Source organism: Gemmatimonadaceae bacterium (assembly GCA_019637355.1).
Lineage (GTDB): Bacteria > Gemmatimonadota > Gemmatimonadetes > Gemmatimonadales > Gemmatimonadaceae > Pseudogemmatithrix.
The window spans coordinates 2,013,839-2,936,584 of the sequence record JAHBVT010000001.1; the positions used below are offsets into that span (position 1 = coordinate 2,013,839).

Genomic DNA, 922,746 nt, shown 5'->3' on the forward strand with positions numbered 1-922,746 from the left:
CCCGTCCCTGCCGATTGACGCCGTCCTCGCACCGTTGCACGCGGCGTTGGCCGATCGCGGCGCGGCGGTGCTCGTGGCGGCGCCGGGCGCGGGCAAGACGACGCGGGTGCCGTTGGCGTTGCTCACGGCCGCCTGGCGCGGCGAAGGGCGCATCCTCGTGCTCGAACCGCGAAGGCTCGCCGCCCGTGCCGCCGCGGAACAGATGGCCCGCCTGCTCGGCGAACCCGTCGGACGCACGGTCGGCTACCGCGTGCGCCTCGAGTCGCGCGTCAGCGCCGCCACGCGCATCGAGGTCATCACGGAAGGCATCTTCACGCGCCTCGTGCAGGAGGATCCGTCGCTGGAGGGCGTGGCGGCCGTGCTCTTCGACGAGTTCCACGAACGGCACCTGCCCAGCGACCTTGGCCTGGCGCTGGCACTCGAATCGCGCGGCGTGCTGCGCCCTGATCTGCGCATCCTCGTGATGTCGGCAACGCTGGAACCCGCGCCCGTCGCCGCACTCCTCGGCGATGCCGTGCCGGCGCCGGTCGTTGTGAGCGAGGGACGCGAGCATCCCGTGAGCACGAGCTGGCGCCCTGCGCGAGACGGCGTGCCGATGCCGCGGCATACGGCGCAAGCGGTCCGCGCCGCGCTGGCCGCGCATCCCGGCGACGTGTTGGTCTTCCTGCCCGGTCTCGCCGAGCTCAATCGCACGCGCGACGCCCTCGAGGAAGACGCGCTCGACGCACGTGTGGAGCTCCTCCACGGCTCGCTCTCGCTCGAAGACCAGGATCGCGTGCTGCGGCCGCGCATTCCGGGACGCCGCGTGATCCTGAGTACCGCCATCGCGGAATCGTCCGTCACGCTCGACGGCGTGCGCGTGGTGGTGGATGCCGGACTCGCGCGCGTCCCACGCTACGACCCGCGCAGCGGAATGTCGCGGCTCGCCACCGTGCGCGTCTCGCGCGCGTCGGCGGACCAGCGCCGAGGCCGCGCCGGGCGCAGCGCACCGGGGCACTGCATCCGGTTGTGGGACGAAGGACAGCACGCGTCCCTGCCCGCCCGCGCCACGCCCGAAGTCCTCGAGACAGACCTCACCGCGCTCGCGCTGGAACTGGCCTGCGCCGGCCACGCCGACGCCGCGGCCCTTCGCTGGCTGGACGCGCCGCCCGCCGGGGCCTTGACCCAGGGGCGTGCGCTCCTGACCGACCTCGGCGCACTCGATGCCCAGGGACGCGTCACGGCCCACGGCCGCGCGATGGCCGCCCTCGGTATCGCCCCGCGCCTCGCACACCTCGCGCTGCGCGGCGCCGCGCTCGGGATGGCGACGCTCGCCTGCGAGGTCGCGGCGCTGCTGGCCGAGCGTGACATCCTGCGGCGCGATGCGGCCGAGCACGACGCCGACCTCGTCACGCGGCTCGACGCGCTGCGCGGCCGCGATCGTGGACGCGCCGATCCCACGCGCGCACAGCGTGTGCGGCAGGAAGCGCAGGCCCTACGGCGCGCGCTGCCGCGCGAGGCGCACGACCGCGAAGAAGACCTCGCAGCGCTCGGCACGCTCGTGGCCTTGGCGTATCCCGACCGCATCGCGCAGCGCCGCCCGGGCGAGGCGCCCCGCTACCTGCTGCGCAACGGCCGTGGCGCGCGACTGGCCACAGCTCAGCCGCTTGGGAACTCGCCGTTCCTGGCCGTCGCCGACCTTGACGGCGATCCGGCGGAGAGTCGCATCTGGCTCGCCGCACCGCTCGACGAGGCCTCGTTGCTCGCCTCGACGGCCGGACAAGTCAGCGCGGAGCGCCGCATCTGGTGGGACGATTCGACCGCGAGCGTCCGCGCCACGGAGCGCGAGCGGTTGGGCGCCATCGTCCTGCGCGAGCGCCCGCTGCGGGACATTCCGCCCGAGGCCATCGCAGCGGCGGTACTCGACGCCGTGCGTGCGAAGGGAATTGCCGCACTGCCGTGGACCGAAGCCGACACCGCGCTGCGGACGCGCCTTGCGTTCGCGCACGCAGCGCTCGGCGCACCGTTCCCCGACGTGAGCGATGATGCACTCCTCGCGACCCTCGACGCGTGGTTGCGCCCGGCCCTCGGCGAGGCGCGCCGCTGGAGCGACCTCGCGCGCATCGGGCTCGGCAAGGCCCTGCTCGCGCCATTGCCCTGGGCGCAGCGCGAACGTTTGGACCGGATCGCGCCCACGCACGTCGCGGTGCCAAGCGGCTCGCGCATCCGTGTGGATTACGGCGATCCGCTGCACCCGGTGCTGGCCGTCAAGCTGCAGGAGTGCTTCGGGCTCACCGAGACGCCGCGCCTGGCGGAGGGCCGGGTGCCGCTGACGATGCACCTGCTCTCTCCAGCCGGGCGGCCGGTGCAGGTGACGCAGGATCTCGCGAGCTTCTGGCGCAGCGGGTACTTCGAGGTGCGCAAGGACCTCAAGGGGCGCTATCCGCGGCACCCCTGGCCGGACGATCCCTTGGCGGCGCCGCCGACGCGGCGGGTGAAGCCGCGCGGCAGCTAGCGCCGCGGAGCGGCAAGCACGGCCAGTGAGCTAGCGCACCCAGCTCGGCCGCGTGATGCGGTCCCAGCGGGCCTCACCGTGCGAATACCCGAACCAGGCCGTGTCGCCTGCCGTCCCGACGGGATAGGCGCGCACGAGCTGGTTGGCGCCGCCGAAGCCGAAGCGATCCTGTCCGGCGTAGCCCTCGAGCTGCTCGTCCGCCAGCGACGCAAGGGGAAAGCGCTCGATGCCCGACGTCCCCTCGGCGTACGCGAAGAGCGTGCCGCGTCGCTCGGCGTCGGCGCCGTGCGTCGCGACGAAGAACTCGCCGCGTCCGTCTCCGTCCACGTCGGCCGTCCCGATGAAGCCGACTGTCCCGACGCGCGTCTCGACCAAGGTGCGTAGCGAGTCATCGCCGCGGGTGAACACGATCACGAACGACCCCGATTCGCAGGACTCTCCGGCCGGGATCAGCACCTCGGCCACGAGATCGCGATACGAGAGCACGCGCGTGCCGAAGCAGGATGTGTCGGCGACCGCGGGCGCGCGATCGGACCCGCAGGCGGAGAGGGCAACGGCGGCGAGAACCAGCAGCAAGCGGCGCATCAGCGGAAACTCCTCCGATCGGAATGGCTTGGGACGGGTACCAGAATATAGAATTGCTTGTCGCTCGGCGCGTCCGCTGGCGGCATTTTCGCCACCCTGACCGCTCGATGCCCCTCGCGACCTTCCGCGCCGCCCTCATCCTCCTGATCGCCGCCGTGCCCCTCGCGGCGCAGGATGCGGGGTGCACGCGATTCCGCCCGCGGGTCGAGAAGATGCAATTCGACGGTAACCGGTCAATCCGGTCCTTCGACCTGCAGCAGATCCTCTACACCGAGCGCGCCGGGAGGCTGCGTCGCTGGTTCGGGTGGAACGTCGGTCCGACGGCCTGCCTGGATACGCTCGAGCTGCGTCGCGACGAACGACGCATCGCCGCGTGGTACGCGATGCGCGGCTATCCGGGCACCGTCGCCAGCGTGACGGTCGAGAAGCCCAGCGCGCGAGTGGCGCACGTGCGGTTCGCCGTGCGCGAGGCGCCACCGGTGAAGATCGACTCCCTGCACCTTGTCGGCATCCCGCGCGGGTTGGTGGACCAGGGCCGACTGGTGCAGGACCTGCGCGGTGCGCCCGTCGATGACTCCGTGCTCGTGGCGACGATGGACTCGGTGCAGCAGATCCTCCGGGCCGAGGGCTATGCGCGCGCCCGTCCGCCCACCAAGCAGGTGGTCGTCGACAGCGTGGCGCGGCGCGCGCGCGTGACGCTCAGCTTCACGCCCGGCCAGTTGGTGCGGGTGGGGGCGATCGAGGTGGCGATGACCGCCGCCGATTCCGCCAAGCCCGCCCTGCGCGAGGACGAGGTCCGCACGCTGCTGCGCTTCAAGCCCGGCGACGCCTACAGCTCGCGCGCCGTCGGCTCCAGCCAGCAGTTGCTGTACTCGTACGACCTGTACCGCACCGTGGCGATCGACACGCTACCGCTGCTCGCGCGCGGCGATACGCTCCCCGTGCGCGTACGGTTGGTTGAGGGGCGCCACAATTCGTTGCGCTTCGGCGGCGGTTGGGGCACCATCGACTGCTTCCGCACCCAGGCGCGCTACGTCGAGCAGAACTTCCTCGGCCGTGGCCATCGGCTGCAGCTCGACGGGCGCCTCTCCAAGCTGGGTGTCGGCGCGCCGGTGGACGGGTTCTCCGGCGCCTGCGCCCCCGCCGTCCGCAGCGACACGTTCAGCCTGCGACTCAACTACTATGTGGGCGCGACGGTCTCGTTGCGTGGGGTCATCGGCGACCGCTGGCACCCGGTGGGCACGCTGTACAGCGAGCGCCGCACGGAGTTCCAGAGCTACGTGCGCGAGACCACCGTCGGCGCGCTCGGCTCGTTCGACAGGCCGATTGTCCCGCGGGTGAACACCACGTTCACGTATCGCTTCGACGCCGGCCGCACGACCTCGGACGCCGCCGTCTCCTGCGCCACCTTCGGCCTCTGCCGCTTCAACGACCGCTTCCTGCTCAACTCGCCCAGCGTGCTGCACGCGGCCGGGATGACCTGGTCGCGCTCGGCGCCAGCCATCGCGTCCTTCGCCGCCAACGACGAGCGATGGGCGATCGAGTCGCGCATCGGCACGGTGAACGTCGGGCGGCCGGGCACACGGGTGAACTTCAACCGCACGCAGCTCGAGTACGCGCTGTACCGCCCGCTGACGCGCACCATCGTCGGGGCGGCGCGGCTTTCGGCCGGCTTCATCGCCACCCGCCGCGACCTCGAGGCCTTCGTGCCCCCGCAGGAGCGCTTCTACTCCGGTGGCCAGAACTCGGTGCGCGGCTACAACCAGGGCCAGCTTGGCCCCGCCGTGTACATCGTGCGCGCCCCCACCGACACCGTCGTCGTCAACGGGGAGCAGGTCGGCATCGCGAACGCCGCGCGCGGTTTCGATCGCGTGGCGCCCGCCGGCGGCACGGCCACGGCCCTGCTCAACCTCGAGCTGCGTTCCCGCGTCGGCTGGCCCAGCGACCTCTTGCGTTGGGTGATCTTCCTCGACGCCGGCCGCGTGTGGAACAACTCCGGCAACTACGCCGTGACCGGCCTGCGCGCGACGCCGGGAGCCGGCGTGCGGCTGGTCACGCCGCTGGGGCCCTTCCGGGTGGACATCGGCTACAACCCGCACCAATGGGAGCCGGGTCCGGCGTTCTTCCTGCAGCGGGCCACCGGCACGCTGCTCGGCCGCGCCATCTGCGTCTCGCCGGGCTCGCAGGAGCCGCTCGACGACACGGCGGCCGGCGCCCTCGGCCCGGTCAACTGCCCCAACACCTTCCGGCCCAACCGCCCGAGCGGATTGCTGCCGCGGCTGGTGTTCCACTTCAGCATCGGGGAGGCGTTCTAGGTGCGGCGGCAGACCAAGCGCGTCCTCTTCACGGCCCTCGGGATGATGCTGCTGTTCGGCGTCATCGTCTGGGCCGGCGCGACGGTGCTGCTCAGCACCGAGCGGGGGCGCGCGTGGACGGAGGCTCGCGTCCTCGCCGCCCTGCGTGGGAGCGTCGCGCAAGGCAGCAGCGTCGAACTTGCCGGCCTGCGCGTCGTGCCGCTCGGCACGGCCGGGTTCGACGCGCTGGTCCTCCGCGATTCCACCGGCAAGGCGATCATCAGCCTGCGGGGGCTACAGCTGGGCTTCGGCCTGCGCGAGTTGCTCGACCGCGAACTGCACATCACGCGCCTGACGCTGGACCGCCTCGACGCCGACGTCACGATGGATTCGGCCGGCGTGCTGGATCTCGAACGGATGATGATCGCCGCCGACATCGGCAGCTCGGCGTCGGATCGTCCCGGACGCCCGTGGCGGGTGCGCATCGACACGCTGACGCTGCGCGACGGGGCGGTCGCGCTGACCCGTCCGGACTCGCTACCGACGCTGCCGCCGCGCCGCGATGTCGTGCACGACCTCTCGGTCGCCCTCGGCGACTCGCGCATCGAGACCGACGGCCCCGTCGCGACCATCGCGCTGGCCAGCGTCCGCGCTCGCCTCGACGAGCCCGCCCTGCCCGTCGGCCTCACCGGCGGAACCATCGCGATGAACGGACGTGCGGCGTCGCTCAGCTTTCCCGTGCTGACGCTCGGCGCGTCGCGGGCGGCCGTGAACGGACGCGTGGACTGGAGCGACCCTGAGCGCGATCCGCGCTTGGCACTCGCCGTGCGAGCCGACGCCGTGGCGCTCGCGGAGCTGGGCTGGGTCGATCCGCTGGTCCCCCGCAGTGGCAGCGCGCGCGCCGCGCTGCGACTGGAGAACGGCGCGCGCGATGGCGAGTTCCGTGCCGTCATCGACCGCTTCACGGTGGAATCGAGCGGTTCGCGCATCGAGGGACGGCTCGTCGCCGACGTCGGCGAGGCGATGGCGCTGCGCAACCTCGACGTCACGGTGGACCCGCTCGACTTCACGCTGCTCCGCGAGCTCTTCGGCGACTCGTCGCCACCGCCGCCGTGGGACGGCGTGCTGCGAGGCCGCGTGCGCGGGCCCGGGGGGCCGCTGTCGGCGCTGGTGCTCGCCGAGAGCGAGTTCGAGTTCGAGGATCGGCGCATCGGCGGGGCCCGCTCGCGCTTTCGCATCGCTGGCACGATCGATCTCGAGGCCGCGGAAACCGTCCTGAACCCGCTGCAGGTGCGCATCGACTCGCTCGACGTGCGCAGCGCCGGCGGCGTGACCGACATCGCCGACGCCCTCACCGGCTACCTCAGCGGCAGTGTGACGCTCGACGGGCCGCTTGACGACGTCCGCTTCCGCGACCTCGACCTCGTGCACATCGATGGCAGCCGCCCGCGCACGCACGTGCGCGGCAACGGTCGCATTGCCGAGGACACGACGCGCACCTGGCTCGAGGCACGGCTCGCGCTCGACACCATCGCCCTCGCCTCCTACGGCGTGGCCGTCGCCGACGAGCCGATGCGGGGGACGGTGCACGGCACGCTGGACGTTTCCGTGACCGGCGACTCGGTGACGCTGGACCTCGCCCTCTCCGGCGAGGGCGCCGACCTGCACTTCATCGGCGCAACCTCGATGGACACCGCGCGGCTCGTCGCCAAGGGACAGCTCGGTGTGTGGAACCTCGATGCGTCGCGCTTCCTGCCCACGCGCGAGCTGCCGGAGCACAAGGTCACCGGCCGCTTCGACCTCGGGCTCGACGGCGGCTGGGACGAACCCAGCGGCCCGGTGGCGTTCTCCCTCGACACCAGCTCGCGCGTCATCGGCCTGCCGCTGCGCGAAGGGACCGGCGCGCTCGTGCTCGAGCCCGGCGGCGTGCGGGTGGACACGCTGCGCGTGGCGACGGACTTCGGTCGCATCAACGGCAAGGGACGCCTCGCCCGTGACCCGAGCGTGCGCGACACGTTGCGCTTTGCTGCCGTGCTGGATTCGGTGGCCGCGCTCGCTCCGCTACTCGGCGATTCACTCGCCGCGGCCTGGGCGGACTCGCTCGGCGGCACGCTCAGGGTCGAGGGGATCGCGGTCGGCTCGCTCGACACCCTCGACGTTCGCGCCACGCTCGACGGCGACTCCCTGCACGCCGGAAGCTTCGTCCTGCGTCAGATGACGGGTGAGCTGCTGCTCGACGGCCTCCCCCACGCCACGCGTGGCCTCGCCACATTCGACGTCGTCGACGGCCGCGCCGGCGGGGCGATCCTGCATCGGCTCTCCGCCGAGGCCACGGTGCGGGACCCCACCTGGGTAGATGCCTCGTTCCGGTTCGTCGCCCAAGACACGTTGATCGGATCCGGCCGCGCCGACATCCATCTGATGGGCGACTCGCTGGAGATGCGCGTGGACTCGCTCTCGGCGCGCAGCCGCGAGGCCGACTGGCAACTCGCGCGCCCGAGCCGCATCGTCCGGCGCCCGGACCGGCTGGTCGTGGATTCACTCCTGCTCCTGAGCCGCGATGGCGCCCGCTTCGCCCTGACGATGCGGGTCGACTCCGCTGGCCCGTTGGATCTCCGGACGCAGGCCCTGCGTGTCCCGCTCAGCCACGCACGGTTCACCGGGCTGATGCCGCCGCGCGTGGACGGCCTGCTCACGCTCGACGCCACGGTCGCGGGCAGCTTCGCCGCGCCGCGCCTCCAGATGACTGCGCGCCTTGACTCCACCCGCGTGGACGACCGCGAGGCGCCGGAACTCACCCTGCGCGCGGCCTACGACACGGCCTGGGTGAACCTCACGCTCGACGGCCGGGTCTTCCAGCGCGATGCGTTTTCGGTGACGGCCGAGTTGCCGCTGGACCTCGCCCTCGAGGCGCGGGCGATGTCAGAACGCTTCGTCGAGAAGCCGCTGTACTTGCGCCTCACCGCCCACGGAACGCCGCTGGCCGGGTTCGAGGCATTCTCGGAGGGCATCCGCGAACTCACCGGCGGGCTCGATGCCGATGTGCAGGTCACGGGCACGTGGCGCGAGCTCGAACCGCGCGGCATCCTGATGCTGCGCGAAGGCGCGTTCGTCGTGCCGGCGCTCGGCACCGGCTTCCGCGATCTCCTGATGGACGTGTCGTTCTCGCCGGATTCGATCCTCATCCAGCGGGCTCGGCTGGCCGATGAACGGTCCCTGAACGACACCGCCTCGCTCGAGGGCGCCATCGTGCGCGAACGGCGCGGCTGGAGTACCGACCTCACCACCGTCGCAAGGAATCTCCGCGTCATCGACGACCCTCGCGTGGCCGAAGCCGACGTCTCGTGGCAACTCTGGCTCCGCGGTCCGCTCGACACCCTCGTGCTCGGCGGCGACGTCACCGTGCCCTCGGCGAACCTCTTCATCGGGCGCCAACGCCGGCGTGCGCTGCAACTGGAAGAGGACCTCGTGCAGCAGGACGTGGCCTCGCAGTACGCCCCGCGACTGGCCGGCGTGCGCCTGCGGCTCGGCAACGAGGTCCGCCTCCGCTCCCCGGAAGCCAACGTGCAGCTCACCGGCGAGGTCGCGGCCGCCGGCACCCTCGACGAACCCGACGTGCGAGGGGAGATCTTCGCGTCGCGCGGCACCTTCCGGCTCGACTTAGGCCTGCTGCAGCGCACCTTCCAGGTGGATAGCGGTCTCGTGCGGCTCAACGGCCCGCTGAGCATCCCGCCGACGCTCGACATCCACACGTCGTACACCGTGCGCCAAGCCGAGCGCGAGGACGTCAAGATCGGCGCGCGGCTCAGCGGCTCGGTCGAGTCCCCGCGGCTCACGCTGTCGTCCGGCGACCTCGGGACCACGGCCAGCGAGACGGAGATCATCTCCTACCTGCTCTTCGGCGCGCCCAGCTTCGCGCTCGACGGGCAGAGCGCGTCGGCGGTGCGGCTCGCGACGGCGGCGCTGGTGCCCTCGCTGGGCGGTGCGGCCGAGCGTGCGCTGGGCGCGCGGCTACCCTTCCTCAGCGAGTTGCAGGTGGTGACCGTAGCCGGCGATTCGCCGCGCGACTTCACGATGAACTCATTCGAAGGCCTGCTCAACTCGTTCGCGCTCACGGCCGGGACGCAGGTCGGCACCGACTCGTACCTGCGGATGTCCGGCGGCGTCTGCCGTGGCGAGAACCGGGCGGCACAATCGCTGCCTGCCTGGTTCGGCATCACCGGCGAGTATCGCCCGCGCGAACGGCTCTCGGCCGAAGTCTCGCTGACGCCGGGCTCCGCACCCTGCAACCGTATCGGGACGTTCGCGCAGATCTACCAGCTCGGTCTCGACCTGTACCGAGATTGGCGCTGGTAGGGCCACGGCCCGCGTTCCCTTGTTAGGTTTGGGGAACCCTTCACCACAGCCCACCGGCTCATCCACCAGCCTATGTCTCGCGTCACGCTCACCGCCGCCTTCGTCGCCCTGCTGCTCGCCGCCCCGCTCACGGCCCAGGATCCCGCGCCAGTCGTCACCAAGATCACCGCCGACTTCGGCTACGTGCAGGTCAGCGGCAACACCTCGGTGACCACCACGAGCGTCGGCCAGAAGCTCACGCAGTCGCGCGGAAAGCTCTCGTTTGAGCAGCTCGTGAACTTCGTGTACGGTGAGCAGAACGGCGTACCAAACACCAACTTCCTGAAAGCCGGCGTTCGTGCCGACTACCGGCTCGCGGGCCTGTTCTCAGCCTTCGCCAGCGTGGCCTTCGACCGGAACACTTTCGCCGGCATCGAGCGCCGCTTCGAGGAAAACCTCGGCTTGGCCTGGCGCGCCGTCGGTACCGAGCGCGACACACTCCGCATCGAGGCCGGTTTCTCGGTCACGCAGCAGGTCTCGACGGACGGCACCGAGAGCGACTTCCCCGCGGGCCGCGCCGCGCTGGCCTACCGGCACTACTTCACGCCGCGCTCGTATTTCATCCAGACCGCCGAGGGCATCCCGAACTTCAAGACGCCGGAAGACTGGCGCGTGAACGCCGAGTCCTCACTCATCGCGCCGATCTCGGCGCGCATCGGCCTCAAGGTCTCCTACGTGGTGCGCTTCGACAATCTGCCTGAGCCGACGTTCCAGAAGACCGACAAGATCTTCACCACCGGTCTGCAGATCTCGTTCTAAAGTTCGGCGTGCCCACCCACGGCGCGCGCGTGGCCGCGATGGGAGGGATCAGCCCGCGGGCCGGCCGGCTGACCGCCGAGTAGATGTTGCACCCGTAACCCTGCGGGGCATCTCCCTACGCGGGCCGCGGAGTTTTCCGCATTGCCGGCGCGTTGCGGCGGCGCAATGTTCGGTCAACGCCTGACCGAACCCTTATGCTTGCCATCGCCGAGCCTCTCATCCACCGCTACGACGTCTCCGGCCCGCGGTACACGAGCTACCCGCCGGTACCTGCGTGGGAGCCGGACTTCGCGGTGGCGCGCTGGGCTGAGGTCCTCCAAGACGTACCCGCCGCCGATTCCTTCGCCCTCTACGCGCACTTCCCCTTCTGCGCCAAGCGCTGCCTGTACTGCGGCTGCAACGCCATCGCCTCGTCCCGCGCCGCCAAGATCGACACCTACCTCGACGACTTCGCACACGAGTTGGCCCTGCTGACCGATGCACTCGGCTGGGGACGGCCGCTGCGGCAGATGCACTGGGGCGGCGGCACACCGAACCTCCTCAGCGCCGCGCAGACCGAACGCGCGTGGCGACTGCTCACCGATGCCTTCGCGTTCGCTCCAGATGCCGAGCTCTCCGTCGAGGCGGACCCGCGTGTGGTGGCACCGGGCCAGTTGGCACATTACCGCGACCTCGGCTTCTCGCGCATCAGTTTCGGGGTGCAGGATCTCGACGCCGAGGTGCAGCACGCAATCGGGCGCATCCAGCCACTGCCGTTGGTGCAGGACGTGGTCGCGCAGTCCCGTGACGCCGGATTCAACGAGATCAACCTCGACCTCATCTATGGCCTGCCGCGGCAGACGATGCGCAGCGTGGATGCGACGCTGGACGCCGTGCTGGCGCTCGACCCGGATCGCCTGGCGACCTTTGCCTACGCGCACCTGCCGGCGCAGCGCCCGCACCAGCGGGCCATCGCCGTGGATGCGCTGCCCGGCACGTTGGAGCGCGTCACGCTCTTCCGCCACATCGTGCAGCGCCTGACTGCCGCCGGATACACTTGGATCGGCTTCGATCACTTCGCGCGGCACGACGACCCGCTCGCGATCGCACAGCGCGAAGGGCGCCTGCACCGGAACTTTATGGGCTACACCACCGACCCCGGCCCGCATTTGCTCGGCGTGGGAATGAGTTCGATCTCGGAGGTCAACGGGACCTTCGCGCAGAACGCGGCGACACTCACGCCCTGGAGCGATGCCGTCCGCGCCGGCTCGCTGCCGGTCGTCCGGGGCCACACGCTCACCGACGACGACCGCACCCGCGGCGGCATCATCAAGCAGCTGCTCTGCAACCTCGAGCTGCCCTACGCGATGGTGCCGACGGCACTGATGGCTGCGCTCGCCGCCGTGAAGGCCACCGCCGCCGACGGCTTCGTCACGCTCGAGCCCGACCGCCTCGTCGTCACCGATCTCGGCCGCTACTTCCTGCGCAACCTCTGCCTGCCCTTCGACGCCTATCTGCCGAAGCGCGCGAGCGACCGGGTGTTCAGCCGGACGCTGTGAACGACGCTCAGGGCCAAGGGAGCGGCAAGACGGTGTAGCGCGTGCGCTTCGTCGGGTCGTCCTCGCCGTCGAAGAAGGCCTCGATCTCCCGCACCGCCGCCTCCCGCAGCGCCTGCTCCGCGACCGACGGCACCGCCGCCTGTCCCTCGAGCCGCTTGCGCAGCGCGTCGAGATGGAATGCCACCACCTGCCGCACGTCTGCCGCCGCCCTGGCATCGCCCGCGCGGTCGAGCATCGTGTTCAGGACCACGCGGCGCACGGCGCGCTGCAAGGCCGCCTGCGACGGCGTCTGCGGCAGCGGCGCATACCAGGTGCGGTCGAGAATCGTCTGCATCAGTTGGTCGAGGTTCATCTGCTGCGGATCGCGCGCGAAGAACAGCGACACGCGATTCATCCGCTCACGCTCCATCAGGCCCTCGATCACCTCGGTGGCGAGCCCGCCCGCGAGGGCAACCTGGTCCACCGCCGTGCCGGCGCGCGGGAGCCAGTCGTAGCCCGCGTCCCCGCCCGGCGGCACCGGCGGAATCAGGGCCAGCACGCGCTCCGGCACCTCCAACTGCGCCGGCTGCAGCGCGTCCAGCGCCAGCGTCAACGCCCGTCGCTGGTCGCCCACGCCAATGACCGTGGTCGGCGCCTGGCCGTCACCGCGCATCGCGTAGCGGAAGTCCATTCCGCCCACGTATTTCACGAGGCCCTCGAGGGAGTAGCGATGGTGCAAGTACACGTGCAGGAAGCGCATCGAGAGCAGGTACATCGGTTCGCCCGGCTGGATGGCGCGCTCGTCGAAGGCCTGCATCGCCACGCGCCGCACCGCCGCCGTGCGGTCGACCGCCTCGAACATCGTCGCGCCTTCCACCCAGCGCGTCGCGTCGGGAATCGACCCATCGGCGCCCGCGTGCTGGTCGCCGACGAAGCGCACGTTGCGGCGGATGCCCTCTTCGACGATCCGCGCCAGGCCCGCCGACTCGGCCTGCGCGTTCGGGTACCAGGTGTAGCCGTAGCGGATGGCCAGCGAGTCCCAGCCGCCGGCCATCGGCGCATAGGCCTGCGAGAGATCGATCGTGTTGTTCGCGCCCACGCTGATGAGCGGGAACGGATAGTCCATCACCGAGGAGCGGCCCTGCGCCGCCGCGATGAAGTTATGCGAGAGGCCCAGCGTGTGGCCGATCTCGTGCGCCGTGTGTTGGCGACGCCGTGCCATCGCGAGCGCCTCGGCCGACACACCCAGCCCGCGCGTGCCCGCCGCCGGCACCAAGCCCGCCCAGATGTTGTAGTCCACCAGCGAGCGGTACGAATCCATCCGCACCACCGTGCGCACGATCTCGCCGGTCCGCGGGTCGGAGAACGACGGTCCCACCGACGGGCCCGGCGCGTTGCGATGCACCCAGTACAGCAGGTTGTAGCGCGCGTCCATCGGGTCGGCGCCGGCAGGCAGGTCGCGCACCTGGAACGCGTTCTTGAAGCCCGCCGCCTCGAACACCGTGTTCCACCACATCCCACCCTCGCGGAAGGCCGTCTTATACGGCTCCGGGATTCCTGGGTCGAGGTAGTACACGATCGGCGTCACCGGCTCGGTGAGCACGCCGCGCTGGTACGCGGCAGGATCCCTCGGCACGAGGCGCCAGCGGTTGATGACGCTGCCGCGGTAGGTGCCGTCGAGCCCCTGCGAGAAGTCGAGGAATGACTGGCCGAAGAAGCCACTGCGCGAGTCACCGCGGCGCGGCGCGAAGCCCTGGGGATCCGGCAAAGCGACGATCGAATGGTGCAGCTCAAACACCGGCGCGCTGCCGTCGGCGGACCAGCGCCGCAGCGCCGGCCCCGCGTTGTCCACGTTAAAGGTGAGCACGGCGTGGATTTCGGCGTTGCGCGGGAAAGCCTTCGTGCGGCCTTCGTCGAACCAGCTGCGCTGCGCGTCCACGCGCGCCGTGCCCTGTTGGCTACGGCGGATGGCGTCGCCGACCCCGTAGGTATCGGAGAGGAAGAACCCGGTCGCATCCACCACAACTCGTCCATCGGCCTCGGACTCGATCGGGAACGACGCCAGCACCGAGCGCGGGAAGGCTTCCGCTGCCGCCCGCTGCCCGGCTGCGTCAGCCGCCGGGGCGCGCGAGACCTGGTTGTCCTTCAGCATCAGCACGCGTCGACCGCGCCGCTCGAAGCGGATGATCGACGTACCACCCGTCTGCCCGCGATCCAGTCCCAGCGCCCCCACCCCGATGCCCGTCGCCAGCACCACCTGGTGCATCAGGTCCTTGTCGAGCTGCGCCACCGGAATCTCCAGCAGCAGCTTGTTGCGGTCCGCGTCCACGCGAACGCCCACCAGCGGGGCCTGCGCCGCCAGCAGCGTGGAGGACAGCGCCACGAGCACCGCGGCACGCAGGAAGGGAAGGACACGCACGGCAGATCGCATTGTCTGGTCTGGGGTGTGAGGTGCGCTGATTCTAGTGTCCGCCGCCCGCCGACGCCATCGACAGGTCGATCCCCGCGACGGTCACGAGGATGTTGCGGCGCGGGGCGTCCGCGATGAACGACGCGATCACTTCCTTCACGTCGTGGTCGATGTACTCGCCCGTCCCGTCGATGATGACCTTCTCACCCTCCGGCACCTGGTCCAACATCGTCACGATGGATGGCTTGGACAGGAACGTCCCGTCGCGACGGAAGCGCAGCACGAGCTGCCCGCCCGGCGCGCGCTCCTGCACCACCGCGCCGCGCGAGTTCTGAAACAGCACGAACATCACGCCGACGATGATGCCGACGATCACGCCCTTGAGCAGGTCGAGGGCCAGCACCGCCGCGATGGTCAGGGCGAAGGGCAGGAACTGCGTCCAGCCCAGCTTCACCTGCGTCGAGAACAGCGCCGGCTTGCAGAGGTTGAGCCCCACCTGGATCAGCACGGCCGCCAGCGCTGCGAGGGGAATCTTGGTAAGCAGCGGGCCGGCGAACACCACCGCCAGCACGAGCAGCACGCCGTGCAGCAGGGCCGAGAGCCGCTCGCGGCCGCCGGCCGCCACATTCGCGCCCGAGCGCACGATTACCGCCGTGACGGGCAAGCCCCCGAAGAAGCCCGACGCCGCGTTGGCCGCGCCCTGGGCCAGTAGCTCCCGGTCCGGCGGACTCGTGCGGCGCAACGGATCGAGGCGATCGACGGCCTGCAGCGAGAGCAAGGTCTCGATGCCGCCCACCACCGCCACCGTGAATGCCGCGACCCACACCCCCGGCATCGTCAGGCCGGCAAAGTCGGGGCGCGGCAACGCTTCATACAGCGCGACGACACCGCCCAGCGGGACGTCCACCATCTGCAGCGGAGACAGTCCAAGCGTCGGGTTGCCGGCGAAGACCACGCCCAGCACGCTCGTGAGCACGACGACGATCAGCGCCGGCGATAGGAAGGCAATCTTGCCCATCGGCGTCTTCTTCCAGCCGTACAGGATGACCAGCGACAGCGCCGTGAGCAGCGTGGCACCCACGTGAAACTGCCCCGCGATGTCGAACAGCCCGCCGGTCGCACCGAAGGCGGCCGGCAACTGCTTCCAGATGATGGTAATCCCGATGGCCGCAAGCATCCCCTTGATCACCGATGACGGCACCAGTGCCGCGTAGCGACCGGTCTTCAGCACGCCCAGCGCGATTTGGATGACCCCCGACAGCAGCACCGCGGTGAGGAAGAGCTCCAAGGAGCCCAGCGCCGCGATCTCGGCGATGACGATGGCCGTGAGGCCCGCCGCAGGTCCGGTCACGGACAGGGCCGAGCGGCTGATCCACGGCACCACGAGGCCACCGATGGCACCGGCCACCAGGCCAGAGACGGGCGGCACCCCGCTGGCTACCGCGATGCCAAGACACAGCGGCAGCGCCACGAGGAAGACGACGATGCCAGCGACGATGTCCTGGCGCGGATACTTGAACATTGTGGATGTGGGCATACCAAGAATTTACGCGAGTGCACGGGCGGGCGTTCGATTTTCTGCCGTGACCATTCGAGACACGAAGGCCCCGGCGCGTCGCGCGCCGAGGCCCGTGTGCATCACGACATCCTATTTAAGTGCGCCAGTGGCATCGCGTTCAGCGATTGCCCTCGACAGGCCGTGGAAGCACCGAGGGATCGACCGCCGCCCGATGCGCCAGCAACTGCGTCACGAAGCGCTGCCCCTCGCCAATGCGCTCGACCTCGATGGCGGTCGTCTCGACGGCGCGGTCGATTGAGTCCAATCGGGTCGTCAGCTCCGGCGAGAGCGAAACGGTAACCGCGTGCTTCTTCCACAGCCGCCTCGCGTACGCGATCGTCAAGGGCAAGACCACCACGAACACCAGCGTCAGTCCCACCGCCAGGAACGCCTCGACCTCCGAAGCATCGCGCTCCGCCTGCGTGCGGGCCCGCGCCCCAGGCACGGCGGCGGCCTGTGCCTCGCGTAGCTGCGCGTCCGCCAACTGCTGCTGCAAATCGAGCACTTGGATGTCGACGACCTTGAGGCGCCCTTCGATGCCCTCGCGACTCACCCCGGAGACGCCGGGCTCGCGCAGTTGCTGCGCAAGTTCGTTGCGCTTGTTCTCCGCAGAGCGGAGCTGCTCGCGGATCGTATTCCGGTGGAGTTGCGCCGCATCGTACATCTCGCGCGCCGTGTAGGGCCCGCCCGCTGCGGGCGCCTGGGTGACTGCGGTTGGCGAGGTCGGACTGCCACTGGGGGCTTGAGGCGCGGCCGGGGTCGCGGGGGTCTGCTGGGTCACGGGTCGGTGGGTGAGGGGTCCGCAGCTAGGCGAGCCTACGGCGCACCCTCCGCCGAGGATTCGCCCCGCTCAAATCTGGCGCTCCAACTCGGTGGCTTCCGTCGCTCGACCAGTGCGTCGCAGCAGCCCCGCCAAAGCCTTGGTGCTCTCCACGATGTTCGCGTCCCCGGCCGGAAGGGCGGCGCGGCGGATCGCCAGGGCACGCCGATACGCGGCCTCGGCCGCCCGGTGGTCGCCGCGCCCTTCGAGCACGCCTCCCAGGGCGTGCAGCGTCACGGCAATCGACGGGTTCCCGGCCGCCAGTCGCTTCTCCTTGATCGCCAGCGCGCGCCGCAGCAGCGGCTCGGCGAGGTCGAGCCGACCGAGCTTCCACTGGGTCTCGCCGATGTTGTTGAGGATCAGCGCCATATTGGGATGCTCCGCGTCCAACGTGCGCTCGTAGATGCCGAGCGTGCGCTCGTAGTGGCGCAGGGCGTCCGGGTAGCGCCCCAGCGAGAAGTACAGCGTACCGAGGTTGCTCAGCACGCTCGCCAGTTCGGGATGGTCGGGTCCGAGCGTCGCCTCGCGCACCTCAAGGCTGCGGCGCAACATCGGCTCTGCCTCGGCCAGCCGGCCCTGCGCCCAATACACGATGCCCAGTCCCATCAGGTCGCGCGCGAGGCGGCGATCGTCGGGGTCCAGCAGCGCGTCGTCGATGCGGACGACGCGGAGGAAGAGTGACTCCGCCTCGACGAGCCGCCCCTGCCGCCACTTCACCAGCGCCAGCGCGCCCAGCACTCGGGCGGCCTCGAGGCTGTTGGCACCGTGGTCACGCTCTCGGACGGCGAGTGCGCGAACGAAGTGCGAATCGGCGGCCGCGAACTGCCCGAGGGCGCGCGTCGCCTGCCCCAAGGCGTAGTACGTGTCGGCGAGTTCGCTGGCCCCGGGCGCAAGGATGGCCTCGCGCGCCTCGCGCGCGGCCTGCAATTGCTCAATCGCCTCGGGAAACAACCCGAGCGTGAGGTATGCCGAGCCGATGGTCTGCAGGATGCGGCCGCGCTGCTCCGGCTGTCGCGCGAGCTCGGCACGCGCGCGCGTCGCACCGCGGGCCAGCAGTTCGCGGGCCGTGACGTCGCGGGCCGGCGCTGCGCCGCCCAGTTGCTCGGGATCGAACTCGGCGAAGAGTCCCACGACGAAATCCGTCACCGACTGCGCCGCTGCCGCTTCGGTGGCCGCCACCTGCTCGGCCCTCGTCGCGCGCACCAGCCCCACCGTGGCGAGCACCGCGCTCACGGTGAGCGCGGTGATCACGAGGGCCGCCGTCGCCACACCGACACGGTGCCGCCGCACGAACTTGCGCACGCGGTAGCGGGCCGAAGGTGGCCGCGCGCCCACAGGTTCGTCCGCACGCGCCCGCTGCAGGTCCAGCATCAGGGCATTCGCCGTCGGATACCGCCGCGCGCGCTCCGGCTCGAGCGCGCGCAGCACGATCCAGTCTAGGTCGCCCTGCAGTTCTCGCGCGAGGCGCTCGACGTCGGTGCGGCGCAGGTGCGCGATGGTGTTGCGCTCGTACTCGAGACTGCGCAGGCGCGCGCTGGGCAGAGGCACCTGCCACTCGCGCGAGGCCAGCCGCACGAGGAAGGCGTGGTAGCCCATCACCTCCGGCTCCATCGGAAGCTTGCCGACGAGCAGTTCGAAGAGGATGACCCCGAGCGCGTAGATGTCCGAGCGCGTGTCCACGTCGAGGCCGGCGCCCTCGGCCTGCTCCGGGCTCATATACGCGGCGGTGCCCAGGGCCACGCCCGCGTGCGTGATCAGCGTGTTCTCCGTCAGCCGGCGTCCCACGGCCTTGGCGATGCCGAAGTCGATGATCTTCGGCCGAGGCTGGCCGTCCTCCTCAACGACGAGGATGTTGCTCGGCTTGAGATCGCGGTGGATGACGCCCTTCTGGTGCGCGTGCTGCACCGCGAGGCAGACCTGGATGAACAAGTCGATGCGCGCGTTCAGCGGGAGTCGGTGTGCGTCGCAATAGGTCGTGAGCGGCAGGCCGCGCACGAGTTCCATCACCACGTACGGCAGGCCCTGCTCGGTCTCGCCGGCGTGCAGCACCTTGGCGATGCCGGCGTGGTCCATCATCGCCAGCGCCTGGCGCTCGGCATCGAAGCGGGCGATGACCTCGCGGGTCGCGAAACCCGCGCGGATCACCTTCAGCGCGACGCGGCGCTTGACGGGGCCAGTCTCGTCCGCCTCGTACACGACCCCCATCCCACCCTCGCCGAGCAGGCCGAGGATGCGATAGGGGCCGATGCGCTCCGGAATGTCGGGCGTGGCGTCCGTCAATCGAGATCGATGATGATGTCGGGATCGATCACTTCGCGCCGCTGCGAGCCGCCGGGGCCCGGGCACATCGCGTAGATGTTGTAGCGGTGCTCCCCGCGGGCATTCGGGCGCATCCCGCGCGCCTGGGCGGGGCGCTCGCGGTTGCCCCTCATATTGCCGCCCGTCCACGGCCAGCGGTACAGCGGGCCGCCGCGCTTGGGCACGATATCGATCTCACTGACGTCCGACGCGGGGTCAAGCGCCCAGTCGATGTCGTCGCCGTGCTTCACACGCGTCACCCACGGCGTGACGGAGCGCGTTCCGGCGCACTGGAACAGCACGGTGACCGTCACCGTCGCGCGCAGTGCGTCCGGTGCCTGTCGTGGGACCGGACGAAGTCCGGCGAGGGCGACGATGACGAGGACGGGCAGGAGGATGGCGACAGCGAAGCGACGCACGGGACCTTCCGGATGAGGGTGCTAGACGATGCGGGCCAGCCGCCTGTGACGCAAGTCACACCGGCGCGAACGTATACCTTTGGAAGAGCGTTACGCCCATAGGCCGCCGATGTGCGCGCCCGTTGCCCAGACTCCTCCCCACCCCGCTATGTCACGTCCTGTCCGCCTGTTGCTGCTCCTGACCGCCGTGGCGCTGTCCGCCCGCAGCGCGGTCGCCCAAACGGCTGCACCCGCAGCGGCCCAGCCGACCCCCGAGATCTACTTCCGGGCCCCGGCCGACGGCGCTACCGTGCCACGCACCTTCCCGGTGCTCTTCGGCCTGCGGAACTACGGCGTGGCCCCCGCCACCGTGAACTTCCCGCGCACCGGACACTTCCACATCCTCATCAACGTCGAGCCGCCGGCTACCGGCGAAGTCATCCCGGGCGACTCCCTGCATCGCCACTACGGGCTTGGCCAGATCGAGACCGAGCTCACGCTGGCGCCGGGCAGCTACACGCTGCGGCTCGTGCTCGCCGACCACGAGCATCGGGTGATCGGCCCGGCACTCAACTCGCGACCGATCCGCATCACCGTGCGCTGAGCCCGCAATGGCCTTCTACCTGAAGCTCTATGCGGCCTGCATCGGCGCGTTCTTCGCGCTCGACATCGCCTGGCTGGGCTTCGTGGCGCGCGGGTTCTACCAGCGGCAGATGGGGCACCTGTTAGCCGAGCAGACGAAGTGGGGCGCGGCCATCGCGTTCTATCTCATCTATGTGGCGGCGATCGTCCTGCTCTGCGTGCTACCGGGAATCGAGAAGCAGAGCCTCGGCCGAGCCGCCGCGCTCGGCGCGGTGTTCGGCTTGGCCGCGTATGCGGCCTTCGACCTCACGTCGCTTGCGCTGCTCAAGGGCTTCCCGAGCGGCGTGGTGCCGGTGGACCTCGCCTGGGGCGTGATCCTGACGGCCAGCGTGGCCACTGCGGGGACCTGGGTGGGGCTTCGCTTCCCGGGCTGAGGCTCCTCAGCCCGCCCGACGCACCAGCGTGAGGATGGAGTACAGCGCCACCGCCTCGCGCGCCTGGTTCATCACCTCCACATCCCACTCCACCACGCCCTGCGGAATCCCGCCCTCCGGAGTGTCCTTGGCGGTCTTCTGCTTCACCGTCAGGCGCACCTGGATCGTATCGCCCGGGTACACCGGCTTGGTGAAGCGCAGGTTCTCGAGTCCGTAGTTCGCGAGCACCGGCCCGAGCGACGGCTCCACGAACAGCCCCGCCGCCGCCGACACGATGAAGTATCCGTGCGCGACGCGTCCCTCGAAGATGCCGTTCGAGCGCGCCTCCTCGTCGTTCATATGCGCGTAGAACTTGTCGCCCGAGAGCTCGGCGAACTTGACGATGTCGTCGAGCGTGATCGTGCGCGTCCCCGTAAGCAGGGTGTCGCCGATCTGCAACTCGTCGAACGTCTTCCGGAACGGATGCACCGCGTCCGTCGACTCCGTGGCACCCTTCGTCCACTCCCGTGTAATCGCCGTGAGCACGCTGGGCGAGCCCTGCACCGCCGTGCGCTGCATATAGTGCAGCACGCCGCGCGCTCCGCCCATCTCTTCGCCGCCGCCGGCGCGGCCAGGCCCGCCGTGCACGAGGTTCGGCAGCGGCGAGCCGTGGCCCGTGCTTTCCTTGGCGCTGTGCTTGTCGAGCACCAACAACCGGCCGTGGTACGGCGCGACGCCGAGCACGACCTTCTGCGCCGTCTTGGAATCGGACGTCACCAGCGAGCCGCAGAGCGAGCCGCGTCCGCGGCGCGCGAGCTCGATCGCTTCGTCGAGGTTTCGGTACGGCATCACGGTGTTCACGGGCCCGAAGGCTTCCACGTCGTGCGGCTCCGTCTTGCCCAGCGGGTCCGCGCAGTACATCAGCTCGGGCTGGTAGAAGGCACCCTTCTCCCGGTCAGCGCCCACCACCGCGAAGTCGCCGCCGCCCACCACGCGTTCCGCCGCCGCACGGATGCGCTCGGCCGCGAGTCCAACGTCCTTCACCTGTGCCTTGCTGGCCAAGGGTCCCATCCGCACGCCCTCCACGGCCGGATCGCCGACGACGGTCTTCTCCAAGCGCGCGCGAATGGCCTTGATGACGTCCTCCTCCATCCCCTCTGGCACGATCGTGCGACGCACGGCGGTGCACTTCTGCCCCGCCTTCACCGTCATCTCGCGCACGACTTCCTTGATGAAGAGGTCGAACTCCTCGGTGCCGGGCGCCGCGTCGGGCGCGAGGATCGCGCAGTTCAGCGAGTCCGCTTCCATATTGAAGCGCACGGCGTGCTCCACCACCGCCTTCGACTCCTTGAGCATCCGGCCCGTCGCCGCCGAGCCGGTGAAGGCGATGGCATCCTGCTCCGTCACGTGATCGAGCAAGTCGCCAGCCGAGCCGCAGATAAGTTGCACCGCGCCTTCGGGCAGGATGCCCGAGGCGACCATCTCCCGGAACACCGCCTCGGTGAGGTAGCTCGTCGCGGTCGCCGGCTTCACGATCGCGGGCACGCCGGCCAGCAGCGTCGGCGCGAGCTTCTCCATCATCCCCCACACCGGGAAGTTGAAGGCGTTGATGTGCATCGCCACGCCTTCGAGCGGCACGCAGATGTGCCGGCCCACGAAGGTCCCGCCCTTCGACAGCGGCTCGGTGGGGCCCTCGACGTGGAAGGTCTCGTTGGGGAACTCGCGACGCCCGCGGCTCGAATACGCGAAGAAGGTCCCGAAGCCGCCGTCGATGTCGATCCAACTGTCGGTCTTGGTCGCGCCGGTGTACGCGCTGATCGCGTAGAACGCGTCCTTGCGCTCCATCAGGTGCTTGGCGACGGCCTTGAGCATCGCCGCGCGCTGATGGAAAGTCAGCGCCCGCAGCTTCGGACCGCCGACGCTGCGCGCGTACTCGGCCATCGCCTTGAAGTCGAGCCCACCGCTCGACGCCTCGGCCACGGGCTCTCCCGTGACGGCGTTCAGCAGCGTGGTGGACTTGCCCGTCCCCTCGACCCACTGGCCGAGCGCGTAGTTCTTGAGCTTCATCGCGTACCCTTGGTCTGTTTCCAGGTCTTGAGCGCGTTCGATTGCGCCGGTCGGTCCGCCGGCACCTCGCGCAGCGGCTCGACTTCCGTCCAGCTCGCGCGCATCTGCGCGGGCAGTTGCTGGTACAGCGCCGTGCCCTCGCGCTTCCACGCGAGCATCTCGTCGCTGACGTCCTTCACGATCTTGGCCGGATTGCCCACGACCACGCTCCGCGGCGGGATCTGCATCTCCGTGGGCACGAAGCACAGCGCGCCGACGATGCTGCCCGCCCCGACGAGGGCGTTGTCCATCACCACGGCGTTCATCCCGATGAGCGCATCGGCGCCGATGCGCGCCCCGTGCACCACGGCGCCGTGGCCGATGTGCGCGCCGGCTTCGAGCACCACCGTCACGCCGGGGAACATATGAATGGTGCAGTTCTCCTGGACGTTGCAGCCGTCCTCGATCACGATGCCGCCCCAGTCTCCGCGGATGGCCGCGCCCGGGCCGACGTACACGTCCTTTCCGATGATGACATTCCCCGTCACGGATGCCTTGGGATGCACGAACGCGCTCTCGTGCACCACCGGGATGAAGCCGTCGAAGGCGTAGATGCTCACAGCTTACGCGCGCTCGAGGACGACGGCATAGCCCTGGCCCACACCGATGCACATCGTGGCCAGCGCGTAGCGGCCCTTGCGTCGTTGGAGCTCGCGCGCCGCGGTCAAGGCGAGCCGTGCGCCGCTCATCCCCAGCGGATGCCCGAGCGCGATCGCGCCGCCGTTCGGGTTCACGCGCGCATCGTCGTCGGCCACGCCAAGCTCGCGCAGGCAGGCGAGCCCCTGCGCGGCGAAGGCTTCGTTGAGCTCGATCACGTCCATCTGGTCCAGCGTGAGCCCGGCGCGCTCGAGCACGAGGCGCGTGGCCGGCACGGGGCCCATTCCCATCACGCGGGGCTCCACGCCCGCCGCCGCGCTCGCGACCACGCGGGCCAGCGGCGTGAGCTTCTCGCGCTTCACCGCCCCGGCACTGGCCAGCAGCAGCGCCGCGGCGCCGTCATTGAGCCCAGAACTATTACCAGCCGTCACGCTGCCCTGCCCGTCCTGCCGGAACGCCGGCTTCAGCTTGGCCAGTTTCTCCATCGTGGTGTCGGGCCGGATGAACTCGTCGTGCTGCACCGGCAGCGGGTCGCCCTTCTTCTGCGGGATCAAGACGGGCACGATCTCTTCCGCCAGGCGCCCGTCCGTGCGCGCCGCCAGCGCCTTCTGCTGCGATCGCAGCGCGAAGGCGTCCTGGTCCTCGCGGCTCACGTGGTAGCGCGCCGCGACGTTCTCGGCGGTCTCGCCCATCGAGTCGGTGCCGTGCGCCTGCTTCATCAGCGGATTCACGAAGCGCCACCCCAAGGCCGTATCGAAGAGCTGCATATCGCGGCCGAAGGGCTGGGCGCTCTTGCTGAGTACGTACGGCGCGCGTGTCATCGACTCCACGCCCCCGGCCACGTACACGTCGCCTTCGCCGGCCTTGATGGCCCGCGCCGCGCTCGCCACCGCGCTCAGGCCAGAGGCACAGAGCCGGTTCACCGTCTCGCCGGGCACCGACTGCGGCACGCCCGCCAGCAGCAGCGCCATCCGCGCCACGTTGCGGTTGTCTTCGCCGGCTTGGTTCGCGCAGCCGAGGATCACGTCGGCGATCTGCGCGGGGTCGAGCGCCGGGTGGCGCGTAAGCAAGCTGCGGATGGCGTGCGCCGCGAGGTCGTCGGGGCGGACGCTCGCGAGCGCTCCGCCAAGGCTGCCAATCGGCGTGCGGACGCCGTCGACGAGGAATGCGTCAGTCATCGATGGGGCTTCTGGGTGCGGTACACGGTGCCGCGGAAGTGTCCCACGGTCACGCCGTCCTGGTTCGTCACGGTGACGCGCGCGAATCCGACTCGGCGCGATGTCGTCTCCTGCTCGCCGACCGCCGTGAGCACGTCGCCCGGCTTCACGGCGGCGGGATAGCTGATGCTGCAATCGAGCGCCACGGAAATCTCGCCGCTCGCATTGGTGCAGAAGGCCAGCGCGGTATCGGCGAACGAGAACACGATGCCACCGTGCGCCGTGCCGAAGCCGTTGGTCATCTCGTCGCGGACGGTCAGCTGCAGCCGGCAGAATCCCTCGTGCACCTCGAGCACCTGGATCCCCAGCCACTGCGAGAACGCGTCCTGCGCGAACATCCGCGCGATCACGGCCTGCGCCCGGTCGCTGCCGTGCACCCCCGCGCCGGGCGCACCCATCGGCACGCGACGCTCGCTCACGGCAGCAGCTTCCCGCCGCTCTTGGCGATGCGGCGCAGCAGCGGGCTCGGGCGGTAACGATCCTCGCCGTACTCCTGCTGCAACGATTCCAGCGTCGCGAGCACGGCGCCCGGTCCGAGCGCGTCACCCCAGTTCAGCAGGCCACGCGGGTAGTTCACGCCCTTGGTCATCGCGAGCTCGATGTCCTCCGGCGACGCAACGCGCAGCTGCACCGCATCCACCGCCTCGTTGATGAGCATCGCCACCACGCGGTCCCGGATCGTGCGGCCGAGCACTTCGTCTTCCGTGGGCTTCGGCGTCTCGGCGCCAGCACGATAGTCGTAGTACCCGCGCTGCGCCTTGCGCCCGAGCCAGCCGCTCTCCACGAGGCGTCGCTGCGTCAGCGAAGGCCGATAGCGGGGATCGTAGTACATCGCCTCGAACACGCTGCGCGTCACGGCATAGTTCACGTCGTTGCCGATCAGGTCCATCAACTCGAACGGGCCCATCTTGAAACCGCCGAGCGTGCGCATCGCCCAGTCGATCGTCGCGACGTCGGCGATGCCCTCCTCGAGGATCCGCAACGACTCGCCGTAGAACGGCCGAGCGATGCGGTTCACGATGAACCCGGGCGTGTCGGACGCCAGCACCGGCACCTTGCCCCAGCGCTCCACCAGCGCGCGGCTCGCGTCGAGCGCAGCGCGGTCCGTCGCCAGGGCCGGAATCACTTCCACCAGCGCCATCACCGGCGCCGGATTGAAGAAGTGGATTCCCAGCACCCGCTCGGCGTGTTGGCAGCCGCCGGCGATGGCAGCGATGCTGAGCGAGGACGTGTTCGTCGCCAGCACCGTCTCGCGCGCCACCACCGACTCGAGCGAACGGAACAGCGTCTGCTTGACGGCCAGGTCCTCGACGATGGCCTCGAGCACCAGCCCGCAGGGCGCAAACGCCTCGAGGTCGCTGGGGGCCACGCCGCTCACGTACGTGATGCGTCCCAGCACGGCGTCCGCTTCCTGCCGCGTGCGGCGACCCTTCTCCACGTCGCGCGCCATCGCCTTGGCGTGGCCGTCCTTCGCCTTGGCCACCGCCGTCGCCGAGGCGTCGGCGAGCAGCGTGCGGTGCCCCTGCGCGGCGGCCACCTGCGCGATGCCGGCGCCCATCGTGCCCGCGCCGATGACTCCGACCGCGACGTCCGCCCCGAGCGTGGCTGCCATCGTCACTTGCCCTGGTAGGTCGGGGCGCGCTTGGCGAGGAAGGCGCGCACGCCTTCCTCGTAGTCCGCCGTGCGACCGGCCTCCTGCATACAGCGCGCTTCCATCTCGAGCTGTTCGTCGAGTCCGTTGGCCCACGAGGCGTTCATCGCGCGCTTCGTGAGCCCGAAGCCGCGGGTCGCTTGCGTCGCGAGCGACGCTGCGAGCGCGCGTGTCGTCTCCATCAGCTCGGCGCCCGGCACCACGTCCCAGATGAGCCCCCACTCCTTGGCCTGCGCCGCCGTCACCTTGCCCGCGAGGAAGAACATCCCCGTCGCCCGCTGCGGCCCGACGAGCCGCGGCACAAAGAAGGTGCCCGAAGTGTCCGGGATGAGCCCGAGCTTGGCGAAGCTTTCGACGAAGCTGGCCTCGCTGGCGGCGATCGTGAGGTCGCAGGCGAAGGCGAGGTTGGCTCCCGCGCCCGCCGCGATGCCGTTCACGGCGCAGACCACCGGCTTCTCGAGTCCGCGGATGGCGCGGATGATCGGGTTGTAGCTCGCCCGTACGATCTCTGAGATGTCGGGCATCGGCCCGTCGCCCTCAGGCAGCGCCTCCTGCAAGTCCTGGCCTGCGCAGAAGCCGCGGCCAGCGCCGGTGAGCAGCACGGCACGCACGCCCGGATCGTTCGCGGCGCGCGCCAGCTCCACCTGCAGCGCCTGCGCCATCGCGCGGTCGAAGCTGTTGAGGACCTCGGGGCGGTTGAGGGTGAGTTCCAGGACCCCGTCCTTCAGTTCGCTCAGGATGCTCGGCATAGCCCCAAATCTACTGCCTGTGCACGGCGCCGACACGGCATCGACACCGCGGGCCGGAGCCGCGCCAAGCGCGTGCGCGCGACTGCCTGCCGCCTCGTCTCAGGCAGTAGATTTCGTACGATGCCTCCGAAGACGAAGACGCCCACCGGGCCTGCCCTCGACTGGCGCAAGATCGCCTACCACGTCCTCTGTTCGCGCGCCCTCGATGACGCCGAGGAGCAGACGAACCGCAATCGCGCGACCGTCCCGAAGGACCACGTCGTCCTCTACCAGTTCTCGGCCCGCGGCCACGATCTCGCGCAGGTCATCCTCGGCCAACTGCTCACCGGCAAGCGCGACGCGGCCGGCGCGTACTATCGCAGCCGCCCCTTGCTTCTCTCCCTTGGCCTGTCGCTAGAGGACGCGTTTGGCTCGCCGCTTGGACGCGCCGGTGGGTTCTCCGACGGCCGTGACATCGGCGTCGTCTGCAACTTCCCGCGCGAGGAAGGCTGCATCGTCCTGCCGATGGCCGGCGATGTCGGCTCGCAGTACACACCTGCGGCGGGCTGGGCACAGGGCATCACGTACCACCGCGACATCCTCAAGGACTATCGCTTCAACGGGTCGATCGGCGTGGCCCTGGGCGGCGACGCCTCCGTGGCGACGAGCGGCTTCTGGGCTGCGCTCACGATGGCGACGACGCTGAAGCTCCCGATGCTGTTCTACATCGAGGACAACAACCTCGGCATTTCCGTGAGCGGCGATTTCCAGACCCCGGGCGCGAACATCGCCGAGAACCTCGGGTCGTTCAAGAACCTGCTCATCCGCAATGGCGACGGCACCGACCCCGCCGAGACGGCGCGGCTGCTGCACGAGGTCGTGCACCACGTCCGCAGCGGCGAGGGGCCGGCGCTCATCCGCCTGACGGTGCCGCGCCTCTCGTCGCACTCCGGCCCCGACAATCAGAAGGGCTACCGGACGGACGCCGAAATCGCCGCCGACCAGAAGCGCGACCCGTTGCCCAAGCTCCGCAGCTTTCTCGTGCCGCAGGTGATGAGCGCCGCGGAGTGGAGCCAGCTCGAGACGGAAGTCGCGCGCGACGTCGAACGCGCCCTCAGCGCCGCGCGCGCGCGAGCGAAGCCAAACCCCGCTACCATCGCCGAGCACCGCTACGCCGACGACCGCGACGATGCGCACGAGGCCTTCGGCGGCCTCCGCCGTACCGAACGCCGCAAGCTCGGCGGCAGCGACGTTGCCCAGGACGAAGGCGAGTTGCTGCGCTTCGCCGAGGCCCTGCGCCGCACGCTGCGCCACGAACTCGCCGCGAACAAGAAGGTCGTGGTCTTCGGCGAGGACGTAGGCAAGAAGGGCGGCGTGCATCTCGTGACCGAGGGACTGCAGAAGCAGTTCGGCAAGGACCGCGTGTTCGATACCTCACTCAGCGAGGAAGGCATCATCGGTCGCGCCGCGGGCTTGGCGATCAGCGGCCTGATGCCCGTCGCCGAGATCCAGTTCCGCAAGTACGCCGACCCCGCGACCGAGCAGCTCAACAATGCCGGCACGCTGCGTTGGCGCACCGCCAACCGCTTCGCGTCGCCGATGGTCGTGCGGATGCCTGGCGGCTTCGGCAAGGATGTCGGCGACCCCTGGCACTCGCTGTCGGATGAAGTGCGCTTCGCGCACGCCTACGGCTGGCAGGTCGCGATGCCATCCAACGCCGCCGACGCTGTGGGTCTGCTGCGCGCCGCAATGCGCAGCCCCAACCCAACGATCTTCTTCGAACACCGCGCCCTCCTGATGACCGGCGACGGCGCCGCCCGCTACCCCGGCGACGACTACGTGCTGCCGTTCGGCAAGGCCCGCGTCGTGCAGGAGGGCAAGGCGCTCACGCTGGTCAGTTGGGGCGCGATGGTCCATCGCATCGCCGATGCCATCGCGCCGATGGGCGAGGCCGTCGAGTTCCTCGACCTGCGCACCATCGCTCCCTGGGACCGCGACGCCGTGCTCGCCAGCGTGCGCAAGACCGGCCGCTGCTTGATCGTGCACGAAGACAACATCACCGCCGGCTTCGGCGCGGAGATTGCCGCGACGGTGACGCAGGAGGCGTTCTGGTACCTCGACGCCCCGGTCGAGCGCCTCGCCCCCCAAGACATCCCGATGCCCTACCACCCGGACCTGCTGGCGGCGGTGCTCCCGGGGGAAGCGGCGATCGTGTCGGCTGTGGAGCGGATGCTACGCATCTAAGACGGGAGACTTGAGACGGGAGACTTGAGACGGGAGACTGAAGATTGCTCACTGCAGAGACCATCTCCCCTCTCCCAACCATCTCCCATCTCCCGTCTCCCAGCCGTCACCCCCCTCCCCATCTCCCCTCTCCCACCCCGAAGGGCCGCTTGCCCCACCCCAAGCATCCCGATAGCTTCTCCACTCTTCCCTCACCCGAGCCCTCGCCCGTGATTCACACCCCTTCCTTCGCCGCCGTCCGGGTTCGCCCGGTGACGACCTCCGTCGTCACGGCCGTGCGACACTGCGAAGCAGGGCACCTCGGGTAGCCGCGCCACTCCGGCCGCGCCTCGCGGACACCACGCCCCACCTGCTTCGCTGCGCAGATGGGGCGTTCTCATTTTCTGACTCCGTGAGCTTCCTGTATGCATTCCGCAACTGATTCCCCCTCGCTCTGGCGCGACATCCGCGATGCGATCCGTGGCGCCGAGCACGACTATACCGAAGGCGCCATCGGGCGCGCGATCTTCCTCCTCGCCGTCCCGATGGTCATCGAGATGTCGATGGAGAGCATCTTCGCCGTCGTCGACGTGTTCTTCGTCGGACGGCTCGGACCGGCGGCGGTCGCGACCGTCGGACTCACCGAGTCCCTGATGGTCATCCTCTACACCGTGGCGATGGGCCTGAGCATCGGCGCCACCGCGACGGTGGCGCGACGCGTCGGCGAGAAGGACGCCGACGGCGCCGCGCGCGCCACCGTGCAGGCGTTGCTGCTCGGCCTCGCGCTCTCCTCCGTGCTCGGCATCCTCGGCGCCGTCTTCGCGCCCGAACTCCTGGCGCTGATGGGCGCCGACGCCGACGTGCTCGCGGTGGGCACGGGCTACGCGCGCGTCTCGCTCGGCTGCAACGGGGCGGTGTTCCTGCTCTTCCTCGTGAACGCCGCGTTCCGTGGCGCCGGCGATCCGGCCATCGCGATGCGCGTGCTGGTGCTCGGCAACGCCATCAACATCGCCCTCGACCCGCTGCTCATCTTCGGCGTCGGCTTCTTCCCCGAGCTCGGGCTCGTCGGGGCCGCCTGGGCGACGGTCATCGGCCGCCTCATCGGCTTTCTCTGGGCGCTGTGGCACCTGAGCGTCGGCGACGGCAACCTCCACGTGCATCGCCGGCACGTCGTGGTCGAGCCGTCCACGATGTACAACATTGCCACGCTCTCGGGCTGGGGCACCTTCCAAGTGGCGCTGAGCTCGATGAGCTGGATCGCGCTCGTGCGCATCACCGCGATGTTCGGGGCGACGGCGATGGCAGGCTACACCATCGCCATCCGCATCCTGCTCTTTGCGCTGATGCCGGCCTACGGCGTCGGCGCCGCCGCGGCGACGATGGTCGGACAGGCCCTCGGCGCCGACAAGCCGGACCGCGCCGAGCGCTCGGTGTGGACGGCGGCCCGGATCAACGTGGTCGTGCTCACGCTGACTGGCATCGCCTTCCTGATCTTCGCGCCCGGCATTGTCTCGCTCTTCACCGAAGCCGAGGACGTGCGGGCCGTGGGAACCTACGGCCTCCGCGCGATGTCGCTCGGCTTCCCGCTCTACGCGCTGGGAATGATCCTCGAGCAGTCATTCAACGGCGCCGGCGATACGAAGACGCCGAGCTGGATCAACTTCTTCGTGTTCTGGGTGCTACAGCTGCCGCTGGCGTGGTGGATGGCGCAGCGCACCGGCCTCGAGTGGCGTGGTGTGTTCATCGCCGTGCCGGTAGCATACTCGGCGCTTGCCGTGGTCAGCGCCCTGCTGTTCCGGCAGGGACGTTGGAAGACGAAGGTGGTGTAAGGCGGGCCGGGCGCTCGCGACTATAGCGCCTTGAACTCGTCGAAAGGCTGCCGACAGTCGTTGCAGACGTGGATCGCCTTACAGGCGGTAGAGCCGAACTCACTCTTGCGGGTCGTGTTGGATGACCCGCACCACGGACAGGGTACCGGGGGCGTGGCGCGCACCAGCGTGACCAGGCCCCCGTCGCCTGCCGGTCCCGGCGGCGCGATGCCGTACCGGCGCAGCTTCTCACGCGCCTCGGCGCCGATCCAATCCGTCGTCCACGCCGGGGACAGCACGGTCGTGACGTGCACGGACGGCGCGCCGGCCGCCTCGAGCGCCGCGCGGATGTCCTTCTCGATCTCGAACATCGCCGGGCAGCCGCTGTAGGTCGGGGTGATCGTCACCTCGACGCTGCCGTCCTCGCGCTGCGCCGCGTCGCGCACGATGCCGAGTTCCACGACCGAGATCACCGGCACCTCTGGATCGGGCACCGTCCCGAGGATGTCGTAGAGCTGGTCGCGGCTGAAGGTCACCACGTGGCGCCGGGGTGCGCGCGCGCGACGCTCTGCATCATCGCCAACAGGTGCCCGATGTGCTCGGTATGCCGGCCGCGGCGCCCGCCCAACTGCATCGGCGCGTCGGCGGGCTTCGTCAGCGTCGCACGCGTGAGCACGTCGTCCACCATCGTGTCCCAGCGCGACTTGATGCCGGCGACGTCCACGCGCACACCCTCCGCCGCTACAGCCTCGTCCACCGCATCAGGGGTGAAGAGCTCACCCGTGTACTTCCAGAGCCGGTCCAGCGACGCCTGGATGCGCCGGTGGCTCTCTTCCGTACCGTCACCGAGGCGCAGCACCCATTCACTCGAGTGGCGCAGGTGATACTTGGACTCCTTGAGTGCCTTGGCGGCGATGGCCGCAAGCCCGGTGTGCCCGCAGCGGCTGAGTTCGTCGAGCAGCAACACGCTGTATGCGTCGAACAGGAACTGCCGCAGCATCGTGTCGCCGAAATCGCCGCGTGGCAGCTCGACGAGCAGGCAATTGCGAAACTGCGTGCCGTCGCGGAAGTAGGCGAGGGCGTCCTCGCTGCGGCCCTTCCCCTCGACCTCGCCAGCCAGCTTGAGCAACTGCGCCGCCTGCCCGATGAGATCCAGCGCGATGTTGGCCGTCGCGATGTCTTCCTCGAGGATGGGGCCGTGCCCCGTCCACTCGGACATTCGGTGCCCGAGGATTAGGCGGTCGTCGCCGAGCCGGAGCAGGTACTCGACCATCGGCGCCGCGAACGCCGGACCGCGCGCGCCGGCCACCTTGACCGTCCCGGCTGTCGCCTCTCCGGCGGCAATGCCACCCGCGTCTCCCTCGTGATTGGCCATCAAAAGACGCGCACGCCTTGCGGCACCTTGTAGAACTGCGGGTGCCGGTAGGCCTTCTCGTTGCCGGGCTCGAAGAAGGGCCCCGCGTCCGACGGCGCCGACGCCACGATCGCCGCCGACGGCACCACCCACAGGTTCACCGCCTCGCCGCGGCGCGTGTACACGTCGCGGGCATTCTGCAGCGCGTGCTCCGCGTCTGTCGCGTGCAGGGAGCCGGCGTGCTCGAATGGCTCCCCCTGGTTCCCTTGGGTGAACACTTCCCACAATGGCCAGGATTGTTCGTTGCTCATAGATCGGTCCGATCAGAAAGTGTATGACAACGGCCTTTCACCACAGAGGACACAGAGCACTGCAAGGACAGAATCCTCTGTTTGGGGCAACGCTCGAACGGTTCGGCTCGCGCCAACTAGATGGGCAGTAGAAGTTGCAGCAGAGGTTGCAGTTGTCATTGCAGCTGCCGTTCTCTGTGCCCTCTGTGTCCTCTGTGGTGAACGTCGTTGCTGTTGCCCCTACGCCGCCGAAGACCTGGCCGCCCGCTTCGCCGCGTGCGCCAGCGCCGCCTCCCGTACCCAGCGTCCTTCCTCGTGTGCCTGGTTCCGCGCCGCCAGCCGCTCGGCGTTGCACGGCCCGTTGCCCTTCACCACATTCCAGAACTCCGCCCAGTCGATCTCCCCGAACTCCCAGTTCTTGGTCTCGGCGTCGTAGCGGAGATCCGGATCCGGCAGCGTCACCCCGATCGCCTGCGCCTGCGGCACCGTCAGGTTCACGAAGCGCTGCCGCAGCTCGTCGTTGGTCTTCCGCTTCACGCGCCACTTGAGCAGCTCGGCCGAGTTCGGGCTGTCCTTGTCACTCGGCCCGAACATCATCAGCGACGGCCACCAGAAGCGGTTGACGGCATCCTGCAGCATCTCGCGCTGCGCCGGCGTGCCCTTGGCCAGCGTCGCGCAGATTTCATAGCCCTGGCGCTTGTGGAAGTTCTCTTCCTTGCAGATGCGCACCATCGCCCGCGCATACGGGCCGTAGGAGGCCTTGGCCAGCACCGTCTGGTTGACGATCGCGGCCCCGTCCACGAACCAGCCGATGACGCCCATATCAGCCCAGCTCAGCGTCGGGTAGTTGAAGATGCTCGAATACTTCGCCGTGCCGTCCAGCAGTTGGTTGTAGAGGTCGTGGCGGTCGACGCCGAGCGTCTCGGTGCCGCAGTAGATGTACAGCCCGTGCCCAGCCTCGTCCTGCACCTTGGCGATCAGCGACATCTTCCGCCGCAGCGAGGGCGCGCGCGTGATCCAGTTGCCCTCCGGCAGCATCCCCACGATCTCCGAGTGCGCGTGCTGCGCCATCATCCGCGTCAGTTGCTTGCGGTAGCGCTCGGGCATCCAGTCCTTGGGCTCGATGCTCTCGCCGCCGGCGATGCGCGCCTCGAAGGCGGCAAGGAGGGCCGGATCCTCCTGCGGGGCAGTCGTCTGGGCCATACGCGGAATTTAGTATGTTTCCCGCTATGACGCCCCCCGCCCCCACCCCAGATGTCCGCGCCGAAGGCCGTGTCCAGGTGTCCGTCACCGACGGCATCGGCACGGTCGAGTTCTTCCACCCCAAGGGCAACTCCCTCCCGGGCATCCTGCTCCGTCAGCTCGCCGACGGCATCCGCACGCTCGGCGACGACCCAGCCGCGCGGGTGATCGTGCTGCGCTCCGGCGGCGAGGGCGCCTTCTGTGCCGGTGCCTCCTTCGACGAGTTCACCGCAGTCTCCACGCCGGCGGAGGGCAAGGAGTTCTTCCTCGGCTTCAGCCGCGTCATCCTCGCGATGATCCGCGCGCCGAAGTTCGTAATCACCCGCGTCCACGGCAGAGCCGCCGGTGGCGCGATCGGCGTCATCGCCGCCAGCGACTACTCCTTCGCCACCGAGAACGCGCAGGCTAAGCTCTCCGAACTGCAAGTGGGCATCGGGCCGTTCATCGTTGGCGTCGCCATCGAGCGGAAGCTGGGCCTCGCCCCGTTTATGAATCTCGCCGTGCACGCCGACTGGCACGACGCCGCCTGGTGCGAGCGCCACGGGCTGTACTCGCAGGTGGTGGATAATGCGCACGCGCTCGATGCCGTCGTGCACAGCCACGCCCAGCGCCTCGCGGCTGCAAACCCCGAGGCGATGGCCGAGATGAAGCGCGTGTTCTGGCGCGACACCGAGCACTGGGAGGCGCTGATGGACGATCGCGCCGCGATGAGCGGACGGATGGTCCTGAGCGACTTCACCAAGGCCGCGCTGGCAGCGTTTAAGGCACGCTAAGTTGTTGCCTGCGAACGCGCTAGCGTCATCGCAAACGTGAAGTGTTCCGCAGCGAGTCCGGTTCTTCTTGCGCCGTCAGAGAAATCCCTACATCGTCAGAACCGCATTGCATTCCCTCGGCGATGGGGGCGTCGTGCCACAAGGCGAGAATCGATCCATCGAGACGCACCTGCGCGCCGCCGTCGAGTCCGCGCCGAGCGGACTCGTGATGGCAGACGCCACGGGCCGCATCGTGCTCGTGAACCGCGAGATCGAGCGGATGTTCGGCTATTCGCGGGAGGAACTCCTCGGACAACCGATCGAGATGCTCGTCCCGATGCGCGCGCGCGCCGCGCATCCGGACTTTCGCTCCTCGTTCCTACGCGACCCGCGGGTCCGCTCGATGGGGGCTGGGCGCGACCTCTTCGGCGTGCGCAAGGACGGACTCGAGGTGCCCGTTGAGATCGGGCTGACGCCCGTTCCCACGGACGACGGGTTGTTCGTGCTGGGCGCCGTCGTCGACATCACGGCGCGCAAGCGGCTGGAGGAGGAGCAGCGTCTGCTCGCGGAGCAGTTGCGCCAGTCGCAGAAGCTCGAGGCCGTGGGGACGCTGGCGGGCGGGGTCGCCCACGACTTCAATAACCTGCTCGCGGGGATCCTGGGCTTCGCCGAGCTGATCCAGTCCTCCGCGACGCCGGGCTCGACGGTCCACGAGGACTCCACCGAGATCCTGAAGATCGCCACGCGCGGCAAGAGCCTGGTCGAGCGCATCCTGGCGTTCAGCCGTCGGCAGGAAACGCGCCTGAAGCCCGTCGCGCTCGGCGACGTCGTGCGCGAGATCCAGCAATTGCTGCGCGCCACGCTCCCGGCCGACATCGAAATCGTCGTCCGAAGCGCGGCCGATTTACCGCTCATCCACGCCGACAGCACCTCCGTGCATCAGGTGGTGATGAACCTGGCCACCAATGGCGCCCACGCGATGCCGCAGGGCGGGCGGCTGGAGCTGGTGGCTGCTCCGCTGTATGTGCGCGACAGCATCGCGCGGGCAAACCCTGGACTGCGCGAAGGCCCCTACGTGATGCTCGAGGTCCGCGATAGCGGCGCGGGAATGCGGCCTGAGACGATGCGGCGCGCCTTCGAGCCCTTCTTCACGACCAAGCCGCTGGGGGAAGGGACCGGACTGGGGCTCGCGATGGTGCACGGCATTATGCACGACCATCACGGCGCGGTGCAGTTGGAGAGCGAACTCGGCATCGGCACGGTGGTGCGCTGCCTGTTCCCGGCGGTGGACGATGCCCCGCGTGACGCCGCCAGCATCGTGGAACTGGGGCCGCCGCTCGGGCACGGCGAGCTCGTGCTCTTCGTGGACGACGAGCCGGCCCTGCTCGCGGTCGGGCGGCGCCGGCTCGAGGCCCTCGGCTATGCCGTGCGCACGGCATCGTCGCCCGCCGAGGCCATCGCGCTACTCGACGGGTCCGGCATCGAGCCGGCGTTGCTCATCACCGATTACTCGATGCCCGGGATGACTGGGCTCGAGCTCGGCGCCGAAGTCAGCCGCCTGCGGCCGCGGCTGCCGGTGCTGCTGCTCACCGGCTTCATCTCGGATATTGCGGACGAGGTCAAGCTCCGCACGAATGTGAAGCAGGTCCTGCGGAAGCCGATTACGATCGTGGAGCTTGCGGAGGCCTGTGCGCAGATGCTCGCGGCTGACGGGCGCCAGCCAGGCTGACGCCGCGCAAGGCAGTTGCGAGGTCAGCGATCACGTCGTCCGGGTGCTCCAGCCCGACCGAGATCCGGACCAATCCAGGTGTGATCCCCACCGATTGCCGCTCCTGCTCCGTGAGCTTCGAATGTGTGGTCGAGGCCGGATGCGTGACGATGGTCCGCACGTCGCCAAGGTTCGGGGAGTGAGAGCACAGCCGGAGTCCGTCAATCAGCTGGCGCGCCTCGTCGTAGTTCGCCACCTCGAGCGTCAGCACGCCACCCCCCCATCGCATCTGTCGTGTCGCCAACCCGAACTGCGGATGCGAGGGCAAGTGCGGGTACCGCACCCGCCGCACGGCCGGATGGGTCTCCAACCATCGCGCCAGCTGCAGCGCGTTGGCCGAATGCCGCTCCATCCGGAGGGCCAGCGTCTCCAGACTCTTGCTCAGCACCCAGGCATTGAATGGGCTCAGCGCGGGACCGGAGTGCCGCGCGAGAAACCGTGCCTCCGCCACCAAGTGTTTCGCGCCGACCACTGCGCCGCCGAGCGTGCGCCCTTGGCCGTCGACGAACTTGGTCGCCGAATGCACGACCAGCGACGCGCCGTATTCGAGCGGACGCTGCAGCACGGGGGTCGAGAACGAGTTATCCACCACCAACGGGATGCCGCGCGCCTGCGCCAGGGCGCCGAGCCCCGCGAGGTCGACGAGGTCGAGGCCCGGATTCGACGGCGTCTCGACGAAGATGAGCTTGGTGTTCGGCCGCAACGCTGACGTGAACACCGCTGCCTCGCCGCCGTCCACATACGTGTGACTCACGCCCCATCGCGGGAACACGCGCGTCAGCAACTGGTGCGTCGAACCGAAGAGCGCCCGCCCCGCCACGATGTGGTCGCCCGCCGACACCATCGACGCGATGGCCGTGTACACGGCGCTCATTCCGGATGCCGTCGCGATCCCGTCGTCCGCCGCCTCGAGCAACACGAGCTTCCGGACGAACTCGTCCGAGTTCGGATTGCTGTACCGGCTGTACACCGGCCCCTCGCGCTCTTCTGCGAAGAGCGCCCGCGCCTGTTCGGCGTCGTCGAACACGAAGCTCGACGTGAGGTAGAGCGGCACCGAGTGCTCGCGAGAGGCGGAGGTCGGGTGCTGCGTGCGGATGGCGAGCGTCTCAGGGCGTGGCATTCGAAGTTCCGTGACGGAGGATGTCGGCGAGCAGGGCGGACGCCGTGGCCGGGCCACCGGCACCGGCGCCGGCGACCGTGAGCGTGCCCGTACTCTCGCTCTCGAGTTGAATGAGGTTCTGCTCGTCGCGCACCTGCGCGAACGGGTGGCCGCGTGGCACGACGCGCGGTGCGACGCTGCAGTGGACGCCGTCGCCGACGCGCACGGCAGTCGCCACCAGACGGATGGCCCGACCGCGCCGTGCCGCCTCGCGCGCCTGCGCCCCGAGCTCCGCGCCGATCCCGTGCGTGCGCACCGCAATCGTCGAGGGGTCCACGCCGAAGCCGAGCCAGGCGAGCACGGCGATCTTGTCGGCCGCATCGGTGCCGTCGAGGTCACGCGTGGGGTCCGACTCGGCAAATCCGGACTGCTGTGCGGCGCGCAGGGCGTCGTTGAACGACGCGCCGCGCTCGACCCGTGACAAGATGAAGTTCGTCGTGCCGTTCAGCACGCCGCGAATCCGGTGCAGCCCTTGCCCCGCAAGCGAATCGCGAAGCAGACGCACGATGGGGACGCCGCCGCCGACGGCCGCCTCGAAGTCGAGGGCCGCGCCGGCGCTACGGTGTCGCTGCGCCAGCGCCGCCAGCGCCGGTCCCTCGACGCGCAGCAGCGCCTTGTTGGCCGTCACAAGCCGTCGGCCGCGTCGCAGGGCGCCGCGCGCCAGCGTCCCCGCCGTCGTCGTGCCTCCGATTGCCTCCACGACGACGTCGGCGGGCGTCGCGAGGAACTCGTCCGCATCGTCCGTGAGCAACGCGCGGTCCAGCCGCAGGGCACGGGGGCGACGCAGGTCACGGACCAGCACGCGCGTCAGGCCGTATGTGACGCCGGTCCGGCGCGCGATCTCCGGTCCGTGGCGGTCAAGCAAGTCCAGCAGTGCGGCGCCGACGGTTCCACAGCCGGCGAGGGCAACCGAGATGACGCGGCTCACGCGTGCACCTCCGCGAGGACGTCCCGGAGCAACGCGCTCACCTGGGCGTGCTCGATCAAGAACGCATCGTGTCCGTGCGCGGAGTCGATCTCACGGTACCGCCCGCCGGCCGCGCGCACCCACGCTGCCACTTCGCTCGCGTCGCAGAAGCGATCACCGGGAATACCAATGCCGGTCAGACGCGTCCCGGACGCGCGCAGCCGTTCGCCCGCACCGCCGCGGGCGCTGCTGAGATCGTGCGTGTCCATCACGTCGAGGAGGAAGCGGTACGTCGCCGGGTCCATCCGCGCCGCCAGGCGCTGCCCGTGCGCGCTCAGCCACTCGCCCACCGCGAAACGCCCGCCCCGCGTCCGGTCGCGCCGGAAGCGCGCATCGAGCCCAGCCCCGGTCCGGTACGACAGCATCGCCACCTGCCGCGCGAGCGCCAATCCCTGCGCGCCCCCGGCGCTCAGCAACTCGCGCTGCACCTGCGACCACGCGATCGCGCCCGCGCCCAGTCGCATCGGCGCCGCGAACACCGCGGCGTGTCCGACGCGCCCCGGGAACGAGGCGACGAGCTCCAGCGCCACCATCCCGCCCAGCGATCCGCCGACGAGCAGCGCAACCTGCGCGATGCCGAGCCGCTCGAGCCACACGGCAACCGCCCGCGCCTGGTCGCGCACCGTGAGCGCCGGAAAGCGCTCCACGGTCGCCGGCCCGGAACTGCCGTAGCACGAGCCGAGCAGGTTCGGCGCGAGAATCGCCCAGCGTGTGGTATCGAGGGCGCGGCCCGGTCCGATCTGCGTCCGCCACCACTCGCCCGCGGCATCCGCCGAACCGGTCAGGGCGTGCAGGACCACGACGGCGCTGTCGCGACGCGCACCGAGCACACCGTCGCAGTGGAACGCCATCGTCGCCCCCGTCAGCATCGCACCGCTGTCCAGCGGAATCGGCGGCAACGCCAGCCGTTCCAGCGCACGCGGGGACGACGAGGCAGGCAGTCGCAGGTTGGCGACAGGATCAGAGGGCACGGCGGTCATCGGACGCTCCACGCAAGAGGATGCCGCGGAAACGCAAAGGCCCTCTCGGACGAGAGGGCCGCAGGAAGACCGGTGGCGACGCCGGTGGAAGAGAAAATACCCACGGCGAACGCCGCGGGTACATCGCGTTTTAGCTCCTTGTTTTTCGTGGCGGCAATCGCGGCAAATGACCACGGGCTTCAGTTGTGTAACGTAGGCTAAGCGAGAACCGACGATGCGTCAAGCCACCCGACGCTCACGCGTAGAGCGCCGTCACCGCCGTCTCGAAATCCTCCGTGTGCCCGCCCGCGACGATCCGCACCGTCGCCTCGTACCCCGCCACCTTCAGTCGCCGCGCCGCCTCGAGCATCGTCGCGACCTCGAAGGTCTGCCCCTCGATTACGGCGAGGTACTGCTCGACTGCAGTGAGATAGCCCATCATCCCGCCCAACTCCGTGGGCGCATACACCTTGTGCGCGGCGCGCAGCGCCGCGACGCCGCTGTGATGGTCCGGCATCACGAGGTTCTCGCTGCCGCAGATGACCTTGAGCCGCGTGTTCGCCGCGCAGCGCGCGACGGCCGCCGCGTCGAGCGTCCCGCCCGCCGCATTCACCACCAGCGCATCCATCGCCAAGGCCAGGAACTCCTGCTTGCGCTCCGGCCCCCAGGCGCGGATGCCCATCGCCTCCAACTCCGCACGGCGCTCCTCGCGCGACTCGCAGGCGAGAATCGTCACGCCAGCGTGCGTGCGCAGCCGCCTGATGATGTGCATCCCGATGTTGCCGCACCCGATGAGCCCCACCGTCGCCGCCGACATCTCAAGACCGAACGCCCGCAGCATCCCGAGCAGGATCTGGTAGTTCCCTTCACCGGTGGGCACCGACGTATCGGCCACCACGCTGCCGGCAAAGCGGGCGTTCAGATACTCCAGCGAACCCATCGCTCCGCCGTGCATCTTGCCGTGGCCGAGGTCCTGGCCGGTGGTGATGTGGATGCCGGCGTGCCGCTCGCAGTCGTTGAGGCAGTCGGCCGCCCAGGCCAGCATCTCGGCGTCTCGGACATTGCCCACACGGGACTCGGGCGTCGGCGCGAGCACGCACTTGCCGCCGACCACCCGCGTCAGGTCGCGCAGTGCCAAGGGCCCGCCCACACCGATCACGCGCGACCAATGTACCTTCTCCTCCATCCCCATTGCGAGCGCGATGCTCTCGCGGTCCGTCGTGAAGTTCGGTGAGGCGATGCGCTCCAGCGGGGCGATACGGAATCCCCCCAGTGACAGCTTGCCGGACTGCGGCGGCGCGTGGGTGGCGATAGACAGGGTCCAAGGCTCCGCGGGGTGCGCGTAGCGATAGACCCAGACGTTGGGATTGCGGGTGTCGGCCAGCGCAGGGACCAGCGCGGCACACTCGCTCGGGGGGAGGACGGTGCGGTTCACGGGCAGAAACCTAACGCTGCGACTGGCCGAGGCGCGGTCCGCACCGGATATTCCCTCGGTCCCTTCGACTCCCCTTGGCCCGTCCCCGATGCGCACGCTCCGCACCGCCACGCTCGCGCTGATCGTCTGCGCCGCTCCGCTCTCCGCGCAAGAGGTTCCGCTCCTGGCGGCCTATGATACGGCTTGGCACACCATTGCGCGGACGTTCTACGACACCGCGCTCGTGAATGGCCGCTGGCGCAGCGTGGCCGATTCCATCCGCGGGACCTTGGGCACTTCGCCCACTGAAGCACAGTTGCGCCGCGCCATTCGCGCGATGATCGCGGTACCGGGCCAGTCGCACTTCGCGCTCATCACCAGCGATGCCATACCCCGCGCCAAGGGCGGTACGGCCGCAGACGGCCCACCAGGCAGCGCCGGAGTCACGGTGCGCCTTGCCGGCGACACACTGATCGTCTGGCGCGTGGACCCCGCAGGCCCCGCGGCCGGCACCGGCATCCGGCCAGGGGACGCCATCGAGCGCGTGGACGACAACACCGTGACGATGATTCGTGAACGCCTTGCTACGGCCTTCCCCGACAATCCGCGCGAAGCCAATGGCCTGCTGCTGCAGGTCTTCACCGCAGTGCTCGACGGACCCGCCGGCTCGACGGTGGATGTCGGCACCCGACGCCTCGATGGCACGGCGGCCAACCTCACGATCACGCGCCGAGCAAAGTCCGGGCGGCTGCAACAGTACGGCAACCTCCCACCGATGGTCATCCAGGCCACGCTCGACACCACGATGGTGCGGGCCGGCTCGCGCGATGTCGCCGTGCCGGTCATCGCCTTCAGCGGCTGGTTCCCGGTCATCACGGCCGACCTCGACCGCTTCGCCTTCGGCGCCCGCAGCGCCGAAGCGGTCATCATCGACCTCCGCGGCAACCTCGGCGGCGTTGTCGGCATCATCGGCGGGTTCGCTGGACACTTCTCGGACTCGACCTGGAGCTTGGGCTCGATGCGTGGCCGAGGGGCCACACTGCGGCTCGCCGCGAACCCGCGGCGCGCCACCTCGACTGGCGAACGCGTCGACGTGATCCGGGCCCCGGTCGCGATTCTCATCGATCCGCTGACCGCGAGCTCCTCCGAGTTCTTCGCCGCCGGAATGCAGGCGCTGGGCCGCGCCCGCGTCTTCGGCGAGGCCTCGGCCGGGCAGTCCCTGCCGGCCGCGATGAAGCGCCTGCCCAACGGCGACGTCCTGATGCACGCCATCGCCGACCACGAGGACGCCCGCGGTCGCCGAATCGAAGGCATCGGGGTACAACCCGACACTCCGACGCCACTCACCCGTAGTGGGCTGGCCGCCGGACGCGACGTCGCGCTCGAGGCGGCGCGCCGCTGGCTCGCCGATACGCTGTCCCGCCGCTAGACTCCAAAGACGCCGTACCCCACCCCGCATCGAGGTCCCGATGATTCGCCACTCGCTCCGCGTTGCCGCCACGCTCGTCGCCGTCGTGACGGCAAGCGCCGGTGCCCAGTCCCCGACTGAGATCGTTGACCGCTACAACAAGGCCGTCGACCCGCAGAACCGCCTCGCCTCTGTGCAGGGAATGAAGTCGTCGATGACGATGGACATCCCCGATATGGGGATGTCGATGACGATGAACCTGGTCGCGGCCTTGCCCAACAAGGTGGTGATTGAGTCTGAGCTGCCCGGGATGGGCACGCTCAAGCAGGGCTTCGACGGCAGCACCGCCTGGGCTTCCGATCCGATGCAGGGCCCGCGCCTGCTACAGGGCCTCGAGGCGGCCTCGATGGCCGAAGGCTCGGCGTTGGCGTCAATGAAGCGCACGCCGGAGCTCTTTACCGCGATGGAAGCGGCTGGGACCGCCGGCGAGGGCGACGACGCGGCGACCTGCGTGAAGTTCACCTGGAAATCTGGCCGCGAGACCGTCGACTGCTTCTCCAACGCGTCCGGCCTGCTCGTGCTCACGCGCACCACGCAGGAATCGCCGATGGGAAGCGTCGAAGTAGAGGCGAAGCTCTCGGACTACCGCAACGTCGGCGGGTTCATGATTGCGCACCGCACCGAGTCCTCGATGATGGGAATGCGGATGGTGATGGTGACGACGTCGGTCGAGTTCGGGCCGCAGCCGGCGGCGCTGTTTGAGCTTCCGGCCGAGATCAAGGCGCTGCGGCCCTGAGCTCGGCGGTGGCAGCACCCAAGGCACCCCGGTCACGCTGGCGCTGGATCGCCGCTGCGGCCGGGGTGCTGGCGTTGACGGCGCTCGGCACACGCGCCTGGCTGCTGCGCGATCCGGTCCCGTACTGGGACGCGAGGCGGGGCACGCTCGCGGCCGTTGAGCTCGGCGAGATCCGCCTCGACGGACGCACCGAGGAGCAGGATATCCGGGTGGTCGGCAGCAGCGGGCTCGGCATCGAACTGGCCATCCGGCGGCCGATGGCGCCGGATTCGGCCACGCGGCGGCCGCTGTTCCTGGTGCTCGGTGGCCACGAGCGCGGCAAGGGCGCCGCCGCCCTCATCGGCGATACGCGCGGCGCGATCTTCGCCTCGCTGCAGTATCCCTACGACGGCGACCATCAGGCCAAGGGCCTCGCCGTGGTCCTCCAGGTGCCCAAGATCCGCCGCGCGCTCTACGACACCCCCCCGGCGGTGCACCTCGCGCTCGACTATCTGCTCTCGCGTCCCGATGTGGATCCCGCACGCGTCGAGCTGATCGGCGCGAGTTTCGGTGCGCCCTTCGCGACCATCGCCACCGCGCGCGACCCGCGTGTCACGCGCCTCTGGCTGGCGCACGGCGGCGGCGACGTCCGCGCGATGATTGACCGCGGACTCGAGAAGGAAATCGGGAATGCCATCCTGCGTGCCCCCGTCACCTCGCTGGCCAACCTGCTCGCCTCAGGCCCGCGATTCACGCCCGAGCGTTGGGTCGCCGCCGTCGCGCCCCGACCGCTGGTGATGCTCAACGCCACCGAGGACGAGAAGATCCCACGCCGCTCGGTGGAGTTGCTCTACGCCGCCGCCGGCGAGCCCAAGGAGCTCGTGTGGCTCCCGGGCGAACATATGCAGGGCAACCGGCCCGAGGTCCTGCAGCGCCTCATCGACGCCGTGCTCGCGCGCGCCGACTTCCCCGACGCCTGACCTACTGGTAGAAGCGCCAGCTCGGTTTCCACTCCCGCGTAAGCGGCAGGTTGAGCATCCGCGCCCGCACCATCTCCACCGGCATCCGTCCGCCCTGCAGGATGGCGTCGTGGAACTCCTTGTTGGTCATCCGGCCGCTGGCCACGAGCTCCGTGTGCAGCGCGCGGAACTGCAGGCCGCCGAGCATATAGGCCGCCTGGTACATCGGGGAGTACGTGCCGTTGAAGGAGCGCCGCACCTCGGCCTCGGCATTGGCGCGCTCGTGGCCCACCCGGTTCACCAGGAAGTCCACCGCCTCCTGCGGCGTCATCGTGCCGAGGTGGAAGCGCAGCGAAAAGATGATCCGCGCCGCGCGATGCGAGCGCCAGAAGAGCATTCCCATCCGGTCCTGCGGCGTCGGCGCGAACTGGTTGTCCCACAGCAGCATCTCCCACCACAGCGCCCAGCCCTCGCCCCAGAACGGCGTGCTGAAGGCCTGCCGGTGCGGGTTGTGCCGCTGCGTCATAAAGCCCTGCAGGTGGTGCCCCGGGATCAGCTCGTGGTGCACCGTGGCGAGCGAGAAGTGCGGATTGTTGCCGCGCATCGCCATCAGCTTGTCGTCGTGCTGCATCGAGTCGGTGGGGTACGCCACCTGGATGATCTCGCCGCCGAGGAAGAACGGCGACACCAGCTGCTGGCGCGGCGGCATCATCTCCATCCGCCACACTTCGTCGGCTAGCGGCGGGACGGTGACGAGGTCGCGGTCGGTGATGAACTTCACCGCCGAGCGCGCGAGGTCGCGGACCATCGCCGGCTGCTGCCCCGGCGGCACGAAGGCCTGCTTCACCGCTTCCAGCGCCGCGCGCCAGTCGTCGCCGTGGCCCATCTCGCGCGAGGCCCTGCGCTGCTCGGCCTCGATCCACGCGAACTCCTTCTCGGCCAGCGCCAGCAGCTCCTGCGGCGTGTACGCGATCATCTCGAACGCGAGGTCCGCGGTCACGCCTGCGGCGCCGATGGGATCACCGATGATCGGCTCTTCCTCGCCTTGCCGCTGGCCGACGATGACCTCGCGGATGGCGCGCTGATAGCCGGTGATGCCCTCCGTGACGCGCCGGAAGGGATCGGCCGTCCACCAGGAGAACTGCGGGTCGTAGCCCGCCGAGAACCGATGCCAGTTGCGCAGTTGCGTCTGCAGGTCGTTCAGGTAGTCGAGCGAGCGCAGGCCCACGATGCGCTCGGCCCGCGGGATCTGCGCGCTCTGCGGGGCCCTGGCGCGCACGGCGCGCGTCAGCGAGTCGAGTTGCTTGGCGAGGGTACTGAGCGCACGGCCAGCCACTTGGCCGTCAGGTGTCTCGAAGCGGCGCCGCGCTTCTTCGAATCCGGCGACCACCTCGCCAAAAGGCACCAGCGGACGCATCTCGGCGGCGAGCCGCTCGTCGCGACGCAACTGGTCAAGTTCCTGCCGCAAGCGGTTGTCCAGCAGGAGGTAGTCGATCTTGCCCTCCTGCGAGAGCCGGTCGAAGTCCATCCGCGTGAGCCGTGTGCGCCACTCGGTGTAGAACGCCGTGAGGCGCGCCGCACGCGCCGGTGAGTACGGCACCGTCCAGCGCCGCAGCAACGCCCCGCGGTCGGAGATGAACAGCGCGACCGTATCACGCAGCTCGCTCTGCGCCGAGGGCGCGGGCGGTGCCAGGCGTTGCGCCTGCGCCCCGAGGGCAAATGGCAACAGGAGCGTGGCAGTGAGCGACGCAGCGGAGAGCAGGCGCATTACGGAATCCTGGCGGAGGGTCAGCGCGCGGTCTTGCCGCGCGAGATGGAGACGACGTACGCGGCGACGTCCTGCACCTGCTCGTCCGTGAGGTTCATCGGCCCGCCGCGGGGCCGCATCGCGAACGGCCGCTCCGGCACCTTGAAGGCTTCGCGGGCGATGCCCGCCGTGATGACGCGGGCGATGTCCACCTGGCTGCCGTCCACGTGCAGCCACTGCCCCTCGATCAACGACGGGCCGTTCTGCGCACCCACGCCCTTCTGGCCGTGGCAGCGCTGGCAGCTACCGGCGTTGAACAGCGAGTCCCCGCGGGCAATCGAGGCCAGCAGCTCCGGGCTCGGCACTCGCGCCGCCTGTGGCGCCGCCCCCGCCGCCGAGGTTGTCGCCGTGCTGCCACCGCAGGCAGCCAATAGCATCAGGAACACGGGGGACCACCGCAGAAGCGACACGCGCATTGCAACCTCGGCAAGGGGAATTGAGCGAACCTGCGCCCTCTACGCTGCACCGCCGGCGAGCGTTCGGCGAGGGGTGCCGCTAGGCCGCCGCGCTCAGGGCAGCGTCCGTTGCGCACGGCCCGCAGTCGCTGCAGGTTTGTGCGATGCGACTCACCCCTCTTGCCATCGGACTGCTGCTCGGTGCGTCCGCCCTCGGCGCGCAGGGCTCCGCCACGTCGGAGCCGCCACGTTGGCTGGCCGGCTGCTGGGAGCTGCGCGTCGGGGCGCGGGTGGTCCTCGAGCAGTGGATGGCGCCCGAGGGCGGCGTGATGCTGGGGATGAGCCGCACAAGTGTCCGCGATACCGTTCGCGAATGGGAACACCTCTACCTCGGCCCGCGCGCCGGCGTACTGACGTATGTGGCGCGCCCGTCCCGACAGGCCGAGACGGCGTTCGGAGCGGTCGACGTCAACGACAGCGCCGTCGTGTTCGAGAATCCCACGCACGACTTCCCGACAAGGATCCTCTACCGGCGCCGTGGCGCGGACTCGCTCGTCGCGCGCATCGAGGGCCTGCGTAATGGGCAACTGCGCGGCATCGACTTCCCGTATCGGCGCGTCGGCTGCCCCTGAGCGTCGGATGCCTGCGCTACGGCGCGGCGCGCATCCACCAATATCCGCTCGACTGCTCATCCTCGCCGCTACGCGCGAGCAGCACACGCCCGGCGTGCACGCCCACAGGGCGGTCGTCTACGCTCATCCGAACTCGCGCCTGCGGCCCCAACGACGCGGAATAGACAAGCCACGCGACCGAGTCCGTGCCGGCCTCAGGCGCCTCGCGCGCCCACACTTCGCCATCGGCCATCACGACGAGCTGCGTGACACCCGGATGCCGCTCGGCGGCGTGGCGCATCCGCTCCAGGATCTGGTCGCGCATCGGGCCCATTGATGGCAGGCGCCGGATCTGTGCGGCCACAGCGGCCTCGATGTCGGCCTCCGTGACCCGCCGCCCCGTCGCCCGGAAGCCGCCGCGCACCGCCAGGCGCCCCGTGGAATCGAAGAGCGCGAGTTCGGCCGTCGCGCCCGCCGCATAGACCAGCCGGCCGTCGCGCCCGAACGCGAACTGCGGCAGCGCCTCGAAGGTGCGTCCCATCGCCACGAATTCGCCGGCGCCGTACGAGGGCAGGCGCAGGTCAAGCGCGTGCCGGCGTTGCGGAGCCCCGTCATCAGCCACCGCATAGACGAAGAGGGGGAGCGTGTCGCCCTTCGCGTTGGGGTCCTCCGCCGCGACCATCAGCAGGGCGCCGTCGACGAGACGCATCACCGGCTGGGGGGCCGGCGGAAGCTGCGTGACGGCATTGGCGACAGGCCGGCCGTCAGGCGCAAAGCGCAGCAGGCGGCGCGTGAAGAGGTCGTACACGGAGACGTTGCCGGCGGCATCGCGGTCGATCTCCACCGGCGCGCGGTACTCCCCCGGGCCTGCCCCCTCGCGCCCGAACGCGATCGCACTGTCCCCGCCCGCTGCCACCAAGGCGACGACCGACGACCGTCCGCCGACGACGCGCACCAACGCTGCGCCGTCCGGCGTGACCACGCCGCCGCCGCTGCCGAAAGGAACCTCGCAGGCCAGCGCGCCGCGTGTGCAGAGCCGCGCGTCGGGAAGCAGCCGGCGCGTGGCGAGGAGGCCGTGTGCCGCGGCGTCACCCACGCGGTCAGTCACGTCGCCGGCAGCAGTGGAATCGCCCCCACCGCAGGCAGTGAGCAGCAGTACGAGAACGGACCAATGACGCAACGGAAGCCTCGCGAAAGGGGCACTCCAACGTTCCCACCACGACCGAGGGCGCGCAAGAGACCTCGCGCGCCCTCGACCAGCTCTTCACCGACTCTTAACGCCCGTCGGAACGCCTCACGCCACGCTGAGTTCCGGCGCCTGCACCACCTTGCCGTCAAACAGGTGCACCTCACGCGAGGCGTGCTGTGCGTAGCGGTGGTCGTGCGTCACCATACAGATGGTGCTGCCCTGCTGGTGCAGCTCCTGCAGCAACGCCATCACGGCCTCGCCGTTCTTGGAGTCGAGGTTACCCGTCGGCTCGTCGGCGAGCAGGATGGCCGGGTCACCCGCCACGGCGCGCGCCACGGCCACACGCTGCTGCTGACCGCCGGAGAGTTGCGCCGGGAAGTGCTTGGCCCGGTGGCTCATCCCCACGCGCTCCAGCGCGCGGGCCACGCGGTCACGGCGCTCGCTGGCGCTCATATCCTCGCGGTAGGTCAGCGGCAGTTCGACGTTCTCGGCCACCGTCAGGTCGCCGATCAGGTTGAAGGCCTGGAAGATGAAGCCGATCTGGCGGTTGCGGACCCGCGCGCGGTCGGCGGCAGCCAGCGTCTCCACGGCGTGGCCGGCCAGCTCGTAGCGGCCGGCGCTCGGGGCGTCGAGCAGCCCGAGGATCGAGAGCAACGTCGTCTTGCCGCAGCCCGAGGGGCCGGAGATGGCGACGTACTCGCCCTTCTGGATCTCGAAGTTGATATCGGCGAGGGCGTGCGTCTCGACCTCGTCGGTATGGAACACCTTCTGGATGCCCTGCATACGGATCAGCGTCGTCATCACTTCCTCACTTGATGCGTACGCGATCCACATTCGCGTACTGGGTCATATCGGACAGCACCACTCGGTCGCCGGGCTCGAGGCCCCGCAGGATCTCGATCGTATTCACGGAACTGCGGCCCAGCTCCACCGACACGCGTACGGCGTGTACGCCGTCAGGTTCCAACTTGAAGAGGCTGACGGTCCCGCTGGCCGCGCCGAAGGCCGGACGGCCGGTATAGATGATGTTGTTCAGTTGCTGGATCTGGATGGTGCCGTCCACGCTGAGGTCGGGCACGGCACCGGGCGGCAGCGGGTCCGTGAACTGCACGTCCACGAGCACCGAGCCCCCCACCGCCGAGGGGTCCTTGCGCGACACGCGGCCCCGCACGATGCCGTTGCGCGTGTCCACCGACGCCCCCTGGCCGATGGCCACGTCCTTGGCCTGCGACTCGGGGATGCGCAGCTGGGCCTTCAGGTCGCCGGGCTTCACCACCTTGGCCAGCGTCGTGCCTTCGGGCACCCATTGGCCCAACTGGAGGTTCAGCTCCTGCACCACGCCCGTCTCCGGTGCCCGCACCGACAGCGAGCGCAGGCGCTGCTGCTGGTTGGCGGCGATGGCGCGCAACTGCTGCACCTGGCCGCGCTGCACCGCGATCTGGCTGTCGATCGCCGCGCGCATCAGTTCGAGCCGCTGCTGCTCGACCCGCAGCCGCGTGGTCATCTCCTCGGCGGCCGCGCGACGGTTGCGCAACTCGAACTCACTGATCAGTTGACGCCGCACCAACGAGTCGGCCGCCTCCGCCTCCTGCACGGCGCTCACGTGCTGCGTGCGCGTGCTGGCGACGAGGCCTTCCTGCGTCAGGATGGCGCTGCGCAGGTTCGTCGTGAGGTTGAGCAGTTCGATCTCGGCCTGCCGCACCTGCTGCTCGGCCTGCATCGTCTGGATCTGCAGGTCGGGATTGGAGAGTTCAAGGATCATCGTCCCGAGCGTCACGTCCGCACCGGAGAGCACGTGCAGGCGCTCCACGCGGGCGGAGGCCTGCGCGGTGATCCAGCGGATCTGCTCGGGCACCAGCGAGCCGGGGCCGCGCACCTCGCGCACCACATCGCCGCGGCGCACGGAGTCGATGACCACGCCGGCCCGTGCCACGGTCGGCACGGCCGGGTCCAGCCGCGCCACGGCGATGGTGAGGAGGACCAAAGCGACCGCGCCGGCGACCATCGCCGCCTTCTTGCCAGTCCGCTTGGGGGGAGTGCGAACGATGTCCATTCGTCAGTCGTATCGGAGAGCGTGCATAGGATCCACCCGCGAGGCACGGCGGGCGGGGAGGTAACCGGCAGCCAAGGCCACCAGGGTGAGTAACAGCACCGAGACCGCAAGCGCCATCGGGTCGTGCGCCTCAATCTCGTACAACATCGAGCGCGCCGCACGGCCCAGCGCGAAGGCTGCGGCCAGGCCGACCACGCCGCCGATGGCCAGCATCAGCCCGACTTGCTTCAGCACCATCCCCTGCACGCGCCCCGCATTGGCGCCGAGGGCCATCCGCACGCCGATCTCCCGCGTGCGCTGCGCCACGGAGTAGGCCATCACGCCATAGAGCCCGACGGCCGCGAGTAGCGTGGCCAGGACGGCAAAGCAGGTGGAGAGGATGCTGATCATCCGGTCGAGGAAGACGTTCTCGCGGATCTGCTGCGGCATCGTCTTGAGTTCCTCGACCGGCAGCGAGGGTTCGAGCCGCTTCATCATCTCCGGGATCACCGTGAGGAGCTGCTCGGGCGGCAGCGCCGTGCGTACGAAGAAGTTCATCGCGCCCGTGCGCGTGTACTGGCGCCACGGCAGGTAGTACACCGGCGGCGTGACACCCTTCACGTTGGAGTAACCGACGTTCGGCACGACGCCCACGATGAGGATGTTGAGCGAGTCCCCGGGCCCGCTGCGGCCCATAAACTTTCCCACCGCCTGGTCCTTCAGGTTGAACTTGTCGGCGAAGGCCTGGTTCACGACGGCCACACGCGTGGTGCCCAGGTCATCCGAGGCCTCGATGCCGCGACCGGCGGTCAACCGCACACCGAGCGTCGTGAAGTAATCGGGGCCGACCTCGTTGTAGTTGCTGTTACAGTCAGTATCCGGGCCGCATTCGAATCCTTCGACGCGCGCATCCCAGCCCCAGTTGCTGCCGGCAAGCAATGGCACCATCGCCGAGGTCACGCCGGTCACGCCGGGAAGCGCGCGCAGCTCGCCCTCGACCCGGCGGTGCAGCGCTGCCGAGCGCAGCGTGTCGTACCCGATGCGCGGCGGCGAAATCGCGAAGGTCACGACCTGGTCCACGTCCATCCCGATGTCCACGCGCGACACCTTCAGCAGGCTCTTCACGAAGAGCCCGGCCGAGGCGAGCAACGCCATCGAGAGGGCAATCTGCACGGTCACCAGTGCGGCGCGGAACTTCGACGAGCTGTGCCCACCGGCGATCTGCCCAGCCCCGGCGCGGATGGCCGCGATGAGATCGGGGCGCGTGCTCTGCACTGCCGGGTACAGGCCGAAGAGGAAGCCCGTGACGATGGCCAGCACCGCCGCGAAAGTCATCACGCGCCCGTCCAGCGCGAAGTTCATCGACGCAACGGCCTCCGGCGGCAGAAAGCTGGCGACGCCGGCGAGCGTCCACTTGGCGATCACGAGGCTGACTACGCCGCCGAGCGTCGCCAACAGCAGCGACTCCGTCATCAGTTGCGAGAGCAGTTGGCGGCGCGAGGCGCCCAGCGCCAGGCGCACGCCCATCTCGGTCGCCCGCCCCGCCCCACGGGCCAAGAGCAGGTTCGCGACGTTGGCGCAGGCAATCAGCAGCACCGTCAACGTGATCGCGCCGAGCAGGAAGAGCGGCGGTCCCGCCTCGCGCTGGATGTCGCTCTGGCCGCGGCGCCCGGGCTCCACGACCATCTTCTTGGCCTTGAAGTTCGCAAGCGTCTGCTCGCTCATCCCGGTCTGCACTGGGGCTTCGACTTCCTGGAGAATCGGCTGCACCGTCGCATTGAGGCCGGCCACCGCCTCCTCCACCGAGCCCCCCGGCTTGAGACGGCCGAAGACGTACAGCCAATACTGGCGTCGGTTCTCGAAGCCCGAAAACGGCGTGGTCGAGAACGCCCCGCGCATCGACAGCGGAACATAGACCAGCGGACGCGCGCCGGCCGTCGCGCCGTGGAACCACTGCGGCAACACACCGATGATTTCCATCGTGCGGCCGTTGACGATCATCGTCTTGCCGATCACGTCCGGCCGCGCGCCGAAACGGTCGCGCCAGAGGATGTGGCTGATCACGACGACGTCGTGGCCCCCGATGACCCGGTCATCGTCGGGGCCAAAGACGCGGCCGAGCGCGGCGTTCACGCGCAGCGTCGGGAAGTAGCTCCCCGACACCCAGATGCCCTCGCCGACGCTGGGCTCGTTGTCAATCGACAGGCTGGCCCCGAAGAGCCGATGCGCCGCCACGCTCGCGAGCGCCGTCTGCTCGCGCTCGATGTCCCGATACATCGGGTAGGAGAAAATCTCCTGGCAACTGCCCTGCTGATTGCAGGACGTCGAGCCCGGCATCGGGCCCGGCAGCGAGAGGTTCACCAGCTCGCCGGCCTCGGGGACCGGCAGCGAACGGATCAGGAGCTGGTCGAAGAGCGAGTAGATGGCGGCGTTGGCCCCGATACCGAGGGCGAGGGAGAGCACTGCGACCGCCGTGACGAACGGCGTCTTGCGGAGCATCCGGAACGCGAGGGCCAACTGGCGCATCAGGGGACCGGTTCGGGGAAACGATCGGGGGACTGTCGGGTGTCAGCACTCAGACACTCCCAGTCCCCCGATGGTTTGGAGACACTCGGGCCTACGGCCCCCCGTGGGGCAGGGTTTCGGCCCGGCCGGCCCCGTGCCGGTCAGTTCGGCGGCACGTCCATCACGGTGTACACGGGGTTCAGAACCGTGTTGTACCAGCCGAGCGCCGACTCGAACCAGCGGAAGATGCGCTCCAGCGTCTCTTCCTCCTCTGGCGTCAGCGGCAACCCGTCCGGATTGGTCACTGTCACCTCCCCGGCGCTGTTCAGCGCAATGCGGGCAAAAGTCTTGTTGCCAACCTTGACCGCCAACTGGCCACCGGTAGTGAGGTTAATCGTGCCGCCAATTTCCACCTTCCGCAGGCCGCGCTGCAACACGCCCGTAAGCGAGTAGGTGTTGGCCCCTACGTTCACCGTGACCCGCGACGAGAGCGCTCGCGCGGCAATCACCGTGCGCCAAGTGGCGCTCGGTGTGCCCGAGAAGAGGTTGAGCCCGACGGTCAGGGTGAAGGTCGCCGCATTGGGCCCCGTGCCGGCCACCCCCTCGACGCGATAGCTCACCGCCGAACCGTTGTTGCTGAGCGTCACGGTTGCCAGGTATTCGAGCACCTTGACGCCGCCAGTGGTATACGCTGCGAGGCGCGCGGCAGGGTTCGAAGCCGTCCCCTCGCGCGTGAGGTCGACGTAGCCCCGCTCCACCAGGGGATCGGCCGGGAACCCGGTGGTCGGGTCGATCTGGTACAGGATGAACCGCACGCCGTTGGCGGGCGCGCCGGGCAGCGCCGGATTCGAGAGCTCGTACGACGTGGTCGCGAGATTCCAGACCAGGGTCTTGCCAAGGACCGCGAGCGGAATGGCATTCACCGGCCCACCGGACGTGAACTCCGTAGCGCTGTCCAGCTGGCGGGCGGGTGACGAGGCGCGCGGCCCCTCGGCCACGATGCTCGGCAGCACCGAAGCGAAGCCGCCGAGGTTCACGAGGGCATCATCGATCGCGACGCCAAGGTCGGCGAGCGCCAGTGTGGGCTCGGTCTCGAACGCGGCCTCGGAAAGGTCCACGTCCGTGATCATCTCCACGGGCTCCAGCGTCGTCGGGAGCGGGGTCTCCTGACCGCAGGCCACGAGCGTGAAGAGCGCGGCCGCCAACGCGGCGCGCGAACGCAGGGCAACGAACATCAGTCCACCTAGGGCAGAGGGTTGTCCGCGCCCCTCAGCGGCGCGGGATCATTCGCATTCTACACCGTGCACCAATGATGCGCCTCGACCCCGTGACGGACGTCACGTCTTTGGTGCAGTCGGGTCGCGTTCGACCAATACCGTGTAGTCCGTGGCGAGCACCGCGACGCTGGCCACGGCGGCCCAGAACGGCAACAGGGCCGTCGCGGCGATGCCCGCATTGAGCGGGACGTCGAAGAGCACGCGACCCTCGGGATTCCGCAGGACGATCCGGCGGACGTTACCCTCTTTGACGAGGGCCTTGAGCTTCTCGAGCAACTTGGCGCCGCTGACCTTGAATTCTTCCATCGTGTACTCCGTTGGAGGTGCGGCCACCTACGGCCCGCACACGCCGGGGTGTCAGCGCGGGCGCTGAGGCCAGTGCGCGTCGGGACGGGCAGGCCCGGCCTGGTCCACGCCGAGCCGCTGGGCATCCACTTCAGCAAAGATGAAGTTCTCGGGCGCCACGGGGGAGCCCGCAAGGCGGCGGAGCATCGCCAGCTGCCCGACGTGCGTCATCACGTCCGCGAAGGGGCCTTGGAGCAGCTGCGTGGCAGTCAGGGTGCCGAGCGAACCATCCTCGCCAAGCTCGTCGCGGACCGACTCAAGCATTTCGTGGAATCGGCGCTGTTCGGCCGCGAAGTCCACCAGCGGTTCGGGATGGACCGGGTACTCCCCGCCAACCTTGAACGTGCGCGCATAGCCGAGCACGCTGGTCATATGGCGGAGGATTTCAACCGGTGAACGCACCTGCGCGCCGGGCTGGAAGGTGGGAAACCCGGCTGGTGCGTCGCGGAGCGCTTTCTGGGTGCGGTATGCGATCGCAGCGAGGAAATGGGCGACGAGGCTTCGGCTCACGGCATCAACGTTGGAAACGGTCCACGAGGGCGATTTGGTAGACGGACGTCCGCGTCCAGGAGGCGAGCCGTCCCACCGGCTTGAGAAAACTACGGAACGCACGCGGTGACCAGAAGTTCACGTGGCTAGGATCCTGTCCGATACCAGCGACAATCGTGAGCGCGCAGAGCGTGCGGAATATGGGTTCGAGCGGCACGGACACCAGCAGCCACCGCGAGCTGACGCGCGTCAGCTCGTCGCGAACGCGTTCGGGATTGGGGATGTGCTCGAGCACTTGCGAGCAGAGCACGAGATCCACGCAGCGATCCGGAAGGTCGAGTGCGGAAAGATCGGCCGCCCGCCACGTCGCCTCTGGACTGCGGGCGGCGGCATACGCCACCGCTCCGTGACTGATGTCGACGCCCAGCCACACGGAAGCAGACACGCCCCGCTGCCGTAGGCCCCGGTACACGAACCCCTCGCCGCAGCCCGCATCCAGGACCCGCCGCGGGGCGAGCTGTTGCACTTGCCAGGCCACGCGGTCGAGATACCTCCCCAACACCCTTTGATAGATGCCGTTCCCGTATTCCCACTTTCGCAGGTTGTTGGATTCGTGATCGAGGATGCTGGTGGCCACGGAGAGGTCTGGTGGGTGCCAATCAAGTATCGGGGACGGTTCAACTTTGACCGGGCAGGTCCACCTCCTGCCCACAATTCTGCCACGTTGCCGTAACGGGCGGCGGGGACGCTCGACCACGGGCGCGCCGACCGACAGGGAATCTTTTCCCGCTGGCAATTCGGCCCGGAACCTCGGAACTTGGGTGGGAGCACGGGTATGACCCAGCGACCGCAACCCGGAGACCTTATGCGGCGCAGCACCGTGGGACTGCATCTGCTCACCGCCCTCGCCATCGCGACGCCCAGCGCTGTCGTCGCGGCCCAAGGGACGCAGGCGAGCGCGGTCGACGACCGATGGACGCGCGAGGAGTTGGAGAACCTGCTCGCCCCCATCGCGCTGTACCCGGACCCGATCCTGGCCCAGGTGCTCGTGGCGGCGACCTATCCCGATCAGGTGCTCGCCGCGCAGGCGCACGTACGGGCCTTCGGCGTGGACGAGATCGACGCGATGCCGTGGGAGATCAGCGTGAAGGCGGTGGCGCGCTACGAACCGGTCCTCAACCTGATGGCCGAGGGCGAGGACTGGATGACGGCACTCGGCCAGGCCTACGCCACGCAGCCGGTGGACGTGATGAACGCCGTGCAGTCGCTGCGGCAGATGGCCAACGCGCAAGGCAACCTGCAGACCACGGCGCAACAGCAGGTGATCGTGGAGCGCGAGGTGATCCGCATCGAACCGGCGGAACCCCGCGTCGTCTACGTGCCCGTCTACGACCCGGCGGTGGTGTACTTCCGCCCGATCTACGTGGCGCACGCGCATCCCGCGTACTGGAGCTGGGGCCTGGGCTACCCCGTCGGCGTGTGGCTGACTTATGACTTCGACTGGTGGGGCCATCGCATCTACTATCACGGCTGGCACGTCGCGGGCCCGCGCTGGGTGGTGATGTCGCGTCCGTGGATCGTGATGAACCCCATCTATATCGCGCCGCGGCACACCGTCGTGGTGGTGAACCGCAACGTGGTGCATCGCCGCTGGAGCGCGGCGCCCGTGCGGCGCTACAGCCAGATCCACCGGAACGTGACCTTTGAACGGCACGACCGTTGGGGGGGCCGGCGTGACGTGGGCCGCGGCTGGGGCAGCGTGCCGGCGGACCGCGGGCGGGCGGTGCCGGAGCGCGACGCGCCTGGCAACCGTGGCGGTGTCGCAAATGGGGGCGGCAGGAACAATGGCGGCGGTGCGGCCAACGGCGGTGGGCGTGGCAACGGTGGCGGCAACGCGGGTGGCAACAACGGCCGTCGCGTCGGTCCGCCGAGCGACGATCAGCGCGGCGGCGGTGGGCGCCGCGTGGGACCGCGCGACGACGTGCCGAACCAGCGCGTGACGCCGCTGCCGAGCGGTGGCGCCACGCGGGTGGCGCGCAACGACGCCGCTGCCACGCCGACCCCGACCCGTGCGGCGACACCGAGCGGCCAGACCACGCGCAGCAGCAACGGCACGTGGAATCCGCGGTCCACGGGTGAGCGGGCGGCAGCCGACCGAGCGGCCACCCCACGGGCGAATGCCGCTCCCCGCGCCGCGTCGCCGCAGTCGTCGGCATCGCGCGGGAACGACGGTTCGTGGAACGCGCGTCCGGCACCGCAGGCGTCGGCACCGAGCACGCCGCGCGCCAGCACCAGCGCGCCGCGTGCCAGCACGAGTGCGCCACGCGCGAACACGCCACGGGCCTCGGCGCCGAGCTCCAGCAGCGCCCCCCGGGCCTCGGCCCCGCGGGCGAGCAGCGGTAGCGCCCCGCGGGCGGCGGCACCGCGTTCGAGCGGTGGCGGCGGCAGCGCCCCGCGCGCATCAGCCCCGCGCTCGTCCGGCGGCGGCGGGGCGGCCCGCGGATCGAGCGGCTCCGGCGGGCGCGGCCGTCCGAACTAAGTCCGCGCCGGACCGGTTTTTCTGACGCGCGCTTGCCTCAGGGCGAGCGCGCGTCAGTTTTCGTGTGTCTCCCTCCCGCAATTCAGGAGTTCGTGATGTCGTTCCGTCCATTCGTGCTCGCCGCGGCGCTGGCCGCTCCCGTCCTCGCTGGTGCCCAGACCGAGCCGCAGCGCTCGGTGCACCATACGTATCGCCTCGTCACGGTGGTCGAGGGATTGGTGAATCCCTGGTCCATCGCCTTCCTGCCGGGCGGCGATATGCTCGTGACCGAGCGCCCCGGCCGCCTGCGCATCGTGCGGGGCGGGCGTCTGCTGGCGGAACCGGTCTCGGGCCTGCCGGCGATCCGCGTGGGCAACCAGGGCGGCTTGCTTGACGTCGTCCCGCACCCGGACTTCGCGCGGAATCGCCTTGTCTACATCTCGTACGCCAAGCCGAACGCCGAGGGCAACCAGAGCACGACGGCCATCATCCGCGCGCGCTTCGAGAACGACCGCCTCACGAACGTGACGGAGATCTTCGAGGCGCAGGCGTGGTCGGCGGGTCAGGGGCATTATGGCTCACGGCTCGCCTTCGACAAGGCTGGGTTCCTGTTCATCACCGTCGGTGATCGTCAGGTTCCGCCCACGGGCGACCTCGAGGCGCACCCCGCCCAGAGCCTGCGGACGCACCACGGCAAGGTCATCCGCCTCCACGACGACGGCCGGGTGCCTGCGGACAACCCCTTCGTCGGCCGCGACGACGCGCTCCCACAGATCTGGAGCTACGGACACCGCAACCAGCAGGCGCTGCTGGTGCACCCGGTCTCGGGCGACGTCTGGGCCACGGAGCACGGTCCGCAGGGCGGCGACGAGCTCAACCTGATCCAGCCGGGCAAGAACTATGGCTGGCCGGTGATTGGCTTCGGCGTGAACTACCGCACGGGTTCGGCCATCCACAGCGGCACGGTGCGCCAGGGAATGGAGCAGCCGGTGCGCGTGTGGGTGCCCAGCATCGCCACGTCGGGAATGATGGCGTATACGGGCAACGCGTTCCCAAACTGGCAGGGGCACCTGTTCGCGGGCGGCCTCGCGGGCGAGGTGCTGGTGCGGCTGCGCCTGGACGGCACGCGCGTGATGGAGGAGGAACTGCTGGTGCAGCGCCGCGGCCGCATCCGCGACGTGCGGCAGGGCCCGGACGGCTTCATCTACCTGGCGATGGAAGACCGGATGGGTGCCCCGAGCGCAATCCTGCGCCTCGAACCGGCGCGCTGAACCACGCCGGTCCCGGGAGCCGCTGCCGCCTAGCTGGGCGGCAGCGGCTTTCTGTCGTCCATCGGCGCGAAGTTCGAGAGGAAGCGCAGCTCCTCCGGCGTGAGGCTGCCCATCCCCTGCGCGTTGATCTTGTCGAGGATGCGGTCCACCTCCTCGCGCGTGAGGGCGTGCACGCCCTCGAGATTGAGCTGGTCGCGGTGCAACGCCACGGCGCGCTTCACGCCGGGATCCACGGCATCGACGCGTGCCTTGAAGCGCCGCTGCGCCGTGTTGCGCTGCAGGAACCACAGGTACAGCCAGGCGCCCACGTACCCGCCGAGGTGCGCGAAGTGCGCCACGCCCCCGCCTCGCCCGCCGAACCCGGCGTAGAGCGCGAAGACCGTCGTGAGGATGACGAGGATGCGGGCCTCCACCGGGATGATGCCCCAGATGTAGATCCGCTCGCGCGGCCAGAACATCGCGAAGGCCATCATCACGCCGAACACGCCGGCCGAGGCGCCGATGACGGCGGCCCGCGGCGTGAAGATGAGCGACGCGACGGCTCCGGCGATGCCACTCAGGAAGTACAGCGTGATGAAGCGGCGCTCACCGAGGCGTGCCTCGACGCGGCCGCCGAAGAAGAAGAGGCCCAGCATATTGAACAGCAGGTGCGTGAGGCCGCCGTGCAGGAACATATATGTCACCAGCGTCCACGGCCGCGTGAGGACGGCGCGCGGCACGAACACCATCAGCTCGGCGATGTAGCCGGGCAGCACGGTGTACGAGAGCGCGAACATCGCGATGTTGGCGACCAGCAGTCGCGTCACCCAGGGGGTCATCGGGCGCCCCCGCTCACGGCGTGTCCATCAGCTTGCGCGTGAGGTAGGTGTACTCGAGCGCGTTGCGCCGGGCGCTCTCGACGAGATTCGCGGCCGCCGAGTGGCCGCCGTCGATGTTCTCATAGTACAGGTACGGGTAGCCGAGCTCCTCGAGCCGGGCCGCCGCCTTGCGGGCGTGGCCGGGATGCACGCGGTCGTCCTTGGTGGACGTGAAGATGAACGGCTCGGGATAGTTCCGCCCCGCGGCCAGGGCCTGGTACGGTGAGTAGCGAAGGATCCACTCGCGCTGCTCAGGAATGTCCGGATTGCCGTACTCGCCCATCCAGCTCGCGCCGGCGAGCAGCAGGTGGTAGCGCAGCATATCGAACAGCGGCACGCCGATGATCACGGCATTGAACAACTCCGGGTGCCGCGTCATCGCGACGCCCATAAAGAGGCCGCCCTGCGACCCGCCCTGGATGCCCAGGCGCCGCGGCGAGGTGATGCGCTTGGCGATCAGGTCCTGCGCGACGGCGATGAAGTCCTCGTGCGCCCGATCCCGGTTGGCACCGATGGCCGCCTGGTGCCACGCCGGACCGAACTCGCCGCCCCCGCGCGTGTTCGCGACGGCGTAGGCGCCGCCGCGCTCGAGCCAGAGCTTGCCCCGCACGGCGCTGTAGCCCGGCAACTGCGAGATCTGGAAGCCGCCGTAGCCGTACAGCAGCGTGGGCAGGTTGCCGTCGCGCGGGGCGTCGGCGCGGCGCACGAGGAAGTACGGCACCTTGGTGCCATCCTTGGACGTCGCTTCGTGCTGCTCCACCACGAGGCCCGTGGCATCGAACTTGGCCGGCGCCGCCTTGACCGTCTCGGCCGTCCCGGCGGCGGCGTCCACGAGCAGCAACGTCTGCGGCGTCAGGTAGCCCGACACGTTCACGAACAGGCGGTCGCTGCGGGGCTCGGTGCTGCCGAGGCCCACGGTGACGTTCTCGGGCAGCGGCAGGCGCGTACGCGTCCATCCGTTGCCTTCACGGCGGTAGGCGTAGGCTGCACCGCGCACGTTCTCGTACAGCGCCACCACCACGCGGCTGCGTGTGATGCGGATGCCTTCCACCGACTCGCGCGGGCCCGGGCGCAGCACCAGCTCCGCACGCGCCGCGGCGGGGTCGCGTAGCAGCGTCTCGAGCTCGTAGCTGAGCACGTCGCCGGCCTTGAATCCGTTCCAGTCCTCGTTGGCCGTGAACACGAGGCGTCCCTCGACGAGGCCGTTGAGGTCGTGGCGGCCCGGGAACGGCAGCAGGCGCGTGCCGGAGGCGGTGAGATGGTAGATCTCGCTCTCCCAGAACGTGCGGCCGCGGCGGATCATCGTCGCGCGCACGACGCCATCGGCGTCGCGCAGCGTGAAGCCTGAGGCCGACACATCGCTCGGCTGCCCACGAAACACCTCGGCGGCGCGCTCCACCGGCTGGCCCCGTGTCACGCGCTTCACGACGTACGCATATCCCGAGCTCGTCATCTCGCCCGGCGTCCACTCGCGGGCGACGAGCAGCGTGTTGCGGTCCACCCACGCGACGCTCTGTTTGCCCTCGGGGAAGCCGAAGCCGCCGTCCACGAAGCGGCGGTCCACGGCGTCGTACTCACGGATGGTGACGGCGTCCTTGCCACCGTCGGAGAGTGAAAGCAGGCAGTAGCGATCGTCGGGCGCGAGGCAGTTCCCGCCGCGGAAGACCCAGTTCTTCCCTTCGTGCTGCGCCAGGGCGTCGACGTCGAGGATTGTCTCCCACGCGATGGATGTTCCGCGATAGCTCTCCAGCGAGCTGCGCCGCCACACGCCGCGCACGCGCTCGCGGTCCTGCCAGAAGTTGCTGATGCCGCCGCCGAAGAAGCTCGGGCCCGGGATGCGGTCCGTGGCGTTGAGGATCTCGAGCGCGTCGGCGTTGAGTTTGGCGAAGCGTGGATCGGACTCAAGCACGCCGAGCGAGCGTACGTTGCGCTCGCGCACCCAACTGAGGGCGCGGTCGGACTCGACCTCTTCGAGCCAGAGGTAGGGATCGGCGGGCGACGGCGGCGTCGGGGCCTGGGCCGCGAGGGCCACCGGGAGGGTCAGGGCGGCCAAGGACAGGCGATACCAGTTGCGCATTGGACGGGCGGGCTGAGGGAGGCAGGGCTCCGCGGACCCGTGAAATCTAGTCGCGTGCGCGGGGCAGGCTGAACGTGCCACTCCGCGGCCTGCGAGCCCGCCGCGTCAGGGTTGCGCTCCGCGCGGCCGCGGTCCGCCGACGATGATGGTGATGTTGTCCGTGCCGCCGGCATCGAGCGCGTCCTGCAAGAGTTGCTCGGCAGCCTGCTTGGCGCTCGTCATCGCGCCCAAGACGTCCGCGATGCGCGCATCGCTCACGTGCTTGGTGAGCCCGTCGCTGCACATCAGGTGGGTGAGGCCCCACTCCGACTCGAGGCGCGTCACCACCGGCGCGGCCTCGTCGCCGCCGATCGACGACGACAGCACGTGCGCGAGCCGCGTCTCCTGTGCCTTCTCCGGTGCGAGCACCCCCTGGTCCACGAGATCCTGCGCGACCGTCTGGTCCCGCGTGATCAGCGACAACTGGCCGTCGGCATAGCGGTAGTAGCGCGAATCGCCCACCTGCAGCAGGTAGTAGGTGGGCCAGACCCCCATAAACAAGGTCAGGGTCGTGGCCATCGGCTTGCCGCCCTGCTCCGTTGCCTTCGCACGCACCGCCTCGTGCGCCCGCATCGCCGCCGCGACCAACTCACGCTCGAACAGTTCCGTCCCGGCCTCGGCCTTGTAGTAGCAGGAGGCAGACTCCGAGACGTAGCGCATCGCCGCGTCGAGCGCGGTGGCACTGGCCTCGTCGCCGCGCTCCAGGCCGCCGACCCCGTCGGCCACCATCCCGATGAACGCGAGGCGATCGCTGGAGGTCCGCAGTTGATCCGGCGCGAGACTCGTGGCTAGGATGCGCACTTCCTTGTGCACCGAGGCCAGCAGGAAGGCGTCCTCGTTCGTCGGACGGAGCAGCCCCTTATGGGTCAGCCCGTAGACGTCGATCTCATCGTCAGCTGGCTTGCGTGGCGCATTCGGCACGCTGGGCCTCAACGGGAAGGGGAATCCGCCCCCAAGTTGCGGGGCGGACCCCCCGCGCGCCATCCTTGGCGGCCCTATCATTCACCGATGAACGAACCCGAGCTCCGATCCGACCGCTTCGAACTGCCGCTCGCCGTCCAACCGGACGACATCGACGGCCTCGGTCACGTGAACAACGTCGTGTACCTCCGTTGGGCGCAGGACGCGGCCACCGCGCATTGGACGGCCGCGAGTACACCCGCGCAGCAGGCCGCCATCGCCTGGGTCGCCGTGCGACACGAGATCGACTACCAGCACCCTGCCCTGCCCGGCGACGCCATCGTCGCCTCCACGTGGGTGGGCGAGGCGGACAGCGTGCGCTTCGAACGCTTTGTCGAGATCCTGCGCGCCGGCGACCGCAAACTGCTGGCGGCCGTGCGCACGCTGTGGTGCCCAGTCAGCCGCAGCTCAGGGCGCGTGACGCGGGTGGATCCGGCGCTGCGGGCGGTGTTCTCGACGAACGGGTAGCGGCTAGCCCAGCGCGGCCCGGCGCCGTTTGAGCGTCCGCACCAAGGTCGCGAGTGGCGACCTGCGCCTGAGTTCGCACTCCCAGATCACGTGCACGTGCCAGCCGGCAGCGCGGAGGAAGTAGCGGACGCGACGGTCCCGGGCCTGGTTGGCCTCGAATTTCCTTGCCCAGAACTGCGCGCGGGTCTTCGGCTTGGACGTCTGGCAACTATGCGCGTGCCAGAAGCAGCCGTGCACGAAGACCACGGTCTTGATGCGCGCGAGCACGATGTCGGGGCGCCCGGGGAGCTCGCGGTGGTGCAGGCGGAAGCGCAGGCCCGCGGCGTGGATGGCGCGGCGGACCTGCAGTTCGGGCTTGGTGTCCTTGCCGCGGATGGCAGACATTATGCGGCTGCGGACGGCGGAGACACGAGGCAAAGGGCTGGACCAAACTGTCGAGAGCCTATCGCGGTCCGCGACTATGCTCGCTCGGCGGCAGGGCCTTCTTGCCCCTGAGCCTGTCCCGGACTCGCGCGAGGTCACAGTCGGCCTGCAGCCGAAGCCAAAATTCAGCCGATGGATGCTTGAGTACGACCTCCAACCTGACCGCAGTGTCCGGTGTGATCGGACGTCTTGCGTTGACAATTTCGCTCACAGTCAGCCGCGACACACCCATGGCTGCTGCAAGAGACGCCTGGCTAATCCCTCGCTCAGCAAGCACCTCGCGCAGGTGCGTCGACGCCGAGAACTGTTCCAACCCTTCCTCCCATGCTAGCTGTTCACATTCGGCACAAGCGAATCTCGCTTGCGCCGAGCTCCTCGATCCACGAGAAAGTAATCCACCACTTCCCTTCGACAGACAACCTGTAGCGCCCAGCATCCATCCCTTCGACGTACAAGCTCCGAAGTGATGTCAAGTCGCGTAGTCGATATGCTGCCGCCACAAGCCTGAGCTTGCGATGAGCTGGTGCCGCAACAGACCGCGGGACCGCCCTATGTGAATTCCCGGATGCTACTGTGCGCGAAATTGCGTCTGCAAATCGTCCCATTGTAGGAGAACCCTCTTCGGTTGGTAGTTGAACTGTCGACCCTAGACTCGGGCACAAACTGTCCCACTACCTCTGGTGGAGGATTCCCAGTCAAAAGTGAGTGCACACGCCATAGCGACTGAGCGGTCACGTGACTGACCACCCGCTGGCGGGACGAACCGCGACCGGCGAACACACGTGTGAGTTGCCTTGCAATCGCGCTAGCAACCCTCGATGCGAAGCGAATCGCGACACGCTCGGTGTAGCCACCTGATTCACGCGACTCTTCGTGCGAGCGTCGCAGCTCGTTCAAGACCCTTACCCACAACCGCCGAAGCTGCGCAGAGGAGAGCCTTCGACCAGCGTCCGCGAAAGCCTGCTGAGCCCACGCAGACCGTGCCTTCCGGACGTCTGTGGACGCCGGCGGAATGTAGCGGCTCTCCGCCTGCCACTGAGGAACGACGCGCGTCTTCGTCGAGAACGACCAAATACTGTCGACAAACCTGCTGAAATTGCTCGACTGATCCAGTTGGCGGTCGACGACTGTAGCAATCGCCTCGTCGGGCGCCAGACTAGACACCGAGGCGTAGAGGCTGCGCAGTGTCGTCGCGTACCAGCCGAAGTCAGCCAGTGCTGTTACCGGCACGCTATGAACCAACGCCGCCGCGCATGGACGTGACACATCACGGACTCCTTGCTGGGCAACTCCTCCCCGGTAGAAGAGCTCTGCGGAGGCGAGGCCACCCCACGAGCGCCGCGAAGCGTCATCTGGGACGGTCGTGAGTCGAATCAGATTTCGTTTCTGTCGAAGTGCGCGCATCGGGAAGAATCGGCGAAAGTCAGTGCAACGAGGGAAGTGTAATCCTCAGCATTACAACTGTCAACCAGTTTAACCCGGGCGACATCGAAGACGGCGGGAGGTACTCTTGAGAACGGCTTTCACGAGCAGGGCCCAGAGCGATCTCGCGCCCTGGGCCCTCGTAGATACAGCCGTTCAGGGTCACTCCCCTATTGCCTACCTCACCCGCACTCACTAAACCCGCACACGTGGCACTTCACGCAGCCCTCCGCAAACTCCAGCTGCGAGCCACAATCCGGGCAGGTCCCGATGAACGCGTCCCCGGTGTTCACGGCCTCGAACTGCATCTGCAGTCCGCCCGCCGCCGTCACCGGCTGGGCCTGCACCACCGGCGCGCCAGGCGCGCCCGGCGCCGCCAGCGTCTCGGCGGTCGTCAGGAGCTCCTGTTGCACGCCCTGCTTGGTACGCATCCAGTCCTCGAGCGCCAGGCCGATGGCGTCCGGCACGGACAGCACCTTGTTGGGGCCGAGGCCTACGGCGCGGTCGGAGGAGATGCCGCGCAACTGGCGGTGCACCTGCTGGATCGGGATGCCCGAGCGCAGGGCCAGCGAGATCATCCGGCCCATCGCCTCGGCGTCGGCCATCGCGCTGCCGCCGGCCTTGCCGAGATTGATGAACACCTCGAAGGGCTGGCCCTTGTCGTCCTCGGTGATGTGCACGAACATCGTGCCAAGCGGCGTCTCCTTGCGGATGGCCGTGGACTTGAGGACGTCGGGGCGCGAGCGCTTCTGCCGGCGCTGCAGGTTCTCGGCCTCGGCGTCGAAGAGCAGCTTCTGCAGGCGGTCGTTGGCGGACTGCAGGTCGGCGAGGCGCTCGTTGAGGTCCGCGAGTTCCTGGCGCGTGGCCTCGTCGGCCTTGGCCGATCCGTCACGCTTGGCGGCCGCGTCGGCGGTGGCGCCGGTGGAGAGCACCTGGCCGTCGCGCGAGCCGTCGCGGTACACCGTGACGCCCTTGCACCGCATCTCGTAGGCGAGCTCGTAGATCTTGCGCACGTCCTCGCGGGTGGCGGCGTGCGAGAAGTTGGTCGTCTTGGAGATGGCCGAGTCGCAGTGCAGCTGGAAGGCCGCCTGCATCTTGATGTGCCACTCGGGCGCGATGTTGTTGGCGGTGGCGAAGACCTGCTGCCACTTCACCGGCACCTCGCCGTGGATCACCGAGCCGGTCTTGGCGATGCGCTCCATCAGCGCGTCGGAGTACCAGCCTTCCTTCTTGGCGATGGCGACGAAGTCCTCGTTCACGTCGGGCATCATCACGCCGGCCTGGTTGCGCATAAAGGCGACGGCGAACAGCGGCTCGAGACCCGACGAGCAGCCGGCGATGATGGAGATCGTGCCGGTGGGCGCGACCGTGGTGACGTTGCAGTTGCGGAGCTTCTGCTCGGGACGGATGCGGTTGCCCTGCTCGTCGCGCGCGCAGGTGGCGTCGGGGCCCCAGATGGACTGCGCCCATTCCGGGAATGCGCCGCGCTCCTCGGCCAGCTGCTGCGAGGCCTTCTTGGACTCGACGTCCACGAACTCCATCACCTTGCGGCCGAACTCCACGCCCTCGGGCGAGTCATAGACGATGCCGAGGCGGATGAGCGCGTCGGCGAAGCCCATCACGCCCAGACCGATACGGCGGATGCGCTTGGAGAGCGCGTCGATCTCCGGCAGCGGGTACTTGTTGGCGTCGATGACGTTGTCGAGGAAGCGCGTGGAGAGGTGGATGTCCTTGGCGAAGGACTTCCAGTCCATCTTCCCGTTCTCGACGTAGTAGCCGACGTTGATCGATCCGAGGTTGCAGACGTCGTAGGCCAGCAGCGGCTGCTCGCCGCAGGGGTTCGTGGCCTCGTAGGCGCCGAGGTGCGGCACCGGGTTGTAGCGGTTGGCCTCGTCGATGAAGAACACGCCGGGTTCGCCGGTGCGCCAGGCGCCCTCGATCATCTTGTCCCACACTTCGCGGGCGTCGAGCTGGCCGACGACCTTCTTGGAGGACGGCTCGACGAGGTCGTAGCTCGTGCCGGCCTTCAGCGCCTCCATAAACTTCGTCGTGACGGCGACGGAGATGTTGAAGTTCGTGATCTTGGTCAGGTCTTCCTTGGCCGTGATGAACTCCATCACGTCCGGGTGGTCCACGCGCAGGATGCCCATATTGGCGCCGCGGCGCGTGCCACCCTGCTTGACGGCGTCCGTGGACGCGTCATAGAGCTGCATAAAGGAGATCGGACCGCTGGCCACGCCGGTGGTCGAGCGGACCATCGAGCCCTTGCCGCGCAGGCGCGAGAACGAGAAGCCCGTGCCGCCACCCGACTGATGGATGAGCGCCATCGAGCGCAGCGTGTCGTAGATGCCGCTCGACCCGTTGGAGAGCGCGTCGTCCACCGGCAGCACGAAGCAGGCCGAGAGCTGGCCCAGCGGCCGGCCGGCGTTCATCAGGGTCGGCGAGTTCGGCTCGAAGCGGCGCTGCGTCATCAGTTCATAGAACTGGTTCGCCACCTTCTCCACCTGCTTGTCCGTCGCCCCGTACTTGCGATCCGCCTCGGCGATCGTCGTCGCGACGCGCCAGAACATATCCTCAGGCGTCTCGACCGGCTTGCCGGACTTGTCCTTGACCAAGTAGCGCTTCTCGAGGACGGTGCGCGCGTTCTGCGAGAGGGTCGCCGGCGTGGCGGGCGGGTTGACGGGCAGCGGCATTGCAACTTCTCCAACGAAAGGTATTGGGCCAAACCTGGGGCGATTCCGGCAGTGTCCCGTTCAGGGACTGTCCGGCCCAGGGGTCGAGGGCGTCCAAGCTACCCCGCACGAGAAACCGCGCAAGAACTTGGTAAGCCGCTCAGGAACAAGCACTTATACAGACGCCATCACGAAATCGTCACGAGCCTCAGCTTTTCCACGCGCGTTCACTGGCGCTAATAAGACCCACTCAAGCGACAGCGACCCGACACTGATTCCCGTATCCAGACAATTCCTTAAAGCTTTATCAATCAATCACTTACGAACAAGAAGAGTTCCCGTCACTTCGGGGCCCGTTCGCGAAGGGAGCGGAACGTACCCCCGCCCTCCCCTGCGCGCTAGTCCCTTGATTTTGCTCGCTCCCACTAATCGACGGAACGAGTGCGCGGAGCGTCACACGCGCCCTCGATGCAGCTCCTTGAGTCCCACGTACGTCACATAGCCTTTGGCCACGCGCGCACGCTGCGCCTCACTCAGCGGGCGGAGCACCTTGGCCGGCACGCCGACCACCAACGAGTCCGGCGGGATCTCCATTCCCTCGCTGACCACGGCGCCCGCCGCCACCAGCGAGCCCGCGCCGACGACGGCGCCGTTCAGCACGATGGCGCCAATGCCGATGAGCGCGCCGTCCTCCACGGTGCAGCCGTGCAGCACCGCGCGATGCCCCACCGTCACGCGCGCACCGATCCGCAGCGGCAACCCGGGATCGCAGTGCAGTACGGCGCCGTCCTGCACGTTGGTCTCCGCCCCGACCACAATCGCATCGCGGTCACCGCGGAGCACGGCGCCCGGCCATACGCTCGCGTCCTCGCCCAAGGTGACGTCGCCGATGAGCGTTGCGCTGCCGTGCACCCACGCGGACGCCGGCACCAGCGGATGCTTCTCCAAGCTCGGGGCGTGGACGATCGGTCGTTCCGTCATCAAAAGGTGTTCCCCAGCGTCAGGTAGAGCGTGGCCCCGCGGTCGACTGCCGCGATGCCCTGCAGCGCGCGCGCGAAGCCCAGGCGCACTCTATATAGAATGTCGTAACTGAGCGCCGCGTCCAGCACGAGTTCGGCACCACCGCTCGCCATCCACGCTCTCGGCGGCGCCCCAGGCCCGCACACCGGCGACCCCGCAACTTCGCCAGCGCACCACGCGGCACCGGCATCGGCAAAGGCCAGCAGCGAGAGTTTCTGCAGGAACAGCGGCGCGAGCCCGACCCCGCGACCCACGCGCGTCAGTGGCGCACGATACTCCCCGCTGAACGCGGCCGCGCGATTGCCGCGCTGCGTCGCCGGCACCGCGCCCCGCACGAAGAACGTGCGCGTGGGGTCGCCCACGGCGAGCCCCGGCAACACCTCCAGCGATCCACCGCTCACGCCGCCCACGTCAAACGGCCGCCGCGTGTAGGAATCCGCCACGCCGTAGGCACCGCGCAGCGCCACGACGTGGCGCGCGAAGCCCGGCAACGGGAGCGACTTCGCCACGCTGCCCTGCACGATGCCCTCGCGCACGTCGCGCTTGCCGATGCCATCGTCGGCGCGGTAGCGCGCCGTGGCCTGCACGGCGATGCCATCCTCGACACTCACGCTCAGGCCGGGCCGCTGCATCGTGCTCACCCCGACGCTGAGCACGCCGGCCACCCGCGCCTGCGTATCGAGGAACGAGGGGTCGGCGAGCATTGATGCCAATGAGTCCGGATACGCCCGCCCGTCGCGCACGACTAGCTCGGGCCCCGCGATCACGAAGCTGCTGACCCGCGCGCGCGGCCGCATCGCGAGCATCGTGGCGCTGAGGCTGCGCTCGCGCAGGCTGATGCGACCCACCTCCGTGTCCGGGTCACCGGAGGCGGTCACGCGCAGGTGCGAGAACTCCTGCAGTCCCGCGAACGTCAGCACAGGATTCCCCAGCCCCGCCCAAGCATACGCGAGGCTCCCCGTGCGCTCGGCGCGCGTCACGTCCTGCAGCAGCGAGGCCTGCCAGGTGTGGCGCCCGACCACATCCTGCCCGCCCGTCATCACGCCGACCAGCGAGGCGTCCTCGTCGGAACTCGCGACGCTCGGCAGCCACCACATCGGGCGCGCCGTGGGCCAGGCGCGATAGCGCGACTTGGCGGCAGCTGACGCCGCCGCCTCCGGAAGCGGCGGCAACGGCCGCGCATCCGCTGCCGGCGGCGCGTCAGGCATCGGCGGCACATCGTCCAACGGACGCGTCACCACGACCCAGCCTCGCGCACGCAGCTCAGTCGCCACGACGCGCGTGCCATTCGCCGAGACATCGGGCGAGCGCAGCGAGGTGCCAGTGGCCCAGAGCCGCTGATAGGCGCCGCTGCGCACGTCACCGCGGTAGACCATCGGGCGCCCTTCGTGATCGCTGGTGAACAGCAGCAGCGAGTCGCCCGGCATCCAGGCTGGTCCGGCCACGAGCACAAGGCGCTCGGAGCCGTCGCTGGCTCTCGGCGCGAAACGCATTCGCTCGCGGCCAAGGCTGTCCATCACGACGATGGCCGTGCGGCCGCCGCGTCGCCACTCGGCGGCAGCGACGAGGGAGCCGCTGCGCGAGAGCCGTGGCTCGCTCCAGGCTCGGTCGAGCGTACCGGCGGCGAGCGTCCGCAGCGCGACCGCGCCGGGCCGGGCGCCAGCCAGCGTGAACCAGACAAGCTCAGTCGACCCAGGCAGCGTGCGCACCGCGACGGCCGCGCCTGATTCCGGATGCGCGTCCACGTGTGCGAGGCGAGCATCGACAGTGAGTCGTTGCCTCCATCGGCCCGCGTCCGCGTAGAGATCGCCGCGGACGGTGTACGGATCGATGCGATCGAGCTCGGTGTGCAGACCCCTCCTGCCACGCAGGGGCACGTGCGGGTCCACCGAATTGCGTCGGGAGAACCGGGATCGCTGCGCCTGCGGACCTGACGTCCACACGCGGTACACCCCCGGCATCTGGCGCGCATCGTTTGCGACGTAGCTGATGAGGTCGTCACGGTCGTGCACGAAGCGCGGATACGCGGCCGTGAACTCGTGGCGCGTGATCGTACGGCTGCGCGCGTCGCTGCCGTACCCGACCTCACGCACGCTGCGCCGCAGCGATTCGCGCCAGGTGCCGTACACGTCGCTGAATGACGCGCCGACGGCTTCGCGCGCGGAGGCATCCAGCCGCCAGGGATTGATCCGTCGGCTCATTCGGTCGAACAGCCGCGCCATCGCGACGTCCTCGCCGAGCGTCGGGTCGTGGCGCAGCACACCGCGCACCGTCTCGGCGCCCAGGAGGTACGCGACGTTACCGCCAGGATAGAACGGCCACGGGAGCGTCAGGGCATCGAGCGCCGGTACGATGGCGCCATCAGCGAGGGCGCGCAGCTGCGCCTCGCGCTCGGTGTTCGCGAGGCGTCCGCCGCGCGTGAAGCGCGTCTCGTAATGGATGGCGACGCCTTCGAGCAGCCAGCGCGGCGCGTAGGTGTGCGGAAAGAACGGCGCGGCGCGTCCGAACACTCGCTGGGCCAACCCCCACCAGCCGTCCGCGCGGTCGAGCTGGAAGATGTGCGCCAGCTCGTGCGTGACGAGCAGGAGGTTCCAGTCCTCGTGATTTCGCAGCAGCGGTTCGTCCACCGGCGGGCGGGCGAACACGACGATGCGGTTGCTGGGATACGGCGTCGCGAGGCCATTGGCGGCATCGATGTTGTCGGCGACGACGATGTCGATGATTCCGCGCGGCACCGGGAGTTCGGCGGCGAGCTTGGCGTACGCGGCCTCGGCGTTGGCGAGGGTGCGGCGCGCCAGCGGCTCGAGCTCCGCGGTGAAGTGCACGCGGAAGGGCGAGGACGCGATGGTCTCCCAGCGCAGGTCCGGACGGACCTGCGCCGCCACGCTGGGCGCCGAGAGCACCACGGCGAGTCCGGTGAGCCAAAGAGTGCGCAGCCGCATCAGCAGGAGTCTACAGCGGGGGCCGTGTCCCGCGAACTGGCCCCGTCCGACCCTCGCCTCCCCCCTCCCGAGCGCCTATATTCGCCCGAACCTCGCTTCCTCTGCCCCACGCCCGTGATCCGTTGCACGTTCTGTGGCCGTGACAATGACCCTGCCTCGAAGTTCTGCCTCGACTGCGGCAAGCCCGTCGTCGCGAGCGGGGCACGCATCATCCCCGTGCCGGATGCGGCGCAGGCCTCCGGCGGCGGCTTCGCCGTGCCCAGCACGCGCGTGTCGGCCAAGATACCCGGAGGCGCAGCCGTGAAGGCCCCGTGCCGCTACTGCCAGACGCCGGTGGATCCGGCCCTGCCCTTCTGCCCCAAGTGCGGCGGTCGTGTGGCAGCAGAGCCACCGGCGCTCAAGAGTTCCGCCGTCTGCGCCTCCTGCACGGCGCCGGTGACTCCCGGCGTGGACGTGTTCTGCGCCCGCTGCGGCACGCGAGTCGCCTCGGCCATCGAGCCGCCGGCCACGCCGCCGATGGGCACCGCCGTGTTCTCCGCGCGGAACACGGTGAGCGGCCCGAAGATCGCCGTGCTCGACAGCGCCGGCCAGGTGCTCAAGACCGTCACGATGGACAGCGTCGAAGCGACCATCGGCCGCGCGGACGGCGAACTGCGCTTCGGTGACGACGTCTATATGAGCCCGGTGCACGCCCAACTCTCGTTCCGCGAGGGGCAACTGTTCCTGCGCGACCTCGGCTCGCGCAACGGCACCTGGCTGTATGCCACCGAGCCGTACAAGCTGCAGGACGGCGACACCATCCTCGTGGGTTCGCAGATCATCCGTTTCCGCCGCCTCGGCTACCCGGGCCCCAACCCGCCCGAGGCCGACGCCACTCGCCGCCTGGGCTCGGCCGTCCCCAGCGCCGACGTCGCCGTGCTCCAACAGCTGCGTGCCGACGGCTCGGCGCGCGACAGCTGCCACCTCTCGCCCGCGCGCTCGGTGGTGATCGGGCGTTCGGATGGCGACTGGCTGTTCCCCTACGACCAGACGATGAGCGGCCGCCACGCCGAGATCCGCAGCGAAGACCTCGAGTTCATCGTGCTCGACCTCGGCAGCCGCAACGGCATCGCCGTCGGCGTGCGCGGCGAGCGTCCGGTGAAGGCCGGCCAGCGCATCCTGCTCGGCGACCAGACCCTGCGTGTGGAGAGCTTGTGAGCGAACAGAAAGTCTGCCCCACCTGCGGCACTGAGTATCCGCTCAGCGAGCGCTTCTGCCCGCGCGACGGCACGGCGCTGCGTTCGGCAAACGCCCAGGCTGATCTGCTCGGCTCCGTCATTGCGGACCGCTACCACATCCTCAAGAAGCTCGGCGAAGGCGGGATGGGCACGGTGTACCTGGCCGAGCACGTGAAGATGGGCCGCAAGAGCGCGCTCAAGGTGATGAACCCGGGGATGAACACCGACCCCGACGCCATCGCGCGCTTCAATCGCGAGGCGTCGAACGCTTCGCGGCTCTCGCATCCGAACATCTGCGGCATCTATGACTTCGGCGAGACGCCCGACGGCCTGATCTACCTCGCAATGGAGTTCATCGAGGGCAAGGCGCTCACCGACCTGATCGAGGCCGACGGCGCGCTGCAACCAGCACGCGCAGCGAGCATCGTGCACCAGACGGCCGATGCGCTGCAGGTGGCGCACGACGCGGGCATCGTGCATCGCGACCTCAAGCCCGACAACATTATGGTCACCAAGAACCGGGATGGCTCCGACTTGGTGAAGGTCGTGGACTTCGGCATCGCCAAGGCCAGCTCCAGCGACGCGCAGAAGGTGACCAAGACCGGGCTCGTGGTCGGCACGCCCGAGTATATGAGCCCCGAGCAGCTCGCCGGTGATAAGCTCGATGGCCGCAGCGACACCTACTCGCTCGGACTCGTCGCATTCAATTGCCTCACCGGCAAGCTGCCCTTCCCGAGCGAGTCAGCGCAGGAGGCGATGATTATGCGCCTCACCGACCGGCCACGCACGCTGGCGGAGATTCGTCCAGACATCGCGTGGCCGGATGAACTGCAGGCGGTGCTGGACAAGGCCTTGGCGCGCGACGCCGCCGAGCGCTACCAGAGTGCGGCGCAGTTCGGACGCGACTTCGCGGCGGTGGTGGCGGAGATGCCGTCGGTGCAGGCCACCGAGGGCGCGACGCAGGTGATTGGCGCGATGAGCGCGCCGGCGGCGAAGACCGCGCCGATGGCGGCCACGCCGATGCCGAAGACGCGTGTGGCCGGCCCGGGCGACCGGCAGTCACCAGCCAAGGGCTCGGCGCCGGCACCGGTCGCGAAGAAGACGCCGCTGGTGCCGATTCTCGGTGGTGTTGCGGCGGTCGCGGTGATCGGGTTTCTGGGGATCAAGCAGCTAGGTGGAAAGGCCGACCCGGCGCCCGTCACGCCGCCCCAGGTTGCGCAGGACACGGGGACGCAGACGAGGCCGCCGGCTGATCCGACGCCTGCGGGACCGACGGGGGCGAACACGCAGCAGATGAGCAATCCGGTGAACCCGGGGACGAGCGGGCCGCGTACGGAGCCGAGGCCGCAAACGCCCAATACGACACCTGTGCCTGCGCCCACCAACGTGAACTCGCTGCTCGCCACGTGGCTTACGGAAGTGCAGGACAATATGGAGAATCGGACGATCGCGCAGCGCGTTCTGCTCGACCTTGAGTCCGTGCGGACCGGCCTCTCGGGCCGACAGCTCGCCGAGTGGCATTTCGTCGAGATGCACGCCTTTATGGTGCGCGAGGACCCGCAGGCGTGTCGGGCCGCGCGCGACGTCAAGCGCCTCACCACGGACCCCTTGCGCGTCTCGGTGGCGGATGGCGTGCTTCGCGAACCGAGTTGCGACCCGTGACGCACATCACCACCCGCGCGGCTCAACCATCCTCGCGCCCGTCCGTAGTGACTTGTAACTTCCCCCTGTCGCGTCCCTTTCCACCTCGCACCCCGCTCTCGTGACGGGCTCACCCTCCCCCAGCGACGACGTCGTCGTCCACGTCCACGTCTTCGGACGCACGGACGTCGGCCGCACACGTGAGCACAACGAGGACACGTTCGCCGTCGCGGACCTGACGACGTTCAATGCGTCGCTGCAGCCCGAGGTGCGGCAGCACGTCTGCGGCCCGCGCGGCTCGTTCTTTATGGTCGCCGACGGGATGGGCGGCGCCGCGGCCGGCGAGGTCGCCAGCCAGATGGCGGTGGACACGATCCTGGCCGAACTCGACGCGCGCTGGCGGGCCGCGCAGTCGGCCGACGCCGAGACCTTCGCGCACGCGCTGAAGGCAGCCACCGAGACGGCCAACGCGAAGATCCACCAATATGCCGCCACGCATCCCGAGAACCGCGGGATGGGCACCACGGCGACGATTGCCGGCCTGCTCGGCGATACGCTGTTCCTCTGCCAGGTCGGCGACTCGCGCGGGTACATCGTGCGCGCCGGCGAGGCCATCCAGATCACGAAGGACCAGTCGCTGATGCAGAAGCTGATCGAGGCCGGGGAGATGACGCCCGAGGAAGCCGAGGTCAGCGAGCGCCGCAACATCATCCTGCAGGCGCTGGGTCCCGAGCCGAAGATCAAGGTGGACCTCACCTCGCAGCAGGTGATGCGCGGCGACACGCTGATCCTCTGCTCCGACGGCCTCTCGGGTCAGGTGCGTGCCAACGAAATCGCTGAAGTCGTGCGCACCTCGCCTGATCTCGTTGAGGTCTGCAAGCGCCTGATCGACCTCGCCAACGAGGCCGGCGGCCCGGACAACATCACCGTGGTGGCGGCGCGCTTCGAGGGCAACGGCCTGAAGGACTCGGGCGCCGAGACGCTCGCGCATCGTGTGTACCGCGGTTCGTCCGAGCGCCCGACGATCCCGATGGACCGCAGCTCGATCCCGCAGCTGAGCGCGGTTGACGACGACGAGATCGACGATCAGTCGGAGATCCCGACGCTCGAGACCGACGCCTACAAGCCCGAGAAGGTAGTGGTCGGCAACGCGGGGAGCGGCCCGACGGTGGAGATCGCCCCGAGCGTGCGAGCCAAGCTCCCCGAGCCTCCACCGCCGGGCGGCCGCATCCCCGCGTGGACGCTGCGGATGTACTTCGGTGCGCTCGCCGCCCTCGTCGCCTTCGTCGCCCTCTTCATCTACCTGCGCCGCGACTGATGTCTGTCGAGTTCCGCATCACCAAGGGCGCCCGCGCGGGTGCCCGCGAGCGGTTCGACAAGTCCATCGTCGCCATCGGGCGGCACCCAATCAACGACCTGCGCTTCGACGTCGAACGTGATCTCGACGTCTCCTCGCGCCACGCCGAGCTCCGCGTGGTCGGCGACCGCTGCGTACTGGTGGATCTCGGCTCGACCAACGGCACCTTCGTGAACGGCCAGCGCGTGGAGGGCGAGCGCGCACTCTTCGACGGCGACGTGGTGACGTTCGGCGCCAATGGTCCGCAGGCGGAGTTCCGCGTGGTCGGCGAGGCGGCCTCGGCGGCACCGGGAACGCGTGCCTCGGCGGCGGCACCGGCCGCGGCGCAGGCACAGTCGAGCAACCGCCCGAACACCGAAGTGCGCATTGCGATGGCGGTCGAGAAGCAGACCGGCACGCTGAAGCGGATGGTGCTGGGCCTGGCCGCCGTGGTGATCGTCGGTGCGCTCGCCGCGGTGTGGATGACGCGCAAGAGCGCCGCCGAGACCCGGGCGCAGTTGGCGTCGCTGATCGCGGCCAACGACTCGCTGGCCCGTGCGCTCGAGGCTCGCCTCGCGCAGACCGGCATCGCCGAGGCCTCCTTGGAGGCAGCGCGCGAAGAGACGCAGCGCTTGGCGCGGGAACTCCAGGCGCAGCAGGCGCGCGGCGGCGACGTCTCAGCGGCGGCAGCGCGCGTGCGCGAGTCGCAGCAGCGGACGGCATCGATGGCCGCGATGGACTACGCCGCCATCACCGAGTCCAACCAACAGGCGATCGCGCTCCTGGTCGTCGAGTTCCCGGACTCCGCCCGCTCCACCGGCACGGGCTTCAACATCCTGCCGAGTGGCCTGATCGTGACCAACCGGCACGTGATCCAGCAGCCGGATGGCACGCGAGCCCAACGCATCGCCGTGGCCTTTGACGGCACCAGCGGCCAGTGGAAGCGCGCCGTCGTCGAGCTCGTGAGCGAGACCGACGAGCTGGCCTTCCTGCGCATCACGACCGCGGGCACGTATCCCGTGGTGGCGGGGATCGCGCGCAACCCGGACGCGGTACGGGTCGGTGCGCCGGTGGCGATCCTCGGGTACCCGCTGGGCACCGCGACCGCGGGAATGCAGGGCAGCATCAACACCGTGCGGCCGGCCGCCACGCTGTCGGTGGGCACCGTGAGCAAGCGCGTGGACGAGACGTTGCAGTTGGACGCCTTTGCGGCGCAGGGCTCCAGTGGGTCCCCGGTGTTCAACGCCCGCGGACAGGTCGTCGGGGTGGTGTACGGCGGCGCGACGGAGAGTGCGGGCCGCATCGTGTACGCGGTGCCGGTGGCGCGCCTCGGGGCCCAACTGCCCGCCGACGCGCGCGGGATCCTGCGCTAACTCAGGGCAGCGGCGGGCGCGGGGCCTGCGGGGGCGTGCCCGTCCCTGACGTCGGCGTGGCGATGCGGAACGTGCGGGCGTCACGCGCCGCACGCTCCATATCGAACAACTGACGGATCGCGTCGCGACTCAGGGCCTCGATATCCTGTGCCGGCGACGCCTGAGGCAACACGCGGGTGAGCATCCGCACGCTGCTGCCGCCGCCGGGCAGGTTCACGTCGCGGAGTTGCACGAGGCGGGTCAGGGAATCGTTCGGCAGGGGCACCATCGAGATGGAGACAATCACGTCGGCGTCGAGCTGCTCGCGCACGGCGTCCACCGTGCGCGAACGGGCGAGGACGCCGAGCACCGAGTCGCGCGGGACGGTGGTGTAGCGCGGGTGTGCCTCGAAGGCCCGCTGCAGCGAGTCGGCGATGAACAGCGCGGCGGTGTTGAGGTCCGGGCGCGAGGCGGACGGCCGCGGCGGCACGACCACCACGCGGCGTGGGCCTCGGGCCGGAGGCGGCGCGCTGCGCGACGCCAGCTCGGCGCGGCGCAGTTCCTCGACGGACTGTGCCATCGCCTGGGCGGATACCGCTGCCGTGACGACGGGCCGCATCAGCGAGTCGAGCACCGTGCGTTGGATCTCGCGGCGGATACTGTCGGCCATCGCGAGCAGGGCCGCGGTGTCGCTGCGCGCACTCGTGGGACGGACACTCGGGCGGCTCTCGGCGATGCGCTGCGAGACCGCCCGCGCGATGGCGATGCTGTCGTCGCGCGTGAGCAGCGCCGCCGCCGGGGCCATCGCCTGCAGCGATTCGGCCACCGCGAGGGAATCGCGCAGCTGCGCCGTGACCGCGACCTCACCCTGCCGCTGCCCGACCAGCCAGGCGGCCACGACCATCAACAGACCTGCCGTGGCGAAGGCCAACACGCGGCCTCGCGAGGGCGCCGCCATAGCCATCGCCGGCGTCTCGCCCGAACCGCTGGGAATGGCGTCCAGCGCCGCCACCACCTCGGCCGCGCTGGCTGGGCGGTCGGCGGGAATCTTCTGCAGCAAGTGCGACACCAGCGTCCGCAGCGCCATCGGGATGTCCGCACGCGACTGCTCGAGCGGCGCCGGTTCGCGCGTCAGCTGCGCCGCCATCGTCTGCTGCGGCGACGCCTCCTTGAACGGCACCTCACCCGTCAGCAACTCGTAGGCGAGCAGGCCCAGCGCGTACAGGTCCATCCGGTGATCGGCCGCGGGGTCGGCGGCGATCTGCTCCGGCGCCATATAGGCCGGCGTGCCGATGGCCATCCCGGCGCTGGTGTAGCCGCTGGTCGGCATCGCCGCGGAGATGGCCTTGCTGACGCCGAAGTCCGTGACGAGGGCGTGCGAGCCCTGCATCAGGACGTTGCCCGGCTTGATGTCGCGGTGGATGACGCCGAGCCCGTGCGCGTACTCGAGCGCCTCGGCCACCTCGTGCAGGATGCGCAGGACGTCGCGCACGGGCAGGCGCCCACCCGTGGCAAGGCGCTCACGCAGCGACTGGCCGTCGATGAACGGCATCGTGTACCAGATCAGCGACCCCTGCTCGCCGGCGCTGAGCAGCGGCACGATGTGCGGATGCTGCAGTTGCGCCGCGACTTGGATCTCACGGCGGAAGCGCTCGTGGTTCACGCCGGCCGCCAGTTCCGGCGGTAGCACCTTCACCACGACCTTGCGGCCCAGCGCGTTGTCGGTGGCGACGAATACGCGGCTCATCCCACCGCCCGTCAGCTCCCGCTCGAGCGTGTAGCTCGGGGCGAGGGCGGACTGCAGATGGTCGGTGAACTCTGACACGGCGATTCGGTGGGTTGAGATAGTCTACTGTACGAGGCTACGGTCTGGCGAGGTTCGGCGTTGGTCCTACGCCAGCCGCCGGGCGGCGGCTTCCTGCATTGCGCGGTCAGCGCTCCACGCACAGATCACGTTCGGCACCTCGGGAAGCGCCTCGGCCAGTGCCGGCGGTCCGAGCAGCACCGCCACGATCGAGCGCCGTGCGGCACGCGCTGCGGTGACCGCCGCGACGACACGCGCGCGCGTTGCTTCGGTATACCCCGCTCGCCCGCGTCCGGACGACGGCTCACCGGCAACCACGAGGCACACGGCCCCGCGTCCCTCGTCCGTAGGCCCGTCCACCACCCGCGGCAGGAGCCCGACCGCGCGCAACGTGCCCAGGAATGGCGCCACGCGCTGTGCCGCACCCGCCGGCCACACATCGTCATCCACAGGTATGACGTCCACCACCGGCCCGATGTTCGTGAACACGCCGCGTACGGCGTGCACGACCGTGTCGGCGACCTGACGCGCCCAGAGGAGGTCGTCCAGCGTGGGCTCGCGCGGCTCATCGCTGCGGGCCCAGTCGGCCCAGAACGCCCGCCGCGCCGCGCTGGCCTCAACCTCGTCAAGCAGCACCGCACCCGTATCGATGGCGCGCTCGACCGCGTCGTGCACGCCAGCGAGATCTGCCGGTGCGAGGATCAGATCGCAGCCCCCGGCCAGCATCGCCACTGCCGCGTCGCCTTCGGCCCCCAACGCGCGCGCCGCGCCGCCGGACGGCGGCGGGCTCACCAGCAGCCCCTCGAATTGCAGTTCATCACGCATCAGCTCCCGCAGGATCACGCGGGACCACGCTGCGCCCGCCCCGCTCGTGTCGAGTTGTGGATATGACACCGGCGAGACGAGCACCGTTGCCACGCCGGCGTCCACCGCCGCGCGAAACGGGACGAGGTCCGTGCCCCAGAGCCCGGCACCGGGCGCGTCGACCGTCGCCGCGCCGAGCGCAGGGTCCCGCAATGCGCGCCCCTCTCCAGGCAGCGACATCGCCGACGCGAGCACACCCTCAGCTTGGCAGGCGTCGATCCACGCCACCGCCCACTCCGCCACCCGCTGCGGATCGTGATGCAACGCGCGCGCGCCGAGAAACGGGTTTGCGCGCTCGACGGCGAGGTCGGCGCAGGGGGCCAGCGCCCAATTCACACCGGCCGTGCGCAGGTCGCGCGCCGTCAGCCGCGCCGCGCGGCGAATCACGTCCTCGTCGCGCAACGCCCCGAGCGCCCCGAACGGAGGCAGGCCCGTTGCACCGGTGATGGCGGCACCCGCGCCGCGTTCCGCCGGCGCCGCGATCAACAGGCGGCGGCCGGCGGCCTTCTGCAACGTTGCCGCCAAGGTTGCGACGGCCTCGCACGGACCGTTGGAAATCACGAAGCCGCCGACGCCGAACTCGAGCGCGTCGTCCACCAGCCCCTGCATATGCGAGAAGCCGTGGTCCGGATCCCAGCGCAGCTCAGGAATGAGCAGCGCCGCCAGCGGGTGCCTCACGCGGGGTACAGCGCGCCGAGCACGCGCGGGCCGCGCGCGCCGGTAGCGCCGACGACGTTGCCGTGGCGGCGGCGCTGATGCAGCCAGCCGAGGAAGGCGAAGGCCACTGCCTCCTTGGCCTCGCCGTCGAAGTACAACTCCTCGAAGCGCCGAACGTGCCGCGGCGCGAGTGCCATCGCGATGGCCTCGCGCAGGGCCGGATTCTTCGCACCACCGCCGGACAGCAGCACGTCGCCCAGCTCCTGCGGCACGAAGCGATGCACGGCGTGCGCGATGCTGCGCGCGGTGAACCACACGGCCGTGGCGAGGACGTCCTCGTCGCTGCAGCCGGCGTGCGCCGTGCGACAGTCGGCCACGAAGCCCGCGATGTATGCACTGGTGAACCGTTCACGACCGGTGCTCTTGGGCGGAGGTGCGTCAAACCACGGCTCGCGCAGGCGCGCTTCGATCACCGACTCGATCGCGCGGCCCTTGAGCGCCAGCGTGCCGTCTCGGTCGAAGGTCAGCCCTGGGCGCAGGAGGCGCACCGCGCCGTCCACGATGCACACGCCCGGGCCGGTGTCGAACGCGCGCACAGCGGTATGGTCGCTGGCGCCGGCCACCAGCGGCGGCAGCACGGTCAGGTTGCCGATGCCGCCGAGGTTCTGCAGCACACGCCAGGCGTCCGGGCGCGCGAAGAGCATCGCGTCGGCGATCGGCACCAGCGGGGCGCCCTGCCCCCCCGCCGCGACGTCGCGCGTCCGGAAGTCGGCGATGACGTCGATGCCACAGCGCTCGGCGATCACCGCCGGCTGCCCGAACTGCCAAGTGCCCTGCGGCGGGGCGTGCCACACCGTGTGCCCGTGCGAGGCGATGGCACGGATGTCCTCGCGCGCGACGCCGGCCTCGGCGATGGCGGCGTTGGCCGCGTCGGCGAGCCAGCCGCCGAGCGCGAAGTCCAGGCGCGTGTATTCTGCCGGTGACGCGCCCTGCAGCGCGGCCGCGAGGCGCGCGCGCTGGCCCGGCGCATACGGCCGACTGACCTGCGCGAGCAGTTCCGGCACGATGCGACCGTCGTCGTGCTCGTGGAAGCGCACGACCACCGCCGTGATGCCGTCGAGCGATGTGCCAGACATCAGGCCCACGTACACATCCGAGCGGAGCACGGAACTCACGGGCGCTCCACCAGCGGCGGGGCTTCGGCGAGCACGTGCCGGATGACGCCGCCCGCGGCATCCAGCCGCGCACGCGCCGCGGCCGCGTCGAGCCCGAGCTTGTGCATCACGATGGCGAGCTTCACGTGCCCATCCGCCTGCTTGAGCAACGCGCGGGCGGCGTCGCGCGGCACGCCGCAGGTCGTGATCACGAGCCGCTCGGCGCGGTCGCGCAGCTTGTCGTTGCTCGCGCGCAGGTCCACCATCAGGTTGCCGTAGGTCTTGCCGATGCGCACCATCGCGGCCGTCGTGATGGTGTTGAGGACGAGCTTGGTGGCCGTTCCCGCCTTGAGGCGCGTCGAGCCGGTGACCACCTCGGGCCCGGTGATCGGCAGGATGGCCACATCCACGGCCGCCGTGACCTCGGCCGGCGGCGGCGAGCACGCGACAATCACGGTGCGGGCCCCAAGCGATGCCGCGTGCGCAAGCGCGGCACGCACATACGGCGTGGTACCGCTGGCCGCGATGCCGACGACGACGTCGCCGGCGGCGACGCCAGCAGCCGTGAGGTCCTCGCGCGCGCCGTCGGGCCGATCTTCCGCGTCTTCCTGCGAGCGCGTGAGCGCGGCAGGGCCGCCGGCGATGATGCCTTGCACCATCGTCGGATCGCTGCCGAAAGTCGGCGGGCACTCCGAGGCGTCGAGCACGCCGAGCCGGCCCGAGGTGCCGGCCCCCACGTAGAACAGGCGGTACCCGGCGCGGAAGGCCTGCTCCACCAGCGCGACGGCGCGGGCGATGGGCTCGCGCTGCGTCGCCACCGCATCGGCGACGCTGCGGTCCTCGGCGTTCATCAGGTCGACGATCTCGAGCGCCGAGGCGAGGTCGATGTCGGCGCTGCGGGGATTGCGGCGCTCCGTGACGCGAGGATCAAGCACGCGAGGTGGCGGGCGGAGGAGGACGGCGCGGCGCGACTGGCCTCGGTGCCGGGGGCGCGGCGACGGAGGTAAGTTATCTCCCGTGACCACTACACGCACTGGACGGCGTGGCCTCGCCGCCGCCCTGGCCCTCGTGGCCTCGCTCTCCCTGTGGCCTGTGCAGGCACTGGACGCCCAGATCATCCGTGTCCCCGACTCCGACGACCGGCAGATGCCGGTCACCGTGCACGGATCGTTCGGCTACTTCGTGGCCCAGAACCGCTTCGACGGCCGCGACCAGCTCACCTGGTTCCTCGGCGATGCATACCAGATCCGGCTCGGCGCGGATGCCGCACTCGGCATCGGGTCGGTGGGGCTGTCCGGCACGCTCGCCACCGTCCCGATCCAGCGCGGGAACAGCACGGCCTCGCGCGGCGACATCCAACTGCGCCAGGTGTTCGCGATGTTCCGCTCGCCCGAACCGCAAGGCTTCGGCCAGGTGGTGCAGTTCGGCATCGGCATCTCCCAGTGGGCGAACTACTCCGGCACCGACGTGCTCACCGAGAGCGAAGCCGCCGCGCGCAACGCGCTGGCCATCGGCCTGAGCTATGGGTTTGCGCTGCCGCTGGGCAAGCGCTTCAGCCTCACCCTCGTGCAGGACTACGTGACGGCGGTCGGGTCGCGCGAGGGCCTGCCTGCCAGCGCGCGCCGTTCGCAGGAGCAGTACACCACCCGACTTGGCCTGCGGTACAAGGTCCTGGGAGTTCGTGAATGATGCGGCGTGCCTTGTGGCTCCTGACGGTCGCGGCGCTCACGCTGTCGGCCTGCCGTCCCGCCGGGACGGCGACGGATGCGCGACTCAGCGGCACCTACGCCGGCGGTTGGCGCTTCCCCGAGCTACGCGAGCCCGTCACGGGCGCGGCGGCGATGGTCTCGAGCAACAGCGACCTGGCCAGCGCGGCGGGCGTGGAGATCCTGCGCGCTGGCGGCAACGCGGTGGACGCGGCGGTGGCGGTAGGCTTCGCGCTGGCGGTGACGTATCCGTTCGCCGGCAACATCGGCGGCGGCGGCTTTATGACGATTCGGATGGCCGACGGCCGCACGGCAGCGCTCGACTATCGCGAGGTCGCGCCGCTGGCGTCGACGCGCGATATGTACGTGGACTCCACCGGCAAGCTCAGCGGCAAGCAACTCACCGGACACCTCGCCTCGGGCGTGCCGGGTGCCGTGGCCGGGATGGCGGCCGCGCTCGAGCGTTACGGCAGCAAGTCGCTGGCCGAGGTGATGGCACCCGCCATCCGAATGGCGCGCGACGGCTTCGTGGTGGACAGCGCCCTGTTCCGTTCGCTGCGCGGGGCACAAGAGCGCCTCTGCGAGTTTGCCGGCTGCAGCACGTTCTATCCGGGCGGGGCGCCCCCGGCGCCGGGCAGCACGCTGCGCCAGCCGGAGCTCGCGCGCTCGCTGCAGTTGATTGCCGCTGAGGGCACCAAGGCCTTCTACGACGGGCCGGTGGGCGAGGCGCTGGTGCGCGAGATGGAAGCGGGCGGCGGCATCATCACGCGTGAGGACTTGCGGCGCTACGAGCCCAAATGGCGCGAGCCAGTCGTGACTGACTACCGCGGCTACACGCTGATCACGATGCCGCCGGCGAGCTCGGGCGGCATCACGATGAGCCAGACCTTCAACATCCTGGAGCGCTTCGCGCCGCTGCCGCCCTTCGGCAGCCCGGAGTATGTGCACTTGCTGTCGGAGGCGTTCCGGCGCGCGTTCATCGACCGCAACTCCAAGCTGGCGGACGCCGACTTCGTGCCGGTGCCGCGCGACCAGCTGGTCTCCAAGGCCTACGCGGCTGAGCTCGCCTCGCAGATTAGCCGTCGGCGGGCCTCGCGCACGCCACAGTTCGACGCCGGGCGCGAGCCGGAGCACACGACGCATTACTCCGTGGTGGATAGCGCCGGCAATGCGGTCGCCACCACGACGACGATCAACGGCGGCTACGGATCGGCGGTGTGGGTGCGCGAGGGCGGCTTCTTCCTGAACAACGAGATGGATGATTTCGCGACGCAGCCCGGCACGCCGAATATGTTCGGGCTCGTGCAGGGCGAGGCGAATGCCATCCAGCCCGGCAAGCGGATGCTCAGCGCGATGTCACCGACGATCGTGCTGGACCGCCAGGGCGAGGTGCTGCTCGTGGTGGGCGCGGCCGGCGGCCCGACCATCATCACGGCCACCACGCAGGTGATCCTGAACGTGATCGAGTTCGGGATGCCGCTGACCGAGGCGATGCGCGCGCCGCGCGTGCACCATCAGGCGCTGCCGGACGCGATCCGGCACGAGTCGATGGGCTTCTCGCCGCGCACGCTCCGGCGCCTGAAGCGGATGGGCCACGAGCTCACGCCGCAGGGCGGCATCGCCAACGTAAACGCCGTGATGCGCACCAATGGTGTGCTTCACGGCGTTCACGAGCCCCGCGGGTCAGGCGGGGCGGTCGGCTACTGAGCGTTCAGTTCCCGCGTACGGTCAACTGCTCGGTGAGGGTGACCGTCAGCGGGGCGTTCGCGGCGAGGCAGCCGTTGTAGTCGGTGGTCGCGGCGGCCACGGCACCGCCCGCGGCAGCACCGATGGCCGCACCGGCGACCGTGCTCTTGGTGTCGCGGCCGAGGACCTGCCCGGCGACGGCGCCGATGGCGGCGCCGGTGGCCACCTTGCCGGCCTGCGTGCCCGTGCTCTGCACGCGGGCGTATTCGAGCCGCGCCACCTGCGTGACGTCCGCCGCGAGCTCCGTGGTCGTGCCGCGCACGGTGATCGACACCGGCTTGAACGCCAGCTTCACGCGCTCCTGCGAGTTCTCGCCGCGGGCGGACTCCACCACCTCGAGCGTGACTTCAGAGCCCGTGGGAATGGTGACGCCGTTGGTGGCCTCGACATCCGCCGTGGTCAGCGCGGTGAAGCGATCGCCGACCTTGTGCGTGTTGGTGCAGATGCGCGAGCCCGAAGCCAAGGCGATCGTCGCGCCAGCGGACAGCGCGCCACTGCGCGCAGCGCTGGTGGACGCCGCAGTGGACGGGCGCGTGGTGGCCGCCGGCGTGCTGCGCGGGGTCGGCGTACGCGGCGCCGCAGCGGCCGGGGCCGGCGCGGCATCGGCCGCTGGGGCGTCGTTCATCGCCGCGCCGGTGTCAGCAGGTGCCAGTTCGATCTCGCGAGACGCGTCTGACGCATCGCCACCGCCGCAGGCCACGATGGCCAGCGCGGCCAGCAACAGAGCGGAACGTCCGATAATATTCGCTTGCATATGCCACTCCTCGTGATGGGGGTACTTCCGACCTCCGCAAATTCTCGCCGGGACCAGGCATCTTCAACCTGCGGCGCAACGTGACCTCGCTCACACGCGTGCTGCCTTGGGTCCGGCCCTACCGTGGGCGCATCGCCTACGGCCTGTTCTGCGTCGTGCTGTCGACGGCCCTCTACAGCTGGCTGCCCACGTTGATCCGCCACGCCCTCGACGCGATGGCCCAGGGCGCAGCACTCCGTGACATCCTGAAGACCGCGGCGACGATGCTCGCCGTCACGCTCACGATGGCCGTGTTCCGCTTCCAGATGCGCGACATCCTCAACGGCGTCTCGCGCGTCATCGAACACGACCTGCGCGAGGCGCTCTTCGAGCGCCTCACGTATCAGGATGCCGCCTGGTACGGCCGCACGCGCACCGGCGAGCTGATGGCCAAGCTGACCAACGACCTCGGCGCCGTCCGGATGGCCGTGGGGCCGGCCATTATGTACCTCACCAACACCGTGTTCGGCGGGGTGTTCGCGCTGTCCTTTATGATTGCGATCTCCCCGCGCCTGACGCTCATCGCCGTCGCACCGATGATCGTCCTGCCGATTATTACCCTCCGGCTGGGCAAAGCGATCCACGACCGCTTCGAGCGGGTGCAGGAGCGCTTCGGGGCGCTGACGACGCTGGTGCAGGAGCACCTCTCGGGCCTGCGGATTATCCGCGCCTACCGGCAGGAACCGGCCGAGCGCGAGCGATTTGACGCCCTCAGCGAGGAGTATCTCACGCGCAACCTGGCCTTGGTCCGCCTGCAGGGCCTGATGGGGCCGAGCTTCGCGCTGTTCGCCGGGCTCGGTGCGGCCGCGGTGCTGGGCTTCGGCGGCGCCCAGGTGGTCGCGGGGACCATCACCGTGGGGGCCTTCGTGGCCTTCGGGCTGTACCTCGCAAATCTGACGTGGCCGCTGATCGCCCTCGGCTGGGTGACGAGCCTCTTCCAGCGCGGGGCGGCGTCGATGACGCGCCTCTTGGTCATCCTCGATGCCGAGCCGGGCGTGACCGATCCGCTCCCACCAGGCGCCGCGGCCAGCTTGCCGCCGACGGCCGGGGGGCGCAGCCTGACCCTCGAGCACGTGAGCTTCGCGTATCAGACCGCTGACGGGAAGCCCGGGCGCCAAGTCCTGTCGGACGTGTCGGTCAGCATCCCCGCCGGGGCCACCCTAGGCATCGTGGGCGCCACCGGCAGCGGCAAGAGCACCCTGCTGGAGCTCATCCCGCGCCTGGCTGACCCCAGCGGCGGAACCATCCGCCTGGACGGGGTAGATATCCGCGAATTACCCCTGGCCCTGTTACGCCGAGAGATCGGATTCGTCCCTCAGGAAAGCCTGTTGTTTAGCGAAACCCTGCGTCTGAACCTGACGTATGGGGCCGCTGATGCCCCGGCCGCCGAGTGGGCCGCGGGGGTGGCACAGTTGAAGGAAACGATTGACGGCTTTCCGGGCGGCTGGGAGACGATGCTCGGGGAGCGCGGAATCAACCTCTCGGGGGGACAGAAGCAGCGAGCCGCCTTGGCGCGGGCGCTGGCTCGGCGTCCCAGCGTGGTCATCCTCGACGATGCCCTGTCGGCGGTGGATACGCAGACCGAGGCGGCGATTCTCCGCGGGTTGCGCGAGGCCTTGGCCGGACGCACCGCGATCATCGCCTCGCACCGCATCTCGGCGATCCGGGATGCAAACTGGATCCTGGTGTTGGACGATGGACGGGTGGTTGAGCAGGGCCGGCACGAAGACTTGCTCGCATTGAAGGGCCGATATTACTCGTTGCTGCGTCGGCAGCAACTTGAAGCCGAGTTGGAGCAGGACCCCGTGGTCGTCCGGGACGCTTGACGGCCAACCATCAAATCCTTCCTAGGAGGATAAATGCTGTCAGTTCTTCGTCGTGCAGTTGCTGTTGCCTCGTTGGTTGCGGTGTCGGCCGGTGCCGCTCAGGCGCAGCTGAAGGTGGAGGAGCTCCGTGTGGACGTCGCTGGCCTGCAGGCGATGGGTGGCAGCACGATGTTCGCCGGCGGCATCCCGGGTGGCCTGGCCCTCGGCATCTACCTGAACGACAAGATCGCGCTCGAGCCGACCCTCGGCGTGATGCACTTCAGCCCGGATGGCGGCGACGCCAGCACCCTGATCCAGGTCGGCGTGTTTGCGCCGTACTACCTGGCTGGTGATCGCGGCCGCAACGGCCTGTTCGTTGCACCTGGCGTGATGATCACGAAGGTCACGGACGTGGATGCCGCGATCGACTTCGGCGCCGATATCGGCTACAAGAAGGCGATGAACGACAAGGTGTCCTGGTCGGTGGCCGGCACGTTCCGCGGCGGCGACTCGTACGATCCGGACTCGGAGATCGGCGCGCGCTTCGGCTTCAGCGTCTTCTGGCGCTAAGCAGCATCACTGATGGTCCGAAGCCCCGCGGCGCACAGCGCCGCGGGGCTTCATCTTTGCCGCCACTGGGATCAGCGGCGCGCGACGTTGTATCCGACCACTGCGCCGACTGGCATCGTCACGAGCACCGCTCCGCCGCCAACGAGGCCGATCGCACCCACCGCCGCACCCGCGAGACTGGCGAAGAACGGAGACTGCTGTCCGCGCCGGTCGCTGTACCAGTGGACGCCGAACGCAGAGCCAAGCACGGCACCAGCCAAGATGGTGATGGCGGCCGGCCCGATGTCCTCGAGCCCGGCATCCGAACCTGCCGCGCCGGCGCTGAGCAACGCCCCCGCAGCACTGAAGAGCATCATTCCTCCCGCCGCCGATGCGAGTTGCTTCGCGACAAACGCCGATCCCAGCGGCGCGCGTTCATCGTTCTGCAGGGGCGCGGCGCCGGACACTCCCCAGCGCAGGGCCTCTCGGGTGGGCTGCGCCTCGAGCGCGTCGGCAGCGACCGCAGTTGCGACGACCAGTACGAGTACGCGAAGCATTGGTCCCCTCAGATCCGGTTGAGGATGAACTCCGGCGTGAACGCCTGCAGCCAGTTGGCGAGGATCGTGAAGCGGTTGGTGACCATCAAGACGCCCACGAGGATCAGTAGCGCACCGGATACGCGATTCACCCAGACGATGTGCCGGCGCAGCTTGGCGAAGACCTCAAGGAAGCGCTCCACCATCACCGCAGCGGCCAGGAACGGGACGGCCAATCCTAGCGAGTACGCCGCCAGGAGCGTTAGCCCACGCCCTAGGTCAGCCTCGTTGGCGGCCATCGTGAGGATCGCGCCGAGGATGGGGCCGATGCACGGCGACCAGCCGGCGCCGAACGCGATGCCCACGACCACCGTGCCGAGGTAGCCGAGCGGCTTGTTGGCCAGATGCAGGCGCGTATCGCGGTTGAGGAACGCGAGGTTGAAGGCGCCCAGCAGGTACAGGCCAAACAGGATGATCAGCACGCCACCCACGCGGCTGATGACGTCCCGGTAGCGCAGCATCAGCTGCCCGAAGACGGTCGCGCCGGCGCCGAGCGCGAGGAAGATCAACGAGAACCCCGCGATGAACAACAGCGCGTGCACGATGTTGTCGCGCCGCGAGCCCTGCATATCCTCGAGGTTCATCCCCGTGATGAACGTGATGTAGCTCGGCACCAACGGCAGGACGCAGGGGCTCAGGAAGCTCAGGATGCCCGCGCCGAAGGCGATGAACAGGCCCAGTTGGGCGGCGCTTTCCATCTAGGCCTTCCCCCGCTGGCAGTCGCGGCACACCCCGTGGATGACGAGGCGGTGGCTCTGGCGCGCGAAACCGCGGGACTCTGCGACGATGGTGGTCATTCGCTCCAGTCGTTCATCTCGGAACTCCTCGACCCGTCCGCACTGCGTGCAGACGAGGTGCTCGTGATGGGGGATGTCGCGGGCCGCTTCGAAGCGCCGGAAGCCCTCGCCGAAGTCGCGCTCGACCACGAGACCGCTGGCGATCAGCGTGTCGATGGTGCGGTACACGGTCGCGGTGCCGACGGAGCGTCCGCGGCGGGCGACTTCCTCAGCCACTTCCTCAGCCGAGAGGTGACGGTCCGCGCCGAGCAGCACCTCTGCGATCGCGAGCCGCTGCGCCGTGATGGGCAGGTTGTGCTCGCGGAGGTACCGCTCGAAGCCCGCCGTTACGCCGTCGCCGGCCACCGCTGCTGCGCCTCGGCAATCATTGCGCGCACGGCGTCACCTTCGACCCGCTCAACCTCGAGGGGCTCGTTCGCACGCTGGCGCACGCCCTGCACGACCATCTCCACGGTCAGCAGCGGCGCGTCGGCCTCGGCCACGACCTCGCAGTCCCACTTGCCGCGCTCGGGGCCCTTTCGGGTCCAGCGGTACCGTGCGGAGTAGACCACGTGGCGCGACGAGATGCTGGCGCCCTCGGGGAACGGCGGGTCGGACTCCGCCGCCGGTGCGGACTCGGATGCGTCGCCATCGACCGGCTCGGGTTCAGCGCCCAGCGGTTGGGCGCCCTCGGGCAGCGCCGCAATCACGCAGACACCGGTCTCGATCTGCCCTTGGCGAATGGGGGCGAAGAAGTGCGCCTCGGCGACGCGCGCGGGCGGCACGACGGCCGCGATCTCGAGCAGGAAGCGCTCGCGGGCGTCGGCGCCGAGGGGAATCGTCTGGGACATACCGAAATCTCGCCTGCCCAGGGGCGGGAAGCTACCGTCAGAGCAGGGAGACGGGGTCGCGGTCGGCCACGAGCCGCAGGTCGTGCTGGGCGGGGACGTCCAGGCCGGTCATCAGGCCGCGGAGCAGCCGCGTGAGGGCCGCCGGCTGCGCACTCTTGAGCACCGCGTGCCAGCGCCAGCGGTTCTTGATGCGCTCGAGCGGGCAGGGCGCGGGGCCCAGCACCGTGATGCCGAGCTTGAACTTGAGGTCGGCCTTGATGAGCCAGTCGGTCACATCGGCGGCGAACTGGGCCACGGCCGATTCGTCGAGGCCGCTAACGACGATGTTGGCGAGGCGTAGCGTGGGCGGGTACGGTGGCGACTCGCGTGCCGGCAACTCCTCGGCCACGAAGGCGTGGTAGTCGTGGGTGATGGCACAGCGCACGGCGTGGTGCGATGGCATCCGCGTCTGGATGACGACTTCCCCGCCCTTCGGCCCGCGGCCGGCGCGCCCGGCCACCTGGCTTAGCAGTTGGAAGCTGCGCTCGCTGCTCCGGAAGTCCGGCAGGTTGATGCCGATGTCGGCGTCGATCACGCCCACCAGCGTGACGTTCGGGAAGTCGAGTCCCTTGGCGATCATCTGCGTGCCGAGGAGGATGTCCACTTCACCGCGCGCCACGCGGTCGAGAATGGCGGTGTGCGCCCACTTGCCGCTGGTGGTGTCCACATCCATCCGCGCGATACGTGCCGTGGGCAGGCGCTCGAGTAGCAGACGCTCCACCTGTTGCGTGCCCAAGCCGCGCTGGCGCTTGAGCGGCTTGCGGCAGTCTGGGCAGGGGGCGTCGGCCGGGGCCTCGTGCAGGCAGTAGTGGCAGACGAGCCGCTCGGGCGTGCGGTGGTACGTGAGCGAGATCGAACAGTTGGGGCAGACGGCCACGTGGCCTTCGTCGCACTGGACGAAGCTGGCGTAGCCGCGCCGGTTGAGCAGCAGGATGCTTTGTTCGCCGCGCGCCAGGCGCTCGTGCAGGCCGCGCTCGAGGTCGGCGCTGAGGACGAGTCGACGGGCGCGGTCTTCCGGCGTGGCAGCGCGCTGTTCCACCCTGAGATCCACGACGCGCACGGCCGGCAGGGCGCCACCGCCGACGCGCTCCGGCAAGCTGCAGAGCGCGTATCGTCCGTCGCGCGCGTTCACCCAACTCTCGAGCGAGGGCGTGGCGCTGCCGAGGACGCAGTGCGCGCCGGTCTCGCGGGCGCGCACGATGGCCACTTCGCGCGCGTGGTAGCGCGGCGTGTCGGCCTGCTTGTAGCTGGCCTCGTGCTCTTCGTCCACGATGATGGCGCCAAGGTTGGCCAGCGGGGCGAAAACGGCCGAGCGCGCGCCGACGGCGATGCGGCGTTCGCCACGCTGGAGCGCGCGCCAGGCGTCGAGCCGTTCGCCATCGCTGAGGCCCGAGTGCAACACCGCCACTTGCTCGCCGAAGACAGCGCGGAATCGGTCCACCGCCTGCGGCGTGAGCGCGATCTCCGGCACGAGCACGATGGCCGAGCGGCCCTGCTCCAGCACCACGCGGCGCAGCACTTCGAGATAGACGAGCGTCTTTCCGCTGCCGGTGATGCCGTGCAGCAACGTGACGCCACCCGGCGCGCCACCGACGATGCTCGCGACGGCCGCTTGCTGCGCAGCCGTCGGCGTGACGCGAGGCACCGGGCCGGGATCACGCTCGGCGAAGGGATCGCGGAGGCGCGTCGCCCGCTCGATGCGGGCGAGCCCGCGCTTGACCAAGCCGCTGACGACGGCGGGTGAGCTCCCGAGCCGCTCCACCAAGTGCGCGACCGGCGCGCGCCCACCAAGTTGCTCCAAGAGCTCGTAGAGTTGCCGCTGCTTTGGCGCGCGCGCGAAGGCGGCGTCGCGCGCGAGCAGCGTGGGCAGTTGCTCAGCGAGCACGAGGAGCCGCTCCTGCGAGCCGGGGGCGTCGGGCTTCGACGCGTGGCCGAGCGCGGCGGGCAACACCGCGCGGCACACGAGGCCGAGCGGCGCGACGTAGTACTCACTCATCCAGCGGCAGACGGCGAGCAGGTCGGCGGGCAGCGCAGGCTCGGCGTCGGGGACGTCGAGCAGATCACGCGCCGGCTTGTCACCGAGTGCGCGGCCGTCGCTCTCCCCGACGCTGATCCCGATGACGCGCTTGCCGCGCACCGGCGCGACGACGCGCGAGCCGGCCACGACGGGATGGCGCGTGCGTTCGGGGACGGCGTAGGTGAAGGTCTGCAGCAGCGGCAGCGGGAGGGCGACCTCGACGAGCCGCCGCGGGGCCGCGGGCGCGGCGGCGCTCACGTGGGGCGCGAGGCGCGGACCGGCGGCTCCTCACGGACGCCGTCGCGATGCATCCAGCCGTAGATCGCGTCAGCGACGTCGTGGCCGCGCTGGAAGCGCGCGTTGGGATCCTTCTCCAGCAGGTTCATCACGATATCGGCCAAGCCCTGCGGCGTTTCCGGCGCGGCCTCAAGGATGGGCTTGGGCGCCTCGTGCACGTGCTTGTAGCCGATGGCGTAGCCGTCCGGTCCGTCGAAGGGCGTCGTGCCGCAGAGGCACTCGTAGAGCATCACGCCGACGGCGTAGAGGTCGGCGCGACCGTCAACGAAGCGGCCCATCGCCTGCTCCGGCGCCATATAGTGCGGCGTGCCCATCGCGCGCCCGCCGGCCGTCATCCGCCCGTGGAAGTACGCCGTGGCAATGCCGTAGTCCGTGAGGATGCCGTTGCCGTCGGTGTCGAAGAGGACGTTGTCGGGCTTGACGTCGCGGTGGATGACGCCCTGCCGCGCCGAGTAGTCGAGAGCCGTGCAGACCTGCGCGGCGATGCGGGCGGAGCGCGCGGCGGGGACGGTGCGCGTGCGCATCAGGTCGTCGGCGAGGCAGCCGCCGCCAAGGTACGGGAGGATCAAGAAGACCGCGTCGTCTGTCTCACCATAGTCCAGGGGCGCACAGATGAACGGATGCAGCAGGCGGCTCGCCGCCTCGGCCTCGCGTTTAAAGCGCACGCGCATCTCTTGGTCGCGGGCCAGGTGGGCGTGCATCACCTTCACCGCCAGCGGGCGCTCGAGCAGGTGGTGCCGCGCCTCGTACACGTCGGCCATTCCGCCGGCGCCGATGCGGCGCACGATGCGGTAGCGGTGCCCCGTGGCGTGCCGCAGCGAGGTGATGAGATGATCGGGCGCCTCCACCGCCGAGGGGAGCTCGGGGAGGTTGCGGGCGCACTGTGCGCACTGGCGCAGGGCGCTTCGGTTCCAGGTACCGCAGTCGGGGCAGAACACGTCAGTGAATCTAGACGTTCTCGCTAAGGCTTGCGAGCGACCGGAGATCACCAGCGGATTCGAGGCGACTCAGGTTCTTCGTGGGCTCATTCAGACGCCACGCCAGGGACCTTGGACGCAGATCCTGTGCACGCCAGACACGGTACCTCTCACCGGTAGCTCGCGTGGAGCGAGCAGCGCACCTCGACGCATCGAGTAGACGCGCAACCGACTGTCCGACGCAGCGTTGACCGCGTCTCCAGCCACGATCGGCGCAGCTTCACATCAGACTCGAGGGTAGCCGCAAAGCCTACCTAGGGCGACCCGACCCGACACCTTCCTTCATTGAGCTGCTGCCCACGGGCGGTGCGGCGAAGACTGGACTCGGCTTGTGGAACCGGAAGGCGCGGACCGCCACAGAGGTCCTGCAACTTCCGACGGACAAGAGGGTGTCTTGAATCCGAGATAAGGCGAACAGCCATCGGAGCAATCGCCAACTCGGACCGTGCGATAGCTTCAAGGGTGTCTGCAACCGCAACCTCGTCTCCTACCTGAACGAAGCCAGCCAACGCATGGACATTGTATCCGTAGCCTGCCAACCGAGCGAGCTTGGCGAGAGCAGCCGTCGCGCCGGCATAGGGCACTCCGGGAGCCTCAGCTACGGCAGACGCAACGAGGACATTGATGACACTTGTGACGGCGTCAAAGCGACTCTTGTCGTCCCCCTGTGAGACGACGAAGTCCACCAATGCCGCCGCCACAGCATCACGTTCTGTCACGCTCGCGCGTATCTCCTGCTGCCTCAGGATGAGGAGCGCTAGCCCGGGAGATCCCTGACTTTCCAAGGAGTTCACAACGTCCTCCACGACCCTCGGTCGTGAGACTTGCCCGGATTGCCCGTCCGCACGCGCGGGAATAATGGCCGCAAGGAGCGAAACGATGGCCCACAGGAGGATGCGATATCGAGTTCTCATGACAATACGCTGCCCCCGCTAGAGCCAACCGTTGCGGCGGAGCATCCAGAGCAGGCCGCCACCCAGCCCCAGTTGCAGGGCGAGCATCACCCAGAAGCCGTGCGGCCAGTCGGACAGGGGGATCTGGGCGAAGTTCATCCCCCACATCCCGCTGACCACGACGAAGGGCACGCTCAGCGTCGCGACCACCGTCAGGCCCTTCGTCACCAGCCCCATTCGGTTGGAGATCTGCGTGAGGTAGGAGTCGAGCGTGCTGGTGAGCAAGTCGCGATACGTGTCGAGCGTCTCGTTCAGGCGGATGACGTGGTCGTAGACGTCACGGAAGTACACCTGTGCCTCGGGCGAGATGTGCGCCGAGGGGCGGCTCTGCAGGGTGTTGAAGACCTCGCGCATCGGCGCCACGTGGCGGCGCAGCGTGAGGACGAGGCGCTTGACCGAGAAGATGTCGCGCAGGGCCGCCTGGTCGAAGTGCACGAAGACCCGTTCCTCGAGGCCGTCCACGAACTCATCGAGCTGGTCGATGATCGGGAAGTAGGCGTCCACGGTGGCATCGAGAATGTGATGCATCAGGCGACCGGCGCCGCGCTCGAGCAACGCCGAATCGCGCCCGACGCGCTCGACGGTGGCGTCCACGCCCGGCGCGTGCGTCCCGTGCACCGTCACGACGTAACTGCGGCCGACGAAGGTCCAGAGGTTGAAGGTCTCGATGTCGTACTGGTCTTCGGTCTCGAGCAGGAAGCGCACGCCGCGGACGACCACCAGCGTGTAGGCGGGAAACTCCTCCACCTTGACGCGGCCTTCGGTGGAGGTGGTATCCTCGATGCTGAGCGGGTGGAACTTGAAGACGCTGCCCAACAGGGCGCGATGTTCGACGCTGTCGGCGTGGAGGTCGACCCACATCAGGCCCTCGCCGCTGGCGACGGCGTGGGTGAGGGCCGCGGCGTCGAGGTCGCGGCGGACGGCGCCGTGGGCGTCGCGGTACCAGCTGCGCGGGGTGCCCGTGGGGGACGGGGCCTGCTCGTGCTTGTGGAGCCGGAAGGAGGCACGACGCTTGCGGGGCATAGCTCTAAGCTACCGGTCAAGCGTCACGGTGCCAGCACGCTCAGCGTAACGCCCCCAACTGCGCCACCACCCCCTCCGCCACCCGCGCCGGCTCGTACCCGCCCTCCAGCACGCTCACCACCCGCCCGCCGCACCAGCGCCCCGCGCGCTCCACCATCCCCCGCGTCAGCGCCGCCACGTCCGCGGGCTCCAGCGTAAACCCGCCCAGCGGGTCTCGCGCCATCGAATCGAATCCGCTCGACAGCAGCACAAGATCCGGCGTCCACCCCGCCGTCGCCGCGTCCACCGCGCCGAAGAGCGCATCGAGGTACGCCTGCACTGGCAGCCCCGCCGGCATCGGCACGTTCCACACGGTTTCCAGCGGCCCGCGGTCCTCGGCCGCGCCGGAGCCAGGATACCACGGCCACTGGTGCATCGACACGAAGTGGATGCGCGCGTCATCCTCGACCAAGGCCTGCGTGCCGTTGCCGTGATGTACGTCCCAGTCCACGATCAGCACACGCTCGGCGCCGCGCGCCAACGCGTGCTTCGCACCGATGGCGACGTTTCCGAAGAGGCAAAAGCCCATCCCCTGCGCGCGGAGCGCGTGGTGGCCAGGCGGGCGCACGGCGACGAAGCTGCGCGGATTCCGCGCGTCGAGCGACCGTTCGACAGCCTCAAGCACGGAGCCCGCGCCGGCGCGCGCGGCGTCCCAGCTGCCCTCGCTGACGACGGTGTCGGCGTCGAAGCGGCCGCCGCCGCGCTCACTCATCTCGCGCACGGCGCTGATGTAGCCGCGGTCGTGACACAGCGCGAGCTCGTCTTCGGTGGCGTGGCGCCCCTCAAGCAGCTCCATCGCCATAAAGAGCTCGGGATGGTACTTGAGCGCGCTGGTGATGGCGCGGATGCGGCCCACGTGCTCGGGGTGATTCCACCCGTTGTCGTGCCGACCGCAGTCAGCGTGGGAGATGAACGCAAGCGTCACGGCAAGCCTCGGGTACGGCGAGAGCCCCACTCGGCGAGCAGGGCGAGCAAGATGATGGGTCCGAGCCACACGGGGAACGGCGGCGTGCTGCGGCTGGCGCGCGGCGCCTCGCCCACGGCGGCGCCGAGTGCCTGCGTGAGCGCGGCGCGGGGTTGGGCGTCGCCGGCGTCTGGTGCGGCGACTGCGGCGGCGGCGCGGCCGGGCTCCGACTGGCTCCCATCCGGCTGATCGCGCAGGACCGCGCCAGTCGCCACGAGCCCGACGAGGCGCGACCAGTACGCACGATGCTCCTCGACGCTGCGCCCCTCACCCTCCATCCGCCAGCGCCAGGTGTCGGCGTAGCCGAGTTGGATGAGGCGCCCGCGTCCGACACGACGGGCGACGACTGCAGGCGTGCCCTCGCGGTCCTCGAGCAGCACGGCATCCGCGCGCAACGCCGTGAGTGCGAACAGCGGCAGCGCGTGAGTGGGCTCGTGGCCCTCGAAGCTGCGCGTCTCGGGCGGTTCGACTCCCGCCACGCGTGCGGGGGCGATGCTCCGTAGCGCGGCCGGCTCGGCGCGCGCGGTTTCGCCCGCGAGGATGACGCCGCCGCCGGCGTCGGCAAAGCGCGCCAGCGCCGCAGCGTCACGGCGCGCTGCTGCAGAGTCCAGCACGATCACGACGTCGTGCCGCGCGAGCGAAAGGGTCGCAGTGCCCTGCCGCACCTCACGGTCGCGACCGAGCGCGAGCCGTGCGTCCACGCGCCAACCGGCTTCTTCAAGCGCCGTCATCACGAAGCGCGACTCCCAGCCGACGCGTCCGAGCATGAGGACGCCGCGCAACTGAATGCGCTCGCTTGGAGCGACTGCGGCGGTAGTGCCGCGTTCGACCGCGAGCGCGGGGCCGAGCGTGGGCTCGGTGGTGACGACGCCAGCGGTGAGCGAATCGATTGGCCCCAGGGAATCGCGCAGCAGGATCGGCCCATCGCCGACCACGGCGACACGCCAACGGGGGAGCGGCTCGCGCACGACCTCCGCCATCGCGGCCACAGCAGCGACGTCACCGGTCCAGGTCACGCGACGGCCGGCGCGGGCGAGTGCCGCGAGTGAATCTCGGGCGACGGCGCTCGGCGCAACGGTGAACCGCATCGCGAGCGTCTCGCCATCCCCTGACGCGCCTGCGCCCAACCACAGGGCCACGAGCAGCGCGCCGAGCAGGGCCGCGATCGCAGCGCCGCGCAGCAGGCCCTCGCGGCGCAGTGGCGCCTGCGCCCCTGCGCGCGTGGACTCAGCGGCTGAGGGCATACACCACCACGTTCACGCCGAAGCGTGTGTTGTCCACGGAGATGAAGCGCTTGTTGTCCGGATGGTAGTTCCACTCGGACGAGTAGTCCTTGCTGCTGTAGAGGACGGCGATGCGCCCCTCGTGCACCACGGCCTGCAGGTGCTTGTGCACGAGGTTGTCGCCCCAGCCGTTGAGCTCGTGGCTGGTGGTCGGCGGGCCGTCGGGGAACACGAAGAAGCTGCGGTACAGCTCGTGGTCGTTGGGCAGGTCGCGCAGCGGGCCGACGGCGCGCGCGATTTCCTCCCAGGCCGTGCGATGGAACTCGCCGTCGACGTCGTGGTTGTGGTCGTCCACGAAGAGCATCCCGCCGCGGCGGCAGAACTCGCGCAGGGTATCACGCTCGACGTCCGAGAAGCGCACCGGCAGGTGGCCGGTGAGGAACGCCAGCGGATAGCGGAACAGGTCGCGCGAGCCCAGCGGCACGATGACGCCCGTAGGCGCGACGTCGATGCTCGTGTACCGCGCGATGGAGTCGATGAGGTTCGGCGCGACCATCGGCGCGCTGTCCCAGTCGCCGGAGTCATACTGCGCGGTGGCCCAGGTGAACTCGGCCATCAGCGCCCCCAGGCCGCGAGCGGCGCGCGCTGCGGCGGCTCGGCGAGCAGGGCACGGCGCGCGGCGGTGAGTGCGGCGGTCACGTCCCCGCCCCGGCGCAGCGCGGTGGCAGCGGCGTCGAGGGCGAGCATCGCGGGGCGCTCCGCCTCCGGCAGGCCCACGCGCAGCAACAAGAGCGAGTCGGCCGCAGCGGCCGGGTCTCGCGCCACCAGCGACAGCGTGGCGTCGAAGCGCGCGAGTCGTGCCGCGCGCGCGGGGTCGGCCGCCGGGCGCGCACTGCGCGTGGTGGGGTTGCCTTCGTCCTTTCCGGCCAAGCGCACACGCGCCAGGTCCACGACCACCGCCGGCGGGCGACCGCGCAGGTAGATGCGCTCGGCGGCGCGGGCGCGCTGCAGCGCGGCGATGGCGCGCTCCATCCACGGAATCGCGGCGGCGGGCCGGCCGGTCTCCAGCTCCGAGCCAGCGCGCCACATATAGTTGTACGCCTCGAGCAGCGGACGGTTGATCGCCACCACCGGCGACTCATCACCGTGATTGTCGAGGTTGCGCGTGGGGTCGGCGTTGGCGGCGCGCTCGGCGGCGGCGAGGATGTCGTCGGGATTGATCACCCCTTCCTCGCCGTGCGCGTGCCCGTCACCCGGGAAGTGCGCGTGCTCGCCTTCGTCCTCGCCGAGCCGTTCGAACACGGCGCGGCCCACGCGCTGGCGCAGCTTGGTCTGGTCGACGCCGATGCGACGCGACTCGCGGGTGACGGCGTCTACGCCGAGGCGCGGTGCGCTGCGCACAAGCTCGCGCGTGCGCTCGAGCAACATCCGCTGCGAAAGCGCATCCTTCTCGGGCTCGCTGGGCGGCAGGGGATCTACGGCGACGGAGTCGTACTCGTCGGCGCGCGCGATGCGCAGGCTGCGCGTTTCGGAGGCGCCGCGGCCGGGGCCGGTCACATCGTTACGGTCGGCGGCGATGGCGCGCAGGTGGACGAGGTCGCCGGGTCGCAGGCGCAGCGAGTCCAGGTTCAGCACGCCGCGCAGTTCGGCGCGCCGCACGCCGGCGTCGAAGCGGCGTTCTCCGACTCGCAGGGTACGGAACTCGTACAGCTCACCCTCTCCCGTACTGACGATGAGCTCGAAGGCGGCGCTGCCGAGCCCGTAGTCGTCGCTGGCCTCGGCCTCGAGCCGGAGCGTGCCGGTTGCGACGCGCATCACCGTGTCGCGTGCGGGTTGGTTGAGGCGGAGCGCCGGCGCTGAGTCGGCGAGCGGCTCGATGACCAGCACACGCTCGCGCGCACCGGCAACGAGACGAACTGCCTCTGCGGCTGCGGGGACGGGCAACACGATGCGCCAGCGGTCGCCGCCTGATGCCACGGCCGTGTACTCGCGACCCGCGGCCTGTGCGCGCACGTCGCGGCCGCGCCCTTCGACCGTGACGCGGCTGCCCGGGAGCGCTGCGACTGTGGCGGGGTCGTCGAGCGCGACTGTGGTGCCGCCGATGTACGCCGGCGGCTGGATGCGCACGACGATCGTTGCCAATGCATCGGCCCCGGCCCGCGCCGCGGCACCGGCGCGCTCAAGAGCATCACCGGGCGCCGGAGCCAGAACGCGGCCCACGGCGCCCGACGGCAGCAGTAGCAGGACGACCAGCGCGACCAGCAACGCCGCCGACGGACGCAGCAGCGCCGCGCGCAGGGCGCCCGTCACCTCGGACTCGAGCGGGGCGGCGGCGATCGCCGCGTCGAGGGCGGCTGCGTCAGTAGGAACAGCGTCAGTCGCGGTCACGCGCGTCACGAGCGCATAGCGCAGCGCGGGGATGCGTCGCTCGAACCACAGCGCGATGCCCTCGTCGCCGGCTGCGGCGATGAGACTCGCGCCACGACGCAGTTGCCAGGCCATCGCGAGCGCGCCGGCCAGCCAGGCCGCGGGCACGAACCGCGCGCGCCAAGCCAACGGCAGGCCAACGAGCACATCCACCGCAAGCGCAAACAGCATCGCCGCGAGCGCCACGAGGATGCCTACGAGCACCGCCCTGGTGGCGATGCCGAGCAGCAGCACACGGCGCGCACGGCGCAGGCGTCGCACGACGGGACTCACGCGGCCTCCGAGGGCCGACGGCGCAGCCACTGCTCGGCGAGCAGGAGCAACAACGCAGCCGCGAGAAGCCACGGTGCCAGCTCCGAGTGCGCCTGCGCCTTGGCAATCGCGTCAGCGCTGGCCAGCGGCCCGCTGCCCGCGAATGACTCCAGTGCTGCGCTGTCGAGGGGCGGCTCGCGCCGTCCTCCGCAGCGTGTGACCAGCGCCTCCAGCACGCGGACGAACGGCGCACGCAGCGTAAGATCACCCGCTTCCGGCAACGCGACGCCCACCTCACGCACGCAACCGCCGCCCGCTGCGCGCTCCACCGCCGCCGGCGCTCCATCCCGCCAACGCGCGATGACGCGCCCTACCCCGACCGGCAAACGGCCGAGCGGCGCGACCAACGACGGCCCATCGCCCTCGAAGAACAAGACCCCGTCGGCAACGAGCGCAGAATCCGGCAGCGCCGCACGGGGCCACAGCAGCAGCACGCGGTCAGCACTCGCGGCCAGCCACGCCGAGTCCGCGGCAAGCGCAGCGCCACGCCGGATTCGCACTGCGTGCCCGCCTCTGGCCTGCAGCAGTGAGGGCAAGGTCGCGAGCAGTGGATCGCTGGCGTCTCTTGGCAGCACTTCGGGCGGCGACGCGCTCGCAGTGTCAACGGCGCCGGCGACAGCCACGACATTCGCGCGGCCCGGCCACGCGGCGCGCAGCGCAGGCGTGGCCGCATCGTGCATCTCGCCGGAGAACAGACTCAGCACGCGCAGCGCGACCGAGTCTGCACCGCGTGCGATGGCCGGCGCCACGTCAGTCGCCACCACGAGCATCGGTGAGAGCCGCGCGCCGCGCACGCCGGGCGCCTCGAGTGCCGCAAACTCCTCGCGAGACATCGCGCGAGCCGCAGTATCGAAGACTACCAGCGTGTCGTGCGAGCCGAGGCCGGCCAAGACGTCGGCGCGCAGTTGCTCCGCGTCCGCAAGCGCCGACGTCCACTCCACCGCCCACACCGTGCGCAACGCCGGCCCCTGGCCATCCCACACCGGCCGCGCGAAGCCAGCGCCGATGCACAGCAGCGCCGCCACGCGCAGCGCGAGCAGCAACAAGTCGGTCGGCCGCGACGTGCGCGCCACGGCCCGCGCCTCGCTCTCGGGCACGAAGCGCGCGGTCGGCAGCGGCCGCGCCGGAGGCCGACGCGTGCTCAGCAGGTGCAGCGCCACCGCGCCCACCGCCGCCAGCGCGCCAAGTGCTAGCATCCACGGCGCGAGGAAGCTCATCGCCGCGCCTCCGGTGGCCGCGCGATGCGGCGGATGGCCGTCTCGCTGGGTTCGTCGTCGCGCACCTCAAGGACTTGCACGCCGTCGGCGCGCATCGCGTGTGCCACCTGCGCGCGGAAGGCATCGAACTGCGCGCGGTACGCCGCGCGCGTGGCCGCCACCAGCGGGCGCTTGAGTTCGGGGTGCTCCGGATCGGTCGCCAGCATCGCGGCCTCGCCCGGCTCGAGCTCCGCGGCGGCCACCACGTGCACGAGGTAGGCCTCACCGCCGCGCACGACGTGCCGCGCCAGCGCGGCACGCAGCTCGTCGACGTCGCCAAGGCAGTCGGTGATCACCACGCAACGCCCCGTCGCCACCGCGACGTGCTCGGCCAGCGTCGGCGCGCCAGCCGGGCGGATCGCACCGAGCAGGCGCGCGACGTCACCAACGACACCGGCGCGCGTGCGCGGTTCAAGGCGTCGCACTCCCTCGCCCGCCACGACTGTGAGTCCCAGTGGATCACCGCCCGCGTGCGTGACGGCGGCGAGCCCCACGGCGAGCCGCCGCGCCTGCGGCCATTTCCCCGCATCGCCCGTCGGGAAGTCCATCGACGCGCTGGCATCCACGAGTAGCGTGGTTCCGAGCACCGCGTGGTCCGGCGCGAGGCGCACGAACGCGCGGTCGGAGCGTGCAAGCAACTTCCAATCGAGTCGGCGCGGGTCGTCGCCTTGGCGGTACGGCCGGTACTCGGCGAACTCCGGCGCCACACCGCGCGAGCGGGCTTGGTGCATTCCCGGGGCACCGTGCGGGACCGCACGACGGGCGGGCCAGCGCACACCGCGCACGGCGTCGAGCAACGCGCCGTACGGGCCGACCGGCATCGTCAGATTCCGGTGAGGCCGCGCGGCTCGGGGACGCGCTCGAGGAGGTCGTCCACGATCCGCTCGGCCGTGACCCCTTCCGCCTCGGCGGCGAAGTTCGGCAGCACGCGATGCCGCAGCACCGGGCGCGCCACGCGGCGGATGTCGTCCGGCGCGACGTTGTGGCGGCCTGCCAGCAGCGCCGCGGCCTTGGCGCCGAGGATCAGCGCTTGGCCGGCGCGCGGACCGGCGCCCCAGCGCACGTACTGTTCCACCAGCGGCGTCGCTTCCCCGCCCTGCGGGCGCGTGGCACGCGCGAGAGCGGCGGCGTAGCGCAGGGCCGCATCGGCGGCGGGCACCTCGCGCGTCATCCGCTGCAACTCACGCACCTGATGCGCGTCGAGAATCGGCTGCAGCGTCTCGCCACCCACGCCGGTGGTGGCGCGCAGGATGGCGACTTCTTCGTCCGCGCCCGGGTAGCCGATGCGGATGTCGAAGAGGAAGCGATCGAGCTGGGCCTCGGGCAACGGATACGTGCCTTCTTGTTCGATCGGGTTCTGCGTGGCGAGCACGAAGAACGGCTCCGGCAGGTCCATCGTCGCACCGGCGGCGGTGACGCGGTGCTCCTGCATCGCCTCCAGCAGCGCGGCCTGTGTGCGCGGCGGCGCGCGGTTGATCTCGTCCGCGAGCACGATGTTCGCGAAGACCGGCCCGCGCACGAAGCGGAAGGCGCGATGGCCGGTCTGCGTGTCTTCTTCCATCACCTCGGTGCCGGTAATGTCGCTGGGCACAAGATCCGGCGTGAACTGGATGCGACGGAAGTCGAGCGACATCGCCTCGGCCACCGAGCGGATCATCAGCGTCTTGGCGAGGCCCGGTACGCCGACGAGCAGCGCGTGGCCGCCGGCCACCAAGGCCATCAGGATCTCGTCCAGCACCTCCTGCTGCCCGACGATGCGCCGCGCCACCTCGGCGCGGAGGCGCTGCGCGGCCGCCAGCAGCGCGTCGCGATCGGACACCGCCGGCGCCGCGCTCAGCGGACGGGCCGCCGGCGGCGGTACGTCAGCAGGAAGGTCGAGCCGTCGCGCGCGCCCGCCACGGTGAGCGGCGCGGATTCATCGAGCACTTCAAACCCACGCAGCTTGATCACGAAGTCTTCCACCGGATGATGCACCGGCAGGAAGGCATCGAGCGCCGCCTGCTTGAGTGCCCGCACCGAGGCGTCCGGCGCGCAGCGCACGGCGATGGTGTCCCAGAGCTCGGGCATCTGCACGCGCACGGTGATCGCCTCGGCCGAGTCGGCGCCCAGCGCCAGCGTGCCGGGGCGCGCGCGCAGGCGGTTGAGGACGGCGTTCACGCCACCGCTCCCGCCGACTCACCAGCCGGCGGCAAAGTGGCCAGGAACTGCGCGACCTGCGCGTCGAACATATAGCTCGAGGCGCTCACGGACGTGCCGCCGGCTTCCTCGGTGGCGGCAATAACGATCTCCTCGCCACCCTGCCCACGCAGGCTCATCCAGTTGGGGCCCTGCTTCTCGAGGAAGGCGGCGTAGATGCCGCTGCGCAGGGCAAAGAACTCGCGGGCCTCGTGGAGGACCTCGGCGGCGGGCATTGCGGTGCGCTGCTGCTGCAGCGTACGACCGGACTGCTGATGGCGCGTCACTTGGGGGAACTCTCCGTTATCGGGTGCCTGTACGACACCGAAATCTATCCGTCGGTTGCGGCGCTGTCCTCTCTACGCGGCGTGGCGGCCGAGCGTTCGTCCTCAAGCGCCGCCTCAGCGAGGCGCAGGGAGCGGCGCAGGACGTCCAGTTCGTGCACCGCCGCCACGAGGTCCGCCACGGCCCGCAGGAGGGCCTTGGAGGGGCCTGGCTGCGTGCCGGGGGTGTCAAAGTAGAAGCTGGCCGCCCCCACCACGCCGTCGCGCCCCAGCACCGGCACGGCGACAATGGCGTGGAAGCCCAGCTCCCGCGCCACCTCCTGCCAGTCCTCGAGGGCAGGGTCTGCGAACACATCCGGCACCTCAATCAATCGGCGCTCGGCGGCAGCCTCGCCGGCCGGGCCAAAGCCCAGCCGCACCCGCATCTCCCCCAGCCAGGGCCGCCAGCGCTCCGGCCAGGCGTGCGCCGCCACGGCGCGCATCACCTCGGCAGCCCCATCCAGCAGGAAGAGCGCCCCCAGCGAGGCCCCCACGGCCGGGCAGGCCCGGTCCAGCGCGAACTGGTAGGCCTCGGCGGGGTCCTCGGCCTGCACCACCGCGTGGGCCAACTCGGCGACCACGCGCAGGGCCGGGTCGGCCGGTAGCGATGCGGCCGGCGGATCGGGCAACTGCCAGCGGCGGCGGCGGGACATCACGGTCGATGGTGGGACACAGGCGATCCCTGATGAATTCAATCAATCAATGCAACAGCGGCCTCGAAGACGGCCGCGGGGGTTCGGAACTGGAGCGTCTTGCGCGGGCGCCCGTTGAGCTGGTCGGCGACGCGATTCAGGTCGCGCTGCGTAACGTTGGCGAGGCTCACACCCGTGCGGAAGTACTGGCGGAGCAGTCCGTTCGTGTTCTCGTTGCTGCCGCGCTGCCACGGACTGGACGGATCGCAGAAGTAGACCTGCACGCCGGTGGCGATGGTGAAGCGCTTGTGGTGGGCGAGCTCGGTGCCGCGGTCCCACGTGAGCGAGCGCGTCACGTGCGCCGGGAGTCGGCGAATCTGGCGGATGAGGGCGGGCACGACGCTCGCCGGTTCCTTGCTCGCCACCTTGATGAGGATGGTGAAGCGCGACGTGCGCTCGACGAGCGTCGCGATATGCGTGTTGCCGCCGCCCGCGAGCAAGTCGCCTTCCCAGTGGCCTGGCACGGCCCGGTCCTCCACCCCGGCGGGGCGCGCGCTGATGGGAATCGCGTCGGCGATGCGGCCGCGCCCCTGGCCTTTGCGTGTGGACGCGCGGGCGCGCCGGGTCCCGCGCCGCGTGCGCAGGTGCTTCATCAGTTCCTTCTTCAGGACCCCGCGCGCTTGGACGTACAGCGAGCGATAGATCGTCTCGTGTGACACGTGGAGCTCCGGCTCATCGGGGTACGTCGTGCGCAACCACCCGCTGCTCTGCTCGGGGGACCAGTTGAGCTTCAGCTTCGTGGCAATGAGATACCGGAGGCGCGGGCGTGACGCCAGTCGGCAGGGTTTCGGCCGACGCGCCGATCTCCAGGCAACGTCATCGGCGCGCACGGCCCGATACTTCGTGCGGCCGCCGTGTCGCTTCACTTCACGACTGATGGTCGAGGCCGCGCGGCCGAGCGTGCGCCCGATGGCGCGATACGAGTGCCCTGCGGCCAGTGCGCGGGAGATGGGTTCACGCTCCTCGAGCGAGATGGCCAACGCGGATCGCGCGCGCAGGCGCGGCGAGATGCCCCCCTGCAAGCGAATCACGCCGTGGAGCGCGCCGGGGGCCTTCGCGAGGGCACGGGCAATCTCGCGGACCGAGTCGCCGGCCCGGTAGCGCGCCCACAACTCTGCGCGCTGCTGCCACGTGTAGCCGTGCGGGCTTGGGATAAACATCGCAACTACCTCCAAGGAGTGTACTACTGAAGGTGTTGCATCGACCAGCTGAATCCAGTCCGCATAGAAGTTATGACTGGGCTGGCCCCCCGACCTCTCGTGGGTTAGCTCCTCGAGTGCGTCGAAGGTGCCAGAGCCACTGGCGACAGTACGTCGCCCTTCCTGCAACGGAGAACCAGCCCATATCATCGATACCTGCAGCAGCTGCCTCAACTATCTGGCTTGGATGGGATGTGCACAAGGCCTCGGTCACGTCGGCGGTGCTCCGCGACGGCGCGGCCCAGGCCGAGTGCGTGGACCGGCTCCCGAACGCGCTGCCGAAGCTCGAGCGCTACGTCCGGCGCTGGCAACGCGAGGGGACGGTGCGCGTGGTCTACGAGGCGTCGTGCGCGGGCTTCGTGCTGCAGCGCGCGTGCGCCGCGTGGGGCGTCGCCTGCGACGTGATCGCGCCGTCGCTCATCCCGACGCGGCCGGGCGTGCAGCGGAAGCACGACCGGTATGACGCGGTGCAACTCGCGCGGCTGCATCGCGCGGGGGAGCTCACGCCGGTGCGCGTGCCGGCGGCCGCGGAGGAGCGCATCCGCGATGTGGTGCGCCTGCGGACGACGCTGCAGCGCGAGGTGATGCGGTCGCGGCACTACGTGCTGAAGTTCCTCACGCGGCGCGGCTGCGGGTACGGCGCGAAGCCGTGGACGCCGGCGCACCACGCGTGGCTGGCGACGCTGCTGCGGGAGACCGCGTCGCCGTTGGCGGCGGAGGATCGCGAGATCCTGCAGGAGCACCTCGCGCTGTTGTCATACAAGGAGGGGCGGCGCACCTCGCTGATCAGCGCGTGGCCGAGCTGGCGGCGACGCCGGCCTATGCGCCGCTCGTTGGCCGCCTCGGCTGCTTCCGGGGGATCGACACCTTGGCGGCGATGGTGCTCGCCACGGAACTCGGCGACTGGCGGCGCTTCGCGTCGCCGCGCGCGCTGATGAGCTACGTGGGGCTCGTGCCGCGCGAGCACTCGAGCGGGGAGCGCGAGCGCCGCGGCGCGCTGACCAAGGCGGGGAACGCGCACGTGCGGCACGTGCTGGTGCAGGCGGCGTGGAGCTATCGGCACCTGCCGCGCGTGGGCAAGCGGCACCAGCAGCGGCAGGCGGGCCAGCCGGCGGCGGTGATCGCGCACGCGTGGAAGGCGCAGCATCGCCTGTACAAGCGCTACCACCGGTTGCAGGACGGCCACGCGCGCCAGGTCGCGGCGGTGGCGGTGGCGCGGGAGTTGATCGGGTTCCTGTGGGCGGTGATGCGCGAGGAGGCGCCGCCGCACGCACAGGCGTAGGAGACAGCTCGGCTCGGGTTCCAGCGGCACGATAGGGAGGACGCGCGGCACACGTTATCGGGTAGCGCTCGCGAGAGCGTGGATCCCCGCGCATAGAACGCGCCTGCTCCGGACGAATCCACTTCGTGCCGCTCCGGTCTCCTGGAGACTGACCGGCGTATAGCAGCAGGATTCATCGTCGAAGCCGCCGCTGGCATCCGAGCCCGTTGCTTCACCACCCTCGACGCGGGAGCGCCGATGTAGATCGTGCCCTTGACGGATGCCCAGTCATAGCAACGTGTGCTTCTGCTGCGAGCACTCCGATAACCGCGACCAGCCAAGCGCTTGTCGACAGCAAATCGAGTCATGCTGCTCGCGCCATCATCATTGCGGATCTTGGTGCACGCATTGCAAACAGGCACAACGCTCGAGCTGCATTTTTTCGCTTCGCGAGAACCGAGCCTGCTGGTCGTGGTCATTTTCAACGATCAGGTCTGGTTCAAGTTACACGCAAATGCACCTCACCGTTGTCGCACGGTCCACCGGAGGCGTACAATGCCAGGAAGCGGATCTTGGACGAGTGCGAAGAAATGACCCGACGATACAGCAATGGATGGGGTGGCAAAACTCAGCCGCCGAGATTCGAGGTAGCGCTTGCCGCTTATTGAGTACAGGTCGACGATCGCTCTCTCCTGATCACGACCGTCGGGGGCGACTACGAAAAGAGTGTCAGCGCGCACTGCAATTGTGCGAACTGCCTCAACGGCGTCGGGATTAATACGGAGCATCGTTTCGTTGCGTTGCCCTGTGGGATACGCTTTGTACTCGGCGAACGCAATTCTTGTCACGCCCGGGTGCAACACGCTTGCAGAACCCTCAGGAGAGATGCTGAGCAAGAGACTTGACCACCTGAACGCGACAATTGCACCTCCGTCATGAGTGGTGGCAATGAATGCTTCGCGCTGTGCCTGGTTCAGCGGAGCCAGTTCGGGTACCTCCGACACCAGACGGAGCACGTTTCCCGCGGAATCGAACACGGTGGCGAGCTCGCCCTTACCCTGTTGCGTGAGTCCGATCCATTGTCCGCCGCGCGCCTGCGCGTCGCCACGGCGGGTTCCGACGCTCAACCTCGACTCCACGTACGTACGCCCGTCCGAGCGAAGTCGGAGTAGCTTTGAGTTTCCGCGATCTAGTACCCACAACTGGCCGCTGGCGTCGCACGACACGCCGCCAAGCTGCTGAAACTCGCCCGGACCACTGCCGCGTCGTCCAAAACGCCAAAGCGATTTCAGAGTCGTATCAACGGCTACGAGATGTTGATCGTCATAGTCCATCACGACCACTCCCCAGCCGCAGTGTGCGAGTCTTTGCGGATTCACCAGCAAGTCACCGGTAGCGTCCTGCAATCGCGATACAATCTCCCATTGCCCCCCAGGAAAGCGCCTTCCTTCCTGCGCGAAAAGGGAGCCGATTGCGGGAAGCAGCGCGAAGAAGGCGCGAGCTACGGCAGAGGCATTCATCGTCTCACCTCGTTGGAGTCAAGAAGCAACCCGAACCTTCCGTTGAGGAACGCGCGCTCTGAAATCGCGGCATCTCCGTAAAGCGCAGCCTCCAGCTCGCCGCGGCGTAACGAGTAGAGCGTTGGAATGCCGCCTTCCGGAAGGGCAAGTCTTCTGGCCAACTCAGACTGATCCACGACTTCAGAAGTAATTGATCCATCTAAGGCGAGGTCGGCACGAACACGCGCGTGGATTGAGTCTTCCATAGAGACCCCAAAGAACAGGATGCGTACCGGAACACCATGGTGACTTGAGAGACGCTCCAGAGCGGCGACGAAGTCGCTCTTCAGTGCGCAAGTTGCGGGGTTAACCATCAACACAATGCCAGTCGGGGCTTCGAGAGCAGAGCGAACTTCATCAACTACTTCCCGCGCTCGGGACACTGACCCCACGGATTGACGAGAGCAGCCTGCGAGCGCCGCGACGAAGAGCGGTGTGAAGGATGCCAGAAGTCGCATCCGGACCCGTCTGTTCATGGCTTGCCCTCGGGTGCGAGGAGGAGTGATTCAAGCGAATCGGTCGACAGTGCGCCATAGTAGAGTCTGCCCCGAACGACCAGAGCTGGGGTGCCAAGCAACCCAAGCTCGCGCGCCCGACGGGAATCCGATTCAACCCGATCTTTTGGGGCGCGAGTGTCGAAACAGGAGGCGACTTCGGCTTGCTCCGACGTGGGCGTTGAACCTACGAGTAGTTCGCGGACTATGGAATCGGTCAAGGGCCCCCTGTCAACAGCGGAGTACAGCCTTAGGTCTACGCTCGAGCTTACGCCGACGCGTGCCGCGCACTCGACGGCTACTGCCGCAGTGACTGACATCGAATCACCCGAGACGATGAAGTGGTGTACACTCACGCTCAACCGTCCCGGATGCTTTGCATCCAAGCTCCTAAGATTGCGCGCCAGCACGCTGCAGCTCGGACAGAGGTAGTCCGAGATCACTACGACCGCAGTGCCCGACTCGCTCAGATGTATCGATGTCGCCTCGAGGGAATCCGTGAACGCGCCCTCACGGAGGCCACTAACTTGCAGCGGCTCGCGGTGACCGAATTGGACTGCTGCAATTGCAGTGAGGACAAGTGAGCCCGCAATCAAGGCGTAGCCTACGAGGTACTCACGCATGTGCTCAATGAGCTTCATCGGCGACTGGATGGCGGGAGCGGGTGAGCGTGATCGGCAAATGCGGGGCAACCGAGAGGCAATGCCGTCGAATTTCAGCGACACTGCCTCTCAGCGGGCGTCCGTTACGTCTGGTTGTAGCGCCCGTCGCAGATCTTGCTAGTGCCGTCGCTACAACTCAGCATGTAGCAGTCCTGATCGGCATCGGAGCACTTGCTCGGTTTACAGCGACACCCCTCCTCGTCCGCCTTTGCCGTCGAAGCACTCACGGCGAGTGCTCCGAATGTCAGCATCGGGATTGCAACTGCTACCCACACGAACTTGCGGAGCTTTGACTGGTGCATCATCGGTCGTGCCTCCAAACGTTGTGGTGTGGAACAACGAGATGCGTTCCGTAGGCAACTCGGAAGACGCGCGGAAATTGTTGCGATGGGTGCACGCAGGCGCAAGATGTGTCAAACCGCCGCAGTCTTGGCTTTCGAGGTAGAAAAATGGATATATTACGACTTGCTCGGTCGATTGAGGCAAGTAGAATGTGTTGTACCGATGTGGCGCAAGGCTCGATAGGGGCGACAAGATTCCAGCCCAGCGCCTCGCGCTGTACGGTCGATCTGGGGCGTGGCGAGCGAGCCAGTGACAGGCATCGAGTCCGAGTTCGTGACCACCAACCGGCGCTTCAGAATGCGCTGCCGATTTCTCATGACCGCTGTCTCATCCGAGTCGAGCGATTGCGCGGGATGCCAAGAGGAGTAGTGATTGATTCGCCGCGCGCATTCACATAGTAAGTGCAACAAAGTCCCCACGCCCGAATGCGGGTGAGGTGACCTGGGGCAGGCTAGGCTTCAGTTCTCCTCCAAGAGAAAGGACGCCATGACCTACACCCAGATCACCCTTGAAGAAAGGTACGACATTCACGCGCTCCGCAAGCTGGGCTGGACGCCGGCGGCCATCGCCCGGCGTCTCGGGCGGCACCGCAGCACCATCACGCGCGAGATCCGCCGCAACGCTTGGCGCCGGAACCAGGTGGGCTACTACCCGCTGGTCGCGCAGAGCTACACGAACGAGCGGCGGCGGGTGGCGCGGCGCGGGACGCAGTTCTCGGCTGCGGAGTGGGCCTTCTCGAGTACTGGCCTCGCGAGGACTGGAGTCCGGAGCAGATTGTCGGCTTTCACGCCCGCTTCGGGATCCACACGCCGAGCCACGAGACGAACTATCGACGCATCTGGCAGGACAAGCAGGCCGGCGGCACGCTGTGGACGCACCTGCGCATCGTGACGAAGAACCTGCGGAAGCGCTATGGCACCTGCGACAGTCGCGGGCGCCTCGCGGGCAAGCGCCATATCTCGACGCGGCGCCGCTCGTGCCGCTCGTCATACGCGACGAGCACCTCATGGGCGTCCTTCGCGACGTCGATTGCGACCCAAGTGCCCGGGGCGGTATCGTGGGGAATCGGATGCCAGTCGTCATCGGTGCTCCTGGTGGTCGGGATACCATCCAGGATGCCGCCGCTCTGCACGGCTGGCCATCCTCCTTCCGTATGTACTACGGGACGGAGTTCCACTCGTACGCGAAGCTCGAGGCACTGGTCGATGCCAAGTGCTACTTCGCGACGCCGCATCACTCGTGGGAGCGCGGCAGCAACGAGAACGCGAACGGCCTGATCCGGCAGTACCTGCCGAAGCGCCGCTCGATGAAGCAGCTCACACAGCGCGACTGCCAGCGCATCGCGGACAAACTCAACCGCCGCCCGCGCAAGCGGCTCGGCTTCAGAACTCCGGAGGAGGTCTATGCGGCCTGACGCTCAGTGTTGCACTTCGCGGTTGACTTCACAAATCCAGTCTCCCTAGTGAACGCCGTCAGCCGTTGTACAGGCGCGACGCCAGCGCGTCTCGCAGGCGCGCCGTGATCGGCCCCACCCTCCCCTTCCCCACCGGACGCCCGTCCAGCGTGACGATGGCCTGCACGTCGGTGGTCGTTCCGCAGACGAAGACTTCCTCGGCACGCGCGAGATCCACCAGCGCGACGGGACGATCCTCGAAGGCGATGCCCTGCTCGCGGATGATCTCCAGCAACACCGCGCGCGTGATGCCCGGCAGGATGTAGTTGCTCAGCGGTGCCGTGCGAAGCACGCCGTCGAGGACGACGAAGCAGTTGGTGGCCGCACCTTCGGTGACCATTCCGTCGCGATGCAGGATCGCCTCGTAGGCACCGGCCTCGCTTGCCGCCTGCCGCGCCATCACGGGGCCGAGCAGGTTCACCGTCTTGAGATCGCAACGCGCCCAGCGCTGGTCAGGATACGTGATGCCTTTGGCGCCGTTGGCGCGCATCTCGAGATTCGGGACGAAGCGCGAGGCCGAGCCGTAGATCGTCGTCGCCGTGCCGGCCGGCGGGAAGTGATGTGTGCGGGCCGTCGCGCCGCGCGTCACCTGCAGGTACACGGTGGCTTCGCCGTCCGTGAGCGCGTTGTCCTTGAGCAGGCGCAGGCACACGTCGCGCAGGCCCTCGGTGCCCGTCGGGTCGATGCGTAGTCCGCTGAGGCCCTGCGCCATCCGCGACGCGTGCGCGTCCCACGCGAAGAGCTTCCCGTTGATGGCGCGCACCACTTCATAGATGCCGTCGCCGAAGATGAACCCGCGGTCCTCCACCGGGATCAGCGCCTCGGCCTTCGGGACGAAGCGGCCGTTCAGGTACACCGTGCTCATCGCTTACCCCACCATCCGTTCGATGCCGGCGATGACGGGGCGGAAGGAGAGGCCCTTCCCGGCCACGCGCGCCGCCTGTTCGTGCGCCAACTCCGTCTGCCCGTGCGCAAAGAGCTCCTCGACGATCCACGGACCGGCTTTGGGATTCCGATACCAGTCCTCGTCGAAACGCTCACGCAGCGACTCGTCGAGCACGGCTTGCAGCTGCCAGGCCCGCAGGTAGCGCGCGGCGTAGTAGCGCGGATCTACGTCCACGAAGGCGTCGCTGCGCTGGTACCGGAAGCCCGTGGCCTTGCTGAGGATGTCCACGTAGAGGTCGGGCAGTGCCGCCCAACTCACCTTGCCACCGTGCAGCTCGATCTCATAGATGAGCTTGGCGCAGTAGCGCCGCACGAAGTGCAGCTCCTCGAAGCCCATATAGCGCAGGAAGGCCGGCATCGCCTTGGCGTCCAGCGTGGCGTAGCGCGAGAGCCAGCCTCGGTCCTTCAGGCGGTGATCGAAGAGCATCGCGTAGCCTTCGGTCACCGAGTTGTCGCCGAGCCAACGGAACTCGAATGGCAGCGTGCGCCGCATATTCGCGAAGTGCAGCGCGTGCCCCAACTCGTGCAGCAGGGTCATCCAGTCGTTCTGGCCGCCGTGCGGACGCAGCACCAGGTGCACGACGTCAGGGATGCGCACGGGCGCGCAAAACGCGCGCGGGCGCTTGCCGGTGCGCTCGCCGGTGTCGTAGCGCACGCGGCCCTCGGCGTCAGGCGAGATGCCCATCTCGCTGACCTGGCGGCGCACCGCCGCTTCCATTGCGTCGGCCGGGAAGTGCGCGTCGAACTGCGGCGCGCGCATCAGCGCGGCCACGTCCGCGCGCGTGGCCTCGGCGGGCGTCAGACCCAGCCCCCGCTTCAGGAACTCCGGCAGCAACTCGTCGAAAATATCCTGCGTGTCGCGCAGGAAGGCCTCACACTCGGCGCGCAGGGCGTGCAGCTCGATGCCGCTCAGCGCTTCCCAGGTCGCGTTGTAGTCGGGCGCGATCCCAAGCGCCGTGATGATCTCGTGTTCGCGCGCGAACTTCTCCTGGCGCATCGGCGCGAGCTCGGCTTGGACGAGCGTTGACCGCGCGTCGTCGAGCACACGGCGGGCCTTGGCGTCGCGCGTGTTGCCGAGCGTGATCGGCACGCGCTGGTACGGCTCGGCGCTGCCGTCGGGCAGCCGGACGACGGCGGCGTTCTCCCAGGCGATCTCGCGTTCGTCGAGTGCGGCGAGTTCACGGCCGACGCGCGACTCCAGCAGCCAGTCCACGATCAGTCTGGCCGAGCGCAGGGCGGCGGCATCACCGCCTTCGGTGAACGCGCGCGCCGGTTCGTCGGGCGAAGCAGTGACGGCCGCGCGGGCCGCGGTGAAGTACTCCAGCGCCTGCGCGAAGGCTTCGTCGCCGTAGGCCGCCTCGTGTGCCGCGTACACCGGCTGCAGCGCCGGCGATGATTTCAGTCCTGCATAGGCTGCGTGGTACTCGGCCGAGATCGCTTCGAGAAATGCTTCGCCGCGGGCGCGCAGCCCGTCCAGCGACCCGTCGATCGGAGGCGAGATCGGCATACGCCTGCGTCAGCCCACCAGCGTCGAGTCGGCCGTCACGTGATCGGCCTCGAGGTAGCGCGTGAGCACGTCGATCACCTGACCGGTGGACACGCGAATCTGCCCCATATTGTCGCGGAAGCGAATCGTCACGTCATTATTGGCCGTGGAATCGCTGTCGATCGTGATCCCGAACGGCGTGCCGGCTTCGTCCTGACGGCGGTAGCGGCGGCCGATGGCGCCAGCCTCGTCGTAGAACACGTTGAACTTCTTGCGCAGCGCCGCGGCGAGCTTCTCCGCCATCTCCGGCTGGCCGTCCTTCTTGGTGAGCGGGAATACGCCCGCCTTGATCGGCGCCAGCACCGGGTGGAAGCCCATCACCGTGCGCCCTTCCTGCTCGCCCGGGACGGCTTCCTCACGCAGCGCGTTGACCATCACCGCCAGCGTCACGCGATCCGCGCCCACGGACGTCTCGATCACGTAGGGCACGTAGCGCTTGTTGTTGGCTTGGTCCACGTACTCGAGCTTCTTGGACGAGAACTGCTGGTGCTGCGTGAGGTCGAAATCGCTGCGGTTGTGGACGCCCTCGATCTCCTGGAAGCCCAGCGAGCCGCCGAAGTCGAAGTTGATGTCGAAGGCCGCGCGGGCGTAGTGCGCGAGCTCCTTGTCCGAGTGCTGATGGAACTCGAGGCGGTTGCGGTCGAGGCCGAGGCCCAGGTGCCAGTCGAGGCGGGCCTGCTTCCAGCGCTCGAAGTGCTCCATATCCGTGCCCGGCTCGACGAAGAACTGCATCTCCATCTGCTCGAACTCGCGCGTGCGGAACGTGAAGTTCCCCGGCGTGATCTCGTTGCGGAAGGCCTTGCCGATCTGCGCGATGCCGAAGGGCACCTTCTGGCGCGTCGCCTGCTGGACGTTCAGGAAGTTCACGAAGATGCCCTGCGCCGTCTCGGGGCGCAGGTACACGACCGCCGCCGAGTCCTCGACGGGGCCCATAAACGTCTTGAACATCAAGTTGAACTGCCGCGGCTCGGTGAGCTGGCAGTCCGTGTGCTCGCCCGGCTTCTTGCTCGGCTTCCGCGGGCACTGGGCGTCAGCGAGCTTGTCGGCGCGGAAGCGCGCCTTGCAGGCCTTGCAGTCCACCAGCGGGTCGGAGAAGCCGCTGACGTGGCCAGACGCCTCCCAGACCTTCGGGTGCATCAGGATGGCCGCGTCGAGGCCTTCGACGTCGTCGCGCTCGCGGACCATCGTATTCCACCAGCGCGTCTTGACGTTGTTCTTGAGCTCGACGCCCAGCGGGCCGTAGTCCCAGACGGATCCGGTGCCGCCGTAGATCTCGGAGGACTGGAAGATGAAGCCGCGGCGCTTGGCGAGGCTGACCAGGGTTTCGAGGACGTCGGGACGCATTTGGGACTGATGACGGAGGACGGAAGCGGCGTGCAGAGCGGAAATCTACACCGTGGCGCGATTTCTGGCTCTCACAGGAGTCCCTCGGAGAAGGTCTGTGCGGTACCGCTGCTGCCTTCCGTCCTCCGTCCTCCGTCCTCCGTCTTCAGCCTACAGCCCGATGATCTGGTCCCGACGCGTGCCGACGCTCACGTACTGGGCCGGGCATTCCACGAGTTCGACGAGGCGATCGAGGTACTTCCGCGCGTTGGCCGGCAGGTCGGCCAGCGTGCGCGCACCCTGCGTCGAGCGCATCCAGCCGTCAAACCACTCGTACACCGGCTCGATACCGTCGAGGTCGGCCAGGTCGCCGGGGAACTCCGTCAGCACCTCGCCACCCACGCGGTAGCCGGTGCACAGCGCGATCTTCTCGAAGCCGTCGAGCACATCGAGCTTCGTGACGGCGAGCCCCGTGAGCCCGTTCACGCGCACGGCGTAGCGCACGACGACGGCGTCGAACCAGCCGCAGCGCCGCGGACGACCGGTGGTCGCACCAAACTCGTTGCCGACCTTCTGGAGTTCCTGCCCGGTGGCGTCGGTCAGCTCTGTGGGCATCGGGCCGCCGCCCACGCGCGTGGTGTAGGCCTTCACCACGCCGATGGCGGCATCGATCGTGCGAGGGCCGATGCCCACGCCGATCGCCGCACCGCCGGCCGTGGTGCTCGACGAGGTCACGAAGGGATAGGTCCCGTGGTCCACGTCCAGCAGCGACCCTTGGGCGCCTTCGAGCAAGACGGCCGCGCCCTGCTTCTGCGCGCGGTGCACGGCCAGGCCGACGTCTTCGGCGATGGCTAGCAGGCGCGGCGCGATGCGCTCCAGCTCGGAAAGCGTGAACGCGGCATCGGCGCGCTTGGTGGAACCGAAGCCCGCGAGAATATGGTTGGCGTGGTCCGTGCCCTTCTCCACCAATGCCTTCAGGCGCGCCGGGTGGCGCAGGTCCAGCACGCGGATGCCGCGGCGCGCGACCTTGTCCTCGTAGGCCGGCCCGATGCCGCGGCCGGTGGTACCGATCGCCTTGCTCGCCGCGCTCTCCTTGTCCACCAGCTTGTGGTAGGGCAGCACGAGGTGCGCGCGGTCGCTGAGGTAGAGGCGCCCCGCCACGTCCACGCCGTTGGCCACGAGCGCGTCAACTTCCTCGAACATCCCTTCGGGGTCGAGCACCACGCCGTTGCCGATCGCGCAGCGGACCCCGGGGTGCAGGATGCCGCTCGGCACCTGATGCAGCACCGTGGACTCGTCGCCCACGTGTACCGTATGGCCGGCGTTGGCGCCGCCCTGGTAGCGCACCACCCAGTCCGCACGCTCGGCGAGCACATCCACCAGCTTACCCTTGCCCTCGTCACCCCACTGGGCGCCGACGATGACGATGGTGCGGGTCTTGGAGTCGAACATTTCACGCTCTGGCGAGGGAGGCAGCCGACGGCCCGGGCGGGCACAAAAAAACGCCCCGGCTGTCGGGGCGTTGGAAGAATCTACGTATTCGAGGGTGTGCGGGCAACGCCAGAACCCGGATTGGAGACCAAGAAGTATGACCGTCAACGCCACCTCCGCGCTGCGCCGCCTGCTCCTCCTGCTGGCTGCTCCGATTGCCCTCACCGCGCAGGACGCGCCCGCCCCGGAGCCCGATATCGAAGGGCTCACCCAGGCCATCGCTCGCGCCCGAGTGGCACTGCGAGACCTGCCGACCCTCTGGGGCATCGACGGCGGCGGCGTGGATTGGATCCTCACCGACGGCCGCCGGCACCTCGCCACCGCGCGCGTCGACGGACGCGACACCCTCCGGTGGAAGGCGCTGCCCGTTGGCACCACGATCGCCAACACGGCCGTCACTGTTGACGGACGCCGCTGGGCGATGGTCGTGCTCGATCTCTCGCGACCCGAGCGGGCCTCCACGAGCCTCCTCGTGCACGAGGCGATGCACACCTTCCAGCCCGAGCAGCTGCCGGCGCCCGGCGGCACCGAAGCAGCCGTCGGCGGCGACTTCCTCGATGGCCCCGACGGACGCGCGTGGCTCTTCCTGGAACTTCGTGCGCTCGCCGAGGCGCTGCGCTCTACCGGCGAGGTGCAGCGGCAAGCCGCCCGCGACGCCCTCGCCTTCCGCGCGCGGCGTGACGCCTTGGCGCAGCCGCAGGAGCGCACGCGACTCGACGCGCTGGATCTCCAAGAGGGCATCCCAGAGTACACTGGCTGGCGGCTCGCCGGCTTCTCCGACTCGGCGCTGGCCGACCGTCTGGCTGGTGCCGCGACTGCGCGAGTGAGCTGGGTTCGGGCCGTCGCCTACTGGACCGGCCCTGGCTATGGATACCTGCTCGACCAACTCGGCGCGCGCGGATGGCGCGACGCGCAGCGCGGCGGGGCGAGGCTCCCGGAGCTCTTGGCGCAGGCCGTGGGCGCAGCCGCTGCGTCGGAGGTCGCTCTCGACGCGCGCGCGGTGCGCTATGACGGCCCGCAGATCTTCGCCGCCGAGGAGCGCCGCGCGCGTGCCAATGCCGCGCGGCTCGACTCCCTGCGTCAGCGCTTCGTGCAAGGGCCAGCGATTCGCCTCTACCCGCGTGCGCTGCAGATCTCCTTCGACCCCAATGGCCAGACCCCGCTCGGCAACGACGGTACCGTAATGCTCAACTTCCGCTGGGCTGGAAGCGACGGGGCCGAACTCGTCGCGGCTGGCGGCGCGATCGTCTCACCGAACTGGGACTGGATTCAGGTGCCGGTCGACGCGGCGCAGCTCACTGAGGGAACGCTGAGCGACGGGCTGTCCGTCGAGGGCAGCGGTTGGCGTGTCACCGTGCCCGCCGGCTGGAGCGTGACGCGCGTCGGCACTCGCTACGAATTGCGCCCGCCTGCGGCGGAGCGCTAGCCGAGCGCGGCGACGACTTCGGACTTGGCCGCGGGATCCAAGGGCAGCAGCGGCATCCGCGGCACGCCACCGACCTTCCCCACCGCATCCATCGCCGCCTTCACGCCCGGCACGCCCAGCTTCGCCACGATGACGTCGGCCATCGGCTTGAGCCGCGCCTGCGCCTTGGCTGCGGCCTCGGCGTTGCCGTCAGCAAGTTCGCGCTGCACCTCGAGCGCGAAGCCCGCCGCGAAGAGCGAGACCGCGAGGATCCCGCCACGTGCCCCGGCCTCGAGCCCGGCCAGCAAGCCACTGCCGCTCCCAGTGAGGACGCTGAAGCTCGGCGACTGCGCACGCAGGAAGCCCTTCAGCATCTCGAGCTGGCCAGAGCTGTCCTTGATCCCCACGATGTTCGGGTGCCGTGCGAGTTCCGCCACCAGCTCGGCCGGCAGCGCGAAGTGCATATACTTGGGAATGTTGTAGAGGATCACCGGCAGCGGCGACTCCTCAGCCACGCGCAGGTAGTGCGCGCGCAGCACCTCTTCCGTCATCGCGCTCGCGTAGTAGTGCGGCGCAACGACCAGCACCGCGTCCGCTCCGGCCGCCTGCGCCGCCTTCGTGCGCGCGACGGTCTGCCGCGTGCTCTCGCCGCCACAGCCGGCAATGACTAGCCCCGGCGCGGGCACGTGTTCGCGCGCCGTCTCCACCAAGGCGCGGCGTTCGTCCTCGCTGAGCAGCGCCGCCTCGCCGGTGGAGCCGGCCACCACCACGCCGGACAGTCCCTCGGCGATGTGGCTGCGGACGTTTGCGGCAAAGCCATCGAGGTCGAGGTCCTCGCTGCCGGCGTGGAAGGTCGAGATGACCGGCGCGAAGATGCCGTCGAGCTGCACGTCAGGATCCCATATTGAACTTGAGCGCCAGGTCCGATGGGCGCGACGAGGCGGCCAGCGCGACCTTGAGGTCGATCGCGCCTTCATTGACCAGCTGCTCGAGGTGCTGGTCGAAGGTCTGCATTCCGTACTGTTCGCGGCCGGCGGCGATGTAGTCGCGGATCTCGTTGACCTTGTCGCGGTCGAGCATCAGGTCGCGGATGGTGGGCGTGACGACCATAATCTCCAGCGCCGCGACGCGGCCGTTGCCGTCCTTGCGCGGCAGCAGGCGCTGCGAGATCACCGCGTGCAACGACTCCGCGAGACGGACGCGGACCACGTCCTGCTCCTCGGGCGGGAACATCGCCATAATGCGCAGCACGGTGCTCTGCGCGTCCGGCGTGTGCACCGTCGAGATGAGCAGGTGGCCCGTCTCGGCGGCCTTCATCGCCGTGTCGATCGTCTCGGCGTCGCGCATCTCGCCGATGAGCACCACGTCGGGGTCCTGGCGCAGGGCGGCGCGCAGACCCATCCGGAAGCTCTCGGTGTCCACGCCGATCTCGCGCTGCGTCACCGAGCTCTGGAGGTCGCGATGCAGGAACTCGATCGGGTTCTCCAGCGTCACGATGTGCTTGTTGTGATGCTGGTTGATGTGGTTGATCATCGCCGCCATCGTCGTGCTCTTGCCCGAGCCGGTGACGCCGGTGACGAGGATCATCCCGCGCTCGGCCTCGGCGACTTCCTTGAGCACCGGCGGCACCGCGAGGCGCTCGAAGCTCGGCACCTCGAAGGGGATCACGCGCATCACGATCATAAAGCTCGAGCGCTGGCGCAGGATGTTCACGCGGAAGCGGCCGATGCCGGGCGCGCCCCAGGAGCAGTCGTAATCGTTGATCTTGTCGATGCGCGCGCGGTCGTCCTCGTTGGCGATGAGCCGCAGCGCGATGCTCTTGGTCTGGTCCGGCGTCAGCGCCTGCTTGGTCAGCGGCACCAGCTTGCCGTCAATACGCGCACGGAACACGTCGCCGGCCTTGATGTGCAGGTCGCTCGCGCCGCGCTCCACCGCCGCCTTGATGATCTTTTCCATCGGGCCCGTTAGTAGCCGGCGCGCTTGTCCACCAGGTTGCGGAGGGACTCCCCCGCCCGGTAGCGCGCCCAATTGTCGAGGATGAGGTCCTGCAGGCGGTCCCAGAACCGCCGTGGTGAGACGCCGCTGACGTGCGGCGTCCACACCACCCGTGGAAGGTGCCACAGCGGGCTATCCCCCGCCAGCGGCTCCTTGGCGAACACATCCAGAACCGCACCGCGAATGCGGCCAGCCGTGAGCCCGGTCACCAAGGCCTCCTCGTCCAGCAGGGCGCCGCGGGCCACGTTGGCCACGATCACGCCCGGCTTGAGACCCTTCATCCGCTGCGCGTCGAGGATGGCTCGGGTCTCCTCCGTCAGCGGGGTGGCCAGCACCACAACGTCCGCCAGCGGCAGAAGCCCGTCGAGCTCGCTGGGCCCGTGGATCTCGTGGAAGCCCGGCGGCACGCCAAGCCCGGGCCGGCGCCGCACGCCGCTGACCCGCGCGCCCAACGCCGAGAAGCGCCTGGCGATCTCGCTGCCCAACCCGCCCGCGCCCACGACCAGCACGTGCAACTCGTCCACCTCGCGCACCAGCGCGCGCGGCGTCGCGAAAGCGCTCTGGTCCCACACGTGCTCGCGTCGCATCTCGTCGGCGAGGTCGAAGGCGCGCAGGAAGTGCAGCGTCCCCGCGAGCACGTGCTCGGCGATCGTCGGGCCATAAATGCCCGCCGCGTTCGTCAGCAGGCAGTCGCCGCGGCGCATCTCGTCGAAGAGCAGCGTCGCCACGCCGGCCGTCCCCGTCTGGACCCACTTGAGCTTCGGCCCCGCGAGAAACAACGCGCGCGGCATCCCGAAGCCCACATAGACCTCGGCATCGGGAATCACGGCGAGTGACTCCTCGCTCGGCGCCTGCGCGCCGTCGCCGAAGGAATCCGTCACCGACTCGACGATCTGAAGGTGCCAGTCGCTCGGCACGGCGTCGGTCAGGGCCTGCGCCACTCGCTCCGGGAGGCAGAAGGCCTGCGCGGTCGAGCGCAGGTCCACGACCATCAGGCGCGTGCTCACGTGTCGTCGCGCTGGGCGTCCGTGGACCGCCGGCCCTCCCCCGCGCGGCGGCCGCCGCCGCGGGCATCCCACTCCGAGGGCGGCACGCCGTCGGAGTGGTCGACGGAGCGCTGCTCGAGGTACCGCTTCTCGATGTAGCCGAGCCCTTCGAGCACGATCATCACCGTGATCGTCGCCGCCAGTGCCTCGAAGAGATGCCCCGCGCCGGCCGTCAGGCCGATCGCCGCGACCACCCAGATCGTCGCGGCACTCGTCAGGCCGGTAATCGTGCCGCGCGCGTGGAGGATGGTGCCGGCGCCAAGGAATCCGATGCCCGTCACCACCTGCGCCGCGATGCGCCCCGGATCGCCGCCGTAGGGCCCGGCCATCGCCATCGAAAGGTCCATCAGCAACGCCGAGCCCAGGCAGATGAGGATGTTGGTGCGCAGGCCGGCCGGCTTACGCCGCAGTTCCCGCTCCAGCCCGATCGCGCCGCCCGCCAGTACGGCGATGAGCAACTTCGCCCCAAGATCGAGTCGAAAAACCTCCACCCACTCGCGGAAGTCAGCCACGGGCGTCGAGCCCCATCTTGTCCTTCACCGTGCGGATCGTCTCCTGCGCCACCGCGCGGGCCCGCTTGCCGCCCTCGGCGAGCAGCGCGTCCACCTGCGCCGGATTCGCCTGCAGCGCCTCGGCTCGCCTGCGGATCGGCGTCAGCTCGGTGACCATATTCGCGTGCAGTACCTTCTTGCAGTCGATGCAGCCCCACTTGGCGCCGCGGCAGTTCGCGTCCACTTCCGCAACCGTCTCCGCGGGCGAGAAGGCCTTGTGCAGCTCGAAGATCGTCTTGCACTGCTCGGGCGTGCCGGGGTCGGTCTTCCGCTGCCGCGCCGGGTCCGTGATCGCGGGCCGCAGCTTGTTCCACATCTCGTCCGGCGTCTCCAGCAGGCCGATCGTGTTCCCCAGCGACTTGCTCATCTTCGCCTGCCCGTCGAGCCCGACGATGCGGCGCGTGGGCGTGAGCTTGGGCTGCGGCTCGGGGAAGTACGGCGCGTCAGGCGAGAAGCGCGCGTTCCAGTTGCGCGCCACCACCCGCGAGAGCTCGAGGTGCTGGACCTGGTCCTCGCCCACCGGCACGGTGTCGGCGAGATATAGCAGGATGTCCGCCGCCTGCAGCACCGGGTAGTTGAGCAGCCCGGCCATCACCTGCTCCTGCTTGCTCGACTTGTCCTTGAACTGCACCTGCCGCTCGAGCTCGCCCAGCGGCGTCACCGTGTTGAAGATCCACTGCAGCTCGGTGTGCTCGGGGACGTCGCTCTGCACGAACATCGTGCAGTGTGCGGGATCGAGGCCGCAGGCCAGCAGCGAGATCGCCATATCGCGCGTGCGGCGCCGCAGGTCGTCCGGCTGATACGCGATGGTGATGGCGTGGTAGTTTACGATGCAGAAGAACGACTCGTGCTCGGCCTGCAGCGCGACCCAGTTCTTGACGGCTCCGAGGTAGTTGCCGATGTGCAGCTCGCCCGAGGGCTGGATCCCGCTGAAGACACGCGTCATCCCCCGAAGTTACGGAGCGTCGGATGGGTCATCAACAGGAGCGTGCCGCGTGGCTGGCCAGCGCCGTCCGGGCGGCCGAGGCTGGCGCGGCCGTCATCCGCGCCGCCGCGCCGGACATCCGGCAGCTCGATTGGCAGTCCAAGGGGCCCACGGACTTCGTATCCGAGGTGGATCTGGCGGCCGAGGCGGCCATCCTGCAGGCGATGGCGGCCGACCTCCCCGGGGCCACGGTCCTCGCCGAGGAGAGCGCGGCGGCGGTGTCCCCGGAGCGGGTCGCGAAGGGCCTGGCCATCGTCGTGGACCCGCTCGACGGCACGACGAACTTCCTCCACGGCTTTCCGGCCTACGCGGTCTCCATCGCCGTGCTGCTCGATGGCGAGCCCGTGGCCGGCGTGGTGCACGACGTGCCGCGCGGCGAGGTCTTCACCGCCACGGTCGGCGGCGGCTGCTTCCGCGACGGCGAGCCGGTGCGCGTCTCGGAGATCACCGACCCCTCGCGCGCCCTCATCGGCACGGGCTTCCCGTTCAAGGACGCCAGCGACATCCAGCCCTACCATCGCCAGATGGCGGCGGTGATGGCCCACGTCAGCGGCGTGCGGCGGCCCGGCGCGGCCAGCCTCGACCTCGCCAGCGTGGCCTGCGGGCGCTTCGATGGGTTCTGGGAGATGATGCTCTCGCCCTGGGACTTCGCGGCCGGGATGCTGCTGGTGCGCGAGGCAGGGGGCGTGGCGACGGACCTCGGTGGGGAGCATCTGCGGGCACTGGGGGCGAGTTCCGTGCTCGTGGGGAATCCCGGGATGCATCGCTGGCTCCTGGGTACGCTCCGGGGCCCGTGAACGGCGGGTCACCACAGAGGGCACAGAGAACACAGAGAACTGCAACTGCTGTTTCAACGCAGAGACGCAGAGGGCGCAGAGCACGGCAACGGCAACCGCCTTTTTTTGGGGGTCTCGAACCGATGCGTCGGCGCGGACCCCCAAAGCACTTGTAGTTGCTCTTGATGTTGTAGTTCTCTGCGTACTCTGCGCCTCTGCGTTGAACGTAGTTCGTAGCTCGCAGTTCTCGGTTTGCCGTTCTCTGTGTCCTCTGTGTCCTCTGTGGTGAATAGCAGTCTCTCACCGGATAAGACTAGATTACGGCCTCCCCCACGATCCAAACCCGAGCGATATGTCCCTCGTCGAGTGCGTCCCGAATTTCTCCGAAGGCCGTGACCAACCCACGATCGACGCCATCCGTGACGCCATCGCGTCGGTGGACGGCGTGGTCGTGCTGGACGTCAGCTCCGATGCGAGCCACAACCGCAGTGTCGTCACCTTCGTCGCGCCGGTCGAGAAGGCCGCCGAGGCCGCCTTTCGGGGCATCAAGGTCGCCAGCGAGCGGATCGACCTCACCAAGCACAGCGGCGAACACCCGCGTATCGGTGCCACCGACGTCTGCCCGTTCATCCCGCTCGAAGGCGCCTCGATGCAGGACTGCATCGTCCTCGCGCGCACGCTCGGCGAGCGCGTCGGCAGCGAGTTGAGCATCCCGGTGTTCCTCTACGAACGTGCCGCGACGCGGCCCGACCGCACGAACCTCGCGGACATCCGTCGCGGCGAGTTCGAACAGGCCCGTGAAGAGCTCGGCACGAATCCCAATCGCGTGCCGGACTTCGGACCCAACAAGATCCACCCCACCGCCGGCGCCACTGTCATCGGTGCGCGGCCGTTTCTCGTCGCCTACAACGTGTACCTCGGCGGCAAGGAGCACGTCGGCATCGCCAAGTCCGTGGCCAAGGCCGTGCGCGGCTCCAGTGGAGGCCTCAAGGGCGTGAAGGGCCTCGGACTCGAGGTGGATGGGCAGGCGCAGGTGTCGATGAACCTCGTGGACCTCGACGCCACTCCCCTGCACCGTGCCTACGAGATGGTGAAGATGGAAGCCGAGGCGCTGGGCGTGACGCCGACCTGGAGCGAGGTCGTCGGGTTGGTGCCGGAGCGGGCGCTGTTCGAGACCGCCGCGCGACACCTGCGCTGGAAGGACTACACGCCGAACGCGGTGCTCGAACGCAAGGTGCGCGCGGCAGTCCAAGGCGGCGAATCGCTCGCCGGCTTCGTCGGCGATGTTGCGAGCTCGGCACCCGTTCCGGGCGGCGGATCCGTCGTGGCGCTGGTGGGCTCGCTCGCCGCCGCGCTCGCGCAGATGGTCTCGGGCCTCACGGTGGGCCGCAAGAAGTACGCGGCCGTCGAAGACGAGATGAAGGAGCTGGGCCTGCGCGCCAACGCCCTCGTGCGTCGGCTCAAGGCGCTCAAGGACGAGGACGCCGCCGCGTACACGCTGGTCAGCAACGCCTACAAGCTGCCCAAGGACACACCCGAGCAGGAGACCGCGCGCACCGCGGCGATCCAAGCCGGCCTGATGAAGGCCGCCGAGGTGCCGTTGGAGACGGCGCGCTGGTGCGCCGAGGTGGCGGAGTTGGCGGCGATCTGCGCAGTGAAGGGCAACACCAACGCGGCGTCGGATGCGGGCGTCGGTGCGCTGCTCGCTGAAGCTGCGGCGAAGGGCGCGGCCTACAACGTGCGGATCAACGTGGTGGCGATGCCGGACAAGGCGGCGGGGGCGGCGCTGGCTGAGGAGGCGCAGCGGCTGGTTGCGGCGGCGTCCGATGCCGCCAAGCGCGCGACTTCGGCGGTCGAGGCGCAGCTCTAGAGCGTCGTCAGCACCCGCGGCCCTTCGGCCGTGATCGCCACCGTATGCTCGAAGTGCGCGCTCAGCGACCCGTCCAGCGTCACGATCGTCCACTTGTCGCTCAGCGTCTTGGTCGCCGGCCCGCCCGCGTTCACCATCGGCTCGATCGCCAACGTCATCCCCGTCTGGAGCCGCGGGCCACGCTTGGGCTTGCCGTAGTTGGGCACCTGCGGCTCCTCGTGCATCGACGCGCCGACGCCGTGGCCCACGAGGTCCTTCACCACGCTGAAGCCGGCCTTCTCCACCACCGCCGAACAGGCAGCGCCGAGGTCGCCGATGTGGTTGCCGAGCGTGCAGGCGTTGATGGCCGCGTAGAGCGACTGCTCGGTGACGTCCATCAGGCGCCGCGCTGCGGGGCTGATCTCGCCCACGGCGTAGGTCCAGGCGCTATCGGTGTGGAAGCCGCCGTAGTAGACGCCGATGTCCACCGTGATGAGGTCGCCGGCCTTGAGGATCCGCTTGGCGCTGGGGATCCCGTGCACGATCTCCTCGTTCAGCGAGATGCAGGCGGAGCCGGGGAAGCCGTACAGGCCCTTGAACGACGGCGTGGCGCCGGCGTGGGAGCGGATGAAGGTCTCCACCATCCGGTCGACCTCCAGCGTGGAGATCCCGGGCTGCAGCGCCGGCTTGATGTGCTGGTGCGTGGCGGCGAGGATGCGGCCGCTGGCCGCCATCGTCTCGAGCTCGCGGGGGCTCTTGAGCTGGATCACGGGCGTCCCGGGCCGCTCAGCGGCCGACCGCCCTCAGCGCGCGCGCGAAGACGTCGTCGAACGACCCGACGGCATCGATATGCTGCACGTTGGCGCCCTCGCCCACATACCAGTCGAGCACGGGCTTGGTCTGCGCGTGGTAGACCTTGAGCCGGTTGCGGATGGCCTCGGGCTCGTCGTCCTTGCGGCGCACCAGGGTGCCGCCGCAGCCGTCCGGGCAGGGCGCCCCCGGCTGCTGGCCGGTGAACGGCTTCTGGTTCTTGTCGCAGGTGGTACGGCCGGAGAGGCGCTGCACCAGCAGTTCGTCGTCGATCTGGAAGTCGAGCACGACGTCCACGCCCGTGCCGATCTCGGCGGTCATCCGCTTGAGGCCCTCGGCCTGCGGCACGGTGCGGACCACGCCATCGAGGATGGCACCCTTGGCGTAGGTCGGCGACAGCAGTGCTTCCTTGATGATGCCGAGGATGACGGCGTCGGGCACGAGGTCGCCGCGGTCCATATAGGCCTTGGCCTCGAGGCCCAGCGGCGTCCCGTCCTTCACTGCGGCCCGGAGCACGTCGCCGGTGGCCAGCTTGGAAACGCCAAGGGAAGCGGCAATGCGCTCCCCTTGTGTGCCCTTGCCAGCGCCCGGCGGACCGAGCAGGACGACGATCACCTCAGAAGCCCTGCTGGACGTTGCGTCCGCGGAAGCGGACCTTGCCGCCCTTCTTCATAAAGCCGTCGTACTTGCGCAGCAGCAGGTGCTGCTGCATCTGGGCCATCGTGTCCAGCGCCACGCCGACCACGATCAGCAGCGAGGTGCCGCCGAACTGGAAGGGGACGGAGAACAGGTCGGCCAGGAAGATCGGCATCAGGGCGATCGTCGTCAGGAACGCGGCACCCGGCAGGGTGATGCGCGTGACCACGTGGTCGATATGCTCTGCCGTCTTCGCGCCCGGCTTGATGCCCGGGATGAAGCCGCCCTGCTTCTTCAGGTTCTCCGCCAGCTCCACCGGATTGAAGATGATGCTGGTGTAGAAGTACGTGAAGAACATGATGAGCGTCGCGGACAGGGCGAAGTACACCCAGGTCCCCGGCGCGAAGTACTCGGAGAACTGTGCGAGGCGCGGGTTGCCCGAGAACTGCGCGATCGACGCCGGCACCACGATGATGCTCTGGGCGAAGATGATCGGCATCACGCCGGCGGTGTTGATGCGCAGCGGGATGAAGTTCTTGGCCGCCTCGCGCTGACGGCCGCGGGCCATCGTGCGCTGCGGGATCTGGATGGCGATCTTGCGCGCCGCCATCGTCATCGCCACCACGCCCGCCACGACCAGCAGCATCACCACGGTCATCGCGATGAGCGCCAGCGGCGAAATCGCCCCCGTGCTCACGAAGCCGACGGTCTGCCAGATGCTCGGGATGAAGCGCTCGACGATCGAGAAGAAGATCAGCAGCGAAGCGCCGTTGCCGAGGCCGCGCTCCGTGATCTGCTCGCCCAGCCACATCACGAACAGTGCGCCCGTGGTGAGGAAGAGCACCATCTGGAAGGTGAAGCCCGGGCCCGGGTTGAGCACCGCGCCCTGCACGCCGCTGGTGAACAGCGCGTAGCCGTAGCCCTGCACCGCGGCGAGGAAGACGGTCCCGTAGCGCGTGTACTGCGTGATGCGCTTCCGGCCCTCTTCGTCCTTGTTCATCTTGTCGAGCGTCGGCACCACCGCGGCCGCGATCTGCATAAAGATCGAGGCCGAGATGTACGGCATAATGCCGAGCGCGAAGATCGTGGAGCGCGAGAGGTTGCCGCCCACGAACAGGTCGTACAGCCCGAGCAGCCCGCCGCCCTGGCTCGCGAAGAAGTCCAGCATCGCCGTCACGTCCACGCCCGGGGCGGTGACGTGCGAGCCTACCCGGTAGATCACCAGGCAGAGGAACGTGAACGTGATCTTCTGCCAGAGCTCCGGCGTGCGGTAGATGTTCCCCACCGCCGCCATCGGGTTCGCCTGGGCCATCTTACGCCTCGACCGCGCCGCCGGCGGCGACGATCTTGGCCTTGGCGGAGGCGCTGACCTTCAGCCCCTTCACCGTGTAGGCCTTCGTCACGTCGCCGTTGGCGAGCAGCTTGGCCGGACCCTTCGACGCCTTGGCCAAGCCAGCGGCCACCAGCGTCTCCATCGTCACCTCCGTCCCCTCGACGAGGGCGAGGTCGGCCAGGCCGATCACCTGCGCCTCTTCACGGAACGGATTGGTGAACCCACGCTTCGGCACACGACGCGTGAGCGGCATCTGGCCGCCCTCGAAGTGCGGCTTGTTGCCGCCCGGGCCGTGATGGCCGGCGCGCGCCTTGATGCCCTTGTGGCCCTTGCCCGACGTCTTGCCCGTGCCGGAGCCCGGGCCGCGCCCGAGGCGCTTGCGGTTCCGGTGCGAGCCCGGCGTCCGCGCCAAGGTGCCCAGGGTGATCTTCTCGTCGCTCATCGCTTACTCCTTCACCGGCGTCACTTCAACCAAGTGACGCACGCGCTTGATCATTCCGCGCAGCGCCGGCGAGTCCTGGTGGACCACCGACGACTGATGGTGCCGGAGGCCGAGTGCCTCCAGCGTCGCGTTCATAACCTTGTTATGGCCGATGCCGGACCGCACCTGCGTGATGCGGACCTTCCCCTCGGTGAGGGTGTTCGGCTCCGTGTGCTTCGGCCCGCGGGTGCGGTGCCAAACGAACGTGCGTGGCATTTACACGGCCTCCTTGGACTTCGCCCGCGACTTGTACGGCAGCGAGGAGACCTCGACGCCGCGCTCGCGCGCGATCTGCTCCACCGTCGTCAGGGCCTGCAGGCCATCCAACGCGGCGAGCACCATATTGTGCGGGTTCGTGGACCCCAGCGACTTCGTGAGGATGTCGTGGATGCCCACGCACTCCATAATCGCGCGCACCGCGCCACCGGCAATCACGCCGGCGCCGGGAGCGGCGGGCTTCATCAGGACCTTGCCGGCGCCGTGCTTGCCGACGATCTCGTGCGGGATGGTCGCACCCGTCATCGGGATGGCCACCATCGACTTGCGCGCACCCTCGACGGCCTTGCGGACCGCCTCGGACACCTCGTTCGCCTTGCCGGTCGCGATGCCCACCTTCCCCTGCCCGTCGCCGACGGCGACCAGCGCGTTGAAGCTGAAGCGGCGGCCGCCCTTGACGACCTTCGCGACGCGGTTGATGGCGATCACGTTCTCCAGCAGGTCGCTGCCTTCGCGCTCCTGCTGCGGGGCGCCGCCACGGCCACCGTCACGGCCGCCGCGACCATCGCGTCCGCCGCCCGGGCCACCACGGCCACCACCCGGCCCACCACGACCGCCGCCCGGGCCACCGCGCCCGCGCCCGCTGCCCGGACCGCCACGGCCACGGCCACCCTGGCCGCCCGCGCCACCACCGAAAGCACCACTCGTCTCAGCCATTTAGAACTCCAACCCGCCTTCGCGGGCTCCGTCGGCCACCGCCTTCACGCGGCCGTGATACTGGTATCCACCACGATCGAACACGACCTTCGTGATGCCGGCCGCCTTCGCCTTTTCGGCGACGCGCTTGCCGACTTCGACCGACTTCGCCGTCTTCTTCCCCTCGAGACCGCTGTCCGTCACGGTCAGCAGGGTGTGCTGCTTCACGTCGTCCACCAGCTGGGCGGTCATATGCTTCAGCGAACGGAAGACCACGAGACGCGGCCGCTCGGCCGTCCCCGCCACCTTCGCTCGCACGCGGATATGACGGCGGGCACGCAATCCGGCCCGCGTCTTCGGTACACGCTTTCCAGGCATTACTTACCTCCCGCCTTACCGGCCTTGCGCCGGATGACTTCGCCCTGGTACTTGATGCCCTTGCCCTTGTAGGGCTCGGGGGGCCGGAGACCGCGGATTTCCGCCGCCACCTGGCCGACCACTTCCTTGTCCGCGCCCTCGATCACGACCTGCGTGGGCTGCGGGGCCGAGAGCTTGATGCCCGCCGGCGCCTTGTACTGGATCTGGTGCGAGTAGCCCAGCGCCAGCTGCAGCCCGAAGGGCTTCGGCTCGGCCTTGAAGCCCACGCCCGTGATCTCCAGCTGCTTCTGGAAGCCCTTCGAGACGCCCTCGACCATATTGGCGATGAGCGTGCGCGAGAGCCCGTGCAGCGCCTTGTGCTGCGGCTCGTCCGAGGGGCGCGCCACCGTGATGGTGCTGCCCTCGTGCGAGATCTTCATCTCCGCGGGAATCGTGCGCTTGAGCTCCCCCTTGGGGCCCTTCGCCGACACCACGTTGCCTTCCACCTTCACCGTCACGCCCGCAGGCACGGTGATCGGAAGCTTGCCGATACGCGACATATGCGTGGCCTCCCTTACCAGACCAGGGCCAGCAACTCGCCGCCGGTGCGCTGCTGGCGCGCCTCGCGGTCCGTCATCAGGCCCTTGGAGGTGGACAGGATGGCGACGCCGAGGCCGTTGCGCACGCGCGGAATCTCCGCGGCGCCGACGTACTGGCGAAGGCCCGGCGACGACACGCGGCGCAGCTCACGGATGACCGGCGTGTTGCCGGCATACTTGAGCGCCACGCGGAGGACCTTCTTGCCCTCCGGCGTCTCGAGCGTCTTGTAATCGGTGATGAAGTTGCTCTCCTTGAGCAGGCGAGCGATCTCCACCTTCATCTTGGACGCCGGGATGTCCACGCGGCGATGCTTCGACCCGACAGCATTGCGGATCCGCGTGAGCATATCGGCGATGGGATCAGTCATGCTCATACTGTGTACCTAAGCTCCTCTGGTTTCCGGACCGGCCGGACCTGTAGGATGAGAGAATGCGGTTCCGGCGCAGAGTGCGGTCCGGCCTACATTCGGTGTGTGCTACTTGGACGGATGACGGAGGACGGATGCTTGGGGCTCTTGCTCGTTGCATCCGTCATCCGTCATCCGTCCAGCCCTACCAGGAAGCCTTCCGGACGCCCGGAATCAGCCCCTGCAGCGCCATCTCCCGGAACGCCATACGGCTCAACCCGAACGCGCGCAGGTTGCCGCGGCTGCGGCCGGTCATCTGGCAGCGGTTGCGGACGCGGACCTTGGCGCCATTGCGCGGCAGCTTCTGCAGCGCCACCTGGGCGGCCCGCTTCTCCTCGTCGGTGGCCTTCGTGGACTTCACGATGGCGCCGAGCGCGGCGCGCTTCGGGGCCTGCTTGGCCGCCATCTGCTTGCGGCGCTCGTTCTTGTTGACAGTGCTCTTCTTGGCCATTGGTTTCCTCAGCCCTGGACGACGATGGGCTTGTCATCGCCGCGGAACGGCATCCCGAGCTCGCGCAGCAGCGCGAACGCGAGGTCGTCGCGGTTCGTGGTCGTCACGAACGTGATGTCCATTCCGTGAATCTGCTCGACGAGATCGTAGTTGATCTCGGGGAAGATCATCTGTTCCTTGATGCCGAGGCTGTAGTTGCCGCGGCCGTCGAAGGAACGCGTGGAGAGGCCGCGGAAGTCACGGATGCGCGGGATGGCCGTCGACACGAAGCGGTCGAGGAACTCCCACATCCGCGCGCCGCGCAGCGTCACCGACACGCCGATCTCCTGGCCTTCGCGCTGGCCGAAGTTCGCGATGCTCTTCTTGGCCTTGGTGCGCAGCGGCTTCTGCCCGGTGATCACCGCCATCTCGTCCACGATGGCGTCGAGGACCTTGGGCTGCTTGATCGCCTCGCCCATCCCGACGTTCAGCGTGATCTTCTGGAGGTTCGGCACCTGGTGCGGGTTCTTCAGGCCGAACTGCGCCATCAGCTTGGCCCGCACGGTCTTCACGTAGTGGCCGTGCAGGCGCGGCGCCGGCACCGGAAGATCCTTGCCCGCGTGATCCTTGGGCAGCATCGACTGGCGCTTCTCGCCGCCCTGGCCGCTCTTCTTCTTGTCCTGCGTCTTGGTCGTTGCCATATGTCAGTCCTCGCTCAGCGCGCGCGCGGGATCGACTGCCCGCTCTTGGCGCTGATGCGCTCCTTCGTACCGTCGGCGTCGATCCGCGCGCGGATGCGCGTGGGCTCCCCCGACTTCGGGTCCAGCAGCATCACGTTCGACAGCGCCACCGGGGCCGGCATCTCGATGATGCCCGACTGCTCCTCGGCACGCCGCGCGCGGCGATGCTTCTTCACGATATTGATGCCCTCGATCGTCACGCGGCCCGTCTTCAGGTGCACGCGGATGACCTTGCCATCCTTGCCCTTGTCGTCGCCACGGAGCACACGCACGGTGTCCCCCTTGGTGATCTTCGTCTCGACGCGCTCGGCGTTCCGGGCGTGACGGGTGACGTTCTTCTGACCGCGGGTCTTGCGGTGGGTGAGAATACGCATTTACAGCACCTCAGGGGCCAACGACACGATCTTCATATAGCGCTTCTCGCGCAGCTCGCGGGCCACCGGCCCGAAGATGCGCGTGGCGCGCGGCTCGCCCTTGTCATCGATGATGACCACGGCGTTCTCGTCGAACTTGATGTAGCTGCCGTCCTTGCGGCGCACTTCCTTCACCGTGCGCACGACGACGGCCTTGGCCACGTCGGACTTCTTGACGGTGCCGTTCGGCAGCGCGTCCTTCACCGCCACCACGACCTTGTCGCCAAGGCCGGCGTAGCGCTTGCGCGTGCCGCCGAGGACGCGGATCACCAGCGCCTTCTTGGCGCCGGAGTTGTCCGCGACCTTCACGACCGATTCCTGTTGGATCATTGGTCAGTTCCCCTTAGCGTGCGCGGTCGACGATCTCGAGCAACCGGAACCGCTTGTCCTTGGACAGCGGCCGGGTCTCGACGATGCGGACGGTGTCGCCGACCTTCGCCGAGTTCGCCTCGTCGTGCGCCTTCAGGCGCTTGGTCTTCGTCACCATCTTCCCGTACACGGGATGCGGCACGCGACGTTCAATCGCGACCACGATGGTCTTGTCCATCTTGTCGCTCACGACGAGGCCCTGGCGCACCTTGCGGGCGGCGCGGGTCGGCGAGGCGGTCTTCTCGGTATCAGCCATCTGTCATATCCCTGCGCGCGTTAGCGCGCAGCCTCCGTACGCTCCGCCTTCTCGCGGAGCACCGTCTGAAGCCGCGCGATGTCGCGGCGAATCGTGCGCAGCCGGAGCGGATTGCTCAGCGGCTCCGTGGCGCCCCGGAAGCGGAGCCGGAACCGCTCCTCCTCCAGCTCGGCCAGGCGAGCGCGGATCTCGTCCGTGCTCAGCTCCCGGATCTGGTCAGCCTTCATTGCCCTGCGCCTCCTCGCGCGCCACGAACTTCGTCTTCACGCCCAGCTTGGCGGCGGCGAGCCCGAGCGCCTGCTGTGCGATCTCCTTCGTCACGCCTTCGATCTCGAACAGGATGCGGCCGGGCTTGACCACGGCCACCCACAGTTCCGGCGAGCCCTTGCCCTTGCCCATTCGCGTCTCGGCCGGCTTCTTCGTCACCGGCTTGTCCGGGAAGATCCGGATCCAGACCTTGCCGCCGCGCTTGATGTGACGCGTCAGCGCCACGCGTGCGGCTTCGATCTGGCGCGCCGTCACCCAGCCCGGCTCCTGCGCCTGGAGGCCGAAGGTGCCGAACGCGACGGTCGCGCCACGACGGGCGAGACCCGTCGTGCGACCCTTGAACATCTTGCGGAACTTGACCCGCTTCGGTGCTAGCATCGGTCAGCTCTCCTCAGGCGTCCGAGGAGTACGTCGAGTTGCCTCGACGACCCTCGATGACTTCGCCCTTGAAGATCCACACCTTCACACCGATGGTGCCGAAGGTCGTCTTCGCGGTCGACGTCGCGTAATCGATGTCCGCGCGGAGGGTATGGAGGGGCACCCGCCCCTCGTGGTAGCCCTCGACGCGCGCGATCTCGGCGCCGCCGAGGCGGCCCGAGCACTTCACCTTGATGCCTTCCGCGCCCATCCGCATCGCGCTCTGCACCGCGCGCTTCATCGCGCGACGGAACGAGATGCGCTGCGCCAGCTGCGCGGCGATGTTGTCGGCGACGAGCTGCGCCTCGATCTCCGGGCGCTTGATCTCCTCGACGTTCACACCCACTTCCTTGCCGGTCAGCTGCTGGAGCTCGGTCTTGAGCTCCTCGACGGCCTGGCCCTTCTTGCCGATGACCACGCCCGGACGGCCGGTGTGGATGGTCACCACGGCCTTCCCCGGCTTGCGCTCGATCGTGATCTGGCTGATGGCCGCGCCGCCAAGGCGCGCCTTCAGGTACTTCCGCAGCAGCGCGTCTTCCTTCAACAGCGCCGGGAAGTCCTTCTTGGCAAACCACTTCGAGCGATGCGTCGTGCTCACGCCGAGGCGGAAGCCGATCGGATGCGTCTTCTGTCCCATTATCGACCTTCCTTCTCGGCCACGATGATCTCCACGTGGCTGGTTCGCTTGTGCATCGGCGTCGCCCGGCCCATCGCCGCAGGCGTCCACCGCTTGAGCTTCACACCCTCGTTCACGATCGCGTGCTTGACGTAGAGCGCGTCCACGTCGAGCGACACGTTCGCGTTGCGCGCCGCCTGCTCCGCGTTCGCGACGGCGCTGTTGAGCACCTTCGAGATCTCGTGCGAGGCGTGCTTCTTGCTGAACTTCAGCAGGGCCAGCGCGTCGTTCACGCGCAGGCCGCGGATCTGATCAATGACCAGCCGCATCTTGTAGGGCGACTGGCGCGTCGACCGCTGGATGGCCCGGGCTTCCGTCATGCTCACTTGCCTCCCTTGGCCGGGGCCGCCGCTGCCGGCGCCGCCTTCTTGTCGGTCTTGTTGTTGCCGGTGTGGCCGCGGAACAGCCGCGTCGGCGCGAACTCGCCGAGCTTGTGGCCCACCATGTTCTCGGTCACGTACACCGGGATGAACTTGTTCCCGTTGTGCACCGCGATCGTGTGCCCGACGAACTCGGGGATCACCGTGCTCGCGCGCGACCAGGTCTTCACGACCTTCTTCTCGTTCTTCGCGTTCATCGCGACGACGCGCTTGAGCAGCGCATCCTGGATGAACGGACCCTTCTTGATTGAGCGTGCCATAGTCTCGTATCCCTGTTAGCTCTGGGTGGCCTTGCCGCGCTTCCGGCCACGGACGATCAGACGCTGCGACGCCTTCTTCTTGTTGCGCGTCTTGACGCCCTCCTTCTTGCCCCAGGGGCTCACCACGTTCCGGCCGCCGCGCGTGCGGCCACCGTGCGGGTGATCGACCGGGTTCATCACTTCACCGCGGACCTTCGGACGGCGCCCCATCCAGCGGGTCTTGCCGGCCTTGCCCCAGGAAATCAGCTCGTGCTCCGCGTTGCCCACCTCGCCGATCGTGCCGAGGCAATCCCCGTGCACCATCCGCATCTCGGTGGACGCCATCCGCAGCGTCACGTAGTCGCCTTCCTTCGCGACCACCTGGAGGCTGGTCCCGGCCGAACGGGCCATCTGGCCGCCCTTGCCCGGCTTGAGCTCCACGTTGTGTACCGCGGTGCCCAGCGGCACCTCACGCAGCGGCATCGCGTTGCCCGTGCGCACGTCGGCGCCCTTGCCGCTGACGATCGTATCGCCCACGGCCAGGCCCTTCGGGTGCAGGATGTAGCGCTTCTCGCCGTCCGCGTACTCGACCAGCGCGATGCGCGCCGAGCGGTTCGGGTCGTACTCGATGTGCTGCACGGTCGCGGTCACGCCGTGCTTGTTGCGCTTGAAGTCGATGATGCGGTACTTGCGCTTGTGGCCACCGCCCAGGCGCCGCATCGAGATGTGACCGTGGTTGTCGCGGCCACCGCTCTTCTTCAGCGGTTCGGTGAGCGACTTCTCCGGCGTGCTCCGCGTGATCTCGGCGTTATCCGAGACCGAACGGAAACGCGTCGCGGCGCTCACTGGCTTGAATTGACGAATCCCCATTGGCTTAACCCTCGAAGATCTCGATCGCGTCGCCGGCCTTCAGCGTCACGATGGCCTTCTTCCAGCGGGGACGCAGGCCGGCCGACGTGCCGACGCGCCGCGGCTTCCCGCGCTGCTGCGAGGTCCAGACGCCGGTGACCGTCACACCGAACAGGCGTTCGATCGCCTGCTTGATGGCCGTCTTGTTGGCATCCGGATGGACCTCGAACGTGTATTCCCCGCGCTCCTGGTACGCCGCCGAGGACTTCTCGGTGACGAGCGGGCGCACGATGGTGCGATGCAGTGTCGGCATCGGTTACTTCCCCTTCTTCTTGGGGGCCGCCTTCTTGGCCGCCGCCTTCTTGGCGGCAGGCTTGGCAGCGGCCTTCTTCGCGGGCGCCTTCTTGGCGGCCGCCTTCGGTGCGGCCTTCTTGGCCGCGGCCTTCTTCTTGGCAGGCGCCTTCGCCTCGGCCTTGGCCGCCTTGGCCTCCGCCTTCGCCGGCGACGCCTTCTTCTTCGCCACCTTCACCTTCTCCACCGCCTTCTCCGCCACCGGCGCCAGCTCGTGGCCAATCGCGCCTGCCTCGACCAGCACCACATCCGACCAGAGGATGTCGTAGGTGGAGGCGTCGCTGTACGGCAGCACGACGACGTTGGGGATGTTGCGGCCGGAGAGGTAGACGTTCGGCTTCACGCCGTCGGTCAGGATCAGCGCCTTCTTGTGCGTGACCTCGAGACGGGCCAGCAGCTGGACCAGCTGCGCCGTCTTCGGGGCCTCGTACGAGAAGCGGTCGATCACCAGCACGCTGTTCTCACGCGCGCGGGCGTTGAGCGCGGACTTGCGGGCCAGCGCCTTGATCTGGCGCGGGACCTTCTGCTCGTAGCCACGCGGCTGCGGGCCGAAGACGGTACCGCCGCCGACCCAGTTCGGGGCGCGGGTCGAGCCCTGACGGGCGCGGCCGGTGCCCTTCTGCTTCCACGGCTTCTGGTTGCCGCCGACGACCCAGCGACGGGTCTTGGTGGCGTGCGTGCCCTGGCGCTGGTTGGCGAGCTGCGCCTTCACCGCCTGGTGCATCACCGGCATATTCACGGTGCCATCAAACGTCGCCTCGGGCAGGGCCACCGCATCGCGCGGGGTGCCCATCGCCGTGAAGGCCGACGCCGTGTAGTTCGTGGTCTCGGACATCGGTTATCCCTGCTTGCGGACGAGCACGATCCCGTTGGTCGGGCCGGCCACGCTACCGCGGATGTAGATCAGGTTGCGCTCCGCATCGACCTTCTCGACGCGCAGGTTGATCTGGGTGTGACGCTCGGCGCCGTAGTGGCCCGGCATCTTCTTGCCCTTGATGACGCGCGACGGGTCGGTGCCCGGTCCGATGGAACCCGGACGGCGATGCTTCGTGTTGCCGTGCGTGTTCGGACCGCCGCCGAAGCCGTGGCGCTTCACCACGCCCTGGAAGCCCCGCCCCTTCGTGGTCCCGGTCACCTTCACCATCTCACCCGGGGTGAAGATGTCGACCTTGATCACGTCGCCGACGTTGTACGTCGGCACCTCGGGGTTCTTCCCGGGCGCATCGTCGAGCCGGAAGGACCGCAGGACGGCCGGCGGCGCCTCGAGGCCCGCCTTCTTCGCGTGCCCGATCTCCGCCTTGTTCGCGCGACGGCCCTTCGGCGTGCGCTCGCCCTTCTTCGACTCGCGGGCCAGGCGCTGCGCGCCATAGCCGAGCTCCACGGACGCGAAGCCCGCCGCCTCCGGCGTGACGACCTTCGTCACCGGATTCGGGGTGGCCTCCACCACCGTGCAGGGGATCTGCTCCCCCTTTTCGTCGAAGATCTGGGTCATCCCCAGCTTCTTGCCAATGATGCCAATCATTACTTGCTCACTCGTTCAGTTAGTCGCGGCGTGGCCGAGCCACTTGCTTGGTCCACTTATGCCGGAGGACTCTGACTTGAGACTTGAGACGGGAGACTTGAGAGCGGCGCTCTCACGTCCCAAGTCTCACGTCTCAAGTCTTCTACTCAACCTTGATCTCGACATCAACGCCGGCGGGAAGGTCGAGTTTCGTCAACGCGTCCACCGTCACTGCCTTCGAATCCAGGATGTCGATTACCCGCTTGTGCGTCTTCAGCTCGAACTGCTCCCGCGACTTCTTGTCGACGTGCGGCGAACGGAGGACCGTCCAGCGCTGCGTCTTCGTGGGGAGCGGGATCGGGCCGGAGACCTGGGCCCCCGTCTTCTCCGCGGTCCGCACGATGTCCGCCGAGGCCTGGTCGATCACGGCGTGATCGAATGCCTTGAGTCGGATGCGAATACGTCCAGCCATTGATTCTCCACTGGGTCCGTGGGGGGCGGCGTCTACCGCCCCCACGGTCCCGATTGTTGTTAGGCGAGGATCTTGGTCACGACACCCGCGCCGACCGTGCGACCACCCTCACGGATGGCGAAGCGCAGCTGCTCCTCCATCGCGATCGGGATGATGAGCTCGATCGTCATCTGGATGTTGTCGCCCGGCATCACCATCTCGGTGCCGGCCGGCAACTCGATCGCGCCCGTCACGTCGGTCGTGCGGAAGTAGAACTGCGGGCGGTAGCCCTTGAAGAACGGCGTGTGGCGGCCGCCCTCTTCCTTCGTGAGGACGTAGACCTCGGCCGTGAACTTCGTGTGGGGCTTGATCGACCCCGGCTTGGCCAGCACCATCCCGCGCTCGATGTCCTTCTTGTCGATGCCGCGGAGCAGGAGGCCGACGTTGTCACCGGCGAAGCCCTCGTCGAGGAGCTTGCGGAACATCTCGACGCCCGTGACGACGGTCTTCTTGTCGGAGTTGTAGCCCACGAACTCGAGCTCCTCGCCGACCTTGCACTTGCCGCGCTCGATGCGGCCCGTGGCGACCGTGCCGCGGCCGGTGATCGAGAACACGTCCTCGACCGGCAGCAGGAACGGCTTGTCGACTTCGCGCGTCGGCTCGGGGATGTACGTGTCGAGGGCGTTGTAGAGCTCCTCGATCGTCGCCACCCACTTCGGGTCGCCGGCGATGGCGTTGGACGCCGAGCCGCGGATGACCGGGGCGTTGTCGCCGTCGTAGTTGTACTTCGAGAGCAGCTCGCGGACCTCGAGCTCGACGAGGTCGAGGAGCTCGGCGTCCTCGACGAGGTCGCACTTGTTGAGGAACACGACGATCTTCGGCACGTTCACCTGGCGGGCCAGGAGGATGTGCTCGCGGGTCTGCGGCATCGGGCCGTCCACGGCCGACACCACGAGGATCGCGCCGTCCATCTGCGCGGCACCCGTGATCATGTTCTTCACGTAGTCGGCGTGGCCCGGGCAGTCGACGTGCGCGTAGTGACGCGCGGTCGTCTCGTACTCCACGTGCGACGTGGCGATGGTGAGGATCTTCGTGGCATCACGACGCCCCTGCGACTCGGACGCCTTGGCGACCTCGTCGTAGGCGACGTACTTGGTGTTGCCGAACTTGTCCGCCGAGATCTTGGTCAGGGCGGCCGTGGTGGTCGTCTTGCCGTGGTCGACGTGACCGATGGTCCCGACGTTCACGTGCGGCTTCGTCCGCTCAAACTTTGCCTTGGCCATTGTTGCGTCCTGAAGTGGTGGTAGTGAGTTACAACGAATGCGAGTGCGATGCCTTTCCGTCTTCCATCTTCCGTCTTGCTACTTACTTCACCTTCGCGATGATCTCGTCGGCCTTCGCCTTCGGGACCTCTTCATAGTGCGAGAACTCCATCGAGTACACCGCACGGCCCTGCGTCATTGAGCGGAGCTTGGTGCTGTACCCGAACATCTCGCTGAGCGGCACCGTCGCGCCGATCACCTGGGCCTCGCCGCGCTGCGTCATCCCGCCGATCTTGCCGCGCCGGGCCGAGATGTCGCCGAGCACGTCGCCGAAGAACTGGTCGGGGCTGACCACCTCGACCTTCATCATCGGCTCGAGGATGATCGGGTTCGCGCCGCGGGCGGCCTCCTTGATGGCCATCGAGCCCGCGATCTTGAACGCCATTTCCGAAGAGTCGACGTCGTGGTACGAGCCGAACACCAGCTCGACCTTCACGTCCACCATCGGATAGCCGGCGAGGATGCCGTTCTCGAGGGCTTCCTTGATGCCCATCTCGACCGGCTTGATGAACTCGCGCGGGATCACGCCGCCGACGATCTTGTCCTCGAAGACGTAGCCCTGGCCCGGCTCGGCCGGCATCGCATTGATGACGACGTGGCCGTACTGGCCCTTGCCGCCCGACTGGCGGACGAACTTGCCCTCGACCTTGTCGACGCGCTTCTTGATCGTCTCACGGTAGGCCACCTGCGGACGGCCCACGTTCGCCTCGACCTTGAACTCGCGCAGCATACGGTCGACGATGATCTCGAGGTGGAGCTCGCCCATCCCGGAGATGATCGTCTGGCCCGTCTCGGCGTCCGTGTGGACGCGGAAGGTCGGGTCTTCCTCCGCCAGCTTGTTGAGCGCGATGCCCATCTTGTCCTGGTCGGCCTTGGTCTTCGGCTCCACCGCGACGTCGATGACGGGCGTCGGGAACTTCATCGCCTCGAGGATGATCGGCTTGTCTTCGTCCGACAGCGTGTCGCCCGTGCGTGTGTCCTTGAGGCCAATGGCGGCGGCGATGTCGCCGGCGCGCACTTCCTCGATCTCCTCGCGCTTGTTGGCGTGCATCTGCAACAGGCGGCCGATACGCTCACGCTTGTCCTTGGTGCTGTTATAGACGTGGGCGCCGGCCTTGAGCACGCCGGAGTACACGCGGAAGAAGGTCAGGCGGCCGACGAAGGGATCGGTCGCGACCTTGAACGCCAGGGCCGAGAACGGCGCGTCGTCGGACACCTCGCGGGTCTCGATCGTGTCATCGTGCTGCGGCGCGTGGCCCTCGATGGCGGGCACGTCGACGGGCGACGGCAGGAAGTCGATGACGGCGTCGAGCAGCGCCTGGACGCCCTTGTTCTTGAACGAGGCGCCGCAGAGAATCGGCACGAACTTCATCTCGCAGGTCGCGACGCGGATGGCGTGGCGGATCTCCTCGACCGTCAGCTCCTCGCCGCCGAGGTACTTCTCCATCAGCGTCTCGTCGTGCTCGACGACCATATCGATGAGCGCGGCGCGGGCAGCCTCGACCTTGTCCGTGAACTCGGCCGGGACGTCGACGACGGCGAAGGTCTTCCCCATCGTCTCGTTGTCGAAGATGTACTGCTTGCGCTCGATGATGTCGATGTGGCCCGTGAAGAGCTCACCGGAGCCGACCGGCAACTGGATCGGCAGGGCGGCCTTCGTGAGGCGGTCCTGGATCATCTCGACGCAGCGCTCGAAGTTGGCGCCGACGCGGTCCATCTTGTTGGAGAAAATCATCCGCGGGACCTTGTAGCGGTCCGCCTGGCGCCACACCGTCTCCGTCTGCGGCTCGACGCCGGCGACGGAGTCCAGCAGGGTCACGGCGCCGTCGAGCACGCGGAGCGAGCGCTCCACTTCGACGGTGAAGTCCACGTGTCCCGGGGTGTCGATGATGTTGATGCGGTACTCCGGTCCCTCGCCCTTCTTGTCCGACTGGCCGTGGCGCATCCAGAAGCAGGTCGTCGCGGCCGACGTGATGGTGATGCCGCGCTCCTGTTCCTGCTCCATCCAGTCCATCGTGGCCGCACCATCGTGCACCTCGCCGATCTTGTGCGACTTCCCCGTGTAATAGAGGACGCGCTCAGTCGTCGTGGTCTTCCCGGCATCGATGTGGGCCATGATGCCGATGTTGCGATAGTACTTCAGGTCGGTCGTGCGAGGCATCGAATCAGTAAGGCTTAGAGATGACGTATGGGGAACAAAAACGCGGCTGGACCAGGCGTTCCCCCCTGTGAAGCATCCGGGGAACCGGTATCCATCCGCACTCGCCGGGTACAGTCGCCACTCGAGCGCGACTGGGGACCCACGGCGCACCAGGGGCAAACAGCGACTATCCCCTGACGTTGAATTGTCCTGCGTGCTTCTCGGGAATCGCGGCGCCGCGAGCGAACTCGTGGCGGGATCGATCGGGCTGTCCACTCCCCCCGCGCGTCACTCCTGCCGACGTTGGCGGGCCCATAGGTCCGGAACGCAGTGCTCCGGGGTGTTCAGTGGTGCCGAACACCGACTACGACGCGACGCACACGAGGTGCGAATCGCCGTAGCCCGAGAAAAGTATCCCGTTCCGACGCGAAGTCAAGCCGAGACAAGCACTTGCGGTGCTGAGGTGGTCGCCCCGTGTACCGGCCAAGACACCGCACGATCGGGCGGCGCTAGCCGCAGTATCTCCGTCCCGATGCGCGATGACGGCTAAGTTATTGCCACACAATGCTTTATCGTCTAGTTCGTCGCCGCTCGATTGTCCCTACTGCGCGCACTCCTTATCGTTTCGCCAGATTCTCAGCACCGCACTTCTCTCCCATTCCGCCGGAGCGTTCAATGCAACCGCCCGCACTCGCCAGATTCGGCAGCCTCGCCGCGGCCCTCACGATGCTCGTGGTGGCGTCCCCGTCGGTCGGCGCCCAGCAGGGCTTTATGGCCGTGATGCACCGCAACATCACGGACGTTGAGCGGAAGGTCGTGGCGCTCGCCAACGCGATTCCCGAATCCGCCTACGCCTGGCGGCCCGCCGAGGGCGTGCGCTCGATCGGCGAGGTGCTGCAGCACATCGCCGCCGACAACTACATCCTGCCTGTGTATATGGGAACGCCGGCGCCGGCGGCCACCGGCATCACCGCCGATTACGGTACCGCCGTCGCATACGAGACACGTCGCGGGCTGACGAAGGCGCAGATTGTCGCCGACCTCGAGGCGTCGTTCGCGCACCTGCACCGCGCGATCAACACCAACACCGACGCCAACATCACGCAGAACATCGGCTGGTTCGGCAACCAAGCATCGCGCCTGCAGGCGATGACGGGGACGGTGGGACACCTGCACGAACACTTGGGCCAGCTGATCGCGTATGCGCGGTCGAATGGCGTGAAGCCGCCGTGGAGTAACTGAGTTCCAGATGGTGGACGGATGACGGAGGACGGATGCAAACAGAGGCGGGGCGGACCGTGGTATCGGTCCGCCCCGCTTCCGTCATCCGTCTTCCGTCGCATTACCGGCGACAATGCGCGAACGCCTTGTTCGCTTCCGCCATCCGGTGCGTGGCTTCCTTCTTCTTGACGGCGTTGCCTTCGCCCTTCGCGGCGGCGAGCACCGGCTAGCGTGTCCAGATAACCAGAGATCCACAGCCGTCGAAATCATTGAAGCGTGGCGGCGCGAACGACGCAGCATAGATCTCGATGCGCTTCGCACGCTCTAGCAGCCTCAGCAGTTCTTGTCGCTCGGTTGCGTCAATCATCTGGCCCAAGTCCGCACCATCCTCGAAGACTCGGGGGTCGCAGATGCCCATAGAACCCCGAATCTTGACCGCAGTACCGGACGCAACCACGAGGGGCACCAAGCTACCAAGGGCCTGCGGCGTGACCCGCGGAAGACGCCGCAGCATCGAATCCGTGACGAATCGACCCATTCCCGTCTTCCTCCGTTCCTCGAACTCTTCCTGCCACCGAGTCAGCGGCCGCTCCACGATTCGGATGGTGTCGAGCGCCGTGACCGGCTCAAGCGGGATCTCCCACGTCTCCTCCTCGAGTTTGTCTGGGATAGCGACGCGGAACGGCTGGTAGCCGAGCGCGCGGACCTCCACGTCAGCGGAGGCAGATGGGGCGACAATCAGGAATCGGCCCAATGAGTCGGTGAGGGCGCTCGCGATGCCACCCAGCGAAACTTCCGCTGCCTCTAGGGCGACGGAGGTGCGGGCGTTCACGACTCGGCCGGCGACCTCACGCCGCTCCGTCGGCGCAGCCGCGACCAGCCGAATCCAGTTCGCTCCGGCTCCAATCGTGACCCTCCGTTCGCCAACCTCGGCATCAGGTCCTAACGCCACCACTCCGACATACTCGCCGACGGGAACGCCGCAGAGCGCAAAGAATCCATTCGCGTTCGACGTGTCCGCAGTCGCAAGCACGGTTCGTGCCAGAACCGCGCGATCCAGCCGCAACTCCTGCCAAGTCGCCGTCACCTCAAGCCCAGGGCTCGGTGCACCGATACGATTCCGAATGAGCCCCATCAGCACGCTACGCTCGTCGCTGTCAGCGCTGCGGCCGCAGTGCTGGACGTGCAGGGCAGCGAGTGTCGGCGTGGAGAGGGTAACGGGCGTGCCGTCCCAACTGGACGGAACTTCACGTACGAGCGCCTCAAGGCCCAGCGTATCGAGCCCTGCGTACCAGGCCGTCAGGACGAACCCGCCTGAGGTCCGAGGTCTCGATCCGAGATCAAACCTCCCGTCGGCGTCCGTGACGACGATTCGCGCCTCACCGCGAATCATCACCTGCGCTCCAACGACGGGCCGTGGCTCCAGCGTGGAGTCTATGACAAAGCCCGTAACGTTGTGCTGCGCCTGCGCCGCCGGCACGAGCGCCACAAGAGGAAGGCAGAGTAGGCTGAGCCAAACTCCGCCGCGCCAGTGAGGCGGCCGCCCCTGAGCGGACCGACCGAGCCACCAGCTAGCGGTCGAAAATGGAGCGGAGCCGGTCCTCATCAGGCGGCAAGGCAAGCAGCTTTCCATCCAAGAATACCGATGGCGTGCCAAGTACCGACACCTCCTGTGCGATGCGCTTGCTTTGCCAAATCCGCTCGAAGTGGCCGGAATCGGAGCGAGCAAGGCACTCCAGTGGGCCACTTGCGTTCGAAACCTGCGCACGACGCAGCAGCTCGCCGGGTGAAAACACTTGCAAGGAATCTTGAACGGCGAACAAGACATCCGCCAGTCTCAATGCGACCGATTCGGAGCGCACTGCACACTCGAACAACTTCGCAGCGGGAAGTGCTGCCGCGTGATAGTCGAGTGGCAAGTGTGCGTATCGCACGTCAGTCGCACTAAGTCGGTCGCCGAAGACGTGTACGAGTCGCGCGTGAAAGGTCTTGCACGCGGGACACTGGAAGTCAGTGAGAACGACCAGCGTTGGTCCGGTGGTCACCGGACCCAGAGGAGTACTCGATCGGAGCAACCCGTCCCATTCGGCACGAGAAATTTGGCGATCGCGTGGCGCGGGACCGCCTGGGCCGGACCGTGAGAAGAACTCCCTTCTGACGGTCGCCGCGGCGACTGCGAGCGCCGCGGCGACCATGAGATAGGTCAGAATTCGTTCGAGTCTCGTCACACTTCGGGCGGGTAGCAGACAAGCATTGGTCCACCCTGACCACTGGGGTCGCCCATGCAGAACGGGCTCCAAGTGCAGTAAGGATTGACGCTGCCGCCACACACCCCCGAGCAGGAATTTTCGGCGGCTGCTCCGACAGGGCATCCCAAGTCGTACTGGCAGGAGCCACACCCGGGATTCCCCAATCCCGCCGCACTTGCCTCGCCACCGGTGAAACTCAGCGCTGCCATTGCAAGCACGAGAGCAGAAAGAAGACGGACTGTTCGCATACCCCCCCCCCCTAATTAGAAGTTACACGAGAAGGTGAGGTTCTGCGCCAACTCTGTCAAGCGTTTCTCGAGTGGTGTGCGGTGGTCGACCCAGCACAATGACCTAGGTCGATCTTCGATTCTCGCGCACCAGCATCGCGAACTGGCTTCGCGACCAGAGGCCGAGACACTTCCGGGAAATCAGAACCTTCCCCTCCAACGTGTTGCGTTGAACACCACGACTCAGACTCGACGAGCGTACCCCAGCTAACCGAGAAAAGCGGGGCGGACCGTAGTATCGGCCCGCCCCGCCTAGCTTCCGTCATCCGTCTTCCGTCGACTTACCAGCGATAGTGCGCGAACGCCTTGTTCGCTTCCGCCATCCGGTGCGTGTCTTCCTTCTTCTTGATGGCGTTGCCCTCGCCCTTCGCGGCAGCGAGGACCTCGGCGGCCAGCTTCTCGGCCATCGACTTCTCGTTGCGCTCGCGCGAGTAGAGGATCAACCAGCGCATCGCCAGCGCGGTGCGGCGGTCCGGGCGGACCTCGACGGGCACCTGGTAGGTGGCACCGCCGACGCGGCGGGACTTCACCTCGACGACCGGCTTGAGGTTGGTCAGCGCCTGCTTGAAGACCTGCACGCCCGGCTGCTGCGCCTTGGCCTCGACGACGTCCATCGCGCCGTAGAAGATGCGCTCGGCGGTGGACTTCTTGCCCTGGTACATCAGGACGTTGATGAACTTGCTGACAGTCTGGCTGTCGTAGCGCGCATCCGGGAGGATGCTGCGCTTCACGGCACTCTTGCGGCGGCTCATTTACTTCTTCCCTCCAGCCGGGGCTCCAGCCTTCGGCTTCTTGGTCCCGTACTTGGAGCGGCTCTTGTTGCGCCCGTTGACGCCGGAGGCGTCGAGCTTGCCGCGCACGATGTGGTAGCGCACGCCCGGCAGGTCCTTTACACGGCCACCGCGGATGAGCACGATCGAGTGCTCCTGCAGGTTGTGGCCCTCGCCGGGGATGTAGGCGGTGACTTCGAAGCCGTTGACGAGACGCACGCGCGCGACCTTACGCAGCGCGGAGTTCGGCTTCTTGGGGGTGGTGGTGTACACGCGCGTGCACACGCCACGCTTGAACGGATTCTCCTTCAGAGCCGGCGCCTTATCCTTCTTGACGACTGCCTTGCGGCTCTGCCGGACGAGTTGGTTGATCGTCGGCATCGTACCCTTGGTGTTCGGACTTCTGTAACTACGTGGATCGCCCGGTCGGGCGGCACGGAACAGAGCCTTGGAAGCTAGCCGGACCAGCGCCGATGGTCAACCGGGCGAACCTGCGGCCGATGGGGGCGTATCATATGGAACATATGCCCGCCACCCCGAGGGTCCTCATCGCGTCCGCCGCCGTGGCGCTCGCCGTCACCGCCTGCGCCGACGAGGTCGCGGGCCCGAGGTTGGTGGAACTGGTGGCCAACCAGTCGGTGACGGTCTCGGGGCGCACGGGCTCCGAGCGGCTGTTCCGGCTCGAGGTCCCGGAGGGCGCTGGAACGCTGCGCGTGCGCCTCACCGAAGGCGCGGGCGACCCAGACCTGATTATGCGCTATGGCGCGCGGCCGGAGCCCGGGCTGGTGACCTGCCTGTCGGAATCGGACGGCCCCGAAGAGGAGTGCCTGATCGACGCCCCCACGGCGGGCAACTGGTACATCCTCGTCTATGGGTACACCGCGTATGACGACGTCCGGCTCATCCCGCAGATCCTTGCGCAGACGGGGGCCACCCCCGTCACCAGCGGCGTGCCGGTCAGCGGCCTCAGCGGCGGCCAGGGCGACTTCCGGATGTTCAGCATCGACGTGCCGCCGGGCGTGCAAAACCTGACCGTCACGCTCGACGCCGTCGGTGACGCCGATCTGTATGTGCGCCGTTCCACCTTTCCGCTGCTCAACCAGTATGACTGCGCGTCGTTCACCGTCGGCGGCGACGAGCTCTGCAGCATCGCCGCCCCGCAGGCCGGCACCTGGTACCTGCGCATCGAGGGCTTCGAGCCATACTCCGGCGCCACGCTCACGGCCACGCTGACGATGCCGGATCCCGAGCCGTAGTCATTCGTGCCGGGGGCGTGCATTGTTCACCGGATAATGCGCCCCCCGATTCTCGCGACCGCCCTCGCCCTGGCCCTTGTGGCCGCGCCCCTCGCCGCCCAGCAACCCGTGGCAGGCGACACCCTGCCCCGCCCGACGCTCCAGATCCTCCCGATCACGGAGGAGATCGTCATCGACGGGCGGTTGGACGAGGCGGCCTGGGCGCGCGCGCAGCCCGCCACCGACTGGGTGCAGTCGCAGCCGCGCACGGGTGCCCCGGCGAGCCAACGCGCCGAGGCGCGCGTGCTGCTCGACGGCAGCAACGTGTACGTCGGCTTCCGCCTCTACGACACGGCACCGGACAGCATCGGCCTGCAGCTCGCGCGTCGCGACGTGGGCGACACGTTTACAGACTGGGTCTACGTAGGCTTCGACAGCTACGGCGACCGCCGCACGGCCTTCGTGTTCGCCATCAGCCCGCGCGGCGTGCAGCGCGACGGGTACGTTTTCAATGACAACAACTACGACGAGCAGTGGGATGCGGTCTGGCAGTCCGCCGCCCGCGTTGACTCACTGGGCTGGACAGCGGAGATGCGGATCCCCCTGTCGCAGCTCCGCTACGCGGTCGGCGATTCGAGCCGCACCTGGGGCATCAACTTCCTGCGTGAAATCGCGCGCAATGGCGAGAGCTCGTACTGGAGCCCCCGCCCTCCGACCTATCCGGGCGACGTCTCGCGCTTCGGCACGCTGACGGGGCTGGGCGCACTGGGCCGTAGCCTGCCAGTGGAGGCGATTCCCTACGCGCGCAGTCAACTCAACACGTTGCCGCCGGACCCGGGGAACCCCTTCCACGCCGACGCCCGCGGAGAGGTGGCAGTGGGACTCGACGTGCGCGCGCGACTACCGAAGTCGCTGTCGATGACGGCGACGGTGAACCCGGACTTCGGGCAAGTCGAAGCCGACCCGGCGGTCGTCAACCTCTCGGCGTTCGAGGTGTTCTTCCCCGAGCGGCGCCCGTTCTTCCTCGAGAATTTCGACACCTTCCGCTTCGGTGGCACGACGACCTTCAACGACAACGACGCGCCCAGCTTCTTCTACACGCGGCGCGTCGGTCGCGCCCCGCGCGGCCGCATCGACGCCCCGTTCACCGAGATCCCGAACCAAACCCCCATCCTCGGCGCCGTGAAGCTCAGCGGCACCACGCCCGGCGGCTGGGCGATCGGCTCGCTGCACGCGACGACGGGACACGAGGTCGGGCGCGGTAGCGACGGCGTTGGGCCGTCGACGGAGGGCGTCGTGGAGCCACTCACGAACTCGCACGTCACGCGCGTGCGGCGCCTGATGCGCGGGGGCTTCTCGTCAGTGGGTGCGTTCGGGTCCTGGGTGGAACGCGCGCAGGGGGACTCGGCGCTGATGGCGTTGATGCCGCGGCGCGCCGTCGTGAGCGGCGTGGACTTCGAGCACGCCTTCGGCGAACGCGCCTACACCGTGAGCGGTGTCGCGTCGCAGAGCCACGTGACGGGCACGGCGGAGGCCATCGCGATGCTGCAGCGCGCCAACTATCGCTCCTTCCAGCGGCCCGACGCCGACCATCTCACCTACGACGACAGTCGCACGGCACTGCGCGGCGGCTACTACGCGCTCTCGGCGGCCAAGACTTCCGGTCGCCTCACGGCCTCCGTGACCGCCGAACAGCTCGATGCCGGCTTCGAGACCAACGACCTCGGGTTCCAGACGCGCTCCGACCTGCGGTCGGTGAGCACGGGCACGTTCTTCCGGCAGCCGGAGCGTACACGGCGGTTGCAGTCGTGGAGCACGGGTGTCTTCTCGACCTTCTCGTGGACCGGCGGCGGCGACAACATCGAGCGACGGCTCGCGTCCTTTAGCGAAGTGCAGTTCCACAACTTCTGGACCGTCGGCATCGAGGGCAACGTGGAAGCCGGCCAGTACAACGAGCGGCTGCTGCGCGGCGGACCCATCGCCGAGCGTCCGCTCTCGTCGCGCGGCGAGCTCTTCGCCCGCAGCGACCGGCGGCGGCCGCTCATCATCGGCGCCGGTGTCGGGGTGGCGGTGGACCGCGCCGGTCGGCGCAGCCGTGGCGTCGGCGTGGAGTTCGACTGGCGCCCGCAGCCGGCGCTTCGCCTGCGGGTGGAGCCAGAGTTCTCGTTCAACCAGATTGTGGACCAGTACGTCACCGTGCGCACGGACGCGCTGGCAACCGACACCTACGGCAGTCGCTACGTGTTCGCCGACGTGCGCCAGCGCGAGGCGCGGCTCAACACGCGGCTCGACTGGACCTTCTCGCCGTACGTGTCGCTGCAGCTGTTCCTGCAGCCCTTCGCCTCGGCGGGGCGCTTCGAACGCTACAAGGAGTTCCTCGAACCTCGGCGCTTCCGCTTCGCGGTGTATGGCGCCGACCAAGGCACGGTGACGCGCGACGGCAGTACGGTGACGGTCGACCCAGACGGAGCAGGCCCGGCACCGTCGTTCAGCTTCGCCGAGCGGGACTACACGGCGCGCGAGTTGCGCGGCAACGCGGTGCTGCGCTGGGAGCTCAGGCCGGGCTCGACGGTGTTCTTCGTGTGGCAGCAGACGCGCGATGCCTTCATCGCCGGCGACGCGGATCTGAACGCGGCGGGCCAGCTGGGCAGCCTGCTGAGTGAACCCTCGCGGAACGTGTTCCTGGTGAAGCTCGCGTGGTGGCTCGGGCGCTAGGCGCCTAGGTGCCGATAAAGGTGTCCACCGGCAGCGCGTTCTGGCCGCGCACGCGCTGCTCGTACGCACCGCAGACCTGCGCGACACCGTTGGCGTAATACGAGATCAGTTCACGCCCACGTGGCAGAATGACATAGCTGTCGCCCTGCTTGAGCAAGACGCGGCGCATCTTGAGCATCCGATAGGCGCGTTCGAACGACTCGGCGCCCTCGCGCTGCGGTTCCACGAGCTCGGCCCCCGCGGCGACCAGCACGTCGCGCAACTCCTCGATGCGCGCCAAGAGGGCCGCCTCGGGGACGATCTCCGCGTCGAAGGTCTGGAGCGCGGCGCAGACCAGCGGCACGGCCGTCACCGGCATGATGGCGCCGATGCGCTGCATCATCTCGTCGCAGAACGACTGCACGGCGGCGAGGCGTTCGGGACGCTCGCGCTCGAACAGCGGAGCTCCCTCGTCGGCGAGACGCGCGAGCCAGGGCGCCAGCGGCACCGGCTCGCCGATGACGACGGCGGCGCGGCCGTAGCGCTTCCAGCGCCCGGTGCCCATCCGGCCAAAGCTGCACACGGCGAAGTTGACCACCTCGCGGAACTGCGCGAGCCGCGAGGGCGCGGGCACGCCCTCGTTGGTGCGGAGTTCGCGCAGCAGCGAGCGATCCTCCAGCACGCGATCGTAGTTGAGGCCCACCGGCACCACGTAGAGGCGCTCGGCGAAACCCGGCTCACGCGCCGTGCCGATGAGATAGTCGAGCATCCCGATCTTGGCCGGCCGCAGGCGACCGTCGCGCGAGAGGCCGCCCTCGGGAAACAGGCCCTGTGTAACGCCGTTGCGCGTGATGAGCTGCACGTAGCGCTCGAGCACCGTGTGATACAGCGGCTCGCGGTAGCGACGACGGATGAAGTACGAGCCGAAGCTCTTGAACAGATACTCGAGCGGAAACACGCGGGCCCACTCGCCCACGGCGTAGGAGATTGCGACCTGCCCAGCCAACGCGTACGAGGCCAGCACATAGTCCGCGTTGGAGCGGTGGTTGAGCAGGTAGATGACGATGCTCTCGCGCGGGAGTCGCTCGAAGACTTCAGGGTTACGGATTTTGACCGTCGTCTTGAAGAACAGGCCCAGCGCGGCCTTGGCGATGCCGTAGCCGAACTGGTAGTACATAAAGAGGTTGAAGGCCGGGACGATCTCGTCGAGATAGCGCTCGACCTTGCGCCACACCTCGGCGCGCGGACGTCCGTGCTCCTCGGCGTGGGCCGCCACCGCCTGCGCGATGTGCTCGTCGGCGAGCAGCGCCTGCACGATGTAGCGCTTGCCGGTGAGCTTGAAGCGGTCGACGCGGGCGCGGAAGCGCAGCAGCGCGCGGCGCGCGGCCTTCGCGGTCCAGCGGCGCCACATTGCGGTGGCAAGCGCCGCCAGCAGGGCGAGGGCACTGACCCAGAGCAATGCCCGCGCCGAGGTGCTCACGCCTCGCTGCGCCTCGCCTTCAGTGCAGCCAGTGCCTCGCGCGCGCCTTCGGCCTCGCGCGTTCCCGGGAAGCCGTCGATCAATCGTCGGAGCTCGACCATCGCACGCCCCTCGTCGCGCAGCTGGCCGAGGTAGAGGTCGACGATCTTTTGCTGCACGTAGCGCCGCAGGTCGGGCGTGCCGGAGCCGAGTGCGCGGGCGCGGAGATAGTGCTGCATCGCAGCCTCGGCGTCCTTGCGCGCGCGCAGGTGGAAGTCGGCCGCGCGCACGATGGTCATCGCGTGCTCGGGTGCCTCGGCCACGGCATCTGTCCACGCGAGGGCGGCTCCGTCGAGTTCGCCGCGAATTTCGAGCGCCTCGATATGCGAGAACGTCGGCGTGTACGCGGTGCTGTCGCCGGAGGGGCTGTACACGGAGTTGGCAAAGGCAGTGCCACTCTTGTGCAGCATCCGCATAATGCCGTACCCGGTGCCGAAACCGAGCACCCCACCGAGAAGCGTCACCAGTGGGTGATTGGGCACGTGCCCCTTGGCTTGCAGCAGGACTGTGAAGAACAGCCCGAGCACGCCGGTGATCATCCCGTGCATCCCGCCGCCGGAGACGAAGCGCTCCGCGTTGCTCTGCCCGCTGTGCTCGTGGGTGCGCATCGGGTGCTCCTTATCGCGCGACAAAGCCTGCGACGTCGCTCCACGGCGCACAGCCGGGAGCGGGCGCGCCAGGCACACGTGGCAGCGTATCGCGCACGGCGAGGAGCTCGACGTCGAAGATCAGTGTCGCGGCGGGTGGGATGACCGGCGGCCGTCCGAGCGGACCGTAGGCAAGCTGCTGCGGAATGATGAGTCGGCGCTGGCCGCCTTCGCGCATCCCGTCGAAGCCGACGTCCCAGCCGAGGATGACGCGGCGGAACCCCAGTGGCACCGCGATCGGCTCGCGCGGCGTTCCGCGCGGCGTGGTGTCGCGCGAGGAGTCGAACTTGGTGCCGTCAGTGAGCCAACCGGTGTAATGCGCGTAGACGCAGCGCTGGAAGGCGGCCTCCTCGCCCGTGCCGACGACGAGCTCGATGGCCTCGAGCGCCACCAGCGCACGCGATGGGAGGTCGGTGGGCGGGATGGGCTCGGCGAACCGTGGCGCGGGCGGCGGGGCCGGCACGGTCGCAGCGCGCGGGATGCAGGCGGTGGCGAGAACGAGCAGTAACAGCACGACGGCGCGGGATGACGCCACGCGGGGGCTCCGGAAGGGGAAAGACTTCAGCGCTGAAGCTATGGCTCAGGGGGGACGCCGGAAAGCCAGCCTGCGGCGGACATCCGAAGGTCAGCCCGAGGGGCCGAACCCGATGGCAGGGCGGACCCGGCCGACGTAGGTTGGGAGCCGTGCAGACCCCTCCATCGCTCTCCCGCCTGCTGCTCGTGCAGGGCCTCGGACTGCTGCGCTGGTCGCAGACCGTCCCGATGCTCGTCGCCTGGGCGGCCGTCTGGACGATTCTCGCGGCGTTCGCCTTCGTGAATTTCCAGGAAGAAGGCGTGACGTTGGTGAGCGGGTTCACGAGTTTCCTCGAGCGCGTCCCGGGCGTGCCGGATCCCAGTTCGATCGGACACACGGATGCGTCCGGCGCATTTGTCGTGGATGACGCGGCGTTCAGACGCGTGGCGCTGTCGTATTGGACGACACTCTCGCTGTTGCTGTATCTGCTCGGCTTCGCGCTCCGCACCGTGCGCGGCGAGCGGCCGCCGATCCGGCTGCGCAGCAAGCTGATGGCCGTCGCCGTCGTCGCGGTGTTGACGCTGCTGGCCTTCGTGGAGGTGTTCCGCAACAGCACCGTGCCGATCCACGGCAGCACCTCGAGCTGGCTGATGATGTTCGGCGGCTTGGTGGCGCTCGCCGTGGGTGCGAGCGCCTACTCGTTGACGGTCGGCCACCTGCTGGACCGGCTCTGCTACAGGCTTAGCGCGTGAGTACGGCACCGAGCCACGGCGAGGGCGCACTCGCGCGCGTACGTTGCCGCGTGTTCGGCGGCTCGCAGGGGCGTGGCGTATTCACGATGACGATGTGGGGCTTCGGCGCGATGATGGCGGCGCTGGTCGTCGGCGTGCCCGCACCGATTGCGGCAGTGGTCTTCGTTGGAGTGCTGGCCTGGACGCTGCAGCGGAAGGCCGGCACGGCGACATACACACTCGGACCCTCGACCGTGTCACGCGAGTTCCAGACGTTCAGCGGGCAGGCAACGAGCGAGACGCGCGCGCTCAGCGACATCGCAGCGTGGAAGCAGGACCGCGAACTGGGTCGCTCGCTGCAACAGTATGAGTACCTTGAGCTGGACTTTCGCGATGGAGTGCGCTGGATCGTGACGTCGCGACAGGAGGCGGAGGGTTTCGCGCGGTTTCGCGACGCCTTCGCCGGATTGACATCGGCGGCGGAGGGCCTGGGCGCGGGAACTCCGGCGCTCGCCGCGGCACGCCGGCGTCCGAGTTTCTATCGCACGTGGTATGGCCGATCGCTGGCCATCGTGTTTATCGCGCTTGCGGGCGGGCTCGGCGTCGCGGCCGGCGCAGGCTTGATCGCGCTGACGGGTCTGTTCAAGCTGGCGTTCGTGATCGTGCCGGGCGCGGTCTATATGGCGTGGCGCTCGTTCAGCCGTGGAGCGGCTGCGGTCCTGCTCGTGCTGTCGCTTGGAGGCGTAGCGCCAGAGGCGCAGGCCCAGCGCCCAGCGCCCTCGGCGGAGGTCGCCGTTCCCGCGGGAATGGAGTATGTCGCGTCGAGCCGTGGGCAGGTGTACTACTGGGTCGGCTGCAATGCCTGGCGCCGGCTCGCGCGTGCGAACCTGCGATTCTACGCGACGCGGGAGGCTGCGGAAGCGGCGGGGTACCGCGTGTCGGGAACGGCTGGATGCGCCGGGCCCAGCGCGGGCAGCGGGGCGCCCCGAGAGACTGCGCCGCGTGCGACACCTGCGCCGATCGAACGCAGTCCGTCAGGCGGGCGCGAGCTGCCCTGCGTGCTCGAACGCGTGGTTGATGGCGATACGATCGTCTGCCGAGGTGGGCGGAGCGTGCGGCTGTTGCTCGTGGGTACGCCGGAGCTCAGCCAGCGTCCGTTCGGACCGCAGGCCAAGGCATTCGTGGAGTCACGAGTGCCACGTGGCACGGCGGTCACGTTGGAGCTCGATGTGCAGGAGCGTGACCCCTACGGGCGCACACTGGCGTACGTGCGGCTCCCGGATGGGACGACGCTCAACGAGTTGTTGCTGCAGGAAGGCTTCGCTGAGGTGAGCGTGTATCCGCCGAATGTGCGCCACGTGGACGGCTACCGCGCGCTGCTCCGCGAAGCCAAGGAGGCCAAGCGGGGCCTCTGGGCAACGAGTGCGTTTGAGTGTTCACCCGCAGACCACCGTCGCGGGCGCTGCGAGTAGCGCGACCGTCGCCGCGGCGAACTCTAAGGCCGACACACTCGCGGCGGCCCCAGCGCCGCCTCGCGCGGCATCGCAGCGACGCTCAGGTGCTGCACCTGCGCCGGTTCGGTCGGTGCGAGCGTGATGCGCACCCGAAGATCGCCGCTCGCGCAACGGAGGCGCCACTCGCCGCGCAGCGCATTCTCGGCCACCATCGCGCCTTCCGGACGGCAGCTCCCGCCGGCGGCATCGCGGAGCGCCGCGATCTGTGCCGCACGGCGCGGCGCCGGTTCGTCGCGGAACAGGTTCATCGCCGCGAGCGAATCGGCGAGTGGCTGTGACCAGACGTTGACGAGCCGCGTGACCTGCGACTGCCGCGTCAGCAGCACCGGCGCCGGCTGCGGACTCCGCGGCTCGAGGCCGCCGCTGCGCAGCAGCAGCTCGAAGGCTTGGTCCACGATCGGCGTCCAGCCAGTGTAGGTCAGGCTGCCCAGCGCGATGATGCCGACGCCGTGCTCGGGAAGCCACTTCATTATAGAGCCATAGCCGGGCAAGCCGCCGGTGTGCGAGACGGCGATGCGGAAGTCGCAGTTCTGCGCCACGCGCAGCCCGTAGCCGTAACCGCCGGCGTTCAGCACGGGCGACGCGCCACGCGCGTCCACCGATGCCCCTGCGTAGCGATGGATCTGCTGCATCTCGCGCACGGACGCGCGACGCACCGGCCCCTGCTCAGCCCCGTCACGCGCCGGCCAAGCATCGAGCATATAGGCGACCCATCTCGCGAGGTCGGCCGGTGTCGTGAGCATCCCGCCCATCACGCCGAAGGCGCCGTCGGGCAGCGGGAGCTCGAGCAACCACTCGCCGTCCTGCAGGCGATAGCCGAGCGCGAGCCGCGCCGGATCCACATCGGTCGACTGCAGCGTCGTGGACGTCATCCCCAGCGGCAGCAGAATGCGCTCGCGCAGGTATGTGGCGTACGGGCGGCCAGAGACATTGCTGACGATGCGGCCGAGGATGGCGAAGCCGTAGTTGGAATACTCGTACGCGGTGCCGGGCGCGTTCGAGAAGGGGATCCCACCGCGCATCATCGCACTGAAGGCGTCCTCGGTGGCATCAAGTTGCTGGTCGCCCCAGGGGTTGTCCTCAGGGAAGCCGGCCGAGTGCGTGAGGAGATGGCGCACGGTGATGCGCGGTGCGTCACTGGTTGCGTAGCGGAGGCCTGAGAGCTCCGGCACGTAGCGTTCGGCGGGCGCGTCGAGGTCCAGCTTCCCCTCGTCGCGCAGCTGCAGAATGGCGAGCGCGGCGAAGCTCTTGCTCATCGACGCGATGCGAAAGACGCTGGCGGTGTCGACGCGCGTGCCCCGCTCCAGGTTGCTGCGGCCGCCGGCAACGACGTGGATGAGCTGGCCGTCGACGACGATACCGTAGGCGTAGCCCGGGACTCGGCGCTGCGTGACGAAGACCTGCATCAGGGAATCGATGGCGGGCAAGGCCGATCGCAGCTTCGCGAGGCGCGCGGGATCGCTGAAGCGCGCCGGTGGGGCGATGGAGCTGAGGGCGGGCTGCTGTGCGGCGGCCGGCTCTGCGAGGGCGGCGACGATGGCCGCGGCGAGTGCGAGCGAACGGATGGTCATCCGGATATTCTCGCACGTGGACGCCCGCTCGGACAGACGTGATATTCTAGCGATGCTCTACCCCACCCTGCCCCGGCGCGCTGTGCGGCTCGCACTCGCCTCGGCGCTCGTGCTGGCCGCCTGCCAGGCGCGGTCCGCACCGCCGGTGGTGCCAGACGCGACGAATCGCGCCGCCTACGCCGTGGTCGGCGGCGACACGCTGCACCTGGTCCGCTTCGCGCCCGCCCGCGACTCGGTGGGCGCAACTGTCCCCGCCGTGCTGCTGTTGCACGGGGGCGGATGGACGGACGGCGATCCCAGCTGGGTGTACCCCGCCGCCGCGGCGTTCGCCGAGGGCGGCTTCGAGGCCTTCGCCGTGCAGTACCGGCTGAGCGACAGCACGCGCACGCCGATCGAGGCGCTCGCGGACGTGTGCGCGGCCCTACGGTGGACTCGACTGAGTGCCGACTCGCTAGGCGTGGACTCGTCGCGCGTGGCGCTCTACGGCGTGTCGGCCGGCGGGCACCTCGCGGCGAGCACCGCCACCGTAGGCTGCCCGGACGCGCTGCCGGATCGCGGCGGCGATGCGCTGTTGCTGCTCTCCCCGGCGGTAGACGTCGAGGCCGATGCACACTTCGAGCGGCTGCTGCGCGGTCGTGCTACGCCGCGGGATCTCTCACCCGTTGCGAACATCCGCGAGACGATGCCACCCACGGTGCTCGTCGCTGGCGACGAGGATACGGTCACGCCGCTCACCAGCGCGCAGCGGTTCTGCCTCGGCGTCGTGCGGCGCCGGCAGACCTGTGACCTGCGCATCTACGTGGGACTCGGGCACCTGCTGTCGAGCGACCTCCGCGACCAGGAGGCGAACCCGAAGCCGGATCCTGAGTCGCGCGCCAACGCCTTGCAGTACCAAGTGCGCTTCCTGCAGCGGCTGTGGCTCACGCCCGCGGCGCCGGCGCCATAGCCACCGCCGCGGATTAGCTTCCAGCAATGGCCTCCGCCGTCGATGTGCTGGTCGTTGCCGCTACCGCGGATGAACTCGCGGACGGACTCCCCTGCCCGACGTTGCTCTGTGGCGTCGGGCCGGTGGATGCGGCGGTGCGCGTGGCCGCCGCGCTGGCCGACCTTCGCCCGGCAGCGATCCTGCACGTCGGCATTGCCGGCGCGCGACGCGCCAGCGGCATCGGGCCGGCACAGCTCGTCATCGGTGAAGTGGCGCGCTACACAGACCTGCGCGTGCCAGCCCAGTTCGCACCACACGAACTTGTGCCCGACGCGCGATTGCTCGGCGCGGCCAGACGCACGCTCCCCGATGCCTTGACCCGTCCGATTGCGACGGTGGCGCGCGTCGGCGCCAGCGTGGGTACGGATGTCGAGGCGATGGAAGGTTTCGCCGTGCTGCGCGCCGCGCAGCTCGCCGGCGTGCCGGCCATCGAGGTGCGCGCCATCTCGAATGAGATCGAAGAGACCGACCGCAGCCGCTGGCACTTCGATCACGCCTTCGCGGCGATCACCGCGGCCACGCCGCGCCTGGTGGAGGCGATCGCCGCGTGCGTACGCTGAGCTTCGGCTACTCTCCCTGCCCGAACGACACCTTCGCCTTCCACGCGCTGGCGCACGGGCTCGTGGATGCGCCGTTTCGCATCGAGCCGGTACTGCTCGACATCGAGGAACTGAACCGCCGCGCGCACGAGGGGGAGTTCGACCTCACCAAGCTCAGCGTCGGTGCCTTCGCCGCCGTGGGCGAGCGCTACACGATGCTGCGCAGCGGCGCCGCGCTGGGCCACGGCGTGGGCCCGCTGGTGGTGACGCGCGGGCCGATGCCGCTGACCGAGGCCGTGCGCGGCCGCGTGGCGATACCCGGACGCGAGACGACGGCGTTCCGTTTGCTGCGGCTCGCGGCACCGGAGTTGCACGACACGGTGGAGATGCGCTACGACAAGATCCTCCGCGCCGTCGCCGGCGGCGAGGTGGATGCGGGCCTCATCATCCACGAGAGCCGCTTCACCTACCAGGAACACGGGCTGCACAGGGCGCAGGACCTCGGCGAGTGGTGGGAACGTGAGACCTCGCTGCCCGTGCCGCTGGCCGGCATCTGCGCGCGAGCGGACCTCGACGCCGAGACGCGTGCGGCGGCTGAGCGAGCGATTCGTGCAAGCGTACAGCACGCCTTCGACCATCCGCAGGCCAGCGCCGAGTATGTGCGCGCGCACGCGCAGGAGATGAGCGACGAGGTCTGTGCACAGCACATCGCGCTGTACGTGAATGAATGGTCGTTGGACGTGGGCGATGAAGGGATGCGCGCCATCGAGCGGCTTGTGGCGGCGGGGCGCTGATGGCCAGCGGGCGCCTCGAGGCGATCTGGCAGAAGCGCGCGCATCGCGGCCCGATGGACGCGATTGACGTGGGTGAACTCATTGCCGGTGAAGGACTGCTCGGCAGCGTGGGACGGAGCCGACGCCGCCAGGTGACCATCATCGAGCGCGAGGTGTGGGACCGCGTGCAGGAGGAGTTGCAAGCGGCGATTCCCTACGCCGCGCGACGCGCCAACCTGATGATCAGCGGGGTTCGGCTGGAAGAGACACGCGACCGCGTGCTTCGGATCGGCGTCGCGCGGGTGCGCATCGGTGGCCACACCACGCCCTGCGAGCGAATGGACGAGGCGCAGGATGGCCTGCGGGACAGGCTCGCGCCACATTGGGGAGGCGGGGCCTTCGCGCAGGTGATCGCGGGGGGAACCATTCGGGTAGGAGATGTTGTCGAATGGGAGTCCACACTGGAGGAATGATGCACCGTCTCGCGCTCGTTGCCGCGACACCGCTTGCCGCCGCGCTGCTCACGACCCCGTTGGCCGCGCAACGCGCCGATACCGTCAAGCTCGCGTTGCTATGGTCCGTGACCGAAGGTGAGCACGAGACCGCTGACTCGCTGGGCCAACTCTCCGGCATCGCGATGGACGCGAACGGCATCGTGTACGTCTCCGACCGCACGGAGAACAAGCTCTGGGTGTTCGACTCGCGCGGGCGTTCGATGCCAGGCATCGGCCGACGCGGTCAGGGACCGGGGGAGTACCAGGCCCCGACGGGCATCGCGATCGGACCGGACGGCAAGCTGTATGTGCGCGACCAGGGGAACGTGACGCGGCTGGGGGCGGACCCGACGACGCGGCGACTCAGCCGCTACGAAACGCGCTACTTCGGCGGCGCGATGAACGACTGGATGTCCACGCTGGCGTCGCGATTCGATGCCCAAGGACGGCTGCACTACCCGAGCTTCAACTCCGGCGACCGCTCGCAGCGGATGGGGCAGTGGTGGATCTTTAGCGTCGCGGGCGAACGCGTGGACTCCATCGCGGTGCCGGTGGTGGAGGGCGCGGCGCCGGGTTGGGCGTCCGTCCGACTCTCGGCGAGCGGTGGACGCATCTTGCCTGGACTGAACCACGTGCCGTTCCACGGGCTCCCGCGCTGGGACGTCACCCCGCGAGGCACGGTGCTCTACACCAGCGGTCAGGAGTACCTGATCCGCGAAGTGGACCGCAGCGGCCGAGTGCTGCGCGAGTTTCGGCGCACGGAGGCACCCATCAGGATCCCAGCGAGCGAACGTCGCGACTCACTCGCGGCCCTGCGCCAACGCCTCGACTCCATCTCGACCATCCCTCGCGCACAGATCTCCGGTGTTCCGGACGAAGTCTGGGCGCTGCGCCTGCCGGAGACGTATCCGCCGATCATTGACGTCTTCGCCGCGCCGGACGGATTCGTGTGGGTGCGGCGGTGGGTGCCGAACGGCCACCGCCGCACGGTGTTCGATGTGTTTGAGGCCGACGGGCGGTTCAAGACTGTCGTCGAGTTGCCCGCGTACGTGCTGCCCGGCATCACGCCGGCGCTCACGTTGGACGCGGTCGCGGCGATCGGCAGCGATGCGGAGACCGAGGCGATGACCGTCCTGCGCTTCGGGCGGGCGCGCTAGCGCGTGCGCGTCAGCCGCAGCAGGACGATCTCATCCTCGCCGTCGGCGTTCTCCCGCTTGCCCAGCAGGTAGTCCGCGCCGACCTCGAAGGGCACGAAGCCTCCCTCGACGCGCAGCTCCCCGACGAGCGCGCCGCTGGCAGCGTACACCCGGAACTGCGTCTCCGCCGCGCCATCCGGCGACACGACGAACCAGAGCAGTCCTGACGGATCCGCGAGCACGCGCCAGAAGTGCGGCATTTGCTCCGGAAGCGGAATGCCGCGGAGGAAGTCGCTCGCGGCTTCGCGAATCTGCGACGGCGCGATGGCGACAGCGGAGCCGACGGCCCGAGCATAGTCGGCCGCCGTCGGGCGGCGCGGCGCCGAGGCAGCGGAGAACGACAGGGCCGTGCTGCCGCCCGGCGCGTATCCCGTCACCTCGCCCGAGGCGCCGTCAGCGACAATCAGCGTCGCCCCCGCATACGTGAATACCATCGTTGGCGCCAGCGGACGCGGCACGCCACCCATTCCCCCCTGCGGCGAGAGCCGGCCGAGCACCCACTGTCCCTGCGAGATGGACTCGCGCACGCGGCGCACCGGTCCCTGGCCATCCACCGCGACGAGCGCGGCGCTCATCTGCACCACGTTGTACTGCCCGCCGTTTCGCGATTCTCCGCTGAGTACGGGCGGAAGGTCGCGACGCGGCTGCATTCCGCTGACCAGTGCGACGCTCCCCGCGGGTGAGCACGCCGCCACCAGCGAGTTCGCACCCTCAGTGACCGTGCGCGTAGCCGACGATTCGGCAGCGGTCGCAGCCGCCGAGTAGGCGGTGAGGCGCGCCGACGCGTCCCAGACGTACAGCGAATCGGCGTTGCAGCGGCCGACCCACACCGGCAGGCGATACTCACCGGGGCCAGCTCCGCTTCTGCCAAGGGTACGCTTGAGCGCGCCGTCGCTTCCGAGGATGCGCACGCTTGAGCCGGCAAAGTCGGCGACGGCGATCTCGCCGGAGGAGAGTCGCGTGGCCCAAGCGGCGGTGGCGAAGCGGAGGTCGCCGGCGTCGGTGGTGGCGGGAACGGTGAGGAGCGGCGCTGGGTCCACGCGGAACTGCGCGGAGAGGGCTGCGGGGAGTGCGATTAACGCCAGTGCCGTCGCGGGTCGGTGCATTGTGGATCCGAGTGGAGGTCCCTAATGAGAGTCAGGGGCGCGCGGACGAGCCACAAAGTATCCTTCAGTTCCAGTGACCGTCCAGCTCACCTTCGATAACCGCTTCGTCCGCGAGCTCCCCGGCGACCCGCTCACCAGCAACGAGCGCCGCCAGGTGCTCGGCGCCGCGTGGAGCGCCGTGCGACCGACCCCGGTGGCCGCGCCGACGCTGCTTGCGCACGCACGCGAAGTGGCCGCCCTCGTCGGCTTCGGCCCGAACCATCACGAGTCCCCGCGCTTCGCCGAGGTCTTCGGCGGCAACGCGCTGCTGAGCGGAATGGAGCCCTTCGCCGCCTGCTACGGCGGCCATCAGTTCGGCCACTGGGCCGGCCAGCTCGGCGACGGCCGCGCCATCTCGCTCGGCGAGGTCATCAATGCGCGCGGCGAGCGGTGGGAACTGCAGCTCAAGGGCGCCGGTCTCACGCCGTACTCGCGGACCGCCGACGGCCGCGCGGTGCTGCGTTCGTCCATCCGCGAGTTCCTGTGCTCCGAGGCAATGCATCACCTTGACATCCCGACCACGCGGGCGCTGTCGGTGGTGCTGACGGGCGAGCAGGTGCTGCGCGATATGTTCTACGACGGCAATGCGCAGCTCGAGCCGGGTGCAGTTGTCTGCCGGGTGGCGCCGAGCTTCATCCGCTTCGGCAACTTCGAGATCGCGACGGCGCGTGGCGAGGAGACGCTGCTGCGCCAGCTGGCGGACTTCGCGATCGCGCGGGACTTCCCCCAGATCGACGCGGCTGACCCAGAGCGCTACGCGCAGTGGTTCCGCGAGGTCTGCACCCGCACGGCGACGATGATTGTGCACTGGATGCGGGTGGGGTTCGTGCACGGCGTGATGAACACCGACAATATGAGCATCCTTGGGCTGACGATCGACTACGGCCCGTATGGATTCCTCGACGACTTCGATCCGCACTGGACGCCGAACACCACGGACGCGATGGGGCGGCGCTATCGTTATGCGCAGCAACCGGCAATCGCCCAGTGGAACCTCGAGCGCCTCGCCGATGCCCTGCAGCCGCTGTTCGCGGACGTCGAACCGCTCCGCGCCGGGCTTGGTGCGTATGTTGATCGCTTCAACGCCGAGTATCGCCAGATGTTGGCGGCGAAGTTCGGGTTCGCGCAGTTCGACGCCGTGCACGAGGAACTGGCTCAGCGAGGGCTGGCGCTGCTGAACGAGGCGGAGGGCGACCACACGCTGTTCTTCCGCGCACTCACCGACTGGACGGGCGAAGCTCCGGCGGACGACGTCGCGGCGATCGCTGCACTTGGCGACCTGTTCTACGACGCCACCAAGCGCGATGCTGCCGCGCCCGCCTTGGCTGCCTGGCTGCGCGAGTGGCACGCGGCGCGCTCCGCGCCAGGCAACGCCAGCGCCGAAGTGCGCGCGGCGATGGAGCGCGTTAACCCGCGCTTCATCCTGCGCAACTACCTGGCGCAACAGGCCATCGATCGCGCGACCGCCGGCGACGCGACGATGGTACACGAACTGTTGGAGACGATGCGGCGCCCCTACGATGCCCAACCGGGGCGCGAGGCATTCGCTGCCAAGCGCCCCGACTGGGCCCGCAACCGCGCGGGGTGCTCGATGCTGTCCTGCAGCTCCTGAGGCGGCGGACCGCCCGCCCGACGCGCTAGAAGCTGCCGAAGCGCAGGAGCAGGGTGGCGCTCGGACCGTGCAGCTGCCCGTTGGCCAGCTTCGGCACGTCGGCGCCGAACGCAATGCGATAGCCGACCGTGGTCCCGATGCGCATCCAGCGCGTCACGTTGAGCTGCACGCCGACCTGCGGCTCGGTCAGCCCAAAGACCGTGGTGGAATCCTTCGTATTGCGCGGGCGCGAGTCATCCGGCCAGACCGAGATGCCGCCGCCGCCGAGCAGGAGGCCGTAGGTCGCGTGGACGAGCTTGGACGGCCGGGTGATGTACTCGATGGTGAATCCGCCATACGCGAAATCCATCTCGCCGCGCTGGGGGACGCCTTCGAGGATTGCGTCCACGTTGGCCGTTCCCTTGATTCCCATCCCGCCGAAGGCCAGCCGGCGGTTGAACACCGCGGCGCCGCCGCCGCCATTGAGCACCATCGTCTCGCCGGCAATCTGGGTGACCCGGAAGATCGGGCCGCCGAAGCCTCCGACGGAGGCGGGGGAATCACCGAGGAGCGTCTCGTCCTGAGCCTGCGCGGGAACGGCAGGGACGAGCAGGATGGCAGCGAACAGCGCCGCAAGACCGGCGCGCGAGGACGTGCGATGCATTGAATACTCCGAAACAGGTGCGAGTGAGCGTTCTCTTGCTCGTCCTACGCAGCCGCGCCGGAGAGGTTTCCGCGTTCCGCCCTATGGATTGCACGCGGCCGGCCAGACTCCCTCGCCCGTGATGGGATTACCCGCGTTGCTACACGCCGTGGGCACGCTCAGCGTTCCGTTGACGGTCGTCGTGTGCCCCGCGAACAGGTTGAGCGTGGGAATCGTCGTCGTACCCGAGAGAATGCTCATCGTGCCGTGCTGGTTGACGATGCCGTTATTGTTGAAGCCAGAGGCCACGGTCATCGTGCCTTCGTTCTCGATCGTCCCGGCGTTGATGTACCGGGTGACATTGAAGCCGGTAGGCATATCGACCAGTCCGGTCGAGGCGTTGGTCAGCGTCTGTCCCGTCATCGTCAAGGTCGGATTCGCCGCACCCGATATCGACGACAGCCGCAACGTGCCGTTATTCGTCCACGACTGCGGCGTGGTCAGCGTCGTGGTGCGGATGTCGATGAGCGCCGACGGGCCGGTGGTGAGCGGTGCCGCGACGGTGGAGACGCCGTTGACGACCAGCGTTCCGTTCACCGCCAGGCCAGGGCCCGCGAGAGTGCCGGCCACGAGCGTCAGCGTATCGCCGAGCGGGATGGTCAGGGCGTTGGCCAACGTGGTGCCAGCACCGAGGTTGAGCGGCACCTTCACCGCCGGGACCGCGAGATCGGCACTGACGGTGCCGGCGAAGGCCAGCGTGCCGCTGCCCGTGATCGAGCCGGTCGTGGCGGAGAATGCACCGTTGCTCGCCGTGAGCTGCGTCCCCGTACCGCCAAGCGTGATGTTGCCCGTGTTCGTGAAGCTGGGCGTCGTACCCGACTGCGAGACGATGAGCGTCGCCCCGCTGGCCACGGCGACGGTGCCCGAGCTCTGGTGGACGGAACTCGCGCGATTGATGGTCAAGGGGTGCACGACGTCGAGCAGGCCCTGGTTGTCCAGTTGCGCCTGCAGGGTCCGGCCGCCTCCGCCACCGACGAGCGTGCGAATCGTGGCGTCCGGCTGGTTGCTGAGCGTGCCGCTGGTCACCGCAACCGCGCTGGTCCACCCTGAGGACTCCGCGTTCAATGCCAGCAACCCGCGGTTGGTGAAGCCGCTCGGGAGGGTCAACGTGACGGAGCCCCAGACCGAGTTCGCGTTGACCAACACTTCGCCACCGGTGTTATCGACCGGTGCCGCCAGCGTGATGCTGCCGACGACGGCGAGGCGCCCCTCGACGAACAACGTGCCTGGACCATTCAGCGTGCCGCCGCTGATGCGCAGTGAGTCACCGGCGGGAATCGTGAGGTCCTCGGCCAACGCCGACGCCGTGCTGGAGAACAGCAGGCGCGTGCGCGCCGCCGCTGGGGATCCGATGGTGAGCGCCGCGCCCGTCAGTTGCAGCGTCCCGCCGAAGCCATTCACCTGGCCCCCACTGAGATCGACCGCACCGCCGCTGACGGCCAAGGTGCGCCCGGCGTCGAGCGAGATTACGCCGAGATTCTGGAAGCTCGGCGCCGCCCCGCTCTGCGTGATGGTCAGGTTGTGTGTCGTCAGGGCAATGGCGGAGCGATTGATGTGCTGCGACGCCGCGCGGTCGAGCGTCAGAGCCTGCTGGATGTCGAGCGTCCCGCTGTTGTCCAACTCAGCCCTGAGGACGCGGCTTCCGCCGGAGCCCGTCGCGGCGCGAATGGTGCCCCCACTGGCGTTGACCAGCGTGCCGTTCGTGACGGCAAGCGTCGGCGTATAGCCGAGGTTCTGCGCATCCAGGAGGATGAGGCCTTCGTTCGTGAAGCCGTTGGCGATCGTGAAGGTGAATCCGCCCGCAAAGCTGCTCGCGCGGACGTCCAGCACGCCGGTCGAGGGCAAGGTGACGGGCAGGTTGAGCGTGGCCGTCGCCATCGCGACGAGGCGTCCTTCGATGCTGAGCCCCGGCCCATTCAGCGTGCCGCCGACGATACGCAGCGAGTCACCGACCGGGATCGTATGCGCCGCGCTGAGTGTCGTGCCTGCGCCGAAGTTGAACCGCGTGCGCGCTGACGCCGGCGTGACGGTCAGCGTGACGTTGGATGTCGACAGCGTCCCTGACTCGCCGTCGAGGGTACCGTTGGCGAGGTCGAGCGCACCTGCCGTGACACTCATCGTGCGGCCCGAGCCAAGCGTGATGGCGCCGAGGTTCGTGAAGCTCTGTCCCGCGCCGGCGACGGTGAGGTCGGCGGCAGTGGCGTCGATGAGGCCAGTGGCCGCGTTGAGGTGGACGCCGCTGGCCCGGGTGATGGTGAGCGGCTGCTCCACGAGCAGCGTGCCGGAGTTCTCGAGCTGCGCGTTGAGCGCGCGCGTGCCGCCCGACCCCGCCAGCGAGCGAATGGTCGCGCCGAGGGCGTTCACCAGCGTACCCGTGTTCACGGTCAGTGCCGTCGCGTATCCGAGGTTGGCCGACACGAGGGTGATGAGCCCCTCATTCGTGAACCCGTTCCCCACCGTGACGGTGACGGAGCCGAACGCGTTGGTGGACCGCGCCTCCAGATGCCCGGTGCTCCCGACCGCGAACGGGGCGCTGATGGTGATCGGCGCGAGCGCGACGAGGTGGCCGTCCACGCTCAGGCCCGGACCGCCGATGGTGCCGCCCGTGACGACCAGCGAGTCCCCCGCCGGCACGGTGTGGGCCGAGGCGAACGACGTCCCAGAGTTGAAGCGAAGGCGCGTGCGCACCGTCGCCGGCGTCATCGCGAGCGAGACGTTGGTCATATTCAGCGTCGCCGTGTCGCCGACCAGCGTGCCCTCGTCGAGGTCCAGCGCGATGCCAGTGGCGTTGAGTGCCCGCCCGGTCGCCATCGTGATGTCGCCGAGGTTCTGGAAACTGCCCCCAGTCTGCGAGATAGAGAGGTCGGCCGGGCCCAGCGCGAACGTCGAGCGATGCACGTGCGCCGCGCCGTTCTTCTGGATGAGCAGCGGGTGCTGGAGATCCAAGGCACCATCGTTGTCGAGCGCGGCGGCCAGCGTGCGCGTGCCGCCGCCTGTGCCGGGCAACGTGCGAATAGTCCCGGATGCCGCGTTCACCAACGTCCCGTTCGTGACTGCGAAGGTGGTCGAGTAGCCGAGATTGTTGGCGATCAGCTCGATCGTGCCTTCGTTGGTGAAGCCGTCCGCCACCGTCAGCGACGCGGCGCCGAAAGTGTTCTGTGACCGCACCTCGATGGTGCCGCTACTCGGGACGGTGAGCGGCGTGGAGAGCCCCGCGTTCGACAGCGCCACGAGACGGCCCGCCACGGTCAGCGAGGGCCCGCCGAGCGTCCCGGAGATGAGGCGCAGCGAGTCACCCACCGGGACGGTGTAGGGCGCGTCGAATGCCGTGCCACCGAGCAGCACCAGTCGCGTGCGCATCCCGTCCGGCGACGCGACCAGCGTCACGCCGTTGAGGGAGAGAGTCGCGTCGTCGCCATCCAGGGTGCCGTTGGCGAGGTCGAGCATACCGCCGGTGAACGCCAAGCTGCGGCCGGCCTGGACTTCGATATGGCCGAGGTTCGTGAAGCTCGGCGTCGTGCCGGTCTGCGACACGGTGACGTTGGCCGCGTCCACGACCAACGTCGAGCGGTTCACGTGCGCCGCCGACGCTTTGTTGATCGTGAGCGGCTGCAGCAGCTCGATCGTGCCGGAGTTGTCGAGTTGCGCAGTGAGGCTGCGGGTTCCGCCGGAGCCCACGAGACTGCGGATGCGGCCACCGTCGGCGTTCACCAACGTGCCATTCGTGACCGCGAACGTCGTGCCATAACCGAGATTGGCCGAGATGAGCTCGATCGTGCCTTCGTTGGTGAAGCCGTCGACGACGGTCAGCGTGACGCCGCCGAAGAGGTTGGATGACCTGGCTTCGAGCGTACCGGCGGGATCCATCGTGACGGGCGCGGCGATGTTGCTGCTGCCCGCCGACACGTAGCGGCCCACCACCGTGAGGCCCGGACCGCCAAGCGTGCCACCCACGACGATCAACGAATCGCCGGCCGGAATGGTGTACGGCGTCGTATAGCTGGTCCCGGTGTTGTAGTGGAACCGCGTACGGGCGCTGGCAGGTGTCGCGGTCAGCGCCACGTTCCCCAGCGACAGCGTCGCACTGTCGCCCACCAGCGTGCCGTCCGAGAGATTGACCGCGCCGCCGGTGATGCTCAACGTGCGTCCAGTGGCCAGGTGGATGCTCCCGAGGTTCGTGAAGCTCGGCGAGGTGCCGGTCTGCGTGACGGTCAGGTTGGCGGCATCCAAGGTGAACGAGCCGCGGTTCACGTGCGCCGCAGAGGCTCGACTCAATGTCGTCGTCGTCTGGAAGTCCAGCGTGCCGTCATTGTCCAGCTCAGCGGCGATCGTACGCAACCCGCCACTCCCGGCGAAGGTGCGAACGGTACCGCTGGGCGCATTGACGAGGGTCCCGCTCGACACCGTGAAGGTGCTAGAGTACCCTGCGTCCGCCGCGCGGAGTTCGATGGTTCCCGTGTTCGTGAATCCGCTGGACACGCTGAGATTGACGCTCCCGCCGATGTTGCTCGACCGCGCTTCAAGGACGCCCGATTCCTCGGTGGTCACCGGCGCCGTGATGGTCGCGCTCCCGAGCGCGACGAGGCGGCCCGCGACGATGAGGTCTGGGGCGTGCAAGGTTCCGCCGACCACGCGCAGGGAATCATCGGACGGGATGGTGAAGGGCGACGCGAACGAGGTGCCCGCGTTGAAATGCACCCGCGCACGCAGCGCCTCAGGCGTCGTGACGAGCGACAGCGAGCTGATCGAAAGCGTCGCATCGTGCCCCGTGAGCACACCACCCTCAAGATCCAGCGTGCCGCCCGTCACGCTCATCTGCCGGTCGGGCGCCATCGTGATGCTGCCGAGGTTCGTGAAGCTCGGGCCGGCACCGCTCTGTACGACGGAGAGATTGGCGGCGGTCAGCTCGATCGCGCTGCGGTTGACGTGTGCCGACGCCGAGCGGTTAATTGCCAGCGCCTGCTGAATATCGAGGGTCCCGCTGTTGTCGAGTTCCGCGCCGAGCGTGCGCGCACCGCCGGCCCCCACGAGCGACCGGATGGTCCCGGTTGCCGCATTGACGAGCGTGCCGTTAGTCACGCGGAACTCGTTCGAATACCCCGCGTTGGCGCTGACGAGTTCGATGGTCCCGTGATTGGTGAACCCGTCGGTGACCGTGAAGATCGTGGTGCCCGCTACGCTCGACGAACGCGACTCCAGCGTGCCGGTGGTCTCCGTCACGAGCGGGGCCGCAAGCGTGAACGACCCCAAGGCGACCACGCGCCCGGCCACGACGACCGCCGGTGCGTTGAGCGTGCCGCTGAGGACGCGCAGGGAGTCGCCGACCGGCACCAACAGCGTGTCGACGAAGCTCGTCCCCGTGCCGAGGGCCAAGCGCGCCCGCAACGAGCCGACGTCGGCGTCGATGGCGGTCCCCGAGAAGCTCACCGTGCCCGAGTCGCTGACAAGACTACCGTCGCGCAGGTGCACCGTGCCGGTGGTGAAGGCGAGCTGCCGGCCCGTGAGCACCTCGATTGCGCCGAGGTTGGTGAAGCTGCCGCTGGGTCCGAGGTTGAACGTGAGCGTGCCGGCCCCGATGGTCAGCGAATCCCGGTGCACGTGTGCCACATTGATGCGGCTGACGGTCAGGTTGGCCAGCACCTCGAGCGTACCCGAGTTGTCGAGCTGTGCGTCGAGCGTACGGATGCCGCCGGCGCCCACTGCGCTCCGGATGATGCCTCCGACGGCGTTGACCAGCGGCCCATTCTGCACGCGCAGGCCCGCCGAGTAGCCCAAGTTCATCGAACTGAGTTCGATGGTCCCGGTGTTCGTAAAGCTCTCATCGATGGTTGCCTCGACGCTGCCGATCGTGCCGTTGCCACGTACCTCGATGGTGCCGCCCGGCGCGGTCACCACCGGACCGAAGAGCACCGCGTTGCCGAGCAAGATGTGCCGCCCCTCAGGCCGCCACTCCGGTGCGGTGAAGTTCCCGCCGAAGAACCGCAACGAGTCGCCCGCCGCGATCGTCACCGGGTGCGTGAAGGTCACGCCAGCCGAATTGGATTCCCAGCGGCTGCGCGACGTCGTGAAGTCCACGCTCGCCGCGCCGACGTTCCACAGGGTCACGACTCCCGAGTCGCCCACGATCTCGCCGGGCGCGAAGTCTACGCTGCCGCCGGTGATGCGGAGCTGCCGACTGGCGCGGATAATGATCAGCCCTTCGTTCGTGAAGGACGGGGAGGCACCGCTCTGCGTGACCAGCAGGGTCTGCGTGGCCACGTCGATCGTGCCGCGGTTGCGATGCGTCGTTCCCGCCCGGTCGATCTGCAGCGACTGCTGCACCTCGATGCTCCCCTCGTTGTCGAGCGCGGCGTCGATGATCCGCGAGCCGGACGCCCCGATGTCGGACAGCAGCGTGCCCGTCGGACCGAGATGCAGTTGGCCCGCAGTCACGCGGATCGTGCTCGTCCATCCGCCGTTCGCCGACGACATCACGGCCGCGCCGTCGATCGTCATCGTCGAGGATGTCGTGAGTCGCGCGCTCACGCTGCCCGCGCCGCCACCGATGACCTCGAGCGTACCGACCGTATCGACGTACAGCGGCGCATTGTGGACGACATCCCCGACCACGCGGTAGAGGCCGCGGACGCGGTGGCTGCCGCTGCCGCCCACGGCGCTCGCGTTTCGCGACTGCAGCACCCCGTTCGGCGCGATGTCCACGCCGAGCCCGGTGGAGAGCGTGCCTGCGGTGACGTCGAGCGTCTGCGTGCCGCTCGCGCCGCCGACCTGCACCAAGGCACCGGCGTAGGACGCGCTGAGCGTCACGGTGTATGTGCCAGCCAAGTCGATGGCGACGGTATCCGTGGCCACCGGCACGCGGCCCTGGCTCCAGTTCGTCGGCTCGGACCAGAGGCCGCCGGCCGGATTGGTCCACGAGTTCGTCACGCCCGCGAGCACGATGTCGAACTCCGACGTCGTGGACGGCAGCAAGCCGGACGACGTGGCGGACAGCGTGTAGCCGTTCGCGGCGACGTTGATCGACAGGTCTGGGAAGGTCGCGACGCCATTGACCGCCGTGACGGTCAGCGTGCCGCCGAGCGTCGCGCCGCCGGGATTCGCTCCGAGCGCGAGGGTCACCGGTCCGTCAAACCCGCCGGCGAGGGCGTCGTCGTCAGTCAACGCGTGCACGATCACCGGTGGCGCCAGCGCCGCATTGACGGTGCCGCCGATGGGCTCTTGCGCAAAGACCAGCTTGGTGGCCGCGGCAGCGGCGAGCGTAATCGTCCCGGTCGTGTCGCTCGTGAGCCCCTCGGCGCCGACTTCAAGCGTGTACGCGCCCGGTAGGTCAAGGAGGAGATTGCTGAAGCTCGCGACACCGGCCACGGCAGCGACGTCGGTCGTGCCGCTGAGCTCGGCGCCGGCCGGCGAGGTCGCGATGGCGACGCTCAGCACGCCGGTGAACGTGTTCGCGAAGTTGCCGTACGCGTCGAAGGCGCTCGCCAGGATCGCGGGCGTCAGCGCCACACCGGTTGTCCCGGTCGTCGGCGCCTGCGTGATCGCGACGCGAGAGACGTCCCCGGCCGTGACGGTGAACGCATTGGTGGACCCGTTCGCGGCGCCGGACGTCGTCGCGTCCAGCACGTAGCCGGCCCCGGCGACGGTGAGCTTCAGGTCATCGAAGACGGCGATGCCGTTCTCCGCCACCACGGTCGTGGTGCCGCTGAGGACGGCCCCGCCGGGTCCGCTTGCGACGACCATCGTCACCGGCCCGTCGAAGTCGGTCGCCACGGCGCCGCCGGCGGTGCGCGCCTCGACGACGATCTGCGGCGTGAGCGTCACACCGGCGACCTGTGCACCCACCGAGGTCGTGACGACGAGCGCGGCCAGACCTTGATCGACCACGTCAAAGGGCGCGCTCACGGTTCCGACGGCGTTGGCGGCGCTCGGCACGAGCGTGTAGCCCGTCCCCGCCTCGCTGACGGTCAGGTTGTTGAAGCAGGCCGCGCCGCCCGAGGCGGCCACGATGGTCGTGCCGCCGAGCGTAGCAGCACCGGGATTGTTGCCCAGCGCCATCGTGATGTTGCCGCTGAACGATGGCATCGGGCGGCCGAGGACGTCCTCGACGGCCACGCACACGGCTGGGACAATCGGCACACCGACAGCGACGTGCGCCGGCTGCGACGTGAAGACGATGCGCGCCGGCGCGCTCGCGCCCGCCGTGTAGAGCGCGGTGATCGCGGAAGGGTCCAGCGCGCCGGAATAGATCCGCAGTTCGTCGATGTCGCCAGCGAAGAACGCATCGGTCCCATCCACGCCGCGCCCGAGCCGCGTGAACGTCCCGCCGGAGGGGATGGACACGTATGGGTTGCCGGTGATCCACGGCGTCCCGTTGCGATACACCGTGACGGAGTTGCTGAACGAGTCGGCGACCACCACGAGATGGTGGAAGAGTCCGTCGATCGTCGGCGCGAGCGCGCCGCCGCCTTGGGTATCGAGATACGTGAACCCGCCGTCGCTGCCGTGGCCGAGCGTCAACGCGGGCGCCAGCCCAGTCCCCTGCGACAGATACGCCACCTGCGTGCTCAGCGAGGTCCGGTTGCGTACGAACAGCGAGATGGTCCACGACCCGGACGGCACCAGCGCCGAGGTGAACTGCGCGTGCGCGCCCTCGCCGTCGAGGGTCAACACGCCGTCAGCGACCGTGGCAGCGCCGAGCAGGCTTCCACTGGCACTTCCCGCCACGTCCGTGAGTCCCGACGTGAAGGGGAAGTGGTGCAGGAGCTGCACCGTCGGCGTGGAGGCCGCGAAGACGGCTGGTTGGCCCGTGTTGCCGGTGAAGTTGGCGGTCAGCGCCTGCGCACCCGTCGTGGTGGCGAGCGTCCACGTGGTGCTCGCGAGGCCGTTGGCATCGGTGACGACCGGCGAGGTGCCGACCCCGCCGTCGCCGCCCGCGACGAAGTTCACGCTCACGCCGGCCATCGGCAGGTTGTCGCTGGCACGCACGCGCACCACCACCGGCGCCGACAGGGTCTGGCCGGGCAAACCAACCTGGTTGTTCCCAGACACGACCTCGATGGTCGCCGCCCGCGGGAGGACGACCACGCTCACCGTGTCCGTCTGCCCCGAGAGCAAGAACGCCTCGATGCGCGCCTCGCCACGGCCGGCCAGCGTCGTGCCGCTGCCCGCGGTGGCGGCGGAGATGGTCGCCAGCGACGGGCTCAGTGATCGCCAGCCGATCGGCGTGTTGGCGATCGGCAGCGAGTCGGCACCGAGCGCCTGCCCCGTGAAGGCGAAGGCGTTCCCAGACAGCACCGTATCCGCACGTGGCGTGATCTGTACGCTGACCGCGTCGGCGCCCACGCCCACATAGTCCACGTCGATGGTCGGCGCGGGCGGGGGCGGCGCGCCAGCCCGCGTCGGGACGACGGTGACCGACACCGGCCCGCCGCGGAAGACGGTGTCGCCGCTGGCGTTGATGTAGGCGAGTGACAGCGCCATCACCTCGCCGGAAGCCGAGCCCAGCGGCACGGTGAGGCTCAGCGGCACCGAGTCGGCCCCGCTGGGGAAGTCCACCACCCGGTCCACAACGACATCGCCGGCAGCATTGTGCAGGAGCACGCGCACGCGATCGAAGGGCACGAGTTCGCTCAGGACGGAACTGGCGATGTCACCGGCCCGGAACTGCGGAGCAAACGAGAAGCCGCGGGCCACCCAGCGCCCTTCGGGCGCCGTGACCTCGCGGCCGCAGCTCAACGCAGAAATGACCCCCAGCGCCGCGATGGCGATGGGACGGCGGAAGGGGCGGAATGGCACGCACAGAACGTGCGCCCCAAACCGCCCCTTCGCAAGAAACCTAGGTCACAATTTCGACCCGGCTGGCGCCCCTAGAATCGCAAGCCGACGCCGAGCGTGACCCAGCTGCCCGCCCCGCTCTTGAAGGGCTTGTTGTACGAGGCCGTGGCCTCGAACATCAGCAGGCCCACCGAGATGTTCGGGGTGAACGCCCATTCCTGGGCGTCGGTGAGGTAGCCGAACTCGGCACCGAGGTCGAGCAGCGGGATGGGCGAGAAGTGCGGCCCGACCTGCAGCGTGATCTCCGACACGTCTTCGATGAGCGGATTAGCTGCCTTGAACTGCGTGTAGGTCACGCTGCCCATCATCTTCACGACCAGCAGCGGCACCCCGGCGCGGAAGTAGGCGCCGATGCCGGCGTCGTGGGAATCTGCGAAGTCACCCTGCGGCAGCGCGCCGTGCGCACCTACGCGGATGTCGAGCAACGGGATCTGGGCCTGCGCCGGCGCGGCGGCCAGCGCGAGGAAGGCGGAGACGGCGAGAATGCGACGGAGCATCGGGGACCTCAGGGCTAAGAGAGAATCAGGAACCTGCCCCAGAAGGACGATGCGGCCTTGACGAAGGTCAATCTGCGGCGTCCTTCTGGACCGCGAAATACCAGTTCTGCGCGAGCGCGGGCAGTAGGGTGCCCAGCGCGTCGTCCAGCACATTGAGTACCCCGCAGATGGCGCGGTTGTCCCCAAGCCACGCCGGCAGCCGGAGCCAGGAGTTGCGTGGGAACAGGTTATAGCGACCCATCGCGAGCGCCCGCGCGCCGCGTCCGCGCAGGTAGCCGTGGATGTCGGCTGCCGAAAAGAGCCGTGTGTGTTCGTGCCGGACCGCGCCACGGCGATTGCGCCAGCGCACGGCAGCCTCGATCCAACTGCCCGCGTTCGGAAAGTGGAAGACGAACATCCGCCCTCCGGGCCGCAGCACGCGGAGCAGTTCGTCGAAGGACCCCTGCTGGTCCCCGCTGAGCTCGTGCACGTGCTCGAGCACCCCGACGCTGAAGACAGCGTCGAAGCTCGCGTCCGCGAAGGGCAACGTCACCGGCGCGTCTGGCGTCCCGGCCACGAAGCGGAACTGCGGATGCGCCAGCACGAACTCGGGCGGCGGCTCGTACGAGTAGCCGGTGACATCACAACCCGACTCAAGCAAGAAGCGCGAGAAGTGTCCGTTGCCGCAGCCCCAGTCCAGCACGGCCTGCGCCTCGCCGAGGAACCGGCGCGTCAGCGCATAGGCGTGACGGTACTGCCCGATCGTCGCCAGCCGCTGCAGGTGCAACGGACGCTCCGCGTGCGGCAGCGCCGCGACGGCCGCGTGGAACTCCCGCAACGTCGGCACGCGGCCAGTGGGCACGCGCGAGCTACTCGACGCGGAAGATCTGCACGCGCTCGACGCCGAGCGAGTCGCGGGCGCGGCCGACGAGGTGATCGCGGCCGATGCGCAGCACGGTCACGCCCTCGGGTGTCGCAACCTCGCCCAACAGTTTGCCCTCGGGGCTGAGCACGTCCCAGCGCTGCTGCGTCACACCCGGCATCCGGAATCGCTCAAGCCAGATGCGCCGCGCGCCATCGAGCTTGATGCCCTGATAGAGCGGTGCGTACTCAGGCATCGGGAGCGCCTTCGCGTAGAGCGCGGCGTAGCGTGCGCTGTCGGCGCCGCGCATCTGGGCCAACGCGCGGCGCTGGTACTCCTCCCAGACATCGGCCGTGCGCACGCGCGCGCGCATCCACGCTTCCTCGCCGGTCACCTGCCCGTCGAAGCCGCGGAACTCGAGCACCGGGGCTACCGGACTCACGAGCACCAGGCGGTCGCCATCCACCGCCCAGAGCGTCTCCGATGACAGGGGCAAATACGGAAAGTGAACCGAGCCCGCGTGCTCGTTCACGAAGCGCGGGCGGCTGGGCAGTTGCAGCACGGTGTCGCGGAGCGTGCCCAGCGAATCGTAGCGCAGGATGTGGTACGAGGACGGCAGTACCTGCCCGGGCTGGCCGGTGAGGCGGCCACCGTCCGCGAAGGCCGTCGCGATGAGGTCACCATTGGCGGCCACAGCGCGCAGGAACGGGCGCGGCGTCTCGGTCGAGAGGCTGAAGGCGCGCGTCGTGCGGTAGCGCAGGTCGGCGCCGATGTGATGCACGCGGAAGACGCCGTCATCCGCCGCGACGATGCCGTCGCCGAGCGGGTGGAGCAGCATCGACGACATCTCGCTGAACTCCATTGGCCCGCCGCCGCGGCGGCCCAGCGCGCCGGTGTAGCGGCCGGCCGCATCGAAGATCCGGAGCTCCTGCGAGCCTGTGTTCGCCACGACCACGCGGCCGTCGGCGAGACGGATTGCATCGCGGACGAGGTGTAGCTGGTACGGCTCGTCGCCCTCCTCGACGCCGATAGACAGCACCGGCGTGGGATCGATGCGAATGTCCGCCGTCTTCACGCCGCCGCCCTCGCCGCCGCAGGCGGCGGCGAAGACGGTCAGCGCAACCGCTGCGCGGCGCATCAACGCCGCTGCCCCATCCGGTACTCCTTCGGCGGCACGTTGCCCTGCAGGTGCTGCACGAAGTAGTCCCAGCGACGGCGCATAATGTACGCCCCATCCTGCCCGAAGCCGTGGCGCGCGTGCGGCAGCATAATGAGGTCGAAGTCCTTGTTGGCCTTCATCAGGGCGTCGACGACGAGCAGCGTGTTATACGGCGGCACGTTGTCGTCCATCATCCCGTGGATGAGCATCAGCTTGCCCTTGAGGTTGGCGGCGTGCGTCTGGTTGGCCTCGGCGGCGTAGTTATCCGAGTTGCCGTTGCGCACCAGCAAGCCTTGATAGCGCTCGCCCCAGTCGTCTTCATAGTTGCGGTTGTCGTGATTGCCCGACTCGGCGATGCCGACCTTGAAGAAGTCCGGTGCGCGGAACATCGCGGCTGCCGTAGCGAAGCCGCCGCCCGAGTGCCCCCACATCCCGGCACGGTCGATGTCGATGAAAGGATAGCGGCGCGCCAGCTCCTGCATCCCGGCCACTTGGTCCGGGATCGTGTTGTCGCCCATCCGGCCGTAATAGAAGTCGTGGAAGGCCTTGGAGCGCTGCGGTGAGCTCCCCATCCCGTCGATCGCCACCACGATGAAGCCCAGCTCGGCCAGCGCCTGATGGTCGGAGCGGGACGGCGAGAACGCGCGGCTGCCCACCGAGCCGCCCTGCGGACCCGGATAGATGTAGTTGATGATCGGGTACTTGCGCGTGCTGTCGAGCTCGGTCGGCGTGAACATCAGGCCGTAGAGGTCCGTCTGGCCGTCGCGCGCCTTCACCGTGAACGGCGTGGGCGGACGCCAGCCGGTGGCCGTCAGGCGGGAGATGTCCGTGCGCCCGAGCTCGCGCACGATGCGGCCCGTGTTCGCGTCACGCAGCACGACCACCTGCGGCACGTTCGGCTGCGAGTAGGTATCGACGAACCAGCGGCCGTCCGGCGAGAGGTTCACCTGATGGTGCCCGACTTCGGGCGTGAGGTGCACCAACTGGCGCCCGTCGAAGTTCACGCGGTACAGCGACTGGAAGTACGGGTCGCGCCCGGCCTCACGCCCCTGCGCGGTAAAGTAGATGCGCCGTGCACGCGCATCGATGCGCAGGATGCCCGTCACGTTGCCGTCGCCGGTGGTGATGCGGTTCTTGAGGCGGCCGGTGCTGAGCTCGTACAGGTAGAGATGCACCCAGCCGTCGCGCGTGGACCACCAGATGAGCTCGTTGGAGGCCGGCAGTGCGCGCCAGAGGCCCGACGCCAGCGACGCGTCGCCGATGTGCGTCTCGGCGCGCTCCTCGAACAGGGTGCGCACCGCGCCCGTGCGGGCATCGGCCACGCGCACCCAGGCCTGCTTGTGATCGCGCGAGGACGACACGAACGCCAGCTGCGAGCCGTCCGGGAACCACTCGAGGTCGCAGACCTCGAGGCCGCAGGCGATGTGGTCGCTGACCGTGGACCGGTGCTGGTCCGGCGGCATCTGGAGGCGCGTGACCTTGGGCTTGCCGTCGCCGCCATCGAGCGCGACGACCACGCGCTGGACGCGGAAGATCACCGAGTCACCCGGCAGCGGGTAGCGCCAAGCGTCGAGCCGCGGCGCGCCGACGTTGGTCGAGACGAGGTACATCATCGAGACGCCGCGGCCGTCGTGCTGAAAGGTCGCGATCTGCCGCGAATCCGGGCTCCAGTTGAGCACCGGATTGTTGTTGTGCACCCAGCCGGCGTTGTTGGTGGCGTAGCCGAAATCCTCGACGCCATCCGTGGTCAGCGCCGTCTCGACGCCGGTCACGAGGTCCTTCACCCACAGGTTGTGGTTGCGGATGAACGCGGCCTTGCCGCGGTCCGGGCTCAGGCTCGAGTTCGGCGGAATCGACTGCGCCGGCCGCGCCGGGGCTGGCGGGGTGCAGGCGTCCTGCTCGGTGCACACGCGGCTCGTGTTGCGTGCCGGATCCACGATGCGCTGCTCGGCGCCCGCCGCCAGGTTCACGCGGTAGGAGAGGCGGCCATCGGCGAGCCAGGTGGGCTGCGTGACCTGACCGCTGACCAGCGGCATCACGGCCGGCGCGAGGCGGCGCTCGGCGCGGGCGTAGTCTTGGTCAGTGAGCTGGCGGCCCTGGGCGGCGACCAGCGTGGGCAGGGTCAGGGCGGCGAGGGCGAGTGAGCGGAGCAGGCGCATAGGTCTCTTCATATAGAGGGGGAACAGGCCAGGCTACGGCCGAAACTTACCGGCTGAGGCCGTCCCGCGAAGCCTTCCTGGCGCGATTCACGAGGCAGGGGGCTTGCGCGTCTGTCGTTTTAACTAGATAGTTAAACTCGATGACCAAAGCCCGGAAACTCCCATCCGCCAAGCCGTCGGCCCCCGACGCGAGCCAGGACACCGAAGCGCGCATACTCGCCGCCGCCCGCGTGGTCTTCACTCGCGCCGGGACGGCCGGGGCGCGGATGCAGGACATCGCCCGCGAGGCCGGCGTCAACCAGGCGCTGCTCCACTACTACTTCCGCACGAAGCAGGCGCTCGCCGACCGCGTGCTGCGCGAAGCGGCGGGCAAGATCCTGGCGGCGCTGCCGCAGACGCTGCGTGCGGATGCGTCGCTCGAGGACGCGCTGAGCGGATTCGTCCGCAGCTACATCACCACGATGCGCCAGACGCCGTTCTTGCCGCCGTACCTCGCCGCCGAGGCCCATCACAACCCGGCGCGCGTCCTCGCGATCTTCGCCGCCGTCACCGGGCGGAGCCCGGAACAAGGTCCGCCGCCCGTGCTCGCCGTCGCGCAGCAGATGATCGACGCCCGCGTCGCCGCCGGTGAGATGCGTCCAATCCGCGCCGAGCAACTGGTCATCAACGTGATGGCGCTGCTCGCCTTCCCGTTCGTCGCGCGCAGCATCCTCGGCGGCGTACTCGCGATGGACCAGGCTGCCTTCGACCGCTTCCTCGACGAGCGCTGTGACGATCTCCCGCGCTTCATCCTCAACGCCGTCCGCCAATGACACCCTTTGCCCGCCTTGGTCTCGCCGCGGTGATGCTCGCGTCGGCCCTGCCGATGACGGCGCTCGTGGCGCAGGACGATTCGCTTCGGCTCCCTGCCCTGCTCGCCGCGATGCAGCGCCAGGACCGGCGCGCCGCACAGTTGCCGCTGCTGGATGCGCAGTCGGCGCTGCGCACGCGCAACCTCTCTCGCGAGCAGCTCCCCGGCGTCTCCGCGCTCGCCAGCGGCCAGTACGTCTCCGACGTGCCGGCCATCGGCGGCGTGCCGATGGTGCCCTATCAGCAGTACGACGCCTACGTGACGGTCCGCCAACGGCTCTTCGACCCGTCGCGCCGCCCGCGCGCGGAGCTCGAGCGCGCGCAGTTCGACGAAGCCGAGGCGCAGGTTCGCGGTCGCCTGTGGCAACAGCGGGCGCAGGTGAACGATGCGTTCTTCACGCTGCTCGCGCTCGACGCCGAACGGCGCACCCTCGAGGCGACCATCGCCGATCTCGAGACGCACCGCCGGCTCGCCGCCACGCGACTGGCGGCCGGCGCCGCGCTCGCCGGCGACGTTGCGCTGCTGGACGCGGAGCTGCTGCGACGGCGGCAGACCCTTGACGACATTGACGCCACGCGCGAGGCCACGCGCGCCGTCCTCGCCTCGTTGACCGGCGTTGGCATCGCGGAACCGGCTCGGCTCGCATTGCCAGACCTCGAGGCACCAGCCGCCGAGGCGCGCCGCGCACTCGACACGCTGCGCGCGCGTCCCGAGTACGACGCGTTCACGGGCAGCCGCGAGGCGTTGGCCGCGCGCGCCAGCCAGGCGCGGCGCAGCGACCTGCCGCGCGTCTCCGCCTTCGCGCGTAGCGGCTACGGCCGGCCGGGCATCAATCCGCTGGCACGGGACTTTCAGTCGTACTGGATCGCCGGCGTGCAGTTGGAATGGTCGCCGACGCTCTGGGGCGCCTCGGCGCGCGACGCCGAGGTCCAGCGCCTGCAGCAGGAGATCGTCGCCAGCGAAGAAGCGCAGTTCTCGGAACAGCTCCGCCGTGCCGTGCAACGCGATCTCGCGGCGATGGACCGGTTGCAGCGCAGTCTCGCCAGCGATGACGCCATCATCGCCCTGCACGAACGCGTCACGCTCGAGGCGCGCCGCCGCTTTGCCGAAGGCGGCGTCACCGCCGCCGAGCTCGTGGACCGCGAGACGGCCCTGATGGGCGCCCGCAGCGCCCGCGACCTGCACCGCGTGCAGCTCGCCGAGGCTCAGGCTCGCTTTCTCACCACTGTTGGACAGGAGATCAAGTGATGCCTCGCCATTCCTTCCTCGCGTTGGCCGGCGCCCTCGCGCTTGCGGCCTGCACCGGCGACGGCAGGCCCGACGCCTACGGCAACTTCGAGGCCGATGACGTCGTCATCGCGGCGCAGACCGCAGGGCCGATCCTGCGATTCGACGCGCTTGAAGGCCAGCCGGTGGCGGCGGGCGAGTTGCTCGCCCTCATCGACACGCAGCCGCTGTCCATCGAGCGCCGGCAACTGCAGGCGCAGCGCGGCGTCGTGCTGGCGCGGCGACAGGAACTCGGCGCGCAGCTGACGTCCACCGAGGCGCAGCACGAGATCGCCGAGCGCGCGATGCAGCGGGTGCAGCGCCTGCGCGATGGCGACGCAGCGACGGCGCAGCAGCACGATGCCGCCGAACGCGACCTGCGCGTGCTCGCCTCGCAGCGCGAGGCGCTCCAGGCGGGGCAGGCGTCGCTGACGGCGGAACTCGCATCGCTCGATGCCCGCATCGCCGCCGTCGACGACCGTTTGGCGCGCGCACAGGTACGTGCGCCGTTGGCCGGAACGGTCCTCACGACCTTCGCCCGCATCGGGGAGAGCGTGCAGCCGGGCCAGGCGCTGGTGAGCCTTGCCGACCTCTCCACCCTCACCCTGCGCGCCTACCTCACGGGCGACCAGCTCGGCCACGTGCGTCTCGGCCAATCCGTGACCGTGCACGCGACCATCGGCGACTCGCTCGTCGCGTTCCCAGGCACCATCGCGTGGATCTCGGCGCGCGCGGAGTTCACGCCGACGCCGATCCAGACGCGCAACGAGCGGGCCGACCTCGTCTACGCGATGAAGGTGCGCGTGGCCGACCCGCAGGGCCGTCTCAAGATCGGGATGCCCGGCGACGTCAACTGGACAGCCGCTCCGTGAGTGAATCACCGGTCGTGGTGGAGGGGCTGTCGAAGCGCTTCGGCGCGACGCAGGCGCTCGACCAGGTGTCGTTTACGGTGCAGCCCGCCGAGATCTTTGGCCTCGTCGGCCCGGACGGTGGCGGCAAGACGACATTGATGCGCATCCTCACCACGCTGATGCGTCCGGACACCGGCCGCGCCAGCGTGCTCGGCCGTGATGTCGTGCGCGACCTCTGGGCCATCCGCGCGCGGGTCGGCTATATGCCGGGACGGTTCTCGTTGTACGGAGATCTCTCGGTGGAGGAGAACCTGCGCTTCTTCGCGTCAGTGTTCGGGACCCGCCTCGAGGACGGCTACGACGTGATCGCGCCGATCTACCGGCAGATCGAAGCCTTCAAGGACCGGCGTGCGGCCGCGCTCTCCGGCGGGATGAAGCAGAAGCTCGCGCTCAGCTGCGCGTTGGTGCATCGGCCCCAGCTGCTCTTCCTCGACGAGCCCACCACCGGCGTGGACGCCGTCTCGCGCCGCGAGTTCTGGGACCTGCTGGCCGGGCTGCAGGCCGGCGGGCTGAGCATCGTCGTCTCGACGCCGTATATGGACGAGGCGGCGCGTTGTGACCGCGTGGCGCTCGTGCAGCAGGGCCGAGTGCTCGCGATCGACCAACCCGGTCGGATCGGCGCGCGCTTCCCGCGCCCGCTCTTCGCGGTGCGTGCACGGCAGCGCGCACAGCTGCTTGCGGCACTGCGGGCCTTTCCCACGGTTGCCTCGGCGTACCCCTTCGGCGTGGTCGTCCACTTCAGCGACCGCCGCAGCGATATCGCGCCGGCGGCGCTGGTCGCGGAACTCGAAGCGTTCCTCAAGGCGCAGGGCCTGACAGACGCCCGCGTCACGCCAACGCGGCCGGGCATCGAGGACGCGTTCATCGAACTAATGGGCGCCACGCCCGGAGCGGCCGCGTGAGCGTCGCCATCCACGTGGCCGGACTGACGCGCCGCTTCGGCGATTTCACCGCCGTGAACCGCATCAGCTTCGACGTCGCGCAGGGCGAAGTCTTCGGCTTCCTGGGCGCCAACGGCGCCGGCAAGACGACCGCCATCCGAATGCTCATCGGACTCCTGGCACCCACTGAGGGCGTGGCGAAGGTCGCGGGCTTCGATGTCGCCACGGACGCCGAGCAGGTGCGCCGACGCATCGGCTATATGAGCCAGCGCTTCTCGCTTTACGACGACCTCACGGTCCGTGAGAACATCGCGCTGTACGGCGGCATCTACGGCTTGAGCGACGCGGAGGTCGCGGCCCGCGGCGGGCAGTTGATCGCCACGCTAGACCTCGACGCGCACGCCGACCTGCTCGTGCGCACGCTGCCGCTCGGCTGGAAGCAGAAGCTGGCGTTTTCGGTCGCCCTGCTCCACGAGCCGCGTGTGGTGTTCCTGGATGAGCCCACCGGCGGCGTGGACCCGGTGACGCGCCGCCAGTTCTGGGAGCTCATCTACGCCGCTGCGGCGCGCGGCACGACGGTGTTCGTGACGACGCACTACTTGGATGAAGCCGAGTACTGCGACCGCGTCGCGATTATGACTGACGGCAAGCTGGCGGCGCTGGGGACGCCGGAGGAGCTGAAAGCCGAGTTCGCCTGTGACAGCCTCGACGAAGTCTTCGTGCGCCTGGCCCGCGGCCAGGGGGTGGCCGCGTGAGGCGCGCACTCGAGGCGCTGGGCGCCTTCGTCGTGAAGGAGTTCCGTCACATCCTCCGCGACCGGCAGACGCTGATCATCCTCCTCGGCCTGCCGGTGGCGCAGTTGATCCTGTTCGGCTTCGCGCTGCGCACGGATGTGCGCGACATCCGGCTCGCCTTCGTGGCGCAGGCACCCGACTACGAGACGGCAGCCCTGCGGACCCGCTTCGAGCGGAACGGACGCTTTACGCTCGTGGACCTGACGCCCGCACCAGGCGCATTGGACGCGGCCTTCCGCAGCGGGCGGGCGGACGTCGCCCTGGTGATCGCGCCCGGCCTGGCGGCCGGCCTTCGCGGCGGTGAGCCCGTCGAACTGCAGGTGATCGCCGATGCCTCAGACCCGAACACCGGCTCGACGATGCAGACGCACGTGCTCGCCGTGCTCCGTGCCTGGGAGCAGGAAGTGACGCCGCGGGCGGCGGGCGTGACCATCGAGCCGCGCATTCGGATGCTGTTCAATCCCACGCTCGAGAGCGTGAACCTCTTCGTGCCGGGCCTGATCGCGCCCATCCTCACCATCGTCACGGCGCTGATGACGGCCATCTCCCTCTCGCGCGAACGGGAGCGCGGGACGATGGAGGTCCTGCTCGTCTCACCGCTGCACCCGTGGCAGGTGATCGTCGGCAAGGTCGCACCGTATCTGCTGCTGGCCTTCGTGAACGTGGTCTCGGTGCTGGTGGCCGCGTGGCTGGTGTTCGGCGTGCCATTCCGCGGCGCGCTCGTGACCCTGATGGCCGGCAGCACGCTCTACGCGATGGTCGGCCTCGCGCTCGGCGTGCTCATCGCCGCCGTCACCAGCTCGCAGCTCTCGGCGATGCTCGCTGCCCTGATGGGCACGATGATGCCGAGCACGCTGCTGAGCGGGATGATCTTCCCAATCCCGTCGATGCCCACCGCGCTGCAGTTGCTCTCGCACCTGGTGCCGGCGCGCTGGTTCATCGAGATCTCCCGCGGCGTGATGCTCAAGGGCGCCGGCTGGACGGAACTCTGGCCCCAGTTCGTCATCCTCGCACTGATGTTCACGGCCCTCGTGTCGCTGGCCATCCGCAAGTTCTCAGTGAGGCTCGACTGATGCGCGCCCTCCGCGTCCTGCTCCGCAAGGAGTTCCTGCAGATCCGTCGCGACCCGACGATCCTGCGGCTGCTCTTCCTCGCGCCGATCATCCAGCTCGTCATCCTCGCCAACGCCGCGAGCTTCGAGGTGAAGCACAGCCGGCTCTGGGTCGTGGACCAGGACCGCAGCGAGCGTTCGACCGCCCTCGTCGAACGCCTGCAGGGCACTGGACGCTTCACCGTGGTCGGGCGCTCCTCGCGGGCGGCAGACGGCACCGAGGCGCTGCTGGCGCGCGATGCCGACGCCATCCTGTCCATCCCGGGCGGCTTCGCGCGCGACCTCGCGCGCACGAGGCACGGTATGGTGCAACTGGCCTTCAACGCGGAAGACGGCGCCCAAGCGGGCGTGGCGAGTTCGTACGCCGCGGAGGTGCTCTCGCGCTTCGGCGCGGAACTCGCCACGGACCACCGCCCGCCGCGCCTCGACCTGCACCGTCGCTTCTGGTTCAACCCAGCGCTCGACTACCGCTGGTATATGGTGCCCGGCATCCTCGTGCAACTCATCACGATCGCCGGCACGTTTATGGCCGCCCTCAACATCGTGCGGGAGAAGGAGGCCGGCACGCTGGACCAGCTGAACGTCACGCCGATCGGACGCACGACCTTCGTCGCCGCCAAGCTCATTCCGTTCTGGATCATCGGCCTCGTCCAGCTCAGCGTCGGCCTGCTCGTCGCGCGACTCATCTTCCAGGTTCCGATCGAGGGGTCGCTGGTGCTGCTGTACGCCGGTGCCGCGCTCTACCTGGTCGCGGCGCTCGGGATCGGCCTCTGGGTGTCCAGCGTGGCCGAGACCCAGCAGCAGGCGGTGTTCGTCGCCTTCTCGCTGATGATGGTCTACATCCTGATGAGCGGGCTGTTCACACCCGTGCGCTCGATGCCGGAGTGGGCGCAGGGCATCGCGGCACTGAACCCGCTGATGCACTTCATCGCGATGATGCGGGGCGTGATGCTGAAGGGGGCGGGGCTGTTGGAGGTACTCCCGCGCCTCGGGGCGCTCGCGCTGGCCGGTGCCGTGCTGATGACGCTGGCCGTCCGACAGTACCGCAAAGGCGGAGCGTAGCGGCGCGCGGTAGATTCCCGCGATGCTCGAACCTCTCGCCCCCACCAAGGACGTCCGCCGCGTCATCCTCGCCTCGTCCCTCGGCACGGTCTTCGAGTGGTACGACTTCTATCTCTACGGCTCGCTCGCGGCCATCATCTCGCGCCAGTTCTTCTCCGGCGTCAATGAGACCGCCGGGTTCATCTTCGCCCTGATGGCCTTCGCCGCGGGGTTCGCCGTACGGCCCTTCGGCGCCGTGTTCTTCGGCCGTATCGGTGACCTGGTCGGCCGAAAGTACACCTTCCTCATCACTATCGTGCTGATGGGGGCGTCCACGTTCCTGGTGGGCATCCTGCCGACCTACGCTCAGATTGGCATCTTCGCGCCCGTGATTCTGATCCTGTTGCGACTCGCGCAGGGTCTCGCGCTCGGCGGCGAGTACGGCGGTGCGGCAACGTACGTGGCCGAGCACGCGCCGGCGGGCAAGCGCGGGCTGTACACCAGCTGGATCCAGACCACGGCGACGCTGGGATTGTTCCTCTCCTTGCTCGTGATCCTCGGTTGCCGCGTGTTGCTCGGCGCCGAGGCCTTCGAGGCCTGGGGCTGGCGCATTCCCTTCCTCTTCTCGATCGTGCTGCTGGGCATCTCCACGTGGATTCGCCTCTCGCTCGACGAGTCCCCGGTGTTCAAGAAGATGAAAGCCGAGGGGACGCAGTCGAAGGCACCGCTGCGCGAATCCTTTGCGCGCTGGGGCAATCTGCGCATCGTGCTCATCGCGCTGTTCGGGTTGGTCGCCGGTCAGGCCGTCATCTGGTACACGGGACAGTTCTACGCGCTGTTCTTCCTCACGCAGACGCTGAAGGTCGAGGCGCAGGCCGCCAACATCCTGGTCGCCACGGCGCTGCTGCTGGGCACGCCGTTCTTCATCGTGTTCGGTTGGCTTTCGGACAAGGTGGGACGCAAGCGCGTCATCCTAACCGGCTGCCTCCTCGCGGCGGTCGGCACCTTCCCGTTGTTCCGCGCACTCACCGCGGCGGCGAATCCGGCATTGGCGCGCGCGCAGGCCACCTCGCCAGTGCAGGTCCTCGCTGACCCACGCGAGTGCTCGGTGCAGTTCAATCCGGTTGGCACCGCTCAGTTCACCACCTCCTGCGACGTGGCGAAGGCAGCGCTCGTGCGCCGCGGCATCCCGTACGAGAACCAGCGGACCGAAGCCAGCGCCGTCGTGAAGGTCGGTGCCGCGCAGGTGAGGTCGTTCGACGCGAGACAAGACAGCGACGGCAGCGCGCGAGCGCGCTTCGAGTCGGAGATCACCGCCGCCCTGACCGCCGCCGGCTATCCTGAGCGCGCCGATATGGACGCGCTCGACCGCCCGCGCGTGGTGCTCATCCTGTTCGCGCTGATGTTGCTCGTCACGATGACCTACGGCCCCGTGGCGGCGATGCTCGTCGAGCTTTTCCCCACGCGCATCCGCTACACCTCGATGTCCCTGCCCTACCATATCGGCAACGGCTGGTTCGGCGGCTTCCTGCCCACCACCGCCTTCGCCATCGTCGCGGCGACGGGCGACTTCTATGCCGGACTGCGCTACCCGGTGGCGATCGCCGTGATGACGCTGGTCATCGGGATGCTGCTCTTGCCGGAAACCAAGGACGTCGACCTCGAGGACGCCTGAGCCGGCGACTGCGCTAGAACCACTCCGTGCGCATCTCGAATGCCGCCGGGTCGTTCCGGAGCAGCAAGGCGGCGTCGGCCTCGTGCTTCGGCAGTTCGAAGCCGAAGTAGAACTTGGCCGCCTGCAGCTTGCCCTCGTAGAACGCGACGTCCGATAGTCCGGCGCCGGACGCCAGCGCCCGCTCGGCGACCGTCGCCTGCTCCAGCCACAGCCCAGCGTACACCACCCGCGACACCAGTTCGAGATACGCGGTGGCGTTGGCAAGGCCGCGCGCAGGCTCCGACTGTATTGCGCGTACGAGGCTCTGCGTGACTGACGTCATCCGCTTTGCCGCCTCCTGCAGCTGTGCCGCCAGCGGCGCGAGCGCAGCTGACGTCGCACCAGAGGCCATCCGCTGCAGGTCCTCAAGCAGCGCGTGGAAGCACGCGCCCTGATCCTGCGTCACCTTCCGCCCGAGCAGGTCCAGCGCCTGGATGCCGTTGGTGCCCTCGTGGATCTGGTTCAGGCGGTTGTCGCGGTACAGCTGCTCCACGTCGTACTCGCGCGCATAGCCGTAGCCGCCCATCACCTGCACCGCCGCGCTGATGCCCTCCTGGCAATAGACGCTGGGCCAGGTCTTGGCGATCGGGGTGAGCGCTTCGAGCAGGCGCGTGGCGCGCGTACGCGCCGCGTCATCGGCGACCGTCTGCTGCTCGTCCACCAGTCGCGCGCAATACAGCACGAGGTGCAGCGAGCCCTCGGCGGCCGTCTTGGCGACCAGCAACATTCGCCGCACGTCCGCGTGCTCGATGATCGCCACCGGCGGCTTCGACGGGTCCTTCTCGCCGGGCACGCGGCCCTGGCGCCGCTGCTGTGCGTAGTCAAGCGCCGAGCGGAAGGCGGCATAGCCCATCGCCGTCGCGGCGCGCCCGACGCCGATGCGCGCCTCGTTCATCATATGGAACATATAGGCGAGGCCGTGGTGCGGCTTCCCGAGTAGTTCGCCGACGCAGGCACCGCGCTCACCGAAGTTCAGCAGCGTGGACGTCGTGCCGCGCCAGCCCATCTTGTGGATGAGCCCGCCGAGCGTGACGTGGTTGTCCGCGCCGGCGCTCCCGTCAGGGCCCACGAGCTTTCGCGGCACGATGAATAGGGAGATGCCCTTCGTGCCCGCCGGCGCGCCTTCGATCCGCGCCAGCACGAGGTGCACGATGTTCTCGGTGAGCTCGTGCTCGCCGCCGGAAATCCAGATCTTCGTGCCCTCGATGCGATAGCTGCCATCAGGCTGCGGGATGGCCTTCGTTCGCAGGTCCGCCAGCGACGAGCCGGCATCGGGCTCGGTCAGCGCCATCGTGCCGGAGAACCGACCCGTGAGCAACGGTGGCAACCAGCGGGCCAATTGCTCCTCGCTCACGAACGCCGCCAAGAGGTTCGAGGCGCCGGCCGTGAGCATCGGGTAGCTGGCCGTTCCGATATTTGCGGCCTCGAGATGCGCGATGGCCGCCGAAGCGATGACGTGCGGGAGCTGCAGCCCGCCGCGCGACTCGTCGTGTGTGGCGGCGATGATCCCCGCGTCCGCCGTGGCGTTCCAGGCGGGCTTCACCCCGGGTTGCAGCACGACCTTGCCGTCGCGGATCTCCGGCTCCTGCTGGTCGTTGGCCTTGCGGTTGGGCGCGTAGTACTCGCGCGCGACGCCCTCGGCGGTATCGAGCACCGCATCGTATATCTCGCGCCCCTGCCCCTCGTGCCTCGGCCGCGTGGCCAGTGCATCGGCGCCGAGAAGTTCGTAGAGCAGGAAGTCGAGGTCGCGGCGCGGCAGCATCGGAGAGCCCAAGCGAAGGTGATTGTTGAAGCTACCGAGGGCGCATTCGGCGGTCCACGTGCGCCCCGCGGCCTGCCGACACACATTTCTCCGATGCGCCGACGCCTTCAGATCGCTGCCGCCGTCTTTGGCGTGCTGGCTGTGCTCCATATGTTCTTCGCGCCGGTGCCGATCAAGCCGGTGGCCTGGGAAGCCCCGAGCAACCCGGGCTACACCGGAGTCTTCGAAGCCAACACCCGTCTCTCGGCGATGCAGCTCGTGGAGATCGGAGAGGACGCCGGACCGGAAGCCATCGCCCGAGACGCAGAGGGCCGCTTGTACCTCGCGACGTACGGCGGCTGGATCGTCCGGCTCGACTCCGCTGGCGGCAACCCACAGCGCTGGGCCAACACCGAGGGCCGTCCGCTGGGAATGGCCTTCGATCACGACGGCACGCTCTGGGTCGCCGACGCGCACCGGGGACTGCTCTCCGTCTCGCCGAGCGGCGCCGTGCTGCTGATGGCCACGGCGGCGGGCGGATCCCCCATCCGCCTCGCGGACGACCTCGACGTCGCGCCCGACGGCCGCGTGTACTTCACCGACGCCTCGACCAAGTTCTTCTGGCCCAAGTACAACGCGCTGGACGCGAGTATCTACGAGGTGGTCGAGCACCGCGGCACCGGCCGTGTGATCGAGTACGACCCCAGCACCGGGCAGACGAGCGTGCTCGCCGCCGGGCTGGTCTTCCCCAACGGGATTGCGGTGACGCACGACGGCAGCGGGCTGCTCGTAAACGAGATGGGCAACTACCGCGTGCTGCGCATCGAGCGCGAAGGCGTGGCTCGCGGCGCGATGCAGGCGGTGGTCACCGACCTGCCGGGCTTCCCGGACAACATCACGCGCGGCCTCGATGGCCGGTACTGGATCGCGCTGGTCTCGCCGCGGAACCGTCTGGCCGACTGGATGTCCGACAAGCCGATGTTCCGCTCGATGCTCCTGCGCCTGCCGCGCTTCGTGCGGCCGGGTCCGGTCAACTACGGGCACGTCATCGCCATCGATTCCAGCTGGCGCGTCGTCGCGGACCTGCAGGATCCATCCGGCAAGCTCCCGGCACTCACCTCGGTGCTGGAGTCGCCGGGTACGCTGTGGCTCGGCAGCCTCAGCGCCCCGACGGCGGCGCGGCTCAACTGGCCGGCGGCGCCTTGAGTCCCTCGGGGCCGATCAAGCTCTGCGCCACACGCTCCATCGTCAGGCCCTGCACGAGCACCGAGAAGCAGACAATCACATAGGCGACAGTCAGCAGCGTGCTGCGGATGGGCCCCGCCGGCAACGCCAAGGCCAGCGCGATGCTGATTCCTCCGCGGACGCCCGCCCAGGTGAGCAGACGGAATCCGCCGACAGGCCAGCCGAGGCGCGATTGCAACGGAATGAGCGGCAGCGCAACGGCCGCAAAGCGCGCCAGCAGACCGATTGGAATGAGCGCCGCACCCAGCATCAGCGCGCGGGGGTCCATATCGAGCACCAGTACCTCGACGCCGATCAGCACGAACAGCGCGGCGTTCAGGAACTCGTCCACCAACTCCCAGAACTCATCGAGTCGCCGCTGCGTGCGCTCCGAGAGTGCCAGCGAGCGACCCTGCTGCCCGAGCATCAGGCCGGCGATCACCATCCCGAGCACGCCCGAGACGTGCAGCATCCGCGCTAAGAGATAGCCGCCGAAGACCAACGCCAGCGTGAAGAGGATCTCCACCTGGTAGTTGTCTACGTGACGCAGCGCCGCGACCGCCAGCGCACCGAGCGCGAAGCCCAGCAACAGGCCGCCGGCCACCTCGAACACCAGCAGGTGCCCCACCTCGCCGAGGCTCGGCGGCGCACCCTTGAGGATAGCCGCCGACACGCCGAGGAAGAGCACCACACCGAAGCCGTCGTTGAACAGCGACTCGCCGGTGATGGCCATCTGCAACTCCTTCGGCACGCCGGCCTTCTTGAGCAGCGCCCCGACCGCGATCGGGTCCGTCGGCGCAATCAGCGCGCCAAAGGCGAGGGCCCAGAGGAACGGCACCTCGAAGCCCAGCAGCGCGCCTACGCCCATCAAGGCGGCCGTCAGCATCCCGGCGGCGAGCACGAGTCCCACGCTCGCGAGCGTGAGCACCGGCACGGCCTGCGAACGCAGCGCGTTCCAGTCCACGTGCAGTGCCGCGGCAAAGAGCAGCGGCGCCAGCATCACGTCCAGCAGCGTGTCGCGGAAATCGATCTCCTCGATGGCGCGCACGACGGGGGCGAGATCCACCAGTCCGAAGAGAGCCGCGACCTTGAGGAGCAGGGCGCTCACCAGTGCGGTGGCGAGCAGGCCGATGGCCGGCGGCAGCTTGATCCAGCGTACGTTGACGTACGCGAGGGCCGCCGTGAGCACGAGGAGGGTCGTGATGAGTTCGAGCATCGGGGAACGCTAGCGCGGCTGGCGCTCCGGCGCGAGCGGCCGGGCCCGCGGAGGCGTAGCTTTCGTCAGACCCTCTCCACAGGAACTCCAGCAATGCGCTTGTTCGTCCGCCTCGCGTTCGCCGCGATCGTCGTCGCCTCGCCCATCGCCCTCGCCGCGCAGACCGGCGAAGCCCTCATCCGCCAGATCGGTGGCACGCCCGCGGTGACCGACCCCGACTTCCGCGCCCCGGCCGACCTCACCTACCGCCGCGCCTGGCACGTGACCGTCGGGCCGGAAGCGGCCGGCGGCATCGCCCCTGGGTTTCGCTGGCCGGCGCAGTTCCTGCGCCTCATCGAGTCCAACGGCGTGCCGCGCAGCAACATCAAGCTGGCCATCATCGTGCACGGCACCGCCACGCAATCGCTGCTCAACAACGCCACATATCGGGCGCGGACCGGTGCCGATAACGGCAGCATCGCGCTGCTCACGGCCCTCCACGAGGCCGGCGTGCAGATCATCGTCTGCGGGGAGGCGCTCATCAGCCGCGACGTCCCACGCGGCCAGCTGCTGCCCTTCGTGAAGGTCGCGACCACGGCCACCAGCGCCAACGCCATCCTCAGCGCCCAGGGCTACCAGGTCATTCCCCCGGCGCCGTAGCGCCGGGCGCCGCCGGCTCAGGCCGGCGGCCTGCCCCAGTCGCGCCGCTCGTCCGTCACCGGCGCGATGATCCAGCGCGCAATGAAGATGAAGCTGAGCAGCACCAACACGCCCACCCCTTGCCCTTTGGCAGGGGACATCCCGAGCTGACCGATGCAGACCCAGGCCACGGCCGCCCAGATCACCGGGCCGGTGATGGCGCTGAAGCGCCCGACCATCCCATACAGGCCGTAGAACTCGCCGATGCGGTGCGGCGGCGTCAGGCGCAGCATATACGGCCGGTCGGCGCTCCAGATACCGCCGAGGGCCACCCCGGCCATCGACGCCACCAGGAACAGCATCTTCCAGTCCAGCCCCAGTAGGCCCACCGCCGCCGCCAGCGTGAACGTCGCCACCCACAGCCAGAGCACGTAGTCCAGCGTGCGCTTTGGGCCGACCCGGTCCACTAGATACCCCCACATAAAGCCGCCGAGCACGGCGAACGAGATGGCCGAGAGCATAATGAGGCGCGCCTTGCCCTCGCCCTCCGGCGTGCTCAGGCCCGACGCCACGGCCACGTTCACCGTGTACAGCGTCATAATGCTGATCACGGTGTTGATGGCATCCGTGTAGAACACGCGGCCCACGAGAAATCGGATCAGCCCCGGATACTCCTGCCCGCTGCGCAGCGTGCGGATCGTCTCGCGCGTGGACTCGGCGATCATCGCCAGGCTGAACACCGGCCGTGGGTTCGGGTTGCCGCGCTCCTTCACGAACACGAAGCAGGGAATGCTGAGCACGAGGAAGGCCACGGCGATGGCCGTGAACAGGAACGGCTTGTCCGCCGACTGCGGCAGGAAGCCGATGCCCACCGCGAAGTACGAGCCCAAGTAGCCCACACCCACGCCGATGCCGGAGATGCGCCCGCGGTTCTCCTCCGTGGTCACCTCGGGGAGCAGCGCGTCGTAGAACTGCAGGCCGGCTTGGTACGCCGCATTGGCCAGGACGAACGCCAGCATCGTCACCCAGTAGCCGCTGCGGGCGATGAGCGCCGTGAGGCCCACGCAGATCAGCGTGCTGACGATCAAGAACGGCATCCGGCGGGCCGCGCGGTCGGTCATCGAACCGAGCAGCGGCGACAGCACGAAGATGATGCCCATCGAGATGGCCGTGATGATGCCGTACACGGTGTCGGCCCGCTCGGCGCCGACCTGGTCACGCACCCAGAGCGAGAAGTACAGCGAAACCACGCCCATCGAGAAGATGGTGTTGGCGAGGTCGTAGGTGATCCAGGACCAGACGGCGCGCTTCGGGATGACTCGCGGTGGGTTCGTCATCCGGAGAATGTGGGGGGGCGGCCGTGGCGTGCGCCAGCGGTCGCCCTATCGCGGAGTAGGGAACGGGGCGATAATGGCCGATACTCCCTTGATGCGACAGGAGCCACCGCTGAGCACCGCCGCGCCCCCCGCCCCGGAGTCCGCCACGACGACCCAGGTCGAACGTGGGCTGAGGAGGCACGCGCGCGTCCTTGCGATCGGGACGGCGCTCGCCTCCACCGCAGCCGTGCTGGCCTGGCCCGCCGGCCTCGGCGAGTTGCTCACCTTCGGCGCGAGCCAGGTACCGACGGCACCGGGTACCGGCGTAATTGGCCTCCTGCTCTCCGTAGCCCTGCTGATCCGTGCAGGCCGAGCAGTCGACGACAGAGACAGCGCCGGATACGGTGCGTTGGTCGGCGGGGCGCTCGCATTTGCCATTGCCTGCGTCTGGGCGCAGCTCAACGGCTACGATCTCGCGCTCGAGAGCTGGCTTGCCGGCACCACCGAAGTACGCGACGGCATCGCGATTGGCCGCGTCTCACGCTACACGGCTGGGCTGTACGTCCTTCTCGCCGGCACCCTCCTGATGCGGCGCAGCCCCGGGCGCCGGCAAGCCGAAGCCATCGCGCTGACGCTCGTGGTGGGGGCCTGCGTGCTTCTGATCCAAGGCTATCTCTTGGGCGCACCGCTGATGTACGGTGGCTATGGCATTATCCCGGTCGCCGCGCCGACCGCGCTGCTGATCTTCGCCATCGCCATCGCAGCGCTGTTGCTCACCGGCCCCGACATCTGGCCGATCCGCCTGTTCCTGCCAGCCAAGCAGCTCGGCGTCTTGCCGACCCGCGGCGGCTTTGCGTGGCTGGCGCTACTGCTCAGCGCCCTCGTCGTCAGTTCCGGCTTCTTCTGGTACTCGGGCGAACGTCGCCGGTCGGAAGAACGCACAGCCGCGACGCTGGAGGCCATCGGCGACCTCAAGGCCCGCGAGCTCACCCACTGGTATGCCTCGCACCGCACCACCGCCACAGCGCTCAGCCGCGCACCCCTGCGCACCGCCGAACTGCTGCAGGATGCCTCGCCCGCCGCGTCACCAGGTCGCCGCGAGGCCGTGCGTCGATGGCTCACGCACATCCTCGAGGACAACGACTACGAGTCAGTGACGCTGTTCGCTGCGGATGGACGGGAGGTGCTGCGCGTCGCGGTCGATGGGAATCGCGGTGGTTCCGCAGCCCTCGGACGGCGGGTGCGCGCCCTGCCGGCCACCGACACGTTGATCATCGATGGCCTGCAGAACCTGGATGGCCTGCCGCAGATGACGATATGGGCGCCCATCGCACAGGACGCACGGGCGGGCCTCCGGGCACCGGGCGCCTGGCTGGCGCTCCTGATCCACGCCGATGATGGGCTCGACCAGATTGTCACCGAACCGCCGGCACACTACCGCACCGGGGAGTTCCTCCTCTGGCGCCAGGACGGCGACTCGCTGCGCATCGTGTCGAAGCCGCGAAGCGATCCCGGCGCACGGTTCCGGGCCGTACACATCGACACCGATACCAGCCTCGTCGTCTCCGCAACCCTGCGCGCGGGACCCGGCATTTTCGCCGGGAATGACTACCGCGGTGTCCCCGTCCGGGCCAATGTCCGCCGAGTGGCAGGGACGCCGTGGATCCTGTCGTCCAAGGTGGATGCCAGCGAAATCCGCGTCCCCGTTCTCACCGCCGCCCTGCGCGCGACCTCCTTCACACTCATCTTCCTGCTCGGCACCGCAGCCGTCGTGTACGCGATGTGGTACCGCCGAGACCTTGTCCGCAGCAACCTCGAGCTCGATCTCATCGCAGCCCGTGAGGCCTCGATGGCCGACGTCCGGTCCAGCGAGGAGCGCTACGCCCGCGCGATGCGCGGCACCACCGACGGCCTCTGGGAGCTCGACCTCGTCACCGGGCTCGCGTACGTCTCCGACCGCTGGCGGGCAATCGTCGGAATCGGGCCCGAGGTCCCCGTCAACACCGAAGATGAGTTCCTCGAACTCATCCATCCCGACGACGTGCCACGCCAGCGCGAGGCCGTGCGCAACAACATCGACGCGGGCATCCCCTACGACATCGAGTTGCGTCTCCGCGACGAGTCCCAGGGGCCACGTTGGATCCGCACCCGCGCCGACATCCAGCGCGACGCCGACGGGCGTCCACTGCGGATGACTGGTGCCATCACCGACATCACACGCTCGGTGCTGGCCGAGCAGGCCCTGCACCGCGCTGACCGCGTGCTGCGGGTCCGCAGCGCCATCAATCAAGCCATCGTCCGCGCCGAACAGGAACCCGAGTTGCTCGAGGTCGCCTGCGAGAGCCTCGTGCGCGAGGGAGGCTACCGGATGGCGTGGATCGGCGAGCGGCCGCGCGACACCGCCGGCGGTGGCCGGCAAATGGCGACGGCCGGCGACGAGCGCGGCTCCCAGAGCTCCGTCTCCATCCCGCTCCAGGTCGGCAACGATGTCATCGGCGCCCTGACCATCTACGCTGGCGAGCCCGACGCCTTTGATGCCGAAGAACTCACCCTGCTCGAAGCGTTGGCCCGCGACCTCTCCTTCGGTATTGCCGTGCTGCGCAATCGCGCCACGATGGCCCGGCAGCGAGAGCAGCTCCTGCTCTTCCGCCAGACCATCGAACGCCACTCCGACGCCATCTTCATCGCCGACCTCGCGACCGGCCGCTTCGTGGACTTCAACGAGGCGGCGTTGCAACAGCTGGGCTACACCGCCGACGAGATGCGGAAGATCGGTCCCTCGGACGTGGTCGTCGACTTCGGCAGCCGCGGCGGCTTCCGCGCCGTCGCGACGAACATCAAGGCCGCCGGTGGCATCGTTCGCAATACCCTGCACCGTCGCAAGGACGGCTCCGAGATCCCCGTCGAGGTCGCGCTGTCACTCATCGAGAGCGGCGGGCGGCAGTTGGTCCTCGGCATCGCCCGCGACGTCTCCGATCGACTCCGCTTCGACTCCGAACGAGAGGACCTGCAGCAGCAACTCACCCGCGCCCAGAAGATGGAATCCGTCGGACGCCTCGCCGGCGGCGTGGCCCACGACTTCAACAACCTGCTCACGGTCATCACCGCCACCACCGACCTCGCGCTCGCCGAGACGGCCGACGACACGGCCCAGCGGCACGACCTCCTCGAGATCCGCTCCGCCGCCGAGCGCGCCGCCGCGCTCACCCGGCAGCTTCTCGCCTTCAGCCGCCAGCAGGTGCTCAAGCGCGAGGTTCTCGACCTCAATGATGTCGTCTCGACGTTCCTCAAGATGCTCAGTCGCGTCATCGGTGAGGACGTTCGCGTGGAGCTCAAGCTCGGTCGCGACGTGCCATCCATCATCGCCGATGCCGGCCAGCTCGAGCAGGTGTTGATGAACCTCTGCGTCAACGCTCGCGACGCGATGCCCGCCGGCGGGACGCTCATCATTGGCACCGGCATCGCCGACGTGGACGGCGAACACGCCGCGCGCCGAGAGGGAATGTCGAAGGGGACCTACGCCGTGCTGAGCGTCTCCGATACCGGCGTCGGGATGGACAAGGCCACCCAGGCCAAGATCTTCGACCCCTTCTTCACCACAAAGGCGGTGGGCCGCGGCACGGGACTCGGCCTCTCGACCGTCTACGGGATCGTCAAACAGTCTGGCGGCAGCGTGTGGGTGTACTCCGAACCGGGGCACGGGACCACCTTCAGGATCTACCTCCCGATCACGGCGGAAGCGCCGCCCGAGGTGACCAGTGCTTCGTCAGGGCGCGCCCGGCGCGGCGAGGAAACCATCCTCGTCGTCGAGGACGAGGAGTCGATCCGTCTCGTCGCCCGTCGCGTGCTTGAGCGCGAAGGCTACACCGTGCTGGAAGCCGCCTCCGGACCGGATGCCCTGTCCCTGCTGGAGCGGCACACGGGGCCGCTGCACCTCGTGATGACCGACCTCGTGATGCCGGGAATGACTGGCATCGAGCTCGCGCAACGGCTCGCGGCGACGCACCCGGCCCTCAAGATGTTGTTCACGTCCGGATACTCGGCGGACGTGGTCTCGGACCGCTTCCGTCCGCAAGACGACTGGAACTTCATCGCCAAGCCCTACGGCGTCCGCGAGCTCGCCGCCGAGGTGCGGCGCGTGCTCGATGTCTAGTCCTTGAGTTCGCGCACCCTCCAACCACACCCTCGGGGTCAGCGCGGTCCCTGAAGCATCCGGTGCTCGACCTTGTGCATCGCCACGTCCGCCACGGTCTTGAGCGCCCCGAACAGCAGCACCCCCGCCATCCCGCCGCCCAGCACCGCCCCGATGATGATCGTGATGTGCATCGGGATCACCCGCAGGTAGGGCAGGAACATCAGCGTCCCGATGTTGGGGGCGTTGCGCAGGTCCGCCTCCACGTGCTCCCGGTGCGAGGCCCCGTGGCTGACCATAAAGCCGACAAACGCCGCGACGAACCAAATGCTGTCTAGAGGCCGCACCCGCCCCACCGCCATCAGCATCACCGCGCCCGTCTCGGTGTTCGTGATGGGCACGGTCCCGTCCATCATCCCCGATGATGAGAACGCCATCAGGAACACGAAGTACCCGAGGTGGAAGAAACCGTAGTGGGCCGTGAAGAACACCCACATCTGCTGGCGCGTGCCCGGCGTCGGCTGCACGGGCGACCCGTTGAACTCCACGCCGTCGGTGAGGAACACCTGCAGCTTCTGCATCCGGCGTACGTTGTAGTAGCCGATGACCACGCTTTGAATCCAGTACGGCCACATCAGGAGGAGTAGCCCCTCCCCGCTCAACACCGCCCATCCCACGATGGCGGCGTTCATCGCGACAATGCCGCGGGCGGAGCTGTCGCGCGGACGTTCGCCGAGGTAGATGGCCATAGGTGGGCGAAAGTAGCCTGCCTCGCGGCCGGGCGGGAGAGGGGAGGCGGGAGGAGGGTGAAGGCAGAAAGACGGGGAACGGGAGAAGACAGAAAGAGGGGAGATGGCGGGAAACGTCTCCCGGCCTTCTCCCCTCTCCCAACCATCTCCCGTCTCCCACCTACCTGCCGTCACCCACCTACCTGCCGTCACCCACCTCCCACCTCCCATCTCCCGGCTCCCAGCCTACTCCTCGTCGGGAATCGGAGCCAACAGCGATGCATCCGCCTCGGCAGGCGCCGCGAGGAACTCCTCCGGCAACGCCCCGAAGCCACCGAATTCCGGCGCCGGCATCGGCGGCGGCTCGATGTCCATATCCACGTCCGAGTACCGGTACATCCCGGTGCCGGCGGGGATCAGGTGGCCGATGATGATGTTCTCCTTGAGGCCGAGGAGGTTGTCCTTGGCGCCCCGGATGGCGGCATCGGTCAGCACGCGCGTCGTCTCCTGGAAGCTCGCCGCCGAGATGAACGACTGCGTGGTGAGCGACGCCTTGGTGATGCCGAGGAGCAAGGGCTCCGACGAGGCCGGCCGCTGCTTCTTCTTCTTGGCCTTGTCGTTGGCTTCCCGGAACGCCGCCTTGTCCACGTGCTCGCCCTCGAGGAACTCGGTGTCCCCCGACTCGGCGATGCGCACCTTCTGCAGCATCTGGCGCACGATCACGCCGATGTGCTTGTCGTTGATCTTCACGCCCTGCAGGCGATACACCTCCTGCACTTCGTTCAGGAGGTACTCCTGCACCGCGCGCGGGCCCTTGATCCGCAGGATGTCGTGCGGGTTCACCGGGCCCTCGGAGAGGCGGTCGCCGGCGCGCACGCGGTCGCCCTCGTGCACGCGCAGGTGCTTGCCCGACGCCACTTCGTACAGCTGCGGCTGCTGCGTCTCGTCCAGCGAACCGCTGGAGTCGATCGGCTGCACGAAAATCTCGCGCTTGCCGCGCTTGATGTCGCCGAAGCGCACGACGCCGTCGATCTCGGAGATCGTCGCCGGGTCCTTCGGCTTGCGGGCTTCGAAGAGCTCCGCCACGCGCGGCAGGCCGCCCGTGATGTCGCGGGTCTTGTAGGCCTCGCGGGAGATCTTGGCGATCGTCTGGCCGGCCGCCACGTCGGCGCCGTCCTCGATGATCAGCTGTGCGCCCACCGGGATCACGAAGTCGCGGACCTTCTTCTCCTTGCCGCCCTTCGTCTGCCAGATCTCGATGTGCGGGTGCAGCTTCTTCTCGCGGTCTTCGATGACCACGCGCTGGCGCAGGCCGGTGAGCTCGTCGAGCTCCTCCGACACCGTCTCCTCCTCCACGAGGTCGACGAACTTCACCGTGCCGGACACGTCCGCGATGATCGGGTTCGTGTACGGGTCCCAGGTGAAGATCGTGTCTTCCTTCTTCACGTCCTGCCCGTCGGTGACGGTCAGGATGGCGCCCAGCGGCACCTGCAAGCGGGCCATCACCGGCGCGTTCTTGTCCCGCGTCGCGCGGATGAACAGCTCGCCCTCGTACGACGTCACGATCTCCTGGCCCTCGGGATTCGTCACGTGCACGAGCCGCTCGCCGAACACCACCACGCCCGCCACCTTCGACTTGCGCGCCGTCTGCTCCGCGATGCGGGCCGCCGTACCGCCGATGTGGAACGTGCGCAGCGTCAGCTGCGTGCCCGGCTCGCCGATGGACTGCGCCGAAATGATGCCCACGGCCTCGCCCAGGTCCACCATCTGCATCGTGGCCAGGTTGCGGCCGTAGCACATCCGGCAGAGGCCGCGCTTGGCCTCGCAGGTGAGCACCGAGCGGATCTTCACCGTCTCGATGCCCGCCTCCTCGATCTGCTGCGCGACTTCCTCGAGGATCATATGGCCGGCCTCGACCAGCAGCTGCGGGCGCCCCGCCTCGTCCAGCAGCTGCGGATCGACGATGTCGTCCGCCGCCACCGTCCCGACGATGCGCTCCGCCAACGGCTCGATGATGTCCTCGCCTTCCTTCAGCGCGCCGATCTCCAGCCCCATCACCGTGCCGCAATCCTCCTCGGTCACCACCACGTCCTGGGCCACGTCGCAGAGACGACGCGTCAGGTAGCCGGCGTCGGCCGTCTTGAGCGCCGTGTCGGCCAGGCCCTTGCGGGCGCCGTGCGTGGACGAGAAGTACTCGAGCACCGAGAGGCCTTCACGGAAGTTCGACTTGATCGGGTTCTCGATGATCTCGCCGATGCCGCCGGTGAGCTTCTTCTGCGGCTTCGCCATCAGGCCGCGCATACCCGCCAGCTGGCGGATCTGGTCGCGGCTACCACGCGAGCCGGAGTCGAACATCATGAACACCGGGTTGAACCCGCCCTGCGACTCGCGCATCCGCTTGACCATCGCGTCGGCGATGTCGTTGTTGGCGTGCGTCCAGGTGTCGATGACCTTGTTGTAGCGTTCGCCGTTCGTGATGTTGCCCGTCTGGTAGGCCTTCTGGAACCGCGTCACGCGCGCCGCGGCCTCCTCGAGCAGCGTCTCCTTCTCCGCCGGGATCTCGAGGTCCTCGATCGCGATCGACACGCCGCCACGGGTCGCGTTCCGGAAGCCGAACTCCTTCAGGCGGTCCAGGAACTGCACCGTCTCGGAGAGCCCTGCCTTGCGGTACGACTCGAAGACCAGCTCGCCGAGCTTCTTCTTCTTCATATCGTGGTTCTGGAACGGCAGCGCCGACGGCACGATCCCGTCGAAGAGCACGCGGCCGGCCGTCGTGGTCACCCACGCCGTCCCGCCCTCGGCGCTGCGCGCCAGGTACCGCACCGGCGACTGCACGTGGATCTGGTGCAGGGCCAGCGCCATCTCGACCTCGGCCGACGAACCGAACGAACGCAGCTTCTGCTGCGCCTTCTCGTCCTTGAGCAGTGCGTCGAACCCGGCCGGCGCCTTCGTCGCGAAGTAGCAGCCCAGCACGATGTCCTGCGACGGCTCCGCCACCGGACGACCGTCCGACGGCTTGAGGATGTTGTTGCTCGACAGCATCAGCACGCGCGCTTCCAGCTGCGCCTCGTACGAGAGCGGCACGTGCACAGCCATCTGGTCACCGTCGAAGTCGGCGTTGAACGCCGCGCAGACGAGCGGGTGGATGCGGATGGCCTTGCCTTCCACCAGCACCGGCTCGAAGGCCTGGATGCCGAGGCGGTGCAGCGTCGGTGCGCGGTTGAGCAGCACCGGATGGTCGCGGATAATCTCTTCGAGGATCTCGAACACCTCGGAGGACTCGCGCTCCACGATCTTCTTGGCGCGCTTCACCGTCTCCGCGATGCCCTTCTCCACCAGCTTGTGGATGATGAACGGCTTGAACAGCTCCAGCGCCATCGCCTTGGGCAGGCCGCACTGGTGCAGCTTGAGCTCCGGACCCACCACGATCACCGAGCGGCCCGAGTAGTCCACGCGCTTGCCGAGCAGGTTCTGGCGGAACCGGCCCTGCTTGCCCTTGAGCATATCCGACAGCGACTTCAGCGGACGCTTGCCGCGGCCGCGGATCGCCTTGGAGCGGCGCCCGTTGTCGAACAGCGCGTCCACCGCCTCCTGCAGCATTCGCTTCTCGTTGCGCAGGATGACTTCCGGCGCCCGGTGCGAGATGAGCTTAGTGAGACGGTTGTTGCGGTTGATGACGCGACGGTACAGGTCGTTGAGGTCCGACGTGGCGAAGCGCCCGCCGTCCAGCGGCACCAGCGGCCGCAGGTCGGGCGGGATCACCGGCACGACGTCCATAATCATCCACTCCGGCTTGTTGCGCAGGCCCGAGTGGTCACCGGAGTTCCGGAACGCGTCGACGATCTTCAGGCGCTTGAGCTGCGCCTTCTTCTTGTGCTGCGAGGTCTCCACCACCACCTGGGCGCGGAGTTCCTCGGCCACCTTGTCCACGTCGAGGCGCTGCAGGAGCTCGCGCACCGCCGGCGCGCCGATGTCGGCCTTGAAGGCGCTGTCGCCCTCTTCCTTGGCCTTCATCCGCAACTGGAGGTACTGCTCCTCGTCCAGGAGGTCGTTCATCTTGACCTCCTGCGCCCCCGGGTCGATCACCACGTAGTTGCTGTAGTAGATCACCTTCTCGAGCTCACGCAGCGTGAGGTCGAGCAGGTTGCCCATCGGGCTCGGCAGGGTCTTGAAGAACCAGATGTGCGCCACCGGCACGGCCAGCTCGATGTGGCCCATCCGGTCGCGACGCACCTTGCTCAGCGTCACTTCCACGCCGCAACGGTCGCAGATCACGCCGCGATAGCGGATCCGCTTGTACTTGCCGCAGTGGCACTCCCAGTCCTTCACCGGGCCGAAGATCTTCTCGCAGAACAGGCCATCCTTCTCCGGCTTGAACGAGCGATAGTTGATCGTCTCGGGCTTGGTCACCTCACCCCACGACCACCACGACCGCAGGCCGGCCATCTCCAGCCGCTCGCGCTCCTTGGGGTCCCGGGGGCCGCGGATCTCCTCGGGCGAGGCGATGCGGACCTGGATATAGTCGAACGCCGACGCGCTCTTCTCGCGGACGCTACGGAAATCAATCATCGGTTACTCCTCGGTGCCGAAGGGAGACGAAATGCCCTGGTGCCCGCCTTCAGCGTGCGAATCCATCGTCACGTGGATGCCCAGCGCCTGCAGTTCCTTCACGAGCACGTTGAACGACTCCGGCGTGCCCGGCTCCGGCAAGTTCTGGCCCTTCACGATCGCCTCGTACACGCGCGAACGGCCGTTCACGTCGTCCGACTTGACCGTCAGGATCTCCTGCAGGGTGTGCGCCGCGCCGTAGGCCTCCAGCGCCCACACTTCCATCTCGCCGAAGCGCTGGCCGCCGAACTGCGCCTTGCCCGCCAGCGGCTGCTGCGTGACCAGCGAGTAGGGGCCGATCGAGCGCGCGTGGATCTTGTCGTCCACGAGGTGGCTCAGCTTCAGCATATAGACCTGGCCCACCGTCACCGGGTTGGCGAAGGTCTCGCCCGTGCGGCCGTCGCGCAGGCGGATCTTCCCGCCTGGCATCATTCCGCCCACGGTCATCAGCTCGCGGGCCGCCGCGTCCAGGTCGGCCTCGCTCTTCTTGCCCAGCATCGCCGACAGCGCCGGGCGACCCATCGCCTCGAGCAGCGCCGCGTCGTCCAGCTCGGCGCGCTTCTCGAGCTCCTTGATCGCCTTCTTCAGCTCCGCCTTCTGCGCCGCCGTCACGTCCTCGGCATCCAGCTGCGCCGTGTGGTGCGCCACCGCGTGCTGCGTGGCCACCCGCTCGCGCGCCGCCAGTTCCTTGGCCGCACCGGACAGGTACTCGAAGGCGCGCTGGTACGCGGCCTTCGCCGGCGCGCTCATCCCGCGCCCGTTCAGGTCGTTCAGCGTCGCGTCGTGCAGCAGCTCCACCTTGTCCGCCTCGGCCTGGCTCGGCCGCAGGTCGTCGAGGATGGACCGCAGCTCGTCGGCCGTAAAGCCCGGCGCCGGCGTCTCCAGCTCCAGCGCACCGCGCACCCACTCCAGGCCCGCCATCCGCAGGCAGAGCCCGATCTCGCGCTCGTTCGCGCCCTGGAACACCGGGGTCTTCGCGTAGAAGCCGAGGATCTTCGCCGCCCACCCGAGGTGGGTCTCGAGGATCTGCCCGACGTTCATTCGCGACGGCACGCCCAGCGGGTTGAGCACGATGTCCACCGGCGTCCCGTCCGGGAGGAACGGCATATCCTCTTCCGGCACGATGCGCGCCACGATGCCCTTGTTGCCGTGGCGGCCGGCCATCTTGTCGCCCACCGAGATCTTGCGCTTCTCGGCCAGGTACACCTTCACCAGCTGGATGACGCCCGGGGGCAGTTCATCCGGCTTGAGGATCTGGTCGATCCGCATCTCCGCCCGCTCCTCGATCTTCGACTTCACCTCGTCGGCGGCGTCGATGATGCGGCGGACCTCCTCGTTCACCTTCTTGCTCTCGACGCGGAAGGTCTTGAGGTCCAGCGTCGCCAGGCGCAGGCCCGCGAGCAACTCCTCGGTCAGCGTCGTGCCCGCCGGGATGGCCTCCTCGACCGTCCCGCTCTGCAGCGCCAACGCCACCTTCTGGCCCACCAGCAGGGCCTTGATCTCCTCGTCGCGCACGTCGTTCACGCGCACCTTCTCCTCGCCCTCGAGGCGGCGCACGTCGCCGATCCGCTCACCGCGGTCCTTCTCGACCACCTGGTCTTCCACGCGCGAGAAGATCTTCACGTCGATCACCACGCCCTCGACGCCCGGGGGCACCTTGAGCGAGCTGTCCTTCACGTCCTTGGCCTTCTCGCCGAAGATCGCCGTCAGCAGCTTCTCTTCCGGCGACAGCTCGGTCTCGCCCTTCGGCGTGATCTTGCCGACCAGGATGTCACCCGGGCGCACGTGCGCACCGATGCGCACGATGCCGCGCTCGTCGAGGTCCACCAGGGACTCCTCCGAGACGTTCGGGATCTCGCGCGTGATCTCTTCCTGGCCGCGCTTCGTGTCGCGCACGTGGAGTTCGTGCTCCTGGATGTGGATCGACGAATACACGTCGTCCTTCACCAGGCGCTCCGAGAGCACGATGGCGTCTTCGAAGTTGTGGCCGTACCACGGCATAAACGCCACCGTCACGTTCGAGCCCAGCGCGAGCTGGCCGAACTGCGTCCCGGCGCCGTCGGCGAGCACCTCGCCCGCCTTCACCTTCTGGCCGGCCTTCACCAGCGGACGCTGGTTCAGCGCCGTGTCCTGGTTCGTCCGGCGGTACTTGCGGAGCTTGTAGCGGTCCTGCGCCGCGAGCCGCTGCAACGGCGCCTCGCCGTCCTTGCCCTTGGCGCCGGCGTCCACGATGATCTCGTCCGCCGTCACGCGCGTCACCGTGCCGGCGCGCTTGGCGATCACCGTCGCGCCCGAGTCCACGGCCACCTTCTCCTCCAGCCCGGTGCCCACCAGCGGCGTCTGCGGGTTGAGGAGCGGCACCGCCTGGCGCTGCATATTCGAACCCATCAGCGCGCGGTTCGCGTCGTCGTGCTCGAGGAACGGAATCAGCGCCGCGGCGATCGAGACCAACTGCTCGGGCGCCACGTCCATATAGTCCACGCGGCTGGCCGGCAGCAGCGGCACGTCGGCCTGCTGGCGGCAGAGCACCAACTCTTCCGCGAATGTCCCGTCCTCGTTCAGGCGCGCGTTGGCCTGCGCGATGACGGCGTCTTCCTCGCGGTTCGCGTCCAGCCAGGCGATCTCCTTCGTCACCTTGCCGTTCTTCACCACGATGTACGGCGTCTCCACGAAGCCGAGGTCGTTGACCCGTGCGAAGCAGGCCAGCGACGTGATCAGGCCGATGTTCGGCCCTTCCGGCGTCTCGATGGGGCACATCCGCCCGTACTGCGAGTAGTGCACGTCGCGGACCTCGAAGCCCGCGCGCTCGCGCGTCAGGCCGCCCGGTCCGAGCGCCGACAGGCGGCGCTTGTGCGTCAGCTCGGCCAGCGGGTTCGTCTGGTCCATAAACTGCGAGAGCTGCGACGAGCCGAAGAACGCCTGGATCACCGCCGAGACGGTGCGCGCGTTCACGAGGTCGTCCAGCGAGATCTTCTCGCTGTCCTGGTTGATGCTCATCCGTTCCTTGACCAGGCGCGCCATACGCGACAGGCCCACGGAGAACTGGTTGGCGATGAGCTCGCCCACCGAGCGGATGCGGCGGTTGCCGAGGTGGTCGATGTCGTCGACGTAGCCGCGGCCCTGGTGCAACTCGACCAGGTAGCGGATGATGGCCACGAAGTCCTCGGTCGAGAGGACGGTGTGGCTCATCGGCGTGTTCAAGTGCAGGCGCTGGTTGATCTTGTAGCGCCCCACGCGGCCGAGGTCGTAGCGCTTCGGCGAGAAGAACAGCCGCTCGAGCGCCTGCTTCGCCGTCTCCTTGTTCGGGGCGTCGCCCGGACGGAGCAGCGAGTAGATCTGCTTGAGCGCCTCGTCTTCCGACTTGGTCGGGTCCTTGGCCAGCGTGTTGCGGATCAGCGTGCTCTCGGCGCGGCCCGAGGCCACGAAGCAGGAGACCTTCTGCAGCTCGAGCTTCCGGAGCTTCTTGACCATCGTCACGTTCAGCGACTGGCCCGGCTCGGCGACGACTTCGCCGGTGGCCGGATCCACGACCTCGAGCGCGATCGTGCGCGCCGACGTGCGGTCGCCGCGCTCGAAGGCGTCGAGCTCCTCGCGCAGGTCCACCTGCTGGTACGAAGCGAACACCTGCACCTTGTCGATCTTCTGGCGGCGCAGGCGGTTGAACACCTCTTCCGTGAGCTCGTCGCCCTGCTTGACGAGCAGCACGTTCTCGGCGCGCTCGCGCTCGGCGCGGGCCTTCTTCGTCTTCGCCTTCGGGGCGTCCTCGGGGGTCGCCTCGCCGGCCAGCTCGATGTCCTGCGCGATGATCGCACCGATCACCTCGCGGTCACGGCCTTCCTTGCGCTTCGTGATGTCCAGCTCGCGCACGCCGAAGAACAGGCGGTAGATGTCGGCGTTCGACCCGTAGCCGAAGGCGCGCAACAGCGCCGTCGCCGGGAACTTCTTCTTCTTGTCGATGTGGACGAAGACCACGTCGTGGATGTCCACGGTGAACTCCACCCAGGAGCCGCGGAAGGGGATGATCCGCGACGAGATCAGGCGCTGGCCGTTGGGGTGCGTGCTCTCCTCGAACACCACGCCCGGCGACCGGTGCAGCTGCGAGACGATCACGCGCTCGGCGCCGTTGATCACGAAGGTGCCCAGCGGCGTGAGCAGGGGCAGCTCGCCGAGGTAGACCTCCTTCTCGATCTGGTTCTTGAGGCGCTTCTTCCCGTCGACCGGGTTCTCCTCATAGACCGTCAGCACCAGCGTCGCCTTCAGCGGTGCCGAGTAGGTCATATCGCGCTCGATGCACTCCTCGACCGAGTACTTGGGCTCGCCGAGCGTGTAGCGCTTGAAGTCCAGCGAGAAGTTCTCGTGGACGTCCGTGATGGGGAAGAGATCCTTGAAGACGCGCTCGAGTCCGACGTCTTCGCGGTCGTGCTTCGCGGCGTCGAGCTGGAGGAGCGACTGGAAGGCCTGCGTCTGGATGTCGAGGAGATGGGGCATACCCATCCCGGTCTCGAGCTTTCCGAAGGAGATCTGCGTGATCATATCGACCCGGGCTGTGCCCGTGAACAGGCGAAAACCGCCTCGCCCCCACCCGGCGGCGCCGAGGGGAGGGAGGCGAAAGGAGCTTCAGATGTGGAGCGGGGACTTCGTGGGGTGCATCGCAAGGCCGAGTAAGAGGGAGTGAGTTGCGACCGGGAGCACGGTGACCCGTGCCCCGGCCGGTAACCCATCCGCCTTACTTGACCTCGACGACCGCGCCCTCGGCCTCGAGCTTGGCCTTGACCGCGGCCGCCTCGTCCTTCGAGACGCCGGCCTTCAGGGTCTGCGGCGCGCCGTCCACCATATCCTTGGCCTCCTTGAGGCCGAGGCCGGTGAGCTCGCGCACCACCTTGATGACCTGGATCTTCTTGCCACCGGCATCCTTGAGGACGACGTCGAACTCCGTCTTCTCCTCGGCGGCGGCGGCGCCACCACCCGCGCCACCCGCCGGCGCGCCAGCGGCGACGGCAGCGATGGTCACGTTGAACTTGGTCTTGAACGCCTCGATCAGGTCGGTGAGCTCGATGACCGACATATTGCCGATCGCCTCGAGGATCTCGTCCTTGGAAAGGGTCGCGTTAGCCATTTGAGTCATTCTCCAAAAGTGTCCCCCAGGGAATCCTGGGGCGTGTGTGATCAGGCAGACGCCTGGGGGATTAGTTCGAACCTTCGAGCTGCGTCTTCTTCGCCTCGAGGGCGAGGGCGAACATCGAGAGCACGCTGTTGAACGTGCCAACGAGGATCGACAGCGCCTCTTCGCGGGTCGGCATCGAGGCGAGCTTCTTCACCGTCGCCTCGTCTACGGCCTTGCCGTCCCAGAGCCCGCCCTTGATGGACGGCTTCGAGTCGTTTTCCTTCGCGAAGTCGGCGAGGAGCTTGGCCGCGGCGATGGCATCCTTCGCCACCACGACGCCCGTGGGCCCCTTGAGCGTCTGGCCGGTGAGGCCAGCCTCGTTCACCGCGCGCAGCGCGAGGGTGTTCTTGATGACCACGTACTCCACGCCGGCCTTGCGGAAGCGGCGGCGGAGGGTCGTCATCGACTTCACGTTGAGACCGGTGAAGTCCGTGTAATAGACCGCAGCGGCGCCCTCGAGCTTGCCCTTCAGCTCGGCGACGAGCTGGTCCTTGTCGGATCGCTTCATCGTGGGTTACCGGTACGGGGTGGTGTCGATTCGCAGGCCGGGCCCCATCGTGGAGCTCACGGCGACGGTCTTGACGTACACGCCCTTCGACGCGGCGGGCTTGGACCGGATGATCTGGTCCATAAACGCGCCGAAGTTCTGCTCGAGGGCCTCGAGCCCGAACGAGACCTTGCCGATCGCGGCCTGGACATTGCCAGCCTTGTCGACGCGGAACTCGATCTTGCCCGCCTTCGTCTCCTTGACTGCCTGGGCCACATTGAACGTGACCGTGCCCGCCTTCGGGTTCGGCATCAGGCCGCGGGGACCGAGCACGCGACCCAGCTGGCCGACCTGGCCCATCTGGTCCGGCGTGGCGATCATCACGTCGAAGTCCGTCCAGCCATCCTTGATCTTCTGGATGAACTCCGTGCCGACGAAGTCGGCGCCGGCGGCCTCGGCTTCCTTCGCCTTGTCGCCGACGGCGATGACGAGGACGCGGACCGACTTACCCGTGCCGGCGGGGAGCACCACCGTGCCACGGACCACCTGGTCCGCGTGGCGGGGATCCACACCGAGGCGCACCGCGATCTCGACCGTCTCGTCGAACTTGGCGAACGCCGCGTTCTTGACGGCCTCGAGGGCGGCCTTCGGGGTGTGCAGCGTGCCGGCGGCGATCTTCTCGGCCGCGGCGCGGTACTTCTTGCCGTGCGTCTTCATCCCTTCACCTCCACGCCCATCGACCGCGCGGCGCCGGCGATCATCGCCATCGCGCCCTCGAGCGAATCGGTGTTGAGGTCGGGCATCTTGAGTTCGGCGATCTTCCGGACCTGCGCCTGCGTGATCGCGCCGACCTTGTTGCGGTTCGGCTGACCCGAGCCCTTCTCGATACCAGCTTCCTTCTTCACGAGGAACGCCGCGGGCGGCGTCTTCAGGATGAAGGTGAAGGACTTGTCGGCATAGATGGTGATCTCGACCGGCAGGATCGCATCCTGGCCCTGCGTCTTGGAGTTGAACTCCTTGCAGAATGCCATGATGTTGATGCCCTGCGGACCGAGAGCCGTACCGACCGGCGGGGCCGGATTCGCCTTGCCTGCAGGGATCTGCAGTTTGACGAAACCGGTGACCTTCTTGGCCATCTCTCCCTCTGGGAAAACGTGAAGCGTGCCCGGGCGCCGTCCTCACGGGACGGGCTGGCGATGCACGCTGACTCCCACGTTGTTGTTTAGAGACGGTGTGGTGATCCGTCTGTGCGCTCCTCGATGGCGACTGTGACCTCAGCCATCTGCCCCGCGCAGGGGCATCTACAAGACTTCGGACGGATGACGGAGGACGGATGCACACGGAGCGGTATAGCCTCCGTCATCCGTCATCCGTCCCGACTCAGTGTCCCTTCAGCTGCAAATAGTCGAGCTCCACCGAAGTGGGCCGCCCGAACAAACTCACGCTGACCCTGACCTTCCCCTTATCCGCCATCACGTCCTCGACCGTTCCGTTGAAATCCGTGAACGGGCCGTCCGTGATCGCCACCGCCTGGCCGACGAGGAACGGAATCTCCTCCTTCGGAGCGGCCACTTCCTCTTCCACCGCGATGCCCAGCAGGCGCTTCACTTCGTCGTCCCGCAGCGCCTGCGGTTCGCGGTCCTTGGAGCCGACGAACTTGATCACGCCCTGGATGGCGTTGATCGTGTGCAGCGTCTCCTCGCTGATCGCCATCTCCACGAGCACGTAGCCCGGGTAGACCTTGCGATCGACCGTCACCTTCTTGCCGTTCTTGATCTCGACCACCTGCTCGGTCGGGACCAGCGCCTGCCGGATGCGCCGTTCGTCGGGCGCCGCCGGATCCGCGTCGATCTTCCGCTGGATCAGCGTGCGCACCTTGTTCTCGTGGCCAGAGGTCGTCTGGACGGCGTACCAGCGATGGGTCACGGTCAAGCTCCGAAGAGTGCCGGAATCCCGCGCACCAGCACCGCCTGCAGCACGAGGTCGAGCAGCCAGATCACCGCGCCGATGAACAGCGAGAGCCCGATCACGCCGATCGAGAGCTGCTGCACCTGCGGGCGCTCCGGCCACGTGACCTTGCGCATCTCCGTCACCACTTCGTTCCAGAAGTTGGCGACGCGCGCCGGCAGCGACGGCTGGGCCTGCACGACCTCGCCGGCCACTTACTTCGTCTCCTTGTGGAGCATGTGCTTGTTGCAGCGCGGGCAGTACTTCTTCCACTCGACGCGCTCCGGGTGCAGGCGCTTGTTCTTCGTGGTGAAGTAGTTGCGGTTCTTGCACTCACTGCACGCGAGGATGATCTTGTCGCGCGGCATAAGTCACTCACTGGTCAGGCGTTCACCGGCGCCCCCGCAGGGACGCGACAGGCCACCCAACGCCCGGACTTGGGCGCTTGGCGGCGAGCCTTGAAACGTAGACGGGATAGCGAATCGTTGCAAGTCCCGCCTCCGGGCCAGTTTGCGCGCCCGCCAAAGCCCTGCCCCGCAAACCCTCTTGCGCTCCGGCCTGTCAAACCTATACATAGTTCTGACTAGTATAGGAGCCCCTATGACCGACCTGACCGCCGGACTGCTCGCGGGCACGCTGGACCTGCTCATCCTCAAGACCCTCTCCTTCGGCGCACTGCACGGCTACGGGATCGCCCAGAACATCAGGCGCTTCTCCGGCGACGCCCTGCGCGTCGAGGAGGGCTCGCTGTACCCGGCGCTCCAGCGGATGCAGGTCAAGGGCTGGGTGCGCTCCCAACTGCAACGCACCCCGACCGGACGCACGGGCCGCTACTACGAGCTCACCGACGACGGCCGCACACAGCTCGGCCACGAGTCCGAGAGCTTCCTGCGCTCGGCTGCGGCCACGACGCGCGTGCTGCGGAGCACGGCAGGATGACCCTGCGCGAACTCATAGGCAGGCTCGCGGCCTGGCGACGCCGTGAGGAACTCGACCGCGAGCTGACGGACGAGCTGCAGGAGCACCTCACGCTACTCGAGGAGGAGTATGAGCGCGAAGGGCTCTCCCCCGCCGAGGCCCGCGCGGCCGCGCACCGACGCCTCGGCCACCTCGCCAGCACCCGCGCCGAGAGCCGTGACGCCTGGGGCTTTCCGGCTCTGGAGCGTCGGCTGCAGGACTTACGCTACGCCCTGCGCGGGCTGCGCCGCAGCCCCGGCTTCACCGTGGCGGCCATCCTCACGCTGGCACTCGGCATCGGGGCCAACGCCGCGATGTTCGCCGTGCTGGACCGCGTGATGTTCCGGCCGTATCCGCTGCTGCGCGACCCCTCCACGGTGAACCGCGTCTACCTACAGACGACCTTCCAGGGACGCCGCAGCACCAACACGGTGTTCCCGTATACGCGCTTCGCCGACCTGCAGCGTGAGACGCAGTCGTTCTCGCACTACGCCGCCGTCTCCGAATGGCGCTTCGCCGTCGGCCGGGGCGACGACACCCGCGTGCGCAAGGTCGCCGGCGTCAGTGCCGCGTTCTTCGGCTTCTTCGACGCGGCACCCGTGCACGGCCGCTACTTCACCGCCAGCGAAGACGCCCTCCCGCTTGGCACCACCGTCGCGGTGATCAGCGCCGCATTCTGGCGCCGCGAATTCGGCGGCGACGACGTCGTCGGTCGCCAGCTCAAGGTCGGCTCCCTCGACTACCGCATCGTCGGCGTGGCGCCGGCGGACTTCGTCGGAACCGTCAGTGGCGAACCGCCGGAGGTGTTCGTCCCCATCACCACGATCGCGGCGAACCTCGGCCCCTACTCGCGCGACACCTATTGGCTGGACTACCGATGGGACTGGGTGGAGATGCTCGTGCGCCGCAAGCCCGGCGTCAGCGTCGAAGCCGCCAACGCCGACCTCACGCAGGCCTACGTGCGCAGCCGCGCCCAGGCGCGCGAGCTGAACCCGCGCGTGATGGCCGACTCCCTGGTGCAGCCGCGTGGACTGGCGGGGCCGGTCAAGACGGCGGCCGGACCCGAACGGGGCGACGACGCCACCGTGTTGCTCTGGGTCTCTGGAGTGGCCATCGTCGTGCTGCTCATCGCCTGCGCCAGCGTCGCAAATCTGATGGTCGCGCGGCTGCTGCAGCGGCGGCGCGAGGTCAGCATCCGACTCGCCCTGGGCGTCTCTCGCCGACGGCTGCTGGCGCAGTTCATTGCTGAGAGCCTGCTGCTCTCCGCGTTGGGTTTGGCTGCCGGGCTGGTCTTCGCGCAGTGGAGTGGCACGCTCATCCGGGCGCTGCTGCTGCCGGAGGGCTCGGCGTTCAACCTCGCGCAGGACGCACGCACCTTCGCGGTGGGCATCGCGCTGGTGCTGCTCACCACGCTGCTGACAGCGCTTGGGCCGATGGTCATCGCCGGCCGCGGCGAACTGGGCGCGATGCTCCGAGGCGGTGGCCGCGACGGGGCGGCGCGGCGCTCGCGCGTGCGCAGCGCCTTGCTGGTCTTCCAGGTGGCGCTCTCGGTGGTGCTGCTCATCGGGGCGGGGTTGTTCGTGCGCAGTTTCGGCGCGGCACGCGCACTGCCCTTGGGCTACGATGCCGGGCCGGTGGTGGAGGCCGTGCTCGATGCGCGCGGCGAATCGCTGGGCGACGAGCAGCAGGCCCAGCTCCAGCGCCAGATGCTCGAGGCGGCGGAGGCGATCCCCGGCGTGGAAGCCGCCACGACGATGAACACCCGCCTCTTCCGCAGCAACACTGCGGACCTCTGGGTACCCGGCGTGGACTCGGTGGCCAGCCTCGGCCGCTTCAACTTCCAGCTCGGGTCACCGTCGTACTTCCAGGTGATGCGGATCGCCATCATCCGCGGACGCGGCTTCGACGCGTCGGACCGCCAAGGGTCCGTGCGAGTCGCGATCGTCAGCGAAGCGATGGCCGAGCGGCTCTGGCCCGACCGCGAGGCGCTGGGCCAGTGCCTCCACGTGAGCCTCGGCGACGGCGGCCCGGCCATCGGCGCGCCCTGCACCACCGTCGTAGGGATCGCAGGCAACACGCGGCAGCAGGCGCTGGTCGACGACGATCCGATGCTGACGTACTACCTGGTGGCCGAGCAGTTCGCGCCGGGGGCGTTGCTACCGATCGCCCTCAGGCTGCGGACATCGGACCCCACCGCACACGTCGAGCGCATCCGGGCCGCGCTCACCCGCGCGATGCCTGGCGACGGACTCGCGGTCGTGCGCCCGATGCAGGAGATGGTGGACAACCAGAGTTCGGCCTGGCGGCTCGGGGCCACGCTGTTCACGATGTTCGGCGGCCTCGCGCTGCTGGTAGCGTCGGTGGGCCTCTACGGCGTAATCAGCTACGACGTCACCACCCGCGCACACGAGCTTGGCCTGCGCCGTGCACTCGGCGCGCAGGCCGGCGACGTGCTGCGCCTGGTGGTGGGGCAAGGACTGCGGGTGACGGCGCTCGGCGTCATCGTCGGGGCACTGCTGGCGCTGGGCGCCTCGCGCTGGGTGGAGCCGCTGCTGTTCCGGGTGCGGGCCACCGACCCCGTCACCTATGCGGCCGTACTCGGCACGATGTTGGCGGTGGCGCTCGTCGCGAGCCTCGTGCCCGCCCGCCGCGCGCTGGGCGCCGACCCGATGCAGGCCCTGCGCGGCGAATGACCTCGCCGGTGTTGCCCCGCAAGCACGCGACCGGGATTGAACCGGTGACCTCATCCTTACCAAGGATGTGCTCTACCAACTGAGCTACGCGTGCGACCTTTTCCTCTTCCGTCTTTGCTTCTCCAACACAGAGCGGGAGACGGGGCTCGAACCCGCGACATCAAGCTTGGAAGGCTTGCGCTCTACCAGCTGAGCTACTCCCGCATCTCTACTCTTCCGTCTTCCGTCTTTGCTGCTCGAAATATGGTGGGAGAAGGATTCGAACCTTCGAAGGCATAAGCCGGCAGATTTACAGTCTGCTCCCGTTGGCCACTTGGGTATCCCACCTCGATTCCGCGGCGCCACCGAAAGCCCTGCCAGAGCTGACGGCGAGGATCGAACTCGCGACCGCCCGATTACAAATCGGGTGCTCTACCAGCTGAGCTACGTCAGCGAACCCTGCATCCAGAGCGCAGAACTGAAGGATAAGGACGGAAGCCCCAAGACGGAAGGCACGACTCGCCTCACCATTTCCGACCTCCGGCCGGCATCGTTGGTCACGTGAGGAGCTTCCACCGCGTCCCCTGCGGTCCGTCCTCGATCACGATGCCCTTGGCCTCGAGCGCCTCGCGGATGGCGTCCGCCGCGGCGAAGTCCCGGCGACCGCGCGCTTCCTTCCGCGCCTGCAACTGCCGCTCCACCCACTCCGCCAGCTCGGCGTCGGCCGCCGCCGCCTCCGGCACCAGGTCGAGGACGCGGTCCACCATCGCGAACACGTCGCGCGCGCGGCGCAGCGCCGCCACGTCGCTGCCGCCGGCGTCGAGCTCCTTGTTGGCCGCACGGATGAACTCGAACAGCGCCGCCATCGCCTCGGGCGCGTTGAGGTCCTCGAACAGCGCCGTGCGCACCGCCGTCTCGAGACGGTCGGCCGCGTCCTCCAGCCCGCGCGTGCCGCCCTTGGCCCGCTGCAGGCGCTCGGCGAAGTCGCCGATGCGGCGCACGGCTTCCATCGAGCCCTCCAGCGCCTCGCCGCTCAGGTTGAGCTGCTTGCGGTAGTGCGTGCTGAACACGAAGTGGCGCACCGCCGCCCCGCCGATGCCCGCCTCGCGCAGGCCCTCGACGTTCTGCACGTTGCCCACCCGCTTGGCCATCTTCGCGCCCTCGGTGAGCAGGAACTCGCCGTGGCACCAGCAGCGTGCGAACTCCTTGCCCGTCGCCGCCTCGCTCTGCGCGATCTCGTCCTCGTGATGCGGGAACACGAGGTCGATGCCGCCGCAGTGCAGGTCCAGCGTGTCGCCAAGGATGCTCATCGCCATCGCCGAGCACTCGAGGTGCCAGCCCGGACGCCCGCGGCCCCAAGGCGAATCCCAGGCCGCGGCGCAGGCTTCGTCCTCCGGCTTGGCGGCCTTCCACAGCGCGAAGTCCTGCGCGTTCTCCTTGGAGTAGTCGTCCTGCGCCACGCGCGCGCCGGTCTGGATCTCGCGAGTGTCCAGCCGCGAGAGCCGCCCGTAGCCCGGGAACTTCGCGATCGCGAAGTACACCGACTTGTCCTCGGCCACGTAGGCGACGCCGTTGGCGATCAGGCGCTCCACCAAGGCGATCATCTGCGGGATGTAGGCCGTCGCCCGCGGATAGTGCTCGGCGTCCTCGATGCGCAGGTACTTCCGGTCCTCGTGGAAGATCGCGACGATTGGGTCCGTCACCTCGCCGATCGTCTTTCCCTGCTCCGACGCGCGCACGATGATCTTGTCGTCCACGTCGGTCAGGTTCATCACCTGCTCCACCTTCCAGCCGCGCAGGCGGATCGTGCGCCGCAACAGGTCCTCGAAGAGGAAGGTGCGGAAGTTGCCGAGGTGCGCCGGGTTGTAGACCGTCGGACCGCAGGTATAGAGGCGCACGGTCTCGCCATCCGCCGGAGCGAAAGCTTCGACCGCGCGGGTCATCGTATTGAAGAGACGGAACTCCGGCATCCGCGAAAGCTACCGGGACGTGTCGGGGGGCGGCAACGGCGCAGCCTCCCGCAGCGCGTCGCGCGGCAGTGCCTCCTCCGCCACGCGCGACGCCCGCACCGCGACGCCGGCATCCCGGCACAGCGCGAGCACCGACTCCGGCGACGTGCCTGGCACCAGCGGCACGCGCAGCCGCCGGCCGCGCCGAGCCACGCTCGGCAGCCGCGGCAAGAGGCGCCACATCGCGTCGTCCGGACTCGGTACGAGCAGTTCCAGCACGTTGCGCCGAGGACGCGCCAAGCCATCCGCGCGGCCCTGCACCAAGCGCAGCACCTTGTCGGCCGTGCCCTGCCCGCCGCAGGCCTCGCCGTCGCGACCGGCGATGATCACCGCCACGCCGCCCGCGGCGATGGATTGCAGCAGCGCGATGCCCACCGCGCGATCCGCCGGCCCGAGAAAGGCGAAGGGCTCATCGCAGCAGATCAGCTGCGGCCGCGCAAGCAGCGCCTGCGCGACCACCACGCGCAGTTGATCCAGCGCGCCGAGTGATCCCAGGCGCACGCGCGACATTCCCACGAGCCCCACGCGATGCATCAGCGGCAGGAACCGCGTCGGCGCCGGAATCGGATCCTCGCCAAGTGCGAGCACGTCGGCGTGAAAGGCCAGCGCCTGCCGCACCGTGAGGAAGTGGTACTCCCAGGGCCGTGCGCGCACGATCTGCGGACGCAGCGGGCGATGGTCCAGTTCGCCCTGCCATCGCACCGTGCCGCCAGTAGGGCGCGCCACGCCCGCGGCGAGCATCAGCAGCGTGCTCTTGCCGGCGCCGCCGGCGCCGGTCACGGCCATCAGTTGGCCGGCGTGCAGGCGTAGCGAAACCTGCGAGAGCGCGAGGACATCGGTGGTGGTGCCGAGCACGCCCGCGCGCCAGCGGCGCGTGACGTGGCGAAACTCGAGGAGTGGTGTCGGTCGCATAGGCGGCACGGTAGCGCGCGTTGCGCGATGCGCCGCCATCCTCGTCGCGCCGACTGCGGCAATTGCCTGCGCCGACGCAACGACGCCCGTCGCGGCCAGCGCGACGGGCGTCGTAGTTCTTCGTGAGCCTCGCCTACTTCTTCTCGTCGATCTCGGCGTCCACCGTCTCGCCGGCGCCGATCCGCTTGGCCGGCGCGCTGGAGCCAGGCGGCAACAGCCCCATCTTCTGCTTGAGCGCCAGCAACTGCTGGTCCGCGCTGGCCGAGCCGGCCTGCTTCTCCAGCCGCTTGAAGTCGCCAGCGAGGCGGTCGCCGCTGAACTCCTCCTCGATCTCGGTACTGGCCTTCAACATCCGCTCGTTCTGGCCGATCTTCTCTTCCATCCGCGCGAAGGCCTCGAAGGCGCTCTTCTCGGACATCGACGACATCGTCTCCGAGATCTTCTGCTGCGCCTGCGCCCGGCGCTGCCGCGCGAGCAGGAGGTTCTTCTTGCGCTTGGCTTCCTGGATCTTGTCGTTCAGGTCGCGCAGTGAGTTCTTGAGCTTCTCCGTCTCCATCACGTGCGCCTGCCAGGTGGCCTCGAGCGTGGCGGCGTGCTCGTAGTGCTCCTGCTGGCGCATCAGGGCCTGCTTCGCGAGGTCGTCGCGGCCCTCCTTGACGGCCAGCATCGCCTTGGCTTCCCAGTCCTGGCTCTGCTTGTACTCGGCCTCGAACTGGTCCTTGAGGCGCTTCTCGTCGGCGATGGCGGCGGCCACCTGCTGCTTGGCGCGGGCCAGCTGGTTCTGCATATCCACGACGATCTGGTCGAGCATCTTCTCCGGATTCTCGGCGCGCGAGATCAGGTCGTTGATGTTCGACTTCAGGAGCGTGGCGAGTCGGTCGAAGAGTCCCATCGTCAGCGGGCCTCGCGGTAGGTGGCGAGCTCGCGGAGATGGCCGGCGAGCGACAGCGTGATGCTCTCGTACGAGGCGAGGAACTCCTCGTAGTCGAGGTGGGCGAGTTCGAGGGCCTCGGTCAGCACGACCTCGTTGCCCTGGATGCCGTAGGAGCCGTGGAGCAGGTCGGTGGCGTTGAGCTCGAGGAGCCGGCGGCAGAGCTTGTCCGCCTGCCCGTTCTTCGGGAGCTCCATCACCTTCACCCGCAGCACGACGACCGGCGGCGAGTGATGGACGACCACGGTAAGGTCGAGGGCACCGCCCGGGTGGACCTTCCAGAGACCGGGTTCGATCTCTTCGTAAGAGGCGCCCTCGCCGGCAAGGCGGCCGAGGAAGCCGTCGATCTGTTCGGGCGTGACCATTCAGGGTCCCCAGGGTAGCGGTTCACCCCCGGTACGCGCGGGGTGTGTCGGAAAGTTTCACCCTTTATCGCGAGTTCGGTAGGGTGGTGTCTCGCGTTTCGTCTCCCGGCGGGGGCACGGGGCGATGGAGTGAGGAAGATTCGGAACACTGGGGAAAGCGGGGAACGGCTTGGGAGACGATCGTGACGCCGCCCGTACCACTGCCTCCCAGTCGTTCAGTACAGCCAGACCACCAGTGCACCGCAGCCGTCAAAGTCCGTAAACTGCGGCGGCGCCAACGTCGCCCGGTACATCTCGAGGCGCACTGCCATCTGCACCAGCCCGCGCACCTCGTCCGACGTCGTGGTGTTGCCCCAGTCGCGACCGTTCACGAAAAGCCGCGGCCTGCAGAAGCCGAAGGGGCCTCGGAAGAAGAGGTCGCCCCAGTTGCCCGGTGAAGGCTGTGTGGCGCGGACCCAGCCCGGCGAGAGCGAGGCGATGGCATTCGGTGTGACTTGCGGGAACTTCCGCAGGTCGGCCTCCCCAATGAAGACGCCGCTCTGCGTGCTGCGCCGATACTCGTATTCCAGTTCCTCGCGCGTCAGTGCGTTGGCGCGCACCACGACGGTGTCGAGCACAGTGGGCACGGGCTGGAGGACGATGTCGCCAATGTCCGTGCGTGATTCGGTGGCGCGGACTTCGTGCAGTGCGGGGAGAAAGCCGAGCACGCGCACGGCGAGCTGTCGGCTTCCGCGTTCAATCTCCAATTCGAAGCGCCCCGCCGAGTCAGTCCGGACGGTGCCGGACGTCGCGGCCGAGGCGATGACCTCCGCACGCGGCACCGGTGCACCGCTTCCGTTGACGATGCGCCCGACGAGCCGCACGCTTTGGGCGGGATCACTCAGCATCAGGTCGTACGCGTAGACGGCGGGATCCACCGCCAGGAGGATCGCTCCACTGCGGCGGCCATCGGGATGTCGGCCGTGGACCACGACCTCGGCGCCCGCGAGCATTCCGCAGAGCGCGAATCGACCGTCCGACCCCACGGTGTCCGCCGAGATGTACTCCTCCGCCTGCACCGGTCCGCCACCGACGACGGTCTCCGACCAGCGTGCCACGACGATGGCACCGGCAAGCGATTGCCCGCGCGCATCGCGCACCTCGCCGACGACGAGGCCGCGGTCGGCATCCATCTCACCACCGCAGCGCGTGCGAGCGAGCGCGACGCGCGAGCCGGTGACGAGGGCAATATCGGTCGTGCGACCGCTGCGAACGTCGACGGCGACCGTGGGCGGCGCGACACCCACGGAGTCGAGCCAGAGCGCGGGGTAGCTGACGCGGTAAGTGCCCTCTGGCACGCCCGAGAAGACAAAGCGACCACGCTGGTCCGTGGTCGCACGACGATTGCCGGGACTCAGCACGACTTCGGCACCCTCGAGCGGTCCGAAGCTGCGCAGGGAATCTCGGAGGATACCGCGAACGGTGCCTTGGGCGTGAGCCTCGCTCGCCAAGAGTAGCGCGAGGGACGCTGCGAGAACTCGACCGGTCATAGTGGCGATGGAGTGATGTGAGTGCCGGGAAGACGGAAGCGGGTTGGGGGACGACCCTCGACGTCGACCCCACGGTCTCGCGTGTCCGTCAAGACTTCTACCAGCGTCCGCCGGTACACCAATCTCCCGTTGTTCAGAACGTCCAGATCACGACCGACCCGCAGCCGGCGAAGTCGTTGAACTCCGGCGGCGCATTGTTGGCGGTGTAGAACTCCACCCGCTTGGCGACGCGCAGGAAGTTGTTCTCCTCGTCCACCGCGATGTCGCGGAAGTTGGCGCCATCAATGAAGAACTGCGGACGGCAGAACTCCGAACCGCGGCGCATCAGCAGGGTCGGCCCTTGGCGCGTCTGCTGCACCGCCACGCGCGGGTTGTAGGTCGCGATGGTCTGCGCGCTCACGAGGCCGAGCCGCCTGAGCTGTTCGTCGTCGACGAACACGCCAAGCCCCCGCTCCTTGCGCGCCTCGAACTGCAGTTGCGAGGCGGTCATCGCTTGGCCGGTCACGGTCACGGTGGCAAGCTCGCGCGGCGCGTCCTGCAGCGTCACGACGTCGAGGTCCAACTGGGTTTCGAGCGGGTCGACGGCGCGGAGCATCGGCGTGTAGCCGAGCGCACGTACCATCAGCTGGCTCGAGCGTCGCGGCAGGGCGGGCAGCACGAAGCGGCCGGACTCGTCGCTGCGCACGCTTTGTGCCGTATCGCCGATGATGAGCACGGCCGCGCCGCTGATGGGCGCGCCGGCGGCATTGAGCACGCGGCCGGTCACGCTCGCGGTGATTCCGGCGGGCGCCACGACGATGTCGCGTCGGTGCAGCGGCGACTCGGCCTCCACGAGCAACTCGCCGCTCGAGCCGCCGGCTCCGATGGCGCGCAATGTGAACTCGGACCCCACCGGGACACCGCAGAGCGCGTACGAGCCCGACGCCGAGGCACTGTCCGCCGCCGCCATCGTGCCCTGCGCCACTTCCCTGCCCTGCACGATGGTCTCGACCCAACGCGCGAAGACGCCGGTCCCGACGGCAGGCATCCCGTCGGGGTCGCGAATCTCACCGATCAGGATGCCCTGCTCGGCGCCGAGCACATCGCCACAGACGGCGCGCTGAATGGTGGCGTTGGAAGGCGTCGCCAGCACCACGGTCTCGGTGCGGCGGCCGCGCACGGTGACCTGGCGCTGGATGGCCGGGAGGCCAAGCGAGTCCAGCCACGGCGCCCAATAGGCGACCACATAGTCGCCGGCCGGAACGTCCGTAAACTCAAACGCACCCCCGCGCGCCGTCACGGCCTTCTTGCTGGCTCCCATCAACACGACGTCCGCTCCCACGACCGGGCCACCGGTGCGAAGCGAGTCGACCAGTGTGCCGCGGATGCTGCCCTGCGCGACGAGCGGCGCGGTGGACACGAGGAGTGCTGCGAGGACGGCGGCGGTGCGTCGAATCAAGCGCATCGTGGCTCCAGTGGCGGGGCGCGAAGCTTCTGCGGACGGGGCTCGGTGTAAGACACCAGTCCGTGGCAGAACGTTTCCAATCTGCGCCGAGTGCCAGCGGGCCGCGGGAATGACCTAAGCCCGCTTGATCTGGGTGAGCCGTTCCTTGGCGAGCCGGCGCCCGGTGGGTGTGGCGGCCAGACCGCCGCCGGCAGTCTCGCGGTACCGCACGTCCATCTCGCGCCCAATCTCGCCCATCGTATCTATGACCTCGTCGGCGGGGATGGCGAACTCGATGCCCGCGAGCGCCATCTCGATGGCCGCCAACGCGATAGCGGAGCCGGTCGCGTTGCGGAACACACAGGGCAGTTCGACCAAGCCGCCGAGCGGATCACAGACGAGCCCCAGAGTGCCCTGCTGCGCGAGCGCGACCGCACTGCCGACTTGCCGCGGCGAGCCGCCGAGCATCTCGGTGGCAGCTCCGGCAGCCATCCCCGCTGCCGCGCCAGTCTCCGCCTGGCAGCCGCCCTCGGCCCCGGACAGCGAAGCCCGGTGCGCCACGACGGCGCCGATCAGCCCGGCCGTCGCGAGCGCATCCACCAACTGCGCGTCGCTGATGCCGTGCTTGTCCGCGAGCCCGAGGAGCACGCCCGGAAGCACGCCAGCTCCGCCGGCCGTCGGCGCGGCGACGATGACGCCCATCGCCGCGTTGACCTCCTGCACCGCCAGCGCGCGCATCAGCACGTCGCGGAATACCGTACCGGCCAGCGGCCCCGCTGGTCCGTTGCGGAGCTTGGCGGCATCCCCGCCGACAAGTCCGCTGGCCGAGCGCATATCGCCGGTGAGTCCTTGCTCGACGGCGTGGCGCATCACGGCGAGTGCGCGACCCAGCGCCTCGCGGATGTCCTCCACGCTGCGGCCTTGGTCGCGGGCTTCGATCTCGAGCGCGCAGCGGGCGAGCGAGCGCCCCTGCCGTTCGGCGTCGGCAATGGCGTCGGCGAGCGAGGTGTACATCAGCCGCCGACCTTGTCGATGCGGTGCGTCCAGCGCACCCAGGGCAGCGCCTTGATGGCTGCACCGACGGGATCGTCCGGGCGCTCGTCGAGCTCGATCACCATAAACGCGTCGCCGCCGCGATGCTTTCGCGAGAGGCGCAGCGTGGCGATGTTCACGCCGGCGTCGCTGAGCAGCGAGGCGATGCGCGCGATGCTGCCCTTCACGTCCTCGGCGACAAGCACGATCGTGTGGTGCGAGCCGTCGACTTCCACCGGATAGCCGTCGATCTGCGAGACGCGGATGCGGCCGGCGCCGAGCGAAGCACCGAGCATCACGTGATGGCGGTGTTCGCGCGTGACCGTGATGCGCACGGTGTTGGGGTGCACCTCGGGTTCATCGCCAAGCGTGGTCTTCTCGAAGCGCCAGTCGAGGCCTTCCTTCTCCATAATGGAAAGCGCGTCGCGGAGGCGTTCGTCGTCGGGGCGGAAGCCGAGCAATCCGCCGACGATGGCTTTGTCGGTGCCGTGGCCTTCACCGGTGCGGGCGAAGGAGCCGTGGAGCTCAATGAGCGCCTTGGTCGGCGTGCCGGCGACGAGATCGCGGGCCACGAGGCCGAGCCGGCAGGCGCCGGCCGTGTGGCTGGAACTGGGGCCGACCATCACGGGGCCGATGATGTCGAGGATGGAAACCATAACCGAAAGCTAGTGCCGGCGACGCGCGATGCGCCGTAGCTAGAGCGCGATCGGGTGCTGCGCCGCGCACGCTTCCCGGTCGTGCACGCTCAGTACTCCCGCTCGCCGCAGCACCAACGAAGCATCCAGCGTGAAGAGCTTCCAGCGCACGGTGGACGGCGCCGGCAGGCCGGTGGCACCAAGGTCGCGGATCGCGACATCGCCGGGCCACTTGGCGTGCGCCGAGGTCGTAATCATCGCGAGCACGAGGTGCCGTGTGGCGCCGTTGTAGCTATCTGACGAGCAGACCAGCGCCGGGCGTCGCTTGGACGCCAGGCGCTCGGTGAACGGGAACGGCACGACGACGACGTCGCCTGGCTTATAGGCCGGCATACGCCGCCTCGTCGTCGGGAGAGTCCCACTCCGGGGCGAGCGTCGCCTCGATGTCCCGTAGCTCGGCGAGATCCGGAAGCGCCTTGCGCAGCCGCACCTCACCCGACGGCTCGACGAGGAACTCGACGCGATCGCCGGCGGCGAGCGCGAGCGTCTCCCGCACGACCTTCGGGATGGTGGCCTGATACTTCACCGTCAGGGTCGACACCGGCATTTATCCTCCGTAATGCGTAATGGGTATTACGCATTACGGTAATGGTTTTGTGGGACAGAGTCAAGTGGGGTGGGCTCTGCGCGGGCACGATAGGCGGAGCGAGGCCGGAGGCGGCATCATTCCCTCGCGGCTTCAACACCGGCAATGCCCCCGCGCGTACACTTTAATGATGTGCCTCCCGGCTCCTGCGGCGCGTGCACAGCGTCGCGTATCCGAGAGTGCTAGCCGAGCAGGTGTTCGCAGTCCTTCCCGTTCCCGACCGCCGCGAACCCCGGGCGGTCACCACCGGAGTACGACGTGAAAGTGATTCGCTCCCTCGTTGGTGTTGGCCTGCTGATGGCAGGCGCACTCCACGCTCAGCAGACCTCGCGCACCGAGCCGGTCACGGCGCTGCGCGACAACAGTTCCGGCTTCCACGCTCTCGTCGGCGCACGCGTCGTCACCGCCCCGGGGCAGGTGCTGCAGAACGCGACAATCGTCATCCGCAACGGGCTGATCGTCTCGGTCGGGGCGAACGCGCAGGCGCCCGCGGGCGCCCGGGTCTGGGACCTGAAGGGTCAGACGGTCTATCCTGGCTTCATCGATGCCCACGCTGACCTTGGCGTCGGCGAAGTGCCTGAGGGCGGCGACGTGGGCCCGACGCACTGGAACCCGCAGGTGCGCGCCTGGTACAGCACCGCCTCCACCTTCCGCGATGACAGCACCCGCCGGCGCAGCCTGCGGTCGTTGGGCTTCGGGACGGCGCTGGCGGTGCCCAAGCAGGGCATCTTCCGCGGCAAGGCGTCGGTGGTGAACCTCAGCGACGCGGGCGTCCGCGAGCGCGTGCTGCGCGCGGACCTGGTGCAGTCGGTCGGCTTCCAGCGCTCCTTCACGCTCGGCGGCAGCTATCCGAACTCCGCGATGGGCACCATCGCGCTGATGAAGCAGACCTGGATGGATGCGGAGTGGTACATCCGCGCCTGGGCGGCCTACGAGCGCAGCGGGCGGGCGATCCTGCCGCCGGAGACCAGCGAAGCGCTCGCCGCGCTGCGCGGCAGCGTGCAAGGCCAGCAGCCCGTGCTGTTCCAGACGGGAAGCGAGGAGGAATACCTCCGCGCCCAGGCCATTGCGACCGAGTTCAAGCTCGTGCCGTGGTACCGCGGCAGCGGTGAGGAGTACCGACTCCTCGACGTGCTGCGCGGCCGCAGCCAACCGCTGATCATCCCGCTCAACTTCCCGGACGCGCCTGAGGTGGGCAGCCCGGAGTCGGCGCTGAACGTGTCGCTCGGCCAGCTGCGGCACTGGTATCTCGCGCCGACCAACGCGGCGCAGCTCGCCAGCGCCGGCGTGCCGTTCGCCATCACCACCGATGGTCTCTCGTCGCTCAACCAGTTCCTGCCGAACCTGCGCATCGCCGTCGCGCGCGGGCTCACGCCGGACCGGGCCTTGGCCGCGCTGACGACCGTGCCGGCCGGCTGGCTCGGCATCGAGCGCACGCACGGCACGATTACCGCCGGCAAGGTGGCGAACCTCGTCGTCACCGACGGCGACCTGTTCACTGAGGAGTCCAGCATTCGCGACGTGTGGGTGCAGGGCACGCGCTACGGCGTGACGCGCGCACCGCAGATCGACCCGCGCGGCACCTGGAACATCGTCACCGACGACGCGGCAGGATTCCCCGCGACGCTGCGCCTCGAGGGCCCGCTGAACCGCGTGCGCGGGAACATCGAGCTGCCCAACCGCCGCCCGATCAATCTCACCGCCGCGCGCATCATCGCGGAGACGGGCCGCATCGAAGCGACCTTCGACGGCGAGCCGCTCGGCTACCAAGGCACCATCCTCCTCACCGGCTCCGTGCGCGGTGAGGAGTTCTTCGGCTGGATGTCCCTGCCCAACGGCGCCGACCCGGCGTACCGCGGCACGCGGACCGAGACGGTAGAGGATGCCGCTCGCGGCACCGTCGCCTCCCGCGTCCCGCAACTGGAACTGCCTTGGCTGCGTCCGTCGATGGAGTACGGCCGCGCCACGCCGCCGGAGCAGCCGGCGAACCTGATCATCCGCAACGCCACCATCTGGACCCAGGGCCCGCAGGGGCGGCTCGAGAATGCCGACCTGCTCGTGCGCGCCGGCAAGGTCGTGCAGGTGGGCCAGCGCCTGACGGCGCCGCGCGGCGCCGTGGAGATCGACGCCACCGGCAAGCACGTGACGCCGGGCCTGATCGACCCGCACACGCACACCGGCGTCAGCTCCGTGAACGAGAGCGGCTTCGCGATCGTCCCGGAAGTCGATATGGGCGACGTACTGACGCACAACAACGTCTGGATGTACCGCCAGCTCGCCGGCGGCCTCACCACGCAGATGGTGAAGCACGGCTCGGCGAACCCGATCGGCGGCGAAAACGTGTTCGTGAAGAACCGCTGGGGCTCGCTGCCCGACCAGCTGCGCTTCGAGAACGCGCCGCGCACCGTGAAGTTCGCGCTCGGTGAGAACCCGAAGCGCAGCCCCAACCGCTACCCGAACACGCGGATGGGCGTGCAGGAGATCATCCGCGACCACTTCCTCGCTGCGCGAGACTACAAGGCGGAGTGGGATCGCTGGAACGCGGACCGCACCAAGGCCGGCATTCCGCCGCGCCGCGACCTGCGGATGGAGGCGCTGGTGGACATCCTCGAACAGCGCTTGCTGGTGTCTTCGCACGGCTACCGCGCCGACGAGTTCCTGGCGCTGGTGCGCCTGGCCGAGGAGTTCGGCTTCCGCGTGCAGACGCTGCAGCACGGCGTCGAGGCGTACAAGATCGCCACCGAGCTGCGGAACTCGAACGTCGCGGCCGTGGTGTGGAGCGACTGGGGCGCGTTCAAGCTCGAGTCGTATGATGCCACGAACTACAACGCGCGCCTGCTGATGGAAGCCGGCGTCGTGACGTCGCTGCACTCGGACGACGCCGAGATCTCCACGCGAATGAACTGGGAGGCCGGCAAGCTGCTGCGCTCGGGCGTGGACGAGGTCCAGGCGATGTCCACGGTCACGAACCAGGCGGCGCGTGCCATCGCCATCCAGGACCGCGTCGGCTCGCTGGAGGCCGGCAAGGACGCCGACTTCGTGATCTGGAACGGCAACCCGCTCTCGCAGTTCACGCGCGCGGAGCAGACCTGGGTGGACGGCCGCCGCTACTTCTCGCTCGAGGAAGACGCCCAGTTGCGGGCGGAAGTCGACCGCCAACGCAATTCGCTGATCCAGGCGGTCATCGCCGCCAGCTCGGAAGGCAACACCCCCAATCGTCCGGCGCGTGCGTCCGGTCAGGAGCGCCAGTAAGATGAATCCGATGCATCGTAGCATCCTCGGTGCCGTCGCCCTGCTTGCGGCGAGCGCCTCCGTGGCCGCGGCGCAGGTGCGGATGACGGTCCCGCCGCAGTCGCAGCCGGTCGTGCTGCGCGGGGCGACGATCCACACCGTGTCCAACGGCACGATCGAGAACGGCAGCATCGTCCTCGACCGCGGCGTCATCGTCGCCATCGGCCAGACCGTCGAGGTGCCCCGCGGCGCCCGCGTCGTGGACGTCACGGGCAAGCACATCTACCCCGGCCTCATCGATGCCTACAGCACCGTCGGCATCACGGAAATCGGCGCGGTGGACGTGTCGAACGACATCAACGAGATCGGCGACTTCAACCCGAACGTGCGCGCCGAGGTGGCGGTGAACGCGGAGAGCCGGCACATCGGCACGACGCGCTCGGCCGGCGTGCTCGTCGCAGTCACGACGCCCGGCGGCGGCGTGATCTCGGGTCTCTCCTCGGCGATGTCGCTCGAGGGCTGGACTTGGGAGGAGATGTCGCTGGAAGGCGCGGCCGCGCTGAACGTGAACTGGCCCGACCCGATCGCCCGTCCGCGTCGGTTCTTCGGCGGCCCCGGCGGCCCGAACGCCGGCGCCCGCCCGGCGCCGAAGACCTACGCCGAGCAGGTGCAGGAGATCCGCGACTTCTTCGCCGAGGCGCGTGCCTACCGCGACGCCAAGGCGGCCAACCAGCAGATGCGCACGGACTCGCGCTACGCGGCGATGATCCCGGCGCTCGACGGCAAGATTCCTGTCGTCATCTCGGCCGACGGCGTGGCGCAGATCAACGATGCCATCACGTGGGGCAAGCAGGAAGGCCTGCGCATCGTCATCCGTGGCGGGCGCGACGCCATCCACGTGGCCGACCGCCTGAAGGCGGAGAACGTGCCGGTGATCCTGACGTCTACGATGGCGGCCCCGAACCGTGACTACGAGGGCTACGACGGCGCGTACAGCACGCCGGCCCGCCTGCACGCGGCGGGTGTGAAGTTCGCCATCGCCGGCGGTGCCGGCGGCCTCTACAGCAACCGCCTGCCTTGGGAAGCCGGGGTCGCGGTGGCCTTCGGCCTGCCGGAGGAGGAGGCGCTGAAGTCGGTGACGATCAACGCCGCCGAGATGCTTGGCGTGAGCGATCGCGTGGGCTCGCTGGAAGTGGGCAAGCAGGCGACGCTGCTGATCACGACGGGTACGCCGCTGGATATGACGTCGAACATCGAGCAGGCGTACATCCAGGGTCGTGAGATCGATATGAACGACATCCAGAAGCACTTCTTCCAGAAGTACCTGGAGAAGATCAAGCAGCAGCAGGGGAACGTGGCGATGTAGTCGCTGTTTGGCCTTTACGGCCTGGTGGCATCACGAAGGCACGGCGGCCGACTGGCTGTCGTGCCTTCGGTGCTTCTGGCTCCTGCGCTTGCGGAGAGTTGCGGGGCGGAGGTTCGCACGCCCTACGGGGCCTGACCTCTGCGCGCACGGCCCCTTCGGGCGTGCGAACCTCCGCCCGGCCGTGTTGGCCGTGTTGGCTGACAGCCCAACTCGAGCGGCGGCTCCGCAGCGCGCAGTAGGGTCGCGCCGCTCCTCGTGCCTCCATACTTTCCGTCGTGGGCTGCGTGGTGCGCGGCTCTTTCCTTCAACGCGAGACCGGTGATGACGGGCAGAACTCTCTCCGCTGTGATGGCCTTGGTGCTTTGCGCCGCCACGACGCTCCCCGCTCAGCGTGCCGCGACGCCGGCAGCAGCTCCGCGCCCGGCCGTGGATCCCGCCACGTTCGCCGGAATGGCGTTCCGCTACGCCGGGCACTCGGTGGGCGGCCGCGTCAACACCGTCGCCGGCGTGCCGTCGCAGCCGCGCACCTTCTATATGGGTGTGGCCAGCGGCGGCGTCTTTCGCAGCACCGACGGCGGCGAGAGCTGGCAGCCCATCTCGGACGGCAAGATTCCCGTCGCGTCGATCGGCTCGATCGCCGTGGCTGACAGCGATCCCAACGTGATCTGGGTCGGCACCGGCTCCGACGGTGCCCGCAGCAACGTCTCCACGGGCCGCGGCGTGTACCGCAGCACCGATGGCGGCGAGACGTGGAACTTCGCCGGGCTCTACAACGCGGGACAGATCGGCGCGTTGCGGGTGCATCCCACCGACCCGAACACCGCCTGGGTCTCGGCCACTGGCGACTTGTTCAAGCGCAACACCGAGCGCGGCATCTTCCGCACGACGGACGGCGGCCGCACCTGGCGCCGGACGCTCTTCCTGAACGACAGCACGGGCGCCGCCGACGTCGAACTCAAGCCGGGCGACCCGAACACGGTGTACGCGTGGATGGCCCGCATCGAGCGCAAGCCGTGGACGATCATCTCGGGTTCGCGCGAGGGCGGCTTCTACAAGAGCACCGATGGTGGCGTGACCTTCCGCAAGACGGGACGCGGCCTCCCCAACGGGCTCATCGGCAAGGGCAACCTCGCCGTGAGCGCGGCCAACCCCGAGCGGCTCTACCTTCTCGTGGAGGCGCAGCCGGGCGGTGGCCTGTATCGCTCCGATGATGCCGGCGCCAACTGGGAACTCGTGAACACCACGCCCGGCCTCATCACGCGGCCCTTCTATTACACGACGATCGGCGCCGACCCGACCAACGCCGACGTGGTGTACGCGGGCGCCGAGAACTTCTACAAGAGCACCGACGGCGGCCGCACGCTCGCGCTGTTCCCGACGCCGCACGTGGACAACCACGACATCTGGATCAATCCGAACGACGGCCAGACGATGGTGCAGGCCAACGACGGCGGCGCCAACGTGTCGTTCGACGGCGGTCGCACCTGGTCAACGCAGCTGAACCAGCCGACGGCCGAGTTCTACGGCGTGGTGCCGGACAACCGCTTCCCGTACAACCTCTACTCGGCCCAGCAGGACAACAATACGTGGGTCTGGTCGAGCGTCGCGAATCCCTTCGACGCCGATGCGCTGCAGACCGGCCCCGGCTGCGAGACGGGCCCGATCATGCCGCACCCGACGGAGCCGAACATCATCTACGGCTCCTGCAAGGGGCAGTTCGCGGTGATGAACACCGACTCGCGCCAGACGCGCAACTACTGGATCGGCGGCCAATCGCTCTACGGCAACGCCGGCCAGGACCTGATCTACCGCATCCAGCGCACGGTGCCGATGGCGTACTCGCCGCACGATCCCTCGGTGCTCTACTACGGCACGCAGTACGTGCATCGCACGCGCGACAAGGGAGTGACGTGGGAGCGCATCTCGCCCGACCTCACCTGGTATCCGCAGGACCACCGCCAGGGCGCGAGCGGCGAGCCCATCACGCGCGACGTGACGGGCGAGGAGTTCTACAGCACGCTGTACGCCATCACGGAGTCGCCACACGAGCCGGGCGTCATCTGGACCGGCGCCAACGATGGGCCGTTCCACATCACGCGCGATGGCGGCGCGACCTGGACCAACATCACGCCGAAGGACCTCGAGCTGGGAGGCCGCGTGGCGTGGATCGAGGCCTCGCCGCATCGTCCGGGATCGGCCTACTACGCGACGTACCGCTACCTGCTCGGCGACTACAGGCCGTACATCTACCGCACCGATGACTACGGCGCGACGTGGACCAAGCTCACGCCGGGCACCAACGGCATCGCCGCCGACGTGCCGACGCGCGTGGTGCGCGAGGATCCCGACCGCGAAGGCCTGCTCTACGCCGGCACGGAGTTCGGGATCTACATCTCGTTCAACAACGGGGCGAGCTGGCAGCCGTTCAACCTGAATATGCCGCAGCTGCCGATCAACCAGATCCTCGTGCACAAGAAGGATCTCATCGTCGCCACGCAGGGTCGCGGCAACTGGATCTTCCACAACGTCACCGCGCTGCACGGGCTCACGCCGACCACGCACGGTGAAGCGTTGCACGTCTACGCGCCGCGCGCCGGCGTGCGTACCATCGGCGCGGCCGCGCAGTACTTCGGCCCGCAGGTGGACTACCACCTCGCGCAGGCGCCCAGTGATACGGTGCGCATCGAGATCCGCGATGCGCGCGGGGCGCTGGTCAACAGCTACAAGAGCGGCGTGATCCCGACGGCACCGGCGCGGCGCCGCCCGCCGGGCGCGGAGGAAGCGGCCGATGCGGTGATGATGGCCGGTCGTGGCGGGCCAGAGGTCGTCACGCCGGTCCTCAACCTCGTGACCGCGAAGCAGGGCTTCAACCGCTTCACCTGGGGCGTGCAGCACCAGAACGGGCTCGGCGCGCCGCCGGGGCAGTATTCCGTCACCGTCTCGGTTGGGGAGCAGTCGCAGACCGTACCGCTGACTGTCGAGATCGATCCGCGCCTCGCCGCCGAAGGCTACACCGCGGCTGACCTGCAGGAGCAATTCGCGCACAACCTGCGGATGCGCGCGATGGTCGCGGAAGTGAACGCATTGATCGCCCGCGCACGCGCAGCCGAGACCCGTCTCGCCGCCGCCGGTGCCTCAGCGGCCGACACGCTCGCCGCCGTGCGCCGCGTGCTGCACGAGCAGTTGCTCACGCAGCCGGTGCGCTACGGCAAGCCGGGCCTGCAGGCGCACATCCAGTATCTCTCCGGGATGACCACGCGCGTGGACCAGAAGGTGGGCCGCGACGCACTGGAGCGGGCGGACGTGCTGCGAGGCGAGCTCGATGCCGCGACGGCGGCGCTCAACCGGGCGATCGGGCCGGCGATGCGGATGGAGTGACGCGGTTACGCGTTCATCCGCGCGCGGCCAGCGCCCGGAGCGCGGTCACCAGCTTGGCCGTGTCCGCCGGCGTGCTGTACAGCGCCGGCGTCACGCGTACGCAGTCGCCCTTGGCCAGCCCCGACCGCGCGACCGTGAAGATCCCGAACTCGTCGAGCAGCCGCCGCGCCAGGGCAGCGTTGAACGCCGCGTCGCCGTTCCCGCGCACGCGGAAGCTCGCAATCGCGCCCGAGAGCGCGGGATCGTCCGGGGTGATGACATCAACGCCGGGAATCTCCCGCGCGGGCCCTACCCACGCGTCGCGCAGATACCGCAGTCGCGCCGCCTTGCGCGGGATCCCGATGCGCTCCTGGAAGTCCAGCGCGTCGGTGACGGTCATCATCGCGGCGAAGTTCGCAGTGCCGGTGTGGATGCGGCTGTCGATGTGCTCGAGCGGCCCGTCGTCACCGTGCGCGCGGTCAATGCGGCCGAGCGCGTCTGCGCGGATGTACAGGACGGCGACGCCGATCGGCGCGCCGACCCACTTGTGCAGGTTGGCGCCGGCGAACGTGACCCCGGTGTCGGGCAGCGCCAGCGGCACCTGCCCGAAGGCGTGCGCGGCGTCGAGCACGGTGTCCACGCCGCGCGCACGGGCGAGGTCGGTGAGCTCGCGCAACGGCAGCATCAGCCCGTTCTTGTTGCTCGGGTGCGTGAGCAGCAACAGTCGCGTGCGCGGATGCGCGTCGAGCGCGCGCGTGTACGCGGCGATAAGCGCCTCGCGCGTGGCGGGCTCAGGCAGGTCGAGAGTAGCCACCGTCGCGCCGCGACGTTCGGCGAGCGCGTTCATCGCCATCTGCATCGCGGGGTAGTCGAGGTCGGCGTAGAGCACGGTATCGCCCGGCTGCAGGCGATTGTATTGGCCGATGATGGACTGCAGCGCCTCGGTGGCATTGCGTGCGAAAGCAATCTCACCGGGGCTCACGCCGAGCGCGGCAGCCACCTTGCGGCGCACCTCGCCGGCGATCGCCGGATACTCACGCCGCGCAAAGTACGAACTCTCGCGGTTGACGCGGTCCACGTTACGATGGTAGGCGGCGAGCACGGGCGCGGCCATCATCCCCCAGTAGCCGGCCTCGAGGTTCGTCGTGGCGTCGGTGACGGCGTACTGCGCGGCGACCTCCCGCCAGTAGGCCTCGTCCTGCGCCCCCTGCTGCGGCGTACCCGCAGGGGGCGTCGGAAGCGGGCGTCCGGCGCGCGCGGCGGCGATCGCGAGCACCTCGCGCGAGGGCGCGGCGGCGGCGATGCCGACAGGAAGTACGACGGACGCGGCCGAGGCGACGGCGGCGTGGCGCAGGAAGTTGCGGCGGGAAGTCATCCCCAAACCTACCGCGCGCCAGTCTCCGTGACGACCGGGAGCACGGCAGTGCGTCCATCGGACGGGAACGCCACCTCGTCGATTCCGCGCTCGTGCTCGATTCGCCAGCGGCACCCCGCGTCTGTGCGCCGCGGCCCACCGGCCCGGTTGTAGCAGGCGTCCACCAGGCAGCCGCTCGCTACATTTCGGTGTGCTCCGTCTCCTCCGCAACGCCGACGTCTACGCCCCCGAACCACGCGGCCTCTGCCACCTCCTCGTGGCGGGCCCTCGCATTGCCTGGATCGGCCGCGACCGCCCCGCATTGGACGCCTCGCTCGGCGCGGAGATCGTCGACCTCGAAGGCCAGCGCATCATCCCGGGGTTGATTGACCCGCACGTGCACCTGACCGGCGGCGGGGGCGAGGCTGGCGCGCACACCAAAGTCCCGCCGCTCTCCCTCTCGCAGTTCACCCGCGGCGGCATCACCACCATCGTCGCCCTGCTCGGCACCGACGATGCCACACGCCACCCGCGCGAACTCGTCGCCGCCGTCCACGGCATCCGCACCGAAGGCCTCTCGGCCTGGAACTGGACCGCCGGCTACCACGTCCCGCCGGTGACCATCACCGGTAGCGTCCGCAGCGACATCGCGATGGTGGACTGCATCATCGGCGCCAAGACCGCCATCAGCGACCACCGCTCCAGCCAACCGACGCGCGATGAACTGCTCCGCCTCGCCAGCGAAGCCCACGTCGGCGGCCTGATGACCGGCAAGGCCGGACTCGTGCACCTGCACGTCGGCGACGGCCCACGCGGGCTCGATCCGATCCGCGACGCACTGGCCCACTCGGAACTGCCGCCGCGCGTATTCAATCCCACGCACGTGAACCGCAAGCGCGCCCTCTTCGACGAAGCCATCGCCATCGCCCGCACGGGCGTGCACGTGGACGTCACGGCCTTCCCGGTGGCCGACGGCGAGGACGCCTGGAGCGCCGAGGATGCCTTGGTGAAGTACTTCGACGCCGGTGCGCCGAGTGAGCGCATCACCATCAGCTCCGACGGCGGAGGCTGCCTGCCGACCTTCGACGCCGATGGCCGCGTGACTGCTATGGATGTGGGCTCGCCGGGAGCGCTGGCCTACACCCTGCGCCGGCTGCTCGCCACCGGCGTCCCGCTCGAGCGCGCGCTGCCGGTTTTCACCAGCAACGCGGCCGCGCTGCTGCGCCTGCCGCGGAAGGGACAGCTCACGGTCGGCGCCGATGCCGACCTCGTGACCCTCGACTCCGACGGAGGAATCCGCGACGTGATGGCGATGGGAGAATGGATGGTCCGTGACGGCGCGCCCACGGCGCGCGGCAGCTTCGAGCCTCGCGCGGCGGTGCACGCGTGACCCCTTCACCAACCCCCAACGGCGCCACGCGCGGCTGGATCATCCCGATCGGCGGCGGCGAGGAAAAGGAGAACAACCCGCTGATCCTCGAGCGCTTCGTGCAGCTCTGCGGCGGGCGGGATGCCAGGATCGTCGTCATCCCGACGGCGTCCAAGCTGGCCGACACCGGCGCACGCTACGACCGCATCTTTCGCGACCTCGGGGCCGCCGAGGTGGAGGTAATGGACTTCGACACGCGGCGGGACGGCAACGAACAAGGCCGCGTCGCCGCCATCAAGGCCTGTGACGGCGTGTTCCTCACCGGCGGCAACCAAATGCGGCTCGCCACGACCATCGGCGGCACGGCCGTGGCCAAGGCCCTGCGCGAGCACAACGCCAACGGCGGGCACGTGGCCGGCACCAGCGCCGGCGCCAGCTTCCTGAGCGAGCATATGATTGCCTTCGGTGACGACGGCCGCACGCCACACGCCGGCTCCGTGACGCTCGCCCCGGGCCTGGGTCTCACCAACCGGGTCATCATCGACCAGCACTTCACCCAGCGCGGGCGGCTGGGCCGGCTGATCACCGCACTGGCCTTCAATCCCTTCCTCATCGGAATGGGGATCGACGAGGACACCGCTGCCTTCATCGGCCCTGACCAGACCGTGGAGGTCGAAGGCAGCGGTACGATTACCATCGTGGACTCGTCCAAGCTCAGCTTCTCGTCGATGGACCGTGCCGGCGCCGACGACTCGGTGGCGATGCTGGGCCTGACGATGCACGTCCTCGTCCGCGGCACCACGTTCAACCTGCATACCCGCGTCGCCTCGGCCGGGACCCTCGCGGGGAGCAAGACTTAGCGCGAAGTTTGCCCGATGCGAATCCTCGAACGCTCGGTCTATGTGGGCCCGTCGCTGTACGCGCACTTCCCGGTCATCCGGCTCACGCTCGACCTCGGCGCGCTCGAGGCCTGGCCCACCAGCCGACTCGGCGCGACGTTCATCGCGGGACTGGTCGACGCCCTCCCCGGCCTACGCGAGCACGGCTGCTCCTATGGCGAGGTCGGCGGCTTCATCCGCCGAATGACCGAGGACGAGGGCACCTGGCTCGGACACGTCCTCGAGCACGTCGCCATCGAACTGCAGAATGCCGCCGGCATCCCCGTGACCTTCGGCAAGACCCGTGGCACCGGCGTCGACGGGCAGTACCACGTGGTGTACGAGTACGAACAGCGCGACGAGGGCCTCGAGGCCGGCGAGCTCGCGATGCGGCTCCTGGGCTCGTTGCTCCCCGAGGCGATCCGTCCCAACGGTCTTGTCCCCACGGATTGGGACTGGGCGAGAGAGCGCGACGCGTTCATCCGCTTTGCGCAGCGACGCGCGCTCGGACCCAGCACGGCCTCGTTGGTGCACGCGGCCCACGAACGCGGCATCCCGTTTATGCGACTGAACAACCAGTCGCTGGTCCAGTTGGGACACGGCAAGTACCAGCAGCGCATCCAGGCCACCGTCACCGGACGCACGCCGCATATCGCCGTCGAACTGGCGGGAGACAAAGAGGAAACGAACAAGATCCTCGGGCAGCTCGGGCTGCCTGTTCCCAAGCAGGAGTTGGTGCAGAGCGAGGAGGCGGCCCTACGCGCGGCGCGGCGCATCGGGTTTCCCGTCGTGGTAAAGCCGTACAACGGCAATCACGGGCGCGCCGTCGCCATCCATCTCACCACCGACGAGCAGGTGCGCGACGCCTTCCGCGCGGCGCAGGAGATCTCACGCTCCGTCATCGTCGAGAGCTTCCAAGTCGGCGACGACCATCGTTTGTTGGTCGTGAACGGCATCCTCGTCGCTGCGACGCGGCGCACCCCGGGGCACGTGGTGGGCGACGGGCAGCACAGCATCGCCCAATTGGTGGAGATCGTGAACCAGGACCCGCGGCGCGGCGTGGGCCACGAGAAGGTCCTGACGCGCCTCGCGCTCGACGACCAGGCGCAGCGCCTGCTCGCCAAGAAGGGGTACAGTGCGGAGACGGTGCCGCCAGCCGGCGAGATCGTCTCCCTGCGGTCCACCGCCAACCTGTCCACCGGCGGCACTGCCACGGACGTCACCGATATCATCCATCCCGACAACCGCGAGATGGCCGAGCGCGCGATCAAGGCGATCGGATTGGACGTGGGCGGCGTGGATTTCCTGACGCCGGACATCACCGAGTCGTACCGCAAACACGGCGGCGCCATCTGCGAGGTGAACGCCGCGCCGGGCTTCCGGATGCACAGCGCCCCCAGCGAAGGGAAGCCGCGCGATGTCGCCGGCCCGGTGATCGATATGCTCTTCCCGCCGGGCACGGCGGCCAGCGTGCCGATCGCCGCCGTCACCGGCACCAACGGCAAGACAACGACCGCACGGATGCTCGCGCACATCTGCAAGATGGCGGGTTTCACGCCCGGGCTCACGACCACCGACGGCGTGTACATCGACGGCCAGCGCACGGTGGAGGGCGATATGACCGGCCCCGTCGCCACGCAGCTGGTGCTCGCCGACCCCACCATCGACGTGGCGGTGCTCGAGGTCGCCCGCGGCGGCCTCCTCCGCGCCGGAATGGGCACGCCCTACGTGGACGTCGGCGCCGTGCTCAACGTGCGCTCCGACCACCTCGGAATGAAGGGCATCGACTCGCTGGAGGCGCTCGCCGAGGTCAAGCGCATCATCGTCGAGGTCGCGCGCGACACCGCCGTGCTCAATGCTGACGACCCGCTGGTGCTCAAGATGGCGGCCTACACCGAGGCCAAGCATCTCTGCTACGTGACCACCAACCCCGGCCACGCGCTGGTGCGCGAGCACATCCGCGCCGGCGGCCGCGCCGCTTCGCTCGAGAGCGGCGTGAACGGACAGATGATCACCCTCTACGACAAGGGCGCGCACATCCCCCTGCTCTGGACGCACTTGATCCCGGCCACGATGGAAGGCCGAGCGATGCACAACGTGCAGAACGCGATGGTCGCTGCGGCGATGGCCTTCTCGATGGGCCTGAAGCTCGAGACCATCCGCCAGGGCCTGCGCACCTTCGACACGACCTTCTTTCAGGCCCCGGGCCGCGCGAACGTCTTCAACGAGCATCCGTTCAAGGTCATCCTCGACTACGGGCACAACGCCCACGCCGTGGAGGCGATGTGCCAGCTGGCGCAGCGGCTTGACGTCACGGGCCGTCGCATCGTCGTGCTCGCCGGCCCCGGCGACCGCCGCGACGAGGACCTCATCGAGATCGCCCGCACCGCGGCCGGCAAGTTCGATCACTACATCTGCCGGCGCGACGACGGCCTGCGTGGCCGGGAGCCCGACGAGGTCCCGCGCATCATCGTGCAGGCGCTGCGCGATGCTGGCGTACCAGAGGCACAGATCCAGATGATTCCGGACGAACAGGAAGCCGTGGACCGCGCGCTGCGGATGGCCCGCGCCGGCGACCTCCTGCTGGTCTTCGGCGACGAAATCACGCGCAGTTGGAAGCAGATCATCCACTTCCGCCCGGACGGCACGCAACGTCCCGTGACCGCCGAGCACGCCATCCCGCGCGTAACCGAACCCGCACCGGCGCCTGCCGCCCTGCTCGGCGATCTCTCGTCGCTGGTGCGCGATGAGCGCGGCGTGCGCCTCGCACGCGAGAGCGACGACTGAGCGCTCCCGCGCCGGGCCTCCCGGCCCTTTTCACCGATTCCCGACGCCTGCTCGGCCCCAGCCTCTGGCTCGACGCAGCGGGCGTCGTGCTCGAGGCGCCGCGTCCCCACGGCGTGGACCCTGCCCTGCTCCGTGCCTGGGGCGGCCACGTCGCGTGGATGTGCGCGGCCGTCGGCTGGATCGACACGTCGCTGACCGTCCGCACGCACGCCGCCGGCAGCAGTCTCGCCTTCACGGCGCCGCCGGCGGCGTTGCTGAGCGCCACCAGTCTCAACGAGTGGGCGTTGGAGCGTGCGGCAGCAGAGTGCGGCGGCGCCTACGACCCTGCCTCGCTGGAGGACGAGCGTCTCCCGCAGGAGCAGACAGCGGCGCTGGCGCGCTTGCGTGAGTTGCTCGCCGCTGAGCGTGCGTCGCCGCCGCCGGACGGTACACCGCTGCCCCTGCGCGACATCCCCATCGCGCTGGTCACCGGCTCCAACGGCAAGACCACCACCACGCGGCTGCTCGCGGCGATGCTGCGCGCCCACGGGCACAGGGTCGGCTTCACCTGCACCGATGGTGTCTTCATCGCCGGAGAAGCCGTGGAGCGCGGCGATTGGAGCGGCCCCGGCGGCGCGAGGCGCGTGCTCGAGGACAGCCGCGTCACGGCGGCGGTGCTGGAAACGGCACGTGGCGGGCTGCTGCGGCGCGGCCTGGTCGTGCCGCGCGCGGATGTCGCCGTCATCACCAACGTCGCCGCCGATCACTTCGGCGAGTATGGCATCGACTCGCTGGCCGACATCGCCGCCGCCAAGGGCGTGGTCGCGCGTGCGCTCTCGACGCGCGGCACCCTGGTCCTCAGCGCCGAGGATCCGACGCTTGTCGCGCATCCGCCACGGACGGACGCGCAGCTACGATGGTTCGGGAGCGGCGCAAACACCTCCGGGCTCCTGCCGCCGGCGCAGGAGATGCCGATCGCGATGGCCGGCCTCGCGGCGTACAACATCGCGAACGCCGAGGCCGCGGCCTGCGCGGCGCGCGCCCTGGGCGTGCCCGATCCCCTCATCACACAGACGCTCCGGACCTTCGGACGCGACAACGCCGACAACCCCGGGCGGCTGGAGCGCTTCGACCACCAAGGCCGCCGCATCTGGCTCGACTACGCGCACAACCCGCACGGACTCGGCGCCTTGCTCGCGCTCGCCGCCGCCGCGCGAGGGAGCGGTCGGCTCGGACTCATCCTCGGTCAGGCCGGAGACCGGCCCGATGAATCCCTGCGTGCCTTGGCGCGAGCGGCCTGGGACGTCACGCCAGACTGCGTCGTGCTGCAGGAGATGACCCACTATTTGCGCGGGCGTGCTCCCGGCGAGGTACCGGCCGTCCTGCGGGACGAGCTGCTGCGCCGTGGCGCGCGAGCCGATCAGGTCGTGCTCACCACGAGTGAAGCGGAGGCGGTGGATGCCCTGCTCGCCTGGAGTGCGCCTGGCGACCTGCTCGTGATGCCCGTGCACGCCCTGGAAGAGCGAGACCGGCTCCGCGCGCGACTGCAGTCCGTCTAGCGCCTCAGAGCACCTTCTTGAGGTACGCCCCCGTATGCGAGGCCTTCGCCTTCGCCACCTGCTCCGGCGTCCCCGCCGCCACGATCTGCCCGCCGCCGGAGCCACCCTCGGGCCCGAGATCCACGATCCAGTCGGCCGTCTTGATCACATCAAGGTTGTGCTCGATCACCAACACCGTGTTGCCACGGTCTACGAGCTTGTGCAACACGTCGAGCAGCACGCGCACGTCCTCGAAGTGCAGGCCCGTCGTCGGCTCGTCGAGGATGTACAGCGTCCGCCCGGTGTCGCGCTTGCTGAGCTCGGTCGCCAGCTTCACGCGCTGCGCCTCGCCGCCGGAGAGCGTCGTCGCGCTCTGGCCGAGGTGGATGTAGCCGAGGCCCACGTCGTTGAGCGTGACCAGCTTGTGGTGGATGCGCGGCTGGTTCTCGAAGTGCGCGATGGCGTCCTCGACCGTCAGCTCAAGCACCTCGCTGATGCTCATCCCCCGGAATTTCACGTCAAGCGTCTCGCGGTTGTAACGCTTGCCGCGGCACTGCTCGCAGGTGACGTAGACGTCGGGCAGGAAGTGCATCTCGATCTTCACGAGGCCGTCGCCCTGACACGCCTCGCAGCGACCGCCCTTCACGTTGAACGAGAAGCGACCCGGCCCGTAGCCGCGCAGCTTGGCCTCGGGCATCTCGGCGAAGAGCTCGCGGATCGGCGTGAACAGCCCGGTATAGGTAGCCGGGTTCGAGCGCGGCGTGCGGCCGATCGGCGTCTGGTCGATGTCGATGACCTTGTCGAGGTGCTCCAGGCCGGTGATGCGCTCGTGCGCTCCCGGCACGACGCGGGCGCGGAAGAAGTGCCGCGACAGCGATTTCTGCAGGATGTCCTCGACGAGGGTGGACTTGCCCGACCCCGACACGCCGGTGACCGCGACGAAGCAACCGAGCGGGAACTCCGCCGTCACGTCGCGGAGATTGTGCTCCTTGGCGCCCTCGACGCGCAGCATTCGGCTCTTGTCCACCGGGCGGCGGCCTTCGAGGCGCTCGATCTTCTTGCGGCCAGTGAGATACTGCGCGGTGATGCTCGACGCGACCTTCTTCACCTCGGCGACCGTGCCTTCGGCGATGACTTCCCCGCCGTGCTTGCCGGCGCCGGGCCCGAGGTCAATCAAGTGATCGGCCTCGAGGATCGTCTCCTCGTCGTGCTCCACTACCAACACCGTGTTGCCGAGGTCGCGCAGGCGCTTGAGCGTCTCGAGCAACCGCGCATTGTCGCGCTGGTGCAGGCCGATGCTGGGTTCGTCGAGGATGTACAGCACGCCGACCAGCCGTGAGCCGATCTGTGTCGCCAGACGGATGCGCTGCGCCTCGCCGCCCGAGAGCGACTCCGCCGAGCGATCGAGCGTGAGGTAGTCGAGGCCGACGTCGACGAGGAAGCGCAGGCGCTCGCGCACTTCCTTGAGGATAGGGCCGGCCACGCCTGGGTCGAGGCCCGGCCTGCCCTTTTCGCGCAGCGGGATGCTCTCCGCGAACTCCATCGCCCCGCGGGTGGAGCTCTCGGTGAACTCGCCGATGTTCTTGCCGTGGACCGTGACCGAGAGCGAGTCGGGCTTGAGCCGGCGACCGTGGCAGGCCGGGCAGGTGCCGACGACCATATACGCCTCGAGCTCCGCGCGCACGGCCTCGGAGGTCGTCTCGTTGTAGCGGCGCTGGACGTTCGCGAGGATGCCTTCCCAGCGGGATTCGTCGCCCTTCTTCTTCTGCGACCCGAAGAGCAGCTCGAACTTCACGCGGTCCGGCAGCTGCCCCCAGGGCGTGTTCAGCTCGAACTTCAACTGCTTGGCCAGCCCCGGCAGGATCACGCGCCGCAGGTAGCCATCGGGCTCGCCCCAGGGCAGGATCACGCCCTCGAGCATCGAGATGCTCGGGTCGCCAAGCACGAGTTCGGGGCTGGCGGTGCGCTTGGTGCCCAGCCCGGAGCACTCCGGGCAGGCGCCGAACGGCGAGTTGAAGGAGAAGTGGCGCGGCTCGAGCTCCGGCAGCGAGATGCCGCAGTCCGGGCAGCCGTACTTCTCGGAGAACAGCTGCGTCTGCGCCTTGGCGCTCTCGTGTCGGACGATCTCCACCAGACCTTCGCTCAGGCGCAGGGCCGTCTCGATGGAATCCGTCAGCCGCCCGCGGTCGGCACTGCGTGCGACCAGACGGTCCACCACGACCGAGATGTCGTGATTGACCTTACGGTTGAGCTTGGGCGGCTCGGCGAGGTCGATGAGTTCGCCGTCCACCAGCGCGCGGACGAAGCCCTGCTTGCGCGCATCCTCGAACAGCTCTCGGAACTCGCCCTTGCGCCCCCGCACCAGCGGCGCGAGCACCTCCAGCTTGGTGCCGGCGGGCCAGGTGAGCACGATGTCGGCAATCTGCCCAGCCGACTGCCGCGCCACGGGGCGCCCGCACTGCGGGCAGTGCGGCGTCCCGGCGCGGGCGTAGAGCAGGCGCAGGTAGTCGTAGATCTCGGTGACCGTCCCCACCGTGGAACGCGGATTGGCACCGGCGGTCTTCTGCTCGATGGAGATCGCAGGCGACAGGCCCTCGATGGCGTCCACGTCGGGCTTTTCCATCAGCCCGAGGAACTGCCGCGCATAGGCCGAGAGCGACTCGACGTACCGCCGCTGCCCCTCGGCGAAGATGGTGTCGAAGGCGAGCGAGGACTTGCCGGAGCCAGAGAGCCCGGTGATGACCGTCAGCTTATCCCGCGGGATGGTGACGGAGACGTTCTTCAGATTGTGTTCGCGGGCACCGCGAACGATCAGGGCATCACCGGGCATAGTTACACAAGTTCGCCTACGGCAGGGATTTATGGAAGCGAGGCGACTGGAACGGAAGACGGAGGACGGAAGGCGAGAGGCGGACACCTCCTGCCGGGGGCCAGTGGCGCGACGGAACTCGCCAATGGCGCTCGTCTTGACCCGTGACGAACCAGTAGATTCCCTCCGGGGTTCATTCGCGAGTGGCCCCACGGCCTCCCCACCCACGCCTCCCACCCAATTGGACCGCGAACCCTCCTCGGCTCCCGACCCCTACCAGCTCCCGCTCGGCGTCCTCGGCGGGGAGTCGTTGGCGCCTGCCGCGGACGCTCCGGAAGGGGAAATGCTGGTTGTCCCCCTCCGCGAACCGCCCGTGTGCGGCGAGTGGTCGTATGACGACAGCGAGCTCGAAGAGCCGCGCTTCGTGGCGCGCCGCATTGATGGCGTGAGCGCCCCCACGAGCAAGGCGACGCCGATCCAGCCGATTCGGGTCGTGGTCGACTCCCGGGCGATGGCGGCGCGGGCCGCCGCCGCGGCGGGGCCGACGCCCGCCGCGCCGCGCCCGATGGGCGAGCCGATGCGCGCCCCCCGGCCGACACTCGAAGCCCTGCGACTGGCCTTTGATCAGACACCCGGCGACACCACCCGCGCCCTGGCGTATGTGCACGCCCTGGAGCGATCCAGCGACGCCGCCGGGGCGCTGAAGGCCATAGAGCGCGCCGAGTCCGCGGGGGCCGATACCTTCGCGATGCTCTGCGCCCGGGCCGGTGCGCTCGGCGCCTCGCTCAAGTACGACGACGCCGCCAAGGCGCTCAAGCAGGCCGCCAAGCTCAAGCCCGATCACCCCGATGTCCTCGTGCAGCAGGGCGTCCTCGCCTGCCGCCGTGGGCGCTGGAAGGACGCCATCGACCCGCTGCAGCGCGGCGTGGCCGCAGACCCGCAGCACGCGCTCGGCCATTACTACGTCGGCGAGGCACTCAACCACGCCGACCGACTGGACGAGGCCCGCGCCGCCTACGAACGCGCCGCCGAGCTGGACCCCGAGAACTGGCGCGCGCTCAAGGGGGTCGGCGTGGTGCTCGACCGCCTCGGCCGCTCGCCCGAAGCCGCCGACTGGTACCGCCGCGCCCGCGAGGCCCAACGCGCGTGAGCGACCGCCAACAACGCGCCGCCAACCGACGCCGCAGCCGGACCATCGCCGCCGCGGTCATCCTCGTCGCCTGGCTCGGCGGCCTCGGCGCGCTGGCCGCCCGCGAGTTCTTCCGCGATCGCTCGGTCATCATCGCCGAAGCGGCGATGCGGCTCGGGCCCAGCGCGACGTACTTCGTGGTCGAACAGGGCGGACGGCAGATTGGCTTCGCGTCCACGACGATCGACACCACCGGCACGACCTTCGACGTCATCGACTATTTCATCGCTGACCTGCCGATCGCCGGGCGCAGCTTCCGCGCCAGCGCCCGGAGCGTGATCACGATGTCGCGCGCGCTCGCGCTACGCCGCTTCGACGTGCAGGTCGACATCCCTGAGGCGCCGATGAGCGCCGTCGGCACGGTGGAAGGCGACAGCGCGGTGCGCTTCGTGCTGCGGATGCCCGGCCAACCCAGCGACACGCAGCGGGTGGCCGTCCGCGGCCCGATCCTCGTCCCGACGATGCTGCCGGCGACCGCGATGCTGATCGGCACGCCGTCGGTCGGCAAGTCGGTGACGCTGCCGAGCTTCGATCCGCGCACGATGGCCGCCAGCGACGTCACGTTCCGCATCGCCGCCGAGTCACTGTTCACCGTCACCGACTCAGCGCGCTTCGATGCGGCGAGCAACCTCTTCGTGAGCGCCCACGACACAACGGTCGTCGCCTGGAAGCTCGAACCCACCGATGGCAGCGGTTTCAGCGGTTGGGTGGACGCGCAGGGCAACGTCGTGCTGGCGCAGCAGCCCGGCGGCATCGTGCTGCGGCGGATGGCGTACGAGATCGCCTTCGAGAACTGGCGGCGTACGCGCGGCGAGGACGGTGCCGCGACCGGCGGCTCGGCCCTCGGCGACCTCCTCGAGGGCACCGCCATTGCCGCCGACGCCCTGCCGGGCAACCGCGTGCTCTCGGCTCTGCGGGTGCGGCTCACCGGCACGTCGCTGGCGGGCTTCGATCTCGCCGGGGGCCGTCAGCGCCTGCGCGGCGACACGCTCGAGGTCAGCGCGGAGCCGGCGAGCGCCTTGGCGGCCGACTGGTCGCTGGCCACACGCGATCGTGCCTTCCGCGAACGCTATCGCGCCTACCTGCAGGAAGAGCCGCTGCTGCAGGTGAACAACCGCGAGATCGTGAACCTGGCTGTGCGCATCGCCGGCAACGAGCGCGATCCGCGCGTCGTGGCCGAGCGCATCAACAGGTGGGTGCACGATTCGCTCGCCAAGGAGATTACGCTCACCGTGCCCAGCGCCTTGCAGGTCCTGCGCGCGCGGCGCGGCGATTGCAACGAGCACACGCAGCTCTACGTGGCGTTGGCGCGGGCGGCCGGGATTCCGGCGCGCATCGCCACCGGCCTCGCGTACGTGAACGGCAAGTTCTACTACCACGCCTGGCCGGAGATCCGGCTGGGAGACTGGGTCGCGGTGGATCCCACGTTCGGGCAGTTCCCCGCCGACGCCGCGCACCTGCGCTTCGTCAGCGGCGGACTCACCCGTCAGGGCGAACTGCTGCGACTGGTCGGCACCCTTCAGGTCGAGGTCCTCGACGCCCGATGATCGAGATTTCCAAGCTCACGAAGCGCTACGGTGACTTCACCGCGGTCAACGGCATCGACCTCGTCGTGCCGCGCGGCGAACTCTTCGGCTTCCTCGGCCCCAACGGCGCCGGCAAGACGACGACGCTGCGGATGATGGCCGGCATCCTCAAGCCGACCGGCGGCAGCATCCGCGTGGCCGGCGTGGACCTCGTCGCCGACCCGATCGCGGCCAAGAGCAAGCTCGGCTTCATTCCTGACCGGCCATTCATCTACGAGAAGCTCACCGGCAGCGAGTTCCTGCGCTTCGTGGCGGGGCTCTACGACCAAGAGGGGCCGGAAGTCGAGCATCGCGCTCGCGAGTTGCTGGCGCTGTTCGACCTCGAGAACTGGAAGGACGAGCTGGTGGAGAGCTACTCGCACGGGATGCGGCAGAAGCTCATCATCTCCAGCGCCTTCGTGCACCGGCCCGAGGTGATCGTCGTGGACGAGCCGATGGTCGGGCTCGACCCGAAGGCGGCGCGCATCCTCAAGGACCTCTTCCGCGAGTACACGCACCGCGGACACACGATCATCTTCTCGACGCATACGCTCGAGGTGGCCGAGTCGCTCTGCGACCGTCTTGCGATCATCGTGCAGGGCGAGATCAAGGCCTACGGCACGATGGCCGACCTGCGCGAACAGCTGCAGGGCGGCGAGAAGGGCCTCGAGGAGCTGTTCCTGCGCCTCACCGGCGAGAACGCGGCGCGCGACCTGATGGACGTGCTCGATGCATAGCAACGACGCGCCGCTCCCCGATCCGCCGCTACTGCACCTGCTGCTGCCCAAGTGGCTGACGGCCCGGGCGCGCACGGTACAGGGCGAGAAGGGCCGAGGCGCGCGCTTCGCCATCCTCGGCTTCGTCGGCGTGATGTTCTGGGCCTTCGTCTTCGGCGTGCTCTACCGTCTGCTGACGTACTTCCGCGGCGTCGAGGAAATCGGTGCGCTGCTAGCCGGCAAGCTGCTCGGGCTCATCCTGCTGGGTTTCACCAGCATCCTGTTGCTCTCCAATGTCATCACCGCGCTGTCGAGCTTCTTCCTCGCGAAGGATCTCGATATGCTCGTCTCCGCGCCGGTGGACTGGCTGCGGCTCTACGGCGCCAAGCTGCTGGAGACGGTGATTGCCTCGAGCTGGATGGTGGCGCTGGTGGCGATCCCGATGTTCTCGGCGTATGGCATCGCCTACCGTGGGGGCTGGCTGTTCCCGCTCGTGGCCGTCGCCGTGATGCTCCCGATGTTCATCATCCCGGCGGTGATCGGCAGCGCGCTGACGCTGATCCTCGTGAACGTGTTTCCGGCGCGGCGCACGCGCGACATCCTCAGCGTGATCGCGGTGCTGGCGGCCGGCGGCCTGGTGCTGGTCTTCCGTCTCATCCGCCCCGAGCAACTGGCGCGGCCGGAAGGCTTCGCCAACCTGATGGAGTTCATCGCCGTCCTGCGTACGCCGACCTCGCCACTGCTGCCGAGCGAATGGGTGGCCAAGGCGACGATGGGTTGGCTGTCCGGCCGGCCGGACTGGCTCTCGATGTATATGCTGTGGAGCACCGCCGCCGCCGTGGTGGTGATGGGTGCCCTGCTGCACCGCTGGCTCTACACCACGGGCTTTTCGAAGGCGCAGGAGAGCGCCCAGCGCTGGGTGAAGCAGGGCGGCCTGCTGACGCGGCTCGGAAACACGCTGCTGCGGCCGTTCGGCACGCTGCGGCGTGAGCTCGTCCTCAAGGAACTGCGGCTGTTCTTCCGCGACACCACCCAGTGGTCGCAGCTCATCCTGCTCGGCGTGCTGGTGATCGTGTACGTGTACAACATCAAGTTCCTGCCCCTGCGTGGCGAGGGCATCACGTTCTTCCTCGTGAACGTCGTGCCTTTCCTGAACCTCGTGCTGGCCGGCTTCGTGCTGGCCTCCATCGCCGCGCGCTTCGTGTTTCCGGGCGTGTCGCTGGAGGGCCGCACGCTGTGGCTGCTGCGCTCGAGCCCGATGGCCGTGCGCGACCTGCTCTGGGCCAAGTTCTGGGTGGGCACGCTGCCGCTGCTCATCCTGGCGGTGGCCATCGTTGGCGTCACGGACTTTATGCTCCAAGTCAGCGACTTTATGTTCTACGTGTCGCTGGGCAGCATCACGCTGATGACCTTCGCACTGAGCGGAATGGCCATCGGGTTTGGCACGCTGTTCCCGCAGTTCGAGACCGAGAACGCCGCGCAGATTCCGACGAGCTTCGGCGGACTCCTGTATATGATGGCGTCGGTAGGCCTCATCGGCGGCGTAGTCATTCTCGAGGCGCGTCCGGTGTACAGCTACCTCGCCGCCCGCGCCTTCCGCCAGCCGATCGAACCGACCGAGATGCTGATCGGCTTCGGCGCGGCGGCCGTGCTCTGCATTGCCGCCACGCTCATCCCCATCCGCGTGGCGCTCAGCCGCCTTGAGGCAGTCGAACGATGAACCCGCGCATCGGCCCCGCCCACGAGACGGACGTCGCCCAACTGCTCTCGCTCAACAACCGCTACGCGTCGTCGGGCCTGACGCTGGCGCGCACGCCGGACTTTGCGGCCAACCACCTGCCTGACTACCGCGTGCTGCGTGATGCCCAAGGCGGCATCCTCGGCTGTGTCGCGCTGGACGAGTACTCCCCGAGCGTCGCCGAGGTGATCTCGCTCGCCGTGGACGAGGACGCGCACGGCAACGGCTACGGCCGCCAGCTCATCGCCGCGGCCATCGAGCTGGCCACGGCCCGTGGCTATTCGGACCTCTTCGCCGTCTCGTACTCCGACGAACTGTTCCTCAGCTGCGGATTCGAGCGCGTGCCGCTCGACACCTATCCTGAGAAGATCGCGCGCTACGCAAAGAACAAGTCGGAGATCGAGGTCGGCGAGAAGCACTGCTTCGCGATTCGCCTTGCGCCGGCCAAACCCGCTCCGCGCAGCAAGCGCGCCAAGCGGTGACATTCTTCTACGTGGACCTGATGTTCGCGCTGCTGCTGCTCGGCGTGGCGCTGTTCACCGGCTGCTGCCTGGTGTTCAATCCGGTCCTGAAGAGCGTGCGCGTGATGGGCATCGGCAGCGCGTACGCGATTGCGCTGTGGATGGCGATCGCCCTGCCGTGGAAGATCGCGCTGGCGACCTGGTGCCTCTTCGCGGCGTTCGGCGGTGCGGTAGCGATGGCCTACGAGCTCTGGGCCCGGTGGCGCTACCGCGGCACCGGGCGCGCTCCTCGACCGCTGGTGCTCCTCGAAGGCTTCCTGCTGTGGCCGACGATGGTGCCCGAGGCGGTCGAGGGTGCGCTCATCGATGCAGGCGTCCTCGAACCGAGCTGGCGCCCGTCACTTCCCGCTGGCGAGCTGCATCAGCGCCGGTAGCGCACCCAGCGTCCAGAGGATTGCGCCGGCAGCGTAGGCCTTGGAGCGCGGGACCTTGGCCACCTGGATGAGGCCGATCACGCACAGTGCGGTCACCCAGAGCGTGAACACGTCGAGCCGCCCGAGGAAGTTGACCATCCCCTGCGCGCCGGTGGGATCGAGGAAGCGCCCCACGCCCCAAGAGAACTGGTAGCGACCGGTCCACCCGGTGGTATCGAACACGAAACCTTGGACAATGACCAAGAGGAGTTCGAGCGTCTTCGGCAAGTACGCGAACGACGCGATCATCACGCCCGCACCGAAGCTGGCGCTACCACCGAGCACCTTTGCCAGCAGCCAGACCAAGACGCCAATCAGCAGGAGCACGACCGGAATGAACACGAGGCCGCCGTACGCGACTGCCTTCTCCGTGACCTTGCGCATCGTCTCCAGCTGCTCGCCATCGAGCGCTGGATTGCTCGCTTGCGCCTCCGCCACCGCGCGGGCCACCTCGGCGTCAATCACGCCGGGCATCGAACCGAGCGCCGCGAAGTACAGGGCAACCATCAGCACTGCGGTCACGAGGAACGGCCCCCACGCGCCACCTTGCGCGCGGCGCGCGAACACCGTGGACGGCGCGAACCAGATGTCGATGAGATCCTCGGCGAGGGACGCTTGCGGCGGAGTGGAAACGGACGAGCCGTCTGGAGCGGTCATCAGGGGCCTCGGGGGAAGCGGGGAAATGCGTCCGGGGGGAACGCACTCAAGGTGCGTTCCCCCCGGGTCCAGCGCAACGCGCCTGGCGGGTCTACCGACCTTCAGGCCGGCGATCTGGGACCGGGCGGCGCATCATCTCCTGCGGCGGACGCCCTGGTTGCCCACGCATTCCCTGCGGTGCGCGACCCGGCTGCCCGCGCATCCCTTGCGGGGGACGACCCGGCCGCCCGCGCATTCCCGGCGCGCCGCGACCGGCCTGCACCCCGCGGGCGAACCCGCGACGCTCGGCCTGCAGTTCGCGCCACTTGCCGCGCTGGGCGTCGGTCAGCAGGCGCTCAGCGGCCACTGCCGCAGCGGAATCACGCGTGCGCAGCTGCTCCATCTGCGGGCGGAGCGCCGTGCGGCGCTGCTCCATCTGCGCGCGCATCGCGGCGCGCTGCGCCGAGTCGCGCGGGACGCCCTGGCCGCGCATCCGCTGGCGCATCGAGTCCATCGCGGGCGCCATCTGATCGGCGAGGCGCTTGCGCTCGGCGTGCCGTACGCGCTCGATGGAATCGAGCTGGGCCACCTGGCGCGGCGTCAGGTCCAGCTCGCGGCGGGCGTTGAGGATGGCGGTCACCTCGCCGCCGCGGCGCATCACCATCGCGCGGGCCGGTGCCTGGGGCGCCACCCCGCGGCGCGGGGCCTGCGCGGTGGCGGTGCTGCCGAGGCCGACCACGAGGCCGGCGAGCGCGAGGACCTGCAAGGTGGTACGCATTTGATCGCTCCTGACGGATCGGGGACGGTGGGGACACCGTGGTCACAGGGTCAGACGCCCGCTTCCGGGAGGCGTTAAGATTCCTCGCCTATGCCCGCCTTCCACGACACCCCGCGCTTCCCGCGCGGGTTCCGCTGCGCCTCCCGCAACGTCGGTCTCAAGCCGGACGCCAAGGACCTCACGCTCTTCGCCAGCGAGGTCGAAGCCACCGCGGCGGCGGTCTTCACGCGCAATCACTTCCCCGGCGCGCCCATCGTGCTCGGCCGCGAGACGCTCAAGGCCGGACGGCTGATGGGCATCATCGCGAACAGCAAGGTGAGCAACGTCGCGACCGGTGCCGAGGGCGTGGCGAACGCGCGTCGGATGGCGGCGGCCGCCGCGGCGGAGCTCGGCACCACGCCGGACCGAATCCTCGTGAGCTCCACCGGCGTGATCGGAGTGCCGCTGCCGATCGAGAAGATCGAGCGCGGTGTGGTCGGGATGCGCGCTGAGCTGCAGGACAACCCGCTGGTCGGCGCCGAAGGCATTATGACCACCGACACCTTCCCCAAGGCGTTCTCGCTGTCGGTCGGCGAGGCGACGATTACGTGGGTGGCGAAGGGTTCGGGGATGATCGAGCCGAATATGGCGACGATGTTAGCCTACATCTTCACCGACGCCGCGCTCGACGCCGCAACGTTGGACCGCCTGTTGCGCGAGGCGGTCGAACGATCCTTCAATATGTTGAGCGTGGACACGGACACGTCCACCAGCGATACCTGCGCGATCCTCGCCAACGGGCTGGCAGGTGCGGTGGACGAGCAGGCGTTCCGCGAGGCGCTCATCGCCGGCTGCATCCGGATGACCGAGACGCTCGGGCGCGACGGCGAAGGCGCGGAGCACCTCCTGCGCGTGACCGTGCGAGGCGCACTGAACGACGCCGAGGCGCGCCGCGTCGCCAAGAGCGTCCTCAACTCGCCGCTGGTGAAGACGATGGTCCACGGCGCCGACCCGAACGTCGGGCGCCTGCTGATGGCGGTGGGCAAGTGCTTCGAGTGCCGCATCCAGCCGTCCACGACCGATGCGTGGATCAATGGCTTCCAGGTGGTGCGCGGCGGCGCGCGGCTGCCCTTTGACGATGCCGTCGTGCGCGAGGCGCTGACGGCCGAGGTCGTGGACCTCGAACTCGCACTCGGCGTCGGCGAGGCGCGGGCGGTGGCCTACGGCTGCGACCTCAGCAAGGGCTACGTGGAGGAGAACGCGGCGTACTACTCGAGCTGAGTGAATGACGGAGGACTGAAGACGGGGGATGGAAGAGTGAAGAGCACCGCGCAGCTTCCGTCATCCGTCATCCGTCGTCCGTCATCCGTCATCCGTCATCCGTCGTAGGCCTTACCTTGGCAGCGCCTGCTGCTGCTTCTCCCGCTCCGCCAGCAGTCGCGTCACGAAGCGCTGGCCTTCCGAGATGCGCTCGACCTCGATGGCAATCGCGTCGACACCCGCTTCGAGGCGCCGCATCCGTTCCTGCGTCTCGGCATCGAGGCGCGGCGGCGCGTGCTGTGCGCGCTTCCAGAGCAATCGCGCGGCCGTGAACGCCAGCGGCGCCAGCACGAAGATCGTGAAGATGACGGCAATCGCCGTTCCATCGATGGGTCGCACGTTGGAGCCTCCGGAAGTCGGTTCGGCGGTGCTGCCGAGCAGTTGGCCCGGGGTCTGCGACATCAACTGGCCGGTGCGGGAAATCTCGGCTTCGAGCGTGACGATCCGGTCGTCCAGCACCTTGAGCCGCGCTTCGAGTCCCGGGCGCTCTGAGGCATTGGCCTTGCCAAGCTGCTCGACCACATCGTTGCGGCGCCGCAACGCCGAGGTGAGCTGGTTGGAGAGCTCCGAGCGCTGCGCACGCAGCGCTCGGACCTCGACAATCGTCTGCGGCACGCCCGGCGTCTGCACCAGCACCAGTTCGGTCTGCGCGGGGGCCTGCGTGGCGGCTTGAGCGGCTTGGCGGGGCATCGGCATAAACTGGCCTACGCGGCCCCCGGCCGCGAGGTGTCAGGCCGCCGGCAGTACCGCGGGGGCGTCCCGGACGCCATTTTGCGACGTCTTCCCGGAGGGACGGCGCAATGCGGATGGGGCTCGACATCGCGGTCATCGGCGGGGGCATCGCCGGCCTGTCGGCCGCGTGGCGGCTGAGCACGCACCATCGGGTGACCCTGCTCGAGCGTCACGAGGTGGCCGGGATGGATGCCCATTCCATTGACCTTGAGCACGATGGCGGCCAGTACCGCGTGGACGTCCCGCTGCGCGTGCTCTACGAGGGCTACTACCCGACGCTGATCGCGCAGTACCACGCGCTGGGCATCCAACTCGAACGCAGCAACTACGCCGGCTCCTTCAGCGCACTCGGTGGCGCGGCGTACTATCGCTACGCCAACTGGCTCGTGGCGGGCCGCTCGATTCCCCTCCCCGCCACGCCTTTCGGTGGCCGCGCTTGGCGCATCAACCGCGATCTGCTACGCTTCTACCGCCTCGCCCCGGCCGCCCTCGTGCGCCTGCAGAACAGCGAGGAACCCCTCGGCAGTTGGCTGGACCGCACGCGCTTCAGCGCCGACTTCGCCGAAGGATTTCTGATCCCGACCTTCGCGGCGGTGTGCACCTGCTCCAACGCCGCGGTGCGTGCGTACCCGGCGCGCGTGATCCTCGACTACCTCACGCGGGGCCTGACCTTTGGCGGCGTACGGCGCGTGGTGATGGGCACGCGCGAAGTCGTGCGGCGCCTCACCGAGCCGCTGGCCGAGGTGCAGTGCGGCGTGCGCGTACGGCAGATCGCCCCGGCGCCGGATGGCGTCCGCGTCACCTGGGACGGAGGCGAGCGGCGCTTCGACCACGTCGTCGTGGCGACGCAGGCCAATCAGGCCGCCGCGATGCTCGACCCGGCCTACCGCCGCGAGAAGGACGCGCTGGCGCGCTTCGCGTACGAATCCAGCCAGGTCATCGTGCACACCGACGAGCGTCTCGCGCCGCGCGACCACGCCCACTGGGCGCCAGTCAACCTCATCACCAGCGCGGCGCACGACAAGCCGATGGCGACCATCTGGATGAACCGCGTGCAGCCGGCCCTCGCCAAGTCCACGCCGGTGTTCCAGACCTGGAATCCGATCGTCGCACCGCGCGCGGAGTTGGTGCAGGCCGAGGCCTGGTTCGAGCGGCCGCTCGTGAACGGCTCGTCGCTCGAGGGTGCCCGTACGGTGCGGCTCCTGCAAACGCAGCACGGACGGCGGCTGTGGTTCTGCGGCAGCTACCTCGGTCCCGGCATCCCGCTGCTCGAGGCGGCAGCGCGCACCGCAATGGACGTCGCGTCGGCGATCAACGACGACGAGCGTATGACGCTTCGACTGCCAACGCCTCTGTCCCGTCCGGCATAATGTTGTACATCCGCATCACGAGCGCGTCGGGCGACGGATGCGCGAACGTGATGCGCCAGCCCCAGTCCGGTCCCGGCGGCGCAGGGTAACTGCCGCGGACGCTTACGTCGCCGTCGCCGGTGGCCGCGCCCGTCAGCGGCATCAGGCGGTGGCCGTTGTGGAACGAGTCCGCCCACGCGACGTCGCAACGGTCGGCCTTGAGATCGTCGCCGAGGAGCAGGATGCCCTCGCAGGGCTTTCCCTCGTACTCCCATCTGTAGCGCATCAGGAGCATTCGGCCGGCGGCTTCCCCGCTGACCTCGGCGGTGGTGGCGCATTCGATGGCAGCGGCGGTCGGCTCGAACCACAGCTTGTTGTGTCCGCTCCAGCTGCCCATCGCGCCAATGAGCTTGGACGGAATGCTCATCGCGTCGCCTCCACCCGCGCCAACGCGCGCTCGGCCTGGACGAGATGCCGCAGCTCGTGGCGCACCACGATCCACAGCGCCGAATAGGCATCGTAGCGCGCCCCAGCCACGAAGGGCGACTCCAGCGTGACACGGTCAATCTGCAGATCGGCGGCGGTCCAGAGCAGCGCCTGCTCCTCACCGATCCATTTCCGGAAGTCAGCGACCACCCCTTCGCGCGGAAGCTCGCTGCCGGGCACGAAGGGCTTCGGGGTCTTGGTACGCCCGAGCCGGAACCCGAGTACGACCGGCACCGGGCCCATCATCGCGGCGAGAACGCGCCCGAACAACGCGCCCTTATAGGCTCGCGTGCCGATGGGCCCCAAGGCCTTGGCCTCGGCGATGGCGGCACGCATCCGCGGCAGCATCGCGGCGCTGGAGAGGTTAAGGTGCGCGACGCACTCGGCCACCGACCACTCGTCGGGCGCGGGGCGGGCGTTCCACTGTGCGTCGCTCACGCGGGCGTCGAGTGCAGTGAAGCGCCGCGCGACTTCGGCGGACGCTTTGGCGATCTCGTCGAGCTGCTGTTGGGACGGCGAGGTGGACATTCGTTCCGGGGGGGGTTGGTGTTCGAGACCGGAATCTACAGCCGCCCGGCCCCTTCTGCCCTCGCGCCGCACGCCGCATCTTTCCGACCTCCCATCCATCGAAGAGGTCGCCGGGATGCGCCAATCGTTCTCGCTGCTGCTCGCCTTGTCTCTTGCGGCCCCGCTGGCCGCACAGGCCCCCTCCCCGCTCAGCGCCGAGCTCGATCGCCGGCTGAGCGGCGTGATGCCCAAGGTCGTGGCCTGGCGGCGCGACATCCACGAGCACCCCGAGCTCAGTGGCTTCGAAGTACGCACGGCGGCCTTGGTTGCCGATCACCTGCGGTCGCTCGGAATGGAAGTGCGCACCGGCGTGGGCGGGCACGGCGTGGTCGGCGTGTTGCGCGGTGGGCGCCCGGGGCGCGTCGTCGCGCTGCGCGCTGATATGGACGGACTGCCCGTGACCGAGCAGGTGGACCTGCCCTTCCGCTCGCGCGTCCGTGCGCAGTACAACGGCCAGGAAGTCGGCGTGATGCACGCCTGCGGACACGACAATCACGTGGCCATCCTGATGGGCACGGCGGAATTGCTGGCCGGGATGCGCGCGCAGTTGCCGGGCACGGTGGTGTTCATCTTCCAGCCGGCCGAGGAGGGTCACCCCGATGGCGGTGGCGGCGCCGAGCGGATGATCGCCGACGGCGTGCTCGACGACCCGAAGGTGGAGGCGATCTTCGGCCTGCACGTGTGGTCGGGCAAGCTGGGCGAGATCACGTACCGGCCCGGCCCGACGATGGCGGCGTCCAACTCCTACCGCATCACGGTGCACGGGCGCCAGACGCACGGCGCCAATCCCTGGGGCGGCATCGACCCCATCGTCGTCGGCTCGCAGATCGTGATGGGCCTGCAGACCATCGTCTCGCGGCAGACGGACATCACCGCGAACCCGGCGATCGTGACGGTCGGCCAGTTCAACGGCGGCGTGCGGAACAACATCATCCCGGACTCGGCGGTGCTGGTCGGGACCATCCGCACGTTCAGCGGCGAGCAGAAGGCCGACATCTTCCGCCGCGTGCAGGCCACGGCGCAGCACATCGCGATGGCGTCGGGCGCGCGCGTCGAGGTGAAGATCGACTCGGGCTACATCGTGACGCGCAATGACGAGGCGCTCACGGCGCGGATGCTTCCGACACTGCAGCGCGCGGCGGGCCGCGACAACGTGCAGCTCGCGCCGCTGGCTACTGGTGCCGAGGATTTCTCGTACTTCCAGGCGCGCGTGCCCGGGCTGTTCATCTTCCTGGGCGTGTCCAAGGCGGACGCGGACCTCAACACCGTGCCGCGCAACCACTCGCCGCTGTTCTTTGCGGACGAAGCGGCGCTGCCGGTGGGAGTTAAGGCGATGAGCTCGCTGGCGCTGGACTGGCTGGCGCAGAATCCTCGGCGCTGAGCCCCGCCCCGCACTCCACGCAGAACTTCGCGTCACTGTCCACGGCGGCGCCGCAGGACGGACAGCCAGCCCCGAGCATCCGCCCGCAGTCGGAGCAGAACAGCGCGTCCGACTCGGGCCGCGGGCCGCAGTGCGGGCAGGCGACGCCCCCTTGCCGCATCCGTGCGATGAGCGCCTCGGCTGCGTCCTCAGGCGCGGCGCCGTCCGGTGCGGCGCTCGCGGCGGCCGATTCGCGCGCGCGCAGCTCATCGAGCGCGCGCGGCGTGTACGCCGCCTTGAGCGCCGCGTAGTCCTCGTCCGACAGCTTGCCGGTGGCTTGGTCGAACTCGATCTCGCGCAGCGCGTCGATGGCACTGGACTCTGGCGCCGCCTCGGGCGCGAGTGCAGTCAGCGGTGCCGCAGCGGACCCACGTAGAATCGGCAGCAGCACGTACGCCAACGCGAGCACGGCGAGCGCCGCTCCGAGGAACAAGGCCAGCACCTAGGCGTCCTCGCGCAGCGCGGCCTCGAGCCGCGCCATCTCGTCATCGCTGGCCTGCGGGGCTACAGGCGGGGCACTGGGCGACGCCGCGACGGCAGCCGGCGTCGCCTTGGCGGTCCAGCGGCGGATCATCATCGTGAGGATGACGCCGCCGGTGGCCATCACCACCGAGGGCACGAAGTAGCCGGCCCAGTTGAAGCCCTGCTTGATCGGCGCGGTGAGCGCGACCTCGCCGTAGGTCTCGACGAAGGCATCCTTGATCTCCTGCGCCGTGTAACCACCGGCCACCAGCCGCATCACGTCACGGTGCATCGCCGGTGACACGCCGCAGGTGAAGTCGGTCGTGCGGCAGGTGTACACGTCGAGGATGCAGGTGCACTGGCACTTGAGCTCACGCTCGAGCCGGTCGCGTTCGTCCGGCGTCATCGACGGCGTGGCGTCGGGCTTGGCCGGACGGATCACCGGGCGATACGCATTCTGGTCCATCGGCGTGAAGTTCGGCTGCTGGCCGCCGATGGCACGCGCGCCAAGCGCGAGGCCCGTCCCCGCCGCGGCGACGAAGAACTCGCGACGATTCAGCATCAGACGCCCGCCGTCTCGCGGTGCTGCGGCGCCAGTTCGGCCACATAGCCGCTCTGCCGGCGTCGTTCGCTCTGCGGCCACATCACGATCAGCCCCCCGATCGCCATCAGCAGGCCGCCGTTCCAGACCCAGGCCACCAGCGGATTGAAGTTGATGCGCACCTCGGCGCGGTCGCCGATCGTGCCGGCGAGCACGAGGTACACGTCCTGCCGGCCCTGCGTGAGGATGCCGACTTCCGTGGATGGCTGGAAGGTCGGATTGCCGCGCGAATCGAAGTGCTGGCGCTTCTCGCTGGTCAGCGCCGGCTGCGGCCTGCCGTTGACCACCGGCAGCAGCGAGACCGCGACGACGTCGCGATTGAGCGCCTTGAACTGCGAGATGCCGTCACTGGTGAAGGTCCAGTCCTGCCCGAACGGGTCCTTCACGCTGAACGACTCCCCGTCCGCCAGCGTGACGTCGTACTCGGCCTTGAAGGCCATCCCGGCGAATGCCGAGAAGAGGATGACGATGCCGGCGTGCACGATGTAGCCACCGTAGCGGCGCCGGTTGCGCGCCACGAGGTTCACGAAGGCGACGGCGATGTTCTCGCCGTGCATCTTCGTCCGCGCACCGATGCCTTTGTAGAACTCCTGCACGATGGTGCCCGCGACGAAGGCGCCGAGGCCCCAGGCCATCAGCGGGTAGAGCTCGCGGGCCCCGAGCGTCCACAGCGCCGCCGCGGCGACGACGCCGACGAAGGCCGGACCGGCGAACTGCCGCTGGATGTTCTGCACCGACGCGCGGCGCCAGGCGATCAGCGGCCCGATGCCCGTCAGCGCCAGCAGCAGCAGGCCCAGCGGCACGTTCACCGTGTTGAAGAAGCTCTCGCCGACCGTGATCTTCGAGCCACGCACGGCCTCGGAGAGGATCGGGAACAGCGTGCCCCAGAGCACCGAGAACGCGATGCCGACCAGGACGAGGTTGTTGTAGAGGAAGGCCGCTTCGCGCGAGATCATCGCCTCGAGCTCGGCCTTGGCCTCGAGGTCCTTGAGCCGGATGCTCACGAGATACGCCGTGGCCAGCAGCGCCAGCACCATAAACCACGCGAACCAGTGCCCGATGCTGCTTTGCGCGAATGAGTGCACGGACTGGATGATGCCCGAGCGCGTGATGAACGTGCCGAGGATGCTCAGCAGGAAGGTGCCGACGACGAGGATCACGTTCCACTTGCGCAGCATTCCGCGCTTTTCCTGGATCATGATCGAATGCAGGAAGGCGGTGCCCGTGAGCCACGGCAGCAGCGAGGCATTCTCCACCGGATCCCACATCCAGTAGCCGCCCCAGCCGAGTTCCACGTAGGCCCACCACATCCCGAGCAGGATCCCCAGCGTCAGGAACACCCAGGAGATGAGGCTCCACTTGCGCACCGCGCCCAGCCACTCGGCGTCGAGCCGACGCGTGATGAGCGCACCGATGGCAAAGCCGAAGGGAATCGCCGTCGCGACGTAGCCGAGGTACAGCAGCGGCGGGTGGATGGCCATCGCCGGGTTCTGCAGCTGCGGGTTGAGACCGCGGCCGTCAGGCGGGATCCACTCGAGGCGCTCGAAGGGATTCGACGCGATGGCCGTGGCCATCACGAAGAAGAGCAGCACGGCGGCATTGGTGCCGGTGACCCACGGCATCAGCGTGCGGTTCTTGCTGCGGTTGGTGTACGTCGCCGCCGCCGCGTAGCCGGCGAGCACGAGGCACCAGAAGAGCATCGAGCCCGCCTGGCCGCCCCAGAACGCCGAGAACTTGTAGACGATCGGCAGGTTCACCGACGTGAACGACGCCACGTAACGCAGGGAGAAGTCGCTGGTGAGCAGCGCCGTCCAGAGGCCCAGCGAGGCCAACACCACGAAAGCCGTGGTGGCATAGAGGCCGCGCTCGCCGCTGACGATGAGATCCTGCCGCTTGAGATAGCCGCCCGCGAACGACAGCGTGACGGCCCACAGGCCCATCAGGAGGGCGATCCAGAGGGAGAGCTCCCCGATGAGAACCACGGCGGACTACTTCTTGTGCGAGTCGGGCATCGGCGCGCCGGCCTTGATGGCCTCGCGCATCGCGTCGTAACCCTCGGGCGCCTCTTCATAGCGCGAGGCGCACTTGGCCAGCAGCGTCGTCGCCTGGAAGGTGCCGCTCGCATCCAGGCGGCCCTCGACCACGACTTCAACGGAATCCGAGAACGTGTCCGGGATGATGCCGCGATAGACCACCGGATACGTGGCGCGCCCGTCCGTCATATCGAAGGCGACCATCCGACCGGAGGAATCGCGCTGCACCGTGCCGGGGACGACGCGCGCACCGACCTTCACGCCCGTGCCGATGAGGGTCGGGTCCTGCGCGACCTTGGCCTCGAGTTCGTGCGGCATCAGGAAGTAGATGCCGGTGTCCTTGATGGCCCCGGCCATCAGGACGGCCGCGGCGCCGAGGACGACGGCCCCACCGAGGAGGAATTTGTTGCGCGGGTGCATCGGGTGACTCCGAAAGTCAGGTGTACCCGATACAATATAGCTGAGTCGCTTCCCGGCGTTAGCGGCCCAAACGCCGGGAGAGTCCAACGGTGAGAAGGAGGTCCTGATACGCGGTCTCGGAGTAAGAGGCGATGCTCTCCAGCGTGGGGTCAGTCAGCTCGTGCCTGGACGGCATATAGCGGTACCCTCCGTGCAATCTCAGAGCCATCCGCTGGGTGACGTCCAACTCAACCCCGACTGCACCAAGCGCACCGACGACCAACGGGGACTTGACCTGGTATTGGTTCGGTGGCGTGAATGCCCGATCGTTGGTCGTGGCATCGCCACTCAAGTACAGAAACTCCGGTCCGAACCCAGCGTAGACGCGTAGCTTTGGAGCCACCGGCATCGTCGCTTTGGCGAGGACGGCAAGGCCATAGATCTCACTATTGTTGCACTTGCATTCCCGCTCGCTTCCGTTATCACGGACGATGGGGCGCCTCGCGAAGTTTGCGCTGAGCTGCGCCGAGAAATCGAGCCAGCCGGCACGATCAAGCTCGACCAGGATGCCGTAGGTCGAACCCGCTTCAAACCGATGGGAGTATGCTGATGAGTCGAAGCCTGCAGGCGTCGGATTTTGAACCCATACGAGAAGCTCTCCGGCCTGTGGAGTCGTGCGGCCGACGATAGGCGTGAGAAGAACGCGCTGAGCGGCCACCGAATCAGACATTCCGGCGAGCAAGATCCAGCACAGTAGAAGTTTGCATCCAAATCGCATCTATCCTCCCGGGGTGTACAGAGACGGGTTGGTTTCACAAGCGACGTGTTATTGAAGATCTCAGTTGCGGTTACGGCGAGCCGCCGGCCTGCTTTCGCAACGGATCGCTGAGCCGGTCAGCATCTTCGTCCGTCCGAATGACGCGCGGAGTCAAAAAGACAAACAACTCAGTCTCAATCGTCTGGCGCGAAGCGCGACCGAAGAAGCCTCCGAGTAGCGGAATTGATGAGAGGATGGGGAGTCCCCCTTGGCGAGATTCGCGCTGCCGGTCGGTCAGCCCCCCGAGCGCAACCGTTTGGCCGTCACGCACCAGCAGCTGCGTCCGGACGCTCCTTGTGGCGATCACAGGCGCATCAAACGCGAGCTCGGACGTAGCGGTCGAGACTTCCTGTGTCACTTCGAGTTGCACGGACCCATCGGCCGATATCGTCGGGCGAACCATCAACTTAGTACCGACATCTCGGTACTGCACGATCTGGTCGCGGGTCGCACCGTCGGTCGGCAGCGACCGCTGAACCTGTACGAAGGGTCGTTGGCTGCCGACGACATGAATCGGCCCGGGTTTGCCGGAGGCTCCACATCGTGAGAGGTTGGAGCCATGCCCAGACGTTCCCCATTTTCGCCTGAGTTCCGCGAACGCGCCATCCGGATGGTGCTGGACCAGGCCCCGCAGCACGGCTCCCAGTGGGCCGCGATCCGCTCGATCGCCGAGAAGGTCGGCTGTCACCAGGAGACCCTCCGGAACTGGGTCCGCGAGCACGAGCGGAACACGGGCGTGCGACCCGGCCCGACCACGGACGACCTCGCGCGCCTCAAGGAGCTCGAGCGCGAGAACCGCGAGCTGAAGCGCGCCAATGAGATCCTGAAGAAGGCGTCGGCGTATTTCGCCTTGGCGGAGCTCGACCGCCGACCCAACTGATGGTGGCCTTCATCGACGCGCACCGCGCGGCGTACGGAGTCGAGCCGATCTGCGCAGTGCTGCCGATCGCTCCGTCGACCTACTACGAGGCGAAGGCGCGCGCGCGCGACCCGTCGCGCCTGCCGGCCCGCAGCCGCGCGGATGCGGCGCTCCGGCCGGCGCTCCAGCGCGTGTGGGCGGCGACGCGCGGGCGCTACGGGGCGCGCAAGGCCTGGAAGCAGCTCCGCCGGGAGGGCCGCGTGGTGGCGCGCTGCACGGTGGCGCGCGTCTTCAAGGCGATGGGCCTGCGCGGGGTGGTGCGCGGGCGCCGGGCGACGACGACCGTGCCCGAGCCGGCGGCGCACCGGCCGCAGGATCTCGTGCAGCGGAACTTCACGGCGACGCGCCCGAACGCGCTCTGGGTCTCCGACCTGACGTACGTGCCGACGTGGCGCGGCTTCGTGTACGTCGCGTTCGTGACCGATGCGTACTCGCGCCGCATCGTCGGCTGGCGCGCGACGACGACCCTGCGGACGGACCTCGCGCTCGACGCGCTGGAGCAGGCACTCTACGACCGCGCGCTCGACGGCCCGCTCGTGCATCACAGTGACCGCGGGTCGCAGTACCTGGCCATCCGCTACACGGACCGGCTGCTCGAGGCCGGCATCGAATCCTCCGTCGGCAGCCGCGGTGACGCCTACGACAATGCGCTCGCCGAGTCGATCAACGCGCTGTACAAGGCGGAGGTCATCCATCATCTCGGACCGTGGAAGGGCCTGGAGGACGTGGAGTACGCGACGCTCGAGTGGGTGGCCTGGTACAACAGCCAGCGCCTGATGCAGCCGCTCGGGGACATCCCCCCGGCGGAGTACGAAGCGCAGTATTATCACGCCCACGCCGCATCCGCGGCCGTGGGACTCAACTAACCGAGTCTCCGGGAATCCCGGGCCGATTCATGCAGGATAATGACGGGCTTCATTGTTCGTGAGATTGGTCGGCCATCGATGAACAGGCCCGAACTGGCCAACATACCACAGAGCCCCGACCGTAGCGCGTTTCATCAGATGGGCGGCGAGACGGACAATGTGAAATACCTGTCTGCCGATGGCCATCACGAATCGGTGCGCCGAAACGGAGAAGAGGTAACCGGCGAGAACGCGGCGACGTACAACTACGGAACGAATCCCGTAAGCCATACGGTGCTCGACATTGTGCCGTGGGTTGCGGTGGGCACGCAATCGCCGGGTGACAAGTCGACCGTGCTCAGCCGGCTAAAGGCGGTCGTTACCACTGTCGTAAAGCCGTGCGTTCAAGATTCGGGCGCGGATATGGGAGGGAGGGCTGTATGTCAGTAATGCGCCGGATCGCGATGCCGAATGCGCTCAGCGCGCTTCTGCCGCTAGCGTTGCTTGCCGCATGCGACAAGGCAACGCACGTGATTCACCGCTTCTCCTCGGAACAAATCCGAGTCGCACCGCAGCTTGAACTCAGGGTCGAGGGATTCGGCACGTGGACGTCACTACGGACCGGCGACTCCGTCGTCTTCGTCAGCGGATCTCCGTACGTGATCGAGGTTCGCGTCCGTGGGTCGGTCGAAGAGGTACACCTCACATCGTTGGTAATCACAGACACGACCTCCGGCGACTCCGTGGTGATCGGGCGTTGGGATACCGATGCCATGGACTGGTCGGACTCCGCGCGGGTCTTCGCACTGCGAGACGGCGTGGATCTTCCGCCTGGCGCGAAAACCATCCACGGCGTGATTCGCGTTGGCGCACTGGCCGACACGTCGAGTCACAGCTTCAGCGGCGTGCTAAGATACGATGTGCGCGCCGAGCGGCGAAGCCGCGTGCTCGAACGAATGCGTGGAATCTAGGTGGTTGCTGAGCGTCGATGGAGTTGACACGGTAGGCGTCCCGCAGGCTGGGGCTAATTTCGGCACTCTGAATCGACCCGGGCGCACCGGACGCTCGTTACTTGGTGCCTAACCCCCACGTTCTGCTGCAGCGGCGCAGCCGCTGTCAGCAGCAACGGTGGTTAGGCTTGGGATGAGCTGAACACGATGCAGCCGCCGCCCAACCCCTCGAAGGGTCGGGCGGCGTCGTGTTTGGCGCGCGGTCGTGGCGGGTGCCGTCGGCTACGCGCTGCGGTGCGCGAACACCCAGCGATTCGCGCGGATGAAGTCGAGCGGCTTGATCGCGCGGAGGCCGAAGTGCCGGCAGACCGTCGGGATCTTCGGCCGGTCCGTCGTGCCGTCGTCGTTCTCGCCCGTGACGACGACGGTGCCCTGCGTGCGCGCCAGCGCGATCACGAAGGGGTCGGCGCCGGAGCGGCCCTTCCGCGTGTCGATGAGCTTCGGGAACGCGCCCAGGATCTCGGCGACGGCGGTCTGCTGCGCCGCGTCGAGGTCGACGAAGAGGCCGCGCTGCTTCTTGGCCCACTTGAGCAGCGCGTCGTCCTTCTTCGCGATCTCAACGCGCACCTCCTCCGCGGCGACGAACCGCCCGGCCGCGATGCCTTCCTCGATGGCCTGCCACAGCTGGGGGAAGACGTCCGGCGGATAGCTCCGGTTCCACGCATCCAGGAGGGCGCTGGTGTCCAGGCAGTAGCGCGTCACGCGGACTCGGCGAGGTCTTCTTTTCGCAGCGCGGTCCGGATCTGCTCGACCTGCGGCATCTTGACGCGCAGGTATTCGGTCAGGTCCGCGCTCGAGATGCGCTGCTCGTCATAGGCGCCCAGTGCGAGGCGCGCGAAGCGGCGGCCCGCCCAGCCCAGCGCACGCCGGAAGTACGGCACGGGCCCGCCCTTCGGTTTGTCCCGCTCCCAGGCCTTCACGAAGGCAGCGTGCCGGGTGCTGTAGAGCGCGGCCGGATAGCGCCCGGCCTGCACCAAGGCCCGCAGCGCGGCATCCGTGCTGATCGCGTACCGATCGGCGAGCAACCGCAGCGTCGCGTCCGCCCACTCGCGCTCCGCCGTAAGGTCGAGGGCGACGAGGCTTTCCGCGAGCGAGTCGCGGGGCACGAGCAGCGCGCCGGCCACGCGATTGCAATAGACCTCGACGCGGTCCGTCTCACCGGTCGCGGCGGCATTGTCGTGCAGGTCGCACACGCCACTCGATCGGACGGCGACGTGCGCGAGCTCGTGCATCAGCGTGAAGATGCGCCCGCGCGGGCTCTCCTTGGAGTTGAGGGCGACGACCGGCAGCGGGAAGTGCGCGAGCGAGAACCCGCGGGCCTCGCCCATCGGCAGATTCTCGGTCTGGAACACGAGCACGCCGACGCGCTCAACCGCGCGCTTCCATCCGTTCAGCGCGACGTACTGGTCGGTCCACGCGAACTGCTCGGCGAGCGACACGCCGAGCGCGGCGCGCAGCGCGTCGGCGACGGCGAGCGGGTCCTGGGACAACGCAGCGGTGACCGGGAACGGCGGAGGCTCCTCCCCGAGACTGGCGGCGAGTTCCAGCGCGGCCTCGCGCCGCTGCTGCGCGCGCCGCGTCTCGAGCGCAAGCCGCGGGGTCTCGAGGGTGCGTCGCTTACCCTCGACGGTGCGGAAGTCGCGCAGCGGTGTGAAGCCCTGCGGCGGCTCAGGCAGGTAAAAGACGGCCAGCGGGCGCTTGTACAGCGTTGCCATCTTGCGCAGCTGCGCGAGCGAGAGCGGCTTGTTCCCCGTCTCCCACGCCTCGATCGCGGCCGCTCCCACCTTCAGGCGCTTCGCGGCGGTCGCGACATCGAAGCCCGCCGTCGTCCGCGCCCAATGCACGAGCGCGGGCGTGACGAGCGCAGGAAGACGTCCAGAAGCCACGGGCGGAGGTGGTGGTGGGTCGGAGCGAGAGGGGGGAGCGAGGCGTACGGCTAAGATACACCGCGTCGCACGCGGAGCGAGCCGTCAGCTCGCGCGTCGCGGCCTTCGTCGTACTCAGTCACGGGGCGCGAGACGCCCACCTCGGCAGCGAGGGCCTCCTGCGAGAGGCCGCGGCCCTTGCGGGTCGCGGCCAGCCGCGCGCTTGACTGTGCTGTACCCATATGGTGCAAACAGCGTGCACGACCGCAAGGCGTGATCCCGGCGTCTGAACCTCTTGAACAGGATGTGCCTATGGTCCGGGTCCCGACGCGGAGTTGGAGCGGCTGAGGCGCGAGACCGATTCGATCGCGCCGGTGCAGGCGCACGGTGACTACTATCACGAGAACCGTAAGGCGAGCTCCGACGCGTCGCTGATGTCGAGAATCGATGCCTTCGAGGCACTGAAGAAACGCCAGAAGGCACTACTTTCTCCTCAGGTTCAGCAGTAGCGGCGGCTACCGCCGGAGCTGCCGCACGACCACCGCCGCGCTCCCCCCGCCCGCCACGTCCGCCGCGAGGTCCCGCCACGAGAAGAACCGCCCGTCGGCGCGGTCATACAGCTCCTTCGCCACCCCGACGCTCAGCGTGAGCCCCGCCGCCGTCCAGGCCGCATCCCGGTAGCTCAGCCCGGCCGACCGGCCCAGCGCGTGCCCGCCGGCTTGAATCGCCGCTGACCCCACGAAGTGGTACAGCTTGTCCTTGCCGAACCACGGGTCCTCGCGCGGTCGCTCCGGTGGCGCGCCGAACTTCCCAGACCAGAGGACGAACACCAGCGCGAACTTCATCCGTCGTCCCGGTCGCGCGCCCAGCTCACGGCCGCGCGCGTCGCACGTCGCCAGCCGCCGAGGCCCTGGCGCGCCACGTTGTTGCCCGCCGCGGACTCGAAGCGGGTGAACCGGCGCGAGGCGTGGAAGGCCTCGGCACTCGCCCAAACGCCAGCGGCAATGCCAGCCAGTCCCGCGGCGCCCAGAGCCGTGGTCTCCACCAAATCAGGCCGCTCGACAGGGACGCCGAGCACATCCGCCTGGAACTGCATCAACCAATCGTTCTGCGCGGCGCCGCCGTCCACGCGCAGCACGTCGAGCGGCGCCCCGCTGGCCCCGCGCATCGTCTCGAGTACGTCGGCGGTGCTGTAGGCCATCGCTTCGAGTGCGGCGCGCACCAAGTGCTCGCGCGAGGTGCCGCGCGTCAGGCCGACGATGGTCCCGCGCGCGTCCGGCTCCCAGTGCGGCGCGCCAAGGCCGGTGAGCGCCGGCACGAAGTACACACCGTCGTTCGCTTCGAGTGATCGGGCCATCGCCTCGGTCTCGCTGGCCTTCTCGAGCAAGCCGAGACCGTCGCGCAACCACTGCACCGCCGCGCCGGCGATGAAGATGCTGGCTTCGAGCGCATAGACGGATTTGCCCTCGGCATCGCAGGTCAGCGTCGTCAGGACGCCCTGACCGCCGGGTGGTCGCGTGCGTCCGGTGTTGAGCAGCAGGAAGGCGCCGGTGCCGTAGGTGTTCTTGCTCTGGCCGGGCTGCCAGCAACCCTGGCCGAACATCGCGCTCTGCTGGTCGCCGGCGACGCCGAGGATGGGGATCGCGACGCCCAAATGCTCCTTGGCCGCCTCGCCGAACGCGCCCGAGGACGGACGCACTTCCGGCAAGATCTCGCGCGGCACGCCGAAGAGCGCGCAGAGCTGCTCGCTCCACTGCATCGCGTTGATATCGAACAGCATCGTGCGCGATGCATTGGTCGGATCGGTCGCGTGCACGGCGCCGTTGGTCAGCTTCCAGATGAGCCAGGTGTCGATCGTCCCGGCGGCGAGGCGATCCGGCGCGATGCCGCGCGCGCGCTCCTGCAGCAGCCACTCGAGCTTCGTGGCCGAGAAGTAGGGGTCGGTCACGAGGCCAGTCGCCGCGTAGATGGCCGCCCCCTGCCCCGCCTCGCGCAGCGCCGCCGCCCGCCGCGTCGTGCGACGGTCCTGCCACACGATCGCCTTGTCCACCGGCTTGCCCGTCGTCCGGTCCCAGAGCACGATCGTCTCGCGCTGGTTCGTGATGCCGATGGCATCGGGCGTCACCTTCGCCTGCGCCATCGCCTCGCGCGCCGCCTCGATGGTCCGCGCGAAGATCTCCTCGGCGTCGTGTTCCACCCAGCCCGGCTGCGGAAAGTGCTGCGTGATCTCGCGGTACCCGCGGCCGACCACCCGTCCGTCCTCGGCGATCACCAGTGCCGTGGTGCCGGTCGTGCCTTCATCGAGAGCGAGGACGTGGCGCACAGGGACTCCTTACGCGGGGGGCAGCGAGAGCGTGGCGCGGTCAAAGTGGTAGGGTGCGCAGAGAACGCCGTCTTCCGTGACGATGTGCGTGATCAGCGCCGCGGGCGTGACGTCGAACGCAGGGTTGTACACCGTGGCCCCAGCGGCGGCCACGCGACGCTCGCCCAATTGCGCGATTTCGGTGGCGTCGCGCTGCTCGATGGGAATCGCCTCGCCGCTGGCGGTCTGCGCATCGACGCTGCTCGACGGCGCCACGACCACAAATGGAATCTTATGATGCTTGGCCAGCACGGCCAGCGCGTAGGTCCCGATCTTGTTGGCGGCATCGCCGTTGGCGGCGATGCGGTCCGCACCCACGAGCACGAGGTCCACGCGTCCGGCGCCCATCAGGCTGGCGGCCGTCCCATCCGTGATGACAGTGACCGGGACGCCGGCGCGGGTGAGCTCCCAGGCGGTGAGCCGGGCGCCCTGCAGCAGCGGCCGCGTCTCGTCGGCGAAGACTTCGACGCGCAGTCCGGCCGCGTGCGCCGCGTACACAGGAGCCAACGCCGTACCGATACCCGCCGTTGCCAGCGCACCGGCGTTGCAGTGCGTCAGGACGCGCATCCCGTCCTTGAGCAGCGTGGCACCGTGCCGCCCGAGCGCCTCGCACATCGCCTCGTCCTCGGCGCGGATGGCCTCGGCCTCCGCTCGGAGCGCCGCGGCCAGCGTCAGCACGTCGATGTGCGCAGCGTCGAGCAGGGCGCGCATCCTGTCCAGCGCCCAGAAGAGATTCACGGCCGTCGGCCGCGTGGACTGCAGCGCCGCCGCCGCGTCGTACACGAAGCGCCGGAGCGCACCGATGTCGGCCAGGAAGCCTGAGGCACGCTCCGCGTCGGCCGCGGCCACGATGCCCATCGCCGCCGCCACGCCGATGGCCGGCGCACCGCGCACGGCGAGCGTACGGATGGCGTCAGCCACGTCGACGACGCTGCGGAGGTCGCGCTCCACGAACTCGCCGGGGAGGAGGCGCTGGTCGATGATGCGCAGCGCGCCATCCGGCGCCCACTGGACGGCGCGGAAGCTGGGTAGGGTCACGTCTGAATGTATAGATTGTAGCACACACCCGCGCCGAGTCCCTCGCCACGAATCCGATGACGACGCCCTTCGCCTTCCTCACGCTCGAGATCGCCGACCAGTTGGCCGTCGTGACGGTCAACCGGCCCGACAAGCTCAACGCGCTCAACGGCACGGTCATCCAGGAGCTGGACCGCGCGTTCACCGAGATTGCCGGTCGCGACCAGATTCGCGCCGTCATCCTCACCGGCGCCGGCCGAGCGTTCGTGGCAGGCGCGGACATCGCCGAGATCGCCGAGGCGGCGGACGGCCCCGCTGGGCTGGAGTCACTCTCGGCTGCTGGCTCGCGGGTGTTCACCAAGATCGAGCGCCTCAACAAGCCGGTAATCGCGGCGGTGAACGGCTTCGCGCTCGGCGGCGGACTTGAGCTCGCGATGGCCTGCCACGTCCGCCTCGCCAGCGAAGGCGCCAAGTTCGGCCTGCCCGAGGCCAAGCTCGGCTTGATCCCCGGCTACGGCGGCACGCATCGCCTGCCGCGGCTCGTCGGGCAGGGCCGCGCGCTGCAGATGATCCTCACGGGCGCGATGATCGACGCCAACACCGCTGCGGCCTTCGGGCTCGTGAACGCGGTATATCCGACCGAAGTGCTGATGGACGTGACGCGCTCGATGGCCAAGGAGATGATCGCCAACGGCCCGCTGGCGCTGGCGCACGCGATCGAGGTCGTGACGCAGGGCGTGGGAATGTCCACCGACGACGCCCTGGCGTTGGAGAGCCGGCACTTCGGCGAGCTCGGACGCAGCGCCGATATGCGCGAGGGCACCACGGCGTTCCTCGAGAAGCGCCCGCCATCGTTCCACGGCGCCTGAACCTGCGCGGCACCACGTACGGATGACCGCCGCCACGACGCCCAAGGCCGCGCGGCTCGCGTCGCTCGCGCTGCGGGACTTCCGCAACATCACGGCGGCGGAGATCGCATTCCCCGCCGAGGGCGTGGCCTTCGTTGGCGAGAACGGCCAGGGCAAGACGAATGCGGTGGAGGCGATCGCCTACTTCCGCCTGCTGCGCTCGATGCGCGGCGCGCGCGACCGCGACCTCATTCGCTTCGGTGCCACGGCGTTCCACCTTGCGGCCACGATGCAGCACGGCAGCGCCGAGCGCGCCACCGTCGGCGCCGACCGCACCGGGCGCAAGAAGGTCACGCTCGACGGCGCCGAGCCCGAGAAGCTGGCCGAAGCGCTCGACGTGCTGCCGAGCGTCTCGTTCTCACCGCGCGACGTGGACTTGATTGCCGGCGCGCCGTCTGAGCGGCGGCGGTACCTCGACATCACGTTGGCGCTGACGTCGCCGAGCTATCTGCACGCGCTGCGCCGCTACCGCGCGGCGCTGGTGCGCCGCAACGCGTCGCTGCGCGATGCCGCGCGACGGTCTTCGGTGCGCACGGCGTTGGCGGCGGCCGCCGCCTGGGAGCCGGCCTTGGCCGAACACGGCGCGGTGTTGGTGCAGCAGCGGCGCGCGTGGGCGGCCGCGCACGCGGCGAGCTTCGCGGCGCTCTGCGCCGCCATCGGCGAGTCGCAGCCCGCGACGCTGACCTACGAGGGCCTGCTCGCGGAGTCCGAGCATCCGCGCGAGGAACTGCTCGCGCTGCTTGACCGCCAGCGCGAGCAGGATTGCCGCCGCGGGCTCACGCAGTCGGGCCCGCACCGCGACGACCTCGCGCTACGCCTCGATGCGCACGACCTGCGCCAGGTGGGCTCGGCGGGGCAGCAGCGCACCGCGGCCATCGTGCTGCGGATGCTCGAGTCGGCGACGCATCGCGAAGCCACGGGTGTGATCCCGGTTCTGCTGCTCGACGATCCCTTCGCCGAACTGGATCGCCGTCGCACGGCGCGCATCCTCGGCTTGCTCGAGGAGCAGGGCGTGGGGCAGTGCGTGCTCTGCGTGCCGCGCGAGGACGAGATCCCGGCGCGGTTCACGCGCCTGCAGCGCTGGCGCGTGCAGGGCGGCGCGTTCGCCGTGGCGGGTGACGCGTGAGGATGCGGCCGTGAAGGACGACACACGCAGCGGGCGCAACGCGCCGCGCCCGATCGCCGAACTGTTGGCGGCGGCGCTCAAGGCCAGCGGGCTCGACGACGACGTGGAGCGCGCGCAGGTCTTGGCGCTGTGGCCGCGCATCGTCGGGCCGCAGATCGCCGGCGTCACCGACGCGCGCCTGATCGCCGAGGACGGCACGCTGGTGGTGGGCGTGAAGACGCACGCGTGGATGCAGGAACTCGGCTTGATGGAGCGCTCGCTCGTGGCCCGCGTGAACGATGCCGCCGGCACGACGACCGTGCGCCGAATCCGCTGGGAATTGCTGCGCGACGAGCCCCACGGGACGGGCCGTCACGGGGCCCGCTAAGCGGTGCCGTAACCCGTTGCGGCACAGCCATTTGCCGCTTGTGAAAATCGTTGCTTTCGCGCCTCGCGGGAGTTAGTTTTGTGGGTCGCTCTGGCGACGCGGTTTTCGGCATTTCTTCGCGCGATTCTCCCGCCCCTTTTTCGCCCTTATGGCCAAGACGAACGACGTCGCCGACTCGCAGTACGACTCCTCCGGCATCCAAGTCCTCAAGGGACTCGAAGCCGTCCGCAAGCGCCCCGGGATGTACATCGGATCGACGTCGCATCGCGGCCTGCATCACCTCGTCTACGAGGTGGTCGACAACTCGATCGACGAAGCGCTGGCCGGCTACTGCGACACGGTGGACGTGACGATCCACCCCGACAATTCGATCTCGGTATCGGACAACGGGCGCGGCATCCCGGTGGACATCCATCCGGTGGAGAAGCTGCCGGGCGTGGAACTCGCGCTGACGGTGCTGCACGCCGGCGGCAAGTTCGACAAGAACACCTACAAGGTGTCGGGCGGACTGCACGGCGTCGGCGTCTCGGTGGTGAACGCGCTCTCCGAGAACCTGAAGGTGTGGGTCAAGCGCGACGGCAAGGAGCACTATATGGACTTCGTGCGTGGCGACACGACGACGAAGCTCAAGGTGCTCGGCCAGGTGAAGCCCAAGGACACGGGCACGAAGGTCTGGTTCAAGCCCGACGCGCAGATCTTCACCGAGCTTGAGTACGACTACGCCACGCTGGCCTCGCGCCTGCGCGAGCTGTCGTTCCTCAACAAGGGCGTGACGATCACCCTGCGCGACGAGCGCGAGGCGACGCAGCGCGAGGAGACCTTCCACGCCAAGGGCGGCCTCAAGGAGTTCGTCGGCTTCCTCAACGCCAAGCAGAAGGCGCTGCACAGCGAGATCGTCTACTTCGACGGCGAGAAGGACGACATCGGCATCGAGATCGCGCTGCAGTACAACGACGGCTACAACGAGAACGTGTTCTCGTTCGTGAACAACATCAACACGCACGAGGGCGGCACGCACCTCACCGGCTTCAAGGCCGCGCTCACGAGCGTGATCAACAAGCACCTCGACAAGTCGTCGTTCGCCAAGAAGGACAAGGACCTCAAGCTCAGCGGCGACGATGTGCGCGAAGGCCTCACCGCCGTGCTCTCGGTGAAGGTCCGCGAGCCGCAGTTCGAGGGGCAGACCAAGACCAAGCTGGGTAACTCGGAAGCCGAGTCGGCGGTGAAGACGACCGTCAACGAGTGGCTCTCGAGCTACCTCGAGGAGCATCCGCGCGTCGCCAACGCCGTGCTGGAGAAGGCGCTCAGCGCCGCCCGCGCGCGCGAGGCCGCCCGCAAGGCCCGCGACCTCACCCGCAAGAAGTCGGCGCTCGACGTCGGCAACCTGCCCGGCAAGCTGGCCGACTGCTCGCTCTCGGACCCGGCGATGTGCGAGCTCTACCTCGTCGAGGGCGACTCGGCAGGCGGTTCGGCCAAGCAGGGCCGCGACCGGATGTTCCAGGCGATCCTGCCGCTGCGCGGCAAGATCCTGAACGTCGAAAAGGCCCGCATCGACAAGATCCTCGGCAACGAGGAAATCCGCACCATCGTCACGGCCATCGGCGCCGGCATCAAGGAAGAGTTCTCGCTCGAGAACGTGCGCTACCACAAGGTCATCATTATGACCGACGCCGACGTGGACGGCGCGCACATCCGCACGCTGCTGCTGACGTTCTTCTTCCGGCAGATGCCGGAGCTGATCGATGCCGGGATGGTCTACATCGCGCAGCCGCCGCTGTTCTCGGTCGCCAAGGGCAAGGAGATGTACTACGCCTACGATACCGCCGAGCGCGACGGCATCATCAGCCGGATGGGCGGTGACGACGCCAAGGGCCTGAACATCCAGCGCTACAAGGGCCTCGGCGAAATGAATCCCGACCAGCTGTGGAAGACGACGATGGATCCCGAGACGCGCACGATCCTGAAGGTGACGATGGACGACGCGTTCCAGGCAAACGAGATCTTCCAGACGCTGATGGGGGACGAGGTGGAGCCGCGCCGCGTGTTCATCGAGACGAATGCGAAGTTCGCGTCGAATCTCGATATTTGAACGGCGGGTCACCACAGAGGGCACAGAGAACGGCGAACTGCGAACGGCGATAAACGCAGAGGCGCAGAGGGCGCCGAGCACTGCGACTGCAATCGCAACAACACTGAGGGGGGGGTCCGCACCGAAGTATCGGTGTGGGCCCCCTAAGTCTTTGTTGTGGTTGTTCTCTGTGCCCTCTGTGCCCTCTGTGGTGACAAGCCTCGAGAGGGTTGTCGACCACGCTAGCGCCAGAGGTGACGACGTCGGCGCACGGCCTCGCACCGCTGCCCTGCCACGACCAGTGCTCAGCCGCGGATGCTGTCCGCTCCGCCGCGCAACTGCTGCGCAAACCAGACGTGCGCCAGCGAGATCATCCCGAGCACCATAAACGAGCTCGCCATAATCACGAGGTGCGTGGTGCCGTCGACGCCACCGGTCGAGACCGGACGCGTCAGAAATGCCAATCCGAGCCACGCGGCCATCTTGCCGCCGGCGACTCCCATCGCCCCGAGGGCGCCCAGCTTCTCGATGTTCTGCATAGTGCCTTAATGTGCACCCACGGCGGGGAGTTCCTCCACCCCCCGCCTGGTGACGCGGTGTGAGATGAGCGGACGGCGCGCTGGCGGCTGCTCCCCGAGCACGACAGCCTGCCGCAGCGCCGCCTCGGCGGCCTTGCGTCCGTCGGCGTCCCGGGCGTGCACGGTTGCGATCGGCTGGCCGCGTTCCACGCGGCCGCCGGGCCGCACGTGCAGCACGATGCCCACGGCCGGATCCACTTCATCCTCGACGCGCGTGCGTCCGCCGCCGAGGTCGATGATCGCGCGCCCGATGATCCGCGGTTCCACGCGCTGCACGATGCCGCTGCGCGCGGCCTCGACGCGTTCACGGATGGGCGCGCGCGGCAGGATGGCCACGGGGTTGTCCACGACGCCGGGGTGGCCGCCCTGCGCCTGGACGATCTCGCGGAATTTCTCCAGCGCCGCTCCGCTGCCGAGCGCGGACTCGGCGCGCTGGCGCGCGCTGCGCTGGTCCGACGCGGCACCGGCGACCAAGAGCATCTCAGCGGCCAGCGCCAACGTCACCTCGCGCAGGTCGGCGGGCCCCTCGCCGCGCAGGCAGTGGATGGACTCCTCGACCTCGAGCGCGTTGCCGCAGGCCTCACCGAGCGGGCTGTCCATATCGGTGAGCAGCGCGACCGTTGGGCAGCCGCGCCGTTCCCCGAGCGCGATCATCGTCTGGGCAAGCGTCAGCGAGTCCTCGAGCTTCGTCATAAACGCCCCCGCGCCCGTTTTCACGTCGAGCACCAGGCCGGTGAGACCTTCCGCGAGCTTCTTGCTCATAATGGATGCGGCGATGAGCGGGATGGCCTCCACGGTGGCCGTCGCATCGCGCAGTGCATAGAACTTGCGGTCCGCCGGCGCGATCTCGCGGGTCTGCCCGATCATCGCGACGCCGAGGCGCTCCAGCTGTGCGACGGTCTCCTCCAGCGTGAGACGCGTACGGAAGCCGGGGATGCTTTCGAGCTTGTCGAGGGTACCACCGGTGTGGCCGAGCCCGCGGCCGGACATCATCGGAACGGCCACGCCGCAGGCGGCCACGAGTGGCGCGAGAATGAGCGAGACCTTGTCGCCGACGCCACCGGTGGAGTGCTTGTCCACGCGCGGGACGCCGAGGTGGGTCAGGTCGAGACTACGGCCGCTCTCGAGCATCGCGGCCGTGAGGGCCCCGATCTCCTCGTCGTCCATCCCGCGGAAGTACACGGCCATCGCGAAGGCGGACATCTGGTAGTCCGGCACCTCACCGTCGGCGTAGGCGCGCATCAGCGCGCGCAGCTCGCCCGCCGTGAGCCGGCCGCCATTGCGTTTGCGTTCGATGAGCTCGACGACCGTCATCCCACTCCTCGGCGATGCTGCCGACGTTAGATTCCTTCCAGCACCCTAAATGAACCGCTTCGGCGGTCGGGAGTCCATCCTGATGTTGCTCTCCAAGCAGTTGAACGCCGCGCTCAACACGCAGGTCGGCAACGAGCTGGCGGCCAGCAACCAGTATGTGGTGATCGCGTCGTACTTCGACGCCGAAGGCCTGCCGATGCTGGCCAAGCACTACTTCAACCAGGCCAGCGAGGAGCGCGACCACGCGATGCGCTTCGTGCGGCTGATCCTCGACGGCGGCGGCGACCTCAAGATCCCCGCGGTTCCGGCACCGAAGACCGGCTTCAAGAACTCACTCGCCGCGGTGCAGCTGGCCCTGGACTCCGAGATCACGGTCACGAACCAGATCAACGACATCGTGGACTTGGCGATCAAGGAGAAGAACCACATCATCAAGAACGGCCTCGACTGGTTCGTCAACGAGCAACGCGAGGAGGTCACCTCGGCCGACACCGTGGTGCGAATGGTGAAACGCGCGGGCGAGGCCGGCCTCTTCCACGTGGAGGCCTTCCTGCGCGACGGTGGGCTCGCGGAAGAGGGCAACGACGGCGACGCCGGGGCCCCCTGAGCGCGACGAACGACCCCAGTCCGGCCGCGCGCGCGGCCGAGCTGCGCGCGCAGCTGGAGCGCGCGCAGCACGAGTATTACGTCCTCGATCGCCCGACGCTCAGCGACGCCGAGTACGACCGGCTGTTCCGCGAACTGCAGGCGCTGGAGCGCGACCATCCGGAGCTGCGCGACGCCGACTCGCCCACCGTCCGCGTGGGCGCCGAGGTCGGCGAGAGCCACCTCGCCAAGCACACGCACCTCGTGCCGATGGCATCGCTCGACAACGCCTTCGACGAAGCCGAGCTGGCCGAATGGGATGTGCGCCTGCGCAAGCTCGTCGGCGGCGCGGTAGACAAGGACGGCTACTGCTGCGAGCTGAAGATTGACGGGGCGGCGGTATCGCTCACCTACGTGGACGGCGTACTGAGCGTCGGTGCGACCCGCGGCAACGGCAGCGTGGGTGAGGACGTCACCGCCAACCTGCGCACGATCGCCGACGTGCCGCGGAAGCTCGACGGCGGCGGCTGGCCGCAGACGATCGAGATCCGCGGCGAGGTCTATATGGAGTTCGACGGCTTCGAGCGGATGAACCGCGAGCGGGCCGCGGCCGGCGAGCCGGTGTTCGCCAACCCGCGCAACTCGGCGGCTGGCGCGCTGCGCCAGAAGGATCCGCGCGAGACCGCCAAGAAGCCGCTGCGTTTCTTCGGCTACGCCTTCGCCGTCCCGGGTGTGCCGGCCCTGCCCTTCGCGACGCAGTGGGAGCTGCTCGAGAGCCTCGCCGCCTGGGGCGTGCCGACGCCACCCTTTCGCCGCGCCTGCGCCACGCTCGACGACGTGCACGCCTGGGCGCGCGAGCTGGAATCGACGGTGCGGCCGACGCTGCCCTTCGCGATCGACGGCGGCGTCGTAAAGGTGAATCGTCTCGCGCTCCAGACCGAACTCGGGATGATTGGCGGGCGCGTGCCGCGCTGGGCCGTGGCGCGGAAGTTCGCGCCCGACATCGCGGAGACGAAGCTGCTCGCGATTGAGGTCCAGGTCGGGCGCACCGGCGCACTCACGCCGCGGGCCGTGCTGGCACCGGTGGAGGTCGGCGGTGCAACGATCACGTACGCCACGTTGCACAACTTCGAACTCGTGGCCGAGAAGGACCTGCGCATCGGTGATGTGGTGCAGGTCAAGCGTGCAGGCGAGGTGATTCCTCAGGTGCTCGGCCCCGTGCCCGAGCGTCGGGATGGCAGCGAGCAGCCCGTCGCCGTCCCCACGCATTGCCCTGTCTGCGGCACGCCGGCCGTGCGGGACGAGGAGGAAGTCGCGAGCTACTGCCCCAACCTGGCCTGTAGCGGGCGCCAGCTTGAGGCGCTCGCGCACTTCGTCTCGCGCGCCGGAATGGACATCCGCGGGCTCAGCTATCAGCGGCTCGAGCAGCTCATCGCGGCCGGCCTGGTGCGGGACGCGGCGGACATCTACGCGATCACCGTGGAGCAGTTGGTTCCACGGAAGCCGAGCAGGAAGCGCAGCGCGGCGGGCGAAGGCGACGCGACTGACGGCGGGTCCGATGGCGCCGGGAGTCTCGGCGGCGTCGCGGGCTTCCAAGCGAAGAGCGCCATCGCGCTCGTGGACGCGATCACCGCCTCCAAGCAGCAGCCCCTCTCGCGGCTCCTCAACGCACTCGGCATCCGGCACGTCGGCGCGGAGAGCGCCAAGCTGCTCGCGCGGGCCTTCGGCACGATGGACGCGCTGGCCGCCGCCTCGGTGGACGACATCGAGGCCCTGCACGGCGTCGGCCGTACGATGGCGGAGTCGGTGCGCGAGTGGTTCGACTCGCCGGCGATGCACTCGCTCGTCGCGCGCCTCAAGGAGGCGGGGCTGACGATGGATGAGCCCCGCGCCGCCGACGCCGACGGTGCCTTCAAGGGGATGAAGATCGTCCTTACCGGGACGCTGCCCACGCTCTCGCGGCCGGAGGCCACCGAGCTGGTGGAGAACGCGGGCGGCAAGGTGACGAGTTCGGTCTCCAAGGCCACGACGCTGGTGGTGGCGGGCGAGGAGGCCGGCAGCAAGCTGGACAAGGCGCGGGAGCTCGGCATCGAGGTCATCGATGAAGCCGAACTCTTGCGCCGGCTGGGCCGCTGACCCTTTCTTAGGGCTGACTATGACTCCGTTCACGCTCGGCGCCACCGCCCTCTCGGCGATTCCGCACAGCTCCCTGCGCAGCCTGCGCGCTTCCCTCGTGCGCGACCTCGGCGATGGATTCGCCGGCGTCTTGCAGGAGGCGGGCTATGCCGGCGGCGAGGCCGTGCTCGCGGGAATGACGCAGTGGTGCGCGGCGAACGGCCTCGGCGCGCCCGAGTCGCTGCCCTACGCGCAGTTTCAGCAAGCGGCGGCGCGGTTCTTCTCTGAGACTGGCTGGGGCAAGGTCAGCCTGGAGCCGTTGGGCGATGCGGCCGTGGCCTTCGATGCCGAGGACTGGGCGGAGTCCGATCCCGAAGCCGGGATGCCCTACCCGAGCTGCTACTACACGGCTGGGATGCTCGCCGACGTCTTCGGGCGCGTCGCCGGCAATCCGATGGGCTGCCTCGAGGTGGAGTGCCGCTCCGCCGGCGCGGCGCGTTGCCGGTTCCTGCTCGCGAGCGCCGACGTGATCGCGCACGTGTACCAGCGGCTCACCGAAGGCGTGGGGTACGCTGACGCGCTGGCCGAGCTGGCGTAGCGGCAGCGATGCAGTCGCAGCCGCTGGAGCAGTACCAGCGATACCCCGCCGCAGAGATGCAAGCGCGGGCGGAGGCGTTCGCGAAGGAGCTGCGTCGCCGGCGTAGCGTGCGGGACTTCTCGCCTGAGCCTGTCCCTCGCAGCGTGCTCGAGCCCTGCCTCCTCGCCGCTGGAAGCGCGCCGAACGGCGCGAACATCCAGCCGTGGCACTTCGTCTGCGTCTCGGATGCTGAGACGAAACGCCAGATCCGTCAGGCGGCCGAGGCCGAGGAACGCGAGTTCTACGCCGAGCGCGCCACGCCTGAGTGGCTGGAGGACCTCGCGCCGCTCGGCACCGATCCCAACAAGCCGTTCCTCGAGACTGCGCCGTGGCTGATCGCGATCTTCGCGCAGCGTTGGCGCGCCGGGGCGGACGATACGCGGCGCGCGAACTACTACGTACCGGAGTCGGTCGGCATCGCGACGGGCTTTCTCATCGCGGCGCTGCACCACGCGGGCCTCGCGACGCTGACGCACACCCCGAGCCCGATGGGATTCCTCGGACGCATCCTCGGGCGTCCGGAGTCTGAGAAGGCGTTCCTGCTCTTGGTCGTCGGGTATCCCGCGGAGGACGCGCAGGTACCCGTGATCACGAAGAAGCCGCTCGGCGACATCGCCACGTTCCGATAAGGTCGGCTCGCGACGAATGGCCATCATCCCCGCCACCTTCTCGTCCGCGAGCGAACTCGCCGCGCGCCCGGGCCGCAGCATCGTCTACAAGCACTCGACCCGCTGCGAGCTGTGCAGCTGGAGCCATCACGTGCTCGGCAAGCTCGCGGCGCAGGCGCAACTCACGCTGGAGCTCGTTGATGTGCTTGCCGAGCGTGAGCTGTCGCAGGACATCGAGCGCCACTTCGGCGTGCGACACGAGTCGCCGCAGGTGCTGATCATCGACGACGGTGTGGTGAGCTGGCACGCGTCGCACCGAGGGGTGGCGCCGGCGCGGTTGCAGGCGGCGCTCGGCGGAAACTCCGAAGGGCTCGGGGCGCGAGTCTAAAGCGGGCGACGCCGGCGCCGTTCGCGCACCGGTGCGTGCCGTCAGAGCAGCCCGTCGTACTTGGGATTCGGAATCAGTTGCCCGTCGAGGATCTGCTCGCGGTCCCACGGCAAGACGATGCGCGCCTCGGTCTCGAGCGCATAATAGTCCGGCGCATACGGCCCGGTCTTGAAGCTCACCGCCGTGCGCACTTCCTTGGCCCCCGCATTCACGAGCGCGGCGATGGCCAACCGCATCGTGTCCCCGCCATCGCAGGTCTCGTCGACGATGAGCGCCCGCTTGCCCAGCGCGTCCTCCGGTGCCGCCGACAGCACCGCCGGCGTCTGACGGACGGACTCCGCGTGATAGCGCCGCGACACGATCATCGAGTGGAAGGGCCGGTCGAGCATCGCCGCCACGACAGCCCCGGGCACGACGCCTGCGGTCGCAATCCCGACGACGAGGTCGGGGTCAAAGGTCTTCGAGACTTTGAGCGCGAGCGCACGCGAGAGCTCGCCGAACAGCGGCCAATCAACGTGGAAGACTTCTTTGGGTGCGGAGCGTCGGGGAGGCATAAGGGGAAAGTACGTCGGGTGCATTGTTATTGAAACGTGGGAGGAGGGAGGTGGGAGGTGGGTGAGGGCGGGGAGGCGGAAACGGGAGACGGTCGGATGAGGGGAGACGGTCGGGAGAGGCGCTTGGGTCCTCTCCCCACCATCTGCCCTCTCCCCACCATCTCCCTTCTCCCAACCATCTCCCATCTCCCCTCTACCTGCCGTCACCCACCTCCCGTCTCCCCTCTCCCACTGTCAGGCTGGCTTCCGTCCCCCGCCCCCCATCTATAACTTCTGCCCGTCCCCCAACTCTCCCCGTATGTCCTTCTGGGACCGCCTCTTCGGCGGACGCTCCGAGAGCTCGCAGCACCGGCAGCGCCTCGACTATCTGAGCGAGGCGCTAGTCTTGGAGCGCCAGGGGGATTTTGATGCCGCGGTGACCTCATACCGCCTCGCGCTGCGCGAGCGGCCGGACGACCTCAAGGTCCTGCAGAACCTCGCCATCGCGCTGTCCAAGATCGGGCGCATCGAGGAGGCGATCCGGGCCTACCGCAAAGCGCTGGAGATCGATCCGACGCTCTCCGGGGCGCACTACGGCGTTGCGTTTCTCCTGATCAAGCGCGGTGACGGCAACTTCGCCGTGAAGCACCTCAAGGCCTTCCTGGCGCATCCGCCGTCCGGCCCTGAGGCCGAACGCTGGGTGGCGCACGCGCAGGCCACTCTTGACCAGCTGCTCGCCAGCGACAGCTCCTCACCCTCGGCCGGAACCTGACGTTGGGCAAGGTCCTCGCGATTGTCAGTCAGAAGGGCGGCGTCGGCAAGACGACCACCGCCGTGAACCTCGCCGCCGCCTTCGCGCGGCGCGGAATGAAGACCCTGCTCGTGGACGTGGATCCGCAGGGCTCGGTGCGCTTCGGCGCCGGCCTGCGCAAGGACCACCCGAGCTACGGCTTCGCCGATTACCTCGCGGGCGAGCGCACGTTGCGCGACGTGCTGCTGCCGACCACGCTGCCCTGGCTGCGGGTGATGCTCGCCGGCTCGGTCACGGATCTCGCCGACCACACGAACTACCAAGAGCAGATCGCCAGCTCCGAGTTGTTGCCGAGGATGCTCGCTGCCGCCAAGGAGCGCTGCGACATCGTCGTGGTGGACACGCCGCCGGGGCTCGGCCCCGTGACGCGCCGTACGCTGGCCTCGGCTGACCGGGTGCTGATTCCGCTGCAGGCGGAGCCGCTGGCACTGCAGACGACACCACAGATCCTCCGTGGGGTACAGGACATCGTGAATACCCACGAGTCGCTGGCCTTCGACGGCATCTTGCTGACGATGTACGAGGCGGGCAACGCCGCCTGCGAGAGCACGGTGCAGTACATCCGCGAGAAGGTGCCGCCGCACCTGATGCTGGACTTGGTGATCCCGCGCAGCTCGGCCGTGGCCGAGGCCTTTGCCGCGGGGCAACCGGCGGTGGTGCGCTCGCCGGCCGACGCCGCGTCGCAGGCGTACGTGAACCTCGCGACGCGACTCGCGGAGCGTCTGGCGGGATGAAGCGCGCAGCGGGTCGGCTCGCCGCCCCGTTGGCCGTCGCCGCTGCAGGGCTCCTCGCCTGCGCCGACGCGGTCACCGATCCTGGCGCGGTCGCCGCCCTCGACTTCACCGGCATCGCGTTCCCTGCGCTCATCACCGGCGACACGCTTCGCGATGGCGCGGGCGTAGCGACGCCGCTCACCGCGACCGTGTACAACGGCCGCGGCGAGGTCGTCGGCGGCGCGGAGATCCAGTACTTCTCGCTCGACACCGGCGTGAGCATCGACGCCAACGGATTCCTGACGGCGACGCGGCGCGCCGGCAGCGTACGGCTTGTGGCCGCCGTGTCGGGACTGCAGTCCCAGATTCGGCGCGTCGAGGTCACGCGGCAGCCGGACACCGTCGTCGCCCCGAACACCGACATCGCCTTCGCCTACAGCATTCCCGACCGGGCCCAGAACGTCTCGCCGGCTCTCTCGCTCACCCTGCGCAGCAATGACGTGATCGGCGACGAGAGTCCGAACGTGCCCGGCTGGCGCGTCCGCTGGCGCCTGGTGCACAACGGGGATACACTCGCGCCTACCGACACCAGCAAGTTCGCGCTGTGGGCCGCGACGACCACGCGGCACTCGCTGACCGACACCACCAAGGCAGACGGCGTCTCGTCGCGCCGTCTGCGCATCTTCGCGAACCTCCTACCCGTCCAGCCGGACAGCGTCATCGTCATCGCGGAGGTGCGCGCGCTCGGCCTCCACGTGCCGGGCAGCCCGGTGCGCTACACCGTGACCTTTACGCCACCGGGCTTCTGAGCTCCACGTCCACTCCCCACCCGAGACTCGTCCGATGATCGCTTCTGGAGGCCCGCGCCCCGCTCGCGGCACGCTGACGCAGATCTTCTTCCACGCCGTGGAACAGCACGACCTCGACGCGGCGTACCAGTTCAAGAAGGACGGCAAGTACCAGCCGATCTCGCACAAGGACGTGCTCCGCCGGGTGCGCCACGTGGCGCTGGGGCTCGAGGCCATCGGCGTGGTACGCGGGGCGCGCGTGGGCATTATGTCCGAGAACCGTCCCGAGTGGGCGATGGCCGACTGGGCCTGCCTCTGCGGCGGAATGACCGACGTCCCGGTGTACCCGACGCTGCCGGCCGACCAGATCGTGCATCCGCTCAACGACTCGGGCGCGGTGGCGCTGTTCGTCTCCACCGCCGAGCAGGCGGCCAAGGTGCAGCAGGTGCGCGGGCAGCTCACGAGCGTACGCACCGTGATCTCCTTCGTGGACGCCAAGCCGGCCGGCGCGGATATGACCTTCGCCGAGCTCGAAGCCAAGGGCGCCGCCTTCGACTCGCCTGAGCGCGCGGCGGCCTTCAAGGCAGCGGCGATGGCGGTGGAGCCGGATCATCTGGCGACGCTCATCTACACGTCGGGCACCACCGGCCTGCCGAAGGGCGTGATGCTGACGCACGACAACATCCACTCGAACGTGAAGGCGGGCGAGCGCGACGTGCCGCTGACCGCCGGCGACGTGGCGCTGAGCTTCCTGCCGCTCTCACACATCTTCGAGCGGATGGGCGACTATCTGTTCTTCGCGAACGGCATCGGCATCGCCTACGCCGAGAGCATCGACACCGTGCCGCTCAACCTCTCCGAGGTGCGCCCGCACATCTGTATGTCGGTGCCGCGGCTGTTCGAGAAGATGTACGCGCGGGTGCTGGAGAACGCCGTCTCCGGCGGCGCGGTGAAGGCCAAGATCTTCCACTGGGCGGCCGGCGTGGCCGACAAGTGGGCCGACGAGAAGCTGGCCGGCCGCGAACCGGGCGGCTTCCTCGCGTGGAAGTACGGCATCGCGCAGAAGCTGGTGTTCAGCAAGCTCAAGGAGCGCACCGGCGGCCGCCTGCGCTACTTCGTCTCGGGTGGCGCGCCGCTGAACCCGACGATCAACAAGTTCTTCTACGCTGCCGGCCTCGTCATCCTCGAGGGCTACGGCCTGACCGAGACCTCGCCCGTGATCGCCGTGAACACACCGGGGGCCTTCCGCATCGGCTCGGTGGGCAAGCCGGCGCAGGGCGTGGAGGTCAAGATCGCCGGAGACGGCGAGATCCTGACCCGCGGCCCCCACGTGATGAAGGGCTACTACAACCGGCCGGATGCCACGGCCGAGGTCATCGATGCCGATGGCTGGTTCCACACCGGCGACGTCGGCGTGCTCGAAGACGGCTTCCTGCGCATCACCGACCGCAAGAAGGACATCATCGTCACCGCCGGCGGGAAGAATATCGCCCCGCAGCCGATCGAGAACCGCATCAAGGAGAGCAAGTACGTCTCGCAGGCGGTGATGATCGGCGACAAGCGCAAGTTCCCGATCGTGCTGATCGTGCCCAACTGGGACAACCTCGAGAAGTGGGCCGCGCTCAAGAACATCATCTGGACCGACCGCAAGCAGCTGATCGCGATGCCGACGATCCAGGCGAAGATGGACAAGGAAGTCCGGAAGACGATCGAGGGCCTGGCGAGCTTCGAGACGCCGAAGAAGATCGGCCTGCTCGAGCACGACTTCTCGATCGAGCGCGGCGAGCTGACGCCGAAGCTCAGCGTCAAGCGCAAGGTCATCGACACGCAGTACAAGGCGCTGATCGACAGCTTGTACGAGGGCGGTGAATGAGTCCGCGTCGAGGCAGCGCCGTACGGGGTGCGCAGGTGACCGCTCGGGCCCTTGCGCTGGCCGCCGTGCTGGCACCGCCGCTCGCGGCGCAGCGTTCCGAGGTGGCCATCCTCGCGGGCATCGTGCAGAGCCCCGCCGTGGAGTTCGACCGCGTCACCTCCCCCACGACCGGCGCGCCGGTCTACACGCGGGAGCGTGGACGGCGCATCCCCGGCGCGAGCGTAGGCGTCGCCGTCAACGGAGCATTGCGCGGGCACGTATTCGGGGAACTCGGCCTCGTCAGCCACGCCATCGAGCGGCGCATCTCGCGCACCGCCACCGGCGACCACACGGGGCCGTTCGTGGCGACGAGCACTACCGAGGGACGCATCACCTCGCTCTGGATGGGTCCGACGTATCGCTTCGTGGACCGCGAGCGCCTCGCGGTGGGCGTCATCGGCGCCCCGATGCTGCAGTTCCTGACAGGAGAGACGTTTGGCGAGGCGAGCACGGAGGACAATGCCGCCAGAAGCCGCGTCAAGTTGGGCCTGCTGATCGGGCTCCGCGCGCGCTACTGGCTGAGTGACCGCCTCGGCGTGCAGCTCACGGTGGACGACGCGATGTGGACGTACCCGCTGCTCCAGCACGGGAGCGAGGGTACGGAGCTGTTTCCGGAGGCACACCAACGCACGCCGCGTCAGCACGACCTTCGCGTGCAGCTCGGCGTGGCGATGCCGCTGCGCTAGGCGCGGCGCAAGGGCACGACGCTCGGCGCGGCCTGGACCTCGCCGACCCAGTGCTCAGCGTCGCGGGCGAGCTCGCGCACCCGCGGCGGCAATGGCAACGACGCATCGCCCACGATGCGCCCCCCCACGCGCACGACGCGCCCCGCGTCTTCGACCAGCGCGGGGGCCATCGTTCCGTCGAGCAGCGCCGCCGCAAACGTCGCATCGGCGAACGGGACCACCGACGGCGCGCCCTGCACGTGCCCCACGCCCTCTGGGCTCGCGCCAGCGGCCGGCAGCACCGCGACCACTGCCTCGCAGCGCGCCACCAATGCAGGCGCGACCTGCACATAGCGCCCACCGAGCAGCAGCGGCGTGCCTGGGTCAGTCACGCCGAGCAAGGCCTCGAGGCGCGACAGCAATGCGTCGCTGGGCTCCGAGGTCGCGCCGTCAGGCGCGGAAACCGCGGAGTCGAGCAACAGCGTCCCCTGCTCGATCGTCCATTCGCGGCGACACTGCATACATCCCACCGCCGCGCGAATCACGTCGCGGCCGCGCGTCTCCAGCGCCACGACGACCAGCGGCGTTCGGGCGTGCGGCTCCGGGCAAATCAGACGCTCGGCAATGTCAAGGCGCATCGGGACTGGACCTGAGGGGGGCGGATGGTGTAAAAATACGACTGTGGCGCTGCCGCACCCAGCGCGCGCCGCTCCTCCCGTCCCGACGACTATGCTTGAGTTCGCGAAGTCCGAGCCGTACACGCTCGGCGTCGAGGTGGAGCTGCAGATCGTGGACCGCAGTACCCACGAGCTCTCCCCCAAAGCCCCCGAGTTGCTGAACCGCTGGACCGGGCCCGCGACCGTCCAGCCGGAGATCTTCCAGTCGATGATCGAGATCAGCACCGGTGTCTGCCGCGACCCCGCGCACGCCGATGCCGACCTGCGCGCCACCGCCGCGCGCCTGATGCCGCTGGCCCGTGACCTCGGCGTGCGCTTCATCGCCAGCGGCACGCACCCGACGGCGCGGTACCAAGAACGCAAGCTGTTCCCGTCCGAGCGCTATCACGGCCTCATCGCGCGCAACCAGTGGATCGCCCGGCGCCTGCAGATCTTTGGCCTGCACGTGCACATCGGAATGCCGGACCCCGAAACCGCCATCGCCATCCAGAACGAGCTGCTGCACGATCTCGCGCTGCTGCTGGCGGTCTCCACCAGCTCGCCATTCTGGGAAGGCGACAACACCGGCCTCGCCTCGTCGCGCATCACGGTGTTCGAGGCCCTACCCACCGGCGGGACGCCCACCCTGGTGCACGACTGGAACGAGTTCTGCGAGCTGGTCGAAACGTTGCAGCGCGCCGAGGCGATCACCTCGCTGAAGGACCTGTGGTGGGACATCCGACCGAGTCCGCGCTACGGTACGGTGGAGATCCGCATCTGCGACGGTCTCGCGACGCTGCGCGAGACGGCGATGGTCGTGGCACTGGCGCAGGCACTGGCCAAGCGGGCCGGTGCGCGCGTGGGCGCGGGGCAGAATCGCAGCTTCCCACCGGCCTGGCGCATCCGCGAGAACAAGTGGCGTGCGTCGCGGCACGGGATGGAAGCCGAGCTGGTGGTCGGCAACGACGGCGCGCACGCCCCGGCGCGAGAGCACCTGAAACGCACGCTCGACGAGCTCGAGGCCGACGGATTCCTCGACGCGCAGTCGCAGTACGCGGCCGATGTGCGGGCCATCGCCAACGGCGCACCGACCAGCGCCGACCGTCAGCGCGCCATCTTCGCCGAGTCGGGGTCGCTCGACGCCGTCTGCGCCTCGCTGGCGGAGGAATACGAACAGGACGTGCTCGCGGGCGTCGGCGCGGGCTGAGCCGCAGCGCGCGCCGCCGCTAGCTGCGCGAGAGTCGCAGTTCGTCCACGTCCACGTGCGCCGGCCGGGTCACCGCCCAGAGTACGGCGTCGGCCACGTCCTCCGGCCGCAGCATCTGGTCGCGGTTCGGCAGGTGTGCCTGCGCATCCGGCTCGTGCGGATCCCAGATTGGCGTGTCCGTCGCCGCCGGCGAGACCAGCGTCGTGCGCACCCCCGTGCCCCGCGACTCCGCACGCACGGCCTCGGCGGCCGCACGCGCCGCGTGCTTGGTCGCCGCGTACACGGCGTTGGTCGGGAACACGTAGCGATCGGCCACCGAGCCGAGGAAGACGATGTGCCCCGCCCCGCGGCTCCGCATCCCCGGCAGGAACTCGCGCACGAGGCGCAGCGGCGCGACGGCGTTGAGCGCGAACGCGGTGTCGAGGTCGGCGTCCGTCGTGCCGACCACCGGACCGAGCGGGAAGGTGCCGGCCGCGAGCACGAGAATGTCCGGTGCGTTGCCGAAGGCCTCCAGCGCACCGGCGGCCACCGTCACCGCCGCAGGCGCGTGCGTCAGGTCATCGGGCAGCACCACCGGCTCGTGCGGCAGCGTCGCGGCGAGTGCCTGCAGCTGGTCGGTGGCGCGCGACACCAAGCCGACGCGCGCACCGGCCGCGGCCAGCGCGCGCGCGACGGCCGCGCCGATGCCGCGCGAGGCGCCCGTGACCAGCGCCGTGCGGCCCGCCAACGGCAGCGTCACCGCCGCGAACCGTAGGCCAGGCGCAGGAACTCGTCCCGCGTCGCCGGGTCGTTGCGGAACGACCCCTTCAGCGACGAGGTGATCGTCTTCGAGTTCTGCTTCTCCACGCCGCGCATCATCATGCACAGGTGCTCGCACTCGATCACCACGCCCACGCCCTCGGGGCGCAGCACGTCGTGGATCGCCTGCGCGATCTGCTCCGTCAGCCGCTCCTGCACCTGCAGCCGCCGCGAGAACACCTCGACGATGCGCGGCAGCTTGCTCAGCCCGACGATGCGGCCCTGCGGGATGTAGGCGATGTGCGCCTTGCCGAAGAACGGCAGCATATGGTGCTCGCACATCGAGTAGAGCTCGATGTCGCGCACCATCACCATCGATTCGTGCTCTTCCTCGAAGACGGCGTCACCGACGACCTCCGTGACGTCCATATCGTAGCCGCGGGTGAGCCAGCTCATCGCCTTGGCCACGCGCTCGGGCGTCTTGAGCAGTCCCTCGCGAGTGGGGTCCTCGCCGATCAGCTCCAGCTCGCGGCGCACCAGCGCCTCGAACTCCACCATCCGCGCGGCGTTCGAGCCCGCCTCGGCCTCGAACGCATCCGCGCCAGAGCCGTTGCGCACGTCCGTCTGGATGCGGTCAGCGGCCATCGTATTCAACATAGTGATTCTCCGTCTCCCAGAGCTTGAGGCGCGCGAGCCGCGCCGGAGCGACCTTGGGCGCGAGCACGCGCCAGCACGCCAGTACAAGGTTCTCCGTGGTAGGAATGGTTCCCGCCATAAAGGGGACGTCGAGATTCAGATTCTTGTGGTCCAGATGCTGGACAAGTTCCCGCTCGGCGACCTGCTTGAGATGACCGAGGTCCATCACATAGCCAGTGTCCGGGTCCACCTCACCCTCGACCGTGATCTCGAGCGTGTAGTTGTGGCCGTGGTAGTTCGGGTTGTTGCACTTCCCGAACACGGACTGGTTGCGCTCGTCGCTCCACGCGGGGTTATGGACCCGGTGGCCGGCGTTGAACTTCACGAGGCGCGTGGCAGTGACGAGTGGCATAGCTGCATTAAGCCTGTAGCGAAACGGCCGGTTCCGCGAGGGGAAACACCGACGCGCCGCCCGGGACCGGGACGGCGCGTCGGCAAGGAGCGGGAGCAGGAAGGGTTTTTGAAGCCCTGTCGAATGCCTGAGGCCCTCACCCTACGTTCGACTTCCCGGCGTCCGGGCGTGTCGGCGGCAGAGATGTCGGATCCGGTTCGGAGGACTTATCGGCTCAAAAAGTGAATCTCCCTGTCCCATCGAAATCGTGGCCGGAATGTAGGAGCGGGCCGTGAACGCGTCAATCACGCCGCGCGCCCGCCGGCGTTACATTCTTGTAATGGACCTCTTGACACTCTCCGGCCTCGCGATGCTGGCGCTCTGGGCGGCCGGCACCTTCGCCTTCGAGGCGCCCGGCCTCATCCATCTTTTCCTCTCGCTGGGCGTGTTCTTCATCGTGCTCGGCGCCGTGAAGAAGGCCGAGCGCGCCCGCAAGACCAAGCGCTAGCGCGGCGCTCAGATCTCCCAGTTGGACAGCGCGATGCCGCGGGTGCTGGGCGTCTCGCCGAAACCACTCAGCGTCATCCGGAGATCCGTCCAGCGCACCCGCGCGCCCTGTGCCACCAGCACGCGCAGCGCGTCAGGATACTCGCCCTGCAAGCGCAGGGCCGCGCGCAGGGCTCCGCTGCGCCGCGCCTGCGCCCGCACCGCCTGCAAGAGTGCCGGCAGGTCCGCCGCCTCCGCCACGACCAACTTGAGCACGCGGAGCTCTTCGCGCGCGCGGCCTTCCACCAACGGCACGTCGTGGAACAGCGCGTACCCGCGCAGCGCGGCGCTCTTGTCGCGCAGGAGGACCACGTCGCCGAGTCCCTGCCGCATCGTCGCGAGCAGCTCTCGACGGTAGTCGGCACCGGGACGCACCGCGTCGGTGAGCGCGGCGCAGGCGGCGAGCATCTCCTCGCGCTCGCCGCTGCCGAGGTGCCCGAGCGGCGGCGCCGGGGTGAGGCTCAGCGCCTCCAAGGTGACCGTAATCGTCAGCGGGCCGGGCAGGAATCCCATCGACGCGTAGAAACCGATGTTGTCCATCGTGCGCGGCATCGTCTCGAGGCCGATCGTCCGGCAACCTGCGCGCTTCAGGTGCGCCGCGCCGGCCTCGACGACCTGGCGTCCCAGGCCGCGCGCCTGGAGGTCCTCCCGCACGGCCAGCGGGCCCATCCAGCCCTCGGTGCCAAGCACGTGCGCGAGATTGAAGGCGGCAATCTCGCCGGCGGCATCGCGCCAGAGCATCGCGCCCGCGCCGGCACCATCGATGGCGAAGCGCCAGATCGCCGGGTTGAGCGGCGGGACGCGCACGCCGGCCAGCCCGTCGCGGCGGTAGCGCTCGCTGAAGGCATCGGCGAACAGCGCGTTGAGCGGCGGGATGTCTTCCGGCCGGATCGCGAACGGGCCGCTGATGCGGGCGACGTCACTCACGCGGCCGCCGCGTCGGCGAGCAGCGCCACGGCTGCGTCCGGTTGCGTCACCTTGGCGGCGCCGCTGGCTTCGTCCACCTCGACCTGGATCACGCGGTCGAGCCCATCGCGCACGCCTTCGATGTGCGTGATGACGATGACCTGGTCGAAACGGTCCTCGAGGCCGCGCAGTAACGCGACGACATTCTGCCGCCGCACGTCGTCGAGTGAACCGAACACTTCATCGAGCACGAGGAGCGAGAAGGCCTGCCCCGCGCGGTCGGCGATCATCTGCGAGATCGCCAGGCGCAGCACGAGGTTGGCGACGTCCTCCTCGCCGCCGGAGATGACCGGCTTCGGCACCCCGTCCTCGAGCACCTGGATGCGGTACTTGTCGTCGAGCTCGAGTTCGGTGTAGCGGGCGTCGGTGATGGTCTTGAGCAGCTCCGAGGCGATCTCGCTGATCTCCGGACGCAACTGGTAGTTGAGCTCGTTGCGCAGCTCCGAGTACGCGCGATGCAGCTCGTCGTGCAGGCGGCGATCGTCCTCGAGGGCCTCGACCTTGGCCGCCAGGGCGTCGTAGGCGAGCCGGGCGGCGATGGCCCGCGCGTCGGCGGCGGCGGCCACGGCACGTGCGGCGCGGGCACCCGCCGCGCGCTGCCCCGCCTCGGCGTGCGCCGCCGCCACGCCTTCGTGCAGCCGCTGCAGCTCGCCGTAATCGCCGTCGGGCACGGCCAGGCGTGCGCGGCGCTGCGTGGCCGCCTCGCGCCGGACACCGAGTTCCTCGCGCTGCCGCTCGAGGCTCTCGCGCTCGCGCAGCAGTGCCGGTTCGCGCTCGACGCGCAGGGCCAGGCGATTGGCCGCGGTCGTGCGCTCCACCAGTCGCTCGCGTTCGGCTTCGAGGCGTTCGTGTTCGGCCTTCTCGTAGCCCGAGGGCAACGAGGCCAGCTCGGCGGCCACCGCCGCCAGCCGCGTGCGCTTGGCCTCGAGGTCGGCGCGCTCCGCAACGAGGCGCTTGGCGTCGCCCTGCGCCTCGGTGAGCTTGCGCTCGTGCGCGCTCACGTCCGCCTGCAGCGACTTCCGCAGGCCGTCGAGGTGCTCGATGTCCGCGGGCATCGCCTGCAGTTGCTCGCGGCGCGTGCGGAAGTAGCTGCCGTCGGCTTCGACGGTCTCCATCTGCCGCTCCAGCGTCTCGAGCACCGCGCGGAAGTGTTCGCCCAGCGGACGCGTGCAGGTGGGGCAGTTGCCGGCCTCACCCGCATTGAGCAGCACGTCGCGCTGATCGCGCAGGTCGGCGTAGGTCTCGCGCAACGTGCGCAGGCGCCCTTCCACGCTCTCGCGCTCCCGCACCCACTCGGTGCGCCGCAGTTCCAACTTGCCCTGCGCGTCCTCCAGCGCCTTGCGGCGTTGCTCGAGGTCGGGCGCGAGCGTCGCGACCTGCGCGGCAGAGACCTCCAGCCGCTCGACCTCCTGCGTCAATGTGGCGCAATCGTTGCCGAGGTTCGTGCGCGAGGTCTCGAGGGCACGCCGGCGACCGTCGCTGGCGGCCAGCGCGCGTTGGGCCTCGAGTTCGGCGTCCACGCGCTCCAGCGCCTCGATGTCCGGCAACATCGGCGCGAGCTGCAGGCGCGCCTCCGCTACCTGCGCCAGCTCCTGATCCAGCTTCTCCAGCGCTCGCGCGAGGCCCATCGCTTCGCTCTCGAGCACGGCGAGCTCGCGCTCGATGCGCTCGCGCTCCTCGCGTCCCGTCTGCGCGGCCAGCCAGCGCGGTGCCACGTCCGCCAGCGCCGCCGCCGTCTCCGTCTCGGCGCGCTCAGCATCCTCCTGCGCCTGCGTCGCATCGCGCAGGCGGGCAGCCGCCTCGGTGGTCTCCCGCAGCACGTGCTCGCGTTCGGGCATTCCCGCACGCAGGCCTTGGATCTCCGAGGCCAACTCCTTGCGCCGTGCCGCGCACAGGTCCTGCGCCACGCGCAGCTTCTCGTAGCCCAGCACCCGCGAGAGAAACTGCGCGCGCTCCGACGCCGAGAGTGCGTGCATCACCGCCAGGTCCTTCTGGCCGGTGAAGTACGTGTTGAAGAACTCCGAGCGCGTCATCCCGATGCGGCGCTGGATGAGCTCAGCCACTGCCGACACCGAGTTCGCGATTGGCTCTTCGCCGCCGTCGAGGTACAGCTCGGCCATCGAGAGCCCGCGCACGACGCGATAGCGGTGCCCGCCCAACTCGAAATCGAGCTCCACGCGCACCGGGGCGCGCGCCGGCGCCCGTTGGAAGCGGATCGAGTCGTGCGTGCCGCGCAGGATCGTCCCGCCGTAGAGCACCCAGGCGATGGCCTCGAGGATCGTCGACTTGCCCGCGCCGTTGGGCCCGATGATGCCCGTCAGCCCCGAGTCGAACTCGATCTGCGTGTCCGCGTGCTGGCGGAAATTCACCAGCTTGAGCCGGGTGAGCCTCATCCGTCGCTCCCCGGCAGCGTCGCCATCGGCTCGTCGCGCTCCGCCTGTTCGAGGTAGCTGAGCCCGAGGGCAACGAACGCATCGCGGTCCACACCGGCGGCGAGATTCCGCGCCCGCAGCGACTCCCGCAGCGTGTCCGCCAGCGAGGCCCGCCGCCCCGGCGCGCCGCTGTGCTCGCGTTTCACCGTCTGCGGCTTGCGGACGTCGAGCTGGAAGTGCAACGCGCGGCGCTGCAGCTCGCGCAGTGCCTTGTGGTCCAGTTCGCGCGCGATGTGCCGCGGCACGTCGTTCAGCACGAGGCGCAGCACCTTGCCGTCCACGCCGTCCGCCAACTTGCTGACGGCCTGCTGGATCGCCACGTCGAGGTCGGCGGCGGACTTGCCGCGTCCATCGATCGGCGACAAGTCGGCGAAGGCGCGCGACACCGGCAGCGGATGGAAGGTCTGCTTCCCCGTGACGAGGTCGCGCTCGATCATCCCCTTGCCGGGCAGCTTGGCCGCGCGCTCGGCTGCCAGTTCGCCCCAGGGGTTCGTACTCGTGTAGTCCAGCGAACCCGAGTAGTACGCGTGCTCGGCCACCTTGGTGTACACGTGGTAGTGGCCCAGCGCGACGTAGTCCCAGCCCGGTTTCGCCACGTCCGCCAGCGGGATGCGCATCGCCGCCCGGTCAGGATGCTCGGCACGTTCGGCCTGCGGCAACACGCCCTGCACCTCGCCGTGCATCAGCAGGACGTTGTGGCGATACGCAGGATCAGGCGCGAGATCCACGCTGCCCGGGGGCAGGTCGGGCACGGTGAGCACCGCGACGCCGAGGTCGTCGAAGGTGAAGCGCTTGGCTTCGCGGTCCGCCACGTGGATGCCCAAGGGCGCGGCGAAGAGGCGCAGGATGCAGATCGTCTCCGTGCTGCGCGGCATATCGTGGTTGCCGGCGGCGATGATCACCTTGCAATCGGGCAGTGCGTGCACCAACCGCGCGAACTGGTTGAACGCGTGCAGGATCGCCGTGTTCGTCGGGCGCACGGTGTGGAACACGTCGCCGCCGACGAGCACCAGTTGCGGCGCGAGCGCGATGATGCGGTCCACGGCCCGCGTGAATGAGGCCGCGACGTCAGCTTCGCGTTGATTGATCCCGGCCGGCGTCGAGCGTTGGAACTGCCGGAAGCCGAGATGGAGGTCGGAGAGATGGACGAGGCGCACGCCCGGGGGAATCTACGCCCCGGGCCACTCGGCGGGAGCGGTGCGCGGGGCCGGGTGCGTCAGCCGCCGTAGGGGTCGTCGTCCGGCGGCGGCGGACGCAGCGGCGCAGGGCCACGGCGCGCGGCCGGCGCAGCCGCTACGCGCTTGCGCAGCTGGGCCTTGAAGAACGCTTTGACGTCGTCCGGGCGGGTCTGCAGCGTGCGGTTGCGGGCGCGGAGGATCTCGTCCTCGCTGTCCCCGGCGAGGGCGATACAGTCCTGCACCCAGCTCAGCGTGATGGCGGGGTCGAGCCGTCGCAGGGCCTTGGTCACCGCCGCGTCCAGCGGCAGGTCCTCGGCGGGCGGAAAGCGCTCCACGCCCTCGCGCCCGGTGAGCACCGCCGGCCGCGGGAACCGCACGAAGATCGGCTGCCCGAAGTGCGGATGCCGCACCATCAGCTGGCCCTTCTCCAGCGTCGCCAGCCGCCCTTTGATGGCGGGGGCCAGCGTCTGGTAGCCCGGCGTGGCCAGCTCGTCCGGATCCATCCGCCCGAACACCGCCGTGCCGCTGTTGCCCACCACGCGGCGGTGGACCTGCGAGCGGAACTGCTGGGCGCCGAAGAGCACGAGGCCCAAGTAGCGCCCACGCTCGGCGATATCGAGCAGCATCTTGCGCACGTAGGTGTCAGGGCCGTCGGCCGGGGCGTACTTGTTGAGTTCGTCCACGAACACGACGACCTGCGAGACGCCCAACTGCCGCTTCTCGAGATGCTCGCGCAGCTGCGAGACGACACGCGCGAACACGAGGTCCTGCGCGTCCTCCTCGAGGTTGGCCACGTCCACGACGTACACCGCGCGGTCCTCGAACTCGCCGAAGGGCAGGTCGCTCACCGAGCCGTCGTCGGTGACGAGGCCACGGCAGCGCGTCGAGATGTTGCTCAGCCGGTTGCGCACCTTCCGGATCGTCGCGACGTGGTGCGTGCGCCACACGTCGGCGTTCTTGCCTTCCATCCCGCGCAGCAACGTCGAGAACCAGCGTTCGAGGTCGGCGAAGCTCCGGACCTCGATGCCGGCCTCGAAGAGCGGATCGGTGAACACCTGGTCGAGGACGCGCTCCTTGATGAAGTCGATCAGCGCGTCGGCCTTGGCGTCGACGTCGTCCTTGTTGAGCAGCACCTCGGCGTACTGCAGCGTCTCCCGCAGGCCCCAGGTCAGCGGCTGGACGTTGTCCTGCAATGCGTCGTTCGACCGCAGCGTCGCCAACTGGAAACCCTTGGCCGTCCACGGTGCGAAGTAGCGCACGTTGGTGAAGGGCGCGGCCGGCACGCCCATCGTCTCGTACATCGTGCGTTCGTCGTCGGAGAGCGCTGACGCCGGTTGGTCGAGGAAGCACAGGTCCGGGCCCTTCACGTTGAAGCACACCGCGGCGACGCCGCCCTTCTCGGCCGGGAAGTGCGCGAAGATGCTGCCCAACAGCCATTCGACCGCGCTGGTCTTGGTCGCGAGGCCGGAGACGCCGCTGATGCTGAGGTGCGCTGCCTCGGGACCGAGCAAGAAATCAGCATCGAGGTGCACCGCCGCCTGCGTGCCACCGGCCCGGTACAGCCCGATCGGGATGCCGCGCGAGGCGCCGGGCTGCAGGTAGCTCTCCATCCGCAGCGCCGCCTGCACGTCGGCCTCGGTGGCCAGGTGCACCGTGCCCATCGGCACCGGCTGCAGCGGCTCCTCGGGTACGTGGCGGAGGACGGCGGCCGTGTAGAGCCGGATCTCGGTGCGCTCGGTCGGCGCGATGGCGCTGCGGCCGGGCACCCCGTCGGCACCGAGCACGTCGTGCAGCGGCGTCTGCAGGTCCGTGTAGCCGAAACCTTCGGTGACGACGCCGTACACCACGGGCAGCACTCCGCCCACGGGACGCTCCGACTCCACGCGCACGATGGTCCCGATGCCCACCGGGGCGTCGAGGGCGGTCCAAAAGTGGAACTCGTGCGGCGTATTCGGCTTGCGCTCAGTGGCGACGACGCGGCCGAGGATTGGTGGGGCGGTCATTGGAGGATGGCCGTAAGGTACTGCTCGCACTCGCGGATGCCGTAGACCATCACGTCCCAGCGGGCGTCCGGCAGTGCGACCGGTGCGCGCTCGGCAAGCAGCCAGCGCGAGACAAGGTCGGCGCGTGCGGTGATGTCCGCCGCGGCTTCGAGCGCAACCTCGACACGCACTAGGCCGAAGAACGGACCGCGCGCGCCGACGTCGCGTAGGCGGAGGTACCAGGTGGCCACCGCGGTGCGCCTCGGCGAACTCAGCGCCATCGCCGTCGTGCGCTGGCCCTCGCGCAGTCCGAGGACCACATCCACCGACTCTCCGACGGCATACAGCGTGCGGTGTGACTTCACCACGCCGACTACCAGCGGGCTCTTCGCCACGGCCTCGGTGCCGGCGATGCCGCCGTCCACGAGCAAGGGCTCGCGGGCGTCCGCCGTCCACGCGAGGGCCAGGGCCTGCTCGCAGCGTTCGCGCTCGCGCTGCACCGCCGTCAGGGCTCGCGCGGCGAGGTCACCCGGATGGCGCGGCAACGCTGCGCCGGCCTCGAGAGCCTCAAGCGAATCCACCACCGCGACCTGAGCCCGCAGGGCCTGGACCAGCGCCGCATCCACGAGCGGCACGGGCAGGTACAGCGCGTGCGAGCGCAGGGCCTCGCCCCAGGTGACGAGCTTGCGGTCTCGGCGCTCACGCACCGCCGCCGCCACGGCACCGTGCACTAGAGGCACGCCGCGATGGTGCGCGCGGACCGTGGAGCGCTGGATTCCGTCTAGGAACCCGCCGATCGCGACCACCGGCGCGTCGGTGATGCTGCGCGCCTCGACCGCGCCGCCCTCGATGCTGGCGGCCGCCTCCACCCGAGGCGGTGCCTCGGCCTCGCGCTGCGCCTCCAGCGTCGGCCCGCCACCCTGGGCCGCGACACCTCCGTCACGAAGTGCGGACAGGATGGCGCGCGACGTTGCCGCCCCACCCGCCGGGACGTAGCTTCCGCCTATGCGCCGTTCCGCGATCATCGCGAGCATCCTACTCCTCCTCTCCGCCTGCGACAAGCAGGAGCAGCCGCCGCGGAGCACGGAGGTTCGTGAGCTCACCGACCTTTCGGGTTCTCCGACGCTCCTCTTCACGGTCTTCGGACCGGTAGAGACGCCCAAGCTCGCGCCATTGGCCGTGGTCCGAAGCGGCGGTCTCGAACCGCTCGTGCTCGATGAAGCCGGCTGGCAGCAGCTGGATGCCCAGTATTTCGCCGCCGGGATGACCTACCCCGTGTACCGCAACGGCGCCGAGGTGGGCAACATCCGCATCGTCCGCGGGATGTGGCCGGCCGACTCCGCCCCGCTGTACGAGGTGCCGGGCTGCGCCCGCGTCGTCCCGCACGCGCTGGGGTCGCTTGAATCCACGCGGCAGTTCGAGGAGACGGTCGAGCTGCTCGCCGCCACTTCGCCGCTGCCGCAGCCGACGGATACGCGCCCGCTGCCGGCAAACCCCGAGGCGCAGGGCCTTACGCTGGCCTCTGCCGTCGCGGCAGCTGCCGGCGTCGGTCCGGAGGACCTCAGCAGCCTCGACTACCACGCGCGCTGGCTCCGCACCGGGGCCGGCTTCAGCAAACGCACCCTGCTCGCGTCGTATATCGACCCCAGCGCCGGCGACCTCGGGCCGGGTGCGGGCAACACCGCCGTGCTCGTGCTCCTCGCCGAAGACTCAGCGGGCACCTTCCAGACCAGCTACCAGCACGCGCGCAGCGGCGAGGCGCGGTCGGTCGAGTTCCGCCGACTGGTCAACTATGCCGACCTCAGCGGAGACGGCGTGGCCGAGCTGGTGATGGAAACCTGGCGCTACGCCGGTATTCCGGAACTCGTCGTGATGCGGTACGGCAACGGCCGCTGGACGCAGTCCTTCGGCGTCAGCCAGGAGTGGTGCACGGACCGTCTGCGCTAGGCGCCACGGTTCAATCGACGCCGAGGTCCCAGGCCTGCTCGAGATCGGCCTCGGAGTAGGCGCGAAACGCGGTCAGCGTGGTCGTGCGCACCAGCCCCGGGACCGTCGGGAACCGCTCGGTCACGATTTCGGCGATCTGCTCATACTCCGCGACCTTCACGATCGCGATCAGATCCCACTCGCCGCTCACCGAGTACACATCGGTGACGCCGTCGATGCCCGCGAGCGCCGCGGCCGTCTTCGGGATGCTCTTCGGCTCTGCCTGGATGAGGACGATGGTTGTGATCATTGGGCGGGGAACGGCGGGACGTTGAGGAACCAGAGCCCGGCGATGCGATGCTTGGCATCCACCTCGAGCAGGAGGTCTCGGGCGACGCGCACGGCGCGCGAAGCGCGCGTCGGCCCGATACGGAAGTGTATCGTCTGTTCGGGGGCATCGGCCACTGCGCGGATGGCCGTGTCCACCTCCACGGCGGCCAGCGCGTCGAGGCCGTCCGAGGGCACGCGCACCCGCGCCGAGCCTTCAGGTTCGGGCGGCGACAGGGTCGCCACGCTCTTCACATCCGGCCAGACCGCCACCTCGATGGCGGCCAGCCGGCCATCGGTCAGCTCCAGCGTGAGCCAGGCGCCATCGGCTCCCTCGATATCCAGCGAGCCACTGACGCCTTCGGCCACACCGCTGGGGCGCAACAGCGCGCAGAGGATGTCAGTATCGGCGTCCCAGCGGTAGTCCACCGGAGGGAGCTCCGCGTCCGTGAGCCGTTCCAGCCGCACTTCGAGCGCCATCGTCGTCTCCCGTTCAGGTCGGGAGCAGCGTAACGGGGCTCGCGCGGCGTCCGGTCATCACGCCATCGCGTCCGCGGTCGCGGCGATGCGGCGGCAGGCTTCGACCACCTGCGCCTCGTCGGCGGCGTACGAGATCCGCACCCAATCGGGAGTGCGGAACGCCGAGCCCGGGACGATGGCAACGCCGGCCTCCTCGAGGAGCCGCTGGCAGAACGCCGCGCCCGCGTCAGGCACGGCACCGGCGCCGGGCACCTTCACATAGAAGTAGAACGCCCCCTCCGGCGCGAGCACCGTCAGGGCCCGCGAGGCCTTGAGGATCGGCAGCGCCGCATCGCGGCGCTTCCGGAACTCGGCCACCATCGCGCGCACCGTCGCGTCCACCGGTTCGCCCAGCGTGAGCGCCGCCAGCGCGGCGTACTGGGCCACCGTGGCCGTGTTGGAGGTCGTGTGCGACTGCAGCGCCGTCATCGCCTTGGCGACGGCCGCGGGCGAGATCGTCCAACCTACGCGCCACCCGGTCATCGCCCAGGCCTTGGCTACGCCGTTGACGACGATGAGGTTGTCGCGGCGCGCGGCGACGTCGAGCGCACCCGGTGCCGGACCGTCGTAGCTGATGTGCTGGTAAATCTCGTCGCTGATCACCCACCATCCGCGTGACGACGCGAGTTCGAGGATGGCCCGCAGCTCGTCGCGCGCGTAGACGGCACCCGTCGGATTCGACGGCGAGTTGAGCATCAGCCCTCGCGTGCGCGGCGTCGCGTGCCGCTCGAGGCGCTCGACATCCACTTTGTAGCCGCGCGCCGGGTCGCCGTGCACTTCCACGGCGGTGGCGCGCGCCAAGCCGACCATCTCGTAGTAGCTCGTCCAGCTCGGCGTTGGGACCAGCACCTCGTCGCCGGGGCCGAAGAGCGTCACGCAAGCGTTGTACAGCGACTGCTTTGAGCCGCAGGACACGACAACGTCACTGGCGGCGATGGGGTCCGGACCGGTGTAGCGCGCGTTGCCGGCGGCGGCGATCGCCTGCCGCAGCGAAAGGATGCCTTCCACCGCCGTGTAGCGCGTCGCGCCCTCGTCCAGCGCCCGTTTCGCGGCTTCTATCACCGGACCAGGCGTGCCGAAGTCGGGCTCCCCCGCCCCGAGATCGATGACTTCGCGACCTTGCGCCTTCAGCGCCTTGGCCCGTTGCGAGACAGCGATGGTAGCCGACTCGCGCAACTCCGCGATATTGGCCGACGGCGTGAATGAAAGCGGAGTATATTCCATACTTCGCGAACGATATCCCCGCGCCGCAACTGGCGCCATTGACAATCGAGGACTGCAGTGACCGCACCATCCCGCGAGACGGCTGGGTCCGTCCGCTCTGCCCACGTGGCGTATTTCCTTCCCCCGGATTGGGGGCGCATCGCCCGTCATATCGCGCCCGCGCTCGAACGCGCCGGCGGCGAATCCCCTGCGGTCCGACTGCTCGTCCTCGTTCCGGACGCCGGTGCCGCCGTGGCCCTGAGCCGCGCGATGAGCGCCCTCGCCTCCGGACAGCGCATCGTTGCCGCCACGTCCCCGGCGCGCCTGCAGCGCCTGCTCGGCGCCGCCGCGGCCGATTGCGTCGTCGGTGCGCCGGAGACCATCGCCGCCGGCCTCGGCGCCGCCGCCCTCAAGCTCGACACCGTCACCAGCGTCGTCTTCGCCGCTGCCGACGAGATGGACGCCGAGTCCGACGCGCTCGCGGCCGTGATGTCCGAGGTCCCGAAGGCCGCCACGCGTCTGCTCACCGCGCTCGCCCCCACCGAGGGCGTCGACGCACTCATCACGCGCTATCTCGCGCGCGCCCGCCGCGTGCAGGAAGACGTCGTGCCCGCCGAGGGCACACCGACGGCGCCCACGGTTCGCTTTCTCACCGTCAGCGGCGATCCCCTCGACGTCCTCCCAGGCCTGCTCGACGAGCTCGACGCGCCGTCCGCCACGATCCTCGCGGGCAGCGACGAAGCCGCCGCCTCCGCGCGGCAGTTGCTCGCCGCCGTGGGCTACCCCGAGGGCACGCTCGCTGACGTCACGCGCGAAGTCGTGAAGCCCAACACCGCGCTGGTCATCACGCTCGGCATCCCTACCGCCACCGCCTGGACCGCCGCCGTCGCGGCGCAGCCGGCCCAGATCGTGGCGCTCTGCGCGCCGCGGGACTTGGATGCGCTGCGCCTGCTGGCCGGCGAGGCCACACCGCGTCCCTTGGCCGACCGGGCGAGCATCTCACGCGCCCGTGCCGCGGAGTCGCGCCGCCGCGCCGAGCTGCGCGCCGAGCTGGCCGAGGGCGTGCCGGCCCGCGAGGTGCTCGCGCTCGAGCCTTTGCTCCGCGAGCACGACGGGCTCGAGATTGCCGCCGCCGCACTGCGGCTCCTTGAGCGCACCCGCGATGCGCAGGCCGAGCTCGTGCTCGCGGCAGAGCAGCGCGTACGCTCGCAGATGCGCGAGGCACAGAAGGAGAAGGACCTCGCCGAGCGCAGCGAGCGTCCGGATCGCTTCGAGCGCGGTGATCGCGGTGATCGCGGTGATCGCGGTGATCGCCCGACCAAGCCACGCATCAGCTCGTTCTCCAAGGACCGCGACAAGCCGCGGACCGGCGGGTTCAAGCGCGATGACAAGCCCCGCAGCGGCGGCTTCAAGCGGGACGAGCGCCCGCGCAGCGGTGGCTTCAAGCGTGACGACAAGCCGCGCGGTGGCGGCCGTCCGCCGCGAGGCGATCGGTGAGCGGGGCTCTCCAGCTCACCGGCGGCTGGGTCGAGGTCATCGCCGGCGTGATGTTCAGCGGCAAGAGCGAGGAGTTGATGCGTCGCGTACGCCGTTCGATCATCGCCAAGAAGCGCGTCCAGGTGTTTAAGTCGCACCTGGACGACCGCTACGCCGGCGGCGTCTTCGCCGTCGGCTCGCACGACGGTCGCACGCTCGAGGCCATTCCCGTGGATTCGTCGCAGCAGATCGCGCTGCGGCTGGATCCGCTGGCGCAGGTCGTGGCCATCGACGAGGTGCAGTTCCTCGACCAGGGCATCGTGCGGCTCGCCTGCGACCTCGCGCTGCGCGGACGCCGCGTCATCCTCGCCGGCACCGACACCGACTTCCGCGGCGAACCCTTCGGCCCGATGGCGCCGCTGATGTGCGTCGCCGAGGTGGTGGACAAGCTGCACGCCATCTGCGTGCTCTGCGGCGCGCCGGCCAGCCGCAACCAGCGCCTCATCGGCGGCAAGCCGGCGCCCTACGACTCCCCGGTGGTGATGGTGGGCGCGGCGGAGTCCTACGAGGCGCGCTGCAGGGCCTGCCACGCGATCGAGCGTGGGGATGAGTCGCAGCTGAGGCTAGAGACTGAAGACGGATGACGGAGGACGGATGCTCGCTTCCGTCCTCCGTCCTCCGTCATCCGTCCTAGGGCGCCAGCACCTCTTCGAAGTACGCCAACGCCCGCGGATCACGCTTCTGACCCAGCCAGAACACCGCCGTGCGGCGGATCTGCGGGTCACGATGCGAGCGGGCCAGGCGAATCAGCGCGGGCACGCTCTCATCGTTGGGCCGCTGTGAGAGTGCGAAGACGGCGCTCTCACGCACCTGTCGCTCAGGATCGTCGAGCAGCTCCTGGAGGCCCTCCGTGACCCGTGCGCCCGCGCTCTGCGAGAGCCAGAACGTCGCGCCGGTGCGGACGTCGCGCGGACGGCCCTCGTCCTTTGCGATGGCGAGGATCTCGCGGTCGGGCGACGGCCCCTCGGCGAGCATCGCCGGCAGGATGGCGTCCTTCGCCACGCGCCCCTCCGCCGTCGCCGCCAATTGCATCAGGTACGCGACGGCCTGCTCCGCCGGCACTTCGCCAAGGTCAGCGTCGGGCCTGCCGCGCCACGAGCCACCCACGTAACTGCGCAGCGCCATCACGCGGCGGTTCTCGACGTCCAGCGCCACGCGCACCGGGCCGGACTCGCACTCGTCCTCCCACTCGGCGCGGCGCCCTCGGGCGTCGATCGAGCCGGAATTGTGCACCGTGGAGCGGCCCTCGGTACCGCGCACGCGGATGCTGCCGCGCCCATTGCCACACACGCCCGGGTCCGACGCAAAGTGCATCCGCACCGTCCCACTCCCCACCGCCGCGACGCGCGAGGCAATGTCCTGCGCCGACAGCGACGAGCCGACCAGAAGTAGCAGAATCACCTGACGCATCGAATTCTCCGTTGGGGACTGAAGACGGAGGACGGGAGCCTGCGCTCGGACGCTTCCACCTTCCGTCATCCGTCATCCGTCTCAATCTCAGTACGGCTTGTTGATGATCTCGTCCAGCGCCTGCACCGCGCGCGGGTCGCGGCTCTGCCCCAGCCAGAACACCGCCTGGCGGCGCAACTCGCGGTCCTCCTCGCGGCTGGCGATCTGCAGCAGCTTGTCCACCGCCGCGCGATCGTTGCGGCGCTGCGAGAGCGCGAAGATCACCTGGCCACGCAACTCGGTATCGTCCCGGCTGTTGTCGTAGATCTCGCTGAGATCGGCGACGGTCGCGCCACCCGACTGGCTGGCCCAGAACAGCGCCGACTTCCGCAGGGTGGCCGAGAGCTGCCGGTCCTTGGCGCGACCGAGCAGCCACGCGGCGTTCTCGGGCGAGCGGCGCTGCGCCACGCTGAAGAGCACCTTGTCGCGCAGCTCGTCGTTGTCGAGACTCGGGAAGAGCTCGCGCAGGAACTGGCTGTTGTCGCCGCCGCCGTTCTGGCCGAGCCAGAAAATGGCCTCGCCACGCAGCTCATTGGAGGCCTCGCGACGCCGCACGAAGTCCCGGAGGATGGTGGCGGCGCGCGACGAGCGCGTCTGCGACAGCGAGAAGATCGCGCGCTTCTGCATCTCCGCGTCCGGCGTGTCGCGGAGCAGGATCTGCTCGAGGACCTCGACCGCCCGCGGCGAGTTCGTCTGCGAGAGCCAGAACACCGCCTCCGAGCGCGTCGTGCGGTCCGGGTCGTTGCGCGCCACGTTCACCAGGATCTCGGCAGCCTCGTCGCCGCGGCGCTGCGAGACGATGAACACCGCCTTGCGGCGCAGGACCTCCGAGCAGCGGTCACGGCGCTCGAGCACGCGCCGCAACACCGGCATCGCCTGGTCGGAGTTCATCTGCATCAGGGCGTTGAGCGCCTCGATGCGTTCATCGTCGACCACGCCTTCGCAGCCCGGCGGGATCTCGTCGCGCCCGCCGCGCCGTGCCTGTGCGCCGCTCCGCAGGCCCGTCGCCATCTCGGCGCGAGCCTGCGCCATCTCCGCCCGAGCCGCCGCCATCTCACGCGCCACCTCGGCTTGGATCTCCGGCTGCGCGCGCCGGAGTTCCTCGGCGACCACCGGCATCACTTCCGCCATCGCGTGCGCGGCAATCCCCGCCGCCGAGGCCGCGATCTCGGCGATGGCTGCCGCGGAGGCGGCATCACCGCTGCGCGCCAACCGACCCTGCAGACGCCGCAGCAGGGCGCTGGACTCGCCAGAGACGTACGTCGCGCTCTGCTCGTGCTTCTCGTGCTGCAGTTCCAGTACCTCGACCGCGCGGCGGATCTCCGTGTTGCCGCCAGAACGCTGCAACGCGAAGGCCTGCCAATAGAGCGCGTCACCGGCGTACGCGGAGTTCGGATACCGCTCCACCAGGCGCTCGAAGCTGCGCGCGGCGTCGCGCCAGCGTTCGTCGGCGATGGCGATGCGGCCTTGGCGCCAGAGTGAGTCGGCCGTGTCGGCCGGCGCCCAGCTGGCCGCCGGGATGTGCCGCGACGTGGCGAGCGGGTCGGGGCGCGAAATGGCGTCGGTGGCCGTCCCGATGCCGAGTGCCGCGAGGAGCGAGAGAGTCAGGAGCTTCATAGGAACCTCAGATGCCGGCTGCGCCACTGCGCAGCCTGGTCAGGAGTTGCGTGCGCTGGAGCGTACGGTCGAGGAGCTCACGCTCCTCCGCCGTAGTGCCCGAGCGCTGGACGAGTTGGACGAGGACCGTCTCCAGGTCCTCCAGCAAGCGGCGACGCGCGGGGTCGTCGCCAGCGGGGGAATCGAGCAGGAGTCGCGTGCTGCCGAGCATCTCGCGGGCCCAGATGCCAGTGAGGGAATCCATCACGGCGTCGGCGGGAATCGAGGCCACGATGGTGACGAGCGCCTCGGCGCGCTCGAGATGCTCGCGGGACGCAATGCGCATCGACGGCGAGCTGCCGTCGGCGCGCGTGGCGGCCGGCAGCGCGGCCGGCAGCGTCGTGGGTGCATTGCGGCGCGGAGCGGCCGCGAGCTGCTGCGTCGGATTCGTGAGCGGCGAAGGCAGGCTCGTCTCGGTCTGCGGCGCCGCGATCTCCGTCGCCGGAGCGCCGGTATCAGACGTGGCCGGGAGCGCAGTGCTCGACTCCGGCCGTTCGGCGACCGTGGCCGGCGCAGTGCGGTCATCCATCACGAAGCGACCGATGCCGATGCCCACGAGCAGCGTGGCGGCCATCCCAATCCAGGGTGCGACGCGCTTGAGCGGGCGCCGCGGTCCGATGGCAATGATGTCCGGTGCCGCTGCGGCGCCGTACCGTGCGCCGCGTGCCGCCACGATCGCCTCCCACATCTCGTCGCGCGGCGTCACCGCCGGCGGGGCGTTGTAGTCCCGCGTCTCGCGCTTGATGAAGTCCTCGAACTGTGCGTCGCTCACGATGCCCACTCCCCGGCGAATTCCGCCAATTCTTCCCGTAGCCGAGCCCGCGCCCGGTGCAGCTGTGCCTTGGAGGTGCCTGGCTGGATTCCCAGCGCGCTGGCGATCTCCTCGTGCGTGTAGCCTTCCACGTCGTGCATCACGAACACCGTGCGGTAGCCGTCCGCGAGGCCATCGATCGCCTTGCGCAGTCGCAGCTTGAGGTCTGGTTCGGCCTCGCGCGTCGCGACCTCGGCATCCGGCAGCGTGTCCCCGGTCAGTTCCCGCCCGTGGATGCGCCGCACCTTCTTGAGCCCGTTGAGGATCACCGACGTCGCGATGGCGTGGAGCCAGGTGGCGAGGGACGAATCGCCCCGGAAGTCGGCGAGCTTGCTGAAGGCCCGGACGAACGTGTCCTGCGTGAAGTCGCGGGCGAGGGTCTCGTCCCCAGCCATCCGCCAAGCCAGCCGGTAGATGCGGTCCACGTGCGCGTCATAGAGCTGACGCTCTGCGCGTGGATTGCCCCGCAGGATCTCGGCGATGAGTTGAGCGTCTGTCACGGGGTGGGATTCGCGTGCCGGACTTCGGTGTACGCCCCAGAGACAGGGGGAGTCCGGAAAGGGTTGCGTGGGGGAGTGCGAATCCGTACGGGGGGCGCGGGGGTGGGGTGTCTACCGGGCCGCCGCGAGCGCTAAGGTGTTGCGCTAGAGGGTCTTGCCTTTCAGGCGCATCAGGATGGCGCGGATGGCGGCGGGGTTGCTCGCGAGGGAGCTCCGGATCTCGAGCGAGCGGACCCAGGTGTAGCGGTTGGTGAGGGGGAAGAACGGGGGGCGGCGGTTCGTGATTTGGCAACGGTCGGGGATGCCCGCCCAGCGCAGTCCGGTGGTGTTGCCGTTGTAGAGCTGCGAGTAGGTGCGCATCGCGGTGCCGCCCACCAGGCGGAAGCATCCGGCGGCCGTGTTGCCGCCGGCGTCGGCAGGGCAGGACAGCGGGACGCTGTTGACGGCGGCGACGTTGTTGCCCTCGGTGCCGACGGTGCCGGTGAGGCTCATCAGCTGGGCGTGGACGGCCACTTCGCGCGAAGTGCCGAGGTGTTTGGTGATGCTCGGTGGGTTCGTCGTGCCGAGTGACGGCGACTGCTGATGGGCAATGCGCTTGGCACGCAACAGCGCGTTGTTGGCGACGAGAATATCGCTGGTCGCGACGACGCCCAGTTGGTCGTCGCAAGCCGCGGTCGCCGGGTCGGCGGGGTCCTGCACCTGCTGGAGTTGGTCGATGATGACGACCGGGCCATCGACAATGAGCGTGAGTTGTCCTCGCAGCAGTCCGCTCAAGTACAGCGGCCCCCCTGTCGCCCGCATCACGCCTCGGGATGCCGCGTTCGATGCGCCGCCCAGCGGCCAGAGGTACGGAAGTTCGTCGGCCTGCCGCACGGTGGCCGCGATGCCACTCACCGCCGTCCCACCAAAGGCGCGCCACGAACCAAGCGTGGCGAGGGTTCCGGCCACGCATCGCCCGTTCGAGGTCGCCTCCGTGGTGTTGATCAGACACGACCGCGACTGCGGCGTGAACGTAGTGTCGCGTCCGCCGTAAGTCCCCGTTCCGGCTGCAACGCCCCACGGCACCGTGTCGGCCGCGGTCCCTGTGACCACACCGGCAACGTTCGTCTTGCGCTCCGTCGGCATCAGGAACGGACTGCCAGCGGGGAAACAGCGCGCCGTCGTCTGATTCAGGATTGCTTCGGTCGACGACCAGTCGTAGGCATCCATCCCGTTCATCGTCGGGTTGTTGATCGACGGAAAGTTGCTGCCGCCCGTGCGCTGGATGATCGCCCGGGCCCAAGTCGTCCGGTGTACTGCGACGGGGAAGAACTGCCATTCGCCGTCACGGTAGTAGAACGCACCGCACTGATTCTGGATCACCGCGTCGTCCCACGGCTTCGCGTAGAACTGCGGGCCGATCGGAATGAAGAAGGTGTAGCGATAGAAGCCGTCGGACGCGTCGACGCTCACGCGGAGCCGCGACGTGTCCATCCCTGCGGCGAGATCGAAGATCCGCGCGTAACCCTCGCCGTTCTCTATCGTCCCGTTGGCATTCGCGTCGAACGCCACAAACTCAAGCCGACTCCCGCGGACCCACCCTGCACCAGAGCCAGTGACGGGCGCAAACCGCAGGTTCCCGGCGAGCGCGAGCGTGTCGAGCCGAGGGAACGTCGAGTCGACCGGATACGCAACCATCGGCACGTTGCCCGCCGAGTCGCCGCTGAAGGTGGACGTACCGGCAAAACCTGCCGCCGTCGTCACGGAATCCAAGAAGGTGCTCGCGGTCGCCGCCGTGCTGCCAGAACGCCAGGCATCGTTGCTGTGCACACGCCCAGCGAAGACGCCAGGCCCGAACGTCAGGGAGGCCGGAAAGCTGTCCACGAGCATCTGGTATCGGCTGAAGCTCTCGCGCCGAAAGTCCACGCGCCGCACGTGGCGCGTGCCATTGGCGTCCCACGCGCGCGCAACGAGGGTGATGTGCGGCGTCGAGAATCCCGACGTGTCGCCCGTAGCTGCACCATAGACATCCACTGACAGCTGCGAGCTGACCGAACCATCCGCGTTGGGAATCTTCAGGCCGCTCGCCAACACCCGCATCCCCGTGTCCGGGATGCCCAGCGTTACGTCGTGCTCGAGCCGCGACACGACCATCTCGATTGCCGATTCCGCCGCAAGCCGATAGTCCCGTTCCCTGTCGTAGAACCGCGAGAGAAGCCCCGCGCTCGACGACATAAAGATCGCCGCGATGGCGAGCGCAGCCACGGCCAGTGTCATCAGCAGGACGAGGATGAGCGCCGATCCGCGTCGGGCCTTCAGCGCGCGCCGCGCCCTCAAGGCAAGGTCACCGGGTTGGTCTGCACCACCGCGGAGGTCGCACCGCCGCAATCCACGGTGCTGACACCGTAGCGCACCTGGCCGTTGTGGGACGGATGATAATGATCATAGCGATACGAGCCCACGCGGAGCGCAGGCACCGCAGCCACGCGCGTCCAGGTCACCGGACTGCTGTTGTACCGAATCCAGACGACGTAGTGTGTCACGTCGCTGTCGCCTGCGGAGTCATCGCCCGACGCGGTCCATCCGACCCTCACGTGATAGGAGCCGCTACCCGTCGCCGTCTGTTTGGTGTGCCAAGGTGAACTCGGCGCCCCCGGCGCTCCCCCACAGTCCACCCCCGCCGCCGCCGCCGCGTTCGGCAGCACCGTCCGCCACCGTACCGTCCGAATCACGTCGCTCGTATCGATCTTCCCCTTGTAGATCCCCGACGAGCGCAGCCCAACCGCTCGTACGTTCGCCAGCGCGGCATCCGTCCACAGCATCGGCAGGCTCCCCGCCGCCACCTCCACCAGCGTATCCCCCGATGCCGTGAAGTACGAGAAGAACGCCGAGTCGGCCGGCACGTGGATGCTGCTCACCAGGGGCACCGAGTCGGCCGCGTTCACCCGCCTATACAGGGTGTACACATCCGAGCGGCCCCAGGCCGGATCGGGATGCAGGAAGTACTGGATGGTCTCGTTGCGGCTGGCAATCCCGTCGGCATCGAAGTACGCCTCGGTCGGGAATGTCGTGGACGTCAGCGGCAGCGTCGTGGCATTCGCAAGCCGCCAGCCCTCGGTGATGGCCGAGTCGGCGCTGGCATCCACATCCAACGCAGCCGGGTCGAGCGTATCACGCGCCAGCAGGTTGGCGGTGAAGGCGATGCCCAGCGGCCCCGCGTACACGAGCAGCGGCTGCCCAGGGTCCGACGTCGCGAGACGCAGCTCGCGGTCAATCGCCCGTTGCGCGTAGCGCGCAATCTGGTCGGCATCAAGCCGTCCCGCGGTCGAACCCAGCGCCCGCGTCTGCGCCCGCACGAACGGCAACGTGATGGCGAACACGGCCAACGTCAGCGCCATCGCGACGATGATCTCGACCAGCGTCATACCGCCGCGCGCGCGCATCTGCTCAGAAGGCCGTGATGACGGTGGTCTTCACGATCGGCGTGTTCAACAGGTACGACGAGACGCTGACGGTCACGGTCACGTAGTCGGTCGTGTCGGACTGCGTCCGCACCGCCGCCGTCGCCCGCGTGAATGGATCGTAGCCCTGCATCGACGGGTTCGCCGTGGCGGTCGCGCTGGTCTCGGTGGTCCCATTGAACGTCGAGACGAGCGTCGCATACCGCGAGTGCGACCGTACCGCCTCGAGCCGTGCCGCCGCAAGGTCGCTGGCCAGCGTCAGGTTCGTCGCGTTGCGCGTAGCCCGCGTGAACCCCTGCCCAAACTGCGACAGCGCCAGCATCACGCCCGACAGGATGACGATGGCGAACAGCACCTCGATGATGGTCATCCCCGGCCTGGCCGGGAGGCGAACGGCGCGCATAGAGCGTAAACTATAGCCCTATGGCCACCATCGCCGCGATGCTCACCGATCCCACCGCGCTCAAGCGGCTGGGGGCGGCCGTCCACGACGACCACACGCTGCTCCACTGCGCGTCGTGGGAGGCCCTCGAACAGGCCTGCCAGCAGGACGGCGTCTCGCTCGCCATCCTCGACCTCTTCGCCGAGGGACGAGCCAACTTCGACGTCATCCGCCGCCTCAAGATGCGCGCCGAACGGCTCACGCTTGTGGCCTACGTCACAGTGGTCCCGGAGCGGGCCCGCGACCTCTTCGACGCCGGCCGCGCGGGCCTCGACGGCCTGCTCATCGCCGGCCTGGACGATACGCCCACCGCCTTCCGCGCGGTGCTCGAACGCGCCGAGGCCCGCGGCATTGCGCAGATGCTCCGCCCGAGATTGGCCAAGTACACCCCACTGGTCCGCGACGCGATAATGGTCGCGGTCACCCGGGCGCATCTCCGACTCACGGGGCAACGCCTGGCCGAAATCTGCGGCGCCAACAAGCGCGCCCTGCTCTCCGGCCTCGACGAAGCCGGCGCCCCGCCGCCGCAGAAGCTCATCACCTGGGGCCGGCTGGTTGTCGCCGCGCAGATGCTGGAGGACGAACGGAAGACGGCCGACGGCGTCGCGCGCCTGCTCGACTTCCCCTCTGGCTCGGCGTTCCGCAATACTTGCCAGCGCTACTTGGGCGCCACACCCCAGGAGATCCGTGCCAAGGGCGGCGCCGCCTGGGTCGCCAGCCGCTTCCTGCTGGAGCTCGGCACCCGGAGCTGAGCGCCCCTCAGTACTCGCGCCGCGTCCAACTCCCGCTTGAGCGCGTCCAGAACGCGGTGCGCGCCGTCGCGCCCGTGATCACCACCGCCCGCATCTCCTGCGGTCGCGTCACCGTGGTTCCGATGTAGATGACGACGTCGCCGCCCAACGTCCCGTTGGCGCCGATGCGCACGGCCTGCTGGAGGGCAGGGCGGCCAGTCACGAGCCCCGGACCGGTCACATAGGCGGGCGTCGCCGCATCGAGCGTGGAGTCCGGCGCGAGGAACAGCGCGCCCTCCAGCGGACGGTACGAGACAGTCTCGTTCACCGAGACTTGGCCGTCATCGTCGGAGTCGAGCAAGACGCGGATCCGATGCCCCGACTCGCCAGAGGCATCGAACATCAGCTGCACCGGAATCCCGCGCGCGATGGCCGACTGCTGCGCGCCGATCACCACGTTCTGGATGAGCCGCACGTTGGCGTCCATCCGGTACCGCGCACTGGTGAACCGCGCGACCATCCAGCCGGAGACGATCCCGATGAGGGTCATCACCATCAGGATCTCGAGCAAGGTGAACCCTCGGCGCTGGCGCATCACGATGCGCAATCTACGCCGCCACGCTACTCTTGTGCGATGCTCGTCCTCGGCCTCACCGGCAACATCGCCGCCGGCAAGTCCGTCGTTGCCGCCCGGCTCGCCGCCCTCGGCGCGCCCATCGTGGACGCCGACCTCCTCGCCCGCGAGGCCGTCGAGCCCGGCGCTCCTGCCCTTGCCGCCATCGTCGCGCGCTTCGGGCCGGGCGTGCTCGCTGCCGACGGCCGCCTCGATCGCGCCGCGCTCCGGCGCATCGTCTTCACCGACGCCGCTGCCCGCGACGCCCTCAACGCCATCGTCCATCCCGAGGTTGACCGCTTGCGCCGCGCAGCCCTCGCTCGGCTCCGGGCCTCCGGCGCCACGGTCGTCGTGTGCGACATCCCGCTGCTCTTCGAGGCCGGCTTGGAATCGGCTGTCGACCGCATCATCCTCGTCGACGCACCGGCCGCGGTCCGCAAGGAGCGCCTCATCCGCGACCGCGGACTCAGCCCCGCCGAGGCCGACGCGATGATCGCCGCCCAGATGCCGCCGGAGTCGAAGCGGGCGCAGGCGCATCACCTGCTCGACAACAGCGGCTCCCGCGAGGCGCTCGACGCGCAGGTGGACGCGCTCTGGGCAGAGCTCACTGCTTGATTCTCCCCCGCGGGCGGGGTAGCCTTCGCCCGTTGGCCAATTCCTTCCCGACCCCCCTCTCGGAGCTGCACGTGTCGTCGATCCCGGCGGATCTGCTCTATACGAAGGACCACGAGTACGTGAAGAAGAACAGCGATGGCACCGTCCTCGTCGGCATCACCGACTACGCCCAGGGCGAACTCGGTGACATCGTCTTCCTCGACCTCCCCAAGGCCGGCAAGAAGCTCGCCGCCCACGACGTGTTCGGCACCATCGAGGCCGTGAAGGCCGTCAGCGAGCTCTACGCGCCGCTGGCCGGCGAGATCGTCGAGGTCAACGGCAAGCTCGATGGGGAGCCGGCGCTCGTGAACACCGATCCCTACGGGGATGGCTGGATGATCAAGATGAAGGTGTCCGCCGCCGACCTCGCCGGGCTGATGGATGCCGCGGCGTACGGGAAGCTGATTGGGCAGTAACCGCTGAACGGCGGTTCACCACAGAGGGCACAGAGTACACAGAGAACCGCAACAGCAAGACTTGGGGGGCTCGCACCGATGGTTCCGTGCGAGCCCCCAAGCAATTGTAGTGCTCTGCGTCCTCTGTGCCCTCTGTGGTGAATGAGCAGTTACGCCTGCGCGTACTCCTCAATCGGCGGGCACGAGCACACCAGGTTACGGTCCCCGAACGCCGACTCCACGCGCCCGACCGCCGGCCAGAACTTCCGCTCGCGCACCCACGGCAACGGATACGCCGCCCGCTCACGCGAGTAGCCGCGCGCCCAGGCATCGCTCACGACCACGTCCTGCGTGTGCGGCGCGTGCGCCAGCGGGTTGTCCTCGCGCGAGAGCACCCCGCGCTCGATGTCCCGGACCTCCTCGCGGATGCTGATCATCGCCTCCACGAAGCGATCCAGCTCGGCCTTCGACTCGCTCTCCGTCGGCTCGATCATCAGCGTTCCCGCCACCGGGAAGCTCACCGTCGGCGCGTGGAAGCCGTAGTCCATCAGGCGCTTGGCGATGTCCTCCACCTCGACGCCGGCCAACTGCTTGAGCGGCCGCGTGTCGAGGATGCACTCGTGCGCCACGTGGCCGTTCTTGCCCTTGTAGAGCACCTCGTAGTGCCCCTTGAGCCGCGCGGCGATGTAGTTGGCGTTGAGGATCGCGACCTTCGTCGCCTCGGTGAGGCCCTCGCCGCCCATCATATCGATGTACATCATCGAGATGGGCAGGATGCTCGCCGAGCCCCAGGGCGCTGCGCTCACCGCACCGATGCGCGTATCCTTCGGCTCGAGGCCCACCACGCCGTGGCCCGGCAGGTACGGCGCCAAGTGCGCCACCACGCCGATCGGGCCCATCCCCGGGCCGCCGCCGCCGTGCGGGATGCAGAAGGTCTTGTGCAGGTTCAGGTGGCAGACGTCCGCACCGATGTCGCCCGGACGGCTGAGGCCGACCATCGCATTCATATTCGCGCCGTCCAGGTACACCTGGCCGCCGTGCTCGTGGATGATCGCGCAGATGTCCTTGATGCTCTCCTCGAACACGCCGTGCGTGCTGGGATACGTCACCATCAGCGCCGCGAGGTTCTGCGAGTGCTGTTCGGCCTTCGCCCGCAGGTCGGCCACGTCGATGTTGCCGTTGGCGTCGGTCGCGCACACTACCACCTGCATTCCCGCCATCACCGCCGAGGCGGGGTTGGTGCCGTGCGCCGACTGCGGGATCAGGCACACCGTGCGGTGGCCCTGCCCGCGCGCGCGGTGGTATGCGCGGATCACCAGCAGCCCGGCGTACTCACCCTGCGAGCCGGCGTTCGGCTGCAGCGAGACCGCGGCGAAGCCCGTCACCTCGGCCAACGCCTTCTCCAGGCGGCCGAACATCGACTGATAGCCCTTGGCCTGCTCCGCCGGCGCGAAGGGATGGAGGCCGCCCACCTCGCTCCAGGTCACCGGATACATCTCGGCGCTGGCGTTGAGCTTCATCGTGCAGCTGCCCAGCGGGATCATCGAGTGCGTCAGCGACAGGTCGCGCGACTCCAGCGTACGCATATAGCGCAGCATCTCCGTCTCCGAGTGGTACTTGGAGAAGGTCGGGTGCGTGAGGAAGTCGCTGCTGCGGCGCACGCGCTCGTCGTAGCGCGCGTCCACCGTCTTGGCGAGGGCGTCGAGGTCGAGCCCGTGCGCCGCGCCGAGGTTGAAGGCGGTCAGCAGGTCGCTGACGTCGGCGACGGTGGTGTTCTCGCCCATCGACACGCCCAGCGTCTTGCGGTCCACGACGCGGAGGTTGATGCCGAGCTTGCCGGCGGCTTTCACGATCTTCCGGAGGTTGCCACCCACCGGCACCGTGACGGTGTCGAAGTAGATGCCCGCCTGCGGCTCGATGCCGAGCTTGCGCAGGCCGGCCGCGAAGAGCTCTGCGCGGTGATGCACGCGCATCGCGATGCGCTTGAGGCCCTCGGGACCGTGCCACACCGCGTACATCCCCGCCATCACGGCGAGCAGCACCTGCGCCGTGCACACATTTGACGTCGCCTTCTCGCGGCGGATGTGCTGCTCGCGCGTCTGCAGCGCCATCCGCAGCGCCGGCTTGCCCGACGAATCGCGCGAGACGCCGATGATGCGGCCCGGGATCTGCCGCTTGTAGTCGTCCTTGGTGGCGAAGAACGCCGCGTGCGGTCCGCCGAAGCCGTACGGCACGCCAAAGCGCTGCGAGTTGCCCACCGCCACGTCCGCGCCCCACTCGCCCGGCGGCGTGAGTAGCGTCAGCGCCAGCAGGTCCGTCGCGACGATCACCAGGCCACCCGCCGCGTGCACGCGATCGCAGAGCTCGCGGTAGTCCTCCACCTGGCCGGTCGTGTTCGGGTACTGGAGCAGCACGCCCGCGACCTTCTTGTTGGGCTTCATCTTCGTCACGTCCACGACCTTCACCTCCACGCCGCGCGCCTCGGCGCGCGCCGTCACCACCTCGATCGTCTGCGGGTGGCAGTCCTTGGCGATGAGGAAGGTGTCGCGTCCGTCCTTGCCGACGATACCGTGCACCATCGTCACCGCCTCGGCGGCCGCGGTGCCTTCGTCGAGCAGCGAAGCGTTGGCGATCGGCAGGCCCGTGAGATCGCTCACCACGGTCTGATAGTTCAGCAGCGCCTCGAGCCGTCCCTGCGCAATCTCGGCCTGGTAGGGCGTGTACGCGGTGTACCAGCCCGGATTCTCGAGGATGTTGCGCTGGATCACCGCCGGCACGTGCGTGTCGTAGTAGCCCATTCCAATGAAGGAGCGCCGCACCTCGTTGGCGCTCATCTCGGCGCGGAAGGCGGCCAGCGCCTCCTGCTCGGACTGCGCCGCCGGCAGCGCCAGCGGGCGTCGCAGACGGATGTTGTCAGGCACGGTCGCATCGATGAACGCATCGAGCGACGAGTAGCCGAGGGTCTTGAGCATTTCGGCCTGCTCAGCCTCGGACGGACCGAGGTGGCGGCTGACGAAGGTGTCGGGCGCGGGATGCGCGGACGCGGAAGCGGACACTGATGGGACTCCTCAAGGGCCTGAGGCCCTGGGTCACCGGGGGGCGAAACCTGCGGAATGAGCACGACCGGCTGGACGTCGGCGCGCGTTGAGGAATTTAGTCGGGTTGCGCTGGAGGTGCGTAGATTGGATGGGGCAAGACGGAAGGCGCCCGTCTCCCATCTCCCAACCCTCTCCCGTCTCCCCTCTCCCCGCCGTCACCCCCCTCCCCCTCTCCCCTCTCCCCCCTCCGCGATGTCCACCAGAATCGAAGTCGCCAAATCCGGTATCAGCTTCGGCTCCGCCCTCGCCATCGCCATCAGCTGGAGCGTCAACAAGTCCGTGCTCTGGGCGATTCTGCACGGCATCTTCAGCTGGTTCTACGTCATCTATTACGTGATCGTCCGCTAGATGCCGCTGGGCAGCCGTTGGCGCCTGCTCGTCAGCCCACCCGCCGACGGGGCGACCAATATGGCCGTGGACCACGCGCTCTTTGAGCGCGCCGCCACGGCCGACGATGCGGTGCTGCGTCTGTATGCCTGGACGCGCCCGACCCTTTCGCTCGGGATGCACGAGCGCGCACGGCTCGACGCGACTGCCGTTGCCGCGCGGGGCGTGGACGTGGTCCGACGGCCCACCGGCGGCCGCGCCCTGCTCCACCACCGCGAGGTCACCTACAGCGTCACGGCCCCGACGCAGGGCCGAACACTCGGCGAGACCTTCCGCGCCATCAACGCGCTCCTGCTCGACGCCCTGCAACGACTCGGCGTCGCCGCGTCCGAAGCCGAGCGGCGAGGGCGCGCCACCGCCCCTGACGGCGCCGCCTGCTTCGCGGAGCCCAATGCCGGTGAGCTGGTCGTCGGCGGACGCAAGCTCGTCGGCAGCGCGCAGCGCCGCGACGAGCGCGCCCTGCTGCAGCACGGATCCATCCTGCTGGCCGACGACCAGGCGATGGTCGCCAGCCTGCGGGGGAATACCGAAGCGGTGCCGCCCGCCGCCACGCTGCAAGACGCCCTCGGCCGCGACGTCAGCGCCGATGAAGTGCACGCGGCGATGCGTGCGGCACTGCACCGTGCAAGCGGCGCGGAGCCAATCGACCTGAAGGAGGATGAACTGGCGCGAACTCTCGGTGCGGACATCGCGAGGCTCGAGCGCCACTATCGCGATCCCGCCTGGACCTGGCGACGCTGAGCACTGGCGGCCGGTCGGGCGTAAGTTGAACGACGCACGCCCGGACGGACCCGCCTCGTTGCACCCGACCACCCTCCCCCTGCGTATGCGCCGCCTCTCCTGTCTCGTCGCGCTCGCCCTCGCCGCCTGTGGTGGCGACTCGTCCTCCGGCCCGCTCGGCGGCACGGTTGTCATCGCCGCCGCGGCCGACGCCGACGCGTTGCTACCGCCGCTGGTGCGCACCTCGCAGGGACGCCTCGCCTCCGAACTGCTGTTCGATCGTCTCGCCGAGATCGGCCCCTCGCTCAACACCGTCGGAGACGCCGACTTCCGTCCGCGGCTCGCGTCGCGCTGGAGTTGGAGCGCCGACTCGCTGTCCATCACATTCACGCTGCATCCCGACGCCCGCTGGCACGACGGCCGCGCCGTCACCGCCGCAGACGTCGAAGCCGGATATCGCCTCTTCGCCGACTCCAGCATCGGCTCGTCGGTGCGCGCCAACATCGCCGACGTCAGCAATGTCGCTGCGGTGGACCAGCGCACGGTGCGCATCAGCTGGACGCGCCGCTCGCCTGAACAGTTCTATGCTGCGTCGCTGATCGTGCCGATGCCCGCGCACCTCCTCCCGACCGATGGCACGCCGCTCGCCACCAGCGCGCTGGCGCGGCAGCCGGTCGGCAGCGGGGCGTTCCGCTTCGTCGTCTGGCAGCCGCTGGAGCGGCTCGAGCTCGTGGCCTTCGACGACTACTATCGCGAGCGCGCGCGGCTGGACCGTGTCGTGCTCAGCGTGTCACCGGAGCCAGCCACCGGCCTCGCGAAGATCTGGACCGAGCAGGCCGACGTATGGGAGCTCGTCCCCGCCGGCGACATCGCCGAGGCCCAGCGCTACCCGCACGTGCGCCTGCAGATGGGCCGCGCCTTCGACTACGCCTACGCCGCCTTCAATCTCCGCGACGCGCGCGACCGCTCGCGCCCGCACCCGCTGTTCGCCGACCGCAACCTGCGCCGCGCGATCAGCTTTGCCGTGGACCGCGAGCAGGTGGTCAAGGCCATCTTCGATACGCTGGCCTACGTGTCCCAAGCGCCAGCCGTGCACGCGCAGGACGTCTTCGACTCCACGATGCGGGCACTTCCGTTTGATCGTGCCCGCGCCGCCGCGTTGCTCGACTCACTTGGCTGGCGCGTGGACGCGCGCGACGGCATCCGCCGGCGCGACGGCCGGCGCCTCGCCTTCACCGCGCTGGTGCCGGGGTCGAGCCGCAACCGCGAGCAGGCCGCCGTGCGCATCCAGGAGCAGTTGCGGCAGGTCGGCGTCGCGATGGACGTCGAGCGCGCCGAGAACCAGACGTTCACGCAGAAGCGACAGCAAGGGCGATTCGACCTCGTCTTCGGCGGCTGGCTCACGACGCCCAGCGCCAGCGGCATCCGCAGCACCTGGGGTTCCTCGAGTCGACCGGGCTGGGGCTCGCTGAACGACGGACGCTACGAAAGCGCCGATTTTGATGCCGCAGTCGAGGCCGGCCTCAATGCGATGGATCGCGCCACGGCAAAGGCGGAACTCGCACGTGCGTATCGCATCCTCGCCGAGGACGCTGCGGCGATGTTCCTGTACGAACCGCGCACCGTCGCGGCCGTGCATCGCCGCCTCAACGTGCCGGCCTGGCGCGCCGACGGCTGGTGGCGCAACCTGCACGAGTGGTCGGTGGATCCGGCGCAGCCGCTTCCGCGTGACGCCCGAACGACGCCGTAAGCCGTCGATCGCGTGACCCGCGTCCTGCTCGTCCGGCTGGGCCAGGCGCTGCTGGTCGTCGCGCTGGTCGTCACCGCCTGCTTCGCCCTCATTCGCCTCGCGCCGGGCGACCCGTTCTTCGCCGCGCTCGACGAGCCCGGCGTGCCGGCCGAGGCCGCCGCCGCGATGCGCGAGCGCTTCGGATACGATCGGCCGCTGCCGGTGCAGTACGCCCGCTTCGTCACCGAGCTCGTGCGCGGCGATCTGGGCTGGTCGCACTCCCGCAGCCGCCCCGTGCGAGAGGTCATCTCCGCGGTGCTGCCCAACACGCTGCTGCTCGCCGGCACCGCGCTCACGCTGGGGCTGCTGCTCGGCGTCGGCATCGGCGCCTGGCAGGGCTGGCGCTATGAGTCGCGTCTCGCACGGGCCAGCGACCGCGCGTTGCTCGCGGTGTCGTCGGTCCCGGAGTTCGTACTCGGCTTGGTGCTGGCGATGCTCTTCGCGCTCGAGTGGCGCCTGCTGCCCGTCAGCGGGATGTCGCGCGAGGGGGTAAGCGGCCTCGGCGAGGTCTTGCGGCATCTCGTCTTGCCGGCGGGATCGCTGGCCATCGTGCTCGCCGCGGTGCTGGCGCGGCACCAGCGCGCCGCGATGCGCGCCGTGCGCGACGCCGAGTTCATTCGTGCCGCGCGCGCTACTGGCATCAGCGAGCGGCGCATCCTCTTTCGGCACGCGCTGCGCAACGCCATCGAACCCGTGCTCACCGTCTTCGGCGTGATGGTCGGCGGCATCGCCAGCGGCACCGTGCTCATCGAACGCATCTACGACTGGCCGGGTTTGGGCCGCACCTTGGTGGAAGCGGTCAGTCAGCGCGACTATCCGCTGGTGGCCGGCACGGTGCTCGTCACCAGCAGCATCGTCGTGCTCGCAACGCTGGCCGCAGACCTCGCCGTCGCCTGGGCCAACCCGCGCCTGCGAGGACGGCTCTGATGCGCCTCCCGTCGGTGCCTGCGCCGCTGCGCTTTCCGCTGGCCGTGCTCGGCGCGCTGGGCGTAGCCGCGCTCTTCGCCCCGTGGCTCGCGCCACACGCACCGTACGCGCAGCTCGACCCCATCGGGCTCGCGCTGCAGCCGCCCAGCGCCGCGCACTGGTTCGGCACCGACCCCTACTCCCGCGATGTCCTCTCGCGCGTGCTTTTCGGCGCGCGCACCTCGCTCGGCATCGCGACGCTGGCCGTCGCCGTCGCGCTCACACTCGGCGTCCTCATCGGCGCTGCGGCGGCGCTGCGAGGCGGCATCGTCGACGCCGCGCTGATGCGCCTCACCGACGCGGCGCTCGCGATTCCCCGATTGCTGTTGTTGCTCCTCGTCGTCGCCGCCACCGGACCGATGCACCCCGCGGCGCTCGCTGCCGTCCTCGGCGCCACGGGGTGGATGACCAGCGCGCGGCTCGTGCGCCAAGAGACACGGCGCCTGCTCGCCACCGAGTACGTGCGCGCCGCCATCGCGCTCGGCGTTCCGCGGCGCCGGCTCTGGCGCGGACACATCCTCCCAGGACTCCTCCCGACGCTCGCGGTCGCGGCCACGGTCGCGTTCGCCGCGGCGCTGCCGCTCGAAGCCGCGCTCTCGTACCTGAGCTTCGGCGTCCAACCGCCCGATGCCAGCTGGGGCAACATCATCCTCGAAGCCGAGAACCGCTTGCTGCGCGCCTGGTGGCTGGTGCTCTTCCCCACGCTCGCCATCGTCGTCGCCACGCTCTCGGCGAATCTGCTCGCCGAGCGCATTGCCGCGCGGCAGGAAGGCGACGCGTGACGACTGACCGCAGCGCGGTGACCGCAGCGCCCAGCGCGCCGCCGGTGCTGCAGGTCCGGCAGCTCGGCGTGCGCAGTCGCGGCCCGCGGCCGCGCGACATCCTCTGCGACCTCAGCTTCGATCTCACCGCCGGCAGCAGCGTCGGACTCGTCGGGCGCTCCGGTGCCGGGAAGAGCTCCGTCGGCAACGCCATCCTCGGATTGCTCCCGTCCGGACTCGAGCTGCACCCCGACACTCGCATCACGCTCGGCGGCGAAGAGCTCACCGCGCTGCCGCCTGCGCGGTTGCGCCGCCTGCGCGGCCAGCGCGTGGCGATGGTCTTCCAGGAACCGCTCACGGCCCTCGACCCGGCGATGCGCGTCGGACGCCAGCTCACGGCCGCGCTCGAGGCGCACGGCGTGGCCTCCGGCGCCGAAGCGACCGAGCGCGCACTCGCGATGTTCGCGCGTGTCGGCATCGACGACGCCCGGCGCAGCGCACGGCGCTTCCCGCACGAGCTCTCCGGCGGCCAGCGCCAGCGCGTCCTGCTCGCGCTGGCGCTGCTGCTCAGGCCCGACGTCCTCATCGCCGACGAACCGACCACCGCCCTCGACGTCACGCTGCAGGCGCAGTTGCTGGACCTGCTCGATACACTGCGCGCCGAGTCGGGCACGGCGTTGCTGCTCATCTCGCACGATCTCGCCGTGGTTGGCGAACGCTGCGAGCGCGTGCTGGTGTTGGAGGGCGGGCGACTGGTAGACGACGGTCCGGCGAATCGCATCGTTGCCGCTCGGCAGGCCACGGCCAGCGGGGCGGCCGCAGTCGCGCGGGCCCGCGAGGCACGGCCCAGCGACCCGACGCTCGCGGCGCCGGACGTGCCACTGCTCGTCGCCGAGGATCTGCGCGTGCACTACAAGGTCCACGACGGGTGGTTTCGCCGTCCGGTCGCGACCGTGCGCGCGGTGGATGGCGTCTCGCTGGCGCTCGAGCGCGGTGAATGCCTCGGACTCGTCGGCGAGAGCGGCTGCGGCAAGAGCACCTTGGCGCGCGTGCTGCTGGGGCTCGAATCACCGACTGCCGGAATTGTGCGCGTGCTCGGGCGCAGTCTCGACGCGCGCGACCGCATCACGATGCGTGCCCTGCGCCGCCGGCTGCAGTTGGTGCCGCAGGACGCCGGCGCATCGCTCACGCCGCAGCGCACCGTGCGCTCGCTGCTGGTCGAGGCGCTGGAGGTCCACGCGCTCGCGCGTGGCGCGGCAGCCGGCGCGCGCGCCGACGCGCTGCTGGCCGAAGTGGGACTCGACCCCGCGCTGGGCGATCGCCGCCCCGGCCAGCTCTCCAGCGGCCAGCGCCAACGCGTAGCCATCGCGCGAGCCCTCGCGCCCCAACCAGACCTCCTCGTCTGCGACGAGCCAGTCGCCAACGTGGATGCCGCCGCGCGCGAGCCGCTGCTCGCCCTGCTCGACCGCCTGCGCAGCGAGCGCGGACTCGCCTTGCTGCTCATCTCGCACGACCTCGGTGTCGTCCGGCGCCTCGCCGACCGCGTCGCGGTGATGTACCTCGGGCTCATCGTCGAGCAGGGGCCGGCCGCGACGGTGCTCGACCAGCCGCTGATGCCGTACACGCAGGTGCTGCGCGCCGCTGTGCCGACGGGGGTACGGCGGGTGCATCCCACCCTCCGCGGCGAAGTTCCGGCCCTCGCCGACGGGCCGACGCGCGGATGCCCGTTCCATCCTCGTTGCCCGCACCCCTTGAAGGATGAGGGGTGTTTGAGCGAGCATCCTGCGTTGCGCCCGGTCACGCTGGATCCCCACGGCCATCTCGCGGCCTGCCTGAAGGTCTCCCTCCCCCCGAGCCTATGACCCCGCATTCGAGTTCCGACGCGCCGCAGCCGCTGTCCCCTGCGCTCGCGCCCTTCGTCGAAGACACGCGCTTCTTCGGCCACCCGCGCGGCCTCTCCACGCTCTTTATGACGGAGATGTGGGAGCGATTCTCGTACTACGGCCTGCGCCCGCTGCTCGTGCTGTTTATGTCGGCCGCGCTGCTCGACGGCGGCTTCGGCCTCGACCGCACGCAGGCCTCGGCCATCGTCGGCATCTACGCGGCGAGCGTGTACCTCGCCTCGCTGCCCGGCGGCTGGATTGCCGACCGCCTGCTCGGCCTGCGACGCGCAATCCTCATCGGCGCGGTGCTCATCACCGCCGGTCACCTGAGCATCGGCCTCTCCGGACTGCTCGGCGGCGGCGCCAAGATCTTCTTCTTCCTCGGCCTCACGCTCATCGTGCTCGGCACGGGCCTGCTCAAGCCGAACATCTCCGCCATCGTCGGCGATCTGTATCCGGCCGGCGGCGCGCGCCGGGACGCCGGCTTCTCGATCTTCTATATGGGCATCAACATCGGCGCCTTCATCGGCCAGCTCGTGACCGGCTTCCTGGGCGAAGCGGTCGGCTGGCACTGGGGCTTCGGTGCCGCCGGCGTCGGGATGCTTTTCGGTCTCCTCTGGTTCTGGTCGCGCGCCAAGGCCACGCTCGGCCCCATCGGCGAAGACATCGTCCGTGACCCCGATCCCGCCGTGCAGGCTGCGCAGGAGCGGAAGGTGAAGCTCACCACCTTCGGCGGACTCGGGCTGCTCGCGGCGGTCTTCGTCGCCGCCACGCTCGGCCTCATCACCATCAACCCGCAGGCCGTCGGGCAGTATATGACCGGCATCCTCGTGGGCATCGCCGTCGCCTTCTTCGCCACCGTGTTCCTGGCCGGCGGCCTCAGCGGCGACGAGAAGAAGCGCGTCGCGGTGATCTTCGTGCTCTTCGTCTTCGCGGCGGTGTTCTGGGCGGCCTTTGAGCAGGCGCCGACCTCGCTGAACCTCTTCGCCAACGACTTCACCGACCGCGACATCCTCGGCTGGACGATGCCGGCCACCTGGTTCCAGTCGGTGAACTCGTTCTTCATCATCGTGCTCGCGCCGGTGTTCGCCGCCCTCTGGGTCTGGATGGCCAAGCGCAACATCGAGCTGTCCAGTCCGGCCAAGTTCGCGGCCGGCCTCGCGATGGCCGGCGTCGGCTTCGCCGTGATGATCGTCGCCGCCAACAAGGTCGTCGCCAGCGGCGGCACCGTGCTCGTTTCGCCCTGGTGGCTGATCGCTTCGTACTTCTTCCAGACCGTCGGCGAGCTCTGCCTCAGCCCGGTCGGGCTGTCGTCGATGACCAAGCTCTCGCCGCGGAAGTACGTCGGCCAGATGATGGGCATCTGGTTCCTCGCCACCTCCGTCGGCAACCTCGTGGCCGGCCTGGTCGGCGGGCACGTGGACCCCACCAAGCTCGAGCAGACGCCGACGGTCTTCGCCGGCACCACGGTCGCCCTCGCCGTGGCGACCCTGGTCCTGATGCTGATGATCGTCCCGATCCGCCGGATGATGGCGAACGTGAAGTAGCGCGCGGCGGCGCTACTCGCCGCGCATCTTCTGTTTCAGGGCCTCGAGCGCGGCGTCCGCCTGGACGTCGCGCTCTTGCCGTCTGGCCGCCCGCCCGAGCGCATCGAGTTCGCTGCGCAGCGGCGCGTCGTCGGGCAATCCGAGATCGGCGTCGGTGAGCGGCCGGTTCTCCGCGCTCATCCCGCTGCCGACGCCGAGGCTGGCCTGCTTGAGCTGCGCTAGCATCTCGTCGTACTCGCGCTCAGCCAACCCGTGCTCGGCTTCCTGCACGTCAAGCTTGCGCTCAAGCACCGCGATGCGCTCGCTGTGCTGGGCCTCGTACTTGGCCGCCAACGTGGCCGTCTCAGCGTCGTTGATGCCCTCGGCCAGCGCGCGGCGGCGCGTCGCCGTCGCCAGTTGGCTGCGCTCCTCGGTGAGGCGGCGGCGCGTCACCTCGGCGCTCTCGGCCAGATCTTCCACACCGAGCTTGGCCAGCGCCAAGGCGCGCTTCATCTCGGCAATCACCGCGCGGCGCTCGGTGGGCGCGACGCGGCCGCCGAGCAGGTCGCTGATGGTCTGCTTGAGCGTCTCGAACATCAGCCGGCGCGCCGCCAGCGCGCCTCGTCCTGCACCTGTCGCATCAGTCGGTCCGGGCTGTGGTGATGCGGGAAGAGTAACGCATCGCTGATGCGGTTGAGCGCCACGCGCAGCAGCGGGAAGCGCTCGGCGGCGAGCGCAAAGAGCAGGGTGAGGCCGTGTTCGCTCGCCAGCCGGTGCTCGGCCGCCATCCGGAAGCCTTGCTGGCCCATCTGCTCGTAGTAGGCCAGCGTCGGGCCGCCGCGGCGGTGCTGCCGCTCGGTGATGTGGTCCGGGAACATCCCGCTCAGCCAGAGGGCGTAGTTGCCGAGGTGCGCGCGCACGAGGAACGCGCGCCGCGGTTCCGAGCGCTCGGCGTCCTCCAGCAACGAGGCCAGCGTATCGTAGGTCTGGTCGTCGGCCAAGTGGATGCGCTGCGCCCGGTCCCGCAGGCCGAAGTGCAGCATCACGCTCGCGGCGTAGTCGGCGAGGGCGCGGTCACGCTCACCGGCCTGCAGGAGGGCGTGGCGCACGAGCACGTAGCAGAACAGCGGCAGCGATGCCTCGTGGCCCCGCGGCGTGCCGACCAGCGCCGGCAGCAACGCCGGATCGTCGAGCAGCGCGTCGAGCCCCTGCTCGCGCAGGGTGTGCTCGCCACGCTCGCGGACCTCCGACCCTTGCTGGGCCAGCAGGGCGAGGACCAGCGCCACGTCGGCGCGGGTGAAACGGGACCGGACATCGGCGAGGATCACGCACGAACCTCCTGAGGGCGCGGTTGCGGGCTATTCTACCACTCGTCCCCTTACGGGGCGATACCCACCGCCGTGCCAGAGGTTGCAGCGGAACCCGGGAACCTCGAATCCCCCCAACGGGAGTAGTACGGGGAGGACCCCACCCATACCTTTATTCCTGTGCTGTACATCTGCATCCCCACGCACGACGAAGCCCCGACGATCGGCGTCCTGCTCTGGCGCATCCGCAAGATGTTCCAGGACTATGCCCGTGAGTACGAGGTGCTCGTCTACGACGACGCCAGTGCGGACGGCACGCGCGAGGTGCTGGAGCCCTACGCCAAGGCGCTCCCGCTGACCGTGCTCGGCACCACGCAGCGCGTCGGTTACGCGCGCGCCGTCGAAGTGCTCCTGCGCGAGGCCGCCAACCGGACCAAGTATCCGCGCCGCGATGCCGTGATCGTGATGCAAGGAGACTTCACCGATCGACCCGAGGATATCCCCGAGCTGGTGAAGCGCTTCGAGGGCGGAGCCGACGTCGTGGTCGGCGAGCGCCGCCTACCCGACGACGCACCTGACGAGATTCGCAAGCTGCATCGCTACGCCGCCTGGCTGCCCAAGCTCTGGCCGCTCAAGCACGCGGTCGCCGTGCCCGGCGTGACCGACCCTTGGAGCTCGATGCGCCTGATACGCATCGCCACCGTCCGTGACGCGCTGCGCGCGCTCGACCGCGGCGCGGCGCCGGCCGATTCCACTTGGCAGGCCAACCTCGACCTGCTTGTCGCCATCGCGCCGCACGCCCGCCGGATGGAATCGGTGCCCGTCACCCTGCGCTACGACCTGCGCCAGCGTGAGACCCGCCGCGCCGCGTGGCCCGAAGCGTGGGGTCTGGCCAAGTCGGCTTGGGCGGCGCGGCGCCGTCGCATTGAGCCCGTGCGTCCCCCTGCCCCGGCCGCGCGCGGCCAACAGCCCGCCGCGCCGTGATGCGCGTCGCGCACGCCGTCGCTGGTGTGGTCCTGGGCGCCCTCGCCGCTACCGACGTGACCGCCCAGGAGACGCCTGCCCCCGTACCCTTCGTGGTCGGCGAGGCGCTCACCTACGACGTGCGCTTCGGCGCCATCAAGGTGGGCACCGGCCGGATGCGCGTCCTCGGCCAAGTCCCCATCCGCGGACGACCCACCTGGCACGTCCGCTTCAGCGTCAGCGGCGGCACGGTGTTCTACCGCGTGAACGACGTGTACGAGAGCTGGATGGATATGGCCACGCTCAACTCGCTGCAGTACTTCCAGGACCTGCAGCAGGGATCGCGCGACCGCGAGCGGATGTTCGAGATCTACCCCGACCGCGCCGTCTACCGCGAGACCAGCCGCAACGATGAGGACCGCCCGTCGGTCAGCGACCCGCTCGACGACGGCTCGTTCCTGTTCTTCATCCGCACCGTGCCGCTCGAAGTTGGGCGCTCGTACACCTTCAATCGATATTTCCGCCCCGACCGCAACCCCGTGATCATCCGGGTGCTGCGGCGCGAACGCGTGCGCGTGCCGGCCGGCGAGTTCAACGCCATTGTCGTGCAGCCCATCATCAAGACGTCCGGCATCTTCTCGGAAGGCGGCCAAGCCGAGATCTGGCTCTCCGACGACGACAAGCGAATGATGCTCCAGATGCGCTCGCGCCTGTCGTTCGGCTCGCTGAACCTCTATCTGCGCAGCTACCGGCTCTCGGCCGACAGCGCGGAAGTCGAGGGCCGGTGAGCGCCGACCGGCGCCCGCCCCGCGAGACCGATCTCGCACGCGTGCGCACGGTCCCCGTCGCCACGCGCCCCAACAAGGTCGAGTCCGCCGCCTTCGCCAAGGCCCCCGGCGACGCGCGAAGCTTCGCCGACTTCCTCGACGCCCTCCCGCACGTCCTCAAGGCCGACGACTTCCGCGCCATCGTCGCCGCCGTCGCGCGCGCGCACCGTCGCAAGCGCGCCGTCATCGTGATGCTCGGCGGGCACATCGTGAAGACGGGCATCGCCCCCCTGCTCACCGACCTGATGGCGCGCGGCATCATCACGCACCTGGCGATGAACGGAAGCGCCGCGATCCACGACTACGAGATCGCCCGCTTCGGCGCCACCAGCGAGGACGTCGCCGCAGGACTCAAGGACGGCAGCTTCGGAATGGCGGAGGAAACCGGACGCGGGCTTAACGAGGCATTTGTGGCGGGTCGCAATCACGGCTGGGGAATGGGCGAAGCCGTGGGCCGCGCGCTGGCCGCCGAGCCGAAACTCGCCAACGCGGAACAGTCGGTCATCCTCGCCGCGCACCGCGCCTGGATCCCCGTCACCGTTCACGCCGCGCTGGGCGCCGAGATCATCCACCAGCACCCCGCCGCCGACGGCGCCGCCATCGGCGACACCAGCCATCGCGACTTCCGCCGCCTCGCCGCCGCCTGCGAGGAGCTGCACGACGGCGGCGTCGTGCTCAACCTCGGCAGCGCCGTGATTATGCCGGAGGTCTTCCTCAAGGCACTGACCGTCGCCCGCAATGTGACCAAGGGCCGCCCGACCGACTTCACTACGGCGGACTTCGATATGCAGCGGCACTATCGGCCGCAGGAGAACGTGGTGCGGCGGCCGGTGCTCGCCGGGGGAGCGGGGTTTGCGATCACGGGGCACCACGAGATTATGGTGCCGATGTTGGCTTGGGCGATCGTGGAGGAACTGAGTGGGAGAGGGGAGAAGGGAGGGGGGTGACGGCGGGGAGACGGGCGAGGGGAGAAGGCTGAGAGAAGGGAAAGGGGGCTTTGTCCGAATGCTGAAGGGGGCACCGAGCGTTGCTCGGCGCCCCCTCCTTGCATCCGGCTTGGCGGTCCCGCTCAGTTCCCGCCGAACTTCTCCTTCATCCCACGCGCCGTCTCCGGAGCGAAGATCAGCAACACCACGTAGATGATGCAGCCGAGGATGAGCACCGGAATCGCGAGCGCAATCAGCCCAAACAAGATGCTGAACAGCCCGCCCAGAATGCCGAAGAACAGCTTCAGCGCAAAGAGGCCGACGAGGGCGAGGATGCCGATGGTAAAGATGGTCCGGAGCATAGCGATTCCCGTGTTGGGGTCTGAGGGAGAATACGCGAGCCCCCCCCGGCAGTTTCAACCCGACACCAAGCCATCTCCCCTCTCCCAACCATCTCCCCCCTCCCAACCGTCTCCCCTCTCCCCCCTCCCCGCCATCACCCCCCTCCCGCCTCCTATATCCCACTATTAACTAACCATCAATCGATGCATTAGACAGTTACTACATCTAGCGCCCCCGCCGCCCCAATCCTATCTATCCCCAATGCCTGAGCACCTCTACCAGATCCTCGGCCGCCACCGCGCCGAGCCGCTGCCGGAACGCAAGCCGTCCTGGCTCAAGGTCAAGGCCCCAGGGGGAGGCAACTACCTGCGCCTCAAGCAGCTGATGCGGGAGCTCGACCTCCATACGGTCTGCGAGGAAGCCCACTGCCCCAACGTGGGAGAGTGCTGGGAGCACGGCACCGCCACCTTTATGATCCTCGGCGACGTCTGCACTCGCAACTGCGCGTACTGCGCCGTCGCGCACGGCCGGCCGCCCAAGTTCGACCCCTCGGAGCCGTCGCGCGTGGCCGAGGCGGCGAAGGCGATGAACCTGCAGCACCTGGTCATCACCTCGGTGGACCGCGACGACCTGCCCGACTTCGGCGCTTGGGCCTTCGCCGAGACCATCCGCCAGGTGCACGAGGCCGTGCCCGGATGCTCCGTCGAGGTGTTGGTGCCTGACTTCCAGGGCGTCGAGGACTCCATCCGGACGGTGCTCGAGGCGCGGCCGGAGATCTACAACCACAACACCGAGACCGTCCCGCGCCTCTACAAGAAGGCGCGCCCCGGCGGCCGCTACCAGCGCGTGCTCGAGATTTTCCGGATGAGCAAGCGCATCGCCCCCGACATCCCGACCAAAACCGGCATCATCCTCGGGATGGGCGAGACCAACGAGGAAGTCCTCGAGACGATGCGCGAGCTGCGCACCGTGGACGTCGACATCCTCACGCTGGGCCAGTACCTCAAGCCCTCCGACGCCCACATCGCCCTCGACCGCTACGTCACGCCGGAAGAGTTCGCGATGTTCCGCACCGCGGGCAAGGAAATGGGCTTCAAGCACGTGGAGTCCGGGCCGCTGGTGCGGTCGAGCTACCACGCGTGGGAGCAGGTGCAAGCAGCGGGCGTGTGAACGGCACGACGGAAGACTGAAGACGGAAGGGACCTGCCAACGGCAGCGACCGACCGGCGACCAGTGGACCGTCCCTCACACTCCTTCCGTCTTCAGTCTTCCGTCCACAATCCCCTATGCCCCCCAAGAAGAAGAGCGACGCGTCGCTCAACGCCCCGCCGGAGCTGCTGAAAGAGCTGCTGCACAGTATGCTCCTCCAGCGCCGCTTCGAAGAGAAGGTCGGCGAGGCCTATGCGCTCGGGAAGATCGGCGGCTTCTGCCACCTCTACATCGGCCAGGAAGCCGTCTCCACCGGCATCATCTCGATGCTGCGCCCGGATGACTACGTCATCACCACCTACCGCGATCACGGGCAGGCGCTGGCGCGCGGGATGACGCCACGCGCGGTGATGGCCGAGCTCTTCGGCCGCATCGACGGCTGCTCGCGCGGCAAGGGCGGCTCGATGCACCTCTTCGACCGCAACGTGAACTTCCTCGGCGGTCACGGGATCGTCGGCGGACACGTGCCGCTCGCCGCTGGCGTCGGCTTCGCGATCAAGTACCGCGGCGGCGACCAGGTCATCATCTGCTATATGGGCGAATCGGTGGTCAACACCGGCGCCTTCCACGAGGCGCTCAATATGGCCGCGCTGTGGAAGCTGCCCTGCATCTTCGTCATCGAGAACAACAAGTACGGGATGGGCACGGCCGTCGAACGGGCCGCCGCCGTCAAGGACCTCTCGACCCGCGCCGCGTCCTACGACGGGATGTACGCCGAGCACGTGGACGGCCAGGACGTGATGGCCGTGCGCGAGGCCACCGCCCGCGCCCTCACGCACGCGCGCAAGGAAGGCAAGCCCGTGCTCCTCGAGGTGCGCACCTACCGCTATATGGGCCACTCGATGTCCGATGCCGTCTCCGGCACCTACCGCACCAAGGCCGAACTCGACGAATACCTCAAGCGCGACCCCATCACCCTGCTCAAGACCCGGATGATTGACGAAGGCATCATCAGCGACGACGACTTCGCGGCGATGGAGCAGGAGATCAAGGTCACGGTGCAGGATTCGTGGGACTTCGCCGACGCCTCGCCGGAACCGCCGCTCGAATCGCTGTATGAAGACGTCCTCGTGACCACGGAGAGCTGACCGATGGCCGTGATCACGTATCGTGAGGCGCTCAACCAGGCCCTCCGCGAAGAGATGGCCCGTGACGACCGCGTCTTCCTGATGGGAGAGGAAGTCGCCCAGTACAACGGTGCCTACAAGGTCTCCAAGGGCCTGCTCGACGAGTTCGGCGAGATGCGCGTCGTCGACACACCGATCACCGAGCTCGGCTTCGCCGGCGTCGGCGTCGGCGCGGCGATGGTCGGCCTGCGTCCGATCATCGAGTTTATGACCTGGAACTTCGCGATCCTCGCGCTCGACCAGGTCGTGAATGCCGCCGCCAAGATGCTGTATATGTCGGGCGGCCAGTATCCCGTGCCGATCGTCTTCCGCGGTCCCAACGGCGCCGCGCTGCAGCTCTCGGCGCAGCACTCGCAGGCCTTCGAGAGCTGGCTCGCCCACATCCCCGGCGTGAAGGTCGTGACCCCGGGCACGCCCTACGACGCCAAGGGCCTGCTCAAGGCCGCCATCCGCGACGACAACCCAGTCGTCGTGCTCGAAGGCGAGATGCTGTACAACACCAAGGGCGAAGTCCCCGACGAGGACTACATCGTCCCCATCGGCAAGGCCGACCACAAGCGCGAGGGCGACGACTGTTCCATCATCACCAGCGGCAAGATGGTGCTGGTGGCGATGAAGGCCGCCGACGAGCTCGCCAAGGAGGGCATCAAGGTGGACGTCGTGGACCTGCGCACCGTCCGCCCGATGGACGTCGAGGCCATCGCGACCTCCGTGCGTAAGACCAATCGCGCCGTCGTCCTCGAGGAAGGCTGGGAGCTCGCCGGCATCGGCGCCCAGGTCGTGGACTACATCCAGCGCGACTGCTTCGATGACCTCGACGCGCCCGTCGTGCGCGTGCACCAGGAAGACGTTCCGATGCCCTACGCCAAGGGCCTTGAGAAGGCTGCCAAGCCCGATCTCGCCAAGACCATCGCAGCCGTGAAGAAGGTGATGTATGTCGACTAAGGTCTTTATGGAGGCCCTCTCGCCCACGATGGAAGAGGGGCGGCTGGTGAAGTGGCTCAAGGCCGAGGGCGATGCCGTGAAGAGCGGCGACGTGCTCGCCGAGGTCGAGACCGACAAGGCCGTGATGGAGCTCGTCGCCCGCGGCGACGGCATCCTGCGCAAGCAACTGATCACGGAGGGCACGACTGCCGCCGTGAGCTCGCTCGTCGGCATCATCGCAGACAAGGATGAGGATATCTCTGGTCTGCTCGGGGGCGCGTCCACGGAAGCCTCGGCAGCCAAGCCCTCAGAAACTGCTTCACCACAGAGAACACAGAGTGCACAGAGCACTGCGCCGTCCCCTGTGCCCTCTGTGGTGAACGCCGTTCCCGCCGACGGCAGGGTAACCGCGAGCCCCCTCGCGCGCCGCATCGCCGGCGACGCGGGCCTCGACATCCGTACGATCCAGGGCTCCGGCCCCGGCGGGCGCATCATCAAGCGCGACATTGAAGCCGCACTGCGGACGGAGGACGGAGGACGGAAGCCGCAAGCGACCGCAGCATCCGTCATCCGTCATCCGTCGAGCGGTGAGACGTTCAGAGACGAGCCCCTCACCCAGATCCGCAAGACGATTGCGAAGCGCCTCGGCGAGTCCATCGGGCCGATCCCGACGTTCTACCTCACCGCCGAGTTCGACCTCAGTCGCGCGGCCGAGCTGCGTTCGGCGGCGGCCGAGCTCGGGGACGCGTTCAAGGTCAGCTTCAACGACATCATCCTGAAGGCCGTCGCCACCGCGCTCACGCAGCACCCGGAAGTGAACGCGCACTGGCTCGGCGACAAGATCCGCTACTTCAATACCGTGCACCTCGGGATGGCCGTGGCCACCGACGACGGGCTCATCGTCCCGGTGATCTTCGACGCGCAGACCAAGGGGATGGCGCAGATCAGCGCCGAGGCCAAGGTGCTCGCCAAGAAGGCCCGCGAGCGCAAGCTCAAGCCCGATGAGTTCACAGGCTCGACCTTCTCGGTCTCGAACCTCGGGATGATGCAGATCGATCAGTTCACGGCGATCATCAATCCGCCCGAGGCCGCGATCCTCGCCATCGGCGCCATCGAGGACAAGGTCGTCATCGGGGCCGACGGCGGCTTCGAGGTCAAGAAGAAGCTCCGCGTCACGATGAGCTGCGACCACCGCATTATCGACGGCGCGGTGGGAGCACGGTTCCTCCAGACGCTGCGTAGGCTGATCGAGAATCCGCTGTTGCTCGTGATGTGAGTTCTGGACGGATGACGGATGACGGATGCTCGGGCATCCGCAACGGCATCCAGTCCCACGCTCCGAACAAGCTTCCGTCATCCGTCATCCGTCCGGTATACACACATGGCTCAGTTTGATTTGCTCGTCCTCGGCGGCGGCCCCGCCGGCTACGTCGCCGCCCTCCGCGGCGCCCAGCTCGGCCTCAACGTCGGCGTCGTCGAGCGCGAAGGCCTCGGCGGCACCTGCGTGCTCTGGGGCTGCATCCCGGCCAAGGCGCTGCTCGAAGCCGCGTCCATCGCGCAGAAGGTCGCAAAGGGCAAGGAGTTCGGCGTCACCGCCGAGAAAGTCACGCTCGACTATGGCGTCGCGATGAAGCGCTCGCGCCAGGTCTCGGCGCAGAACTCCAAGGGCGTCGAGTTCCTGTTCAAGCGCAGCAAGATCACCTGGCTCAAGGGCACCGGCACGCTCGGCGCCAACAAGTCGGTGAAGGTCACCGGCGCTGACGGCAAGTCCGAGACGCACACCGCGACGAAGGGCGTGGTCATCGCGACGGGCTCGCGCGTGAAGGGCCTGCCGCAGATCGGTCTCGAGCTGGACAAGACGCTCATCCTCTCGTCCGACGAGGCGCTGACACTTGACCACGCACCCAAGACGATGGCCGTCATCGGCGCCGGCGCGGTGGGCTGCGAGTTCGCCGACGTGTTCAACGCCTTCGGCTCCAAGGTCACGCTGCTCGAGGTGATGCCGCGCATCCTGCCCGTCGAGGACGAGGACTGCTCGGCCGAGCTCGCGAAGGCCTTCAAGAAGCGCGGCATCGAGGTCATCACGGGCGCCAAGCTCGGCACCGTGAAGAAGGGCAAGAAGGACGTGACCATCCCCGTCGAGGCCGGCGGCGAGAAGAAGGAGATGACCTTCGACGTGGTGCTCGTGGCCGCCGGCCGCGCGCCGAACATCGAGAACATCGGCCTGAAGGAAGCCGGCGTGCAGACCACCGAGCGCGGCTTCATCAAGATCAACGACAGGTTCGAGACCACGGCCAAGGGCGTGTACGCGATCGGCGACGTCGCCGGCCCGCCGATGCTGGCCCACAAGGGCTCGCGCGAAGGCCACGTCGTCGCGGACATCATCGCCGGACACAAGCACCACCCGGTGAACTACGGCAACATCCCGAACGCCACCTACTGCCACCCCGAGGTCGCCAGCATCGGACTCACCGAGGCGCAAGTCAAGGAGAAGGGCATCAAGTACAAGATCGGCAAGTTCCCCTTCTCGGCGAACGGCCGCGCCCGTACCAGCGGCGAGACCGAGGGCTTCGTGAAGGTGATCCGCGACGAGAAGCACGGCGAGATCCTCGGCGCGCATATCTGTGGGGCGCACGCCACCGAGCTCATCCACGAGATCGCCGTGGCCCGCGAGAACGAGTACACCGTGGAGGAGATCGACCTCGCCATCCACGCGCACCCGACGCTCAGCGAAGCCATCGCCGAGGCGGTGCTCGACTCGATGGGCAAGATGCTGCACGCGTAAGCGCGCCGCATTCGACTCGTGAAGGATTTCCTGGTGTACGACCTCGGCCTCCGCAGCTATGCGGAGGCCTTGTCGTTCCAGCGCGAGGTGGCCGCCAAGCGGATCAGCAAGGAGATCCCGCAGGACGTGCTCCTGCTCGTCGAGCACCCGCCCGTGGTGACGCTCGGGCGCAGCACCAAGCAGGAGAACCTGCTGTTCACGCCCGAGCTGCTCACGGCGCGGGGCGTGGAGCTGTTCGAGGTGGAGCGCGGCGGCGACGTCACCTTCCACGGGCCGGGCCAGCTCGTCGGGTATCCAATCGTGGACCTTAACGAGCACAAGCTCGACCTGCACTGGTACCTGCGGCAGGTCGAGGAAGTGTTGATTCGCGCCGTGGCACCGTTCGGCATCGTCGCCGAACGCGTCGAGAAGAAGACCGGCATCTGGACGCAACCGCTGCGTGACGCATCCGGCGCGGAGCTGCGCGCGGCACGCAAGCTCGCCAGCATCGGCGTACACGCGCGGCAGTGGGTGACCTGGCACGGCTTCGCGCTCAACGTCACGACCGACCTGAGCTACTTCGACCTGATGGTGCCCTGCGGACTGCCCGGCGTGGATATGACGTCGGTCGAGCGTGAGCTGCTCGAGCGCAGCGAGCGCGGGCTTTGCCGCGCGCCATCGCCCGCGCTGGGCGACGAGGTACGGCAATCCACTATCCGCGCTTTTGGCGAGGTGTTTGCGCGCACGGCACAGCTCGTCGAATCGCTCGACCGAGGCTGAGTCAAGCGCGCGCGATCAGACCACGCGGACCGGACCCCCGTACCGCTCCAGCAGCTTGTCCCCAGTCAACAACGTCACGCCTTCCACCAAGGCCTGGGCAAGCAGCATCCGGTCGAACGGATCCTTGTGGAGCATCGGCAGTTCCAACACCCGCGCCGCGTGGGCCCCTGTGACCGGTAACTCCGCATAGCCGTTGTCGACGAGGGCGCGCCGGAGCACGCCGGGCTCTGCACGGAAGTCATCGCGCCCAAGCGAGCACTTGATGGCGATTTCCCAGATGCTGGCCGCGCTGAACATCAGCTCGTGTTCCGGTGCCGCGATGAGGGCCCGCGCCGCCCGCGTGAGGCGCCGCGGCTGCCCGGCGCTCCAAAGCAGTAGCTGCGTGTCGAGCAGGAACTTCATCCCTGCGCCCCAAACAGCGACGCGATATCCGCCTCGCCCATCCGGTCGAAGTCCTCCGGCACGCTAATGCTTCCCTCGAGGAACCCGAGACGCGTCGGTGCGGCAGGCGCGCCAAGCGCGGCAACCTTGACCAGCGGCTTGCCTGCCTTGGCAATGACGAAGGGTTCACCCCGCACCGCCGCCTCGATGAGCCGCGACAGGTGCGTCTTTGCCTCGTGAATATTGATGATCAACATATTCCCTCCTTGACTAGATAAACTAAGTCCTTTAAACTAACTAATGTTTCCCCGCCGATGCAAGCACTCCGTTTCGAGGACCGTCGCCCGGCTCCGCTTCGGGATATATTCAGGGTCCGATGAGCAGCGACCCACGGCCCTACCCGCCCCGCGAACGCCGCGCCGAGCCGCAGCGTAGCGTCGACTTCGCCGCGGAGCTGAACGTCGCCCAGCATCAGGCCGCCACGCACGCCGACGGCCCGCTGCTCATCGTCGCGGGTGCGGGAACAGGCAAGACGCGAACGCTGGTGTATCGCGTCGCACATCTCATCGAGCGCGGCGTCCCGCCGTCGCGGATCCTGCTGCTCACCTTCACCCGCCGCGCCGCACAGGAGATGCTCGCGCGCGCCGAGAAGCTGGTCGGGCACGCCAGCCGCAGCGTGCACGGCGGAACCTTCCACGGCACGGCGCATCGCCTCCTGCGGCGCTTCGGCCCCGAGGGCGGCCTGCCCGGCGACTTCACGATCCTCGACCAGTCCGACGCCGAGGACCTGATGGGACTCTCGCGCACGGCGCTGGGCCTGGGCGACAAGACGAAGCGCTTCCCGAAGAAGGAGACGCTGCACCACGTCTACTCGCGCCACATCAACACCGATATCCCGGTCGGCGCCATCCTGCGCGAGGAGTATCCGCGCTTCGTCGAGTTCGAAGACGAGTTCGCCCGAGTGTTCGCGGATTACACGCAGCGCAAGCAGCAGCGCGACCTCGTCGACTACGATGACCTGCTGCTCTACTGGGCGCTGCTGCTCGAGAACGCACCCGCCGTCGCCGACAAGGTCGCCGGTCTCTACGACCACATCCTGGTGGACGAGTACCAGGACACCAACGTCCTGCAGTCGCGCATCCTCAAGGGAATGTGCCGCCTGCACCGCAACATCACGGTCGTCGGCGACGACGCGCAGAGCATCTATGCCTTCCGCGGCGCGACGATCCGCAACATCCTCGACTTCCCGCGCGAGTATCACGGCGCGAGCACGGTCACGCTCGAGGAGAACTACCGCAGCACGCAGCCCATCCTCGATGCGACCAACCTGCTGATCAGCCGAGCCGAGGAGCGATTCAGCAAGGAGCTGTACACCAAGCGCAGCGGCGGCGAGAAGCCCTGGCTGGTCACCGCGCAGGACGAGCAGCAGCAGACGCGCTTCGTCGTCGACCGCCTCCTCGAGCTGCACGAGCAGGGCATCCCGCTGCGCGAGATGGCGGTGCTGTTCCGCGCCGGATATATGAGCGCCGACCTCGAGATCGAGCTCACGGCGCGCAACATCCCGTTCGACAAGTGGGGCGGCCTCAAGTTCCTCGAGGCCGCGCACGTGAAGGACGTGCTGGCCTTCCTGCGCGTGCTCGAGAATCCGCGCGACGAGGTCAGTTGGTACCGCCTCTTGCTGCTGATGCCGGGCATCGGCGAGGTCACGGCGCGCAACGCGGTGCAGTCGATGGCCGAGCTCGCGTGGAGCCACGAGTCCTTCGGCCGCTTCACGCCGCCGCCACGCGCCCGGGAGGCCCACGCGGCGCTCGTGCGCCTGCTCGCCGACCTCCGCGCCGGCTCCGACGACGAGGACGGTCGCGTCGGGCGGGAGATCGTCCGCGTGCGCGCCCTTTACGACGACATCCTGCGCGAGCGATACGACCGCGTCGAGCCGCGGCTGTCCGACCTCGACCAACTGCAGACCATCGCCGGCGGCTACCCCGACCGCGGCAGCTTCCTCAGCGCCCTCGCCCTCGAACCGCCCAGTGCCACCAGCGACCTCGGCTTCGGTGCCGACGCCGAGGACGACACGCTGATCCTCTCTACCGCCCACAGCGCCAAGGGCCGCGAGTGGGATGCGGTGTTCGTCATCTGGGCCGTGGACGGCTGGTTCCCGATGGCCCGCGCGCTCGGCAGCGACGACGAGATCGAGGAAGAGCGCCGCTTGATGTATGTGGCGATGACCCGCGCGCGGAATCATCTCGCCGTGAGCTATCCGCTCAACGTGTACGACACGCGGCGCGGCGCCGATTACTCGCTGGACCAGGTGAGTCGCTTCATCGATCGTGGCGTGCGGAAGGCGTTCCAACGCGTGACCCTGCAGGCGACCGTCGAGCCGGCGCCCAGCACCGACGCGTCAGTGGCGCCCGAAGTCGACCTGCGCGCGCTGCTGCGCGGACGTTTCGGCGGCGACGCCAGCTAGCCGCACGCCGCTGTATAGGCGAGGGTGAGCCGGCTCAGTCGAATCTTGCACGATGCGCGGCAATCAGCGCGTCAATCGTTCGGCGGAGGTCACGCCCCTGCGCCTGCCAATCTGTCTCGAATGCCTCGAGGTCCGACAAGTACACGCGGCGCGCCAACAACGCCGCGTTGTCGAGCGGCACACGCTCCGCATACCGCGGCGCGATCGTCATCCACAGCGGCGCCAGCGAGTCCACCAGCGTGCGGCGCGCCGCTGCGTACGTCGAGTCGCGCAGCGCAATACGACGCGCGCGCAGCGCGTCCCCGGGATGTGCACGGAACGCCGAGTCCAGGCCGCGATACAGTTGCCCCCAGAATGCCGCCAAGAGACGGTCGTCCGCCCAGCGCGCGACGGCCCTGCGGGCATTGAGCGTATCCCCGCGCGCCCGGAAGAATGCCTCCGCGCCCCGTGCGCCGACGAAGTTCGCAAAGCTCTCGTTGAACGTCGCCTCGCCCGAGGCGAAGTAGCGATTGTGCGTGAGCTCGTGGATTACCGTGTTCACGAGATTCACCGAGTCCTGCGCCAGCGTGGTCGAGAGCAACGGATCGTTGAACCAGCCCAGCGTCGAGAACGCCGAGGCCGGCCGCAGGTAGGTGTCGAACCCGCGCGCGCGGAGTGCCGCCTCGGCCGCGAGCGCATCGGCAGGCCGGAAGAACCCCTTGTACGGCAGCCGTCCCACCAGCGGAAAGCGCCACAGCACTGGCTCCAGCCAGTCCGCCCGCGCCCCCGAGAGCAGCAGCACCAGCGTGTCCGACCGCAGTTGCGTGAAGCGCGTGAACGTCTCCCCCGCCGGCAGCCCCAGCGAGTCCACCGCAAACGCCCGCGCCTCCAGCACCAACTGTAGCTTCGCCCGTGTCGCGCCGTCCACGGCGGAGTCCGCGACCATCGCCTCGATCCGCCGCCGCGCCAACAGGATGCGCGCCTCCTCATAACCCGCGCGCAGCAGGTATCGCCCCAGCGGCGTGACCACAAGCAACAGGAGCCCGAACGCCGTCAGCGCCCCGAGCCCCCGCAAACCCCATCGCAGCACATCACGCCAGCGCGTAATTCGCATTGCGTAGAACGGTAGAATATAGCGGTTACCCTCGTCCCCTCTCCCAACCATCTCCCCTCTCCCGTCTCCCCGCCGTCACCCCCCTCTCCCTCTCCCTTCTCCCACCAAGCGAGACCACAAAGCCTTAGATTCCCCGTCAATGAGCTTCGTCCACCTCCACACGCACTCCGAGTACAGCCTCCTCGACGGAGCGAACCGGATTGACGACCTGATCGCCCGGGCCCAGGAGTTCGAACAACCCGCCCTCGCCATCACCGACCACGGCAACCTCCACGCCGCCTGGGACTTCCAGGAAAAGGCCCGCAAGGCCAAGGTCAAGCCGATCATCGGGATGGAGGCCTACGTCGCCCGTGGCGACCGCCGCGACCGCTCCCGCGCCGCCGCCGGCGAGAAGAACTACTACCACCTCGTCCTCCTCGCCCGCGACCTCGAAGGCTACCGCAATCTCGTCAAGCTCTCCTCGCTGGGCTACACCGAGGGCTTCTACGGCAAGCCGCGCGTGGACCGCGAGCTGCTTGCCCGGCACAACTCCGGCCTCATCGTCTCCTCGGCCTGTATGGCCGGCGAAGTCGCCCAGCACCTCCTCGAAGACCGTTACGACGACGCCAAGGCCGTCGCCGCTTGGTACGCCGAGGTCTTCAAGGACCGCTACCACCTCGAGGTGCAGGCCCACGAGGCCGGCGAGCAGCAGAAGCTCAACAAGCTGATCTTCAAGCTGGCCGAGGAGATGAATCTCCCCGTCGTCGCGACGAACGACGCGCACTTCCTGAAGGCCGACGACCACGACGCGCACGACGTGCTGCTCTGCATCGGCCTCAAGAAGGACCGCCTCGACGCCGATCGGATGCGCTACGACCGCGGCCTCTACTTCAAGAGCGCGCCGGAGATCGCCGCGCACTTCAAGGGCCGCCCGGACGTCCTCGAGAACACGCTCAAGGTCGCCGACGCCGTCGACATCGTCTTCGACAAGAAGTACTACGTGCCCTCGTTCCCGCTGCCCGCCGGCGTCAGCAGCGAGAACGAATTCCTGGTGAAGCTGGCCACCGACGGCGCCAAGCAACGCTACGGCGACCCGCTCCCGAAGGACGTGCAGGAGCGCCTCGACTACGAACTCGGGGTCATCACCAAGACCGGCTACGCGGGCTACTTCCTCATCACCGCGGATTTCATCCAGGCCGCACGCGACCGTGGCATCCCCGTCGGGCCCGGCCGCGGCTCGGCCGCCGGATCGCTCGTCGCCTACGCGACCGGCATCACCAACGTCTGCCCGCTCAAGTTCGACCTGCTCTTCGAGCGCTTCCTGAACCCAGAACGCGTCTCGATGCCCGACATCGACGTGGACTTCTGCGAAGAGCGCCGCGGCGAGGTCATCGAGTACGTCCGCGACAAGTACGGGCGCGATTCCGTCGGCCAGATCATCACCTTCGGGACGCTGAAGTCCCGCGCCTGCATCAAGGACGTGGGTCGCGTTCTCGGATTCTCCCCCGCGGAGACAGACGCCATCGCCAAGCTGATTCCCAATCAGCCCAACTTCTCGCTCACGGTGGCCGAGGCCATCGAGAAGGTCCCGGAGGTCCGCAAGCTCTACGAGCAGGATGAGCGGCACGCACAGCTCTTCGACTTCGCCATCTCGCTCGAAGGCCTCTCGCGCCACGCCGGCGTGCACGCCGCCGGCATCGTCATCGCGCCGGGCCCGCTCGAGGAGTACGTCCCCGTCTGCACGCAGGAGTCCAAGGGCTCCGGCTCGGGCAACGAGGAACGCGTCGTCGTCACGCAGTACGATATGGTCGCGCTCGAGAAGGCCGGGATGCTCAAGATGGACTTCCTCGGCCTGACGACGCTGACCATCCTCACCGACGCGGTGAAGGCGATCAAGGACCGCCGCGGCGTGGCGATCGACCTCGACGCCCTCCCGCTGGACGACGAGGCCACCTACCGCCAGCTGCGCGCCGGGCGCACCGCCGGCGTGTTCCAGTTCGAGTCGCCGCTGGCCACCGAGATGGTGCGCGGGATGCGCGCCGACCGCTTCGACGACCTCGTCGCCTCCAACGCGTTGATGCGCCCCGGCCCGCTCGACGCCGGGATGCACAAGGTCTATCAGCGCCGCAAGAAGGGCGAGGAGCCGGTGTCCTTCCAGCTCCCCGAGCTCGAGGAGATCCTCGCGCCCACCTACGGCGTCATCACCTACCAAGAACAGGTGATGCGCATCGCGCAGCGCCTGGCCGGCATCTCGCTCGCCGAAGCCGACGTGCTGCGCAAGGCGGTGGGCAAGAAGGACGTGGCGCTGATCCAGGCCGAGCTCGGCAAGTTCACCACCAAGGCCGTCGCCAACGGCTTCCCGCCGAAGGTCATCGACGACATCGCCGCGCAGATCGAGACCTTCGGCCGCTACGGCTTCAACAAGTCGCACTCGGTCGCCTACTCGATCCTCTCGTACCACACCGCCTACCTCAAGACGCACTACGCGCCGGAGTTTATGGCGGCGGTGCTCTCGGCCAGCATCGGCGACACCGACGCCGTCGTGAAGTACATCAACGAGGCCCGCGACCTCGGCCTGGAGATCCTCGCACCCGACGTCAACGAGTCGGGCTGGAAGTTCACCGTCGTCGGCGACACGCGCATTCGCTTCGGCCTCGGCGCCATCCGTAACGTGGGCCACTCGGCCGCCGAGAGCATCATCGCGGCGCGCAATGAGAAGCCGTTCGCGTCGCTGTACGACCTCTGCGAGCGCGTGGACCTGCGCGTCTGCAACAAGCGCGTCTTCGAGGCGTTGATCCACGCCGGTGCGCTCGACAACCTGCCCGGCCACCGCGCCCAGTTCCTCGCGGCCCTCGACGGCGCGATGCAGCACGCCTCGCTCGCCCAGGCGGAGATCGCGACGGGGCAGGGCTCGCTCTTCGGTGAGCTCGGCGGCGACCCCAGCGAGTCACCCAGCGCGTCGATCGTCCCCACGCTGCCGAACGTCAAGGAGTTCAGCGAGAGCGAGCGGCTGACGCAGGAGAAGGCCATCCTCGGCTTCTATATCTCCGGCCACCCGCTGGAACCGTTCCGCGCCGAGTGCGAGCTGCTGGCGACGCACACGGTGAACCAACTGGGGACCTGGAGCCCGGAGCCGATGGCCCTCGCCGGCGTCATCACGGCGGTGAAGCGGCAGATCTCCAAGAAGTCCGGCAACGAGTTCGCGCGGCTCACGGTCGAGGACTTCTCCGGCTCGGCCGAGCTGCTGGTGTTCCCGGAGGCCTGGGCGGCGCTGTCCGACCGGGTGCTCACCGACGTGCCCGTTCTCATCAAGGGCGCCTACGGGCGCCGGGACCAAGGGGCCGACAACCCGACCTTCATCGTCGAGGGACTCACCCGGCTCGCCGAACTCCGTGCCACGGGCCAGTTTACGGTCTCCTTGGAACTGGATCCCGACGCCGGCCTTCCCGTCGACGTGATGCGGGACGTCCGGGCCGTCGCCGAGGCCCATCCCGGTTCGGCCCCCTTGGAGCTACGTTGGAAGGGTCCTGATGGGAGCCCGGCCCGCCTGAGGTCGCGCTCCCTGAAGCTGTCTACCGCCGGCCCGGCCCTGCTGGAGCTCCGCTCCCTCCTGGGTCCCGAGCGGGTGCGCCTCGTGCGCGGGAGCTGACGATGGGTACCTCCGCCCTGGAGTTCGAGAAGCCGCTGGCCGAACTCGAGAAGCAGATCGAGGAAGTCCGCAAGGTCGCCGAAGAGCAGAAGCTCGACGTCTCGCAGCAGCTCGCGCCGCTTCAAGAGAAGCTCGGCGTGATGCGGCGTGAGGTCTATCGCAACCTGTCGCCGCTGCAGCGGGTGCAGGTGGCGCGTTCGGCGCGCCGCCCGTTCACGCTGGACTACCTGCGACTGGCGTTCAGCGACTTCATCGAGCTGCACGGCGACCGCGCCTTCCGCGACGACCCGAGCATCGTGGGCGGCTGGGCCCGTCTCGACGGCGAGACCGTGATGGTCATCGGCCACCAGCGCGGCCGCGACACCAAGGAGAACCTGCATCGCAACTTCGGGATGCCCCACCCCGAGGGTTATCGCAAGGCGCTGCGCCTGATGAAGCTGGCGGCCAAGTTTCACGTGCCGATCATCACGATGATCGACACGCCCGGCGCCTGGGCCGGACTCGGCGCCGAGGAGCGCGGGCAGAGCGAGGCCATCGCCCGCAACCTCTTCGAGATGAGCACGCTGGAAGTGCCGCTGGTGGCCATCGTCATCGGCGAAGGCGGCTCGGGCGGCGCGTTGGCGCTCGGCGTCGCCGACAAGATCCTGATGCTCGAGAACTCGGTGTACTCCGTAATCACCGTCGAGGGCTGCGCGGCCATCCTGTGGAAGGACGGCAAGAGCGTCGAGATGCGCGAGAAGGCGGCGCAGTCGCTCAAGATCACGGCGCCCGACCTGCTCGACCTCAAGATCATCGACGAGATCGTGCCCGAGCCGGCGGGCGGCGCGCACGCGGACCACGCCGCGACCGCCAAGGCCGTGCACGACGCGCTGGTGCGCAACCTCGATGAGCTGCGCGGACTCAAGCCGGATAAGCTCGTACGCCGTCGCCGCGAGAAGTACCTCAAGATGGGCGCCTTCACCGAGTGACCGCCGCCGCTGTCGCGACCCACGTGGTCGAGGTGGAGTTCAAGGGGAACCGGCGCGCCTTCTACCAGTGGGGCGGCGAATCCCCGCCACCGTCCAAGACCGCGGTCATCGTCGCCGTCGAACGCGGCGAGGACCTCGGCCGCGTCTATAGCACCGGCGAACTCGCCGAGAAGCGCAAGGCCGGCACCACGCACGGCAAGGCCTCCCCCAAGGAGCTGCCGAAGCTGGTGCGCATCGCCAAGCCGGAGGAAGTCGACCGCGCCGTGCGCCTGCGCGCCGACGAGCACGCCGTGCGCAAGGCCGCCATCGAGTTCGCCCGCGAGCTCAAGCTCGACCTCAAAGTCAGCGACACCGAATGGCAGTGGGACCGCCGCAAGCTCACCTGCTACTTCACGGCCGAGGATCGCGTGGATTTCCGAGAACTCGTGCGCCGGCTCGAGCGTCGCTTCTCCACCCGCGTGCATATGTGGCACATCGGCGTGCGCGACGAGGCCAAGCGCCTCGACGGCATCGGCCGCTGCGGCCGCCAGTTCTGCTCGGCCTCCTGGCTACCCGAGCTACGCCCGGTGAAGTCCAGTTCCGCCAAGGACCAGCGGCTCTCGACGCTCAATCCCTCGCAGATCTCCGGCACCTGCGGCCGCCTGATGTGCTGCCTGCGGCACGAGCACGAGTTCTACGTCGCCGCGCGCCGACGCTTCCCGAAGGAAGGCAAGATTATCACGACGGCCGTCGGCGAGGAAAAGATCGTCAGCAACGACATCTTCCGCGATCTCGTCACGCTGCGCACGGCCGAAGGCGAGCACCGCACGATCCCGCTGGCGCAACTGCGCAAGGAAACCGCGCCCGGCGTGGTGCCTGGCGAGGAGGAGGCTGCCGCCGCGTCCGGAACCCTCATCGCCCTGCAGCGCGCCGAGGCTCGGGACGACGACGAGACCACAGTCGGCGCCGAGGTCGGTGCAGTCGACGGCGAGAGCGAAGGCGACATCGACGGCGAACCCGACGCGTCCGAAGCGACAGTGGACACCGACGACGCGCCGAGCGCATCGAGCCCGGCCACGCCAAGTGCCGCCGAGAAATCCAACGCCCCGGGCGACGACGCCGAACGCAAGCGTCGCCGCCGTCGCGGGCGCCGCGGTGGCCGACGCGGGCGCGGCGGACCGGCCGCTCCCCCCAGCACCGACGCCTGACCGTGGCTCGCTTCTACCTCACCTGCGCCATCGACTACGCCAACGGCGAGCCGCACCTCGGCCACGCCCTCGAGAAGATCGGCGCTGACGCCATCTGCCGCTTCCATCGCCAGATGGGCCACGAAGTCTGGTTCCTCATCGGAATGGATGAGCACGGCCAGAAGGTCGCGCAGACGGCAGAGAAGGCCGGCCTCGCGCCGAAGGCCTTCGTGGACGGCATCGCCGGGAAGTTCGCCGCGATGTGGCAGCGCCTCGCCATCTCGCACGACCAGTTTATGCGCACCTCGGCCGCCGAGCACCACGCCGCGGTGAAGGACCTGCTGGAGCGCATCTTCGCCAACAGCCCGGACGACTTCTACGAGCGCAGCTACACCGGGCTCTACTGCGTGGGCTGCGAGAGCTTCAAGCAGCCGGCAGACGTCGTGGAGGGCCGCTGCGCCTTGCACCCGACGCGCACGCTGGAAGAAGTCACCGAACGCAACTGGTTCTTCCGCCTCTCGCGCTACACCGAAGCGCTCAAGGCGCACTTCACCGCGCACCCCGAGTTCCTCCGGCCTGCGTCGCGCCGCAACGAGATCCTCGCGCTGCTCGCGGAAGGCCTCGACGACATCTCGGCCAGCCGTGCGCGCTTCGAGTGGGGCGTGCCCTTCCCCCGTCCGCTCAGCGACGGCGAGGTGCAGACCACCTACGTGTGGTTCGATGCCCTGCCCAACTACTGGACGGCGCAGTTCTTCCCGGAGTCCAAAGCCAGCTGGCCCGCCAGCGTCCACGTCATCGGCAAGGACATCACGCGCTTCCACACGGTCATCTGGCCGGCGATGCTGATGGCGGCGGGCCTCCCGCTGCCGGAGCGGGTCTGGGCGCACGGGTTCATCTCCTTGGGCGGGGAACGCTTCTCCAAGAGTGCGGGCGTCAAGCTCGAACTGTCCGAGGCGCTGGAGCGCTTCGGTACCGATGCCTTCCGCTACTACCTGCTGCGCGACGTGCCCTTCGACGGCGACGGCGCGTTCTCGTGGGAGCGCTTCGAGGCCGTGTACACCGCCGAGCTGGCGAACGGCCTCGGCAATCTTGCCAGCCGCACCATCGCGATGGTTGAGAAGTACTGCGAGGGCGTCGTGCCCAACGGGGCCTTCGGCCCTACCGACACCGAGGACCGCCGCGACCTCGCCGCCGCCCGCGCCGCCGTGGACGGCTCACGCGGCTACCTGCTGCACGAGGTGCTGGAGGCCATCTTCCGCACCATCACGCGGGCCAACTTGGCGATCCAGGAGGCCAAGCCCTGGGTGTTGGCCAAGGACCCCGCCAACCGGCTGGAGCTGGAGCGTGTGCTGGCCGCGCTGGTGCGCCAGCTGGCCCGCCAAGCGGTGTACCTCGCCCCGGTGATGCCGGGCAAGGCCGAGGAGCTCTGGGAGGCCCTGGGCGGCCCCGGAAGCGCAGCGGAGACGTCCTTTGAGCAGGCCGACCACTTGGACTGCACGGGCTGGCACGTCGCCAAGGGTGAAGGCCTCTTTCCCCGCCCAGAGCCCACGAAGCCCGCGGCGTAACTCGGACTTTCTTCGGGTGGATGGGACCACCCGCGTCCCCTAGATTACGCGGGATGCCGAGCCGCCGTCGCTGGACCGTCGTATTGGTCCCCCCGCGCAACGAAGCCGCCCGCACCTACGAGGTGCCGGCGTGGACCTTCCGTGCGCTCGGCTGGAGCGCCGCAGTCGGCGGGCTCTTGGTCGCCGGCGCGATCTTCGTGCTCTTCTCCCCTTGGGGCACGCCAGGCGCCCGCTTGGTGGCGGCGCAGAACGCGGCCCTGCAGGACGAGATTGCGATGGTCGAGGCCCGCTTCCGCATCCTCGATGACACGCTGCGCGTCATCGCCGAGCGCGAGATGCAGATGCGGATGCTGGCGGGACTCCCGGCCGAATCGCGGGCCCCGTCGATCGAGCCCGTGGACGGCGCCGAGGTCCAGGTGGTGGGACCGGCCGTCGCGAATCTCGCCGACGCCAGCGGGCTGACCGGCGGGCGTCGGCGCCCCTTCGCCGGCCGCCTCGGCTGGTCTGCGCGCCCGGACATCGATGGCTTGATCACCCGCGCCACCGCGCTGGCGAGCGGCTTCCGCGACGTCTCGGACACGCTGGAGGCCAACTACCGGCGCTTCGCCAACCTGCCGAGCATTATGCCGACGGCGGGCTGGCTCTCCAGCCAGTTCACGCGCAGCCGCTTCCACCCGATCCTACACGAGAACCGCCCGCACGAAGGCATCGACGTCACGGCCCCGACGGGGACGCCGATCGTCGCGCCGGCCGCCGGGAAAGTGGTACACGCCGGGGTGCAAGGCGGACTCGGCCTCGTCGTCGAGATTGACCACGGCAACGGCATCCGCACCAAGTTCGCGCACTGTTCGCGCGTGGCGGTGCGCACCGGCCAGCAGGTCACGCGCAACCAGCTGATTGCGGCCGTGGGATCCACCGGCCTGTCGACGGCGCCGCACCTGCACTACGAGATTCACGTGAACGGCAAGCCCGTGGATCCGCTCACCTACGTGCTGCCCGAGTCCGCTCCCTGAGGGCGTTGAACGCCGCGGCGCGTTAGGGGCGACGCGTCGGGGCCGGAGCTGGCGGCGTGGCGGGTGCCGCGGCCGGCGTCGCGCTCCCCGCGGCAGGGCGCTCCGGCTGCCGCATATTCGGCGGCAGTTGGCTCTGGTCGTAGCGATCGCCGCGCTGGCGCGTGAACACTGCCACTGCTCCGTCCATCGCACGGTTGCCATACATCACCTGCGACTGGGATGGCGACAGCACCGCGAAGAAGTACACGTCCGACGGCAGAATGTATGCGTCAGGGCCGAGGACCTGCCCGTCCACGACGTAGGTAACGCACTTGTTGGTACGCATACTGCGTACGCAGTCGCGGTGTGAACGCGGCATCACGAGGCTCGCCGCCCCGATGGAGCGCAGGAGCTCGTGGAAGTCGCGCGCGCGATTGCGGTGTTGCGCTACCATCTCCGGCTCGTAGACGCGCCAGCCGCGTCGCTGAGCCTCGGCCAAGCGGGCGGCGTTCAGTTCCGCCATCCCCGTAACCGTCACCGCGTCAGCCTCGAGCGCCACCTCCGCCATCTGGAACTGCAGGCTGACGGTGTCGGCCGAGACCCGGAGCAGCTCGGTGTCGGCGCTTCGGAACCCGAGCCGGCGCGCGTGGACGCTGAAGGGGCTGCGCTCCCGAAGGCGGATGACGAAGTAGCCGACTGCATTCGTGGTGGCCATCCCGAGGGGTCGGCCAATCGAGTCCCGGACCGTGACCTCAGCGCTGGGGATTGGCAACTCGGTGTCCATCGTCAGGACGGTCCCGCGGATGACCTGCGCCCGTGCTTCCGCCCAGGGCGCACCCACCAGCATCGCGCAGAGCACGGAAGCTTGCGCGAGGGCCCGAAACGCGGGCCGCAGGGTGGCTGGGGAAATGGTCATCCGGAGTGTATGCACCCTCACATTGCGGAACCTAGGCGTGAGGCGCAAGGCGCGGTGGGACGAAGCGTCAGCGGCCGCCGACCGGAAGGTCGACGGCCGCTGACAGTCTACTGGTCCAACAACTCGCTTATGGCGCGATCGTGCGTGCCGGCGAGCGGTCAATCGTGAAGAGAATCGACGCACGGGTCTGGGCGACCGCAGTCGAGTTGAACGAACCCGCCGTCTTGCGCGGGAACACCCACGCCGTCAGGACGGAACCGGTGATATTCGTGCCGCCAGCGGCCTCGAAGTCAGCCGTCTCGGCCAAGCCAGTCGGGGCGAGGACGCGTACGCCCCTCGTAACCAGTGAGCCCGCTGCGGTCAGACGTCCAGCCAACTGAGCTGACGGACGCGCCGTATACGGCAAGACCACGGTACCGGCGGATGCCGGAGCACCCGAGGCGATCAGCGTGCCGACCTGAGCCGGCAGGTAGATCATCGTGTCGCCGCCAGCCGCGGGCGGGCGGACGATGTTCGCATCCTTGGACGTGATGACGCGGTTAATGACGATCGAAGTATCAACCGTGATGGTCGTGTCCACGCTGGCGTTGCCCGGAGCGACCGTGTAGGTCGTGTCCGTGGTGATCGTCGTGTCCACCGAGGTGACAACGGTGTCCATCGCCTCCGTGCGCGTGCCCATATACAAATCGTACGAGATGCCGTACGCGAGGTTGTACACACGCAGCAGCGTGCCAGCCGCAGGCTGGGCCGGCGGCTCATCCTCGAAGATCCGGAGCTCCGCCGCCGGGAGTGAACCCGTCCGCGTAAAGCCGGTGTGGAGGATGGTGTAGTACTTGCCCGCCTCGAAGTTGAACGTCGTGTCCGCGAGGACCGTCGTGTTACCCGCGACCGGGAAGTTGTTCGTGTTCTGCTGGTACGTGAAGACCCGGAAGCGACGGTTACCCGCCTTCAAGCCCTGCCACCCGCCCTGGCCATACTCGCGGAAGGCCACGCCCACGAAGGTCTGCGGGGTGAACTCGATATCGTCGATCCAGCGGACCGTCGTTGAGAACGTGTCCGGGAGCGCGTTGATGTAGCGCACGATCGCCGTCGGCGGGACCTTCGCGATGAACGGGCCGGTATCCGGCTCCGAGCACGCGAGAGCGCCGACCGACAGCGCCGCGAGAAGAGAGATTCGAACAAATCGCATGAGTCTTAGACTCCGTGTGAAGTGCAGATCAAGGGAACGCTGGCCGTCGCGATACGTTGTTACGGCCGAAGCGCAGAGTTGTCACCGCAGTGCGGACCCGTACAGGGCTCCGTACCCGAATTCCCGAAAACATCGAGGCTCGTGTTCAGGATGGAGTAGGCCACGACGGCAACCGTCGCACCAGCCAAGAGCCAACTGCGCTGCTTGGACAACTCCCGGCCCTGGAATCCCAAGATGCCATCCTTGGGAATCGAGACCGATTCTCCCGACCACATCGCAGAGCCCCCGCGGACATACATCACCCGGCTCACCTTCAGCCGGACGGCTGCACTGTCCTCACCTGCGAGAACTCCTTCGACCGACTCGACGAACGGGCCCATCCCATCAGCCATCTGGAGCTGCCCCCGCTCATTCAAGATGACCTTTGCTTCAGCCGTCTGGGGCAACTCCGACTGCAGCGGGAGATACCTGTAGCACCCGGCTTGGAAGACGAGCCCAAGCAGGCACACTGCCCCGACGAACCGGCGCCCCATCGGGCGGCGCCGGCCGTCGAAAGCGAGAGGCTTACCTGTCCGCGCCATTCCCGAAGCGGTAGGTGCTGACACCGGCGAGCATCGAGCCGTCATAGAACGGCTTCTGCCGCGCCTGCATCTCCTGGTACGGGACCGGCCATTCCAGCGGCGTCCCTTCAATCATATCGTTCCAGCGGCGGTGGGCCCGGAACCACGCCATAAACCCGGTCCACGCCGTCTCCATACGGTACTCGTACTTCATCGCCTCGAACATATTGCCGCAGGCAGTCGAGGTGTAGTTCGGTCCCGTCGGCACGCGCGGCACGCAGTCGGTGCCACCCGGCACCGGATCAGTCCCGTTCGCCACCACACCGGCCAGTGCCGGCAGGCCGTGTGCTTCGCGGCTGATGTCAATCAGCGGCGCCGCCGACACGTAGTCACCGAGCATCATATAGGCCTCGGCGGCGTACAGGGCGGGCTCCGAGCGGTCCATCTCGACCAAGGCGCCCGTGTTCACGTTCTCACGGATGAAGCCCCAGCGGCGGTGGTCGTACATCGACTGGCCCCAGCCGTCCGCCGGCGGATCTTCACCGGTCGGGCGGTTGCGCATATACCGGCCGGCCGGCAACAGCGTACCGGTAATCTGCGGCGCCTCAGCCTGCTGCGCCGCGCGCGTGGCACCCTGCGGCCAACGTGTATCCGGAGTCTCGACGAGGAACTGCGCACGCGTCGGCCGCGGCGCCGCCAGCCAGGCGTCGTAGCGACCCGACACGTCCGCCATCCCGTAGTAGTACATCGGGGCCCAAGCCCAGGTGCTGGCCACGTACGACTGGACCGTGTGATACCCGCCGGTCCAGCCGGTGGTGCCACCGACGTTCTGGATGAAGTCGGCCGTGAGACCGGCAAGGCCGTCATCACGCTGCGCGGTCCAGTTGATTGCCGCCGCCTCGGTGGCATTGCGGACCGCGCCGACGCGGACGCGCGCCCGCACCGAGCGGACCAGCTTGGTGAACTCGGCGCTGCTCCAGCCCGGGCTCGAGAGCCAGGTGTCAGGCAACGTGAATCCGCCTGACGCCGCGATTGCCGCGAGCGCCGAGTCCATCATCGCGACGGCCGCCACGTTCACGTCCGCATATCCGGAGAGCCCCGGAATCTCGGCCGATGGCGTCGCCGGGGTCACGATCGCAGCCGAGTCATACGCCGCCGCGAGATTGCCCAGAACCTGACCGAGAACGAAGTACCCGAACGCCCGGGCGCGCTGCGTGCGGGACACCGACCCGAGACCGACGCCCGGCGGCGTCGCCAGACGCTCCACGGCCGCGATGGCGTTGGACGCCGTGCGCGAGAGCACCGAGAAGTTCTGGAACTGCGCCCGATTGCCGACCTGGATGTCGTTACCCAGGGAGTTGGAAATGGGCGCCCTCGGAATCGCCGAGCGAGGCGCACCACCGAAGTTGTTCACCGAGGTCATCGACTCTCCGGAGAGAACCTTGCTCTGGGTGTTCACGCCTTCGTTGCCGCGCTGCCCGTTGAGGTTGTACAGACCGGCACCGAGGCCGGCGATGACGCCTTCGACGCCATCGACCGTGGCGTAGGCACGCGCCACGTCCGGATTGTTGTTGTTCTTCACGTTCAGCAGTTCACCGCAGGCGCTCAAGGCCATCACGCCGACGGCACCGCCGAGCAGGAAAGTCTTACGCATTGTATTCCTCTAGGTGGGGTTCGTGGGGCCGGGGACTTCCCGGCCCCACGCGCCGTCAGAAGCTGGTGCTGATCTGGATGGACAGCGTCCGGAAGTTCGGGAAGCCGAACGCGTCAACCGCATTCAGCACGCCCGAGCCCAGCGCACCACCGCCAACGCCCACTTCCGGGTCGAAGCCCGTGTAGTCGCTGAAGGTGATCAGGTTGCGGCCCACGAGCGACACGTTCCAGTCGCCGACACCGGCCAGGCGGCCGATGCGGTAACCGAGCGAGAGCTCGCGGAGCTTCACGAAGCTGGCGTCCTCAACCGTCAGGTTGTTCGGGCCGAGCACGTCATACAGACCGCCGATGCCCGTCGAACCACCCGCCAAGTTAGCGCGGAAGAAGTAGCCGATCGGCTTCGCCGTCGAAATCGTCCGGCCACCCTGGTCGTTGGTGCGGTGCATAAAGTCACCCGTCGACCACTGGCGTGCCTCGTTCCACACCGACTTGCCCACCGTCGCGTCGAACAGCAGGAAGGCCGAGAAGCGCTTGTAGCTCAGGTTCTGCGAGAACGACCAGCGGAAGTCCGGCAGCGCGCTGCCGAGCACGTTGAGCGGCACACCCGTGTTGTCACGGACCAGGATCGGCAGGCCCCAGCTCTGGTCGGCCAGGCCGTACGGATGATCCGCCGTCGGAATCGACGTGAACCACAGGTTCTTCGTGATGCCCTCGCCGAGCGTGTTGCCGTTGCCGACGTAGACGACGAAGCCCATATCGTTGACCTGGTACTCACGGCCCGGGCCGCAACGCGTCTGGAAGGTCGCCGGCATCATACGGCAGTTGCGCATAAACTCGCGGCCGTAAATCTCGCCGAGTCCACCGCCCTCGACGATCTTGAACATCGTACCCGTGCCCTGCTCGTTTGCGGCACTCACGAAGTACTCGGGGACGTTGAGCTTGGTGATCGTCGAGGTGGTGCGGTCATAGATCACGCGCGCCGACCACGAGAGATCGCGGGTCTGCACCAGCGGCATATTGAGCGAGGCTTCGAAGGTCTTGTTCTGCAACTCGCCCGCGTTCAGCCACTGCGTACCGAAACCAGCGGCCGCCGGCGGCGGCACCGGGAGGATCTGGTCCCGGATGGTGTTGGTCGACTGCGTGATTGTCAGGCCGTACTTGCTGAAGAGCTCCAGATCGAAGCCGATCTCCAGCTCCGTCGAGACCTCAGGGCGCAGGTTGCGGTTACCCAGTTGGTTCGGGTTCAGCACGCCACCGGCGCCGATCGTGAACACTTCGTACTGCGCCTGGAAGTTCGGACGGTTACCCGCCTGGCCCAACGAGGCGCGGAACTTCAGGTCCGAAATCTGGTCGAGGTTGAACCAAGACTCTTCCGACGCACGCCACGCGAACGAGCCGCGGCCGTAGGTCTGCCAGCGGTTGGCGGCACCGAAGAGCGAGGCGCCGTCACGACGCACGAGCGCGCTGGCGATGTAGCGGCCCTGGTAGTCCACGTCCAGGTTCGCGAACATACCGATCTGGCGCACGTCTTCGGAGTTGCCGCCGTAAGTGAAGTTCTGGATCGTCGCGTCCGGGTCATACAGGTCCGGCACCACGATGTTGTCGCCGCCCGTGTTGAAGCCGCGCGCGCTCTGGGCCTCGAACAGGTAGCGCAGCGAGAGACGCGTCGAGAGGGCGTCCTGGAGGAAGCTGCGACGGCCGGTCAGGTCGAGCGACGAGTTGATGGAATACGACGTGTTCGTCGAGCGCCGGCTGAGCCCCAAGTTGACGTTCGACGGGCCGGTCGTGCGGTACCCGCGATCTTGCTGCGAGAACTGGTGGTTGGTCCGGCCGTCATAGCCGAAGTTGGCCTCGGCGTCCATCCACGAGAGCGGCTGCCAGCGCGAGGTGACCTGCCCGATGAAGCGGCCAATCTCGTTGTACGGCTGGAAGTTCTCCGAGTCATACGCCGGGTTCTGGTTCTGCCCGCCCTGGTTTACGACCACCGAGCGGATGAAGAGTCGGCCGCGCGAATCACGGCGCAGCAGGTCGACGTTCGCCGGCTGACGGGTCACACGGAACCAGCTGCCGGCAGTGTTGTAGTCCGTCGCGTCGGAATAGTTGGTGCGAACGCCGAAGCTGAAGGCGTTGGCCATCGTCTGGTCGACGTTCAGGCGCACCGAGTTGCGGGTGTAACCCCGCATATACTGCACGGCGCCTTCCTGGAAGAACTGGTTGCCCGAGGCGAAGAAGTTCGTGCGGCCCACGCGGCCCGTCGCATCCGCCGTCAGGTTGTAGTTCTGGCCGTTCGTCAGGAACTCACGCACCGGGTTGTACGAACGCGGGAACGGCGAAGTCTGGAAGAGACCGCGCGCACGCGCCTGGTTGATCACGATGCCGATGCCGTTGTCGTTCAGGATCTGCTGGGGCGGGAGCGCGAAGTCGTCGCCCTGGTCGTTGATGCGGTACGCCTCGGCCTCGAGGTCCACCGTCCGCGCGCAATCGCCCTGGCCCGTCTGGACCGTGCAGAAGCGCTGGAAGGTGGGATCCATCGTCATATAGTGCGTCTTCGGATACTGGTACTCGTTCTCCATATTCGACGCGCCATACTCGACCTGCGTCCGGAAGCGCACGCCTTCACCGGCGTTGCGGCCCGAGCGGGTCGTGATCTGGATGACGCCGTTACCAGCGCGCGACCCGTACAGCGAGGACGCGGCCGCACCCTTCACGACCTCGACGCTCTCGATGTCCTGCGGGTTGATGTCCTGCATACCACCCTGCGAGACCACGCCGTCGATGATGTACAGCGGGTCCTGACCGCGGTCCTGCCCGTTAATCGACTGGGGGCCACGCAGAATGACGGCCGGCGCGGCACCCGGGCGGCCCGATGACGACACGATGTTCGCGCCCGGCACCTTGCCCTGGATCTGCGACAGCGGGTTGGAACCCGGCACCGGCATATCCTCCGCCGAGACCTGCGCCACCGTGAACGGCAGCTTCTTGATCTCCGTGCCCGCCGTCACGCCGGTCACGACGACCGAGCTGAGGCGGTTCACGTCCTGACGGAGCGAGAAGTCGTGCGACTGGGACCCGCCCTCGAGCGTGATCGTCTTCTGCTCGGGTACATACCCGAAGGACCGGACCCGAAGCAGAACCTGCTGGCCGCGAACGCGGGCACCAGGAATCGCCATCGTGTACCGGCCCTCTTCGTTCGTGCCGACCGAGATCGCAAGCGCCTCGATCGTCACGTTGGCACCGAAGAGCGGCTGTCCGCCCTCAGCAGTCACACGGCCAGTGATCGTCGCGGCTTGCTGCGCCGACGCGACCTGGGCAGTGGACACTGAGAGGAGCAGCGCGAGGATGGAGGCGCCGAGCCTCCGCATCCCGTTCCGTCCCAGCATGAGCATACCTCGTGAAGGGGTTTCACTACGCTTGCGGCACCAGCGGGGCCAGCGCCGCCGAACCAACATCGCGTCCTGCCCTAGGGCAGAAGCAGGTACAACAGACCACAGGGAACAAAGGAACTCGCCCCCTGAGAGGGGGTAGACCGACCGCTTAGGGTAACGCGGGTGTCACAGGTGGCGCAAGTCACAATCTCCAACCCCGCAACACTGCCCTCCAAAGAGAGGCCGAAGCTCTCCGCGTCGCCTCCTGCGGCGATGCCCTCCCTTACCCGGCTCCCGCTGGCCCCGTCACAAACCCGTTTCAGGTCGCTCCAAGGACCCGCGGGGACTATCCTTATAGTATGCGCGCTTCCCATTGCCTCCCGGCGCTCGCCGCCCTCACCCTCGCCGGCTGCGATGCGGCCTCTGCCTCCACCGACGATCTCCCCTCGGCCGCAGCCGTCGCAGCCGATACCGCGCGTGACAATCGCCTGACCCGCGCCGACCTCGGCCGCATCGCCGGTCAGGAGTCCGCCCCCGTCTGGCTCGTGGTCATTTCCGACTTCCAGTGCCCGTTCTGCAAGCGCTGGCACGAGGAGACCGGACCCCGCATCGAGCGGGAGTTTGTACGCAGCGGCAAGGTGCGCATCGCCTATCTCAACCTGCCGATTTCCACGCACCGCAACGCCCCGCCGGCGCACGAGGCCGCGATGTGCGCCGCCGAGCAGGGCCGCTTCTGGCCCGTGGCCGACGCGATCTTCGCGACCCAAGACGCGTGGAAGTCGCGCCGCGACGCGGTGCTGTACTTCGACTCGCTCTCCGTCCCCCTCGTCGACGACGCGGCGCGCTTCCGACGCTGCATCGTGGAGGGTGGCACGCGCGCGCTCATCGACGCCGACGTCCAACGCGTGACGCGGCTCGGCGTGGGCTCCACGCCGACCTTTCTCGTCGGCCCGCAGGTGATCGTCGGCGCCCAACCCTACGAAGTCTTCCGCGACGTGCTGAACGCCGCAGTCGCGGCAGCCGCCCAGCGCTAGTTCCGGACCGCGCCGTGCATCCCCTGCTTGCCTGGCCATATCGGATGGGGATGCACGCGGCCTCGTGGCTCGCCTATGCCCCGCTGCCGGGCGACTCGAAGTTCCTCCGCTCGTTGCGCGCCCGGCGCGACGCCACCGCGCCGTTCCTCGCCTGGGCGGCGAAGCATCGCGATCCGGCGCGCCCGCTGCTCTGGATGCACGCACCGTCAGTCGGCGAGGGGCTGCAAGCCAAGCCGGTCTTGCAGCTTCTGCGGGAGCGCCATCCGCAACTCCAAGTCGTCTACACGCACTTCTCTCCCAGCGCCGAGCGCTTCGCCGCCGGCGTCGGGGCCGACCTCACGGCGTACCTGCCCTTCGACACGCCCGGCAACGCGGCGGCACTCTGTGAGGCCCTGCGTCCGACGGCGCTGGTGTACGCCAAGCTGGACCTCTGGCCGGTGCTCACTGCCGGTGCCCGCGCGCTCGGCATCCGTCTCGGAATGATCTCGGCCACGCTCGCCGAGCGCTCCGGACGGCGCGGCCCGATGGCGCGGGCGTTGCTGCGCGACGCCTACGCGGCGCTCGATGCGGTGGGTGCCATCGACGACGAAGACGCGACTCGGCTCACGCAACTCGGCGTACCGGCCTCACGCATCGTCGTCACTGGCGACACGCGCTACGACCAGGTGGCCGCGCGCGCCGCGGCACGGGCTCAGGACTCGGGATCGCTGGGCCAGCTCCGCTCGACGCGCCCGACCCTCGTGGCCGGATCGACCTGGCCGGCTGATGAACGGGTGCTGCTGGCAGCGTGGCGCGCGTTGCGCGTGGCCGTGCCCGAGGCGCGCGTGATCATCGCGCCGCACGAGCCGACCGCTGCGCACTGTGCGCCAATCGAGCAGTGGGCCGCGGCGTCCGGCCTGCGGCTCGCGCGTGTGGACGCCGCCACCGGCGACGACGACGTGGTGCTGGTCGATCGCGTCGGGATCCTGGGTGACCTCTATGCGCTGGCCGACGCGGCGTTTGTCGGCGGCGGATTCCACGCCGCCGGCCTGCATTCGGTACTCGAACCCGCAGCCTTCGGGTGCCCGGTCGTGTTCGGGCCGCGCTACCACGGGAGCCGCGACGCGCGGCTGCTCTACGAAAGCCGCGGCGGCGAGCCGGCGCGGGGCGTGCCGGAATTGCTACGCGCGCTGCGCATCCTCCTGACCGAGGAGGACACGCGCGCGCGCGCCGGTGATGCTGCGTTGTCCGTCGTGCGCCAGGGGCTCGGCGCCGCCGAGCGCTCCGTGGCGTTGGTGGAGCGCCTGCTCGGCGTCTAGCGCCGCAGGCCCTGCGGGGTCCAGACGAAGCCGATGCCCACGGCGTCGGCGTTGCCGAGCGTGGCCACAAGACGGATCTGCATCCGGTTGTTCAGTTCGAACGATCCACCGATGTCGATGTCGAGGTTGACGTCGGTATCGCTCGCGCCGCCGGCCGAGACGCGGTCCAAGGCGAGGCGCGGATGGACGAAGGGCGTGATCGCAAAGTCACCTTCGAGCGGGAATCGATGGCCGATGGCCACGCCGACGGGAATCCGGAAAATGCTGTAGCCGTCGCCGCTGGTCACGCCGATGCCGGCGCCGAAGACCATATCGAAGGGAAGCTCGGCGCTGGCACGGTTGAGCTGGTAGTGCAGCGAGCCGCCGATGATGAAGGCGCCGTCGTTGTTCACGGGGCCGTCCCCGTCGGCGAAACCCAGTTCGCCGGTAAACTGCAGCTTCGGGTTGCCCAGCCCTTCGCGCCATTGCATCACCAAGGCTGTACCGCCGTCGTAGTCGGCGATGGCGAAGTTATACTCGCGCTCGGCGACGCGCGTGGGCTGGAAGGCGGGCGTGAAGCCGGCCTGCGCGGCGAGAGCCGCCGGGGCGAGGAACAGGGCGAGAGCGAGCGTGAGCTTGCGCATCGGTGTCATCAGGTTGTGCGGGTGAAAGGTCGCGGCGCCGCGGCGCCGGCGGTCGTGCATTAGACGCATAACCCTCAGCGAGGGTTTCGTTCCATCCCATCGACTGCAGCGATCCCGCGGCGCGCCACTTCACGAAGGGCCCGCGACTCCGGTGCACGGCGCCGCGGGCCCATCTGCGTCGCTCGCTCGCGCGAGGGCGTCAGCGCTTGGTGGCCTTCTCCGTCACGATGCGCACGACGTCGTCCACGACCTGGAGGAACCCGCCCTCCACCTCGAAGCGCGCGCCGTCTCCGATGCGCAGCTCGCCGCGGCCGAGGGTGGTCACCATCGGCGCGTGGCCCGGGAGGATGCCCACTTCGCCGTCGAAGGCCGGCGCCACGAGCTGCGGCGCCTTGCCCTCGAAGAGCGTGGCCTCGGGACTGATGACCGAGATCGTCAGCATCAGGCCTGCATCGCCTTGGCGTTCTCGACGACGTCGTCGATGCCGCCGGCCATATAGAACGCCTGCTCCGGCAGGTGGTCGAACTCGCCGGACACCAGGCGCTCGAACGAGCTGATGGTCTCCTCGAGCTTGACGAACTTGCCCGGGCGGCCGGTAAACTGCTCGGCCACCGCGAAGGGCTGCGACATAAAGCGCTGGATGCGGCGGGCGCGTCCGACGATCTTCTTGTCGTCTTCGCTGAGCTCGTCCATCCCGAGGATGGCGATGATGTCCTGGAGTTCCTTGTAGCGCTGCAGGATGCGCTGCACGGCGTTGGCCGCCTTGTAGTGGCGCTCGCCGACGAACTGCGGATCGAGGATGCGCGAGCCCGAGGCCAGCGGGTCCACGGCGGGGTAGATGCCGAGTTCCGTGATGGCGCGCGAAAGCACGACCGTGGCGTCGAGGTGGGCGAAGGCCGTGGCCGGCGCCGGGTCGGTGATGTCGTCGGCGGGGACGTAGATGGCCTGCACCGAGGTGATCGAGCCATCGCGCGTGGAGGTGATGCGCTCCTGCAGCTCGCCCATCTCGGTGGCCAGCGTCGGCTGGTAACCCACGGCGCTCGGCATACGGCCGAGCAGCGCCGACACTTCGGAGCCGGCCTGCGTGAAGCGGAAGATGTTGTCGATGAAGACGAGCACGTCCGCCTTTTCCTTGTCGCGGAAGTACTCGGCGACCGTCAGGCCGGCGAGGCCGACGCGCAGACGCGCACCCGGCGGCTCGTTCATCTGGCCGTAGATCAGCGCGACCTTGTCCAGGATGTTCGCTTCCTTGAACTCCAGGTAGAGGTCGTTGCCTTCACGCGTGCGCTCACCGACGCCGCAGAACACGGACTTGCCGCCGTGCGCCTTGGCGACGTTGTTGATGAGCTCCTGGATGACGACCGTCTTGCCGACGCCGGCACCGCCGAAGAGCCCGATCTTCCCGCCCTTCACGAACGGGGCGATGAGGTCGATGACCTTGATGCCCGTCTCGAAGATCTCGGTCTTGGGCTCGAGGTTCACGAAGTCGGGGCGCTTGCGGTGGATCGGCCAGCGCTCGACCGCCGCCGGGATGTCGGCTCCCATATCGACGGGCTCGCCGAGCACGTTGAGGATGCGGCCAAGCGCGGCCTCGCCGACCGGCACGGCGATCGAGGCGCCGGTGTCGCGCGCCGGCATCCCACGCGTGATGCCGTCGGTGGAGCTCATCGCGACGGCGCGGACCTGGTTGCGGCCGATGTGCTGCTGCACCTCGGCGACGACGCGCACGTCTTGGCCGGCGTCGGTGGTCGCCTTGATCTCGATGGCGTTATAGAGCTCGGGGAGCTGTTCGCTCTCGAACTCGACGTCGATGACGGGTCCGATGACCTGGACGATCTTTCCCACGGTGGGGGCGGCGGTAGCGGTAGTCATTGGGTTCAGCCCTGGAGCGCAGCGGCACCGCCGACGATCTCGGCGATCTCCTGCGTGATCTGCGCCTGGCGGGCGCGGTTGTAGGTGCGGCGGAGCAGCGTGAGCATCTCGCCGGCGTTGTCGGTGGCGTTCTTCATCGCCGTGCGGCGGGCGGCCTGCTCGGCCGCCGCGGTCTCGACGAGCGCACGGTACACGGCATTGCGCACGTACGAGGGGAGCAACTCGGTGAGGATCTCCTCGGCCGAGGGGTACAGCAGGTAGTCCTTCTGGGCGCCCGTCGAGGCCGGCGGCTGCACGGGCAGGACGCGATCGGCGGTCGGGGGCGTGGAGAGGACGGAGTTGAAGCGCGAGCCGACGACATAGACGGCATCGAGCTCACCGGCCACGAAGCGCGCCATCAGGCCATCCACCAGCGAGGCGGCGTCGGCCGCGGTCGGGCGGTCGGTGATGTCGGTGCGCTGCACGGCCACTTCGCGGCCGATGTAGCGGAAGTAGCCGAGGCCCTTCTTGCCGACGACGTGCAGCTCGACGGCAATGCCCTGCGCCTCGAGCTTCGCCAAGGTCGCGCGGGCTTCCTTGATGAGGTTCGCGTTGAACGCGCCGGCCAGCCCGCGATTGCTCGTGAGCAGGATGAGCGCGGCGCGCTGCACGCGGTCCGGCTGCCGCAGGAGCGGGAAGCGCTCCGCCAGCTCCGGCGAGTACAGCGACGCGATGACGTCCCCGAGCGCGCGCGCGTACGGCTTCGCCGCGCCGACGCGGTCGACGGCGCGCTTCATCTTGGACGTGGCCACCATCTCCATCGTGCGCGTGATCTTGCGCGTGTTCTCGACGGACTTGATGCGACCTTTGAGTTCTCTGCCTTTGGCCATTATCGGTCGGTGAAGAGACGGATGACGGATGACGGATGCGATGAGCCCGTCAGCGTCCGTCCTCCGTCATCCGTCATTATCGCGATGCCTTGTACTGCTCGATGCCGCGCTTGAGCTCCGCCTCGGTCTCCTTGGAGATCGCCTTGTCCTTGCGGATGGCGTCGCCGACCTGCGGGAACTGCGACTTCATATACGCGTGGAAGCCGGCTTCCCAGTCGCGGACCTTGGCCACGTCGACGTCGTCGATGTAGCCGTTGGTCACGGCGTAGATGATCATCGCCTGGGACTCGAAGGGCATCGGCTGGTACTGGCCCTGCTTGAGCACTTCGACCGTGCGCGCGCCGCGCTCGAGCTGCTTCTTGGTGGCGGCGTCGAGGTCGGAGGCGAAGGCCGAGAAGGCTTCGAGTTCACGGTACTGGGCCAGGTCGAGGCGCAGGCGGCCGGCGACGGACTTCACGGCCTTGGTCTGCGCCGCGCCACCGACGCGCGACACCGAGATGCCGACGTTGATCGCGGGGCGCACGCCCGCGAAGAACAGGTCGGACTCAAGGAAGATCTGGCCGTCGGTGATCGAGATGACGTTCGTCGGGATGTAGGCCGACACGTCGCCGGCCTGGGTCTCGATGATCGGCAGCGCGGTCAGCGAGCCGCCCGCGGCGAAGATCGTCTTGTTGTCGATGATCTTGGGGTCGGCCGAGAGCTTGGCGGCGCGCTCGAGCAGGCGGCTGTGGAGGTAGAACACGTCGCCCGGGAAGGCTTCGCGGCCCGGCGGGCGGCGGAGCACCAGCGAGAGCTGGCGGTAGGCGGCGGCCTGCTTGGTGAGGTCGTCATAGACCGCGAGCGTGGCCTTCCCCTCGTGGTACATAAAGTATTCGGCCATCGCCACGCCCGAGTACGGCGCGATGTACTGCATCGGAGCCGGGTCGGAGGCGGAGGCGACGACGACGATGCTGTACTCCATCGCGCCGGCTTCCTTCAGCCGCTCCACGACGCTCGCCACGGTCGAGGCCTTCTGGCCGATCGCGACGTACACGCAGATGACGCCGGTGCCCTTCTGGTTGATGATCGTATCGATCGCGATCGCCGTCTTGCCCGTGCCGCGGTCACCGATGATGAGCTCGCGCTGGCCGCGGCCGATCGGGATCATCGCGTCGATGGCCTTGAGGCCGGTCTGGAGCGGCTCGCCCACCGGCTGGCGGACGATGATGCCGGGGGCCTCGGACTCCACCTTGCGCGACATCGTGGTGGCGATCGGACCCTGGCCGTCGATCGGACGACCGAGCGCATCGACGACGCGGCCGATCATCGCCGGCCCGACCGGCACCTCGAGCACGCGGGCAGTGCGACGGACCTCGTCGCCTTCCTTGAGCTTGAGGTAGTCGCCGAGCACGACGGCGCCGATGTTGTCCTCTTCGAGGTTCAGCGCGAGCGCCGTGATGGTCTCGGCGGTCTCGGAGGACTTGATCTCGAGCATCTCGCCGGCCATCGCCTTCTGAAGGCCGTAGATGCGGGCGATGCCGTCCTTTACCTCGAGGACGGAACCGACTTCTTCGACATCGAGGGTGTTGAGGTCAGCGGCCACGATCTCGCGAAGGAGGATGTCCTTGATCTCGCCCGGGCGCAGCGCCGTCTGGGAAGCCATATCGATAGCGGAAAAGAGCGTGGAAGAAGCAGCGATGTGGAGGTCGCGCGCGCGCGATCAGTTTCGTGATGCGGCGCGTGTTCTGGTACAGCTTGTGAAAATAATCACAATCTGGGGTGCGATGCAACTAGGGGAACTGCGCGCGGACGCTGCTGCGTCGGTGTCCGGAGCCACGCTTGCATCGACACGCAACTTATTACGTGGCAATGGGTTCGGTGCGGGTGAATGGAACGGCATCCACCACAGAGGGCACAGAGAACTTCGAACTGCTATTCAACGCAGAGACGCAGAGAGGCGCAAAGAGCTGCAACCGCAAGTACTTGGGGGGGGGTCCGCACCGGAGTATCGGTGCGGACCCCCCAATCCTTAATGCAGTGGCAGTTGTTGTGGCATTTGTTCCTGTTGAGCCCTGCAGTTGCCCTTTCGGTTCTCAAGCAGTGGGCAGTTCTCCGCGTCCTCTGCGTCTCTGCGTTGAACCGCTGTTGCTGTGCTCTGTGTTCTCTGTGGTGAACCGCCTCTCGGGTCACCCCCGCGAACGCCCCCGTCCCTGTTTCACGAAGCGATCGATGAGGTCGAGTGGCCGCAGGCGCGCGAGCGAGGTGCTCTTCACGCCGACGAGGCGCTGGCAGCTGCCGCTGAGGTGCGATGCGCTCGCGAAACCCAGCACGCGCGCAACGTCCGGAAGGTCATAGCCGGGGTTCTTGGCCAGCTCGGCCGCGGCCAGCAACCGCACGAGGTCGATCACGCGCTTGAGATTGGGTGCGCCGTCGGACGCGAAGCGGCGGCTGAGATGCTCGCGCGTAAGGCCCACCGCCGCGGCGATGGCGTCGGTGCGCACGGTGCGCCCACCCTGCGCGACGATGTAGGTCCAGGCCTCGTGCTGCAGCGGCGTCTCGAGACCGAGTCGTCCCTCCGCCCCGCGCAACGCCGTCGCGAAGCGCACGGTGAACGTGGCCGGCGCCATCAGGTCCCGGGCGAGGTCGTCCTCCACCCCCTCGGCAATGCAGTCGGCAAACTCCAGCGTCGTTGCCCGCGCCAGCAGCGGCAGCTCGGCGGGCCGCAGGCCGCCGTAAGCGAAGAACGGGATGCTGGGAAACTCGCGCGCGAGCGCCGCCGCCGCCCAGGTCTCGTCATTCGGCTGCCCGAGGTCCACGACGACGCCGTCGACGAGCGCGGTGCGCAGCGTATCGAGGAGGTCGCTCGAGGCGCGCGCGAAGGTGACGCGCGCCCGGCGCCGCGGCAGGGCGCGGCGGAGGGCTTCCTTGGTCCGGTCCCGCGCGCCGCAGACGACGAAATGCGGGGCCGCGAGCGGACCGAGCAGGCGTTCAGGCATCGCTCAGCTCGCGCGTGCGGCGCTGGCGACGCTGGACGCCTCGGCGTCCTGCAGCATCGCGTGCGCCAACTCGAGCACGGCGCGCGCGTTGTCGTAGGCGATCATCTTGGTCGCCTGGTCATACGTGGCCCAGCGACAGGCGGTGATGCCTTCGGCGGACTGCGGCGCCGTGCGCCGCTGGCTCGTCTCCATCAGGAAGAAGTGGCAAGTCTTGTGAATCTTCCGCCCACGGAAGCGGAAGGTCCAGTCGATGGTCTCGACCGCCGAGTGGATGGCAACGTCGCCGATGCCGGTCTCCTCCGCGACCTCGCGCAACGCGGCGGCGGCGGGTTCCTCGCCTGCTTCGAGATGCCCTTTGGGGAAGCCCCAGTTGCGGTAGGGATCGCGGATGAGCAGGTAGAAGGTGCGCTCGCCGTCGCGGCGGAAGACGATGCCGCCTGCCGAGACTTCCTCGCGCGGCTTCTTCTTCCGGGTCACCGGACCAGACCGGCCTGCGGCTCGAGTTCCGCGCGCCCCTCGATGAATTGGCGCACAACCGGGTCGGTGGTCGCCTTGATCTCCTCGACGGTGCCGACCTGCCGGACCTGACCCTCGTAGAGCATCGCGATCCGCGTGCCCACGGTGTACGCCGAGCGCATATCGTGCGTGATGACGATGCCGGTGACGCCGAGCTGCTGCTGCATCCGGATCATCAGGGCGTCGATGACGGCACTGGTCACCGGATCGAGTCCGGTGGTGGGTTCGTCGTAGAGGAGGTACTTCGGCCGGAGGGCGACGGAACGCGCGATGCCGACGCGCTTGCGCATCCCGCCGGAGAGTTCGGACGGCAGGCGGAGGGCCACGTCGTCGTCGAGGTCGACCAGGTCCAGCGACTCGTGCACGCGGTCCTTGATCTGCGCCTCGGTCAGTTGGCCTTGCTTGCGCAGCCCCATCGCGACGTTGTCGTAGATGGACAGCGAATCGAAGAGCGCCGCGAACTGGAACACGTACCCGATCTTGCCGCGCAGGGCATACAGGTCCTGACGCGAGAGCGTCTGCGGGTCCACGCCGTCGACGATGACTCGGCCTTCGTCGGGCTCGAGCAGGCCGACGATGTGCTTGATGGCGACCGACTTTCCGGTCCCCGAGAAGCCGATGATGACCATCGTCTCGCCTTCATTGACTTCGAGCGAGAAGCCGCGGAGGACGCGGTTGTCGCCGAAGGCTTTGTGGAGGTTTTCGAAGACGATCATTTCGGCGACAGGACGGATGACGGATGACGGATGCTTGGTCGGAATATGGCGTGGTACGAGGCGCGCCGCATCAATCACAGGTCACAAAAATCTGAGGGGGCGACCGGTAGGCCGCCCCCCTCAGCATCGGTCCTCCGTCATCCGTCCGCGACTTACGCCGCGAAGCTCCCCAGCGCCCGCCCGACATCTCCTTCACGGAGGCGCTTCAGCGCCCGGTCGCGCAGTTGGCGCACGCGTTCGCGCGTGACGCCGAGCATCGAGCCGATCTCCTCGAGCGTGTGCTCGCGGCCCCCTTCGAGGCCGAAATACAGGCGCAGGACCTTGGCGTCGCGCGGGGGCAGCGTGTTGAGGGCGTGCTCGATCTCGTCGTTGAGGAAGCGGTTCATCGCCTCTTCCTCGGTGTCGGGCATCTCGTCGGCTACGAAGCGCTCGATGAGCGAGCGGTCGCCGTCGGGATCCATCGGGGCGTCGAGGCGGACGTCGCCGGTGTTGAGCGCGGCGAGGGACTGCACGACGTCGACGGAAAGGCCGGTGACCTGCGAGAGCTCTTCCGGAGTGGGCTCGCGGCGGAGCTTCTGCCGGAGGATTTCGGAGGCCTTGATGATGCGCGAGAGATCGGCGGTGCGATTCAGCGGCACGCGCACGGTGCGGCCCTGGCGGGCCAGCGAGCTCAGGATGGCCTGGCGGATCCACCAGACGGCGTAGGAGATGAACTTCACGCCCTGGTCGGGATCGAACTTGCGGGCGGCCGTCAGCAGGCCGACGTTGCCCTCCCCGATGAGGTCGATGAGGGGCAGGCCGCGGTTCTGGTATTTCTTCGCGACGGAGATGACGAAGCGCAGGTTGCGCTTCACGAGCTCCTGGAGGGCGTCCTGGTCACCCGCGCGGATCTTGCGCGCGACCTCGATCTCCTCGTTGCCCTTGAGCAGCGGGTAGGTGGAGACTTCGTAGAGGTACTGGTCGAGGATGTCGCGCTCCGGCTCGCTGGGAGCGATCCCGGCGGGGGCGGTGCGGCGCTTCCGCTTCTTGACTTCGGTGGCCATTGCTATGCAATCCTGGGGTCGCGAGGCGACCCAGCGAAATTCGGGGGGTTGGAGCGAGCCCTAAGATAAGCGTTCGCGGTCGGGACGCCAGTCGCGCGCCTTGACCAGTCATATACTCTCAGATAGCTTCCTCGGTTCCTGTAAGACACGTCCGGAACACGGGGCGTGGCTTGTTCGGGGGCGTAGCTCAGTTGGGAGAGCGCTTGAATGGCATTCAAGAGGTCAGGGGTTCGATTCCCCTCGCCTCCACTGCCGACCCAAGGGACCGGGCGGTGTGGATACACGCGGGAATAGCTCAGTTGGTAGAGCACAACCTTGCCAAGGTTGGGGTCGCGGGTTCGAGTCCCGTTTCCCGCTCTGCCGCCAAGTATCGGCGGCTGATGGTCAACGCCTGACGGGCCCGGAACGTTCAACGGGGCGTTGGGTAGCAGGGGGCGGTTAGCTCAGTTGGTTAGAGCGCCACGTTGACATCGTGGAGGTCACAAGTTCGAGTCTTGTACCGCCCATCGCCCCGCGAGGTCACTCGTGGGGCGTTTGTTTCTCCGACCAGCAGGACCACCCCCTCCAGCCCGCGACCGATGCTGACCACGCTTCGACTTCCGGCACTGGCCGCCGCCCTCACGGTGGCGCTCCCCGCGGCACTCTCAGCGCAAGACGCCGAGTGCGCCGTGGACCTCGCCCAGCCGGCCCAACTGTTCCAGGCCAATCTCCTGATCCAGCGCGCCGCCGGCGACCCGGCCGGAGACGGCACGCCGCGCTCCCTGCGCGACGCCGCCCGCCAACTCTCCGACGACCGCCGCTTCACCGGCAACCCGATGGGGCAGGCGTTCCTCAAGGCGCAGCTGTACATCGTCTGGCTGCACCGGGACGAGACGCCGGCCTTGATGTCCCTCGCGGACCTGAACTTCGGCCGTGACCGCAACACGATGGTGGACTTGGTCGGCGCCGCCGACTCGATCTTCACGATGATCGAGGAGGCGCACCCGGGCTGCGCCGACGAGACGACGCGCTGGCGCCAGTCCAAGCCGTGGAGCGACCGCATCGGTGCGGCCTATCGGTACTTCCAGGCCAGCGAGCTGGATTCGGCCTCGCACTACGCCGCGCAGGCGCGCCGACTGGACCGCAGCTCGCCGTACCTGTTCAACGTGCTGGCGCAGATCGCCCTGCAGCGCGGACAGCAGGAGGCGGGAATCGCGCTGCTCGACACGGCGATCGCGGCGGCGGCGACGGACACGGCGATGGCCGATACGCGGCGCCAACTGCGAATGCAGCAGGCCGCGCAGTTGCAGGAATGGGGCAGCGGACTGCCCGACCAAGCGCAGCAGAAGGCGGCACTCACACGCGCGTCGCGCAGCTTCCTGACGCTCGCGCAGGAAACGCCGGCGCACGAGGAGTCCCCGATGCTCATCTCGGTGGGCCTCGACATCGCGATGATGCTGCAGGACTCGGCGCTCATCGCGATGGGCCTCGACGGGCTGAAGTCGAGCGCGGCGGAGTACGCCGACCTGGCGCTGCTCATCGGCGGCGAGGTGGCCCGAATGACGGGCCGCGCCGACGACGCCATCACGCTCTACGGCGAGACGATCAAGAAGAACCCGAACGCCCGTGACGCGAACTACTTCCTGGCCTATCTGCTGATCGACGGCGGGCGGCACGAGGAGGCCGTCCCGATGCTCGAGAAGCTGCTCGAGATCGACCCGGCGAACGGCGACAACTACATCCTGAAGTCGATCGTGGTGCGCAACCGCGCGACCGTGGCGAACGAGCGCCTCCGCGCTGAGCGCAACGCGCAGGCCCGTGCGACCATCCAGCGGGAGATTACCGCGCACAACCGCGAAGCGGATCAGCTCGGCGCACAGGAAGCCGCGCTCGGCCTCAAGCTGCAGGTCATCGGTTTCGAGCGCCGCGAGGCGGGAGCCAAGCTCAACGGCACGATCGAGAATCGCGGTCAGGCGGCCAAGGCCTACACGGTCGAGGTGTCGTTCCTGAACCTCGCGGGCGAGGCGGTCGAGACGAAGTCCGTGACGACCGAGTCGATCGCGCCGAACGCGACGGCTGGCTTCGAGCTCGAGGCGACGGCGCCGGGGATCGTGGCCTGGCGGTACGTGCTCAAGTAAGCAGACCGAAGACGGAAGGAGGGGCGGGCGGCCGAGTTTGGCTCCCCGCCCCTTCGCCGTTCTGGCCGTCTTGCGACGCTCCGCCGCGTTGACGCCCTCACAAGGGGCAACTATCTTTCGGATTCCCTCGGAGCACCGGACCATTCGGGCGCGAGGAGCAGGATGCGCTCGTAGCTCAATTGGATAGAGCATCTGACTACGGATCAGAAGGTTGGGAGTTCGAGTCTCTCCGGGCGCATTGAAGACGGATGACGAAAGACGGAAGTCGCAAGAAGTCTTTACCGATAGATCGGGGCGTAGCTTAGCCCGGTAGAGCGCCTGCTTCGGGAGCAGGAGGTCGGAGGTTCAAATCCTCTCGCCCCGACTGAGTACATCACGCAAAGGGCCGCCTCGAATTCCGGGGCGGCCCTTTGTGCATTCCTTCCTGCCCTGTGGTCAGCGCCAGGGCTGCAGGCGATACCCCTCGGCGTAGAACACGTTGAGCGCCGTCATCGCGGAGATGGCGAGCTGCACGCCGGGCAGCAACTCCTCGCGCTGTACGCCGCGGAACGCCGCCGTCTGGCCACAGACGGCGAAGCGCGCTCCCTTGGAGATCAGCTCCTCGACCAAGGCCTTGCTGGGATTCGGACGACCGTACCGGCGCTGATAGGCCTCGTCCGTCAGCAGCGCCATCCAGCCCGTACCGTGCACGACGGCGGCCGCGTGCAAACGCCCGAGCGGGATGCCGTGCCGGCCGTGGAGGTTGTAGAAGCGTGCGATGGTGCCGATCTGCTGGTTGGCCTGCGAGGAATCACCCTGCAGGTTGATCTCCCACATCACCTTGAAGACGTGCCCATCAGGGATGGGGAAGTTCGCGTCGGGCACCTGGGCCGACATCCCGCCGCTGGAGATGATTGGCCCGTTGGGCGTGGTGTTCGCGGGCGCGCGCCCCTGCGCCGCGAGCGGCGAGGCCGCGCACGCGAGCAGGGTGCCCAGCGCCAGCAAGAAGCGCGGCCTCACCGGCGGGCCCGCACCGGCTGCAGCGTCATCTTGCCGTCCACCCACTGGAAGCGGACCTGCGCGCCGCCCTCGATGGCCGCGAGCGCGGCCTGCGACGCACCGAGCGGCACGTCGATCGACAGGCTGCGCGCGCCGGCCACGGAGTCGGTGAGCGTCACGTCGAGGCCATACCAACGCCACAGGCGTGCGACGGCCTCGGCCGCCGTCACGTTGCGGAGAATGAGCCGGTCATCGGTCCAAGAGAGCTCACGACCGACGACGTCGGCATCGCCGTCGGCGATGGCGCCGCTGCGGTCGATGGTCACGCTCTCACCGGCCCGCACGCGGCGCTCCGTCTTGCCTGCGGCGACGCGGATGTCGCCCTCGTCGGCGCGGACGAAGCGTAGCGTCTCGTCGCCGTAGTCGCGCACCGTAAAGCGGCCGCCGTTGGCGAAGACGGAGACGTCACCGAGGCGCGCCTCGAAGTCGTTGGCGTTACCCGGCGTGACCGTGAAGGTGGCGGATCCGGCGACGGTGAGCGTACGGTAGTTGGACCCGAAGCGGTCGACGATGACGAGCCGCGTCTCCGGTGCGAGGCGCGCCTCGGAGTTGTCGGCGAGCGTAACGGAGCCGAGCTGGCCGGCGCGGGTGTTGACCTGCCGTGCGTCGGCCGAGCCGAGGAGCTGGTCAATGACTTCGGCGCGCGACTTCTGTCCGAACCACATCGCGCCGGCGAGCGCCACGACGACGGCGACGGCGGCGATGATGACGGGAGTCTTCCACGCGGCGCGCTGGGTGACGGTCTGGATGTGCTCGGCGACTTCGTGCGAGCGGTGCTCGCGCCGGCGCTTGGCGGCCGTGGCCGGGTCCACCTGCGGCCGATGCAGCTCGGCGGCGACTTCAGCCCAGATCTTGTCGGCAGTGGGGGTCTCGTGGGCGGGCGGCGTGTGCACGCCCTCGGCCTTCTCGAAGCGGTGCACAGCCGTCATCCGGGCGCGGATGGCGCGGGCGCGGTGGCGCAGCTCCTCGTTGAAGAAGGCCTCGATCTCGGCGCTGCTGTGGAAGCCGTCGCGCTCCTCCCAGAGCTCGCGGACCGTCGCGGCGATCATCCGCGGCGCGGCGGCGTTCTCGCCCTTGAGGCGCTCCAGCGCCCGCTCGAGGATCCAGTCGTAGTGGTCGCGGAAGATCTGCTCGAGCGCGCGTTCGCCGCCGGCATTGAGTGCGGAGATGGTGGCCGGATCGATCGGCGCGAAAGTGGACGACATCAGCGGTCCTCGTCGGGGTCGGGGAAATACGTGCGCGGGATGCGCGATGGTTACCGAACTGCCGCAACTATACCGCGCGCGCGTTCGATTCGCACCCCCGCCCGGGGACGCGAATGGACGGGGCCTCCTACCCTGGACGGGGGGGAGTGCGATATCTTTCCTCGACTGCGCGAGTAGCTCAGCTGGATAGAGCGCTGCCCTCCGGAGGCAGAGGTCGTGGGTTCGAATCCCGCCTTGCGCATTCGTCGTACTCCCCTCGGTCGCGCCCCTTCCCCTCCCCGCCCAACGTCCGCGGGCCGGCGCCGCCCACGACCGCCCCCTCCCCTACAGTCCCCGCGTGGAAATCGCGTCCCTTCGCCGCCAGTCCGAGGCCGACCTGCGCGCCCTCGCCGAGGAACTGCAGCTCGAGGCTCCGCCTACCCTGACGCACGGCGAGCTGCTGCTCCGCGTCGAACGTGGCTTGCTCGCCAAGGGCGAAACGCTGATTGCCGAGGGAACCTTCGAGCTGGTGCAAGGCGGGAACGGCTACCTGCGCCAAGCGGAGCACAGTTACCTCGCCGGCCCCGACGACGTGTACGTGTCCGCGGCACAGGTGAAGCGCTTCGGAATCAAGACGGGCGACGTGGTGCGCGGGGCGGTGCGCCCGGCGAAGCCCTGGGAGAAGTTTCTCGCGCTGCTGCAGGTAGAGTCCGTCAACGGCGAAGATCCGGCGCGGCTGATGGATCGCGTTGCCTTCGACGCGCTGCGTCCGCGCTACCCCGACCAGCGGATCCGGTTGGAATCGAAGGCCGGCGGCCTGTCGATGCGCGTCACGGACCTGATTGCGCCGCTTGGCAAGGGCCAGCGCGGGCTCATCGTGGCACCGCCGCGCGCCGGCAAGACGCTGATGCTCCAGCGGATGGCCAACGCCATCGCCGAGAACCATCCGGAGATCGTGCTGATCGTGCTGCTGATCGACGAGCGGCCGGAGGAAGTCACGGACTTCATCGCGACGGTGCCGTCGGCGGAAGTCGTCGCCAGCACCTTCGACGAGCTCCCGAAGCGCCACGTGCAGGTGGCCGAGATGGTCATCGAGAAGGCCAAGCGGCTGGTGGAACGCGGCAAGGACGTGGTGATCCTGCTCGACTCGATCACGCGGCTGGCGCGTGCGCACAACGCCGTGACGCCGATGAGCGGCAAGATCCTCTCGGGCGGCGTGGACGCCAAGGCGATGGAGAAACCCAAGCGATTCTTCGGCGCGGCGCGGCGCATCGACGGCGGCGGCTCGCTGACCATCGTCGCGACGGCCCTGGTGAACACGGGCTCGCGGATGGACGAGGTGATCTTCGAGGAGTTCAAGGGCACGGGCAACCAGGAGATCGTGCTCGACCGCGACATCGCCAATCGCCGCATCTACCCGGCGATCGAGATCAACAAGTCGGGCACGCGCAAGGAAGAGCTGCTGCTCAGCGACAAGGAGCGGAACCGCATCTACCTGCTGCGGCACTTCCTGGGTGATATGCCGCCGGAGGACGCGATCCAGTTCCTGCTGCGCAAGCTGGCGACGACGCAGAGCAACGAGGAGTTCTTCCAGCGAATGGCCGAGGGCGGATGACGACGACCTGGCGGCGGCGATGGTTGGCGATCGACCTCGGCGATCGGCGGATCGGGCTCGCGGTGAGCGACCCGTCCGGGATGATCGCGTCCCCGGCGGGGCATCTGGAGCGCCGGGCCGGCAAGCGACCGCCGCTGACGGCGCTGCTCGCGCGCGCGCAGGAGCTCGAGGCCGAGGGCTTCGTGGTGGGCCTGCCCCTGGACCAGCAGGGCGAGGACACGCCGCGCGCCGCCGAGGCCCGGCGCCTCGCGCAGGAACTCTCCACGCGCACCGGATTGCCGGCGGAGCTGGTGGACGAGCGCTTCACCACGGCGGCGGCGTTGCGTGCCGTGCAGGCGATGGAAGGCTCGACGCGGGACCGGAAGGGCGACGTGGACGCGCTCGCCGCCTCGGTGCTGCTGCAGCACGCGCTGCGCACGATGGAGCTGCGCGATGCGTAGACGCCTCGTGCTGTCCCTTGGCGTCCTGCTCGCCACCGCCGCCTGCGGAAACGGCGAGCAGGACAACATCGCGGTGTCGATCCGCCAAGGCTCGAACTTCCGCGAGGCCGCCGAGTCGCTCGCGGTGCACGGGCTGGTGCGATCCCCGTCGCTGTTCCGCTACTACGCGCGACTCGCCAAGCGCGACCGCAGCATCCGCTACGGCCGCTACATCATCCGCGAAGGCGCGAGCTGGGACGAGATCCTCACGGCGCTGGAACAGGGCAAGGGCATCGTGCACCGGGTGACGGTCCCGGAGGGTTCGACGCTATGGGACATCGTGCCGGCGATCGCGAAGGCGCTGACGCTGCCGGAAGATTCGGTGCAGCGGGCGCTGGCCGACACGGCCTTCCATCGACGGATCGGGCTGCCGCGCGGGATGCGCTCCCTCGAGGGCTACCTGTTTCCGGACACCTACGACTTCCCTGATGGCGCGACCGCCCGCCAGGCGGTGGACCTGATGCTGAAGCGTTTTGAGCGGGAGTGGACGCCGGCGCACACGGCACGGGCCGCGGAGATCAAGATGACGCGGCACCAAGTCGTGACGCTGGCGAGCATCATCGAGAAGGAAGTGCGGCGCGGCCACGAACGCCCCACCGTCTCGGCGGTGTACCACAACCGCCTGAAGATCGGGCAGATGCTGCAGGCCGACCCGACGGTGCAATACGCACTGGGTCGGCGGCGGCCGGGCCGCGTGCTGTACCGCGACCTGCGCGTGGACTCGCCGTACAACACGTACCGACGCACCGGCCTGCCGCCGGGCCCCATCGCCAGTCCCGGGGGCGCGAGCATCACCGCGGCGCTGTATCCGGCGGACGTCACGTACCGCTACTTCGTGGCGCACCCGGACGGCCACCACGAGTTCCGGAACACCTACGCCGAACACCTGCGGGCCATCGAGTACGTGCGCAGCGTGGCGCGTGCCGACTCGTTGGAACGGCGCCGACGTGCGGCGCAAGCCGCGGTGGATTCGGCGCTGTCGGCGGCGGGCGTGCCCCGCGCGACCTACGACTCGATTCGCCAGCGACAGCCCTGAGGGCCGTCAATCCGCGAGCAGATCGGCGCGTAGCAAGATGGCGTCGCGCAGATACACGTGCCGGATCTCGTGACGCGCCAGGCGCGTCTCGGCGTGCACCATCACGCGGATGCAGCGCGCAAGCGCGCCGTGCACCGGCAACTCCTGGGCGCAGAGCAAGGGGATGTCCGTCCAGCCAAAAAGCCGCGCCGCGTGCGCCGGGAACTCGCTCACGAGGTCGGGCGTCGCGGTAAAGACGGCCGAGATGAGGTCGTTCGGCGCGAGGTCGTTGTCGTTGAGGAGGGCCTCGAGGAGCTCGGTGACGGCCTCGCGGATGAGCGCGGGCTCGTCGGCCGTGACGGTGATGGCGCCGCGCACGGCCCGCACGCTGCGGGGACGCTGGGTGTTCCGCATTCCCGAAGATGTGCGCCGGCGCACGGGCTGTCCATCGTCCGTAGATTGCGCGGATGCCGACGCCCCCGCTCGCGACCATCTCCGCCCGAGGCGCCCGGCGCTGGCAGGGCGGACACCCGTGGATCTTCCGCTCCGACGTGATGGCGGCGCCGGAGTCCGCCGCCGGCGCGGTCAGCGTGCGCGACCCGCAGGGGCGCGCGCTGGGCACGGCGCTGTGGAGCCCGGCTTCGGAGATCTCGCTGCGCTTCGTGAGCCGACGCGCCGACGAGTCGCTCGACGCGGCTTGGTGGCGCGGGCGGTTGGCGGCGGCCATCGCCCGGCGCGACGGCATCCTCGACGCCGACACCAACGCCTGCCGATTGGTCCACGGCGAAGGCGACGGCCTGCCCTCGCTGGTCGTGGACCGCTACGACCGCTGGCTGGTGCTGCAGTTGCTGTCGTCCGGCCTCGAGGCCTTTCGCGAGCCCATCGTCGCGGCGCTGGCCGAGCTGACGGCCGCCGAGGGCATCCTCGCGCGCAACGATGCCAGCGTGCGCACACGCGAGGGGTTGGCGAAGGGCGTGGAGCCGCTGCTCGGCACCGTACCCGAGACGCTCGAGGTGCGCGAACACGGCGTGCGCTACCTCGCCGCGCCGCACAGCGGGCAGAAGACCGGCGCCTTCCTCGACCAGCGCGAAGCGCGGGTGTTGATCGGCGGCGTGGCGCACGGCCAGGCGCTCGACGTGTTCAGCTACCACGGGTCGTTCGCGCTGCACCTGGCCCGACGGGCCGAGCGCGTGCGGGCAGTCGATGCCTCGGCGGCGGCGCTGGCGCGCGTCGCGGACAATGCCGCGCTGAACGGCCTGACGAACATCACGCCGGTGGAAGCCGATGCGTTCGACTTCCTGCGCGAGGAGGAGAAGCGTGGCGCGCGCTACGACACCATCGTGCTGGACCCTCCGGCGTTCGCAAAGAACCGCGCGTCGATCGCCGGGGCGCTGCGTGGCTACCGCGACATCAACCTGCGGGCGATGCGCCTGCTGGCGCCGGGCGGCCTGCTCTACACGGCGAGCTGCTCGTATCACGTGGCCAAGCCCGAGTTCCTGGCGATGCTCAAGGAGGCGGCCGCGCACGCGGGGCGGCGGATGATCCTGCGCGCGGTCACGGGGCAGCCCGTCGACCATCCCGAGGTCCTGACGATTCCCGAGACGGGGTACCTCAGGGGCGCGCTGCTCGAAGCTGGCGACTAGCCGGCGACTAGCCGGCGACGCGCCGGCGACGCGCCGGCGACGCGCCGGCGACGCGCCGGCGCGCGCGAGGTTCAGCGCGGCTGGCAGCGGGCGCAGAAGTAGGTGCTGCGCCCCGACTGCGTGATGCGGCGCAGCGCCTGTCCGCAACGACCGCAGGCGTCGCCTTCGCGGTCGTAGACCTTGAACGGGATCGCCCGTTCGCCGCGATGGTAGCGCCCGGCGTTGACGTGGCCGTCGGCGAGCGCCGCGCGGAGACCCGCGAGCAGCCGCTGGACGCGCTCCGCCGACAGCGACGAGGCGACGGCGCGCGGCGAGATGCGGGCGCGCCACAGCGCCTCGGCGGCGTAGATGTTGCCGACGCCGGCCAGCACCGACTGGTCGAGCAGCGCCTGCTTGATCGGCCCGCGCTTGCGCGCCAGCCGGGCGCGAAGTGCCGTCGGGGTCAGCGCAGGGTCCTCGGCGTCCGGACCGAGCCCAAGCTCGGGGTGCTCGCCGGCCGGGTGATAGGTGAGGGTGCAGAGGGCGCGCGGGTCCACGAGGACGGCGCGGCGGCCGCCCGCGAGTTCCAGCGAGACGCGGGCGTGCGGCGGGAGCGCGGTGTTGGCGCGGTCCAGCACCCAGTCGCCGTCCAGCCGGAAATGCACCACGAGCAGCGCGCCGTCGCCGAGGTGCAGGAATTGGAACTTGCCGCGGCGCTCGACGCCGGCGATGAACGCGCCGGCGACGGCCGCCGAGACCGGTGCCGTCACGGTGCGGCGCTGGGAGGGATGATGGGCGCGAAGGCGGAGGATCTGGCGCCCCTGCGCGGCACGGCGGAGGCGGCGCAGGGCGTACTCGACTTCCGGCAGCTCAGGCATTCTACCAATGTTCAGGGATGACGCGCACGACGCAGATCCAGCGCACGCTCGGCGTGATCCTCGCGCTGAATCTCGTCGTCGTGGCCGTGAAGGTGGTGGTGGCGCTGCGCACGGGCAACCTCACGGTGCTCGGTGCGGCGTTCGAGAGCTTCCTGGACGCGGCCAACAACGTCGTCGCGATGGTCGTGGTCGCGCTGGCCGCGCGCGGCCCCGACGACGACCACCCCTACGGGCACGACAAGTTCGAGACGATGGGCGCGCTGGGCATCGTCGTGTTCCTGTCGATCTCCTGCTACGAGTTGCTGCGTGGCGCGATCAGTCGCTGGCTGGGCGCGCCGGCACCCATCGCACCATCCGGCGGCGAAGTCCTGCTGCTGGCCTCGACCGCCGTCATCAACCTCGTGGTCGTGGCCTACGAACGGCGTGAAGCGCGCCGCTTGAAGTCACCCATCCTCGCGGCCGATGCGGCGCACACGACCGGCGACTTGTTCGTGACGGCGCTGGCGGTGGCATCGATGCTTGCGGCGCGGGCGGGGATGTCGTGGGCGGACCCGCTGCTGGCGGTCGGCGTGGCCGGAATGATCGCCCGAAGCGGCTGGCTCATCCTGCGCGTCACGGTGCCCGTGCTCGTCGACGAGCGCGGGGCGGACGCCGAGCGGATCGCTGCCGCGACCCGACGCGTGGACGGCGTGCTCGACTGCCGCTCGGTGCGGAGCCGCACGACCAGCTCCGGACTGGTCTTCGCCGAAGTCACGGTCGCCGTCGCCGGCGACGTGCGCGTCTCCGATGGGCACGCGGTGGCGGACCGGGTCGAGGAGTCGGTGCGGGCCGCGCTGGGTGGGGCTGCGGACGTCCTGGTGCACGTGGAGCCGAGCTGATGGCGTCGCGCACGTCGCCCCGTTCGCTCCGCGCCGAGTATCAGGATTTCGTCGAGCGCGAGATCGAGGACTACAAGAACTCCGTCTCGCGCGACTTTCTGTACAGCATCGCGGCCGAGGCAGACGTGGCGCTTGGGGGCGGTGCGCAGATCGGGATGCGTGACGTGATGCTCGCGGACGAGGTGGACCGCATCATCGCCAAGCGGCTGCGCCTGCCGACGTACGACACCTGGCGGCGACGCCTGCTCAAGAACGCCAATGAGCTGCGGAAGCCGGAACACTGGGGCCTTCGTCCCGACACGCCGCTCAAGCAGGCCATCCCGCCGCACACGGCGGCCGCTGCGGTGCTGGTGGCCGGCCCGCGCATCGAAGGCTCGGCGCTGTACCTGGCCGCCAATGGCTGCGAGGTGACGGCCGTGGAGAGCGAGGTGGCGGTGGTGAACAAGGTGCTGCAGTCGGCCAAGGATGCGGGACTGACGGAGAAGCTGCGTGGCTTTGTCGCGGACCTGGTGAGCTTCACGCCCGACGGTCCGTTGGCGGCGGTCGTGTGCACGCCGGCGGCCTTCGCCGGGCTCTCGGCCTTTGAGCGGGAGCGCGTCATCGAGATCCTGCAGCGCGCCACGACGGACGGCGGCGTGCACTTGATCGAGACGCTGGTCGCGGGCCAGGCGGTGCTGAGCGAGGAAGAACTGCGGACCCGCTACGACGGCTGGGAGATCAAGCTGGTACCGGAACCCGGGGCGACGACGACCTTCGTCGCGAAGAAGCAGGTCGCGTAGCGGAGCGACACGGACGCGGGGTTGCAGCGAGTGTCGTTCTGCGACACCGCCTCGACGTGAACGCGCGTGGTGACGTGTAACCCGTTATGACATAACACTTTGCCCTGACAGGAAACTGGCATTATTCCTGCGACGTCTACCATATGAAGGCGCGCCGAGGGGCGGCGCCCGGCAGATGACTTTGTCCCCATAGGGAGGGGACGCCAAATGGTGGATATCGCAATGCAGGCAGAACTCGAGCAGGAACCGGTCGGGATCATCATCTCGCGTGGCAGCCGCGACGAAGCGACGCCGCGGTTCAGCGCGTATGTGTGGGGGCCGGTACCGGAAGACACTGAGCCGGCTTCGGTCGAGGCGGCGTAGACTCGACGGAAGACGGATGACGGACGCTTGATGGGGGCGCTGAGCGAAGCTCGGCGCCCCCATTTGGCATCCGTCATCCGTCTGGAAAAGCACACGGGGACCGCCGCAAGCGACGATCCCCGTGTGTGTGAAGCTGGCCAGCTTACTTCTTCTTCGCGGCCTTCTTCTTGGTGGCCTTCTTCGCGGCCTTCTTCTTCTTGGCAGCCATTGTACTATCTCCTTAAAGGAGTTGTGTTCCCGGCCGATCCCCCGGTGGATCGGTGGGGCGCTACGGCAGTGTCGCCACTACCGCAGTTCGTGCGTCCCGGTGCCCTGGGACTTGATGCTCACACCGCCTCGGAGAGGCTGGTGAAGTTGAAATCGCGAACCTTCAAGGCCGGCATCACGACGCTGCCACCGGCTTCCGTCCCTGCGAGACGCTCTGCGTTGCCGAGCATTTCGAGGTTGTTCAACATGAACAGCGGGGACTCATTGAACCGCAAATTCTGAATTGAGCGAGAAATTCTTCCCTGTTCGATAAGGAAAGTTCCGTCGCGTGTCAAGCCCGTATAAAGAATGGTGCGCGGATCGACTTCGCGTAAGTACCACAAGCGGGTGACCAAAATGCCGCGTTCGGTGCTCCGGATCATCTCGTCCATCGAACTCGACCCGCCCTGCATCTTCAACGACGTAGCCCCCCCGGTCGCAACACGATTCTGCTTCTGCGCCCAGAAGCGCGAGGTCTGCAGCGTGTTCAATTGCCCGTTCTCCACCCACACTTGGCGAGCGAGGCGCATCCCTTCGCCGTCGAAGGGTTGGCCGAGGAGCTGCGGATCCTGCGGGTCGGAGAAGAGCGTCACGCGCTCGTCCACGATCTTCTCGCCGACCTTGTTGCCGCCACCCTGCTTGGAGAACGGCGAGCGACCTTCGTCGGCGAGGCGGGCGTCGGCGTAGAAGGCGATGAGCTGGACGAGGTCGCCGACGGCCTGCGGTTCAAGGATGACGGTGTAGCGGCCGGGCTCGACGGCGCGCGGCGTCCGCGACGCACGGGCCTTGTCGATGGCGCGCTGCGAGACGCGCGCGAAGTCGACCTGCCGCCAATCGGGGTGGTCGGCGGCCGCCCAGCCGGATCCGGTGCCGTCGGCCGTCCGCACGGTCAGCGTGTAGTTCGTGCTCGTCGCGCGGTGGTAGGCGAACATCCCCTTGGAGTTGGCCAGCGCGGTGCATCCCGCGCCGACGACGAGATATCCCGCCGCCTTGAGGTCGCCGGAACTGCGGGCGGGTTGCAGCGCCGTCAGCGCAGCGCGGGCGCGCGCCGCGGCGTCGGTCGCCGCGGTGCTCTCGAAGTAGGCCTCCACCGGCAGATACTGCTGCGGCTCGAGCAGCGGCATTGCTTCCGGATCGTCCGGGGCGAGACGCGCCAGCACCTCCGACTGCTCTACGCAGCGGCGCAGGGAGTCCTCGGAGAGGTCGTTCGTGGTCACGATAGCGTGCTTGGGCCCGAACCAGCTCTGCACCACCAGTTGACTGTCGGTGACGGCGCCGGCGGTGCTCATCTGGTTGTCGGCGAAGCGCACGTTGGTGGTGTGGTTCGAGCCGAGCTGCACATCGATGCCGTCGGCCTTGGAGAAGCGCATCGTGCGCTCGGCGATGGCCTGCGCATCCGCGCGCGAGAGCACCGCCCCCGCCGGGACGCCTTGCTTGAGCCGCTTGATCGCGCTCATCCCTGCCTCCCGGTGTTGATCACGTTGACCTGGCGGAAGCGCGCCGGCGGCGAGCCGTGGCTCACGGCGTTCACCTGCGGCGGCTGGCCCTTGCCGTCGAAGAACGAGCCGCCGAGCTCGTAGCTGTCGCGCCCGCCGATGGCGTCCATCGAGTTCCAGAAGTCCGGCGTGCGGATCTGGTACGCGACGTCCTTGAGCATCCCCTCGAGCTTGCCGCCCCGGATCTCGTAGAAGACCTGGCCGCCGAACTGGGCGTTGTAGCGCTGCTGGTCGATCGAGAACGAGCCGTCGCCGACGATGGCGATGCCGCGGTCGACGCCGGCGATGAGGTCGTTCCAGCTCGTGTTGTCGTTGCCCGGCATCAACGAGACGTTGGGCATGCGCTGGAAGGCGACGCTACCCCAGCTGTCGGCGTACGAGCAGCCGTGCGAGCGCAGGGGCTGGCCGTTCTTGGCGTACCAGTCGCGCAGCCAGGGCGCCTGTTCGCGCGTGGTCTGGTAGTCGTTGAACATCCCGTCCTTGACGATCAGGAAGTCGTCCGGGCGCTCGCCGTCGTCGTCGTAGCCGATGGTCGAGAGGGCGCCTTCCTGCGAACGGTCGCCCTGCACGTTCATAAAGCTCGGCCCGTACTTGAGCGTGCCCAACTGGCGCTCCGGCGGCGCGATGAAGCTGGTGCCGGCGTAGTTGGCCTCGTAGCCCATCGCGCGGTCGAGCTCGGTCGGGTGGCCGATGGACTCGTGGATGGTCAGCCACATATTGCTCGGTGCCAAAACCAGGTCGTAGCGGCCGACGTCCACGGGCTTGGCCGAGAGCTTCTCGTTGGCCTGCTCGGCCCACTTGCGCGCGTTGCCGGGCAGGTCGCACTGCTGCACGTACTCGTAGCCGCGGCCCATCGGGGCGGCCTCGGCGCCGGTGCGGCTCTGGAAGTCGGTGAAGTCCGGCTTGACTGCGGTCGCGGTGAACAGCGGCCAGCTGCGGATGAGGGTCTGGTCGCTGACGGTGCCCTCGGTGCTGGCGAAGAGCTTCTCCTGCTTGACGAAGAAGAGGATGCTGTTGACGAAGCGGACGTTGTCGACCTTCATCGCCTCGGCGTTGGCCGAGAGCAGGAGGTTGACCTTCTCCTCCAGCGGCACCTCGAAGGGATCGCGGGTGTAGGCCGAGCGCCAGGTGGCGTTGGGATACGACTGCACCGGCGCGAGCTCGACGGAGCGGTCGCGGGCGATGCGGTTGGCGCGGGCGATGGCGACGGCCTCTCGGGCCGCGGCGGTGATGGCGTCGCGGGTGAGCGTGCGCGTGGCGGCGAAGCCCCAGCAGCCGTCGACGAGGGCGCGGACGCCGCAGCCGAGGGTGTCGGTGTCCACGACGTTCACGATCTGCTGTTCGCGGGTGACGACGAAGTTCTGGCGGATGCGCGCGATGCGGGCGTCGGCGTACGAGGCGCCCGCGGCCTTCGCCGCGTTGATCGCATCCATCAGGAGTTCCTTCGAGAGGCCGCTCTGGAAGCGGTCGAGGTCGTCCAGGGCCGGGGCGGCGCCTGCGCGTCGTGGGGTCGACGCGAAGGCGATGGCCGCGGCCGCAGCGGCTCCGGTGGTCCGGAGGAAGTCGCGGCGGTCCGTCATTTAGATGGCGTCACTGGTCGAGGTGAAGTTGAAGTCCCGGATCTTCATCGCCGGGATCATAATGGCCTGTCCGGGACCGCCGGACTCCGAGGCGCTCACGCGCTCGGGACGGCCCATCGCCATCAGGTTGTTCAGCATAAAGATTGGCGACTCGTTGTAGCGGAGGTTCTTGACCGGACGGGTGACGCGTCCGTTCTCGATCAAGAAGGTGCCGTCGCGGGTGAGTCCCGTAAAGAGGATGGTGCGCGGGTCCACCGAGCGGATGTACCAGAATCGCGTGACGAGCAGGCCGCGCTGGGTGGAGGCGATCATCGATTCGACGGTTTCGGTGCCGCCGTTCATCGCCAGCGTCCCGCCGGTGCTGGCCTGCGGCTTGCCCGTGCGCTGGGCCCAGAAGCGGTCGTAGGCGAGGTTCTTGACGACGCCGTTCTCGATCCAGGTGTTGGCGCGGTTCGGCGAGCCATCGCCGCTGACGGTGTTCGCGGGGACGCGCGGGTCGAGCGGATTGGAGTAGAGCGTCACGCGCTCGTCTACGACCTTGTCGCCGATCTTGTTTCCTCCGCCGGCCTTGGAGAAGAACGACCGGCCCTCGTCGGCGTTGCGCGCGTTCAGTGCGCCGCCGATGAGCTGGATGAGGTTGGCGGCGGCGGTGGGCTCGAGGACCACCGTGTAGCGGCCGGGCTCGATTGCCGCGGCATTGGTGGAGCGCCGCGCCTTCTCGATGGCGCGCTCAGCGAGCGCGCGCGGATCGATACGCGTGAAGTCGTTGTCGGAGGCACCGGCCCAGCCGGAACCCTGGCCGTCCTCGGTGCGCACGGTGGTGGTGAAGGCCACGCCGGTGCTGCGCTGGTAGGCGAAGAGGCCGGCGCTGTTGGCGATGGCGAAGGCCTGCGCCTGTGCCTCGAGGTAGCCGGTGCTGACGAGGCCCGCGGCGCGGGCACGCTCGGTAATCTGGCGGACAGCATCGGCACGCGCCTCCGGCTCGAGCGAGGCCGTGGCGTCGTTCCAGACGATGGACTCGTCGTACGACTGCGGGCCAAGCTCCGGCAGCAGCTCCGGATCGTCCGGCGCGAGGCGTGCAATGCGCTCGGCGTTCTGCACGGCCTCGCGCAGGGCGGCGTCATCGAGCCGGTTGACGGTGACGTTGGCGACCTTCTTGCCGAAGACGGCGCGGATGCTGACCGCGGCGTTGTAGTTGTCGCCGGCGGTGGAGATCTGGTTGACGGCGAAGCGGGTGTTGGCCCGCACGCCGGAGTTCACCGTCACGCGGCACTCGTCGGCAGTGGAGAGCTCGAGGACGCGCTTGGTGATCGCTTCGCACTCGGCCCGGGAGAGGTGGCGCGCGACGGCGCGCAGGGAGCGGGGCGCCATTACGCGTTCCTCCCGGTGTTGATCACGTTGACCTGCTTGTGGCGGGTGGGCGGGCAGCCGTGCGAGACGGCGTTGGACTGCGAGGGCTGGCCCTTGCCGTCGCCGAAGGCACCGCCGAGTTCATAGCTGCGCTGGCCCCCGATCATATCCATCGCGTTCCAGAACTCCGGCGTGCGGATCTGGTAGGCCACGTCCTTGAGCATCCCGACGATCTTGCCGCCCTTCACTTCATAGAAGAGCTGGCCGCCGAACTGGGCGTTGTAGCGCTGCTGGTCGATCGAGAAGGAGCCGTCGCCGACGATGGCGATGCCGTTCTCGGTGGCGGCGATGAGGTCGTCCCACACGAGGTCGCGCTCGCCAGGCATCAGGTTGACGTTCGGCATCCGCTGGAACTGCACGTCGGCCCAGGTCTGCGCGTAGGAGCAGCCGTGGGACTGGGTGGGCATATTGCGCGACTTGTACCACCAGTCGAGCCACATCGCCTGTTCGCGCGTGGTCTGGTAGTCCACGAAGATGCCGTCCTTCACGATATGGAAGGTCTCGGGCGCGACGCCCTCGTCGTCCCAGCCGCAGGCCGAGAGCGAGCCGGGCGCGGAGCGGTCGGCGGTGACGTTCATAAAGTCCGGGCCGTAGCGGAACTTCCCGAGGAAGTTCTCCGGCGGCGCGAGGAAGCTGGTGCCGGCGTAGTTGGCCTCGAAGCCATACGCGCGGTCGAGCTCGGTCGGGTGCGCGATGGCTTCGTGGATCGTGAGCCAGAGGTGCGTCGGGTGCAGGATGAGGTCGTAGCGCCCGACCTCGACCGGCTTGGCGGTGAGCTTCTGGCGGGCTTCCTCGACCCAGCGCGCGGCGTGGCGCTTGAGGTCGGCGTCGAGCACGTGCTCGTAGCCGAGCCCGCGGGGTTGGATGTCGGTGCTCTGCCGAATCTGGAAGTCCCGGTTGTCGGCCGAGACCATCGTGACGGTCATCCCCGGCTGGGCGCGCATAATGGTCTGCTGCGTGACCGTGCCCTCGGTGCTCGCGAAGGTCTTCTCGTCCTTGAGGAAGAACATCTGCGAGTTGACGAAGCGCGCGCCGGCGGCCAGCGCCGCGGCGTTGGCCTCGAGCAGGTAGGCGGCCTTGTCCTCGATGGCGATGGTGAAGGGATCGATGCGCGCCGGCGAACGCCACTGGCCGTTGGGCACGGGCGGGTGGTGGATCGGTGCGAGGTCGATCGGCTTCACCATCGCGCGTCGGTTGGCGCGGGCCTGCGCGACGGCCTGCCGCGCGACGCGGACGACCTCGTCGCCCGAGAGTTCGCTGGACGCGGCGAAGCCCCAGGTGCCCTCGACCATCACGCGGACGCCGAAGCCGAAGGTCTCGTTGTCGCCGATGTTGGTGACGCGGCGCTCGCGCGTGCCGATGTTCTGCGAGCGTGCCGACGAAATGCGACAGTCGGCGTAGGACGCGCCGGCCTGGCGGGCGGCATCGATGGCGCGCACAGCGAGCTCGCGGTGGTCGCTCTCGCCGCTGAAGGCGGGACGAGGGGCCTCGGCTTGGGCGCGGCCCGGTACGAGGAGACTGGCGGTGGCGGCAACGGCCGCGGAGGTCCGCAGGAACTCACGACGGGAAGTGCTCACGCTATGCCCTCGGGAAATGAGACATCCGAATATACGACGCGATGCATTGTGTACGCGCGGGTGGCGTGACAACGTTCAGACATCGGTTCCCCCCTCTGGAGTTTGCCGCGATGCCCACGTTGACCATCGACGGCCGCGAATGCGCGGTCGCGGATGGCGCCACGATCCTCGATGCGGCGCGCCGCGCCGGCATCGACGTGCCGACGCTCTGCTGGTACCCCAAGCTCCCGACGGTGGGCAACTGCCGCATCTGCCTGGTCTCGGTGGACGGGACGGGCAAGCTGCTGCCGGCCTGCGCCACGCCCGCGTCCGATGGGATGGTCGTGCACACGGAGTCGCAGGCGGCGGTGAAGAACCGCCAGGGCGTGCTCTCGCTGCTGCTCGAGCGCTACCCGGTGGAGGACATCCCGGCTGATCGCGGGCGCAACGAGTTCGAGGCGATGGTGCATCGCTACGGGGTGCCGCTGCGTCGCTCCGCCGAGCTGCCGCTGCGCGGCGGCGACGAGCGCCCCAGCGACCACATCATCACGCACGATATGTCCACGTGCATCCTGTGCACGCGCTGCGTCCGCGCCTGCGAGGACATCCAGGTCGTGGGCGTGCTGGACGTGGCCGAACGCGGCGAGCACACGGAGATCATCGTCGGGGCGGACGGCAACCCCGAGCACGCCGGCTGCACTTGGTGCGGCGAGTGCGTGCGCGTGTGTCCCACGGGCGCCATCCACGACATCCTGCCGCTGGCCAAGATGAGGCAGGGCACGATGGACGCTCCGGCCGAGTCGGTGCGTTCGGTGTGCCCGTACTGCGCGGTGGGCTGCCAGCTCGACCTCGAGGTGCGCGATGGCCAGGTGACGCGCGTGGTCTCGCCGTGGATCGAGGAAGACACGCCGAACGAGGGCAGCACCTGCGTGAAGGGCCGCTTCGGCACGGACTTCATCCTGCACCGCGACCGACTGACGACGCCGTTGATCCGGCGCGGCTGGCAGCGCGGAGCGGATGGGCAGTGGCGCTTCGACGCGTCCAGCGACCCGGCGGCGTCACGGTTCGCGCGCCGCGGCGGCCCCTGGGAGTCGGTGGAATCCGAAGGGCAGACGCCAAAGAACCGGCGTCCGCGCACGAACCCGTTCCGCCGTCGCGTGGACGCCGGCGCCGACGCCGCCCTGGCCGACCCGCGCGACCGCATCGCCACGCCGGCGAGCTGGTTTGAGCCGTTCCGCGAGGCGACCTGGGAGGAAGCGATGGAGCTGACCGCCCAGCGCCTCGCCGGACTACGCGACACGCACGGACCACACTCGCTCGCGACCTTCGCCAGCGCCAAGTGCGCGAACGAGGAGAACTACGTCCTGCAGAAGGTGTTCCGCGCCGGCCTCGGCACCAACAACGTGGATCACTGCACGCGGCTCTGCCACTCGAGCTCGGTGAGCGCGATGCAGCGCGCCATCGCCACCTCGGCGGCCAGCGGCTCGATGCGCGAGGTGGAGCACGAGAGCGACGTCATCTTCATCCTCGGCGCCAATACAACCGAAAGCCATCCGGTGTTCGGCGCGGCGATCAAGCGGGCACTGAAGCGCGGCGCGACGCTGATGGTCGCCGACCCGCGCCGCATCGAGCTGGCGGCGCGCGCCCACGTGCACCTGCAGCTGTTGCCGGGCAGCGACGTCGCCCTGCTCAACGCGATGCTGCAGCACATCCTGGCCGAGGGGTTGGAGGACAAGGCGTTCATTGCGGCGCGCACGACGGGCTTCGAGGAAGTCCGTGCGGCCGTGCAGCGTTACACGCCGGAACTGGCCGAGAGCATCACCGGCGTTCCGGCCGCGACGATCCGACGCGCCGCCGAGCTCTACGCGAAGGGCCCGCGCTCGGCGACGCTCTGGGCGATGGGCCTCACGCAGCACCACACCGGCACCGACATCGTCACGTCACTGCTCAACCTGATGCTGGCCTGCGGGATGATCGGCCGCTGGGGCGCGCCGATGATCCCCATCCGCGGGCAGAACAACGTGCAGGGCGCCTCGGATATGGGCGCGATCCCGTTCGCGTTCACCGACTACCGCCGCGTGGACGACCCGGCGGTGCGCACGCTGTACGCCGAGGCCTGGGGCGTGGACCCGGCGACGCTGGATGCAAAGGTCGGGCGCAAGGTGACCGAGATCGTGGGGCAGGACACGCCGGTGCGCGGGATGTACGTGATGGGCGAGAACCCGATCATCTCGGATCCGGACGTGGCCCACGCCGAGGACTGGTTCCTCGGACTGGAGTTCCTCGCGGTGCAGGACCTGTTCCTGACCGAGACGGCGCGCTGCGCCGACGTGGTGCTGCCGGGCGCGTCGTTCGCCGAGAAGGACGGCACGTACGTCAACACCGAGCGCCGCATCCAACTGGCGCGGAAGGCCGTGGAGCCGCCGGGCAATGCCCGCGGCGACCTCGACATCGTGCTGGACCTGTCGCGGCGTCTCGGTGTGCCGACGCCCTACACGACGGCGGCGGACGTGTTCGACGAGATCGCGCGCGTGACGCCGAACTGGCAGGGCGTGTCGCACGCACGGCTGCGCGAGCGACCGGGTGGACTGCAGTATCCGGTGCCTGACGTCACGCACGAGGGGACGGCGTTTCTCTTCGCCGACCGCTTCCCGACCGTCGACGGCAAGGCGCGACTGGTGGCGACGGAGTATCTCCCGCCGGCCGAGCTGCCGGACGACGAGTACCCGTTCTTCCTGAACACCGGGCGCCAGATGTACCACTGGCACACGGGCACGATGACGCGGCGGTCGACGGCGCTCGATGCACGCGAAAGCACGGCGACGGTGGAGCTGAACCCGCTGGATGCCGAGGAGCTCGGCGTGCGCGACGGCGACGAGGTGAGCCTCACGTCGCGGCGGAACAGCATCCGCATCGCGGCGCGGCTGTCGGATCGCGTGGCGCGGCGGCAGGTGTTCGTCCCGATGCACTACCGGGAGGCGGCGGCGAACCTCCTGACGAACCCCGCACTGGACGGCCCGTCGGGGATTCCCGAGTTCAAGGTGTGCGCAGTGCGCGTGGAAGCGGTGAAGCCGGCGTTGGTGTAGCGCGCCGGCGCGGCGCGCTCAGGCGGTCGCGGCCGCCGGCAGCAGCACGTGGAACGTCGTCCCGGCACCCTCGGCGGACTCGACGCTGATTTCGCCGCCGGCCTGGTGCACGATGCCGTGCACCGTCGCAAGCCCGAGCCCCGTGCCGCGCCCCTGCGGCTTGGTGGTATAGAACGGCTCCCAAATGCGCGCCAGGGTCTCGGCGCTCATCCCGTGGCCGGTATCGCGGACCGAGAGACGTACACCATCGCCGCTGCGGTACTGCGTGGCGACGACCTCGACGGCGAGATCGCCGCCCACGGGCATCGCGTCGCGCGCGTTGATGGCGAGATTCATCAGAACCTGCTCGAACTGCACCGGATCGAGGCGCACCGTGGGCAGCGCGTCGCCGACGGCGACGGTGAGCCGCACGGTGGAGCCGAGGAGGGGCGCAAGGAGACGCGTGAACGAGCCGACGAGCTCACCGATGTCCACGAGCTTGGGTTCGATGATGCGCCGGCGCGCGAAGGCCAGCAGTTGCTGCGTGAGCTCGCCGGCGCGGGTGGCCGCCTTCTCAATCTCGGCGAGGTCGGCTTGGCGTGGGTCGTCGGCGGGCAGGGTGCCGGCGACGATGCCGGTGTAGCCCACGACCGCCGTCATCAGGTTGTTGAAGTCGTGCGCGACGCCGCCGGCAAGGCGACCGAGCGCCTCGAGGCGACGGGCATCGGCGGCCGCGGCCTCCTGTTTGCGGCGGTGCGAGACGTTGCGGACCACCTGGCTGGCGCCGACGATGTCGCCGCGTTCGTCGCGCACCGGGCTGTAGGCGATCTCGTACTCGTGGCGGGCGCGCTCGGGGTCGCCGACTTTCCGGGTGACGGTGAACTGCTCGCCGGCCAGGGCGTGCCGCCAATGGCTCAGCGAGTCGGCTGCGTCGAGGGGCAGCGCGGCAACGGCTGCGGCCATCGGCATCCCGGCGCGCACCCGCACGCCGGAGACCTCCTCGAACTCACGCACCCAGGCCGGATTGACGGCGATGACGACGAGGTCGCGATCGACGGCGGCGATGAGGTCGCCGGAACTTTCGATGATGGCGGCCAGCTGCGCGAACGCACCGCGGGCGCGGGCCTCGGCGGCCGCGCGCTCAGCGAGGGCGATGGGAAAGAGCATCGTCGGGCCGGCGAGCGACGCGATATAGATCCACGCGCGCTGGCCGCGGACCATCGGGTCGCGCCCGAAGTCTGAGAACGGCCCGACGTCGAGCAGGGTGGAGACGATGACGGCGGTGAAGAAGAGCAGCGCGAAGAAGGCGTAACCGCGTACACCGAAGCGCAGTCCCGCCCAGATGAGGAAGGGGATGCTCGCGACCGCTGGCGGCAAGACGAAGACTTCGTTGCCCACCGCGAGGAAGGCGCTGAGCAGCGCCACGACGTACAACGAGGCGACGGCCGCAAACTCCGCCGGGCTGCCGCGGGCGCGTCGGACCTCGGGATGCACGGGCGCAGTGGGTGCCATCAGCAGCGGCGTGATGGCGGCAATGGACGTGACGGCCGCAACCCACCACAGGGCGAAGGTGTAGCCCGGGATGTACTGCGCACCGACGATCGTCCGCGCCAGCGTGACGAGCATCGTGGTGGGGAGGATGCCGAAGAGGACGGCCACCGCGAGCCAGGCGTACGACAGCACGCCCCGCAGCGGGTGGCGTCCGCGGGAGAGCCACTGGTGCAACAGCGTGATGACGATGCTCTGCGCCGTCATCTGCGCGCCGGCGGCGAAGGAACGCGGCCAGTCCTGGCTGTGCAATCCCGCCCCGAGCGCGACAGCCGTCCAGATGCCGAGGGCCAGGCCGATGCGGTCCTTGGGACGCGCGGCGAGGAGGATCGCGAGCGCGATCCCGTGCACCGGCCACGGAATGACGGCCTGCGGCATATGCCGCAGCACCGGCCCCGACACCCAGGTTACGACGAACAGGGTGAGCGTGAGCGCGACGGCGACGGCGAGCGGGACGCCGTCTGGCGCGGAGAGGCGCGGACGAGCAGCAGACATTCGGTGCGTCTGGGGGGTAGCCCCTATATTTCCGGGAATGTACGGCGGCGTTTCTGAGAAGAAACGTAGCCAATCTTCCCTTTCAGTATCGGCTGTCGGCCCCTCTCCCCTGCCCCGTGCGCGCACTCGTCAAGGAAGCCCCATCAGCGGGATTCACGCTCAAGGACGTCCCGATCCCCTCCATCCGCGACGATGAGGTGCTGATTCGCGTCCGCCGAGCCGGCGTCTGCGGCACGGACGTGCATATCCACGAGTGGGACGCCTGGGCGCAGGGGCGGTGCAAGCCGCCGTTCGTGGTCGGGCACGAGTTCGCCGGCGAAGTGGAGAAGGTCGGAGCGCTGGTGACCGACGTGAAGGTTGGCGACCGCGTGACCGCCGAGGGCCACATCGTATGCGGGATGTGCCATCTCTGCCGCACCGGCAACGCGCACGTGTGCCCGAACACCAAGATCATCGGCGTGGACCGCGACGGCGCCTTCGCCGACTACATCGCGATGCCGGCCACCAACGTGTGGCAGCTGGACGCGAACATCCCGTTCGAGATCGGCGGCATCCACGATCCGATGGGCAACGCCTTCCACACGGCGCTGCACGGCACCGAGCTCTCAGGCAAGACGGTGCTGGTCACGGGCTGCGGCCCGATCGGCATCTTCGCCGTTGGCATCGCGAAGGCGGCCGGTGCATCGCACATCGTGGCGAGCGACGTGAACCCCAAGCGCTTGGGGCTCGCGACGCGGATGGGCGCGCACAGCGCGGTGCATCCCAAGGACGCCGACGCAACCGTGCAGCAAGCTACGCACGGGCTGGGCGTCGACGTCGTACTCGAGATGAGCGGCGTGCCTGCGGCGATCCACCAGGCGTTCAAGCTCGTGCGCGTCGGCGGCCGCGTGCAGATGCTCGGCATCCCCGCCAAGCCGATGGACGTGGACTTCGCGACGGAAGTCATCTTCAAGGGCATCACCGTGTACGGCGTCGTCGGCCGGCGGATGTACGACACCTGGATCCAGATGACGCAGTTCCTGCGCGCGGGGCAATTCGACCCGACACCGGTGATCACGCATCGGTTCAAGCTGGAAGATCACGCCGCTGCCATCGCCGCGATCAAGAGCGGAGAGGCGGGGAAGGTGGTATTCGAAATCAGCTGAGTTTTCGACGGATGACGGATGACGGATGCCAACGACATCCGCCGTTCGCATCCGTCATCCGTCATCCGTCCAGTCCTTACAATGAATAAGAACTTCGTCGCCGAGCTTCAGGCCGGCATCGACCAACTCAAGTCCGCCGGCACCTACAAGAAACTCAACCATCTGGCGTCGCCCCAGTCCGCGCGCGTGCAGATGGAAGGCCGCGGCGAGGTGCTCATTCTCTCGTCCAACAACTACCTCGGGCTCTGTGATGAGCCGAGCGTGGTGCAGGCGGGCATCGACGGGCTGAAGCAGTTCGGCGCGGGTACGGGATCGGTGCGCTTCATCTGCGGCACCTTCACGGTGCACCGCGAGCTGGAGACGGCGCTGGCGCGCTTCGTCGGCACGGAGGCCTCGATGAGCTACGTCTCGGCGTGGAACGCCAACGAAGGGCTTACCGCGAGCATCGTGCAGGAAGGTGACTTCGTCATCTCCGATGCGCTGAACCACGCGTCGATCATCGACTCGATCCGCCTGGCGAAGGCGATCACGAAGTGCACGACCGCCGTGTACAAGCATTCGGACCTCGACGACCTGGTCGAGAAGCTCTCGGCGCACAAGGCAGCCAAGCGACGGCTCATCTGGACCGACGGCGTGTTCTCGATGGAAGGCAGCATCGCCAAGCTGCCGCAGCTGCTGCAGATCGCCAAGGATCACGACGCGATCCTGATTATGGACGACTCGCACGCCACCGGCGTGCTCGGCAAGACGGGGCGCGGCACGGCCGAGCACTTCGGCGTGCTCGGCGAGGTCGACGTGATCACCAGCACGCTGGGCAAGGCGCTGGGCGGCGCTGCGGGTGGCTTCGTCGCCGGTCCGGCGGCGCTCTGCGACACGCTGACGCAGCGCTCGCGGCCGCAGCTGTTCTCCAACGCCCTGCCGCCGACCGTGGCGGCGAGCGCGCTGGCGTCGGTGGAGTTCATCGAGAAGCACCCGGAGCGCGTGCAGTTGCTGCGCGACAACACGGCATTCTTCCGCAGCGTCATCATCGAGGCCGGCTTCAACCCGCTCGAAGGCGACACACCGATCGTGCCGATCATCATCGGCGAGACGGCCGATGCCATCAAGATGAGCGAGATGCTGCTCGACGAAGGCATCTTCGTCACCGGCTTCGGCTTCCCGGTGGTGCCGCAGGGCACGGCGCGCCTGCGCTGCCAGATCTCGGCGAGTCACAGCCGTGCGGACCTCGAGTTCGCGGTCTCGGCGATCCGTCGGGTGGGGCTGAAGACGGGAGTGATCAAGTGATTTGGGGACGGATGACGGATGGTCGATTCGTGCGAGCGAGGGAGTCAGTGCGCGGCCGAGGCGGGGCGTTGCCCGTTTCCTCCGAATCTGCACGTTCGTGTTGTTCGCATCCGTCATCCGTCATCCGTCCCCACTCGAGGCCCAGTCCCCCACGCTCCCACCTGTCGTCAGCATCGACTGGCTGAGCGCCGAACTCGCCCGCCCCGCCCTCGTCGTCCTGCAGCTGGGCAGCGATTTGTCCTTCCGCGCGACGCACGTGCCGGCGGCGCAGCGGCTGGACTTCGATGCCGTCGTGCTCGCGCCGCAGATGGAAGGCGGACTACGGATGGAGCTGCCGGCGCCGGATCGGCTCGAGGCGGGCCTGCGCGCGGTCGGCGTTCGTGAAGACTCACGCGTCGTAATCGTCTTCGATACGCCGCAGGCGTTCACGCGCGCGAGCCGGGCGTTCTTCACGTTGGAGTGGGCCGGGATGCGGGGCCGCGTGGCGGTGCTGGACGGTGGCTTGCCGGCCTGGCGCGCGGCGTCGAAGGCGCTGAGCAGCGGCGGCGCGCTGCAGGTGGCCGCGGGCGACCTGCGTGTGCGGCCCGACGCCGATCGGCTCGCGACGCGCGAGGCGGTGCGGGCTTCGGCCGATGGGCGCGGACGCCGCTTGGTCGATGCGCGGACGCCGGAGTTCTACGAGAACCGCCGCGACAACGGGATGCCGCGCGGCGGTCACATCGCCTCGGCGGTCAACCTGCCGTTCAACACCGCAGTGGGCAGCGATGGGCGGCTCAAGCCGATGGCCGAGCTGGAGCAGATGGTCGCGGCCGCGGGCATCAGCTCGGACGACGCGCTCACCACCTACTGCCACATCGGACTGCAGGCCTCGTGGATGTACCTGGCGCTGCGGCATCTCGGACGGGACGTCGCGCTGTATGACGGGTCGTTCGATGAGTGGAGCCGCGACGCGACGTTGCCGGTGGCGTTGCTCGGATCGCCGTAGCGTCGCGGGGCGCAGCAGCGCGAAGACGGAAGGGGCGGTGCACAAGGATGTGCACCGCCCCTTCCGTCTTCCGTCTTGCTCCGTCCTACGCCTTGGCGGCCTTCTTCTTGGCCGGCTTCTTGGCCTTGGGCGCCTCGCCGTTGGTCTCGGCCTTCACCGCCTTCTTCTTGGCAGCGGCCTTCTTCTTGGCTGGCTTGGTCTCGGCCTTCGCGTCGGCGACGCCGTCGGCCTGGGCCTCGACCGGCGCATCATCCTCGACCACACCGAGCAACAGCAGCGACGACGGCACGGGCTTGGCGCTGCGTGCCCCGCGCCCACCGCGTCCGGCCGGAATCCCGCGGATGCCCATCCCGCGCGGGGCGGGCGTGGCGGCCTTGGGTGCCGGCGTGTGCGCCGCCTCGGCGGCGCTGAGCTGGTCGGCGATCGTCGGGGCATCGGTGACCGCCGTGACCTCGAAGGCCTCGCCGCGCTTGCGCAGGTCGAGCAGGCCGGCATCGTGCGCGTCCTTGAGGATGCGCGCGAAGTTCTTGGCCGACAGCGACTCGGAGTCGCGGCCGAGCAATGCGTGGGCCTTGGCGCGCACGGTCTCGCTGGGCACCGGGTTGTCGCCGGCGGCGACGGCATTGACCGCATCGCGCACGAGGCCGAAGGCCTCGTCGCGGGTCAAGCGAATGCCGCTGACACCGATGGACTCGTCGATCTTGACGGGGGCCGGTGCGGCGGCGACGGCCTTCGCGCCCTGCTCCGGCGTCGCGCGATCCTCACGATCGCGCCCGCGCCCGCCACGGCCGCGACGGCCACGACGGACACGGCCTTCGCGGTCCTCGCGCTCGCCTTCGGCGCGGGGCGCCGCTGCGGCGGCGGCCGGGGCGCCGCCCTCCTTGCGGGCCGGACCGACTTCGAGCTGCCCGTTCTCGAGCTTCGAGACGTGGAGCAGGCCCTTCTGCGCGGCTTCCATACAGAAGCGCGAGAACTTCGACATCCCGAGGTTCTTCTCGTCGAAGGTCGCATCGATCTCCTGCATCACCTGCTTGAGGCGGTCGGCGCGCATCACGTCGCCGTTCTTCTGCATCCGCTGGATGGACTCGGTCACGAGCTCCCAGGGGTCCCACTTCTTGGCCGCCCCGGCCTCGTCGCTGGACTTCACCAGGCCGGCGAGGGCGTTGTAGCTGTAGTACTCGTCGCAGTTCTGGACGAGCAGGTCACTCGACGACTCGCGGATGCCGACGCCGATGACGTACTTGCCGTACTCCTTGAGCTTGAGCACCAGCGAAGAGAAGTCGCTGTCGCCCGAGAGCAGGATGTAGGTGCCGATCTCGGGGCGGGTGAACACGAGCTCGATGGCGTCCACCGCGAGGCGGATGTCCGTGGCGTTCTTCTTCGACGAGCCGTAGGCCGGCGCGAAGATGAGGTCGATGGACGACTCGCTGAGCGGGACGATGTACTGCGGGTAGCGGCGCCAGTCGGCGTAGGCGCGCTGGACGGCGACCTTGCCCGAAATGATGGAGCTGCTGAGGAGGTTGCGGAGCTCCGTCTGGAGATCGGAGCGGATGCCCATCGTGACGTTGTCGAAGTCGATGAGCAGTGCGGCATTGGGCGCGTGGGCGGAGGTGCCGCCGAGTGCGCTGGCCTGCGGGCCCCGGTGCAATGGGGCGACCGGGACGCGCGCTTGACGCGCGGCCACGGGTGAAGCGGAACGAGGGTGCATCTGTTTTCCTGGCGTGGATCGCCGATTGAGTACCGGCGGGTGCGACCGAATTGGTCCGAGGGTCGCGCGCTCACAAACTCGTCCGGACCACTTGGGGTCACCGGAAGACGCCTCTGGCGCGGACAACTCGCCCGCTGGGGTCCGCGGGCTCGACGTGCCGATGGTTGCGCGCCGAAGCGCTGCGAATCATCGACGCGCCGAGCGCGTCCCGAATGAGAAAGGTAGTCGGAAACGGTGCAAATGTCAGTGGGGAGGTCACTTCCGGCCCTGCGCGGGGGGCTAAAAGGCCCCAGATTTGGAGGGTGCCTACCCCGCGGTTCCGGACTCGGCTGTTCGCCATCCTCGCACTGTTCACGTTCGTTCCGGCGGTCGTCTTGACCCTGACCTGGAGCGGACTGACCGCGCGCATCCTCCCGCGGCTTTCCACCGTGGGTGCGTGGGAGCAGATCGCGAACAGCGGCGAGGCCGCCATCCGGGCGGCCCGCGAGGCCCCGGCCAGCCCGCGGACCTTCGAGCTGCTTGCCCGCCACGAGGAGGAGCTCGGCGAGTCGCGGGTGCAGGCCCGTCGCTTTCGGTTCCTCGTCGAGCGAATGGCGGTCCTGCTGCTCGGCCTCGGGCTCGTGATTGCGATGCTGCTCTCGTACATCGCCTCGCGGGTGGCCGGCCACCTGAGCCGGCAGCTTTCGCGGCCATTGGATGAACTGGTCGGCTGGACCGAACGCATCGCGCGTGGCGAATCGTTGCCGGCGCCCGCCATCAGCGACTCGCGCGGCGCGCCCGAGTTCGGCGTGCTGCGCGAACGGATGCGGACGATGGCTGCGGACATCGAAGCAGGACGGCGTTCGGCGATCGAGGCCGAACGGCTGTCGGCATTCCGCGAGTCCGCGCGGCAGGTGGCGCACGAGCTCAAGAACCCGCTCACACCCATCCGTTTCGCCGTCGCGACACTGCGGCAGAAGGTGCCACCCGAGCTGCGCGAGACGGTGGAGGTATTGGACGCCGAGTCGTCGCGGCTGGAGGCGATGGCCCGCAACTTCGCACAGTTCGGCCGTCTCCCCGAAGGCCCCGTGGCCGAGGTGGACCTCGCCGACCTCGCGCGCGAGACCTTGCGCTCGAACGTCCCGCGCGGCGTGACGCAGGAAGTGCGCACCGACGGCGGGCCGTTCGTGGTCGTCGGGCAGCACGACGCCCTCCAGCGCGCGGTGGCGAACGTGTTGCTGAACGCGGTGGATGCCGTGCAGGGCAAGGGCGCGATCAGCGTGCGCGTGACGGGCCGAAACGGCCTCGTGACGCTGGCCGTACGGGACGACGGCGTCGGCATCCCGCCTGAGGCACTCGAGCGCATCTGGGAGCCGTACGTCACCAGCAAGACCGGCGGGACCGGCCTCGGCCTCGCCATCGTGAAACAGACGGTCGCCTCGCACGGCGGCCGCGTGGAGGCCGAGAGCGTTCCCGGCGAGGGGACCGAGATCCGCCTCCATTTACCGGCCGCGCCCGCCGCCGCCAACCCGGAGAACTAATGGACGAGGACATTCTTGCCATCGGTGGCTTCTTCTTCACCGTCATCGTGCTCGCGCTCGGCCTGCCGCTGATCAAGGTCTGGGCCGACCGCAAGAAGCGCGAACCCAGCAAGAACGAACTGAAGACGGACGCCCGCCTCGAGCGGATGGAGCAGGCGATCGACGCGATGGCCGTGGAGATCGAGCGCATCAGCGAGGGCCAGCGCTTCGTGACGAAGCTCCTGGCCGAGCGTGAGAAGGCTCCAGCGGTGCTCCCGCCAGGGGAACCACGTTAGTTCCGTCTCCCGTCACATCTCCCGTCTCCCGACCGTCTCGCATCTCCCCTCTCCCTGCCGTCACCCTCCTCCCTTCTCCCGTCTCCCACTCCCCAATGTCCTCGGTACTGATCGTCGACGACGAACCCAACATCCGCCGGATGATCGGCGCCCTGTTGAGTAGCGAGGGCTATGAGGTCCACGAAGCGGCCGACGCCGCCGCGGGCCTGGCGAAAGCCATCGAGACGGCGCCCGACCTCGCGCTGCTCGACCTGATGATGCCGAACCCGACTGACGGGCTCGTGCTGCTCGAGCAGCTCCGCGAGAAGATCCCAGACCTGCCGGTGGTGATGATGTCCGGGCGCGCCGGGCTCGGCGACGCGGTGAAGGCCACGCGGCTGGGCGCGGTGAACTTCCTCGAGAAGCCACTCACGCCCGAAGGCGTGCTGCTGGCGATCTCGAGCGCGGTGGAGCTGCGCCAGGCGCGGCGCGAACGCACGGCGCTGCGCGCGGACCTGGGCCTCGCCGGCCAACTCGTGGGCACGAGTCCGGCGCTGGAGGCGGTGCGCGCGATGATCGCGCGGGTGGCGCCCAGCGATGCGCGGGTGCTCATCAGCGGCGAGTCGGGGACGGGCAAGGAGTTGGTCGCGGCCGCCATCCACGCGCAGAGCGCCCGGCGGGAGAAGCCGTTCGTGCGCGTGAACTGCGCGGCGATCCCGCGCGACCTCGTCGAGAGCGAGATGTTCGGGCACGAGCGTGGCGCCTTCACCGGCGCGACGGAACGGCGCATCGGGCGCTTCGAGCTGGCGCACACCGGCACCCTGCTGCTCGACGAAGTCGGCGAACTCTCGGCGGAGGCGCAGGCCAAGCTGCTGCGCGCGATCGAGGCGAGAGAGATCGAGCGCGTGGGCGGCGGGCGGCACATCAAGGTGGACGTGCGCGTCCTGGCGGCGACCAATCGCGACCTCGCGCGCGAAGTGCGCGAGGGCCGGTTCCGCGAGGACCTGTACTTCCGTCTCAACGTGATCCCGATGTCGGTGCCGCCGCTGCGCGAGCACCCGGGGGACATCCCCGACCTCGTGCTGCACTTCGCGACGCTATACCGGCGGCGCAGCGGCCAGCCGGCCCCGACGTGGACAGACGAAGCCGTGCAAGCGATGGCCCGCTACCGCTGGCCGGGCAACGTGCGCGAACTGGCCAACATCGTGGAGCGCTTGGCCATCCTGCACGCCGGGCGCAGTATCTCGGCGGATGACGTGCGCGAGGTGCTGCCGGCGCTCGACGTCGCCACCGCCGCGCCAGCAGCACTGCCGGACGCCGAGCAGTTGGGGATGGGACTCAGCGACCAACTCGACGAGTACGAGCGCCTGTTGATCCAACGCGCGCTGCAGGCCGCGAACGGCGTGGTAGCCGAGGCGGCGCGGCGCCTGCAGACCGACCGGCCGAACCTGTATCGGAGGATGCGCCGGCTGGGCATCACCGGGGTAGAGTGACGGTGGAACCCACACTGGAGCGAGTGATGCGACACGCGGTGGCGGCCTTTGCGGCCGTGATGATGGTGGCGCCGGCCGTGGCGTCCCAGGGGCGCGAGACGCGCGGCGTCGCGTCGGCGGCGGTGGCGCTGTGGAACGACGGCGCGACGACGCGCGTGATGGGCAGCTACGACATCCCCGCGGGGCGAGAGGTCATCGGCAACGTCGGCGTCCTGAACGGGCCGGCGGTCATCGCCGGTCGCGTGACGGGCTCGCTGGTGATCATCAACGCCGACGTGCGCCTGCTCAGCGGTGCGTCCGTCGGCGGCGACCTGCTCGTGGTGGGTGGCGTGGTGGACCGCGCCGAGGACGTGCGGATCGGCGGCAACGTGCGCACGCAGCTGGAGCTGTTGCGCTACAGTATGGACGGCGACCGCATCGAGCCCGAGGACTTCTTCGCGGCGGAATGGCGACCGCGCATCGCCAGCCGCGATGATGCGGGGCGCGATGCCTACACCGATCTGTTCTTCGTCGCCGCGCGCACCTACAACCGCGTCGAGGGCCTGCCGATCCTCATCGGGCCGCGTTTCCGGCGCACCACCGACTGGGGTCGCGTGCAGGTCGAGGCGCTGGGCGTCGTGCGCTCGGCCGAGCCGTACCGTTGGGACCGTGGGTCGATCGGGCACGACGGACGTGCCGAGCTGCGCGTGGGAAAGAAGGCCGGCGTGGTGCTGAGTGGACGGCTGTTTGACGTGATCGAGCCGGTGGAGGCCTGGCAGCTCTCCAACACCGAGGCCGGCCTGGCGACGTTCGTGTTGCACCGCGACCTGCGCGACCACTACGGCCGCCACGGTGCGGAGGGCAGCATCGGCGGACGCATCGGCGAGGAAGTCGCCCTGACCGTCGCGGTGGGCTCGGAGCGCTGGCGATCCGTGGATGCGCGACGTCCGGCAACCCTGCTGCGCGATACGGACCCGTGGCGCGTGAACCCGAACGTGGACAAGGGCACGGTGGACCTGCTGAGCCTGCGGCTAAACGTCGACACCCGGCAGCGCCTGCGCGCGCCGTGGCTCGGAGGCTGGTTCATCGCGGCCAGCCTCGAGCGTGGGAACGGGACGATCGGCCGCTCGCTGCAGACCGTGCTCGACCCGACACTCGGCGCCGACATATGGGAAGCGGTGACGTACACACGCGGCTTCGTGGATGCGCGACGGTACACGAACCTTTCGCCCGGCACGCAGCTCAACCTGCGCGTCGTGGCCGGTGGGCAGCTGGGCGGCGACGAGCTGCCGTTGCAGCGGAAGCTCTCGGTGGGCGGGCCCGGCACGATCGAGGGCTACGACTTCCGTCGCAATCCGTACGACGACGACGTGTTCACCTGCGGCGGCATCGCCACGAAGCCGGGGCGCGCGACGCTCTGCGACCGTATCGCGCTGACGCAGGTGGAGCTGCGGCAGGACTTCCACGTGAACTGGGTGCGGACGGACCGCGGCGACGAGTGGTGGCGCCCGGGCTTCAATGGGCGCGGGCAGTGGGTGCTGTTCGCCGATGCGGGCCGCGGCTGGACGGTGGGCGACGGCGACCCGGCGATCCGCCAGGACCGCGGACTGCCGGCGCTGAACACCTTCCGCACCTCGCTCGGCTTGGGCGTGGACCTTGGCGGGCTCGGCGTGTACTTCGCCAAGTCGGTGACGACGGCGAAGGAGCCGGTGAACTTCCTGGTGCGCTTGGGGCGCCGCTTCTGACGTGATGCGTCGGCGCGCCCTTCTGCTCGCGATCGCCGCGGCGGCCCTCGGGTCGCCGCTGGAGGCGCAGCGCGGGCCGGGACTGGAGATCCAGCTCCCGACCGCGTCGCGCGTGACCGAGGAGGGCCCGCTGGTGCGCGCCCGCGGGGTGCTGGCGGACAAGCGGATGCGCGAGCTGCTCGAGAGCGGCTTCCCGGCGCGGCTGCGCTACCGGGTGGAGCTGTGGTCGAGCGCGCGCTTCGCCGACGAGCTGCACCGCGCGGTGGAGTGGGAAGTGTTGGTGCGCTGGCGCGGCACGGACCAGCGTTACGAGGTGAGCCAGCGCGTCGGTGAGCGGGTGCTCTCGCTGGGCAGCTTCGTGCGACTCGACGATGCGCTGGCGGCGGTGGGGCGTCCGCTGCGCGTGCCCGTCGCGGCGCCGACGCGGAATCGCCTCTACTACTATCAGGCCTCGCTCGAGGTGCGGACGCTGAGCGTCTCCGACCTCGACGAGGTGAACGCGTGGCTGCGCGGCGAGCTTACGCCGGCGATGCGCGGCGAGCGGAACCCGGGGACGGCGTTCACGCGCGGCCTGCGGAACCTGACCACCCGGTTGCTGGGTGGCGAGCGGCGCGAATACGCCGCCCGTACCAGCACCTTCCGCCCGCCGCGTTAGAGCGCCTGGGCCTCGGGCGGCAACTTGCCGCCGTGTCGGCGCTCCAGCGCCTCGAGCTGCCGCACGACATCGCCACCATAGAAGAGCTTGATGTAGCGCGCCTGCGTGGGCGTGAGCCGCCGCACGGCCCAGGAGAGGTGCACGAAGTGCGGCTCCACCGGGGCGTGCGCGAGGTGCATCCCGATCTCAGCGCAGAGGTGGTTGGCCTTGCGCGTGTTGCAGCTCGAGCAGGCGGTGACGACGTTGGTCCAGACGTTGAGGCCGCCGCGCGAAATGGGCACCACGTGGTCGCGGGTGAGCGACTCGCGCGGCCGCAGCTCATAGCTGGCGCGGTTGCAGTACTGGCAGCGGTAGCCGTCGCGGGCGAAGAGGAAGGTGTTCGTGACCTGGCGACGGAAGCGCCGCGGCACGTGCACGAACTTGCGCAGGCGGATGACCACCGGGCGCGGCAACGCGAGGCGCTCCGAGCGCACCGCCTTGCCGCGGTCCGACTCGACGATCTCGGCCTTGCCATCGATGACCAGACGCAGGGCGCGCTTGAGCGGCACCATCGTCAGGGGTTCGAAGGATGCGTTGAGCGCGAGACAGCCGACGGTCACACCTACCTCCTCAAGTCGAGGGCTTCGAGGGGACGACCGTCGGCGTGACGGTCAACTCCTCTTGGCCGGGGGCACCGGGGTCAGCCAGCCTCTGGTATCGGGCGACTGGCCGGTGGCAATCGCGAGGAATCGCTCTTGGATCACCTTGGTCACGGGGCCTCGCTTCCCCGCGCCGATCGGACTCTTGTCGATGCTGCGAATCGGCGTGATCTCGGCCGCCGTGCCGGTGAAGAAGACCTCGTCCGCGATGAGCAGGAACTCCCGCGGCATCAACAGCTCCCGGACCTCATACCCCAAGTCGCGGGCAATCGTGACCACCGCATCGCGCGTGATGCCATTGAGGATACTGGCCGCGAGGGGCGCCGTGTAGAGCACCCCGTCGCGCACGACGAAGAGGTTCTCCCCGCTGCCTTCCGACACGTGGCCGTGCACGTCGAGCATTATGCCCTCGACGTACCCATCGCCGCGTGCCTCCATCTTGGAGAGCTGCGAGCTGAGATAGTTGCCGCCGGCCTTGGCCATCGCCGGGAAGGTCCCCGGCGCGGCGCGCCGCCAGCTGCTCACCGTCACATCCACGCCTTCCTCGAGCGCATCCTGCCCGAGGTAGGCGCCCCACTTCCAGCAAATCACGAAGGTTTCCACCGGCGCGTTCGTCGGCAGCACCCCCATCTCCTGCCCTGCCCGCACGGCCAACGGCCGGATGTAGCAGGTGTCGAGCCCGTTCGCCTCAATCGTCTCTGTCACCGCGGCGCAGAGCTGGTCCAGCGAATACGCCATCGGCATCCGGTAGATCTTGGCCGAGTCCTGGAAGCGGCGCATATGCTCGCGCAGCCGGAAGACCGCTCCACCGGTGGGCGTCTTGTAGGCACGGATGCCTTCAAAGATGCTCGATCCGTAATGCACGACGTGGCTCATCACGTGCAGCTTGGCGTCGTCCCAAGGGACGAGGGCGCCATCGCGCCAGATGAGGTCGGTAGCCCCGGAGCCCTTGGACAAGATCGAAGACGGAAGACGGAGGACGGAAGGAACTGCCGAAAGACCTTCGCAAGCTAAACTGACTGTTGGGAGCGGCGCCACCGCTGGAGGCGCTCTGTGGCGGCGTCGGTACGGGCGCGTTGCGCAGGGGTGAGGGCGGACACCTGGCCGTCCCGCTGGAGTTCGCGCCCGGCCACGACGGTGCGCAGCGTGCGTGGGCGTGGGCCGAACACGAGCGCCTCGTACACGTCGCCAATCTCTGCGCTCGGCGCAGCGAAAACGGCGAAGTCGGCCGCTTTGCCCGCCTCGAGCGAGCCGACCTCGGCGTCCAGCCCCAGCGCCTCGGCGCCGCCGAGCGTGGCGAGGCGGAAGGCCTGCTGCGCACTGACGGCCTCGGGCTGTCCGCTGGCCGTGCGTTGGGCGAGGCTGGCGAAACGCGCTTCCTCCAGGATGTCCATTCGGTCGTTGGACGCCATCGAGTCCGAGCCAAGGCCGACCTTCACGCCGGCGCGCAGCATCGCGAGCAGCGGGGCCACACCGTTGCCGAGCCAGGCGTTCGAAGCCGGGCAGTGCGCCACACCGCAGCCGGCGTCGGCAATGCGTGCGACGCCGGCGGCGGAGACCTCCACGCAGTGGACCAGCAGCGTGTCGCGGCGCAGGAGGCTGGCGTTCGCGATGACGTCCAGCGCTTCGCCGCCGCGGGGCGGCGTGGCGATGCCGCGGCCCTGCAGGAAGGTGGCGAAGGCCCCGGCGCCGCGCGTGACCAAGGATGTCTCGTCCGCGCTCTCAGCGATGTGCACCGCGACCGGCAGCCGCTCGGCCGCGGCCCACTGCGCGACGGCGGCATAGAGCGCGTCGCTCACGGAGTACGGCGCGTGGGGCGAGACGCCGACGCGCACGAGATCCGTCGCACGCTGGCGCATCGCGGCGACCTGGTCCTGCAGGAGCGCGAGCGACTTGCCGGCGTCGCCCGGATCGGGGCCGAAGACTTCGCGGTACGCGATGCCGCGCACGCCCATCGCACGCATCGCGTTGAACGGCGCGTCGTTGGGCGCGGTGTCGGCGTAGGTCGTGACACCCGCGAGCAGTCCTTCGGCAATTCCGAGTGCCGCCGACGCCTCGCGATCGACGTCATCGAGCACCTCGCCGGAGGCGCGCACCAGCGTGCGCACCCAGTCGAAGAACGGCAGGCCCGCGAGCAGGCCGCGCAGCACCGTGAGGTCGAGGTGCGTGTGCGTGTTGACGAGGCCCGGCGTGAGAATGGCGTCACCGAGATCCTCGTCGCGCCCGCCGGCGGGTGCCTGCGCGCGCGGGCCGACCCATTCGATGCGCTCGCCGTCCGTGATGACCGTGCCCTGCTCGATCGGCGGCGTGGCCACCGGTACCACCCAGCGCGCGTGCCAGCGGACGCGCGCCGCCATCAGGGGAAGAGCCTGCGCGGGCACTCCTGCTGCGGCTCAGTCCCGAGGATGAAGTACTCGGTGCGCACGGAATCGGAGAGGCAACCGAGTCCGGCGCGCAGGCCGGTGGCGGGATCGATCGGCATCGCGACGATGCCGGCGGGCCGCGGCCAGTCGGGCGGGGCCGGCTTGCGCTCGTACACCTCGCGCATAAACGCCGTCCACGCCGGAGCGGCGAGACGACCGCCCTGCGCGTTGCCCATAATCTCCTTCGGATTGTCGAAACCGATCCACACGCCGGCGACGAGGTCGGCGGTGTAGCCGATGAACCACACGTCGGTGTAATCGTTGGTCGTGCCGGTCTTGCCGCCTGCGGGGATGCGGAAGCCTTCGTTCCACACGCGGATGCCCGAGCCCGCGCGGATCACGTCGCGGAGCATATCGGTCATGATCCACGCTTCCTCGCGCGAGAGCACCTGGATGCGTTCGGGTTCGGCCTCGTAGAGCCTGCGGCCGTCGAGGGTCTCGACGCGGAGGATCGGATTGGGCGCGACGCGCCAGCCGAGGTTGGCGAAGGTGGAGTACGCCGCGATCATCTCGAGCGGGTACACGTCGGCCGAGCCCAGTGCGATGGACGGATACGGCGGCACCCGCGTGCTGATGCCGAAGTTCTTGGCCATCTCGGCGACGTTGGCCTCGCCGATCTCCATCGCCAGGCGAATGGCGGGGAGGTTGCGCGAGTGCTGCAGGGCGCGGCGCATCGTGACGCGGCCCTCGAAGCGCAGGTCGTAGTTGTTCGGCGACCACACCGTACCGTCGAGCTGCGGGACCTCGATGGGCTCGTCGTCGAGGAAGTAGCTCGGCGGGCGGCCGGTCTGCACCGCGGTGGCGTAGACGATGGGCTTGAAGCTCGAGCCCGGCTGGCGCAGTGCGCGGGTGGCGCGGTCGAACTTGGAGTCGTCGAAGTCGCGGCCGCCCACCAGCGCGCGCACGGCCCCGGTCCGTGGGTCCACTGCCACGAAGCTCGCCTGCAGGTAGGGCGAGTTGTTGCCGCTGCCGGCGACATCGCCGCTGGCGGTGCGGGCGAGGTAGCCCTCGTACGTCAGGTGCGGGTACTCGCCCCAGGTCCCGGCCTCGATGGTGCGGAGCTGGCGCTCCACGGCGCGCTCGGCGGCACCCTGCATATCGAGGTCCAGCGTGGTGAGCACGCGCAGGCCGTTCTCGTAGACCTGCCGACCGAAGCGCCGCTCGAGCTCGGTGCGCACCCACTCGACGAAGTACGGAGCTGGATCCCCAGCACCGCGGGCCGCGCGGTTGAGACGCAGCGGGTAGGCCTTGGCGATGCTCGCGTCGGCGTCCGAGAGGGCGTTCTCGCGGCGCATCAACTCAAGGATCGTGTTGCGGCGCTGGATGGCGCGGTCGGGAAAGCGGCGGGGGTTGTAGCGCGAGGGCGCCTTGGGCAGGGCCGCAAGCAAGGCGCCTTCGGCCACCGTGATCTCGCTGACCGGGCGACCGAAGTAGCGCTGGCTGGCGGCCTCGACGCCATAGGCACCGGCGCCGAGCGCGATCTGGTTCAGGTACAGCTCGAGGATGCGCTCCTTGGGATAGCGCGCCTCGATGCGCCGCGCGACCTTGGCCTCGCGGAACTTGCGGACGAGGTTGTCCACCGCACTCTTGGCCTTGGAGCGCGACGGCAACTGCGCCGGGAAGATGTTGCGGGCCAACTGCATCGTGATGGTCGAGAAGCCCTCGGCGAAGCTTCCGGCCTTGAGGTTGGCGATGACCGCGCCGACGACGCGGGTGTAGTCGATGCCGCGATGGCGGTAGTAACGCTTGTCCTCGGTGATGACGAAGGCGTCGACCACGTGGCGAGGGATCTGGTCCAGCGACACGACCGAGCGGCGCTCGAGGCCGACCTCGCCGATGAAGCGGCCGTCGGCGGCGTAGAGCCGGGCCGGCTCGGCCGGCTTGTACTCACCGAACTGCTCGATGCTCGGGCAGGTCTCGGCGGAGCAGAGGAACCAGGTCCACCAGACGCTGAAGACGAGGGCACCGACGAGGGCGAGGCCGGCGGCGGCGAGGGCGCCGATAAGGGCAAACCGGCGCAGCCGGGGATTCCTGCGGATGTAGGCGAGCACGAACGAAAGTTAGTGGAGTGACTTCCTCTCCCGCGAGCGGTATTTTCGGGGGATGACGCCGTCCCTCACTTCCCTGCACGACGACCTCCGCTGGCGCGGCCTCCTCTTCCAGGAGACCGAGGGCTGCGAGGCGCATCTCAGCAAGGGCCCGGCGACCGGCTACTGCGGCTTCGATCCGACCGCCGAGAGCCTGCACGTGGGCAACTTGGTCTCGCTGATGGGGCTGGTGCGGCTGGCGCAGGCCGGCCATCGCGCGGTGGCCTTGGTGGGCGGCGGGACGGCGATGATCGGCGACCCCTCGGGCAAGAGCGAGGAGCGGCCGATGCGCTCGGCCGACGAGATCGCCGCCAACGCCGAGCTGATCTGGCAGCAGATCCAGCGGGTGGCCTCGAATGCACTGGGCGCCGAGGCGCTACCGCGCTTCGTCGTGCGGAACAACGCCGAGTGGCTGGGCGGCCTCGCGCTGATCGAGTTCCTGCGCGACACCGGCAAGCACTTCACGGTGAACTGGATGATGCAGAAGGACTCGGTGAAGTCGCGGATGGAGACCGGCATCAGCTTCACCGAGTTCAGCTATATGCTGCTGCAGGCCTACGACTTCGCGCGGCTCTTCGCGAAGGACGGCGTGACGCTGCAGTTGGGCGGCAGCGACCAGTGGGGCAACATCACGGCCGGGACGGAGCTGGTGCGGCGCACGCAGCGTGGCGAGGCGCACGGGCTGACATTCCCGCTGCTCACTGACGCGCAAGGCAAGAAGTTCGGCAAGACCGAAGCCGGCGCGGTGTACCTCGATGCCAGGCTGACCAGCGTCTACAAGTTCTACCAGTTCTGGATCAACACCGAGGACGCCGACGTCGGGCGGCTGCTGCGGACGTTCACGCTGCTGGGCCAGGCGGAGATCGCGGCGGTGGAGGCGACGCACACGGCGGCACCACACGAACGCGGGGCGCAGAAGCGGCTGGCGCGCGAGGTGACGGCGCTGATCCACGGCGCGGCGGCGGCGGAACTCGCCGAGACCGTGTCGCGGACGGTGTTCGACAAAAAGGTGGACGCGCAGGCGCTCAGCGACGCGGTGTTCACGACGCTGGCGGCGGAGATGCCGTCGGTGCAGGTGACGGTCGAGGGCGCCGGGGTGAACGTGGTGGACGCACTGGCTGCCGTCTTCGAGTTGTCGAAGACGGCCGCGCGGAAGCTGGTGCAGCAGGGGGCGGTGAGCGTGAACGGTGCGAAGCTCGCGGGCGATGCGACGCACGTCGCGACGGACGCGGCCGTGCGCGGCCGCTGGTTGCTGCTCAGAAAAGGCGCGCGCGAGATCGCCGTGCTCGACCTCGCGCGCTGACCCTGTCCTGATCCCGCGACGCGCCTAGCGCGCCGTCATCCGCAGTCCGCTGACCGTCAATTCCAGGTTGTGGCTGACGCGGATGCCGTAGTTGCCATCCAGCGACTTCAGCTTGTCGGCGGCGACGGCCTGTGCGCGGGTCACGGTGTGGACCGCCGTGCCGTTGATGACGCAGGAGGCATTGCCGCCCTGCACGCGCCAGCCGATGGTGTTGGTGGCTTCGCCGTTGGCGTCGGCCTTCACGAGGGCGTCGGAGGCGGCGCGATCCACGAGCGTCTGCACGTTGGCGCCGTGGAAGGTCTTGATCGAGTAGGTGCCGTTGCCGTAGGCGATGCAGTACATCAGCGTCTCGGTGTCGCTCTCGAGGTCGTTCCCGCCGATGAAGATGCCGTAGGAGTGCGGGTGCGACGCGGCCATCCGGTGTTCCTTGAAGGTCGCGCTGACCTCGTAGTTGCCGTGGGCGTGGTGCGACGGGTTCCAGAAGTTGCCGGCAGGCCCGACGGAGAGGCGCAGCGCGCCGCTTTCCATCCGCATTCGCGAGTCGTTCACGGTCCGGCCCTGCGAGGCGGGACGGCGGTCCACGCGGCCCTTCCACCCGTCGACCTGAATTCCGCCACCGACCACTCGATCGGGATCGTCTTGGGCCTGGGCGGGCACGGCGATGAGTGCCGCCGTGGCGAGCAATGCAATCGTGCGCATCTGGAGCTCCTGGGGAGAGTGACCCCCTAAAATACCCCGATGCGGCTCAAGGTGCCTCGGTGTGGAACGTGAGCCCCTGCTCCGCCCCCTTCTCCAGCGCCCAGCGCAACCGCCACTCGTCGCGGAAGACCAGCACCTGCTGGCCCTTGGAATCGGTGAGCAGCGTGAGGTCCTGGGCCTCGCCGAGCCGGCGGATGGCGGCCTCGGGCCCGGTGACCCAGCGCGGGAAGCGGTACGGCATCATCTCCAGCGTGCAGGGCGCGCCGTACTCGTTCTCGAGCCGGTGGACCATCACATCGAACTGCAGCATACCGACGGCGCCGACGATCGGCACCGGTCCCATCTGTGACTCGGCGAAGAAGGCCTGCGCCGCGCCTTCATCCGAGAGTTCGCGCAGGCCTTTGTCGAGCGCCTTGCGGCGCAGCGGGTCCTTGGAGAGGATGCGTGCGAAGTGCTGCGGCGCGAATCGCGGGATGCCGACGTACTCGAGCAGCTTGCCGTTCTCGGCCTTCGGGGCTCCCGGCGCGGCGAGCGTGTCGCCGATGCGGAGGTTGCCGCGGTCGTGCACGCCGACGACGTCGCCCGGCAGCGCTTCCTCGGCGAAGGCGCGCTCGCGGCCGAGGAACTGCTGGGGCGGCGCGAGCTTGAAGCTCTTGCCGGTGCGGACGTGCGTGACCTCGAGGCCGGCGGCGTAGCGACCGCTGCAGACGCGGAGGAAGGCGACGCGATCGCGATGCCGCGGATCCATATTGGCCTGCACCTTGAAGACGAAGCCGGTGAAGGCCTCGCCGCTGGGCTCGATGCGGCCGGCGTTGCTGTCGCGGCCCACCGGCGCGGGTGCGAGGGGCAGGAAGTCCTCGAGGAAGGGCTCGACGCCGAAGTTGGTGAGGGCCGAGGCGAAGTACACGGGCGTCATCTCGCCGCTGATGATCGCGGCGGGATCGAACTCGTGGCCGGCCATGTCGAGCAGCTCGATGTCGTGGGCGAGCTTCTCGACGGCCTGCAGCGCCTCGTCGGTGTTGCCAAGTACCTCGAGGAGCTTCGGGTCGTTCGGGCCGTCGAGTTCGATGGCCGTCGTCTCGACCTTATCCGCGCCGTGACGGTCGTCGCGCTCGAAGAGGAACGCGCGCTTCTGGCGGCGGTCGTAGACGCCGCGGAAGACGGTGCCGTGCACCGGGTCCGAGATGTGGATGGGCCAGTGTGCGGCGACGGCGATGATGCCGAGCTCGGCCTCGACGTCCGACACCAGCTTGAGCGGATCCTCGCCGACGCGGTCGCACTTGTTGACGACCGTGAAGATCGGCATCCGCCGGCGGCGGCAGACCTCGAAGAGCTGTCGCGTCCGCTCTTCGACGCCCTTGCGGTTGTCGAGGAGCATCACGACCGAGTCTGCGGCGACGAGCGTGCGGAAGGTGTCCTCGCCGAAGTCGGCGTGGCCGGGCGTGTCGAGCAGGTTGACGTTGTAGCCGTGATACTCGAACTGCAGCACCGAGCTCGTGACCGAGATGCCGCGCTCTTGCTCGAGCGCCATCCAGTCGGAGGTGGCGTGCTTCTGCGCCTTGCGGGCCTTCACCGAACCGGCCTGGTGGATGGCGCCGCCGTAGAGCAGCAGCTTCTCCGTCAAGGTGGTCTTGCCAGCGTCGGGATGCGAGATGATGGCGAAGGTGCGGCGTCGCGCGATCTGGTCGGCGAGGGCGGCAGCGGAAATGGCGGGAGCGGTCACGGATGGAATCTAAGTGCATCCATCACAGGCATCAGATCGTCCGGCAGGTTGTGAAAATGCGGCGCAAGCCGAATGGCACCCTCGCGCACCGAATGCACCACCCCGGCCTGGCGCAGCCGCGCCGAGTCGCCCGCCACGTCGCGCGTCCGAAACGCGACGATGCCCGCGCGACGTTCGCGCTCCGGCGGCGTCAGCACCGTGGCCCCATCGAGCGAGGACGCGAGGTTCCACAGCTCGCCGGTGAGGCCGCCGAGATAGTCCTCGATGGCCGCCGGGCCGATCGCGAGCAACAACTCCAGCGTCGCATTCATTCCGACGAAGTCCTGAATCGGCAGCGAGCCCACCTCAAATCGCTGCGCGTCGTCGCGCCAGGCGGGATCGTAATCGAGGAACTTCGCGAAATCGCCGGCAGTCGCCTGCGAGAGCCACCCGGCGGCGGGCGGCTCCAATTGCGCGATCAACTCGCGCCGCACATACGCGAACGCCGCACCCCAGGGCGAGCACAGCCACTTCTGCGCGCCGTTGGACACGATGTCCACCGGTACGTCGCGTACGTCGAGCGCGCAGGCGCCGAGTCCTTGGATGGAGTCCATCGCGAACCAGACGCCGCGCTTCCGGCACGCCGTGCCGATGGCCTTCGCGTCGATGCGATACCCAGTCCAGAACGACACCCAACTGAGCGCCACGCCCTTGACGCGCGCATCGGTCTCGATGCGCCGGAGGATCTCGGATTCGTCCACCGCGAAGCCCTGCATCGGCACGAGTTCGAACGTGAACCCGCGCTGCTTGGCGGCGGCCATCCACGGGTACACATTCGCGGGGAACTCGCCTTCGCTCCCCAGCACGGTGTCGCCGGGGCCGAGGGGGAGCGCATAGGCCGCGAGGTTCACGCCCCAACTGGTGTTGGTCGTGAGCGCGATCTCGTCGGCGCTGGCCCCGATCAGCTGCGCGACGAGCGCGCGCGAACGGTCCAACTGCGGAAAGAAGTCCTCGGCGCGCATCGCGTGCATCTCGGCGCGCTTGTCGTTGTACGCGGCGACGGCGTCGCGGGCGCGTTGCGGGATCACGCCGATGCTGGCGTGATCGAAGTGCACGGCCTCGCCACGCGCCTCCCAGGGATACTCGCGGGCGCGGATGGACGCGACGTCGTACGGGTAGCTCACGGCTCTCGGAGGTGCGGGGGCGTGTCGGGCGGCTGGCGCTTCCAGCGGCGATGCTGCCAGAAGTACTGCTCGGGATGCTCGCGCACGCAGTCCTCGATGGCTTTCGTATAGTTGCGCACGGTGTCGTCTACGGCCTGGTCGCGGTCCTCGTGCTCGGCCAGCGTCACCTCGCGCACGATGAAGCGGTACGACTGGTCCGGCTGCCGGAGCGCGGCGATGAACAGGATCGGGAGCTTGCTGCGGATGGCGAACACGGCGGCACCGCGCGGGGTCTTGGCGGGGCGCCCGAAGAAGTCCACGTAGGTGGACGCGAGGCCCTTGGCCCCTTGATCGGAGAGGAAGCCGACGGCGCGTCCGTCGCGGAACGAGCGCGGGATGGCGCGCACGGCCTCGTCGTCGAAGAGCACGCGCACGCCGAAGCGCTCGCGCGTGCGCTTGAAGAACGCATCGCTGAGCGGGTTGGCCATATGCATCGCGATGGCGTCCACGGGGATGCCGCGCGCGGCCATATACGCGGCGGAAAGCTCCCAACTCCCGATGTGTCCGCTGACGAGGACGACGCCGCGTCCCTGGGCGACGGCCGCCTCGAGCAGCTCCCAGCGATCGGTGCCGGAGAACGCGGCGAGCACGGCTTCCTTGGGCTCGCGCGAAAGCAGGATGCTCTCGATGGTTACGCGACCGAGCCCGCGGTAGCTCTCGCGGGCGACGGCGCGGACACGGGCTTCGTCGAACTCCGGGAACGCGGCGCGGATGTAGCGCTCCACCTGGCCGGCGCGCACGCGGAAGGGCGAGTACCCGAGCCCACCGATGAAGGCGCCGATACCCGAGGCCGTCTTCCAACTGAACGGGCGCAGCGCCGCGGCGACGAGCCGCAGGATGCCGTACTCGAGGCGCTGCGTGAGCGTGGGGGCGGCGGCGCGCTCAGGCGTCGCCATCGCCACCGCCCCGCTGCTGCAGCGCGTGCAGACGCGCGTAGGCCCCGCCGCGCGCGAGCAGCGCATCGTGCGTCCCGCGCTCGACGATGCGGCCTTCGTCCATCACGAGGATCTGCGTGGCGTGCACGATGGTGCTCAGCCGATGTGCGATCACGAACGTCGTGCGGCCGGCGAGCAAACGGTCCAGCGCTTCCTGCACGAGGCGTTCGCTCTCGGTGTCGAGCGCGCTCGTCGCTTCATCGAGGATCAAGATCGGCGGGTCGGTGAGCAGTGCGCGCGCGATGGCGAGGCGCTGGCGCTGGCCGCCGGAGAGGCGCGTGCCGCGCTCGCCGAGCACGGTCTCGTAGCCCTCGGGCAGCGCGGCGATGAACTCGTGCGCGTTGGCGGCGCGGGCCGCCGCCTCGACCTGCTGCTGCGTGTACTGCTCGGCCGCACCGTAGGCGATGTTGGCGCGCACGCTGTCGTTGAAGAGCACGGTGTCCTGCGAGACGATGCCGGTGAGCTGGCGCAGCGAGGTGAGCGTGATCTCCCGCGTGTCGACGCCGTCGAGGAGGATGCGGCCGGCGGTGGGCTCGATGAAGCGCGGGATGAGGTCCACCAGCGTGCTCTTGCCCGCCCCGCTGGCGCCCACGAGCGCGATGACCTCGCCGCGCGCGGCAGTGAAGGAGACGTCGCTGAGCACGGGACGGTCGCCGTAGGCGAAACCCACCGCGTCAAACACCAAGTCGCGCTCCAGCGTCTGAACGCTGCGCGTCCCGCGATCCGACTGCGCTTCGGTGGGCTGGTCGAGCACGTCGAAGAGCCGCTCGGCCGCCGCCAGCGACTGCTGCGCGGTGGTGGGCGCCTGCGAGAGCTGCTTGAGCGGCTGCAAGAGGCGCATCACCAGCACCATAAACGTGATGAGCGTGCCGCCGTCCATCGCGCCGCCACCGAGGACCTCGCGTGCGCCGAGCCAGAGAATGGCCACGGCCACGATGGTGCCCAGCACCTCGGTCATCGGGCCGCTCAGCAGGGCGATGCGCTGGATGCGCGTCATCCCCTTGGAGTAGCGGGCCGAGGCGCCGAGGAAGCGGCCGTCCTCGTAGCGCTCGCCGCGGAAGGACTTCACCAGGCGGATGCCGCTGACGACCTCCTGCAGCACGCTGGTGATCTCACCGTACTCGGCGCGCAGGCGGCGATGCCCCTTGCGCAACTTGCGGAGGATCGGCTGCAGCAGGCCGATGATGAGCGGGGCGACCACCAACGCGTAGAGCGTGAGCCGCGGCGACATCCGGTAGAGGATGACCACCGTGACCGCGAGTTGCGCCGCGTTCTGGATGGTGCGCGTGGCGACCTCGGCGAGGATGGCCTTGGTCTGCTCGGTGTCGGTGAGGATGCGGGCGATGATCTGGCCCGTCTTGGTGCGCGAGAACCAGCCCAAGGGCAGGCGCTGCATATGCGAGAACACCGCCGCGCGCAGGTCGCGCGTGATGTACTCCTGCAGCGAGGCGCCGAGTTGGCCGCCGGCCCAGAGGAACACGTTCTTGAGCGCGACCATCGCGATGATCACGAGGATCACGCCCTGCAGCGAGCCGAGCGGGTCGTCGGGGACGAGGAAGGCGCCGATGAGCCGCTCCTGGATGACCGTCAGCCAGCCCATATCCTGGGCGATGGCGTTGGGCAGGCCGAAGAGCGTGTTGAGGAACGGGATGAGCAGGGTGAACGCGATGCCGTCGAGTGCGGCGGCGATCACGTTGAAGAGCACGTTCCCGGCGAGCCGCCAGGAGTGGGGGCGCAGGAAGGTGAGCAGGCGGCGGTAGAGCCGCATCAGGAAGTGCCCAGGGCCGGGATCATCTGCGACATAGATGTGGCAAGATAGCCCCTTCCACGGGGAGGGAGAGAGCGGCAACTTGGGGTTATGGCCCACGCTCCGACCCCGTATGCGCCGCCGCGCGCGCTGTTTGCGTTCCCGGGGCTGGCGGCGGCGGCGGCCCGCGCACCGCTGGGCGGCGGGCGAGAGGCGCTCACGGGGGCGTTGATGGTGGCGCGGTTGGCCGCCGGAATGCGCCTGCCTCATCCGCTGACGGTCGACGCCCGTCGCGCGCGCGCCGAGCAGGCCAAAGGGTGGCTGAGCGCCCTCGCGCTGCCGGCCAAGACGCGCACGGCCCTGCTCAAGGGCATCGCGGCCAGCGCCCAAGGGGACCGGACGGTGATGGCCGAGGCCCTTGCCGGGGTGACCGACGTCACCGCGTCGCAGCTCGACAAAGTGGCACGTTCAGAGCTCAGCGCCCTGGCGGACCGGCTGCGCCAGGATGCCCTCGTGCTTGCCGGAGGCGTGGACTGACCCGTAGAATAGGTCGCCCGCGCTTCCTTATTTCGTGAGGCTCCTCTGCGCCCCAACGACATCTCCCCGATCAGCCGCGTGATGCGGCGTGTGGACTTGGCCACCGACGGACAGCCGTCGGGGGACACGGTGCGCACGGGCTTCCCGAGCCTGGACCGGGCGCTGGGCGGCGGCCTGCGGCGCGGTGACGTGGTGGTGATCGGTGGCGACGTGGGCAGTGGCAAGTCGGCGCTGGCGCTGGCGATGGCGGTGCGGGTGGCGCAGGGCGGGGTGCCGGTGGCGTTCCTGACCGGCGAAATGACGACGGAGCGGGTGATGGAGCGCGCCCTGGCGCTCGAGGGTCGCGTGCGCGTGGACGACCTTCGCAGCGGCAAGCTCGATGACCTGACCCGCGCCAACGTGGGCGCGGCAGCGGTGCGCCTCCGCGACCGCTCGCCGCGCGTCGAGCCGTTGCCGAGCGCCTCGCTGGACGCGTTGCGCACGCGCATCCGCGAGCTGGCGTGCGATTTGATTGTCGTGGATTCGCTTCAGGCGCTGGCGTTGGGCGAGGGACCGCAGGACGAGCTGCTCGCCAGCGCAATGCGGGCGTTGAAGGCCGCGGCACTGGACCTCGACGTGAGCGTGCTGGTGACGGCACAGTTGCCCAAGTGGGAGCGGGCGCGCGCCGACGCGCGCCCGACGCTGGATGACTTCGGTGCCCTCGGCGCGGTGAAGCAGCACGCCGACGTGGTGCTAGCGCTGTATCGCGAGGAGATGTACGCGCCGGGCTACGGCGTGGAGGGTGCGACGGAACTGCTGGTGCGCAAGAACCGCAACGGCACGACCGGATATGTCGACCTGTATTTCTACAAGCAGTGGTTGCGCTTTGAGGATATGCTGGACCCCGACCGCTAGGAGAAGTGATGCGTCATTCCCGTCTGCTACTCGCCTGCGCCCTGCTCGCCCTCGCCGCCCCGGCAGCCGAGGCACAGCAGCGCGACCCCGTCGCCCGACTCGAGGCGGCGCGCGCGGCCAACCCGCGTAGCGTCGCGGCGCTGCGCGCGCTGGGCGTCGCGTACTACAAGGCCGATCGCTTCGCCGAGGCGCGCACCGTGCTGGATCAGGCACGCCAGCTTGATCCGCGCGACGGCGTGAGCGCGCTGTACGCCGGGCTCGCGGCGGAGGGCACGCAGGACTACGCGGGTGCGAAGGCGGCCTACGAGGATTACCTCAAGGTCGGCCGCTCGCGCCGCACGCGCAGGGACATCCAGCAGCGCCTTGTCGCGATTGCGCGGCTCGAGGTGGTGGCATCGGCGCGGGCGGCCGTCGCCAACGAGGCCACGCTCTCGCAGACGCCGGGTGACCGCCGCACGATCGCCGTGCCGCCGTTCAAGTTCTCCGGGCCGGATGCGGAGACGCTGCAACCGCTGGAGCGCGGCTTCGCCGAGCTGATGATCACCGACCTCTCGCGCTCAGCGCAGCTGACGGTCGTGGAGCGCGACCGGATGCAGGCGATCGCGGATGAAATCCGGCTGGGCGAGAGCGACCGCGTGGACGCGGCGACGGCGGTGCGGGCCGGCAAGCTGATTCGCGCCGGACGCCTGGTGAACGGCTCGATGGTGCAGACCACCGGCAGCGAGCTCACGATCGAATCGAACGTGATCGACGTGAGCACGTCCGAACTGGCGGCGCCGGTGTCGGTGTCGAACAACCTCGACAACCTGTTCGCGATGCAGAAGCAGTTGGTGCTGCGCGTGTTCGAGCAGCTCGGCGTGACGCTGACGCCGGCCGAGCGGCAGTTGGTGGACCGGCAGGCGACGACGAACCTGAACGCGTTCCTGGCGTACAGCCGCGGCCTGATGGCGGCGGACGACGGCCGCTTCGAGGACGCGTCGCGGTACTTCCAGGAAGCGCGGTCGCTGGACCCGGGCTTCGGCGCGGCGGGCGTCCGGCTGCAGGCGGCGCAGGCGGCGGCCGTGGGCACTCAGGTGACCGCAGCGACGATTGAAGGGGGACTGCAGGGGACGGAGTCGCAGACCGTGAGCAGCGCGCAGCGCGGCGAGACGGTCACGCCGGGCACGTCGAACACGCTCAACACGGTGTCGCAGAACGTGAACCCGCCGTCGGTGACACCGATCTCCAACTCGGACCGCAACGGCAACTCGCAACCGCCGCCGCCGAACGTGGACCAATCCACGAACGGCACCGGCCTTGACCAACCGACGCCGCGCACAGGCACGGTCACCTTCATTCTTCGCCGGCCGTAACCGATGCGCTCGCTCTCGCGGATCGCTCCGCTCCTGGTCGTCCTCGCCGGCAGCCCGCTCTCGGCGCAGCTGCTGGAGAACTCGTCGGTGCTCACGGCGCCGACCTTCACCTCGCTCACCTTCGGCTCGGGGCCGGGCAAGCGCAGCGTCTCGCAACTCGCGCTGCCGGTGGTGGTGATCCTGCCGTTCGGCGAGAAGGTGTCCGTCGACGTCTCCACCGCCTTCGCCAACTCGCGCGTCACCGTGGACGACTCCACGGCGAGCGAGATCAGCGGCCTCACCGACACGCAGATCCGCGGCAACTTCCGGATTGGCGCAGACAACCTGCTCGTCACGGTCGGCCTGAACCTGCCGACGGGTCAATACTCGGTGCCGGAGAACCAGCAGGAGGCGGCCGGTCAGATCGGCAATGACTTCCTGTACTACCCGATTTCGTCGATGGGCAACGGCCTGGCGATGACGGGCGGCGTCGCCTACGCGCGGCCGATGGGCAGCTGGAACGTCGGCGGCGGCGCCAGCGCACGAAAGAGCACCGAGTTCGCGGCTTTCGAGGTCGCGTCGTCGGACTTCCGCTTCACCCCGGCTGACGAATACCGCGTGACCTTCAACGCCGACCGTCCGGTGGGTGACGGCGCGCTGTCGCTGGGCCTCACGTACTCGATCTTCGGTGAGGACATCGCCGACACCACGACGTACAGCACCGGCGATCGCCTCATCGCCACGGCGGGCTGGAACTTCCCGATGAAGGGCGCGGACGTGTTCCTCAGCGCCTGGAACCTCTACCGTCTCGAAGGCGAGATCCTCGGCGCCGACGCGCCGGCCGAGAATGTGTTCAACATCGCCGGCGCGGTGAGCATCCCGATGGGTCAGTTGCTGCTGCAGCCGAACGTCGAGACGCGCCTGTGGCAGGTGGGTGGCGCCCGCGCCGGTAACCTCGTGAATCTCGGACTGCGCCTGCGCGTCCCCGTCGGCCGCGTCGGCCTGTTCCCCTCGGTGGGATATAGCCTCGGCAACCTGTACTCGGTCGTCGACGGGTCGGCGACGTCGGTGAGCGGGCTGCGAACGAGCGTGACGCTACGGGTGAACTGAGGTCAAGACGGAGGACGGAAGATTGAAGCGGCCGCGGGGGGACAAGTCCTCTCGCGGCCGTTAGATTCTCTGTGGTCTCCGGAGCCCTCGGCTCCCACCATCCGTCCTCCGTCATCCGTCCCCAGTATGGCCGGCCACAGTAAGTGGAAACAGATCAAGCACTACAAGGCCGCCACGGACAAGAAGCGTGGCGCGCTGTTCACCAAGCTGCTGCGGGAAATCACCGTCGCGGCGAAGGCCGGTGGCGGCGACCCTGACGGCAATCCGCGGCTGCGCACGGCGATCGAGAACGCCAAGGCGCAGTCCTGTCCCAAGGAGAACATCGAGCGCGCCGTCAAGAAGGGCACCGGCGAGCTCGAGGGCGTGGAGTATCAGGAAGTGCTGTACGAGGCCTACGGGCCGGGCGGCGTGGCCCTGATGATCCAGGCGCTGACCGACAACCCGACGCGCACGGTGGCGGAAGTCCGCGCCAAGCTCTCGCGCGGCGGCGGCAACCTCGGCGCGGTGAACTCGGTGGCATTTATGTTCGACCGCAAGGGCCAGATCTTCATTCCCGTCGAGGGCCGTGACGAGGACGGCGTGATGGAGCAGGCGCTGGAGGCCGGCGCCGAGGACTTCGTGCGCGAGGACGAGCAGTTCGTGGTGTCCACTGCGCCGGCCGACCTGCACGCGGTGAAGCAGGCGCTCGAGGCTGCGGGGCTGGTCGCGTCGGAAGCAGAGCTGACCTGGGTGCCGAAGAGCAACGTGCGCGTGGAAGGCGAGAACGCGTCACAGTTGATCAAGCTGATGGAGCAGCTCGAGGACCTCGACGACGTGCAGAAGGTGGACGCCAACTTCGATATGGATATGTCGGAGATGTCGGCGTGAAGCGGCGCGCCGGCGCGTCGTGCTGATCCTCGGCATTGACCCCGGCACCGCCGTGACCGGCTACGGCGTGGTGCGCGCAGGCGCGACGCCCGTGCTCGTGGAATGCGGCGTGATTCGCACCAAGGCCGAATGGCCACTGCCGCGGCGCCTGAAGGACATCGCCGACGGTGTGCGTGAGCTTCTGGCGCGCCACAAGCCGCAGGCGATGGCGGTGGAAGCGGCGTTCTACGCCAAGAACGTGCGCACGACGCTGGTGCTCGGTCACGCCCGCGGCGTCATCCTGCTCGCGGGCGAGGAGGCCGGCGTGGAGATTCACGAATATCCGCCGGCCGAGATCAAGAAGGCCGTGGTCGGCGCCGGTGCCGCCACCAAGCTCCAGGTGCAACTGATGATCGCGCAGCATCTCCGTCTGAAGACGCCCCCGCAACCGAGCGACGCTGCCGACGGCGTCGCCGCCGCGCTCACCTGTGCGATGCGGATTGGCACGCAGCGGGCGCTGGCGGGCGCTCGCGGAATCGGGCCGCTGCTGCGCAGGGTGTCCGCAGCGCGCACTGGGACCGGCGCGACCGCCGCGACGGGACGGAGGTCCAAGTGATCGCCCGCCTCGACGGCACGCTGGCCTCGCACGGACTGGATCGCATCGAGCTGCGCACCAGCGGTGGCGTCACCTACGAGGTGATGGTGCCGCTGAGCGTGCTCGAATCCCTGCCCCGCGCGGGCGGTGAGATTGCGCTGCACACGGCGATGGTCGTGCGCGAGGATGCGTGGACGCTGTACGGCTTCGCCAGCGCCGACGAGCGCAAGCTGTTCCAGCGGCTGATGGGCACCACGGGCGTGGGGCCGGCGCTGGCGATGAATCTCCTGAGCACGCTCACCGGCGAGCGGTTGGTGCGCGCCGTGCGCGAGGGCGATTTGGCGACGCTCACGCGCGTGCCGCGGGTGGGCAAGAAGTTGGCCGAGCGCCTGGTGCTGGAGCTGCGCGACAAGCTCGAGGGCCCGGTGGAGGCCGGCGCGGGCAAGGCGGCGCCGAGCGGCGGCGCCAGCGCCGACGCGGTCCGTGCGCTCGTGGCCCTGGGCTATCAGGCCGCCGACGCCGAGCGCGCCGTGCGCAGTGCGCTGGACGGGGCACCGAGCGGCGAGACGACGGCCGACCTGATCCGCCGTTCGCTGGCCGCCCTCGCGAAGTAGCTTTCCGGAATGTCGCGCCCCGAGATCACCACGCCCGAGGCCCTCACCGACGAGTCGGTGGTGGAGCTGTCGCTGCGCCCGCAGCGGCTGGCTGAGTTCATCGGGCAGGGCAAGGTGAAGGACGCGCTGCGCATTTACATCGACGCGGCGACGGCGCGGCAGGAGCCGCTGGATCACACGCTGCTCTTCGGCCCGCCGGGGCTGGGCAAGACGACGCTGGCCGAGCTGATCGCGCGCGAGATGGGCGTGAACATCCACACCACCAGCGGGCCGGCGCTGGAGAAGCCGGGGGACCTGGTGGGCACGCTGACGAACCTGCGCGCCGGCGACATCCTGTTCATCGACGAGATCCATCGCCTGCGGCCGGTGATCGACGAGTTCCTGTATCCGGCGATGGAAGACTCGAAGATCGACATCCGGCTCAGCGAGGGCCCGAAGGCGCAGACGATCACGATGCCGATCGAGCGCTTCACGCTCATCGGCGCGACGACGCGCCTCGGGATGCTGACGGCGCCGCTGCGCGCGCGCTTCGGCATCGAGCTGCGGCTCAACTACTATCCGGCCGAAGAAGTGGAGGAGATCGTGCATCGCACGGCGGCCGTGATTGGCTCCCAGGTGGACGCGGCCGGGGCCAGCGAGCTGGCGCGGCGGGCACGTGGGACACCGCGTGTGGCCAACCGCTTGCTGCGCCGGGTGCGCGACTATGCACAGGTGAAGGCCGACGGCCACATCACGCGCGAGGTGGCGCGCGAGGCGCTGGCGATGCTCGACGTGGACGAGTTCGGCCTCGACGAGATGGACACGCGGCTGCTGCGTGCCATCATCGAGAAGTTCGATGGCGGCCCGGTCGGCGTGGGGACAATCGCCGCAGCGGTAGGCGAGGACGCCGAGACGCTGGAGGAGGTGTACGAGCCCTTCCTCGTGCAGAACGGCCTGCTGCAGCGCAGCCCGCGCGGCCGGATGGCCACGGCGCAGGCATACCGGCACCTGGGGTACCCGCCGCCGAACAGACCGGCGGACGCGCAGCCCGAGCTGTTCTGAGGCGCTTGGGCGCTCGCAGGATGGCGCGCCCGCCTTTCGATCCGATGCCCCGCGGTCTCCTCACCTCCGACTACGACTTCGCGTTGCCGCTGGACCGCATCGCGCAGGCGCCGGCCGCGCGTCGCGACGAGAGCCGCCTGATGGTGCTGGACCGTGCTGGCGGCACAATCGCGCATCACCGCTTCCGTGAGCTTCCCAAGTTTCTGCGCGAGGGCGACACGCTCACGCTCAACACGACGCGCGTCTTCAAGGCGCGGCTGCTCGGCACTCGCGACTCTGGCGCACCGGCGGAAGTGTTGTTGCTCAAGGAGGCCCCGCAGGCGCGCTGGGAAGCGATGGTGCAGCCGGGCAACAAGCTGAAGCCGGGTCGAGTGGTGACGTTTTCGGAGGGATTCACCGCCGAGATGGGCGAGCCGACGGAGCGCGGCACGCGGCTCGTGCGGCTGCGCGTCGAGGGCGCGCGGGCGGGCGATCGGGCCGCCGAGCGCGTGGCGATCGCGGCGCACGGCCACGTGCCGCTGCCGCCGTACATCGAGCGCGGCGACACCGCCAGCGACCTCGAGCGCTACCAGACCGTGTATGCGCGGCAGGAGGGTTCGGTGGCCGCGCCGACGGCCGGCCTGCACTTCACGCCGGAACTGCTCGCCGCGCTGGAGACGCAGGGCGTGAGGCGGGCGGAGGTGCTGCTGCACGTCGGCGCCGGAACGTTCAAGCCGGTGGAGGTGGAGGATCCGTCGCAGCACGAGATGCACGAGGAGTGGTACGACGTGAGCGAGGAGACCGCGTCCGCGCTCACGGCGACGCGCCGTGCGGGGCACCGCGTGGGCGCCGTGGGCACTACGGCGCTGCGCACGCTTGAGACCGTGTGGCGGGAGGATGGGCACTACGCCGCGGGCAGCGGCGAGACGCGGATCTTCATCCGCCCGCCGGCGGTGGTGCGCTCGGCGGATGTGCTGATCACCAACTTCCACCTGCCCCGCTCCACCCTGCTGATGCTGGTGGCGGCCTTCGCCGGTTACGAGTTCACGATGGAGGCCTACGCGACCGCCGTGCGCGAGGGCTACCGGTTCTACTCCTACGGCGATGCGATGCTGATTCTGTAGTTAGATTTCCCAGTTGCCACTCCTTCCGTCTTCAGTCTTCCGTCCCAATGCCCATTTCGATTTTCCTGCAGGCCACTCCAGCTGCCCCGACTGGCGGCTCCGCGCTCGCGCCGTTCCTGTTCCAGATCGGCGCCATCTTCGCGATCTTCTACTTCCTGATGATCCGTCCGCAGCAGAAGCAGCGGAAGGCGCACGAAGCGGCGATCCTCGCGATGAAGAAGGGTGACCAGGTGGTCACCGCCGGCGGCATCGTCGGTGAAGTGGTGCACATCAAAGACAACGCACGCGACGGCAAGCCGGGCCCGTCGCTGCAGGACCACATCACCGTGCGCAGCGGCGAGTCCAAGCTGATCGTCGTGCGCAGCCGCATCGCTTCCGTGGGCGGCAGCGAGCCCGCCGCGTAGCTCCGATGGCCGTCCTCCCGATCACCGTCCTCGGCAGCCCCGTCCTGCGCGAAGTCACCACGCCGGTGACGGAGGTGACGGACGAGCTGCGCAGGCTCGCCGCCGATATGCTCGAGACGATGCGCGCCGCCGACGGCGTCGGCCTCGCCGCGCCGCAGGTCGGCCGCAGCGAGCGCCTGTGCGTCGTCGAGGTCGGCGAGGTAACGGCGGTGCTGTTCAACCCCGAGATCATCGCGCGCGAGGGGAAGATCAAGTGGGAGGAAGGTTGCCTCTCGATCCCCGACGTGTTCGGTTGGGTGGAGCGCTCGGCTTACGTGAAGGTCCGCGCGCTGGGTCTCGATGGACAGCCCTTTGAACTCGAAGGCCGCGAGCTGCTTGCGGTGTGCATCCAGCACGAGCTCGACCACTTGGACGGCAAGCTCTTCCTCGACCATCTCAGCTTCTTGAACCGCCGCCGCGCGATGAGTGCCTGGGACGAGGAGAAGGTGAAGTATCCGAAGTTGGTCAGGGTGCTTCCGGCGAAGGCGCCGGGACGGAAGACTGAAGACGAAAGGAGTGCGGCCGCAGGCGCGGAGCATCACGACGCGTTATAGGTGGTCGGTGGGCGCTGGAACCGAGAGCGCCCACCGTGTTGTATCCTTTCCAGCAGTTGCCGTTGGCTTCCGTCCTCCGTCTTCCGTCCCAAGTCTGTCCCGTGCGCCTCGCCTTCTTCGGCACCCCCGACTTCGCCGTCCCCACCCTGCGCGCCTTGCTTGGCGAAGGGCACGACGTCGTCTGTGTGGTGACGCAGCCGGATCGCCCGCAGGGCCGCTCGCGGTCCACGCTGGTGCCGCCGCCGGTGAAGGCGGTCGCGCTGGAGGAAGACATCCCCGTGCTGCAGCCAGAGCGTCCGCGCGGCGCGGAGTTCCTCGCGCAGCTGCGTAGCTTCGCGCCGGACCTGAGCGTGGTGGTCGCCTACGGGCACATCCTGCGGCAGGACGTCATCGACCTGCCCACGCGCGGAACGGTGAACATCCACGCGTCGCTGCTGCCGCGCTGGCGCGGCGCGGCACCGATCCAAGCTGCCATCCTCGCCGGCGACGCCGAGACCGGCGTGAGCATCCAGCGGATGGTGCTGCAGCTCGACGCCGGGCCGGTGCTGCACGAGCTGCGCGTACCGCTGAGCGACGGCATCACGGGCGGCGAACTCACGGAGGCGCTGTCGGAGCTCGGCGCGGAAGCCATCATCGGCTACCTCGCGCTGGAGGAGCTCGGCGGCATCAACGAGCGCGTGCAGGACGAGTCGCTGGTGACGTATGCGCCGAAGATCGATCGCGCGATGGCGCAGCTGGATTTCCGTCGGCCGGCAGCGGAAGTGGCACGGGCGGTGCGGGCCTTCGATCCGCGGCCCGGCGCCTGGGGCGTGGTGCGCGATGGCGAGGTTCGGCTCTTCGGCGTGCGCGTGTTGCCGGACCGTCGCGGCGAACCCAGCGAGGTGCTCGAGGTGGGCGAGATGGGAATGGTCGTGGCCTGCGGCAGCGGCGCCATCGCCGTGGAGACAGTGCACCCGGCAGGCCGGCGGCGCGTGGCCGCGCTGGACTGGTACCAGGGACGCGGCATCGCCGTGGGCGACTGCTGGGAACTGCCCGCGTAGGGCAGGCCTCCGCTGACCGACTATCTTTGGAGGGTATGCCCAGCACCCTCCCGCTCGTGACTGACGCCCGCATCGCCGCCGCCGAGACGCTCGCTGACCTGCGCAGCGGCTTCTTGCTCGACGCTGCCTTCGACCGCCGCACCGCGGCGCTCGACGCGCGCGACCGGCGCTGGACGCAGGAGCTGGTCTGGGGAATGCTGCGCCGCCGCGGGTGGATCGATCACCTGCTGGCCCCGCGCGTGCGCGGGGGCATCGCGCGGCTGGAGGCGGACCTCGCCGACCTGCTGCGGCTCGGGGTGTACCAACTGCTGTATATGGGCAGCGTGCCTGCCTACGCCGCCATCGCGCAGACGGTGGAGTTGGCCAAGACGCGCCACGGACTCGGCGCGAGCAAGCTGGCCAACGCGGTGCTGCGCCGAATCGAGCGCGAGCGCGACGCGCTGGACGCCGAGTTGCCGGCCGATCCCGTGGAAGCGCTGGCGGTGGAACACTCGCACCCGCGCTGGTTGGTGGCGCGCTGGGTGGCGCGTTGGGGCGCCGAAGAGACGCGCGCGTTGCTCGAGGCGAACAACCGCGAGGCGCCGCTGATCGTGCGGCCCTGGGGCGTGGTGCGCGAGCAGCTCGAGACGATGCTCGAGGAATCGGGCGTCGGCACCGGCGATGCGCCGCTCGTCGAGGATTCGCTGCTGCTCGCGCCGGGCACGGTGCTCACGGCACTCGGCGCGTTCCAGCAGGGACGCTGCTTCGTGCAGGATCCCGCGGCCACGCTGGTGACGCGCTACGCGGCGTTGCCGCCGGGATTGCAGGTGGCCGACCTCTGCGCCGCACCCGGCGGCAAGTCGGTGGAGTTGGCGCGCCACGCGGCGCACGTGACGGCGGCCGACAGCAACGAGAATCGCATCGGGCGCGTGATCGACACCATCGGCCGCCTCGAGCTCGAGAACGTGGACGCCGTGGTCGCCGATGCGCGGGACGGCACGCTGGGCGAGTTCGATGCCGTGTTGGTGGACGCGCCCTGCACGGGCACGGGCACCTTCCGGCGCCATCCGGATGCCCGCTGGCGCCTGCGCACCTCAGACCTCGCCGTGATGGCGGCGGCCCAGCGCGCCGTGCTGCGCGGCGCCGCGAAGTGCGTGAAGCCCGGCGGCCTGCTCATCTACTCCACCTGCTCGCTGGAACCGGAAGAGAACGACGCGCAGGTGGAGGCCTTCCTGGCCGACCATCCGGGCTGGACGCTGGAGCCGCCGCCGGCCGGCACCGTGCCCGACTCCGTGCTCGACGCCGGTCGCCTGCGCGTGCTGCCGCAGCGCCACGGCAGCGATGGATCATTCGCGGCGCGCCTGCGCCGAGGGAACGCCTGATGCCGTCCAAGACCGTGCGCATCGCGCCGTCGCTACTGTCTGCTGACTTCGGCAAGCTGGCCGAGGACCTCGCGATGCTCGAGGCCGGCGGCGCCGATTGGCTGCACGTGGATGTGATGGACGGCGTGTTCGTGCCGAACCTGACCTTCGGCGCCAAGGTGATCGAGACCTGCAAGAAGCTCACGGCGCTGCCGCTGGACTGCCACCTGATGGTGGTGGAGCCGGAGAAGTACTTCGAGAGCTTCATCAAGGCCGGCGCCGACACGGTGACGATTCACGTCGAGGCGGCGCCGCATCTGCATCGCCAGGTGATGCGCATCAAGGAACTCGGCGCCAAGGCCGGCGCGACGCTCAACCCCAGCACGTCGCTCGAGACGCTGCGCGAGGTAGCCGCCGACCTCGACCTGCTGCTGGTGATGAGCGTGAACCCCGGCTTCGGCGGGCAGCGGTTCATCCCCGGCTCGGTGGAGAAGATCGCGCGAGCGCGGCAACTGCTCGACGAGACGCGTTCGCGCGCCGTGCTGGAAGTGGACGGCGGCATCGCGCGCGAGACCATCGCCGCGTGCTGGCGCGCCGGCGCGGACACCTTCGTGGCCGGAAACGCGATCTTCTCGGCCAAGGACCCGCAGGCGGAGATCGCGGCGCTGCGCACGCGTTGCACGGAGACCGCGTGAACAGCCGGCAGGCGCAGTGGGTGATCGTTGGCGCGCTGGTGGCGCTGGTCGGCATCGGGCTCTGGTCGGCGCGGACGCAGCTGGCGGCGGAGCTGTTCCCGGTGCGGATCGGGAAGGAAGCACCGAGCTTCCGCGCGAATCCGATGGTGCCGGGCAGTGCGGCCAAGACCATCGCTGACTACAAGGGCGACGTGGTGCTGCTGAACATCTGGGCCACCTGGTGCGGACCCTGCCGCATCGAGATGCCGGCTATCCAGCGCCTCGAGGAGCAACTGGGCCCCAAGGGCCTGCGGGTCGTGGCGGTAAGCGTGGACGTCGCGGGGATGGAGGACGCCATCAAGGCGTTCACCGAGGAGATGAAGCTGAGCTTCGAGATCCTGCACAACCCCGCGGGCGATATCCAGCGCAGCTACCAGACCACCGGCGTGCCGGAGACGTTCATCATCGGACGCGACGGGCGCCTACGGCGTCGGGTGATCGGGGCGCCGATGGGTGCGGACGCCTGGGACGCGCCGGCGAGCGTCGCCTACCTCGAGCGCCTGCTGGCCGAACCGCGGCCGCAGTGAGCGAGACGCGCCGCGTGCCAATCCCGCGCGCCGCCGCCTGACCGATGCGCATCCTCGGCATCGAGACGTCCTGCGACGAGACGTCGGCCGCCGTGCTCAGCGGCAACGCCGCCGCGCCACAGCTGGACTCGCTGGTGATCCTCTCACAGGACGTGCACAGCGTGTTCGGCGGCGTGGTGCCCGAGATCGCCTCGCGCGAGCACCTCACGGCCATCGTGCCGGTGACGGAGCGCGCGCTGGCCGACGCCGGCACGACACTCGCCGACGTCGACGCCATCGCCGTCACGCACGCGCCAGGGCTCGTCGGTGCGCTGCTGGTGGGCGTGAGCTACGCCAAGGCCTTGGGCGCGGCGGCTGGCAAGCCGGTGATCGGCGTGCATCATATGGAAGGGCACCTCTTCGCGACGGCGCTGGAGCATCCCGACGCCACGCCGCCCTTCACGGCGCTCTTGGTCTCCGGCGGACACACCTTGCTGCTCGACGTCGCTGAATGGGGCGCGTACCGCCTCTTGGGCCGCACCCGCGACGACGCCGCCGGCGAGGCCTTCGACAAAGCCGCCAAGCTGCTCGGCCTGCCATATCCCGGCGGCCGCCACCTCGAAGCCCTCGCGCGCGACGGCGACCCCAAGCGCCATCGCTTCACCAAGCCGATGCTCAACGCCGGCCAGAAGCCCGGCGACGCCGATTACTACGACGTCTCGTTCAGCGGACTCAAGACCGCCGTACTGCTCGCCACGCAGCAGGCCTCGGACCTCGAGGCCGAGAAGCCGCACATCGCGCGCGGGTTCCAGGACGCACTCATCGGCACGCTGGTCGCCAAGACCATCCGCGCCGCCAAGGCGCAGCGCCGCAAGAAGATCGTGCTCGGCGGCGGCGTCGCCTGCAACGCCGCCGTGGTGGACGCGATGCGCAGCACAGCCAAAGAACTCGGCGCCGAAGTCTTCGCTCCCACACCGCGCCTCGCCACCGACAACGCCGCAATGATCGCCGCCGCGGGCTTGTTTCGGTTCGCACGCGGCGAACGCTCGGATGCGACACTGAACGCACACAGTGCGCTACCAATCCCAGGGGTACGCTCAATGACGGATGACTGAAGACGGATGACGGATGACGGAAGACGGAGGACGGAAGCCGTAAGGCGCCTACTCAGCTCCCGCCGCCCACCGTACATTGCTGGACCAGAGATTCGCCTCCCCTCTCCCAGCCCTCTCTCCTCTCCCGTCTCCCCGCCGTCACCCCCCTCCCCCCTCCCATCTCCCGCTGATGTACACCCACATCCCTTTCGCCTACGACCTCGGCCCCCTCCAGCTGACCGGCTTCGGCATCGCGATGCTGCTGGCCTTCGTCATCGGGCAGATGGTGGCGAGCGAGAACCTCGAGGCCCGCGGCCACGATGCGGAGATTATGGGAGACGTCACCATCGCGGCGGTGGTGGGCGGCTTGCTCGGGGCCAAGCTCTACTACGCCGTCCTCGTCGGGGACCTCGGCGCCGTGTTCAGCCGCGCGGGCTTCGTGTTCTGGGGCGGACTCATCGGCGGCATCGCGGCCACGGCCGGCGTGATCCTCTACAAGAAGGCGAGCTTCGCGCAGATCTCCGACGCGGCGGCGCCGGGGCTGGCGGCGGCGTACAGCGTGGGCCGCTCGGGCTGCTGGGCCGTGGGCGACGACTACGGCACGCCGTGGAACGGCCCGCTGTCGGTGGCCTTCCCCGAGGGCGCGCCGCCGAGCACCGTGGCGAACCTCGTGCAGCAGTTCGGTGCGGCCGACTACGCGCAGCTGCCGCCGGACCAGGTGCTGGCGGTACATCCGACGCAGCTCTACGAGACGGCGATGGGCCTCGTGATGTTCTTCATCCTGTGGCGGATGCGCAATCACGCGCGGGCGGCGGGCTGGCTCTTCGGCGCCTACTGCGTGCTGGCGGGACTGGAGCGCTTCATCGTCGAGTTCTTCCGCGCCAAAGACGACCGCTTCTTCGGGATGCTGACGATGGCGCAGGTGATCGCGATCGGTTTCGTGCTGCTGGGTACGGCGTGGATGGCGATGCGCGCGAGGACCGGCCCCGGACGCCCGGGCGTGCGCGCCGCCTGATCAGCGCTCGAGGATGACCACCGCGCCGGCGGTGTCATCCGTGTGACTGAGCGTGAGGTGCACGCGCTGGACGCCGAGCTCGGCGGCACGCGCCGCCGCACGGCCGGTGAACTTGAGCACCGGTGGTCCTTCGCTGCCGCGCTGCACCTCGGCTTCCTTCCACCCGATCAGCTTGGCGTCGTCGGAGCCGGTGAGCGCCTTGAACACCGCCTCCTTGGCGGCGAGGCGCGCGGCGAGGTGCATCGCCGGGCGCGGACGCGAGAGCGAGTACTCCTGCTCGTGCGTCGTGAACAGGCGGTTGAGCGCCCGCTGCTCCTTGCGCGCGAGCATTCCCTCGACGCGCGCGATGGCGACGATGTCGAACCCGATGCCGACGATCACGAGGACCTCCGCAGCACGCGCCGCCAGAATCCGCCCTGTCGGCCACGGGAGTCGGCGAGCACGGGCAGGGCGCGCTCCCACCAGGCATCGGCGGCGCGGAAGACCCCCTGCACGGCCGTGACCCACTGCGCCCAAGCCGCGGCGCGCTGATCGGCCTTCGCGAGCTTGAGGCGTTCGGCCTCGGACTTGAGTTCCGCCAGCGACGTCCACACCGGCGCGGCCAGCAGTTCGAGCTCCGCACCCAGCGCACGGCGGTCGGGCAGCGACTTGCCGTGCCGCCGTTCGGCCAGCGAGGCGATGGCGCCCCGCCAGGCCCGCTCCAGCTTGCCCGCCTCGAAGGCCGCGACCTGCTGCTCCACCGAGCTCGCGCGATGCGCCGCGCGGCGCGCCTCGAGCAAGGGCGCGAAGATCACGTCGTGATCCGAACCCGGCGCCGAGGGCACGGCGAGCGCGCGCAGGGAGCGCGTGAACTCCGGCAGGGTGAACTCAGGCGTCATTCGGGGAGTACCGGTACTCGCCGTCGAGTTCTCGATCGCAGAGCGCGGCGCGTTGGCCCGTGCGCGATTCATACGCGAGCACGAAGTCCGGCAGGCGCTGGGCCGTGAAGCGTTCGCGCGGCAAGCCGAGGGCGACGATGGCCTGTTCGATGGCGGCGGTTTCGCCCTCGACCTCGATGAGCACGTCCATACGGGGATATCGCTCAAAGCGCACCGTCGCGCCAGCGTAGCTGAACTGCGCGATATGGCGATCGATCTCGCGGGTGATCACGTAGCCCAACGCCTCGAGGATCTGCGCAAGCGCCACCGGATCGCCGGCATTGACGGTGTACTCATCGCGGACCTTGAAGCCCTCGGCGTAGCCGGTGGGACCCTTGAAGTCGAGCGAGGTGACGACGCTTGCCCCGCGGTACACGCGCAGGCGCAGCACGTGGTCGCGCAGCGCCAGCGCCCGGTCTGGCGTGTCGTAGCGGCGGTCTTCGAGTCGGCCTTCGTAGCTGAGCGTGGCGCCGGCCGCCTCGAGCCCGGCGCGCGCGGCGGCGGCCTCGGACTCGGTGTAGGCGATGCCCTTGAGCTCGACCTCACGCATCGAGGATGGCCTCCATCACGCGCGCGGTGTCGCCGAGGTCGTCGAAGACGGCGGACGGCGACTCGGCGGCCAGTTCCTCGCGCGGCACGCCGCCGGTGGCCACACCGATCGCCCGCGCGCCGACGCCCTTGCCGCAGGTCATATCGTGCACCGTGTCGCCGATGATGACGAGGCGATTGCCGGGCACCTCGCGGCCGAGCAATTCGCTGGCGCGACGCTGCGCGATGGGCGGCAGCATCGGACGGTCTTCGTGGTCGCTGCCGAAGGCCCCGACGCGGAAACGCGCGGGGTCGAACCGTACGGCGCGGAGCTTGAGGTCGGCTCCCTCGACGATGTTGCCGGTGAGCAGGCCGAGCACGAGCTCGTCGTGGGCCTCGACGGCGTCGAGCAGTGCGCCGACGCCGCGCAGTGCGCGTGCCGGATGCTCGTCTCCGGCGAGCTCGCTGCGCAGGCAGGTCAGATAGCGGGCGAGCACCTGCGGCATCCGGGCGTCGATGGTGGCGTCGTCGAAGCCTTCGAGGCGCATCGTCTCGCGGACGATGAGTCGGTCCGTCTTGCCGCCGTAACGGTGGCTGCGCGGCCCACGCGTGCCGAAGATCTCGTGCAAGGCGCGCTCCATCGAGCGGCGTCCGGCGCCGTCGCTGAGCAGGAGCGTACCGTCGATGTCAAAGAGGACGATCTTCATCGGCGCGCGAGATAGAGGCCAGAAAGCACCGCACCCGCGCCCGCCGCCTGGAACATCGTCGGCACTTCGCCGAGGATCGCCCACGCCACCAACACCGCCACCAGCGGCTGTAGGTTGGCGAACATTGCCGTGCGCGTGGGGCCGATGGCGCGCACGCCGTGGTACCACACGAGGTAGGCGACGACCATCGCGAGGATGCCGGCGTAGGCCACGGCCGCCCAGGACAGCGGCGTCACCGCGGCCCACTCGGTGCGCAGCAGCGCCGGCGAGGCGAACAGGGCCAGCGGCACGACGCCACCGATCAGCGTCCACGCCGCCACCTGCGCCGGCTCCACGTGTTGCGCCAGCGGCACGAGGCCGGTGGTGTAGAAGGCCCAGACCACCACGGCGCCGAGGATGAGCAGGTCGCCGAGCAGGTGACTGGTGCCGTCCGACTGCACGCTGCCGCCCACGACGAGCATCACGCCGGCGATCGAGAGCACGATGCCGACGACGGCGCGCAGCGGCAGCCGCTCCTGCCCGAAGGAGCGCGCGACGATGGCCACCGCGGCCGGGCTGGCCGCGACGACGAGCGCGGCGGTGCCGGCGCGCGTCAGCGAGAGCCCCTGCAGGAACAGCATCTGATACACGAAGTGCCCCAGCACGCCAAGGGCCAGCAGGCGGTTGCGGTCCGCCACCGAGGGGCGAAGGCCCGGCCGACCGTAGGCGATGGCGAAGAGGATGACGCAGGCGATGCTCATCCGCAGCGCGTTGAACACGACCGGCGCCATCACCTGCGTGCCGTACTTCATCACGCTGAAATTCACGCCCCAGATCACCGCCATCACGACGAGACTGAGTTCGGTGGCGCGCGAGGCGCGCGTGAGGGCGGTCATATCAGGGAGAAATCTAGCGCAGTGTCCCAGACGAACCCGGATGCGCCGCCGAAGGTGCCGCGCTAGCTTCCCGCGATGCACGTCTCCTTCGCGCTTTTCGCCGATTCGGCCAACATCTCCCAGGAAGGCAAGCTGAACATCCTCGGGGTGTTCGACGCCCTGCAGGTGGCCAGCCTTCCGGCCGTCCATCCCCGCGCCACGATGGTCGTGCGCCTCAAAGCGCTGCCCGACGACGTCGGCAGGCACACGCTGGGCTTCCACTGGCTGAGCCCCGAGGGCGACGAGATGTGGTCCTCGTCCGGGCAACTGGACGTGGGCTCGCCGCCGCCGGGCGCCACTGAGCTGGATGTGCCGGTGATCGCGGCCATCGACCTGCCGATCCAAGTCTCGGGTACGCACGTGATGCGCATCGTGCTCGACGGCGACGTCTGCGCCGAGCTGCTGTTGCACGTGCGGGCGGGCGCGCCGGTGATGCCCACCGGCGGGCTGGTCAGCTAGCCGGCGAGTCCAGGAATGCCGTCGCGCGAGTGGGCCAGGCGCACGGCCCGTTCGATGGCGGCTTCGAGGGCCTGACGGGCGAGTCGTTCGCCGAGGTCCTGTGGTGCGGCAGGGCCATCCATCGGCGCCAACGCGAAGACGATGTCCCCATCGGCGTGCGTGCCGGCCGGCGTGATGCGATGCAGCAGGCCCGCACCGGCGGCCTGCGCGATGGCCTTGAGCTCGGCCCGCGAATACGCAGCGTCGAGCGCGACGACGCCGAGCGTGGTGTTGGTGCCGGCCACGAATCCGCCGGGCTTGGCGCCGCCAGCGAGGGCGCGGGCCGTGTCCACGAAGCTGCCGTCCTCGAGCCGCGCGCCGGCGATGATCGCGCCATTGGCATCGCGCACGTCACCGAAGGCATTGACCACGGCGATGGCCACCGCCGCCCGCCCCGCTTCTTCGGCCACGGCGATGCCGAGGCCGCCCTTCATCGCGCCGTCGCGCCCGCGGAACTTGCCCACCGTGGCGCCGGTGCCGGCGCCCACGTCGCCCTCGGCGATGCCGGACGACGACGCCCGCTCGCAGGCGTCGTAGGCCATCTGCGGCGTGGGCCGCGTGTCGAAGCGCCCCAGCGGCTGGAGGTCGAAGATCACCGCGCTGGGCACGATGGGCACGACGCCGCCGCTCACGGGGAAGCCGCGGCCGCGCTCTTCCATCCAGCGCATCACGCCGGCGGCGGCGTCGAGGCCGTACGCCGAGCCGCCGGTGAGCAGGATGGCGTCCACGCGCTCCACGAGATGTCCGGGTTCGAGCAGGGCCAGCTCTCGCGAGCCGGTGGCGCGACCGATGACGACGCCAGCGGCGCGGTGCGGCGCATCGAGGCCGCGGACGACGGTGCAGCCAGTAGCGGCCTCGCGGTCGGTGGCGTGGCCGACGGCCAGGCCGAATCGGGCGAGCGAGACGCCGTCGCTCACGCCGACCTCAGGTGTCCGAACCGTCGTCGTCGGACGCGTCCTCAGCCGCCTGGCAGGACGCACAGAGCGTCACGCCGCGCAGGACGCAGATCTGGCAGATGAACGTCCCGCAGTTCTCGCAGGGGTAGCCTTCGCTGGCCCGCTCTTCCTTGCCGCAGGCCCGGCAGACCATCACGTCGCGCTCGGACATCGGGGCCTCCTACTTGGGACGGTCGGCGAGTTCGTACTCACGGATCTTCTTGATCAGCGTCGCCCGCGAGATGCCTAGCTCCTTGGCCGCGTGAGTGCGGTTGTGCTGGTGGGCGCGCAGCGTGCGATCAATGTGCGCCCGTTCGACTTCCGAAAGCGAGCGCGGTTCGTGATGCGCGACCTCGGCACCGGTGGCGCTGGCCACCTCGCGCGGGAGGTGGATGACGTCCACCGCCGGCAGGCCGCGGGCCATCAGCATCGCGCGCTCGAGCACGTTGCGCAGCTCGCGGATGTTCCCCGGCCAGTGGTAGCGCAGGATGGCGTCGAGGGCCTCGTCGGTGAGCGCGGTGGGCGCGCCCGGCAGCGAGGGCGTGAGGGAATCCTGGACGGCGGCCACTAGCTCGAGCAGGTCCTCACGACCCCGCTGGCGCAGCGGCGGGAGCTGGATCGGCATCACCGCGAGGCGGTAGTAGAGATCCTCGCGAAAGCGCCCCGTGGCGACGGCGCCCTGCAGATCCACCGACGAGCCGGCGATGACGCGCACGTTGGGCGTGATCTCCTCGCGGCCGCCGACGCGGCGGAAGCCCTTCCCCTCGAGCACGCGCACCAGCTTGGGCTGCAGCGTCGGCTCGAGATCGGCAATTTCGTCGAGGAAGATCGTGCCACCGTCAGCGATCTCGAAGGCGCCCGGCTTAGTGACGCCGTGCTCGCTCCCCGCTTCCACGCCGAAGAGCTCGCTGTCCAGCGACTCCGGGCGCAGCGTGGCGCAGTTGATCTCCACGAACGGTTTGGTCGCACGCGGGCTCTGTGCGTGCAGCAGCTCGGCCACGCTCCCTTTGCCCGCCCCGCTCTCGCCGAGAATCAGCGCCGTCGTGCGGTCGCTGGCGGCAAGCAGTTGGATCTGGGCCTGCAACTCGCGCATCTGCGGCGAGGAGCCGAAGACCAGGCCTTTGTCGGCGCCGCGCTTCTCGCTGAGCCAGCGGCTGAGCCGGCGCAACTGCGCCTTCTCCAGCGCCCGCTCGGCGGCGGCCTTGAGGTGCGAGAGGTCCACCGGCTTCGTCAGGAAGTTCTCGGCGCCCTTGTGGAGCGCGTCCACCGCCATCGGCACGTCGCCGTAGGCCGTGACCATCACCACCACCGGGTTGTGCTCGCGGATGGCCGCGAGGACGTCGAAGCCGGTCATATCCGGCAGGCGCACGTCGAGCAGCACGAGGTCCGGCCGCAGCCGCTCGTAGGCCGCGATGCCGTCCGCGCCGGTGTAGGCCTCGGCCACGGTATGCTGGCCATCGTGCCGGAAGAACATCGCGAACGCCGTCGCGATGGCCACTTCGTCGTCGATGATCAGGATACTGGCCATTTACTCGGTCGCAGGGAGAGTCGGTGGTGCCACGACTGGAAGAACGATATCGAACTGGGCGCCGTGCCCGAGCTCCGACTGCACACGCAGGGAGCCACCGTGCTCCCGAGTGATTCCGTCGGCAATGGAGAGGCCTAGGCCAGTCCCGCTGCCACGCGGCCTCGTCGTGTAGAACGGGTTGAAGATGTGCGGCAGATGCTCCGGCGCAATCCCCGGGCCCGTGTCGGCGATTTCCACCACGATGTTATCACCTTCGCTGCGGGTCCGCACCTTGATCCGCCGCTCGCCCTGGTGCCGCGCCACCGCCTGCTCGGCGTTGCCGAGCACGTTGATGAACACCTGCTGGAGCTGGAAGGGGTCGGCCCAGGTCGTCGGCAGGCTGCGGTCCAGCGAGATGTCGAGGGCGATCTCCTGCACGGCCAGCGGATAGCGCCGCAGTTCGAGGGTGTCCTCGAGCACGCGGTTCACATCCGTCGCCATCCGGTCGGCGGTGTTCTGGTGCGAGAAGGTCTGCAGCTTGACCACCACGCGGGCGGCGCGGCGGGCCTCGTTGGCCACGCGGTCCAGCACCTCGGCATCGGCGCCGGGAAGGGTCTTCAGCTTCGCCACCTGCGCGAGAATCTCCTGCAGCGGTGCGGAGATTTCGTTCGTCACGCCGCTCATCAGCTCACCGAGCGCGGCCAGCTTGTCCTGCCGTACCAGCGAGTCCTGCATCCGGCGCTCGTCGGTGACGTCGCGGGCGACGGCAAGCACGCCGGTGACCTGCCCCTCCTCGATGATGGGCGTCGCGAGCACCGTAGCCACGCGCTGCGCGCCGTCAGGGCGCGTGAAGTTCACCTCGCGGCGTTGCCGCTCGCCGCCGAGCGTGGCAGCGAAGACGCGCCAGAGCTCGGCGCGCTCGGCCGGGCGCAGCAGCTCGACGAAGTGCGTGCCGATCAGTGCCGCGCGTGGCCGCCCGCTGACCTTCTCCAAGGCCCGGTTCACCGAGGTGAAGTGGCCGTGTTCGTCCATCGTCGCGATCGCATCCTCGGCGGAGTCCACGAGCCGAGCCCAGCGCGCCTCGAGGCGCTCGATGGCCACGCTGCGGGCGCGCTCCTCGGTGATGTCGCGGACCACACCAAGAATGCCGCTGACGACGCCGTGCATCAGCACCGGGCTATTGGCGACACTGATCAAGCGCCGCGAGCCGTCCTTGCGCACGAGGTGGCACTCGTAGCGCTGGCGCTTGCCCCCGAGCACGGCGCGGAAGTGGCCGGCCACCGCCTGCTGGTCCTCCGGCGCGATGAGCGGAATCGCGCTGCGGCCGAGCAGTTCGCCCCGCGCATAGCCGGTGAGCTCGAGCGTGGCGGGGTTGATTGACGTAAACAGCCCGCGCCGGTCCACCATCCAGATGGCGTCGGCGGCGACCTCGGCGAGGTCGCGGAAGCGCGTATTCGCCGCGGCGACTTCGTCGCGGGCACGGGCCTCGTCAGTGAAGTCGGTGAACGACGCCACGAGGCCGCTCACGATGCCGTGCTCACGCACCGGGCTCAGCCCCACGTTCACGCGACGGCGATCGCCATCGGACCGCGTGATGCTCAGTTGCGCGCGCACGGCATCGCCGGCCAGCGCGCGCTGCACATAGCCCCGCATCAACTCCTGCTCCTCGGAGGCCACCAGTTCGTGTAGCCGCGCGCCGCGCAGCGACTTGCGCGTGCTGAAGAGCAGCGTTGAGGCGTCGTTGGCGTACTCCACCACGCCGCCGACCGAGGTTACGAGGATGGCGTCGGTGGCCGATTGCAGGACCAGCCGGTGGTGCTCAGCGAGCGCCAGCAGCCGCTCACGCTCGCGCCAGAGCTCCTCGAGCACCGCCGCCTGCGGGGGCGGCAGCTCAGCGAGGAGCGCGCGGAGCCGGGGCTCCAGCGAGGCGTCGGGCGCGAGCCCGGCGAGCGAAGGGTCCTGCATCAACGGTCCAGCGTGGGGGTGGGGACCGAGGGAACGTATGACCCGTTCGCAGACGGGGCAAACGACCCGCCAGGGGCCAGAAAGTGCCCTGCCCCCGGTACCACGGCTGCATCGAGTATCGGCGCCGTCAGCAACTCCCCGTCAGCCTGTACCGGCACGCCGGCCGGCGCCGTGAGGCGCACCTGGCGGGCCCGCACGAAGAGCATCCGGGGATCGGCCCGGAAGTCGCGTCGGGCCATCCTCCAGGCCAGCGTTAGGCCATCGCGAAGCCCAGCCGCCGAGAGCACGCAGACATCGAGCCAGCCGTCGTCCGGCGCTACGCCAGGGCCCAGCCCAAAACGCCCGTCCATCACCGCACCCACATTGGCGATCATCGCCAAGGCCGCCTCCCGCTCGTAGACCTGCCCGTCGGCCTCGACCCGCACGGCGAACGACTGCACGCTCGGCAGGGCCTTCGCGGCGCTCCACACGTAGGCCGCCACGCCGAAGCGCCGCTTGGCGCGCGGATCGGCTCCGGCGATCATCGCCGCATCGAGCCCGAAGCCCGCCGTCAGCGAGAAGTAGCGACCGTCGTGCAGGCGCCCGAGGTCCAGCGGTGTCGTGCCGGCACCGACCAAGCGGCGCACCGCGCGGCCGACCTGCAGCGGAATCCCGAAGTGCCGCGCCAACTGGTTGCCAGTGCCACCCGGCAGGATGCCCACGGCGGTGCCGCGGCCCACCAAGGCACCCACCACCTCCATCACCGTGCCGTCGCCCCCGAGCACGAAGACGGGTTCCTCGCCCGCCTCGGCTGCGGCGATGCGGGCAGCATCGCCCGGCGCGGTGGTGCGGCGCAGGTCGGGTTCGATGCCGACCGACGCGAACGCCATCAGCGCCTCGGCCTCGGCCGAGCGGCCCCCGCGCGCGGCGGGGTTCACGATCAGCAGCGCTCGGCGCACGTCAGAACCGCCAGGCGCGGAAGAGGTCCACGCCGATCTGCCGCGGCGTGGGAACGAATCCTCGAGCGGAGTTAGTCGCGTTGCCCGCGCAGAGCGTGGCGCTGGTCGGCGGCTCCACACCCACCGAGGCCGAGAACCCGCGACCGAGCAGGTAGTCGAACTTCAGGCCCAGCGCGTCGCCGAACGAGAGCGGGCTGCCGCCATCGTTCTGCGAGACGAGCTGGCCCACGCCGCAGAGGCCTGCGTCGAGGCGCACGAATGCGCGGTCACCGACCTGCTTGGCGCAGTTGAAGCGCGAGCCCGAGAGGATGCCACCGCCGATGTCGCGCGCGCCGCCCTGATAGGCCTCGAGTCCAGCGGTGGTCACCTGCGCATCGTCGCAGAGGCCGCCGGCCATCTTGCCGCCGAGCACCGAGCCCAGCGAGCCGAGCACCACGCGCGCGGCCGTGCTCGACACGTTGCCGTCGCGCCCGATCTCATAGCTCGGCCCGCCGGTCACGAGGTAGGAGATGAGGTCGGCGTTGGTGACGCGCATCGAGTCCGGCGTCGAGAGCTCGACCGCCGGCTGGCGCAGCGTGCCGCCGAGGTGCACGCGCACGCGCACATCGGGGCGCACGCCCTGCTCGCTGTACTGCCGCACCGTGTGCAGCGCCGAGACGTTGAGGGAGGGATTGAGGTCCGGGTCGCCGAAGAAGCGGATCTCGCCCTGCTCCACGGTGAAGGTGCGCTGCACCGGCCCGAGGTTGAGTCGGTAGGTGCCACGCACCGTCTGCAGCGGACCGGTCACGGCTAACTGCACCTGCCCGGTGTTCGGGCCGCGGGTGATGCGCCCGCGCGTGACGTTCACCTGCCCGCCGAGGTTGATGTTGGCTTCGGAGGAGCGGATCCAGACGTCGCGGCCCATCGTGATCGGTACGTTGGCGACGGTGAGGTTCTCGATGAACGCCGGCGGCGCGCGCGTGATGGCGGCCGCGTCCACCGCCACCAGCGTGTCCGACACACCGAAGCGGTCCGGGCCTTCGAGCGAGATGACGTCCTTGGTCGCGAGTTCCGGGATGCCGATGATGGCGCGATCGGCGGTCATCGCGCCGCTGAGCGTAGCGGCGTTCCACGGGCCGCGCAGGCGCAGGTCGCCGGAGAGGTCGATCTCGGCCGTGCCGGGCTGGTTGTAGACGTTGAACTCGCGGCTGTTGAGGCGGAGGTCGAGCCGCGGGTTCTCGCGGTCGGCGAGCGCCAGCCAGCCGGTGAGCGAGGCGCGCCCGCTGCGGCCCAGCGTCGTGGACGTCGCGCTGAGCGAGCGCAACGCGATGGAATCCCCGAGAAAGGCGACATCGGCCTCGACGCCACGCCAGCGCACGCCGCCCAGCGCCGGCGGCGCCAGCACGCCGTTGCTCACGACGATCGTGCCGTCGGCGCGCGGCCGTCCCCAGGTGCCGCCGAGTTCCAGCGCCACGCGCATCGCACCGCGCGCGCTTCCGACGCCGCGCGTGTACGCTTCGAAGATGCCGAGGTCCATCGAATCCGCGGTGATGCTGCCCCGCAGCGGACCGTCGGCGAGCATCGTCGTGCGGCCGCCGCTGAGGTCGAGTCGCAGCGGCAGCTCGGCGTCCACGGTGAGCGCGGGGTTCGTCGCGCGCCCCAAGGCGAGGCGGGCATCGAGCCGGTCACTCACGGCACGCAGCCGCAGACGCAGCGTGTCGAGCCGGATGCCGCGCACGAGTCCGTCACGCAACACCGCGTCGCCGGTGAACTCCGGCGCGGCGCGCGTGCCGGTGAAACGCGCATCGAGGTCGGCGCGTCCCGCCGCCAGATCCTGCAGTTGCAGCAACTCGGCCACGTCGGCCATCGGCACGTCGCGGCCGTTGAGCCGCAGGTCCAGCGCACCGCGCTGGGGTAGGCCACCGCTGAGCACGAGGCGCGAGCTGCCGCCGGCGGCCAGGTGCACGCTGTCGGCGCGGAATCCGTCGCGCACGAAGGTCAGGCTCGCCGGGCGGATCAGGCGCCAAGGATGCAGTTCGGTGATCAGCGCCAGCGTGTCGGCGCGCACTTCGGTGGTATCGCCACGTCGCGCGAGCGCCCCGCGGAAGTCCAGCGACGTGCCCGCGCTGCCCAGGGCGCTGAGCGCCAGCGCCGCGGGCGCACTACCGTCGAGCGTGGCGACGCTGCGCGCGCGGCGGATGGAGAGGCCGCCGATGCCCAGCGTGTCGCCGTCGAGCCGGAACTCACCGCTGGGCAGCGCCGGGAAGCCGCGTAGCGCCGCCGTCGCCCGCAGCTCGGCGGCCGAACTCCCCGCGTAGAACCACCCGTTCACGGTGGCAGAAGCATCCACCGCGAAGTCGCGCAGCCAACCCTTCAGTTCCGTATCCAGCAGCGCCGCGCCGCCGAGCGAATCCCCCGCCGGACGGTCCAGCCAGGGCCGCAAGCCGCCGAGCGAGTCCATCCGGGCGCGCAGCCGCAGGGATTCCGTCTGGCCCTCGGCCAAGCCGAGCGCGCCCGCCGCCGAGACGTCCACCGCCGAGGTCTCGAGCGCCAGCGTGTCCAGCCGCGCGATGCCGTCGAGGAAGCGCAGCCGCGTCGTGCCGGCGAAGACGCGCACGCCATTCAGCGTCGAGCGGCCGAGCTCGACTTCCAGCGAGCCGCTGAGGTTGGCCAGCGAGTCGAAGCTGATGTCCGAGTCCACGCGGCCGTTGAGCTCGCCGCTGGGGTAGCGAGTGTCGTCCGTGAGGCGGCGCGGATCGAGCCCCGCGGCACGCACCCAGCCGACGGCACGGTAGCCGGGGGCCGCGTTATCCACCCGCAGGTTGCTGCTGAACGCACCGGCGGGGCCGTCGAGGTCGGTGACCAGCCAGAAGTCCTCGCTGCTGCCGAAGCTGCGGAAGCGGCCCGCGTACTCGCCGCGCAGCGGGAAGCCGGCGAAGGAGCGCGCGAGCGCCGTGAACGAGAGCGGTTCGGCGTCGGTGTCGACGTCCCAACGCACAGGCTGCGCACTCTCCCAACTGAGGCGCGCCTGGCCACGCAGGCGCGAGGCCGGCGCATCGCCGTCACGGTGCGTGATGTCGGCATCGCTCAGCCGCAGGTCGCCCCAGGCGGAATCCACGCGCGCGCGGCCGGAGAGCGTGCCGTTCAGCTTGGGCAAGGTCGGTTCGAGTGCCTGCACCGTGCGTAGGTCGAACTCCGCGAGGTCCAGATCCACGCCGGCGAACACCGGGACGGCGGGATCGGAGATATCCACTGTGCCGCTCGCCCGGGCGCGCGAGACCGCGCCCGGCACGTTGGCGTCGTGGAAGGTCGCCGTAGCATCCTCGACGACGAAGGCCGAGAGCGGTCCGCCGCGTCCGCGCAGGCGGCCGACGAGACGCCCGCGCAGCGGCACCGCCAGCGGTCCGCGGTTGAAGCGCTCGAGCAGGCGCGCATCCAGCGGCGCCATCTCGAGGTCCACGTCGCGCAGCGCGACGTCGCTGTCCTTCACGCCCCAGGTCATCTGGCCGCGCAGGCGCGATGCGTGCGTGCGCACGTCCATCTGCGTGATCACGTACTCCGCCAGCCGGGAGTCGCTGCGCGCGTTGCGGATCTCGACGCGCACCTTGCCACCGCCCTCGGTGGGAATCGCCGGATTGATCCACGCGACGTCAGCCAGTGCCACCGAGTCCGACTCCACGGTGAACGCGTAGTGCGCCGGCGCTCCCCCGCCCCAGGTGACTTCGCCGTAGGCACGGCCCTCCGAGCCCGGCAGGCTGAAGCGATGCAGCTCGGCGCGGAGCGTGTCGCGCAGGATCAGCACCTCACCGACGAGATCGCGGAAGGCGAAAGGCGGATCCATCTCGTCCACGTCGAGTCGCGCGATGTCGAGCAGGATGCCAGTGGAGTCCGGATACGCGAAGCGGCCGCGCGGCAGGTCGAGGTCGATGTTGGACCAGGTCCAGGCGCGAGTGCGAACGGCCCGCGGCGCAGAATCCGGTGCCCAGGGCAAGAGTAGCTCGAACTCGCCGTCGCGCACCGTCGTCTGCTCGATGAGAAACACCGCGCCGAATGCCGAGCGGCGGCGCAGCACGCTGCGCGCGCGGTTGCGCGGGAAAAGGCGTTCGTGCGTCCAGTCGCCGTCTAGCTCGCGGCGGATGGCCACGTACGGGCGCTGCACCTCCGCCGAGCGGAAGATGATGCGGCCGTCGGCAAGGTCGCGCGGATCGAAGGTGACGCGCACCGGCCCGGTGGCGATGAACACCGAGTCGTTGAGGTCGGTGATGAGCACCGAGTCGGCGTGCAGGTCGGTAAGGAAAGACCCGCTGAGCGTGCCGATGTGTACCTTGCCGCGCACGAGGCGTTCGAGCTGCGACTGGGCGACGCGGCGGATGAGATCGCGCCCGCCTTCGGACTGCGTGGCGATGATGAACGCGGCGATCGACGCTGCGGCGAAGAGCAGCATCAGCGCGGCGCTCACGAGCGCGACGAGGGCGCGGCGGCTCAGTGACACGTCAGAAGGCCTGCCCGATGGCGATGGATGGCGTCCAGCGACCGAAGAACTCGCGCCGCGTCCGCGGGGCGTAGCTGCCGGGGCAACTGCCGCTGGCCTGCACGAGTACGCCGTCCACGACCGTCGCCGGCAGCGTGTTGGTGGGGCTCACGCAGTAGAGCGCACCGCCGGCGGCGACGGGCGCATCGAAGTACGCCGCGCCGCGCTGGCGGTCGTACTGGTTGTACGCGAGGTCGGCGCGGAGAAAGCCGATCGGCGTGCGGATGGAGATGCCGGCGCCCGGCGTCCACTTCAGTTGCCGGAAGCCCAGTCCGCGCACTCCGACGCCGCGGTTCCACAGCTCGCCGACGTCGGTGAACAGCGTCCACTTGATCAGCGTCGGCAGGAAAGGACTGACGATGCGCAACTCGACATTGCCGACGATGCTGGTGTTACCGCCGGTGGGGACGGCGCGTTCGCGGGCTTCGTCGGGGTTGGCGCGCAGGTACACGGTCTCGCCCGGCGCGATGCTGGTGGCCGGCGTGCCGTCCACGCGCACGGTGTCGAAGCGCGTCGGGATGTACACCGAGGGCCCGAGCTCGTTCTGCCGGAAGCCGCGCACGGAGTTGGGACCGCCGGCGTAGAGCCGCTCCTGCGGCGGTACGAAGGTGGCCGCCTGGTTGAGCGCGAGGTTCGGGCCGAAGACGCTGCCCAGGCGCAGGCGCAGCGCGAAGACGATGTCGTCGCCCAGCGGCACGAAGGTGGCGCCGTCCAGCGTGAGGCGCGTGAACGCGAGGTCGCGCTCGGCGCCGATGATGCGCGAGGCGTGGCGCGCCTCCACCCGGCCGATGACGCCGCGGCTGGGGTCGAAGGCGTCGTCGGTGCGCTCGTAGCTGCTGGCGGCGCTGAGCACGGCGAGGCGCAGGTCGCGCTGCAGCGCCGCGCGGTCGGCCGCTTCGCAGGCGTTGAACACGGCGCAGTACAGGGCCGGCTGCGCCTCGGTGCGTCCGTACTCCACCGTGTAGCCCACGGCGTTGGAGCGCCGCCCGATGGCCCGCGTGAGGTTGAGGCTGCCACCGGCCGGCGTCGTGCGCAGGAAGGCGTTGAACTCGGAGCGGCGCTCGGAGAACAGCGTCAGTGTCGGCACGAAGCTCGCGCGCAGCACCGCCGGCTGCGAGATCGTCGCGCCGGTGTAGTAGTTGAGGTTGCGCGAGTAGATGTCGTTCTGCGCCTGCGGGCACAGCGCGGCGGCACCGCCCAACGGCTCACCGATGCCAATCTTCGACACGCGGCCGCGCAACTCCACGCGCGTCGCCGAGCGCAGGAGGTTGTACTCGGTGAGGTCGCCGGTCATCCGGAAGCAGTCCAGCGAACCCCAGCCGCCGCCGAGGCGCGCGGCGCGCAGGTAACCCTCGCGCACCTCGACGTTCACGGCGATCAGCGAATCCCCGAGCGCGTCGCCGGGCTCGATGGTGACCTGCGAGAAGGCCTCGCTCTGGTAGAGCGTGCGCTTGGCCCGCTCGAGCAGGCGCTCGCGGTAGAGGTCGCCCTCCTGCAAGCCGACGAGCCGGCGCACGGCCGATGCACGCACCTCGGGCTCGCCGCCGTCGCGGCCGGCGTGGCGCAGCTCCACGCTGCCGATGCGTCGCCGCAGCCCCGGCGCGACGGTGAAGATCACCGTGGCCAGCCGCGCGTCGCGGCGCAGGTCGTAGCCGAGGAAGGTCTCGGCGTCGGGGTAGCCGTTGTCGCGCAGGCGGCGCGTGATGGTGTCGCGCGTGGCGGCGTTGGCGTAGCGGTCAAAAAGCCCGCCGCGCACCGTCGGCAGGCGCTCGATGATCGCCGCGCGCTCCGGCACGCCGTCGAGGCCTTCGATGCGCAGCGTGTCCACCAGCGTCGGCGGACCCTCGGTCACGAGGAAGCGCACCTCGACGCGGCGCGGCCCGACGCTGCCGACGACCGTGTCCACCGTGGCCTCGGTGAAGCCGTGGTTGCGGTACCAGAGGCGCAGGCGGGCGACGTCGAGCGGCAACTGGGCCGGATCGAGGCAGCGCCGCGCGCCGACGATGCGCAGGAGGCGCCGCGCCCGCGAACTCGCCGTCGTGACGATGCCGGCCGCGAGCTGTGCGTCGGTGAAGGCCGTGTTGCCCTCGAAGCTCAGCGCCGCGACCTCCACGTCGCCGCGGTCGCATCGGGTGTCCTGCGCCAGCAGCCCCGCCGGCATCGAGAACGCCAGCAGCGCGACCAGGACAGTGCACGCGCGCCGCGGCGTCACGGGATCAGTCGTCCTTCTGTCCGAAGACGGCGAGGTTGGACGAGTGTCCGGGGTTCACCTTCTTCTCGGGATAGATCCAGTGCACGGCCTGGTTCACCGCAATCGCCGACTCGGCGAAGCCCAGCGCGATGAGCTTCAGCTTGCCTGGATACGTGTTCACGTCGCCCGCCGCCCAGATACCCGGACGGCCGGTCTCCATCATCGAGTTCACGACGATCTCGTCCTTCTCGATCGTCAGGCCCCAGCTGGTGAGTGCGCCCATATCGGAGACGTACCCCAGCATCGGCAGGACGGCATCGCAGTCCACGCGGCGCGTGCTCTTGGCCTTGATGTCCTTGAGCTCGATGCCCACGAGCCGGTCGCCGTTGCCGTGGACCTCAGCCAGTTCGTGGAAGGTGTGGATCGTCGCCTTGCCCAGCGTGGCCGCCTGCATCACGGCGTCCACCGTGGCCTGGTGCGCGCGGAAGCGGTCCGAGCGGTGCACCAGCGTGATCTCCTTGGCGATGCCGTCGAGCTGGTGCGCCCAGTCGAACGCCGAGTCACCGCCGCCGATGATGACCACGCGCTGCCCAGCGTACTTCTTGGGATCGAGCACCACGTCGTCGATGCCCCTGCCGTACCAGGGCTCGGCGCAGGCCTGCGGCAGGCGCCGCGGCGAGAAGGCCCCGATGCCGGCCGCGATGAGCACGCTGCGCGTCGGGAAGCGGTCGGTCTCGGTGACGAGCACGAAGTGGCCGTCGGCTTCCTCGAGCCCGACCACGTTCTGGCCGCAGTGCACCGGCTGGCCGAACTGCCCGGCCTGCTGCATCAGGTTGTGGACGAGATCCTTCGCGAGGACCTTCGGATAGCCCGCCACATCGAAGATGTGCTTCTCGGGGTACAGGGCGGTGAGTTGACCGCCGGGCTGGGGGAGGGCGTCGACGATTTGCGCACTCGCCCCGCGCATACCAGCATAGAACAGCGCAAAAAGCCCTGTCGGGCCCGCGCCGATAATCGTAATGTCTCGGATGTCGTGAGTTGCCATCCATATAAAATCGCCTTGGGACAGCCCCCTAGACAACGGCCAGATTCATAGCACCTTCCGTCCTCCGTCCTCCGTCCTCCGTCCTCCGTCATTCGTCCTCCGTCCCAATGAGCCTCGGCCCCGACATCCGCACCGACCTCCGGTTCCGCCTGCTGCGCGAGATCGCCCGCGGGGGGATGGCCACGGTCTATGAGGCCGAGCAGTTGGGGACGGCCGGCTTCTCCAAGCGGATGGCCGTCAAGATCATCCACGAGCGCTTCGCCGAGCACCCGGAGTGGCTGCAGCTCTTCCACGACGAGGCCAAGCTCTCGGCCAACCTCGTGCACGGCAACATCGTCCAGATCTACCACCTGGGGGTCTCCGACCGCGGGCCGTTCATCGCGATGGAGTACATCAAGGGCATCACGCTGCGGACGCTGATCAACACGCACCGCCGCCGCCGCGAGGCCCTGCCGCCGGACATCGCCGCCTACTGCGCCAGCCGCATCTGCCGCGCCCTCGACTTCGCCCACCACTTCGTGGACGACGACGGCGACCGGCTGGAGATCGTCCACCGCGATGTCTCGCCGGGCAACGTGATGCTCACCTGGGACGGCCACGTGAAGCTGGCCGACTTCGGCATCGCCAAGGCGCGCACGATGTTCGATCCCGCCGCCAGCAAGTCCGTGCTGCTCGGCAAGAAGCACTATATGGCCCCGGAGCAACTGCTGGGGAAGCACGTCGACACGCGGGCCGACGTCTTCTCGATGGGCGTGGTGCTCTTCGAGCTCTTCGCGCTCAAGACGCTGTTTACCGAGAACGAGACACTGGCGGCGATCGAGGAAGTCGTCATCTCGCCCACGCCCGACATCCAGTCCCTGCTGCCACTGGTGGACGCCGGCATCCGCGGCATCATCGGGGGCGCAATCGCCAAGGAACCGAGGGATCGGCCCAGCGCCGCCAAGCTCGGGCAGTCGCTCGACAAGTGGAATATGGCGCAGGGCACGCCGGGCAGTCCCGAGCGCCTGCAGCAGCACCTGGCCGCGCTGTTTCCCGAGAGCTACCAACCGCCGACGCGACCGACGACCGCCATCGCAGCGGTGGACGTGCCGGATACGCGACCGGGCAAGCGCTAGATTGTCGGGATGACCCTCAAGATCTACACCAAGACGGGCGACGACGGCGACACCGGCCTCTTCGGCGGCGGCCGTGTGGCCAAGGACCACCCCCGCGTCAGCGCCTACGGCGACGTGGACGAGCTCAACGCCGTCATCGGGATGGCCCGCTCGGTGGAGATGATGCCGCGCATCGACGAAGTCCTGGCGCCGGTGCAGCGCGACCTCTTCGCGCTCGGCGCGCTGCTGGCCACGCCGGACCTCGAGAAGATGCGCGAGCAGCTCGAGAAGGCGCGCATCTCGGACGCCCGTATCGCGCAGCTCGAACAGGCCATCGACGACGGCGAAGCCGAGCTCGAGCCGCTGAAGGCCTTCATCCTCCCCGGCGGTACGCCCAAGGCCGCCGCGCTGCACGTCGCCCGCACCGTCTGCCGCCGCGCCGAGCGCGCCGTCATCACGTTGCAGCGCGACACCGAGGTGCCGCAGCTCGTCATCGTGTACCTCAACCGGCTCAGCGACCTGCTCTTCGTGCTGGCCCGCGTCGCCAACCGGCGCGCCGGCGCCGGCGAAGTGACCTGGTAGCGTGACCACGCTCGATCTCCACGGCTCGCAGATCGAGATCGCGTCGGGCGCGCTGGCCACCCTCGGCGAACGCCTCACCGCGATGCACCCGGGCCGCCGTATCGCCATCATCGCCGACCAAACCGTCGGCCAGCACTACGCGGCCAAGGCGCTGGCCAGCGTGCTGGCCTCGGGGATGCAGCTGGGCACGACCGTCGGCGGCACGGTGGCGCCGGGCATATTCACCTTCCCCGCCGGCGAGCAGCACAAGACCCGCGAGACCTGGGCCAAGCTCAGCGACCAGCTCATCGCCGCCGGCCATCGCCGCGACTCGGTCTTCGTCGCGCTCGGCGGCGGCGTCACCGGCGACCTCGTCGGCTTCGTGGCCGCCACCTACCTGCGCGGCGTGCCCTTCGTGCAGGTGCCGACCTCGCTGCTCGCGATGATCGACGCCAGCATCGGCGGCAAGACCGGCGTTGATACGCCGGCCGGCAAGAACCTCATCGGCGCCTTCCATCAGCCTTCGCTGGTGCTGGTGGACCCGCAGTTCCTGCGCACGCTGCCGCCCCAGCACCTGCGCCAAGGCCTCGCCGAAGCCATCAAGCACGGCGTCATCGCGGACGCGGCGTACTTCGCCTGGATCGCGTCTTCTCTGCGCGAGATCATCGACGTCGCCGAGTCGGACGACGCCACGGCGCTACGGCTCGTGCAGCGCTCAATTGAGATCAAGGTGGAGGTCGTGGCGCAAGACGAGCGCGAAGGCGGCATCCGGAAGATCCTCAACTTCGGCCACACCATCGGCCACGCCATCGAGCAGGTGACGGGCTACGGGGTGTCGCACGGCGAGGCGGTGGCGATCGGGATGGTGGCCGAAGCGACGCTGGCCGAGCGCTTGGGCATCGCGCGGGCCGGCCTCGCCGACACCATCGCCACGGTCTGCGACGCCGCAGGCCTGCCGGTGCGTCTGCCCAGCGGCGCCGACGCGGCCGAAGTTGTCATCGCAACGCGCAGCGACAAGAAAACGCGCGGTGGTGTGGTGGAATACGCCCTGCCCAGCGCCGTGGGCGAGATGGCGGGGGCGGCCGAGGGCTACGGGATCGCCGTGCCGGAGGCCGATGTGCTCCAAATGCTCCAACATTTGTGAGCTTAGCTATCTCGTTGCTGGTTAACGAGATGCCGCGATGATGGCGGCAAGACGGCGGTTTGGCACGGATTTTGGGTGTTGACCGATTCCTGCCCCCAACCCTAGCCTTTCGGTCCGTGCCACGGCCTTGCTGGGCACGCCGGGTGTCCGCGTCATTGGGGGTGCCCCTCGGCACCGCTTCCTTCACACGCAGGTTCGGGGTGGGTATGCAGCACGCGACCGAGACGAGAAAAGGCTACTTCCGTTCTTCCCCGTCGTCCGCGTTTGACCAGTACCTGCAGGATATCCAGAAGCTCCCGCTCATCACTGACGTCCAAGAGGAGCGTCGCCTCGCGCGGCTCGCGCAGAAGGGCGACGAGGCCGCCGCCGAGCGGCTGGTCACAGCCAACCTCCGCTTCGTCATCTCCTATGTGAAGAAGTACCAGGGCCACGGCCTCGACCTCTCCGAGCTCGTCGCCATCGGCAACGAGGGCCTGCTCAAGGCGGTCCGCAAGTTCGATCCCGACCAAGGCGTGAAGTTCATCTCCTACGCCGTGTGGTGGGTGCGTCAGGCCGTGCTCAAGGCACTGGCCGAGCAGACGCGCTCCGTGCGCATCCCGCTCAACCAGAACTCACAGCTCATTCGCCTCTCCCGCGCCGAGACGGTGCTGGCGCAGGTGCTCAAGCGCGACCCGACCGACAGCGAGATCGGCCGCCTGTTGGACGAGACGCCGGAGCAGGTGCGCGCGTCCAAGTCGATGTCGTCCACCGAGGTGTCGTTGGACGCACCGGTCGATCGCTCGGACCGCGAGGCCTCGACGCTGGGCGAGCGCTTCGCCGGGGCCGACGGCATCGAGATCGAGGAGCGGACGGACTTCCAGTTGATGCGCGAGTGCATCGACAAGGTCTTCCGCGACTACCTCACGCCGCGCGAGCGGAAGATCCTCAACCTGTATTATGGCCTCGACGAGGGCGCCGAGGCGATGACGCTGGAGAAGATTGGTGCGTTGATGGGCGTGACGCGCGAGCGCATCCGGCAGATCCGCGAACGGGCCTTCGACAAGCTCCGCACGTCGCCGGAAGGCCGGGCGCTGGCGGGCTTCTGGGGAGTGGCGTAAGGGTTTCACTGAGCACGCTGGCAGCCATCATCGCGCGCCCGGAATCCGCGGGATGATGACTGGACGGATGACGGATGACGGAGGCGAACAGCTTCCGTCATCCGTCATCCGTCTTAGTTTCGGCATATGGATTCTCGCCCGCTGACCCAGACGTCGATTGCAGGCGAGCTCGCCACTCTCGTCGGCCCAGCTCACGTCCTCACCCGCCCCACCACGCTGCTGGCCTACGAATCCGACGCGCTGCCGGGCTACCGGCACCGCCCATCGCTGGCGGTGTTCCCGGGCACGCGCGATGAGCTCGTCGCCGTGATGCACTGCCTCGCGGCGGCCGGCGCGCCCTTCGTGGCCCGCGGCGCGGGCACGGGCCTCTCCGGCGGTGCGCTGGCCGACGGCACGGTGCTGCTCGGCTTGCAGCGGCTCAAGCGCATCCTCGCGGTGGACGCGATCGCGCGCACGGCGACGGTCGAGCCCGGTGTGGTAAACGCGGTGCTCACGCGCGAGGTCGCGGCCCACGGACTGCATTACGCGCCCGATCCGTCATCGCAGACGGCCTGCACGCTGGGTGGCAACCTCGCCGAGAACGCCGGCGGGCCGCACTGCCTCAAGTACGGCGTCACGCTCAACCACGCCGTGCGGGCGACGGTGCTGCTGCCGGACGGTGAGCTCGTCACGCTGGACCGCGGCGACGACGGCGGCTACGACCTGCTCGGCGCCTTCGTCGGCAGCGAAGGCTGCTTCGGCGTGGCGGTGGATCTCACCGTGCGGCTCACGCCCAATCCCGAGCAGGTGATCACGATGCTCGCGGACTTCCTCAGCGTTCGTGCGGCCGCCGCGGCCACCTCGCGCATCGTCGCGGCGGGCATCGTGCCGGCGGCGCTGGAACTGATGGACCAGGCCACCATCCGCGCGGTGGAGGAGAGCATCTACGCCGCTGGGTATCCGACTGACGCGGCGGCGGTGCTGCTGATCGAAGTGGATGGCGCCGCCGCCGGGCTCGCCGACGACGCCGAGCTCGTGACCGCGCTCTGCGAAGAGGCCGGTGCACGCGAGGTGCGACGCGCCACGGAGCCCGCCGCGCGCGCGCGACTCTGGCAGGGCCGCAAGAAGGCCTTCGGTGCGATGGGCCGCGTGGCACCGCACCTCGTGGTGCAGGACGCCGTCGTGCCGCGCACGATGCTGGCGGAGCTGCTGGAGGACATCTCGGCGATCGGTGCGCGGCACGGCGTGCGCGTTTGCAACGTGTTCCACGCCGGTGACGGGAACCTGCACCCGAACATTCCCTACGACGCCGACGACCCCGACGAGGCGGCACGCGTACACGCGGCGATGGCCGAGATTATGGCGCGCTGCATCGCCGCCGGCGGCACGATCACCGGCGAGCACGGCGTCGGACTCGACAAGCTCGAGTATATGGATGCGCTGTTCAGCGCCGATACGCTCGACGCGATGTGCAGCCTCCGCGAAGCCTTCGATCCCGATCGCCGCGCGAACCCGGGAAAGGTCGTACCCATCCACAGTTGCCGCGAGTGGCACGCCGCTGCGGGAGCGCGGTTCGGAGCGCGGCAATGAGCCTCGCGCGCAGCGCACTGCATCCGCACACGGCGGAGGAACTCGCGACGATGATCCGCGAGTCCACCGACGGCCTGCGCATCCGCGGAGCCGGCCACTGGATGCACGTCGGGCAGCCCGTGCGTGCCGGCAACGAGCTGCACCTGGGCGCCTTCGCCGGCATCCGCAGCTACACGCCAGGCGATCTCACCATCACGGTCGGGGCGGCGACGACACTCGCCGAACTCGACGCCGCCGTCGGCGCGCAGGGCCAGTGGTGCCCGCTGCTTCCTTGGGGCGACGATAGCGGCACGGTGGGCGCGACGCTCGCCACCGCCAGCGCCGGTCCATTCTCCACCACGCTCGGGCGCCCGCGCGATCTCACGCTCGGCATCGAATGCGTGGACGGACGCGGCCGCATCATCCGCGCCGGTGGGCGCGTGGTGAAGAACGTCGCGGGCTTCGACCTCACGCGGCTGATGGTCGGCGCTTGGGGCACGCTGGGCGTCATCACCGAAGTGCACCTTCGCCTGCGCGCGAAGCCCAGCGCCGACGCCACCTTCTATATAGAAGGGCACGAAGCCACGGCGCTGCGCGCCTTCGCGCAATCGTCGCCCACGGTGTTGGCCGCACTGCCGCTCGGCGATGCCGGTACGCGAGCGCTCGGACTCGAGGGCCACGGCGCGTGGTTGCTGCGCCTCGGCGGGAACGCCGCCGCGGTGCGCGATGCACAGACGCGCCTGTCAGCACTCGGCGCCTGCAAGGAAGTCGACGCCGCCGCCTGGACCACAGTGCGTCGCGAGCTGGCGCCGGCTCCACGCACCGCGCATTGGCACTGGACACCGCTGGCGCTGCGCATCAAGTCGCTGTTCGATCCCACGGGGCAGCTCAATCCGGGCCTGCTCGGCGACGGCGCGGAGCTGGCCGCGTGACGCAAGACCTGCGCAGCGGCCTCGACGCCTGTGTGCACTGCGGCTTCTGCCTCAGCGCCTGCCCCACCTACCTCGCGCTCGACGACGAGAACGATTCGCCGCGCGGACGCCTCGTGCTGATGCGCGCCCTGCTCGACGGTCGGGTGGATGCCGGCGACGCCGACCTCTCACGGCACCTCGATCAATGCCTCGGATGCCGAGGCTGCGAAACCGCCTGCCCCAGCGGCGTGCCCTACGGACACCTGCTCGAAGCCACTCGCGCGACGATGCTCGAACACAAGCCGCTGCCCTGGCTCGCGCGGCTGGTGCTGGCCGTGTTCGCACGCGGCTGGCTGCTGCGCCCGGCACTGTTCGCGGCACGGTTGATCCGCGTCAGCGGCATCGCGCGACTCGCCGCGCGCGTGCTGCCTCGACGCCTCGCGTTTCCCGCAGCGATGCTGGCCTCGACGGCGCGAGCGCAGGCGGCAACTTGGACTCCGCAGCCACAGGGCAGTCGATCCGGAGCGCAAAGCGCGCACAACAGCAACGGCCCGCGCACGGCGCTGCTCACCGGCTGTGCGATGGAAGGACTGCTTCCCACGGTGAATCGCGCCACCGAACGCGTCCTCGCGCACAACGGACATCAGATGGTCCCGGCCCGTGGGCAGGTATGCTGCGGCGCCCTGCACGCACACGCCGGCGACGCAGGCACGGCGCGCGATCTCGCAAGGCGCAACATCGCCGCCTTCGAGCGCAGCGGCGCCGAGCACATCGCGATGAACTCCGCCGGCTGCGGCGCGATGTGCCGCGACTACGGCCGCCTGCTGGCCGACGACCCGGCCTGGGCGGCGCGGGCTGAAGCGTTCAGCGCAAAGGTCCGCGACGTCTCCGAGCTGCTCGCCGCGGCCGGTCCGCGGCCCACCCGCGGCACCGCCAGCCGCACGAACGTCGCCTGGGACGCGCCCTGCCACCTCGAGCACGCGCAGCGCGTGAAGGCGCCGCCGCTGCAGGTGCTGGCGGCCATCGGCAACATCGCCGCCCAGCCGCTGCCCGACGCAGACCAATGCTGCGGCTCAGCCGGCATCTATACCCTGCTCCAGCCCGAGCTCTCGGCGCAGGTGCTGGCGCCCAAGCTGGCCCGCATCCACGAGTCCGGCGCGGCGGTGGTTGCCACGGCCAATCCGGGCTGCCTGATGCAGATCGGCGCCGGCCTGCTCCAAGGCGGCCGCGGGACGGTCGCCCGCCATCCGGTGGAACTGCTCGACGCGGCGTACGCCGCCGAGGCGCGGACCGATTAGCATTCGAGGTATGGAAGTCCCGGTGCTCTTGGTCGAGTTCGAAGGCGTCCTCGCCGACACGGCCGCGCTGCGCGAAGCGGCGTTGGCGGAGTCGCTGGCGGCCGACGGCATCGAGCTCAGTGCTGCGTTCTTGACCGCGGCCAGCGGGCGCGCCACCGAGGACGCCATCCGTCGCATCAGGGAACTCGCCGGCGCCCCGGACGACCCCACTGCCGTGGAACTGGGCCGCCTGCGCGCCGAGCGCGCCTTCGCCGCGCGCATCGGGAAGGGCGTGATGCTGCAGCCCGGCGTGCGCGCCGCGGTGGAGCGACTCTCGAGCTGCGCGCGCCTCGCCTTGGTCACGCGCGCCTCCCGCCGCGAGGTGGAGTTCACGCTGGCGCTCGGCGCGCTCGACGGCCTGTTCCGGCCGGTCATCGCGCTCGAAGACGCCGCTCCGGGCAAGCCCTCGCGTGCGCCCTACGACGCCGCGCTCGCGCGCGTGGCCGAGTTGTTCCCCGGACAGGTGCTGCGAGGCGTGGCGGTGGAAGACAGCCTCGTCGGTGTCCGCGCGGCGCATCAGGCCGGGTTGCCGACCGTGCTGGTGGGCGTGCATCCGCCGCAGGACGCGATGGAAGCCGAATGCTGGGTGCCGAGCCTCGCCGACCTTACGCCGGAACGCCTGCGGCTGCTCCTGAGCCCGGCGGTGAAGGGGGCGGGATGACCGCCTTCCTCGTCGACCGCAGTGCGCGCCTGCGGATGACCTTCGCCGGCGCCAAGGCCAAGGAATCGCTGGGTGGACTGGTGACCAACGATGTCACCGCGCTCACGCCGGGTCACGGCCAACGTGCCGTCGCGCTCACGCCCAAGGGCCGCGTCATCGCGTTCATCCGCGTGTTCGATCGCGGCCTCGACCTGCTCGTGGACTGCGAGGCCGCGTCCGCCGAGGCCTTCGTCGGAATGATCCGCAAGTTCGTGAATCCACGCGGCGCCAAGTACCAGGTGCTCGGTGACGAGATGGGCTGCCTCGGCGTGCACGGAGCGCAGGCGGCCAAGCTGCTCGCGCCGCTGCTCCCGCTCGCGCTCGAGACGCTCGACGCCCTGCCGATGCACGGCGTGTGGAGCGGGGAGAGCGGCGACCTGACCGTCGTGCGCACCGACGAACTCGTCGCGCCGGGCTTCGATATCTTCGCCTCGCCGGCGCGCTTGGCCGAGCTGCGTGCCGCGCTCGGCGCGCAGGGCGTGCACGAGATCGACGCCGACGCACTCGAGGTCCAGCGCGTCGAGCGCGGTCTCCCGCGCTTCGGCGTGGAGATGGACGACGAGACGATCCCGCAGGAAGCCAACCTCGACGCACACGGCGCGATCTCCTTCACCAAGGGCTGCTACACCGGCCAGGAAGTCGTCGCGCGCATCCACTTCCGTGGTCACGTCAACCGGCACCTGCGCTGGCTCAGTGCGGCCGCACCAGTTCCCCGCGGCGCGGCGGTGCTCGACGCCGACGGCAAGGAGGTCGGCGACGTGCGCTCGTCCGTGGTCTCGGGCGAGCGCGGGCCGTTGGCGATCGCGATGATCCGTCGCGAAATCGTGCCGGGCAGCGAGCTGCGGGTGCGTACCGCCGGCGGCGAGATCGCCGCGACGATGGCGGTGATCGGATGACCGCGACCGTCGTGCGCGGGGCCTGCCCGCTCGACTGCCCCGACACCTGCGCGACGCTGGTGACCGTCGAGGACGGGCGCGCCACCAAGATCCAGGGCGACAAGGCGCATCCGTTCACGCAGGGATTCCTCTGCACCAAGGTCAACCGCTATCTCGAGCGCTCGTATCATCCCGACCGCGTGCTCACGCCGCTGCGCCGCGTCGGGCCCAAGGGGCCGGGTGCGCAGTTCGTGGAAGCTTCCTGGGACGAAGCCCTCGGCGCCATCGCCGAGAAGCTCAACGCCATCCGCAATTCGGACGCGGGGCCGCAGGCCATCCTGCCCTACTCCTACGCCGGCACGATGGGCCTGCTGCAGGGCGAGAGCATCGACCGACGCTTCTTCCACTTGCTCGGCGCCTCCAAGCTCGACCGCACCATCTGCGCCGCCGCTGGCGCCGCCGGAATGAAGATGACCGTCGGCGGCAGCGTCGGCGCCGACGCCGAGGAGCTGCGCAACAGCGATCTCGTCATCCTCTGGGGCACCAACACGCTGACCAGCAACCCGCACCTCTGGCCGCACGTGCTCGAGGCGCGGGCCAAGGGCGCGTCGGTGTTGTGCATCGATCCGATCCGCACGCGCACCGCCGAGCAGTGCGACGAATGGATTGCCATCCGGCCCGGCACGGATGCCGCGCTCGCGCTGGGCCTGATGCACGTGATCTTCGAGGAAGGGCTCGAGGACGCCGACTACCTGCAGCAGTACACGCTGGGCGCCGACGAACTGCGCCTGCGCGTGAAGCGGTATCCGCCGGAGCGCGTGGCCGAGCTCACTGGCATCCCCGCCGAGCGCATCGTGACGCTGGCGCGACAGTACGCGGCCGCCAAGGCGGCCTTCGTGCGCATCAACTATGGATTGCAGCGCCACGGCGGCGGTGCGATGGCCGTGCGCGCCATCGCCTGTCTTCCTGCCGTGGTGGGCCACTGGCGGCGTCCCGGCGGCGGTGTGCAGCTCTCGGCCTCCGCGAACTTCGCGTTCAACAAGGCCGTGCTGCAGCGCGAGGATCTCTCGCCGCCCGGCACGCGCATCATCAATATGTCGTTGCTCGGCGAGGCGCTCACCAAGCCAGATGCCGGCGTCGGCGGCCCGCCGGTGCAGGCCATCGTCGTGTACAACTCCAATCCCGCCGCCATCGCGCCCGACCACGGCAACGTCACCGCCGGCTTCGCCCGCGACGACCTGTTCGTGGTTGTGCTCGAGCACTTCCGCACCGACACCACGGACTACGCGGATTGGATTCTGCCGGCGACGACGCAGCTCGAGCACTGGGACGTGCACAGCTCGTACGGGCATTTATACGCCAGCCTGAATCGGCCGGCCATCGCGCCCTGCGGCCAGGCCTTGCCCAACACCGAGATCTTCCGGCGGCTCGCCGCGCGGATGGGACTCGATCACGAGTCCCTGCGTGACGACGACGTGACATTGATCAAGCAGGCCCTCGCGTCCGAGGACCCGCGGATGCGCAGCGTGAACTGGGAGGCACTCGAGGCCAATGGCTGGGCGCGCCTGAGTGTGCCGCGGCCCTTCGTGCCCTTCGCCAAGGGCGGATTTCTGACGCCGAGCGGCAAGTGCGAGTTCTCTTCGCAGCGGATGGCGGATCTGGGGATGGATCCCCTGCCGGACTTCACGCCGCCGCACGAGTTCCCGGAATCCGTGCCTGACCTCGCGGCCAGATATCCACTCACGCTGATCTCGTCGCCGGCGCACCAGTTTATGAATTCGTCGTTCGTGAACGTCGGTCCGTTGCAGCGCGCGGCGCGCGAGCCGGAGGTGGCGCTGCATCCGCAGGACGCCGAGCGGCGGGGGATCGCCGAGGGGCAGATGGTGGAGGTGCGCAACGACCGCGGGCATTTCGTGGGACGCGCGCGGATTCGCGAGGGGATCCGCGAGGGCGTGGCCTGGGCGCCCGGGGTGTGGTGGGCGAAGCTGTCGGTGGATGGGAAGAACGTGAATGCGACGACGTCGCAGCGGCTGACGGATATGGGCGGGGGGCCGACGTTCTATGACAATCTGGTTGAAGTGCGGACAGTGGAGACGTTGTAGCGACGCCGCTGATCGCAGGGGTCAGTGCGCCGTCAACTCCCCCTCCCGCCTAAACACCCACAGCGCAAACACCAACATCGCCCCCGCCGTCCCCCCGATCGCCCACGCCGTCCCGAACGCCCGCGCCAGCACACCCGCCACGAAGCTCCCGATCGGCGCGCCCCCGATGTACACCATTATGTACAGCGAGAGCACGCGCCCGCGCAGCGCGTCAGGCACGACTTCCTGCAGCCGCGAGTTCACCAGCGCGTTGTTCACGATCATCGTGATGCCCACCACGAAGAGCAGCAATCCGTTTAGCGGCACGTAGCGCACGAGCGCGAAGACCACCAGCAGCGCCGGGAACAGGTGCGACGCGATGTACAGCGTCCGCCCCTTCCGCACCCCGCCGCCGGTCGCAGCGACGGCCAACGCACCGACCATCGCGCCGATGCCCAGCGACGCCATCAGCGCGCCGTAGCCCTCGGCGCCGAGCCCGAGCAGGTCGCGCGCGACCACCGGCAGCAAGGTGATGACGGGAACGCCGAGGATGGAGAACACCATCGCCACGAGCATCAAGGCCGGCAGCGGCGCGGTGCCGCGCACGTAGCGCAGCGCCTCGGCTAGGCCGGCGCGCAGCCCCTGCCCGGCGCCCCCGCCCTCGCGCGCTGACGCGGGCAACGCGAGCATCGCGAGGCCGATCAGCACGGCCAGGAAGCTCAGCGCATTGAGCCCGAAGGTCCACGCGATGCCGAACTTGGCGATGACCACGGCGGCGATGCTGGGACCAAGCACGCGCGCGAGGTTGAAGCCCATCGAGTTGAGCCCGATCGCCTTGGGCAGGTCGGCGCGGTCGACGAGGTGCACCCACAGGGCCTGCCGCGCCGGGATCTCGAAGGCGGCGAGCAAGCCGCCGATGCTGGTGAGCGCGATCAACCAGCCAATCGTGAGATGCCCCGTCCACGCCAACCACCACAGCACGGTCGCTTCCAGCAGCATCAGCGACTGCGCGACGCGGATCACGCGCAGCTTGTCGGCGCGGTCGGCCAGCATCCCGCCGGGCAGCGAGAACAGGAGAATCGGCAGCGTGCCCGCCGCCGCGACGAGGCCGACGACGAAGGCGTCGTTCGACAGCTCCAGCGCAAGCCAGCCGACCGCCACCTGCTGCATCCACGACCCGACCAGCGAGATGGTCTGCCCCGTCCAGAAGATCCGGAAGTTCCGGTAGCGGACCAGCGTCCGGAACGGGTTCAGGGAGTGGGTGTCGGCCATACGCGGTGAAATCTCGCCGCGGCACACCCCCCGTGACAGGGCGGCGCCGCGGCTTCATCTTGCCCCGATGGAGTTCTTGGTCCCCGTCCTGTTCCTCGCCGCCGGCATCGCGCTGCTCGGCTTCGGCGCGGATGTCCTAGTCCGCGGCGCAGTGGGCCTCGCGACGCTGGCGCGGGTGTCGAGCGCGGTCATCGGGCTCACCATCGTCGCAATGGGCACCTCGCTGCCGGAGCTCACGGTCGGCGTCGCCGCCTCGCTCAAGGGCGCCAGCGACATCGGCGTCGGCAACGTCGTCGGCGTGAACGTCTTCAACGTCTGCGTGGTGCTGGGCATCTCGGCGCTGATCCTCCCGATGCGCGTCCACGGCGCGGCGGTGCGCCTGGAATGGCCGTTTATGTTCCTCGCCAGCTTCATCCTCTTCCTGCTGGCGCGCGACGGCACGCTGGACCGCGTCGAAGGCGCGTTCTTCGTCGTCAGCCTCGGGTTGTTCGTCGCCTATGTGGTGCGCATCGGCCGCAAGGACGTGCAGGGCGAGGAGAAGGCAGACCTGCAGGAGCTCATCGAGCTAAAGACCTTCGGCGATCGCCTGCGCCGGATGGGTCCGGCGCTGGGCCTAATCGGCGGCGGCATCGCCGTGCTGATCGTCGGCGGCGAGGTGCTGATGCGCGGCGCGCTCAGCCTTGCGCACAGCGCCGGGATGTCGGAGCGGATGATCGGCCTGACGGTGGTGGCCTTCGGCACCGGCACGCCTGAGGTCGCCACGGCCATCGTCGCCGCGCGACGCGGCCAGAGCGAGCTCGCACTCGGCAACGTCATCGGTTCCAACATCGTCAACATCCTCGGCATCCTCGGCGTCACCGCGCTCATCCGGCCGCTCGCGCTGGACCCGGCGGCGGTGAACCACGACATCCCGTGGATGCTCGGCTTCTCGTTGGTGCTGCTGCCGATTATGCGCCGCGGGTCGGTGATCGACCGCAGCGAAGGCGCGTTGCTGCTGGTGGCGTACGTCGGATACCTGGTGCTGCTCGCGCTGGGCTACTGAGCGACGGCCTGCGCGGCGGCTACTTCCGCCCGCCGGTCCACACCGCGACGATGCCGCAGGTGCCGCGGCCGGAGGGAACGGCCGCCTGGAGCTCGTAGGGCGCGTTCGATACGCTCGGGTAGATCTCGATCGCGCTGATCTCGTTGCCGGACACGAACTGGTTGATGTCCGGGTTCCGCGTCCCCGCACCCATTGACGGCGGGCGGTATGACCCATCGCGCCGGATCGACGTCGGCACCTGCTCCACCACCTCGTCCTGCGAGGTGCCCTGCACCAGTTGCCCGTCGACCACGAGATTCAGCGGACAGCCGCCACGGCCAAGCAACACGGCCCGCCCGTCCCCGAGCCGCCCGATGCTGGCGTAGCGCGCATCGCGCAGGGCCTGCGTAAGCGTCATCGGCAGTTGGAGCTCCAACTGCTCCGGCGTGATGAAATCCCCAACCGTCGCCCCACGGCGCACGCGTTCCATCCGGTCGTAGAAGCCGCGGCGCGCAAGCGGCGTATCGCGGACGCCCACCACCTCCACCGCGCCGAGCGTCTGCACCACGCGCCCCATCACAAACTCGAGTGTGTCCGGCGCTGGTAGCCGCACCCAGCGATCCAGCGGCGTGTAGCCGATTCGCCGCACCCGGATGTGCACCGAGTCGCGGCCGCGAAACGTGAGCTCGCCGTGTCCCGTCGAGTCCAGCGTGATTGGCGTGCCCACGGACGGCTGCACGTACGCATAGGCGACCGATGCGCCGCTTCCATCGCGCACCACGACGTTCGACTTCTGCGCGTCCACCGCGGTGGCGCAGAGGCAAGCGAGCGGGAAGATGGCAAGACGCATCGGGACCGGACCGGCGAGGGGACTTCCCAGATTTACCCCCGCCCGGATGCCCCCGCCACCGCCCCCGCGGTTGCCCGCCACGCGGCCGACGCCCAGATTCGCCTGATGAACCGCCGCGACCTCCTCCGCGCCGCCACCGGCGCCAGTCTCGCCGCCCTCGGCGCCCCCGCCATCCTCCGCCGACGGCACCGGCTCTTCGCCGACTCCCCCACCGACTACTCGGCGCGCACCATCGGTCTCATCCGCGAGAACCCGGTGGTGGATATGCTCTGCCAGTTCGCGTTCTCGGACTTCCGCGAGGAGGAAAGCCCGCCCCGCGCCGTGCGCTGGCTGCAGAACCCGCGCAGCTTCACGGCCGAAGACTTCGCGCGCTTCCGCGCCTCGGGCGTAACGGCGCTGGCGTTGGGACACGGCGCCTCAAGCTACGAAGGTGGCGTGCAGTGGGCGGCCCAGTGGAACGGCTTCATCGCCTCGCGCAGCGAATGGTTCCGTCGCGTGGACAGCGCCGACGACCTCCGACGCACCGCCGCCGACGGACGCGTCGGCATCATCCTCACGACGCAGGATGCGGGACACTTCCGCAGCGTGAACGACGTGGACACGTTCTACCGCCTCGGCCAACGCGTGGCGCAGCTCACCTACAACACGCAGAACCGGCTCGGCGCCGGCTTCCTCGAGCACCGCGACGGCGGCCTCACCGTGTTCGGCGGCGAGATCCTCAAGCGGATGGAGAGCGTGGGGATGGCGGTGGACCTCTCGCACTGCGCCGACCAGACGACGATGGACGCGATCGACGCCGCGACGAAGCCGCCGGTGTTCACGCACGCCACGGCGCGGGGCATCCTGCCGGACTGCCGACGCTGCAAGACGGACGAATCCATCCGCGCACTCGCGGCGAAGGGCGGCGTGGTAGGCATCGCAATGATCCGCTTTATGGTCCGGCCCGCACCGCCGGTCACGGTGGAGCACGTGGTGGATCACGTCGAGCACATCATCAAGATCGCCGGCGCCGAGCACGTGGGCATCGGCTCCGACCTCGATATGGCCGGCCTCGCGAACGCCGTGCCGCGCAGCGGCCCGATCGCGCCCACCTCGCAGCCCAACTTCGATCGCTACAATGCGTACTTCGCCGAGGACGGCGGCGCGCACGTGGATGGCCTCAACCACCACCGCCGCACCTTCGACCTCGTCGAGGCGATGGTGCGGCGGCGGCACTCCGATGCGACCATCCGCGGACTGCTCGGCGGCAACTTCATCCGGGCGATGGCGGCCACCTGGGCCTGAGCGCGCTCGCGCTCAGGCCGTGACCACCGCGAACTCGCCGGTCTGCGTGACTTCCTCCTGCGTCGGTGGCAGGAGCTTGTAGAGCACCGGCGTCACGAGGCGCGAGAGCAGCGTCGAGCTGATTAATCCGCCGATGATGACGATGGCCAGCGGCGAGTAGAGCGAGCTGCCTTGGATGGCCAGCGGCATCAACCCGCCGATCGCCGTCAGCGACGTGAGCACGATCGGCACGAAGCGCACCTTCCCTGCCCGCTCGATGGCCTCGTCGAGCCCCATCCCGCCGGCACGCAGTTGGTTGGTGAAGTCCACCAGCAGGATCGAGCTCTTGATCTCGATGCCGATGAGCGCGACGAAGCCGATCACCGAGCTGAAGCTCAGCGTGTAGCCGGTGACCCAGAGCCCGACGAGGCCGCCGATGACGCCGAGCGGGATGACTGAGCTTACGATGAGCATCCCGCGGAAGGTCTTGAACTCCAGGATGAGGATGGCGAGGATGCCGAACACCGCGATGAGGATGGCGGCGCCGAGCCCGCCGAAGCTCTCCTGGCGACTGGCGATCTCGCCGGCGGCGGTGATGCGGTAGCCGTCCGGCAGCGTCAGTGTGTCGAGCTGTGCCAGGATGTTGCGCGTGACGCGGTCGGTGTTGAAGCCGGTGCGCACCTGTGAGGTCACCGTGACGGCCCGCTGGCCGTCGTAGTGCTGGATGACCGGCGGCGAGGTCTCGAACTCCAACGACGCGATCTGGCGTACCGGCACCTGCGCTCCGGTGACCGCCCCGGCATAGATGCGGTCGAGTACCTCGGGGCCCTTCCGCGGCGGACCGGGCAGGCGGAGCATCACCGCGTACTCCTCGCCGTCGGCATCGCGCAGGTGACCGGCGGCGAGGCCTTCGAGGCCGAAGCGCACGGCGCGGTCCACCTCGGCCGTCGGCACGCCATAGAGCCCGGCCTTGGCGCGGTCGGTGCGCAGGCGCAGGTCCGTGCGCGAGACGCGCAGCGGGTTCACGACGTCGCGCGAACCATCCGTGCGCTCGAGGATCCGTTCCACGCGCGCAGCGATGTCGCGCAGCGCGTCCAGGTCCGGCCCGGTCACGCGCATCGCGATGGGCGCGTCGATCGGCGGGCCGTTCTCGAACTCCGTCACCTGGATGCGTGCGTCGGGATAGGCATCGAACTCGGCGCGCAGCGAGTCGAGCAGCAGCGGCGTCGCGCGCGAGTCGTAGCGGTCCACCAGCACGAAGAGCTCGCCGCGGGTGGTGCGTTCGGCCAGAGACTGAATGTTGTAGTAGATCTTGGGATTGCCGCGCCCGATGTTGGCGTACACGTGCTGCACCGACTCGCGGCGCAGCAGTGCCCGCTCAGCGAATGCCACCGCCGAGTCCGTGACGTGAAGGGCGCTGCCTTCCGGTGAGGCGACCGTGACCAGGAACTGCGGCGTGCCGGCCTTGGGGAACAGCGAGAACCCGATGCTCGGGATCAGTGCCAGCGCACTGAAGAACAGCGCCGTCGCGACCAGCAGGGTGCGTCCCGGTGCCGCTAGCGCGCGGTGCAGCAGCTTGGCGTAGGTGGCGTCGATGCCGCGGTTAAGCGCCCGCATAAACACGTTGCCGTGCTCGTCGCCTTCCTCCTTGAGGAACATCGCCGCGAGGAAGGGGATGATCGTGATCGACACCAGCAGCGACGCCAGAATGGTGAACACGACGGCTGCCGGCATCGAGCGGATGAACTTGCCCGGCGTTCCCGGGAGCATCAGCACCGGCAGGAAGGCGAACACCAGCGTCGCCGTCGTGCCGATGACCGCCACGAGGATCTGATTGGTGGCCTTGATAGCCGCCTCGACGCGACCGTAGCCCTCGCGCAACCAACGGGCGATGTTCTCGACGACGACGATCGAGTCGTCCACCAGCAAACCCAGCGCAATCACGAAGCCGACGATGGAGAGCTGGTTGATGCTGTATCCGAACAGCTTGAGCAGCGTGATGCCGATGGCCAGCGACAACGGGATGGACACCATCACGATGCCCGAGGCGCGGAAGCCCAGCGGCAGCAGCGTCAGGATGACCAACGCGATGGCGATGAGGAAATCGGTCGTCAGGCGCGAGAGTCGCAGCCGGACATTGTTGGATTGGTCGAAGGCCCGCTCGAGCTGCATCGAGGCCGGCAACGTGGACTGGAAGGCGTCGGCGCTGGCCCAGAGCCGGTCACGCACCGCCATAATGTTCTCGTTGTCCTGCATCGCGGCCGTGATCCACACGGCGCGGCGGCCGTTGAAGCGCGCCGTGCTGCTGGCGATCTCGTAGTCCCACTCGACTTCGGCGACGTCGCCGAGCCGTACGGATGCGCCCGCCGCACCGCCAATGACGGTGCTGCGCAGCTGGTCCAGCGAGCGATAGCCGCCGCTGGTCTTCACGTTGAAACGGCGGTTGCCTACGTCAGCCGAGCCACCGGGGATGTTGAGGCTCTCGCTGCCGACGGCCTGCAGCACGCGGCTGAGCGGAATGCCGAACTCGGCCAGACGGCCGGCATCCAGCGAGACGCGCAGCTCGCGGCTGGGATAGCCCCGGGTCTCCGCCCGCTTCACGCCCGGCTGGCGCGCAAGGTCGTCGCGCAGCGCGCGGGCCGCTTTGTCGAGTTCGTGGTACGGCGCCGTCTCCGAGACCAGCGCGAACTGCGCGATGTTCACGTCGGAGGCGTTGATGCGCTGCACCTCCAGCACCGCGAGGTCGCTGGGCAGGCTGCCGCGCAGGGCGTTCACCTCGCGCAGGATCTCGTCGTACTTGCGGTCGGCATCCACCGAGACCTCGAACTCGGGGATGATGAGCGCGAGGCCGTCTTCAATGGATGCCTTCACGTCGCGAAGGTTCTCGAGCGCACGGATGCGATCCTCGATTGGATCCACGACCAACTGCTCCATATCCGTCGGGCTCGCGCCGGGATACACGGCGACGATCGGATACACCGGGATCGGGAAGGTCGGGTCCTCGGCGCGCGGGATGGTCAGCATCGAGAAGCTGCCCATCGCCAGCATCGCGACGAAAGCCACCAGCATAAACTGGCGGTTGCGGACGCTGAAGCCGACGATGTTCACGGCGTGCCCTCGGCGACCACGCGCACGCGCGTGCCCTGCACCAGGCGCGTCGCGCCGGCGGTGACGACGCGGGTGCTGGCGTCGATGTCGCCTTCCACGGCCGCGAGCGCGCCGTCCAGCCAGAGCACGCGCACGCGACGACGTTCGGCGTTTGCCGCGCCTTCCGCGACGACGAACACCGTCGCGTCGCGGCCGTCGACTTCCAGCAAGGCCTCGGCGGGCAGCGTGAGCACCGCGACACTGCCCTGCGGCGTGAGCCGCGCCCGCCCGATCAGTCCCGACGCGAGCCGGCGGTTCCCGGGCGTCACTGCCACTTCGACTTCATACGTGCCGGTCATCGGCGATGCGGCGACACCAACGCGCTCGACGCGGCCAGCAAAGCTAGTGCCCGGATGCGCGTCGAATGACACCTCGGCGGCCATCCCTTCGCGCAAGCGCACCGCCTCGCGGTCTGCCGCACCCGCGCGCAGCACCAAACCCTGGCGCTCTACGCGCAGCACGAACACCGGCGTTCCGGCGCCGACGAGCTGGCCGTTTTCCACCTGGCGACGCAGAATCACGCCCGCGGCCGGCGCGCGCACTTCCGCGTACTGGCGATTGAACTCCGCCGCACGCAGCTGGGCCTCGGCGACTTCCAAGCCCGTGCGCGCATCCTCCAACTGCGACTGCGTGGCCACGGAGTCCTTGAACAACGCTTCAACGCGCGTGAGCTCGCGTCGCGATTTATCGCGCGACTCGCGGGCGGCGGCGACGCTAGCGTCGATCTCCGTCAGCGAGAGCGCGGCGAGCAACTGGCCCTCGCTCACGCGGTCGCCGGCATCCGCGCGCACGCTGGCCACCACGCCGCCGACCTTGAAGCCCAGCGGGATCTCTTCCTTGGCACCGAGGATGCCGGTGAGCAGGATGTCGGGCTCGGCCGTACGCGAACCGGGCGTGACGACGCGGACGGGAATCGGCGCGGCGTCCTCGGCGGCGGGAGCATCGGCGCCACCGCAGGCCATCGCCGCGAGCGTGATCAGGAGCATCGGGAGTCGCAGGGTCACGGCGTGGTCCTCGGATAGAGCGCAGCCGCACGGTCCAGCTCGACGCGGCGCAGGTAGTAGTCGTAGGTGGTGAACAGGGCGTTGAGCTGAGCCGCGGTCAGGGCGGTGCGCGCTTCGCTGAGTTCCAACGGCGAGGCCAGGCCTTCGGTGGCGCGGCGGTCCACGAGTTGGAAGGTCCGCGTGGCGGCGTCTTCCTGAGCACGGGCCGTCTCGATGGCCTGCCGCGCGACTGCTGCGGCCTGCCAGGCGAGGCGGACCTGCAGCTCGATCCCGCGCCGTGCGTCCTCGTCCTGCAGCGAGAGTCGCTGCGCCTCGAGCTGCGCCTGCTCGGCCCGCGCGGCGTCGCGGCCGCCGTTGAACAGGTTCCACGACGCGACCACGCTCACCAAGGTGAAGTCGGCGTCGCGGCTGAAGCGGTACTCGTTGCCTTGCACGCCGTAGTCCAGCGCGACGGCCAAGTTCGGCAGGAAGCTGCCGCGTGCCACGGCGCGCTGGGCGTTGGCGGCGCGCTTGCCGGCGTCGATCGCGCGGAGCTCCTCGCGCCCGCCGAGCCCGGCAGCCAGCGCTTCGTCGAGCGTCGGCAGCGCGTCGAGACCCAGCGTCGCGGCGTCCACGATGCTGACCTCGTCGGTGATCGCGCGACCCACCGTCATATTGAAGCTCTGGCGCGTGGCGCTCACCAGCTGCGCCGCCTCGGCGTCGCGCTGCTGCGCCTCGCTGAACTCGGCGCGCACCCGCGAGAGCGCGTCCGGCGTCGCGCGGCCGACTTCGACCAAGCGCTGCATCACCCGCAGCTGCTCTTCAAGCAGCGTCCGCGTGGCGAGGCGCAGCTCGGCGAGGCGCAGGGCCTTGGCGTGCGTGAGGTAGGCACTGCGGATCTCGGCGGCCAACTGGCGCTCGGTGGCGGCGTAGGTCGCGCTCTGCACGTCGCGCGCGGCGCTGGCGGCGCGGTAGCCGGAGTAGATCTCCGCCTGGAAGATCGGCTGGGCCACCCGCACCGCCGTCTCCTGCTTCAGCGGCAGGCGCAGGTCGATGTTCGTCGGGAACTGCGGCGCGCCGAGGAGCTGGTTCAGCGCATCGAAGGCGGGGTTGATCAGCTCGCCGAGGTTCACCACCTGGCCGCTGACGTTCGTGTAGCGCGCGTTCAGCGTGGCGGTGGGCAGGAAGAACCCGCGGGCTTCGCGAACGGCGGCTTCGGAGCGCTCCACCTGGAGTGCCTGCTGCCGGATGCCCAGGTTCTGGCGCAGGCCTTCGCGCACGTACTCGTCGAGCGGCCCTTGGGCGGCCAGCACGGCCGGCGCCAGCAGCAGCGGAAGGATGGTCCAGCGCATAGCGTCATCGGTTGGGGGACCGGCATCGGAATACCGCGCCCGTATCGTGTTCTAGAGGGATGTCTCTAGTACGCTCTAGATTATTAGAGGGTTTCCACTACTTGTCAATAGTGGAATGAAATCTCTATTATGTAGCCAGATGAGTAACGACCGCCCCGAAGTGCCCGCCAATCATATAGATGGTGATCCCCGGGACCGCGCCGCCCGCGCCCCGCAGCAGGAGCGCGGGCAGCGGCGTGTGGAGCAGATCCTGGATGCCGCAGCTCAGGTATTCGTGGAGCACGGGGTGGACGGCGCCACGATGCAGCTGATTGCCGAGCGCGCCGAGAGCTCGATGGGTTCGCTGTATCACTTCTTTCCCAACAAGGACGCGATCGTCGAGGCGCTGGGGGCGCGGTACGCCGACGCCGCCCGCGACACGAACGAGCGCGCGATGCCGCTCGAGCACGCGCACCATCCGATGACGGAACTGTTCGACAGCATCCTGCAGGCGCAGATGGGCTTGATCGAGCGGACGCCGGCCTTCACGGCGGTGCACGCGGCCGTGCATCGCAACTGCCCGGCCATCTACGACGCGCTCAACCAGGCACTGGTGGGGCACGTGGCCAAGTTCCTCGCGCTGCGCTATCCGAGCCTGCCAGAGCGTGAGCGTGCCGCGTCGGCGATGGTGTCGGTGGCGGCGGTGCACGCCATCGTGGAGTTGGCGGGCCGCCTGCCGGTGGAGTTCCGCGAGGCCGCCATCCGCGAGGCGCACACGATGTTCGTGGCGCACTACGGCCGCTACGACACGCTGTACGGGACGCGCGCCGGTTAGATTCTCGGCGTGCCCGTCGACTCGCTGACCCCAATCCTGCTCGGTGTGCTCCTCGGCCTGCGTCACGCAACGGACGCGGACCACGTCGTCGCGGTGACGACAATCGTGGCGCGCGAGCGCTCGCTGCTGCGTGCGGCGCGCGTCGGCGCGATGTGGGGCCTGGGGCACACGCTCACGCTGCTGCTGCTCGGCGGCGCGATCATCGCGTTCCGACTGGTGATTCCGCCGCGCGTCGGACTGGGGCTCGAGTTCGCCGTGGCGCTGATGCTCATCGGGCTCGGCTACTCCAACATCCTCCGCCGCGACGATGAGTCCCTGCCGCCGCTCACGCGGCCCCTTGTCGTCGGCGTGGTGCACGGACTGGCCGGCTCGGCGGCGGTGGCGCTCTTGGTGCTGGCGACGATCCGCGAGCCGCTGGCCGCCGCCGCGTATCTGCTGATGTTCGGACTGGGCACCATCCTCGGGATGATGCTCGTCACCGCGCTGCTGGCGGCGCCGGCGCTCTATGCCCGCGACCGCGTGGCCCAGATGCGCATCGGCGTACGCGTGGCCGCCGGAGCGCTGAGCATCGCCTTCGGCCTGCTGCTGGCGCGCGAGCTGATCGTGGACGGCGGCTTGTTCTCGGCGGTGCCGACCTGGGATCCACACTGACGGCAAGGCGCGGCAAGGCGGCGCGCAGAACGTCCGCAAGTCGCGCTGGGGCGAAGCAACCTGTTGCGCGCCACCCCGACTCGACCGCGCTGCGGCAGTTCGGCCAGAAGCTCCGCGCCTGGTACCGCCGCAACGCCCGCGACCTGCCGTGGCGCCGCACGCGCGACCCGTACGCGATCCTCGTCAGCGAGCTGATGCTGCAGCAGACGCAGGTCAGCCGCGTGCTCGACTACTGGCAGCGCTTCCTCGAGCGCTTCCCCACGCTCGAATCGCTCGCCGCCGCGCGCGAGCGGCAGGTGCTCGCGCAGTGGAGCGGCCTCGGCTACTACGCACGCGCGCGGAACCTGCACAAGCTCTCGAAGGCCGTGGTCCGCGAAGGCGCCGGCGCCTGGGGCGATGCGCCATCAGCCACGCCGCCGCTCGCCGCCGACGGCACGGCCTCGCTGCTGCCAGCCGAAGCCGCGCAGTTGCGGCGCCTGCCGGGCATCGGGGCATATACAGCGGGTGCGGTCAGCACCTTTGCCTTCGAACGCCGTGCGGCACTCGTGGATACGAACGTCGCGCGCGTGCTCACGCGCGTGTTCGCGCCGCGGCTGCAGCCCAAACGCGCGCGTGACCAGAAGGCGATCTGGGCGTTGGCCGAGGCTACGCTGCCCCGCACCGGCTCGGCGACGTGGACGCACAACCAGGCGTTGATGGAACTTGGCGCGCTGGTGTGCACGGCGCGGGTGAAGCGGTGCGGGGCCTGCCCGGTGCACAGTGTGTGCCGGTCCTCCGAGCGGTAGCAGGTCGCACCCTAGGGCGACGCTCGCCGGATGCGCAGGGCGAGGGTAGCATCTCCTATGCCCAAGCGCCCTCGGACTCACCTGAAGCTCATCGCCTGCGCCGCCGCGCTGGTGCTCGCCACCGGATGCGTGACGCGCGTGAACGCCCCGACGGTGCGGCCGAGCTGGATCGAGGCGCCGGAAGGCGATTGGGACGAAGTCCTCATCCACCAATCGTACACCACCATCCTCACGCGCTACCGAGCTGATTCACTGCGCGTGGATGGCGTGCGCCGCACGCGCACGCGGCGCGCGGACAAAGCCCGGGACTTCCTGCGCCGCCGCGTCGAGCGACGCGACACGGTGGACGTCGCGTACCGCATCGCGGAAGCACAGGGGTTCCGCGCGCAGGTGCTCGGCACTTTCGTGCAGTACTCCGACATCTCGCGCTCAGGATTCGTGTTGCGCTTCGGCAACGCCTCCGACGACGATGACGCGCCGGATGATCGCACGTACCATCGGCTCGCGTATGCGTCCGACCTGCGGCTGCGCATCGGCGATGACTCCACGGCCTGGCGGCTCAGCACGAGCTGGGAGTGGGACTCCACCGGCATCCAACGCTCGGAGCGGATGCTGACGCGCAATGACCGTACCTTGGCGCTCACGGAACTGGTACCGAATGGCAAGGCGCCAGAGCCCAGCCGCCGAACGCCGATGTTGGTGCCTGAAGCGGCGGGCTGGCTGGTGCTCGACGGCAAGACGCCGCTCGCCGCGGTGCAGACGAGTGGTGGCGGCCTCCTGGGCCAGAGCGATCTCCGCGCTTGGGTTCCGCGGGGGCTCGACGCCGCCGAGCGGAAGTCACGGATCGCAATGTTGCTGATGCTCTTGGAGGGCAGCAACCGGAGCGTGTTCACGCGGCAGCACTGAAGGCCAGTCCGCCGGGCTAGCGCCGGCTCCGCGCGAGGTCGGCCGCATAGCGTCGCTCCGCGCGCGCGAAGAGCGCACGGCCGAGCCCGGTGTGCCAGAACCGTCCTGCCAACCGCTGCGCCAGCGTGATGCGGACAGGACGCATCGTCCACAGCGCCAACGACACGCCAGCGAACACCGTCGCCGAGACGAGCAGCAGGAATCCAAGGCCGTCCACGTGCGCGCGGCCGGCGGCATCGCGGGCGATATGCTGCGGAAAGAATCCGATCGACACGCCGCTCAGGAATCCGCCGATGGCTGCAATCGCCTTGCGGCGGCGCAGGCGAATCGCCTCGACCGGGTCGGCGACGAGCAGCTCCCCGGCGCGGCTCGTCTCGTCGCGAATCGCATCCGACGCGGCGGCGGCGTCTGCCGCCGTAAACCCCTGCCGCACGACGAAACGGACGCGATCCAGCATCTGGGTGATGGTGGTGATGAGTACCGTGACGACCAGCAGCATCGCCACGGAGCCGATCAGCGAGCGGCGGTACCCGGCGAGATTCCAGAAGCCCACGAGAAACGCCGCGAGGAAGATGCCCATCTGCAGTGACTGCGCCGTCTGCTGCTGGAAGAGGCGCAGCAACGGGGCGACTTCGCGGGTGCGGAGGTGCAGGTCGTTGATCGCCTCCGCCAGTGCCTCGGCGGTGTCGTAGCGCGCGTTGCGATCCTTCGACAACAGGCGGGCGATGACCTCCGTGAGCCCGACGGGGAACTCCGCGCGAACTGAGGTCACGGGTGGCGGTGGCTGCGTCATATGCAACATCAACAGGCGATGTGCGCTGTCTGCCTGGAATACCGTGCGCCCGGTGGCTGCGAAGAATCCCACGCAGCCCAGCGAATAGAGATCCGACCGTCCGTCGATCGCCTCGGCCGCCGCCTGCTCGGGGCTCATATAATGTGGCGTCCCGATGGACTGTCCCACTTCGGTCAGGCTACTCGCCTGTTCCTTCCGGGCGATGCCAAAGTCCATTATCAGCGCGCGCCCCGTGCCGCGTTCGATCATCAGGTTGTCCGGCTTGACGTCGCGGTGTACGATGCCGCGGGCGTGCGCGTAGCCCAGCGCCCAGGCGGTATCCTGCAGCAGCCGCGCGCAATCGATGGCGTCGTAGGGCCCGGAGCGCGCGATGCGCTGCGAGAGCGTCTCGCCGTCCACGTACTGCATCACGATCGCCAGCAGGTCACCCTGCTCCTCGACCGCGTGCACGTGGATGATGTTGGGGTGCGAGAGCGAGGCCGCGAGCTTGGCCTCGCGCACGAAACGCTCGCGCAGCGTTGCGTTGATGGCGAGGTCCGGCGGCAGGACCTTGATGGCGACGTGCCGGTCCAGCGTGCGGTCTTCGGCGAGAAACACCGCCCCCATCCCGCCGCGCCCGAGCTCGCGGAGCACGCGATAGCGACCAGCCGTCGAGCGTTCCAGCAGCAGTTGGAGAGGATCGGTCATCGCAAGAAACTGCAGGCCGGAGCGCGCGGACGGAAGGGAGCTGCAGGTACAAGACGGAAGACGGATGACGGACGCTTCTCTCATCCGTCCTCCGTCCTCCGTCCTCCGTCCTCCGTCGAAAACCTACTTCACAACCTTATGCGACAGGTTGATCCCCTTCTTCGGATACGGCCGCGTGTCGTAGCCCGTGTAGATCTGCCGCGGGCGCGCGATCTTCTGCTCCTTGTCGAGCAGCAGCTCCTCCCATTGCGACATCCAGCCGGCGGTGCGCGCGATGGCGAACAGCACCGTGAAGTAGTCGGTCGGGAAGTGCATCGCCCGGTAGATCAGGCCCGTGTAGAAGTCGACGTTCGGGTAGAGCTTGCGCGAGATGAAGTACTCGTCGCTGAGCGCGATGCGCTCGAGCTCCAGCGCGATCTCCATATCCTTCGTCATCCCGGCGACCTTGAGCACGTCGTCGCAGAGCTTCTTCACGATCTTGGCGCGCGGATCGTAACTCTTGTACACGCGGTGACCGAAGCCCATCAGGCGGTTGCCGGCCTTGCCGCTCTTCACGCCCTCGATGAAGGCCGGGATGTTCTTCACATCGCCGATCTCCTCGAGCATCCGCAGCACCGCCTCGTTGGCACCGCCGTGCAGCGGGCCGTACAGCGCCGCCACGCCTGCCGCCACCGCCGAGTACGGGTCCACGTGCGAGCTGCCCACCGCCCGCACCGCGTTGGTGGAGCAGTTCTGCTCGTGGTCCGCGTGCAGGATGAACAGGATGTCGATCGCCCGCGCGTACACCGGATGCGCCTCGTACTTGGGCTCCGACATCCGCGCGATCATCGAGAGGAAGTTCTCGGCGTACGACAGCGAGTTGTCGGGATACACGTACGGCAGGCCCTTCACGTGGCGGTACGCGAACGCCGCCAGCGTCGGCATCTTGGCCAGCAAGCGGATGAACGCGATGTCGCGCTCGCGCGGGTCGTGGATGTCCTTGGACGTCGGGTAGAACGACGACAGCGCCGCGACGCCGGCCGTCAGCATCGCCATCGGATGGGCGTCGTAGCGGAAGCCCTCCATAAAGCGCTTGATGTTCTCGTGCACGTACGTGTGGTACGTGATGTGGTGCTGGAACTCGTCGTACTCCTGCTGCGTCGGCAGCTCGCCCTTGCGCAGCAGCCACGCGACTTCGAGGAAGTTCGAGTGCTCGGCCAGCTGCTCGATCGGGTACCCGCGGTAGCGCAGGATGCCCTTGTCGCCGTCGATGAACGTGATGGCCGAGCGACAGGAGGCCGTGTTCATAAAGGCCGGGTCGTAGCCCATAATCCCGAAATCGTCGGGATTGACCTTGATCTGCTTGAGGTCGGCCGTGCGGATGGTCTCGTCGGTGATCGGGGCGTAGTAGATCTTGCCCGTGCGCGAGTCCTTGATCTCGAGGTGGTCGCCGGCGGGGGCGGCCGAGGTCGGGGTGCCTGCCATCGTAGGGGGTTCCGCTTTGGGGGTGAACACCTGCGGAGTCGTCGCAATGCTTCGACTCGAGCGCGGACTGCGTTGTCGCGCCGGGAGTAAATCTAGTCGTTGTACCCGCCCAAATGGGTGGGGAACCGCACCCCGCTACCGGGTCCGTTATCCTTCGTGGGCCTATGGAGTCCCCCCTCTTCCTGCTCGCGGTCGCTGCGGCCGCCGCCGTCGGCGCGATGATGAACGCCGTGGCCGGGGGGGGCACCCTGATCACCTTCCCCGCCCTCGTCGCCCTAGGCGTCCCGCCGATCACGGCCAATGCCACCTCGACCGTGGCCCTCTGGCCCGGGACGATGCTCTCGATGTGGGGCTACCGCCGCGAGCTGGTCGGGGCGCGGCGCTGGGCCAAGGCCTTCGCCATCCCGTCCTTCGCGGGTGGCATCGTCGGGGCCGTCCTCCTGCTCCAGACGCCGGAGCGGCGCTTCGCCGCAATCGTCCCCTGGCTGATCCTCGGGGCGACGGCCCTGTTCATCGCCCAACGCCCGCTGATGCACTCGCTGGCCGAACGGGGCGGGCTGCGGCGTGAGGTCGCCGGGGCGGACGGTCACCTGCTGCCGCCCAGCGCCGCCTTCCTATTGTACCAGTTCGGCGTGAGCGTCTACGGCGGCTATTTCGGGGCTGGTGCCGGCATCCTGATGCTGGCCGCGCTCGGCTTGATGGGCCTGACGAACATCCATCAGATGAACGGCCTCAAGAACTGGGGCGGCGGCGTGATGAACCTCGTCGCGGTGCTGATCTTCGCCGTCTCGGGCATCGTGAACTGGCCGATTGCCATCGCGATGGCACTGGGCGCGGGCGCCGGCGGCATCGGCGGGTCGCTGTTGGCGCAGCGCGTGGGGCAGGACTGGGTGCGGCGGGCGATCGTGACCATCGGCTTGGGCTCCGGCGTGGCGATGTTGTTCGGGCTGATCTGAGCGATTGCGTACAGTTGGCCCCGCTGGGCGCACGACTCGGCCCTCGGTTGGTCCCAAGGTCAAACGGTTTGGGCTGAATTCCCATCCCAGTGGGTATGCCCAACGACTCAGACGCCACAGCTTGGCGCGACTTCGCCCGCGCGCTCGCGGAGCGCTACGCCGACCTTTCCCCGCTCAGCGGCGGCGGAATGTCTGAGCTCTTCGTCGCGCGCGAGCGGCGCCTCGACCGCCGCGTCGTCATCAAGCGCATCGCCCGGCAGTTCGCCGGTGCCGACGGACGCGAGCGATTCGACCGCGAGATCGCGGTCCTCGCGACCCTGCAGCACCCGAACATCGTCCCGCTGCTGCACGCCGACGCCTTCGAGGGCGCGCCGTACTTCGTGATGCCGTTCGTGCGCGGCGAGTCGCTGCGCGACCGGCTCCTGCGCGGGCCGCTCTCGGTGCGCGAGGCCGTTGCCATCCTCGAGGACGTCGCGCAGGCGCTGGAAGTCGCCCACGCGCTCGGCGTGGTGCACCGCGACATCAAGCCCGGCAACATCCTGCTCACCGGCAGCAGCGCGATGGTCGCCGACTTCGGCATCGCCAAGGCGCTGGCGCGCGCGCCCGGCGGTGGCGCGCAGGTGCTGCGTACGCCCTCCGACCTCACAATCGAAGGACTCTCGCTCGGGACGCCTCGCTATATGTCGCCGGAGCAGTTCGCCGCCGATCCCTCGGCCGACCACCGCGTGGACCTCTACGCCCTTGGCGTGGTCGCGTACGAGATGCTGGCCGGTGCGCCGCCCTTCGAGGCCGCGACCACCGCCGAGCTGGCGCGGGCGCATCTGGCGAAGACACCAGTTCCGCTGACGCAGCGCCGCCGGGAGGTGCCGCCCGCACTCGCGTCGCTCGTGGCCGCCTGCCTCGAGAAGGATCCGGAGGCGCGCCCGCGCTCGGCCGCGGCCGTGCTCCGCGCGCTGCGCTCACCCTCGCTGCTTCAGCCCAGCGCGGCCGACGAGGCCACGCCGCGACGTCACCTCACCCCAGCGCCCCTGCGCAGCGTGCTCCAAGACCTGCGCTACGCGGTCCGCTCGCTGGCCAAGACTCCGGTGCTGCTCGCCGCCACGCTCGGTTGCCTCGCCCTCGGCGTCGGGAGCACCGCAGCGGTGTTCAGCGTCGTGGATGGCGCCCTGCTGCGCCCACTGCCGTTCGTCGAGCCCGAGCGTTTGGTCTCGGTGTTCCGCACCGTGGGCGGGTACAGCGGCGACCCCATCTCGGTTCCGAACTTCCTCGACCTGCGAGAGGATCCGGTCCTCGACCGCCTTGAGGCGATCGCAATCACCTCACGCATCGCGCACTTGGGCGACCGCGGTGAACCGGCCTCGGCACTGCAACTCAGCGGGTCGGCCTTCACGACCTTGCAGGTACGCCCTGCACTCGGCCGGCTCTTCACGGACGATGACGACCGCGAGTCGGCACCAGCGGTGGTCGTGCTCAGCGACGGCTTCTGGCGCAGTCACCTCGGAGGCAGCCCAGGCGTGGTCGGAACGACGCTGCGCCTCGACGGCGTGCCGCACGACATCATCGGCGTTCTGCCACCCGGCTTCCGCATTCCGCACGCCTGGGCGATGCTCGAAGCCGACGTCTGGCTCCCAAGCCGATTCACCGCCAACCAGCGCGCGCAGCGCAGCAGCAACTTCCTGCGCGCCTTCGCGCGCCTCGCACCGGGGCAAACGCTGGAGTCCGCCGAACTCGCGTTGCGCACGCGCTACGATGGCCTCATCGAGCAGTTCCCCGAACTCCGTGGCACCCAGGTGCGGCTCGGCGCCATGCAGGCCGAGTCGCAGGCGTCGGTGCGCACGCCACTCCTGCTGCTCCTCGCTGCCGCCATCGCAGTGCTCGCCATCGCGACGATCAACGTCTCGAGCCTTCTGCTCGCGCGCGGGATCCGCCGCCAGCAGGAGCTGGCCGTGCGCACGGCGCTCGGTGCCACGCGATGGCAGTTGCTGCGGCCCGTGCTGGCCGAGTCGGCAGTGATTGCCGTCGGGGGATGCACAATCGGCCTCGCGCTGGCGGCGTTGGCCGTGCGCACCATCGGCTTGCTGGCGGCGCAGCAGATTCCGCAGCTCGCCGGCGCCTCACTCGACGCGCGCACGGTGCTTGCCGCGATTGCGCTTGCGCTGCTCGCTGCCACGATGGGAAGCCTCGCACCGGCACTGCGGGCGCTGCGCCTGCATCCGGGCGACGCGCTGCGCGGTGGGCGCGGCAGCGAGGCAGCGGGCCAGCATCGCGCACTGGGAGTCTTGGTCATCGCCGAGGGCGCGCTCGCGCTGGCGCTGCTCGTCGCCGCAGGATTGGTGTTCAAGGGCTATCACCAGCTCCAACGCAACGCATCGGGCTTCGAGGCCGAGGGGATGCTCTCGCTTCTCGCGCGCGTATCGCCAAGCGACTACGCGGCAGGCCGCATCGCCGACGGATTCCTCGAGCCCGCGCTGGAGGCCGTGCGCGCCGTGCCAGGCGTCGCGGCGGCAGGTGCCATCTCGCAGCTACCGTACCTCGAGTGGGGATGGAACGCGTGGGTCCGCTACGACGGAATGCCCGAGATGCCGCTCACCGAGCGTCCGCTCATCGAAACGCGGAACGTCGCGCCGGGATTCTTCGAGACCACCGGCCAGCGCCTGCTCGAGGGCCGGCTGCTGGAACAACGCGACAACGCCGCCGACGCGCCGCGGGTCATCGTCGTGAATCGGGCGCTCGCCGAGCGTGACTTTCCGGGGCGCAGTCCGCTCGGGCAGCGCCTGTACTTCGGCGAGACAGCGTCGGAGATCGTCGGGGTCGTGAGCGACATCCGCAACAACGGACCGGAAGATGCGCCATTGCCGGAGGCCTACTGGACATTCGGCCAGCGGCATCCTGCAGCGACGGGGTATCGCATCGTCGTGCGGGCCGCGTCCGGAGATGCCACGAGCATTGCCGCCTCGGTCGAGCGGGCGCTCCGTGGGGTGGATCCCCGCGTTGCCATCTCGCAGGTACTGCCGATGCCCGAGGTGATCGCGAGCAGCCTCGGACGTCCGCGCTTCTTGTTCGCGCTGTTCGGCACCTTGGCGGTCGCGGCCCTGCTGCTGGCCTTGGCGGGGCTGTTTGGAATGCTCAGCTACGTCGTCGAGCAGCGCCGGCGCGAGTACGGCCTGCGCGCCGCGCTCGGGGCGGCGCCGGCGCGCATCGTGCGCGACGTGCTGCGCGGGGGCGGACTGCTGATCGCGGGGAGCGTGGTGCTCGGCCTCGTCGTCGCCTGGTTCCTCACGCGCGTGATGGAATCAGTGCTGTACGGAGTGAATCCGCGCGACCCGGTGGTCTGGGCCGCCGCCACCGCGGCGATGGCGCTCGCGGGACTCGTCGCGACCTTCGCACCCGCACGACGGGCCGGCACGGCACATCCGATGGTAGCGATGCGCGGCGAACCGTGATTTCATTCGGGGGAGCACCGCCGCCTCCCCCGAACCCCACACGCAATGCCGTCGCTCCCCGCCCCCGACGTCTGGCTCGGAATCATCATCTTCCTGCTTCCCTGCGCCGCCGTCGTCGCGGCCATCGTCACGTGGATCGTCCAGGCGATCGGCAAGCACCCAGTCGGCTATGGCAAGCGGCTGTTCCCCGTGACCTGGGTGGCGGCCTTCGGCCTCGCGATGACGGGGATGGTATTCGGGCTTTCCGTGCAGGAGCCGGAGGGCCAGGTGAACGTCGTGGTCGTCCTGACGCTACTGCTGCTGACCGCCGCCGGCACCACCGCCGTGTCGTTGCTGCGCGGGCGTCCGAAGCTAGTCTGGCCTGCGGTGGTCGTGGCACAGGTGGTGACAGGCTACCTGCCGGTGTTGCTGGCGCGCCTAGGATGATGCGGCCCGCGGAACGCCAGTTGTACGGCTAGCTGTCGGTTCTAAGGACGTTGTTCACGCTGCATGAGGAAGTGGAGCAGCGGGGGGACGCGGCCCAGCGAGCGGTGCCGTTCGTCTGCGGGCGATAGGGCTTAGTGCACAGGTGGCGAATCCAGTGCGCGGCGAGCGCGGCCTGCACGGCGTGGCTCGTGTACGCCTTCGCGTTGTCGGTCATCACGCCGGTGACCGCGATGCCCAGCTGCGCAAACCAGCGGCGTGCCGCCGCGAGGAAGCGGGTGCACGCCGCCGCATCCTGCGTCGACAGCAGCGCCGCGTACGCGAGGCGCGTCGCATCGTCGACCGCGACGTGGAGATGGTCCTGCCCGTGTCCCCGCCGCCGCCCAACGTTCGAGCGGTTGCCGTGCGCGCGGTGTCCCGCGGCGGCGAAGCGATCGAGCGCCTTCGTGTCGACGTGCACGAGCTCGCCGGGCGTCTCGCGCTGGTAGCGCGGCCCGCCAGTCGCGCCGGGGCCCTTGAGCCGGCCCTGGCCCGCGCGCGTGAGGATGCGGCCGACCGTGGAAACCGCGAGCCCGAGCTGCTCCGCGATCTCGGGCCCCGTCAGGCGCTTGGCCCGCAGGCGGAGGACCCGCTCGACGAGGGCGGGCCGCGTGGCCGTCGGCGAGCGATGCGGCCGCGAGGAGCGGTAAGCTAGGGCCGCCCAGCCGCCGGCAACGAACCGGCGGAGCCACTTGTACGCCGTGCTCGCGCTGATGTGGAGGGCGGCGGCGACGGCGCGTACCGGCTCGCCGTCGAGGACCACCCGGCGGACGAGCTCGGCTCGCCCCCAAGCGGTCAATCGCGCATTGTTGTGGATGTTCACTGAGGCTTCTGGCTGAAGGTTGGGTGGCTCGCACCTCCAACTTCCTCAGTTATGCCTCAGTGAACAACCTCTTTAGAACCGACAGCTAGACGCAGAGTAGTGCTGGAGCGCGTATGTAAGCCAAGCTCTACTCGAACATTCTGGTGATCGTGAGGATGTTGCCAATCGGATCTCATCGATACTACCGTTTGCCTCGCAGGCGTCGCGACGCCCACTCGCAAAGTGCGCTTGCGAGGAACAGGAGCACGAACGCTAGTCGAACACCAGGCGACTCGAGGTCTGGGTACGGCGACTCCGCAAGTGGCGCGGCCGAACCGAGATTCCTCTCGAAGCTGGCCAGTGGCGCGTGGGTCCAAGCCGATCCGGCTCGTGCGAGTGTGATTCGCGGCGCGTAAGCCACCTGGCTGACCAGCGCCCCCCACCACTCCCGGTGTTCGACTTCGCTTCCGACTGGCCCCCCCATGCGCCAGCGCCACGTGTCCGAATAACCCAGTTGGATGACCCGTCCACCTCCGACGTGCCCTGCAACAACGGCCTCCTGACCATCGCGGAGCTCAATCGCATCCGCGCGGCTACCGGCCTTCAGAGTCGAGAACGCGAGTGCCCGGCGTGGCGCGACGGAGTCGCTGGACATTGGACGCGCGGGGACTGCGGGGCCGGAGACTTGCGCGACGCGCAATCTCGCGAATGAGGCCTGCCGCGCAGCGTCCGGGAGGAGAATCAGCCCACCCCCAGCGGCCACATACCGTTGGAGCTCTACTGCGAGGTCCGCCGCCGCGTCCGTGACAATCACGGCGGCGTAGCGGGCCGTGTCGAGTCGCAGCGCGCTTGGGGGCGTCGACTGCACGGCCTGCCGGACGGCCGCGCGCGGCGCGAGCGTGAGGCGCGCGTCGGTCGGCCAACCGAGCTCCTCAAGGGCCGCGAGGACGAACTTCCCCTCCCAGCTGGCGTTGCCAAGGACCAACACCGGGCGCAGCACCAACGAGTCCTCGACGAGGGCGCGCGGACGGCCGCCGTCGATGACCTGCAACTCGGCAAAGCCGGCAATGACGCTGAGTTCCACGCTGCCGCCGCGGGGGCCGAGTATGAGATCCGCGACGGTGCCGCCCGAGTCGACGAGCGCGGGCGGCGGGGCGTCCACGCCCGCGGCATCCTGCGGTAACCGCGCCACGGACACCCGAAGCGGCCGCCGTGGATCGGCGACCGGCTCCATACTGAGGGCGATCCTTGGCCATGGGCGTGTGGACTCCCACGTGAGTGACGTGCCCGCGCGGGCGATTGACGCAAGGCGGTCACGCTGGACGGCGTCGGGGAGCGAGTCCAGGCGCAAGTGCACGCGGGCGGGTGCCGCACGGCCACTGAGGCGCTCGATGCCTGACGCGAGCGACGTCGAGCTGAGCTGCGTCGGGCCGGGACGCCACACGCTCCAGAGCGACGCGGCGGCGAGCGTCGCGAGCAGCGTGAGCGCCGTGACGCTGAGGAGCCGTTCACCGCGTAAGCGCATATACCACCAGGTTCACGCCGAAGCGCGTCGGGTCGACCTGCATGAAGCGCTTGGTGTCGGGGTGAAAGTTCCACTCCGAGCTGTAGTCCTTGTTGCTGTACAGCAATCCGATGCGGTCACTGCCAGGTCGCATGATCGCCTGCAGGTGTTCGTGGACCAGTTGGTCGCCCCAACCGTTCAGCTCATGTGAGGTGTTCGGCGCGCCGTCCTTGAACGTGAAGAAGCAGCGGTAGAGTTCGTGCTCCTTCGGGACCGGTACCATCGCGCCGAAGCTGCGTCGGATCTCTTCGGTGGCCGTCTTGTGGAACACGCCGTCGACGTTGTGGTCGTGATCGTCAATGACAAGCAAGCCGCCGCGCTGGACGTAGCGGCGTACATGCTCGCGCTCGCGGTCGGTGAAGCGCAACGGCAGGTGACCGGTGAGCCACACGAGCGGGTACTCAAAGAGCTCAGTGGAACTCAGGGCCACGTTGCGACCGCTCGGCGCGACGTCGAGGGTGGTGTACTTGGCAACGGCGTCAATCACCGACGACGGCAGCAGCGGGGCGCTTTCCCAGTCTCCCGACTCGTAGATCGCGGTGGCGAAGACGAACGGAGCGTTCAGGGCCATAGCAGGCTCCACGGACGAAGGTCGGGGATCTCGGCTCGCACGCTGCCGGCGCGCCGACGGGCGTCGCGGAGCGCCACCGCCGCATCCTCGCCGCGCCGGAGCTGCTCGATCACAAGCCCGAGCGCCGAAGCCAGCGCAGGGTCCTCGCGCAGCGCGTCGATGCGCAGTTCGGACAGCGTGGCCACAGCGTCGTCGCGCCAGCCTTCCCGCAGCGTGAGGGCAACGCCAGCGAGTGCGAGGCGCAGCCGCTGGCGCCGAGCCAGGTGGGCTGCGGGCGCCCCCGGTTGGCGCGGCGTCGCCCGCGAGGAGTCGCTGCCGGTCATTCGCACGCGCTCGACGTTCACGATCACGGGTGGCAAGCTGCCGCGCAGGTAGTGTCGTCTCGCGTCGCGGAGCTGGCGCAGCGCTTCGTACGCGAGGCGCAACGGCGGCAGCGCCTCCGCGGTCTCGGCAATCTGCAGGGACCGCGTTCCCTCCCACATCGCATCGAGGACGATGAACCACAGCGAGTCCGGCTCCACTTGGCCGCCGTCGCTCACTTGGTCGACGATCACCTCGATGCGTCGGCGAATGCGGTCACTCACGTTGGCAAGCGTCTGCGCGGAGTCCACGTAGCGCTCGCGCGCCAAGGACGGGCGCGCGGAGTCGAGCCGCTCGACCGCGATGATGAGCATCCGCAGGGAGATCATCGCGGTGTCCGCAGAAGGCGGCGCCGCGCGCACGCTGATGGTATCGAACTCGCTGCGCCGCGCGATGCGAATCGTGCGGGTCTCCGACAGGCCCTTGCCAGGCCCGCTAAGGGTATTGCCGTCCAAGGCCACAGCCCGCAGCGACAGCTGCTCGCCCTCCTTGAGGCCGAGCAATCGGTACGGCACGGTCAGCCGGTGCCGTTGCTGCAGCACACCGTCGAGCGCCCGTGGCCCCAACACGCCGCCTCGCGAGGTGAAGTTACCCTCGCCGTCACCGGACGACACGATGTACTCGAACGCGATGCGCGTGAGGCCGACGTCATCGAGTGCCTCGGCGTCGAGGGTCAGCGTCGCGGGGATCTGCCGCAGCGTTGTGTCCTTGGCCGGCAGCCGGATCTGTACCTGCGGCGGCCGGTCCGCGCGCGGGTCGAGCACGAGGTCGCGCCGATATTCGCGGTCGTACAGCGTGAGCAGGGCTGCGGAGTCCGGCAGCGTCAGGTGTACGCGCCACGTGTCACCGACCTCACGCAGCGCGAGCGGTACGCCGCCGAGGGTCGCCGAGATGCCGTGGGTTCCACCGCGTCCGACCACGACCACGGCGCTACCTACAATTCCGGCGATCGCATCGGGGTCCTCGAAACGCTCCGACCGCCAGCCGGTGTATGCCGGCGGCGTGAGCTCGGCCCGCAGGCCGACGAGACGGTTGGGTTGCACGGCCACTGCGGCTGCAGATCGCGACGTGCTTCCCGGCAGTGCGTGCGGGTCGACCTCGGAGACGAGTGCGACGGCGCACGCGATGAGCATAGCCAGCAGCGCCTGCGGCACCTGATGTCCGGCCTGGGCGCGGAGCATCGGGTTCAGGTGCACGGCAGCGATGCGCGCGTCGAGCGACTCGAGTCGCCGATCAGCGGCGTAGCGCGGATCTAGCCTTGTCACGAGGGCATAGGCCAGGCGCTCATCGCGCTCCTCAATCCAGAGCGCCACGCGGGCGATCACCGCGTGATGCCGCCACCGCCACGCGAGCGCGAGAAGCGTCAGCGCGCCGACCAGCACCACCCCAGGCGTCTCCCGCAGCCAGTGCAGGCATCGGGCGAGCGGAATCAGTCCGGGGATGGCGGGCGCCTGCAAGAGTCCCCGCAGCGCGAGTTCGCACAGCGCGCGCACTGCGGCGCCAGCGGCGACCGCCCAGGCCGTCGCGGCGAGCGCCGCAAGGCCTACCAGATGCGCTCGCGCCCTGCGGACGAGCATCGCGGCCGCCGTCGCGGGAATCATGGCGACACTCCGCCCTCGGGTGGCCGGGCGCCGTCCCGCAGGCCGCGCGGGAGTCCGCCGGGTGTCGGCTCGGGGTCGTAGCGGCGCCACCGACGCTCGGCGAACAGCAGCGCCAGGGCGAGCAGCACGAGGAACGCATCCCACTGCGAGGCGCGCGGCTGCGCGCCGGGAATCAAAGCGGACGCGACGGCGCCGGCGGCCTGCACTCCGTCGCCGGAGCCGAAGCGCTCGGCGATGCTGTCGCGCACCAGCGTCCAGGGGAGCCCCCGGCAAGGACCGGAGAGTCGATTGCGCAGGTCGGTCATCGCGGGGCGATCGGCGATGTCTCCGCGAGCCGAGGCGGCGAAGCCCAGCACGCGCACGCAACCGCTGTCCGAGTCGAACTGCACCGCCGCGGGCTCGCCATCCAGCCAGGACACGATGCTCCGCCCCTCCGCGCCGCGGTACTGCCAGCGCCGCTCGAACGGAGCGACGGCAGCCCGCTGCCTGTCGATGAGCGCTCCCACCGTATCCGGTGGCTCGACGGTCACCCAACCCTCGCGCCACGGATCTTGGGCGGCGAGGGAATCGAGCCAGCGCAACTCGGCCATCGGTCCGGGCGCCGTCCCGGCCGACACGGCTGTGCGGACGAGACGGATGCGACCAGGCCAACCCGCTCGCAGCGCCGCGGTGCCGGCATCGAAGTCCTCGACGAAGAGCGGGGAGACGAGGACCAGCTCGATCGAGTCGGCGCGCGCGCGGAGGCGTGAGGCCTCGCGTCGCATCGCGACGAGCACGGCGCCGAGCCGCGCCTGCACGACCGGGCGTGCAGACGCGGGGGCGCGGAGCAACGAACCTAACTGTGCGCTCCGGCCCGGCGTGACGGCGTCGTCGACGAGCAACAACACATCGGCCCGCTGCGCCCACGCGGTGGCGCTATCCGCGAAGCCCGGTGTCAGCCGAGCCGTGGGCGACATATCGACCGCGACGATGGTCGCGATCGGTTGGCGTGACCACTCGGGACGCACCCGTGAGAGTCCGACGCCGGCCGCGAGTAGCGCGAGGATCCGCAACAACAGCAGCCAGAGATCGGCTGGACGCACACGGATGGCCGCCGCACGCTGGACTTGCGGCGGAATGAACCGTGACGTGGGCAGCCAGTCGCTGGGCGGCTTGTCGGTGACGATGAGGTGCAGCAGCACCGTGACGAACGCCGCGGCGCCGGCGGCCGCGAGCACCGCCGGAAACGCGACGGTCATGGTCGGCTACGGTTGGTGACCGCCGTGCCCCGAGGCGCAGCGGAAGCCGACGTCCCCCCGACCACCCGCCGGACATGTTCGGCGCTCGGCACGGCAGTCACCGCCTCTACATAGTAGGCGCCGAGCCGACGCCACGAACGCGCCAGTCGGTTGCGCCAGTCTGCGAAAACGGAGAGATACCGCTCGCGGGCCACCGGGGGCATTGAGCGCTCGTCCCCCCCGCCCTCAGGGTCGACCCACAGCGTCGCCCGGCTCGGCGGGTCCAACTCACGCGGATGCACGACGTGCACGGCAGTGAGCTCGCAGCCGGCCGAGGCGAGTTCACGCGCGACGCCAAGCATCGCGTCGAGGTCGCCCAGCATGTCGCTGACCACAACCAACCGCGTGATGATGGTTGCGCCCACGGAAGTGCGTCGGCTCGCGGTTCGCATCGCGGGGGCGAGGGGCGCGTCGCCGGTCGGTGTCACGCTCGCGAACAAGCGGGCCGCGTCATCCACGAGGCCGCGCCGCGTCCGCGGGGCCAGGAGGCGAGGACGTTCCGGACTCCCGGGAACGATGGTCACCCCGACGGGATCGCCGGCCCGCTGGGCGGCGGCCATGAGTGCCAGCGTCAATTGGCGCGTCGTGCGCCACTTGTCGAGCAGCGGGGCGGGAAAGGCCTGCGAGCCCGTGGCATCCACGATGATGCTCGTGGCCGCCACGGCGTGCTCGGGCGCCAGGCGGATGAACGGTCGATCGGTGCGGGCGAGAACCTTCCAGTCGAGTCGTCGCAGTTCGTCGCCCTGTCGGTACGCACGCAGCTCGACGACTTCGGACGCCGACCCGAGCGCCCGCGAGCGATGCGCGCCCGGGAAGCCGGCAGCGACGATCCGGCGAGCGGGCCAACGCAGGGTTCGCGTGGCGTCGAGCACTTTGGCGTCTTCCGCAAGGATCGTCGCGCTGCCGCTGCGTTGGGATGTGTCGGATCCGCTCACGCGCCGATCCCACTATGCGGCGGCGGCACGGCCTCCAGCACAGCATCGATGACGCGGTCCACCGTCACGCCTTCGGCCTCGGCCGCGAAGTTCGTGAGGATGCGGTGGCGCAGCACCGGGTGCACGACGCGTCGGATGTCCGATGGCATCACGGCGAGGCCGCCGCGTAGCAGGGCGAAGGCCTTGGCGCCGAGGACGAGCGCTTGGCCAGCGCGAGGGCCGGCGCCCCAGCGCACGAACTCGCGCACGATCGGCGGGGCGTCGTCTCCGTCCGGGCGCGTGGCGCGCACCAGGTCCGCCGCATAGCCCAGAATCGCATCCGCGGCGGGCAGGTCGCGCACAAAACCCTGCAGGGCGAGGGTGGTCGGACCGTCCATCACCGGATTCATAGCGTCCGCAATCGCGCTGGTCGTCGCGCGCAGGATGCCGATCTCGTCCTGACGCCCCGGATAATGCACGCGCACCTGGAACAAGAAGCGGTCGAGCTGCGCCTCGGGCAGCGGGTACGTCCCCTCTTGCTCGATCGGGTTCTGGGTGGCGAGGACGAAGAACGGCGCCGGGAGCGCCCGCGTCTCGCCGGCGGCGGTGACGGAGCGTTCCTGCATAGCCTCGAGGAGTGCCGCCTGGGTTCGCGGCGGCGCACGGTTAATCTCGTCGGCAAGCACGATGTTGGCGAACACGGGCCCCGGGACGAACCGGAACGCCCGATGCCGCGTGGCGCTGTCTTCCTCCATGACCTCTGTGCCAGTGATGTCGCTAGGCACGAGGTCGGGCGTGAACTGGATGCGACGGAACGCCAGGCGCATACCGTCGGCGACCGACCGCACCATCAACGTCTTGGCGAGGCCGGGCACGCCGACGAGCAGAGCGTGCCCTCCCGCAAGGATCGCGAGCAACACCTCCTCGACTGCCTCCTCCTGCCCGACGATCCGCTTGGCGACCTCGCGGCGAAGGGCGGCCACGCGCGCGAGCAGGTCGGCCAGCCAGACGGTGCTCATGGCTGGCTCCCGCTGCCGGGCGAAGGCTCGAGGACGAAGTGTGCGTACTGCGTGGTATCGAGGAAGCGGCGCGCCGACTGCCGGACGCTCTCCACCGTCATCCCCTGCGGCCGCGAGTCGTCGAGGAGCAGGTCGAACGACCAGCCGCGATCGCGGAGCTGCCCCAGTTGCGTCCACATCTCGTTCGTCAGCCGCGCCGTCTCGTTCTGGCGCAGGAACTGCGACCGCACCTTGGCGACCTCCTGCTCAGTCGGACCGACCGTGCGCAACGAGTCGATGACGGCGAAGGTCGCGGCCGTGAGCTCTTCGCGCCGCGCCGGGTCGGCGATGAACACGATCGTCGTGCCGTAGCTGTTGCCGCCCGGCAGGTACGACACGTTCGTCTGGACCTGCACGCCGTAGGACCCGGCGAGGTCCTCGCGGATCCGCTGGGTCAGTCGCAGCTTGAGTACCTCTGTCAGGGCCGTGACGTCAAACCACTCCTCGGATCCGCCGCCGATCGCTCCGTGGAATGCGATTGCGGTGTAGGTCTGCGGCTCCCGGCCGAGTTGCATAGTGCGACGCACAGTGCCGGGCGGAGGCGGGATCCGGACGTCCGGCGTGGTCTCGCGCGTGCCCGTCGAGGGCAGGCCACCGATGTACTGGAGCACGAGCGGCTTGATGTCCTCCACGGCGAATGCGCCGACGAACGTGAACGTGAAATCGCCGCCGTTGCTGAAGCGCTCGCGGAAGAAGGTGGGCACACGCGCGAAGCGCACGCGGTCAAGCAGGGCCGGCGACGGCGTCGGCGCCCGGTGGTGGTACTGGGCCATCACGGCCCGAATCGTGTCCTGGAACGCGAGGACGGGGCCGGCGGCGTGCTCGATCATCGCGCTGCGCAGCTTCTCGGCCGACGCAACCATCGCCGAGCTGTCCTCGCGCGCCTGCGTGAACATCAGATACAGCAGTTCCAGCGTCGTTGGCAGGTCGCGCCGCGACGAGCGGCCCAGCCATTCCTCATTGAGCTGCTGTACCGTCTGGCGCACATCGATGATCTTGCCGGCGATGCGCCGACCGAGTTGCCGGGCGTTGTAGCTGCCGAATCCCGACGCGCCTTGCAGTTCGTTGACGAGCGCGGCGGTGGCGAAATCGCTGTCGCTGGCCATCTGGATGCCCCCCGGGCTCGACGCACTGATCAACACCTCGTCGGCGCGATAGTCGGTCGGCTTCAAGAATACCCGCGCGCCGTTGGACAGCAGCCACTCCGTCACGCCGACGGACGCGTGCACCGTCGTCTCGACGATCGTGCCCGGGGCCGGCGCCGTGGACAGCAGCGGGGCGTTGAGGTCGGGCTCCACGTACGCGGCGACCGTGGCGGCACGCGCCTCGGCAAAGGCGGCGAGCAGTTGGGCTTCCGTGGGTCCGCTGCGCCCGGTCCCGCGCTGCGTGGCTGTCGTCATCACGACCCGCGGGCGCGCCTCCAGCCACCGCGCGGCCTCGCGTTGCAGGTCCTCGGCCGTGATGCTGGACATCAGCCGACGGGCCGTCACCACCGAAGCTTCTGTGTCGAGCAGCGGCGCGCCCGTCAGCGCCATACGCGTCAGCTTGTGCGCCGTGGTGCCGGCGAGGATGTTGTCGCGCTCGAGGTAGAGCTGTTCACCGCGGCGCATCTGGCTCGCCTTTTCGCGGGCGAGCTCTCCGGGAGTGAAGCCGTGCTGCGCGACCCGGGCCATCTCGCGCACCATCGCCCGCAGCGCCGCGACGAAGTCATTGTCACGGACCCGTGCCGAGAGGGTCGCCAGCTCGACCGGCTCGACGAGCGGCGAGAGCGAGTAGCCGGCGCCGAGGTACGGTGCACCGGGCTTGTCTGCGACCTCAGCGAGGCGGCTGTTCAGCATATTCTCGAACATCGCGGCGATGATGCGCGCCCGATATCCGCCGCTCGTGGCCACGCCCTCGGCGTTCGCGACCTTCACGGCCACGCTGACAATGCTCGCCGTTGCCTCCTCGTCAGCGGTGGTGCTGACCAAGGTGCCGTGCGTCAGCGGCACCGCGACGCGGGGTCGTGGGCGCGCGGCCGTCGGCCGCGCAAGGCGCGAGAAGTGGCGACGCAAGCGCGCTTCCATCGCGTCCACGTCGAAGTCACCGACCGCGACGACTGTCATCAGGTCGGCGCGATACCAGTCGCGGTAGAACCGGAGCAGTGCCTCGCGCGGCGCGTGTTCGATGTGCGCCGGCGTGCCGATCGGCAGGCGCTCCGCGTACTTGGAATCCCGCATGAGCGTGGGGAAGTGCGCGCGGAAGGTGCGGTCATCGGCGCCGAGGCGCCCGCGCCACTCCCCGAGCACGACGCCGCGTTCAGCTTCGACCTCGTCGGCCTCGAACGTGATGCCGTGCGCCCAGTCCTCAAGAATCTGTACCCCCGTCTCGAGCAGCGGCGCCGAGTCTGTGGGGATGGTCAGCATATACACCGTTTCGTCGAACGAGGTATACGCGTTGAGATGCGCCCCGAACTTCATGCCTACGAGCTCGAGGTAGTCGCGGAGTTCGTGCCTGCGGAAGTTGCGGGTGCCGTTGAACGCCATGTGTTCCACGAAGTGGGCGAGGCCCTGCTGATCCGCGTCCTCGTGCACGGAGCCGACGCGCACGACCAAACGCAGCTCCGCGCGATGCTCCGGCTTGCGCGCGTGCCGAATGAGATACTGCAGTCCGTTCGGGAGCGTCCCGCGCCGCACCGCAGGGTCCAGCGTGAGCGCTGTGTCGGGCACGGCCGCGCGGGTGGCCGGGACTTGGGCCGGCGCCACCGTCGAGGCGGCGGCGAGCAGGGCAGCGGTGGTTGCCGTCGCGAAGGCCGCGCGGAAGAGATGGCCAGCTGTCATGGAGGCTGTGGTGGCTTGAGGAAGGAGGGACCGGTGCGTCAGTTCACGAGGTCGAGCATCGCGCGCCAAAGCGCTTCTGTTGTGTGGTTCAGGGAGTCGGACAGGCGAATCAACCCATCGCCATCGATCAGCACGGCGGTCGGGTCCAAGCTGGAGAGCACGCCGTAGGCCTGCTCGTTCGGATTGAGTTCAGGGAACTGCCGACCGTCCGGCATCGGCTTGAAGACCGTCTCCGTGACGACCATCGCTGCCGGCAGCGCGAGTTCCTCGAGGTACTGCATCGCCAGCAACGGCGCTTCCGTGGCGTAGTCCATGGGCGCCGGACGACGCCGGAAGTACCGTTGGCTGCGCGTGACGATGACGAGGTCTATCCCGCGAGCGGCGTAGGTCGCGGCCAGGCGGCGGAACGTGTAGTAGCCGTCGTAGCACGAGAAGAGGCAGGTGTGCTCGACGAACAGCAGCAGCGTGGGGCGTCCGCGGAGCGGGCGTGTGCTGTCCGTTCCCGCTGGGAACCAGCGGCCGCCCTGCAGCGGCGTCGAGGTCTGCCCCACCACCCGCATACCGGCGAGGCCGCGCTCGATCGTCTCGTGGGCCTCCGACGAGTACTTGCCGACGCGGGCGGCCCCGCGCTCCAGCACGCCGAGCGCCTCCGTCACGCCGCCGGCCCCGAAGAGCGCCGCCCGCGACGCCAAGCGGTATAGCAGGGCTTGTTCCGCCGCGAGGTTATGGTCATCGGCTTCACCCAACTGGGTGGTCAGCGCGAGCCCAGCGCGCGTCGCTCGAGTGAGCCGGCCCTCGTCGAAATCCGTGAGGGCGTCCTGCGCGAGGGCGAGATAGGCGCGCAGGCGCGCAGGGATCGCCGCATCACCCAGACTGTCGAGACGCGCCATAAGCCGCCAGGCGTCCTGGCGCCGCGGCGTCGGCCGCATCGCGAGCAGCGTCGCGATTGCCCGCTCGAGCGCCTCCGGGGCCGCCGCCGTGCGCTCGAGGTAAATCTGGAGGGCGGAATCCGATCTGGCGGCGGTGCCGGCGAAGGCAGCGAGCAGCGCGAGGTCAGGCAGCGCGTCGGTGTCCGCCACCGCGAGCGTGTGCGCGCCTCCGCACATCGCCGCCACGCTGCGTAAGGTCGTGCTCACGACATTCCGCGTCCGCAAGTCCAACGAGTCGACCAGCGTCGTGCGTTCGGCGATCGCCTCGCGTCGCCGCGCCGCTTGCACGCACTCGTTCGGATAACGATAGAGCGCCAGCGCGGAGTCGCCCCGCGCTTGGGCGGGAGCCGTCACGGCAGCGCCGGCGAGTCCGGCGACGACCAGGAGGGTGGCCTGCATCGCGGCGAGCAGTGCCGCCAAGGTACGGACGACGTGCCGTCCCCAGCGCTGCGAGAGTGGAAGGTCAGACAGCATCGGCGAGCCCCGCAAAATTGAAGTCGCGCACCTTCAGTGCCGGCACGACGGTGGGGAAGTACCGGCTGAGCACTCGCTGCGGCGTCCCGATCTGCTCCACGTTGTTGAGCATGAAGATCGGGGACTCCAGGAAGCGGAAGTTGCGCGCGGGATGCGTGATGCGGCCGTTCTCGATCAGCCACAGCCCGTCGCGCGTGAAGCCCGTGCAGAGCACCGATGCCTGGTCGATCGTCTGGATGTTGCTGAACCGCGTGACGAGGAACCCGCGGCGGGTAGTGCGGATCATCTGCTCCACGGTCGAGGTTTCGCCAACGCCCTCGAGCCGGAAGCCTCCTTGGGCCAGCAACGGCTCGTTCCGATGCAGGTACTGCATGGCGTAGTGGCGCTGGTACGCCAGGTCCTTGAGGACCCCCTTGTCGATCCAGGTCGCCGCGTAATACGGATCGTCCGTCACCGCATACGGCAAGTGCGGCGCGACGGGGTCCATCGGATCCACGCGCAGCGTGAGGCGACGGTCCATCACCAGTTCGCCGAAGCGGGCGAAGCCGCGACGGTCGGCAGAGAAGGGCAACCCCCCGGACTCGGTGAACTGTCGGTCCATTGCCACCGAGCTGTAGAGCACGCGGACGAGATCCGCCACCGCCTGCGGCTCGAGGATCACCGTGTAGCGTCCCGGTTCCACGGCCCGCGGGTCGCGCGAACGTACGCACTTGTCCACGGCGCGGGCGCTGATCGCGTGCGGGTCGATGCGCTCGATGAACTGATTGTCGATTCCCGCCCACCCGGACGCCATGCCCTTCTGGTCGCGTGCGGTCATCGAGCAGATCGCTTCGGTGGTCGGGTAGTAGAGGTCGATGCCGCGGTTGTCGAAGCGCACGATGCCGTGCGCGCCCGTGATCAACTCACCCGCACATTGCAGCCCGGCGTCCTCCGCCGGGGCGATCATCGCGCGCGCAATATCTCCCCGGGCCTCCGCCGTCATTGCGAAGGTCGACGGGCTCCATAGTTCTGGCCGCAGGTGCGGTAGCAGCGTCGACGGCTCCGACGGCGGGTCTACCGGGCTCCGGCGGGACAGCGCCATCTGCGATTCCGCCTCCGCGACCGTCGCGCGGAGACCCGCCTCGTCGAATCGATTGCTCCACACCACGGCGCCCGCACCGTCGCGCGCGCGCGTGATCCAGTAGGAATCGCGACTCGCTTCTTCCGATGAATACGCGAAGTTGCGCGCCCAGCGCACCCGCCCCTCCCACTGCAGGCGGATGCCAAACGAGGTGAAGCCGCCGCCCTGCGCGGCGTTGAACACGAACTCGGCCAATTGACGACAACGCACGTGATCGAGGAAGTCGGGCGCCGCACCTTGTGGGCTCATTGGACCTTCCGGCGCATATCGACTACCGACAGGTTGTTGACGCGGATCGCCGGCGTCACCACCGACCGCGGATGCAACTGCTGCCAGTTCTTGCCATACTCGAAGGACGCCGTACGGACGGTGGAGGCGCCACCGAGGGCTGCGGTATTCTTCCAAAGCTCGGGCGTACGGTATACGTAACCGAACCCCGTGACGGCGTTGCCAAGGCGTCCGTTCCGGATCTCGAACACGCGCGTGCCTTGGCCCCAGCCACTCGCGCACTGGTGATCGTGCTCGCTGCGGCCTCCGCGCACGAGGTAGCCGCGCGTGACCCCGCGCACGAGCTCGTCGAGTGTCGTGTCCGTGGGCGACGGCGCGAGGGCGAAGTTGACGGGCTGCGGTCCGGTCACGTACAGCGCGTGCTGCGCGCCCGCGCAGCCGCTAGAGACCGGCGGACGCCGCGACAGCCACGACCCGCTCTCGCGCGTCGTAAGGAAGTTTCGCAGGACGCCCTCACGCACGACAGGGACGTCCACCGGCTCGACACCTTCGTCGTCCCATCGGACCGTGGCGGCGCCAAGTGGCTGCCGTCGCGATCCCGTGAGATTCACCAGTGCGCTGCCGACCTGGTATGTGTCCAGCATCGCGTCCGGGTCGTCGAGGAAGCTCGTCCCGTCGTTGTTGGCATCGTACCCCATCGCGCGAGCGAGATCGCAGGCGGCGCCAATGCCACCGTCGATGATGCCCGCGACGGCCGGCGCGTCAAGCACGACGTCGTAACGGCCGATATCGACGGGTTGCGTGAAGCGCGCGCGTTCGAGGTCTTCGAACATCGCGCGGAGCCGCTCCCGCGCGGGTGCGTCGCGCAAGTGTTCCCAGCCCGCACGGGCCAGTGCGCCAATGTCGAGCTCACCCGACGCCATCTGCTGTGTCCGCCAGTGGGGACCAAGCACAAGAGCGACTTGCGCACCGGTGCGAAACAGCGTCTGGGCACAACGCGCCCCGTCGGTGCTGACGAGGTAGCGCTCCTCTCGCTCGAGGACGAGCTTGGACTTCATTTCCGCCAGCGCCCGATTCTCGCGAAAGGCGAAGTCGTGGAGCGCAGCCACCCAATCGAGCGCGACGCCCGGATCCATCGCGATTGGATCGATGCGCACCGGCTGTCGCCACTCTCCGACGGCTGGCTGCGCGATTGGGGCGAGCGCCACTTGGCGCGGCTTCCCGCGTGCGCCCGCCCGCGCGGAGCCTGCCGCGGCGGCGGCAAGCCGCGCGGCGTTGTCGGGCGTCAAACGCGGGTGGGAAGCGAATCCCCAGTACCCGTCGATAAGCACGCGCACGCCGATGCCCACCGTCTCCGAGTCAAACCACGTGGTCGCCAGTGCGCGCTGCTGGAGCTCCAACGTACGGACCAAGCTGCGGGTCACGCGGGCGTCGGCGTAGGTCGCGCCGGCGCGCCGCGCCGCCTCGATGGCGACCGCGGCGAGGGCCAGCGGATCCTCGTCACGTCGGCCGCGGCGAGACGCCGGCCGCGCCGACTCCGGCAACGAAACGAGCGCTGATGGGTGCGCGGACGCGAGACCGGGCATCGTGGCCAGCAGTGCGGCCGTACCCGCCTTCACGAATAGGCGTCGAGTGGTCATAGAAGTGCTCTCCCGGGGCACCGCCGTCTCGGAGGCGCCCGCCAGGTAATCGATGGGGTGGTGGCGGCGAAGGCCGCCGCGTACTCCGTGGGCGGCGGCGATCCTAGCGCACCACGAACTCGCCGCTCTGGGCTGGCATAGTCACGGTCGTCCAGCGATACGTGCCGGGAGTCGAGAAGCGCCGCCGCTCCGCGCCGTACGGCGCGATCGCCAGGTTCCCCGCCAGTTCCCACTCGGAGGCCGCCTCGGCGGCGGTTGAGTCGCTCCACCGCACCTGGAGCGTGGAACTGGTGTAGTTGCTGATGCTCACGATCCCGCCCGCTCCGAGGTAGAACGGCGCCTCCGGCGACGCCAGGATCGTGTTGCTGATCGGGTCGGTGTAGAGGAAGACTGACATCTCCGTCGGATCCGTGAACTCGAACTCCACGGAGTCGACGAAAGTCTGGCCGTAGGCCGTCGTCGAACCGATGATCCAGGTCGTCCCGCGGCGTTGCGGGACGAATGCGGTCAGCGTCGGGAGCAGGAAGACGCCGCTCGCGCGATCGCGCACCTCGAGCCGCACGAACACGTCGAAAAGCTGGTTGCCCGCCGTGTCGAGCACCGTGGGCGAAAGGAACTTGAGCGAGCCGATGCCAAGGTGCGGGCTCTCCCACGGCGGCAGGGCCAGCGACAGGGACCCGACGGCGGCACGTGATGGCGTCACGGTCACCAACACCGAGTCGTACTTCGAAACGCCACCTGCGGTCGCGACGACTTCGACGACGACCGGCGACGCGGCCACACTCAGGGCCAGCAGCGTGCCGTCAGCCGCCACGGTGACCTTGCCGGAGTCCGCACTCGTGAACCGCAGTTCCGGGACACCGGCAAACACGGATCGGTCGATTGCCTCGGCGATCATCGTCACCGGCAGGGCATCCCCCACCGCCATTGTGGCGGCGCGCGGCGTCACGCGAATGCGTGCCAGTACCTGATCCGGACGGCTCGGCCCGACGCTTCCGATGGCATCGTCGGTGCACGCGGTCGAGAGCGCCAACAGGCTCGCCACCGCGACCGCCCGCGTCGCGCGAATCGCCCATCCGGGCAGGGCAGAAAGGAACGATAGGGTCATCTCAGGCTCCCAGGTTGAGGCAGGCCTTCACGGTCGGATGTCGCTGGGTCTCGCTCGTGGGCAGTTGCAGCACCACCTGGTCGCCGTAGTTCGCGTCGACGAGGATTGGCGAATAGCTCGTGTACAGGCCGGTCGGATACACCGTCGCCTGGTCCCGACCGTAGACGCGGAGCAACCGCCGCAGGTCGCCTTGGCGATGGCCGGTCGCGAAGAGCCAGAACGCGCGCTCGCTGTAGACCAGGTTAAGGCGGCCCGCCGCCGACCCAGGGTCAGCGAGCGGCGGCAGACCCGCCGTGCCGCCGCTGCCGGCCGGCGCCGGAGCCGGACACGTCATCGCGTCGGTGCAACTCGTACGGAGCGCATTCAGCGTCGTCAGCCAGGACGCGTCGCCGGCGCGCAACTGTGCCTCTGCCTCGGCGAGGCGCGCCTCGATGCCGGAAGCCAGGACCGTCGCGCTCGCGGCGCTGGTGTAGAGCGCCTGCGTCGGCACGAACCCTGCGGCCAGCGGCACGCGAGGATCGCCGATGCCGGAGAAGGGCTGTCCGTTCCCGCCTTCCCCGCTCGAGACGCTCACGGCGCCCGGAACGGAGCCCAAGACGTTCATCATCGACGGGATTGTCGCCGAGTGCTCGGTGGCGAACTGGAATGTCGTCGGGACGGCGGCCAACGTCGTCGCGATGTCATCGAAGCGACCGAGGTTCAGTAGTGCGCGGGCCTTGCCGACCCGGGCGGCAAGGGCGAAGCGCAACGAGTCGCCCGCAAGCGCGAGCGCGGAGTCGAACAGCACCAGCGCTCGCTCGTTGAGCTGCGCCGTCGTCAGGCCCGCGGAGAAGACCGGGTCGTCGTCGAGCGGTACCTCCGTGAGCGGTACTCCGGAGCAGAAGAGCTCGGCGAGGTGCAGCACGGTGTATGCCTCGAGCACCATAACGTGGGCTCGAAGCGGCGTCAGCGGCTCCCGACCGTAGCGGACGAGCGCCTGGCGTGCCAACATCGCGGCGACCCGCGCCGACTGGAGGTTCTCGTACACGGTCTTGCCCGGTTGCACCGCGTACGGTGAGGCCGGCACGTAGCGCCGCGCGTCGAGGTCGAGCCCCGAGAAGGTCCCGTACGGCTGGAACTCGTCGGCAAAGATGCCGCTCGCGACCACGTAGTTGTCCACCGGCAAGTAGCGATTGCCCGCGTGGAACGCCTGGGTGAAGTACGAGATGGCGCCGTCGTACATCGCAACGGCCCCCGCCTCGCTCTCCACACGGTCGCGCTCAAGGACCTCGTACGGCGGCTTGGCCCCCACAAGGTCATTTGGCGAGCACGCGGAGACGCCGAACAGGGCAAACAGCGGCACCCACCCCGCACAGATCCGGAATCGCATTTCAGTACTCCAGCGTGACGCGGAAGAGGAACTCCCGCGGTTGAGGGATTGCCGTGGTGTAGTCCGAGATGGCGTCGCCGCCGAGCGCCAGCGCGCCGTTGACCTCCGGGTCAAAACCGCCGTAGCGGGTCCAGAGCGCGAGGTTCCGGCCCATAACAGCCACCGTCGCGCCCCGCGCGCGCGCCAGCTGCGCGAGCCGTGGCGACAGCGTGTAGGCGAGGGAGACCTCACTGAGCCGGAGCCAGGCCGTCGACTCGACGATTGACCCGGCCGTGAGCCCGGCCAGCTCCAACGCCTGCAACGGCAGAGGCGCGCGCGGGTCGTTCAACCCGAATGCCGCCGGCGACACCGACCGGCTGTTCGCCATACCGTTCGTCTGCTCGAGACGCACCGTGAACGTCATCCGGCCGTCGAGAAGCCGCAACGCGCTCAGGTAGGAGATCTCGCTACGCGGGAACGGTGCCCCCATATACACCGAGGAGTCCCCGAGCACGAGTTCGTCCGGCACGAGGATGCCGTCGCCGTTCAGGTCGTTGTAGCCCAGTAGGGGCCGACGCCAGATGCCAAACAGCGGGTACCCCTCCACGACCCGGGCATCCTCGCGACCGTACGACGTGATCGACTCACCGATGGCGAGAACGCGATTGCGCACCATACCGCCCAGCACCGTCACCTCCCAGCCGATCGACCGCCGGTCCAGCAGCTTCGCCGATACGCTCAGTTCGGCGCCGCGATTCTCCACCAACCCGATGTTCTCGAAGCGCTGGAGATCCAGCACGGTCGTCGTGCCACTGTATGAGCCGCCGGCGGAGGCGGGGACCGCGAACGCGTGCAGGGCGTCACGCGTGCGCTTCACGTAGAGCGTACCGTCGAGGGTCACGCGGTCGCCGAGGAAGCCTAGGTCGATGCCGCCTTCCACCTGCGTGGAGCGCTCCGGACGAAGATCGTAGTTGCCGGCGTACCGCATCCGCAGGCCGCTGGTCGCGCGACCGTCGCGCACGCTCACGAACGGCGCGAACAGCCGATCTACGTGCGTCAGGTTTGGCTGCTGCCCCGAATGCCCCCACGCGAGGCGCAATCGCGCGGTGCTGATGCCAAGCGTGCGAGGAAACGTCTCGTGGTCGGACACCAGCCACGAGGCCTCGACCTTCGGGTACAACGGCGCCTGAGCGTCGCGGCCGAAGGCGCTGCCGGCGTCCTGCCGCAGCGCTGCCGTGAGGAACAACTTCTCGTCCACGTTCAACCGCTGCTCCAGGAACCACCCCGCCGTGGCAGACTCCTCGCGCACTTCCTCCGTCGCCTGCGCGGCGGCCCCGTTCACGGAGCCGCTCCCGAAGGCCAGCCCGTCACCCACCGCGCGCAGTCCGCCCGTCCGGCTGTCCACATACTGCCCGCCAACTGTCGTGATGCCTGTGAGCCACTTCGCCCACGGGCGCGTCACGCTCGCCGACACGTCGCCGGTCCGCACGTTCGTGTTGCCGCGGTAGGTGGAGAAGAAGCCCTGTGTCGGACAGCCATATGTCGAACACTCGTTCGGCAACCGATGCCGTGCATCCTCGCGTTGCTCGAGGTCCATACCGACGTTCGCCCGCAGGCTGAGCCAGCCCAGCGCCTGCCAGCTCAGGTTGGCCGTGAGCAACGACCGTTGGCGACTGGTCGTGGTTCGCTCGGCGAACGCGTCGCCAGGCCTGAAGGTCAGTGTGTCAAGCGGGCGAGTGCCGTCTCCAGCCTGAAGGCCGCTGCCGGCGTCGCGCTGGGAGTTGCCCACCAGGTTCGCCGACAGGCCGAGGGCCATCGTGGGCATCGGCACGAGCGTCAGACGCCCCATCGCCGTCCAGCCTCCCATCACGTTCGGCCGCTCCTGCCACGACGGGATCTCTCCCTTGAGCTGCAGCAACCGCCGCCGTTCCACGGTGCTGAGCCGCGTGGTGCCGGTCTGGTCGTTCCACCCGCCCATCACGTAGTAACGCGCCGTCTCGCGACCGCCGCTCGCCGAGAGCGTGGTCCGTGTCGAGTAGCCGGTCTGGCTCGTCGACGTCAGCGGATCGTTGCCCGGGCTGAACTGCGTCACGCTGTCCTGCATGCAGATGCCGTTCGCGAAATCCCGGAGCGCGCAGCCCACGGAGGCTGGACCGAGGTCATTGTGGCCCCACCCGTAGCTGTACACGGGAAACTGCCGCGGGACCGTCGAAATGCCGTAGTCCGTCAGCGAGGTGATGCGCATAGCGCCCGGCGCGCCCCGCTTCGTCCGGATGACGATCACGCCGTTCGCGGCATCAGTGCCGTACAGGCTCGCCGCCGACGGCCCGCGGAGGACTTGGACCGACTCAATGGTCTGCGGGTCGAGGTAGTCCAGCGGGGACGGTACGGGGAGATAACTCGGCGTCATCGGCACCTGCTCGCCCGGCGCGGCGCCCGGCGCCGCACTCATCGTGCGCGCCTGGTTCTGTGCGCCGAGGCCCGACGTCGTCGCCGCATTCATCCGCACGCCGTCGACGATCACGATCGGATCGTTGTTCAGCGTCGCGCTGTTCAGGCCCCGGATGCGGATGCGCGACGGCGCGCCGACCGCGCCGCCTGAGCGAATGACCTGCACGCCCGCCGCGCGGCCATCCAAGAGGTCGCTGACACCGAAGACCGGCATAGACCGCACCACGGAGTCGGCGCGAATCGTGGCCACTGAGTTCCCCAACTCGTACTGGCGCCGTTCGCCGGTCGCGGTGGTCACCATACCGTCGAGCCGACGCACCATCTGGCGCATAGCGATGTCGAGAACGACGCCCAGGCGCTGATCGGGGACCGTGACCCGCTGAGAGTGCAGGGCATAGCCGAGGCGCCGGACGCGCACTTCCTGTTCCCCGCTCGGCACATTGACGATCACGAACTGCCCGCTGTCGTCGGTCACGGCCGTCAACGAGGTCCCGACCACGAGCACGTGGGCGTCGCGCACAGGCAACTGCGTCTCCTCGTCCTTGACGCGTCCGCCGAGCCAGCCGATGCGCTGCGTCTGGTCGCGTGCGACCAGCGCCAACTGGTTGCGCGTCCCGACAAGCACGTCCAACTGCGTGTCGTGCAGCAACTGCGTGAGAAGATCGCCGAGCGGCTCGTCGTACACGCGCAAGTCGACGCGCCGGCCTGCCGGAAGCGCCTCAGCGCTGTAGAAGAACCTCACGCCGGCGGCGCGGCCGACAGCCTCCAATGCCTCGCGCAGCGGCACCTCGCCGAGCGACAGCGAAAGGCGCTGCCGCAACGCCGCAACCGCCGTCGCGGCAACTTCAGTGCGCACGCCCGTGCTCTCCATGAGGAAGCGCGGTCCGCCACCATCCGCACTGTTGACTGCGGCGACCTGCGCCCTCAGCGGCGCCGCCGCAGTGGCGGCGACGAGAAGGACTGCGAGCAATGTCACGGCCGACCGAACGAGCATGGGCGAATCCTGGACAGGGGGGACTGGACTGCGGTGGTGACGAAGGACGAAGCGCTTCCGCGCGGGGTGGAAGGGCCGCGAGTGACCTAGCGTTGCAGGAGCGTGACGTGACGTCCGTCCCGTTCGTATGTCAGCCCCACAGGGGCGGTGAGGAACTGCAGGACGTCAGACAGCGGCTCCGACGTGAACTCGCCGGTCAGCCGCAGGGCGCCCAGGCGCGGGTCCGCCAACTGCAGCTCGATGTCATACCAGCGCGCAATCGTCTCAATGGCCTCGCGCAACGGGACGTCACGCAGCAGGAGGCGCCCCTCCGCGAACGCGAGATAGTCCGAGACCACCACCGGCTGCCGCCCGAGCGCACCCGTCGCGTTGACGCGCCCGAGCTCTCCCGGCCGCAAAGTCACGCTGTCGACCGCATCCAGTGCGGCACGGAGCGACACCAACCCTTCCGCGACCACCACCACGGTCGTGGAGTCGCCAGGGAACGCCCGCACGGTGAATCGCGTGCCAAGGTCGCGCGCCAGTCCCGTTGCGGTATGTACCGTGAACGGACGCGCCTCGTCGTGCCGCACGTCAAAGAGTGCTTCGCCGTCAAGCCGAACGGTGCGAGCGCCGTCGGTGAAGTCGCTGTCGAGCTGCAGGACACTGCCCGGTGCCAGTGTCACGCGCGAGCCGTCCGCGAGCGTGATGTGCGCGCGCTTGCCGCGCGGCGCCGTATAGGTCACCTGAGCGGCGACATCTGTCGGTGCGCCGGACGAAGGTTCGCCGGCTTCGCGCCACGGACCATCCACCATCACAGCGACCGCCGCCGCAGCGGCAAGTCCCACCCAGCGCCAGGCCGTCGGCCGACCCTTGCCTGCCTCCGCGCGGTTGCGCCAAGCGAGGCGCCGGACGCGGTGGGCAGAGCCGTCGCGCGGCACGGGCAGGCCAGCTCGCGCGGCGACGACCTGCCATCGGTCGTCGCCGCTCGCCCTTGCCTCCGACTCGGTCGCCGGAGCGCCGGACGCCCGCCACGCCCTGATCATGGTCTCGGCCCAGCGTGCCCGCTCCGGAGACGCCGCGAGCGAACGCTTGAAGGCCTCAGCCTCGTCGGGCGTCAACTCGCCCCCGAGGTATCGTGTCAACAGTTGCCAGTCTTGGTCGGAAATCACGGTTTGCCCAGGTGGGGTGTACCTGTGTGACGGCGCACCACGGCACATCCCCTACGCGGGTCCTGCGACGGCTAGCCGACGGCCCAGCCCGCCGTCACCAAGGCCTCGCGGATTGCGCGCAAAGCGTGCGTCATCTGCGCCTCGATCGTCTTGGTCGAGATATCGAGCGCCGCCGCAATCTCGGCATAGCTCATGTGCCGATCTCGGCTCATCTCATAGATGGCGCGCCGCCGCGACGGGAGCGCCTCGACCGTGCGCCGCACCACCCGGGTGAACTCCTCCACCTCGAACGACTCGCTTGGCTGCTGCACGGCGTCCCTTTCGGTCTCCGCCAATCGACGGGCCTCGTCCGCCGCCCAGTCGTCGCGTACCTTCTGGTGTGCCGCCAGCGAGAGTGCGCGGTTCCGGGTGGCGGCATAGAGATAGGCCTGCAGCGTCGAGTGCAGCGCGAGCGCCTCCCGCTTCGTCCACAGCGCGACGAACACGTCCTGTACCAGCTCCTCCGCCAATGCCGCCGATCCGGCGAGCGACGTCGCGAAGCGCTGGAGCGGTAGCGAGTATGTACGGAACACAGCCTCGAAGGCGGAAGCGTCCCCGTCACGAAGCGCCGCGACCCACCGCGCGTCGCGTGTGCGTCGCGCCTCGCGGGCGCGTTCCTGCTCCGACAGCCAGTCTGGTGAGCTCAACCGTATCGTCTGTACGCGATCGTGGGGGCTTGACGGGACTTTGGAATGGTATGGAAATCTTCAAGGCGGAGTGCATTGTGCGGGCTCCACCCTCAAATACGACGGCTGACGGGTTCGAACCCCCTACGCTTGCCGAGAGCGCACGAACCAAGGAGGTCGAATCACGTCAGACGGCGCGGCTGCGAGGCGGCAAGATGTTCACCCGATTTAATGGACACCGCAACGGCCTAGACGGAAGTTCCGAGCAGGAGGTGGTCCAGGAAGAAGACAGGACCCCGGGCGTACAGCCAGGAGTTCCGCGCCGAGCCGGCGGCAGCGATGTGGGCGGGGTAGCCGTCTCGGATTCGGCGACCGCAGGAATCGTGTCGCCATTCGGGCCGCCGTTTCGCAATCATTCAGTATGCCCCTCTCGCCGCAGAACCCCGCCCCGCTGGATCCCGCCGACTGGGACGAGTACCGCCGCCTCGCGCACCGGATGCTCGATGAGTCGCTGGACTACCTCCGCGACGTGCGCGAGCGCCCGACCTGGACGCCCACGCCGGCCGCAGTGAAGTCCGCGATCCACGACGAGCCGCTGCCGCGGCAGGGGCGCGGTGACGCGGCGGCCTACGACGACTTCCTGCGCCTCGTGCGCCCCTACCCCAACGGCAACATCCACCCGCGCTTCTGGGGTTGGGTGATGGGCACCGGCACGCCGCAGTCGGCGATGGCCGACTTCCTCTCGTCGGTGGTGAACCCGCAGATGGGCGGGCTCGACCACGCGCCGGTGTACGTGGAGCAGAAGGTGGTGAAGTGGTTCGCCGAGCTGATGGGCTTCCCCAAGACGTCGGGCGGCATCCTCATCAGCGGCGGCACGATGGCCAACGTGCTCGGCCTCGCGGTGGCGCGGCGTGCGCGCGCCGGCTGGGACATCCGCAAGCTCGGCGTCGCCGGCGGCCCGCCGCTGCGCGTGTACGCCAGCGGCGAGGTGCACAGTTGGCTGGCCAAGGCCTGCGAGTTCCTCGGGATGGGCAACGAGGCCTTCCGCCGCGTGCCGGCGCGTGGGGATTTCACCGTGGACGTAGAAGCGATGGCGCGGCTGATCGCCGAGGACCGTGCCGCGGGCCACGCGCCCGTGTGCATTATCGCGACCGTGGGCACGGTGCAGACCGGCGCCAGCGACGACCTCGTGGCGCTCGCCGACCTCGCGCAGCGCGAGAAGCTCTGGCTGCACGTGGACGGCGCCTTCGGCGCGATGGCCGCGCTGGCCGATGCACCCGAGGCCAAGGCCGCGGTGCGCGGACTCGAGCGCGTCGACTCGGTGGCCTTCGACCTGCATAAGTGGGGCTATATGCCCTTCGACGTGGCGATGCTGCTCACGCGCGAGGACACCGACCTCACGGCGACGTTCCAGAACCAGGCGCCGTACCTGACGGCGATGCCCGGCGGACTCAGCGCCAGCGGCGGCATCTACTTCAACGACCGCGGTATCGAGCTCACGCGCAGCTTCCGCGCGCTCAAGGTCTGGATGACGCTGCGCGCACAGGGCAGCGACCTGCTCGGCCAGCACATCGGCCGCAACGTGGCGCAGGCGCAATACCTCGCGGGCCTCGTCGCCAAGGAAGCGGAACTCGAGCTCCTGGCACCGGTGCCACTGAACATCGTGAACTTCCGCTTCCGCGCGCCGGGGCTCGACACCGACGCACTCAACGCGCTCAACCGACAGATCCTCGTGCGGCTGCAGGAGGATGGCATCGCGGTGCCCAGCGGCACGGTGATCCACGGGCAGTACTCGATCCGCGTGGCGATCACCAACCACCGTTCACGCGACGAGGACTTTGACCTGCTGGTGCGGGAGACGCTGCGGCTCGGGCGCGAGCTGGCGAGGCCCTAGCTCCCAAGCTCGCGCTGGCCAGACCTCAGGGCGCCACGCCCGCATACTTGCAGACGATTGCCCACTCCTTGGCCGTGACCGGCTGCACGCTCAGCCGCGAGCCCCGCTGCAGCAGCACCATCTTCTCGAGCCCCTTCACCTGCTTGAGCTCGGCCAACGTGATCAGCCGCGGCATCGCGCGCAGGGCCTTCACGTCCACCATATACCAGGTCGGCTTGTCGGGATCGGACTTCGGGTCATAATGCTCGTGCCCCTTCTCGAAGGCCGTCCAGTCGGGGTAGCCCTCCTTGACCACCTCGCAGATGCCGGCGATGCCGCTGGGCTCGGCGTTGGAGTGGTAGAAGAAGCAGCGATCGCCCTTCTTCATCAGGTCCCGCAGCGTGTTGCGCGCCTGGAAATTGCGCACGCCGTCCCAGTAGGTGGTCTTCTTGGGGGACTTTTCGAGATGGGCGTAGGAGCACATCTCGGGTTCGGACTTGATCAGCCAGTAGTTCATAGCTTGGTGTGTGGGACGGATGACGGATGACGGATGACGGACGCTTCAAGCTTCCGTCATCCGTCATCCGTCATCCGTCGAGTCTAACTCACGCGATCCCCGACCGAATCGCCGCACCCACCGCCCTAACGAACGTGTCCAACTCATCCACCGTCGTGTAGATGCTCGGCGTGATGCGGATGCCCTTGAACTCGGGGTGGACGATCGGCGTGTTCACGATCTTGTAGCGGCTGAGCAGCCAGTTGCCCAGCGCGCCGGGCTCGATGCCCTCGACGTTGAACATACAGATGGCGCCGGCTTTGTCCGGGCCGAGCTCGGTGAGCACCTGCACGCGCGGGCTGGCCTGCTTGAGTGCGTTGGCCCAGCGGTCGCGCAGGTAGCGCAGGCGCGCCACCTTCCGGTCCACGCCGATGCCGCGGTGGAAGGTCAGCGCCGTGCTCACCGCGTTGAAGTTGGCCTGCGGGTGCGTGCCGATCTGCTCGTACTTGCGGATGTTGGCCGTGTCCTTCTCCTCGGCGGCCATCAGTGGCCAGAGGCCGGGGATCTTGTCGCGGCGCACGTAGAGGAAGCCCGCGCCGATGGGCGCGTGCAACCACTTGTGCAGCGAGGTGCCGTAGTAATCACACTCCAGCTCATCACGCGAGAACGGAAAGTGCGCGAAGGCGTGCGCACCGTCCACGAACACCGGGATGCCGCGCGGGCGCGCCAGGCGCACGATGTCGCGGATCGGCAGGATCTGGCCGGTGAGATTGGTGATGTGCGGCAGCTCGATGGCCTTGGTGCGCGGCGTCATCTGCTCGGCGATGCGGCGCACCAGCACCGCCGGATCCGTCAGCGGCACGGGGAAGCTGACTTCCTTCAGCACGATGCCGTCGCGGCGCACCCGCTGCTGCCAGGTGACGATCATCCGCCCGTAGTTCTGGTTGGTGATGATGACTTCGTCGCCGCGCTGGAGGTCGAGGCCGAGGATCATCGTCTCCAGCGACTCGGAGGCGTTGCGCGTGACCGCCATCTCCTCGGTGTCGCAGCCGAAGTCCTTGGCCAGCTCGCGGCGCGTGCTCTCCATCCGCGGCTCGAGAACGCGCCAGTTGTGCTCCACCGGCAGTTCGTTGACGAACTGCAGGTCGCGCACCATCTGCTGCAGCACGTGCGTCGGCGTCGGCGAGATCCCCCCGTTGTTGAGGTTGATCATCGTCCGGTCCATATCGAAGGCGCGCTGGATATGGCTCCAGTACGTCTCGTCGTCGGCGAGTTGCTGCGCGCTGCGTTCGCCGGCCACCAGCTCGGCCTCGAACACGCGGCGGAAGGCGGTCTCGTTGAGCGCCGGCAGCGCGGCGATGCCCGCGGAGGCGCCGGTGAGCCCGGCAAGGAAGTGGCGGCGGGAAGTCAGGGGCACCGCAGGAGCTCCGGTCGAGGGGTGGGCCGACGCCTCAAGGTATCACGACCAGGCCGGCCTCGCCGCCGTAGTCGTCGCGCACACGCGCCAAGTTGCGCGGCGCACGCCACTCGCCGCCGTTCACCTGCACCGCCACGCGGTACTTGCCCGGCTCCAACTGCACCCGCGCCACCCACACGCTGCCTTCGCGCTCCATCCGGATCGGACGCCAGTCGCTGAAGTCGCCGGCGATGACGATCTCCAGGTCGGCCGCCGCGAACACGCGCACCTCGAGCTCGCCGCCACCGCCGACGAGGCGCTCGACGCTGGCACGCGCAATCAACGAGCGCTCGAGCACCGGCAGCGGCTTGGGTCCCAGCGACACGCGCACCGACGCAGTGATGAGGTCGGCCTGCGGCAGGCCGCGCAGCGGATCGGCGAGCTGGCGGCCCGCTGTGCCCACCAGCGCCACGCGGTCGGCAATCTGCAGCGTGCCGCTCCACGTCAGTGCCTCGAAGACGGCGTCGGTGCCGGCCGTGCCCACGCGCGAGGTATAGGCCACCGCGAGGTCGTGCGGGCCGTAGCGCAGTTGCGCGAAGATCTGGCCATCGCGGAAGTCGAAGGTCTCGTCGTCCGGGTCGCGCGTGACGCCCGACGCGAAGAGCAGCGGCCAGTCCGCGGACTTGAGCCGCGTCACCACCGCCGAGAGGTACAGCGGACCCCAGCGTTGCCAGAGGCCGAGGTCGAGCGCGGTGGACCGCGAGTACACGCCGTCGCGGTCCGTGGCGCCGATGCCGCCGCCGACCCAGGCGCCGTAGTTCTGCGCCACCAGGTGCTGCCGCGTAAAGAAGTTGCCGTTGCCACCGCGTCCCGCGCTGCGCAGCGAGAACGAGGCGCCGGCGATGCCGACCTCCGAACGCAGGCGTTGCGCCGGGCCCCAACCGATGTCCACCGCCGCCACGCCCTGCGCTGCGGCCAGCGAGTCCTGCGCATACGTGAGGTTGGCGCTGGTGACGAAACCCAACCACTCCGACGCCGGCCGCCACAACAACGCGAGCAGCGCGGCATTCTCCTGGGAGAAGCCGCGCTGGGTCACCGACGCAAAGCCGCCTTCGAGGCGGAGTTCAGGATGCCGCTGCGCGCCCGCCGCCGAGGCGACGAGCACCGAACCGAGGACGAGCCCCAGTGCGGCCGCGCGGCGCGTCACGCCGGCACTTAAGGCCTCGTGCCGCGGGGAGCGAGCGCGGCGGCGGCGGCGGGTGACGGGAGCAGCGACATCACCCCGCGAGCCCGCACCTCCAACGCCGCATCGGGCGTCAGGCCGGCCGCCACGTCGGATTGCACCGACGCGCCGAGTCCGGCGATCTGCGTCGGGGTCGCGCCCCGCCGCATCAGTTGCGTAATCTGCTCGAGCGCGTTGGACGCGGGGACCCCGCGCGCGACGAGCTCGGTGAGCACGTCGAGTGGCATCGCCACCGACTGCCCGGCCGGGTACGCGGCGCGGATCTGTCGCAGCATCGGGGCGGGGACACCGACCGCCAGGGCATCCGCCCCGGCAATCACCTCCGCTTCCGATGGCGAGGGAGCGAGAAGGTCCCGCGCCTGCTCGAGGCGCCTGGCCAGCGAAACCACGGCGGCCCGGATGCGCTCCCCGGCCGCTTGCTTCGTGACCCCTTCCTGAGCCTTCGCGACGAGGGCGCGCACCGGCAGCCCTCGCGAGGCGGCGCGCGAAATCTCGCGCTCCACGGCCTCACGCGTCCTTGCGTCGGCGATGCGCAGCTCCGACACCCCAGCCTGCTGCGCGGCAGCGGACTCGGGTGCGAACGCGCTGGTGAGCACCAGCGCGGCGAGCATTGTGGCGACTCGCGGCATAGTCATCGGGCAAAGACCATCACGACGGATCCCTCGCGGCCGTAATCCGCGTCGCCCGACTTGGGCGCGCGTGGATCGGCCACGAGCAATGTACCGTCAATCACGTACGCATACACGTGCCGGCCCGGCGGCAGGGGCACGGTGGCCGTCCACATCCCGGCCCCCACGCGCTGCATCTCCACCTCGCCGACCTTCCAGTCGTTGAAGTCGCCCACCACCGACACGCGCTCGGCGCTGCCGGCCTCGTACACGAACTGCGTCGGCACGCGCATCTCGCCGTCGTCGGAGGCCAGCTGCACCGGGAACTCGCCGGTGGGCGAGCCGCTGGCGGCGATCGGCGCCGGCGGCGTGGCCGTCGTCACCGCACCGCGCGTCACGAAGCCCAGGGCCAGCGCCACCACCGCCACCGCGCTCGCGCCCAGCCCCGAGAGCGCCGGCACGCGCCAGGCGTCCCAACTGCGGCTCCACCACGACGGACGCGGCGAGGCCCACACCGCCTGCAGCAGGCGACCCACCGCCTGCGGCGACGGCGCGGCGGCCGCATCGGCGCGCAGCGTCGCGCGCACCCGTTCGATCACGCTGTCCCGTTCGCGTTCACTCATCGCGCATCATCTCCGTAAGCCGGGCCCGCAGGGTGTCGCAGGCGCGCTTCACGCGCATCCGCAGGGCGCTCAGCCCCACCCCCGTCACCACGGCGATGTCCTCGTATGCCATATCCTCGACGTGCCGCAGGAGGAACGCCTCCTTCTGCTCCGCCGGGAGCGTTTCCAACAACCGGTACACCTCTTCCGTCCAGTCCTTCTCCTCGTCCGTCACCGCGCCGATCCGGTCCGGCACGTCGCCGTACTGGATCACCCCCACGTGCCGCTTGCGCTTGGCGAGCAAGGTCCGGCAGCGGTTGGCCAGGATGCGAAAGAGCCAAGGCTCGAAGCGCGCATCGTCGCGGAACCGCCGCAGGTTGTGATAGACCCGCACGAAGGTGTCCTGCACCGCTTCCTCGGCGTCCTCGCGGCTACCCACCATATGGAGGGCGAAGCGAAGCGCTCGCGGATACGTCGCATCCACCAACTGGGCGAAGGCCTGCCGATCGCCTGCCTTGGCCCGCAGGGCCAGGGTGGGATCGAGCGAGGGCGCGTTGTAGGAATCGTCCATAGGCAAGGTTTTGGGAGGATACCCCTGCCGCTCCCCCCCTCGCCACGGCGCGCCTCCGACAATCGCCCCGTCCAGCGTGTGGTCTGTCACGCCATCCAATACCCCAAAGGGACAGGTCGTGTCACATTTCGAGGCGTTTTTTCGCCTATCTTTCGGTTTCCTATGGTAGAGATCATCCTGTTCCTGCACGTCGTCCAAGTGCCTCTCCGCATTGGACTTGCGCTGCTGCTCCTGATCGCGGCGGCGCTGGCGCTGGCGTCGTGGCTGGAGCGTAGTCGGCGCATTTCACCTTTCGGCGCCGTGGCACGCGGAATTCGCGCCTCACTCGACCCCCTGCTCGCCCCCATCGATCGTTTGGTCGCGCGGGGGGGAGGTCAGCGGACCTCCACTCCGTGGTGGGGCGTATTCGCCGTGCTCGTCGCGGGGGCGCTGTTGCTGGGAACGCTGGAGTTCGTCCGCAACGTGCTCGCGGGTGTGCACTACGCGGGTGCGCAGGGCCCGAGCGGCGTACTCGTCCTGCTGCTGAGCTGGAGCTTCACGCTGCTGCAAGCGGCGCTGCTCGTACGGGTGATCACCTCGTGGGTCGGCGGCACGTACAGTTGGATCGGACGCACGGCGTACCGCCTCACCGAGTGGATGCTCGGGCCCATCCGCCAACTGCTGCCACGCATCGGCGTGGTGGACATCACGCCGCTGGTGGCCTGGTTCGGCATCTCGCTGCTACGCGGCGTGCTGATGGGCGCTATCGGCGGCTGAGCGCTCGGTGAAGCCGGTCACCATCGGCGCGCTGCGCGCCACGTCTCGGGGTACCGGTGACTGCGGCCGCGTTCCTGCGTCAGTGGTGTGGAGACCCACGCCCGTCGGTTGCCCGACCACTGCCCCTGATTCAATCTGAGACAATGACTGCATCCATCCGTTCCGCCGCCCTGCTCGTCGCCACCACCGGACTCCTTGCCGCCTGCGGCGAGGCGGCCACCGACGCCACCTGCGACACCGTGGGCAGCGGCACGTTGACCGTGAACATCGGCGGCCTGCCCGGCGGTCTCGCGGCAGACGTCGTCGTGAGCGGCCCGGGCGGCAGCTTCAACCTCGGCGCCAGCGGCACGCTCCCCGGCCTCGCGGCCGGCGCGTACACGATTCTCGCGGCGAACGTGTCCCAGACGGACTCGATCGCCGATCGCATCTTCCGCGGCACGCCGCCGGCCAATCCTGTCTGCGTACGCGACGGCGGCACGCGCACCGTGTCGGTGCCGCACGCGCAGATCGCGACCTCGCAGAAGGTCTGGGTCGGCGCCGGATTCTATTCGATGGGCTTCGCCACTTCGCAACTCAGCGCCACGGCCACGCTGGCGCCGAACGTCACCTCGGGCACGCGCGGCGGCACGGGACTCCTCTTCGATGCCTCCGGCAACCTCTGGCTGCTCGGCCAGAGCACGGCCGACCCCACGGTGATGCGTTACCCAGCCTCGGCGCTGGGCACCACCGGCAACCCGCTGCCGGACCGCTCCATCACCATCTCCGGCGTGAACTGCGACGGGCCGGGCGCGCTGGCCTTCGACGTCGCCGGCAATCTCTGGGTGAGCATCGGCTGCCAAGGGCGTGTCGTGCGTCTCACGCCGGCGCAACAGGGCACGAGCGGCGTCATCGTGCCCTCGGTGCAGATCACCAACCTCACGCGCCCGGTGGGCTTGGCCTTCAACGGGCTCGGCGACTTGTGGGTGGGCGACTCGACGCACCTGCGGCGCTACGACGCGGCGCGCCTCACGGCAAGCACCGGCGCGGCGGCGGACCTCTCGGCCAGCTTCACCACCCCGACGCCGCGCGTGGCCGGACAGTTCGCGCTCAGCGTGCGCAACCTCGGCGTGGATGCCGGCGGCGAGCTCTGGGTGAGCGCCCCCGCGCAGCAAGTGCTGTATCGCGCCGAGGCCGCCGTCCTCGGCGGGACCGGAACATCAGCGAACGTGGTCAGCCGGATCGTGTACCTCACCGAGTTCGCCTCGCCGCGCGGCTTCGCCTTCGACAACACCGGCGCGCTGTGGGTGGGCTACACGCAATCGGCCTTCGCGCGCTTCGCGCCCACGCAGCTCGAGGCCAGCAGCACGCCGGGCGCGCCGACCGTGCCGGGCCGGATCTTCGCGTCCGGGAACATCCTCGGCTTCGCCGACGACGTGGGGATGTACCGGCCCTGAGCGGGGGTGGCTTGCCATCCGTTCATCCGGATGCTAGGATATAGCCCACAACCGAGTCCGTGGCGATTTCGAGGCAACTTGCGGCCACGTTAAACATTCCGCTAAAGCGCCAGCCCGGTGCGCCTCGTCGCCCCGGGCTTTGGTGTTTTCAGGAGCACTGTGAGTCCCGCGTCCGTCGCATCCATCGAGGTCTCGTTCGAGTTCTTCCCGCCCAAGACGGCGGAGATGGAACAGACGCTGTGGAAGTCCATCCAACGCTTGGCGCCATTGGCGCCGCGCTTCGTCTCGGTCACCTACGGCGCCGGCGGCTCCACGCGCGAGCGCACGCACCACACGGTGCGGCGCATCCTGTCCGAAACGGATCTCGTCCCGGCAGCGCATCTCACCTGCGTGGCCGCGACGCGCGAGGAGATCGACGCCGTCGCCGACGACTACTGGGCGGCCGGCGTGCGCCACGTGGTGGCCCTGCGCGGCGACATCCCCGGCGGCGAGACGGACTACTTCCCCACCCCGGGCGGTTATGCCTACGCCGCCGAGTTGGTGGCGGGGCTGCGCCGGCGACACGACTTCGAGATCTCCGTCGCCGCGTATCCGGAGACGCATCCCGGGGCCCGCTCCTCCGCCGACGACCTCGACAACCTCAAGCGCAAGCTCGACGCCGGCGCCACGCGCGCCATCACGCAGTTCTTCTTCGACAACTGGACTTTCCTGCGCTTCGTGGACCGCGCACGGAAGGCGGGCATCACCGCGCCGATCGTGCCGGGCATTATGCCGGTGACGAACTTCACGCAGACGGCCAAGTTCGCGAAGACCGCCGGCACCGCGATTCCGGCTGAGTTCGCGAAGCACTTCGAAGGCCTCGAAGATGACGTCGAGACGCGCAAGCTCGTGGCCGCGGCCGTGGCGGCCGAGCAGGTCACCCAACTCCAGCAAGCGGGGATCCGGGAGTTCCACTTCTATACGCTGAATCGGGCGGATTTGAGTTACGCGATTTGTCATTTGCTCGGCCTTCGGCCGGGACGGATGACGGATGCGTTGGGGGACGGATGACGGATGCGTTGGGGGACGGATGACGGATGACGGACGCTCGGCTCGGAGTGAGCGATGAGTTTCACTCGTGAGTCGCGGATTGACGCGTTGCACGTGGCGGCGTCGCAGCGCTTGCTGATCATCGACGGCGCGATGGGGACGATGGTGCAGGAGCATCGGCTCACCGAGGCCGACTATCGCGGGGCCCGCTTCGCGTCCTGGCCGCGCGACCTCAAGGGCAACAACGACCTGCTGGTCCTCACGCGGCCGGACGTGGTCGGCGGGATCCACCGCGCCTATCTCGAGGCCGGCGCGGACATCATCGAGACGGCGACGTTCAACTCGACGCGCGTCTCGATGGCCGACTACGGGATGCAGGAGATCGTGCGCGAGCTGAACGTCGAAGGCGCGAAGCTCGCGCGCGGCATCTGCGACGAGTTCGAGGCCAAGGACGGACGGCCGCGCTGGGTGGCGGGCGTGCTCGGGCCGCTGAACCGCACGGCCTCACTCTCGCCGGACGTCAACGACCCCGGCGCGCGGAACATCAGCTTCGAGGAGCTGGTCGAGACCTACGTCGAAGCCACCGAAGGCCTGCTCGACGGCGGCGCGGATGTGATCCTCATCGAAACCATCTTCGACACGCTCAACGCCAAGGGCGCCATCTTCGCGGTGGAGCAGGTGTTCGAGCGGCGTGGCGAGCGGGTGCCGGTGATGATCTCGGGCACGATCACCGACGCGTCAGGCCGCACTCTCACGGGGCAGACCACCGAGGCCTTCTGGAACTCGGTGATGCACGCCAAGCCGTTCTCGGTCGGCCTCAACTGCGCGCTCGGCGCCAAGGACCTGCGCGCCTATGTGCAGGAACTCGCGCGCGTGGCCGACTGCTACGTGACGGTGCACCCGAACGCCGGCCTGCCCAACGAGATGGGCGGCTACGACGAGACGCCGGCGTACACCTCGTCCATCCTCAAGGAATTCGCCGAGGCCGGGCTGGTGAACGTGGTCGGCGGTTGCTGCGGCACCACGCCGGCGCACATCAAGGCCATCGCCGAGGCGGTGAAGCCGCTCCCGCCGCGCAAGATTCCCGAGATCCCGAAGCGGCTGCGGCTCTCGGGGCTCGAGCCGCTGGTGATCGGTCCCGACTCGAACTTCGTGAACGTCGGGGAGCGCACGAATGTTACGGGCAGTAAGAAATTCGCCGAGCTGATCATCGGCAACCGCTACGACGAGGCGCTGGAGGTGGCGCGGCAGCAGGTCGAGGCCGGCGCGGTGATCATCGACGTGAATATGGACGAGGGGATGCTCGACGCCGAAGCGGCGATGACGCGCTTCCTGCATCTCGTCGCCAGCGAGCCGGCCATCTCCAAGGTGCCGGTGATGATCGACAGCTCCAAGTGGAGCGTCATCGAAGCCGGTCTGCGCTGCGTGCAGGGCAAGGGCATCGTCAATTCGATCTCGCTGAAGGAAGGCGAAGCCGAGTTCGTGCGCCAGGCGACGTTGGTGCGGCGCTACGGCGCGGCGGTGATCGTGATGGCCTTCGACGAGCAGGGCCAGGCCGACACGGTCGAGCGCAAGGTCGGCATCAGCGAACGCGCGTACAAGATCCTCACCGAGCGCGTGGGCTTTCCGCCCGAAGACATCATCTTCGACCCGAACATCTTCGCGATCGCGACGGGCATCGAGGAGCACAACCGCTACGCGCTGGATTTCATCGAGGCCACGGCGCGCATCAAGGAACGCTGCCCGCACGTGCGCATCTCCGGCGGCGTCAGCAACGTCTCGTTCTCGTTCCGCGGCAACAACCCGGTGCGCGAGGCCATCCACTCGGTGTTCCTGTACCACGCCGTGAAGGCGGGGATGGATATGGGCATCGTGAACGCCGGCGCGCTGGTCCTCTACGAGGATATCCCAGACGACCTGCGCGAGCGCGTGGAGGACGTCGTCCTCGCGCGCCGCGCCGATGCCACCGAGCGCCTGCTGGCCGTCGCGGACCAGGCCAAGGGCCAGTCGCAGGCCAAGAAGGCGGACCTCAGCTGGCGGCAGGGCCCCGTCCACGAGCGGCTGCAGCACGCGCTGGTGCACGGCATCGCGGACTTCGTGGTGGAGGACACCGAAGAAGCCCGCCACCTCTTCGACCGCCCCATCGAGGTCATCGAAGGCCCGCTGATGCAGGGAATGAACGTCGTCGGCGACCTCTTCGGCGCCGGCAAGATGTTCCTGCCGCAGGTGGTGAAGAGCGCGCGTGTGATGAAGCGCGCCGTCGCGCACTTGATTCCGTACATCGAAGCCGAGAAGGCGCAGAACCCGGAGTCGCGGGCCAAGGGCCGCATCGTGATGGCCACCGTGAAGGGCGACGTGCACGACATCGGCAAGAACATCGTCGGCGTGGTGATGCAGTGCAACAACTTCGAGGTGGTGGACCTCGGCGTGATGGTGCCCTGCGCCAAGATCCTCGAGGCGGCGCGCGAACACAACGCGGATATGATCGGCCTCTCAGGGCTCATCACGCCGTCGCTCGAAGAGATGGCCTTCGTCGCGAGCGAGATGCAGCGCGAGGGCTGGACGATCCCGCTGCTCATCGGCGGCGCGACAACCAGCAAGGTGCACACGGCCGTGAAGATCGCGCCCAACTACTCGGGCCCAGTGGTGCACGTGCTCGATGCGTCACGGGCCGTGGGCGTGGCCAGCTCGCTGGTCAGCGACGGACTCAAGGAACAGTTCGTGCGCGAAATCGCCGAGGAGTACGACGCGGTGCGCAAGCATCGTGCGCTGCGGCAGAAGGACCAGCGCCGGCAGACCATCGCCGAGGCCCGCGCGAACAAGCCCAAGCTCACCTGGACCGGCGATGCGCCGACGCCGAGTTTCGAAGGCGTGCGCGTGTTCGACGACTTCCCGCTCGAAGAGCTGGTACCGCGCATCGACTGGACACCGTTCTTCCAGACCTGGGAGCTGGCGGGCTCGTACCCGGCCATCCTCGACGACCCCAAGGTCGGGGAGGCGGCGCGCAACCTGTTTGCGGATGCGCGGGCGATGCTGGAGAAGATTGTGGATGAGAGGTGGCTTAGGGCGAGGGCGGTGGTAGGGTTCTTTCCGGCTTGGTCCGATGGGGAGGAGCAGATTCATCTAGGACGGATGACGGATGACGGAAGCGAACTGCGGAGCTACACCATCCAGACAATCCGGCAGCAGATGGTGAAGAACGATGGGCGGGCGAACTTTGCACTCGCGGATTTCGTCGCGCCTTTGGATGCCGGGGTGCGCGATTGGCTGGGTGCCTTCGTGGTGACTACAGGACTCGGCCTTGACGAGAAAGTCGCGGAGTTCGAGGCGGCCAACGACGACTACTCGTCGATTATGGTGAAGGCCCTCGCCGACCGACTCGCCGAGGCCTTTGCGGAGCGGCTGCACGAGAAGGTGCGCCGCGAGCTCTGGGGGTATGCGCCCGACGAGCACCTCGACAACCAGGCGCTGATCAAGGAGCAGTACCAGGGCATCCGCCCGGCGCCGGGGTATCCGGCCTGCCCCGACCACACCGAGAAGCGCACGCTGTTCGACCTGCTCGACGCCGAGCGCCTCTCGGGGGTGCAGCTCACCGAGAGCTACGCGATGCAACCGGCCTCGGCGGTCAGCGGCTGGTACTTCTGGCACCCCGAGGCGCAGTACTTCGGCGTCGGGAAGATCGAGAAGGACCAGGTGGAGGCCTACGCGGCCCGGAAGGGCGTCGCGGTGGCGGAAGCGGAGCGCTGGCTGGCACCGATCCTCAACTACGACCGGTAGCCTTCACCGGCCGGCGTCCCTCGTGGCAGCACCGCGGGAGGGTTTGCGGCGGGTCCGCGCGCGGCAGGGTAGATTCCCCCGTTGATGTCCGACACCCAACGCCGTGTCCTGATCGTCGACGACGATGCCGCCGTCCTGCAGGCATCGTCCATCCTGCTGAGCCGAGCCGGCTTCGTCGTCGACGCCGTCGACTCGGGCGAGGTCGCGCTGCGGGCGCTGCAGGACCGCAGTTACAGCGCCATCCTCTCCGACATCAATATGGAAGGGATGAGCGGCCTGGACCTGCTGCGGATGATCCGCGAGCGGGACCTCGACACGCCGGTCATCCTCATCACCGGCGGCCCGTCGCTGCAGACGGCGATCGACGCGATGGCCTGGGGTGCGCATCGCTACCTGCTCAAGCCCGTGGCGCCCAAGGAGCTGATCGAGGCCGTCACCCGTGCGGTGCTGCTCTCGGACCTCGCCCGCCTCAAGCGCGAGGCCTTCGCGCTGCGCGGCGCCCACGGCCTGCCCGTGGATGATGAGAAGGCGCTCGACGCGTCGTTCACGCGTGCGCTGGACCGCCTCGCGATCGTCTTCCACCCGATCGTCTCGATGCGCGAGCGCCGAGCCCTGGGCTTCGAGGCGCTGGTCCGCTCCACCGAGCCCACGCTGCAGCACCCCGAGGCCCTGCTCGGCACCGCTTCGCTGCTCGGTCGCTCCGATGAGCTCACCCGCGCGATCTACACCAAGATCGCCGAGCAGGCGCAGCGCATTCCCGAGGATCGCCTGCTCTTCGTGAACGTGCATCCGCCCGACCTGCTCGACCATTCGCTGCACGGCATCGGCTCGCCGCTGGCGCCCTTCGCCGACCGCATCGTCCTCGAGATCACCGAGCGGGCGAGCATCGAGCGGATGGGCGACATCACCAGCATCGTGAAGAACCTCCGCCTGCTCGGCTACCGTCTGGCCGTGGACGACCTCGGCACCGGCTACGCGGGGTTGTCCAGCTTCACGCAGCTCAGTCCCGAGATCGTCAAGCTCGACCGCTCGCTGGTGGAGGGCATCGACGAGAACCCCACCAAGCAGCGTGTGGTGCGGGCAATGCTGCAGCTCTGCGAGGACCTGCAGATGCAGGCCATCTGCGAAGGCATCGAGAAGGCCAGCGAACGGGACGCGCTGGTGGCGATGGGGGCGGATTTGCTGCAGGGCTACCTCTTCGGCCTGCCTGCGCCACATTTCGACGACCCCCCGATCTGACCGCCTCAGGGCGGTCCGTCTCCCCCCGACCGCAACGCCAGAATGTCGCCCGACGTCGCCACCCCCCGCCCCGCCCTCACCCTGCTCTCCGACGACGAGCAGGCCTTCAAGTCCGCCGTCGCCGAGTTCGTGGACGGCGAGGTTCGTCCTCGCCTCGCGCAGATGGAGCGTGAGGCCAAGCTCGATCCGGCGCTGATCAAGGCCTACTTCGAGATGGGCCTGATGGGCATCCAGGCCCCCGAGGCCCACGGCGGCGCCGCCGGCTCGGTGATGATGGTGACACTCGCGGTCGAGGAGATCTCCAAGGCCGACGCCTCCAGCGCGATTATGGTGGACGTGCAGAACACCTTGGTCGCGCATCCGTTGCTCGCGGCGGCCACCCCGGAGCAGTTGGCCAAGTGGATGCCCGCGCTGTGCAGCGGCACCGTCGGCGCCTACGCGCTCTCCGAGGCCTCGAGCGGTTCGGACGCCTTCGGCCTGCAGACGCGCGCGCTGAAGGTGGCCGGCGGCTGGAAGCTCAACGGCCGCAAGCTCTGGATCACCAATGGCGCCGAGGCGGGGCTGTTCATCCTCTTCGCGACCGTGGACCCGGCCAAGGGCTACAAGGGCATCACCGCGTTCATCGTCGAGCGCGAGATGCCGGGCTTCAGCGTCGGCAAGAAGGAGGACAAGCTCGGCATCCGCGCTTCAAGCACGACCGAGCTGATTCTTGAAGACGTATTCGTCCCCGACTTCAACGTGCTCGGCCCCGTCGGCCAGGGCTACAAGATCGCCATCGAGACGCTGAACGAAGGGCGCATCGGCATCGGCGCGCAGATGATCGGCGTGGCGCAGGGCGCGCTCGACGCGGCCGTCACCTACGTGAAGGAGCGCCAGCAGTTCGGGAAGCCGCTGGCGGACTTCCAGGCGGTGCAGTTCCAGTTGGCCCAGGCGGCCACCGAACTCGAGGCGGCGCGGCTGATGGTGTACAACGCGGCGCGGCTGCGTGATGCCGGCGAGGACATCGCCCAGGCGGGCGCGATGGCGAAGCTGTATTCGAGCCAGGTGGCCGAGCGCGTGACCTCGCTGTGCGTGGAGCTCTTCGGCGGCTACGGGTACACCAAGGACTACCCGGTGGAGAAGTTCTATCGCGACGCCAAGATCGGGACGATCTACGAAGGCACGTCGAATATGCAGTTGGCGACGATTGCGAAGGGGATGCTGAAGTAGGACGGATGACGGATGACGGAAGGGGTGCGCCGACCTGGTTGGTGCGTCGCCGAATCCGAATCGTCTCGTTATCCCGCGCGACTGAGACTTAGCCGCACCGACACAAGCTGACTCCCCCGCCCGGCGTTGAAGTCGCCCCAGAGCCCCTCACCGCCGAGCGAGATCGGCATCCGCACGCGCTCACGCTTCAGTTGACCCGTCACCAGCTCGCCGTCGAGATCGGCTTCGATTACCCACGTCGTGCCGAGCCCGAGGAATCGTGCTGGAAGACTCGGGTTTCGGATGATGCGGCCGTTGCGCAGCGTCGCGCCGCCGGCAGTGCCGCGCACGCTGGAGTCCGCGGCGATCTCGATGGACACCTCGATTCCATTGGGTGCACCGGGACTGCGGACCTCGGCGCGGCCTTCCCAGCGGCCGACCGGGAGATCCGGGACCTGCGCCTTCGCCCCAGACGGAGCGAGCGCGAGGGCGGCGACCAGCACGACTCGGACAGACAGACGCTGCATCCTGTGAATCTACTGCGTCAGCGAACGCACGGCGCGATCTGCCCTAGGGTGCTGGCCGCCTCCTCTCATTGGTCAACCTACTGTCGGTGGTACGCGAGCCCGGCCTGCTGCGCCTGACCGATGGCGATGACCATCGCCGGGACAATCTCGACGCCAGGCAGGACGTTGGCCTTGAGATCGGCCGTGACCACCTCGGCATCGAGGCCGCGGGCGTTGGCGAGCAACGACGCGAAGATGCCGAGCGCGTTGTTGCAGACGATGAAGCGCGTGCCGCGCTGCTGCAGCGCCTCGATGCTCGCGGCGGGAATCGTCATCCCGAGGATCTGCGGCGAGGTCCGCCACGGATTGGCGCTTCCGCCGGTGCCCGGCTCCACGCCGATGCCCTGCAGGAATTCGGCGATGCGGTACTTGGTCCACATCTCGTCGCGCAGGCCGTGGAAGGTCGTGGCGCCGTAGAACGTGCCCACCGTGTTCAGCTGCGCGTCGGTCACGTTGTACGCGCGCTGGTAGGTGTTCAGGTAGTTCATAATGTGCACCAGCGGGATGCCGCCGCCGGGCTGCGGGGAATCGAAGAGCTGACGGTGCTTGCCGTTCAGGTTCTGGAGCCAGGTGTCCTGGAACTCGGGCTGCACGGACGCCGCGCTGGCCTCTGGCGTCGACTGCACCGCCACTGCGGCAATGACGGCGGCGAGGCCGAAGGTCGCCACGGCAAGCGCGCGACGGGTGGAACGAATCATCTGAACCTCCTGATGCGAGTGGTCGGCGACGCAGCCCGGACCGTCCGGCGCCCGCCATCAGGAAGTGCGCGACTTGCCCTCCAGACCCGACATCACTGGCCGCTGGCTACTCGGCGGCGCCTCTGCGGGCCGTGCCGAGGCTAACGAAGATGAAGGTCAGCAGCGATGCCACAAGCGTGAGCCCCGTCACCGTCACGCCCGTCGGCAGCGTCATCCACTTGAGCCAGGCAGCCGTCTCCAGCGCCAGCGTCGCCGCGAGTCCCAGCACGAGCGACGCGATCGCGCCCTCGCGCGTTGCGCCCTCCCACGTGAGGCCGATGGCCAGCGCCGGCACCAACGTGCAGGCGAAGAGCCCGTACCCGAAGATCCCGAGGAACGCCACCAGCGTCCCGCTCAGCTGGGCCATCGTGGCTCCGGCGACGCTCAGCGCCACCGTCCACACCCGTCCTCGGCGCAACCAGGTCTCGTCGCGCCGCTCGCGCCCCAGCGCGCGCGGAATGTCGTGCGTGATGGCGGCCGCGCCGATGCTCAGGAACGAGTTCACGGTGCTCATAATGGCCGCGGCGACGCCGGCGAAGACCAGCGCGGCCACCACGGAGGGAACGTACCCGAGCAGGAAGCTGGGCGTCGCGTCGTCGGCGCGCGCGAGCGCCGGCAGCTCGCTGTTCACCACGAGCGCCTTCACCGCGATGCCGACCCCGACGAAGAGCAACTGCGCCAGCAGCATCGCCACGGTCATCAGTGCCGGGTACCAGCGCAGCCGCCGCAGGTCCCTGAGCATATAGTACTTGTGCGCGATGTGCGGCTGCCCGAGCGATCCCACCGCGAACACGAAGAAGAACGACAGCGCGACCATCGCGCCGCGCGTGCCCCAGGGACCGAGGAACGTAGGGTCCACCGACTCGATCGCGCGCGTGATGGCGGCGAGTCCGTTTCCGGAATCGAGCGCGAAGATGAACACCACGCTGCTCGCCACGGCCATCAGGCCGCCCTGGAACACGTCCACCCAGATGCCGGCGAGGATGCCGCCGCTCGCAGAGTAGGCCAGCGTGATCGCCGCGCCGATCCAGATGCCGGGCCCGAGCCCGACGCCGAACAGCGCGTCCACCACGAGACCGAGCGCGAGCAGGTTCGTGGCGAGGTAACCGATCACGCCGATGACGATGGCCAGCGCGCTCAGGCCCTGCGCCGCAGGCGAGTCATAGCGCAGGCGAATCGCGTCGGGCACCGTCACGAGCCGGTGGCGTTCGCCGAGCACCCGCATCCGCTTGCCGAGCACCAGCGCGCCGAAGGTGTTGGTGAGCGCCGCCGGCAGCACGATGAACAGCGCCGTGAGTCCAATGGAGTAGACGAGGCCCGGCCCGCCGATGAACGCGAATCCCGAGAGTGTGGATGCCATCGCCGCCAGCGCGAAGGGCAGCAGGCCGATGCCGCGGCCGGCGACGAAGAAGTCCTCCGCCGTGCGCGTGCGCCGCGCGGCCCACCAGCCGATGAGCGCGCAGGCCGCGAAATACGCGAGGCCCACCGCCACGATCATTGGCCGCGCTGCCAGGTCAGTCGGCATCGTCCAGCACGTCGCGGTCGAAGCACAACGCGTACGCCACCGGCAGCAGCACGAGTGGCACCAGACCGGTGAACAGCAGGAGCAGCGCCGTGCTGCGCGGCAGGCCGAACAGCACCGGTCCGCCGCTCGCCGGCGGTTCGTGCAGCAACCCGACGGCGAAGCCCGCGAAGGTGCACGCGCAGGCCACGAGCACTGCCGCCGCGAGCCGCGGCGCCCGCGGCCCGGCGCCGAGCAAGCCGAGCCCGGTGAGCACGAGCGTGGCGCCAGCGGCCAGCAACCACGGCGCGGCCGGCGAGCCGGCACCGAAGCTCAACGCGTATGCCATCGCCACGGCGACGGCACCGACTGTCAGCAGGGCGATCGAAATCGAGCTTCGCATCGCCCGAAAGCTAGCGGCCTACCGCGCCGCTGGGCGCAACTCGTAGACGCCGATACGCTGCTCGCCCGACGGCCCTTCTTCGATCAGCCAGGCGCGGTCGCCCCTCGTGGCCACCAGCTGCGTCGCATACGGGAACGCCACACGGCCGATGTACCCGCCGCTGCTGCTATCGAAGAGGTCGTAGGTGTTCCGCTCGCGCCAAGTGAGCAGCGGACGCGCATCACCAGCCGATCGCGGCGGAATGTCGCGCGGCTCGGCGACGACGTGGACCTGTACCCAGAGCCGATCGAGCTCGTCCATCCGCAAGCTGCGCAGGAACGGCTTTAGCTCGGGAATCGGCGCCAACTGTTGCTGCGGATTGCGGTTCCCCAGATACTCGCGCCACGCCTGCCATTCCGCCCGCTCTCGGTCGGCGTAGCGCACCGCAGCATCGTCGCGCGTGAACTCCAGCGTGCGATCACCTCGCACGACCTTCAGGTGGTAGCGCCGCGGGCTTGCCGTCACGATCGCGCCGTCGAGGCCGATCGCATACATCGAATCAGATGGGATGGCCGAGTACGTCCCGTCGTTCGTACCGAGCCCGAAGCCGCGCCCACCACTCATTCCCGGCGCCGGCACTTGGACCGAATCGACGCGGCGTCCGCGCCGATCGATGATCACCATCTGCGCAGGAAGGTCGTACTCCATCGCGTCCGGTGTCGGGATCCAGGCCTTGCGCCAGTAGCGACCGCGTCGGTCCACATAGAACGTGCCGGGGCCGCCGAGACCGCCGTACACGTTCACGCGGATCACGTCGCTCGGTTCGTCAGCGGCTGTGAAGCGCACTAGGCGACCGTTCGGCGGATCGTTGACGACAATCCCGCCATCCACATCGATGGCGATGTCGTAGCACCCTTCGTACTCCCCTGGCCCGGCACCCGTGCGACCGACCGTGCGCACGAACACGCCCGTTGAGTCATAGCGGCGAATCGTGTGATCGAAGAGATCACAGGTGTAGAAGCCGCCATCCGGCACCGCGACGATACTGTACACGCGACCGAAGGCATACTCAGGCGGCCCCTCAAGCTCGCCGATCGCGAACAGCTTCACCGCCTCGATCGCACCGGTCCCGACCCGGAGCGCGGATCCTGGAATCGCCGATCCCGGCGTCCCATCACCACGCATACTGTCGTCCGACGAACCGCAGGCCACGGCAACCAGCGCAATCCCCACGCAACAAATCAAAGAAAGGGCCGATCGCATACCCGCAATCCTGCACCTCGGCGCAGCACGCAGCAAGACATCCGCCCTGCGCAAGCAGAAGGAGGCGCAGCCGCAAGCGGCCACGCCCCCTTCCGTCTTCAGTCTTCCGTCCTGCTATCGAGAACCAATCAACCCATTGAACACGAGCTTAAACGTCCCCGCCGGCTGCGCCCTAAACAGCGCCTCCGGCCCAATGAGTCGCACCGTGCCACGCCCCACGCGGGCATCAGCGGCGGCCACACCACCCTCGAGATACGTCTCCCCCCACGCCCAGCCGCTGCGCAGCGAGTTCGGCGTGTCGAACCACATAATCGGCGTGATTCCCTTCTGCAGCGCGTACGGCGCGAGGCGGAACACCGGCGAGTTGTCGAACATCACAATCGCGCGCGGCGTCATCCCGCGGCCCGCGGCCGTGGTCGTGTCCACCGCTACTTCGAGCAGCGAGCCCGGCACGTAGAACTTCTCTCTGCCCAGCCCCTGCTCCTCGCCCGTGGGCATCCGCTCCACGAGATGGTTGCTCAGCGGCAGACCCAGATGCTGCGCCAGGTTCGTCGAGCTGCCGATCGTGATCACCATTCCGCCGTTCTCGGCGAAGCGCTTGATCTGCGGGATCGTGCGCTCGGCGGTCACGCTGCCCAGCCAGCGGCGATACTCGGCCGGGATGCTGGCCGTGTCCATCGCGCCGCCGCCGCCGAAGCCGCCGCCCCCACCGCCACCGCCGGCGCGAAGCGCCGGGATCGCACCGTCCACGAAGACCAGCGCGTCGTACTTGCTGTTCAGGTTGCCCGCGTCGAGTTCCTGCGGGAACACCACCGTGAACGGGAACTCGTACTGCTCCAGCAGCCAGCGCGTCCAGCCGCTCGGCATCGAGCCGCCGTAACGGTCCCAGAGGCCGATGCGCATCGGACGCACGGCCGTCGCGCCGCTGGCGTTGCCCGCCGCGAACGAGAGGCCGAGTTCCTGCGCCGCGCGCTGCACGATCGGACGGCTCGTGCCCGTCGCCGGGATGATCCAGGTGCCGTCGCCGCGGCGCAGCACCTGCGCGTTGGCCTTGAGCAGGCGGTTCACGACGATGAACGCGTCGTTGTGGGCCGCCGAGAGCGCCCAGGTATTGCCGCCGGCCACCGTGCCGGGCGCGGGACGCAGGCGGTTGGTCGGCGCGATCTTCTCGAACGGTCCGTCGAGCGCGTCGAGCACGCGGTCGTACTGCACGCCCATCTGCATCGCCAGCGTCCAGCCGGCGTTGTCGTAGGGCGGCGTCGGCGGGCCACCCGGCACGCGGAAGTCATTCGGGTGATCCTGCGGCTCGAACATATCCAGCACGTGGGCGCCGAAGGCCTGGCCCACCTTCACCACATACGAGCCGGCGGGGTACTGCTTGCCGCCGTGCGAGAACGCCGCCGTCGCGCGATGCACGTCCACGCCCGCCTTCTGCAGCGCGACGAGGAAGCGCACTGCCGTCGGGAAGTCCCGCTGGTTGCTCGGCAGGATGTAGGCGCGCGGGTCGCGGTTCTCCCGCGTCTTCATCGACGCCATCATCTCCTGCGCCGCGGCACCGGTGCGCTGCATCGCCGCGTTGCCGAAGCCGCCGAGGAAGGCCATCGGGTTGTCCGCCTGCTGCTGGGCGCGGCGCGCGCGGTTCTCTTCCTCGATGCGCGCCTGTGCCGCCGCGTTGCGCTTCGGCCAGATCGTCCAGCTGTCGCTGTTGCCCTGGGCGATGCGGTCGTTGCCCATCTTCCAGATGTTGTACAGGAAGATCTCGCGGTTGCGCGAGACCACGTCCAGCACCGCCTTGTTCGCCGTCACCGAGTATTCCACCGACTGGCGGAACTTCCACGGACCCGGGTTCACCGGCAGCGGCTGGTCGGCGCTGCTGATCTGCCGGTTGGCGATGAACGGGATCTCGATCGGCGTCGGGTTGCCGATCGTCTCCGTGAGCAGGCCGATCATATTATGGAAGTACACCGTCGTGCGCAGGCCGCCGTTCCACCAGGTGGAGTAGCCGGCGCCGAGTCGCATCACCACGCCGCCCTTTTCTTCCTGCACGAAGCGGTGGTGCATCGCGCCGCCGACCACGTCGAGGCCGGTGCGGATCAGCGGGTGGATGTTGAAGTTCATCGGGTCGCGGAACGGCGGCGCGAACATCACCGTGCCCGCCGGGCCCGTCTGGTGGTGGTTGTACATCACCTGCGGATACCACTCCGTGTACAGCACGCGGTTCATATTCTCGGACTCCGGCATCGCCGCGAGGTAGAAGTCGCGGTTGTTGTCGTGGCCGATGTACTTCTGGTAGAGCCGCGGCACGCCGCCCGTGCTGCGACGGCGCTGGTCCGGGTTGCGCATATACCAATCGCTGACGAGTTCCATCCCGTCCGGATTGGCGTGCACCATCACGATGATCAGGTCGTTGAGGAAGCGCAGCGTCTCCTCGTCCGTGCCGCTGACCAACTGCCAGTTGGTCTCGATCAGTTGCTGCGCGCCGAGCACTTCCGTGGCGTGCAGGCCGCCGTCAATCCAGACGATGCCCTTGCCCTCGCGCGCCAGGCGGCGGGCCTCCGCCTCGCTCACGCCCTCGGCGCGGGCCAAGCGCTCCGCGATCTGCCGGTAGCGCTCGCGGTTGCGGAGGTTCTCCGGGCTCGAGACGATCGCCATAATCTGCGGTCGGCCCTCGGCCGTCGTGCCGATCGTGTCGAGGATCATCCGGTCCGACTCGTTGGCGAGGCGGATCCAGTATTCGTGGAACTTGCTGTAGTTCGGCAGCACGTAATCGGCGCCGATCTGGTGGCCGAAGAACTGCTCCGGTGAGGTCAGCCGCGGCTGCTGGGCGGCGAGCGGGAGGGCGGCGAGCGCGGAAAGCGTCAGCGCGTGGCGCAGGAAGCGCAGGGACATCGCGTACGACTCCAGGTGGGAGTGAAGGTCAGCCCTAAGCTACGCGGCTACGGCGGCCGGCGTTGGGGAGCGTGGGCAACCTCCCGGCCCTCCGGGACGGTCGGGACGCTGGGAGCTGTTGGTACTGGGCAGTTTGCGGCTGGGGTATACAGATTGCTGGTGTCCCGAACCCACTCCGGAATGCCGCGCCGCCTCGTCACTGCCTTTTTCGCACTGTTCCTCGCCCTCCCCTTGGGGGCGCAGATTGCCCAGCGCGAGTACGCCGAGCGCCGCGAGGCCCTGCTCGAGCGCCTCAACGACGGCGCCATCCTCGTGCTCGGCGCGCCAGAGGCCGCGCACGATTACCTGCCCTGGTCGCAGTCGCGGCCCTTTCTATATCTGACCGGCTTCGCCGAACCCGACGCCGCGCTGCTGCTCGCGCGTGTCGATGGCAGCCTGCGCGCCACCCTCTTCGTGACCCCGCGCGATCCCGCGCAGGAGGTGTGGAGCGGCATCCGGCTCGGCGTGGAGGGCGTGCGCCCGCGGACCGGGATGCAGGGCCGCAACGTCGCCGAGCTCAGGAGCGTGCTCGACTCCGTGCTGCGCAGCGACTCGCAGCTCTGGATCGTCGGCGACTTTAGCGGTGGCCCCACTTCCCTCTCTCCGCACGAGCAGTTCGCCAACGCCCTGCGCGCCGCGCATCCCACGCGGCGCATCACCGACGGCACCGGCGCCGTCGCGTCCCTGCGCGGGAAGAAGAGCGCTGCTGAGTTCGAGCGTCTGCGTATCGCCGCCGAGATCAGCGCGCGCGGGCATCTCGCCGCCATCGCGCTCGCCCAGCCCGGCGTCGGCGAGTGGGAGCTCGAGGCCGCCGCCGCTGCCGTGTGGCGTCGCGAGTCCGGCGACTTGCCTGGCTACCTGCCCATCGTCGGCAGCGGGCCCAACTCCACCGTGCTCCATTACAACGCCAACAGCCGCATCGCGCAGGCCGGCGACGTCATCGTGATGGATATGGCCACCAACTTCGATGGCTACGCCGCCGACATCACCCGCACCATACCCGTCAGCGGCCGGTTCACCGCCGCGCAGCGCGAGATCTACGATGTCGTGCTCGCCGCGCAAAAGGCCGCCGAGTCCATCGTCGCGCCAGGTGCGCGTGCGCAGGCGATGACTGCGGCTGCCAACGACGCGCTCGCCCGCGGCCTCAGCCGCCTCGGCCTCATCGATTCACCTACTGCCACCTACGACTGCGGCAGTGAGGCCCGTCCGCGCCGCTGCCCTCAGCTCAGCCTCTTCTATATGCACGGACTCGGCCACGGCATCGGCCTCGACGTGCACGATCCTGACCAGTACTACGAGACCGGTGTCATCCAGGTCGGCAGCGCGTTCACCATCGAGCCTGGCGTGTATGTGCGCAGCGTGCTGCCCGAGATCCTCCCCCGCACGCCTGACAACCGCGCGTACCTCGCGCGCATCGCGCCCGCGTTGCAGCGATATGGTGGCATCGGTGTGCGCATCGAAGATGACTATCTCGTGACTGCGCAGGGGGTTGAGCGGCCGTCGGCCATCGTGCCGCGGGAGGCCGACGAGATCGAGCGGCTGATGCAGGCTCCGCGGACGCCGCGGGATGCGGAGGCAGCGGCGCGGGTGCAGCGGTATCGGGGGGCGCCGTAGCCGTCGCGAGGGGCGCCAGGCGTCGATTGGCGGCTTGTGTGTCGATTCGGCTGGAAGCAGGAAGGGGCGCGGCCTGATGGTCCGCGCCCTTTTTCTCGGCTGACGAGGTCGCGCGATGTGGATGGATTAGTGCGAGTTGCCTGCAGCATAATTCCGTAACATAGCCGGACCCGCTATAGCCTAGGTGTGTGGCAGAAGTCGTGCTTGCGCAGGGGGTTAGCGTGAAGTGAGGTTTGGGATAGTGTGAGTTCCCTGCAAGGATAGTCGGCGGAATAGTCAGGGGACTCTGTGTTCGTTTTTCGTATAATCCACGTTATCCGGAGTGAGATACATCAGTGAGTAACGAAGATCTCGGGCGGCGCGCGCTCGGCCTCTTGCTCGCGCTCAACGGCGCGATGTTCGTGGTGGAGGTCGTCAGCGGCTGGCGCGCCGAGTCCATGGGGCTGATCGCCGACGGCCTCGATATGGGCGCCGACGCCGCCGTCTATCTGCTCGCCCTGCTCGCCATCGGCGCCGCGGAATCCCAGAAGCTGAGTGCCGCGCGCTTCGCCGGTCGGGTGCAGCTGGGGCTCGCCATCCTCGCGATGCTTGAGCTCGGGCGCCGGGCCATCATGGGCAGCGCACCCGAACCGCCGGCGATGATCGGCATCTCGCTCGTCGCACTCGCCGTCAACGTTGCCTGTCTCGCGCTCCTCCGCCGCCATCGGCACGGGGAGGTGCATCTGCAGGCCGCCTGGATCTTCTCCGCGACCGACGTGCAAGCCAACCTTGGAGTGCTGCTAGCGGGCGTGCTCGTAGCGCAACTCGACTCCGCTGTGCCAGATCTCGTCATCGGCTTCGTCGTCTGCGGCCTCGTCCTGCGCGGGGCTGTCCGCATTGGACGGCGCGTGCGCGCGGCCGAGATCGCCGCCGGTCCCGACGCGCTCGTGCGACCCGGATAACGACGCTTGCTGCTGATGAACGCGGTGCGGATGCAGTGGTGGGGCGGCCGCCTTGTGGAGCATGGGACGGCCTAGCGGCCGCCCCACCACTGCTTTCTATTGAAGCGTTCACAGCAGAAGCCCACGTTATGCGGAAGCTCCAGCGGGCAGGCAGCTTCCGCCGCGCCCTGCCGCAGATCAGGCGCAGGGGCGCGGGTCCAACGAACTTCTTTGGTTTGGCTGTCGTGCGTGCTCATAGCGCAGTGCGCGCCCGCTGCGACTGCGGTCCGCGTCGTCGCACGGCGCCGAATCGCGGCGCAGCCGAAAGGCTCCGCATAACGCCGCTTGCTGCCGATGGCCGCAGCTAGGGATGGCCTGGGCCGAAGCGGCCTAGCGGCCGCAGGGCCCAGGCCTCTTATTGGAGCGTCCACAGCAGAAGCACACGTTATGGCGACTACCTGACGAATAGATGAAGTTCACTCCAGCGCAGGTAGCCAAGACATGGAATCGCGTCATGGAGAGTTCGCCGAAGGAGTGGGCGAAGCTTGAGGCGCGCTCCGGCCCGTTCCAGGATGAGCTGACGGGCTTCGTGTTGGGGTTCACGTATCAGCTCAGCGATGACGCACAGGAGCTGGCGCGAGACTGCATGGTCGCGTGCTACGAGATCTACCGCGAGCACTTCCCCGTCATCCGCAAGGCGACGGATGAGCAGATCATGGCGCACTGGCAACGGTGTCGCGCACGCATCGCGGACGCGGAGGCGCTGACCGATGCGGGGGCGCCGCTGCAGCAAATGTACGGCGGCTCGCCCCAGCCCCTCCTGTTCGAGGCGGTAATCGATGGCCTCCTCCCGCCCGATCCCGATGAATTGGACGCGGAGGAGGCGTACGCGCTCGACGATGAGGAGTTCTGGGACGTGCTCGCCGTGCTCGACACCGTCATTGCCGTCCTCGATGAGTGCGCCCAGACGGCTCCTGCGCCATAACGACGCTTGCTGCCGACAGCTGCGGGTGCGGAAGCAGTTGTGGGGCGGCCGCCCTGTAGGGCATGGGACGGCCTAGCGGCCGCCCCACAACTGCGTCTTATTGGAGCAGCTGCAGCAGAAGCACACGTTATCGCGACTTGTGCCGGGGGACAGGCGATCCGCTGCATGCGCGTCGCGGGAAGTGCGTCGTGATCCGCAAGTTCGTCGCCAGTGCTTTGGGGGTCCACGCCGAACGGTTCCGCGCGCGTGTGTCCCGCCAGATGCCGCGACCTGCGGACGGAGCCTGGCGGACGACCCAGGCCGCTCGACGGGCATGGCTTACGCATCCCGCGCGGTTTGTGCGCTCCGCCGCGCGCGCCGACGACGCGCGCGATAACGACGCTTGCTGCCGACAGCTGCGGCTAGGGAAGCAGTTGTGGGGCGGCCACCCTGTAGGGCATGGGACGGCCTAGCGGCCGCCCCACAACTGCATCTTATTGAAGCAGCTGCAGCAGAAGCTCACGTTATCGCGACTCGTGCCGGGGGACAGGCGATCCGCTGCATTCGCGTCGCGGGAAGTGCGTCGTGATCCGCAAGTTCGTCGCCAGTGCTTTGGGGGTCCGCGCCGAATGGTTCTGCGTGTGAGTGTCCCGCCAGATGCCGCGACCTGCGGACGGAGCCTGGCGGATGACCCAGGCCGCTCGACGGGCATGGCTTACGCATCCCGCGCGGTTTGTGCGCTCCGCCGCGCGCGCCGACGACGCGCGCGATAACGACGCTTGCTGCCGACAGCTGCGGCTAGGGAAGCAGTTGTGGGGCGGCCACCCTGTAGGGCATGGGACGGCCTAGCGGCCGCCCCACAACTGCATCTTATTGAAGCAGCTGCAGCAGAAGCTCACGTTATCGCGACTTGTGCCGGGGGACAGGCGATCCGCAGCATTCGCGTCGCGGGAAGTGCGTCGTGATCCGCAAGTTCGTCGCCAGTGCTTTGGGGGTCCGCGCCGAATGGTTCTGCGTGTGAGTGTCCCGCCAGATGCCGCGACCTGCGGACGGAGCCTGGCGGACGACCCAGGCCGCTCGACGGGCATGGCTTACGCATCCCGCGCGGTTTGTGCGCTCCGCCGCGCGCGCCGACGACGCGCGCGATAACGACGCTTGCTGCCGACAGCTGCGGCTAGGGAAGCAGTTGTGGGGCGGCCACCCTGTAGGGCATGGGACGGCCTAGCGGCCGCCCCACAACTGCATCTTATTGAAGCAGCTGCAGCAGAAGCTCACGTTATACGGACTGGATTCAAAGGGTCGATGCAACACCTTCATTAGTACTCTCCTTGGAGGTAGTTGCGATGTTCATCCCTAGCCCACACGGCTACACCTGGCAGCAGCGCGCAGAATTGTGGGCGCGCTACCGTGCCGGTGACTCGGTCCGCGAGATTGCCCGCGACCTCGCGAAGGATCCCGGCGCGCTCCACGGCGTGATTCGCCTGCAGGGCGGCATCGCGCCGCGCTTGCGTGCGCGATCCGCGTTGGCCCTCTCGCTCGAGGAGCGCGAACTCATCTCGCGCGCACTGGCCGCGGGGCACTCCTATCGCGCGATCGGTCGCACGCTCGGCCGCGCCGCCTCGACCATCAGTCGTGAAGTGGCGCGACACGGCGGGCGCACCGCGTATCGCGCCGTGCGGGCCGACGACGTCGCATGGCAATCCGCGCGTCGGCCGAAGGCGTGCCGACTGGCGTCACGCCCGCGGCTCCGGTATCTCATTGCAGCGAAGCTGAAGCGCAACTGGTCCCCCGAGCAGATCAGCGGATGGTTGCGCACGACGTACCCTGCTACGCCGGAACTCCACGTGTCGCACGAGACGATCTATCGCTCGCTGTATGTCCAAGCGCGCGGGGTCTTGAAGAAGGAGCTGATGAAGCACCTGCGCACGCGACGCGTGGCACGGCGCGCGCGCGCGTCCACGCGCAAAGGCCAAGGGCGCGGCCGCATCGTCGATGCGATCCCGATCAGCGCGCGCCCCGCGGAGGTGGAGGACCGGGCCGTGCCGGGCCACTGGGAAGGTGACTTGCTCGCGGGCGGCGGGAACACGCATATCGCGACGCTCGTCGAACGCACGTCGCGCTTCACCATCCTCATCAAGGTCGCGAGCAAGGAACCGGCGAGCGTCGTGCCCGCACTCATCCGCCAGATTCGCCGACTCCCGACGCACGTGACGCGCTCGCTCACGTGGGACCGCGGCACCGAGCTCGCCCACCACAAGCGCTTCACCATCGCGACCGGCGTGCAAGTCTACTTCTGTGATCCCTCGAGTCCGTGGCAGCGCGGCAGCAACGAGAACACGAACGGCCTCCTCCGCCAATACTTCCGCACCGGCGCGAGCCTCGCCAACGTTACGCAGCGCGACTTGAATCGCGTCGCCGACCAGCTCAACGGACGCCCGCGCAAGACGCTCCAGTTCCAAACCCCCGCGGCCGTCTTCGACGCCGCTGTTGCATTGATTGCTTGAATTCATCGGTCCTTAGGAATCCAAGTGCGCCTCGAGCGGCTTCCGACACCCCGCTCCGCGGCTTGAGTAGGGAACCTGAGCGCGCACATCCTAAGCGCGCTCAGTGCTCCTCATACCAACTTTCTTTTGTCTCTCTCCGCGCCAGCGCTGGCCGACTCAATGACCTCATAGACGCTACCGACTCGCACGGAGGCACCTCTTGCAAACAGTCGCATGAGCCTTAGGTGATCTGGCGCTAGAACTCCACTCGGTCATTCTGGGTTTTTGGCATTAACCGCGATCACATCAAGCGCGCGGCGCCCAATGCGAATCAGGGCGACTGCTTCCCTGCGATAACTGGCGCGGCTTTGGTTCTAGGGTCGAAAGCAACGCTGAAGTGGTAGACACGGCCGGAAGCCACGGAAATCACCTGAGTCGAAGTCAAGAACGTTCCGTTTGCTTGCTCACTTCCAGCACGGACCGCGGCATCAGATCTTGTCGATGTTGCCGTCAGTGCAATGTTGTATGTTCCGCTGTCAGCCGCGGGTATGGTGATGACAAACACCTGCGCCTCGTCCTCATCTGCCTCCGGAGCCTCGTCTCCATCGATGATCCCACCCGGAATCTCGATCAGTGTCGCATCACCAGGTGCGCGTTGTCCTATTCGTCGGCCCTGCGCATCCGTGACGAGCAACACCCCACCAACTGCGGTCAGAACTAGTTGGCGGATGTCCGTGCTAGCGGGCGAGGCAGGTTGGGCGGAGAGTGCGTCGTCTGCCGCGCGCGGTACATCAGCATGCGCTTCGTGAGCCACTGTTGTGGCTTTGCCATCCTCGCGGCATCCGACGAGGAGCGATCCTGCGAGCAGAACAAAGGGAGCGACGATACGCATCGTTGAACTCCAATCAAGTGGGGTCGGGGGTCAACACTAGTTCACCACGGTCCATAGCGCTGGAACAGCCGGAGGAATCCACCCCGGCAGAGACTGATGCCCTTGAATTGCACGATAGCGGATTCCAAGGTAGAGCACCTCCGCCCCCGTCGGATAGATTACCTGAGGCGCCCACATTTCTCCGGCGTTGATTCGTGCCCACAGGGCGTACACATTGGGCGGTTGCCAATTTGCGAGAGAAGTGTGTGCTTGCCGCGCTTGGTAGTCCTTGTTGTTAAACGAGACTCGAGCGCCTGCCGCGTAGTAGGTGTTCGCAGACCAAGGAGCGAGAGTCGACGGAGCTACAGCAGGAGCGCTTCCTGAAGAAGGATCGAACGGCACTTCAAAACTGTAAGCCGTGCCCGCGACAGCAGACAGCGAGGATGCGCTGTTAAGGAAGGAGCCATCTGCTTGCTCGATTGCCGCTCGAACCGAAGCGGTCGCCAAACTGGAGGTTGCTGTGAATACTAGGCGATAGGTCCCGCCAATCGGCTCGGGAATCGAAATCACGGACACTTGCGCCTCCGCGACTTCGAACTCGTTACCTTGCGATGCTGGAGCTTCATCGTCATCAACCAAGCCGCCCGGGATTTCGTTAGTAATGGCGCCACCTCGCGTGGTCTGGCCAATTGAACGACCCTGGGGATCCGTTACTCTCAGCGTCCCTCCAACCACAGTGAGAATTAATCGCGGCTGCGCAGACGCGACGATGGCTGGCGAAGCCAAAGTGGAAGTTGGTGGTGCGCTCGAAACAGCGTAGCCGCGCAGCTGAAACGACCCGTAGGGTTCGAGAGTACCGTCGCTTAGGCTCGGTGCAGGATCAGCGATTGTGAACTCGCTGAGCGATGTGGTTTCTGTTGCATTCCGAGGAGCCCCCGTGACCACGACGAAGTGAAACCCGCCACTTGTTGCGAGCGATGGCACTCGCACGACAACTGGGTAGCCAGCGCAGACGGACGCTGCAAGCTGCGTTCGCGGATTGGTTTGTCCCAAACTGACCCATCGCAAACTGCCGCCAGAGAAGGACGGGACTGTTGACTGCCAGTACACTGCTGAACCGCTATAGCCTTCGTTCGCTATCATGAAGGTGTTCAAGGAGTCAGGCTGCACTGCGTAGCCCGCTGCCGTCAATGCCATCGCTAGAGACGTAAGGGCGCACCCTTTCCGCGCAATTGTTGAATTTGTGTTGTCGTACGTGAGGCTTCCCCAAAGCGGATTGCCCTGCGTGTATGGAGTCACAGTGGCCTCGCATCGATCTTCGGCGGGCGGAGTCCCGATGGACACTGAGTACGCCACGTAGTCGAGGGGTGCCGGCACCAAGACGATTCGGTCGAACGGGCCGGCCACGGTCTTCGTATCGGGCAGATTCACTCCTCCCTGACCAGAGAAGGCAAAGTCTTGACGAGAGACTTCCACTTCTCCGAGATAGGCGACGACTTGGTTGCCAGCCAACGATGGATCTTCAACAGTCACCGTGGCTGTTGAGACTGTGTCGGAAAAGGAAATCGTGATTTCTTCCGAGATTCCCGTGCCTTCCTGACTCTGAAAGTCACCGAATGGATCGCCGGGCGCGAAGGGGCTGATAGTCCACTGTGTGTTGCCACAGGTACCGGCTTCTGTAATCAGCCTGCAACCGGACGCATCATCTTCACTGTTGGCACGCATCGTTGTTGCTGTCGACCACGGGGCGACCAGGGACGAAATCTTCGCCCTAGTGTGCATTCGCAGCTCGAAGCGTCCACCGATAGCACGCTCAACATTGGATTCGAGCCAAATGCTGAGAACCTCGTCGTACCCTGTCAACTCATGTACTACAGGCACGAGGGTCAACTGGCTCAGCCTGATTCTCTCAACGCTTCCTTCCGCTACAACTCGCAAGAATGCGTCCCGGCCTGCAGCTGAGAGCACGCTGTCGTCAGACACGACCTGAAGGCGAATGAGTTGCCCGGGCTTCCCAACCAATCGCACTTGCGCGAGGCGAAGAAGCCTTCCGGCGGAATCTGGCTTGGGGATGGCGCCGGCAAGAGGTGCCGGAGACGCAACCAACTCACATCCGGATCGGCAGTCGACGATACCTAGGTCATCCAAATACTCGACTGGTGCTGGCGGAGCGTCAGCGCACGCTGCCATCAGGGCACACGTAGCAACCAAGGTGGTGCGTCGAAGCGAATAGGGCGTCTGATGCATGAGTACCTCCTGTGAGGTGCAATTCTGGTGCGGGGTCATTGTTGTGGCAAGTCGCCGTTGCCGACTAAGCCTAGAAGCCGGGAGCGGGCGGACTTCCCGGAGAACCGCACAATCGGCCTGGTCTACGTGGCGGCTATCCGAACGGCAATCTGCCAGTGTTCGGGTACTGTCGCGGTGGGCGACGCCACCAGCCTCGCGGAGGTGCTGGGCATACCTCGTGTGCGCCGTATAACGACGCTTGCTGCCGACAAGCGCGGCTAGTGTAGCGGTTGTGGGGCCACCGCTCCACTTTTATGGAAGGACTGCGGCGGCCCCACAACCGCATTTTTCTGTGAAGCGGCGGCCCGCGTCAAGCCCCAGGTGCGTTGACGCTGTTGCAGTTCTCCGTTGTGCCTGCGCTGCTCGAGGTGCTGCTCATCCTTCTGTTCGCGCTCGCTCGTGAGGCCCGAGGCCTCGGCGCATTGGGGTCTGCGAAGGAATGGTGGCGCCAACTATGGGGCGGCTCTCACCTGCGGCCATAAAATGCGTCGCGCTCACCACTCCCGATTCAGTCATCTCGATCCCACGCAGGTCCTGCCCTTACCCAGCGATCATGCGGCGGACGCCGGCACGGGCTGCGGCGTCCGCAGGTGGCCCGCGTCGTACGCCCGCTGGTCCCGCCACATCGCATAGAGGATGCCCGCGAGCCGCCGCGCCAGCGCGACCGCCGCGATCTTCGTGCCGCGGCGATGCAGGATGCGCTGCGCCCACGCCCGCAACACCGCGGTGTCGCTTGACTTGGAGCGGAGGATGCGCCACGCCGCCTCGACCAGGAGATAGCGCGCGCGCCGGTTGCCCGCCTTCGTGATGTGGCCGAGTCGCCGCTTCTCGCCCGAGCTCCGCTCCCCGGGCACCAACCCGAGGAAGGCCTCGAACTGGTGCGCCGACGGGAACCGGCCGATGTCATCCGCGATCGCGACGATGCCGCTGGACGTCACCGGCCCGACGGCGGGGGCCGTCTGCAGCAGCGCGACGATCGGGTCCGTCCGCCCGAGCGCCGCGATGCGCGCGTCGGCGGCCGCGATCTGCACGTTCAGCGGGGCGAGCACCGCGATCAAGGGCGCCAGCTCGGCCGCCAGCACCGGCGAGAGCGGGAGCGCGGTGAGTCGTTCGACAAACCACGCGGCCGTGCTGTTCGGCACGCGCAGGCCGTCGCGGCGCACGAGGGCCTTGGCGAGCGCGATGCATCGCGTGCGTGTGCGGACCAAGGCCTCGCGCACCGCCAACTCGGCGCGCACATGCCGCCGCGCCGCCGAGACGCGGTGCGCCGGACGATAGGCGCCGAGCCGGAGCGCGTCAGCCAGGGTCCGCGCATCGCGCTTGTCCGTCTTCACCCGCCGGCTGCGCGTGGCGTACATCGGCGCGAAGTTCGGGTCGGCGACGACCACCTCGTGGCCCAGCGCCTCCAGGTGACACGCGACCCACTCGCTCTCGGTCGACGCCTCGACGAGGATCCGCGCGGGCGGACGCGCGCCCAGCACCGCGGTGAAGCGGTCACGGCTCGTGACGATGCGTCGTTCGGTGACGCCGCCCTGCCCGTCGAGGATGCAGAGCTGGCTCTCGCGCTTGTGGAGATCGATGCCTATCATATCCATGGCGGCTGGCCTCCGCAGTGTGCCCCGTCGCGAGACGGTGAGCACGGTAGATGGTATGGGGCAGAACCTTGCACCCGTGGATGGGCGGAGGTCCAGCCGCCGCTTCATACCAACTATGGAAGCGCTTGCAGCAGAAGCAAACGTTATCGGGACCATCCCAACATCCGTGTAAAGCATGCGCCTCTACGACAAGGATGGGCACGAGATTACAGACTGGCGCAAATGGACGCGGCCCAAGGAAGACTATCAATGGAAGGCGGGTCGCAGCGCGATGGAGCTTGCACGCTCTTGGTTCACTGCTCCGCAGCCCGTGCTCCCGGCCGAGGTTCGCGAGCTCCTCGACTCGCACCCCGACACTCGCGATGCGGAGTTCGTGAAGGGATGGCCCGAGCTTGTGACCAAGCTTCCGTTCCCCGGCGAGGGGCGCAATCACGACTTGGTTGCGGTTGGGACCGCCGGCCGGTACCGACTGTTGCTTGCCGTTGAGGGAAAGGTCGACGAGCCGCTCGGCGACCTGATCGGCAGCTACTGGCGGAAGTCAAAGAGATCCGAGAAGTCGAAGGCGTGGAAGCGCATTGACTCTCTCCTTGACGCGGCGTTCGGTCCGAGCGCTCTCGCGACTGACAAGCCGTGGAGTGATCTGCGCTACCAACTGCTGACGGCTCTAGTAGGCACCGCAATCGAGGCCGAGAAGCAGGAGTGCAAACTCGCAGTGCTCTGTATCCAAGAGTTTGTGACGCAGTCGGCGGATCCTGACAAGATCAAAGCGAATGGGGAGGCCCTCTCACAGTTCGTGCGTACGCTGGGTGCGCGCCCACCGAAGGCAGGGGGACTCGCCGGGCCCTTTCCCGTCCGAGTTCCAGGATCGGACGCGATCATTCCTGTTTTCGTTGGCAAGGCACAATATCGGTGGGCGGCCCGATAACGACGCTTGCTGCCGACAGCCGCAGGTAAGGATTGGGTTGGGCGGGGCGTCCGTGATGGCCTAGGCTTGGTTGCGGACGCCCCGCCCAACCCTTCTTATTGGAGCGGCTGCAGCAGAAGCATACGTTATATCGACGGTGCGCATTCGGAGAGAGTGATGAGGATCTGCGTGCTCGCGCTGGCCGTCGTGATGGCATCAGGGTGCGCTCGCGACGCGTCGGAGCCTGCGACCGCTCGCGCGACACACTTCACCATCGCCGTCGACACGCCGTGGAGCGCGGACGCGGCAGTGTTCACGCGCCCGGCCGATATGGTCGTGCTGGCGCCCGGCGAGCTGGCGGTCCTCGAGTACGCACCCGCGTCCATCGTGCGAGTGTCGTCCGCGACGGATGCCGGTATCACTCGCATCGGCGGGCCGGGCGCCGGTCCCGGCGAGCTCAGCACGCCCCTGGGCTTGCATCGCCTCGGCGACACGCTGCTGACCCTTAACGCCGGCAACCAGCGCATCGAACGCTACCGGACCGACGGGACGCACCTCCCCTCACAGCGCGCTCCTGTCGGCTTCGGCCTCGGCCGCTTTGCCTTTGCACCAGATGGCGGCATCCTCCTGCCGACCGCGGGTGCCGACGCCACCTTGCTGCGGGTCCTCGATGTGGGCGGCGAGCTCGTCCACCGCATCGGCCAGCTCCGCGCACCCTTCACGCGCACCTTCGATGTCGTCGCGTTCCGGGCACTGGCCGAACAGCTGCAGGTTCCGGACTACTACGCGAACGACGTCCTTGCCGCCGCGACCGAAGACTCGGTCTATTGGCTCGCCTTCAATGCGTTCCCCGAGATCATCGCGCTCCGTCCGGCGGGGGACACCGTCGCATCGTTTCGGCTGCCGGACAGCATCGCCACACCGATCTTGCTCGACTACCGGGAACGCAACCGTACGGAGAAGGATCCGCGGCGCTTCCAGCAGCTGCTGTACTTCGCCGACCTCCGCGTCCACGGTCCGTACGTCTGGGCCCTGCTGCGCAACCCGCCGATGCGCGATGCGCGCGCCGTCGTCCTGGATACCTCGGGCCGGCTCGTCGCCGACCTCACGTTCTCCGGCGCGTCAGATGTCTGGCGCATCGCACCAGACCTCGCCACCGGAGTCATCTATCTGTCGTCCGCGAACACCTCCGAGGTGTATCGAGCGCGGCTCCCAGCGGTCCTCGTCCGATAGCCGCGATATAACGACGCTTGCTGCCGACGAGCGCAGGTGCGGTGGCGGTTGTGGGGCCTCGCCTTCATCTTTTGTAAGGTTTGGCGAGGCCCCACAACCGCATCTTATTGGAGCGCTCGCAGCAGAAGCACACGTTATAGCGACCACCGGGAGATCCACGTATGGCACGCGGGACCGACGAACTGGCAATCGTGCTTGATCGAGTTGCAAGCATCCTAGCGGAGAAGGGTCGGTCATTTGCGGCTGCGATACCTACCGTCGACAATGCGCTGTGGATCACGGCTGACAGTGAGGCAGCGCTTCTGTCGTTGGTGGCTGACTTTGCGTCTGAGCCTCAATGGCTCTTCCTATCCGACTCGACCGTGTTCTCGGCGGAGGACTTGGAGGTTGCCAACGAGTCTGCGGACCCCGATGATGCGTTCGCAGCCTCTGCAGTTCGTGCAGCACGTGCGCACGTAGGACATGTCGGAGCGTTGTACATCCATCTGCTCAACCGCTCGACGTTGAGCCAAGTAGTCTTGAACCTGACCGCGGACTGGTACGCGGCGCTCGACCTGCATCAGCCCAACGACGAAGATGAGCAGGAGTCCGCGCTTTTCGGCTCGCGCAGCATGATCTCCGCGAGAGAACCTCTCGACCCTGCGGAGCTCAAGCGCCTTGCTCGCCAAGTGGCGGAGGACAAGGTCTTCCAGGATTCGCCGCAGCCAATGCAGCAGCAAGTGGCCGCAGCAATCCTCGGCGACAGGATTGACAGGTACGATGTCTCAGCTGTGACAACCGAGGCGTCGCGGATCTGGATCTACGAACTCAAGCCAGCGCAGAATGCGGAACTTAAGCCCAGAGCGGTCGCATTGCTGAAGCAGGGGATGAAGCGGTCACTTATCGCCGCGGAACTCAACATCCCAGAACGTCGCCTGAAAGAGATCGTGTAGGGCGCTATAACGAAGCTTGCTGCCGACAAGCGCGGGTGCGGTAGCGGTTGTGGGGCCGCTGCTCCATTTTTCGGAAGGACTTCAGCGGCCCCACAACCGCGTTTTATGGGAGCGCTTGCAGCAGAAGCACACGTTATGCGGATGTGAGCCATTATCGTGCCGACTCTTAGTCTCACATCGGATCTTGCGCCGCCCGAGGCTGCCGCGCGGCTCGCACAGTCGCTCGCAGACGAGCTCGCCGGATTCAGCGTTGACCCAAGGCGTCCGACCGAGTCGCGCGTCGTCGTGCGGTCGTCACCGCGAGACATCTGGGTCTACATCCTCAGCACTCGCCACGCGTTATCGCACCTCGCACTCTGTGGCGAAGTGTCACAGGCGCCCGAAGGGGGGAGCATCATCCGCTTCCGACGCCGGCTCGCGGCGTCGCAGTCCTGGTTCACCCGCATTCTGGTCGGCGCCTTCCTCGCGGTCCCCGGCTACCAACTTGTCCGCGCGTGGGGGCGCGGCCCACTCGCCGTCGGCATCGCGCTAGGCTTCTTGGCGACTGTGGCTCTCGTGTTGGTCGGCATCTTCTTCATCGGACGCGGACGGGCGGAGGCCGACATCGGTGCGCTCGAGACGCGTGTCGGCGAGTTGCTGGAGCGCGAAATGGCCCGGCGCGCCACCGCATAACGACGCTTGCTGCCGACAGCCGCAGGTGCGGATTGGGTTGGGCGGGGCGTCCGTGATAGCCTAGGATGGTTGCGGACGCCCCGCCCAACCCTTCTTATTGGAGCGGCTGCAGCAGAAGCACACGTTATACCGACGCGCGCGTTCTTCAGGAGCTTCCGATGACCCCGACGCGCTGCGACGAATGCGGAGCCGAGTACCCGGAGCCCGAGGACTCGTGCCAGGCGCGCTTCGACCAGCTCCTCGCCCTCGACCACTCGCGACAGGAGCCGTGGGGCAGCCGCCACGGCCTCGCCTTCGCCGCCTTGGCGCTCCAGCATCCGCGGCGCTTCCCCGCCGCCTCGGTCGCGCAGTCGCGAGCGCTCATCGAGCGCGTCGTCGTCGCGGGCGAGCCGCTGGCGCGCGTGATCGCCGAGTTCCGGGCGCACCCGCGACCCGCGGCACCCCTCCCGAGTGCCCGCGCGCACGGCCCGACGTCCTTCGCGGTCACGATCGCCGACCTCGGTTCCTTCGCGCCCGACACTTATCCCGCCGCGCTCGAGCGCTGGGCCCGCGCCGCGCTTGGCGCGCCCAGCACAGGCGCGGTATAACGCCGCTTGCTGCTGATGAACGCGGTAAGGATGCAGTTGTGGGGCGGCCGCCCTGTGGGGCATGGGACGGCCTAGCGGCCGCCCCACAACTGCCTCTTATTGAAGCGTTCACAGCAGAAGCACACGTTATGCCGACACCGACAGATCTGTGAGGACTCCATGTACTCTCGGTTCATACTACTAGCGTGCCTCATTTCGAGCCTCGGCTGTGCAACGAAGTATCAGCCGCAGGGCTTTGCTGGCGGTTACTCGGAGTTTCGGGTGGCGGACGATGCGTTCAGGGTGACATTCAACGGCAACGCATACTTGTCCGCCAGCACCGCCGCTGAATACGCACTTCTCCGAGCTGCCGAAGTCTCCCTAGAGAACGGATTCAACTACTTCGTCATCGTTCAGGAGGGAGCGGCAGTCAACCGGAGCTCCTACACGACCCCGACTACCACTTCGACAACCGCAACCGTTGTCGGCAACACTGTGCAAGGTTCCTCGACCACCTACGGCGGGCAGACAACTACGTCCGAGAAGCACCGCGTTACTCTGACCCTACGCGGGCTCCGTGAGCGTCCTGAAGGGTTTTCTTATGACGCCAGCCTCGTTGCACAGTCTCTGCGTGAGAAGTATCGCCTCTCGCCGCGACAGGCATCCCCTTAGCGCACTGGAACGAGCGGCATAACGAAGCTTGCTGCTGATGAACGCGGCGGCGGTACGCAGTTGTGGGGCGGCCGCTCTGTAGGGCATGGGACGGCCTAGCGGCCGCCCCACAACTGCATCTTATTGAAGCGTTCACAGCAGAAGCACACGTTATGCCGACCGAGCACCGCTCGCAGTTCGCGTTTCGAACGAATCATACGCGACTACGCAAAGTCCGTGGCGGGCGACTCACGGACCATCACACGATTGCCACTCTTGCTCGACCGTCGCGCGTTCTGCCATCGACGGCTCACTGGGCAGGGCTAGCGCCACGGCCTCGGGTAACGTAGCTTACGGTTCGATGCATCATTTTCGTCTCCGTAGTTTGCGCGGCCTTTCTGCGCTCGTGATCACCCTTTCCTTCGGTCTCCTCACGACCGAATCTATGCTTGCGGACGTCCACGACGGCGACGCGACGCACGAGGAGCTGACGCGAATCGAGGGTGCTGCGCGACACAACGCGACGCACGTTGCGCACGGAGATCGCGAGGGCGGCTCGATGAACCACGCGGACGATCATCCGGGCGAGCGTGCGCCTGATGACGCGGGACACGACCGGCACACGTGCCATCACGCGCACGTGCACAGCGGTTGGTTCCATAAGGACGAAGCGTTGAACGGCTGTGCCTCCGCAGAGCACGAATCGCCGATTGCGTTGCGAAAGCGTATTCCCGCGAGTTGGGACGCCCAACCGCAGCTCCGACCGCCCATCGGCTGAGTCTCCCGCGGCGCTGACCCCCAGCCACGACGGCTGAGGCGTTCGAACTCGCGCTGCGTGCCCGCCATCGGCGGGCCCCAACAGATCTCGTCGGCCGACCCGTTCGACACCGCGCTCAGGCGCGATGGTGCCGCTCCGCATCGCGGAACGCGCGCCGTTGCGTCCGACGCACTCGAGCGTGGCGTGCGATGAGATCCTTCGGAGACTCACGCACGTGTCCCGTGGAATCCCCTCGATCCCGTTCTTCTCAGCGTCTCTGACGCTGCTCTCCCTGCTTGGCGGAACGATCGTCACGCGGTCGGCGAACGCACAGTCCCCCGCGGCGTCGGCGCGCGCCGACACACTCGTCCTCGCCCTCGACGATATCCAACGGCTCGCTATCGGACGAAGTCCCACACTCCTCGGCGTTCGCCAGGAGACGGCGATCGCGCGCGGCGCGCTGCGCCAGACGCGCGTGCTGCGATCGAATCCCGAGCTGGCGGTACAGTCCGCCGGAGGAGCGCTCGGGAGCGCCGCCGACCAACTGCAGTTGACGGTGCTGCAGGAGATCGAGTTCGCAGGGCAGCGCGGCTTGCGTATCGATGCCGCGCGGATCGGGCTCGGGCGCACCGCGTTCGACGTGCAGGATGCGGCCCGCCTCACGATCGCCGAGGCGAGCGCCGGTTTCTATCGCGCGGTCGCCGCCGATCGTCGGCTCGAGGTAGCAGCGGAGGCACTCGCGCTCGTGGAGCGATTGCTCGCCGCGGTGCGGATCCAGGTACGTGAAGGCGAGATCAGCCGACTCGAGGCGAATCTCGCCGAGATCGAGGCCGGACGCGCACGCGGCCGCGTGCTGAGCGCGCGCCGCGCCGCGGTGAGCGCCGAACTCGAGCTCCGTCTGCTCGTCGGGCTCGATGCCGACACACCGCTCCGCTTGGTGGCGGACTCGACCGCCGCGTTGCTCACGGACATCGACGCGCTGTCCGGCGACTCCCTCCTCGCGCTCGCGCTCGTCGGTCGTCCCGATCTCGCCGCGACCGGAGAGGCGGTGCGGGAGGCGGAGACGCTGCGCGCACTCGGCCGGCGGGAGGCGTTCCCGAACTTGCGCATCGGCGTGGGAGGGAACCGGTCGCCGAACGACGGCTCGGTGCAGTTCGGTCCTGCCTTCGGACTGACCCTTCCGTTCTTCAATCGGAACCAAGGACTCGGCGACCAGCGCCGCGCACTCGTGGACCAAGCGCAGTTCGCGCGTCGCTCAGCGCTGCTGCGTGTCGAGACCGATGTGACCGTCGCCGAGCGGGCGTATCGCGCCGCGGCGGAAGAGGCGCGGGTCTATGAGTTCGAGGTCCTCGCGCGGGCGCATGAGAACGCCGCGCTCCTCGAGACCGCGTATGGCGCGGGCAAGATCGACCTCTCGACCCTCCTCCTCCTCCGCAACCAGCTGCTCGATGCCGAGTTCGGCTTCTGGGACGCTTGGCTCGCCCAGCGCGAGGCGCTCGTGCAACTCGATGCCGCGACCGGCCGGCTCACCCCGTCCGCCGCCTCACTCCAGCCCATCGATCCCGCGGCGATCCGCCGGCAGGACTCGACCACACCCATCGTCAGGAACACCCCGTGACCCAGCGTCTCAACCTCCAGCGACCGCGGCCGGTCGTGCTGCTCTTCGCCCTCGTCGTCGGCGTTGTCTCCCTTGCGTGCGGCGGTGGCGAGGCCACCGCGGACAGCGCGGCACCACTCGCGGCGGACTCGACGGCCGAGTCCGACGTGGTCGTACTCGACACGACGTCCATCCGACTAGGCGGCATTCGCGTCGCCGTCGTGGATTCGATCACCACGAGCGGCCTCCAGGTCACTGGCGCCATCACGTATGATGCCAACCGCGTGAGCCACGTCGGCTCGCGTACCGAAGCGCGCGTGCTGGCGGTGCGCGCCGACCTCGGCGCGCGCGTCGGTGGCGACGCGGTGCTCGCGATGCTCGAGAGCGCGGACGTCGGACAGTTGCGCGCCGAGGAGCGCCAGGGCGAGGAGTTGGTCGCGATCGCAAAGGAGAACTTCGCGCGCGAACAGCGTCTCGAGTCCCAAGGCATCTCGAGCCGGAAGGAGTTGCTGCTCGCTGAAGCCGAGCTGCGTCGCAGCGAGGCGGCGCTTCGCAGCACGGAGGAACGGCTGGCCGTGCTCGGCGCTGCGCACGATCACGGGGCGGGAGCCGCCTACAGTCTGGTCGCGCCCTTCGCGGGCACCGTCGTCGCGCGCAACGTCAGTCTCGGTGAGGTCGTCGGGCCGACCGACGTGTTGTTCACGGTGGCCGATCTGTCCGTGGTCTGGATCGAACTCGACATTTTCGAGCGGGACTTCGCGCGTGTGCGCGCGGGGCAGTCGGTCGTCGTGACCGTGAGCGCATACCCCGGGCGGCGCTTCATCGGGCGCCTCGCGTATGTGGGCGAGGTGTTGGACGAGACCAAGCGCACGGTGCGTGCGCGTGTGGAGATCCCGAACGGGAACGCCGCGCTCAAGCCGGGGATGTTCGCGACCGCGAGCATCCAGGTGGGCGGGGGTGGTCCCGCGATGCCCGTGGTGCCGCAAGCCGCGGTCCAGGAAGTGGAGGGACGCCAAGTGGTGTTCGTGCCCGGCGACGCGCCGGGTGAGTTCCGGCCCGTACCGGTCGTCGTGGGCGAGACGGTGGACGGGGATCGCGTGATCATCCTCAGTGGTCTGCGACCGGGAAGTCGCGTGGTCATCGCTGGCGCGTTCGCGCTTCGGTCCGAACTCGCCAAGGGCGAGATCGGCGAGCACGGCCACTGACCGCCAGAGGATCCCTCATGCGCTCCCTCATCGGCTTCGTCCTGAATCAACGCCTCCTCGTGCTCGCGATGACCTTGCTGCTGGTCGGCGTGGGTATCTGGAGCGCGTTGGCGCTCCCGATCGACGCGGTACCGGACGTGACCAACGTCCAAGTCCAGATCAATACCAACGCGGCCGCACTGCCGCCGTCGGAGGTGGAGCGTCAGGTGACGCTCCCGGTCGAGCTCGCGATGTTCGGTCTCCCCGACCTCGAGGAGATTCGATCGATCTCCAAGTTCGGGCTCTCGCAGGTCACGGTCGTGTTCGCCGAGGGCACCGACATCTACTTCGCGCGACAGCAGGTGCAGGAGCGACTGCAACTGGCGCGCGAGGAGATCCCACCGGGATACGGCACGCCCGAGATGGGGCCCATCTCGACCGGGCTCGGCGAGATCTTCCAGTACACCGTCTCGGCGGACTCGGGCACCGGCATCGACGCCACTGAGCTGCGCACGCTGCAGGACTGGGTCGTCGCGCCGCAGTTGCGCGCCGTGTCCGGCGTGGCGGAGGTGAACGCGTTCGGTGGGTTCGAGAAGCAATATCAGGTGTTGGTGCGGCCGGAGGCGCTCGTGCAGTACGACCTCACGCTGCCGCAAGTGCTTGAAGCGATCGCCGCGAACAACCAGAACGCGGGCGGCGGCTACATCACGCGCGGTGCCGAGCAGCTCGTCATCCGCGGCGTGGGCCAGGTGCAGGACCTCGACCAGATCCGCAACATCGTGGTCGCGAGCCGAGGCGGCACACCGGTGCGGGTGGGCGACCTCGCGGAGGTGGTGATCGGGTCGACCATCCGCCAGGGCGCGGTCACCAAGGACGGGACCGGGGAGGTCGTCACCGGCATCGTGATGATGCGGATGGGCGAGAACTCGCGCACGGTCGTCAACGCGGTCAAGGAGAAGTTCGCGGTCGCGGCACGCGCGTTGCCGCCCGGCGTTCGCCTCGAGCCCTTCTACGATCGCACGGACCTGATCGGCCGCACGATCGGGACGGTCGAGAAGAACCTCGTCGAAGGGGCGATCCTCGTCATCGTGGTGCTCTTCGTCCTGCTCGGGAACTTCCGCGCGGCGCTCATCGTCGCGGCGGCCATCCCGCTCTCGATGTTCTTCGCCCTCAGCGCGATGGTGCAGGCGGGGATCGCCGGCAGTCTGATGAGCCTCGGTGCGATCGACTTCGGACTCGTCGTCGACGGATCGGTCGTGATGGTCGAGAACGCGATGCGTCGACTCGGCCATCGCAAGCCGGACGAGAACTTCCTCCACACGGTACTCGAATCGTGCGCCGAGGTAGGCCGGCCGATCCTCTTCGGCATCGGGATCATCATCGTGGTCTATCTGCCGATCCTCACGCTGCAGGGCATCGAAGGCAAGATGTTCCGGCCGATGGCGCTGACCGTGGTGTTCGCGCTGGTCGGATCGCTATTGCTCACGTTCCTGCTCACGCCGGTGCTGATCTCGATCTTCCTCAAGGGCAAGGTGACCGAGGAGGACGTCTGGCTGGTCAAGCGCGCGAAGGCCATCTATCGACCGGCGCTCGAATGGACACTCGCCAACACGCGGCGGGTGCTCATCGGGTCGGGCGCGGCGGTCGTGCTCGCGCTCGCCGCGGTGCCGTTCCTCGGTTCCGAGTTCATCCCGCGACTGGACGAAGGGTCGTTCGCCCTGCAAGTGCTGCGCCTGCCAAGCATATCGCTCGAGGAGTCGGTCCGGCAGACGACGCAGTTGGAGGCGATCCTGCTCGAGGAGTTCCCCGACGAGGTGATCGACGTGGTCGCCAAGACGGGCCGCGCGGAGATCGCGACCGACCCGATGGGCGTGAACATCAGCGACATCCTCGTGCGGCTCGCGCCGCCGGAACAGTGGACGAAGGCGACCGACAAGGGCGAACTCGAAGCCGTGATGACCGAGGCGCTCGCGCGGATCCCTGGCTTGGTGGTGAGCTTCAGCCAGCCGATCGAGCTGCGCGTGAACGAACTCATCGCCGGGGTGCGGAGCGACCTCGCGATCAAGATCTACGGCGATGATCTCGGCCAGCTCAGCACGACCGCGGAGCAGATCGTCGCGGCGGTGGCCGGGCTGCCCGGCGCCACCGGGTTCAAGGCGCAGCAACTCGAGGGGCTGCCGCAACTGCAGATCGCGGTCCTTCCGGAGCAGCTCGCGCGCTACGGCATCAACTCCGCCGATGTGATGCAGGTGGTCGAGGCGCTCGGGGGTGTGCAGGTGTCGCAGGTGCTCGAGGGGCAGCGACGGTTCGCGCTGACCGTGCGCTTCCCTGCGTCGGTGCGCGCGAACGCTGCGTCGATCAGTCGCATCCTGGTGAGTGCCCCGAACGGGGAACGCGTGCCCCTCGGGACGCTGGCCAAGGTGGAGGAGGTCGGCGGGCCCGCCGAGGTGAGTCACGAGAACGGGTCGCGATTGGTGATCGTGGAGGGGAACGTCCGTGGGCGCGACATCGGCAGTTTCGTGGCCGATGTGCGTGCGCTGTTCGACAATGGCACGATCACCCTCCCTCCCGGCTACCGGCCCGAGTTCGGCGGTCAGTTCGAGAATCTGGAGCGCGCGAGCAAGCGCCTCTTGCTCGTGGTGCCGATCTCGCTTCTGCTGATCTTCCTGCTGCTCTTCGCGACCTTCAACTCCTTGCGACAGGCGGCACTCGTGTTCACCGGCATCCCGTTGGCGACCGTCGGCGGCGTGCTCGCGCTCTTCGCGCGCGGGATGCCATTCAGCATCTCGGCGGGCGTCGGGTTCATCGCGCTGTTCGGCATCGCAGTGCTGAACGGGGTGGTGATGGTCTCCTACATCAATGAACTGCGCCAGCACGGCCGTCCGCTCGACGAGGCCGTGCGCGAGGGCGGGATGACCAGGCTGCGTCCCGTGCTCATGACCGCGCTGGTCGCGAGTCTTGGCTTCCTGCCCATGGCGCTCTCGAGCAGCGCTGGCGCGGAGGTGCAGCGGCCGCTCGCGACGGTGGTCATCGGCGGACTCATCACCGCCACGCTGCTCACGCTGCTCGTGCTGCCCCTCTTGTATCTCCTTTTCGAACGTCGACCGGAGACTGCCCCATGAAGATGGTGATCGCATACATCCAACCGTTTATGTCCGATGCGGTGGAGGCAGCGCTGCATCGCATCGGCGAGCTCTCGGGCGCCACGTTCACGGACGTCCGCGGCTTCGGACGCGGCGGTCACGCCGACGCGCCGGCGTCCGAGGGCGTGCTCGGTACGGTGCCCAAGGTGCGCGTGGAGGTGGTCGTGCCCGCTGCGCTCGAGGACGAGGTGGTGCGCGCGATCGAGCACGCCGCGCGCACGGGCAATCGCGGCGATGGGAAGGTCGTCGTGGTCGCGGTGTCGCGCGCGCTGCGGATCGCGACGGGCGATGAGGGCGAGACCGCGGTCTGAAGGAGCTGAACCACCCGGCGACACGCTCGAGCACCCTCGCGCCGGGTCAACCTGTTGGATACTCCGGAGTCACGATGCGACGTGCTGCGCGGCTCGACCTGCCCCTGCTGCTCCCCGAAGTGAAGGACCTCCGCGACGCGTGCGTGGCGCGACTCATGCGATTGCTTGAACGCCAAGAGGGCGTCGAGAGCGTGCACGTGGTCGAGGCGAGTGCGGAGCCGGACGGTGAGCCGCCGCACGCGGACGGCGCGACCCGGACGGCGCCGTCAGGGCCGCAGCTCTGCCTGCACTACGATCCCGACCGACTCACGCTGACCCAAGTTGAAGCGTTTGCCCACGCGGCCGGTGCGGGGGTGACCGATCGATTCGCGCATATGGTCATCCCGTTCCGTGCGGTCGGCGCGGAGGATGAGGGGCGACGCATCGAGGACGCGCTCCGTGAACTTCGCGGCGTGAGCGCGGCCGTCGTCAACTTCGCTGGCCAGGTCGTGCGCGTGGAGTTCGACCGCCGACGCGTCGATCGGGCGCTGATCGAGGCGCGACTGCGCGAGGTCGGCGCAGTGCCGGTCGCGGAGACCGTGGGACAGGAAGGCGCTCCGGCGTCCGCGGCGGCCGTAGAGGCGGGGGCGAGCGCGGGGGTGACGAGTCCTGCTGCTCCGATGTCGAAGAGTTGGTCTGCCCGCAACCGCACGCTCGCGTGGAGCATCAGCTCGGGCGCGCTGCTCGTCGTCGGCTGGGCCTTGGGACGATTCACCGAGGCGCCTTCGGCGCTCGCGCTCGCGTCCTTCGCCGCGGCGTACTTCTTCGGCGCGCGCGACCTCGTGGGCCACTTCATCGCCGACCTGCGTCGGGGGAAGTTCCGCTTCAACATCGACCTGCTCATGGTGGTCGCGGCGGCCGGAGCGGCTGTGCTCGACGCCTGGCTCGAAGGGGCGTTGCTGCTCTTCCTCTTTAGTCTCGGTCACTCGCTCGAGAAGTACGCGCTCGGCCGAGCACGCCGCGCCATCGCCGCGTTGGCCGAGCTCGCCCCACAGTCGGCGACGGTGATCCGCGATGGGAAGGAATTGTCGGTGCCCATCAGCGAGGTGGTCCGCGGCGACCGCGTGGTCATCAAGCCCGCCGAGCGCATCCCGGTGGACGGGGCGGTGCGTGAGGGAAACTCGGCGGTGAATCAGGCGCCGATCACCGGCGAGAGCGTGCCGGTCGACAAGGCACCGGGCAAGCCGGTGTTCGCCGGAACGGTGAACGGCGAAGGGGCGCTCGTCGTCGAGGTCACCGCCGCGATCGGTGACCGGACACTCGACCGCGTCATCAAGCTGGTCTCGGAGGCGCAGACACAGAAGGCGCCGACGCAGCGGTTCACGGACCGCTTCGCGCGGATCTTCGTGCCGATCGTACTCGTCGCCGATGTGTTGCTGATCGCCATCCCGCCACTGCTCGGCGTCTGGACGCTCGAGGAGTCGTTCTACCGCGCCATGGCGCTGCTCGTCGCGGCCTCGCCCTGCGCGCTCGCGCTCGGCACACCGGCCGCCGTGCTCTCGGGCATCGCGCAGGCGGCGCGAAAGGGTGTGCTGATCAAGGGTGGAGCGCACCTGGAGTCGCTCGGCGCGATCACGGTGCTGGCACTGGACAAGACCGGGACGATCACGGTCGGGGAGCCGTCGGTCACGGACCTGCGGCCGACGACCGGTGTGAGCACCGACGCCTTGCTCGCGACGGCGGCTGCAGTCGAGCAGCGCTCGCAGCATCCACTCGCGCACGCGATCATCGGTGCGGCCACGAGCGCCGGCGTCGCGGTGCCGGCAGCTCGTGATCTCGAGTCGGTGACGGGGCGCGGGATCCGTTCGACGATCGCCGGCGTGCGCGTGGAAGTGGGGCGACTGCTGATGTTCGAGGAGCGTGGCGCGGCGGTGCCGGCGGCGGTGCGCACCGAGGTCGAGGAGTTGGAGAGGGCGGGGCGCAGCACCGTGGCGGTGCTTCGCGGTGACGAGTGGCTCGGCGTGATCGGCATCGCCGACGAGCCGCGTGCCGATGTACGGCAGACGCTCGACCGGTTGCGTGCGACGGGGATCCGTCGGATCGTGATGCTCACGGGCGACAACGCCGGCGTGGGCAACGCGGTGGGGATGGAGGTGGGCGTGGACGATGTGCGCGCGGGGCTCCTCCCCGAGGACAAGGTCGCGGCGATCAAGGAACTCGAACGCGAGGGGCGCGTGGCGATGGTCGGCGACGGCGTCAATGATGCCCCGGCGCTCGCGCATGCGACAGTCGGAATCGCAATGGGCGGCGCGGGGACCGCGGCGGCGCTCGAGACGGCGGACGTGGCGCTCATGGGCGACGATCTCGGCCGTTTGCCGTTCGCGATCGGACTCAGTCGACAGGCGCGTGCGATCATCCGGCAGAACCTGATCGTGTCGCTCGCCGTGATCGCGTTGTTGATCGTGGCCACGACGACCGGAGTGATCGGGATCGGTCCGGCGGTCGTGGTGCATGAGGGGAGCACTCTAGTGGTGGTTGGAAACGCGCTGCGGCTTCTGGTGTATCGGCACGCCAGTACGGGCTGAGTTCCGTTGTTATGGCGCGCGAGCCTGCTACACTCTCGGGCGAGTCTCTGGCGCAGAGGTGCCGACCCGTGCGCGGTGCAGCGCGCATAGCGCAGGGCGATGATGATGCGTTGGCTCAAAGCGCGCGCGATCTCGCCCCGAACGCCCCTCGTCCGCCGGTCCGGTGAGTGCTTCCGCACGGTCCGGACACAATCCGCTTTGTCGCTCGCAACAGACACGAATATCTCAATGCTTCCGCTGGCACTGGGGGCGCCTGCCATGACATCGTGCGCTCCGTCGCGTCGCTTCGAGTGCACCGACCAGATCTTGATGCGGGTGAATGGAGTTCTGTCGCCGTGCGACCGACGAAGCAGGTTGGCGAAAGGTTGATGGCTACTCGGTCGCGCCGCGGCATAACGAAGCTTGCTGCTGACGGCCACGCTATTGTAGCGCCCGCTTCGCGGGCGCATCTTTCTGTGAAGCGGCGGCCCGCGTCAAGCCCCAGATGTGCTGACGCTGTTGCAACTCTCGATTGTGCCCGCGCGGCTCGAGGTGCTGCTCATCCTTCTGTTCGCGCTCACTCGTGAGGCCCGCGGCCTCGGCGCATTGGGGTCTGCGAAGGAGTGGTGGCGCCAACTATGGGTCGGCTCTCACCAGCGGCCATAAGATGCGTCGCGCTCACCACTCCCGATTCAGTCATCTCGATCCTGCGCAGGTCCTGCGTCACGCGGTGATCACGCGGTGTGCGCCGGCTCGCTCGGCGGCATCCGCAGGTGGCCGGCGTCGTAGGCCCGCTGGTCCCGCCACATCGCGTAGAGAATGCCCGCGAGCCGCCGCGCCAACGCCACCGCCGCGATCTTCTTGCCCCGCCGATGCAGGATGCGCTGCGCCCACGCGCGCAGCACCGCGGTGTCGGCCGCCTTCGAGCGGAGGATGCGCCACGCCGCCTCGACCAGGAGATAGCGCGCGCGGCGGTTGCCCGCCTTCGTGATGTGCCCGACCCGGCGCTTCTCGCCTGAGCTCCGCTCCCCGGGCACCAGCCCGAGGAAGGCCTCGAACTGGTGCGCCGACGGGAACCGGCCGATGTCATCCGCAATCGCGACGAGGCCGCTCGAGGTCACCGGCCCGATGGAGGGGGCCGTCTGCAGCAGCGCCACGATCGGGTCCGTGCGCCCCAGTGCCGCGATGCGCGCGTCCGCGGCCTCGACCTGGACGTTCAGCGGGCCGAGGACCGCGATCAACGGCGCGAGTTCGGCCGCCAGCGTCGGCGCGAGAGGGACAGCCGTGAGCCGCTCAACGAAGTTCGCGGCCGTGCTGTTCGGCACGCGCAGGCCGTCGCGGCGCACGAGCGCCTTGGCGAGCGCGATGCACCGCGTGCGCGTGCGGACCAGCGCCTCGCGCACCGCCAGCTCGGCGCGCACGTGCCGGCGCGCCGCCGACACACGGTGCGCCGGCCGATAGGCGCCGAGCCGCAGCGCGTCGGCGAGCGTGCGCGCATCGCGCCTGTCCGTCTTCACGCGCCGACTCCGCGTGGCGTACATCGGCGCGAAGTTCGGGTCGGCGACGATCACCGCGTGGCCGAGCGCCTCCAGGTGACACGCGACCCATTCGCTCTCGGTCGACGCCTCGACGAGGATCCGCGCGGGCGGACGCGACCCCAGCACCGCCGTGAAGCGGTCACGGCTCGTGACGATGCGCCGCTCCGTCGCGTGCCCTTCCGCGTCGAGGATGCAGAGTTGGCTCTCGCGCTTGTGGAGATCAATCCCTATCATATCCATGGCGGCTGGCCTCCGCAGTGTGCCCCGTCGCGAGACGGTGAGCACGGTAGATGGTATGGGGCAGAACCTTGCACCCCGCGATGGGCGGAGGTCCAGCCGCCGCTTCATACCAACTATGGAGTGTCCGCAGCAGAAGCACACGTTATCGCGACTTGTGCCGGGGGACAGGCGATTCGCAGCATTCGCGTCGCGAGCAGTGCGTTGTGATCCGCGGGTTCAGCGATGGTGCTTTTGGGGTCCGCTCCGAACGGTGCTGCGCGCGGGTGTCCCGCCAGACTTCGCGACCTACGGTCGGATCCTGGCGGACGGCCCAGGCCGCTCGACGGGCATCGCCTACGCATCCCGCGCAGTTTGCGCGCTCCGCCGCGCGCGCCGACGCCGCGCGCGATAACGACGCTTGCTGCCGACAGCTGCGGCTGCGGAAGCAGTTGTGGGGCGGCCGCCCTGTGGGGCGTGGGACGGCCTAGCGGCCGCCCCACAACTGCGTCTTATTGAAGCAGCTGCAGCAGAAGCTCACGTTATCTCGACTGAGATAGATGGACGCACACGTACAGAATGTCTTCCTGTTCGAGGTCGCGAAGCAATGCCAGTTCGGCGTGAATGCGCACGCTGGCCTTCGCAACGTTCTCGCGCGCCTTCAGGAGCGCCCATCGAAGCTCGACGCCGACACAAGAATCACCTTACACAACGAGGTGTTTAGGTCGCTGCACTCCCTCTTGGCTCACGCTGGTGTCGTTTCGCGGATCCTCTGGCCTCCGGCCGCCAAGAAGGGAGCGAAAGAGAGCGCTATTAGCTTCGCGCGCAGAGTAGCCCGTCACGAGCCCACGAAGCGAGCCAACTCATTGCGGACCGCTGTGGGCCTTCCCGACAAGCACCCACTTCGGAGTCGAGAGCTTCGCGATCACCTTGAGCATCTCGACGAGCGGCTAGATGCATGGGCTCGCGAAGGTGGCGGGAGCATTGTACAAGACCTGATTGGTCCCGCGAGTGCGATATCAGGAGTGGCGCCGTCAAGCATGTTCCGATGCTACGACCCCGCGTCTGATACCTTCACCTTCCGGGGGGCCACGTACTCAATCGGTGACATCGCACGAGAGCTGGGGGAAGTAGCAGACGCGTGCATACCCGTGCTTGTAAAGGCTGGCTTCATGAGCTCGGTCAAGCTCGTTCGATGGGATTCTACAGGATCCGCGCGCGCGAGATAACGACGCTTGCTGCCGACAAGGGATCTTGCTCCAGTTCGGTTGACACTTCCACCTAACCAGACGCGAGGAGGTGTCCGATGCCGCGGAGCGGTCCGCGCCAGATCTACAAGTACTCGAAGGAGTTCAAGCTCGCCGCCGTGCGCTTGAGCCAGATGCCCGGGATGCAGGTGAAGGCCGTGGCGACGGCGCTCGGGATCCATCCGTTCATGCTGTCGAAGTGGCGGAAGGACGTGCGCGACGGGACGTTGCGCGGCCGCCTGCCGAAGGCCGCGCCCCCGGGGCCGGCGCGCGAGATCGCCCGGCTGCAGCAGCTCGAGCGCGAGCACGCGCTGCTGCAGGAGGAGCACGACCTCCTAAAAAAAGCCATCCGGTTCTGCGCCTCCCGAAAGCGGACGTCTTCGCCTTCATCCACGCCGAGCGCGCGACGTACGGCGTCGCGCGGCTCTGCCGACGCTTCGGGGTGACGCGCGCGGGGTACTACGCCTGGCGCCAGCGCCACGCGAGCGCGCATGCGGTGCAGGACCGGACCCTGCTGGACCAGATTCGTACGCTCTTCACGCGCCATCACGGCCGCTACGGGAGCCCGCGCATCCATCGGGCGCTGCGCGACCAGGGCGTGTGCGTGAGCCGGCGGCGCGTCGCGCGCCTCATGCGGGAAGACGGCCTGCGCGCCAAGGCCGTGCTCGGCTATCGCGCGAAGGCCGGCGTGCACCGCTTCTTCGCGGCGCAGCCGAATCTCGTGCGGCGGACGACCGCCCCCGCCATCGATCGCATCTGGGTCGCGGACATCACGTACCTCAAGGTCGGCACCGCGTGGCGCTATCTCGCCGTGGTGATGGACCAGTGCTCGCGCCGCATCCTCGCGTGGACGCTGCAGCCGCGGCGCGACGGCCGCGTCACGCGCGACGTGGTCGCGGCGGCGCTCCGGCGCCGCCGGCCCGCGGCCGGCCTCATCTTTCACTCCGATCGCGGCAGCGAGTACCTCGCCGAGTCGCTGCGCACGTTCCTCGCCGCGCACGGCGTGCGGCAGAGCGCGTGCAGCAGCGGGCCCGGCGACAACGCGCACATGGAGTCGTTCTTCCACTCGCTGAAGGCGGAGGCGACGCGCGGCCGGCACTTCGCGACCGACACCGAGCTCCGCACGACGCTCCGCGAGTACATCCGCTACTACAACACCACGCGGGCGCACTCGGCGCTCGCGTACCGCTCGCCGATTGACTTCGAACGGCGTGCGGCCTAACTCATGGTGTCAACGAAAGTGGAGCAACATCCCAAGCGCGGGTGCGGTGGCGGTTGTGGGGCCTCAGCTTCATCTTGAGCAAGGTCTACTGAGGCCCCACAACCGCATTTTTCTGTGAAGCGGCGGCCCGCGTCAAGCCCCAGGTGCGTTGACGCTGTTGCAGTTCTCCGTTGTGCCTGCGCTGCTCGAGGTGCTGCTCATCCTTCTGTTCGCGCTCGCTCGTGAGGCCCGAGGCCTCGGCGCATTGGGGTCTGCGAAGGAATGGTGGCGCCAACTATGGGGCGGCTCTCACCTGCGGCCATAAAATGCGTCGCGCTCACCACTCCCGATTCAGTCATCTCGATCCCACGCAGGTCCTGCCCTTACCCAGCGATCATGCGGCGGACGCCGGCACGGGCTGCGGCGTCCGCAGGTGGCCCGCGTCGTACGCCCGCTGGTCCCGCCACATCGCATAGAGGATGCCCGCGAGCCGCCGCGCCAGCGCGACCGCCGCGATCTTCGTGCCGCGGCGATGCAGGATGCGCTGCGCCCACGCCCGCAACACCGCGGTGTCGCTTGACTTGGAGCGGAGGATGCGCCACGCCGCCTCGACCAGGAGATAGCGCGCGCGCCGGTTGCCCGCCTTCGTGATGTGGCCGAGTCGCCGCTTCTCGCCCGAGCTCCGCTCCCCGGGCACCAACCCGAGGAAGGCCTCGAACTGGTGCGCCGACGGGAACCGGCCGATGTCATCCGCGATCGCGACGATGCCGCTGGACGTCACCGGCCCGACGGCGGGGGCCGTCTGCAGCAGCGCGACGATCGGGTCCGTCCGCCCGAGCGCCGCGATGCGCGCGTCGGCGGCCGCGATCTGCACGTTCAGCGGGGCGAGCACCGCGATCAAGGGCGCCAGCTCGGCCGCCAGCACCGGCGAGAGCGGGAGCGCGGTGAGTCGTTCGACAAACCACGCGGCCGTGCTGTTCGGCACGCGCAGGCCGTCGCGGCGCACGAGGGCCTTGGCGAGCGCGATGCATCGCGTGCGTGTGCGGACCAAGGCCTCGCGCACCGCCAACTCGGCGCGCACATGCCGCCGCGCCGCCGAGACGCGGTGCGCCGGACGATAGGCGCCGAGCCGGAGCGCGTCAGCCAGGGTCCGCGCATCGCGCTTGTCCGTCTTCACCCGCCGGCTGCGCGTGGCGTACATCGGCGCGAAGTTCGGGTCGGCGACGACCACCTCGTGGCCCAGCGCCTCCAGGTGACACGCGACCCACTCGCTCTCGGTCGACGCCTCGACGAGGATCCGCGCGGGCGGACGCGCGCCCAGCACCGCGGTGAAGCGGTCACGGCTCGTGACGATGCGTCGTTCGGTGACGCCGCCCTGCCCGTCGAGGATGCAGAGCTGGCTCTCGCGCTTGTGGAGATCGATGCCTATCATATCCATGGCGGCTGGCCTCCGCAGTGTGCCCCGTCGCGAGACGGCGAGCACGGTAGATGGTATGGGGCAGAACCTTGCACCCGTGGATGGGCGGAGGTCCAGCCGCCGCTTCATACCAACTATGGGAGCGCTCGCAGCAGAAGCAAACGTTATACCGACACCCACGCATCGCCCTGCACCCTGACTTGATGCGCCTGAGATCCTGCGCGTTGCTCCTCGGCTCCGTGTTCATCGCGACCGGATGCCTCGCCCGCAGCGGTGGCGCCCCGCGCCCCCAGAACGCCGGCCGCGACCAGGCGGCTCTCGTGCAGGCCGCTGAACACTTCCTCCGCGTCTTCGACAACCTCGAGTGGGAAGCGTTCGACGCGACGTGGAGCTCGTCCCGGTCGGTCTTCTTCCCGTTTCGCGACACGCCCGAGCGCGTCGAGGGTGCCGACGTTGCCTCGCGCTTTCGCCGCTTCTTCGACGAGGTCAAGGCGACGCGCCCCGGACCACCGTATCTGCGCCTTCAGCCACAGGCGTTGCGCGCCGAAGTGCGCGGCGACGCGGGGCTGGTCACCTTCACGCTCGGGCGACGACCGGGCGACGTTGGACGGCGCACGCTGCTCTTCGTCCGCGAGTCGGGACAATGGAAGCTGGCGCATATGCATGCTTCCACCGCGCTCGCCGAAGAGCCGTAGTGGCCGGTCGACCGTGCGGAGCATCGGCGCGCGCGGTATAACGACGCTTGCTGCCGACGAACGCGGGTGCGGATGGCAGTTGTGGGGCGGCCGCCCTGTGGAGTATGGGACGGCCTAGCGGCCGCCCCACAACTGCTTCTTATTGAAGCGTTCGCAGCAGAAGCAGACGTTATGCCGAGCGGAGTGTGTCCATGGAGTGTGCATTCGACTGTGGTGCCACGCTTCACGCTACGCTTTGGCTCTACGGCATGGCGCTCGCGGCCGGGCTCGTGGCATACCGCTGGCCTTGGACAGCAATTCCGCTCGCCATCTATCTGCTGTACTCGCCAGCGGGGATCATCATGCACGGATTCCCGTCTCCACGCGACATCGCGATCGCGTACAGCGGGGTCGTCGTGCCGCTCCTCGCCGCCGTGACGCGCCTGGCATTGCGGCGGAGGTCGGCGCGCCCCGACGGGCCGGCATAACGACGCTTGCTGCCGACAGCCGCGGGTGCGGTGGCAGTTGTGGGGCGACCGCCTTATCGTATGTGGGACAGTCGGCGGCCGCCCCACAACTGCTTTTTATGGAAGCGGCTGCAGCAGAAGCTCACGTTATACGCATCCGGGACGGTCGCGCGTGTGCTTGCGGTCTGTATATGTTCGGCATATACTTAGACTATGCTGGACCTCGCCGCGCTCCTCGCCAACGTCGAAGGCTTCGAGTGGGACGCCGGGAACACCGAGAAGAACGTCCTCGGCCACGGCGTCTCCCAAGGCGAGGCCGAAGAGATGTTCTTCGTCGCCCCGCTGGTCCTGCTCGAGGACGAGAAGCATTCCGCCAGTGAGCGGCGCTTCCTCATCTTCGGCCCCACCGGATCGGGGCGCCTGCTCACCGCCGCCTTCACCGTCCGCCGCAAGCTCATCCGCATCATCTCCGTCCGCGACATGAGTCGCCTGGAGCGTCGCCGCTATGTCGAAGCCCGCTAAGAAGCTCAAGGCTGTCCCCAAGTTCCGCTCCGACGAGGAAGCGGGCGCCTTCTGGATGTCCCACGACGCGGCCGAGTACCTCGACGTGAGCAAGGCGCAGCCCGTGCGCTTCGCCAAGCTACGCCCGTCGACGGCGACGATCTCGCTGCGACTCCCGCAGGCGATGCTCGAGGAGCTGCGCGTGCTCGCGAACGAGAAGGATGTGCCGTACCAGAGCCTGCTCAAGGTCTATCTCGCCGAGCGCATTGCGCAGGAGCGGAAGCCGGCTCGCCGACGTCGGCGCGCGAGCGTATAACGCAGCTTGCTGCCGACGAGCGCAGGTGCGGTAGCGGTTGGGGAGCCACGGCTTCACTTTATGTGAAGGTCTGCCGCGGCTCCCCAACCGCTTTTTATTGGAGCGCTCGCAGCAGAAGCACACGTTATCGCGACTTGTGCCGGGGGACGTTGGATCCGACGCACCGGCGTTGCACGAAGTGCAGCGCGACCCGCGAGCTCGGTGGCTCTTTCTTGGTGGCCCGCTCCGAAGGGTTTTGCGCGCGTGTGTCCCGCCAGGGTCGGAACGCGTGGACGGGTCCCGACCGACGGCCCAGTCCGCTCGACGCGCATCCCTGACGGGTCCCGCGCTGCTTCCGCGATCCGCCGTGCGCGACGCAGGCGCGCGCGATAACGACGCTTGCTGCTGATGGTCGCGGTGCGGTAGCGGGGCTGGGGCGGTCGCTGGCGGCGAGCGGGGACGGCGCGGTCTAGCGACCGCCCCACCCCCGCATTCTATTGAAGCGTCCACAGCAGAAGCTCACGTTATCGCGACTTGTGCCGGGGGACAGGCGGTCCGCCGCATCTTCGTCGCGAGAAGTCCGGCACGATCCGCAGCCACGGTGCCAGTGCTTTGGGGGCCCGCGCCGATCAGTCCTGCGCGTGTGTGTCCCGCCAGACTCCTCGACTTGCGGACGGGTCCCGGCGGATGACCCAGGCCGCTCGACGCACATCGCCTACGCATCCCGCGCTGCTTGCGCGCTCCGCCGCGCGCGCAGACGGCGCGCGCGATAACGACGCTTGCTGCCGACAGCTGCGGCTGCGGAAGCAGTTGTGGGGCGGCCGCCCTATCGAGCATGGGACGGCCTAGCGGCCGCCCCACAACTGCAGCTTATTGAAGCAGCTGCAGCAGAAGCTCACGTTATGCGAACACCGCCGGCATTGACGCGTGTCACGTTACGCGTTACATTTTGGCGTGATCAAGACCTTCGCTGACCGGCAGACCGAGGAGCTCTTCCGCACCGGCAAGGCCAAGAAGGTGCCGGCCGACGTCGCCCGCCGGGCGCTCCGGAAGCTCGACGCCGTCGACGCGGCGCTGCAGGTCTCCGACCTCAAGGTGCCCCCTGGCAATCGCTTGCACGCGCTCAAAGGCGATCGTGCCGGGCAGCACGCCATCTCCGTCAACGACCAATGGCGCATCTGCTTTCGGTTCGCGGACGGCGATGCCTACGATGTCGAGTTCTGCGATTACCACTAGCTGGAGCCTCTCATGAGCATTCCCAACACCAAGCCGCTGGAGCGGCGCCCCATCCACCCGGGCGAGATCCTACGCGAGGATTTCCTGCCGGAGTACGAGCTTTCGGTCACGGCGCTCGCCGAGGCCCTGGGCGTGTCGCGGCAGTCGGTCAACGAGCTCCTGCGGGAGCGGCGCGCGGTCAGCCCCGAGATGGCGCTACGCTTGGGCAAGCTCTTTGGCACGTCGCCGGAGTTCTGGCTCAATCTTCAGCGCAACGTTGACCTCTGGGACGCGGCGAAGGGACTCCGCCGCGAGATCGCGCACATTCATCCCCTGCAAGTCGCATAACGCAGCTTGCTGCCGACGAGCGCAGGTGCGGTAGCGGTTGGGGAGCCACGGCTTCACTTTAGGTGAAGGTCTGCCGCGGCTCCCCAACCGCTTTTTATTGGAGCGCTCGCAGCAGAAGCACACGTTATCGCGACTTGTGCCCGGGGACGTTCGATCCGACGCTCCGGCGTTGGCCGAAGTGCAGCGTGGTCCGCGAGATCGGTGGCTGTTTCTTGGTGGCTCGCTTCGAACAGTTCCGCGCGTGTGTGTCCCGCCGGGGTCGGAACGCAGGGACGGACGTTGGCCGACGGCCCAGGCCGCTCGACGCGCATCGCCTACGTGCCCCGCGCTGTTTCCGCACTCAGCCCTGCGTCCCGCCGGCGCGCGCGATAACGACGCTTGCTGCCGACAGCTGCGGCTGCGGAAGCAGTTGTGGGGCGGCCGCCCTATCGAGCATGGGACGGCCTAGCGGCCGCCCCACAACTGCAGCTTATTGAAGCAGCTGCAGCAGAAGCTCACGTTAGCTGCGCTCATTGGAGGTGGGCTTAGCTCATGGCTGTTGTTCTGATTTGTCCCAGTTGCCAGCACGCCCGGACGGTGTTCCGAGAACCCGTCGCCACGGAATGCCTGCGGTGCAATCAGCCTCTTCCTCGCGAAGCCATTGACGCTGTCAGCTCCAGCTTGGCAGCCGAGGCAGCGCCTCGACCGTTCGGGGTCACTGTCGGTGCCGGCTTCGCGGCGCTATGGGGCGGCGTTGCGTCTCTCATCATCCTAGGGTCCGTGCTCGGCTCTGGGCCGTTTCGGCTCAATGGAGAGATGGTCACGAAACGTGAGTTCCTCGCAAGCGTACCATTTCTCTTCATCGCGGGGGCAGCGGTCTACGCGCTCGGAACCGCCTACTGCGTCTTTAAGCGGCGCTACCCGGCTCGGCGCCTGATGCTGCTGCCTTGGATCGTCGCTATTCTTTCGTACTTCGTCGTGCCGCTTCCTGACGAGGCTACTAGATTCGCCGGCGCGGGCATAGGACTCGTGTGCCTCTTGGTGGTGCTCTGGTACCTCTACCGCAAGTCGAACGTCAGAGCCTATTTCGACCGCATCGAGGCCGCTGCTCCTGCGCGACCGCGCAGCTAACGACGCTTGCTGCCGACGGCCGTGAGTGCGGTAGCGGGTGGGCGGCCACGCCTTCATTTTCTTTCAGTGGGGCGTTGCCGCCCACCCGCATTTCATTGGAACGGCCGCAGCAGAAGCTGACGTTATGCGGAAGGGTCCGAGGGCTGGGAGCTTCCGCCGCGTCGTGCTGCAGATCAGGCGCAGGGGCTCGGGTCCAACGGGTTTTTTTCTTTTGTCCCTCGCGCGTTCGTACAGCTCGGTGCGCGCCCGCTGCGAACTCGATCGGTGATGCGCATGTCGCCCACTCGCGGCGCACCGCCTGGCCTCCGCATAACGAGGCTTGCTGCCGATGGCCGCGGCTAGGGATGGCCTGGGCCGAAGCGGCCTAGCGGCCGCAGGGCCCAGGCCTCTTATTGGAGCGTCCACAGCAGAAGCTCACGTTATGCGGATCGCCGATGGCTTGGAGGCGTCGACTTGCCACAGAATGCTGAGCATTTCTGGTATTCGCGACCGGTGTTCTTCATAGCCGACCTCGCACGCGCACTCCATTTCTACGAAGAGCTTCTCGGCTTCACCAAGAAGTGGCACGAGGCCGATGGCGCGGGTACGGTCTGCCAAGTCGACCGGAGTGATTGCGAGATCATCCTCTGCGAAGACTCCGCACGGACCACGCCGGCTCGCCTGTTCATCGAGTTGAAGCCCGAAGGGCTCGTCGCGCTGAGGCAAGAGCTCGAAGCGCGCTCGGTCCCGCACACGATGGCCCGCTGGGGATACGACGTTGTCCGCGTGCTCGACCCCGACGGTAACGAGCTGCTGTTCCCCATCGACGGCACGCAGGATCGGCCCGTGACCGCATAACGACGCTTGCTGCCGATGGCCGCAGGTGCGGATGGCCTGGGCCGAAGCGGGCTGGCGCCCGCAGGGCCCAGGCCTCTTATTGGAGCGTCCACAGCAGAAGCATACGTTATCGCGACAACCGACTATCTCGTCGCAATGAAGATTTGGGATGTTTCCGACCTCAGCTTCGAGGTGCCAAACGGTTTGGGCGGCCGCCTCGCTGCGTGCCGCGTGCCTTCCCAGTTGGCCGGCGCCTCCCTCACGCGTCGGTATCGCCCGTTCCGCCCTTCGCCCGATGACTTCTGCGAGTTCCGCTACCGCGATACAGACTTCATCATTCTTGAGATGTTCGGCGACAACAGCCGCTTCCTTGTTGCTGCGACTGACTCTCCCAGCGCGCGCGCCGCAGTCGCCGACGTGCGAACAGCCTTTGCCGCCGCCACATGGCTGGGATCGATTCGCGACGCGGCGCGATAACGACGCTTGCTGCCGATGAACGCGGTGCGGTTTGGGTTTGGCGGGGCGCCCGTGATGGCCTAGGCCGGTTGCGGACGCCCCGCCAAACCCTTCTTATTGGAGCGTTCACAGCAGAAGCATACGTTATCACGGTTAAGAAATTGCCGCGTCATCGAAAGCATTCTGATTGAATCGTTTTCGACAGAATTGCGGCGCGGCGCGCTGGCGCGCGATGCCGGGATGTTGCTTCGCGCGTGCGATCGGCGATTTTGGTGTCGGCGGCGGCGGCGTGATACGGCGCGCTGAGCTCAGTCTTCCGGCGCATCGGCGCGCACGTGATAACGACGCTTGCTGCTGATGGTCGCGGTGCGGATGGCCTGGGCCGAAGCGGCCTAGCGGCCGCAGGGCCCAGGCCTCTTATTGGAGCGTCCACAGCAGAAGCATACGTTATCACGGTTAAGAAATTGCCGCGTCATCGAAAGCATTCTGATTGAATCGTTTTCGACAGAATTGCGGCGCGGCGCGCTGGCGCGCGATGCCGGGATGTTGCTTCGCGCGTGCGATCGGCGATTTTGGTGTCGGCGGCGGCGGCGTGATACGGCGCGCTGAGCTCAGTCTTCCGGCGCATCGGCGCGCACGTGATAACGACGCTTGCTGCTGATGGTCGCGGTGCGGATGGCCTGGGCCGAAGCGGCCTAGCGGCCGCAGGGCCCAGGCCTCTTATTGGAGCGTCCACAGCAGAAGCATACGTTATGCGGACTCGCGCGAGTTCACGATCGCACAGTTCCGTCGCGCAATACTGTTCCACGCAGCTCCGACCAGTAGCGCGAGACCGCCGCCGTAAATCATCTGCATCGCCGGGAATCCATGCACGACAATTACTCCGCTGGCGAGTGACACGGCGCCAAGGCCGCCGAGAATGAACGGCCCCCAGCGTCCGTGCGTTTGCGCGCCTTGCCAGAATCCCGTGACCGCTACGGCGAGCGCCAACAGCATCACCGGCCAGAGAATCCCGTCGCGCCGTAGGAATCCCAGCCCGAGCACGGTCAGTCCGGCGATGATGATCGGCGTGCCGGCACAGCAGAGCGCCGCAAGCACCGCGCCGACCACGGCAGCCGCGTCACGCGTCCCCGCTTTCACTGGCGCACCGCCGCGAGCGCCGCGCGCAGCGCTTCCAAGCTCGGCCCGCCGCCGACGGCGCAGCCCGCCCCGCTCATGAGCGCCTTCCGCTCGACATCGACGCCGTTGATCAGAATCGTCGGCGACGCGTAGCCCCGGAGTAGCTCCGGCGTGGAGGCACTCCCTGTGTCCCACTCGCTCCACCGTGTCGCGGCCCCCATCTCTGCCAAGGCGTCCCGCAGCCGCTGACGTGCGGGTGCGGCGTGCGGACAGCCTTCGAAGTACAGGAAATCAATCTGCATCCCTACATCCTCCCGTCGGGTTCGAGCGCTTCGAGTATGGGGCACTCTTCGGTGACTTGGCGTGCATCACACGCGTGAATCAATCGCTCAAGGATGGTGTCCATCCGTTGCAGCGCCGCCAGTCGCTCGCGGACACGCTCCCGCGCACTGACGGCGGACCGCCTGACGGGCTCGCAGCGACGGGCCGACCGCACGCGCAGTTCGAGCAAATGGTGAATCTCATCGAGCGTGAACCCCATCGCTTGGGCGCGCCGGATGAACACCACGCGGCGCACTGCGTCGGCGGCGTATTCGCGGTACCCGCTGGCGGTCCGCCCTTTGGCCTTCAGCAGCCCTCGACGCTCATAGTACCGCAGCGTTTGCACGCCGACACCAGCCGCGGACGCGAGCGCCCCGATGCGCATGGGTAGTTCCATGCATCATGATTAACCCTATACGTTGGTATAGAGTCAAGTCTCCGTCGGCCCGGTGCGCAACGAAGGGGCCGCATAACGACGCTTGCTGCTGTCAGCCACGCTATTGTAGCGCCCGCTGCGCGGGCGCATTTTATGGAGTGTCTGCAGCAGAAGCAAACGTTATAGCGACTCGACTGATTCGCTCGCATTGAGGCATTGTATGAACACTTCTCGGCTCATCCGCGTCTTGTCTGAGCTTGATTCGGACCTCTCCTCCGAGGTCCTTCCAGCCATTCAAGCCCTTGTGCAGACTGCGACCACCGCACGCGACACGCCGGCTCAAGACTTCTCCGAGAAGCTCCAATCCGATCTGTCAGAAGCGCAGGCGATGGCCGAGCGCATGTGGGCCGCTCAGTACCCTCCGAGTGCCCAGAAGATCGTAGTTGCAGCGGGGCTTGCTCCGCTGTGCGGCGAGGCACTGTCCCGCCGCATTGCCGGATGCTTCGAAGGCGCAGCGATGACGCCGGCCACTGCCGTTCGGAAACTCACCGAACTTCAGAAGGAGCTCGACGCAGCTCGGCGCAACGCCTCCGCTGTAGTTGCGGGCTTGGCAAAGCTTGGCATCGAGGAGGTAAACCTCGAAGCGGACGAATACGAGCTTGGCGTGCTACTTCCTGAAACCGCAGCTCACGGCGAGCTCGGAACGGTCAACGAGGAGCTCAAGCATTGGAATCAGATTGTACGTGCGTTCCAAGAGGCAGCGGGGGACGAAGAGCGCGAGGTGCGCATTCGCTCGTTCTCTGACGGAAGCCTTCTCGTCTTCCTTGGCGTCGGTGCTTGGGTTGCACACCACCTCATGACGGCTGTTGAGCGCCTTCTCGCCGCGTACGAACGCATCCTCGACATCCGTCTCAAGCGCGAAGAGCTCGCGCGCCTTGGAGTTCCACCAACAGAGCTGTCGTTGGCAAAGAAGACAGAGAAGGAACTGATCGAGAAGGAGTCAGCCGCGCTTCTCAAAGATCTTACGCAAGCAATCGCGAAGGGGACAAAGGCCGAGCGGAAGCAGGAGATCGAAAGTCACCTAAAGGTTGCCGTGAGCTTGGTTGCCAAGTTTCTCGACAAGGGCGGGCAGATCGAGATCACTGTTCCGCCGATTGATGACCCGGACGCCGAGAACGAGGATTCCGAGGAAGCTGATGAGGCGAGCGCAAAGGATGGCAAGCCGAGTCGAGAACTGCTCGAAGCTCGCGACGCCTTCAAGCGCAACCGCGACCTGGCTAGCCGCGGAGCGAAGATGGCTCGCGTGGGACCACTTCGGCAGGGTGTACTCTTGCTTGAGCCGGGCGAGGACGACAAGAAGTCGAAGTAGGGCGCGCGGCGCTATAACGACGCTTGCTGCCGACGAGGGCAGCTACTGTAGCGGTTGTGGGGCCTCGGCCTCATCTTGAACTACGGTCTGCCGAGGCCCCACAACCGCATTTTTCTGTGAAGCGGCGGCCCGCGTCAAGCCCCAGGTGCGTTGACGCTGTTGCAGTTCTCCGTTGTGCCTGCGCTGCTCGAGGTGCTGCTCATCCTTCTGTTCGCGCTCGCTCGTGAGGCCCGAGGCCTCGGCGCATTGGGGTCTGCGAAGGAATGGTGGCGCCAACTATGGGGCGGCTCTCACCTGCGGCCATAAAATGCGTCGCGCTCACCACTCCCGATTCAGTCATCTCGATCCCACGCAGGTCCTGCCCTTACCCAGCGATCATGCGGCGGACGCCGGCACGGGCTGCGGCGTCCGCAGGTGGCCCGCGTCGTACGCCCGCTGGTCCCGCCACATCGCATAGAGGATGCCCGCGAGCCGCCGCGCCAGCGCGACCGCCGCGATCTTCGTGCCGCGGCGATGCAGGATGCGCTGCGCCCACGCCCGCAACACCGCGGTGTCGCTTGACTTGGAGCGGAGGATGCGCCACGCCGCCTCGACCAGGAGATAGCGCGCGCGCCGGTTGCCCGCCTTCGTGATGTGGCCGAGTCGCCGCTTCTCGCCCGAGCTCCGCTCCCCGGGCACCAACCCGAGGAAGGCCTCGAACTGGTGCGCCGACGGGAACCGGCCGATGTCATCCGCGATCGCGACGATGCCGCTGGACGTCACCGGCCCGACGGCGGGGGCCGTCTGCAGCAGCGCGACGATCGGGTCCGTCCGCCCGAGCGCCGCGATGCGCGCGTCGGCGGCCGCGATCTGCACGTTCAGCGGGGCGAGCACCGCGATCAAGGGCGCCAGCTCGGCCGCCAGCACCGGCGAGAGCGGGAGCGCGGTGAGTCGTTCGACAAACCACGCGGCCGTGCTGTTCGGCACGCGCAGGCCGTCGCGGCGCACGAGGGCCTTGGCGAGCGCGATGCATCGCGTGCGTGTGCGGACCAAGGCCTCGCGCACCGCCAACTCGGCGCGCACATGCCGCCGCGCCGCCGAGACGCGGTGCGCCGGACGATAGGCGCCGAGCCGGAGCGCGTCAGCCAGGGTCCGCGCATCGCGCTTGTCCGTCTTCACCCGCCGGCTGCGCGTGGCGTACATCGGCGCGAAGTTCGGGTCGGCGACGACCACCTCGTGGCCCAGCGCCTCCAGGTGACACGCGACCCACTCGCTCTCGGTCGACGCCTCGACGAGGATCCGCGCGGGCGGACGCGCGCCCAGCACCGCGGTGAAGCGGTCACGGCTCGTGACGATGCGTCGTTCGGTGACGCCGCCCTGCCCGTCGAGGATGCAGAGCTGGCTCTCGCGCTTGTGGAGATCGATGCCTATCATATCCATGGCGGCTGGCCTCCGCAGTGTGCCCCGTCGCGAGACGGTGAGCACGGTAGATGGTATGGGGCAGAACCTTGCACCCGTGGATGGGCGGAGGTCCAGCCGCCGCTTCATACCAACTATGGGAGCCCTCGCAGCAGAAGCAAACGTTAGCTTGACCAACACTCATTGAGCGAGATTGAATGGCCTGGGTAACGCCGCTGCACTCGCGCTCGCAGGTGGATGCCGCTGGGGCGTTTCTTGCGACGTTCGACTTTGAGAGCCCTCGCTTTCTCGATGCGTACGAGGTTTTGGACAACTGGCGCTCCGCCCACGCGCTTCCGTTGCATTCCATTCAGAAGACGCTGCGGCGAAGAGCTCGCGCGGTTTATCCTCACGCGCTGCTGGCGCAGCGGCTCAAGCGCGTCTACTCCACCGTCGAGAAACTCCGACGCTTTCCGGGAATGAAGCTGTCTCGGATGCAGGATATCGGAGGCTGTCGAGCCGTAGTGACATCCGTACGTCAGGTCCGTTGGCTTGAGGCGAGGTATCTTGCCGACGGAGAGGTGATCGCGAGCCACAAGGACTACATCTCAGAGCCCAAAGAGTCCGGCTATCGCGGCGTTCATCTTGTCTACCGCTACACTAGCGACCAGTCACCAGGCCACAACGGGCTTCTCGTCGAGTTGCAAGTACGCTCGCGACTCCAGCACGCGTGGGCGACAGCCGTTGAAACCGTGGGGACTTTCACTTCCCAGTCCCTGAAAGCGAGTGAAGGGGCAGAATCCTGGCTGCGATTCTTTTCTCTTGTCAGTTCTGCGTTTGCATTTATGGAACGCTCTCCGCTCGTGCCGGGCACTCCGACCAGTGCACGCGCGCTTCAGAAGGCAACCGCCGAGCTGAGCTCTGCCCTTAGTGTAAAGAGAATGCTTTCTCTGTACGGCGGTGCGCTCAACGTCACCGCAGATCCTGAGCGCAAGTCTGCACACTACTTCCTCCTGTCTCTCAATCCCTCCGACGCCGCCGGATCTCCTAACTCCCTCGAGATTCGACAGTACAATCGCGACGAGTTCCGAAAGGCCAGCGAGGAGTATGCAGAGCTAGAGCGTAGTCTTCGTCCAGGTTCTGGTGCGCAGGCGGTCCTCGTTGCGGCGGACTCGCTAAAGTCCCTGCGGCGAGCCTACCCTAGCTTCTTTCTGGATACCACGCGGTTTCTCGATGCACTTGATGACGTACTGAGCGGCCCGGGTCGCTCGTCAGCACGTGTCAGGTAGGCGCGCGGCAAGCTAACGACGCTTGCTGCCGATGAACGCGGTGCGGAGTGGGTTTGGCGGGGCGTCCGTGATGACCTAGGACTGGTTGCGGACGCCCCGCCAAACCCTTCTTATTGGAGCGTTCACAGCAGAAGCACACGTTATCACGGTTAAGAAATTTCCGCGTCATCGAAAGCATTCTGATTGAATCGTTTTCGACAGAATTGCGGCGCGAGGCGCTTGCGCGCGATGCCAGGATGTTGCTTCGCGCGTGCGATCGGCGATTTTGGTGTCGGCGGCGGCGACGGGGTGCGGCGCGCCAAGCGCAGTCTTCCGGCGCACCGGGGCGGACGTGATAACGACGCTTGCTGCTGATGGTCGCGGTGCGGATGGCCTGGGCCGAAGCGGCCTAGCGGCCGCAGGGCCCAGGCCTCTTATTGGAGCGTCCACAGCAGAAGCATACGTTAGCCGGACTTCGATGCATCGTCGCTGGGCAGCACTCCTCGCTTCGACAGTTGCGCTCGCGGCTTGCTATGAGCGGTACACGATCTACAGCACGCCATCGACCGCAGACAGTTTCATCGCAGGCGGGCTTCCGTGCCATCCTGCGGCGCAGCCGCTGTACGCCGGCGACGCGTTCATCTGGCTCGCGATCTCACCGACACGGTTGGAGCAGTCAGACGATGCGGCCGACTATTCACTCGTGATCGGACTCGCCGCTCCCGACTCAACGCCGCGCACGATTCATGTTGAGCGCGCTGTGCTCACGCGCCCGCAGGTGTCGGGCGACAGCGTGCTCTTCCGCCTCGACACACCACTTCGTGCCTCAACGCGTCCGAACCCGGTACCGGACGCGCGCAGCCAGGGCACGTGTGTGACCGACGCCACAGTGGCCTATGCGTCGGTCGTCCTCGACTCAACCATCTCCTTACCCACCGCCGCCGGTGAGGTGCTGCGGCTTGAAGTCGCACTGACGGTCTCGCATCCCAACGGCAGCGTCAGACAGACCCATCGCGTGGAGTTCCGCAGCTCGCGCCGCAGAGTCCTCAGGACGATCGTCTAGATTGGAGCGCGGCCGGCTAACGACGCTTGCTGCCGACGGCCGTGGGTGTGGTAGCGGGTGGGCGGCCACGCCTTCATCTTCTGCCAGTGGGGCGCGGCCGCCCACCCGCATCTTATTGGAACGGCCGCAGCAGAAGCACACGTTATGGCGACCAGGGCCGGCGTTGCAACATTCGAGCAGTTTCGCCATTCTTTGACTATGGTTGACCGGTCCCAAACCCTCGAATCACTGACGGCCCAGGAGCGCATCGCGCTCATTGGCCGTCTCTGGGACAGCCTAGATCCGGCCGCCGCCGCTCCGCTTTCCCCCGCCCTCGCCGCCGAGCTCGATCGCCGCGAAGCGGAGGCCGACGCGGACCCGGATGCGGGCATCCCCTGGACCGCGCTCCGCGACGAGCTCCGCACCCGGCTCCGCTAGGTGCCGGCCCTCATCGTCCGGGTCCGCGCGCGGGCTGAGATCGATGAGGCGTTCGAGTGGTACCGCGCCCGGTCACCCGGTGCGGCATCCGACTTCCTCGACGCCGTTGATCAGGCACTCACGCACATCGCCGAGGCGCCAGAGCGCTTCCCTGTCGTCCGGGGGCGCCTGCGTCGATTGTTGCTGGTCGGCTTTCCGTACGCCGTCTACTACAAGGTCTTTCCGCGCTCGATCAGTGTGGTCGGCGTCATCCACGGTCATCGCCATCCCGACACGTGGCTTGAGCGCGCGGCGCCATAACGCCGCTTGCTGCTGACGGCCACGGTATGGATGGCGCGGGCTGCGCCCGCGCGTTCTATTGGAGTGTCCGCAGCAGAAGCAAACGTTATACAGACCGAAGCTTGCTCCGAGCTGTATCAGGCTTTACCTTCCGTGTGTACCCTCCGGGAGGCAGCGATGGCCAAGACACGCCGCGTGATTCGCCGCAAGAACATGCTCATCGACCAGCGGAAGCTGGACGCCGCCAAGGCCGCACTCGGCGCTGAGACGGAAACGGCCGCCGTGGACGCCGCCCTAGACCTTGTCGTCTTCCGCGCCGAGGTGTTCCGCGGCTTGGATGCCCTCGTCGCCGCCGGCGGGCTCGACGCCCCGACGCGCCGCGCCGGGTGATCTACACGCTCGACACGAACGTCCTTGTCGACGCCCTCCGGCAGCCGGCGGAACTCGACCGGCTGAAGGCGTTCCTGAGCTGGGCCTTGCCGTCCACGGTCCTCTCCAGCGTCGTCGTGGCCGAGCTGACGGCGGGAGCGCGGACCCCGAAGGCTCGGGAGGCGCTCGAGCAGCAGTTCCTCGCGCCCTTTGAGCGACGGGGGCGGATCCTCGCCCCGAGCGCAGCAGCGTGGAGGCGCGCAGCGACCGTCGTGGGCGCGGCGCCGTCGGCCAATCGGCTCAGCGACGTCCTGCTCGCGTTCCAGGCGCGCGAGTTCGGCTGGACCATCGTCACGCGGGACGCAGACTTCACCGCGATCCGCCGCAGCGTCACCGGACTCAAGGTCGCCGCTCCGTTCCCCGCCCGCCCGTAGGTCCGGGCCGCGGCTGTATAACGATGCTTGCTGCTGTCAGCCACGCTATGGTGGCGCCCGCTGCGCGGGCGCATCTTATGGAGTGTCTGCAGCAGAAGCGAACGTTATGGCGACCAGGGCCGGCGTTGCAACATTCGAGCAGTTTCGCCATTCTTTGACTATGGTTGACCGGTCCCAAACCCTCGAATCACTGACGGCCCAGGAGCGCATCGCGCTCATTGGCCGTCTCTGGGACAGCCTAGATCCGGCCGCCGCCGCTCCGCTTTCCCCCGCCCTCGCCGCCGAGCTCGATCGCCGCGAAGCGGAGGCCGACGCGGACCCGGATGCGGGCATCCCCTGGACCGCGCTCCGCGACGAGCTCCGCACCCGGCTCCGCTAGGTGCCGGCCCTCATCGTCCGGGTCCGCGCGCGGGCTGAGATCGATGAGGCGTTCGAGTGGTACCGCGCCCGGTCACCCGGTGCGGCATCCGACTTCCTCGACGCCGTTGATCAGGCACTCACGCACATCGCCGAGGCGCCAGAGCGCTTCCCTGTCGTCCGGGGGCGCCTGCGTCGATTGTTGCTGGTCGGCTTTCCGTACGCCGTCTACTACAAGGTCTTTCCGCGCTCGATCAGTGTGGTCGGCGTCATCCACGGTCATCGCCATCCCGACACGTGGCTTGAGCGCGCGGCGCCATAACGCCGCTTGCTGCTGACGGCCACGGTATGGATGGCGCGGGCTGCGCCCGCGCGTTCTATTGGAGTGTCCGCAGCAGAAGCAAACGTTATGCGGCAGGGTCCGAGTCCACGAAGCTTCCGAGGCGTCGCGGCGAAACGCCGGCTCGCCGTGCGCGCCCCCCAACACACTTTAGGTGGTCCGTGCGGAAGGATCTACGCGCGGCGGGGGCGACCGGATCCCAACGCGGAGCGCAGGGCGCCGAATCGCGGCGCTACCGAATACCTCCGCATAACGCGGCTTGCTGCCGACAGGTGCCCTTGGTAGCGCGGGCTACGCCCGCGCGGTTTATTGGAGCACCTGCAGCAGAAGCGTACGTTATGGCGATGAAGCCGTGACACGCGCATTCCCACAGTGGGTAGTACGCGCATGATGTCTTGGACGAGACCGGCCGTGCGGCCACGAAGCTACCGGGTTGTCGCGCTCGCTGCTATGCTCGCGAGCTGCGAGGCGCCTACCGACCCGAACGCATCGCGTGTGCGGCTGGAGATGGGCACCCAGTCCATCTACGCCGACGCGATGGCCCTGCTCGAGTCGCACGATAGCGACTCCACGGTCATCGTCGGGCATATCCTGTTCCCAGGCAGTCCGTACAGCGCCAGTGCGCGTCTCCAGACGGGGCCCGGCGAGTGGACCGTCGTCTTGCGCGCCGTTCCGCTCCCCAACTGTTGTGCCGATGTGCTCAACACGCGCGCGTATCGCTTGCGGATCGCGGGCACGCTACCGGCCGGGACGCTGCTCCGCGTGGTGCATAGCTACCCGAACACCGGCTGGGCAGCCGATACCATTTTCGAACGCACGCTCGCGCCCATCGCCCTCCAGCGCGCCACGCCATAACGCCGCTTGCTGCCGACAAGCGCGGGGAAGGTAGCGGTTGTGGGGCCTCAGCCTCATCTTGAACTACGGTCTGCTGAGGCCCCACAACCGCATCTTGTTGGAGCGCTTGCAGCAGAAGCACACGTTAGCTGGACTTCGGAGGGTTCGAGTGGAGGCAAAGGAGGAAACCCTCGCGGCGAAGAATGAGGTGGAGTCCCACTTTGTTCTCGGTCTAACCGAGGCTGACTATCGTCCCTTTGAAGCGGCCCTCGGGGGTGTTCCCCAGAGCGTCGCACGCCACTTCTCCTTCTTTCGTGACGCAGTCGAGGCAGTAGTTGAGACGACTAGCACGCCTTTTACGATCTCATTTGACGCCGCACAGCGGGCGGCCGAGAAACACCACCTTCTCTTGGACGCGATACATTCGCTCAAGGATGAGCGCGCCACCCCCCTGACGCCTGGCGAGGCCGAGAAGGCTGCCGCCGCTCGTTTAGATCGAGTTAGAAGTCTACTTCGCGAGAAGTACAGTGCGGACGAGGGCAGGTACGAGATATTTCGCGAGGCTGCGCGCCCCCTCATCTTCGGACATCGCTCCGGGACTCTGGTAAAGTTGGCGCGCGAGCTCCTCGCCCAAGGGGCTGTCGGTCTCTGGGGGTGTTTCGAAAGCCTTGCCAAAGACGTCGCGCGCTCCGTGGTCAACGAGTCGCCGTCACTTGCTAGAGCGGTCCTCGACGACCCAGTTGCGAGTAAGCACTTCGAGTTTCCACGAATGTCTTACGATGATCTTGCCAAGTCATCGTTTGACTTCTCGGGAAAGGTTGGAGATGTCTTGTTTGGAAGCCGTGATTTCAGCGACCTTCGAAGACTGAAAGCGGCACTCCATGCGCTATTTCCTGATCGCCCTGAGCTCCGCGAAGCACTGGGTCGACCTGAACTCTGGCGACTTTGCCAGGACCGACACCTGATCGTTCATCGTCGCGGGCTCATCGACGAACAGTATCTCATCAACACAGGGCAGGAGCTGGCAGTAGGCGATCTACTAGTCCTGACTCCTCGCGAGTTTCTGGACCGCGCGCGGCTAGTTCTCGCTGCTGGAGCAGCATTGGCACAAGCCAGCACAGGGCGCGCCGCCAGCTAACGACGCTTGCTGCTGACGGCCACGATGAGGATGGCGCGGGCTGCGCCCGCGCGTTCTATTGGAGTGTCCGCAGCAGAAGCAAACGTTATACGGACGCGGCGCGCTCGCGCAGCTCCGTAGATTTTCCAAGAACCCTCAATCCCGCACCGTGACCGCTGCCGTCCTCCTCCATCGCTGTGCCCCGATTCTTGCGCTCACCCTGCTGAGTGCGTGCGGTGCCAGTCACGGAACCTCAGGTCGAAGCGACTGGACTTCGAACGTCAGGATGTTCGAAGCAGAGCTACGGGAGCTGCAGACTGCGCTCGCCGTACCCGGCATCGCCTATGTCATCGTTTCGGATAGCGGTCCGATCGCTTCCGGAGCGTTCGGTGTCGCACAAGCGGCAGACAGCGCCCCGTTCGCGACGTCTACGCCGCTGCGCATCGCGTCAGTTACAAAGTCTATCACTGCGATTATCGCCCTGCAGCTCGTCGATGAGGGTCGCTTGGACCTCGATGCACCGGTACGCGAGTACGCGCAAGGCTTGTCGCTTCCTGACGATGTGTCGGTGCGGCACCTGTTGTCGCACGCGTCCGAGGGCACCATTGGCAGCGAGTATGTCTACTCCAGTTCACGCTACGCCATGCTCGGTCGCGTGATCGAGGCCGTAACTGATACGAGTCTTGATGTCGCGATGCACGCTCGCGTCCTCGAGCGCGCGGCGATGCGGCCGTATCCTTCACCCGACTTGGGAGCGCATGCCGCCCTCGTATCAACTGTCGACGACATGGGGAGATACCTCACGGCGCTGGAGCGCGGAGTGCTGCTGCCGCCGCAAGCACTAGAGCGACTTGCGGTGCCCTCACGCACGCCGTCTGGCACACCACTCCCAGTGAGCCTGGGCTGGTTTGTTCAGACCGTGCAGGGGCGGCCTGTGATGTGGAGTTTCGGTCAGGATGATCCCGAGCACTCTGGTGCCCTGCTGATTCGCCTTCCCGAACAGAAGCTCTCGCTGTTCGTGCTCGCCAACTCCAACGTGCTCAGCGACCCCTTTCGCCTCCTGATGGGTGATGCGACGAAGTCGCCATTCGCGATGAGTTTTCTACGCCTGTTCGCGTTCTCGCCAGCAGGCGCGCCGCAGAGTCGCCCGGCGCGAGCCGACTCTGCACTCGCCACCGCGCTTGACGGGCACGAGCGACGCTCGGACTATCGGTACCGTGACGAGCTTATCGGCTGGGCACTGGTTGACCTCTGGACCGACGATCATGCTGGTGCGAAGCGAAAGTTTGATATCGTACGGCAACGCTACCGCAGCAACGAGCCTGACCCGGTTCTTCACTTTGCTAGCGCGCGCCTCCAAGACTCCAGCGTCCGAAGGTCCGCGCTGCTAGATGGCGCGCTCCTGCTTCGAGCGCATCCGGAGAATCGCTGGATGTTGCTGGCGCAGGGTTACTTGCTTCAACAAGAGGGACGTGTCACCGAAGCGTCAGACACTTTTCAACGCATTCTAGACCTGCCGAATCAAGAACCGGACTTCCTTCGCCGTCTCTTCAGATTCTGGAGCTGGATGGCTATGGCTCAGATGACCGCGCCTCACGATCCGGCGCAAGCGCGCGCGTACCTGCAGAACATCGTGCAGAGCGGCGTCACGGGCGAGATGCTGGCCGACACGCGGCGAATGCTTGATAGTCTCGACCGGCAGCGGCTGCACTGAGGCTGAGGCCCGATCGGATGGGCGCCGTATAACGACGCTTGCTGCCGACGAGCGCGGGTGCGGTAGCGGTTGTGGGGCCTCGCCTTCATCTTCTGTAAGGTTTGGCGAGGCCCCACAACCGCGTTTTATGGAAGCGCTCGCAGCAGAAGCTCACGTTATGCGGCAGGGTCCGAGTCCACGGTGCTACGGATGCGTCGCGACGGATCGCCGACTTGCGGGGCAAGGTCCTGAACGGCTTTTCGGGGGTTCGAGCGGATGGTCGCGTGCGCGTCGGCGGGGGGCGCTCCTCGCGTCGCGCAGGGCGCAGGTTTCCCGCGCGGCGCCAGGCCTCCGCATAACGCGGCTTGCTGCCGACAGGTGCCCGTGGTAGCGCGGGCTACGCCCGCGCGGTTTATTGGAGCACCTGCAGCAGAAGCGTACGTTATGCCTACTGGCTGCATTCGCTTTGGAGAATGAGATTAGGGACGCTATGCGACTGATGATGACACGGCCAACTACGAACTCGCTCGTAGTCGGTGCTCTCCTGGTGCTCCACGGCTGTTCTGTACCCGAGCACAAGGAAGAGCCGGCACCGGCAGCCGTCCCTCCTCAGATTTTCCAACCCGAGAGCGGCATTGATGCTGGGCGGTGGGTGCGCGTCGATGCGATGATCGAATCAGAGTCTGCGCGTCGCGCTCGCGCGCGCAGAAGCGGCCTGAGCATCGAGCAGGTTCAGCCTCAAGCTTTCGGGCTCATAGTGAGCGTCGTCTTTCCTGACATCGAGATGGGCATCGCGATATTTCGCCAGAGCAAAGTCTACGCGCTGGATGGCATCGCCAACCGCATTTTTGTAGACCAGAGGTACATCTATGCGAAGGGCTTTTTGTCCCCGGAGGTACTCAGCATCTCGGAACGCGGCTGGTCGGAGCAGTACTCGGCTTCCCAGTCCCAGCTCTCGCTGCTCAATGACCTTGCGAACGCAGTGCTTGGAGGCGGAGGGTACAAGGAAGCCCATGAGGCAATGGGCTACTTTGGACCACTAGCGCTAGCTGGCGCCCCCAAAACGGGGGAGTACGAGCGTGAGGTGTCGTGGCTGGTAGGGGTCCAGCAAGTGGACAGTGCCTACTTTCGAGTGGGCTCAAAGCCGGGAGTAGGCAATCGAATCGTGACTCAGTTTGTCCCGAAGCCATAGCGCGAGTCGAGCACGTTTCACGCTGCGACAGCCAGAGTCCGACGCGCGAGGCATAACGACGCTTGCTGCTGATGAACGCGGGTGCGGAGTGGGTTTGGCGGGGCGTCCGTGACGGCCTAGGCTTGGTTGCGGACGCCCCGCCAAACCCTTCTTATTGAGCGTTCACAGCAGAAGCACACGTTATGCGGCAGGGTCCGAGTCCACGAAGCTTCCGAGGCGTCGCGGCGAAACGCCGGCTCGCCGTGCGCGCCCCCCAACACACTTTAGGTGGTCCGTGCGGAAGGATCTACGCGCGGCGGGGGCGACCGGATCCCAACGCGGAGCGCAGGGCGCCGAATCGCGGCGCTACCGAATACCTCCGCATAACGCGGCTTGCTGCCGACAGGTGCCCTTGGTAGCGCGGGCTACGCCCGCGCGTTTTATTGGAGCACCTGCAGCAGAAGCGTACGTTATGCGGCAGGGTCCGAGTCCACGAAGCTTCCGAGGCGTCGCGGCGAAACGCCGGCTCGCCGTGCGCGCCCCCCAACACACTTAGGTGGTCCGTGCGGAAGGATCTACGCGCGGCGGGGGCGACCGGATCCCAATGCGGAGCGCAGGGCGCCGAATCGCGGCGCTGCCGAAGACCTCCGCATAACGCGGCTTGCTGCCGACAGGTGCCCTTGGTAGCGCGGGCTACGCCCGCGCGTTTTATTGGAGCACCTGCAGCAGAAGCACACGTTGCTATGACTGGGCATCCGTCAAGGGCACGAGCTACATCGGCGCTCCCGCGTCGAGGGTGGTGAAGCGAGGGGCTCGGATCCCAGCGGCGGCTTCGACGATGAATCCTGCTGCTATACGCCGGTCAGTCTCCAGGAGACCGGAGCGGCACGAAGTGGATTCGTCCGGAGCAGGCGCGTTCTATGCGCGGGGATCCACGCTCTCGCGAGCGCTACCCGATAACGTGTGCCGCGCGTCCTCCCTATCGTGCCGCTGGAACCCGAGCCGAGCTGTCTCCTACGCCTGTGCGTGCGGCGGCGCCTCCTCGCGCATCACCGCCCACAGGAACCCGATCAACTCCCGCGCCACCGCCACCGCCGCGACCTGGCGCGCGTGGCCGTCCTGCAACCGGTGGTAGCGCTTGTACAGGCGATGCTGCGCCTTCCACGCGTGCGCGATCACCGCCGCCGGCTGGCCCGCCTGCCGCTGCTGGTGCCGCTTGCCCACGCGCGGCAGGTGCCGATAGCTCCACGCCGCCTGCACCAGCACGTGCCGCACGTGCGCGTTCCCCGCCTTGGTCAGCGCGCCGCGGCGCTCGCGCTCCCCGCTCGAGTGCTCGCGCGGCACGAGCCCCACGTAGCTCATCAGCGCGCGCGGCGACGCGAAGCGCCGCCAGTCGCCGAGTTCCGTGGCGAGCACCATCGCCGCCAAGGTGTCGATCCCCCGGAAGCAGCCCAGGCGCCCGACCAGCGGCGCATAGGCCGGCGTCGCCGCCAGCGCCGCCACGCGCTGGTCGAGTGCGCTGCGGCGCCCCTCCTTGTACGCCAGCAGCGCCAGGTGCTCCTGCAGGATCTCGCGGTCTTCCGCCTCCAAGGGCGACGCGGGCGCCCGCAGCAGCGTCGCCAGCCACGTGTGGTGCGCGGGCGTCCAGGGTTTCGCGCCGTACGCGCAGCCGCGCCGCGTGAGGAACTTCAGCACGTAGTGCCGCGAGCGCATCACCTCGCGCTGCAGCGTCGTCCGCAGCCGCACGAGGTCACGCACCCGCTCCTCGGCGGCCGCCGGCACCCGCACCGGCGTGAGCTCCCCCGCGCGGTGCAGCCGCGCGAGCTGCACCGCATCATAGCGGTCGTGCTTGCGCTGCACGCCGGGCCGCGTCGGCATCAGCGACGGCGCGATCACGTCGCACGCCACGCCCCACGCCGCGCACGCGCGCTGCAGCACGAAGCCCGCGCTACTCGCCTCGTAGACCACGCGCACCGTCCCCTCGCGCTGCCAGCGCCGCACATAGCGTTCGAGCTTCGGCAGCGCATTCGGGAGCCGGTCCACGCACTCGGCCTGGGCCGCGCCGTCGCGCAGCACCGCCGACGTGACCGAGGCCTTGTGCACATCCCAGCCAAGCCAGATAGTTGAGGCAGCTGCTGCAGGAACCGATGACATGGGCTGGTCCTCCGTTGCAGGAAGGGCGACGCACCGTCGCCAGTGGCTCTGGCACCTCCGACGCACTCGGGGAGCTAACCCACGAGAGGTCGGGGGGCCAGCCCAGTCATAACTTCTATGCGGCAGGGTCCGAGTCCACGGTGCTGCGGATGCGTCGCGACGGATCGCCGACTTGCGTGGCAAGGTCCTGAACGGCTTTTCGGGGGTTCGACCGGATAGTCGCGTGCGCGCCGGCGGGGGGCGCTCCTCACGTCGCGCTGGGCGCAATTTTCCCGCGCGTCGCCAAGCCTCCGCATAACGCGGCTTGCTGCCGACAGGTGCCTTTGGTAGCGCGGGCTACGCCCGCGCGTTTTATTGGAGCACCTGCAGCAGAAGCGTACGTTATGCGGCAGGGTCCGAGTTCACGAAGCTTCCGAGGCGTCGCAACGAAACGCCGGCTCACCGTGCGCGCCCCCGAACACACTTGAGGTGGTCCGTGCGGACGGTTCCGCGCGCGGCGTGGGCGACCAGACCCCAACGCGTAGCGCAGGGCGCCGACTCGCGGCGCTGCCGCATACCTCCGCATAACGCGGCTTGCTGCCGACAGGTGCACTTGGTAGCGCGGGCTACGCCCGCGCGTTTTATTGGAGCACCTGCAGCAGAAGCGTACGTTATGCGGCAGGGGCCGAATCCACGGAGCTTCCGAGGCGTCGCAACGACACGCCGGCTCGCCGTGCGCGCCCCCACGGCACTTCAGGTGATCCACGCGGAAGGATCTGCGCGCGGCGGGGGCGACCGGATCCCAACGCGGAGCGCAGGGCGCCGAATCGCGGTGCATCCGAAAACCTCCGCATAACGCGGCTTGCTGCCGACAGGTGCACTTGGTAGCGCGGGCTACGCCCGCGCGTTTTATTGGAGCACCTGCAGCAGAAGCGTACGTTATGCGGCAGGGTCCGAGTCCACGAAGCTTCCGAGGCGTCGCAACGAAACGCCGGCTCACCGTGCGTGCCCCCCAACAAACTTTAGGTGGTTCGTGCGGAAGGTTTCGTGCGCGGGGTGGGCGACCGGATCCCAACGCGGAGCGCAGGGCGCCGAATCGCGGTGCTGCCGAATACCTCCGCATAACGCGGCTTGCTGCCGACAGGTGCCCTTGGTAGCGCGGGCTACGCCCGCGCGGTTTATTGGAGCACCTGCAGCAGAAGCGTACGTTAGCGCGACTGGATTCAGAGGGTCGATACAACACCTTCCTCAGTTCTGTTTCCGGACGTCGTTGCGGCGCTTACCCCAAGTCCCCGTGGCGACACTTGGCTGCAGCGCGCCTAACTCTGGGCACGGCACCGGCGATCGTTGGGCGCAAGTGCGGAAGAGCTGGCAATCAGTAGGCCGACAGAATGAGGCCCTCAGTCGCTCACTGGACGCGTGCGCAGGTTGCAGAGGTGCTGATGCACCTTCTTGCGCATGGAATCGGACTCGACATTAAGGAGGCATGGCCTTGCGGCTGCCTTTTTCTCCGATCTCCGAATGTGCTGGGCGAGTCTGGCGCGCGGCGTTTACCGCACCATCAGCATGGTCGCTATTGGCCGGCCTATCGAAGAGCACCGGTGCGCCGCTCTGCAAAGGTCGCCAGCGCTTCCGCGTCAACGGCCCGGATGGCCCAACGCTGCAACGCGGGCCGCAGGCGGTATGACGACCCTTGCCCCCCGATGGCCGCAGCCGGAACCGCGGCACCAGCCAAGCGCTGGGCCAGCATCTTGAGAAACACCGCGCGCTCTAGGTCTTCAGTCGGCAGGACATCGAGCAGCAGGGTCCCGAGCGGAACCGAGGCGGCCCGCGGCGACCTCGCAAGTTCCCGGGCAATCCGCAGGTAGCGCAGGCGCCAGTCCCTAGGGGCCTCAAACTGTAGGTCAATCATCTGGCCGGTGCGCCAGATCACTGGCGTGTCCAGGTGGGAAAGCAGCGTGAGCAGCGGGCGCTGATCGCTTAGCAGGCGCACGATGGTTTGGTAGGACACCTGCTCCATTCCCGCCTCCCTCGCGAGGACGGAGAGCGCGTGGAGCCCCAACAGCATCCAGGGTACGCGCTCGAGGGACACCGCGCGTGCGAGTCCCTCGCCCTTGGGATCCCGAAAGACAAGCTGCGACCGTACGTATGGCGTTGCGGCGACGAGTGTCCGGACCTGGCCGGACTCGGACGCTGCGCCACCGAGGTCGGGGACACCGAGCACGCGCGCCATGAGGGCGCGGTACTGCAGGACGGCTGCGAGATCCTCGTCGGGCACCGTGTCACGCGTCGCGCCATTCGAGGAGACCGACGCTTGGCGTTGTAGTGCCGCCCGCGTGGCCGCGCATTGCGCTGCAACGAACGGGAGGTAGTCCGTCGCTTCGAGAAACGCCTCCGACGTGCGGACGATATGCCGCTCCAGCTCCACCAGTGTGGCCGCATCGAGTCCCGACGGTACTGCGGTCGACACGGGCGCCTCGATACCGTGAGCCCGCATTGCGGCGAACAGTGCGTCATGATCGGAATCGGTGCTGGTACGTCCGCCCTCCCGCACCTCGAGCGGGCAGAGGCCCGGATGGGGAGCGACCACGAGGTGCTCCCCGACAAGACTCATGTTGTTGAAGGGAAAGAGCCGACAGGTCTCCGGCTTGGCGTCATAACCGGAGTTCCGCTGAATCCCGCAAAGATTTCCCGCATCGAGAAAGAAGCACCCGGGCGGGCAATTCTTCGTCTGGAGCTGGACACCCCCCGACCGTCCGCTAGGCTCCATGAAAAAGCGGACTGCGGGACGCAGCGTCAACTGCGCATCCGTCGCCCCCGGCGATCCGAGTCGATAGCCGTAACCGCGGCAGCACTTCGCGCCGCAGGCTAGGCAGTCGTACCCGAATCGACCGCTCGCAAAGGCGAAGTAAACCTGCTCGCGCGAGATCTCGGGCGCGGAGGCGAGTCCGTGCAGCCTGATCGTACCCGTCGCAATCGCCGGTCTAGCGTCCACCTTCCACTCGCAGGAGCTCAACGAACTCCGTGCCGGATTCATCCGTGCGTCGGCCCAGTACCCATCCGTCACCGACCTGCCAGACATTGAAGGAACCCGGCAGGGTCAGCACCGCGCGCACTCGACCATCGAAGTCATGAATGGACCAGGCGCGCCGGCCGACGGCGACATCGGACAGGCCGAGCCACACCGCGTCACGACCAGCCGCCATGAACGCATAGCGCGCCGGCCGCACGCCCGGGGGCAGGCTGTCCGAACGCATCGTCCGCCGGTCGTGGATCGCGATGGTGTCCCATGCGCCACCGTTCCATCGCAGCAGGTGGACCTCATCGCTGGCAAGCGCCAGCAGCGTACTGTCGTACAGCGCCATGAGCGCGCGAGGGCCGGACTCCAGCGCCTGGACCCGCACGCCACCTGGCGAGTTCTGGCGCTGCCACCACATGCCGCCCACGGACGGCGAGGTGCGCTCGGGCACCTGCTCCCCGCTCCGGACAAATCTGAAGAACGCGAAGCGCAGCGAGTCGCGGACAATGCCGCCGATGTCCATGGCGCGCGGATCGCCGCGCACGCCCATCCCCACCACCACCCGGCCGCGGTAGGTCCCGATCCATTGCGCCCCCCCATACTCAGTAGTGGGGAGCGTCACGGCATCGAGATAGGTGCCCGCCGGGCCGAAGATGCTGACACGCGAGAGCCGCGCGTCCAATACCATCAGCGAGTCGCCGGGAAGCGCCGCCACCCAAGTGAGGTGCCGAAACTCACCGGGCCCGGCCCCTGCCCGACCGATACGCGCCACCAGCCTTCCCGCGGTGTCATACTGTCGCACCTCGGCGGGCGCGCCATTGGCGACATAGATGTGGTCACCGCGCCGGAAGCCACTATAGGTGCGCGCCAGGATTCCCTCGTCGCCCGCGCCCGCCCCGAGCCGCACGATCAGCGAAGTGCGAAGCGTATCGACCTGTCCGACGTCCGCCTGCAGAGCGAGTTCGGCCCCGTCCCCATTGCAGGCAAGAAGGCCGACGCTCGCGATGGCAAGTCCAATCCGTACATGAAATGCAGGCATGACCTAGGTCCCTGATGCCGTGGTAAGTGCCAAGAGGCGCGCAGGACCGGGCGTGCCGCCGATACGGACGCGGAGCGTCACCAAGGTAGGGGTCCCCGTCACCTGAAACTCCGCAGCGGCTGCGAGATCTTGCCGGATGCTGGCCTGCACTTCCTCAGAGGTCATACAACCGCCGAAAGCGCCAATATCCGGAACGCCCGCTTCCTCCGCAATAGCGGGAAAGGTGACTAGGTCAAGCGAGTCATATCGAAGGAAGAGGGCGCGGCTCATTTCCCGGAACCGACCCTGCCGTGCGGCGCACTCGGCTGCTTGGGCCGCCCGCATCGATGGCGCGTGATCGGGGTCAAACACGTGACGAAAGCGGAAGGTGGGGGTCTCGCCCGGTGCGCCGACGCCCGTCGCCGTGAGGCTGTCAACGGTCCGCCAGAGCCGTACGCACCACACGCAGGCATAATGGGAGAATACGATGACCGTATCCGGACCGAATCCCACGGCAGGCCCACGCCCGTTCAACCGGGCGAACATGCCAGGCGGCACGGGCGTCACGGTCGGTTCGCGTATCACGGTCGGCGGCGCCGGACGCCACTGCCACCATGCGTACGCCCCGACCCCGACGAGCAAAAACGCGGCCCATGCCACCTGGCCGCTCCATTCCCTCGCCATCCGCATAATCGCTCTCCCCGCGAGTGCCATGCGACGCTCCTTCCCTCTCAGTTTCCCGCCGCATCAGCGGCAAGTGACGGGGCGAAGCCCCTCGCGGACTTCGCCCCGCCCGTACGCTTACTCCACTGCCTTGTAGTACCGGTAGATCTCGTTGCAGCAGTTGGGGCTCTGCTCGCACTCCTTGAGACACTCCTTGTTGCACATCTGCCCATTGTAGGGTCCACAGTCCCCGCCCTGGGCCTGGCTGGCCTTCGGCGACAGCGCGGTGATGCCGGCCATCGCCAGCACCGCAAGCCCGAGACTCGTCGGAATGAATGTCTTCCACTTCATGGGTGACACCTCGCAAGAAGGTTGATGAAGCACGACGGCCCGTTGCCGTCGTGCTTCGAAGGTCGTAAACGGTCACCGCACATCAAGGCACAGAACGCGCAAGAAAGGGGCGTGGTGCGCAAGTCATGACCTAGGCCCGCTGGCCGCGGCCGAAACCTCGGCGCCGCCAAGCAGTTGAGATCGCCACGCCGTGACGAGTCCGCGAAACCCGCTCGTGCGCAAGATGTATCCCGGTCGCTGGCCGGTATAGCGCTCGACGTAGCGCGCAAGCACGCCCGGGTCAGTCGCCCCCGCCGCCCCCGCAGCGCGCTTGAACGACCAGCCCAAGACCTCCATACGCCATACCGTGTACAACGCGGCGCCCCAGCCCAGATGCCACCTCGGCGTGAAGCCGCCCGACCGCCGCAACAGCCACTCCATCGTGCGGACGGGGACGTGACAAGCACGCGACAGCTCACGGACCGTTGTGCGCCGCCGCGACAGCGCGAGCACCGCGGGAACGATGGGACGCACGCGACCGTGCAGCGTGTCCCCGAGCTCACGCAGCAGTAGCATGTCCGGTCCGGCGCGCCCACCAGCATCGAGTACCTCGTCGACGTCTGTCCGCAACACGCTGTGCCCACGGAGCGACAGGCGCGCGTTAGTCAGGTAGCGCGCGAGCACCGTCAACGTAGTCACTTGAGCCCGCACGATCGACGTGCGAAGAACGAGCGGGATGTGAGGCACCGAAACGCGCATCCCATCACAACCCAGCCACGTGCCTGCAAGACGCACATCAACAACCACGCAGTCCCACGCATCACTGCCCACGGCCGCAGAGAACTCCACCGCATTGCGGCAGCACGTGATGCGATACGGACCCCACGGAACCGCCAACTCTCCGTCGCCCAACCATATGAGGATGCGATGCACAAAGACTCCGAGCGCAGAGACGTGTGTCGACCCGCGCACGGTGCGATGCCGTCTCCGATGATGCAAGTGTTGTGTTTCAGCACGCTGTCCGCAGACTGCACGGCCTAGGTCGGGTTGGCTTAGGTACACTGCGGATCGCATCGCGCCGACGGCGCAGCGGGCGTGCGGGCGAAGCCCGCCCCGGGGCGTCCGCTGAAGCTGACGGTGCCGCACTGATCTTCATTGATGAAGCGGGGGTGCTGCTCACGCCGCTCGTGCGCCGGACGTGGGCCCCGCGGGGCCTCAGACGCCGGTCCTGCATCAGCGGGGGCGCTCGCGCCAGAAGGTGTCCGTGATCGCGGCGCTCGCGATTCCGCCCCGCCGGGATCGCGTCCGGTGTCTCTTTCGGCTGGCGCTCGACGCGAGCATCGATGCCCGCGGCGTCCGCGCCTTTCTCGGGCGTCTGCTGCGGCTGATCCGGACGCCGGTCACGAGCATCTGGGATCGGAGCAACACGCACAGCGGTATGGTCGTCCAGCGATGGCTCGCGGCGCACCCCCCCCCAGGTGCGGAGCGAACTCTTGCCGCCGTATGCCCCCGAACTCAATCCCGTCGAACTCGTGTGGGGCACACCAAACGCAATCCGCTCGCCAACTACGTCCCGGCGGACTCGATGCGCTCGTGCAGGCGACGCGGCGCGACACCCGCCGCCTCGCGCGCTAACGACGCTTGCTGCTGATGGCCGCAGGTGCGGATGGGGTTGGGCGGGGCGGCCGCTTGTAGGACGGGATCGCTTGCGGCCGCCCCGCCCAACCCTTCTATTGGAGCGTCCACAGCAGAAGCAGACGTTATGTGGACCGAAGGAATACGGTGTCACTCACGTTTCACAACCCATCGCTCGCGCAGATCTTTGCAGACCTTGAAGATGCACGCAGCGAGCTTCATCAGCGCCGTCTCGCGCTCCAAGCTGCGCAGCAGCATTGGAAGCATCCCACTGATGCGCGAGTAGTCATGGTCGCGCGCATGGAAGGCCTAGCCCAGAGTGCCCAGCTTGCTATCGCGCATGCGGGTGCGCATGTCGCAAGTTCCCAGTGGTGGAGCGAGCTGTCGGATGGCTCTCCGCGTACTCAGTTGCAGGCCCTAACAAGCCTAGAGCTTTTCACACGGAATGCGTTCCTGTCGAGCCTCTTCGCGACTTTCGAGAACGGGTGCCGGATTGCACTTCGGCACCTGTATCCTACAGATCGTCAGCTGGCCGAAGGTCCGGCGTATCGAGTGTTCAGCAAGCTCGAGACGGCGCTTCCTACAGTCCCTAAGGACGCGTGGCCACTCGTAGAGTTGCTCCGTCACACTCGCAACACGTGGCACAACAATGGCGTCGTTTTTGACTCCCGTACGCCGTTGCGTACTGGGGCGTACTTCAACGCGTCCTATGTCTTCGTGCACGGGAAGCCAGTGGAGTTCGCAACCTGGCACTTTCTTACGCGTCGGTTCCTTGAGCTCGGCATTCTGTCTTGCCTAATCGTCTCGGCTCCGGGCATGGTCGAGGCCGAGGCCATTGTTGATCCCGCATACCAGTAGAGCGCGACACTCGCGAGCCACATAACGACGCTTGCTGCCGACGAGCGTAGATGCGGTAGCGGCTGCGGGGCCACTGCTCCACTTTATGGAAGGACTGCAGTGGCCCCGCAACCGCATTCTTCTGTGAAGCGGCGGCCCGCGTCAAGCCCCAGGTGCGTTGACGCTGTTGCAGTTCTCCGTTGTGCCTGCGCTGCTCGAGGTGCTGCTCATCCTTCTGTTCGCGCTCGCTCGTGAGGCCCGAGGCCTCGGCGCATTGGGGTCTGCGAAGGAATGGTGGCGCCAACTATGGGGCGGCTCTCACCTGCGGCCATAAAATGCGTCGCGCTCACCACTCCCGATTCAGTCATCTCGATCCCACGCAGGTCCTGCCCTTACCCATCGATCATGCGGCGGACGCCGGCACGGGCTGCGGCGTCCGCAGGTGGCCCGCGTCGTACGCCCGCTGGTCCCGCCACATCGCATAGAGGATGCCCGCGAGCCGCCGCGCCAGCGCGACCGCCGCGATCTTCGTGCCGCGGCGATGCAGGATGCGCTGCGCCCACGCCCGCAACACCGCGGTGTCGCTTGACTTGGAGCGGAGGATGCGCCACGCCGCCTCGACCAGGAGATAGCGCGCGCGCCGGTTGCCCGCCTTCGTGATGTGGCCGAGTCGCCGCTTCTCGCCCGAGCTCCGCTCCCCGGGCACCAACCCGAGGAAGGCCTCGAACTGGTGCGCCGACGGGAACCGGCCGATGTCATCCGCGATCGCGACGATGCCGCTGGACGTCACCGGCCCGACGGCGGGGGCCGTCTGCAGCAGCGCGACGATCGGGTCCGTCCGCCCGAGCGCCGCGATGCGCGCGTCGGCGGCCGCGATCTGCACGTTCAGCGGGGCGAGCACCGCGATCAAGGGCGCCAGCTCGGCCGCCAGCACCGGCGAGAGCGGGAGCGCGGTGAGTCGTTCGACAAACCACGCGGCCGTGCTGTTCGGCACGCGCAGGCCGTCGCGGCGCACGAGGGCCTTGGCGAGCGCGATGCATCGCGTGCGTGTGCGGACCAAGGCCTCGCGCACCGCCAACTCGGCGCGCACATGCCGCCGCGCCGCCGAGACGCGGTGCGCCGGACGATAGGCGCCGAGCCGGAGCGCGTCAGCCAGGGTCCGCGCATCGCGCTTGTCCGTCTTCACCCGCCGGCTGCGCGTGGCGTACATCGGCGCGAAGTTCGGGTCGGCGACGACCACCTCGTGGCCCAGCGCCTCCAGGTGGCACGCGACCCACTCGCTCTCGGTCGACGCCTCGACGAGGATGCGTGCGGGCGGACGCGCGCCCAGCACCGCGGTGAAGCGGTCGCGGCTCGTGACGATGCGTCGTTCGGTGACGCCGCCCTGCCCGTCGAGGATGCAGAGCTGGCTCTCGCGCTTGTGGAGATCGATGCCTATCATATCCATGGCGGCTGGCCTCCGCAGTGTGCCCCGTCGCGAGACGGCGAGCACGGTAGATGGTATGGGGCAGAACCTTGCACCCGTGGATGGGCGGAGGTCCAGCCGCCGCTTCATACCAACTATGGCAATGGCTGCAGCAGAAGCTCACGTTATGCGGCCGGAGCAATTGTCAATTGAAGGCGAACCGTTTAGCCGTGGCCGAGGGGCGATGCCATGACCCGCCCAAGTGATCCGACGTCGACGCGCTTGCTGGGGAAACGCCGGGTGCTTCTCCTTGGACTCGCCCTTCTCGTCGGGGGGATGGTCTTGGGTGTGGCGGTACGCGGGGGACCTGCAGTTTCGATCGGGCTCGCGTACAAGGCGAAGACACTCTGCTCCGAGTTGTTCGTCTCGAACCGAAGCCACGACGACGCGTTCGCCGATCTCGCAATCGACGACCTCGCCCCACTCCGGTTGATTCGTGCGGACGTCGACTCCATTGAGCGGACGGTCACATCGCGTGTGTTGATGGCCAAGAGACACGCCCGATTTGCAGAGGGACGCGGTTGTGCTCTTGCACCCTGGCCGTCGCTGGAGGTATCACGGGCTGATCGGTTCGCTTCGGCGGGTCCAAGCGCGAGAGTCTCGAAGCCCCTCGGAGGCTTGCCGCCGACTGAGCCTGAGAGGAACGTCTTGATGGAGCAGGTTCTGGACGAGGCTTTCGCGGAGGCAGATGGGGCCTTGCGGAAACGCACGCGGGCCGTGGTCGTGGTTCATCGAGGCGAGATCGTTGCCGAGCGATATGCCTCGGGAATTGGTCCGGAGACACCGCTTCTCGGATGGTCGATGACGAAGAGCGTCATGAATGCGCTCATTGGGGCTGCAATCCAGCAGGGGAAGCTGACACTCAACGGACCAACGAGACTACAGAGTTGGAGCGAGCCCGGTGACGAGCGCGCTGGAATCACGATAAGCGACCTACTTCGTATGAGCAGTGGGCTGGAGTTCGGCGAGGACCAAGCGAGTCCGTCATCCGACGTGTTTCGGATGTTGTACCGGGAGCTTGACATGGCTGCCTTCGCATCGCGCAAGGAACTCACGGCCGAGCCGGGCACGGCTTGGAATTATTCGTCGGGGACAAGCGTCATCTTGTCACAGGTGCTGCGGGAGAGGCTCGGTGAGGAGGTCTATCGCTCGTTTCCGCAGCACGCGTTGTTTGAGCCTCTTGAGCTTGCCAACGCGGTGCTGGAATCCGATGCTGTCGGCACGTTTGTGGGTGCATCGTATATGTACGCAACTGCGAGAGAGTGGGCACGGATCGGCCAGCTGTATCTACAAGACGGAATCTGGCAGGATCAAAGAATCCTGCCCGAGGAGTGGGTGGCGTATACAAGAACGGCTGCGCCGGCCGATCCACTCAAGGCCTATGGAGCCCACTTCTGGGTGAAGACTCCGGCAGAGTACCGGGGGCGGGCCGTACAGTTGCCGGCGGATGCCTTTCACGCTGCTGGTCACGAGGCGCAGTTCGTCACGATTGTCCCCTCGCGACAAGTCGTGATCGTGCGCATGGGGAAGACCCGCTATCCCGAGGCTTGGGAACACGACAGCTTTGTCGCAGCTGTGTTGGCGGCGTTGCCGGATCGCCGCAAGTGAGGCTCCAACACAATGGCCGGCGGCATGGCGAGGGTGGGAACCTGACAACGCCTTGCGGCGTTGCAGGTTACACTCGGCGCGTCTTGCAGACGCAACGCCGTATCGGCGCCGCTCGTTGGAGAGGCCGCGGTCAGTTAGGAGGGGGCCGTGGGCCGACATCCACCAATCCGTGGTTCCGGCGCAAGGTGAACCATTTGGCCCCCGGGAAATGAGCGCGATCCTGTTGTCTATCGGCGAGTTGTCGAACAGGAGCGGTGTAACAGTGTCGGCGATCCGGTACTATGAGCGGATCGGCCTCCTGTCACCCGCCGGCCGCGTCAGCGGGCGGCGCCGCTACACGGCGGACTCGATTACATCGTTGTTGCTCATCCGCCTTGGGCAGACGGCCGGCTTCACGCTCGCGGAACTTCGAATTCTGCGGATGTCGGACGGCGGTGGGCCGGGGGACACTCAGTGGGAGGCGGTCTTCCGGCAGAAACTCAGGACCAATGCGACGGACCTTGAGCGCCTGCAGCGAGCACAGCGCCTCCTCCGCACCGCCTTGGCTTGCGGGTGCTCGGACCTGGCGACCTGTCCGGACCTGCAGGGTGTGGGGCGCTCGCGCCCGAAACGCGGAAGTCGTTCAGGCAACGCTTGACCTGAACCACACTTCAGGTGGTAGGATTGGGTGATGCCGCACCCAATCCCGCTGGAGACCTGATCGTGCAACGCGTCGCATTCTACCAACTCCCCCTCTGGGTGCGGCTGGTGGCGGCCCTTACCGTCTTCAACACGTGGGTGCTGATTGCCGAGTTCGGGATCGATCGGTATGGACTTGACGAGCACCTTCCCTTCTATCGATATGGCGACGTTTGTCTGTGGGACATCGGGGTTATCACTGCACTATTCGTAGTTTTTGTGAGAGCCTCCCGCACTCCGTTGCCCCCTCAATTGTCCCACGCTGGAGACGGAGGAGAGACACGCTGATGCTGCGCTCGATGCTCATCCCCGCGGCGATGCTCGTGACGACCGCGTGCACAAACGGTGACACCGACGGCATCCCAATTGCGCAGGTAGGTACACTTGGCAATCGAATAGAAGTCAGGAACACGGGCCGCCAGACCTGGACGCCAACAACGGCCTGGCGGGTCCAGGAGGATCTTCGACTTGGCTCGGCAGCACTCGACGATCCAGAGTCGGAATCCTTCGGCCAGATCGCATCTATCGTAACCGACTCGCGGGACATGATCTACGTTCTGGACATCTCGTCCCAGGCGATATGCGTCTTTCATCCTACAGGGGAGTATTCTCACAGCATCGGGAGACGGGGTACCGGACCTGGAGAGCTTTCGGGCGCGTGGACGATCGCGGTCGGGCCGGGGGATACCCTGTGGGTAGTGGATGATGGGACAGCTCGATACTCAGCCTTCTCTCCGGACGGCAGCTTCCTCGGCAGCTACCGGCGAAGAGTCCAGGGGTTCTATCCCGCGGTCGCAGGCGCATTCCTGAACGACGGGCGATACGTGGATTGGCGCGTGAGCTTCCCAGACGGACGAATGGGAGCGCGCACGCGCTTCGAGCCAATCCGTGTGGCTCCCGGCATTGCAGGGCCGGACTCGCTGCCGCCGCTAGAATACGAATGGAGGATGTTGCGGGCTGCCGGCATACCTCAGACGTACTTCACCGGTAGCCTGGTCGCGGCGGTCGATCGAAACGGGAGCATCTGGTTTGCCCATTCCGAGGTTTACCGCATCTATCGGCGGACGTTGGCGGGCGATACGGCTCTTGCCTTCAGCTTGCCGGCCCAGGGTTCGCCATTGGGCGACGACGAACGTGATCACGTCCGCAGTGAGCTATCACACCTGCCTTCCCTGGTGGCCGCTATACTTCAAGAACTGCCAGATACCAGGCCGATCGTGCGAAGGATCGTTCCGGACGATGCTGGGCACGTTCTCGTCTTCGCTGATGTTGCCGGCCACACCCTCGGCACCGTAGTTGACGTCTTCGAGGAGGGCGGGACATACCTTGGGCGCCTGATCCTTCCGAGCGCGGTTGCACTGTCCGCCCGGTTTCCTCCTGTCGTGCACGTCACGCCGGAGCACCTGTTCCTTGTTGTCACAGATGAGCTCGGCGTTCCCTCAGTGTCCCGGTTGAAAATTCTGCGCGGGACATGACCGGCGTCACTGTCGACCGGCACAGGCCAGTAAGCGATCGCGCAAGACAGGTCGCTTTCTGCGCCTTGCAGGCGAGACGGGAGGCGTGATGAGACGGCACTGTACTTGAGGAGGACACTATGTCGACCTTGATCAACGCCGCTGTCCTGAGCCTTTCCTTGGTCGCGATCGTTCCGCGCAGCCGCCGGAGCGACCTGACTTGAGTGGGGTTTGACGGCATATCCCGACCAGAGACGCACCCCAACACACCACAGAGAATGAAGAGCGCCGTCATCATCGGAGCGTCGTCAGGCATAGGTCGCGCGCTGGCCGTCACGCTTTCGCGCGCGGGCTATCGCGTTGGCGTTGTCGCGCGGCGGACGGACCTGCTCATATCCCTCCGGGAGGAGCTCACGGGTGCCTGCGTAATCAAGACGGTCGATGTGTCCCTGCCGGAGTTGGCTATGCCTCTCGTGCGAGAGCTCATCGACGAACTCGGCGATGTCGAGCTCTTCATCGTGAGTGCCGGAACGGGTTTCGACAACGCAGACCTGAGGTGGGAGCCTGAGAGGGAGACGATTGCCGTGAACGTGTTGGGTTTCGCGGCCATGGTCAATGTGGCCGTGGCTCACTTGGCGGCTCGGCGATCGGGGCATCTCGTCGGAATATCCTCCGTTGCTGCCGTGAGAGGTGTGGGGACGGCGCCAGCGTACGCGGCGTCCAAGGCCTTCGTGTCGAACTACCTTCAGGGCGTGCGGTATCGCCTGAAGAAGCTGAAACTGCCCATCATCGTCACCGATGTGCGACCCGGCTTCGTCGACACACCGATGGCAGGAGGGGATTTCTGGATGACTTCACCACAAACGGCAGCTCGGCAGATCGCCGCCGCGATTCGCAGGCGAACACCACAGGTGTACGTGACGCGGCGTTGGCGGCTGGTCGCGTGGTTGATGAAGGTCGTCCCCGATGCTTTGTACGCAAAGCTGTGAACGATGAGACCGGCAACACATCCGACGGTTATTCTGGTCGCGGGCGCGTTGGTGATCCGGCGGCCGGCGATTCGTGCCGCGAAGCAGGATCTGGCGGCGGTGCTTACGGAGGGATAGGGATTTGCGCTCGCATCTATGAACTGATCTCGCTCCCGTTGCGCGCTCGGATTGTCGCTGCCACTGGTCAGCGGTGGTAGCAACCTCACACTGCCTGCTCGTCGCGCTGGTCGAGGGCGCCGTCCGTCCTCCAAGCCGAGTTCGAGAGTGCGCGAGAACCCAAGCTTCCCATGCGAAAGCAATACTTCTTCCGACCTTCGCCGCGCGGCCTCCTCGCGTGGGACGTGGATCGCCTTATCGCGCTAACACGCGATAATCCGCGTGTGCTTGTGGCACTTGCCGATATTCGAGAGTTGGACGAACCCGTGTTCGGGTCCGACGAACCGGCAACGTGGCGCAATCTGTTGATGCATGTCCGCCTCATCGACGATGCAGACTCGCAGTATCCCATCATCCTCGCCGCAGACGGTCGCGTGATGGATGGCATGCACCGCGTGGCGCGCGCGGCGCGGTCGGGACAGCATTCGATTGAGGCTGTCAGATTCGCGACGGACCCGGAGCCCGATTATGTCGGGAGGGATCCTGGCGAGCTACCGTATCCGGACGATGCCTGACGACATCCCGATATCCATGACCTACCTTACTCCCGTTGCGCGCTCGGATTGTCACCGCCTCTGGTATGCGGTGCTCGCGACCGTACTCTTTGTGCTCGTCGCGCTGGTCCAAGGCGCAGTCCGTCCCGATTACGACGCGTGGCACCAGTCCATAAGCGCGTTGAGTCTCGGTCCGGGCGGGTGGGTGCAAGACGTTGCGTTCGCTTTCTTGGGCATAGCACTCCTCAGCACGGTGCCTGTGTGGCGGCGAGCACTCGCAGACGGAGTAGGCGCGCGCGCGTATCCGGTCCTCATTGCACTCACGGGCATCAGTCTCATCGCGGCGGGCTGGATTCCACAGGACCCGGCACCAGGCTATGATCCTGAACTACTAGGACACACGCTCCCGACCATCACCGGCCTCATCCATTTGGGAGTGGCAGGCGTCGGTGCGCTCGCCTCGAGCATCGCGCTATTCGTCATGGCTGCCAGATTCGCTACGCTGCCCGACTGGTTGGCCTGGGCCACCTACTCGCGCGTGACCGGAGTGCTCACCATCGTCTGTGTCGTCGTCTACGCGGTCTGGAGCACGCACGCCAGCGGATTCGCCGGAACGTTCGAACGGTTGGTCATCGTCCTCCCCGGCGCGTGGGGATACGCGGTGGTCTCACGTTTATCCTCAGGGACTCCCTTTGTCGTGTCGCACGCGCCAAAGCGAGTCGACGCCGCAACCGCGGCATAACGATGCTGCTGCCGACGGCCACGCTACTGAAGCGCCGGCTGCGCCGCGCCTTGTGTTGGAATGCTCGCAGCAGAAGCACACGTTCTCCGGACGAATCCAAGCTCCACCGCCAGGCATGCGCAACGCCCGGAACACGCGTGTCTGCTTCGACTCACACGCGTCACGACCGAAGAATGGTGAAGCAGTCCGGACTCTCCGCCGACCATCAGTCCCGCAGCGCCACCGCCGGATCAATCCGCGCCGCCCGAACCGCCGGCAACGCACACGCCACGCCCGCCACCAGCGCAATGAGCAGCAGCACCACCGCGTGGGTTATCACGTCCAAGTGCGACACGCCGTAGAGCATCGTCCGCAATCCGCGCAGTCCGAGCACGACGGCGACGACGCCGATCACCAGTCCGACCGACGTCACCCTTGCTCCGAACGAGAAGACCAGCGCCACGATGCGGCCTGGCGTCGCCCCAACCGCCGCGCGCAAGCCAAACTCACGCGTCCGCTCCGCGACGATGCCGGCCATCATTCCGTAGACGCCCGCAGCCGTGAGCGCGAGCGCAGACAGCGCAAAGATCTCGAACAGCAGCAGGGTGAACCTCCGGTCCGCGGCGGTCTCGGAGATCATCGCGTCCATCGTGGTCAGGCGCGCCACCGGATGGTCCCGCTCGACGCTCCAGACGGCTTCGCGCACGGCCGGCGCGAGCGTCGCGATGTCGGTGCTCCCGCGAACGACGAGCGACTGCGTGTGATGAGCGAAGCGCCACTGCCCGGGGGTGGTGTACACGGCATCCGGCGTGTCGCCGGCGAGCGACAGTTGCTTCACGTCGCCCACGATCCCCACCACCGTGTACGGCTCACCAGTCGTCGCACCGATCCACAGGCGCTCGCCGATGGGATCGCGGTCGCGGAAGTAGCGGCGCACGAACGCTTCGTTGACCACGACGCTGCGCGGCGCGCCGTCGCGGTCGGCCGCTGTCAGCGTGCGGCCCGCCTTGAGTGGGATGCGGAGCAGCTCGAGATAGCCCGGGCTGACGGCGTAGCGGAAGATCTCGCGGCGCTCGGCTGGCGCCACGTCGGGCGGCGATGCGAGGGTGACCCCATACGCTTCGTGGTCGCCGCTCAGGGGGAGCTGGCTGGTCAGCGCCACCTCGGTCACGCCAGGCACGCGGAGAATCGCCGCGCGCACGTCATCGAAGTAGCGGTCCACGGCACCCGGCTCGGTGTATCGGCGCGGTGATGCCTGCACCTGCATCGTCAGGATGCCCTGCGCGTCGAATCCGGGCGACACCGCGAGCAGCTGCCGCATCGAACGCAGCAGTAGCCCGCTGCCTGAGAGGAGCACCAGCGCCAGCGCGACTTGCGCACCGACGAGGACACTCCTGATGCGGCGGCGTCCGCCAGCGACACGCGCGGTGCCGAGGTTCAGGTGCAGGCTGCCCTGCCCTGACGCCTGCAAGGCCGGCAGCAGACCCACGACGAGGCTCGTTACGGTCGTCAGGACGATCGCAAAGAGGAGAATCGGCGTGTCAACCGCGATGACGTCGACGCGCGAGAGTCCGGCGGGACTCGCAGCGACGATGGCGCCCACTGCCGCGCCGGCCATCGCAACGCCGACAGCGCCGCCGATGAGCGAGAGCAACAGACTTTCGGTGAGCACCTGCCGCAGCAAGCGCGTCCGGGAGGCGCCGAGCGCGGCGCGGAGCGCGAACTCCTCACGCCGACGTGCCCCGCGCGCGAGCAGCAGGTTCGTCACGTTGACCGCCGCGAGCAGCAACACGACGCCGACCGCGGCGAGCACCGCCCACAACGCGGGACGCACGTCGCGTGTCAGGTCGTCCTGCAGCGACGACGCGCTTACGCGCAGTTGCGTGCCGTAGGTCGAGGGCCGCAGCTCGGCGATTACCTGAGCGCTAAGCTGATTGAGCTCAGACTCCGCCGTGCTCGCGTCTACGCCAGGTCGCAGCCGCCCGATGGTTCCGAGGAAGTGCCCCCAGGCGGGGCCGGACTCGAGGCCGAACTGCAGCGGGCTCCACACATCCGCACCCGGGAGCAGCACGTTCTCGAAGTCCGCTGGCATCACGCCGACAATGGCAACGTCTTCATCATCCAGGCGCAGAGTGCGCCGGAGGATCTCCGAGTCTTCGCCGAAGTGCTGCTGCCAGAGTCGGTGGCTGATGATGACCACCGGCACACTGCCGGGCCTGTCGTCCTCTTCACGGAAGTCGCGGCCGCGGGTGGGCGCCACGCCGAGCGTTCGCAGGTAGCTCGCGCTCACGCGCTGCCCCGAGAGTCGCTCGGGCCGCCCGTCGCCGGTGAGCGTCGGCGACCACGGCGTGTGTACGGCCATTGCTTCGAAGCTGCGCGAACGCCTCGCGAGCTCGTGGTACATCCCGAACGTGCCGGGATTCCGCTCGCCAGTCGCCGACCACTCGACGACGGCCCGCACGCGCTCGGGCGCCGGATACGGCAGGGAGTCGAAGAGCACCGGCCGCAGCGCACTCACGATGGCGGTCGCCGCGCCGATTCCGATGGCGATGGTGCACACCGCGACGAGGCTGAAGACCCGATTGGTCCACAGCCCGCGCCACCCGTAGCGCAGATCCGCGAAGAACGTCGCGACCGCGCGCTCCCAGCCGACGCTGCGCAGCTCAGCGCGAACCTGCGTCGCCCCGCCGAGCTCGAGCTGCGCGTACCGACGCGCTTCGGCTGCGGACATTCCCTGCGCGCGTCCTTCAGCCTCCAGCGCCTCGCGAAAGTGGGCCACCTCGTCGGCAACGTCGCGGTCGCGCGGCGCACGATCCCACAGGTCGGCGATGCCGCGCGACAGCTGCCGCCACAGGGACATCAGCCTTCCACGCCGAGCAGGCGAGCTACGGCGGCGGCGCGGAGTTGCCATCCCTCCGTCTCGACCTTCAGACGCTGACGGCCCTTCTTGGTCAGCGAGTAGTACTTCGCGCGCCGCGAGTTCTCGGTGATGCGCCACGCGGACTCAACGGAGCCATCGCGCTCCAGCCGTTGCAGCGCAGTCAGCAACGACCCCGGGTTCACCTTGAACACCTGCTTCGAGACTTGCTCGATCCGACGCGCGATGCCGAAGCCGTGGAGCGGCTGCAGACTCAACGCCCGAAGGATGATTACGTCGAGCGTGCCTTGGATGACGTCGGTGCCGTGCTCTGCCACGTGGTCTCGCCGCGAGGGGTCGCAAGGAACGTGGGTGCCTTCCTCTTGATTGTCAAGATGTGACCATCAGTAGGAGTTCCTCGGACGCCCGCTGGATTTTCGCTCGCGTCGACCCCTTGCCACCTCGGTCGCGAGCGCGTCGAGGCGCGGCAGCCACGTTGACCTGAACGTGGCGAGCCACGCATCTACCGACCGGAGTGGCGCGGCGTCCATATGGTAGATCCGGCGCGATCCGTCACGCTGCACCGACGCGAAGCCCGCCTCGCGCAACACGCGGAGCTGCTGCGACACGGCGGACTGCGTGATGCCGAATTCCTTGGCGATGACGGCGACCACCTCGCCCGAGGCGTGGGGCTCGTCACGAAGCAACTCGAGGATGCGTCGCCGCACCGGATCGCCGAGGATGTCGAACGCGTTGCTCACGTCAGGGATGTCTCAGGGCGTCGGCAGTCATTCGGGCTCCGGTTGTCCGGTGTAGAACGCGACGGTACGTTCGGCCGACAGTCGAGCCGTCCGCTCGTCCGTACCGGACGCAACCGCGGCCTGCGACCACGCGTCGGCGCTCCCGCGAATGAAGCGAAGCCCATCGTCCGACTGCGTCCAGGCCTCCGCCGCCGCCGCGTCCATCGGGACACCGCTGACAAGGTACGCGTCCAGTCCGCGAAGTCCGAGGTCCCAGCCGACACCGCCCGCACCGGGCCCGTAGCGATCCCAAAACTTCTGGCCCTCCTCCGTGATCGGCTCGATGTGCTCGAGGACGAGGAGCGTGCGCCGCTCGCCGTCAGCGGCCAAGCTGACGTGCAACCAGCTGAGCTGTCCGGCGAACTCCCAGGTCACCTCGAGTCGGTCCGGTGGATCGCAGGTCTCGATGACACCGCCCGCGTTGCCCTCGAGCTGGTACCGCCCGCCGACGCGCAGGTCGCCCGACACCGGGAGGAACCAGCGTGGAAGCCGCTCGCGGTTTGTGAGCGCGTCCCAGAGGTCGGCGCGATCCGTCGGATAGCTCCGCGTGGCGACGATTGATCGGGCCGGCTGGCCACGGTGCGTGCACTGCCGGACCTCGCGCACGGTGGCTCCAAAGTGACTGCTGCGATTCAACGACATTGGCGCTCCGAGGAATATGAGGGCTGGGTAGCGCCAGCGGAACATATTAGCTATTGCTTATATTCGTCAAGGGAGGTTCACCCCGTAGCCTGGCGTGAGCTGTCGTATATGTTCCCGGTCGGTTCTGGTACTGATGTTCCCGATCGTTCACGCGCACCCCGACCCGTGGCCGCTCAAGCCGACGTCCGCCGCATTGCGATGACGCTTCCCGGAACCGAGGAGGAAACGGGGCGATTCGCGTTCTCGGTTCCGATCAAGGGAAAGCTGAGCAGCTACGCGTGGGTGTGGCTGGAACGGCGGGAGCCGAAGAAGGCCCGGGTCCCGAACCCCTCCGTGCTGGCGCTCCGCGTCGCGAACCTCGGCCAGAAGGACCTGATGCTCCAGGCAGATCCCATCAAGTTCTTCACCGAGCCGCACTACAATGGCTACCCGGCGGTGCTCCTCCGCTTGAACGCCGTGCGCGTCACGGAGCTACGGTCACTGCTGACGGAGGCGTGGCGCTGCGTGGCACTGAAAGCGGGGAGTCCTATTTCGCCGGAATCGCCGCGCCCGCAGCCGACGCGCGCCAAGAAAGGAGCTGGCTAGCGGATACCCGCATTGGCGATCGGACCTGTGCGCAGGCGTCGGACTGCTGATCTTCTGCGTCGTGGTCGTGGCGAACAGGGCAGCGGTGAATTGCACTGGTTCTCGGCGGCCGGCCAGTGGATTCGGTCCCGCGGCGGACCGGGAGACGGTCCCGGAGAGTTCCGCAGGCTCCGCCGGATCCTGCGCCTACCCGGCGATTCCCCCCTCGCAGAGGACGGACTCAGTTCGCGGATGACGTCGTTCGACAACGCCGGCACACTCGTGCGTACTGTGATGCTGCCCGCCCACTCGTGGTCACGGCGCTCGCGGACGGGCACGTCGTTGGCGTCTCCCGCGATGCAGACGGCGTGGAGCGCCCGCAGCAGCACAGGTCATCGCGCCCTAACCGACTTCCGTACCATCGCCGGTGTGATTACATCGTGATTACCGTCCTTCGGAGCTCCCAGTGAAGACCCGTCGCGTCCCCGCGCGCTGGCTGGGCCGAGGCCGCCGCGAAGTTCGGAGCGAGCGGCCTCGTCGATGCGCCCTCCGCCACCCGCTTCGACGACGAAGAGTGGACGTGGTAGACGTCCCGGTCCGCCGCGGCGACGTCTGGCTCGTTCAGCTCAATCCCACCCGGGGGCGCGCGATTCGCAAGACGCGGCCCTGCATCGTCGTCTCCCCCGACGAGCTCAACGCGCATATTGGCACCTTCATCGTCGCGCCCCTCACCACGGGCGGCCATCCCTACCCGTTCCGCATCCCCGTGCGGTTCAGCGGCAGGGACGGCCGCGTGGTGCTCGACCAGCTCCGCACCGTGGACCGCGAACGGTTGGTCAAGCGCCTCGGCGCCCTGACGGCCCCAACGCTGGCGAAGGCGCTCGGTGTACTCGGCGAGATGTTCCGCGCGTGACGGCACGATAGCGACGCTTATTGCCGACGGCTACGGTATACCGGCTACGGGCATTCGCGCGTTCTAACAAGTGCCCGATTCAAACCATCCGCGTGCACCGACCATCCTAGTGGATACCTACTCCTCCACTAGAGAAGTCCGATGCCTCGGCTCACACCTTCCCGCTGGATCATCAGTACCGCGCTGGGCCTGCTGTGCCTGACCAACACGCTAGCCGGTCAAGTGCCGGCAAGGCTTCTCGATGCACAGCAGGCGCAGGAGGACTTTGATGTTCTGCATCGCGCGCTCGCCGAGGCGCACGGTGGCTACACGCGCTTCGTAGCGAAGGCCGAACTTGAGCGGCGCTTCGCGGCCCATCGCGCTCGGCTCACGCGGCCGGTCGGTCAGCTTGAGTTTGCCGGCATCCTCTCCGAGGCGATCGCGGAGCTTCGCGACGGCCACGCACGCTTGGAGTTCGATTCTACGACTGCCGCTGCGCTTGTGGCGGCCCCGCAACTGCCGCTGCGCGTGGCGCTCGAACAGGACCGTCTTGTCATTCGACTCAACGACTCGCCGGCCGACCGTTCGCTCGCCCCCGGCCTGGAGATTGTCAGCATCAACGGGCGTGCCTCCGCTGAGCTCCTGCGCATACTCTGGCCGAAGGTCGCGGGCGACGGCTTTATCGAGACCGGAAGGCGGCATCGTTTGGCACAGGAGTTTCCCCGTCTCCACTGGCTCTACATCGAACAATCAGCCACCTACACCGTCGTGGCACGCGACGCAGACGGTCAGCTGGTGACTGCAACGCTGCCGGGCGTGACGGATCTCGAGCGCCGCTCGGCCTCGAACGCCGTCAACGCCACGTTTGCCCAGAACGCCACACGCCTAGACGGGCCGCCGGGTCGCATTGCACTTGAGTTCCTCGACGAGGGGCGTGTCGCACGCCTCCGCGTCCGCGCCTTCGATGGCCAGACGTTCGTGGCGACGTTGGACAGTGTCTTTCGCGAGTTGCGTGCGCGCGGGACTCCAGCGCTCATTCTCGATCTTCGCGGCAACGGCGGTGGGGTCGACGAGTACGGTGCCCGGCTCGTCTCGTACTTCGTGGACACACCGTTCCGCTATTTTGATCGGATTCACGTCACGACGATCGCCCCGTCTTTCGCCACGTGGCTGCCTCGCACGTTTGACGCAATGCGGGCGGGCACGGTCGCTGATCCAGCCGGCGGCTTCCTCGTGACGCCGGAAAGGCATTCCGGCGTCGGTGGGCAGCAGCCAGCACCGGACGGATTCCGCGGTCGCCTCGTGGTCCTCATTGACGGAGGAAGCTTCTCCACAACCACCGACGTGGCCGCTCAACTGCGCTCGCGCAACCGAGCCATCTTCGTGGGTGAGGAAACCGCGGGCACCTATGAGGGCAACACGTCGGGTTTGAACGCGCTGATTGTGCTGCCCCACTCGCGGTTTCGGCTGCGCGTGATGATGTATGGGTACTGGAATGCCGTGACACCCGTACCAGGGGGACGCGGCGTGATTCCGGACCACCCCGCGCCATTGCGCGTCGCGGACGCCCTAGCCGGCCGCGATCCGGCGCTTGAACTCGGTATAGCGTTGGCTAAGCAGCCATAGCTCCCTGCGCAGTGGTGTAACGAGGCGTGCTGCTGACGTCCAAGGCCGCCGGAACCAGGCGACTCTGCAGGTACGGCAGTGCAAGGCCGGCGAGGCGAACGTCGGCGCATTCATTCTTGGGCGCAATATGTTCGGTCCGATTCGCGGCCCTTGGCCCGACGACTCGTGGCGCGGATGGTGGGGAAAGAATTTTCCCTACCACACGCCGACGTTCGTGCTCACGCACCACCCGCGCCCATCGCAGGAGATGGAGGGTGGCACTGTCTTTCACTTCGTGACCGAGGGCATTCGTACGGCCCTGGACCACGCGCGATCCGCGGCCGGAGACAAGGACGTGCGGCTGCTCGAGGCTGCCGCAACGATTCGGCAGTATCTCGAGGCCAGCTTCGTCGACGAGATGCACATCGCGGTGTCCCCGCGCCTGCTCGGCGCCGGGGAGCCCTTCTGCGCCTAGTCGCGGGCGGGGGACTTGACGCTAGGCATCGAGGATTGCACTTTTTATCGCAAAGTGCTTTGTGTTTCTTCAACGTCAAGTCCCGTGCTACCCTCATTCGCTGCTGTCGCGTCGCTCGTCCGCCGCATCGTCCCACTCCTGCTCGCGGCCGTAGCCGCCAGTTCCACCGCGGCCACCGCGGCAGCCGCGTCCCTGCAGGACCCGTCGCTCGACGCATTGGCTGCGGAGCAGGTCGAGAGCGGGCGCACGATAGGGCTCGCCGTGGCGGTCGTGCGTGGGCGCGACACGCTGCTCCTCCGCGGCTATGGCCGAGCCAACGTCGAATGGGACGTGCCGATGCCGGCCGACGCGATGTTTGAAGTCGGTTCCGTCGCCAAACAATTCGCGGCGGTCAGCATTCTCTTGCTGGTGGACGCCGAGCGCCTGCGGCTCGACGACGACGTGCGCATCTGGCTACCGGAACTCGACACGGACGGACGCCGCATCACGTTGCGCCATTTGCTTTCGCACACCGCCGGCATCTTCCGCTTCACCGAGGAGGCGGCGTGGGAACGCAACCTCTTCACCCCCGGCTTCCCGCGCGACTCGGCCGCAGCGCTGATCCGCCTCACGCCGTTTCGTTTCGCACCCGGCGAAGCGCAGGCCTACAGCAATGCCGGCATCTACCTCATCGGCCTCGTGGTCGAGCGCGCGAGCGGACAACGGTACGAAGACTTCCTAGCGGAGCGGATCTTCGCGCCGCTCGGGATGACGCGCTCGATGGCCTGCGACTGGCAAGCGAATGTCGCGCGTCGGGCGCAGGGCTATGCCCTGCAGGGCGGCGGCGTGCGGCGCGTGCCGATGGTGAACTACGGTTGGGTGTTTGCGTCCGGCAACGTCTGCTCCACCGCCGGCGACTTGATCACCTGGCTCCAGGCATTGCACGGGGGGCGGCTGTTGTCCGCGACGTCATACGCGGAACTGGTCCGCCCCGCGTCGCTCGCGGACGGCACTGCGCTGCAGTACGGGCTGGGCATCAAGGTCGGAACGGACCAGGCGGGGCAGCGCTACATCGGGCACGGCGGCACCGCGCCGGGGTTTCGTGCGGATGTCACTTGGTACCCGGACGCGCAGCTCGGTGTCATCGTCCTGATGAACACGTCCGCGCCGAATCTGTCGGCGTCCACGCTCGCCGCCACGCTGGCGCACCGCGCGCTGGCACTGCCGCGCGAAGACCTCCGTCCCTTCACGGGCGACCCCACGCCCTACGTCGGCCGGTATCGCCTCGTGGTGGGCGGCAATCAGCCCGACCTCGTGATCGAGGTATCGGCGTCGCCGGAGGGCCTGCGGTTCGCCCCCGCCGGCGGGCGTCCGCAACTGCTGCCCTGGGTGGGGGGACGCTTCTACGCCAATAACACGATGACGTTCACGTTCGGGCGTCCCGGTGGCGGCGCCGGTCCGATGACCGAACTGCGGCGGGATGACGCGGGGAACCACAGCGTGCTGCAGCGGGAGTAGGCGAGGTCCCACGATGTCACCGGACCTTGTGGTGGAGCCCCAAAACGCGTAGCGTGGCGTCCACACTCTTCGGGAGCCGCGACAATGGGTCAGATCAATGTGGGGCGGATGCTGCTTGGCGGACTGGTCGCCGGCGTGGTGGTCAACGTCGGCGAGACGCTGCTGAACGGCGTGTTCCTGATGGATCAGTGGACTGCCGCGCGCGAGGCGCTCAACGCCGGCCCGGAGCCCGCGTCGGCCCTGGCGTACTACGTCGTGTATGGATTCCTGGTCGGCCTCGTGATGGTCGCGCTCTACGCGTCGATTCGTCCTCGCTTCGGCCCCGGAGCCAAGACCGCAGCCATCGCGGGCCTGTTCGTGTGGACGGCTTCGTGCCTCGGGTTCGCCGTGCTGAACCTCGCCAGCGGCCTGTACCCACAGGGGCTCGTCTGGACCGGCGCGGTGGGCGAGCTGGTGCTGTTCCCCGTGGCTGCGGTCGTGGGCGCGATGGTGTATCGCGAGGACGGCTAGTTCGACGTACGCAGTCCGCGCTGCGCGGATTCGACACCCGGCACGAGGAGTGCCAGCGGAGACGCGGGTGCACTCGACGCTACCTCCCGGAGCCGTGCGAGAAACGCCGAGGCGTTGTGTCGCTCTGCCGAGTCAGGTTGCGAGCGCTGCGCCGGCGCAATCACGCGGGCGAGCCACGAGGTCCATTCCGCTTCGGTGAGCGCCTCGCGACGTGCCACGGCGAGGACCGGTCCGGCGAGTCGCTCGGGCTCCCCGGCAAGGTACCGCTGCCCCGACGGCAGGAGCTGCGCTTCCACGGCGTCCAGAATCATCAGGCGCTGGTCGTGCGTGACCTGCGGATTGAACGCCAGTTGCATCAGGAGATCGGCAGCGTGTGCCACGCCGTGGCGCCACCCGTCGCGCTCGTCGAATCCCCGATAGTCGGTGATACCGCGCAGGTACTCCGTCGCCGCGGTCACCAGTTGCGCGCGGTCGGCCGGGAGGAGGTAGGGCTCGACCCAGTCGGTCCGCGCGACTTCCGACAGCACGAGGGCCGCAAACGGCCGTATGAAGCCGTCGCCCTCCGGGCCACGGAGATCGTCCAAGAGTCGGACGCGCAGGGCGACCAGGGTCTGCTCCGTGAGCTGCTTCCCGCGCATATAGGCGGTGAGCGCCTCGTATGCCACGCCATCGCGAATCTCGGGATCAGCGTCGCCAAGGCATCCGGCGAGCGCGATCGCAAACGCGTTTCGTCGCACGTCGTCGGCAATCACGAACTTCTCGCGCTTGAGCGCGAGGAGCTCGTCGCGGTCGAGTCCCAAGGGCGCACACTCCGCCGAGGACGCAGGGCCGGCCGCCGAAGCGAGGTCTTGCGCCCGCAACGGAAGCGCAAGCACGAAGGCCAGCACCCCCACGTCCGCCCACCGTCTCAGCATACGCGAATACTCGCGTGCGATGGCAGCGAGTGCAACCGTGCGAGGAAGTCGCTTGACACCCGATGCACGTGCTTGCAGTAGTTGGAAGCGGGGCGTACCTCTCCGGAAGACTGAGCGATGACCTTCACGAAAAGCATTACCCTCGGCCTCTTGCTCGTCCACGGATTCCTTCTGCTCTGGGCGACGGTCGGCTTCATCGAGTGGTTCTGGGAAACCCCACCGTGGCCCCGCGTGAGCAATCCCGAGTTTCCTCGGGACGTCCTGTTCATTCAGTGGACGCTGACGCTCGCGGCCGGGATCGTCTTCATCGTCGGCTTCATCCTCGCGTGGCCGCGTACGCCGATTGCCTTGGCCTGCGTCTACGCGGCGATGGCCGCCTTGTGCGCCGTCGAAACGACCCGGTATATGCAGAGCGATACCCGATACATCGCGATGGCGCTGGAGTACGTTGCCTACGCCGCCATCCTCGTCTTTCTGTTCCGCTCGAGTTCGTTTCCGCCGAGTTAGCGTCGAATCGCCTCCACCACCTGCAGCTTCGACGCGCGTCGGGCGGGGAAGAAGCCGCCAAGGATCCCCATCGCGGCGGCGAACGCGAGCCCAAGCACGAGCAGGCCCGGCGTGACGCGGAAGGCGAAGGCTATTTCGCTGAAGCTCGCCCAATTCGTCGTGTTGGCGACGATACCGTTGATCGGCAGCGCGAGCAGGCAGCCGATGGCCCCGCCGACCAAGGCGATCAGCGTGGATTCGGCGAGGAAGCTGACCAGCACGCTGCGTGGGTGAAAGCCGAGCGTGAGCAGCACGGCGATCTCCGACCGGCGCGACGCCACCGCGGCGTGCATCGTGTTGACGGCCCCAAACACCGCGCCGACCGCCATAATGGACGTGATGACAATGGCCAGGATGCGCAGGACGGTCCCGAGCACCTCCGACTGCTGCGCATAGAACTCGATCTCCCGGTACGCATCCACCGTCACTCGGCGGTCTTCCTCGAGTGCGCGCTTGGCCTCGGCGAAAGCGCCGGGATCGGCGAGACGAAACGTGATGGACTGATACACGCTGCCGCGCATCACCGGCATAATCTGTTCATTGAGGCCCCACACTTCCGACTCGAAGGACGAACCGGCGGCGGTAAAGTGGCACACCACCTCCCACGTGGCGCCGGCGATGCGCAGGCCCTCGCCGAGGCCCGTGTTCGGGAAGCGCCCGACCAGCTTCTCGCCGACGCAGACCTCGTGCCGTCCGGGCTCCGGCACACGGCCGGCGCTGACGGCGAGGTTGACGCGCACCTGCCAGATGCGCTCACTCACGCCGCGCACCACGACGTTGGCCATCTGCGTCGTATCCGCCGCGCGGCCAAGCGGAATCACCGTAAACACCTCGGGACTCGCCAGCGGGACGCCGCTGGCATCGCGCGCGACGTGCGGCGAGGACAGAATCACGCTCGCGTCCGCGCGGGAGATGCCGCTCGACAGCTCGGAGTCCGCTCCCTTGCGGAGGATGAGGACGTTGTCCGGCGATCCGGTGGACGTCAGCGCGACCGCGAAGCCGTTCGCCAACGCGAGCATCGCCACGAAGACCGCCACCACGAGCCCGACGCCGACGGCCGTGAACGCGGTCGAGACGGGACGCCCCTTGAGGCTGCGCAGGTTGTACACGATGGGGATGCGGATCATTCGACGTTCCTCAACGCAGCGATGACCGATAGGCGCGCGGCGCGGACGGCCGGGGCGATGCCGCTGGCGACCATCAGCAGCACCGCGATGGACGTGCCGAGCACCAGGGTCGATCCCGTCACGTCGAAACCGGGCAACCATCCGCCGGCATTGAAGTCGGTGACGCGGTAGAGCAGCTTGGCGCCACCGAGGCCGAGCAGCGCGCCGAGCAGCGTGATGCCGCCTGCCTCGGCCAGCACCAGCACGAAGAGCCGGCGATCGGTGAAGCCGATCGTCTTGAGGATGGCATACTCCCGGCCGCGCTCGCGCGTGCTCATCATCATCGCGTTGGCGGTCACGAGCAGGATGGCGAAGACCACCGCCGTACCAATGGCGTTGAGGAGCAGCGAGACGTTGCCGAACATCGTGGCGAAGCTGGCGTTGAACGCCTGCTCCGTCCCCGTCTTGGTGGGAGCCGGGGAGTTGCGGAACATCTCGTCAATCGCAGTCGCTACGTCCGCCGCGCGCTCCGCCCGGTCGATCCGCAGCACATACCATCCGGCGTTCCCTTCGCGGCCCGTGCGTTCGTCGAGATAGTCCCAGTGGAACATCATCGCGTCGTCGTTGATCGCCTTGTCGGTGGGCGTGTAGATCCCGCGGACGGTGAAGGTCCAGTCGCCAGGGAAGATGGTGCCCTGGAGCGTGATGGCCTGCCCGACCTGCCAGCCGAAGAGGTCCACCAGCCGCGCGCCGATCAAGGCCCCGCCGCGGTCGGCGAGGAACGCCGCGCGGTGTTCGGGCTCGACGTGCATCTCGGGATAGAGATCCAGATAGCTCTCCGCGTCCACCGCGAAACTCGCGAAGAAGCGCTTGCCGTCTCCGTAGCGCCCGCCGAACCAGTTGATCCAACTGACGTTCTCCACACCCTCCACGGCCGAGAGTCGGTTCGCGTACGCGACCGGCATCGGGAAGGTGAAACCGGTCGAGTTGGTGGTGATCAGCCGCCGCGCGCTGCCGAACTGCGACGCTTTGTCGAGCGTGGTGAGCACGGTCCGCAGCGAGGCGAAGAGGAAGAGCGCGAGGGCCACGCTGGCGACCGTCAGCACCGTCCGCCACTTGTACCGTCCGAGGTTGGCACGCAGCAAGCCGAAGAACCTCATCGCGCCGCCTCCGCCTGTTCGACGAAGACACCCTTCTCGAGATGGAGCCTGCGCGTGGCGTGCTGCGCCGCCTGCGCGTCGTGCGTCACCATCACGATCGTCTTGCCGAACTCCGCGTTGAGGCGGCCGAGGAGGGTCAGCACCTCCTGCGAGCTGCGTGCGTCGAGCTGGCCGGTGGGCTCGTCGAGCAGGACGAGCGTGGGGTCGGCGACGATGGCCCGCGCGATCGAGACCCGCTGCTCCTGGCCACCGGAAAGCTGCCGGGGATAGTGCGACATCCGGTCCTCCAGCCCAACCACGCCCAGCGCGATGCGCACGCGCTCCTCACGTTCGGCCCTGGAGAGCCGCGTCAGCAGCAGCGGGAGCTCGACGTTCTGAAAGGCCGTCAGCACCGGCAGCAGGTTGAACGACTGGAAGACGAACCCGACGTGCGCACTGCGCCAGGTGGCCAACTTGGCGGCGCTCATCGCGCTCACCTCGGCGTCCTGCACGCGGACGCTGCCCGCCGTCGGGCGGTCAAGGCCGGCAATCAAGTTGAGCAGCGTGGACTTTCCCGAGCCCGACGGGCCCATCAACGCCGTAAACGTGCCTTGCTCGATGTCCATCGTCAGGCCATCGAAGACGTCGATGCGTTCGGCGTCGCGCTGGAAGCTCTTCGAGACGTTGCGGATCTCCACGAGGGCCATCGGTTACTCGTCGTTAGGGGATGACTCGGACTTTCATACCCGCCGCCGGGTCAGATACCCCGGCGACGAGAACCTGCTCGCCGCCCACGAGCCCGCGGCGAATCTCGCGGAACCCGGCGCTCACCGGGCCTGCGTCCACCTCGCGCGACACCAGCCGCCCGTCGCGGACGACCCAGACAACGCTGCGACCCGCGACCGTGCGCACGGCGTCCTGCGGGAGCCGGAAGCGCGGCGGCGCGCTCGCAGCGGAGCCAGCGACGTCGACATCCGCCGGCGACTGCGCCGCGACGAAGTCCACGCGCGCCCCCATCTCGGGCAGGATCCGCGCATCGCGGTCGACAATCGACACCTTGACCTGCACCGTCGCCCGCTGGCGATCGGCCGTCGGCACGACCTGCCGCACGCGCCCGCGGAAGGCAGTGTCCGGATACGCGTCCAGCGTGATGCGTGCGTCCTGCCCGTGTTGCACGCGTCCGATGTAGGCCTCGTTCACATCCACCTCGACCTCAAGCGTCGTGAGATCGGCCATCGTCACGACGGCGCCGCGCGTGAGGCCGCCGCCGACGGACGGCGCCACGACCTCACCGACCTCGGCCTCCTTGCGGAGGACCGTGCCGGTGAAGGGCGCACGGATGATGGTGTTCTCCAACGACGCTTCGGCGAACTGCAGCGACGCCACGGCCGCCTCGACGCGAGCGGCCGCTGTCGTGGCCCGCGCGGCCGCCTGGGTCGCCCGACTCTCGGCGAGTTCCACTTCCTGCTGCGCCGTGAGACTCGCGTTGCCCGCGCGAATCTGCTGCAGCCGCGCGGCGTCACGCTGGAGCTGGTCGCGCTCCGTTTCGGACTCTGCGAGTTGGGCCCTGGCACCACCGACGTTCGCCCGGGCCTCCGCCACCGCCGCTGCATAGTCGTCGTTCTCCAGCCGCGCGATGATGGCTCCGCGTTGCACGTACGAGCCCTCGCTCACGCTCAGCACGGCAAGACGACCGGGAATCTTCGCCGCCACGGCGGCCCGCGTCCGTGCAACCACGTAACCGTTGGCCGTCACCGCGACCGCACCCAGTGGCGCGGCGCGCGGGCCGCTCTGCTCCAGCGGAGCCGCGACGACCACCTGGACCGGAGTGCCAGATCTCAACAGGCTCCATCCGGCAGCACCGGCCGCCGCGAGCACCAGTGCAGCGGCAGCCCACGGCCAACGTCGCCGTGCCGAGGGCGTGGGAGGCGTGCTGCGGTCGATCCGTAACTTGGACAGGTCGTGTACTGGAGAACTCACGACCCGAATGTAAGGCGAAAGGTACTGACGGCAAGTGGACGAGTACGCTGAACTCGTTCAATCGCATCCTGAAGACTGCTCGCGAGCGCACTGGCGGTTGGCCGAGGAACGCTTTGGCCCAAGGTCTCGGGCGACGGTTTCGCGGGACCGTGGACGGCTGGTGCGCTGGTTGACGGCGGCAGCTTCTCCACGACCGCCAATGTGGCAGCGCCGTTGCAATCCAGGGACCGCGGAGCGATTCTCGACCACGTCGCGCCACTGTGGGTCGCGGAACTCGTGACCGGCCGCGATGCTGCTTGCTATCGTCGTGAGCCGCCTCCCGGGGTGCTACTCCTGGGGGACGTAGCCCTCCACCGACGGCCCTCCCCACCGACACAAACGTTTCCAAGGCGCTGCGCGTCTACTGAACGCTATGCCCCACCGCCTGATCCATTCGATGACGAACGCCCAGCGTGGGGCGTTGCTCGCGGTGCTCGGCACCGCCGTCATCCTCGTGGTCGTCGCCTCCTACCGGGTCCGACTCGGCTTCGGGCCCGTCGGCGACGTCCTGATAGGGTTGACCGTCTTCGCTGCGATGGCCGCCGCGTACGGGATCCTGCTGGCGAGCGTGGTGCGGTTCGCACACCGGTTCGTGACCGCCCAGCGCGCGTTCATCCTGGGTATCCTGTTCGCCGCCGCCGCGCTCCTCGGCGTGCTTGCCGGGCTGGGTCCGGTGCGGACGCTGGCCACGGCCGCCTTGCTGTCGGCAGGGTTCTGGGGGGCGACCATCGCTGCGTTGCGTGCGCCGGACCGGAGCGGCCCGGGACGCCGGCCCTACGTGCTTCTGGCCATCTCTGTCCTGCTGACCGTCGCGCTCGTCAACTCCGCCTTCGCACCGTTGACCAGCGCTGCGCCGGACGTACCGGCTACGCGTGTCCTCGGCTTGGTCACTCCGGGGGACGTCGCGGTCTCGCAGTTCCGATACGGCAGCGCTGGTGACGCGCGACGCGATGCACGCTACGGTGCGGAGGCGGCGGTGCGGACCGCCGCCGTCGATCTGACGCCCGTCCTGCCCGGGCATCACGGCCTCCGCAAGTTCGTGCACGCGCGCTACTGGGGGCTGGACGTCGCCGCCTCGCCCGTGAACGCGACGGTCTGGGTGCCCCAGGGGAGCGAACGCGTGCCGCTGGCGCTGCTAATGCACGGGGCAGCCGTGGAAGAGTCCTCCGAAGAAGGCCTCGCATACCTCGGCGAACAGCTGGCCAGCCACGGCATCGCCGCAGTGAGCATCGACGCCAACTTCCTCAGCGGACCGTGGATCCGCGAGGGTGACGGCGCGGTGGCGGCACGCGAACGCCTTGCCATCGCGCACCTCGTCGCCCTCGACTCGCTAGATCGTGATCCGCGCTCGCCGCTGGCGGGCCGGATCGATCGCAGCCGGATCGCGCTAATCGGCCACTCGCGCGGCGGCGAGGCGTTGACGGCCCTCGCCGCAAATCGCGGCCGGATCCTCGCCACGCCGGTGCCGAGCGCCGGCTTCGATTCCACGTTCCGGTTCCCCGCCATCGTCGCACTCTCGCCAACCGAGGGACTGCTTCTCCCTAACGGGCGCGATCTCGTCCTCAACGGCGTGAGCTACCTGCTCGTGCGCGGTTCGCAGGATGCCGATGTCCCGCCGGAAGCCGGCGCCGGGCAATACTCCCGCGTTGCGTGGATCGACGGCAGCGCGCAGTTCAAGTCGGCGGTTGTCCTGGAGGGCGGGAATCACGTGCAGTTCAACTCGCGTTGGGGACGTCGCGATGTCGCGCTCCCGCTCGGCTGGCTGCTCCGCGACGATCCCGTGCTCGACGGCGCGGTACAGCGTGAACTCACGACGGCGACCGTCTTGGCGTTCCTCGAGAATGCGCTGGCGGCGCGACCGGACGGCTATCGGCGCTTCCAGCAGCGCGTCGACGACGTGTCAGCGGCCAGCGGGGTACTCATCCGTCGACGCATCGCGTCCGCGCAGGGCACGATGCTCGAGACCTTCGAGCGCAACGCCGATCCGTTCCGCGGCGATCGCCGCGGCGTGCAGGTCTCGGCCGAGGGATTCTCCATCTGGCGCGAATGGCGTCGGCGGCGCACGGGCAACGCGATGGTGCAACTCGTCTGGCCGGCACAGGCTACAGCGGCGCGGTTCACGCTCAGCGTGGGTGCGGGTGCCCCGGCGCCCGTCATCCGGCGCGGAAGCCATCTCGTCTTTGCCGCCGTGGGTCAATCGGGCGAACAGGACGTCGGCGTCGAGGTGGAGACCAGCGACGGTCGCGTGAGTGCCGCCACGGTGCACGTGAGCGCGGACCCGGAGTTCTCGCAGCGTGCCCAGCGCTATCGATCGCGGTTGCTCGAGGAACGGCTCATCATCGGCTCGTTCCCGTCGCTGCATACCTACAGCGTGCCGCTGGATTCGCTGGAGGACGGCGCGGTACTGCGGCAAGTGCGCTTCGTAGCGCCGGCAGGCCGGCCGGGCGCAGTGATGCTCGATGACATCGGACTGCGCCCGCCGCACTAGCCGGCGGCGAACCCGGCTGGCGCCTCACCGCGCCAGCGTGAACACAAACGGCTGCTGCACCAGCTGCTTCACCGCCTCCCCCTTCAGTTCCGCCGGAACGAAGCGCAGCGCCGGGAGCGCCGAACGCACTGCCTCCTCGAACTCCGGCATCGACGAGCGCAGCACGCGGAAGCTCTCGAGGTCGATCCGCCCGTCGGTGCCGACGATGAACTGCGCGAGGACCTCCCCCTCGACGCCCTGCTCCCGCAGCGCCGACGGATACCGCACGCCGGGCCCACCCGGGACTTGTGCGGCGGGCCTCTCGGTCTGGAAATCGAAGTACACCTGCTGTCCATCTTTCTGGGCCGCGACTTCGGCGACCTTCGGCGACAGCGGGGAGTCGAGCGTCGCCGCGCAGGCCGCAACGACGGTCACGACGGCGAGCAGGGCACTGCCGATCAACAGCGCCTTGCGACGAACGGGGCCTACGGTTCCGGTGGTCATTGCGCGAATCCTCGCTTCGAGTTGGGACGGTCGTGCGGAGAATGCGGGCGCGCCGAGCCGAGGCAGTTGGCGAGGCAGGGCCGCGGTGAGGTCGAGCAGCAGCGTGCCGTACGCGCGCGCGGGCACGCCGCTGCGCAGCACGCGCGTATCGCAGTCGAGTTCGGTCGCCAGTCGCATGCGGCCGAAGGCCCACCACGTGAGTGGGTTCCACGCCGTGAGCACAGCGACGGCCGCGCCCGCGCAGAGGAGCGATGGGTCGCGCGCGGTGATGTGCGCCTGTTCGTGCGCGACCACGAGCTGTTGTTCTTCGAGCGGTCGCTCGAGCAGCCAGCGCGGCACCACGATCTCCGGATTGCGCACGCCAATCACGGCGGGGCCGAACGCTTCGCTGAGTCGCACGCGCACATCACCGATCTTCGTGTACGGCGCGCGGAGGACGATTGCCCGATTGATCGCATAGCCAAGCACGAGGAAGAGCGCCGCGAACGCGCTGCTCGCGATCCACGCCGTACGGACCACGTTGCCGGCATTCTCTGGAAAGAGCGCGAGCGCACGCTGCGCGAATGCGGCGATGCCCTCGAGGAGCGGCGTCACGAGGATCGGTGCGGCGAGGCCGCCGGTCGCGGCACTCGAGGCGACGGCCGCGGCCGATGCGGCGTCAGCCGTCGCGAACATCCGCCACGGCGTGATGAGCACGAGGGCGGTGCCCAGCAACATCGCGCCCAGCCACACGAGGCGCGTCTGGTACCGCAGCCGTCGCAGGCTGCGGTCGAGCGTCCAGGCGCCGAGCGCGAGCAGCGCGGCGCTCCAGACGGCGACAAAGAACATCGGCAGGGTGAGCGGGCCGGTGGTCATTCGTCCTCCTTCAGCCGCTCGGCCAGCAACTGGCGCAGGCGCTGCACTTCATCGCGCGAGAGGTCGCGGTCGGTGAGGAGCTGCGCGACCATCTGCTCGGCCGATCCGTGGAAGATGGCGTCGCGGATGCGGCGCAGCGCGCTCCCCCCGGCCGCCTCGGCCTCGATGGTGGCGAAGTAGCGGTACGCGCGTCCCTCGGACTCGTGCCGGACGTAGCCCTTATCCTCGAGGGTCTGCAGGGCGGAGAGCACGGAGGTGTAGGCGAGCTTTTCGTCGAGATCCTCGCGGACCTCGGCGACGGTGGCCGAGCCGCGCCTCCAGAGGCTGCTCATCACGGCGAGCTCTCTGGGAGGGAAGTAGATGTGGGACACGTGTACCCCCTTTTCAGTACGGAATATTCAGTAGGTTAGGGACGTAGGCGGTTTCTGTCAAGCTCGACTGTGCACCGTCACTCAGTTCTCGCGCCGTTCCCCGGCCGCATAATGATGGAACCGATCGTGCGTGATCACTGACGCCAGCAGCACCGCGAGCCGGACTTCCCCGCGCAATGTCCGTTCGAAGAAGTCAGCCATCCAACTGGCCTCCGATGGGTCGGGCAGCGGGGATTCGAGGAACAAACGCCGGTTGCCCGCGCGGCTCACCAGCTGCGGCCAGTTGCAGTAGTAGACCTCGCCGTCGGCATAGGACACGTCCCCGACGCGGCGGATGGTCTCGAAGCGGGTGGACGGCCCGTCAGGATCCACCCCCGTGCGCGGCAGCTTCGGCTGCTCCGGCCACACCGCGGCACGGGTCGCATCCGACACGTTGTACCAGGCGACCTGCACGTTATTCGTTCCGTAGAACTCCGTGAACGACAGCTTGAGGGCGTCGTACTGCTCCAGCTCCATTATGTGCAGCACCACGTCGCGCAGCTCGGGCACGTAGCTGCGGAAGCCGCTGCGGCAGAGCGGAGGGGCGGACGCATCGTTGAGGAGCATATCGTCCTCGATGAACACGTAGTAGTCCGCATCGGTCGCGTCGAAGTGCTCGGCGACGAACTGACGGCCGCCGGAGATGCCGCCGTTGCCCTTGGGGTGGTAGAGGATGCTGGCACCGAAGCGCTCGGCAACCTGCCGATTCTCGGCCTTGGCCTCGTCTTCCGTGCTGTGGTCGAGGATGAACAGCTGCTCGAAGCGGAACCCCGCGCGCCAGCTCTCCAGCGTGCGCGTGAGTTGGTCGGGCGCGTTGAAGGTCACAACGTATCCCGAGATCCTGCGCTCCGGCCGGGCGAGGGCGAGCGCGCGGCGACGTTCCTTCCGCGTCGCCAGCGGGTCCGGGCTGACCGCGCGGTAGGTGGCGTTGGGCGCGGGCCGCGGGAGCGTGCGCACGAATTCGAAGAACGGCTGCAGCAGCCCGTGGTCCTCGTCGCGAAGCTCGTAGCGGCGGTACAGCTCCGGCTCCTCGAGGGCCATCAGCGTGAAGACGCTCTCCTCGGTGCCCATCTCGCCCTCGTGCAGGGTCGCCGAGAGCAGGGCGTAGTAGTGCTCGTTGACCTCGGCGAGCACGTCGCGGTGTCCTCCGAAGAATCCCCCGCGACAGACGTACTGCGGATCGACGCCACTGAATCGTCGCATCCCGGCGCGGGTGAACCCGTGGATCTCCGCGCCGTCCCGGTACGGGAACGACACGAAGAAGAAGCGGTCGAGCAGCGACCACACGCGGTCGAGGACGCGCTCCTCGCTGAAGAGCTGGGCAGGCACGGTGCTGGTGATCGCGCCGTCGATCCAGGCGAAGTGCGACGAGCCGAACGGATTGCCGATGCGGGCATCGTTCAGCAGGAACATCTTCGACATCACCATCGGGTTGTACAGCGGCAACGTCGCCTGCGGCGACTCGGCGAGCCACGTGGCCTGCGCGCGCCAGGCCGGGTTGAGGCGGATCGCCTCGACGAGCCGGTAGAGGTCAAAGCGTTCGCGGAACGACGCGGCCGGGCGTTCGATGAATTGCGTCGGCCGGCCGGCGCGCTGCGCCTCGACGAACTCGCGCAGCGTCGGATCGCCGTAGATGACCATCGGCGCGTCGGCCAGGAGCAGCTCGCCGAATCGCTCCCGGTACTGCGCGAAGTCCCGGCGGAATCCCGTGCCGGCTTGGTCGCGCCCGAGATCCCAGATGCCGGTGACGAAGGTGGTCAGGTCGAGCGTCACAGCGACCTCACGATCGGATGTCCCCATCCGTGCACCCGGCTGTGCGGCCAGACGAGCCAGCGCGCGGGGCGTTCATCGGTGACGAACTCGCGCCAAACTTTGCAGTAGCCGTCCGGGTCGGCCTTCATCCGCGCGATCTCGGCCTCCTCGGCGTCCTGCCGGAAGAGTTCCCGGTCGTCGGCGCTCTTGAACGCCACGACCCAGCGGTCGTAGTCGTCGTGCGGCACGAGATCGTATCCGACGTCGAGGCAGTGCCGGAACACGGGGACGCACGATGCGTCGAAGGCCTCGCGGGACAGCTGCGCATTGTCCTCGTGGCGTGGCGGCCTGTGGTCCTGCACCGCTTGGGTGATCGCCCGACGCCGGAAGCTGATGCCGGCAAAGCGCTCGTAGTCTTCGAGACTGCGAGCCTGCCCGAGCCCATACGGCCCCGTCTGCTCGGCGGCGACTTCATCGGGGCGGTCACGATACGCATCCATTCCGAGCAGCCGTCGGCAGCGGTCGTGCGTGGCCTCGTTGAGCCGTCCCCACTCGCGATGGTCGTCCCAGTGCTTCGCGCGCCCGCGGCGGGTGTACTCGTGCCACGCGACGTGCCGATGCGGATGGAACAGGTCGTACCCGTGGGTGAAGGCGCGCACCGTGATCGTGATCTCTTCGCCGTGGAAGTAGAACTCGGGATTGTGCTGGACCTCCCGTGCGAACTCGCCGATGGTGAAGGCGAAGTGCGCGGAGTAGAACCGCGCCGGCTCGGGTTCGTCCATCGACGGCCAGCCGGCCATCGCTTCGGGACGAAAGAATATCGCCCCTTCGGGAATGAAGCGGTCGAAGGTGAGGCGCCACGGATCCGGCGCGCGTGCGGCCGGGTCCTGCGACGGATCGTACGACGGCAGGTAGGCCGTCAGGAGCGGCTTCGCGACGCCGCGTGAGCGGAGTCCTTCGAGCATTTCCATGCAAGTCGTGTCCCAGCCCTCGGCGAAGCGGTGGTGCGAGTCGAGCTGCAGGGTGTATGCCTCGCCCGCGTAGTGCTGCTGGATCTTGTGGCGTGCCCAGCAGGCGCCGCGGCTCTCAGCGTATGGGATGTCGAGCAGCGTCAGGCGGCAGCGCGTGCGCAGCGAGTCAAACTGGTCAATGCTGGCTTCGTCGCCGTGCTGCCACGCGACGCAGATGTGCAGGCGTTCGGGTGCAGTGGCGTTGTCGAGGAGACTGACGAGCGTGGGGACCAGTTCGGGGTCCCGATACGCAGCCATCTGCACGAAGAGCGTCGCGGACATCGAGAGAGCGTACGGGGGGGAGCGGCGCGCGGGTCAGGGCCGCTGGCCCTGACCCGCGTACGGAACAACTTGAGCCGATTACCCGACTACCGCCGGGTGATCGGTGCCGGCATCAGGGGAAGAACGCGCCCGAGCCGCTCCGCGAGGACGTCGGCGAGGCAGAAGCCGACAGCGACGCATCGGGCGGCAACGACGCCGAGTTGGCCATCGTCGGCGCGAAGATCCGGTCGATGGAGGGAAACAGCGGAATAGCCGCGAGGAGCTTCACGGCGTCGCGGCGGGCCATCCCGCCCGCAGCACCGGCGCCCTCGAGGCCGGAGTCCACCAAGAGCCCGTGCTCGTCGAGTTCCGCGAGCGCCCGTTCCACAACCTCGGTGGCCTCTACGTCGGCGGGCAATGCGATCTCGGACGCCACAAGCACGGCAATCTCGGCGATCGTGTTCTCGCCGGTGCAGTGCCGCCAGACAATGCTCGACAGCGCGTTGAGCCGGCGGGCCGATTCGTCGCTGCCATCATAGACCAGCGTTTCGTCGCCGACGCGCTGGGTGACGAGATTGTCCTTGCGGGCAACTGGCTTCATAGCTCCGTCCGAATACGAGTGAAAGGGTCCCCGATCCCCGCCGAGGACTGCAGGATTGCGAGGACGCAAGTTGTCGCGTCACCTCGGCCCCCCGCAAGTGCAAAACTGCCCTTTGTGGCCTCGGCAAGCGCGGCAAGCGCGAACGCCGGCTTGCTGCGTGCCGTCAGCGTATGGCTGAACAGGGCCATCACCGCGTCCCCGGGGCTCAAGGGTCGCGGCGCCCACACCCCACCCGGTTCGTACGCCGTTGCAATAAGGAGCCGCATCGGCGCCGGTTCGTCCGCAGGCGGCCCGACCAACGCCTCTCGGTGCCGCCGATGCGTGCCTTGGCGCACGGAGATCCGTCGCGGGTACGGCCAGGCCTGGCCCGCCGCATCGAAGACGGCGTACTCATCCGACCAATACTCCGCACCCGCATCGACCAAGGCGCGCACCAGCGTCGTCTTGCCGCTGGCGCTCCGCCCCGGCAGCACGATGGTCCCAGAGCCGGTGCGCACCACACCGGCGTGCACGAAAACGTGAGTCGTGGTGCGGCTCGCGACGGCGAGGCGGAGCGCATCCTCCAGGGCCTCGAGCACCGGACCGAGCCGGATTCCCTCAGCGATGATGGCGGACTGCCGCAGGAGACGATGCCGTGGCGCACCGACGCGACTCGGCACACTGCGCTGCAGCGTGAACCATTCCTCGACCGCGGCCGTCGAAGGCACCGCGCACGGGGGCAGCGCCTCGCGCGTACGATCGAGCAGGGCTTCGTCGTGCGAGCGCACCCCGAGCGTGACCCCGAACGCCGTAAACACCAATCGGTGCGGGGCGGCTTCGATGAGCGGAAACGCCGGCGGGAGGACGGGCCGAGGCACAGAGCGTCGTGTTGGGGAGTTCACGGCGCCGGCAGTCCGCGACGCCCCCGGCGCGCCGCCTCACTGAGCACGCGCACGGGTCGAATCGCATAGTACGCCACGTGCAGCCACGAAGGCAGCGGGACCACCGCCCAATCCAGATAGGATGGTCGCGCAGCGTCGAGGAGGTTCGGGAGTGTCGCGCCGCGGAGCCTGAGTCGCTCGCCGAGCAGTCGCCACGGTCGCTGGCGATCGAACACGCGCACGGAATCCCAGTCTCGCTCAAAGCGCAGGAGGGCTTCCGTCACGAAGCGGCGATCGGCTGCGGGCAACGGACGCAGGCCACGCGCGGCAACGGGGACGCTTCCCCACACGAGACGGATCAGCTCAAGGGCGTTCGCCAACGCCTGCTGCCCGTGGACCCGTTCGAGATGCTCCTGCATCCGCGCGGCGTCAGCGTCTTGCATCAGTTGGAGGCCCGCGTCGATGTCCACCAGCCAGCGCAGCATCTTCCAGATGGACTTCTCGCCGTGCGTGACGAGCATCGCCATCGTGTCGCCCAATGGCGATCCCAGCGCCGTCGGTTCGCCTCCGATGCCTGGCAGCGCGTCGGCGAGGAGTTCTTCGGTCGACAGCGTCGCGCCGGACGGCCCGGCGTGCCAGTGCAGGTCGATGGCGACGCCGTCGGCCGAGCCCAACGCGAGCTCCACCGTGCTCGCGAGCACCCGCTCGAGCCCCACGTGGCGAATCGCGCGCTCCCAGCTGCGGGTCAGGTGAAAGCCGAGCGACCGCAGGACGTCGATTGTCGCCGCGACGTCGCGTGCGTGCACGAGGAAGTCGAGATCCCCGACCACGCGCTGACCGGTGCCTCCGTAGAGCAGGAAGGCGACGTGGAACCCCTTCAGGGTCAGCGCCTTGATGCCGGCCTCGGCGAGGGCTTGGTTGATGCGACGCCAGCGGGCGAACTTGATCAGCTCCCCGCCGACTTGGTTCAGTCGTGCGACGCGCAGGTCCACCAGCGCGACAGCCCCGACGTTCCCGTCCACTCGTTCAAGTGCCGAGGCAACAGGCGCCGCGAGCCCGTGGAAGATCGCCAGATCGCGCACGCGGTTCCAATCGAAGTCCGCGGTCGGCAGGTCCGCGACGACCTGCGCCGATCGCTCGGCGCGCGCGCACGCCGCGACGAAGCAAAGTTCGGGTGAGACTTCCCCGGGTGGCCTCGTCCGGACGTTCGTCGCGATGCTGGCAGACGTCGTGCTGGGCGCGGCATCGAGGCCGAGCAGCCGAAGCGTGTGCTCGGCGATCGCGGGATACGCCAGGTGCTCGTCATAGTACCGACGCGCGTTGGATGCGATGCGGCGGAGCGTCGGCTCGTCGTTCCGCACGCGACGATAGGTGGCGAGCAAGTCGGCCGCGAGACGCTCGGGATCCTTCGGGTGGTCCGGGTACTGATGTGGCGGCCCCAGTGGTTCGAAGGGCACGCCGATGTAGTGCTCACCAGCGACCAGCGGCACGGCCAACTCCGCCTGGAGCATCGGCCGCAGCACCGGAACACCGAGCCGGAAGCATTCGATGTCGCGGTGGCACAAGTCGCCCGCACCCGGCAGGGACAAGGCGACTTGCGACATCGCCAGCTTCCGGAAGTATTGGTCTGCCGGGACATCTCGTTTGTCGTCAGGTGCCCAACAGTCGATGTCGACGTCGTCCGCCGGCTGCGCGAGCCGCGCGAGGTGCAGTGCAGCGTCGCGAGCAGGCGAATGCAGGCCGCGGAAGTACAGGCCGCGGCGATTTCGCTGCGGCGCGGGCCCGGTGGCGGACTCCTGCCAATAGCGGGTGCGGTAGAGCCACGGACGCACCGGCGAGCGCTCGAGGCTGCCCCACGAGTCGCGGAAGCCTTCCGTCGCGTCGATCTCCGCTCGCAGACGGCTCGGAATGAACTGGCCAGCCAGCAGTTGCGAGACGCGATCCGGCCGGAACCCGAACGCGCGAAAATGGTCGAGGGGATGATCGTGCATCGTCACGACGCGCAACATTCCGTCGGACTCGTCTTGCAGGACGAGCGAGTACCAGTGGACTTCAATCTGGCCGCCGTGGACGGCGTAGACGGGAGCGGCCCGCGCGGACGTGCCGATCGGCTGCGCCAGTCGCAGGCGGTATCGCGGCGCCAAGTGCTCCCGGACGAACCGCTCGGTGAACTCCCAGAACCAGTCCCCGGGGTGCCGATTCGGGACGTAGACGATGAGCGCTGCCATACTTAGTGAATCTAGGCGACCACGTCCTCTCGGCGGCACCAGTGACCAGCACCAGACTCCCCATCAAAGTCGTCCCCGGCGCATCACGCAGTCACATCGCCGGCTGGCTCGGCGATACCCTCAAGATTCGCGTCGCCGCAGCGCCCGAGCGCGGCAAGGCAAACGCGGCAGTCGAGGCGCTGCTGGCCGACGTCCTCGCCATTCCCAGCGGCGCGGCCAGGATCGTCGCTGGCGGATCTTCGCCTCGCAAGATCGTGGAGATCAGCGGACTCTCTGAAGTTGAGGTGCAACGAAGGCTCTCAGACGCCGCGGCGAAATCTGGTTGAGCGGTTATTCGGAGGATTCCCTCGGCTCATCCCCGAGCCAGAACCTCGGTCCCGCGCCGCGGGCCGCCGCCTCGTCGCCGGGATTCAGGATGTGGCAGCGCTCAAGGGATAGGCATCCGCACCCGATGCAATCGCTGAGGCCGCGGCGAAGGCGCTGAAGCTCCTCCATCCGCTTGTCGATCCGCGCGGTCCACCGCCGCGACAAACGCTTCCAGTCGGCCTCCGTTGGCGCGCGGCCCGCCAACGACTCGATCTCGCGCCGCACCTCGTCGAGCGAGAGGCCGATGCGCTGCGCGAAGACGATGAAGGCGACCTGCCGGATGGTGCCGCGCCAATACCGCCGGTGACCTGACGCGCTGCGCTGCGGGCGGATGAGTTGGCGCCCTTCATAGAAACGCAGCGCCGACGTCGAGACACCCGTGCGTCGCGAAAGTTCTCCGATGGTGAGCAGCGGGGCCTGCATCGGTCCAAGGTACGTGGGGGGAGCCCTTGACTTCAACCTTGGTTGAAGAATTAGAGTTGACGCACGCGAGTAATCCACGGCAATCCCTCCCTCTGAGCGTCTATGCCTATCGAGTTCCTCATTCTCCGCTTCGTACACGTGTTCGGCGGGCTGCTTTGGGTTGGCAGCGCGCTCTTCAGCAGTTGGTTCCTGCTCCCGGCGCTCGCAGGCGCCGGTCCGGCTGCCGCCGGTCCCGTGTTCGCACAGCTCGCGAAGCGGCGGATGATGACGTTTATGCCCGCCGTCGCGATCCTCACCCTGCTCAGCGGGCTACGCCTCCTGATGCTCGTCTCGGGAGGCAACGCGGCCGCCTACCTCGCCACCAGGAGCGGCGGCGCCTTCGCGCTCTCGGGCGGCGCAGCCCTCCTTGCCTTCGGGTTGGGGATGGCCATTGCGCGGCCGTCCGCGATGCGCGCCGGGAAGCTCACGGCAGCGCTCGCAAACGCGTCCGAGCTGGAGCAGGCTGGCCTCAGTCGCGCACTTGCGGCGGAACGTCGACGAGGCGCGATCGCGACCAACATCTCGATGGCACTGTTGATCATCGGGGCCGGCGGGATGGCGCTCGCGAGGTACCTCTGATGCCGCGCACGTCGAGCCCCCTCGTTGCCGGCAATCATCGCCGATGCGGTCCGCCTCTCCCTGCACTGGCTGGACCACGAGCCCCCTCACCTCACCAACGCTCACCTCACGGCCGCGGAACCCCCTGAATGATCCCACTCCGAATCCTCCGCGCCTTCACTCCCGCATTCGGATCCGGCTCGATTCGCCGCTCCACGCGTCGGTCAATCTCCACCCGCGCCGTGAGCGTGAGCCGCTTCCCGTCGCGGATGAGCACGATCGGCACGCTCGCCCCCGGCCGCGCGCCCCACACGGCGCGCCAGCGCCGGCCGAACTCGGGATCGCGCGTGGACGTCCCGCCGATCTCCACCAACACGTCGCCGTAGTCCACGCCGGCGCGCGCGGCCATTCCGTCGGGATCGAGGCCGGTGACGATCACGCCCTCAGGATGGCCGCGCAGCAACGCGCCGAGTCGCGGCTCGCTGATGCTGTCCTGCGCGAGGCGCCAGCCGGCGCGCGGGAGCCACTGCGCCCACGGATAGGGATCGCGCCCGTCGATGAAGCGCCGCTCGAAGTCGCCCCAGGCGCGGCCGCGCGTGGCGCGCGCGACGGCGTTCCAGAAATCGTCGTGCGTGAAGCCGCGTCCCTTGGCCGCGGCGTTGTCCCAGAGCTCGCGCAGCACGTGGTCAAGCGAGCGGGCGTTGTCGGAGGCGTCCCGGATGAGGATGTCGAGCGCGAAGCCGGCCAACGAGCCCTTGTCATAGTACAGGTCATCGGTGCCGTCGCGCACGCCGAGCCAAGCCTGCAGCGAGGCGTCCTCGAGCGACGTCGGCGGGCGCGCCTCGACGCCTTCGATCTTGCCCAACGTGACTTCGAGGAACGCCGCCTCGTCGCTGAGTCCGCTGCGCAGCAGTGCGAGGTCGGCGTAGTAGTCGGTGATGCCTTCGCTCATCCAGAGCCAGGGCGTGGGTTGCGGCACGTCATACCGATACGGCCACATCTCGGCCGGCCGCAGGCGCTTCACGTTCCACGCGTGCACGAGTTCGTGCGCGTGTACGGCCAGGACGAAGGGTTCGTCGAGGAACGGCGTGCCCACCAACGCCAGCTCACTTTCGGAGTGCTCAAGCGCGCTCATCCCGCCGACTTCGTCGTGCGCCACCTGCAGCACGGTATAGCGCTGCCAGGGCACGGTGCCGAACACGGCGGCGATCGGCTCGACGCTGCGCGTCAGCGCGTCCCAGAGTGCGGCCCGACGCGCGCCGGCCACGCTGCCCTCGGGCCAGGTCGCGAGCCGCATCCACTTGTCGGCCACGAGTGCGCTGTCGAGGTCATAGCGCCCGACGAACACCGGATGGTCGAGCAGGTCGTGCACGTCGGCGGCGCGGAAGCTGTTGGGCGCATCGCCGGGCGCCATCGCCGTGGTCACGCGCCACTCGGCCTCGGTGCGCACGCTCACCTGCACCGGCGTGTCCGGACGTCCCTCTACATATAGAAAGACGTTCGTGCCGTTGAAGAAGGCGAAGTCCTCGCTGCTCCAGCTCGCGGCCACGTCGAGGATGTCCGCCCGCACGCGGTAGCGCAGCTCGATCACCCCGGCGCGCCGCGGCGTGATGCGCCAGGTGTCGGGGTCGAGCTTGTCCCAGCGCAGCGGCAGCCCGCCCTGCGTGGCGCTGAAGCCGCTCACGCCGCGGGCATAGTTGGCGATCGAATACGACCCAGGCGTCCACGCGGCCATCGAGAGCAGGACGGGACCGAGCTCACGCACCGTCACCGTCAGCCGCGTGACGACCTCGAGCTCGGCCTCTGCGAGCTGCGCGCGGCCGGCGAGCACCTCCACCTGCATCTCGGTGACCGCGACCGAGCGCGGCGCCCGCTCCTGGGCGGGGAGGGCCGCGGCCGCGAGCGCGAGGATCAGCCCCAGCGGGGCGAGGCGGCCGAGTCGTGGCGGACGGCGGAGCATAGGCCGTGTAGGCTCGGTGGCCGCAGGGGGTCCCCGCAAGGGGTCCGTGGCCTTTGGTGGGGGTGGCTCGTCAGAATGTCGTATCCCACCTTACCTGCTATGACTTCGCCTACGACTGGCCGTACCCGCGCCCAAGAGAGCAAGCGCATCCACGTGGTGCTCCGTGATGCGACACTGCTCGAGGGTTCGATCTACATCGCCGAGGATATGTCGCTCGTCGCATTCCTCGGCAACCGCAAGGGCGGTTATATGAATATGGTGGATGCCCGCCGGCCGAAGCTGCAGGAGGCGCCGGGGCATCTCATCGTCCAGACTGATCTTGTCGTCTTGGTCTCCGCACCGGACGGCAACGTCCAAGTGGTCGGCGCGGCTGGCGCAGGCGCCGGCGAGCGCGAGGTGGAGGTGTACCTGATCGGCGGCAAGGCGTTCAAGGGCGTGATGTACGTCGCGCCGATGCAACGGATGAGCGACTACTTGCACCACTGCGGCAAGTTCGTGGGGCTCGCTCGGGCCACCGTCGTCGCCGACGGTGCGGACATCGGCGATGTGGCCATCAACACCTCGGCCATCGCGATGATCCGCGAGGCGCGGCCGCCCGCCGTCGAGGGCTAACGCCCGAGCAACCGCAGCAGCAGGGCCGGCCGGTCGGTGAACATCCCGTCCACGCCTAGCTCCAGCATATAGGACATCACGGGCTCGTCGTTCACCGTGTACGGGTGGACGACGAGCCCGCGCCGTTGGGCGCCGCGCACGAGGTCTGCATTGAGAATGCGCCGCGAGGGACCGAAGCCCACCGCGTACTCGGCGATGCGCTTGAGCGTGGAGTCGCGAGCCGCTGCCGGGATTGGATCCTCCCAGAGCTGCACCAAGCGCAGCTCGGGCTCCAGCGCGTGCAGACGCTCGAGACTCGCGGGGCTAAACGACTGCACGAGCACGCGCTCGCGGTCCGCCCCCGCGCCCGCCAAGCCGTGCTTGCGCAACAGCACCAGCAGCGAGTCTTCCATTCCCGGCGCCTCGGCCGGATTCTTGGTCTCTATATAGAAGCGCGCCCGATCGCCGTAGCGCTCGATCACCTCCGCCAGCGTCGGGATGCGTTCGGCGCTGAACTCAGGCCGCGCGCGCCCGGGGAACTTCTCGTTGAACCAACTCCCGATCTCGCAGCGCCGGAGTTGGGCGAGCGTCTTGTCGCGCACGAGGCCGGCGCAATCGGCAGCGGGGCCGCGCGCCGTGCGGTCCAGGGAGTCATCGTGGAACACCACGAGCTGGCCGTCGCGCGTCATCTGCAGGTCCTGCTCGATCCAATCCGCGCCCTGCCGCAGCGCGAGGTCGTAGGCGGCGAAGCTATGCTCCGGCGCGTCCCACGAAGCGCCACGGTGCGCGATTACCTGCACGTCGCGGGCGGCGCAGGCGGCGAGGGCGAAGGCCAAGAGAGGCAGGCGCATTCCGGACGTTCGCGCGGCGCTGGCGCTCGCGCAATCATCGGCGCGTCACGGTCTCGCCTCAGCCGCTGCCGAAGCGTGTGCCCAGCCGCCAGGGCGCGACGTCCACCGGTGCGTCTCGCTCCAGCACCTCGGTGGCGAGCATCTCGCCCACCGCGCTCGAGAACTTGAAGCCGAAGCCATTGCAGGCGCTCGCGAGAATCGCATCCGCGCAGTCGGGATGCCGATCAATCACGAAGTGCCCGTCGGGCGTCTTCGTGTAGAGACACACCGCGCTCTCACGGTAAGCGCCGAGGTGCTGCGGCAGGTACGAGCGCACGAGGGCGGCCGCCGGATCGATGTCATCGGCGTGCACCTCGCGATCTACATCCTCGATGCGCCCGAGGCGTCCGCTGCCGTGGCCGGCGACCTTGATGCGGCCGCCATCCTCCGGGAACGCCGCCGTCGCATAGCCGTGGCCATCGCTGAGCAGGAGTACCGGCGTCTTGCCGCGGCTCGGCGCGCCGGCGGGGACGTCGAACCAATGCTGCGTCACGCGCTCGACCTGCGTCGCCACGCCGACCTCCTCCAGCATCTCGCCCATCCACGGCCCGCTGCAGAACACGACGCGGTCGGCGCGCACCTTGGCGATCGTCGTGCTGAGGCCCACGCCGCCGCCGTGCAGCGGCGCCCAGTCCGTGACTTCGCAGTCGAACACGAACTCCGCGCCGAAGCCCGCGGCCACACGCAGTTGGTCGGCGACGATGCGCTCGGGGAACAGCACACCGGCGGCGGGATCCACCACGCCCACCATTCCCTCCGGCACCTGCAACTCCGGCCAGCGGCGGGCCATCTCCGCGCGGTCGAGCAGCTCGTGCGCGAGGCCTGCGTCGCGCGCCGAGCGCAGCGTGCCATCGATGAAGTACTCGCGCTCGTGGCCGATGAACAATCCGCCGCAGGGGTCGAAGTAGCGCGTGCCGGTCTCGGCGGCCAGCGCGCGCCACAGCTCCTGTGCCCGCGCTACCAGCGGCAGGTACTGCTGGCCTTCCCAGGCCGTCGCGCGCGTGACGCGCGAGCCGCCGTGCGTGGAGCCCATCGCGTGGGGCGGATGCCAGCGGTCAATGCCGACGACTTCGGCACCCGCGCGAGCCAGGTGGAGTGCCGTCGCACTGCCGACGGCACCCAACCCGACCACGATGACGCTGGGGCGGCTCATCCGCCCAAACTAGCTAGCGATACTGGAACTTGTAGGTGAAGCCCGCCTCGAGGACCGGACCCTGATACGTGCGTTCACCGCCGAAGTCCTGGAGGAAGCGCGTCCACTGGTAGCGACCGCCCAGGGTGAGCGCGAGCGAGTTGCTGAACCACCACTCCGCGCCGACGCCGCCCTGCAGCGAGAAGCCGGGCACGATGCCGACGCCCGAGCCGCCGGCCGAGCCGCCGAGGATGCCGCCGCCGCTGGTCTCGCGGTCGTCGATGCCCAGCGTGAAGCCGGCGCCGCCGAGCAGCCAGGGCTCGAAGGTCGCACCCGCGTCAGTGGCCGGGAAGAAGCGGATGTTGGTCGTCTGCGCGACGACCCAGCTCTGCACTTCCTCGCCCGGCGTGCCGCCGAGTCCGCCAGTCGGGGGCGTGGTCTGCACGCGGCGCCAGACGCCGACGCCGTTCTCCATCGCGAGGCGAGCATCGAGGCCTTTGCGCAGGTACACGGTGATCATCGGCATCGTGGACGCCTCGACGCCATTCGGCGGCGTGATGCCGCGCAGGTCCCAGGGGCCGACGAGCAGGCCGGCGGCGCGGCGCGCCATCCGGGCGCGGGCCTCGGCGGCCGTCTCGCCGCTGCGGGTGCTGTCCTGGGCGTCCAGCGAGGTCGTCAACAGTAGTCCGATGGCGCACAACGTCGCCGTGAACCGGATGTACATTTTTCTCCGTGCTCCTGATGGATGGGGGGATCCGGCAGCGCGAACGCCGCCGTCCTGCAATACCATTCGTGAATGCCCGTGTTCCAGCACGCGTCCGCGTCACCGCGGGCCCGTGATACGCCTCACTCCGATGACTTCGCCTATGTCACGCCCAGTCACATTCCTACGCCTTGCGGCACTGCTCGCGTTCGTCACCGCCTCGCTGGGGGCGCAAGCACGCCCGGCCGACATCGTCGTGCTCAACGGCCGCATCTATACTGCGGACGCGGCGCGCCCGATTGTCGCGGCGATGGCCGTGCGCGACGGCCGCGTCGTGTTCACCGGCGACGCCGCCGGCGCACGCGCCCTTGTCGGCAACGCCACGCGCGTGCTGGACCTCCAGGGCAAGACCGTCATCCCCGGAATGACCGACGCGCACGCGCACGTGCTCGGCCTCGGCCAGCGCCTGCAGTCGGTGGATCTGTTCGAGACGCGGTCCTTTGATGAAGTCGTCGCCCGCGTGGTGGAGCGCGCGAAGGAAACGCCCAAGGGTGAGTGGATCCTCGGCCGCGGCTGGGACCAGAACGACTGGGGCAACACCTCCTGGCCCACGCACGAAGCGTTGTCGCGCGCCGTGCCCGACCATCCGGTGATGCTCACGCGCGTGGACGGACACGCCGGCATCGCCAACGCCGCGGCGATGCGCGCTGCCAGTCTCACGCGCAGCACCCGCAGCCCCGCCGGCGGAGAGATCATCAAGGACGCGCAGGGGAATCCCACCGGCGTGCTCATCGACAACGCCCAGCGCCTGGTGTCGGCGGTGATTCCGCCGGCGACACGGGCGCAGGTGAAGGAGATGCTCGAGGACGCCATCGCCGAGATGCATCGCTGGGGCCTCACCGGCGTGCACGATGCCGGCGCCTCGGCGCAGACGCTCGAGCTCTACGAGGAGCTGGGCCGCGAGGGCAAGCTCAACATCCGCCTGTACGCGATGATCTCGGACCACGCGCCGACAATCGAGGCCTGGTTCCGCCGCGGCCCGCTCGTCGGCGGCTACGACGGCACGCTCTGGGTGCGGTCGATCAAGCTGTACCAGGACGGCGCGTTGGGCTCGCGCGGCGCGGCGCTGCTGGAGCCCTACAGCGACGACCCGCAGAACACCGGCCTGCTTGTCTCGCCGGCGGCGCACATCCGCGAGGTGGCCGATCGCGCGTTGGTGGCCGGCTTCCAGGTGAACTCGCACGCCATCGGCGACCGCGGCAACCGGCTGGTGCTCGACGCCTACGAAGGCGCGCTCAAGGCCCGTCCGACGGCCGACCATCGCTTCCGCGTCGAGCACGCGCAGATCCTGCATAGCGACGACATCCCGCGCTTCGCGCAGCTCGGCGTGATTCCCTCGATGCAGGCTTCGCACCAGACCAGCGATATGTATTGGGCCGGCACGCGGCTCGGCGAAGGGCGCCTCCGCGGCGCCTACGCGTGGCGTTCGCTGATCGCGTCGAACGTCATCATCCCCAACGGGTCGGACTTCCCGGTGGAGTACGTGAACCCGCTGCTCTCCTTCAAGGCCTCGGTGTCGCGGCAGGATGCCAACAACTGGCCCGCGGGCGGCTGGTATCCCGAGCAGCGGATGACGCGCGAGGAGGCCCTGCTCTCGATGTCGCTGTGGGCGGCCTACGCCGGCTTCCAGGAATCCGAGCTGGGCTCGCTGACGCCGGGCAAGCGCGCCGACTTCGTGGTGCTCGACCAGGACATTATGCGCATCGCCGCCGAGGACCTCCTCGCCACCCAAGTGCTGTCCACCTGGGTGGGCGGCCGCAGCGTCTACGAGAGGAAGTGATTCTATGGCACGCAATCTCTTCCTGATCCGCACGGCGCTGATCCTCGGCGTCTTCGGCTTCGCGGCGTTCTCGTACTTCCGCGGGGCAGAGATGGTCGGCAACGTCGACGCCGCGGCGCTCGAGATGCTGCGCTATGTGTTCTGGGGCGCGGCGGCGCTGGCTGCGGTGGTCGCCGTGCTGATCCGCGGCAGGGTCGAGTCGGCGGCGACGGCACAGCAGAAGACGTCGTTGCTCATCGTCGGCTGGGCCTTCGGCGAGGGCGCGGCGCTGTTCGGCATCGTGCTCTATATGATTGGCGGCGCCGTCAGCTCCCTGGCACTCGGCCTGCTGCTGTTCACGTTCACGCTGACGATCCTCCCCATTCCCAGGATCGAGCGCTGATGCGCGTCGTCTCGCTGCTGCCCAGCGCGACCGAGATCGTGGCCGCGCTGGGGGGCTTCGAGCAACTCGTCGGCGTCACGCACTGCTGCGATCATCCGGCGCCGGTAGCGACGTTGCCGCGGGTCACCCGCACGTCCGTCGATGCCGACGCCGCACCAGGCGCGGTGGATGCACAGGTGCGCAGCATCACGGCCGAGGGCGCGCCGCTGTACACGTTGGACGAGGCGCGCATCCGCGCGCTGCGGCCGGATCTCATCCTCACGCAGGCACTCTGCGAAGTCTGTGCGGTGATGGAAACCGACGTGCGGGCGCTGGCGGCGCGCCTCGAGCCCGTCCCGCAGGTGCTGACGCTCTCGGCCACCTCGCTGGACGGCGTGTTCGGCGACATCGCGGCGGTGGGCGCGGCACTCAGGCTCAGCGACGAGGCCAGCGAGTGGGAGGCCGGCGCGCGGATGCGGATGCGCCGCGTGCACGAGACGCTCAAGGCGGCCAAGGCGCCGCGTCCGCGCGTGGCGGTGATCGAGTGGGGCGACCCGCTCTACGCCGCGGGCCACTGGGTACCCGAGATGGTGGGGCGCGCCGGCGGCAGGGACGTGCTCGCCGTACCCGGCGAACACTCGGTGGTCACCACACTCGATGCGCTGCGCGCCGCCGACCCGGAGATCCTGCTCATTGCGCCCTGCGGCTACGACCTCCCGCGCGCCGCCGACGAAGCGGAACGACTGCTGGCCTTGCCGGGTTGGGAGTGGGTGCAGGGCCGCAGCGTGTTCGCGCTCGATGCCAATGCCTTCGCCTCGCGCCCCGGGCCGCGGCTCGTGGATGGCATTGAGGTGATGGCGCGGCTGTTCAACCCCGACCTATTCTCGCCGGTGGATCCCGCCTTCGCACGCGCGGTGCTGCCGGCGGTTCGCCCCAGCTGAGGACCCGATGCTCACGCCTGAATCCGTCTCCTTCCTCAAGCAACTGCTCGACACGCCTGGCCCCTCCGGCTACGAATCCGCCGCCGCCGCCGTGTGGCGCGCGCAGGCCACGTCCTTCGCCGACGATGTCCACGCCGACGTGCACGGCAACTCGATGGCGGTCGTCAACGCCAAGGGCGGCCCGACGATTATGCTCGCTGGCCACATCGACGAGATCGGCGTCATCGTCACGTACATCGACGACGACGGCTTCGTGTACATCGCGCCGATCGGCGGCTGGGACCCGCAGGTGCTCGTGGCCCAGCGCATCCGATTCCAGGGCCGCGACGGCGAGGTGCTCGGCGCCATCGGCAAGAAGCCGATCCACCTGATGAAGCCTGACGAGCGCGAGAAGGCGACCAAGTTCACCGACCTCTGGGTAGACATCGGTGCGACGACCAAGGCGCAGGCGGAGGCGGTGCTCTCCATCGGCGACGCGGGGGTGATCGACTCGCGCACGCTCGACTTCCCGAACGACCGCATCGTCTCGCGCGCGATCGACGACCGCATCGGCGCCTTCGTGGTGCTCGAGGCGCTGCGGCGCTACGCCGCCGAGCCGGGCGATGCGCGGGTGGTGGCGGTGGCGACGACGCAGGAGGAGATCGCCTACCGCGGCGGCGGTGCGCTGGTGGGCGCGCAGCGGGTGGACCCGGCGATGGCGATCGTGGTGGACGTGACCTTCGCCACCGACCATCCCGGCGTCGAGAAGAAGGAACTCGGCCACTCGCCGCTGGGCAGCGGGCCCGTGCTTACGCGCGGCTCGGTGATCTCGCCGGTGGCGTTCCGCATCCTGCGCGACACGGCCGAGAGTTCGCGGATCCCGTTCACGCTGCACGCCGCCGGTCGCGAGACCAGCACCGACGCCGATGCCATCCATCTCGCGCGCGAAGGCGTGGCGACGGCGCTGCTCAGCGTTCCCAACCGGTATATGCACTCGCCCAACGAGATGGTGTCGTTGGCGGACCTCGATCACGCGGCGGCGCTGATCGCGGCGGCCTGCCGCGCGGTGACGGCGCAGACGGACTTTACGGCGCGCTAAGCCGCGCTACGACGCATCCACCGCGCGGACGGCCGTCGTGCCGCGCCGCGCGGCTTGCGCCACGAGCCGCATCGCCCCTTCGCGCACTTCGCGGTCGCGGTCGTCGCGCAACATCTGCACTGCCGCCATCGCCTGCGGCGTGCGCACCAGCGCCAGCGCCGCGCAGGCCTGCAGGCGGAAGCCCGCGCCGCGATGCTTCGGGTGCAGCACCTCACCGTTGGCGCAGCGGATGAGCGCCTGCACCGCGTCGGGCGTGCCCACCGTCCCGAGCGCCGCGATGGCGGCGTAGAGCACGTCGCGCTCCGGCTCGGTGTCGAGCAGCGGTGCCAGCAGCTTCACCGCCGGCGCGCCGCGCTTACCGAGCGCCGCCACCGCGCGCAGCCGCACCACGCCTTCGTCGTCCAGCAACGACACCCCCAGCGCATCCAGCACCGCTACTGACGGAAAGTGATCGAGGGCTGCGACCACACTGCGCCGCACCTTCGCGTCGGGATGCCGCAACTGCTCCAGCACCAACTGCTCAGCGCGCGCGTCGCCGAGCGCCGCGAGCAAATCCACGGCCTGACGCACGCGCAGGTCGTCGGTGCTGCGGACCATCTCGAACAGCGCATCGTGCGTGCGTCGCATCCTACGCAGCGACTCGAGGCAGATGGCCCGCGCCTCCGGCGTCGGTGCATTCACCCACTCGTCGATCATCGCCTCAGCACCGTCGGTTCCGTAGCGATACAGGATGGCCTGCAGATGCCGCGAGGTAGCCGCGTCAGATGCCAGGCGGCGGCGCATCCCGGCCACCTGCCGCAGCACGACTGGCGTGGCCAGCTTGCGCACCGCGTGCGCGAACTCGCGGCGGCGCTCGTCGGAGCCATCGCGCTCCAACTGCGTGAACTCAATCGCCACGAGACCGGCCATCGCCTGCAGCATCGTGTCGAAGTCGCCGGTGCGGAAGGCCATATCGGCGCGGTGCACCACGCGCTCGAGCGGTGCGCGCAGGTCGGCGATGGCCTCGGCGGCGGCGAGCGTGGCGAACAGCGACTTCAGCTCGGCGTCGCCGGTCTCGGGGATGGCCAGCGCCTCGGTGAGGCGCTCGGAGCGTGGGTCGTTGGCGGGCTCTGCGGAGACCGGTTCGGGTGCGGATGCACTCTCGTCGGCCGCAGCCACGGCCTTCGCTGACGCTGCCTCCTTGACTGACGCCGATTCCTTCACCGACGGCGCTTCCTTCGCAGATGGCGCTTCCGTGATTGGCTCCGTCGCCTCACGCGCACGCAGCACGCGCGGCACGGCTTTGGCACCCACCGCCGCGGAGCGCGCCGCAAAGAATGCCGCCGGATCCGACTGATCCGGCACGGTGGCCAACAACTTCACCAGGTCGAACAGATCCGCGTCCGTCGCCGTCGACTGCAGCGTGAGCCGCTCCACACCGTACGCCGTGAAGCGCTGGGCCAGCAGGGCCGCTGCGGCCGCGTCGGCCTCGGCATCCGCGACGACCGGCGTTTCGCCGTCGGCGAGCGCGCCATCCGCGAGTACCGTTAGCTTGGCCGATGTCTTCTTGAGCGCCTTGGCCAACTTGCGCAGGCCCGGGCGCAGCTCGGGCGCGGACGCCGGCTCGGCGTGCGCGCGTGCGACCAGCCGTGCGAATCGCAGGGCGATCGGCGCTCCCTTGGTCGGGGTTGGCGCGGAGTCGGTCATCGGCGGCTGGTGCCTGGCATCGGTGCGTCATAACATACCCCCTCACCCCCGCCCCGACCACGATGCGCCCGACCCTTCTGCTCGCCGCCGCCCTTCTCGCCGCCGCGCCCCTCACCGCGCAGCACTACCCCACCGCCGGCAGCGGCACGGTCGCCATCCGTGCCGCGCGCATCATCGACGGCACGGGGGCCGCGCCGATCCAGAACGGCATCGTGCTCGTGACCGACGACCGCATCGTCGCGGTGGGGCCAGCGAGCAGCGTGCGCGTCCCCGCCGGCGCACGGCGCCTCGACCTCGGCGACGTCACGCTGATGCCCGGCTTCATCGATATGCACGTGCACTTCGTCGGCCGCGAGATCGAGGACAAGAACGCGTTCAACGCCGCGCCGCGCGACTACCCGGGCTTCGCCGCCGCACTCGGCACCGAACACGCCCGCGTGACACTGATGGCCGGCTTCACCAGCGCGCGGATGGTCGGGGCGGGCGGCTTCGAGGACGTCGGCCTGCGCTTCGCGATCGACGGCGGCTACGTGCCCGGCCCGCGCCTGCAGGTGGCCGGACACTCGCTGGGCATCACCGGCGGGCACTGCGACGAGAACAACTACCGACCCGGCCTCTTTGACGGCACGCCGGAGACGGGCATCGCCGACGGCGTGGACGAAGTGCGTCGCGCCGTGCGCTACCAGGTGAAGTACGGCGCCGACGTGATCAAGACCTGCGCCACTGCCGGTGTGCTCTCCGGTGGCACGCAGGGCATCGGTGCGTCGCAGTACTCGATGGACGAGCTGGAGGTGATGGTCGCCGAGGCGCGCACGCTGGGCCGCAAGGTGGCGGCGCACGCGCACGGCACCGAGGGCATCAAGCGCGCCGTTCTCGCTGGCGTAGCCAGCATCGAACACGGCTCCTTCCTCGACGAAGAAGGCGCGCGCCTGATGGCCGAGCGCGGGACCTATCTCGTGCCGACGCTGATGGCCGGTGAAGCCGTCGAGCGCGCCGCGGACGCCGGTGGCCTGCCGCCGTACGTCGCCGAGAAGGCCCGCGCCGCCGCAGCCGCGATGCGCAACGGCATCCGTCTCGCGCGCGCGGCCGGCGTGCCCGTCGCGCTGGGCACCGACGCCGGCGTCGGGCGCCACGGCCAGAACGGACACGAGTTCACGCTGATGGTGCAGTGGGGCGGCTACACGCCGATCGAAGCCATCGTCGCCGGCACTTCCAGCGCCGCCAAGCTGCTCGGCTGGGAAGACCGCGTCGGGACCATCCGGGCCGGCCTGCTCGCCGATCTCGTGGCCGTGCCCGGCAACCCGCTGAACGACGTCACGCTGCTCGAGCGCCCCAGCTTCGTGATGAAGGGCGGCGTCGTGTTCCGGGGCGAGGGAGCGGCGCGCTGACGCTGCACTGCTGGTCGAGCGCGCACTATGTGATCGCCCTCCCCGCAGGGCATCGATTCCCGATCGCCAAGTACGCGCTGCTGCGCGACGCCGTGCTCGCCGAGGGCGTCGTGGCGCCGGCGGCGCTGCACGATCCCTCCCGCGCACCGCGGGAAGATGTAGAACGCGTGCACGACCCGGCGTACATCGCGCGGCTGCTGCAGGGCACGATGCCGGCAGCTGAGCAGCGCACGCTGGGCTTCCCGTGGAGCGAGGGCCTGGTGGAGCGCTCCTTCCGGGCCGCCGGCGGCACGCTCGAAGCCGCCGAGCACGCGCTGCGTGCGGGCATCGCAATGAACCTCGCCGGCGGCACGCATCACGCCTTCCGCACGCACGGCGAGGGCTTCTGCGTGCTCAACGACGTGGCCGTGGCGGTGGCGGCCCTGCGCGCTCGTGGAGTGGCGCGCCGCATCGCCGTCGTGGACCTCGACGTGCACCAGGGCAACGGCACGCACGCGCTCTTCGCCGGTGACGACGACTGCTTCACCTTCTCGATGCACGGGCGGCGCAACTACCCGTTCCGGAAGGTGGCCGGACGCCTCGACGTTGAACTGGAGGACGGCACCGCCGACACCGAGTACCTCGAACGTCTTGCCGCCGCGCTGCCTGGCGTGCTCGCCGAAGCGCGGCCCGACCTCGTGTTCTATCTGGCCGGAGCCGATCCCTTCGAGGGCGACACGCTCGGCCGGCTCAAGCTCAGCTTCGACGGTCTGATGCGCCGCGACGCGCTGGTGCTCGAGGCCTGCCGTGCCGTCGGGGTGCCGGTGGCGATCGCCATTGCCGGTGGCTACGCGGCCGATGTGCGCGACACGGTGCGCATCCACGTGAACACGGCCCGCGTGGCGCGTAGCTTCCTGTAACCGATGCCACCGATCCCTCCGCCGCTCGAAGACGGCTACACCAGCAGCACGACGCTGCCGCTGTATTGGTGCCGCTATGCGCCGCCCGCGCCCGTCGGCCGCCTGATGCTGCTGCACGGCGGCCCCGGCGCGCACCACGACTACTTGCTGCCACAGATGCTCGAGCTCGCGCGCACGCACGACGTGTTGCTCTACGACCAGCGTGGCGGCGGACGCTCCAAGACCGACGACCGCACGCCCATTACCTGGCAGACGCACGTGGCCGACCTCGCCGCCGTGCTCGCCGAGCGTCACGAGGGTCCGCTGACGCTCGTCGGCTACTCCTGGGGCGCGATGCTGGCGATGCTCTATGCCATCGAGGCCGCCGCTGGACGGGTCACGCCCGCGCCAGCGCGGCTCGTGCTGATCAATCCCGCACCGCTGACCCGCGCCTGGCGGGGCGAGTTCGAAGCCGAGTTCTCGCGGCGGCAGCAGGGCGAGGCCGTCACCGCGATGCGCGCCGAGCTCGCCGCCAGCGGCCTGCGCGAACGCGACCCGGACGCCTACAAGCAGCGCGCCTTCGAGCTCTCGGTGGCCGGCTACTTCGCCGACCCCTCCCGCACGCACGACCTCACGCCCTTCCGGGTCACCGGACGGGTGCAGCAATCGGTCTGGGAGTCGCTGGGCGAGTTCGACCTCCTCCCCGCCCTGCGCACGGTCCGCCTGCCCGCCCTCGTGGTCCACGGACGGCAGGACCCGATCCCCCTTGACTCGGCACAAGCCTGCGCCGAGGCCTTGGGGGCCGAGGGGGTCTGGCTGGATGACTGCGGCCACGTGCCGTATGTTGAACAGCCAGCGCAGCTCTTTGCGGCGCTGGCGGAGTTCCTCGACCGCACCGAGCCCTCACCGTCCCGCTGAATGGCGACGCAAGACGACATCATCCAGCCGTATGTGGCGACCATCGAGACCGAGGGCCGTCGCTACAACGTCTCCGTGCGCATCGTCTACGATGGCATCGAGTATATGGGTCGCCTGTGGTTCGCCGACGAATCCTGGGACGACCTCGGCCTTCCCGACCGCGGCCCCCTACCCGGCCGCTCGCGCGAGGAAGTGATCTCGCTCGCCAAGCGGATGTCGCCGCAGGAGTTGGTCAAGCGCCACCGCCGCGCCCTCGCCGAGAAGCGCCGTTTCCTCGGCCTGCGCAAGCACACCGACGAGATCCTCGCCAAGATCCGCTACCTGAACCAGGTGGCGATCTCGATGCGCGCCGGCTTGCTCGACGTCGAAGGCGCGGCGCAGGAGATCGACCTGACCGAGAAGCAGCTCCACACGCTGATCGACACGCTGTCGGAGCACGCAGGTAAGGAAGACTGACGTCGGACGTCGAATGCGGGACGGAGGACGGATGCTCAGCCTGCAGGAACCGAGCCAAGGCTGAGGAGTTGTTAGCTTGTAGCTTCCGTCATCCGTCATTCGTCCAAGCCGTCCAAGCCGTCCGAGAATGGACTCCAAAACCGCCTCCCACCTCCTCCACGAAATCGCCGCGCTGCTCGAGCTGCAGGGCGAGGACCCAGCCGTGCCGGCGCCCTTCGCCGATGCGGCGCGCTCGCTGGCGGCGGACGAGCCGCGCGCGCTCAAGGAGCTGCTGAAGCGCGATCGGCGTCGCTTCGCACCGGAGGTGCTGGAGGTCCTGGAGCAGTTGCGCGAGACCGGCGACGCCGAGTTGCTGGACCGCTTGCGCGAGAGTACGCCGGAAGGGCTCTTCGAGATGATGCGCGTGCCCGGGCTCGGCCCCTCGCGCATCCGGCGCATCCACGAAGGCCTCGGCATCGACACGCTGCAGGAGCTCGAGGACGCGGCGCGCGACGGGCGCCTCGCCAAGCTGCCGCGCTTCGGCGAGCGCACGGCCGAGCAGGTGCTGCGCGGCATCGCCTGGCTCAAGGAGAGCGGCGCCGAAGTGCTGCTGCCGCACGGCCGCGCCGAGGCCGAGCGCATCCTCGCGGCAGTGCGGCGCCAGCCGGGCGTGGTGCGGGCCGAGATCGCCGGCGCGGTGCGCCGCCACTGCGAGACGGTGCGCGACCTGGACATCGTCGCCGCCTGCGCGCGCGAGCCCGAGGCGGTGGCGGCGGCCTTCGCCCGGATGCCCGGCGTGCGCGACTCGGTCGGTAGCGGCACGCGGCACGTGGCCCTGCGCTTCGAGGACGGCGTGCGGCTGCAACTGCACTGCGTGCCGGCGGCAGAGTTCGCCGTGGCCTGGTTTCGCGCCACCGGATCGGCGGCGCACGTGCAGGAAGTCGTCGCGCGGGCCGCGCTGCGCGGCCTCACGCTCGGCGAGCACGAGCTGCGCGGTGCCGACGGGCGCGTGATCGAGCTGGCCGACGAGCCGGCGCTCTACGCCGCCATCGGCCTTCCCTGGTTGCCGCCAGAACTGCGCGAAGGGCTTGGCGAGGCCGCGGAAGCCGAGGGCGAAGGCTTCGGCGGTCTCATCACGCTCGCCGACATCCGCGGCGTGCTGCACTGCCACTCGCAGTACAGCGACGGCGGCGCGACGATCGCCGAGCTCGCGGCGGCCGCGCGCAGCTATGGCTGGAGCTACCTCGGCGTCAGCGACCATTCGCAGAGCGCGTTCTACGCCGGCGGCCTCGACGCGGAGTCGCTGGCGCGGCAGCACGATGAGATCGACGCCATCAACGCGTCCTTCCCCGACTTCCGCGTGCTCAAGGGCGTGGAGGCCGACATCCTGCCCTGCGGGCGCATCGATTATCCCACCGAGGTGCTCGACCGCTTCGACTACGTGATCGCTTCGGTGCACTCGCGCTTCGGGATGAACGAGACGCAGATGACCGAGCGCGTGCTCAAGGCGCTCGACGATCCGCACATCAGCGTGCTCGGGCATCCGACGGGCCGCTTGTTGCTCACCCGCGAGCCCTATGCGATCGATATGGACGCCGTGCTCGAGAAGGCCGGACGCCTCGGCGTGGCGGTGGAGCTGAACGCCGATCCGCACCGCCTCGACCTCGACTGGCGCCTCGCCAAGTTGGCGCGCAAGTACGGCGCGAAGATCGAGATCGGCCCTGACGCGCATTCTGTGGACGGCCTCGAGAATATGGCGCTGGGCATCGGGATGGCCCGCAAGGCCTGGCTGCGCCCGGACGACGTGATCAACACGCGCAGCGCCGAGACCTTCGTGGAGTTCGCGACGCGCCGCCGCCGCGCCGCCGCGTCGGCGTGAGACGAGCGCGAAAGCGCGGCGCGGCGCTCAAGGCCCACGCCGCCGAGGTCCATCGCAGGCTGCTCGCGCTCTACCCCGACGCGCACTGCGAGCTCGACTATCGCAATCCCTACGAGCTGGCCGTCGCGACCATCCTCTCGGCGCAGTGCACGGACAAGCGCGTGAACCTCGTGACGCCCGAGCTGTTCCGCCGCTGGCCCGACGCCGAGGCGCTCAGCGAGGCGCCGCGCGAGGAGATCGAACAGGTCATTCAGAGCACCGGCTTCTTCCGCAACAAGGCCAAGTCGCTCTCGGGTTTCGCCAAGGGCGTGGTGCGCGAGCACGGCGGCACGGTGCCCGCCGAGATGGAACCGCTCATCGCGCTGCCGGGTATCGGGCGCAAGACCGCGAACGTGGTGCTCGGGAATGCCTTCGGCATCAACGAAGGCGTCGTCGTGGACACCCACGTGCAGCGGATCGCCGGGCGACTCGGTCTCACCAAGGAGACCGACCCCGTGATGGTGGAGCGGGCGCTGATGCCGCTCTTCCCCCGCGAGGGCTGGACGATGCTCTCGCACCTGATGATCTGGCACGGCCGCCGTACCTGCGACGCACGCAAGCCCAAGTGCGGCGCCTGTACACTGGCCGATATCTGCCCCTCCGCCGAGATTGTGTGATGCCCCGCCATACCGTGTTGACCGCGACGCTGCTCGCGGCCGCCGCCACGCTTGCGGCCTGCGCCAGCCAGCCGCGCAGCCGCAACGCGCAGCTCCTCGCCGCGCCCGCCGATTCCTGCGAACTCGCCCGCGAGGACGCCGCGCTCAATCCGCGGCTCGACGTGCAGAAGGTGCCGACGCCGGTGGAGATGAACCCGCCGCCCATCCGCCGCCCCGTGCCCGCCAGCGCGCTGCGCCGCGACGGCTCGTCGAGCCTCAAGGTCGAGGTGCTCGTGGACACGCTCGGCAAGGCCGATATGAGCACCTTCACCGTCATCGAGTCCACCAGCGCCTGGCTCACCACCGGCGTCCGCAACGCCCTCGCCCGCTGGACCTTCGAGCCGGCCGAGCTCAACGGCTGCAAGGTGCCGCGGTACTATCAGTTCGTGGCGACGTCGCCGCCGAGGCGGCGGTAGGCAGACGGGGGACTTGAGACGGGAGACTTGAGGGGGACTTCGTGCTAGATTTCGGGAGCTCGTCCTCACGTCTCATGTCTCACGTCTCACGTCTCGCTATGAAGACCGCTACCTTCGAAACCAACAAGGGCACCATCACCGCCGAGCTGCACGAGAAGGACGCGCCCGGCACGGTCGCCAATTTCGAGAAGCTTGCCAACGAAGGCTTCTACGACAACATCCGCTTTCACCGCGTGATCCCTGAGTTCGTGGTGCAGGGCGGCTGCCCGAACGCCAAGATCGGCGGCACGCCCAAGGGCCCGCCGGGCACCGGCGGTCCGGGCTACAAGATCAAGTGCGAGACCGCGGGCAATCCGCAGACACACAAGGTCGGTGCCCTCTCGATGGCGCACGCCGGCAAGGATACCGGCGGCTCGCAATTCTTTATGGTGCTCAGCGAGGCCAACACGCGACACCTGAATGGCGTGCACACGGTGTTCGGCCAGATTACCGCCGGGCTGGACGTGATGAACCAGCTCACCGACCGCGACCATATGGTGACCGTTCGGGTCGCCTGAGCCTCCACTCTCTCCCGGACCCCCCAATGACTGCCGGAACTCCAATGACGGGCCGCGACACCAAGGCCCACCTCACGGGCTTCTTCGTCGGCCTCGTCGGCATCGCCATCGTCGTGCTGTCGCTCGTGTACCTCACGAACAAGAAGTTCGAAGGGCACGGCGAGCAGGCCGCAGCGACCTCGACGCAGCACTAAGTGCCGTGACGGGCAGCCAGCCCGCACTCCAGCGCCCCGATCCCGCCACGCGGGTCGGGGCGCTGCCGTTTCCGCTGAGCGCGGCCCGCGCGCCTGCACTCGCGCTGCTCGCCCTGATCGTGGGCGGGGCGCTGTACCTCGCGGTGGAGCCGACGCTTGCATTCTGGCTGCACTACGCGGCGCTCGTCATCCTCGGCGCGCCGGTCGCCTGGCGCACGCTGCGCGGGATGCTGCGCGGCCACTTCGCCGCCGACGTCGTCGCGATGCTGGCCATCGTCACCGCCATCGCGCTGTTCCAGCCGGTGGCCGGCCTCGTGATCGTGCTGATGCAGACCGGCGGCGAGTTGCTCGAGCGCTACGCCGAGGGCCGCGCCTCGGCGGCCGTGCGCGAGTTGGAGGCGGCCGCGCCGCGCATCGCGCACCGCGTCCCTGGCGAGGACAGCTCCCGCACCGAGGACGTCGCGGCCGAAGAAGTGCAGGTCGGCGACCGCATCCTCGTGCGGCCCGGCGAGATGCTGCCCTGCGACGCCGTCGTGCTCGAGGGCAACAGCTCGCTCGACACGTCACGGCTGACCGGTGAACCGCTGCCGCAGCGCGTGCAGATCGGCGCCGCCGTACAGTCGGGCGTGGTGAACCTCGAGGGTCCGCTGCTGCTGCGCGTCACCGCGCCGGCGCGCGAATCGCTGTACGCGCGCATCGTCGAGCTGGTGCGCACGGCGCAGGCCGAGAAGTCGCCCATCCAGCGCCTCGCCGACCGCTGGGCGGTGTGGTTCACGCCGCTCACGATCGTCGTCTGCGTCATCGCCTGGCTGCTCTCCGGCGACGCCACGCGCGTGCTCGCCGTGCTGGTCGTCGCGACCCCCTGCCCGCTCATCCTCGCCACGCCGGTGGCGGTGATCGGCGGCATCAACCGCGCGGCGCGGCGGCAGATCGTCGTGCGCAACGGCTCGGCGTTGGAGCTGCTCGCCCGCGTGGACACCGCCGTGTTCGACAAGACCGGCACGCTGACCATCGGGCGGCCGGCGGTCTCCGACGTGCTCGTGCCGCCCGGAGGCGATGCCGGCGAGCTGCTGCGGCTCGCGGCGGCGATCGAGGTCGGCAGCGGACATCTGCTCGCGCGCTCCACCGTCGAGGCGGCGCATCAGCGCGGCCTCAGCATCCCGACGGCGCGCAACGTGGTCGAGACGCCGGGCCAAGGCGTGCAGGGCGAGGTCGAGGGCCGTCGGGTGACGATCGGCTCACACGCGCTGGTGCGTGCGCAGCACCCAGAAGCCGCCGCCGCGCTCGACACGCTCCACGCGGGCGCGAGCGGACTGCGCGCCTACGTGGCCGCCGACGACCGTGCGCTGGGAACCGTCGCCTACGCCGACCGCGTCCGCGACGACCTCGCACCGATGTTCGCGCGCCTGCGCGCGCTCGGCGTCGCACGCAGTGTGCTGCTCTCCGGTGACCACACCGCCAACGTCGCGCCCATCGCCGCACAGGTGGGCATCACCGAGGCCCGCGGCGACCTCCTGCCGCAGGACAAAGTCGAGGCCGTGCGCGCACTCGAGGCGGCTGGCCATCGCGTCGTGATGGTCGGCGATGGCACCAACGACGCGCCGGCGCTCTCGGCGGCCACGGTGGGCGTGGCGCTGGCCGCGCACGGTGGCGGCATCTCGGCCGAGGCGGCGGGCGTGGTGCTGCTCGCCGACGACGTCACGCGCGTGGCCGACGCCGTGGCCATCGGGCAGCGCACCGTACGCATCGCGCGGCAGAGCATCGCGGCGGGCCTGGCGCTCTCCGGCGCGGCGATGGTCGTCGCGGCGCTGGGTTACATCCCGCCGACGGTCGGCGCCCTGCTGCAGGAGGCGATCGACGTCGCCGTGATCGTCAACGCGCTTCGCGCGGCGGGCGAGGCGGCGTGACCGCGTCGTCGTCGTGCACCGCCCGCATCGCCGGCGTGGTGAGGTCGTCAAACTGCCCCGAGCGCGAACTCCACACGTAGGCGCCGACGAAGATCGCCACCAGCAGGATCGCCAAGGGCACCAGCAGGAACAGCACGCTCATCGGGCCTCCCGGGGGAACGTCCGCGCCCGCCACGTCGCCAGGATCACCGTCACGGAGCCCAGCGGCATCAGCACGGCCGCAAACAGCGGGTCGATGATACCCATCATCGCCATCACCACCGCAATCGCATTATAGCCCAAGGCCACGGCCATATTGCGGTGGATCACCGACGTCGTGCGCCGCGCACCGTCGAAGAGCTCCGGCAGCGAGTCGATGCCGCCGCGGCCCAGATACACGTCGGCCGCCGCCATCGAGGCCTCGGCCCCGCCGCGCACCGCGATGCCCACCGTCGCCGCCGCGATCGCCGCCGCGTCGTTCACGCCGTCACCGACCATCACCACCGTGCCCGCCTCGCGCGCCGCCGCGATGGCCTCGCGCTTGCGCTCCGGCGTCGCGCCGCCTTCCGCCTGCGATGCGGGAATGCCCAGCTCCGCCGCCACCGACTGCACCACCGCTGGCGCGTCGCCGCTGAGCAGGCGCAGCTGCCAACCGCTGCGCTGCAGGCCTTCGACCATCGCGCGCGCCGTGCCGCGCAGCGGATCGCCAAAGCCCGCGCGTGCCACGAGCACGCCGTCCACTGCGATGTCCACGGGTGTCAGTTGCGGCGGGAGTTCGCGAAGCCCCGCGCCTACAGACATCTGCGCGGCGCACCGCTCCCCTGCACCGCTGAGCTTAGCCGCCGCGCTGAGCTCAGCCGCCACCCAGTTCGGCCGGCCAACGAGCACCTCGCGGCCGCCCACCACGCCGCGCAACCCGCCGCCGAGCGTTTCGCTCACGTCAATCGCCTCGGGCGCAGCGACGTCGCTCCACGCCTCAGCGAATGCCGCCGCCACCGGATGCCGCGAGTGCCGCTCCAGCGCCAGCACCAGCGCACGCACGTCTGCGGGGCCGTCATAGGCCTCAAGCCGCATCCGTCCTTCGGTGAGCGTACCCGTCTTGTCCAGGAACACCGTGCCGCGTCCGGTGAGCGTCTCCAGCGCGTGCGCGCCCTTGATGAGCATCCCGCGCGCGGCCGCGCGCCCCACCGACACGGTGAACGCCAGCGGCGTCGCAATCGCCAGTGCGCAGGGGCAGGTCACCACGAGCAGCGCGATGGCATTGTCGATGGCAAAGTACACGTCGCGCTGCCACCAGAGGCCCGCCGTCACCGCCGCGAGCGTCAGGATCACGGCGATGAAGTATCCGGCGATGCGGTCGGCCAGCAGCACCACCGGCGGCCGCTCGCGCGCGCCTTCCTCGACGTCGCGCAGCAGGCGTCCCAGGCGGCTGCTGATGCCGGCTTGCTCCACCTGCACGCGCAGCGGCGCCGACAGGTTCACCGTGCCGGCGAACACTTGGTCGCCCGCAGTCACCGTGACCGGCCGCGATTCGCCCGTAAGCAGCGCGAGGTCCAACGCGCTGCTGCCCCGCAGCACGCGGCCGTCGGCGGCCAGCGTATCGCCGGCGCGCACGTCGAGCAGCATTCCCGGCAGCACCGCCTCCGACGGGACTTCGCGCACGCTGTCGCCATCCACGATGCGCGCGGTGGCCGGCGCCAGCGCGCCGAGCAGGGCCGCCGAGTCCGCGGCGCCGCGCTGGGCGCGGTGCTGCAGGTAGCGCCCGAGCAAGAGCAGGAAGATCAGCGTGCCGACGGCATCGAAGTAGATCGGCCCGGAGTCGCGCCAGGTGTTGATTGCGCCCTGCACGTAGCCCACCGCCAACGCCAGCGCGATCGGCACGTCCATATGCAGGCGGCGGTTGGACAGCGCCTGCCACGCACTCGTGAAGAACACGCGACCCGGCCACAGCAGGCCCGGCGTCACCAGCACGAAGCTCAGCCAGCGGAAGTAGCGCTCGAACTCGCGCTCCATCCCGCTGAACACGCCGCTGTACAGCGCCAGCGCGATCGTCATCACGTTGCCGGCGATCGCCCCCGCGACGCCGATGCGCGTGAGCATCGCGCGTTCCTCGGCGCGGCGCGCTTCGTCGGCGCGCAGGCCGCGGAAGGCGTGCGGCGGGTAGCCGAGCCGGTCCAGCGCCTGCGCGAGCGCGCTCAGCGTCACGGCGCGCGGGTCCCAAGCCAAGCGCGCCACGCCACGCGTCACGTCGAGCTCGGCGCGCACCGCGCCGGGCACGATCATCGGCACCCGCTCCACCAGCCACACGCAGGACGCGCAGTGCACGCCTTCGAGGTACACCGTCACCTCGGCGAGGCCATCGGCGCCCTGCCGCACGTGCGCCGCCTGGAAGGCCTCGTGGTCGAATTCGGCATAGCTGCGGCCGCTCGGCGACACACGCGAAGGGCGGCGTTCTGGCAGCGCGTAGAACCCACCCAGCCCGCTCTGGCGAATGATGCTCGATGCCGTCTCGCAGCCGGCGCAGCAGTACGTCGCGCCGTCCACCGTGCGCGCGTCGCCGGTGGACGCCTCGAGCCCGCAGTGGGCGCAACGCAGCGCGGCCGGCGCCTCGAGCGTGAGCTCAGTCGTGAGCGTCGTGCCCATCGTGCTCGGCGCTGGCGGCGGGTTCGGCCGCGTGGGAATGCGAAGGCGTCACCGTCAGCCGTCCGGCCACGGTCAGCACGCCAAGGATCACGAGCACGCTGGCCGTCACCACCGGCAGGCGCGTGCGGAAGCGGCCGAGCAGGCGCTGCGCACCGAGTCCGACGGCCGCCATCAGCGGCAGCGTCCCCAGCCAGAACGCCGCCATCACCGTCGCGCCGCCCAGCGCGGAGCCCGCCGCCGCCGACGTCGCGACGAAGGCATAGAGCCAGCCACAGGGCAGCGCGGCGGACAGCGCGCCGATTGCCAGCGCGCGCAGGGCCGGCGGCCGCTCCTGCACCGCGCGCACCGCCTTGGCGACGCGCGTGGCCAAGGCGGGCGGCACATCAAGCAGCGGGATGCGCAGTCCCAGCGCCGCGGCGAGCGACGCCAATCCCCAGAGAATAAGCAAGATGCCCGCGACCACCGCCGCCGGTCTCGCCCATCCCGCCACCGCACCGGCGCGATTGAGCCCCGCACCGGCCGCTCCGGCCAGCGCGCCCAGCAGCGCGTACGAGAGCAGACGGCCGCCGTTGTACGCCGCCGTCGAGCGCAGCGCACGTCGCCCGCCGGAGGCATCGCCACCGGAGGCGAGGCAAGCGAAGCTCCCGCACATCCCGGCGCAGTGTGCGCTGCCGAGCAGTCCGGCGACGAACACGGAGCTGGCCAGCGCGATCACGGCGCCTCGGTGTGCTGCGTGTCCTCGAAGCGCTCGCTGCCGCGCCGCGCGGTGATGCGCACTTCCCACAAGCCGCCGCGCGCCGCCACCGCCGGCGCCGAGTACGCGCCGGCACCAAGCGCCGCGAGTTGTACCTGCAGCGGCGTCGAGGCTTCGCGGTTGTGGATCAGCGTCACGTGCACGTCGGCATCGGCGATCGGCACGCCGTCGCGGTCCGCGAGCGTCACGCGCAGTTCACGCCCGGCCTCAGCCGACGCGCCGAGCGATGCCTCTGCCGACCAGCCCAGCGCCGCACTCGCCGCGCGCCGCGCCATCGTGCGGTCCCACTCCACCGCCTTGCGGTAGTAGTCCGGCTCCACCACGGTGCCGTTGGGATCGCGCGACGACGCGAAGAGCATCACCACGTTCACGCCCACCGTGAATGCCAAGGCGAGGGTCACCAACACGGGCCATTGCCATCCGCGCTTCATCGTTGCTCCGGGGGTTGGGTGCCCCACACGGGGCCGGGAAGGCGCCACGAGAACTCGCGCGAGTACTTGCCGCCGTCGTCGATGCGGAAGCGCACGCGACGCTCGCCGCTCACGAAGCGCTCCGCGCCCTGCATCACGAACACCGAGGTGGTCACCGTCTCGCCGGCGTTCACGCGCAGCGGGTTCTCGGGTGCGATGAGCGTCGCGCCGGGTTCGTCGAGGTATGCGATGTGGTACTGCTGCGTCGCGCGCGTGCGGTTGGCCACCTTGATGCGCACCTGGTTGACCACGCGGCCGTCGGCCTCGCGTGTGAACGGCGCCCCGATCGGCCCGAGCAACGTCACGTCGGCCGCAGACTTGGTGGCCAGCGCCAGCAGGAAGGCCCCGAAGAACGCGACGAAGGCGAGCGGGTACAGCACCGTGCGCGCCCGCAGGATCTTGGGCGGACGTCCCGCCAGCGCGTCCTGCGAGCTGTAGCGAATGAGCCCCGCGGGCTTGCCGACCTTCTCCATAATCGCGTCGCAGGCGTCGGCGCACTGCGTGCAGTGGATGCACTCCATCTGCAGCCCGTCGCGGATGTCGATGCCGGTGGGGCAGGTGTTCACGCAGGCGTTGCAGGCGACGCAGTCGCCGAGCCCGGGACGCGCCCCCGTGCCGTGGCCGCGCGGCTCGCCGCGCGCGGCATCGTAGGCCACAATCACCGATTGTTTGTCCAGCAGCGCCGACTGCCAGCGCCCGTACGGACAGGCCACGAGGCAGGTCTGCTCGCGGAACCAGGTGAAGTCGAGGAACACGCCCAGCGACACCACCGCCATCACGAGGAATGGCGTCGGGTGCTGCACCGGCGACTGCGTCACCCAGCGCAGCAGCGACTCCGTGCCCACGAAGTAGGCCAGGAACGTGTTCCCCAGCAGCACCGCCAGGACGCCATAGACAGCGTACTTGAGCAATCGGCGCGGCGTGAAGTGCCTGCGGTCCTTGTCCAGCGCGCGCGACTGCGCGTAGCCGCCCTCGATCACCCGCTCGATCGGCCGGAACAGGAACTCCATCCACACCGTCTGCGGACAGGCCCAGCCGCACCACACGCGGCCGAACAGGGCCGTGAGCAGGAAGATCAGCACCAGCACGCTGACGAACAGCAGCATCAGCAGCAGCGTGTCCGTCGGCAGGAACGTCGTGCCGAAGAACGTGAACTCGCGCCGCGGCAGGTCGAGCAGCATCCACGGCTTGTCGTTCCAGCGCAGGTGCGGGAACGCCAGGTAGAACACCATCAAGGCATACGCCACCACCTGCCGCCGGATCAGCCACTTGCCCGCAGAGGGCTTGGGGCGGATCCAGCGGCGCGAGCCGTCCTCGTTGAGCGTCGCGAGTACGCGCCCGCGTGCTGCGGGTGCGCTCACGAGCCTCCCGTGGGCCCTTCAGGAGCCTTGGGGTTGGGTGGGTTCGTGCCCTGCAGCGACAGCACGTAGGCCGTCACGTTGTTGAGCTGCTCCGGGCGCAGGATGCGCTCCCAGGGCGGCATCCCCTTGGCCAGTACCCCCACCGCGATGGTGTGGTGCACCTGCGTCGGCGACCCGCCGTGGATCCACGCATCGTCGGTGAGGTTGGGGCCGATGAGACCACCACCGTCGGCGCGGTGGCAGGCCGCGCAGTTGGCATCGTACACCGCCTTGCCGTCGGCCAGCGCGGCGCGGTTCGTCACCAACTGCCGCAACTCGTCGTCGGTGGGGCCGGCCGCCACCTGCTGCGGCTGTGCCGCCGCGGCCTTCGCCACGCTGGCCTCATACTCGGCGATCATCCCCGGCCCCTCGCCGAACGGCGACGGCAGGAAGTAGTACGCCACGCTGAACACGATCGTCGCCCAGAACACCCACACCCACCAGCGGGGCATCGGGTTGTCGTACTCCTGGATCCCGTCGTACGAGTGATCGAGGAGCTTGTCGTCGGATTGGTCAGCCATTGCTGCTCCCGGTCCCCGGGGACCGTGTGTCGTCGTCGAGGGGCAACTGGGCCGCCGCGCGCATCCGCTCGGCGCTGCCCGGTGCGAGGATCATCGCCACCACCATCACGAAAGCCGCCACGAACAGCAGCAGCGCGACGATGGCGTACATCGAGAGCCCGGAGGCGCTCATCACGTCGGTGAGCTTCACGGCGTCGCTCCCGGGGCCGAGCCCCCCGCCGCACTCGCGGTACCCGTGGGTGTCTGGATGTCGCGGCCCAGGCGCTGCAGATAGGCCACCAGCGCGATGACCTCCTTATCGGCCAAGCCGCTCGGGCCGCCGCTGGCTTCGATGCCGGCCGCCATCTGCTCGGCCTGCGCCCGCGCCATCGCCGGGGCGTTGCGGACCGCCTCGCCATACGGCACGCCCAGCATCACCATCGCGTCCACGCGACGCTGGATGCCGTCGAAGTCCAACTCGCGCCGCTCGAGATGCGCGTACACGGGCATAATCGAGTTGGCCACCAAGCTCTTGGGCTCGGCGAAGTGCCGGATGTGCCACAGGTCCGGATACTTTCCGCCGATGCGCGCGAGGTCCGGTCCGATGCGACGCGAGCCCCACAGGAACGGATGGTCGTACACGAACTCGCCCGGCTTCGAGTACTCGCCGAAGCGTTCCGTCTCGTAGCGCAACGGGCGCACCATCTGCGAATGGCAGTTAAAGCAGCCTTCCTTGATGTAGAGGTCGCGTCCGGCGAGCTCAAGCGGCGTGTATGGCTTCACGCTGGCGATGGTCGGTACGTTGCTCTTGATCAGGAAGGTCGGGATGATCTCCGCCAGCGAGGCCACCACCACCGCGAGCACGGTCATCACCGTGAAGAGCAGCGGCAGCCCCTCCCAGCGGCGGTGCCAGCCCATTCCGGTGAAGCGGGCGAACGCGCCTTCGCCCGCCGGAGCGGCGTGCGGCACATAGGGCTTGGCCAGCGCCGGTGCCGACACCTCGGGCACCTCGTAGGCAGCCGGCCGCGCCTGCCACGTCTTGTAGATGTTGTACAGGAAGATCAGCGAGCCCGCGATGTACAGCGTGCCACCAGCCACGCGCACCCAGTACATCGGCATCAGCTGCATCACCGTCTCGACGAAGTCGGGGTACGCCAGGCGGCCCGTCTCGTCGAAGGCGCGCCACATCAGCCCCTGCGTGATGCCGGCCGAGTAGATGCTGGCCACGTAGAGCAGGATGCCGAAGGTCGCGATCCAGAAGTGCAGCTCAGCCAGCTTCTTGGAATACAGCGGCGTCTGGAACAGCCGCGGCGCCAGCCAGTAGACCATACCGAAGGTCAGCAGGCCGTTCCATCCGAGTGCACCGGTGTGCACGTGCGCGATGATCCAGTCGGTGTAGTGCGCCAGTGCGTTGACGCTCTTCACCGAGAGCATCGGGCCTTCGAAGGTGCTCATCCCGTAGGCCGTGATCGCCACGACGAAGAACTTGAGCACCGGCTCTTCCGTCACCTTGTGCCAGGCGCCGCGCAGCGTCAGCAGGCCGTTCACCATCCCGCCCCAGCTCGGCATCCACAGCATCACCGAGAACAGCATTCCCAGCGTGCTCGCCCAGTCCGGCAGCGCAGTGTAGTGCAGGTGGTGCGGGCCCGCCCAGATGTACAGGAACACCAGCGACCAGAAGTGCAGGATCGACAGCTTGTACGAGAACACCGGTCGCTCGGCGGCCTTCGGCATGAAGTAGTACATCAGGCCGAGGAAGGGCGTCGTCAGGAAGAACGCGACGGCGTTGTGCCCGTACCACCACTGCATAAAGGCGTCCTGCACGCCGGCGTAGAGCGAGTAGCTCTTCAGCCAGCCGGCCGGGACGCTCAGATTGTTGAAGATGTGCAGGATCGCGACCGTCACGATGGACGCGATGTAGAACCAGATCGCCACGTAGATGTGGCGCTCGCGGCGCCGCGCGATGGTGCCGAAGAAGTTGATCGCGAAGGCCACCCACACCACGGCGATGGCCAGATCGATCGGCCACTCCAGCTCCGCGTACTCCTTGGCCTGCGTGAAGCCAAGCGGCAGCGTCAGCGCCGCGGCGACGATGATCGCCTGCCAGCCCCAGAAATGGAACTTGCTCAAGCCGTCGGAGAACATCCGCGTCTTGAGCAGTCGCTGGGTGGAGTAGTAGGCGCCGGTGAAGATCGCGTTGCCCGCGAACGCGAAGATCACCGCGTTGGTATGCAGCGGGCGCAGTCGCCCGAAGGACAGCCAGGAGATGTCGAAGTTGAACCAGGGGTTCGCCAGCTGCAGCGCGATCAGCAGGCCGACGGTGAAACCGACGATGCCCCAGATGATGGTCGCCCACAGGAACTTGCGGACGATGTCGTCATCGTAGGAGAAGGTCTCGAGGTGCGTACTCATCAGGAGGCTCCACGGGGGTGGGAAGTCGGGCAAACCAACGTCCTATTTTGGCGCGTCCTGACCGAACCTGCAGTCAGCAGTTCGCGGAGGCTAGGTCAGGACTTTCCTGACCGTTTCTCCCGCACCCCTCGCTTCCGCGGGCCGATGCGTGCAACGTTCAGACACTCCTCTGGTCCCCCCCCCACCCCGGAAGGAACACGTTATGCGTCTCACTCACGTCGCCTTGGCGGCGACCGCTCTCGCGCTTGCGCTCCCCGCGAGCGCCGACGCCCAGCGCGCGAACACCACGAGCGGCAACCGCGGCCAGCCCAACACCACCGTCCCGCCATTCAACGTGCCCACGGCCAATCGCGTGAAGTCGATGGGCAACGTGGCCGCCGAGCTGATTGACAACCGGCGCCGCCTCGGCCTCGACGAGACCGCCCTCGCCGCGCTACGCGAACTCGCCGACGAGATCGACAAGCGCAACGAGCCCGCGCTGGCCACCTTCGATTCTGCGCGGACGGTGGCTCGTGCGAACAACAACACCAACCAGTCCGGCACGCTCGAAGGCCGGGCCACCACGGCCATTATGAACGAGACGGCCCGCGGCATCGCGGGCCTGCGCGAGGCCGACGCCGAGCGGGCCCTGGCGTTGATTCCCGAGGACAAGCACGCCGCCGCGAAGACCATCCTCCAGAACCAACAGCGCGACTTCGACCGGGCGTTTGCACCGCGGACTAGGGCCGGCGGCCGCCCCTAGTCGCGCACGACCGGACGGCGGTTGATATTGAAAGCGTCGTAGGGACGGGCCGGTCGCCACGCGACCGGCCCGTCCCCGTTCCTCCCTCGCGCCAATCCAGAGAATGTCCGACTCCGCCCTGCCCGCCCGCGCCGACGCCCTCGCCCTGATGGAGGCCTGGACCGCCAGCGACTCCCTCCGCAAGCATATGCTCGCCGTCGAGGGCGCAATGCTCGCCTACGCCCGCCACTTCGGCGAAGACGAGCAGGCCTGGGGCCTCACCGGACTGCTCCACGATTTCGATTACGAGCGTTACCCGAACGAGGCCCACGCCGCCGACGCCGAGCACCCCAGCGAGGGCGTACGCCACCTGCGCAGCCTCGGCTACCCGGAACCCATCCTCCAGGCCATCCTCGGCCACGCACGCTACACCGGCGTCGCGCGGGAGACGCGGATGGCCAAGGCTCTCTTCGCCGTCGACGAGCTCTGCGGGCTCATCACCGCCGCCGCGCTGGTGCGGCCGTCGCGAAGCGTGCTCGATCTCGAGGCCTCGTCGGTCAAGAAGCGGATGAAGGACAAGGCCTTCGCCCGTGGCGTCAGCCGTGCGGACGTCACCGAGGGCGCCGCCGAGCTCGGCGTGCCGCTGGAGGAGCACATCGCGTTTGTGATCCAGGCCCTGCGCGACCGTGCCGCCCTGCTCGGGCTCGAGGGCACGGCGGCCCAGGGCGGCGGCGCTGGCGTGTAACGCTTGACCCCCCTTGCCTGTCCAACGCCTCAGACCCCAGCCGCGTACAGGAGGGCGTGAACACTGAGCGTATCCAATGACCAGCATCGCCCTCCCCTGGGGAGCGGCGCCGAGCCGCCGGACCGTGACTGAACGGCCGGCGGACGAGAAGGGCCTTGTGCTCGCCGCCCAGCGCGGCGAGCAGGCGGCGTTCTCGGAACTCGTGCATCGCCACCAGCGCCGGGCGTATGCCGTCGCCCGCGCCATCGTGATCAACCACGAGGACGCGGAGGATGCGGTGCAGGAGGCCTTCCTGCACGCCTACCGGGCGATCGATCGCTTTCTCCCGGACCAGGCCTTCGGGGCGTGGCTGCACCGCATCGTCGCCAACGCGGCACTCGATGTCACGCGGCGGCGCAAGGTCCGTGATGCTGATGAACTGCCCGAGACGGTCGCGTCGCCGTTCCGGGATCCCGCCGAGAAGGGGGAACTCCGCCAGCGCCTGCTCTCGGCGCTGGAGACGCTTCCCGAACGGCAGCGGGCCGTCATCCTGCTGCACGACGTGGAAGGCTACAAGCACGCGGAGATCGGCAAGATGCTCGACATCCCGGAAGGGACGGCGCGCTCCGACCTCCATTACGCACGATCCCAACTGCGCCAAGTCCTTGGCGCCCTGAGGCAAGTATGACTGAATTCAACAGTGGACCCCAGCTCGTCCGTGACGACGAGCTCACGCGCGAACTGCGTGCCATCGTGGCGCCGCCGTCCGACGCCGCGTACTGGGACGGGTTCGAGCAGCGCATCCTCGCGCGCATCGAGCGCGGCCGCAGCGAAGGCGCCTGGTGGGTGCTCTCCGAGCGCGCGTACCAGGTGGGCCTGATGGCCGCCGGAATGGTGCTCATCGTGGCGGCGTCGGTGTTCCTGCGCGAGCGGGCCCTCGAGCGCCGGATGGCCTACGAATCGCTGATCGTCGCCCCGGCCGAGGTGCAGCAGACCTTCGCCCGGCGCGGACTGGTGCCTGACCGACAGGCAACCCTGCGCGCCGTTACGGACCACTAACGAACGGCGGGAACGATGCGTCGAACCAATGGCTACGCCGTGGCGTTCTTCATCGCGGCCCTCGGGGCTGGGGCCGCGATCGGGATCGTGACGGACCGGACGCTGCAGCGCGAGCGCCTGGAACGGCAATGGAACGACCCCCGGGCGATGCGGACGCGCTTGGCCGATGACCTCGGGATGGATGCGACGCAGCGCGCGCAGCTCGATAGCATCCTCGACGAACGGAACCGCCAGTACGACAGCGTGATGGCCCCCGTGCGGCCGCAGTTGGACTCGCTCGGGACGCTCGCACGCCAACGGATTCGGCAGCTGCTCACTCCCGGGCAGCAGGCCACATATGACCAGATTCTCCGCGAACGCGAAGACGCGCGGAGACAGGAGAGGCGGCAATGAAGGTGGTAGCGACCTTGCTGGCAGCGTTCACCATCCTGCCGGCGACCTTGGCCGCGCAGGATGCGCGGCCGATTTCGCTTGATGAGGCCGTGCGGCTCGCGCGGCGCAACGCGCCCGCCGCCGTGCAGGCGCGCAACGCCATCCGCACCAACGCGGCGCAGGTGCGCTCGCGCTACGCGGCCTTCCTCCCGAACTTCTCCTTCGGCGCCGGCGTCTCGCGCCAGGAAGGCTCGCGCTTCGTGCCCGACTTCAATACGGTGGTCTCCACCGACCAGCCCTGGCGCGGCTCGCATCGCTTCAATTCCAACCTCGAGCTCTTCGACGGCGGCCGCCGCTACTTCGAGCTGCAGTCGGCCCGCGCCAACGTCGACGCCGCCGAGGCCACCGAGGTCTCGCAGTCATTCAACGTCGCCCTCCAGGTGAAGCAGCAGTACTACGGCGTACTCGCCGCCCGTGAGCAGCGTGCCGCCGCCCAGAAGCAGCTCGAGCAGGCCGAGCAGCAGCTGCGCGCCTCCACCGCCCGCGTGCAGGCCGGCGCCGCCACGCGCTCCGACTCCCTGCGCACCAGCATCCAGGTCGGCAACGCCCGCCTCGCCATCCTGCAGGCCGAGAACAACCTCGCCACCGCCAACGCCGCGCTCTCGCGCCTCGTCGGCACGACCTACATCGTGACCGCCACGCCGTCCGACACGGCGGAGACGGGCACCATCCGCGACAGCGACCTCGAGCTCTTCGCGGCCGCCGAGCAGGGCCCGGCCGTCCGCCAGGCCCAGGCGCAGTACGCCGCCGCCCGCCAGTCCTCGCGCGCCGCCAAGACGCCCTACCTCCCCACGCTCTCGATGGGAATGGGCTGGAGCTACGCCGCCGCCGATTCGGGCTTCCGCTTCACCGGCGACAGCCGCAACCGCAACGTCCAGACCTCGCTGAACATCAGCTTCCCGATCTTCAACAACCTCAACCGCGAGCAGCAGGTCGTCGCCGCCGCGGTCGCCGAGGACAACGCCGAAGTGCAGCTTCGCGACGCGCGCCTCAATGCGCGCCAGTTGATGGTGCAGCAGCTCGGTGCCTTCCGCACCGCCGAGGCCCGCGTCGAGATCCAGCTCGCCAGCGTCGCCGCCGGCGAGGAAGACCTCCGCGTGCAGCAGGAGCGCTACTCGCTCGGCGCCTCCACGCTGCTCGACGTCCTCAACTCGCAGACCACGCTCGACCAGGCGCGCCGCGACCTCATCCAGGCGCGCCTCGATGCGCGCACGGCCAAGGCGCAGATCGAGGCCCTCATCGGCCGCGACCTGCAGTAGAACGGCGGGGCGGCTCGGTGAGCCGTCCCGCAGCATCCGTCATCCGTCATCCGTCCCTTCCAGAGGTTCCTGTGTCTCCCCGCCGCCTCACCCTCGCCGCTCTCGCCGCTCTCGGCCTCGTCGCCGCCTGCGGCAAGAAGGCCGCCGCCCCGCTTCGCATCTCCACCGCCGCCGTGGAGCGCCGCACGATCGTCGTGCAGGCCGAAGCCACCGGCATCATCGAACCGATCAACGTCGTCGAGGTGAAGTCCCGCGCCTCCGGCCAGATCGTCGAGATGCCCGTCGAGACGGGCAACCTCGTCCGCCCGGGCGCGCTGATCGTCCAGCTCGACACGCGGGACGTGCAGAACCAGTTCGACCAGGCCAAGGCCGACCTCCAGTCGTCCGAGGCCTCCCTCGCCGTGGCCGAGCAGAACAAGCGGCGCTCCGACGAGCTCTTCCGTTCGCAGATCATCACGGCGCAGGAGAACGAGCAGGCCGGCCTCACGTACCAGAACGCGCTGGCGAACATCGTCCGCGCCCGCACCAACCTCGACCTCGCGCAGCAGCGCCTCGAGGATGCCCGCGTCGTCGCGCCCGTGACCGGCACCATCATCGAGAAGCCCGTAGCGCTGGGCCAGGTCATTCAGTCCGGCACGCAGGCCGTCGGTGGCGGCACGACCATCGTGAAGATGGCCGACCTCACCAAGGTCCGGGCCCGCGCGCTGGTCAATGAAACCGACATCGGCCGCGTGATGGCCGGCCAGGAAGCCACCGTCATCGTCGACGCCTTCCCCGACCGCCCCTTCCGCGGCGTGGTCGAGAAGATCGAACCCCAGGCCGTCGTCCAGCAGAACGTGACGATGTTCCCCGTGCTCGTCTCGCTCGAGAACCGCGAAGGCCTGCTCCTGCCCGGGATGAACGGTGAGGTGAGCATCATCTCCGATCGCCGCGAGAACGTCGTCGCGGTGCCGAATGAAGCCATCCGCTCCGTCCGCGAGGCTACGCAGGCTGCGGCCATCCTCGGCATCAGCCCCGACACCATCCAGGCCCAGTTGCGCAACGCGATGGGCGGGATGGGTGGTGGCGGTATGGCCGGCGGAATGCCCAATGGAATGCAGGGCGGCGCGCGTCCGGCCGGCCCCAACGCCGGTGCCGCACGCCCCGGCTTCGCCGACTTCTCGCAGCAGGGACGTCAGGGCGGCCAGGGAATGCAACTCCCGACCGTGACCGACGCCCAGTGCAAGGCCGTGACCGATGCCCGCACCGCCAAGCCGGCAGTGGCGGCGCGCATCGACTCGCTGCAGGGCCAGATGCGCGACCCCAACGCCGACCGGATGGCGCTGATGGGCTCCATCCGCACGGCCTACGGCGAACTCGGCGTGGACCAGCAGGTGGCCCGTGCCTGCGTCGTGCGGACGCAGAACCAGGGTGGCCAGCCTGGCGCCGGCCCGGCGCCGTCCGGCGGCAATGCCGCGCCGGCCGCCGCTGGCACGCCCACGCCCGCTCGCTCGGGCCCGCGTGCGCTCGCGGCGCCGGGTGCCCAGCAGGGCGCCAACGGCGCTCGCAATGCCGGCCGCGCGGGCTCGCGCACCGGGCTCGTCTTCGTCAAGCGCGGCGAGAACAGCTGGGAAGCCCGCGTCGTCCGCCTCGGCGTCGCCGACTACGACTTCACTGAAGTGCTCTCCGGCCTCGAGGAAGGCGACCAGGTCGCCCTGCTCAGCGCCGCCGCGTTGCAGATGCAGCGCCAGGAGAACCAGGACCGGATGCGCGCGATGACCGGCGGCTCCTCGCCGCTGGGCGGCGGCGCCGGCGGCGCCCGTCCGCCGGGTCGTTGATCTATGCTCTTCGGCGAAACCATTCGCGTCGCCCTCGGGGCGCTCCGGGCCAATAAGCTGCGCTCGCTGCTCACGATGCTCGGCATCGTGATCGGCGTGTCCGCGGTCATCGCCGTGGTCGCCCTCGGCCGCGGCGCCCAGAGCGCCGTCAACGAGCGCATCGCCTCGCTCGGCACGACGCTGCTCACCGTCTCGCCGGGCCAGGCCCGCTCCGGCGGCGTGATGTCCTTCGACGTGCGCACGCGCCTCACGCTCGAGGACGCCCAGGCGCTCCGCGATCGCGGCACCGTGCTCGCGGCGGTGCAGCCCGAGATGGCGTCCAATCTGCAGGTGCAGTTCGTCAACAAGAACGCCGGCACCTCGGTGGTCGGTACCTCGGCCAACTATCCCGAAGTCCGCAAGTACGAGTTGGAGTCAGGACGCTTCTTCACCGAGGGCGAAGACGCCAGCCGCCAGCGCGTGGCCGTCGTCGGGCCCTCGGTGTGGCAGAACCTCGGCCTGCAGAGCGCCGACGGCATCGTCGGCGAAAACATCCGCATCCGCGGCATCCAGTTCCTCGTCGTCGGCGCCTACAAGTCCAAGGGGCAGGCCTCGCCGTTCAACAACCCCGACGACCAGATCCTCATCCCCATCCAGACGGCCCGCTTCCGCGTGATGGGCAGCAACCGCCTGCGCTCCATCTCCGTCCTCGCGCCCAGCGAGGCGCTGATCCCGGAGACGATGGCCGACATCCAGCGCATCCTGCGCCGCGAGCACAAGCTGCGGCCCGAGCGCCCGGACGACTTCCAGATCCGCAACCAGGCCGACTTCCTCAACACCCTCGGCGAGACCACGCAGGTGTTCTCGATGCTGCTGGCCGGCATCGCCGCCGTGTCGCTGCTCGTCGGCGGCATCGGCATTATGAACATTATGCTGGTGTCGGTCACCGAGCGCACGCGCGAGATCGGCATCCGGAAGGCCTTGGGCGCGACGCGCATCAACATCCTCTTCCAGTTCCTGATCGAGGCCATCGTGCTCTGCCTCGTCGGCGGCGCGCTGGGCATCGCGGTGGGAGCCGGCGGAGCCTATGCCTTCACCAAGTTCCTCGGCTGGAACACCGAAGTCGGCACATCGTCGGTGATGCTCGCCTTCGGCTTCTCGGCCTTCGTCGGGCTCGTGTTCGGCGTGTACCCGGCCCGTCGCGCGGCGGTGATGGATCCGATCGTCGCGCTGCGCTACGAGTAGCGATTCGCCTTTCCTATATAACTGCACGGCGAAGCGGGCGATGTGCAGAGCGCATCGCCCGCTTCGTTTGCATCGCGTGGGGCACGCCATACATTCCCTGACGCGGCGCGGGCAGCCCACGTCGCGGAGCGCGCCGACTCTCGGCGCGCCCAGCCCGCTGCACTCCCCCGGGGCGCCGGACCGGCCCCTCCCCATATGCCGGACCAAGACTCTCAGGCAGCGCCCGAACCGAAGCCGTCGGTGCGGATGACCGCCGAGTACAAGCCACCCGAACGACACCACGTTGAGGCCAACCCTACGGGGAAGCGTCTCGCGATCCTGTCCCTCGGCGCCCTCGGCGTCGTGTACGGCGATATCGGGACCAGCCCGCTCTACGCGCTGCGGGAGTGCTTCAGTCCCGAATACGGACTCCTGCCGACGCCGGAGAACGTCTACGGCATCCTCTCGCTGATTGTCTGGGCCCTGCTGTTGGTGGTGACGGTCAAATACATCGTCTTCATCCTGAGGGCCGACAATCGCGGCGAGGGCGGCATCCTCGCGATGCTCGCCCTGCTGCTCCAGCAGGAGCCAAGCAACCGCAAGCGCCGCTTCTTCGTCATCGCGCTCGGCCTGATGGGCGCCGCGCTACTCTACGGCGACGGAATGATCACGCCGGCCATTTCCGTGGTCTCGGCGATGGAGGGCCTCACGGTCGTCTCGCCACGCTTCCAGCCCGCGGTCGTCCCGCTGGCCATCGTGATCCTAGTCGCCCTGTTTCTCGGCCAGCGCTTCGGGACCGCCAAGGTGGGGGCGCTCTTCGGTCCGATCACCTTCGTCTGGTTCGCCACGCTCGCCACCCTCGGTACCGTCGAGGTCGTCAAGCATCCGGGCATCCTCGCCGCGCTCAACCCTTGGCACGCGGTGCGCTTCTTCCTGGCCAATGGCACCGCGGGCTTCCTGGTGCTCGGCGCCGTCGTGCTCGTCGTGACCGGCGCCGAAGCGCTCTACGCCGATATGGGCCACTTCGGCAAGCGGCCGATCCGCCTCGCGTGGTTCGTGATGACCTTGCCGGCGCTGCTGCTCAACTACTTCGGCCAGGGCGCCTTGATCCTCCGTGACGCCGCGGCCGTCGAGAATCCATTCTTCCTGCTGGCGCCGCGCGTGATGCTGTATCCGCTGATCGCGCTGGCGACGATTGCCACCATCATCGCCTCGCAAGCGATGATCTCGGGCGCCTTCTCGCTCTCGCAGCAGTGCATCCAGCTCGGCTACTCGCCGCGGATGACGATCACGCACACCTCGGCGCGCGAGTTCGGGCAGATCTACATCCCTGAGATCAACAACGCGCTGATGGTCGGTTGCCTCGTGATGGTGCTCGGCTTCAGGTCCTCGGCGTCGCTGGCCGCCGCCTATGGCATCGCCGTCACGGGCACCTTCGTGTTGGCAACTACGCTGTACTTCATCATCGCGCTGCGCCGCTGGAATTGGGCACCGTGGAAGGCCTGGCTGTTCTTCGGCTTCTTTATGAGCATCGACTTGGCGCTGTTCGGCGCCAGCGCACTCAAGTTCGTGCACGGCGGCTGGGTCCCGATCGTCATCGCCATCGGAATCTTCACGTTGATGACCACCTGGAAGCGCGGGCGGGCCATCCTCACCGAGCGGATGCAGGACATCTCGTTTCCGATGGAGACTTTCCTCGCCGACATCGGCGAGAACCCGCGCACGCGCGTGCCGGGCACGGCCGTCTTTATGACCTCCGAGGTCCAGGGCGTGCCGGTGGTGCTGCTCCACCACCTCAAGCACAACAAGGTGCTGCACGAGACCGTCATCCTGATGTCCATCCGCACCGCCGACGTGCCGGAGACGGATCGCCACGACCGCGTGAGCATCGAGGCGCTGGGCCACGGCTTCTTCCGCGTCATCGGGACCTATGGGTTTATGGAAGGCCCCGACGTGAAGGAGATCCTGCAGCGCTGCCGCGACGCCGGCATCGCCGCGCGCCCGCTGGACACCAGCTACTTCCTCGGCCGCGAGGAGCTCATCGCGCGCAGCGGCCCGTGGCGCAAGGGCGGGCTGTCGATGAACATCTTCCGCAAGAAGCTCTATGCGGTGATGGCACGGAACGCCCGCAGCGCAACGCACTACTTCCAGCTCCCGCCGAATCGCGTGGTGGAACTGGGGACGCAGATTGAGTTCTAGATAAGACGGAAGACGGAAGCTGCACGGGGCTCGTGCCGCGCCTAGGCGTCAGCGCTGGTAGCGGAAGGCCAGCGGCGTCTCCCCGTGTGCAAAGGGGTGTGTGAGCGAGAGCGGCTGGTCGGGCGCCGCGAGGGTCCCGCTCATCGTGTGGTTCTGCAGCCACCACGATTCGGTCGACAGCGTGCCGCCGACTTGAACGAACCCGCCGAAGTCGCCGTGATACCACTCGAAGCGCTTCTCCGTCGGAGCGCCGTCGACTGGACCCTCCCACTCAGAGAACCACACCCGATGTGTGTACCCGCCAGTCGGGTACAGCGCGAAGGTCGCTGAGTCCACAATGAAGCTCCGCAAGACGGGGCCCGTTTCCCCTTCGTAGAGGTGGCTCGCCACGACCTGCGGCAGCGGTTGCTCGCCAATCGCATCCGCTCGCCATTCGCCGTAAATGGTCTCACTTGGGCGCTGCACCGAGAACTCCGCGATGGTGATGCCGCCGACACCGTGGAATCGAATCCAGAACGTCGGCGCCTCCGTCGCGGGGTCGCGGACCCATCCGCGGGACAGGCCGCCGTCGGATTCGAAGACATAGGCCGTATCGCTCCACGCCACGTGCCCGTACTCCTGTTGGGTCATCGTCATATGTGGCTGGCCGGCCCGGTACACCCTCAGCCAGGAGTGCATCTGCCAGCCCCCCTCGGCAGTGATCTGCACGTGGATGGAATCGGCAAACACCTGCTCGAGGGTCCCCTCCACATACCGATGCCCGACCAAGGCGGGCATTGATTGCCCGTCGGACTCGACGGCGTGGATCAGCCCGGCCTGGGGCGGAACCGGACGGTCGGGAGGCTGGAGCGTCGACTCAGCGCAACCTAAGGCAGCGAGGACGGGGACGAGCAGAGCGGAGCGGAAACGCAACATCGCGAGCGTGGTATGAGAATGGCGAGGGATAGTCGATTCTACGGCCAGGCCCCTGACGCGGTTTCTCGACGCCCGCGAGATTCGCTCGAGCGCCCCTCACCCACACGACGCGCATCGCCTATCTTCCGCGCAGGCATCACTCTCGGACCCCGACACTCCACGCCGATGCGTCTCCTCTTCGCCGCCCTGCTCCTCCTCGCCGCGCCGCTCTCCGCCCAGCACCCCTGGGACAACCCGCTGCGCGACGACGCCAAGTTCTCCTTCTACGACCGCGGGCCGTATCGCGAAAGCATCCCGCGGCCCGAGAGCATCCTCGGCTACAACGTCGGCAGCTGGCACACGCAGTACCACCTGCAGGAGCGGGTGCTGCTCGCCATCGCCGAGTTGGCCAAGGACCGGGTGCGCGTCGAGGAGATCGGCGTGAGCAACGAGCGCCGCACGATGCGCCTGTACATCGTGAGCGCGCCGGAGAACATCGCACGGCTCGATCAGATCCGCGCCGACCTCGACCGCATCGCCGACCCGCGTGGCGCCACGCAGGCTCAGATCGACGCTGTCATCGCCCGGACGCCGGCCGTGGTGTGGTTCTCGGGCTCGGTGCACGGCGACGAAGTCCCGGGCTTCGAGGCTTCGATGCAGTTGCTGTATCACTTCGCCGCGTCCAACGAACCGGCAACGCTCGAGCACCTGCGCAACGCCATCGTCATCATCAACCCCAGCTCCAATCCCGACGGCCACGAGCGCTTTGCGGTGTGGAGCAACTCGGTGGCGGTGGGCAGCCCGGAAGGCAGCAGCATCGAACAGCAGCGCGGCCAGCCCTGGGCCACGCGCGGGCGCTTCAATCACTACCGGTTCGATATGAACCGCGACCTGATGGCGATGACGCAGCGCGAGGTGCAGGCCATCGTCGGCGGGATGCTGCGCTGGCATCCGATGGTCACCGCCGACCTGCACGGCTACACCTCGACGTACTATATGGCCCCGGCGGCGCGGCCCATCAACACCAACATCTCCGGGTGGCCATACAAGTGGAGCGAGGCCATCGGCCGCGGCAACGCCGAGGCCTTCGATCGCTACGGCTGGCTGTACTTCGTCCGCGACGCTTTCGACCTCTACTATCCCGGCTACTACGACTCCTGGCCCTCGCTGACCGGCGCGATGGGCACCACCTACGAGACCGACGGCGGCCCGGCGCTGCTGCAGTACCGCCGCGACGGCACGCTGCTCTCGCTGCGCGACGGCATCAGCAAGCACTACGTCGCCAGCATCGCCACGCTCGAGACCTCGGCGGCGCGGGCGCGCGAGATGGTCCGCGACTACGCCAGCTTCCGCCAGCGCGCCGTCACCGACGGCCGCAACGGCACGATGAAGCGCGTGGTCTTCGTGCCCGGCAGCGATCCGGCACGGGCCGCCGAGCTCGCCGCGGCGCTGCTGCGCGCCGGCGTCGAGGTCTCGCGCACGACCGCGCCCTTCACCAGCGCGCGCGCCGCCAGCTATACCGACGACGGCACGCGCTCGCGCAGCTTCCCCGCCGGCGCCTACGTCGTGGACCTCGCGCAGCCGCAGGGCCGCGTCGCCAAGGCCGTGCTCGAAGCCGACCCGGAACTCGATCCCGTGTTCGCCAAGGCGCAGGTCGATCGCTTCCAGCGCAACCAGCAGCGTTCGCGCGACGGCAATGACGGCGAGGGCTACGAGTTCTACGACATCTCCGCCTGGGCGCTGCCGGTAGCCTTCGGCGTCGAGGCGTACTGGACGGAAGACGCGCCGGCCGTGAACGGCACGCCGCTCTCGCTCGCCAACGGCACCACGCTCAACGGCGAAGTGCTGCCGCACGCAATCGCCAGCGGCATCGTCGAGGGCCGCGACGCACGCTCGGCGTTCCTGTGGCGCAACGATCGCAACGGCGCCGCCAAGCTCGCCGCGCAGCTGATGCAGCAGGGCCATCGCGTGGCCATCGCCTCCGAGCCCCTGCAGACCGGCGCCACCACCTGGCCGCGCGGCACCTGGATCGCGCGCGTCTCGCGCAACGAACCCACGCTCGCGGCGCGCCTCGATTCGCTCGCGCGACTCGCCGGCGTCGAGGTCCGCGGCGTCAACACCGCCTTCCCCGACGAAGCCCAGTACGGCACCGGCTCCTCGGTCGTGGTGGATCTCAAGACGCCGCGCATCGCCATCGTGTCTGAAGGCACCAGCCACACGAGCTACGGCGCCGTGTGGTGGTCCTTCGAGCAGCGCTACGGCATCCGCTTCACGCCCATCAGCGTGGACGCCTTGCGCGGCGACCTCTCGGCGTACAACGCCATCCTCGTGCCCAGCGGCAACCTCGGTAGCCTGGGCAACGGCGCCAACCTCAAGCGCTGGGTCGAGGGCGGCGGCGCGCTGGTGACCTTCGGCGCGGCCACCGCGTGGGCCACGCGCGAGGACGCCGGGCTCAGCTCCGTGCGTCGCATCCAGTGCGACGACAAGAAGATCGAGCCGGGCCGCGCGGCGCAGGCGCCGCTCGACTCGGTGCGCACCACCGCGAGCCCCAACGCCTGCCCTGAACGGCTGGCCGACCTGCCGGGCTCGCACTTCGACGTCGTCCTCGACCTCACCAACTGGGTCACGCTCGGGATGGAGCGGCAGCGCCTGCCCGTGCTCGTCGGCGGCAGCAGCGTCTACTCCATCTCCAAGGACGGCGGCAACGTGGCCGTCTTCCCCACCAGCGGCACGCTGCGCCGCGGTGGGTTCACCTTCCCCGAGAATTCCGAGCGTCTCCTGCGCGGCAGCGCCTTCGTCGTGCAGGAGCGCGTGGGTCGCGGCAACGTCGTGATGTTCACCAACGACCCGATGTTCCGCGGCTGGTGGAGGGCGCTGGACCGGATGGTGCTCAACGCCCTCCTGCTCGGCAGCTCGTTCTAGATCTGTATCACGCCGCGCACGAGGGGGCGTGGAGCCCTCGGCGCGGCGGGCGGCACCGGGGGCACGGCCGGGGTTGGTGCCATTGACGGCGTAAGCATCCGGACGCTGGGCACCTCGAAGCTCCAGGCCCCGAAGAAGCTGCTCGGCAGGTCGCTGGCCTTCACCGGCGTCACACGCACGGTGCGCGAGCGGCCGGCGGTGACCACCGTCAGTTCCACTGACTGGCCGGCATCCACCTTGGCGAGCTCGTTGCGCAGGCGCTCCGTCTTGGCCGACGTGACCTGCGGATCGCGAACGTCCTCGCGCGCGGTGCGCAGGCTCACGCCGTTGATGGCGGCAATCCGGTCGCCCTCGATGATGCCCGCCTTCGCGGCCGGCCCTTCCTCGTTCACCGAGGTCACGAACACGCCGAGCGTGTCGCGCAGGCTGCCCGTGGACGAGGTGCTGATGCCCAGCACCGGGCGGTCGGCATTGGCGCCGCGCGAGAGCGTGCGGGTCAGTCGCCCGGCCATCGTCTCCGGCGCGACGGTCGGCACGCGGACGTCGCGGGCGCGGCCATCGCTGAGCACGCGGAGCGTCACGGTGTCGCCAGCGCTCACTTTGGCCATCTCGCGCTGCAGGCGCCGGCTGAGCACGCCGTCGTAGTCGCGTTCGCCGGCATCGGAGCGGTCGGCCCGCAGCGAGACGCCGTTGATGCTCTGCAGGCGGTCGCCCGACTTGAGCCCGGCCCGGGCTGCCGGCATATCGTCATTCACCGCATCGACGCGCAGGCCAAGCGTGTCGCCGCGTTCGCTGCGATCCGCCAGGGTGATGCCGAGCATCGCGCGATTCAGCATCGAGCGTACGACCTCGACGCGGCCGGGTTCGCCGGAGTACACGCGCACTTCCTGCGCGCTGGCGCTGGCAAGGGGAATCGCGGCCGTCAGGACGGCCGCACGGAATAGGAGTCTGGTCATCTGGAGTTGCCTCGGGTGCTGGGGTGCACCCCTTCCGTCACCTCCGTCTCAGCGGAGGGTTGCCTCCGAGCGTAGAATCCCTTGTCCCGGCGCCTGCCGGCTCCCTCCCCTCGACCCGCTCCCAATGCGCGCGTTCTCGAGCTTCGTCCTCCTCGCGACCCTCCCCCTGGCCCTCGGCGCCCAGCAGCGCCCCGCCCGTCCGGCGGCGGCTGGTGCCACGCCGGCCGCGGATTCCGCCGCCGGCGCGGTCCCGACCTCGGCGCTCAACGCCTTCCGCTTCCGCGCCATCGGGCCGGCCACCTATTCAGGCCGCATCGGCGACATCGCCGTGCACCCGAACAAGAAGACCTGGTACGTGGGCGTCGCCTCGGGCGGCGTGTGGAAGACCGACAACGCCGGCACGACTTGGTCGTCCACCTTTGACTCGCAGCAGGACGTCTATTCCGTCGCCACCGTGGTGCTCGACCCCCGCGACCCGAACGTCGTCTGGGTCGGCACCGGCGAGAACAACGCCCAGCGCTCGGTCAGCTACGGCAACGGCATCTATAAGTCGGAGGACGGCGGGCGTAGCTGGCGGCATATGGGCCTCCGCGACTCGGAGCACATCGGCAAGATCGTCTTCGACCCGCGCGATTCCAAGGTGATGTATGTGGCGGCGCAGGGCCCGCTGTGGAGCGAAGGCGGCGACCGCGGACTCTACAAGTCCACCGACGGCGGCGAGACCTGGACCAAGATCCTCTCCGGCACACGCTGGGCCGGCGTCACGGACGTAGACCTCGATCCGCGCAATCCCGACATCATCCTCGCCGCCACCTGGCAGCGCCACCGCCACTTCTTCGGCTATCTGGCCGGCGGCCCCGAGAGCGGCCTGCACCGCTCCACCGACGGCGGAAAGACCTGGCGCCAGCTCAGCGGCGTGCCGTCGGGCGAAGGCCGCATCGGGCTCGCCCGCGCGCCGTCCAACCCGAATGTCATCTATGCCATCGCCGAGGCCGCGCAGAACCGCGGCGGCACCTTCCGCTCTGACGACGGCGGTGCGAGCTGGCGCCGCCAAGGCTCGTACTCGACCATCGGGCTCTACTATCAGGAGATCATCGTCGACCCGGTGAACCCGGACCGCGTCTACGCGATGGACGTGTACACGATGGTCTCCAACGACGCGGGCCGCAGCTTCGCGCGACTCGGCGAAGCCGGCAAGCACGTGGACAACCACGCGCTCTGGGCCGACCCAGACGATCCGGACCACCTGCTCATCGGCTCCGACGGTGGCCTCTACGAGAGCTTCGACGGCGGGCAGACCTATCACTTCTTCGCCAACCTGCCGCTGGCGCAGTTCTACAAGATCGATATCAGCCGCGAGTCGCCATTCTACCTCGTCTGCGGCGGCACGCAGGACAACTACTCCTTCTGCGGCCCCGCGCGCACCAACAACGACAACGGCATCCGCAACGCCGATTGGTTCGTGACCAATGGCGGTGACGGCTTCCAGAGCCGCATCGACCCCGTCGAGCCGCACATCATCTACGCCGAGTCGCAGAACGGCGGGCTCGTGCGCTTCGACCGCCGCAGCGGCGAGTCGGTGCGCATCGTGCCGGAGCCGGCGCCGGGCGAGCCCGCCTCGCGCTGGAACTGGGACTCGCCGGTGATCATCTCCCCGCACAACCGTGCGCGCCTGTACTTCGGCTCGCAGCGCCTCTGGCGCTCCAACGATCGCGGCGACTCGTGGACGGCCGTCTCGCCCGACCTCACGCGCAACCTCTCGCGCCCCGAGCTCAAGATGCAGGGCCGCCAGTGGAGCGTGGATGCGGTCTCCCGCAACACCTCGACGGCCTTCTACGGCAATCTCTCGGCGCTCGCCGAGTCGCCGCGCGTCGAAGGCCTGCTGTACGTGGGCACTGACGATGGCCTCATCCAGGTCAGTGAGAACGGTGGCGGCAGCTGGCGTCGCGTGGACCGCCTCCCCAACGTCCCCGACACTAGCTACGTCTCCTACCTCGCGCCCTCGGCGCACGACGACAACACCGTCTACGCCTCGGTGATGAACTACCAGCGCGGCGACTACAAGCCCTACGTGCTGCGCTCCACCGACCGCGGTCGCAGCTGGACGTCCATCAGCGGCAACCTGCCGGCTCGCGGGTCGGTACACGTCATCAAGGAAGACCCCAAGAAGAAGGGCCTGCTCTTCGCCGGCACCGAGTACGGCCTGTACGTGTCGTTCGACGACGGCGCGCGCTGGCAGGTGCTGCGCAACGGGATCCCGCCCATCTCCATCCGCGATATCGCCATCCACCCGGAGATGGACGACCTCGTCGTCGCGACCTTCGGGCGCGGCATCTTCGTCCTCGACGACTATTCGGCGATCCGCGCCCTCGCACCCGAGCTGCCACGCGCCGAGGCGACGCTGTTCCCGACACGTCCGGCGCTGCTCTACACGCTCGACTCGCCGCTGGGCGGCAGCGGCGTGAGCTTCCAAGGTGCTTCGCACTATTTCGCGAGTAACCCGACGGTGGGCGCGACCTTCACGTATCACCTGCGGGCCGCGTATCGCTCGGCGCGCCAGCAGCGCGAGACGCGCGAGCAGGGCCTCAACCGCTCCGGCACCGACGTGCCCTTCCCGGGCTTCGACGCGCTCAAGGCCGAGCAGGAGGAAGAGGCGCCGGCAGTGGAAGTGGAGATCACCGACGCAAGCGGCGCCGTGGTCGCGCGCTTCAACGGCGGCAACAGCACCGGCACCAACCGCGTGACCTGGAATCTCCGCTGGCCGGGAATGGCGCCCGTGGGCGGCCAGCAGGGCGGATTCGGTGGAGGTGGCGGCGGCGGTGGAGGCAGCGGCGCGGGTGCGGGCGGCGGCGGTGCGCAGGGTGGCAACGGTCCGTTCGTTGTGCCGGGCACGTACCGCGTGCAGCTCTACAAGCGCGTGGCCGGCGTGCGCAGCGCCATCACGCAGCCGCAGGCCTTCGAAGTGCAGCTGCTGCCGAACGCAGCACTGACCGTGGCGGATCGTCAGCGCGCCTTTGACTTCCACCGCCGAGCACAGGAGTTGCAGCGCGTGGTCCTCGGCACGAACGCGCTGATGGCCGAGACCAGCACGCGGCTGGATGCCCTGCAGCAGGCCGTGCAGCGCATCACGCGCCCGACCACGCTCGATGCCGACGTGCGCGCCGCAATCGCCAAGCTCCGCGCGATTCGCGAACAGCTCAGCGGCGACAACACTCCCGGCCGCTACTCCGAGCCGACGCCGGTCTCATTGCTGGCCCGGATGAACCGCGCCGCGAGTTTCGGCGGCACACTCGCGGCGCCCACCGGCACCCAGCAGCAACAGTTGGAGATCGTGGCCCGCGAGTTCCCCGCCATCAAGGCGGCGCTCGACGCATTCATCCAGACCGACCTCGCGCGACTCGAGCGCGAAGCCGAGTCACAAGGCGCGCCCTGGACCCCGGGCCGCCGTATGTAATGCGGACTCGCACACCTTCCGTCTTCCGTCTCAAGTCTCAAGTCTCACGTCTCAAGTCTCACGTCTCATATTTCCAATTCCTCCGCTTCCCTTCAGCTAGCCACTCTACCGTCGTCGCCAGTCGCTTCGCCCTCGTCGCCGGCTGCTTGGCCTCGGTGATCCACTCGATGTAGTCCCGCTTCGCCGAAGGCGGCAGTGATTTGAAGAACGCTGCCGCCTTCGCCGCGGACTTGAGCGCCGCGCTCAGGTCCGCTGGTATGCGCAATGGCGGCTTCGCGTGCTTGCGCGGGCGCTTGGGTGCCGTCCCCGATTCATTCAGCTCCATCGCCTTCTTGATCAGCGCGCGCAGCTCGCGCTTGCCGGGCAGCTGCTTCACCGACGTGATGCAGCCGAAGTCCCACATCGCCTCCTTCGCCTGGCGCGTGGACCCCGTAACGAGGCTGCCCTTCCAGAAACCGAACGCCACGTGCGCCTTGAATGAGGCCATTCCGGCGAGCAGTCCGTGGTAGGCGAAGTGCGGCATTCCCCACTTGATCGTCTCTTCCACCTCGGGGCAGGCAGCGTGCAGCTCGGCGCGCAGGTGCCGCAGGATGGGTTTCGCGAACGGCTGGGCCTTCGCGATGTAGGCGTCGATTCGCGCGTCTTTCGTGGGCATCGGGAGAGTGCCTTTGGCGGTGAGGGGGCGGCTGCACCAGTTTATCACCCGTATGGAACCTGCCGCCAACCACGAAACCCTGCTCCTCTGGCACCGCCTGCTCGGCTATCCGGTGGTGTTCGTCGTCGCGCCGTTGGCGCTCGCCACCTTCGCGGGGCGCGGCAAGCATCGTTGGGCCGGCATTGGCTATGCCGTCGGGATGCTCCTGCTCTACCTCTCGGGCTCCATCCTGACCTTCACGCAGTACGCCTACGGCAGCTGGGAGTTCGGGCGCAACGTCGTCTTCAACCTGATGGGCCTGCTCTTCGTGCTACACGGGGTGCGGGCCATCTGGCTGTGGCGACACCCAAATGCGCCGCGCCCCACGGCGCTCGACCGCAGCCTGCGCCACGCCTTCACCATCACGCTGGCGGTGATGCTTGCGCTGGCGGTCTTCAAGAACACACCGCTGCGCGTGTTCACGGTGCTGGGGCTGCTGCTCTGGTGGCAGGACCGCGCTGACTGGCGCGCCGGCTTCGATCGCGCCGCACTTTATGCACGGCACGCGCGCTACATCCTCGCCAGCTATTTCTACGCGCTCACCGTGGCGTCACTCGTGCACCTGCGCGACGAGCTCGGTGCCAATGCGCGTTGGCTCTGGCCGGCGGCGCTCGGCGTGCTCGCCATCTGGATCGCCAACGGAGCGGCCACGCCCGGGCACCCGTGGCGGCGGCGCATCCAACCTTGGGCCGTTGCCGGCGTGCTCGCGATCGCCACGGCCTTCGGCGCCTACGCCCTGCACGAAGTGCGCCGCGATGGCCTCGCTACACTCCCCAGTCCCCCGCCGGAAGCAGTCCGACGTCCCTGATGCGGGCGAAGTCGATCAAGTCTTTGGGATCGCGACGCGGGCCCTTGAGCTGCGCCACGTAGCTCAGGTGCAAGCAGGGAATGGCGTGCCCGCCGCTGGAGCGCGCGACGTGGCCCACGATCGGCGCCTGCATCGCGATGTGATGACGTCCGTCGCAGGTGTGCAGCACGCTACCGAAGATGCGGAACGGCAACGCGTCCACGCAGCGAAGGCGACGCGCCTGCTGCACGTCATCGCGGCGAAACTTCAGCTTGCGCCGCCGCATCCGCGCCGGAAGGCTGTGCTCGTTGAGGCGCAGGTGCCAGGCCCCGCGCAGCGCCCCGAACAGCGACATCGTGTAGTGCTGCCACAGGCTGTAGCCGGCCCGGGCGAAGGCTGCCTCGATCGCCGGGAACGCGGCATCGTCGAACAAGAGGTCGACGTCATCGTGCTGGCGATGGAAGGTCCCGAGCGTGAACGGGATCGCCAATCCGCCCCCGAGCACCCAGGGCAGGCCGTCGAGGATCTCCGCCAGCTCATCGATGCATCCGGGGTCGCAGGCGGTCGCGGCTCGCTCACCGCGCCTCCGCCAGTGCCACTCGAGCCGCGCTGCCATCCGCCTCCCGCGCTAGGGTGTGCCGCGAGCCTCCTGCAGGCGCCGGAGCACGTCGCCGAGTCGCTGCATCTCGGCGCCGTACGTCGCCCAGTCGTCCGCCCGCTGGGCGGCCCGCGCCCTATCGTAGTGCTCACGGGCCTGCCGCACCAGCGCCTCGAGCTCCGCGTTCCGTGCGCCGGGCTGGGCGCCCGTGGGAGCGCCTGCCCCAGCGGGCCCCGCCGTCGTCGTTGCCGGACGTGGCCGCGCTCCTGCGCTCGCCCCCGATCCGAACAGCAGTCGCAGACCCTCCTCGAGCGTCTCCTCCATCACCACGCGGCCCTCGTGCGCCACGATCACGCGCTTGAGCTCGGGGATCTTGCCGCCCTGCGCGCGCAGGTACAGCGGCTGCACGTACAGCAGCGAGGCCTCGATCGGGATCACCAGCAATTCGCCGCGGATCACCTCTGAGCCACCCTGGTCCCACAGCGAGACTTGGCGCGACACTTCGGTGTCTTGATTGATGCGATTCGCGATCTGCGTCGGTCCGAACACCAGGCTCTGCCGCGGGAAGCGATACGCGATCAGCTTGCCGTAGTGCTCGCCGTCGTTCCGCGCCACCATCCACGCGGCCAAGTTGTCCTTCTGCCGCGGCGTGAACGGCCGCATCATCAGGTACTCGGCCTCCTGCTCGCCCGGCAGGCGCATCACGATGTGCCGCGCGTAGCCGCTGCGCACCGCACCGCGCTGCGCCGCCGGGATCTGCCACTGGTCTTCCCGGTGGTAGAACGTCTCCGGGTCCGTCATATGGAAGGTGGCATATAGGCCCGTCTGCGCGCGGAACAGGTCCTCCGGATAGCGCATATGCTTGCGCAGGTCCGCCGGCATTTCGTCGAGCGGACGCAGCAGCCCCGGATAGATGCGGCTCAGCGTGTTGATCATCGGGTCGCTGGGATCCACCAACCAGGCCCGCACATCGCCGTCGTAGGCGTCGATCGCCACCTTCACGCTGTTGCGCAGGTAGTTCGAGCCGTCGCTGATGCGGGCCGAGTAGGGATAGCGGTCGGTTGAGGTATACGCGTCGAGCATCCACACGAGGCGCCCGTCGTCCGTCACCACGACATAGGGATCGGCGTCGAAGGTCAGGAACGGCAGCGCCAGCTCCGCACGCGCCCGCACCTGCTGGTTAAACAAGATCTTCGTGCTGTCGGTCAGGTCGCCCGAGAGCAGGATGTTCACCGACCCGAAGCGGATTGCGAAGGCCAGGCGCCGCCAGTACGCATTGAGCGGCACGCCGGCGCGGCCCTGGTACGTGGAGTACACCGCCTGCTCGCCCTCGGCCGAGGGGAAGTCGAACTCACGCTGCCGCGACGGCGCCATCACCCACGAGCGCGACAGCTCGCCGAAGTACACCTGCGGCCGCGAGATCGTGATGCCGCGGCTCGTCGTCGGCGGCAGGTCCTGCACCCAGAGCACAGGCAGGCCCTGCTCGGTGAACTCGTTCGACGGGCCGAGCGTCAGCCCCATCCCGTGCGTGAACGTCAGGTGCTCGTTGACGAAGGTCCGCGTCGGCAGCGCCGCTGGATCCAGCTCGCGCACCGACAGCAGCACGTGCCGCATCTGGCCATCCACCGTGTAGCGGTCGTCGTCCACCCCCACGAAGTCATAGTAGGTGCGGATGGACTGGATCTGCCCGAAGGTCTGCAGCAGCGGCTCGCGGTCCCAGAGCCGCACGTTGTCGATCGTCGCGCGGTTGGCGGCGATGTCGCGCGCCGAGAGCTCCTGCGCACCGGCCAGCTCGCGCCGCTCCACGTCGTCGAGGCTCCACGCGCGCCGCGTGGCCGCGATGTGGTGCGTGATTTGCGCCGACTCGCGCGCCAGCTCGTTCGGCTGCACGACGATGCGCTGCACGATGCTCGGGACGATGCCGTTCACCAGCGCCGTCAGCAGCACGTTGCCGACCACGACGATGGCCGCCACGCGCGCGAGGATGCCGCGGCGCGCCGCCCACAGCATCGCCGCAGCCGCCACCAGCAGCAGCGCGCCGAGGATCTGCAGCCCGGGCGCGCGCACGTGCAGGTCGGTCCAGCTCGCGCCCTGCAGCGGGCCGTGCGATCCGAACAGCAGCGAGGGCACGCCCACGAGCCAGGTGCGGATGCCCGCGAGCACCAACCACAGCGCCGCGAGTACCGCCAGGTGCCACTCCGCCGCGCGGTCCACGCGCAGCCGCCCCAGGCGGAACCCGATGTCGCCGCGCACCACGTAGATCGGCACCGCCACCAACACCAGCGCCACGAAGCTCAATCCCGAGAGCCAGTCCAGCGCCACTTGCATCGCCGGCAGCGTGAACACGTAGTACGCGATGTCGCGGTTGAAGATCGGATCCACGTCGCCGAATGGCGTGCGGTACCAGAACTGGATCAGCGTCCGCCAGCGCGAGGCCAGTCCCGTACCCAGCATCAGGGAGAAGAACAGCGCGCCCGGCAGCGCCGCCAGCTGCGCCACCCGCACGAGGAACTTGGCGCGCATCTGCACGCCGCCCTCGGCCAGCACGATGAAGCTCTCGGCCGAACGCTCCAACCCGCGCAGCGCGAAGCGCGCCGTGCCGTAGAGCCCGAGGAAACCCAGCACGAACGCCGTCGCGCCGAGGAAGAGCTGCGCCGTGATCTTCAGCGTGAACACGCGCTCGAAGCCGATCTCGCGGAACCACAGCCAGTCGGTGAGCGCCGTCGCCAGCGCGGGAATCGCCAGCGCCACCACGATGAGCGCGATGGCGACGAGCGACCCGCGCCGCTGGAATGCAGAGGGAGTGGTCATCTCGAGGGGGGAGTGGGGGAAGCGGCCAGCGCCTGCCGCGCGATGCGCTTCAGCAGCGCCACCTGGCCGGTGTGATAGACATCGTGTTCGGCGAGCGATCGGATCATCGCCCGCTGCGTGATCGCCGAGCCCGGCGGGTCGCCCGGCCGGTCCTTCACGCGGGCGGCACGCGCCGCCTCATCCATCGCCGTGACCTGCGCCAGCATCGCCGCGTGCGCCGCGTCCAACGAGCGCAACAGCGTGTGCCACGCTGCGTCGTCCGCCTTCGCGGGCATCGGAGGCCAATCGCCGTTCACCGGCTCCGATGGCACGCCGCCCTGCGCACGCGCCAGCACTTCTTCGGTCCAGCTCCGCATATGCAGCACGATCTCCCAGATCGTGTGCACGCCGTCGCCGGCACGGTACGCCGCCTCGGCGGGCGTCAGGTCGGCAAGGACGTCGCTGCGAGACGGGCCGTGCCAGGGGGAGCCATCGTGCGCGCGCCGCAGCGCGTCGCCAAGTCGGTCGCGGGGGGCCATATGCGTAATATGGCCACTGGACACGACACGCGTGAGAGAAGAAAACCGATTTCGCATCGCGCCGTAGGGAGCGGCATCCCTAACCGATGGATCTCGTATGCTCCGAACGTTCACGCTCGCAACGGGGCTCGCGCTGCTCGCGCCGGCCGCCGTCCACGCCCAAGCAGCCTTCACGGCAGAAGTCTCGGGTCGCGGCACACCCGTGCTCTTCATCCCCGGACTCACGAACAACGGCGAGGTCTGGCGCAGCACCGCCGCCGAGTTCGCCCGTGACCACGAGGTGCACGTGCTCTCGCTGGCCGGCTTCGCCGGCGCGCCGCCCGTCGCGACCGATCCTGGCTGGCTGGAGCGCCAACGCGACGCCATCGTCGCGTACATCCGCGAACGCCGTCTCGACCGCCCGGTGCTGGTCGGCCACTCACTCGGCGGTGTGCTGGCGCTGTGGATCGCCGTCGAGCATCCCGAGCTTCCGTCCGCCGTCGTCAACATCGACGGACTCCCGTTCATCGGCGCGACGATGAATCCCGACGCCACCGCTGAATCGATGCGGCCGATGGCCGAGCAGATGCGCACGATGATGTCCAGCCCGAACGCCAAGGAGAACTACCTGCGGATGCAGGGCGCGCAGTTGCGGATGATGGTGCACGACAGCGCCGCGCAGGCGATGCTGGCCCGCCACGGCCGCGACAGCGATATGGCGACGATGGCGGTGGCGATGTACGATATGTGGCGCCTCGACCTCCGGGCCGACCTCGCCCGCGTCCGCGTCCCCGTGCTCAACCTGCACGCCTGGATCGCCTATGAGTCGATGGGCCAGACCCGCGCCGCCGTCGAGCGCCTGATGACCGGCCAGTACGCCACGCTCGCGGATGCGACGCTGCGCATCCACGACCAGGCGTATCACTTCATTATGCTCGACGAACCCGAGTGGACGCAGCGCGAGATGCGGGACTTCCTCGCGCGCGTCGCCGCGATGCGGCGCTAGCCCGCGGCCGGGCCGGCGACGTCAGGCTTCCGTCGCCGGCTTCGGCGTGCGCTTGCGGCTGCCGAAGTGCGCCCCGCGCTCGCGCGGCTGCGCCAGCTGGAACAGGCGGTTCGTGTAGAACGCGACGATGCGCTCCTGCACCGACGTGCGCGTGTCGTTCGACGCCGCACGGAACGGCGCGTAGCGCTGCGGGTCGCCGCTCACCGTGAACCACCACCACGACTCGTCCGCGCCGCGCTGCGCTTCCACGGTGCACGCGTACTGCCGATCGTCCGCCACGAACTCAAACCCCTTGATCATTCCCCTGCTCCTTCGGCGCGATCGCGCCGTACGAGAATTCGCTTGCCCTTGATCGTCGCCTTCGCCATTGCCGCGAGGATGTCGCTCGCCGCGTCCTGCGGCACGTCCACCAGCGAGTGACGGTCGAAGACGGTGATCGTGCCGATGCGCGTCGCCGCAATGCCCGCCTCGTTGGCGATCGCACCCACGAGATCGCCGGGACGCACCTTCAGCTTGCGACCGGCACCCACGTACAGCCGCGTCATCGCCGCGGCGCCCTTCGTCGAGCCCTTGCCCGCTCCCCTCCCCGCTCCCTTCGCCGCGCGCTCGGTCTTGCGCTCCGCGCGCATCGCGGCGCGTTCGCGCGCCGGATGCCGCTCACGCTGCGCGGCGCTGGGAATCTCCTGCTCTTCCGCCTCCGGCTCGCCCTGCCCGCGCGCCAGCAGCTTGGACGCCGCCGCCGCGATATCGAGCGCGTCGAACTCCGCCGCCAGCGGCGTCACCATCGCCCGCCACGCCTCGAGACCACCCTCCAGCAGCGCCTCACGCAGCGCCGCCTGCGCCTGCTCGGCGCGCTTCACCTTCAGGTCCGCCACCGTCGGCAGCGGCGCTAGTTCGATTGGACGCCCCGTCGCGCGCTCGAAGTTCCGCAGCATCCGCTGCTCGCGCGGCTCGACCAGCGTAATCGCCGTGCCTGTGCGGCCGGCGCGGCCCGTCCGCCCGATGCGGTGCACGTACGCTTCGGTCGCTGAGGGCACGTCGTAGTTGACCACGTGCGAGACGTGCTGCACGTCCAGCCCGCGTGCCGCCACGTCCGTCGCCACGAGCAGTTCCGCACCCTTCGAGCGGAAGCGCTTCATCACGCGGTCACGCTGGTCCTGCGAGAGCCCGCCGTGCAGCGCCTCGGCGCCGTAGCCCTGCGCCTTCAGCGTCTCCGAGACTTCGTCCACTTCGGTGCGCGTGCGGCAGAACACGATCGCGCTGGTTGGCTGCTCCACGTCAAGGATGCGTCCCAGCGCCGCCGTCTTGTATGCGCGCGTCACCAAGTAGGCCACCTGCTTCACCTTCGCGACCGCACCGGCCTTCACCTTCTCGCGCTCGATGGTGATCGTCTCGGGGTCGCGCAAATGCGTCCGTGCGATCGCCGCGATGCGCGGCGCCAGCGTCGCCGAGAACAAGGCGACCTGCTTCTCCGCCGGCGTCTCGGCCAGGATCGCCTCGAGGTCCTCGGCGAAGCCCATATCGAGCATCTCGTCAGCCTCGTCCAGCACCACCGTACGCAGGTTCGCGAGGAACACCGTGCGGCGGCGGATGTGGTCGAGTGCGCGGCCCGGCGTCGCGATCACCACGTCCACTCCACGCTTGAGCGCGCGGATCTGGCCGTCCATCGGCGTACCACCGTAGATCGGCACCGCCACCGCCCCGCTGGCGTGTCCGTAGCGGTAGATCGCCTCGGCCACCTGCATCGCGAGTTCGCGCGTGGGCACCAGCACCAGCGCGCTGGTCCGCTCGCGCGGCGGCGCGTCCGTGCGGATGTGCGATACCAGCGGCAGCGCGAACGCGGCCGTCTTGCCCGTACCCGTCGCCGCTTGCGCCAGCACGTCCCGGCCCGCCAGCAACGCCGGAATCGCCGCGCGCTGGATCGGCGTCGGCTCTTCGTAGCCCAAGGCCGCGAGCGCGGCCAATGTCGTGTCTGGAAGACCTAGGGCGCTGAATCCCTCGGACGAGGGAGCAGAAGGCGCGCGCGTAGGCATCCTCCAAGATACACTACTTGCACGATGAATTCCGTTGTTCGCGCCACGACGCGCACCCTCAAGCTCCAAGCCACCACGCTCGGCGGCTCAATTGCGGCCATTTGGGCCGGCTTCACGGCCCAGGTCGTGACCAACAATGCCGTGCTCGCCTGGGGCATCCATCCCCGCAGCAAGCAGGGACTCTGGGGAATTCTCTTCGCCCCTTTCCTGCACGGGAGTACCGAGCACCTGCTTGCCAACACCGTGCCGCTGCTCGTGCTCGGCTGGCTGGTGATGCTGCGCGACGCCAAGCACTTCATCCCCGTCACACTGCTCTCGATGCTCGGCGCCGGACTGTTCGCGTGGACCTTCGGCGCGCCGGGCAGCGTGCACATCGGCGCCAGCGGCGTCGTGTTCGGCTACCTCGGTTTCCTGATGCTCGCCGGTTGGTATGCGCGATCACTCGGCGCCATCGCGCTCAGCGTGCTCGTGACGGTGCTCTGGGGTGGCGTGGTGGTCGGAGTGCTCCCCGGCCAGCCGGGCATCAGTTGGCAGGCGCACCTGGGCGGTTTTCTCGGAGGGATCCTCGCGGCGCGGACGCTCGCTCGATCCACCAGGCCCAGGGTACGATGATCCACCCCATCAGCGCACCGACCGCGACATCCTGAGCTGTCGGCGGCGGCGGAGCGAAGGCACCGCCCGCCCAGATCACCGTGCTCACCAGTACGAAGCTGACGATCGCCGCCCAGCCGCCGACGCCGCGCGGCCGGCACGCCGAGTACCACATCGCGATGCCGACAATCCACATCGCGCCTTCGATCGCGAAGGTGCCGCCGATGGAATTCCACAAGCCGAGGCCGAGCAACGGCCCGCCGTGCGGCCACAGCGGCAAGTCCGGACGATGCGTCACGAAGTCCAGCACCCAATGGCTGAGCACCAGGGCGCCAATCAACGCGGCGCCGTTGCGTGCCACGCCGCGCCAACGTGCCAGCCCGGCGAGCACCGCCGCCCAGGCAAAGCCCATCAACAGGCTGTGCGTCCACGGATAGTGCACGAAGGCCAGCGGCGTGAAGGCCGTGTTGCCCGGTTCCACTTCCACGCGCTCGAGTCCGAGCAGCAGCAGGATCGGCCAGATCAGGTCCACGAACGAGACGGCGACGATGAACCAGCCGACGTGCACTTCCGGCTTGGCCTTCTTGGCGGCGAAGGCAACGGCGAGGTGACCGACGAACACGTGAAGAACTCCGGCTTGGGGGGATGCCCAAACCTAGGTTGTCCTCCGCTACTCCGCCCGCATCGCCACCGCCGGGTCCGCCCGCGTCGCCCGCTGCGCCGGGATGAAGCAGGCCAGCGCCCCGGCTACACCGAGCGTCAACGCCACCGCGCTGAATACGATCGGATCCAGCGGCTGCACGTCGTAGAGGATGACCGTCAGCAACCGCGAGATGCCCGCCGCCAGCGCCAGCCCGAGCGCCATCCCGAGACCCAGCTGCCACGCGCCGCTGGAGAACACCAGCCGGATGACGCGGCCCGGCGACGAGCCCAGCGCCATCCGGATGCCCATCTCGCGCGTGCGCCGGCTCACGGCAAAGCTCATCACCGCGTACAGCCCGATGCTCGCGAGGAACAGCGCCACGAGCCCGAAGATCGCGAACATCGTGCCGAACACGCGGACGAACCACAACTGACGCGCGGCGGCCTCCCGCAAGGTCATCGGCCAATAGATGGGAATGTCGGGGTTTAGCGAGGCGACGGCCTCGCGTACACCCGGCGCCAACGACATCGGGTCGCCGGCGGTGCGCGCCGCGATGTACGCGAACTGCGGCCTTGCCTGCGCGAGTGGGCGCAGCAGCAGCGCCGGCCGCGGGTCCTCGGGGTCGCCGGCCATCACGTCGCCGAACACGCCGACGATGGTCAGATATGGGTTCTGGTTCTCCGGCTGGATACCGCCGAGCTTCACGCGCTTGCCCAGCGCATCGCCATCGGGGAAGTGCTCGCGCACGAAGCGCTCGTTCACGATCGCCACCGGCAGCGCGCCATCACGATCGGTATCGTCAATGCTCCGCCCCTGGCTCAACGGAATCTCCAGCGTCTTCAGGAAGTCCGACGACACCGAGCCGAGCCGCGTGCGCCCCACTTCGCTGCCTTCGTTGTACGTGCGGCCCTCGATCATCACGCCGTCCTGCCCGAAGCCCTGCTCCGCGCTCGGCAGCCCCGACGCCAACGCCGTCGCCTGCACGCCCGGGATCGCTGCCACACGCTCCGGTAACTGCTCCCAGAACGTCCGCTGCATCACCGTATCGGTGTACGACGACGGGAAGCCCACGCGCGACGTGAACACGCTTTCCATCGCGAAACCCGTATCGCGCGAGTTGGCCTTCACCACGCTCTTGATCATCAAGCCGGCCGCCACGAGCAGCCCGCAGGACAGCGAGATCTCGAACACCACCAGTGCCTTGCTGAGCTTGCCGATCTTCATCCCCGACGCGCCGCGCGACTCGTCCTTGAGGATCTCGGCGATGTCGCCCCGCGATGCCTGAAACGCGGGAATCAGGCCGGACATCAGCGCCGCGAGTAACGAGACGCCGATGGAGAACGCGAGGACGGGACCGTAGAGGTCGAAGGACAGGAAGAACGGCGGATTCGTATCCACGATCGCCCGCGTGAAAGCATCCAGGCCCACCTTCGCGACGATAATGCCGAGCACCGTGCCCAGGAGCGAGAGCACGAACGCTTCGGCCAGGAAGATCCGCACGATCTGTCCGCGCGAAGCGCCAAGCGCCGAACGCACGCCGACTTCCTTGGACCGGTGCGCCGCGCGGTCGAGCAAAAGGTTAGCCACGTTGGCACAGGCAATCAGCAGCACGAAGAACACCGCGCCAAGCATCGTGTACAGCAGGCCGGAGGCCTCATTGCCGATGAAAGCGCGCGTGAACTCCATCGCATAGGCCGAGAAGTCACGATTGGACTCCGGATAGTCCGCCGCCAGCCGTCCGTAGATGGTGGCCAGCTCGGCCGATGCAGCGTCGATGGACACCCCGGGCGCCAGCTTGCCGATGACGTTGACGTAGGGACCGTTGCCCCGCGCTGTCGCCAGCGGGTCGGTCTGCAACGGCAGCCACAGCTCGCCGTCATTCGGGAAGCGGAATCCTTCCGGCATCACGCCGATGATCTCGTAGGGCTCGCTGTTGACGCGCATCGTCTGACCGATCACCGATGGTGACCTGCCGAAGCGGTCGCGCCACATTGCATAGCCGAGGATCGCCACCCTGGGGCCACCCGGCGCGTCCTCGCCGGGCCGGAAGGTCCGCCCAATCGACGGCTGGATACCGGCCATCTCCAGCGCCCCGACCGTGATCCAAGTACCTGAGTAGCGTTCAGCGCGATCTTCGCCGGACACGTTCATCGTGCCGCTGGTGTAGGCCCCGAACTGCGTGAACGAGCGCTGCGCCTGGACCACGTCGGAGAAGTCGTGGATGGGTAGCGACTGCCGCGTGATGTTGTTGCGCGGGTTCGTCCTCCACACCGTGACGATCCGATCCCCGTCCTCGAAGGGCAGGCCCCGCATCAGCGCCCCGTAGACGATGCTGAACATCATCGTCGTGAGGCCGATGCCGAACATCAGCGCAATCGAAGCAACGATCGTGAGACCGGGGCTCTTGCGCAGGGTGCGCAATCCGAGGCTGATGTCGCGAATCCAAGAGGCCATTGGGACGGGGTTGGGGCACCCGGGCCTACGGCAGGGGGTCGCGCACGGGTTTCAGGTCCTCGTGATTCGGGCCCAACGCCATCCCCCCGGCGGGCGTACACTTACTGTCCCTCACACCATTCCCACGATGCCACTCATCCGCTCGCTTGGCGTGCTCGCGTTGCTCGCGATGTTCGCCCTCCCGTCCGGCGCCCAAGGGCGTCCCACCGACGGGTACCACAGCGCCGCCCGGCTCGGCGCCGTCCTCGACTCCATCGCGCGCAGCAAGCCGAGCCTCGTGAAGGTCTCGGTGCTCGCCACCTCGCCCGGCCGACGCCCGGTGCATCTCGTGCGCCTCGGCGGCGCCGAAGAGAAGCCCGCGTTGCTCGTGCTCGCCGGCGCCTACGGCCCGCAGATCAGCTCCTCCGAGGTCGCCCTGCGCATCGTGCGCGACCTCGCGCGGCGCCACGGCAGCGACCAGGCCGTCACGCAGCTCCTCGCCAGCAACACCGTGTACGTCATCCCGCGGATGAACCCCGATGCCAGCGAGGCCTTCTTCGGCGCGCTGCGCTGGGAGCGCAAGGGCAACGAGTCGCCATTCGACGACGACCGCGATATGGCCGACGACGAAGACGGCCCCGATGACCTCAACGGCGACGGCCTCATCACGATGATGCGCGTGAAGGCCGCTGACGGCGAATGGATTCCCGACGCCGTCGATCCGGCGCTGATGCGTCGCGCCGACCGCACCAAGGGCGAACGCGGCATCTACCGCATCCTCGTCGAAGGCCGTGACAACGACAACGACGGCGAGTACAACGAGGACGCGGCGGGCGGCACCGACATCTCGCGCAACTTCGCCAACAACTATCGCTTCTTCTCCGAGAACGCCGGCCTGCACCCGTTCTCGGCCGAGGAGTCGCGGGCGGTGGCCGAGTTCGTGAGCACGCACGACCACATCGCTGCCGTGTACGTGCTCGGGATGCAGGACAACCTGCTGAAGCCCTGGGAAGGCCGTCGCGTCCCGGGCATCGGCGGGGCGCCGCAGGGCACCTCGGCCGGCGGACCGCTCACGGCCTCGCTGCCCGAGGACAACGGCTGGTTCAATGAAGTGTCGCGCCGCTTCAAGGCGACCACGGGCTGGAGCGAAGGCCCGGCCAGCGCCGCCGATCAGGGCGATCCGCTGTCCTGGGCCTACTTCCATATGGGACGCTTCGCCTTCGGCTCGCGCGTGTGGTGGCCGGGCAAGGCGCCGGCAGATACCGCCGCTGGCCGTCGCGCCCCGTCCCCCGACCCGCTGGCGACCGAACGCAACGACTACCGCTGGGTGAAAGCCAACCGACCCAACGGATTCGTGGAATGGACGCCCGTGTCGGGCTTCACGATTGATGGCGAGGCCGTGGAGGTCGGCGGCTTCGCGCCCTTCGCGCTGCTCAATCCGCTCGGCAGCGAACTCGACAGCCTCTCCGCCAAGCACACGGCTTTCGTCGTGGAGCTCACCGGACTGCTCCCCAAGGTCACCGCGCCGCGCGTGACCGTCACCGAAGTCGGCCCGCGCGTCTATCGCATCCAGGCCATCGTGCAGAACGACGGCTACCTGCCGAGCAACGCCGCCATCGGCGTGCGCTCGCGCCTGCCGCACCGCGTGCGCGTGGAGATGCGCCTCGGTCGCGACCAGCAGATGAGCGGCGGCCGCCCGATGAACTTCATCGGCGCGCTGCCGGGCAGTGGCGGCACCCAGACCTTCGAGTGGGTCATCGTCGGTGCACCAAACTCCACCGTGACCCTGACCGTGGGCTCGCCCCACGCCGGGCTCACCACCCAGACCATCACCCTCCGCGCGAGGTAAGCGACCGATGCCATTCGTTCGCCGTGTTTCGACCGCACCGCGCGTCGGTGCCTATCTGATGGCGGCGTTGCTCGCCGTCGCCCCGCTGGCCCTCGAAGCCCAGCGCATCCGTACCGCGCCGCCGCCGGTGCGGGCCACGCAGCCTCCGGTGGCCGGCGCGCTCGCCGCGCTTGGCTCGCCGCCGAACCCCAAGGTGGCCGTGAGCTGGGATCGCTTCTACGACCACGCCGGCCTGATGGAGATCGGCCGCCGGCTCGCGGCCGCGCACCCCGGCTTCATCAAAATGGGCAGCATCGGCCAGAGCACGCAGGGCCGCGATATGTTCCTGCTCACCGTCACCAACTTCTCCGTCGGCGACGCCGACAAGAAGCCGGCGATGTGGATCGACGGCAACATCCACGCCAACGAGATCCAGGGCGCCGAGTTCTCGCTGTACACGGCTTGGTACCTGGCCGAGATGGCCGATCGCGTGCCGGCCGTGGACTCGCTGCTGCGCAACTACACGCTGTACATCGTGCCCAGCATCAATCCCGACGGGCGCGACCACTACATCCACGAAGCCAACAACGCGAGCTCGCCGCGCACGGGCCTCGCCCCGCGCGACACCGACCACGACGGCAAGGTGGACGAGGACGGCCTCGACGACCTCAACGGCGACGGCCACATCACGCAGATGCGCCGCCGCAATCCCAACGGCCGCTGGCGCGTGAGCCCGGAAGATCCTCGCCTGCTGGTTCCGATCCTGCCCGGCGAGCAGGGCGAGTACGACCTGCTCGGCGCCGAAGGCTACGACAACGACGGCGACGGCTTCGTGAACGAGGACGGCCCCGGCGTCTACGACCCGAACCGCAACTGGCCCTGGCGCTGGGCGCCGCAGTACGTGCAGGGCGGCGCGGACCGTTATCCCGGTTCGCTGGTCGAGACGCGCAACATTATGGATTTCGTCATCAAGCACCCCAACATCGCGGGCGCGCAGAGCTACCACAACAGCGGCGGAATGCTGCTGCGCGGCCCCGGCGTGCCGCAGGACGAGTACCGCCCGCAGGACGTACAGGTCTTCGACCAGCTCGGCCGCGTCGGCGAGGAGATCCTGCCCGGCTACCGCTATATGATCGTCTGGAAGGACCTCTACACCGTGTGGGGCGGCGAGCTCGACTGGTTCTATGGCGCGCGCGGCATCCTCACGTTCTCCAACGAGCTGTGGACGCCGTTCCTGTACTTCTATCGCCAGGCCGGCGGCGGGGGCGGCGGCTTCGGCGGCGGCAACCCGCAGAACCGCCAGTTCCAGACCACCGAGTCGCGCTTCAATCGCCTGCTGCTGATGGGCGAGGCCTTCGTCGAGTGGACCGAGGTGGACCACCCGCAGTTCGGGAAGGTCGAGGTCGGCGGCTACAAGAAGAACTTCGGCCGCGTCGAGCCTGGCTTTATGCTCCAGAGCGACGGGCATCGCAATATGATGTTCACGCTCTACCAGACCTCGCAGATGCCGCTGGTCGAGGTGGACTCCGTGACCACGCGCGCACTGGGCAACGGCCTCACCGAGGTGACGGCCGTGGTGGTGAATCGCCGCCTCGCGCCGACGCACACGCAGCAGGATCTTGAGAACCGCATCTCGCGTCCGAATGTCATCAGCATCAGCGGCGGCCGCGTGATCTCGGGCTTCACCATCGACGATCCGCTGCAGGGCCACTCGACGGAGCAGAAGGTGAATCCGGCGAGCATCCGCGTGGCGAACATTCCCGGCAACGGGATCGTGCGCGTGAAGTGGATCGTCCAGGGTACCGGGCCGTTCACCGTGACCGCGGATTCGCAGAAGGGCGGGAGTTCGACGCGGCGGTCGCGGTAGGACGGCGTCCGCTGTTCACGAATGCGTCACACTCGAGGGGTCCCGGAAACGGGGCCCCTCGTGCATCGTATAGGCATCTATGACGGCACTCCTCCGAATTGAGTCGGTCGAGAAGACCTACGCGACCGTGCGCGCTGTCGCCGGCATCTCGCTCGATGTGCACGCTGGCGAGGCCGTCGCGCTGCTCGGCCCCAACGGCGCGGGCAAGACCACGCTACTCCGGATGCTCGTGGGCATCACCCGCCCCGACCGTGGGCGCATCCTGTGGGACGGCGCCGAGCGGGTGACACTTCCGGCATCCGAGATGGGCTATCTGCCCGAGGATCGCGGGCTGTATCAGGATATGCCGATTCTGCGCACACTGGCCTACTTTGCGCGGCTGCGCGGTGTGCCGGCGGTTGACGCAACACGCCGAGCTGCGGAGTGGCTCGCGCGATTCGAGCTTGCTGACCGAGCCGGCGAGAAGCTCAGCGCCCTCTCCAAGGGCAACCAACAGAAGGTGCAGTTCGCCGCCGCCGTACTACACGCGCCGCGCTTCGTCATCCTCGACGAACCGTTCAGCGGGCTCGACCCGCTCAACCAGGAACTGTTCCTCACATTGGTGCGCGAGCTGCGCGAACGCGGCACGACCATCCTCTTCAGCGCACACCAGATGTCGCTCGTCGAACGGATGGCCGACCGGGTCTTCGTGATGCACCGCGGGCGCGAGCTGTTGCACGCACCCACCGCTGAGCTCGTGGGCGGCGGGTCCCTGCACGACCTCTATGTGCAGAAGGTGCGTGAGGCCAACGCCGAGGCCGGCATTGCCGGCACGGAGGCCGCGTGACGCGCTGGCAGCAGACGCTGGAGGTGGCGCACTGGGAGTTCACGCGCTTCGTGAAGTGGAAGCAGCAACTCATTGGCCTCGCCGTGGTGCTCGCAATCGGCATCGGCAGTGGCTTCGTGGGACGGATGGCCGCGCAGGCCAAGCGCAAGCCGGTGCCGGTGGCCGCCGTCGGAGCCGAACGGCTGGAGTTCGCGTTGCCGGATGCGGCGCCCGTGGCCTGGGACTCCACGGAAGCCTGGACGGAGCACTCGGCCCGCGCGGCCGTCGAGAACGGACGCCTCAAGGGTCTGCTCCTCGTGCGCGAGGCGCGTGACGTCGAGCTCGTGCTGCGCGATCGCGCGGCGTGGACCGATGCCCTCGCGCGGCGCCTCGTCGAGACGCGGCAGGCCACGCTGCTCGCGCGGCTCGCGGCGACGACGCCGGACGGCGCCGCCCTCGTCTCGCCGCTCGACGTCCGGACGCAGTATACCGCTGCCGACGACGGAAGCGACGACGATGCGACGCGGGTCGCCGCCTTCGTCATCCTCTTCATCGGCGCCACGCTCATCCTCGGCGGCTTCGGCACGATGTTCGCCGGCATCACCGGCGAGAAGCAGCAGCGGGTGACCGAGCAGCTCGTCGCCATCGTGCCGCCGCAGGTGTGGATGGATGGTAAGATCATCGGGCTGGCTGCGGCGGCCGTCGTCGGCACCGCACTCACGGCGTCGGCCGTCTTCGCCGTCTTCCGCCTGCTGCCGTTCTTGTTCGGACGCCCGCAGTTCTCCCTGCCACCGATCGCCTCGGCCTGGGGCACGCTCGCGCTCGTGTTGGTCATCACGCTGCTGGGCGTCGCGATGTGGTTCGCGTTTATGGCGGCCATCGCGGCGAGCATCGACGATCCCAACAGCTCCACGCGTACCTTGCTGCTGTTCGCCCCGATGGCACCGCTCGGCGTCGCGCTGGCGCTGACGGAGCGTGCCGACACCGGCATTGCGCAGGCACTGTCCCTCTTCCCGCTGACGGCCACCGCGGTCCTGCCGACGCGACTGGTGCTCACGACGGTGCCGTGGTGGGAGGTCGCAGCGTCACTCGCGTTCTTGCTCGGCGCCGTGTGGCTGTTCCGGCGCGCGGCAGGCAAGATCTTCGGCTTGGCGATCCTGACCTACGGCAAGGAGCCCTCGCTGCGCGAGATGCTGCGCTGGATACGGCAGGCGTAGCGCTCAACGCTCCCCGACAATCTTGACGATCACCCGCTTGCGCCGCTGCCCGTCCCACTCGCCGTAGAACACGCGCTGCCAGGGCCCGAGGTCCAGCGCGCCGGCGGTCACCGGCACGATCACCTCGTGCCCGATGGTCAGCGAGCGCAGGTGCGCCGCCGCGTTGTCCTCGCCGGTCTCGTTGTGCCGGTACCGGTCCGGATCCCACGGCGCCACGCTGTGCTCCAACCAGTGCAGGATGTCGTGCCACAGCCCGGACTCGTGGTCGTTCACGAAGACCGAGGCCGTGATGTGCATCGCCGACACCAGCGCGAAGCCCTCGCGGATGCCGCTCGCCTGCAGCTGCTCGGCCACGGTGTCGGTGATGTCGATGAGCTCCTGACGACGCTTGGTCTCGAACCACAGGTAGTGCGTGTGTGCCGGCATTCGCGGTCCCGGAGGAGGGTTCGGTTCGAATATGCGGGGGGCTTGCGCGATCTGCCGGGGCCTGATAACCTACAACCATATGGTTGCACGTTCTCCCCTCCCCGCGGCGGATCTGGACCGGCTGTTCCGCGCCCTCGCCGACGGCACGCGCCGCGACATCGTCGCGCGGGTTCTCGCCGGCGAGGAGGCGTCCGTGTCCGCACTCGCGGCGCGCTACGATATGTCCTTCGCGGCCGTGCAGAAGCACGTGGCCGTGCTGGAGGAGGCTGGACTCGTGACCAAACGTCCCCACGGCCGCGAGCGCCTCGTGCGCGGCAACCCGGAGCGCATCGCGCGGGCGCGCGAGCTGCTCCTGCAACTCGAGCAGCTCTGGCTGTCGCGCTTCAGCCAGCTCGATGCCATCCTCGCCGAACCCCGTCCCCCCAAGGAGTAGCAGCAATGCCCGTCACCAGCATCGCCTCGAACGCCGCCGACCTCACGATGACCATCGAGGCCGAGTATCCCTGCTCGGTCGAGCGCCTCTGGGAGGCGTACTCGGACCCTCGCCAGCTCGAGCGCTTCTGGGGCCCCGAGCAGTGGCCGGCCACGTTCACGCGCCACGATATGCGCGTGGGCGGCGAGTCGCACTACTATATGACGGGCCCTGACGGTCAGCGCTCGAGCGGCTGGTTCCGCTTCCTCACCGTCGAGCCCGGCAAGCGCTTCGAGGTCGAGGACGGCTTCTCCAACCCCGACGGTAGCCGCAACGATGCGATGCCCTCGATGCGAATGGTCTTCACCTTCACCGCCACGAAGCAGGGTTCACGCTTCAAGAGCGTGACGTACTTCCCCAGCCTCGAGGCGATGGAAGAGCTCGTGAAGATGGGAATGGTGGAAGGCACGAAGTCGGCGATGAGCCAGATCGACGCCGTGCTCGCGGACCTCAAGACCTTCGCCGCCTCGCGGCCCACCGAGGCCCAGATCCTCAACGACACGCAGATCCGCGTCAGCCGCGTGATCCGCGGCTCGGTCCAGGACGTTTGGCGTGCGCACCACGAGCCCGCCCTGATGCAGCGCTGGCTGCTCGGCCCCGATGGCTGGACGATGCCGGTCTGCGAGATCGCGACCAAGGTCGGCCAGCGCTACCGCTTCGAGTGGGAAGCCGAGGACAAGTCGCAGCGCTTCGGCTTCGTCGGCGAGCTCCTCGAGTCCGCACCGCCCTACCGCGCCGTCACCACCGAGCAGATGATCGGGATGGACGGCGAGCCGTCGAAGAACGAGATGACCCTCACCGCCGTCCCCGCCGGCACCCTGCTCAGCATCGTCATCACCTATCCCAACAAGGAGGTGCGCGACATCGTGCTCGGCACCGGAATGACGGTCGGGATGGAGACGAGTTACGCGCGGTTGGAGAGGGAGATCCTCGTCGCGGCCTGAACGGCATTCACCACAGAGGGCACAGAGTCCACAGAGAACCACCACTACACGTGCTTTGGGGGCTCGTACCGAAGCATCGGTTCGAGCCCCCAGAAAAGGCAGTTGTAGTTCTCTGTGCCCTCTGTGCCCTCTGTGGTGAACCGCAGTCCCTCACAGGACCACGTTCAGCAACCGCCCCGGCACCAGAATCACCTTCCTCGGCTCCCCGGTGATGAACTTCCCGATCACCGGATCCGCCTTGGCCGCCGCCAGCGCGGCCTCCTGTGTCACGTCCTTCGGGACCAGCACCTTGCCGCGCGTCTTGCCGCCCACCTGCACGACGAGTTCGATCTCGTCGCTCACCAGCAGCGCCGGATCGTAGGCCGGCCAGCGCGAGTCGAACACGCTCGTCTGGTGCCCCAAGATCGCCCACAGTTCCTCGGCCACGTGCGGCGCGAACGGCGCCACGAGCTGCACCACCGGCTCCACCTCGGCGCGGGCGGCCGTGCGCTCGTTCTTCCGCACCGTGTTCATATACTCCATCATCGCGGCGATGGCGGTGTTGTAGCTCAGCGCCGGCACGTCCTCGCCCACCTTCTTGATCGTCGCGTGCAGCTTGCGCTGCACCTCGGCGTCGGGCGCCGCCGCGTCGTCACGGTCGCGCACCGCGATCCACAGGCGGTCCAGGAAGCGCTTCACGCCGCTGATGCCGCCGTCGCGGAAATCGCCGCCCTCCTCGAAGGGGCCGAGGAACATCAGGTAGGTGCGGAACGCATCCGCGCCCCACTGCTCGATGTACTCGTCCGGGTTCACCACGTTGCCGCGCGACTTCGACATCTTCGCGCCCTCGCGGATGATCAACCCGTGCGCGCGGAACTTCGTGAACGGCTCCTCGAAGTCGAGCAGCCCCGCGTCGTGCAGCACCATCGTGATGAAGCGCGAGTACAGCAGGTGCAGCACGGCGTGCTCGTTGCCGCCGATGTACGTCGTCACCGGCAGCCACTTCTTCGTCGTGGCGGCGTCGAAGGCCACGTCGTCGCGGCCCACGCTGGGGTAACGGAGGAAGTACCAGGCCGAGTCGAGGAAGGTGTCGCTGACATCGGTCTCGCGCCGCGCCTGCTTGCCGCAGGTCGGGCACGGCACGTGATACCACTCCTCGTGGCGCGCCAGCGGCGAGATGCCCGAGTCGTCCGGCTTGAAGTCGGGGATGTCAGGCAGCAGCACCGGCAGCTGCGACTCCGGCACCGGCACGGTGCCGCAGGCGTCGCAGTAGATAATCGGGATCGGCGGACCCCAGTAGCGCTGCCGCGAGATGCACCAGTCGTGCAGACGGTAGTTCGTCACCGCCTCGCCGGCACGGCGCTCCGCCAGCCACGCGGTGACCTTGGCCTTGCCCTCGTCCACACCGAGCCCGTCGAACTGCTCGGAGTTCACGAGCACGCCGTCGCCGACGTAGGCCGCATCGCCGAGCGGCGTCTTGGCATCGTCGCCCGGGCCGGCCACCACGCGCAGGATCGGCAGCTCGAACTTCGTCGCAAACTCGAAGTCGCGTTCATCGTGGCCCGGCACCGCCATAATCGCGCCGGTTCCGTACTCCATCAGCACGTAGTCGGCGATCCAGATCGGGATCATCTCGCCGGTGGCCGGGTTCACCGCGTACGAGCCGGTGAACTCGCCCGTCTTCTCCTTGCTGGTCTTGCGGCTCACGAGGTCCTGCTTGGCGGCACGCGCGCGATACTCGCGCACCACGCCCTCCTGCATCGGCGTCGTGAGCTCCTCCACCAGCGGATGCTCCGGCGCCAGCACCAAGTACGTCGCGCCGAAGATCGTGTCCGGGCGCGTGGTGAAGACCTCGATGCTCGTGCGGTCGGTGCGCAGCTCCGTAGTCACCGCCACGGCCGAGCTGCCGGCGTCGGCCAGCGGGTCGAGCACCGGGAAGCGCAGGCGCGCGCCGTCGGAGCGGCCGATCCAGTTCCGCTGCGCCTGCTTGGTCGTCGCCGACCAGTCCATCGTGTCGAGATTGGCCAGCAGGCGCGGCGCGTACTTGGAGATGTTGAAGAACCACTGCTCCAGGAAGCGCTGCTCGACCATCGTGCCGCAGCGCTCGCAGGCGCCGTTCACGACCTGCTCGTTGGCGAGCACCGTCTTGCACGACGGGCACCAGTTCACCGCCGCCGCCTTCTTGTAAGCCAGGCCCTGCTTGTGCAGCTGCAGGAACACCCACTGCGTCCACTTGTAGTACGCGGGGTCGGTCGTATCCACCGACTTGGACCAATCCACCATCAGGCCGGCGCGGTCGAGCTGCCGGCGGAAGTTCCGGATGTTGCTCGGAATCAGCTCCATCGGATGCCGCCCGACCTTCAGCGCGAAGTTCTCCGAGTGGATGCCGAACGCGTCGTAGCCCAGCGGCTCGAAGACCGTGTGGCCTTGCAGGCGCTGGAAGCGCGCATAGATATCACAACCAGTGAACGCGAAGAGATTCCCCACGTGCAGGCCTTCGGCCGACGGGTAGGGGAACATCATCAAGGCGTAGAACGGGCGCTCGCCGGTCGCGAGGTCGGTGCGGTGCGTACCGCGCTCGGCCCAACGCTCCCGCCAACGCGCCTCGACCACTGCCGGATCGTAGGTCACGGGCTCAGGAACTGATGCAGTCATCGTCTGTGGAAAGGAATTCCTTGAATCTAGCTCCCTCCCGAACGGCCTCCAACACGGATGCCGCTCCCGACGCCGCCGTGCGCACGCACGTCATCGACCGCGTCGCCGACTGGGCGGCCATCCTCGGCTCCCTCGCCGTGCTGGTGCTGCTCTGGGCCGGCTGGGCCACCTTCGGCACACTGGCCTCGGCCGGCGACCTCGTCTGGATGCTGGCCCTGCTGCTCGCCGTGGCCGTGGCGTCGTCGGCCTTGGTCTTCCGGCTCCTCATCTCGCCGATCGTCGGAAACCAGCTCCGCGGCCTCGCCGACGTCGCCGAGGCCATCGCTGCCGGCGACCTCACGCGCACGCCCGAGGCGGCCAGCGCGGGCGGCCAGCTCGGGCGGCTCGGCCGCGCGATGGTCGAGATGACGTCCACGCTCCGCCGCTTGGCCGGCCTCATCCACGAGAACGGTGCGGCCACCTCCGTCAACGCCTCCGAAATCACCGCCAGCACCGAGCATATGGCGCAGGCCGCGTCGGGCATCGCCGAGACGGCCAGCACGCTCAGCGACGAGGCCGCCGGAATGGCCCAGACCATCCGCCTGCTCAGCGAAGATGCCACGCGGCTGGCCACGTTGGCGGGCAATGTGTCCGCCGGCGCCGCCGATGGTCTCGCGCGCAACGACCGCCTCAAGACGCTGGCCACCGAGAACGCCACGCTGCTCGACGAGAGCGCGCGCCGGCTCGACGACCTGGCCGTGGACGTGCAGGAGGGCGCCAAGGCCACCGAGGCGCTGGCCACGGCCTCCGACGAGATCCGTGCCTTCGTCGCGCTGGTGCAGAAGATCGCGCGGCAGTCCAAGCTGCTCGCGCTCAATGCGGCGATGGAGGCCGCGCGTGCCGGCGAGCACGGCGAAGGCTTCACCGTCGTCGCCAACGAAGTGCGCCGCCTCGCACAGAACACCGCCGAAGCCGCCGAGCAGACGGACCAGTTGATGAAATCGCTGATCGCGCAGATGGAAGCCGCCAGCACCAGCGGCCTGCGCGCCCGCAGCGCCGTCGAGGCCGTGCGCGGCGCCACGACGCGCGGCCGGCAGGCCTTCGCGCAGGTCGAGCGCGCCGTCGGCGACGCCGAGCTCTGGGTCTCGGCGATGGCCTCCTCCGCCGCCTCGGGTCAGGCCCTCGCCGCCGAAATCACCGCCAAGCTCGGATCGCTCTCTCAGGGCACGCAGGCCTTCGCCGACTCGATGCAGGACGTCGCCGCCGCCAGCGAGGAGCAGAGCGCCAGCACGCAGGAAATCGCCGCCGCGGCGAACTCGTTGGTGAAAGCGGCGGTGGCAGTCGAGCGGACGGCAAAGTCCTTCAAGACGGATGACGGATGACGGATGACGGATGACGGATGCGGACAAGCTTCCGTCATCCGTCATCCGTCCTATCTCCTGTACATATACGCACAGCGCTCCAACCGCGCCCCGCGCTCATCGCAGACCGCGAACTGCGCCCCTTCGTACAGGCAGGCCCCGGCGTAGCGTCCGTCCTTGTGCACCACGTAGAACTGGAGATCGAACTTCGGGCGGCCGCGCTCGTCGAGCAGGCGCGCCTCGGTCATCGCGACGATGCGCTCCATCGTCTTCATCGCCGCCGCCTCGGGCGCGAGGCCCTGGCGCATAAACTCCACGATCAAGAACGACGCGCAGGTCTTGATGTTGGCCTCGCCGCGGCCGGTGCTGCCTGCCGCGCCGACGAGGTTGTCGCAGTACTGACCGGCCCCGATGATCGGTGAGTCGCCCACGCGCCCCGGCACCTTCCACGCCATCCCGCTGGTGGTCGTCACGGAGCTGATGTCCCCGCGCGCGTCCACGGCGTTCATATTGATCGTGCCGGTCGTGAACTTGATGTCCACGTCGCCATCGTAGTCGAGGAAGGCGTCGTTCGGGTTCAGCCGCGCGCGCCAGCGCAGCCATTCCTGCCGCGTCTTCTCGGTGAGCAGGTTCTGCGGCGTGAAGCCCATCTCCAGCGCGAAGCGCCGCGCGTCCTGGCCCACGAGCATCACGTGGTCGGTGTAATCCATCACCGCCTTGGCCACGAGGCTCGGCGTGGCGATGTCCTCGAGGCAGGCCACGGCGCCGGCGCGCTTGGTGGGACCGTGCATACAGCTGGCGTCGAGCTGCACGACGCCGTCGCGGTTCGGCAGGCCGCCGAGGCCCACTGATGTGTCCTCGGGATCCAGCTCCTGGATGTTCACGCCCGCGATGATCGCGTCGAGCGCGTCGGTGCCTGCGACGATGCGGTCGTAGGCGAGGCGCACTCCGCGCAGGCCGTTGGCCGAGGCCACCACGGTGGGGCGCGCGCGCAGCAGAGTCGCAATGGGCGCAGCGGCGGCCGCTGTGGTCGGGAGGGCCGTCGCCCCGAGAGCGGCGGCGGACGTGGCGAGGAAATCGCGGCGGGTCGTAGGCATCGGCGGGCGGGTTCGGGGTCTGCGGTATGCTAGTCCCTCCGCCCGCCTCGCGTGAGGGGCCGCCCCAGACCGGCGCGAGGGGCCATATTGCACGGATGCCGACCCGCCTCCGCTTCGCCCTCGCCGCCGCGCTCCTCCTGGGCGCCGCCACCGCCCCCCTCGCAGCGCAGGGCCGCCAGCTGACGCGCTGGGAGACCCAGGCCCGCGCCCTGCTCAAGGAGCTGGTCGAGATCAACACGACCCACTCCACCGGCAACACCGTCACCGCCTCCGAGGCGATGGCACGGCATATGCTCGCCGCCGGCTTCCCGCGCGAGGACGTGGTCGTGATCGAGAACGCGCCACGCAAGGGCAACCTCATCGTCCGCTATCGCGGTCGCTCGCGCACGCTGCGGCCCATCCTCCTGCTCTCACACATCGACGTGGTCGAGGCCAATCCGGCCGACTGGACGCTGCCGCCCTTCGAGTTCATCGAGCGCGACGGCATCTTCTACGGCCGCGGCGTCGCCGACGACAAGGACGAAAGCGCCATCCACCTCACGCTGCTCCTGCGGATGAAGGCCGAAGGCTACGTCCCCGAGCGCGACATCATCGTCGCGCTCACCGCCGACGAGGAAGGCGGACCCGAGAACGGCGTCGAGTACCTCCTCGCCAACCATCGCGAGCTGGTGGATGCGGCCTTCGTGCTCAACGAAGGTGGCGGCGGACGGATGGACGGCAGCCGCCGCATCTCCAACGACGTGCAGGCCGCCGAGAAGTACGTGGTGAACTTCATCCTCGAGGCCACCAACAGCGGCGGTCACAGCTCCGTCCCGAGGCCGGACAACGCCATCTACTCGCTGGCCCGCGCCCTCGCGCGCCTCGCCGAGATGCAGCAGCCGGTGCGCCTCAACGAGACCACCCGCGCCTACTTCACCCGGCAGGCCGACATCCTCGGCGGCGAGACCGGCGCCGCGATGCGACGCCTCGTCGCCAACGAGCGCGATGCGCAGGCCGCCGTCATCGTCTCGCGCGACTTCTCCAACAACTCGCGCCTGCGCTCCACCTGCGTGGCCACGCTGCTCGAGGCCGGCCACGCGATGAACGCCCTGCCCCAGCGCGCCCGCGCCACGGTCAACTGCCGGATCCTCCCGGAAGAGACCCGCGCCCAGGTGCAGGCCCGCATCGTCGAGGCCATCGCCGATCCCGAGATCAAGGTCACGGTCGAGCGCGAGGACTCCAACTCGCCCGCCTCACCGCTGACCCCGGAACTGCTGCGCGCCATCGAGGCCGCCACCGAAGAAATCTTCCCGGGCACGCCGGTCGTCCCAACGATGAGCACCGGCGCCACGGACGGCGCCTACTTCCGCGCCGCGGGCATCCCGGTGTATGGCGTCAGCGGCCTGTTCTACTCCGCGCCCAACGCGCACGGGATGAACGAGAAGATCGAAGCCGAGGCCTTCTACCAGGGGCTCGAGTTTATGTATCGCCTCGTGCGCCGCCTCACCGGCGGCCCCGGGATGTAATTTCCGAGGATGAGTACCGTGGATCTCAATACCATCCCGTTCTTCGCCGGCCTCCCGGACCAGCTGCGCTGGCACCTCTCGCGCGCCGCCGAGCGCATCGAATACCCTGAGGGCGAGCGGCTCTTCCGCGACGGCGAGCCGCGCCGCGCGCTGTGGGTGATCCTCGAAGGCACGCTGGCCATCGAGCTTCCCGGCGGCGGCGACGAGCCGCACCGCCTGGCCACGCTCGGCCCCGGCGACGTCGTCGGCGAGAGCATCCTGCTCGGCGACGACGTGCACCACACCGAGGGCAAGGTGCTGGCGCCGCTGGTCGCGCTGCGCTTCGAGAAATTCACGCTCGAGCCCCTGCTCAAGGACCAGCCCCGCCTGCACGCCGCGCTGCTCGCGCGTAGCGCCCGCGTGCTCGCGGCGCGCCTCAAGTCGGCGGACGGGGCGCTCTCCGGGCGCGATCGCGCCGCCGGCTTCGGCGGCCCGACGCGCACAGAGAAGGACTTGCTCGGCGAGCGCGACGTGCCGCAGGCCGCGCTCTTCGGCGTGCAGACGCTGCGCGCCATCGAGAACTTCCCGATCACCGGCGTCACGCTACAGAACTTTCCCGACCTGATCGTCGCGCTGGCGCAGGTGAAGGAAGCCGCGGCGCGCGCCAATATGGAGATCGGCACGCTGCCGGCCGACATCGGCGAGGCCATCATCAAGGCCTGCCGCGAGATTGCCGCCGGCACGCACCACGAGCACTTCCGCGTGGATATGATCCAGGGCGGCGCCGGGACCTCGACGAATATGAACGCCAATGAGGTCATCGCGAACCGCGCCTGCGAACTGCTCGGCGTGCCCCGCGGCAGCTATGCCCGCGTGCATCCCAACGAGCACGTCAACCTCTCGCAGAGCACCAACGACGTCTATCCCACCGCCGTGCGCCTCGCGCTGCACGCGGCGTTGGCCGGTCTGCAGCGCGAGATGCGCGCGCTGGTCGAGGCCTTCCGCGCGAAAGGCCAGGAGTTCGCCCCGCACGTGAAGATGGGCCGCACCCAGCTGCAGGACGCCGTGCCGATGACCCTCGGCCAGGAGTTCACCGCCTTCGGCAACACCATCGCCGAGGATGTGGACCGGCTGGAGGAGGCCAAGGCGCTGCTGCGCGAGATCAATATGGGCGCCACCGCCATCGGCACGCGCATCACCGCGCCCGAGGGCTACACCGAGAAGGTGCGGGCGCATCTCAGCCAGGTCAGCGGGCTCGGGCTCATCACCGCGCCGGACCTTGTGGAGGCCACCAGCGACACCGGCGGCTTCGTGCAGCTTTCCGGCGTGCTCAAGCGCTGCGCCGTCAAGCTGAGCAAGGTCTGCAACGACCTGCGCCTGCTCTCCAGCGGCCCGCGCACCGGCTTCGGCGAGATCCGCCTGCCCCCGATGCAGCCCGGCTCGAGCATTATGCCCGGCAAGGTGAACCCGGTGATCCCGGAAGCGGTGAACCAGGTGTGCTTCGACGTGATCGGCGGCGACGTGACGGTGACGATGGCGGCCGAGGCGGGGCAGTTGCAGCTGAACGTCTTCGAGCCGATCATCGCGTTCCGGCTGCTGCGCCACATCAGCGCGATGACCAACGCCTGCCGCATCCTGCGCGAGAAGTGCGTGGTCGGCATCGAGGCCAATCCGCAGGTGATGCGCGACTACGTCGAGCGCTCGATCGGCCTCGTCACGGCACTCCTGCCGACGCTGGGGTACGAGCAGTGCACGGCGCTGGCGAAGGAAGCCCTGGAGAGCGGCCGCGGCGTGGCCGAGCTCGTGCTGGAGAAGAAGCTGATGACCCGCAAGCAGCTCGACGCGGTCTTGGATCCCGCGCGAATGGTCAGCGGCGCACACTAGACCGGACGGAAGACGGAGGACGGAAGCCGACAGCAGGTCGCATCCGTCATTCGTCATCCGTCCCCAATCGGAGTTCGAAGTATGGCTGGAATCAAGCTTGACGGCGCCGGCACCCAGAAGATGAAGACCATCGAGGAGGCGCTGGGGACGGTGCAGACCATCCACGGGCTCGTCGAGCGGATGGCCGTGGACGTGAAGAACAACCGCGGCGTCGGGGCCATCCCGGGGCAGATCAAGCGCATCGGCACCAACCTGCAGGGGCAGCTGAAGGCGCAGTTCGGCCTGATTGCCGATCAGGTGTCGGCGATGATCATCGCGATGGGACGCGGCGGCGGGGAGCAGGCCAAGGTCCGGGTGCTCCGCGAGGCCGTGGCGCAACTGCGCACCGCCTTGGAAATCAACGCCGCCAAGGTCAAGGAACAGCACGCGGTGAAGATTGAAGTCGCGCCAGACTGAGACGGCGGGCCGACGCGCCGAACCTGTTCTGGACACGGATTCTACGGGCGTTTTCCGCTTGCCCCACCCAATCGGGTAGGTGTAGCTTTTGGGGTCGTACCCGCGGGCCGAACCCGGGCCTGACTCGATCCCCCCAGCCACGAACGAAATGTCGATGCTGCGCCTGCGCCAGGCAGCACCAGCCCTGCTTATGGCAGTGGCCCTCCTGGCGCTCACCGCGTGCGGTGGAGCGGAGTACCCGAACTCCACCTTCAATCACACCACGGATTTCAACACAGCCATCGATGGCCTGTGGAACCGTCTCCTGTTCTGGGGGACGATCGTCTTCGTGGTCGTGGAAGCTGGGCTGATCTACACAATCTTCCGCTTCCGGAAGCGTCCGGGCGGCGCGCCCGCCAAGCAGATCCACGGCAACGTCGCCCTCGAGATCACCTGGACGGTCATCCCGGCCGTCATCCTGGTGCTGATCGCGGTGCCGACCGTGAAGACGATCTTCCAGACACAGGCGCCGGCACCGGCGGGCGCGCTGACGATCGAGGTCACCGGCCACCAGTGGTGGTGGGAGTTCCACTACCCCGAGTACGGCGTGACCACGGCCAACGAGGTCTACATCCCGGTCGGCCGCACCGCCAACTTCGTGCTCCGCACCAAGGACGTGCTGCACTCGTTCTGGGTGCCGCAGCTCGGCGGCAAGCGCGACCTGATCAGCAACAAGACCAACCTGCTGTGGTTCACGCCCAACGCGGACCTCGGCACGAACGCCTGGAACGGCTTCTGCGTCGAGTACTGCGGCGCGAGCCACGCGAATATGAAGTTCCGGATGTTCACGGTGCAGCCGGACGAGTTCGCCTCGTGGGTGGCGCACCAGGCACGGCCGGCGGCGCTGCACGATTCGACGGCGCGCTCCGCCCCTGCCGGCTACATCTTCCCCGCCGCCGACCTGCCGGCGCACGTGCTGCCGCAGACTCCGACGCCGGCGCGCTTGCAGTTCGACGATGCTTTGCTCGCGCAGGGCGACGCCAAGCGCGGCGAAACGGCCTTTATGATGGGCGGCTGCATCGGCTGCCACGCCATCCAGGGCAATCCGATGGCGGTGAGCCCGATCGGCCCGAACCTCACGCACTTCGGCTCTCGCCATACGCTGGGCGGCGGGCTGTTCCCGAACGACGACCACCACCTCGCGCGCTGGATCAAGAACGCCAAGGCGATGAAGCCCGGCGCGCTGATGCTGGTCGTCGGCATCGGCGAGTACAGCCCCGACCTCAAGGGCCCCGTGACCGCGGGCCTCACCGATGCGCAGATCGCCGACGTCGTGGCGTACCTGCGCGCGCTCAAGTGACCCCCCGGAGACTCTGACACCAATGGCATCCATCGCTGCCCCCACGACGGCCACCGCGCCGACCGCGACGGCGGAGAACACCGGGATCCGGAGCTGGATCACGACGGTCGATCACAAGCGGATCGGCACGTTGTACCTCTGGACCGCCCTCTTCTTCTTCCTCGTCGGCGGCTTCGAGGCCGTCCTCATCCGCACGCAGCTGATGCAGCCCAATATGGGCTTCGTCAGCGCCGAGACGTACAACCAGCTGTTCACGATGCACGGCACCACGATGGTGTTCCTTGCCGTGATGCCGCTCTCGGCCGCCTTCTTCAACTACCTGATCCCGCTGCAGATCGGGGCGCGCGACGTCGCCTTCCCGCGGCTGAACGCGTTCTCGTACTGGGTCTATCTGCTGGGCGGCATCTTCATCACGCTGCCGATCCTGTTCAAGCTCGCGCCGGACGGCGGCTGGTTCGGCTATGCCCCGCTGACGACCCCCCGCTTCTCGCCCGGCCCCAACATCGACTTCTGGGTGCTCGGCCTGCAGATCCTCGGCGTCAGCTCGCTGGCCGCGGCGTTCAACTTCATCACGACGATCATCAATATGCGCGCACCGGGGATGTCCCTGATGCGGATGCCGATGTTCACGTGGATGTCGTTCGTCGTGCAGTTCCTGCTGATCCTCGCGTTCCCGCCGATCACGGTGGCGCTGTTCTTCCTGCTGATGGACCGCTTCTTCGGGACGAACTTCTACGCCATCGCCGCCGGCGCCGACCCGCTGCTGTGGCAGCACCTGTTCTGGGTGTTCGGCCACCCCGAGGTGTACATCCTCATCCTGCCCGCCTTCGGCCTCGTGTCCGAGGTGCTGCCGACCTTCTCGAAGAAGCCGCTCTTCGGCTACAACGTGATGGTCTACTCGGGCATCATGATCGGCTTCCTCGGCTTCGGCGTCTGGGCCCACCATATGTTCGCGGTGGGGATGGGGGCCGTGGCCGACTCGATCTTCTCGCTGATGACGATGCTCATCGCCATCCCCACCGGCGTGAAGATCTTCAACTGGATCGCCACGATGTGGGCCGGCGAGATCCGCTTCACCGTGCCGATGAAGTTCGCGATCGCGCTGATCGCGATGTTCACCATCGGCGGCATCTCCGGCGTGATGCACTCCTCCCCGCCGGCCGACCTGCAGCAGACCGACACCTACTTCATCGTCGCCCACTTCCACTACGTGCTGTTCGGTGGGTCGATTATGGGCATCTTCGCGGGTATCTACTTCTACTACCCGAAGATGACCGGCCGCCATATGAGCGAGTCGCTGGGCAACTGGCACTTCTGGCTGAACTTCATCGGGATGAACCTGACCTTCTTCCCGATGCACTTCAGCGGCCTGTACGGGATGTCGCGGCGCATCTACACCTATGACGCCGGCCAGGGCTTCGACCTGTTCAACAAGCTGGCCACCTACGGCACCTACCTGCTGGTGGTGGCGACGCTGATCTTCGTCTGGAACTTCCTGCGCAGCCGCACCCGCGGCGCGGTGGCCGGCAACGATCCCTGGGGCGCGGCCACGCTTGAGTGGTCCATCCCCTCGCCGCCGCCGGAGTACAACTTCGCGCAGCTGCCCGAAGTGACCTCGCGCTATCCGCTCTGGGACCTCAAGGATCCCAAGATGACGGAAGGCATCGACCACTCGCACGCCGACCCGATGCAGATCACTGACTCGCACGCCGTCCCGGTGCACGAGGAGACGGAGCGGCACACCGCCAAGGAACTCGGCATCCCGATGCCGCTGCCCACGGCCAAGCCGCTCTTCGTCGCCACCGCGATGGTCGTGATGTTCAGCGGCCTGCTCTTCCTCCACAACGGGATGTTCGCCGTCGCGATGACCGTCACCATCGGCGGTGCCGCCTCGATGGCCATCGGGCTGTACCTGTGGCTCACCAGCCCCCTCGAGTAACCGGAGCCCCTGACCAATGACTGCCCATACCGCGACCGCTGACGCCCACGGCGACGGCCACGTGCACCACCACTACACCACCACCGGACTCGACAACCGCAAGATCGCCATCTGGGCGTTCATCGGGTCCGAGTGTATGCTCTTCGCGTCGCTCATCGCGACCTACCTGATCTACAAGGGCAAGTCCCTCGTCGGTCCCTTCCCGCACACCGAGTACGTGGACGCGGCCGGCAAGGTCTTCCCGCCCATCCTCGACATCCCGGTGACGTCGGCCTCGACCTTCGTCCTCCTGGCCTCGTCGTTCGCGATGGTGCTCGCGCTCCAGGCCGTGCAGCTCAAGGGCGTACCGCTGCCCGAGAACGCCAGCTGGTGGACCCGCGTCCAGCGCTCCTCCCAGACCTGGCTGCTCGTCACCGCGTTGCTCGGCGCGACCTTCCTCGGCTTCCAGGCCTATGAGTTCACGGCCTTCGTGCACGAGGGCCTGACGATCAAGACCAACCTGTTCGGCTCGACCTTCTTCACGCTCACCGGCTTCCACGGCGCCCACGTCACCGTCGGCGTCCTCTGGCTGATGTCCCTCCTCTGGGTGGACCGCAGCCGCGGACTCGCCGGCCCCGGCGACGAGCTCCTCGTGGACATCACGGCGCTGTACTGGCACTTCGTGGACGTCGTCTGGATCGCGATCTTCACGCTCGTCTATCTCATTCAGTAGCGGAGCCCCGGCAATGGCACACGACGCCCAACACGCTGCCCACGCACACCCGACGGGCAACACGTACCTCAAGGTCTTCGGCATCCTCACGGTGATTACCGCCGTCGAGGTCTGGGCCTATTACATCCCGGCCCTCGTCGCCTCGCCGCTGTTCAACCCCTCGCTCATCGCGATGTCCGCGGCCAAGTTCGCGATCGTGGTGCTGTGGTATATGCACCTGAAGTTCGATCACAAGCTCTTCAAGGTGCTCTTCTCCGGCCCGCTCATCATCGCGATGGCCACGATCGTCGCGCTGCTGTTCCTGTTCGGGCAGTTCGCGTTGTAGACAGGACTGGGGACGGAAGACTGAAGACGGAAGGGGCGCCCCGAGACTTCGGGGCGCCCCTCTCTCTTTTCCCGTCTCCCGTCTCCCCCCTCCCCTCTCCCACTATTTTCCGCAGATGGGCCTGCCCATCCTCCTCCTCCACCCCAACGTCGACCTCTCCCAGGGCGGCTTCACCGTCCACTGGTCCACCGTCATCGGCCTGGTCGCCCTCCAGGCGCTGTGGCTGCTGCGCGCCCACGCCCACCGCGGCGAAGCCCGTCCCAGCGCCCTCCAGGCTTTCTGCTTCACCGCCGGCCTCGTCGTGATGTTCCTGTCCCTCAACGGACCCATCCACGACATCTCCGACTACTACCTGTTCTCCGGCCATATGGTGCAGCACCTCGTGCTCACCATCGTCGTGCCGCCGCTGCTGCTCGTCGGCACGCCCGGCTGGATGCTGCGCCCCGCGCTGCGCGTCCCCGCCGTGGCCGCCGTCGCCCGCGCGATCACCGGACCCAAGACCGCGTTCACGATCTTCAATGTCGTGCTCGCCGGCTGGCACCTCCCGCCGCTCTACAACGCCGCGATGTACTACCACGAGGTGCACATCATCCAGCACCTGATGTTCCTTGTCGGGGCGGTGCTGATGTGGTGGCCGATGCTGAGCCCGCTGCCGGAGCTGCCGCGCCTGAGCTACCCGGGCCAGATGCTCTACAGCTTCGTGATGACGCTGCCGATGACGGTGGTGTCCATCTACATCGTGTACGCCGACCACGTGCTGTACCCGGCCTACGCCAGCGCCCCGCGACTCTGGGGGCTCTCACCGCTCGATGACCAGCGGCTCGGCGGTCTCATTATGTGGATTCCGGGCGGATTGTTCTTCTATCTGCTGACCTCGATCATCTTCTTCCGCTGGGTCACGACGCAGCGGGACGACCAGGCGGGCGCGCAGGCAACGGCCTGAGCAGAGGGCGGATTCGGCCGCAGGGGTTGAGGCTCGGCGCTCGGGTGCTAACCTAAGAGGATATGCCCGTCCGCCCCGCCCGCCTGCTGGCCCTCGCGCTCGCCCTCGCTGCCACCTCCGTGGCGGCGCAGACAGGCAGTGGTGGCAGCCCGAACCCGGGCGGGACCGTGGCGCGGCCCACCGTCGCGCCTGCGGCCCGACGCCCCGCGCCGAGCCGCAGCGCACTGGTGCCGGCGGCCCCGCGTGGCACCGCGATGCTCCGCCGCGACCTCGACCACCTGGTCGGCACGAGCACGTCCTCGGGCGAGTGGGGCATCCTTGTCGTCTCGCTCGCCACCGGCGACACGCTCTACTCGCGCGGCGCCGACGAGCTGCTGCTCCCGGCTTCGACGATGAAGCTCTACACGGCGGCGATGGCGTTTGATCGCTTCGGACCCGCACACCAGTTCCGCACCGAGGTGCTGCGCGACGGCCCGCTCAGCCGCGAGGGGACGATTACCGGCAACCTCTACCTAAAGGGTGCCGGCGATCCGTCACTGGGCCCGCGCTACCGCAACTGGCACGGCGGTATCGCACCGATGGATGCCATCGCCGACCTCATCTATGCCTCGGGCGTGCGGCGCATCACCGGCGACATCGTCGGCGATGCCTCGGCGTTCGAGAGCCGCCGCGTCCCCGAAGGCTGGCGCAGCCGCTACCTACAGGCCGGCTACGCAGCGCGGGTCTCCGCCCTCTCGGTGAACGAGAACATCGCCAACGTCGTCGTCCGCGCGACACCCAAGGGCCCCGAGGTCGAGTTCGACGAGCCGCTCATCGGCATCCCGATTCACTCCACCGTCGAAGTCCGCCCCGGCACTCGCTCGGCGTACATCCGCGTCTGGCAGGACACCACCGCCGACCATTTCCGCGTGCACGGCTGGATCGGCGAGCAGAGTCCAGAGCGCAGCTACCGCGTGGTGATCGAGCAGCCGGAGCGCTTCGCCGCAGCCGCCCTGCGTGCGGCGTTGGGCAAGCGAGGCGTCGTCATCGAGGGCGAGACGCGCGCCGACGTCGCACCGCCCACCGCCCTGCGCGTCACCGCCTGGGCCTCACCCACCGTGGCGCAGCTCGCCGTCACGATGAACGGCGAGAGCAACAATCACTTCGCCGAGCTGCTGTTCCGCAACGCGGCGCGCTCGGTCTCCGGCGTCGGCTCGGCCGAGGCGGCCAACGAGGCACTGCGCGAATTCCTGAACCAACGTGCCGGCGTGCGCCGCGACGACGTCTACGCCGCCGACGGCAGCGGCCTCTCCACCTTGGACCGCGTGACCGCGCGCTCGATGGTGCACCTGCTTGCCTACGCCGGCAGCGCACCCTGGGCCGAAGTCTTCGAGGCCACGTTGCCGGTGGCCGGCCGCACCGAGACGCTCAAGACGCGGATGCGCCGCACCGCCGCCGACAACAACCTGCGCGGCAAGACGGGCACGACCAACGACGTCACCTCGCTCGGCGGCTACGTGGAGACGCGCGACGGCGAACGCCTGGCCTTTGCGATGCTGTACAACGGGCGCGACCTTTGGCGCGCGCGCGCCGCCATCGACGCGATGGGCGCGACGCTGGCGGGCTTCGCGCGCTGACGTCGGCCGGGTTGACGTCGGCCGGGCCGCCGCCGGCCTAGCTGACCGGAGGGCCCGGCGGCGCTTCCGGATCGGTCGCCGCCGCCGCATCCAGCAGGCGCACCGCCGTGTCCACGTCACCCTGCCGCACGACCAGGCGCACTGGGTGCAGCACGTTCAGGAAGGGCAACATCCCGCTCGCATTGTCCTTCAGCAGCATCGACGGAATGCTGTTCGCGTCCAACACCGCCTGCGCGAACTCGGCTTCAATGCTGTTCTGGTACGTCCGGACCACGAACGCGTTCTCTGGCATCGTGCCCTCCGGGCGAATCGGGTGAACGGGAATCGTAGCACTGCGGCGCAGATGCGGCCAGCGATGCGTCGGTCCCACACATACCGCGGCGGCGCGGCGGAGGTTCCCGCCGCGCCACCGTCCGCTCAGTGCACCGACTGGCGGATGAGGATGCCGCGCTTGGCGAGTTCCATCACGTAGCGGTCGCCGGGGATGCACTCGTCGGGCGTGTGCACGCCGCCCGGCACCGCGCCCTGCGCCTGCAGCTGGCCGGTGATGGACAGCGAGAAGCCCGTCGTGCGCATCATCGCGCTGATGCCCTGCGCGGCATCGTAGCGGTCCACCAGCTCGAAGCTCTGCGTCTGCGGCTTGCCGTCCTTGCTGCCCTTCACCACCACGCGCAGGGCCACGAGGTCCGGCGAGTTCTTCTTGAACAGGCGCGGATGCATCTGCGCGATCGCGACGTCGCGCGGCGACACCTGCTGGCCCTTCACGTCCACCGGCGCGTCGTCGATCAAGCCGAGCTCGCGAATGGCCTCCATAATCTTCGCGTGGCCGGGGTAGCGTAGCGTCTTGTACTCGAGCTCGGGAATCTTGCCCTCGTAGCGGTGCGCCATCGTCGAGAGCCCGCCGGCGGTGTGGAAGGCCTCGAGCTCGCCCACCGGCGCGTCGAAGTGCACCGGCTCGATCTCGCTCAGCGCCTTCACCTGCACGCGCTTGCCGTCACGCACGATCCAGCTCAGCGTCGTGTAGTAGTCGAGCACGCCCTCGATCGAGTACACGATCTGATACTTCAGCGGGCCGCTCGGCTCCTGCGGCAGGCCGCCGACATAGATGCGCACCGACTGCGTCTTGTCGAGTCGGTCGATGCCGAGCTGCGCGAGGATGTTGACCATCCCGGGAGCCAGCCCGCAGTCCGGCACCACGCTCAGGCCCTTGGCCTTGGCCGTGGCGTCGAGCGTCTTCTGGTCCTGCACGATCTCGGTGTTGCCACCGAGGTCGCAGAAGTGTGCCCCCGCGGCCAGCGCCGCCTCGGTCATCGGCTGGTTGAAGTAGTACGGCAGCGCGCACATCACGGCCTTCACGCCCGTCATCGCCTGCGACACCGCCGCGGCGTCCTTCACGTCCAGCGTGATGAGCTTGAGCCGCTCGCCGCCGACGTACGGCTGGAGGAACTTTGGTAGCTGCTCGACGGTCCGGTCGGCGAGGCGCACCTCGGTGATGGCGTCGTTCTGCAACAAATCGTATGCACAGGCCGAACCTTGCAGGCCGGCACCGAGGACAAGCATCCGCATCGGGGCTCCTTCCGGGGGTACTATTCAGGACAGCCCCGCAATTTATCCGATTGTCACCCCTTTTTCACCCCGCGCGATGAGCGATTGGCAGCGCTTTCTCCTCGAGACGGACGAGCAGATCTCGGCCCTGCTCGCCGAGGTCCGCACGGTGGCCGTGCTCGGCATCAAGACGGCCGATTCCGGGCGCGCGCCGGCCTACTACGTGCCCGAGTACGCACAGCGCGCGGGGCTGCGCATCGTGCCCGTGCCGGTGTACTTCCCCGAGGTCACGGAGATCCTCGGCGAACCGGTGTATCGCCGCGTGAGCGACATCGGCGAAGCGGTGGACCTGGTCAATGTCTTCCGTCGCCCTGCGGACCTGCCGGCACACCTGGATGACCTCCTGGCGGCCCGGCCGCGCGCCGTGTGGTTGCAGCTCGGCATCCGGCACGACGCCGTCGCCGAGACGCTGGCGCGCGCCGGCATCCAGGTGGTGCAGGACCGTTGCCTGATGGTGGAGATGCAGCGCATCGGACGCTGATGGCCGCGTACGCGGCGAACGCGTACGCGGTGCGCACGCCGCAGACGCTACGGCGTGCTTCCCGCGCGAGTGGGCAGGTTGCGCTGTGACCAGTCCTGGTACGATCCGTCGTACATCCGCGTCTCGTAGCCGAGCAGCGACGCCACGAACCACGTGGCCGAGGCACGGTAGCCCACCCAGCAGTACGTGACGACGCTGTCGCCGGGTGTGACGCGTGCGCGGAAGAGCGCCTCCAGTTCCGCGCGCGGCTTGAGCCTGAGCGAGCCGTCGGCGAAGAGTTCTTCCCACTCGAGCTGCCGTGCACCGGCCAGGTGGCCCGCGCTCGGCATCCCGCTGCGGTTGCCGGCCCCGACGTACTCGCCGGTCGTGCGCGTATCCACCAGCGAGAGTCCCGGACGTCCGATGCGCGCCTGCACGTACTCGGCGTCGGCCACGACCTGCGGACGCAACGCGCGCGTGATGCGGCCCGGTTGCACCGTCGGCGGCACCGCGCGCGACACGTCGCGTCGCTCGGCGCGCCACCGATCGAGCCCACCATCGAGGTACGCGATGTCGCCGAGCCCGAGGTATGCCAGCGTGAAGATGAGGCGCGTGGCCATCGGTGCTTCGTGCGCGTAGACGACGATGGTGCTGTTGTCCGAGACACCGAGACGTTCGAGCGTCGCACGGAACCGGTCGGGATCCGGCAACTCGCGCGTCAGCGTGCCGCGCGCCCCGCCGATGTCGTCGTACGGGATCTCGCGCGCACCGGGCACGTGGCCCTTGCGGAACTCCTCCCCGTTGTGCGTGACGTGGAGGACGACCACACCGGGGTCGCCGAGGCGCCCGGCCAGCCACGTGGGGTCGACGACGTCCAGGCGCGGCCCCGGGCCCTGCGCCTCGGCGGGGAATGCGGCGAACAGCGTGGCGAGCGCAACCAACAAGCGGCGGACCTGCATCTCGGGCTCCGGCTGGGGATGCTCGAAATCTCCGCCGGCGCGCCGATGTCCGCGAGTGGCCGAAATGCCACTTAGCGATATATTTCGGCCATATGCCCGCCAACCGCCACCTCGTCGCCGTCCTCGCCCTGCCGTCGGTGGTGCCATTCGACCTCGGGGTGCCGCTGCAGGTGTTCGGCTACCCGCGGCCCGACCTCGGCGCCATACGCTACAAGGCCGTGCTCTGCGGCGTGCGCCGCGGGCCGGTGATGACGTCACAGGGATTTCCCGTCGTCGCGCCGGCCGGGCTCGAAGCGCTCCGCCGCGCCCAGACCATCATCGTGCCCGGCGTCGATGACCTGGATCTTCCCATCCCTGCCGCCGTCACGCGCGCCCTGCGAGCCGCACACGCGCGCGGAACGCGCATTGCGGCCATCTGCACCGGCGCCTTCGCGCTCGCCGAGGCGGGCCTGCTCGACGGACGCCGCGCGACGACGCATTGGATCGACGCGCCGGAACTCATCCGGCGCTATCCCGACGTGCGCGTGGACGCCGACGTGCTGTACGTCGACGAAGGGCGCATCCTCACGTCGGCCGGCATCGCGGCGGGCGTGGATCTCTGCCTGCACCTCGTGCGGCGCGACCACGGCGCGGCGCTCGCCAACACCATCGCGAGGCGGCTCGTCGTCCCGCCGCTGCGCGATGGCGGCCAGGCGCAGTACATCGCCGCGCCGGTCATCGCCGACGACGGCGGCTCGCTCGACCGCACGCGCTCGTGGGCGCTCGCACGGCTCGATGCGCCGCTCGACGTGCCCGCGCTCGCACGGCACGCCAAGCTGCCCGTCCGCACCTTCGCGCGCCGGTTCCGCGCCGAATGCGGCACGACCCCGCTGCAGTGGCTGACGCGCCAGCGCGTGCTGCGCGCGCAGCAACTGCTCGAGACGACGCGCTGGGGCATCGAACGCGTCGCCAGTTCGTGCGGGCTTGGCTCGGCCGTCACGCTACGCGCGCAGTTCCGGCGGACGCTGGGCACGTCACCCGTGGCATACCGCCGCACCTTCCAGGCGGCAGGGAGCACGCGTTAGACCGGGGCGGTGGTGCAGAACCGCTGCCTGTGGTGGAGCTACGCGCCTGGGACGCTGAGGCGCTACGGCGCCGCCAGGGTCACCGTGGCCACGAAGGCACGGTGATCCGAGCTGAGCGAGTCGGTGACCACGCGTCCGGTCGTGGCCGTCCACGCGGAACGAGGGCCCAGGAGGATGTGGTCGATCTCCTTCTCGGGCTGCGTGGACGGAAAGGTGAAACGATCGGCGGCCGGCTTGTCGACCGTCAGGAACCGCGTCTGCCAACGTTCCATCGTGCGCGACGTGGGCTCGTCGTTGAAGTCGCCAAGCAGTAGCACTGGCAGGGAGATGGTATCCAGCACCGCCGCCAGGGCCTCGGCCTGCGCGAAGCGGAATGCGTCGTCCGCCACCCAGTCGAAGTGCACGTTCACGGCGACGATGCGCCGCCCCGGGGCGACCTCCAGCTCCACCAGCAGCGCGACGCGTGGCTCGTTGCCGACGGGCAGGGGAATCTCGTGGATGCGCCGCATCGGGTGGCGCGAGAGAATCGCCATTCCGTACTCGCCGCCCTGGTAAGGCATAAACGCCCCGAAGGCGTGTTCCATCCCCAGACGTTGTCCTAGTTCTGCGGCCTGCGCGCTGCGCCCGGAGCGCTCGACCGCGCGATCCACCTCTTGGAGTCCGATAATGTCCGCGTCGAGCGCGCGCAGGGCTGCCGCCGTGCGCGCCAGGTCCACGCGCCCATCCATACCGCGTCCGTGCCGGATGTTGTACGTCGCGATCGTGAGCGACTGCTCGGAGGGCGCGACACACCCCTCGACGACGAACGCCGCGACCAATGCGGCGAGCGCGGCCAGACGCATCAGCGCTCGACCCGCAGCGTACCCGCACGCGCATCAAGCTGCCACCGCGCCCCGCGCAGCAGCGCGCGACCCGCCGCGCTCTCGATGCGCACCGGTGCCTGGCCCACCTGCGGCACCAGCAGCAATCCGGGAAACGTCACGACGAAGGGAATCTGTCGCACCCGCGCGTCGGGACCGAGCGCTGCGGGCGCACGACCAAGCGTCAGCGTTCCGGCGGCCTCGTCCACGAGCGGATGCAATCCCCAGAGCACGTCGAGTCCGACGCGCACTTCGTCGGGTGACGCCAGCGAATCCACGCGCGCCTCGAGCCGCGCGAGCCGCCGCTCGCCGATCCACAGTGCCTCGAGCCGCCTCGAACCGTCGAGCGAGAACGCCGCGGCGGCGCGGCGTCCGAGCACGACGCCGCGCAGGTTCGGGTCCAGCGTCGCGGTGAACGCGCTCGCCGCACTGCGGCCCGGACGCACCGTGAACGCGCCGAGCGTGGCGGGCTGCGTCGGCGTTGCGAAGGGAACGGTGACGGCAGGGCCAGGCGCCTGGGCCACGTGGTACGGCAGGATTTCCTGTCGCGCGAGCTGCACGCGACCCGCATCGGCGCCGAAGCGCTGCGCTTCGTCAAAGAGCACCAGTGCGATGGTGAATCGTCCGCGCGAGGCCAGATACGCCGCCAGTGCGCCACGTGCAGCCGGATCGCGCGGCCGCGCATCGGAGGCCGCATACAGCGCCTCCTCGGCGGCGGCCAAGCGTCCCTGCGCGAGCAGCGAATCGGCGCGCGAGGGTTGGGCGGCGGGCAGCGCGGGGCGCGGGGCTTGGGCCCTCGCCGCCACGTTCGCGCAGACGACGAGCACGACCGCGCCGCACAGCCGGCGCGCGACATCGCGCGCAGGCCCCATCGCGCTCAGCCGATGGCGGCGCGCAGCGCCGCCGCGAACTCCGGCGCCGTCGCGTAACGGTCGGCGGCGTCGCGGGCCATCCCCTTCAGTAGCACGGCGTCCACCGCTTCGGGCAGCTCCGGACGCCGGTTGCGCGCGGGGATCGGGTCGGCGCGCAGGCGCGCGATCATCATCGCCTGCTGGTTGCCGCCCTCGAAGGGCAGCTTGGCCGTGAGCATCTCGTAGGTCATCAACGAGAGGGAGTAGATGTCCGTGCGCGGGTCCAGCGGCTTGCCGCGCAGTTGCTCGGGGCTCATAAACTCCGGCGTCCCGAGGATGATGCCGGTGGCCGTGAGCTTCTGCAGCTCGCCGCCCGCCTTGCGCTCCTTGGCCAGCCCGAAGTCCATCACGACCGCGTACTCCTCGCCCTCGGGCTTCTTGCAGATCATGATGTTCTCGGGCTTCAGGTCGCGGTGCACGATCCCGAGTTGGTGTGCCACGTGCAGGCCATCGGCGATTTCGGTGATGAACTTGGCCGTGTCCTCGAGCGTGGTCTTGCCGACGCGATAGTTGCGGTCGGAGAGGATTTCGCCCTCGACGAAGGGCATCACCACGTAGCAGAGGCCGTCCTCGGTCTCGCCCATCCGCACGATGTGGCAGACGTTGGGATGCGCGAGGCGGATGCCCAGCGCCGCCTCGCGGCGCAGGCGGGCCATCGCGTTCTCGTCCTTGCTCAGCGCCGGCGAGAGGATCTTAATCGCGTAGCGCGTGTTGCTCGAGACGTCGCGCGCGAGGTACACGTAGCTCATTCCGCCCTCGCCCACCTTCTTCACGATGGCGTAGCGGCGGTCGAGCACCTGGCCGGCCATATTCGCGTGGCTGGTCGCCGCCGACGGCGTCGGCGCCGAGGGGCCTTCGCCGATGCGCACCGCGGTGGCGCGCGCCGAGACGTCGCCGGAGCCGAGGCGCGTCCCGTCCTTGGTGCAGAAGCGTGCGTCGTCGGCGTATTCGAGACCACAGGTGGGGCAACGCATCGGCATCAGGCCGTTCCTCCGGGCGCGCCGTCGCCCAGCAGGACGCGCACGCCATCGTATTCGATGTTTCCGCCACTGAGCACGGCGACCGTCTTTCCCCGCGGCGTCACGATGCCGTCGAGCAGCGCCGCCAGCGTGATCGCACCGCTCGGCTCGCAAACGAGCTTGAGTCGCTCCATCGCGTACTGCATCGCCGGCGCGAGTCGCTCGTCCCGCACCGTCACCACGTCGTCGAGGTGCGCCTGCAGGTGGTGGAAGTTGCGCGTCCCGATGCGCACCGCAAGCAAGCCATCGGCGAGGCCCTCGGGATTGGCCGGGATGGTCACCGGTTCGCCGGCCGCGCGCGCCTTGCTGAACTTGGGCGACCCCGCTGGCTCCACGCCAATCACGCGCGCCCGCGGCGCCAGCGCCTTGATGGCCGTCGCGACGCCGGCGCTGAGGCCGCCGCCGCCGATCGGCACGAGCACGGTGCCCACGTCCGGCAGGTCCTCGGCGATCTCGAGGCCGCAGCTGCCCTGCCCCGCGATGATCGTGTCGTCGTCGAAGGGCGGCACGAAGCTGAGCTGCTCCTTCTGCTGCAGCTCGTGCGCCAGCGCGATGCGCTCCGCCGTGGTGATGCCGTGGTAGAGGCAGCGCGCGCCGAGCCGCTCGGCGCCGTCGCGCTTGGCGCGCGGCACCGTCGTCGGCATCACGATGGTGGCCTTCACGCCGAAGAGCTTGGCGGCCAGCGCTACGCCTTGGCCGTGATTGCCCGAGCTGGCGGTGATGACGCCGCGATTGCGGTCCTCGGGCGACATCGACGCGAGATACGTGTACGCGCCGCGGAACTTGAAGGCGCCGCCGCGCTGGAGCATCTCGGGCTTGTAGTAGATCGGGGCTCCGAGGCGAGCGCCGAGGGCGTCGTCGGGCAGCAGGGGCGTGCGGACCGCGACGGGGCGGAGGATCTCGGCCGCGCGACGGATGTCCTCGAGGAGGACGAGCTGCGCAGTGGCGACGGCGCTGGTCATCGGGGGCGCCGACGCGGGCAAATCAGCGCGACGCGCCGTCCCACCGCGAGACCGACTGACCGCGGGCCTGGAGGTCCATCGAGAGTAGCGAGATGGCCAGGACGGGGGCGTCGTTGCGGCGGCCGACGGCGAAGCGGGCGTTGAGCGTCAGCGGCGTGCGCAGGATGTCGTACTGGCGGGCGGTGCCGCGCGGAATCTTCCACATATCGCCCGCTTCGTAGGTCATCCCAGCTTCGGTGCTGCACCAGAACACCGGCCGCGAGTAGCAGGTGAACGACAGCGTGCCGGGCGCGTTGCCGCCGGCGCTGCGCGTGATGGGCAAGCCCACGCCGTCTACCGTGAACTCGAAGATCTCGCGGTCCGGGTCGTAGCGCACTTCGCGCACCGGCATCGCCACGACGTAGGTGCGGCTGTTGCTGGAGAAGAACTCGCGCTCGCGACGCTGCGTGGCCTCGAAGGCCGCGGCGCGGCGCGCCTCGAACTCGGCCGTACTCTCGTACGGGTCGCGCACGAGGCTCTCGTTGCGGGCCTGCAGCTCGGCGTACATCGTGGCCGCGCCCTGCGCGAACTCGTTGAGCTTCTGCGAGAACTGCTGCGCGCTGATGTTCTCAGTCTGGGACGGAACGGTCATCCCAGCCGGATCGATGTCGCGAGTGCCCGTGCGGGCGCTGGCGGGAATGTCGCTGGCGGGCAGCGGCGCCGCCGCGGTCGGGCGCGCGGCGCCGGGGGTGGCACCGGCTTGCTGGCCGGCCGTCTGTGGGCGCAGTGGAGGCGCCGGGGTGGCCGGCGTCATTCCGGTTTCTTGCCTTGCCGCCGACTGTTGCGGTGCCGGTTCAGTGCGCGCGGGTTCCTGCCGTGCCGCAGGCTGCGAGGGCGTCGTGGTGACCGTCGGGGTCGCGGGCTGGGCGGCAGGCTGCTGCGCGGGCGCTTGGGACGGTGCCGGCGTGGGTGTCTGGGCCGGTGTCTGGGCCGGTGTCTGGGCAGGGGCCTGACTCGGCGTCTGAGCGGCGCCCGTGCGCGGTGGCGTCTGTGTCTGTGGTGCCGCCTGCGGAGGAGTCGCTGGGGCCGCCGCGACGGGTGCCCCAGTGCCCGGGCGCCCTTCCTGGCAGAACGGCTGCGAGGCCGGGCCCGTGGGCTCGGCCGACGAGATGATGATGAAGCAGGCCACCGGCGAGAGCGTCGGATGGGTCGCGTTGGCGGCCCAGGCGTTCATCGAGGCGTAGGCGATGTTAATCGTCGCGCCCGAGGTCGGCGCGAAGCCTATGTCGCGGGCATCGGCGGCATAGACGCGGGTGCGGTTATGGTGCGCCGTCTGAAGCTCGGAGAGCCGGACGAGGTCAGCCTTGACCGCATCGGCGACCTGGGCCTTCTCGCCCGTCAGGGCGGGGCGCTGGGCCATCGCCGGGCCTGCCAGGGCGGCAAGCAGGGCGACGGGAAGCAAAATCCGGGACACGAACGGAACCGTCAAGGAGGGTCTCCAAGGGGGGCGCGAACGAGGGGTAATCTGCGCCCCCACCGACACTTCCGCAACGTTCGGGACCCGTGATTTTCCCTGTGAAAACCCCCTTCCGGAGCCCCGGCGCGGCTAGGGCCGCGCCGGCGGCGCCATCATCGTCGCACAGCCGGGTGCGGCCGGGGGGTTCGGGCCGCCATAGCGGCCCTCCACGAGGTGGGCTTCCCCGTGGATCAGCACCAGCGTGTACAGGCCGTCGTACTGGTGGTCGCAGAGCTCGGCCCGGCGGGGCCCGCCGAGCGCCGCGATGTACTCCATAATCGTGTTCGAGTGCCCCACCACGAGGACGGTCTTGCCGTGATGCTTGCGCACCGCGGCCGCCATCGCCTCGATGTGCGAGGTCCCGGCCGAGAGCGGCACGACTTCGGGTGTGATGCCGAAGTGCCGCGCCACCGGCAGCGCCGTGTCGCGCGTGCGGACGCGCGGCGTGTGGATGACCACCTGCAGCTTCGAATCCCGCAGCGCCTCCACCAGCGCCAGCGCGCGCTGCTCGCCGGCCGGCGTGAGCACCGGATCGTTGGCCGGCTCCGTGCCGCGCTCCCCGTGGCGCACGAAGATCACGATGGTCGGCTCCTCGTGCGGCGCGGCCTGCCCCGGCTGGTGGTGCGCGGGGTTGTGCTGCTGGGCGCCGAGCGCGGCCGGCAGCGCGACGAGGGCGAGGAGGCGGGCGAGTGAGCGCATCGTCAGGTCAGGCTGGAGTGAGGTTCCCACGGAACACAAAGTACACCGCGCCGAGCAGGCAGAGGCTGGCCCAGAGGAAATCGAGCTTGAGCGGCTGCTTCATATACACCACCGCGAAGGGCACGAAGACCGCGAGCGTGATGACTTCCTGCAGCATCTTGAGCTGGCCAAGCGAGAGCACCGTGAAGCCGATGCGGTTGGCCGGTACCTGCAGCAGGTACTCGAAGAGGGCGATGCCCCAGCTGATGAGGGCGGCAGCGTACCAGGCGCGGTGCTGATGGTGCTTGAGGTGGCCGTACCACGCGAAGGTCATAAACGCGTTGGAGGCGACGAGCAGCAGGGTGGTGCGGAGGACGGCGGACATAGGGTGGGATGCTGCGCTGATTGAGGGTGGCACGCTGGCCGGCAGCGCGAATTCTACAGCGCGCTCGTCCGCTTGGCCCTGAGGCAGTTGGGCAACTGCTTGGCGACGGCCGCTCCACAGGAGTGCCCAGTAATATCTGCGCTGGAAACCGATCGCCGGACTCGATTCCGTTCAGGTCAGATCACCAACGCAGCCCGCGGCCACGACGTCCCGGCGGTCAGCGCCTTCGAACGACTATCGCTCTAGGATACGGGAAGTTGTCTAGGATTACGAGCCTGTCGCCTCGGGCTGCCGCGACCAGCGGTAGACGTTCCGAGCGCTCGACCTCCGTCCCGTTCGTGAGATTGAGAAGTCGCGAGTCGATTGCGCTGAACTCTCGAGTCTCGGGAGGAGGGCCGGGAAAGCTCCGGACGTACTGAACGAGCAGATGCTGCTCATCCCACGCGACCATCGAACGCGCGAAGCTCGCCCCGTGAATCGAGTCGAGCACGCCCCCGACACTGCCGTCGTCATTAACCCGGAAAGCGAGGGAGTGAACGCCATCCAGCCGGTTCGACCACTTCAACTGCCCGAGCGAGTCATACGCGTGCACCAGCGGGTGCGATCTACCAGCGAGAACCACCTGACTCCGTCGTTCATCGCAATAGAGACGCGGTTCGACAATCTGGCGGCGAGCAAGGAGGCCGAACGTGCCGGCCGTGGCCTGCGGCAAAGACGGTTCCGGTCCGAAGGAGCGTCGCGCCTTCCCGTCCGGCCCGAGAGTGTGAGCCACGAACCCATCGAGCAGGAAGCTTGCGTAAACCCGACCCGCCAGTTCGCAAACGCTTGTCGAAACGTGCAGCGTACCAATCGAAGAGTCGAGGGACACGCGGCCACCAGTCGCCCGGAGAAACGAGAGGCGTGCGGAGGCAGGATCGAGCGCGAGGATCGCACCGGACGCGCTGCTGCCGATCGCTCGCGGTTGCGAGAGTTCCCCAGGACCCCTGCCCACTCTGGTGGAAGCCTGGAATCGTCCCACCGAATCGAACCACGAAACGCCGGGACGACGGAGATCCAGGAGCGCCAGGTCCCCGTGCGGGCCGTACTCCGCCGCGATGAGCTGGCCGAACTCCTGTTGCGGGTCGCCGTCCGCGACGCCCACGATGGCGACGGTGTCGACGGACCACAGGAGCAGCGTGGACGAGAGGGTTTGCGGGTTCTCACCGCCGCCTGTACAGCCGCCGAGCATTACTGCGGCAAGCAATGCTCGGACTGCGTGATGGACGTTGACCATTGAACGCTCGCGCGGCGACCCACGCGAAGGACCTGCTGTCCGCACTCTCGTCGGGTACGCCAAAGCTTCTACTGCTGATTGCACGGACTGGACTTGCAGGGATCGCCACTACAGCTGTACTTGAGGTCAGTATTGAAGCAGGTGTTGTACTGCGTGTCGCAAGCCTGGCTATCGCACCCAGACGTTGCCGAGAGTGGCGGTGCGACTAAGAGAGATGCAACAAGCCCCGCAAGCGCCGCACCAAGAAGCTATCCTGCATCCCGCCAAGTCGCTCGTGTCCTGACACCGGACATCCGCGCGTGGGCAAGGTGTTGCACTTAGTATGTGAATGCGCGGGGCCTAACCGCTAGTTGCTGCTGACAGCGGCTGCGCCGCTGCAGCAGAACGTAGGGTTAGGCTGTCACGCGAGTGCCCGCAAGAAGTCTGCAACAGTCAGATCCAGGATACGTTCGACCCACTCGTCCTCGTTCTTCGGCGCCGGAGCGAAGAACACACTCTCGACGCGCGTCGGCTTCTCGCGGAACTTGCGTTCGACAAGATCCAGCAAGCCGAAAGCAAACGGGTCGACAACATCATCGAGACCGACCTTGGTCATGAGCTTCCCAATCTCGCTCCCTAGCTCATTCCGATGAACTCGAAGCGACTCGCGTAGAGTTTCGGTTGGGCGGAGATGCCCGACTTCAACCCCGATCACTTTTGCGAGTTCAGCGGCGAGCGAGCTGACCGCGCTCTCGTCCTCGAGTCCGGCACTGCCGACGACTGATTCCACGAGGGGAATCATCGGCCTTTGCCGTAGTCGCTCGCGCACCTGAGCTTCGGCAGCTCTCAGGAGCTTGGTGGTGGTGAATGCCATCTGCGGGTTCCTCCTCGAGTTCGGCGTTAGGGCTCTCTGGCTTCCAAGCCACACCGCACGAGTGTGGTAACCACGTAGGTGGTCGCGAACGTCGACACAACGGCGGCACCCGTTCCGAGTGTACCGGCGGTCTTCACTGCGCCACTGCCTACCGTTCGTACTGGCATTCCACCTTGAGTGTTCGCGCCTGGCAGTCCCGGAAAGCGCCGATCGACCGACGTGAACGGTGAGGAGCCCGGCTGCCGGAAGCCTTGGCCCATCTTCATGTTCGCAAGGCCAAGAGGTGAAAGCGCCAGCATCGCGTTGAAGCCCGGCGTGTCTTGAGTGCACGTATGCATCCGCGAGAGATATGCCGTACGCTCTGCGGCCCGCTGCTCACGTTCTGCTTCCTCGGCCTTCTCGCACTCTTCTCGCTCAGCCGTTGCGAGCGAATCGGGACAGAGACCGAAGGGATCCGAAAAGTTTATGGGGTCGCCGTTCGCGTACCCGTACAAATTCAGGCCGCCGGCGAGCCCGATCGGGTCCGGCTGCGTGAACTGCCCGCTTGCCGGATTGTAGTACCGGTTCCGCATATACTGCAACCCGCTCGGGTCCGTCTTCCCGTCGAGCAGGCTGCCCTGCCACGACGTCGCCGTCGGCGGCGAGACGCGCGCATCCGGCGCGTGGTACACCCCGGCATAGCGCTGCGGCCAGTGGTAGCCCGTGACCTCGGTCCCGCTGCCGACGTACGTCCCCGTCTCGTAGGTCCCGCGCCCGCTGCGGTGCGGCACGAAGGCCGCGCTCCCGTCCTTGTGCACGAGCACGGGATCGTCGATGCCCTCCGCGTGCACGTAGCGCACCCGCCCGAAGAACGCCGCCCCGCTCGGCGCCGTGGTGCTCTCGAGCGTGGCGTCGCCGGCCCCTGCGTGCCCGGCCGAGCGCAACTCGTAGAGCAGCTCGTCGCCGTCCCAGACGAAGCGGTCCATCGTCGAGAGGCAGTTCCCGCTGAGGGCGCTCACGGAGTCGGGGCAGGTCTGCACGTCGGCGCGCGTGCGCACGAGCACCCGGCGGCCGAGCGCGTCGTAGCGGTACTCGGTCTGGAGGTGCCGCCCGGTGCTGCGGTCGAAGGAGCGCTGCGAGACACGCAGGCGCTGCAGGGCGTCGTAGGCGTAGAATGCGTACTCGCTTCCTTCGAGCGGGCTCTCGAAGACGTCCTCCCCTTGCCCGTCGAGGTGGGAGAAGCGCCGCGCCAGCTGCAGCGCGAGCACCAGGTTGCGCGCGTTGTCGAAACTGTGGGTGACGGTGTCCAGCACGGTGACGGCGGGGGCGCTGCCCGAGCGGACGGTCGAGAGCGGGTCGGGTTGCCGCGCGGTCTGCACGTCGCCGCTGTAGAGCTGGTCGCTCGCCGCACGCCCCGCGGGGGACGCGCGGTTGCTGTGCGTGCGCCAGACCCGGCCGAGCGCGTCCGCGTCGAACTCGTCGGTCAGGCGGCCGAGGGTGCCGTAGTTCACGTAACGCGTCACGGCGGAGACCGCGCCGAACCCGTCGTAGGCCACGTAGGCGGTGTCGCTGAGGGTCGCGTTCCACGCCGCGCTGTGGCGCGACACCTGCTTGTCGCGCTCGTCATAGGTGAACGCGTCGGCGAAGATGGTGTAGCCGCCGAAGCCCGTCTCGCTGCGGCTCTCCAGCCGCCCCGCCGTGTCGTAGGTGTTGGTGAGCGCGATGCCCGGCGACGCACCGACGACCTGCCGCGTGAGCAACTGGCCGATGGTGTTGTGCGTCATCGCGAAGGTGGTCTTGCTTCCAGACCCGATGAGCGAGTCGACCAGGCCGGTCAGGAAGCCGGTCTCGGGATGGTACGTGTACTTCAAGTGCCGCCCGAACGTGTCGGAGCGCCCCGTGCGTCGCCCGAGCAGGTCGACGAGGAACGTCAGGCCGTAGACGTGCGTGGCGTAGGGTGACGCCGCGGTATCGGCGGCGTCGTAGCGCCGCAGTCGCAGGGTGTCGGTCTTGAGGGCGCCATTGGCGTAGTACGAGCGCGCAATCCGCGCGTCCCGGTTGTCGGCCGTGAGGAGGCGTCCGCCGGCGTCGTAGGTGAACAGCTCGAGGTCGCCCGGGATGAGCAGGCTGGGCGTGGTGCCGCCACCGAGGAGCGGGCTGCCAAAGTACGGGAAGGTCACGCGCGGACCGATCCAGCCCGGGGGCTGGTTGGAACAGGCCTCGCAGACGACCTGCGCGGCGGACACCTCCGGCAGGAAACGATACAGGAGGCGACCGAGCGCGTCGTAGCCCTGCCGGACCTGGTGCCCGCGCCGCGTGATCTGAATCGTCGCATTGCCGGCGGGGTCGTATCGGAAGGAATCCGGATGCACGGCCTCGTTGTGCCGGAGGACGCGGTTGGCCGCGTCGTAGAGGTAACTGGTCTGCGCACCGGCGGTACCGGGTCCCCCGAGCGTCCACCGCCCGATGGTGAGGACGTTGCCCTCCGCATCGTAGGTGTTGTGGACGATGCGCGTGCGCTCCGGCACCAGGTCCCAGGTCGCGTCACCAAGGCTGTCGAGGCGCGTGGTCGCCAACCCCACCGTGATGACGGAGTCCACCAGACCGATCGGGTTCCGGACGATGCGCTCGGTGAACCGGCCGGCGTCATCCTCGCGCTTGATCTCGAAGCCGAACGGATCGCGCACGGACGTGATCTTCGCGGCGAACTCCCGGACGGCAGAGACGTTTCCGAGGGCGTCGCGCCAGAGGGTGGTATGCTGCCCGGGTCCGACGACGCTATCCACCAGATTGTCGTCGTCGTAGTGAAAGTTCACGCGGGAGCCGGAGTCGTTGCTCCGTTGCGTCCAGTTCCGCAGTGGCCACGTACTGTCGTAGCTGTGGATGATCGAGTCGAGGAGCGGCTGCGCGACGGTCAGCGGCAAGTGCCACTTCGTATGCCACGCAATCGTCGTCACGGCATTGCTGTCCGTGCCGATGGGATTGACGGTCGTGAGAGACGTCGGCAGCCCGCGCGCGTTGTAGGCCGCCTGCTGCGTCAGCCCGGTGGGATCTTGGACGCCCAGCACCCGGCCCGGGAAATCGGGGTCTCGGCCCAGCGCCGTGCGGCCGCCGAGCGCATCGAAGAGGGAGTCGAGCTGTCCGAAGCGGTTGAGGTGGAACGTGGTGACGTCGATGAGGCCGCCGCGCGGACCGTCCACGCGCGTGACGACGCTCGGGAGCGGCACGCCACCGACGCTGCCCTCGGACCAGGCGCAGGCCACGAGGCTGCGGGTCTCGGCCGGGCAGTAGCGCGTCGTGATCGTGGTATCGCCGGTCCGCTGCATCCCGATGCTCGTCTGACTGATGGCACCGAACGCGTCGTAGGTGAAGGCCACGGTGTCGGCGGCGATGCGGCGGCGGCGCCAGCCCACGCGGCCGTGGGCACCTGCGGTATCGAAGCGCACCACGTGCGCATTGGGGTCCGTGATGCCGTCCACGGCCCCATTCCCGGCGTGCGTCACGGCCACCGTGCGCGTACTGTCGCCCGGATTGCGTTCGGCACGCACTTGCGTGAGGAGGCCTCCGCTGTACGCGAGTTCGTAGCGCAGATACGCCGACGAGGCGGCCGGGGCCGGCAGGAGAATGCGGGTGAGACGGTCGCTGGTGTACGTGAAGACGGTCGTGTCGCCGAGCCGGCCGACGGTTCGCGTGTGCCGCCCATTGTCGTCGAACCGGACGTACGCGCGGTCCGGCAACAGGCGCCGCCAGTCACCGGATCCCACGTGCCCGAGCGTATCCACGCGAGTCAGCGGGGCGTGCGCGTAGTAGTTGGCGGTATCGGCGCCCGCGCCGCGGATGTACAGTCGCGTGCTGCCGTCCCCGCCGATCCAGAGCTTGTGGGTGGCAGAGAGGTGAAGGACTTGCTCCAGCCCCTCAAGCCACCACCCGCGGCCGAACGGACTGGCGATACGGTTCACGACCACGAAGCTGCCGGTGTCCGTGGCGGCGTAGCTGCTGTCGCCGGGCGACTGTGCACGCAACGTGTAGTGGTACAGGCCGGTGGCGAGCGCCAGCGAATCGGCGTTCACGGGGTAGACCACGCGGCAGGCGGCGTTCCGGCAACTGGCCGGCCACGCGAACTTCCGCATCGGCAGACTCGCCCCGCCGGTGATCTCGAGCGAAATGCCCATCGTGTCCGGCGTGGCGTGGAGCGTCGTCACGTCGGCCGCGACGAGCGCGATGGGATTCGCGTGCCGGCTGAGGTAGGTCAGGGCCGGAGTCCATCGACGGCCCATCGTGTGGACTGTCGGCAGCGGGTGCGCGAGGCGAAGGTCTCCGCACTCGACGCCCGCGGCGTCGCCCGCCGCGAAGGAGACGCATTGTCCGCGCGCCAAGGTCGAGCCCGGGTTGACCGCGTGTGAGGCGACGAGGACCGACGGCGCACCGCCGCTGCCACCGTTGGGCCCGACGGTGACGGCCGTCCGGCCCGTCGCCGAGGCGCCCTCTGCACGGGCCGTGAGGTAGACGGCCCCGACCGTCGGAGTCGAGAAGGACTTTGCGACAATGGAATCGACGGTCACCATCGAGGAACTGCCGGCACCGATCGTCACGGTGGCCGGCGCCTTGCAGGGTGTGGCCTCGAGCGCGACGGTGCACGAGGCCTGCAACGTGTAGGTGGTCGCGACCGTGCCGGTGTTGCCGACGGTGAACGAAGCGCTGAACGTAGTCCCGTTGCCCTGCTGGGTGGTATTGGCCGTCGGCGTCACGGTGACCGCGCGCGCGACGGGCGCCGACGGCGGGACAGGGTGCGTGTTCGTGCGCTGCGAACAAACGTCCTGAGAGTCGACGTAGCGGCAGACCCGGAAGGTGACTACCCCCATCCCGACCGAGTTCCCACTCACCAAGACCGAGACGGTCGCCGAGTTGCCACCGGCAATGGTGACGTGGGAGGAGCCGACGATGCTGCACCCGGAAGCGCTGCGCGTGCAGAGGGCCGCAAGGCTGTAGGTGCGTGCATAGCCGACGCCATTGGCGATCCGGTAACGCAGGGTCGCGTTCTGGCCGATCGCGAGCACCGTGCCTGGGTCAAGCGGGGTGAGCGTCGTCTCCGTGTCCTCAGGGTACTCGCGGTAGTACGTGAAGGTCCGCTCGTCGCAGGCGTAGGCGGGCCAGTTCGAGCAGGCGTACACGGTGAACGTGTTCGCGCCAAGCTCCATCCCGGTGTCGTAGGCCGGATTCCAGTTCACGAAGTAGGCCGTTCCTGACTCGCCCGACCCACATTGAGCGTACGCATCCGAATTGACGCTGGCGATTGGCGCGGTCACCTCGACTTCCGTGACGCCGTACTGGTGACAGATGGAGACGATGACTTCGAGCGTCGGGCTCAGGTTGGTCCAGTGGTTCGGGACCGACACGTAGATGTTTGGAATTGCTCCGCGTGAACGCGAGAGCGAGTCGCCCACTCGCAAGGAGGGAGCAGCGACGAGGTCGTTGTCAGCGGCGGCGGTCACCGGAGCCGCACCCCTCGCCCAGTGCGCACTGATGGCAAGTAGTGCGATTCCCACGCTGACAGCGCCAAGCCGCAGTGCGAGAGTGGATGGCAGCCCTACCCTCACTACCTGCACCACCCGACGAAAAGCACTATGCAGCGCAAGAAGTCCTACACTCGTTCTCGTGAGCATTTGAGGTAGGCTAGCGTGGACAGTGGCTCCCGCACGACTCGCCTACCATAAAGACTCACATTCTAGTGCGCCAGTACTGTTTTGTGCCACGATGCCTAGGTCACTGCCGAAACCGACGGCTGTAACGGACCTATGTGGCGTCGACCACGCCCGCTCGTCGCCACCGCCAGAACGCCAAGACCCCCCAAACCCGCCACTCCCGCCAGCGCCCACGCCGCCTCGGGCCTCCCCGCGCCCCACCCCGCAACCGCGCCAACATCGCCGGCAGGATCAACATCGCCCCCAGCGTCCCGGCCAACGTCCCGCCCGCCGTCGCCAGCGCGATCGCTCCGAACAGCGTCGTCGACTTCGTCCCCACCGCCAGCGGCACCAGCGACGCCAACGTCGTGAGCGTCACCATCAGGATCATCCCCGAACGGTCCAGCGCCGCGTGATACACCTGCGACGCGCGCAGCCGCCCGCCGCTCTTGCGCCGTCGCTCGAGTGCCGCGTCCACGAGCAGGATGCTCTGGTTCACCGCCAAGCCCACGACGAGGATCACGCCCACCGCCGCCTCGCGCGTGAACGCCGCATCGGCCCACCAGAACGACGCCACCACGCCCGCCAGCGCGATCGGCAGCGAGATGAACACCATCGCCGCGCCCCACGCGGAGTCGAACACCATCGCCACCGCGAGGATCACCAACGTCACGCCGATGGCGAACACCAGCCACAGGCCCTTCTGGCTCTCGTCACCGCGGTTCTGGAACAGCTGCTGGTCCTCCACGGTGAATCCGGGCGGCACGCTGATGCTGGCCATAAAGGCCTCGTGCGTGCGCTGCGCCAGGCGATTGGGCCCGCGGAACTCATAGGCCACCACGCGCAGGTAGCGCTGGTCCTCGCGCGTCACGACGGCCAATTGCTCGCGCTCGTCCACCCGAGAGAGGTCGGCGATGCGCGCCGGCGTGCCGGTGGCGGTAGGCACGAGCGCATCACGCAGCTCGTCGAGCGAGCGCTCCCGCGACCCGACGGCCTTCACTGTCACCGGAATCTCCTCGCCGCCGATCTCCAGCCGCTGTCCGCCCACCGGGCCGCGCACCTCGCGCCCCACGGCCTGCGTGAACGCCGCCGCCGTCACGCCGTAGCGCGCCAAGGCGTCGCGGTCAGGATCCAAGGTCACCGCGAAGGCGCGGTCCCCGCCGAAGAAGCTGCCGCTGGTCACGATCGGGTTCCGCACCCGCGCGATGTTCTCGAGCCGTGCGCGAATGTCCTCAGCCAACTCGGCCACCGCCGCGTACGAGTACCCCAGCACGCGGATGCGGAAGTTGCTGCTCGAGCCCATCCCGCCGCCGGAGCTGAACGCCGGCCCCTGTCCGCTCACGTAGATGCTCGCGCCGCCGATGTACACGGCGCGCGCCGTGAGCGCCTCCTGCACCTCCAGCGGGATCGCCGTCACCTCGGCGGCCGGGGTGAACGACACCCGCATTCCCGCGCCGGAGACGCTGTAGCTGTTGGCGATGACTTCCTCCACGCCCTCGCGACCCACGACCACGCGTTCCATCTCGCGCATCGCCGCGTCCAGCGACGCCGGGTCGGAGCCGCGCGGGAAGCTGATGTTCACCGACACGGAGTTGCGCTGCGTGCCGAAGCCGCCGAAGGCGAAGCGCGGGATCTTCTTCACGAACACCCAGCCGAGCCCGACGATGGCGCCGGTGGTGAGCACGATGGTGACCCAGCGCCAACGCAGCGCCTTCTTCACCGTCCAGCCATACACGCGCTGCAGCCGCGGCCAGTGGGTCTCCTTCATCCCGTGTCCCGCCGCCAGCGCGGGAATCATCACCAACGCCGAGACCACCGACCACGCGAGCCCCAGCGTGAACGCCGCCGCGAAGGGGAAGAACGCCGCGCGCGCGTTGCCCTGCAGATACAGGAAGGGAAACAGCACGACCGTCGTCGTGAGCGTCGCGCCGACGACGGCCGGCATCATTCGCTGCGCCACGTTGGCACGGCCCTCCGGCGTGTCCGGCGCCGAGCGCAGGCGCTCGACGACCACCAGCCCGTTCTGCACCAGCACACCGATGCCCATCCCGAGCCCGGCCAGCGTCAGCATATTCGCGGGAATCTCGAGCAGGAACAGCCCCAGCGCCGTGCCGGCGATGGCGATCGCCGCGGACCCCATCACCAGCGCGACGGCCCGCCAGTTGCGCAGGGCGATGATCAGCACCAGGGCCACGGCCACGAACGCGATCGCGCCGCGGCGGATGAGGTCCTTCAGTTGCCGATCCAACTCCACCGACTCGTCGGCCGTCACGCGCCAGCGCACGCCCGGCGGCAGCTCCGGCGTCATCGTGCGCAGCGCCGCACGCACGGCACGCGCGGTCTTGATGGCATCCGAGCCCGCCTCGCGCGCCACGGTCAGCGACAGCGCGTTGTTGCCGTTCACGCGATAGAACATCCCGCGCGAATCTTCCTCGGGGCGCACCTGGGCCAGTTCGCCGAGCCGGAAGACGCGGCCGCCGCGGCCGCGGATCGGCAGGTCCTCCAGCTCCTGCAACGCGCCGGGCTGGTCGCGCAGCACGACCTCGCGGCGGCTCGCGCCCATCCGCTCGGTGCCCAGCGCGCTCACCACCCGCGCCTCGCGCACGGCATTGGCCAGCGCCTGCGGCTCCACGCCTACCTGCCGCAGCAGCAACGGGTCGTACGACACGCTGGCGCCGAACTCGGTACCGCCGCCCACCGACACGCCGCTCACGCCGCTCACCGCGCTCAGCCGCGGCGTCATCACCTCGTTGGCGATGCGCTGCAGCGCCCCGGCAGTGTACGGCCCGTTCAGCAGCACGCGCAGCAGCGGCGGCTCCTGCAGCGCCTCGGGCACGAGGTTGCCGACCACCGGCTGCGTGGCGCCGAGAGGGAAGTCGCCGCGCAGCAGCTCCAGCCGCTCGAGGATGGCCAGGCGCGTGAGCTGCACGTTAGCCTTGGGGTCGAGCTCGATCGTCAGCCGCGACGAGCCGTCGCGCGATTCGCTGCTGGTGCGACGCACGCCACGCACGCCCTGCGCCGCCGCCTCCACCGGCGACGAGATGTACATCTCCACCAGCTCGGCCGACGCGCCCTGCCACGTGGCGGTGATCTGCAGCCGCGGGAGCTCGACGGTGGTGCGCGTGGCCAACGCCAGCCGCGTGAACGACACGCCGCCACCGAGCACGATGCCCACCGCCACGGCCCACACCACGGCCGGCCGGCTCACCGCCCAGCGAATCACGCCACGCCCTCGGTGCGCCGGGCCTTCCAGCGCTCCATCATCGTGTACGCCACCGGCAGCAGGAAGAACGTCACGAACTGGGCCGAGATCGCGCCTCCGATCACGGCGGCGGCCAGCGGCTGGTAGAGCGCGCCGCCCTGGCCGAGCCCGAGCAGCAGCGGCAGCACGCCGAGGATGGTCGTCAGCGTCGTCATCGTCACGGCACGCAGGCGCTGGCGGCCGCCGGCCAGCACGGCCTGCTCCAGCGGATAGCCCTTCTCCTGGAACTTCATAATCGCGGCGATCTTCACGACGGCGTCGTTGTCGGCGACGCCGATCATCACCACGATGCCGATCAACGACACCACGTTGATGCTCTGCCCCGTCATCCAGAGCAGGGCGAGCCCGCCGGCCGCGGCGAGTGGCACGGTGGTCATCACGACCAGCGGCGTGGTGAACGAGGCGAACTCGCCCGCCAGCACCAAGAACACCAGCGCCGCGGCGAGCAGCGCCACGAGGTATAGCTGCTCCGTCGTACGCCGCTGCTCCACATCCGCACCGGTGATCTCCCACGTAAGGCCCGCCGGCGGGTTCAGCTCGGCGAGCTGCCGCTCCACGTCGCGCGACGCGCGGGCCGTGCCGCCGTCGGTGATCAGCCCCTCGACGATGCTCACCGGGCGCTGGTTCACGCGCACGACTTCGATCGGCGCGCGTACCTCGCGCCAGGTCACCAACTGGCTGAGCGGCACGCCGTTCACGGGTGTCGCCAACGCCACCTGGAGGTCCTCGTTGGCATTGCCGGCAAAGCGCACGCGGATCGGCGTGCGTCGGTCGGTCTCGCGCAGCTCGCTGGCGTCCACGCCACCGAGCCCGCCCTGCAATGCCCGCAGCACGGTCTGCACCGGGATGCCGCGCTCGGCCAGGCGCGTGCGCTCCAGCGCGACTTCGATCTGCGGCTGCGTGGTGCTGTTGGCGCTGCGCACGTCCGCCAGCGAGGCCAGCGTCAACAGCCGCAGGCGCACGGAATCCGCCCAGGCCTGGCTCTCCGGTAGCGTGCGCGCGCTGACCTCCACGCGCACGAGGCGGCCTTCGCGGCCGATCAACGATCCGAACTCCGACTGCCCGGCCAGGTCGAGGGCCAGCATCCCGCCCTCGGCAAGATCGGGCACGCCCTCGCGCAGTCGGTCGGCGAGCTGCGCGGCGTCGACGCCGTCGTCCACGGGAATGAGCAGTTGCGCCGTCGCGGACGTGCCCGGCTCGGCGCCGGCGAGAATCTCCTCGTCGGTGGCGATGCCGATGCGCGAGTACACGCCCCGCGCGCCCAACGACGCGGCCAACGCCTCGATGCGGCCCACCTGGCGCGTCGTCTCCTCGATCGACGTGCCCTCCGGCAACTGCACCGCCGCGACGATGATGCCTTCGTCCACCTGGGGCAGGATCTCCTTCGGCATCCGCAGCAGCGCGATCCCGAGGAACACCATCAGCGCCACGCCCGAGCCGAGGATGACACGCGGATGCCGTAGCGACCACTCCATTCCGTGCTCATAGACGTCGGCGAGGCGCTCGCCGAAGGCCACGAGCTTGGCCTCGCGCGGCCCCGGCTCACGGTCCGCCCGCAGCCGCGCCTGGGCGATCCGCTGCCGACGGCCGATGATCATCACCGGCAGCAGCGTCATCGCGAGCACCAGCGACCCGCCGACGGAGAGCACCACCGCCAGCGAGAGATCGCGGAAGAGGGCGGCGGCGAGCCCCTTCACGAAGATGATCGGCCCGAACACCAGCATCGTCGTGAGCGTGCCGGCCAGCAGGGGCCCCGCCACCTCATCCGTCGCTTCGATCGCGGCATCGTCCAACGGGAGGTCCGTCTCGCCGAACTTCCGGCTCGTGGCGTCGGACACCACGATGGCGTTGTCCACGAGGAGCCCGACGCCCAAGGCGAGGCCGCCGAGCGAGAGCACGTTCACCGTGACGCCAAAGAGTTGCAGGAACACCAGCGCCACGCCCACCGAGAGCGGCAGCACGATGGCGATCGCCACCGCCGACCGGAAATGGCGCAGGAAGATGAAGATCATCCCGAGCGCGAGGACGCCGCCGACGATGATCTCCTGCGCAAGGTTCGACAGCGCGCCGACGACGAAATCAGCCTGCGCCGCCACGACGTGCATCCGGATCTCGGGGAACTCGCCCTGCAGCAGGTCGATGACTTCCATCATCTGCCGCGTGACCGCCACCGTGTTCGAGCCGGCATCCTTGTAGACCACCAGACCCACCGCCGCGCCGCCATCGAGCCGCGTCAGCGTGCGGGGCTCGGCCAGGCCGCTCGTCACGGTCGCAATGTCGCGGAGGCGTAGGTTGGCGCTGGCGGGCCCCACCGGCGTCTCGGCGATCTCATCGAGTGCGCGGAACTCCGTGAGGGCTCGCACCGAGAAGCGGAACTGCCCGCGCCGGATCGTGCCGCCGGCGCCGTTGGCGTTGGCCGACTGCACCGCGTTGGCCACGTCGTTGGTGGAGATGCCCAGCGCGCGCATCCGCTCGGGGTCCACCTCGATCTTGATCTCGTCTTCCGGTGCACCCACCACGGCCACGCTGGCCACGCCACCGATCTGCTCCAGGCGCCGCGCGTGCACGTCGTTGGCCGTCCGTCCGAGCAAGCGCAGGTCGTTGAGCCCCGTCAGGCCGATGACGGCGATCGGACGTTCGCCCGGGTCGGAGGTGAGCAGCGTCGGACGCGCCGCGCCTTCGGGCAAGCGCGCGCGCACTTGGTCGAGTCGCTCGCGCACGGTCAGGATCGTCGACGGCATATCCGTGCCCCACGCAAAACGCAGCGTGGTCACGGCCTCGCCGTTGCGACTCACCGACCGCAGCTCCACGAGGCCCGGCGTGGCCGCCACCTGCGCCTCGATCGGCTCGGCCACGAAGCGCGACACTTCCTCGGCCGCTGCACCGGTGTAGGTCGTGCGTACCGTCAGCACGGGGAGCGTCACGTCGGGCAGCAGCGTCACCGGCAGGCGCGTCAGCGACACGCTGCCGAGCAGGACGATGGCCAAGGTCGCGGCCACCGTCGTCACGGGACGACGGACGGCGTAGGCAGTGAGCGACATCGCGCGGCCGGCTTAGGGGTTCCGCTCGCGCGGCGCTACCGCACGGACGGGCGCATCGTGCGTCAGCGTCAGGTGCCCTTCGATGATCACTTGGTCGCCGGGGTTCACGGGGATGATGCCGCTGCTCGAGTCCGGCAGGATCTCCGTCACCTGCCCGTTGCTTCGCCCAGGCAGCACGTAGGTCCACTGCGCGCGGCCGCCCCGCACCACGAACACCAGCGGGCGCCCGTCGCGTTCGATGATGGCGCGCGCCGGCACCAAGCGGCGATTGCTCAGGCGCTGCGCCTCGAGCCGCACGTCGGCGTACATCCCGGGCCGCAGGGCCGAGCCGCCGGACGCGCGCACGAAGGCGCGGCCTGCGCGCGTGGTGCTGTCCACCATCGGCAGGATCGCCGAGACGCGGCCGGGAATGGCCTGGCCCGGCACGGCGGCGCTCGTGATCACCGCCTCGCCGCCGACGCGGATCAGCGGCAGGTCGTGCTCGAGCACGGCGGCCTCGATGCGCAGGCTCTCAAGGTCCACCAGCGCGGCAAGGTCCTGGCCGGCATTGACGCGGTCGCCCACGACGGTGCTGATGCGGTCCACCGTGCCGTTGAACGGCGCGTAGATAGTGGAGCGCTCGCGGGCGAGCTTGGCGCGGTCGAGGCGCACCCGCGCCGCGGCCAGGCCGGAGCGGATCACGAAGGCATCGAGGCGCACCTGCGAGGGCATCACGCCCGTCGCGGCTGAATCAGGCCGGTAGAGGTCTTCATACCGCTGCGTGGCCTCCCTGAGCGCAACTTCCGCTTCGGCGAGGTCGATCTCGAACGGTCGCGCATCGAGTTCGACAATCGGCTGGCCGCGGCGCACGCGGTCGCCCGGGCGCACCAGCACGCGAGCCACCGTCCCCGCGACTTCCGTGCGGATGCGGCCCTCGCTCTCGGAGCGCACCTGCCCCGTGGTATTGATGGAGAGCACGAGGTCGCCGTCGGTGACTTCCGTGGCCACGACGGGCAGCGAGACCGTGCTACCGCCCGACGAACCGGCGGAATCCGAGGCGGTCGAACCGTCTTCGGCGGCGGCGTCCGTGGCGGCATCGCTGGACTTGAGCTTGTCGCAGGCCCCAAGGGCGGCCGCGGCGAGGAGGATCAATGAGAGACGGCGCATCGACATCTGGCTGGGCGTTCGTGGGAAGGTGTCGGGTGTTTGACCCCCGTCGCTATCAGAGGGTTGCCCGCGGTAGCGATTCAGTTCACTTGCGCACGCGCATCCGGGCGATGACCAGCCCACCCGAATCTTCATCATCCAGCGGGACTAGCAACTCGCCGTTGGGCAGCAGCCCCACGGGAAGGTAGAGCCCGCGGACGGACCCTGCATACGCCCCGTCGCTGCCGAAGACATCCAGCACCGGCGGCTTCTCGTTGGCCACTGAACGCTGCACCCACATCGTCGCATCGGCGAGCAGCGCGACGCCGTGCACCTCGAGCATCACCGGAGCGAATCCCACGGTCTGCAGCAGCTCGTCCAGCGGCACCGTACACTCGCCGCCCCCGAAGCGAATCTTGAGCCCCTCCGGATACATCCGCTGCAGGTCCGCGACGGTCGGCGCGCGCTGGGGGAGATCGCGGCGGATGCTGGCGATGAGCCGCGAGCCTTCGAAGAGCTGCAGGCGGTAGTCCGGGCCCAGCGTAGCCAGCATCCGCGCCCCGCTATGCGTCCAGATGATGCGGGGCGAGAAGAAGGCCGGCATCGCGAAGCCCAGGCGCCCGCCGCAGGCCTGCATCATCTTCGGCCGCCCCTCGTTCACCTCGAACAGCGGGGCCGAGCCCAGCGTGTCGAGATACAGCATCGTGCGCGATCCGGTGGAGTCGAACGCCGAGCTCTCCACCCACGCGCCGCCGCTGCGGAAGGCCAGTCCCTGCACGCGGTCGAGCGCCCCGCGGCGCGGCAGGTCTTGGATGGGCTCCAAATCCGGCCCCCAGCGCACGATGGCGTTGCGGCCGAGGTCGAGCACCGCGACGGAATCGCCTTGTTGCAGCAACTGGTACGCGAACTCCATCTCCCCCGGCGCGCCGCCCTTGCGGCCGAAGCTGCGCTCGTAGCGCCCGTCTCGCCCGAAGCGCCGGATGGCCGGTTCGTTCTCGAGCACATACGTGCGGCCCGCACGGTCGGTCAGCACGACCCGCCGCGACACGCCCGTAAACAGCCAGGGTTCACCGAGCGAGTCGGTGAGCAGGCCGAGAGTGTCGAAGCGCCACGCGAGCTCGGCATCCGGGCCAGTGGAGGTGATGATCTTCACGCCGGCCGAGTCGCTGCGGATGACGTTGGCGGCGGCTGGCGTGCCGCGGTCGCAGCCCATCACCGCGAGCAGCAGCAGGCCCGCCGCTGAGATTGGGGGGAATCGCATCGGCCCTATTTGCAGTTGGGGGTTGAGCGGGTCAACCCAGTTCACCAAACCCTAATGAAAGTGGGGACGAGCACCGAGCCCGCCCCCACCGTCTTCCGTCCTCCGTCTTGCCCTCAGTTCCCTCGCAACGGAATCTCCCCCGCCGCGTGGCGCTGCAGATACACCAGGTCGTCCTCGTCCTTGCGCACGGTATAGATCGTGTTCTGTCCGAACCCGACCAGCGTGAGCCCTTCAGGAATGCGCACCTGGAAGGCCACCGCGCCCTGCGCGTTGATCACGTCGTAGAGCGTCCCGCGGGCCTGCGCGTTCTCGGTCCGGCGCACCCAGAGCTCTCCGTTCGGGCGGGCCAGCACACTGGCCAGGCCCGGACGGAACGCCGGCTTGGTCGCCGGCCAATCGGTGAGCGGCTCCAGCGGCGGCGCGTTCGCACCCGGACCCATCTGGGCCGAGCGGGAGATCTGCCCATTGTTGTTCGAGACCAGCATACTCATCTGGTTGGCGCGCGCCGCGTTGCGCAAGCCTTCCTCGTAGCGGATCTCGGCAGCGTTCATCCGCACCGGCGTGTAGGCAATCGGCGCGCCGGCTTGGCGCGTACCATTGGGCAGGATGAAGTCCACGCGATAGTCGGTGCCCCGCACGATCGCCACGCGCCCGTCCGGGAACACCGTCCATTCGTCGCGCGGGGTCAGCGGGTTCGCCGCGCCAATCATCATCCGCATATTGCCCTGCCCGCCGCTCATCTGCGTGTTTCCGCGGGCGAGCTTCACGTAGGCCAGCGTGTCGAGACGCCGCGTGCCGCGGTCAAAGCGCACGAGCGCCGCCGAGTCGGCCTGCTGCGGCCGGCCGTCGGCGTCGAAGCTGATGCCCATCGCTTCGCCGTAGAGGCGACCCTGTGCGTCCGAAGCGCGCGCCACGAGTCCGGCGCCCAGCATCATCATTCCGGGCCCTGGACCGCCGGGACGCGCAGCGCCTTGGCCAGCCGGCGCGCCTGGACGCGCAGCGCCTTGGCCACCCGGAGCGCCGGGGCGTGCCGCGCCCTGGCCGCCACCCGCTGCGCCCGGCCGCACCACCTGACCGCCCGCCGGCGGACCGCCACCCAGCCCCGCCTGCGCCACCGGGTCGGCCTCGGTGCGGAACGTGTTCACCGGCCGCCCGTCCGGCCCGATGACGAGGTAGCGCGAATTCACCGCGTCGTAGAGCAAGGTCGTGTCGCCCGGCGCAGCATACAGCCGCATCGGCAAACCGAATTCCTGCGGGCCGCTGCCTTCACGGCCAATCTTGGTCGCCGAACCGCGGCGCATATCGACAAGGCTTACGACCTTGTCCCGCGGGTCGGCTACGACGAGCCGTCCGTCGCGGAGCTCGCGGATGGAGCCGATGCCCAACTGGCTGAACGGCTCCTCATACTCGGCTTCCGGCGCCGGCAGCGTACGCGGCGCCTGTTGCGCGGCCAGCGGCATCGCCGCCACGGCGAGGGTCACGGTGGCAATCGCTCGAATCGACATCTTCGTTCTCGGAGCTAAGGGTTTCTCCCGCCGGCTTGCGATGCGTGGCGGGACCTCAATTTGTCACCGCCGGCTGCCCGGGGGTTTCCCCGCGCCCCGCCGGGTGGCGCGGGCCCGCCTCACTCGTACCGCAGGGCCTCAATCGGGTCCAAGGCGGCCGCGCGACGCGCCGGGAGGACCCCGAACGTAATCCCGATGGCCGCGCTGAACCCCACCGCCAGCAGCACGGACCCCGGCGTCACTTCCATCGGCCATCCGTTGAGCCGCCCGAGCAGCATCGCCGCGCCGTACCCCGCCGCGACGCCGACCACGCCGCCGATCAGGCAGAGCACCATCGCTTCGAGCAGGAACTGCGCGAGCACGTTGCGCTTCGTCGCGCCCAGCGCCTTCCGCACGCCGATTTCCTTGGTGCGCTCCGTGACCGACACCAGCATAATGTTCATTATCCCGATGCCGCCGACGAGCAACGACACGGCGGCGATGCCGGCGAGCAACCAGGTCAGCGTGGCGCTCGCCTCGGCGCGCGCCGCCAGGAACTGCGAATTGTCCTGGATGCGGAAGTCGTTGCTCTGCTCGGGCCGCAGGCGGTGCGCGCTGCGCAGTGCCGCCTCGATGTCGAGCACGCCCGACATCATCCGCTCGGCATCGACGAGCTTTACATTGATGCGCGCGATACGCTCCGTCCCGAAGATGCGGAACTGGCCGGTGCTCAGCGGAATGAACACCGATTCGTTCGGGTCGTCGCGTCCGCCTTGGGCCGAGGGGTCGAGGACGCCTATCACTTCGAAGTTGATGCCGCGCACCTGGATCTGCTGGCCGACGAGGTCCACCGCCTCGACGTCCTCCACCCGCAGCTCCGCGAGGATCTCGCTGCCGAGGACCGCGACTTGCCGTCGCTGCGCGTGGTCCCCGGCCGAGAGGAACCGCCCGGCCGCCAACGTATAGCGATCGATCTGTTCCAGCTCCGGCAGCGTCGCGATCACGTCGATGTTGCCGTTCTTGTCGCCGATCTGCACCTGCGCCCGGCCGGTCAGGATCGGCGCCACCGCCGCCAGCAAGGGCGCACCGCGCAACGCGTCCGCATCGGCCACGGTCAGGCGCGCGCGCTCTGCGCTCGCCACACCGTTCGTGTACGACTGCCCCGGCTGGATCGTCAACCGGTCGGTGCCCATCGCGTCGAGCTGCGCCTCAACCGCGGCCTGCGCACCCGAGCCCAGCGCAATCATCGTGATCACGGCGCCCACACCGATCACGATGCCCAGTGCCGTCAGGAAGGCGCGCGCCTTCGTCGCCCGCAACGACGAAAGCGCCACCCGGAGGATCTCAATGAACCGCACGGCTCAGCCGCCGCCGAAGGGGCCGCCACCGGCGCGGCGCTGCGCCCACTCCTGCCGCCGCGCCTGCTCGCGCAGCAGTCCCGAGGTCGGCAGGATCAGCACCGTGTCCCCTGGGCTCAGTCCGTCGCGGACCGCGGAGTAGTCATAGTCGGTGAGCCCCGTGGTCACCGGCACGGCGCGGATGCGCCCACCGTCCCGCGTGAACACCACGAAGGCACCCGCCGGTACGCTGCGTAGCTCCGCTCGCAGGCTGTCCCGCGAGATCCCGAGAAAGTCCGCCGCCTCGTCGAGCTCCCGCGCGTCGCGCAGCGCCGAGTTCGGCACCGCCACCGCCTCGCGCTCCTCGCCGATCATCACCTCGACCTCCGCATTCATCCCCGGCTTGAGCAGCCCCTGGCGGTTCGGGATGCGCACGATCACCGGGAACGTCGTCACGTTCTGGTCCACGATCGCCTCGGCGCCCACGCGCAGCACTGCGCCGCGGAACGGGCGTTCCGGAAACGACGCCGTCGTCACGGTCACGCCCAGACCCGCGGTGATGCGTCCGATGTCGCGCTCGTCCACCAGCGCCCGCACCTCGACGGTGTCCAGCGACGCCATCCGCAGCAGCACCGCACCGCCGCCGACGTCACGGCTCGCCGAGGCGATCACGCTGCCCTCGGCGACGGTCAGCGAGAGCACCACGCCGTCCGAGGGCGCGCGCACCTCCGTCTGCACGTAGGCGATGCGGGCGTCCTCCAACGCACGCACGGCGCGAATGAGGTCGGCCTGCGATGTGGCAGCCGCGAGGCGCGCCACCTCCACCTCCTCCTCCGTCAGCGCCTGCTCGGCGAAGAGCTGTTCCGCTCGCCGCAGCCGTGACTCGGCGTTCTGCAGCGAGGCCTGCGCCACCGCCGAGTCCGCCTCGGCTTGCGTCACGGCATTCTGCGGGATGCGCGGATCCACGCGCACCAGCAGTTGGCCGCGACGGACGCTCTCGCCTTCCGTCACGTGCACCGCCGTAATCTCGCCCGAGGCCTGGGATTTCACTTCGATCGTCGTCACCGGCGCGACGACGCCCGCTGCGCGCGCCGAGATCACGATGTCACGCGCGCGGATGACGTCCGTGCGGAGCGGCTCGGCACTCTCGGCCTGTGCGCAGGCGATGCCGGCAAGTCCGGAGACGAGGAGCGTGGCGATCGGACGCCGCCAAAGATGAACGAGCAGCATAGGACCTCAGCCGCTGGAGTGACCGGCGCGCGCCAGGCGACACCGCAGGTGGGGCGCATCTGCGCCCGCGCTCTTTGCGAGACGCCGTGGCGTCCTGACCGTTAACGCGCCAGGACGCGGAAGCGTTCAGGGCGGCGGCATTGGATGCCGCTTCACCCACTGCAGCCCATCGTCATCGGACCACGCCACGAACACCGCCTGGCGGCCAAACCCGATCACCCTCCCTCCCGCCGCCACCGCGACGGCCGTTAGGAATCGACCGTCTCGATCAAACAGGTCGTAGCGGCTCGCACCGGTATCGCGTGGCGCCGAGCGTACCCTCACCCACGCGCGGTCCTGCCAGTCCACCGAGATCTCGTCACCCCGCAGCAAGGGCCAGTGCGAGGGAAGCGGATCGGGCAGCGCCGGTAGCGGTCGGCTTCCCGCGGCCACACCCGCTTGGGCTCCGAGTGGATTGCCGGGCATCTGCTGCATCAACTCAGCCCGCTCACGGTTCAGCGAGTCCCGCGTGTACTCGGCGTCCGCGCGCGTCAGCGCAATCAGCGCCGTGGGGCCACGTCCGGCGTGAATCACGCGCCCGTCCGGCTCCACCAACTCGATTCCGTAGTCGCGCGCGCGCACCACAATCACCCGCCCGTCGCGGAATACGCCCCAAGCGTCTATCGGGTCGAATGCGTCGAGACGCGGAGGGATCGAGCGCGCCGTGAACTCGATTGGGCGCATCCCCACTCGGGCCAGTGTGTCTGTCCGGCCATCTGCCCTGCGCCAGCGCACGACGCTCGCCGAATCATCGACGTAGAATGTCGGGGCGAACCGCATCGTGCGGTCGCTCGCATACCAATCGCCCGCCTCGCTGACCGCACGCACCCAGCCGAAGTTCAGCGAGGCGGTGGCGGAACTCGGAATCGGGCTGCGCTCCTCGCGCTTCGGCCGCCCGTCTGCGTCGAGCACGACGGCCTTCACGCCGACAATGTCCATCACCCACAGCGAGTCGCCCGGCCCGCGCAGGATGCGTTGGACCCTGCGCACCTCCAGTGGGCCGGCCCCGGGCGTGGTCACTGGGACGAGATCGTTGGATCCTGCCCGCGTGCGCATCAAGCCGCCGTCGCGCTGGTCGTGGATCACGACGACGCCGTTCTGCGTCTCCGCAAGCCACCGGATTAGTGTGCGCGGCGCGGCGAGTGAATCGCTGGCGGCGCCGAGGGGTACGGGAGGCGGTGCGTCGGTGCGGGCGGGTTCGCCGCAAGCGAGCAAGATCCCAAGTGCCGCGAGGGACAGCCGCCCCACTCGCGGCTTGGTTACGTCCGATGTCACTGCGTGTTCACCTCGTCGCGGGGACCACGAATCCAATTGCGGCAGACGTTGACTGGCGTAAGGCCGGATTCTCTGCGAAACTTGATTGACGCAGCACTCGCGCGATAGCGAAGGAGTGAAAGCCTATGCTGGGAAAGCTGCTCCGATACCTCTGGCCTGCCTCGCTGATTTGTGGACTGATTCTACCAGCGCGAACGGCAACCGCACAGTCTGGACTTTCGCAGGAGCGCATCGACGAGCTGATGCGCGGAAGCTACCGACCCGCGTCCTCGCCGGAACAGATGCAGGACTGTCACTTCAGGGCGCTCACCCGCGGAATCGAGCTCGATGCGGATCAAGAAGCGCGAATTCGCGCCGTCATCGCGCTGTTCCGCCGCGCGCCGAACCCCGCCGCGGGAAGTCGCGAGTGGACGCTCCGGTTTGCCGAACGCGACTCCAGTGCCCTTTCCGTCCTGACACAGCGAGCCGACTCCATCCGCTATCGCCGAAACGCTCAGTCCGAGCGCGCCTGGTTCAGTGCCGGGAACTGCAACGGCCGCTGAATTCCGCGCCGTGAGGTCTGGATTCAGCCACACGAGCGTGCTGCTGCTTGCCGTGGCCGCGGCCTGCGGCTCCGATCGGCTTCGCGAAGGCGACGACGTCGTGCTCAAGGGGCCGTTTGAGCAGCTTGGCGAGACGTTCACGTATGTCACGTCCGTGCGAGAACTCAGCGACGGGGCCGTCATCGTCACGGACCCACGAGAGCAGAAGATCGTGCTGGGGCGCTTCGGCGACAGTCTCGTGCAGATGGTCGGACGACGTGGCGCCGGCCCTGAGGAGTGGAGCACGGCCGTCGCGCTGCACCCACTTGGCGGCGACTCCAGCGTCCAGGCCGACCCGACGACGCGTAGGCTGATCTACTTCGACGGATCGCGGGTGGCCGCGTCGGCACCGCCAGAGGTCGCCACGCGCGCGCACGCGCTCGGAATGCTCCAGGGCGCGAGTGCGGACGGATCACTCTTCTCGATGCGGGCACCGGCACCATCGACGGTCGGACCACGTGATCTCACGCCGAATGATTCGCTGGCGCTCGTGCGCATAGCAACCACGTCGGATCGCGCAGATACGATCGCGATGCTGCGTGACGCGCCGGGACGTGTCCACGCCCGTCGAGAAGCAGATGGAACGTTCCGCGACTTTGCGCTGAGCCGACCTGCGATGGCGGTCTCCGAGATCTTTGCCGTGTTCCCGGATGGGTGGGTCGCCATCGCTCGTCTCGAACCGTATCGCGTCGACTGGATTGACTCGTTCGGGCAGATGCATCTCGGCGAACCCATTCCGATAGTACCGAGAATGTTCGATGCCCGGACGCGCGAACAGTATCTCGCGCGACACCGGCGGGCGATTGAGCAGCTCGAGACCGCTCCAGCAGAAGTGCGCGAGGTGCTCGGGACACGCTACGCAGAGTTCCCGCGCGAAGTCCCACCGTTCGATGCCTCGTCGCTGGTCGCCGGAATGGACGGCAGGCTCTACGTGCGCCGAGCTGAGCCAGGGTTCGCATCCCACACGCGGTACGACGTCGTTGACCGCACGGGCGCATTGGCTCGGCTCGCGCTGCCTTCCGACGCTCGCTTGGTCACGGCAACGAGGGAGCACCTGTACGTGGTGCGCCGAGACAGCCTGGACGTGGAGTACCTGCGTCGCTAAACGCGGCCGTAGGGCATCCAGGCGACAGCGAGGGTCCGCCCTACGGCAGCGGATGCCGCCGGATGTACAGCAAGTCGTCCTCATCCTTGCGCGCCGTGTACACCGCCTGCGCGCCGAAGCCGAGGAGCTGCACGTCCCGCTGCAGCTTGATGGCGTCCACGACGCGCCCGTCCGCGTCCAGGAGGTCGTAGCGCTGACCGGGCGTGCGGTCCACCACCGGCACCCACGCGCGGCCCTTCGGATCTACCCGGATCAGGTCGCCCGTGATTGGCGGCCGCTGCGTCTGCCACGGACTGGGCTCGACGAGCTCGATGCGTGGCATCTGAGCGCCACCGCCCATCCCCGCGAACTGACGGATCCCGTCGTCGATTGCCTTGCGCACCGAGTCCATAATCGCCCGGCGATCTTCCGCCGTCACGGGAAGCTGGGCATACGACAGCGCCGCGGCGCGGCGTGGCGCTCCGCCCACGGGAAAGATTTCGGGCACGTACCCGCGCCCGCGCACCACCATCACGCGCCCGTCGGGAAACACACCCCAGGCGTCAATCGGCGGATAACCCGGCACTGGCATCCGGACGACCTGCGGTGACATCTGCGGCGCCGTCATAAACGTCGGGAACTTCGTCAGCGTGTCGGCGCGCATCGTTGCCGGATCGGTGCGCACGATCAACGCCGAATCGGCCATCTGCATCTGGCCGCCCTCGAATGCCACGGCCATCTGCTGGCCGTACCACCGACCCCGCGCGTCCAACGCGCGCGTCATCGGTCGATTCATCATTTGCATCGGATCCCCCGCCCCGGGCAGCGGACGCGTCGCACGCGGCGTGCCGGAGGGATCGAACACCAGCACTCGTTGCTGAAACAGATCCAGCGCCTGCACGGAGTCGCCGGGCATCAACCACATTCCCATCACGCTACGGTACTCGGTGGGTCCGCCCCCTTCGCGCGCCACTTCGCGCTGCTCCTGGGTGCGGAAGTCGGCCACGGCAACGCGCTTGTCCCGACTGTCGTGGACGAGGATGTTGCCGTCGCGCAACTCCACCAGCTGGAGCGGACCCGACCACGGCTCCTCGAGCTCGGCTGTCGGCGCGGCCAAGGCGCGCGCTGGGCGCGGCGCCTGCGCGGCAGCAGGCAATGCGAAGGCCACCGCGAGAGTGCCGACGAAAATGAAAGCGCGCAGGGAGCTGACTCGCATACGATCTCCTTGATGAGGGTATCGACGAGCCGGTCAGGCTCGGTCACCGCCCCCCCGTACGCTCCGCGTGCCGCGAGGTTGTACACTTCGTCACCGCAGCGAAACGGTTCCTCACATCGCAGCGGGGCGGCACGCCGTGCCGACCCGCCGCGGACCCTCACTCGCTCTCGGGAGCGCTCAGCTCAATCTGTTCATCCGGCCCGGACTCGGCGCCGCCCTCGGCGCCGTCTTCCTTGTCGTCCGACACTACGCGGGCGATCGCCGCCACCACGTCGCCGAGCTCGAGGTCCTTGAGCCGCACGCCCTGCGCCACGCGCCCCGTCTCGCGGATGTCCTTCACCGCGCAGCGTAGCGACTGCCCGCCGCGGGTGATCAGCATCAGGCCGTCTTCCGGCAGCACCTCGAGCAGGCCGACCACGTCGCCGGTCTTCTCGGTGCGTTTCACCGTCAGGATGCCCTTGCCACCGCGGCCCTGCACGCGGTACTCCTCGACGTTGGTGAGCTTGCCGAGCGCCAGCGAGGTCACCACCAGCAGCGAGGCCTCGCGCTTGACCACCACCATCCCGACCACGCGGTCGCCCTCGCCGAGCGCGATGCCGCGCACGCCGGTGGTGTCGCGGCCCATCGGACGCGCCTCCTGCTCGTGGAAGCGGATGCTCAGGCCGTGCCGCGTCACCAGCACCACGTCGTTCGTGCCCGAGGTGATCTGCACGTCGATGAGTTCGTCGCCGTCCTCGAGCTTGATGCCCTTGATGCCCGTCGAGCGCACGTTCGAGTACTCGGACAGCGCCGTCTTTTTCACGGTGCCGTTGCGCGTGCAGAACATCAGGTACTCGTTGTCCGTGAACTGCTTCACCGGCACGATCGCCTTCACCGTCGTGTCCGGGGACACGTTGATGAGGTTCACGATCGGCTTGCCCTTCGCCGCCCGCGCGCCCTCCGGGATCTCGTGCACCTTGAGCCAGAAGCAGCGCCCGTCGTGCGTGAACACGAGCAGGTAGTCGTGCGTCTGCGCCACAAAGAGGTGCTCGACGAAATCGTCAGTGCGCAGCTCGGTCCCCTTGGTCCCCACACCGCCGCGCCGCTGCTTGCGGTAGGTGGAGATGTTGGTGCGCTTGATGTAGCCGGCGTGCGAGATGGTCACGACCATCTCCTCGTTGGCGATGAGGTCCTCGATCGAGAACTCGCCCTCGTCGCTCACGATCTCGGTGCGGCGCTCGTCGCCGTAGGTCGCCACCAGCGCGCCGAGCTCGTCCTTCATCACCTTCATCCGCTTGGGCTTGCTGGCCAGCAGCGCCTCGAGCTCCTTGATCTGCCCGCGCACCTCGGCCAGCTCCTCCTCCAGCTTCTCGATCTCGAGGCCGGTGAGCTTGGCGAGGCGCATATTGAGCACCGCCTCGGCCTGCCGCTCGCTGAGCTTGAAGCGCTTCTGCAGTTGGGCGCTGGCCGCCGGCGAGTCCTCGGCCGCGCGGATGACCTTGATCACCTCGTCGATGTTGTCGACGCAGATCTTGAGGCCCTCGAGGATGTGCTCCCGCTCCTTGGCCTTGTCGAGGTCGAACTGCGTGCGACGCACGATGACTTCGTGGCGGTGCGCGATGTAGTGCCCGAGCACCTCGCGCATCCCCATCACCTTCGGGACCAGGCGCTTCGACACCGGGTCCGGCACCAGCGCGAGCATAATCACGCCAAAGGTGCTCTGCATCGAGGTGTGCTTGTACAGCTGGTTCAGCACCACCTTCGGGATCGCGTCACGCTTGAGCTCGACGACGATGCGCGTCTGTGCATCCGATTCGTCGCGCAGGTCGGAGACGCCTTCGATCTTCTTGTCGCGCACCAGCTCGGCGATGCTCAGCACGAGATTGGCGCGGTTCACCTGGTATGGCAGTTCGGTGATGACGATCTGCGACTTGTTCGAGGACTCCTTCTCCTCGATCACGGCGCGGGCGCGCATAATCACCTTGCCGCGGCCCGTCTCGATGTAGTCCTTGATGCCGGCGCGGCCGTAGATGAAGCCGGCTGTCGGGAAGTCCGGCCCCTTGATCAGCCCGCGGATCTCCTCGACCGTCAGGTCGGGGTTGTCGATCATCGCCGTCACCGCCGCGGCCACTTCGCGCAGGTTGTGCGGCGGGATGTTCGTCGCCATCCCGACCGCGATGCCGGCCGAGCCGTTCACGAGCAGGTTCGGGAACGCCGACGGCAGCACCGTCGGCTCCTCGAGGCGGTCATCGAAGTTGGGCGCGAAATCGACGGTGTCCTTGTCGATGTCGGTGAGCATCTCGACCGCGATCTTCGTGAGGCGCGACTCCGTGTAGCGGTACGCCGCCGCCGGATCGCCGTCCATCGAGCCGAAGTTGCCCTGCCCGTCCACCAGCGGATAGCGCAGCGAGAAGTCCTGCACCATTCGCACCAGCGCGTCGTACACCGACTGGTCGCCGTGCGGGTGGTACTTACCGAGCACGTCACCCACCACCGTCGCCGACTTCTTGTACGGCCGCCCCGGCACCAACCCGAGCTCGTTCATCGCGTACAGCACGCGCCGGTGCACCGGCTTGAGGCCGTCGCGCACGTCCGGCAGCGCGCGGCTCACGATGACGCTCATCGAGTAGTTGATGAACGATTCCTTCACCTCGTCCTGGATCAGGCGCGGGAGGATCCGCTCACGGTTGTTCGGGGCCGTCATAGACGCTCAGATTAGGGGCGATTTTCAGAGGGAACCGCGACCCCGAAAGTTAGGCGATGCGGGGGGCGCAAACAACGGGTAACGGCGGTCACCACAGAGGGCACAGAGAACTGCCGACCGCGGTTCAACGCAGAGGCGCAGAGGGACGCAGAGAACTGCAAGAAACGTGGGAACCACCACTGCAAGGACTTGGGGGTCCGCACCGACGCATCGGTGACGGACCCCCAAAGCACTTGCAGTTGCCCTTCTCTGCGCCCTCTGCGTCTCTGCGTTAAGAGGCAGTCCGCAGTTGGCAGTTGGCGGTTGCAGTTCTCTGTGCCCTCTGTGCCCTCTGTGGTGAAACGCAGTTACCGCGGCTCCACACTCGGCTGCTCTCCCTCCGCCATCTCCGACGCCCGCCGCAGCGCCTCGCGCTCCGCCCGCCACTCCTCGTACCAGCGCCGCGTCACCTCGCCCGCGAGCTCACGGTTGCCGAGCCCGAAGCTCAAGGCCAGCGCCAACGCGACGGCCCCGAAGATGATCGCGAACGCCGTCGTCACGATGCCCGTCGCCACCCCGAGTTCCTGCAGCGACATAAACACGGCCAGCAGCACCACGCCGCCCTTGCCCACGCGTGCCAGCGTGCCGGCACCGGCCAGCGCACCGGCGCTCGCCGCGATCAAGGCCGCCACCAGGTCGCCCAGCACCAAGCCGAGGATCACGATCACCACCGCCGCGATCACGCTCGGCACATAGCTGACCAGCTCGGCGAAGGCCTGGCCGAGGTAGTCGATGCCCAGCGTGTCGGCGGCGAGCAGCATCGCCGTGAAGAGCAGCACCCAGAACACCACGTTCGCGATCACGCGCGACGGCGTGAGCGGCACGCCGTAGGGATCCAACGGCGGCTGCACCCCGCCCTTCTCGAGGGCTTCGTTGAGGTGCACGCGGCGCAGCAGGCGTTGCACGGTCCGCTGCGCAAGACGGGCGACGAGATACCCCGCCGTCAGCACCACCGCCGCGCCGAAGAGCGCCGGGATGTATTCCCAGAGGCGCAGCAGGCTGTCTTGCAATCGATCGAGGAACGTCATCGGAGTATGTGGGAACTAGAACGTGATGCGCAGGAGCGGATGGATGCCGGGCGCCTTCGCCGCCACAGCGACGGCCCCGGCCGGGTTCAACTGGATGCGACTGCCGTACTCATAGCGGCGCCTCTCGTCGAGCGCCGGCTGCGCGTAGCGGCTGGTGAGCCAGGCCCCGCCGATGGCGCCCATCGTCGCGAAGGCCATCGTCGGCGCGGCGTTGCGGTCGGCCTCGCCGGAGATGAGTACGCCGAGCCCGATGCCCATCAGCGCGCCGGCACCGGCGCCCGACGCGAGCAGCAGGCCCTCCGAACGCGAGTGGTCGTACTTGCGCACCAGCAGGCGGTCCGCGCCCCACACCCCGACGAGACCGCCGGCGAGTAGCGAGCCGGCCACCACCGGCGTGCTCGGCGACTGCCCCACGAGGAAGGTGCTCGCGCCCGTCATCCCGATGCCCGCACCCAGCCACAGCAGCATCGCGTCGCCGGCGGTCACTTCGTAGGCGGCGTTGCCCGCCCAACTGCGGCCCAGCGCGTAGCCGCCCCAGCCCAGCACCAGCGGGATCGCGATGCGCGCGCTATAGCTCAGTCCTTCGCCGTCGCCTTCCTTGGGGTCGAACACCCAGGTCAACGCGTACGCCGAGGCCGCGACCAGGTCGTGTCCCACCACGGCCGCCACGGCCTCGCCCTCCGTGAGGCCGCCGCCGATCATCAACCCGGCCGCGGTGCCCGAGAGCCCGCCGATGAGCGTCAGTGCCGCCACCTCGCGCTGCGGCATACTCGCGGCGTTCCCCAGCAGCAATCCGTTGATCGTGCCGCGCCAGGCCATCCGCGAGCTGAGCACCTGCCGCGCCGGCGTAACCTCCACCTGGCGCGCGAGCTCACTGGCCGCAAAGAACGACCCGCCGGCCATCACCATATACGCGGCCACACGGGTCGCCGGCTCGTCGCCGAGCATCACGGCGAAGGCAGGGCCATACGCCGCCAGGCCGAGCACGAGCTGCGTGCGCACGAACGCCGAGCGCATCTCGCGGGAGGTGACGCCGCCGGTACGCGCGGTGTCGCGCGGCTGGACCTCTTCGACGCCGCTCCCGAGGTTCAGACGCCGCGGCGGGTCCTGCTGCGCCAGGAGCGGCGACGCCGCCAGCGTGAGGACGGCGACGGCGCGGAGAAGGATTCGCATAGCGCGGAATCTAGCGTACGTTGCCGATGCCCGTCATCACGGCGGCGACAATCTCGATGCCCTGCCAGAACTCGCCCAAGCGGAGGTGCTCGTTGGCCGCGTGCTGGTTGTTGTCGTAGTTCACCAGCGGCAGCGTCAGGATCCGCGCAGCGAGGACTTCCTCGAACACGCTCAGCGGCAGGCTGCCGCCGAGAATGGGCACGCGGGCCACGGTCGTGCCCGCGGCGCGCTGCACGACACGGTGGATCTCCAGCGACCACGGATCGTCGAGCGGCAGTTGCTGCGCCGCGTAGCCCTGCCCCCAGCCGAGACGCACGACGCGCGGATGCGTGCGCAGCGTCGCGCTGTCCGGCACCTCGTGCACCAGGTGGTAGCCCTGACGCTGCAGATGCCGCTCGACCAACTCGCGCACGCGCACCGGCGTCTGCCCGGGCACGAGGCGGAAATCGATGGCCGCCGAGGCGCTGGGCATCACGGCGTTGGTGCCCGTGCCACCGGCGAGCTGCGTGATGTTGAGCGCCGGCCGCAGCACGGCCAGCCCCAGCGGCATCTGCGTCTCCGTGCGCCCTAGCTGCAGTTCAGCCGCGAGACCACGGTCGGGCGATGGCGCGTCGGCGATCGCGCGGCGATCCGCGTCGGTGATCTCGCGGACGTCGTCGTAGAACCCGTCGATGGTGATGGTGCCGTCTGTCGCGCGCATCCCGGCGAGCAGGTGCGTGAGCTCATTGGCCGGGTTCGGCGCCCAGTTGCCGTAGTGACCGCTGTGCAGCGCGCGCGCGGGCCCGTAGGTCGTGACGCGCAGGCCCATCACGCCGCGCACGCCGTGCACGATCTGCGGGATGCCCGACTGGTGCCGCGGTCCGTCGAGGAACAGCCACAGGTCAGCCGCGAGTCGCGCACGATGCGCAAGCAGCATCTCCCGCAGGTGCTGCGAGCCGGCTTCCTCCTCGCCTTCGAAGAAGAACTTGAGGTTCACGCTCGGCTGCCGCCCCTGCGCGCGCAGCGCGTCCAGCGCCGCGAGCATCATCAGGATCGGCCCGCGGTCGTCGCTGGCGCTGCGTGCGTAGAGGCGCCAGTTGTTCGCGCGCGGGCCCAGTTGCGCGGCCTCCTCGAGCGTGCGGACTTGCCCGCCGCGTTCGACGTGCCCGTCGCGCAGCTCCGGCGTGAAGGGCCCCGCGGTGAGCCAGTCGCGGGGCTGCACCGGCTGGCCGTCGTAGTGCGAGTACAGCATCACCGTGCGGCTGGCGCCTGGCACGAGCAGCTCGCCGTAGACCGCCGGCGGGCTGCCCGGCGTCTCGAGCAAGGCCATCTGCACTCCGCGCCGCTCGAACATCGCCACCAGCGTATCGGCCACGCGCCGGATGGCCGCCGAATCGCTGGCCACGTTCGGCAATGAGAGGAAGTCGCGGAACCCCTGCAACACCGGCAGCGCATTGGCACGGTGCCAGGCACGCGTGTCGCGCACCACGGGGTCCGGCGCCTGCGCGGCGACGACCGGCGCGAGGACGCCCAGCAGGGCAAGGCAGCGGAGGATTCGCGTCATACTGGAGCTTCGCCACGGCGCCCGCGCCGCGCCAGCGGGCAGGGACGAGCCGAGGCCCCGCGCACCCCGACAGTTCCGCGCACCGCTAGTTCCGCGTCCCGCGCTTGACGTCGAACAGCACGCTGCGGCGACACTGCGGACAGAGCAGCCACTCGCGCTGCCGCGCGTAGCCCAGGCCGAAGCTGCCGCCGCCGATCGCGCGTTCGTGCATCCGCACCGCACAGCGCGGGCAGTCGGCGTGCCCGTCGCGCGCGTAGGCCTCGCGCACGCTGCGCTCCTCGTCCGTCGTGAACTGCGCTTTCTCAGCCATCGCTTACCCGCAGCACGAGCTTGCCGAACTGTTCGCCCCGCGCCATCCGCTCGAAAGCCGCGCGACCCTCGGCTAGCGGATACACGGCATCGACCGTCGGCCAGAGCCGGCCGGCGTTCAGCTCCGCCGTCACCGCCGCGAACTCGGCGTCGTTGCCCATCGTGGAGCCCAGAAGCGACCACTGGTACCAGAACAGCCGCCGCACGTCCATCTGCAGCTGCGCTCCCGACGTGCCGCCGCAGGTGACCAACCGACCGCCGCGGCTCAGCGCCATCAGCGAAGCGTTCCAGGTATTCTCGCCCACGCTCTCGATGACCACGTCCACGCCGCGCTTGCCCGTGCGCTCCCGCACGGCGCGCCCCACGTCCTCGCGGGCGTGATCGAGGCAGACGTCAGCGCCGAGTGCCGCCGCGCGCTCCAGCTTGGCCGCGTCGGACGACGTGACCCACACGCGTGCCCCGAGCTGCTTGCAGATGCGCAGCGCCGCCTGCGCCACGCCGCCGCCGATGCCCCAGATCAGCACATCCTCGCCGGCCTGCACCTTCGCGCGCGACACGCACATCCGCCACGCCGTGAGCGTCGCCAGCGTGTGCGCCGCCGCGACGTCGTCGGGCACGCGGTCCGCAATCGGCAGCACGTTCGCCGCCGGCAGCACGACGAACTCGGCGAAGCTGCCCGGATGGTGTTCGCCGAGCAGTCCGAAGCGCGGGCAGAGCGGCTGCTCGCCGCGGCGGCACCACTCGCAGTCACGGCAGGAGAGGCCGGGATTCACGACGATGCGCTGGCCCACGCGCAGGTGCTCGACCGCGTCGCCGACCGACTCCACGACCCCAGTGCAATCCGCGCCGAGCACCCACGGCGGCGTGATCGTCACGCCCGGCAGTCCACCGACCGTCCAGAGGTCGAGGCGGTTCAGGGCCACCGCGCGGACGCGGACGCGAACCTCGTGCGGGGCACGGAGTTGCGGCTCTGGCAGATCGTCGCGAAAGCGGATCTGCTCGGTGCCGCCGTGCGCGTCGATCGTCAGTGCTCGCACTCCGCTCTCCTCGCTATATTTCGCGAATGATCGAGATTAAGGTTCCCCCCCTCGGTGAATCGATCACCGAGGCGACCGTCTCCCGCTGGCTCAAGAACGAGGGCGATGCCGTCGCGGTCGGCGACACGCTCGTCGAACTGGAGACGGATAAGATCACCGTCGAGGTGCCCGCCCTCAATGCCGGCGTGCTCCGCAAGCGCCTGAAGGCCGAGGGCGATGTGGTGCAGCTGGCCGAGACGCTTGGGCAGTTAGAGGAAGGTGCATCGGCGGCGGCCAGCGCGCCTGCCGCGGCCGCGCCGGCTCCTGCTGCGGCGGCTCCTGCCGCACCGGCTCCCGCCGCGCCGACTCCCGCCGCTCCCGCGCCAACTTCATCCCCGAGCGACGTGCGCGCCGCCCCGTCTGCGCAGAAGCTCGCGGCCGCGACCGGCGTCGACCTGTCGTCCGTCCAAGGCAGCGGCCGCGGTGGCGTGGTCTCCAAGCCCGATGTCATCGCGGCGAGCGCGGCACCGTCGGCTCCTGCGGCCAGCGTCCCGGCGCCCGCGCCGACGACGGCGCCGGTGAAGGCGCCGCCCGCCCCCGCCCCGCGCGCGGACGGTGTGCGCGAGACGCGCGAGAAGATGACGACGCGCCGCAAGCGCATCGCCGAGAACCTGCTTCAGGCCCAGCACTCCACCGCGCATCTCACGACGTTCAATGAGATCGATATGAGCGCCGTGTCCGCCGTGCGCGAGCGGATGAAGGAGCGCGTGGAGAAGGAGCACGGCGTGAAGCTCAGCTTTATGCCCTTCTTCGCGAAGGCCGCCTGCCTGGCGCTGAAGGCGTATCCCGTGGTGAACGCCCAGATCGACGGCGACAGCGTCATCTACAAGCACTACGTGAACCTCGGCATCGCCGTGGCCAGCGAGCAGGGCCTCGTCGTGCCCAACGTGAAGGACGCCGACCGGATGGGGATGGTCGGCTTCTCGCGCGCGATGAACGCCGTCGCCAAGCGCGCCCGCGACGGCAAGCTGACGATGGACGACCTCACCGGCGGCACGTTCACCATCACCAACGGCGGCGTGTTCGGGTCGTTGGTCTCGACGCCGATCATCAACTTCCCGCAGGTCGCGATCCTCGGGCTGCACAAGATCCAGGAGCGGCCGGTGGCCATCGACGGCCAGGTCGAGATCCGGCCGATGATGTACGTGGCGCTCAGCTACGACCACCGGATCATCGACGGGCAGCAGGCGGTGCTGTTCCTCGTGCGGGTGAAGGAGCTGATGGAGGATCCGGCGGCGATGTTGATCGACGACTGAACTGCGGGTCACCACAGAGGGCACAGAGAACACAGAGAACGGCAACTGCTCTTGGGGGCGGTTGCCGTTCTGGTTTTAGAGGACGAGTCTGATGAGGCCGTCCTTGAGCTGCAGGACGTTGAAGTTGATGAGGAGGCCTTTTCGGTGGCCTGTCAGCTTGAGGTAGGTGAGCAACTGTGCCGTGTGGATTGGGGAGAGTTTTTCAATGCTCTTTAGTTCGAGTACGAGTTGGTCGGCAACGACTACATCAAGTCGCAGCTTTGCATCGAGTGCCTGACCTGCGTAGACCAGCGGCACCGAGACGCCCTGTGCGAACGGAACCTCCCGCCTCCGAAGCTCAAACACCAGGCAGGCCTGATACACAGACTCCAACAAACCCGGCCCCATCGCCCTGTGTACGGCAATCGCCGCCCCAATCACCGCGTGCGAAACCGAATCCCGCTCCACACACCCCCCAAAGCGGTTGCAGTTCTCTGTGCCCTCTGTGGTGAATAGCAGTTCAGCCCTCGCACGAAACCACCGGAACCCCGCCACCCAAGCCATTAGATTCCACCGCAGCACCTCAACCCGAGACACCCCCCAGTGCCCGATCAGAACCTCGCCCCGGACCTCGTCGTCATCGGCGGTGGCCCCGGCGGCTATGTCGCCTCCATCCGCGCCGCGCAGCTTGGCCTCTCCGTCGTCTGCGTCGAGTTCGACAAGACCCTCGGCGGCACCTGCGTCAACGTCGGCTGCATCCCGTCGAAGGCACTGCTCGCCTCGAGCGAGCACTTCGAGTTCGCGCACAAGCACGCCAAGGAGCACGGCATCGAGCTTGCCGGCGTGCAGCTCAACCTCGCGCAGATGCTCAAGCGCAAGGACGACGTCGTCGCGCAGAACACCAAGGGCGTGGAGTTCCTCTTCAAGAAGAACAAGGTCACCTGGGCCAAGGGCGTCGGCACGCTCAAGCCCGGCAACGTCGTCGAGGTGAAGGCGCTCGACGGCGCGGTCACGACCTACACGCCCAAGCACGTCATCCTCGCGACGGGCTCGGTGCCGATGCAGCTGCCTTTCCTGCCCTTCGACGAGGAGCGCGTGCTCTCGAACGTCGGCGCGCTGCGCATCCCTGAGGTGCCCACGCACCTGATCGTCATCGGCGGCGGCGTCATCGGCCTCGAGCTCGGCTCCGTGTGGCAGCGCCTCGGCGCCAAGGTCACCGTCATCGAGTACGCGCCGACGATCCTGCCCGGCAACGACGACGACATCACCAAGGAAGCGCACAAGGTCTTCACCAAGCAGGGCCTGGAGATCCACGTCGCGACGAAGGTCACGGACGGTGGGCGCCAGGGTAACCGCGTCGTCGTCGAGACGGAGAAGGACGGCGCCACGCAGCGCTTCGAGGCCGACTACGTGCTCGTGTCCATCGGCCGCAAACCCTCACTCACCGGCGTGGACGCGGCGGCGCTGGGCCTCGCGCTCGGCAAGCGCGGCGAGATCCTCGTCGACGCGCAGATGCGCACCAACCTCCCCGACGTATTCGCCATCGGCGACGCCGTCGGCGGCAAGCTGCTCGCGCACAAGGCCGAGGAGGAGGGCGTGATCGCGGCGGAAGTCATCGCCGGCCACCACGCCAAGATGCACTACCACAATATGCCGGGCGTGGTCTACACCTGGCCCGAGATCGCGACGGCGGGGCTCACCGAAGCCGAAGCGCGCGCCACGGGCAAGGCGATCAAGGTCGGCAAGTTCCCCTTCAGCGCCAACGGCCGCGCCCGCTCGATGGGCAGCACCGAGGGCTTCGTGAAGTTCGTCACCGACGCCGCCACCGACGAGATCCTCGGCTGCCATATGATCGGCCCCAACGTCAGCGACCTGCTCAGCGAGATCGTGCTGGCGATGGAGTACCGCGGCACCGCCGATGACGTCGGCGAGACGGTGCACTCGCATCCCACGCTCAGTGAGGTCGTGAAGGAAGCGGCACTCGCGGCGTTAGGGAAGGCGGTCCATATCTAAGACGGAAGACGGAGGACGGAAGCTTGAAGGGTGCGCGGAGCGAAGCTCCGCGCACCCTGTTGGCATCCGTCATCCGTCTGTTCAAAGATACCGGTCTTGCACCACCGCCAAATGATGCAGCAGATGCCCCGCCGTGATCCACGCGATCGCCCGCACCGACACCGGGCTCTCTGAGGCGGTGCCGCGCCGGGTCCAGGCTTCCGACGGAAGGCCGGAGTACAGCGTCACCGTGGCCTCGCGCACGGACTCGAACTCGTCGAGGATATCGGCGATGGTGCGGTTGGCGGCGCCGCTCATCGGGGCGTAGGCGTTCTCGTCGAAGCTCGGCAGCGGCGTGGTGTCGCCGCGGGCGATGCGCAGGGCCCGGTACGAGAAGATGCGCTCGGCGTCGGCGCAGTGGAGCAGCACTTCCTTGAGCGTCCACTTGCCGGGCGCGTAGGCCCGCGAGGCGGTGGCATCGTCAAGGTCGCCGAGTAGCGCCGAGGCGATCTCGGCACCGCCAATCAGCGCCTCCACGACGTCGCCGTCGGGGACCTGCGCGATGTAGCCCGCATAGAAGGGATTGAACTCGTCGGCCAACGGCCGGATGCGACGATGCGCGCTCATAACAGGCTCCGGGAAAACTCAAAATCTACCACGCGGCTCGTGGCGCGGAGATGCGCCGCGTCCGCAGCGAGCGATGCCGCGAAACACAAACCGGCCCCCGAGGCGGGAGCCGGTCGCGGACCTGCGGGCCAACGCAGCCTCAGTCGTCCGCGAGCTTGGCCAGGATCTGCACCGGCACGTGCGCCGGCGTGGTCATCCGACGCCGACGACCGGCCTCGGCGTTGATCTCCTTCCACAGCGCCACCTCGCGCTCGGCGCCAGAGAGTGTGGACTCCGGCACGGACTCCCCGTCGAGCCACGCGTGCACCGCCTGCGGCAGCTCGCGCGAGTCCAGCGGCACTTCGCGGTCCGTCGCCTGCGGCTCGGCCTGGGCCGGCGTACGCGGCTCGGTGGACGGCTGCGCCGCCTCGTTCCGGGGATCAATGGGGTCGTGCATCACGAGTATCGCTCCTCCAGCAGTTTCTGCAGCGCCTCTCGGGCGCGATGGACACGCATCTTCAGGGCTCCGACCGTCGCGTCGAGCAACACGGCCATCTCTTCGTACGAGCGGCCCTCGACGTGCTTCATCACGAACGCTTCCCGCAACGAGTCCGGGAGGGCCGAGAGCGCACCGTCCAGGTCGCGCCGCAGTTCCCCACGGTCCAGCTCTTCCTCAGGCGTCTCGAACCCCGACGGCTGATCGTCTTCCTCGTAGCTCAGGTGCGTGCGCCGGATGTTCTTCAGCCAATCCTTGCAGCCATTGGCCACGATCCGGAACACCCACGCGTCGAACCGGCCGCGCACTTCGGCGAGATGGTGAAACGCCTTGATGAACGACACCTGCAGGATGTCTTCCGCAACGTCCGCACTGCCCGTCATCCCGTATGCGTGGCGGTACAGCGGATCGCTGTAGCGTTCGATCAGGATGCCGAAGGCATTGCGATCCCCGGCGAGCACGCGGTCAATGACCGCTTGATCGGCGTCGAGGAGGTCGTCCGGGGGAGCGGGCTCTGTCTGCTTGGCAGGCACGACGCTAGTGTAATCCAACGCGCGCGTCGCGAACAGGGTCCGAACCTCCGAACAGCCACTCGACTCCAAGGCCGTCGCACAGCAAGGACGAAGCGACCGTGGCCCGGGTCACAGCGCGGTCACGGCGAACGAGGCCCAGCCCTTCGCGCGCACTAGCGTGCCGTGTTCGTCGAGCCGCGGCGGCGCACGGCGCACGGTACCCGGCGCCTGCGGGGCCACACCCGTGATCGGTGAAGCATCTACCTCGCGCAGGGCTTCCAGCACGGGCTTCACCACGCCGCAGGGCACCCCTGCCGCCTCGAGCACACGCATCCACTCCGCCGCCGGGCGGGTCGCGACGGCCTGCGCGATGGCCGCGACCACGGCCTCACGCCGCGCCAGTCGGCCCGCGTTCGTCGCCAACTCCGGATCGGCCGCGAGGTCCGCGAGCTCCAACGCCTGCGCACAGGCGAGCCACTGCGGGTCGCTGCCGACCGCGATGACGAGCGGCCGGTCGGCGGCATCGAAGCACTGATACGGCACGAGATTCGGGTGTGCGTTCCCCCAGCGCTTCGCCTCGCGGCCGGTCACCAACGCGTTCTGCGCGACGTTCACCAGCGCCGCCGTCGCCGAGTGCAGCAGGGAGACGGCCAGATGGCGCTCACCACGGCGCCCACCCGCCAGCGCGGCGAGGATTGCGATAGCCGCGTCCTTGCCCGCGAGTACGTCCGCGAGCGCCACGCCGACCTTCATCGGCGCGCCGTCCGCCTCGCCGGTGATGGCCATCCAACCGCTCTCAGCCTGCACCACGTAGTCGTAGCCTGGGCGCGGGCTGTGCAGGCCGAAGCCCGTGATGGTGCACCAGACGAGCCGAGGATGCGCCGCGAGCATCGCGGCAGGGCCGAGTCCGTGGCGCTCCAGCGTGCCGGGCCGGAAGTTCTCGAGCACCACGTCCGCCTCGGCGATCAGCCGCTCGAGGAGCGCCCGATCGGCGGGACGGGTGAGGTCTGCGGCGACGGACATCTTGTTGCGATTGACGGCCAGGAAGTAAGCGCTCTCACCGCGGTCATCGAAGGGCGGTCCCCAGCCGCGCGTCTCGTCGCCGCTGCCCGGACGTTCAATCTTGATTACGTCTGCGCCCAGATCGGCCAGAATCATACTGGCAAGCGGTCCGGCGAGAACTCGCGAAAGATCGAGTATTTTCACTCCGGCAAGCGGAAGTGTCGTCATATTGTTCTGATGATGTCGCTATGAGAGAGCTACTTGGTCGGCCGTACAGAGTGAGAAATGGCCTAAATTCCTACAGCGCAGTCACTTGCGTATACGCCGAAAAATCATATACTTGCCGCCGTTCATCTCGCGCAGTACCTCGCACCTGAGCTCATTCAAATGCCCGATTCCGCGAAGCCGGCTGACGCCCCCGCCGACAAGCCAGTTCCCCCGAAGCGCAGCCCCGGCCACCGCGGCCAAGACGTTCGCGACACCGTCGCCGAAATGGCGGCGAAGGCCCACGAGATCTCGCTGGAGGCCGGAAGCAAGATGGCCGCCGCGATGAAGGATGTCATCGGCGCCGCCGCCGGGCTCGTCGCCTTCTCGATCGAGTCGTCGCGCGACCTCATCCAGTTTATGGTCCGCCGCGGCCAGATGACGCAGGAAGAAGCCGACAAGCTCCTGCACGAGGCCGAAGCCGCTTGGATGAAGAAGAACAAGGGCAAGCTGCCCGCGCCCAAGGGCATCGCCTCGGCGAAGCCCGCCGCCAAGCCTGCAGCGAAGCCGGCCGCGAAGAAGGCGCCCGCTGCAAAGAAGGCTCCGGCAGCCAAGAAGCCGGCCGCCAAGAAGCCCGCCGCGAAGAAGTGACCGCCGGGGGCTCCCGTGCGGCGTGACGTGAGCGCACCGCCCGGCGATGCCCTCGCCCTCGCGCGGGCGCTCATCGCCTGCGATTCCCGCAATCCGGCCTTCGCCCCTGACGCACCGGGCGAAGGCGTCGCGGCCGAGATCCTCGCCGCCACGCTGCGCGCGTGGGGTTTCGCCGTCGACATCCTCGAAGCGGCACCGGGCCGCCCCAACGTGCTCGCACGCATCGGCGGCGGACACGGTGGACGCTCGCTGATCCTCAACGGCCACCTCGACACCGTCGGCGTCGCGGGAATGACACACGAGCCCTTCGGCGCCGAGGAGCGCGACGGCCGCCTCTACGGCCGCGGCTCGGCAGATATGAAAGCCGGCGTCGCCGCGATGTGTGCGGCCGCGCTGCGCGCGGCCGCCACGGGACTGGGAGGCGAAGTCGTCATCGCCGCCGTGGCCGACGAAGAGTGGGCCAGCATCGGCACGCGCGCGTTGCTGGAGGCAGGCGTCACGGCACACGCCGCCATCGTCACCGAACCCACGCGCTTGGCCATCTGCCCCGCGCACCGCGGCTTCGCCTGGGCGGACGTGCGTGTGCAGGGCCGCGCCGCCCACGGCTCGCGCTACGACATCGGCATCGACGCGGTCACGCACGCCGCGCTGCTGCTCGCCGAGTTGGACGCCGTTCAACGCGACGTGCTGCCCGGCATCACGCACCCGTTGCTCGGCCGCGCCTCCTTCCACGCCGGGCCCATCGCCAGCGACGGCTCGCTCAGCGCGTATCCCGAGTGGTGCACGGTGGGGCTCGAGCGTCGCACGTTGCCGGGTGAAGACGGCGCGCAGTTCACGCGCGAGATCGAAGCCGCCATCGCCCGCGTCGCCGCACGCACGCCGGACTTCCACGCCACCGTCACGCCTGGGTTGATCCAACAGCCGAACGACGTACCCGTCGATCACCCGCTGGTGACGGGCCTCGCCGCCGCGGCAGACTCGACGGGCAATGCGTCGCCTATCGAAGGGCTCTCCTGCTGGACGGACGCGGCGCTGTTCACGGCGGCAGGCATCCCGGCCATCTGCTACGGCCCGGGCGACATCGGCCTCGCCCACGCCGCCGAAGAGTACGTACCCGTAGATGAGATTCGCATCGCCACCGACGTGCTCACGCGCTTCGTCGTGGACTGGTGCGGACCCAAGGGGGTCGCGTGGGGCAGCTGAGCGTCAAGCAGTACGATGCGCTCGAGCGCGCCGTCACCAAGCAACAGCGCGTGATGGTGATGCGCCGTGGCACGGAGTACCTCGTGATCCCCGAACGCCTCACGCTCATCAAGGGCCGCGAGGCCATCATCGCGCGGCACCCGAGCACCGGCGCCTCCCTCACGCTGTACCTCGACGAAGCCGACGCGCTCGAGGTCGTGAAGTGAGCGCGGCCTGGCCACTGGTCGCGGTGTATGCCGACGAATCCTGCCTCGGTAACGGCAAGGAGGGCGCCAACCCCGGCGGTGCCGGCGTGCTGATCGAGTATCGCCATCCCGACGGCCGCATCGCACGCCGCGACCTCTGGGTGAGCGAACCGGGCACGACCAACAACAGAATGGCGCTGCGCTCGGTCATCGAGACCTTCCGCACGCTCGGCACCAAGGACCAGCGTTTCCGCGTGCAGTTCACCACCGACTCACGCTACATCGTGGACGGGATGACGCAGTGGGTGCACGGATGGGCGCGCGCCGGCTGGAAGCGCAAGACGGGCCCAATCGAGAACCTCGCGCTGTGGCACGATGCGCTCCGCGCCGCCGCGGCGCACGCGGTGGCCTGGCGTTGGGTACGCGGCCACGACGGACACCCGCAGAACGAATACGCCAACCACCTCGCCACGCGGGCGGCGGCGGACCAGACGCAGTCAGGTGGCGCCATCGACAGCGGCTTTGACGCGTGGCTGGCCGGGTATCGCGGCAAGGTCGGCGCCGTCGCGCCGTTTCCCGATGGCGAGGCCTTCAAGGCGTCGGCATCTTTGCCGCAGGTGCCCTGAATGCCCGCCGACGCGCTCGCCGCCCTCTTCCGCCGCTTGGTGCTCGCCGCCCAGCAGGCCGACGCGCTCGCCCGCCCCCTCGAGGTCGGGGAGATCCTCGACACGCTGGTGCCTTACCGCGCCGCACGCCGCGACGGCCTGCTCGACACCAACGACGACTACCTGCACGCGATGATGCGCCTGCTCGCCGGCGAAGGCGGCTTCGTCTTTGCCGACGACCTGCTGCAGGACGACCTCAAGAGCGAGCTGACCACATCGAATCCGGACCTGATGGTCCTGCGTTCGTACCACTCGGCCAAGGTGCGCCTGGCCACCGCGCGCATCCAGGAAGTGCTCGCGGGTGACACGGCCATCGACCTCCGGCCGCCGACGCCGGTGGCGACTGACATCGTGCCGCCTGTGGCCCCTGCGCCGGATCCCGGGGTACCAACAACCGAATCACCGGCGAGCGTCTGCCCGTACTGCTCGCGCGACCTCCCTGACGACCGCACGCTCAAGTACTGCCCGCACTGCGGCCTCAACCTGCGCATCCGGCGTTGTCCCGGATGCAGCGCCGAGATGGAATCCGAATGGAAGTTCTGCGTCACCTGCGGCCGATCCGCCGCCTGACATTCGCCCTCGCCGCGCTGGCCGTCGCTGCCGCGCCGGCGGACGCACAACGCACGCGCGGCCAGGCGCTGGCGGCACCGACCCAGCAGTGGCCGGTGAAGACGCGCGAGCACGTGGACCTCTGGCTGCACGCCTTCGCCTTACTGCAGGAGGACACGGCCAGCGTCCCGATCTTCGCGCGCGGCTACGCCGAGCGGATGACGATCCTCAAGAACTCACGCGGCGTGTACACGGGCTTCGACCAACAGCGCAGCGCCCTGCTCACCGACCCGGTCACGGCGAAGCACCTCCTCAACGCGCAGTTCCTGCCGCTGTACTTCGAGAACTGGCAGGAGATGAAGCAGGCCTTCGAGTTCTTCCTCCGCGCCGAGGGCGACCCGCGCCGCGCGAACAACCGCGACGTGCAGGGCATCGTGTACTTCCTCAGCCAGACCTTCCCGCGCGCCGAGGACCGCACCTGGGTCCGGAAGTTCGTGGATGCCGTGCAGGCGGAGTACGATGGCTTCTACCGGGCCTGGTGGCTGGAGGAGTTCCGCGCGCGCGAAGCCGCGCTCGCGACCGCCGACTCGCTCTGGCACTCCACGTGGCGCCCCGCCCTCCAGCGCTTCCTCGGCTACACGCGGCAGACCTCCGGCGACCTCATCTTGACGTTCACGCTCGGTGGCGAAGGTCGCGCGCTCGCGGCCGGCGCCCGTACCAACCAGTTCGCCATCGCCTTCCCGCCATCGCCGGACTCGGCCGAGGTGCTGCTCTTCACCTTCGCGCACGAGGCCGCCGGTGCGATGGCCAAGGTAGCGGTGGACGACAACCTCACCCCCGCCCAGCAGCGCCAGGGACTCGGCAACACCTATCTCTCGCACGGCCTCGTGCGCGGTGGCGCGCTGCTGGTGGAGCACGCCGTTCCGGGCGCCGGCGAGCGATACGCCCGCTGGTATCTCGCCCAGGCCGGCAAGCCCGTGCCCGACGGCGATGCGCTGGCCGCACTCGCAGAGGCATTCCCGATGCCGGACGCGATGGTGGACGAAATGCGACGACAGATCCGTCTTTCGTCGCAAGGCATCTGATGGCGGACCCCACCCCGCCAGTGTTGCACCGCGCCGCGCTCGAGCGCGTGCTGCAACGCGCCGCCGAGTTGCAGGCGGCGAGCACGGAAGTCCCCGAGACGCTCACCGAAGCGGAGCTCGTGGCGTTGGGCGCGGAGGTGGGGCTCAGTGCCTCGGCGCTGAAGCAGGCGCTGCTCGAAGAGCGGATGCGCGTGGTCCTGCCAGAGGAGCGCGGCTGGCTCGCGGCGCTGGCCGGCCCGGCGACCTTCGTGGCCACGCGCGTGGTCGCCGGCGATTCGCGCGAGGTGCTGACGAAGCTGCATCGCGTGATGGAGAGCGAAGAGAACTTGCGTGAGTTGCGGCGCTTCCCGGATCGCGTGGTCTGGGGTCCGCGCGGCGGCTTCGCCGGCGCCATCCGTGCGCTGACGCGCCTCGACGGCCGCGGCTTCCCGCTGGCGCGGGCTGACGACGTCAGTGCCACGGCCGTGGTCGCCGATGCCGGGCGCGTCCACGTGCGCCTTGAGGCGTCGCTGCGCCAGCGGCGCAGCGGCGGGGCGCAGGCGGCGGGCATCGGCTTGGTCAGCGGCGCGGGCTTGTCGGCCGTGGGCATCGCGCTCAACGCCTGGTTGCCGGTGGCGCTGGCGGTCGGCGCGGGGATCACGGCGCTGGCCGCCGTCACGGCGCGCAGTAACTATCGACGCGACGCGCACTTCACCCAGTTGGCGCTGGAGCAGATCCTCGACCGGCTGGAGTTCGGCGAGGCATCCAAGGGGAAGCTATTTTCCCTGTAATGAGCGGGACCGAACCGTACATCCCAGCAGCGGACTCCCTGGAGCGCATCCGGGCGGCAGAGACGTTCGGCAAGCGCATCTTGCCGGAGGTCTCGCGCACGTTCGCCATCAGCATCCGCTTCCTGCCTGGGGACCTCGGCCGCGCGGTGCTCACGGCCTACCTCCTCTGCCGCATCGCCGACACCATCGAGGACGACAACAGCACGCCGCCGGACGAGCGCGCGGCGCTGCTCGATGAGTTCCTGCGCACGCTCGTCGATCCCTCGGTGGCGGACGCATTCCCGGCCAGGGCCGCGCGCCTGCAGGGCGACCCCGCGCACCTGGAGCTCGTGAAGCACACGGATCTCGTGCTCGTGGGCTTTCGCGCGCTGCCCGCGCGCACGCAGGAGCGCGTCGCGCACTGGGTGCGTGAGATGGGCGTGGGGATGGCCAAGTTCGTGCGCAACTATCCGCGCGGCATCCGCATCCAGACGGCCGCCGAGTACAAGGAGTACTGCTACTACGTGGCCGGCACCGTGGGCTGTATGCTCACCGAACTCTGGCACCTGCACGCCCCGGCGGTGGGCAAGCGCGAGTTCGAGCGGCTGTGGGTGAAGTGCCAGGCCTTCGGCGAGGCGCTGCAGACGGTGAACATCCTCAAGGACATCGCGCACGACGCGCAGCACGAGAACTCCATCTACATCCCGGCGCAGGACCTGCAGGCCCAAGGCAGCTCGCACGAGACGCTGCTCTCGCCAGGGCACCTGGAGCACAACCACGCGGCGGTGCGGCGTTTCATCGAGCTGGCGCGCAGCGACCTCGACGATGCACTGGAGTACATCACGTTGATCCCGCGGCGGGCGGTGGCCATCCGCGCGTTCTGCGTGTTGCCGCTGCTCTTTGCCTACGCCACGCTGCGCGACCTCTCGGGCTCGCGTGCGATGCTGACGCCGGGCGGCCAGGTGAAGATCTCGCGCCGCGAAGTGAAGAACCTGATGGTCGTGGGATTGCTCTCGCTGCTGAGCAACGGCGCGCTGCGCCGGCTCGTCCGTCGCGTGAAGGCGCGACCCTTCACGCTCGCCGCGGTCGGTGCCTAGCGCAGCTGCAGCGGCCCTGCCGCTCACCGCCCCACCGGGCTTCCGCGGCATCTTCCGCAGCGACGACGACGCCCGCGCCGTGTACTCGGAGGCCGCGGGCATCGCCCGCATCCTCCCGCGCGCCGTGGCCGTGCCGCAGGACGCCGAGGACGTCGTCACCTTGGTGCAGTGGGCCGTCGAGACGGGCACGCCGCTGACGGCGCGCGGCGCCGGCAGCTCGATGGCCAACGGCGCGGTGGGCTCTGGCGTCATCGTGGATCTCTACCGGCTCGACACCTTCGGCCCCATCGATTCCGACACCCGCCGAGTCGTCGTCGGCCCGGCGGTGACGCGCAACCGCGTGGAGCGCGAAGCGCTGAAGCAGGCGCTGATCTTCCCCGTCGATCCCTCCAGTGGCGCCTTCGCCTCCATCGGCGGGATGTGCGCCACCAACGCCGCCGGCGCGCGCAGCGTGAAGTACGGCGCGATGCGCGCTTGGGTCACCGCACTCGACTGCGTGTTCGCCAACGGCGCGCGCGCCTGGGTGCGCCGCGGCGAGGATCCGCCGGACGACATCGGGCCGATCGGACGCTTCCTCTACGAGGCCGGCCCCGCCCTGCGCGCGCTCGACCCCGCGACGCTGCGTCACGCCGGCGTACGCAAGGAATCTTCGGGCTATGGCCTCGCCGACTGGTTGCAGAGCGGCGACCTCGTCGACGTGCTCATCGGCTCGGAGGGCACGTTGGCGATCATCGTCGGCGTCGAGTTGCGCCTCGCGCCGCTGCCGGGCGGCACGGCCGGACTGCTCGCCGGCTTCCCCGACCTCGAGGGCGCAGCGGCTGCCGCCGTGAAGCTCGCCGAGCGGGGCGCCAGCGCCGTCGAGATGCTCGACCGCAGCTTCCTCGAGATCGCCGCCAGTGCCGGCGATCCGCTGCCCGTCGCGCTACCGGCGGGCCTCGATGCGGTGCTGATTGTCGAGGTCGAGGCGGACACTCATTACAACGCTGCCGGGGCGTTGCGCGAGATGGCCGGCTGGTGCGAGGCCGGGGGCGCGACGTTCGTGGAGGAAGCCCGCGATCCGCACGAAGAGACGCGGCTGTGGCAACTACGGCACGCCGCCAGCCCCATCCTCAATCGCCTCGCGCCGCGTGTGCAGAGTATGCAGTTCATCGAGGATGCCTGTGTGCCGCCCGCGCGCTTCGCCGCGTACGTGCGCGGCGTGCGGCACGCGCTGCAGGAAGCCCGGGTGCGCGGCGTCATCTTCGGCCACGCCGGCGACGGCCACGCGCACGTGAACCCGCTGATCGACGTCCGCGACGCCGACTGGCGCGCGCGGATGGAGCAGTTGATCACCGACGTCACCGTGCTCGTCGCCTCGCTCGGTGGCACCTTGGCCGGCGAGCACGGCGACGGCCGCCTGCGCGCGGCGCTGCACGACACCGTCTGGAGCCCCGAGGCCCGAGATGCCTTTGCGGCGACCAAACAGGCCTTCGACCCGGCTGGCATCCTCAACCCCGGCGTCATCGTCCCTGCGCCGGGCGCCAAACCGCTCGAGGACATCAAGTACGACCCCGCCCTCCCCGCCCTGCCACCGGCCGCCCGCGCCGCGCTCGATGAGGTCGTCAAGACCAAGGGCTGGGGGAAGTTCAGATTAGACCTGCTTTCGCGCGGGCGATAAGTTTGATGGCGGGACGGATGACGGAGGACGGATGCCCACACCGCCGCCAACGTAGATTCGCTCCCAACAAGCGTCCGTCATCCGTCATCCGTCCCGATAAATGCCCCACTTCTTCACCGCCCCCCGCGTCACCGTGCTGGCTCGCCCCGTGTTCAGCCCGCCCGATCACCTGCCCGTCAACTGGATCGGTGAAAGCTCCGACGGCGAGAAGCTGGCGGAGTTCGCCGGACGGCTCTGCTATATGAGCCAGAAGAACCCGGCCTCACGCACCACGCAGGAGTACCTGGAGAACATCAAGAAGCAGGGGCACGGCTCGGTGTTCGAGCACGCCAACTACTCGCTGCTGCTCGAGGGCGTCTCGCGCTCGCTCACGCACGAGCTGGTGCGCCACCGCGCGGGCTTCGCGTACTCGCAGCTCTCGCAGCGCTACGTGGATGAATCCGACGCCGCCTTCGTGATCCCGCCAGCCATCATCGGCGACGACGCCTTGGTCGAAGCCTGGAAGGCGCAGATCGAGAGCGCGCAGGCCACGTACGTCGCACTCGTCGATAAGCTGATGACGCGCTACCAGTGGGTGGACGACAAGGTCCACCGCCGCAAGATGGCCCGCGAGGCCGCCCGCGGCGTGCTGCCCAACAGCACCGAGACCAAGATCGTCGTCACCGGGAACGTGCGCGCCTGGCGCACGATGCTCGAGCTGCGCTCGGCCGAGGGCGCAGAGTTCGAGATCCGGCGGATGGCACTGGCCGTGCTGCGCACGCTGCAGCAGGAAGCGCCGAGCTTCTTCAACGACTTCGAGGTCTACACGGCGGCGGACCGCGCCGAGTCAGCGCGGATTGCGTACCACAAGATCTAGGCCTGCTCCTTCACCACCTTCTGCACCACCTCCGCCGGCGCCTGCTCGTAGCCGTGCATCCGGTACCGCACCGCGCCGTGCCCGTGCGTGAGGCTCTGCAGCCGCGTGGCGTAGAGATGGAGCTCCGCCATCGGCACCACCGCCTTCACCCGCGACCCGCTGCCGTCCTCGGTCGGTTCGGTACCGAGGATGTGTCCGCGTCGTCCGCTCAAGTCGCCCAGCACGTCACCGAGGTAGGCGTCGGGCGTCTCGACCTCCACCTGCATCAGCGGCTCGAGTAGCACCGGCCGCGCCTTGGGCGCGATGGTCTTGAACGCGAGGATGCCGGCCATCCGGAAGCTGGCCTCGTTGGAATCCACCGAGTGGTACGAGCCGTCGAACACCTCGACCTCGACGTCCACCACCGGATAGCCCGCCAGCACGCCGCGTTCGGCGGCTTCCTGCACGCCCTTGTCCACGGCCGGAATGTACTGCCGCGGGATGACGCCACCGCTGATCGAATCCACGAAGCGATACCCGTTGCCGCGCGGTGCCGGCTTGATGCGAATCCAGCAGTCGCCGAACTGGCCCTTGCCGCCGGTCTGCTTCTTGTGCCGCCCTTGGCCTTCGGCTCGGCCCAGCAAGGTCTCGCGATAGGGGACGCGCGGCGGACGCAGCGTGGCCTTGGCGCCGAACTGCCGCTCGAGCCGCGCCAGCGCCACCTCGAGATGCCGCTCGCCCATTCCCTCGATGATCGTCTCGTGCGTCTCGGCTTCGTAGTGCGTCTGAATCGTCGGGTCCTCGTCGTGCAGACGGTGCAGGCCGAGCTGCAGCTTCTCCTCGTCGGCGCGTGCGGCGGCCTCGATCGCGAAGGAGACCAGCGGATCCGGGAAGGGGATCGGCGGCATCCGCACCGGATGCTCCTTGGTGGACAGCGTGTCGTTGGTGTGCGTGCCCCGCAGCTTGGCGACGCAACCGATGTCGCCGGGATAGAGTCGCGGCACCTCGAGCCGCTCCTTGCCCTGCGGGACGGCGAGGTGCGAGAGCTTCTCCGGCGCCGAGCGTGTGGCGTTGAACACTTCGTCGCCGTTCTTGACGACACCGCTGAAGGTGCGGAAGTAGCTCACCTCGCCGACGTGCGGCTCGGCCGTCGTCTTGAACACCAGTGCCGTGAACGGCGCGTCGTCGCGGGGGTGCACCTCCACGAGGTGGTCGCCCTCGGCGCCGCGGAGCCCGTGCTGCTCCTCCATCTCGTAGGCGCTGGGCATCAGCTGCACGAGGAAGTCGAGCACGGTGCGCACACCGTGGGTGAGCTGTGACGAGCAGCAGAGCAGCGGGAAGAGCTCGGCGCGCTTCATCGCCTCTTTCATCGCGCGCATCTCGTCGTCACCGGGGATCTCTTCGCCGGAGAAGAAGCGCTCGAGCAGGGCGTCGTCCGTGGCGGCGATGGCCTCGACCATCTCGGCGTGGTAACGCTCGAAGCGCGCCCGCTCGGAGTCGGGGATGGGGCCTTCTTCGTACTCGTCGGCCTTGGTGCCGGGCCGGAACGTGTGTGCCTTCTTCGTGAAGAGGTTGATGATGCCGCGGAAGTCGGACCCGGCGCCAATCGGGATTTCCACCGGAACGACCTTGGCGGTGAGTCGCTCCTTGATGTCCTCGTAGGCGGCGTCGAAGTCCGCGTGCTCCTTGTCCATCATCGTGACGACGAAGAGCACCGGATCCTTGCGGCGGATGGCCTCGCGGAACATCCGCTGGGTCCCGACCTCCACGCCGCTGGTGGCTCCGATGGTCACCAACGCGCCGTCGGCGGCCACCAAGCCGGCGATGGCGTCGCCGGCGAAGTCGGCGTAGCCCGGCGTGTCGAGCAGGTTGATCTTCGCGTCCCGCCACTCGGCGTGGGCGCAGCCCAGCGAGATGGAGTAGCCCCGCTGGGCTTCTTCTGGGGAGGCGTCGGTGAGGGCGGTGCCGTCCTTCACGGAGCCGTGTCGTCGGGAGCTGCCGGAAACAAATGCGAGCGCGTCGACCAGTGAGGTCTTCCCGCTCGCGCCGTGTCCCACGACCGCTACGTTCCGAATCTGCGCACTGTGGTATTCCCGCATCGGACAGCCCTCCTCCCGCCACGCGGCGGGCGCATCAGGGGAATCCATCTTCGCACCCTGGGCGGCGACCTGCAATCGGGTGTAACGGAGGCCCCGTGTGAGGGAATGCCGCAGCGCAATCGGAGGAAACGAAAACGGGCGCCCGCGTGCGGGGCGCCCGTCGGTCCTACATCGGCGCAGACTCAGTCTTCGTCGGTGAAGTTCTCGGCGTCGGCCTCGCGCAGCGCGGCGAGGGGATCTGACGTCCGGCTCGCGGGCGCGGCCGCAAACTGGTAGCCCAGCGCCCGGCGCGTGCCCTCGGGCCACTCGGGCATCAGCAGGCCGGCCAGCAAGCGCCGAATGCCCTGGCCGCCGTCGCGCAGGATCTCCTCGGCGGTCTCCTTCAGCACTGTCAGCGGAATCGCCAGCTCGCGGCGGATGATCTCACCCGTCTTGAGGTCCTGAAACTCCGTCGCTCCGGTGGCACCGTCGCTGGTGGACAGTCGCAGGTCGCCGGAGGCGAAGGCCGCGCCGTCGCCGGCCTTGCGGGCTTCCACCGTGGCGGCGAGGGCGAGGGCGAGCGACTCCGGCGTCGGCTCTCCATAGAGGGTCACGACGTCTCGGGTGCGGGATTCCAGCGTCTCCGCCGACGCCACCGCACTCACGCGAGCGAAGGCCGGGCCTTCGTCGGTCGTCTGATCCCACTGCACCATCACGTCCATCGCCACTCCACTTGGTGAATGCCTCGCTAGCTGTTGCTCTATCTACCCGCTAGAACCACGGGGCGTCACCACGTGTTCCGCAGGTTCCGCGAGTTCATCACTTCGTAATGCGGCGTGCAGCGGGGCGAGCGTCGCTTGGCGGGGGCAGTAGCTTTCACGTGATGCGCATCACGCGACTTGCACTCGCCAGCCTAGGCTTCGTAGCCGCAGTCCACTCGGCTGAGGCGCAGTCGTCCGCTGCCGCAGCGCCCCGCGAGCCGAATGAAATGGGCCGCATCCCCGTGCTCGAGTACCATCTGATCGGCGAGAGGGAGGGCCGTTGGGCCCGCTCGTGGGAGCGCTTTGCCCGCGACCTCGAGTTGCTGCACGCACGTGGCTACCGGCCCATCACCGTGCGGCAGCTCGTGAGCGGCGACATCGACCTCCCGGCAGGACTCTCGCCGGTGGTGATCACCTTCGATGACGCCTCGCCTGGCCAGTTTCGCTACATCGAGGAGAACGGCCAACTCCGTGTGGACCCGCGCTCGGCGGTCGGCATCTGGGACGCGTTCGCGGCGCGCCATCCGGAGTGGAAGGGCCGCGGCGTCTTCTGCGTGCTCACCGCCGCGAGCGAGGGGCACGCGCTCTTTGGCGAGCGGAACATCCAGGGCCAGCGCAGCGAGTGGCGGCATCGGAAGCTGCGCTACCTCATCGAGCAGGGTCACGAGGTCTGCAACCATACGTTGTACCACGTGAATCTCGCCCGCGCCTCGAGTGCGTTTGCGCAGGAGCAAATTGCGCGGGCGCAGTTGGCGGTGGACTCTGCCGTCAGCGGCTACCGGATGCGCACCTTCGCACTCCCGCTCGGCGAGTGGCCGGAAGACCGCAGCCTGCTTCGCTCGGGGCGTTGGCCCGATCCGCGGACCGGGCGGGTGGTGACCTACGAGATGGACGCCGTCCTGATGGTGGCCGGCGGCCCATCGCGCAGCCCCAAGGACCCGCAGTTTGACCCGATGCGCATTCCGAGAGTCCAAGTGTTCGGCGAGGAGTTGGAGCGTGTGTTGGAGCAGCTGGACCGCCCAGGGGCGCGCTATGTGAGCGCAGGCCGACGACCGGTCGGCGGCTCGCGATAGCCCAGCCCGCCCGTGTCACGCGGTGACACGCTACTTGCGGCGGTTGGCACGGATGCGCAGGTTGCGGTAACCGAATCCTGAGACTCTATGCCAATTCGACGACCCAAGGGACCCAAGCCAACGCTGCGCCATCTCGCCTTCCTTGAGGCGATGGCGATCTCGGACGAGGGTTCCCCGAGCTATCGCAAGCTGTTCGCCGGCCTTCTCACGCTTCGCCTCGTGGACGAGTGGGCGACGGAAGGCAGCCTGGTGATGCAGCCGGACGCCACGGCGCTGCAGGCCACTCGCGTGGCGATCGATGGCGTGGACGCCGACGCCGAGACGCGGGTGACGCTGACGCGCATCGTCGACGCGATGGCGATGATGCAGGACGCCGACGTGCAGCCGGTGCTCCCGCGCCTGTTCGCGTACGCGAGCATCTTGGAGAACCGCTCATCCTTTGCCTTGGCGGCCGACGTGTTCCGGGCGGTGGCCAAGCACGTGGATGCGCAGGCGCACTTCGACCTGGCATACGATGCGTGGATGAAGCAGGGCTTCTGCTTCCGGATGGTGGCGAACTTCGAGATGGCGGAACGGGGCTACTCGCAGGCCGGCCTGCTGGCCGGACGGACGCGCGACCGTGGACGCGTGCTCTTGGCGCGGATCGGTGAAGCCAAGGTGACTTGGGGCCGCGGCAACCTGCCGGAAGCGCAGGAGCAACTCGAGGCGATCGCGGCGGAGGCGGATTCGCTGGGCGACCATCGCCTGCACGCGGTGGCCCTGCACGAACTCGCGGCCGTGGCGCGCTTGCGGAACGAGATTCCGACGGCGGTGCGCCTCGCGCACGATGCGCTGCGCCGGATGACGCGCGAAGACGATCGGGAGCGCGTGCTCACGGACCTCGGCAACTTCCTTGGCTACGCGGGCGCCTTCGACACCGCGCGTGCGGCGCTTGGCTTGATCGCAGAGCGTGCGCGTACGCAGGAACTGCGATGGAACGCGCAGGTGAACTTGATGGATCTCGCCGTGCGCGAGGGCAGCGAGACACGCTTTGAGCAGCTTCGCCGTAGCATTGAACAGCTCCCGCTGTCCGGGCGAATGGCGGCGGATTTCTTCCGCGACGCGGCGCGTGGTCTTGCGCGTTTCGGCCGGATGACGGAGGCGCGTGCGGCCCTGGCGCGCTCCCGCGACATCGCGGAGCGCGCCGGGCTACACCAAGTCACGTTCGAACTTGATGCGCTCGAACGGCGACTTGATCAGGAGACTTCGCTTCAACCAATCACCCCGACGGCTGCACCCGCAGATGTGGCGGAGACCGTCGAGGCGATGGTGCGTGCGGGAGCTCTCGCCTAGGCGAGGTCCCCTGCGCATATCAGATCAAACGCCGCTGCTCGCGACGGTATCACCAGCCGGCTTCGGACCCATCGGGTTCGTGCAGGCGGTGGACGAGACGGCAGCGGCGGCGAGCAGGGCGAGGACGGCAATACGGATGGCGCGCATTTGGTAGCTCCGAGTGAGTGTATGCGTGGACGACTGACTCGAAGCTATCCACTTAACGCGGTTATGTACCTGTCATTTTGTGCCAAAAAATAGCTATTTTGTGCCACACTGCTAGTGGCGCGGTCTTCTGGGAGGCTCAATGAACGTCGCAGCTTGTGTGGAACCGCAAAAACTCGCGCGCCTTCGCGGTGCCGTGGGCGATTCGCATCATCTGCACGTCGCACTCGACTGGGATCACGCCAACAGCATCGTGCGGCGCCAACCAGTCGATGTGTTCGTCGTGGACCCGCAGTTCGCCTCCGGCGGCGAGGCCCGCACCGAAGCCATTCGCTCGCTCCGGGCCTCGTACCGCTCGGTGCCCTTCGTCGTGTACTCCGTCCTGGCGGCACAGACGCTGCGACCGCTGGTGGAACTGGGCCGCGAAGGACTCGAACAGCTCGTGCTTTACGGCGTGGACGACGACCCGCGGCACCTGCGGCGGATCCTCGAGCGCCAGCCCGGGGTGAAGCTCGCCGAAGACCTGCAGCGACGCATTCAGCCGCAGTTGCGCGAGACGCCACCCGAAGTGTCACGGGCGATCGAGCGCGTGATCCACACCCCCGCGGCGTTCAAGGGCGTGCCCGACCTCGCCGCCGCGGCCAACGTCTCGCGGCGGACGATCTATCGCGAGTGCGAGCGCGCTGGCCTCGCCTCCCCGCGCGAAATTATCGCCGCCGCACGCGTGCTGCGGGCCTACGCCTTCCTGCGCGAGAGCGACTACGCGATCGAGGATGTCGCCGCACACCTGCGCTTCTCGAGCCCGCATCACCTCACGAAGACGATGCGCTGGGCCTGCGGGATGACGACCGCGCGGGCACGGGACCGCATCACGCCTGAGGACTTCGTGTCGATGCTCGTCGAGCGGCTGGTGCCGCCGCCGGGTGCCGCGCGTGCCCCTGACGATGCCGACGACTGAGACTCGCGGCCACCTGCTGGTGGTGGAAGATGACCCCGCCGTGGCGCGGGTCATCTCGACCATCCTCACGCGCGATGGCTTCAGCGTCGTGACGGCCCTCTCGGGCACGGACGCGATGCAGTTGCTCGACGAACGCTTCGACGCGATGGTCCTGGACCTGCGGCTGCCCGGGATGCGCGGCGATGCCTTCTACTACGCTGCCACGGCGCGCCAGCCCTGGCTCACGACCCGCGTGCTCTTCCTCTCCGGCTATATCGATGAAACAGCCGAGATGATCATCGCCGAGACCGGCTGCCGTGGGATGCAGAAGCCCTTCGAGATCCCGCTGTTCCTCGAGGCGATGCGGGCGATGGCGCCGGTGCGCCGTGCCACGCCGCTGCCGCGCGTCGGTTAGGCGCGCCAGTTCTTCAGCGTCGCCAGCGCCGACGCCAACGCGTCCTTCTCGCGGGCATCGGTGGCGGTAGCCATCAACAACTCGTAGGTGCCGATGGCGAGCTTCAGCGCGACCGGATCGTTCTCGGCGCTGGCGACGCTGGCGGCATTGTCGGCCATCGCGGCGTGGGCCAGCTTGTCCTCCGGGAAGCGCGTGGCCACCTGCTGCCAGCGAGTCATCCGCCCGCGCGCTGACGACTCGGTGAGCGCCCAAAGGTGCCAGGCGGCGCGATTCTGCGGATCGGCCGCCAATGCACGGCCGGCAATCTCCCCGACCACATCCGGCCCACGGCCCGTCAGCCAGTAGGCGTTGGCGAGGGCGACCAGGGCCTCGGCGTTCTCGGGGTCGCGCTCGACCACCCGCTCGTAAACCGGGCCGGCCACCTCGTGCAGCTCGCGGTATGGCTCCACCGCCGCGACCAGCACCGCGGTGGAGGCCGTCGCGGCACACACCGCGTCAAGCGCGGCGAGCAACTTGGCGATATCTCCATCGTGCCGATATGCTTTCACCGCGACCGCGACGGCGGCGCGCGCATCCTGCGTAGATTGGACCATACCCTAAAGTTATCGGACCCCCTTGCGCTCGGCACCGGAGACGGCGTGGAAGGAACCCCCAAGAAGTCCCTGCAGCACACGCTCAACAACCCGCTGGCGGGCCTGCTCGCGGAGCTCCAACTGCTGGAGATGGAAGACCTTCCCGATGGGCACCGGGCGGCCGTGGAGCGCTGCGTGGCCCTCACCCGGCGGCTCGTGGAGATTGTCCGGAACGAGGTGCCGCCCGAGCTGTAGCGCAATACCACGAACCCCCCTGCGGGCCAGAGGGTTGCCAAACAGGACCTGAACCCGCATACTGAATCAACCGCCCGTCGCGGTGAGGCCCTTTGCCCACCCGGACGGCCGCGCTCTCAAACGCTCCCCCGTCGCGCCCATCGCGCGACGTCCCTCGGCCAGATGTGCCGGGATTCGGCTGGAATGCGTCGGGACGCATTGCTTACATCACATCGCTGGCCCGCGGGAATAGCTCCGCAACGACCCTTTAGTGGTCCTACACCCCTCTGAATGACAGATAGTCCCCGTACTCCCCGTCGCGGGCGCGGCCGTCCGCGCCGCGGCGCCGCGCCGGATGTCCCCTCGGACGCCGATCCGTACCTCGAGTCCAGCGGCGCCGAGCAGGACGCCTCCTCCCCGTCCGCCGATCGCAGTGAAGCGTCGCCGCGTGAGGCGACGCCGCGCGAGGCGGCCCCCTCGGACAACGGCCACGACGCGCCCAGTGGCGACGCTGCCGCCGAGCGCGCCGACGGAGAGGCCAACGGCCGCGAGGGTCGTCCGTGGCAGGACCGCGGTGACCGTGGCGACCGCCCGGAACGCGGAGGCCGAGGGCGACGCGGCCGGCGCCAGCGCGGACGGGGGCGTGGACGCGATCGTGGCGATCGCCCCGATCGTCCGGACCGGCGAGACCGCCAGCCCAACGGCAACGACGGGCGCGAGTTCGACAGCACGCCCCCAGTCATCCTGGTGGTGGATGGCGAGACCAGCGGGTGGTTTGACCCCGCGCGTGACGCCGGATTCATCCGCCGCGCCGAGTTCAGCTACCTGAACGAAGCCGGCGACGCTTGGGTCCCGCAGCACCTGGTGAAGCAGTACGGCCTGCGCCGCGGCGACCTGATCGAGGCCCGCACCGGCCGCGATGCGCGAGGCCGACTCGCCGTCGCCGAGATCGTGAGCATCAACGGCGGCGAGCCGGTCGAAGGGCAGAAGCGCCCCGAGTTCCAGACGCTCACCGCCTCGTATCCGGATCGGCGCCTGACGCTGGAGACCGGACGGCCGGCCAAGGGAGGCCCCGAACTCACGCGCCGCGCCATCGACCTCATCGCCCCGATCGGCTTCGGCCAGCGCGCCCTGATCGTGGCCCCGGCCCGCGCCGGCAAGACGATGCTGATGCACGCCATCACCGAAGGCATCGCCATCAACCATCCGACGGCCACGCTGCTGATCCTCCTCGTGGACGAGCGGCCGGAAGAAGTCAGCGAAGCCATCTCCTGGGGCGTGGGCGAAGTGGTCGCCAGCTCCTTCGACCAGCCGGCCAAGCGGCACGTCGAAGTCGTGGAGATGGTGATCGAGCGGTCGCGACGCCTCGTCGAGCAGGGCAAGGACGTGATTATCGTGCTCGACTCGCTGACGCGAATGGCGCGCGCCTTCAACACCGCCGAGCGCGGCACCGGCCGGACGCTCTCCGGCGGCCTCGACACCTCGGCGATGGCCAAGCCCAAGGCCTTCTTCGGCTCGGCGCGCAACATCCTCCCGCAGCACGGCGGCGGCTCGCTGACGATCATCGCCACCGCGCTGGTGGAGACCGGCTCGCGGATGGACGACGTGATCTTCGAGGAGTTCAAGGGCACGGGCAACTGCGAGATCAAGCTCGACCGCTCGCTGGCCGAGAAGCGCATCTTCCCGGCCTTCGACATCGCGACCAGCGGCACGCGCCGCGAGGAGAAGCTCTACAAGGTGGAGCAGATCGACGCGATCTACACGCTGCGCCGCGGCCTCCAGCAGATGCCGCCGCAGGCGGCGATGGAATGGCTGATCAAGCGGATCGCGGGGACGACGAGCAACGACGCGCTGTTGGCAGGGCTGTAGACGGCGAACTTCTGACGGATGACGGATGACGGATGCAAAGGCGGAACGGCGCGAGGCAGATTGCTCTCGCGCCGTTCTAGCATTCGTCATCCGTCATCCGTCCAAAACTCACCCCTTGGCCAACTCGTCCCACAGGGACGCAACCGCCCGCATCCCCTTCGTAAAGTTCTCCACCGCCATCCACTCGTCGGGCGCGTGGGCGTTCTCGCCGGGGAGGCCGAAGCCGATGAGGAGCACGGGGGCGCCGAGGATCTGGGCGAAGTCGTTGACGACGGGAATCGAGCCGCCTTCGCCGGTGATCACCGGAGCGCGACCGAAGGCGGACTCGAGGGCACGCGCAGCCGCGTCGTAGATCGGGCCGTCGAGCTCGGCACGCCAGGGATGGCCGCCGTGCAGCTCGGTCACCTTCACGCTGATGCCCTTGGGTGCGTGCTTGCGCACGTGGCGCTCGACGAGCTTGGCGATCGCCTTCGGGTCTTGGTCCGGCACGAGACGGCAACTGACCTTGAGCATCGCCTGGCCGGGCAGCACGGTCTTGGCGCCTTCGCCGGTGTAGCCGCTGAGCAGGCCGTTCACTTCGCAGGTGGGACGTGTCCAGAGCTTCTCGAGCGTGGTGTAGCCCGGCTCGCCGCCGAGGTCCGTGACGCCGAGCTGCGCCTTGAACTCGGCTTCGTCGAACGGCAGCTCACGCATCCCGACGCGCACGGCATCCGGAAACGGGCGCACGGCATCGTAGAAGCCATCAATGGCGATGCGACCGTCGGCGTCGTGGAAGCTCGCGACGATGCGCGCGAGCGCGGCGGCCGGATTCACGACGGCGCCACCGTACATCCCCGAATGCAGGTCGGAGTTCGGACCGGTGACGTCCAGCTGCAGGTAGGCGAGGCCGCGCAGCGAGCTGAGGATGCTGGGAATGCCCGGCGCAAACATCGTCGAGTCGGAGATGACGACGGCGTCGCACTTGAGGCGTTCGCGGTGCGCCTTCACGAAATCGGCGAGGTGCTCGGAACCGACTTCTTCCTCCCCTTCCGCGAGCACGACCACATTCACCGGCAGCGTGCCGCGCGTGGCGAGATGTGCCTCGAGCGCCCCGATGTGCAGCCAGAGCTGGCCTTTGTCGTCGACGCTGCCGCGCGCGAAGATCTTGCCGTCGCGGATGGTAGGCTCGAAGGCCGGTGAGGTCCACAGCTCGAGCGGCTCAGCCGGCTGGACGTCATAGTGCCCGTAGATGAGCACCGTCGGTGCGCCGGCCGGCGCCTTGCGCCACTCGGCGAGCACGATGGGATGCCCCGGCGTCTCGAGCGTCTCGACCGTCATTCCGATGCGGGCACACTGGCCGTGGAACCAGGCCGCCGCCGCCTGCATATCGGCCTTGTGCTCCGAGCGCGCCGAGACGGATGGGATGCGCAGGAAGGCGAAGAGGTCGTCGAGCAGGCGCTGGTCGTTGGCGTCGAGCCAGGCCGAGAGTTGCGGATCAAGTGACGCGGACATTGTCAGGGACGGACGAGAGGATCGTTGGGATCGGCGGGCCAGCTGCCCCGCCACGAGGTGAGCGTCCAGCTGCGACGCTGGGCCACGGCTTGGCCGCGGTGCTCGACGGCGATGACGTCACCGCGCGCGGCAGATTCGAAGTGCGGGCGCAGCGTCTCGATCAGCGCCGGGTTCGCCGAGGTGTCGGGCAGCACGAGTACCAGCGATGCGCCGGTGATGGCAACGTCCGTGAAGCGCGGCCAGAGATCGTATTGGTTGCGGCGTCCACCAGTGTTGATGGCGGAGACTGTTGGACGACCGTCGCCGTACCACGCCATCAGTGCGGCATCCTGGTACCGCGTCGCGGCGAGAAACGCTCGGCCCGGGCCCACCGACTCTGCGGCACGCTCGGCGCCCGCCGCCAGCGCGGACCAACCGTAGAGTCGGTTGGCGGGATCGCGCCGCGGCGCGATCGGCAGGAAGGGCCAGGCAACGTGCACGAGCACGAGCGCCGTAAGCGCGCCCGACAGCCAGACGGCGCGGCGCTCCCACACGCTACGGGCGGCGGAAGATCCCGCAGCAAGCAGCGCCAACGCGGGCAGCCAGGCGATGGCAGGCCAGTTGGCCTCGACGGACTTTCGCGTCGCGCTGTAGACGAAGAACCCGAGGCAGAACACGGCGCTGATGGCCAGCAGGAAGCGTCGCGCCTCCTGCTTGGGATCCATCGCACGGTGAATGGCGTGCAGCAGCAGCACGAAGAGGATCGGCGTGACGAGCGCCGCCTGACCGCCGAGGAGGTCGAGCTCGCGCTGCCACCAGCTTCCGCGTGCTGTGCTGCCGAGTCCGTGCCCAAGCTGGAAGCGGAACGCGATCCAGTCGTGCGTGGCGTTCCAGTGCAGCACGGGCAGCATCACCAGCGACGCAACGGCGACGGCCAGGTACGGTCCGGGGCGCCGGAGCTGCGAGCGCAGTCCGGGATGCACGATGATCGCGAGCGTGGCGGCCATCGGCAGGAGCACGGCGGTGAACTTGGACGCCATCGCGATGCCGATGGCGACGCCGGCGCCGACCCAGGCGCCGAGCGCCGCTGCGCGCGATGCCGCGGGGTCGAGCGCACGGAGGAGTAAGGCCAGCGTCATTGCCAACGCGGCGAGTAGCGGCGCGTCCGGCGTTGCCAGCACGAAGCCGACGGTGAAAGGAGTCGCCGCCAGCAGCAGCGAGGCAAATCGTGCGGCCGCCGCGCCGGCGAGCCGCTCCGCGACATCCATCAACGCAAACGCCGCGACGGCGCCGCAGAGCACGGGAAACAACCGCACGCCAAGCGTAGTGTCGCCGAAGAGCGCGGTGCCATAGGCGATGAGCCAGGCGATGACGGGCGGATGGTCGAAGTAGCCGAAGGCTAGGTGCCGCGACCACTCCCAGTAGTAGGCCTCGTCGGCGACGAGCGGAAGCGAAGCCGCCAACACGAGGCGCAGGGCCGTCGCCGCCAGCACGATGGCGCCGGCGTGTTGCCGCAGGGTGGTGTCGGAGGCTGTCATCGTCGGCGGCGCGTCAGAGGTCGGCACAGGACTTGTTGATCTGCCGACAATCATCGCAGATGAGCTTGCACTTGCGCCAGCGCAACGCCGTGCTGCCGCAGTAGTCGCAGGTCTCGCCTGTGGCGGGCCCGTCGGGTTGTGCGGTCGCGTCGCTCATCGTGCGAGCGAGGCCATCGCCTCGCCCATCCGCGTGGGACGTGCCGGCGCCCATCCGTCGGTGAAGCGCACACCCGGCGCCGGAAACAGCATCACGACGGTGGAGCCGAGCAGAAAGCGTCCCATCTCGGCGCCCTGCGCGAGTTCGACCGCATCGGCTCCGCGCTCGGCGTACTCCCAACTGCGCACGATGCCCGGCCGCGGTGGGTTCACAACGCCGTGCCAAATGGTGGCCATACTGCCGACAATCGTCGCGCCGACGAGCACCAGCGCGAAGGGGCCGAAGGCCGTCTCGAAGTGGCAGACGACGCGCTCGTTGCGCGCGAAGAGTCCCGGCACACCCGCGACCGTCGCGGGGTTCACCGAGAACAGGTCGCCCGGCACGTGCACCATCTGTGTGAGGCGTCCGGCCACCGGCATATGGATGCGGTGGTAGTCGCGCGGGCTGAGGTAGATCGTCGCGAAGCTGCCGCCGAGGAAGCGTGCGGCTCGGGCGGCATCCCCGCCGAGCAGCGCCGTGGCCGTGTAGTCGTGGCCCTTGGCCTGCACGAGTCGTTCGCCGTCGAGCGCGCCGACGACGCTCACGGCGCCATCTACCGGGCAGACGAAGTCCGCTTGTGCGAGCGGGCGCGCACCCGCGCGCAGCGGGCGCGTGAAGAACTCGTTGAAGCTCGCGTAGCTGGCCGGATCGGGATTCGCGGCCTCGGCCATCTCGACGCCGTAGCGCTTCGCGAACCAGCGGATTGCGGCAGTGGTCACGCCGCCGAGCTCGGCGCTCGCGAAGGCACCGGCACAGACCGTAAGGAGCCGCTTTGGCAGGACGTATTGGAGCGTGACGAACGGAGAGGGCACGGGGGATGCTGTAGAGGACCTTGATTCCTAAAGCTATCGCGACGCGAGGCAGATATGCTCGCAAGTCCCGCGGACCAGAGCCGATGTGCAGCTCGTCCCGCGCGGGGCACGGTCGGTCCCGTAGCGCTGGGATCTCCCGTCCCTGTGCCGGATGCTTCCAGCAGACTGTAGTCTCACGGGCCAACTTCTCTCCAGGTCGCTCCGATGCACGCTCGTCCTGCTATCCCATTTCTCGTGGCGGCGAGCGCGTTGCTCACCGGGCTTGGGTGTGCCCAGGAACCGACCGGGCCGAGCCGCCAGTTCGCGATTCCGGCGAATCCCAAGCTGATTGCCGAGGCCACCGCGTGGGACGGCGCGATGCACGTAGACTGCTGGATCGATTTCTCGGTGCATCTCGAGCCCCGCGGCGACCATTGGTTCGGCACGTGGGGCGGCGAGGCGCACCGCAAGGCGGTCGATGCAACCGGGGCCGGCGTGGCGTACTTCGCTGACGCGTTCAGCCAAGTCCGCGTCGACGTCAGCCCGACCGGTGCCGTGACGTTGGCGACCTACCGCGATGATGCACTGCTGTCGCCCTCAGGCGACAGCCGCTTCTGGGACGGCATCCTGGAGTTCCGCGGGAGGATGGTTCCGGTGGAGCATCCGATCATCGCGGAGGGCGAGTGGTCGTGCCGGCCGATGGATACGCACGATGATAGCATCGGGACGGTGACGGGCATCTGGCAGCTCGTGCGGGAGTACGCGCCGCCGGGTTGAGTGGTACCCGTACACGTTTGCTCGGAGTGACCGCTACCCCTACGTTCTGTTCAGAGGGCAGACCGCACCGCAGCTTCGGCCAGACTTCACCGAGAGAAGATGCAACTGCAGCGCAACAGCGTGCTCGCCGGATGGCGTTGGGGCTCGCTCGCACTCGTAGGGCTTTCAGTCGGCTTGTCGACCCCCGCGCGCGGTGGCGCACAGGCACGAGTCACCATCGATTTCGCCAGCCACGATGCGCGCACGCTACGGCTTGGAGCGCCAGTCTACGCCGCCGCCGAGGATTCTGACGATCGCCCGGAAGCAATGTTCCAATCGATCGCGACGGCGTTTCGCCTCCGCGATGGTCGGCTCATCGTGGCGGACGCTTCGACACGTCGGTTGGCGCTTTACGACCAATCTGGAATCGTCGTCGGGGTCTGGGGAAGGACTGGCGCAGGTCCGGGCGAACGGAGGTCGTTGACCTGGGCCGTGCCTTGGGGTCGTGATTCCGTGATGGTCTACGATCGAAGCCTCCGGCGTCTTACGCTCTACTACGAGGGTGAGGCGGACAACCTGTGGACGCTTGACAGCTTTGGACCCTTCGAGACGCCGACAGACGCCGTCGGTCTGCTTGCGAACGGTACTCTCATCCTGCAGCGCTCCATCGAATTGCCATCGACCGCAGGAAGCGCCAGGAGCCGAGATGTGCTGCTTGCGGCGGACCTCGAGTCCAAGCGTATCCGGCAGATTGCCACCGTCGACGGCGATGAGCAGTTCTTTCGTCGGAGCTCGACAGGCGGTCGCATTCTCGGGACGCCGCCAATCCGGCGCTCCACGGTCGTGGCCGTCGGGCAGGCGGTCGTCGCCGTGGGTGACTCAGATTCCGGACTTGTTCGCGTCGTGAATTTGGCATCGGGGAACCAGACAGAAATCTACGTTCGCGATGGAAACAGAACGTTGACCGAAGCTGGAATCCAGGCGCGTCTGGATGAAATCCTCAGGGAGCGCCCAACCGCCGTGTCGCCGCAGTGGGAACGACTTCAGCGGGAAATGATCTCCGCACAACGGTTCCCGGCGTTCGGCGATGTGCGAATGGACGGCGAAGATCGTGTCTGGATTCAGCGCTGGGATAGGGCGCGGCAAGGAGGCCAGTCCTGGCTCGTACTGGACCTCTCCAACAACCGTCGGTATGCCATAGACCTCCCTCGTTATTGCCGACCGACGCAGATCGTATCCTCACTTCTCACTTGCGTGAACTACGATCCGAGTGAATTGCAGTCCGCACGGTCATTCCGTTTGGAGGAGTCCTCACGCTAGCGAAGCGCGGCAATCGGGCCCGCCAAAGTACGTCAGTGCTTCAGTCGACCGAACCCGACCTGCCCTCCGCCGTATCCACGCGCTCGAACGCGCTAGTCGAGGCGGACTTGAACACTCGGAACAGGTACCAGAGCGACGGCACGAGTACCACGCCTCCGGCGGCAAGGATGATCGCGACCAGCCGTAGCGTCACAACCGGTGCGGCCGCCGACTCGATGCTATGCACACCCGGAATCAGCGCCGGAAACTGCGCCCCGGCCCAACCCCACATCAGCGCGCTCACCTGCACCGCCGCGCCGACACGCGCGAGGCGAAAGCGACGCGTGAACAGCGCGCTGATGGTGCCCAGTGCCACGACTCCCGTGAACAGTTGGAACGGCAGCGCCCACGGACGTGAGAGCAGTGCGTCCGTGACCGCGAGGTCGAACGCGCGCCCGACGAGCAGGGCCAGGCCGGCAAAGGCACCGACTGCGACGGCAGCAGCGAGTGCCATCCGCCGAAAGTCCTCCTGCAACTCGCGCTCCTTGACCTCGACGGTGAGGTACACCGCGGCGAGGAACGCGAACACGGACAGCGTCAGACCGCCAATGGCGAACGCGAACGCCGTGAACCACGGCCGCACGTAGGTCGCGACGAAGTCACCGCCCTCGGGCAACGCGAGTGCGCCGCTCACCAAGGCTCCGACGCAGACGCCGAGCAGCACCGGCGTGATGGTGCTGGACACGGAGAAGATGCGGCCCCAGTGCTTCTGCACCGGTGACTGCGTGGAATCGTAGGCGCGGAAGGTGAACGCCGAGCCGCGCAGCACGATGCCGACCAGCAACAGCGAGATCGGAATGTGCAGCGCAATCGAGAGGTGCGCGTACACCGGCGGGAAGCAGGTGAAGAGCAGCACGACGACGAGGATCACCCAGACGTGGTTGGCTTCCCAGATCGGTCCGATGCCCTGCTCGATGGCGGCGCGCTGCCGCGCCGCCCGCGGGCCGTGGGCGAGCAAGTCCCACACGCCCGCGCCGAAGTCCGCGCCGCCGAGCAGTACGTAGGCGTTGAGCGCCAGCATCGTGATGCCGGCCAGCAGGTAGGGCAGCGTCACGGGATGCGCATTTCCTGCGTCATCGGCTTGGTCTTGATGATCTGCGCCCACAGCAGGTAGGCCACGACCACGCCGAGGAAGAGATACAGCAGCGAGATGCCGATGAGCGGGATGACCAAGCCTGGCATCGGCGTCACGGCGTCGGCGGTACGCATCACGCCGTAGACGATCCACGGCTGCCGACCGACCTCGGTGACGACCCAGCCGGCCTCGACGGCGACGAAGCCCGCCGGGGTGAGCAGCGCGAGGAAGGTGAGCAACGGACGATGCTCGGCTACCGCCCGCTTGCGCCACCACAGGATGAGCACCCAGAGCGAGGCGAACACCATCAGCATTCCGAGGCCGACCATCACTTGGAACGCGACGTGCGTGATCGCGACCGGCGGCCAGTCCGCCTCAGGGAAGGCCTCCAGCCCCTTCACCTCGGCGTTGGGATCGTTGAAGGCGAGCACTGACAGCGCCTTGGGGATCTCAAGCGCGTAGCGCGTCTCGCGCGCGGCTTCGTCGGGCCAGCCGCCGATGCGCAGCGGCGCGCCGCGCTCGGTGGTGAACTGCCCTTCCATCGCCGCGAGCTTGGCCGGCTGGTACTTGGCCACGAACTTGGCGCTGATGTCGCCGCTGATCGGCTGCAGCAGCGAGGCCGGCACGGCGACGAGCAGCGCCACGTGCAGCGCCGAGCGATGGAAGTGGTCGTGTGGATTCTTGCGCAGCATCCAGGCGTGGATGCCGGCGACGGCGATGCCCGTCGTGGCGAACGCCGCTAGCGTCATATGCAGCGTCTGATGGAACGACGCCGGGTTCAGCATCGCCGCGATGGGATCGATGTTGGTCGCGACGCCATTGACGATGTCGAAGCCCGCCGGCGCGTTCATCCAGGCATTGGCGAATACGACGAAGATGCCGGAGACCGCACCGCTGACCATCACCGCCACGCCGGCCCACCAGTGCGCGGTGGGCGTGAGCTTGTTCCATCCGTACAGGTAGATGCCGAGGAAAATCGCTTCGGTGAAGAAGGCGAAGCCTTCGAGCGAAAACGGCATCCCGATGATGGCGCCGGCGTACTCCATAAAGCCGGGCCAGAGTAAGCCGAGTTCGAACGAGAGCACGGTGCCGCTCACGGCGCCGACGGCGAAGAGGATCGCCGTGCCCTTGCTCCAGCGCTTGGCGAGGTCCAGCCAGACCGGGTCGCCGGTCTTCAGCCACTTCCGTTCCGCGATCACCATCAGCGCCGGCATCCCGATCCCCATCACCGCGAAGATGATGTGGAAGCCGAGGCTCAGGGCCATCTGCGTGCGGGCGGCGAGGAGGTCGGTCACAGAGTTCGGACGGATGACGGAAGGGAACTGCTCGTCCCTTATTCAAAATCCAACGCCACATCCAAGCTTGGCGCACTATGCGTCAACGCGCCGATCGAGATGCGGTCCACGCCCGTCTCGGCGATGCCGCGCACGGTCTCGAGCGTGACGCCGCCGGAGGCTTCGGTCCAGGCACGGCCTTTGGCGAGTGTAACGCATTCGCGCAGGGCGTGGTTCGGCATATTGTCGAGCAGCAACGCCTCGGCTCCGGCGGCGAGGGCTGCCTTCACCTGCGCGAGCGTGTCGCACTCGACCTGCACCAGCATCCCCGCGGGCGCGAAGTCGCGGGCGCGCTTGACGGCCACGCCGATGTCGCCGCCGCAGGCCGCGATATGGTTGTCCTTGATGAGCACCGCGTCGGCCAGCGTCGCGCGGTGGTTCGTGCCGCCGCCGCAGGTGACGGCGTACTTCTCGAGCAACCGCCAGCCCGGCGTCGTCTTGCGGGTGTCGAGGATCTTCGCCGACGTCCCCTCGACGAGACGCACGTACTGCGCCGTGAGCGTGGCGACGCCGGACAGGCGCTGTACGAAGTTGAGCGCCACGCGCTCCGCCGAGAGCAGGCCGCGCGCCGCGCCCGAGCAATGCAGCAGCACCTGGCCCTTTCGCACGGCGTTGCCGTCGGGCGCGTCCACGCGGCACTCCACGTGCGGGTCCATCAAACGAAACGCGGTGACCGCCAGCGGGAGGCCGGCGATCACGCCGTCGCGGCGCGCCACCACATCCGCGCGTGACCGATGCCCGGGCACCACCGTGGCCAGCGTGGTGACGTCGTCGAAGGCACGGTCCTCCTCGAGTGCGGCGCGCACGAGGGCGATCAACGCGCCGTCGTGCAGCGGGAAACCCGCAGCGGCGCCGTTCGGCATCACTCGCCGGGGTCCACGCCCGGCCCGGGCGGCGTCGGCTGCACGCCCCCGATGCTCACCATCCGCTCGATCGCCAGCTTGGCGCGCGCCGCAATCTCCGGCGCCACGGTGATGCGATGCTCGAGGTTCTCGAGCGCCGCCAACACCTTCGGCAAGGTGGTGACCTTCATATACGCGCAGGAAGCGCGTTCATTGGCGGCGTAGAACTTCTTGCCCGGATGGGCCTTCTCCAGCCGATGCAGGATGCCGACTTCCGTCGCGACGATGAAGCTCTTGGCACCGGACTCGCCGGGACGCTTGATCATCCCTTCGGTGGAGAGGATGTGCACGCCCTCGGGATCCACGTCGCCGGCGCTCACGGCCTCGACGACGCTGGTGGCGCAGCCGCACTCCGGATGGATGAGGAACTCCGCGTCGGGATGCAGCTTGCGCTGCAGGCGGATGTTCTCGGGATCGATGCCGGCGTGCACGTGGCACTCGCCCATCCACACGTGGATGTTCTGCCGACCCGTCACCCGGCGCACGTGCGCGCCGAGGAACATGTCGGGGAGGAAGAGGATCTCCTTGTCTGCGGGAATCGCGTTCACGATCTCCACCGCGTTCCCCGACGTGCAGCAGTAGTCACTCTCCGCCTTCACTTCGGCGGTGGTGTTCACGTAGGCCACGACCACGGCGCCGGGATGCTCGGCCTTCCAGGCCCGCAGCTGCTCGGCGTCGATCGTGCTCGCCAGGGAGCAGCCGGCGGCGAGGTCGGGCAGCAGCACCGTCTTGTTCGGCGAGAGGATGGCCGCGGTCTCAGCCATAAAGTGCACGCCGCAGAAGACGATGACGTCGGCATCGGTCTTGGCGGCTTCGCGGGAGAGTCCGAGGGAGTCCCCGACATAGTCAGCGACGTCCTGGACTTCGGGGCGTTCGTAGTTGTGCGCGAGGATGACGGCGTTGCGCTCCTTGGCGAGCGCCTTGATGCGGCGCTGGAACTCGGCGGTCTCGCGGTCAGCGGCAGGCTTGGCCATAGATGGAATCTAGCCGCTCCCACGGGGCGCGGCGTCCATTAGATTCCTCGGGGTCAGCCACCCGACGCCTCGATGGCGGCCCGCGTACCCGCGGCCGTAGGGCGTCCCCTCGGTGGCTGGTCGCGCGTCCCTGCCCCGGTGTGGCCTTCCCGACGGCGCTTGGAGCCGACCCGATGACCCCAGCGACCACCGCCCCAGTCTCCGCGTTCCTCTCGCGGCACTACCGCCACTTCAACGCCGCCGCCCTCGTGGACGCGGCAGAGGCCTACGTGCGCCACATCGACGGCGGCGGCAAGATGCTCGTCACGCTGGCCGGTGCGATGAGCACCGCCGAGCTCGGCCGCTCGCTGGCCGAGATGATCCGCGCGGGCAAGGTGCACGCCATCTGCTGCACCGGCGCCAACCTCGAGGAGGATGTCTTCAACCTCGTCGCGCACTCGCACTACGAGCGCGTCCCCAACTACCGCGAGCTCACCGCGGCAGACGAAGTCGCGCTGCTCGAGCGGCACCTCAATCGCGTGACGGACACCTGCATTCCCGAACACGAGGCGATTCGCCGCATCGAGGCGCACATCCTGCGCGAGTGGCAGGCCGCCGACGCGGCCGGCACGCCGCGGTTCCCGCACGAGTTCCTCTACCGCCTGCTGCTCGACGGTTCGCTCGCGCCGCACTACGACGCGGACCCGCAGGACTCCTGGCTGCTCGCCGCCGCCGAGCGCAACCTGCCGATCTTCGTGCCTGGCTGGGAGGACTCCACGCTCGGCAACATCTTCTCCGCGCACGTGATCGCCGGCGACGTGAAGAACGTGCACACGGTGCGCACGGGCATCGAGTATATGATTGCGTTGGCCGAGTGGTACCAGGCGACGGCGCGCAACGAATCCACGATCGGCTTCTTCCAGATCGGCGGCGGCATCGCGGGGGACTTTCCGATCTGCGTGGTGCCGATGCTGCACCAGGACCTGGGCCGCACCGGCGTGCCGCTCTGGGGCTACTTCTGCCAGATCTCGGACTCGACCACGAGCTACGGCTCCTACTCCGGCGCCGTGCCGAACGAGAAGATCACCTGGGGCAAGCTCGGGCCGACGACGCCGCGCTTCGTGATCGAGAGCGACGCGACGATCGTCGCGCCGTTGATCTTCGCGCGGGTGCTCGGCTGGTAGCTCAGCCGACCGTGAAGCCGAAGCGTGCGGTGCGGCCTGCCTGTGGCAGGCCGCACTTGTCGTAGAGGGCGCGGTCGAAGACGTTCTCGACTGAAATGGAGGCGCGCAGCGCCCGCGTCAACCGGGACGAGGGCCAGCGTCGCTCGAGTCCGAGGTCCAGTGCCTGCGCGCCTGCCTGCGTCTGCAACGAACCGAGGTCCGGGTTGGTGCAGCGCGTGGCGCCGAGCGCGCGGACACGCGCCATCGCGTCGAGACGTCCGACGAGCGGGGCGCTCAGCTGCAGCGAGCCGAAGTAGTCGGGAACGTCCTCAGGGCGCCGCAGCGCTGGATTGTCGATGGTGGCGTCGGCGATGCGCGCCCGTTGCAGCGTGAGGTCACCGCGCAGCGCGACCGGACCGAACGCGGTGCCCGCCGTCAGCTCCACACCGCGACTGACGAAGCGGTCGCGGTTGACGCGCTGAAATCTGTTGCTGGGTAACGTGACGCGGACGACGGCGTCCTCGATACGCTGCGTGAAGACGACGAGCTGCAGATCCGTCAAGCCGCGGACCGCCGTGACGCCGGCTTCGGCGCTGAGCGCCGTCTCAGGACGCAGGTCCGGATTCGGCTCGAAGCGGTTCAGCGCACCGGAGTACAGCTCGCGCAGCGCAGGGAAGCGCTTGCGTTCGCTGGTGGAAGCGTGGAAGCGGAGCCCGCGCTCCGGAATCGCCCAGGTGACGCCGCTGCGCCAGCCGAGTCCGGTCTGGCGCCCGAGCGGCGGACGGCCGCCTGCCTCGTCCGTACGCGCGGCGTCCTGTGCGATGCCTGCCGTAATCGTCAGGAAGCGCTGCGGTCGGACGTCGAGCTCGGTGGCGAGGCTCGAGAGTCGCTGCGCGTATCGCGAACTCCCTGACGCGTCGATCATTTCGTCGTAGCGGATGTGCGCGTCGGTGAACGCGCCGCGCAACACGAACAGCGGTCCAAGCTGTTGGTCGAAGGTCAGGCGCAGCGTTGCCGTGCGGTCGTCACCGCGCTCGCGGCCGCTGATCGTGCTGTAGCTACGGTCGGTGTAGCTGTTGATGACCACGGCGCCTTCACTCACGCCGGCGCTGAACTCAACGTCGCCGATCCCCAGCGGACTGACCACGGCGCCGCTGCCGGCCGAGAGGTTGGCGATGCGACGTGAGACGCTGGGGTTGCGCCACAGCCGTTGCGCACCGATGTGCAACTCCGGCGCCACGCCGCGCTCGCCATCCATCTGGCTGGCGAAGACCGAGAGGTAGCGGCCCTGCACGTGCTCGTAGCGCAACCCGGCGAAGGCGTCGTAGGAGCGGGCATCGGTGTTGAGTCGCAGTGGATCGAATCGCCCCGGCTCCGTCACGGCGTGGGGGCGTGCGATGCCTGGACTGTCACGCCAGCCGCCGCCGACGCGGGCCTGCAGCGTGCTGGCTGCCGAGTGTCGGAGCGCACCGCCGGCCGTCACCGAGGAGCGCAGCCCGCCGAACTGGTCGGCTTGGAAGTCTGCACGCGCCACGCGGGCGGGGCGGCGCTCGGGGTCGTGGTCCTCCCAGAGGCGCAACGAGATGACGCCGCCGATCGCGTTCGGTCCGGCGAGCAACGACGAGAGCCCGCGCACGTAGTCCACTTGCTGCACGCCGGCCGTCGGCACGGCGGCCAGGTCCGCCCGCGCGTCCCAGGTGAGGGCGAGCGGCACGCCCTCGAAGAACACCGCGGCCTGTCGCGATTCCGAACCGCGGACGGACACCTCGCTCTCCCCGCGCGAGTTCTGCCGCACGTACACGAACGGCAGTTGCCGCATCGCTTCGGCCAGCGTGGGCGCGGCGGGGCCGAGCGGCATCGAGTCGGGACGCAACGTGGCCGCGGCCGCGCTCCCGACCACGCGCGGCGTGTAGGCGGCGCGCACGCGCTGCGCGTCGAGGTTGCGGATGGAATCCGGCCGCGTGCTGTCGGGGCGCTCCTGCGCGGAAAGCGCCGGCGATGACAGGACAAGCAGCGCCGCCAGGACGAGCGGACGGGATTGGCGCGACGGCGAGGCGTGCGATCGCCTCAGGGGAAGGTTCGGGATAGTCACGTGGCTACTAGTCGACGACGACCCCGACCTGCACGGCGCGACCATCGCTCGGCCACACGCCCGGGCCCGGGTAGAACGCGGGGCGCTTGGTAAAGTATGCGCGGTCCAGCAGGTTCGTCACGCTGAAGCGCAGGCGGCTGCGTTCGGTCAGTCGCCACGACCCGTTGAGGTCGAGCACCGTGTGCTCCGGGACCAGGCCCAGTGCGCCGTTCGGTGTCGGCTGGCGCGTGTTGCGGGCGTCGGCGTACGAGGCCGAGGTGTGACTGACGAGCAGGGACAGCGACGAGCGCGGCCCGGCGCGTGTGACGCCGCTCCGTACGATGGCAACGGGCACTCCTTCCGCCCGACGCCCGACCACCGACTCGTTCGCTCCGCCTGCGGCGACCGTGCCCGTCACATAGCGCGCATCCATCAGCGAACCAGCCACGAAGCCACGGTAGGTCGCCCGCATCGTCGCCGCCAGCAGGAGGTCCGCCGTCGCCTCGAGGCCGAGTGTCTGCGTGGCGCCGAGATTCGTCTTGAAGAGGTACGGCCCGTCGCCGTCGTCGCGCAGCACGCCCCCGATGCGATCACCGTAGCGCATCACGAAGACGCCCATATCGTAGCGCATCCGCGCCGCGTCGCCGCGCAGGCCGAGCTCGCCGGTCCAGCCTCGCGAGTCGCGCATCGCCGGATCCGTACGCTCGAGCGCGTTCTCCGGCAGGATGTCCTTCAGCAACATCGGACGATACGCCTCGCTCCATCCGCCGTAGAGTTCCGTGCGGTCGGAGATGCGAAACGACGTGCGCAGGCCGAACAACGGGAAATCGTGACGGACGCGCCGCGGGGTATCGGCGGGATCATAGTAGGCCAGTTGGCCCGTCATCGCGGTCTCTCCGAACTCGACGCGCAGGCCCGGTACGATGGTCCAGCGCGGGGTCAGCGACACGACCTCCTCGGCATACGCGCCGCCGGCGCGTGAGCGATACCGGAGATTGCGTCCGAACGGCCCCGACACCGCCAAGTCCCAGTCCGACCCGCGCGTGCCAGGCCCTTGTTGCCGACGGTGGAGGTCGTTCGCGGCCAAGGTCAGGCCGGAGGCCAGCGTCGCGGCACGCCCGAGCATTCGATGCTCGTGCACGACGCGCAGCTCGAACGTCCGGCTGTGGAAGTTGTCGATGTCCACCACGCGCGGCGCGTAGAGCCCGGTCACGCCATCGGGCTCGTCAGGCGTCGTGGCGAAACCGACGAAGAGCACCGACCCGCGCTCACCGAACACACCCGACAGCTGCGCCGAAACGAACGTGCCCTCGCGCGGCGTCCACTCGGCGCGCAGGGAGGGCACGACGATCTCCGGACTGAACCAGTTGCGCTCGCGCGTCGCCGCGCGTGGGTCGTCCGCGAACATATCGTCCGTCAGCGGTCCGGGCACGCGGTGGCGGTACCAGCTCCGTCCAACCTGCCCGCGCAGGCGGAAGCGTGGCGTCGCGCGCCAGGTTGCCGCGACGTACTGCGCGTCGTATTCCGACTCGGCGCCTTGTCGGTAGCCGTTCGTCGAGCGCTTCGCGGCGTAGGCCTGGTAGTCCACGCGGCCGATGCGGCCACCGACCTCGCCGTACACGTTCGCGAGGCCGAAGGAGCCGGTCGTCGCCGAGCCACGAGTGGCCAGCGCTCGCGTGGTGTCAGGTGCACGCGTGACGTAGTTGAGCAGGCCGCCGAATTGCGAGCCGTACTGCAGTGCCGCAGTCCCGCGCACGAGTTGCACTTCTTCCATCGCCTCGAGCGGTGGACTGTAGTGACTCGCCGGATACCCGTACAGGTCCGAGTTGGTGACGACGCCGTCCTGCCGGACGTTGAACTCCCACGAGCGATGCGGATCGAGTCCGCGCGTGGACACATTGGTCTGGTTGCCCGCTCCGTCCATATCATAGACGAGGATCCCCGGCACGCGCGCGAACACCTGGCGCGGCACCTTCTCGGCGAGGTTCGCATCAGTGCCTTGGAGCGTGACGGCTTCGCTGCGCGCACCGGTCGTGACGATCGCACCGATGCGCTCCGGCGCCGGGCGGACGGCGTCGGGCGGCGGACGTTCGACGATCTGCACGCCGGCGATGCTGCGGGCCATCGGCGCGAGGACGATTTCGATGGACAGCAGCGCGTCGGACACCGACACGCTGCGGACCTCGAGACGGAATCCCGGCGTGCTCACCGTGAGCTCGTGTCGGCCCACGGGCACGCCGGCGATCTCGAACTGGCCGAGCGCGTCGCTGCGAGTGACGAGCGAGAGCGCACGCAGCTGCACTGTCGCGCCGGCGACGGGCGCACCGAGCGAATCCCGCACCGAGCCCCGGATGGTCGCTTGGGCCGAGGCGACGCCCGCGAGGGGCATCGAGAGCCCCAGTGCGGCGAGGGCCGGACGCAGTGCGAGGCGCGGGTGGTGTCGCATCAACGCATCTACGCAGCGTCCGCACCGCAGCGTTGAGGTGCGACGAGACGCGGCTACCACTCGATGTGCCGTCCTTTCCACTTGTTCTTGGCCTTCGGAAAGTCGCTGCGGTAGTGCCCGCCGCGGGACTCGCGCCGCATCAGCGCCGAATCGACGATCAGCTTCGCGGTGTCCACCATATTGATCTCCTCGGTGGCACCCGCGGCGAGTCGGCTACGGATGGCATCGAGCGCCTTGCGGGCCGTGCGCAAACCGGCCGCATTGCGGTCGATGCTCGCGTGGGCCCACATCACCGAGCGAATCTCGTCGGCGGCCACCTGCGCCGCACCGCGGTCACGTAGGCGGGCGACTTCCCAGGCCGTGGTGCGTGGCACCCGTGGCAGGCGCGGCTGGTTGACCATATCGCGCGCAACGCGCTCGGCGAACACCAGCCCCTCAAGCAACGAGTTGGACGCGAGGCGATTGGCGCCGTGCACGCCGGTGCGCGAGACCTCGCCGCAGGCGTACAGGCGCTCGATCGATGAGCGACCCGCGAGATCGGTGACGATGCCGCCCATCATATAATGGGCGGCCGGCGTGACCGGGATGAGGTCGCGGCGAGGGTCGATGCCGCGCGCGACGCAGAGCTGCAGGATGCCGGGGAAGCGCCGCGCGAACGTCCGCGAGAGCGTGCGGGCATCGAGCCAGACGCGGCTGCCCGACTGCTGCACGCGAAAGATCTCGCGCGCGACGACGTCGCGCGGCGCCAGCTCGCCCAGCTTGTGCCGCTTGGGCATAAAGCGCTGGCCGCGATCGTTCACGAGGATCGCACCCTCGCCGCGCACGGCCTCGGAGATCAGCGCCAGCGGGTTCTCGGGCGTGTCGAGCGCCGTGGGGTGGAACTGCACGAACTCCATATCGGCCAGCGTGGCACCGGCGCGGTGGGCGATCGCGTAGCCGTCGCCGGTGGCCACCAGCGGGTTGGTCGTGTGCCGGTAGAGCTGTCCGCAACCGCCAGTCGCGATGACCGTGGCGTCGGCGATGATTTCCACCGCCTTGCCCGCGACGTTTGCGCGCACGCCGCAGCAGCGGCCACCGAGCACGATGAGGTCGAGCGCGCGCGCCGTCTCGAGCACCGTGATGTTTTTGCGCTCGCTGACACGATGGATCAGCGCGCGCGCCACCTCGGCACCGGTCTGGTCGCCCTTGGCGTGCACGATGCGCTTGCGCGAGTGCGCGGCTTCGCGGCCGAGCGTGAATCGCCCGCTGAGGTCGGTATCGAACTGCGCCCCGGCGTCGGCAAGCTCACGCACCCGCGCCGGACCCTCGGCGACGAGCACTTCGACGGCCGCGGCGTCGCAGAGCGCGGCGCCGGCGGCGAGGGTGTCCTGCCGGTGCAGGTCCGGCGAATCCCCCGCCCCGAGCGCGGCGGCGATGCCCCCCTGCGCCCAGGCGGTGGCCGAATCGCGGAGCGTCCGCTTGGTGAGGACGACGACGTCGCCGTGGTCGGAGGCGCGCCAGGCCGTCTGCAGGCCTGCGATACCGGATCCGATGACGACGAAGCGCGTGCGAATCCGCTGCGCCACGCCTAGAAGATGCTGAGGTTGATGTAGCGCTTGGGGTTGCGCCGGAAGTCGGCGATCAGCGTGCGCAGGTCCACGACCAAGGAGTCGGTATTGCGATAGAGCGAGGGATCGTTGACCAGCAGGCCGATGGAGCCTTCGCCGCGCTCGATGCGGCCGAGCAGGGTGTCGGCCTTGCCCAAGGCCCCGCGCAGCGAGGCTTCGGAGCGCTCGAGCGACATCGACATCACGGCGAGGCGTTCGCTGACGCCGCGCAGGTTCACGGCGGCCTGCTGGGTCTCGCTGATGATGCGCTCGACTTCGCCGCGCGACGTCGCGGAGTCCAGCCGCGAGATGCTGCGCTGGAAGGCCAGCATCCCCGCCGAGAGCTCGCGCGCACCGACCTGCACGTTGGCCGCCACCGAGTCCAGGTTGCGCGATTGCGTGCGTACCGTCTGGGTCAGCTGCGTAGACATCGTGTTGAAGTTGCGGATCGTGCTGCGGATCTCGCGGGCGGCGCTGTCGTCGAAGGCCACACGCACGCGCTCGGCCACCGACGCGACGTTGCCGGCGATGCCGCCTGCCACCGAGGTGAGCTGCGCGATGTCCGGCAGCACGGCGCCCGGCAGCGTGGCCGGCGGCGCACCGATCGTGTCGTCGAGCTGCAGCAAGACTTCGCGCACGGCTGGCACCGCCGCGCGCCGCGTGATGACCGCCTGCCACTCGCCGAACAGCGTGGCCGCCTGGATGAGCACGACCGGGTCGTCCGGCATCTGGATGCCTTCGTTGAGCCTCATCTCGGCCTGCACCCAGTTGCCCGCGACGAGCGAGATGCGCTCGATGCGGCCCGCGCTCACGCCGCGGATCACCACGCTGTTGCCGACCTGCATATTGCCGACGTCGCGGAAGCGTGCGCTCACCGTCGTGCGCTTCCCGAAGTCGGCCTGCTGGAGGTACATCGTGCCGGCGATGAGGACGATCATCGTCAGGAGCACGACGAGTCCCACCAGCCAGTCGTTCTTCCGCTTGCTCATTGCGCTCTCCCCAGAAGCCACACCATCGCCCAGAACGCGTCGAGGACCAAGATCATCACGCAGGACTGCACCACCGCCTTCGTCGCCGCCCCGCCCACGCCCTGCGCGCCCCCGCGCGTGCGCAGGCCCGCCGCACTCGCCAGGATCGTCACCGCAAACCCGAAGCTCGCCGCCTTGACGAGTCCGTAGCGCACATCGAAGACATCGAAGAACAATCGCACGCCCTTCAGGAACTCGGGCGTCGAAAGGCCCAGCAACAGCAACGACGACATCCATCCCGCGACCATCCCGACCGCCATCGCCGCCCCCACCACCACCGGGAACATCAGGATGCCGGCCAGTACCCGGGGGACGACGAGGTACGCCACCGGGTCATACCCGAGCGTCTCCAGCGCATCGACTTGCTCGGTGACGCGCATCGTGCCGATCTCGGCGGCGATGTTGGCACCGACCCGACCCGCCAGCGCCAGGCCCGTGAGCACCGGCGCGAGCTCCATCATTATGGTCTTCTGCACCAACGTGCCGACGAGGTAGCGCGGCACCGCGCCGGTGAAGCTGTAGCTCGCGAGCAACGCGAGCACGATGCCCGTGAAGCCCGCGATGAGCATCCCGATGGGCAGGGAATCGACGCCGAGCTGCTTGGCCTGCTGGCCGAAGTTGGCGCCCCAGGTCTTGACGTCGCGAAGCGCGCGGGCCGACTCCGCCGTCAGTCGGCTCGCCGTCCCGATCGTTCCCAGCCCCATCCGGAGGCCTCGGCCGATAGTCTCTAACACGACCGGAAGTTACCGCCGCAGCCCCGAGCGCCCATAGGCACCCGGCCGAACGGGTACCGAACCCCGATGGGGCGGTGGTAGGGGGTTAGTTTACTGGTCGCCTTTGGGCCGATTGCCCGGGCGAGGCTCCAACCGGAAGGGAACCTGGGCAAGCTCGTCGTCCTGATGGTCACGGCGTTCGTGGATATGGTGGGGCTCCTGATGGTGCTCCCCCTGCTCCCGTTCTACGCGCAGCGCTTCGTCGGCCACGGACCGTTCTGGAGCGCGCTGAACGCCGTCGGGATGGGTGGCGAAGGCACTGTCATCGCGATCTTGGTCTCGAGCTTCGCGATCGCGCAGTTGGCCAGCGCACCGCTGTGGGGCCGCGTCTCCGACCGCTACGGTCGCCGCCCCGCCCTGCTGATTGGCCTCGCGAGCTCGGGAGTGGCGTACATCGTCTTCGCCTTCGCCGGCTCGCTCGAGTTGCTGCTGCTCTCGCGCATCGTGCAGGGCGCCGGCGGCGGCACCGTCGGCGTGATTCAAGCCTACGTGGCCGACGCGACCGAGCCCAAGGACCGCGCCAAGGCGCTGGGCTGGCTCTCGGCGGCGACCAACGCCGGCGTGGCCCTGGGTCCGGCGATCGGCTCGTTCGCGGCGCGCATCGGCACCGAATGGCCCGGCCTCGTGGCGGCGATGATCACGCTCGTGAACGTCGGCTTCGCGTGGAAGTACCTCACCGAGAGCAACGAGCACGCCGGCGTGAAGACGGCGGACCGGCCGAAGATTTCCGGCTCGCGCGAGACGCTGCTGCGCGTCACGACGCATCCGGGCCTGCCGGCGAGCCGCCTGATCTGGATCTACGCCATCGGGATGGGCGCCTTCCACGGGATGAACGCCATCCTGGCGCTGTTCCTCAATGCGCAGTTCGGCATCGACGCGACCAACATCGGCTGGGTGTTCGTGTATATCGGCGTACTCTCGGTGTTCACGCGCGCGGTGCTGCTCGGCCCCTTGGTGGACCGCTTCCGCGAGCCGCGCCTGGCGCGCTACGGCGGCACGCTGCTGGCGCTGGGGATGGCGGCACTGCCGTTCACGACCAACTACCCGACGCTGGCCTTGGCGATCCTGCTCGTGCCGCTCGGCACGGCGTTCACGTTCCCCTGTGTGACCGGGATGCTCTCGCAGGTGATCCCCAACCACGAGCGCGGGCTGTATATGGGCGTGCAGCAGACCTTCGGCGGCATCACGCGCGTGATCGGTCCGCTGTGGGCGGGCTTCGCGTTCGATTACCTCGGGAAGGGTGTGCCGTTCTGGACCGGCGCGGGGCTCGCGGCGTTCACCGTATTCCTCGGTATCGGGATAGAGAAGCATATCCCGGGGCATCAGCGGGTGGCGGCTTAACGGCTGTTCACCACAGAGGACACAGAGAACTACAACGGCGAACTGCTTTTTGAACGCAGAGACTCAGAGTTCGCAGAGAACTACAACTGCTGTTTGGGGGGCTCGAGCCGAAGCATCGGTTCGAGCCCCCAAGAAATTGCAGTTGCCGTTGCGGTCGCTGTTCTCTGCGCACTCTGCGTCTCTGCGTTAGGCAGCAGTGGCAGTTCTCTGTGTCCTCTGTGCCCTCTGTGGTGAGTTAGGACCCAGCCCGCGCGTGGAACTCCCCGGTGCGCCCCTGCGTCGCCGGGTGCCGTGACATCGACGCATCCTCGGTCTCGGTGATCAACCGCACCCCGCGTTCGAAGAAGATGTAGTTGTACGCCCACTGCAGCAGCACGCTGATGCGATTGCGGAAGCCGACGAGGTAGGCGATGTGCACGAAGAGCCACAGGAACCACGCGAGGTAGCCCCGGAACTGCAGCTTGCCATCGAAGAAGCTCGCCACCGCCTTGTGGCGCCCGATGGTCGCGAGGTCGCCCTTGTTGAAGTAGCCGAACGGCTCGGCCGCCTGCCCCTCGAGGTGTCGCAGCACATTCCGCGCCGCCCACTTGCCCATCTGGTTGGCCGCCGGCGCCACGCCGGGCACCCAGCGTCCGTCCGGCTGCTTCACCGCCGCCGCGTCACCGATCACGAACACACGCGGATCGTCCGGCAGCGACAGCGACTGGTCCACCAGCACGCGGCCCACGCGATCCAGCGGTGCCTCCAGGGCCTTCGCCAACGGCGAGGCGGCGTTGCCCGCGGCCCAGAACACCGACTGCGTCGGGATGAACTCGTCACCGATGCTCACGCCCTGTTCGGTGATGTCGGTGACCAAGGTGTTCACGCGCACCTCGACGCCGAGCTTCGTGAGGTCGCGTGCGGCCCGTTCGGAGAGCCGTTCGGGAAACGCGGGCAGGATGCGCGGGCCACCCTCGAGCAGCAGCACGCGCACCAGCGAGGTGTCGATGCGCCGGAAGTCCGGCCGGAACGCCACGCGGCACATCTCCGGCAGCACGCCGGCCAGTTCCACGCCGGTCGGACCGCCGCCAACGATCGCGAACGTCAGCAACGCCCGCCGCGCCGCTTCGTCCTCCTCCCACTCGGCGCGCTCGAAGGCCAGCAGGAAGCGCTTGCGGATGCGGCGCGCGTCCTCGACGCTCTTGAGGCCCGGGGCCCAGCGCTCCCATCCGTCGTTGCCGAAGTACGAATGCCGCGTGCCCGGCGCGACGATCAAGTAGTCATAGTGGATCGGGTCAGGCTCGCCCTTCACGCGGATGGCGCGGTTGCGGCGCTCGATCGTCTCCACCGTGCCGAGCAATGTCGTGACGTTGCGCTGGTCGCGCAGGATCCAGCGGATCGGCGCGGTGATGTCGCTGGGCGCCAGCGCCGTCGTTGCCACTTGGTAGAGCAGCGGCTGGAACAGGTGATGGTTGGTGCGATCGATCAGCAGGATCTCGAGGTCGCGGCGTTTGGCCAGCGCACGCGCCGCGCTGAGGCCGCCGAAACCACCCCCGATGATGACCACGCGGGTCTTCGGCTTGCCCGCGCTCATCGCGACGGCTCGATCGGCAGGCCGGCGCTGAGCAGGTTCACCATCAGGCGCGCGCCGCCGGGCACGCCGCCAGGCAACTGCCGGAAGAGTGAGAGCGACGTGTACACGTAGCGCCCGCGGCCCATCGGGAGGTCGAGGATGGCCCCACGCTGCTCGGGTTCGTCGGGGTCCTGCATCGCAATCGGCGTGCGGTAGTCGGCGGGGATCGTGCTCGGCATATAGAGGGCGCGCTCCTGCACCCAGTCAGACCAGTCGGCGTCGGTGATGCGGTTGGGCCAGCGCAGCAGCTTGCTCTGCGCATCCAGGATGCGTACCGGCGCATCCTCACGCGTTACGCGGGCCGCCGGCCGCGTGAACTGCACTCGCTGCGGCATCATCCCCGGCTGGGCCATCTCGAACTGGCCGTACTGCACCACCAAGGTTCCGCCGCCGCGCACCCACTCGAACAACCGCGGGTTGGCCACCTGCAGTTCCACGCTGGTCTCGTAGGCCCGCGGCCCGATGACCACCGTCGAGTACTGGGTAAGGTCCAACAGCGGCAGTTGCGCCGCCTCGAGCACCGTCACCGGGATGTCCAGCTGCTGCAGCACCGGCGCCACCGCGTCGGACACGCCGCGCACGTAGGCCACACGCAGGGCGCGCGGCACCTGCACCGGCACCGCCAAGAGGTAGGCCGCCGACTGCCGATACAGGCGCTGCGGGCGGATGTGCGGATACTCGATCGTCGAGAACCCTTCCACGTACAGCGTGCCCTCGCTCTCGGCCGCGACGCCGAAGTCGTGCCGGCCCTCGCGCAGGCGGCCGACGAGGGTGAGGTAGATCTCCTGCGTCGCGCCCGGCGCGAGGACCACTGAATCCGGCAAGCCGCTCACGCGCAGCCCCGGCGGCACCAAGGTACGAAAGCGCAGCGTGCGCGGCCGCGTGGTGAACGAGCGCAGCGTCACCCGCAGGCGCCGGTCGAGCTCCGTGTCGGCGCGCACGTACTCCAGCGTACGGTCCAGCGCGATGGTGATGGGCGGCACGCCGCCCACCGGTCGGTTCTGCTCGCCGAGCACCGGATCGGCAAAGCGGTACACCACCTCGCCCGCGTCGAGCGTCGCACCATAGCCGGCGATCATCACGCCGACCTTGAGGTCGGTGACGCGACGGCTGCCCTCCGCCACGCTGACGCTCGGGATGAGTTCCTGCCGCACACCTGCCGAGACGCGCGCGAGTCCGTCGGCCGGTGACTGCATATCGCGGAACATCGCCGTGCCGCCGCGCGTGCCCACCCACCAGGGGCGGCTGTCCACGAGGCCGAGCGCCCAGGCGTTGATCGTCGTGTCTGCGCCCGGCGCAATCGTCACCGTCCCGCCGAGCGGCAACGTCCGCAGGCCGTGCGTCTCGATCGTGCGGAGCTCCACCGGATGGATGCCGCGGTTGTACACGTTGATGCGCACCGGCAGCGAATCGCCAAAGGCGACCAGCTCCTGCTGCGCGGTGGCCTCGATCAAGACGCCGCTAGCCGCCGCGAGCGCCGCCCTCGCGCGTTGCAGGCTGCCTTCGACGGCGGCGTCGAGCTCCGTCGTCTCGTCGTCGCAGAGCACCGGCGGACCGCTGATGCCGGTGTAGCGCGTTACGGGAACGAGCTGGCAGCGCGGCACCGCCGTGCGCACGTACTCGAGTGTCGTCACCACGCGCGCCAGCCCCGGCACGATGTCACCCGGACGCCGCAGGTCGAGCACACGCTGCAGCGAGTCGAGCCGCGACGGCACGCCGACCAGCGCCGAGCCGCGCGCGCCGGCGAGCCGCGCCAAGCGCACGAACGAGGTGTCGAGCCCGTCGAAGAGCGACTGCTCCGCCTCGGGCGGCGTGTCGGCATTCACGCGCGTCTGCTCGCGCAGCAGGCGCGTCTGCACGGCCCCGCGCCGCTGCACCGCCCCGAAGCCCTGCGAGCGGTGCTGCGAGCGGCTCTCGCCCGCGATCTCCGCCGGCGAGCGCCCGAGCACCGGGTCGTAGCGCCCCGCCTCGATGGTCAGCGGCGCGGCGCGGCCGCGCACGCCGTGGTAGAACTTGGCCGGCGTCCACGGCCGGCCGTGCGTCGCCACCGGGAACCGGATGGTATCCATCGCCGCCGCGAAGGCCTCGCGCGCCAACAGCCCGCTCGCCTCGTGGTGTCCGTGCCCGTCGGCGCGCGTGCCGCTGAACACCGCGACCATCACGTGCGGCTTGAAGGCGCGGATCACCCGCACGACATCGCCGAGGATGGCCTCGCGGTCCCACTGCGTGAAGGTCTCCTCCGCGTGCTTGGAGAAGCCGAAGTCGTAGGCGCGCGTGAAGTATTGCGTGGCGCCATCCACCCGGCGCGCCGTCAGCAACTCTTCGGTGCGGATGGTGCCCAGCGCCTCGCCCAGCTCGTTGCCGATGAGGTTCTGCCCACCGTCACCGCGCGTCAGCGAGAGATACGCCGCGTGCACCTGGTGCCCGCGCACCAGCGCCGCCAGCAGGTTCGTGTCCTCGTCATCCGGATGCGCTGCGACCATCAGCACGCGCCCGGTAACGGTGATGCCGCGCAGCAGCTGGTCCAACGCGGCCGCGCCGCGCTCCTGCCCGAAGGCAAGGCGCGGCGCGCTGAGCATCGTGCACAGGACGCCGGCCCAGAGGCCGGCGCGCCACCGCGCCAGCCTCACGGCGTCTTCATCGCCATCGCCGTCACGCGGCGGGCGCCCGTGTGCCGCACCGTCGCCGACAGCGCCTCGGTGATGATCCGCTTCTGCTCTTCCGCGTGCGTCGACGGATAGCCCTCCGCCGGGCTCGCCCGCTCCGGACGGCCGTAGTAGCGGATCACCAGCGCATTGCCGGTGGACACGCGCAGGCGCGGCGCCACGAACGTCCACGCGCCCATATTCTTCGGCTCCTCCTGCACCCACGCGACTTCGTCGATGTTCGGGTAGAGGTCGACGATGCGTGCGACCTCATCGTGCGGCCAGGGATACAGTTCCTCGACGCGCACCACCGCCACGCGCTCGGGAACGCCCGCCGCGAGCAGGTCGTAGTAGACCTTGCCGGTGCAGAACACCAGCCGCTTCACGTCCTCGCGCTTCTCGGCGCCCTTCGGATCGTCGATCACGGGGCGGAAGCTTCCTTCCGACAGGTCCTTGATGCTGCTCGACGCCTGTGCGAGGCGCAGCAGCGACTTGGGCTGCATCAGCACCAGCGGCCGCCGCGCGAGCTTGGCCTGCCGCCGCAGGATGTGGAAGTACTGCGCCGGCGAGCTCGGGTACGCGACGCGCAGGTTGCCCTCGGCGCAGAGCTGCAGGAAGCGCTCGAGGCGGGCGCTGGAATGTTCCGGACCCTGCCCTTCGTAGCCGTGCGGCAACAGCAGCACGAGTCCGGAGTCCTGCGCCCACTTCGCGCGGTCCGACGCGATGAACTGGTCGATGACGGGCTGCGCGACGTTGGCGAAGTCGCCGAACTGCGCCTCCCAGAGCGTCAGCGTGTCCGTGGCGGCGACGCTGAAGCCGTACTCGAAGCCAAGCACCGCCATCTCGGACAGGGCGGAGTTGTAGATCTCGATCTTGCCCTTGGCACCTGGCAGCGCGGAGAGCGGCACGAACTTCCGGCCGCTGGCGTCGTTGAGCACGGCGTGGCGGTGCGAGAAGGTCCCGCGCTCCACGTCCTGGCCGCTCATCCGGATGTGCGTGCCGTCCGCGAGGATGCTGGCGAAGGCCAGCTGCTCGGCGTGGCCCCAGTCGATGGACGGCTCGCCGTCCAACGCCTCGCGCCGACGCTCGAGCTGCTTGGCGAGCCGCGGGTGCGGCGTGAAGTCGCTCGGGTAGCTCAGCAGCGCCGTGTTCCAGCTGCGCAGCGCGTCGGCCGGCACCGCGGTGGGCACGCTGGTGGTCGCCGGCTCGGTAGGCGGCTGCTCGTGCCCGCCCGCCGGCGCCTTCGACTTCTCATACGCCGCCTGGAACAGCGCGGCCACTTCCTTGTCGACGGCGTCCACCTGCGCATCGGTGACGAGCCCTTCGCCCACGAGCCGCTTGCCGAACACCTGCCGCGGCGTCGGCTGCGCCTTCACCTTCTCGTACAGCTGCGGCTGCGTGTACGTCGGCTCGTCGCCCTCGTTATGGCCCCAGCGGCGGTAGCCGACGAGGTCCACGAGGAAGTCCTTCTTGAAGCGCGCGCGGTAGGCCACCGCAATGCGCATCGCGATGACGCAGGCCTCGGCGTCGTCGGCGTTCACGTGGATGATCGGCATCTCGAAGCCCTTCGCGATGTCCGACGCGTAGCGCGTCGATCGCGAGTCGATGGGGTCCGTCGTGAAGCCGATCTGGTTGTTGACGATGATGTGCAGCGTGCCCCCGACACGGAACGCACGCAGCCGCGAGAGGTTGAACGTCTCCGGCACGATGCCTTCGCCGGGAAAGGCCGCGTCGCCGTGGATGCACACCGGCACCACCTTCGATTCATCGCGCTGGCTGCGATCCTGCGCATCGCGCTGCAGCGCCCGCGCCGCGCCCTGCAGCACCGGATTCACGATCTCCAGGTGGCTGGGGTTCGGCATCAGCGAGAGCGCCACGCGCTTGCCGCCGACGTCTCGCTCGTTCTCGAAGCCGAGGTGGTACTTCACGTCGCCGGTCGACGCGCCGACGAGGTGGCTGTGCTCGCCCTGGAACTCGCCGAAGATCAGCGGTAGCGGCTTGCCCATCACGTGCGCGAGCACATTGATGCGGCCGCGGTGCGCCATCGAGATGGCCACGTGCTCGGCGCCGTGCGATGCGCTCTCGGCGATCGCCGTGTCGAGCATCGGCACGAGGGCATCGGTGCCTTCGATCGAGAAACGCTTGTAGCCGACGAAGGTGCGGCCCAGAAAGCGCTCGAGCCCGTCCACCTCGGTGAGGCGACGCAGCACCTGCTGCTTCTCGTCCGCCGTGAGCGGACGCGTGAGCTTCTCCTGGGTGAAGAGCTGGCGGAACCACATCCGCTCCTCATCGGAGCCGAGGTGGCCGACTTCCACCGCGAGGTTGCGCGTGTAGCGCTTCTTGAGGCGCTCGGCCACGTCCTTGGCGGTCGCGAGATGCGGCCAGCCCAGCGACGCGCCCGACACCTGCTCCAGCTCGGCTTCGGTGATGCCGTGGAACTCCGGCGTCAGCTCCTGCGCACCGGGCGGCGGCGTCCCGAGCGGATCGAGCTGTACGGCGAGGTGGCCGTAGGCGCGGATCGAGGAGGTGTAGCGCGCGGCACCGGCGACGATGCGTGCGTAGTCGGCTCCGCCGCCACCGGAGACTGGGCCGCGGCCCATCGCCTCCTCGGCGAAACGGAAGAACTGGCGCCACGATTCTTCGACCGAGGCAGGGTCTTTGCGGTACCGCTCAAACTGCTCGGCGGCGTAGGCGTCGTTGAAGACGCTGGCGATGGGGGACGGGTCCTGAGCCATAGCCGAAATCTAATGATTGGCGCAGGGAATTCCTCCCGCGCCGGGCCTCGGTCCCTAGCCGATTTCCGCCAGGCGGTCGTGGACCTCGAGCGCCGTCTGCGGGCGCAGGGCCGCCTGCTTGGCCAGCATCTGGAGGATCAGTGCATCGAACGCGTCCGGGAGCTCGGCGTTCAGCGCCTTGGGCGATTCCGGCGAGTCCTCCAAGAGCCTGGCGATCATCTGGTACGGCGTCTCGGCGGTGAGCGGGGTGCGGCCGGTCACGCATTCGTACAGCACGGCGCCGGCGGCGTAGATGTCGATCCGGTGATCCACCGCGTCACCGGTGACCTGCTCGGGCGCCATATACTCCGGCGTCCCGACGATGGCACCCGCCTGCGTCACGCCGCTCTCCTGCGGCCGCGTCGCCAGCCGCGCGATGCCGAAGTCCATCACCTTCAGCACGCCGTCGGGCTCCACCACCATGTTCTGCGGCTTGATGTCGCGGTGGATGATGCCCTGCTCGTGCGCGACATCCAACGCGCGGGCGAGTTGCTTGCCCACGCTGAGCGCCACCGGAATCGGCAAACGCCCGCGTGCGCGAATGAGCTGCTTGAGCGAGGTGCCCTCCACGTACTCCATCGTGATGTAGTACACGCCGTCGCGCTCGCCGAGGTCGTGCGTGCGCACCACGTTGCGGTGCGAGATCTTCCGCGCGAGGCGGATCTCGCTCTTGAAGCGCTCGAGCGCCGAGGGGTCCTGCGCGAGAAAATCCTGCTTGAGCGTCTTGATGGCGATGACCTCGCCGAGCTCGCGGTCCACGGCCTTGAACACGGTGCCCATCCCGCCTTGGCCGAGGATCTCCTTGACCTCGTAGCGTCCCGCGAAGGTGCTGCCCGGTGCGAGCCCGGCGGCCGCGACGCGCTGCGCGGAGGTGCCCGTCATCGCCGACGTGGCGAGCTGCACCGTCTTGGCGTCGTCGGCGCGGGAGAGGAACTCCACCAACTCCTGCTTCTCGCGCAGGTCGGCGAGCAGGCGGCGGAACGCGCCGGCCAGCGCGCCGATCTCGTCGCGCGAGTTGGCGGTGATGTCCGCCTGATAGTCGCCGTCGGAAGCCCGCAGCGCGGCGCCGGCCAGCTTCGAGACCGGCCCTGCGACCCAGCGTGCCACGAGGAGCGAGAACAACGCCGCCACGAGGATTCCCAGCGCCCCCGAGAGCAGGATGGTGCGCTCCAGGCTCCGGAACGCCGCGAAGTCCACGGCCCGGTCGCGCAGCACCACGTAGCCGCCGAGCGGGAACCCCCCGGCCGAGCGCAGCGTGCTGCCGATGGCGCCGTACTCCCGGTCGCCGACGCGCAGGGTGCGCGTCTCGGCGGCGACCGAGTCCTGCGCGATGCCGTGCAGTTCCTGGAGCAGCGTCGGCGTCAGCGCGCCGGCGGCGAGCGTGCTGCCGTTCACGTGCGGCGCATCCTGCTCGTCGAGCGCGTAGAACACGACCTCGATCTGGTCGAAGGCAGCGCTCTTGACCGCGGCGGCGAAATCGCGCGAGAGGTACTGCGCCGCCATCAGCGCGCCATACACCGCGCGGTCGGCGATCGGCACGACCACGATCTGCGCCAGCAGCGTGTCGTCGCTGATGCCGAAGGCGGTGACGCTCTCGCCCTCGAGCGCACCGCGGATGGCCGGCGAGCCGGCCAGCGAGATCTCGGGGGCCTGCGGCGCATCGCTCTTGGCGAGGCGCACGCCTTCGCCGTCCACGAGTTGGGCCCAGTCGGCGCCGGTCTGGTCCACGGCCACGATGGTCTGGTCCAGCGCCGTGCCGAAGTCGCGCGATTGCACGATGCCGCGCAGCGCGGGGTTGGCGCCGAACACCTCGACGCGGCCCCGCAACGCCTCCACCCGCCCCTCGATCTGCGCGTCCACCGCCTCGCGCGCCGACGTGATCACGCGCGTCATCGCGTCGGATGCCGCGCGCGTGGCCGAGCGCGCCGTGATCGCCAGCGTCGCGGCGAGCACGAGCACCACCACGAGCGAGGTGCCGAGGAAGATCTTGAGGCGGAGCGAAAGACCGCGTGACGCCACGGGAGCGGGCTGGAGGGTGGGCGACCTAGTAGCGGTCGCGGCCGCTGCGGTCGTACTCCTGCCCGAACTTGTTCTGGTGCTGCACGAAACGGAAGCCACGCGCGTCGATTGTGGCATCGGCCGTCACCGCCGTGCCGCTGACGGTCAGGTCGCGCTCGAACGCCGCCGCGCGCTCGTGCCACACGTGCAGCGTGTATTCGCCGGCCGGCACGCCAGCGATGCTCCAGCGACCGTCGGCACCGGCGAGCGTGTGCCACGGGGTCCCGACCACGACGACGTACGAGGTCATCCGCGGGTGGATGTTGCAATGGACCGGGTACACACCCTCGCGGCGGAACGTCGCGTCCCGCGACTGGCCGGACGGGTACAGGCCGAGGTCGAAGACCGCGCCCCGCGTCGTGGAGAAGATGTTGTGGCGGAACGGATCCTGGTTGGGGAACGCCACTTTGCTTCCCGGCGTCACCACGCGCACGCGCGGGATGAACGTACGCTCGTTCATCGCGATGCTGGCATCGGCACGCGTGAGCCGCGGACTCGCCCCGGACTTGGGCACGAGATAGATCACGGTGTTCACGAGATCGCTGCTCTGCTCGCCGGGCCGCTCGGTGATGGTGACGCGGCCGCCGACGGTCGCCTGCGCAGTCAATCGCGCGGGGACGGTGATGGCCGTCACCGCCGCCACTGCGACACCTGCCAGTTTCCAGTAGTTTGCCTTCAGCACCTTCGCTCCCCGTTACAAGACCGTCTCGCCAAGGGTACCCCGATGCCAAAGCCAGGGTCAAGCACACAGGTCACAATCTGGGGCCTGCTCCTCGTTTCCGCACTCGCCCTCGACGCGCGGCCGCTGGCGGGCCAGACGCCCGAGCAGCGCCGGGTGGACTCCCTGCAACTGCGCCTCGAGGACGCCGAGGAGCTGCTCCAGATGCTCCGCGCGCAGATCGCCTCCGTGGCCGAAGCCGGCGTGCAGACACAGTCGCGGGTGCGCGCCTCGATCGGCGGGCGCGTCCAGATGAACGTCTTCCAGAACAGCAAGGAGACCAACAACAGCGACGTACCGATGTACCGCCAGCAGGTGCCGGACGGCTCGCTCAAGGGCGGGATGGGGATGTCAGTGCGGCAGACGGTCATCTCGGCGTCGGTCGTCGCCGACGACGTGTGGGGCGGCAGCTTCCACGGGGACATCGACGTGGACTTCTTCGGCGGGCAGATGCCCAGCCCCGGCGGACGCACGTTCCCGTTGATGCGCATCCGCACGGCCCGTGCCATCGTTGAATGGCCGCGTGCGCAGCTGATGATCGGACAGGAACAGCCGCTGGTCGCGGGACTCAATCCCCTCAGCCTGGCGGCGGTCGGCGCACCGAACTTCTCCTACTCCGGCAACCTCTGGCTCTGGATCCCGCAGGTGCGTTTCGGCGTGCACACCGGCGGGGATCGGCGCTTCGGCATTCAAGGCGCCGTGCTCGCACCCACCAGCGGCGATCCCTTCGACCCGTTCGTCACCGGCTTTGACGCCGCCGAGCGGAGCAATGCGCCCGCGCTGCAGCTGCGCGGGCATTACTCCTGGGGCGCGCCGAGCCGTCGTGGCGAGGTTGGGCTTGGCCTGCACTACGGCCAGCTGCTCGACACCGCGCGGACTGCCCAAACCAGCTCGGCCGCCACGCTGGACTTCCTGCTGCCGCTCCCGTTGCGGCTCGAGCTGCGCGGCGAAGCGTTCTACGGCCAGGCGCTGGCCGGGCTCGGCGGCGGCGGCATCGGCAAGAACTTCGCGAGTGACAGCATCGCGCCGCTCAAGACTGTCGGCGGGTGGGCCCAACTGAACTATCGCGTGTCGCCGCGTCTCACCGTCGGTGCTGGTTACGGGCTAGACGATCCCGACGATGCCCAGCTAACCGGGCCCGGCGTCCGGCTACAGAACGTGACGCAAGCCGCGCACCTGCAATGGCGGCCCGCCGGCCCGGTCATCATCGGCTTCGAGTACCGCACGGTGCGCACGCGCTACGACGCCAGCGACTACCCGAACCGCCACCTGAACTTGGCCTTCGGCTTCGAGTTCTAGCGATTCCGCGAGACGTCGGCCGTGACCGACGCCTCCACCACGCGCACGGGTATCCCCCCGTTACTCGTGCGCACCCGCTCGGTGAACCGCAGTCCGCTGTGGCCCTCGAGCGCGCGGTCCGCCGACAGCATCGCCACGCGCCATCCCGCGCCCTGCTCGCGCATCACCTGCCCGAGCCGCGCATAGAGGTCGCGCAGCGGCGCGCGTTCGCTCACGCGGATGCCGTAGGGCGGGTTCGTCGCGAGCAATCCCGGACCCGCCGGCAGTTGCAGCGCCGAGAGCGGACGCTGCGCGAGTTCGAGGTCCGCGAGCACGCCGGCGCGCTGCGCATTGGCGCGCGCCGCCTCGATGGCACCGCTGTCGCGGTCACTGCCGATTATCGCCGCCGGCGCGCTGGGGCGCACCTGCGCCTGCGCCTCCGTGCGCACCGCCGTCCAGTGTTCACGGCGCATCTCGGGCCAGCGCTCGGCGGCAAAGTCCCGCGCGAGCCCGGGCGCGATGCGACGCGCCATCAGCGCCGCCTCGATGAGCAGCGTCCCCGAGCCGCAGAAGGGATCCACCAGCGGCTGCGTCTCGTCGTAGCGCGCGGCGGCGAGCACCGCGGCCGCCAGCGTCTCGCGCATCGGCGCCTTCGCGACCGCCTGGCGATACCCGCGGCGGTGCAGCAGCTCGCCTGACGCATCGGCGCTGATGGTGCAGCGGTCGCGGTCGAAGCGCACGACGAAGAGCTGCGCCGCGGTGGCATCAAAGGGCACGCCAAGCGACGCCGAGGATTGCTCGAGGATGTCGTCGTGGTCCGGCGCGTCCACCGACACCGCCCCTGATACCGCACGCGCGATGGCATCTGCCACGCGCTGTGCGATGGCGTCGGAGTGGTACAGGCGCGACTTGCGCGCGGTGACGCGCAGCTGAAAGGGCGCACTCGGCGCGAGCATCCGCGCCCACTCCACGCGTCGCGCCGCGCGTTCGAGTTCGTGGAAGGCCAGCGCCTTGAACTGCGCCAGGCGCACAACGACGCGGCTGGCGATGCGCGAGTGCAGGTTGGCGCGCGCGAGACCGGCCGCATCGCAGTCAAAGCGCACGCCGCCGGTGCTCGCCGCGGCGTCGGCAAAGCCGAGCGCGCGCAACTCGGCCTCCACCAACGGTTCCAGGCCGGGGGCCGCGACGGCCCAAGCATCGTAGCGATCGCTGCGTTTCGGGGGGTTCACCCCGTCAATCTACGCAGTCGTGGCGGCGCGGCGGCGCGCCACGAGGCGCCAGCCCAGTAACAACGCGAGGATCGCCGCGTACACTGCGGGCTCGCGCCAATCGAGCTTCACCGCCATCCAGAAGTGCACCAAGCCGAGGACGGCCACGACGTACACGAGGCGATGCAGCGACTGCCAGCGGCGCCCGAGCCGGCGGATCATTTCCTGCGTGCTCGTCAGCGCCAGCGGAAGCATCAGCAGCAGCGCGAGCATCCCGATGGTGATGAACGGCCGTTTGAAGAGATCCGTCATCACCTCGTCCCAGCCGACGAGGTCGTCGATGATCACCTGCACGTCGATGATGGCCCAGACCAGCAGGTGCAGCACGCCGTAGGCGAAGGCATAGAGCCCGAGCGTGCGCCGGTGCTTCGCGAGCCAGTTCCAACCGGTGAGGCGCCGCAACGGCGTGACGGCCAGCGTCAGCAGCAGCAGGCGCAAGGTCCACAGCCCGTAGGCGTGCTCGGCGGCCTTGATGGGATCGGTGCCCAGATGGCGCGTACCGCGCGCGAAGTCGGAATAGAGCGCCCAGGCGAACCACAGCGCCGGCAGCGCGGCCGCGACGACCAGCAGCGGCCCGAACCCCCGCGGCGCACGTTCGATGCCACCGAGCGCGCGCACTCAGTAGTTCCGGCGGAGGTCCATCCCCGAATAGAGCGACGCGACGTCGTCGGCGTAGCCGTTGAACGGCAGCGTCGGACGGCGGCGGAACTCGCCGATGCGCCGCTCGGTCGCCTGGCTCCAGCGCGGGTGATCCACCTGCGGATTCACGTTGGCGTAGAAGCCGTACTCGTGGGGCGCCGACTGCGTCCACGACGACACCGGCATCTGCTCCACGAAGCGCATCCGCACGATGCTCTTGATGCCCTTGAAGCCGTACTTCCACGGCACCACGAGGCGCAGCGGCGCGCCGTTCTGGTTGGGCAGGTCGCGGCCGTAGACGCCGGTGGCGAGCAGCGTGAGGGGATGCCGCGCTTCGTCGAGGCGCAGGCCTTCCTTGTACGGCCAGTCGAGGATCGGGAAGCGCTGCCCCGGCATCCGCGCCGGATCGAGCAGCGTCGTGAACTCCACGAACTTGGCCGACGCCCGCGGCTGCGCGCGGTCGATCACGTCCTTGAGCGGGATGCCGCGCCAGGGGATCACCATACTCCAGGCCTCGACGCAGCGCATCCGGTAGATGCGGTCCTCCACCGCCGAGGGGCGCAGGAAGTCCTCGAGCGCGTAATCGCCGGGTCGGTCGCAGAGGCCGTCGACCTTCACCGTCCAGGGACGCGAGCGGAAGTTCCGCGCGTTCTTCGCGGGGTCCTCCTTGCCGGTCCCGAACTCGTAGAAGTTGTTGTAGCCGGTGACGTCGGCGTAGGGCGTCGGCGCGTCGTTCGGCTGCAGGCCGTACGGCGTGCCGCGCGCCTCGGGTGCCTGCTGGCCCTGGGTCGCCGCGCGCAGCGACGCGGCACCGGCCAGCCCCGCACCCGCCACGCCGGCGGCCACGAGGAACTTGCGGCGGTCGAGATACCAGGCTTCCGGGGTGATCTCGCTGGAGGGGAGCTTGGGCGTAGGCATCACTCAATGTAGGCAAGAACCGCGGCTACGGTTCCCGCGTTATTCTTGCTGGACCTCGTCCGACTCCCCTTCGACCACTTTATGGCCACCCAGTCGCAGTCCTTCGCCAACCACGCTCGCTGGCAGCCGCTGTACCACTTCGTCGCCTCGCCGCTGACGGGGCTCTATATGGTGTACGCCCTCGTGCTGGCGTTTCGCACGCCCTCCACGGCATCGCTGCTGCAGGCGCTCTGGGCCGTGGGCATCTGGGCCGCCGTGATCTCGGCGCGCCTGATGGCCCTGACGGTACAAAACCGACTCATTCGCCTCGAGATGCGGCTGCGGCTGAAGGAACTGCTCCCCAGCGAGCTGCTGGCCAAGAGCCGCGCGCTCAACACGCGTCAGCTGATTGCGCTGCGCTTCGCCGGCGACGCCGAGCTTCCCGGACTGGTCGAGCGCACCTTGGCCGGCGAGTTCGCGCGGCCGCGCGACATCAAGCGTGCCGTGACCGACTGGCAGGCGGACTACCTGCGCGCCTGACGCGGCCCGCGAGGCCGCTACGCGAAGAGCTGGCGGTGCCAGCTGCTGCCGGCCGGTCCTTCGAAGCGCTCGCGGTACGCCGCGAGCGTCGTGACGGTGGTATCGAAGACCGTCGTCGCAGGCGTGACCTCACCCTGCGCGGCCAGCTGCTCGAACTCCGGCAGCGGCAGGCAGTGCACGAGCCCGCCCTCGTCGCGGAAGTACACGTTGCCGCCGCCGACCATCGACGTGCCGATGCCGTCCTCGATCTCCTGCAGCGTGCGGAAGAGGCCGTCGATGGAACAGCCCGAGGCATCGGACGCGGCTTCGTCCACCGCCACGATCAAGAAGTGCTCGTCGCGGAACGTCCGACCGCAGGTCAGCGGGGCGCCGTGCGCCTTCCACTGCTTGAGAAAGCGGTCCACGGCGCCCATCAGGCGCGGCTCGTCCACGTCATCGAGCGGCGCGCGCGCCGCAAAGATCCAGCAGCGGGCGTCGTCGGGGAGGGAATCAAAGGGCACGATCGGCATCGACGTAATCTATCCGCGACGGCACGGGGAGGTTCGCGCGCGCCGGCGCTCGGCGCTCAAGCGGACTTGCCGCCGCTGGACACCGCAACTCGCCCCGCACAGCTTCTTGCAATGGCCTCCGCCGGCTGGTTCACTCCGATGCTGCACGCGATGGACCTCGCGCGCTCGATCCGCTTCTACGAGACGCTCGGCTTCGAGCTGATCGACACGGACCGCTGCGAACCGTTGGGCTGGGCGCGGATGCACTGCCAGGGCGGCGCCCTGATGCTGCTGCGCGCCGAATGCCCGCCGGACGTCGAGAAGCAGGGCGTGCTGTTCTATATGTACGCCGACGACCTGCCGCCGTACCGTGAGCGCCTGATCGCTGCCGGGCTCGAGGTCGGTGAGATCGAATACCCGGACCACGGCCCCAGCGGCGAGGTCCATCTTCGAGACCCCGACGGCTACTTCATCGGCATCGCCCACTGGGGCGAGAAGGAACACACGGAGTGGCTGAAGCGCATCGGACGGGAGTCCGTGTAGTCAGCTTCCGTCCTCCGTCATCCGTCTTTACATCAGCCCCAGCTCAAACCGCAGCGCCGTCGCCAGGGACGGATGCGCGAACCGGAACCCGCTTCCCTCGAGCGCACGCGGCAACGCCCGCTGGCTCGCGAGAATCGTCCCGCGCGCCATCTCACCGAACAGCGTCGTGAGGGCCAGCGCCGGCACGGGCAACAGGTTGGGCCGGCCCAGCACGCGCGCCAACGTCGCCGCGAACGTCGCCGCGGTCACCGGCTCCGGTCCCACGAGGTTCACCGCACCCCGCACAGACTCGGTGAACAGCGCGTGCTGCACGGCGCCGATCCAGTCCTCGCGGCTGATCCAGCTCATCCACTGCCGTCCGTTGCCGAGCGGACCACCCACACCAGCCAGGAACGGCGTGACCATCTTGGCCAACGCGCCACCGCCGGGGTTGAGCACGATGCCCGTACGCAGGTGCGCGACGCGCACGCCCGCATCGGCCGCGGCCGCCGTCGCGCCCTCCCACTCCCGGCCCACGTCGGCGAGGAAGTCGTCGCCGAGCGTGGAGGATTCGTCGAGCGGCTCGTCGCCACGGCTGCCGTAGATGCCCACCGCGCTGCCGCTTAGCAGCACAGCGGGTTTGCGCGAGAGACCGGCGATGGACTTGGCAATGAGCTGCGTGGACTGCACGCGGCTCCCGCGGATGGCACGACGCTGCTCCGTGGTCCAGCGCTCGGCCACGGACGCGCCGGCAAGGTGAATCACCGCATCGCAGCCCTCAAGCGCCGCGGCGTCGATGGTTCCGCGCGCAGGATCCCAGCGCAGGTCGCTCTCGGCGCCGCGCCCGACACGCACGACGCGATGCCCGCCCGTGGAGAAGAAAGCCGCCAACGCGCCCCCGAGGAATCCGCTGGCCCCGGTGATCGCGATGCGCAGCGGGCCGCGTGACGCGAACGCCGCGTGACGCTCGAGGTCGAGTCGCGTGAGTGCGTGCCGCCAGCGGAGTAGCCGAGCGAGCCGCTCACGCGTGAACCATCCCGCCATCACGTCGCCGAACGGCGGCAACGGCAAGGTATAGGTGATGCAGTCGTCGAGCACGCTCTGGCCGTCGGCCAGCGGCTCCATCCGGTGGATGTGCTCCCAGTGCGCGAACGGCCCGCGGCGCTGCACGTCGCGGAACTCGCGTCCCACCACGTAGCCGACGTGCTCTATCTCCCAGGTCGTCGATACGGGACCCACCGGCACGCGGAGCGTGACGCGCGAGCCGTCGGTGATGCCGCCGCTGCGCGAGACCACCTGCGCCGGCATAAAGCCCGGCGTGAGGCGCTCGAAGGCGCCGGGGCGCTCGTGCCACGCGAACAGCGCCTCCGCGCTCACCGGCATCTCGGAGCGCAGTTGCACCAGCGTTCCCCGCAGGTCGCCGCTCACTGCGGCGGATCGTCCACCACTCTCCACAGGTACCACGACGCCACCGTTCGATAAGGCGCCCACTTCGCACCGATGGTCGCGACGCGGCGGGGCGCAGGATGTTTGCGCAATCCGTACAGCCGCCGGATCGCGGTCTGCACGCCAAGGTCCAACGTAGGCAGGACGTCGGGACGCCCGAGCCGGAACATCAAGAACATCTGCGCGGTCCATTCCCCGATGCCGCGCACCTGCGTCAACGCCGCGATGACCTCGTCGTCTGGCATCGACTCGATGCGCGCCAGCGGCAGGCGGTCGCGGTGCACGTCCTCGGCGAGGCCGCGCAGGTACTCGGCCTTGCGTTCCGACAAGCCCACCGCCCGCAACTTGGGCAGCGGCAGCTTGAGCGTCACGCGCGGGTCGGGCTCTTCGTCGTCGAACAACGCACAGAACCGGCCGTGAATCGTCGCGGCCGCCTTGCCGCTGAGCTGCTGGTAGATGATGGAACGCGCCAGCGCCCCGAAATGGGTCCCGCTGCGCTCGCGGCTGAGGGAGCAGGGGCCGGCTTCGGCAATCCAGCGCCCAAGCACCGGGTCTGCGGCCGTGAGGTGGGCGATGGCCTTCGCGTGGCGAGGTGGCATCCCGCGAAGTTACCTTCGTCCCCGGTATGGCCACCATCCTCTACGTCGACGACGAGCCCGCAGTCGGTCAGCTGCTCGGGCATATGATCGGCCAGGTGGGACACCACGCCGTCGGCGCAAGCTCCGTGCACGAGGCCCTGCAGGTGCTCGCCCGCGAGAGCGTCGACTTGGTGATCTCCGATCACCAGATGCCCGGCCTCACCGGGCTGGACCTGCTCGACTTGATGAAGTCCGAGGGCTACGACATCCCGCTGATTATGCTCACGGGCTACGCGACCATCGAGCACGCCGTCACCGCGATCAAGGCCGGTGCCCTCGACTACATCACGAAGCCCGTGGACATCGCGCAGCTGGAGATCGCGGTGGAGCAGGCGCTCACGGTACAGCGGCTCAAGCGCGAGAACGCCGCCCTGCGCGACGAAGTCACGGCGCTGCGGCAGCAGCAACAGATCCTCGGCGATTCGCCGGCCATCCAGAAGGCGCTGGCCGAGGTCGCGATGGCGGCCCCCACCCGCGCCAGCGTCCTGCTACTCGGCGAAAGCGGCACCGGCAAGGAGCTGTTCGCGCGCGCCATCCACGAGCAGAGCGACCGCCGCAACCAGCCGTTCATCAAGATCAACTGCGCGGCAATTCCCGAGGGCTTGATCGAGAGCGCGCTCTTCGGTCACGAGAAGGGCGCGTTCACCGGCGCCATCAAGCGCACGGAGGGCGCATTCGAGCGCGCGCACCGCGGCACGCTGCTGCTCGACGAGATCGGCGAGATGCGCCTCGACCTGCAGGCCAAGTTGCTGCGCGTCATCCAGGAAGGGGAGTTCGAGCGCGTCGGCGGCGAGACGCCGATGAAGGTCGACGTCCGCATCATCGCGACGTCGAATCGCGAGTTGGCCGTCGATGCCGCAGAGGGACGCTTCCGCCAGGACCTGTACTTCCGGCTCGCCGTCGTGCCGATTGTCATCCCGCCGCTGCGCGAGCGCGCGGGCGACATTCCGCTGCTGGCGATGCGCTTCGCGATGCGGGCAGCGGAGGAGTACAAGAAGGACGTGCGAGGCATCGCCCCCGATGCGATGGACTGGTTGCGCCAGCAATCGTGGCCGGGCAACGTGCGCGAACTCCAGCACCTAGTCGAGCGAGCGGTGGTGCTCTCGCGCGAGACCACGCTCTCGCTGCGCGCCTTTACCGGCACCGGCCGTTCCACGTCGATCACACCCGTGCGCACCGCCGCCGACGAAGGCGCCGTCGTGCTGCACACGCTGAACGTGGCCGAGGCCGAGCGACGGCTCATCGAGACGGCCCTCGCGCGCACCGGCGGCAACCGCACCCACGCTGCGGAACTGCTCGGAATCTCGCTGCGAACGCTGCGCTCGCGGCTCAACACGCCGAACCCGTAGTCGGCAATTCCTGCCGCTCGGCGATTCTTGCCGCGTGTCCGTCGTGGAGTTTTCTGCGTAACACAAGGCATAACAACACATTAGCGTCGATCGTGTGTCGGCACGATTCCTGAACTCCCATCAGAGGGTTTGCACACCTCTCGGGGTTTCAATGACACTGACCCGCGACGAACTGGTGCAGCGCCATATCGGGCTCGTGCACTATCTCGCCCGTCGCCTGCACAGCACACTCGCTGACGAAGCTGAGCTCGACGAACTGGTGAGCGCCGGAATGATCGGCTTGCTCCACGCCGCCGAGTCCTTCGAGGCGGCGCGTGGTTTGGCGTTCAGCACCTACGCCGCCGCACGCGTGCGCGGTGCGATGCTCGACGAGCTCCGTCGCGTCGATCCCCTCTCGCGTACCGCGCGCGAGCGCGCACGGCGCCTTGACCGCGTGCGCGACCGCCTTGCACAGTCACTGCACCGGCACCCGTCCGCCGCTGAGCTCGCTGCGGCGCTCGGTGTGGACCCTTCCGACCTGCACGCCTGGGAACAGGAAGTGCGCCTCGGATCCCACATCAGCCTCGACGCCCCAATGGACGCCACCACCGAAGAGACGCCCGCCCGACGCGACCGCACGCCCACGGCGGAGTTTGATATCGACCTCGAACTCGACCGCGAGCGCGAGCGCGAGCGCATCCGGGATGCGCTGCACTCGCTTGACCGCAACTCGCTGGAAGTGCTGCTGCTCTCTTTCTTTGAGGGCCGCACGCTCAAGGAAATCGCCCCGCAACTCGGCGTCACGGAATCCGGGGCGAGCCGGATTCGCACGCGCGCACTGCGCGAGCTCAAGCGTCGCCTGCGGGACCCCATCGTGGCGTAGGAGTGCATCTCGCGGCCCGGAGCACGGCGGCACGGTACCTCCTCCCCGTCATCCTGTGAGCCCAGGCAGCGCCAGCGTCAACTGCAGTGCCCCACCGTTTGTCGCTGCGACCGTCACCGCACCGCGCTCGCGTTCAACCGCGGCCACGAGCGCTTGGTACTCACGGCTTTCCCGCACGTCCTTGACTGCACCCGCACAGGTTACGGTCAAGGCGGAGTCGCCCCCGACCCGCGCAACCTCGGCGCGCACGGCACCGCGCCCCACCGCGCTCCTGACGGCAAGCAGCGCCATCACCGCGAACCGCAGCGCGTCGCCGTGGAACAGCAGCACCGGCTCCACGTGGCCGTTCTCGGCGGCAATCTCGAGCCGCAGATGCCGCGCCTCGAGGTGGTAGCCGAGCAGGGTGGCCGCCTGCTGCACCGCCTCGCCGAGTCGCGCGGGATCGCGCCGCGCGCTCCGTGTGCCGGAGAGCAAGCGGTACTGCGCCATCAACTCCCGGAGCCGATCCACCTCGGCGCCCAACTGCGCCATTCCCTCCTCCGGCGTCGAGAGACCGGCCTCGTGGAGTTGCACGAGTCCGGCGAGCGCCGCGACGCGGTTGTTGCAGGCGTGGACCAGCCCCTGCAGCAGCGCATCGTAAACCGGAAACCACTCCTCGGCGCGGAAGGCCGACTGCATCGGGGCGAGCGTTGCCACTAGGCCACCTCCGCCAGCGGCTGCTCAGCCGCTGCTGCCACGATGCCCTCGGCGTCCGGGCCGGCGACGAACAGCCATTCCGTGTTCGTGAGATGGCCCGGCGCGCCGACCAGCTCACCGCTGCGCGAGAAGATCCCGATCTTCGCGCCGACGTAGCGCTTGGAGGGCACGGGCAGGCCCGCCACGTCGCCGAAGCGCGCCGAGAGCATCGCGTGAATGCCAGGCAGCGGATGGAAGCCTTCGTCGGAGAACGAGAGGATCACGTGCCGCGCCTCGACGCCGTCGATGACCGCCTGGAGCGCCGCGGCGGCCTCGCCGCGCAGGTTGAATGCACTGCGCGTGCGGCGGCAGTCCTCGCGCTTGTTGGCGATGCCGTACGTCGGCGGCGCGTCGCCGCGCACCAACGTCTCCCACACGTGATAGTTGCGATAGTACGAGTGCTGATTGTACGGCGGGTCGAGATAGGCCACGTCGTAGCGCCCGCCGCGCACCGCTTGCGTGGCATCCCTGCGCAATGCCACACCGGCGCCGGGTAGCAGGTTCGGCATCCGCAGTCGCAACGGACGATGGCTGCGCGCGGACCATTCCTTGAGATAGGCCATCTGCAGACCGGTAGTGGAATCCACGCGGTCGGTGGCCTCGAGCAGCGCCGTGAGCAGGACGGCGCGTTCGGTGGCGTCGTCGGTAATCGTCTCGATGCGTGTACGGATGGCATCCACGCGCATCCCGTTGGCCGGCTGCACATAACGGGCGTCTTCGCAGAACGTGCGCGTGAAGTAGCCGCGGACGCCGGGCAGCGCGTTCAGCTCCTCCAGCATCGCCGCGAGGGCATCGTGCCGCAGCGTCCGGGCGTCGGCCTGGATGTACGCCTGCGCCAGGACCTCGCTATAGCTGGCGAGGTCGTTGGCGGTGACGTGCAGGCCGGCGCGCTTGAGGCCTTGGGCCACCCGCGTCGTGCCCGTGAACAGATCCAGTGCGCGGCGCGCCCCCGGAATCGCCTGCGCCAGCGCGACGATCCGCGGCACCAGCCGCCGCTTTGAGCCCAGGTACTTGATCACCTGCCCAAGGTAGGGTTGCGCGGCACCGCCAGCCAGTGACGGACGCTACATTCCAAGACGGCCCGAGCCCTGCGACGGCCGCGGAGGCCACCCCTCCCCCCGCATCACATTTTCGATTCGGAGTCGCAATGCGGATCACCTCGGTCGGCGTCATCGGCGCCGGCGCAATGGGAGCCGGCATCGCCGCCCTCGCGGCCTCGGCCGGCGTTCCCGTCGTCCTGCTCGACATCCCGGGCCGCGACGACCCAGCGCATCCAGACCGCTCGAAGCCAGCCCGCGACGGGCTCGAGCGCGCTCGCAAGGCCAAGCCCGCCGCGTTTATGGACGCCAAGGCCGCCGCCCTCATCACCGTCGGCAACACCGCCGACCACCTCGACCGCCTCGCGCACTGCGATTGGATCTGCGAGGCCATCATCGAGAAGCCCGCGCCCAAGCAGGAGCTCTTCGCCAAGCTCGAGCGCATCGCGCCGGACGCCATCGTCACGTCGAACACCTCGGGCATTCCGATGTCCATCCTGCTCGAGGGCCGCTCGGCGCGCTTCCGCGAGCGATTCCTCGGGACGCACTACTTCAATCCGCCGCGGTATATGCACCTGCTCGAACTCATCCCGACGGATGAGACGGTGCCTGCGGCGCTCAATGCCATCCGCCACTTCCAGGAGCGCATCCTCGGCAAGGGCATCGTGCTGGCCAAGGACGTGCCCGGTTTCGTCGCCAACCGACTCGGCGTGCACGGGATGGTCGTGGCCGGTCGCTTGATGCTGCAGCACGACCTCAGCATCCCCGCGGTGGACACACTCACCGGCGCGCTCATCGGCCGTGCCAAGACGGCCACCTTCCGCACCGGCGACCTCTCCGGCCTCGACGTGCTCGTGCACGTGACCGCCGGCCTCTCGCAGACTACCGGCGAGGACCTCGCCCTCGTGCCCTTCGTGCACGAGTTGGTGAAGCAAGGCCGCCTGGGCGACAAGACCAAGCAGGGCTTCTATAAGAAGGACAAGAAGGACATCCTCGCGCTCAACTGGAAGACGCTCGAGTACGAGAACCTCGGACGGTACTCCACGCCTGAGATCGACGCGGCGATGAAGCTGCCGCTCGCCGAGCGCCTGCGCGCCGCGCGGGATCTCGGCGGCGCCGATGGTGCCTTCCTCCGCGACCTGCTCGTGGCGCAGTGCCACTACGCTTGCACACTCGCGCCGAACCTCGCGTACAACCTCGCCGCGGTGGACCGTGCGATGGAGTGGGGCTACGGCTGGGAGCTCGGACCCTTCCGCGCGATGGACGCCTTCGGGTTGGACTGGTTGCGCGGCGAGATGCAGTCCCGCAGCCTCACCGTACCGCCGCTGCTCGCGCGCGCCGGAGAGCGCTTTTACGAAGAAGCCGGCAGCACCGCGACCATTCCTGCACTCGACTCCGACTCGCGCATCGCAGTGCCGGCGGTGCCGGGCCAAATCGCCCTGGCCGACCTGCGACGCGCCGGCCGCGTCATCAAGGAGAACGCCGAGGCGCGTTTGGTCGATCTCGGCGACGGCGTCGCCTGTCTGGAGTTCTGCGGCAAGATGAACACGCTCGGCGTCGGCGTGATGGAGATGGTCGCCGCATCGCTGGAGCACGTGGACAAGACCGGAATGCAAGGGCTGGTGATCGGCAACGACGATCCGCGCACGTTCACGGCCGGCGCCAACCTCGCCGCACCGCGCGCGCTACTCGAGAAGGGCGACTGGAAGTCGCTCGAAGCCATCACCAAGCGCTTCCAAGACACGGTGATGTCGTTCCGCTTCGCGCCGTTCCCGGTCGTGGCGGCACCCTTCGGGCTCACGCTCGGCGGTGGCTGTGAGATCTCGCTGCACTGCGACCGCATCCAGGCGCACGCTGAGCTGTATATGGGCTTGGTGGAAGTTGGCGTCGGCTTGATTCCCGGTGGTGGCGGGACCAAGGAGCTCGCCTTCCGCTTCACGAACGCGCTGTCGCCATACGACGAGGCCGATCCGTTCGAAGGTCTCAAGCGTGCGTTCAAGCTCATCGCGCTCGCGCAGACCAGCACCAGCGCGCACGAAGCGCGCGCGATGGGCTTCCTGCGTCCGGTGGCTGACCGCATCACGATGAACCGCGACGTGCTCCTTGCCGACGCCAAGGCGCGCGTGCTCGATCTCGCCGCAGACTACGTGCCGCCGCAGCCGCGTCGGATGACGTCGATGGGCCGCGCGGCCGTCGCAAACCTCGACTACGCGCTCTGGAGCTTCAAGGAAGCCGGCCAGGCCTCGGACCACGATCTCCGCATCGGCCACGAGGTGGCGGTCATCCTCGCCGGCGGCGACGGACCGCCGCGCGACGTCACCGAGCAGGACCTGCTCGATCTCGAACGCGACGCCTTCCTTCGCCTGCTCGGCACGAAGGAGACGCAGGAGCGCATCGCCCACACCCTCGCCACCGGCAAGCCGCTGCGGAACTAAGCGGCGCAGGTCACGGAGATCATATGAAGACCGAAGTCGTGATCGTGAGCGCCGTCCGCACGGCGGTGGCTCGCGGCAAGAAGGATGGGGCGCTCGCCAGCGTGCACCCGGTGGACCTCTCGGCCACGGTGCTCAAGGCCGTGGTCGAGAAGGTGAAGCTCGACGCCAAGCACGTGGATGACGTCATCTGGGGCTGTGCGATGCCCGAGGCCGGCCAAGGCCTCAACGTCGCGCGCCTCAGCGTGCTGCGCGCCGGCTTCCCGGTGGACGTCAGTGCGATGACCATCAATCGCTTCTGCTCCAGCGGCCTGCAGAGCATCGCACTGGGCGCGCAGGCCATCCTCAGCGGAATGAACGACGTGATCGTCGCCGGCGGCGTGGAGATGATGAGCGCGGTGCCGATGAGCGGCTTCCACACGCGGCTGCATCCGGAGCTTACCGAGGAGAACATCGGGATGGGCTTCACCGCCGAGCGAGTGGCCAAGCGCTGGGGCATCTCGCGCGAGCAGCAGGACCAGTTCGCGCTGGACAGCCAGCAGAAGGCTGCCGCGGCGTGGTCGAAGGGCGTGTTCGCCAACGAGATCGTGCCGGTGCCGGTGGAACGCGTGCGCTGGGAAGGCGCCAAGGCGCATCGTGAGTCCGTCGCATTCGCCGCGGACGAGCTCGTGCGCGGGAGCACGACGCTCGAAGGCCTCGCCAAGCTGCCGCCGGCGTTCAAGCCTGGCGGCACCGTCACCGCAGGCAACGCCTCGCCGCTCAGCGACGGCGCGGCGGCGGTGCTGATGATGAGCGCCGCCAAGGCCAAGGAACTCGGCCTCAAGCCGCTGGCGCGCTTCGTGCACTTCGCCACGGCCGGCGTGGAGCCTGACGTGATGGGCATCGGGCCGGTGAAGGCCGTGCCCAAGGTGCTCGCGCGCGCGGGCCTCACGCTCGGCGACATCAAGCTCATCGAGTTCAACGAGGCCTTCGCGGCGCAGGCGCTGGCGGTGATCAAGGACCTCGAGATGGATACCTCGCGCGTCAACGTGAACGGCGGGGCGATCGCGCTCGGGCATCCGCTCGGCGCCACCGGAGCCAAGCTCACCGTCCAGCTCGTGCACGAACTCGGGCGGCGCGGCGGCGGGCTCGGGATGGTGACGATGTGCATCGGCGGCGGGATGGGTGCCGCAGGTGTGTTTGAGGTTGTGTCAGCGTAGCGGCTCGTTCGCGACCGCCTCACGGGCCAGCCCCACCAGGGCCCAATACGGCGGCGGATACCCGCGCGCTGTACGCCAAGCCTCAGCGCCGCGCAGTACCTCGGCGCTGAGGCGGTCGTGCCGCGCGTTGTAACTCCGGTTGCGTAGCGCTGCCGCCGGAGTCATCCCCTCGGGGATTGGCCCCGCGCCACCGCTTCGCTCGCGCAGCCAACTCCAGCCCTTCAGTACGCGCGCGAGCGGCAACTGGTACCAGGGGTAGCGCAGTCGGTCACCGCGGTCGGCCCCCTCGAGCATTGCATCGGTCACCGCGTTGTCCACGTGGTCCTCGAACAGCGTCGCCGGATCGCGCCACTCCGCCGCCACGGCAAGCTGCGGGTCGTACTCGAGATCGCTCGGCTCCTGCGTCTCGAAGTGCCGCACGCCGAATGACCCCAACCACTGCCGCAGTCCTGGGCGCGAGATCGTCGACCGGCCCATCCACAGCGTCAAGCCCTGCGCGCGGTATCCCTGCGACGCCACCTCGGAACAGAAGAGCCGCGTGGGGTCCTCGTAGTCCATCGTGAAGTCGTACGGGATGTGCTCGCGGCGCGCGCGATCGAGCATCAACTGCGCGGCCTTGTGCGGCAGTTGCGGATCCGCCGTCAACGCGGGGAGATCGGCGCGCGGGCGCAACACCATCACGCGCAACTTCTTGTCCGCGAGGTATCCCTCGGCCGTGGTGATCGCGACTCCGAGTTCGATATGCGCTTCGATGACGGACACCGCACGCGATGTGGCATCGATGTGCACGAGCGCGATATGCGAGAAGTTGCCCGGATGGTCGCTGCCGCGCGCAATGAGCGCCGAGGTCGGATAGCCACCGCGCGACACGAGGATATCGCCTGAGTGCAGCGTCACGCCCTGCACCACGGCGCTCGGTGTCACCGACGGGACGTCGGCGCCCCGCAGCAGCGGCGCGACAGCGCCCGGTTGCTGCAGCATCACTTCCTCGACAGCGGCCCGTCCACCATAGAGGGCGCGGTACAGCGCATCGCGCTGCGCGCGATCGCTGGGATCCCAGTCCACAGTGGCCTGCTTGGCCGCCGTACGCCACGCGGACTGCAGCGCCGCGAAGCGTGAGATCAGCGCGGCGCAGGGTGCGACGCGCGGAGCGAGCTGGAAGAAGCGCTGCGAGAGCGCGTCGAGTTGCGGCACCGTCGGACCGCGCAGAGCGGACACGGCCGACTCGAACGCCGTGAGCGCCGCGAGCGTCGCCGAGGAATCTGCGCACGCATTCGCCCTCGACTCAGTAAACGCTTCCTCGAGTGCAGTCCAGAGCGAGTCCCGCCCCCAGACGAACGGCGCTCCACCCTCCGGTACCGGCGCGATCACAGGCTCCCGGGCCGGCACGACCAATACGAGCGCCGCGACCACTGCGACGCCGAGCGTGTAGCGGTTGGCGAGGGCGGACACGAAGGCTGGTCGGATCTCAGGCTCGTGGTGTCAGGGGAGGAAGCGCGGACACGCAGGAACATACGCCGCGCCGCCCCAACGCGCGTGGCGGGCACGCCCCGCCCAGACGGGTGGGGGAATTCCGTCGACAATTCGCTACCATACAGTGGAGCGCATTCCACGCGGAAACAGCGTGCATCAGAACCGCGTTGTCCCAATATGATGAGCCCTGCGATGACCGATTCGATGAGCGCCACGGACCGCCAGCTGCGATCGCTGGCGATGACCCGCGCCGCCAAACTCGACGCGATCGAGACCGAGATCCGCGCCCGTACGCCGCGCCCCTCAGCGCGGCTGCACATCTCGCTGTCGAATCCGCCCGTCCGCACAGCCTACGAGACGCAGATGCGCGTCGCCGGCAGCCGCGACGACGTGCTCGACTTCGTCGCCGCGCTCTACGACGAGGTGAAGGGAATGGTCCGCCCCGACGGCACGCCGCCAATCTCCGTGCAGTCCATCGAGAGCGAGAGTAGCGAGCACATCCAGTTGCTGCTCGCGCGGGATCTCTACGAGGGTTGAGCGTTCACGTGGCGCGTCTCCGGCTCAGCGCACCACGCGCAACGCCGCCCGCTTCTGCTTGATCCCATCCTCGATCCACCCACACACGTAGTCACACAACCGAAAGATCTCCTCATTCGAGATCGCGTAGTACACGAAGGTCCCTTCCTTCCGACGCGTGACATACCCGCAGTCGAGCAACTGATGCAGGTGCTTCGACACATTCGCCTGCCCGAGGCCAGTCAGCTCCACCAGCTCCGTCACTGAGCGCTCGCCGTTACGCAGCGCCTGCAGCAACTGCAGGCGCGTCGGTTCGCCGAGGGCGCGGAAGTACTCCGCCACCTCGGTCATCAGTTCGGGAGACATATTCGACTTGCGCACGTCACACCCCGGCGGTGGCGGTTTCGCGCACGACGGCATTGCCGGCCTGCTGCCAGGCGACGAAGCCGCCCGTCAGGTCAGTCGCGTCGGTCACGCCCAGCTTCTGCAGCACGCTCGTCGCGATCGCGGAGCGCGCACCGCTCTGGCACTGCACGATGATCGGCTTATCGCGTGGGATCTCGGCGAGCCGCTCCGGCAGGTAGCCCACGGGGATGTGCAACGAGCCCGGGAGATGGCCGGCCTCGTACTCCGAGCGGTTGCGCACATCGACCACGGTGACGTCACCGCGCGCGAGGCGCGGAGCCAGCGCCGCGACGTCCGTCTTGCGCACGGTGCCCAGCGGCTGGCCGCTCTTCTCCCACTCCCCGATCACCTGCGGGTCATACCAGGCCGCGACCTGGTCGAGTCCGATCATCGCGAGCTCGCGTACGGCTTTGGCGACGTCGGCCGCTGCGGCGATGAGATGGATGGCTTGATCGTACTTCACCAGCCAGCCGGCCCAGGTGGAGAAGCTCTTGTTGAGCGGGATGTTAATCGTGCCGGGGATGTGCCCCTTGGCGAAGTCGCTGGCGGAACGCAGGTCGAGCACGGCGGCGTGCCCGGCGAGCGCAACGGCGAGCGCCTCGCGCGCGCCCTGCGCCGGCACGGTGAACCCGCCGAGGATGGGCGGGCCATCGCGGTTGATGCGCTTCATCTCGGCGAAGTACAGCGGCGGCTCCGGCTGCCCGGCCAGCACCATCTCCACGAAGTCCCGCTCGGTCGTCGTGCCCACCCCCCAGTTGAAGCGCTTCTCGTAGCCGACGGTGCTCGTCGGCACGGCGCCGAGCGACTTGCCGCAGGCCGAACCCGCCCCGTGGCCGGGCCACACCTGCAAGTAGTCGGGCAGCGCGCGGAAGCGCGCGAGCGAATGGAACAGCGTGCGCGCGCCGGCTTCCATCGTGCCCGCAGCCTTGGCGGCCTTCTCCAACAGGTCGGGGCGGCCGACGTCGCCGACGAACACGAAGTCGCCGGTAGCGATGCCCATCGGCTCGCTGGCGCCGGCCGTGTCGGTCACGACGAACGAGAGATGCTCGGGCGTATGGCCCGGCGTGTGCATCACCTCGATGCGGATGTTGCCGACCTTGATCACGTCGCCGTCGCGCAGCAGCGTCGCGCCGTCCGCCTTCGCGAAGGCGTACTGCCAGTCCTTGCCGCCCTCGGCGGAGAGGAAGAGCGTCGCACCGGTCCGCTTGGCGAGCTCGCGCGAGCCGGAGACGTAGTCGGCGTGGATGTGCGTCTCGGTCACGTGCGTGATGCGGAGCTTCTCGGTCGCCGCCGCGTCGATGTACTGCTGCACGTCGCGGTTGGCGTCGATCACCAGCGCTTCGCCGGTGGCGGCGCAGCCAATCAGGTAAGAGGCCTGCGCGAGACCGTCGTCGTAGAATCGCTTGAGGAACATTGGGTCAGCCCTTGATGAGAAGGTAAATCGCGACCGCCACGAGCAGCGCGGCGAACGCGCGCTTGAGGGCGGTGTGCGGAACGCGTGTTGCGAATGCGGTGCCTACCAACAAGCCCGCGGCCGTGAAGCCGGCGAACCACGCCACCAAGTCCCACGGCACGTGCACGCTGCTGTGATACCCGGCGTAGCCGGCCAGCGTGTTGAGGACGATGACGAACAGCGACGTGCCGACGGCTTGGTGCATCGAAACGCCGGCGAGGAGCACCAGCGCCGGCACGAGCAGGAACCCTCCGCCCACGCCGACGAGGCCAGTGAGCGATCCGGCGGCGACGCCGACGAGCATCAGGATGCGTCGGCGGGGCGTCGCGATTGGTCGCTCGGGGAGCGCCGAGTTGCGGAACATCAGCACGGCGGCGACGAGCATCACGACGGCGAGCAGGCGGAGTTGGGTGTGGCCGGACAGGTGCCGTGCTGCGATCGCGCCGCCGTAGGCGCCGAGCATTGCGGCGAGCCCGAAGGGGATGGCGACGCGGAAGTTGACGTTGCCGTGGCGATAGTGCTGGACGACGCCGACGAGGGCGGCGCCGCCGACGATGGGGAGGCCCATCGCGATGGCGGTCTTGGTGTGGACGCCGAGGGCGAGGACGAGGACGGGGACGGTGAGGATGGAGCCGCCGGCGCCGAGGAGGCCGAGGGTGACGCCTATCGCGAGCGCTAGGGCGGCGGCTATCGCTGTCATATAACTATATAGTAATATACATTAGCCCGTGGTCAAGGTGGGAGAGGGGAGGTGGGAGGGGGGTGACGGGGGGGAGAGGGGAGAGGGGAGATAGATGGGAGAGGGGAGATGGGGGGTACATTTTGGGGGTGGGCTTCCTTCCTCTGCTCGGCACTGGCTTGCTCGTTGCTTCCTCCCTGATGCTGCTGCTCTGGGGGGTGCATCGGCGTACGGGGAATGCGTCTTGGGTAGACGTCGGGTGGGCGGGGACGCTGGGGGTGCTGGCGCTGCTCTACTCCGCTCTGGCAGATGGGTTTGGGGCGCGGCGGGTGCTTATTGCCGCAGTCGTTGGGGTGTGGAGTTTGCGGCTCACGTTCCACCTCGTGCGGCGGGTGCTCGCTGAGCCTGAAGATCCGCGCTATGGGGAGATGCGGGGGCGTTGGGGGGGGAACCTCCCTGCCAAGTTCTTCCTGCTCTTTTTGGGGCAGGGGCTGCTCGACGTGGTGCTGGCGCTTCCCTTCCTCTTTGCTGCGCTGGATCCGACGCCGCGCATCCACATCCTCACCTGGGCCGGTGCGGCGTTGGCGCTGCTGGCGATGCTCGGCGAGGCCGCGGCCGATGCGCAGTTGCGCGCGTTCAAGGCCGATCCTTCCAACCGCGGACAGGTCTGCCGCGTGGGGCTCTGGGGCTGGTCGCGGCACCCGAACTACTTCTTCGACTGGCTGGTGTGGTGCGGCTTTGCACTCATCGGGCTAGGCTCGCCCTGGGGATGGACCGGACTGCTGGGGCCGGCGCTGATACTGTACTTCCTCACGCGCGTCACCGGCATCGCGGCCACCGAAGCGCACGCGCTGCGCTCGCGGGGCGAGGCCTACGCCAGGTACCAGCGCGAGGTCAGCGCATTCGTCCCGCTGCCGCCACGACGCCTGCGCGGCGCGCACTGAGCACTGCCTGCACACGAACCGCCCGAGGGGAATCGCTTAGATTGCGGGATGGGACGTTCGCTCTCCACGATCACCGCACTCGCGTTCGCCACTGCGCTCAGCGCCTGCTCGGGCCAACTGGAACGCGGCATCGTCATCGAGGATCCCGATCCGGCACCGGCGCTGGCGTTCGTCGCGGCGGACTCAACGCGCTTTGACCTCGCGGCCGAACGCGGCAAGGTGGTGCTGCTGTACTTCGGCTACACGCACTGCCCGGACGTGTGCCCCACCACGCTGGCCGACTGGTCGCGCGCCAAGCGCGCACTGGGTGCGGACACGGCCAACGTCCGTTGGGTGTTCATCAGTATGGATCCGGACCGCGATTCGCCGGAGCTGGCGCTGCGCTACGCACGGCAGTTCGACGCCTCCTTCCTCGGCCTCACGGGCAGCGATGAGGAGCTCGAGGCGCTGAAGAAGCGTTGGAGCATCGCGGCGTATCCGGAGAGCGACCCGCGCGACGGTCCCTACAGCGTCGCGCACCCGGCACACACCTTCGTCGTGGACCGGCAAGGCCGGCTCCGCGTGCTCTTTGAACCTGGAGTCCCCGGTGAAGCACTGGCGAAAGACCTCCGCAAGCTCCTCTAGCCGCGCCTCGACCATCACCGCGCTCGCGGCGGCGACGCTGCTCGGCGCGGCCTGCGCCCGCGATGCAGCGGTGCGGCCCTCGGCGCTGGACGTGCGCGAGGCCTGGGCCCGCACGGCGGACAGCGGCGCGATGACGGCGGTGTACTTCACGCTGGGCAACGGCGGCGCCGAGTCGGACACGCTCGTCGGCGTCGAAAGCACGGTGGCCGAACGCACCGAGATGCACATCTCCACGCAACACGGCGGGATGATGCGAATGTCGGCGGTGACCTCGCTGCCGGTCCCGGCCGACGACAGCGTGATGTTCCAACCGCTCGGCGCCCACGTGATGCTCACCGGACTCAACCGCCCGCTCGTCGAGGGCGATTCCCTGAGCATCACGTTGCGCTTCACGTCGGGGCAGACCGTCGAGGTGCGGGCCGGTGTCCGCAAGCCGTAGCCTCGCGGTAGGCTTGGTCGTCCTTGTGATGGCCTCGCTCACCTGGTGGACGTGGCCGCGCGCAGCGGTAACGATCCGTATCGCGCCGGGTGGGGTAGCAACGGTGAATGGTGTGGTGCTTCCTGAGACGCTGTTCGTGAAGGCGCGAGGGCGCAGCACCGTCATCCGCGTGGTGAACGGCGACTCGGTCCGGCATCAACTGGCGCTCTTCGGCGCCGACGCCGGCGAGACGCGCGACTTCACGATCACCTACCCCGGCACCTACGGGGGCGTCTGCTCTACGCATCCCAGCGGCAACCTCACTTACGTCGTCCAATGATCCGCTCCGTCTTCCTCGCTTCGCTGCTGCTGGCCACGCCCGTCGTGGCCCAGGAGCTCTGTGAGCAGGAAGACGCGAGCTGCGTGCCCCCGGCGGTCACGCGTGAGTTCCGCGGGCTGTGGATCGCCAGCGTCGGCAACATTGATTGGCCGTCGCGGCCGGGCCTGCCGCCGGACTCGGCGCGGCTCGAGCTGACGCGCCTCTTCGACAAAGCGCGCGCCAGCGGCCTGAACGCCGTCATCTTCCAGGTGCGCCCCGCTGCTGACGCGCTCTATGCTTCGGAGATCGAGCCCTGGAGCGAGTACCTCACCGGCCAGGAAGGCGTCGCGCCGCGGCCCTGGTGGGATCCGCTGCGCTTCGCGGTGGACGAAGCTCACAAGCGCGGGCTCGAGCTGCACGCCTGGTTCAACCCGTACCGCGCGCGCCATCCCTCGGCCAAGGGTGCGCACTCACGGGGCCACGTCACGCTCGCCCGTCCCTCGCACGTGCGGCAGTACGGCCGCTCCGAGTGGATGGACCCCGGCGAGCCCGCCGTGCGCCAGCACACCATCCGCGTGATCCTCGACGTCGTCAAGCGCTATGACATCGACGGCGTGCACATCGACGACTACTTCTATCCGTACAAGGAACGCGATCGGCGCGGGCAGACGATCGAGTTCCCGGACGACCGCACCTGGCAGCGCTACCAGCGCAGCGGCGGCACACTCGCGCGGGATGATTGGCGCCGCGAGAACGTGAACACGCTGGTGCGCGAGCTCTACGAGCGCATCCACGCCGAGAAGCCCTGGGTGAAGTTCGGCGTCTCGCCCTTCGGCATCTGGCGCCCGGGCTTCCCCGAGAGCGTCGTCGGCTTTGACGCCTACAGCGAGCTCTACGCCGACGCGCGCAAGTGGCTGCAGGAGGGCTGGCTCGACTACTTCTCGCCGCAGCTCTACTGGCCGGTGGCGCAGCAGGGACAGGAGTATCCGGTGTTGCTGCGCTGGTGGTCGGAGCAGAACGCGTTCTCGCGCCACCTCTGGCCCGGCAACTACACGAGCAAAGTCGGCGAACTCTCGCGCACGGCCTGGCGCGCCAACGAGATCGAACACCAGATCCGCGTCACGCGCGCGGAGTCCGGCGCCAGCGGCAACGTGCACTTCTCGGCAAAGGTCTTCCTCGAGGACCGCGACTCGCTGGCGACGCGGCTCTCGAAGCACGTGTACGACGAAGTCGCGCTGGTGCCGGCCTCGCCGTGGATGCGCGTGGAGCGGCAGGGCGCACCGACGGTCGAGTTCGTCGAGAGCGCCAACGGGCCGGGCAGCAACGGCGCGAACGGAAACCACGGCAGCAACGGCAACATCGCGGGCTCGCTGGTCGTGCGGCTCACGCCGGCCTCCGGCACGCCGCGCTGGTGGTTGATCCAGACGCGCCGTGGTGACGGCACCTGGGAGCACACGGTGCTGCGCGGTGCGGCGCGCGAGATCAGCATTCCCGCCACGACCGACCGCCTAGCAGTGCGGGCCCTCGACCACGCTGCTGTCGAGGGCCCGCCAGTCGTACTGCGACTGCGCTAGGTGCGGAGGCGGGCGCCGACTACTCAGCGCACAACGGAAGAGGAGTGCGCTCGACGATGAACTCCCCCGCACTCGTACGGCTGGTGAAGTACGCGAAGCCGAATCCGATATCCCGTAGATCGCTTCCACGCTTCGCGAGACGGAACGGTCCGCGCGCCTCTCCGGTCTCAATGCTCACGGCGATACCCCAGTGGCCAGTGCCATCCGTGAAGTCGCGAAGGTCCGTGCCTACCAGCCAGAGACAGCGCCCCGCAGCGAACATCGCGGCCACCGAGGCGAGCTTTTCACTCATGGCGGATGATTGACTCGCGCGCAGTTTTTGCGCGAATGTCGCACGTCGCGCATTCCGCTCCCACTGCCGTGCATCCGCTTCGGTCACGGCGGCTGCAATGAGGTCTCGCATCAGCCATTCTTGTGCTTGCACGCGCAATGAGTCCGTGAGCGCTACCTCCGTGTGCGGCCACGTGACAATGCGGCGACCGTCCCCCGCGAGACCCACAATCGAAACTCGGTCGCGAGCCGGGTCGAAGATGGCAAACCACGTCGAGGTTCCTGCCACCAGCGGGCGAGCCCCGAATAGTGGTTCATTCACCGGTTGCTGAATGTTGGTCATCGGCTGTCCACGCGCATCCGTCACCATGATCATGGCCAAGGAGCGTTCTGGCCCGCGCACCGATTCCACACTGTCCGCCGCGAGAGTCCGACTCGAGAGCCGAAGGACGGAGAGAGACAGATGTTCCGTGCCGCCCGCCTGCGGAGGTAGGGCGCTGATGCCACGCTCGCCGCCCAGCACCACGAAGTCCGCTCCGAAGCCCGCAAAGCGTCGACTCACATCCTCCGGCCCAGATTGAAACGGCGCACGATGAAACAGATTCGGCTTCTTGAACAATTGGAGCGACCAGTCGGGAAGCCACGGGAGCCTCGCACGTCCGACCGAGGTGCCATCGAAGCGGAATAGCTCGATGGCGTCCCGATCCAGAACGGCGAATCCCGAGTCACTCGCCTCCACAGCGAGGGGACTCCGGAATTCCCCTGGACCTTCGCCGCGTCGTCCAAAGCGATGCTCAATTGCGCCGTCCCGCAGCACCACCACCTGGCGAAGATCCCGCAGCAATAACGCGACCCGACCATTGGGCAGCGCCTCGACATCGGCGATGTGCGCCTCGCGCACTTCCGCAGGCAGCGCGAGACGCTCCACAACATCAGGCGCCGCTGGTTCCGACGGCATGGCGAGTGACGCCACCGTCGGCGAATGAGAAAGCCGCATCACAATGGTGTCGCCCGTGACAGAAACCACGCTGCCCACGGCCAGCGCAGGTGCCGCATCCGACTTCACGCAGGCGTGACCGACGATCACGAAGGCGGCGGCCAAGGTCCGAGCTACAAGTGCGGAACGCCACGTTCCACCTGGGGAGCCTTGAAGAGTGGGGCGGGTATCTGGCGAGCTCACGAGTCCGTGGTTTGAGTTGAAAGCAACTCTTGCTCGCGACACGAGGCTCGTCAAGCACCTGTGAAGCGGGGTGCGCTCTTGGGGTACAGTCAGCGAAGCGACGCGGCGGAGCGCTTCATCCTGACCGCGCTCCGCCGCTGGACCTACAAGAATCAACGTTGGCTCAGGCATCGACCTCCTGAGAGCCGATAGCTAGTCGCTTACCGCTGCGCGCGCAGCCAACGGTTGAACGCGCGCTCCATCTCCTCGACCTCGAAGGGGAAGCCGCTGCCGCTGCCGCCGGCCATCCGCTCCACGCGCAGCGTCTGCGTGTAGGTCTGGCCCTCGATCGTCATCGCGACGCGGTACGTGCCCGGCTCGGCGACTGAGCCGCCGCCGAAGCCACCGCCACCACCGCCGCCGCCCATCACGCCGGCCGCACGGATAATCGCGAAGACCTCTTCCTGCGAGACGTTGCCCATCGCGCCGGCCTGACCCGCGCCGCCCGCACCGGGACGGCCCGCGCCACCGGGACCACCCTGCCCCGCCGGACGCGGCGGCGCCTGCTCGGCCGGACGCTCCGTCCACACGCCGGGCTGCGCGCCGCCACCACCGCCGCCGCCGCCGAAGCCCAGCTGGCGCGCGATGGCCTGCATCCCGCCGGTGCTGCCGCTGAGCGCCTGCCGCAGCATCGCGATCATCGGCGCGGGGATCTTGCCTTCCGCCGCGACCGAGTCGAGCACCGCGGTCACGCGACGCGCCTGGAGAATCGAGTCACGCAGCGCGGCGCCGGTGAGCGCCGGACGCGGAGCCGGACGGCCCTGGAAGCCCCAGGTCACCTTGTGCACGCCCGCCGAACCCTGGCCCGTGAGCGTCTGCAACGTGTCGCCGTTGATGTCCATCACGACCACGCGCACCGGCCCCACGTTCTTGCTCAGGCGGTACCACACGTCCGCGCCGTACTGCGGGCTCGGCGCCTGGAACACCATATTGCCGGTCGAGTGCCCTTCCATCGGCGGCTCGCCCCACTGGAAGGCCGTGCGCGGCTCGTACAGGTGCGCCGTCTGCGACATCGGGCCCGCCATCTGCTGCAGCGGCGCGATGTCCACGATCCAGATCGAGCGCCCGTGCGTGCCGGCGATCAGCTCGGCGTCGCGCGGATGGATCTTGAGGTCGTGCACCGGCACGTTCGGGAAGCCGGTCATGAACTTCTGCCAGCTCGCGCCGCGGTCGCCGGAGACATAGGCGCCCACGTCGGTGCCGACGAAGAGCAGGTGCTGGTTCTTCACGTCCTCGCGGATCACGTGCACGAAGTCCGGCCCGCCCTTCGGCAAGTTGCTCGCGATGCTGCGGAACGTGCGGCCGTTGTTGTCCGACACGTACACGTACGGCGTGAAGTCGCCGCGGCGGTGATTGTCGTAGGTCACGTACACGCGGCCCGCATCGAACTGCGAGGGCTCGATGCGCGACACGTACGTGCCGGCCGGCACACCCGGCACGCGCGACGTGAGCTCCGTCCACGCGCCGCCGTCGTTCTCCGTCATCCAGAGACGGCCGTCGTCGGTGCCGGCGTACAGCTTGCCCGCCACCAGCGGCGACTCGTTGAGCGAGACGATCGTGCCGAAGGTCTCGGCGCCGGTGGCGTCGACCGTGATGCCGCCCGTCGTGCGCGTCGAGATGCGGATCTTCGTCGTATCCGCGTACGAGAGGTCCGCCGAGATCGGGAACATATTGTCGCCGCGCTGGAGCGACTTGTATACGCGGCTGGCGCCCATATACACGATGCTCGGGTTGTGCGGCGAGAGGAAGAATGGCGTGTTCCAGTTCCAGCGCGGGCTGTCGGCCGTGGAGTCGGCCTTCTGCTGCGCGCGGAGGCCGTCGATCGTGCGGCGCAGCGCCGGCGTCATCGGGCGCGTGGTGTCGCCGCGCACGACCATGATCGAGTCCTCCCACTTCATATAACGCTCGCGGTAGTTCGGCTTGCGCAGCGCGGTGCGCTGGCCGGCCGAGACGATGTAGCGGCCCATATTGCCGCCCTGCGAGGTCCCGTAGATGATGTCCGGATTCGTCGGATCCTGGTTCGTCACGAACCCATCGCCGCCGTTGAACGTGAACCACATCGCGTTCGTGATCGGTCCCTGCCGGCGCCGCGACGGGCCGCACCACGAGCCGTTGTCCTGCAGGCCGCCGCAGACGCGGTACGGCACGGCCATATCGTACGAGATGTTGTAGAACTGCCCGATCGCGAAGGTGTTCGGGAAGATGTAGTTGCCGCCGTTGTCGAACGTGATGCCGATGCCGCCGTCGTTGCCGACGATGTGGCGGTTCGGGTCGTTCGGGTCGATCCACTGCGCGTGATGGTCCACGTGCAGGCCGATGGTCGCGTTGCGCGCGTTCTTGCCGCCCTCATCCGAGACCTTCACCGGCGTGGAGCTGAACCACACGCGGTCCGGGTTGCTGGGGTGCACGCGCACCTGGCTGTAATAGAAGGGACGCACGTTGTCGGGCGCGGTGCGCTCCCAGGTGCGGCCGCCATCCGCCGAGCGGTACAGGCCGCTGGGACGCTCCTGCGCTCGCGCGCCCGCCGCCGGACGCGGATTCGGGTTCGTGTCCGCCTCGACCATCGCATACATCACCTGCGGGTTGCTCTGCGCGATCGCCACCTCGATGCGGCCCTTCATCGTCTCGGGGAAGCCGCCGCCGCGCACTTCGGTCCAGGTCTCGCCGCCGTCCTCGGAGCGCCACAGCGCCGAGCCGCGCCCGCCCGACTGCAGGAAGTACGGGCCGCGGAGGCGGTGATAGCTCGCCGCGAACAGGACGTTCGGGTTCGTGGGGTGGATGTCGACGTCCACGAAGCCCGTAGTGTCGTTGATGAACTTCTTGAGCTGCCAGGTCTGGCCGCCGTCGGTGGTCTTGTAGAGGCCACGCTCGCGGTTGGGACGCCAGGCCGCGCCGAGCGCCGCCACCCAGGCCACGTTCGGGTTGGTCGGGTGCACGATGATGCGCCCGATGTGCTCCGTCTCCTTGAGACCCATATAGGTCCACGTATTGCCGCCGTCCGTGGACTTGAACACCCCGCCGCCCGGCGAGATGGAGTTGCGCGAGTTCGGCTCGCCGGTGCCCAGGTAGATGACGTTCGTGTCGCTCGGGGCGATCGCGAGGTCGCCCATCGAGGCCACGCCGTAGTTGTCGAACACCGGGCGGAACGTCACGCCGCCGTTGGTGGACTTCCAGACGCCGCCCGCGGCGGCCGCCACGAAGATGGTCCGGCTGGGCGAGGGAATCGCCTCGATGTCGGTGATGCGGCCGGACATATTCGCCGGGCCGATCTGCCGCCAGCGGAGCCCGTCGATGACCGACTGGTCCACCGACTGGGCCGGCAACGCCGTGGCCGCGAGGGCCGCCGCGCCGCCGAGCACCGTGAGAAACCGTGTCACGCGCATAGGAGATTGGTGGGTTGTGGGGTACGCCCCCTGCTGGGGGCCCATAACTTACGGCTGCGTTCCTGCCGGCGTTGGCCCACCTCGACTCGCACGCACCCAGCCCCTCCCGTGTCCGGTTTCCAGATCTTCATCGGCGTGACCGCCGCCGTGATTCTCTTCCTGCACGGGCTGCAGTCCTTCAGCCACGAGCTGCAGGCGGTGGCCGGCCCGGTGATGCGGCGCTGGCTGGCCCGGGTGACCGCCAGCCGCATCCGCGGGATGGCCGTCGGCGCCCTCGCCACCGGCATCGTCCAGAGTTCGAGCGCCATCTCGGCCATCACCGTGGCCCTCGTGGACGCCGGCACGCTCACCTTCCGCGCCTCGCTCGGCGTAATGCTCGGCGCCAACATCGGCACCACCACCACCGCCTGGCTGGTCTCGTACAAGCTCACCGGCATCGGGCCGGTGTTCATCGTGATCGGCGCGTTGCTGGGCTTCCTGCCCACGAAGGCGCGGGTGGCCGGCAAGGCGGTGTTCTACTTCGGGTTCATCTTCTTTGCGCTGGACCTCATCAGTGCCGCGTTGCAGCCGCTGCAGACCAACGGCGTGTGGCAGGCCTGGCTCTCGGCGGCAGACGATCCCTGGTCCGGCGTCGCCGTCGGGATACTCGCCACGGCCTTGCTGCAATCGTCGAGCGTGGTGGTGGGTCTCGCCATCCTGCTCGTGCAGCAGGGGCTGCTGCCACCCGAGGCGGCGGTACCCATCGTCATCGGCTCCAATGTGGGCACGACGTCCACTGCGTTGGTGGCCTCGCTGCACCTGGGCCCCGTGGCGCGGCGCAGCGCCAGCGCCAACCTGATGTTCAACCTCGGCGGCCTCGTGCTGGTGGCGCCCGTGCTGCCGTGGTTCGCGCGCACCGTCACGCGCCTCAGCGACACGCCGGCCATCGCCGTCGCCAGCGCGCACCTCTACTTCAACGTCGGCATTGCGGTCGTCTTTCTCGTAGTGCTTTCCCTGATGCACAAGCGGCTCGAACGCTTCGACCAGCCGCCGCGGCCGAGTGAAGGACCGGTGTAGCGCAAGGCTACAATCGCGCGTGTCATTCGGCGAAATTGCGGAGCCAATCGTTCACGCGAAATCAGAGGATGCCGCAATGGCCCGTACGTTCCGTTCCAAGGACACCCGCCGCGCCCCGATGGGCGTGGCCGCCAACAAGGCGCCGCGCAACGAGCGCGGCCGCACCGACGCCCCCGAGACGCCGCTGGCGATCCGCAGCAAGGACGCCGAGGTGGATGCCGAGCTCCGCGAATACGTCGCCAAGCGCAGCGGCTTCAAGTTGGGTAAGTTCGCGACAGCGATCGAACGCATCACCGTGCGCTTCGAGGACCTGAATGGCCCCAAGAAGGGATCGCCGGCGGACCGCTGCGCCATCAAGGTCGTGATCTCGCGGCTGGAGAGCGTGATGGTCGAGGTCGTGGACCACGAACCGCGCACGGCGTTCGACAAGTGCATCGATTCCGTCGAGCGCGCCGTGCGCCGCGCGCTCGAGAAGCCCAAGTCCAAGGCGCGGAGGCGCTAGTCGCGCGGGCGCGAGGCGCCGCCGCCGGTCGGCGCAGGGCGCGACGGCGCCAATGCTGACGGCACTCCCAATGACGCCGGCGTCGGCAGCGCCCGCTCCCGAGTGAAGCGACGCCGCGCCGCGTCCATATCATTGATGCGCTGCACCCAGCGATGCGTCTCCACGTCGTAGCGCGCCAGGTTGTTCTGTAGCCAGTACGGACGGTTCTCGTAGCGCCAACTGCGCTCGAAGAGCTCGCGCGTCAGCACCCAGCCGTCGCGCATATCCTGCAGCTTGCCGTTGATGCCGGTGAACTCGGCGAACTCCTTCCAGGTCACCGTGTCCAGCGTCGCGAGCAGGTGCACGCCCTGCGCCACTTCGTCGGCGATCTGGAACTTCATCCCCAGCCAGTCGATGCGCCGCGCGCCCAGCTCCATCGCATCCACCGCGCTCGGCTCCCGCAGGTGCCGCTGCGTGCGTGCGCGCGCGATCTGCACCAACGCGCTCTCCGCGTGCACGCGCACCTGCGCGATGTGCGGACGCAGGCGCAGCGTCTCGATCACGCCTTCCTCGCTCCACGGATCCAGGAAGAACAGATACGAGCCCGCATCGCCGGCACCCGAACGCTGCAGCGCCGCGTGCGCCGCCATCAGGTGCCGTTGCGCCGCGTCGATCGCGCCGAGGGTGTCGCCGTGGAAGTTGAGGCCGTAGGCGTTCTGGAATGCTGCGATGTTCGACTCGCCCGGCTGCCACGAGGCCGCCGCGCCGAACACCAAGCCGTACCAGTTCTGCTCGAAGATCCCGTCGCCCCAGTCGTCCCAAGTCGTGTTGATGACGCCCGTGGCGCCGCTGCGCTGCCCGTCTCGGATGAAGCCCTGGATGTTCGGCAGCGCCGTGTTGCTGTTGGGGTACACGCCGTTCCAGTTGCTGATGCCCGGCGCCACCCAGGTCTCCATTCCCGCGTCGCGGAAGGGCTTGAGCAGACGGTCGAAGTTGTTGCGAGACCAATAGTCCCAGCCCACCGCGATCAGGTCCTTGGGCAGGCGGCTCACCAGCTCCGGTGAGTTCATCGCGATGTCGCCCCAGAACAGGTAGCGCTTGCCCGGCTTGCGCACCGTCTCGACGATGTCGCGCAGATAGTTGATGTACACCGCGCCAAGCCCGTCGCGCTCCACCATCGGCTTCGTGCGGCCCGCGCCCAGCTCGAAGGTCTCGTCGGCGCCGAGGTGCACGAACGGCGACGGGAACATCGAGTCGATCTCGGCGAAGATGCCGCGCGTGAAGGCCAGTGTGCCCGGCTGCCCCGGCGCGAGCACGTGCCCGTGCGGCGTCTCGGCCAGGTCCGCGTAGATCTCCAGCTTGAGCGCGTGGTGCAGATGCCCGAAGGTCTGCTGCTGCGGGATGATCGTGACGTGGTAGCGCCGCGCGTAGGCCACCAGCTCGGCGACGTCTTCGCGGCTCATCGAACCGCCCGGCGGCGCGATCACCGGCTGCGAGGCGAACTGCAGCGTGTGCTCGAAGTACAGCGTGAAGGTGTTGATCTTGTACGCCGCCAGCAGGCGCACCTGGCGCTTCTGGTACTCCAGCGTCGGCATCGGGCCGCGCGAGAGGTCGTCCTGCACGCCGCGCCAGCGCATCGCCGGCCAATCGCGGATCGTCGCGAGGTGCAGGCGCGCGCCCGGGCCCGCGCCGACAATCAACTGCTTGAGCGTCTGCAGTCCGTAGAACGCGCCCGCCGCCGTGTGCGCGATGACCGTCGCGCCGCTGGTGTCCGTGACCAGGATGTAGCCTTCGTCGCGCATCGCGGCGTCGAAGCGCAGCGAGTGGCGCTCGAGCACGCGGCGGGCCTGCTCCGAACCGTTGCGCAACATCGTCACGTGCCAGCCGCGCGGGGCGCCGTGCAGCGCCGCGGTGAAGCCGCGTTCGCGCATCGCGAGGGCGAAGTCCTCGGCGGCGTCGATGTCTGCGCGCTCAGAACTCGGCGTGATGGAGATCTGTGCGCGGAACAGCGCGGTGCCGTCGTGGCGGACGATCTCGCGCGGCGCGGGGAGCAGGCGCGGGGCGTTGCTGGCGGCCGAGGGCCTGGCGGGGGCCTGCGCGGCGAGGGCGGCCGGCAGGAGGATCGCAGCAAGGATGGCGATTGGGCGCATCGGCAGAATGTAATGATTGTGAGAGCCGGCGAACCTCGTGTTACCCTCGGGTATGGTGAATCGATCGTATGGACGGGCAGGCAAGGTTGCCGAGGTAGCTACCGGTAGCTACCTTAACAGAATGAAAGTCGTCGGCATCAAGGAGCTCAAGAACAAGCTCAGCGAGTACGTGAAGCTCGCGAAGGCTGGCGAAGTCGTGCTCGTCACGGATCGCGGGGACGTGGTGGCGGAGCTGCGCGCGCCCACGCCGTGGAATGATCCGATGATGGAGGATCCCTGGTGGGCTGAGCAGGTGCGGAAGGGCATCGTCACGCCAGAGAAGGTGCCCCCGGGTACGCCGCTCAACCTGAAGCGCAACTACCCTCGCGTCCCGCTCGAGGAGATCCTGCGTGACCTCGACAAGAGTCGGGAGGATCGGTTCTGATCTACGTCGACTCATCCGTCGTGTTGGCGACGCTGCTGGAGGAGCACCGACGCCCTGCCGATCAGTTCTGGCAGGCGCCTCGCATCGCGAGCCGCCTGATGGAACTCGAGGTGCGTGTTCGTGCGGCCGACCGTCCACAGCCTGCGGACGCCGAGCGGGATCTCGATGAGCTGTTGTCGCGGGTGAAGTTCGTCGAGATTGAGCGCGAAGCGGTCGCGCTGCTCTATGAGGACCCGCCGAAGTCCGTGCGGACCCTCGATGCCATTCACCTCGCGACGCTTGCGTACCTGAACTCGGGCCCGCGCAGCATTCCGCTCGCCACCTACGACCGCCGTCTCGCCACCGCCGCCCACGCGATGGGCTTCGAGGTGATCGTCCCGTGACCGCCCGCCACTACTGGCGCCGCGTGATCTTCGATCACGACACCAAGGCCGGCAAGGCCTTCGACATCGCGCTGATCATCGCCATCCTCGGCAGCGTCGCCACGATGCTGCTCGACAGCCTGCCCGGCCTCTCGCCCTCGGCGCACTACGCGCTGTACCTGTTCGAGTGGCTCTTCACGATCCTCTTCACCATCGAGTACGCCGCGCGCCTCTGGTGCGCCGCCGATCGCCTGCGCTACGCCAAGAGCTTCTACGGCGTGGTGGACCTGCTCGCGCTGCTGCCCACCTGGATCGGGCTGATCTTCCCCGAGGGCCGCTTCCTCGGTGTCGTCCGCATCATCCGCGTGCTGCGCATCTTCCGCATCCTCAAGCTCACGCAGTATGTGGCCGAAGCCAGCGTGCTCACGCAGGCGCTGGTGGCGGCGCGGTACAAGATCGTGGTGTTTATGTTCACCATCGTCACCGCGGTGAGCGTGGTGGGCTCGCTGATGTACCTGGTGGAAGGCCCCGAGCACGGCTTCACCAGCATCCCGATGGCGATGTACTGGGCCGTGGTGACGATGACCACCGTCGGCTATGGCGACATCGCGCCGGGCACCCCATTCGGCCGACTGCTCGCCAGCGCGCTGATGATCCTCGGCTACGGCATCATCGCCGTGCCCACCGGCATCGTGACGATGGAACTGCAGCGCAGCGCGCAGGCGCGCGTGCCGCGTGCCGTCACCTGCCCCGGCTGCGGCGGCGACGGGCACGACGCCGACGCCAAGTTCTGCAAGGGCTGCGGCGTGCAGCTCCCGACGCGCGGCGTGCTCTGAGCGACGTGCCCTTGGGCGACCTGCGCTAGCGCCGCTCGCCGCGCGTGATGCGCTGCCAGTGCTCCCAGATGAGCACCATCGCGAGCGTGTCGAGCTTGCAGTACTCGCGCAGCAGCTGTGACCACTTGGCCTTGTGCTGCGGGTCGTCGCGCTCGAGGCCGTATGTCATCTCGAAGTATGCGCGGATGGCCCCCGTGCCCTCGCTCACCTCGCGCTCCTCGCCATCGATGATCTCCGCCGGCAGCGTCGCGTAGGGCCCCAGCGCCGGATCACCTTCGCGGCCCGCCAACGCGGCGAAGCGCGTGCGCAGTTCCGGCGAATGCTTCCACAGCGCGTCCAGCACCCACTTGATGGAGTTGCTGCCCTGCATCCCCGGGTGGTAGTAGTGCTTGCGGCAGACCTTGAGCAGGTCGAGCTGCCGGCCCGCGCCGTTGCCGATCGTGAGCGCCGCCGCCTGCAACCAATTCTTGAGGTCCTCGTCCGCCGAGCCCAGCGTGGCCAGCTCCTCGGCCACGCGCGAGAGCACCGACTTCTCGAACGGCGACCACACCAGCAGCGTGCCGTCGTCGCCCACCCACTCCCGCAGCGAACGCGCGAAGAGCTCGTTGGGCCAGATCGCGTCCGTGTTGAGGAACTCCGCGTGCTCCAGCGGCGCGCCCGGCGCGCGCTGCGTGTGGCAGCTCCATTGGAAGGCCAGCAGGCCGTAGGGCGTCATCCCCTTGTGATGCGGGATCGCGATGCGCGCCGCCTCGAAGTCAATGAAGTGCAGCGGATACCGCGCCTGCGCCAGCTCGTGCGCGAGCGTCTCGCTCGTCCATTCGCTCTCGGCCAGCGTCTGCACGATCTGCACCTTCTGGCGCTCGCCGAACACGCCCGTGAGCGCCGCGACGTTCTCGTGCGGGATCTCCGTGACCAGGTCCACGCCGCGCGCGATCATCGCATCGGTCAGCTCGCCGCCGCGGTACAGCTGCAGCACGTGCGGCGTCTTCTGCCCACGCTCGCCCCAGCACTCGGCGAATCCACTCGGGCTCACACCCTCCGGCACGCGGAACTCACAGTCGCGGCACTTGCGGTTGAGCTGCGGCTCGATGCGCGTGAGCTCCGGCGTAAGCGAGGCCACGAACATCTGCGCCGCGTCGCGCACTTCCGGCTCGAGCAGTTCTACTTCCTGCGAGCAATCCACCGCCACCACCAGCCGCGTCTCGCGCGCCAGCGCCGCGTCGCCGATGAACTCCGCCGTCGCCAAGTGGCCGTCGTCTCCGCGCACGATGCGGAACCACTGCGGCATCCCGTCGTGCGGCACCGGCTGGGCTTTGTCCACCAGCATCAGGTGCGCGCGGATCGGCACGTCCGGGTACAGGTCGCGCAGCAGCGCCGCCTGGAACGTCACGTCCTCCAAGTATTCGCGCCAATCGGAGAGGATGCCGTGCGGCTTCTTCGTGGAGCGAAACAGCGAGCCTGTCTTTTCCTGATTCTTCGCCTGCTTCACGAAGTCGATTGACGACGACTTCACTTCGTAGAGGTCGAAGCCCTGCGGCGTGCGCCGCAGGATGTCCACGCGCGCCTGGCGGAAGCCGTCGAACAGCGTCGCCTCGAACAGCGTGACCGGCTCGCGCTCCCCGCGCGCCAAGTGCTCGGCCGTTTCGCGGGCCGCTTCTTCGAGCGGCTTCTTGCCGTACTCCAGCGTGATCCCGTCCGGGAACATCTGCTTGGCCAGCAGCTCCACCATATAGCCGCCTTCGGCCAGCATCTGCAGGTACTCGTTGTCCTGCAGCGTGTTCGGGTACTTCAGCTCGCGGTAGTAGAGCTTGGTGGCGCAGGAGCGCGCGAGCTTGAAGTCCGACTTGGAGAGCGTGTGCCGAGTCATAGGGACAAGTTGGCACGGGGGACTGACAGGCGCGATGCTGGGCTAGGCTGGCGGGCGTGTCGGGTCAGTCCACTTGAGGCGGGGGAAGCGGGCGAAGTTGCTGTCCGCCGAGCAGAGTTCAGCCCCGTTCTCAATGGCAAGCGCCGCGAGGTGCGCATCCGGGTAGAGCTTCCCGCGGGCTCCGGCTGCGGCACTGAGCTCCGTGAGGATTCGCCAGTGGCGGGGACCCGGCTCAACCACGAGCACGTTGGGGCGCGACAGGAGCGTTGAGACGAAATGCTCTGCCTGGTCGCGCGACAGCAACGTCCGTCCTCCGATTCTGCGCGTGGTAAGGCGCAGGAATCCGACGATCGAGTGCCAGGGCAGGCCAAGGACGTCCGAATCGGCGTACGCGCGCTCCACGAAGTCGCGCACTGGGACGTGGAACTCGCTGCCTTCGTCGTTGAGGTACATCAAGACGGTGACGTCAAGAATCTTCATCGTCGCGCGGCAGGAGTCCCATAGAGCGAAGGATGCGTTGATCCTCCATCTCCCCGATAAGCTCGTTCACCTTGTTGATATCGAAGTAGCGCGCGAAGCCCACATTGAAGGTCGGGAGATCGAGTTTGCGCGGCGCGGGCGGCGCGGGCACCTCCAAGCCCCGGGCAATGACCCGCCGCAGCGCCTCCTTGAAGGAGACGCCTTCGTCGTCCGCCAGCTTGCGGACGCGCGCGAGGAGGTCGGGGCTTATGTCCACGGTCGTGCGCATAGGATGATGCTAACGCATCACGTCGATGATGTCAAAGCATCGCACGACATACATAGTCAAGTCAGCCGAGCGGGCGTGCAGCATTTACTATAGACGAACCGATTTCTGCAATCATCTACCCCTCCGAATGCCGTCCAAAGACGAAGAGCTCGTCGGCTACATCCTGTGCGAGATGCTGAACGCCGAGCAGACTGCGGCCTTCTGCAGACAGGAGGGGATCAAGGTTCCTAGCGGTAGTCGCTCGTCACAGTGCCGCGTCGTAGCAGCACAAACGAAGCTTGCTGCGCTGCACGCCTTCTGTATCGCGAACTGGGAGAGGCCGAGCGCGGCGATTCACATCGAGAATCTCAAGTCAGGCAAGCTCAACGGATTCTCGTGGCACAACCTTGCCCCGTCGCGCCTGCATCTCGGGCTGCAAGGACACGTGCGACGCGTGGCCACAGGACAGATTTCACTCGACGCCTTTCTCGCACTCGGCGCGGACGTGATCCATAAGGAGTACGTAATGGTGGCCGTCGCAGATCTCACAGAGCTCACGCTCGTCGAGAGGTGCGGCGCAACACCTCCACTGCGCGCGCGATCCGTCTCTGACGTCGTGCTCGGTGGCTACCCGTTTGACGTCAAGAACGGCTCCATCCCAAACGGTTGGACAGCCGCGTCCATCAGAAACGACCCCAAGGCCTTTGCCGCAGCGATGATTGCGGGCGCCGATTCCGAACGCCTCCGCAAGGAAGCGAACAAGGCATTCAATGCCTGGGCCAACAATCGCCTCTTTGTGAATACGGAACACGAGGAACGCTGGCTCGACGAACCCGAGGCCTGCATGAACGACCTCGCGGCAGCCGCTTCAAAGCTCACTACTCCGTTCCGGCTCACCGTAGCAGATGCGGAAGTGCTCACCCACGTGATTGTGATCTAATCGTTAGGCCGAGCGTTTGCGCTTGGCGGGTGCGGTGGCGGTAGCAAGCATTGCCTGAATCGCGGTTCCGATTGCTCGTCCTAAGAGCGGCGGCACCGCGTTGCCAATTTGCACGAGCACCTTGGACTTGGGGCCCGCAAAGCGGAAGGAATCCGGAAAGCTCTGGAGCCGTGCCAACTCACGTGGCGTGAGCACGCGGGGGTGTCGATAATGCACGAACACGCCGCCGTGATTCTCCTTGACCGTGCGGCTTGGCTCGTCTGGCGGTTGGCGATACCACGCGTCTGAGAATCCTTCGTAGACGCTCCCGCCCACCGGCGTTTGCGCAAGCCGCTCCACGAAGTCCGGCTTGTGCCGCGTGAACTCGTGGCTCCACTCCACGTTCTCAGGGGCGTCCTCAAGGTCGCCGATGGCATCTTGCGTCGTGACCCAAGGCAGGAGCGCGGCATCAAAGAGGGACGTCGCACTCGACGGCTCGCGGTGCGTTGGCTCCGGAAACACGATAGGCACGTCGAGCCGAGTACCGACGAATATCACACGCTCGCGTCGCTGCGGAACACCGTAATCGGCCGCGTTGAGCACGCGATACTCCACGCGATACCCAAGCCGCTCCAGACGCGAGACAATGCGCTCCGGAACTGACTCACGTAGCTTGGCCGCCATTCGCTGTAGCTGCGCGTACTCCGCGTTCACCTGCTGAAGGTGCTCCGCATCTGCCGCCGTGAACGGAATGCGATCCGTGTTCTTGTGTTGCTTGCGCAGCTTGCGAAGCCTGATCTGCTCCTTTTCCAGTACCTTGATGCGATCGAGCGTGGCTTGATCGGAGGCTGAGAGGTCGGTGCGATCGTGCTTCATTGAGAGCAGGCCCTTCACGTTCTCCATCACGAAGAACTTGGGGCGCAGCGCGTCGACCACGGCGACGTAGTCCTCAAAGAGATGCCCACGCTCGTCGTCCACGTCGCGCTTACCGGCTACGCTGTACGCCTGACAGGGCGGGCCGCCGACGACGACATCCACGTTTTGCGCGCGGGCGTAGGCGATAATCTCTTCCCGGAGCGCGGGTTCGGTGATGGATCCGAGAAAGAAGCGTGAGCGCGGGTGGTTCAGCCGGTGCGTCTCCGCCGCCGATGCGGCGATATCGTTGCCCGCGACGACTTCGAAGCCCGCGAGCTCGAGGCCGTAGCTCAGGCCGCCGCAGCCGGCAAATAGGTCGAGGACTCGGGGCATCGGAAGGATTGCTTAATCCAGAAAATGGTGGTAGTGGAGAGCCGAATATACGCCGAAGCACTCTGCGCCGCAACGATCATTTTAGCTCATCGAGGAGCCTGACGAGTTCCTTCATCTTGAATCGGAACTTGAAGCCGGCCCGATTCTTATGAATCTGGAACTCGCCGATGCTGATGCGACCGAGCTCGGCCGTAGGCTCGTAACGCACGGTGCAGCCCTCCTTCCACGAGGCTGGGGTCTGCGTGAAGTAGAACTCGCCTTGGTTCCAATCAACCTTCGGCAGCTTCGAGGTGCGAAAGACCCGGTATCCCGGCGTCGGCTTCAGCCAAAGCCAAAGCAGGTAGTCGCACGTAAGGAGGGCATCTAAGTACCGGGTCATCTTCGCGACAATTCGCTCCTGCGCCACTCTACGAAATGCTTGTGGAAGAACGTGGCCGGCTTGGTTGAGGTCAGCAGGTTGGTAGAGCTCTGCGAACTCTTTGGCGTAGGTCTTCGCCCCCGGTTGGCCAATTCCTGGCGGGCACACCTTTCCACTGACCCTCGACTCGTTTGTCTTGACCGAGAGCGTCTTTCCTCCCGCAAGTTTAAAGTCGAAAGGATTCTTGCCCTGTCTGCCAGCGGCACTAAGCTCGGAACCGACGTGACGCGCAACTGCTGGTAGCTCCACTAGTGCCAGTGTGACGATAGGGGAGACCGCTCGAACAAGCCTGCTGTCAATTCTACGTTCCAGTCCCTGCGGCTCAACGCCCGCTACGTTACAGATGGCCTTCTCGGTCGAGAGTCCCAGCACCTCTGTGTTCTTCTTCTTCGCAGCTGTCAACCTACACTCCTGAAGGTAGAATGAAGTTGGGTTGCGCCGCCCCTGCTTAAGACTCATTACCTATGCCGGAAGTCTCAACCGCCGAGCTCCTCGCCGCACTCGAAGCCGACACCACGTTCGAGGCCGGCGCCCAGTTCCTGAAGATCGCGAGCGACTACTTCCAGCGGACCCGCAGCGGCGAGGGTCCCGTGTCCACGCGGCTCGATAAGCGAGCGCTGACCGCGCGCTTCGACGAGCCCATCCCGTTGGGGATGACGCCGCTCGCGGACGTCGCCAAGCGCATCGAGACCGACGTGATGCCTGACGTGATCCAACTGATGCATCCCAAGTACATGGGCCATCAGGTGTCGGCGCCGCTGGCGGCGGCCGTGTGGACCGATGTGGTGATCAGCGCCATCAACAACTCCCAGGCCGTGTGGGAGATGAGTCCCGTGACCACCGTGATCGAGGAGCGCGTGATCGGGTGGATGTGCCAGCTCGCCGGCTACGGCCCTGGCGCCGCGGGAACGTTCACCAGCGGCGGCACCGAGGCCACGCTCACCGCGCTGCTCGCGGCGCGCGCGGCCAAGTACCCCGATGCCTGGCGCAGCGGCTGGTTCGGCAAGCAGCCGCCCGTGCTCGTGCACGGCGAGCACGCGCACTACGCCGTGCAGCGCGCGGCTGGCGTGATGGGGCTCGGGACCGACAACTGCATCGCGGTGGGGAGCACGCCCGAGTTCAAGATGGATCCGGCCAAGCTGGCCGTGGTTTTGGAACAGCTACACCGCGAGGGGCGCGATGTGCTCGCCGTGGTCGCGACCGCGGGGTGCACTGCTGTCGGGGCGTTTGATGACCTGGAGGCGATCGCGGATCTCTGCGACCGCTATGGGCACTGGCTGCACGTGGACGGCGCGCACGGGGCGTCGGCGCTGCTCAGCGAGAAGCACAAGTGGCGGGTAAAGGGGATCCACCGGGCGCGGTCGCTGGCGTGGGATCCGCACAAGATGATGTTGATGCCGCTGAGCGCGGGGGTGGTGTTGGTGCGGTCTGGTAAGGACTTGGAACGCGCGTTTGCTCAGTCGGCGCCGTATCTGTTTCATGGGGCGGACTCGGAGGTCGAGCTGAGTCCGGATTTGGGGAAGCGGAGTTTTCAGTGTTCGCGGCGGGCGGATGCGTTGAAGGTTTGGGTGGGGTTGCAGCGGTTTGGAGTTGCAGGGATTGGCGCTATGTATACTGCGCTCTGCGATTCCGCGGCGGACTTACACGCGAAGCTGGCGGCGAGGCCGGGTATCGATCCCCTGCACGTGCCGGAGTCGAACATTCTCGCTTGGAGCGTCGCAGAGAGCGACAGCGAGACCGTGGCGCGTATCCGGCGGGACATCCGCGAGGTGGATGGTGCGTGGCTGACCAGCACGGTCATTGCTGGCACCCCCTGTCTTCGCGTGACGATGATGAACCTGCGAACGGACGCTACGGAGTCGTTAGCGTCGCGGCCACCGCGCGAACGGTCGCGACCGCGCGTTCGAGATTGAACTCCGAGAACTCGCGGTCGCGAAGCATCGGTTTCAGTTGCGCCTCGAGCTGCTGGCGCAGTTCGTTCACCCGAGCGTCCGACACGTCGACTGGACCCGTGCGCGGAGCTGCGAGCTTCTGGCGAAGCAGGGTGTGCAGATCGGCGTCCGCTGGGTCGAGCTTCCCCGAGCGCACTGCGTGATCGACGTCGAAGTAGTCGCGGATCGCCACTTCGCGGCGACACATCGCCGCGCGCAGCTTCTCGGCCATCGTCTCTCGATAGGAGAGCGCGTCCACGGGGAACGATGCGACGAGCGCGGCACCGGTCACTGGATTGCGCAGCAGCGTCGCTGCGGGGCCACGCTCGATGGGCAGCAGCGTCGGCTCGGAGAGACTGATTTCGATGCGAACGGGCTCGGCTTGGCCATCCAACAGCGACTGATATTCGAGCGCCCCGTTGTACTGCCTGGACGAGTCTGCGCCGGTGAGTTGGTCACGGACGCGGAACCCCGGCAGTGACGTCTCCGTGCGTGCGATGAGCGCCCGTGCGGTGGCGACCAGCGCACTTCGTTCGGTCCGTTTCGGCTCGCCGGACACGGAGACGGTGAAGTCCAGATCCTCGCTCAGGCGGTAGAAGCGGTCGTGGATCTTGGCGAGGCAGGTGCCACCCTTGAACGTGAGCCCTGCACTGCCGCCGGCGAGGTACTCTAGCACGACGCTGCAGAAGTAGTCCTTCTCGATCAGTCGCGGGTTGAATCCCGTCTCGCGCGCGGTGTAGCCGATGGCTTGGTACATCAGCTCAGGATCCGTCTCGTGCAGGAGCATCGGCACGCTCAGACCTCACCGTTGACGACCACACCCCAGCGGCGGCTCACCGTACCCCGCTTGGGCAGGGTCGGAATCCACGGAATCGTGCTGCTCGATGCGCTGATCGCGGACTCCAGCTTCTTAAGCTGTGCGCTGCCGACGCCGGCACGTTCGAGCAGGACGCCGACGCGGCGGATGCTGCTCACGTCGCCGTAGCGCAGGGTGCTCGCAATCAACGACGCCGTCGATACGCGGCGCTCCTCGAGCTCGCGTAGGATCCAGCGATAGCCGCGCGGCAAACTGTCGAATCGCGACCAGTCGCGTACGGCGTCCACGAGGCTCCTGACTCTCGACGAGTACAGGGCGACGTCACCATCGCGGGTCGTGACGCTTTCGGTATCGCCAAGGCGATCGCCGGCCACCTTGATGAGCGTGAGCGAGACCGCACCGATGCTCCTGTCGCCGGAGTACAGGGTGTTGTAGACGCTGGTGCGGTTCGGAATCTGCTCCGTGAAGCCGTAGCGGTTGAATGCCTTCGGTCCGCAGATCTGGTAGCGTCCGTCGCGGTCGCGCAGGAGCGTGTTGATGGCAAGCGCTTCGTTCGGCGTCCACGCGCCGCCGAGCTGCAGCTCGCGCGGCACGAGGTAGAGCCCGCGTCGTACTTGGGCGATGAGACCCGACTTTGCGAGTCGGGTGTAGAGTTCCCGCTCTTGCTTTGGCGTGATGGCCAAGGGTGCCACGAGGTCGCCCGTGCGCAGCTCACGAAGCTTGCGGAGCTGTGTCCAGGCGAAGAGTTGGCGCTCGAGGTTCCCGAGGCGGCGTTTCATCCGTGCATAATAATACTCTGTAATTGCGTGTCAAGCAATTAGAGAGTTATATTGTGCAAGGCGCGCCTCAGCTGCTGAGCTCGTGGACGCGGATCACTCCGCCACCTGCGCGTAATTGTCGCCCGTATCCGGCGGCAGCTCGTACGACAGATAATAGGAGAGCGTCCGCACCTCTCCGCCGTGCAGGTGAATTTTCACCCCGACCTCGAACATCCCCCACGTCCAGATCGTGATTCCGAACTTGTTGTCGCGATTCGCGGAGCGGCGGACGCGGCGGCGAAAGCTCGGGTCAAGCTCGTACTCCACCTCTTCGATGCGGTCCAGTTCCTCTGGCGTCGCTTCTATCCAAAGTCCGACGTGGTAGTGTTCACGCCCACCCTCGGAAGGGACCCAGAACTTGATCTGGCCATCAGCGTTCCGGATTACCTGATTTTTCACTGAGTATGGCATCTGGAGTCTCCTCGTGTCAGCTCGCGCGCACGCGCACGACGGGAATCATTCCCGGCACGCTTTGCGGAAGCGCGTCCCGGCCCTCGGACTCGGCGAGCGGCGCGGCGGCAGTCGCGCGGGCCAGGAGTACGGCGATCAGCGATTGCCGGAAGGCTTCCTCGGCAAACGCTCGGTCCGCAGGCTCTACGACGATCGGCTCGCGCATCGCCTGTAGCATCCGCGTCGACGCCTGACGAATGGGGGCATCGCCGCCGTCGAAGTCGAGCTCGCTGGCGACACTCAGGGCGTAGGATTCGAGCGTTCCCTTGACCTCCTTCAGCTCGCTCATACACTCCCAGAACTTGCGAAGCATCTCAGCAGGAGAGAACTGCTGCTGGATGGCCGCGAGGGTGGATGTGACGAGGGCCGCGCTGACGGTGACCCATTTCCAGTCCAGGCCTGCCGCGGCCGCCCCCGTGACGATGCCGAGGATCACCGTGGTCCATCTGAGCGCCGCACTCCGCCTCGCCTCGCGGTGTAGCCGCCGCTCGTAGGCCGAGAGGTGTGCTGTCGCGTCCGACCAGGTATGCTGCGCCGCAAGCAGCAGCGTCCGCTGGCGTTCCGAGATCATCTCGCCACCTCCTATCGCCTCACCGGCTTGTCAGAGAGCCACACGTAATCGCACTTGCGGTCGACGCCAATGTCGACGAGCGTCGTCGTGTTCGGGAACAGCAGTTGCGGTGTGCTTCGCCGCCTGTGCGGAGCGGACGTCGCGAGCGCGACGGCGTGCAGCTTGTCGTTCTCGTAGCGAATGCCGCCATCCACCGGCGGCACGTACACGCGCATCGTGAGCGCCACATCCTGGTCGAGGGCTTGCGCGGCGTCCTTGATGATCTTCTTGACCGCCTGCGGATCGACGAGGAACCTGCGGTACGCGGCATTGCTTCGGTTCTCGTGGCCTTCAGCCACGAGGGCCTTGTGGGCCGCCTCACCAAACCTTCGCTCCTCCGCGCTGTCTCTGGTGGACGTGCGCCAACCCGCGGAGTCTAGGCGCGAGAGCTTGACGATGCCGAAGCTGAGCGTGAAGTCGCGCACGGGAACGTCGTGATCGTCCCGTACGCGGACCAGGAACTGCTGGTATTGTGGGTACGCGACATTCTGATAGGTCCTGTCAGTGACCGCTCGTACGTCCTGCTGCAAGCGCCGAAACGAGTCTGCATCCCGTGTGCGGAGCGCGCGCAGCACCAGTTGCTCGAGTTCCGTGGGCTGCACTCGCCGCGCGTCGAACCGCGACTTGATCGTCGTGTGGTTCAGGCCCTCGAGCACTCCGAATGCGAAGTCGTGCGCGTGGGAGTGCCCGCTCCAGCGATACGGCGGCGCATCTGCGTCGTCGCCGTAGTGGGTCGGGGTCACTCGCAAGAGCACCGCGTTGAGCGGCGCGCCCGCGATGACAATCGTGCCGTCGGTTCCCGGCTTCGTGACCATTCCGGGGATTCCCTTGTACGGCTCGACGCCCGTCAGCACCGTGAGCTGAATGCCGTCGGGCGAGAAGTGGTTGGCATCGCCAAGCGTATCGCGCTCCGCAAGCTGCCACTGGTAGGGACTCGCAAGCTCCAGCCCGTCGAGCAGCGTCCGGCCCGTTTCGAGGAAGTTGCCGAACTCCCAGCGTCCTTTGACGATCGACCCGAGAAATGATTTGCCGCGGTGCGCCAGCGGCGATCCGAAGTTCGCCGGGGCGAGCATCACCAGCCGCCGGATGGGGCAGTCCGCGATGCGATTGCCGTCTCGCAAGTAGTAGCGCCAGATCCAGTGTCGGATGACCAATCCGCCCGTGGAGTGCACGATAACGTTGATCTGTCGCTTCGCCGTGCCGTCGGCACCGATGATGCCGTGCTCGATGAGGCGTTCGTGCAGCCCGTCGACGATGTCGTCGAAGGTGAGCGCGTCCTCGCGTGACTCGTACTCGCCGAAGAGGATCTCACGGACGTCGGCGATATTGTTGGCGTGCAGGAAGGCCTTGAGGTCGGTGAAGGACTTCGCCGTGTCGCTCCAGCCGTGGACGAGAATCGTCGTGGTCATGAGTGGCCTCTGGTGGCGGGTCTTGGCCACAATACCGCATCCCTTGGTCGAGGCCGCAAGTGCAGTTTTGTGCCAGGGCGGAGTGCGGCACGGTGCCGTCACCCCGTACAAGCCGAATTCGGCCGTCGTGCCCCGGGCGCTCGGTGATGCAGGCCGGTGAAGGTTGCGGAGCTCCGTTCCGAGCTGAACCTTAGTGAGGCTGCGTGGATTACCAGCACGTCGATTGCGGGTATGTCCTGCCTGCGGGTTACGATGATGAACCCGCGCAGTACCGCAGCTGACCGTCAACGACTCATCACTGCTCTCTCCTGAGATGGCGACAACCTACGCGCAGTTCGATGGTGACTCCGCATCGGAGGCTGAGGTCCTCGAGCACGCGCGGAAACTGAAGGGCAAGCGACTGCGCGATGTCATTCCGGCAAGCGGACGCGTCTCGGAATCGAAGCCCGGGGACAAGGGTGCGGTGGGGCAGCTCGTCGAGCGCGCGTTCGGCCTCCCGCGCAGCAGCGACCAACGACCTGACTTTGGTGCGGCGGGCATCGAGCTGAAGGTCGTTCCATTAAAGCGCAGCGCGAGGTCCGTTCGCTCCAAAGAGCGCACCAGCGTCACCATGATCGACTATGGTGCGTTGGTCGACGAGTCGTGGCCGACGGCCAAGGTTCGCAAGAAGCTCCAGAAGATTCTCTTTGTCTTCTGCTATCACGTCGACAAGGGTAACCCGCTCGACACGGTCATCGAAGCGACCGTGCTCTGGACGCCGCAGGCGGACCTGCTGCCTCAGCTCGAGAGTGACTGGTCCGTCGTGCAACAGAAGGTCCTCGATGGTCTCGCGCACGAGATCTCTGAGGGCGATGGGCGCGTCCTCGGCGCTGCGACGAAGGGAGCTGGCGGCGGGAGGCTCGTTGACCAGCCGCGGAACCCGGCGATTCGCGCGAAGCCTCGCGCGTGGGCGCTGAAGCCTGCGCTCACTACCTGGCTCTACGAGAAGGAGCGTGCCGGCAAGCTTCCCGTTGTCACGCTTCGTGATGCGCTCAAGCTGAAGGCGACCGAGAGCTTCGAGGATGCTGTGCTGCGGCGGCTGCAGGCGTACGAAGGAAGGACGCTCGGCCAGGTCGCAAAGCAGCTCAACGTTCCGCTCAGCAAGGCGAAATCCGGGGCGGCTGTGCTTGTCCGCCGTGCTATCGGCGTTCTCGATGACAAGGCGTCAATCGAGGAGTTCAGGGAGCGCGGCATTCAAATCAAGATCGTCCCCATCTCCCCGGCGGGTCGGCCGTATGAGGCTATGTCCTTCCCGAAGTTCAACCATATGGAAGTTTGGAAGGAGGAGTGGGAGGAAAGCGATCTGCTGCAGCAGCTCAATCGGATGTTGATTGTTCCGCTTGTCCGGAGTGCGCGGAAGACGCCTAAGGAGAAGCAGGTCTGGGGGCGCGCATTCTTCTGGTCGCCGACCGCCGATCAACTGAACGGTATCGAGTGCGAGTGGCGGGACTATTGTCGCCGCATTCAGGCGGGCGAGGCCAACCAACTTCCGGGGGCCAGCCAGACCAAGTACATCCACGTTCGACCGCATGCGCGGGACAGTCGGGACACTGAGCAGGCACCTCGGGTCGGGCAGGTGGTGAAGAAATGCTTTTGGTTGAACCAGGACTTCATCGCACACATACTAGAATCCGGCTCCTGACTTTGACTCGCGGCGCAAACAACCCCGGGGCACAACTTCTCAGGCCGATTTCGTCACGGAAACCTCCGGTCCAACCCAGCGCACGTCCGGACTGATCAGTCTAAGAGCCTCGGCGCCTCGCCGGTGTACGCGACTGCCGAGTCAGCGGACCGGATTCAGCGACACTTACTCGGTCACTCGAGCTCTCCATGAGTGCAGGCGGTAGATACTCGCCATGCATGTCGCGGAGATACTTCACGGCGCTCTCGTCTGACGCCTCATACTGCAGGGCGTCCTGGAAGAACCGCAAACGCGCCTTACAGTCCGCAACAACCTGCCCCCAGGACTTCACCCAGATCTCGATGTTGTCGGAAGAGTATGTTTGGCCTGGCTGAAGGCGTTGTTGCGACGCCAGCTGCGACACCTCATCGGTCAGCTCATTCGACACGGCCCAGAATATCCATCGCGTGTTAGTGTCGCGGAACCGCTCATCCTTAGCAACTGCAAACGCATACGACTGCAGCTGTGAATGAACAGACAGAGACACTTTCACGCGTGGTCTCTTGAGTTCGACAACCAAGTGCTCTCGGGCGTTTGGGTTGGCCTGGGGCACCTTTCGCGAGAGCATCAGGTCTACTATTCCCATGCTCCCATCCTCTCTTTGGACCGGCCGCCCGTCTTCTTCTGCATCCTTTCTTAGCAGATGAAGGTGCTTCGCGAGAACTTCGTCCAGTGATTTATCACTGGCGGTCAAATGGAACTGTTCTCCGAAGATCCAGGTGTTCTTCTCCACAATCTTGTGAAGCTGGCTGCGCTCAAGTAGCTGGTCTTTCGAGTTCTTTTCAAAGACGAGCCTCTCGAGACCAAGGACAAAGTCTAGTCGGTCGGCTACCAAACGGGCCGCGCTGATGATTGAGGAGAGAGAGGTCCTGTCGAGCAGGGATGCCAGTTGCTGTTGTTTGACCAACGGCAGCTCTAGCACCTCTGAGAGGATGCGGCGCGCGACGTCTGGCGAGGCCTCTACTGCTTGCCGCAACAATCGCAGCTGCAGGCGCTGCGTGCGATCGTCTGAATCTGCGAAGCTCGGGAGATACTCTGAGACGTTGAGGGCGACGAGATCGAAGACCTGACGCTCTGCGACTTCAACCGGAGATTTCGCCTCTCCTTGAAACGGATAGATATCCCGCTTCTTCCATCCATCCACGAGCTCTACCGCTCTCTCAGCGCTCCGACTCCGAAAATGGGACTTAAGCGCCTGCTTGCCGGCCTCGACGAGCCTCCCTGTTCCTTCAGAGAGATCGTCGAGTTCCAGTTGGTTGTTCTCATGCAACTCGCGTATGTACGCAGACCGCAAGTACGCCGTGAAGTCAAATCCGGGCGCTTGAATTTTGGGCGCCACGCGATGGTAGGTGAAACCATCCTCATCGCACAGAAATAGCGAGCGTTCAGAGGGAATCGACCATTCGATGATGACGAGCGTGGCAGACACGCTGCGACCGTCATCGAGAGAGACTGGCCCAATCTCGTATTCGTGGTTTGCGATTTCGAGAGCAGCGGGATCGACCCGAGCTCCATCATAGGTCACCCGTGTGTCAGAATACTGCCGCAGGTAAATTGCAAGCTGCTCGGCCACCTCCACTCGCGCCTTGTCGCCCTGCAAGCGGAACTCTTTCGAGAATCCTGAAATCTCCACACAAGTGCCAGTGGGAGTGTCGTCAGGCACCTCCCGAACATCGCTAAGAAGGAATGTGCCAAGCCTGTCTCTAGACCCCGAGATTGAGAATTGAATCCGACGGTCCCCATCCTGCGCTACTGTCGACCATTCGACTCGGTCGCCGAGTGCGAACGCCCGGAATCGGCCCTTCCCAGCCCGACCGTGCAGGATGCGACCTCTCTTCCGGGAGCGGCTTCCAAATTTTTTCCAGGAACCACCCAGGCGTCCGAACGAGTGCTCGGCGTCGTGCGGCAACATTCCCAAGCCATTGTCAACTACTCGAATAGTATCGAGCGCCCCAAGAAGGCTTCTCTCAAATATGACAGATACCTCCGTCGCATCTGCATCTAGGCCATTCCACACAAGCTCAGCCAGTGCGAGGATCGGCTTCTTCACGGCCGACATGCGCTGCAAGTGGTCTGGCTGAACTGCGACTGAAATTGTCTTCACTGCTCACCAAGAGATTGCAGGGTCACCATGGTCAACAGCCTCAAATGTTTTTCGCGTACCTAGATGCGGCGCCACTCCCGCACAACCTTACAACGATGTCTCGCCTTTGGGTGTAGCGCGCCGCGGAATGCTGGTTGAGAGCTCAGGCGCCTGGGTTGCCACAACAGTAGCATGCAACAAATTCTCGACGATGTCGAGGATAACGGTTAGCTCGGAACCGTTTGGGCTGTAGCCCCTGTGAGCTGCTGCATTCCCCGCATCGAGTGCGGTTCCGAGCGACTGCCGTGAACGGCGACTTAGATAGCCATCATTTTCAAGTTGCTCAAGTCTTGCAGCGAAGGTCCCGGCGTCTCCAACTGTTCTGACGATGAACAAGTCTATCAAGGCGCGGCATCCCATAGCTGCAAGTCGACGACTGTCAGTGCCAAGCGCTTCGTACACTTCGATGAGCAGTTCCTGCTCTGCCTCAGGAAGGTTGGAAATCCAAACCGGCAAGCGTCGGAAGAGTCGCGGTGGGAAGAACGACACTTCAGACTCGCCATCATTCCACTCTGAGAAGAAGTACTCACGTCTAACGCACACGCTCTCGCACCCGCGACACTCGAGCATCGCGTATCGCGTCACCCACGAGATGCTTTCGTGACCGTGGGTTGCTGAACCTGTTTAGCGCCTAGTGGCAACAACATCGTGACGCGTTTCCGAGTCGCAGTCATTGCAGTGCGCTCGCTCCATCGCAGAGCTCGAAGCAGCTGGAGTGGTTTCGCTCACTGGACCCATCCCTTGCTTGACGGAGAAGCTCATGTGGCATTTTGTACAGCTTTACTGCGCAGACGCACAGCCTCTCGAACAGCAACTTCGACGCCGATAGCTTCGACCAAACCGACCACGAGCGCATTACCCATACAAAACGCCCGCTGTGTTTCGGTCATCTCAGTTGCGGTGTGATCATCAGGAAAGCCGTTGAGGCGCTCGAGTTCAACGGGCGTAAGTCTCCGGTATCCGCCGTCCTTCGCAGCCACGATGTGCTTCGACCGACTCGGCGACGCTCCTCCCTCGGAGGTGAGAATCGTGCGCGAAGGTCGATCCACCGGATCCGGAAATGGCAGCGCCCCCTCAGTGTAGAAGTACTTGAACCCGCTCGCCTTGTGGACGCGCTCTTCCGCTTTCGATCCCTTGGCGGTCCTCCACTTGGCCAGCGCAGCGTCGATCACGAAGAACTGTTTCGGCACCGCGCCGCGCTCAAGCACATCTCGCAGCAGCAGCGAACGCCCCACAAAGTTTGGCTTGGGATTATAGGTCCAGACGATGCGCTTCCGAGAGGCGCCAATCCCGATAGGGCGGACGTACCCAGCCTGCCCGAACTTCGTACGCTCGACGCCGCGCCCGAAATCAGCTGACAGCTCGTGTAGTTCTCCGGTCAGCTCGAAATGCTCAGTCTCCGAGAGATCTAAACGATTGTCTGAGTGCACGGGAAGCGAATTGGCGAACACCCCACTCTCAAAGACAACGTCCGCACCGCTCTTCTTCGACTTGGCCTTCCCCGCCAGCTGCGCCACGATGAACACACGCCGCCGCCGCTGCGGGAACCCATAGTCCGCCGCATTCACCACGCGCCATTCGACCTCGTACCCAAGGTCGCACAGACTCGCGAGCATAATCGCAAAGTCACGCCCACGCTGCGTCGCCGGCGACTTGATCAACCGATCGACATTCTCCAGAAACACCCACTGCGCGGGCTTCTTCTTGTCCTTGAGGATGCGCAGCAGCCGATGAATCTCCCACCACAGCACACCCTTCTTTCCTTGAAGGCCTGCCGACTGATTCAACGGCTTCGCGACAGAGTAGTCCTGGCAGGGAAACCCGCCGACGACCATATCGATGTCTGGCAGCTTCCGCTCGCCACGCTCGACCTCGTCGAGTACCTTCGCAATGTCTTCGTTGCTGTGCCCTTCCGTACCGAACCGCTCGACGTAGCACCGCGACGCAAACTGTTTCGACGGCGTGCCAGGCGGCTCCCACTGACTGCTAAACACCGTGACGAAGTCCGGCGACGCGGCTTCGAGTCCGAGACGAAACCCTCCCACACCGGCAAACAGCTCTGCAACGCGAATCTGTTTGCGACTCGACTTCGTCTTTGGCTTCGCGGGCATACTTTCTCTCGGCAAGGCGGGTGAAGGCCTCAATATAGGCCTTCGATCAATACCGAGGAAACACCGAATCTTGCCCTGCGCCAGCGCCCAAACGAGTTATCTTAATACTGAGATGTCTACCGAGTCCCGCGCCCTCAACCTCTACGTCGTCCTCTCCCGGGCCGCCGAAGCCCTGCACGCCCACACCGCCGCCGACGTCGAGTCCCACGGCCTCACCCACACCGAATTCGCCATCCTCGAAGCCCTCTTCCACAAGGGCCCGATGCTCCTCGGCGAAGTCCAGAAAAAGATCCTCGTCTCCAGCGGCGGCATCACCTTCCTCATCGACAAGCTCGCCAAGCGCGGCCTGGTCCAACGCCGCCTCTGCGAATCCGACCGCCGCGCCCGCTGGGCGGAGCTCACGCCCGCAGGCAAAGAGTTGATCGCGGGCATCTTCCCCGGCCACGCCGAGGTCATCCGCCGCGCGGCATCTGGCCTCTCGGCGGCCGAGCAGCAGACGCTGATCACCCTCCTCAAGAAGCTCGGCTACCACGCCGCCAGCCTCGAGCTCGAACCCTCGGGCCCGCTCGCCGCGCAGCCGGCCGGGACCCCCGCCGAACCAGGCGTCTAGCCCGCCCAGCGGCCTAGGCCATACATATAGAAGGACCCCCAAATCCCGGCCCCCCTTGCGGGGAACCTTTCGAAGGCCTATTATCTTAGTTGTGAGACGTTTACCAGTAGAGGTATTTATGACCCGCTCCGCACCCACCACACTCGGCTTCCACCACATCACGCTCGTCGCCTCCGACGCGCGCCGAACCCTCGCGTTCTACCACGAGGTCCTCGGACTCCAGCTGGTGAAGCAGACGGTCAACTTCGACGACCCGTCGTCGTACCACCTGTACTTCGGCAACGCCGAGGGCGCGCCGGGCACGCTGGTGACCTTCTTCGAATGGCCGCAGGCCCCGCGCGGACGCTTCGGCGTCGGCGGCGTGCATCACCTGGCCTTCTCGACGCCGACCTACGAGACGCTGCTGAAGTGGAAGCGCCGGCTGCAGGACCTGGGACTCGCAGTCTCGGGCCCGATGCCCCGCGGCTACTTCACCTCGCTGTACTTCCGCGATCCGGATGGACAGGTGCTGGAGATCGCCACGGCCGGCCCGGGCTACGACATCGACGAACCGATGTCGGAGTTGGGCCAGCGAGTACTCGGCCAGCAGCCGCATCAGCTGCCGGGCACGCGCGACGACGCGGCGATCGCACGCACGACGCATCCGGAGCCGGTGCCGACGATCACGCCCGATATGGCACTCACGGGCCTGCACCACATCACGGGAATGACGGACGACATCGAGCGCACTAGCGACTTCTATGAGGAAGCACTCGGACTTCGTCTAGTGAAGAAGACGATCAACCAGGACGATCCGGACACGCCGCACTGGCTCTGGGCCAACTACGACGGCACGCGCGTGCTGCCCGGTAGCTCGTGGACACTGTTCGGCTGGAATCCGCGTTCACCTCACGCACGCAACGGCGTCGGCCAGACGCATCACGTCGCCTTCCGCGCGAAGGATGACGACGAGCAACTGGCCTGGCGCGATCACCTCACTTCGATCGGGCTGCAAGTCTCGCCCGTGATGGATAGGCAGTACTTCAAGAGCATCTACTTCCAGGCGCCAGACGGGCAGTTGCTGGAGATCGCGACGGATGGGCCAGGATTCGCGGTGGATGAAGCTGTACTCGGCGCGGAGCTCAAGCTTCCGCCGTGGCTCGAATCCGAGAGAACGCAGATCGCGGAAGCTCTCGGGCCGCTCAAGTAGAGGACGGAAGACGGATGACGGATGCTCACTGCACCAACGCGCGGTACTCGCATCCGTCCTCCGTCATCCGTCCCAAACCAACCCTCACCAACACTCGGTACCCAACTATGATCTGGAACCTCGACGCTTCCCACACGAACCTTGATTTCGCCGTCAAGCATATGGCGATCTCCACCGTCCGCGGCTCGTTCAACGTCTTCTCCGCCACCGGCGAGACGAACGATGCCGGTATGCCCACCAAGCTCTCGATGAAAATCGATGCGGCGTCGGTGTCCACGAACAACGAACAGCGCGACGGCCACCTGAAGTCGGCGGACTTCTTCGACGTCGCCAATCACCCGACGATCACCTTCGTCGCGACGAAGATCGCCGGCACGCCAGCCGAGCTGACGATCACCGGCGACCTCACCATCCGCGGCGTCACCAAGAGCGTCGTGCTCACCGGCGAACTCTCCGGCGAGGCGAAGGATCCCTGGGGCCAGCCGCGCCGCTCGCTCGAGGTCTCGGGCAAGATCAAGCGCTCGGAGTGGGGCCTCACCTGGAACCAGGCGCTGGAGATGGGCGGCGTGCTGGTCTCCGACGAAGTGAAGCTCAGCCTCTCGGCGCAGGCGGTGGCCGCGGAGCCGGAAGGCGCGGAGACGGCTACGGCGTAAGGCAGGCAACACAAGGATTGCCCCCGCACCTTTCGCCGCGGCGACGGGCCCGGACACCGCTATGGTGTCCGGGCCCGACTCGCTTTCAGCAGAAGCAGCATTGTATTACATTGTCTTACGTGAAGACCTCGACCGTGACCATCCGCCTGGACGCCAAGTTGGAACGCGAGCTCACGCGCCTGGCCAAGAAGCTTGGCCGTAGCCGCAGCGATCTCGTCCGCGACGCACTACGCCGGCAGCTCGCACTGGCGCGCTTCGAGCAGGCCCGCCGGGCGCTGCTCCCGCTCGCGGAAGCCCAGGGAATCGTCACGGATGAGGATGTCTTCGCCGATCTCCGGTGAAGGTCTTCTTCGATACGAACGTCCTCGTCAGCGCGCTCGTCGCCCGCGGCCTCTGCGCCGACCTGATGCGCGTGGTACTTGCCGAGCACGAGCTCGTCACCGGCGAGGTGAACCTGAAGGAGCTGCGGCGGGTTCTCCGCGATCGCTTCAAAGCGTCTGACGCACAGGTCGCGCTGGCCGAGGACCTGCTGCGTGACCAGGTGGTGGTGCCCAATCCTGCTCAGCTCTCCGCAATCACGGTGCGGGGCGTCGGTGATCCTCGGCAGGAATCCGTCACCCCTCGCCAGGCTTGGGATTTGCTGCGAAGCCGCGCATAGCGGTCCCGCCCCCCGGCGCATCACGAGGGAACGGATGGCGGGGATTCGGTGTCGCGGTTATAACGGGTAGCGTTATAACTGCGTCCGTGATATACTCCTTTGCGGACGCCGGCACGGAGGACGTCTTTAACGGCCGGGACACCCGCGCGGCGCGGCGAACTTGCCCGCCGCGCCTGTGGGCCGTTGCGCGACGAAAGCTGGACCAGCTTCGACGTGTCAGGCGGATCGAGGAGTTGCGGCACCCGCCAGGCAACCGACTGGAACCGCTTCAGGGCGACCGGTTTGGCCAGTACAGCATTCGGATCAACCGCCAGTATCGAATCTGCTTCCGCTGGGAGGATGGAAATGCCGCGCACGTCGAGATCACAGACTACCACTAGGCGCCGCTTGGCTGCGGATGCGCTCGTGAGCCGGCGGCTTCCGACGCACCGGCCGCCGACGCATCCCGGTGAGATGCTGGAGATGGAGTTTCTGAAGCCGCTTCGCATCTCACAGTCTGCGTTCGCCGCGCGACTTGGCGTTTCCTTCGTGCGCCTACACGAGATTGTCCGAGGAAAGCGCGGCATCTCGGCCGACACTGCACTTCGGTTGGCACAGGTGCTGGGAATGTCGGCGGATTTCTGGCTGGATCTTCAGGCCGACTGGGATCTCTGGCACGCGATACGCACCCCCCAAGGGCGCAAGATTCGAAAGCTGGAGCCACTGGCGTACTCCCAGTCGAGTTGACGAGATAGCGGTCCCGCCCCCCCGCGCGTAACCTTCGCAGACCCTCCACTCCCTCGGAGAACCTGCGACGTGCGTCCCACCCGCTCCCTCGCCCGCCCCCTGGCCGCCGCCCTGCTGGCCGGCCTCCTCGCCGCCCCGCTCGCCCTCGACGCCCAAGGCGCGAGCGGCAGCACCACCGCCCAGCACAACGTCCGCAGCCGCACGCTGGCCATCCGCAACGCGACCATCGTGGACGGCAACGGCACACCGGCTCGTGGCCCGGCGGATATCCTCATCGTCGGCGATACGATCGCGCAGATCGTCTGGCTCGATGCCGTCGCGCTGAGTAGCGGCAATGTGCGCCGCGTGCAGGCGGACGCGGAGATCGACGCCACGGGCAAGTTCGTGCTGCCGGGCCTGATCAATGCGCACGCACACCTGCAGCGCGGCCGCGGCGGATATCCGCAACCATACGAGTACACGCTGAAGATCTGGCTGGCCTCGGGCATCACGAGCTTCCGCGAAGTGGGCTCGGACTCGGTCGCCGGCCTGCTCTCGCTGCGCGCCGCCGAGCGCGCGGGCACGGCGATGTCGCCGCGGGTGTATGCGTACCTGCGCCCGGGCAACGCGCGCACGCCGGCGCAGGCGCGCGAACGCGTGCGCGCGGCCAAGACGCAGGGCGCGGATGGCCTCAAGCTCGCCGGCCTCGACCGCGACATCCTGATGGCGATCCTCGACGAGGCCAAGAAGCAGGGCCTGCGCGTGGCGCACCACGTGGGCGTGGAAGAGACCACGGTGTGGGACGACATCGCCGGCGGCACGACGACGATCGAGCACTGGTACGGCATCCCCGATGCGGCGATTCCCTCGGGCCGTCAGAGCTTCCCGTCGGACTACAACTACAACGACGAAACGGATCGCTTCCGCTGGGCGGGCCGCCTGTGGCGCGAGGCTGACCCAGTGCTGTTGGATTCGGTGCTGAAGAGTATGGTGCGCGCCAACGTGGGCTGGGTGCCGACGCTGGGCATCTACGAAGCCTCGCGCGACCTGCAGCGCGCGCAGACGCAGCCCTGGTTCCGCGACTACCTGCATCCGGCACTGGAGGAGTTCTTCAAGCCGGACCCGGCCAACCACGGCTCGTACTTCATCGGCTGGAGCAGCACGGACGAGACGTACTGGAAGGAGAACTACCAGATTTGGTTCCGCGCCCTGCGCCGCTTCGAAGAACTCGGCGGCACGATCGCCTGCGGCGACGACGCGGGCTTCATCTACCAGCTCTACGGCTTCGGTCTCATCCGCGAGATGGAGCTGCACCAGGAAGCGGGCTTCCATCCGCTGAAGGTGATCCAGCACTGTACGGGCAACGCAGCCAAGCTGATGGGCGAGGAGCAGCGCCTGGGCCGCGTGCGCGCCGGCTGGCTGGCAGACTTGATCGTGGTGGACGGCAACCCGCTCGAGGACTTCAAGGTGATGTACCCCGGCGGCACGACACGCATCGTGAACGACGTCGAGGAACGCACGCAGGGCATCGAATGGACGATCAAGGGTGGGATGCCCTACCACGGACCGACGCTGATGCGCGAGGTGAAGGAGATCGTGGACCAAGCCCGCACCCGCCGAGCCAACGGCCAAAGGTAGGGAAGTAGTTGCCGTTGCAGTTGCAGCTGTAGTTGTAGTAGCCGTTCGCATCCGTCATCCGTCATCCGTCCTCCGCCCCAGTGTCCTTCTCTCCCGATCTTCTCCGCCACAAGTCCGCCCTCATAACCGGCGGCGGTACCGGACTCGGCCGGGCGATGGCCGAGCGCTTCCTCGAACTCGGCGCAACGGTCATCATCTGCGGTCGCCGCAAACAGGTTCTGGACGACGCCGCGCAAGAGATGATGGCCGCGAAAGGCGGCCGCGTCGTCGCGATCCCCTGCGACATCCGCGACCCCGACGCAGTAGATGCAATGCTCGACCGCGCCTGGGCCGACATCGGTGGCATTGACATCCTTGTGAACAACGCCGCCGGCAACATCGCGGCGCCTACGGAGTCGCTCTCGCATCGCGCGGTGGATGCGGTGCTCGGCATCGTGCTGCACGGCTCCTTCTACTGCACGCTCTCCGCCGGCAAGCGCTGGCTCGCCGAAGGCCGCAAGGCGAAGGTGCTCTCGATCGTCACGACCTACGCTGAGGGCGGCAGTGCCTTTGTGGTGCCGAGCGCCGCAGCCAAGGCCGGCGTGCTCGCGATGACGCGTTCGCTGGCGGTGGAGTGGGGCCCGCGCGGCATCCGCTGCAACGCGATCGCACCGGGGCCCTTCCCCACCAAGGGCGCCTGGGACCGCCTGCTGCCTGACCCCTCGCTGCTCGACGCCGCCATCGAGCGCATTCCGGCGCGTCGTCCGGGCGAACTCATCGAGCTCGCGAATCTCGCGGCATTCCTCGTCAGCGACCTCGCCGACTACATCAACGGCGACTGCATCACGATTGACGGCGGCGAGAAGCTCAAGGGCAGCGGCCAGTTCAGTTGGATGGGTTCGCTGACGAAGAGCCAGTGGGAAGCCCTCGAGCGCGCAGCCCGCGGTACGACCGCGAAGGACAAGAGCCAAATGGAAGGCTGAGCCGATTCGCGTTCCTGCATCCGTCCTCCGTCATCCGTCCCCAGTCGGCAGCCCAATGCCCGATGTGATCACCACCCAGATCCGCCGCTTCCTTGAAACGCACGCCTTCCCGCTCGAGCGCTCCTTCCTGAGCCGCCCGTTCCGGGAGCTCGTGCCGCAGCTGAGCGAACTCCGCGCTGAGGTGAAGAGTCTGGGGCTCTGGGCCCCTCACCTGCCCAAGGAGCACGGCGGGCTCGGGCTCGCACTGCCGGAGTTCGCCGAGGTGAGTGCGGTGTTGGGTGAGTCGCCCATCGGGCACTACCTGTTCAATTGCAACGCTCCCGACATCGGCAACCAGGAGCTGCTGCTCGCGCACGGGAGCGACGCGCAGCGAAAGCAGTGGTTCGAGCCGTTGGCGCGCGGCGAGATCCGCAGCTGCTTCGCGATGACAGAGCCGGAGTTCGCCGGCTCCAACCCAGTCTGGATGGACACGCAGGCTCGGCGCGATGGCGACGCGTACGTGATCACTGGCCACAAGTGGTTTACGTCGAGCGCCGAGGGCGCGGCATTCACGATCGTGATGGCGGTGACGGATGCCGACGCGCCGCCGCACAAGCGCGCGAGCCAGATCATCGTGCCGCTGGATGCCCCGGGCGTGATGTTCGTGCGCAACATCCCGGTGATGGGCGAGGCGGGCAGCGACTACGCCAGCCACGCGGAGCTGCGCTTTGAGGGCGTGCGCGTGCCGGTGAGCAACCGCATCGGCGATGAGGGCGCGGGCTTCGCATTGGCGCAGGAGCGGCTCGGGCCGGGGCGCATCCACCACTGTATGCGGTGGATTGGCATCGGCGAGCGCGCGTTCCGTTTGATGGTGCAGCGCGCGGCCACGCGGGAGCTGGCGCCGGGCGAGCCGCTGGGGCAGCAGCAGGCGGTGCAGCATTGGATCGCCGAGTGCCGCGCGGAGTTGGATGCCTCGCGGCTCCTGGTGATGGACGTGGCGCATCGCATCGAGCGCGAGGGCGCCTCGGCGGCCCGGGACGGCATCTCGATGATCAAGTTCCACGTGGCCGGCGTGCTGCAGCGCGTGCTCGACCGCGCGATCCAGGTGCACGGTGCGCTGGGGATGACCGACGACACGCCGCTGGCGTATTGGTACCGGCACGAGCGTGGGGCGCGGATTTATGATGGGCCGGATGAGGTGCATAAGAGTGCGGTGGGGCGGCGGATTCTTGCTGCGGCAGGGATGGCGGGGCGTGTGAGAAAGGACGGATGACGGATGACGGATGCTTGTTGGGAGTGTGGCGATGAGTGAGGTGACTTCCGTCAGGGCTGGTGAGGAACTGCCGCTGGACTCGTTGAACGCGTGGATTGCGTCTGCGGCGGCGGAGGTGGGGCGCGTCGAGGCGGTGGAGCAGTTTCCGGGCGGGTTCTCGAATCTCACGTACCTGCTTACGACTTCCTCTGGCGAAGTGGTGCTGCGGCGGCCGCCGAAGGGGGCGCCGGGCGGATCGGCGCACGATATGGGACGCGAGGCGCGGATTCTGTCGGTGTGCGAGTTGCGGGGGATTCCGGCACCGAAGGTGATTGCGAGTTGCGACGATGCGTCCGTGATCGGGGCGCCCTTCTATTTGATGGAGCGCGTGCGCGGAGTGATCCTGCGCGGCAACTCGGCGCCTCCGGGCTACGACGCGGCGGCCTTCGCGGCGCTGGGGGAGCGCTTTCTCGACACGCTCATCGCCATTCACGGTGCCACGCCGTCGGACCCAGTCATCGGTGGGCTGGGGCGGCCGATGGGCTATGTGTCGCGGCAAGTCGAAGGCTGGACGGAGCGCTGGCAGAAGTCGCGCACGGACGATGTCGCCAGCGTGGAACAGCTCGCGGCGTGGCTGGCCGAGCATCAGCCCAGCGAGAGCGGGGCTTGCTTGATCCACAACGACTTCAAGTACGACAACCTTGTGCTCGACGCGGCGCAGCCTGGCAAGATCGTCGCGGTGTTGGATTGGGAGATGGCGACGCTCGGCGATCCGCTGCTCGATGTGGGTACGTCGCTGGCGTATTGGATCGAGGCGGGAGATCATCCGGCCTTCAAGGCGCTGGGGCTAGGGATGACGGCGCTGCCCGGCAACCTCACGCGCGCCGAGCTCTGGGAGCGCTACCTCAAGAAGAGCGGGCGGATGCAGCGCGCCTCGACTTGGTACCACGCCTTCGGCGTGTTCAAGGTGGCGGTGATCGCGCAGCAGATCTACGCGCGGTATCGCAAGGGACTTACAGCTGACGAGCGCTTCGCGAAACTCGGCGACGTGGTGCGGCTGCTCGGGGAGTTTGGCGGCAGCGTGGTTTCGCGCGGCTAGACGAGGTGCGCGGAAAGCGTCGGCGCGCGCTCAGTCGCCGCCGGTGATCTCCAGCATCTCGCTCGCCAGGCGCTCAAACTGCGTTTCGCGCTCGCGGCGCCAGCGCGGCAGGCGCACCAGACCGGCGAGAGTCATTCCCACGCCGCCGAGCATAATGGGCAGCGAGCTGGCAATCATCTCGGCGAGCTGCATCGTGCCAGTCAGCGAGCCGGCGAGGACGATGATGCTCGACGCCGCGAGCATCGAGACGCCGGCCGCGACGAACCCGCGAGTCTCGCCCTTGAGCGTACGGAAGCGCAGGCGGTGGCCGCTGCGGCTGGGTTCGAGCAACACCTGCAGGTTGCCGTTGGTCCACTGCCGGAACGAGCCGTGCGTCTCCACCTTGCCGCGCGCGTGGAAGGTCTCGCGCAGGCGCACGACGAGGTGCTCCCATTCGTCGTCGGTGAGCTTGCGTCCGAGTTCTACGTCCTGGGCGACGCCGATAGGGATGCCGAGCATCGCCGGGAGCTTGGGTGGCGCGGGCTGGTCCACTTCACGCGCAGCACGCGCGACGAGCTCTGCGGAGATGCCCGCTTCCTGGCCGATAGCCTGCAGCTCGGCCAGCGTCATTCCCTCGTTGCGAGTGAGGGTCTTGGAGGACTCGCGCTGCACTTCGGTGGCGCGCGAGAAGATGCGGGCGACTTCGTCGTCGGTGAATCGGCGTTCGGACATATGCGGAATCTCGCGGCTTAGGCGGCGGGGGGCAAACCGAGGGCAGCCCTAGGGCCGCATTTGCCGTACGGGCGCGGCGGCGGCACGATTCAGCAGTCACTCCGGAGGACGTATGCGACTGCCATCGCTGGCGCTGTTCGCCTGCCTCGGCCTTGCCCCGCAGCTCTCGGCGCAGGCAACGTGGAAGACCACCGTCCTGCCCGTCGTCGGCTCGGCGCCGGAGACGGGCGGTCAGTTCGGCGCGGCGCTGTTCCGCACGCTGCAGCCGGACGACTCGCTGGACACGCGGCCGTCGTCGCTGATGGGCAATGCCGTCGCCACCACCAAGGGGCAGCAGCGAGCGTTCGTCGAGTACGACCGCTGGGCGCCCGGCAACCAGCGACGCACCTGGGCAGCGGTGATCGTCTCACGGTTCCCTCTGCCGCACTGGGGCTCCGGGTACGAGACGTTCGCCGAACCCGTCGACTACGAGCCCGTCACGCTGGAACTCGCCCTCACGCGACATCGCAAGACCGGCCGGGCCACTTGGCTCAACGCCGGCGTCCGCGCCGTGTTCGTGGACGTCGAGAGCGCGGTGCTGGCACCGGACGAAAGCGCATTCCCCTACCAACTGGCGACGGCGCAGTTGGGCGTCATCCACGACACCCGCGACCACCTGTTCGCCCCGACCAACGGACGCGTGGTGGACATCTCGCTGGGCGTGGGGCCGCTACGCCACGAGGGTCGCACGAATCTCCTCACGCGCACGCGCGTGGACCTGCGTGGATACCGCCCGCTGCTGCGCGGCAGCTCGGTGGGCGTGCAGGCAGTGCTCGTCGGCAACGACGGCGCGGTGCCGATCGACCAGATGGCGCTGCTCGGCCACCACACGCTCAACCGCGGCTACACGATGGGCCGCTATCGCGACCACTGGATGGCATCCACACAGATGGAGCTGCGCAGCGGCGCCTTCGGCTGGGGGGAGCGCTTCGTGCTGACGGGCTTCGGCGGCGGCGCGCTGCTGGGGCGCTCGTTGCAAGGTCTCTCGGAGGGCAGCGTCTTGCCAAGCGGGGGCGCGGGCATTCGATTCCGCCTCGACCCGCGCACGCGCTCGGCGATCCGTGTGGACTACGCCGTGGGCAAGGCGGGGCAGTCAGGCCTGTACGTCGCCTTCAACGAGGCCTTCTAGCCTCGGGAGCATCCCGTGGCAGACATCAAGCTCGGCAAGATCCAGCAGATCGCGCTCGTGCAGCACGACGTCGAACGCGCGGTCCCCTTCTATAGAGACGGGCTCGGCTTGCCGCTGCTCTTCGAGACGGCGGGGATGGCGTTCTTTGACGCCGGCGGCGTGCGGCTGATGCTGAGCAAGCCCAGCCGTGCCGAGGTGGACCACAAGAACTCGATTATGTACTTCGAGGTGGCCGACTGCGCGGCGGCCTATGAGGCGCTCGCGGCACGCGGCGTACCATTTGATGAAGCGCCGCACGTGGTGGGCCGCACGGCCACGCACGAAATCTGGGTCGCGTTCTGCCGCGATCCCGAGGACAACATCCTCGCCATTAGCGAGGCGCGGGCGCTGTAACGGCGCTCAGGACGTCCCCATCGCGCCGGACGAGGCACCACACGCGTTCGCGCTGACTTTAGATTCCCTCTGTGCAGGCCCAGCGTCCGCCCCAGTCGCGCGGCCGCGCGCGAAACGCCGGTCTCCGTTGTCCAGACAGAGGTCTCCGCTGTGAATGATCGCTTCCTTCGCGCCCTGCGGCGCGAGCCCGTTGACCGTCCCCCCGTGTGGATGATGCGCCAGGCCGGCCGCTACCTGCCGGAGTACCGGGCGGTGCGCAGGAAGGCCGACTTCCTCACGATGTGCCGCACGCCGAGCTCGCGACGGAAGTCACGTTGCAACCCGTGGACATCCTCGGCGCAGGTGCGCGCGCACTTCCCGCATCCGCTCGTCGCCATCAAGCACGCCGACACCGAGCGCATCATCACCTACTACGCTAAGGAAGCCGCGCGCTGATGCCCGGCGGCGTCAGCTCGCCGGTGCGCGCCTTCCGTTCCGTCGGCGGCACGCCGCGCTTTATGACCAAGGCCAGCGGACCCTACCTCTGGGACGCCGACGGCAATCGTTACGTGGACTTCGTGCTCTCCTGGGGCCCGATGATCCTCGGTCACTGCCATCCCGAGGTCGTGGAAGCCGTGCGCGAACAAGTCGGCGTGGCGATGAGCTTCGGGGCGCCGTCGGACCTCGAGGCACAGCTCGCCGAGCGGGTGATCGCGATGGTGCCGAGCGTGGAGATGGTCCGCTTCGTCTCCAGCGGCACCGAGGCGACGATCAGCGCCGTGTGTCTCGCCCGCGCCGCCACCGGCCGCAGCAAGATCATCAAGTTCGCCGGCTGCTATCACGGGCACGGCGATGCGTTTCTGGCGCAGGCTGGATCCGGTGTCGCGACGCTCGGCTTGCCCGACTCGCCCGGCGTCACGCCCGCTACCGCCGCCGAGACGCTCACGGCGCCGTACAACGACATCGCCGCAGTGCAGGCGCTGGTCGATGCCAATGTGGATCAGGTCGCGGCAGTGATCGTCGCGCCGGTCGTCGGCAACGCCGGCTTCATCCCGCCCCAGCCAGGCTTCCTCGAAGGCCTGCGCGCGCTGTGCACCAAGGCCGGCATCGTGCTCATCTTCGACGAAGTGATGACCGGCTTCCGCGTCTCGCTCGGCGGCGCGCAGCAGAAGTTCAACGTGATGCCCGACCTCACCACGCTCGGCAAGGTGATCGGCGGCGGGATGCCCGTCGGTGCCTACGGCGGCAGGAAGGACCTGATGGAGATGGTCGCGCCCGCCGGCACGATGTACCAAGCCGGCACGCTGAGCGGCAATCCCGTCGCGATGGTCAGTGGCCTGAAGACGCTCGAGGTCCTCTCGCGCCCCGGCACCTTTGAGAAGGCCGAGCGCGCCGCCTCGCAGATGGTGAAGATGCTCACCGCCTGGGCGCGTGGGAACGGCCTGCCCTTCCAGGCCGCACACCTCGGGACGATGTGGGGCAGCTTCTTCACCAATACGCCGGTCGTGGACTACGCCAGCGCCAAGACCGCCGACACGCAGCGCTACACGCGCTTCTTCCACGCGATGCTGGCCCACGGTGTGTACTTGGCGCCGAGCCAGTTCGAAGCGGCGTTTACCTCGGCGGCGCACACGGATACGGTGCTGGGGGAAGTGACCGCGGCGCTGGCGCGGATAGGCGTGTAGACTGGACGGATGACGGATGACGAATGCTTGAAGGGTGCGCTGAGCTCGGCTCGGCGCACCCTTCTGGCTTCCGTCATCCGTCATCCGTCAGAAGTTCAGAGGCGCCGGTCGGAATCGAACCGACGAATAGCAGATTTGCAGTCTGCCGCCTTACCACTTGGCCACGGCGCCGTGCTTGGAAGCTAGCCGAGGGTCGGCCCCTTCTCAACCGAAATGTCCGCGCCGGGGCCCCGAGGTTTCCGGGCCCCGACCGGGGCGCCGGCGGCCGTGACCGAGGGCGGGCGGCTGGGCACGAACGTTTTGAGGGAGTGGAACGTCCTACCTGCGTCCCACCACCCAACCAATGCGTTTCCGCTACTTGCCTGCGGCCTCGGCCGCCCTGATCGCCCTGCTCGGAGCCCCGCTCGCCGCCCAGACGGGCAGCGGCACCGAGATCATCGTCGGCCGCGTGCTCGACACCGAAGGCAAGCCCATCGAGGGCGCCCGGGTCGAGGCGATGTCCATCGAGACCCAGACCTCCCGCGGCCGCACCACCAACGACCGCGGCCAGTTCACCATCCTGTTTCCCGACGGCAGCGGCCAGTACCGGGTGACGGCGCGGGCCATCGGTTACGCCCCCTCCACGCAGATGGTCTTGCGGCAATCGGACGAGGACCGGCTCGAGGTCACGATCCGCCTCCAGAGGTCGGCGCAGACCCTGCAGCAGTTCGTGGTCTCGGCCAGCCGCGGCCCGCTGCAGAGCAATGCCGACCGCCCGACGCCCGGCACGCAGGAGCGCGTGCTCTCCGGCGACCAGCTCTACCGCCTGCCGGTGGATGCGACCGATCCGACCGCACTCGCCGGCCTCTCGGCCGGCGTCGTCACGCTCGGCGGCAGCGACTCCGCCAGCGCCGCGTTCTCCGTGGCCGGCCAGCGCGTGGACCAGAATCAGGTGACGCTCGACGGACTCTCGTTCGGCAGCGGCGCGGTGCCGCAGGAAGCCGTGCGCGCAAGCCGTGTCGTGACCTCCACGTATGACGTCGCCCGCGGCCAGTTCACTGGCGGGCAGGTGTCCAGCACCACGCGCAGCGGCACCAACCAGTTGCAGGGTTCGCTCGGCTACGACCTGCGGACGCCGGAGATGCAGTTCTACGACGAAGAGGCCGTGCAGTTCGGTCAGCCGTACACGCAGAACCAGTACTCCTTCGGCCTCGGCGGCCCGATCAAGAAGAACCGCGCGTTCTGGTTTGGCTCGGCGCAATTCCGCGCGCGCGCCGACGGTTTACAGTCGCTGCTCAGCGGCAACGAGGTCGTGTTCCAACGCTTCGGCGTGGCGCAGGACTCCGCCAGCCGGTTCCTGAATCTCGTCGAGGGCTACGGACTGCCCGCGCGCGTGGACGGCATTCCATCGCGCCGGCTCTCCGAGAACCTCTCGACGCTGGCGCGAATGGACTTCGTGCTCACCGACAAGCACACGCTCACCCTGCGCGGCGACTGGCGCTTCGGCGTGCAGGATGGCCAGCGCATCTCGGCGCTGAGCGTGCCGCATTATGGCGGTGACCTGAACTCCCTCGGCGGCGGCGTGCTCGCGTCGCTGATCTCGCAGTTCGACAACGGTTTCATCAATGAGCTGCGCCTCTACGGCGCGGTGGACACGCGCGACACTAGGCCGTATCTCATCGCGCCGGCCGGCCGTGTGCAGGTGATCTCGGACTTCGACGACGGGTCGCGTTCCGTGTCGGCGCTGACCTTCGGTGGCAACGGGGCCTTGCCGCAGGACGTCGCCAACGACCAGCTCGAAGCCACCAACGAACTCTCGTGGATCTCCAACGACGGTGCGCACCGCCTGAAGCTCGGCGGCCTCGTCAACGTCAGCCGCTACGATCAGGACTACGCCACCAACCGCAACGGGACGTTCACCTACCTCTCGCTGGCCGACCTCGATGCCAACGTGCCGGCGCAGTTCACGCGCACGTTGGCGCCATCGGAGCGCAACGGCGGCATCACCAACAGCGCGCTGTACCTGGGCGACACCTGGCGCGTCTCGCGCGCCTTCCAGATGACCTACGGCGCGCGCCTCGAGCACACGTCGTACAGCGGGCTGCCCGCGTACAACCCGGCAGTCGAAGCCGACTTCGGGCGCCGCACCGATCGCTTCCCCAGCGAGACGCACGTGAGCCCGCGCGCCGGCTTCACCTGGACGCTCGGGCTTCCGCCGCAGGGCCAGCCCGCTGCGCCAGGCGGCGCGCAGGGCGGCGGAGCTCCCGGCGGTGGATTCCCGGGCGGCGGCCGCGGTGGCGCAGGCGGCCCCGGTGGCGGATTCGGTGGCAGAATGGGCGGCGCGATGGGCGGCGGCGGTCCCTTCGCCGGCCTCGCCACGACAATCATCCGCGGCGGCATCGGCGAGTTCCGCGGCCGCGCACCCAACGGGCTGCTCACCGGCGCCATCGACGCCACCGGGCTGCCGAACGGCGAGACGCAGTTGGTCTGCGTCGGCACAGACGTCCCGACGCCCGACTGGGCGCTGTACCGCGCCGATCCGACCGCCATCCCGACATCCTGCCTCAGCGGCGGCGGTGGCGGGCCGACCATCACGCAGCGCCCGAACGTCACGACCTTCGACAACGACTTCTCCGCGCCGCGTTCCTGGCGTGCCTCGCTCGGCGTACAGCGCCGCGTACTTGAGCGCATCAACCTGAGCCTCGACGTCTCCTACGCGCTCGGCATCGCGCTGTACGGCGTGCGCGACCTCAACTTCGATCCCACGCCGCGCTTCACGCTGGCTGACGAAGGGAACCGGCCCGTATACGTCGCGCCTGGGGCCATCATCCCCGCCACCGGCGTGGTGAACAACCTCGATTCGCGCGTCAACGCCAACTACGGCTCGGTCTTCGCCGTGGGCAGCGGCCTGCGGTCGGATACCCGCCAAGTCACGCTCGGCGCCAACGGCTTCCTGCGCAACGGGATGCTGATGAGCGCCAACTACACCTTCGCCCGCTCGCGCGACCAGTCGTCGTTCTCCTGCTGCAGCGCGCAACAGGCCTTCGCCTCGCCGACGACGGCCGGCGATCCCAACGACACGCCCTGGGGCACCAGCGACCTCGAGCGGCGGCACGTGATCGTCACCACGCTCACGATGCCGCTGCACCCGTCCGTCGAGTTCACGATGATCGGCCGCGCCACGTCGGGGCAGCCGTATACGCCACGCGTGGGCAACGACATCAACGGCGACGGCGCCCGCAACGACCGCGCGTTTGTCTTTGACCCCGCCACAACCGCCGACCCTGCACTCGCTGGCGCGATGCAGAGCCTGCTCGACGGCGCCACGCCGCGCGTGCGCGAGTGCCTCTCGTCGCAGCTCGGCCAACTCGCCGCTCGCAACAGCTGCTTCGCGCCGTGGTTCCCGTCGCTGGACCTACGGCTGAACTACCGGCCCGACCGCTTCGGGCTCAAACGCAACCTGATGATCTCGCTGCAGCTCGTGAATCCGCTCGCCGGCCTGGATCGCATCGTAAACGGCAAGGACCTCGAAGGCTGGGGCCAGCCGCGGCGCATCGATCCGAACTTGCTCTATGTGACGGGCTTCGATCCGGGCACGCAGCGCTTCCAGTACGCCATCAATGAACGCTTCGGCGACGCCACCGGAACCGGGGCCGGCGGCCGCGGGGTGGGGCAGCAGCTCAACCCGTTCCAGATCGCGCTGCAGATGCGCTACACCGTCGGACCGGACCGCACGCGCGACGCAATGCTCGCTGCACAGACGGCAGCGCGCGGTGGCCGCGGTGCTGCCGGCGGTCCCGGCGGCGGCGATATGGCCGGCATCGTACGGCGCTTCGCGCAGAATCCTTTCCAACAGACGCTGGCGATCCGCGACTCGCTTGGACTCGACTCCGCGCAGGTCACCCGGCTCGACGCGATGCGCGAGGCCTTCGACGGTCGCATCAACACGCTCGCCGCGAGCGTGCAGGAGCGCCTGCAGCGCCTGGGCAACAACGCCGATCCGCAGGCGATGATGCAGCAACTGCAAGGACCGCTCGGCGACGCGCAGCGCATCCGCACCGAGTCGATGGCCGAGTTGCAGCGCGTGCTCACCCCGGCGCAGTGGGAGAAGCTGCCAGCCCGCATCAAGAACCCGCAGGCCGGCTTCCCGGGGATGGCACCGGGCGCCGGCGGTGCCCAGCGCCCGCCGGCCCGCGTACCTTAAGCGGGCCGGCCGCACGTCGCGGTCGCCGTTCCCGTCGCGATGTCTCGCCTGCTCTCCCGCGCCGCTCGCTTCCGTCCGACCGCCACGCGCGTCCTGCTCCTCGCGGCGCTCGTCACCGCGCTCGTCGCCGTCGGGCGCTCCGATACGCTGCACCACGAACTGCTCGACGTCCTCGAGGCGTCGCGCAGCATCATCGTGGCGCACCCAGTGGGCGGCGCGCTGCTGTTCGTCGGTCTCGCTGCGCTCTCGGCGATGCTGGGCTTCGTCTCGAGCGCCGTGCTCGTGCCCGCGGCCGTCTATGCGTGGGGAGCGCCGTGGACCGCGGTGATGCTGTGGGTCGGCTGGACGCTGGGTGGCCTCACCGCGTACACGCTGGCCGCGACCTTGGGACGGCCCGTGCTGCGCTGGATCGTCGCCGGCGAGGCGTTGCGGCGCTACAAGCCGCTGCTCGACAAGCAACCGTCGTTTGGATCGGTGCTGCTCTTCCAGCTTGCGCTGCCTTCCGAGATCCCCGGGTACCTCCTCGGCCTCGCCCGCTATCCGCTGCCGCGCTACCTCGCGGCGCTGATGCTGGCCGAGCTGCCGTATGCCGTCGGCACCGTCCTGCTCGGCATCGGCTTCGTGAATCGCGACACCACGACGCTCGTCGCCGTCTGCATCGTCGGGGGATTGGCCCTCGTGCTCCTTGCGCGCGCGATGCAACGGCGGCAGCGCGCGGCGGAACCGAAGGCCTAGCACGACCGCTACGCTCTAGCGAACCATCACCGTTCCGCCCAGTATCCGGAGTGCCAATGTCCCGTCGCATCCTGTTCCTCGCCGCGTTCGCCCTCTTGGCGACCGCTTGCCGCAGCCGCAGCGCCGAAGCGCCCGCGCCGGAAGCCCTGACGGACGCGAACATCGCCGCCATCGTCGTCACGGCCAATACCATCGACATCCAGTACGCCGACCTCGCCTTGGCCAAGAGCCAGGATGCCGCCGTTCGCGAGTTCGCGACGATGGTGAAGAAGGATCACGAGTCCGTGAACGAAGCCGCCGGCTCCCTCGTCGCGCGCCTTGGCGTGACGCCGCAGATGAACAGCATCGCCTTCGACCTGCGCGATGACGCCGAGGTTAAGCGGCTCACCCTGCGCGACTTCGAGGGCTTCGCCTTCGACAGCGCCTACGCGGCCAATGAAGTCACGTACCACACGACCGTGCTCGCCGCGATCGATGACGCGCTGATTCCATCGGCGCAGAACGCCGAGCTCAAGGCCTTGCTGGTCGCGGTACGGCCGGCCGTGGCCGCGCACCTCGAGCACGCGCGCCACCTCGCGGCGCAGAAGGCGCGCCGGTGATCACGCGCCGCGCGCTCGCAGGCCTCGTCGTCGTGCTGGCGGTGGCCTGCGGCGCGGCGGCCGTCGGCGCGCGCGGGACGAAGCACGAGATCACGATGCGCGGAAACTCCTTCGGCCCTCGGCGCCTCGAAGTCGCGCGCGGCGACACCATCGTCTGGATCAATCGCGACATCGTGCGCCACGACGCCTCGGCGCCGGGCAGCTTCGAGTCCGGCGACCTGCGCGCGGGCGAGCGTTTCGAGTGGGTGCCTGCCGACACCGGGTTGGTTCGGTACCGCTGCACCATCCACCAACGGATGCGCGGCGAGATTCGGGTCATCGAACGCGAATAACCCGTTACAGGACAACGTCTTAAGCCACGGCGCGCAGGGGCATTCACCCCTGCGCGCCGTGCCCGCATATTGACAGAGTGTCAGTTGATTCGTGCAGATTCTGCAAATTTTTATGTGAATATGTGAGTTTCCGCTTGGAATTTTGCAAAATGTCAGTAGATTCCTGCACTTCTCGCGCCATCCGACGCCCACCTTCCGTCCTCCGTCTTCCGTCCTATGTCCACAACCGACACCCCCCGCCTCGTCGCGATGCGTGCCATCGCCACGCGAAAGCCCATCGTCCCCGACGTTCCGTCGATGGCTGAGAACCCCAAGCCGACCTCTGCCTACTTCGGCAGCCACACCTTCGGCGCCAAGCAGATGCGCGACAAGCTTTCGAAGGAGGTCTACGACAGCCTCACGCAGTCCGTGCGCCTCGGGAAGAAGCTCGAGCCCGCCATCGCGCCGGCCGTCGCGAAGGCCGTGAAGGAGTGGGCGATTGCGCAGGGCGTGACGCACTTCTGCCACTGGTTCCAGCCGCAGACCGGCCTCACCGCCGAGAAGCACGATGCCTTCCTCACGCTCGATGCCAACGGCAACGCCATCGAGAAGTTCACCGCCGAGCAGCTGATCCAGTCGGAGCCGGACGCCTCGTCGTTCCCGTCGGGCGGCCTGCGCGCCACCTGGGAAGCGCGCGGCTACACGGCGTGGAATCCGGCCTCGCCGCTCTTCATTATGGAAGCGGCCGGCACCAAGACGCTCTGCATTCCGTCCGTGTTCATCGGCTACAACGGCGAGGCCCTCGACGAGGTCGCCCCGCTGTTCCGCTCCAGCGAGGTGCTGTCCAAGGCCGCGCGTGAGCTGCTCGACACCATCGGCGACAAGGGCGCGCTGCGCGTCTACACCACGATGGGCACCGAGCAGGAGTTCTTCGTCATCGACCGCACGCACTTCGCGATGCGTCCCGATCTCGTGATGGGCGGCCGCACCGTCGTGGGCGCGCCGCCGCCGCGCGGCCAGCAGCTCGAGGACCACTACTTCGGGGGCATCCCGGAGCGCGTGCAGGCCTTCCTCGCCGAGGTGGAGCACGAGCTCTACAAGCTCGGCGTGCCGATCGTCACGCGGCACAACGAGGTCGCGCCCTGCCAGTTCGAGATGGCGCCGATGTTCGAGGAAACCGACATCGCCTCCGACCACAATCAGCTCGTGATGTCCGTGCTCAAGGACGTGGCCCTGCGCCACGGCCTGCAGGTGCTGCTGCACGAGAAGCCCTTCGCCGGCATCAACGGCTCGGGCAAGCACTGCAACTGGTCGCTGTCCATCGCCTCCGACAACGAGCTCAACGGCATCAACCTGCTCAAGCCCGGCAAGACGCCGCACCAGAACATCCGCTTCCTGATGTTCCTGGCGGCGGTGCTCAAGGGCGTGCACAAGCACCAGGGTCTGCTGCGCGCCGGCATCGGAAGCTCCGGCAACGAGCACCGGCTCGGCGCCAACGAGGCGCCGCCGGCCATCATCTCGATCTTTATGGGCAACGCGCTCACGAAGATGATCGAGGACATCATCGCCGGCCGCGCGGGCACCAAGGCCGAGCAGGCGATGCTGCAGCTTGGCGTCGCCAAGCTGCCGGAGATCGAGCAGGACAACACCGACCGCAACCGCACCTCGCCCTTCGCCTTCACCGGCGCCAAGTTCGAGTTCCGCGCGGTGGGTTCGTCGCAGTCGATCGCGTTCCCGGTGATGATCCTCAACACCGTCGTGGCCGAGGCCATCACCGAGCTCACGGCGCAGCTCAAGAAGGAGATCGCCGCTGGTGCGGCCGTGGACGACGCCGCGCTGAAGGTCGTGCGCAAGGCGTTCAAGGACACCAGCGCCATCCGCTTCGAGGGCAACGGCTACAGCGAGGAGTGGGTGCGCGAAGCCAAGAAGCGCGGCCTGCTCAACCTCCGCCGCGCACCCGAGGCGCTGGCGCAGCTCAGCACCAAGGCCGCCAAGGACCTCTTCACCGGCACCGGCGTACTGTCGGCCGCGGAGCTCGAGAGCCGCTATCACGTGCGCGTCGAGCGCTACGTGAAGGATCTCTTGATCGAGATGGAGATGATGTCCGAGATGCTCGACACGATGATCCTGCCGGCCGCCTACGCCTACCTGGGCGACTTGGCCGAGGGCGCCGCCAAGGCGAAGACGGTGGGCATCAAGAGCATCCCGCAGAAGGCGGCATTGGATGCCATCGGCAAGCGGGTGACCTCCCTGCAGGCGAAGACGGCGGCGCTGCACGCGGCGGTGAAGAAGGCGCACGCCCTGCACGACGACGTCACCAAGTGCGCGGCCTTCCTCACCAGCACCGGCGCCGACGCGATGGCCGCCTGCCGCGACATCAGCGACGCGCTCGAGGTCAGCATCGGCGATCAGTACTGGCCGCTGCCGCGCTATCGGGAGATGCTGTTCCCGGTATAAGACGGAAGACGGAGGACGGATGACAGAAGAACGCGGGGGGACGGCTCGAAGCCGTCCCCCCGCGTCTGTTGCATCCGTCCTCCGTCTTCCGTCCGGTTCTCAGTTCACGAACAGCATCACCCGGTACGCGCAGGGCGCGAGAGTGCAGGACGCCATCGTGACCCGCACGCGGATCTGGCCGCTGTAGTTCTGGATCGGCACCACCGGTGCGTCGTCCGGCGTCACGTCCTCGCCCAGCTTGCTGCCGCTGCCGGAGAAGACGGTGAGGTCGAGGTCGTCGCAGTCCTCATCGCACACCCCGATCACGCCGGCCAGTGACTTGCCGTTGGGAATCTGCATCTGGATGTCGGTCGTGCCGCCGTTATTCAGGCTGCCGCTGCTGTGGCTCTCGAGCCGCAGGCCCGCCGCGCCCATCGCCTCGATCGCGGCACGCGTGAGCAGGTCCACGACATTCTGGGCGCGAGCCGCCGCTGGCGTCGCGGCCGCCAACAAGACGGCGGGAAGGGCCAGCAGGACCGCACGGCGCATCAACGAACGCATCCGAGAATTCTCCGGTGGGGGGGGGTCGGCAAGAAACTACCGCAGGAGGCGCTTGGGCGCGACCAGGCGGTAGGAGTCCTCCACCAGCCGCGCGATCTCGCCCCAGGGCGGGCGCTTGTCCAGCCAGACGCCTACCCAGCCGGCCTTGCCGACGTAGGGCGGGAAGTAGAAGCGCTGCGGCCGGTCGGCGAGCATCAGTGCCTGGTCGCCGGGCGCCGCCTTGAGCCACACCCCAGGCCGTCCACCGCTATGCTTGGAGTCGCTCGGCTGCGCATACATCGCGAAGATCTTGCCGACGCGGAAGGTCGAGGTCTCCCAGGCCAGCACTTCCGTCGCTTCTGGCAGCGCGAGACAGATGCGGCGCAATCGTTCGAGTGGGTCGGTCGCCATTGCCGGAAGATCCCGTACCGGCGGCGCGCCGGCAAGCACTCCGGCCGGGTGGCGCGTAGCTTCTGACCATCCTTGAGCCAGGAGCTTTCGTGCACGTCCTTCCCACCCGCGCGCGGCACATCCTCGCTGCGCTGTCGCTCACCGCGGCCCTCGCGCTGCCCGCCCTCGCACAGCAGCCGATCGACCAAGAGTACACGGCCAAGATCCGCGAGCACCTGCAGGACCCGCGCATCACCACCGAGCTGGTGGACCATCTCCCGGCGCACCCGACGATCCCGACGCCGCTCAAGTTCTTCGGCCGCATCGTCGGCACGCCGGGCGAACTCACCTACGCCGCGGACATCCACCGCTACTTCCAGGCGCTCGACGCCGCGTCCGACCGCGTGAAGGTCTGGAAGATCGGGACCTCGGAAGAAGGCCGCGATATGTACGTGCTGGCCGTCTCCGACGAGGCGACCATCGCCAACCTCGAGCGCAACCGCGACCAGCTCAAGGAGCTGACGGATCCGCGGCGCACCAGCGATGCCCGTGCCCAGGAGCTCATTCGCACGACCAAGCCGGCCTACTGGGTCACCACCGGGTTGCACTCCGGTGAGACCGGCGGCCCCGAGATGGTGATGGAGCTGGCCTACCGGCTCGCCGTCTCCGAGATGCCGCTCATCCAGAACATCCGCAACAACAGCGTGGTCTTCATCACGCCGGTGCTCGAGGTGGACGGTCGCGAGCGCCAGGTGGATACCTACTACTTCAACAAGACCCGCCCCAGCGGCGAGGCGCAACTGCCGCTGATGTACTGGGGCAAGTACGTGGCGCACGACAACAATCGCGACGGGATGGGGCAGTTCCTCGCCCTGACGCGCCACACGAACCGCTTCTTCCTCGACTGGGTACCGCAGGTGATGCACGACCTGCACGAGTCGGTGTCGTACCTCTACACCTCCACCGGCACCGGCCCGTACAACGAGTGGCTGGATCCGATCACCGTCACCGAGTGGTGGACGATGGCGCAGGTGGACGTGATGGAGATGACCAAGCGCGGCGTGCCCGGCGTGTGGACCTACGGCTTCTACGACGGCTGGACGCCCAACTACCTGTTCTTCGCGACGCACGCGCACAATGCCATCGGTCGCTTCTACGAAGTACAGCGCTACGGCCCGGACAACGTCGCGTCGCTGCGCGTGCCGCCACAGACGACCTCGCGCGAGTGGTTCCGCCCGAATCCGCCGCTGCCCGAGATCAAGTGGGGCCCCCGCAACTCGGTGAACATCGGCCAGTCGGGCCTGCTGTTCTCGCTCGATCACTTCGCCAGCAACCGGCGCCTGTACCTCGAGAACTACTGGCTCAAGAACAAGCGCTCGGTCGAGAAGGGACGCGCCGGCCCGACCTATGCCTGGCACGTGCCGGCCAACCAGCGCCGTCGCGTCGATGCCGTGGATGCCATCAACGAGCTGCAGCGCCAGGGCCTCGAGATCCACGTCGCCGACACCGACTTCCAGGCCGGCAGCACGCGCGTCTCGCGCGGCGACTGGATCGTCCGCGCCGACCAGCCCTACCGCACGCTCGCCGATATGTACTTCAGCGTGCAGAACTTCTCGCCCGCCAACCCGCGGCCCTACGACGACACCGGCTGGACCTTCCAGCTGATGCGCAACGTCGTCGTCACGCCGGTCTCCGACTCCAGTGTGCTCACGCGCCGGATGACCCCGCTCACGGCGCCGGCACGGGCCACGGGCGGCATCAGCGGCAACGGACGCGTCGTCATCGTCGACCACACCACCGACAACGCGCTGGTCACCTTCCGCTTCCGGCTCAAGGACGTCGCGATGCGCGCGGCACAGGCGGACTTCGAGGCCGGCGGCCGCCGATTCCGCGCCGGCGCCTTCATCATCCCCGACGCCGACCTCGCGCGCGTGGGCGCCACGCTCGCGGAGCTCGGCCTGCAGGGCACGGCCGTCGCCGCGATGCCCAGCGTCGCCACGCACGACCTCGACGTGCCGCGCATCGGCTACATCCACAGCTGGCAGCGCACGCAGGACGAAGGCTGGGTCCGCGCCGCGCTCGACACCTACGGCGTCCCTTACGAGTACTTCGCCGACCAGCGCCTGCGCGACGGCAACCTCCGCGCCCGCTACGACGTGATCATCTTCCCGCACGTCGGCGGCACGGCCCAGGCGCAGGTCAATGGCATTGCGATGACCGGCACGATGCCCCTGCCCTACAAGCGCACGCCCGAAACGCCCAACCTCGGCGCCAACGACGAGGCCGACGACATCCGCGGCGGGATGGGCATCGAGGGCCTGATGGAGCTCTACAACTTCGTGAAGGCCGGCGGCACACTCATCGTCGAGGGCGCCACCAGCACCATCTTCCCCGAGTACAACCTCACCACCGGCGTCTCCGTCGAGTCCCCGTCGGACCTCTTCGTGCGCGGCTCGGTGATGCGCGGCATCGTCACCGACCGCCGCAGCCCGATCGCCTACGGCTTCAATGCACAGGTGCCGGTGTACTTCAACCAGGCGCCGGTACTCAGCGTCGCCGGCGCCGGCGGCGGCTTCGGCGGATTCGGCGGCGGGGGCGCCGGCGGCAACGCGGCGCAGCAGAACACCACGCCGATGGCCACGCGCGTGACGCTCTCGCCTTGGGATTTCAGCGCCGTCGAGGGCACGCCCACTGAACCCGCGGCCGCACCGGTTCGCGGCGGGCAGCGGCCGCCTGCCGCGACGCCGGCACCCGCAGCGGCTGGTGCCGCTGGCGGGCCACGCCCACAGGGCGCCGCAGCAGCGGGCGCCGCACCGGCAGCGGCCGCCGCCGCGCGCGCACGCGACACCCGGCCTCGCGCCATCCTCAGCTTCCCCGCCAACCCCGACCAGATGCTGCTCTCGGGCACGCTGGCCGGTGGCGAAGCCCTGGCCAACCGCGCGCAGGTCGTCGATGCGCCGGTCGGGGACGGACACGTCGTGATGTTCGGCATCCGCCCGTTCTGGCGCTGGCAGACGCACGGGACGTTCTTCCTCGGCTTCAACGCCATCCTGCACTGGAACGACCTCGACGCCGGGCGCTAGGCAGCGACCGGTCCGGACACGAAGCGGGGGCGCAGCGATCGCTGCGCCCCCGCTTTGCATCACCACCAGCCGAAGTCAGTTCACGAACAGCATCAGGCGGTATCCGCAGTTGCCCTGGCAGGTGGCCATACTCACCTTCACGCGGATCTCGCCGGTCTGGTTTTCGAGGATGACAATCGGTACGTCATCGGGCTCGAAGTCCGAACCCACCGACTGGCTACCCTTGAAGACCTCGAGGTCGATGTCCGAACAGTTCGCGTCGCACACCGCGACGACGATGCCCGTCTTGCCAGTGGGGATCTCCAGCGTCACGTCACGCGAGGCCGAAGCCGCCAGCGCCCCGCGCGACTGCTGGGCGAGCGAGAAGCCCTGCGCGCGGAACATCGCGACCGCGCTGTCGGCCTGCGCATCGAGCAGCGGCGAGTCCGCCTGAGCCACCGCGGTCCGCGGCAGGACGGTCGCGAGTGCGACAAGGGCGACCAGCGACAGCACGGAGTGGAACGAACGACGCATTCAGGACCTCGGGAAATGGAGTGAGGAGTGGGGGATGCCACAACCTACAGCCTCCCCGCGCGGGCTGATAGCGTGGCCGGCGACGCGATGTTCCCTGAGGTCCCCGGCTACGTCGCGGAACCGACGCTCACGCCGACAGCGGTGACCGTGCTGCCGCTTCGCGCGCGGTCACCGAGTTTCCCGCCGTCCCCGTGACCACGCCACGGCAACGCGGGGCTCCGCAGGCACAGTCGAAGGGCTCGGCGGCGGTGTCCAGGAACTGCGCGTAGTCGAGCGTCAGCTCTTCGCCAACGGCAATCGCACGCGCGGCCACGACGTCGAGGCCGAGGTAGGCGGTGTTCGGGTCGCAGGAATGGTTCTGCGGCGCCCACGCCGAGGGCTCGCTGTCCCAGATCGCGTACACCTCGGCGCTGATCGGGTACGCGTAGCGGCGGAACAGCTCCTGCTCCGTCGCGCCCCAGTGCGTCTCCACGTGACGCCGCGTCACGAGGCGGAAGGGGCGCTCCTCGCCGCGGAAGATCACCTCGCCCGCCTGCAGCGCGCGCGCCGCGACGATGCCATACCCCGCAATGGCGTCGCCGCGCATCGTGTACGCCTTGCGGCGCCGTGCGTAGCGAGCGCGCCCCTCCGCGACAATCCGCTCGAGGAACCCCGCCTGCCCCAATCCGTCCAGTCGCAGGATGTGGTCGGCCGAGCCTTCCCAGCCTTCGGGATAGAACACGCTGCAGGTGAAGTTGATCTCGAGGAAGTACAGCGTCCCCGCCGCGTCCATCCGGAAGTCCATCCGCGCATAGCCCGTCGCGTCGAAGCTCCGGAAGACGATGCGCGCCGCGTCCTGCAGCCGCTGCACCAACGTCGGGTCCGTCACGCGCACATTGGCGTCGGGGTGCAGCTCGCTGGTCTTGAGCGCGTAGCTCTTGTAGCGGCGGCCCTCGGGAAAGCGATACTCGATCGGCGCCAGTGCCGTGCTGCGCCCGTGCCCGTCGGCGTCGCCGATGACCAACACGGTGAACTCGCGCCCCTCAATGAATTCCTCGACCAGCAGCTCCGGATAGTCCCGCTGCACCTGCGCCACCTGGCCGCGCAGCGCCTCGGCGTCGGCGACGCAGGCGTGCTCGTCCACGCCCAGCGAATCGCCGGCCTTCGCCGGCTTCACGAACAGCGGATAGCGCAGCTTGGCGCGAGCGGCCGCGGCCACGGCATCGTCGTCCGGTCCGACCACCACGTGCCGCGGCGTCGCCACGCCGGCCGAGTGCGCGACGTACTTCATCAAGGGCTTCGACGGATCGTAGAGTTGCGGCGTCGGCCCCGTGTAGGGCAGGTCCAGCTGCTCGAGCGAATGGATGACGTCCACGCTCGGCACGTCCCACTCGAGGTAGCCTTCACAGAGGTTCACATAGATGTCGAAGCCCTGCGGCTTCAGGGCCTGCAGCTGGCGGTGCACGCTGAGCTTGTGCAGGAACTCGTGGTGGACCGTGTGCCCAGGTGCCAGCGCCGCGAGGTTGCGCGGCGGATCATAATGCCGGTAGTCCACCGTCGAGGTGGAATAGTCCGGCTGGAGGACGCAGATCTTCACGCGGCGCGGCGCACGCCCACGCGGCTACGCTGCCGCGCGGCCGCGAGGATGGCCGCCACCGCGTGGGCGAACGGCCGGCGCGCGAACTTGAGGATCGCGCCGATGCTCGTGAACAGCTCGTCCTCCGACAGGCCGCACTGCGCGTTCACCTCGAGCACCGCCAGCTCGCCGGTGGCGGCATCCTGCCGCAGGTCCACGCGCCCGTATCCGCGCCCACCCACCGCCGCGTACGCCGCCCAGCTCACCTCGCGGATCCGCGCCGCCTCGGCGCGCGGCACCGGCGCGTAGCGCCACAGGTCCTCGTCGCGCTCGTAGCCGCCCACCGGCGACTCCACCTCATACATCCCCCAGAGACGGTCAAACGAAAGGAAGCGCTCTTCCATCGGCAGGCGCGAGTTGAACCGCCGCTCCACCGGCGCGTACACAAGGCGGCGCGAGGCGGCATCGTGGTTGCCCACGATGAATGCCGTGAACTCGCGGCCGGTCACGAAGCGCTCGGCCAGGACGCCGCCGCTGGTGAGGTCCCAGCCGTGATAGCCCAGGCGCAGGCGCTGCAGTTGTTCCTTGAGCTCGGCCGGCGTGCGCACCACCGACTTGGTCGTCACGCCCATACTGCCGGCGGAGACGGCGGGCTTCACGATCAGCGGACCGCCGCCGAGGCGCGCGAACAGCGCCGCGGCACCGCGGCCGTCGCGCGGCACTTCGGCCCACGCCGCCGTCGGCACGCCGGCGCGATCGAAGGCGCGCTTCATATCCAGCTTCGACGTCGTGCCGTCGTAGAACGGCGCGTCGGCACCGGTGTAGCGCAGGCCGTGCCGCTCCAAGGCGTGGATGACGGAGAGGCCCGGCACGCCGTTGGCTTCGTCGCCATCGCAGAGATTGAAGACCGTGACGTCGTGCCGCTCGGCACTCTTGGCGATCCGCGCGATGACAGCATCACGGTCCGCCAGTGTCACCTTCTGCCAGCGCCACGCGATGCCGAGGGCGGCGAAGGCCCGCCGATACTCGGCGCGGCTCTGCGAGAAGTCGTAGTACCACGCGAGGTTCTCGTCGTCCGTCTCGAGATGCGGCACCAACACCCACACGAGCGGTTCGCGCGTGCGGGGGGGACTGGGGTCGCGCGGCGCCCGGACGCGCGCGGCCGTACTCATCGCCGGAATACGATGGACATTCGAGCTATAAGCTAGCGAGGTCCGGGAAAAAGGAACACAGGGTGCCTAATCCCGCAGGCACCCCGGTTCAGCCCGCCGGCGTGATCGAGATCGATCGCCAGGCGCCACGGCGGAACCGCCAGACGCTCAGCGCACAACGCGTGATGTGTCCGCAGAGGATCGCCAGCCAGATATCGCTCGCCGAGAGCGGCCGCAGTCCCTGCAGCGTCGTGAGCAGCCCGAGCGGCACGATGATCTGCGAGACGATCGAGATGTACAGCGGGCCCTTGGTGTCCCCGGTGCCCTGCAGACCACCGGTCACCGTGAGCGCGACCGAGATGAACAGCCCCGACACCGCCAGCCAGCGCAGCAGTTCGCTGCCGAGCGCCAGCACCGAGGGATCGTTCATCCCGAAGAGCCCGAGCAGCACGTTGGGCATCGTGAGGAACAGCGTGCCCACGACCACGGCGATGCCGACGCCGTACCCGGCCGCCACGCGCACCGCGACGGCCGAGCGTTCCGGCTTGCCGGCGCCGAGGTTCTGGCCGGCCACCGCCGCCGCGGCTCCCATCAGCCCCACGGACGTCCACGTGATGAGCGAGAAGAGCTCGGTGTAGCCCACCGCGTAGGCGGCCTGTGCCTCGGCGCTCTGCGGCAGCGAGCCGATGAACCGCAGCAACAGCACGCCGGCGACGTTCATCGCGATGCCCTGCAGGCCCGCCGGCAGTCCGAAGCGGAACAGCTGGCGGATCGTGCCCCAGTCGATGCGCCGCTGCTCGCGCGGCGGGAACTGCACCACGAGGCGGCCCGTCATCAGCATCCAGAGCCCGATGGCGCTGACCGTCACGCCCGCGATCATCGTTCCGATCGCGGCGCCTGCCACGCCGAAGGCCGGGATCGGCCCGAGCCCGCGGATCAGGATGATGTTCAGGAGCACGTTCATCACCGTCATCGCGACGCCCAGCCGCATCGGCGTCTGTGCGTCGCCGGCCGCGCGCAGCGCGCCGCCGAGCAGGAAGAACGTCATCATCCCGATGTTGCCGACGAGCATAATGCGCAGGTACAGCAGCGCCTCGGCCTGCACCGCCGGCGCGGCGCGTACGAGGTCGAGCAGCCACGGCGTGGCGAACCAGCCGATCGGCGCCAGCACGAACAGCGCGAGCAACATCGTCGCCACGAAGGCCTGGTACACCGCGTGGTTCACCAGTTCGGACTTGTCGGCGCCCGCGTGCCGTGCCACGAGCACCCCCATCCCCGTGTACAGCGACATCACGAAAACGATGACGACGATGAAGATCTGCAGCGACACGCCCACGGCCGCGTTGCCGGCGTAGCCGACGTAGTGTCCCACCATCGCGTGGTCCACGATCCCCTGTAGCCCGCCGATGACGTTCTGCAGCACGGTCGGCCACGCCAGCTTCCAGACGGCGCTGCTGACCGGCCCCTCGACGATCGAGCGGTCGAACTTCTTCGGTGTCGGCGCGGCCAAGGGCTACTCGACCTTCACGAGCCGCACGATCATCACGAGCGTGGCGTTGGGGGGCACCTTGCCGCGGCCACGCGCGCCATAGGCCAGTTCCGGCGGCACGACCAGTTGGCGCACGCCGCCCGTGCGCATCCCGCGCAGGGCCAGTTCCATCGCGACGATGGACTGGCGCTCGCCGAGCTTGAACTGCAGCGGGCGCTCCGGTTCCGCACGGTCCACTTCGGTGCCGTCCGGCAACCGCACGACGTACGCGATGTGCACCGTGAGGCCGGGCTGTCCTTGGCGTCCGTCGCCGACGATGAAGTCGCGGAAGTAGAACCCGCGCTCGTGCTGCGTCATCTCGGCGAGATCGACCTCGGCTTCGACCGCGAACAGCTCCTGCGTGATCGGCTGCGGAGGCGGCGGCGGTGCCGCCGGTGCGCAGGCGGCCAAGGCGAGGGTCCCGAGCAGTACGGCACGGCGCATCAGTACTTGGCCAGGTAGCGGTCCAGCTCCCACGCCGAGACCTGGGAGATGTAATCGCGCCACTCCTCGCGCTTGGCCGCGAGGAAGTGCTGCGTCACGTGCGGCCCCAGCGCCTCGCAGATCTCGGCGTCCTTCTCGAGTTCGTCGCAGGCTTCGTTGAGGTCGCGCGGCAGATCGTCGATGCGCAGGCGGCGACGCTCGCGGTGGCTCATCTCCCAGATGTTCTCGTTCACCGGCTCGCGCGACGTCGCCTCGGTGGCGATGCCGTCGAGGCCGGCGGCCAGCATCACCGCCAGCGCGAGGTAGGGGTTGGCGGCCGGGTCAGGCGAGCGCAGCTCCACCCGCGTGCCCGTCTGGCGGCGCGCCGGCACACGGATCAGCGGCGAGCGGTTGTGCAACGACCAGGCCACGTTCACCGGCGCCTCGAAGCCCGGCACCAGGCGCTTGTACGAGTTCACCAGCGGGTTCGTGATCGCGCACATCCCGCGCGCGTGCTTGAGCAGGCCGCCGATGTAATGGTGCGCCACCGCGGAGAGCTCGAACTCACCCTTGCGGTCGTAGAAGGCGTTCTCGCCCTTCCGGAACAGGGACTGGTGCGTGTGCATCCCGCTGCCGTTCTGCCCGTACACCGGCTTCGGCATAAACGAGGCCACGAGCCCGAACTGCTGCGCCACGTGCTTCACGACAAAGCGGAACGTCGCGATGTTGTCGGCCGTCGTCAGCGCGTCGGCATAGCGGAAGTCGATCTCGTGCTGCCCGTGCGCGACCTCGTGGTGCGCCGCCTCGACCTCGAAGCCCATCTGTTCCAGCGTCGCCACGATCGCGCGCCGCGCATCTTCGCCGCGGTCCATCGGCGCGAGGTCGAAGTAGCCGCCCACGTCGTGCGTCAGCGTCGCCGCGCCTCCGTCCTGCGCCGGACGGAACAGGAAGAACTCCGCCTCCATCCCCGCGTTCATCACGTAGCCCTGCTCGGCGGCACGCGCCACCTGCCGCTTGAGCACGTGCCGCGGGTCGCCCGCGAACGGCGTACCGTCCGGCATCACCACGTCGCAGATCACCCGCGCCACGCGCTGCTGCGGATCGCCCCAGGGAAACACCCGGAACGTCCCGAAGTCGGGACGCAGCAGCATATCCGACTCCTCCACGCGCACGAAGCCTTCGATCGACGACCCGTCGAAGAGGATGTCGCCGGCCAAGGCCTTGGCGAACTGCGACGCCGGCACCTCCACGTTCTTGTTGATGCCGAGGATGTCGGTGAACTGCAGGCGTAAGAACCGCACACCCTGCGACTCGGCGAGGGCGAGGATGTCCGTGGCGGTCGCGCCGGAAAGGTCGCCGGGCGCGGCGGGGGGCTTGGGCATCCGTGGAATATCGGCCGTTGCCGAGGGCCACGCCATTGGCGCGACGCACCGCGATTAGCTTTTCGTAATGGCCAAACACTGCGCGCAATGCGGCGCCCCGCTCGGCGACCGGGGCGCCTTCTGTCATCGCTGCGGGGCGCCGCGCCAGGGCGCTCCGGCTCGCCAGGCCACCGGCGGTGCCGACGCCACGCCCGTGCTCCCCTGGGTCATCGCCGGCATCGCCGTGCTCGCCTTCGTGGCCTTCGTGGCCGGCCAACGCTTCGGCGGGCGACCCGCGGCGCCCGCGGCGCAAGGGCCCGCGCCCAGTGGCGCGCGGGCGGTGGACCTCGCGTCAATGTCGCCACAAGAGCGCGCCGATCGCCTCTTCCAGCGCGTGATGACCTACGTCAGCGAAGGCAAGAGCGACTCCGTGCAGTTCTTCGCGCCGATGGCCATCGCCAGCTTCGAAGCCCTCGCGCCACTCGATGCGCACCAGCGCTACGACCTCGGACTCATCGGCCTCGTCAGCGGCGATGCCGTGATGGCGCGCGCACAAGCGGACACGATACTCAGCGGCCAGCCGACGCACCTGCTCGGGTTAATCCTCGGGATGCGCGCCGCCGGCCTTCAAGGAGACCAAGCGGCTCGCGCGCAGTTCGCTTCGCTGCTGTCGCGCTCGATCGTGAGCGAGCGGGCAAAGAGCCTGCCCGAGTATGTGGACCACGGACCGGACATAGACGCTGCTGTGCGCGAGGCCGATGTGAAAATTTCAAGTACACCATAAGACCAGTTATGAGACAGCATAAGGCCTTTGTTTCCGCCAATAGCGGCCAAGCTCTACTTTCAGATTTTTCCGACCTGTCCGTCTAACGCACGCCGTATTAAACGATTGGCGATACTGTGGTGGCAATCCTTCGTTCGCTGTCGCACATTCTCCCGACATTGACCTCGCACTGATTGAATGACTGCCCCTCGCTCCCCCGCTCCGGGTCGACTCACCTCGGCCATCCGCGCGGTCGCCGAACCGCCGGCCCGCCACGTCCTCGTCGTTGACGACGAGGAAGTCATTCGCACCTCGCTCGCGCGCTTCCTCCGCGCGCGCGGCTTCGATGTGACGACCGCCGAGTCCGGACGCGCCGCAGTCGCTGCGCTGCAGCAGGAGAAGTTCCTCGCGATGCTCTCCGACATCCGGATGCCAGGGATGACGGGCCTCGAGCTCGTGCCCGAGGCGCATCGGATCGACCCGGACCTCGCGATCATTATGCTGACCGCGGTCAACGACGCCCCGACGGCCACCGAGGCCCTCGGGATGGGCGCGATGGACTACCTGATGAAGCCGGTCGAGCTCGGCGACTTGGCCACCGCCCTGGAGCGCGCGCTCCATAAGCGCGCGCTGTCCATCGAGCAGCGCAAGGTTGAGCGGCTGATCCGCGAGGAAGTCGCGGCCCAGACCGAGGAACTGCGCCTCGAGCGTGAGCGACTGCATTCGGTGGTCGTCGAGACCGTGCAGGCCCTGGTCCGCGCCCAGGAAGCCAAGGACCACTTTATGGGCGGCCACTCGGACCGCGTGGCCGACCTCGCCGGCTCCATCGCCTCGGCGCTCGGCCTCGCGGATGATGAAGTCGACGCCATCCGCATCGCCGCCCGAGTGATGGACGTCGGCAAGATCGGCATCCGCGAGTCGGTGCTGAACAAGCCGGGCGCGCTCACCGCCGAGGAGTTCGAGCACGTCCAGAGCCACGTGAACATCGGGGTCGAGATCCTCTCGGCAATCACGCCCCTGCACCGCGCGCTGGACCCGGTGCGGCACCATCACGAGCACTTCGACGGCACCGGGTATCCGGCCGGCCTCGCCGGGGACGAGATCTCCATCGGCGGGCGCATCCTCTCGGCCGCCGACACCTACGATGCGCTCACCTCACGCCGGGCCTGGCGCGATCCGATGACGCCGCCGGAGGCCGTCTCCTTCCTGGAGGAGCGCAGCGGCACGCTGCTCGACCCCCAAGTGTTCGCCGCACTCCGCGGCATCGTCACGCGCCGCAAGACGCTGCAGTTCCTGGATCCCGAAGAGTCCTAGGCGTCCATCGCGCGGCGTGAACGGGACGCCGCGCCCACGCGTACATCTGTAGATGCGCCTGACCCTGTTTGGCGGAGCCCTTTGTGCCGCCGCCGCCATTGCCGTCTCGTCCCCTGTCGCCCTGCGCGCCCAGGCCGCCGACTCCCTTCGCCTCAGCCTCGAAGACGCCGTCGCGCGCGTGCTGCGCAGTTCCGACGAAGCGCGCATCGCCGATGCCCTCGTCGAGCTCGCCGACGCGCAGGTCACGGCGGCACGCGCCGCCGGCCTCCCGCAGCTGCGGCTCAACAGTAACTACCAACAAGTCCTGAAGAACGCCCGCGCCCAGATCGTCGGCGCGATCTTCAACCAGAACTACGTCTACAACTCCAACCTCAACGTCCAGCAGGCGGTCTTCCAAGGCGGACGCGTCTTCGCCGCGTCGCAGGCCGCGTCGCGCGCGGAGCAGGCGGCGACGCTCTCCCGCGAGGAAACCCGTGCGCTGCTCGCCGTCGACATCCAGCGCGTGTACCTCAACGCCGTCTTCACCGCGCGGATCGCCGAGATCCAGGCCAGCAACCTCGCCCTCGCTGACGAGCGCGTGACGCAGGCCGAGCAGCTCGAACGCGCCGGTCGCGCCTCGCGCTACGAACTGCTGCGCGCGCGTGTCGAACGGGCCAACCTTGAGCCGTTGCTGCGTCAAGCCGAGAGCGACCGTGCGCTCGCCGAGCTCGAGCTACGTCGGCTGCTGGACCTGCCGCCCACGCAGCCGCTGGCCCTGGTCACCGCCCTCGACGCCGCCCGCGTGCGCACGCTGGCCGAGTCGCAGGCGAGCGACCGTGCACCCGGCGTGCGCCCCGGCGTCCGTGCCGCCGAACTCACCGCCTCGGCCCGCAGCGCCGGCATCCGCGTGGCACGCGCCGACCTGCTCCCCACCTTCAACGCCGGCTTCACGTTCGGTTACCTCGCGCTCCCGACCGACCCCAGCTTCCCCACCCTCGGTGGCGATCGCGGCAACCAGTACTGCCCCCCCGGCGCACCACCGACGCAGCAGTGCCAGAACAACGGCTGGTTCCCGGACCGCAACTTCTCCGTCCAGATGAGCTGGCCCCTATTTGATGGCCTCCGCGCCAAGGGCCAGATCGACCTCGCGCAGGCACAGGCACGCATCGCCGACCTGCAGGCGCGGCAGGCACGCGAGCAGGCCGCGATCGACGTCGAGCGCGCCCGCGCCGAGCTCGTCCGCGCGCAGGCCGTGGCTTCGGCGCGCGAGTCGGTGGTGCGCGAGGCCGAGGAAGCCTTCGAGCTCGCCTCACTGCGCCTCGCGCGCGGCGTCGGGACACAGCTCGAGGTCTCTGATGCCCAGTTGGCCCTTCTCACCGCGCGCTCGACCGATGCGCGCGCGGTCTTCGATCTCTATCTCGCGGTCGCCGAGCTCGCGCGCGTGCGCGCCGAACCCATCCCACTCCCCGATGGGAGCACCGTGACCATCCGCCGGACTCGCTGATGCGCCGCCTCGCCCTCGCCCTGCCGCTCGCCGCCGCGCTGCTCGCTGGCTGCGACAAGTCTGACGCCGCACCGGCCACCGGCGGCCCGCCCGCCGCAGCATCCTCCGCCGCGCGCGGTGCCGGCTCGGTCGTGCTCAGCGGCGCCGACCTCTACACGGTCGTCGCCGGACGCATCGAAGAAGGCGTCGCCATCAGCGGCGGCCTGCGCCCCATCGAGACGCTCGTCATCCGGGCGCGTCTGGAGGGCGACGTCGTCGAGGTCCTGGTGCGCGAAGGCGACGTCGTGGCCGCCGGGACGCTGCTCGCGCGCTTCGAAAGCACCGAACAGGAAGCCGCGCTGCGTTCGGCCGAGGCCGACAAGGTCGCCGCCGAGATGGACGCGCGCACCGCGACGTGGAACTTCGAGCAGTCGCGTGAGCTGTTCCAGGCCGGCGCGATCCCCGAGCGCGACTTCCGCGCCGCCGAGCAGCTTGCCGTCAGCGCCGCCGCCCGCCTCGCCGCCTCCGAGGCGCGGCTGCGCGCGTCGGCGCTCGTCGAGCGCGACACGCGCATCGTCGCCCCTGTCGCCGGCACCATCGAGCGCCGCGGCATCGAACGCGGCGTGCGCGCCCTGCGCGGCGCCGAACTCTTCACGCTCGTACGCACCGACATCCTCGAACTCACGGCTGCCGTGCCCGCACGCCTCGCCGCCGGCGTGAAGCCCGGACTCGCGGTGCGCTTCACCGCCGACGGCCGCGCCATCGAAGGCCGCGTGGCGCGCGTCAGCCCCACCATCGACCCGGCCTCGCAGTCGGTCACCGTCTACGTGCAGGTGCCCAACGCAGGCGCAGGCCTCAAAGGCAACAGTTTCGCGACGGGCCAAATCGTCGAGCGCGCCCTCGACGACCAGCTGCTGATCCCGCAGCAGGCTGTGCGGACGGCCGCCGGTGGCAGCGAGCCCTTCGTGTGGCGCCTGCAAGGCGGTGTGCTCGAGCGCGCCAACGTGCGGCTCGGCATCGTCGACGAAGCCCGCGGCATCGTCCAAGTGCTCGACGGCATCGCCGTCGGCGACCAGGTTGTCACCGGCAACGTCGGGATGCTCGGTGTGGGGATGCAGGTGCAGCTCATCGGGGGTGAACCTTCCCCGGCTTCCGGAGGCCGCTGATGTTCCTCTCCGACATCTCCATCAAGCGACCCGTCTTCGCGACGATGATGATGGTCGCGTTGGTCGTCGTCGGCGCGGTGGGCTTCGTGCGTCTGTCCGTGGATGAGTATCCGGACGTGACCTACCCCGTGATCGTCGCGCAGACGCTGTACCCGGGCGCCTCGCCCGAAGTCGTCGAGCGCGAGGTCTCCAAGCCGCTCGAGGAGGCGCTCAACACCACCGAGGGCCTCAAGGAGATCACCTCCACCAGCACCGAGGGCGCTTCGCTCGTCCGCCTGCAGTTCAACCTCGGCGTCGACGTGCAACAGATGCAGCCCGAGGTGCAGGGGAAGATCGGTCGCATCCGCCGCCAGCTCCCGCGCGACATCGAGGAACCCATCGTCATCCGGTTCGATCCCAACGATCGGCCGATTATGAGCGTGGCGCTGCAGAGCGACGCCCGGCCGATGCGCGAGATCACCGACCTCGGTCGCGAGGTCATCAAACCGCGCATCGAGGCCATCCCCGGCGTCGGCGGCGTGACCTTGGTGGGCGGCGCCACGCGCGAGATCCGCGTCGAGCTCGACCCGGCCGCCCTGCGCGCCTACGGACTCTCGCCAATCAGCGTCGTCGGGGCGCTCGAGCGCGAAAACCAAGAGGTGCCGGCCGGCCGCGTGCAGCGCGGCGATTCCGAACGCCTCGTGCGCATCACCGGGCGCATCCTCGACCCGATGGCCTTCCGCGACGTCACCGTCGCCGTGCGCAACGGCGCGCCGGTGCGCGTACGCGACGTCGCCACCGTCCGCGACGGCGTCGCCGAGGCCCGCAGCGCGTCGTTTATGGGCAGCGACCCCGCGCTCTCGCTCGACGTGCTCAAGATCTCCGGCGCCAACACCGTCGACGTCGCCGACCAGGTCCGGGTCGTCGTCGAGGAACTCACGCGCCAGCTCCCGGACGACATCCGCCTCACCATTATCCGCGACGACTCCGCCAAGATCCGCGAGGCCCTCTGGGACGTCGAGCTCACGCTCGTGCTCGGCGCCATCCTCACGATCGTCATCATCTACTTCTTCCTCGCGTCCTGGCGCTCGACGGTCATCACCGGGCTCACGCTGCCGGTGGCCATCATCTCCAGCTTCTTCGCGATGTGGGCGTTCGGCTTCACGCTCAACACGATGACGCTGCTGGCGCTGTCGCTGTCGATCGGCCTGCTCATCGACGACGCCATCGTCGTGCGCGAGAACATCGTCCGCCACGTGGCGATGGGGAAGGACCACTACACCGCCGCCCGCGAAGGCACCAGCGAGATCGGCCTCGCCGTCTTCGCCACCACGCTGGCTGTCATCGCCGTGTTCATCCCGGTGGCGTTTATGGGCGGGATGATCGGCAAGATCTTCTTCCAGTTCGGCGTCACCGTGGCCTTCGCCGTCAGCGTCTCGCTCTTCGTGAGCTTCACGCTGGACCCGATGCTCTCATCCATCTGGCACGACCCCGAGGCCGAGCACCACAACGCCGAGGCCCGCGCCAAGAGCGGCCCCATTCGCCGCGTGGCCTTGGCCTTTGACGGTTGGTTCGAGCGAATGGCGGAGCGTTATCCCCCGCTGCTGCACCGCGCCCTGGGCCACCGCTGGCTCGTCCTCGGCGGCGGCGGCGTATCCGTCGTCCTCGCCCTCTTCATCGCCGCGAAGCTCGGCTTCACGTGGATGCCGGACTACGACGCCGGCGAGTTCAACATCTCCTACCGCGTGCCCCCCGGCGCGCGCGTCGAGTACACCGTCGGCAAGGGGATGGCGCTCGACTCCATCGTCCGGGACGTGCCGGAGGTGGAGTTCACGTATCTCACCGTCGGCTCCGGATTCCGCGGTACCGTCACCACTGGCCAGCTGTTCGTGAAGCTCAAGCCGAGCCACGACCGCAAGCGCTCGATGGCCGACGTGCAGAACGCCATCCGCCCGCAGCTGCGCAATGTCTCCGGCACGCGCGCCAGCATCGACGGCACGCGCTCCATCTTCGGCGGCTTCCGGCAGCCGATCATCGTGAACGTGCAGGGACCGGAGCCGAACCGCCTCAAGCTCATCGCCGCGCAGGTCAACGAGATTATGCGCGACGTGCCGGGGATGGCCGAGCCCTTCTCCAGCGATGAAGGCGACATCCCGCAGCTCGATGTGCGCGTCGACCGTCAGCAGGCCTGGGCCGCTGGCCTCGGCATCGGTGCGATCGCCGGCACGCTGCAACCGCTCTTCACCGGCACGCGCGCCACGCGCTGGCAGGACGAGCAGGGCTACTCGCACGACGTGCGCGTCGTGTATCCCGACTCGCTCCGCGCCTCGGCCGAGGACGTCGCCAACATCCCCGTCGCGGCCGCCGCCGTGGATGCCCGCGGACTTCCGGTCGCCATCCCCCTCGCCCAGGTCGCGGACGTCCGCGCCGGCGTCGGCCCGCAGCAGATCGAGCGCCGCCAGCTGGAGCGCCAGATCTCCATCTCCGCCGGCGTGCTTCCGGGCGCTGCGGTCGGCGACGTCGCCGCCGCCACCCAGGCCGCGCTCGACTCGCTCGTGCTGCCCGCCGGCTACCGCACCGTGTTCACCGGCGATGTGCAGAATCTCAACGAGACCAAGGGCTTCGTGCTCGAGGCCATCCTACTCGCCATCGTCTTCATCTATTTGATCTTGGCCTCGTTGTTCGGATCCTTCCTGCAGCCGCTGGCCATTATGTTCTCGCTGCCACTCTCGCTGCTGGGCGTGTCGCTGGCGCTGTGGTGGACGAAAGGCACCATCAACGTGATGTCGATGATCGGCATCATTATGCTGATGGGCCTGGTGACGAAGAACGGCATCCTGCTCATCGACTTCGTCAACCAAGCCCGCGGTGAGGGCAAGGACCGGCTCACCGCCATCCTCGAGGCCGGCCGCATCCGGCTGCGGCCCATCATTATGACGACCGCCGCGATGATCTTCGGGATGCTCCCGCTCGCCCTGGCCATTGGCGAGGGCGCCGAGCAGCGCGCCCCGATGGCCCGCGCCGTCATCGGCGGGCTCATTACGTCTACGATCCTGACGCTCTTCGTCGTGCCCGTGGTGTACACCATCTTGGACGACCTCTCCAGCGGCTGGGCGCGTCGGCGGCAGGCCCGTGCCACCTCCGAAGCCCGCCCCGCGCCGGAGGCGCCGGCGCTGGCCCACGGTGAAGCGGGGAACCCCGCTTGACGGCGAGGGGTTGCCCAGTGTATTCAGCGGTCATCGTGCAGGGCCAATTTTCGATCTAGGAGGCGATTATGCCTGGCAGGGAACTCATCGATAGCCTGTTCAACGACGGCGACGACGACGACGACTCGGGCTTCGGCGGCGGTGGCGGCCGCGCCTCGTACGACGACGACGAGGACGAGGACGGCGGTTGGGCCGTCAACAAGGACAACTCCGACTCGCTCTGGGATTCCGCCGAGGACTCCGACGAGGACGAAGAGGAGGGGGGCATCGCGCCCCTCGCCGCTGAAGAAGAGGAAGAAGACGGCGATCTCTTCGGGGACTCGCTCGCACCGCGCCGCCGCGGGCGCAAGCCGGCGCCCAAGCCCATCGTCCGCTCCATCTTCGAGACCACCGGGGAGATGCCGATTCCCGATATCGCCGCTGCCGCTGCGCCCGTGGTGAAGGCGGCCAAGGACGTGCAGGCGAAGACAACGAATGCCGTGAAGGACGTCGCCGCCAAGGCCAAGGTCGAGGTCGCCAAGGGCAGCAAGGCCGCCGCGAAGCAGGTGAAGGTCGTGGAGAAGAAGGCCAAGACCGTGCAGAAGAAGGCCACGGGCGCTGCCAAGTCGCTCAAGAAGAAGGCCGTCGCCGCCAAGAAGTCCGCGACCAAGGCTGCCAAGGGCGCCGCGAAGAAGGCGGGGGCCAAGGCGAAGGCCATCCAGAAGGCCGGCAAGAAGGTGATGAAGAAGGCCGCGGCCAAGGCCAAGGCGGTCAGGAAGGCAGTGAAGAAGGCGGCGAACAAGGCGAAGAAGGCCGCCAGCAAGAAGTAGTCACTGCATTCGGCGACGGGCGAACTATCCGCGCCGGACATTCCGCGTTAGTCTTTGCGGACGATGTCGGACTCGCCCGTCGCCTTGCTCCGCGCCCACGCGCGGCACGCCCCGTGGAATGCGCGGGGCCTCGCGTCTCACGCCACCGCCCTTGTGGACGCGGCCGGGATGCGCCCCACCAACACCTCGGCCCGCGCCACGCCCAGCGCACGCGCGATCCGCTTCTACGTGGCCAACGGGTTGCTCGACCATCCCGAAGGCAAAGGCACCGCCGCCACGTATCACTACAAGCATTTGCTGCAGCTGCTGGCGATCAAGATCCGCCAGCGCGAAGGCCAGCGGCTCGAAGTCATCAAGGACGAGCTGGCCGGTATGCAAGGCGACCAGCTCGAGAAGCGCGTGGCCGCCGCACTCGCGCCCGCACTCGGCAACGGCTTCGCGCCGGCAACGCCGAGCGCCGAGGAGACGGGCCCCGCGACCTGGCGACGCATCGTCGTCGGCGACGGCATCGAGCTGCACGTCCGCGACGACTCGCCGGCCGCGCGCGAGTCCGCGCTGATGGCGCTGCGCGAGGCGGTGCGGGCCGCGGTCGGCCGCGAGGATCTGCGATAGCGCGTCCCTCGCACGCAAGGCACAGGCGGCAGTCCCGCGCCTCGCCACTTGCCCGCATTCACGAGTATCACGACATTTGCGGTGATGGCTCCCGCCCCTCGACGCCGGCCTCCGTCGCGCACGGTGTTGCTGGATCGCGCGATCGAGGCGTTGCCGCTCTTCAGGCTCTCCGATAGCTCGGAAGACGCCATCGTCGCCTGCACCACCGACGACGGCGGGCGCTGGCGAGTCCTCCCGACCCCCGGCGAACGTCTCCCCGGCACCTTCGACCAAGACGTCTACGTCGAGGTGATGCGGCGCTATCACGAAGCCGAGCTACCAGCCGACGGCACGCTCGGCTTTACGCTCCACGCCTTCCTCCGCTCGATGGGTCGACGCGTCGACGGACGCACCTACGAACAGCTGCGCGGTGCGCTCGGGCGCCTCGAGCGCACCGTGCTTGAGAGCGAGGGCGCCTGGCTGGACGCCGCCACCGGCGCGCGCGCCCACAACCGATTCACGCTCCTCTCCACGGTCGCCATCGATCGGCGCCGCTTCACCGACCGCGACCAGCTCGCCCTCTTTCCCGCGCTCGCCAGCAACGAGCCCGGCGACGCGCGGGTCACCATCGCCGCTCCGTTGCGCAGCAACATCGCGGCCGGGCATTGCATCAGCCTCAACGCCCAGAAGTACACCGCCCTCTCGTCGCCCGTCGCCCGCCGGCTGTATCGCCTGCTCGAAGCCGAGCGCGCCCGCAGCGGGGGCGCCCCCTGGCGCCCCACCCTTGAGCGCTTGGCCGAGCTGCTCCCACTCACCCAGCGCTACCCATCCCATCTCCAGCGCGTCGTCCAGCCGGCGCACGAGATGTTACTCGCCGCCGGCATCGTCCGCGGCGCCCGCTTCGACCAGGACGGACGTGCCTGGTTCGTCGAGTACAAGTGGTGACCCGAGGCACTGTCACCATCTCCTGACGGAACCACTGCTGGCCCCTGCGGTATTGCCTGAGTACGTTCCGAGGTCACTCAGCTCAGGGTCCCAATGTCCCGTCGCCGCGTCATCACGTTCGTTGCCATTCTCGCCATCCCGCTCGCGGCTGGCGCCTTCGTCGTGCAGGAGCGCGCCACCACGGCCAGCGCCACGCTGTTCGACCAAGTCCTCTCGCTCGTCGGCGATCGCTTCGTAGACTCCATCGGCACGCGCGAACTCTACGAGCGCGCCGCCCGCGGCCTCGTCGAGGAACTGCAGGATCCCTACAGCGAGCTCTACACGCCCGCGCAGCTCGAGGCGTTCAACACCTCGACTGGCGGCTTCTACGGCGGCGTCGGGATGCTCATCGAAGACCAGGACGGCGTCATCATCATCAGCCGCGTCTATCCCAACACGCCCGCTGAGGATGCCGGCATCCGCGAAGGCGACCGCATCATCGGCGTGGACACCAACTCCACGCGCGGCTGGCGGCTCGACCAGGTCTCCGGCGCCCTGCGCGGCCAGCCGGGGTCGAAGGTCAAGGCGCGCTTCCAGCGGCCCGGTGTCGCGCAGCCCTTCGAAGTCGAATTCACGCGCCGTACCATCCGCATTCCGGCGATCCCCTTCGAGCTGATGCTGCAGGACGACATCGGCTACATCCCGGTGCAGCAGTTCAACGAGACCACCACCCGCGAGTTCGCCCAGCACTATCGTCGCCTGATGGACCAGGGCGCGAAGGGGCTCGTCGTCGACCTGCGCGGCAACGCCGGCGGCTTCCTCGACCAAGCGCTGGAGATGGTGAACTTCTTCCTGCCGCGCGGGCGCGAGCTCGCCAGCGTCCGCGGCCGCGGCGGGCAGATCGAACGCTACCGCGCCGAGGCCACGCCGCTGGCGCCGAGCATCCCCGTCGTCGTGCTCACCGATGGCTTCTCGGCGTCGGCGTCGGAGATCGTCGCCGGCGCGCTCCAGGACCACGACCGCGCCCTCGTCGTCGGCACCACCACCTTCGGCAAGGGCCTCGTCCAGTCGGTGTTCCGCCTCGAGGGCGGCTACGCCATCAAGCTGACGACCGGCAAGTGGTACACCCCGAGCGGGCGCACCATCCAGAAGGACCGCGTGCTCGACGGCAACGGCCGCCTCGTCGAGGCGCGTCCCGACTCGATGGAATCCGATTCGGCACGCGCCGCACGGCCGGTGTATCGCTCCACCGGCGGACGCCCGATCTACGGCGGAGGCGGCATCACGCCGGATGTGATCGTCCCCTACGACACGATGACCGCGCCTGAGCTGCGCCTCGCACGCACGCTCGTCCCGCGCCAGCAGGACCTGTATCTCGCGCTCACCGAGTACGCCTCCGGCCTCAAGGATCAGGTGCGGCCGGACTTCCAGGTCACGCAGACGATGCGCGACGGGTTCCGCACGCGCCTCGAGGCCAGGGGCGTCACGGTCGACCGCAGCGAGTGGGATGCGGGCCGTGCCTACGTGGATCGCCTCTTGGTGAACCGCATTGCCCGACTCGCCTTCGGCGACTCCACGGCCAAGCGCCGGGAGATTCCCGAGGACGTGCAGTTGCAGCGCGCGATGGACCTCCTCCGTCGCGCCCGTACCACGCAGGAACTCCTCGCCCTCGCGCCGGCCGTGCCGGCGCCGGCGACGCCTGCGCCCACGGCGGCCGCTCAGGTGCGCCGCCCCGAGTAGTCCCCCCGCACTCTCTCCACGACTGATGTCCAAGCAGCTCTTGATCGCCGTCGCGCTTCTCGGCGCGACGGCTTGCGGCGAACGCTCCCCCATCGTCCAGCGCAACGCCGAAGCCAAGGAGACCCGTCTCTCCAACCTCCGCCAGCTCACCTTCGGCGGCGAGAACGCCGAGGCGTACTGGAGCCCGGACGGCGAGTGGATCACGTTCCAGTCGACGCGCGACGGACGTACCTGCGACCAGCAGTTCGTCGTGCGCGCCGACGGCACGGGGTTGCGCCAAGTCTCCGACGGCCGCGGCAAGACCACCTGCGGATGGTTCTTCCCCGGCGGCGAGCGTCTGTTTTTCGCGTCCACCAGCGCCCACGACGAGGCCTGCCCCGTGCGGCCGGACCCGTCCCAGGGCTATGTCTGGCCGCTGGACCGCTACGACATCTACACGGTCAACCGCGACGGCTCCGACCTGCGCCGACTGACCAACTATGACATCTACACGGCCGAGGGCATCCTGTCGCCCGACGGCTCGAAGATCGTCTTCACGTCGCTGAAGGACGGCGATCTTGACATCTACACGATGAACGCCGACGGCACGGATGTGCGGCGCCTCACCACCACGCCGGGCTACGACGGCGGCCCCTGGTGGTCCCCCGACGGCACGAAGATTGTGTACCGCGCCCACCACCCCAAGGACAGCACCGAGCTGCGCGAGTATCAGGACCTGCTCCGCCAGGGCCTCATCCGCCCCAGCAAGGTCGAGCTCTGGGTGATGGACGCCGACGGTGGCAACCAGCGCCAGATCACAGCGCTCGGCGGCGCCAACTTCGGCCCCTCGTGGAGCCCCGACGGAACGAAGATTATCTTCTCGTCCAACTTCTTCGCCCCGCGCAGCGGCAACTTCGAGCTCTTCCTCGTCAGCGCCGACGCCTCGATGGCCGGCCCGGACCAGCTCGAGCAGGTCACCTTCAACGACTCCTTCGACGGCTTCCCGATTTTCCACCCCAAGGGTCACCAGCTGCTGTGGGCCAGCAACCGGCACGGCAGCACCCAAGGCGAGACCAACCTCTTCGTCGCCGATTTCCGGTGGTAGATTAGGGGCGTCTCTCCCCGGAGGAGCCCTGTGGAGTTCTTCGTTGGCGCGGTGGTCCTGGTCGTCGGCGTCGCGGTCGTCAAAGGCATCCGCATCATCGGCCAAGCCGAGGTGATGGTCGTTGAGCGCCTCGGCCGCTTCAATCGCGTCGCGCGCTCCGGCCTCAACATCCTGATTCCGTTCGTCGAACGGCCGAAGACGATTGACGTCCGGTACTTCGAGAGCGACGTCACCGGACTCAAGAAGATCATCGCCAGCACCGTCTCGCGCATCGATTTGCGCGAGCAGGTGCTGAACTTCCCGTCGCAACCGGTCATCACGAAGGACAACGTGACGATCGACATCGACGCTGTGCTGTACTACCGCGTCGCCGATCCACAGAAGGCCACCTACGCGGTGCAGAACCTGCCCTTCGCGCTCGAGACTCTCACGCGCACGACGCTGCGCAACATCGTCGGCGAGATCGAACTCGACCAGACGCTGGCCTCGCGCGATATGATCAACAAGAAGATGCGCGAGGTCATCGAGGAAGCTTCGATCGGCTGGGGCGTCGACGTCACCCGCGTCGAGCTCCAGAGCATCGAGCCGCCGCGCGACATCCAGCAGTCGATGGAGCTGCAGATGCGCGCCGAGCGCGAGCGCCGCGCCGCCGTCACCAACGCCGAGGCCAGCAAGCGCGCCGCCGTGCTCGAGGCCGAGGGCCATCGCGAGTCGCAGATCCGCAAGGCGGAGGGCGAGAAGGAAGCCGCCATCCTCCGTGCGCAGGGCCTCGCCGAGGCCCGCCTCGCGATGGCGGACGCCGAGGCCGAGGCCGTGCGCCGCATCGCCGCCGCCCTGCCGCCCGGCGAGGCCGCGACCTACCTGCTCGGCCTCAAGTATCTCGAGGCGCTGCCGGCGCTCGCGCAGGGCAAGGGCACCACGGTGTTCCTGCCGAGCGAAGCCACCGGCGTACTCGGCGCGATCGGCGGCATCAAGGAACTCCTCAAGGCGGGCGGGCACAGCAGCGAACCGCAGTCCGGCAAGGCCAGCGGTGCTCTCGGCAGCGGACCCTTCGTCCCGTAATCACTCCACGTGCCCAAACTGACGCGCGAGAAGGCGGAGAAGATCGCCAAGGCCCACGCCTGCTCGCATTGCAAGGAATACACGTACCGTCGGCTGACCGTGAAGCCGGCGACGAAGGCCATTGTCGATGAGCTCGGCGCCGTCTGGGTCGCGAACAAGATCTGCGGCGTCTGCGAGTACAAGGAAGAGATCGGCATCGCCGAAGACGGCGACATCGTCTACACGAGCTGATGGCACCGCTCGAGATTCCCAAGCTCGCCGTCGGCGACCGCGTGCAGCACGAGCTGCTCGTGCGGGAACGCGACGACAAGGTCACGAAGGCCGGCGATCCCTTCCTCGTCCTCAAGCTTGGCAACGCCAGCGGCGTCCTCTCCGCGAACGTGTGGAAGGAGATGGTCCCGCAGGTCGCGGCCGTCAAACCGGGCCACGTCGTCCAGGTCATCGGCGTCATCGAGGAGTACGCCGGGCGCCGCCAGCTCAAGCTCACGGCACCGCCGCGCGTCGTCCCCACCGGCAGCGCAGACATCGAGCAGTTCCTCCCGCGCATCCGCGTGCCCGAGCAGGAGCTCTGGGCCAAGGTGGATGCCTGGCGCGCCGAGATGCGCGGCGCATTGCGGAAGGCCGTCGACCTCTTCTTCGCCGACGAAGCCTTCCGCGCCGACTTCGCGCGCACGCCGGGCGCCACGCGCGGCCACCACGCCGTCGTCGGCGGGCTCCTCCTGCACTCCTGCGAAGTCGCCGAGATCGCCCGCGCCTCGGCGCGCACGATGGGCGGCGACGTCACGCTCGTCACCGCGGGCGCGCTGCTGCACGACATCGGCAAGACGCAGGCGTATCGCGTCGATCTCGCTGGCTTCGACTACACCCGCGCCGGGATGCTGCTGCAGCACATCGTCCTCGGCTCGCTGATGCTCGACGAGCGCCTCGCGACGCTGGCCGCGCACGAGCGGCTCTCCGACGAGCAGCGCCTGGAACTGCATCACTTTATCCAGTCGCATCACGGCTTCCTGGAGTTCGGCGCCGCCGTGCGTCCGATGACGCTCGAAGCCGAGATCCTGCACTTCGCCGACAACACCTCGGCCAAGGGCAACGACTTCACCGAGGCGGTCGAGGACACCGAGCTCTTCCCCGGCGCCGACCTCGAGTTCTCAGCGAAGCGAAGCTGGCGCCTCGAGCGTCGCGTCTGGAAGCGTCGCCACCGCTGGGACTGAGCGACGGCGGCGCACGCGCCACCAACTGGCCAGCCGCCGCCACGCCAATGCAAATCCCGTCCACACCAAGAGCACGCCCACGGCGCTGGCAATCGTCGCCAGGATCTGTCCGGGGATCCCGAACACTTCACCGGTGTGGCCGAAGCGCACCCAGGCGCGAATCTTCCGCGCCGCGCTGAGGTCAGCGTATCCGGCGGCGGAGACGACTCCCGCCGAGGCGCGATCGAGCTCAAGCGTCCAGCGCTGGTCCGGCCGGTAGGTATTGCCCTCGGCCACCGCGACGCGCATCGCCGCCTTTGGGGAGTCCGGCAACGTGAGGGTCAGCTGCGCCCACTTGGGATGCGCGGCCTTCGCACTCGTCGCGTACGACTGCAACGTCGCGTCATCGTCGCGGAGCGCCGGCGGACGCGGTGCTTCGGGCTCTTGCGTTGCGGGCGCAGCGGCGGTAGCCGTTGAGGTAGGCGTGGGGCCGGGAGTGGGCGCCTGCAGCGCCGCGCGCGCGGCCGCCTTCTCCTGTGCGCTGCCCAGCGCGAGATCGAGGTACTGCCCCGGCCAGCGGAACGAGATGAACGCTGCCGTCGCGACAATCAACGCGAGCGGCACCGCAAACCAGAACCCGAGCGCGTTGTGCCAGTTGAAGTCGCGCACCTTGCCGGCGCGATGCCACTGTGGCACCGCCGTCGCCCGCAGCCGCGCCGGCGTCCAGCGCGCAGGCCACCACAGGTACAGCCCGGAGAGCACGAGCGCGAGGAACACCAAGTTCGCAACGCCGTTCACGACCTTCATCTGCGCGCGCAGCTCGGCGCCTTGCGCACCGATCCAGCGATGCCAGCGCCGAAGCGCCGAGAAGAACGCCTGCCCTGAGCCGTCGCCGCTGGCCTGGAGCACCTCGCCGCGGAACGGATCCACCAACATCGGCGCCGCATCGCGCTCGCGCAGACGCAACGTGGTCGGCTGCGTCGCGTCGGCTTTGACGACGATGCTCGCCACCACCTCGCGCTCAACTCCGACGCGCAGCAATAAGGAATCGAGCGGCAGGCGGTCCATCGCGGCGGGCGCGACCCGCGGCGCCCCGTCGATCCACGCAATCATTTGCCGTTCGAAGCCGAGCATCACGCCGGTGACGCTCATCAAGAGAATGAGTAGCCCGGCCGAGAGTCCGATGCCCAGATGAATCCAGAAGAAGACCGAGCGAATGGTGCGGCGCAGCGACATTTCCAGCGAATTCCGTGGTTGAGAATGATTCTCAAATGAAGGTCTCGCAGTCTATTTCAATTCCGATGTTTTCGCTAGGGTATCCGGAAACCCCAGTCGCCGCGACGTTTAGATTCCTTCTTATGACCACCACGATTCGGCAGGACGACTTCATCCAGTCCATCGCGGACGCGCTCCAGCACATCTCCTACTACCACCCGCTGGACTACATCCGCGCGCTCGCCGATGCCTACGAGCTCGAGCAGTCGCCGGCCGCAAAGGACGCAATCGCGCAGATCCTCACCAATTCGCGGATGTGCGCCGAGGGCCATCGCCCGATCTGCCAGGACACCGGCATCGTCGTGGTCTTCCTCAAGATCGGAATGGACGTCCGCTGGGACGCCAAGCTCTCCATCCAGGAAATGGTCAACGAAGGCGTGCGCCGCGCCTATCTCCACCCCGACAACACCCTGCGCGCCAGCATCGTCGCCGACCCGGCCTTCACGCGGAAGAACACCCGCGACAACACGCCGGCCGTCGTCCACTATGAACTGGTTCCCGGACATCACGTCGAGGTGAAGCTCGCCGCCAAGGGCGGCGGCTCGGAGAACAAGTCCAAGTTCGCGATGCTCAACCCGAGTGACTCCATCGTGGACTGGGTAATGAAGACCGTCCCGACGATGGGCGCCGGCTGGTGCCCGCCGGGAATGCTCGGCATCGGCATCGGAGGCTCCGCCGAAAAGTCGATGCTGATGGCGAAGGAGTCGCTGATGGAGCCCATCGATATGGCCCAACTCAAGCAGCGCGGCCCGCAGAACAAGATCGAGGAACTGCGCATCGAACTCTGCGACAAGATCAACGCGCTCGGCATCGGTGCGCAGGGGCTCGGCGGACTTTCCACCGTCCTCGACGTGAAGGTCTTCGACTTCCCGACGCACGCCGCCTCAAAGCCCATCGCGATGATCCCCAACTGCGCCGCTACTCGGCACGCGCACTTCCATCTCGATGGCTCGGGCGTGGCACAGCTGCCCGTGCCCTCGCTCGCTGATTGGCCGAACGTCACGTGGATGCCCGACGTCAACGCCAAGCGTGTGGACCTCGACTCGCTCACGCCGGAAATCGTCGCCTCGTGGAAGGCCGGCGATCGCCTCCTGCTCAACGGCAAGCTGCTCACCGGGCGCGACGCGGCGCACAAGCGCATCGCCGACATCTTCGCCAAGGGTGAGTCACTGCCCGCTGGCGTCGACTTCACCAACCGCGTCATCTATTACGTGGGTCCGGTCGATCCCGTGCGCGACGAAGCCGTGGGCCCCGCGGGGCCCACCACCGCCACGCGGATGGACAAGTTCACCGAGATGATGCTCGAGAAGACCGGCCTTATCGCGATGATCGGCAAGGCCGAGCGCGGGCCCACAGGGCTCGAGGCCATCCGCAAGCACAAGGCGGCGTACCTGATGGCCGTCGGCGGCGCGGCCTACCTCGTGTCCAAGGCCATCCGCTCGTCGCGCGTCGTCGCCTTCGAGGACCTCGGGATGGAAGCCATCTATGAGTTCGAAGTCGAGGAGATGCCGGTGACCGTCGCTGTGGACGCCACCGGGAGCAACGTGCACGAGACGGGCCCGCGGGAATGGGCGGAGAAGATTCGCAACCTTCCCGTGCTTCAGGCGTAATAGATGCCGTGATGAAGACGCTGCTCGCAGCTTGCTGCCTCCTGCCCGCCGCGGTCGGCGCGCAGGAGGCGCTTTTTCCCGCGCGGCCCACGGGCCTCGTGAGCGACTTCGCCAACGTCATCCCGGCGGACGCCGAGGCGCGGATGACGCAGTTGATCGAGACCGTCCGTGCGGGCTCGCGCGGCGAGATTGCCGTCGTCACGCTGCGCGACATCGGCGGCCGCGAAGCCGGTGACGTCGCGCTGCAGATCGGGCGCGCCTGGGGCGTGGGGGCGCGTGCGGACATCGGCGACCGCGCACGAAACGCCGGCGTCGTCGTCCTGCTCGTACCCAAAGAGACGGCCAGCGATGGCAGCGGGCAGATCTTCATTGCCGTCGGCCAGGGCGCCGAGGGCTTCCTCACGGATGGGATGGCCGGCGAGATCCGCCGTGAGGCGACGCCGCTGTTGGCGCAGGGACGCTACGGCGACGGTCTGACGCTGATCACCGCACGTGTCGCCGAACGCTACGCCGCCGAGTTCGGCTTCGCGCTGGACTCGGCGTTGGTACCACCTCGGCGACAGGGCAAGCCGCAGATTCCGCCCATCGTCGTGCTCATCGCGTTCATCATCCTGATGTCGCTGCTCTCTGGCGGCGGGCGGGGCGGGCGCGGGGGCCGACGGCGGCGCGGTGTGGTCGTCCTGCCTTTCCCGATCGGCGGCGGCTTCGGCGGTGGATTCGGCGGCGGCGGTGGATTCGGCGGTGGCGGTGGCTTCGGCGGCTTTGGCGGTGGCGGTGGATTTTCCGGCGGTGGCGCCGGGGGACGGTTCTAATGGCAGCGATGACGCTCGAGACATTCAGCACCGAACTCGCCGAGTCCTTCGGCAACGACTGCAGCGCCGTCGTGCTCTACGGATCGGCGGCCGTCCGCGACACGCCTGAACCGGGCGCGGACTTCGACCTCCTCATCATCGTGCGCCGGCTCCAACCGGACGCGCTGCGCCGCTGCGCCAGTACCGTGCAGCGCTGGCAGGCCGAGGGGCATCGCGCCCCACTCATCCTCACCGAGGCCGAGTGGCGGTCCAGCCGCGACGTGTTCGCGATGGAGCACGCCGACATCCTTGCGCGGCATCGCGTGCTCATCGGCGCCCTGCCGGCCCTCGCAAGCGTGCGCGCCGACGACCTCCGCCGCCAGTTGGAATACGAGGCGATGGGCGCGTTGGTGCACCTGCGTCGCGGCGTGCTGGCTGTCGGCAGCGATCCGCTCCGCACGCTCGAGCTGCTCGCGCGCGTGAAGGGAACGGTGCTCGCCCTCTTGCGCACGCTGCTGCGCGTCCACGGCCTGACCGTGCCTGACGATGCTGCGAGCGTCATCACGCAGGCGGCATCCCGCGTTGGGTTCGACCCGGCGGGCCTGCTCGCAGCCCTCGCGCACACGCGCGGCGAGCGTTCCATCCCGCCCAACCGCGCCGGTGAGACGCTCGACGCCGTCCACATCAGCCTGAAGCAGCTCGTCGCGCACGTCGATGCGATGGTCCATCCCGACACCCCCGCCATCGACTGACACCGCCGGCCTCGCCTTTCGTATTGCCAGCGGACCCTCACCCGGAGTCGTAGATGAAGGCCAAGTGGTTGCTCCCCGTCCTTACCCTGTTTCTCACGGCCTGCGGCTACAACACCATCCAGACGATGGATGAGTCGGCCGCCGCCGCACGGCAGCAGATCGAGGTCCAACTCCAGCGCCGCGCCGACCTCGTGCCGAACCTGGTCGAGACCGTCAAGGGCTACGCCGCGCAGGAAGAGCGCATCTTCACCGAAGTCGCGCAGGCCCGCTCGGCGCTCATCGGCGCCCGCGGCAGCGGCGACATCGGCGAGATGGCCAACGCCAACCAGCAGCTCACGGGTGCGCTGGGCCGCCTGCTCGCCATCTCCGAGAACTACCCGCAGCTCAAGAGCGATCAGAACTTCCTCCGGCTGCAAGACGAGCTCACCGGGACCGAGAACCGAATCGCCGTGGCGCGCACCGACTACAACAACGCCGTGCGCGACTACAACGCCTACATCCGGCGCTTTCCGGCCGTCCTGACCGCGAAGGTCACGGGGGCCAAGTCGCGGGAGTACTTCGAAGTCACCAACGCCGAGTCGCGTGACGTCCCGCGGGTGTCGTTCTGATGCGCCGCGCCCTCTCCACTGCCGCAGCGCTGTTGCTGGCTGGCGTCCTCTCGGCGCCAGCCGCGCAGGCCCAGTCAGCTGAGCAGGACGCCGTCTACGCCGTCGTGACCGGACTGTTCGACGGAATGCGCACGCGCGACACCGCGTCGATGCGCGCCGCGTTCGTGTCCGGCGCGACGTTGCAGTCGGTGTCGGCAAACGGCATTCGTGTCGACGCCATCGATGCCTGGATCGGCTCCGTCGGCTCGGCGCCAGCCGGCCTCGTGCTCGACGAGCGGCTCGCCAACCCCGTCGTCCAAGTGGATGGCGATCTCGCGAGCGTGTGGGTCGAGTATTGGTTCTTCGCCGGTGAACGGTTCTCGCATTGCGGCGTCGATGCCTTCGTGCTCGCCCGGCAAGGCGGCGCTTGGCGGATCATCTCGGTCGCCGACACTCGCAAGCGAGAGGGCTGTGCCCCGGCTCCGGCGCGATAGCCGGAGCCGCCGGTACGTCCCAAAAGCGGATTATTCACATTAGGACTCCCGTGTCCGGCGTTGGCACGGAAATGCCTTTGTCCTAAGGAGTTAGGTGCTGTCGGAAATTAGGACCGCTGGGTCCTTGACCGGCTTGTTACCCGCAAACGGTTGCGGCACTTGGATTTAGAGCCTGGCGCATTAGTTTTCGTTCAAAGCGAACGATAGCTCGGCCCCCCGGTCGTGCTGTCCCAGCCCCAGACGGAGACTGCATGCGGAAGCCTCGTCCCAACTCGTACAACCCCGCCCAGGCCCTCCACCTGATCGCGAGCGATCGCAACGGCGATCCGCTCAGCTGCCCATCCTGCTCCGGCTCCATCAAGCGGGAGCCCCGGATGGCACCGCCGCCGCCGCGTTCGCAAGTGACGCTGGCCTGCGTCGCCTGCGGTCGCATCGCGCGGTACATCGCCGGCGCAGCCTGATCAGCCCCTTCTTCTCCCACAGGAGTACGTCGCAGATGGCTCGCATCACCGGCACCGTGAAGTGGTTCAATGACGCGAAGGGCTTCGGATTCATCCAGCGCGAAGGCGGGCCGGATGTGTTCGTGCATTTCAGCGCCATCCAAGGCAACGGCTTCAAGTCGCTCGCAGAGGGCGACGCCGTCGAGTTCGAAGTCGTGGACGGACAGAAGGGTCCTCAGGCCGCGAACGTCACGAAAGTCTGACGTCGGCGTTGACGACGAAGCGCCCCCGACCGGACTCCCGGTCGGGGGCGCTTCCTGCATCTGCGACGGCCTCAGGCGGAGAGCGGCAGCTCCATCTGCTGGGGCCGCGGCGCGCGGCGCTGGCGCACGGCCGGTGGGAGCACCGTCCGTACGGGCTCCACGAGCTCGGGCTGATCGGCCGCCGGCAGGTCGCGCAGGAGTTCAGCCGTCTGGAAGCGCAACTGCATCGTGCGCATCGGCGCGGCCAGGGCGTCGCGCTCACCCGCGACGAATGCGGCCGCCTCGGTCCGCACCTCGTCCGGCAGGAGGCGGGCCAAGGGATGGGCAAGCAACCGCGAGGCTTCGGTGCCATCCCGCACCGTCAAAGCCGCCAGCAAGGCATCGAGGTAGCCGAGCATAGGACCTCCTTTAGCCGTTAGGTACACATTGCAACTATTACGTACCCCGAGCAACCCCCCTTGTGTCACCATCGCGTCGCGATCGCTACCGAATCAGCCCAGCAGCTCGAACCGCACGGCCCGCTGCACACCCCGGCGGCGGCGCGGCGAGAAACGAAAGAGCTGAGCCGGTCGGCCACGGCCCTCGGACCGCCAGGCCTCCGTCGGCTCCACCAGATGCGCCGAGAGCAGCGTCCGGCGGAAGCTCGCCTTATGCAGACGCCGCTCGAGCAGCAGCTCGTACACCTGCTGCAGGTCCGACAGCGTGAACTGCGGCCCGAGGAGGTGGAAGGCGATCGGCTCGCGGTCGAGGCGGTCACGCAGGTGTGCCACCGCCGCGCGGATCAGCGGCGCAGCGCCGCCCCGCCCGACAGGCAGCCACCGATGCCCCGTCGGTGCGGCGGTACCGACCGGCACCAACGCCGCGTAAGCGATCACGAGCGCGGACTCGGCGCGCATCGCCGCGACTTGCCCTTGCCAGGTCGACACGCGGCCCAGCAGGCTCCGGCGCAATCCCTCGGCTGCGGCGTCCGGTGTTTCCCTGGCACCGAGCGCACGCGTCGGCAGCGCCGCACCGCGGTCGGTAACGAGGACGGCCAGCGCGCCGTCAAGCAGGCTGCAACAGACGAGCGTCACCTGCGGCGACGCGGAGCGGGGGGGCATCCCCCCAATTAGTATCAAACTGACACTAAAGTCAACCGGCGCCCCTGCCGCCCGTCAGTGCGCGATCGTCCCTTGCTTCGAAGTGTCGACCTCGTCCTCCTGCCCTGTCTTGAACAGGAACGCTTCCATATTCCGCGTCAGGAACTGCCGCGCCTGCGGATCCATCACGTTCAGGCCGTAGTGATTGATCAGCATCGTCTGCTGTTTCAGCCAGAGCTGCCAGCAGTCGGGGCAGGTACCTTCGAGGATGCGCGCGCCGATGGCGCCGGGAAACGGGGCGCGCTCAAAGCCAGCCTTGGTGCCGCCGCAGCGCGCGCAGGTGATGTCAGCCATCAGTTCGACTCCGGACGTCGGGGATACAGGCCAGTAATCTAGTCGGCCGGGCGTGCCGAGGGACCGCGCGCCGGCCAGCGTGCGTCCAGCCACGCCGCGACGTAGTCGGCGAGCGCCGGCCAGCCATAGTCCATCGTGAGCACGTGTCCCGCCCCAGTCACCCAGTGCGCTGACTTGTCCACCGCCCCGAGTCGCGCGTAGGCGCGTCGGCTCTGGTCCTCGGGGAGGCGGTTGTCCTCGCGCGATTGACACACCAGCGTCGGCACCTTCACGAAGTCCAACCGCGGCACGGCGCTCGCCGCAATGCGCTCCAAGGCCTCGAGCGAGCGCCGCGTGGAGCACCCGTAGCTGATGCTGCGACGTTGGGCGTCCGGGTCGCGAATCGAGCGTTGCCCGCCGCCTGCGATGTACCGCGTCAGCGCCGACCACACGCGCGCCGTGCTCACCGCGACTTCCATCGGTCGCGGCACGAAGAGCATCGGGGCGAACAGCACCACGCCGTCCGCGTCCGCCTCCGCCGCCAGCCAGCACGCCAATGCGCCACCCATCGACAGGCCGCCGACCACCACCACCCCGTACCGCGCTCGCAGGGCCGCGTACTCCTCACGCACTTGCGTCCACACTTCATCCGCGCGCCAATCGTCCCAGGCTTCGAGCGAGCGTCCGTGACCGGCCAACAATGGCAGGCGCACCGTCCAGCCGGCGGCGTGCAGGCGCTGCGCGATGTCGTCCAGCGACTTCGGAGAATCGTTATAGCCGTGGATCAGCAAGATCGCGCGATGCGGATCGCCCACGTACGTGCGCGGCTCGGCGCCGATCACGATGCCGTCGGGTCCCGCCGGAAAGCGACGACGGAACTTCCGTTCTCGTCGCGCCGCGCGCCACGCGCGTTGCGCCCACGTCAGCGCTGTCAGTCCGAGGGCCCACAGCAACAGCGCCACCACGCTCAGTACCGCGGAACCTGCGGGTCTACCTCGACGCTCCACCGATCGATGCCGCCCGTCACGTTCAGCACCTGCGGATGTCCGGCGCTGCGCAGGTACTCCGCGACCATCGCACTGCGCATCCCGTGATGGCAGAGCACAGCGACGGGACGGTCGCGCGGCAGGGTCGTCTGCCGCGCCGGCACCAGCGACATCGGCACGTGCAGCGCCCCGGCCACGGCGGCGGTCGCGACCTCCCAGTCCTCCCGCACGTCGAGCAGCAGCAGGTCGCCTGACGCGACCAGCGGCGCCGCATCCGCCGGACGGATGTCGCGCGCACCGCTTGGCACGCTCTCGGCAGGCGGCGCCTCGCCGCAGAACGCGGCGTAATCGTCGAGCAACGCCTGCCGCGTGCGCGTGGCGCACCATTCGCAGTTGGGGTCGCGGTCGATGGCCACCTGCGTGAAGCGCATTCCGAGCGCGTCCACCGCCAACATCCGTCCGCTGAGCGACGTCCCGATCCCGAGGATCCACTTGATTGCCTCGGTTGCCTGCAGCGTGCCGAGCAATCCGGGCAGCACGCCGAGCACACCGCCTTCGGCGCAACTCGGGACGCTCCCCGGCGGCGGCGGTTCCGGGTGCAGGCAGCGATAGCAGGGTCCGTCTCGTGTGCCGAACACCGCCACCTGGCCCTCGAAGCGATGCACGCTCGCGTGCACGAGCGGCCGCCCCTCCAGCACACAGGCGTCATTGAGCAGGTAGCGCGTGGTGAACGTGTCGGTGCCGTCTACGACGACATCATAGTCCGCCACGATGCCGCGGACGTTCTCGCGCGTGAGCGCCAGGTGCCAGGTCTCGAGGCGCACGTCTGGATTCAACGCCTCGATCCGCGCGCGTGCCGAGTCCGTCTTGGCGCGCCCCACCGACGGCGTGTCGTGGAGGATCTGGCGCTGCAGGTTGTGCACGGCGACCGTATCGTGGTCGAGCAGGCCGAGTCGGCCGACTCCTGCGGCGGCGAGATACAGTGCGGCCGGCGATCCCAATCCCCCAAGCCCGACGACGAGCACCGAGGCGGCCTTCAGGCGCTCCTGTCCCTGCGCACCGACCAGTGGCAATGAGAGATGGCGCGCGTAGCGCTGCCGATCATCGGGCGAGAGCGACATAGGCGGAATATACGTGAGGGGGCACCGCCGCTCGGCGATGCCCCCTCACGTGCGCGGGAGTGGCCCCGGAACCACCCCCGCCGGCGTCCGCCGCGTTGCGCTAGCGCCCTCGCAACGCGCGCGTCGCGCGTTCAATCGCTCCGGTCGCGGCGTCGAAGCGCTCGACCAGGTCCTGCATCTCCGCTGCGAACAATGCCTCGCTGCCGTAGCGAATCGCTTCGTTCACGGACGGAAAAACCATCGTGCCGTAGCCGTTATCGACATCGGCGACGTATATGAGATTCCTATACCACGGCCGAGAACGCAAGCCCTCCGGCCGTGTCATCGCGCGCTCGACCTCGCGCAGCGCGGCGTTGGCGGGAATCTGACGGGCGCGCGGCACGCCCGCCGCGAGCGCGGAATCGCGCGTCGCATTGAACGATTGCGCCGCGCGTTCCATCCGGTCGATCGCCGCCGCCAGCGGCGCCGAGGAGCCGCGCCAGCCGCGCTGCTGCAGCGCACGGTCGACCGGCGCGAGGTACCGACGCATCGTGCGCGCGAACTCCGCGTAGTCGTAGGGCAGCACGTCGGCGTTCGCGAGCCGCATCATCATCACTGCGCCGATGCGCGCCGCCGCCGCGTGATAGCGATAGCCCGGATCCCCGAAGCGCTCCATAAACGTGTAGGAGTCGTAGTTCGAGTGATAGATGCCGTTGCCGCCGCCGAAGCCCCAGTCGCTGTGCGGAATGCCGAGGTGGTTGTAGAAGCCGGCGAAGTCACTGCCGCCGCCCGGATCGCCCATCGCCGGCTCTTCGCCCTCGGCCGGGCGCACGCGCGCGCGCCACACGTCGTACACGCTGCCGGCGCCGCTTGGGTCCGGCACGGTCTTGGCGGCGTCACGCAGCAACCCGCGCAGACTCGGGCTACCGCCGCCGCCGAACGACGGTCCGCTCGCCGAGACGTCTTGGTTGAGGTATGCGACGGCGCCGCGCATCAGCCGCAGCGAATCGTCCTCGACGTACTCAGTGGACCCGACGAGGCCCCACTCCTCGGCGTCCCAAGTCGCGAAGACCAGCGTGCGCCGCGGGCGCCAGCCCGCACGCATCTGCGCCGCCACCGCGCGCGCCGCCTCCACCACGCTCACCGTGCCCGAGACGTTGTCCACGGCGCCGGGGCTCCACGCGTCGCGGTGCGCCCCGATGATCACCAGCTCGTCGGGGAAGTCGGTGCCGCGGATGATGCCGTAGGTGTTCCAGATCGGCTTGATAGCGGCCGTCGCCGAATCGCTGAACACGCGCACCCGCGCCACCACCGGCCCCGGCCCGACGTGGTAGCGGAACGGCAAGCCGCCTTGCCAACTCGCGGGGATGTCGCGGCCGCGCACGTCGCGCAGCAACTCGATGGCGTTGCCATACGACAGCGGCAGCACCGGGATGCGCGGCACCGGCATCGAGTCCAGCGGAATGCGGCGGGCGCCCGGCTTGGACGGGTAGCCCGGCGTCGACGGATCGCCGGCCCCGTTCATCACGCTGCCGCGCTGCACACCGCGCTCGTTGCGGTACGGGCCCTCGGGATACACGTCGCCGCGCACGTAGCCATCGTCCTGCGGGTCGGAGTACATCAGCAGCGCCAGCGCGCCGCGTTTCTCGGCTTCGCGCGCCTTGATGCCGCGGAAGCTGCGGCCGTAGCGTGCGATGACGATCTTGCCGCGCACGCTCACGCCGATCGAGTCCAGTTGTGCGTAGTCCTCGATCAATCCGTAGTTGACGTACACCACTTCGCCGGTGACGTCGCCGGTCCCGCTGTAGCCGTTGACCGTCGGGTACTCGTCGTGCTGCATCGTGGTCGGATCTTCCGGCACGCGGCCCTCGCGCAGGTCGAGTTCCTTGGGCTCGGGCCGGATGCGCCACACGCCATAGTCCACGGTGTGCGGCAACCACACGTGATACTCGCCGATCTCCGTCTCCAACCCGGCCTCGCGCATCGCCGCGATGACGAGGTCGCGCGTGCGCGCCTGAGCCGGCGTCCCGGCAATGTGCGGACGGTCGGCCAGCGCGCGCGCCAAGGCCTGCGCCCGGGCGGTGTCCGGCCGCGCAATGGCGGCGCGCTCGGCGTTGCGCTGCGCCTCGGTGGCGGCGCGCGAGAATCCGGGAATCGGGGCCTGCGCCGAGACGACGGTCGGCAGGAGAGCGAGCGCCGCCGCGCCGATTGCGCGACGGGCCAAGGACCGAACGGACATTGTGCCTGGACTGGGAGTCAGTAGCCGTGGACCGCCAAGCCGGCGGCCGAGTCGAATTCCTGCGTGGTCTTGTAGCGCTCGAATCGCCCGTCGCCGGCCATCGCGCGCGCCTTCGCACGCACGGCGTCCATCTCGCCGGCGTGGAAGGGCTTGTAGGTGGTCGCCGCCTTGAGCGTCTTCTTGAGCACCGGGCTCGAGTCGCAGCCCACGAGTACGCTACTCACGGGCAACGACCACACGTAGCGGAACGCGTCGTCCACCTTCACGACCTTCGAGCCGTTCACGGCGCCGCCCGCCAACGCCTTCGTGCCGATCACCGACCCACCGCGACGGATCACCTCGGGAAGCACCTGCTTTTCAAAGGAGCGGAACGAGGCATCGAACGGGTTCAGCGGCATCAGCGCCACGTCCCAGATGAAGCCGCGCGCCAGCAGCTTGAGCGCGATGTGCGGCGACTTCTCCGCGTGGAAACCGATCCAGCGTGCGCGACCCTGATCCCGCGCTTCCTGCGCCGCATCGAGCCCGCCGTGGTCGTACATCCAATCCGGATCGTTGTCGTAGTTCACCTGGTGAAAGCTGAACACCTCGACCCGGTCCGTCTTGAGCACCGCCAACGTGGCCTCGAGTTGGGCCATCGACGTCTTGTAGTCCCGGAGGTACGCGGCGCATTGCCACACCAATGAGACCTTGTCGCGATAGCCGTCCTTGAGCGCCATCCCGACCCATTTCTCGGCGCGCCCGTCGGCAAAGCCCGGCGAAACCTCGAGCACGTTCACCCCGGCATCGATCGCTTCGCGGATGACGCGGATGGTCGCCTGCTGTCCAGCCTCGGCGAGCTGGCGTGTGCCGAGCCCGAGGATGGTGGTCGCGCCGCTGCGACCGAAACTGCGAAGCTCCAACGGAGGAGGTGCGCGCATATGCAGGGAGAGAGGGGATTCGCGTCCCTATGTTGGCCCCTCGCCGCGCATCCCACCAGAGGGGATGCGCCACGAAGTCGCCGGCGATCAGTCGATAGCCGTCTCGAGCAGGGCCAGGCCCTCGGCCAGGTCGGCCCGCGACATCACCAGTGGCGGGAGCAGGCGCAGGGTGTACTCACCGGCCGCCACCAGGATCAAGCCCCGGTCCAGCGCCCGGGCCACGACGTCCTTGGCCGGTTCGGTGACGTCCACGCCCCACATCAGCCCACGCCCGCGCGTCGCACGGACCTTCGGCGAGCGCGACGCCAGCGCCGCCAGCTGCTCGCCCAGCCATTCGCCCTCGCGTCGCACCTGTGCCAGCATCGCCGCATCGTGCAAGCGATCGAACACGTGGTTGGCCACGTGCGCCACCAACGGTCCGCCCCCGAACGTCGTGCCGTGGTCCCCCGGCTGGATGGCGTCGGCCACGCGTTGCGTGAGCAGCACCGCGCCCATCGGTAGCCCACCGGCCATCGGCTTCGCGACGGTCAGGAGGTCCGGCACGATGCCCGTGTGCTCATACGCGAAGAAGTGACCCGTGCGACCGTAACCGCACTGGATCTCGTCGAGGATCAGCAGGACGTTGCGTTCGGCGGTCAGCGCGCGGAGTTCACGCAGGAAGCCGTCGTCGAGCACGCGCATCCCGCCCTCGCCCTGGATGGGTTCGACGATCACGGCGGCGGTCTGTTCGTCCGAAATGACGCGCGAGAGTTCCTCGATGTCGCGCTCGTGGATATGGATCCCGCCCGCCAGCGGCCTGAACTGATTGCGATACTGCGGCCGATCGGTCGCGGCGACCGTCCCGAACAGTCGGCCGTGAAACGCCCCGCGCAGCGAGATGATTTCGTGCTTGGCCGGGCCACCGATGCCCCGGGCCCAGCGCCGCGCGAACTTGAACGCGCCTTCGTTGGCTTCGGCGCCCGAATTGCAGAAGAACACCCGGTCGGCGAACGAGGCCGCGATCAGCTTGTCGGCCAGTTGTTCACCGGCACGCGTGCGAAAGAGGTTCGAGGTATGGATGAGCCCCGTCGCGCTGGCCTCGGCAATGGCGGCGTTCACGCCGGCATCGTTGTAGCCGAGCGCGTTGACCGCGATGCCCGATGCGAAGTCGAGGTAGGCCTTGCCCTCGCTGTCGAACAGCCGAACCCCGTCGGCACGAACGAATTCCATTGGCGCGCGACGGTAGGTGCCGAGGAGGGAGTCTGTCATCGGAAGCGCGGCTGCGGTCACGGGTTGCCCTGGGTGGCTGGAACGGAGGAGACGATGGTGGTGCCGGCCTGCGGGTCGCCGAGGCACGCGAGGGTGCCGATGCGGATGGCGCCGACGCCGGCCTCAAGCGCGGCGACGGCCGCCTCGAGCTTCGCGAGCATCCCGCCCTGCACCACGCCGCGGGCGGCGAGGGCCTGGATTGCGGCAGGATCGAGTTGGGGAATGCGCTGGCCCCCGTTGAGCACGCCCTCGACGTCGGCGATGAAGCAGAGCTCCTGCGCCTGGAGCGCCACGGCCACGGCGGTGGCCGCGTCGTCGCCGTTGACATTGAGCCCGGCGCCGTCAGCCGAGTCGCGATCGCGTGCGAGTGGAGAGATGACTGGGAGCCACCCGGCGGCGAGGAGATCCGCGAGCACGCGGACGTCCGCGAGAACGTCGCGCCCCACCCGACCGAATGTCGGGTCGGTCACGCGGGCGCTGAGCAACCCCGCGTCCTCGCCGCTCAGGCCCACGGCGCGTACGCCAGCCGTCACGAGCTGGGCGACGAGTCGCTTGTTGACGGTGCCGGAGAGCAGCATTCGCACCACTTCGAGATCCGCCTCGCTGGTCACGCGGCGTCCGCCGACGAACTGCGGCTCGAGGCCGAGTCGGCGCTGCATCGCGCTGACGTCGTCGCCGCCGCCGTGCACGACGACGACGCGCGCGCCCGGTGCCTGCGCCGCTGCCGCGAGCAACGTCGGCAAGGCCGAATCACCCTGCGCGCGGCCGCCGAACTTCACCACGCGCGTCGTCACGCCGGCAGTCCCATCGTCTCGTCGAACCCCAGCATCAGGTTGGCGTTCTGCAACGCCTGGCCAGCCGCGCCCTTCATCAGGTTGTCAATCGCACTGAAGACCTGCAGCGTCGGCGTGCGCAGGTGCGACGCTGCGCGGACGGCGATGCGCGCCACGTTGCGTCCGCGCACCTGCCGGAGTTCCGGGAGGTCGTCGGTGACTTCGATGAACGGCTCGTCCGCGTAGCGCGCGCGGAAGAGCGCGAGTGGATCGGCGAGCGGTGCGCGGAGCGGCACCGTGATCGTCGCGAGGATGCCTCGGGCCGTCGGCAGCAAATGCGGCGTGAAGAGCAGGTCCACGTCAGCGCCCGCGTCGGCGACGGCCGCGCGCATCTCGTTCAGGTGGCGATGCGTGTTGCCGACGCCGTAGGCCCTGTAGTTCTCGGTGATCTCGCCGAACAGCAGGTCGAGTCGCGGCGTGAGCCCGGCGCCAGTCACGCCGCTGGCCGCGTTGATCGAGATCGTCGCGCCGGTCGCCACCTGCCCAGCCTCGAGCAGCGGCAGCACGCCCAACAGCGATGCCGTCGGATAGCATCCTGGATTCGCCACGACCTGCGCTCCGCGCACGGCCTCGCGGCGCCATTCGGTGAGTCCGTACGGCACCGACTCCGCCGCGCCGTTGCCGATGCGCAGGTCGTTCGAGAGATCGACGACGCGCGCGCCCGCGGCGCGCGCGCGCGCGACCCATTCGGCGCTGGCGCCGTGTGGCAGCGACGAGAACACCAGCGCCGCGTCCGCGAGCGGCGCGTCATCGGTCGCCACGAACGTGACGTCGCCACCCGGCAGCGCCAAGCGTTCCCCGCGCTGCGCGTTGGCCGTGGCAAACGCCAGCGACAAGCGGGGATGTTGCGCCACGAGGGCGCAGAGCTCGCGCCCTGCGTATCCGGACGCGCCGAGGACGCCGACTGGTGTTTTATGCACCGATAATGCATAATGATGCTGGGGCGCGCTGTCAATGCTCTGCTTCCCGCCGGCCGCTCCGCCGTGCTACACTCAGGCAACCTCGAGTCCGCCCTGTGACCGCCAATAAGCGCGAACGCCAACACGCCATCCTCGAGCTCATCGGCTCCCGTGAGATCGGAAGCCAGGAAGAGCTCCGCCAGTTGCTGCTCAAGCACGGCTGGGACGTCACGCAGTCGACGCTCTCGCGTGACCTGCGCGACCTGCGCGTCGCGCGAGTGCCGTCGCCGCAGGGCGTACGCTACGTCATCGGAGAAGCGGGGGGGGGCGGCGACGACGGCAGCCGCGCCCCGCTGGCCGGGATCCTGCCGCAACTGTTCCTGTCACTCGACGGAGTCGGCCCGCTCCTGGTGCTGAAGACGGTTATCGGCGGAGCGCAACCGGTCGCCTCGGCCATCGACTCCGAGTCGCCCAACGACATCCTCGGGACCATCGCCGGCGACGACACCATCCTGATGATTTGCCGCTCCGAGCAGGCCCGCGAGCGCGTGGCGCGGCGCCTCAGCAGCCTGGCCAAGCGCGCGCGCTGAGCGCGGGCGCCGCAGTCGCGCGCTGCGCGTGCCTTCCAATCGCATACTTATGCGTTTACGTTTCCTGCCGTACCGATATCGCGCCGAGCGTGGCGCAGGAGTCCCATCGTGAGTGCCAGCGACGGCGCGCATAAGCTCTGGGGTGGTCGCTTCGCTGGCGGTCCGGCCCCCGAGCTTGAGGCAGTGAACCGGTCCATCGGGACCGATATCCGCTTGTGGCCCTTTGATGTGCGGCTTTCGCAAGCGTGGGCAGCGGCGCTCGCGACGGCCGGCGTGTACTCGCCTGAGGAGGCGCAGTTGGTGCGCGAGGGGCTCGATCGGGTCGCCGCGCGAATCAGCGCGGGCGAGCAGCCCATCGCGTCTGACGAAGACGTGCACACCTTCGTCGACCGGTTGCTGCACCTAGAGGTCGCTGGCCCCGCAGGGCGGTTGCACACCGGGCGCAGCCGGAACGATCAGGTCGCGACGGATACGCGGATGTGGACGATGGATGCCATCGACCGCGTCACCGAATTGGTGCGGCAACTGCAGGAGGCAATCCTGCTGCAGGCCGAAGCGCACCGCGATGCGGTGATGCCGGCGTACACGCACCTGCAGCGCGCGCAGCCGGTCTCCGTGGCCCACTGGTTGCTCTCGCACTTCTGGGCCCTCGAGCGCGACCGCGGCCGCTTGGCCGCCGCGCGCAAGGCGGCGGCGGTGCTTCCGCTTGGCTCGGGCGCCATCGCGGGTTCGGCGTTCCCGATCTCGCGGGAGCAACTGCGTGAGGCGCTCGGCTTCGACCGCATCTCCGAGAACTCCATCGATGCCGTCGGCGATCGTGACTTCATCGCCGAAACTCTGTTCGCGCTCACGATGCTGGGCACGCATTGCTCTCGCATCGCGGAGGACCTGATCCTTTTTGGGTCGAGCGAGTTCGGTTTCGTGCGCTACGGCGACGCGTACTCGACCGGCTCCTCGATGATGCCGCAGAAGCGGAACCCGGACGCCCTCGAGCTCGCTCGTGGGTCGGGCGCACGGATGCTTGGCGATCTCGTGGCCTTGGTCGGCACGCTGAAGGGTCTGCCGAGCGGCTACAACAAGGATCTGCAGGAGGACAAGCGAGCGCTGTTCGACGCCGTGGACGGAATCTCGTTGTTGCTTCCGGCAATCGCGGGTTCAGTCGCCACGCTGCGCTTCGACGTCGCGCGGATGCGGGAGGCCGTGAGCGGGGCGATGATGGCCACGGACCTCGCGGACTACCTGGTGCGCAAGTCGGTCAGCTTTCGCGATGCGCACGGTGCGGTGGGCCGGCTCGTGCGCGAAGCGGAGGAGGCCGGCGTGGATCTCAGTGCCCTGCCCTTCAGCTCTTTCTCCGCGGCGCACTCGGCGTTTGCCGCGGACGTGCTTCGAGAGCTGTCGCCTGAGCAGTCGCTGCAGCATCGGAACGTCGCTGGCGGGACCGGTCCGGATGCGCTGGCGGCGCAACTGGCTGCAGCTCGAGAGCGGATCTAGCGACGCGGCGCGCTAGGTCGCAGATCGCGCAACCAGTTCGATACGAAGCACCTAGCTCTTAATAAGCTCGGATACCATTATTATTGACTGGCGGGGCTCGGCCTGTTGAGGTAGCTTTTTTCAATACTTTCGACAGAGTTTCTTTTGCGAGCCATCACTGCCGCAACCGCAGCTGCGATTCTTCAGGTCGACAGGAAGACCTTCGACAATCTGTTGCTCCGGATAGGCGATCACGCGCTACCGCGTGGACGCCAGGGCGTTGAACGGCGCATTCCTGTTGCGCTGATTGAAGAGCTTCTGCTCTCAAGGGACCTGACAGCGGCCCTCAACATTCCGGCGCGGGAGGCCTTTGTGGTGGCCCGGCGCCTGTTGGGACGCACCCCGGGCGCCGGCGCGCCGGACTTGGAGGCTGGCTTCGTGGGTAGCCTCCCCGTGGGGGAGTTCATTCAGCTCGGTGCAGACCTCGTGGCGCTGCGCGCGGAGCTGCAGGCGCGCCTGGAGGCCGCGGTCGAGGCTGTGGTGCGTCGCCCGCGAGGGCGGCCCGCGCGGTCGAAGCGCGGGCGGGCGGACCCGGCACCGTTCGCGCTTGGAGATGCCTAGATGTCAAACGGGGCCCGGAGCTTTCGCTCCGGGCCCCGCCCGATTGTGCCGGCTCGTGGTTACGAGACCTTCGAGACGTTCTCGGCAGCCGGGCCCTTGGCCCCCTGCACGATGTCGAACTCGACGGAATCACCCTCGGCGAGCGACTTGAAGCCGGTGCCCTGGATCGCGCTGTAGTGCACGAAGCAATCCTTGGTGCCGTTGTCGGGCGTGATGAACCCGAAGCCCTTCGCATCGTTGAACCACTTCACCTTGCCGGTCGTACGCATTCCCTACTCCTGATGATGTTGATTGATGCCGGGAGCGGAACGCGCCGCACCTGCACAATCGTACTCGCGAGACTGACGGATCCCTCGCGTTGGACCATCCTTCAGAATGCCTGAAGGACAGCTAAAGCTAGGCCGGGCGGGAACGTACCGCAATAGCACGGAGTTCCCGGCCGAACCGGGGCATTGCCGGGGGGCTCGAGTTCCCAGCTCCGCCCCGCAGGGCCTTCACGCCGCCTGACGCGGCGGAACCGTTGGGAAGCCCAAGCCGGTTCGCTACCATTGTAGGGGTCCGTCCGGCCCTCCCTGCCCCGCCCTTTCCTTCCCCGTCCGCCCGCCGTGTCCCCGTTCAAGCCGCGCCGCAAGTCCGTCACCGCCACCATCGGCAACGTCCAAGTCGGCTCCGACCACCCGATCGTGGTCCAGTCGATGACGAACACGGACACCGCCGACCCGGCGAGCACCGCGACGCAGGTCGCAGCGCTCTGGCGTGCCGGGTCGCAGATCGTCCGGGTCACGGTCAACAACGACGAGGCGGCGGCCGCGGTCCCGGAGCTGATGCAGCGGCTGGCCGACAAGGGCGTCGACGTGCCCATCGTCGGCGATTTCCATTACAACGGGCACTTGCTCCTGCGGAAGTATCCGCAGACGGCCGCCTTGCTCAGCAAGTATCGGATCAACCCCGGCAACGTCGGCACGAAGCACCGCGACGACAACTTCCGCACCATCGTGCAGGTCGCCGTCGACAACGACAAGCCGGTGCGCATCGGCGTGAACTGGGGTTCGCTGGACCAGGATCTGCTCACGACGATGATGGATGCCAACGCCGCGCGCGCGGAACCCCTCGAAGCGAAAGAAGTGTACTTCGAGGCGATGCTCGAGTCGGCGCTCCGCTCGGCGGCGCTGGCGGAAGAGACCGGGCTGCGGCACGACCAGATCCTGATCTCGGCGAAGATTTCGCAGGTGCAGGATCTCGTGACCGTCTATCGCCGCTTGGCGACGCGCTGCGACTATCCGCTGCACCTTGGGTTGACCGAAGCCGGGCTCGGGACCAAGGGCGTCGTCGCGACGACGGCGGCGCTGTCGATCCTGCTGAGCGAGGGCATCGGCGACACGATTCGCGTGTCGCTGACGCCGCGTCCGGGTGGTGACCGTAGCGAAGAAGTGCTTGTGGCGCAGCAGATCCTGCAGTCGTTGGAGCTGCGCTCATTCACGCCACAGGTGACGGCGTGTCCGGGCTGCGGCCGCACGACCTCTACGTTCTTCCAGAAGATGGCGGAGGACATCCAGAACTACCTGCGCGAGCAGATGCCTGTGTGGCGCGAGTCGCACCCGGGCGTCGAGGAGATGAAGGTCGCAGTGATGGGCTGCGTCGTGAATGGGCCGGGCGAATCCAAGCACGCCAACATCGGCATCTCGCTGCCTGGCACGTTCGAGGAACCGAAGGCGCCCGTGTACGTGGACGGTAAGCTGCGCGTGACGCTCAAGGGCGATCGCATCGTCCCGGAGTTTCTCGAGATTCTCAACGAGTACGTCGCGAAGACCTATCGTGCGTCTGCCGGCGCGCGCTAGGCGGCACGGCGCGAGGGGAGGGCAGGGAGGGGGCGAGGCCGACGGCCTCGCCCCCTCGGTGCGTTCAGCCCGTCTCGAGCGCGGCGACCAGCTCGGCGAGCTCGGCCACGATGGGCGCATTGAATCCGACCTCACGCAGTCGCGCCAGCACGTCGCGATACCACTGCAGCGTCCCGTCGCGTCCGCCGCCGAAGCGCCCCCACACGCTCTCCGAATCGATGGTTCGGCGCAGGTCAGCGAGGATGCTCCCGGCGTTGTGGACCTTGTCGGCCGCACAGACCCACCGTGCTTGCTCGCCCGCCTCGGCGAGACGCGCGAGATAGTCGGCACGAATCTCATCGCGCGCGAGTTCGACGCCGTCGTCATCGAGCTTGCGCTTGGTGACGGCGAGGACGGCGTGTAGCACCGGCTCGCCGAACTTGCTGGCGATGCGCTCCTCGAGCATCTCGCGCGTCCACCCTTCACGCACGCAATCCTCGACCACGTCGTGCAGGATGCCGGCGACGACCGTGTCCTCGTCGCAGCCGTAGCGCGTAAGGATCAGCGCCACGTTCGCGGGGTGCGTGAGATAGGGCAATCGCGTGCCCTTGCGCACTTGGCGGTCGTGGTGCTTCGCGGCGAAAGCGAAGGCGTGGTTGATGCGGTCGGAGTAGCCGGTCATCGCGTGGACGGGAACATAGTGGGCGCTCGCGCTCAGCGCACAGTTGGCGGCGGGGCGGTGCATCGTGAATCGCTCGTACGCGCCCGCGTTTGCCCGGTGCGGTTTGCAGCTGCAGGCCGGTCGTCTACGGTGCAATCAATCTAGGTTGGTGGCTTCAATGTATTTTTGTACTGGCTTTTTAATGGCTTCTTGAACAGCCTTAAACGAGCCACCCGGCGTACGGCCCTTTCGCTTCGACAACCACGCAGCGAGCTCGGCGCGCGAGGGCAGGGTCGGACGAGGCGCATCCCAGAGAACGAGGCTATGTACTGCGCCGGCGAGCTCCTCGACCTGCGCGGCCGCGTGGCGCAGTTCGGCGACTCGCGTTACGCCGAGCGTCGCGCAGAGGACAATTGGAGCCTCCGGCATCAGGGCCTGCGCGTACCGAAGATCTTTGAGGCTGACCGCAAGGATCGAGAACTCGAACGCCTCGCGGAAGGCGCGGAACTCTTCCGCCGCCCGCGCGGCGCGCTCCGGCTCGACGGGGTCACGCGTCGTGCCCGCCGGCAGCATCGCGATCGACAGGCCATCGCTCGACCCGACGTTGCGGGCGATTTCACGCCAGGTGAATGCGCCGGCCATTGCGTCGCTGACACCCGGCTCCGGGTGGTCGCGGAAGATGCGCGCGAGCGCAATCTGCTCGCTGTCCCACTCGCCCACCAAGGTCGTGCGGTGGTCGGCGGCGGCGGCGATCGCGAGACGCGCTCCCGCTGCCGCGACGATCACTGCGTCGTCGCCGGTGACAATGACGGTACGGGTGCGCGTGCCGGTGGAGGTGAGCTGCAGATAGAGCACGCGAAACGGATCGACGCCACTCGGACGAAACCGGAGCGGGCCGTCGGGCAGGGGATCGCGCACCCACGACAGCGCAGCGGCACCGACGGTGCGCTCGGCTTCGAGCGGATGGGCGAGTCGAGGATCTCCGAGTTCGCGCACCATCGCGAGTGCGAGGCGCACCACATACCCGATGATCACGAGCGCCATCAACGCCAGCCCGGGTGAGAGGAGCGGCACCTGTGCACGAGACGCGGCAGCGCGTTGGTCCGCCGCGTCGAGCCGCGCCTGTGCGTCGGCGTGCGCCTGGCGGGCTGCGGCGAGCGTGTCGCGTTCGGCCGCGACGATCGCCACCGCAGCCATCGTGTCGGCGCGCGGCACGGGTGGGGTAGGCAGCGCGGGCGCGATCGGGGCTTCACCGAGCGAACGCAACCGGAACTCCGCCATCGCGATGATCGTGCCCGCGAGCCGATACGCCTCTTCAGGTGTCGCCGCGATGCGGAAGGAATCGGCGGTCGCCTGCATCCGGGGGCCGTACGCCACGGCCGGCTCGGCTGCCAGCGCGAGGACGTTGGCCTGCGTGCGCGCCGCACGCGCCGCCGCGATGGCGCGCGCGAGTGGGCTGGCCTCGTCGGTGCCGGCGACACGCGGGCGCGGTGCCGGTGCGGCGGTAGCGGCCGCTCGCGCGGCAATGAGCACGGAGTCGGCCGCGTCCGCGCGCAACGTCGCGCGCGCGAGCACGGCCGCCGTACGCAGCGTGTCGGCGGCGGCGCGCTCCACCGCCGCGCGCAATTCGGAATCGGGATCGCCGGTCGCGACCGGCAACAGAAGCGCGACGACCGTCAGCACGCCGCCCACGCCCAGCCACCACCGCGTGAAGCGCCGCGTGCGCGCGACGGCCAGCGAGAGGCGCGCGGCCATCCACAGCGAGCCGGTCAGCGGCTGCCGAGGTGGGCGGGCGCGGGTAGTCGCAGGAGGCATCACGCAGAACTAGCGCAGGACGACGGCGAACGCAAACGGGCGGCGGCGAGCCTTGCTCGCCACCGCCCGTCGCGCACGCGCGCCGCGAGGCGCGCGACGGCTTACTGCACCGTGATGACGCCCTTCATGTTCATCGCGAGGTGCGGGGTGCAGTTGTACTCGTACTGCCCCGGCGGGATGTTCGCGAACGACATCGTGAAGCCCTCGCCGGCGGCGAGGTACATCTGCGAGGAGAGGTCCATCATCCGCGCGGGGCCAAGGTTGGCGTTGAGCTGCGCCTTGACCGCGTCGGCGAGGCCGGTGCCCACGAACGCCACGTTGTGCGGGAAGCCCGAGACGCCGACGAACTTGATGGCATCGCCCTGCTTGATCGTGATGTTGGCCGGCTCGTAGCGGAAGCCCTTCTCGTCGCCGAGCATCTTGATCTCGTGCACCGTGCCGGTGGCCGGCGCTGCCGTCGCAGCACCCGCCGGCGCCGCGGCCGGAGTGGCCTCAGCGGTTGCAGCAGGCGCGGTGTCCGCCGCCGGCTGGCTGTCGGAACCGCCGCCACAGGCGGCAAACAGAATCGCGCTCGCAACGAGCGCCAGACCCTTGAACTGCATTACGTGAGGCCTCCAGGCCGAACAATAAATGTGATGGGGTTGCTGCCGCAGGGAGTCCCTGCAGGTTGTGAAAAATATCACAATCCGGTTGGCAGTGCCAAGTGTAACCCTCCCAACGCCTTCCGAGTTCCAATTTCCTGAACAGCGTCTGGACTAGGCTTGACCCTCGGCTGCCCGCCCGATTAGGCTTCGCGCCATGACGCAGCGCCAGCAGCATCACGTCCACCATCACCACGGCCCGACGGGTCGGGGATGGCGGACGCGCGCGTCCGGGAGCCGATAAGCAAGCCGCTCCCCAGAGCTTTCGCTCTCCTCACCGACCCGTCCGGACACTCCGGACGGGTCGTTTTGCGTTTGCCCAACTCACGTTCACTCCTTCACGCGGTTTCGATGCTCCGACTTGCCATTCCCAACAAGGGGCGCCTGCACGACGACGCCCGTTCTCTCCTCGCCGACGCCGGGCTCGAGGTGCGCGCCTCCTCCGAACGCGCCCTCGTCGCCTCACTCGGCGGCGAGTTCGAAGCCATCTTCGTGCGTGCCCAGGACATCCCGGAGTTCGTCGCCGATGGTGCGGCCGACGCCGGCATCACGGGCCGGGATCTCGTCGCGGAGTCTGGTCGCCCGCTTGAAAGCCGATTGGACCTCGGCTTCGGCCGCTGCCGAGTGGTCGTTGCGGCCAAGGACGACGGCAGCACGCGTCGTGTGGGCGACATTCCTGACGGCGCACGCGTGGCCTCGGTGTTCCCGCGACTGACCGAACGCTTCTTCTCCGAGCTCGGCAAACGCGTGCAGCTGGTGCCGGTGTCCGGCGCAGTCGAGATCGCGCCGCACCTAGGCATCGCCGACGTCATCGTGGACCTCACGTCCACGGGATCGACGCTGCGCGTGAACGGCCTGCGTGAACTGGGCACCGTGCTCGAGTCCACCGCGCATCTCGTCGTACCGAGCGCGGCGAACGGACGTGCGCCGAATGGAGAGCGCGACGTCGCGCTGCGCGAGCTGGTTGACGCGTTGGCATCGGTGCTCGCGGCGCGCGGACAGCGCTATCTGATGGCAAACGTGCCGCGGAGCCGCCTCGACGACGTGCGCCGCTTGCTCCCCGGCATTTCGGGCCCGACGGTCATCGACGTGATGAACGGCGGCTCCAAGGTGGCCGTGCACGCGGTGTGTCCGGCCGCGGGCATCTACCGCACGATCAACGCGCTCAAGGCGATCGGCGGCGAGGGCATCCTCGTGACCCGCATCGAACGGCTGCTCCCGTGACGCCGCTCGACTTTGCCGCTCGCGGCCCGCTCGCAACGCTCGGCGCCGACGCGCGGCGCGCTTTGTTCGACCGCGGCACATCGAGCGACGATGCCGTCCGCATCCAGACGGCGGAGATCGTCGCGCGCGTCCGCCGTGACGGCGACGTTGCGCTCCGCGATTTTGCGCGTGACTTCGACGGCGTCGTGCTCGAGCGCATTGAAGTGCCGCGCGCCGCGTGGACTGCCGCGCTGGACGCGCTCGAGCCAGCATTGTGCCGTGCACTCGAGCGCGCCGCCGACAACATCCGCACGGTGCACGAGGCGTTTCGTCCGATGGCCCGTGAGGTGACCACGGCCGACGGCGCCATCATCGGCCGCCGGCCCGATCCGCTCGGCCGCGTCGGCGTCTACGCACCCGGTGGGCGCGCGACGTATCCGAGTTCGTTGCTGATGGGCGCGGTGCCCGCGCGGGTGGCGGGCGTCGGTGAGGTGATCGTGTGTTCACCGCCGGGCGCGAACGGCCTGCCGAGCGATGTGCTGCTCGCGGCCGCACGCATCGCGGAGGTAGATCGCGTTTTCGCTGTGGGCGGCGCCGGCGCCGTGGCGGCGATGACGTTCGGCACCGAGAGCGTGCCGTCCGTGGACCGCATCGTCGGGCCAGGCAACGCTTTTGTGGCCGAGGCGAAGCTGCAGGTCTCCGGTGTGGTGGGCATCGACTCGCCAGCCGGACCCAGCGAATTGCTGGTCGTGGCGGACGCGTCGGCGACGCCCGCCGTCGTCGCGCGGGAGATGTTGGCGCAAGCGGAGCACGACCCGATGGCGGCGGTGGTGCTCGTCACGGATTCTCAGGCGCTGGCCGACGCGGTCGCGATGGAACTCGAGGGGCGCACCGATGCCGAACCGCGAGCCGCGGTGATCCGCTCGGCGTTCGCCGCGCGCGGAGGCATCCTGACAGTCGCCACACTCGACGAAGCGGTCGCTTTCGCCAACCGATGGGCGGCCGAGCACCTGCTGCTGGCCGTCGCAACGTCGGAGCAGGATCGGCTGCTCTCGGCGTTGCGCGGTGCCGGGACGGTCTTCGTCGGCGAGACGGCCAGCGTGGCCTTCGGCGACTACTTGAGCGGCGCCAACCACGTGTTGCCGACCGGCGGACTGGCGCGTGTGTGGTCGGGACTCTCGACGCTCGACTTCGTGCGCTGGACGACGTGGCAACGCATCGACCGCGCAACCGCGCGCGCCCTGGCGGCCGACGTGGACCGCTTCGCGATGGCCGAAGGATTGCCTGCACACGCCGCCGCCGCGCGGCAATGGAGCGATGCGTGACGACGACCCGCGAAGACCTCGCCGCCGTTCCGCTCTACGCACCCCAGCCGTTGGCGGGCGTAGACCTGGACCTGCGGGACAACGTGAATCTCTGGGGCACTCCACCCGCCGCGCTTGCGGCAGTGCGGGCCGTGGAACTGGCTGACCTGCGCGAGTATCCGAACGGCAGTGCGTCAACGCTCGGCCGGCTCGTCGCCGAGCGCGTGGGAGTCGGCACCGAGCAGGTGGTGCTGGGCTGCGGCAGCGACGATGTAATTGATGCGTGGCTGAGGGCCGTCGGTTCGTCCGGCGACATCGTCGCGCACGCCGACCCGAGCTTCTCGATGGTCCCGACCTTCGCGCGGCTCAACCGCCTGCGCCCGATCGGCGTGCCGTTGACCGCAGATGGCCCGATGGACGTGGACGCGTTGTTGGCCACCGGGGCGCCGCTCATTTATGTGTGCTCGCCGAACAATCCGACGGGGACGGTCACGCCGCGCGCGGAGCTGTTGCGGCTGTTCGACCGTGCGCCGGGCGCGGTGCTGCTCGACGAAGCCTACGCCGAGTTCAGCGACGCGCACGACCTGCGCGCGGAGGCGGCGCGCCGACCGAACGTGTTGGTGACGAGGACATTCTCAAAGGCCTGGGGCCTGGCCGGACTTCGCGTCGGATACGGCGTCGGCAGTGCCGCACTCGTCGCAGCCGTCACCAAGGCGCGTGGCCCATACAAGGTGAATGCGATGGCCGAGCGCGCCGCCGCCGCCGCGTTGCGCGCGGACGTCACCTGGGTGGAGGACGCCGCAGGTGAGGCGCGTGAGGTTCGTGAGCGCTTCGCCGACGGGCTGCGCGGCCGGAAGGGCGTGACCGTATGGCCCTCGGAAGGCAACTTCGTGTTCTTGCAGGTAGACGGCCGCGCAGCCGACGTCGCGGAACGTTTCAGGGCGGGTGGCATCGGCGTGCGCGCTTTTACGGGCCTGACGGGGATCGGCGATGCCGTGCGCATCGGGGTGGCGCCGTGGCCGCAGATGGCGCGCGCACTTCGCGTGGCGCAGGAGATCTGGCCGTGATGCGGATCGCCATCTTCGATTACGGCGCCGGAAACCTGCACTCGCTGACGAAGGCCTTGGCCGACGCAGGGCGCGAGGTGCGCATCGAGACGGATGCCGCGGCAGCCGTCCGTGGCACGGACGCGCTGGTGCTGCCGGGCGTGGGTGCGTTTGCACCGGCGGCCGCTCGGCTCGCACCTGGTCGTGACGTGATGCGCGCGGCGATCAAGCACGGGCTGCCCACGCTCGGCATCTGCCTGGGAATGCAACTGCTGTTCGACGCCAGTGATGAAGGCGCGGGTGACGGGCTCGGAGTCGTTTCCGGGCGCGTCACCAAGCTCGCTGCGGACCGGCTTCCGCAGATCGGGTGGAACGCGCTCGACGATGCGCGCGACCCGCTCCTGACGGCGAGCGGGCTCGCGATGGCATACTATGCGAACAGCTTCGCGTGCCGACCGACCGATACGACGTCGGTCATCGCCTGGTCGACGCACGAGCGCGATCGTTTCCCGGCAGCGGTGCGGAGCGGCGCCTGCGTCGGGGTGCAGTTCCATCCGGAGAAGAGCAGCCAGCCGGGCCTGCGGTTCCTCGAAGCGTTCCTCGCCGCGGCTCGCCGCGGCGCCCCAGTCACCGAATCCCTGTAATGCTCGCAATCCCTGCAATCGACCTTCGCGACGGCCACTGCGTGCAGCTCGTCGGCGGAGACTATGCCAACGAGGCCGTGCGCCTCGACGAACCGTTGCGCGTCGCCCAACGCTGGGTGGCGGCAGGCTTCACGCGACTGCACATCGTGGACCTCGATGCGGCGACGGGCCGCGGCAGCAATCGCGACCTCGTGCGGGAGATGCTGCTGCGTGCCGCTGTCCCGGCACAGGTGGGCGGCGGCGTGCGGAACGGCGAAGCCGTGCACGCTCTGTTCGAGGACGGCGCTGACCGGGTCATCGTCGGCACCCGCGGCGTGGAGGATCCTGAGTGGCTGGCGGAACAGGCCGCGCGCGCGCCGGGACGCATCGTGCTGGCCGCGGACGTGAAGGGCCGGCGCGTTGTCTCGCGTGGCTGGGAGAGCCAAACCAATCGCGAGATCCTCGATCTCGTCCGGGAGGTCGAAGCACTGCCGCTCGCCGGCCTGCTCGTGACGGCCGTCCAACAGGAGGGCAAGATGCAAGGCACCGACCTGACACTGAT

At 68.7% G+C, this 922,746-nt stretch carries 813 protein-coding genes, 11 tRNA genes, 1 pseudogene, 1 riboswitch and 1 other annotated feature (2 of these 827 only partly in view); of the genes and pseudogenes, 387 read left to right on the top strand and 438 right to left on the bottom strand.

The genetic code is table 11. The features are described from left to right. A protein-coding gene (hrpB, locus tag KF689_09295; protein ID MBX3133563.1) for an ATP-dependent helicase HrpB crosses the window boundary here: on the top strand, window positions 1–2,494 show its 3' portion. Its footprint begins 62 nt before the window's first position; 2,494 of the gene's 2,556 nt are visible here — the last part of the coding sequence; its start codon lies off the left edge, out of view; the stop codon is at window positions 2,492–2,494. A gap of 30 nt (window positions 2,495–2,524) precedes the next feature. Here the strand turns inward: hrpB and KF689_09300 are convergent, their stop codons facing one another. Then, complete coding sequence (locus KF689_09300) at window positions 2,525–3,079, bottom strand: hypothetical protein (protein MBX3133564.1); 555 nt, start codon at window positions 3,077–3,079, stop codon at window positions 2,525–2,527. 107 nt (window positions 3,080–3,186) lie between these two features. On the opposite strand from KF689_09300, the gene KF689_09305 reads away from it, so the two are divergent. The 4 genes from KF689_09305 to hemN all read left to right on the top strand — a co-directional run bounded on the left by KF689_09305 (window position 3,187) and on the right by hemN (window position 12,065). Next, complete coding sequence (locus KF689_09305; protein ID MBX3133565.1) at window positions 3,187–5,394, top strand: BamA/TamA family outer membrane protein; 2,208 nt, start codon at window positions 3,187–3,189, stop codon at window positions 5,392–5,394. After that, window positions 5,395–9,729, top strand: a complete 4,335-nt coding sequence (locus KF689_09310) for a translocation/assembly module TamB domain-containing protein (GenBank protein ID MBX3133566.1) — start codon at window positions 5,395–5,397, stop codon at window positions 9,727–9,729. A gap of 72 nt (window positions 9,730–9,801) precedes the next feature. Next, window positions 9,802–10,527, top strand: coding sequence for a DUF481 domain-containing protein (locus KF689_09315; GenBank protein ID MBX3133567.1), 726 nt, complete (start codon window positions 9,802–9,804; stop codon window positions 10,525–10,527). 194 nt (window positions 10,528–10,721) lie between these two features. Then, complete coding sequence (gene hemN / locus KF689_09320) at window positions 10,722–12,065, top strand: oxygen-independent coproporphyrinogen III oxidase (protein ID MBX3133568.1); 1,344 nt, start codon at window positions 10,722–10,724, stop codon at window positions 12,063–12,065. Window positions 12,066–12,072: 7 nt separating this feature from the next. Here the strand turns inward: hemN and KF689_09325 are convergent, their stop codons facing one another. From KF689_09325 to KF689_09345, 5 genes are all read right to left on the bottom strand, one after another. Beyond that, window positions 12,073–14,475: a zinc-dependent metalloprotease gene (locus KF689_09325; GenBank protein MBX3133569.1), complete on the bottom strand. Its 2,403-nt coding sequence runs from the start codon at window positions 14,473–14,475 to the stop codon at window positions 12,073–12,075. 31 nt (window positions 14,476–14,506) lie between these two features. Continuing rightward, window positions 14,507–15,991, bottom strand: coding sequence for a SulP family inorganic anion transporter (locus KF689_09330; GenBank protein ID MBX3133570.1), 1,485 nt, complete (start codon window positions 15,989–15,991; stop codon window positions 14,507–14,509). A gap of 139 nt (window positions 15,992–16,130) precedes the next feature. Then, a complete protein-coding gene (locus tag KF689_09335) occupies window positions 16,131–16,793 on the bottom strand; it encodes a hypothetical protein (protein MBX3133571.1) in 663 nt (220 codons plus the stop codon). Window positions 16,794–16,862: 69 nt separating this feature from the next. Next, window positions 16,863–19,112: a serine/threonine protein kinase gene (locus KF689_09340; protein MBX3133572.1), complete on the bottom strand. Its 2,250-nt coding sequence runs from the start codon at window positions 19,110–19,112 to the stop codon at window positions 16,863–16,865. Then, window positions 19,109–19,549, bottom strand: coding sequence for a hypothetical protein (locus KF689_09345; GenBank protein ID MBX3133573.1), 441 nt, complete (start codon window positions 19,547–19,549; stop codon window positions 19,109–19,111). The genes KF689_09340 and KF689_09345 overlap by 4 nt, the downstream gene beginning before the upstream one ends. A 148-nt stretch (window positions 19,550–19,697) precedes the next feature. On the opposite strand from KF689_09345, the gene KF689_09350 reads away from it, so the two are divergent. Continuing rightward, a complete protein-coding gene (locus KF689_09350) occupies window positions 19,698–20,132 on the top strand; it encodes a DUF4399 domain-containing protein (GenBank protein MBX3133574.1) in 435 nt (144 codons plus the stop codon). A gap of 7 nt (window positions 20,133–20,139) precedes the next feature. Then, window positions 20,140–20,544: a DUF2177 family protein gene (locus tag KF689_09355; protein MBX3133575.1), complete on the top strand. Its 405-nt coding sequence runs from the start codon at window positions 20,140–20,142 to the stop codon at window positions 20,542–20,544. A 6-nt stretch (window positions 20,545–20,550) separates the two neighbouring features. Here KF689_09355 and paaZ read toward each other — a convergent pair whose 3' ends face one another. From paaZ to paaG, 6 genes are read right to left on the bottom strand one after another with little or no spacing between them, the layout of a single operon-like run. Next, the gene (gene paaZ / locus KF689_09360) at window positions 20,551–22,590 is read right to left on the bottom strand and encodes a phenylacetic acid degradation bifunctional protein PaaZ (protein ID MBX3133576.1); all 2,040 of its coding nucleotides are present in this window, start codon (window positions 22,588–22,590) and stop codon (window positions 20,551–20,553) included. Further along, window positions 22,587–23,183, bottom strand: a complete 597-nt coding sequence (locus KF689_09365) for a transferase hexapeptide repeat family protein (GenBank protein MBX3133577.1) — start codon at window positions 23,181–23,183, stop codon at window positions 22,587–22,589. The genes paaZ and KF689_09365 overlap by 4 nt, the downstream gene beginning before the upstream one ends. A 9-nt stretch (window positions 23,184–23,192) precedes the next feature. Then, window positions 23,193–24,404: a 3-oxoadipyl-CoA thiolase gene (gene pcaF, locus KF689_09370; protein ID MBX3133578.1), complete on the bottom strand. Its 1,212-nt coding sequence runs from the start codon at window positions 24,402–24,404 to the stop codon at window positions 23,193–23,195. After that, window positions 24,401–24,841, bottom strand: a complete 441-nt coding sequence (locus KF689_09375; GenBank protein ID MBX3133579.1) for a hotdog fold thioesterase — start codon at window positions 24,839–24,841, stop codon at window positions 24,401–24,403. Before KF689_09375 ends, pcaF begins: the two co-directional genes overlap by 4 nt. Window positions 24,842–24,858: 17 nt before the next feature. Continuing rightward, window positions 24,859–26,055, bottom strand: coding sequence for a 3-hydroxybutyryl-CoA dehydrogenase (locus tag KF689_09380; GenBank protein MBX3133580.1), 1,197 nt, complete (start codon window positions 26,053–26,055; stop codon window positions 24,859–24,861). A gap of 2 nt (window positions 26,056–26,057) precedes the next feature. Continuing rightward, entirely contained in the window at window positions 26,058–26,843 is a 786-nt protein-coding gene (paaG, locus tag KF689_09385; protein ID MBX3133581.1) for a 2-(1,2-epoxy-1,2-dihydrophenyl)acetyl-CoA isomerase PaaG, read from the bottom strand. Between the two features lie 120 nt (window positions 26,844–26,963). On the opposite strand from paaG, the gene KF689_09390 reads away from it, so the two are divergent. Together KF689_09390 and KF689_09395 are read left to right on the top strand one after the other, a co-directional pair. After that, the gene (locus tag KF689_09390) at window positions 26,964–29,066 is read left to right on the top strand and encodes a pyruvate dehydrogenase (protein ID MBX3133582.1); all 2,103 of its coding nucleotides are present in this window, start codon (window positions 26,964–26,966) and stop codon (window positions 29,064–29,066) included. A gap of 404 nt (window positions 29,067–29,470) precedes the next feature. Beyond that, window positions 29,471–30,874, top strand: coding sequence for an MATE family efflux transporter (locus tag KF689_09395; protein MBX3133583.1), 1,404 nt, complete (start codon window positions 29,471–29,473; stop codon window positions 30,872–30,874). Between the two features lie 20 nt (window positions 30,875–30,894). Here the strand turns inward: KF689_09395 and paaJ are convergent, their stop codons facing one another. The 4 genes from paaJ to paaA form a co-directional block, all read right to left on the bottom strand. Further along, window positions 30,895–31,389: a phenylacetate-CoA oxygenase subunit PaaJ gene (paaJ, locus tag KF689_09400; protein MBX3133584.1), complete on the bottom strand. Its 495-nt coding sequence runs from the start codon at window positions 31,387–31,389 to the stop codon at window positions 30,895–30,897. After that, window positions 31,386–32,228 (bottom strand): phenylacetate-CoA oxygenase subunit PaaC, encoded by an 843-nt coding sequence (gene paaC / locus KF689_09405; GenBank protein MBX3133585.1) that lies wholly within the window; start codon window positions 32,226–32,228, stop codon window positions 31,386–31,388. The genes paaJ and paaC overlap by 4 nt, the downstream gene beginning before the upstream one ends. Beyond that, entirely contained in the window at window positions 32,228–32,518 is a 291-nt protein-coding gene (gene paaB / locus KF689_09410; protein MBX3133586.1) for a 1,2-phenylacetyl-CoA epoxidase subunit B, read from the bottom strand. Before paaB ends, paaC begins: the two co-directional genes overlap by 1 nt. A gap of 219 nt (window positions 32,519–32,737) precedes the next feature. Continuing rightward, on the bottom strand, window positions 32,738–33,700 hold the full coding sequence (gene paaA, locus KF689_09415; protein ID MBX3133587.1) for a 1,2-phenylacetyl-CoA epoxidase subunit A: 963 nt from the start codon (window positions 33,698–33,700) through the stop codon (window positions 32,738–32,740). Between the two features lie 26 nt (window positions 33,701–33,726). Between paaA and KF689_09420 the strand changes: the two genes are divergently transcribed. After that, entirely contained in the window at window positions 33,727–34,512 is a 786-nt protein-coding gene (locus tag KF689_09420) for an enoyl-CoA hydratase/isomerase family protein (protein MBX3133588.1), read from the top strand. Window positions 34,513–34,618: 106 nt separating this feature from the next. Beyond that, window positions 34,619–36,220, top strand: coding sequence for a PAS domain S-box protein (locus KF689_09425; protein MBX3133589.1), 1,602 nt, complete (start codon window positions 34,619–34,621; stop codon window positions 36,218–36,220). On the opposite strand, the gene KF689_09430 is transcribed toward KF689_09425, so the two are convergent. From KF689_09430 to KF689_09445, 4 genes are all read right to left on the bottom strand, one after another. Further along, window positions 36,153–37,379 (bottom strand): aminotransferase class I/II-fold pyridoxal phosphate-dependent enzyme, encoded by a 1,227-nt coding sequence (locus KF689_09430; protein ID MBX3133590.1) that lies wholly within the window; start codon window positions 37,377–37,379, stop codon window positions 36,153–36,155. The genes KF689_09425 and KF689_09430 overlap by 68 nt on opposite strands. Beyond that, a complete protein-coding gene (locus KF689_09435) occupies window positions 37,366–38,346 on the bottom strand; it encodes a homoserine dehydrogenase (protein MBX3133591.1) in 981 nt (326 codons plus the stop codon). The genes KF689_09430 and KF689_09435 overlap by 14 nt, the downstream gene beginning before the upstream one ends. After that, window positions 38,343–39,365: an alpha/beta fold hydrolase gene (locus KF689_09440; protein MBX3133592.1), complete on the bottom strand. Its 1,023-nt coding sequence runs from the start codon at window positions 39,363–39,365 to the stop codon at window positions 38,343–38,345. The genes KF689_09435 and KF689_09440 overlap by 4 nt, the downstream gene beginning before the upstream one ends. A 235-nt stretch (window positions 39,366–39,600) precedes the next feature. Beyond that, complete coding sequence (locus KF689_09445) at window positions 39,601–40,779, bottom strand: hypothetical protein (GenBank protein ID MBX3133593.1); 1,179 nt, start codon at window positions 40,777–40,779, stop codon at window positions 39,601–39,603. An 88-nt stretch (window positions 40,780–40,867) separates the two neighbouring features. Between KF689_09445 and KF689_09450 the strand changes: the two genes are divergently transcribed. The 3 genes from KF689_09450 to KF689_09460 are packed head-to-tail and all read left to right on the top strand — an operon-like array spanning window position 40,868 to window position 43,921. After that, window positions 40,868–42,187, top strand: coding sequence for a PDZ domain-containing protein (locus KF689_09450; GenBank protein ID MBX3133594.1), 1,320 nt, complete (start codon window positions 40,868–40,870; stop codon window positions 42,185–42,187). A gap of 40 nt (window positions 42,188–42,227) precedes the next feature. Beyond that, complete coding sequence (locus KF689_09455; GenBank protein ID MBX3133595.1) at window positions 42,228–42,962, top strand: hypothetical protein; 735 nt, start codon at window positions 42,228–42,230, stop codon at window positions 42,960–42,962. An 8-nt stretch (window positions 42,963–42,970) separates the two neighbouring features. Beyond that, window positions 42,971–43,921 carry a hypothetical protein gene (locus KF689_09460; protein ID MBX3133596.1) on the top strand — a complete coding sequence of 317 codons (951 nt, stop codon included), beginning with the start codon at window positions 42,971–42,973 and terminating at the stop codon, window positions 43,919–43,921. 1 nt (window position 43,922) lies between these two features. Here KF689_09460 and KF689_09465 read toward each other — a convergent pair whose 3' ends face one another. After that, window positions 43,923–45,668, bottom strand: a complete 1,746-nt coding sequence (locus KF689_09465; protein MBX3133597.1) for a DUF885 family protein — start codon at window positions 45,666–45,668, stop codon at window positions 43,923–43,925. A gap of 20 nt (window positions 45,669–45,688) precedes the next feature. Further along, complete coding sequence (locus tag KF689_09470; GenBank protein ID MBX3133598.1) at window positions 45,689–46,123, bottom strand: cytochrome c; 435 nt, start codon at window positions 46,121–46,123, stop codon at window positions 45,689–45,691. 143 nt (window positions 46,124–46,266) lie between these two features. Between KF689_09470 and KF689_09475 the strand changes: the two genes are divergently transcribed. Further along, entirely contained in the window at window positions 46,267–46,734 is a 468-nt protein-coding gene (locus KF689_09475) for a hypothetical protein (GenBank protein MBX3133599.1), read from the top strand. Window positions 46,735–46,750: 16 nt separating this feature from the next. Here the strand turns inward: KF689_09475 and KF689_09480 are convergent, their stop codons facing one another. From KF689_09480 to KF689_09515, 8 genes are all read right to left on the bottom strand, one after another. Beyond that, a complete protein-coding gene (locus KF689_09480; GenBank protein MBX3133600.1) occupies window positions 46,751–47,821 on the bottom strand; it encodes a hypothetical protein in 1,071 nt (356 codons plus the stop codon). Between the two features lie 186 nt (window positions 47,822–48,007). After that, on the bottom strand, window positions 48,008–48,703 hold the full coding sequence (locus tag KF689_09485) for an ABC transporter ATP-binding protein (GenBank protein MBX3133601.1): 696 nt from the start codon (window positions 48,701–48,703) through the stop codon (window positions 48,008–48,010). A gap of 7 nt (window positions 48,704–48,710) precedes the next feature. Then, window positions 48,711–49,955, bottom strand: coding sequence for an HlyD family efflux transporter periplasmic adaptor subunit (locus tag KF689_09490; GenBank protein ID MBX3133602.1), 1,245 nt, complete (start codon window positions 49,953–49,955; stop codon window positions 48,711–48,713). Window positions 49,956–49,958: 3 nt separating this feature from the next. After that, window positions 49,959–52,460 (bottom strand): ABC transporter permease, encoded by a 2,502-nt coding sequence (locus KF689_09495; GenBank protein ID MBX3133603.1) that lies wholly within the window; start codon window positions 52,458–52,460, stop codon window positions 49,959–49,961. 140 nt (window positions 52,461–52,600) lie between these two features. After that, window positions 52,601–53,674, bottom strand: a complete 1,074-nt coding sequence (locus KF689_09500; GenBank protein ID MBX3133604.1) for a hypothetical protein — start codon at window positions 53,672–53,674, stop codon at window positions 52,601–52,603. 102 nt (window positions 53,675–53,776) lie between these two features. Further along, window positions 53,777–54,022, bottom strand: a complete 246-nt coding sequence (locus tag KF689_09505) for a DUF4342 domain-containing protein (protein ID MBX3133605.1) — start codon at window positions 54,020–54,022, stop codon at window positions 53,777–53,779. Between the two features lie 51 nt (window positions 54,023–54,073). Further along, on the bottom strand, window positions 54,074–54,571 hold the full coding sequence (locus KF689_09510) for a hypothetical protein (GenBank protein ID MBX3133606.1): 498 nt from the start codon (window positions 54,569–54,571) through the stop codon (window positions 54,074–54,076). Window positions 54,572–54,575: 4 nt separating this feature from the next. Beyond that, entirely contained in the window at window positions 54,576–55,187 is a 612-nt protein-coding gene (locus tag KF689_09515; GenBank protein ID MBX3133607.1) for a methyltransferase domain-containing protein, read from the bottom strand. Window positions 55,188–55,415: 228 nt separating this feature from the next. Here KF689_09515 and KF689_09520 point away from each other — a divergent pair, with 228 nt between their 5' ends. Together KF689_09520 and KF689_09525 are read left to right on the top strand one after the other, a co-directional pair. Continuing rightward, window positions 55,416–57,089, top strand: a complete 1,674-nt coding sequence (locus KF689_09520; protein MBX3133608.1) for a DUF3300 domain-containing protein — start codon at window positions 55,416–55,418, stop codon at window positions 57,087–57,089. A gap of 95 nt (window positions 57,090–57,184) precedes the next feature. Then, on the top strand, window positions 57,185–58,339 hold the full coding sequence (locus tag KF689_09525) for a PQQ-dependent sugar dehydrogenase (protein ID MBX3133609.1): 1,155 nt from the start codon (window positions 57,185–57,187) through the stop codon (window positions 58,337–58,339). 29 nt (window positions 58,340–58,368) lie between these two features. Here the strand turns inward: KF689_09525 and KF689_09530 are convergent, their stop codons facing one another. The 3 genes from KF689_09530 to KF689_09540 all read right to left on the bottom strand — a co-directional run bounded on the left by KF689_09530 (window position 58,369) and on the right by KF689_09540 (window position 62,233). After that, entirely contained in the window at window positions 58,369–59,157 is a 789-nt protein-coding gene (locus tag KF689_09530) for a rhomboid family intramembrane serine protease (GenBank protein ID MBX3133610.1), read from the bottom strand. A 13-nt stretch (window positions 59,158–59,170) separates the two neighbouring features. Continuing rightward, window positions 59,171–61,273 (bottom strand): S9 family peptidase, encoded by a 2,103-nt coding sequence (locus tag KF689_09535; protein MBX3133611.1) that lies wholly within the window; start codon window positions 61,271–61,273, stop codon window positions 59,171–59,173. 105 nt (window positions 61,274–61,378) lie between these two features. Beyond that, the gene (locus KF689_09540) at window positions 61,379–62,233 is read right to left on the bottom strand and encodes a serine/threonine-protein phosphatase (protein ID MBX3133612.1); all 855 of its coding nucleotides are present in this window, start codon (window positions 62,231–62,233) and stop codon (window positions 61,379–61,381) included. Window positions 62,234–62,320: 87 nt separating this feature from the next. Here KF689_09540 and KF689_09545 point away from each other — a divergent pair, with 87 nt between their 5' ends. Beyond that, window positions 62,321–62,740, top strand: coding sequence for an acyl-CoA thioesterase (locus KF689_09545; GenBank protein MBX3133613.1), 420 nt, complete (start codon window positions 62,321–62,323; stop codon window positions 62,738–62,740). Window positions 62,741–62,743: 3 nt separating this feature from the next. On the opposite strand, the gene vsr is transcribed toward KF689_09545, so the two are convergent. From vsr to KF689_09570, 5 genes are all read right to left on the bottom strand, one after another. Further along, on the bottom strand, window positions 62,744–63,124 hold the full coding sequence (gene vsr / locus KF689_09550) for a DNA mismatch endonuclease Vsr (GenBank protein ID MBX3133614.1): 381 nt from the start codon (window positions 63,122–63,124) through the stop codon (window positions 62,744–62,746). Between the two features lie 58 nt (window positions 63,125–63,182). Continuing rightward, window positions 63,183–63,476, bottom strand: coding sequence for a HigA family addiction module antidote protein (locus KF689_09555; GenBank protein ID MBX3133615.1), 294 nt, complete (start codon window positions 63,474–63,476; stop codon window positions 63,183–63,185). A gap of 1,291 nt (window positions 63,477–64,767) precedes the next feature. Continuing rightward, window positions 64,768–67,278 carry a vitamin B12-dependent ribonucleotide reductase gene (locus KF689_09560; protein MBX3133616.1) on the bottom strand — a complete coding sequence of 837 codons (2,511 nt, stop codon included), beginning with the start codon at window positions 67,276–67,278 and terminating at the stop codon, window positions 64,768–64,770. A gap of 432 nt (window positions 67,279–67,710) precedes the next feature. Then, a complete protein-coding gene (locus KF689_09565; protein ID MBX3133617.1) occupies window positions 67,711–68,238 on the bottom strand; it encodes a gamma carbonic anhydrase family protein in 528 nt (175 codons plus the stop codon). Further along, window positions 68,238–71,219 carry a hypothetical protein gene (locus KF689_09570; GenBank protein MBX3133618.1) on the bottom strand — a complete coding sequence of 994 codons (2,982 nt, stop codon included), beginning with the start codon at window positions 71,217–71,219 and terminating at the stop codon, window positions 68,238–68,240. The genes KF689_09565 and KF689_09570 overlap by 1 nt, the downstream gene beginning before the upstream one ends. A 114-nt stretch (window positions 71,220–71,333) precedes the next feature. Between KF689_09570 and KF689_09575 the strand changes: the two genes are divergently transcribed. From KF689_09575 to KF689_09590, 4 genes are all read left to right on the top strand, one after another. Continuing rightward, complete coding sequence (locus KF689_09575; protein MBX3133619.1) at window positions 71,334–72,416, top strand: FHA domain-containing protein; 1,083 nt, start codon at window positions 71,334–71,336, stop codon at window positions 72,414–72,416. Further along, window positions 72,413–74,098, top strand: a complete 1,686-nt coding sequence (locus tag KF689_09580) for a protein kinase (protein ID MBX3133620.1) — start codon at window positions 72,413–72,415, stop codon at window positions 74,096–74,098. Before KF689_09575 ends, KF689_09580 begins: the two co-directional genes overlap by 4 nt. Window positions 74,099–74,198: 100 nt before the next feature. Continuing rightward, window positions 74,199–75,395 carry a Stp1/IreP family PP2C-type Ser/Thr phosphatase gene (locus KF689_09585; protein ID MBX3133621.1) on the top strand — a complete coding sequence of 399 codons (1,197 nt, stop codon included), beginning with the start codon at window positions 74,199–74,201 and terminating at the stop codon, window positions 75,393–75,395. Beyond that, complete coding sequence (locus KF689_09590) at window positions 75,395–76,786, top strand: trypsin-like peptidase domain-containing protein (protein MBX3133622.1); 1,392 nt, start codon at window positions 75,395–75,397, stop codon at window positions 76,784–76,786. Before KF689_09585 ends, KF689_09590 begins: the two co-directional genes overlap by 1 nt. 1 nt (window position 76,787) lies before the next feature. On the opposite strand, the gene KF689_09595 is transcribed toward KF689_09590, so the two are convergent. The 4 genes from KF689_09595 to murQ all read right to left on the bottom strand — a co-directional run bounded on the left by KF689_09595 (window position 76,788) and on the right by murQ (window position 82,362). Further along, complete coding sequence (locus tag KF689_09595; GenBank protein MBX3133623.1) at window positions 76,788–78,590, bottom strand: serine/threonine protein kinase; 1,803 nt, start codon at window positions 78,588–78,590, stop codon at window positions 76,788–76,790. A 66-nt stretch (window positions 78,591–78,656) separates the two neighbouring features. Next, on the bottom strand, window positions 78,657–80,111 hold the full coding sequence (locus KF689_09600) for a hypothetical protein (protein MBX3133624.1): 1,455 nt from the start codon (window positions 80,109–80,111) through the stop codon (window positions 78,657–78,659). Further along, a complete protein-coding gene (locus tag KF689_09605; protein ID MBX3133625.1) occupies window positions 80,108–81,265 on the bottom strand; it encodes an anhydro-N-acetylmuramic acid kinase in 1,158 nt (385 codons plus the stop codon). Before KF689_09605 ends, KF689_09600 begins: the two co-directional genes overlap by 4 nt. Further along, window positions 81,262–82,362, bottom strand: a complete 1,101-nt coding sequence (gene murQ / locus KF689_09610; GenBank protein MBX3133626.1) for an N-acetylmuramic acid 6-phosphate etherase — start codon at window positions 82,360–82,362, stop codon at window positions 81,262–81,264. The genes KF689_09605 and murQ overlap by 4 nt, the downstream gene beginning before the upstream one ends. On the opposite strand from murQ, the gene KF689_09615 reads away from it, so the two are divergent. Both KF689_09615 and ggt read left to right on the top strand, forming a co-directional pair. Then, window positions 82,262–82,933, top strand: coding sequence for a hypothetical protein (locus tag KF689_09615; protein MBX3133627.1), 672 nt, complete (start codon window positions 82,262–82,264; stop codon window positions 82,931–82,933). The two genes, murQ and KF689_09615, sit on opposite strands and share 101 nt — an antisense overlap. After that, a complete protein-coding gene (gene ggt, locus KF689_09620) occupies window positions 82,930–84,657 on the top strand; it encodes a gamma-glutamyltransferase (GenBank protein MBX3133628.1) in 1,728 nt (575 codons plus the stop codon). The genes KF689_09615 and ggt overlap by 4 nt, the downstream gene beginning before the upstream one ends. A 4-nt stretch (window positions 84,658–84,661) precedes the next feature. Here the strand turns inward: ggt and KF689_09625 are convergent, their stop codons facing one another. Next, on the bottom strand, window positions 84,662–85,450 hold the full coding sequence (locus tag KF689_09625) for a hypothetical protein (GenBank protein ID MBX3133629.1): 789 nt from the start codon (window positions 85,448–85,450) through the stop codon (window positions 84,662–84,664). An 80-nt stretch (window positions 85,451–85,530) separates the two neighbouring features. Here KF689_09625 and KF689_09630 point away from each other — a divergent pair, with 80 nt between their 5' ends. Further along, window positions 85,531–87,315, top strand: coding sequence for an ABC transporter ATP-binding protein (locus tag KF689_09630; protein ID MBX3133630.1), 1,785 nt, complete (start codon window positions 85,531–85,533; stop codon window positions 87,313–87,315). A 33-nt stretch (window positions 87,316–87,348) separates the two neighbouring features. Beyond that, window positions 87,349–87,864: a hypothetical protein gene (locus tag KF689_09635; protein ID MBX3133631.1), complete on the top strand. Its 516-nt coding sequence runs from the start codon at window positions 87,349–87,351 to the stop codon at window positions 87,862–87,864. Window positions 87,865–87,935: 71 nt separating this feature from the next. Here the strand turns inward: KF689_09635 and KF689_09640 are convergent, their stop codons facing one another. The 18 genes from KF689_09640 to KF689_09725 all read right to left on the bottom strand — a co-directional run bounded on the left by KF689_09640 (window position 87,936) and on the right by KF689_09725 (window position 105,943). Beyond that, complete coding sequence (locus KF689_09640; protein MBX3133632.1) at window positions 87,936–88,400, bottom strand: hypothetical protein; 465 nt, start codon at window positions 88,398–88,400, stop codon at window positions 87,936–87,938. An 8-nt stretch (window positions 88,401–88,408) separates the two neighbouring features. After that, window positions 88,409–89,137, bottom strand: a complete 729-nt coding sequence (locus tag KF689_09645; protein ID MBX3133633.1) for a sulfite exporter TauE/SafE family protein — start codon at window positions 89,135–89,137, stop codon at window positions 88,409–88,411. Further along, entirely contained in the window at window positions 89,138–89,581 is a 444-nt protein-coding gene (locus KF689_09650) for a transcriptional repressor (GenBank protein MBX3133634.1), read from the bottom strand. It abuts the gene before it with no gap. Further along, window positions 89,563–90,066, bottom strand: coding sequence for a hypothetical protein (locus tag KF689_09655; protein ID MBX3133635.1), 504 nt, complete (start codon window positions 90,064–90,066; stop codon window positions 89,563–89,565). The genes KF689_09650 and KF689_09655 overlap by 19 nt, the downstream gene beginning before the upstream one ends. A gap of 37 nt (window positions 90,067–90,103) precedes the next feature. Further along, window positions 90,104–92,380: a primosomal protein N' gene (priA, locus tag KF689_09660; GenBank protein ID MBX3133636.1), complete on the bottom strand. Its 2,277-nt coding sequence runs from the start codon at window positions 92,378–92,380 to the stop codon at window positions 90,104–90,106. Next, window positions 92,377–93,357: a serine/threonine protein kinase gene (locus KF689_09665; GenBank protein ID MBX3133637.1), complete on the bottom strand. Its 981-nt coding sequence runs from the start codon at window positions 93,355–93,357 to the stop codon at window positions 92,377–92,379. Before KF689_09665 ends, priA begins: the two co-directional genes overlap by 4 nt. 971 nt (window positions 93,358–94,328) lie before the next feature. Next, on the bottom strand, window positions 94,329–95,372 hold the full coding sequence (gene corA, locus KF689_09670; protein MBX3133638.1) for a magnesium/cobalt transporter CorA: 1,044 nt from the start codon (window positions 95,370–95,372) through the stop codon (window positions 94,329–94,331). A 40-nt stretch (window positions 95,373–95,412) separates the two neighbouring features. Then, window positions 95,413–96,336, bottom strand: coding sequence for a histone deacetylase (locus KF689_09675; GenBank protein MBX3133639.1), 924 nt, complete (start codon window positions 96,334–96,336; stop codon window positions 95,413–95,415). Next, complete coding sequence (locus KF689_09680; protein MBX3133640.1) at window positions 96,333–97,619, bottom strand: hypothetical protein; 1,287 nt, start codon at window positions 97,617–97,619, stop codon at window positions 96,333–96,335. The genes KF689_09675 and KF689_09680 overlap by 4 nt, the downstream gene beginning before the upstream one ends. After that, entirely contained in the window at window positions 97,603–98,214 is a 612-nt protein-coding gene (locus KF689_09685) for a DUF4159 domain-containing protein (GenBank protein ID MBX3133641.1), read from the bottom strand. Before KF689_09685 ends, KF689_09680 begins: the two co-directional genes overlap by 17 nt. After that, window positions 98,214–100,298 (bottom strand): hypothetical protein, encoded by a 2,085-nt coding sequence (locus tag KF689_09690; GenBank protein ID MBX3133642.1) that lies wholly within the window; start codon window positions 100,296–100,298, stop codon window positions 98,214–98,216. The genes KF689_09685 and KF689_09690 overlap by 1 nt, the downstream gene beginning before the upstream one ends. Beyond that, entirely contained in the window at window positions 100,295–101,554 is a 1,260-nt protein-coding gene (locus tag KF689_09695) for a BatA domain-containing protein (GenBank protein MBX3133643.1), read from the bottom strand. Before KF689_09695 ends, KF689_09690 begins: the two co-directional genes overlap by 4 nt. Further along, window positions 101,551–102,414 carry a DUF58 domain-containing protein gene (locus KF689_09700; protein ID MBX3133644.1) on the bottom strand — a complete coding sequence of 288 codons (864 nt, stop codon included), beginning with the start codon at window positions 102,412–102,414 and terminating at the stop codon, window positions 101,551–101,553. Before KF689_09700 ends, KF689_09695 begins: the two co-directional genes overlap by 4 nt. Window positions 102,415–102,416: 2 nt before the next feature. Continuing rightward, window positions 102,417–103,313 (bottom strand): AAA family ATPase, encoded by an 897-nt coding sequence (locus tag KF689_09705; protein ID MBX3133645.1) that lies wholly within the window; start codon window positions 103,311–103,313, stop codon window positions 102,417–102,419. Between the two features lie 113 nt (window positions 103,314–103,426). Beyond that, the gene (locus KF689_09710; protein MBX3133646.1) at window positions 103,427–103,750 is read right to left on the bottom strand and encodes a hypothetical protein; all 324 of its coding nucleotides are present in this window, start codon (window positions 103,748–103,750) and stop codon (window positions 103,427–103,429) included. Then, the gene (locus KF689_09715) at window positions 103,747–104,055 is read right to left on the bottom strand and encodes a hypothetical protein (GenBank protein ID MBX3133647.1); all 309 of its coding nucleotides are present in this window, start codon (window positions 104,053–104,055) and stop codon (window positions 103,747–103,749) included. The genes KF689_09710 and KF689_09715 overlap by 4 nt, the downstream gene beginning before the upstream one ends. A 44-nt stretch (window positions 104,056–104,099) precedes the next feature. Then, complete coding sequence (locus KF689_09720; protein MBX3133648.1) at window positions 104,100–104,744, bottom strand: GAF domain-containing protein; 645 nt, start codon at window positions 104,742–104,744, stop codon at window positions 104,100–104,102. Between the two features lie 38 nt (window positions 104,745–104,782). Next, window positions 104,783–105,943, bottom strand: a complete 1,161-nt coding sequence (locus KF689_09725; protein ID MBX3133649.1) for an IS30 family transposase — start codon at window positions 105,941–105,943, stop codon at window positions 104,783–104,785. A 233-nt stretch (window positions 105,944–106,176) separates the two neighbouring features. Here KF689_09725 and KF689_09730 point away from each other — a divergent pair, with 233 nt between their 5' ends. Beyond that, window positions 106,177–106,917: a hypothetical protein gene (locus KF689_09730; protein ID MBX3133650.1), complete on the top strand. Its 741-nt coding sequence runs from the start codon at window positions 106,177–106,179 to the stop codon at window positions 106,915–106,917. After that, complete coding sequence (locus KF689_09735) at window positions 106,860–107,264, top strand: IS110 family transposase (GenBank protein MBX3133651.1); 405 nt, start codon at window positions 106,860–106,862, stop codon at window positions 107,262–107,264. Before KF689_09730 ends, KF689_09735 begins: the two co-directional genes overlap by 58 nt. Before the next feature lie 500 nt (window positions 107,265–107,764). On the opposite strand, the gene KF689_09740 is transcribed toward KF689_09735, so the two are convergent. From KF689_09740 to KF689_09750, 3 genes are all read right to left on the bottom strand, one after another. Further along, window positions 107,765–108,763 (bottom strand): hypothetical protein, encoded by a 999-nt coding sequence (locus tag KF689_09740; protein MBX3133652.1) that lies wholly within the window; start codon window positions 108,761–108,763, stop codon window positions 107,765–107,767. Further along, entirely contained in the window at window positions 108,760–109,122 is a 363-nt protein-coding gene (locus KF689_09745) for a hypothetical protein (protein ID MBX3133653.1), read from the bottom strand. Before KF689_09745 ends, KF689_09740 begins: the two co-directional genes overlap by 4 nt. A 152-nt stretch (window positions 109,123–109,274) precedes the next feature. Then, a complete protein-coding gene (locus tag KF689_09750) occupies window positions 109,275–109,937 on the bottom strand; it encodes a thioredoxin domain-containing protein (GenBank protein ID MBX3133654.1) in 663 nt (220 codons plus the stop codon). Between the two features lie 849 nt (window positions 109,938–110,786). On the opposite strand from KF689_09750, the gene KF689_09755 reads away from it, so the two are divergent. Together KF689_09755 and KF689_09760 are read left to right on the top strand one after the other, a co-directional pair. After that, the gene (locus KF689_09755; GenBank protein ID MBX3133655.1) at window positions 110,787–111,191 is read left to right on the top strand and encodes a helix-turn-helix domain-containing protein; all 405 of its coding nucleotides are present in this window, start codon (window positions 110,787–110,789) and stop codon (window positions 111,189–111,191) included. Between the two features lie 178 nt (window positions 111,192–111,369). After that, window positions 111,370–111,714 carry an IS30 family transposase gene (locus tag KF689_09760; protein MBX3133656.1) on the top strand — a complete coding sequence of 115 codons (345 nt, stop codon included), beginning with the start codon at window positions 111,370–111,372 and terminating at the stop codon, window positions 111,712–111,714. Window positions 111,715–111,772: 58 nt separating this feature from the next. On the opposite strand, the gene KF689_09765 is transcribed toward KF689_09760, so the two are convergent. The 4 genes from KF689_09765 to KF689_09780 all read right to left on the bottom strand — a co-directional run bounded on the left by KF689_09765 (window position 111,773) and on the right by KF689_09780 (window position 117,019). Further along, entirely contained in the window at window positions 111,773–112,618 is an 846-nt protein-coding gene (locus tag KF689_09765) for a D-amino acid aminotransferase (protein ID MBX3133657.1), read from the bottom strand. Window positions 112,619–112,621: 3 nt separating this feature from the next. After that, window positions 112,622–114,205 carry a hypothetical protein gene (locus tag KF689_09770; protein ID MBX3133658.1) on the bottom strand — a complete coding sequence of 528 codons (1,584 nt, stop codon included), beginning with the start codon at window positions 114,203–114,205 and terminating at the stop codon, window positions 112,622–112,624. Between the two features lie 9 nt (window positions 114,206–114,214). Continuing rightward, window positions 114,215–115,588 carry a glycine--tRNA ligase gene (locus KF689_09775; protein MBX3133659.1) on the bottom strand — a complete coding sequence of 458 codons (1,374 nt, stop codon included), beginning with the start codon at window positions 115,586–115,588 and terminating at the stop codon, window positions 114,215–114,217. A gap of 150 nt (window positions 115,589–115,738) precedes the next feature. Further along, entirely contained in the window at window positions 115,739–117,019 is a 1,281-nt protein-coding gene (locus KF689_09780) for an adenylosuccinate synthase (protein ID MBX3133660.1), read from the bottom strand. A gap of 136 nt (window positions 117,020–117,155) precedes the next feature. On the opposite strand from KF689_09780, the gene KF689_09785 reads away from it, so the two are divergent. Next, window positions 117,156–118,484, top strand: coding sequence for a hypothetical protein (locus tag KF689_09785; GenBank protein ID MBX3133661.1), 1,329 nt, complete (start codon window positions 117,156–117,158; stop codon window positions 118,482–118,484). Here KF689_09785 and KF689_09790 read toward each other — a convergent pair. From KF689_09790 to trpS, 5 genes are read right to left on the bottom strand one after another with little or no spacing between them, the layout of a single operon-like run. Continuing rightward, window positions 118,481–119,353 (bottom strand): dihydrodipicolinate synthase family protein, encoded by an 873-nt coding sequence (locus KF689_09790; protein MBX3133662.1) that lies wholly within the window; start codon window positions 119,351–119,353, stop codon window positions 118,481–118,483. The two genes, KF689_09785 and KF689_09790, sit on opposite strands and share 4 nt — an antisense overlap. Window position 119,354: 1 nt before the next feature. After that, complete coding sequence (locus KF689_09795) at window positions 119,355–120,419, bottom strand: type IV pilus twitching motility protein PilT (GenBank protein ID MBX3133663.1); 1,065 nt, start codon at window positions 120,417–120,419, stop codon at window positions 119,355–119,357. A gap of 8 nt (window positions 120,420–120,427) precedes the next feature. After that, complete coding sequence (locus KF689_09800) at window positions 120,428–121,465, bottom strand: D-2-hydroxyacid dehydrogenase (protein ID MBX3133664.1); 1,038 nt, start codon at window positions 121,463–121,465, stop codon at window positions 120,428–120,430. Beyond that, entirely contained in the window at window positions 121,462–122,016 is a 555-nt protein-coding gene (locus KF689_09805) for an MgtC/SapB family protein (GenBank protein ID MBX3133665.1), read from the bottom strand. The genes KF689_09800 and KF689_09805 overlap by 4 nt, the downstream gene beginning before the upstream one ends. Further along, on the bottom strand, window positions 122,009–123,001 hold the full coding sequence (gene trpS / locus KF689_09810) for a tryptophan--tRNA ligase (GenBank protein MBX3133666.1): 993 nt from the start codon (window positions 122,999–123,001) through the stop codon (window positions 122,009–122,011). The genes KF689_09805 and trpS overlap by 8 nt, the downstream gene beginning before the upstream one ends. Window positions 123,002–123,024: 23 nt before the next feature. Here trpS and KF689_09815 point away from each other — a divergent pair, with 23 nt between their 5' ends. Then, complete coding sequence (locus tag KF689_09815; protein ID MBX3133667.1) at window positions 123,025–123,837, top strand: inositol monophosphatase; 813 nt, start codon at window positions 123,025–123,027, stop codon at window positions 123,835–123,837. A gap of 331 nt (window positions 123,838–124,168) precedes the next feature. Next, complete coding sequence (ftcD, locus tag KF689_09820; GenBank protein ID MBX3133668.1) at window positions 124,169–125,686, top strand: glutamate formimidoyltransferase; 1,518 nt, start codon at window positions 124,169–124,171, stop codon at window positions 125,684–125,686. Here ftcD and map read toward each other — a convergent pair. From map to fusA, 26 genes are all read right to left on the bottom strand, one after another. Further along, the gene (gene map, locus KF689_09825; GenBank protein MBX3133669.1) at window positions 125,683–126,399 is read right to left on the bottom strand and encodes a type I methionyl aminopeptidase; all 717 of its coding nucleotides are present in this window, start codon (window positions 126,397–126,399) and stop codon (window positions 125,683–125,685) included. The two genes, ftcD and map, sit on opposite strands and share 4 nt — an antisense overlap. Window positions 126,400–126,451: 52 nt before the next feature. Next, window positions 126,452–127,090, bottom strand: coding sequence for an adenylate kinase (locus KF689_09830; GenBank protein ID MBX3133670.1), 639 nt, complete (start codon window positions 127,088–127,090; stop codon window positions 126,452–126,454). A 1-nt stretch (window position 127,091) separates the two neighbouring features. Continuing rightward, complete coding sequence (gene secY, locus KF689_09835) at window positions 127,092–128,423, bottom strand: preprotein translocase subunit SecY (protein MBX3133671.1); 1,332 nt, start codon at window positions 128,421–128,423, stop codon at window positions 127,092–127,094. A 1-nt stretch (window position 128,424) separates the two neighbouring features. Further along, a complete protein-coding gene (gene rplO / locus KF689_09840) occupies window positions 128,425–128,886 on the bottom strand; it encodes a 50S ribosomal protein L15 (GenBank protein ID MBX3133672.1) in 462 nt (153 codons plus the stop codon). Between the two features lie 3 nt (window positions 128,887–128,889). Further along, the gene (gene rpmD, locus KF689_09845) at window positions 128,890–129,141 is read right to left on the bottom strand and encodes a 50S ribosomal protein L30 (GenBank protein ID MBX3133673.1); all 252 of its coding nucleotides are present in this window, start codon (window positions 129,139–129,141) and stop codon (window positions 128,890–128,892) included. Next, window positions 129,142–129,858, bottom strand: coding sequence for a 30S ribosomal protein S5 (gene rpsE, locus KF689_09850; GenBank protein MBX3133674.1), 717 nt, complete (start codon window positions 129,856–129,858; stop codon window positions 129,142–129,144). It abuts the gene before it with no gap. After that, window positions 129,859–130,215, bottom strand: a complete 357-nt coding sequence (rplR, locus tag KF689_09855; GenBank protein MBX3133675.1) for a 50S ribosomal protein L18 — start codon at window positions 130,213–130,215, stop codon at window positions 129,859–129,861. Further along, window positions 130,215–130,754: a 50S ribosomal protein L6 gene (rplF, locus tag KF689_09860; protein ID MBX3133676.1), complete on the bottom strand. Its 540-nt coding sequence runs from the start codon at window positions 130,752–130,754 to the stop codon at window positions 130,215–130,217. Before rplF ends, rplR begins: the two co-directional genes overlap by 1 nt. Window positions 130,755–130,768: 14 nt before the next feature. After that, the gene (gene rpsH, locus KF689_09865) at window positions 130,769–131,167 is read right to left on the bottom strand and encodes a 30S ribosomal protein S8 (GenBank protein ID MBX3133677.1); all 399 of its coding nucleotides are present in this window, start codon (window positions 131,165–131,167) and stop codon (window positions 130,769–130,771) included. A 178-nt stretch (window positions 131,168–131,345) separates the two neighbouring features. After that, complete coding sequence (gene rpsN / locus KF689_09870; GenBank protein ID MBX3133678.1) at window positions 131,346–131,651, bottom strand: 30S ribosomal protein S14; 306 nt, start codon at window positions 131,649–131,651, stop codon at window positions 131,346–131,348. A gap of 8 nt (window positions 131,652–131,659) precedes the next feature. Then, on the bottom strand, window positions 131,660–132,268 hold the full coding sequence (gene rplE, locus KF689_09875; protein MBX3133679.1) for a 50S ribosomal protein L5: 609 nt from the start codon (window positions 132,266–132,268) through the stop codon (window positions 131,660–131,662). A 77-nt stretch (window positions 132,269–132,345) separates the two neighbouring features. Continuing rightward, entirely contained in the window at window positions 132,346–132,744 is a 399-nt protein-coding gene (gene rplX / locus KF689_09880) for a 50S ribosomal protein L24 (GenBank protein ID MBX3133680.1), read from the bottom strand. Next, on the bottom strand, window positions 132,745–133,113 hold the full coding sequence (rplN, locus tag KF689_09885; GenBank protein ID MBX3133681.1) for a 50S ribosomal protein L14: 369 nt from the start codon (window positions 133,111–133,113) through the stop codon (window positions 132,745–132,747). It abuts the gene before it with no gap. Between the two features lie 13 nt (window positions 133,114–133,126). Then, entirely contained in the window at window positions 133,127–133,408 is a 282-nt protein-coding gene (gene rpsQ / locus KF689_09890) for a 30S ribosomal protein S17 (protein ID MBX3133682.1), read from the bottom strand. A 20-nt stretch (window positions 133,409–133,428) separates the two neighbouring features. Next, window positions 133,429–133,635: a 50S ribosomal protein L29 gene (gene rpmC, locus KF689_09895; GenBank protein MBX3133683.1), complete on the bottom strand. Its 207-nt coding sequence runs from the start codon at window positions 133,633–133,635 to the stop codon at window positions 133,429–133,431. After that, window positions 133,625–134,053: a 50S ribosomal protein L16 gene (rplP, locus tag KF689_09900; protein ID MBX3133684.1), complete on the bottom strand. Its 429-nt coding sequence runs from the start codon at window positions 134,051–134,053 to the stop codon at window positions 133,625–133,627. The genes rpmC and rplP overlap by 11 nt, the downstream gene beginning before the upstream one ends. Before the next feature lie 13 nt (window positions 134,054–134,066). After that, window positions 134,067–134,729 carry a 30S ribosomal protein S3 gene (gene rpsC / locus KF689_09905; protein ID MBX3133685.1) on the bottom strand — a complete coding sequence of 221 codons (663 nt, stop codon included), beginning with the start codon at window positions 134,727–134,729 and terminating at the stop codon, window positions 134,067–134,069. Beyond that, a complete protein-coding gene (rplV, locus tag KF689_09910; GenBank protein MBX3133686.1) occupies window positions 134,729–135,088 on the bottom strand; it encodes a 50S ribosomal protein L22 in 360 nt (119 codons plus the stop codon). The genes rpsC and rplV overlap by 1 nt, the downstream gene beginning before the upstream one ends. 2 nt (window positions 135,089–135,090) lie before the next feature. Further along, complete coding sequence (gene rpsS, locus KF689_09915) at window positions 135,091–135,408, bottom strand: 30S ribosomal protein S19 (protein ID MBX3133687.1); 318 nt, start codon at window positions 135,406–135,408, stop codon at window positions 135,091–135,093. A gap of 15 nt (window positions 135,409–135,423) precedes the next feature. Then, entirely contained in the window at window positions 135,424–136,257 is an 834-nt protein-coding gene (gene rplB / locus KF689_09920) for a 50S ribosomal protein L2 (protein MBX3133688.1), read from the bottom strand. Window positions 136,258–136,261: 4 nt separating this feature from the next. Then, entirely contained in the window at window positions 136,262–136,549 is a 288-nt protein-coding gene (gene rplW, locus KF689_09925; GenBank protein ID MBX3133689.1) for a 50S ribosomal protein L23, read from the bottom strand. A 3-nt stretch (window positions 136,550–136,552) separates the two neighbouring features. Continuing rightward, window positions 136,553–137,380 (bottom strand): 50S ribosomal protein L4, encoded by an 828-nt coding sequence (gene rplD, locus KF689_09930; protein ID MBX3133690.1) that lies wholly within the window; start codon window positions 137,378–137,380, stop codon window positions 136,553–136,555. Between the two features lie 45 nt (window positions 137,381–137,425). Next, window positions 137,426–138,109, bottom strand: a complete 684-nt coding sequence (rplC, locus tag KF689_09935) for a 50S ribosomal protein L3 (GenBank protein ID MBX3133691.1) — start codon at window positions 138,107–138,109, stop codon at window positions 137,426–137,428. A 142-nt stretch (window positions 138,110–138,251) separates the two neighbouring features. After that, window positions 138,252–138,560: a 30S ribosomal protein S10 gene (gene rpsJ, locus KF689_09940; GenBank protein MBX3133692.1), complete on the bottom strand. Its 309-nt coding sequence runs from the start codon at window positions 138,558–138,560 to the stop codon at window positions 138,252–138,254. A 59-nt stretch (window positions 138,561–138,619) separates the two neighbouring features. Further along, window positions 138,620–139,822: an elongation factor Tu gene (gene tuf, locus KF689_09945; GenBank protein ID MBX3133693.1), complete on the bottom strand. Its 1,203-nt coding sequence runs from the start codon at window positions 139,820–139,822 to the stop codon at window positions 138,620–138,622. A gap of 82 nt (window positions 139,823–139,904) precedes the next feature. After that, complete coding sequence (gene fusA / locus KF689_09950) at window positions 139,905–142,022, bottom strand: elongation factor G (GenBank protein MBX3133694.1); 2,118 nt, start codon at window positions 142,020–142,022, stop codon at window positions 139,905–139,907. Window positions 142,023–142,676: 654 nt separating this feature from the next. Here fusA and KF689_09955 point away from each other — a divergent pair. Then, complete coding sequence (locus KF689_09955; protein MBX3133695.1) at window positions 142,677–143,243, top strand: DinB family protein; 567 nt, start codon at window positions 142,677–142,679, stop codon at window positions 143,241–143,243. A gap of 100 nt (window positions 143,244–143,343) precedes the next feature. Here the strand turns inward: KF689_09955 and KF689_09960 are convergent. The 5 genes and pseudogenes from KF689_09960 to rpsL all read right to left on the bottom strand — a co-directional run bounded on the left by KF689_09960 (window position 143,344) and on the right by rpsL (window position 146,909). After that, a pseudogene (locus KF689_09960) lies at window positions 143,344–143,445 on the bottom strand (30S ribosomal protein S7). 3 nt (window positions 143,446–143,448) lie between these two features. After that, entirely contained in the window at window positions 143,449–144,711 is a 1,263-nt protein-coding gene (locus tag KF689_09965; GenBank protein MBX3133696.1) for a hypothetical protein, read from the bottom strand. A gap of 82 nt (window positions 144,712–144,793) precedes the next feature. Next, a complete protein-coding gene (locus tag KF689_09970; GenBank protein ID MBX3133697.1) occupies window positions 144,794–145,267 on the bottom strand; it encodes a thioredoxin domain-containing protein in 474 nt (157 codons plus the stop codon). Window positions 145,268–146,039: 772 nt separating this feature from the next. Next, window positions 146,040–146,510 (bottom strand): 30S ribosomal protein S7, encoded by a 471-nt coding sequence (gene rpsG, locus KF689_09975; GenBank protein ID MBX3133698.1) that lies wholly within the window; start codon window positions 146,508–146,510, stop codon window positions 146,040–146,042. After that, window positions 146,511–146,909 carry a 30S ribosomal protein S12 gene (rpsL, locus tag KF689_09980; protein ID MBX3133699.1) on the bottom strand — a complete coding sequence of 133 codons (399 nt, stop codon included), beginning with the start codon at window positions 146,907–146,909 and terminating at the stop codon, window positions 146,511–146,513. It abuts the gene before it with no gap. A gap of 143 nt (window positions 146,910–147,052) precedes the next feature. Here rpsL and KF689_09985 point away from each other — a divergent pair, with 143 nt between their 5' ends. Continuing rightward, window positions 147,053–147,784: a PPC domain-containing protein gene (locus tag KF689_09985; protein ID MBX3133700.1), complete on the top strand. Its 732-nt coding sequence runs from the start codon at window positions 147,053–147,055 to the stop codon at window positions 147,782–147,784. Between the two features lie 36 nt (window positions 147,785–147,820). Continuing rightward, window positions 147,821–150,478: a carbohydrate binding family 9 domain-containing protein gene (locus tag KF689_09990; GenBank protein MBX3133701.1), complete on the top strand. Its 2,658-nt coding sequence runs from the start codon at window positions 147,821–147,823 to the stop codon at window positions 150,476–150,478. A gap of 4 nt (window positions 150,479–150,482) precedes the next feature. Here KF689_09990 and KF689_09995 read toward each other — a convergent pair whose 3' ends face one another. From KF689_09995 to KF689_10005, 3 genes are read right to left on the bottom strand one after another with little or no spacing between them, the layout of a single operon-like run. Further along, a complete protein-coding gene (locus KF689_09995) occupies window positions 150,483–151,937 on the bottom strand; it encodes a 1-acyl-sn-glycerol-3-phosphate acyltransferase (GenBank protein MBX3133702.1) in 1,455 nt (484 codons plus the stop codon). After that, the gene (locus tag KF689_10000; GenBank protein MBX3133703.1) at window positions 151,934–152,584 is read right to left on the bottom strand and encodes a hypothetical protein; all 651 of its coding nucleotides are present in this window, start codon (window positions 152,582–152,584) and stop codon (window positions 151,934–151,936) included. The genes KF689_09995 and KF689_10000 overlap by 4 nt, the downstream gene beginning before the upstream one ends. Before the next feature lie 10 nt (window positions 152,585–152,594). Beyond that, on the bottom strand, window positions 152,595–153,017 hold the full coding sequence (locus KF689_10005; protein MBX3133704.1) for an FKBP-type peptidyl-prolyl cis-trans isomerase: 423 nt from the start codon (window positions 153,015–153,017) through the stop codon (window positions 152,595–152,597). 290 nt (window positions 153,018–153,307) lie between these two features. On the opposite strand from KF689_10005, the gene KF689_10010 reads away from it, so the two are divergent. Together KF689_10010 and KF689_10015 are read left to right on the top strand one after the other, a co-directional pair. Continuing rightward, window positions 153,308–153,889, top strand: coding sequence for a hypothetical protein (locus KF689_10010; protein ID MBX3133705.1), 582 nt, complete (start codon window positions 153,308–153,310; stop codon window positions 153,887–153,889). After that, window positions 153,886–155,340, top strand: a complete 1,455-nt coding sequence (locus tag KF689_10015; GenBank protein ID MBX3133706.1) for a thermonuclease family protein — start codon at window positions 153,886–153,888, stop codon at window positions 155,338–155,340. Before KF689_10010 ends, KF689_10015 begins: the two co-directional genes overlap by 4 nt. A gap of 23 nt (window positions 155,341–155,363) precedes the next feature. Here the strand turns inward: KF689_10015 and KF689_10020 are convergent, their stop codons facing one another. Further along, window positions 155,364–156,953, bottom strand: a complete 1,590-nt coding sequence (locus KF689_10020; protein MBX3133707.1) for a beta-lactamase family protein — start codon at window positions 156,951–156,953, stop codon at window positions 155,364–155,366. Window positions 156,954–157,005: 52 nt separating this feature from the next. On the opposite strand from KF689_10020, the gene KF689_10025 reads away from it, so the two are divergent. The 5 genes from KF689_10025 to KF689_10045 are packed head-to-tail and all read left to right on the top strand — an operon-like array spanning window position 157,006 to window position 160,901. Further along, window positions 157,006–157,899, top strand: coding sequence for an alpha/beta hydrolase (locus tag KF689_10025; protein ID MBX3133708.1), 894 nt, complete (start codon window positions 157,006–157,008; stop codon window positions 157,897–157,899). 26 nt (window positions 157,900–157,925) lie between these two features. Continuing rightward, window positions 157,926–158,498: a hypothetical protein gene (locus KF689_10030; protein ID MBX3133709.1), complete on the top strand. Its 573-nt coding sequence runs from the start codon at window positions 157,926–157,928 to the stop codon at window positions 158,496–158,498. Continuing rightward, complete coding sequence (locus KF689_10035; protein ID MBX3133710.1) at window positions 158,486–159,271, top strand: 1,4-dihydroxy-6-naphthoate synthase; 786 nt, start codon at window positions 158,486–158,488, stop codon at window positions 159,269–159,271. The genes KF689_10030 and KF689_10035 overlap by 13 nt, the downstream gene beginning before the upstream one ends. Further along, a complete protein-coding gene (locus tag KF689_10040; GenBank protein ID MBX3133711.1) occupies window positions 159,271–159,723 on the top strand; it encodes an MOSC domain-containing protein in 453 nt (150 codons plus the stop codon). The genes KF689_10035 and KF689_10040 overlap by 1 nt, the downstream gene beginning before the upstream one ends. Then, on the top strand, window positions 159,720–160,901 hold the full coding sequence (locus tag KF689_10045; protein MBX3133712.1) for a 6-bladed beta-propeller: 1,182 nt from the start codon (window positions 159,720–159,722) through the stop codon (window positions 160,899–160,901). The genes KF689_10040 and KF689_10045 overlap by 4 nt, the downstream gene beginning before the upstream one ends. Here the strand turns inward: KF689_10045 and KF689_10050 are convergent. Further along, window positions 160,898–162,046: a hypothetical protein gene (locus KF689_10050; protein MBX3133713.1), complete on the bottom strand. Its 1,149-nt coding sequence runs from the start codon at window positions 162,044–162,046 to the stop codon at window positions 160,898–160,900. The genes KF689_10045 and KF689_10050 overlap by 4 nt on opposite strands. A 73-nt stretch (window positions 162,047–162,119) precedes the next feature. Between KF689_10050 and KF689_10055 the strand changes: the two genes are divergently transcribed. Next, the gene (locus KF689_10055; GenBank protein MBX3133714.1) at window positions 162,120–163,697 is read left to right on the top strand and encodes a YdiU family protein; all 1,578 of its coding nucleotides are present in this window, start codon (window positions 162,120–162,122) and stop codon (window positions 163,695–163,697) included. Window positions 163,698–163,722: 25 nt separating this feature from the next. Here KF689_10055 and KF689_10060 read toward each other — a convergent pair whose 3' ends face one another. The 6 genes from KF689_10060 to KF689_10085 form a co-directional block, all read right to left on the bottom strand. Beyond that, window positions 163,723–164,340, bottom strand: a complete 618-nt coding sequence (locus KF689_10060; protein ID MBX3133715.1) for a hypothetical protein — start codon at window positions 164,338–164,340, stop codon at window positions 163,723–163,725. 81 nt (window positions 164,341–164,421) lie between these two features. After that, complete coding sequence (locus KF689_10065) at window positions 164,422–174,171, bottom strand: hypothetical protein (protein MBX3133716.1); 9,750 nt, start codon at window positions 174,169–174,171, stop codon at window positions 164,422–164,424. Between the two features lie 71 nt (window positions 174,172–174,242). Next, window positions 174,243–174,707, bottom strand: coding sequence for a hypothetical protein (locus tag KF689_10070; protein ID MBX3133717.1), 465 nt, complete (start codon window positions 174,705–174,707; stop codon window positions 174,243–174,245). Window positions 174,708–174,774: 67 nt separating this feature from the next. After that, window positions 174,775–175,548 carry a class I SAM-dependent methyltransferase gene (locus tag KF689_10075; GenBank protein ID MBX3133718.1) on the bottom strand — a complete coding sequence of 258 codons (774 nt, stop codon included), beginning with the start codon at window positions 175,546–175,548 and terminating at the stop codon, window positions 174,775–174,777. Window positions 175,549–175,555: 7 nt separating this feature from the next. Then, the gene (locus tag KF689_10080; GenBank protein MBX3133719.1) at window positions 175,556–176,686 is read right to left on the bottom strand and encodes a hypothetical protein; all 1,131 of its coding nucleotides are present in this window, start codon (window positions 176,684–176,686) and stop codon (window positions 175,556–175,558) included. Continuing rightward, window positions 176,686–178,878, bottom strand: a complete 2,193-nt coding sequence (locus KF689_10085) for a DPP IV N-terminal domain-containing protein (GenBank protein ID MBX3133720.1) — start codon at window positions 178,876–178,878, stop codon at window positions 176,686–176,688. Before KF689_10085 ends, KF689_10080 begins: the two co-directional genes overlap by 1 nt. 128 nt (window positions 178,879–179,006) lie before the next feature. Between KF689_10085 and KF689_10090 the strand changes: the two genes are divergently transcribed. From KF689_10090 to KF689_10125, 8 genes are read left to right on the top strand one after another with little or no spacing between them, the layout of a single operon-like run. After that, window positions 179,007–179,678, top strand: coding sequence for a TetR/AcrR family transcriptional regulator (locus KF689_10090; GenBank protein MBX3133721.1), 672 nt, complete (start codon window positions 179,007–179,009; stop codon window positions 179,676–179,678). Continuing rightward, a complete protein-coding gene (locus tag KF689_10095) occupies window positions 179,675–180,964 on the top strand; it encodes a TolC family protein (GenBank protein MBX3133722.1) in 1,290 nt (429 codons plus the stop codon). The genes KF689_10090 and KF689_10095 overlap by 4 nt, the downstream gene beginning before the upstream one ends. Next, window positions 180,964–181,854 carry an HlyD family efflux transporter periplasmic adaptor subunit gene (locus KF689_10100; GenBank protein ID MBX3133723.1) on the top strand — a complete coding sequence of 297 codons (891 nt, stop codon included), beginning with the start codon at window positions 180,964–180,966 and terminating at the stop codon, window positions 181,852–181,854. Before KF689_10095 ends, KF689_10100 begins: the two co-directional genes overlap by 1 nt. Then, complete coding sequence (locus tag KF689_10105) at window positions 181,851–182,795, top strand: ABC transporter ATP-binding protein (protein ID MBX3133724.1); 945 nt, start codon at window positions 181,851–181,853, stop codon at window positions 182,793–182,795. The genes KF689_10100 and KF689_10105 overlap by 4 nt, the downstream gene beginning before the upstream one ends. Beyond that, window positions 182,792–183,529, top strand: a complete 738-nt coding sequence (locus KF689_10110; GenBank protein MBX3133725.1) for an ABC transporter ATP-binding protein — start codon at window positions 182,792–182,794, stop codon at window positions 183,527–183,529. The genes KF689_10105 and KF689_10110 overlap by 4 nt, the downstream gene beginning before the upstream one ends. After that, window positions 183,526–184,641, top strand: coding sequence for an ABC transporter permease (locus KF689_10115; protein ID MBX3133726.1), 1,116 nt, complete (start codon window positions 183,526–183,528; stop codon window positions 184,639–184,641). The genes KF689_10110 and KF689_10115 overlap by 4 nt, the downstream gene beginning before the upstream one ends. Further along, window positions 184,641–185,741 carry an ABC transporter permease gene (locus KF689_10120; protein ID MBX3133727.1) on the top strand — a complete coding sequence of 367 codons (1,101 nt, stop codon included), beginning with the start codon at window positions 184,641–184,643 and terminating at the stop codon, window positions 185,739–185,741. Before KF689_10115 ends, KF689_10120 begins: the two co-directional genes overlap by 1 nt. Window positions 185,742–185,763: 22 nt before the next feature. Beyond that, window positions 185,764–187,395, top strand: a complete 1,632-nt coding sequence (locus tag KF689_10125; protein ID MBX3133728.1) for an MHS family MFS transporter — start codon at window positions 185,764–185,766, stop codon at window positions 187,393–187,395. A 13-nt stretch (window positions 187,396–187,408) separates the two neighbouring features. Here the strand turns inward: KF689_10125 and KF689_10130 are convergent, their stop codons facing one another. Next, window positions 187,409–189,196 carry an acyl-CoA dehydrogenase gene (locus KF689_10130; protein ID MBX3133729.1) on the bottom strand — a complete coding sequence of 596 codons (1,788 nt, stop codon included), beginning with the start codon at window positions 189,194–189,196 and terminating at the stop codon, window positions 187,409–187,411. Between the two features lie 93 nt (window positions 189,197–189,289). Between KF689_10130 and KF689_10135 the strand changes: the two genes are divergently transcribed. Further along, a complete protein-coding gene (locus tag KF689_10135; GenBank protein MBX3133730.1) occupies window positions 189,290–190,381 on the top strand; it encodes an SMP-30/gluconolactonase/LRE family protein in 1,092 nt (363 codons plus the stop codon). Here the strand turns inward: KF689_10135 and KF689_10140 are convergent. Then, window positions 190,359–191,615 (bottom strand): sodium:proton antiporter, encoded by a 1,257-nt coding sequence (locus tag KF689_10140; protein ID MBX3133731.1) that lies wholly within the window; start codon window positions 191,613–191,615, stop codon window positions 190,359–190,361. The two genes, KF689_10135 and KF689_10140, sit on opposite strands and share 23 nt — an antisense overlap. 93 nt (window positions 191,616–191,708) lie before the next feature. Here KF689_10140 and KF689_10145 point away from each other — a divergent pair, with 93 nt between their 5' ends. Then, on the top strand, window positions 191,709–192,254 hold the full coding sequence (locus tag KF689_10145; protein MBX3133732.1) for a DsrE family protein: 546 nt from the start codon (window positions 191,709–191,711) through the stop codon (window positions 192,252–192,254). Between the two features lie 17 nt (window positions 192,255–192,271). Here KF689_10145 and KF689_10150 read toward each other — a convergent pair whose 3' ends face one another. Continuing rightward, the gene (locus tag KF689_10150; protein MBX3133733.1) at window positions 192,272–193,570 is read right to left on the bottom strand and encodes an MFS transporter; all 1,299 of its coding nucleotides are present in this window, start codon (window positions 193,568–193,570) and stop codon (window positions 192,272–192,274) included. A gap of 91 nt (window positions 193,571–193,661) precedes the next feature. Here KF689_10150 and KF689_10155 point away from each other — a divergent pair, with 91 nt between their 5' ends. Next, window positions 193,662–197,702: a PAS domain S-box protein gene (locus tag KF689_10155; protein MBX3133734.1), complete on the top strand. Its 4,041-nt coding sequence runs from the start codon at window positions 193,662–193,664 to the stop codon at window positions 197,700–197,702. 38 nt (window positions 197,703–197,740) lie between these two features. Here KF689_10155 and KF689_10160 read toward each other — a convergent pair whose 3' ends face one another. From KF689_10160 to rpmG, 10 genes are all read right to left on the bottom strand, one after another. Then, a complete protein-coding gene (locus KF689_10160) occupies window positions 197,741–198,430 on the bottom strand; it encodes a hypothetical protein (protein MBX3133735.1) in 690 nt (229 codons plus the stop codon). 225 nt (window positions 198,431–198,655) lie between these two features. Next, a complete protein-coding gene (gene rpoC / locus KF689_10165; protein ID MBX3133736.1) occupies window positions 198,656–202,978 on the bottom strand; it encodes a DNA-directed RNA polymerase subunit beta' in 4,323 nt (1,440 codons plus the stop codon). Between the two features lie 3 nt (window positions 202,979–202,981). After that, complete coding sequence (rpoB, locus tag KF689_10170) at window positions 202,982–207,550, bottom strand: DNA-directed RNA polymerase subunit beta (protein ID MBX3133737.1); 4,569 nt, start codon at window positions 207,548–207,550, stop codon at window positions 202,982–202,984. Window positions 207,551–207,743: 193 nt separating this feature from the next. Beyond that, a complete protein-coding gene (gene rplL, locus KF689_10175) occupies window positions 207,744–208,133 on the bottom strand; it encodes a 50S ribosomal protein L7/L12 (protein MBX3133738.1) in 390 nt (129 codons plus the stop codon). Window positions 208,134–208,203: 70 nt separating this feature from the next. Next, window positions 208,204–208,689: a 50S ribosomal protein L10 gene (gene rplJ, locus KF689_10180; GenBank protein ID MBX3133739.1), complete on the bottom strand. Its 486-nt coding sequence runs from the start codon at window positions 208,687–208,689 to the stop codon at window positions 208,204–208,206. 6 nt (window positions 208,690–208,695) lie between these two features. Next, complete coding sequence (gene rplA / locus KF689_10185) at window positions 208,696–209,385, bottom strand: 50S ribosomal protein L1 (protein ID MBX3133740.1); 690 nt, start codon at window positions 209,383–209,385, stop codon at window positions 208,696–208,698. Continuing rightward, entirely contained in the window at window positions 209,382–209,804 is a 423-nt protein-coding gene (gene rplK / locus KF689_10190) for a 50S ribosomal protein L11 (protein MBX3133741.1), read from the bottom strand. Before rplK ends, rplA begins: the two co-directional genes overlap by 4 nt. Window positions 209,805–210,048: 244 nt before the next feature. Then, a complete protein-coding gene (gene nusG / locus KF689_10195) occupies window positions 210,049–210,594 on the bottom strand; it encodes a transcription termination/antitermination factor NusG (protein MBX3133742.1) in 546 nt (181 codons plus the stop codon). Between the two features lie 2 nt (window positions 210,595–210,596). Then, window positions 210,597–210,830, bottom strand: a complete 234-nt coding sequence (gene secE / locus KF689_10200; protein MBX3133743.1) for a preprotein translocase subunit SecE — start codon at window positions 210,828–210,830, stop codon at window positions 210,597–210,599. Then, window positions 210,831–210,983, bottom strand: a complete 153-nt coding sequence (gene rpmG, locus KF689_10205; GenBank protein ID MBX3133744.1) for a 50S ribosomal protein L33 — start codon at window positions 210,981–210,983, stop codon at window positions 210,831–210,833. It lies immediately after the preceding gene. Window positions 210,984–211,215: 232 nt separating this feature from the next. On the opposite strand from rpmG, the gene KF689_10210 reads away from it, so the two are divergent. Both KF689_10210 and KF689_10215 read left to right on the top strand, forming a co-directional pair. Then, window positions 211,216–211,554 carry a PadR family transcriptional regulator gene (locus tag KF689_10210; protein ID MBX3133745.1) on the top strand — a complete coding sequence of 113 codons (339 nt, stop codon included), beginning with the start codon at window positions 211,216–211,218 and terminating at the stop codon, window positions 211,552–211,554. Beyond that, window positions 211,551–214,265, top strand: a complete 2,715-nt coding sequence (locus KF689_10215; GenBank protein MBX3133746.1) for an ABC transporter permease — start codon at window positions 211,551–211,553, stop codon at window positions 214,263–214,265. Before KF689_10210 ends, KF689_10215 begins: the two co-directional genes overlap by 4 nt. A gap of 21 nt (window positions 214,266–214,286) precedes the next feature. Here KF689_10215 and KF689_10220 read toward each other — a convergent pair. The 4 genes from KF689_10220 to KF689_10235 form a co-directional block, all read right to left on the bottom strand. After that, a tRNA-Thr gene (locus tag KF689_10220) sits at window positions 214,287–214,359 on the bottom strand. A gap of 37 nt (window positions 214,360–214,396) precedes the next feature. Continuing rightward, a tRNA-Gly gene (locus KF689_10225) sits at window positions 214,397–214,469 on the bottom strand. 40 nt (window positions 214,470–214,509) lie between these two features. Beyond that, window positions 214,510–214,592: transfer RNA gene (locus KF689_10230), tRNA-Tyr, on the bottom strand. 33 nt (window positions 214,593–214,625) lie between these two features. Beyond that, a tRNA-Thr gene (locus KF689_10235) sits at window positions 214,626–214,698 on the bottom strand. Here KF689_10235 and KF689_10240 point away from each other — a divergent pair. After that, the gene (locus KF689_10240; GenBank protein ID MBX3133747.1) at window positions 214,672–214,809 is read left to right on the top strand and encodes a hypothetical protein; all 138 of its coding nucleotides are present in this window, start codon (window positions 214,672–214,674) and stop codon (window positions 214,807–214,809) included. The genes KF689_10235 and KF689_10240 overlap by 27 nt on opposite strands. On the opposite strand, the gene cysS is transcribed toward KF689_10240, so the two are convergent. The 10 genes from cysS to KF689_10290 all read right to left on the bottom strand — a co-directional run bounded on the left by cysS (window position 214,802) and on the right by KF689_10290 (window position 223,687). Next, entirely contained in the window at window positions 214,802–216,214 is a 1,413-nt protein-coding gene (gene cysS / locus KF689_10245) for a cysteine--tRNA ligase (protein ID MBX3133748.1), read from the bottom strand. The two genes, KF689_10240 and cysS, sit on opposite strands and share 8 nt — an antisense overlap. A gap of 9 nt (window positions 216,215–216,223) precedes the next feature. Further along, window positions 216,224–217,165 (bottom strand): ATP-binding cassette domain-containing protein, encoded by a 942-nt coding sequence (locus KF689_10250; protein ID MBX3133749.1) that lies wholly within the window; start codon window positions 217,163–217,165, stop codon window positions 216,224–216,226. A gap of 133 nt (window positions 217,166–217,298) precedes the next feature. Further along, window positions 217,299–218,057: a PspA/IM30 family protein gene (locus tag KF689_10255; GenBank protein MBX3133750.1), complete on the bottom strand. Its 759-nt coding sequence runs from the start codon at window positions 218,055–218,057 to the stop codon at window positions 217,299–217,301. A gap of 2 nt (window positions 218,058–218,059) precedes the next feature. Then, complete coding sequence (locus tag KF689_10260; GenBank protein ID MBX3133751.1) at window positions 218,060–218,461, bottom strand: hypothetical protein; 402 nt, start codon at window positions 218,459–218,461, stop codon at window positions 218,060–218,062. 215 nt (window positions 218,462–218,676) lie between these two features. Then, a complete protein-coding gene (locus tag KF689_10265; protein MBX3133752.1) occupies window positions 218,677–219,990 on the bottom strand; it encodes a carboxypeptidase regulatory-like domain-containing protein in 1,314 nt (437 codons plus the stop codon). A gap of 133 nt (window positions 219,991–220,123) precedes the next feature. Further along, entirely contained in the window at window positions 220,124–221,434 is a 1,311-nt protein-coding gene (locus KF689_10270) for a carboxypeptidase regulatory-like domain-containing protein (protein ID MBX3133753.1), read from the bottom strand. Window positions 221,435–221,548: 114 nt separating this feature from the next. After that, window positions 221,549–222,427, bottom strand: coding sequence for an L-serine ammonia-lyase, iron-sulfur-dependent, subunit alpha (gene sdaAA / locus KF689_10275; protein ID MBX3133754.1), 879 nt, complete (start codon window positions 222,425–222,427; stop codon window positions 221,549–221,551). Then, on the bottom strand, window positions 222,427–223,101 hold the full coding sequence (gene sdaAB / locus KF689_10280; GenBank protein MBX3133755.1) for an L-serine ammonia-lyase, iron-sulfur-dependent subunit beta: 675 nt from the start codon (window positions 223,099–223,101) through the stop codon (window positions 222,427–222,429). Before sdaAB ends, sdaAA begins: the two co-directional genes overlap by 1 nt. Window positions 223,102–223,140: 39 nt before the next feature. Next, window positions 223,141–223,473: a type II toxin-antitoxin system PemK/MazF family toxin gene (locus KF689_10285; GenBank protein MBX3133756.1), complete on the bottom strand. Its 333-nt coding sequence runs from the start codon at window positions 223,471–223,473 to the stop codon at window positions 223,141–223,143. After that, window positions 223,460–223,687 (bottom strand): type II toxin-antitoxin system PrlF family antitoxin, encoded by a 228-nt coding sequence (locus KF689_10290; protein MBX3133757.1) that lies wholly within the window; start codon window positions 223,685–223,687, stop codon window positions 223,460–223,462. Before KF689_10290 ends, KF689_10285 begins: the two co-directional genes overlap by 14 nt. A 303-nt stretch (window positions 223,688–223,990) precedes the next feature. Between KF689_10290 and KF689_10295 the strand changes: the two genes are divergently transcribed. The 3 genes from KF689_10295 (at window position 223,991) to KF689_10305 (ending at window position 231,701) form a co-directional block, all read left to right on the top strand. Continuing rightward, on the top strand, window positions 223,991–226,978 hold the full coding sequence (locus tag KF689_10295; protein ID MBX3133758.1) for an amidohydrolase family protein: 2,988 nt from the start codon (window positions 223,991–223,993) through the stop codon (window positions 226,976–226,978). Between the two features lie 10 nt (window positions 226,979–226,988). Then, window positions 226,989–228,323: an amidohydrolase family protein gene (locus KF689_10300; protein MBX3133759.1), complete on the top strand. Its 1,335-nt coding sequence runs from the start codon at window positions 226,989–226,991 to the stop codon at window positions 228,321–228,323. 450 nt (window positions 228,324–228,773) lie between these two features. Further along, window positions 228,774–231,701 (top strand): hypothetical protein, encoded by a 2,928-nt coding sequence (locus tag KF689_10305; protein ID MBX3133760.1) that lies wholly within the window; start codon window positions 228,774–228,776, stop codon window positions 231,699–231,701. Between the two features lie 13 nt (window positions 231,702–231,714). Here the strand turns inward: KF689_10305 and KF689_10310 are convergent, their stop codons facing one another. After that, the gene (locus KF689_10310) at window positions 231,715–233,061 is read right to left on the bottom strand and encodes an aminotransferase class V-fold PLP-dependent enzyme (GenBank protein ID MBX3133761.1); all 1,347 of its coding nucleotides are present in this window, start codon (window positions 233,059–233,061) and stop codon (window positions 231,715–231,717) included. A 184-nt stretch (window positions 233,062–233,245) separates the two neighbouring features. Here KF689_10310 and iadA point away from each other — a divergent pair, with 184 nt between their 5' ends. The 4 genes from iadA (at window position 233,246) to KF689_10330 (ending at window position 239,606) form a co-directional block, all read left to right on the top strand. Beyond that, the gene (gene iadA, locus KF689_10315; GenBank protein ID MBX3133762.1) at window positions 233,246–234,424 is read left to right on the top strand and encodes a beta-aspartyl-peptidase; all 1,179 of its coding nucleotides are present in this window, start codon (window positions 233,246–233,248) and stop codon (window positions 234,422–234,424) included. Next, entirely contained in the window at window positions 234,421–235,263 is an 843-nt protein-coding gene (locus KF689_10320) for a cyanophycinase (protein MBX3133763.1), read from the top strand. The genes iadA and KF689_10320 overlap by 4 nt, the downstream gene beginning before the upstream one ends. Window positions 235,264–235,278: 15 nt before the next feature. Beyond that, entirely contained in the window at window positions 235,279–238,068 is a 2,790-nt protein-coding gene (cphA, locus tag KF689_10325; GenBank protein ID MBX3133764.1) for a cyanophycin synthetase, read from the top strand. An 86-nt stretch (window positions 238,069–238,154) separates the two neighbouring features. Beyond that, window positions 238,155–239,606 carry a hypothetical protein gene (locus KF689_10330; protein ID MBX3133765.1) on the top strand — a complete coding sequence of 484 codons (1,452 nt, stop codon included), beginning with the start codon at window positions 238,155–238,157 and terminating at the stop codon, window positions 239,604–239,606. Window positions 239,607–239,610: 4 nt separating this feature from the next. Here the strand turns inward: KF689_10330 and uvrA are convergent, their stop codons facing one another. After that, on the bottom strand, window positions 239,611–242,415 hold the full coding sequence (uvrA, locus tag KF689_10335) for an excinuclease ABC subunit UvrA (GenBank protein MBX3133766.1): 2,805 nt from the start codon (window positions 242,413–242,415) through the stop codon (window positions 239,611–239,613). 322 nt (window positions 242,416–242,737) lie between these two features. On the opposite strand from uvrA, the gene KF689_10340 reads away from it, so the two are divergent. From KF689_10340 to KF689_10365, 6 genes are read left to right on the top strand one after another with little or no spacing between them, the layout of a single operon-like run. Next, complete coding sequence (locus tag KF689_10340; protein ID MBX3133767.1) at window positions 242,738–243,544, top strand: tetratricopeptide repeat protein; 807 nt, start codon at window positions 242,738–242,740, stop codon at window positions 243,542–243,544. After that, window positions 243,541–245,130 (top strand): lasso peptide biosynthesis protein, encoded by a 1,590-nt coding sequence (locus KF689_10345; protein ID MBX3133768.1) that lies wholly within the window; start codon window positions 243,541–243,543, stop codon window positions 245,128–245,130. The genes KF689_10340 and KF689_10345 overlap by 4 nt, the downstream gene beginning before the upstream one ends. Continuing rightward, window positions 245,127–245,885 (top strand): ABC transporter ATP-binding protein, encoded by a 759-nt coding sequence (locus KF689_10350; protein ID MBX3133769.1) that lies wholly within the window; start codon window positions 245,127–245,129, stop codon window positions 245,883–245,885. Before KF689_10345 ends, KF689_10350 begins: the two co-directional genes overlap by 4 nt. Further along, window positions 245,878–247,584, top strand: coding sequence for a hypothetical protein (locus tag KF689_10355; protein MBX3133770.1), 1,707 nt, complete (start codon window positions 245,878–245,880; stop codon window positions 247,582–247,584). Before KF689_10350 ends, KF689_10355 begins: the two co-directional genes overlap by 8 nt. Continuing rightward, complete coding sequence (locus KF689_10360; GenBank protein MBX3133771.1) at window positions 247,581–248,084, top strand: GNAT family N-acetyltransferase; 504 nt, start codon at window positions 247,581–247,583, stop codon at window positions 248,082–248,084. The genes KF689_10355 and KF689_10360 overlap by 4 nt, the downstream gene beginning before the upstream one ends. Beyond that, window positions 248,081–248,497, top strand: a complete 417-nt coding sequence (locus KF689_10365; GenBank protein MBX3133772.1) for a hypothetical protein — start codon at window positions 248,081–248,083, stop codon at window positions 248,495–248,497. The genes KF689_10360 and KF689_10365 overlap by 4 nt, the downstream gene beginning before the upstream one ends. Here the strand turns inward: KF689_10365 and KF689_10370 are convergent. Both KF689_10370 and KF689_10375 read right to left on the bottom strand, forming a co-directional pair. Next, window positions 248,462–249,193: a YIP1 family protein gene (locus KF689_10370; protein ID MBX3133773.1), complete on the bottom strand. Its 732-nt coding sequence runs from the start codon at window positions 249,191–249,193 to the stop codon at window positions 248,462–248,464. The two genes, KF689_10365 and KF689_10370, sit on opposite strands and share 36 nt — an antisense overlap. Window positions 249,194–249,284: 91 nt before the next feature. After that, window positions 249,285–249,950, bottom strand: a complete 666-nt coding sequence (locus KF689_10375; GenBank protein ID MBX3133774.1) for a hypothetical protein — start codon at window positions 249,948–249,950, stop codon at window positions 249,285–249,287. A gap of 90 nt (window positions 249,951–250,040) precedes the next feature. On the opposite strand from KF689_10375, the gene argJ reads away from it, so the two are divergent. Then, window positions 250,041–251,210, top strand: a complete 1,170-nt coding sequence (gene argJ / locus KF689_10380; GenBank protein MBX3133775.1) for a bifunctional glutamate N-acetyltransferase/amino-acid acetyltransferase ArgJ — start codon at window positions 250,041–250,043, stop codon at window positions 251,208–251,210. Window positions 251,211–251,321: 111 nt separating this feature from the next. Here the strand turns inward: argJ and KF689_10385 are convergent, their stop codons facing one another. Beyond that, window positions 251,322–251,939, bottom strand: coding sequence for a hypothetical protein (locus tag KF689_10385; GenBank protein ID MBX3133776.1), 618 nt, complete (start codon window positions 251,937–251,939; stop codon window positions 251,322–251,324). A gap of 116 nt (window positions 251,940–252,055) precedes the next feature. Here KF689_10385 and KF689_10390 point away from each other — a divergent pair, with 116 nt between their 5' ends. Then, a complete protein-coding gene (locus KF689_10390) occupies window positions 252,056–253,351 on the top strand; it encodes an FAD-dependent oxidoreductase (protein ID MBX3133777.1) in 1,296 nt (431 codons plus the stop codon). Here the strand turns inward: KF689_10390 and KF689_10395 are convergent. Next, window positions 253,293–253,757 carry a DUF1579 family protein gene (locus KF689_10395; GenBank protein ID MBX3133778.1) on the bottom strand — a complete coding sequence of 155 codons (465 nt, stop codon included), beginning with the start codon at window positions 253,755–253,757 and terminating at the stop codon, window positions 253,293–253,295. The two genes, KF689_10390 and KF689_10395, sit on opposite strands and share 59 nt — an antisense overlap. Next, a complete protein-coding gene (locus tag KF689_10400) occupies window positions 253,754–254,344 on the bottom strand; it encodes a DinB family protein (protein ID MBX3133779.1) in 591 nt (196 codons plus the stop codon). Before KF689_10400 ends, KF689_10395 begins: the two co-directional genes overlap by 4 nt. Window positions 254,345–254,459: 115 nt before the next feature. Here KF689_10400 and KF689_10405 point away from each other — a divergent pair, with 115 nt between their 5' ends. Then, window positions 254,460–255,764, top strand: a complete 1,305-nt coding sequence (locus KF689_10405; protein ID MBX3133780.1) for an amidohydrolase — start codon at window positions 254,460–254,462, stop codon at window positions 255,762–255,764. On the opposite strand, the gene KF689_10410 is transcribed toward KF689_10405, so the two are convergent. The 6 genes from KF689_10410 to KF689_10435 form a co-directional block, all read right to left on the bottom strand. Continuing rightward, window positions 255,709–256,245 (bottom strand): zinc ribbon domain-containing protein, encoded by a 537-nt coding sequence (locus KF689_10410; GenBank protein MBX3133781.1) that lies wholly within the window; start codon window positions 256,243–256,245, stop codon window positions 255,709–255,711. The genes KF689_10405 and KF689_10410 overlap by 56 nt on opposite strands. Next, a complete protein-coding gene (locus KF689_10415; GenBank protein MBX3133782.1) occupies window positions 256,246–256,827 on the bottom strand; it encodes a cytochrome c-type biogenesis protein CcmH in 582 nt (193 codons plus the stop codon). After that, a complete protein-coding gene (locus KF689_10420; GenBank protein MBX3133783.1) occupies window positions 256,827–258,848 on the bottom strand; it encodes a heme lyase CcmF/NrfE family subunit in 2,022 nt (673 codons plus the stop codon). The genes KF689_10415 and KF689_10420 overlap by 1 nt, the downstream gene beginning before the upstream one ends. Before the next feature lie 6 nt (window positions 258,849–258,854). Then, window positions 258,855–259,319: a cytochrome c maturation protein CcmE gene (locus KF689_10425; protein ID MBX3133784.1), complete on the bottom strand. Its 465-nt coding sequence runs from the start codon at window positions 259,317–259,319 to the stop codon at window positions 258,855–258,857. A gap of 58 nt (window positions 259,320–259,377) precedes the next feature. Further along, window positions 259,378–260,028, bottom strand: coding sequence for a hypothetical protein (locus KF689_10430; GenBank protein ID MBX3133785.1), 651 nt, complete (start codon window positions 260,026–260,028; stop codon window positions 259,378–259,380). 118 nt (window positions 260,029–260,146) lie between these two features. Then, entirely contained in the window at window positions 260,147–260,752 is a 606-nt protein-coding gene (locus KF689_10435; GenBank protein ID MBX3133786.1) for a type II and III secretion system protein, read from the bottom strand. Between KF689_10435 and KF689_10440 the strand changes: the two genes are divergently transcribed. The 3 genes from KF689_10440 to KF689_10450 all read left to right on the top strand — a co-directional run bounded on the left by KF689_10440 (window position 260,675) and on the right by KF689_10450 (window position 262,850). Then, window positions 260,675–261,900, top strand: a protein-coding gene (locus KF689_10440) for an IS3 family transposase (GenBank protein MBX3133787.1) whose coding sequence is annotated in 2 segments (ribosomal slippage) — window positions 260,675–260,966 and window positions 260,966–261,900 — 1,227 coding nt in all. Because the reading frame shifts where the segments join, the coding sequence is not laid out codon by codon here. The two genes, KF689_10435 and KF689_10440, sit on opposite strands and share 78 nt — an antisense overlap. Then, window positions 260,953–261,069 (top strand) — a sequence feature (AL1L pseudoknot). It overlaps the preceding gene by 117 nt. Window positions 261,901–261,939: 39 nt before the next feature. Beyond that, window positions 261,940–262,329 carry a hypothetical protein gene (locus KF689_10445; GenBank protein MBX3133788.1) on the top strand — a complete coding sequence of 130 codons (390 nt, stop codon included), beginning with the start codon at window positions 261,940–261,942 and terminating at the stop codon, window positions 262,327–262,329. After that, a complete protein-coding gene (locus KF689_10450; protein MBX3133789.1) occupies window positions 262,329–262,850 on the top strand; it encodes a hypothetical protein in 522 nt (173 codons plus the stop codon). The genes KF689_10445 and KF689_10450 overlap by 1 nt, the downstream gene beginning before the upstream one ends. Window positions 262,851–263,111: 261 nt before the next feature. Here KF689_10450 and KF689_10455 read toward each other — a convergent pair whose 3' ends face one another. The 6 genes from KF689_10455 to mtnA form a co-directional block, all read right to left on the bottom strand. Beyond that, window positions 263,112–263,591 carry a DUF4411 family protein gene (locus KF689_10455; protein ID MBX3133790.1) on the bottom strand — a complete coding sequence of 160 codons (480 nt, stop codon included), beginning with the start codon at window positions 263,589–263,591 and terminating at the stop codon, window positions 263,112–263,114. Beyond that, window positions 263,588–264,775, bottom strand: coding sequence for an ImmA/IrrE family metallo-endopeptidase (locus KF689_10460; protein ID MBX3133791.1), 1,188 nt, complete (start codon window positions 264,773–264,775; stop codon window positions 263,588–263,590). The genes KF689_10455 and KF689_10460 overlap by 4 nt, the downstream gene beginning before the upstream one ends. Window positions 264,776–264,825: 50 nt before the next feature. Further along, window positions 264,826–264,996, bottom strand: a complete 171-nt coding sequence (locus KF689_10465; protein MBX3133792.1) for a hypothetical protein — start codon at window positions 264,994–264,996, stop codon at window positions 264,826–264,828. Between the two features lie 273 nt (window positions 264,997–265,269). Then, window positions 265,270–265,599 (bottom strand): hypothetical protein, encoded by a 330-nt coding sequence (locus tag KF689_10470; GenBank protein MBX3133793.1) that lies wholly within the window; start codon window positions 265,597–265,599, stop codon window positions 265,270–265,272. Next, complete coding sequence (gene glpK, locus KF689_10475) at window positions 265,596–267,077, bottom strand: glycerol kinase GlpK (protein ID MBX3133794.1); 1,482 nt, start codon at window positions 267,075–267,077, stop codon at window positions 265,596–265,598. Before glpK ends, KF689_10470 begins: the two co-directional genes overlap by 4 nt. Before the next feature lie 9 nt (window positions 267,078–267,086). Continuing rightward, window positions 267,087–268,154: an S-methyl-5-thioribose-1-phosphate isomerase gene (mtnA, locus tag KF689_10480; protein ID MBX3133795.1), complete on the bottom strand. Its 1,068-nt coding sequence runs from the start codon at window positions 268,152–268,154 to the stop codon at window positions 267,087–267,089. A 56-nt stretch (window positions 268,155–268,210) separates the two neighbouring features. On the opposite strand from mtnA, the gene KF689_10485 reads away from it, so the two are divergent. The 4 genes from KF689_10485 to gyrB all read left to right on the top strand — a co-directional run bounded on the left by KF689_10485 (window position 268,211) and on the right by gyrB (window position 272,623). After that, window positions 268,211–269,002, top strand: coding sequence for an enoyl-CoA hydratase/isomerase family protein (locus KF689_10485; protein ID MBX3133796.1), 792 nt, complete (start codon window positions 268,211–268,213; stop codon window positions 269,000–269,002). A 22-nt stretch (window positions 269,003–269,024) separates the two neighbouring features. Next, on the top strand, window positions 269,025–270,167 hold the full coding sequence (gene recF, locus KF689_10490) for a DNA replication and repair protein RecF (GenBank protein MBX3133797.1): 1,143 nt from the start codon (window positions 269,025–269,027) through the stop codon (window positions 270,165–270,167). Next, window positions 270,157–270,534, top strand: a complete 378-nt coding sequence (locus KF689_10495; GenBank protein ID MBX3133798.1) for a DUF721 domain-containing protein — start codon at window positions 270,157–270,159, stop codon at window positions 270,532–270,534. Before recF ends, KF689_10495 begins: the two co-directional genes overlap by 11 nt. Before the next feature lie 148 nt (window positions 270,535–270,682). After that, the gene (gene gyrB, locus KF689_10500) at window positions 270,683–272,623 is read left to right on the top strand and encodes a DNA topoisomerase (ATP-hydrolyzing) subunit B (GenBank protein ID MBX3133799.1); all 1,941 of its coding nucleotides are present in this window, start codon (window positions 270,683–270,685) and stop codon (window positions 272,621–272,623) included. 284 nt (window positions 272,624–272,907) lie between these two features. Here gyrB and KF689_10505 read toward each other — a convergent pair whose 3' ends face one another. Both KF689_10505 and KF689_10510 read right to left on the bottom strand, forming a co-directional pair. Next, complete coding sequence (locus KF689_10505; GenBank protein ID MBX3133800.1) at window positions 272,908–273,141, bottom strand: hypothetical protein; 234 nt, start codon at window positions 273,139–273,141, stop codon at window positions 272,908–272,910. 6 nt (window positions 273,142–273,147) lie between these two features. Further along, window positions 273,148–274,494, bottom strand: coding sequence for a thymidine phosphorylase (locus tag KF689_10510; protein ID MBX3133801.1), 1,347 nt, complete (start codon window positions 274,492–274,494; stop codon window positions 273,148–273,150). A gap of 49 nt (window positions 274,495–274,543) precedes the next feature. Between KF689_10510 and KF689_10515 the strand changes: the two genes are divergently transcribed. The 5 genes from KF689_10515 (at window position 274,544) to KF689_10535 (ending at window position 278,827) form a co-directional block, all read left to right on the top strand. Further along, window positions 274,544–275,101, top strand: coding sequence for a ferritin (locus tag KF689_10515; protein ID MBX3133802.1), 558 nt, complete (start codon window positions 274,544–274,546; stop codon window positions 275,099–275,101). A gap of 194 nt (window positions 275,102–275,295) precedes the next feature. Continuing rightward, complete coding sequence (ligA, locus tag KF689_10520; protein ID MBX3133803.1) at window positions 275,296–277,215, top strand: NAD-dependent DNA ligase LigA; 1,920 nt, start codon at window positions 275,296–275,298, stop codon at window positions 277,213–277,215. Between the two features lie 19 nt (window positions 277,216–277,234). After that, on the top strand, window positions 277,235–277,792 hold the full coding sequence (locus KF689_10525) for a hypothetical protein (GenBank protein MBX3133804.1): 558 nt from the start codon (window positions 277,235–277,237) through the stop codon (window positions 277,790–277,792). Window positions 277,793–277,800: 8 nt separating this feature from the next. Then, on the top strand, window positions 277,801–278,460 hold the full coding sequence (locus KF689_10530; protein ID MBX3133805.1) for a nitroreductase family protein: 660 nt from the start codon (window positions 277,801–277,803) through the stop codon (window positions 278,458–278,460). Between the two features lie 16 nt (window positions 278,461–278,476). Then, entirely contained in the window at window positions 278,477–278,827 is a 351-nt protein-coding gene (locus tag KF689_10535; protein MBX3133806.1) for a DUF2847 family protein, read from the top strand. Between the two features lie 41 nt (window positions 278,828–278,868). Here the strand turns inward: KF689_10535 and KF689_10540 are convergent, their stop codons facing one another. Beyond that, window positions 278,869–279,381: a phosphoribosyltransferase domain-containing protein gene (locus KF689_10540; protein ID MBX3133807.1), complete on the bottom strand. Its 513-nt coding sequence runs from the start codon at window positions 279,379–279,381 to the stop codon at window positions 278,869–278,871. Window positions 279,382–279,679: 298 nt separating this feature from the next. On the opposite strand from KF689_10540, the gene KF689_10545 reads away from it, so the two are divergent. The 5 genes from KF689_10545 to KF689_10565 are packed head-to-tail and all read left to right on the top strand — an operon-like array spanning window position 279,680 to window position 284,270. Next, window positions 279,680–280,132: a tetratricopeptide repeat protein gene (locus KF689_10545; GenBank protein MBX3133808.1), complete on the top strand. Its 453-nt coding sequence runs from the start codon at window positions 279,680–279,682 to the stop codon at window positions 280,130–280,132. A gap of 2 nt (window positions 280,133–280,134) precedes the next feature. Beyond that, window positions 280,135–280,905: a ParA family protein gene (locus tag KF689_10550; protein ID MBX3133809.1), complete on the top strand. Its 771-nt coding sequence runs from the start codon at window positions 280,135–280,137 to the stop codon at window positions 280,903–280,905. Then, window positions 280,902–281,693: a hypothetical protein gene (locus tag KF689_10555; GenBank protein ID MBX3133810.1), complete on the top strand. Its 792-nt coding sequence runs from the start codon at window positions 280,902–280,904 to the stop codon at window positions 281,691–281,693. Before KF689_10550 ends, KF689_10555 begins: the two co-directional genes overlap by 4 nt. Window positions 281,694–281,727: 34 nt before the next feature. After that, window positions 281,728–283,545 carry a long-chain fatty acid--CoA ligase gene (locus tag KF689_10560; GenBank protein MBX3133811.1) on the top strand — a complete coding sequence of 606 codons (1,818 nt, stop codon included), beginning with the start codon at window positions 281,728–281,730 and terminating at the stop codon, window positions 283,543–283,545. Next, the gene (locus tag KF689_10565) at window positions 283,542–284,270 is read left to right on the top strand and encodes a hypothetical protein (GenBank protein MBX3133812.1); all 729 of its coding nucleotides are present in this window, start codon (window positions 283,542–283,544) and stop codon (window positions 284,268–284,270) included. The genes KF689_10560 and KF689_10565 overlap by 4 nt, the downstream gene beginning before the upstream one ends. Here KF689_10565 and KF689_10570 read toward each other — a convergent pair. Next, on the bottom strand, window positions 284,267–284,887 hold the full coding sequence (locus tag KF689_10570; GenBank protein ID MBX3133813.1) for a hypothetical protein: 621 nt from the start codon (window positions 284,885–284,887) through the stop codon (window positions 284,267–284,269). The two genes, KF689_10565 and KF689_10570, sit on opposite strands and share 4 nt — an antisense overlap. A gap of 91 nt (window positions 284,888–284,978) precedes the next feature. Between KF689_10570 and KF689_10575 the strand changes: the two genes are divergently transcribed. After that, complete coding sequence (locus KF689_10575) at window positions 284,979–286,112, top strand: YbdK family carboxylate-amine ligase (protein MBX3133814.1); 1,134 nt, start codon at window positions 284,979–284,981, stop codon at window positions 286,110–286,112. A gap of 19 nt (window positions 286,113–286,131) precedes the next feature. On the opposite strand, the gene KF689_10580 is transcribed toward KF689_10575, so the two are convergent. The 3 genes from KF689_10580 to KF689_10590 are packed head-to-tail and all read right to left on the bottom strand — an operon-like array spanning window position 286,132 to window position 287,898. Continuing rightward, window positions 286,132–286,851 carry an SDR family NAD(P)-dependent oxidoreductase gene (locus tag KF689_10580; GenBank protein ID MBX3133815.1) on the bottom strand — a complete coding sequence of 240 codons (720 nt, stop codon included), beginning with the start codon at window positions 286,849–286,851 and terminating at the stop codon, window positions 286,132–286,134. Next, window positions 286,848–287,507 carry a GTP cyclohydrolase I FolE gene (folE, locus tag KF689_10585; protein ID MBX3133816.1) on the bottom strand — a complete coding sequence of 220 codons (660 nt, stop codon included), beginning with the start codon at window positions 287,505–287,507 and terminating at the stop codon, window positions 286,848–286,850. The genes KF689_10580 and folE overlap by 4 nt, the downstream gene beginning before the upstream one ends. Further along, window positions 287,485–287,898 (bottom strand): 6-carboxytetrahydropterin synthase, encoded by a 414-nt coding sequence (locus KF689_10590; GenBank protein MBX3133817.1) that lies wholly within the window; start codon window positions 287,896–287,898, stop codon window positions 287,485–287,487. The genes folE and KF689_10590 overlap by 23 nt, the downstream gene beginning before the upstream one ends. A gap of 319 nt (window positions 287,899–288,217) precedes the next feature. Here KF689_10590 and KF689_10595 point away from each other — a divergent pair, with 319 nt between their 5' ends. Next, entirely contained in the window at window positions 288,218–288,385 is a 168-nt protein-coding gene (locus tag KF689_10595; GenBank protein ID MBX3133818.1) for a hypothetical protein, read from the top strand. Between the two features lie 8 nt (window positions 288,386–288,393). Here the strand turns inward: KF689_10595 and KF689_10600 are convergent, their stop codons facing one another. Genes KF689_10600 through KF689_10620 form a run of 5 tightly spaced genes read right to left on the bottom strand, consistent with a single transcriptional unit; the run spans window position 288,394 to window position 296,015 of the window. Then, window positions 288,394–289,350 carry a GNAT family N-acetyltransferase gene (locus KF689_10600; protein ID MBX3133819.1) on the bottom strand — a complete coding sequence of 319 codons (957 nt, stop codon included), beginning with the start codon at window positions 289,348–289,350 and terminating at the stop codon, window positions 288,394–288,396. Continuing rightward, complete coding sequence (locus KF689_10605; protein MBX3133820.1) at window positions 289,347–291,782, bottom strand: SMC family ATPase; 2,436 nt, start codon at window positions 291,780–291,782, stop codon at window positions 289,347–289,349. Before KF689_10605 ends, KF689_10600 begins: the two co-directional genes overlap by 4 nt. Continuing rightward, window positions 291,779–292,978, bottom strand: a complete 1,200-nt coding sequence (locus tag KF689_10610) for a DNA repair exonuclease (GenBank protein MBX3133821.1) — start codon at window positions 292,976–292,978, stop codon at window positions 291,779–291,781. Before KF689_10610 ends, KF689_10605 begins: the two co-directional genes overlap by 4 nt. 59 nt (window positions 292,979–293,037) lie before the next feature. Beyond that, window positions 293,038–295,002 carry an ATP-binding protein gene (locus KF689_10615; GenBank protein MBX3133822.1) on the bottom strand — a complete coding sequence of 655 codons (1,965 nt, stop codon included), beginning with the start codon at window positions 295,000–295,002 and terminating at the stop codon, window positions 293,038–293,040. After that, window positions 294,999–296,015, bottom strand: coding sequence for a hypothetical protein (locus KF689_10620; GenBank protein MBX3133823.1), 1,017 nt, complete (start codon window positions 296,013–296,015; stop codon window positions 294,999–295,001). The genes KF689_10615 and KF689_10620 overlap by 4 nt, the downstream gene beginning before the upstream one ends. On the opposite strand from KF689_10620, the gene KF689_10625 reads away from it, so the two are divergent. Continuing rightward, window positions 295,987–296,928 carry a hypothetical protein gene (locus KF689_10625; GenBank protein ID MBX3133824.1) on the top strand — a complete coding sequence of 314 codons (942 nt, stop codon included), beginning with the start codon at window positions 295,987–295,989 and terminating at the stop codon, window positions 296,926–296,928. The genes KF689_10620 and KF689_10625 overlap by 29 nt on opposite strands. 10 nt (window positions 296,929–296,938) lie before the next feature. Here KF689_10625 and KF689_10630 read toward each other — a convergent pair whose 3' ends face one another. Genes KF689_10630 through KF689_10640 form a run of 3 tightly spaced genes read right to left on the bottom strand, consistent with a single transcriptional unit; the run spans window position 296,939 to window position 298,977 of the window. Further along, window positions 296,939–297,217, bottom strand: coding sequence for an Lrp/AsnC ligand binding domain-containing protein (locus tag KF689_10630; GenBank protein MBX3133825.1), 279 nt, complete (start codon window positions 297,215–297,217; stop codon window positions 296,939–296,941). Beyond that, window positions 297,214–297,714: a hypothetical protein gene (locus KF689_10635; GenBank protein ID MBX3133826.1), complete on the bottom strand. Its 501-nt coding sequence runs from the start codon at window positions 297,712–297,714 to the stop codon at window positions 297,214–297,216. Before KF689_10635 ends, KF689_10630 begins: the two co-directional genes overlap by 4 nt. A 57-nt stretch (window positions 297,715–297,771) precedes the next feature. Beyond that, a complete protein-coding gene (locus KF689_10640; protein MBX3133827.1) occupies window positions 297,772–298,977 on the bottom strand; it encodes a pyridoxal phosphate-dependent aminotransferase in 1,206 nt (401 codons plus the stop codon). Window positions 298,978–299,034: 57 nt separating this feature from the next. Between KF689_10640 and KF689_10645 the strand changes: the two genes are divergently transcribed. Together KF689_10645 and KF689_10650 are read left to right on the top strand one after the other, a co-directional pair. Further along, entirely contained in the window at window positions 299,035–300,453 is a 1,419-nt protein-coding gene (locus tag KF689_10645; GenBank protein MBX3133828.1) for a hypothetical protein, read from the top strand. Continuing rightward, entirely contained in the window at window positions 300,450–301,076 is a 627-nt protein-coding gene (locus KF689_10650; protein MBX3133829.1) for a thymidine kinase, read from the top strand. The genes KF689_10645 and KF689_10650 overlap by 4 nt, the downstream gene beginning before the upstream one ends. Before the next feature lie 46 nt (window positions 301,077–301,122). On the opposite strand, the gene KF689_10655 is transcribed toward KF689_10650, so the two are convergent. The 7 genes from KF689_10655 to KF689_10685 form a co-directional block, all read right to left on the bottom strand. Next, on the bottom strand, window positions 301,123–301,902 hold the full coding sequence (locus KF689_10655; GenBank protein ID MBX3133830.1) for a HEAT repeat domain-containing protein: 780 nt from the start codon (window positions 301,900–301,902) through the stop codon (window positions 301,123–301,125). Window positions 301,903–301,989: 87 nt separating this feature from the next. Next, a complete protein-coding gene (locus tag KF689_10660) occupies window positions 301,990–303,558 on the bottom strand; it encodes a HEAT repeat domain-containing protein (protein MBX3133831.1) in 1,569 nt (522 codons plus the stop codon). A gap of 7 nt (window positions 303,559–303,565) precedes the next feature. Further along, on the bottom strand, window positions 303,566–304,369 hold the full coding sequence (locus KF689_10665) for a hypothetical protein (GenBank protein ID MBX3133832.1): 804 nt from the start codon (window positions 304,367–304,369) through the stop codon (window positions 303,566–303,568). Next, window positions 304,366–304,908, bottom strand: coding sequence for an RNA polymerase sigma factor (locus KF689_10670; protein MBX3133833.1), 543 nt, complete (start codon window positions 304,906–304,908; stop codon window positions 304,366–304,368). The genes KF689_10665 and KF689_10670 overlap by 4 nt, the downstream gene beginning before the upstream one ends. 144 nt (window positions 304,909–305,052) lie before the next feature. After that, window positions 305,053–307,224, bottom strand: coding sequence for a hypothetical protein (locus KF689_10675; GenBank protein MBX3133834.1), 2,172 nt, complete (start codon window positions 307,222–307,224; stop codon window positions 305,053–305,055). Further along, window positions 307,221–308,330, bottom strand: a complete 1,110-nt coding sequence (locus KF689_10680) for a hypothetical protein (protein ID MBX3133835.1) — start codon at window positions 308,328–308,330, stop codon at window positions 307,221–307,223. The genes KF689_10675 and KF689_10680 overlap by 4 nt, the downstream gene beginning before the upstream one ends. A 4-nt stretch (window positions 308,331–308,334) precedes the next feature. After that, window positions 308,335–308,751: a prepilin-type N-terminal cleavage/methylation domain-containing protein gene (locus KF689_10685; GenBank protein MBX3133836.1), complete on the bottom strand. Its 417-nt coding sequence runs from the start codon at window positions 308,749–308,751 to the stop codon at window positions 308,335–308,337. Window positions 308,752–308,771: 20 nt separating this feature from the next. Between KF689_10685 and KF689_10690 the strand changes: the two genes are divergently transcribed. Further along, window positions 308,772–309,542: a helix-turn-helix transcriptional regulator gene (locus tag KF689_10690; protein ID MBX3133837.1), complete on the top strand. Its 771-nt coding sequence runs from the start codon at window positions 308,772–308,774 to the stop codon at window positions 309,540–309,542. Window positions 309,543–309,549: 7 nt separating this feature from the next. Here the strand turns inward: KF689_10690 and KF689_10695 are convergent, their stop codons facing one another. Then, window positions 309,550–310,116 (bottom strand): prepilin-type N-terminal cleavage/methylation domain-containing protein, encoded by a 567-nt coding sequence (locus KF689_10695; protein ID MBX3133838.1) that lies wholly within the window; start codon window positions 310,114–310,116, stop codon window positions 309,550–309,552. Window positions 310,117–310,155: 39 nt separating this feature from the next. On the opposite strand from KF689_10695, the gene coaE reads away from it, so the two are divergent. Together coaE and gcvH are read left to right on the top strand one after the other, a co-directional pair. Next, on the top strand, window positions 310,156–310,749 hold the full coding sequence (coaE, locus tag KF689_10700; protein ID MBX3133839.1) for a dephospho-CoA kinase: 594 nt from the start codon (window positions 310,156–310,158) through the stop codon (window positions 310,747–310,749). 71 nt (window positions 310,750–310,820) lie between these two features. Continuing rightward, window positions 310,821–311,204: a glycine cleavage system protein GcvH gene (gene gcvH, locus KF689_10705; protein MBX3133840.1), complete on the top strand. Its 384-nt coding sequence runs from the start codon at window positions 310,821–310,823 to the stop codon at window positions 311,202–311,204. A 149-nt stretch (window positions 311,205–311,353) separates the two neighbouring features. Here the strand turns inward: gcvH and gcvP are convergent, their stop codons facing one another. Further along, a complete protein-coding gene (gene gcvP, locus KF689_10710; protein MBX3133841.1) occupies window positions 311,354–314,239 on the bottom strand; it encodes an aminomethyl-transferring glycine dehydrogenase in 2,886 nt (961 codons plus the stop codon). A gap of 234 nt (window positions 314,240–314,473) precedes the next feature. Here gcvP and KF689_10715 point away from each other — a divergent pair, with 234 nt between their 5' ends. The 7 genes from KF689_10715 (at window position 314,474) to KF689_10745 (ending at window position 322,334) form a co-directional block, all read left to right on the top strand. Next, the gene (locus tag KF689_10715; protein ID MBX3133842.1) at window positions 314,474–314,629 is read left to right on the top strand and encodes a hypothetical protein; all 156 of its coding nucleotides are present in this window, start codon (window positions 314,474–314,476) and stop codon (window positions 314,627–314,629) included. Then, window positions 314,630–315,409, top strand: a complete 780-nt coding sequence (locus KF689_10720; GenBank protein MBX3133843.1) for a lipoate--protein ligase family protein — start codon at window positions 314,630–314,632, stop codon at window positions 315,407–315,409. Between the two features lie 85 nt (window positions 315,410–315,494). Continuing rightward, complete coding sequence (locus KF689_10725) at window positions 315,495–317,138, top strand: peptide ABC transporter substrate-binding protein (protein MBX3133844.1); 1,644 nt, start codon at window positions 315,495–315,497, stop codon at window positions 317,136–317,138. Between the two features lie 12 nt (window positions 317,139–317,150). Next, on the top strand, window positions 317,151–318,104 hold the full coding sequence (locus tag KF689_10730; protein ID MBX3133845.1) for an ABC transporter permease: 954 nt from the start codon (window positions 317,151–317,153) through the stop codon (window positions 318,102–318,104). Then, window positions 318,104–318,925 carry an ABC transporter permease gene (locus KF689_10735; protein MBX3133846.1) on the top strand — a complete coding sequence of 274 codons (822 nt, stop codon included), beginning with the start codon at window positions 318,104–318,106 and terminating at the stop codon, window positions 318,923–318,925. Before KF689_10730 ends, KF689_10735 begins: the two co-directional genes overlap by 1 nt. Continuing rightward, window positions 318,922–320,766, top strand: coding sequence for an ABC transporter ATP-binding protein (locus KF689_10740; GenBank protein ID MBX3133847.1), 1,845 nt, complete (start codon window positions 318,922–318,924; stop codon window positions 320,764–320,766). The genes KF689_10735 and KF689_10740 overlap by 4 nt, the downstream gene beginning before the upstream one ends. Further along, window positions 320,763–322,334, top strand: a complete 1,572-nt coding sequence (locus KF689_10745) for a peptide MFS transporter (protein ID MBX3133848.1) — start codon at window positions 320,763–320,765, stop codon at window positions 322,332–322,334. Before KF689_10740 ends, KF689_10745 begins: the two co-directional genes overlap by 4 nt. A gap of 12 nt (window positions 322,335–322,346) precedes the next feature. Here the strand turns inward: KF689_10745 and KF689_10750 are convergent, their stop codons facing one another. Both KF689_10750 and KF689_10755 read right to left on the bottom strand, forming a co-directional pair. Beyond that, window positions 322,347–322,910: a hypothetical protein gene (locus tag KF689_10750; protein ID MBX3133849.1), complete on the bottom strand. Its 564-nt coding sequence runs from the start codon at window positions 322,908–322,910 to the stop codon at window positions 322,347–322,349. Beyond that, window positions 322,910–323,641, bottom strand: coding sequence for a hypothetical protein (locus KF689_10755; protein ID MBX3133850.1), 732 nt, complete (start codon window positions 323,639–323,641; stop codon window positions 322,910–322,912). The genes KF689_10750 and KF689_10755 overlap by 1 nt, the downstream gene beginning before the upstream one ends. Window positions 323,642–323,800: 159 nt before the next feature. Between KF689_10755 and KF689_10760 the strand changes: the two genes are divergently transcribed. The 3 genes from KF689_10760 to KF689_10770 are packed head-to-tail and all read left to right on the top strand — an operon-like array spanning window position 323,801 to window position 326,357. Further along, on the top strand, window positions 323,801–324,604 hold the full coding sequence (locus KF689_10760) for a glycosyltransferase family 2 protein (protein MBX3133851.1): 804 nt from the start codon (window positions 323,801–323,803) through the stop codon (window positions 324,602–324,604). Further along, window positions 324,604–325,371 carry a DUF3108 domain-containing protein gene (locus tag KF689_10765; GenBank protein ID MBX3133852.1) on the top strand — a complete coding sequence of 256 codons (768 nt, stop codon included), beginning with the start codon at window positions 324,604–324,606 and terminating at the stop codon, window positions 325,369–325,371. The genes KF689_10760 and KF689_10765 overlap by 1 nt, the downstream gene beginning before the upstream one ends. Then, entirely contained in the window at window positions 325,368–326,357 is a 990-nt protein-coding gene (locus KF689_10770) for a hypothetical protein (protein ID MBX3133853.1), read from the top strand. The genes KF689_10765 and KF689_10770 overlap by 4 nt, the downstream gene beginning before the upstream one ends. 122 nt (window positions 326,358–326,479) lie before the next feature. Here KF689_10770 and KF689_10775 read toward each other — a convergent pair whose 3' ends face one another. After that, window positions 326,480–326,698 carry a hypothetical protein gene (locus KF689_10775; GenBank protein ID MBX3133854.1) on the bottom strand — a complete coding sequence of 73 codons (219 nt, stop codon included), beginning with the start codon at window positions 326,696–326,698 and terminating at the stop codon, window positions 326,480–326,482. 241 nt (window positions 326,699–326,939) lie between these two features. Here KF689_10775 and lipA point away from each other — a divergent pair, with 241 nt between their 5' ends. From lipA to lipB, 6 genes are all read left to right on the top strand, one after another. Further along, a complete protein-coding gene (gene lipA / locus KF689_10780; GenBank protein ID MBX3133855.1) occupies window positions 326,940–327,848 on the top strand; it encodes a lipoyl synthase in 909 nt (302 codons plus the stop codon). A 116-nt stretch (window positions 327,849–327,964) separates the two neighbouring features. Further along, window positions 327,965–328,975, top strand: a complete 1,011-nt coding sequence (gene pdhA / locus KF689_10785; protein MBX3133856.1) for a pyruvate dehydrogenase (acetyl-transferring) E1 component subunit alpha — start codon at window positions 327,965–327,967, stop codon at window positions 328,973–328,975. A 3-nt stretch (window positions 328,976–328,978) separates the two neighbouring features. Next, window positions 328,979–329,959 (top strand): pyruvate dehydrogenase complex E1 component subunit beta, encoded by a 981-nt coding sequence (locus tag KF689_10790; GenBank protein ID MBX3133857.1) that lies wholly within the window; start codon window positions 328,979–328,981, stop codon window positions 329,957–329,959. Beyond that, window positions 329,949–331,214, top strand: coding sequence for a pyruvate dehydrogenase complex dihydrolipoamide acetyltransferase (locus tag KF689_10795; protein ID MBX3133858.1), 1,266 nt, complete (start codon window positions 329,949–329,951; stop codon window positions 331,212–331,214). Before KF689_10790 ends, KF689_10795 begins: the two co-directional genes overlap by 11 nt. 105 nt (window positions 331,215–331,319) lie before the next feature. Beyond that, complete coding sequence (gene lpdA / locus KF689_10800) at window positions 331,320–332,723, top strand: dihydrolipoyl dehydrogenase (GenBank protein ID MBX3133859.1); 1,404 nt, start codon at window positions 331,320–331,322, stop codon at window positions 332,721–332,723. An 18-nt stretch (window positions 332,724–332,741) separates the two neighbouring features. After that, window positions 332,742–333,482 (top strand): lipoyl(octanoyl) transferase LipB, encoded by a 741-nt coding sequence (lipB, locus tag KF689_10805; GenBank protein MBX3133860.1) that lies wholly within the window; start codon window positions 332,742–332,744, stop codon window positions 333,480–333,482. 15 nt (window positions 333,483–333,497) lie between these two features. On the opposite strand, the gene KF689_10810 is transcribed toward lipB, so the two are convergent. After that, window positions 333,498–333,884 (bottom strand): type II toxin-antitoxin system VapC family toxin, encoded by a 387-nt coding sequence (locus KF689_10810; GenBank protein MBX3133861.1) that lies wholly within the window; start codon window positions 333,882–333,884, stop codon window positions 333,498–333,500. Next, entirely contained in the window at window positions 333,881–334,120 is a 240-nt protein-coding gene (locus tag KF689_10815; GenBank protein MBX3133862.1) for a type II toxin-antitoxin system prevent-host-death family antitoxin, read from the bottom strand. The genes KF689_10810 and KF689_10815 overlap by 4 nt, the downstream gene beginning before the upstream one ends. A 119-nt stretch (window positions 334,121–334,239) precedes the next feature. On the opposite strand from KF689_10815, the gene KF689_10820 reads away from it, so the two are divergent. Then, window positions 334,240–336,327 carry an ATP-dependent helicase gene (locus KF689_10820; protein ID MBX3133863.1) on the top strand — a complete coding sequence of 696 codons (2,088 nt, stop codon included), beginning with the start codon at window positions 334,240–334,242 and terminating at the stop codon, window positions 336,325–336,327. Between the two features lie 34 nt (window positions 336,328–336,361). Here the strand turns inward: KF689_10820 and KF689_10825 are convergent, their stop codons facing one another. Next, complete coding sequence (locus KF689_10825; GenBank protein ID MBX3133864.1) at window positions 336,362–337,420, bottom strand: aminopeptidase; 1,059 nt, start codon at window positions 337,418–337,420, stop codon at window positions 336,362–336,364. Window positions 337,421–337,559: 139 nt separating this feature from the next. Here KF689_10825 and dnaE point away from each other — a divergent pair, with 139 nt between their 5' ends. Genes dnaE through KF689_10850 form a run of 5 tightly spaced genes read left to right on the top strand, consistent with a single transcriptional unit; the run spans window position 337,560 to window position 345,760 of the window. Beyond that, the gene (dnaE, locus tag KF689_10830; GenBank protein MBX3133865.1) at window positions 337,560–341,048 is read left to right on the top strand and encodes a DNA polymerase III subunit alpha; all 3,489 of its coding nucleotides are present in this window, start codon (window positions 337,560–337,562) and stop codon (window positions 341,046–341,048) included. Between the two features lie 2 nt (window positions 341,049–341,050). Beyond that, window positions 341,051–342,016: an acetyl-CoA carboxylase carboxyltransferase subunit alpha gene (locus KF689_10835; GenBank protein MBX3133866.1), complete on the top strand. Its 966-nt coding sequence runs from the start codon at window positions 341,051–341,053 to the stop codon at window positions 342,014–342,016. Continuing rightward, on the top strand, window positions 342,013–343,203 hold the full coding sequence (locus KF689_10840) for a hypothetical protein (protein MBX3133867.1): 1,191 nt from the start codon (window positions 342,013–342,015) through the stop codon (window positions 343,201–343,203). The genes KF689_10835 and KF689_10840 overlap by 4 nt, the downstream gene beginning before the upstream one ends. 2 nt (window positions 343,204–343,205) lie before the next feature. Then, window positions 343,206–344,747, top strand: a complete 1,542-nt coding sequence (gene metG, locus KF689_10845; protein ID MBX3133868.1) for a methionine--tRNA ligase — start codon at window positions 343,206–343,208, stop codon at window positions 344,745–344,747. Between the two features lie 53 nt (window positions 344,748–344,800). After that, window positions 344,801–345,760 carry a M23 family metallopeptidase gene (locus tag KF689_10850; GenBank protein MBX3133869.1) on the top strand — a complete coding sequence of 320 codons (960 nt, stop codon included), beginning with the start codon at window positions 344,801–344,803 and terminating at the stop codon, window positions 345,758–345,760. Window positions 345,761–345,782: 22 nt separating this feature from the next. On the opposite strand, the gene KF689_10855 is transcribed toward KF689_10850, so the two are convergent. From KF689_10855 to KF689_10870, 4 genes are all read right to left on the bottom strand, one after another. Beyond that, a complete protein-coding gene (locus KF689_10855) occupies window positions 345,783–346,655 on the bottom strand; it encodes a carboxypeptidase regulatory-like domain-containing protein (GenBank protein ID MBX3133870.1) in 873 nt (290 codons plus the stop codon). Window positions 346,656–346,782: 127 nt separating this feature from the next. Further along, window positions 346,783–347,844 carry a DUF4397 domain-containing protein gene (locus KF689_10860; GenBank protein ID MBX3133871.1) on the bottom strand — a complete coding sequence of 354 codons (1,062 nt, stop codon included), beginning with the start codon at window positions 347,842–347,844 and terminating at the stop codon, window positions 346,783–346,785. A gap of 564 nt (window positions 347,845–348,408) precedes the next feature. Further along, entirely contained in the window at window positions 348,409–350,058 is a 1,650-nt protein-coding gene (locus KF689_10865) for a hypothetical protein (GenBank protein MBX3133872.1), read from the bottom strand. A 55-nt stretch (window positions 350,059–350,113) separates the two neighbouring features. Next, window positions 350,114–353,443 (bottom strand): SusC/RagA family TonB-linked outer membrane protein, encoded by a 3,330-nt coding sequence (locus KF689_10870; protein MBX3133873.1) that lies wholly within the window; start codon window positions 353,441–353,443, stop codon window positions 350,114–350,116. A 338-nt stretch (window positions 353,444–353,781) separates the two neighbouring features. Between KF689_10870 and KF689_10875 the strand changes: the two genes are divergently transcribed. Both KF689_10875 and KF689_10880 read left to right on the top strand, forming a co-directional pair. Continuing rightward, window positions 353,782–354,456, top strand: coding sequence for a thioredoxin domain-containing protein (locus KF689_10875; GenBank protein ID MBX3133874.1), 675 nt, complete (start codon window positions 353,782–353,784; stop codon window positions 354,454–354,456). Between the two features lie 14 nt (window positions 354,457–354,470). Then, a complete protein-coding gene (locus KF689_10880; GenBank protein MBX3133875.1) occupies window positions 354,471–355,754 on the top strand; it encodes a hypothetical protein in 1,284 nt (427 codons plus the stop codon). On the opposite strand, the gene KF689_10885 is transcribed toward KF689_10880, so the two are convergent. The 9 genes from KF689_10885 to KF689_10925 all read right to left on the bottom strand — a co-directional run bounded on the left by KF689_10885 (window position 355,751) and on the right by KF689_10925 (window position 364,368). Further along, complete coding sequence (locus tag KF689_10885) at window positions 355,751–356,437, bottom strand: hypothetical protein (protein MBX3133876.1); 687 nt, start codon at window positions 356,435–356,437, stop codon at window positions 355,751–355,753. The two genes, KF689_10880 and KF689_10885, sit on opposite strands and share 4 nt — an antisense overlap. 139 nt (window positions 356,438–356,576) lie before the next feature. Then, window positions 356,577–356,819 carry a F0F1 ATP synthase subunit epsilon gene (locus tag KF689_10890; GenBank protein ID MBX3133877.1) on the bottom strand — a complete coding sequence of 81 codons (243 nt, stop codon included), beginning with the start codon at window positions 356,817–356,819 and terminating at the stop codon, window positions 356,577–356,579. After that, a complete protein-coding gene (atpD, locus tag KF689_10895; protein MBX3133878.1) occupies window positions 356,819–358,249 on the bottom strand; it encodes a F0F1 ATP synthase subunit beta in 1,431 nt (476 codons plus the stop codon). The genes KF689_10890 and atpD overlap by 1 nt, the downstream gene beginning before the upstream one ends. A 5-nt stretch (window positions 358,250–358,254) precedes the next feature. Continuing rightward, window positions 358,255–359,118 carry an ATP synthase F1 subunit gamma gene (gene atpG / locus KF689_10900; GenBank protein ID MBX3133879.1) on the bottom strand — a complete coding sequence of 288 codons (864 nt, stop codon included), beginning with the start codon at window positions 359,116–359,118 and terminating at the stop codon, window positions 358,255–358,257. 76 nt (window positions 359,119–359,194) lie between these two features. Next, entirely contained in the window at window positions 359,195–360,760 is a 1,566-nt protein-coding gene (atpA, locus tag KF689_10905; GenBank protein MBX3133880.1) for a F0F1 ATP synthase subunit alpha, read from the bottom strand. 523 nt (window positions 360,761–361,283) lie between these two features. After that, the gene (locus tag KF689_10910; protein ID MBX3133881.1) at window positions 361,284–362,093 is read right to left on the bottom strand and encodes a helix-turn-helix domain-containing protein; all 810 of its coding nucleotides are present in this window, start codon (window positions 362,091–362,093) and stop codon (window positions 361,284–361,286) included. 3 nt (window positions 362,094–362,096) lie between these two features. After that, complete coding sequence (locus KF689_10915; protein ID MBX3133882.1) at window positions 362,097–362,570, bottom strand: NUDIX domain-containing protein; 474 nt, start codon at window positions 362,568–362,570, stop codon at window positions 362,097–362,099. Beyond that, window positions 362,567–363,325 carry an ATP-binding cassette domain-containing protein gene (locus KF689_10920; GenBank protein MBX3133883.1) on the bottom strand — a complete coding sequence of 253 codons (759 nt, stop codon included), beginning with the start codon at window positions 363,323–363,325 and terminating at the stop codon, window positions 362,567–362,569. The genes KF689_10915 and KF689_10920 overlap by 4 nt, the downstream gene beginning before the upstream one ends. Window positions 363,326–363,477: 152 nt before the next feature. Then, entirely contained in the window at window positions 363,478–364,368 is an 891-nt protein-coding gene (locus tag KF689_10925; protein ID MBX3133884.1) for an RNA polymerase sigma factor RpoD/SigA, read from the bottom strand. 176 nt (window positions 364,369–364,544) lie between these two features. Between KF689_10925 and KF689_10930 the strand changes: the two genes are divergently transcribed. The 6 genes from KF689_10930 to KF689_10955 all read left to right on the top strand — a co-directional run bounded on the left by KF689_10930 (window position 364,545) and on the right by KF689_10955 (window position 366,849). Beyond that, window positions 364,545–364,617 (top strand) — tRNA-Ala (locus KF689_10930). A 35-nt stretch (window positions 364,618–364,652) separates the two neighbouring features. After that, window positions 364,653–364,725: transfer RNA gene (locus tag KF689_10935), tRNA-Gly, on the top strand. A gap of 75 nt (window positions 364,726–364,800) precedes the next feature. Further along, window positions 364,801–364,874 (top strand) — tRNA-Val (locus tag KF689_10940). A gap of 72 nt (window positions 364,875–364,946) precedes the next feature. After that, window positions 364,947–366,485: a tetratricopeptide repeat protein gene (locus KF689_10945; GenBank protein ID MBX3133885.1), complete on the top strand. Its 1,539-nt coding sequence runs from the start codon at window positions 364,947–364,949 to the stop codon at window positions 366,483–366,485. 164 nt (window positions 366,486–366,649) lie between these two features. Next, a tRNA-Arg gene (locus KF689_10950) sits at window positions 366,650–366,723 on the top strand. A gap of 52 nt (window positions 366,724–366,775) precedes the next feature. Continuing rightward, window positions 366,776–366,849 (top strand) — tRNA-Pro (locus tag KF689_10955). A gap of 71 nt (window positions 366,850–366,920) precedes the next feature. On the opposite strand, the gene KF689_10960 is transcribed toward KF689_10955, so the two are convergent. Both KF689_10960 and KF689_10965 read right to left on the bottom strand, forming a co-directional pair. Then, on the bottom strand, window positions 366,921–367,484 hold the full coding sequence (locus KF689_10960) for a DsrE family protein (GenBank protein MBX3133886.1): 564 nt from the start codon (window positions 367,482–367,484) through the stop codon (window positions 366,921–366,923). Beyond that, a complete protein-coding gene (locus KF689_10965) occupies window positions 367,481–368,728 on the bottom strand; it encodes a FecR domain-containing protein (protein ID MBX3133887.1) in 1,248 nt (415 codons plus the stop codon). The genes KF689_10960 and KF689_10965 overlap by 4 nt, the downstream gene beginning before the upstream one ends. A 167-nt stretch (window positions 368,729–368,895) precedes the next feature. Here KF689_10965 and KF689_10970 point away from each other — a divergent pair. The 4 genes from KF689_10970 to mltG all read left to right on the top strand — a co-directional run bounded on the left by KF689_10970 (window position 368,896) and on the right by mltG (window position 371,837). Next, a tRNA-Arg gene (locus KF689_10970) sits at window positions 368,896–368,969 on the top strand. A 96-nt stretch (window positions 368,970–369,065) separates the two neighbouring features. After that, on the top strand, window positions 369,066–370,322 hold the full coding sequence (gene rho, locus KF689_10975; GenBank protein ID MBX3133888.1) for a transcription termination factor Rho: 1,257 nt from the start codon (window positions 369,066–369,068) through the stop codon (window positions 370,320–370,322). Then, on the top strand, window positions 370,319–370,762 hold the full coding sequence (gene ruvX, locus KF689_10980) for a Holliday junction resolvase RuvX (protein MBX3133889.1): 444 nt from the start codon (window positions 370,319–370,321) through the stop codon (window positions 370,760–370,762). Before rho (KF689_10975) ends, ruvX begins: the two co-directional genes overlap by 4 nt. After that, a complete protein-coding gene (gene mltG, locus KF689_10985; GenBank protein MBX3133890.1) occupies window positions 370,755–371,837 on the top strand; it encodes an endolytic transglycosylase MltG in 1,083 nt (360 codons plus the stop codon). Before ruvX ends, mltG begins: the two co-directional genes overlap by 8 nt. 6 nt (window positions 371,838–371,843) lie before the next feature. Here the strand turns inward: mltG and aroH are convergent, their stop codons facing one another. Next, window positions 371,844–372,230: a chorismate mutase gene (aroH, locus tag KF689_10990; GenBank protein ID MBX3133891.1), complete on the bottom strand. Its 387-nt coding sequence runs from the start codon at window positions 372,228–372,230 to the stop codon at window positions 371,844–371,846. 53 nt (window positions 372,231–372,283) lie between these two features. Between aroH and KF689_10995 the strand changes: the two genes are divergently transcribed. Further along, window positions 372,284–373,459, top strand: coding sequence for a class I SAM-dependent rRNA methyltransferase (locus KF689_10995; GenBank protein MBX3133892.1), 1,176 nt, complete (start codon window positions 372,284–372,286; stop codon window positions 373,457–373,459). Between the two features lie 71 nt (window positions 373,460–373,530). On the opposite strand, the gene KF689_11000 is transcribed toward KF689_10995, so the two are convergent. Continuing rightward, a complete protein-coding gene (locus KF689_11000) occupies window positions 373,531–374,316 on the bottom strand; it encodes a hypothetical protein (GenBank protein MBX3133893.1) in 786 nt (261 codons plus the stop codon). Between the two features lie 17 nt (window positions 374,317–374,333). Here KF689_11000 and KF689_11005 point away from each other — a divergent pair, with 17 nt between their 5' ends. The 3 genes from KF689_11005 to KF689_11015 all read left to right on the top strand — a co-directional run bounded on the left by KF689_11005 (window position 374,334) and on the right by KF689_11015 (window position 376,336). Further along, a complete protein-coding gene (locus tag KF689_11005; protein ID MBX3133894.1) occupies window positions 374,334–375,194 on the top strand; it encodes a cation transporter in 861 nt (286 codons plus the stop codon). After that, window positions 375,194–375,973 carry a hypothetical protein gene (locus KF689_11010; GenBank protein ID MBX3133895.1) on the top strand — a complete coding sequence of 260 codons (780 nt, stop codon included), beginning with the start codon at window positions 375,194–375,196 and terminating at the stop codon, window positions 375,971–375,973. Before KF689_11005 ends, KF689_11010 begins: the two co-directional genes overlap by 1 nt. 207 nt (window positions 375,974–376,180) lie before the next feature. Next, window positions 376,181–376,336, top strand: a complete 156-nt coding sequence (locus KF689_11015) for a hypothetical protein (protein ID MBX3133896.1) — start codon at window positions 376,181–376,183, stop codon at window positions 376,334–376,336. Window positions 376,337–376,662: 326 nt separating this feature from the next. On the opposite strand, the gene KF689_11020 is transcribed toward KF689_11015, so the two are convergent. The 4 genes from KF689_11020 to KF689_11035 are packed head-to-tail and all read right to left on the bottom strand — an operon-like array spanning window position 376,663 to window position 382,645. Beyond that, entirely contained in the window at window positions 376,663–378,039 is a 1,377-nt protein-coding gene (locus tag KF689_11020) for a TldD/PmbA family protein (protein MBX3133897.1), read from the bottom strand. Then, the gene (locus KF689_11025; GenBank protein MBX3133898.1) at window positions 378,036–379,658 is read right to left on the bottom strand and encodes a TldD/PmbA family protein; all 1,623 of its coding nucleotides are present in this window, start codon (window positions 379,656–379,658) and stop codon (window positions 378,036–378,038) included. Before KF689_11025 ends, KF689_11020 begins: the two co-directional genes overlap by 4 nt. Further along, the gene (locus KF689_11030) at window positions 379,659–381,029 is read right to left on the bottom strand and encodes a TldD/PmbA family protein (GenBank protein ID MBX3133899.1); all 1,371 of its coding nucleotides are present in this window, start codon (window positions 381,027–381,029) and stop codon (window positions 379,659–379,661) included. Then, window positions 381,029–382,645, bottom strand: a complete 1,617-nt coding sequence (locus KF689_11035) for a TldD/PmbA family protein (protein ID MBX3133900.1) — start codon at window positions 382,643–382,645, stop codon at window positions 381,029–381,031. The genes KF689_11030 and KF689_11035 overlap by 1 nt, the downstream gene beginning before the upstream one ends. A gap of 110 nt (window positions 382,646–382,755) precedes the next feature. Between KF689_11035 and fdhF the strand changes: the two genes are divergently transcribed. Further along, window positions 382,756–385,710, top strand: coding sequence for a formate dehydrogenase subunit alpha (gene fdhF / locus KF689_11040; protein ID MBX3133901.1), 2,955 nt, complete (start codon window positions 382,756–382,758; stop codon window positions 385,708–385,710). 18 nt (window positions 385,711–385,728) lie between these two features. Here fdhF and KF689_11045 read toward each other — a convergent pair whose 3' ends face one another. After that, the gene (locus KF689_11045) at window positions 385,729–387,732 is read right to left on the bottom strand and encodes a PAS domain-containing protein (protein ID MBX3133902.1); all 2,004 of its coding nucleotides are present in this window, start codon (window positions 387,730–387,732) and stop codon (window positions 385,729–385,731) included. Window positions 387,733–387,848: 116 nt separating this feature from the next. Here KF689_11045 and tdh point away from each other — a divergent pair, with 116 nt between their 5' ends. The 3 genes from tdh (at window position 387,849) to KF689_11060 (ending at window position 391,146) form a co-directional block, all read left to right on the top strand. Then, window positions 387,849–388,877 carry an L-threonine 3-dehydrogenase gene (gene tdh / locus KF689_11050; GenBank protein MBX3133903.1) on the top strand — a complete coding sequence of 343 codons (1,029 nt, stop codon included), beginning with the start codon at window positions 387,849–387,851 and terminating at the stop codon, window positions 388,875–388,877. 81 nt (window positions 388,878–388,958) lie between these two features. Then, the gene (locus KF689_11055) at window positions 388,959–390,161 is read left to right on the top strand and encodes a glycine C-acetyltransferase (protein ID MBX3133904.1); all 1,203 of its coding nucleotides are present in this window, start codon (window positions 388,959–388,961) and stop codon (window positions 390,159–390,161) included. Between the two features lie 97 nt (window positions 390,162–390,258). Further along, window positions 390,259–391,146, top strand: coding sequence for a sulfurtransferase (locus KF689_11060; GenBank protein ID MBX3133905.1), 888 nt, complete (start codon window positions 390,259–390,261; stop codon window positions 391,144–391,146). An 85-nt stretch (window positions 391,147–391,231) separates the two neighbouring features. On the opposite strand, the gene KF689_11065 is transcribed toward KF689_11060, so the two are convergent. Continuing rightward, entirely contained in the window at window positions 391,232–392,830 is a 1,599-nt protein-coding gene (locus KF689_11065; protein ID MBX3133906.1) for an NYN domain-containing protein, read from the bottom strand. A gap of 326 nt (window positions 392,831–393,156) precedes the next feature. Here KF689_11065 and KF689_11070 point away from each other — a divergent pair, with 326 nt between their 5' ends. The 5 genes from KF689_11070 (at window position 393,157) to KF689_11090 (ending at window position 398,500) form a co-directional block, all read left to right on the top strand. After that, window positions 393,157–394,374 (top strand): HAMP domain-containing histidine kinase, encoded by a 1,218-nt coding sequence (locus tag KF689_11070; protein MBX3133907.1) that lies wholly within the window; start codon window positions 393,157–393,159, stop codon window positions 394,372–394,374. Continuing rightward, complete coding sequence (locus tag KF689_11075; GenBank protein MBX3133908.1) at window positions 394,374–394,649, top strand: hypothetical protein; 276 nt, start codon at window positions 394,374–394,376, stop codon at window positions 394,647–394,649. Before KF689_11070 ends, KF689_11075 begins: the two co-directional genes overlap by 1 nt. A 95-nt stretch (window positions 394,650–394,744) precedes the next feature. Continuing rightward, complete coding sequence (locus KF689_11080) at window positions 394,745–396,121, top strand: sigma-54-dependent Fis family transcriptional regulator (protein ID MBX3133909.1); 1,377 nt, start codon at window positions 394,745–394,747, stop codon at window positions 396,119–396,121. A gap of 26 nt (window positions 396,122–396,147) precedes the next feature. Beyond that, the gene (locus KF689_11085) at window positions 396,148–397,845 is read left to right on the top strand and encodes a hypothetical protein (GenBank protein MBX3133910.1); all 1,698 of its coding nucleotides are present in this window, start codon (window positions 396,148–396,150) and stop codon (window positions 397,843–397,845) included. A gap of 4 nt (window positions 397,846–397,849) precedes the next feature. Continuing rightward, on the top strand, window positions 397,850–398,500 hold the full coding sequence (locus KF689_11090; GenBank protein MBX3133911.1) for a hypothetical protein: 651 nt from the start codon (window positions 397,850–397,852) through the stop codon (window positions 398,498–398,500). On the opposite strand, the gene KF689_11095 is transcribed toward KF689_11090, so the two are convergent. Genes KF689_11095 through KF689_11110 form a run of 4 tightly spaced genes read right to left on the bottom strand, consistent with a single transcriptional unit; the run spans window position 398,497 to window position 403,612 of the window. Continuing rightward, window positions 398,497–399,099: an HNH endonuclease gene (locus KF689_11095; protein MBX3133912.1), complete on the bottom strand. Its 603-nt coding sequence runs from the start codon at window positions 399,097–399,099 to the stop codon at window positions 398,497–398,499. The two genes, KF689_11090 and KF689_11095, sit on opposite strands and share 4 nt — an antisense overlap. A gap of 51 nt (window positions 399,100–399,150) precedes the next feature. After that, window positions 399,151–400,095 carry a branched-chain amino acid transaminase gene (locus tag KF689_11100; GenBank protein MBX3133913.1) on the bottom strand — a complete coding sequence of 315 codons (945 nt, stop codon included), beginning with the start codon at window positions 400,093–400,095 and terminating at the stop codon, window positions 399,151–399,153. A 53-nt stretch (window positions 400,096–400,148) separates the two neighbouring features. Then, window positions 400,149–401,495, bottom strand: coding sequence for an amidohydrolase family protein (locus tag KF689_11105; protein ID MBX3133914.1), 1,347 nt, complete (start codon window positions 401,493–401,495; stop codon window positions 400,149–400,151). Beyond that, a complete protein-coding gene (locus KF689_11110; protein MBX3133915.1) occupies window positions 401,495–403,612 on the bottom strand; it encodes a PBP1A family penicillin-binding protein in 2,118 nt (705 codons plus the stop codon). The genes KF689_11105 and KF689_11110 overlap by 1 nt, the downstream gene beginning before the upstream one ends. Before the next feature lie 52 nt (window positions 403,613–403,664). Here KF689_11110 and KF689_11115 point away from each other — a divergent pair, with 52 nt between their 5' ends. Continuing rightward, the gene (locus KF689_11115) at window positions 403,665–404,951 is read left to right on the top strand and encodes a tyrosine--tRNA ligase (GenBank protein MBX3133916.1); all 1,287 of its coding nucleotides are present in this window, start codon (window positions 403,665–403,667) and stop codon (window positions 404,949–404,951) included. 24 nt (window positions 404,952–404,975) lie between these two features. Here the strand turns inward: KF689_11115 and KF689_11120 are convergent, their stop codons facing one another. The 5 genes from KF689_11120 to KF689_11140 are packed head-to-tail and all read right to left on the bottom strand — an operon-like array spanning window position 404,976 to window position 411,278. After that, the gene (locus KF689_11120; protein MBX3133917.1) at window positions 404,976–405,650 is read right to left on the bottom strand and encodes a hypothetical protein; all 675 of its coding nucleotides are present in this window, start codon (window positions 405,648–405,650) and stop codon (window positions 404,976–404,978) included. 46 nt (window positions 405,651–405,696) lie between these two features. Beyond that, a complete protein-coding gene (locus tag KF689_11125; GenBank protein ID MBX3133918.1) occupies window positions 405,697–407,382 on the bottom strand; it encodes a peptide chain release factor 3 in 1,686 nt (561 codons plus the stop codon). Continuing rightward, window positions 407,370–408,536: an aminotransferase class V-fold PLP-dependent enzyme gene (locus KF689_11130; protein MBX3133919.1), complete on the bottom strand. Its 1,167-nt coding sequence runs from the start codon at window positions 408,534–408,536 to the stop codon at window positions 407,370–407,372. The genes KF689_11125 and KF689_11130 overlap by 13 nt, the downstream gene beginning before the upstream one ends. Next, window positions 408,533–409,471 carry a lysophospholipid acyltransferase family protein gene (locus tag KF689_11135; GenBank protein ID MBX3133920.1) on the bottom strand — a complete coding sequence of 313 codons (939 nt, stop codon included), beginning with the start codon at window positions 409,469–409,471 and terminating at the stop codon, window positions 408,533–408,535. Before KF689_11135 ends, KF689_11130 begins: the two co-directional genes overlap by 4 nt. Beyond that, window positions 409,458–411,278 carry an ABC transporter ATP-binding protein gene (locus KF689_11140; GenBank protein ID MBX3133921.1) on the bottom strand — a complete coding sequence of 607 codons (1,821 nt, stop codon included), beginning with the start codon at window positions 411,276–411,278 and terminating at the stop codon, window positions 409,458–409,460. The genes KF689_11135 and KF689_11140 overlap by 14 nt, the downstream gene beginning before the upstream one ends. Window positions 411,279–411,368: 90 nt before the next feature. On the opposite strand from KF689_11140, the gene KF689_11145 reads away from it, so the two are divergent. The 17 genes from KF689_11145 to KF689_11225 all read left to right on the top strand — a co-directional run bounded on the left by KF689_11145 (window position 411,369) and on the right by KF689_11225 (window position 426,054). Beyond that, window positions 411,369–411,794, top strand: a complete 426-nt coding sequence (locus KF689_11145; GenBank protein MBX3133922.1) for a hypothetical protein — start codon at window positions 411,369–411,371, stop codon at window positions 411,792–411,794. 81 nt (window positions 411,795–411,875) lie between these two features. Continuing rightward, window positions 411,876–412,688 (top strand): DnaB-like helicase C-terminal domain-containing protein, encoded by an 813-nt coding sequence (locus tag KF689_11150; protein ID MBX3133923.1) that lies wholly within the window; start codon window positions 411,876–411,878, stop codon window positions 412,686–412,688. Window positions 412,689–412,696: 8 nt separating this feature from the next. Beyond that, the gene (locus KF689_11155; protein ID MBX3133924.1) at window positions 412,697–414,040 is read left to right on the top strand and encodes a tetratricopeptide repeat protein; all 1,344 of its coding nucleotides are present in this window, start codon (window positions 412,697–412,699) and stop codon (window positions 414,038–414,040) included. Between the two features lie 3 nt (window positions 414,041–414,043). Then, on the top strand, window positions 414,044–415,129 hold the full coding sequence (locus KF689_11160; GenBank protein MBX3133925.1) for a hypothetical protein: 1,086 nt from the start codon (window positions 414,044–414,046) through the stop codon (window positions 415,127–415,129). Between the two features lie 126 nt (window positions 415,130–415,255). Further along, complete coding sequence (locus KF689_11165) at window positions 415,256–415,996, top strand: YebC/PmpR family DNA-binding transcriptional regulator (protein MBX3133926.1); 741 nt, start codon at window positions 415,256–415,258, stop codon at window positions 415,994–415,996. Further along, window positions 415,974–416,591 carry a crossover junction endodeoxyribonuclease RuvC gene (ruvC, locus tag KF689_11170; protein ID MBX3133927.1) on the top strand — a complete coding sequence of 206 codons (618 nt, stop codon included), beginning with the start codon at window positions 415,974–415,976 and terminating at the stop codon, window positions 416,589–416,591. Before KF689_11165 ends, ruvC begins: the two co-directional genes overlap by 23 nt. After that, window positions 416,588–417,184: a Holliday junction branch migration protein RuvA gene (gene ruvA / locus KF689_11175; protein ID MBX3133928.1), complete on the top strand. Its 597-nt coding sequence runs from the start codon at window positions 416,588–416,590 to the stop codon at window positions 417,182–417,184. The genes ruvC and ruvA overlap by 4 nt, the downstream gene beginning before the upstream one ends. 9 nt (window positions 417,185–417,193) lie before the next feature. Continuing rightward, the gene (ruvB, locus tag KF689_11180; GenBank protein MBX3133929.1) at window positions 417,194–418,225 is read left to right on the top strand and encodes a Holliday junction branch migration DNA helicase RuvB; all 1,032 of its coding nucleotides are present in this window, start codon (window positions 417,194–417,196) and stop codon (window positions 418,223–418,225) included. 44 nt (window positions 418,226–418,269) lie between these two features. Further along, window positions 418,270–419,328: a tRNA preQ1(34) S-adenosylmethionine ribosyltransferase-isomerase QueA gene (queA, locus tag KF689_11185; protein ID MBX3133930.1), complete on the top strand. Its 1,059-nt coding sequence runs from the start codon at window positions 418,270–418,272 to the stop codon at window positions 419,326–419,328. Window positions 419,329–419,375: 47 nt separating this feature from the next. Continuing rightward, window positions 419,376–419,732, top strand: a complete 357-nt coding sequence (yajC, locus tag KF689_11190; GenBank protein ID MBX3133931.1) for a preprotein translocase subunit YajC — start codon at window positions 419,376–419,378, stop codon at window positions 419,730–419,732. 5 nt (window positions 419,733–419,737) lie between these two features. Further along, window positions 419,738–420,325, top strand: coding sequence for a peptide deformylase (def, locus tag KF689_11195; protein MBX3133932.1), 588 nt, complete (start codon window positions 419,738–419,740; stop codon window positions 420,323–420,325). 101 nt (window positions 420,326–420,426) lie between these two features. Continuing rightward, the gene (gene fmt, locus KF689_11200) at window positions 420,427–421,365 is read left to right on the top strand and encodes a methionyl-tRNA formyltransferase (GenBank protein ID MBX3133933.1); all 939 of its coding nucleotides are present in this window, start codon (window positions 420,427–420,429) and stop codon (window positions 421,363–421,365) included. A 35-nt stretch (window positions 421,366–421,400) separates the two neighbouring features. Continuing rightward, entirely contained in the window at window positions 421,401–422,726 is a 1,326-nt protein-coding gene (gene rsmB, locus KF689_11205) for a 16S rRNA (cytosine(967)-C(5))-methyltransferase RsmB (GenBank protein MBX3133934.1), read from the top strand. Then, the gene (locus tag KF689_11210; protein MBX3133935.1) at window positions 422,726–423,400 is read left to right on the top strand and encodes a ribulose-phosphate 3-epimerase; all 675 of its coding nucleotides are present in this window, start codon (window positions 422,726–422,728) and stop codon (window positions 423,398–423,400) included. The genes rsmB and KF689_11210 overlap by 1 nt, the downstream gene beginning before the upstream one ends. Beyond that, window positions 423,397–423,966 carry a TlpA family protein disulfide reductase gene (locus KF689_11215; GenBank protein MBX3133936.1) on the top strand — a complete coding sequence of 190 codons (570 nt, stop codon included), beginning with the start codon at window positions 423,397–423,399 and terminating at the stop codon, window positions 423,964–423,966. Before KF689_11210 ends, KF689_11215 begins: the two co-directional genes overlap by 4 nt. Before the next feature lie 44 nt (window positions 423,967–424,010). Beyond that, window positions 424,011–425,060 carry a tRNA (adenosine(37)-N6)-threonylcarbamoyltransferase complex transferase subunit TsaD gene (gene tsaD, locus KF689_11220; GenBank protein ID MBX3133937.1) on the top strand — a complete coding sequence of 350 codons (1,050 nt, stop codon included), beginning with the start codon at window positions 424,011–424,013 and terminating at the stop codon, window positions 425,058–425,060. A gap of 169 nt (window positions 425,061–425,229) precedes the next feature. Further along, complete coding sequence (locus KF689_11225; protein ID MBX3133938.1) at window positions 425,230–426,054, top strand: prolipoprotein diacylglyceryl transferase; 825 nt, start codon at window positions 425,230–425,232, stop codon at window positions 426,052–426,054. On the opposite strand, the gene acpS is transcribed toward KF689_11225, so the two are convergent. From acpS to KF689_11250, 5 genes are read right to left on the bottom strand one after another with little or no spacing between them, the layout of a single operon-like run. Then, window positions 426,055–426,435: a holo-ACP synthase gene (acpS, locus tag KF689_11230; protein ID MBX3133939.1), complete on the bottom strand. Its 381-nt coding sequence runs from the start codon at window positions 426,433–426,435 to the stop codon at window positions 426,055–426,057. Next, window positions 426,432–426,932, bottom strand: coding sequence for a hypothetical protein (locus KF689_11235; GenBank protein MBX3133940.1), 501 nt, complete (start codon window positions 426,930–426,932; stop codon window positions 426,432–426,434). The genes acpS and KF689_11235 overlap by 4 nt, the downstream gene beginning before the upstream one ends. Continuing rightward, entirely contained in the window at window positions 426,922–427,521 is a 600-nt protein-coding gene (locus KF689_11240; protein ID MBX3133941.1) for a CYTH domain-containing protein, read from the bottom strand. The genes KF689_11235 and KF689_11240 overlap by 11 nt, the downstream gene beginning before the upstream one ends. Beyond that, the gene (locus tag KF689_11245) at window positions 427,514–428,206 is read right to left on the bottom strand and encodes an HAD hydrolase-like protein (GenBank protein MBX3133942.1); all 693 of its coding nucleotides are present in this window, start codon (window positions 428,204–428,206) and stop codon (window positions 427,514–427,516) included. Before KF689_11245 ends, KF689_11240 begins: the two co-directional genes overlap by 8 nt. Continuing rightward, entirely contained in the window at window positions 428,203–429,081 is an 879-nt protein-coding gene (locus tag KF689_11250; GenBank protein MBX3133943.1) for a DMT family transporter, read from the bottom strand. Before KF689_11250 ends, KF689_11245 begins: the two co-directional genes overlap by 4 nt. Window positions 429,082–429,156: 75 nt before the next feature. Between KF689_11250 and KF689_11255 the strand changes: the two genes are divergently transcribed. Continuing rightward, a complete protein-coding gene (locus tag KF689_11255) occupies window positions 429,157–429,579 on the top strand; it encodes a hypothetical protein (protein MBX3133944.1) in 423 nt (140 codons plus the stop codon). Here the strand turns inward: KF689_11255 and KF689_11260 are convergent. Genes KF689_11260 through KF689_11295 form a run of 8 tightly spaced genes read right to left on the bottom strand, consistent with a single transcriptional unit; the run spans window position 429,576 to window position 442,709 of the window. Then, a complete protein-coding gene (locus KF689_11260; GenBank protein ID MBX3133945.1) occupies window positions 429,576–430,535 on the bottom strand; it encodes a P1 family peptidase in 960 nt (319 codons plus the stop codon). The two genes, KF689_11255 and KF689_11260, sit on opposite strands and share 4 nt — an antisense overlap. Window positions 430,536–430,542: 7 nt before the next feature. After that, window positions 430,543–430,725: a hypothetical protein gene (locus tag KF689_11265; protein MBX3133946.1), complete on the bottom strand. Its 183-nt coding sequence runs from the start codon at window positions 430,723–430,725 to the stop codon at window positions 430,543–430,545. Window positions 430,726–430,734: 9 nt separating this feature from the next. Further along, window positions 430,735–432,081 (bottom strand): sigma-54-dependent Fis family transcriptional regulator, encoded by a 1,347-nt coding sequence (locus tag KF689_11270; GenBank protein ID MBX3133947.1) that lies wholly within the window; start codon window positions 432,079–432,081, stop codon window positions 430,735–430,737. Further along, window positions 432,082–434,025 carry a PAS domain S-box protein gene (locus KF689_11275; GenBank protein MBX3133948.1) on the bottom strand — a complete coding sequence of 648 codons (1,944 nt, stop codon included), beginning with the start codon at window positions 434,023–434,025 and terminating at the stop codon, window positions 432,082–432,084. Continuing rightward, window positions 434,025–434,963 carry a diacylglycerol kinase family lipid kinase gene (locus KF689_11280; GenBank protein ID MBX3133949.1) on the bottom strand — a complete coding sequence of 313 codons (939 nt, stop codon included), beginning with the start codon at window positions 434,961–434,963 and terminating at the stop codon, window positions 434,025–434,027. The genes KF689_11275 and KF689_11280 overlap by 1 nt, the downstream gene beginning before the upstream one ends. Window position 434,964: 1 nt before the next feature. Then, the gene (locus KF689_11285) at window positions 434,965–439,434 is read right to left on the bottom strand and encodes a translocation/assembly module TamB (protein ID MBX3133950.1); all 4,470 of its coding nucleotides are present in this window, start codon (window positions 439,432–439,434) and stop codon (window positions 434,965–434,967) included. Window position 439,435: 1 nt separating this feature from the next. Continuing rightward, window positions 439,436–441,685 (bottom strand): BamA/TamA family outer membrane protein, encoded by a 2,250-nt coding sequence (locus KF689_11290; GenBank protein ID MBX3133951.1) that lies wholly within the window; start codon window positions 441,683–441,685, stop codon window positions 439,436–439,438. A gap of 4 nt (window positions 441,686–441,689) precedes the next feature. Next, a complete protein-coding gene (locus tag KF689_11295) occupies window positions 441,690–442,709 on the bottom strand; it encodes an NAD(P)/FAD-dependent oxidoreductase (GenBank protein MBX3133952.1) in 1,020 nt (339 codons plus the stop codon). A 107-nt stretch (window positions 442,710–442,816) separates the two neighbouring features. Here KF689_11295 and KF689_11300 point away from each other — a divergent pair, with 107 nt between their 5' ends. From KF689_11300 to KF689_11345, 10 genes are all read left to right on the top strand, one after another. Next, entirely contained in the window at window positions 442,817–443,824 is a 1,008-nt protein-coding gene (locus KF689_11300; GenBank protein ID MBX3133953.1) for a serine/threonine protein kinase, read from the top strand. 9 nt (window positions 443,825–443,833) lie between these two features. Then, window positions 443,834–444,385: a cob(I)yrinic acid a,c-diamide adenosyltransferase gene (locus tag KF689_11305; GenBank protein ID MBX3133954.1), complete on the top strand. Its 552-nt coding sequence runs from the start codon at window positions 443,834–443,836 to the stop codon at window positions 444,383–444,385. Window position 444,386: 1 nt separating this feature from the next. Further along, entirely contained in the window at window positions 444,387–445,508 is a 1,122-nt protein-coding gene (gene aroB, locus KF689_11310) for a 3-dehydroquinate synthase (GenBank protein MBX3133955.1), read from the top strand. A gap of 206 nt (window positions 445,509–445,714) precedes the next feature. Further along, window positions 445,715–446,605, top strand: coding sequence for an RNA polymerase sigma factor RpoD/SigA (locus tag KF689_11315; protein MBX3133956.1), 891 nt, complete (start codon window positions 445,715–445,717; stop codon window positions 446,603–446,605). A gap of 126 nt (window positions 446,606–446,731) precedes the next feature. Continuing rightward, window positions 446,732–448,174, top strand: a complete 1,443-nt coding sequence (locus KF689_11320) for an FAD-binding protein (protein ID MBX3133957.1) — start codon at window positions 446,732–446,734, stop codon at window positions 448,172–448,174. Further along, entirely contained in the window at window positions 448,171–449,085 is a 915-nt protein-coding gene (locus KF689_11325; protein MBX3133958.1) for an FAD-binding protein, read from the top strand. The genes KF689_11320 and KF689_11325 overlap by 4 nt, the downstream gene beginning before the upstream one ends. Continuing rightward, window positions 449,082–450,362, top strand: a complete 1,281-nt coding sequence (locus KF689_11330) for a 4Fe-4S dicluster domain-containing protein (GenBank protein ID MBX3133959.1) — start codon at window positions 449,082–449,084, stop codon at window positions 450,360–450,362. Before KF689_11325 ends, KF689_11330 begins: the two co-directional genes overlap by 4 nt. Before the next feature lie 10 nt (window positions 450,363–450,372). Then, entirely contained in the window at window positions 450,373–451,062 is a 690-nt protein-coding gene (locus tag KF689_11335) for an HAD family phosphatase (GenBank protein ID MBX3133960.1), read from the top strand. Continuing rightward, window positions 451,059–451,997, top strand: a complete 939-nt coding sequence (locus tag KF689_11340; protein ID MBX3133961.1) for a folate-binding protein YgfZ — start codon at window positions 451,059–451,061, stop codon at window positions 451,995–451,997. Before KF689_11335 ends, KF689_11340 begins: the two co-directional genes overlap by 4 nt. Further along, window positions 451,994–454,078 carry a molybdopterin oxidoreductase family protein gene (locus tag KF689_11345; protein ID MBX3133962.1) on the top strand — a complete coding sequence of 695 codons (2,085 nt, stop codon included), beginning with the start codon at window positions 451,994–451,996 and terminating at the stop codon, window positions 454,076–454,078. Before KF689_11340 ends, KF689_11345 begins: the two co-directional genes overlap by 4 nt. 21 nt (window positions 454,079–454,099) lie before the next feature. Here KF689_11345 and KF689_11350 read toward each other — a convergent pair whose 3' ends face one another. After that, window positions 454,100–455,329, bottom strand: coding sequence for an MFS transporter (locus tag KF689_11350; protein ID MBX3133963.1), 1,230 nt, complete (start codon window positions 455,327–455,329; stop codon window positions 454,100–454,102). 67 nt (window positions 455,330–455,396) lie between these two features. Between KF689_11350 and KF689_11355 the strand changes: the two genes are divergently transcribed. Further along, window positions 455,397–456,371 carry a calcium/sodium antiporter gene (locus KF689_11355; GenBank protein MBX3133964.1) on the top strand — a complete coding sequence of 325 codons (975 nt, stop codon included), beginning with the start codon at window positions 455,397–455,399 and terminating at the stop codon, window positions 456,369–456,371. A gap of 19 nt (window positions 456,372–456,390) precedes the next feature. On the opposite strand, the gene KF689_11360 is transcribed toward KF689_11355, so the two are convergent. Next, window positions 456,391–457,200, bottom strand: coding sequence for a hypothetical protein (locus KF689_11360; protein ID MBX3133965.1), 810 nt, complete (start codon window positions 457,198–457,200; stop codon window positions 456,391–456,393). Between the two features lie 105 nt (window positions 457,201–457,305). On the opposite strand from KF689_11360, the gene KF689_11365 reads away from it, so the two are divergent. After that, on the top strand, window positions 457,306–458,484 hold the full coding sequence (locus KF689_11365; protein MBX3133966.1) for a membrane dipeptidase: 1,179 nt from the start codon (window positions 457,306–457,308) through the stop codon (window positions 458,482–458,484). Window positions 458,485–458,496: 12 nt separating this feature from the next. On the opposite strand, the gene KF689_11370 is transcribed toward KF689_11365, so the two are convergent. The 3 genes from KF689_11370 to KF689_11380 are packed head-to-tail and all read right to left on the bottom strand — an operon-like array spanning window position 458,497 to window position 463,945. Beyond that, the gene (locus KF689_11370) at window positions 458,497–461,571 is read right to left on the bottom strand and encodes an efflux RND transporter permease subunit (protein MBX3133967.1); all 3,075 of its coding nucleotides are present in this window, start codon (window positions 461,569–461,571) and stop codon (window positions 458,497–458,499) included. Continuing rightward, window positions 461,568–462,614 (bottom strand): efflux RND transporter periplasmic adaptor subunit, encoded by a 1,047-nt coding sequence (locus KF689_11375; GenBank protein MBX3133968.1) that lies wholly within the window; start codon window positions 462,612–462,614, stop codon window positions 461,568–461,570. Before KF689_11375 ends, KF689_11370 begins: the two co-directional genes overlap by 4 nt. Continuing rightward, window positions 462,611–463,945: a TolC family protein gene (locus tag KF689_11380; protein MBX3133969.1), complete on the bottom strand. Its 1,335-nt coding sequence runs from the start codon at window positions 463,943–463,945 to the stop codon at window positions 462,611–462,613. Before KF689_11380 ends, KF689_11375 begins: the two co-directional genes overlap by 4 nt. Before the next feature lie 139 nt (window positions 463,946–464,084). Here KF689_11380 and KF689_11385 point away from each other — a divergent pair, with 139 nt between their 5' ends. The 4 genes from KF689_11385 to KF689_11400 all read left to right on the top strand — a co-directional run bounded on the left by KF689_11385 (window position 464,085) and on the right by KF689_11400 (window position 467,101). After that, window positions 464,085–464,759 carry a TetR/AcrR family transcriptional regulator gene (locus tag KF689_11385; protein ID MBX3133970.1) on the top strand — a complete coding sequence of 225 codons (675 nt, stop codon included), beginning with the start codon at window positions 464,085–464,087 and terminating at the stop codon, window positions 464,757–464,759. 9 nt (window positions 464,760–464,768) lie between these two features. Then, window positions 464,769–465,410, top strand: coding sequence for a hypothetical protein (locus tag KF689_11390; protein MBX3133971.1), 642 nt, complete (start codon window positions 464,769–464,771; stop codon window positions 465,408–465,410). 194 nt (window positions 465,411–465,604) lie between these two features. Next, window positions 465,605–466,195 carry a hypothetical protein gene (locus tag KF689_11395; protein MBX3133972.1) on the top strand — a complete coding sequence of 197 codons (591 nt, stop codon included), beginning with the start codon at window positions 465,605–465,607 and terminating at the stop codon, window positions 466,193–466,195. A gap of 57 nt (window positions 466,196–466,252) precedes the next feature. Continuing rightward, a complete protein-coding gene (locus KF689_11400) occupies window positions 466,253–467,101 on the top strand; it encodes a hypothetical protein (GenBank protein MBX3133973.1) in 849 nt (282 codons plus the stop codon). A gap of 16 nt (window positions 467,102–467,117) precedes the next feature. On the opposite strand, the gene KF689_11405 is transcribed toward KF689_11400, so the two are convergent. After that, complete coding sequence (locus tag KF689_11405; GenBank protein MBX3133974.1) at window positions 467,118–468,581, bottom strand: serine/threonine protein kinase; 1,464 nt, start codon at window positions 468,579–468,581, stop codon at window positions 467,118–467,120. Between the two features lie 123 nt (window positions 468,582–468,704). Beyond that, window positions 468,705–470,045 (bottom strand): citrate synthase, encoded by a 1,341-nt coding sequence (locus tag KF689_11410; protein ID MBX3133975.1) that lies wholly within the window; start codon window positions 470,043–470,045, stop codon window positions 468,705–468,707. Between the two features lie 164 nt (window positions 470,046–470,209). On the opposite strand from KF689_11410, the gene KF689_11415 reads away from it, so the two are divergent. The 3 genes from KF689_11415 (at window position 470,210) to KF689_11425 (ending at window position 474,870) form a co-directional block, all read left to right on the top strand. Continuing rightward, on the top strand, window positions 470,210–471,001 hold the full coding sequence (locus KF689_11415) for a sulfite exporter TauE/SafE family protein (protein ID MBX3133976.1): 792 nt from the start codon (window positions 470,210–470,212) through the stop codon (window positions 470,999–471,001). Window positions 471,002–471,096: 95 nt separating this feature from the next. Next, complete coding sequence (locus KF689_11420; GenBank protein MBX3133977.1) at window positions 471,097–474,444, top strand: ABC transporter permease; 3,348 nt, start codon at window positions 471,097–471,099, stop codon at window positions 474,442–474,444. 45 nt (window positions 474,445–474,489) lie between these two features. Beyond that, a complete protein-coding gene (locus KF689_11425) occupies window positions 474,490–474,870 on the top strand; it encodes a hypothetical protein (GenBank protein MBX3133978.1) in 381 nt (126 codons plus the stop codon). Between the two features lie 28 nt (window positions 474,871–474,898). Here KF689_11425 and KF689_11430 read toward each other — a convergent pair whose 3' ends face one another. The 16 genes from KF689_11430 to KF689_11505 all read right to left on the bottom strand — a co-directional run bounded on the left by KF689_11430 (window position 474,899) and on the right by KF689_11505 (window position 498,001). Next, the gene (locus KF689_11430; protein ID MBX3133979.1) at window positions 474,899–475,729 is read right to left on the bottom strand and encodes a DDE-type integrase/transposase/recombinase; all 831 of its coding nucleotides are present in this window, start codon (window positions 475,727–475,729) and stop codon (window positions 474,899–474,901) included. 181 nt (window positions 475,730–475,910) lie between these two features. Further along, the gene (locus KF689_11435; GenBank protein ID MBX3133980.1) at window positions 475,911–477,233 is read right to left on the bottom strand and encodes a hypothetical protein; all 1,323 of its coding nucleotides are present in this window, start codon (window positions 477,231–477,233) and stop codon (window positions 475,911–475,913) included. Further along, window positions 477,217–477,843, bottom strand: a complete 627-nt coding sequence (locus KF689_11440) for a DUF4159 domain-containing protein (protein ID MBX3133981.1) — start codon at window positions 477,841–477,843, stop codon at window positions 477,217–477,219. The genes KF689_11435 and KF689_11440 overlap by 17 nt, the downstream gene beginning before the upstream one ends. After that, the gene (locus KF689_11445; GenBank protein MBX3133982.1) at window positions 477,834–479,804 is read right to left on the bottom strand and encodes a hypothetical protein; all 1,971 of its coding nucleotides are present in this window, start codon (window positions 479,802–479,804) and stop codon (window positions 477,834–477,836) included. Before KF689_11445 ends, KF689_11440 begins: the two co-directional genes overlap by 10 nt. Continuing rightward, the gene (locus KF689_11450) at window positions 479,801–481,042 is read right to left on the bottom strand and encodes a hypothetical protein (GenBank protein ID MBX3133983.1); all 1,242 of its coding nucleotides are present in this window, start codon (window positions 481,040–481,042) and stop codon (window positions 479,801–479,803) included. Before KF689_11450 ends, KF689_11445 begins: the two co-directional genes overlap by 4 nt. Then, window positions 481,039–482,016 carry a DUF58 domain-containing protein gene (locus tag KF689_11455; protein ID MBX3133984.1) on the bottom strand — a complete coding sequence of 326 codons (978 nt, stop codon included), beginning with the start codon at window positions 482,014–482,016 and terminating at the stop codon, window positions 481,039–481,041. Before KF689_11455 ends, KF689_11450 begins: the two co-directional genes overlap by 4 nt. Next, complete coding sequence (locus KF689_11460; GenBank protein ID MBX3133985.1) at window positions 482,013–483,014, bottom strand: MoxR family ATPase; 1,002 nt, start codon at window positions 483,012–483,014, stop codon at window positions 482,013–482,015. The genes KF689_11455 and KF689_11460 overlap by 4 nt, the downstream gene beginning before the upstream one ends. Continuing rightward, window positions 483,011–485,872, bottom strand: a complete 2,862-nt coding sequence (locus tag KF689_11465) for an insulinase family protein (GenBank protein ID MBX3133986.1) — start codon at window positions 485,870–485,872, stop codon at window positions 483,011–483,013. Before KF689_11465 ends, KF689_11460 begins: the two co-directional genes overlap by 4 nt. A 38-nt stretch (window positions 485,873–485,910) precedes the next feature. Beyond that, on the bottom strand, window positions 485,911–487,275 hold the full coding sequence (locus KF689_11470) for a hypothetical protein (protein MBX3133987.1): 1,365 nt from the start codon (window positions 487,273–487,275) through the stop codon (window positions 485,911–485,913). Continuing rightward, window positions 487,265–488,644, bottom strand: a complete 1,380-nt coding sequence (locus KF689_11475) for a hypothetical protein (GenBank protein ID MBX3133988.1) — start codon at window positions 488,642–488,644, stop codon at window positions 487,265–487,267. The genes KF689_11470 and KF689_11475 overlap by 11 nt, the downstream gene beginning before the upstream one ends. Further along, window positions 488,641–490,263 carry a TldD/PmbA family protein gene (locus tag KF689_11480; protein MBX3133989.1) on the bottom strand — a complete coding sequence of 541 codons (1,623 nt, stop codon included), beginning with the start codon at window positions 490,261–490,263 and terminating at the stop codon, window positions 488,641–488,643. The genes KF689_11475 and KF689_11480 overlap by 4 nt, the downstream gene beginning before the upstream one ends. A gap of 103 nt (window positions 490,264–490,366) precedes the next feature. Beyond that, window positions 490,367–491,371, bottom strand: coding sequence for a hypothetical protein (locus KF689_11485; GenBank protein MBX3133990.1), 1,005 nt, complete (start codon window positions 491,369–491,371; stop codon window positions 490,367–490,369). Between the two features lies 1 nt (window position 491,372). Next, window positions 491,373–492,740, bottom strand: a complete 1,368-nt coding sequence (locus KF689_11490; GenBank protein MBX3133991.1) for a hypothetical protein — start codon at window positions 492,738–492,740, stop codon at window positions 491,373–491,375. 1 nt (window position 492,741) lies between these two features. Continuing rightward, window positions 492,742–496,164 carry a TonB-dependent receptor gene (locus tag KF689_11495; protein MBX3133992.1) on the bottom strand — a complete coding sequence of 1,141 codons (3,423 nt, stop codon included), beginning with the start codon at window positions 496,162–496,164 and terminating at the stop codon, window positions 492,742–492,744. 86 nt (window positions 496,165–496,250) lie between these two features. Further along, window positions 496,251–497,288: a FecR domain-containing protein gene (locus KF689_11500; GenBank protein MBX3133993.1), complete on the bottom strand. Its 1,038-nt coding sequence runs from the start codon at window positions 497,286–497,288 to the stop codon at window positions 496,251–496,253. Between the two features lie 98 nt (window positions 497,289–497,386). Then, on the bottom strand, window positions 497,387–498,001 hold the full coding sequence (locus KF689_11505; GenBank protein MBX3133994.1) for an RNA polymerase sigma-70 factor: 615 nt from the start codon (window positions 497,999–498,001) through the stop codon (window positions 497,387–497,389). A gap of 400 nt (window positions 498,002–498,401) precedes the next feature. Between KF689_11505 and KF689_11510 the strand changes: the two genes are divergently transcribed. Further along, window positions 498,402–499,874: a hypothetical protein gene (locus tag KF689_11510; protein ID MBX3133995.1), complete on the top strand. Its 1,473-nt coding sequence runs from the start codon at window positions 498,402–498,404 to the stop codon at window positions 499,872–499,874. Between the two features lie 25 nt (window positions 499,875–499,899). On the opposite strand, the gene KF689_11515 is transcribed toward KF689_11510, so the two are convergent. The 6 genes from KF689_11515 to KF689_11540 all read right to left on the bottom strand — a co-directional run bounded on the left by KF689_11515 (window position 499,900) and on the right by KF689_11540 (window position 504,769). Further along, window positions 499,900–500,370 (bottom strand): EVE domain-containing protein, encoded by a 471-nt coding sequence (locus KF689_11515; GenBank protein MBX3133996.1) that lies wholly within the window; start codon window positions 500,368–500,370, stop codon window positions 499,900–499,902. An 88-nt stretch (window positions 500,371–500,458) separates the two neighbouring features. Next, a complete protein-coding gene (locus KF689_11520; protein MBX3133997.1) occupies window positions 500,459–501,766 on the bottom strand; it encodes an aminotransferase class V-fold PLP-dependent enzyme in 1,308 nt (435 codons plus the stop codon). A gap of 34 nt (window positions 501,767–501,800) precedes the next feature. After that, window positions 501,801–502,952 carry a glycogen-binding domain-containing protein gene (locus KF689_11525; protein ID MBX3133998.1) on the bottom strand — a complete coding sequence of 384 codons (1,152 nt, stop codon included), beginning with the start codon at window positions 502,950–502,952 and terminating at the stop codon, window positions 501,801–501,803. 8 nt (window positions 502,953–502,960) lie between these two features. After that, window positions 502,961–503,623, bottom strand: coding sequence for a hypothetical protein (locus tag KF689_11530; protein MBX3133999.1), 663 nt, complete (start codon window positions 503,621–503,623; stop codon window positions 502,961–502,963). Next, a complete protein-coding gene (locus KF689_11535) occupies window positions 503,620–504,219 on the bottom strand; it encodes an isoamylase early set domain-containing protein (protein MBX3134000.1) in 600 nt (199 codons plus the stop codon). The genes KF689_11530 and KF689_11535 overlap by 4 nt, the downstream gene beginning before the upstream one ends. Continuing rightward, window positions 504,212–504,769: an RNA polymerase sigma factor gene (locus KF689_11540; GenBank protein MBX3134001.1), complete on the bottom strand. Its 558-nt coding sequence runs from the start codon at window positions 504,767–504,769 to the stop codon at window positions 504,212–504,214. The genes KF689_11535 and KF689_11540 overlap by 8 nt, the downstream gene beginning before the upstream one ends. Before the next feature lie 162 nt (window positions 504,770–504,931). On the opposite strand from KF689_11540, the gene KF689_11545 reads away from it, so the two are divergent. The 6 genes from KF689_11545 (at window position 504,932) to KF689_11570 (ending at window position 514,212) form a co-directional block, all read left to right on the top strand. After that, a complete protein-coding gene (locus KF689_11545) occupies window positions 504,932–505,525 on the top strand; it encodes a YggT family protein (GenBank protein MBX3134002.1) in 594 nt (197 codons plus the stop codon). Between the two features lie 143 nt (window positions 505,526–505,668). Then, window positions 505,669–506,958, top strand: a complete 1,290-nt coding sequence (locus KF689_11550) for a hypothetical protein (GenBank protein ID MBX3134003.1) — start codon at window positions 505,669–505,671, stop codon at window positions 506,956–506,958. A gap of 49 nt (window positions 506,959–507,007) precedes the next feature. Beyond that, window positions 507,008–507,083, top strand: a riboswitch (SAM riboswitch). A gap of 34 nt (window positions 507,084–507,117) precedes the next feature. Then, window positions 507,118–508,008, top strand: coding sequence for a methylenetetrahydrofolate reductase [NAD(P)H] (metF, locus tag KF689_11555; protein MBX3134004.1), 891 nt, complete (start codon window positions 507,118–507,120; stop codon window positions 508,006–508,008). A gap of 54 nt (window positions 508,009–508,062) precedes the next feature. Next, window positions 508,063–511,764 (top strand): methionine synthase, encoded by a 3,702-nt coding sequence (gene metH / locus KF689_11560; protein ID MBX3134005.1) that lies wholly within the window; start codon window positions 508,063–508,065, stop codon window positions 511,762–511,764. A gap of 84 nt (window positions 511,765–511,848) precedes the next feature. Then, entirely contained in the window at window positions 511,849–513,003 is a 1,155-nt protein-coding gene (locus KF689_11565) for an EAL domain-containing protein (protein MBX3134006.1), read from the top strand. A 42-nt stretch (window positions 513,004–513,045) separates the two neighbouring features. Continuing rightward, a complete protein-coding gene (locus KF689_11570) occupies window positions 513,046–514,212 on the top strand; it encodes an acyl-CoA dehydrogenase family protein (protein ID MBX3134007.1) in 1,167 nt (388 codons plus the stop codon). A 68-nt stretch (window positions 514,213–514,280) separates the two neighbouring features. On the opposite strand, the gene KF689_11575 is transcribed toward KF689_11570, so the two are convergent. The 6 genes from KF689_11575 to KF689_11600 all read right to left on the bottom strand — a co-directional run bounded on the left by KF689_11575 (window position 514,281) and on the right by KF689_11600 (window position 521,529). Beyond that, complete coding sequence (locus KF689_11575; GenBank protein MBX3134008.1) at window positions 514,281–514,718, bottom strand: hypothetical protein; 438 nt, start codon at window positions 514,716–514,718, stop codon at window positions 514,281–514,283. A 77-nt stretch (window positions 514,719–514,795) separates the two neighbouring features. Beyond that, a complete protein-coding gene (locus KF689_11580; GenBank protein ID MBX3134009.1) occupies window positions 514,796–515,455 on the bottom strand; it encodes a hypothetical protein in 660 nt (219 codons plus the stop codon). A gap of 106 nt (window positions 515,456–515,561) precedes the next feature. Continuing rightward, on the bottom strand, window positions 515,562–517,019 hold the full coding sequence (locus KF689_11585) for a hypothetical protein (GenBank protein MBX3134010.1): 1,458 nt from the start codon (window positions 517,017–517,019) through the stop codon (window positions 515,562–515,564). Then, window positions 517,009–517,398 (bottom strand): hypothetical protein, encoded by a 390-nt coding sequence (locus KF689_11590; GenBank protein MBX3134011.1) that lies wholly within the window; start codon window positions 517,396–517,398, stop codon window positions 517,009–517,011. The genes KF689_11585 and KF689_11590 overlap by 11 nt, the downstream gene beginning before the upstream one ends. Before the next feature lie 18 nt (window positions 517,399–517,416). Further along, window positions 517,417–518,610, bottom strand: a complete 1,194-nt coding sequence (locus tag KF689_11595; GenBank protein ID MBX3134012.1) for a hypothetical protein — start codon at window positions 518,608–518,610, stop codon at window positions 517,417–517,419. A 144-nt stretch (window positions 518,611–518,754) separates the two neighbouring features. Next, a complete protein-coding gene (locus KF689_11600; protein MBX3134013.1) occupies window positions 518,755–521,529 on the bottom strand; it encodes a peptidase in 2,775 nt (924 codons plus the stop codon). A 159-nt stretch (window positions 521,530–521,688) separates the two neighbouring features. Here KF689_11600 and KF689_11605 point away from each other — a divergent pair, with 159 nt between their 5' ends. The 4 genes from KF689_11605 to KF689_11620 all read left to right on the top strand — a co-directional run bounded on the left by KF689_11605 (window position 521,689) and on the right by KF689_11620 (window position 527,570). Next, the gene (locus KF689_11605) at window positions 521,689–523,182 is read left to right on the top strand and encodes an aminopeptidase P N-terminal domain-containing protein (protein MBX3134014.1); all 1,494 of its coding nucleotides are present in this window, start codon (window positions 521,689–521,691) and stop codon (window positions 523,180–523,182) included. 335 nt (window positions 523,183–523,517) lie between these two features. Then, window positions 523,518–524,123, top strand: coding sequence for a cation transporter (locus tag KF689_11610; GenBank protein MBX3134015.1), 606 nt, complete (start codon window positions 523,518–523,520; stop codon window positions 524,121–524,123). Between the two features lie 448 nt (window positions 524,124–524,571). Beyond that, the gene (locus KF689_11615; GenBank protein ID MBX3134016.1) at window positions 524,572–525,087 is read left to right on the top strand and encodes a hypothetical protein; all 516 of its coding nucleotides are present in this window, start codon (window positions 524,572–524,574) and stop codon (window positions 525,085–525,087) included. A gap of 1,322 nt (window positions 525,088–526,409) precedes the next feature. Further along, a complete protein-coding gene (locus KF689_11620; GenBank protein MBX3134017.1) occupies window positions 526,410–527,570 on the top strand; it encodes an IS30 family transposase in 1,161 nt (386 codons plus the stop codon). 310 nt (window positions 527,571–527,880) lie between these two features. On the opposite strand, the gene KF689_11625 is transcribed toward KF689_11620, so the two are convergent. The 3 genes from KF689_11625 to KF689_11635 all read right to left on the bottom strand — a co-directional run bounded on the left by KF689_11625 (window position 527,881) and on the right by KF689_11635 (window position 532,295). After that, complete coding sequence (locus KF689_11625; protein ID MBX3134018.1) at window positions 527,881–528,441, bottom strand: NUDIX hydrolase; 561 nt, start codon at window positions 528,439–528,441, stop codon at window positions 527,881–527,883. 36 nt (window positions 528,442–528,477) lie between these two features. After that, window positions 528,478–530,403: a C39 family peptidase gene (locus KF689_11630; GenBank protein ID MBX3134019.1), complete on the bottom strand. Its 1,926-nt coding sequence runs from the start codon at window positions 530,401–530,403 to the stop codon at window positions 528,478–528,480. Window positions 530,404–531,257: 854 nt separating this feature from the next. Beyond that, window positions 531,258–532,295 carry an IS110 family transposase gene (locus KF689_11635; protein ID MBX3134020.1) on the bottom strand — a complete coding sequence of 346 codons (1,038 nt, stop codon included), beginning with the start codon at window positions 532,293–532,295 and terminating at the stop codon, window positions 531,258–531,260. Window positions 532,296–532,476: 181 nt separating this feature from the next. On the opposite strand from KF689_11635, the gene KF689_11640 reads away from it, so the two are divergent. From KF689_11640 to cadA, 10 genes are all read left to right on the top strand, one after another. Then, the gene (locus KF689_11640; protein ID MBX3134021.1) at window positions 532,477–533,226 is read left to right on the top strand and encodes a hypothetical protein; all 750 of its coding nucleotides are present in this window, start codon (window positions 532,477–532,479) and stop codon (window positions 533,224–533,226) included. Window positions 533,227–533,382: 156 nt separating this feature from the next. After that, window positions 533,383–534,438 carry a hypothetical protein gene (locus KF689_11645; protein ID MBX3134022.1) on the top strand — a complete coding sequence of 352 codons (1,056 nt, stop codon included), beginning with the start codon at window positions 533,383–533,385 and terminating at the stop codon, window positions 534,436–534,438. A gap of 161 nt (window positions 534,439–534,599) precedes the next feature. Continuing rightward, window positions 534,600–535,370, top strand: a complete 771-nt coding sequence (locus KF689_11650) for a hypothetical protein (protein ID MBX3134023.1) — start codon at window positions 534,600–534,602, stop codon at window positions 535,368–535,370. 366 nt (window positions 535,371–535,736) lie between these two features. Then, window positions 535,737–536,042, top strand: coding sequence for a hypothetical protein (locus KF689_11655; GenBank protein MBX3134024.1), 306 nt, complete (start codon window positions 535,737–535,739; stop codon window positions 536,040–536,042). Window positions 536,043–536,200: 158 nt separating this feature from the next. Beyond that, window positions 536,201–536,629, top strand: a complete 429-nt coding sequence (locus KF689_11660) for a hypothetical protein (GenBank protein MBX3134025.1) — start codon at window positions 536,201–536,203, stop codon at window positions 536,627–536,629. Window positions 536,630–538,251: 1,622 nt separating this feature from the next. Continuing rightward, window positions 538,252–539,634 carry a TolC family protein gene (locus tag KF689_11665; protein ID MBX3134026.1) on the top strand — a complete coding sequence of 461 codons (1,383 nt, stop codon included), beginning with the start codon at window positions 538,252–538,254 and terminating at the stop codon, window positions 539,632–539,634. Next, window positions 539,631–540,818, top strand: a complete 1,188-nt coding sequence (locus KF689_11670; protein ID MBX3134027.1) for an efflux RND transporter periplasmic adaptor subunit — start codon at window positions 539,631–539,633, stop codon at window positions 540,816–540,818. The genes KF689_11665 and KF689_11670 overlap by 4 nt, the downstream gene beginning before the upstream one ends. Window positions 540,819–540,835: 17 nt before the next feature. Then, complete coding sequence (locus tag KF689_11675; GenBank protein MBX3134028.1) at window positions 540,836–543,919, top strand: efflux RND transporter permease subunit; 3,084 nt, start codon at window positions 540,836–540,838, stop codon at window positions 543,917–543,919. Beyond that, window positions 543,916–544,251 (top strand): P-II family nitrogen regulator, encoded by a 336-nt coding sequence (locus KF689_11680; GenBank protein ID MBX3134029.1) that lies wholly within the window; start codon window positions 543,916–543,918, stop codon window positions 544,249–544,251. Before KF689_11675 ends, KF689_11680 begins: the two co-directional genes overlap by 4 nt. Before the next feature lie 374 nt (window positions 544,252–544,625). Next, a complete protein-coding gene (gene cadA, locus KF689_11685) occupies window positions 544,626–546,815 on the top strand; it encodes a cadmium-translocating P-type ATPase (protein MBX3134030.1) in 2,190 nt (729 codons plus the stop codon). 713 nt (window positions 546,816–547,528) lie between these two features. Here cadA and KF689_11690 read toward each other — a convergent pair. Further along, a complete protein-coding gene (locus KF689_11690) occupies window positions 547,529–548,566 on the bottom strand; it encodes an IS110 family transposase (GenBank protein ID MBX3134031.1) in 1,038 nt (345 codons plus the stop codon). A gap of 1,288 nt (window positions 548,567–549,854) precedes the next feature. Between KF689_11690 and KF689_11695 the strand changes: the two genes are divergently transcribed. After that, entirely contained in the window at window positions 549,855–550,241 is a 387-nt protein-coding gene (locus KF689_11695) for a transposase (GenBank protein MBX3134032.1), read from the top strand. Window positions 550,242–550,291: 50 nt separating this feature from the next. Next, complete coding sequence (locus tag KF689_11700; protein ID MBX3134033.1) at window positions 550,292–551,017, top strand: IS3 family transposase; 726 nt, start codon at window positions 550,292–550,294, stop codon at window positions 551,015–551,017. A gap of 373 nt (window positions 551,018–551,390) precedes the next feature. Here KF689_11700 and KF689_11705 read toward each other — a convergent pair whose 3' ends face one another. Next, window positions 551,391–552,428 (bottom strand): IS110 family transposase, encoded by a 1,038-nt coding sequence (locus KF689_11705; GenBank protein MBX3134034.1) that lies wholly within the window; start codon window positions 552,426–552,428, stop codon window positions 551,391–551,393. Window positions 552,429–552,616: 188 nt separating this feature from the next. Here KF689_11705 and KF689_11710 point away from each other — a divergent pair, with 188 nt between their 5' ends. The 9 genes from KF689_11710 (at window position 552,617) to KF689_11750 (ending at window position 558,316) form a co-directional block, all read left to right on the top strand. Next, window positions 552,617–553,108, top strand: a complete 492-nt coding sequence (locus KF689_11710) for a nuclear transport factor 2 family protein (protein ID MBX3134035.1) — start codon at window positions 552,617–552,619, stop codon at window positions 553,106–553,108. A gap of 248 nt (window positions 553,109–553,356) precedes the next feature. Next, window positions 553,357–553,575, top strand: coding sequence for a hypothetical protein (locus KF689_11715; GenBank protein ID MBX3134036.1), 219 nt, complete (start codon window positions 553,357–553,359; stop codon window positions 553,573–553,575). A 192-nt stretch (window positions 553,576–553,767) separates the two neighbouring features. Next, a complete protein-coding gene (locus tag KF689_11720; GenBank protein ID MBX3134037.1) occupies window positions 553,768–554,076 on the top strand; it encodes a BrnT family toxin in 309 nt (102 codons plus the stop codon). After that, a complete protein-coding gene (locus KF689_11725; protein MBX3134038.1) occupies window positions 554,060–554,371 on the top strand; it encodes a BrnA antitoxin family protein in 312 nt (103 codons plus the stop codon). Before KF689_11720 ends, KF689_11725 begins: the two co-directional genes overlap by 17 nt. A gap of 933 nt (window positions 554,372–555,304) precedes the next feature. After that, window positions 555,305–555,586 carry a type II toxin-antitoxin system RelE/ParE family toxin gene (locus tag KF689_11730; protein ID MBX3134039.1) on the top strand — a complete coding sequence of 94 codons (282 nt, stop codon included), beginning with the start codon at window positions 555,305–555,307 and terminating at the stop codon, window positions 555,584–555,586. A gap of 12 nt (window positions 555,587–555,598) precedes the next feature. Then, a complete protein-coding gene (locus tag KF689_11735; GenBank protein ID MBX3134040.1) occupies window positions 555,599–555,913 on the top strand; it encodes a HigA family addiction module antidote protein in 315 nt (104 codons plus the stop codon). Between the two features lie 795 nt (window positions 555,914–556,708). Beyond that, window positions 556,709–557,023, top strand: coding sequence for a hypothetical protein (locus tag KF689_11740; GenBank protein MBX3134041.1), 315 nt, complete (start codon window positions 556,709–556,711; stop codon window positions 557,021–557,023). Between the two features lie 492 nt (window positions 557,024–557,515). Beyond that, window positions 557,516–557,860 (top strand): hypothetical protein, encoded by a 345-nt coding sequence (locus KF689_11745; protein ID MBX3134042.1) that lies wholly within the window; start codon window positions 557,516–557,518, stop codon window positions 557,858–557,860. A gap of 135 nt (window positions 557,861–557,995) precedes the next feature. Next, window positions 557,996–558,316: a hypothetical protein gene (locus KF689_11750; protein ID MBX3134043.1), complete on the top strand. Its 321-nt coding sequence runs from the start codon at window positions 557,996–557,998 to the stop codon at window positions 558,314–558,316. A gap of 729 nt (window positions 558,317–559,045) precedes the next feature. Here the strand turns inward: KF689_11750 and KF689_11755 are convergent. Genes KF689_11755 through KF689_11765 form a run of 3 tightly spaced genes read right to left on the bottom strand, consistent with a single transcriptional unit; the run spans window position 559,046 to window position 560,132 of the window. Beyond that, the gene (locus KF689_11755; protein ID MBX3134044.1) at window positions 559,046–559,435 is read right to left on the bottom strand and encodes a MerC domain-containing protein; all 390 of its coding nucleotides are present in this window, start codon (window positions 559,433–559,435) and stop codon (window positions 559,046–559,048) included. Then, the gene (locus KF689_11760; protein MBX3134045.1) at window positions 559,432–559,716 is read right to left on the bottom strand and encodes a hypothetical protein; all 285 of its coding nucleotides are present in this window, start codon (window positions 559,714–559,716) and stop codon (window positions 559,432–559,434) included. The genes KF689_11755 and KF689_11760 overlap by 4 nt, the downstream gene beginning before the upstream one ends. A gap of 2 nt (window positions 559,717–559,718) precedes the next feature. Beyond that, window positions 559,719–560,132 carry a heavy metal-responsive transcriptional regulator gene (locus tag KF689_11765; GenBank protein ID MBX3134046.1) on the bottom strand — a complete coding sequence of 138 codons (414 nt, stop codon included), beginning with the start codon at window positions 560,130–560,132 and terminating at the stop codon, window positions 559,719–559,721. Window positions 560,133–560,331: 199 nt separating this feature from the next. Between KF689_11765 and KF689_11770 the strand changes: the two genes are divergently transcribed. Next, the gene (locus KF689_11770) at window positions 560,332–561,480 is read left to right on the top strand and encodes a hypothetical protein (GenBank protein ID MBX3134047.1); all 1,149 of its coding nucleotides are present in this window, start codon (window positions 560,332–560,334) and stop codon (window positions 561,478–561,480) included. Window positions 561,481–561,855: 375 nt separating this feature from the next. Here the strand turns inward: KF689_11770 and KF689_11775 are convergent, their stop codons facing one another. Next, window positions 561,856–562,893, bottom strand: coding sequence for an IS110 family transposase (locus tag KF689_11775; protein MBX3134048.1), 1,038 nt, complete (start codon window positions 562,891–562,893; stop codon window positions 561,856–561,858). A gap of 182 nt (window positions 562,894–563,075) precedes the next feature. Here KF689_11775 and KF689_11780 point away from each other — a divergent pair, with 182 nt between their 5' ends. The 12 genes from KF689_11780 (at window position 563,076) to KF689_11835 (ending at window position 572,220) form a co-directional block, all read left to right on the top strand. After that, the gene (locus KF689_11780) at window positions 563,076–564,146 is read left to right on the top strand and encodes a RelA/SpoT domain-containing protein (GenBank protein ID MBX3134049.1); all 1,071 of its coding nucleotides are present in this window, start codon (window positions 563,076–563,078) and stop codon (window positions 564,144–564,146) included. 457 nt (window positions 564,147–564,603) lie between these two features. After that, the gene (locus KF689_11785; protein ID MBX3134050.1) at window positions 564,604–565,188 is read left to right on the top strand and encodes a hypothetical protein; all 585 of its coding nucleotides are present in this window, start codon (window positions 564,604–564,606) and stop codon (window positions 565,186–565,188) included. Window positions 565,189–565,386: 198 nt separating this feature from the next. After that, complete coding sequence (locus tag KF689_11790) at window positions 565,387–565,605, top strand: addiction module protein (GenBank protein MBX3134051.1); 219 nt, start codon at window positions 565,387–565,389, stop codon at window positions 565,603–565,605. Further along, window positions 565,606–565,905 (top strand): type II toxin-antitoxin system RelE/ParE family toxin, encoded by a 300-nt coding sequence (locus KF689_11795; GenBank protein MBX3134052.1) that lies wholly within the window; start codon window positions 565,606–565,608, stop codon window positions 565,903–565,905. A gap of 156 nt (window positions 565,906–566,061) precedes the next feature. Further along, complete coding sequence (locus tag KF689_11800) at window positions 566,062–566,274, top strand: hypothetical protein (protein ID MBX3134053.1); 213 nt, start codon at window positions 566,062–566,064, stop codon at window positions 566,272–566,274. Beyond that, complete coding sequence (locus KF689_11805; protein ID MBX3134054.1) at window positions 566,271–566,687, top strand: type II toxin-antitoxin system VapC family toxin; 417 nt, start codon at window positions 566,271–566,273, stop codon at window positions 566,685–566,687. The genes KF689_11800 and KF689_11805 overlap by 4 nt, the downstream gene beginning before the upstream one ends. Window positions 566,688–566,847: 160 nt before the next feature. Continuing rightward, window positions 566,848–567,066 carry an addiction module protein gene (locus KF689_11810; protein MBX3134055.1) on the top strand — a complete coding sequence of 73 codons (219 nt, stop codon included), beginning with the start codon at window positions 566,848–566,850 and terminating at the stop codon, window positions 567,064–567,066. Further along, entirely contained in the window at window positions 567,067–567,366 is a 300-nt protein-coding gene (locus tag KF689_11815) for a type II toxin-antitoxin system RelE/ParE family toxin (GenBank protein MBX3134056.1), read from the top strand. It begins immediately after the preceding gene. 468 nt (window positions 567,367–567,834) lie between these two features. After that, a complete protein-coding gene (locus tag KF689_11820) occupies window positions 567,835–568,239 on the top strand; it encodes a hypothetical protein (protein ID MBX3134057.1) in 405 nt (134 codons plus the stop codon). Between the two features lie 148 nt (window positions 568,240–568,387). Further along, on the top strand, window positions 568,388–569,356 hold the full coding sequence (locus KF689_11825) for a hypothetical protein (GenBank protein MBX3134058.1): 969 nt from the start codon (window positions 568,388–568,390) through the stop codon (window positions 569,354–569,356). 265 nt (window positions 569,357–569,621) lie between these two features. Next, entirely contained in the window at window positions 569,622–571,049 is a 1,428-nt protein-coding gene (locus KF689_11830) for a beta-lactamase family protein (GenBank protein MBX3134059.1), read from the top strand. A 469-nt stretch (window positions 571,050–571,518) separates the two neighbouring features. Further along, window positions 571,519–572,220, top strand: a complete 702-nt coding sequence (locus KF689_11835; GenBank protein ID MBX3134060.1) for a hypothetical protein — start codon at window positions 571,519–571,521, stop codon at window positions 572,218–572,220. A 993-nt stretch (window positions 572,221–573,213) separates the two neighbouring features. Here KF689_11835 and KF689_11840 read toward each other — a convergent pair. The 7 genes from KF689_11840 to KF689_11870 all read right to left on the bottom strand — a co-directional run bounded on the left by KF689_11840 (window position 573,214) and on the right by KF689_11870 (window position 583,275). Continuing rightward, window positions 573,214–574,302, bottom strand: coding sequence for an IS110 family transposase (locus KF689_11840; protein ID MBX3134061.1), 1,089 nt, complete (start codon window positions 574,300–574,302; stop codon window positions 573,214–573,216). 1,615 nt (window positions 574,303–575,917) lie between these two features. Next, on the bottom strand, window positions 575,918–577,327 hold the full coding sequence (locus tag KF689_11845; protein MBX3134062.1) for a YkgJ family cysteine cluster protein: 1,410 nt from the start codon (window positions 577,325–577,327) through the stop codon (window positions 575,918–575,920). Then, window positions 577,317–578,390 (bottom strand): hypothetical protein, encoded by a 1,074-nt coding sequence (locus tag KF689_11850; GenBank protein ID MBX3134063.1) that lies wholly within the window; start codon window positions 578,388–578,390, stop codon window positions 577,317–577,319. Before KF689_11850 ends, KF689_11845 begins: the two co-directional genes overlap by 11 nt. A gap of 3 nt (window positions 578,391–578,393) precedes the next feature. Next, the gene (locus tag KF689_11855) at window positions 578,394–579,083 is read right to left on the bottom strand and encodes a thioredoxin domain-containing protein (GenBank protein ID MBX3134064.1); all 690 of its coding nucleotides are present in this window, start codon (window positions 579,081–579,083) and stop codon (window positions 578,394–578,396) included. 87 nt (window positions 579,084–579,170) lie between these two features. After that, window positions 579,171–579,383 (bottom strand): hypothetical protein, encoded by a 213-nt coding sequence (locus tag KF689_11860; protein MBX3134065.1) that lies wholly within the window; start codon window positions 579,381–579,383, stop codon window positions 579,171–579,173. A 123-nt stretch (window positions 579,384–579,506) separates the two neighbouring features. Continuing rightward, the gene (locus KF689_11865; GenBank protein ID MBX3134066.1) at window positions 579,507–580,295 is read right to left on the bottom strand and encodes a hypothetical protein; all 789 of its coding nucleotides are present in this window, start codon (window positions 580,293–580,295) and stop codon (window positions 579,507–579,509) included. A 1,942-nt stretch (window positions 580,296–582,237) separates the two neighbouring features. After that, complete coding sequence (locus KF689_11870) at window positions 582,238–583,275, bottom strand: IS110 family transposase (GenBank protein MBX3134067.1); 1,038 nt, start codon at window positions 583,273–583,275, stop codon at window positions 582,238–582,240. A 264-nt stretch (window positions 583,276–583,539) separates the two neighbouring features. Between KF689_11870 and KF689_11875 the strand changes: the two genes are divergently transcribed. The 6 genes from KF689_11875 (at window position 583,540) to KF689_11900 (ending at window position 589,420) form a co-directional block, all read left to right on the top strand. After that, a complete protein-coding gene (locus KF689_11875; protein ID MBX3134068.1) occupies window positions 583,540–584,907 on the top strand; it encodes a serine hydrolase in 1,368 nt (455 codons plus the stop codon). Window positions 584,908–585,115: 208 nt separating this feature from the next. Beyond that, window positions 585,116–585,544 carry a MerR family transcriptional regulator gene (locus tag KF689_11880; GenBank protein MBX3134069.1) on the top strand — a complete coding sequence of 143 codons (429 nt, stop codon included), beginning with the start codon at window positions 585,116–585,118 and terminating at the stop codon, window positions 585,542–585,544. A gap of 328 nt (window positions 585,545–585,872) precedes the next feature. Further along, window positions 585,873–587,060 (top strand): 6-bladed beta-propeller, encoded by a 1,188-nt coding sequence (locus KF689_11885; protein MBX3134070.1) that lies wholly within the window; start codon window positions 585,873–585,875, stop codon window positions 587,058–587,060. Between the two features lie 257 nt (window positions 587,061–587,317). After that, complete coding sequence (locus KF689_11890; GenBank protein MBX3134071.1) at window positions 587,318–588,028, top strand: SDR family NAD(P)-dependent oxidoreductase; 711 nt, start codon at window positions 587,318–587,320, stop codon at window positions 588,026–588,028. 287 nt (window positions 588,029–588,315) lie between these two features. Further along, on the top strand, window positions 588,316–588,699 hold the full coding sequence (locus KF689_11895; GenBank protein ID MBX3134072.1) for a hypothetical protein: 384 nt from the start codon (window positions 588,316–588,318) through the stop codon (window positions 588,697–588,699). After that, window positions 588,692–589,420, top strand: a complete 729-nt coding sequence (locus tag KF689_11900) for a DUF998 domain-containing protein (GenBank protein ID MBX3134073.1) — start codon at window positions 588,692–588,694, stop codon at window positions 589,418–589,420. The genes KF689_11895 and KF689_11900 overlap by 8 nt, the downstream gene beginning before the upstream one ends. 205 nt (window positions 589,421–589,625) lie before the next feature. On the opposite strand, the gene KF689_11905 is transcribed toward KF689_11900, so the two are convergent. The 4 genes from KF689_11905 to KF689_11920 form a co-directional block, all read right to left on the bottom strand. Further along, the gene (locus KF689_11905; GenBank protein MBX3134074.1) at window positions 589,626–592,259 is read right to left on the bottom strand and encodes an ABC transporter permease; all 2,634 of its coding nucleotides are present in this window, start codon (window positions 592,257–592,259) and stop codon (window positions 589,626–589,628) included. Further along, window positions 592,259–592,594, bottom strand: coding sequence for a PadR family transcriptional regulator (locus KF689_11910; GenBank protein MBX3134075.1), 336 nt, complete (start codon window positions 592,592–592,594; stop codon window positions 592,259–592,261). Before KF689_11910 ends, KF689_11905 begins: the two co-directional genes overlap by 1 nt. A 66-nt stretch (window positions 592,595–592,660) precedes the next feature. Beyond that, window positions 592,661–593,017, bottom strand: a complete 357-nt coding sequence (locus KF689_11915) for a winged helix-turn-helix transcriptional regulator (protein ID MBX3134076.1) — start codon at window positions 593,015–593,017, stop codon at window positions 592,661–592,663. Window positions 593,018–593,044: 27 nt separating this feature from the next. Beyond that, window positions 593,045–593,698, bottom strand: coding sequence for an SRPBCC family protein (locus KF689_11920; protein ID MBX3134077.1), 654 nt, complete (start codon window positions 593,696–593,698; stop codon window positions 593,045–593,047). A 108-nt stretch (window positions 593,699–593,806) separates the two neighbouring features. Between KF689_11920 and KF689_11925 the strand changes: the two genes are divergently transcribed. After that, complete coding sequence (locus tag KF689_11925) at window positions 593,807–594,283, top strand: hypothetical protein (protein MBX3134078.1); 477 nt, start codon at window positions 593,807–593,809, stop codon at window positions 594,281–594,283. Between the two features lie 559 nt (window positions 594,284–594,842). Then, window positions 594,843–595,175: a type II toxin-antitoxin system PemK/MazF family toxin gene (locus KF689_11930; protein MBX3134079.1), complete on the top strand. Its 333-nt coding sequence runs from the start codon at window positions 594,843–594,845 to the stop codon at window positions 595,173–595,175. Window positions 595,176–595,385: 210 nt separating this feature from the next. On the opposite strand, the gene KF689_11935 is transcribed toward KF689_11930, so the two are convergent. After that, on the bottom strand, window positions 595,386–595,616 hold the full coding sequence (locus tag KF689_11935; GenBank protein ID MBX3134080.1) for a hypothetical protein: 231 nt from the start codon (window positions 595,614–595,616) through the stop codon (window positions 595,386–595,388). Window positions 595,617–595,682: 66 nt separating this feature from the next. Between KF689_11935 and KF689_11940 the strand changes: the two genes are divergently transcribed. The 4 genes from KF689_11940 to KF689_11955 all read left to right on the top strand — a co-directional run bounded on the left by KF689_11940 (window position 595,683) and on the right by KF689_11955 (window position 599,241). Then, a complete protein-coding gene (locus tag KF689_11940; protein MBX3134081.1) occupies window positions 595,683–596,780 on the top strand; it encodes a hypothetical protein in 1,098 nt (365 codons plus the stop codon). 127 nt (window positions 596,781–596,907) lie between these two features. Beyond that, a complete protein-coding gene (locus tag KF689_11945; protein ID MBX3134082.1) occupies window positions 596,908–597,234 on the top strand; it encodes a dihydrofolate reductase family protein in 327 nt (108 codons plus the stop codon). Between the two features lie 84 nt (window positions 597,235–597,318). Then, window positions 597,319–598,731, top strand: coding sequence for a beta-lactamase family protein (locus KF689_11950; protein MBX3134083.1), 1,413 nt, complete (start codon window positions 597,319–597,321; stop codon window positions 598,729–598,731). Between the two features lie 84 nt (window positions 598,732–598,815). After that, window positions 598,816–599,241: a hypothetical protein gene (locus KF689_11955; protein ID MBX3134084.1), complete on the top strand. Its 426-nt coding sequence runs from the start codon at window positions 598,816–598,818 to the stop codon at window positions 599,239–599,241. Here the strand turns inward: KF689_11955 and KF689_11960 are convergent. Next, entirely contained in the window at window positions 599,238–600,155 is a 918-nt protein-coding gene (locus KF689_11960; GenBank protein MBX3134085.1) for a DUF2785 domain-containing protein, read from the bottom strand. The two genes, KF689_11955 and KF689_11960, sit on opposite strands and share 4 nt — an antisense overlap. A 117-nt stretch (window positions 600,156–600,272) precedes the next feature. On the opposite strand from KF689_11960, the gene KF689_11965 reads away from it, so the two are divergent. Further along, window positions 600,273–600,662, top strand: coding sequence for a hypothetical protein (locus tag KF689_11965; GenBank protein ID MBX3134086.1), 390 nt, complete (start codon window positions 600,273–600,275; stop codon window positions 600,660–600,662). Here KF689_11965 and KF689_11970 read toward each other — a convergent pair. From KF689_11970 to KF689_11985, 4 genes are read right to left on the bottom strand one after another with little or no spacing between them, the layout of a single operon-like run. Continuing rightward, window positions 600,659–601,828 (bottom strand): ABC transporter permease, encoded by a 1,170-nt coding sequence (locus tag KF689_11970; protein MBX3134087.1) that lies wholly within the window; start codon window positions 601,826–601,828, stop codon window positions 600,659–600,661. The genes KF689_11965 and KF689_11970 overlap by 4 nt on opposite strands. Then, complete coding sequence (locus KF689_11975) at window positions 601,825–602,967, bottom strand: ABC transporter permease (GenBank protein ID MBX3134088.1); 1,143 nt, start codon at window positions 602,965–602,967, stop codon at window positions 601,825–601,827. Before KF689_11975 ends, KF689_11970 begins: the two co-directional genes overlap by 4 nt. Continuing rightward, on the bottom strand, window positions 602,964–603,653 hold the full coding sequence (locus tag KF689_11980) for an ABC transporter ATP-binding protein (protein ID MBX3134089.1): 690 nt from the start codon (window positions 603,651–603,653) through the stop codon (window positions 602,964–602,966). Before KF689_11980 ends, KF689_11975 begins: the two co-directional genes overlap by 4 nt. Window positions 603,654–603,666: 13 nt before the next feature. Beyond that, window positions 603,667–604,788 (bottom strand): efflux RND transporter periplasmic adaptor subunit, encoded by a 1,122-nt coding sequence (locus tag KF689_11985; protein ID MBX3134090.1) that lies wholly within the window; start codon window positions 604,786–604,788, stop codon window positions 603,667–603,669. Between the two features lie 550 nt (window positions 604,789–605,338). Between KF689_11985 and KF689_11990 the strand changes: the two genes are divergently transcribed. Then, entirely contained in the window at window positions 605,339–607,453 is a 2,115-nt protein-coding gene (locus KF689_11990; GenBank protein MBX3134091.1) for a hypothetical protein, read from the top strand. 24 nt (window positions 607,454–607,477) lie between these two features. On the opposite strand, the gene KF689_11995 is transcribed toward KF689_11990, so the two are convergent. The 7 genes from KF689_11995 to KF689_12025 form a co-directional block, all read right to left on the bottom strand. Then, entirely contained in the window at window positions 607,478–608,791 is a 1,314-nt protein-coding gene (locus tag KF689_11995) for a M56 family metallopeptidase (GenBank protein ID MBX3134092.1), read from the bottom strand. Continuing rightward, a complete protein-coding gene (locus KF689_12000; GenBank protein MBX3134093.1) occupies window positions 608,788–609,123 on the bottom strand; it encodes a BlaI/MecI/CopY family transcriptional regulator in 336 nt (111 codons plus the stop codon). The genes KF689_11995 and KF689_12000 overlap by 4 nt, the downstream gene beginning before the upstream one ends. 120 nt (window positions 609,124–609,243) lie before the next feature. Further along, window positions 609,244–610,974, bottom strand: a complete 1,731-nt coding sequence (locus KF689_12005; GenBank protein ID MBX3134094.1) for a glycosyltransferase — start codon at window positions 610,972–610,974, stop codon at window positions 609,244–609,246. After that, a complete protein-coding gene (locus KF689_12010; protein ID MBX3134095.1) occupies window positions 610,971–612,245 on the bottom strand; it encodes a hypothetical protein in 1,275 nt (424 codons plus the stop codon). The genes KF689_12005 and KF689_12010 overlap by 4 nt, the downstream gene beginning before the upstream one ends. A gap of 112 nt (window positions 612,246–612,357) precedes the next feature. Further along, on the bottom strand, window positions 612,358–612,825 hold the full coding sequence (locus tag KF689_12015; protein ID MBX3134096.1) for a PqqD family protein: 468 nt from the start codon (window positions 612,823–612,825) through the stop codon (window positions 612,358–612,360). Beyond that, a complete protein-coding gene (locus KF689_12020; protein MBX3134097.1) occupies window positions 612,822–613,682 on the bottom strand; it encodes a hypothetical protein in 861 nt (286 codons plus the stop codon). The genes KF689_12015 and KF689_12020 overlap by 4 nt, the downstream gene beginning before the upstream one ends. 20 nt (window positions 613,683–613,702) lie before the next feature. Beyond that, complete coding sequence (locus tag KF689_12025; protein ID MBX3134098.1) at window positions 613,703–615,913, bottom strand: nucleotidyltransferase family protein; 2,211 nt, start codon at window positions 615,911–615,913, stop codon at window positions 613,703–613,705. Window positions 615,914–615,954: 41 nt separating this feature from the next. On the opposite strand from KF689_12025, the gene KF689_12030 reads away from it, so the two are divergent. Next, on the top strand, window positions 615,955–616,239 hold the full coding sequence (locus tag KF689_12030) for a DUF167 domain-containing protein (protein ID MBX3134099.1): 285 nt from the start codon (window positions 615,955–615,957) through the stop codon (window positions 616,237–616,239). A gap of 4 nt (window positions 616,240–616,243) precedes the next feature. Here KF689_12030 and soxR read toward each other — a convergent pair whose 3' ends face one another. Next, on the bottom strand, window positions 616,244–616,702 hold the full coding sequence (gene soxR, locus KF689_12035; GenBank protein MBX3134100.1) for a redox-sensitive transcriptional activator SoxR: 459 nt from the start codon (window positions 616,700–616,702) through the stop codon (window positions 616,244–616,246). A gap of 102 nt (window positions 616,703–616,804) precedes the next feature. Between soxR and KF689_12040 the strand changes: the two genes are divergently transcribed. Then, on the top strand, window positions 616,805–617,320 hold the full coding sequence (locus tag KF689_12040) for a hypothetical protein (protein ID MBX3134101.1): 516 nt from the start codon (window positions 616,805–616,807) through the stop codon (window positions 617,318–617,320). Window positions 617,321–617,426: 106 nt separating this feature from the next. Here the strand turns inward: KF689_12040 and KF689_12045 are convergent, their stop codons facing one another. Beyond that, entirely contained in the window at window positions 617,427–619,259 is a 1,833-nt protein-coding gene (locus tag KF689_12045) for a M61 family metallopeptidase (GenBank protein ID MBX3134102.1), read from the bottom strand. Between the two features lie 99 nt (window positions 619,260–619,358). Between KF689_12045 and KF689_12050 the strand changes: the two genes are divergently transcribed. Continuing rightward, window positions 619,359–619,871: a hypothetical protein gene (locus KF689_12050; protein MBX3134103.1), complete on the top strand. Its 513-nt coding sequence runs from the start codon at window positions 619,359–619,361 to the stop codon at window positions 619,869–619,871. On the opposite strand, the gene KF689_12055 is transcribed toward KF689_12050, so the two are convergent. From KF689_12055 to KF689_12065, 3 genes are read right to left on the bottom strand one after another with little or no spacing between them, the layout of a single operon-like run. Beyond that, window positions 619,868–620,701 (bottom strand): glycerophosphodiester phosphodiesterase, encoded by an 834-nt coding sequence (locus KF689_12055; protein MBX3134104.1) that lies wholly within the window; start codon window positions 620,699–620,701, stop codon window positions 619,868–619,870. The genes KF689_12050 and KF689_12055 overlap by 4 nt on opposite strands. 58 nt (window positions 620,702–620,759) lie before the next feature. Then, complete coding sequence (solA, locus tag KF689_12060; GenBank protein ID MBX3134105.1) at window positions 620,760–621,893, bottom strand: N-methyl-L-tryptophan oxidase; 1,134 nt, start codon at window positions 621,891–621,893, stop codon at window positions 620,760–620,762. Window positions 621,894–621,906: 13 nt separating this feature from the next. Further along, window positions 621,907–622,596 carry a hypothetical protein gene (locus KF689_12065; GenBank protein MBX3134106.1) on the bottom strand — a complete coding sequence of 230 codons (690 nt, stop codon included), beginning with the start codon at window positions 622,594–622,596 and terminating at the stop codon, window positions 621,907–621,909. Between the two features lie 142 nt (window positions 622,597–622,738). On the opposite strand from KF689_12065, the gene KF689_12070 reads away from it, so the two are divergent. From KF689_12070 to KF689_12085, 4 genes are read left to right on the top strand one after another with little or no spacing between them, the layout of a single operon-like run. After that, window positions 622,739–624,415 (top strand): amidohydrolase family protein, encoded by a 1,677-nt coding sequence (locus KF689_12070; protein MBX3134107.1) that lies wholly within the window; start codon window positions 622,739–622,741, stop codon window positions 624,413–624,415. A 4-nt stretch (window positions 624,416–624,419) separates the two neighbouring features. Further along, entirely contained in the window at window positions 624,420–624,797 is a 378-nt protein-coding gene (locus KF689_12075; protein ID MBX3134108.1) for a hypothetical protein, read from the top strand. Further along, window positions 624,797–625,717: an ABC transporter substrate-binding protein gene (locus KF689_12080; protein ID MBX3134109.1), complete on the top strand. Its 921-nt coding sequence runs from the start codon at window positions 624,797–624,799 to the stop codon at window positions 625,715–625,717. Before KF689_12075 ends, KF689_12080 begins: the two co-directional genes overlap by 1 nt. A 7-nt stretch (window positions 625,718–625,724) precedes the next feature. After that, window positions 625,725–626,795, top strand: a complete 1,071-nt coding sequence (locus KF689_12085) for a M42 family metallopeptidase (GenBank protein MBX3134110.1) — start codon at window positions 625,725–625,727, stop codon at window positions 626,793–626,795. A gap of 6 nt (window positions 626,796–626,801) precedes the next feature. Here KF689_12085 and KF689_12090 read toward each other — a convergent pair whose 3' ends face one another. Continuing rightward, window positions 626,802–628,481: a HEAT repeat domain-containing protein gene (locus KF689_12090; GenBank protein ID MBX3134111.1), complete on the bottom strand. Its 1,680-nt coding sequence runs from the start codon at window positions 628,479–628,481 to the stop codon at window positions 626,802–626,804. 62 nt (window positions 628,482–628,543) lie between these two features. Here KF689_12090 and KF689_12095 point away from each other — a divergent pair, with 62 nt between their 5' ends. The 10 genes from KF689_12095 (at window position 628,544) to KF689_12140 (ending at window position 637,748) form a co-directional block, all read left to right on the top strand. After that, window positions 628,544–629,869: an amidohydrolase family protein gene (locus KF689_12095; GenBank protein ID MBX3134112.1), complete on the top strand. Its 1,326-nt coding sequence runs from the start codon at window positions 628,544–628,546 to the stop codon at window positions 629,867–629,869. 2 nt (window positions 629,870–629,871) lie between these two features. Continuing rightward, window positions 629,872–630,768, top strand: a complete 897-nt coding sequence (locus tag KF689_12100) for a histone deacetylase (protein ID MBX3134113.1) — start codon at window positions 629,872–629,874, stop codon at window positions 630,766–630,768. A 3-nt stretch (window positions 630,769–630,771) separates the two neighbouring features. Further along, window positions 630,772–631,665, top strand: a complete 894-nt coding sequence (locus tag KF689_12105) for an alpha/beta hydrolase (protein ID MBX3134114.1) — start codon at window positions 630,772–630,774, stop codon at window positions 631,663–631,665. Beyond that, window positions 631,666–632,121 carry a hypothetical protein gene (locus KF689_12110; protein MBX3134115.1) on the top strand — a complete coding sequence of 152 codons (456 nt, stop codon included), beginning with the start codon at window positions 631,666–631,668 and terminating at the stop codon, window positions 632,119–632,121. A 127-nt stretch (window positions 632,122–632,248) separates the two neighbouring features. Continuing rightward, on the top strand, window positions 632,249–633,979 hold the full coding sequence (locus tag KF689_12115) for a hypothetical protein (GenBank protein MBX3134116.1): 1,731 nt from the start codon (window positions 632,249–632,251) through the stop codon (window positions 633,977–633,979). Beyond that, window positions 633,976–634,635 (top strand): endonuclease III, encoded by a 660-nt coding sequence (gene nth, locus KF689_12120; GenBank protein MBX3134117.1) that lies wholly within the window; start codon window positions 633,976–633,978, stop codon window positions 634,633–634,635. The genes KF689_12115 and nth overlap by 4 nt, the downstream gene beginning before the upstream one ends. Continuing rightward, the gene (locus tag KF689_12125) at window positions 634,635–635,090 is read left to right on the top strand and encodes a hypothetical protein (protein ID MBX3134118.1); all 456 of its coding nucleotides are present in this window, start codon (window positions 634,635–634,637) and stop codon (window positions 635,088–635,090) included. Before nth ends, KF689_12125 begins: the two co-directional genes overlap by 1 nt. 98 nt (window positions 635,091–635,188) lie before the next feature. Continuing rightward, window positions 635,189–635,647: a peptidylprolyl isomerase gene (locus KF689_12130; GenBank protein ID MBX3134119.1), complete on the top strand. Its 459-nt coding sequence runs from the start codon at window positions 635,189–635,191 to the stop codon at window positions 635,645–635,647. Between the two features lie 44 nt (window positions 635,648–635,691). Next, window positions 635,692–635,841: a hypothetical protein gene (locus KF689_12135; GenBank protein ID MBX3134120.1), complete on the top strand. Its 150-nt coding sequence runs from the start codon at window positions 635,692–635,694 to the stop codon at window positions 635,839–635,841. A gap of 5 nt (window positions 635,842–635,846) precedes the next feature. Further along, window positions 635,847–637,748, top strand: a complete 1,902-nt coding sequence (locus tag KF689_12140; GenBank protein MBX3134121.1) for a heavy metal translocating P-type ATPase — start codon at window positions 635,847–635,849, stop codon at window positions 637,746–637,748. Here KF689_12140 and ccoS read toward each other — a convergent pair. The 8 genes from ccoS to ccoN are packed head-to-tail and all read right to left on the bottom strand — an operon-like array spanning window position 637,714 to window position 645,906. Continuing rightward, on the bottom strand, window positions 637,714–637,890 hold the full coding sequence (gene ccoS, locus KF689_12145) for a cbb3-type cytochrome oxidase assembly protein CcoS (protein MBX3134122.1): 177 nt from the start codon (window positions 637,888–637,890) through the stop codon (window positions 637,714–637,716). The two genes, KF689_12140 and ccoS, sit on opposite strands and share 35 nt — an antisense overlap. Next, window positions 637,887–640,370 carry a heavy metal translocating P-type ATPase gene (locus KF689_12150; protein MBX3134123.1) on the bottom strand — a complete coding sequence of 828 codons (2,484 nt, stop codon included), beginning with the start codon at window positions 640,368–640,370 and terminating at the stop codon, window positions 637,887–637,889. Before KF689_12150 ends, ccoS begins: the two co-directional genes overlap by 4 nt. After that, the gene (locus tag KF689_12155; GenBank protein ID MBX3134124.1) at window positions 640,348–641,085 is read right to left on the bottom strand and encodes a sulfite exporter TauE/SafE family protein; all 738 of its coding nucleotides are present in this window, start codon (window positions 641,083–641,085) and stop codon (window positions 640,348–640,350) included. The genes KF689_12150 and KF689_12155 overlap by 23 nt, the downstream gene beginning before the upstream one ends. Then, complete coding sequence (locus KF689_12160; GenBank protein ID MBX3134125.1) at window positions 641,082–641,555, bottom strand: FixH family protein; 474 nt, start codon at window positions 641,553–641,555, stop codon at window positions 641,082–641,084. The genes KF689_12155 and KF689_12160 overlap by 4 nt, the downstream gene beginning before the upstream one ends. After that, complete coding sequence (gene ccoG, locus KF689_12165; GenBank protein MBX3134126.1) at window positions 641,552–642,955, bottom strand: cytochrome c oxidase accessory protein CcoG; 1,404 nt, start codon at window positions 642,953–642,955, stop codon at window positions 641,552–641,554. The genes KF689_12160 and ccoG overlap by 4 nt, the downstream gene beginning before the upstream one ends. Continuing rightward, window positions 642,952–643,515, bottom strand: a complete 564-nt coding sequence (locus KF689_12170) for a c-type cytochrome (protein MBX3134127.1) — start codon at window positions 643,513–643,515, stop codon at window positions 642,952–642,954. Before KF689_12170 ends, ccoG begins: the two co-directional genes overlap by 4 nt. Next, window positions 643,508–643,705 (bottom strand): cbb3-type cytochrome c oxidase subunit 3, encoded by a 198-nt coding sequence (locus KF689_12175; GenBank protein MBX3134128.1) that lies wholly within the window; start codon window positions 643,703–643,705, stop codon window positions 643,508–643,510. The genes KF689_12170 and KF689_12175 overlap by 8 nt, the downstream gene beginning before the upstream one ends. Beyond that, window positions 643,702–645,906, bottom strand: a complete 2,205-nt coding sequence (gene ccoN / locus KF689_12180) for a cytochrome-c oxidase, cbb3-type subunit I (protein ID MBX3134129.1) — start codon at window positions 645,904–645,906, stop codon at window positions 643,702–643,704. The genes KF689_12175 and ccoN overlap by 4 nt, the downstream gene beginning before the upstream one ends. Window positions 645,907–646,108: 202 nt before the next feature. On the opposite strand from ccoN, the gene KF689_12185 reads away from it, so the two are divergent. The 9 genes from KF689_12185 to KF689_12225 all read left to right on the top strand — a co-directional run bounded on the left by KF689_12185 (window position 646,109) and on the right by KF689_12225 (window position 655,320). Continuing rightward, entirely contained in the window at window positions 646,109–646,648 is a 540-nt protein-coding gene (locus tag KF689_12185; GenBank protein MBX3134130.1) for a hypothetical protein, read from the top strand. A 103-nt stretch (window positions 646,649–646,751) separates the two neighbouring features. Continuing rightward, the gene (locus KF689_12190; protein ID MBX3134131.1) at window positions 646,752–647,372 is read left to right on the top strand and encodes an HDIG domain-containing protein; all 621 of its coding nucleotides are present in this window, start codon (window positions 646,752–646,754) and stop codon (window positions 647,370–647,372) included. Between the two features lie 76 nt (window positions 647,373–647,448). Then, entirely contained in the window at window positions 647,449–648,039 is a 591-nt protein-coding gene (locus KF689_12195) for a sigma-70 family RNA polymerase sigma factor (protein MBX3134132.1), read from the top strand. Further along, on the top strand, window positions 648,036–648,410 hold the full coding sequence (locus KF689_12200; GenBank protein MBX3134133.1) for a hypothetical protein: 375 nt from the start codon (window positions 648,036–648,038) through the stop codon (window positions 648,408–648,410). Before KF689_12195 ends, KF689_12200 begins: the two co-directional genes overlap by 4 nt. 15 nt (window positions 648,411–648,425) lie before the next feature. Continuing rightward, complete coding sequence (locus tag KF689_12205) at window positions 648,426–648,803, top strand: hypothetical protein (GenBank protein ID MBX3134134.1); 378 nt, start codon at window positions 648,426–648,428, stop codon at window positions 648,801–648,803. Beyond that, entirely contained in the window at window positions 648,800–650,101 is a 1,302-nt protein-coding gene (locus KF689_12210; protein MBX3134135.1) for a TolC family protein, read from the top strand. The genes KF689_12205 and KF689_12210 overlap by 4 nt, the downstream gene beginning before the upstream one ends. Window positions 650,102–650,172: 71 nt before the next feature. Then, window positions 650,173–651,918, top strand: coding sequence for an efflux RND transporter periplasmic adaptor subunit (locus KF689_12215; GenBank protein ID MBX3134136.1), 1,746 nt, complete (start codon window positions 650,173–650,175; stop codon window positions 651,916–651,918). Window positions 651,919–651,921: 3 nt separating this feature from the next. After that, a complete protein-coding gene (locus tag KF689_12220; protein MBX3134137.1) occupies window positions 651,922–653,142 on the top strand; it encodes an ABC transporter permease in 1,221 nt (406 codons plus the stop codon). A 246-nt stretch (window positions 653,143–653,388) separates the two neighbouring features. Further along, entirely contained in the window at window positions 653,389–655,320 is a 1,932-nt protein-coding gene (locus tag KF689_12225; protein MBX3134138.1) for a potassium transporter Kup, read from the top strand. 48 nt (window positions 655,321–655,368) lie between these two features. Here KF689_12225 and KF689_12230 read toward each other — a convergent pair whose 3' ends face one another. Next, complete coding sequence (locus KF689_12230; protein ID MBX3134139.1) at window positions 655,369–656,097, bottom strand: hypothetical protein; 729 nt, start codon at window positions 656,095–656,097, stop codon at window positions 655,369–655,371. Between the two features lie 303 nt (window positions 656,098–656,400). Here KF689_12230 and KF689_12235 point away from each other — a divergent pair, with 303 nt between their 5' ends. Further along, entirely contained in the window at window positions 656,401–659,136 is a 2,736-nt protein-coding gene (locus tag KF689_12235; protein MBX3134140.1) for a hypothetical protein, read from the top strand. Here KF689_12235 and KF689_12240 read toward each other — a convergent pair. Continuing rightward, complete coding sequence (locus tag KF689_12240) at window positions 659,133–660,092, bottom strand: PDZ domain-containing protein (protein MBX3134141.1); 960 nt, start codon at window positions 660,090–660,092, stop codon at window positions 659,133–659,135. The two genes, KF689_12235 and KF689_12240, sit on opposite strands and share 4 nt — an antisense overlap. A gap of 124 nt (window positions 660,093–660,216) precedes the next feature. Here KF689_12240 and KF689_12245 point away from each other — a divergent pair, with 124 nt between their 5' ends. Continuing rightward, window positions 660,217–663,546 carry a hypothetical protein gene (locus KF689_12245; GenBank protein ID MBX3134142.1) on the top strand — a complete coding sequence of 1,110 codons (3,330 nt, stop codon included), beginning with the start codon at window positions 660,217–660,219 and terminating at the stop codon, window positions 663,544–663,546. 58 nt (window positions 663,547–663,604) lie between these two features. Here the strand turns inward: KF689_12245 and KF689_12250 are convergent, their stop codons facing one another. Then, a complete protein-coding gene (locus KF689_12250; protein MBX3134143.1) occupies window positions 663,605–664,201 on the bottom strand; it encodes a YdeI/OmpD-associated family protein in 597 nt (198 codons plus the stop codon). 52 nt (window positions 664,202–664,253) lie between these two features. On the opposite strand from KF689_12250, the gene KF689_12255 reads away from it, so the two are divergent. Continuing rightward, window positions 664,254–665,048 (top strand): hypothetical protein, encoded by a 795-nt coding sequence (locus tag KF689_12255; GenBank protein MBX3134144.1) that lies wholly within the window; start codon window positions 664,254–664,256, stop codon window positions 665,046–665,048. Here KF689_12255 and KF689_12260 read toward each other — a convergent pair. From KF689_12260 to KF689_12270, 3 genes are read right to left on the bottom strand one after another with little or no spacing between them, the layout of a single operon-like run. After that, window positions 665,005–665,643: a hypothetical protein gene (locus KF689_12260; GenBank protein ID MBX3134145.1), complete on the bottom strand. Its 639-nt coding sequence runs from the start codon at window positions 665,641–665,643 to the stop codon at window positions 665,005–665,007. The genes KF689_12255 and KF689_12260 overlap by 44 nt on opposite strands. Before the next feature lie 12 nt (window positions 665,644–665,655). Further along, the gene (locus KF689_12265; GenBank protein MBX3134146.1) at window positions 665,656–668,436 is read right to left on the bottom strand and encodes a UPF0182 family protein; all 2,781 of its coding nucleotides are present in this window, start codon (window positions 668,434–668,436) and stop codon (window positions 665,656–665,658) included. Continuing rightward, window positions 668,433–668,954 (bottom strand): DinB family protein, encoded by a 522-nt coding sequence (locus KF689_12270; GenBank protein MBX3134147.1) that lies wholly within the window; start codon window positions 668,952–668,954, stop codon window positions 668,433–668,435. The genes KF689_12265 and KF689_12270 overlap by 4 nt, the downstream gene beginning before the upstream one ends. 97 nt (window positions 668,955–669,051) lie before the next feature. On the opposite strand from KF689_12270, the gene KF689_12275 reads away from it, so the two are divergent. Beyond that, the gene (locus KF689_12275) at window positions 669,052–669,939 is read left to right on the top strand and encodes an alpha/beta hydrolase (GenBank protein ID MBX3134148.1); all 888 of its coding nucleotides are present in this window, start codon (window positions 669,052–669,054) and stop codon (window positions 669,937–669,939) included. Between the two features lie 21 nt (window positions 669,940–669,960). Here KF689_12275 and KF689_12280 read toward each other — a convergent pair whose 3' ends face one another. Next, window positions 669,961–670,239: a hypothetical protein gene (locus KF689_12280; protein ID MBX3134149.1), complete on the bottom strand. Its 279-nt coding sequence runs from the start codon at window positions 670,237–670,239 to the stop codon at window positions 669,961–669,963. Next, window positions 670,236–671,972, bottom strand: coding sequence for a DEAD/DEAH box helicase (locus KF689_12285; GenBank protein ID MBX3134150.1), 1,737 nt, complete (start codon window positions 671,970–671,972; stop codon window positions 670,236–670,238). Before KF689_12285 ends, KF689_12280 begins: the two co-directional genes overlap by 4 nt. A gap of 24 nt (window positions 671,973–671,996) precedes the next feature. Between KF689_12285 and KF689_12290 the strand changes: the two genes are divergently transcribed. Then, window positions 671,997–672,584, top strand: coding sequence for a rhomboid family intramembrane serine protease (locus KF689_12290; protein MBX3134151.1), 588 nt, complete (start codon window positions 671,997–671,999; stop codon window positions 672,582–672,584). Here KF689_12290 and KF689_12295 read toward each other — a convergent pair. Together KF689_12295 and KF689_12300 are read right to left on the bottom strand one after the other, a co-directional pair. Continuing rightward, a complete protein-coding gene (locus KF689_12295; GenBank protein MBX3134152.1) occupies window positions 672,496–673,185 on the bottom strand; it encodes a metal-dependent hydrolase in 690 nt (229 codons plus the stop codon). The genes KF689_12290 and KF689_12295 overlap by 89 nt on opposite strands. 48 nt (window positions 673,186–673,233) lie before the next feature. Next, window positions 673,234–675,660, bottom strand: a complete 2,427-nt coding sequence (locus KF689_12300; protein MBX3134153.1) for an ABC transporter permease — start codon at window positions 675,658–675,660, stop codon at window positions 673,234–673,236. A gap of 127 nt (window positions 675,661–675,787) precedes the next feature. Here KF689_12300 and KF689_12305 point away from each other — a divergent pair, with 127 nt between their 5' ends. The 4 genes from KF689_12305 (at window position 675,788) to KF689_12320 (ending at window position 681,356) form a co-directional block, all read left to right on the top strand. Next, window positions 675,788–677,488, top strand: a complete 1,701-nt coding sequence (locus tag KF689_12305; GenBank protein MBX3134154.1) for a hypothetical protein — start codon at window positions 675,788–675,790, stop codon at window positions 677,486–677,488. 7 nt (window positions 677,489–677,495) lie between these two features. Beyond that, window positions 677,496–679,334 carry a hypothetical protein gene (locus tag KF689_12310; protein MBX3134155.1) on the top strand — a complete coding sequence of 613 codons (1,839 nt, stop codon included), beginning with the start codon at window positions 677,496–677,498 and terminating at the stop codon, window positions 679,332–679,334. 79 nt (window positions 679,335–679,413) lie between these two features. Continuing rightward, window positions 679,414–680,160: an ATP-binding cassette domain-containing protein gene (locus tag KF689_12315; GenBank protein ID MBX3134156.1), complete on the top strand. Its 747-nt coding sequence runs from the start codon at window positions 679,414–679,416 to the stop codon at window positions 680,158–680,160. Further along, entirely contained in the window at window positions 680,157–681,356 is a 1,200-nt protein-coding gene (locus tag KF689_12320) for an ABC transporter permease (GenBank protein ID MBX3134157.1), read from the top strand. The genes KF689_12315 and KF689_12320 overlap by 4 nt, the downstream gene beginning before the upstream one ends. Before the next feature lie 3 nt (window positions 681,357–681,359). Here the strand turns inward: KF689_12320 and KF689_12325 are convergent, their stop codons facing one another. Continuing rightward, complete coding sequence (locus KF689_12325; protein ID MBX3134158.1) at window positions 681,360–681,782, bottom strand: secondary thiamine-phosphate synthase enzyme YjbQ; 423 nt, start codon at window positions 681,780–681,782, stop codon at window positions 681,360–681,362. A 79-nt stretch (window positions 681,783–681,861) separates the two neighbouring features. Between KF689_12325 and KF689_12330 the strand changes: the two genes are divergently transcribed. Then, window positions 681,862–682,215, top strand: coding sequence for a winged helix-turn-helix transcriptional regulator (locus tag KF689_12330; protein MBX3134159.1), 354 nt, complete (start codon window positions 681,862–681,864; stop codon window positions 682,213–682,215). Between the two features lie 20 nt (window positions 682,216–682,235). Continuing rightward, entirely contained in the window at window positions 682,236–683,198 is a 963-nt protein-coding gene (locus KF689_12335) for an SRPBCC domain-containing protein (GenBank protein ID MBX3134160.1), read from the top strand. A gap of 150 nt (window positions 683,199–683,348) precedes the next feature. Here the strand turns inward: KF689_12335 and leuS are convergent, their stop codons facing one another. Continuing rightward, on the bottom strand, window positions 683,349–685,832 hold the full coding sequence (gene leuS, locus KF689_12340; protein ID MBX3134161.1) for a leucine--tRNA ligase: 2,484 nt from the start codon (window positions 685,830–685,832) through the stop codon (window positions 683,349–683,351). Between the two features lie 77 nt (window positions 685,833–685,909). Between leuS and KF689_12345 the strand changes: the two genes are divergently transcribed. After that, complete coding sequence (locus KF689_12345; protein MBX3134162.1) at window positions 685,910–687,193, top strand: hypothetical protein; 1,284 nt, start codon at window positions 685,910–685,912, stop codon at window positions 687,191–687,193. Window positions 687,194–687,243: 50 nt separating this feature from the next. On the opposite strand, the gene KF689_12350 is transcribed toward KF689_12345, so the two are convergent. Beyond that, entirely contained in the window at window positions 687,244–688,269 is a 1,026-nt protein-coding gene (locus KF689_12350) for a N(4)-(beta-N-acetylglucosaminyl)-L-asparaginase (GenBank protein ID MBX3134163.1), read from the bottom strand. 95 nt (window positions 688,270–688,364) lie between these two features. Between KF689_12350 and KF689_12355 the strand changes: the two genes are divergently transcribed. The 9 genes from KF689_12355 to dacB all read left to right on the top strand — a co-directional run bounded on the left by KF689_12355 (window position 688,365) and on the right by dacB (window position 698,967). Next, the gene (locus tag KF689_12355) at window positions 688,365–689,774 is read left to right on the top strand and encodes a M20/M25/M40 family metallo-hydrolase (protein MBX3134164.1); all 1,410 of its coding nucleotides are present in this window, start codon (window positions 688,365–688,367) and stop codon (window positions 689,772–689,774) included. Between the two features lie 9 nt (window positions 689,775–689,783). Continuing rightward, complete coding sequence (locus tag KF689_12360) at window positions 689,784–691,637, top strand: aspartate ammonia-lyase (GenBank protein ID MBX3134165.1); 1,854 nt, start codon at window positions 689,784–689,786, stop codon at window positions 691,635–691,637. A gap of 81 nt (window positions 691,638–691,718) precedes the next feature. Beyond that, on the top strand, window positions 691,719–692,093 hold the full coding sequence (locus KF689_12365; protein MBX3134166.1) for a hypothetical protein: 375 nt from the start codon (window positions 691,719–691,721) through the stop codon (window positions 692,091–692,093). 196 nt (window positions 692,094–692,289) lie between these two features. After that, a complete protein-coding gene (coxB, locus tag KF689_12370; GenBank protein ID MBX3134167.1) occupies window positions 692,290–693,432 on the top strand; it encodes a cytochrome c oxidase subunit II in 1,143 nt (380 codons plus the stop codon). A 22-nt stretch (window positions 693,433–693,454) separates the two neighbouring features. After that, window positions 693,455–695,371, top strand: coding sequence for a cytochrome c oxidase subunit I (ctaD, locus tag KF689_12375; protein ID MBX3134168.1), 1,917 nt, complete (start codon window positions 693,455–693,457; stop codon window positions 695,369–695,371). Between the two features lie 16 nt (window positions 695,372–695,387). Beyond that, window positions 695,388–696,083 (top strand): cytochrome c oxidase subunit 3, encoded by a 696-nt coding sequence (locus KF689_12380; protein MBX3134169.1) that lies wholly within the window; start codon window positions 695,388–695,390, stop codon window positions 696,081–696,083. A 13-nt stretch (window positions 696,084–696,096) separates the two neighbouring features. Next, window positions 696,097–696,408 carry a cytochrome C oxidase subunit IV family protein gene (locus KF689_12385; protein ID MBX3134170.1) on the top strand — a complete coding sequence of 104 codons (312 nt, stop codon included), beginning with the start codon at window positions 696,097–696,099 and terminating at the stop codon, window positions 696,406–696,408. Between the two features lie 115 nt (window positions 696,409–696,523). Then, the gene (locus tag KF689_12390; protein ID MBX3134171.1) at window positions 696,524–697,351 is read left to right on the top strand and encodes a cytochrome c oxidase assembly protein; all 828 of its coding nucleotides are present in this window, start codon (window positions 696,524–696,526) and stop codon (window positions 697,349–697,351) included. Between the two features lie 62 nt (window positions 697,352–697,413). After that, window positions 697,414–698,967, top strand: coding sequence for a D-alanyl-D-alanine carboxypeptidase/D-alanyl-D-alanine-endopeptidase (gene dacB, locus KF689_12395; protein ID MBX3134172.1), 1,554 nt, complete (start codon window positions 697,414–697,416; stop codon window positions 698,965–698,967). A gap of 37 nt (window positions 698,968–699,004) precedes the next feature. On the opposite strand, the gene KF689_12400 is transcribed toward dacB, so the two are convergent. Together KF689_12400 and KF689_12405 are read right to left on the bottom strand one after the other, a co-directional pair. Beyond that, a complete protein-coding gene (locus KF689_12400; GenBank protein MBX3134173.1) occupies window positions 699,005–699,259 on the bottom strand; it encodes a DUF2007 domain-containing protein in 255 nt (84 codons plus the stop codon). A 125-nt stretch (window positions 699,260–699,384) separates the two neighbouring features. Beyond that, the gene (locus KF689_12405; GenBank protein ID MBX3134174.1) at window positions 699,385–700,533 is read right to left on the bottom strand and encodes a saccharopine dehydrogenase NADP-binding domain-containing protein; all 1,149 of its coding nucleotides are present in this window, start codon (window positions 700,531–700,533) and stop codon (window positions 699,385–699,387) included. Window positions 700,534–700,609: 76 nt separating this feature from the next. Here KF689_12405 and KF689_12410 point away from each other — a divergent pair, with 76 nt between their 5' ends. Beyond that, entirely contained in the window at window positions 700,610–701,053 is a 444-nt protein-coding gene (locus KF689_12410) for a CoA-binding protein (GenBank protein MBX3134175.1), read from the top strand. A gap of 47 nt (window positions 701,054–701,100) precedes the next feature. Here the strand turns inward: KF689_12410 and KF689_12415 are convergent, their stop codons facing one another. After that, entirely contained in the window at window positions 701,101–701,991 is an 891-nt protein-coding gene (locus tag KF689_12415) for a sulfurtransferase (protein ID MBX3134176.1), read from the bottom strand. A gap of 92 nt (window positions 701,992–702,083) precedes the next feature. Here KF689_12415 and KF689_12420 point away from each other — a divergent pair, with 92 nt between their 5' ends. Then, a complete protein-coding gene (locus KF689_12420; protein MBX3134177.1) occupies window positions 702,084–703,055 on the top strand; it encodes a helix-turn-helix domain-containing protein in 972 nt (323 codons plus the stop codon). Between the two features lie 62 nt (window positions 703,056–703,117). Here KF689_12420 and KF689_12425 read toward each other — a convergent pair whose 3' ends face one another. The 18 genes from KF689_12425 to KF689_12510 form a co-directional block, all read right to left on the bottom strand. Further along, the gene (locus KF689_12425; protein ID MBX3134178.1) at window positions 703,118–703,897 is read right to left on the bottom strand and encodes an endonuclease/exonuclease/phosphatase family protein; all 780 of its coding nucleotides are present in this window, start codon (window positions 703,895–703,897) and stop codon (window positions 703,118–703,120) included. After that, window positions 703,897–704,787 (bottom strand): hypothetical protein, encoded by an 891-nt coding sequence (locus KF689_12430; protein MBX3134179.1) that lies wholly within the window; start codon window positions 704,785–704,787, stop codon window positions 703,897–703,899. The genes KF689_12425 and KF689_12430 overlap by 1 nt, the downstream gene beginning before the upstream one ends. 5 nt (window positions 704,788–704,792) lie before the next feature. Beyond that, complete coding sequence (locus KF689_12435) at window positions 704,793–705,806, bottom strand: protein kinase (GenBank protein ID MBX3134180.1); 1,014 nt, start codon at window positions 705,804–705,806, stop codon at window positions 704,793–704,795. Continuing rightward, a complete protein-coding gene (locus KF689_12440; protein MBX3134181.1) occupies window positions 705,806–706,807 on the bottom strand; it encodes a threonine/serine dehydratase in 1,002 nt (333 codons plus the stop codon). Before KF689_12440 ends, KF689_12435 begins: the two co-directional genes overlap by 1 nt. A gap of 22 nt (window positions 706,808–706,829) precedes the next feature. Then, on the bottom strand, window positions 706,830–708,248 hold the full coding sequence (locus tag KF689_12445; protein MBX3134182.1) for a hypothetical protein: 1,419 nt from the start codon (window positions 708,246–708,248) through the stop codon (window positions 706,830–706,832). 144 nt (window positions 708,249–708,392) lie between these two features. After that, window positions 708,393–709,001 carry a histidine phosphatase family protein gene (locus KF689_12450; GenBank protein MBX3134183.1) on the bottom strand — a complete coding sequence of 203 codons (609 nt, stop codon included), beginning with the start codon at window positions 708,999–709,001 and terminating at the stop codon, window positions 708,393–708,395. A gap of 7 nt (window positions 709,002–709,008) precedes the next feature. Further along, complete coding sequence (locus tag KF689_12455) at window positions 709,009–709,365, bottom strand: DMT family protein (protein ID MBX3134184.1); 357 nt, start codon at window positions 709,363–709,365, stop codon at window positions 709,009–709,011. Window positions 709,366–709,582: 217 nt separating this feature from the next. Beyond that, window positions 709,583–710,593 carry a hypothetical protein gene (locus KF689_12460; GenBank protein MBX3134185.1) on the bottom strand — a complete coding sequence of 337 codons (1,011 nt, stop codon included), beginning with the start codon at window positions 710,591–710,593 and terminating at the stop codon, window positions 709,583–709,585. A gap of 445 nt (window positions 710,594–711,038) precedes the next feature. Next, entirely contained in the window at window positions 711,039–711,491 is a 453-nt protein-coding gene (locus tag KF689_12465) for a hypothetical protein (protein ID MBX3134186.1), read from the bottom strand. A 26-nt stretch (window positions 711,492–711,517) separates the two neighbouring features. After that, window positions 711,518–716,962 (bottom strand): RHS repeat-associated core domain-containing protein, encoded by a 5,445-nt coding sequence (locus KF689_12470; protein ID MBX3134187.1) that lies wholly within the window; start codon window positions 716,960–716,962, stop codon window positions 711,518–711,520. A gap of 301 nt (window positions 716,963–717,263) precedes the next feature. Further along, complete coding sequence (locus tag KF689_12475; GenBank protein MBX3134188.1) at window positions 717,264–720,374, bottom strand: efflux RND transporter permease subunit; 3,111 nt, start codon at window positions 720,372–720,374, stop codon at window positions 717,264–717,266. Next, window positions 720,371–723,454 carry an efflux RND transporter permease subunit gene (locus KF689_12480; GenBank protein ID MBX3134189.1) on the bottom strand — a complete coding sequence of 1,028 codons (3,084 nt, stop codon included), beginning with the start codon at window positions 723,452–723,454 and terminating at the stop codon, window positions 720,371–720,373. Before KF689_12480 ends, KF689_12475 begins: the two co-directional genes overlap by 4 nt. A 12-nt stretch (window positions 723,455–723,466) precedes the next feature. Then, the gene (locus KF689_12485) at window positions 723,467–724,600 is read right to left on the bottom strand and encodes an efflux RND transporter periplasmic adaptor subunit (protein ID MBX3134190.1); all 1,134 of its coding nucleotides are present in this window, start codon (window positions 724,598–724,600) and stop codon (window positions 723,467–723,469) included. A gap of 85 nt (window positions 724,601–724,685) precedes the next feature. Further along, window positions 724,686–725,840: a hypothetical protein gene (locus tag KF689_12490; GenBank protein MBX3134191.1), complete on the bottom strand. Its 1,155-nt coding sequence runs from the start codon at window positions 725,838–725,840 to the stop codon at window positions 724,686–724,688. 113 nt (window positions 725,841–725,953) lie between these two features. Next, complete coding sequence (locus KF689_12495; GenBank protein ID MBX3134192.1) at window positions 725,954–727,345, bottom strand: hypothetical protein; 1,392 nt, start codon at window positions 727,343–727,345, stop codon at window positions 725,954–725,956. 119 nt (window positions 727,346–727,464) lie between these two features. Further along, the gene (locus KF689_12500; protein ID MBX3134193.1) at window positions 727,465–728,682 is read right to left on the bottom strand and encodes an ABC transporter permease; all 1,218 of its coding nucleotides are present in this window, start codon (window positions 728,680–728,682) and stop codon (window positions 727,465–727,467) included. Between the two features lie 3 nt (window positions 728,683–728,685). Continuing rightward, window positions 728,686–729,891, bottom strand: a complete 1,206-nt coding sequence (locus KF689_12505) for an efflux RND transporter periplasmic adaptor subunit (GenBank protein ID MBX3134194.1) — start codon at window positions 729,889–729,891, stop codon at window positions 728,686–728,688. Window positions 729,892–730,017: 126 nt separating this feature from the next. Next, window positions 730,018–731,205 (bottom strand): hypothetical protein, encoded by a 1,188-nt coding sequence (locus tag KF689_12510; GenBank protein MBX3134195.1) that lies wholly within the window; start codon window positions 731,203–731,205, stop codon window positions 730,018–730,020. Window positions 731,206–731,330: 125 nt separating this feature from the next. On the opposite strand from KF689_12510, the gene KF689_12515 reads away from it, so the two are divergent. After that, the gene (locus KF689_12515; protein ID MBX3134196.1) at window positions 731,331–731,747 is read left to right on the top strand and encodes a hypothetical protein; all 417 of its coding nucleotides are present in this window, start codon (window positions 731,331–731,333) and stop codon (window positions 731,745–731,747) included. A 10-nt stretch (window positions 731,748–731,757) separates the two neighbouring features. Further along, window positions 731,758–732,891, top strand: a complete 1,134-nt coding sequence (locus tag KF689_12520; GenBank protein MBX3134197.1) for a hypothetical protein — start codon at window positions 731,758–731,760, stop codon at window positions 732,889–732,891. Window positions 732,892–732,931: 40 nt separating this feature from the next. Here the strand turns inward: KF689_12520 and KF689_12525 are convergent, their stop codons facing one another. The 7 genes from KF689_12525 to KF689_12555 form a co-directional block, all read right to left on the bottom strand. Further along, window positions 732,932–734,086, bottom strand: coding sequence for a hypothetical protein (locus tag KF689_12525; GenBank protein ID MBX3134198.1), 1,155 nt, complete (start codon window positions 734,084–734,086; stop codon window positions 732,932–732,934). A 157-nt stretch (window positions 734,087–734,243) separates the two neighbouring features. Further along, window positions 734,244–736,769 carry a DNA gyrase subunit A gene (gene gyrA, locus KF689_12530; protein ID MBX3134199.1) on the bottom strand — a complete coding sequence of 842 codons (2,526 nt, stop codon included), beginning with the start codon at window positions 736,767–736,769 and terminating at the stop codon, window positions 734,244–734,246. 347 nt (window positions 736,770–737,116) lie between these two features. Continuing rightward, the gene (locus KF689_12535) at window positions 737,117–737,836 is read right to left on the bottom strand and encodes a mechanosensitive ion channel (protein ID MBX3134200.1); all 720 of its coding nucleotides are present in this window, start codon (window positions 737,834–737,836) and stop codon (window positions 737,117–737,119) included. 15 nt (window positions 737,837–737,851) lie between these two features. Next, on the bottom strand, window positions 737,852–739,009 hold the full coding sequence (locus KF689_12540) for a hypothetical protein (GenBank protein MBX3134201.1): 1,158 nt from the start codon (window positions 739,007–739,009) through the stop codon (window positions 737,852–737,854). A 10-nt stretch (window positions 739,010–739,019) separates the two neighbouring features. Then, complete coding sequence (locus tag KF689_12545) at window positions 739,020–740,552, bottom strand: M20/M25/M40 family metallo-hydrolase (GenBank protein ID MBX3134202.1); 1,533 nt, start codon at window positions 740,550–740,552, stop codon at window positions 739,020–739,022. An 85-nt stretch (window positions 740,553–740,637) separates the two neighbouring features. Further along, complete coding sequence (locus tag KF689_12550) at window positions 740,638–740,862, bottom strand: hypothetical protein (GenBank protein MBX3134203.1); 225 nt, start codon at window positions 740,860–740,862, stop codon at window positions 740,638–740,640. Continuing rightward, a complete protein-coding gene (locus tag KF689_12555) occupies window positions 740,855–741,898 on the bottom strand; it encodes a zinc-binding dehydrogenase (protein ID MBX3134204.1) in 1,044 nt (347 codons plus the stop codon). Before KF689_12555 ends, KF689_12550 begins: the two co-directional genes overlap by 8 nt. A 26-nt stretch (window positions 741,899–741,924) precedes the next feature. Here KF689_12555 and odhB point away from each other — a divergent pair, with 26 nt between their 5' ends. Beyond that, window positions 741,925–743,193, top strand: coding sequence for a 2-oxoglutarate dehydrogenase complex dihydrolipoyllysine-residue succinyltransferase (gene odhB, locus KF689_12560; protein ID MBX3134205.1), 1,269 nt, complete (start codon window positions 741,925–741,927; stop codon window positions 743,191–743,193). A gap of 75 nt (window positions 743,194–743,268) precedes the next feature. Here the strand turns inward: odhB and KF689_12565 are convergent, their stop codons facing one another. Then, window positions 743,269–743,736 (bottom strand): GxxExxY protein, encoded by a 468-nt coding sequence (locus KF689_12565; protein ID MBX3134206.1) that lies wholly within the window; start codon window positions 743,734–743,736, stop codon window positions 743,269–743,271. Window positions 743,737–743,775: 39 nt separating this feature from the next. Between KF689_12565 and lpdA (KF689_12570) the strand changes: the two genes are divergently transcribed. Continuing rightward, complete coding sequence (gene lpdA / locus KF689_12570) at window positions 743,776–745,185, top strand: dihydrolipoyl dehydrogenase (GenBank protein ID MBX3134207.1); 1,410 nt, start codon at window positions 743,776–743,778, stop codon at window positions 745,183–745,185. A gap of 81 nt (window positions 745,186–745,266) precedes the next feature. Here the strand turns inward: lpdA (KF689_12570) and KF689_12575 are convergent, their stop codons facing one another. The 4 genes from KF689_12575 to KF689_12590 all read right to left on the bottom strand — a co-directional run bounded on the left by KF689_12575 (window position 745,267) and on the right by KF689_12590 (window position 747,984). Further along, entirely contained in the window at window positions 745,267–745,791 is a 525-nt protein-coding gene (locus tag KF689_12575) for a DinB family protein (GenBank protein MBX3134208.1), read from the bottom strand. Window positions 745,792–745,930: 139 nt separating this feature from the next. Then, window positions 745,931–746,227, bottom strand: a complete 297-nt coding sequence (locus KF689_12580; GenBank protein ID MBX3134209.1) for a hypothetical protein — start codon at window positions 746,225–746,227, stop codon at window positions 745,931–745,933. Beyond that, window positions 746,227–746,799: an RNA polymerase sigma factor gene (locus KF689_12585; GenBank protein ID MBX3134210.1), complete on the bottom strand. Its 573-nt coding sequence runs from the start codon at window positions 746,797–746,799 to the stop codon at window positions 746,227–746,229. The genes KF689_12580 and KF689_12585 overlap by 1 nt, the downstream gene beginning before the upstream one ends. A gap of 108 nt (window positions 746,800–746,907) precedes the next feature. Continuing rightward, a complete protein-coding gene (locus tag KF689_12590; protein MBX3134211.1) occupies window positions 746,908–747,984 on the bottom strand; it encodes a CoA transferase in 1,077 nt (358 codons plus the stop codon). Window positions 747,985–748,167: 183 nt separating this feature from the next. Here KF689_12590 and KF689_12595 point away from each other — a divergent pair, with 183 nt between their 5' ends. The 10 genes from KF689_12595 to thyX all read left to right on the top strand — a co-directional run bounded on the left by KF689_12595 (window position 748,168) and on the right by thyX (window position 756,681). Continuing rightward, a complete protein-coding gene (locus tag KF689_12595) occupies window positions 748,168–748,635 on the top strand; it encodes a hypothetical protein (protein MBX3134212.1) in 468 nt (155 codons plus the stop codon). 27 nt (window positions 748,636–748,662) lie between these two features. Then, entirely contained in the window at window positions 748,663–749,838 is a 1,176-nt protein-coding gene (locus KF689_12600; protein ID MBX3134213.1) for an ArgE/DapE family deacylase, read from the top strand. Beyond that, window positions 749,826–750,044 (top strand): hypothetical protein, encoded by a 219-nt coding sequence (locus KF689_12605; GenBank protein ID MBX3134214.1) that lies wholly within the window; start codon window positions 749,826–749,828, stop codon window positions 750,042–750,044. The genes KF689_12600 and KF689_12605 overlap by 13 nt, the downstream gene beginning before the upstream one ends. Next, entirely contained in the window at window positions 750,041–750,649 is a 609-nt protein-coding gene (locus KF689_12610) for a ribonuclease HI (GenBank protein ID MBX3134215.1), read from the top strand. Before KF689_12605 ends, KF689_12610 begins: the two co-directional genes overlap by 4 nt. Then, window positions 750,650–751,258: a zinc ribbon domain-containing protein gene (locus KF689_12615; protein MBX3134216.1), complete on the top strand. Its 609-nt coding sequence runs from the start codon at window positions 750,650–750,652 to the stop codon at window positions 751,256–751,258. Further along, window positions 751,219–752,322, top strand: coding sequence for a hypothetical protein (locus KF689_12620; GenBank protein MBX3134217.1), 1,104 nt, complete (start codon window positions 751,219–751,221; stop codon window positions 752,320–752,322). The genes KF689_12615 and KF689_12620 overlap by 40 nt, the downstream gene beginning before the upstream one ends. Next, entirely contained in the window at window positions 752,322–753,092 is a 771-nt protein-coding gene (locus KF689_12625) for a hypothetical protein (GenBank protein MBX3134218.1), read from the top strand. The genes KF689_12620 and KF689_12625 overlap by 1 nt, the downstream gene beginning before the upstream one ends. Next, on the top strand, window positions 753,092–754,168 hold the full coding sequence (locus KF689_12630) for a phytoene/squalene synthase family protein (GenBank protein ID MBX3134219.1): 1,077 nt from the start codon (window positions 753,092–753,094) through the stop codon (window positions 754,166–754,168). Before KF689_12625 ends, KF689_12630 begins: the two co-directional genes overlap by 1 nt. Continuing rightward, the gene (locus KF689_12635; protein ID MBX3134220.1) at window positions 754,161–755,825 is read left to right on the top strand and encodes an FAD-binding oxidoreductase; all 1,665 of its coding nucleotides are present in this window, start codon (window positions 754,161–754,163) and stop codon (window positions 755,823–755,825) included. Before KF689_12630 ends, KF689_12635 begins: the two co-directional genes overlap by 8 nt. 100 nt (window positions 755,826–755,925) lie before the next feature. Further along, window positions 755,926–756,681, top strand: a complete 756-nt coding sequence (gene thyX, locus KF689_12640) for an FAD-dependent thymidylate synthase (GenBank protein ID MBX3134221.1) — start codon at window positions 755,926–755,928, stop codon at window positions 756,679–756,681. Here the strand turns inward: thyX and KF689_12645 are convergent. Continuing rightward, window positions 756,678–758,759, bottom strand: coding sequence for an elongation factor G (locus KF689_12645; protein ID MBX3134222.1), 2,082 nt, complete (start codon window positions 758,757–758,759; stop codon window positions 756,678–756,680). The genes thyX and KF689_12645 overlap by 4 nt on opposite strands. 182 nt (window positions 758,760–758,941) lie before the next feature. After that, entirely contained in the window at window positions 758,942–759,460 is a 519-nt protein-coding gene (locus KF689_12650) for a hypothetical protein (protein MBX3134223.1), read from the bottom strand. Window positions 759,461–759,621: 161 nt separating this feature from the next. On the opposite strand from KF689_12650, the gene KF689_12655 reads away from it, so the two are divergent. The 4 genes from KF689_12655 (at window position 759,622) to KF689_12670 (ending at window position 763,400) form a co-directional block, all read left to right on the top strand. Beyond that, window positions 759,622–760,572, top strand: coding sequence for a polysaccharide deacetylase family protein (locus tag KF689_12655; GenBank protein MBX3134224.1), 951 nt, complete (start codon window positions 759,622–759,624; stop codon window positions 760,570–760,572). Between the two features lie 87 nt (window positions 760,573–760,659). Beyond that, entirely contained in the window at window positions 760,660–761,904 is a 1,245-nt protein-coding gene (locus tag KF689_12660) for a hypothetical protein (protein MBX3134225.1), read from the top strand. A gap of 286 nt (window positions 761,905–762,190) precedes the next feature. Continuing rightward, window positions 762,191–763,006 (top strand): helix-turn-helix domain-containing protein, encoded by an 816-nt coding sequence (locus tag KF689_12665; GenBank protein MBX3134226.1) that lies wholly within the window; start codon window positions 762,191–762,193, stop codon window positions 763,004–763,006. Continuing rightward, complete coding sequence (locus KF689_12670; protein ID MBX3134227.1) at window positions 762,993–763,400, top strand: response regulator transcription factor; 408 nt, start codon at window positions 762,993–762,995, stop codon at window positions 763,398–763,400. The genes KF689_12665 and KF689_12670 overlap by 14 nt, the downstream gene beginning before the upstream one ends. Here the strand turns inward: KF689_12670 and KF689_12675 are convergent. Further along, window positions 763,397–763,993: a hypothetical protein gene (locus tag KF689_12675; protein MBX3134228.1), complete on the bottom strand. Its 597-nt coding sequence runs from the start codon at window positions 763,991–763,993 to the stop codon at window positions 763,397–763,399. The two genes, KF689_12670 and KF689_12675, sit on opposite strands and share 4 nt — an antisense overlap. Before the next feature lie 45 nt (window positions 763,994–764,038). Here KF689_12675 and KF689_12680 point away from each other — a divergent pair, with 45 nt between their 5' ends. Together KF689_12680 and rho (KF689_12685) are read left to right on the top strand one after the other, a co-directional pair. After that, window positions 764,039–764,227 (top strand): hypothetical protein, encoded by a 189-nt coding sequence (locus tag KF689_12680; GenBank protein MBX3134229.1) that lies wholly within the window; start codon window positions 764,039–764,041, stop codon window positions 764,225–764,227. Between the two features lie 270 nt (window positions 764,228–764,497). After that, window positions 764,498–766,075: a transcription termination factor Rho gene (gene rho, locus KF689_12685; protein MBX3134230.1), complete on the top strand. Its 1,578-nt coding sequence runs from the start codon at window positions 764,498–764,500 to the stop codon at window positions 766,073–766,075. A 108-nt stretch (window positions 766,076–766,183) separates the two neighbouring features. On the opposite strand, the gene KF689_12690 is transcribed toward rho (KF689_12685), so the two are convergent. From KF689_12690 to psd, 4 genes are read right to left on the bottom strand one after another with little or no spacing between them, the layout of a single operon-like run. Further along, on the bottom strand, window positions 766,184–767,566 hold the full coding sequence (locus KF689_12690; GenBank protein ID MBX3134231.1) for a dipeptidase: 1,383 nt from the start codon (window positions 767,564–767,566) through the stop codon (window positions 766,184–766,186). 2 nt (window positions 767,567–767,568) lie between these two features. Then, complete coding sequence (locus KF689_12695; protein MBX3134232.1) at window positions 767,569–769,110, bottom strand: glycosyltransferase family 39 protein; 1,542 nt, start codon at window positions 769,108–769,110, stop codon at window positions 767,569–767,571. Then, complete coding sequence (locus tag KF689_12700) at window positions 769,097–769,240, bottom strand: hypothetical protein (protein MBX3134233.1); 144 nt, start codon at window positions 769,238–769,240, stop codon at window positions 769,097–769,099. Before KF689_12700 ends, KF689_12695 begins: the two co-directional genes overlap by 14 nt. Beyond that, window positions 769,237–770,091, bottom strand: coding sequence for a phosphatidylserine decarboxylase (gene psd, locus KF689_12705; protein MBX3134234.1), 855 nt, complete (start codon window positions 770,089–770,091; stop codon window positions 769,237–769,239). Before psd ends, KF689_12700 begins: the two co-directional genes overlap by 4 nt. A gap of 204 nt (window positions 770,092–770,295) precedes the next feature. Between psd and KF689_12710 the strand changes: the two genes are divergently transcribed. Next, window positions 770,296–770,847: a hypothetical protein gene (locus tag KF689_12710; protein ID MBX3134235.1), complete on the top strand. Its 552-nt coding sequence runs from the start codon at window positions 770,296–770,298 to the stop codon at window positions 770,845–770,847. Between the two features lie 99 nt (window positions 770,848–770,946). Then, window positions 770,947–772,146 carry a hypothetical protein gene (locus KF689_12715; protein ID MBX3134236.1) on the top strand — a complete coding sequence of 400 codons (1,200 nt, stop codon included), beginning with the start codon at window positions 770,947–770,949 and terminating at the stop codon, window positions 772,144–772,146. 40 nt (window positions 772,147–772,186) lie between these two features. Here the strand turns inward: KF689_12715 and KF689_12720 are convergent, their stop codons facing one another. From KF689_12720 to nadA, 4 genes are read right to left on the bottom strand one after another with little or no spacing between them, the layout of a single operon-like run. Next, window positions 772,187–773,239: a cytochrome d ubiquinol oxidase subunit II gene (locus KF689_12720; GenBank protein ID MBX3134237.1), complete on the bottom strand. Its 1,053-nt coding sequence runs from the start codon at window positions 773,237–773,239 to the stop codon at window positions 772,187–772,189. Next, on the bottom strand, window positions 773,236–774,555 hold the full coding sequence (locus KF689_12725; GenBank protein ID MBX3134238.1) for a cytochrome ubiquinol oxidase subunit I: 1,320 nt from the start codon (window positions 774,553–774,555) through the stop codon (window positions 773,236–773,238). Before KF689_12725 ends, KF689_12720 begins: the two co-directional genes overlap by 4 nt. A 38-nt stretch (window positions 774,556–774,593) precedes the next feature. Next, complete coding sequence (nadC, locus tag KF689_12730) at window positions 774,594–775,457, bottom strand: carboxylating nicotinate-nucleotide diphosphorylase (GenBank protein ID MBX3134239.1); 864 nt, start codon at window positions 775,455–775,457, stop codon at window positions 774,594–774,596. Next, entirely contained in the window at window positions 775,457–776,470 is a 1,014-nt protein-coding gene (nadA, locus tag KF689_12735; protein ID MBX3134240.1) for a quinolinate synthase NadA, read from the bottom strand. Before nadA ends, nadC begins: the two co-directional genes overlap by 1 nt. Window positions 776,471–776,643: 173 nt before the next feature. On the opposite strand from nadA, the gene KF689_12740 reads away from it, so the two are divergent. Next, window positions 776,644–777,633: a deoxyhypusine synthase family protein gene (locus KF689_12740; GenBank protein ID MBX3134241.1), complete on the top strand. Its 990-nt coding sequence runs from the start codon at window positions 776,644–776,646 to the stop codon at window positions 777,631–777,633. A gap of 1 nt (window position 777,634) precedes the next feature. Here KF689_12740 and KF689_12745 read toward each other — a convergent pair whose 3' ends face one another. Genes KF689_12745 through KF689_12765 form a run of 5 tightly spaced genes read right to left on the bottom strand, consistent with a single transcriptional unit; the run spans window position 777,635 to window position 785,477 of the window. Beyond that, window positions 777,635–779,704: a TonB-dependent receptor gene (locus KF689_12745; protein MBX3134242.1), complete on the bottom strand. Its 2,070-nt coding sequence runs from the start codon at window positions 779,702–779,704 to the stop codon at window positions 777,635–777,637. A 7-nt stretch (window positions 779,705–779,711) separates the two neighbouring features. Further along, window positions 779,712–782,129, bottom strand: a complete 2,418-nt coding sequence (locus KF689_12750; GenBank protein MBX3134243.1) for a TonB-dependent receptor — start codon at window positions 782,127–782,129, stop codon at window positions 779,712–779,714. A 53-nt stretch (window positions 782,130–782,182) separates the two neighbouring features. Continuing rightward, window positions 782,183–783,694 (bottom strand): L-aspartate oxidase, encoded by a 1,512-nt coding sequence (locus KF689_12755; protein MBX3134244.1) that lies wholly within the window; start codon window positions 783,692–783,694, stop codon window positions 782,183–782,185. Between the two features lie 2 nt (window positions 783,695–783,696). Then, window positions 783,697–784,704, bottom strand: a complete 1,008-nt coding sequence (locus KF689_12760; GenBank protein ID MBX3134245.1) for an MCE family protein — start codon at window positions 784,702–784,704, stop codon at window positions 783,697–783,699. Next, window positions 784,701–785,477: an ABC transporter permease gene (locus KF689_12765; GenBank protein ID MBX3134246.1), complete on the bottom strand. Its 777-nt coding sequence runs from the start codon at window positions 785,475–785,477 to the stop codon at window positions 784,701–784,703. The genes KF689_12760 and KF689_12765 overlap by 4 nt, the downstream gene beginning before the upstream one ends. A 165-nt stretch (window positions 785,478–785,642) precedes the next feature. Here KF689_12765 and KF689_12770 point away from each other — a divergent pair, with 165 nt between their 5' ends. Beyond that, complete coding sequence (locus KF689_12770; protein MBX3134247.1) at window positions 785,643–786,857, top strand: MFS transporter; 1,215 nt, start codon at window positions 785,643–785,645, stop codon at window positions 786,855–786,857. 235 nt (window positions 786,858–787,092) lie between these two features. Here KF689_12770 and KF689_12775 read toward each other — a convergent pair whose 3' ends face one another. The 5 genes from KF689_12775 to KF689_12795 are packed head-to-tail and all read right to left on the bottom strand — an operon-like array spanning window position 787,093 to window position 796,628. Beyond that, window positions 787,093–788,430 (bottom strand): NAD(P)/FAD-dependent oxidoreductase, encoded by a 1,338-nt coding sequence (locus tag KF689_12775; protein ID MBX3134248.1) that lies wholly within the window; start codon window positions 788,428–788,430, stop codon window positions 787,093–787,095. Then, the gene (locus KF689_12780; GenBank protein MBX3134249.1) at window positions 788,427–791,099 is read right to left on the bottom strand and encodes a PIG-L family deacetylase; all 2,673 of its coding nucleotides are present in this window, start codon (window positions 791,097–791,099) and stop codon (window positions 788,427–788,429) included. The genes KF689_12775 and KF689_12780 overlap by 4 nt, the downstream gene beginning before the upstream one ends. Next, entirely contained in the window at window positions 791,096–793,849 is a 2,754-nt protein-coding gene (locus KF689_12785; GenBank protein ID MBX3134250.1) for a 2-oxoglutarate dehydrogenase E1 component, read from the bottom strand. The genes KF689_12780 and KF689_12785 overlap by 4 nt, the downstream gene beginning before the upstream one ends. 54 nt (window positions 793,850–793,903) lie before the next feature. Next, window positions 793,904–795,907, bottom strand: coding sequence for a protein kinase (locus KF689_12790; GenBank protein ID MBX3134251.1), 2,004 nt, complete (start codon window positions 795,905–795,907; stop codon window positions 793,904–793,906). Window positions 795,908–795,932: 25 nt separating this feature from the next. Continuing rightward, a complete protein-coding gene (locus tag KF689_12795; GenBank protein ID MBX3134252.1) occupies window positions 795,933–796,628 on the bottom strand; it encodes a hypothetical protein in 696 nt (231 codons plus the stop codon). A 42-nt stretch (window positions 796,629–796,670) separates the two neighbouring features. On the opposite strand from KF689_12795, the gene KF689_12800 reads away from it, so the two are divergent. Next, entirely contained in the window at window positions 796,671–797,963 is a 1,293-nt protein-coding gene (locus tag KF689_12800) for a hypothetical protein (protein MBX3134253.1), read from the top strand. Here the strand turns inward: KF689_12800 and KF689_12805 are convergent. The 3 genes from KF689_12805 to msrP are packed head-to-tail and all read right to left on the bottom strand — an operon-like array spanning window position 797,960 to window position 800,767. After that, a complete protein-coding gene (locus KF689_12805; protein MBX3134254.1) occupies window positions 797,960–799,171 on the bottom strand; it encodes a hypothetical protein in 1,212 nt (403 codons plus the stop codon). The genes KF689_12800 and KF689_12805 overlap by 4 nt on opposite strands. A gap of 9 nt (window positions 799,172–799,180) precedes the next feature. Next, a complete protein-coding gene (locus KF689_12810) occupies window positions 799,181–799,828 on the bottom strand; it encodes a sulfoxide reductase heme-binding subunit YedZ (GenBank protein ID MBX3134255.1) in 648 nt (215 codons plus the stop codon). After that, entirely contained in the window at window positions 799,829–800,767 is a 939-nt protein-coding gene (msrP, locus tag KF689_12815) for a protein-methionine-sulfoxide reductase catalytic subunit MsrP (protein MBX3134256.1), read from the bottom strand. Between the two features lie 45 nt (window positions 800,768–800,812). On the opposite strand from msrP, the gene KF689_12820 reads away from it, so the two are divergent. Next, window positions 800,813–801,286, top strand: coding sequence for a hypothetical protein (locus KF689_12820; protein MBX3134257.1), 474 nt, complete (start codon window positions 800,813–800,815; stop codon window positions 801,284–801,286). Between the two features lie 17 nt (window positions 801,287–801,303). On the opposite strand, the gene KF689_12825 is transcribed toward KF689_12820, so the two are convergent. After that, on the bottom strand, window positions 801,304–801,795 hold the full coding sequence (locus tag KF689_12825) for a hypothetical protein (GenBank protein MBX3134258.1): 492 nt from the start codon (window positions 801,793–801,795) through the stop codon (window positions 801,304–801,306). Window positions 801,796–801,906: 111 nt separating this feature from the next. Here KF689_12825 and KF689_12830 point away from each other — a divergent pair, with 111 nt between their 5' ends. After that, window positions 801,907–802,317: a VOC family protein gene (locus tag KF689_12830; GenBank protein MBX3134259.1), complete on the top strand. Its 411-nt coding sequence runs from the start codon at window positions 801,907–801,909 to the stop codon at window positions 802,315–802,317. Window positions 802,318–802,344: 27 nt separating this feature from the next. Here KF689_12830 and KF689_12835 read toward each other — a convergent pair whose 3' ends face one another. Both KF689_12835 and KF689_12840 read right to left on the bottom strand, forming a co-directional pair. Beyond that, a complete protein-coding gene (locus KF689_12835; GenBank protein MBX3134260.1) occupies window positions 802,345–803,724 on the bottom strand; it encodes a TIGR01777 family oxidoreductase in 1,380 nt (459 codons plus the stop codon). Next, a complete protein-coding gene (locus KF689_12840) occupies window positions 803,721–804,341 on the bottom strand; it encodes a DNA-3-methyladenine glycosylase 2 family protein (protein MBX3134261.1) in 621 nt (206 codons plus the stop codon). Before KF689_12840 ends, KF689_12835 begins: the two co-directional genes overlap by 4 nt. Window positions 804,342–804,367: 26 nt before the next feature. On the opposite strand from KF689_12840, the gene KF689_12845 reads away from it, so the two are divergent. Both KF689_12845 and KF689_12850 read left to right on the top strand, forming a co-directional pair. Next, on the top strand, window positions 804,368–805,729 hold the full coding sequence (locus KF689_12845; GenBank protein MBX3134262.1) for a sigma-54-dependent Fis family transcriptional regulator: 1,362 nt from the start codon (window positions 804,368–804,370) through the stop codon (window positions 805,727–805,729). A 151-nt stretch (window positions 805,730–805,880) separates the two neighbouring features. After that, entirely contained in the window at window positions 805,881–806,591 is a 711-nt protein-coding gene (locus KF689_12850) for a sigma-70 family RNA polymerase sigma factor (protein MBX3134263.1), read from the top strand. 48 nt (window positions 806,592–806,639) lie between these two features. Here the strand turns inward: KF689_12850 and KF689_12855 are convergent, their stop codons facing one another. Together KF689_12855 and KF689_12860 are read right to left on the bottom strand one after the other, a co-directional pair. Further along, window positions 806,640–807,287, bottom strand: a complete 648-nt coding sequence (locus KF689_12855; protein MBX3134264.1) for a hypothetical protein — start codon at window positions 807,285–807,287, stop codon at window positions 806,640–806,642. Then, window positions 807,287–808,345 (bottom strand): DNA adenine methylase, encoded by a 1,059-nt coding sequence (locus tag KF689_12860; GenBank protein ID MBX3134265.1) that lies wholly within the window; start codon window positions 808,343–808,345, stop codon window positions 807,287–807,289. The genes KF689_12855 and KF689_12860 overlap by 1 nt, the downstream gene beginning before the upstream one ends. Before the next feature lie 128 nt (window positions 808,346–808,473). On the opposite strand from KF689_12860, the gene KF689_12865 reads away from it, so the two are divergent. Together KF689_12865 and KF689_12870 are read left to right on the top strand one after the other, a co-directional pair. Continuing rightward, window positions 808,474–810,798: a 3-hydroxyacyl-CoA dehydrogenase/enoyl-CoA hydratase family protein gene (locus tag KF689_12865; protein MBX3134266.1), complete on the top strand. Its 2,325-nt coding sequence runs from the start codon at window positions 808,474–808,476 to the stop codon at window positions 810,796–810,798. Window positions 810,799–810,821: 23 nt separating this feature from the next. Continuing rightward, window positions 810,822–811,994, top strand: coding sequence for a thiolase family protein (locus KF689_12870; GenBank protein MBX3134267.1), 1,173 nt, complete (start codon window positions 810,822–810,824; stop codon window positions 811,992–811,994). Here KF689_12870 and KF689_12875 read toward each other — a convergent pair. Further along, window positions 811,986–813,446 (bottom strand): hypothetical protein, encoded by a 1,461-nt coding sequence (locus KF689_12875; protein MBX3134268.1) that lies wholly within the window; start codon window positions 813,444–813,446, stop codon window positions 811,986–811,988. The genes KF689_12870 and KF689_12875 overlap by 9 nt on opposite strands. A gap of 213 nt (window positions 813,447–813,659) precedes the next feature. Here KF689_12875 and KF689_12880 point away from each other — a divergent pair, with 213 nt between their 5' ends. Next, window positions 813,660–814,004: a hypothetical protein gene (locus KF689_12880; GenBank protein MBX3134269.1), complete on the top strand. Its 345-nt coding sequence runs from the start codon at window positions 813,660–813,662 to the stop codon at window positions 814,002–814,004. A 24-nt stretch (window positions 814,005–814,028) separates the two neighbouring features. Here the strand turns inward: KF689_12880 and KF689_12885 are convergent, their stop codons facing one another. Genes KF689_12885 through KF689_12895 form a run of 3 tightly spaced genes read right to left on the bottom strand, consistent with a single transcriptional unit; the run spans window position 814,029 to window position 816,541 of the window. Further along, window positions 814,029–814,349, bottom strand: a complete 321-nt coding sequence (locus KF689_12885; GenBank protein ID MBX3134270.1) for a winged helix-turn-helix transcriptional regulator — start codon at window positions 814,347–814,349, stop codon at window positions 814,029–814,031. Between the two features lie 16 nt (window positions 814,350–814,365). Further along, entirely contained in the window at window positions 814,366–815,802 is a 1,437-nt protein-coding gene (locus tag KF689_12890; GenBank protein MBX3134271.1) for an MBL fold metallo-hydrolase, read from the bottom strand. Window positions 815,803–815,806: 4 nt separating this feature from the next. Then, the gene (locus tag KF689_12895) at window positions 815,807–816,541 is read right to left on the bottom strand and encodes a sulfite exporter TauE/SafE family protein (protein MBX3134272.1); all 735 of its coding nucleotides are present in this window, start codon (window positions 816,539–816,541) and stop codon (window positions 815,807–815,809) included. Window positions 816,542–816,669: 128 nt separating this feature from the next. On the opposite strand from KF689_12895, the gene KF689_12900 reads away from it, so the two are divergent. The 5 genes from KF689_12900 to KF689_12920 are packed head-to-tail and all read left to right on the top strand — an operon-like array spanning window position 816,670 to window position 820,399. After that, window positions 816,670–817,464, top strand: coding sequence for a DUF1295 domain-containing protein (locus KF689_12900; protein MBX3134273.1), 795 nt, complete (start codon window positions 816,670–816,672; stop codon window positions 817,462–817,464). A gap of 48 nt (window positions 817,465–817,512) precedes the next feature. After that, the gene (locus KF689_12905; protein MBX3134274.1) at window positions 817,513–818,088 is read left to right on the top strand and encodes an SCO family protein; all 576 of its coding nucleotides are present in this window, start codon (window positions 817,513–817,515) and stop codon (window positions 818,086–818,088) included. Next, window positions 818,051–818,527: a copper chaperone PCu(A)C gene (locus tag KF689_12910; GenBank protein ID MBX3134275.1), complete on the top strand. Its 477-nt coding sequence runs from the start codon at window positions 818,051–818,053 to the stop codon at window positions 818,525–818,527. Before KF689_12905 ends, KF689_12910 begins: the two co-directional genes overlap by 38 nt. Next, window positions 818,511–818,846: a hypothetical protein gene (locus tag KF689_12915; protein MBX3134276.1), complete on the top strand. Its 336-nt coding sequence runs from the start codon at window positions 818,511–818,513 to the stop codon at window positions 818,844–818,846. The genes KF689_12910 and KF689_12915 overlap by 17 nt, the downstream gene beginning before the upstream one ends. Then, window positions 818,843–820,399 (top strand): family 10 glycosylhydrolase, encoded by a 1,557-nt coding sequence (locus KF689_12920; GenBank protein ID MBX3134277.1) that lies wholly within the window; start codon window positions 818,843–818,845, stop codon window positions 820,397–820,399. Before KF689_12915 ends, KF689_12920 begins: the two co-directional genes overlap by 4 nt. A 19-nt stretch (window positions 820,400–820,418) precedes the next feature. Here KF689_12920 and KF689_12925 read toward each other — a convergent pair whose 3' ends face one another. Then, window positions 820,419–821,771: a hypothetical protein gene (locus KF689_12925; GenBank protein ID MBX3134278.1), complete on the bottom strand. Its 1,353-nt coding sequence runs from the start codon at window positions 821,769–821,771 to the stop codon at window positions 820,419–820,421. 278 nt (window positions 821,772–822,049) lie between these two features. Further along, a complete protein-coding gene (locus tag KF689_12930) occupies window positions 822,050–825,265 on the bottom strand; it encodes a hypothetical protein (GenBank protein ID MBX3134279.1) in 3,216 nt (1,071 codons plus the stop codon). Between the two features lie 114 nt (window positions 825,266–825,379). Between KF689_12930 and KF689_12935 the strand changes: the two genes are divergently transcribed. Together KF689_12935 and KF689_12940 are read left to right on the top strand one after the other, a co-directional pair. Continuing rightward, window positions 825,380–826,327 carry a Na/Pi cotransporter family protein gene (locus tag KF689_12935; GenBank protein MBX3134280.1) on the top strand — a complete coding sequence of 316 codons (948 nt, stop codon included), beginning with the start codon at window positions 825,380–825,382 and terminating at the stop codon, window positions 826,325–826,327. 76 nt (window positions 826,328–826,403) lie between these two features. Beyond that, window positions 826,404–826,829: an HPF/RaiA family ribosome-associated protein gene (locus tag KF689_12940; protein ID MBX3134281.1), complete on the top strand. Its 426-nt coding sequence runs from the start codon at window positions 826,404–826,406 to the stop codon at window positions 826,827–826,829. On the opposite strand, the gene KF689_12945 is transcribed toward KF689_12940, so the two are convergent. Beyond that, window positions 826,826–828,958 carry a beta-N-acetylhexosaminidase gene (locus tag KF689_12945; GenBank protein ID MBX3134282.1) on the bottom strand — a complete coding sequence of 711 codons (2,133 nt, stop codon included), beginning with the start codon at window positions 828,956–828,958 and terminating at the stop codon, window positions 826,826–826,828. The two genes, KF689_12940 and KF689_12945, sit on opposite strands and share 4 nt — an antisense overlap. A gap of 121 nt (window positions 828,959–829,079) precedes the next feature. Between KF689_12945 and KF689_12950 the strand changes: the two genes are divergently transcribed. Genes KF689_12950 through KF689_12960 form a run of 3 tightly spaced genes read left to right on the top strand, consistent with a single transcriptional unit; the run spans window position 829,080 to window position 830,580 of the window. Continuing rightward, window positions 829,080–829,382 carry a type II toxin-antitoxin system Phd/YefM family antitoxin gene (locus KF689_12950; protein ID MBX3134283.1) on the top strand — a complete coding sequence of 101 codons (303 nt, stop codon included), beginning with the start codon at window positions 829,080–829,082 and terminating at the stop codon, window positions 829,380–829,382. Between the two features lie 23 nt (window positions 829,383–829,405). Further along, entirely contained in the window at window positions 829,406–829,765 is a 360-nt protein-coding gene (locus tag KF689_12955) for a PIN domain-containing protein (protein ID MBX3134284.1), read from the top strand. Beyond that, entirely contained in the window at window positions 829,762–830,580 is an 819-nt protein-coding gene (locus KF689_12960; protein ID MBX3134285.1) for an ion transporter, read from the top strand. The genes KF689_12955 and KF689_12960 overlap by 4 nt, the downstream gene beginning before the upstream one ends. A 25-nt stretch (window positions 830,581–830,605) precedes the next feature. Here the strand turns inward: KF689_12960 and KF689_12965 are convergent, their stop codons facing one another. From KF689_12965 to KF689_12975, 3 genes are read right to left on the bottom strand one after another with little or no spacing between them, the layout of a single operon-like run. Continuing rightward, entirely contained in the window at window positions 830,606–832,447 is a 1,842-nt protein-coding gene (locus KF689_12965; GenBank protein ID MBX3134286.1) for a DUF2779 domain-containing protein, read from the bottom strand. 42 nt (window positions 832,448–832,489) lie between these two features. Then, on the bottom strand, window positions 832,490–832,927 hold the full coding sequence (locus tag KF689_12970) for a PIN domain-containing protein (protein MBX3134287.1): 438 nt from the start codon (window positions 832,925–832,927) through the stop codon (window positions 832,490–832,492). Continuing rightward, window positions 832,914–833,195, bottom strand: a complete 282-nt coding sequence (locus tag KF689_12975; GenBank protein MBX3134288.1) for a ribbon-helix-helix protein, CopG family — start codon at window positions 833,193–833,195, stop codon at window positions 832,914–832,916. The genes KF689_12970 and KF689_12975 overlap by 14 nt, the downstream gene beginning before the upstream one ends. A 127-nt stretch (window positions 833,196–833,322) precedes the next feature. On the opposite strand from KF689_12975, the gene KF689_12980 reads away from it, so the two are divergent. Next, window positions 833,323–834,114 carry a hypothetical protein gene (locus tag KF689_12980; protein ID MBX3134289.1) on the top strand — a complete coding sequence of 264 codons (792 nt, stop codon included), beginning with the start codon at window positions 833,323–833,325 and terminating at the stop codon, window positions 834,112–834,114. 3 nt (window positions 834,115–834,117) lie between these two features. Here the strand turns inward: KF689_12980 and KF689_12985 are convergent, their stop codons facing one another. Then, window positions 834,118–835,341 (bottom strand): DNA cytosine methyltransferase, encoded by a 1,224-nt coding sequence (locus KF689_12985; protein MBX3134290.1) that lies wholly within the window; start codon window positions 835,339–835,341, stop codon window positions 834,118–834,120. Between the two features lie 76 nt (window positions 835,342–835,417). After that, window positions 835,418–836,161: a hypothetical protein gene (locus KF689_12990; GenBank protein ID MBX3134291.1), complete on the bottom strand. Its 744-nt coding sequence runs from the start codon at window positions 836,159–836,161 to the stop codon at window positions 835,418–835,420. A gap of 62 nt (window positions 836,162–836,223) precedes the next feature. Between KF689_12990 and KF689_12995 the strand changes: the two genes are divergently transcribed. Continuing rightward, window positions 836,224–837,672: a hypothetical protein gene (locus KF689_12995; GenBank protein MBX3134292.1), complete on the top strand. Its 1,449-nt coding sequence runs from the start codon at window positions 836,224–836,226 to the stop codon at window positions 837,670–837,672. Here KF689_12995 and KF689_13000 read toward each other — a convergent pair. The 5 genes from KF689_13000 to KF689_13020 form a co-directional block, all read right to left on the bottom strand. Next, on the bottom strand, window positions 837,611–838,483 hold the full coding sequence (locus KF689_13000; protein MBX3134293.1) for a nucleotidyl transferase AbiEii/AbiGii toxin family protein: 873 nt from the start codon (window positions 838,481–838,483) through the stop codon (window positions 837,611–837,613). The two genes, KF689_12995 and KF689_13000, sit on opposite strands and share 62 nt — an antisense overlap. Before the next feature lie 2 nt (window positions 838,484–838,485). Further along, window positions 838,486–839,286, bottom strand: coding sequence for a hypothetical protein (locus tag KF689_13005; protein ID MBX3134294.1), 801 nt, complete (start codon window positions 839,284–839,286; stop codon window positions 838,486–838,488). Between the two features lie 93 nt (window positions 839,287–839,379). Next, window positions 839,380–839,736, bottom strand: a complete 357-nt coding sequence (locus tag KF689_13010; GenBank protein ID MBX3134295.1) for a hypothetical protein — start codon at window positions 839,734–839,736, stop codon at window positions 839,380–839,382. A gap of 16 nt (window positions 839,737–839,752) precedes the next feature. Beyond that, complete coding sequence (locus KF689_13015; protein ID MBX3134296.1) at window positions 839,753–840,346, bottom strand: hypothetical protein; 594 nt, start codon at window positions 840,344–840,346, stop codon at window positions 839,753–839,755. A gap of 11 nt (window positions 840,347–840,357) precedes the next feature. Then, entirely contained in the window at window positions 840,358–841,794 is a 1,437-nt protein-coding gene (locus KF689_13020; GenBank protein ID MBX3134297.1) for a hypothetical protein, read from the bottom strand. Window positions 841,795–842,107: 313 nt separating this feature from the next. Between KF689_13020 and KF689_13025 the strand changes: the two genes are divergently transcribed. Further along, on the top strand, window positions 842,108–843,475 hold the full coding sequence (locus KF689_13025) for a hypothetical protein (GenBank protein ID MBX3134298.1): 1,368 nt from the start codon (window positions 842,108–842,110) through the stop codon (window positions 843,473–843,475). A gap of 100 nt (window positions 843,476–843,575) precedes the next feature. Here KF689_13025 and KF689_13030 read toward each other — a convergent pair whose 3' ends face one another. The 3 genes from KF689_13030 to dcm form a co-directional block, all read right to left on the bottom strand. Continuing rightward, window positions 843,576–845,573: an ATP-binding protein gene (locus KF689_13030; protein MBX3134299.1), complete on the bottom strand. Its 1,998-nt coding sequence runs from the start codon at window positions 845,571–845,573 to the stop codon at window positions 843,576–843,578. A 132-nt stretch (window positions 845,574–845,705) separates the two neighbouring features. Continuing rightward, entirely contained in the window at window positions 845,706–846,146 is a 441-nt protein-coding gene (locus KF689_13035) for a DUF4145 domain-containing protein (protein MBX3134300.1), read from the bottom strand. 269 nt (window positions 846,147–846,415) lie between these two features. Next, complete coding sequence (dcm, locus tag KF689_13040; protein ID MBX3134301.1) at window positions 846,416–847,768, bottom strand: DNA (cytosine-5-)-methyltransferase; 1,353 nt, start codon at window positions 847,766–847,768, stop codon at window positions 846,416–846,418. Window positions 847,769–847,880: 112 nt separating this feature from the next. On the opposite strand from dcm, the gene KF689_13045 reads away from it, so the two are divergent. The 11 genes from KF689_13045 (at window position 847,881) to KF689_13095 (ending at window position 856,513) form a co-directional block, all read left to right on the top strand. Then, entirely contained in the window at window positions 847,881–848,378 is a 498-nt protein-coding gene (locus KF689_13045; GenBank protein MBX3134302.1) for a MarR family transcriptional regulator, read from the top strand. 118 nt (window positions 848,379–848,496) lie between these two features. Then, window positions 848,497–849,567, top strand: a complete 1,071-nt coding sequence (locus KF689_13050) for a VOC family protein (GenBank protein MBX3134303.1) — start codon at window positions 848,497–848,499, stop codon at window positions 849,565–849,567. Window positions 849,568–849,674: 107 nt separating this feature from the next. Beyond that, the gene (locus tag KF689_13055; GenBank protein ID MBX3134304.1) at window positions 849,675–850,220 is read left to right on the top strand and encodes a YceI family protein; all 546 of its coding nucleotides are present in this window, start codon (window positions 849,675–849,677) and stop codon (window positions 850,218–850,220) included. Between the two features lie 119 nt (window positions 850,221–850,339). After that, window positions 850,340–850,561, top strand: a complete 222-nt coding sequence (locus tag KF689_13060; GenBank protein ID MBX3134305.1) for a ribbon-helix-helix protein, CopG family — start codon at window positions 850,340–850,342, stop codon at window positions 850,559–850,561. Beyond that, window positions 850,558–850,878, top strand: coding sequence for a PIN domain-containing protein (locus tag KF689_13065; GenBank protein MBX3134306.1), 321 nt, complete (start codon window positions 850,558–850,560; stop codon window positions 850,876–850,878). Before KF689_13060 ends, KF689_13065 begins: the two co-directional genes overlap by 4 nt. Before the next feature lie 89 nt (window positions 850,879–850,967). Continuing rightward, window positions 850,968–851,258, top strand: coding sequence for a type II toxin-antitoxin system RelE/ParE family toxin (locus tag KF689_13070; protein ID MBX3134307.1), 291 nt, complete (start codon window positions 850,968–850,970; stop codon window positions 851,256–851,258). Window positions 851,259–851,340: 82 nt separating this feature from the next. Further along, window positions 851,341–851,604 (top strand): HigA family addiction module antidote protein, encoded by a 264-nt coding sequence (locus KF689_13075; GenBank protein ID MBX3134308.1) that lies wholly within the window; start codon window positions 851,341–851,343, stop codon window positions 851,602–851,604. A 69-nt stretch (window positions 851,605–851,673) separates the two neighbouring features. After that, window positions 851,674–853,221, top strand: coding sequence for an amidohydrolase family protein (locus KF689_13080; protein MBX3134309.1), 1,548 nt, complete (start codon window positions 851,674–851,676; stop codon window positions 853,219–853,221). 155 nt (window positions 853,222–853,376) lie between these two features. Further along, window positions 853,377–854,183, top strand: coding sequence for an SDR family oxidoreductase (locus KF689_13085; GenBank protein MBX3134310.1), 807 nt, complete (start codon window positions 853,377–853,379; stop codon window positions 854,181–854,183). Window positions 854,184–854,247: 64 nt separating this feature from the next. After that, on the top strand, window positions 854,248–855,435 hold the full coding sequence (locus KF689_13090; protein MBX3134311.1) for an acyl-CoA dehydrogenase family protein: 1,188 nt from the start codon (window positions 854,248–854,250) through the stop codon (window positions 855,433–855,435). A 31-nt stretch (window positions 855,436–855,466) separates the two neighbouring features. Next, window positions 855,467–856,513, top strand: a complete 1,047-nt coding sequence (locus KF689_13095; protein MBX3134312.1) for a phosphotransferase family protein — start codon at window positions 855,467–855,469, stop codon at window positions 856,511–856,513. A 30-nt stretch (window positions 856,514–856,543) separates the two neighbouring features. Here KF689_13095 and KF689_13100 read toward each other — a convergent pair whose 3' ends face one another. Further along, on the bottom strand, window positions 856,544–857,224 hold the full coding sequence (locus KF689_13100) for a hypothetical protein (protein MBX3134313.1): 681 nt from the start codon (window positions 857,222–857,224) through the stop codon (window positions 856,544–856,546). Between the two features lie 112 nt (window positions 857,225–857,336). On the opposite strand from KF689_13100, the gene KF689_13105 reads away from it, so the two are divergent. From KF689_13105 to hemL, 4 genes are all read left to right on the top strand, one after another. Then, window positions 857,337–858,392, top strand: a complete 1,056-nt coding sequence (locus KF689_13105; GenBank protein MBX3134314.1) for a BamA/TamA family outer membrane protein — start codon at window positions 857,337–857,339, stop codon at window positions 858,390–858,392. 15 nt (window positions 858,393–858,407) lie between these two features. After that, entirely contained in the window at window positions 858,408–858,785 is a 378-nt protein-coding gene (locus KF689_13110; GenBank protein MBX3134315.1) for a VOC family protein, read from the top strand. Window positions 858,786–858,935: 150 nt separating this feature from the next. Continuing rightward, window positions 858,936–859,220 (top strand): hypothetical protein, encoded by a 285-nt coding sequence (locus tag KF689_13115; GenBank protein ID MBX3134316.1) that lies wholly within the window; start codon window positions 858,936–858,938, stop codon window positions 859,218–859,220. After that, window positions 859,220–860,449 (top strand): glutamate-1-semialdehyde 2,1-aminomutase, encoded by a 1,230-nt coding sequence (gene hemL / locus KF689_13120; protein ID MBX3134317.1) that lies wholly within the window; start codon window positions 859,220–859,222, stop codon window positions 860,447–860,449. The genes KF689_13115 and hemL overlap by 1 nt, the downstream gene beginning before the upstream one ends. Before the next feature lie 99 nt (window positions 860,450–860,548). Here the strand turns inward: hemL and KF689_13125 are convergent. Then, window positions 860,549–860,620: transfer RNA gene (locus tag KF689_13125), tRNA-Cys, on the bottom strand. A 172-nt stretch (window positions 860,621–860,792) separates the two neighbouring features. Between KF689_13125 and KF689_13130 the strand changes: the two genes are divergently transcribed. From KF689_13130 to KF689_13150, 5 genes are all read left to right on the top strand, one after another. Continuing rightward, window positions 860,793–864,632, top strand: coding sequence for a carboxypeptidase regulatory-like domain-containing protein (locus tag KF689_13130; GenBank protein MBX3134318.1), 3,840 nt, complete (start codon window positions 860,793–860,795; stop codon window positions 864,630–864,632). Window positions 864,633–864,671: 39 nt separating this feature from the next. Then, complete coding sequence (locus KF689_13135; GenBank protein MBX3134319.1) at window positions 864,672–865,367, top strand: VTT domain-containing protein; 696 nt, start codon at window positions 864,672–864,674, stop codon at window positions 865,365–865,367. Between the two features lie 56 nt (window positions 865,368–865,423). Continuing rightward, window positions 865,424–865,966: a DUF4142 domain-containing protein gene (locus tag KF689_13140; protein ID MBX3134320.1), complete on the top strand. Its 543-nt coding sequence runs from the start codon at window positions 865,424–865,426 to the stop codon at window positions 865,964–865,966. Further along, a complete protein-coding gene (locus KF689_13145) occupies window positions 865,963–866,298 on the top strand; it encodes a hypothetical protein (protein ID MBX3134321.1) in 336 nt (111 codons plus the stop codon). Before KF689_13140 ends, KF689_13145 begins: the two co-directional genes overlap by 4 nt. 216 nt (window positions 866,299–866,514) lie before the next feature. Next, window positions 866,515–868,734 carry a glutamine synthetase III gene (locus KF689_13150; protein MBX3134322.1) on the top strand — a complete coding sequence of 740 codons (2,220 nt, stop codon included), beginning with the start codon at window positions 866,515–866,517 and terminating at the stop codon, window positions 868,732–868,734. Window positions 868,735–868,833: 99 nt separating this feature from the next. Here the strand turns inward: KF689_13150 and KF689_13155 are convergent, their stop codons facing one another. Both KF689_13155 and KF689_13160 read right to left on the bottom strand, forming a co-directional pair. Next, window positions 868,834–869,262: a hypothetical protein gene (locus KF689_13155; protein MBX3134323.1), complete on the bottom strand. Its 429-nt coding sequence runs from the start codon at window positions 869,260–869,262 to the stop codon at window positions 868,834–868,836. Between the two features lie 48 nt (window positions 869,263–869,310). After that, window positions 869,311–869,664 (bottom strand): MmcQ/YjbR family DNA-binding protein, encoded by a 354-nt coding sequence (locus KF689_13160; GenBank protein ID MBX3134324.1) that lies wholly within the window; start codon window positions 869,662–869,664, stop codon window positions 869,311–869,313. A gap of 89 nt (window positions 869,665–869,753) precedes the next feature. Here KF689_13160 and KF689_13165 point away from each other — a divergent pair, with 89 nt between their 5' ends. After that, the gene (locus KF689_13165; GenBank protein MBX3134325.1) at window positions 869,754–872,726 is read left to right on the top strand and encodes a hypothetical protein; all 2,973 of its coding nucleotides are present in this window, start codon (window positions 869,754–869,756) and stop codon (window positions 872,724–872,726) included. Window positions 872,727–872,801: 75 nt separating this feature from the next. Here KF689_13165 and KF689_13170 read toward each other — a convergent pair whose 3' ends face one another. The 6 genes from KF689_13170 to glnA form a co-directional block, all read right to left on the bottom strand. Continuing rightward, the gene (locus KF689_13170; GenBank protein ID MBX3134326.1) at window positions 872,802–873,239 is read right to left on the bottom strand and encodes a hypothetical protein; all 438 of its coding nucleotides are present in this window, start codon (window positions 873,237–873,239) and stop codon (window positions 872,802–872,804) included. 127 nt (window positions 873,240–873,366) lie between these two features. After that, window positions 873,367–874,815 carry a hypothetical protein gene (locus tag KF689_13175; GenBank protein ID MBX3134327.1) on the bottom strand — a complete coding sequence of 483 codons (1,449 nt, stop codon included), beginning with the start codon at window positions 874,813–874,815 and terminating at the stop codon, window positions 873,367–873,369. Next, window positions 874,812–875,966 (bottom strand): hypothetical protein, encoded by a 1,155-nt coding sequence (locus tag KF689_13180; GenBank protein ID MBX3134328.1) that lies wholly within the window; start codon window positions 875,964–875,966, stop codon window positions 874,812–874,814. The genes KF689_13175 and KF689_13180 overlap by 4 nt, the downstream gene beginning before the upstream one ends. Window positions 875,967–876,054: 88 nt before the next feature. Then, the gene (locus KF689_13185) at window positions 876,055–877,455 is read right to left on the bottom strand and encodes an MATE family efflux transporter (GenBank protein MBX3134329.1); all 1,401 of its coding nucleotides are present in this window, start codon (window positions 877,453–877,455) and stop codon (window positions 876,055–876,057) included. Window positions 877,456–877,458: 3 nt separating this feature from the next. After that, window positions 877,459–877,917 carry an FKBP-type peptidyl-prolyl cis-trans isomerase gene (locus KF689_13190; GenBank protein ID MBX3134330.1) on the bottom strand — a complete coding sequence of 153 codons (459 nt, stop codon included), beginning with the start codon at window positions 877,915–877,917 and terminating at the stop codon, window positions 877,459–877,461. Further along, window positions 877,917–879,278: a type I glutamate--ammonia ligase gene (gene glnA / locus KF689_13195; protein ID MBX3134331.1), complete on the bottom strand. Its 1,362-nt coding sequence runs from the start codon at window positions 879,276–879,278 to the stop codon at window positions 877,917–877,919. The genes KF689_13190 and glnA overlap by 1 nt, the downstream gene beginning before the upstream one ends. Before the next feature lie 67 nt (window positions 879,279–879,345). Here glnA and KF689_13200 point away from each other — a divergent pair, with 67 nt between their 5' ends. The 13 genes from KF689_13200 to KF689_13260 all read left to right on the top strand — a co-directional run bounded on the left by KF689_13200 (window position 879,346) and on the right by KF689_13260 (window position 894,568). Beyond that, a complete protein-coding gene (locus KF689_13200) occupies window positions 879,346–880,041 on the top strand; it encodes a zinc ribbon domain-containing protein (protein ID MBX3134332.1) in 696 nt (231 codons plus the stop codon). Between the two features lie 177 nt (window positions 880,042–880,218). Next, complete coding sequence (locus tag KF689_13205) at window positions 880,219–881,334, top strand: response regulator (GenBank protein MBX3134333.1); 1,116 nt, start codon at window positions 880,219–880,221, stop codon at window positions 881,332–881,334. Between the two features lie 52 nt (window positions 881,335–881,386). Continuing rightward, complete coding sequence (locus KF689_13210; protein MBX3134334.1) at window positions 881,387–882,817, top strand: TolC family protein; 1,431 nt, start codon at window positions 881,387–881,389, stop codon at window positions 882,815–882,817. Then, entirely contained in the window at window positions 882,817–883,962 is a 1,146-nt protein-coding gene (locus KF689_13215) for an efflux RND transporter periplasmic adaptor subunit (protein ID MBX3134335.1), read from the top strand. Before KF689_13210 ends, KF689_13215 begins: the two co-directional genes overlap by 1 nt. Then, the gene (locus KF689_13220) at window positions 883,962–887,147 is read left to right on the top strand and encodes an efflux RND transporter permease subunit (GenBank protein MBX3134336.1); all 3,186 of its coding nucleotides are present in this window, start codon (window positions 883,962–883,964) and stop codon (window positions 887,145–887,147) included. The genes KF689_13215 and KF689_13220 overlap by 1 nt, the downstream gene beginning before the upstream one ends. A 68-nt stretch (window positions 887,148–887,215) precedes the next feature. Then, window positions 887,216–887,956 (top strand): hypothetical protein, encoded by a 741-nt coding sequence (locus KF689_13225; protein MBX3134337.1) that lies wholly within the window; start codon window positions 887,216–887,218, stop codon window positions 887,954–887,956. 63 nt (window positions 887,957–888,019) lie between these two features. Continuing rightward, complete coding sequence (locus KF689_13230; GenBank protein ID MBX3134338.1) at window positions 888,020–888,568, top strand: MerR family transcriptional regulator; 549 nt, start codon at window positions 888,020–888,022, stop codon at window positions 888,566–888,568. A gap of 84 nt (window positions 888,569–888,652) precedes the next feature. Then, a complete protein-coding gene (locus KF689_13235; protein ID MBX3134339.1) occupies window positions 888,653–889,492 on the top strand; it encodes a replication initiator protein A in 840 nt (279 codons plus the stop codon). Window positions 889,493–889,585: 93 nt separating this feature from the next. Beyond that, on the top strand, window positions 889,586–891,211 hold the full coding sequence (locus tag KF689_13240) for a PDZ domain-containing protein (GenBank protein ID MBX3134340.1): 1,626 nt from the start codon (window positions 889,586–889,588) through the stop codon (window positions 891,209–891,211). A gap of 25 nt (window positions 891,212–891,236) precedes the next feature. Beyond that, a complete protein-coding gene (locus KF689_13245; protein MBX3134341.1) occupies window positions 891,237–892,295 on the top strand; it encodes a PD40 domain-containing protein in 1,059 nt (352 codons plus the stop codon). 30 nt (window positions 892,296–892,325) lie between these two features. Continuing rightward, entirely contained in the window at window positions 892,326–893,357 is a 1,032-nt protein-coding gene (locus KF689_13250) for an SPFH/Band 7/PHB domain protein (protein MBX3134342.1), read from the top strand. A gap of 9 nt (window positions 893,358–893,366) precedes the next feature. Next, window positions 893,367–893,588, top strand: coding sequence for a hypothetical protein (locus tag KF689_13255; protein MBX3134343.1), 222 nt, complete (start codon window positions 893,367–893,369; stop codon window positions 893,586–893,588). Further along, on the top strand, window positions 893,588–894,568 hold the full coding sequence (locus KF689_13260; GenBank protein MBX3134344.1) for an HD domain-containing protein: 981 nt from the start codon (window positions 893,588–893,590) through the stop codon (window positions 894,566–894,568). Before KF689_13255 ends, KF689_13260 begins: the two co-directional genes overlap by 1 nt. On the opposite strand, the gene KF689_13265 is transcribed toward KF689_13260, so the two are convergent. After that, on the bottom strand, window positions 894,506–895,783 hold the full coding sequence (locus KF689_13265) for a PepSY domain-containing protein (protein ID MBX3134345.1): 1,278 nt from the start codon (window positions 895,781–895,783) through the stop codon (window positions 894,506–894,508). The genes KF689_13260 and KF689_13265 overlap by 63 nt on opposite strands. Window positions 895,784–895,905: 122 nt before the next feature. On the opposite strand from KF689_13265, the gene KF689_13270 reads away from it, so the two are divergent. The 7 genes from KF689_13270 to KF689_13300 all read left to right on the top strand — a co-directional run bounded on the left by KF689_13270 (window position 895,906) and on the right by KF689_13300 (window position 900,759). Next, window positions 895,906–897,432 (top strand): fumarate hydratase, encoded by a 1,527-nt coding sequence (locus KF689_13270; protein ID MBX3134346.1) that lies wholly within the window; start codon window positions 895,906–895,908, stop codon window positions 897,430–897,432. Between the two features lie 11 nt (window positions 897,433–897,443). Next, window positions 897,444–898,244: a TPM domain-containing protein gene (locus KF689_13275; GenBank protein ID MBX3134347.1), complete on the top strand. Its 801-nt coding sequence runs from the start codon at window positions 897,444–897,446 to the stop codon at window positions 898,242–898,244. A gap of 8 nt (window positions 898,245–898,252) precedes the next feature. Further along, a complete protein-coding gene (locus tag KF689_13280; protein ID MBX3134348.1) occupies window positions 898,253–898,975 on the top strand; it encodes a hypothetical protein in 723 nt (240 codons plus the stop codon). Between the two features lie 53 nt (window positions 898,976–899,028). Next, window positions 899,029–899,583 carry a LemA family protein gene (locus KF689_13285; GenBank protein MBX3134349.1) on the top strand — a complete coding sequence of 185 codons (555 nt, stop codon included), beginning with the start codon at window positions 899,029–899,031 and terminating at the stop codon, window positions 899,581–899,583. Then, window positions 899,583–900,056, top strand: a complete 474-nt coding sequence (locus KF689_13290; GenBank protein ID MBX3134350.1) for a nuclear transport factor 2 family protein — start codon at window positions 899,583–899,585, stop codon at window positions 900,054–900,056. Before KF689_13285 ends, KF689_13290 begins: the two co-directional genes overlap by 1 nt. 251 nt (window positions 900,057–900,307) lie before the next feature. After that, window positions 900,308–900,517 carry a hypothetical protein gene (locus KF689_13295; protein ID MBX3134351.1) on the top strand — a complete coding sequence of 70 codons (210 nt, stop codon included), beginning with the start codon at window positions 900,308–900,310 and terminating at the stop codon, window positions 900,515–900,517. Between the two features lie 35 nt (window positions 900,518–900,552). Beyond that, entirely contained in the window at window positions 900,553–900,759 is a 207-nt protein-coding gene (locus KF689_13300; protein ID MBX3134352.1) for a cold shock domain-containing protein, read from the top strand. A gap of 71 nt (window positions 900,760–900,830) precedes the next feature. On the opposite strand, the gene KF689_13305 is transcribed toward KF689_13300, so the two are convergent. From KF689_13305 to argC, 10 genes are all read right to left on the bottom strand, one after another. Then, window positions 900,831–901,157 (bottom strand): hypothetical protein, encoded by a 327-nt coding sequence (locus tag KF689_13305; protein ID MBX3134353.1) that lies wholly within the window; start codon window positions 901,155–901,157, stop codon window positions 900,831–900,833. A 93-nt stretch (window positions 901,158–901,250) separates the two neighbouring features. Continuing rightward, a complete protein-coding gene (locus KF689_13310) occupies window positions 901,251–901,859 on the bottom strand; it encodes a hypothetical protein (protein MBX3134354.1) in 609 nt (202 codons plus the stop codon). A 54-nt stretch (window positions 901,860–901,913) separates the two neighbouring features. Beyond that, a complete protein-coding gene (locus KF689_13315) occupies window positions 901,914–902,192 on the bottom strand; it encodes an oxidative damage protection protein (protein ID MBX3134355.1) in 279 nt (92 codons plus the stop codon). A 38-nt stretch (window positions 902,193–902,230) separates the two neighbouring features. Next, window positions 902,231–903,133: an alpha/beta fold hydrolase gene (locus KF689_13320; GenBank protein ID MBX3134356.1), complete on the bottom strand. Its 903-nt coding sequence runs from the start codon at window positions 903,131–903,133 to the stop codon at window positions 902,231–902,233. Between the two features lie 5 nt (window positions 903,134–903,138). Next, on the bottom strand, window positions 903,139–904,278 hold the full coding sequence (gene moeB, locus KF689_13325) for a molybdopterin-synthase adenylyltransferase MoeB (GenBank protein MBX3134357.1): 1,140 nt from the start codon (window positions 904,276–904,278) through the stop codon (window positions 903,139–903,141). 100 nt (window positions 904,279–904,378) lie between these two features. Then, on the bottom strand, window positions 904,379–906,496 hold the full coding sequence (locus tag KF689_13330) for a M20/M25/M40 family metallo-hydrolase (protein ID MBX3134358.1): 2,118 nt from the start codon (window positions 906,494–906,496) through the stop codon (window positions 904,379–904,381). A 17-nt stretch (window positions 906,497–906,513) separates the two neighbouring features. Next, complete coding sequence (locus KF689_13335; GenBank protein ID MBX3134359.1) at window positions 906,514–907,413, bottom strand: aldo/keto reductase; 900 nt, start codon at window positions 907,411–907,413, stop codon at window positions 906,514–906,516. An 87-nt stretch (window positions 907,414–907,500) separates the two neighbouring features. Beyond that, window positions 907,501–908,661, bottom strand: a complete 1,161-nt coding sequence (locus KF689_13340; GenBank protein ID MBX3134360.1) for an acetylornithine transaminase — start codon at window positions 908,659–908,661, stop codon at window positions 907,501–907,503. Window positions 908,662–908,678: 17 nt separating this feature from the next. Continuing rightward, window positions 908,679–909,455, bottom strand: coding sequence for an acetylglutamate kinase (argB, locus tag KF689_13345; protein MBX3134361.1), 777 nt, complete (start codon window positions 909,453–909,455; stop codon window positions 908,679–908,681). Beyond that, the gene (argC, locus tag KF689_13350; GenBank protein MBX3134362.1) at window positions 909,452–910,414 is read right to left on the bottom strand and encodes an N-acetyl-gamma-glutamyl-phosphate reductase; all 963 of its coding nucleotides are present in this window, start codon (window positions 910,412–910,414) and stop codon (window positions 909,452–909,454) included. The genes argB and argC overlap by 4 nt, the downstream gene beginning before the upstream one ends. Window positions 910,415–910,509: 95 nt before the next feature. Here argC and KF689_13355 point away from each other — a divergent pair, with 95 nt between their 5' ends. The 3 genes from KF689_13355 to KF689_13365 all read left to right on the top strand — a co-directional run bounded on the left by KF689_13355 (window position 910,510) and on the right by KF689_13365 (window position 913,074). Next, the gene (locus tag KF689_13355; protein ID MBX3134363.1) at window positions 910,510–910,983 is read left to right on the top strand and encodes an arginine repressor; all 474 of its coding nucleotides are present in this window, start codon (window positions 910,510–910,512) and stop codon (window positions 910,981–910,983) included. 105 nt (window positions 910,984–911,088) lie between these two features. Further along, window positions 911,089–912,474, top strand: a complete 1,386-nt coding sequence (gene argH, locus KF689_13360; protein MBX3134364.1) for an argininosuccinate lyase — start codon at window positions 911,089–911,091, stop codon at window positions 912,472–912,474. A gap of 144 nt (window positions 912,475–912,618) precedes the next feature. Next, window positions 912,619–913,074: a hypothetical protein gene (locus tag KF689_13365; GenBank protein ID MBX3134365.1), complete on the top strand. Its 456-nt coding sequence runs from the start codon at window positions 912,619–912,621 to the stop codon at window positions 913,072–913,074. Between the two features lie 59 nt (window positions 913,075–913,133). Here KF689_13365 and KF689_13370 read toward each other — a convergent pair whose 3' ends face one another. Then, window positions 913,134–913,343 carry a cold-shock protein gene (locus tag KF689_13370; protein ID MBX3134366.1) on the bottom strand — a complete coding sequence of 70 codons (210 nt, stop codon included), beginning with the start codon at window positions 913,341–913,343 and terminating at the stop codon, window positions 913,134–913,136. Window positions 913,344–913,646: 303 nt separating this feature from the next. Between KF689_13370 and ispG the strand changes: the two genes are divergently transcribed. Further along, window positions 913,647–914,912, top strand: a complete 1,266-nt coding sequence (gene ispG, locus KF689_13375) for a flavodoxin-dependent (E)-4-hydroxy-3-methylbut-2-enyl-diphosphate synthase (protein MBX3134367.1) — start codon at window positions 913,647–913,649, stop codon at window positions 914,910–914,912. A gap of 64 nt (window positions 914,913–914,976) precedes the next feature. Here ispG and KF689_13380 read toward each other — a convergent pair whose 3' ends face one another. From KF689_13380 to KF689_13390, 3 genes are all read right to left on the bottom strand, one after another. Next, entirely contained in the window at window positions 914,977–915,636 is a 660-nt protein-coding gene (locus KF689_13380) for an HD domain-containing protein (protein ID MBX3134368.1), read from the bottom strand. 72 nt (window positions 915,637–915,708) lie between these two features. Further along, the gene (locus tag KF689_13385; GenBank protein MBX3134369.1) at window positions 915,709–917,367 is read right to left on the bottom strand and encodes a hypothetical protein; all 1,659 of its coding nucleotides are present in this window, start codon (window positions 917,365–917,367) and stop codon (window positions 915,709–915,711) included. Between the two features lie 101 nt (window positions 917,368–917,468). After that, the gene (locus KF689_13390; GenBank protein ID MBX3134370.1) at window positions 917,469–917,969 is read right to left on the bottom strand and encodes a hypothetical protein; all 501 of its coding nucleotides are present in this window, start codon (window positions 917,967–917,969) and stop codon (window positions 917,469–917,471) included. 390 nt (window positions 917,970–918,359) lie between these two features. On the opposite strand from KF689_13390, the gene KF689_13395 reads away from it, so the two are divergent. The 5 genes in view from KF689_13395 to KF689_13415 are tightly spaced (each overlapping or abutting the next) and all read left to right on the top strand, a layout consistent with a single transcriptional unit that may run on beyond the window. Then, the gene (locus KF689_13395; protein ID MBX3134371.1) at window positions 918,360–919,232 is read left to right on the top strand and encodes an ATP phosphoribosyltransferase; all 873 of its coding nucleotides are present in this window, start codon (window positions 918,360–918,362) and stop codon (window positions 919,230–919,232) included. After that, the gene (gene hisD, locus KF689_13400; protein MBX3134372.1) at window positions 919,229–920,536 is read left to right on the top strand and encodes a histidinol dehydrogenase; all 1,308 of its coding nucleotides are present in this window, start codon (window positions 919,229–919,231) and stop codon (window positions 920,534–920,536) included. The genes KF689_13395 and hisD overlap by 4 nt, the downstream gene beginning before the upstream one ends. Beyond that, window positions 920,533–921,582 (top strand): histidinol-phosphate aminotransferase family protein, encoded by a 1,050-nt coding sequence (locus tag KF689_13405; protein ID MBX3134373.1) that lies wholly within the window; start codon window positions 920,533–920,535, stop codon window positions 921,580–921,582. The genes hisD and KF689_13405 overlap by 4 nt, the downstream gene beginning before the upstream one ends. Further along, window positions 921,582–922,205, top strand: coding sequence for an imidazole glycerol phosphate synthase subunit HisH (gene hisH, locus KF689_13410; protein ID MBX3134374.1), 624 nt, complete (start codon window positions 921,582–921,584; stop codon window positions 922,203–922,205). Before KF689_13405 ends, hisH begins: the two co-directional genes overlap by 1 nt. Continuing rightward, a protein-coding gene (locus KF689_13415) for a 1-(5-phosphoribosyl)-5-[(5-phosphoribosylamino)methylideneamino] imidazole-4-carboxamide isomerase (GenBank protein ID MBX3134375.1) crosses the window boundary here: on the top strand, window positions 922,205–922,746 show its 5' portion. 172 nt of this gene lie beyond the right edge of the window; 542 of the gene's 714 nt are visible here — the first part of the coding sequence; the start codon lies at window positions 922,205–922,207; the stop codon falls past the right edge of the window. The genes hisH and KF689_13415 overlap by 1 nt, the downstream gene beginning before the upstream one ends.

What these genes read in the sequence shown, in the direction of transcription:
- KF689_11340 (MBX3133961.1), top strand. Translation starts at nt 451,059, where the DNA reads ATGACCGCCTTCCTCGTCGACCGCAGTGCGCGCCTGCGGATGACCTTC.
- KF689_11150 (MBX3133923.1), top strand. Translation starts at nt 411,876, where the DNA reads ATGCGGCGTGTGGACTTGGCCACCGACGGACAGCCGTCGGGGGACACG.
- KF689_12980 (MBX3134289.1), top strand. Translation starts at nt 833,323, where the DNA reads ATGCCGTCCAAAGACGAAGAGCTCGTCGGCTACATCCTGTGCGAGATG.
- KF689_10050 (MBX3133713.1), bottom strand. Translation starts at nt 162,046, where the DNA reads ATGCACCGACCCGCGACGGCACTGGCGTTAATCGCACTCCCCGCAGCC.
- KF689_12015 (MBX3134096.1), bottom strand. Translation starts at nt 612,825, where the DNA reads ATGAAGCCAGTTGCCCGCAAGGACAATCTCGTCACCCAGCGCGTCGGC.
- KF689_11405 (MBX3133974.1), bottom strand. Translation starts at nt 468,581, where the DNA reads ATGACCGATCCTCTCCAACTGCTGCTGGAACGCTCGACGGCTGGTCGC.
- ccoN (MBX3134129.1), bottom strand. Translation starts at nt 645,906, where the DNA reads ATGAGTACGCACCTCGAGACCTTCTCCTACGATGACGACATCGTCCGC.
- KF689_10125 (MBX3133728.1), top strand. Translation starts at nt 185,764, where the DNA reads ATGCTCGAACCTCTCGCCCCCACCAAGGACGTCCGCCGCGTCATCCTC.
- KF689_11085 (MBX3133910.1), top strand. Translation starts at nt 396,148, where the DNA reads ATGCGACACGCGGTGGCGGCCTTTGCGGCCGTGATGATGGTGGCGCCG.
- KF689_12660 (MBX3134225.1), top strand. Translation starts at nt 760,660, where the DNA reads ATGCCAATTCGACGACCCAAGGGACCCAAGCCAACGCTGCGCCATCTC.
- KF689_13235 (MBX3134339.1), top strand. Translation starts at nt 888,653, where the DNA reads ATGGCTCCCGCCCCTCGACGCCGGCCTCCGTCGCGCACGGTGTTGCTG.
- KF689_13075 (MBX3134308.1), top strand. Translation starts at nt 851,341, where the DNA reads ATGGAGTTTCTGAAGCCGCTTCGCATCTCACAGTCTGCGTTCGCCGCG.
- trpS (MBX3133666.1), bottom strand. Translation starts at nt 123,001, where the DNA reads ATGACGCGTGTCTTCAGCGGGATCCAGCCCTCGGGCGAGCTGCACATC.
- KF689_12285 (MBX3134150.1), bottom strand. Translation starts at nt 671,972, where the DNA reads ATGCCTACGCGCGCGCCTTCTGCTCCCTCGTCCGAGGGATTCAGCGCC.
- hisH (MBX3134374.1), top strand. Translation starts at nt 921,582, where the DNA reads ATGCGGATCGCCATCTTCGATTACGGCGCCGGAAACCTGCACTCGCTG.
- KF689_11830 (MBX3134059.1), top strand. Translation starts at nt 569,622, where the DNA reads ATGTTCGAAGCAGAGCTACGGGAGCTGCAGACTGCGCTCGCCGTACCC.
- KF689_12595 (MBX3134212.1), top strand. Translation starts at nt 748,168, where the DNA reads ATGCCCGATTCCGCGAAGCCGGCTGACGCCCCCGCCGACAAGCCAGTT.
- KF689_12390 (MBX3134171.1), top strand. Translation starts at nt 696,524, where the DNA reads ATGGGCCTGCCCATCCTCCTCCTCCACCCCAACGTCGACCTCTCCCAG.
- KF689_09375 (MBX3133579.1), bottom strand. Translation starts at nt 24,841, where the DNA reads ATGGGTGCGCCCGGCGCGGGGGTGCACGGCAGCGACCGGGCGCAGGCC.
- KF689_10390 (MBX3133777.1), top strand. Translation starts at nt 252,056, where the DNA reads ATGGGGCTCGACATCGCGGTCATCGGCGGGGGCATCGCCGGCCTGTCG.
- KF689_12225 (MBX3134138.1), top strand. Translation starts at nt 653,389, where the DNA reads ATGACCGCCGAGTACAAGCCACCCGAACGACACCACGTTGAGGCCAAC.
- KF689_12495 (MBX3134192.1), bottom strand. Translation starts at nt 727,345, where the DNA reads ATGTCGATTCGAGCGATTGCCACCGTGACCCTCGCCGTGGCGGCGATG.
- KF689_09645 (MBX3133633.1), bottom strand. Translation starts at nt 89,137, where the DNA reads ATGGAAAGCGCCGCCCAACTGGGCCTGTTCATCGCCTTCGGCGCGGGC.
- ruvX (MBX3133889.1), top strand. Translation starts at nt 370,319, where the DNA reads ATGACGACGACCTGGCGGCGGCGATGGTTGGCGATCGACCTCGGCGAT.
- KF689_11640 (MBX3134021.1), top strand. Translation starts at nt 532,477, where the DNA reads ATGCGCCTCTACGACAAGGATGGGCACGAGATTACAGACTGGCGCAAA.
- rpsH (MBX3133677.1), bottom strand. Translation starts at nt 131,167, where the DNA reads ATGAGCATGACTGATCCCATCGCCGATATGCTCACGCGGATCCGCAAT.
- KF689_10340 (MBX3133767.1), top strand. Translation starts at nt 242,738, where the DNA reads ATGCTGGTTGTCCCCCTCCGCGAACCGCCCGTGTGCGGCGAGTGGTCG.
- KF689_10360 (MBX3133771.1), top strand. Translation starts at nt 247,581, where the DNA reads ATGAACCCGCGCATCGGCCCCGCCCACGAGACGGACGTCGCCCAACTG.
- KF689_12700 (MBX3134233.1), bottom strand. Translation starts at nt 769,240, where the DNA reads ATGAGCGACGCGACCGCACAACCCGACGGGCCCGCCACAGGCGAGACC.
- KF689_09795 (MBX3133663.1), bottom strand. Translation starts at nt 120,419, where the DNA reads ATGGAAAAGATCATCAAGGCGGCGGTGGAGCGCGGCGCGAGCGACCTG.
- rplB (MBX3133688.1), bottom strand. Translation starts at nt 136,257, where the DNA reads ATGGGGATTCGTCAATTCAAGCCAGTGAGCGCCGCGACGCGTTTCCGT.
- KF689_12325 (MBX3134158.1), bottom strand. Translation starts at nt 681,782, where the DNA reads ATGCCGGCACACACGCACTACCTGTGGTTCGAGACCAAGCGTCGTCAG.
- KF689_09735 (MBX3133651.1), top strand. Translation starts at nt 106,860, where the DNA reads ATGGTGCTCGCCACGGAACTCGGCGACTGGCGGCGCTTCGCGTCGCCG.
- lipA (MBX3133855.1), top strand. Translation starts at nt 326,940, where the DNA reads ATGCCTGAGCACCTCTACCAGATCCTCGGCCGCCACCGCGCCGAGCCG.
- rpoB (MBX3133737.1), bottom strand. Translation starts at nt 207,550, where the DNA reads ATGATCACGCAGATCTCCTTCGGAAAGCTCGAGACCGGGATGGGTATG.
- pcaF (MBX3133578.1), bottom strand. Translation starts at nt 24,404, where the DNA reads ATGACTGACGCATTCCTCGTCGACGGCGTCCGCACGCCGATTGGCAGC.
- KF689_12275 (MBX3134148.1), top strand. Translation starts at nt 669,052, where the DNA reads ATGCTCCGAACGTTCACGCTCGCAACGGGGCTCGCGCTGCTCGCGCCG.
- KF689_12010 (MBX3134095.1), bottom strand. Translation starts at nt 612,245, where the DNA reads ATGTCCGCGACGCTCTTCGTGCAGATGGCTGCGTATCGGGACCCCGAA.
- KF689_11970 (MBX3134087.1), bottom strand. Translation starts at nt 601,828, where the DNA reads ATGATCCGCATCCCCATCGTGTACAACCTGCGCAGCCTCAAGGGGCGT.
- folE (MBX3133816.1), bottom strand. Translation starts at nt 287,507, where the DNA reads ATGTTGAATACGATGGCCGCTGACCGCATCCAGACGGACGTGCGCAAC.
- KF689_13315 (MBX3134355.1), bottom strand. Translation starts at nt 902,192, where the DNA reads ATGGCTGACATCACCTGCGCGCGCTGCGGCGGCACCAAGGCTGGCTTT.
- KF689_10530 (MBX3133805.1), top strand. Translation starts at nt 277,801, where the DNA reads ATGCAGTCGCAGCCGCTGGAGCAGTACCAGCGATACCCCGCCGCAGAG.
- KF689_11335 (MBX3133960.1), top strand. Translation starts at nt 450,373, where the DNA reads ATGGAAGTCCCGGTGCTCTTGGTCGAGTTCGAAGGCGTCCTCGCCGAC.
- KF689_10450 (MBX3133789.1), top strand. Translation starts at nt 262,329, where the DNA reads ATGCGCCGGATCGCGATGCCGAATGCGCTCAGCGCGCTTCTGCCGCTA.
- KF689_10885 (MBX3133876.1), bottom strand. Translation starts at nt 356,437, where the DNA reads ATGCACGACCGCCGGCGCCGCGGCGCCGCGACCTTTCACCCGCACAAC.
- KF689_11345 (MBX3133962.1), top strand. Translation starts at nt 451,994, where the DNA reads ATGACCGCGACCGTCGTGCGCGGGGCCTGCCCGCTCGACTGCCCCGAC.
- KF689_11360 (MBX3133965.1), bottom strand. Translation starts at nt 457,200, where the DNA reads ATGCGTCTTGCCATCTTCCCGCTCGCTTGCCTCTGCGCCACCGCGGTG.
- KF689_12150 (MBX3134123.1), bottom strand. Translation starts at nt 640,370, where the DNA reads ATGGGCACGACGCTCACGACTGAGCTCACGCTCGAGGCGCCGGCCGCG.
- KF689_12800 (MBX3134253.1), top strand. Translation starts at nt 796,671, where the DNA reads ATGCCAAAGCCAGGGTCAAGCACACAGGTCACAATCTGGGGCCTGCTC.
- KF689_09545 (MBX3133613.1), top strand. Translation starts at nt 62,321, where the DNA reads ATGAACGAACCCGAGCTCCGATCCGACCGCTTCGAACTGCCGCTCGCC.
- KF689_11770 (MBX3134047.1), top strand. Translation starts at nt 560,332, where the DNA reads ATGAACACTTCTCGGCTCATCCGCGTCTTGTCTGAGCTTGATTCGGAC.
- KF689_10100 (MBX3133723.1), top strand. Translation starts at nt 180,964, where the DNA reads ATGCCTCGCCATTCCTTCCTCGCGTTGGCCGGCGCCCTCGCGCTTGCG.
- KF689_11365 (MBX3133966.1), top strand. Translation starts at nt 457,306, where the DNA reads ATGAACCGCCGCGACCTCCTCCGCGCCGCCACCGGCGCCAGTCTCGCC.
- hemN (MBX3133568.1), top strand. Translation starts at nt 10,722, where the DNA reads ATGCTTGCCATCGCCGAGCCTCTCATCCACCGCTACGACGTCTCCGGC.
- KF689_11300 (MBX3133953.1), top strand. Translation starts at nt 442,817, where the DNA reads ATGAGCCTCGGCCCCGACATCCGCACCGACCTCCGGTTCCGCCTGCTG.
- gyrA (MBX3134199.1), bottom strand. Translation starts at nt 736,769, where the DNA reads ATGACGGCCCCGAACAACCGTGAGCGGATCCTCCCGCGCCTGATCCAG.
- KF689_10210 (MBX3133745.1), top strand. Translation starts at nt 211,216, where the DNA reads ATGACCGACCTGACCGCCGGACTGCTCGCGGGCACGCTGGACCTGCTC.
- KF689_12615 (MBX3134216.1), top strand. Translation starts at nt 750,650, where the DNA reads ATGCCCGCCGACGCGCTCGCCGCCCTCTTCCGCCGCTTGGTGCTCGCC.
- KF689_13385 (MBX3134369.1), bottom strand. Translation starts at nt 917,367, where the DNA reads ATGCCTCCTGCGACTACCCGCGCCCGCCCACCTCGGCAGCCGCTGACC.
- KF689_12415 (MBX3134176.1), bottom strand. Translation starts at nt 701,991, where the DNA reads ATGCAGGTCCGCCGCTTGTTGGTTGCGCTCGCCACGCTGTTCGCCGCA.
- KF689_12045 (MBX3134102.1), bottom strand. Translation starts at nt 619,259, where the DNA reads ATGCTCCGCCGTCCGCCACGACTCGGCCGCCTCGCCCCGCTGGGGCTG.
- KF689_11850 (MBX3134063.1), bottom strand. Translation starts at nt 578,390, where the DNA reads ATGCCTGCATTTCATGTACGGATTGGACTTGCCATCGCGAGCGTCGGC.
- rplV (MBX3133686.1), bottom strand. Translation starts at nt 135,088, where the DNA reads ATGACGGAAGCCCGGGCCATCCAGCGGTCGACGCGCCAGTCGCCCTAC.
- KF689_13395 (MBX3134371.1), top strand. Translation starts at nt 918,360, where the DNA reads ATGCTCCGACTTGCCATTCCCAACAAGGGGCGCCTGCACGACGACGCC.
- KF689_11105 (MBX3133914.1), bottom strand. Translation starts at nt 401,495, where the DNA reads ATGGCGGCGCGCGTCCGCTGGCACGCGCGCTGGGTGGTACCGGTGGCC.
- KF689_12265 (MBX3134146.1), bottom strand. Translation starts at nt 668,436, where the DNA reads ATGACCACTCCCTCTGCATTCCAGCGGCGCGGGTCGCTCGTCGCCATC.
- KF689_11045 (MBX3133902.1), bottom strand. Translation starts at nt 387,732, where the DNA reads ATGTCTGCTGCTCGTCCGCGCCTCTCCGCGCCAGACGGCGTCCCGCTC.
- KF689_09780 (MBX3133660.1), bottom strand. Translation starts at nt 117,019, where the DNA reads ATGTTCGACTCCAAGACCCGCACCATCGTCATCGTCGGCGCCCAGTGG.
- KF689_12050 (MBX3134103.1), top strand. Translation starts at nt 619,359, where the DNA reads ATGACTTCGCCTACGACTGGCCGTACCCGCGCCCAAGAGAGCAAGCGC.
- KF689_13380 (MBX3134368.1), bottom strand. Translation starts at nt 915,636, where the DNA reads ATGCACCGCCCCGCCGCCAACTGTGCGCTGAGCGCGAGCGCCCACTAT.
- KF689_13330 (MBX3134358.1), bottom strand. Translation starts at nt 906,496, where the DNA reads ATGTCCGTTCGGTCCTTGGCCCGTCGCGCAATCGGCGCGGCGGCGCTC.
- KF689_11165 (MBX3133926.1), top strand. Translation starts at nt 415,256, where the DNA reads ATGGCCGGCCACAGTAAGTGGAAACAGATCAAGCACTACAAGGCCGCC.
- KF689_10815 (MBX3133862.1), bottom strand. Translation starts at nt 334,120, where the DNA reads ATGTTGATCATCAATATTCACGAGGCAAAGACGCACCTGTCGCGGCTC.
- KF689_10385 (MBX3133776.1), bottom strand. Translation starts at nt 251,939, where the DNA reads ATGCCCCGCCAAGCCGCTCAAGCCGCCACGCAGGCCCCCGCGCAGACC.
- ftcD (MBX3133668.1), top strand. Translation starts at nt 124,169, where the DNA reads ATGTCCCTCGTCGAGTGCGTCCCGAATTTCTCCGAAGGCCGTGACCAA.
- KF689_10810 (MBX3133861.1), bottom strand. Translation starts at nt 333,884, where the DNA reads ATGAAGTTCCTGCTCGACACGCAGCTACTGCTTTGGAGCGCCGGGCAG.
- KF689_12565 (MBX3134206.1), bottom strand. Translation starts at nt 743,736, where the DNA reads ATGGCTTGGGTGGCGGGGTTCCGGTGGTTTCGTGCGAGGGCTGAACTG.
- KF689_11465 (MBX3133986.1), bottom strand. Translation starts at nt 485,872, where the DNA reads ATGACAGCTGGCCATCTCTTCCGCGCGGCCTTCGCGACGGCAACCACC.
- argJ (MBX3133775.1), top strand. Translation starts at nt 250,041, where the DNA reads ATGCCCGCCTTCCACGACACCCCGCGCTTCCCGCGCGGGTTCCGCTGC.
- KF689_10095 (MBX3133722.1), top strand. Translation starts at nt 179,675, where the DNA reads ATGACACCCTTTGCCCGCCTTGGTCTCGCCGCGGTGATGCTCGCGTCG.
- murQ (MBX3133626.1), bottom strand. Translation starts at nt 82,362, where the DNA reads ATGATCTGGGCGTCCAGTGCCTGCACAGGCCACAGGGAGAGCGAGGCC.
- KF689_09725 (MBX3133649.1), bottom strand. Translation starts at nt 105,943, where the DNA reads ATGTTTATCCCAAGCCCGCACGGCTACACGTGGCAGCAGCGCGCAGAG.
- KF689_13025 (MBX3134298.1), top strand. Translation starts at nt 842,108, where the DNA reads ATGGCGACAACCTACGCGCAGTTCGATGGTGACTCCGCATCGGAGGCT.
- KF689_12750 (MBX3134243.1), bottom strand. Translation starts at nt 782,129, where the DNA reads ATGCGACACCACCCGCGCCTCGCACTGCGTCCGGCCCTCGCCGCACTG.
- KF689_12840 (MBX3134261.1), bottom strand. Translation starts at nt 804,341, where the DNA reads ATGCCACCTCGCCACGCGAAGGCCATCGCCCACCTCACGGCCGCAGAC.
- KF689_11115 (MBX3133916.1), top strand. Translation starts at nt 403,665, where the DNA reads ATGACGCCGTCCCTCACTTCCCTGCACGACGACCTCCGCTGGCGCGGC.
- KF689_11775 (MBX3134048.1), bottom strand. Translation starts at nt 562,893, where the DNA reads ATGATAGGCATCGATCTCCACAAGCGCGAGAGCCAGCTCTGCATCCTC.
- KF689_10405 (MBX3133780.1), top strand. Translation starts at nt 254,460, where the DNA reads ATGCGCCAATCGTTCTCGCTGCTGCTCGCCTTGTCTCTTGCGGCCCCG.
- KF689_09695 (MBX3133643.1), bottom strand. Translation starts at nt 101,554, where the DNA reads ATGAGCTTCCTCGCGCCGTGGATGCTAGCACTTGGCGCGCTGGCGGCG.
- KF689_12400 (MBX3134173.1), bottom strand. Translation starts at nt 699,259, where the DNA reads ATGCCAGAGAACGCGTTCGTGGTCCGGACGTACCAGAACAGCATTGAA.
- KF689_09765 (MBX3133657.1), bottom strand. Translation starts at nt 112,618, where the DNA reads ATGAGCACGGTGTACCTGAACGGCCGCTTCGTCCCGAAGGCCGAGGCG.
- KF689_13030 (MBX3134299.1), bottom strand. Translation starts at nt 845,573, where the DNA reads ATGTCGGCCGTGAAGAAGCCGATCCTCGCACTGGCTGAGCTTGTGTGG.
- KF689_12055 (MBX3134104.1), bottom strand. Translation starts at nt 620,701, where the DNA reads ATGCGCCTGCCTCTCTTGGCCTTCGCCCTCGCCGCCTGCGCCGCCCGC.
- KF689_10485 (MBX3133796.1), top strand. Translation starts at nt 268,211, where the DNA reads ATGACGACGCCCTTCGCCTTCCTCACGCTCGAGATCGCCGACCAGTTG.
- KF689_13335 (MBX3134359.1), bottom strand. Translation starts at nt 907,413, where the DNA reads ATGCGCGCACCTCCTCCGTTGGAGCTTCGCAGTTTCGGTCGCAGCGGC.
- KF689_09750 (MBX3133654.1), bottom strand. Translation starts at nt 109,937, where the DNA reads ATGAAGCTCATTGAGCACATGCGTGAGTACCTCGTAGGCTACGCCTTG.
- KF689_12655 (MBX3134224.1), top strand. Translation starts at nt 759,622, where the DNA reads ATGCGCATCACGCGACTTGCACTCGCCAGCCTAGGCTTCGTAGCCGCA.
- KF689_12200 (MBX3134133.1), top strand. Translation starts at nt 648,036, where the DNA reads ATGACTGAATTCAACAGTGGACCCCAGCTCGTCCGTGACGACGAGCTC.
- KF689_12620 (MBX3134217.1), top strand. Translation starts at nt 751,219, where the DNA reads ATGGAAGTTCTGCGTCACCTGCGGCCGATCCGCCGCCTGACATTCGCC.
- KF689_11410 (MBX3133975.1), bottom strand. Translation starts at nt 470,045, where the DNA reads ATGGCAGGCACCCCGACCTCGGCCGCCCCCGCCGGCGACCACCTCGAG.
- KF689_10215 (MBX3133746.1), top strand. Translation starts at nt 211,551, where the DNA reads ATGACCCTGCGCGAACTCATAGGCAGGCTCGCGGCCTGGCGACGCCGT.
- KF689_10155 (MBX3133734.1), top strand. Translation starts at nt 193,662, where the DNA reads ATGCGACAGGAGCCACCGCTGAGCACCGCCGCGCCCCCCGCCCCGGAG.
- mltG (MBX3133890.1), top strand. Translation starts at nt 370,755, where the DNA reads ATGCGTAGACGCCTCGTGCTGTCCCTTGGCGTCCTGCTCGCCACCGCC.
- KF689_11590 (MBX3134011.1), bottom strand. Translation starts at nt 517,398, where the DNA reads ATGCGAAGCTCGATTTCGATCGCCCTGCTGACAGTCGGTGCCGTCGCC.
- KF689_12670 (MBX3134227.1), top strand. Translation starts at nt 762,993, where the DNA reads ATGCCGACGACTGAGACTCGCGGCCACCTGCTGGTGGTGGAAGATGAC.
- KF689_10355 (MBX3133770.1), top strand. Translation starts at nt 245,878, where the DNA reads ATGCATAGCAACGACGCGCCGCTCCCCGATCCGCCGCTACTGCACCTG.
- KF689_10470 (MBX3133793.1), bottom strand. Translation starts at nt 265,599, where the DNA reads ATGAAGTTCGCGCTGGTGTTCGTCCTCTGGTCTGGGAAGTTCGGCGCG.
- KF689_11000 (MBX3133893.1), bottom strand. Translation starts at nt 374,316, where the DNA reads ATGCCTGAGCTGCCGGAAGTCGAGTACGCCCTGCGCCGCCTCCGCCGT.
- glnA (MBX3134331.1), bottom strand. Translation starts at nt 879,278, where the DNA reads ATGCCCAAGCCCCCCGCCGCGCCCGGCGACCTTTCCGGCGCGACCGCC.
- KF689_11485 (MBX3133990.1), bottom strand. Translation starts at nt 491,371, where the DNA reads ATGACCCTATCGTTCCTTTCTGCCCTGCCCGGATGGGCGATTCGCGCG.
- KF689_09475 (MBX3133599.1), top strand. Translation starts at nt 46,267, where the DNA reads ATGCGACTCACCCCTCTTGCCATCGGACTGCTGCTCGGTGCGTCCGCC.
- KF689_12230 (MBX3134139.1), bottom strand. Translation starts at nt 656,097, where the DNA reads ATGCCCGCCTTGGTCGGGCATCGGTATGTGGAGGGGACCCTCGAGCAG.
- KF689_10565 (MBX3133812.1), top strand. Translation starts at nt 283,542, where the DNA reads ATGAGTCCGCGTCGAGGCAGCGCCGTACGGGGTGCGCAGGTGACCGCT.
- KF689_09390 (MBX3133582.1), top strand. Translation starts at nt 26,964, where the DNA reads ATGCCTCCGAAGACGAAGACGCCCACCGGGCCTGCCCTCGACTGGCGC.
- KF689_12095 (MBX3134112.1), top strand. Translation starts at nt 628,544, where the DNA reads ATGCGCCCGACCCTTCTGCTCGCCGCCGCCCTTCTCGCCGCCGCGCCC.
- KF689_10555 (MBX3133810.1), top strand. Translation starts at nt 280,902, where the DNA reads ATGAAGCGCGCAGCGGGTCGGCTCGCCGCCCCGTTGGCCGTCGCCGCT.
- KF689_11600 (MBX3134013.1), bottom strand. Translation starts at nt 521,529, where the DNA reads ATGTCCCTGCGCTTCCTGCGCCACGCGCTGACGCTTTCCGCGCTCGCC.
- KF689_09700 (MBX3133644.1), bottom strand. Translation starts at nt 102,414, where the DNA reads ATGCCGGTCGGCCCGTACGGCGCGTTGCTCGACGCCGTGCGCGGTGTG.
- KF689_10775 (MBX3133854.1), bottom strand. Translation starts at nt 326,698, where the DNA reads ATGCTCCGGACCATCTTTACCATCGGCATCCTCGCCCTCGTCGGCCTC.
- KF689_12075 (MBX3134108.1), top strand. Translation starts at nt 624,420, where the DNA reads ATGGCACGCAATCTCTTCCTGATCCGCACGGCGCTGATCCTCGGCGTC.
- sdaAA (MBX3133754.1), bottom strand. Translation starts at nt 222,427, where the DNA reads ATGTACACCTCGCTCGCCGACGCCATTGCCGACGCCGAACGGCAGGGG.
- KF689_12740 (MBX3134241.1), top strand. Translation starts at nt 776,644, where the DNA reads ATGACCCCAGCGACCACCGCCCCAGTCTCCGCGTTCCTCTCGCGGCAC.
- KF689_12435 (MBX3134180.1), bottom strand. Translation starts at nt 705,806, where the DNA reads ATGCCGATGCGTTGCCCCACCTGTGGTCTCGAATACGCCGACGACGCA.
- KF689_12085 (MBX3134110.1), top strand. Translation starts at nt 625,725, where the DNA reads ATGCTCACGCCTGAATCCGTCTCCTTCCTCAAGCAACTGCTCGACACG.
- KF689_13295 (MBX3134351.1), top strand. Translation starts at nt 900,308, where the DNA reads ATGCGGAAGCCTCGTCCCAACTCGTACAACCCCGCCCAGGCCCTCCAC.
- KF689_10060 (MBX3133715.1), bottom strand. Translation starts at nt 164,340, where the DNA reads ATGCATCGCACGTCCTCGCGCGCCGGTCTTGCGGCGCTGTTCGCTGCC.
- KF689_09985 (MBX3133700.1), top strand. Translation starts at nt 147,053, where the DNA reads ATGCCCGCCACCCCGAGGGTCCTCATCGCGTCCGCCGCCGTGGCGCTC.
- KF689_09315 (MBX3133567.1), top strand. Translation starts at nt 9,802, where the DNA reads ATGTCTCGCGTCACGCTCACCGCCGCCTTCGTCGCCCTGCTGCTCGCC.
- KF689_11575 (MBX3134008.1), bottom strand. Translation starts at nt 514,718, where the DNA reads ATGCAGCGTCTGTCTGTCCGAGTCGTGCTGGTCGCCGCCCTCGCGCTC.
- KF689_10995 (MBX3133892.1), top strand. Translation starts at nt 372,284, where the DNA reads ATGCCGACGCCCCCGCTCGCGACCATCTCCGCCCGAGGCGCCCGGCGC.
- KF689_10040 (MBX3133711.1), top strand. Translation starts at nt 159,271, where the DNA reads ATGGCCAGCGGGCGCCTCGAGGCGATCTGGCAGAAGCGCGCGCATCGC.
- KF689_12625 (MBX3134218.1), top strand. Translation starts at nt 752,322, where the DNA reads ATGGCGGACCCCACCCCGCCAGTGTTGCACCGCGCCGCGCTCGAGCGC.
- KF689_09740 (MBX3133652.1), bottom strand. Translation starts at nt 108,763, where the DNA reads ATGAATGCCTCTGCCGTAGCTCGCGCCTTCTTCGCGCTGCTTCCCGCA.
- KF689_09325 (MBX3133569.1), bottom strand. Translation starts at nt 14,475, where the DNA reads ATGCGATCTGCCGTGCGTGTCCTTCCCTTCCTGCGTGCCGCGGTGCTC.
- KF689_11990 (MBX3134091.1), top strand. Translation starts at nt 605,339, where the DNA reads ATGCCCCACCGCCTGATCCATTCGATGACGAACGCCCAGCGTGGGGCG.
- KF689_09770 (MBX3133658.1), bottom strand. Translation starts at nt 114,205, where the DNA reads ATGCCGATCTCGCCTCCGATCGACGGGTCGCTGGACGGGCTGCGCGCC.
- KF689_10505 (MBX3133800.1), bottom strand. Translation starts at nt 273,141, where the DNA reads ATGCAGAACATCGAGAAGCTGGGCGCCCTCGGGGCGATGGGAGTCGCC.
- KF689_10140 (MBX3133731.1), bottom strand. Translation starts at nt 191,615, where the DNA reads ATGCTCGAACTCATCACGACCCTCCTCGTGCTCACGGCGGCCCTCGCG.
- KF689_13200 (MBX3134332.1), top strand. Translation starts at nt 879,346, where the DNA reads ATGGCCAAACACTGCGCGCAATGCGGCGCCCCGCTCGGCGACCGGGGC.
- KF689_10090 (MBX3133721.1), top strand. Translation starts at nt 179,007, where the DNA reads ATGACCAAAGCCCGGAAACTCCCATCCGCCAAGCCGTCGGCCCCCGAC.
- KF689_12235 (MBX3134140.1), top strand. Translation starts at nt 656,401, where the DNA reads ATGCGTCTCCTCTTCGCCGCCCTGCTCCTCCTCGCCGCGCCGCTCTCC.
- KF689_12770 (MBX3134247.1), top strand. Translation starts at nt 785,643, where the DNA reads ATGGTCACGGCGTTCGTGGATATGGTGGGGCTCCTGATGGTGCTCCCC.
- KF689_12480 (MBX3134189.1), bottom strand. Translation starts at nt 723,454, where the DNA reads ATGTCGCTCACTGCCTACGCCGTCCGTCGTCCCGTGACGACGGTGGCC.
- KF689_10720 (MBX3133843.1), top strand. Translation starts at nt 314,630, where the DNA reads ATGCCGCTGGGCAGCCGTTGGCGCCTGCTCGTCAGCCCACCCGCCGAC.
- KF689_10030 (MBX3133709.1), top strand. Translation starts at nt 157,926, where the DNA reads ATGGCCTCCGCCGTCGATGTGCTGGTCGTTGCCGCTACCGCGGATGAA.
- KF689_11255 (MBX3133944.1), top strand. Translation starts at nt 429,157, where the DNA reads ATGCACGTCTCCTTCGCGCTTTTCGCCGATTCGGCCAACATCTCCCAG.
- KF689_12185 (MBX3134130.1), top strand. Translation starts at nt 646,109, where the DNA reads ATGCGTCTCACTCACGTCGCCTTGGCGGCGACCGCTCTCGCGCTTGCG.
- KF689_10575 (MBX3133814.1), top strand. Translation starts at nt 284,979, where the DNA reads ATGCTTGAGTTCGCGAAGTCCGAGCCGTACACGCTCGGCGTCGAGGTG.
- KF689_13260 (MBX3134344.1), top strand. Translation starts at nt 893,588, where the DNA reads ATGGCACCGCTCGAGATTCCCAAGCTCGCCGTCGGCGACCGCGTGCAG.
- KF689_13215 (MBX3134335.1), top strand. Translation starts at nt 882,817, where the DNA reads ATGCGCCGCCTCGCCCTCGCCCTGCCGCTCGCCGCCGCGCTGCTCGCT.
- thyX (MBX3134221.1), top strand. Translation starts at nt 755,926, where the DNA reads ATGCCCCACTTCTTCACCGCCCCCCGCGTCACCGTGCTGGCTCGCCCC.
- KF689_11470 (MBX3133987.1), bottom strand. Translation starts at nt 487,275, where the DNA reads ATGCTGTCTGACCTTCCACTCTCGCAGCGCTGGGGACGGCACGTCGTC.
- KF689_12505 (MBX3134194.1), bottom strand. Translation starts at nt 729,891, where the DNA reads ATGCTGCTCGTTCATCTTTGGCGGCGTCCGATCGCCACGCTCCTCGTC.
- KF689_10510 (MBX3133801.1), bottom strand. Translation starts at nt 274,494, where the DNA reads ATGACGGTCGTCGAGCTCATCGAACGCAAACGCAATGGCGGCCGGCTC.
- KF689_13245 (MBX3134341.1), top strand. Translation starts at nt 891,237, where the DNA reads ATGTCCAAGCAGCTCTTGATCGCCGTCGCGCTTCTCGGCGCGACGGCT.
- KF689_09485 (MBX3133601.1), bottom strand. Translation starts at nt 48,703, where the DNA reads ATGACGACGCTGATCCGTATGCAGGGCATCCAGAAGGTGTTCCATACC.
- ctaD (MBX3134168.1), top strand. Translation starts at nt 693,455, where the DNA reads ATGGCATCCATCGCTGCCCCCACGACGGCCACCGCGCCGACCGCGACG.
- KF689_10545 (MBX3133808.1), top strand. Translation starts at nt 279,680, where the DNA reads ATGTCCTTCTGGGACCGCCTCTTCGGCGGACGCTCCGAGAGCTCGCAG.
- KF689_12465 (MBX3134186.1), bottom strand. Translation starts at nt 711,491, where the DNA reads ATGGCATTCACCACCACCAAGCTCCTGAGAGCTGCCGAAGCTCAGGTG.
- vsr (MBX3133614.1), bottom strand. Translation starts at nt 63,124, where the DNA reads ATGTCTGCCATCCGCGGCAAGGACACCAAGCCCGAACTGCAGGTCCGC.
- KF689_10925 (MBX3133884.1), bottom strand. Translation starts at nt 364,368, where the DNA reads ATGGCCACCGAAGTCAAGAAGCGGAAGCGCCGCACCGCCCCCGCCGGG.
- KF689_09720 (MBX3133648.1), bottom strand. Translation starts at nt 104,744, where the DNA reads ATGTCCCGCCGCCGCCGCTGGCAGTTGCCCGATCCGCCGGCCGCATCG.
- KF689_10445 (MBX3133788.1), top strand. Translation starts at nt 261,940, where the DNA reads ATGACGGGCTTCATTGTTCGTGAGATTGGTCGGCCATCGATGAACAGG.
- KF689_11435 (MBX3133980.1), bottom strand. Translation starts at nt 477,233, where the DNA reads ATGCGCTTACGCGGTGAACGGCTCCTCAGCGTCACGGCGCTCACGCTG.
- KF689_13390 (MBX3134370.1), bottom strand. Translation starts at nt 917,969, where the DNA reads ATGCAGTTCAAGGGTCTGGCGCTCGTTGCGAGCGCGATTCTGTTTGCC.
- KF689_11350 (MBX3133963.1), bottom strand. Translation starts at nt 455,329, where the DNA reads ATGGCCGACACCCACTCCCTGAACCCGTTCCGGACGCTGGTCCGCTAC.
- KF689_10135 (MBX3133730.1), top strand. Translation starts at nt 189,290, where the DNA reads ATGCGCCGACGCCTTCAGATCGCTGCCGCCGTCTTTGGCGTGCTGGCT.
- KF689_09775 (MBX3133659.1), bottom strand. Translation starts at nt 115,588, where the DNA reads ATGCGTCCCGACGTCCTCGAAACCCTGGTCAGCCTCGCCAAGCGCCGC.
- KF689_10790 (MBX3133857.1), top strand. Translation starts at nt 328,979, where the DNA reads ATGGCCGTGATCACGTATCGTGAGGCGCTCAACCAGGCCCTCCGCGAA.
- KF689_13270 (MBX3134346.1), top strand. Translation starts at nt 895,906, where the DNA reads ATGACCACCACGATTCGGCAGGACGACTTCATCCAGTCCATCGCGGAC.
- KF689_12880 (MBX3134269.1), top strand. Translation starts at nt 813,660, where the DNA reads ATGACCGATTCGATGAGCGCCACGGACCGCCAGCTGCGATCGCTGGCG.
- nadA (MBX3134240.1), bottom strand. Translation starts at nt 776,470, where the DNA reads ATGGCCAAGCCTGCCGCTGACCGCGAGACCGCCGAGTTCCAGCGCCGC.
- KF689_13340 (MBX3134360.1), bottom strand. Translation starts at nt 908,661, where the DNA reads ATGACAGACTCCCTCCTCGGCACCTACCGTCGCGCGCCAATGGAATTC.
- KF689_12940 (MBX3134281.1), top strand. Translation starts at nt 826,404, where the DNA reads ATGGCCCGTACGTTCCGTTCCAAGGACACCCGCCGCGCCCCGATGGGC.
- KF689_11750 (MBX3134043.1), top strand. Translation starts at nt 557,996, where the DNA reads ATGAAGATTTGGGATGTTTCCGACCTCAGCTTCGAGGTGCCAAACGGT.
- KF689_09520 (MBX3133608.1), top strand. Translation starts at nt 55,416, where the DNA reads ATGCGGCGCAGCACCGTGGGACTGCATCTGCTCACCGCCCTCGCCATC.
- KF689_10070 (MBX3133717.1), bottom strand. Translation starts at nt 174,707, where the DNA reads ATGCTCCGTCGCATTCTCGCCGTCTCCGCCTTCCTCGCGCTGGCCGCC.
- KF689_10735 (MBX3133846.1), top strand. Translation starts at nt 318,104, where the DNA reads ATGCGCCTCCCGTCGGTGCCTGCGCCGCTGCGCTTTCCGCTGGCCGTG.
- KF689_11400 (MBX3133973.1), top strand. Translation starts at nt 466,253, where the DNA reads ATGCCCAAGCGCCCTCGGACTCACCTGAAGCTCATCGCCTGCGCCGCC.
- KF689_12850 (MBX3134263.1), top strand. Translation starts at nt 805,881, where the DNA reads ATGACACTGACCCGCGACGAACTGGTGCAGCGCCATATCGGGCTCGTG.
- KF689_11510 (MBX3133995.1), top strand. Translation starts at nt 498,402, where the DNA reads ATGCCCCTCTCGCCGCAGAACCCCGCCCCGCTGGATCCCGCCGACTGG.
- KF689_12985 (MBX3134290.1), bottom strand. Translation starts at nt 835,341, where the DNA reads ATGCCCCGAGTCCTCGACCTATTTGCCGGCTGCGGCGGCCTGAGCTAC.
- nadC (MBX3134239.1), bottom strand. Translation starts at nt 775,457, where the DNA reads ATGCCGAACGGCGCCGCTGCGGGTTTCCCGCTGCACGACGGCGCGTTG.
- KF689_13305 (MBX3134353.1), bottom strand. Translation starts at nt 901,157, where the DNA reads ATGCTCGGCTACCTCGATGCCTTGCTGGCGGCTTTGACGGTGCGGGAT.
- KF689_10130 (MBX3133729.1), bottom strand. Translation starts at nt 189,196, where the DNA reads ATGCTGCCGCGCCGCGACCTCGACTTCCTGCTCTACGAACTTCTCGGC.
- KF689_10620 (MBX3133823.1), bottom strand. Translation starts at nt 296,015, where the DNA reads ATGCTCGCGATGATCGCGGAACGGCGCATAGGCGGAAGCTACGTCCCG.
- KF689_11415 (MBX3133976.1), top strand. Translation starts at nt 470,210, where the DNA reads ATGGAGTCCCCCCTCTTCCTGCTCGCGGTCGCTGCGGCCGCCGCCGTC.
- KF689_12760 (MBX3134245.1), bottom strand. Translation starts at nt 784,704, where the DNA reads ATGAGCAAGCGGAAGAACGACTGGCTGGTGGGACTCGTCGTGCTCCTG.
- KF689_13010 (MBX3134295.1), bottom strand. Translation starts at nt 839,736, where the DNA reads ATGCCATACTCAGTGAAAAATCAGGTAATCCGGAACGCTGATGGCCAG.
- KF689_10825 (MBX3133864.1), bottom strand. Translation starts at nt 337,420, where the DNA reads ATGCGAATTACGCGCTGGCGTGATGTGCTGCGATGGGGTTTGCGGGGG.
- KF689_11420 (MBX3133977.1), top strand. Translation starts at nt 471,097, where the DNA reads ATGCCCAACGACTCAGACGCCACAGCTTGGCGCGACTTCGCCCGCGCG.
- KF689_12920 (MBX3134277.1), top strand. Translation starts at nt 818,843, where the DNA reads ATGATCCGCTCCGTCTTCCTCGCTTCGCTGCTGCTGGCCACGCCCGTC.
- atpD (MBX3133878.1), bottom strand. Translation starts at nt 358,249, where the DNA reads ATGACTACCGCTACCGCCGCCCCCACCGTGGGAAAGATCGTCCAGGTC.
- KF689_12870 (MBX3134267.1), top strand. Translation starts at nt 810,822, where the DNA reads ATGAAGACCGAAGTCGTGATCGTGAGCGCCGTCCGCACGGCGGTGGCT.
- KF689_12535 (MBX3134200.1), bottom strand. Translation starts at nt 737,836, where the DNA reads ATGACGTTCCTCGATCGATTGCAAGACAGCCTGCTGCGCCTCTGGGAA.
- KF689_11490 (MBX3133991.1), bottom strand. Translation starts at nt 492,740, where the DNA reads ATGCGATTCCGGATCTGTGCGGGGTGGGTGCCGCTGTTTGCCCTGTTC.
- KF689_10255 (MBX3133750.1), bottom strand. Translation starts at nt 218,057, where the DNA reads ATGGGACTCTTCGACCGACTCGCCACGCTCCTGAAGTCGAACATCAAC.
- KF689_12130 (MBX3134119.1), top strand. Translation starts at nt 635,189, where the DNA reads ATGAAGACCGCTACCTTCGAAACCAACAAGGGCACCATCACCGCCGAG.
- metH (MBX3134005.1), top strand. Translation starts at nt 508,063, where the DNA reads ATGAGTTTCACTCGTGAGTCGCGGATTGACGCGTTGCACGTGGCGGCG.
- rplE (MBX3133679.1), bottom strand. Translation starts at nt 132,268, where the DNA reads ATGCTGCCCAAGGATCACGCGGGCAAGGATCTTCCGGTGCCGGCGCCG.
- KF689_13230 (MBX3134338.1), top strand. Translation starts at nt 888,020, where the DNA reads ATGTCGGACTCGCCCGTCGCCTTGCTCCGCGCCCACGCGCGGCACGCC.
- KF689_13045 (MBX3134302.1), top strand. Translation starts at nt 847,881, where the DNA reads ATGTCTACCGAGTCCCGCGCCCTCAACCTCTACGTCGTCCTCTCCCGG.
- KF689_13160 (MBX3134324.1), bottom strand. Translation starts at nt 869,664, where the DNA reads ATGGCGACCGACCCACTCGAACGATTGCGCCGCATCTGTCTCGCGCTG.
- KF689_13150 (MBX3134322.1), top strand. Translation starts at nt 866,515, where the DNA reads ATGTCCACAACCGACACCCCCCGCCTCGTCGCGATGCGTGCCATCGCC.
- KF689_12715 (MBX3134236.1), top strand. Translation starts at nt 770,947, where the DNA reads ATGCAACTGCAGCGCAACAGCGTGCTCGCCGGATGGCGTTGGGGCTCG.
- rplF (MBX3133676.1), bottom strand. Translation starts at nt 130,754, where the DNA reads ATGTCGCGTATCGGCAAGCTTCCGATCACCGTGCCTGCGGGCGTGACG.
- KF689_12245 (MBX3134142.1), top strand. Translation starts at nt 660,217, where the DNA reads ATGCGCGCGTTCTCGAGCTTCGTCCTCCTCGCGACCCTCCCCCTGGCC.
- KF689_10870 (MBX3133873.1), bottom strand. Translation starts at nt 353,443, where the DNA reads ATGCTCATGCTGGGACGGAACGGGATGCGGAGGCTCGGCGCCTCCATC.
- KF689_09685 (MBX3133641.1), bottom strand. Translation starts at nt 98,214, where the DNA reads ATGGCCGAGTTCACCTGGGCCACCGCGCAGTATGACTCCGGCGACTGG.
- KF689_11895 (MBX3134072.1), top strand. Translation starts at nt 588,316, where the DNA reads ATGCGAAAGCAATACTTCTTCCGACCTTCGCCGCGCGGCCTCCTCGCG.
- KF689_10465 (MBX3133792.1), bottom strand. Translation starts at nt 264,996, where the DNA reads ATGGGTACAGCACAGTCAAGCGCGCGGCTGGCCGCGACCCGCAAGGGC.
- KF689_09330 (MBX3133570.1), bottom strand. Translation starts at nt 15,991, where the DNA reads ATGCCCACATCCACAATGTTCAAGTATCCGCGCCAGGACATCGTCGCT.
- KF689_09470 (MBX3133598.1), bottom strand. Translation starts at nt 46,123, where the DNA reads ATGCGCGTGTCGCTTCTGCGGTGGTCCCCCGTGTTCCTGATGCTATTG.
- KF689_12135 (MBX3134120.1), top strand. Translation starts at nt 635,692, where the DNA reads ATGACGGGCCGCGACACCAAGGCCCACCTCACGGGCTTCTTCGTCGGC.
- KF689_12965 (MBX3134286.1), bottom strand. Translation starts at nt 832,447, where the DNA reads ATGACTCGGCACACGCTCTCCAAGTCGGACTTCAAGCTCGCGCGCTCC.
- KF689_11995 (MBX3134092.1), bottom strand. Translation starts at nt 608,791, where the DNA reads ATGACCACCGGCCCGCTCACCCTGCCGATGTTCTTTGTCGCCGTCTGG.
- KF689_10265 (MBX3133752.1), bottom strand. Translation starts at nt 219,990, where the DNA reads ATGACCGGTCGAGTTCTCGCAGCGTCCCTCGCGCTACTCTTGGCGAGC.
- rplO (MBX3133672.1), bottom strand. Translation starts at nt 128,886, where the DNA reads ATGAGCGACGAGAAGATCACCCTGGGCACCTTGGCGCGGACGCCGGGC.
- KF689_12380 (MBX3134169.1), top strand. Translation starts at nt 695,388, where the DNA reads ATGACTGCCCATACCGCGACCGCTGACGCCCACGGCGACGGCCACGTG.
- KF689_11545 (MBX3134002.1), top strand. Translation starts at nt 504,932, where the DNA reads ATGGTAGAGATCATCCTGTTCCTGCACGTCGTCCAAGTGCCTCTCCGC.
- KF689_12260 (MBX3134145.1), bottom strand. Translation starts at nt 665,643, where the DNA reads ATGGCAGCGCGGCTCGAGTGGCACTGGCGGAGGCGCGGTGAGCGAGCC.
- ccoS (MBX3134122.1), bottom strand. Translation starts at nt 637,890, where the DNA reads ATGAGCGTGCTGTTCCTGCTGGTGCCCTTGGCGATCCTGCTGGTGGCG.
- KF689_12645 (MBX3134222.1), bottom strand. Translation starts at nt 758,759, where the DNA reads ATGCGGGAATACCACAGTGCGCAGATTCGGAACGTAGCGGTCGTGGGA.
- KF689_10270 (MBX3133753.1), bottom strand. Translation starts at nt 221,434, where the DNA reads ATGCGCTTGATTCGACGCACCGCCGCCGTCCTCGCAGCACTCCTCGTG.
- rpsN (MBX3133678.1), bottom strand. Translation starts at nt 131,651, where the DNA reads ATGGCCAAGAAGAGCACTGTCAACAAGAACGAGCGCCGCAAGCAGATG.
- KF689_11010 (MBX3133895.1), top strand. Translation starts at nt 375,194, where the DNA reads ATGGCGTCGCGCACGTCGCCCCGTTCGCTCCGCGCCGAGTATCAGGAT.
- paaG (MBX3133581.1), bottom strand. Translation starts at nt 26,843, where the DNA reads ATGCCGAGCATCCTGAGCGAACTGAAGGACGGGGTCCTGGAACTCACC.
- KF689_10020 (MBX3133707.1), bottom strand. Translation starts at nt 156,953, where the DNA reads ATGACCATCCGTTCGCTCGCACTCGCCGCGGCCATCGTCGCCGCCCTC.
- cphA (MBX3133764.1), top strand. Translation starts at nt 235,279, where the DNA reads ATGCGAATCCTCGAACGCTCGGTCTATGTGGGCCCGTCGCTGTACGCG.
- KF689_12090 (MBX3134111.1), bottom strand. Translation starts at nt 628,481, where the DNA reads ATGACCGACTCCGCGCCAACCCCGACCAAGGGAGCGCCGATCGCCCTG.
- KF689_13055 (MBX3134304.1), top strand. Translation starts at nt 849,675, where the DNA reads ATGATCTGGAACCTCGACGCTTCCCACACGAACCTTGATTTCGCCGTC.
- KF689_11540 (MBX3134001.1), bottom strand. Translation starts at nt 504,769, where the DNA reads ATGGACGATTCCTACAACGCGCCCTCGCTCGATCCCACCCTGGCCCTG.
- KF689_11315 (MBX3133956.1), top strand. Translation starts at nt 445,715, where the DNA reads ATGCAGCACGCGACCGAGACGAGAAAAGGCTACTTCCGTTCTTCCCCG.
- KF689_11880 (MBX3134069.1), top strand. Translation starts at nt 585,116, where the DNA reads ATGAGCGCGATCCTGTTGTCTATCGGCGAGTTGTCGAACAGGAGCGGT.
- KF689_10660 (MBX3133831.1), bottom strand. Translation starts at nt 303,558, where the DNA reads ATGAAGCTCCTGACTCTCTCGCTCCTCGCGGCACTCGGCATCGGGACG.
- KF689_13085 (MBX3134310.1), top strand. Translation starts at nt 853,377, where the DNA reads ATGGCCGAGCGCTTCCTCGAACTCGGCGCAACGGTCATCATCTGCGGT.
- KF689_11250 (MBX3133943.1), bottom strand. Translation starts at nt 429,081, where the DNA reads ATGACCGCCCTCACGCGCGCCTCGCGCGCCACCGAACTCAGTCTCGTC.
- KF689_12250 (MBX3134143.1), bottom strand. Translation starts at nt 664,201, where the DNA reads ATGCCCACGAAAGACGCGCGAATCGACGCCTACATCGCGAAGGCCCAG.
- KF689_12890 (MBX3134271.1), bottom strand. Translation starts at nt 815,802, where the DNA reads ATGTTCCTCAAGCGATTCTACGACGACGGTCTCGCGCAGGCCTCTTAC.
- msrP (MBX3134256.1), bottom strand. Translation starts at nt 800,767, where the DNA reads ATGCCTACGCCCAAGCTCCCCTCCAGCGAGATCACCCCGGAAGCCTGG.
- KF689_12355 (MBX3134164.1), top strand. Translation starts at nt 688,365, where the DNA reads ATGCCGACCCGCCTCCGCTTCGCCCTCGCCGCCGCGCTCCTCCTGGGC.
- KF689_11550 (MBX3134003.1), top strand. Translation starts at nt 505,669, where the DNA reads ATGACTGCATCCATCCGTTCCGCCGCCCTGCTCGTCGCCACCACCGGA.
- KF689_11570 (MBX3134007.1), top strand. Translation starts at nt 513,046, where the DNA reads ATGTCGCCCGACGTCGCCACCCCCCGCCCCGCCCTCACCCTGCTCTCC.
- KF689_12775 (MBX3134248.1), bottom strand. Translation starts at nt 788,430, where the DNA reads ATGAGCGCGGGCAAGCCGAAGACCCGCGTGGTCATCATCGGGGGTGGT.
- KF689_10590 (MBX3133817.1), bottom strand. Translation starts at nt 287,898, where the DNA reads ATGCCACTCGTCACTGCCACGCGCCTCGTGAAGTTCAACGCCGGCCAC.
- rplJ (MBX3133739.1), bottom strand. Translation starts at nt 208,689, where the DNA reads ATGAAGCGATCCGACAAGGACCAGCTCGTCGCCGAGCTGAAGGGCAAG.
- KF689_10370 (MBX3133773.1), bottom strand. Translation starts at nt 249,193, where the DNA reads ATGACCGCTCCAGACGGCTCGTCCGTTTCCACTCCGCCGCAAGCGTCC.
- rplA (MBX3133740.1), bottom strand. Translation starts at nt 209,385, where the DNA reads ATGAAGACGCACGGCAAGAAGTACCGCGCCGCGGCCGAGAAGATCGCC.
- secY (MBX3133671.1), bottom strand. Translation starts at nt 128,423, where the DNA reads ATGGCCCAGGCGAACCCGATGGCGGCGGTGGGGAACATCTACCGCACG.
- KF689_12190 (MBX3134131.1), top strand. Translation starts at nt 646,752, where the DNA reads ATGTCCGACTCCGCCCTGCCCGCCCGCGCCGACGCCCTCGCCCTGATG.
- KF689_11790 (MBX3134051.1), top strand. Translation starts at nt 565,387, where the DNA reads ATGGTTGACCGGTCCCAAACCCTCGAATCACTGACGGCCCAGGAGCGC.
- KF689_11235 (MBX3133940.1), bottom strand. Translation starts at nt 426,932, where the DNA reads ATGACGCCTGAGTTCACCCTGCCGGAGTTCACGCGCTCCCTGCGCGCG.
- KF689_09495 (MBX3133603.1), bottom strand. Translation starts at nt 52,460, where the DNA reads ATGCGCCAGTTGGCCCTCGCGTTCCGGATGCTCCGCAAGACGCCGTTC.
- rplL (MBX3133738.1), bottom strand. Translation starts at nt 208,133, where the DNA reads ATGGCTAACGCGACCCTTTCCAAGGACGAGATCCTCGAGGCGATCGGC.
- KF689_13155 (MBX3134323.1), bottom strand. Translation starts at nt 869,262, where the DNA reads ATGCGCCGTGCGGTCCTGCTGGCCCTTCCCGCCGTCTTGTTGGCGGCC.
- KF689_09535 (MBX3133611.1), bottom strand. Translation starts at nt 61,273, where the DNA reads ATGCGCAACTGGTATCGCCTGTCCTTGGCCGCCCTGACCCTCCCGGTG.
- KF689_12125 (MBX3134118.1), top strand. Translation starts at nt 634,635, where the DNA reads ATGCCCCGCCATACCGTGTTGACCGCGACGCTGCTCGCGGCCGCCGCC.
- KF689_09440 (MBX3133592.1), bottom strand. Translation starts at nt 39,365, where the DNA reads ATGACCGCCGTGCCCTCTGATCCTGTCGCCAACCTGCGACTGCCTGCC.
- KF689_09355 (MBX3133575.1), top strand. Translation starts at nt 20,140, where the DNA reads ATGGCCTTCTACCTGAAGCTCTATGCGGCCTGCATCGGCGCGTTCTTC.
- KF689_09300 (MBX3133564.1), bottom strand. Translation starts at nt 3,079, where the DNA reads ATGCGCCGCTTGCTGCTGGTTCTCGCCGCCGTTGCCCTCTCCGCCTGC.
- solA (MBX3134105.1), bottom strand. Translation starts at nt 621,893, where the DNA reads ATGAGCCGCCCCAGCGTCATCGTGGTCGGGTTGGGTGCCGTCGGCAGT.
- gyrB (MBX3133799.1), top strand. Translation starts at nt 270,683, where the DNA reads ATGGCCAAGACGAACGACGTCGCCGACTCGCAGTACGACTCCTCCGGC.
- KF689_12665 (MBX3134226.1), top strand. Translation starts at nt 762,191, where the DNA reads ATGAACGTCGCAGCTTGTGTGGAACCGCAAAAACTCGCGCGCCTTCGC.
- KF689_10560 (MBX3133811.1), top strand. Translation starts at nt 281,728, where the DNA reads ATGATCGCTTCTGGAGGCCCGCGCCCCGCTCGCGGCACGCTGACGCAG.
- KF689_12300 (MBX3134153.1), bottom strand. Translation starts at nt 675,660, where the DNA reads ATGGCCTCTTGGATTCGCGACATCAGCCTCGGATTGCGCACCCTGCGC.
- KF689_12710 (MBX3134235.1), top strand. Translation starts at nt 770,296, where the DNA reads ATGCACGCTCGTCCTGCTATCCCATTTCTCGTGGCGGCGAGCGCGTTG.
- KF689_11860 (MBX3134065.1), bottom strand. Translation starts at nt 579,383, where the DNA reads ATGAAGTGGAAGACATTCATTCCGACGAGTCTCGGGCTTGCGGTGCTG.
- KF689_12675 (MBX3134228.1), bottom strand. Translation starts at nt 763,993, where the DNA reads ATGGTCCAATCTACGCAGGATGCGCGCGCCGCCGTCGCGGTCGCGGTG.
- KF689_12825 (MBX3134258.1), bottom strand. Translation starts at nt 801,795, where the DNA reads ATGCCGATCGTGCCCTTTGATTCCCTCCCCGACGACGCCCGCTGCTGG.
- rpsG (MBX3133698.1), bottom strand. Translation starts at nt 146,510, where the DNA reads ATGAGCCGCCGCAAGAGTGCCGTGAAGCGCAGCATCCTCCCGGATGCG.
- KF689_10920 (MBX3133883.1), bottom strand. Translation starts at nt 363,325, where the DNA reads ATGATCGTCTTCGAAAACCTCCACAAAGCCTTCGGCGACAACCGCGTC.
- fusA (MBX3133694.1), bottom strand. Translation starts at nt 142,022, where the DNA reads ATGCCTCGCACGACCGACCTGAAGTACTATCGCAACATCGGCATCATG.
- KF689_11275 (MBX3133948.1), bottom strand. Translation starts at nt 434,025, where the DNA reads ATGCAGGACCCTTCGCTCGCCGGGCTCGCGCCCGACGCCTCGCTGGAG.
- KF689_12945 (MBX3134282.1), bottom strand. Translation starts at nt 828,958, where the DNA reads ATGCGCCCAATCGCCATCCTTGCTGCGATCCTCCTGCCGGCCGCCCTC.
- KF689_11810 (MBX3134055.1), top strand. Translation starts at nt 566,848, where the DNA reads ATGGTTGACCGGTCCCAAACCCTCGAATCACTGACGGCCCAGGAGCGC.
- KF689_11240 (MBX3133941.1), bottom strand. Translation starts at nt 427,521, where the DNA reads ATGCGTGAGGTCGAGCTCAAGGGCATCGCCTACACCGAGTCCGAGGCC.
- KF689_12205 (MBX3134134.1), top strand. Translation starts at nt 648,426, where the DNA reads ATGCGTCGAACCAATGGCTACGCCGTGGCGTTCTTCATCGCGGCCCTC.
- KF689_11475 (MBX3133988.1), bottom strand. Translation starts at nt 488,644, where the DNA reads ATGAGCCCACAAGGTGCGGCGCCCGACTTCCTCGATCACGTGCGTTGT.
- KF689_11675 (MBX3134028.1), top strand. Translation starts at nt 540,836, where the DNA reads ATGCGCTCCCTCATCGGCTTCGTCCTGAATCAACGCCTCCTCGTGCTC.
- KF689_11145 (MBX3133922.1), top strand. Translation starts at nt 411,369, where the DNA reads ATGGCCCACGCTCCGACCCCGTATGCGCCGCCGCGCGCGCTGTTTGCG.
- KF689_11440 (MBX3133981.1), bottom strand. Translation starts at nt 477,843, where the DNA reads ATGGCCCTGAACGCTCCGTTCGTCTTCGCCACCGCGATCTACGAGTCG.
- tuf (MBX3133693.1), bottom strand. Translation starts at nt 139,822, where the DNA reads ATGGCCAAGGCAAAGTTTGAGCGGACGAAGCCGCACGTGAACGTCGGG.
- KF689_09560 (MBX3133616.1), bottom strand. Translation starts at nt 67,278, where the DNA reads ATGCCGCTGCCCGTCAACCCGCCCGCCACGCCGGCGACCCTCTCGCAG.
- KF689_12515 (MBX3134196.1), top strand. Translation starts at nt 731,331, where the DNA reads ATGCTGGGAAAGCTGCTCCGATACCTCTGGCCTGCCTCGCTGATTTGT.
- KF689_10945 (MBX3133885.1), top strand. Translation starts at nt 364,947, where the DNA reads ATGCTGACCACGCTTCGACTTCCGGCACTGGCCGCCGCCCTCACGGTG.
- KF689_11975 (MBX3134088.1), bottom strand. Translation starts at nt 602,967, where the DNA reads ATGAGGTTCTTCGGCTTGCTGCGTGCCAACCTCGGACGGTACAAGTGG.
- KF689_12905 (MBX3134274.1), top strand. Translation starts at nt 817,513, where the DNA reads ATGGGACGTTCGCTCTCCACGATCACCGCACTCGCGTTCGCCACTGCG.
- KF689_11695 (MBX3134032.1), top strand. Translation starts at nt 549,855, where the DNA reads ATGCCGCGGAGCGGTCCGCGCCAGATCTACAAGTACTCGAAGGAGTTC.
- KF689_10835 (MBX3133866.1), top strand. Translation starts at nt 341,051, where the DNA reads ATGGGTACCTCCGCCCTGGAGTTCGAGAAGCCGCTGGCCGAACTCGAG.
- KF689_11155 (MBX3133924.1), top strand. Translation starts at nt 412,697, where the DNA reads ATGCGTCATTCCCGTCTGCTACTCGCCTGCGCCCTGCTCGCCCTCGCC.
- atpG (MBX3133879.1), bottom strand. Translation starts at nt 359,118, where the DNA reads ATGGCCAAAGGCAGAGAACTCAAAGGTCGCATCAAGTCCGTCGAGAAC.
- KF689_12365 (MBX3134166.1), top strand. Translation starts at nt 691,719, where the DNA reads ATGGCTGGAATCAAGCTTGACGGCGCCGGCACCCAGAAGATGAAGACC.
- KF689_09990 (MBX3133701.1), top strand. Translation starts at nt 147,821, where the DNA reads ATGCGCCCCCCGATTCTCGCGACCGCCCTCGCCCTGGCCCTTGTGGCC.
- KF689_10725 (MBX3133844.1), top strand. Translation starts at nt 315,495, where the DNA reads ATGCGCCGCCTCTCCTGTCTCGTCGCGCTCGCCCTCGCCGCCTGTGGT.
- KF689_10860 (MBX3133871.1), bottom strand. Translation starts at nt 347,844, where the DNA reads ATGCGATTTGTTCGAATCTCTCTTCTCGCGGCGCTGTCGGTCGGCGCT.
- KF689_09680 (MBX3133640.1), bottom strand. Translation starts at nt 97,619, where the DNA reads ATGCCCTCAGCCGCTGAGTCCACGCGCGCAGGGGCGCAGGCGCCACTG.
- KF689_12330 (MBX3134159.1), top strand. Translation starts at nt 681,862, where the DNA reads ATGGTTGCACGTTCTCCCCTCCCCGCGGCGGATCTGGACCGGCTGTTC.
- rplR (MBX3133675.1), bottom strand. Translation starts at nt 130,215, where the DNA reads ATGCCTGGAAAGCGTGTACCGAAGACGCGGGCCGGATTGCGTGCCCGC.
- rplX (MBX3133680.1), bottom strand. Translation starts at nt 132,744, where the DNA reads ATGCGTATTCTCACCCACCGCAAGACCCGCGGTCAGAAGAACGTCACC.
- KF689_12290 (MBX3134151.1), top strand. Translation starts at nt 671,997, where the DNA reads ATGAATTCCGTTGTTCGCGCCACGACGCGCACCCTCAAGCTCCAAGCC.
- queA (MBX3133930.1), top strand. Translation starts at nt 418,270, where the DNA reads ATGCCCCGCGGTCTCCTCACCTCCGACTACGACTTCGCGTTGCCGCTG.
- KF689_13130 (MBX3134318.1), top strand. Translation starts at nt 860,793, where the DNA reads ATGCGTTTCCGCTACTTGCCTGCGGCCTCGGCCGCCCTGATCGCCCTG.
- KF689_10690 (MBX3133837.1), top strand. Translation starts at nt 308,772, where the DNA reads ATGGCCACCATCGCCGCGATGCTCACCGATCCCACCGCGCTCAAGCGG.
- KF689_11635 (MBX3134020.1), bottom strand. Translation starts at nt 532,295, where the DNA reads ATGATAGGCATCGATCTCCACAAGCGCGAGAGCCAGCTCTGCATCCTC.
- KF689_10415 (MBX3133782.1), bottom strand. Translation starts at nt 256,827, where the DNA reads ATGCTGAATCGTCGCGAGTTCTTCGTCGCCGCGGCGGGGACGGGCCTC.
- KF689_09395 (MBX3133583.1), top strand. Translation starts at nt 29,471, where the DNA reads ATGCATTCCGCAACTGATTCCCCCTCGCTCTGGCGCGACATCCGCGAT.
- KF689_12305 (MBX3134154.1), top strand. Translation starts at nt 675,788, where the DNA reads ATGCCACTCATCCGCTCGCTTGGCGTGCTCGCGTTGCTCGCGATGTTC.
- KF689_13280 (MBX3134348.1), top strand. Translation starts at nt 898,253, where the DNA reads ATGACGCTCGAGACATTCAGCACCGAACTCGCCGAGTCCTTCGGCAAC.
- KF689_13285 (MBX3134349.1), top strand. Translation starts at nt 899,029, where the DNA reads ATGAAGGCCAAGTGGTTGCTCCCCGTCCTTACCCTGTTTCTCACGGCC.
- KF689_10695 (MBX3133838.1), bottom strand. Translation starts at nt 310,116, where the DNA reads ATGCGCCAGCGCCGAGGGTTCACCTTGCTCGAGATCCTGATGGTGATG.
- KF689_11305 (MBX3133954.1), top strand. Translation starts at nt 443,834, where the DNA reads ATGACCCTCAAGATCTACACCAAGACGGGCGACGACGGCGACACCGGC.
- cysS (MBX3133748.1), bottom strand. Translation starts at nt 216,214, where the DNA reads ATGCCGGAGTTCCGTCTCTTCAATACGATGACCCGCGCGGTCGAAGCT.
- KF689_13300 (MBX3134352.1), top strand. Translation starts at nt 900,553, where the DNA reads ATGGCTCGCATCACCGGCACCGTGAAGTGGTTCAATGACGCGAAGGGC.
- KF689_10750 (MBX3133849.1), bottom strand. Translation starts at nt 322,910, where the DNA reads ATGTTCGAGACGCTCAAGCAGACCATCAGCGACCTGCTCGGCGGCCGC.
- KF689_09640 (MBX3133632.1), bottom strand. Translation starts at nt 88,400, where the DNA reads ATGCTTCGCGTACTCGTACTGGTCGTCGCAACTGCGGTCGCTGCCGAC.
- KF689_12310 (MBX3134155.1), top strand. Translation starts at nt 677,496, where the DNA reads ATGCCATTCGTTCGCCGTGTTTCGACCGCACCGCGCGTCGGTGCCTAT.
- KF689_13020 (MBX3134297.1), bottom strand. Translation starts at nt 841,794, where the DNA reads ATGACCACGACGATTCTCGTCCACGGCTGGAGCGACACGGCGAAGTCC.
- rho (MBX3134230.1), top strand. Translation starts at nt 764,498, where the DNA reads ATGACAGATAGTCCCCGTACTCCCCGTCGCGGGCGCGGCCGTCCGCGC.
- KF689_12690 (MBX3134231.1), bottom strand. Translation starts at nt 767,566, where the DNA reads ATGTCCGCGTCACTTGATCCGCAACTCTCGGCCTGGCTCGACGCCAAC.
- KF689_11820 (MBX3134057.1), top strand. Translation starts at nt 567,835, where the DNA reads ATGCTCGCGAGCTGCGAGGCGCCTACCGACCCGAACGCATCGCGTGTG.
- KF689_10965 (MBX3133887.1), bottom strand. Translation starts at nt 368,728, where the DNA reads ATGTCGTCCACTTTCGCGCCGATCGATCCGGCCACCATCTCCGCACTC.
- KF689_10160 (MBX3133735.1), bottom strand. Translation starts at nt 198,430, where the DNA reads ATGGCCATCTACCTCGGCGAACGTCCGCGCGACAGCTCCGCCCGCGGC.
- KF689_12440 (MBX3134181.1), bottom strand. Translation starts at nt 706,807, where the DNA reads ATGACCAGCGCCGTCGCCACTGCGCAGCTCGTCCTCCTCGAGGACATC.
- KF689_12485 (MBX3134190.1), bottom strand. Translation starts at nt 724,600, where the DNA reads ATGCGCCGTCTCTCATTGATCCTCCTCGCCGCGGCCGCCCTTGGGGCC.
- hemL (MBX3134317.1), top strand. Translation starts at nt 859,220, where the DNA reads ATGCCCGGCGGCGTCAGCTCGCCGGTGCGCGCCTTCCGTTCCGTCGGC.
- KF689_13205 (MBX3134333.1), top strand. Translation starts at nt 880,219, where the DNA reads ATGACTGCCCCTCGCTCCCCCGCTCCGGGTCGACTCACCTCGGCCATC.
- recF (MBX3133797.1), top strand. Translation starts at nt 269,025, where the DNA reads ATGACCGCCGCCACGACGCCCAAGGCCGCGCGGCTCGCGTCGCTCGCG.
- KF689_10865 (MBX3133872.1), bottom strand. Translation starts at nt 350,058, where the DNA reads ATGCGTAAGACTTTCCTGCTCGGCGGTGCCGTCGGCGTGATGGCCTTG.
- moeB (MBX3134357.1), bottom strand. Translation starts at nt 904,278, where the DNA reads ATGTCGCTCTCGCCCGATGATCGGCAGCGCTACGCGCGCCATCTCTCA.
- rpsS (MBX3133687.1), bottom strand. Translation starts at nt 135,408, where the DNA reads ATGGCACGCTCAATCAAGAAGGGTCCGTTCATCCAGGATGCGCTGCTC.
- KF689_12110 (MBX3134115.1), top strand. Translation starts at nt 631,666, where the DNA reads ATGGCGACGCAAGACGACATCATCCAGCCGTATGTGGCGACCATCGAG.
- odhB (MBX3134205.1), top strand. Translation starts at nt 741,925, where the DNA reads ATGATCGAGATTAAGGTTCCCCCCCTCGGTGAATCGATCACCGAGGCG.
- KF689_11445 (MBX3133982.1), bottom strand. Translation starts at nt 479,804, where the DNA reads ATGATTCCCGCGACGGCGGCCGCGATGCTCGTCCGCAGGGCGCGAGCG.
- KF689_11645 (MBX3134022.1), top strand. Translation starts at nt 533,383, where the DNA reads ATGAGGATCTGCGTGCTCGCGCTGGCCGTCGTGATGGCATCAGGGTGC.
- dnaE (MBX3133865.1), top strand. Translation starts at nt 337,560, where the DNA reads ATGAGCTTCGTCCACCTCCACACGCACTCCGAGTACAGCCTCCTCGAC.
- KF689_11160 (MBX3133925.1), top strand. Translation starts at nt 414,044, where the DNA reads ATGCGCTCGCTCTCGCGGATCGCTCCGCTCCTGGTCGTCCTCGCCGGC.
- KF689_09590 (MBX3133622.1), top strand. Translation starts at nt 75,395, where the DNA reads ATGTCTGTCGAGTTCCGCATCACCAAGGGCGCCCGCGCGGGTGCCCGC.
- KF689_13265 (MBX3134345.1), bottom strand. Translation starts at nt 895,783, where the DNA reads ATGTCGCTGCGCCGCACCATTCGCTCGGTCTTCTTCTGGATTCATCTG.
- KF689_10595 (MBX3133818.1), top strand. Translation starts at nt 288,218, where the DNA reads ATGGACCTCTTGACACTCTCCGGCCTCGCGATGCTGGCGCTCTGGGCG.
- KF689_10290 (MBX3133757.1), bottom strand. Translation starts at nt 223,687, where the DNA reads ATGCCGGTGTCGACCCTGACGGTGAAGTATCAGGCCACCATCCCGAAG.
- KF689_12420 (MBX3134177.1), top strand. Translation starts at nt 702,084, where the DNA reads ATGCCCGCCAACCGCCACCTCGTCGCCGTCCTCGCCCTGCCGTCGGTG.
- KF689_10260 (MBX3133751.1), bottom strand. Translation starts at nt 218,461, where the DNA reads ATGGTCACGCCCGAACAGATCGACGGCTTCCTCGGCCGCCTTGCCGGC.
- KF689_13370 (MBX3134366.1), bottom strand. Translation starts at nt 913,343, where the DNA reads ATGCGTACGACCGGCAAGGTGAAGTGGTTCAACGATGCGAAGGGCTTC.
- yajC (MBX3133931.1), top strand. Translation starts at nt 419,376, where the DNA reads ATGCCCATTTCGATTTTCCTGCAGGCCACTCCAGCTGCCCCGACTGGC.
- KF689_11890 (MBX3134071.1), top strand. Translation starts at nt 587,318, where the DNA reads ATGAAGAGCGCCGTCATCATCGGAGCGTCGTCAGGCATAGGTCGCGCG.
- KF689_13050 (MBX3134303.1), top strand. Translation starts at nt 848,497, where the DNA reads ATGACCCGCTCCGCACCCACCACACTCGGCTTCCACCACATCACGCTC.
- KF689_11735 (MBX3134040.1), top strand. Translation starts at nt 555,599, where the DNA reads ATGAGCATTCCCAACACCAAGCCGCTGGAGCGGCGCCCCATCCACCCG.
- KF689_09490 (MBX3133602.1), bottom strand. Translation starts at nt 49,955, where the DNA reads ATGGACATCGTTCGCACTCCCCCCAAGCGGACTGGCAAGAAGGCGGCG.
- KF689_11385 (MBX3133970.1), top strand. Translation starts at nt 464,085, where the DNA reads ATGAGTAACGACCGCCCCGAAGTGCCCGCCAATCATATAGATGGTGAT.
- KF689_12550 (MBX3134203.1), bottom strand. Translation starts at nt 740,862, where the DNA reads ATGGCTGAGAAAGCGCAGTTCACGACGGACGAGGAGCGCAGCGTGCGC.
- KF689_12630 (MBX3134219.1), top strand. Translation starts at nt 753,092, where the DNA reads ATGAGCGGGACCGAACCGTACATCCCAGCAGCGGACTCCCTGGAGCGC.
- KF689_10890 (MBX3133877.1), bottom strand. Translation starts at nt 356,819, where the DNA reads ATGCTGACGATCTCGGTCATCAGTCCCGAGGCCACGCTCTTCGAGGGC.
- KF689_09815 (MBX3133667.1), top strand. Translation starts at nt 123,025, where the DNA reads ATGGGTCATCAACAGGAGCGTGCCGCGTGGCTGGCCAGCGCCGTCCGG.
- corA (MBX3133638.1), bottom strand. Translation starts at nt 95,372, where the DNA reads ATGCCCCGCAAGCGTCGTGCCTCCTTCCGGCTCCACAAGCACGAGCAG.
- KF689_11265 (MBX3133946.1), bottom strand. Translation starts at nt 430,725, where the DNA reads ATGTCCGAGCGCGACGTGATGGTCTGCCGGGCCTGCGGCAAGGAAGAG.
- KF689_11715 (MBX3134036.1), top strand. Translation starts at nt 553,357, where the DNA reads ATGGCGCTCGCGGCCGGGCTCGTGGCATACCGCTGGCCTTGGACAGCA.
- KF689_11650 (MBX3134023.1), top strand. Translation starts at nt 534,600, where the DNA reads ATGGCACGCGGGACCGACGAACTGGCAATCGTGCTTGATCGAGTTGCA.
- KF689_09785 (MBX3133661.1), top strand. Translation starts at nt 117,156, where the DNA reads ATGACCGTCAACGCCACCTCCGCGCTGCGCCGCCTGCTCCTCCTGCTG.
- KF689_11090 (MBX3133911.1), top strand. Translation starts at nt 397,850, where the DNA reads ATGCGTCGGCGCGCCCTTCTGCTCGCGATCGCCGCGGCGGCCCTCGGG.
- KF689_13015 (MBX3134296.1), bottom strand. Translation starts at nt 840,346, where the DNA reads ATGATCTCGGAACGCCAGCGGACGCTGCTGCTTGCGGCGCAGCATACC.
- KF689_11530 (MBX3133999.1), bottom strand. Translation starts at nt 503,623, where the DNA reads ATGACTATGCCGCGAGTCGCCACAATGCTCGCCGCGCTGGTGCTCACC.
- KF689_10625 (MBX3133824.1), top strand. Translation starts at nt 295,987, where the DNA reads ATGCGCCGTTCCGCGATCATCGCGAGCATCCTACTCCTCCTCTCCGCC.
- KF689_11680 (MBX3134029.1), top strand. Translation starts at nt 543,916, where the DNA reads ATGAAGATGGTGATCGCATACATCCAACCGTTTATGTCCGATGCGGTG.
- KF689_12255 (MBX3134144.1), top strand. Translation starts at nt 664,254, where the DNA reads ATGGAACCTGCCGCCAACCACGAAACCCTGCTCCTCTGGCACCGCCTG.
- KF689_11225 (MBX3133938.1), top strand. Translation starts at nt 425,230, where the DNA reads ATGTACACCCACATCCCTTTCGCCTACGACCTCGGCCCCCTCCAGCTG.
- atpA (MBX3133880.1), bottom strand. Translation starts at nt 360,760, where the DNA reads ATGGCTTCCCAGACGGCGCTGCGCCCGGGCGAGATCAAGGACATCCTC.
- KF689_10615 (MBX3133822.1), bottom strand. Translation starts at nt 295,002, where the DNA reads ATGACCGCCCCACCAATCCTCGGCCGCGTCGTCGCCACTGAGCGCAAG.
- KF689_09530 (MBX3133610.1), bottom strand. Translation starts at nt 59,157, where the DNA reads ATGACCCCCTGGGTGACGCGACTGCTGGTCGCCAACATCGCGATGTTC.
- KF689_10820 (MBX3133863.1), top strand. Translation starts at nt 334,240, where the DNA reads ATGAGCAGCGACCCACGGCCCTACCCGCCCCGCGAACGCCGCGCCGAG.
- KF689_12280 (MBX3134149.1), bottom strand. Translation starts at nt 670,239, where the DNA reads ATGATCAAGGGGTTTGAGTTCGTGGCGGACGATCGGCAGTACGCGTGC.
- KF689_09635 (MBX3133631.1), top strand. Translation starts at nt 87,349, where the DNA reads ATGCTGTCAGTTCTTCGTCGTGCAGTTGCTGTTGCCTCGTTGGTTGCG.
- uvrA (MBX3133766.1), bottom strand. Translation starts at nt 242,415, where the DNA reads ATGCCCGGTGATGCCCTGATCGTTCGCGGTGCCCGCGAACACAATCTG.
- lpdA (MBX3133859.1), top strand. Translation starts at nt 331,320, where the DNA reads ATGGCTCAGTTTGATTTGCTCGTCCTCGGCGGCGGCCCCGCCGGCTAC.
- KF689_11615 (MBX3134016.1), top strand. Translation starts at nt 524,572, where the DNA reads ATGAAGTTCACTCCAGCGCAGGTAGCCAAGACATGGAATCGCGTCATG.
- KF689_13140 (MBX3134320.1), top strand. Translation starts at nt 865,424, where the DNA reads ATGTCCCGTCGCATCCTGTTCCTCGCCGCGTTCGCCCTCTTGGCGACC.
- cadA (MBX3134030.1), top strand. Translation starts at nt 544,626, where the DNA reads ATGGTCATCCCGTTCCGTGCGGTCGGCGCGGAGGATGAGGGGCGACGC.
- KF689_10250 (MBX3133749.1), bottom strand. Translation starts at nt 217,165, where the DNA reads ATGCGACCGACACCACTCCTCGAGTTTCGCCACGTCACGCGCCGCTGG.
- rpsJ (MBX3133692.1), bottom strand. Translation starts at nt 138,560, where the DNA reads ATGGCTGGACGTATTCGCATCCGACTCAAGGCATTCGATCACGCCGTG.
- KF689_10715 (MBX3133842.1), top strand. Translation starts at nt 314,474, where the DNA reads ATGTCCACCAGAATCGAAGTCGCCAAATCCGGTATCAGCTTCGGCTCC.
- KF689_09655 (MBX3133635.1), bottom strand. Translation starts at nt 90,066, where the DNA reads ATGTCCCAGACGATTCCCCTCGGCGCCGACGCCCGCGAGCGCTTCCTG.
- KF689_11055 (MBX3133904.1), top strand. Translation starts at nt 388,959, where the DNA reads ATGAATAAGAACTTCGTCGCCGAGCTTCAGGCCGGCATCGACCAACTC.
- rpoC (MBX3133736.1), bottom strand. Translation starts at nt 202,978, where the DNA reads ATGATTGATTTCCGTAGCGTCCGCGAGAAGAGCGCGTCGGCGTTCGAC.
- KF689_11135 (MBX3133920.1), bottom strand. Translation starts at nt 409,471, where the DNA reads ATGGCGACGCCTGAGCGCGCCGCCGCCCCCACGCTCACGCAGCGCCTC.
- KF689_10630 (MBX3133825.1), bottom strand. Translation starts at nt 297,217, where the DNA reads ATGATCACAACCATCGTCCTCATCCAGGCAGAGCCGAAGAGCATCCCG.
- def (MBX3133932.1), top strand. Translation starts at nt 419,738, where the DNA reads ATGGCCGTCCTCCCGATCACCGTCCTCGGCAGCCCCGTCCTGCGCGAA.
- KF689_13005 (MBX3134294.1), bottom strand. Translation starts at nt 839,286, where the DNA reads ATGAAACGCCGCCTCGGGAACCTCGAGCGCCAACTCTTCGCCTGGACA.
- KF689_11855 (MBX3134064.1), bottom strand. Translation starts at nt 579,083, where the DNA reads ATGGCACTCGCGGGGAGAGCGATTATGCGGATGGCGAGGGAATGGAGC.
- KF689_11800 (MBX3134053.1), top strand. Translation starts at nt 566,062, where the DNA reads ATGGCCAAGACACGCCGCGTGATTCGCCGCAAGAACATGCTCATCGAC.
- KF689_09420 (MBX3133588.1), top strand. Translation starts at nt 33,727, where the DNA reads ATGACGCCCCCCGCCCCCACCCCAGATGTCCGCGCCGAAGGCCGTGTC.
- KF689_11565 (MBX3134006.1), top strand. Translation starts at nt 511,849, where the DNA reads ATGTCCGACACCCAACGCCGTGTCCTGATCGTCGACGACGATGCCGCC.
- KF689_10080 (MBX3133719.1), bottom strand. Translation starts at nt 176,686, where the DNA reads ATGCGCCGCGCAGCGGTTGCGCTGACCGTCTTCGCCGCCGCCTGCGGC.
- KF689_12360 (MBX3134165.1), top strand. Translation starts at nt 689,784, where the DNA reads ATGAGTACCGTGGATCTCAATACCATCCCGTTCTTCGCCGGCCTCCCG.
- KF689_12425 (MBX3134178.1), bottom strand. Translation starts at nt 703,897, where the DNA reads ATGCGTCTGGCCGCGCTCGCCGCATTGGTCGCGGCGTTCGTCGTCGAG.
- KF689_12995 (MBX3134292.1), top strand. Translation starts at nt 836,224, where the DNA reads ATGCCGGAAGTCTCAACCGCCGAGCTCCTCGCCGCACTCGAAGCCGAC.
- KF689_12650 (MBX3134223.1), bottom strand. Translation starts at nt 759,460, where the DNA reads ATGGACGTGATGGTGCAGTGGGATCAGACGACCGACGAAGGCCCGGCC.
- KF689_11960 (MBX3134085.1), bottom strand. Translation starts at nt 600,155, where the DNA reads ATGCTGAGACGGTGGGCGGACGTGGGGGTGCTGGCCTTCGTGCTTGCG.
- KF689_11980 (MBX3134089.1), bottom strand. Translation starts at nt 603,653, where the DNA reads ATGGCCCTCGTGGAGATCCGCAACGTCTCGAAGAGCTTCCAGCGCGAC.
- KF689_11495 (MBX3133992.1), bottom strand. Translation starts at nt 496,164, where the DNA reads ATGCTCGTTCGGTCGGCCGTGACATTGCTCGCAGTCCTTCTCGTCGCC.
- KF689_09350 (MBX3133574.1), top strand. Translation starts at nt 19,698, where the DNA reads ATGTCACGTCCTGTCCGCCTGTTGCTGCTCCTGACCGCCGTGGCGCTG.
- sdaAB (MBX3133755.1), bottom strand. Translation starts at nt 223,101, where the DNA reads ATGGTTTCCATCCTCGACATCATCGGCCCCGTGATGGTCGGCCCCAGT.
- KF689_12970 (MBX3134287.1), bottom strand. Translation starts at nt 832,927, where the DNA reads ATGAAGATTCTTGACGTCACCGTCTTGATGTACCTCAACGACGAAGGC.
- KF689_12070 (MBX3134107.1), top strand. Translation starts at nt 622,739, where the DNA reads ATGTCACGCCCAGTCACATTCCTACGCCTTGCGGCACTGCTCGCGTTC.
- KF689_12895 (MBX3134272.1), bottom strand. Translation starts at nt 816,541, where the DNA reads ATGACAGCGATAGCCGCCGCCCTAGCGCTCGCGATAGGCGTCACCCTC.
- ggt (MBX3133628.1), top strand. Translation starts at nt 82,930, where the DNA reads ATGATGCGGCGTGCCTTGTGGCTCCTGACGGTCGCGGCGCTCACGCTG.
- KF689_09450 (MBX3133594.1), top strand. Translation starts at nt 40,868, where the DNA reads ATGCGCACGCTCCGCACCGCCACGCTCGCGCTGATCGTCTGCGCCGCT.
- KF689_09465 (MBX3133597.1), bottom strand. Translation starts at nt 45,668, where the DNA reads ATGCGCCTGCTCTCCGCTGCGTCGCTCACTGCCACGCTCCTGTTGCCA.
- KF689_12405 (MBX3134174.1), bottom strand. Translation starts at nt 700,533, where the DNA reads ATGCGGATGCTTGTCCTCGGTGCCGGCCTGCAAGGTTCGGCCTGTGCA.
- KF689_10765 (MBX3133852.1), top strand. Translation starts at nt 324,604, where the DNA reads ATGCGCGTCGCGCACGCCGTCGCTGGTGTGGTCCTGGGCGCCCTCGCC.
- paaA (MBX3133587.1), bottom strand. Translation starts at nt 33,700, where the DNA reads ATGGCCCAGACGACTGCCCCGCAGGAGGATCCGGCCCTCCTTGCCGCC.
- KF689_09565 (MBX3133617.1), bottom strand. Translation starts at nt 68,238, where the DNA reads ATGACGGAACGACCGATCGTCCACGCCCCGAGCTTGGAGAAGCATCCG.
- KF689_11535 (MBX3134000.1), bottom strand. Translation starts at nt 504,219, where the DNA reads ATGAGTGAACGCGAACGGGACAGCGTGATCGAACGGGTGCGCGCGACG.
- KF689_10570 (MBX3133813.1), bottom strand. Translation starts at nt 284,887, where the DNA reads ATGCGCCTTGACATTGCCGAGCGTCTGATTTGCCCGGAGCCGCACGCC.
- KF689_11320 (MBX3133957.1), top strand. Translation starts at nt 446,732, where the DNA reads ATGGATTCTCGCCCGCTGACCCAGACGTCGATTGCAGGCGAGCTCGCC.
- KF689_09500 (MBX3133604.1), bottom strand. Translation starts at nt 53,674, where the DNA reads ATGTTCGTTGCCCTGCGTTCGCGCGCCGCGTTGGCGGCCGCGCTCTTC.
- KF689_13095 (MBX3134312.1), top strand. Translation starts at nt 855,467, where the DNA reads ATGAGTGAGGTGACTTCCGTCAGGGCTGGTGAGGAACTGCCGCTGGAC.
- KF689_12270 (MBX3134147.1), bottom strand. Translation starts at nt 668,954, where the DNA reads ATGGCCCCCCGCGACCGACTTGGCGACGCGCTGCGGCGCGCGCACGAT.
- KF689_10375 (MBX3133774.1), bottom strand. Translation starts at nt 249,950, where the DNA reads ATGCGTACCACCTTGCAGGTCCTCGCGCTCGCCGGCCTCGTGGTCGGC.
- KF689_11020 (MBX3133897.1), bottom strand. Translation starts at nt 378,039, where the DNA reads ATGAGCGCGATCAAGCGGCTCAAGCAAGGCGTCCCGGCGGGGGCGGTG.
- KF689_10535 (MBX3133806.1), top strand. Translation starts at nt 278,477, where the DNA reads ATGGCCATCATCCCCGCCACCTTCTCGTCCGCGAGCGAACTCGCCGCG.
- rpsC (MBX3133685.1), bottom strand. Translation starts at nt 134,729, where the DNA reads ATGGGACAGAAGACGCATCCGATCGGCTTCCGCCTCGGCGTGAGCACG.
- paaZ (MBX3133576.1), bottom strand. Translation starts at nt 22,590, where the DNA reads ATGAAGCTCAAGAACTACGCGCTCGGCCAGTGGGTCGAGGGGACGGGC.
- KF689_10515 (MBX3133802.1), top strand. Translation starts at nt 274,544, where the DNA reads ATGAACCGCTTCGGCGGTCGGGAGTCCATCCTGATGTTGCTCTCCAAG.
- KF689_10605 (MBX3133820.1), bottom strand. Translation starts at nt 291,782, where the DNA reads ATGAGGCTCACCCGGCTCAAGCTGGTGAATTTCCGCCAGCACGCGGAC.
- KF689_12170 (MBX3134127.1), bottom strand. Translation starts at nt 643,515, where the DNA reads ATGGCTGACCAATCCGACGACAAGCTCCTCGATCACTCGTACGACGGG.
- KF689_12785 (MBX3134250.1), bottom strand. Translation starts at nt 793,849, where the DNA reads ATGGCTCAGGACCCGTCCCCCATCGCCAGCGTCTTCAACGACGCCTAC.
- KF689_13105 (MBX3134314.1), top strand. Translation starts at nt 857,337, where the DNA reads ATGCGACTGCCATCGCTGGCGCTGTTCGCCTGCCTCGGCCTTGCCCCG.
- KF689_12845 (MBX3134262.1), top strand. Translation starts at nt 804,368, where the DNA reads ATGGCCACCATCCTCTACGTCGACGACGAGCCCGCAGTCGGTCAGCTG.
- KF689_10540 (MBX3133807.1), bottom strand. Translation starts at nt 279,381, where the DNA reads ATGCCTCCCCGACGCTCCGCACCCAAAGAAGTCTTCCACGTTGATTGG.
- leuS (MBX3134161.1), bottom strand. Translation starts at nt 685,832, where the DNA reads ATGACTGCATCAGTTCCTGAGCCCGTGACCTACGATCCGGCAGTGGTC.
- KF689_10285 (MBX3133756.1), bottom strand. Translation starts at nt 223,473, where the DNA reads ATGCCGGCCTATAAGCCAGGCGACGTCGTCGTCGTGCCGTTCCCGTTC.
- KF689_09430 (MBX3133590.1), bottom strand. Translation starts at nt 37,379, where the DNA reads ATGCCACGCCCTGAGACGCTCGCCATCCGCACGCAGCACCCGACCTCC.
- aroH (MBX3133891.1), bottom strand. Translation starts at nt 372,230, where the DNA reads ATGCGGAACACCCAGCGTCCCCGCAGCGTGCGGGCCGTGCGCGGCGCC.
- KF689_13290 (MBX3134350.1), top strand. Translation starts at nt 899,583, where the DNA reads ATGCGCCGCGCCCTCTCCACTGCCGCAGCGCTGTTGCTGGCTGGCGTC.
- KF689_11140 (MBX3133921.1), bottom strand. Translation starts at nt 411,278, where the DNA reads ATGCGGCTCTACCGCCGCCTGCTCACCTTCCTGCGCCCCCACTCCTGG.
- KF689_13170 (MBX3134326.1), bottom strand. Translation starts at nt 873,239, where the DNA reads ATGCGTCGTTCGTTCCACTCCGTGCTGTCGCTGGTCGCCCTTGTCGCA.
- KF689_13240 (MBX3134340.1), top strand. Translation starts at nt 889,586, where the DNA reads ATGTCCCGTCGCCGCGTCATCACGTTCGTTGCCATTCTCGCCATCCCG.
- KF689_11760 (MBX3134045.1), bottom strand. Translation starts at nt 559,716, where the DNA reads ATGCAGATTGATTTCCTGTACTTCGAAGGCTGTCCGCACGCCGCACCC.
- KF689_13220 (MBX3134336.1), top strand. Translation starts at nt 883,962, where the DNA reads ATGTTCCTCTCCGACATCTCCATCAAGCGACCCGTCTTCGCGACGATG.
- KF689_11395 (MBX3133972.1), top strand. Translation starts at nt 465,605, where the DNA reads ATGCTGCAGCAGACGCAGGTCAGCCGCGTGCTCGACTACTGGCAGCGC.
- KF689_10680 (MBX3133835.1), bottom strand. Translation starts at nt 308,330, where the DNA reads ATGCGCGCGCGCGGCGGTATGACGCTGGTCGAGATCATCGTCGCGATG.
- dacB (MBX3134172.1), top strand. Translation starts at nt 697,414, where the DNA reads ATGCCCGTCCGCCCCGCCCGCCTGCTGGCCCTCGCGCTCGCCCTCGCT.
- KF689_12065 (MBX3134106.1), bottom strand. Translation starts at nt 622,596, where the DNA reads ATGTACATCCGGTTCACGGCGACGTTGTGCGCCATCGGACTACTGTTG.
- KF689_09955 (MBX3133695.1), top strand. Translation starts at nt 142,677, where the DNA reads ATGCAACCGCCCGCACTCGCCAGATTCGGCAGCCTCGCCGCGGCCCTC.
- KF689_12865 (MBX3134266.1), top strand. Translation starts at nt 808,474, where the DNA reads ATGCGGATCACCTCGGTCGGCGTCATCGGCGCCGGCGCAATGGGAGCC.
- KF689_13310 (MBX3134354.1), bottom strand. Translation starts at nt 901,859, where the DNA reads ATGCCCCCCCGCTCCGCGTCGCCGCAGGTGACGCTCGTCTGTTGCAGC.
- KF689_09455 (MBX3133595.1), top strand. Translation starts at nt 42,228, where the DNA reads ATGATTCGCCACTCGCTCCGCGTTGCCGCCACGCTCGTCGCCGTCGTG.
- KF689_13100 (MBX3134313.1), bottom strand. Translation starts at nt 857,224, where the DNA reads ATGTCCGAACGCCGATTCACCGACGACGAAGTCGCCCGCATCTTCTCG.
- KF689_09305 (MBX3133565.1), top strand. Translation starts at nt 3,187, where the DNA reads ATGCCCCTCGCGACCTTCCGCGCCGCCCTCATCCTCCTGATCGCCGCC.
- KF689_11015 (MBX3133896.1), top strand. Translation starts at nt 376,181, where the DNA reads ATGGTGGATATCGCAATGCAGGCAGAACTCGAGCAGGAACCGGTCGGG.
- KF689_11585 (MBX3134010.1), bottom strand. Translation starts at nt 517,019, where the DNA reads ATGCCGACTGACCTGGCAGCGCGGCCAATGATCGTGGCGGTGGGCCTC.
- KF689_10400 (MBX3133779.1), bottom strand. Translation starts at nt 254,344, where the DNA reads ATGTCCACCTCGCCGTCCCAACAGCAGCTCGACGAGATCGCCAAAGCG.
- KF689_11955 (MBX3134084.1), top strand. Translation starts at nt 598,816, where the DNA reads ATGGGTCAGATCAATGTGGGGCGGATGCTGCTTGGCGGACTGGTCGCC.
- rplD (MBX3133690.1), bottom strand. Translation starts at nt 137,380, where the DNA reads ATGGGCACCCCGCGCGATGCGGTGGCCCTGCCCGAGGCGACGTTTGAT.
- KF689_12385 (MBX3134170.1), top strand. Translation starts at nt 696,097, where the DNA reads ATGGCACACGACGCCCAACACGCTGCCCACGCACACCCGACGGGCAAC.
- KF689_09570 (MBX3133618.1), bottom strand. Translation starts at nt 71,219, where the DNA reads ATGCGGCTGCGCACTCTTTGGCTCACCGGACTCGCCGTGGTGCTCTCG.
- KF689_11725 (MBX3134038.1), top strand. Translation starts at nt 554,060, where the DNA reads ATGTCGAAGCCCGCTAAGAAGCTCAAGGCTGTCCCCAAGTTCCGCTCC.
- rplC (MBX3133691.1), bottom strand. Translation starts at nt 138,109, where the DNA reads ATGATTGGCATCATTGGCAAGAAGCTGGGGATGACCCAGATCTTCGAC.
- KF689_10120 (MBX3133727.1), top strand. Translation starts at nt 184,641, where the DNA reads ATGCGCGCCCTCCGCGTCCTGCTCCGCAAGGAGTTCCTGCAGATCCGT.
- KF689_12350 (MBX3134163.1), bottom strand. Translation starts at nt 688,269, where the DNA reads ATGCCTACGACCCGCCGCGATTTCCTCGCCACGTCCGCCGCCGCTCTC.
- KF689_11450 (MBX3133983.1), bottom strand. Translation starts at nt 481,042, where the DNA reads ATGACCGTCGCGTTTCCGGCGGTGCTCGCGGCCGCCGGCGCCGCGGCG.
- coaE (MBX3133839.1), top strand. Translation starts at nt 310,156, where the DNA reads ATGCTCGTCCTCGGCCTCACCGGCAACATCGCCGCCGGCAAGTCCGTC.
- rpmD (MBX3133673.1), bottom strand. Translation starts at nt 129,141, where the DNA reads ATGCCACGCACGTTCGTTTGGCACCGCACCCGCGGGCCGAAGCACACG.
- KF689_10430 (MBX3133785.1), bottom strand. Translation starts at nt 260,028, where the DNA reads ATGTCTGATTCGGTGGCCGCTCAGCGCGTTCTTCTCACGCCTATCGTC.
- paaB (MBX3133586.1), bottom strand. Translation starts at nt 32,518, where the DNA reads ATGAGCAACGAACAATCCTGGCCATTGTGGGAAGTGTTCACCCAAGGG.
- KF689_11075 (MBX3133908.1), top strand. Translation starts at nt 394,374, where the DNA reads ATGGACGAGGACATTCTTGCCATCGGTGGCTTCTTCTTCACCGTCATC.
- KF689_11705 (MBX3134034.1), bottom strand. Translation starts at nt 552,428, where the DNA reads ATGATAGGCATCGATCTCCACAAGCGCGAGAGCCAGCTCTGCATCCTC.
- KF689_12525 (MBX3134198.1), bottom strand. Translation starts at nt 734,086, where the DNA reads ATGCGAGTCAGCTCCCTGCGCGCTTTCATTTTCGTCGGCACTCTCGCG.
- KF689_09505 (MBX3133605.1), bottom strand. Translation starts at nt 54,022, where the DNA reads ATGGAAGAATTCAAGGTCAGCGGCGCCAAGTTGCTCGAGAAGCTCAAG.
- KF689_11245 (MBX3133942.1), bottom strand. Translation starts at nt 428,206, where the DNA reads ATGAAGATCGTCCTCTTTGACATCGACGGTACGCTCCTGCTCAGCGAC.
- KF689_09755 (MBX3133655.1), top strand. Translation starts at nt 110,787, where the DNA reads ATGACCTACACCCAGATCACCCTTGAAGAAAGGTACGACATTCACGCG.
- KF689_09380 (MBX3133580.1), bottom strand. Translation starts at nt 26,055, where the DNA reads ATGGCAGCCACGCTCGGGGCGGACGTCGCGGTCGGAGTCATCGGCGCG.
- KF689_12000 (MBX3134093.1), bottom strand. Translation starts at nt 609,123, where the DNA reads ATGAGCAGCCTCTGGAGGCGCGGCTCGGCCACCGTCGCCGAGGTCCGC.
- rpsQ (MBX3133682.1), bottom strand. Translation starts at nt 133,408, where the DNA reads ATGGCTGATACCGAGAAGACCGCCTCGCCGACCCGCGCCGCCCGCAAG.
- rsmB (MBX3133934.1), top strand. Translation starts at nt 421,401, where the DNA reads ATGCCCAGCACCCTCCCGCTCGTGACTGACGCCCGCATCGCCGCCGCC.
- KF689_10855 (MBX3133870.1), bottom strand. Translation starts at nt 346,655, where the DNA reads ATGACCATTTCCCCAGCCACCCTGCGGCCCGCGTTTCGGGCCCTCGCG.
- KF689_12885 (MBX3134270.1), bottom strand. Translation starts at nt 814,349, where the DNA reads ATGTCTCCCGAACTGATGACCGAGGTGGCGGAGTACTTCCGCGCCCTC.
- rpmC (MBX3133683.1), bottom strand. Translation starts at nt 133,635, where the DNA reads ATGAAGGCTGACCAGATCCGGGAGCTGAGCACGGACGAGATCCGCGCT.
- KF689_11965 (MBX3134086.1), top strand. Translation starts at nt 600,273, where the DNA reads ATGACCTTCACGAAAAGCATTACCCTCGGCCTCTTGCTCGTCCACGGA.
- KF689_13135 (MBX3134319.1), top strand. Translation starts at nt 864,672, where the DNA reads ATGTCTCGCCTGCTCTCCCGCGCCGCTCGCTTCCGTCCGACCGCCACG.
- KF689_11080 (MBX3133909.1), top strand. Translation starts at nt 394,745, where the DNA reads ATGTCCTCGGTACTGATCGTCGACGACGAACCCAACATCCGCCGGATG.
- KF689_12950 (MBX3134283.1), top strand. Translation starts at nt 829,080, where the DNA reads ATGAAAGTCGTCGGCATCAAGGAGCTCAAGAACAAGCTCAGCGAGTAC.
- KF689_11480 (MBX3133989.1), bottom strand. Translation starts at nt 490,263, where the DNA reads ATGACCACTCGACGCCTATTCGTGAAGGCGGGTACGGCCGCACTGCTG.
- KF689_12040 (MBX3134101.1), top strand. Translation starts at nt 616,805, where the DNA reads ATGCCTATCGAGTTCCTCATTCTCCGCTTCGTACACGTGTTCGGCGGG.
- KF689_12830 (MBX3134259.1), top strand. Translation starts at nt 801,907, where the DNA reads ATGGCCTCCGCCGGCTGGTTCACTCCGATGCTGCACGCGATGGACCTC.
- rpmG (MBX3133744.1), bottom strand. Translation starts at nt 210,983, where the DNA reads ATGCCGCGCGACAAGATCATCCTCGCGTGCAGTGAGTGCAAGAACCGC.
- KF689_10395 (MBX3133778.1), bottom strand. Translation starts at nt 253,757, where the DNA reads ATGAGCATTCCGTCCAAGCTCATTGGCGCGATGGGCAGCTGGAGCGGA.
- KF689_11835 (MBX3134060.1), top strand. Translation starts at nt 571,519, where the DNA reads ATGCGACTGATGATGACACGGCCAACTACGAACTCGCTCGTAGTCGGT.
- KF689_10045 (MBX3133712.1), top strand. Translation starts at nt 159,720, where the DNA reads ATGATGCACCGTCTCGCGCTCGTTGCCGCGACACCGCTTGCCGCCGCG.
- KF689_12115 (MBX3134116.1), top strand. Translation starts at nt 632,249, where the DNA reads ATGGACTCCAAAACCGCCTCCCACCTCCTCCACGAAATCGCCGCGCTG.
- KF689_10085 (MBX3133720.1), bottom strand. Translation starts at nt 178,878, where the DNA reads ATGAAGAGACCTATGCGCCTGCTCCGCTCACTCGCCCTCGCCGCCCTG.
- KF689_09525 (MBX3133609.1), top strand. Translation starts at nt 57,185, where the DNA reads ATGTCGTTCCGTCCATTCGTGCTCGCCGCGGCGCTGGCCGCTCCCGTC.
- KF689_11355 (MBX3133964.1), top strand. Translation starts at nt 455,397, where the DNA reads ATGGAGTTCTTGGTCCCCGTCCTGTTCCTCGCCGCCGGCATCGCGCTG.
- KF689_10150 (MBX3133733.1), bottom strand. Translation starts at nt 193,570, where the DNA reads ATGACGAACCCACCGCGAGTCATCCCGAAGCGCGCCGTCTGGTCCTGG.
- KF689_10000 (MBX3133703.1), bottom strand. Translation starts at nt 152,584, where the DNA reads ATGCGCACCCACGAGCACAGCGGGCAGAGCAACGCGGAGCGCTTCGTC.
- rplW (MBX3133689.1), bottom strand. Translation starts at nt 136,549, where the DNA reads ATGCCGACACTGCATCGCACCATCGTGCGCCCGCTCGTCACCGAGAAG.
- KF689_12545 (MBX3134202.1), bottom strand. Translation starts at nt 740,552, where the DNA reads ATGACGCGAATCCTCCGCTGCCTTGCCCTGCTGGGCGTCCTCGCGCCG.
- KF689_09760 (MBX3133656.1), top strand. Translation starts at nt 111,370, where the DNA reads ATGCCAGTCGTCATCGGTGCTCCTGGTGGTCGGGATACCATCCAGGAT.
- KF689_12580 (MBX3134209.1), bottom strand. Translation starts at nt 746,227, where the DNA reads ATGCACGACCCCATTGATCCCCGGAACGAGGCGGCGCAGCCGTCCACC.
- KF689_10635 (MBX3133826.1), bottom strand. Translation starts at nt 297,714, where the DNA reads ATGGCGCTCGAAGTGCGGCTGGAACGGCTCACGGACGCGGAGCTCCCT.
- rplN (MBX3133681.1), bottom strand. Translation starts at nt 133,113, where the DNA reads ATGATCCAACAGGAATCGGTCGTGAAGGTCGCGGACAACTCCGGCGCC.
- KF689_11690 (MBX3134031.1), bottom strand. Translation starts at nt 548,566, where the DNA reads ATGATAGGGATTGATCTCCACAAGCGCGAGAGCCAACTCTGCATCCTC.
- KF689_11460 (MBX3133985.1), bottom strand. Translation starts at nt 483,014, where the DNA reads ATGAGCACCGTCTGGCTGGCCGACCTGCTCGCGCGCGTGGCCGCCCTT.
- KF689_11925 (MBX3134078.1), top strand. Translation starts at nt 593,807, where the DNA reads ATGTTCCCGGTCGGTTCTGGTACTGATGTTCCCGATCGTTCACGCGCA.
- tsaD (MBX3133937.1), top strand. Translation starts at nt 424,011, where the DNA reads ATGCGCATCCTCGGCATCGAGACGTCCTGCGACGAGACGTCGGCCGCC.
- KF689_12430 (MBX3134179.1), bottom strand. Translation starts at nt 704,787, where the DNA reads ATGGGGCCTGCGCGCGATGTCGCGCGCCGGCTGTGCGGCGCGGTCGTG.
- KF689_13190 (MBX3134330.1), bottom strand. Translation starts at nt 877,917, where the DNA reads ATGCGCCGTGCCGTACTGCTCGGGACCCTCGCCTTGGCCGCCTGCGCA.
- KF689_10305 (MBX3133760.1), top strand. Translation starts at nt 228,774, where the DNA reads ATGGCGTTCCGCTACGCCGGGCACTCGGTGGGCGGCCGCGTCAACACC.
- KF689_11765 (MBX3134046.1), bottom strand. Translation starts at nt 560,132, where the DNA reads ATGGAACTACCCATGCGCATCGGGGCGCTCGCGTCCGCGGCTGGTGTC.
- KF689_11870 (MBX3134067.1), bottom strand. Translation starts at nt 583,275, where the DNA reads ATGATAGGCATCGATCTCCACAAGCGCGAGAGCCAGCTCTGCATCCTC.
- KF689_11515 (MBX3133996.1), bottom strand. Translation starts at nt 500,370, where the DNA reads ATGAACTACTGGCTGATCAAGTCCGAACCCGAGATGTGCTCCTACGCC.
- KF689_10850 (MBX3133869.1), top strand. Translation starts at nt 344,801, where the DNA reads ATGCCGAGCCGCCGTCGCTGGACCGTCGTATTGGTCCCCCCGCGCAAC.
- KF689_11785 (MBX3134050.1), top strand. Translation starts at nt 564,604, where the DNA reads ATGCATCGTCGCTGGGCAGCACTCCTCGCTTCGACAGTTGCGCTCGCG.
- KF689_12195 (MBX3134132.1), top strand. Translation starts at nt 647,449, where the DNA reads ATGACCAGCATCGCCCTCCCCTGGGGAGCGGCGCCGAGCCGCCGGACC.
- KF689_11580 (MBX3134009.1), bottom strand. Translation starts at nt 515,455, where the DNA reads ATGATTCGTTCCACCCGTCGCGCGCTTGCCGTGGCGACCTTCGGCCTC.
- KF689_10425 (MBX3133784.1), bottom strand. Translation starts at nt 259,319, where the DNA reads ATGCACCCGCGCAACAAATTCCTCCTCGGTGGGGCCGTCGTCCTCGGC.
- KF689_11780 (MBX3134049.1), top strand. Translation starts at nt 563,076, where the DNA reads ATGGCCTGGGTAACGCCGCTGCACTCGCGCTCGCAGGTGGATGCCGCT.
- KF689_11905 (MBX3134074.1), bottom strand. Translation starts at nt 592,259, where the DNA reads ATGTCCCTGTGGCGGCAGCTGTCGCGCGGCATCGCCGACCTGTGGGAT.
- KF689_13225 (MBX3134337.1), top strand. Translation starts at nt 887,216, where the DNA reads ATGCCTGGCAGGGAACTCATCGATAGCCTGTTCAACGACGGCGACGAC.
- KF689_12210 (MBX3134135.1), top strand. Translation starts at nt 648,800, where the DNA reads ATGAAGGTGGTAGCGACCTTGCTGGCAGCGTTCACCATCCTGCCGGCG.
- KF689_10300 (MBX3133759.1), top strand. Translation starts at nt 226,989, where the DNA reads ATGCATCGTAGCATCCTCGGTGCCGTCGCCCTGCTTGCGGCGAGCGCC.
- KF689_12975 (MBX3134288.1), bottom strand. Translation starts at nt 833,195, where the DNA reads ATGCGCACGACCGTGGACATAAGCCCCGACCTCCTCGCGCGCGTCCGC.
- KF689_12105 (MBX3134114.1), top strand. Translation starts at nt 630,772, where the DNA reads ATGCCACCGATCCCTCCGCCGCTCGAAGACGGCTACACCAGCAGCACG.
- KF689_10350 (MBX3133769.1), top strand. Translation starts at nt 245,127, where the DNA reads ATGATCGAGATTTCCAAGCTCACGAAGCGCTACGGTGACTTCACCGCG.
- soxR (MBX3134100.1), bottom strand. Translation starts at nt 616,702, where the DNA reads ATGCAGGCCCCGCTGCTCACCATCGGAGAACTTTCGCGACGCACGGGT.
- KF689_13275 (MBX3134347.1), top strand. Translation starts at nt 897,444, where the DNA reads ATGAAGACGCTGCTCGCAGCTTGCTGCCTCCTGCCCGCCGCGGTCGGC.
- ruvB (MBX3133929.1), top strand. Translation starts at nt 417,194, where the DNA reads ATGTCGCGCCCCGAGATCACCACGCCCGAGGCCCTCACCGACGAGTCG.
- KF689_11660 (MBX3134025.1), top strand. Translation starts at nt 536,201, where the DNA reads ATGACCCCGACGCGCTGCGACGAATGCGGAGCCGAGTACCCGGAGCCC.
- KF689_12540 (MBX3134201.1), bottom strand. Translation starts at nt 739,009, where the DNA reads ATGCGAATCCTTCTCCGCGCCGTCGCCGTCCTCACGCTGGCGGCGTCG.
- KF689_11885 (MBX3134070.1), top strand. Translation starts at nt 585,873, where the DNA reads ATGCTGCGCTCGATGCTCATCCCCGCGGCGATGCTCGTGACGACCGCG.
- rplP (MBX3133684.1), bottom strand. Translation starts at nt 134,053, where the DNA reads ATGCTAGCACCGAAGCGGGTCAAGTTCCGCAAGATGTTCAAGGGTCGC.
- KF689_11120 (MBX3133917.1), bottom strand. Translation starts at nt 405,650, where the DNA reads ATGCGCACGATTGCATTGCTCGCCACGGCGGCACTCATCGCCGTGCCC.
- KF689_11425 (MBX3133978.1), top strand. Translation starts at nt 474,490, where the DNA reads ATGCCGTCGCTCCCCGCCCCCGACGTCTGGCTCGGAATCATCATCTTC.
- KF689_10655 (MBX3133830.1), bottom strand. Translation starts at nt 301,902, where the DNA reads ATGCGTCAGGTGATTCTGCTACTTCTGGTCGGCTCGTCGCTGTCGGCG.
- KF689_11625 (MBX3134018.1), bottom strand. Translation starts at nt 528,441, where the DNA reads ATGCGTATCGTCGCTCCCTTTGTTCTGCTCGCAGGATCGCTCCTCGTC.
- map (MBX3133669.1), bottom strand. Translation starts at nt 126,399, where the DNA reads ATGGCGGCCAGCGGCCGCATCCTCGCCGCCACGCACCAGCACATCAAG.
- rpsE (MBX3133674.1), bottom strand. Translation starts at nt 129,858, where the DNA reads ATGGCTGAGACGAGTGGTGCTTTCGGTGGTGGCGCGGGCGGCCAGGGT.
- KF689_12240 (MBX3134141.1), bottom strand. Translation starts at nt 660,092, where the DNA reads ATGACCAGACTCCTATTCCGTGCGGCCGTCCTGACGGCCGCGATTCCC.
- KF689_10640 (MBX3133827.1), bottom strand. Translation starts at nt 298,977, where the DNA reads ATGGAATATACTCCGCTTTCATTCACGCCGTCGGCCAATATCGCGGAG.
- KF689_11325 (MBX3133958.1), top strand. Translation starts at nt 448,171, where the DNA reads ATGAGCCTCGCGCGCAGCGCACTGCATCCGCACACGGCGGAGGAACTC.
- KF689_10525 (MBX3133804.1), top strand. Translation starts at nt 277,235, where the DNA reads ATGACTCCGTTCACGCTCGGCGCCACCGCCCTCTCGGCGATTCCGCAC.
- KF689_11295 (MBX3133952.1), bottom strand. Translation starts at nt 442,709, where the DNA reads ATGGCAACTCACGACATCCGAGACATTACGATTATCGGCGCGGGCCCG.
- pdhA (MBX3133856.1), top strand. Translation starts at nt 327,965, where the DNA reads ATGCCCCCCAAGAAGAAGAGCGACGCGTCGCTCAACGCCCCGCCGGAG.
- KF689_12160 (MBX3134125.1), bottom strand. Translation starts at nt 641,555, where the DNA reads ATGAAGCGCGGATGGCAATGGCCCGTGTTGGTGACCCTCGCCTTGGCA.
- KF689_11740 (MBX3134041.1), top strand. Translation starts at nt 556,709, where the DNA reads ATGGTCACGAAACGTGAGTTCCTCGCAAGCGTACCATTTCTCTTCATC.
- KF689_11620 (MBX3134017.1), top strand. Translation starts at nt 526,410, where the DNA reads ATGTTCATCCCTAGCCCACACGGCTACACCTGGCAGCAGCGCGCAGAA.
- KF689_12460 (MBX3134185.1), bottom strand. Translation starts at nt 710,593, where the DNA reads ATGCTCGGCGGCTGTACAGGCGGCGGTGAGAACCCGCAAACCCTCTCG.
- rplK (MBX3133741.1), bottom strand. Translation starts at nt 209,804, where the DNA reads ATGGCCAAGAAGGTCACCGGTTTCGTCAAACTGCAGATCCCTGCAGGC.
- KF689_09625 (MBX3133629.1), bottom strand. Translation starts at nt 85,450, where the DNA reads ATGCAAGCGAATATTATCGGACGTTCCGCTCTGTTGCTGGCCGCGCTG.
- KF689_10025 (MBX3133708.1), top strand. Translation starts at nt 157,006, where the DNA reads ATGCTCTACCCCACCCTGCCCCGGCGCGCTGTGCGGCTCGCACTCGCC.
- KF689_11270 (MBX3133947.1), bottom strand. Translation starts at nt 432,081, where the DNA reads ATGGCCAGTATCCTGATCATCGACGACGAAGTGGCCATCGCGACGGCG.
- KF689_12450 (MBX3134183.1), bottom strand. Translation starts at nt 709,001, where the DNA reads ATGCGCTCACTCGCCCGCCTCCTCGCCCTCGTCGCGCTGCCGGCCGCG.
- paaC (MBX3133585.1), bottom strand. Translation starts at nt 32,228, where the DNA reads ATGGCCAATCACGAGGGAGACGCGGGTGGCATTGCCGCCGGAGAGGCG.
- KF689_11005 (MBX3133894.1), top strand. Translation starts at nt 374,334, where the DNA reads ATGACGCGCACGACGCAGATCCAGCGCACGCTCGGCGTGATCCTCGCG.
- KF689_12025 (MBX3134098.1), bottom strand. Translation starts at nt 615,913, where the DNA reads ATGGCAGCGCTCATCGTCTACGTCCCGAATCGGCACCCCGGGGACTGG.
- KF689_12080 (MBX3134109.1), top strand. Translation starts at nt 624,797, where the DNA reads ATGCGCGTCGTCTCGCTGCTGCCCAGCGCGACCGAGATCGTGGCCGCG.
- KF689_09705 (MBX3133645.1), bottom strand. Translation starts at nt 103,313, where the DNA reads ATGGCCTTGGTGGCCGGCGGCCACGCGCTGCTCGTCGGCGTACCGGGC.
- KF689_12455 (MBX3134184.1), bottom strand. Translation starts at nt 709,365, where the DNA reads ATGTCCGCCGTCCTCCGCACCACCCTGCTGCTCGTCGCCTCCAACGCG.
- KF689_13180 (MBX3134328.1), bottom strand. Translation starts at nt 875,966, where the DNA reads ATGAGTACGGCCGCGCGCGTCCGGGCGCCGCGCGACCCCAGTCCCCCC.
- rpsL (MBX3133699.1), bottom strand. Translation starts at nt 146,909, where the DNA reads ATGCCGACGATCAACCAACTCGTCCGGCAGAGCCGCAAGGCAGTCGTC.
- KF689_10145 (MBX3133732.1), top strand. Translation starts at nt 191,709, where the DNA reads ATGCGCTTGTTCGTCCGCCTCGCGTTCGCCGCGATCGTCGTCGCCTCG.
- KF689_11380 (MBX3133969.1), bottom strand. Translation starts at nt 463,945, where the DNA reads ATGCGCTGGACCATCCTTCCGCTGCTGCTGGCGCCGGCCGTGCTGGCC.
- KF689_11900 (MBX3134073.1), top strand. Translation starts at nt 588,692, where the DNA reads ATGCCTGACGACATCCCGATATCCATGACCTACCTTACTCCCGTTGCG.
- KF689_13210 (MBX3134334.1), top strand. Translation starts at nt 881,387, where the DNA reads ATGCGCCTGACCCTGTTTGGCGGAGCCCTTTGTGCCGCCGCCGCCATT.
- KF689_10795 (MBX3133858.1), top strand. Translation starts at nt 329,949, where the DNA reads ATGTCGACTAAGGTCTTTATGGAGGCCCTCTCGCCCACGATGGAAGAG.
- KF689_11210 (MBX3133935.1), top strand. Translation starts at nt 422,726, where the DNA reads ATGCCGTCCAAGACCGTGCGCATCGCGCCGTCGCTACTGTCTGCTGAC.
- KF689_10910 (MBX3133881.1), bottom strand. Translation starts at nt 362,093, where the DNA reads ATGCCTGAACGCCTGCTCGGTCCGCTCGCGGCCCCGCATTTCGTCGTC.
- KF689_11920 (MBX3134077.1), bottom strand. Translation starts at nt 593,698, where the DNA reads ATGTCGTTGAATCGCAGCAGTCACTTTGGAGCCACCGTGCGCGAGGTC.
- KF689_11710 (MBX3134035.1), top strand. Translation starts at nt 552,617, where the DNA reads ATGCGCCTGAGATCCTGCGCGTTGCTCCTCGGCTCCGTGTTCATCGCG.
- fdhF (MBX3133901.1), top strand. Translation starts at nt 382,756, where the DNA reads ATGCCCACGTTGACCATCGACGGCCGCGAATGCGCGGTCGCGGATGGC.
- KF689_10685 (MBX3133836.1), bottom strand. Translation starts at nt 308,751, where the DNA reads ATGCGCGCCGTTCGCCTCCCGGCCAGGCCGGGGATGACCATCATCGAG.
- KF689_11720 (MBX3134037.1), top strand. Translation starts at nt 553,768, where the DNA reads ATGCTGGACCTCGCCGCGCTCCTCGCCAACGTCGAAGGCTTCGAGTGG.
- KF689_12410 (MBX3134175.1), top strand. Translation starts at nt 700,610, where the DNA reads ATGAGCGATTGGCAGCGCTTTCTCCTCGAGACGGACGAGCAGATCTCG.
- KF689_11025 (MBX3133898.1), bottom strand. Translation starts at nt 379,658, where the DNA reads ATGACGGACCGCCGCGACTTCCTCCGGACCACCGGAGCCGCTGCGGCC.
- KF689_10745 (MBX3133848.1), top strand. Translation starts at nt 320,763, where the DNA reads ATGACCCCGCATTCGAGTTCCGACGCGCCGCAGCCGCTGTCCCCTGCG.
- KF689_12490 (MBX3134191.1), bottom strand. Translation starts at nt 725,840, where the DNA reads ATGCGATTCCCCCCAATCTCAGCGGCGGGCCTGCTGCTGCTCGCGGTG.
- KF689_10875 (MBX3133874.1), top strand. Translation starts at nt 353,782, where the DNA reads ATGCGCGCTTCCCATTGCCTCCCGGCGCTCGCCGCCCTCACCCTCGCC.
- KF689_12575 (MBX3134208.1), bottom strand. Translation starts at nt 745,791, where the DNA reads ATGAGCGCGCATCGTCGCATCCGGCCGTTGGCCGACGAGTTCAATCCC.
- KF689_12315 (MBX3134156.1), top strand. Translation starts at nt 679,414, where the DNA reads ATGACGGCACTCCTCCGAATTGAGTCGGTCGAGAAGACCTACGCGACC.
- KF689_12220 (MBX3134137.1), top strand. Translation starts at nt 651,922, where the DNA reads ATGCTCTTCGGCGAAACCATTCGCGTCGCCCTCGGGGCGCTCCGGGCC.
- KF689_11030 (MBX3133899.1), bottom strand. Translation starts at nt 381,029, where the DNA reads ATGGCGCCCCGCTCCCTGCGCGCCGTCGCGCGCCACCTCTCCCGGGCC.
- dcm (MBX3134301.1), bottom strand. Translation starts at nt 847,768, where the DNA reads ATGCCCGCGAAGCCAAAGACGAAGTCGAGTCGCAAACAGATTCGCGTT.
- KF689_11945 (MBX3134082.1), top strand. Translation starts at nt 596,908, where the DNA reads ATGTTCGGTCCGATTCGCGGCCCTTGGCCCGACGACTCGTGGCGCGGA.